This window comes from Lachnospiraceae bacterium oral taxon 500, from assembly GCA_002999035.1.
Lineage (GTDB): Bacteria > Bacillota > Clostridia > Lachnospirales > Vallitaleaceae > W11650.
Window position 1 is genome coordinate 2,162,818 of the sequence record CP027241.1, and the last position, 922,746, is coordinate 3,085,563.

The 922,746-nt window shown below is 46.2% G+C and carries 836 protein-coding genes, 9 tRNA genes, 3 other RNA genes, 11 pseudogenes and 3 riboswitches (2 of these 862 cut by a window edge); of the genes and pseudogenes, 182 read left to right on the forward strand and 677 right to left on the reverse strand.

Annotated elements, in window-relative coordinates; translation table 11 throughout:
- The 12 genes from C3V36_09775 to C3V36_09830 form a co-directional block, all read left to right on the forward strand.
- Window positions 1–435 carry the 3' portion of a guanine permease gene (locus C3V36_09775; GenBank protein AVM69503.1) on the forward strand. It extends 867 nt beyond the left edge of the window, so the window shows 435 of its 1,302 coding nt (coding positions 868–1,302); its start codon lies beyond the left edge, outside the window; it ends in the stop codon at window positions 433–435.
- Between the two features lie 558 nt (window positions 436–993).
- A complete protein-coding gene (locus tag C3V36_09780) occupies window positions 994–2,031 on the forward strand; it encodes a LacI family transcriptional regulator (protein ID AVM69504.1) in 1,038 nt (345 codons plus the stop codon).
- Between the two features lie 94 nt (window positions 2,032–2,125).
- Window positions 2,126–3,085 carry a ribokinase gene (gene rbsK / locus C3V36_09785; GenBank protein ID AVM69505.1) on the forward strand — a complete coding sequence of 320 codons (960 nt, stop codon included), beginning with the start codon at window positions 2,126–2,128 and terminating at the stop codon, window positions 3,083–3,085.
- Between the two features lie 13 nt (window positions 3,086–3,098).
- Window positions 3,099–3,503 (forward strand): D-ribose pyranase, encoded by a 405-nt coding sequence (locus tag C3V36_09790; GenBank protein AVM69506.1) that lies wholly within the window; start codon window positions 3,099–3,101, stop codon window positions 3,501–3,503.
- A 24-nt stretch (window positions 3,504–3,527) separates the two neighbouring features.
- Complete coding sequence (locus C3V36_09795) at window positions 3,528–5,039, forward strand: D-xylose ABC transporter ATP-binding protein (protein AVM69507.1); 1,512 nt, start codon at window positions 3,528–3,530, stop codon at window positions 5,037–5,039.
- The gene (locus C3V36_09800; protein AVM69508.1) at window positions 5,005–6,030 is read left to right on the forward strand and encodes a ribose ABC transporter permease; all 1,026 of its coding nucleotides are present in this window, start codon (window positions 5,005–5,007) and stop codon (window positions 6,028–6,030) included. The genes C3V36_09795 and C3V36_09800 overlap by 35 nt, the downstream gene beginning before the upstream one ends.
- A 157-nt stretch (window positions 6,031–6,187) precedes the next feature.
- Entirely contained in the window at window positions 6,188–7,177 is a 990-nt protein-coding gene (locus C3V36_09805; protein ID AVM69509.1) for a D-ribose ABC transporter substrate-binding protein, read from the forward strand.
- Between the two features lie 77 nt (window positions 7,178–7,254).
- Window positions 7,255–7,437, forward strand: coding sequence for a hypothetical protein (locus C3V36_09810; protein AVM69510.1), 183 nt, complete (start codon window positions 7,255–7,257; stop codon window positions 7,435–7,437).
- A gap of 124 nt (window positions 7,438–7,561) precedes the next feature.
- A complete protein-coding gene (locus C3V36_09815) occupies window positions 7,562–9,343 on the forward strand; it encodes a chemotaxis protein (protein AVM69511.1) in 1,782 nt (593 codons plus the stop codon).
- 100 nt (window positions 9,344–9,443) lie between these two features.
- Window positions 9,444–9,905: a hypothetical protein gene (locus tag C3V36_09820; protein ID AVM69512.1), complete on the forward strand. Its 462-nt coding sequence runs from the start codon at window positions 9,444–9,446 to the stop codon at window positions 9,903–9,905.
- A gap of 18 nt (window positions 9,906–9,923) precedes the next feature.
- Window positions 9,924–10,502, forward strand: a complete 579-nt coding sequence (locus tag C3V36_09825; GenBank protein ID AVM69513.1) for a hypothetical protein — start codon at window positions 9,924–9,926, stop codon at window positions 10,500–10,502.
- 3 nt (window positions 10,503–10,505) lie between these two features.
- Window positions 10,506–10,934: a hypothetical protein gene (locus tag C3V36_09830; protein AVM69514.1), complete on the forward strand. Its 429-nt coding sequence runs from the start codon at window positions 10,506–10,508 to the stop codon at window positions 10,932–10,934.
- Between the two features lie 196 nt (window positions 10,935–11,130).
- Here C3V36_09830 and C3V36_09835 read toward each other — a convergent pair whose 3' ends face one another.
- A complete protein-coding gene (locus C3V36_09835) occupies window positions 11,131–11,943 on the reverse strand; it encodes a short-chain dehydrogenase (GenBank protein ID AVM69515.1) in 813 nt (270 codons plus the stop codon).
- Between the two features lie 307 nt (window positions 11,944–12,250).
- On the opposite strand from C3V36_09835, the gene C3V36_09840 reads away from it, so the two are divergent.
- From C3V36_09840 to C3V36_09875, 8 genes are all read left to right on the forward strand, one after another.
- Window positions 12,251–12,796 carry a phosphatase PAP2 family protein gene (locus C3V36_09840; protein AVM69516.1) on the forward strand — a complete coding sequence of 182 codons (546 nt, stop codon included), beginning with the start codon at window positions 12,251–12,253 and terminating at the stop codon, window positions 12,794–12,796.
- Between the two features lie 305 nt (window positions 12,797–13,101).
- Window positions 13,102–13,794 carry a peptidase gene (locus C3V36_09845; protein AVM69517.1) on the forward strand — a complete coding sequence of 231 codons (693 nt, stop codon included), beginning with the start codon at window positions 13,102–13,104 and terminating at the stop codon, window positions 13,792–13,794.
- A 148-nt stretch (window positions 13,795–13,942) separates the two neighbouring features.
- Window positions 13,943–15,211, forward strand: a complete 1,269-nt coding sequence (locus C3V36_09850; protein AVM69518.1) for a histidine--tRNA ligase — start codon at window positions 13,943–13,945, stop codon at window positions 15,209–15,211.
- A 183-nt stretch (window positions 15,212–15,394) separates the two neighbouring features.
- The gene (locus C3V36_09855) at window positions 15,395–17,194 is read left to right on the forward strand and encodes an aspartate--tRNA ligase (GenBank protein AVM69519.1); all 1,800 of its coding nucleotides are present in this window, start codon (window positions 15,395–15,397) and stop codon (window positions 17,192–17,194) included.
- Window positions 17,195–17,483: 289 nt separating this feature from the next.
- Window positions 17,484–17,780, forward strand: a complete 297-nt coding sequence (locus C3V36_09860; GenBank protein ID AVM70510.1) for a type II toxin-antitoxin system antitoxin, RelB/DinJ family — start codon at window positions 17,484–17,486, stop codon at window positions 17,778–17,780.
- Window positions 17,777–17,986: a putative toxin-antitoxin system toxin component, PIN family gene (locus C3V36_09865; GenBank protein ID AVM69520.1), complete on the forward strand. Its 210-nt coding sequence runs from the start codon at window positions 17,777–17,779 to the stop codon at window positions 17,984–17,986. Before C3V36_09860 ends, C3V36_09865 begins: the two co-directional genes overlap by 4 nt.
- Before the next feature lie 271 nt (window positions 17,987–18,257).
- The gene (locus tag C3V36_09870) at window positions 18,258–19,490 is read left to right on the forward strand and encodes a serine hydroxymethyltransferase (GenBank protein AVM70511.1); all 1,233 of its coding nucleotides are present in this window, start codon (window positions 18,258–18,260) and stop codon (window positions 19,488–19,490) included.
- 15 nt (window positions 19,491–19,505) lie between these two features.
- Window positions 19,506–22,172, forward strand: a complete 2,667-nt coding sequence (locus C3V36_09875) for a calcium-translocating P-type ATPase, PMCA-type (protein AVM69521.1) — start codon at window positions 19,506–19,508, stop codon at window positions 22,170–22,172.
- A 261-nt stretch (window positions 22,173–22,433) separates the two neighbouring features.
- Here C3V36_09875 and C3V36_09880 read toward each other — a convergent pair whose 3' ends face one another.
- Both C3V36_09880 and C3V36_09885 read right to left on the reverse strand, forming a co-directional pair.
- Entirely contained in the window at window positions 22,434–23,060 is a 627-nt protein-coding gene (locus tag C3V36_09880) for a hemolysin III family protein (protein AVM69522.1), read from the reverse strand.
- Window positions 23,057–23,518, reverse strand: coding sequence for a hypothetical protein (locus C3V36_09885; protein AVM69523.1), 462 nt, complete (start codon window positions 23,516–23,518; stop codon window positions 23,057–23,059). Before C3V36_09885 ends, C3V36_09880 begins: the two co-directional genes overlap by 4 nt.
- Window positions 23,519–23,813: 295 nt before the next feature.
- On the opposite strand from C3V36_09885, the gene C3V36_09890 reads away from it, so the two are divergent.
- The 17 genes from C3V36_09890 (at window position 23,814) to C3V36_09970 (ending at window position 48,316) form a co-directional block, all read left to right on the forward strand.
- Complete coding sequence (locus tag C3V36_09890) at window positions 23,814–24,656, forward strand: hypothetical protein (GenBank protein ID AVM69524.1); 843 nt, start codon at window positions 23,814–23,816, stop codon at window positions 24,654–24,656.
- Between the two features lie 86 nt (window positions 24,657–24,742).
- Window positions 24,743–25,774, forward strand: coding sequence for a dihydrodipicolinate reductase (locus tag C3V36_09895; GenBank protein ID AVM69525.1), 1,032 nt, complete (start codon window positions 24,743–24,745; stop codon window positions 25,772–25,774).
- A 478-nt stretch (window positions 25,775–26,252) separates the two neighbouring features.
- Window positions 26,253–26,326 (forward strand) — tRNA-Arg (locus tag C3V36_09900).
- Between the two features lie 222 nt (window positions 26,327–26,548).
- Complete coding sequence (locus C3V36_09905) at window positions 26,549–27,241, forward strand: MgtC/SapB transporter (protein AVM69526.1); 693 nt, start codon at window positions 26,549–26,551, stop codon at window positions 27,239–27,241.
- Between the two features lie 15 nt (window positions 27,242–27,256).
- Entirely contained in the window at window positions 27,257–29,509 is a 2,253-nt protein-coding gene (locus C3V36_09910) for a hypothetical protein (GenBank protein AVM69527.1), read from the forward strand.
- 275 nt (window positions 29,510–29,784) lie between these two features.
- The gene (locus C3V36_09915; protein AVM70512.1) at window positions 29,785–30,732 is read left to right on the forward strand and encodes a sugar ABC transporter permease; all 948 of its coding nucleotides are present in this window, start codon (window positions 29,785–29,787) and stop codon (window positions 30,730–30,732) included.
- A gap of 12 nt (window positions 30,733–30,744) precedes the next feature.
- Window positions 30,745–31,620, forward strand: a complete 876-nt coding sequence (locus C3V36_09920; GenBank protein AVM69528.1) for a carbohydrate ABC transporter permease — start codon at window positions 30,745–30,747, stop codon at window positions 31,618–31,620.
- Window positions 31,621–31,750: 130 nt separating this feature from the next.
- On the forward strand, window positions 31,751–33,379 hold the full coding sequence (locus C3V36_09925) for an ABC transporter permease (GenBank protein ID AVM69529.1): 1,629 nt from the start codon (window positions 31,751–31,753) through the stop codon (window positions 33,377–33,379).
- Window positions 33,380–33,588: 209 nt separating this feature from the next.
- Window positions 33,589–36,648 carry a hypothetical protein gene (locus C3V36_09930; protein ID AVM69530.1) on the forward strand — a complete coding sequence of 1,020 codons (3,060 nt, stop codon included), beginning with the start codon at window positions 33,589–33,591 and terminating at the stop codon, window positions 36,646–36,648.
- 121 nt (window positions 36,649–36,769) lie between these two features.
- Window positions 36,770–40,936, forward strand: coding sequence for a hypothetical protein (locus tag C3V36_09935; protein AVM69531.1), 4,167 nt, complete (start codon window positions 36,770–36,772; stop codon window positions 40,934–40,936).
- A gap of 539 nt (window positions 40,937–41,475) precedes the next feature.
- Window positions 41,476–42,411: a hypothetical protein gene (locus C3V36_09940; GenBank protein ID AVM69532.1), complete on the forward strand. Its 936-nt coding sequence runs from the start codon at window positions 41,476–41,478 to the stop codon at window positions 42,409–42,411.
- Window positions 42,412–42,584: 173 nt separating this feature from the next.
- A complete protein-coding gene (locus C3V36_09945; protein AVM70513.1) occupies window positions 42,585–43,976 on the forward strand; it encodes an MATE family efflux transporter in 1,392 nt (463 codons plus the stop codon).
- A 39-nt stretch (window positions 43,977–44,015) separates the two neighbouring features.
- The gene (locus C3V36_09950) at window positions 44,016–44,831 is read left to right on the forward strand and encodes a 2-hydroxy-6-oxo-6-phenylhexa-2,4-dienoate hydrolase (GenBank protein AVM69533.1); all 816 of its coding nucleotides are present in this window, start codon (window positions 44,016–44,018) and stop codon (window positions 44,829–44,831) included.
- 186 nt (window positions 44,832–45,017) lie between these two features.
- Window positions 45,018–45,194: non-coding RNA, 6S RNA (ssrS, locus tag C3V36_09955), on the forward strand.
- 91 nt (window positions 45,195–45,285) lie between these two features.
- A complete protein-coding gene (hflK, locus tag C3V36_09960) occupies window positions 45,286–46,332 on the forward strand; it encodes an FtsH protease activity modulator HflK (protein AVM69534.1) in 1,047 nt (348 codons plus the stop codon).
- Entirely contained in the window at window positions 46,332–47,261 is a 930-nt protein-coding gene (locus C3V36_09965; protein AVM69535.1) for a hypothetical protein, read from the forward strand. Before hflK ends, C3V36_09965 begins: the two co-directional genes overlap by 1 nt.
- A gap of 164 nt (window positions 47,262–47,425) precedes the next feature.
- Entirely contained in the window at window positions 47,426–48,316 is an 891-nt protein-coding gene (locus tag C3V36_09970; protein AVM69536.1) for a cell filamentation protein Fic, read from the forward strand.
- A 13-nt stretch (window positions 48,317–48,329) separates the two neighbouring features.
- On the opposite strand, the gene C3V36_09975 is transcribed toward C3V36_09970, so the two are convergent.
- Both C3V36_09975 and C3V36_09980 read right to left on the reverse strand, forming a co-directional pair.
- Entirely contained in the window at window positions 48,330–48,983 is a 654-nt protein-coding gene (locus C3V36_09975; protein AVM69537.1) for a DNA mismatch repair protein MutH, read from the reverse strand.
- Between the two features lie 16 nt (window positions 48,984–48,999).
- A complete protein-coding gene (locus C3V36_09980; GenBank protein ID AVM69538.1) occupies window positions 49,000–49,233 on the reverse strand; it encodes an XRE family transcriptional regulator in 234 nt (77 codons plus the stop codon).
- A gap of 153 nt (window positions 49,234–49,386) precedes the next feature.
- On the opposite strand from C3V36_09980, the gene C3V36_09985 reads away from it, so the two are divergent.
- From C3V36_09985 to C3V36_10000, 4 genes are all read left to right on the forward strand, one after another.
- On the forward strand, window positions 49,387–50,109 hold the full coding sequence (locus C3V36_09985; GenBank protein AVM69539.1) for a site-specific DNA-methyltransferase: 723 nt from the start codon (window positions 49,387–49,389) through the stop codon (window positions 50,107–50,109).
- 93 nt (window positions 50,110–50,202) lie between these two features.
- Window positions 50,203–51,036: a DNA adenine methylase gene (locus tag C3V36_09990; protein ID AVM69540.1), complete on the forward strand. Its 834-nt coding sequence runs from the start codon at window positions 50,203–50,205 to the stop codon at window positions 51,034–51,036.
- An 83-nt stretch (window positions 51,037–51,119) separates the two neighbouring features.
- Window positions 51,120–51,932, forward strand: a complete 813-nt coding sequence (locus tag C3V36_09995; GenBank protein AVM69541.1) for a site-specific DNA-methyltransferase — start codon at window positions 51,120–51,122, stop codon at window positions 51,930–51,932.
- On the forward strand, window positions 51,913–52,848 hold the full coding sequence (locus C3V36_10000; GenBank protein ID AVM69542.1) for a hypothetical protein: 936 nt from the start codon (window positions 51,913–51,915) through the stop codon (window positions 52,846–52,848). Before C3V36_09995 ends, C3V36_10000 begins: the two co-directional genes overlap by 20 nt.
- Window positions 52,849–53,015: 167 nt before the next feature.
- Here C3V36_10000 and C3V36_10005 read toward each other — a convergent pair whose 3' ends face one another.
- Window positions 53,016–53,195 carry a hypothetical protein gene (locus C3V36_10005; protein AVM69543.1) on the reverse strand — a complete coding sequence of 60 codons (180 nt, stop codon included), beginning with the start codon at window positions 53,193–53,195 and terminating at the stop codon, window positions 53,016–53,018.
- Between the two features lie 123 nt (window positions 53,196–53,318).
- Here C3V36_10005 and C3V36_10010 point away from each other — a divergent pair, with 123 nt between their 5' ends.
- The 26 genes from C3V36_10010 to C3V36_10135 all read left to right on the forward strand — a co-directional run bounded on the left by C3V36_10010 (window position 53,319) and on the right by C3V36_10135 (window position 76,531).
- Window positions 53,319–54,389 carry a hypothetical protein gene (locus tag C3V36_10010; protein ID AVM69544.1) on the forward strand — a complete coding sequence of 357 codons (1,071 nt, stop codon included), beginning with the start codon at window positions 53,319–53,321 and terminating at the stop codon, window positions 54,387–54,389.
- A 13-nt stretch (window positions 54,390–54,402) separates the two neighbouring features.
- On the forward strand, window positions 54,403–55,188 hold the full coding sequence (locus C3V36_10015) for a hypothetical protein (protein ID AVM69545.1): 786 nt from the start codon (window positions 54,403–54,405) through the stop codon (window positions 55,186–55,188).
- Window positions 55,189–55,350: 162 nt separating this feature from the next.
- A complete protein-coding gene (locus C3V36_10020) occupies window positions 55,351–55,815 on the forward strand; it encodes a low molecular weight phosphotyrosine protein phosphatase (GenBank protein ID AVM69546.1) in 465 nt (154 codons plus the stop codon).
- Between the two features lie 12 nt (window positions 55,816–55,827).
- Window positions 55,828–56,607: a ribonuclease HII gene (locus tag C3V36_10025; protein ID AVM69547.1), complete on the forward strand. Its 780-nt coding sequence runs from the start codon at window positions 55,828–55,830 to the stop codon at window positions 56,605–56,607.
- A 264-nt stretch (window positions 56,608–56,871) separates the two neighbouring features.
- Window positions 56,872–58,506, forward strand: a complete 1,635-nt coding sequence (locus C3V36_10030) for a hypothetical protein (GenBank protein ID AVM69548.1) — start codon at window positions 56,872–56,874, stop codon at window positions 58,504–58,506.
- Window positions 58,507–58,853: 347 nt separating this feature from the next.
- A complete protein-coding gene (locus C3V36_10035; protein AVM69549.1) occupies window positions 58,854–59,165 on the forward strand; it encodes a hypothetical protein in 312 nt (103 codons plus the stop codon).
- Window positions 59,162–59,566: a YraN family protein gene (locus C3V36_10040; protein AVM69550.1), complete on the forward strand. Its 405-nt coding sequence runs from the start codon at window positions 59,162–59,164 to the stop codon at window positions 59,564–59,566. Before C3V36_10035 ends, C3V36_10040 begins: the two co-directional genes overlap by 4 nt.
- Before the next feature lie 33 nt (window positions 59,567–59,599).
- Window positions 59,600–60,418: a peptidoglycan editing factor PgeF gene (gene pgeF, locus C3V36_10045; GenBank protein ID AVM69551.1), complete on the forward strand. Its 819-nt coding sequence runs from the start codon at window positions 59,600–59,602 to the stop codon at window positions 60,416–60,418.
- Between the two features lie 9 nt (window positions 60,419–60,427).
- Window positions 60,428–61,750: a ribosome biogenesis GTPase Der gene (locus C3V36_10050; protein AVM69552.1), complete on the forward strand. Its 1,323-nt coding sequence runs from the start codon at window positions 60,428–60,430 to the stop codon at window positions 61,748–61,750.
- Window positions 61,743–62,345 carry an acyl-phosphate glycerol 3-phosphate acyltransferase gene (plsY, locus tag C3V36_10055; protein AVM69553.1) on the forward strand — a complete coding sequence of 201 codons (603 nt, stop codon included), beginning with the start codon at window positions 61,743–61,745 and terminating at the stop codon, window positions 62,343–62,345. Before C3V36_10050 ends, plsY begins: the two co-directional genes overlap by 8 nt.
- A gap of 40 nt (window positions 62,346–62,385) precedes the next feature.
- Window positions 62,386–62,844 carry a hypothetical protein gene (locus C3V36_10060; protein ID AVM69554.1) on the forward strand — a complete coding sequence of 153 codons (459 nt, stop codon included), beginning with the start codon at window positions 62,386–62,388 and terminating at the stop codon, window positions 62,842–62,844.
- Window positions 62,844–64,196 (forward strand): hypothetical protein, encoded by a 1,353-nt coding sequence (locus C3V36_10065; GenBank protein AVM70514.1) that lies wholly within the window; start codon window positions 62,844–62,846, stop codon window positions 64,194–64,196. Before C3V36_10060 ends, C3V36_10065 begins: the two co-directional genes overlap by 1 nt.
- Window positions 64,197–64,597: 401 nt before the next feature.
- Window positions 64,598–65,641: an ABC transporter substrate-binding protein gene (locus tag C3V36_10070; protein AVM69555.1), complete on the forward strand. Its 1,044-nt coding sequence runs from the start codon at window positions 64,598–64,600 to the stop codon at window positions 65,639–65,641.
- Between the two features lie 12 nt (window positions 65,642–65,653).
- Window positions 65,654–66,538 carry a branched-chain amino acid ABC transporter permease gene (locus C3V36_10075; protein AVM69556.1) on the forward strand — a complete coding sequence of 295 codons (885 nt, stop codon included), beginning with the start codon at window positions 65,654–65,656 and terminating at the stop codon, window positions 66,536–66,538.
- A gap of 66 nt (window positions 66,539–66,604) precedes the next feature.
- The gene (locus C3V36_10080) at window positions 66,605–67,504 is read left to right on the forward strand and encodes an ABC transporter ATP-binding protein (GenBank protein ID AVM69557.1); all 900 of its coding nucleotides are present in this window, start codon (window positions 66,605–66,607) and stop codon (window positions 67,502–67,504) included.
- A gap of 161 nt (window positions 67,505–67,665) precedes the next feature.
- Window positions 67,666–68,121, forward strand: a complete 456-nt coding sequence (locus C3V36_10085) for an SsrA-binding protein (protein AVM69558.1) — start codon at window positions 67,666–67,668, stop codon at window positions 68,119–68,121.
- 3 nt (window positions 68,122–68,124) lie between these two features.
- Window positions 68,125–68,471, forward strand: a transfer-messenger RNA (tmRNA) gene (ssrA, locus tag C3V36_10090).
- A gap of 44 nt (window positions 68,472–68,515) precedes the next feature.
- On the forward strand, window positions 68,516–69,061 hold the full coding sequence (locus C3V36_10095; protein ID AVM69559.1) for a hypothetical protein: 546 nt from the start codon (window positions 68,516–68,518) through the stop codon (window positions 69,059–69,061).
- Window positions 69,062–69,077: 16 nt separating this feature from the next.
- Complete coding sequence (locus C3V36_10100) at window positions 69,078–69,926, forward strand: hypothetical protein (GenBank protein ID AVM69560.1); 849 nt, start codon at window positions 69,078–69,080, stop codon at window positions 69,924–69,926.
- A gap of 426 nt (window positions 69,927–70,352) precedes the next feature.
- A complete protein-coding gene (locus C3V36_10105) occupies window positions 70,353–71,663 on the forward strand; it encodes an electron transport complex subunit RsxC (protein AVM69561.1) in 1,311 nt (436 codons plus the stop codon).
- Between the two features lie 14 nt (window positions 71,664–71,677).
- Window positions 71,678–72,706, forward strand: a complete 1,029-nt coding sequence (locus C3V36_10110) for a Na+-transporting NADH:ubiquinone oxidoreductase subunit D (GenBank protein ID AVM69562.1) — start codon at window positions 71,678–71,680, stop codon at window positions 72,704–72,706.
- On the forward strand, window positions 72,703–73,308 hold the full coding sequence (locus C3V36_10115) for an electron transporter RnfG (GenBank protein ID AVM69563.1): 606 nt from the start codon (window positions 72,703–72,705) through the stop codon (window positions 73,306–73,308). The genes C3V36_10110 and C3V36_10115 overlap by 4 nt, the downstream gene beginning before the upstream one ends.
- Window positions 73,309–73,923, forward strand: a complete 615-nt coding sequence (locus tag C3V36_10120; protein AVM69564.1) for an electron transport complex subunit RsxE — start codon at window positions 73,309–73,311, stop codon at window positions 73,921–73,923. It begins immediately after the preceding gene.
- Window positions 73,920–74,498, forward strand: a complete 579-nt coding sequence (locus tag C3V36_10125; protein ID AVM69565.1) for an electron transport complex subunit RsxA — start codon at window positions 73,920–73,922, stop codon at window positions 74,496–74,498. The genes C3V36_10120 and C3V36_10125 overlap by 4 nt, the downstream gene beginning before the upstream one ends.
- Window positions 74,499–74,794: 296 nt before the next feature.
- Window positions 74,795–75,640, forward strand: a complete 846-nt coding sequence (locus C3V36_10130) for a ferredoxin (protein AVM69566.1) — start codon at window positions 74,795–74,797, stop codon at window positions 75,638–75,640.
- 336 nt (window positions 75,641–75,976) lie between these two features.
- Window positions 75,977–76,531, forward strand: coding sequence for a hypothetical protein (locus tag C3V36_10135; GenBank protein ID AVM69567.1), 555 nt, complete (start codon window positions 75,977–75,979; stop codon window positions 76,529–76,531).
- On the opposite strand, the gene C3V36_10140 is transcribed toward C3V36_10135, so the two are convergent.
- On the reverse strand, window positions 76,521–77,171 hold the full coding sequence (locus C3V36_10140; protein ID AVM69568.1) for a hypothetical protein: 651 nt from the start codon (window positions 77,169–77,171) through the stop codon (window positions 76,521–76,523). The two genes, C3V36_10135 and C3V36_10140, sit on opposite strands and share 11 nt — an antisense overlap.
- Window positions 77,172–77,586: 415 nt before the next feature.
- On the opposite strand from C3V36_10140, the gene fusA reads away from it, so the two are divergent.
- The 5 genes from fusA to mgtE all read left to right on the forward strand — a co-directional run bounded on the left by fusA (window position 77,587) and on the right by mgtE (window position 84,978).
- Complete coding sequence (gene fusA, locus C3V36_10145) at window positions 77,587–79,671, forward strand: elongation factor G (GenBank protein ID AVM69569.1); 2,085 nt, start codon at window positions 77,587–77,589, stop codon at window positions 79,669–79,671.
- A gap of 214 nt (window positions 79,672–79,885) precedes the next feature.
- Window positions 79,886–80,713, forward strand: a complete 828-nt coding sequence (locus C3V36_10150; protein ID AVM69570.1) for a sodium:proton antiporter — start codon at window positions 79,886–79,888, stop codon at window positions 80,711–80,713.
- Window positions 80,714–80,769: 56 nt separating this feature from the next.
- Complete coding sequence (locus tag C3V36_10155) at window positions 80,770–81,882, forward strand: cysteine desulfurase NifS (protein AVM69571.1); 1,113 nt, start codon at window positions 80,770–80,772, stop codon at window positions 81,880–81,882.
- Window positions 81,883–81,963: 81 nt separating this feature from the next.
- Window positions 81,964–83,610, forward strand: coding sequence for a Na/Pi cotransporter (locus C3V36_10160; GenBank protein ID AVM69572.1), 1,647 nt, complete (start codon window positions 81,964–81,966; stop codon window positions 83,608–83,610).
- An 18-nt stretch (window positions 83,611–83,628) separates the two neighbouring features.
- Complete coding sequence (gene mgtE / locus C3V36_10165) at window positions 83,629–84,978, forward strand: magnesium transporter (GenBank protein AVM69573.1); 1,350 nt, start codon at window positions 83,629–83,631, stop codon at window positions 84,976–84,978.
- Here mgtE and C3V36_10170 read toward each other — a convergent pair.
- Window positions 84,962–85,630, reverse strand: a complete 669-nt coding sequence (locus C3V36_10170; protein AVM69574.1) for a Crp/Fnr family transcriptional regulator — start codon at window positions 85,628–85,630, stop codon at window positions 84,962–84,964. The genes mgtE and C3V36_10170 overlap by 17 nt on opposite strands.
- Window positions 85,631–85,766: 136 nt before the next feature.
- Here C3V36_10170 and C3V36_10175 point away from each other — a divergent pair, with 136 nt between their 5' ends.
- From C3V36_10175 to C3V36_10210, 8 genes are all read left to right on the forward strand, one after another.
- Window positions 85,767–87,404: a hydroxylamine reductase gene (locus C3V36_10175; GenBank protein ID AVM69575.1), complete on the forward strand. Its 1,638-nt coding sequence runs from the start codon at window positions 85,767–85,769 to the stop codon at window positions 87,402–87,404.
- A gap of 133 nt (window positions 87,405–87,537) precedes the next feature.
- Complete coding sequence (locus tag C3V36_10180; protein AVM69576.1) at window positions 87,538–87,732, forward strand: disulfide oxidoreductase; 195 nt, start codon at window positions 87,538–87,540, stop codon at window positions 87,730–87,732.
- Between the two features lie 10 nt (window positions 87,733–87,742).
- The gene (locus C3V36_10185; protein ID AVM69577.1) at window positions 87,743–88,345 is read left to right on the forward strand and encodes a hypothetical protein; all 603 of its coding nucleotides are present in this window, start codon (window positions 87,743–87,745) and stop codon (window positions 88,343–88,345) included.
- Window positions 88,346–88,827: 482 nt separating this feature from the next.
- On the forward strand, window positions 88,828–90,795 hold the full coding sequence (locus C3V36_10190) for a threonine--tRNA ligase (GenBank protein AVM70515.1): 1,968 nt from the start codon (window positions 88,828–88,830) through the stop codon (window positions 90,793–90,795).
- A 111-nt stretch (window positions 90,796–90,906) separates the two neighbouring features.
- Window positions 90,907–91,788, forward strand: coding sequence for a hypothetical protein (locus C3V36_10195; GenBank protein ID AVM69578.1), 882 nt, complete (start codon window positions 90,907–90,909; stop codon window positions 91,786–91,788).
- Window positions 91,789–91,834: 46 nt separating this feature from the next.
- Window positions 91,835–94,477 carry an alanine--tRNA ligase gene (locus tag C3V36_10200; GenBank protein AVM69579.1) on the forward strand — a complete coding sequence of 881 codons (2,643 nt, stop codon included), beginning with the start codon at window positions 91,835–91,837 and terminating at the stop codon, window positions 94,475–94,477.
- Window positions 94,437–96,224, forward strand: a complete 1,788-nt coding sequence (locus C3V36_10205; GenBank protein AVM69580.1) for a hypothetical protein — start codon at window positions 94,437–94,439, stop codon at window positions 96,222–96,224. Before C3V36_10200 ends, C3V36_10205 begins: the two co-directional genes overlap by 41 nt.
- Window positions 96,221–97,324, forward strand: coding sequence for a hypothetical protein (locus C3V36_10210; protein AVM69581.1), 1,104 nt, complete (start codon window positions 96,221–96,223; stop codon window positions 97,322–97,324). The genes C3V36_10205 and C3V36_10210 overlap by 4 nt, the downstream gene beginning before the upstream one ends.
- On the opposite strand, the gene C3V36_10215 is transcribed toward C3V36_10210, so the two are convergent.
- Window positions 97,325–98,206: a GntR family transcriptional regulator gene (locus C3V36_10215; protein ID AVM69582.1), complete on the reverse strand. Its 882-nt coding sequence runs from the start codon at window positions 98,204–98,206 to the stop codon at window positions 97,325–97,327.
- A 70-nt stretch (window positions 98,207–98,276) separates the two neighbouring features.
- The gene (locus C3V36_10220; GenBank protein ID AVM69583.1) at window positions 98,277–98,504 is read right to left on the reverse strand and encodes a hypothetical protein; all 228 of its coding nucleotides are present in this window, start codon (window positions 98,502–98,504) and stop codon (window positions 98,277–98,279) included.
- 539 nt (window positions 98,505–99,043) lie between these two features.
- Between C3V36_10220 and C3V36_10225 the strand changes: the two genes are divergently transcribed.
- The 7 genes from C3V36_10225 (at window position 99,044) to C3V36_10255 (ending at window position 106,966) form a co-directional block, all read left to right on the forward strand.
- Entirely contained in the window at window positions 99,044–99,844 is an 801-nt protein-coding gene (locus C3V36_10225) for a PTS sugar transporter subunit IIC (GenBank protein AVM69584.1), read from the forward strand.
- Window positions 99,834–100,664 carry a PTS mannose/fructose/sorbose family transporter subunit IID gene (locus tag C3V36_10230; GenBank protein AVM69585.1) on the forward strand — a complete coding sequence of 277 codons (831 nt, stop codon included), beginning with the start codon at window positions 99,834–99,836 and terminating at the stop codon, window positions 100,662–100,664. Before C3V36_10225 ends, C3V36_10230 begins: the two co-directional genes overlap by 11 nt.
- A 122-nt stretch (window positions 100,665–100,786) precedes the next feature.
- Window positions 100,787–101,263: a PTS mannose transporter subunit IIAB gene (locus C3V36_10235; protein AVM69586.1), complete on the forward strand. Its 477-nt coding sequence runs from the start codon at window positions 100,787–100,789 to the stop codon at window positions 101,261–101,263.
- A gap of 25 nt (window positions 101,264–101,288) precedes the next feature.
- On the forward strand, window positions 101,289–103,172 hold the full coding sequence (locus tag C3V36_10240) for a hypothetical protein (protein ID AVM69587.1): 1,884 nt from the start codon (window positions 101,289–101,291) through the stop codon (window positions 103,170–103,172).
- A gap of 146 nt (window positions 103,173–103,318) precedes the next feature.
- A complete protein-coding gene (galE, locus tag C3V36_10245; GenBank protein AVM69588.1) occupies window positions 103,319–104,326 on the forward strand; it encodes a UDP-glucose 4-epimerase GalE in 1,008 nt (335 codons plus the stop codon).
- A 3-nt stretch (window positions 104,327–104,329) separates the two neighbouring features.
- Window positions 104,330–104,851, forward strand: coding sequence for a hypothetical protein (locus tag C3V36_10250; GenBank protein ID AVM69589.1), 522 nt, complete (start codon window positions 104,330–104,332; stop codon window positions 104,849–104,851).
- Between the two features lie 132 nt (window positions 104,852–104,983).
- Window positions 104,984–106,966, forward strand: coding sequence for a BMP family ABC transporter substrate-binding protein (locus C3V36_10255; protein ID AVM69590.1), 1,983 nt, complete (start codon window positions 104,984–104,986; stop codon window positions 106,964–106,966).
- Here the strand turns inward: C3V36_10255 and C3V36_10260 are convergent.
- Complete coding sequence (locus C3V36_10260; protein AVM69591.1) at window positions 106,934–107,584, reverse strand: metallophosphoesterase; 651 nt, start codon at window positions 107,582–107,584, stop codon at window positions 106,934–106,936. The two genes, C3V36_10255 and C3V36_10260, sit on opposite strands and share 33 nt — an antisense overlap.
- A 244-nt stretch (window positions 107,585–107,828) precedes the next feature.
- On the opposite strand from C3V36_10260, the gene C3V36_10265 reads away from it, so the two are divergent.
- The 16 genes from C3V36_10265 (at window position 107,829) to C3V36_10340 (ending at window position 120,786) form a co-directional block, all read left to right on the forward strand.
- On the forward strand, window positions 107,829–108,104 hold the full coding sequence (locus C3V36_10265; GenBank protein AVM69592.1) for a hypothetical protein: 276 nt from the start codon (window positions 107,829–107,831) through the stop codon (window positions 108,102–108,104).
- Entirely contained in the window at window positions 108,079–109,095 is a 1,017-nt protein-coding gene (locus C3V36_10270; GenBank protein ID AVM69593.1) for a hypothetical protein, read from the forward strand. Before C3V36_10265 ends, C3V36_10270 begins: the two co-directional genes overlap by 26 nt.
- 117 nt (window positions 109,096–109,212) lie before the next feature.
- The gene (locus C3V36_10275) at window positions 109,213–110,718 is read left to right on the forward strand and encodes a hypothetical protein (protein ID AVM69594.1); all 1,506 of its coding nucleotides are present in this window, start codon (window positions 109,213–109,215) and stop codon (window positions 110,716–110,718) included.
- Between the two features lie 48 nt (window positions 110,719–110,766).
- A complete protein-coding gene (locus C3V36_10280; GenBank protein AVM69595.1) occupies window positions 110,767–111,459 on the forward strand; it encodes a YggS family pyridoxal phosphate-dependent enzyme in 693 nt (230 codons plus the stop codon).
- Window positions 111,460–111,495: 36 nt separating this feature from the next.
- Window positions 111,496–112,038 carry a cell division protein SepF gene (locus C3V36_10285; GenBank protein AVM70516.1) on the forward strand — a complete coding sequence of 181 codons (543 nt, stop codon included), beginning with the start codon at window positions 111,496–111,498 and terminating at the stop codon, window positions 112,036–112,038.
- 1 nt (window position 112,039) lies between these two features.
- On the forward strand, window positions 112,040–112,303 hold the full coding sequence (locus tag C3V36_10290) for a YggT family protein (GenBank protein ID AVM69596.1): 264 nt from the start codon (window positions 112,040–112,042) through the stop codon (window positions 112,301–112,303).
- Window positions 112,304–112,466: 163 nt separating this feature from the next.
- Window positions 112,467–113,009, forward strand: a complete 543-nt coding sequence (locus C3V36_10295; GenBank protein AVM69597.1) for a hypothetical protein — start codon at window positions 112,467–112,469, stop codon at window positions 113,007–113,009.
- Window positions 113,010–113,011: 2 nt separating this feature from the next.
- Window positions 113,012–113,479, forward strand: coding sequence for a signal peptidase II (gene lspA, locus C3V36_10300; protein AVM69598.1), 468 nt, complete (start codon window positions 113,012–113,014; stop codon window positions 113,477–113,479).
- Window positions 113,480–114,406, forward strand: coding sequence for an RNA pseudouridine synthase (locus tag C3V36_10305; protein AVM69599.1), 927 nt, complete (start codon window positions 113,480–113,482; stop codon window positions 114,404–114,406). It begins immediately after the preceding gene.
- A gap of 108 nt (window positions 114,407–114,514) precedes the next feature.
- Window positions 114,515–115,795, forward strand: a complete 1,281-nt coding sequence (locus C3V36_10310; protein ID AVM69600.1) for a uracil permease — start codon at window positions 114,515–114,517, stop codon at window positions 115,793–115,795.
- Between the two features lie 90 nt (window positions 115,796–115,885).
- Complete coding sequence (locus tag C3V36_10315) at window positions 115,886–116,863, forward strand: hypothetical protein (GenBank protein ID AVM69601.1); 978 nt, start codon at window positions 115,886–115,888, stop codon at window positions 116,861–116,863.
- A 9-nt stretch (window positions 116,864–116,872) separates the two neighbouring features.
- Complete coding sequence (locus C3V36_10320) at window positions 116,873–117,148, forward strand: DUF1294 domain-containing protein (protein ID AVM69602.1); 276 nt, start codon at window positions 116,873–116,875, stop codon at window positions 117,146–117,148.
- A 117-nt stretch (window positions 117,149–117,265) separates the two neighbouring features.
- Window positions 117,266–117,784 carry a prolyl-tRNA synthetase associated domain-containing protein gene (locus C3V36_10325; protein ID AVM69603.1) on the forward strand — a complete coding sequence of 173 codons (519 nt, stop codon included), beginning with the start codon at window positions 117,266–117,268 and terminating at the stop codon, window positions 117,782–117,784.
- Window positions 117,785–118,084: 300 nt separating this feature from the next.
- Window positions 118,085–118,594 carry an acyl-CoA thioesterase gene (locus tag C3V36_10330; GenBank protein ID AVM70517.1) on the forward strand — a complete coding sequence of 170 codons (510 nt, stop codon included), beginning with the start codon at window positions 118,085–118,087 and terminating at the stop codon, window positions 118,592–118,594.
- 418 nt (window positions 118,595–119,012) lie between these two features.
- The gene (locus C3V36_10335; protein ID AVM69604.1) at window positions 119,013–119,750 is read left to right on the forward strand and encodes a tRNA 2-thiocytidine(32) synthetase TtcA; all 738 of its coding nucleotides are present in this window, start codon (window positions 119,013–119,015) and stop codon (window positions 119,748–119,750) included.
- Window positions 119,743–120,786: an integrase gene (locus C3V36_10340; GenBank protein AVM69605.1), complete on the forward strand. Its 1,044-nt coding sequence runs from the start codon at window positions 119,743–119,745 to the stop codon at window positions 120,784–120,786. The genes C3V36_10335 and C3V36_10340 overlap by 8 nt, the downstream gene beginning before the upstream one ends.
- 5 nt (window positions 120,787–120,791) lie before the next feature.
- Here the strand turns inward: C3V36_10340 and C3V36_10345 are convergent, their stop codons facing one another.
- The gene (locus tag C3V36_10345) at window positions 120,792–121,193 is read right to left on the reverse strand and encodes a hypothetical protein (protein AVM69606.1); all 402 of its coding nucleotides are present in this window, start codon (window positions 121,191–121,193) and stop codon (window positions 120,792–120,794) included.
- A 269-nt stretch (window positions 121,194–121,462) separates the two neighbouring features.
- On the opposite strand from C3V36_10345, the gene C3V36_10350 reads away from it, so the two are divergent.
- Entirely contained in the window at window positions 121,463–122,134 is a 672-nt protein-coding gene (locus C3V36_10350; GenBank protein ID AVM69607.1) for a hypothetical protein, read from the forward strand.
- Window positions 122,135–122,429: 295 nt separating this feature from the next.
- Here C3V36_10350 and rsfS read toward each other — a convergent pair whose 3' ends face one another.
- The 8 genes from rsfS to C3V36_10390 form a co-directional block, all read right to left on the reverse strand.
- The gene (gene rsfS, locus C3V36_10355) at window positions 122,430–122,825 is read right to left on the reverse strand and encodes a ribosome silencing factor (GenBank protein ID AVM69608.1); all 396 of its coding nucleotides are present in this window, start codon (window positions 122,823–122,825) and stop codon (window positions 122,430–122,432) included.
- 43 nt (window positions 122,826–122,868) lie between these two features.
- Window positions 122,869–124,086, reverse strand: coding sequence for a nicotinate (nicotinamide) nucleotide adenylyltransferase (gene nadD, locus C3V36_10360; protein AVM69609.1), 1,218 nt, complete (start codon window positions 124,084–124,086; stop codon window positions 122,869–122,871).
- 149 nt (window positions 124,087–124,235) lie between these two features.
- Entirely contained in the window at window positions 124,236–125,900 is a 1,665-nt protein-coding gene (locus C3V36_10365; GenBank protein ID AVM69610.1) for a hypothetical protein, read from the reverse strand.
- A gap of 22 nt (window positions 125,901–125,922) precedes the next feature.
- On the reverse strand, window positions 125,923–127,197 hold the full coding sequence (locus C3V36_10370) for a GTPase CgtA (GenBank protein ID AVM70518.1): 1,275 nt from the start codon (window positions 127,195–127,197) through the stop codon (window positions 125,923–125,925).
- A 388-nt stretch (window positions 127,198–127,585) separates the two neighbouring features.
- Entirely contained in the window at window positions 127,586–127,870 is a 285-nt protein-coding gene (locus C3V36_10375; protein AVM69611.1) for a 50S ribosomal protein L27, read from the reverse strand.
- A gap of 3 nt (window positions 127,871–127,873) precedes the next feature.
- A complete protein-coding gene (locus C3V36_10380; GenBank protein AVM69612.1) occupies window positions 127,874–128,227 on the reverse strand; it encodes a ribosomal-processing cysteine protease Prp in 354 nt (117 codons plus the stop codon).
- Window positions 128,220–128,531, reverse strand: a complete 312-nt coding sequence (gene rplU / locus C3V36_10385) for a 50S ribosomal protein L21 (GenBank protein ID AVM69613.1) — start codon at window positions 128,529–128,531, stop codon at window positions 128,220–128,222. Before rplU ends, C3V36_10380 begins: the two co-directional genes overlap by 8 nt.
- 132 nt (window positions 128,532–128,663) lie before the next feature.
- A complete protein-coding gene (locus C3V36_10390; GenBank protein AVM69614.1) occupies window positions 128,664–130,118 on the reverse strand; it encodes an aminoacyl-histidine dipeptidase in 1,455 nt (484 codons plus the stop codon).
- Between the two features lie 444 nt (window positions 130,119–130,562).
- On the opposite strand from C3V36_10390, the gene C3V36_10395 reads away from it, so the two are divergent.
- A complete protein-coding gene (locus C3V36_10395) occupies window positions 130,563–131,018 on the forward strand; it encodes a hypothetical protein (GenBank protein AVM69615.1) in 456 nt (151 codons plus the stop codon).
- A gap of 33 nt (window positions 131,019–131,051) precedes the next feature.
- On the opposite strand, the gene C3V36_10400 is transcribed toward C3V36_10395, so the two are convergent.
- The 3 genes from C3V36_10400 to C3V36_10410 all read right to left on the reverse strand — a co-directional run bounded on the left by C3V36_10400 (window position 131,052) and on the right by C3V36_10410 (window position 134,064).
- On the reverse strand, window positions 131,052–131,957 hold the full coding sequence (locus tag C3V36_10400; protein AVM69616.1) for a dihydroorotate dehydrogenase: 906 nt from the start codon (window positions 131,955–131,957) through the stop codon (window positions 131,052–131,054).
- Entirely contained in the window at window positions 131,938–132,714 is a 777-nt protein-coding gene (locus C3V36_10405) for an NAD-dependent dihydroorotate dehydrogenase B electron transfer subunit (protein AVM69617.1), read from the reverse strand. The genes C3V36_10400 and C3V36_10405 overlap by 20 nt, the downstream gene beginning before the upstream one ends.
- Before the next feature lie 66 nt (window positions 132,715–132,780).
- Window positions 132,781–134,064: a dihydroorotase gene (locus C3V36_10410; GenBank protein ID AVM69618.1), complete on the reverse strand. Its 1,284-nt coding sequence runs from the start codon at window positions 134,062–134,064 to the stop codon at window positions 132,781–132,783.
- Between the two features lie 448 nt (window positions 134,065–134,512).
- On the opposite strand from C3V36_10410, the gene C3V36_10415 reads away from it, so the two are divergent.
- Complete coding sequence (locus C3V36_10415; protein AVM69619.1) at window positions 134,513–134,953, forward strand: DNA starvation/stationary phase protection protein; 441 nt, start codon at window positions 134,513–134,515, stop codon at window positions 134,951–134,953.
- A gap of 370 nt (window positions 134,954–135,323) precedes the next feature.
- On the opposite strand, the gene C3V36_10420 is transcribed toward C3V36_10415, so the two are convergent.
- The 45 genes and pseudogenes from C3V36_10420 to C3V36_10640 all read right to left on the reverse strand — a co-directional run bounded on the left by C3V36_10420 (window position 135,324) and on the right by C3V36_10640 (window position 185,823).
- Window positions 135,324–136,559, reverse strand: a complete 1,236-nt coding sequence (locus C3V36_10420) for a CoA transferase (GenBank protein AVM69620.1) — start codon at window positions 136,557–136,559, stop codon at window positions 135,324–135,326.
- 235 nt (window positions 136,560–136,794) lie between these two features.
- On the reverse strand, window positions 136,795–137,994 hold the full coding sequence (locus C3V36_10425; GenBank protein AVM69621.1) for an electron transfer flavoprotein subunit alpha: 1,200 nt from the start codon (window positions 137,992–137,994) through the stop codon (window positions 136,795–136,797).
- Between the two features lie 9 nt (window positions 137,995–138,003).
- Window positions 138,004–138,789, reverse strand: a complete 786-nt coding sequence (locus tag C3V36_10430) for an electron transfer flavoprotein subunit beta (GenBank protein ID AVM69622.1) — start codon at window positions 138,787–138,789, stop codon at window positions 138,004–138,006.
- Window positions 138,790–138,807: 18 nt separating this feature from the next.
- Window positions 138,808–139,944 (reverse strand): acyl-CoA dehydrogenase, encoded by a 1,137-nt coding sequence (locus C3V36_10435; GenBank protein ID AVM69623.1) that lies wholly within the window; start codon window positions 139,942–139,944, stop codon window positions 138,808–138,810.
- A 35-nt stretch (window positions 139,945–139,979) separates the two neighbouring features.
- Window positions 139,980–141,539, reverse strand: coding sequence for an AMP-binding protein (locus tag C3V36_10440; protein AVM69624.1), 1,560 nt, complete (start codon window positions 141,537–141,539; stop codon window positions 139,980–139,982).
- Between the two features lie 198 nt (window positions 141,540–141,737).
- The gene (locus C3V36_10445; protein ID AVM69625.1) at window positions 141,738–142,862 is read right to left on the reverse strand and encodes a 2-hydroxyacyl-CoA dehydratase; all 1,125 of its coding nucleotides are present in this window, start codon (window positions 142,860–142,862) and stop codon (window positions 141,738–141,740) included.
- The gene (locus C3V36_10450; protein AVM69626.1) at window positions 142,859–144,112 is read right to left on the reverse strand and encodes a 2-hydroxyglutaryl-CoA dehydratase; all 1,254 of its coding nucleotides are present in this window, start codon (window positions 144,110–144,112) and stop codon (window positions 142,859–142,861) included. Before C3V36_10450 ends, C3V36_10445 begins: the two co-directional genes overlap by 4 nt.
- The gene (locus tag C3V36_10455; protein ID AVM69627.1) at window positions 144,063–144,251 is read right to left on the reverse strand and encodes a hypothetical protein; all 189 of its coding nucleotides are present in this window, start codon (window positions 144,249–144,251) and stop codon (window positions 144,063–144,065) included. The genes C3V36_10450 and C3V36_10455 overlap by 50 nt, the downstream gene beginning before the upstream one ends.
- 53 nt (window positions 144,252–144,304) lie before the next feature.
- Window positions 144,305–145,072, reverse strand: coding sequence for a 2-hydroxyglutaryl-CoA dehydratase (locus C3V36_10460; protein ID AVM69628.1), 768 nt, complete (start codon window positions 145,070–145,072; stop codon window positions 144,305–144,307).
- Between the two features lie 402 nt (window positions 145,073–145,474).
- The gene (locus tag C3V36_10465; GenBank protein ID AVM69629.1) at window positions 145,475–146,767 is read right to left on the reverse strand and encodes a hypothetical protein; all 1,293 of its coding nucleotides are present in this window, start codon (window positions 146,765–146,767) and stop codon (window positions 145,475–145,477) included.
- Between the two features lie 177 nt (window positions 146,768–146,944).
- Window positions 146,945–148,171 carry a hypothetical protein gene (locus C3V36_10470; protein ID AVM69630.1) on the reverse strand — a complete coding sequence of 409 codons (1,227 nt, stop codon included), beginning with the start codon at window positions 148,169–148,171 and terminating at the stop codon, window positions 146,945–146,947.
- A 657-nt stretch (window positions 148,172–148,828) separates the two neighbouring features.
- Window positions 148,829–149,815: a glycerol-3-phosphate dehydrogenase gene (locus tag C3V36_10475; protein ID AVM69631.1), complete on the reverse strand. Its 987-nt coding sequence runs from the start codon at window positions 149,813–149,815 to the stop codon at window positions 148,829–148,831.
- Between the two features lie 10 nt (window positions 149,816–149,825).
- Complete coding sequence (locus tag C3V36_10480) at window positions 149,826–150,287, reverse strand: hydrolase (protein ID AVM69632.1); 462 nt, start codon at window positions 150,285–150,287, stop codon at window positions 149,826–149,828.
- A gap of 164 nt (window positions 150,288–150,451) precedes the next feature.
- Window positions 150,452–151,882 carry a hypothetical protein gene (locus C3V36_10485; protein AVM69633.1) on the reverse strand — a complete coding sequence of 477 codons (1,431 nt, stop codon included), beginning with the start codon at window positions 151,880–151,882 and terminating at the stop codon, window positions 150,452–150,454.
- A gap of 7 nt (window positions 151,883–151,889) precedes the next feature.
- Window positions 151,890–154,118, reverse strand: a complete 2,229-nt coding sequence (locus C3V36_10490) for a hypothetical protein (GenBank protein AVM69634.1) — start codon at window positions 154,116–154,118, stop codon at window positions 151,890–151,892.
- A gap of 198 nt (window positions 154,119–154,316) precedes the next feature.
- Window positions 154,317–154,697, reverse strand: coding sequence for a cell division protein ZapA (locus C3V36_10495; protein AVM69635.1), 381 nt, complete (start codon window positions 154,695–154,697; stop codon window positions 154,317–154,319).
- Window positions 154,678–155,196 (reverse strand): hypothetical protein, encoded by a 519-nt coding sequence (locus C3V36_10500; GenBank protein ID AVM69636.1) that lies wholly within the window; start codon window positions 155,194–155,196, stop codon window positions 154,678–154,680. Before C3V36_10500 ends, C3V36_10495 begins: the two co-directional genes overlap by 20 nt.
- A gap of 11 nt (window positions 155,197–155,207) precedes the next feature.
- Window positions 155,208–156,236, reverse strand: coding sequence for a Holliday junction branch migration DNA helicase RuvB (locus C3V36_10505; GenBank protein ID AVM69637.1), 1,029 nt, complete (start codon window positions 156,234–156,236; stop codon window positions 155,208–155,210).
- A 94-nt stretch (window positions 156,237–156,330) separates the two neighbouring features.
- The gene (locus C3V36_10510) at window positions 156,331–156,924 is read right to left on the reverse strand and encodes a Holliday junction branch migration protein RuvA (GenBank protein ID AVM69638.1); all 594 of its coding nucleotides are present in this window, start codon (window positions 156,922–156,924) and stop codon (window positions 156,331–156,333) included.
- Between the two features lie 243 nt (window positions 156,925–157,167).
- Window positions 157,168–157,944 (reverse strand): hypothetical protein, encoded by a 777-nt coding sequence (locus tag C3V36_10515; GenBank protein AVM69639.1) that lies wholly within the window; start codon window positions 157,942–157,944, stop codon window positions 157,168–157,170.
- Window positions 157,945–158,050: 106 nt separating this feature from the next.
- Window positions 158,051–158,707 (reverse strand): ribulose-phosphate 3-epimerase, encoded by a 657-nt coding sequence (locus C3V36_10520; GenBank protein AVM69640.1) that lies wholly within the window; start codon window positions 158,705–158,707, stop codon window positions 158,051–158,053.
- Window positions 158,686–159,609, reverse strand: coding sequence for a ribosome small subunit-dependent GTPase A (rsgA, locus tag C3V36_10525; protein ID AVM70519.1), 924 nt, complete (start codon window positions 159,607–159,609; stop codon window positions 158,686–158,688). Before rsgA ends, C3V36_10520 begins: the two co-directional genes overlap by 22 nt.
- A gap of 110 nt (window positions 159,610–159,719) precedes the next feature.
- Window positions 159,720–161,615: a Stk1 family PASTA domain-containing Ser/Thr kinase gene (gene pknB, locus C3V36_10530; protein AVM69641.1), complete on the reverse strand. Its 1,896-nt coding sequence runs from the start codon at window positions 161,613–161,615 to the stop codon at window positions 159,720–159,722.
- Entirely contained in the window at window positions 161,605–162,357 is a 753-nt protein-coding gene (locus C3V36_10535) for a Stp1/IreP family PP2C-type Ser/Thr phosphatase (protein AVM69642.1), read from the reverse strand. Before C3V36_10535 ends, pknB begins: the two co-directional genes overlap by 11 nt.
- Window positions 162,348–163,391 (reverse strand): 23S rRNA (adenine(2503)-C(2))-methyltransferase RlmN, encoded by a 1,044-nt coding sequence (rlmN, locus tag C3V36_10540; GenBank protein AVM69643.1) that lies wholly within the window; start codon window positions 163,389–163,391, stop codon window positions 162,348–162,350. The genes C3V36_10535 and rlmN overlap by 10 nt, the downstream gene beginning before the upstream one ends.
- A 190-nt stretch (window positions 163,392–163,581) precedes the next feature.
- The gene (locus C3V36_10545; GenBank protein AVM69644.1) at window positions 163,582–164,946 is read right to left on the reverse strand and encodes a hypothetical protein; all 1,365 of its coding nucleotides are present in this window, start codon (window positions 164,944–164,946) and stop codon (window positions 163,582–163,584) included.
- A 212-nt stretch (window positions 164,947–165,158) separates the two neighbouring features.
- Window positions 165,159–166,094: a methionyl-tRNA formyltransferase gene (locus C3V36_10550; protein ID AVM69645.1), complete on the reverse strand. Its 936-nt coding sequence runs from the start codon at window positions 166,092–166,094 to the stop codon at window positions 165,159–165,161.
- A 60-nt stretch (window positions 166,095–166,154) separates the two neighbouring features.
- Window positions 166,155–166,643, reverse strand: a complete 489-nt coding sequence (def, locus tag C3V36_10555) for a peptide deformylase (GenBank protein AVM69646.1) — start codon at window positions 166,641–166,643, stop codon at window positions 166,155–166,157.
- 134 nt (window positions 166,644–166,777) lie between these two features.
- Complete coding sequence (gene priA, locus C3V36_10560; protein ID AVM69647.1) at window positions 166,778–168,979, reverse strand: primosomal protein N'; 2,202 nt, start codon at window positions 168,977–168,979, stop codon at window positions 166,778–166,780.
- A 99-nt stretch (window positions 168,980–169,078) separates the two neighbouring features.
- Window positions 169,079–171,037 carry a hypothetical protein gene (locus tag C3V36_10565; protein ID AVM69648.1) on the reverse strand — a complete coding sequence of 653 codons (1,959 nt, stop codon included), beginning with the start codon at window positions 171,035–171,037 and terminating at the stop codon, window positions 169,079–169,081.
- A gap of 74 nt (window positions 171,038–171,111) precedes the next feature.
- The gene (rpoZ, locus tag C3V36_10570) at window positions 171,112–171,315 is read right to left on the reverse strand and encodes a DNA-directed RNA polymerase subunit omega (GenBank protein ID AVM69649.1); all 204 of its coding nucleotides are present in this window, start codon (window positions 171,313–171,315) and stop codon (window positions 171,112–171,114) included.
- 1 nt (window position 171,316) lies between these two features.
- On the reverse strand, window positions 171,317–171,949 hold the full coding sequence (locus tag C3V36_10575; GenBank protein AVM70520.1) for a guanylate kinase: 633 nt from the start codon (window positions 171,947–171,949) through the stop codon (window positions 171,317–171,319).
- Complete coding sequence (locus tag C3V36_10580; protein ID AVM69650.1) at window positions 171,942–172,205, reverse strand: hypothetical protein; 264 nt, start codon at window positions 172,203–172,205, stop codon at window positions 171,942–171,944. Before C3V36_10580 ends, C3V36_10575 begins: the two co-directional genes overlap by 8 nt.
- A 5-nt stretch (window positions 172,206–172,210) precedes the next feature.
- Entirely contained in the window at window positions 172,211–173,089 is an 879-nt protein-coding gene (locus C3V36_10585) for a YicC family protein (protein AVM69651.1), read from the reverse strand.
- Between the two features lie 207 nt (window positions 173,090–173,296).
- Window positions 173,297–173,827, reverse strand: coding sequence for a peptidylprolyl isomerase (locus tag C3V36_10590; protein AVM69652.1), 531 nt, complete (start codon window positions 173,825–173,827; stop codon window positions 173,297–173,299).
- A 4-nt stretch (window positions 173,828–173,831) separates the two neighbouring features.
- Window positions 173,832–174,734: a GTPase Era gene (locus tag C3V36_10595; GenBank protein AVM69653.1), complete on the reverse strand. Its 903-nt coding sequence runs from the start codon at window positions 174,732–174,734 to the stop codon at window positions 173,832–173,834.
- A 2-nt stretch (window positions 174,735–174,736) separates the two neighbouring features.
- Complete coding sequence (locus C3V36_10600; protein ID AVM69654.1) at window positions 174,737–175,726, reverse strand: hypothetical protein; 990 nt, start codon at window positions 175,724–175,726, stop codon at window positions 174,737–174,739.
- Window positions 175,727–176,135: 409 nt separating this feature from the next.
- Window positions 176,136–177,563 (reverse strand): hypothetical protein, encoded by a 1,428-nt coding sequence (locus tag C3V36_10605; protein AVM69655.1) that lies wholly within the window; start codon window positions 177,561–177,563, stop codon window positions 176,136–176,138.
- Window positions 177,550–179,670, reverse strand: a complete 2,121-nt coding sequence (locus C3V36_10610) for a hypothetical protein (protein AVM69656.1) — start codon at window positions 179,668–179,670, stop codon at window positions 177,550–177,552. The genes C3V36_10605 and C3V36_10610 overlap by 14 nt, the downstream gene beginning before the upstream one ends.
- 45 nt (window positions 179,671–179,715) lie before the next feature.
- Window positions 179,716–180,492 (reverse strand): macrolide ABC transporter ATP-binding protein, encoded by a 777-nt coding sequence (locus tag C3V36_10615; GenBank protein ID AVM69657.1) that lies wholly within the window; start codon window positions 180,490–180,492, stop codon window positions 179,716–179,718.
- A gap of 564 nt (window positions 180,493–181,056) precedes the next feature.
- A complete protein-coding gene (locus C3V36_10620) occupies window positions 181,057–181,944 on the reverse strand; it encodes a hypothetical protein (GenBank protein ID AVM69658.1) in 888 nt (295 codons plus the stop codon).
- Between the two features lie 20 nt (window positions 181,945–181,964).
- A complete protein-coding gene (locus tag C3V36_10625) occupies window positions 181,965–183,416 on the reverse strand; it encodes a potassium transporter KefA (GenBank protein AVM69659.1) in 1,452 nt (483 codons plus the stop codon).
- Window positions 183,413–184,765 (reverse strand): Trk system potassium transporter TrkA, encoded by a 1,353-nt coding sequence (locus C3V36_10630; GenBank protein ID AVM69660.1) that lies wholly within the window; start codon window positions 184,763–184,765, stop codon window positions 183,413–183,415. The genes C3V36_10625 and C3V36_10630 overlap by 4 nt, the downstream gene beginning before the upstream one ends.
- Before the next feature lie 133 nt (window positions 184,766–184,898).
- On the reverse strand, window positions 184,899–185,603 hold the full coding sequence (locus C3V36_10635) for a FadR family transcriptional regulator (GenBank protein AVM69661.1): 705 nt from the start codon (window positions 185,601–185,603) through the stop codon (window positions 184,899–184,901).
- Window positions 185,604–185,664: 61 nt separating this feature from the next.
- Window positions 185,665–185,823, reverse strand: a pseudogene (locus tag C3V36_10640) (DUF1016 domain-containing protein).
- A gap of 190 nt (window positions 185,824–186,013) precedes the next feature.
- Here C3V36_10640 and C3V36_10645 point away from each other — a divergent pair.
- The 10 genes and pseudogenes from C3V36_10645 to C3V36_10690 all read left to right on the forward strand — a co-directional run bounded on the left by C3V36_10645 (window position 186,014) and on the right by C3V36_10690 (window position 197,396).
- Window positions 186,014–186,115 (forward strand): annotated as a pseudogene (locus C3V36_10645) (toxin HicA).
- 247 nt (window positions 186,116–186,362) lie between these two features.
- Entirely contained in the window at window positions 186,363–186,740 is a 378-nt protein-coding gene (locus C3V36_10650) for a GntR family transcriptional regulator (GenBank protein ID AVM69662.1), read from the forward strand.
- Window positions 186,741–187,607: an ABC transporter gene (locus tag C3V36_10655; protein AVM69663.1), complete on the forward strand. Its 867-nt coding sequence runs from the start codon at window positions 186,741–186,743 to the stop codon at window positions 187,605–187,607.
- Entirely contained in the window at window positions 187,604–188,263 is a 660-nt protein-coding gene (locus C3V36_10660; protein ID AVM69664.1) for an ABC-2 transporter permease, read from the forward strand. Before C3V36_10655 ends, C3V36_10660 begins: the two co-directional genes overlap by 4 nt.
- Window positions 188,264–188,472: 209 nt before the next feature.
- Window positions 188,473–189,147 (forward strand): hydrogenase accessory protein HypB, encoded by a 675-nt coding sequence (hypB, locus tag C3V36_10665; GenBank protein ID AVM69665.1) that lies wholly within the window; start codon window positions 188,473–188,475, stop codon window positions 189,145–189,147.
- Between the two features lie 66 nt (window positions 189,148–189,213).
- Window positions 189,214–191,940: a pyridine nucleotide-disulfide oxidoreductase gene (locus C3V36_10670; GenBank protein ID AVM70521.1), complete on the forward strand. Its 2,727-nt coding sequence runs from the start codon at window positions 189,214–189,216 to the stop codon at window positions 191,938–191,940.
- Between the two features lie 8 nt (window positions 191,941–191,948).
- The gene (locus C3V36_10675; GenBank protein ID AVM69666.1) at window positions 191,949–192,323 is read left to right on the forward strand and encodes a hydrogenase nickel incorporation protein HypA; all 375 of its coding nucleotides are present in this window, start codon (window positions 191,949–191,951) and stop codon (window positions 192,321–192,323) included.
- A gap of 121 nt (window positions 192,324–192,444) precedes the next feature.
- Window positions 192,445–193,428 carry a hypothetical protein gene (locus C3V36_10680; protein AVM69667.1) on the forward strand — a complete coding sequence of 328 codons (984 nt, stop codon included), beginning with the start codon at window positions 192,445–192,447 and terminating at the stop codon, window positions 193,426–193,428.
- A 307-nt stretch (window positions 193,429–193,735) separates the two neighbouring features.
- Window positions 193,736–195,082: a hypothetical protein gene (locus C3V36_10685; GenBank protein AVM69668.1), complete on the forward strand. Its 1,347-nt coding sequence runs from the start codon at window positions 193,736–193,738 to the stop codon at window positions 195,080–195,082.
- Between the two features lie 184 nt (window positions 195,083–195,266).
- Window positions 195,267–197,396: a hypothetical protein gene (locus tag C3V36_10690; protein ID AVM69669.1), complete on the forward strand. Its 2,130-nt coding sequence runs from the start codon at window positions 195,267–195,269 to the stop codon at window positions 197,394–197,396.
- Between the two features lie 212 nt (window positions 197,397–197,608).
- Here the strand turns inward: C3V36_10690 and C3V36_10695 are convergent, their stop codons facing one another.
- The 14 genes from C3V36_10695 to C3V36_10760 all read right to left on the reverse strand — a co-directional run bounded on the left by C3V36_10695 (window position 197,609) and on the right by C3V36_10760 (window position 215,762).
- Window positions 197,609–198,967 (reverse strand): hypothetical protein, encoded by a 1,359-nt coding sequence (locus C3V36_10695; GenBank protein ID AVM69670.1) that lies wholly within the window; start codon window positions 198,965–198,967, stop codon window positions 197,609–197,611.
- A gap of 230 nt (window positions 198,968–199,197) precedes the next feature.
- Window positions 199,198–199,470, reverse strand: coding sequence for an ACT domain-containing protein (locus C3V36_10700; protein ID AVM69671.1), 273 nt, complete (start codon window positions 199,468–199,470; stop codon window positions 199,198–199,200).
- An 88-nt stretch (window positions 199,471–199,558) separates the two neighbouring features.
- Window positions 199,559–201,667, reverse strand: coding sequence for a hypothetical protein (locus C3V36_10705; GenBank protein ID AVM69672.1), 2,109 nt, complete (start codon window positions 201,665–201,667; stop codon window positions 199,559–199,561).
- A 140-nt stretch (window positions 201,668–201,807) separates the two neighbouring features.
- Complete coding sequence (locus C3V36_10710) at window positions 201,808–203,439, reverse strand: hypothetical protein (GenBank protein AVM69673.1); 1,632 nt, start codon at window positions 203,437–203,439, stop codon at window positions 201,808–201,810.
- A gap of 18 nt (window positions 203,440–203,457) precedes the next feature.
- Window positions 203,458–204,063, reverse strand: a complete 606-nt coding sequence (locus C3V36_10715) for a dephospho-CoA kinase (GenBank protein ID AVM69674.1) — start codon at window positions 204,061–204,063, stop codon at window positions 203,458–203,460.
- Window positions 204,064–204,386: 323 nt separating this feature from the next.
- Window positions 204,387–207,053 (reverse strand): DNA polymerase I, encoded by a 2,667-nt coding sequence (locus C3V36_10720; GenBank protein ID AVM70522.1) that lies wholly within the window; start codon window positions 207,051–207,053, stop codon window positions 204,387–204,389.
- Between the two features lie 114 nt (window positions 207,054–207,167).
- The gene (locus C3V36_10725) at window positions 207,168–208,265 is read right to left on the reverse strand and encodes a DNA modification methylase (GenBank protein AVM70523.1); all 1,098 of its coding nucleotides are present in this window, start codon (window positions 208,263–208,265) and stop codon (window positions 207,168–207,170) included.
- Between the two features lie 62 nt (window positions 208,266–208,327).
- Window positions 208,328–209,503, reverse strand: coding sequence for a D-alanine--D-alanine ligase (locus C3V36_10730; GenBank protein AVM69675.1), 1,176 nt, complete (start codon window positions 209,501–209,503; stop codon window positions 208,328–208,330).
- Window positions 209,504–209,698: 195 nt separating this feature from the next.
- Window positions 209,699–210,325 carry a galactoside O-acetyltransferase gene (locus tag C3V36_10735; protein AVM69676.1) on the reverse strand — a complete coding sequence of 209 codons (627 nt, stop codon included), beginning with the start codon at window positions 210,323–210,325 and terminating at the stop codon, window positions 209,699–209,701.
- A complete protein-coding gene (gene rnr, locus C3V36_10740; protein AVM70524.1) occupies window positions 210,322–212,640 on the reverse strand; it encodes a ribonuclease R in 2,319 nt (772 codons plus the stop codon). The genes C3V36_10735 and rnr overlap by 4 nt, the downstream gene beginning before the upstream one ends.
- A 60-nt stretch (window positions 212,641–212,700) precedes the next feature.
- Window positions 212,701–212,940 (reverse strand): preprotein translocase subunit SecG, encoded by a 240-nt coding sequence (gene secG / locus C3V36_10745; protein AVM69677.1) that lies wholly within the window; start codon window positions 212,938–212,940, stop codon window positions 212,701–212,703.
- 121 nt (window positions 212,941–213,061) lie between these two features.
- A complete protein-coding gene (locus C3V36_10750; GenBank protein AVM69678.1) occupies window positions 213,062–213,448 on the reverse strand; it encodes a DUF2721 domain-containing protein in 387 nt (128 codons plus the stop codon).
- Between the two features lie 130 nt (window positions 213,449–213,578).
- Complete coding sequence (locus C3V36_10755) at window positions 213,579–214,094, reverse strand: NUDIX hydrolase (protein AVM70525.1); 516 nt, start codon at window positions 214,092–214,094, stop codon at window positions 213,579–213,581.
- A gap of 363 nt (window positions 214,095–214,457) precedes the next feature.
- Complete coding sequence (locus C3V36_10760) at window positions 214,458–215,762, reverse strand: alpha-L-fucosidase (GenBank protein ID AVM70526.1); 1,305 nt, start codon at window positions 215,760–215,762, stop codon at window positions 214,458–214,460.
- A 340-nt stretch (window positions 215,763–216,102) separates the two neighbouring features.
- Window positions 216,103–216,214, forward strand: a riboswitch (FMN riboswitch).
- A gap of 77 nt (window positions 216,215–216,291) precedes the next feature.
- Here C3V36_10760 and C3V36_10765 point away from each other — a divergent pair.
- The 4 genes from C3V36_10765 to C3V36_10780 all read left to right on the forward strand — a co-directional run bounded on the left by C3V36_10765 (window position 216,292) and on the right by C3V36_10780 (window position 221,332).
- Window positions 216,292–216,864, forward strand: a complete 573-nt coding sequence (locus tag C3V36_10765; protein AVM69679.1) for an ECF transporter S component — start codon at window positions 216,292–216,294, stop codon at window positions 216,862–216,864.
- A gap of 210 nt (window positions 216,865–217,074) precedes the next feature.
- Complete coding sequence (locus C3V36_10770; GenBank protein AVM69680.1) at window positions 217,075–218,601, forward strand: hypothetical protein; 1,527 nt, start codon at window positions 217,075–217,077, stop codon at window positions 218,599–218,601.
- 250 nt (window positions 218,602–218,851) lie between these two features.
- Window positions 218,852–219,880 (forward strand): hypothetical protein, encoded by a 1,029-nt coding sequence (locus tag C3V36_10775; protein ID AVM69681.1) that lies wholly within the window; start codon window positions 218,852–218,854, stop codon window positions 219,878–219,880.
- A gap of 255 nt (window positions 219,881–220,135) precedes the next feature.
- Complete coding sequence (locus C3V36_10780) at window positions 220,136–221,332, forward strand: glycosyltransferase family 4 protein (protein AVM69682.1); 1,197 nt, start codon at window positions 220,136–220,138, stop codon at window positions 221,330–221,332.
- 148 nt (window positions 221,333–221,480) lie between these two features.
- On the opposite strand, the gene C3V36_10785 is transcribed toward C3V36_10780, so the two are convergent.
- Window positions 221,481–222,692: a 6-phosphofructokinase gene (locus tag C3V36_10785; GenBank protein ID AVM69683.1), complete on the reverse strand. Its 1,212-nt coding sequence runs from the start codon at window positions 222,690–222,692 to the stop codon at window positions 221,481–221,483.
- A 474-nt stretch (window positions 222,693–223,166) separates the two neighbouring features.
- Between C3V36_10785 and C3V36_10790 the strand changes: the two genes are divergently transcribed.
- Together C3V36_10790 and C3V36_10795 are read left to right on the forward strand one after the other, a co-directional pair.
- Window positions 223,167–223,640, forward strand: coding sequence for a hypothetical protein (locus C3V36_10790; GenBank protein AVM69684.1), 474 nt, complete (start codon window positions 223,167–223,169; stop codon window positions 223,638–223,640).
- 232 nt (window positions 223,641–223,872) lie between these two features.
- Window positions 223,873–224,139: a 30S ribosomal protein S20 gene (locus C3V36_10795; protein ID AVM69685.1), complete on the forward strand. Its 267-nt coding sequence runs from the start codon at window positions 223,873–223,875 to the stop codon at window positions 224,137–224,139.
- Between the two features lie 63 nt (window positions 224,140–224,202).
- Here C3V36_10795 and C3V36_10800 read toward each other — a convergent pair whose 3' ends face one another.
- The 75 genes and pseudogenes from C3V36_10800 to C3V36_11170 form a co-directional block, all read right to left on the reverse strand.
- On the reverse strand, window positions 224,203–224,940 hold the full coding sequence (locus tag C3V36_10800; protein ID AVM69686.1) for a triose-phosphate isomerase: 738 nt from the start codon (window positions 224,938–224,940) through the stop codon (window positions 224,203–224,205).
- A gap of 25 nt (window positions 224,941–224,965) precedes the next feature.
- On the reverse strand, window positions 224,966–226,168 hold the full coding sequence (gene pgk / locus C3V36_10805) for a phosphoglycerate kinase (GenBank protein ID AVM70527.1): 1,203 nt from the start codon (window positions 226,166–226,168) through the stop codon (window positions 224,966–224,968).
- A 136-nt stretch (window positions 226,169–226,304) separates the two neighbouring features.
- The gene (gene gap, locus C3V36_10810) at window positions 226,305–227,333 is read right to left on the reverse strand and encodes a type I glyceraldehyde-3-phosphate dehydrogenase (GenBank protein AVM69687.1); all 1,029 of its coding nucleotides are present in this window, start codon (window positions 227,331–227,333) and stop codon (window positions 226,305–226,307) included.
- A gap of 294 nt (window positions 227,334–227,627) precedes the next feature.
- Window positions 227,628–228,398: a hypothetical protein gene (locus tag C3V36_10815; GenBank protein ID AVM69688.1), complete on the reverse strand. Its 771-nt coding sequence runs from the start codon at window positions 228,396–228,398 to the stop codon at window positions 227,628–227,630.
- Window positions 228,395–229,105 carry a hypothetical protein gene (locus C3V36_10820; protein AVM69689.1) on the reverse strand — a complete coding sequence of 237 codons (711 nt, stop codon included), beginning with the start codon at window positions 229,103–229,105 and terminating at the stop codon, window positions 228,395–228,397. Before C3V36_10820 ends, C3V36_10815 begins: the two co-directional genes overlap by 4 nt.
- Window positions 229,077–230,654 (reverse strand): hypothetical protein, encoded by a 1,578-nt coding sequence (locus tag C3V36_10825; GenBank protein AVM69690.1) that lies wholly within the window; start codon window positions 230,652–230,654, stop codon window positions 229,077–229,079. Before C3V36_10825 ends, C3V36_10820 begins: the two co-directional genes overlap by 29 nt.
- A gap of 280 nt (window positions 230,655–230,934) precedes the next feature.
- Window positions 230,935–231,138 (reverse strand): annotated as a pseudogene (locus C3V36_10830) (hypothetical protein).
- 168 nt (window positions 231,139–231,306) lie between these two features.
- Window positions 231,307–232,071 carry a hypothetical protein gene (locus C3V36_10835; protein AVM69691.1) on the reverse strand — a complete coding sequence of 255 codons (765 nt, stop codon included), beginning with the start codon at window positions 232,069–232,071 and terminating at the stop codon, window positions 231,307–231,309.
- Window positions 232,001–232,381, reverse strand: a complete 381-nt coding sequence (locus C3V36_10840; GenBank protein ID AVM69692.1) for a hypothetical protein — start codon at window positions 232,379–232,381, stop codon at window positions 232,001–232,003. The genes C3V36_10835 and C3V36_10840 overlap by 71 nt, the downstream gene beginning before the upstream one ends.
- A gap of 11 nt (window positions 232,382–232,392) precedes the next feature.
- Window positions 232,393–233,643: a hypothetical protein gene (locus C3V36_10845; GenBank protein ID AVM69693.1), complete on the reverse strand. Its 1,251-nt coding sequence runs from the start codon at window positions 233,641–233,643 to the stop codon at window positions 232,393–232,395.
- Window positions 233,644–233,646: 3 nt separating this feature from the next.
- Window positions 233,647–234,075, reverse strand: coding sequence for a hypothetical protein (locus C3V36_10850; protein AVM69694.1), 429 nt, complete (start codon window positions 234,073–234,075; stop codon window positions 233,647–233,649).
- Between the two features lie 200 nt (window positions 234,076–234,275).
- Entirely contained in the window at window positions 234,276–234,545 is a 270-nt protein-coding gene (locus C3V36_10855; protein AVM69695.1) for a hypothetical protein, read from the reverse strand.
- 18 nt (window positions 234,546–234,563) lie between these two features.
- Window positions 234,564–236,276, reverse strand: coding sequence for a hypothetical protein (locus tag C3V36_10860; GenBank protein ID AVM69696.1), 1,713 nt, complete (start codon window positions 236,274–236,276; stop codon window positions 234,564–234,566).
- Window positions 236,277–236,807: a hypothetical protein gene (locus C3V36_10865; GenBank protein AVM69697.1), complete on the reverse strand. Its 531-nt coding sequence runs from the start codon at window positions 236,805–236,807 to the stop codon at window positions 236,277–236,279. It abuts the gene before it with no gap.
- A complete protein-coding gene (locus tag C3V36_10870; protein AVM69698.1) occupies window positions 236,797–237,867 on the reverse strand; it encodes a phage tail protein in 1,071 nt (356 codons plus the stop codon). The genes C3V36_10865 and C3V36_10870 overlap by 11 nt, the downstream gene beginning before the upstream one ends.
- Window positions 237,860–238,276, reverse strand: coding sequence for a DUF2634 domain-containing protein (locus C3V36_10875; GenBank protein ID AVM69699.1), 417 nt, complete (start codon window positions 238,274–238,276; stop codon window positions 237,860–237,862). The genes C3V36_10870 and C3V36_10875 overlap by 8 nt, the downstream gene beginning before the upstream one ends.
- 1 nt (window position 238,277) lies before the next feature.
- Window positions 238,278–238,685 (reverse strand): hypothetical protein, encoded by a 408-nt coding sequence (locus C3V36_10880; protein AVM70528.1) that lies wholly within the window; start codon window positions 238,683–238,685, stop codon window positions 238,278–238,280.
- Between the two features lie 284 nt (window positions 238,686–238,969).
- Window positions 238,970–239,917 (reverse strand): annotated as a pseudogene (locus C3V36_10885) (hypothetical protein).
- 13 nt (window positions 239,918–239,930) lie between these two features.
- Window positions 239,931–240,575: a hypothetical protein gene (locus tag C3V36_10890; GenBank protein AVM69700.1), complete on the reverse strand. Its 645-nt coding sequence runs from the start codon at window positions 240,573–240,575 to the stop codon at window positions 239,931–239,933.
- Between the two features lie 19 nt (window positions 240,576–240,594).
- Window positions 240,595–243,261, reverse strand: a complete 2,667-nt coding sequence (locus C3V36_10895) for a hypothetical protein (GenBank protein AVM69701.1) — start codon at window positions 243,259–243,261, stop codon at window positions 240,595–240,597.
- Window positions 243,262–243,468: 207 nt separating this feature from the next.
- On the reverse strand, window positions 243,469–243,978 hold the full coding sequence (locus C3V36_10900) for a hypothetical protein (protein ID AVM69702.1): 510 nt from the start codon (window positions 243,976–243,978) through the stop codon (window positions 243,469–243,471).
- Between the two features lie 91 nt (window positions 243,979–244,069).
- Window positions 244,070–244,504 carry a phage portal protein gene (locus C3V36_10905; GenBank protein AVM69703.1) on the reverse strand — a complete coding sequence of 145 codons (435 nt, stop codon included), beginning with the start codon at window positions 244,502–244,504 and terminating at the stop codon, window positions 244,070–244,072.
- A 14-nt stretch (window positions 244,505–244,518) separates the two neighbouring features.
- Window positions 244,519–245,619 carry a phage tail protein gene (locus C3V36_10910; GenBank protein ID AVM69704.1) on the reverse strand — a complete coding sequence of 367 codons (1,101 nt, stop codon included), beginning with the start codon at window positions 245,617–245,619 and terminating at the stop codon, window positions 244,519–244,521.
- A 14-nt stretch (window positions 245,620–245,633) separates the two neighbouring features.
- Window positions 245,634–246,104: a hypothetical protein gene (locus C3V36_10915; protein AVM69705.1), complete on the reverse strand. Its 471-nt coding sequence runs from the start codon at window positions 246,102–246,104 to the stop codon at window positions 245,634–245,636.
- A 1-nt stretch (window position 246,105) separates the two neighbouring features.
- Window positions 246,106–246,588, reverse strand: coding sequence for a hypothetical protein (locus tag C3V36_10920; GenBank protein AVM69706.1), 483 nt, complete (start codon window positions 246,586–246,588; stop codon window positions 246,106–246,108).
- Window positions 246,588–246,935 (reverse strand): hypothetical protein, encoded by a 348-nt coding sequence (locus C3V36_10925; GenBank protein ID AVM69707.1) that lies wholly within the window; start codon window positions 246,933–246,935, stop codon window positions 246,588–246,590. The genes C3V36_10920 and C3V36_10925 overlap by 1 nt, the downstream gene beginning before the upstream one ends.
- Window positions 246,936–246,949: 14 nt before the next feature.
- Window positions 246,950–247,279 (reverse strand): DNA-packaging protein, encoded by a 330-nt coding sequence (locus tag C3V36_10930; GenBank protein ID AVM69708.1) that lies wholly within the window; start codon window positions 247,277–247,279, stop codon window positions 246,950–246,952.
- 10 nt (window positions 247,280–247,289) lie between these two features.
- A complete protein-coding gene (locus C3V36_10935) occupies window positions 247,290–247,541 on the reverse strand; it encodes a hypothetical protein (GenBank protein ID AVM69709.1) in 252 nt (83 codons plus the stop codon).
- 14 nt (window positions 247,542–247,555) lie between these two features.
- Window positions 247,556–248,470, reverse strand: coding sequence for a hypothetical protein (locus tag C3V36_10940; protein ID AVM69710.1), 915 nt, complete (start codon window positions 248,468–248,470; stop codon window positions 247,556–247,558).
- 22 nt (window positions 248,471–248,492) lie between these two features.
- Entirely contained in the window at window positions 248,493–249,158 is a 666-nt protein-coding gene (locus C3V36_10945) for a hypothetical protein (protein ID AVM69711.1), read from the reverse strand.
- Between the two features lie 236 nt (window positions 249,159–249,394).
- A complete protein-coding gene (locus C3V36_10950) occupies window positions 249,395–250,360 on the reverse strand; it encodes an ADP-ribosylglycohydrolase (protein ID AVM69712.1) in 966 nt (321 codons plus the stop codon).
- Window positions 250,361–250,514: 154 nt separating this feature from the next.
- Window positions 250,515–250,715, reverse strand: a complete 201-nt coding sequence (locus C3V36_10955) for a hypothetical protein (protein ID AVM69713.1) — start codon at window positions 250,713–250,715, stop codon at window positions 250,515–250,517.
- 11 nt (window positions 250,716–250,726) lie between these two features.
- A complete protein-coding gene (locus C3V36_10960; GenBank protein ID AVM69714.1) occupies window positions 250,727–252,847 on the reverse strand; it encodes a hypothetical protein in 2,121 nt (706 codons plus the stop codon).
- A gap of 13 nt (window positions 252,848–252,860) precedes the next feature.
- Window positions 252,861–254,375 carry a phage portal protein gene (locus tag C3V36_10965; GenBank protein AVM69715.1) on the reverse strand — a complete coding sequence of 505 codons (1,515 nt, stop codon included), beginning with the start codon at window positions 254,373–254,375 and terminating at the stop codon, window positions 252,861–252,863.
- Window positions 254,376–254,433: 58 nt separating this feature from the next.
- Window positions 254,434–255,915 carry a hypothetical protein gene (locus tag C3V36_10970; GenBank protein ID AVM69716.1) on the reverse strand — a complete coding sequence of 494 codons (1,482 nt, stop codon included), beginning with the start codon at window positions 255,913–255,915 and terminating at the stop codon, window positions 254,434–254,436.
- A gap of 53 nt (window positions 255,916–255,968) precedes the next feature.
- Window positions 255,969–256,166 (reverse strand): hypothetical protein, encoded by a 198-nt coding sequence (locus tag C3V36_10975; protein ID AVM69717.1) that lies wholly within the window; start codon window positions 256,164–256,166, stop codon window positions 255,969–255,971.
- Complete coding sequence (locus C3V36_10980) at window positions 256,159–256,671, reverse strand: hypothetical protein (GenBank protein AVM69718.1); 513 nt, start codon at window positions 256,669–256,671, stop codon at window positions 256,159–256,161. The genes C3V36_10975 and C3V36_10980 overlap by 8 nt, the downstream gene beginning before the upstream one ends.
- 114 nt (window positions 256,672–256,785) lie before the next feature.
- The gene (gene thyX / locus C3V36_10985) at window positions 256,786–257,442 is read right to left on the reverse strand and encodes a thymidylate synthase (FAD) (protein ID AVM69719.1); all 657 of its coding nucleotides are present in this window, start codon (window positions 257,440–257,442) and stop codon (window positions 256,786–256,788) included.
- The gene (locus C3V36_10990; protein ID AVM70529.1) at window positions 257,429–257,941 is read right to left on the reverse strand and encodes a hypothetical protein; all 513 of its coding nucleotides are present in this window, start codon (window positions 257,939–257,941) and stop codon (window positions 257,429–257,431) included. Before C3V36_10990 ends, thyX begins: the two co-directional genes overlap by 14 nt.
- Window positions 257,942–258,240: 299 nt before the next feature.
- A complete protein-coding gene (locus C3V36_10995; protein AVM70530.1) occupies window positions 258,241–258,714 on the reverse strand; it encodes a hypothetical protein in 474 nt (157 codons plus the stop codon).
- Between the two features lie 360 nt (window positions 258,715–259,074).
- Window positions 259,075–259,668, reverse strand: a complete 594-nt coding sequence (locus C3V36_11000; protein AVM69720.1) for a DNA methyltransferase — start codon at window positions 259,666–259,668, stop codon at window positions 259,075–259,077.
- Between the two features lie 101 nt (window positions 259,669–259,769).
- Entirely contained in the window at window positions 259,770–260,012 is a 243-nt protein-coding gene (locus C3V36_11005; protein ID AVM69721.1) for a hypothetical protein, read from the reverse strand.
- Window positions 260,012–260,410 carry a hypothetical protein gene (locus C3V36_11010; GenBank protein ID AVM69722.1) on the reverse strand — a complete coding sequence of 133 codons (399 nt, stop codon included), beginning with the start codon at window positions 260,408–260,410 and terminating at the stop codon, window positions 260,012–260,014. The genes C3V36_11005 and C3V36_11010 overlap by 1 nt, the downstream gene beginning before the upstream one ends.
- A pseudogene (locus C3V36_11015) lies at window positions 260,385–260,587 on the reverse strand (hypothetical protein). The gene C3V36_11010 and the pseudogene C3V36_11015 overlap by 26 nt, the downstream one beginning before the upstream one ends.
- 65 nt (window positions 260,588–260,652) lie before the next feature.
- Window positions 260,653–261,408: a lytic transglycosylase domain-containing protein gene (locus C3V36_11020; GenBank protein AVM69723.1), complete on the reverse strand. Its 756-nt coding sequence runs from the start codon at window positions 261,406–261,408 to the stop codon at window positions 260,653–260,655.
- Window positions 261,395–261,700, reverse strand: coding sequence for a hypothetical protein (locus tag C3V36_11025; protein ID AVM69724.1), 306 nt, complete (start codon window positions 261,698–261,700; stop codon window positions 261,395–261,397). The genes C3V36_11020 and C3V36_11025 overlap by 14 nt, the downstream gene beginning before the upstream one ends.
- A gap of 127 nt (window positions 261,701–261,827) precedes the next feature.
- On the reverse strand, window positions 261,828–262,205 hold the full coding sequence (locus C3V36_11030; protein AVM70531.1) for a hypothetical protein: 378 nt from the start codon (window positions 262,203–262,205) through the stop codon (window positions 261,828–261,830).
- A 47-nt stretch (window positions 262,206–262,252) separates the two neighbouring features.
- On the reverse strand, window positions 262,253–262,477 hold the full coding sequence (locus C3V36_11035; GenBank protein AVM69725.1) for a hypothetical protein: 225 nt from the start codon (window positions 262,475–262,477) through the stop codon (window positions 262,253–262,255).
- Between the two features lie 3 nt (window positions 262,478–262,480).
- Window positions 262,481–262,795, reverse strand: coding sequence for a hypothetical protein (locus tag C3V36_11040; GenBank protein ID AVM69726.1), 315 nt, complete (start codon window positions 262,793–262,795; stop codon window positions 262,481–262,483).
- A 44-nt stretch (window positions 262,796–262,839) separates the two neighbouring features.
- Window positions 262,840–263,646 carry a hypothetical protein gene (locus C3V36_11045; protein AVM69727.1) on the reverse strand — a complete coding sequence of 269 codons (807 nt, stop codon included), beginning with the start codon at window positions 263,644–263,646 and terminating at the stop codon, window positions 262,840–262,842.
- A gap of 105 nt (window positions 263,647–263,751) precedes the next feature.
- On the reverse strand, window positions 263,752–264,081 hold the full coding sequence (locus tag C3V36_11050) for a hypothetical protein (GenBank protein ID AVM69728.1): 330 nt from the start codon (window positions 264,079–264,081) through the stop codon (window positions 263,752–263,754).
- Window positions 264,082–264,146: 65 nt separating this feature from the next.
- Window positions 264,147–264,566 carry a hypothetical protein gene (locus tag C3V36_11055; GenBank protein ID AVM70532.1) on the reverse strand — a complete coding sequence of 140 codons (420 nt, stop codon included), beginning with the start codon at window positions 264,564–264,566 and terminating at the stop codon, window positions 264,147–264,149.
- Between the two features lie 14 nt (window positions 264,567–264,580).
- On the reverse strand, window positions 264,581–264,877 hold the full coding sequence (locus tag C3V36_11060; GenBank protein ID AVM69729.1) for a hypothetical protein: 297 nt from the start codon (window positions 264,875–264,877) through the stop codon (window positions 264,581–264,583).
- Between the two features lie 40 nt (window positions 264,878–264,917).
- Window positions 264,918–265,160 (reverse strand): hypothetical protein, encoded by a 243-nt coding sequence (locus C3V36_11065; GenBank protein ID AVM69730.1) that lies wholly within the window; start codon window positions 265,158–265,160, stop codon window positions 264,918–264,920.
- Between the two features lie 129 nt (window positions 265,161–265,289).
- Complete coding sequence (locus tag C3V36_11070) at window positions 265,290–266,297, reverse strand: recombinase RecA (GenBank protein ID AVM69731.1); 1,008 nt, start codon at window positions 266,295–266,297, stop codon at window positions 265,290–265,292.
- Window positions 266,281–266,478 (reverse strand): hypothetical protein, encoded by a 198-nt coding sequence (locus C3V36_11075; GenBank protein AVM69732.1) that lies wholly within the window; start codon window positions 266,476–266,478, stop codon window positions 266,281–266,283. The genes C3V36_11070 and C3V36_11075 overlap by 17 nt, the downstream gene beginning before the upstream one ends.
- Complete coding sequence (locus tag C3V36_11080) at window positions 266,478–266,849, reverse strand: nucleotide pyrophosphohydrolase (protein AVM69733.1); 372 nt, start codon at window positions 266,847–266,849, stop codon at window positions 266,478–266,480. Before C3V36_11080 ends, C3V36_11075 begins: the two co-directional genes overlap by 1 nt.
- Before the next feature lies 1 nt (window position 266,850).
- Complete coding sequence (locus C3V36_11085; protein ID AVM69734.1) at window positions 266,851–267,186, reverse strand: hypothetical protein; 336 nt, start codon at window positions 267,184–267,186, stop codon at window positions 266,851–266,853.
- A gap of 1 nt (window position 267,187) precedes the next feature.
- The gene (locus tag C3V36_11090; protein ID AVM69735.1) at window positions 267,188–267,430 is read right to left on the reverse strand and encodes a hypothetical protein; all 243 of its coding nucleotides are present in this window, start codon (window positions 267,428–267,430) and stop codon (window positions 267,188–267,190) included.
- Window positions 267,427–267,612 (reverse strand): hypothetical protein, encoded by a 186-nt coding sequence (locus tag C3V36_11095; protein ID AVM69736.1) that lies wholly within the window; start codon window positions 267,610–267,612, stop codon window positions 267,427–267,429. The genes C3V36_11090 and C3V36_11095 overlap by 4 nt, the downstream gene beginning before the upstream one ends.
- A complete protein-coding gene (locus C3V36_11100; protein AVM69737.1) occupies window positions 267,613–267,987 on the reverse strand; it encodes a hypothetical protein in 375 nt (124 codons plus the stop codon).
- Between the two features lie 9 nt (window positions 267,988–267,996).
- A complete protein-coding gene (locus C3V36_11105) occupies window positions 267,997–268,233 on the reverse strand; it encodes a hypothetical protein (protein ID AVM69738.1) in 237 nt (78 codons plus the stop codon).
- A gap of 10 nt (window positions 268,234–268,243) precedes the next feature.
- On the reverse strand, window positions 268,244–268,639 hold the full coding sequence (locus C3V36_11110; GenBank protein ID AVM69739.1) for a hypothetical protein: 396 nt from the start codon (window positions 268,637–268,639) through the stop codon (window positions 268,244–268,246).
- 2 nt (window positions 268,640–268,641) lie between these two features.
- Window positions 268,642–269,184: a hypothetical protein gene (locus C3V36_11115; GenBank protein AVM69740.1), complete on the reverse strand. Its 543-nt coding sequence runs from the start codon at window positions 269,182–269,184 to the stop codon at window positions 268,642–268,644.
- The gene (locus C3V36_11120) at window positions 269,159–269,530 is read right to left on the reverse strand and encodes a hypothetical protein (protein AVM69741.1); all 372 of its coding nucleotides are present in this window, start codon (window positions 269,528–269,530) and stop codon (window positions 269,159–269,161) included. Before C3V36_11120 ends, C3V36_11115 begins: the two co-directional genes overlap by 26 nt.
- Window positions 269,523–269,993, reverse strand: a complete 471-nt coding sequence (locus tag C3V36_11125; GenBank protein AVM69742.1) for a penicillin-binding protein-related factor A, recombinase — start codon at window positions 269,991–269,993, stop codon at window positions 269,523–269,525. Before C3V36_11125 ends, C3V36_11120 begins: the two co-directional genes overlap by 8 nt.
- A gap of 212 nt (window positions 269,994–270,205) precedes the next feature.
- Window positions 270,206–271,012 (reverse strand): annotated as a pseudogene (locus C3V36_11130) (hypothetical protein).
- A 102-nt stretch (window positions 271,013–271,114) separates the two neighbouring features.
- A complete protein-coding gene (locus C3V36_11135; GenBank protein ID AVM69743.1) occupies window positions 271,115–272,737 on the reverse strand; it encodes a DNA methyltransferase in 1,623 nt (540 codons plus the stop codon).
- A gap of 105 nt (window positions 272,738–272,842) precedes the next feature.
- Window positions 272,843–273,787, reverse strand: coding sequence for a phosphoadenosine phosphosulfate reductase (locus C3V36_11140; protein AVM70533.1), 945 nt, complete (start codon window positions 273,785–273,787; stop codon window positions 272,843–272,845).
- A 181-nt stretch (window positions 273,788–273,968) separates the two neighbouring features.
- Complete coding sequence (locus C3V36_11145; protein ID AVM69744.1) at window positions 273,969–274,676, reverse strand: hypothetical protein; 708 nt, start codon at window positions 274,674–274,676, stop codon at window positions 273,969–273,971.
- 97 nt (window positions 274,677–274,773) lie between these two features.
- Entirely contained in the window at window positions 274,774–276,945 is a 2,172-nt protein-coding gene (locus C3V36_11150; protein AVM69745.1) for a DNA polymerase I, read from the reverse strand.
- Between the two features lie 222 nt (window positions 276,946–277,167).
- The gene (locus tag C3V36_11155) at window positions 277,168–277,806 is read right to left on the reverse strand and encodes a hypothetical protein (GenBank protein ID AVM69746.1); all 639 of its coding nucleotides are present in this window, start codon (window positions 277,804–277,806) and stop codon (window positions 277,168–277,170) included.
- Window positions 277,807–278,067: 261 nt separating this feature from the next.
- Complete coding sequence (locus C3V36_11160; GenBank protein AVM69747.1) at window positions 278,068–278,661, reverse strand: sigma-70 family RNA polymerase sigma factor; 594 nt, start codon at window positions 278,659–278,661, stop codon at window positions 278,068–278,070.
- A gap of 14 nt (window positions 278,662–278,675) precedes the next feature.
- Window positions 278,676–279,701 (reverse strand): DNA primase, encoded by a 1,026-nt coding sequence (locus tag C3V36_11165; protein ID AVM69748.1) that lies wholly within the window; start codon window positions 279,699–279,701, stop codon window positions 278,676–278,678.
- Window positions 279,698–280,078: a hypothetical protein gene (locus C3V36_11170; GenBank protein ID AVM69749.1), complete on the reverse strand. Its 381-nt coding sequence runs from the start codon at window positions 280,076–280,078 to the stop codon at window positions 279,698–279,700. The genes C3V36_11165 and C3V36_11170 overlap by 4 nt, the downstream gene beginning before the upstream one ends.
- A gap of 258 nt (window positions 280,079–280,336) precedes the next feature.
- On the opposite strand from C3V36_11170, the gene C3V36_11175 reads away from it, so the two are divergent.
- The gene (locus C3V36_11175) at window positions 280,337–280,723 is read left to right on the forward strand and encodes a hypothetical protein (GenBank protein ID AVM69750.1); all 387 of its coding nucleotides are present in this window, start codon (window positions 280,337–280,339) and stop codon (window positions 280,721–280,723) included.
- A 41-nt stretch (window positions 280,724–280,764) separates the two neighbouring features.
- Here the strand turns inward: C3V36_11175 and C3V36_11180 are convergent, their stop codons facing one another.
- The 20 genes from C3V36_11180 to C3V36_11275 all read right to left on the reverse strand — a co-directional run bounded on the left by C3V36_11180 (window position 280,765) and on the right by C3V36_11275 (window position 296,974).
- Window positions 280,765–281,025, reverse strand: coding sequence for an XRE family transcriptional regulator (locus C3V36_11180; protein AVM69751.1), 261 nt, complete (start codon window positions 281,023–281,025; stop codon window positions 280,765–280,767).
- Window positions 281,026–281,481 carry a transcriptional regulator gene (locus C3V36_11185; GenBank protein AVM69752.1) on the reverse strand — a complete coding sequence of 152 codons (456 nt, stop codon included), beginning with the start codon at window positions 281,479–281,481 and terminating at the stop codon, window positions 281,026–281,028. It abuts the gene before it with no gap.
- 69 nt (window positions 281,482–281,550) lie between these two features.
- Window positions 281,551–281,784 (reverse strand): hypothetical protein, encoded by a 234-nt coding sequence (locus C3V36_11190; GenBank protein ID AVM69753.1) that lies wholly within the window; start codon window positions 281,782–281,784, stop codon window positions 281,551–281,553.
- Complete coding sequence (locus tag C3V36_11195) at window positions 281,774–283,081, reverse strand: DNA helicase (protein AVM69754.1); 1,308 nt, start codon at window positions 283,079–283,081, stop codon at window positions 281,774–281,776. Before C3V36_11195 ends, C3V36_11190 begins: the two co-directional genes overlap by 11 nt.
- Entirely contained in the window at window positions 283,078–283,740 is a 663-nt protein-coding gene (locus tag C3V36_11200; protein AVM69755.1) for a DNA replication protein DnaC, read from the reverse strand. Before C3V36_11200 ends, C3V36_11195 begins: the two co-directional genes overlap by 4 nt.
- Window positions 283,737–284,324: a hypothetical protein gene (locus C3V36_11205; protein ID AVM69756.1), complete on the reverse strand. Its 588-nt coding sequence runs from the start codon at window positions 284,322–284,324 to the stop codon at window positions 283,737–283,739. Before C3V36_11205 ends, C3V36_11200 begins: the two co-directional genes overlap by 4 nt.
- Window positions 284,325–284,328: 4 nt before the next feature.
- Window positions 284,329–284,532 carry a hypothetical protein gene (locus C3V36_11210; protein ID AVM69757.1) on the reverse strand — a complete coding sequence of 68 codons (204 nt, stop codon included), beginning with the start codon at window positions 284,530–284,532 and terminating at the stop codon, window positions 284,329–284,331.
- An 84-nt stretch (window positions 284,533–284,616) separates the two neighbouring features.
- The gene (locus tag C3V36_11215; GenBank protein AVM69758.1) at window positions 284,617–285,441 is read right to left on the reverse strand and encodes a hypothetical protein; all 825 of its coding nucleotides are present in this window, start codon (window positions 285,439–285,441) and stop codon (window positions 284,617–284,619) included.
- 54 nt (window positions 285,442–285,495) lie between these two features.
- A complete protein-coding gene (locus C3V36_11220; GenBank protein AVM69759.1) occupies window positions 285,496–285,717 on the reverse strand; it encodes a hypothetical protein in 222 nt (73 codons plus the stop codon).
- 116 nt (window positions 285,718–285,833) lie between these two features.
- The gene (locus C3V36_11225; GenBank protein AVM69760.1) at window positions 285,834–286,142 is read right to left on the reverse strand and encodes a hypothetical protein; all 309 of its coding nucleotides are present in this window, start codon (window positions 286,140–286,142) and stop codon (window positions 285,834–285,836) included.
- Window positions 286,143–286,286: 144 nt separating this feature from the next.
- Entirely contained in the window at window positions 286,287–286,514 is a 228-nt protein-coding gene (locus tag C3V36_11230; GenBank protein ID AVM69761.1) for a MerR family DNA-binding transcriptional regulator, read from the reverse strand.
- A 30-nt stretch (window positions 286,515–286,544) separates the two neighbouring features.
- Window positions 286,545–288,218, reverse strand: coding sequence for an ATP-dependent helicase (locus C3V36_11235; protein AVM69762.1), 1,674 nt, complete (start codon window positions 288,216–288,218; stop codon window positions 286,545–286,547).
- A 587-nt stretch (window positions 288,219–288,805) separates the two neighbouring features.
- Window positions 288,806–289,099 (reverse strand): hypothetical protein, encoded by a 294-nt coding sequence (locus C3V36_11240; protein AVM69763.1) that lies wholly within the window; start codon window positions 289,097–289,099, stop codon window positions 288,806–288,808.
- 144 nt (window positions 289,100–289,243) lie between these two features.
- Window positions 289,244–289,825 (reverse strand): hypothetical protein, encoded by a 582-nt coding sequence (locus tag C3V36_11245; GenBank protein AVM69764.1) that lies wholly within the window; start codon window positions 289,823–289,825, stop codon window positions 289,244–289,246.
- A gap of 138 nt (window positions 289,826–289,963) precedes the next feature.
- A complete protein-coding gene (locus C3V36_11250; GenBank protein AVM70534.1) occupies window positions 289,964–290,311 on the reverse strand; it encodes a DUF2500 domain-containing protein in 348 nt (115 codons plus the stop codon).
- A 22-nt stretch (window positions 290,312–290,333) separates the two neighbouring features.
- On the reverse strand, window positions 290,334–291,215 hold the full coding sequence (locus tag C3V36_11255; GenBank protein AVM69765.1) for a hypothetical protein: 882 nt from the start codon (window positions 291,213–291,215) through the stop codon (window positions 290,334–290,336).
- 13 nt (window positions 291,216–291,228) lie between these two features.
- Window positions 291,229–292,719, reverse strand: a complete 1,491-nt coding sequence (locus C3V36_11260; GenBank protein ID AVM70535.1) for an ATP-binding protein — start codon at window positions 292,717–292,719, stop codon at window positions 291,229–291,231.
- 82 nt (window positions 292,720–292,801) lie between these two features.
- Window positions 292,802–293,359, reverse strand: coding sequence for a flavin oxidoreductase (locus C3V36_11265; protein AVM69766.1), 558 nt, complete (start codon window positions 293,357–293,359; stop codon window positions 292,802–292,804).
- Between the two features lie 119 nt (window positions 293,360–293,478).
- A complete protein-coding gene (locus C3V36_11270) occupies window positions 293,479–295,206 on the reverse strand; it encodes an ABC transporter ATP-binding protein (protein ID AVM69767.1) in 1,728 nt (575 codons plus the stop codon).
- Window positions 295,199–296,974, reverse strand: coding sequence for an ABC transporter ATP-binding protein (locus C3V36_11275; protein ID AVM69768.1), 1,776 nt, complete (start codon window positions 296,972–296,974; stop codon window positions 295,199–295,201). Before C3V36_11275 ends, C3V36_11270 begins: the two co-directional genes overlap by 8 nt.
- A gap of 341 nt (window positions 296,975–297,315) precedes the next feature.
- On the opposite strand from C3V36_11275, the gene C3V36_11280 reads away from it, so the two are divergent.
- Together C3V36_11280 and C3V36_11285 are read left to right on the forward strand one after the other, a co-directional pair.
- Window positions 297,316–297,387: transfer RNA gene (locus tag C3V36_11280), tRNA-Gly, on the forward strand.
- A 41-nt stretch (window positions 297,388–297,428) separates the two neighbouring features.
- The gene (locus C3V36_11285) at window positions 297,429–298,040 is read left to right on the forward strand and encodes an N-acetyltransferase (GenBank protein ID AVM69769.1); all 612 of its coding nucleotides are present in this window, start codon (window positions 297,429–297,431) and stop codon (window positions 298,038–298,040) included.
- 36 nt (window positions 298,041–298,076) lie between these two features.
- Here C3V36_11285 and C3V36_11290 read toward each other — a convergent pair whose 3' ends face one another.
- The 14 genes from C3V36_11290 to C3V36_11355 form a co-directional block, all read right to left on the reverse strand.
- A complete protein-coding gene (locus C3V36_11290) occupies window positions 298,077–298,766 on the reverse strand; it encodes a DNA alkylation repair protein (GenBank protein ID AVM69770.1) in 690 nt (229 codons plus the stop codon).
- A gap of 257 nt (window positions 298,767–299,023) precedes the next feature.
- Window positions 299,024–299,827, reverse strand: coding sequence for a DNA-binding protein (locus C3V36_11295; protein ID AVM69771.1), 804 nt, complete (start codon window positions 299,825–299,827; stop codon window positions 299,024–299,026).
- A 230-nt stretch (window positions 299,828–300,057) separates the two neighbouring features.
- Complete coding sequence (locus C3V36_11300) at window positions 300,058–303,384, reverse strand: PRTRC system protein E (GenBank protein ID AVM69772.1); 3,327 nt, start codon at window positions 303,382–303,384, stop codon at window positions 300,058–300,060.
- Window positions 303,368–304,726: an SWIM zinc finger family protein gene (locus C3V36_11305; GenBank protein ID AVM69773.1), complete on the reverse strand. Its 1,359-nt coding sequence runs from the start codon at window positions 304,724–304,726 to the stop codon at window positions 303,368–303,370. Before C3V36_11305 ends, C3V36_11300 begins: the two co-directional genes overlap by 17 nt.
- Before the next feature lie 33 nt (window positions 304,727–304,759).
- A complete protein-coding gene (locus tag C3V36_11310) occupies window positions 304,760–305,413 on the reverse strand; it encodes a phosphoglycolate phosphatase (protein ID AVM69774.1) in 654 nt (217 codons plus the stop codon).
- A 246-nt stretch (window positions 305,414–305,659) separates the two neighbouring features.
- A complete protein-coding gene (locus C3V36_11315) occupies window positions 305,660–306,691 on the reverse strand; it encodes a hypothetical protein (GenBank protein AVM69775.1) in 1,032 nt (343 codons plus the stop codon).
- 11 nt (window positions 306,692–306,702) lie between these two features.
- Window positions 306,703–307,782 (reverse strand): hypothetical protein, encoded by a 1,080-nt coding sequence (locus C3V36_11320; protein AVM69776.1) that lies wholly within the window; start codon window positions 307,780–307,782, stop codon window positions 306,703–306,705.
- Between the two features lie 3 nt (window positions 307,783–307,785).
- The gene (locus tag C3V36_11325; protein ID AVM69777.1) at window positions 307,786–308,565 is read right to left on the reverse strand and encodes a hypothetical protein; all 780 of its coding nucleotides are present in this window, start codon (window positions 308,563–308,565) and stop codon (window positions 307,786–307,788) included.
- A gap of 38 nt (window positions 308,566–308,603) precedes the next feature.
- Window positions 308,604–309,359 (reverse strand): sugar isomerase, encoded by a 756-nt coding sequence (locus tag C3V36_11330; protein ID AVM69778.1) that lies wholly within the window; start codon window positions 309,357–309,359, stop codon window positions 308,604–308,606.
- 79 nt (window positions 309,360–309,438) lie between these two features.
- Complete coding sequence (locus tag C3V36_11335; GenBank protein AVM69779.1) at window positions 309,439–310,266, reverse strand: sugar ABC transporter ATP-binding protein; 828 nt, start codon at window positions 310,264–310,266, stop codon at window positions 309,439–309,441.
- Window positions 310,256–311,176, reverse strand: a complete 921-nt coding sequence (locus tag C3V36_11340; protein AVM69780.1) for a sugar ABC transporter permease — start codon at window positions 311,174–311,176, stop codon at window positions 310,256–310,258. The genes C3V36_11335 and C3V36_11340 overlap by 11 nt, the downstream gene beginning before the upstream one ends.
- Before the next feature lie 169 nt (window positions 311,177–311,345).
- Window positions 311,346–312,731 carry a hypothetical protein gene (locus C3V36_11345; protein AVM69781.1) on the reverse strand — a complete coding sequence of 462 codons (1,386 nt, stop codon included), beginning with the start codon at window positions 312,729–312,731 and terminating at the stop codon, window positions 311,346–311,348.
- A gap of 339 nt (window positions 312,732–313,070) precedes the next feature.
- Window positions 313,071–313,814, reverse strand: a complete 744-nt coding sequence (locus tag C3V36_11350; protein ID AVM69782.1) for a DNA-binding response regulator — start codon at window positions 313,812–313,814, stop codon at window positions 313,071–313,073.
- On the reverse strand, window positions 313,792–315,582 hold the full coding sequence (locus C3V36_11355; GenBank protein AVM69783.1) for a hypothetical protein: 1,791 nt from the start codon (window positions 315,580–315,582) through the stop codon (window positions 313,792–313,794). The genes C3V36_11350 and C3V36_11355 overlap by 23 nt, the downstream gene beginning before the upstream one ends.
- A 272-nt stretch (window positions 315,583–315,854) precedes the next feature.
- On the opposite strand from C3V36_11355, the gene C3V36_11360 reads away from it, so the two are divergent.
- Window positions 315,855–316,274 carry a hypothetical protein gene (locus C3V36_11360; GenBank protein ID AVM69784.1) on the forward strand — a complete coding sequence of 140 codons (420 nt, stop codon included), beginning with the start codon at window positions 315,855–315,857 and terminating at the stop codon, window positions 316,272–316,274.
- Between the two features lie 16 nt (window positions 316,275–316,290).
- Window positions 316,291–318,090: an oligoendopeptidase F gene (pepF, locus tag C3V36_11365; GenBank protein AVM69785.1), complete on the forward strand. Its 1,800-nt coding sequence runs from the start codon at window positions 316,291–316,293 to the stop codon at window positions 318,088–318,090.
- Between the two features lie 161 nt (window positions 318,091–318,251).
- Here the strand turns inward: pepF and C3V36_11370 are convergent, their stop codons facing one another.
- The 17 genes and pseudogenes from C3V36_11370 to C3V36_11450 form a co-directional block, all read right to left on the reverse strand.
- A complete protein-coding gene (locus C3V36_11370) occupies window positions 318,252–320,066 on the reverse strand; it encodes a sensor histidine kinase (protein ID AVM69786.1) in 1,815 nt (604 codons plus the stop codon).
- Window positions 319,969–320,781: a DNA-binding response regulator gene (locus tag C3V36_11375; protein ID AVM69787.1), complete on the reverse strand. Its 813-nt coding sequence runs from the start codon at window positions 320,779–320,781 to the stop codon at window positions 319,969–319,971. Before C3V36_11375 ends, C3V36_11370 begins: the two co-directional genes overlap by 98 nt.
- Window positions 320,782–320,936: 155 nt before the next feature.
- Window positions 320,937–322,064: a peptide-methionine (R)-S-oxide reductase gene (locus C3V36_11380; protein ID AVM69788.1), complete on the reverse strand. Its 1,128-nt coding sequence runs from the start codon at window positions 322,062–322,064 to the stop codon at window positions 320,937–320,939.
- A 113-nt stretch (window positions 322,065–322,177) separates the two neighbouring features.
- The gene (locus C3V36_11385; protein AVM70536.1) at window positions 322,178–322,621 is read right to left on the reverse strand and encodes a thioredoxin; all 444 of its coding nucleotides are present in this window, start codon (window positions 322,619–322,621) and stop codon (window positions 322,178–322,180) included.
- A 480-nt stretch (window positions 322,622–323,101) separates the two neighbouring features.
- Window positions 323,102–324,124, reverse strand: coding sequence for a hypothetical protein (locus C3V36_11390; protein AVM69789.1), 1,023 nt, complete (start codon window positions 324,122–324,124; stop codon window positions 323,102–323,104).
- Window positions 324,124–324,786, reverse strand: coding sequence for a hypothetical protein (locus tag C3V36_11395; protein ID AVM69790.1), 663 nt, complete (start codon window positions 324,784–324,786; stop codon window positions 324,124–324,126). Before C3V36_11395 ends, C3V36_11390 begins: the two co-directional genes overlap by 1 nt.
- A complete protein-coding gene (locus C3V36_11400) occupies window positions 324,783–325,097 on the reverse strand; it encodes a PadR family transcriptional regulator (GenBank protein ID AVM69791.1) in 315 nt (104 codons plus the stop codon). Before C3V36_11400 ends, C3V36_11395 begins: the two co-directional genes overlap by 4 nt.
- Entirely contained in the window at window positions 325,094–325,588 is a 495-nt protein-coding gene (locus C3V36_11405; GenBank protein ID AVM70537.1) for a hypothetical protein, read from the reverse strand. Before C3V36_11405 ends, C3V36_11400 begins: the two co-directional genes overlap by 4 nt.
- 268 nt (window positions 325,589–325,856) lie before the next feature.
- Window positions 325,857–326,921 carry a hypothetical protein gene (locus C3V36_11410; GenBank protein ID AVM69792.1) on the reverse strand — a complete coding sequence of 355 codons (1,065 nt, stop codon included), beginning with the start codon at window positions 326,919–326,921 and terminating at the stop codon, window positions 325,857–325,859.
- A 68-nt stretch (window positions 326,922–326,989) separates the two neighbouring features.
- Window positions 326,990–327,295, reverse strand: a pseudogene (locus tag C3V36_11415) (ATPase).
- 117 nt (window positions 327,296–327,412) lie between these two features.
- Window positions 327,413–327,742, reverse strand: a complete 330-nt coding sequence (locus tag C3V36_11420; protein ID AVM69793.1) for a sporulation protein — start codon at window positions 327,740–327,742, stop codon at window positions 327,413–327,415.
- A 15-nt stretch (window positions 327,743–327,757) separates the two neighbouring features.
- Window positions 327,758–328,936 (reverse strand): hypothetical protein, encoded by a 1,179-nt coding sequence (locus C3V36_11425; GenBank protein AVM69794.1) that lies wholly within the window; start codon window positions 328,934–328,936, stop codon window positions 327,758–327,760.
- 88 nt (window positions 328,937–329,024) lie between these two features.
- Window positions 329,025–330,137, reverse strand: a complete 1,113-nt coding sequence (locus tag C3V36_11430; GenBank protein ID AVM69795.1) for a hypothetical protein — start codon at window positions 330,135–330,137, stop codon at window positions 329,025–329,027.
- Window positions 330,130–331,287, reverse strand: coding sequence for a hypothetical protein (locus C3V36_11435; protein AVM69796.1), 1,158 nt, complete (start codon window positions 331,285–331,287; stop codon window positions 330,130–330,132). Before C3V36_11435 ends, C3V36_11430 begins: the two co-directional genes overlap by 8 nt.
- A 105-nt stretch (window positions 331,288–331,392) precedes the next feature.
- Window positions 331,393–332,943, reverse strand: a complete 1,551-nt coding sequence (locus C3V36_11440) for a hypothetical protein (protein AVM69797.1) — start codon at window positions 332,941–332,943, stop codon at window positions 331,393–331,395.
- Window positions 332,944–333,017: 74 nt separating this feature from the next.
- Window positions 333,018–334,292 carry a 30S ribosomal protein S1 gene (locus tag C3V36_11445; protein ID AVM69798.1) on the reverse strand — a complete coding sequence of 425 codons (1,275 nt, stop codon included), beginning with the start codon at window positions 334,290–334,292 and terminating at the stop codon, window positions 333,018–333,020.
- 216 nt (window positions 334,293–334,508) lie between these two features.
- On the reverse strand, window positions 334,509–336,482 hold the full coding sequence (locus C3V36_11450; GenBank protein AVM69799.1) for a DNA topoisomerase III: 1,974 nt from the start codon (window positions 336,480–336,482) through the stop codon (window positions 334,509–334,511).
- 176 nt (window positions 336,483–336,658) lie between these two features.
- Here C3V36_11450 and C3V36_11455 point away from each other — a divergent pair, with 176 nt between their 5' ends.
- Window positions 336,659–337,321, forward strand: a complete 663-nt coding sequence (locus tag C3V36_11455) for a DUF1275 domain-containing protein (GenBank protein AVM69800.1) — start codon at window positions 336,659–336,661, stop codon at window positions 337,319–337,321.
- 3 nt (window positions 337,322–337,324) lie between these two features.
- On the opposite strand, the gene C3V36_11460 is transcribed toward C3V36_11455, so the two are convergent.
- From C3V36_11460 to C3V36_11565, 22 genes are all read right to left on the reverse strand, one after another.
- Entirely contained in the window at window positions 337,325–338,710 is a 1,386-nt protein-coding gene (locus C3V36_11460; protein AVM69801.1) for an MATE family efflux transporter, read from the reverse strand.
- A gap of 1 nt (window position 338,711) precedes the next feature.
- Window positions 338,712–341,180: a phosphoenolpyruvate synthase gene (locus tag C3V36_11465; protein AVM69802.1), complete on the reverse strand. Its 2,469-nt coding sequence runs from the start codon at window positions 341,178–341,180 to the stop codon at window positions 338,712–338,714.
- Between the two features lie 25 nt (window positions 341,181–341,205).
- A complete protein-coding gene (locus C3V36_11470; GenBank protein ID AVM69803.1) occupies window positions 341,206–341,802 on the reverse strand; it encodes a TetR/AcrR family transcriptional regulator in 597 nt (198 codons plus the stop codon).
- Window positions 341,803–342,037: 235 nt separating this feature from the next.
- Complete coding sequence (locus tag C3V36_11475; GenBank protein ID AVM69804.1) at window positions 342,038–342,877, reverse strand: methionine ABC transporter substrate-binding protein; 840 nt, start codon at window positions 342,875–342,877, stop codon at window positions 342,038–342,040.
- 192 nt (window positions 342,878–343,069) lie between these two features.
- A complete protein-coding gene (locus C3V36_11480) occupies window positions 343,070–343,729 on the reverse strand; it encodes a methionine ABC transporter permease (protein ID AVM69805.1) in 660 nt (219 codons plus the stop codon).
- Window positions 343,729–344,742, reverse strand: coding sequence for a methionine ABC transporter ATP-binding protein (locus tag C3V36_11485; protein ID AVM69806.1), 1,014 nt, complete (start codon window positions 344,740–344,742; stop codon window positions 343,729–343,731). The genes C3V36_11480 and C3V36_11485 overlap by 1 nt, the downstream gene beginning before the upstream one ends.
- Window positions 344,743–344,791: 49 nt before the next feature.
- Complete coding sequence (locus C3V36_11490; GenBank protein AVM69807.1) at window positions 344,792–346,954, reverse strand: protein translocase subunit SecDF; 2,163 nt, start codon at window positions 346,952–346,954, stop codon at window positions 344,792–344,794.
- Between the two features lie 160 nt (window positions 346,955–347,114).
- Window positions 347,115–348,428 (reverse strand): hypothetical protein, encoded by a 1,314-nt coding sequence (locus C3V36_11495; protein AVM69808.1) that lies wholly within the window; start codon window positions 348,426–348,428, stop codon window positions 347,115–347,117.
- Window positions 348,429–348,600: 172 nt separating this feature from the next.
- Window positions 348,601–349,680 (reverse strand): aspartate-semialdehyde dehydrogenase, encoded by a 1,080-nt coding sequence (gene asd / locus C3V36_11500; GenBank protein AVM69809.1) that lies wholly within the window; start codon window positions 349,678–349,680, stop codon window positions 348,601–348,603.
- A 116-nt stretch (window positions 349,681–349,796) separates the two neighbouring features.
- Window positions 349,797–350,204, reverse strand: a complete 408-nt coding sequence (gene yajC / locus C3V36_11505) for a preprotein translocase subunit YajC (protein ID AVM69810.1) — start codon at window positions 350,202–350,204, stop codon at window positions 349,797–349,799.
- 28 nt (window positions 350,205–350,232) lie between these two features.
- Window positions 350,233–351,366, reverse strand: coding sequence for a tRNA guanosine(34) transglycosylase Tgt (locus tag C3V36_11510; protein ID AVM69811.1), 1,134 nt, complete (start codon window positions 351,364–351,366; stop codon window positions 350,233–350,235).
- Window positions 351,367–351,547: 181 nt separating this feature from the next.
- On the reverse strand, window positions 351,548–351,979 hold the full coding sequence (locus C3V36_11515) for a hypothetical protein (GenBank protein ID AVM69812.1): 432 nt from the start codon (window positions 351,977–351,979) through the stop codon (window positions 351,548–351,550).
- A 12-nt stretch (window positions 351,980–351,991) separates the two neighbouring features.
- Window positions 351,992–352,915: a homoserine O-succinyltransferase gene (locus C3V36_11520; GenBank protein AVM69813.1), complete on the reverse strand. Its 924-nt coding sequence runs from the start codon at window positions 352,913–352,915 to the stop codon at window positions 351,992–351,994.
- 22 nt (window positions 352,916–352,937) lie between these two features.
- Complete coding sequence (locus C3V36_11525; protein AVM69814.1) at window positions 352,938–354,896, reverse strand: DNA ligase (NAD(+)) LigA; 1,959 nt, start codon at window positions 354,894–354,896, stop codon at window positions 352,938–352,940.
- 8 nt (window positions 354,897–354,904) lie between these two features.
- Window positions 354,905–355,645 (reverse strand): YebC/PmpR family DNA-binding transcriptional regulator, encoded by a 741-nt coding sequence (locus C3V36_11530; GenBank protein AVM69815.1) that lies wholly within the window; start codon window positions 355,643–355,645, stop codon window positions 354,905–354,907.
- A gap of 205 nt (window positions 355,646–355,850) precedes the next feature.
- Window positions 355,851–355,930 (reverse strand) — tRNA-Leu (locus C3V36_11535).
- 237 nt (window positions 355,931–356,167) lie between these two features.
- Window positions 356,168–358,231 (reverse strand): DUF5107 domain-containing protein, encoded by a 2,064-nt coding sequence (locus tag C3V36_11540; GenBank protein ID AVM69816.1) that lies wholly within the window; start codon window positions 358,229–358,231, stop codon window positions 356,168–356,170.
- A 31-nt stretch (window positions 358,232–358,262) separates the two neighbouring features.
- Entirely contained in the window at window positions 358,263–359,174 is a 912-nt protein-coding gene (locus tag C3V36_11545) for a sugar ABC transporter permease (GenBank protein ID AVM69817.1), read from the reverse strand.
- Window positions 359,175–359,185: 11 nt separating this feature from the next.
- Window positions 359,186–360,148 (reverse strand): sugar ABC transporter permease, encoded by a 963-nt coding sequence (locus C3V36_11550; GenBank protein AVM69818.1) that lies wholly within the window; start codon window positions 360,146–360,148, stop codon window positions 359,186–359,188.
- 78 nt (window positions 360,149–360,226) lie between these two features.
- A complete protein-coding gene (locus C3V36_11555) occupies window positions 360,227–361,978 on the reverse strand; it encodes a hypothetical protein (protein ID AVM69819.1) in 1,752 nt (583 codons plus the stop codon).
- Entirely contained in the window at window positions 361,923–363,269 is a 1,347-nt protein-coding gene (locus C3V36_11560; GenBank protein ID AVM69820.1) for a hypothetical protein, read from the reverse strand. Before C3V36_11560 ends, C3V36_11555 begins: the two co-directional genes overlap by 56 nt.
- Window positions 363,270–363,280: 11 nt before the next feature.
- Window positions 363,281–364,837 carry a hypothetical protein gene (locus C3V36_11565; GenBank protein ID AVM69821.1) on the reverse strand — a complete coding sequence of 519 codons (1,557 nt, stop codon included), beginning with the start codon at window positions 364,835–364,837 and terminating at the stop codon, window positions 363,281–363,283.
- A 184-nt stretch (window positions 364,838–365,021) separates the two neighbouring features.
- Between C3V36_11565 and C3V36_11570 the strand changes: the two genes are divergently transcribed.
- A complete protein-coding gene (locus tag C3V36_11570) occupies window positions 365,022–366,074 on the forward strand; it encodes a hypothetical protein (GenBank protein AVM69822.1) in 1,053 nt (350 codons plus the stop codon).
- Between the two features lie 116 nt (window positions 366,075–366,190).
- Here C3V36_11570 and C3V36_11575 read toward each other — a convergent pair whose 3' ends face one another.
- From C3V36_11575 to C3V36_11625, 11 genes are all read right to left on the reverse strand, one after another.
- Window positions 366,191–366,859: a peroxiredoxin gene (locus C3V36_11575; GenBank protein ID AVM69823.1), complete on the reverse strand. Its 669-nt coding sequence runs from the start codon at window positions 366,857–366,859 to the stop codon at window positions 366,191–366,193.
- A 109-nt stretch (window positions 366,860–366,968) separates the two neighbouring features.
- Window positions 366,969–367,886 (reverse strand): riboflavin biosynthesis protein RibF, encoded by a 918-nt coding sequence (ribF, locus tag C3V36_11580; protein ID AVM69824.1) that lies wholly within the window; start codon window positions 367,884–367,886, stop codon window positions 366,969–366,971.
- Window positions 367,876–368,814, reverse strand: coding sequence for a tRNA pseudouridine(55) synthase TruB (truB, locus tag C3V36_11585; protein ID AVM69825.1), 939 nt, complete (start codon window positions 368,812–368,814; stop codon window positions 367,876–367,878). The genes ribF and truB overlap by 11 nt, the downstream gene beginning before the upstream one ends.
- Entirely contained in the window at window positions 368,811–369,767 is a 957-nt protein-coding gene (locus tag C3V36_11590) for a hypothetical protein (GenBank protein AVM69826.1), read from the reverse strand. The genes truB and C3V36_11590 overlap by 4 nt, the downstream gene beginning before the upstream one ends.
- 70 nt (window positions 369,768–369,837) lie before the next feature.
- On the reverse strand, window positions 369,838–370,218 hold the full coding sequence (locus tag C3V36_11595; GenBank protein ID AVM69827.1) for a 30S ribosome-binding factor RbfA: 381 nt from the start codon (window positions 370,216–370,218) through the stop codon (window positions 369,838–369,840).
- 191 nt (window positions 370,219–370,409) lie between these two features.
- Window positions 370,410–372,626 (reverse strand): translation initiation factor IF-2, encoded by a 2,217-nt coding sequence (locus C3V36_11600; protein AVM69828.1) that lies wholly within the window; start codon window positions 372,624–372,626, stop codon window positions 370,410–370,412.
- Window positions 372,627–372,932, reverse strand: a complete 306-nt coding sequence (locus C3V36_11605) for a 50S ribosomal protein L7ae (GenBank protein AVM69829.1) — start codon at window positions 372,930–372,932, stop codon at window positions 372,627–372,629.
- The gene (locus C3V36_11610; GenBank protein ID AVM69830.1) at window positions 372,925–373,191 is read right to left on the reverse strand and encodes a DUF448 domain-containing protein; all 267 of its coding nucleotides are present in this window, start codon (window positions 373,189–373,191) and stop codon (window positions 372,925–372,927) included. Before C3V36_11610 ends, C3V36_11605 begins: the two co-directional genes overlap by 8 nt.
- A gap of 91 nt (window positions 373,192–373,282) precedes the next feature.
- On the reverse strand, window positions 373,283–374,383 hold the full coding sequence (locus tag C3V36_11615; protein ID AVM69831.1) for a transcription termination/antitermination protein NusA: 1,101 nt from the start codon (window positions 374,381–374,383) through the stop codon (window positions 373,283–373,285).
- A gap of 51 nt (window positions 374,384–374,434) precedes the next feature.
- Window positions 374,435–374,971, reverse strand: a complete 537-nt coding sequence (locus C3V36_11620) for a ribosome maturation factor RimP (protein AVM69832.1) — start codon at window positions 374,969–374,971, stop codon at window positions 374,435–374,437.
- 130 nt (window positions 374,972–375,101) lie between these two features.
- Window positions 375,102–375,977 (reverse strand): aldose epimerase, encoded by an 876-nt coding sequence (locus C3V36_11625; protein ID AVM69833.1) that lies wholly within the window; start codon window positions 375,975–375,977, stop codon window positions 375,102–375,104.
- 455 nt (window positions 375,978–376,432) lie between these two features.
- Here C3V36_11625 and C3V36_11630 point away from each other — a divergent pair, with 455 nt between their 5' ends.
- On the forward strand, window positions 376,433–378,220 hold the full coding sequence (locus C3V36_11630; protein ID AVM69834.1) for an arginine--tRNA ligase: 1,788 nt from the start codon (window positions 376,433–376,435) through the stop codon (window positions 378,218–378,220).
- Between the two features lie 230 nt (window positions 378,221–378,450).
- On the opposite strand, the gene C3V36_11635 is transcribed toward C3V36_11630, so the two are convergent.
- The 4 genes from C3V36_11635 to C3V36_11650 all read right to left on the reverse strand — a co-directional run bounded on the left by C3V36_11635 (window position 378,451) and on the right by C3V36_11650 (window position 383,925).
- Entirely contained in the window at window positions 378,451–379,188 is a 738-nt protein-coding gene (locus tag C3V36_11635) for a nitrate ABC transporter ATP-binding protein (GenBank protein ID AVM69835.1), read from the reverse strand.
- Window positions 379,189–379,336: 148 nt separating this feature from the next.
- Window positions 379,337–380,413: a nitrate ABC transporter substrate-binding protein gene (locus tag C3V36_11640; protein ID AVM70538.1), complete on the reverse strand. Its 1,077-nt coding sequence runs from the start codon at window positions 380,411–380,413 to the stop codon at window positions 379,337–379,339.
- 244 nt (window positions 380,414–380,657) lie between these two features.
- Window positions 380,658–381,470 (reverse strand): nitrate ABC transporter permease, encoded by an 813-nt coding sequence (locus tag C3V36_11645; GenBank protein AVM69836.1) that lies wholly within the window; start codon window positions 381,468–381,470, stop codon window positions 380,658–380,660.
- Window positions 381,471–381,712: 242 nt separating this feature from the next.
- A riboswitch (TPP riboswitch) is annotated at window positions 381,713–381,802 on the reverse strand.
- Between the two features lie 134 nt (window positions 381,803–381,936).
- Window positions 381,937–383,925 (reverse strand): methyl-accepting chemotaxis protein, encoded by a 1,989-nt coding sequence (locus C3V36_11650; GenBank protein ID AVM69837.1) that lies wholly within the window; start codon window positions 383,923–383,925, stop codon window positions 381,937–381,939.
- A 391-nt stretch (window positions 383,926–384,316) separates the two neighbouring features.
- Between C3V36_11650 and C3V36_11655 the strand changes: the two genes are divergently transcribed.
- A complete protein-coding gene (locus tag C3V36_11655; protein AVM69838.1) occupies window positions 384,317–386,269 on the forward strand; it encodes an NAD(+) synthase in 1,953 nt (650 codons plus the stop codon).
- Window positions 386,266–386,655 carry a diacylglycerol kinase gene (locus C3V36_11660; protein AVM69839.1) on the forward strand — a complete coding sequence of 130 codons (390 nt, stop codon included), beginning with the start codon at window positions 386,266–386,268 and terminating at the stop codon, window positions 386,653–386,655. Before C3V36_11655 ends, C3V36_11660 begins: the two co-directional genes overlap by 4 nt.
- Window positions 386,656–386,820: 165 nt before the next feature.
- Here the strand turns inward: C3V36_11660 and gltA are convergent, their stop codons facing one another.
- From gltA to C3V36_11675, 3 genes are all read right to left on the reverse strand, one after another.
- Window positions 386,821–388,215, reverse strand: a complete 1,395-nt coding sequence (gltA, locus tag C3V36_11665) for a glutamate synthase (NADPH), homotetrameric (GenBank protein ID AVM69840.1) — start codon at window positions 388,213–388,215, stop codon at window positions 386,821–386,823.
- Window positions 388,209–389,033 (reverse strand): sulfide/dihydroorotate dehydrogenase-like FAD/NAD-binding protein, encoded by an 825-nt coding sequence (locus tag C3V36_11670; GenBank protein ID AVM69841.1) that lies wholly within the window; start codon window positions 389,031–389,033, stop codon window positions 388,209–388,211. The genes gltA and C3V36_11670 overlap by 7 nt, the downstream gene beginning before the upstream one ends.
- A gap of 100 nt (window positions 389,034–389,133) precedes the next feature.
- The gene (locus C3V36_11675; protein ID AVM69842.1) at window positions 389,134–389,313 is read right to left on the reverse strand and encodes a hypothetical protein; all 180 of its coding nucleotides are present in this window, start codon (window positions 389,311–389,313) and stop codon (window positions 389,134–389,136) included.
- A 27-nt stretch (window positions 389,314–389,340) separates the two neighbouring features.
- Between C3V36_11675 and cls the strand changes: the two genes are divergently transcribed.
- Window positions 389,341–390,795, forward strand: coding sequence for a cardiolipin synthase (cls, locus tag C3V36_11680; GenBank protein AVM69843.1), 1,455 nt, complete (start codon window positions 389,341–389,343; stop codon window positions 390,793–390,795).
- A 24-nt stretch (window positions 390,796–390,819) separates the two neighbouring features.
- Window positions 390,820–391,902 carry a hypothetical protein gene (locus C3V36_11685; GenBank protein AVM69844.1) on the forward strand — a complete coding sequence of 361 codons (1,083 nt, stop codon included), beginning with the start codon at window positions 390,820–390,822 and terminating at the stop codon, window positions 391,900–391,902.
- Between the two features lie 137 nt (window positions 391,903–392,039).
- On the opposite strand, the gene C3V36_11690 is transcribed toward C3V36_11685, so the two are convergent.
- The 5 genes from C3V36_11690 to C3V36_11710 form a co-directional block, all read right to left on the reverse strand.
- Complete coding sequence (locus tag C3V36_11690) at window positions 392,040–393,893, reverse strand: glycoside hydrolase (GenBank protein AVM69845.1); 1,854 nt, start codon at window positions 393,891–393,893, stop codon at window positions 392,040–392,042.
- A 155-nt stretch (window positions 393,894–394,048) separates the two neighbouring features.
- The gene (locus C3V36_11695; protein ID AVM70539.1) at window positions 394,049–394,846 is read right to left on the reverse strand and encodes a chemotaxis protein CheR; all 798 of its coding nucleotides are present in this window, start codon (window positions 394,844–394,846) and stop codon (window positions 394,049–394,051) included.
- Window positions 394,847–394,867: 21 nt separating this feature from the next.
- Window positions 394,868–395,992 (reverse strand): 30S ribosomal protein S1, encoded by a 1,125-nt coding sequence (locus tag C3V36_11700; protein AVM69846.1) that lies wholly within the window; start codon window positions 395,990–395,992, stop codon window positions 394,868–394,870.
- A 251-nt stretch (window positions 395,993–396,243) separates the two neighbouring features.
- Window positions 396,244–397,173, reverse strand: coding sequence for a hypothetical protein (locus C3V36_11705; GenBank protein AVM69847.1), 930 nt, complete (start codon window positions 397,171–397,173; stop codon window positions 396,244–396,246).
- Between the two features lies 1 nt (window position 397,174).
- Complete coding sequence (locus C3V36_11710) at window positions 397,175–398,404, reverse strand: hypothetical protein (protein AVM69848.1); 1,230 nt, start codon at window positions 398,402–398,404, stop codon at window positions 397,175–397,177.
- A 338-nt stretch (window positions 398,405–398,742) separates the two neighbouring features.
- Here C3V36_11710 and C3V36_11715 point away from each other — a divergent pair, with 338 nt between their 5' ends.
- On the forward strand, window positions 398,743–399,033 hold the full coding sequence (locus C3V36_11715; GenBank protein ID AVM70540.1) for a competence protein ComFB: 291 nt from the start codon (window positions 398,743–398,745) through the stop codon (window positions 399,031–399,033).
- Between the two features lie 190 nt (window positions 399,034–399,223).
- On the opposite strand, the gene C3V36_11720 is transcribed toward C3V36_11715, so the two are convergent.
- From C3V36_11720 to C3V36_11730, 3 genes are all read right to left on the reverse strand, one after another.
- Window positions 399,224–400,561, reverse strand: a complete 1,338-nt coding sequence (locus C3V36_11720; GenBank protein AVM69849.1) for a phosphopyruvate hydratase — start codon at window positions 400,559–400,561, stop codon at window positions 399,224–399,226.
- 146 nt (window positions 400,562–400,707) lie between these two features.
- Window positions 400,708–402,183, reverse strand: a complete 1,476-nt coding sequence (locus tag C3V36_11725; GenBank protein AVM69850.1) for a hypothetical protein — start codon at window positions 402,181–402,183, stop codon at window positions 400,708–400,710.
- Between the two features lie 29 nt (window positions 402,184–402,212).
- Entirely contained in the window at window positions 402,213–403,598 is a 1,386-nt protein-coding gene (locus C3V36_11730) for a membrane-bound O-acyltransferase family protein (protein AVM69851.1), read from the reverse strand.
- A 319-nt stretch (window positions 403,599–403,917) separates the two neighbouring features.
- Here C3V36_11730 and C3V36_11735 point away from each other — a divergent pair, with 319 nt between their 5' ends.
- Entirely contained in the window at window positions 403,918–405,099 is a 1,182-nt protein-coding gene (locus C3V36_11735; protein AVM69852.1) for a hypothetical protein, read from the forward strand.
- A gap of 215 nt (window positions 405,100–405,314) precedes the next feature.
- On the opposite strand, the gene C3V36_11740 is transcribed toward C3V36_11735, so the two are convergent.
- The 3 genes from C3V36_11740 to C3V36_11750 all read right to left on the reverse strand — a co-directional run bounded on the left by C3V36_11740 (window position 405,315) and on the right by C3V36_11750 (window position 407,968).
- The gene (locus C3V36_11740) at window positions 405,315–406,505 is read right to left on the reverse strand and encodes an acetate kinase (protein ID AVM69853.1); all 1,191 of its coding nucleotides are present in this window, start codon (window positions 406,503–406,505) and stop codon (window positions 405,315–405,317) included.
- A 12-nt stretch (window positions 406,506–406,517) separates the two neighbouring features.
- Complete coding sequence (gene pta, locus C3V36_11745) at window positions 406,518–407,525, reverse strand: phosphate acetyltransferase (protein ID AVM69854.1); 1,008 nt, start codon at window positions 407,523–407,525, stop codon at window positions 406,518–406,520.
- Between the two features lie 248 nt (window positions 407,526–407,773).
- Entirely contained in the window at window positions 407,774–407,968 is a 195-nt protein-coding gene (locus tag C3V36_11750) for a hypothetical protein (GenBank protein ID AVM69855.1), read from the reverse strand.
- 135 nt (window positions 407,969–408,103) lie between these two features.
- Between C3V36_11750 and C3V36_11755 the strand changes: the two genes are divergently transcribed.
- Window positions 408,104–409,312 (forward strand): hypothetical protein, encoded by a 1,209-nt coding sequence (locus C3V36_11755; protein ID AVM69856.1) that lies wholly within the window; start codon window positions 408,104–408,106, stop codon window positions 409,310–409,312.
- 12 nt (window positions 409,313–409,324) lie between these two features.
- Here C3V36_11755 and C3V36_11760 read toward each other — a convergent pair whose 3' ends face one another.
- From C3V36_11760 to C3V36_11810, 11 genes are all read right to left on the reverse strand, one after another.
- On the reverse strand, window positions 409,325–409,828 hold the full coding sequence (locus tag C3V36_11760) for a hypothetical protein (protein ID AVM69857.1): 504 nt from the start codon (window positions 409,826–409,828) through the stop codon (window positions 409,325–409,327).
- Window positions 409,809–410,309, reverse strand: a complete 501-nt coding sequence (locus C3V36_11765) for a pantetheine-phosphate adenylyltransferase (GenBank protein AVM69858.1) — start codon at window positions 410,307–410,309, stop codon at window positions 409,809–409,811. Before C3V36_11765 ends, C3V36_11760 begins: the two co-directional genes overlap by 20 nt.
- 91 nt (window positions 410,310–410,400) lie before the next feature.
- Window positions 410,401–410,964, reverse strand: coding sequence for a 16S rRNA (guanine(966)-N(2))-methyltransferase RsmD (gene rsmD / locus C3V36_11770; protein ID AVM69859.1), 564 nt, complete (start codon window positions 410,962–410,964; stop codon window positions 410,401–410,403).
- Window positions 410,965–410,980: 16 nt separating this feature from the next.
- Window positions 410,981–411,181: a hypothetical protein gene (locus C3V36_11775; protein ID AVM69860.1), complete on the reverse strand. Its 201-nt coding sequence runs from the start codon at window positions 411,179–411,181 to the stop codon at window positions 410,981–410,983.
- A 17-nt stretch (window positions 411,182–411,198) separates the two neighbouring features.
- Entirely contained in the window at window positions 411,199–413,223 is a 2,025-nt protein-coding gene (locus C3V36_11780) for an ATP-dependent DNA helicase RecG (protein AVM69861.1), read from the reverse strand.
- Between the two features lie 487 nt (window positions 413,224–413,710).
- Window positions 413,711–415,399, reverse strand: coding sequence for a dihydroxyacetone kinase (locus C3V36_11785; GenBank protein AVM69862.1), 1,689 nt, complete (start codon window positions 415,397–415,399; stop codon window positions 413,711–413,713).
- Between the two features lie 13 nt (window positions 415,400–415,412).
- The gene (locus tag C3V36_11790) at window positions 415,413–415,769 is read right to left on the reverse strand and encodes an Asp23/Gls24 family envelope stress response protein (GenBank protein AVM69863.1); all 357 of its coding nucleotides are present in this window, start codon (window positions 415,767–415,769) and stop codon (window positions 415,413–415,415) included.
- A gap of 226 nt (window positions 415,770–415,995) precedes the next feature.
- Window positions 415,996–417,021 (reverse strand): cytidylate kinase, encoded by a 1,026-nt coding sequence (locus C3V36_11795; GenBank protein ID AVM69864.1) that lies wholly within the window; start codon window positions 417,019–417,021, stop codon window positions 415,996–415,998.
- On the reverse strand, window positions 417,018–418,298 hold the full coding sequence (locus C3V36_11800; protein AVM69865.1) for an aminoacetone oxidase family FAD-binding enzyme: 1,281 nt from the start codon (window positions 418,296–418,298) through the stop codon (window positions 417,018–417,020). The genes C3V36_11795 and C3V36_11800 overlap by 4 nt, the downstream gene beginning before the upstream one ends.
- A complete protein-coding gene (locus tag C3V36_11805) occupies window positions 418,282–419,202 on the reverse strand; it encodes an N-acetylmannosamine kinase (GenBank protein ID AVM70541.1) in 921 nt (306 codons plus the stop codon). Before C3V36_11805 ends, C3V36_11800 begins: the two co-directional genes overlap by 17 nt.
- A 155-nt stretch (window positions 419,203–419,357) precedes the next feature.
- On the reverse strand, window positions 419,358–420,053 hold the full coding sequence (locus tag C3V36_11810; protein ID AVM69866.1) for a hypothetical protein: 696 nt from the start codon (window positions 420,051–420,053) through the stop codon (window positions 419,358–419,360).
- Window positions 420,054–420,269: 216 nt separating this feature from the next.
- On the opposite strand from C3V36_11810, the gene C3V36_11815 reads away from it, so the two are divergent.
- Window positions 420,270–421,025 carry an SMI1/KNR4 family protein gene (locus C3V36_11815; protein AVM69867.1) on the forward strand — a complete coding sequence of 252 codons (756 nt, stop codon included), beginning with the start codon at window positions 420,270–420,272 and terminating at the stop codon, window positions 421,023–421,025.
- A 99-nt stretch (window positions 421,026–421,124) separates the two neighbouring features.
- Here C3V36_11815 and C3V36_11820 read toward each other — a convergent pair whose 3' ends face one another.
- The 17 genes from C3V36_11820 to C3V36_11900 all read right to left on the reverse strand — a co-directional run bounded on the left by C3V36_11820 (window position 421,125) and on the right by C3V36_11900 (window position 437,658).
- Complete coding sequence (locus C3V36_11820) at window positions 421,125–421,619, reverse strand: hypothetical protein (protein AVM69868.1); 495 nt, start codon at window positions 421,617–421,619, stop codon at window positions 421,125–421,127.
- Between the two features lie 2 nt (window positions 421,620–421,621).
- Window positions 421,622–422,647: a hypothetical protein gene (locus C3V36_11825; GenBank protein ID AVM69869.1), complete on the reverse strand. Its 1,026-nt coding sequence runs from the start codon at window positions 422,645–422,647 to the stop codon at window positions 421,622–421,624.
- A complete protein-coding gene (locus C3V36_11830; GenBank protein AVM69870.1) occupies window positions 422,647–425,592 on the reverse strand; it encodes a hypothetical protein in 2,946 nt (981 codons plus the stop codon). Before C3V36_11830 ends, C3V36_11825 begins: the two co-directional genes overlap by 1 nt.
- 515 nt (window positions 425,593–426,107) lie before the next feature.
- On the reverse strand, window positions 426,108–426,470 hold the full coding sequence (locus tag C3V36_11835; GenBank protein AVM69871.1) for a hypothetical protein: 363 nt from the start codon (window positions 426,468–426,470) through the stop codon (window positions 426,108–426,110).
- Window positions 426,471–426,655: 185 nt separating this feature from the next.
- Window positions 426,656–426,743, reverse strand: a tRNA-Ser gene (locus tag C3V36_11840).
- A 9-nt stretch (window positions 426,744–426,752) separates the two neighbouring features.
- Window positions 426,753–426,838, reverse strand: a tRNA-Ser gene (locus C3V36_11845).
- A 131-nt stretch (window positions 426,839–426,969) separates the two neighbouring features.
- Window positions 426,970–427,644 carry a transcriptional regulator gene (locus C3V36_11850; GenBank protein AVM69872.1) on the reverse strand — a complete coding sequence of 225 codons (675 nt, stop codon included), beginning with the start codon at window positions 427,642–427,644 and terminating at the stop codon, window positions 426,970–426,972.
- 2 nt (window positions 427,645–427,646) lie between these two features.
- Complete coding sequence (locus tag C3V36_11855) at window positions 427,647–429,113, reverse strand: DUF1538 domain-containing protein (GenBank protein AVM69873.1); 1,467 nt, start codon at window positions 429,111–429,113, stop codon at window positions 427,647–427,649.
- 118 nt (window positions 429,114–429,231) lie between these two features.
- Complete coding sequence (gene tsaD / locus C3V36_11860) at window positions 429,232–430,248, reverse strand: tRNA (adenosine(37)-N6)-threonylcarbamoyltransferase complex transferase subunit TsaD (protein ID AVM69874.1); 1,017 nt, start codon at window positions 430,246–430,248, stop codon at window positions 429,232–429,234.
- A gap of 24 nt (window positions 430,249–430,272) precedes the next feature.
- On the reverse strand, window positions 430,273–430,881 hold the full coding sequence (locus C3V36_11865; protein ID AVM69875.1) for a hypothetical protein: 609 nt from the start codon (window positions 430,879–430,881) through the stop codon (window positions 430,273–430,275).
- Window positions 430,882–431,012: 131 nt separating this feature from the next.
- Entirely contained in the window at window positions 431,013–431,918 is a 906-nt protein-coding gene (locus C3V36_11870) for a ribonuclease Z (protein AVM69876.1), read from the reverse strand.
- A gap of 13 nt (window positions 431,919–431,931) precedes the next feature.
- On the reverse strand, window positions 431,932–433,917 hold the full coding sequence (gene tkt, locus C3V36_11875) for a transketolase (GenBank protein AVM69877.1): 1,986 nt from the start codon (window positions 433,915–433,917) through the stop codon (window positions 431,932–431,934).
- Window positions 433,914–434,369: a ribosomal-protein-alanine N-acetyltransferase gene (gene rimI / locus C3V36_11880; GenBank protein ID AVM69878.1), complete on the reverse strand. Its 456-nt coding sequence runs from the start codon at window positions 434,367–434,369 to the stop codon at window positions 433,914–433,916. The genes tkt and rimI overlap by 4 nt, the downstream gene beginning before the upstream one ends.
- 11 nt (window positions 434,370–434,380) lie before the next feature.
- On the reverse strand, window positions 434,381–435,085 hold the full coding sequence (tsaB, locus tag C3V36_11885; protein ID AVM69879.1) for a tRNA (adenosine(37)-N6)-threonylcarbamoyltransferase complex dimerization subunit type 1 TsaB: 705 nt from the start codon (window positions 435,083–435,085) through the stop codon (window positions 434,381–434,383).
- A gap of 220 nt (window positions 435,086–435,305) precedes the next feature.
- The gene (locus C3V36_11890; protein ID AVM69880.1) at window positions 435,306–435,800 is read right to left on the reverse strand and encodes a hypothetical protein; all 495 of its coding nucleotides are present in this window, start codon (window positions 435,798–435,800) and stop codon (window positions 435,306–435,308) included.
- A gap of 70 nt (window positions 435,801–435,870) precedes the next feature.
- Window positions 435,871–436,515, reverse strand: a complete 645-nt coding sequence (locus C3V36_11895; protein AVM69881.1) for a phosphohydrolase — start codon at window positions 436,513–436,515, stop codon at window positions 435,871–435,873.
- 105 nt (window positions 436,516–436,620) lie between these two features.
- The gene (locus C3V36_11900) at window positions 436,621–437,658 is read right to left on the reverse strand and encodes a hypothetical protein (protein AVM69882.1); all 1,038 of its coding nucleotides are present in this window, start codon (window positions 437,656–437,658) and stop codon (window positions 436,621–436,623) included.
- Window positions 437,659–438,101: 443 nt separating this feature from the next.
- Here C3V36_11900 and C3V36_11905 point away from each other — a divergent pair, with 443 nt between their 5' ends.
- A complete protein-coding gene (locus C3V36_11905) occupies window positions 438,102–438,500 on the forward strand; it encodes a hypothetical protein (protein AVM69883.1) in 399 nt (132 codons plus the stop codon).
- Between the two features lie 14 nt (window positions 438,501–438,514).
- Window positions 438,515–439,741, forward strand: coding sequence for a hypothetical protein (locus tag C3V36_11910; GenBank protein ID AVM69884.1), 1,227 nt, complete (start codon window positions 438,515–438,517; stop codon window positions 439,739–439,741).
- Window positions 439,742–439,797: 56 nt separating this feature from the next.
- On the opposite strand, the gene holA is transcribed toward C3V36_11910, so the two are convergent.
- From holA to C3V36_12060, 30 genes are all read right to left on the reverse strand, one after another.
- The gene (gene holA / locus C3V36_11915; GenBank protein ID AVM69885.1) at window positions 439,798–440,781 is read right to left on the reverse strand and encodes a DNA polymerase III subunit delta; all 984 of its coding nucleotides are present in this window, start codon (window positions 440,779–440,781) and stop codon (window positions 439,798–439,800) included.
- Window positions 440,774–443,041, reverse strand: coding sequence for a DNA internalization-related competence protein ComEC/Rec2 (locus tag C3V36_11920; GenBank protein AVM69886.1), 2,268 nt, complete (start codon window positions 443,039–443,041; stop codon window positions 440,774–440,776). The genes holA and C3V36_11920 overlap by 8 nt, the downstream gene beginning before the upstream one ends.
- 290 nt (window positions 443,042–443,331) lie before the next feature.
- Window positions 443,332–444,291, reverse strand: coding sequence for a hypothetical protein (locus tag C3V36_11925; GenBank protein ID AVM69887.1), 960 nt, complete (start codon window positions 444,289–444,291; stop codon window positions 443,332–443,334).
- A 24-nt stretch (window positions 444,292–444,315) separates the two neighbouring features.
- A complete protein-coding gene (locus C3V36_11930; protein AVM69888.1) occupies window positions 444,316–445,713 on the reverse strand; it encodes a two-component sensor histidine kinase in 1,398 nt (465 codons plus the stop codon).
- A gap of 301 nt (window positions 445,714–446,014) precedes the next feature.
- Entirely contained in the window at window positions 446,015–447,052 is a 1,038-nt protein-coding gene (locus C3V36_11935) for a DNA-binding protein (protein AVM70542.1), read from the reverse strand.
- A gap of 207 nt (window positions 447,053–447,259) precedes the next feature.
- On the reverse strand, window positions 447,260–447,958 hold the full coding sequence (locus tag C3V36_11940) for a DNA-binding response regulator (protein AVM69889.1): 699 nt from the start codon (window positions 447,956–447,958) through the stop codon (window positions 447,260–447,262).
- An 18-nt stretch (window positions 447,959–447,976) separates the two neighbouring features.
- Window positions 447,977–448,543: a hypothetical protein gene (locus C3V36_11945; protein AVM69890.1), complete on the reverse strand. Its 567-nt coding sequence runs from the start codon at window positions 448,541–448,543 to the stop codon at window positions 447,977–447,979.
- Between the two features lie 353 nt (window positions 448,544–448,896).
- Complete coding sequence (locus tag C3V36_11950; protein AVM69891.1) at window positions 448,897–450,513, reverse strand: hypothetical protein; 1,617 nt, start codon at window positions 450,511–450,513, stop codon at window positions 448,897–448,899.
- A gap of 118 nt (window positions 450,514–450,631) precedes the next feature.
- Window positions 450,632–451,792, reverse strand: coding sequence for a DUF3048 domain-containing protein (locus C3V36_11955; protein AVM69892.1), 1,161 nt, complete (start codon window positions 451,790–451,792; stop codon window positions 450,632–450,634).
- A 16-nt stretch (window positions 451,793–451,808) separates the two neighbouring features.
- Window positions 451,809–452,300 carry an rRNA maturation RNase YbeY gene (locus C3V36_11960; protein AVM69893.1) on the reverse strand — a complete coding sequence of 164 codons (492 nt, stop codon included), beginning with the start codon at window positions 452,298–452,300 and terminating at the stop codon, window positions 451,809–451,811.
- A complete protein-coding gene (locus C3V36_11965) occupies window positions 452,301–453,854 on the reverse strand; it encodes a hypothetical protein (GenBank protein ID AVM69894.1) in 1,554 nt (517 codons plus the stop codon).
- A 193-nt stretch (window positions 453,855–454,047) separates the two neighbouring features.
- Entirely contained in the window at window positions 454,048–455,052 is a 1,005-nt protein-coding gene (locus tag C3V36_11970; protein ID AVM69895.1) for a phosphate starvation-inducible protein PhoH, read from the reverse strand.
- 155 nt (window positions 455,053–455,207) lie between these two features.
- A complete protein-coding gene (gene larE, locus C3V36_11975; GenBank protein AVM69896.1) occupies window positions 455,208–456,038 on the reverse strand; it encodes an ATP-dependent sacrificial sulfur transferase LarE in 831 nt (276 codons plus the stop codon).
- A gap of 3 nt (window positions 456,039–456,041) precedes the next feature.
- On the reverse strand, window positions 456,042–457,418 hold the full coding sequence (gene larC / locus C3V36_11980; protein AVM69897.1) for a nickel pincer cofactor biosynthesis protein LarC: 1,377 nt from the start codon (window positions 457,416–457,418) through the stop codon (window positions 456,042–456,044).
- Between the two features lie 12 nt (window positions 457,419–457,430).
- Entirely contained in the window at window positions 457,431–458,201 is a 771-nt protein-coding gene (locus C3V36_11985; GenBank protein AVM69898.1) for a 1-(5-phosphoribosyl)-5-amino-4-imidazole-carboxylate carboxylase, read from the reverse strand.
- Window positions 458,202–458,378: 177 nt separating this feature from the next.
- Window positions 458,379–459,305: a cysteine synthase A gene (cysK, locus tag C3V36_11990; GenBank protein AVM69899.1), complete on the reverse strand. Its 927-nt coding sequence runs from the start codon at window positions 459,303–459,305 to the stop codon at window positions 458,379–458,381.
- Window positions 459,306–459,343: 38 nt separating this feature from the next.
- The gene (locus tag C3V36_11995) at window positions 459,344–459,841 is read right to left on the reverse strand and encodes a transcriptional regulator NrdR (GenBank protein ID AVM69900.1); all 498 of its coding nucleotides are present in this window, start codon (window positions 459,839–459,841) and stop codon (window positions 459,344–459,346) included.
- A gap of 3 nt (window positions 459,842–459,844) precedes the next feature.
- Window positions 459,845–461,041, reverse strand: a complete 1,197-nt coding sequence (locus tag C3V36_12000) for a cell division protein FtsZ (GenBank protein AVM70543.1) — start codon at window positions 461,039–461,041, stop codon at window positions 459,845–459,847.
- 33 nt (window positions 461,042–461,074) lie between these two features.
- Window positions 461,075–461,842 carry a hypothetical protein gene (locus C3V36_12005; GenBank protein AVM69901.1) on the reverse strand — a complete coding sequence of 256 codons (768 nt, stop codon included), beginning with the start codon at window positions 461,840–461,842 and terminating at the stop codon, window positions 461,075–461,077.
- Between the two features lie 131 nt (window positions 461,843–461,973).
- Window positions 461,974–463,143, reverse strand: a complete 1,170-nt coding sequence (locus C3V36_12010; GenBank protein ID AVM69902.1) for a cell division protein — start codon at window positions 463,141–463,143, stop codon at window positions 461,974–461,976.
- Window positions 463,144–463,282: 139 nt separating this feature from the next.
- Window positions 463,283–464,239 (reverse strand): phospho-N-acetylmuramoyl-pentapeptide-transferase, encoded by a 957-nt coding sequence (locus C3V36_12015; protein AVM69903.1) that lies wholly within the window; start codon window positions 464,237–464,239, stop codon window positions 463,283–463,285.
- A complete protein-coding gene (locus C3V36_12020; GenBank protein ID AVM69904.1) occupies window positions 464,233–465,696 on the reverse strand; it encodes a UDP-N-acetylmuramoyl-L-alanyl-D-glutamate--2,6-diaminopimelate ligase in 1,464 nt (487 codons plus the stop codon). The genes C3V36_12015 and C3V36_12020 overlap by 7 nt, the downstream gene beginning before the upstream one ends.
- Before the next feature lie 15 nt (window positions 465,697–465,711).
- Complete coding sequence (locus C3V36_12025; protein AVM69905.1) at window positions 465,712–467,799, reverse strand: hypothetical protein; 2,088 nt, start codon at window positions 467,797–467,799, stop codon at window positions 465,712–465,714.
- 72 nt (window positions 467,800–467,871) lie between these two features.
- Window positions 467,872–468,390 (reverse strand): hypothetical protein, encoded by a 519-nt coding sequence (locus C3V36_12030; GenBank protein ID AVM69906.1) that lies wholly within the window; start codon window positions 468,388–468,390, stop codon window positions 467,872–467,874.
- Between the two features lie 111 nt (window positions 468,391–468,501).
- Window positions 468,502–469,449 carry a 16S rRNA (cytosine(1402)-N(4))-methyltransferase gene (locus tag C3V36_12035; GenBank protein AVM69907.1) on the reverse strand — a complete coding sequence of 316 codons (948 nt, stop codon included), beginning with the start codon at window positions 469,447–469,449 and terminating at the stop codon, window positions 468,502–468,504.
- 89 nt (window positions 469,450–469,538) lie between these two features.
- Window positions 469,539–469,970: a cell division/cell wall cluster transcriptional repressor MraZ gene (locus C3V36_12040; GenBank protein AVM69908.1), complete on the reverse strand. Its 432-nt coding sequence runs from the start codon at window positions 469,968–469,970 to the stop codon at window positions 469,539–469,541.
- A 211-nt stretch (window positions 469,971–470,181) separates the two neighbouring features.
- On the reverse strand, window positions 470,182–471,048 hold the full coding sequence (locus tag C3V36_12045; protein AVM69909.1) for a prolipoprotein diacylglyceryl transferase: 867 nt from the start codon (window positions 471,046–471,048) through the stop codon (window positions 470,182–470,184).
- 224 nt (window positions 471,049–471,272) lie between these two features.
- On the reverse strand, window positions 471,273–472,283 hold the full coding sequence (locus C3V36_12050) for a hypothetical protein (GenBank protein ID AVM69910.1): 1,011 nt from the start codon (window positions 472,281–472,283) through the stop codon (window positions 471,273–471,275).
- Between the two features lie 195 nt (window positions 472,284–472,478).
- The gene (gene clpB / locus C3V36_12055) at window positions 472,479–475,073 is read right to left on the reverse strand and encodes an ATP-dependent chaperone ClpB (GenBank protein ID AVM69911.1); all 2,595 of its coding nucleotides are present in this window, start codon (window positions 475,071–475,073) and stop codon (window positions 472,479–472,481) included.
- A gap of 188 nt (window positions 475,074–475,261) precedes the next feature.
- The gene (locus tag C3V36_12060; protein AVM69912.1) at window positions 475,262–477,889 is read right to left on the reverse strand and encodes a bifunctional acetaldehyde-CoA/alcohol dehydrogenase; all 2,628 of its coding nucleotides are present in this window, start codon (window positions 477,887–477,889) and stop codon (window positions 475,262–475,264) included.
- Between the two features lie 626 nt (window positions 477,890–478,515).
- Here C3V36_12060 and C3V36_12065 point away from each other — a divergent pair.
- Window positions 478,516–480,207 carry a phosphoglucomutase gene (locus C3V36_12065; GenBank protein ID AVM69913.1) on the forward strand — a complete coding sequence of 564 codons (1,692 nt, stop codon included), beginning with the start codon at window positions 478,516–478,518 and terminating at the stop codon, window positions 480,205–480,207.
- Window positions 480,208–480,500: 293 nt separating this feature from the next.
- Here C3V36_12065 and C3V36_12070 read toward each other — a convergent pair whose 3' ends face one another.
- The 3 genes from C3V36_12070 to C3V36_12080 all read right to left on the reverse strand — a co-directional run bounded on the left by C3V36_12070 (window position 480,501) and on the right by C3V36_12080 (window position 482,563).
- The gene (locus tag C3V36_12070; protein AVM69914.1) at window positions 480,501–481,832 is read right to left on the reverse strand and encodes a hypothetical protein; all 1,332 of its coding nucleotides are present in this window, start codon (window positions 481,830–481,832) and stop codon (window positions 480,501–480,503) included.
- A gap of 93 nt (window positions 481,833–481,925) precedes the next feature.
- A complete protein-coding gene (locus C3V36_12075; GenBank protein ID AVM69915.1) occupies window positions 481,926–482,261 on the reverse strand; it encodes a type II toxin-antitoxin system RelE/ParE family toxin in 336 nt (111 codons plus the stop codon).
- Window positions 482,258–482,563 (reverse strand): type II toxin-antitoxin system antitoxin, RelB/DinJ family, encoded by a 306-nt coding sequence (locus tag C3V36_12080; protein AVM69916.1) that lies wholly within the window; start codon window positions 482,561–482,563, stop codon window positions 482,258–482,260. Before C3V36_12080 ends, C3V36_12075 begins: the two co-directional genes overlap by 4 nt.
- Window positions 482,564–482,708: 145 nt before the next feature.
- Between C3V36_12080 and C3V36_12085 the strand changes: the two genes are divergently transcribed.
- Both C3V36_12085 and C3V36_12090 read left to right on the forward strand, forming a co-directional pair.
- A tRNA-Pro gene (locus C3V36_12085) sits at window positions 482,709–482,785 on the forward strand.
- Window positions 482,786–482,892: 107 nt separating this feature from the next.
- Window positions 482,893–483,648 carry an NADPH-dependent oxidoreductase gene (locus C3V36_12090; GenBank protein ID AVM69917.1) on the forward strand — a complete coding sequence of 252 codons (756 nt, stop codon included), beginning with the start codon at window positions 482,893–482,895 and terminating at the stop codon, window positions 483,646–483,648.
- Here C3V36_12090 and C3V36_12095 read toward each other — a convergent pair.
- The 3 genes from C3V36_12095 to C3V36_12105 all read right to left on the reverse strand — a co-directional run bounded on the left by C3V36_12095 (window position 483,643) and on the right by C3V36_12105 (window position 494,616).
- A complete protein-coding gene (locus C3V36_12095) occupies window positions 483,643–485,691 on the reverse strand; it encodes a hypothetical protein (GenBank protein AVM70544.1) in 2,049 nt (682 codons plus the stop codon). The genes C3V36_12090 and C3V36_12095 overlap by 6 nt on opposite strands.
- 116 nt (window positions 485,692–485,807) lie before the next feature.
- Window positions 485,808–487,133: a hypothetical protein gene (locus C3V36_12100; GenBank protein AVM69918.1), complete on the reverse strand. Its 1,326-nt coding sequence runs from the start codon at window positions 487,131–487,133 to the stop codon at window positions 485,808–485,810.
- 232 nt (window positions 487,134–487,365) lie between these two features.
- Window positions 487,366–494,616: a hypothetical protein gene (locus C3V36_12105; protein ID AVM69919.1), complete on the reverse strand. Its 7,251-nt coding sequence runs from the start codon at window positions 494,614–494,616 to the stop codon at window positions 487,366–487,368.
- Window positions 494,617–495,161: 545 nt separating this feature from the next.
- Window positions 495,162–495,242, reverse strand: a riboswitch (cyclic di-GMP riboswitch).
- Between the two features lie 353 nt (window positions 495,243–495,595).
- Between C3V36_12105 and C3V36_12110 the strand changes: the two genes are divergently transcribed.
- The 4 genes from C3V36_12110 (at window position 495,596) to C3V36_12125 (ending at window position 497,892) form a co-directional block, all read left to right on the forward strand.
- Entirely contained in the window at window positions 495,596–496,915 is a 1,320-nt protein-coding gene (locus C3V36_12110) for a multidrug transporter MATE (GenBank protein AVM69920.1), read from the forward strand.
- Window positions 496,916–496,987: 72 nt separating this feature from the next.
- Window positions 496,988–497,188 (forward strand): addiction module toxin, HicA family, encoded by a 201-nt coding sequence (locus C3V36_12115; protein ID AVM69921.1) that lies wholly within the window; start codon window positions 496,988–496,990, stop codon window positions 497,186–497,188.
- A 16-nt stretch (window positions 497,189–497,204) separates the two neighbouring features.
- A complete protein-coding gene (locus C3V36_12120; protein AVM69922.1) occupies window positions 497,205–497,606 on the forward strand; it encodes a HicB family protein in 402 nt (133 codons plus the stop codon).
- Window positions 497,607–497,643: 37 nt separating this feature from the next.
- Entirely contained in the window at window positions 497,644–497,892 is a 249-nt protein-coding gene (locus C3V36_12125) for a hypothetical protein (protein AVM69923.1), read from the forward strand.
- 59 nt (window positions 497,893–497,951) lie between these two features.
- Here the strand turns inward: C3V36_12125 and C3V36_12130 are convergent, their stop codons facing one another.
- The 10 genes from C3V36_12130 to C3V36_12175 form a co-directional block, all read right to left on the reverse strand.
- A complete protein-coding gene (locus tag C3V36_12130) occupies window positions 497,952–498,416 on the reverse strand; it encodes a threonine/serine exporter (protein ID AVM69924.1) in 465 nt (154 codons plus the stop codon).
- A complete protein-coding gene (locus tag C3V36_12135; GenBank protein AVM69925.1) occupies window positions 498,413–499,192 on the reverse strand; it encodes a threonine/serine exporter in 780 nt (259 codons plus the stop codon). Before C3V36_12135 ends, C3V36_12130 begins: the two co-directional genes overlap by 4 nt.
- Before the next feature lie 123 nt (window positions 499,193–499,315).
- On the reverse strand, window positions 499,316–500,401 hold the full coding sequence (recA, locus tag C3V36_12140) for a recombinase RecA (protein AVM70545.1): 1,086 nt from the start codon (window positions 500,399–500,401) through the stop codon (window positions 499,316–499,318).
- Window positions 500,402–500,480: 79 nt separating this feature from the next.
- Window positions 500,481–501,941 (reverse strand): transcription termination factor Rho, encoded by a 1,461-nt coding sequence (locus C3V36_12145; protein AVM69926.1) that lies wholly within the window; start codon window positions 501,939–501,941, stop codon window positions 500,481–500,483.
- Between the two features lie 566 nt (window positions 501,942–502,507).
- The gene (locus C3V36_12150) at window positions 502,508–503,917 is read right to left on the reverse strand and encodes a hypothetical protein (GenBank protein AVM69927.1); all 1,410 of its coding nucleotides are present in this window, start codon (window positions 503,915–503,917) and stop codon (window positions 502,508–502,510) included.
- A gap of 315 nt (window positions 503,918–504,232) precedes the next feature.
- Window positions 504,233–504,769: a Holliday junction resolvase RecU gene (locus C3V36_12155; GenBank protein ID AVM69928.1), complete on the reverse strand. Its 537-nt coding sequence runs from the start codon at window positions 504,767–504,769 to the stop codon at window positions 504,233–504,235.
- An 11-nt stretch (window positions 504,770–504,780) separates the two neighbouring features.
- On the reverse strand, window positions 504,781–505,671 hold the full coding sequence (locus tag C3V36_12160) for an RluA family pseudouridine synthase (GenBank protein AVM69929.1): 891 nt from the start codon (window positions 505,669–505,671) through the stop codon (window positions 504,781–504,783).
- A gap of 9 nt (window positions 505,672–505,680) precedes the next feature.
- Entirely contained in the window at window positions 505,681–506,124 is a 444-nt protein-coding gene (locus tag C3V36_12165) for a dUTP diphosphatase (GenBank protein ID AVM69930.1), read from the reverse strand.
- 14 nt (window positions 506,125–506,138) lie between these two features.
- Window positions 506,139–508,220: a polyribonucleotide nucleotidyltransferase gene (locus C3V36_12170; protein ID AVM69931.1), complete on the reverse strand. Its 2,082-nt coding sequence runs from the start codon at window positions 508,218–508,220 to the stop codon at window positions 506,139–506,141.
- 607 nt (window positions 508,221–508,827) lie between these two features.
- A complete protein-coding gene (locus C3V36_12175) occupies window positions 508,828–509,091 on the reverse strand; it encodes a 30S ribosomal protein S15 (protein AVM69932.1) in 264 nt (87 codons plus the stop codon).
- 164 nt (window positions 509,092–509,255) lie between these two features.
- Between C3V36_12175 and C3V36_12180 the strand changes: the two genes are divergently transcribed.
- Together C3V36_12180 and C3V36_12185 are read left to right on the forward strand one after the other, a co-directional pair.
- A complete protein-coding gene (locus tag C3V36_12180) occupies window positions 509,256–509,528 on the forward strand; it encodes a hypothetical protein (GenBank protein AVM69933.1) in 273 nt (90 codons plus the stop codon).
- A gap of 147 nt (window positions 509,529–509,675) precedes the next feature.
- Window positions 509,676–510,908, forward strand: coding sequence for a tyrosine--tRNA ligase (locus C3V36_12185; protein ID AVM69934.1), 1,233 nt, complete (start codon window positions 509,676–509,678; stop codon window positions 510,906–510,908).
- 169 nt (window positions 510,909–511,077) lie between these two features.
- Here the strand turns inward: C3V36_12185 and C3V36_12190 are convergent, their stop codons facing one another.
- The 13 genes from C3V36_12190 to C3V36_12250 all read right to left on the reverse strand — a co-directional run bounded on the left by C3V36_12190 (window position 511,078) and on the right by C3V36_12250 (window position 527,931).
- A complete protein-coding gene (locus tag C3V36_12190; protein AVM69935.1) occupies window positions 511,078–512,295 on the reverse strand; it encodes an MBL fold metallo-hydrolase in 1,218 nt (405 codons plus the stop codon).
- A 376-nt stretch (window positions 512,296–512,671) separates the two neighbouring features.
- On the reverse strand, window positions 512,672–514,006 hold the full coding sequence (locus C3V36_12195; GenBank protein ID AVM69936.1) for an MATE family efflux transporter: 1,335 nt from the start codon (window positions 514,004–514,006) through the stop codon (window positions 512,672–512,674).
- Between the two features lie 12 nt (window positions 514,007–514,018).
- The gene (gene alr / locus C3V36_12200; protein ID AVM69937.1) at window positions 514,019–515,257 is read right to left on the reverse strand and encodes an alanine racemase; all 1,239 of its coding nucleotides are present in this window, start codon (window positions 515,255–515,257) and stop codon (window positions 514,019–514,021) included.
- A gap of 188 nt (window positions 515,258–515,445) precedes the next feature.
- The gene (locus tag C3V36_12205) at window positions 515,446–516,987 is read right to left on the reverse strand and encodes a hypothetical protein (GenBank protein ID AVM69938.1); all 1,542 of its coding nucleotides are present in this window, start codon (window positions 516,985–516,987) and stop codon (window positions 515,446–515,448) included.
- Between the two features lie 42 nt (window positions 516,988–517,029).
- Complete coding sequence (gene acpS / locus C3V36_12210; GenBank protein ID AVM69939.1) at window positions 517,030–517,380, reverse strand: holo-[acyl-carrier-protein] synthase; 351 nt, start codon at window positions 517,378–517,380, stop codon at window positions 517,030–517,032.
- Window positions 517,377–518,081, reverse strand: coding sequence for a hypothetical protein (locus tag C3V36_12215; GenBank protein AVM69940.1), 705 nt, complete (start codon window positions 518,079–518,081; stop codon window positions 517,377–517,379). The genes acpS and C3V36_12215 overlap by 4 nt, the downstream gene beginning before the upstream one ends.
- 221 nt (window positions 518,082–518,302) lie before the next feature.
- Window positions 518,303–518,950, reverse strand: coding sequence for a redox-sensing transcriptional repressor Rex (locus C3V36_12220; protein AVM69941.1), 648 nt, complete (start codon window positions 518,948–518,950; stop codon window positions 518,303–518,305).
- A 127-nt stretch (window positions 518,951–519,077) separates the two neighbouring features.
- On the reverse strand, window positions 519,078–521,975 hold the full coding sequence (locus C3V36_12225; protein AVM69942.1) for a peptidase M16: 2,898 nt from the start codon (window positions 521,973–521,975) through the stop codon (window positions 519,078–519,080).
- Between the two features lie 17 nt (window positions 521,976–521,992).
- A complete protein-coding gene (locus C3V36_12230) occupies window positions 521,993–523,099 on the reverse strand; it encodes a tRNA 2-thiouridine(34) synthase MnmA (GenBank protein AVM69943.1) in 1,107 nt (368 codons plus the stop codon).
- A gap of 1 nt (window position 523,100) precedes the next feature.
- Complete coding sequence (gene deoD, locus C3V36_12235; GenBank protein ID AVM70546.1) at window positions 523,101–523,814, reverse strand: purine-nucleoside phosphorylase; 714 nt, start codon at window positions 523,812–523,814, stop codon at window positions 523,101–523,103.
- A 50-nt stretch (window positions 523,815–523,864) separates the two neighbouring features.
- Window positions 523,865–525,334: an IMP dehydrogenase gene (locus C3V36_12240; protein ID AVM69944.1), complete on the reverse strand. Its 1,470-nt coding sequence runs from the start codon at window positions 525,332–525,334 to the stop codon at window positions 523,865–523,867.
- Window positions 525,335–525,524: 190 nt separating this feature from the next.
- Window positions 525,525–527,237 (reverse strand): hypothetical protein, encoded by a 1,713-nt coding sequence (locus C3V36_12245; GenBank protein ID AVM69945.1) that lies wholly within the window; start codon window positions 527,235–527,237, stop codon window positions 525,525–525,527.
- Complete coding sequence (locus C3V36_12250) at window positions 527,164–527,931, reverse strand: alpha/beta hydrolase (GenBank protein ID AVM69946.1); 768 nt, start codon at window positions 527,929–527,931, stop codon at window positions 527,164–527,166. Before C3V36_12250 ends, C3V36_12245 begins: the two co-directional genes overlap by 74 nt.
- Before the next feature lie 523 nt (window positions 527,932–528,454).
- Here C3V36_12250 and C3V36_12255 point away from each other — a divergent pair.
- Window positions 528,455–529,465, forward strand: a complete 1,011-nt coding sequence (locus C3V36_12255; protein ID AVM69947.1) for an aspartate--ammonia ligase — start codon at window positions 528,455–528,457, stop codon at window positions 529,463–529,465.
- 196 nt (window positions 529,466–529,661) lie between these two features.
- A complete protein-coding gene (locus C3V36_12260) occupies window positions 529,662–530,270 on the forward strand; it encodes a hypothetical protein (GenBank protein ID AVM69948.1) in 609 nt (202 codons plus the stop codon).
- A gap of 222 nt (window positions 530,271–530,492) precedes the next feature.
- On the opposite strand, the gene C3V36_12265 is transcribed toward C3V36_12260, so the two are convergent.
- Window positions 530,493–532,715 carry a hypothetical protein gene (locus tag C3V36_12265; protein ID AVM69949.1) on the reverse strand — a complete coding sequence of 741 codons (2,223 nt, stop codon included), beginning with the start codon at window positions 532,713–532,715 and terminating at the stop codon, window positions 530,493–530,495.
- A 351-nt stretch (window positions 532,716–533,066) separates the two neighbouring features.
- Here C3V36_12265 and C3V36_12270 point away from each other — a divergent pair, with 351 nt between their 5' ends.
- Window positions 533,067–534,410 (forward strand): NADH oxidase, encoded by a 1,344-nt coding sequence (locus tag C3V36_12270; GenBank protein ID AVM69950.1) that lies wholly within the window; start codon window positions 533,067–533,069, stop codon window positions 534,408–534,410.
- A gap of 256 nt (window positions 534,411–534,666) precedes the next feature.
- Here the strand turns inward: C3V36_12270 and C3V36_12275 are convergent, their stop codons facing one another.
- The 34 genes and pseudogenes from C3V36_12275 to C3V36_12440 all read right to left on the reverse strand — a co-directional run bounded on the left by C3V36_12275 (window position 534,667) and on the right by C3V36_12440 (window position 576,404).
- Window positions 534,667–535,587, reverse strand: coding sequence for a Sir2 silent information regulator family NAD-dependent deacetylase (locus C3V36_12275; GenBank protein ID AVM69951.1), 921 nt, complete (start codon window positions 535,585–535,587; stop codon window positions 534,667–534,669).
- Window positions 535,588–535,789: 202 nt separating this feature from the next.
- Window positions 535,790–536,653, reverse strand: coding sequence for a hypothetical protein (locus C3V36_12280; GenBank protein ID AVM69952.1), 864 nt, complete (start codon window positions 536,651–536,653; stop codon window positions 535,790–535,792).
- Window positions 536,654–536,689: 36 nt separating this feature from the next.
- The gene (locus tag C3V36_12285; GenBank protein ID AVM69953.1) at window positions 536,690–537,073 is read right to left on the reverse strand and encodes a glyoxalase; all 384 of its coding nucleotides are present in this window, start codon (window positions 537,071–537,073) and stop codon (window positions 536,690–536,692) included.
- A 17-nt stretch (window positions 537,074–537,090) separates the two neighbouring features.
- A complete protein-coding gene (locus tag C3V36_12290) occupies window positions 537,091–537,480 on the reverse strand; it encodes a hypothetical protein (protein ID AVM69954.1) in 390 nt (129 codons plus the stop codon).
- Between the two features lie 23 nt (window positions 537,481–537,503).
- Complete coding sequence (locus C3V36_12295; protein AVM70547.1) at window positions 537,504–537,911, reverse strand: hypothetical protein; 408 nt, start codon at window positions 537,909–537,911, stop codon at window positions 537,504–537,506.
- Window positions 537,912–537,959: 48 nt separating this feature from the next.
- Complete coding sequence (locus tag C3V36_12300; protein AVM69955.1) at window positions 537,960–538,508, reverse strand: hypothetical protein; 549 nt, start codon at window positions 538,506–538,508, stop codon at window positions 537,960–537,962.
- Window positions 538,509–538,815: 307 nt separating this feature from the next.
- Window positions 538,816–539,262: a hypothetical protein gene (locus tag C3V36_12305; protein AVM69956.1), complete on the reverse strand. Its 447-nt coding sequence runs from the start codon at window positions 539,260–539,262 to the stop codon at window positions 538,816–538,818.
- Window positions 539,263–539,451: 189 nt separating this feature from the next.
- Complete coding sequence (locus tag C3V36_12310; GenBank protein AVM69957.1) at window positions 539,452–539,658, reverse strand: hypothetical protein; 207 nt, start codon at window positions 539,656–539,658, stop codon at window positions 539,452–539,454.
- A gap of 66 nt (window positions 539,659–539,724) precedes the next feature.
- Window positions 539,725–539,871 (reverse strand): annotated as a pseudogene (locus C3V36_12315) (GNAT family N-acetyltransferase).
- Between the two features lie 109 nt (window positions 539,872–539,980).
- Window positions 539,981–540,460, reverse strand: a complete 480-nt coding sequence (locus tag C3V36_12320; GenBank protein ID AVM69958.1) for an N-acetyltransferase — start codon at window positions 540,458–540,460, stop codon at window positions 539,981–539,983.
- Window positions 540,461–540,493: 33 nt separating this feature from the next.
- A complete protein-coding gene (locus C3V36_12325) occupies window positions 540,494–541,300 on the reverse strand; it encodes a macro domain protein (GenBank protein ID AVM69959.1) in 807 nt (268 codons plus the stop codon).
- A 119-nt stretch (window positions 541,301–541,419) separates the two neighbouring features.
- Entirely contained in the window at window positions 541,420–541,860 is a 441-nt protein-coding gene (locus tag C3V36_12330; GenBank protein ID AVM69960.1) for a transcriptional regulator, read from the reverse strand.
- Window positions 541,861–541,917: 57 nt separating this feature from the next.
- Window positions 541,918–542,688, reverse strand: coding sequence for a hypothetical protein (locus tag C3V36_12335; protein AVM69961.1), 771 nt, complete (start codon window positions 542,686–542,688; stop codon window positions 541,918–541,920).
- A 351-nt stretch (window positions 542,689–543,039) separates the two neighbouring features.
- Complete coding sequence (locus tag C3V36_12340; GenBank protein AVM69962.1) at window positions 543,040–544,302, reverse strand: phosphoribosylamine--glycine ligase; 1,263 nt, start codon at window positions 544,300–544,302, stop codon at window positions 543,040–543,042.
- A gap of 48 nt (window positions 544,303–544,350) precedes the next feature.
- Window positions 544,351–545,901 carry a bifunctional phosphoribosylaminoimidazolecarboxamide formyltransferase/inosine monophosphate cyclohydrolase gene (purH, locus tag C3V36_12345; GenBank protein ID AVM70548.1) on the reverse strand — a complete coding sequence of 517 codons (1,551 nt, stop codon included), beginning with the start codon at window positions 545,899–545,901 and terminating at the stop codon, window positions 544,351–544,353.
- Window positions 545,902–546,015: 114 nt separating this feature from the next.
- Entirely contained in the window at window positions 546,016–546,666 is a 651-nt protein-coding gene (locus C3V36_12350) for a phosphoribosylglycinamide formyltransferase (GenBank protein AVM69963.1), read from the reverse strand.
- A complete protein-coding gene (locus tag C3V36_12355; protein ID AVM69964.1) occupies window positions 546,642–547,688 on the reverse strand; it encodes a phosphoribosylformylglycinamidine cyclo-ligase in 1,047 nt (348 codons plus the stop codon). The genes C3V36_12350 and C3V36_12355 overlap by 25 nt, the downstream gene beginning before the upstream one ends.
- 11 nt (window positions 547,689–547,699) lie before the next feature.
- Window positions 547,700–549,124 carry an amidophosphoribosyltransferase gene (locus tag C3V36_12360; protein AVM70549.1) on the reverse strand — a complete coding sequence of 475 codons (1,425 nt, stop codon included), beginning with the start codon at window positions 549,122–549,124 and terminating at the stop codon, window positions 547,700–547,702.
- A 241-nt stretch (window positions 549,125–549,365) separates the two neighbouring features.
- The gene (purE, locus tag C3V36_12365; GenBank protein ID AVM69965.1) at window positions 549,366–549,836 is read right to left on the reverse strand and encodes a 5-(carboxyamino)imidazole ribonucleotide mutase; all 471 of its coding nucleotides are present in this window, start codon (window positions 549,834–549,836) and stop codon (window positions 549,366–549,368) included.
- A 183-nt stretch (window positions 549,837–550,019) separates the two neighbouring features.
- Entirely contained in the window at window positions 550,020–553,823 is a 3,804-nt protein-coding gene (locus C3V36_12370; protein ID AVM69966.1) for a phosphoribosylformylglycinamidine synthase, read from the reverse strand.
- 238 nt (window positions 553,824–554,061) lie between these two features.
- On the reverse strand, window positions 554,062–554,394 hold the full coding sequence (locus C3V36_12375) for a branched-chain amino acid transporter AzlD (protein AVM69967.1): 333 nt from the start codon (window positions 554,392–554,394) through the stop codon (window positions 554,062–554,064).
- A complete protein-coding gene (locus C3V36_12380) occupies window positions 554,387–555,067 on the reverse strand; it encodes a branched-chain amino acid transporter AzlC (protein ID AVM70550.1) in 681 nt (226 codons plus the stop codon). The genes C3V36_12375 and C3V36_12380 overlap by 8 nt, the downstream gene beginning before the upstream one ends.
- Before the next feature lie 426 nt (window positions 555,068–555,493).
- Window positions 555,494–559,057 (reverse strand): DNA-directed RNA polymerase subunit beta', encoded by a 3,564-nt coding sequence (rpoC, locus tag C3V36_12385; GenBank protein ID AVM69968.1) that lies wholly within the window; start codon window positions 559,055–559,057, stop codon window positions 555,494–555,496.
- Between the two features lie 23 nt (window positions 559,058–559,080).
- Window positions 559,081–562,905, reverse strand: coding sequence for a DNA-directed RNA polymerase subunit beta (locus tag C3V36_12390; protein ID AVM69969.1), 3,825 nt, complete (start codon window positions 562,903–562,905; stop codon window positions 559,081–559,083).
- A gap of 279 nt (window positions 562,906–563,184) precedes the next feature.
- Window positions 563,185–563,511, reverse strand: a complete 327-nt coding sequence (locus C3V36_12395; GenBank protein ID AVM70551.1) for a hypothetical protein — start codon at window positions 563,509–563,511, stop codon at window positions 563,185–563,187.
- 193 nt (window positions 563,512–563,704) lie between these two features.
- The gene (locus C3V36_12400; protein AVM69970.1) at window positions 563,705–565,807 is read right to left on the reverse strand and encodes a hypothetical protein; all 2,103 of its coding nucleotides are present in this window, start codon (window positions 565,805–565,807) and stop codon (window positions 563,705–563,707) included.
- Between the two features lie 144 nt (window positions 565,808–565,951).
- Window positions 565,952–567,055, reverse strand: coding sequence for a hypothetical protein (locus C3V36_12405; protein ID AVM69971.1), 1,104 nt, complete (start codon window positions 567,053–567,055; stop codon window positions 565,952–565,954).
- A gap of 355 nt (window positions 567,056–567,410) precedes the next feature.
- On the reverse strand, window positions 567,411–567,974 hold the full coding sequence (locus C3V36_12410) for a chromate transporter (GenBank protein AVM69972.1): 564 nt from the start codon (window positions 567,972–567,974) through the stop codon (window positions 567,411–567,413).
- Complete coding sequence (locus C3V36_12415; protein ID AVM69973.1) at window positions 567,971–568,519, reverse strand: chromate transporter; 549 nt, start codon at window positions 568,517–568,519, stop codon at window positions 567,971–567,973. Before C3V36_12415 ends, C3V36_12410 begins: the two co-directional genes overlap by 4 nt.
- A 329-nt stretch (window positions 568,520–568,848) precedes the next feature.
- Window positions 568,849–569,109 (reverse strand): phosphocarrier protein HPr, encoded by a 261-nt coding sequence (locus tag C3V36_12420; protein ID AVM69974.1) that lies wholly within the window; start codon window positions 569,107–569,109, stop codon window positions 568,849–568,851.
- A gap of 179 nt (window positions 569,110–569,288) precedes the next feature.
- Window positions 569,289–571,001 (reverse strand): phosphoenolpyruvate--protein phosphotransferase, encoded by a 1,713-nt coding sequence (gene ptsP / locus C3V36_12425; protein ID AVM69975.1) that lies wholly within the window; start codon window positions 570,999–571,001, stop codon window positions 569,289–569,291.
- A 261-nt stretch (window positions 571,002–571,262) separates the two neighbouring features.
- Complete coding sequence (locus tag C3V36_12430) at window positions 571,263–572,096, reverse strand: hypothetical protein (protein AVM69976.1); 834 nt, start codon at window positions 572,094–572,096, stop codon at window positions 571,263–571,265.
- Between the two features lie 11 nt (window positions 572,097–572,107).
- Window positions 572,108–575,230, reverse strand: a complete 3,123-nt coding sequence (locus tag C3V36_12435) for a hypothetical protein (GenBank protein AVM69977.1) — start codon at window positions 575,228–575,230, stop codon at window positions 572,108–572,110.
- Window positions 575,217–576,404 carry an exonuclease sbcCD subunit D gene (locus C3V36_12440; GenBank protein AVM69978.1) on the reverse strand — a complete coding sequence of 396 codons (1,188 nt, stop codon included), beginning with the start codon at window positions 576,402–576,404 and terminating at the stop codon, window positions 575,217–575,219. The genes C3V36_12435 and C3V36_12440 overlap by 14 nt, the downstream gene beginning before the upstream one ends.
- A 178-nt stretch (window positions 576,405–576,582) precedes the next feature.
- Between C3V36_12440 and C3V36_12445 the strand changes: the two genes are divergently transcribed.
- Window positions 576,583–577,356 carry a hypothetical protein gene (locus C3V36_12445; GenBank protein ID AVM69979.1) on the forward strand — a complete coding sequence of 258 codons (774 nt, stop codon included), beginning with the start codon at window positions 576,583–576,585 and terminating at the stop codon, window positions 577,354–577,356.
- On the opposite strand, the gene C3V36_12450 is transcribed toward C3V36_12445, so the two are convergent.
- Window positions 577,348–578,025, reverse strand: a complete 678-nt coding sequence (locus C3V36_12450; GenBank protein ID AVM70552.1) for a GntR family transcriptional regulator — start codon at window positions 578,023–578,025, stop codon at window positions 577,348–577,350. The two genes, C3V36_12445 and C3V36_12450, sit on opposite strands and share 9 nt — an antisense overlap.
- A 157-nt stretch (window positions 578,026–578,182) precedes the next feature.
- Window positions 578,183–578,255: transfer RNA gene (locus C3V36_12455), tRNA-Val, on the reverse strand.
- A gap of 121 nt (window positions 578,256–578,376) precedes the next feature.
- On the opposite strand from C3V36_12455, the gene C3V36_12460 reads away from it, so the two are divergent.
- The gene (locus tag C3V36_12460; protein ID AVM69980.1) at window positions 578,377–579,036 is read left to right on the forward strand and encodes a transcriptional regulator; all 660 of its coding nucleotides are present in this window, start codon (window positions 578,377–578,379) and stop codon (window positions 579,034–579,036) included.
- Between the two features lie 199 nt (window positions 579,037–579,235).
- Here C3V36_12460 and C3V36_12465 read toward each other — a convergent pair whose 3' ends face one another.
- The 24 genes from C3V36_12465 to sdaAB all read right to left on the reverse strand — a co-directional run bounded on the left by C3V36_12465 (window position 579,236) and on the right by sdaAB (window position 608,944).
- Window positions 579,236–581,065 carry a penicillin binding protein PBP4B gene (locus C3V36_12465; protein ID AVM69981.1) on the reverse strand — a complete coding sequence of 610 codons (1,830 nt, stop codon included), beginning with the start codon at window positions 581,063–581,065 and terminating at the stop codon, window positions 579,236–579,238.
- A 162-nt stretch (window positions 581,066–581,227) separates the two neighbouring features.
- The gene (locus tag C3V36_12470) at window positions 581,228–582,649 is read right to left on the reverse strand and encodes a PTS glucose transporter subunit IIB (protein ID AVM69982.1); all 1,422 of its coding nucleotides are present in this window, start codon (window positions 582,647–582,649) and stop codon (window positions 581,228–581,230) included.
- A 198-nt stretch (window positions 582,650–582,847) separates the two neighbouring features.
- Entirely contained in the window at window positions 582,848–583,768 is a 921-nt protein-coding gene (gene murQ / locus C3V36_12475) for an N-acetylmuramic acid 6-phosphate etherase (protein AVM69983.1), read from the reverse strand.
- Window positions 583,769–583,931: 163 nt separating this feature from the next.
- Complete coding sequence (locus C3V36_12480) at window positions 583,932–584,783, reverse strand: MurR/RpiR family transcriptional regulator (protein ID AVM69984.1); 852 nt, start codon at window positions 584,781–584,783, stop codon at window positions 583,932–583,934.
- A 544-nt stretch (window positions 584,784–585,327) separates the two neighbouring features.
- Window positions 585,328–586,926 carry a DNA polymerase III subunit gamma/tau gene (locus tag C3V36_12485; protein AVM69985.1) on the reverse strand — a complete coding sequence of 533 codons (1,599 nt, stop codon included), beginning with the start codon at window positions 586,924–586,926 and terminating at the stop codon, window positions 585,328–585,330.
- 24 nt (window positions 586,927–586,950) lie between these two features.
- Window positions 586,951–587,212: signal recognition particle sRNA large type (ffs, locus tag C3V36_12490), an RNA gene on the reverse strand.
- A 228-nt stretch (window positions 587,213–587,440) separates the two neighbouring features.
- On the reverse strand, window positions 587,441–588,679 hold the full coding sequence (locus C3V36_12495) for an MFS transporter (GenBank protein AVM70553.1): 1,239 nt from the start codon (window positions 588,677–588,679) through the stop codon (window positions 587,441–587,443).
- 10 nt (window positions 588,680–588,689) lie between these two features.
- Window positions 588,690–589,307 carry a V-type ATP synthase subunit D gene (locus tag C3V36_12500; GenBank protein AVM69986.1) on the reverse strand — a complete coding sequence of 206 codons (618 nt, stop codon included), beginning with the start codon at window positions 589,305–589,307 and terminating at the stop codon, window positions 588,690–588,692.
- Window positions 589,308–589,318: 11 nt separating this feature from the next.
- Window positions 589,319–590,773, reverse strand: a complete 1,455-nt coding sequence (locus tag C3V36_12505; protein AVM69987.1) for a V-type ATP synthase subunit B — start codon at window positions 590,771–590,773, stop codon at window positions 589,319–589,321.
- Complete coding sequence (locus tag C3V36_12510; protein ID AVM69988.1) at window positions 590,770–592,560, reverse strand: V-type ATP synthase subunit A; 1,791 nt, start codon at window positions 592,558–592,560, stop codon at window positions 590,770–590,772. The genes C3V36_12505 and C3V36_12510 overlap by 4 nt, the downstream gene beginning before the upstream one ends.
- Window positions 592,561–592,572: 12 nt before the next feature.
- The gene (locus C3V36_12515) at window positions 592,573–593,187 is read right to left on the reverse strand and encodes a hypothetical protein (protein AVM69989.1); all 615 of its coding nucleotides are present in this window, start codon (window positions 593,185–593,187) and stop codon (window positions 592,573–592,575) included.
- Window positions 593,188–593,197: 10 nt separating this feature from the next.
- Entirely contained in the window at window positions 593,198–593,506 is a 309-nt protein-coding gene (locus C3V36_12520) for an ATP synthase subunit F (protein ID AVM69990.1), read from the reverse strand.
- Between the two features lie 48 nt (window positions 593,507–593,554).
- Window positions 593,555–593,974: an ATPase gene (locus C3V36_12525; GenBank protein ID AVM69991.1), complete on the reverse strand. Its 420-nt coding sequence runs from the start codon at window positions 593,972–593,974 to the stop codon at window positions 593,555–593,557.
- Between the two features lie 100 nt (window positions 593,975–594,074).
- Window positions 594,075–595,985 carry a V-type ATP synthase subunit I gene (locus C3V36_12530; GenBank protein ID AVM69992.1) on the reverse strand — a complete coding sequence of 637 codons (1,911 nt, stop codon included), beginning with the start codon at window positions 595,983–595,985 and terminating at the stop codon, window positions 594,075–594,077.
- Window positions 595,975–597,048, reverse strand: coding sequence for a hypothetical protein (locus C3V36_12535; GenBank protein ID AVM69993.1), 1,074 nt, complete (start codon window positions 597,046–597,048; stop codon window positions 595,975–595,977). Before C3V36_12535 ends, C3V36_12530 begins: the two co-directional genes overlap by 11 nt.
- Before the next feature lie 3 nt (window positions 597,049–597,051).
- On the reverse strand, window positions 597,052–597,363 hold the full coding sequence (locus C3V36_12540; protein ID AVM69994.1) for a hypothetical protein: 312 nt from the start codon (window positions 597,361–597,363) through the stop codon (window positions 597,052–597,054).
- 141 nt (window positions 597,364–597,504) lie between these two features.
- Window positions 597,505–598,236, reverse strand: coding sequence for a hypothetical protein (locus C3V36_12545; GenBank protein ID AVM69995.1), 732 nt, complete (start codon window positions 598,234–598,236; stop codon window positions 597,505–597,507).
- A 242-nt stretch (window positions 598,237–598,478) separates the two neighbouring features.
- On the reverse strand, window positions 598,479–599,840 hold the full coding sequence (brnQ, locus tag C3V36_12550) for a branched-chain amino acid transport system II carrier protein (GenBank protein ID AVM69996.1): 1,362 nt from the start codon (window positions 599,838–599,840) through the stop codon (window positions 598,479–598,481).
- 492 nt (window positions 599,841–600,332) lie between these two features.
- Complete coding sequence (locus C3V36_12555) at window positions 600,333–601,658, reverse strand: 6-phospho-alpha-glucosidase (protein AVM69997.1); 1,326 nt, start codon at window positions 601,656–601,658, stop codon at window positions 600,333–600,335.
- A gap of 34 nt (window positions 601,659–601,692) precedes the next feature.
- Complete coding sequence (nagA, locus tag C3V36_12560) at window positions 601,693–602,889, reverse strand: N-acetylglucosamine-6-phosphate deacetylase (GenBank protein AVM69998.1); 1,197 nt, start codon at window positions 602,887–602,889, stop codon at window positions 601,693–601,695.
- A gap of 98 nt (window positions 602,890–602,987) precedes the next feature.
- Window positions 602,988–604,574, reverse strand: coding sequence for a PTS trehalose transporter subunit IIC (locus C3V36_12565; GenBank protein AVM69999.1), 1,587 nt, complete (start codon window positions 604,572–604,574; stop codon window positions 602,988–602,990).
- 206 nt (window positions 604,575–604,780) lie between these two features.
- A complete protein-coding gene (locus tag C3V36_12570) occupies window positions 604,781–607,042 on the reverse strand; it encodes an alpha-glucosidase (protein ID AVM70000.1) in 2,262 nt (753 codons plus the stop codon).
- 136 nt (window positions 607,043–607,178) lie between these two features.
- Window positions 607,179–608,051 carry an L-serine ammonia-lyase, iron-sulfur-dependent, subunit alpha gene (sdaAA, locus tag C3V36_12575; GenBank protein AVM70001.1) on the reverse strand — a complete coding sequence of 291 codons (873 nt, stop codon included), beginning with the start codon at window positions 608,049–608,051 and terminating at the stop codon, window positions 607,179–607,181.
- 233 nt (window positions 608,052–608,284) lie between these two features.
- A complete protein-coding gene (sdaAB, locus tag C3V36_12580) occupies window positions 608,285–608,944 on the reverse strand; it encodes an L-serine ammonia-lyase, iron-sulfur-dependent, subunit beta (GenBank protein ID AVM70002.1) in 660 nt (219 codons plus the stop codon).
- Between the two features lie 367 nt (window positions 608,945–609,311).
- On the opposite strand from sdaAB, the gene C3V36_12585 reads away from it, so the two are divergent.
- Window positions 609,312–610,190: a hypothetical protein gene (locus C3V36_12585; GenBank protein AVM70003.1), complete on the forward strand. Its 879-nt coding sequence runs from the start codon at window positions 609,312–609,314 to the stop codon at window positions 610,188–610,190.
- Between the two features lie 44 nt (window positions 610,191–610,234).
- Here C3V36_12585 and C3V36_12590 read toward each other — a convergent pair whose 3' ends face one another.
- Window positions 610,235–611,209, reverse strand: coding sequence for a hypothetical protein (locus C3V36_12590; GenBank protein ID AVM70004.1), 975 nt, complete (start codon window positions 611,207–611,209; stop codon window positions 610,235–610,237).
- Window positions 611,210–611,561: 352 nt separating this feature from the next.
- Here C3V36_12590 and C3V36_12595 point away from each other — a divergent pair, with 352 nt between their 5' ends.
- Together C3V36_12595 and C3V36_12600 are read left to right on the forward strand one after the other, a co-directional pair.
- Entirely contained in the window at window positions 611,562–612,047 is a 486-nt protein-coding gene (locus C3V36_12595; GenBank protein ID AVM70005.1) for a hypothetical protein, read from the forward strand.
- Window positions 612,028–613,380, forward strand: coding sequence for an MATE family efflux transporter (locus tag C3V36_12600; protein AVM70006.1), 1,353 nt, complete (start codon window positions 612,028–612,030; stop codon window positions 613,378–613,380). Before C3V36_12595 ends, C3V36_12600 begins: the two co-directional genes overlap by 20 nt.
- On the opposite strand, the gene C3V36_12605 is transcribed toward C3V36_12600, so the two are convergent.
- The 58 genes from C3V36_12605 to C3V36_12890 all read right to left on the reverse strand — a co-directional run bounded on the left by C3V36_12605 (window position 613,377) and on the right by C3V36_12890 (window position 657,526).
- On the reverse strand, window positions 613,377–613,637 hold the full coding sequence (locus C3V36_12605; GenBank protein AVM70007.1) for a type II toxin-antitoxin system mRNA interferase toxin, RelE/StbE family: 261 nt from the start codon (window positions 613,635–613,637) through the stop codon (window positions 613,377–613,379). The genes C3V36_12600 and C3V36_12605 overlap by 4 nt on opposite strands.
- Window positions 613,630–613,911: a type II toxin-antitoxin system antitoxin, RelB/DinJ family gene (locus C3V36_12610; protein AVM70008.1), complete on the reverse strand. Its 282-nt coding sequence runs from the start codon at window positions 613,909–613,911 to the stop codon at window positions 613,630–613,632. Before C3V36_12610 ends, C3V36_12605 begins: the two co-directional genes overlap by 8 nt.
- Before the next feature lie 237 nt (window positions 613,912–614,148).
- Window positions 614,149–614,952 carry a methyltransferase gene (locus tag C3V36_12615; protein AVM70009.1) on the reverse strand — a complete coding sequence of 268 codons (804 nt, stop codon included), beginning with the start codon at window positions 614,950–614,952 and terminating at the stop codon, window positions 614,149–614,151.
- A gap of 263 nt (window positions 614,953–615,215) precedes the next feature.
- Window positions 615,216–615,524 carry a transcriptional regulator gene (locus C3V36_12620; protein AVM70010.1) on the reverse strand — a complete coding sequence of 103 codons (309 nt, stop codon included), beginning with the start codon at window positions 615,522–615,524 and terminating at the stop codon, window positions 615,216–615,218.
- 9 nt (window positions 615,525–615,533) lie between these two features.
- On the reverse strand, window positions 615,534–615,878 hold the full coding sequence (locus tag C3V36_12625) for a type II toxin-antitoxin system RelE/ParE family toxin (protein AVM70011.1): 345 nt from the start codon (window positions 615,876–615,878) through the stop codon (window positions 615,534–615,536).
- A 40-nt stretch (window positions 615,879–615,918) separates the two neighbouring features.
- Complete coding sequence (locus C3V36_12630) at window positions 615,919–616,728, reverse strand: transporter (GenBank protein AVM70012.1); 810 nt, start codon at window positions 616,726–616,728, stop codon at window positions 615,919–615,921.
- Window positions 616,725–617,582 (reverse strand): energy-coupling factor transporter ATPase, encoded by an 858-nt coding sequence (locus C3V36_12635; GenBank protein ID AVM70013.1) that lies wholly within the window; start codon window positions 617,580–617,582, stop codon window positions 616,725–616,727. The genes C3V36_12630 and C3V36_12635 overlap by 4 nt, the downstream gene beginning before the upstream one ends.
- Window positions 617,558–618,424 (reverse strand): energy-coupling factor transporter ATPase, encoded by an 867-nt coding sequence (locus tag C3V36_12640; protein ID AVM70014.1) that lies wholly within the window; start codon window positions 618,422–618,424, stop codon window positions 617,558–617,560. Before C3V36_12640 ends, C3V36_12635 begins: the two co-directional genes overlap by 25 nt.
- Window positions 618,425–618,595: 171 nt before the next feature.
- On the reverse strand, window positions 618,596–619,132 hold the full coding sequence (locus C3V36_12645; GenBank protein AVM70015.1) for a 50S ribosomal protein L17: 537 nt from the start codon (window positions 619,130–619,132) through the stop codon (window positions 618,596–618,598).
- 21 nt (window positions 619,133–619,153) lie between these two features.
- Window positions 619,154–620,113 (reverse strand): DNA-directed RNA polymerase subunit alpha, encoded by a 960-nt coding sequence (locus tag C3V36_12650; GenBank protein AVM70016.1) that lies wholly within the window; start codon window positions 620,111–620,113, stop codon window positions 619,154–619,156.
- A gap of 43 nt (window positions 620,114–620,156) precedes the next feature.
- Window positions 620,157–620,555 (reverse strand): 30S ribosomal protein S11, encoded by a 399-nt coding sequence (locus tag C3V36_12655; protein AVM70017.1) that lies wholly within the window; start codon window positions 620,553–620,555, stop codon window positions 620,157–620,159.
- 21 nt (window positions 620,556–620,576) lie between these two features.
- On the reverse strand, window positions 620,577–620,945 hold the full coding sequence (locus tag C3V36_12660) for a 30S ribosomal protein S13 (GenBank protein ID AVM70554.1): 369 nt from the start codon (window positions 620,943–620,945) through the stop codon (window positions 620,577–620,579).
- A 388-nt stretch (window positions 620,946–621,333) separates the two neighbouring features.
- Window positions 621,334–621,447, reverse strand: coding sequence for a 50S ribosomal protein L36 (locus C3V36_12665; GenBank protein AVM70018.1), 114 nt, complete (start codon window positions 621,445–621,447; stop codon window positions 621,334–621,336).
- 88 nt (window positions 621,448–621,535) lie between these two features.
- Window positions 621,536–621,754 (reverse strand): translation initiation factor IF-1, encoded by a 219-nt coding sequence (locus C3V36_12670; protein ID AVM70019.1) that lies wholly within the window; start codon window positions 621,752–621,754, stop codon window positions 621,536–621,538.
- A 2-nt stretch (window positions 621,755–621,756) separates the two neighbouring features.
- The gene (locus tag C3V36_12675) at window positions 621,757–622,029 is read right to left on the reverse strand and encodes an RNA-binding protein (protein AVM70020.1); all 273 of its coding nucleotides are present in this window, start codon (window positions 622,027–622,029) and stop codon (window positions 621,757–621,759) included.
- An 8-nt stretch (window positions 622,030–622,037) separates the two neighbouring features.
- Window positions 622,038–622,793 carry a type I methionyl aminopeptidase gene (gene map / locus C3V36_12680; protein ID AVM70021.1) on the reverse strand — a complete coding sequence of 252 codons (756 nt, stop codon included), beginning with the start codon at window positions 622,791–622,793 and terminating at the stop codon, window positions 622,038–622,040.
- A 2-nt stretch (window positions 622,794–622,795) separates the two neighbouring features.
- Window positions 622,796–623,440, reverse strand: coding sequence for an adenylate kinase (locus C3V36_12685; GenBank protein AVM70022.1), 645 nt, complete (start codon window positions 623,438–623,440; stop codon window positions 622,796–622,798).
- A 104-nt stretch (window positions 623,441–623,544) separates the two neighbouring features.
- Entirely contained in the window at window positions 623,545–624,816 is a 1,272-nt protein-coding gene (locus C3V36_12690) for a preprotein translocase subunit SecY (protein ID AVM70023.1), read from the reverse strand.
- Complete coding sequence (locus tag C3V36_12695) at window positions 624,817–625,257, reverse strand: 50S ribosomal protein L15 (protein ID AVM70024.1); 441 nt, start codon at window positions 625,255–625,257, stop codon at window positions 624,817–624,819.
- A gap of 20 nt (window positions 625,258–625,277) precedes the next feature.
- Window positions 625,278–625,469, reverse strand: a complete 192-nt coding sequence (locus C3V36_12700) for a 50S ribosomal protein L30 (protein AVM70025.1) — start codon at window positions 625,467–625,469, stop codon at window positions 625,278–625,280.
- Between the two features lie 7 nt (window positions 625,470–625,476).
- Window positions 625,477–625,986, reverse strand: coding sequence for a 30S ribosomal protein S5 (locus C3V36_12705; GenBank protein ID AVM70026.1), 510 nt, complete (start codon window positions 625,984–625,986; stop codon window positions 625,477–625,479).
- Window positions 625,987–625,996: 10 nt separating this feature from the next.
- Window positions 625,997–626,353, reverse strand: a complete 357-nt coding sequence (locus C3V36_12710) for a 50S ribosomal protein L18 (GenBank protein ID AVM70027.1) — start codon at window positions 626,351–626,353, stop codon at window positions 625,997–625,999.
- An 18-nt stretch (window positions 626,354–626,371) separates the two neighbouring features.
- Complete coding sequence (locus C3V36_12715; protein AVM70028.1) at window positions 626,372–626,908, reverse strand: 50S ribosomal protein L6; 537 nt, start codon at window positions 626,906–626,908, stop codon at window positions 626,372–626,374.
- A gap of 71 nt (window positions 626,909–626,979) precedes the next feature.
- A complete protein-coding gene (locus C3V36_12720; GenBank protein ID AVM70029.1) occupies window positions 626,980–627,381 on the reverse strand; it encodes a 30S ribosomal protein S8 in 402 nt (133 codons plus the stop codon).
- A gap of 21 nt (window positions 627,382–627,402) precedes the next feature.
- Complete coding sequence (locus C3V36_12725) at window positions 627,403–627,588, reverse strand: type Z 30S ribosomal protein S14 (GenBank protein AVM70030.1); 186 nt, start codon at window positions 627,586–627,588, stop codon at window positions 627,403–627,405.
- Window positions 627,589–627,597: 9 nt separating this feature from the next.
- Window positions 627,598–628,137 (reverse strand): 50S ribosomal protein L5, encoded by a 540-nt coding sequence (locus tag C3V36_12730; protein ID AVM70031.1) that lies wholly within the window; start codon window positions 628,135–628,137, stop codon window positions 627,598–627,600.
- Window positions 628,138–628,142: 5 nt separating this feature from the next.
- A complete protein-coding gene (locus tag C3V36_12735; GenBank protein ID AVM70555.1) occupies window positions 628,143–628,481 on the reverse strand; it encodes a 50S ribosomal protein L24 in 339 nt (112 codons plus the stop codon).
- 18 nt (window positions 628,482–628,499) lie between these two features.
- Entirely contained in the window at window positions 628,500–628,868 is a 369-nt protein-coding gene (locus C3V36_12740) for a 50S ribosomal protein L14 (protein ID AVM70032.1), read from the reverse strand.
- A gap of 23 nt (window positions 628,869–628,891) precedes the next feature.
- Window positions 628,892–629,152, reverse strand: coding sequence for a 30S ribosomal protein S17 (locus tag C3V36_12745; protein ID AVM70033.1), 261 nt, complete (start codon window positions 629,150–629,152; stop codon window positions 628,892–628,894).
- Window positions 629,153–629,170: 18 nt separating this feature from the next.
- Window positions 629,171–629,377: a 50S ribosomal protein L29 gene (locus C3V36_12750; GenBank protein AVM70034.1), complete on the reverse strand. Its 207-nt coding sequence runs from the start codon at window positions 629,375–629,377 to the stop codon at window positions 629,171–629,173.
- Between the two features lies 1 nt (window position 629,378).
- Window positions 629,379–629,804 (reverse strand): 50S ribosomal protein L16, encoded by a 426-nt coding sequence (locus tag C3V36_12755; protein ID AVM70035.1) that lies wholly within the window; start codon window positions 629,802–629,804, stop codon window positions 629,379–629,381.
- Complete coding sequence (locus tag C3V36_12760; GenBank protein AVM70036.1) at window positions 629,805–630,467, reverse strand: 30S ribosomal protein S3; 663 nt, start codon at window positions 630,465–630,467, stop codon at window positions 629,805–629,807.
- A gap of 11 nt (window positions 630,468–630,478) precedes the next feature.
- Entirely contained in the window at window positions 630,479–630,874 is a 396-nt protein-coding gene (locus C3V36_12765) for a 50S ribosomal protein L22 (protein AVM70037.1), read from the reverse strand.
- Window positions 630,875–630,892: 18 nt separating this feature from the next.
- The gene (locus C3V36_12770; GenBank protein ID AVM70038.1) at window positions 630,893–631,171 is read right to left on the reverse strand and encodes a 30S ribosomal protein S19; all 279 of its coding nucleotides are present in this window, start codon (window positions 631,169–631,171) and stop codon (window positions 630,893–630,895) included.
- 20 nt (window positions 631,172–631,191) lie between these two features.
- The gene (locus C3V36_12775; GenBank protein ID AVM70039.1) at window positions 631,192–632,028 is read right to left on the reverse strand and encodes a 50S ribosomal protein L2; all 837 of its coding nucleotides are present in this window, start codon (window positions 632,026–632,028) and stop codon (window positions 631,192–631,194) included.
- Between the two features lie 11 nt (window positions 632,029–632,039).
- The gene (locus C3V36_12780) at window positions 632,040–632,339 is read right to left on the reverse strand and encodes a 50S ribosomal protein L23 (protein AVM70040.1); all 300 of its coding nucleotides are present in this window, start codon (window positions 632,337–632,339) and stop codon (window positions 632,040–632,042) included.
- Window positions 632,339–632,959: a 50S ribosomal protein L4 gene (locus C3V36_12785; GenBank protein AVM70041.1), complete on the reverse strand. Its 621-nt coding sequence runs from the start codon at window positions 632,957–632,959 to the stop codon at window positions 632,339–632,341. The genes C3V36_12780 and C3V36_12785 overlap by 1 nt, the downstream gene beginning before the upstream one ends.
- Before the next feature lie 18 nt (window positions 632,960–632,977).
- Window positions 632,978–633,607, reverse strand: coding sequence for a 50S ribosomal protein L3 (locus C3V36_12790; GenBank protein ID AVM70042.1), 630 nt, complete (start codon window positions 633,605–633,607; stop codon window positions 632,978–632,980).
- 90 nt (window positions 633,608–633,697) lie between these two features.
- Entirely contained in the window at window positions 633,698–634,009 is a 312-nt protein-coding gene (locus C3V36_12795; GenBank protein ID AVM70043.1) for a 30S ribosomal protein S10, read from the reverse strand.
- Window positions 634,010–634,331: 322 nt separating this feature from the next.
- Window positions 634,332–634,796 carry a hypothetical protein gene (locus C3V36_12800; GenBank protein AVM70044.1) on the reverse strand — a complete coding sequence of 155 codons (465 nt, stop codon included), beginning with the start codon at window positions 634,794–634,796 and terminating at the stop codon, window positions 634,332–634,334.
- Window positions 634,797–635,119: 323 nt separating this feature from the next.
- Window positions 635,120–635,740: a hypothetical protein gene (locus C3V36_12805; protein AVM70045.1), complete on the reverse strand. Its 621-nt coding sequence runs from the start codon at window positions 635,738–635,740 to the stop codon at window positions 635,120–635,122.
- 14 nt (window positions 635,741–635,754) lie between these two features.
- Entirely contained in the window at window positions 635,755–636,246 is a 492-nt protein-coding gene (locus C3V36_12810) for a hypothetical protein (GenBank protein ID AVM70046.1), read from the reverse strand.
- Window positions 636,247–636,368: 122 nt separating this feature from the next.
- Complete coding sequence (gene brnQ, locus C3V36_12815) at window positions 636,369–637,706, reverse strand: branched-chain amino acid transport system II carrier protein (GenBank protein ID AVM70047.1); 1,338 nt, start codon at window positions 637,704–637,706, stop codon at window positions 636,369–636,371.
- A 532-nt stretch (window positions 637,707–638,238) separates the two neighbouring features.
- The gene (locus tag C3V36_12820; GenBank protein ID AVM70048.1) at window positions 638,239–639,522 is read right to left on the reverse strand and encodes a 2-hydroxyglutaryl-CoA dehydratase; all 1,284 of its coding nucleotides are present in this window, start codon (window positions 639,520–639,522) and stop codon (window positions 638,239–638,241) included.
- The gene (locus tag C3V36_12825; GenBank protein AVM70556.1) at window positions 639,519–642,443 is read right to left on the reverse strand and encodes a 2-hydroxyglutaryl-CoA dehydratase; all 2,925 of its coding nucleotides are present in this window, start codon (window positions 642,441–642,443) and stop codon (window positions 639,519–639,521) included. The genes C3V36_12820 and C3V36_12825 overlap by 4 nt, the downstream gene beginning before the upstream one ends.
- A 250-nt stretch (window positions 642,444–642,693) precedes the next feature.
- Complete coding sequence (locus C3V36_12830; GenBank protein AVM70049.1) at window positions 642,694–643,686, reverse strand: type 2 isopentenyl-diphosphate Delta-isomerase; 993 nt, start codon at window positions 643,684–643,686, stop codon at window positions 642,694–642,696.
- Between the two features lie 7 nt (window positions 643,687–643,693).
- Window positions 643,694–644,314 carry a uridine kinase gene (locus C3V36_12835; protein AVM70050.1) on the reverse strand — a complete coding sequence of 207 codons (621 nt, stop codon included), beginning with the start codon at window positions 644,312–644,314 and terminating at the stop codon, window positions 643,694–643,696.
- Between the two features lie 103 nt (window positions 644,315–644,417).
- Window positions 644,418–644,741, reverse strand: coding sequence for a rhodanese-like domain-containing protein (locus tag C3V36_12840; GenBank protein ID AVM70051.1), 324 nt, complete (start codon window positions 644,739–644,741; stop codon window positions 644,418–644,420).
- Between the two features lie 291 nt (window positions 644,742–645,032).
- On the reverse strand, window positions 645,033–646,619 hold the full coding sequence (locus C3V36_12845) for a zinc ribbon domain-containing protein (protein AVM70052.1): 1,587 nt from the start codon (window positions 646,617–646,619) through the stop codon (window positions 645,033–645,035).
- Window positions 646,620–647,120: 501 nt separating this feature from the next.
- Window positions 647,121–647,951 carry a phosphoesterase gene (locus C3V36_12850; protein ID AVM70053.1) on the reverse strand — a complete coding sequence of 277 codons (831 nt, stop codon included), beginning with the start codon at window positions 647,949–647,951 and terminating at the stop codon, window positions 647,121–647,123.
- A gap of 149 nt (window positions 647,952–648,100) precedes the next feature.
- A complete protein-coding gene (locus C3V36_12855) occupies window positions 648,101–648,865 on the reverse strand; it encodes a phosphorylase (protein AVM70054.1) in 765 nt (254 codons plus the stop codon).
- Window positions 648,828–650,225: a hypothetical protein gene (locus C3V36_12860; protein ID AVM70055.1), complete on the reverse strand. Its 1,398-nt coding sequence runs from the start codon at window positions 650,223–650,225 to the stop codon at window positions 648,828–648,830. Before C3V36_12860 ends, C3V36_12855 begins: the two co-directional genes overlap by 38 nt.
- Window positions 650,226–650,235: 10 nt before the next feature.
- Window positions 650,236–651,633, reverse strand: a complete 1,398-nt coding sequence (locus C3V36_12865; GenBank protein AVM70056.1) for a hypothetical protein — start codon at window positions 651,631–651,633, stop codon at window positions 650,236–650,238.
- Between the two features lie 232 nt (window positions 651,634–651,865).
- Complete coding sequence (locus C3V36_12870; GenBank protein AVM70557.1) at window positions 651,866–652,525, reverse strand: HAD family hydrolase; 660 nt, start codon at window positions 652,523–652,525, stop codon at window positions 651,866–651,868.
- Window positions 652,526–652,717: 192 nt separating this feature from the next.
- Window positions 652,718–653,200, reverse strand: coding sequence for a glutathione peroxidase (locus C3V36_12875; GenBank protein ID AVM70057.1), 483 nt, complete (start codon window positions 653,198–653,200; stop codon window positions 652,718–652,720).
- A 453-nt stretch (window positions 653,201–653,653) separates the two neighbouring features.
- The gene (locus C3V36_12880; GenBank protein ID AVM70058.1) at window positions 653,654–655,471 is read right to left on the reverse strand and encodes a beta-glucuronidase; all 1,818 of its coding nucleotides are present in this window, start codon (window positions 655,469–655,471) and stop codon (window positions 653,654–653,656) included.
- A 145-nt stretch (window positions 655,472–655,616) separates the two neighbouring features.
- Window positions 655,617–655,979 carry a TM2 domain-containing protein gene (locus C3V36_12885; protein AVM70059.1) on the reverse strand — a complete coding sequence of 121 codons (363 nt, stop codon included), beginning with the start codon at window positions 655,977–655,979 and terminating at the stop codon, window positions 655,617–655,619.
- A 74-nt stretch (window positions 655,980–656,053) separates the two neighbouring features.
- Window positions 656,054–657,526 (reverse strand): glucuronide permease, encoded by a 1,473-nt coding sequence (locus C3V36_12890; GenBank protein AVM70060.1) that lies wholly within the window; start codon window positions 657,524–657,526, stop codon window positions 656,054–656,056.
- A gap of 537 nt (window positions 657,527–658,063) precedes the next feature.
- Here C3V36_12890 and C3V36_12895 point away from each other — a divergent pair.
- Entirely contained in the window at window positions 658,064–659,287 is a 1,224-nt protein-coding gene (locus tag C3V36_12895) for a hypothetical protein (GenBank protein ID AVM70061.1), read from the forward strand.
- A 110-nt stretch (window positions 659,288–659,397) separates the two neighbouring features.
- Here the strand turns inward: C3V36_12895 and C3V36_12900 are convergent, their stop codons facing one another.
- The 7 genes from C3V36_12900 to uxuA form a co-directional block, all read right to left on the reverse strand.
- Window positions 659,398–661,944: an excinuclease ABC subunit A gene (locus C3V36_12900; GenBank protein AVM70062.1), complete on the reverse strand. Its 2,547-nt coding sequence runs from the start codon at window positions 661,942–661,944 to the stop codon at window positions 659,398–659,400.
- Between the two features lie 12 nt (window positions 661,945–661,956).
- The gene (locus C3V36_12905; GenBank protein AVM70063.1) at window positions 661,957–664,194 is read right to left on the reverse strand and encodes an ATP-dependent helicase; all 2,238 of its coding nucleotides are present in this window, start codon (window positions 664,192–664,194) and stop codon (window positions 661,957–661,959) included.
- Window positions 664,195–664,314: 120 nt separating this feature from the next.
- Window positions 664,315–665,646: a biotin carboxylase gene (locus C3V36_12910; protein AVM70064.1), complete on the reverse strand. Its 1,332-nt coding sequence runs from the start codon at window positions 665,644–665,646 to the stop codon at window positions 664,315–664,317.
- On the reverse strand, window positions 665,639–667,600 hold the full coding sequence (locus tag C3V36_12915) for a hypothetical protein (GenBank protein AVM70065.1): 1,962 nt from the start codon (window positions 667,598–667,600) through the stop codon (window positions 665,639–665,641). Before C3V36_12915 ends, C3V36_12910 begins: the two co-directional genes overlap by 8 nt.
- Before the next feature lie 466 nt (window positions 667,601–668,066).
- A complete protein-coding gene (locus tag C3V36_12920) occupies window positions 668,067–669,470 on the reverse strand; it encodes a glucuronate isomerase (protein ID AVM70066.1) in 1,404 nt (467 codons plus the stop codon).
- Window positions 669,467–671,101, reverse strand: coding sequence for a mannitol dehydrogenase family protein (locus C3V36_12925; protein ID AVM70067.1), 1,635 nt, complete (start codon window positions 671,099–671,101; stop codon window positions 669,467–669,469). The genes C3V36_12920 and C3V36_12925 overlap by 4 nt, the downstream gene beginning before the upstream one ends.
- Window positions 671,102–671,247: 146 nt before the next feature.
- The gene (gene uxuA, locus C3V36_12930; protein ID AVM70068.1) at window positions 671,248–672,321 is read right to left on the reverse strand and encodes a mannonate dehydratase; all 1,074 of its coding nucleotides are present in this window, start codon (window positions 672,319–672,321) and stop codon (window positions 671,248–671,250) included.
- Window positions 672,322–672,825: 504 nt separating this feature from the next.
- On the opposite strand from uxuA, the gene C3V36_12935 reads away from it, so the two are divergent.
- A complete protein-coding gene (locus C3V36_12935; GenBank protein ID AVM70069.1) occupies window positions 672,826–673,719 on the forward strand; it encodes an AraC family transcriptional regulator in 894 nt (297 codons plus the stop codon).
- On the opposite strand, the gene C3V36_12940 is transcribed toward C3V36_12935, so the two are convergent.
- The 5 genes from C3V36_12940 to C3V36_12960 form a co-directional block, all read right to left on the reverse strand.
- Window positions 673,716–674,666, reverse strand: coding sequence for a hypothetical protein (locus tag C3V36_12940; GenBank protein AVM70070.1), 951 nt, complete (start codon window positions 674,664–674,666; stop codon window positions 673,716–673,718). The two genes, C3V36_12935 and C3V36_12940, sit on opposite strands and share 4 nt — an antisense overlap.
- Complete coding sequence (gene lpdA, locus C3V36_12945; GenBank protein ID AVM70071.1) at window positions 674,663–676,318, reverse strand: dihydrolipoyl dehydrogenase; 1,656 nt, start codon at window positions 676,316–676,318, stop codon at window positions 674,663–674,665. The genes C3V36_12940 and lpdA overlap by 4 nt, the downstream gene beginning before the upstream one ends.
- 219 nt (window positions 676,319–676,537) lie before the next feature.
- Window positions 676,538–676,978, reverse strand: coding sequence for a peroxiredoxin (locus tag C3V36_12950; GenBank protein ID AVM70072.1), 441 nt, complete (start codon window positions 676,976–676,978; stop codon window positions 676,538–676,540).
- A 138-nt stretch (window positions 676,979–677,116) separates the two neighbouring features.
- Window positions 677,117–679,846 (reverse strand): hypothetical protein, encoded by a 2,730-nt coding sequence (locus C3V36_12955; GenBank protein AVM70073.1) that lies wholly within the window; start codon window positions 679,844–679,846, stop codon window positions 677,117–677,119.
- Window positions 679,847–679,863: 17 nt separating this feature from the next.
- On the reverse strand, window positions 679,864–685,689 hold the full coding sequence (locus C3V36_12960) for a hypothetical protein (GenBank protein ID AVM70074.1): 5,826 nt from the start codon (window positions 685,687–685,689) through the stop codon (window positions 679,864–679,866).
- Window positions 685,690–686,232: 543 nt separating this feature from the next.
- On the opposite strand from C3V36_12960, the gene C3V36_12965 reads away from it, so the two are divergent.
- The 3 genes from C3V36_12965 (at window position 686,233) to C3V36_12975 (ending at window position 687,187) form a co-directional block, all read left to right on the forward strand.
- Window positions 686,233–686,877 carry a hypothetical protein gene (locus C3V36_12965; GenBank protein ID AVM70075.1) on the forward strand — a complete coding sequence of 215 codons (645 nt, stop codon included), beginning with the start codon at window positions 686,233–686,235 and terminating at the stop codon, window positions 686,875–686,877.
- A gap of 119 nt (window positions 686,878–686,996) precedes the next feature.
- Window positions 686,997–687,081, forward strand: a tRNA-Leu gene (locus tag C3V36_12970).
- Between the two features lie 23 nt (window positions 687,082–687,104).
- Window positions 687,105–687,187 (forward strand) — tRNA-Leu (locus C3V36_12975).
- Between the two features lie 106 nt (window positions 687,188–687,293).
- On the opposite strand, the gene C3V36_12980 is transcribed toward C3V36_12975, so the two are convergent.
- The 7 genes from C3V36_12980 to C3V36_13010 all read right to left on the reverse strand — a co-directional run bounded on the left by C3V36_12980 (window position 687,294) and on the right by C3V36_13010 (window position 696,664).
- Window positions 687,294–688,799 carry a 6-phospho-beta-glucosidase gene (locus C3V36_12980; protein ID AVM70076.1) on the reverse strand — a complete coding sequence of 502 codons (1,506 nt, stop codon included), beginning with the start codon at window positions 688,797–688,799 and terminating at the stop codon, window positions 687,294–687,296.
- 11 nt (window positions 688,800–688,810) lie between these two features.
- Complete coding sequence (locus C3V36_12985) at window positions 688,811–690,115, reverse strand: PTS sugar transporter subunit IIC (GenBank protein ID AVM70077.1); 1,305 nt, start codon at window positions 690,113–690,115, stop codon at window positions 688,811–688,813.
- Between the two features lie 4 nt (window positions 690,116–690,119).
- The gene (locus C3V36_12990; protein AVM70078.1) at window positions 690,120–690,425 is read right to left on the reverse strand and encodes a PTS sugar transporter subunit IIB; all 306 of its coding nucleotides are present in this window, start codon (window positions 690,423–690,425) and stop codon (window positions 690,120–690,122) included.
- On the reverse strand, window positions 690,422–690,778 hold the full coding sequence (gene celC, locus C3V36_12995; GenBank protein AVM70079.1) for a PTS cellobiose transporter subunit IIA: 357 nt from the start codon (window positions 690,776–690,778) through the stop codon (window positions 690,422–690,424). The genes C3V36_12990 and celC overlap by 4 nt, the downstream gene beginning before the upstream one ends.
- A 1-nt stretch (window position 690,779) precedes the next feature.
- On the reverse strand, window positions 690,780–692,669 hold the full coding sequence (locus tag C3V36_13000; GenBank protein ID AVM70080.1) for a hypothetical protein: 1,890 nt from the start codon (window positions 692,667–692,669) through the stop codon (window positions 690,780–690,782).
- Between the two features lie 497 nt (window positions 692,670–693,166).
- Window positions 693,167–694,960 (reverse strand): ABC transporter, encoded by a 1,794-nt coding sequence (locus C3V36_13005; GenBank protein ID AVM70081.1) that lies wholly within the window; start codon window positions 694,958–694,960, stop codon window positions 693,167–693,169.
- A complete protein-coding gene (locus C3V36_13010) occupies window positions 694,961–696,664 on the reverse strand; it encodes an ABC transporter ATP-binding protein (protein AVM70082.1) in 1,704 nt (567 codons plus the stop codon).
- 311 nt (window positions 696,665–696,975) lie between these two features.
- Here C3V36_13010 and C3V36_13015 point away from each other — a divergent pair, with 311 nt between their 5' ends.
- Window positions 696,976–697,602, forward strand: a complete 627-nt coding sequence (locus C3V36_13015; GenBank protein ID AVM70083.1) for a hypothetical protein — start codon at window positions 696,976–696,978, stop codon at window positions 697,600–697,602.
- 276 nt (window positions 697,603–697,878) lie between these two features.
- Here C3V36_13015 and C3V36_13020 read toward each other — a convergent pair whose 3' ends face one another.
- The 9 genes from C3V36_13020 to C3V36_13060 all read right to left on the reverse strand — a co-directional run bounded on the left by C3V36_13020 (window position 697,879) and on the right by C3V36_13060 (window position 707,199).
- The gene (locus tag C3V36_13020; protein AVM70084.1) at window positions 697,879–698,520 is read right to left on the reverse strand and encodes a fuculose phosphate aldolase; all 642 of its coding nucleotides are present in this window, start codon (window positions 698,518–698,520) and stop codon (window positions 697,879–697,881) included.
- Between the two features lie 37 nt (window positions 698,521–698,557).
- Complete coding sequence (locus C3V36_13025) at window positions 698,558–699,460, reverse strand: ABC transporter permease (protein ID AVM70085.1); 903 nt, start codon at window positions 699,458–699,460, stop codon at window positions 698,558–698,560.
- The gene (locus C3V36_13030) at window positions 699,451–700,548 is read right to left on the reverse strand and encodes an ABC transporter permease (GenBank protein ID AVM70086.1); all 1,098 of its coding nucleotides are present in this window, start codon (window positions 700,546–700,548) and stop codon (window positions 699,451–699,453) included. The genes C3V36_13025 and C3V36_13030 overlap by 10 nt, the downstream gene beginning before the upstream one ends.
- Window positions 700,541–702,052: an ABC transporter ATP-binding protein gene (locus tag C3V36_13035; GenBank protein AVM70558.1), complete on the reverse strand. Its 1,512-nt coding sequence runs from the start codon at window positions 702,050–702,052 to the stop codon at window positions 700,541–700,543. The genes C3V36_13030 and C3V36_13035 overlap by 8 nt, the downstream gene beginning before the upstream one ends.
- A gap of 111 nt (window positions 702,053–702,163) precedes the next feature.
- Window positions 702,164–703,249: a BMP family ABC transporter substrate-binding protein gene (locus tag C3V36_13040; protein ID AVM70087.1), complete on the reverse strand. Its 1,086-nt coding sequence runs from the start codon at window positions 703,247–703,249 to the stop codon at window positions 702,164–702,166.
- 287 nt (window positions 703,250–703,536) lie between these two features.
- On the reverse strand, window positions 703,537–704,364 hold the full coding sequence (locus C3V36_13045; protein ID AVM70088.1) for a purine-nucleoside phosphorylase: 828 nt from the start codon (window positions 704,362–704,364) through the stop codon (window positions 703,537–703,539).
- Window positions 704,321–705,163 (reverse strand): uridine phosphorylase, encoded by an 843-nt coding sequence (locus tag C3V36_13050; GenBank protein ID AVM70089.1) that lies wholly within the window; start codon window positions 705,161–705,163, stop codon window positions 704,321–704,323. The genes C3V36_13045 and C3V36_13050 overlap by 44 nt, the downstream gene beginning before the upstream one ends.
- Window positions 705,164–705,313: 150 nt before the next feature.
- Complete coding sequence (locus C3V36_13055) at window positions 705,314–706,369, reverse strand: S-methyl-5-thioribose-1-phosphate isomerase (GenBank protein ID AVM70090.1); 1,056 nt, start codon at window positions 706,367–706,369, stop codon at window positions 705,314–705,316.
- A 20-nt stretch (window positions 706,370–706,389) separates the two neighbouring features.
- Window positions 706,390–707,199 carry a DeoR/GlpR transcriptional regulator gene (locus C3V36_13060; protein ID AVM70091.1) on the reverse strand — a complete coding sequence of 270 codons (810 nt, stop codon included), beginning with the start codon at window positions 707,197–707,199 and terminating at the stop codon, window positions 706,390–706,392.
- 307 nt (window positions 707,200–707,506) lie between these two features.
- On the opposite strand from C3V36_13060, the gene C3V36_13065 reads away from it, so the two are divergent.
- The 4 genes from C3V36_13065 (at window position 707,507) to C3V36_13080 (ending at window position 710,851) form a co-directional block, all read left to right on the forward strand.
- A complete protein-coding gene (locus C3V36_13065; GenBank protein AVM70092.1) occupies window positions 707,507–708,247 on the forward strand; it encodes a uridine phosphorylase in 741 nt (246 codons plus the stop codon).
- Between the two features lie 31 nt (window positions 708,248–708,278).
- Window positions 708,279–709,592 (forward strand): amidohydrolase, encoded by a 1,314-nt coding sequence (locus tag C3V36_13070; GenBank protein AVM70093.1) that lies wholly within the window; start codon window positions 708,279–708,281, stop codon window positions 709,590–709,592.
- 157 nt (window positions 709,593–709,749) lie between these two features.
- Window positions 709,750–710,085, forward strand: coding sequence for a PadR family transcriptional regulator (locus tag C3V36_13075; GenBank protein AVM70094.1), 336 nt, complete (start codon window positions 709,750–709,752; stop codon window positions 710,083–710,085).
- Window positions 710,078–710,851, forward strand: coding sequence for a hypothetical protein (locus C3V36_13080; GenBank protein AVM70095.1), 774 nt, complete (start codon window positions 710,078–710,080; stop codon window positions 710,849–710,851). Before C3V36_13075 ends, C3V36_13080 begins: the two co-directional genes overlap by 8 nt.
- A gap of 15 nt (window positions 710,852–710,866) precedes the next feature.
- On the opposite strand, the gene C3V36_13085 is transcribed toward C3V36_13080, so the two are convergent.
- The 26 genes from C3V36_13085 to C3V36_13210 form a co-directional block, all read right to left on the reverse strand.
- The gene (locus tag C3V36_13085) at window positions 710,867–711,520 is read right to left on the reverse strand and encodes a hypothetical protein (GenBank protein AVM70096.1); all 654 of its coding nucleotides are present in this window, start codon (window positions 711,518–711,520) and stop codon (window positions 710,867–710,869) included.
- 58 nt (window positions 711,521–711,578) lie between these two features.
- Window positions 711,579–712,169 carry a hypothetical protein gene (locus tag C3V36_13090; GenBank protein ID AVM70097.1) on the reverse strand — a complete coding sequence of 197 codons (591 nt, stop codon included), beginning with the start codon at window positions 712,167–712,169 and terminating at the stop codon, window positions 711,579–711,581.
- Between the two features lie 54 nt (window positions 712,170–712,223).
- Window positions 712,224–712,769 (reverse strand): GNAT family N-acetyltransferase, encoded by a 546-nt coding sequence (locus tag C3V36_13095; GenBank protein ID AVM70098.1) that lies wholly within the window; start codon window positions 712,767–712,769, stop codon window positions 712,224–712,226.
- Window positions 712,770–712,800: 31 nt separating this feature from the next.
- Complete coding sequence (locus tag C3V36_13100) at window positions 712,801–713,349, reverse strand: hypothetical protein (GenBank protein AVM70099.1); 549 nt, start codon at window positions 713,347–713,349, stop codon at window positions 712,801–712,803.
- A 155-nt stretch (window positions 713,350–713,504) separates the two neighbouring features.
- Window positions 713,505–713,957 carry a hypothetical protein gene (locus C3V36_13105; protein AVM70100.1) on the reverse strand — a complete coding sequence of 151 codons (453 nt, stop codon included), beginning with the start codon at window positions 713,955–713,957 and terminating at the stop codon, window positions 713,505–713,507.
- Between the two features lie 64 nt (window positions 713,958–714,021).
- On the reverse strand, window positions 714,022–714,450 hold the full coding sequence (locus tag C3V36_13110) for a hypothetical protein (protein ID AVM70101.1): 429 nt from the start codon (window positions 714,448–714,450) through the stop codon (window positions 714,022–714,024).
- A gap of 134 nt (window positions 714,451–714,584) precedes the next feature.
- The gene (locus C3V36_13115; GenBank protein ID AVM70102.1) at window positions 714,585–714,938 is read right to left on the reverse strand and encodes a hypothetical protein; all 354 of its coding nucleotides are present in this window, start codon (window positions 714,936–714,938) and stop codon (window positions 714,585–714,587) included.
- A gap of 150 nt (window positions 714,939–715,088) precedes the next feature.
- The gene (locus C3V36_13120) at window positions 715,089–715,679 is read right to left on the reverse strand and encodes a hypothetical protein (protein AVM70103.1); all 591 of its coding nucleotides are present in this window, start codon (window positions 715,677–715,679) and stop codon (window positions 715,089–715,091) included.
- 214 nt (window positions 715,680–715,893) lie between these two features.
- Window positions 715,894–716,586 carry a flavin reductase gene (locus C3V36_13125; GenBank protein AVM70104.1) on the reverse strand — a complete coding sequence of 231 codons (693 nt, stop codon included), beginning with the start codon at window positions 716,584–716,586 and terminating at the stop codon, window positions 715,894–715,896.
- 294 nt (window positions 716,587–716,880) lie between these two features.
- Complete coding sequence (locus C3V36_13130; protein ID AVM70105.1) at window positions 716,881–717,108, reverse strand: RNA-binding protein; 228 nt, start codon at window positions 717,106–717,108, stop codon at window positions 716,881–716,883.
- Window positions 717,109–717,134: 26 nt separating this feature from the next.
- Window positions 717,135–717,380 (reverse strand): 30S ribosomal protein S16, encoded by a 246-nt coding sequence (locus C3V36_13135; protein AVM70106.1) that lies wholly within the window; start codon window positions 717,378–717,380, stop codon window positions 717,135–717,137.
- A 96-nt stretch (window positions 717,381–717,476) separates the two neighbouring features.
- Entirely contained in the window at window positions 717,477–718,820 is a 1,344-nt protein-coding gene (locus C3V36_13140) for a signal recognition particle protein (GenBank protein ID AVM70107.1), read from the reverse strand.
- 67 nt (window positions 718,821–718,887) lie between these two features.
- On the reverse strand, window positions 718,888–719,220 hold the full coding sequence (locus tag C3V36_13145) for a putative DNA-binding protein (protein ID AVM70108.1): 333 nt from the start codon (window positions 719,218–719,220) through the stop codon (window positions 718,888–718,890).
- A gap of 234 nt (window positions 719,221–719,454) precedes the next feature.
- Window positions 719,455–719,889 (reverse strand): hypothetical protein, encoded by a 435-nt coding sequence (locus tag C3V36_13150; GenBank protein ID AVM70559.1) that lies wholly within the window; start codon window positions 719,887–719,889, stop codon window positions 719,455–719,457.
- A 369-nt stretch (window positions 719,890–720,258) separates the two neighbouring features.
- Window positions 720,259–720,771: a hypothetical protein gene (locus C3V36_13155; GenBank protein ID AVM70109.1), complete on the reverse strand. Its 513-nt coding sequence runs from the start codon at window positions 720,769–720,771 to the stop codon at window positions 720,259–720,261.
- A 48-nt stretch (window positions 720,772–720,819) separates the two neighbouring features.
- Entirely contained in the window at window positions 720,820–721,257 is a 438-nt protein-coding gene (locus C3V36_13160; protein AVM70110.1) for a GNAT family N-acetyltransferase, read from the reverse strand.
- 167 nt (window positions 721,258–721,424) lie between these two features.
- Window positions 721,425–722,546 (reverse strand): glucose-1-phosphate adenylyltransferase subunit GlgD, encoded by a 1,122-nt coding sequence (gene glgD / locus C3V36_13165; GenBank protein ID AVM70111.1) that lies wholly within the window; start codon window positions 722,544–722,546, stop codon window positions 721,425–721,427.
- A complete protein-coding gene (locus C3V36_13170; GenBank protein AVM70112.1) occupies window positions 722,539–723,822 on the reverse strand; it encodes a glucose-1-phosphate adenylyltransferase in 1,284 nt (427 codons plus the stop codon). Before C3V36_13170 ends, glgD begins: the two co-directional genes overlap by 8 nt.
- A 250-nt stretch (window positions 723,823–724,072) precedes the next feature.
- Complete coding sequence (locus tag C3V36_13175) at window positions 724,073–724,585, reverse strand: hypothetical protein (protein ID AVM70113.1); 513 nt, start codon at window positions 724,583–724,585, stop codon at window positions 724,073–724,075.
- A gap of 21 nt (window positions 724,586–724,606) precedes the next feature.
- Window positions 724,607–725,404, reverse strand: a complete 798-nt coding sequence (locus C3V36_13180) for an HAD family hydrolase (GenBank protein AVM70114.1) — start codon at window positions 725,402–725,404, stop codon at window positions 724,607–724,609.
- A gap of 11 nt (window positions 725,405–725,415) precedes the next feature.
- Window positions 725,416–726,243 carry a hypothetical protein gene (locus tag C3V36_13185; protein AVM70115.1) on the reverse strand — a complete coding sequence of 276 codons (828 nt, stop codon included), beginning with the start codon at window positions 726,241–726,243 and terminating at the stop codon, window positions 725,416–725,418.
- Window positions 726,244–726,476: 233 nt separating this feature from the next.
- Complete coding sequence (locus tag C3V36_13190; protein AVM70116.1) at window positions 726,477–727,163, reverse strand: phosphoribosylaminoimidazolesuccinocarboxamide synthase; 687 nt, start codon at window positions 727,161–727,163, stop codon at window positions 726,477–726,479.
- Window positions 727,164–727,274: 111 nt separating this feature from the next.
- Window positions 727,275–727,568, reverse strand: a complete 294-nt coding sequence (locus tag C3V36_13195) for a hypothetical protein (protein AVM70117.1) — start codon at window positions 727,566–727,568, stop codon at window positions 727,275–727,277.
- A 22-nt stretch (window positions 727,569–727,590) separates the two neighbouring features.
- A complete protein-coding gene (gene xylB / locus C3V36_13200; protein AVM70118.1) occupies window positions 727,591–729,069 on the reverse strand; it encodes a xylulokinase in 1,479 nt (492 codons plus the stop codon).
- A 92-nt stretch (window positions 729,070–729,161) separates the two neighbouring features.
- Window positions 729,162–730,484: a xylose isomerase gene (xylA, locus tag C3V36_13205; protein AVM70119.1), complete on the reverse strand. Its 1,323-nt coding sequence runs from the start codon at window positions 730,482–730,484 to the stop codon at window positions 729,162–729,164.
- 12 nt (window positions 730,485–730,496) lie between these two features.
- On the reverse strand, window positions 730,497–731,330 hold the full coding sequence (locus tag C3V36_13210) for an NAD(+) diphosphatase (protein ID AVM70120.1): 834 nt from the start codon (window positions 731,328–731,330) through the stop codon (window positions 730,497–730,499).
- A gap of 399 nt (window positions 731,331–731,729) precedes the next feature.
- Here C3V36_13210 and C3V36_13215 point away from each other — a divergent pair, with 399 nt between their 5' ends.
- Entirely contained in the window at window positions 731,730–732,617 is an 888-nt protein-coding gene (locus C3V36_13215; protein AVM70121.1) for a cation transporter, read from the forward strand.
- Between the two features lie 56 nt (window positions 732,618–732,673).
- Here C3V36_13215 and C3V36_13220 read toward each other — a convergent pair whose 3' ends face one another.
- The 9 genes from C3V36_13220 to C3V36_13260 form a co-directional block, all read right to left on the reverse strand.
- Window positions 732,674–733,198, reverse strand: a complete 525-nt coding sequence (locus C3V36_13220) for a flavin reductase (GenBank protein AVM70122.1) — start codon at window positions 733,196–733,198, stop codon at window positions 732,674–732,676.
- 205 nt (window positions 733,199–733,403) lie between these two features.
- Entirely contained in the window at window positions 733,404–734,867 is a 1,464-nt protein-coding gene (locus tag C3V36_13225) for a threonine synthase (protein ID AVM70123.1), read from the reverse strand.
- 218 nt (window positions 734,868–735,085) lie between these two features.
- A complete protein-coding gene (locus C3V36_13230) occupies window positions 735,086–736,405 on the reverse strand; it encodes an ATPase (protein ID AVM70560.1) in 1,320 nt (439 codons plus the stop codon).
- 449 nt (window positions 736,406–736,854) lie between these two features.
- Window positions 736,855–739,524 (reverse strand): hypothetical protein, encoded by a 2,670-nt coding sequence (locus C3V36_13235; GenBank protein AVM70124.1) that lies wholly within the window; start codon window positions 739,522–739,524, stop codon window positions 736,855–736,857.
- Between the two features lie 197 nt (window positions 739,525–739,721).
- Complete coding sequence (locus tag C3V36_13240) at window positions 739,722–741,284, reverse strand: hypothetical protein (protein ID AVM70125.1); 1,563 nt, start codon at window positions 741,282–741,284, stop codon at window positions 739,722–739,724.
- Between the two features lie 419 nt (window positions 741,285–741,703).
- Complete coding sequence (locus tag C3V36_13245; protein AVM70126.1) at window positions 741,704–743,182, reverse strand: sulfatase; 1,479 nt, start codon at window positions 743,180–743,182, stop codon at window positions 741,704–741,706.
- Window positions 743,183–743,262: 80 nt separating this feature from the next.
- A complete protein-coding gene (locus C3V36_13250) occupies window positions 743,263–744,795 on the reverse strand; it encodes an ABC transporter substrate-binding protein (GenBank protein ID AVM70127.1) in 1,533 nt (510 codons plus the stop codon).
- 254 nt (window positions 744,796–745,049) lie between these two features.
- Window positions 745,050–745,931 (reverse strand): ABC transporter permease, encoded by an 882-nt coding sequence (locus C3V36_13255; GenBank protein AVM70128.1) that lies wholly within the window; start codon window positions 745,929–745,931, stop codon window positions 745,050–745,052.
- On the reverse strand, window positions 745,931–746,890 hold the full coding sequence (locus C3V36_13260; GenBank protein AVM70561.1) for a protein lplB: 960 nt from the start codon (window positions 746,888–746,890) through the stop codon (window positions 745,931–745,933). The genes C3V36_13255 and C3V36_13260 overlap by 1 nt, the downstream gene beginning before the upstream one ends.
- A gap of 795 nt (window positions 746,891–747,685) precedes the next feature.
- Between C3V36_13260 and C3V36_13265 the strand changes: the two genes are divergently transcribed.
- The 6 genes from C3V36_13265 to C3V36_13290 all read left to right on the forward strand — a co-directional run bounded on the left by C3V36_13265 (window position 747,686) and on the right by C3V36_13290 (window position 756,463).
- Complete coding sequence (locus tag C3V36_13265) at window positions 747,686–749,941, forward strand: hypothetical protein (GenBank protein AVM70129.1); 2,256 nt, start codon at window positions 747,686–747,688, stop codon at window positions 749,939–749,941.
- A gap of 325 nt (window positions 749,942–750,266) precedes the next feature.
- Window positions 750,267–750,746 (forward strand): NAD(P)H-dependent oxidoreductase subunit E, encoded by a 480-nt coding sequence (locus C3V36_13270; GenBank protein AVM70130.1) that lies wholly within the window; start codon window positions 750,267–750,269, stop codon window positions 750,744–750,746.
- Between the two features lie 29 nt (window positions 750,747–750,775).
- The gene (locus tag C3V36_13275) at window positions 750,776–751,153 is read left to right on the forward strand and encodes a hypothetical protein (protein ID AVM70131.1); all 378 of its coding nucleotides are present in this window, start codon (window positions 750,776–750,778) and stop codon (window positions 751,151–751,153) included.
- A gap of 17 nt (window positions 751,154–751,170) precedes the next feature.
- Complete coding sequence (locus C3V36_13280; protein AVM70132.1) at window positions 751,171–752,961, forward strand: NADH-quinone oxidoreductase subunit NuoF; 1,791 nt, start codon at window positions 751,171–751,173, stop codon at window positions 752,959–752,961.
- A 12-nt stretch (window positions 752,962–752,973) separates the two neighbouring features.
- On the forward strand, window positions 752,974–754,731 hold the full coding sequence (locus C3V36_13285) for an NADH:ubiquinone oxidoreductase (GenBank protein AVM70133.1): 1,758 nt from the start codon (window positions 752,974–752,976) through the stop codon (window positions 754,729–754,731).
- Between the two features lie 250 nt (window positions 754,732–754,981).
- Window positions 754,982–756,463: a hypothetical protein gene (locus tag C3V36_13290; protein AVM70134.1), complete on the forward strand. Its 1,482-nt coding sequence runs from the start codon at window positions 754,982–754,984 to the stop codon at window positions 756,461–756,463.
- A 126-nt stretch (window positions 756,464–756,589) separates the two neighbouring features.
- On the opposite strand, the gene C3V36_13295 is transcribed toward C3V36_13290, so the two are convergent.
- The 51 genes from C3V36_13295 to C3V36_13545 all read right to left on the reverse strand — a co-directional run bounded on the left by C3V36_13295 (window position 756,590) and on the right by C3V36_13545 (window position 805,775).
- A complete protein-coding gene (locus C3V36_13295; protein ID AVM70135.1) occupies window positions 756,590–757,171 on the reverse strand; it encodes a hypothetical protein in 582 nt (193 codons plus the stop codon).
- Window positions 757,172–757,225: 54 nt separating this feature from the next.
- Window positions 757,226–757,444 carry a hypothetical protein gene (locus C3V36_13300; protein AVM70136.1) on the reverse strand — a complete coding sequence of 73 codons (219 nt, stop codon included), beginning with the start codon at window positions 757,442–757,444 and terminating at the stop codon, window positions 757,226–757,228.
- Between the two features lie 38 nt (window positions 757,445–757,482).
- Entirely contained in the window at window positions 757,483–758,148 is a 666-nt protein-coding gene (locus C3V36_13305; protein AVM70137.1) for a hypothetical protein, read from the reverse strand.
- Between the two features lie 17 nt (window positions 758,149–758,165).
- Window positions 758,166–758,531, reverse strand: a complete 366-nt coding sequence (locus C3V36_13310; protein ID AVM70138.1) for a hypothetical protein — start codon at window positions 758,529–758,531, stop codon at window positions 758,166–758,168.
- A 99-nt stretch (window positions 758,532–758,630) separates the two neighbouring features.
- A complete protein-coding gene (locus C3V36_13315; GenBank protein AVM70139.1) occupies window positions 758,631–760,004 on the reverse strand; it encodes a hypothetical protein in 1,374 nt (457 codons plus the stop codon).
- Window positions 760,005–760,026: 22 nt separating this feature from the next.
- On the reverse strand, window positions 760,027–760,794 hold the full coding sequence (locus tag C3V36_13320; protein AVM70140.1) for a FliA/WhiG family RNA polymerase sigma factor: 768 nt from the start codon (window positions 760,792–760,794) through the stop codon (window positions 760,027–760,029).
- 37 nt (window positions 760,795–760,831) lie between these two features.
- Window positions 760,832–761,125, reverse strand: a complete 294-nt coding sequence (locus C3V36_13325) for a hypothetical protein (GenBank protein ID AVM70141.1) — start codon at window positions 761,123–761,125, stop codon at window positions 760,832–760,834.
- A gap of 1 nt (window position 761,126) precedes the next feature.
- Entirely contained in the window at window positions 761,127–761,609 is a 483-nt protein-coding gene (locus C3V36_13330; protein AVM70142.1) for a chemotaxis protein CheD, read from the reverse strand.
- Between the two features lie 2 nt (window positions 761,610–761,611).
- Window positions 761,612–762,226 (reverse strand): CheY-P-specific phosphatase CheC, encoded by a 615-nt coding sequence (locus C3V36_13335; protein ID AVM70143.1) that lies wholly within the window; start codon window positions 762,224–762,226, stop codon window positions 761,612–761,614.
- Between the two features lie 10 nt (window positions 762,227–762,236).
- The gene (locus tag C3V36_13340) at window positions 762,237–762,695 is read right to left on the reverse strand and encodes a chemotaxis protein CheW (protein AVM70144.1); all 459 of its coding nucleotides are present in this window, start codon (window positions 762,693–762,695) and stop codon (window positions 762,237–762,239) included.
- 11 nt (window positions 762,696–762,706) lie between these two features.
- Window positions 762,707–764,809, reverse strand: coding sequence for a chemotaxis protein CheA (locus tag C3V36_13345; GenBank protein ID AVM70145.1), 2,103 nt, complete (start codon window positions 764,807–764,809; stop codon window positions 762,707–762,709).
- Between the two features lies 1 nt (window position 764,810).
- On the reverse strand, window positions 764,811–765,884 hold the full coding sequence (locus C3V36_13350) for a chemotaxis response regulator protein-glutamate methylesterase (protein ID AVM70146.1): 1,074 nt from the start codon (window positions 765,882–765,884) through the stop codon (window positions 764,811–764,813).
- 7 nt (window positions 765,885–765,891) lie between these two features.
- Entirely contained in the window at window positions 765,892–766,548 is a 657-nt protein-coding gene (locus C3V36_13355) for a hypothetical protein (GenBank protein AVM70147.1), read from the reverse strand.
- A gap of 17 nt (window positions 766,549–766,565) precedes the next feature.
- The gene (locus C3V36_13360) at window positions 766,566–767,468 is read right to left on the reverse strand and encodes a MinD/ParA family protein (GenBank protein AVM70148.1); all 903 of its coding nucleotides are present in this window, start codon (window positions 767,466–767,468) and stop codon (window positions 766,566–766,568) included.
- Window positions 767,468–768,691: a flagellar biosynthesis protein FlhF gene (gene flhF / locus C3V36_13365; protein ID AVM70149.1), complete on the reverse strand. Its 1,224-nt coding sequence runs from the start codon at window positions 768,689–768,691 to the stop codon at window positions 767,468–767,470. Before flhF ends, C3V36_13360 begins: the two co-directional genes overlap by 1 nt.
- Complete coding sequence (gene flhA, locus C3V36_13370) at window positions 768,688–770,727, reverse strand: flagellar biosynthesis protein FlhA (protein ID AVM70150.1); 2,040 nt, start codon at window positions 770,725–770,727, stop codon at window positions 768,688–768,690. The genes flhF and flhA overlap by 4 nt, the downstream gene beginning before the upstream one ends.
- Window positions 770,728–771,843 (reverse strand): flagellar biosynthesis protein FlhB, encoded by a 1,116-nt coding sequence (flhB, locus tag C3V36_13375; protein AVM70151.1) that lies wholly within the window; start codon window positions 771,841–771,843, stop codon window positions 770,728–770,730. It abuts the gene before it with no gap.
- Entirely contained in the window at window positions 771,840–772,622 is a 783-nt protein-coding gene (fliR, locus tag C3V36_13380; GenBank protein AVM70152.1) for a flagellar biosynthetic protein FliR, read from the reverse strand. Before fliR ends, flhB begins: the two co-directional genes overlap by 4 nt.
- A gap of 97 nt (window positions 772,623–772,719) precedes the next feature.
- Complete coding sequence (gene fliQ / locus C3V36_13385; protein ID AVM70153.1) at window positions 772,720–772,992, reverse strand: flagellar biosynthetic protein FliQ; 273 nt, start codon at window positions 772,990–772,992, stop codon at window positions 772,720–772,722.
- Window positions 772,993–773,006: 14 nt separating this feature from the next.
- On the reverse strand, window positions 773,007–773,816 hold the full coding sequence (gene fliP, locus C3V36_13390; GenBank protein AVM70154.1) for a flagellar biosynthetic protein FliP: 810 nt from the start codon (window positions 773,814–773,816) through the stop codon (window positions 773,007–773,009).
- Window positions 773,806–774,162 (reverse strand): hypothetical protein, encoded by a 357-nt coding sequence (locus C3V36_13395; GenBank protein AVM70155.1) that lies wholly within the window; start codon window positions 774,160–774,162, stop codon window positions 773,806–773,808. Before C3V36_13395 ends, fliP begins: the two co-directional genes overlap by 11 nt.
- A gap of 7 nt (window positions 774,163–774,169) precedes the next feature.
- Window positions 774,170–774,535: a two-component system response regulator gene (locus tag C3V36_13400; GenBank protein ID AVM70156.1), complete on the reverse strand. Its 366-nt coding sequence runs from the start codon at window positions 774,533–774,535 to the stop codon at window positions 774,170–774,172.
- A gap of 120 nt (window positions 774,536–774,655) precedes the next feature.
- A complete protein-coding gene (locus C3V36_13405; GenBank protein ID AVM70157.1) occupies window positions 774,656–775,798 on the reverse strand; it encodes a flagellar motor switch phosphatase FliY in 1,143 nt (380 codons plus the stop codon).
- Complete coding sequence (locus tag C3V36_13410) at window positions 775,798–776,784, reverse strand: flagellar motor switch protein FliM (protein AVM70158.1); 987 nt, start codon at window positions 776,782–776,784, stop codon at window positions 775,798–775,800. Before C3V36_13410 ends, C3V36_13405 begins: the two co-directional genes overlap by 1 nt.
- A 39-nt stretch (window positions 776,785–776,823) precedes the next feature.
- On the reverse strand, window positions 776,824–777,321 hold the full coding sequence (locus C3V36_13415) for a hypothetical protein (protein AVM70159.1): 498 nt from the start codon (window positions 777,319–777,321) through the stop codon (window positions 776,824–776,826).
- 52 nt (window positions 777,322–777,373) lie between these two features.
- Window positions 777,374–778,288, reverse strand: coding sequence for a chemotaxis protein (locus tag C3V36_13420; GenBank protein AVM70160.1), 915 nt, complete (start codon window positions 778,286–778,288; stop codon window positions 777,374–777,376).
- A 2-nt stretch (window positions 778,289–778,290) separates the two neighbouring features.
- The gene (locus C3V36_13425; GenBank protein AVM70161.1) at window positions 778,291–779,085 is read right to left on the reverse strand and encodes a motility protein A; all 795 of its coding nucleotides are present in this window, start codon (window positions 779,083–779,085) and stop codon (window positions 778,291–778,293) included.
- A gap of 29 nt (window positions 779,086–779,114) precedes the next feature.
- Entirely contained in the window at window positions 779,115–779,297 is a 183-nt protein-coding gene (locus C3V36_13430; GenBank protein AVM70562.1) for an endoflagellar protein, read from the reverse strand.
- Window positions 779,298–779,511: 214 nt separating this feature from the next.
- The gene (locus C3V36_13435; GenBank protein AVM70162.1) at window positions 779,512–780,828 is read right to left on the reverse strand and encodes a hypothetical protein; all 1,317 of its coding nucleotides are present in this window, start codon (window positions 780,826–780,828) and stop codon (window positions 779,512–779,514) included.
- 81 nt (window positions 780,829–780,909) lie between these two features.
- Complete coding sequence (locus C3V36_13440) at window positions 780,910–781,290, reverse strand: flagellar protein (GenBank protein ID AVM70163.1); 381 nt, start codon at window positions 781,288–781,290, stop codon at window positions 780,910–780,912.
- A 60-nt stretch (window positions 781,291–781,350) separates the two neighbouring features.
- Entirely contained in the window at window positions 781,351–782,142 is a 792-nt protein-coding gene (locus C3V36_13445; GenBank protein ID AVM70164.1) for a hypothetical protein, read from the reverse strand.
- 9 nt (window positions 782,143–782,151) lie between these two features.
- Window positions 782,152–783,465 (reverse strand): hypothetical protein, encoded by a 1,314-nt coding sequence (locus tag C3V36_13450; protein AVM70165.1) that lies wholly within the window; start codon window positions 783,463–783,465, stop codon window positions 782,152–782,154.
- Window positions 783,466–783,467: 2 nt separating this feature from the next.
- Window positions 783,468–784,262 carry a hypothetical protein gene (locus C3V36_13455; GenBank protein ID AVM70166.1) on the reverse strand — a complete coding sequence of 265 codons (795 nt, stop codon included), beginning with the start codon at window positions 784,260–784,262 and terminating at the stop codon, window positions 783,468–783,470.
- A 12-nt stretch (window positions 784,263–784,274) separates the two neighbouring features.
- A complete protein-coding gene (locus tag C3V36_13460; protein ID AVM70167.1) occupies window positions 784,275–784,682 on the reverse strand; it encodes a hypothetical protein in 408 nt (135 codons plus the stop codon).
- A gap of 77 nt (window positions 784,683–784,759) precedes the next feature.
- A complete protein-coding gene (fliI, locus tag C3V36_13465; GenBank protein AVM70168.1) occupies window positions 784,760–786,073 on the reverse strand; it encodes a flagellar protein export ATPase FliI in 1,314 nt (437 codons plus the stop codon).
- 209 nt (window positions 786,074–786,282) lie between these two features.
- On the reverse strand, window positions 786,283–787,083 hold the full coding sequence (locus C3V36_13470) for a hypothetical protein (GenBank protein AVM70169.1): 801 nt from the start codon (window positions 787,081–787,083) through the stop codon (window positions 786,283–786,285).
- Window positions 787,076–788,098, reverse strand: a complete 1,023-nt coding sequence (locus C3V36_13475) for a flagellar motor switch protein FliG (GenBank protein AVM70170.1) — start codon at window positions 788,096–788,098, stop codon at window positions 787,076–787,078. The genes C3V36_13470 and C3V36_13475 overlap by 8 nt, the downstream gene beginning before the upstream one ends.
- Window positions 788,079–789,680, reverse strand: a complete 1,602-nt coding sequence (fliF, locus tag C3V36_13480) for a flagellar M-ring protein FliF (protein AVM70171.1) — start codon at window positions 789,678–789,680, stop codon at window positions 788,079–788,081. Before fliF ends, C3V36_13475 begins: the two co-directional genes overlap by 20 nt.
- Window positions 789,681–789,739: 59 nt before the next feature.
- Window positions 789,740–790,048, reverse strand: coding sequence for a flagellar hook-basal body complex protein FliE (locus C3V36_13485; GenBank protein AVM70172.1), 309 nt, complete (start codon window positions 790,046–790,048; stop codon window positions 789,740–789,742).
- 11 nt (window positions 790,049–790,059) lie between these two features.
- A complete protein-coding gene (flgC, locus tag C3V36_13490) occupies window positions 790,060–790,500 on the reverse strand; it encodes a flagellar basal body rod protein FlgC (protein AVM70173.1) in 441 nt (146 codons plus the stop codon).
- Between the two features lie 17 nt (window positions 790,501–790,517).
- Complete coding sequence (flgB, locus tag C3V36_13495; protein ID AVM70174.1) at window positions 790,518–790,934, reverse strand: flagellar basal body rod protein FlgB; 417 nt, start codon at window positions 790,932–790,934, stop codon at window positions 790,518–790,520.
- 7 nt (window positions 790,935–790,941) lie between these two features.
- Window positions 790,942–791,718, reverse strand: a complete 777-nt coding sequence (locus C3V36_13500; GenBank protein AVM70175.1) for a GTP-sensing pleiotropic transcriptional regulator CodY — start codon at window positions 791,716–791,718, stop codon at window positions 790,942–790,944.
- Between the two features lie 768 nt (window positions 791,719–792,486).
- Window positions 792,487–794,568, reverse strand: coding sequence for a type I DNA topoisomerase (locus C3V36_13505; protein AVM70176.1), 2,082 nt, complete (start codon window positions 794,566–794,568; stop codon window positions 792,487–792,489).
- A gap of 403 nt (window positions 794,569–794,971) precedes the next feature.
- Window positions 794,972–796,099 (reverse strand): DNA-protecting protein DprA, encoded by a 1,128-nt coding sequence (dprA, locus tag C3V36_13510; GenBank protein AVM70177.1) that lies wholly within the window; start codon window positions 796,097–796,099, stop codon window positions 794,972–794,974.
- A 211-nt stretch (window positions 796,100–796,310) separates the two neighbouring features.
- Window positions 796,311–797,933, reverse strand: a complete 1,623-nt coding sequence (locus tag C3V36_13515) for a hypothetical protein (protein ID AVM70178.1) — start codon at window positions 797,931–797,933, stop codon at window positions 796,311–796,313.
- A gap of 169 nt (window positions 797,934–798,102) precedes the next feature.
- Window positions 798,103–798,543, reverse strand: a complete 441-nt coding sequence (locus C3V36_13520) for a hypothetical protein (GenBank protein AVM70179.1) — start codon at window positions 798,541–798,543, stop codon at window positions 798,103–798,105.
- A 204-nt stretch (window positions 798,544–798,747) separates the two neighbouring features.
- Window positions 798,748–800,178, reverse strand: a complete 1,431-nt coding sequence (locus C3V36_13525) for a signal recognition particle-docking protein FtsY (GenBank protein ID AVM70180.1) — start codon at window positions 800,176–800,178, stop codon at window positions 798,748–798,750.
- Complete coding sequence (gene smc / locus C3V36_13530; protein AVM70181.1) at window positions 800,178–803,729, reverse strand: chromosome segregation protein SMC; 3,552 nt, start codon at window positions 803,727–803,729, stop codon at window positions 800,178–800,180. Before smc ends, C3V36_13525 begins: the two co-directional genes overlap by 1 nt.
- On the reverse strand, window positions 803,720–804,400 hold the full coding sequence (gene rnc, locus C3V36_13535) for a ribonuclease III (protein AVM70182.1): 681 nt from the start codon (window positions 804,398–804,400) through the stop codon (window positions 803,720–803,722). The genes smc and rnc overlap by 10 nt, the downstream gene beginning before the upstream one ends.
- A 120-nt stretch (window positions 804,401–804,520) precedes the next feature.
- The gene (locus tag C3V36_13540) at window positions 804,521–804,760 is read right to left on the reverse strand and encodes an acyl carrier protein (protein ID AVM70183.1); all 240 of its coding nucleotides are present in this window, start codon (window positions 804,758–804,760) and stop codon (window positions 804,521–804,523) included.
- Entirely contained in the window at window positions 804,726–805,775 is a 1,050-nt protein-coding gene (locus C3V36_13545) for a phosphate acyltransferase PlsX (protein AVM70563.1), read from the reverse strand. Before C3V36_13545 ends, C3V36_13540 begins: the two co-directional genes overlap by 35 nt.
- Before the next feature lie 456 nt (window positions 805,776–806,231).
- Here C3V36_13545 and C3V36_13550 point away from each other — a divergent pair, with 456 nt between their 5' ends.
- Window positions 806,232–807,539 (forward strand): AAA family ATPase, encoded by a 1,308-nt coding sequence (locus C3V36_13550; protein ID AVM70184.1) that lies wholly within the window; start codon window positions 806,232–806,234, stop codon window positions 807,537–807,539.
- Here C3V36_13550 and C3V36_13555 read toward each other — a convergent pair.
- The 17 genes from C3V36_13555 to C3V36_13635 form a co-directional block, all read right to left on the reverse strand.
- Window positions 807,519–809,249, reverse strand: a complete 1,731-nt coding sequence (locus C3V36_13555; GenBank protein AVM70185.1) for an alpha amylase — start codon at window positions 809,247–809,249, stop codon at window positions 807,519–807,521. The genes C3V36_13550 and C3V36_13555 overlap by 21 nt on opposite strands.
- Window positions 809,246–810,115, reverse strand: a complete 870-nt coding sequence (locus C3V36_13560; protein ID AVM70186.1) for a sugar ABC transporter permease — start codon at window positions 810,113–810,115, stop codon at window positions 809,246–809,248. The genes C3V36_13555 and C3V36_13560 overlap by 4 nt, the downstream gene beginning before the upstream one ends.
- The gene (locus C3V36_13565) at window positions 810,112–811,491 is read right to left on the reverse strand and encodes a sugar ABC transporter permease (GenBank protein ID AVM70187.1); all 1,380 of its coding nucleotides are present in this window, start codon (window positions 811,489–811,491) and stop codon (window positions 810,112–810,114) included. The genes C3V36_13560 and C3V36_13565 overlap by 4 nt, the downstream gene beginning before the upstream one ends.
- Before the next feature lie 298 nt (window positions 811,492–811,789).
- Window positions 811,790–813,109, reverse strand: a complete 1,320-nt coding sequence (locus C3V36_13570) for a sugar-binding protein (protein AVM70188.1) — start codon at window positions 813,107–813,109, stop codon at window positions 811,790–811,792.
- Window positions 813,110–813,520: 411 nt separating this feature from the next.
- Window positions 813,521–813,697 (reverse strand): 50S ribosomal protein L32, encoded by a 177-nt coding sequence (locus C3V36_13575; GenBank protein ID AVM70189.1) that lies wholly within the window; start codon window positions 813,695–813,697, stop codon window positions 813,521–813,523.
- A 2-nt stretch (window positions 813,698–813,699) separates the two neighbouring features.
- Window positions 813,700–814,185 (reverse strand): hypothetical protein, encoded by a 486-nt coding sequence (locus tag C3V36_13580; protein ID AVM70190.1) that lies wholly within the window; start codon window positions 814,183–814,185, stop codon window positions 813,700–813,702.
- Between the two features lie 94 nt (window positions 814,186–814,279).
- Window positions 814,280–815,056 (reverse strand): class I SAM-dependent methyltransferase, encoded by a 777-nt coding sequence (locus C3V36_13585; protein ID AVM70191.1) that lies wholly within the window; start codon window positions 815,054–815,056, stop codon window positions 814,280–814,282.
- Between the two features lie 680 nt (window positions 815,057–815,736).
- The gene (locus tag C3V36_13590; GenBank protein ID AVM70192.1) at window positions 815,737–817,242 is read right to left on the reverse strand and encodes a C4-dicarboxylate ABC transporter permease; all 1,506 of its coding nucleotides are present in this window, start codon (window positions 817,240–817,242) and stop codon (window positions 815,737–815,739) included.
- A gap of 192 nt (window positions 817,243–817,434) precedes the next feature.
- On the reverse strand, window positions 817,435–817,878 hold the full coding sequence (locus tag C3V36_13595; protein ID AVM70193.1) for a tripartite tricarboxylate transporter TctB family protein: 444 nt from the start codon (window positions 817,876–817,878) through the stop codon (window positions 817,435–817,437).
- Between the two features lie 36 nt (window positions 817,879–817,914).
- Entirely contained in the window at window positions 817,915–818,952 is a 1,038-nt protein-coding gene (locus C3V36_13600; protein AVM70564.1) for a tripartite tricarboxylate transporter substrate binding protein, read from the reverse strand.
- Between the two features lie 244 nt (window positions 818,953–819,196).
- A complete protein-coding gene (locus tag C3V36_13605; protein ID AVM70194.1) occupies window positions 819,197–820,192 on the reverse strand; it encodes a hypothetical protein in 996 nt (331 codons plus the stop codon).
- A gap of 448 nt (window positions 820,193–820,640) precedes the next feature.
- A complete protein-coding gene (locus C3V36_13610; GenBank protein AVM70565.1) occupies window positions 820,641–821,501 on the reverse strand; it encodes a hypothetical protein in 861 nt (286 codons plus the stop codon).
- Window positions 821,502–822,103: 602 nt separating this feature from the next.
- Window positions 822,104–823,267 carry a hypothetical protein gene (locus C3V36_13615; protein ID AVM70195.1) on the reverse strand — a complete coding sequence of 388 codons (1,164 nt, stop codon included), beginning with the start codon at window positions 823,265–823,267 and terminating at the stop codon, window positions 822,104–822,106.
- Window positions 823,230–824,411, reverse strand: coding sequence for a hypothetical protein (locus C3V36_13620; GenBank protein AVM70196.1), 1,182 nt, complete (start codon window positions 824,409–824,411; stop codon window positions 823,230–823,232). The genes C3V36_13615 and C3V36_13620 overlap by 38 nt, the downstream gene beginning before the upstream one ends.
- A 13-nt stretch (window positions 824,412–824,424) precedes the next feature.
- Window positions 824,425–825,312 (reverse strand): sugar ABC transporter permease, encoded by an 888-nt coding sequence (locus tag C3V36_13625; protein ID AVM70197.1) that lies wholly within the window; start codon window positions 825,310–825,312, stop codon window positions 824,425–824,427.
- Between the two features lie 34 nt (window positions 825,313–825,346).
- Entirely contained in the window at window positions 825,347–826,279 is a 933-nt protein-coding gene (locus C3V36_13630; protein AVM70198.1) for a sugar ABC transporter permease, read from the reverse strand.
- 190 nt (window positions 826,280–826,469) lie between these two features.
- Window positions 826,470–828,140, reverse strand: coding sequence for a sugar ABC transporter substrate-binding protein (locus C3V36_13635; GenBank protein AVM70199.1), 1,671 nt, complete (start codon window positions 828,138–828,140; stop codon window positions 826,470–826,472).
- A gap of 534 nt (window positions 828,141–828,674) precedes the next feature.
- Between C3V36_13635 and C3V36_13640 the strand changes: the two genes are divergently transcribed.
- Entirely contained in the window at window positions 828,675–830,444 is a 1,770-nt protein-coding gene (locus tag C3V36_13640) for a hypothetical protein (GenBank protein ID AVM70200.1), read from the forward strand.
- Window positions 830,445–830,668: 224 nt separating this feature from the next.
- On the opposite strand, the gene recN is transcribed toward C3V36_13640, so the two are convergent.
- The 7 genes from recN to C3V36_13675 form a co-directional block, all read right to left on the reverse strand.
- On the reverse strand, window positions 830,669–832,327 hold the full coding sequence (gene recN, locus C3V36_13645) for a DNA repair protein RecN (GenBank protein ID AVM70201.1): 1,659 nt from the start codon (window positions 832,325–832,327) through the stop codon (window positions 830,669–830,671).
- A gap of 13 nt (window positions 832,328–832,340) precedes the next feature.
- The gene (gene argR, locus C3V36_13650; GenBank protein ID AVM70202.1) at window positions 832,341–832,793 is read right to left on the reverse strand and encodes an arginine repressor; all 453 of its coding nucleotides are present in this window, start codon (window positions 832,791–832,793) and stop codon (window positions 832,341–832,343) included.
- 385 nt (window positions 832,794–833,178) lie between these two features.
- Window positions 833,179–833,997 carry a hypothetical protein gene (locus C3V36_13655; protein AVM70203.1) on the reverse strand — a complete coding sequence of 273 codons (819 nt, stop codon included), beginning with the start codon at window positions 833,995–833,997 and terminating at the stop codon, window positions 833,179–833,181.
- A complete protein-coding gene (locus C3V36_13660; GenBank protein AVM70204.1) occupies window positions 833,997–834,875 on the reverse strand; it encodes a TlyA family rRNA (cytidine-2'-O)-methyltransferase in 879 nt (292 codons plus the stop codon). Before C3V36_13660 ends, C3V36_13655 begins: the two co-directional genes overlap by 1 nt.
- A 239-nt stretch (window positions 834,876–835,114) precedes the next feature.
- On the reverse strand, window positions 835,115–835,678 hold the full coding sequence (locus tag C3V36_13665; protein ID AVM70205.1) for a hypothetical protein: 564 nt from the start codon (window positions 835,676–835,678) through the stop codon (window positions 835,115–835,117).
- Between the two features lie 1,325 nt (window positions 835,679–837,003).
- Window positions 837,004–837,249, reverse strand: coding sequence for a hypothetical protein (locus tag C3V36_13670; GenBank protein ID AVM70206.1), 246 nt, complete (start codon window positions 837,247–837,249; stop codon window positions 837,004–837,006).
- 185 nt (window positions 837,250–837,434) lie between these two features.
- Window positions 837,435–837,848 (reverse strand): carboxymuconolactone decarboxylase, encoded by a 414-nt coding sequence (locus tag C3V36_13675; GenBank protein ID AVM70207.1) that lies wholly within the window; start codon window positions 837,846–837,848, stop codon window positions 837,435–837,437.
- Between the two features lie 105 nt (window positions 837,849–837,953).
- On the opposite strand from C3V36_13675, the gene C3V36_13680 reads away from it, so the two are divergent.
- Window positions 837,954–838,325: a MerR family transcriptional regulator gene (locus tag C3V36_13680; protein ID AVM70208.1), complete on the forward strand. Its 372-nt coding sequence runs from the start codon at window positions 837,954–837,956 to the stop codon at window positions 838,323–838,325.
- Between the two features lie 47 nt (window positions 838,326–838,372).
- Here C3V36_13680 and C3V36_13685 read toward each other — a convergent pair whose 3' ends face one another.
- Window positions 838,373–838,666, reverse strand: a complete 294-nt coding sequence (locus tag C3V36_13685; GenBank protein ID AVM70209.1) for a hypothetical protein — start codon at window positions 838,664–838,666, stop codon at window positions 838,373–838,375.
- A gap of 99 nt (window positions 838,667–838,765) precedes the next feature.
- Between C3V36_13685 and C3V36_13690 the strand changes: the two are divergent.
- Window positions 838,766–839,305, forward strand: a pseudogene (locus C3V36_13690) (transposase).
- Between the two features lie 311 nt (window positions 839,306–839,616).
- On the opposite strand, the gene C3V36_13695 reads toward C3V36_13690, so the two are convergent.
- The 4 genes and pseudogenes from C3V36_13695 to C3V36_13710 all read right to left on the reverse strand — a co-directional run bounded on the left by C3V36_13695 (window position 839,617) and on the right by C3V36_13710 (window position 841,821).
- Window positions 839,617–841,224 (reverse strand): dockerin type 1, encoded by a 1,608-nt coding sequence (locus tag C3V36_13695; GenBank protein AVM70210.1) that lies wholly within the window; start codon window positions 841,222–841,224, stop codon window positions 839,617–839,619.
- Complete coding sequence (locus C3V36_13700) at window positions 841,211–841,411, reverse strand: hypothetical protein (protein ID AVM70211.1); 201 nt, start codon at window positions 841,409–841,411, stop codon at window positions 841,211–841,213. Before C3V36_13700 ends, C3V36_13695 begins: the two co-directional genes overlap by 14 nt.
- Window positions 841,412–841,489: 78 nt before the next feature.
- Window positions 841,490–841,609 (reverse strand): annotated as a pseudogene (locus C3V36_13705) (DUF1016 domain-containing protein).
- Window positions 841,603–841,821 (reverse strand): annotated as a pseudogene (locus tag C3V36_13710) (IS200/IS605 family transposase). Before C3V36_13710 ends, C3V36_13705 begins: the two co-directional pseudogenes overlap by 7 nt.
- A gap of 265 nt (window positions 841,822–842,086) precedes the next feature.
- Here C3V36_13710 and C3V36_13715 point away from each other — a divergent pair.
- Window positions 842,087–842,854 (forward strand): hypothetical protein, encoded by a 768-nt coding sequence (locus tag C3V36_13715; protein ID AVM70212.1) that lies wholly within the window; start codon window positions 842,087–842,089, stop codon window positions 842,852–842,854.
- Here the strand turns inward: C3V36_13715 and C3V36_13720 are convergent.
- Complete coding sequence (locus C3V36_13720) at window positions 842,835–843,773, reverse strand: hypothetical protein (protein ID AVM70213.1); 939 nt, start codon at window positions 843,771–843,773, stop codon at window positions 842,835–842,837. The two genes, C3V36_13715 and C3V36_13720, sit on opposite strands and share 20 nt — an antisense overlap.
- A 338-nt stretch (window positions 843,774–844,111) precedes the next feature.
- Between C3V36_13720 and C3V36_13725 the strand changes: the two genes are divergently transcribed.
- Window positions 844,112–845,278, forward strand: coding sequence for a hypothetical protein (locus C3V36_13725; GenBank protein ID AVM70214.1), 1,167 nt, complete (start codon window positions 844,112–844,114; stop codon window positions 845,276–845,278).
- Between the two features lie 182 nt (window positions 845,279–845,460).
- On the opposite strand, the gene C3V36_13730 is transcribed toward C3V36_13725, so the two are convergent.
- The 22 genes from C3V36_13730 to deoC form a co-directional block, all read right to left on the reverse strand.
- Window positions 845,461–845,901, reverse strand: a complete 441-nt coding sequence (locus tag C3V36_13730) for a hypothetical protein (GenBank protein ID AVM70215.1) — start codon at window positions 845,899–845,901, stop codon at window positions 845,461–845,463.
- Window positions 845,898–846,074 carry an exodeoxyribonuclease VII small subunit gene (gene xseB, locus C3V36_13735; protein ID AVM70566.1) on the reverse strand — a complete coding sequence of 59 codons (177 nt, stop codon included), beginning with the start codon at window positions 846,072–846,074 and terminating at the stop codon, window positions 845,898–845,900. The genes C3V36_13730 and xseB overlap by 4 nt, the downstream gene beginning before the upstream one ends.
- Window position 846,075: 1 nt before the next feature.
- Complete coding sequence (gene xseA / locus C3V36_13740) at window positions 846,076–847,299, reverse strand: exodeoxyribonuclease VII large subunit (protein AVM70216.1); 1,224 nt, start codon at window positions 847,297–847,299, stop codon at window positions 846,076–846,078.
- Between the two features lie 45 nt (window positions 847,300–847,344).
- Window positions 847,345–847,794: an antitermination protein NusB gene (locus tag C3V36_13745; protein AVM70217.1), complete on the reverse strand. Its 450-nt coding sequence runs from the start codon at window positions 847,792–847,794 to the stop codon at window positions 847,345–847,347.
- A gap of 67 nt (window positions 847,795–847,861) precedes the next feature.
- Entirely contained in the window at window positions 847,862–848,269 is a 408-nt protein-coding gene (locus tag C3V36_13750; protein AVM70218.1) for an Asp23/Gls24 family envelope stress response protein, read from the reverse strand.
- 68 nt (window positions 848,270–848,337) lie between these two features.
- A complete protein-coding gene (gene efp / locus C3V36_13755) occupies window positions 848,338–848,904 on the reverse strand; it encodes an elongation factor P (protein ID AVM70219.1) in 567 nt (188 codons plus the stop codon).
- Between the two features lie 112 nt (window positions 848,905–849,016).
- The gene (locus tag C3V36_13760; protein AVM70220.1) at window positions 849,017–850,087 is read right to left on the reverse strand and encodes a hypothetical protein; all 1,071 of its coding nucleotides are present in this window, start codon (window positions 850,085–850,087) and stop codon (window positions 849,017–849,019) included.
- Window positions 850,088–850,192: 105 nt separating this feature from the next.
- A complete protein-coding gene (locus tag C3V36_13765) occupies window positions 850,193–850,735 on the reverse strand; it encodes a hypothetical protein (protein ID AVM70221.1) in 543 nt (180 codons plus the stop codon).
- On the reverse strand, window positions 850,689–851,255 hold the full coding sequence (locus C3V36_13770; protein AVM70222.1) for a YqeG family HAD IIIA-type phosphatase: 567 nt from the start codon (window positions 851,253–851,255) through the stop codon (window positions 850,689–850,691). The genes C3V36_13765 and C3V36_13770 overlap by 47 nt, the downstream gene beginning before the upstream one ends.
- A 71-nt stretch (window positions 851,256–851,326) precedes the next feature.
- On the reverse strand, window positions 851,327–852,559 hold the full coding sequence (locus C3V36_13775) for a peptidase U32 (protein ID AVM70567.1): 1,233 nt from the start codon (window positions 852,557–852,559) through the stop codon (window positions 851,327–851,329).
- Between the two features lie 22 nt (window positions 852,560–852,581).
- Window positions 852,582–853,307, reverse strand: a complete 726-nt coding sequence (locus C3V36_13780) for an O-methyltransferase (protein ID AVM70223.1) — start codon at window positions 853,305–853,307, stop codon at window positions 852,582–852,584.
- A gap of 71 nt (window positions 853,308–853,378) precedes the next feature.
- Complete coding sequence (gene mltG, locus C3V36_13785; protein ID AVM70224.1) at window positions 853,379–854,452, reverse strand: endolytic transglycosylase MltG; 1,074 nt, start codon at window positions 854,450–854,452, stop codon at window positions 853,379–853,381.
- 46 nt (window positions 854,453–854,498) lie between these two features.
- Window positions 854,499–854,849 carry a hypothetical protein gene (locus C3V36_13790; protein ID AVM70225.1) on the reverse strand — a complete coding sequence of 117 codons (351 nt, stop codon included), beginning with the start codon at window positions 854,847–854,849 and terminating at the stop codon, window positions 854,499–854,501.
- A 19-nt stretch (window positions 854,850–854,868) separates the two neighbouring features.
- The gene (locus tag C3V36_13795) at window positions 854,869–856,566 is read right to left on the reverse strand and encodes a ribonuclease J (GenBank protein AVM70226.1); all 1,698 of its coding nucleotides are present in this window, start codon (window positions 856,564–856,566) and stop codon (window positions 854,869–854,871) included.
- A gap of 53 nt (window positions 856,567–856,619) precedes the next feature.
- A complete protein-coding gene (locus C3V36_13800) occupies window positions 856,620–857,081 on the reverse strand; it encodes a transcriptional repressor (GenBank protein ID AVM70227.1) in 462 nt (153 codons plus the stop codon).
- Between the two features lie 63 nt (window positions 857,082–857,144).
- A complete protein-coding gene (locus tag C3V36_13805) occupies window positions 857,145–857,456 on the reverse strand; it encodes a hypothetical protein (protein AVM70228.1) in 312 nt (103 codons plus the stop codon).
- Complete coding sequence (locus C3V36_13810; GenBank protein AVM70229.1) at window positions 857,440–857,862, reverse strand: Holliday junction resolvase RuvX; 423 nt, start codon at window positions 857,860–857,862, stop codon at window positions 857,440–857,442. The genes C3V36_13805 and C3V36_13810 overlap by 17 nt, the downstream gene beginning before the upstream one ends.
- A 42-nt stretch (window positions 857,863–857,904) precedes the next feature.
- Window positions 857,905–858,165: an IreB family regulatory phosphoprotein gene (locus tag C3V36_13815; protein ID AVM70230.1), complete on the reverse strand. Its 261-nt coding sequence runs from the start codon at window positions 858,163–858,165 to the stop codon at window positions 857,905–857,907.
- 163 nt (window positions 858,166–858,328) lie between these two features.
- The gene (locus tag C3V36_13820) at window positions 858,329–859,960 is read right to left on the reverse strand and encodes a carbohydrate kinase (protein ID AVM70231.1); all 1,632 of its coding nucleotides are present in this window, start codon (window positions 859,958–859,960) and stop codon (window positions 858,329–858,331) included.
- A 221-nt stretch (window positions 859,961–860,181) separates the two neighbouring features.
- A complete protein-coding gene (locus tag C3V36_13825) occupies window positions 860,182–861,042 on the reverse strand; it encodes a TIGR03943 family protein (GenBank protein AVM70232.1) in 861 nt (286 codons plus the stop codon).
- Between the two features lie 85 nt (window positions 861,043–861,127).
- Window positions 861,128–862,261, reverse strand: coding sequence for a permease (locus C3V36_13830; GenBank protein ID AVM70233.1), 1,134 nt, complete (start codon window positions 862,259–862,261; stop codon window positions 861,128–861,130).
- A gap of 72 nt (window positions 862,262–862,333) precedes the next feature.
- Window positions 862,334–862,996: a deoxyribose-phosphate aldolase gene (gene deoC / locus C3V36_13835; GenBank protein ID AVM70234.1), complete on the reverse strand. Its 663-nt coding sequence runs from the start codon at window positions 862,994–862,996 to the stop codon at window positions 862,334–862,336.
- Here deoC and C3V36_13840 point away from each other — a divergent pair.
- A complete protein-coding gene (locus C3V36_13840; GenBank protein ID AVM70235.1) occupies window positions 862,970–863,164 on the forward strand; it encodes a hypothetical protein in 195 nt (64 codons plus the stop codon). The two genes, deoC and C3V36_13840, sit on opposite strands and share 27 nt — an antisense overlap.
- Before the next feature lie 148 nt (window positions 863,165–863,312).
- On the opposite strand, the gene C3V36_13845 is transcribed toward C3V36_13840, so the two are convergent.
- The 38 genes from C3V36_13845 to C3V36_14030 form a co-directional block, all read right to left on the reverse strand.
- Window positions 863,313–864,143, reverse strand: coding sequence for a DUF3737 domain-containing protein (locus C3V36_13845; GenBank protein ID AVM70236.1), 831 nt, complete (start codon window positions 864,141–864,143; stop codon window positions 863,313–863,315).
- Entirely contained in the window at window positions 864,133–865,500 is a 1,368-nt protein-coding gene (locus C3V36_13850; protein ID AVM70237.1) for a hypothetical protein, read from the reverse strand. Before C3V36_13850 ends, C3V36_13845 begins: the two co-directional genes overlap by 11 nt.
- A gap of 23 nt (window positions 865,501–865,523) precedes the next feature.
- Complete coding sequence (locus C3V36_13855) at window positions 865,524–867,521, reverse strand: PTS beta-glucoside transporter subunit EIIBCA (protein ID AVM70238.1); 1,998 nt, start codon at window positions 867,519–867,521, stop codon at window positions 865,524–865,526.
- Between the two features lie 231 nt (window positions 867,522–867,752).
- Window positions 867,753–868,538: a BtpA family membrane complex biogenesis protein gene (locus C3V36_13860; GenBank protein AVM70239.1), complete on the reverse strand. Its 786-nt coding sequence runs from the start codon at window positions 868,536–868,538 to the stop codon at window positions 867,753–867,755.
- Window positions 868,532–869,497, reverse strand: a complete 966-nt coding sequence (locus tag C3V36_13865; GenBank protein ID AVM70568.1) for an initiation factor 2 — start codon at window positions 869,495–869,497, stop codon at window positions 868,532–868,534. Before C3V36_13865 ends, C3V36_13860 begins: the two co-directional genes overlap by 7 nt.
- Before the next feature lie 15 nt (window positions 869,498–869,512).
- Window positions 869,513–870,241: an amidohydrolase gene (locus C3V36_13870; GenBank protein ID AVM70240.1), complete on the reverse strand. Its 729-nt coding sequence runs from the start codon at window positions 870,239–870,241 to the stop codon at window positions 869,513–869,515.
- 9 nt (window positions 870,242–870,250) lie between these two features.
- A complete protein-coding gene (locus tag C3V36_13875; protein ID AVM70241.1) occupies window positions 870,251–870,985 on the reverse strand; it encodes a metal-dependent hydrolase in 735 nt (244 codons plus the stop codon).
- A 12-nt stretch (window positions 870,986–870,997) separates the two neighbouring features.
- Window positions 870,998–871,753, reverse strand: a complete 756-nt coding sequence (locus tag C3V36_13880; protein ID AVM70242.1) for a GntR family transcriptional regulator — start codon at window positions 871,751–871,753, stop codon at window positions 870,998–871,000.
- An 87-nt stretch (window positions 871,754–871,840) separates the two neighbouring features.
- Window positions 871,841–872,680 carry a PTS mannose transporter subunit IID gene (locus tag C3V36_13885; GenBank protein ID AVM70243.1) on the reverse strand — a complete coding sequence of 280 codons (840 nt, stop codon included), beginning with the start codon at window positions 872,678–872,680 and terminating at the stop codon, window positions 871,841–871,843.
- Window positions 872,680–873,435, reverse strand: coding sequence for a PTS sugar transporter subunit IIC (locus tag C3V36_13890; GenBank protein ID AVM70244.1), 756 nt, complete (start codon window positions 873,433–873,435; stop codon window positions 872,680–872,682). The genes C3V36_13885 and C3V36_13890 overlap by 1 nt, the downstream gene beginning before the upstream one ends.
- Window positions 873,436–873,465: 30 nt before the next feature.
- Complete coding sequence (locus C3V36_13895; GenBank protein ID AVM70245.1) at window positions 873,466–873,960, reverse strand: PTS mannose/fructose/sorbose transporter subunit IIB; 495 nt, start codon at window positions 873,958–873,960, stop codon at window positions 873,466–873,468.
- A 352-nt stretch (window positions 873,961–874,312) separates the two neighbouring features.
- On the reverse strand, window positions 874,313–875,230 hold the full coding sequence (locus C3V36_13900; protein ID AVM70246.1) for a DUF4299 domain-containing protein: 918 nt from the start codon (window positions 875,228–875,230) through the stop codon (window positions 874,313–874,315).
- 70 nt (window positions 875,231–875,300) lie between these two features.
- Window positions 875,301–877,106, reverse strand: coding sequence for a hypothetical protein (locus tag C3V36_13905; GenBank protein AVM70247.1), 1,806 nt, complete (start codon window positions 877,104–877,106; stop codon window positions 875,301–875,303).
- Window positions 877,107–877,292: 186 nt separating this feature from the next.
- Window positions 877,293–879,164, reverse strand: coding sequence for a bifunctional metallophosphatase/5'-nucleotidase (locus C3V36_13910; protein AVM70569.1), 1,872 nt, complete (start codon window positions 879,162–879,164; stop codon window positions 877,293–877,295).
- 255 nt (window positions 879,165–879,419) lie between these two features.
- Window positions 879,420–880,580 (reverse strand): YibE/F family protein, encoded by a 1,161-nt coding sequence (locus C3V36_13915; GenBank protein ID AVM70248.1) that lies wholly within the window; start codon window positions 880,578–880,580, stop codon window positions 879,420–879,422.
- A 175-nt stretch (window positions 880,581–880,755) separates the two neighbouring features.
- On the reverse strand, window positions 880,756–883,071 hold the full coding sequence (locus C3V36_13920; GenBank protein AVM70570.1) for a carbohydrate-binding protein: 2,316 nt from the start codon (window positions 883,069–883,071) through the stop codon (window positions 880,756–880,758).
- A gap of 60 nt (window positions 883,072–883,131) precedes the next feature.
- Window positions 883,132–883,971 (reverse strand): sugar ABC transporter permease, encoded by an 840-nt coding sequence (locus C3V36_13925; GenBank protein AVM70249.1) that lies wholly within the window; start codon window positions 883,969–883,971, stop codon window positions 883,132–883,134.
- 325 nt (window positions 883,972–884,296) lie between these two features.
- Window positions 884,297–885,190: a sugar ABC transporter permease gene (locus tag C3V36_13930; protein ID AVM70250.1), complete on the reverse strand. Its 894-nt coding sequence runs from the start codon at window positions 885,188–885,190 to the stop codon at window positions 884,297–884,299.
- A 207-nt stretch (window positions 885,191–885,397) separates the two neighbouring features.
- Entirely contained in the window at window positions 885,398–886,741 is a 1,344-nt protein-coding gene (locus C3V36_13935; protein AVM70251.1) for a sugar ABC transporter substrate-binding protein, read from the reverse strand.
- A gap of 264 nt (window positions 886,742–887,005) precedes the next feature.
- The gene (locus tag C3V36_13940) at window positions 887,006–888,592 is read right to left on the reverse strand and encodes a hypothetical protein (GenBank protein AVM70252.1); all 1,587 of its coding nucleotides are present in this window, start codon (window positions 888,590–888,592) and stop codon (window positions 887,006–887,008) included.
- Window positions 888,593–888,746: 154 nt separating this feature from the next.
- Window positions 888,747–889,931, reverse strand: coding sequence for a DNA polymerase IV (locus C3V36_13945; protein ID AVM70253.1), 1,185 nt, complete (start codon window positions 889,929–889,931; stop codon window positions 888,747–888,749).
- Window positions 889,932–890,235: 304 nt separating this feature from the next.
- Entirely contained in the window at window positions 890,236–891,690 is a 1,455-nt protein-coding gene (locus C3V36_13950) for a flotillin family protein (GenBank protein AVM70571.1), read from the reverse strand.
- A 360-nt stretch (window positions 891,691–892,050) separates the two neighbouring features.
- Window positions 892,051–892,590 carry an N-acetyltransferase gene (locus C3V36_13955; GenBank protein ID AVM70572.1) on the reverse strand — a complete coding sequence of 180 codons (540 nt, stop codon included), beginning with the start codon at window positions 892,588–892,590 and terminating at the stop codon, window positions 892,051–892,053.
- Between the two features lie 297 nt (window positions 892,591–892,887).
- Window positions 892,888–895,203 (reverse strand): hypothetical protein, encoded by a 2,316-nt coding sequence (locus C3V36_13960; GenBank protein AVM70254.1) that lies wholly within the window; start codon window positions 895,201–895,203, stop codon window positions 892,888–892,890.
- Between the two features lie 349 nt (window positions 895,204–895,552).
- Window positions 895,553–898,615, reverse strand: a complete 3,063-nt coding sequence (locus tag C3V36_13965; protein AVM70255.1) for a hypothetical protein — start codon at window positions 898,613–898,615, stop codon at window positions 895,553–895,555.
- Between the two features lie 222 nt (window positions 898,616–898,837).
- Entirely contained in the window at window positions 898,838–899,374 is a 537-nt protein-coding gene (locus tag C3V36_13970; protein AVM70256.1) for a hypothetical protein, read from the reverse strand.
- Complete coding sequence (locus C3V36_13975; protein ID AVM70257.1) at window positions 899,371–900,222, reverse strand: hypothetical protein; 852 nt, start codon at window positions 900,220–900,222, stop codon at window positions 899,371–899,373. Before C3V36_13975 ends, C3V36_13970 begins: the two co-directional genes overlap by 4 nt.
- An 8-nt stretch (window positions 900,223–900,230) precedes the next feature.
- Entirely contained in the window at window positions 900,231–900,995 is a 765-nt protein-coding gene (locus C3V36_13980; GenBank protein ID AVM70258.1) for a hypothetical protein, read from the reverse strand.
- A gap of 149 nt (window positions 900,996–901,144) precedes the next feature.
- Window positions 901,145–902,983 (reverse strand): hypothetical protein, encoded by a 1,839-nt coding sequence (locus tag C3V36_13985; GenBank protein AVM70259.1) that lies wholly within the window; start codon window positions 902,981–902,983, stop codon window positions 901,145–901,147.
- A 16-nt stretch (window positions 902,984–902,999) separates the two neighbouring features.
- Window positions 903,000–903,584, reverse strand: a complete 585-nt coding sequence (locus C3V36_13990) for a hypothetical protein (GenBank protein ID AVM70260.1) — start codon at window positions 903,582–903,584, stop codon at window positions 903,000–903,002.
- A gap of 4 nt (window positions 903,585–903,588) precedes the next feature.
- Window positions 903,589–904,458: a hypothetical protein gene (locus C3V36_13995; GenBank protein ID AVM70261.1), complete on the reverse strand. Its 870-nt coding sequence runs from the start codon at window positions 904,456–904,458 to the stop codon at window positions 903,589–903,591.
- Window positions 904,415–908,005: a hypothetical protein gene (locus tag C3V36_14000; protein ID AVM70262.1), complete on the reverse strand. Its 3,591-nt coding sequence runs from the start codon at window positions 908,003–908,005 to the stop codon at window positions 904,415–904,417. The genes C3V36_13995 and C3V36_14000 overlap by 44 nt, the downstream gene beginning before the upstream one ends.
- 187 nt (window positions 908,006–908,192) lie before the next feature.
- Window positions 908,193–908,831 carry a hypothetical protein gene (locus tag C3V36_14005; GenBank protein ID AVM70263.1) on the reverse strand — a complete coding sequence of 213 codons (639 nt, stop codon included), beginning with the start codon at window positions 908,829–908,831 and terminating at the stop codon, window positions 908,193–908,195.
- Between the two features lie 539 nt (window positions 908,832–909,370).
- Window positions 909,371–909,568: a hypothetical protein gene (locus C3V36_14010; GenBank protein AVM70264.1), complete on the reverse strand. Its 198-nt coding sequence runs from the start codon at window positions 909,566–909,568 to the stop codon at window positions 909,371–909,373.
- Window positions 909,569–909,773: 205 nt separating this feature from the next.
- Window positions 909,774–911,360 (reverse strand): hypothetical protein, encoded by a 1,587-nt coding sequence (locus tag C3V36_14015; protein ID AVM70265.1) that lies wholly within the window; start codon window positions 911,358–911,360, stop codon window positions 909,774–909,776.
- Window positions 911,361–911,363: 3 nt separating this feature from the next.
- The gene (locus C3V36_14020) at window positions 911,364–912,242 is read right to left on the reverse strand and encodes a pilus assembly protein TadB (GenBank protein AVM70266.1); all 879 of its coding nucleotides are present in this window, start codon (window positions 912,240–912,242) and stop codon (window positions 911,364–911,366) included.
- Window positions 912,226–913,593, reverse strand: a complete 1,368-nt coding sequence (locus tag C3V36_14025) for a pilus assembly protein (protein AVM70267.1) — start codon at window positions 913,591–913,593, stop codon at window positions 912,226–912,228. The genes C3V36_14020 and C3V36_14025 overlap by 17 nt, the downstream gene beginning before the upstream one ends.
- A gap of 8 nt (window positions 913,594–913,601) precedes the next feature.
- Window positions 913,602–914,687, reverse strand: coding sequence for a hypothetical protein (locus tag C3V36_14030; protein AVM70268.1), 1,086 nt, complete (start codon window positions 914,685–914,687; stop codon window positions 913,602–913,604).
- A gap of 314 nt (window positions 914,688–915,001) precedes the next feature.
- Between C3V36_14030 and C3V36_14035 the strand changes: the two genes are divergently transcribed.
- On the forward strand, window positions 915,002–917,629 hold the full coding sequence (locus C3V36_14035) for a hypothetical protein (protein AVM70269.1): 2,628 nt from the start codon (window positions 915,002–915,004) through the stop codon (window positions 917,627–917,629).
- A gap of 235 nt (window positions 917,630–917,864) precedes the next feature.
- Here the strand turns inward: C3V36_14035 and C3V36_14040 are convergent, their stop codons facing one another.
- The 6 genes from C3V36_14040 to dnaJ all read right to left on the reverse strand — a co-directional run.
- On the reverse strand, window positions 917,865–919,055 hold the full coding sequence (locus tag C3V36_14040; GenBank protein AVM70270.1) for a tRNA 4-thiouridine(8) synthase ThiI: 1,191 nt from the start codon (window positions 919,053–919,055) through the stop codon (window positions 917,865–917,867).
- A gap of 20 nt (window positions 919,056–919,075) precedes the next feature.
- Entirely contained in the window at window positions 919,076–920,224 is a 1,149-nt protein-coding gene (locus C3V36_14045; protein AVM70271.1) for a cysteine desulfurase NifS, read from the reverse strand.
- Between the two features lie 9 nt (window positions 920,225–920,233).
- Window positions 920,234–920,599 (reverse strand): two-component system response regulator, encoded by a 366-nt coding sequence (locus tag C3V36_14050; protein AVM70272.1) that lies wholly within the window; start codon window positions 920,597–920,599, stop codon window positions 920,234–920,236.
- The gene (locus C3V36_14055; protein ID AVM70273.1) at window positions 920,599–921,345 is read right to left on the reverse strand and encodes a 16S rRNA (uracil(1498)-N(3))-methyltransferase; all 747 of its coding nucleotides are present in this window, start codon (window positions 921,343–921,345) and stop codon (window positions 920,599–920,601) included. Before C3V36_14055 ends, C3V36_14050 begins: the two co-directional genes overlap by 1 nt.
- Complete coding sequence (locus C3V36_14060) at window positions 921,338–922,246, reverse strand: 50S ribosomal protein L11 methyltransferase (protein AVM70274.1); 909 nt, start codon at window positions 922,244–922,246, stop codon at window positions 921,338–921,340. The genes C3V36_14055 and C3V36_14060 overlap by 8 nt, the downstream gene beginning before the upstream one ends.
- Before the next feature lie 135 nt (window positions 922,247–922,381).
- Window positions 922,382–922,746, reverse strand: partial view of a molecular chaperone DnaJ gene (gene dnaJ / locus C3V36_14065; protein ID AVM70275.1) — the final stretch only. It continues 838 nt past the right edge of the window; 365 of the gene's 1,203 nt are visible here — the last part of the coding sequence; its start codon lies beyond the right edge, outside the window; the stop codon is at window positions 922,382–922,384.

Below are 922,746 nucleotides of genomic sequence, written 5' to 3' on the forward strand. Positions count from 1 at the left end.
GCAATTGCCACCACGGTCGGGGCGGTGCTGGGAACGTCAACGGTGACGACTTTTGTTGAGTCGGCAGCCGGAGTGGCCGAAGGCGGACGAACGGGTCTGACCTCTTTCTTTACGGCGCTGTTATTTGCGGTTTCTCTGTTTTTATCGCCGCTCTTTATTATGATTCCGTCGGCGGCAACGGCTCCGGCTCTGATTATGGTTGGTCTTTTTATGATTGAGCCGGTACGGGAACTGGATTTAACCGATTTTACCGAAGCGATTCCGGCCTTTTTGGCGATTATTATGATGCCGCTGAGCTATTCAATTTCCGAGGGGATTATTTTTGGAGTTGTATCGTATGTTCTTTTAAAGGTGACAACCCGGCGCTGGCGGGAGATTCCGCTGGTAACGCTGCTTCTTGCCATTGCCTTTGTGGCGTATAAGCTGTTTATGTAAGGGCAGCAGGGCGGAAGTGATGACAAAATGAGTAAATAATGATCTACTCAGCTTGCCCATATTCGACAGAACTGTCTTTTTGAGGCAGACCGCCCGCCTGGGCAGAACCGCAAAGCATTTCGTTCAGGGTTTGAGCGGGATAGAGTCAAAAAAGACGGTGGGAAAGTTGAGTGATTTATATAAGGAAGCTTTGAAAAGGAATGAAAATGTGACGGTTCCGCCTTATTAGCAACTCGAATAGGAAAGCGGAGTTAAGGACTAAATTCCCGTCGACTGGAGCCTGCATACCTGCTTCCGGTAAATAGGGAAAGAGATGTAATATGGAAATGATAAAAATCCCGCGCCAAACTGCAAGCCGGTTTGGCGCGGGATCTTTATTTGGAAAGAAATAGAATCAAAAGTGAAAATAGTAAATTTGCTCAATACAAAAACAATAAATAACAGCAAAATAGATAAAAAATATTTTTAAAATTATATATTTTGTTCATTTACAACAAAGAAAATAAGGAGTAAGATAAAGCTGTAAGCGCTTACATATAGAAGGATAGTTAAAAGACGATGAATATACAGGATATTGCCAAACAAGCAGGAACTTCGATTGCCACGGTGTCCAGAGCAATGAATAATTCCGGTTATGTCAAATCGGAAACAAAACAAAAAATATTAAAAATCGTGGCCGAAAATAATTTTGTGCCCAGTGCCATTGCCAGAAGCCTGAGCCGCAGTCAAACGGGAAATATCGGCGTGATTGTGCCGGATATTGAAAATCCGTTTTTTTCCAAGATTATTGTGGCTTTGGCTGAAGAAATTCAGGGCAGCGGTTATCATTTGCTGTTCTTGACCAGTGATGAACAGCGGGAGAAAGAGCATCGCCTGATTAACCTGATTGAACAGCAGCGGGTCAGCGGTTTGGTTATGGCGCCGGTAGCGGAGGATGATGAAATCAGCCGTCAGCTTTTGATTCAGCTGGAGAAAAAGAATATTCCGGTGGTGCTGGTTGACCGTGATTTACTGGGCGGCAATTTAGATGGCGTTTTTATGGATAATCTGCTCGGTGCTTATGCCGGAGTGGAGGCCTTGATTCAGGCCGGACATCAAAAAATCGGTATTATTACCGGCCCGATCAGTTCTAAGCCGGGCAAGGAACGGCTGGACGGCTACACTAAGGCCGTGCGGGATCATAGACTGGAGTATCGGCCGGATTATGTGGTCAAAGGCGATTTTAAGATCCAAAGCGGTTATGAGGGGGCAAAGCAGCTGTTAAGCCTGCCCGTGCCGCCGACAGCTATTTTTACCTCAAATAATTTAATGACCTTGGGGTGCCTGAATTATTTAAACGAAGCCGGACTGCAGATCGGACAGCAGATTTCGCTGGTGGGCTTTGATGAGATTGAGGTCTTAAAACTGATTGGCTATCCGTTGTCGATTATTGACCGGGACGTTAATTTGCAGGGAAAGCTGGTCATGGATATTTTACTGGAGAAAATGGCGGCGCTGCGGGAAGAAAAAGCTCTGACCGAGCGTGAGGTAAAAAGGCTGACCATTCCCTATCAGCTGATTTTACGGGGGTCGGAAAAAATAGGCTTAAAAAATTAAATTATGGGCTATGCCGTGCAGAAAACGGAATGAATAAAAAAGAAGAAACCAAGAAAGTATTTTAATTAAATATGGAAACGCTTACATATTTTGAATGAAGAGGAAATCAGGAGGAGGAAAGACAGTGAATGGTAAAATCTTAGTTTTTGGCAGTTATGTCGCGGATTTAATGGCCAGGGGAGATCATTTGCCGGTGCCGGGAGAAACGATTAAAGGCAGTATGTTTCAAATGGGAGCAGGCGGAAAGGGGTTTAATCAGGGCGTTGCGGCTTTTAAGTCGGGCGGCCGGGTGCAGCTGGTAACCAAGGTCAAAAAGGATGCCTTTGGCGAATTGGCGCTGAAAACAATGAGTGATTTAAAAATGGACACATCCAGAGTGTTGATTTCAACCGCAGAGCCAAGCGGAGCGGCGCTGATTTTGGTGGATGAAAATACCAGCCAAAATTCGATCATGGTCGTGCCGGGCGCGTGTGATCATATCACGGCCGAAGAAGTGGAGTCGCTTCGGGATTTGGCTCGGGAAAGCGATTATTTGCTGCTTCAGCTGGAAACCAATTTATTATCAGTGGAAAAAATGATAGAGCTGGCTGTTCAGGAAAAAGCAATGATTATTTTAAATCCGGCGCCGGTTCAAAAAATTGATGAGGCTCTTTATCAAAAGATTGATTATTTAACGCCGAATGAAGTGGAAGCCGAGATTTTAAGCGGAATTTCGGTGCAGGATGAGGTAGGCGCGGCGGCGGCGGCCGATTGGTTTATGAATAGAGGCGTAAAAAATGTAGTCATTACTTTGGGCGAGCGGGGCGCTTATTGTAAAAACAGTCAGGTGGAAAAGCTGATACCGGCGTATAAAGTAAAGGCAATTGATACAACCGGAGCAGGCGATGCTTTTAATGGTGCGTTTGCCGTTGCTTTGGCGGAAGGAAAAGAACTGCTGACAGCGGCAGAGTTTGCCTCGGCGACGGCGGCACTGTCGGTCCAAAAGCTGGGTACGGCCGTTTCGATGCCGCTGCGCTCGGAGATTGATGATTTTTTAAAAGCGCAAGAGTCATAGAAAGGAGAAAGTTATGCTGAAAACAGAAATTATTCATCCGCAGTTAAACAGGGTATTGGCTGAATTAAGACATAATGATCTGTTAGTGATCGGGGATGCCGGTCTGCCGGTGCCAAGGGGCGTGGAAAGGATCGACCTCGGCTGGAAAAAGGATTCACCCCGCTATGTCGAAGTGCTGGAGGCAATCACCAAGTATTTGGTGATTGAGGGGGCAACCTTTGCAAATGAGGCCAAAGAAAACGGAGAAGCCAGTTTGGCGATTCACCGGCGGGCGTTGGAACTGCTGCCGAAAGCGGAAATCGATTATATTCCGCACAGCGAACTGAAAGCCCGGTCAGCCGGAGCCAAGGCCATTATTCTGACCGGCGAATATACAGGCTATACCAATGTTATTTTGCGCTGCGGCTGCGCCTATTAAATCTTTGGCAAAAAGGAGACGGGTATGAAAACGGATAAGATATTGGAGCTGGTGGACATTGTAAAGATCTTTCCGGGGGTAAAGGCGCTGGATAAAGTAAAAATGGACGTCTGCGCCGGAGAAGTCCATGCCTTGTGCGGAGAAAACGGAGCCGGCAAATCCACTTTGATGAGAATCATTGCCGGTGCAGAAAGACCGACATCCGGTAAGATTTTGCTGGACGGCAAGGAAGTCCGTTTTGCTTCAACCAAAGATGCTGAAAAATTGGGGATTGCCATGATTTATCAGGAATTTAACATGATTCCCGATATGACGGTGGCGGAAAATATGTATTTGGGCAGGTACCCGGTTACAAAACTGGGAATAATCGATAAAAAAAAGCTGAATGAAGATACCGCCCAGGAGCTTAAAAAATTAAATCTGCCGGTTCATCCCAAAACCAAGGTCCGCAGTTTAAGCGTCGCCACCGCCCAAATGATCGAGATTGCCAAATGTTTAAGTGTCGGCGCTAAAATTATTATTATGGATGAGCCGACATCAGCTCTGACCAATGAGGAAACAGAGATTTTGTTCCGATTGATTCAGGAATTAAAGGCCAAAGGGATTGCGGTGATTTATATTTCACATCGAATGGATGAAATTTTTCAAATCGCCGACCGGATTACGGTCTTTCGCGACGGCAAATATATTAAGACCTTGCCGGTCAAAGAAACCAATTATGATCAGGTGGTGGCGCTGATGGTCGGTAAGGATATTACGCATTTGTACCCGGAGCGCGAGACCCATTCCGCGAAGGTGGCTTTTGCAGTCAAAAATCTGACCGGGCAGGGGGTGCATGGGATTTCTTTTCAGGTGCAGGAAGGCGAGATCTTAGGGATTACCGGACTTTTAGGTGCGGGCATGATTGAACTGGCCAAGCTGATTTATGGGGCGATGCCGGCGGAAAAAGGCGAGATTTGGCTAGAGCAGAGACCGCTTCAGATTCAAAGTCCGATGCAGGCGCTGAAAAATGAAATTGCTTTTGTATCCGATGACCGCAAGCAGGAAGGCCTGGTACTGGAACGCGATATCAAGGAGAACAGTTCAATGATTGCTTTGGGGCTGGGATATTTTTTAAAGGCCGGCATCATTGATAAGAAAAAAGAAAAGACGTCGGTTCAGGCCGATATTAAAAAGTTAGCAATTAAATGTCACGGTATGAGCCAAAAAACCGGTAATTTAAGCGGCGGCAATCAGCAAAAGGTGGTGCTGGCCAAGGTGCTGAAAAGTTCGCCCAAGATTTGTATTTTGGCGGAGCCGACTAGGGGCGTGGATATCGGTGCCAAAGCTGAGATTTATCAATTAATGAATGAGATGACCAAAGAAGGCAAAAGTATTCTTTTAATTTCCAGTGATTTACCGGAAGTGATTGGTATGTCTGACCGGATTTTGGTAATGAGAGAGGGACGCTCGGTTTTGTTGCTGGATAGACCGGATTTTTCACAGGAGCGGATATTGGCCTATGCTTCGGGAGGGATTACAGATGAAGGACAATAGAAAAATAAGATTAACGGAAATCGTCAATTTATATCGTTCGGTTTTGATTTTAATTATTATCTCTCTGGTTGCTTCAATCGCTTCGCCTGCTTTTTTTAGCATAGGGAATATTTTTAATGTCATCCGGCAGATTGCCATGGCCGGAATTGTCGGCTGTGGTATGACCTTTGTGATTCTGCTCGGCGGGATTGATCTGTCGGTCGGCTCAATTGTGGGACTGGCCGGAGTGATTGCCGCTGGGGTTTTGCGTGATACTGGAAATGTAGCGCTGGCACTAGTTCTGGCCCTGATTGTCGGGATCCTGTGTGGAGCGGTGAATGGTCTGATTATTTCTCAGTTTTCGATTCCGCCGTTCATTGCTACTTTGGGAATGATGACACTGCTCAGGGGCTGCATTTTAGTCTATACCAACGGTTCTCCGATTCCGATCAAGTCTGATGCCTATAAGTTTATCGGCAAGGGCGATTTGCTGGGCGGGATTCCGGTTCCGATCTTGATTTTATTTGTAGTTTACGCGATCGCACACTTTATTTTATCCAATACCCGGTTCGGCCGCTATATTTATGCACTGGGCGGCAGCCGGGAAGCCAGCCGTTTATCGGGCATCAATGTGCAGAAGATTGAATGGATGGTATATATTATCAGCGGTATTTTAAGCGCGATTACCGGTGTGATTTTGACAGCCCGGCTGGGGTCGGCGCAGTCAACCAACGGAGAAGGTATTGAAATGGACGCGATTGCCGCTGTTATTCTGGGCGGAACATCGATGAGCGGCGGAACGGGATTTGTCCTGCCGACGGTTATCGGTGCGATGATCATGGGTATTATTGATAATATTTTGACGCTTATGAACGTCAATCCACACGCAACAAAAATAGTAAAGGGGGCGGTAATTTTAGCGGCAGTGCTGATTGACAGGAAGTTAAAGGATGTTTCGGTTAAGACAGTGGTAATGGAAGAAGCGACAACAGATGCAAAACATAACAATTAAGGTAAGACGCTCATAATTCGTTGAAATGGCATCACGAGTGTGGGCGATAAGAAATGAATATTTATGCTTGATATCCCATTGGAAAGCGAGTTTTCCGGAGGCATAGGTGTGAATATCCGCTTACCTGAACTGTTACAAAAATGATAGGAGGGAAATTATGAAAAAAATATTGGCAGTTGTTTTAGCGATGGTGATTGGAGCAGCGATGACCGGTTGCGGCGGGCAGACACAGACACCAACCCAGCCGCAGACGCAAACGGAAAAGCAAGATCAAAAGCAAACCCAAACCGAAAATAAGCAGTATAAGGTTGGATTATCAATGAATACCCAAACCAATCCGTTTTTCGTAACGGTGGTTGAGGGCTGCAAAAAAGCGGCGGAAGAAAAGGGCATGGAAATTTTTGTAACTGATGCGCAGGATGATGCCGCTACCCAAATGAAGGACATTGAAAACCTGATCACCAAGCAAGTTGACGTTATGATCATTGATCCTTGCGATTCCGATGCAATTGTAGCGGCAGTGGAAGCCTGCAACAATGCGAAGATCCCGGTATTCACCATGGACAGAGAATCCAAGGGCGGCGAAGTTGTTGCTCATATCGGCTATGATGCCATTAAATCCGGGAAAATGGCCGGTGAGTTTTTAGCCAAGGCTTTAAATGGCAAAGGCAATGTGGTTGAGCTGCAAGGCATTATGGGCACCAATGTTGCCCAAAATCGGTCGGAAGGCTTTAATTCAATTATGAAGGAAAACCCCGATATTAAAATTGTTGCTTGCCAAACCGCTAATTTTGACCGGTCGCAGGGTATGTCGGTTATGGAAAATATTTTACAGGCCAATGAAAAAATTGATGGGTTGTATGCCGCTAACGATGAAATGCTGCTGGGCGCACTGGAAGCAATTCAGGCGGCCGGTCGTCAGGATGAAATCATTATGATTGGCTGCGATGCGCTGGATGAAACTTTGGCCGGTATCAAAGAGGGTAAGATTAATGCTACGATTGCCGAGCCGCCGTTTTTCTTAGGAAAAGCCATGATCAATACGGCTTATGATTATTTGAACGGTCAAAAAATAGAAACCAGAGTTATCCTGGAAAATCAGCTGGTGGATAAGAACAACATAGATACTATTAAGACCAGAGATTAAGGAAAACAGGGTTTAAATTTTCCCTGCTTGCCGGAGCCTGCATACCTGCTTCCGGTAAATAGGGAAAGAGATGTAATATGAAAATGATAAAAATCCCGCGCCAAACTGCAAGTCGGTTTGGCGCGGGATTCTTAAATTTTCCTTCTTTTGTTCTGTTATTTGAGCTTCCTATTATTTGGACTAATATGCTTATTACAGCAGTAAAGGAAGGAATTATAAAAAAATATTCAAAAAAATCAAAGGAATTAATAAAAGGATAAAAGAGAAATGAAATTTTATTGACTTTCCGCTTTCCCATGCTAAAATTGAGAATGGACATTTAATAGGTATCAGAGACAGCCTGAAGAACTGACATCAGTTTATAAGATATAGAAAGGAAACCATATGAAGGGAACAGTTGTACGGATATGGATCACTACATTACACAAATTATATAATAAAGAAGAAGTTAACCGGGTTTTGAAGAGCGTTTCGTTTGATCCGGACAGAGCAATCTCACCGTTGGAGGATATTTCCGATCAGACGGTAGACAGTATCATGACAGCGGTTGCGAAGAATTACGGGATGGCGAAAGCCGACCTTTGGAAAACAATCGGCCGGAATAATATCGGAACTTTCTATGAAATGTATCCTATTTTCTTCAAAAAGGCCAATATGTTTTCATTTCTTTGTTCTTTAAATAATATTCATCAGGTTGTCCGGAAACGAATTCCGGGTTCGCGGCCGGCCGTTTTAAATATGGAAATCGTTGGCCGGCAGGAAGCGACTTTGACTTACCTGTCCAAGCGGAATATGTATGATTATTTGTTGGGCCTGCTGGAAGGAACCAAGGAATTTTTTAAAGAAAAAGTGGATATTCAGGTGGCAGACAAAGCCGATGGCAGAATGGTTTTAAAGCTCCGGTTTGAATATGAATTGCTGGAGGAAAAAAACTTTGCCTTTTCGAAAGCGCTGTCGCTGGGTTTTGTTAAAAATCAGACGGTTAAGCTGCTGCTTTTTACGCTGCTGCTGGGGTTGCCGACTGCTTTTTTGGTCAGAGAGCCGTGGCTGGCTGTCGGGCTGACGGCAGGATATGCGGGACTGGGCAGTTTTCTCCTGACCCGGCCGGCAGCACAGGTAAAGGAAGAAGTGATGAGACTAATCAAAAAAGACTATGTCCCCAGCCGGATGATAAAAACGGCCGATGAATACGAAGACCTTTTTCGGACAGTGGTGGATTATAAGGAAAGCTTTGCCGAAGGCTTTATTGACTTATCCAGCATGACCGGTGAAATGAAATCTTTTTCGATGGATTTGATTTCCATTGCTAAGACGATGGAGGAAACCAGCCATAAAATTACAGATTTGATGCAGCAGCTTTATGCCCATGCGACCGAGCAGTCGCAAAGCACGCGCAACAATGTATCAGTTTTGACTGACGGTGCCGAACAGATCATCCGTTTATCGGAAAAAGAAATGACCAACAAAGTCGAAATTGAGAGAGCGATTCAAACGACAACGGATTCGTTTGCTAATCTGAGCGATACAACGCGGGATTTGGCGGAAATGCGGGCAAAGTTTGAGGTTTTAAACAAAAACAGCGATAAGTTAAAGATTAAGGGTAAGGAAACCGAAGAGATTGCCTCCTTTGTATCGGAAATTGCTTATCAGACCAATCTTTTGGCACTGAACGCTTCGATTGAGGCCGCCCGGGCAGGCGAGCTGGGAGAAGGCTTTGCCGTGGTGGCGGAAGAAGTCCGAAAGCTGGCGCAGAACTCGGAACAGGCTGCCAGCCGGATTAAGGAAAATATCAGCAGCTTTTTAAGCGATATTGAAGCAATGGTAGCTGATATCCATGAGCAGAATGAGATTTTGGAAAAAGGCACCGGCACGATTCATGAAGCGATTCAGAACAATCAAAACGCCAAAGCGGAAATGGACGGCGTGGCCATTAAAATGGCGGAGTCAGCCGTAGAACTGGAAGAGCGGTCTCTTAATTTAAGCGATATCGTTGAGCAAATGCAGGCGCTGAGTGATTCTTCGACCGAAAATGCGGAATTAGCCAGAACTGCCGACAGCGAAGTCAGCACCTATACCGAGCAATTAAAGCAGTTGACGGAGAATGTGCGTAATTTCGAGGGAATGATTGTCACATTCCATAAAATGTTGGAAGAGTATAGGCTATAACCGGCTTTTTTGATAAAAAGGGTGCATTTGCATACAACAATAAAGTTGAGATAAAAACAAAGAATACAATGATATTAAAATCAAATTCAAAAGAGAGGAAATGATGCAGCTTTATATTGATGCATTTCAAAAACTTGGAGTTAGTATACTCAGTAACGATTTTATAATACTTATCGCTGCCATGGTCGCTTTCGTATTTATGTTACTGACAAAAGGTTTTGTGCTGGCAATAAAAAAACGGACAAATGAATGGAAGAAAAGTAAAAATGTAAAATTTTCAAAATTTCTGTTAAACGGAGCCAGTAAATTTTATACCTTATTTGTAACTATGATATCCATATTTCCGCTGTTAGGTATGCTGGGGACTGTCGTCGGACTACTAGGGCTGGATCTGGCAAGCGGGGATATGGAAAATATAAAAAACAATTTTTTTATTGCGTTGACTTCAACTGCCTGGGGAATAGTCTTTGCAGTCTTATTCAAATTGCTTTATGCGCTTATAGCCGATGATGTTGAAGAGCAGATTGAAATCGCTAAAAAAATGTCAGAAGAAACGGAATAATAAGATGAGAAATAGACTATGAAAAAAAGAGATGTGATTTTAGACTTTACCTCTTTGTTAGACGTAACTTTGATAGTAATATTCTTTTTTGTGTTGTTCAGTCATTTGGATGGGCAGGCTAATAAAATAAAAACAGAGCAAAAGGTACAGGAATTAGAACTTGCTATCGAAAAAATAAGGGATCGGGAAGCAGAGATCAGCAAATTATCAGAGCAGCTGACTAAAGAAATTTCAATAGTAAGAGATTATAGCGGCAGACATGGATCAAACCTATCCGAATTGCTGGATTACAACAGAAGTCAAAACTTTAAAATGATACTTGATATGAATGTTACTGACTGGAGCATTAGAGTGATTGACAAAGGCGAAGTCATTGCTATAATAAAAAATAAGGATAGGGTCGGAGAAAATATAAAAAAGGCATTGTTAAATGCCGGATATGATAATTCCGAAACTATTTTTTGTGATTTTGTATTTGACGGAAGTTTGCCGGGAACGGCATCGGCATATCGAAAAATAAAAGAAGGAATAGAAGATGTAATAAAAGAGTATAATTACCTATATACTTCAGAAACGGATTTATCAATAGGAGAATAATAAATGAAGAAAAAATTATCGACAGTATTTGTAATAGCAGTAATTGCGGCGGTTATTATTTTATTTAAGTTTGGAAATGGATTTGGTATTGGATTTGGCATAGGACAAGGAAAAGGAGATGGTAACGCCAAAGAATCGGCTGCACAGAAAGAAGCTTCTAAAATCGAAGATGACCGGGCGAAAGAGGAAGTAAAAAAAGAACAGGGCAGTTCGGAAGATGTCAATAAGGATGCAACATTAAAAGTCAGTGTTGTCGGAAATGAGTATTTTTATGATAATGATAGAATTTCTTTGGATGATCTTATAAAGAAAATAAAAGAAGTCGAAGGCGATATGATGATCGAGGTAAAAGATGATAATGCGTCATTAAAGGCATATAACGCCTTGCTGGATAAATTGACGGAGCTGCAAATTCCATTTACAAAACAATAATTTGTGTCATATCCTTTTATCCGGATCGATTGCCGTTTCGATTCCGGCACTGGTGATAGACGGTGCGGTGATAGCAAGCGCAGGGTTTTATCCGTCACCGAAATGAAAGAGGTTTTAAAGCAGTACCGGAAAGCTTAAAAGAAAATATAAAACAGCAGGCACTAAGATTTTTTCTTGGTGCTTGCTGTTTCATTTTTCAGGCATACAGCCGCGCGATCAAAAAGAGAACCAATCGCCGGGGCAGCAGTCTTTGCAGCAGCAGGAACAAATGATACTGCCAGCCGACGGTCTGCACAGGCGGCAGCTTTGCTTTTTGACAGCGCCGGTAAATACAGGCAGCTGTTGCTTCCGGGCTGAGACCATGTTGTTCGTCATATTCCATTTTAGCGATGGAGCGGACATATGCTTGTTGATATTGAGGATGAAAAGTCATGCTTTTTTGCCGGGCGGCGGTAAAGCCGGTTTTGGTATCCCCCAGCAAAAAGGTAGAAACTTGAATACCGAACGGGCGAAGTTCCAGCTGCCAGGCCTCTAACAGTTTATTGGCTGCTGCTTTGGAAGCGGAATAAAAGCTCTGGAAGGGGATAGCCAATTCACCGGCGGCCGAGCTGATCAGAATGATTTTGCCGCGGCTTGGCTTTAATAAAGGCAAAAACTCCTGTATCGTCAGAAAAACCCCAAAAAAATTGACATCAAACTGTTGTTTGGCGGCACTTAGTTCCGTACCTTCCGTCGGCCCGGCGATTCCGTATCCGGCGCAACAAATCAACTGCTGAACCGGCCGCCCTTCGGATTGGATGGTTTTGGCGGCTTGCGCCAGTTGTTCCGGGCTGGTTACATCGCAGCAAATATGTTTTAAATTCGGCTGCTGCCAATGCGGATTACTGCGGCTTAAAGTATATACAAAATAAGAATGAGCGGCGTAAGTCAGAGCCAGTGCCCGGCCGATGCCATTGCTGCCGCCGGTGATAATAATGCTTGGTTTCACGATACTTCTCCCCCCTTCCATGTGGAAATTACTTTTTCACTTTACCTTGTGCGAAATTTGAAAAATTAACAAAAGTTTGTATTGTAACCGCGGACAAAACTAAGTATAATAGGAATTGTACCTTATTTCTTTGGAAACCTTAATGGTTCAGCTCGAATTATACGATATCGGAAAGCGGCTGTCAAGGCAGGAACTGTTAGAGCATACAAAAAATGAGCCGGCAGTTTAGGTAACGTAATTCGCTGAAATAAGAAGTAATCATGCATTATTGACAATTACTCATGCAGGCGTTAAACCAATAGAGACTTATAGTTAAGGAGTGTGGAGAATGGTATTATTACAGGAAATGGATGCGGATGTCTTGATGTGGTTACAGGAAAACCTTCGGCAGGAGGGACTGGATCGAGTTTTTTCTTTTTTTACCCGGCTAGGCAATAACGGTGAACTTTGGATCGCGCTGCTGGTAGTTCTTTTTATTATTCCGCCCTTTCGGCGGATGGCGCTGACGGCAGCAGCTTCCCTGATCAGCAGCGCTTTGCTGGTTGAATTTGTGATCAAGCCCTTGGTGGCCAGAGTACGGCCCTATGTAACGGTCGAGGGTTTGTTTAGCCTGGTCGGTCCGGAAAGAAGCTATTCTTTTCCATCCGGCCACAGTGCAACGGCCTTTGCCGTGGCCTATGTCCTGGCGCGGATGCTGCCGGTTAAGTACGGCGCCCCGATCCTCCTGCTGGCTGCTTTGATGGCCTTCTCCCGACTGTATGTCGGCGTACATTATCCGACGGATGTGCTGGTCGGAGTGATGGTTGGTGCTTCGGTCGGTGAAACCTGTTATCAGATTCAAAAAGCGCTTGATCGCTCCCGAGTTAAGGAATAAGGAGTAATTATATTTTTGCATTTTCCGCTCAATTATGATATACTGAAAAAATCCGGCCGGAAAAGCGCGGTCTTTGCTTTAGCGCGTAATGCCGGGGTGTTTCGCTGTATTTACGACGGGATAAAACTAAAAAATAAGTAAAAATTGAACTTTACGGTCAATTCTGCCGGCAATGATCTAATCAGATACCTGCTGCGGAAACTGTTAAATAAAAGAAATTCGTTTGAAAAATCAAGCGATAACTGGTTTTGAGTTTGCCTGTTTTGTGGGTAGGAGAACGACAGGCGGAAAGGAAGAAAATACATATGGGTTATTATATTGATCCTTATTATTTGATGTTAGTGCTGCCGGCACTGCTGCTGGCGATGATCGCTCAATGGTCGGTGCAGTCGGCGGTTCGGAAATATTCCAAAATCGGCAATATGGAAGGGATGACCGGAGCGGACGCGGCGCGCCTGATCTTAAACAAAAACGGAATATATGATGTGGCGGTAACAAATGTCAGCGGCAATTTAACCGATCATTATGATCCGTCGTCAAAAACGGTGCGGCTTTCGGAAGGCGTTTTTGCTTCCCGCTCGCTGGCGGCGGTGGCGATTGCCGCCCATGAAACCGGCCATGCCATTCAGCATGCGCGGGGCTATAAGCCTTTGGTGCTTAGAACACTGTGCTATCCGGTGGCAAATATCGGCTCCAGTTTTGGCATGCCGATGGCAATTTTTGGCTTGATGTTCAGTATTCCTTTTTTGGTTCAGCTGGGGATCATCTTGTTTTCTTTGGCGGTATTATTTTATATTATTACGCTGCCGGTGGAAATCAATGCTTCGACTCGGGCGATTGCCTGCATTCGGGAGGAAAATATTTTAGCACCGGAGGAACTGGGCGGGGCGAAAAAGGTATTGACGGCAGCCGCCATGACCTATGTTGCTTCCGCGGCGGTAGCGATTGCCAACCTTTTGCGGCTGATTCTTTTGGCCAATAATCGGCGGCGGGATTGATCCTGCTCGCTTACCGGCAGCCGGGAAGCAATTAGAACAAGGGTAAAGCTTCCGTTTTTTGCCGCCAAACGGCCGAGCCGCAAGCCAGGCTTTTACCGGTAAAACGGAGGCTTTTGACATATTATATATAATAGGAAGGAAAAGAAAAATGTTGACAAATGCACCACGAGGAACCTATGACCTCTATGGGGAAAAATTGAACAGAACCAGAGCGCTGGAAGAAACCATCCGGCAGCTTTGCGCTGATTATGGTTATTCCGAAATTCGAACGCCCATCTTTGAACATACCGAGTTATTTGCCCGCGGAATGGGTGAGGGGACGGATGTCGTTCAAAAGGAAATGTATACTTTTGAAGATAAAAAAGGCCGCTCCATTACTTTAAAACCGGAAGGCACGGCCGGGACGGTGCGGGCATATCTGGAGAATAAGCTTTATGCCGATATTCAGCCGGTTAAGCTGTTTTATATCACACCGGCCTTTCGCTATGAAAAGCCGCAGGCCGGGCGGCTAAGGCAATTCCATCAGTTTGGTGTGGAACTCCTTGGAGCGGAGCATCCGCTGGCGGATGCGGAGGTGATTGCTCTCGGCTACCGGCTGCTGCAGCGGGCGGGGCTTAAAAAAGTGGTTTTGCATCTCAACAGTTTAGGCGGGGCGGAATCAGCCGCCGCCTATAAAAAAGAACTGCTTCGCTTTTTGCAGGGCGCACAGGATCAGCTTTGTCCGACCTGCCGGCAGCGCATGGAAAAGAATCCTTTGCGGGTGCTGGACTGCAAAGAAGAAGGCTGTAAACAGATGGTAAAAGAGGCGCCGCGGATGCTGGATTACCTGACAGAGCGGGACGCTGCACATTTTGCCGAGGTTCAGGCGCTTTTGCAGGTCATGGAAGTGCCTTTTGTGATTGATCCCCAGATTGTGCGCGGGCTGGATTATTATACGGGAACGGTTTTTGAGTTTGTGTCCGAGGAAATTGGCGCTCAGTCAACGATTTGCGGCGGCGGCCGATATGATAATTTAGTCTCTGAGATTGGCGGCGCACCGACGTCGGCAGTTGGCTTCGGCGTAGGAATGGAACGGCTGCTGATGACGATGGAAGCCGAACTGGCTCCGGCTGAGAGTGCACCGACTTGTGATTTGTTTATCGGCTATATGGGCGAAGCGGCGATGAAAGAGGCGGTTAAATGGACAGCCCGGCTGCGGGAAAAGCATATTTCGGCGGTAATGGACTTAAATGCCCGCTCGGTTAAGGCGCAAATGAAATACGCCAACAAGCTGGGGGCGAAGTATGCTTTTGTTTTAGGCGAATCGGAACTGGAAAGCGGACAGTTGAAGCTGAAAGAAATGGCTAGCGGCCAGGAAATTCCGCTGCGGCTGACGGAGCTGGAAAGCTATTTGTTAAAGGCAGAAAGAAAAGCCTGACGGCGAAAATTGAGAACTTTAAGGGGATAACTCAACTGGCCCATGTTGTCATTTTTAGGCAGACCGCCCGCCCGGGCAGAAAGCGAAACAGTTCGATCAGGGGAAAGTTAAGGGGATAATTAAGACATGCCCTTATATTAAGAGGGCATTGATAGTTTATACACAGAAAGCGAGGAACAGGGAATGAATGAATCAATGGCAGGCATGAAAAGGACGCATTATGCGGCAGATTTGAGCCTACAAAATGCCGGTCAAAAGGTAACGGTTATGGGTTGGGTGCAGAAGCGCCGGAACCTGGGCAGCGTTATTTTTTTGGATATTCGGGATCGCAGCGGCTTAATTCAAGTATTTTTAGATGAAACCGTCTTGGGAGCGGCGGACTTTGCCAAGGGCGAAAAGCTGCGGGCGGAGTTTGTCGTGGCGGTCTGCGGTAACGTTCAGCGGCGCGGTGACGGTGGGGTCAATCCCAATTTAAAAACCGGTGAAATTGAAATTCAGGCAACGGCGCTGCGGATTTTAAATCAGGCAGAAACGCCGCCGTTTCATATTGAAAACGAGGTCAACGCCAAAGAAGATTTGCGTTTAAAATATCGTTATTTGGATTTGCGCCGGCCGGTACTGCAAAAAAACTTGTTCCTGCGCCATAAGGTCACAACGGCTGCCCGTGAGTTTTTAGACAGAGAAGGCTTTTTGGAGATTGAAACACCGATGCTGACCCGTTCCACGCCCGAGGGAGCCAGAGATTATTTGGTGCCCAGTAGAATCAATCAGGGAATGTTTTACGCACTGCCGCAGTCGCCGCAGATTTTTAAGCAGCTTCTGATGCTGTCCGGCTATGACCGCTATATGCAGATTGCCAAATGCTTCCGGGACGAAGATTTACGGGCCGACCGGCAGCCGGAGTTTACCCAGATTGATATGGAACTGAGCTTTGTGACCCAGGAAGATATCATTGATTTAAATGAGCGTCTGCTGCAATATATTTTTAAAAAGGTAATGGATATGGATATTGCCATTCCTTTTAAGCGGATTACCTATCAGGAAGCAATGGAGCGGTTCGGTTCGGATAAGCCGGATATGCGCTTTGGTCTGGAATTAAAGGATCTGGCGGAAGTAGCTGCCGGCTGCGGCTTTTCTGTCTTTGCCGATACCATTAAAAACGGCGGCAGTGTCCGGGCGATTAACGCTAAGGGAATGGCTGATTTGCCCAGAAAGCAGATTGATGCTTTAACCGAGCTGTGTAAATATCACGGCGCTAAGGGCATGGCCTATCTGGCGGTTAAGGAAGAGATAAAATCATCGTTTGCTAAGTTTTTAACCGATGCCGAAATTGAAAAAATCCGGCAATTAACCGAAGCGGAAAACGGCGATTTGATTTTAGTGGTGGCTGACCGGCCGGAAGTGGTCTTTAACGTGCTGGGCGAGCTGCGGCTGGAACTGGCTAGACGGCTCAATTATATGGATAAGAATGTGTATGATTTTGTTTGGGTCACGGAATTTCCGCTGCTAGAATGGAGCGAGGAGCAGAACCGGTTTATGGCCAAGCATCACCCCTTTACTACCCCGATGGAGGAGGATATTCCGCTGCTGGATACCGATCCGGGTAAAGTGCGGGCGGTTGCCTATGATATTTGCTTAAACGGCAATGAATTGGGCGGCGGGAGCCTTCGGATTTATCATCGGGATTTGCAGGAAAAAATGTTTGAGGCGCTGGGCTTTACCAAAGAAGAAGCCTACGAGCGGTTCGGCTTTTTGCTGGATGCTTTCCAGTATGGAGTGCCGCCGCATGGCGGGCTGGCATATGGTCTTGACCGGATGGTTATGCTGATGGCCAAGGCGGATTCCATCCGCGAGGTGATTGCCTTTCCTAAAGTCAAAGACGCGTCCGACCCGATGTCGGACGCACCGAATATCGTTGAGGAAAAGCAGCTGAAGGAATTGGGAATTCAGGTGATTAAACCGGCAGACAAAGGGGGAAATTAAAGGTTTCATATATCGAAAAAGACTACGGCTGGTTGTATACCACACAGAAACAGGAAGTGTTTTAACTGCGAAAAGGAGACTTCTTTTTTGGCAAGTTAAGTTTAAGATTAAGGGCGGCTGGATGATTGTACAGTTGCCCTTAATCCATTGTGTGTCTTTACTAAAAGGCTTTGTAATTGCGATACATGTAAAATTGATTTTTGTGTTTCTGGCAGTAATGGACTTGATTGTTATAATAATATATGATATATTTGTATTGCGAATAACTTCAACTGAAGGAGGTATAAATATGGCAAGTGAATTGATTCAACTTCGAGTAGATGATACTTTAAAGCAGGAGGCCGCAGATATTTATTCTCAACTTGGTCTTGATTTGCCGACGGCAATTCGTATGTTTTTGACTCGGTCGGTACAGGTTCGTGGGATTCCCTTTAGCATGACACTTCCGAGTGAGGATTATAAAGCATTAACCGCTGTTGAGGCGGCGAAACGGATTAGTAAAAAAGCGCAGGAAAATGGTACAGCGAATATGACAATGGATGAGATTGATGCAGAAATTGCCGCCTACAGGAGCAAGAGAACATGACAAAACTGTACGCGGTAATTGATACAAATGTATTGGTGTCGGCACTATTACGCTGGGATTCGCTTCCAGGAGCTGTCATGGAGCAAGCCTTGATGGGCGGAATTATTCCTGTCTTAAGTGATGAGATTATAGAAGAATATAGAGAAGTGCTGGCAAGAAAAAAGTTTTGCTTTTCCTTTAAAGGCTTTTGTAGTAACGCCGCGTGAAATGTTGACAATTTTGAAGGGGAAAGAATAACTTAATTTCTTTTGTGCTTTTTGCATTTTGTGGATAGCCATCTTGTATTTTTTAGATTTTGTTGCAAAGGATTCGGCAAAATGATATACTGCTTTTAAACATTCCAGAGGAAACGACATTAAAACTTCGTTTTGAGTGAAATGAACTGATAATTTAAGTTCTATATTTTTCCAAACAGGAGAAAGGAAGGGGCACGATGTCGTTTATATTAAGTTTTTAGATGCCGGGAGGGAAAACATGATTTCATGGGAAAAAGTACGAAATACGGATCCGGAAATAGCGCGAGCGATGGATTTGGAGCTGGCCAGACAGCAGAACAATATTGAACTGATCGCTTCGGAAAACTTTGTGTCCGAAGCGGTGATGCAGGCGATGGGAAGCCACTTGACCAATAAATATGCCGAGGGCTATCCGGGCAGGCGCTATTACGGCGGCTGCCAGTATGTCGATCTGGCGGAAGAACTGGCGATTGAGCGGGCCAAAGCTTTGTTTGGCGCCGAGTACGCCAATGTTCAGCCGCATTCCGGCGCACAGGCCAATATGGCGGTGTTCTTTGCCCTGTTGGAGGTCGGTGACACGATTATGGGTATGAACTTAGCACATGGCGGGCATTTGACGCATGGCAGCCCGGTCAATTTTTCCGGCAGGCATTATCATATCGTGCCGTATCATGTGGATGAAAGCGGCTATATTGATTATGAACTGTGCCGGCAAATTGCACTGGAGCACAGGCCTAAGCTGATTTTAGCCGGAGCCAGTGCCTATGCCCGTACCATTGATTTTGCGAAGTTCCGTCAGATTGCTGATGAGGTGGGGGCCATCCTGATGGTTGATATGGCGCATATTGCCGGCCTGGTGGCGGCCGGGCTGCATCCCAGTCCGTTTCCGCTGGCGGATGTGGTTACAACGACCACACATAAGACGCTGCGCGGGCCGAGAGGGGGACTTATTTTATGCAAGGAAAAATACGGCAAAGCAATTGACAAAGCGCTGTTTCCCGGTATTCAGGGCGGGCCGCTGATGCATATTATTGCGGCCAAAGCGGTTTGCTTTTTAGAGGCAATGCAGCCGGAATTTGTGGAATACCAAAAGCAAATTATTAAAAACGCCAAGGCGCTGGCCGACGGCCTGAAAAACCGCGGGATTAACATGGTTTCCGGCGGCACGGACAATCATTTGATTTTGGTGGATTTGCGGAGCTTTGATCAAACCGGTAAAGAAGTGGAAAAGCATTTGGATGAGGTCAATATCACCTGTAATAAAAACGCCATTCCCTTTGACCCGCAAAGCCCGTTTATTACCAGCGGGATTCGCCTGGGAACGCCGGCGGCAACCACTCGCGGCTTAAAAGAAGCCGATATGGATCAGATTGCCGAGATCATCCGGCTGGTGTTGACCGATTTTGAGGGCAATAAGGCCAAAGCTAAGCAAATGACGGCGGAGATTACTGCTAAATATCCGCTGTATCAATAACAGAAAGAGAGGCATATTTCTTTGAAAAATGCGTATACCAAAACAGAACAGGAAGTTTTAGCCGAGCTGTCAGCCGATAAGGAGAATGGGCTGACTGGGGCGGAGGCCAAAGACCGGCTGGCCAAATACGGCGAGAATAAGCTGGAAGAAAAAGCCGGGAAAAGTATTTGGCAGATTTTGCTGGAGCAGTTTAAGGATGTGATGATCCTTATTTTGCTGATTGCCGCCGTTTTATCGGTCGTTTTGGGTGAATGGCTGGAAGGCGTTATCATTATGGCGATTGTTGTCTTAAACGCTGCCCTGGGCACTTACCAGGAAAACAAAGCCGGTCAGGCCTTGGCTGCGCTCCGGCAGATGTCCTCGCCCCGGGCAAAGGTGATTCGGGCCGGCCGGAATATGGAAGTGGCCTCGGAGGAACTTGTACCGGGTGATATCGTGCTTTTGGAAACCGGCGATTATGTGCCGGCTGATGTGTATTTGCTGGAAAGCATTAACTTAAAAATTGACGAGTCGGCTTTGACCGGCGAATCCGTCCCGGCGGAAAAAAGCTGCGGGCAGGCAGTCAGCGAAGAAGCACCTTTGGGCGACCGTTTTAATATGGCTTATATGAGTACCATTGTTACCTATGGCCGGGGTAAGGCGGTGGTGGCCGGTACCGGCATGAATACGGAAATCGGTCATATTGCTAAAATGTTAAATCAGTCGGAAGAAGAAAAGACGCCCTTGCAGAAAAGCCTGGCCGATTTCGGTAAGGTAATGGGCATTATTTGTCTGGCGATTGCGGCCATTATTTTTGTTTTGGGACTGCTGCAAAAAACGGCGCCGCTGGAGATTTTTATGACGGCGGTCGCTTTGGCCGTGGCGGCCATTCCGGAGGGCCTGCCGGCGGTAGTAACGGTTGTTTTGGCGATGGGCATGACCCGAATGGTCAAGCGCAACGCCATCATGAAGCAGTTAAGCGCGGCGGAAACTCTTGGCTCGACAGCGGTGATATGTTCGGATAAGACCGGTACTTTAACTCAAAATAAAATGACCGTCGTCAGTTTATTTGACGGACAGACTATTTTCAGCGTAACCGGCAGCGGTTATTCGGCCAATGGCGAGATTTTAACGGCGGACGGACAAAAAGCGGCCGTCAGTGACAATCCCGCTTTGCGCTGGTTGTTCCGCGTAGCCGGTCTGTGTAATGACGCCAAAATCGAAAACGACGATGTAATCGGTGACCCGACCGAGGGGGCATTGATTACATTGGCAAATAAGGCCGGTTTTCCGGCCGTGGCCTTAAATAAAAGTTATCCGCGGATTGGGGAGTTTCCCTTTGATTCGGAGCGCAAGCTGATGTCAACCATGCACCGGATTGACGGTAAGACTTATTTACTAACTAAGGGTGCACCGGATCAGCTGATTGCCCGGGCTTCGCAAATCGAAAGCATTGATGGGATTCAGCCTTTCAGCGATAGGCAAAAAGAAGCCGTTTTAGCGCAAAATACCACTTACGCCCAAACCGCACTCCGGGTTTTGGGCTATGCTTACCGTGAGGTAGCGGCGGATGCTGTACCGGAAGAAAATGAAAAAGATTTGATCTTTGTCGGCTTAAGCGGCATGATTGATCCGCCGCGGGAAGAAGCAAAAGCGGCGGTGGCGGTTGCTAAGGAGGCCGGTATCCGGGCGGTCATGATTACCGGCGATCACTTGATCACGGCTGCGGCCATCGGCAAGGAGCTGGGGATCATCGAGCGTGAGGAGCAGGCGCTGGAGGGAGCAAAAATCAATGATTTAACGGACGAAGAGTTAAAAGATACCGTTATGCGGACCAATGTTTTTGCCCGGGTATCACCGGAACACAAGGTCCGGATTGTTGAGGCCATTCAGGCGAATGGTTTAGTGGCAGCGATGACCGGCGACGGTGTCAATGACGCACCGGCCTTGAAAAAAGCCGATATCGGTATTGCCATGGGGATTACCGGCACCGATGTCAGCAAAGAAGCGGCCAATATGATTTTAACCGATGACAACTTTGCCAGCATCGTGGCGGCGGTGGAAGAAGGCCGGATTATTTACAGCAATATCCGTAAGCTGGTCAACTTTCTGCTGTCCTGCAATATCGGTGAGATTTTGATTATTTTTGTGGCCATGCTCCTGAATTGGGGCACGCCGTTATCGGCTACGCAAATTCTGTGGATTAACTTGCTGACCGATTCTTTCCCGGCGTTTGCACTCGGTCTGGAAAAAGGCGAAGCGGGGATTATGCAGGAAAAGCCGCGCTCAAAGGACGCAGCTTTATTGGATAAAACCATGATCAGGGCGCTGATTATCCAGTCAATTGGCCTGGCTGCGGCTACCTTATTCAGCTACCGGCTGGGAATGCATTTGGGCGGCAGTGAGTTAGCGGGAACCTTTTGCTTTACCACTTTAATTTTAGGAGAAATGCTGCGGGCGTACAGTGCGCGGTCAGAGAAGCAAAATCTGTGGCAGATGGCTGTGCTGGGCAACCGCTACTTGAACCTGTCGGCGCTTTTGGGCATTGCTCTGCTTCTGGTGGTACTGTATGTACCGGGCCTAAACCTGATTTTTAAATGTGTGCCGTTATCCGGCGTTCAGTTCCTGTACGCGGCGGCTTTGGCGGTTGTGCCGATGATTGCTGCTGAGTTGGGGAAGTTGATTTTTAGAGTTACAGAATAATAACTCAACTTTCCCATAGTCTTTTTTGACTCTATCCCGCTCGGAGAGTGAGTCCATGCAACGAGTTTAAAAAAGACCGTTCTGGCGAACATGGGAAAGTTGAGATAATAACTAAAATTTTACCGCTTTTCTCCCGGTGCGGCTGCGCCGGAGAAAAGCGGTATTTTGGTTTCCGGTTCCAATAACGGATTTCTACTTGATATGACCGGAACATTTACCGTCAGATTTTTTATACTTTTGGCACTTGTGTCATTCCTTAGGCTATTGTAAAATAAAGATAGCAATAAAGTGAAAGACTGCCGCGATCAAAACAAAAATATGCCAGACAAAATGCGAATACTTATGCTTGGTATCTTTGTAAAAATAAGTTCCGACACTGTAAACAATACCGCCTAAGACCAGCCAGAGAATAAAGGCCAGCGAGGTATTTTTATAAAGCGGAGCGATAATCAGGACGGACAGCCAGCCCATCAACAGGTATAAAATAACGGAAAAAATCTTATATTTATTGTATTTGCCGTAGGAAATAATCTTAAATACCGTACCGGCCAGGGCAACCGTCCAGATCAGACCTAAAAACAGCCAGCGCAGGGAACTTTTCAGGCCTAAAATAATGATTGGCGTGTAAGTGCCGGCAATAAATAAATAAATTGAAATATGGTCAAATGCCCGAAAAAACTTTTTCAGGGCAGGGAGCGTCACCCGATGATAGACCGTGCTCATTGAAAAAAGAAAAATAAAGCAGGCGCCGTAAATACTGTAGCCGACAATGGCGGCGGCAGTATTGCCTTTAAAAATCAGAAGCAGGCAAAGAAATAAAATGCCGATAATGGCACCAATCAAATGAGAGATGGTGTTCAATTTTTCCAGAGTAGATAAGTTTTTCATTGGATATTTCCTTTCTCGGTCAGAAGGCGGAGTGCTCGTTGTTTACTGAGGACAGTAGCAAGGAGCAGTTCGGTGACATCGCCGGGCGAAGCCGGCGTCAGGGAATCGCTGTTCCACAGCTGTTCAAAGGTATCACAAAACCGATCGTAATCGCTTTCGGCCGGATAACTTTTAAAATATTTACTGATTTCTTCGATTGAGTAAGCGGTTTTTAGCAGGCTTAAAACAATCAATCTGGCAATATGAACTTTTTGATATTTTTTCCTGACCGGCAAAGGCATGACCTTTTGCTTGACATAATTATTGATCATGGAATTGGTGATTTCAATCGGAAAAAAGGAAAGCTGCTGATTGACGATGGTTAAAAGCTGATCGCTGTATATTTCAAAGTCAGGCATTTCCTGCCAGCGCATTAATTTCATCGTTTCTCCTTTCAAATAATTCTCAACTCTTATCATCTAGTATTATATACCAGATGATAAGAGTTGTCAAACCATAATATGATTTTTTAATATTAAAATTGAGGTCACAAGGATTTGAAACTTATGATACACGACGACACCGACTAACATTTTGGCGGTGGCCAGAACATTTGCTAGTTATATGTTTTGGTGCGTAAAAGCAGCAAAGAAAAGTAAACTCTGTCGACACTCTTTTTGTTTCTGCGCGGTTGCGTAGCTGACCCCAAAAGGCGTCACATTTTGGCAGAACCCGGAAAAGTGGAACCTTCATGACATTTTAAGGAGGCTGACAATGAATAGGAAATATTTAAGTATTGGCGATATGGCACGCCTGAATAAGACAACGATACCGACGCTTCGTTTTTATGACGAGCTGGGTTTGCTGAGGCCCTATTATACCGATCCGAACAGCCGTTACCGCTATTATGATATCAAACAGAATGCCCGGCTGGATATGATTCAGTATATGAAGGAACTGGGGATGGAATTGCGGGAAATTAAGGAAGTGCTGGATTCGGAGGATTTGAATCAGATTGAAGCCATGCTGATTCGGAAAAAACAGCAGACCCTGCAGGAAATTGAAGAGCTGAAAATCAAGCGGGACGCAATCGAAAGAACAATCAGCAGTATTGAGCGCTACAAAAAATCTCCGGCGCCCGGCACGATAACGCTTGAGTACATCAGGGAGCGGCAAATCTACGCCATGAATACCCCGATTAATTTTTATGAGGAAAGTATTGATACCTATGAACTGGTGCTGAAACAGCTGAAAGAAGAGCTGCTGACACATCATATTCCGCCCGTTTATTACTGCAATGCCGGGACATTTTTGAAAAAAGAAAACTTCTGTAGTTTAAACTTTGTTTCGCATAAAATTTTCGTTTTTGTTGACGAGCATTTTCCGCTTAAGACCGAAATTGAAAAAATTGAAAGCGGTATGTACGCCTGCATTTATGCCGGTGATTTTGAGTCGGAAAAAGCGCAGGCGCAAAAATTATTGAAACACTGCCGGGAGCAGGGCTATGAAATCGGCGGCGACTATATTTGCGAGGTGCTGACGGAGTTTAATGTTTTTGATTGCACCAGACGGTCGATGTTTTTGCGGTTGCAGGCACCGGTAAATTTTAAAAAATAATTCCCGAATATCTTGACTCTCACCTTACCTGAGAGCGTATACTAAAATTGTCGAAAAAATAACAATTTTCTCACGGGAGGTATGTTATGGAAAAGATCAAAGTGGTACAATACGGCTGTGGTAAGATGAGTAAGTATATTTTGCGCTATTTATATGAAACCGGCTGTCAGGTGGTCGGAGCGATTGACAATAACCCGGCGATTGTCGGCATGGATATCGGTGATTATGCCGGACTCGGCTTTAAGACCGGCGTATTGATCAGCGATCAGGCGGATGAAGTCCTGGATAATACCGATCCGGATATTGCGGTTGTTACCTTGTTCAGCTTGGTCAGTGATTGCTTCGATCATTTTATGAAATGCTTATCCAGAGGCATCAGTGTGATCACAACCTGTGAAGAATCTACTTATTCCTGGACGACAGACCCGGTCAGAACCAATCTTTTGGACGTGACCGCCAAAGAAAACGGCTGCACTTTTGTCGGCAGCGGAATGGAAGATATTTTCTGGGTCAATATGGTTGGCTTAATTGCCGGCGGCTGTCATCGAATCGATAAAATCGAAGGGGCTGTCAGCTACAATGTTGAGGATTACGGATTGGCATTGGCAAAAGCACATGGCGTCGGTCTGACTCCGGAAGAGTTTGAAAAGCAGATCGCGCATCCGGAAGTCTTAGAGCCTTCCTATGTCTGGAACTCGAATGAAGCTTTGGCTTCCCGCATGGGCTGGACGATCAAATCGCAGACGCAGCGCTGTGAGCCGTATTTCCATGACGGACCGCTGTTTTCTTCAACTTTGAATGAAGAAATCCCGCAGGGAAATTGCATTGGTATGGCGGCGGTGGTAACAACCGAAACTTTCCAGGGGCCGGTAATTGAAACCAAATGCATCGGCAAGGTTTACGGGCCGAACGACGGCGATATGTGCGACTGGAAGATCAGCGGCGAGCCGGATACGGAGTTTCATGTAGTAAAACCGGCGACAGTCGAGCACACTTGCGCTACGATTGTCAATCGGATTCCCAGTGTACTGCGGGCGCCGGTAGGCGTAGTAACATTCGATCAACTGGAAGTGTTGGAATATCCGTCCTATCCGATGGAATTCTATTTAAATAAATAAGCAGCCGGAACTTAACCGGAAATATTTAAAATTGTAAGAAGAAAAAGGCTCTTCGCTGAAAGATATGTACTCGGAGGTCTGGATACATATCTTTATGGAGCGGATGGCATGGCTTGGGTTTAAATCCTGCCATGACGACCGTACCCATGCAAAGAGCTTTTTCATTTTTTGTTTCCGTAAATGAACTTATCTTGGCAGTTAGCTATAATTTGCCAATATTGAAAGCAAGCTTTCATATAGACAAACTCAGCATATTATCTTGTTTTTATGTTTTTATATTAATTTGCAGTGCAATTTTTGAAATGCGGAAACCTTTATTTATTAAGGTTTTCATCCAATCCTTCAAATAAAATTTAAAAATAATCAAAAAAAATGAAAAAAATCCTTTTCAAATTGATGATTTTGTATTATAATAGTTCTTGCTTGCGGTTGTGCTAATTAAAATTGTTAAAACTCAGCGCAGGTAAAAAATAAATAGGTTCCCGTAGCTCAGCTGGATAGAGCGTTCGCCTCCGGAGCGAAAGGCCGTGCGTTCGAATCGCATCGGGAACGTTTCTCCGCAGCTTCTCCCCAGAAGCTGCTTTTGTTATGAAAGCCTGACATGCGGCACTACATTGGTGCAAGCTTGCTTGTACCAATGTAGTGACATATGGCAGACTCGGGACATGAGCAATCGCCCGTAGGGCGATGCGAATGTCCCGGGGCTTGCGAAGCAAGTGCTTTCATAAACTAAAAGCCGAATCATATGGCAAATCGGGGACATGAGGAAATATTATGAATCTTATTTTTGAAAATCTGCGTGGAATCAGTATGCAGGCGCTGCTGATTAAAACAGTTCTGGCTCTCCTGATCGGCGGAGTGCTGGGCATTGAGCGCGGCCGTAAACGGCGGCCGGCGGGTTTTCGCACCTTTATGCTGGTTTGTTTCGGTTCAATGGTGGTGATGACCACCAATATGTATGTGTTCAGCTATTTAAAGGTATCGGATCCGGTTCGGCTGGGAGCGCAGGTTGTCAGCGGCATCGGCTTTTTGGGTGCCGGTATGATTATTACCAATTCCAATAAAAATCAGGTCAGCGGCATTACCACTGCCGCCAGCTTGTGGACGGCGGCCTGTCTTGGACTGGCGGTCGGCGTTGGTTTTTATGAATTGGCGGTGATTGGTTTTTTTGCTGTTTTGCTGATTAATTCCTGGCTGCAAACACTGGAAAACTATCTGTTGATGAATTCCCGGATTATCCGGCTGTATATAGAATATAACTCTGACAAACCGATCAGCGCTTTGGTTGACTTTAGCCGGGACAACCGTTATGATGTGCTTGATTTGCAAATCAAGCGGAGTAAGCTAAACATTGAGATTACTACTATTATTCTTTTGCTTCGCTCTGAGGTCAAGAGAAGTCATGATGAGATTATTCGTTCATGGCAGATTATCGAAGGCGTTCAGTTTATTGAGGAAATCGAATAGAATTGAGGTGGCAGGATGCATAGCCGCAAGTTTTATAAGAAATTATTTTTAACCTATATGGGCATCGTTTGTGCGTATACGCTGATCATTATAGGTTTATTTTTTATGGGTGCCAAAAAATATATCGGTAAAAGAGCGGACATCCAAAACGAACTTTTTTTGCAGCAATATGCTAAAGCAGCGGATACGGCTTTAGAAACAGCCTTTAACGTTTCCCGTCAAATTTTCACCAGCAGCGAAATGAAAACCTTTTTGTTGGCTAAAGAAGTGGATTATTACAACTTAACCATGCTTTACACCAATATTCAGCGAACTTTGTCGCCGTTTAGCCGCTTAAACTTTTTTTTGGCGATGGGTAAAAGTAATTCCGACATTATCATTACTGCCAACGGAACCTTAAACAAAGAAAAGTTTTACCGGAAAATGGCCTTTCCTTTTAGCGGTGATGCAGACTGGAAGGAATATTTTTCCGGACAGAACAGTTTACGGCCGGTGCTGGTCGGTGACGGCAGTTTTTATAATGTGTCCGGGCAGATCGTTACCATTATGGAAGCGCAAAGGCTGCTCGGCAATATCGAAATGCTGTCTTATTTTTCTTATCCGGAAAAAGAACTGTTTCCCGATATCAATGAATGGGGCAGCGGCGGTCTGATTGTCAGTTCCGGCGGCCGGACTTTACTGGCACGGAATTATGGAATTGCGGAGGAGCAATGGCAAGTGCTGTTGAAACAGCTTTATGACGAGGAATCTTCCGGTCTTATTCCGGACGGCTATATGCTTTATCAGTACCCGCTTGGCGAGGGCGGTTTGGAATTGTACTATATTGCGAAAGCTCCCGGCTTTGGCGAGATGTGGGCGGAGATTATGATGGAATTTGGCTGGATTTATCTGGCTCTGATTTGCTTTGGCGCAATTGGAGCCTATTTGATCAGCCGCCGGATTTACCGGCCGTTTTTGTCGGTGGTCAATCAGTTTCAGGAGGATTATCATGTCAGCGGCAGCGATGAGTTTGCCCTGATTCGGACAGCATCTGAAAAAATGAATCGCACCAAACAGGAACTGGAAAAAATTATTCGGGAAAATACCAAACCGTTAAAGATGAAATTTCTGCGGGATTTGTTCTATGGCCTGTCGGATGAAAATGATATTGAGGAAAAAACGGCCAAATATGGCTTGGGCGACTTTGAAGGGCCGTTTTGTTTGATACTGGCCGAGCATATCAACTATACACAGATGGGGGAACAGTTTTCCGAACAAAACCTGGGCAAGATCTGGCGCCGGATTACAACGCTTTACGTCGAAGCTCTAAGCCGCCGCGGCGGCCGCTGCGAAATGATTGAACTGGAAAAGAAACGTCTGGCTTTGCTTTTTCCTGAGCGGGACTATGCCGAAAGAAAGGCAGATATTGAAGAATTGCTGGACAGTCTGGGAAAGGACTATGGCGTTCAGGTGCTGGCCGTATTGGGCAAACCGGCGGCGGCACTCAGAGATTTGGAGGAAAGTTACAGTTCGGCGATTGAAGCTTTAAATTATCGCAGCCTTTTACCGAAAAACCGGCTGACGTCCTATGAACAAAGCCTGGCAGTGAAACCAATCACCTATTATTATCCGCTGGATGTGGAAGAAAGTCTGATGAATTATGTTGAGCAGAGGAAGGAAGAAGAAACGCATCTGCTGCTGGAACATATTTTAAACCAAAACTTTAAGCGGCATGAAATGAATGCGGAAAATATTTCACTGCTGACCTTTGCCATCATTGCCACCATTAACCGGTTGCTGAACCAGCAGCTCAAAACGGCTGAGGATGTTTACGGCGAAGGAACGATTCTTTACCTGGAATTAAAAACGCCGGCCGGGGAGGCCGAGTTCAGAGCCAAGGTCCATAACCTCTTCCAAACACTGTTGGAAAAATCGGAGGATGAAAATCCGGTTTATCAGGAAGATCGTCTGGCCTTGCGGCTGTTAGAGTATATTCATGCCAACTATCAGACGGATATTTCCTTAAACGATGTCGCGGAAGCTTTTTCTATTACACCAACCTATGTCAGCATGCTGTTCAAAAAAGAGTATAAGACTAATTTCAAGGATTATCTCAACCGTTATAAAATTGAACAGGCCAAAGAAATTATGAAAAAGAATCCAACTATTAAAAACAAAGAGTTATCCGAGGCGGTGGGCTTTAACAGCGTCAACACTTTTCTCAGGCTGTTCAAAAAATATACAGGAGAAACGCCCGGGCGCTATCTGGAATCCAAGCATAGCGGATGAGGGTGGGAGCAATGGGATAATAAATTGCACCGAGCGAAACAGACGGATGCTTTTCTGCAACCGCAGAAGGCATCCCTTTTTTATGTCTGAAACTGGGGCAGCCTATATGAAAAACTTGAAATATTGAAACCTGCAGTTGAAAAAATGGGGATGAATTGAAAAAATGAAGATGGATTTGCTAATTTTGGAAATGGAACTCCCCCGGTTTTTATGATATTTTAAACAAGTAGTCAGAGGAGGGAACAAAAAAGAAAGGTTTGGTTATGAAAAACAATATGATTTCCAAAGCCCCTTTTTCCTACAGATCGAACAGACTGGACAAAGGGATTAAAAATATTTTTAAGCACTGGCAGTTATATGTGATTATGATACCGGCGGTTTTATTTTATATCTTTTTTATGTATAAGCCGATGTGGGGTCTGCAAATTGCCTTTAAGGATTACAAGATTTTTGCCGGTATGGCGAAAAGCCCTTGGGTTGGTTTTAAACATTTTAGTGCTTTTTTAAGCAGTCCTTATTTTGGAAGAAACTTAAAAAACACCTTGTTGATTAACTTTTACGGTTTGTTGTTTGGGTTTCCAATTCCGATTCTGTTGGCGCTGATGTTAAATGAAGTAAAAAATCTTTACTTTAAAAAGACAATTCAAACCTTAACTTATTTGCCGCACTTTATTTCGATTGTCGTTATTGCCGGAATCGTGGTTAACTTCTTATCACCGACCAACGGTTTGGTCAATATCCTGATTGAAAAGCTGGGCGGGGAGAAGGTTCACTTCTTAATAAAGAAAGAATACTTTCGGACAATTTTTATCACCATGAACATTTGGAAAGAAGCGGGCTTCAACGCCATTGTTTATTTGGCGGCCTTATCGGGGATTGACCCAAATCTTTACGAAGCAGCCTATGTGGATGGTGCCAATAAGTTTAAGCGGATTTGGCATGTAACCATCCCGGGCATTATGCCGACCATTGTCGTGCTGCTTGTTTTAAAAATCGGCGGTATGTTATCCGTTGGTTATGAAGCGATTATTTTGCTGTATCAGCCGGCGACCTATGAAACTGCCGACGTAATCAGCACCTATGTTTACCGTATGGGACTGGGCGAACATGCTCAGTACAGTTATGCGGCGGCCGTTGGTTTGTTTAACGCTGTAGTTTCGGTAATTTTAGTTATGTTTGCCAATAAAGTCAGTAAAAAGCTGTCCGGCACATCGCTGTGGTAAAGGAGGACGGAAATGAATTTCAAGCAAAGTAAGGGCGAAAAAGTCGCTTCCATAATAAACCATATTGTCTTGGTACTGATTGGTTTTATTACCGTTTATCCTTTGATTTATGTATTTTCCGCTTCCATCAGTTCACCGGATGCGGTTATCAGCGGTAAGGTGCTTTTTTGGCCGATGGATCTGACTTTTGACGCTTATCAAAAGATCATAGACAACAAAAGTATTTGGACCGGCTACGCCAATTCGATTTTTTATACTGTGGCCGGTACCTTGGTTAATATTATTTTTACGGTGTCAGCGGCGTATCCGCTGTCCAAAAAGCGGTTGCCCGGTCTAAAGGGGTGGACGATTTTCTTTGTTTTAACCATGTGGTTTCAGGCGGGTATGATTCCGTTTTACTTAAATATCCGCGATCTTCATCTGGAGAATACCCGGACAGTCATTTTAATCGCTTTTGCCATGACGCCATTTAACATGATTTTGCTTCGGACTTTCTTTAAGTCGATTCCGGAATCCTTAGAAGAAGCAGCCAAGGTGGACGGAGCATCAGAGTTTTATATTTTAATGAAGATTTATATGCCGCTGTCTAAAGCGGGACTGGCGACGATCGGTCTTTTTTATGCCGTTACCCGCTGGAACGGTTACTTTTGGAATATGATACTGCTGCGTGACGACAGCAAAGTTCCTTTGCAGGTTATGCTTAAAAAAATGATTGTTGAGTCCAAGATTGCCGAAAGTATCCAGGATATGGATATTGGCAGTACGATTTCAACCGAAACCCTGATTTACTCAACGATTGTTATTTCAGTCATTCCGATGATGGTTGTTTATCCCTATATTCAAAAGTATTTTGCGGAAGGCATGCTGCTGGGAGCAGTGAAGGAGTAAAAATATCTGGTAACGGGATTAGGCTGTCCTAATCTTAATATAAGCCGCTTTGCTGACTGCCGGAAACGGAAAAGTTTCAGGTAGTCAGCAGGGCGGCTGAAACAAAAAACATAAATAAAAGGAGGCACCAATGAAACGTTTATTAAGTTTGCTTTTAACTTTGGCGTTGCTGGCCACAGTTACCGCCTGCACGAAGCAGGAAGAAAAAAAGCAGGATGACCCGAAACCGGCAGTTGAGGGAACTGACAAAAAAGAAACCTCGGAAGCAAAAGAGGGCGAAAAGAAGGAAGAAGCAGCGGAACCGGCCAATTTCTTAGCTAGTGAAAAACCGTTGGAATTAAGCATTTTCTATTTCTTGCATGAACCGTATAAGGATGACAATGCCGTTATGAAAAAAGCGGCTGAACTGACCAACATTTCCTTAACCGGTTATGTATCTCAGTCTTCTTCCAGCAACAAGGAAGCTTTTACGCTGATGGCGGCTTCCGGCAAGCTGGCTGACATTGTTTGCTGGGACAATAGCCAAATCCGCGGAGAATTGGCGCAGCAGGGTGCTTTTTTGGCTCTGGACGAATTGATGGAATATGCACCGCACATCAAGGCATTCTTGGATGCTAACCCGGCGATTAAAAACCATGTAACCGCTACGGACGGACATATTTATTCTATTCCCTATATTCCGGACGGCGATGCGGCACAGGGTTGGTATATCCGTAAGGACTGGCTGGATAAGCTGGGCTTAAAAGAACCGACCAATGCGCAGGAACTGCATGATGTTTTGCTGGCATTTAAGGAAAAGGACCCGAACGGTAACGGCAAAGCCGATGAAATTCCGTATTTTAACCGGGATGGAAGCCCGAAGACCGTATTTGCTGACTTTGCTCAGCTTTGGGGCGCAAAAGAAATGTGGTATGAGGAAGACGGCAAAGTAAAGTATGGTCCGTATGAGCCGGCTTACAAAGAAGCTTACAAAAACCTGGCACAATGGTACAAGGAAGGCTTGATTGACCAGGAAATCTATACCCGCGGTAAGACGGCACGCGATGTATTGCTTAAGGAAAACTTAGGCGGTATGACCCACGACTGGTTTGCCAGCACCTCGAAGTACAACAGCAACGAAGGCATGCCGGAAGGTTTTAACTTTGCGGTTATCGCTCCGCCGGCAGACAAAGACGGCAAAGTTTATGAAAGAACCGTTCGCAGCAAGCTGCACTGGTGCGGTTGGGGTATTGCTGCCAGCAATCCCGATCCGGTTGCAACCATGAAATATTTTGATTTCTTCTTTACAGAAGAAGGCCGGCGTTTAAGCAATTTCGGTGTTGAAGGGGAAACCTACACCATGGTCGATGGCAAACCGGTATTTAAAGAAGAAATCTTAACCAATGGCGATCCGGTTGTTAATTTGAGAGGCTTCGGCTGCCAGATGACAATCGGCGTACAGCAGGATTTCGAATATGAGAAACAATTGATGAACAAAGACGCTTTAGCCGGAGTCCAAATGTATGTTGACAATAATTACTTTGGTCCGCAGTTCCCGACCCTGCAGTATACCGAAGAGGAAAATGCACGGTTATCCGAATTGATGACGGCGATTGATACTTTAAAAGTAGAAACCGCTCAAAAATGGGTACTTGGCTCTGAGGACGTAGAAAGCGGCTATGAAGCATTTAAGTCTGCACTGGAAAAGTTTGGCATGGAAGAAGCCATTCAAATTCAGCAGGCAGCTTATGACCGTTACATGGCAAATATGGCAAAATAAAGCCGTGCGGTCTAAAAATTGAAAAGAACACATGCCGTGCGTCAGCCCTGTTGCATGGCATGGCTTTCAAAAGAGAACAAATGGATTTGTCTGTTTGCTCTCTTTGACTACAGTTCAGTTAACACCGACATTCCTAATTCATTTCGCCGAATTATGAGTGCCTGACCTGTAACTTTTTTAAAATTGAGTTAGAAAGAAGCGAGGATATCGTGAAGAATTCAGAATTATTAACCAAATTGATTTGTCCTTCAGCCACGGCAAATTGGACGAAATCTTGTGATCATTTTAAATATCAGGACAGCAGTATTCGGATTGATTATCAGCCGGGAGCCGTAATTGAACTGCGACAGGAAAATGCCTTCCGTCATTTTTCCGGCGGAGGAACCGATCAGGCCCGGGACACATTTTGCTTTTGGATTTATCAGGCAAAGCCGCAAACAGGAGAACTGCGCTTTGTCTTTCAAAAAATGGAGCAAAGCTGCTGCTGGTTTTCGTTTGGTTTGGATTTCAGCGGCTGGCGGACGGCCTGGGTGATTTATGAGCGGGATATGATTGGCCGGCCGGAAGAAGGCATGGACAGCTTGAGAATTGAGTTTCCGAAAACAGAAGGCAGCCTTTATTTAAGCGATGTTCAACTGACGGCTAAGATTGATCCCCGGCATCCGACACCGGATCGGCAGGTCAGACAGGTGAACCCCAACATTGGCGCCAGCGGACATTGGATGAAACTGCTGCATTTTGAGGAATGCCGAAAAAAAGCATTGGCAGATACGGCCAAAAAAGCCTTTTCGGTTAAAAATTTGATTAAGGACACCGGCATCATCCGGCAGCGGCAAAAGGAATATCTGACCGAAAAATATGCCGAACGGCAAAAAGCACTGGAATACGAAGAAATATATGAGCGGTACAGTCGTTATCAGTGGAAAGAATACAATGGACTTTTGACCGGGCGTTCGATTGACAGCGTGTATACCTTGGATATTTTACCGGCCGAGCAAAGAAAAGAATTGACAGCGCAGGGAATCAGCATTGATATGCGCCGGACAGGAGCGCTGCTCTTAGACATAGCTCTTTATTATCAAAGGGAAAAATCAGAAAAGATATTCCGGATGTATGCAACGCTGATTGAGCACCTCTGGGATCAGGGATTGGCTTACGGCAGCAGTTTAGGCACGACGCATCACTATGGGTATGTGTTAAAAGAGCTGTTTGAAAGTATTTTTTTAATGAGCGAGTACCTGGCAACGAAAAAAGCACGCTTACTGGACGCACTTCGCAAGATGGTGATTTGGATTACCGGGCTTGGCCGGATTAATTGCCCGACAGAGGAATGTTCGATTAATGTTGACGTTTTGAACACCTATTCTCATGCTATGCTGATGGTTATTTTGCTGGGAAAGGATGAAGCGTACCGGCAAAAACAACTGCTGGATTTTGCCGGTTGGCTGAATGCATCCATTGAGTATGCCAAAGGGTTAGAGGGTACCTTTAAGCCGGACGGCTCCATGTTTCATCACTGCAATCACTATCCGGCATATGGTTTGGACGGGCTGAAAAGTTTGGCGCCGCTGATTTATTTTCTGGCGGGAACGGCAGCGGAAATATCGCCGCGCGCCTATGGGATTGTTGAAAATGCACTGGAAAAAATGCGCTGGTACTGCAATTTAAAACACTGGCCAACGGCCTTGTCTGCCCGGCATCCCAAAACAGACGGCGAACATACTCATTTAAACAGCGATATTTTTTATTATATGGCACTGGCGCAAATCAGCAGCGGCCGGGGCAAAAAAATGGGAAATATTTATCTGCGGCTGGAAGGCCCGCTTTCAGCGGAAGAAAGCACAAAAAAAACAGAACTGACCCAAAAAAGAATAGCGGAACTGAAAGCCAATGGCTGTCAGGCGGAAAATACGCCAAATGGACATTTAACAATGAACTGGGCTTGTGCCGGCTTTCATCGGCGGGGCGAATGGCTGGCGGCAATCCGCGGACATAATCGCTATTTGTGGAGCCATGAAAGCTATGTGGCCAATAATTTATACGGTCGCTATATCAGTTACGGCCATTTGCAGATATTGGGCAAAGGCAGACCGATTACTCTGTATTCCAGCGGTTATCAGGCCGAGGGCTTTGACTGGAATTGCTTTCCCGGCACAACGGTAATTGAGCTGCCGTTTGCCGATCTGCGCTCTAAGGTATATAATGTGGATGAGTTCAGCGGCTATGAAGAAATGCTGCTGACGGACGAAGCTTTTGCCGGCGGACTGACTCTGGGGGCAAATGGAATATTTGCTATGAAACTTCACGGCCATGCCAAGTATGATGACAGCCACCGGGCTAATTTATCCAGCTTTTTCTTTGGCGACCGGATCTTACGCTTGGGCTCGGATATCAGCAGCAGCGATACGGAGCATCGCAGCATTACTACCTTGTTTCAAAGCCGAATGGATGAAGGCAGCTCACCGGTATTTATCAATAAGCGAACGGTAAAAAGTGTTGAATATTTTGGAACCAAGCATCGGAACGGTATTGTACTGGCAGACGCTTACGGCAACAGTTATTTTATGCCGCATAAAACCAAGATGGAAATTCGCTGCGGCTGGCAAACCTCGCCGGCACAGGATACCGGTATCGAAACCGGAGGCTGCTTTGCAAAGGCAGTGATTGACCACGGAGCAGCGCCGAAAAGAGCCGGTTATGAATATGTCATCGGTGTGGGTCAAGAGCCGCTGGTATTTTTTGAGCAAACCAGAAAATGGCTGGAAAATCCATTTTATCATATTCATCAAAAAAACGGACAGGCGCATATTGTCGAGTTTTTGGCGGAAAAAACTTTTGCCTATGTTTTGTTTAGCGCTTACCGCCAAAAAATCAGAGCGAAAAATGATATTTTGCACAGTGCCGACCGGCCGTGTTTATGTATGATTGCCGCCGAAGCTGAAAACCGGATTTGTCTTAGCTTTTGCGACCCGGATCTGCGGCTGTATGAAGGTGTGGATGCGGAGCAGTACGACGAAGCGGGCAGGCAGATTGAGCGCAGTGTTTACTCTCGTTCATGGATGCACAATAAGAGCATTGGCCGGGAAACGAAGATTGTTTTGCAGGGATTGTTTATTCCCGAACAGGAGCTTTCGGACTCCAAAGAACAGACGGCTTTGCTGGCAGTCGAGCAGAATCCGGACAGAAATGAAACAACCCTGATTTTTTGGGGAATTGACGGCGGCAATGTCGAAGTGCGGCTCAGTAAATCGCCAAACTGCAAGCGGTGAAGTTTTTGACATTAATTTTTAAGGAAACGGGAATGATGGCTGGCTATGATTTTGCAGTCAGTCGTCATTCCTAAAAGCGAAACAAAAGGAAAAATCAGGGAAAAGGAGAAAGCGAGGAAACATGAAACAAAAATGGAGTAAAATAGCAGCGCTGTGTCTGGTCTTTACTTTACTGGCCGGGCAGCTGGCGGAGGCAGTCACGTATTCGGCTGACCGCAGTACATTTTTTGACGGGAAAAGACCAAATCAGTTTCAAAACACGAGCAATGAAATAACTATTAAATATGCGGATAATGATTTTCTAAGAGCCGGTCTGATTGGGTTTTCTCTGCCGCAGGAGGATTATTCGGCTGTAACCAAAGCAACACTACGGCTATTTTTGACGGCTGTTTCTCAAGTAAAGCCGCCTCATACGGTAACGCAGGCGGCCATTCAGGTTTTCGGCTTTGACTCGGCATGGGATGCGGCAACAGTCAACTGGGACAACAAACCGGATTTTACCGGTGAAGTCAAGGCGGGAGAAGCTTCTTTGCCGGAACAAGTAAATGAATGGATGGAAGTGGATATCACCGATTACTTCAAGGCCAAAGTGGCGAATAGTCGGGAGTTGTCCTTTCATTTGGTTGGTGATGCGGTTACAAAAGCACATATAAAAGTGGCCAGTGCCAATCACGGTAACCGTCCGCAGCTTGTTTTAGAAAAGTCATCAACTCCTCAAACACCACCGGCTTCCGGTGATACGCAAGTTGATGTCGATACAAATAATGTGGACAGAACAATCACAATGCAGGATCAGGATACGATGTTAAAAAGTCTTTATGTCAATCAAAAACAGCCCGATAAAAACCGGGATAAAACCGATACTTTGCTGGTCGGCAAGGAATATTCGACATATCTTTACACCGACAGTGTTAAGGTGGATACACCGGACAGTGCGTTTCTTCGCTTTTATGTCAAAGAGGACTATAAGACCGCGCCGATTCCGGTTGAGATCAGAGGTTTAAAAAATGCTGCAGTCGTTGATGAAAATACGACATATCAGCAGCCGGCCGAAACCGAAGCCGATGTCCTGTATGAACTGAATATTACCAATCAGGGCTGGTATACGGTTGATGTAACCGATTATATTAAAGCTCATTCGACTTACGGCTTTTATTTAAAAGCCAAAAATGATAATCAGCCGGTGGTTAAGATTGCTTCTTATCACAGCGAAAAAACGCCGGTACTGTATACATCGGCCGGTGAAGATGAGTTTGACCGGCTGCGGCAAAAGTTTGCCATTCAAAAAGCGATGTATGATTTAAGCGACCCGCAAATTCAGGCAATGATCACGCGGATTGACAATCAGGCAGGGGAATATCTGACTAAGCTGGATACGGATCCTAACCGGACAGCGGTATTTACCAATTATCCGCTGAAGAAGGATAAGAACGGAAAGCCGGTTCAGGAAGCTGCTGCCACCAACAATATGCGGAATTCCTATGTTTGGCTGAATACCTTGCTTCGAGCTTATCATACTTACGGCAGCAAGTATGAAAATGACGCCCAGCTTTATCAAACGATTAAAGATGGACTGGAGCTCCTTTATCGAGTTCGGTACAATCCCTTTACCCGCGAAAACGGCAACTGGTGGCAGTGGGAAATCGGCGTACCCAAAGCTTTGGGAGAAATGATTGCTACCATGTACAGCGACCTTGCACCCGAGGTGCGGATGAATTACTTAAACGCTATTTTCCGTTTCCAGCCGAATCCGGAAAAATCGTATTATAACCGTAATTCGGAAAACCCAAAAGAAGCACTGCCCATGCAAATCAGTGTCGGTGCCAACCGGGTGGATACCTGTATCGGCGATTTGCTCTTAGGCATCAGTGCCAAAAATCCGGATTTAATCCGCCATTCCGTAGAAGCGCTGCATGATGTTTATCAATATGTTGATCATGGCGACGGCTTTTATCGTGACGGCAGCTTTGTCCAACACAATAATATCGCCTATACGACGGCTTACGGCATGGTTTTAATCAGCGGTTTGACCGATTTGAATCAAAAACTGAAAGCCAGCCGCTGGCAGATTACCGACCCCGATTATCAAAATGTCTATGCTTGGCTGGAAAACTCCTTTATTCCGATGGTTTATGACGGACAGGCGTTTCCGGTGACGGCCGGCCGAAGTTTGTCCCGGCAGCAGGGAAAAACAGAGAAGGGCAGCAATTACAGCGATGGCTATAAAATTGCCCGGATGCTGTATGCGGCGGCTCAAGATGCGCCGGAGGGCAAGGCCGAACAGTGGCGGTCGCTGGCACGGCGCTATATGGAAAAGAACAGTTTTTACGATGTCAGGGCTAATGCGACTAATCCTACTATGCTGAAAGAATATGAGGATTTACAGCAAAATGCAGCTATGGCAGAGCCATATATCGGCAGTCATGTGTTTGCCAATATGGATCGGGTGATTCATCATCGGGGAAATTATGCGGTGGCTCTGGCAATGTATTCCTCTCGGGTTCAAAACTTTGAAATGATGAATGGGGAAAACCTAAAGGGCTGGAATCAGGGCAATGGCGCGCTGTATTTATTAAATGCCGACTGCGGTCAGTATGACGACAGTTACTGGCCAACGGTCAACCCGCTCCGGCCGGCCGGTGCGACCATTGATGTGGTAACACGGCTGTCGGTGGATCATAAAGAAGAGTTTACGATGAAGAGTGACTTTGTCGGCGGCGTATCGTTAGACGGTCTTTACAGTGCGGCGGCAATGGATTTGGCTGAACCGGTGCGTCGAAACGTAACCGCTTACAAAACCGATTTAAAGGCGAAAAAGTCATGGTTTTTCTTTGATGATGAAATCATTGCACTGGGCAGCGGTATTACCTCGGGCGATGATCGTCAAATTGAAACGATTGTCGAAAACCGAATGATTCGTAAGGATGGCAGCAATCAGGTCTTGATTAACGGTCAACCGGTTTTAGATACTTATCCGGCAGCACAGGAAGAGTTTAATGATGTCGCTTGGGCTTATTTAGAAGGGAATACCACTCCGGAAGCCTCCATCGGCTATTACTTCCCGCAGCCGGCAAAGTTAAGCGCTATGAAGCAAAACCGGACAGGTAAATGGCGTGACATCAACGTCAACGGAAGTGACGATGTTATTGAGCGCGGTTATTTCACCTTGTGGCAGGCTCATGGCAAAAAGCCGGTAAATGAAGCTTATAGCTATGCACTGCTGCCGGGCAAAACAGCCGAAGAAATGAAAGCTTATGCCGATGCACCGCAGTATGAAGTGCTGGCCAACACCGGTGAAGTACAGGCCGTTTATGAAAAAAGTTTAGGTATTTTGGCGGCCAATGTCTTTGCTGCTGGTGCAGATTTGCAAAAGGTCAAAGTGGATCAGCCTTGTTCGCTGATGATTGGACAAAAGGACGGTCGCTTGTCCGTAGCGGTATCGGATCCGACCATGAAGCTGACCGCACCGGTACGGGTAACATTTACCAATGAGAAAGAAATCGCAGTTATCAATCACAGCAGCAACGTGAAAGTTTTGCAGACGAAGCCGCTGCAGCTGGAAATTTCACTGGCCGGAGCCAAGGGACAGGCTGCTACGCTGCATGGGGAAACCAATTATTCACCGGCCACTCCTTATTTGCCGCAGACTTCCGAGGAGACAAAGCCGCAGACGGAGAAAACACCGAGTCAGGAACCGTCCGTCACTAAGGAAGAAAATAATCAGCCGAAGCGCAAGGAAATGGCGGAGCGTTTAAGTGATATCCAAACTAACTGGGCAGGCGAGGAAATTCGGGAACTTGTAACGGTAGGGATTTTAAATGGTTATGCCGACCATACTTTCCGGCCGGAAGCTATGGTCAGCCGGGCGGAAACGGCACAGGTTTTATCCAATCTGCTGGATTATTCCGCCAAAGAGAAACATCCGCTGGCACAGGCTGACGGTCAGCCTTGGTATCAGGCGGCGGTCGAGAGGGTAAAAAGCCTTGGTCTGATGAAGGGTGCGGAAAACGGCAATTTCTATCCGAATCAATCAATCAGCCGGCAGGACTTCTTTACGGTCTTGGGTCGTTTCGGCAACTGGCAGATAAACGGCCCAGAAGCGGCTGAAATATTAAAAGGCTTTGCCGACAGCGACCAGGTGGCAGACTATGCCAAGCCGTATCTGGCACAACTGATAAAAATGGGCTTAGTGAAAGGCAGCAATGGCAGACTTTGGCCAGAGCGGCAGGTCACCCGGGCAGAACTGGCGGCAATGATCAGCCGGGTGCTAAAGGCAAAGAATAAGTAAACTGCATTGTTGGCGGGGTTTTCTTGTTGCTCGAAACAATAAGTTCAATATCCGCCAAAGGTGGAAGCAATCAAAAAACAGTTAAAAAAGACTGCTCATTCTAAAAAACCGTTCTTTTCAGAGAAAATTACTGAAAAGGGCGGTTTTTTAATATAAATTCTATATTTCATTCTTTTTTCTATTTTTTAAAAAATAAAAAATATATATTATTATAATGTTGTATTTTTCTAAAAATATTGTCATTTAAAAGGATATGCGATATAATAAGAACATCTAAAAGAGAGATGTCAGAAATGAAGGCGGAAATGTTGAGTATAGTTTGGATTTAAATTCTACGATAACGCCAACGCCAATGCTTGCCCGAGAAGATACTGGGAACATGCCTTCGTGGAGTCAGTTGAAATATGGACTTTTGACTTCTGGGACGAATAATACTTTCAGCATAGATTGCAGATGATTTGTAAAAAGTAAACATTTATTTTTTGCCATCTTTCTTTTAAATAAAAGGATATATTAAATTTGGTAAAAAGGGGAAGACAATGGATAAATTAAAGAAAATAACTATTTTTACATTGATTTTTCAGTTGGTTGTAACGGCGAGTTTTCTGCCTGCACAGGCGGTGGTGCGGCCAAACAAGATAGTTGCTGATATTGCGGATATGACGATAATCATGAACTATGAAGATTATAAGAAGGATGGTAAGGATGGGTCTCCATATTTTGCAAATGATATGCTTTTATGTGAATATCCGATAGTATTGCATAAAAGAATTGTTTATATCCCGCTTACATATTATAACTGTATTTTACTAGGCTTAAATCTGGAATTGAAAGAGGATGAGATTTTCCTGTCAAAGTCGAACCCTGAAAAGCCAACAATGTATTTAAAAGATCAATCACATCCAAGAAGAGATAAAAAAACAATAGAGATGGCACTTCTGCCATATCCTTTGAATCTATGCGGCGTGAAATACAGCGATTTAGAATATCCGGCTCTTTTTTATAAAAATATAGCATATCTTCCCTTGACATGGAAAGTTGCGCATGAGATTATGCAGTGGGATTATCGTTTTGGTGAAAAGGGAATCGAACTATACACCGACAGCTATTACTATTATTCGGAGGGCGATTCTCATTTTAAAATCAACAAAAAGAGAGATTTAGCCGCTTCTGTATCACCGGGGAAAACTTACTATAAAAAAGGTGATACCAAAATATTTGCCTTTACAGAGCTTTACAATATGATTGGACCTTCTATGGGTAATATGGAGATTTTCAAAGGGGAAAAGAAAACAACTATTCCGGGCTACACCGGGCACGGTCAGAAGCAGGGGCCTTTATTTACGGTTGACGGTGAGTATATCTATACCGCTCATATTGAGATTGATCGCCATAGATATGGCTACTGTAAAATAAAAATGGATACCGGCGAAATAACTTATTTAGGTGGAGATAATTTATATTATGAGCCATAAGATTAAGAGAACTATCCAATCGGAAGCAGCTGGAAAGAGTTTTCGCTTGTTTTTTTATGGGTCAAGCCGCTTATTTTTGCCAATATATTTTATCTTTTTTTTAACTTGTTTCTTGATTCATTCAGTGGTAAGATAAGGGGAAACAAGGTGAGTTATAGGAGATACAAATGGCGATGGAAATAAAGCGAAACAGGGATCAGGAAATTGATATGCTAAACGGCCCGCTGGCAGGAAAAATTTTACGATTTTCCCTGCCTTTAATGCTGTCGGGAATTTTGCAGCTGTTGTTTAATGCCGCTGATGTCATGGTAGTCGGTAAATGGGCGGGGCGACTGGCTTTGGCGGCGGTCGGCTCGAACGGCGCGTTGGTTAATTTGCTGACAAATCTGTTTATGGGGTTGTCGGTTGGCGCCAGTGTGCAGGTTTCAACCAATTACGGCGCCGGCCGGCAGGAAGATGTCAGCAAAATTGTTCATACTTCGGTGCTGTTGAGCATTATTTCCGGCATCCTTTTAATGGCAATCGGGCTGATTTTTGCCAATCCTTTACTGAAAATGATGGGCACGCCGGAAGATGTCATCTCGCTTTCGGCGCTTTATCTCCGCATTTACTTTTTGGGTATGCCGGCTATGCTGCTGTATAACTTTGGCAGCGCGATACTAAGGGCCGTCGGTGATACCAAACGGCCGCTTTACTATCTGACGATTGCCGGAGTAGTTAATGTGGTGCTGAACATTCTGTTTGTGGTCGGATTTCATATGAGCGTAGTCGGCGTAGCTTTGGCGACAACGATTTCGCAGTGTATTTCCTGTTATCTGCTGGTGCGCCGTCTGCTGACAGTAGACAGCTGTATTCGCTTGTATATCAAAAAATTAACCATATATAAGGACAAATTATTGAAAATTATTAAAATCGGTTTGCCGGCAGGACTGCAAGGTGTTGTTTTTTCTTTTTCCAATGTTTTGATTCAGTCCTCGGTTAATTCCTTTGGTTCTGTCGTCATGGGCGGCAGTACGATTTCGTCCAATGTTGAGGGCTTTGTCTATGTGTCCATGAATGCGTTTTCACAGGCGACTGTTACTTTTACCAGTCAAAACTTAGGGGCAGGCAAATATTCCCGGCTCAACCGTATCCTGATTAACAGCATGATTCTGATTTTAATTATCGGTGTTGTGCTCGGTAATGGAATTATCTTTTTTGGGCGGACATTTTTAGGTTTCTTTTCCCCGGATCCGGAAGTCATCGGTTACGGCATGCGCCGAATGGTTATTGTGCTAAGTGCTTATTTTTTATGCGGTATGATGGAGGCCGTTGTCGGCTCTCTGCGGGGCTTAGGTTATTCGGTTATGCCGATGATTGTTTCGGCATTTGGCGCCTGTGGCCTCCGCATTTTATGGATTTTTACGGTTTTTGTATGGGAAGGAAGCATAGAAAGCCTGTTCTTGTCCTATCCGGTATCATGGGCGGTAACACTGGTGGTTCATTTGATTTGTTTCTGCGTGGTTCGTAAAAAGTTTCCGAAAGAGGATGCAGTCAAAGTGCGGCCGGTAATGGTGAATGGATGATATAAGAAGTTAAGACATTAACAATATGAGGAGAGAAATATGATTTTTGAATGCAAAGGCGCGGCTTTTTATTATGAAATGATAGGCGAAGGAACCCCGATTTTGATGCTGCATGGCTTGGGCGCGGATAGTGCCTTGATGAAGGGCTGTATGGAGCCGGTTTTGGAAAAAAGTCAATATCAGCGGATTTATTTTGATTTGCCGGGAATGGGTGAGTCCGATGCGGATTTTACGCATTGTTCGGCGGATGGGATTTTGGAAGTGCTGACGGCTTTTATCCAAACTGTGATCCCCGGTGATTTTTTGGTAGCCGGCCAATCCTACGGCGGATATTTGGCCAGAGGTGTTTTATCGGCTTTTCCGGAACGAACGGCCGGCCTTTTCCTGCTTTGCCCGGTGGTAATCCCGGCGCGGGAAAAAAGAAGCCTGCCGCGGCCGGACAGTCAGCGCAAGAAAATTGATCCGGCTTTTTTCCAAACCCTGACGCAGGACGAACAAGATAATCTGCAAAACTTAATCCGAATCGATCAAGACAGATATCGGCGTTTTCAGGCAGAAATGCTCAGCAGCCAGCCAAAGGCCAATGAAAAGTTTATTCTTCAGTTGCTGCAAAATTATAGTTTTTCTTTTAACTTGGAGGAAAGAATCGGTCTGTATCAAAGACCGGTCAGCTTTGTGACCGGCCGGCAGGATATTACTACCGGTTATCAGGATGTTTGGGCGCTGCTGGACAACTATCCCCGGGCCGGATTTTTCGCCATTGATATGGCCGGGCATGGTCTGCAAATTGACCAGCCGGAATTGTTTTCCGCATTGGTTCGGGAATGGCTGGAGCGAGTGGCGGAAGATGTATAATATAGTTCAGTCAAGCCGCTGATAATTCGCTGTAAGAGAATTATCAGCATATTCCGCAAATAGGCAATGATACTTGATATGCCTTTGGAGAGCAAGCTCTCCCGGCATATCAAGTATCATTACCTGCTTGCCTGAACTTTTAGCAAAATTTACTTGATTTTTTTGGAAAAAGGCTTATAATTAAAATATGTTCTGAGATGTTCGATGGCTCATTATTTTGAACCAACACATTAAATATGGGAATTTTATATCTTATGACAGATGTGGAGCCTTGCCTGGACTTGGTAGACAGAAGTTGTAATGCGAGTACCCACCCAGTTACATACTGGGGTCAAAATTTGAGAACGGCATTTTGGATATAAAAAAGAGGCATATACCAAGCGATTGGTTTAAGCCTCTTTTTTCCGAAGCATGAAAATACTGTTGATTTTTAAAGAGATAAAGGAGAACTCTAATGGCAGAACAGGATAATTATCAACCGAAACCGAAAAAAGCGCCGACAATTGATGTTGATTTTGAAAAAATGAAAAGAAAGCTGAAAAAAATTGTGCCGCTCGTGGCGTTGCCGCTGATTTTGCTGGTGATCGTCCTAAACAGCTTTTTTATGTTGGAAAACAAGGAAAATGGCGTGGTTCTGCGTTTTGGTCAGTTAAAAGAAGTGGTAACGAAGCCGGGCATCAATTTTAAAGTTCCGCTGATCGATACGGTAACCAAAGTAGACGTTCGGACGATCTACAACATGGAGTACGGCTTTCGCAGCAAAGAAAGAAGAATGGATCAATCCATTGCCGCTTATGATGATCAGGACGCGGAAGCAAAAGTCATCGTCGACGGCTCTAATAACAATGCTTCGATTGCTTTGATTGAACTGATTATTCAGTACCGGATTAAAGACCCGGTTAATTATTTATATAAAGTTGATGATGTAACCGGAACTTTGAACTTAGCGCTGGAAGATATTGTCAGAACCAGTCTCCAGTCCTTTACGCTGGACGAAGCCAAGACCCAGAAAGAGCTGATTGACGAATCCATCAAGCCGCGGCTGCAAAAGAAAATCGACGATTATGAGATTGGTATAGAGATTGTACTGGTCGGCACTCAAAACGTTCAGTTCCTACCCAGTGTTGAAGAAGCCTATCAGCAAAAAGAAAACGCCAATCAATATAAGAACGGCAAAAAGGAAGATGCGGAAAAATATTATAATACGGTTATCCCCAAGGCGGAAGCCGAAGCCAGACGTTTAATTGAAGATGCCAACGCCTATAAAGCCGAAATCATTGCCGAAGCCAACGCCGGCGTGGCGGAGTTTAACGCACTGTATGCCGAATACCGGCAAAATCCGGAAATCGTTAAGGAACGGTATTATATTGAAGCAATGACCCAATTTTTAAAGAACAATCAAATTGTCATTTCTTCTTCGGAGGATCAAAACATTCATAAGTTTTATAATTTCAGCGAAAATGCGGCTAAAAACGATGTCATTTTGGGAGGGAACAAATAATGAAAAAATTGGGATTTGTGATAGTGATTTTGGCCGTATTAGCATTAATGGCAGCTAATTATTCCTATTATATTGTCTATGAAGATGAGGTAGCAGTGATAGAGACCTTTGGCAAACTGACCAGCGCTATCGTCAATCAGGAGGACTCAGAGAAAGTAACGGTCAATTTGGAGAAAAACGGCTACCATGATATTGCCGTATCGACCAGAAAAGGTCTGCATTTTAAAATACCCTTTGTGCAAACCGTTCGCAAATACAGTTCGAAGTATCTGACCTATTTGTCTAATGAGGAACTAATCAATACGCTGGATAACCGCCGAATTCAGATTCAAACCTACGCCCAGTACAAGGTTGCCGATCCGATCAGCTTTACGGTGGCCGTCGGCGGCAATTTTAATCTGGCGTATAACCGAATGGATGAATATGTGTATAAAACTGTAATCAATACGGCTAACCAGCTGTCTTTCAATGAGTTTTTTTATAAGGAAACCGTGGAAAATCTGCTGAATGAAAAGCTGGTTCAATTAAATGAAAAGCTGGTCGCAGATTTTGGTATTTATATTTCCGATATCGGCGTCAACCGCAAGACCTTTCCGGCCAATAACGTGGCTACCATTGAGCAGAAAATGAGCAAGGAAATTGAAAAGGAATCAGAAAAGCTGACCGCCGAAGGCGATTCGGAATATATGCAGGCGCAAGCGGCGGCCGATCGGGAATACACCGAAATTGTAGCCAAAGCCATGCAGCAGGCGGCTAAAATTAAGGCGGATGCCGATGCCGAAGCCCTGAAAATTTATCAGGAGTCTTTAAATAAGGATTTGGAGTTTTACCGCTTTATCAAACGGATGGATCTTTACAAAGAAATGACCGACACAACCATCTTTTTGGATGAAAAGAATGAAATTTTAAAATATATCAAGGGATATTAGGGGGAGTTCAAGTGTTGAATATGGAAAAGCTGAGAGAGAAAAAAAACTCAGCTTTTCTTTATCGGCAAAATATAAAAATCAAAATCAAATTCCTTTGAATTATTGCCGATAATAAGATATAATACAGTAGGATAGATTTAGGTTAAAATATAATGGAGGATAGCATGCGATACCTTTCAACTGCCGAAACAGCCAAAAAGTGGAATGTGTCAGAGCGCAGTGTAAGAAACTATTGTGCTCAGGGACGAGTAATGGGAGCGTTCCTTGTCGGCAAGACCTGGAATCTTCCCGATAATGCTGAAAAGCCGGTTCGCTCCAATAAAAAACAGGAATTGCCGATTACTCTGCTGGATGTTTTGCAGGAACAAAAAAGGAGCAAATATGCCGGCGGCATTTACCATAAGACACAGATTGATTTAACATACAATTCAAACCACATCGAGGGCAGTCGCTTGACGCACGATCAGACTCGATATATTTTTGAAACCAATACCATCGGCGCGGAAAAGGAAGTTTTCAATGTGGATGATGTGATTGAAACAGCAAACCATTTCCGTTGCATCGACAGGATTATCGAGAACGCGACATCGGTACTGACAGAAAAGTTCATCAAAGAGCTTCACCGAATTCTCAAGACCGGCACCAGTGATTCCAGGAAAGATTGGTTTGCGGTCGGCGATTATAAAAAAATGCCAAATGAGGTCGGCGGCATGGGCACCGCACTTCCGGAAGAAGTTGCCGAGCAGATGAAAGCATTGATGGCCGAATACCATGCCAAAGAAGAAAAGGGCTTGGAAGATATTTTGGACTTTCATGTAAAGTTTGAGCGGATTCACCCTTTTCAGGACGGCAACGGCCGGGTGGGCAGGTTGATTCTATTCAAGGAATGCCTGAAATATAATATTGTTCCGTTTATCATCGAAGATAATTTAAAGCTCTTTTATTATCGCGGCCTGAAAGAATGGGACACGGAAAAAGGATATCTGACAGACACTTGCCTGACTGCTCAGGATAAGTATAAAACATGGCTTGATTACTTTCGGATTGCGTATTAAGTTTGCAGCTCTCCTATTTTTCTGGTGATGCAATATATTTCATGAATTCTTTTTTAAAATAGAAAGCTCGGTTTTTATCGGATATTTTTCGGCCATATTTTTTTGAAAAAATTGAGTGATATGGCTGGGAATCTTTTGTCCTGACTTGAATGAACTTGCCGTTTGCAGTATGAAGCGTAGCAGTAGGAGAAGCCGATAACTGTTTATTCATTGTATCGCAGATAGTATAGTAGTCTTCTTCTAACTGCTTTGCTAAATCTCGATATTTAGATTGGGATAAATCAACTTGAATAGAAGGCAGATACATCCATTGTGCAGGATCCCCATCCTTGCTGATAGGAACATATAAGATATTCTGCAATTTTTTATAAAGTTTTGTTGTTTCAAATGGTTTTTTGTCAAGGATTTCGTCTATCATTGAAGCTATTTGAGTGATAAACATTGTTTCCAGTGGATTGCCATATCTATCACATTTGTTGGTTTTTAATTCTCCATCTTCAAAGTCGAGGGTAGTATTAGAAAGTTGCAGACCTATTGTTAACTCAAGAATTTGACCGGTTTTTCCCTTGTTTTTTATAATGTCATTGTAGTGTGATGGTGAGAGATAATTTTTAAATGGAATATTTGCTAATTTATCAATTTCCTTTTTTGCTTCTATTAGTTTCATTTGCTGTTTCTCCTTCCTATCGTCTTGTAAAGAATTCTGTGATATCTACATTAAGCGTATTAGCAATATGGTTTAATACAGAGATGGAAAGACTCTTGGTGCAGCCAGAAGCTTCTATCTTTGAAAGATAACTAATACTTATTTGTACCTGCTCTGATAGCTGGATTTGAGTTAGGCCAGCTTGTTCTCGGTAATATTTTATATTCGAACCAATAACTTGATATAGCTCTGTTTCATTTGAAAATTGCATAATCCACTCCTTTCACTATATGTGAATATTATATAATTAAAAGACTTATATTTGAATTCACTTATAGTGAAAGTTGGAAAAGAAAAAACATAGACAACTTAGAAAAATGGGTGTATTATAAAAATCTAAAATAACATAAAGGAGGAGATACTTATAGTATTACAACCGAATAGCTTTAGCCCAGAGCAGACAACAATTTGGTCTTTTTCAGACCGAGGAAAGTGGGCAACACACTCAGGGCGATATCGAGGAAACTGGTCACCGTATGTTCCAAGGAACTTGATACTCCGTTATTCTAAACCAGGAGACTGGATTCTAGATCAATTTTTAGGTAGTGGTACAACATTAGTTGAAGCTAAATTACTTAATCGCAATGCAGTTGGTGTAGATATCAATTCGCAATCAATTTCTTTATCAAAAACAAATCTCAATTTTGAGTGTGAAACACAATCGAAGATTTTTATGAGGCATGGAGATGCCACAGATCTATCTTTTATTAAAGATAATAAGATTGATTTTATCTGCACACATCCGCCGTATGCCAATATCATTAAGTACAGTACAAATATAGAAGGTGATATTTCGCTATTAGATGAGCAAGATTTTTTGAATGCTATAAATAAGGTTGCGAATGAATCATATCGTGTTTTGAAAAAAGGAAAATGTTGTGCTGTAATGATAGGAGATAAAAGGCATAAGGGAAATGTAGTTCCATTAGGATTTCAATTAATGCAAAGGTTTTTGAATACTGGCTTTAAATCAAAAGAAATAATAATTAAAGAACAGCATAACTGTCGGTCTACAAATAAGTGGATTGGTGTTGAAAAGAAATTTCTAATGTTAGCGCATGAATATATTTTTGTGTTTTACAAATGATTAAGGTTTTACAAAAAGTGAAAGTTTTCATTGATAATAGCGGTTCTTTCTCATATAATAGAAAATGAAGTTTTGATGGAAAGAGGAAAATAAATGTTTAATAAGAATTTAGCTCCATTTGTGAAGTGGGCAGGTGGAAAAAGACAATTACTTGATAAAATATTAGAAAGAATGCCTCAAACCTATAATAACTATTTTGAACCATTTATTGGAGGAGGAGCTGTGCTATTTGAATTACAACCAGAGACGGCTGTGATAAATGATATAAACGCTTCTTTGATTAATACCTATAGAATAATTGCGAATAATCCACAGGAGTTTATTGCAAGTGTTAACAAATTAGATTTGGCAATGGGCGAGGATGTTAAATCTTACTATTATTCATTAAGAGAACATTATAATGATAAATTAATGAAGAATGAATTAGATGTTGAATTTGCAGCATTATTTGTTTTTATTAATAAGCATTGTTTTAATGGATTGTACCGAGTAAACGGTAAAGGGTTGTTTAACGTTCCTTATAATAATAGCACTAAGGAATCTGTTGATGCAGAGTTGATAATGGCTGTTTCTGAATACTTGAAGAAGGTGACTATTTTACAGGGAGATTTTGAAGATGCATGTCGTGATGCGCAAAAAGGAGATTTTGTATTTTTTGACAGTCCGTATGCACCATTGAATCCTACATCGTTTGAATCATACACTAAAGAGGGGTTCGATGTTGAAAGTCATGAGAGATTGGCAAAACTATTTGATGAGTTAACCAAAAGAGACTGTTATTGTATGCTTACAAATCATAATACTGATTTTATTAATAAGTTATATGGAAATAAGGGTTATAAAATTGATGTGGTTAGTGTAAAAAGAATGATTAATTCTGATGCGACAAAAAGAACAGGGGAAGAGGTTGTTATTTGTAATTATTAAGGTAGTTAGCTGAATTTGTCTATACGAAAGTTTACTTTCGATATAGGCAAATTATAGCTAATCACTAAGAGGGGGTGACTTGATTGGAAAGATTACTTGGTAAAAATCAGCAATATTTTTATGAGAATTCATCTGCTCAAATAATACATGGAGATTCGTTTCAGATTTTAAGTAAAATTAAGCCAGAAAGCATAGATATGATTTTTGCGGATCCGCCATACTTTTTGAGTAATGGTGGTATTACTTGTAAGGGTGGCCGAATGGTTTCTGTGAATAAAGCTGAATGGGATAAAATCGGAGAGGCCTCAACTCCAATTTCAGATAAACATAAATTTAATAGAAAGTGGATAAGACTTTGCAAGAGAGTCCTCAAGCCTAATGGAAGCATTTGGATTTCTGGAACTTTGCATAATATTTATTCTATTGGTATGGCATTAGAGCAAGAGGGCTTCAAAATAATAAACAATATTACATGGCAAAAAACAAATCCACCGCCTAATCTATCTTGCAGATGTTTTACACATTCCACAGAAACAATATTATGGGCGCAGAAAGCGGATAAGAAATCACGTCATTATTTTAATTATGAGCTTATGAAAAAGAAAAATGGCGGAAAGCAAATGAAAGATGTATGGGTTGGCAGTTTGACAAAGCCCTCTGAGAAGAAGGCAGGCAAGCATCCAACACAAAAACCAAAGTATCTGTTAGAGAGAATTATACAAGCATCAACACAACCGGGAGATGTTGTGCTGGATCCGTTTTGCGGTTCTGGAACAACTGGTGTGGTAGCAGTCCGTTATAAGTGTAGATTTATTGGAATAGATAATTCAGAAGAATATTTGGAAATTACAAAAAGTAGATTGGAGAACGAGATTAATGTACTTGGAAATGGATAAAGAAGAGCTGGCTAGACAATTTGAAGCGAATTTATTAGAGACAAATCGTGGCTATAATTATTATGTTGATTGGAGTAATATTTCCGGGTATGATAAGTATTCAATTGAAATTCATGCAATGGATGTTTTGATAAATTGCCGAGATGAAGCTTTTTATTGCAAATTTAGGGAGTTGCTTGAAAAGTTGCCAAACGTAATTGAGGTATTCCCTTATCTGTTTGCATTAGCTAAGAATAATCGTGCGCAAGTAATAAAAAATGGTAAATTGAAAATAATTGGAGTAGAAATAGACAGTGAAGACTTTGAAACCTTCAATTTTAATGGAAAAAGATTGCAAGAAAAATTTTGTGAAAAAGAAGTTATTGGATACTATAATTTTTTCTGTGATATGGGCTTGAAATCATTGTTTCAAAATTTATTAGAAAAAAGTGTACAGGATTACATTGCGGGAGTATTAGTTGGTCTCGACTCAAACGGAAGAAAGAATAGAGGAGGGACAGCGTTTGAATTAGCATGCGAACCGATGATTCGAGAAATTTGCGAAAGACATAATATTACAGTGTTGACACAAAAAACATTTAAAAGCGTAAATGGCATATCTTCAAATGATGTAATAGCTAATAGAAAAGCAGATTTTATCTTAATTAATGAAAATGAAACAAAATTTATGAATATTGAAGTGAATTTTTTCAATGGTGGAGGTTCTAAACCTGAAGAAATAATTAACTCGTATATTCAAAGGCAAGATGCTTTAAGTACCGCTGGTATTTCCTTTTGCTTACTTACAGATGGAAACTGTTGGAAAGGAACTACAAATCAATTAAAAGTAGGATTAAATGGAATGAAATACTTAATGAATTTTAATCTTGCTAAAAAAGGTATGTTGGAGGAAGCTATTATTCGTGAACTGTTTTAACGGCAATATTTATTAATTTATAAATGAGCAGATTACATATTTAATAGAATTCATTACTCTTAATCAATAACCGAGAAGTTGCTCCTTATTTTTGTATGCATTAATTAGCAACAAAAAACAGTTGTGCTGAAGGAGAAGGAAGCTTTAGCTTCAAGCAAAAAACTGGACTATGCCCCTAATTCATGTGCAACTCCAAGAGTAGTGCTACTACCCGAGAAACAGTCCGTAATAATTTCGCCTTTATTGGAAGATGCAGATATAATAACTTTTAACATTCCATAATTTTTGGAGACAAGAAAAATGATGCAAAAGAGATATTGCAGAAAATGTTTAAAGTAGTGTAGCATTGCTATGCAGCAGAGACGCCTCGTTATGCTGGGGCATTTTTTCTATGGAAAAATAATGAGGGTAACGATATAATAAGTGGTGCATTATATAGAGGTGTTCAATACGAGAAAAGAAGGATAGACATGGAAGGAAAAATCAATAATATTAAAAGTCAATTAATTATAGAATATATAGAAAAAATAGATGAAATACTGGGAAACTATGATCTTATAGATAATACTGCGGATGATATATTTGATTTAATTATTGAAATATCAAATGTTATGCAAGATGAACTACCCAAGATACAAAGTTCAATATTGCTAAGAAATGGAACAGATATACGGGATGCCAATATAGTTAGAGCAATGTTAGTAATGTATTTAGCCGATAATGGAATCAAATACACAGGAAAAGAAAAAGAGGAAAATGCTCAAATAAAGAGGTTTTGGTCATCATTCATTTTATGGTTTGAATCTGAATTAGTTAGTATGGATTTGCTAAAACTACAGTACCTACGATGGGATAATTGGGATGGCGGGATGTGGCTTTTGGAAATGGATTATAATTATGAGTTCCGGCTGCATAGAGGCGTAGATTATCCTATTTCATTAAAGGATAATACTGGCAGCATGGAAGATATTAAAACTTTTATTGAATTGGCATATAAGCATTGGATTATTAATGATAGAAAGTCGCGTTATGCATTTACCGTAGACGTAAATGAGCGATTGAAAATCTTTAAACTTCCCTATCAATTACAAAATGGTATTCTATTGAAACAAGGATATAAAACTACATATGGAATTGATAAAATTATCAATTATAGGATGTTTGAACGTAAAATTCGATTTTCCGAAGATATGGTAAACAGCCATGATATGATGGAAAAGAAAAGTGCACTAGATTTTATAATAGATGCATTGCAATATATGATTTCTACCCAAGAGGGAAATCGTGACAAACAATATGGTGCGTTAGCAAAGTCTGTAAAAGATGATAATAATAGTAAAGTATATACGGTGGTTAAAAGAGAAATTGATGAGTTGATGAAAATTTCTAATGAATATTTTGATATCAGGCACAATGATTATTTGAATGCTGCTAAGCAGCAAAGAGAGGCATTAAATGACTCGCAGTTTATCGAATATTTGTATAATCGATCATATGCATTGCTTTATTTGCTTAGATTAAAAGAAGAAAATAAAGAATAGAAGAGGCATTTTAATGCGGTTTTATAAAGAGAATTTACTAGGGATTGTGAATACGAATAATGTGAATCATCTGGATTTTAAAGACTGGATAATGTCCTGTGCTGATTGTGAAGATAATCTAAAAAAATGGATTAGATTTAAATACTGTAACTACCCTGATCCAGATGAGGTGTTGAAGCAAAATGCTCCTAAATGCGTAGCGGTTAAGTTAAAATGGTATTGTGAAAAGGAAAAAATTGATAATTATTATATTGACTGCATTTTTTCATTTGCAACATTTTTCAAAGCTTTTTTAAGATATTATGCAAGTGACTATATGCCATATATGGGACAAATATATGAAAATTATGACATATTATTTGACAATAAATATAAGTATGACTTTTGTGAAACACAGAGTATAGGCAGAGTATGTTTAGATGAACTATTTAAGCAGTTGAATGTATTTGCAAAGAATACCCATACGTTAGGAAATTACATGAAATGTCCTGATGGAAAGTATAATGCAGTAAAAGGAAATTATCGCAAATATAAAGATAGGTTGGAACTGCTGTATCAAGATATACAAGATTCTTCTAAAGAAGAATCTCATTGGAGTACCTGGTTTAATGATAATAAAGAAAAATTGAAAATAGCGGAAATCCTAAAAAATACAGAACTTCTTAAAAAATTTGAATTTAAAGGATGCAAAATGAGAAAGGAACATATTAAACCTTATACGGAGTACATTAAGACTATCAATGTAATTATAGAAGCTCGTGGTAAAGTATTAACAGAAGAACTGTTGAAAAACCCTTAGTAGTAATATCTCCACTTGTACTACAATTTCTACTACTAATCCGTAGCCACAACCAGTAAAATTATGCTATAATTTGTCTATAGAGCAAGCTATCAATTTAACCATAGTTACGGAATAACTGCAAATAAAGCCTTTTCATGAAAAAAGGAGTAAATCAAAACTATGATCAAAGTACTTTTCATCTGCCACGGCAACATTTGCCGGAGCACTTTAATTCAGAGTCTTTTCACGCATCAGGTCAAAGAACTGGGATTAGAGGATAAGTTTTATATTGACTCGATGGGGACAAGCGCGGAGGAGATTGGCAATCCGCCTCACCGCGGCACTGTCAATAAGCTGAAAACAGAAGGCGTTCCGTTGGTGCCGCATCGGGCTAAACAAATAACTTTTAAGGATTATGATAAGTTTGATTATATCATCGGTATGGATGAGGCTAATATAAGAAATCTTCACCGGATTCTAAAAGGCGATCCGAAAGGCAAGGTTTTTAAATGCCTGAACTTTGTCGGTTCTAACAGGGATATTGACGACCCGTGGTATACCGGAGATTTTGATGCGACATATGAGGATGCCTTAAAAGGCTGCGAGGGATTTTTAAAGTACCTTAAAAGACAGGGAGAAATATAGGAAAGGCTTAAAATGAATAGTATTAAACAAATTAAGCAGGATTTGGATGCAGTCTTGCAAGCCGAACAGGCAAACGCCTATACCGGCGTAAGAATCGACGCTTTTCTGGAAAAATATGAAAAAGATTCCCGCACCGGAGTTCAGCAACTGCGGCAAAAGGCCGAAAAATATAAGAGAGACCTTGCCGCCGAGCGGGCAAGACTGAAAATAATGTCAGCCTATGAGGATGAGTATGCGGGACTGATTATCGCCGGGGTGGATGAAGTCGGCCGGGGACCGCTGGCCGGACCGGTAGTGGCCGGCATTGTCATCCTTGACTCGGCAAAGGAGATTTTGTATTTAAACGATTCCAAAAAGCTGTCTGATGAAAAGCGGCGGGAGCTGGCGGCCGAAATCAAGGAAAAAGCCCTGGCCTATGCGGTTGGCATGGTCAGTAACGAGCGGATTGACGAAATCAATATTTTACAGGCAACTTATGAAGCGATGGCCAATGCCTGGCTTAGTTTAAGTCTGCCACCGGATATTTTGCTGAACGACGCCGTCATTATTCCCCAAATTCCTGTACGTCAGGTAGCCATTACCAAAGGCGATGAAAAAAGTATCTCCATCGCAGCCGCTTCCATTCTGGCCAAAGTAACCAGAGATGATATCATGCTTGCTTACGATGAGATTTATCCGGAATATCAATTTAAAAAAAATAAAGGCTACGGTACTGCCGAGCACATGGCTGCTATTCGCCGCATCGGTATCTGCGATATCCATCGCCGTACCTTCGTGAAAAATGTGCAATGAAAGCCCTGCCATGCAACTATATAGAGACCAACGGCTTGGCCAAGAGAGGTATATGGCAGGCAAGCCGGTATGAGCAATCGCCATACGCAAACAGGCGATTGCAAATACCGGCACGAATTGCAGGAGTGCGTGAGCATAAAGCAATTCAGCTTTCATAAAAGGCCGCGGATGGTATGCAACTATGCAAAGGCAGGTTTAGTTGCCGGCTCATAAACAGATAGCAGGTAGTTCAGTTTTTATAAAACGTAGCAGAAAGGAGCAGTTATGCCTCAAATAGAAGCAACCGGCCGGATTCAGGCCTATCAAAATATTTATCCCCAAACGCAGGACAGCACGTTAAGCAGTGCCAAAACTGCTCCGGAAAAGCCCTTGGCAGATTTGCAAAAAGGCGAGGTAATCGAAGGCAAAGTTTTATCTTCCGGTGAAAAAAGTATTACCTTGGAAATTGACGGGCAAGTGATTGAAGCCAAATTGGACGGTCATTTTGAGTTTGTTAAAGGAGAAATCGTCCGGCTGGTGGTGGCGGACGCCAATCAGGAAAAACTTCTGTTAAAACCGGCGCTGAATACAGAAGCAATGAGCAATAAAAGACTGGAAGATATCCTAAAGCAGCTGCAGCTTAAACTCACCCCGGAAAATAAAGCCATCGTCCAGGAACTGATGGTAGCGAAACTTCCGTTGTCGCAGGAAAATCTGCGCAGTTTACAGTTAATGATGGCCAAATACCCGGAAGCAGATTTAAAAAGCATGGTGCTGTTACTTAAAAACGGAATTGAACTGACCGGTGATACGGTACAGGAACTCTTAAAAACGCAGATGCCGGAAGAAGCGCTGACGGCTCGCCTGGAAGAATTAGTCAGTAAGTTGACAAAGACAGCGGTTAATCAAAAATCCGATGCGCTTTTGTCCGAATTTGTCAAAGGTCAGCCCGAAGCGGAGCAGCTAATGGAACAGCTAAAGCTGCTGCGCAGCGGAGAAGAAAGCAAAGAGAGCCAGTTCCCGGCTAACCGGACTCTATCGCAGCTTTTAGGTCAATCCGAAACCGAAGGTCTGTTAAAAGATATTGAAAACTGGCAAAAAAATCTGCCCCAACTCAATACGAAGGCAAACGAAAGCACGTCTACGCTTTTACCCCTGATTTCTTTTCCTGGAGCCGCGGCGGCAGGGGAAGAGATCAAAAATATATTAGCAAATATGAAACAGTTGCTGGCGCAGGGAGAACTGAAAGATGCGCGTCAGTTTTTGACCTTAGTCAAAGACTTACCGGCCGAACTGCAAACCGAGCTAAAACAAATTTTAAGTGAACGCATCAGTGCTGCGGCACTGCGGCGGGCGATTTTTTTGAGCGGGCAGGAAAAAGAACCGGCGGAGCACTTAGAAAAGCTGTATACGAGATTAAATCAGATTAAAAGCAGCGAAACACCGTCAGCTTTGATGAAGGAAGTCTTGCAGGACGCTTTGTCGGCGCGCTCTTCCCTTGGCTTTATGTCCAAGTTTCAGGACGCTGCCGGTTTTATGCAGCTGCCGTTTTTGTTTGGTGATAAGATTTTAAATGGTGCATTATTCGTTTTAAATAATAAGAAAAAGACCAAAGATGCAGCTCAGGACGATGTATCAGCACTGCTGCAGCTGGATTTTGCTACCTTAGGGCACTTGGATACCTTTATCCGCAAGGAAAAGCAAAAAGTACAAATTGATTTTTACACCGAAGACAGTACCAAGGAAAAATGGATTAAGGAAAAGTTGTATTTGCTGCACAACAGCCTGCTGGATAAAAACTATCAAATCGCAGCCATTCAAACCTTTGTAAAAAAAGACCGAATTAACGGATTTGCCGACTTCTTGGCCAATGAACAGGTCAAAAAAGTATCCCGCTTTTCTTTTGATATGAGGGCATAGGAAAAGCAAATCAAAAGATTAGGGCAGACCGCCCGCCCGGGCAGAAAGCGAAGCTTTCGATCAGGGCAGATTACCCACTCGGGCAGAAACGCATAGCGTTTCGACCAGGGGAAAGTTAAGTTAAAAACTCAACTTTCCCATGTTCGACAGAACAGCCTTTTTTAGGCTCGTTGCATGGACAGGAACGGAATGCGATTTGCAAAGCAAATCGCGAGAGTGGGTTCATGCACCCGCTCTCTGAGCGGGACAGAGCCAAAAAAGACTATGGCAGATTGCCCGCCCGGGCAGAAGTGCGAAGCACTTCGATCAGGGGAAAGTTGAGTTAAAAACGAAAGGAAACGGCGGAGATGGAAGGAAAAAAAATATCAGCCAAGCCCGAAAAACCAAAAATTAAAAAAGCAGCCGCCATCCGTTATGATGCTAAGGAAGCAGCGCCGACTTTGATCGCCAAAGGAGCGGGCGTAATAGCGGAAAATATTATAAAAGCAGGCGAGGAAGAAAATATTGCGATCGTTGAGAACAAAGAGCTGGTTGAGGAATTAAGCCGGATTGAGCTGGGCGACCATATTCCGCCGGAACTGTATCAAATTGTGGCCGAAGTCTTGATTTTTGTATCGGACCTAGATGAACTGCGGGCCAAAACGGAACGATTGCGATGACAAGTAAAAAAGCGGAACAGTTAAAAACAGCAGCAGCAAAAGGAACCGAAAAAACAGCGGAAACCAGTGTCGGCAAAGGCCGGATTTATGAAAAACAAGCAGCCGCTTATATCAAAGCACTGGGCTATCAAATCAGGGAGCAAAACTTTCGCTGCTTTTACGGCGAGATTGATTTAATTGCTCAAAAAGAAAAAGACCTTTTCTTTATTGAAGTCAAAGGTCAAAAACAGGATTATCAGGCGGAAATGAAAATTAACCATGCCAAACGGCAGCGGATTTTAAATGCTTCGGCGGAGTATTTACGCCGCCAAAATCTATGGCAGGATTATACTGTTCACTATGATGTAGTGGTTATCACCGGCAGCCAAATTCACTATTATTCCAATGCCTTTGAATGGTAAATTGGAGTCCCGCAGTCAACCAAAAGGAGTAAAATGAAACACGAGAAAAAAGAAGTTTTACAGTTTGATTTATTTTTACAGTTCCCTGATATCATTCACGGAATGAATACAAGACTGGGCGGAGTCAGCAGCGGTGTTTATGAAAGCATGAATATGGGCTGGGGACTAGGTGACAGTCCGGAAAATGTTCGCGAAAACTACCTCCGTTTTGCCGCGGTACTTGGCTTTCCGGCGGAAAGTTATACTTTTTCCGATCAGGTGCATCAAACCAAAATCGCGCATATTACCAAAGCGGATGCCGGCAATGGCTTTTTGTTCCCTAAGAAAGAAGAACGAAAAGGAATTGACGGCTTATTAACTCAGGAACGGGGCGTGGCGCTGACGATTTTTTCAGCGGATTGCGTACCGCTTCTTTTTTATGACCCGAAGCAGCAGGTAATCGGAGCGGCTCATTCCGGCTGGCGGGGAACGGTACTGGATATTGCCGGTGAAATGCTGCGGCAAATGACAGAGCGATATGGCTGCCATCCGGCGGATATCCGGGTAGGACTGGGCGCTTGTATCAGCCGGGAAAACTTCGAAGTTGGCGAAGATGTAAAAAAAGAATTTGAAAAGCACGGGAAATATGATATACTAAACCAAGTCTTTTTCCCGAAAGGAAACGGGAAATACCTTTTGGATTTGCGAGCCTATATTGCCTTTGCCCTAAAAAACCAAGGCGTTTTGCCGGAGCATATGGAAGTTTCAACGGAATGTACTTACGGACAGCCGGAGATGTTCTTTTCGCACCGCCGCAGCGGATTGCAGCGCGGATCGCATATCAGCATAATCTATTTAAATTATATGAAATGAGGAAATACTATGGGAAAACCAATCGTAGCGGTGGTTGGCCGGCCGAATGTAGGAAAATCAACTTTATTTAATTATTTGGCGGGAAAGCGAATTTCAATCGTTCAGGATACGCCGGGTGTAACCCGCGATCGGATTTATGCCGATACGGAATGGCTGGATCGCACTTTTACTTTGATTGATACCGGCGGACTGGAATTATCCAGCAGCGATACGCTGCTCAAGCATATTCGGGCGCAGGCAGAAATTGCCATTGATTTGGCCGACGTCATCTTATTTATCGCCGACGGCCGGGCCGGGGTAACCGATGCCGATTATGAAGTGGCCAATCTGCTTAGAAAAAGCAAAAAACCGATCATTTTATGCGTCAATAAAGTGGATAGCTTTCAAAAACAGGCCAATGATATTTATGAGTTTTATAATCTGGGACTGGGCGAACCGATTCCGGTCTCGGCGGCCAATCAGCAGGGATTTGGTGAGCTGTTGGATGCTGTTACCGCTTATTTTCCGCAGGGAGAAAAGGAGGAGGCGGAAGAATATCCGTCGGTCGCGCTGGTCGGCAAGCCAAATGTCGGCAAATCCAGTCTGCTCAATCAATTACTGGGCGAAGAACGCTCGATTGTCTCCGATGTGGCCGGAACAACCAGAGATTCGATTGATTCGGTAGTTACCTATAATCATACCAAATATGTTTTTACCGATACGGCCGGACTGCGCCGCAAAAACAAGGTCACCGGCGAAATTGAAAAATACAGCATTATCCGGACAGTGGCAGCTGTTGAAAAATCGGATATTACCCTGCTGATGATTGACGCAACCGAAGGCCTAACCGAGCAGGACGCTAAAATTGCCGGTATCGCGCATGAGCGGGGCAAGGGCATCATCATTGCCGTCAATAAATGGGATGCGATTGAAAAAGACGACAAGACCATGAAACGTTTTGAAGAAGATATCCAGCGGACATTATCCTATTTGGACTACGCGCCGCGTGTGTTCATTTCGGCTAAAACCGGCCAAAGAATGCATCGCCTGTTTGAAACAATTGAAGCGGTTGTCCAAAACCAAAACCTGCGGGTGGCAACCGGTGTTTTAAACGAAGTCCTGTATGACGCGATGGCAATGAATCAGCCGCCGGCCGATAAGGGCAACCGCCTGAAGATTTTCTACGCGACTCAGGTAGGGGTCAAGCCTCCGACCTTTGTGCTGTTTATCAATGAGCGTGAATTAATGCATTTTTCTTATCAACGTTATATTGAAAATAAATTCAGAGAAGCCTTTGGCTTCAAGGGAACCTCTTTGCGCTTTATCTTAAAAGAAAGGAAGAAAAATGATTAAACTGCTTCCGGTAATTTTGGTCGGCTATTTGGCCGGCTGTTTTCAGACGGCGTATATTGTGGGCAAAATCAACCGGCATATTGATATCCGCCAGTATGGCTCGGGCAATGCCGGCACCACCAACGCGCTGCGGGTGATGGGCTTAAAACTGGGGCTTTTGACCTTTGCCGGAGATTTTTTGAAATCTTTTTTGACAGTTACAATCGTTTTACTTTTAACAAAAGATTCGTTGTCAGCGATTGCTGCCGGCTTTGGCGTAATTCTCGGTCATGACTTCCCGGTGTTTTTAAACTTTCGGGGCGGCAAAGGAATTGCGTCCACGATTGGGCTTGCGTTTGCGCTGGATTATCGGCTGGGTCTGCTTTGTCTGGTGATTATGATTGTGGTAATTGCCGTCAGCCGCTATGTGTCTCTGGCCTCGCTCCTTTTGTGCATCAGCCTGCCGTTTGGCTTTCTTTTTTGGCAAAAGCCGTCCGGCATGGAAATGTGCTTTGCCTTATGGATTGCTTTACTGGGGATTTATCAGCATCGGGCAAATGTGAAGCGCCTGCTGAGCGGCTCGGAAAACAAGATCAGCTTTGGCGGGAAAAAATAAGTTTGACTGAAGGGTCTATACAACCCGGAAAGGAAAAGAAATGAAAGAAAAAATCTATACGAAAGTATGGGGCGATACCGTATTTTTGCCGGAACTGTTATGTGCGGCGGCAATTGGCATCGGGGTAACAATGGGCTTTTACGGCGGCATATCTTATTTGCTGACCAAGCTGACAAGCCTGTCTGCCGGTGTGATCGGCGGTTATGCCTTAATGGGCGGAATTGCCGGCTGTTTTCTCAGCGGTATCATCACCGGACGGAGTTTTAAGCCGAAACGGATCGTGATTGAGGGAACCGAGGAAATAGAACTGGAAAAAGTTTTAACAGATGCCGGTACCTCGCTTGCAGCGGAAACCGAACTTTTAGCCAGAGCAGATAAGGAAACGCTGCAAGAGATGGAAGCCTTAAAGCTTTATGGCTTGCTTCGGCTGATTCCTGAAGATTCTCCTAATTATAAACCGCAGTATAGAGGAGAAGAGGAAGGGAGGAGCCGGAAATGATAAGTGCAGAATTGATTTTACAGGCTTTTTTATTTTCTTTATTGGGCGGTATTTTATTTTCGGTAATCGGTGTGATTCCGGGAACGGACGAAACAGCAACGATGGCGCCGCTGACCTTGATTTTGGTGCTTTTGGGCGTTTCACCGGTGGTTATATTTGCTTGGTTTATCGGCATTACGGTGGCGATGCAGATCACGCACACGATTCCAACGGCTATGACCGCTCTGCCGGGCAGTACGATGGCGGTGCCAATGATTCAATACTGCCGGACGGCAAAAGCATTGGGCGTACCGCATATCATTATGCGGAAAATGGCGGCCGCTTCCCTGATCGGCTCCTTGGTGGCTGTGCCGGTGTCAATCGGTTTTGCCATGCTGTTAGCGCCTCTGGGCGAACTGATCAAACCCTATATCGGGCTGATTTTTACTTTAGGGGCGATTTTTATTGCCTATATGTCGAAAGCCAAGTGGGGAGCGATTCTGGGGCTGGTGCCGTTTTCTTTCCTGATTCAGGGGATTCAGAGGCTGGCACAGGAGGGAGTCGGCAAAAACTTATTTATTTCCATCTTTATGGGAATTACCATCGGGCCGATGATTGCCGAGATTTTTAATGTTTTTGTGCCGGAGATCCGAAAATCACAGGAAACCGGAGAATTATCCAAAGTGTACTTGGCACCGGAACCGGACCGAAAAATGGGATTTTTCCCCAATCCTTTCCGCCAGTTTTCCGGTGGCCAAAGGAATAAAATCCTGACGGCTTCCGCTATCTCCGCCTGTACCTTTACCTTTTCACCGGTCGGAATGACTGTGCTCTTAGGTGAGCTCCTAGCCGGGAAAAAAGAAATTTATCAAAAAACCATGCTGACGGCCGGAATTCAGGATGCAGTGACCAATGCCACATATATCGGCGAATTGATTATTCCGCTTTTGGCCTTTGGCCTGCCGCTTTCGCCGGTAGCTTTGGGGCCGGCGGCTCCGCTTTTTAACGCACCGCCGGTTTTTACGACGGATCCGGTGATGAATCTGCACAATTTTTTAAGCTGGTCGGATTATTTGGTTTATGGCATCATTGGCATTATCGGCGGCGCCGCTTTTGCCTATCCGCTGGCCATGACCAAAGCCAGAAGCTGGACGGAAAAAATGCTGCGCTATGTCAGCCATGAAGCCTTGATCGGTTCTTTTCTGGGACTGGTGTTTATGCTGGCCTTTTACGAAGCGGGCGTTTTGGGAATTGCCATTACTTTGTCGGTGGCACTGTTCAGCGGCATTTTAAACAACCGCTTCGGGATGCATACCGGTGTGTTGTTTATGGGCTTTTATGCTTCCGGGTTTATTACCGGACTATTTTTATAGCTAAGGAGCGGGGAAGATTTCCCCTGCGTCAGGAGAACATATTTTTTTCTCTTGACAAACACCAAAAATCATGTATACTAATGCCAATGCCTTGATTTTTAATTTATAGGCTAATATAGCTAAAAACAACAGGCACTCAAATGAGATTGTCAAAGCCGCTTTTGCAGAAAGGAGTTAAGAATGATTCTGTATCAGACACAGGTTAATGCAACAAAATACTGGCAAAGCACTGGATACAGGTTGTATTCTTAATGTGCTTTGATTTTTGTGCATAGATACGGCCGGTGAAGGAACTGTATCTATGTGGAAAAGCCTTACTCAGATTATCTTGCCACATAGAAAAAACTATGTGGCTTTTTGTTTGCCTAAAATGAAGCTGTTAAAAAGGAGATTTAATTGAAATGAAAAAGAAAATTTTATTGACAATTCTGTGTCTAATCCTTGTCGCTGTTGTCGGGGCTTGTGGCACTAAGAGCAGTAAGCTGGCGGAAAATACGGCAGATTCCAATCAGGAAAAACCGATTCCCAGGGAAGAAAGTGCAATCATCAAAATTGGTGTTTTGCAGCTTTTAAGTCACCCGGCGCTTGATGAAATCTATCGAGGACTGACCGAGGAACTTGCCCGCTCCGGTTATACCGAAGACGGAAAAAACGGGAAAAAGATTGAGCTTGACCTGCAAAATGCACAGGGCGATCAAAGCAACTTAATTACCATGGCAGAAAAAATGGTGGCGGAAAAAAATAATATTTTAGTCGGCATTACCACACTGGCAACGCTGTCTTTAGCTAAGGCAACAAAAGAGATTCCGATTGTGATGGCAGGGATCACTTATCCGGTAGAGGCGGGGCTGATTAAGGACGAAAAACAGCCGGACACCAATGTAACCGGCGTCAGCGACCGGACACCGATTAAACGGCAATTGGAGATTATGAAAGAAATCTTGCCGGATTTGAAAAAAATGGGTGTGCTTTACACTTCCGGTGAAGATAACTCAGCAAAACAAATAGAGGACGTGAAAGCAGCGGCGGCAGAACTCGGCATTGATTTAAAAATCACGTCCGTTGCCGGCACCAATGATGTCCAGCAGGCAGCAGAAAGCGTAGCAGCACAGGTTCAGGCGATTTTTGTGCCGATTGATAACACGATTGCCAGCACCATGCCAACGGTGGTAAAAGCGGCCGACGAGTACCATATCGGCGTATTTCCTTCGGCGGATACGATGGTTGCAGACGGCGGCGTTTTGGGGCTGGGAGTTGATCAGTATATGCTGGGAGTTAAGGCGGCGCAAACGGTGATAGCGGTATTAGACGGTGCTGATCCTGCCAAAACACCGATTGTACTGGCAAATGACGGCATTATTTATTTAAATGAAAAGAAGGCAGAGGAGCTGGGAATTGTCATTCCGGAAACGATTCGGAAAGAGGCAAAAATCGTAGGAAAATAAAGGGAGGCGGCTGTGAACTTAGTAATTTCAGCAATTGCCCAAGGCTTTTTGTGGAGCATTGTGTCTTTGGGTCTATTTATCAGTTTTCGGATTTTAAACGTGGCGGACATGACCACAGAGGGGAGTTATCCTTTAGGAGCGGCGGTTTGCGTTATCCTGATTTACAATGGATTTAATCCTGTTCTTGCCATGGCGGCGGCAGTAATTGCCGGAATGTTAGCGGGAGCAATCACCGGTTTTTTTATCACGGTTTGCCGGATTCCCAGTCTTTTAGCCGGAATTTTAGCAATGACCGGACTACTGTCGATTAACTTACGAATTATGCAGCGGGCAAATCTCAGTCTTTTAAATCAGGACACGATTTTTGACTGGATAAACCGGCTGCCGATCTCTAAGTACGCCGGTATGATTGCGATTGGCCTACTGGCGGTCATAATCCTCATTCTGTTTATTCGCTGGTTCTTTTTAACAGAAATAGGGCAGGCGCTGATTGCCACCGGCGATAATCCCAAAATGGCGGCGTCCATGGGCATTTCAACCGAGCGAATGACAGTTTTGGGCCTGGTTTTGGCGAATGGTATGATTGCTTTAGCCGGTGCGATTCTGGCACAAAATAACGGCTATGCCGATGTCAATTCCGGACAGGGCGTTATTGTTATCGGCTTGGTAGCGATTATTATTGGGGAAGTTATTTTCAGTCGTGCCACCTTTTTTCAGCGCCTGGGCTATACAGTGCTGGGGGCGGTTATTTACCGGCTGCTGCTGCTTTTGGTCTTAAAACTGGACTTTATCAGTGCCAATGACTTTAAGCTGCTTTCAGCGGCTTTGATTGCCGGACTGTTGGCTTTGCCCAAAATCAAGGCAGCACTGGGTGCCAAAAGTAAACTGCTTGGGTAAACCAATCTATTTGACTAAATCAATGTCTGCCGGTAGGAAAGACAGTCTTAGAATGGAGAACAGAATATGTTAAATGCAGAAGATAGAAGAAACAGCGAAAACAGAAAAAATAGAGAAAATGGCAATCAGCCGGATAGCAAAGCCACCGCAGCCTTGCCGGAAAAAGGCGGGCAAGATCTGCACCGGCAGCCGGAAGAGCCGCTGATTGAATTGAGACATATCAGCAAGAGCTTTCGTGCCGGCACAGAAGAAACCCACCATGCTTTAAAAAACATCAATTTGTCTATTTATGCCGGTGATTTTATTACGATTGTCGGCGGCAATGGAGCCGGTAAATCAACCCTGCTTAGTATTATTGCCGGCAGTCTTGCCGCTGACAGCGGCGAAGTTCGGATACAGGGAAAAAATGTAACCGATACCCACGAACATGAACGGGCACAATATATTAGCCGGGTTTTTCAAAATCCGTTAGACGGAACGGTGCCACGAATGACAATTGCCGAAAATATGGCGTTGGCACTTCGGCGCGGCAAACGGCGGGGACTGGCAATGGGCAGTAAAAGGACCGAGCAGGGAGTATTTCGGGAAAGCCTGGCAGCGTTAAAGCTGGGCCTGGAGGATCGTCTAAACACGGAAATCGGTTTGCTTTCCGGTGGGCAAAGACAGGCGGTGTCGCTTTTGATGGCAACAATGAAAGAACCGCTGTTGCTGTTGCTGGACGAGCATACGGCGGCGCTGGATCCGAATACGCAAAAAAAGATCATGAACCTGACCGAAGAAAAAATCAAGGAAAAAAGTCTGACAGCTTTTATGATCACCCATAATCTAAAGGACGCCATTCAGTACGGTAATCGCTTGCTGCTAATGCATCAGGGAGAAATTCACTCTGAGTTTGCCTTGGCGGAAAAAGAAAAACTGACGGCAAATCAGCTCTATCAGATGATGAATGAACTTTCAGCAAATTAGTTTGACGGACGGTTTCTAAAGGATCCCATTTTAATTTGTAATGAATTTTTAATATAGTTTATAGATAAATTATGCTATAATGAATCGTGTTAAGCTAAAAGGTATAGCTTTGCCCTGCGTGCGGGCAGTATTTTACCACAAAAGACAGAAAGCGAAGGAAAATGAGCGATTATAAGCTTCTGGCCCAAAACAAGAAGGCCTATCACGATTATTTTATTGAAAAAAATTATGAAGCCGGAATTGAACTGGTCGGGACGGAAGTAAAATCCATTCGTATGGGTAAGGCATCAATCAAAGAAAGCTACATCAAGATTATAAACGGTGAGATCTTTGTAGTCGGGATGCATATTACGCCGTATGAAAAAGGAAATATTTTCAATAAGGATCCTTTGCGTACGCGCAAGCTGTTGCTGCACCGGAAAGAAATCAATGCTTTAGCCGGAGCGACAGCAGCAGACGGATATACAATCATGCCGCTGAAAATTTACTTAAAAGAAGGCCTGATTAAAATGGAAATCGGCCTAGCCAAGGGAAAAAAGCTGTACGACAAACGAGAGGCTTTGAAAAAGAAAGAGATCAGCCGGACTGCCGAACGAACCTTTAAGGTTAAACTTTAGTACGGGGGTGTCTTGGATTCGACAGGGTTTTTGCAGTTAAAGAAGCCATTCGTAGTTCGGGGCTACGTTAAAACTCGAAACTTAAAATTAAACGCTGAAGATAATTTAGCATTTGCAGCCTAATTAGGCGGCTGTCCGTCCTGTTCGCTCACTGACAGGGGCACGGGCATCAGATTGGTGAGGCACTTCGCATCGAAAGCTTTGACGATGAGGAAGAAATATGAAGCTACTAAAACCGGCAGTCTGTCTTTGGACGGTCGGCAGAGGGAATGAAAAAGCAAAGACTGTAATGGGAGACGCTTTAATGAATAGGATTTTGGACAGGGGTTCGATTCCCCTCACCTCCATTCAATTCGGCAATCAAGGTATGAAAAGGGTACGAAAGGAGAATGTGATGAAATTAAAAAGCTTAAAAAGAGCATTGCTGTTTGGTGCCGCAGTGGGAGCAGGAACATACGCATATAAAAAATACGAGGAACTGAAGGTTTTTTATAATGAAGTAATCACCGGCAACAGTAAGACTTTGTATTATAACGCGGATTTTGAAGATGATTCGGTAGCGGCGCTGGGTGCAGCAGTTAAACTGAACTTCCTGGGCGTTCATCCGGAAAGCCCGTCGGTTTATTTGAATGTTTTTGCGCTGGCCAGTGCGGTCAGTATTTTGGTACCGGATGAGTGCCGGGTGATTTTGGACGGTAATAATACCGCCAGCAGCGTTTCGGTATCAGAACCCGATAATGAGGAAACGGAAAAGGAATTTACTTTATATATTGATTATAAAGCAACTGCTTCCTCTATCCGGATTGTTTATGAAAGTGCTCTGAAAAATGAAGATAGTTGCGGCTGCTGTTGCTGCTCGCATGAGGAAGCGGACGAAACCGCGGAATGTGATTGTGACTGCGTGGAAAATAAAAAGGAAGAAGAGGCCGCTGAAAAATAAGCGAAGGCTCGACGTTATGAAATTATTAGATAAATTGGAAAGAAAAATTGGCTGGCTGACGATTCCCAACCTGATGATTTACATCCTGACCGGAAATGTACTCGTTTATGTCATGCAAATGGTTTTTTCGTTGAACCTGACCGGGATGCTGGCCTTTAACCGGGAAGCGATTTTAGCCGGACAGGTATGGCGGATTATCAGCTTTATTTTTATCCCCCCGGCGGAGTTTTCCGGCAGTATAATGAGTACTTTCATCGCGGCGCTGGTGATTTTCTTTTATTACAGCATTGGCCGGCAGCTGGAGTACGCCATGGGTTCCTTTGCTTTTACCATGTATTATCTGCTCGGCATGCTGGGTGTAATTTTGGCAGGCAGCATTTTCGGCGGCAATATCAGCGGCATTTATTTAAATTCTTCGCTGTTTTTTGCTTATGCGGTTTACTTCCCGGATGAAATGATTTTATTTATGTTTTTTATTCCGATTAAGATTAAATATATTGCTTATTTCAGCGGCGCCATGCTGGCAATTTTGTTTGTACTGACTTCCTTAACCGGTAAAATTTTAATCATCACCGGCCTGATTAATTTTTTGATCTTTTTCGGCAAAAGTTTATTTTCTAGACGTGCCACCCATATCAGCAGCCGGCAGCGGAGAAAGTGGAAAGTAATACAGGGCGGCCGAAATCCCTATCAAACCGGAACGGCGTCACGGTCAGCGGCCAAGCATTGCTGCGAAGTCTGCGGCCGGACAGAGTTATCTTCTCCTGAGCTGGAGTTCCGATATTGCTCGGCTTGTGAAGGTTATCACGAATACTGCATGGAGCATTTGCATCAGCATACCCATAAAAAATCGGGAGAAGCATAGACAAAACTTAGATGACAAGCCTTTTTTCTATAAGACTTTGCCTTTTGACTCGAACAGTCGGCCGGGCAAAGTCTTTTTTTATAGATAGAGCAGCAATAAGTTATTTTCTTAACGAAAAGAAAGGGAAAAGCTTTAAAAATCTACCAAAAGTAAGGGATTTCTTTTTGTGTATTCTGTATACACATCTTTGCTTTTAAATATTCTATAAACATTAATCCACGTCCCGATAATCAAAAAAATAACAATCATTGATTTTTTATTAAAATTTGTTTATATTATAAGGGGTTAGGCTGAATTATAAGTGATAAATTGGGGACAGAATATCGGATCGGGTGGTTTCGATCTTGTTTTGGAATGCCTGATTTACGCATCAGCCGCGGCGAAAATCCGAAAGAGCAGCAAGCAGGTTAAGGAGGCGAATAGAGAGTGTCTAACACATTTCATGGGGGAATTCACCCCTCGTATTCCAAAGAATTTACTAAAACAATTCCCATCCGGGACGTAACACCGGGCGAAACGGTTACTATTTTAATGCAGCAGCATATCGGCGCGCCATGCAAACCAATTGTCAAAGTCGGTGACGAGGTCTTAGCCGGGCAAAAAATAGGGGACAGTGACGCATTTGTATCATCGCCGGTACACAGCAGCGTTTCCGGAACGGTTAAAAAGATTGTTAAAGTTTTGCAGCCGAACGGGGCCAAAGGGGAAGCGGTTATTATTGCCAACGACGGGCAGTACCGCCGCACACAGATGGAAGTTAAACCCCTGGCGGAGCTTTCCAAGGAAGAGATCTTGAATCTAATCAGGGAAGCAGGTATCGTCGGTTTGGGCGGCGCGGGTTTCCCCACGCATATCAAACTGAATCCGCCGGCTGATAAAAAAATTGAATATATTTTAATCAACGGAGCCGAATGTGAGCCGTACCTTACTTCCGACCATCGAATTTTGGTGGAGGAGCCGGCTGCGGTGGTACGGGGATTGGAAGTTATTTTGACTTTGTTCCCCGAAGCTCAAGGTATTATCGGTATTGAGGATAATAAGCCGGATGCGATTGCGGCGATGGAAAAAGCCATTGCCGGCAAAAGCCGGATGTCGGTTTGCGTAATGGAAACCAAGTATCCGCAGGGTGCCGAAAAGCAGCTGATTTATTCCGCTACCAAAAGAAAAGTACCGAGCGGTAAGCTGCCGGCTGATGTCGGCTGTATCGTGGATAATGTCGATACCACGGTGGCCATCGGTCAGGCAGTGCTGGAGGGAATTCCGCTGCTGCGCCGGATTATTACCATGTCGGGCGAAATGTACGATCAACCGGCCAATTACCGCGTACCGCTGGGCGTATCTTATCGCCAGCTGATTGAAATGTCGGGCGGTCACCCGGAGGAAGCCGTTAAAATCATTCACGGCGGACCGATGATGGGGCTGGCCATGTTTGACTATGATGTTCCGGTCATGAAAACTTCATCCTGTATTTTGCTGTTGTCAGACAAAGAAGCAGCTATTTGTCAGGAAAGTGCCTGCATTCGCTGCGGCCGCTGTACGAGGGCATGCCCGATGAACTTACTGCCTCTGGAACTGGATCGTTTTGCCAGAAACAATGATGAGGACAGATTTTTACGCTGTCATGGCTTAGACTGCATTGAATGCGGTTCCTGTTCCTATGTCTGCCCGGCCAAACGGCATCTGGTCCATTCCATCAGAGTCAAAAAGCGGGCCTTAATGGCTAAAAAACGAGCATAATCGGAGGTAGAAAAATGCTAAATATTGTTTCGTCATCTCCTCATATTCGGGATAACGCCAGTACCAAAGGCATTATGCGGGATGTTTTAATCGCGCTGGCACCGGCGACTTTATGGGGATTTTATGTCTTTGGATTAAACGCGGTTATCAACGTAGCGCTGGCTGTTGGCTCGGCAGTGCTGTTTGAATATTTATATGAAAAGATTTTAAAAAAGCCGATTACAATCGGTGATTTGTCGGCGGCTGTTACCGGTCTTTTACTGGGCCTGAACCTGCCGTCGGGACATTATTATTTTGTGCCGATTTTAGGCAGCTTCATTGCTATTATTATCGTAAAGCAGTTATACGGCGGGCTGGGACAGAACTTTATGAATCCGGCGCTGGTCGGCCGCGCTTTTTTGCTGGTCTCTTTTGCCGGTTATATGACAACTTGGCCGTTAGCCGGTCAAAGCGGTCGTTTTACCGGAATTGACATGATCACGGGCGCAACGCCGCTGGCACTCTTAAAAACCGGCAGCTTTACGAAATTGGATGCAATAACAAAAGCAACGCCTTTTGCACTTTTTAAAGCAGGAAGTTTGGCAGTTGGGGATTTACAAATTACGTTGACCGATACTTTCTGGGGTTTTACCGGCGGCTGCATTGGTGAAGTATCAGCGGTGGCTCTGCTTTTAGGAGCGGGTTATCTCTTTTACCGCAAGGTTATTACCTGGCAGATTCCGGTTAGTTTTATCGGCATGTTTACCTTAATCATGCTCATTTTCGGACAAAGGCCTTGGGATATGAATTATTTAGCTTTCCATTTGACGGCCGGCGGACTTCTTTTGGGCGCTTTCTTTATGGCGACCGATTATTCGACTTCGCCAATGACCGGTAAGGGGCAGATTATTATGGGCTTAGGCTGCGGCTTTTTGACCGCCCTAATTCGCTTATTCGGCGGTTATCCGGAGGGCGTCAGCTTTGCTATCCTGATTATGAACTTATTTGTACCGCTGCTGGATAATTTCCTGATTCCGACATCATTTGGGGGGGAGAAAAAATGAATAAAGAAGCTGTAGAACAAAAACCCAATTCGGAAGTGTTTTTGATTATTAAAAATACCTTTATTTTATTTGCAATTACGGCGGTAGCCGGGCTTTTACTCAGCTTGGTGCATTCCGTGACCGAAGCGCCGATTGCGGCGCAGGCCATCATTCAAAGAGACAATGCTTTAAACGCGGTTTTGCCGGATGCAGCCTTTGAAGAATTAACGGTCGCCGATGCGGAAAAATATCCTAAAATCCTGCAAATTTTTACCGGCACCGACAGCAGCGGCAGTGTTAAGGGCTATGCTTTTATGCTGACCAGCAAGGGCTATGGCGGAGCGGTAACCCTGGTAGCCGGAATTGATGCTGACGGCAAAATCAGCGGAATTGATGTTATCAGTCATTCGGAAACACCGGGTCTGGGTGCCAATGCAGACAGGGATGACTTTAAGGACAAATTTAAGACCAAGCCGGCCGAACAACTGGTGGTATCCAAAAGCAATAATGACGGTCAGAATATTGAAGCCTTAAGCGGCGCGACCATTACTTCTACGGCCGTAGTAAGCGCTGTCAACGAAGCCATCGAATACTACCAGACGCAGCTGAAGGGAGGCAAATAAATGAATATTGTAAAAGAAAGGATCAAGGCGGGGATTGTTTCGGATAATCCGATTTTTGTTCAGGTCTTGGGTATGTGCCCGACTCTGGCGGTCACCAGTTCGGCAATTAACGGCGTCGGCATGGGTCTTTCCACTACCGTGGTTTTAGTCGGCTCAAATATGGTTATTTCGATGCTCCGGAAAATCATTCCCGCTAAGGTGCGGATTCCGGCCTTTATCGTAGTTATTGCCACTTTTGTAACAATCATTGATTTGCTTCTGCAGGGCTTTATTCCCAGCCTTTATTCTTCACTGGGCTTATTTATCCCACTGATCGTAGTTAACTGTATCGTTTTAGGACGGGCGGAAGCCTATGCCTCAAAAAACGGGGTGCTGCCGTCCTTATTTGACGGTCTGGGCATGGGACTGGGCTTTACGGTTGCGCTCCTGATTTTGGGTTCGATTCGGGAAATCTTGGGTGCCGGTCAGATTTTCGGCATCACCATTCTGCCGCTGGTTATTTATCAGCCGATTACCATTTTCCTGTTGGCACCCGGTGCATTTATTGCCTTAGGAGTAATGCTGGCGGTTTATAACTACATCATTGCCAGAAAGAAAAAGGAGGCGAAAGCATGACCGAATATATTTTACTGTTTATCGGCGCGGTTTTTGTACATAATGTAATTTTAGCCCGTTTCTTAGGAAACTGTCCGTTTCTGGGCGTTTCCAAAAAAATTGAAACGGCTATCGGCATGGGAGTGGCGGTTACCTTTGTTATCACTCTGGCTTCGATTATGACGTATTTGTCATATAATATCATTTTGGTGAACCTGAACTTAAAGTACCTGTATAATATCGTTTTCATTTTGGTCATTGCCTCTCTGGTGCAGCTGGTTGAAATGATTATTCAAAAGACCAGTCCGGCACTTTATCAGGCACTGGGCGTGTATCTGCCGTTGATTACGACCAACTGTGCAGTTTTGGGTGTAGCTGTTATCAATATGAAGGAAGAATATGACTTGATTAAAGCAACCATTAACGGTTTTGGTACGGCGGTCGGATTTTTGGTAGCAATCGTCCTCTTAGCCGGAATTCGGGAAAAAATGGAATACAATGACATTCCGGCTTCTTTTAAAGGTTATCCGATCGTACTGGTTACGGCCGGCCTGATGGCTATTGCCTTTTTCGGATTTACGGGTTTAATTAAATAGGCTTATAACCGTTTCCGACAGTTGCTTACTCAACTTTTCCATGTTCGACAGAACAGTCTTTTTTAGGCTCGTTGCTTCCAGAAAGGCTACGCCTTTCGGCGGCGGGCAAGAACGGAATGCGATTTGCGAAGCAAATCGCGAGAGTGAGTCCATGTAGGTTGTGCACCCGCACAGAAACGCGAAGCGTTTCGACAGGGCACCCGCTCTTTGAGCGGGATAGAGCCAAAAAAGACTATGGGAAAGTTGAGTTACTGATCGGAACAGTCGATGACGGGTTTTTATAGGGAGGTTAGAAAATGAATGAGGTAATGGTTACCATGTCGGTAATCGGTGGATTGGGTTTAGTGTTCGGTGCCGGTTTGGGTGTGGCTTCTAAGATTTTTGCGGTGAAAGTCAATCCCTTGATACCGGAAGTAAGAGAAGCGCTGCCCGGTGCCAACTGCGGCGCCTGCGGCAAAGCGGGCTGCGATGCGTACGCCAAGGCAATCGTGGAAGACGGCGCACCGATTAATTTATGTCCGGTTGGCGGTGCCAATACTTTGGCCATGATTGCTAAGATTATGGGTGTAGAGGCCAAAGCCGGAAAAAAAATGGTTGCTTTTGTTCAGTGCAATGGCAACTGCCAAAACGCCAAGCAAAAATATGAATATGTCGGCATCTCCAGCTGCGCCGATGCGGCGTATCTGCCGGGCGGCGGGCCAAAGGCCTGCGAATACGGCTGTATGGGACTGGGTTCCTGTGTCCGGGTCTGTGAATTCGGCGCTTTGTCGATCGTGGACGGAATTGCCGTAGTTGACTCGGAAAAATGTGTGGCCTGCGGCAAATGTGTGGCTGCCTGCCCGAAAAAATTAATTGAAATGGTGCCGGATGATAAAAAAGTTCGGGTGCGCTGCCGTTCGCTGGCTAAGGGTAAGGAAGTGATGGATGCCTGTCAGGTGGGCTGTATCGCCTGCACAAAGTGCGAAAAAGAATGTAAGTTTGACGCTATTCATGTCGTCAATAACATTGCCCATGTTGATTATGACAAATGTAAACAGTGCAACGCCTGCGTTAAAGTTTGTCCGAAGCAGGTCATCACTGAAAAAATCAGGGTGAAAAAGCCGGTTCCGCCGGCAGAAGCACCCGAAAAAGAAGCAATATAGGGTATGCAGTGCTCTGCCTGCTTGAACTGAAACAGCAAAAAACGGCATAATTGTCTTTCCGGCAATTATGCCGTTTTTTTGACAAATAAATATATATGTACTACAATGTAATACATATAGGAAAGGAGTTGATACTATGGAGCTTTCTGTAAGGTCAGGCATAGAAAAAATATTTATTAGGCAGGGCCCGGCCCGTAAAAATTCAACTTTTTTCGAAAACTGCCGATATACATAGCAAGGAAAAAGTTTGAACAATCCTTTGGGGCGGATGAACGAGAGCAGGAAACAATACAAGGGCTTAGGGACAAGCCCAGATGAAATCAGGGAGGAACCCACATGAATATTCAAGCAAACAAGTTTTTATTCGGCAGTCGAACCGGCATTTTTTCTATTGCTCGGAAACAGGACGGATTTTTTGCCAAAACAGCTTCTTTTAAGCGAAAGGAAACACCGGAAGGCATAGTCACTGAGGGAAAGACAGAAGATGTCAAAAAAATGGAAGAATTGCTGCGCTTGGCTAAGGAGAGCATGAATAGCCTAAATTCGACCGATCAGACAACGATTTTGAGAAAAGTGGCTTGCGGCGAGGAATTAACTGAGAAAGAAAAAAATCTTTTACGTGATATCGACCCCAAAAGCTTAAGCAAGGCGCAGGCAGCGGCACGACGGCGGCGGGAGATTGAAAGCCGGCTGGCCAGAGCCAAAACCAAAGCGGAAGCTAAGGCGATTTTAATGAGCGCCAAGCAGGAAGTACACATGGCGATTAGTGCCGGCAAGAGCAGCGAAATTGATGAATACGCTGATTATTTATCGGCAGCGGTTAAAAAAGCGGAAGAACGGTATTATCGTAACGAATTAAAGAAAAAAGCGGAACTGGATATTAAAGTTTAAGACCGGCAGATAGTCTCTCCAAAGCTTTCTCCATTATTTTTATGTGCATTTCTTTCTTTATAGTGGGGTCATCCAGACAGTTATCCCGTACCTCTAAGTAATAATCATCATTATAGAGGACATGCAGTACATACCCGACATTATCATAATAAGCATCCTGCCCCATACCTTCGACTGCCTCAAAAAAATTGTTTTCCTTAGCAATGCGCTTTCCTTTTTCGTAATCATCCTTCACACCGCGGCCAAAAACCGGATGTGGGACATCATCCTTAGCCGTACCGCGATAGGGCTGTTGATAGCAATTAAGCGTAAATCCGTCATATCCGTCTTTTTTTACAAGGTAGGTTGCTCCCAGCAAACCCAAATAATCGTTGTCCCAAAGTTTGATATCAACAATCGAAACGCCTGTCATTGCCGATACTTCCTCTCTGGTCACCAAATCTTCGGCAAGAAAGGTCTTGCCGTCATCTGTCTTCTTATCAGCAGTTTCCTCCGCCTTTGTTTCTTTCGAATTTTCTTTAGCCGAAGTCGTTTTCTGTACCTCTTGGCTTGCCTTTTCTTTGGCATTGCCGCAGCCGGCGATGCTGAAAATAAGACTCCCCACCATCGAAACCGTTATAATCTTTTTAATCAGATTCATGATCTCCCTCTCTTTCTTACAATATTAAAACTTTTTTGTCTTTCTTCTTCACTGATTCAAATTAGGATCATTCCTCAAGCAATACCATTTTTCCGCTAATTCAATCTAAATTATTTATATTTCTTTTTCTTTAATCTATTCTTTAATATTGTCTTTAAATCTCCTTTCGTTTGTTTATTATATCATTTATTTAAAGAAAAATCAATTCTTCATAGACTTTTTAGACTCTGCTTTTTTTAAAAATTTATTATAAAAACGAAATTCATAAAAGGATTTTACAAGGAAAGCAAGAATATTATAATATATTACTAAAAAATATTGCAAAATATTTTTAAAGTCATTATTATTTACCGATGAAGGCAAAGAAAAATCTTTGACTTTATCTCTATACCTACTAATAACAGGAGGACGACTTATGAAAAATTATTCTACTGAAAACATCCGAAACATTGTGCTGCTCGGTCATGGCAACAGTGGTAAGACCACCCTTGCGGAAGCCATGGCTTATGTATCTGGTCTTACCAAAAGACAGGGAAACATTACGGACGGAAATACCATTTCCGATTTTGATAAGGAAGAAATCAAGAGAAAGTTTTCAATTAGTACGTCGCTGATTCCGATTGAATGGAATAATAATAAGTTTAATATTTTGGATACTCCGGGCTATTTTGACTTCGTCGGTGAAGCCAAGCAGGCCGTTCGTGTCGCGGACGCCGCTATTATCGTAGTATCGGGACGCTCGGGAGTGGAAGTCGGCGCGGAAAAGGCATGGGAATACGCCGATGAAATGAATATTGCCAAAGCGATTTATGTATCGGGCATGGATGATGAACATGCCAATTTAAATAAGATTTTGGAAGATTTAAAAGCTGCGTTCGGCAAAGCAATCGCGCCGATCCAGGTACCGATTTACGAAAATGAGAAGTTTGTCGGCTTCGTTAATGTTGCTAAAATGGAAGCCCGGCGCTTTGTAAATAATAAAGTGGAAACCGCTCCGATTCCCGAAGGCATGGATGAATTAATTGCTCCGGCCAGAGAAATGATTTTAGAAGCAGTCGCAGAAACCGATGAAGCTTTAATGGAAAAATATTTTAACGGCGAAGAGTTTTCTTTGGACGAAATCCAAACCGCCATTCATAAGGGCGTCATTGACCGGACGCTGGTGCCGGTATTCTGCGGCGACAGCATCCGAACCACCGGTGTGACGGTGCTGCTGAATGCGATTGAAAAATATCTGCCGTCGCCAACTGAGGAAAACCCGGTAGTCAAAGCGATTGATGCCGCGACTAAGCAGGAGATTGAAGTCAAATGTGACAGCAGCGAGCCGGTATCGGCTTTTGTGTTTAAAACCATCGTTGACCCCTATGTCGGCCGGATTTCTTTGTTCCGGGTTTATTCCGGCACAATTAAAAAGGAGTCGAGTCTGTATAACTGCCGTCAGGGCAATGTGGAAAAGATTGCGCGCCTGTATACCTTAGCCGGTAAGGAACAAATCGAAGTTGACCAGCTTTGTGCCGGTGATATCGGAGCCTTTGTTAAGCTGGACAGCGTTAAGGTCGGTGATACTTTGTGCAGCGAAAAGAGAAAAGTTATATTTGCAGGCGTAAATTATCCGGAATCCCTGGCCTACCGGGCAATTAAGCCAAAAACCAAGGGCGATGAGGATAAGATCAGCGCCGGACTTGCCCGGTTAATGGAAGAAGATCCAACCATTCGACTGGTACTGGATAAAGAGAACCGGCAGGAGCTTTTATACGGCGTAGGCGGCCAGCATTTGGAAATCATTGTCAGTAAATTAGCCGGTAAATATAATGTTCAGGTGGATTTGGGTACGCCGAAAGTGCCGTATCGGGAAACCATCCGCAAAAAAGTACAGGTTCAGGGCCGGCATAAAAAGCAATCCGGCGGCCACGGCCAGTTCGGTGATGTTATCATGGTATTTGAGCCATCCGGCAATCAGGAAAAAGCCTTTGAGTTCTTTGAGGAAGTCTTTGGCGGCTCGGTGCCGAAAAACTATTTCCCGGCAGTGGAAAAAGGGTTGGAAGAATCGGTGCAGGCCGGTACTTTAGCCGGTTATCCGGTTGTCGGCTTAAAAGCAACGCTGATTGACGGCTCCTATCATCCGGTCGATTCTTCGGAAATGGCCTTTAAGATTGCAACGACAATTGCTTTTAAGGAAGCGATGAAACAAGCTAACCCCGTACTCTTAGAACCGATCGCCAAAGTCAAGATTACGGTGCCGGACGAATATATGGGCGATATCATGGGCGATATCACCAAACGGCGCGGTAAGATTTTGGGGATGACTCCGGTTAAGGGTAAGCAAGTGGTGGAAGCGGAAGTGCCGGCGGCCGAACTCTATGAATATGCTACCGATTTACGCTCCATGACCCAGGCCCGGGGCGAATATTCGGTTGCCTTTGACCGCTATCAGGAAGCGCCGAAAGAAGTGCAGGATAAGGTCATTCAGGAAAGAGAAAAGAATAAAGAAGAAAAATAATAACCCAAAAAACCGATTCTGGCATCCTTGCCGTTTCGGTTTTTTTGTTATGACTTGCCTGAACTGTAACTGGAAATTTACCAAAAAGGCCACAGTCATAACTTTTTTATCGACTTTTACGCAGAAATATGATACTATGATACAAAGAGTTAAACCAGAAGCAAGGCTTTCAACCCGGAAAAGTTGAGTTATAAATACACATCAGGAGGATATCATGCCAGAAAATATTCATAAAAAACCGGTAACACCACATCCGGTGTCATTTCAAAATTATATTACCGGTAATCCAGCTAATTACTTCAAAAAAATCATAGCAGTTATGTCCGGCAAAGGCGGCGTCGGCAAATCAACCGTATCGGCCAATTTAGCAATGACCTTGCAGGAGGCGGGCTATAAAACCGGTATTCTGGATGCTGATTTAATCGGCCCCAGTATTCCCCGGCTGCTCGGAATTGAAAAAGAGGCGATGATGATGACCCGGGACGGCTTGCAGCCGGCTGCACTGGCCAATGGCCTGAAAGTCGTGTCAATTAACCTGATGATTGATAAAGAAGATAAGCCCCTGATTTGGCGGGGACCTTTGATTACCAATACAATTAAGCAGTTTTACACCGATATCATTTGGGGTGAATTAGACTATCTGGTAATTGACCTGCCGCCGGGAACCAGTGACGTCAGTATGACAATTATGCAGTCAATTCCGGTTGACGGCATCATCATGGTGGCGGTGCCGCAGGACATGGTGTCGATGATTGTCGCTAAGGCTGTCGGCATGGCCAAAAATCTGGGAGTTCCGGTTTTGGGTCTGGTCGAAAATATGAGCTACCTGCAATGCCCGCATTGTCAGGAAAAAGTTTATATTTACCGCTCGGAAGAACTGCCTCAATTTTTAGCCAAAAAGAATCTGGAGATTTTAACGGAACTGCCGATCAAACCTCAATTTTCTACAGTTTACCAACGAGATGAGGAGTTATCGGGCTTATTTCGCGAATTAGCGGATAAAGTCCGGGAGCGGCTGCCGGAGAAGAGCAGCAGCATTTAACTTTTGGATGTGATACAATGAAACGAACAAAAACGGAACTTTAGACGGAGAAAATGATGCAGCGAATTTATTTGGACTACGCGGCGACCACTCCGGTTGACCCGGCAGTGCTGGCGAAAATGCTGCCGTATTTTACGGAGCATTATGAAAATCCGTCGGCCTTATACAGCCAGCGGATAAAGTATGATATAGAAAATGCCAGAGGACAGATTGCGGCAGCGATTGCGGCGGCACCGGGTGAGATCATCTTTACCTCCGGCGGTACGGAAGCCAATAATCTGGCGATTTTGGGAACCGGTAGGCAATTTAAGCAGGCGCATTTTATTACAACGGCAATTGAGCATGATTCGGTGCTGCAAGCCTTTGCCCAGCTGGAAAAAGAAGGCCATACCGTTTGTTATTTGCCGGTGGCAAAAGACGGCAGAATCAGCCTGGCGGATTTAGAAAACGCAATCTGTCCCGAAACCAAACTGATCTCGGTTATGACTGTCAATAATGAAATCGGAACTTTACAGGACATAGCGGCTGTTTCCGCCATTGCCCGCCGGCATGGCATTCTCTTTCACACCGATGCCGTTCAGGCCATGGAGCAAACCGAAGTGTCCGCCCAAAATGCTGATATGATTAGTTTATCGGCACATAAACTTTATGGGCCGAAAGGCATAGGGGCTTTGTATGTCAGGAAAGGCATCCGGCTCCAGCCCTTGTTGTTCGGCGGCCGGCAGGAGAGCGGTCGGCGCGGCGGTACGGAAAATGTGGCTGCTATAATTGGCTTTGGTGCAGCCATGAAATCCTGTTTGGACGAAAAGGAAAGAAGGCGGCAGCACCGGCAGGAGCTGATGAGTTTCCTGCTGACGGAACTATCGGCTTGGGAAGAGATTGAAATTAACGGCTCAGCCGAGCATCGGAGCAGTGGAATCTGTCATCTTTCGATTCCGGGAGTATCAACCGAAGCACTGCTGACCATGCTTGATTTAAACGGCGTCAGTATTTCCGCCGGTTCCGCCTGTCAGGCCGGCAGTTACCGTATCTCTCATGTGATGAAAGCTTTGGGCGAACCGGAAGGGCGGGCGCACTTACGGATTTCTGTGGGTAAAAATACGACCGTCGAAGAATTAAGCCGCTTTTTGGCTATTTTAAGAGATTTGATAAAAAAATTAAGAAGTTAACCGATAGATTAACAGAACGGAAAAATCAGCGAAAGGCAGCGACCGGATAAACAGGGGATTGAGAAAGGCATTTAAGGAAAGATGGAAATCTTATTACAAGCGTTTACTTTTTTAGGCGGTTTTGGTATGTTCATTTACGGAATGAACACCATGGCAGACGGACTGCAAAAAGCCGCCGGTTCCAAGTTAAGAGAGCTTTTAAGTTTATTGACTAAAAATAAACTTTTAGGCGTACTGGTCGGTGCGGCGATCACGGCACTGATTCAAAGCAGTTCCGCCACTACGGTCATGGTTGTCGGTTTTGTCAATGCCGGACTGATGAACTTAAATCAGGTTGTCGGCGTAATCATGGGTGCGAATATCGGTACTACTATCACGGCCTGGATTGTATCCAGCTCGGAATGGTTTCAGGTGCTCAGCCCGGAAAATATGGCTCCGTTAGCCATCGGTATTGGCGCTATTCTGATTTTTTTCACCCGCTCGGAAAAGAAAAAATTGATCGGCGAAGTCATCGTTGGCTTTGGACTTATTTTTATCGGTTTGGAGTTTATGAAAAATGTGATTACTCCTTACCGGGACTCGGAGATTTTTAAAAGTATTTTCGTTCTGCTGGGAAAAAATGCCGTTTTGGGTATTTTAGCCGGCGCTTTGGTGACAGCCGTGGTGCAGAGCTCCTCGGCCAGTGTCGGTATCTTGCAGACCTTGGCTATGTCCGGACTGGTGCCGATGAATGCAGCAATTTATATTATTTTAGGACAAAACATCGGTACGACCGTGACGGCCATGCTTTCCTCGGTTGGCGCCAGTAAAAACGCCAAGCGGGCAGCTATGCTGCATTTACTTTTTAACGTCGTCGGCAGCGTTGTTTTTGCGGCCGGCACCATGATCTTTTTTGGCGTAATTCGGCCGGATTTGGGGAGCGGCTTAATCAGCGGTTCGGAAATTTCGATATTCCATACCTCCTTTAATATTATTAATACCGTTATGCTCTATCCGTTTTCCAGTGTCCTGCTGGCGATCGCGCAAAAGCTGATTCCCGGAGAGGACAAAGTGGAAAAAACGGTCGAACTGGTACATTTGGACGACCGTATTTTGGAAAGTCCCAGTTTTGCCATTCAGTCGGCCATTAAAGAAGTCGGCAATATGGGGCAGTATATTTTGGAATCTCTCCGCTATGCCACTCAGGATTTGATTCAGCAAAAGACCGAATACACTCTGGAAAACCCCAAGCGTAAGGAAAACGCAGCTAGGTACTATCAGCTGATTACTCAGTTTCTGGTCAAGCTCGGCAATCTGTCTATTTCCGAGCATCAAAAAATGGTGGTCAGCGACCTGTTTTCCGCTGCGATTGACCTAGAAAGCATCGGCGACCATGCCAATGACATTTCCGATATTGCCGGTGAAGCAGCCACAGTGGAAGCCAATTTTAGCGAAATGGCAATTGATGATATTAATGAAATGGTGGAAAAGGTTTTTGAAATTGTGGATTTGGCGCTGAGACTGCGGGAAACCAATACTTACAGCTTTATCGCCAAAATTGAAGATTTAGAAGAAGAAATTGATGAGCTGGAAGAAAAAATCCGGGCCGAACATACCGAACGCCTGATTTCCGGTGCCTGCGATATCCGGCTCAGTATCTTGTTTTTGGATACGGTGTCGCATTTAGAAAGGATCAGCGATCATGCCCTGAAAATGGCATATTGCGTCAAGGAAGAAATTCTAAGTTAAATGAGGGAGGAAGCCCCAATGGAAAATTTACAAACCGAAGTAGTAAAAGATTTGATTAAAAACAATCAAAAACCTGCTTTGCATAAATTGCTTTTAGACAGCAATCCGGTTGATGTCGCGGAATTGATGAATGAATTAACCGATCAGGATTTGTTGGTGGCATTTCGAATATTACCCAAAGATCTGGCAGCCGATGTTTTTTCCCGGGTGGACTCCGACACGCAGCAAAAAATCGTGGAATCGGTCAGTGAAGCCGAAGTTGCCCGCATCGTCAACGAGCTGTTCGTGGACGACGCCGTTGACTTTATTGAAGAAATGCCGGCAGTAGTGGTTAAAAAGATTTTGAAGAACACTTCGCCGGAGATGCGAAAGGAAATCAACCTGCTGCTCAGTTATCCGGAGGACTCGGCCGGCACAATTATGACAACCGAGTTTGTCGATTTACGGGCCGGTCTAACAGTTAAAGACGCCATTGCCCGAATTCGCAAGATCGGAATTGACAGCGAAACCATTAACGTTCTGTATGTGATTGACGATAATCGGAGGCTGTTGGGTCTTCTGGAAATCCGAAAAATTATTTTATCCACACCGGACGCGCTGATTGGCGATATCATGGATACCAATGTGGTTAAAGTCAATACCTTAAGCGACCAGGAAGAAGTGGCCGCTCTGTTTAAAAAATATGACCTCTTGGCAATGCCGGTAGTAGATACCGAAGACCGCTTAGTTGGTATCGTAACGGTTGACGATATTTTGGACGTTATCGAAGAAGAAAACGAAGAAGACTTCGCCATCATGAACGCCCTGGAGCCGTCGGACGAACCATATCTGGAGACCAATATCTTTACACTGGCCAAGCGCCGGATTGTCTGGCTGCTGGTGCTGATGATTTCCGCTACCTTTACCGGCCTGATTATCCGCCGCTACGAAGCGGTTTTAAGCTCGGTCGTCATCCTGACCTCATTTATTCCGATGCTGATGGATACCGGCGGCAACGCCGGTTCGCAGTCCTCAACTCTGATTATCCGCGGTCTGGCGCTGGGGGAGTTAAAGCTGGGCGACTTTTTTAAGATTCTGTATAAAGAATTCTTAATCAGTATAATTGTCGGTACGATTTTGGGGGTAATTAATTTTGCCCGGCTGTATTTCATTGAAAGAGTTTCGCTGATGATTGCTTTAACCGTTACGTTGAGCATGCTGGTGGTTGTTATGATTGCCAAGGTCTGCGGCGGACTTTTGCCGGTATTGGCCAAGCGCCTGAAAATGGATCCGGCCATTATGGCGGGCCCGTTTATTACCACGATTGTCGATGCTCTGGCGCTGATTGTGTATTTTCAATTTGCCCGAATTTTTATTTTAGGGAATTAAAAAAAACCGTAAAATGATTTTTATCGGCAGTCAGCAGGCCTTCTTTCTGCATCTTGCTGATTTCATTGGACAAAGCGCTGCGGTCTACGCTCAAATAATCAGCCAGCTGCTGGCGGTTATACGGAACCCGAAAAGAATAGCTGCCCTGTGAAGTCGCTTGAAAAGACAGGTAAGACAGCAGGCGGCCGCGGATGGATTTGGACGAAGTATGAAAAATACGGCGGGACAAATTTAAGTTTTTCTGCGAGGCAATCGTCAGCAGGTTCCGGATCAGCCTGCTGTGATAAGAACAGGCTTTGCTGCAAAAATGCAGAATATCGGCCATACCGATAAACAGAATCGAACAGTCGGTCGCCGCTACAACATTGATTAACAGCGGCGAATCGGGTACGCAGGCATAGGTTTCGGCAAAAATTTGACCGGGACCGACGGTATCTAAAATACTTTTATTGCCCCAAATATCATCATGTTCAATCGAAACGCTGCCGTGCAGGATTAAACCGATATCGCGAACCTGATTACCGGCATGATAAATAATTTCCGCTTTTTTATATTCTTTTTCCCGAAAATGCAGGCAAGTCTGCATTTCAACAATTTCTGAAGCAAGAATTCCCCGGAACAAGGGGCTTTTACTTAAAAAAGAAATATCCATTTTTTCTCCTTTCGTTGTTACAACAACAGAACCGTTGTTCCAATTATAGTATAGTATAGATGGAAAAGCAAGCCGATTCCGTGCTTGCACAGGTAAAAGGTTATCAAGGCTATCTATATTAAGGAGGAAACGGAAAATGGAAAACAGAATGTTTTGTTATCAATGTCAGGAAACCGCCAAAGGCACCGGCTGTACAATGTCCGGCGTATGCGGCAAGTCACCGGAGGTGGCGGCGGTTCAGGATCTCTTAGTGTTTGTCAGCAAGGGCTTATCAGCGATTACTACCCAGCTGCGGGCCGAAGGTAAAAAGGTTCCGGCCGAAGTCAATCATTTGGTGACACTTAATTTATTTATTACTATTACCAATGCTAACTTTGATAAAGAAGCGATTGTCAAAAAAATCAAACAAAGCTTGGAAGTAAAAAAGCAACTTCTGGCTCAAGTAGAAAATCAGGCGGCATTACCCGAAGCGGCTTTTTGGGATGGGGCGGAGGCTGAATTTGAAGAGAAGGCTGCAAGTGTCGGCGTGCTGGCCACCGAAAATGAAGATATCCGCAGTCTGAGAGAGTTGATTATTTATGGTTTAAAGGGGCTTTCCGCTTATTCCAAGCATGCCAACGCACTGCTGCAGGATAATGAAGAAGTTGATGCCTTTTTACAGGAAGCATTGGCCGCCACTTTAAATGATAACTTGAAGGTTGACGATTTAGTTGCACTGACGCTGAAAACCGGAGAATATGGCGTACAGGGCATGGCGCTTCTGGATAAGGCCAATACATCCGCTTACGGCCATCCGGAAATGACCAAGGTTTCAATCGGTGTTGGTTCCCGGCCCGGAATCCTGATTTCCGGTCATGATCTCAGGGATATGGAAATGCTGCTTAAGCAAACCGAAGGTACCGGTGTTGACGTGTATACCCATTCGGAAATGCTGCCGGCTCATTATTACCCGGCATTTAAGAAATATCCGCATTTTGTCGGCAATTACGGCAATGCCTGGTGGCAGCAAAAAGAAGAGTTTGAAAGCTTTAACGGCCCAATCCTGATGACGACCAACTGTATTGTTCCGCCAAAGGAAAGCTATAAGCACCGGTTATTTACTACCGGTTCAGCCGGCTATCCGGGCTGCAGGCACATTGCCGGCGAAATCGGTGAGGAGAAGGACTTTTCGGAAATTATCGCTTTAGCCAAAACCTGCCCGGCACCGACAGAAATTGAAAACGGCGAAATTATCGGCGGTTTTGCTCATGCCCAGGTGCTGGCCTTGGCAGATAAAGTGGTTGACGCCGTTAAAAGCGGGGCGATTAAAAAGTTTATTGTGATGGGCGGCTGCGACGGCCGTTCCAAAAAGAGAAACTACTATACCGACTTTGCTAAGGCTTTGCCGCAGGACGCGGTCATTTTAACCGCCGGCTGCGCCAAGTATAAATATAATAAACTGGAGCTTGGCGATATCGCCGGTATCCCCAGGGTACTGGATGCCGGTCAGTGCAATGATTCGTATTCCCTTGCGGTTATCGCTTTAAAACTGAAAGAAGTCTTTGGCTTAGATGATATCAATGATCTGCCAATTGTTTATAACATCGCCTGGTATGAACAAAAAGCGGTTATTGTTTTGCTGGCGCTGCTGTATCTGGGCGTTAAAAATATTCATTTAGGGCCGACGCTGCCCGGTTTTTTATCGCCGAATGTGGCTAAGGTTTTAGTGGAAAACTTCGGTATTGCCGGAATCGGCACGGTCGAAGAAGATATGGAACTGTTTTTTGGCAAATAAATACTTGATTTTCTCAGAACAGCCCGCCCGTTATCGGCAAAAGGCATTTGTCCGGCGGATACAGGCCGCATGCCTGCATCCAGTTTAAGGGCTGCGACAAAGAAAATTAAGTCAACAAAAGAAGGAGAAAAAAATGATTACAAGAGAAATGTTAATTGGTGATATCGTAAATACTTATCCGGAAGCAGCCGGGGTTTTAATGTCCTGCGGTATGCATTGCCTGGGCTGCCCGGCATCGCAGGCGGAATCATTGGAGGAAGCCTGCATGGTACATGGTCTGGACGCGGGCGAAGTACTCAAGATTTTAAACGAGGATATTGCCCGGTAAAGGAGAAGCGATGAGCGCGTTTTTAGGTCCGATTCATTATTTGATGTTTTCTAAGATCAAGCATCAAGATGAGCTTTGCCTTTTTTTAACCGAAAAGGCAGAGCAAAAAGCTCCCGGTTTCGGCAAGCAGGTCAAAGAGCATACCTATGCCGTGCCTGCCGGCGACTTGGCGGAGATTGTCGATCCCAATAATATTCACGGTTCTTTGCAGGAAATGGTGCAGCGGATTGAACGTAAACTGGCCTATATTGCCGCTCAGGCACAGGCCAAGCAAGTTTTTTCGCTGCCGGAAATCATTGCATATGCCAAAGAATACGGCCGCACTTGTGCTGTCCCGGAAAAATTAAGCGCCCAGGAAGCTTGCCGGTTCTTGTTCGGCAAATTGCTAAACGGTATGCCCTGCGACCGAGTGCAGGAGATGGTGGCAGAAACTGAGACTTCCGTAACTTGGCGTGATCTGGTTGATATCCACGGCGGCTTTTGGCAGGAACAAGGGCTGGACAGCCGCCAGTTTTATCAGATCCGTTCCGGTATGATTGCCGGGATGCTCGCAGGCAGCGGTGTTGCATTTAAGGAAGAAAAGCCTGGTTATTATACGCTGCAGGAAGAATAAAGTTTAGTTTTAAAGGCCCTTTTCAAGACCTGAAAATTTCATTTTTCCTTGCTTTTCTCCTATAGTTATGGTATAATCCAGAAAAACAAAGCGTTGATGAGGAAAGTACCATAAGAGGCTATGACAGAGAAAAGACCCTTGGCTGAAAGGTCTTGCATAGAGGATTTGCCGGAAAACCCCCTCGGAGCGGCCGTCAAACGGCCCGGCTTCACACCGTTACCGTGAACAAAGAGGCGCCAGAAGAAGCATATTTTTGTTTCCCGAGCGCAATTAGGGTGGAACCGCGGAAATATTCGTCCCTTGCAGCAATGCAAGGGATTTTCTATGCAAAAATACCGCCGGCAGACTTGCATCAAATATAATATGCAAGGATTAGCGGGCAGGCGATTGCGCGGCTTTTCCCCAAAATCAACGCGGACGGCAAAGAATGACCGAAAACAGGAGCGCACAAATAGTTTAAATTGTTGGCAAAGAAAGGAAATATCATGAAAATCACCTTAAAAGACGGAAGTATCAAAGAATACGATAAGCCAATGGCCATCATTGACGTAATCAAAGACATTAATGAAAACTTAGCTGCGGCAGCCACCTTGGCCTTAGTCAACGGCGAAGCCCAAGACCTGCGCCGGGAATTAAACAGTGACTGCGAATTAATCGTTCTGACCGCCAAAGAGGAACGGGGCCTGTCGGCACTGCGCCATTCGGCTGCCCATGTTTTGGCGCAGGCGATTAAGCGGCTTTATCCGGAAACCAAACTGGCGATTGGCCCCTCCACCGAAAACGGCTTTTATTATGATTTTGACCGGGATCCGGCGTTTAAAGACGAGGATTTGCCGGAAATCGAAAAAGAAATGAAAAAAATCATTAAAGAACGGCTGGATATCACTTATTTTGAGCTGCCCCGGGCTGAAGCTATAAAGCTGATGCAGGAAAAAAACGAACCGTATAAGGTTGAGCTGATTAACGATTTACCGGCAGACGCGGTGATTTCTTTTTACCAGCAGGGCGAGTTTGTCGACCTGTGTGCCGGGCCGCATATTATGAATACCAAAGGGATTAAAGCCTTTAAACTGATTTCAACCGCCGGCGCTTACTGGCGGGGAAGTGAAAAAAACAAAATGCTTTCCCGGATTTATGCAACGGCTTTTGATGACAAAACCTTGCTGCAGGAGTATTTGACTCAATTAGCCGAAGCCAAAAAACGGGATCATAATAAATTAGGCCGGGAATTGGGCTACTTTATGACTTCGGAAGTGGTCGGCCAAGGCTTGCCGCTGCTGATGCCCAAGGGAGCAAAGCTGTTCCAGATTCTGCAGCGCTATACCGAAGATTTGGAACTGAAAAACGGCTATGAGTTCACCAAGACTCCCTATATGGCCAAAAACGATTTGTATAAAATTTCCGGGCACTGGTCGCACTATAAAGACGGTATGTTTGTTCTGGGCGAAGAGGGTAAGGACGACGAAGTTTTGGCACTGCGGCCGATGACCTGTCCGTTCCAATACCTGATTTACAAAGCAACCCAGCACAGCTATCGTGATTTGCCGGTACGTCTGTCGGAAACCTCAACTCTGTTCCGCAATGAGTCCTCCGGCGAAATGCACGGCCTGATTCGGGTACGGCAGTTTACCTTAGCTGACGCTCATATCATTTGTACGCCGGAGCAGTTAGAGGAGGAGTTCCGCTCGACCCTGCGCCTGCTGCAAACCATTATGACCGACCTTGGCATTGCCGATAAAATCTGGTACCGGTTCAGCAAATGGGATCCGAAGAACCGGGAAAAATACATTGACGAGCCGGAGGCATGGGAAAATACGCAAAATCTGATGCGCAATATTTTAAATCATATCGGCTTAAACTATACCGAAGCGGATGACGAAGCCGCTTTCTACGGCCCGAAGCTGGATCTGCAATTTAAAAACGTACATGGCAAGCAGGACACTTTGCTGACCATTCAAATTGATTTTGCCCTGGCAAAACGCTTTGATATGACCTATATTGATGCCGATAACAGCAAAAAATATCCTTATATTGTGCACCGTTCATCCATCGGCTGCTATGAAAGAACCATGGCCATGCTGATTGAAGAATATGCCGGCGCAATGCCGCTGTGGCTGGCGCCGGTGCAGGCAATGATCCTGCCGATCTCGGATAAATACGCCGATTACGCCGGCACTGTCAAGGCGCAAATGGAAGCAGCCGGGCTGCGCGTCAGCATTGACAGCCGGAGCGAAAGCATCGGCTATAAAATCCGTTCGGCTCGCAGCGAGCGGGTACCGTATATGCTGATTGTCGGCGAGGAGGAAGCAAAAGCCGGAACGGTTTCCGTCCGCAGCCGGGAAAAGGGCGAAGAAGGCAGTGTTGCCGCTCAGGATTTAATTGCCCGCTTAACCGCCGAAGATAAGAGCAAGTATATTTATCATCAGCATATGACCGCCGAAGAAAAATAAAAGCGATGTGTTCTTACCTGTAAAAGGGCTTGCCTTTTACCGTTTCGCCGCTGTGCGCCGGCAAAAGGCAAAGCCCTGTATAATAAAACCACACAGGAGTATGACTATTTTATGAAAAACAAAGTTTTACAACAAGATTTAACGCAAACGGAAAACCGCCCGGGATCGGTGTTTGCGATTCATTTACTGATGGAAGAACATATACGGATGCCTAATAAAACAGAGTTTGAAAATGTTTTGAAAAAACACTTGGGAGTGATTGAGTGTTTTAGCTATGACCAAAACTCCGCCTGTTTTACGGCCAATGAATACCGCGTTTCCTTTGAAAAAGAGGGCATTACCGCCCATCCGCAGCTAATGATTACTTCCTGCAGCGAAATTCAAAAACCGATTATGGATGAGATCGCCGAAACACAGTTATGGGATTGCCCCAATGCTGCTGAAATTTTAGAATCCTGTAAGTTTCAGGTCATGGCTGTGGATCTGTTGGCTTCCGGCCTGAATTATAAAGACAGAGCCCGGATGCTCACGGCTTATATTGAAGCCTTGGCGGAACTTTATCCGGCCTGCAAAGCCATAGTTTTTGAAAGTTCTAAAAAGATGTTCCCGCGGGAGGCTATTTTAAGCTGTACTTTGCCTGAAAATGAGCGTTTTATCCATTATGCGGTAAATATCCGCTTCTTTCGGATCCAAGGAACAGAAGATATGCTGGTTGATTCCGTGGGAATGAGTACATTGTTTTTACCGGATGTGCAGTATCATTTTCACGGAATGGAACCAAACGCGGTGGTAAATCATGCTTATGATGTGCTTTCCTATATCTATGAGCACGATAACCCGATAGAAGACGGCAATACGATGACAGGTCTTAAAGATGGCAAGCCCGACAGCCAAGTGCAGTGGAAATTGCAGTATGAACAGGCTTTAATTCAGCCGGTCAGAGAAGTAATAGATGTAAATATGCTGGAGCTTGCATCCGGAAATAGAGAATAGATTAGGAGGAGAAAGCAGAGATTTGCTTTCCGAAAGGTGATATCAAATGAAAAAATATGGTGTAAATGATTTACGGAGAATGTTTTTAGAGTTTTTTGAAAGCAAGGGCCATTTACGAGCAGGCAGCTTTTCATTGGTGCCGCGCAATGATAAATCGCTGCTATTGATTAACAGCGGTATGGCGCCGCTGAAGGCTTATTTTACCGGTCAGGAAATTCCGCCCCGGAAAAGAATGACAACCTGTCAAAAGTGCATCCGCACCGGTGACATTGATAATGTCGGCAAAACCAGTCGGCACGGCACTTTCTTTGAAATGCTGGGCAACTTTTCTTTCGGCGATTATTTCAAAAAAGAAGCGATTGCCTGGGCCTGGGAGTTTTTTACTCAGGTGTTGGAAATCCCGAAAGACAAGCTCTATGTATCTATTTATGAGGAGGACGACGAAGCCGCCGATATTTGGCATCTGCAGGAAAATGTGCCGACCGATCGTATCATCCGCATGGGCAAGGCGGATAACTTTTGGGAGCATGGCTTAGGCCCCTGCGGCCCCTGCTCGGAAATTTATTTTGACCGCGGCGAAAAATACTATCAAGGCGATAACTTTGAAGAAGGCGCCGAAGCCGACCGCTATGTTGAGATCTGGAATTTGGTCTTTACTCAGTTTGAAAAAATGGAATCCGGCGAGTATGTGCCGTTGCAATTCCCCAATATTGATACCGGCATGGGCCTGGAGCGCTTAGCCTGCATTATGCAGGAGGAAAATTCGATCTTTGACGTTGATACCGTCAAAGCCATTCGGGATGAGGTTTGCCGCATTGCCGGAGCAGTTTATCAGGAAAACGAACAAAAGGACATTTCGATTCGGGTCATCACCGATCATATCCGGTCGGTTACCTTTATGACCTCAGACGGAATTTTGCCGTCCAACGAAGGCCGGGGCTATGTTCTGCGCCGTCTGCTGCGCCGGGCGGCTCGTCACGGGCGTTTGCTTGGCATCAATCATGCCTTTTTAAGCGGCCTGGCTGAAAAGGTCATCGCCACCAGCCATCAGGGTTATCCGGAGCTGAAAGAAAAAGAATCGCATATCCTGAAAGTCATTGCCATGGAAGAAGAGCGTTTTGCCGAAACGATTGATCAGGGGCTGGGCATTTTACAGGAATATTTGAACGAAGCCAAAGCTGCCGGACAAAAGGTTTTAGACGGAGCGAAGGCCTTTAAATTATATGATACCTATGGTTTTCCGCTTGATTTGACGATTGAGATCTCGGCCGAAAGCGGGCTGAGCGTTGACGAAGCCGCTTTCACTGAGGAAATGCAGGCGCAGCGGGAAAGAGCCCGGGCTGCCCGCGAGGAAACCAATTATATGGGAGCGAAAGAAACGGTTTATAATAAGCTGCCGGTGGAAATGGCCAATCAGTTTATCGGCTATACCGACCTGACCGCCGTTTCTCCGATTTTAGAAATTACCCATGAGGAAGAAATCGTTGACAGTGCCGAAGCCGGTCAAACCATTACCGTATTTGTTAAAACTACGCCTTTTTACGCCACCAGCGGCGGTCAACTGGCCGATAAAGGCTTTTTGCAGACGGAAAGCGGCGAAATGGAAATTTTAGATGTTAAAAAGGTGGTCGGTCATAATATCGCCCATATCGGCAAGGTCATCCGCGGCAGCATCAAAAAAGGACAGGCAGCCGATTTAAAGGTGGATGCCGAAAATCGCTTTGCTACCGCCAAAAACCACAGTGCGACCCACTTACTGCAAAGAGCATTAAAAAATGTACTGGGCGACCATATCGAGCAGGCCGGTTCCTCGGTCAGTTCCGAGCGCCTGCGTTTTGACTTTACCCATTTTCAGCCGGTCAGCAAGGAAGAGCTGGAGCAGGTTGAAAAAGAAGTCAATCGCAAGATTGCCGAAGGCCTGGATATCAGTATTCAGGAAATGCCGGTTGACGAGGCTAAAAAACTCGGTGCAATGGCGCTGTTTGGGGAAAAATACGGCGATATCGTTCGGGTCGTCAATATGGGCGACTACAGTATCGAGCTTTGCGGCGGTACTCATCTGACCAACACTTCACAGGTCGGTTTGTTTAAGATTGTATCGGAAGCCAGTGTTGCCGCCGGTGTCCGCCGAATTGAGGCTTTAACCTCGGAGGGAGCGTTTGCTTACTTAAAGGCAGAAGAAAATAAGTTAAAAGAAATTATGGCTTTGGTTAAAACCGACAGCCATCAGGTCTTTGCAAGAATTGAACAGTTAATGGAAGAACTTCGGGATTTGCGTTCAAAGAACGAACAACTGAGTGCCAAGCTTTCCGGCAACGCTGCCGAAGAATTATTATCTCAAAAAGAACGGATTGGTGAGGTAGAAATTCTGCTGGCTGAAGTAAAAGATGCCGACAATAACAGCCTGCGGGAACTGGGTGACAGCCTGCGCGACAAGCTGGAAAACGGTGTCATTGTACTGGCCGGCACTAAAGACGGCAAGGTTTCCCTGGTCGCTATGGCAGCAGATCAGGCAGTGAAAGCCGGTATTCATGCCGGGAATATCATCAAGCAGATCGCCCCGATTTTGGGCGGCGGCGGCGGCGGAAAACCGCAGATGGCACAGGCCGGCGGTAAGTTCGCGAAAAAAATTGAGGAGGCTTTAACACATGCAAAGCAAATCATTCAAACCCAACTGGAAAAGAAATAGCGGGTTAAGCGACTTGAGCAAGCGGAGCAATTTAAACGGATTAAGTTACTTAATCCGTTTAAAGGAATTGGCCGGAAATGATTTAAGCCGCCGGAAAAAGAATTGGTTTTCATTTTGTTTGGCGGCGGTTTTATGCGTTTGGACATTGACCGCCTGCACCGGGGCAAATAGTGCCAGCGATTCGACCGGTAAAGAAACAGCGGTCGAATCCAGTGTTGGCCTCTCCGGGCAGCAGACCAAGGAAGCAGCGCCGGTTAAATCCGTCAAGGAAGAAACCACAGATGAAAACAATGCTTCCAAAGAACAGAGTACCCAAGCAGAAAAGCAGCCGGAGCCGGATGTCTACCATGAATGGTCGTTTCTGGCAGTCGGTGATATTATGGTGCATAAGGAGCAGCTAAAGAGAGCATATCAGCCGGCCAGTGACAGCTTTGACTTTACTCCCAGCTTTGTCTATGCTCAGCCCTTTATTGAAAGTGCCAACTATGCCTTTGCCAACTTGGAAACCACTTTGGCCGGACGAGGCAGCAATACCAAGTCCGAAAGCGGCAGTGTTTACCGGGGTTACAGCGGTTATCCGAACTTTAACGCACCGGAAAGTTTAGCTGACGCTTTAAAAGCGGCCGGTTTTGACTTTCTGGGTACAGCAAATAATCATTCTCTGGATAAAGGCTTAACCGGTGTAGTGAATACTTTGGCCTATCTGCGCCAGATTGATATGCCTCATACCGGTACTTTTGATACACCCGAGGAGCGCGATACCTTAAAAATCGTCGAGAGCGGCGGCTTAAAAATCGGGATGATTGCTTATACCTACGCAACCAACGGCATTTCCCTAAAAGCCGAAGAAATGTACCGGATCAATACCTTGGATAACTATCAGGCGGCTCAGATTGAGCAGCTTTATGAAAAAGTGCGCCAGGCCAAAAAACAGCCGATTGATTTGCTTTTTGTCATGATGCATTATGGCAATGAATATTGGGAAAAACCGGAAAAAACCTATCAGGCCGGCATTACTCAAAAGCTGATGGAACTGGGTGTCGACATGGTTATCGGTTCGCATCCGCATACCTTGCAGCCTTTGATTTACGCCGAGGATGATACAATTTTGCTGAAAAAATCGGAAACCGAGCAGGCACCGGTTCTGACTTCTGACTCCCGGAAATCAGAAAATACCGTATCCGGTTTAGCGGAAGTTACCCCCAAAACCAATGAAAATGAGGCTGTCAAAGCGCCCGCCCAAGTAGAATCGCCGGAAGCAGCCGGTGAAGGTCAAAATAAAAACGCAGAAAATACCGCTGTTCCGGCAGCTGACAGCAGCACCGGCACAGAAAAACTTCCCTGGAACGTGGCCGGTATTTATTCCTTAGGAAACTTTATCAGTTCCCAGCGGATTGTCAGCGAATACAAAACCGACACCGATACCGGCGCGATGATGAAATGGGTCTATCAATGGAAAAATAAGGAAAAGCCTGTACTGGTCAAGATTGGAATTCTGCCGACGATTGTTGTCTGGCAGGACGATCGGGTAACGGTGCTGCCGATTAATGATATTTCGATTGCTGCCGCCAAGGCTGATCCGAGCATGAAAATCACGGCTTACACCGAGGGCAGAATCGAAAACGCCAAAAATACGGTTTTGAAACGTCTGACCGCCTTTTTCCCGGATAGTTTAATTAACTCCATGCAAACAGAAGGGGATGGTTTTACCTATTTGTACCTGCACCCGGAAATAAACAGGAGATGATTATGGAGCAGACAGAAATCCGGCGGCCGCGCTTGGAGGAACTGGATATTTGCAGGGCCATTGCCGCGCTGTCGGTGCTATTGATTCATATTACGGCAGTCCCGGTTGGGGTTATGGATAAAACAAGTTTATTGTTTCGCCTTTTTTTTGCCGTCAACCGGGGACTGCAATATTCCGTTCCGCTTTTTTTGATAATGAGCGCCCTGCTGGAAGCGTATGCTTTAAAAGGAAAGGAAGCTTTTGATTTTAAAGGGTTTTACCCAAAAAAGAGCAAACGGGTACTGTTGCCGTATTTGGCCTGGTCGGTCATCTATATGGGCTTTAATTTGCTGTTGACCAAATTCGGCTATTTTCAGGCCATGAACGAAGCCCGTGAACTCATAGATATTTTTGTTTGGGGAAAAGCGTATTATCATCTTTATTTTTTAGTGATTTTAATGCAGTTTTATCTTTTGCTGCCGCTGCTTTTTTACAGTCAAAAATCCGGCAGCTTACGATGGTTTTCGGGACTGTTCCTGTCTTATCTGCTGCAAATCGCCTTTTATTACGGCATTGGCAAGCAGATATACCCTTATTTTCCGAATATCATTATGACTTTTCCGTGGTATTTTTTTGTCTTAAACGGCGGCTTTCTGCTGGGGCTTTTTTATCGGGAAAAAGAAAAATGGCAGCGTTGCCGGCCCTGGTTTGGGCTGATTACGCTGCTGAGTCTCCTGTACTATTTATGGAAATGCTTTCGGCTGGAGTATGTGCCGCAGGAGCCGATTGCCCTTTATATGCCGGTCTGGTATTTATATACTTTTGGTATTTCTTTTTTATGGCTGGATATATCGGCAGTCATTGCCTGCCGCAGCGGCAAATGGGTAAACGGTTTAAAAACTATCGGAAAATACTCTTACGGTATTTATTTGATCCATCCCTTGGTTTTAACCCTGCATTTAAAAGTGCTTGACCGCCTGCCGGTACCGGGCAGCTTTTTATATGCTTTGATGATACTGGCCTTGACCGCTTCGGTTCTGCTTATTTCTTTGGGGGCGGCCCGATTCTTGTCCGCCGGCCGTTGGGCTAAATATACAGCCTGGCTGATAGGCGGGAAGTAATTATCTTTTTTGATAGGTTAATTGATATTTGGGCGAGTTCAAAGTCAATTCCGTATAATCCATAACCTGGCCGTTACTGAGATAGGTGGTATTGGCTACCCGCAGGATTGGTGTATCAAGCGAAACAGCAAATAAATCAGCGATTTTGGGAGAAGGGTGAAGCGGCGTTACGGCATGGTTGCTGTAAGCGATCGTCAGCCCTTTTTCTTTTTCAAAATATTGATATTTGGAGCCTTGCAGGATTTTAACGGAAATATCCGGATACAACCGGCTGGACATATAAGTTTTTTCAAATTGCAGGATATCTTCCCCGCCATAGCGAACCCGCTCGATAAAATAAACCGGCTCTCCCGGCTGAATCTCCAAAATAGAGGCAATATTAGCCGGCGCCTTTTGCAGCATAAAAGTCAGGACATCCGTCCGCACGCTCAAGCCGAGTTTAGCCATAGTTGCCGAAAATCCCTGAATAGAGCTGGGAATCATGGCAACCGAAGGGCGACAAACAAAGGTGCCCGCTCCGGCTACCCGGCGGAGCAGACCCTTGGCCACTAAATTATCCGTTGCCTTGCGAACCGTTACTCTGGACACATGATAAGTGGCGGACAACTCTGATTCCGTCGGAATCAAATCATCTTTTTTATAATATCCCAAATTAATTTTTTGCAGCAAATCATTTTCAATTTGCTTATATTGAGCAATTCTTTTTTCAGTCATAATATCCTCCCTTTTTTTATTTATCCGGCTCAAATAGCCGGCCAGCCGGCAGATGAAATCCGTTCCCCGGTAAAATGCCAGATGAAAATCCTCCTGCCGGCAAGCCGGCGCCGGATTTTTGTGCTTTCGTCCATGATACAGGATTGCTCCGGCTGACGCCTCCCGCAATCCCTACAACAATATTCGTAATTCGCACGTTTTTCTCCGAAAAACGGCTGCTTACTCATATTGTTGCGTGTCAAAAGTATGAAAATCCTCTCGCCGGCAAGCCGGCGCCGGATTTTTGTGCTTTGATCTTTGGGGTTTCGTCCATGATACAGGATTGCTCCGGCTGATGCCTCCCGCAATCCCTGCAACAATATTCGTAATTCGCACGTTTTTCTCCGAAAAACGGCTGCTTACTCATATTGTTGCGAGTCAAAAGTATGAAAATCCTCTCGCCGGCAAGCCGGCGCCGGATTTTCATGCTTTTGACTCTTGTATCATTTTAAAGTATTTTGGTATAAATGACAATACATTTGAAAATAATTTTTCAAATTAAAAGGCAGAGGCGGATTTAAAATTTTTGTCGGAGTTGAATCAGGTCAAGAACAGCCGGAGTTTTGTATTAAGGCAAAATTATAGGTATCTACAAATCAAATTTTTATATTACTTATTTCCAGAAAATGTATTGACATTTAATCAGAAAAGGAATATATTAAGAATAAGAGGTTATTTTATAAACATTTTATACATCTTGGCCAAGAGACAAAACGAAAGGGGCTGCTTATAATAGGAATTATTGTATTAGGTCATGATCATTTTGCCGACGGAATCAGCGGCAGTTTGGAAATGCTGCCGGGTAAGGCGGAAAACTATGGAAAAATTAATTATCTGCCGGATGACTCTTTGGAGGATTTGTGACCTTTTACCAAAGTGAATGCGACGCAATATTTTACATTCAGGCTAAAAGGCAAGGATTTTACAAAAGAATAGGAACTTAACAAACGGTAAGGAGGCGAAAATATGAGTTTTATACAGGCTCTATTAATTGGATTATTTGCGTATCTGGGAAGTAAGCGGACGCCTTGGGTATTTGGCGTTACCGGCGGATGGAATATGATCGGCCGGCCATTGGTTGCCGGTTTGATTGTCGGAATTATTTTAGGTGATGTCAGAAGCGGTGTAATCGCCGGCGCTATGGTTCAGGCTTTATTCATTGGCCAAATTACTCCCGGCGGAGCAATGCCGTCGGATGTCAACTGGGCGGCTTATATCGGAATTCCCCTGGCTTTGGCCGCCGGCGGAACCGGCGAACAGGCAGTTGCTTTAGCAGTACCTTTAAGTATGCTTGGTTTAGGATTATTTAATTTTATCATGACCATCAATGCTTATTTCCCGCATTTGGGCGATAAAGCGGCCGCACAGGGCGACGGCGTCGGAATTCACCGGGCAACCTATTTAGCCGCCGTTCCCAGTTTCATTCTGCGGGCCGGCTCGGCCATGCTTATTTGCTACTTAGGCGCACCGGTCGCGGAAATGGCAATAAAAAATATGCCGCCTCAGCTGCTGCATTTCTTTGCTGTTGCCGGCCGGATGCTTCCGGCAGTTGGTTTTGCCATGCTGCTGAAGCAGTCCTTATCCAAAAACTGGATGATTGTCTTGTTTTTAATGGGCTGGATCATTATCGGAGCAACCAGTATGACGGTTACCGCGCTGGCGGTTTTTGCCACCGGCATTGCTTTCCTGTTTGTTATGGCGCAGGGTCAGTCCAAACCGGCGCCGGCTGCCGAAAAAAATGAGGAGGATGACTGTTATGAAGAATAAAAGCTCATTATTGACGAAGAAAGATATTAATAAGGCCGCCTGGTCATATATTTTCTTTTCACAGGCTACACAAAACTTCGAACGGATGATGGGTCTGGCCTTTTGCCATGTGCTGGAACCAGTTTTAAAGAAATTATACCAAAACAATCCGGATGAATATCAAAAAGCGCTGCAGCGGCATATGCAGTTCTATAACACGGAACCGCAGCTGGGTGCGCTGATTCCCGGTATCACCATTGCCATGGAAGAAGCCAGAGCACAGGGGGAAGACGTCAGCGAGGAACTCATCGTCAATACCAAAAATGCCCTGATGGGACCATTTGCCGGCATTGGTGATTCCATGATTATCGGGACTTACAGTCCGATTTTACTGAGTATTGCCATGAGTATGTGCTTGCAGGACGGCAATCCGATCGGACCTCTCTTTTTCTGCGCGGTATGGCTGACGACCATTGTCGGTATGCAGTGGTACCTATTCCATAAAGGCTATTCAATGGGTATCGGGGCAGCTAATTTGTTTTTTACGCAAAAAGCTTTGGCTGATCAGATTACAACCGGGCTGACAATGATGGGACTGATGGTCATCGGCGGAGTAGCGGCGACAACAGTTAAAGCCAATGTCATTTTTCAATTTGTCAGCGGCGAAATGAGCATTTCCATTCAGGAAACCGTCTTTAATAAGATTATGCCGGGCGTTTTACCGCTGATACTGACGCTGGTTTCCTGGTATTTGCTGGATAAGAAAAAATGGAGCGCCGCCAAATTGATTTTGGCCATTGTTTTATTTGCCGCAGCAATGGTGCTGTTGGGAATCATGTAATCGGAAAGGCAGATAAAAGGAACCGACAAATCCGGCTGCAGTCCGTCAAAACAGGCGGCACTGCGGCCGGACTTTGAGATGCAGACAGACAATCATAAAGAAAGCTACGATAGGAGGCATATATGAAAATTGTCAATATCCGGATTGACGACCGCCTGATTCACGGTCAGGTGGCGGCTGTTTGGAGTCTTTTTACCAAAGCAACCCGCATCATGGTGATTGACGATGCGGCAGTTAAGGATACGATTCAAAAGGGAGCACTGAAAATAGCTTGTCCCCAGCAATGTAAGCTGTCGATTTTAACAGCAGAAAAAGCCGCTCAAAATCTGAAAGAGCAAAAATATGAGGGCGAGTCGGTTTTTATCATTGTTAAAGGGCCGAAAACCCTCAGAAAGCTATACGACCTGGGCTTTGGCATGGATACTGTCAATGTCGGCAATATGGGCGGCAAGCAAAATACCAAAATGGTGAAAAAAGCCGTCAGCGTCAGCCTGGAGGATATTGAAGATTTCTTATATTTGGCTGGACACGGTGTTCACTTTACCGCGCAAATGGTGCCGGATGATGAGGCCTCGGATTTCATTAAATTGCTGGCTTAATTTCTTTGTCAGAAAGAAGGATACTATGGATAAAACGACAGTAAAAAATAAATACGGCATTTTTAGCGCTACGATTCCGAAAGAGGTTACCGCCGGCGGTGAAATCGGCTGGCATATCCGGTTTGAACTGGCGGCGCCGGTGGCGGCCGGCGGTGGGATGCGCATTTTGTTCCCGGCCTATACCCATCAGCGTTCGTCCGAATATGTACAGAATATTGACTACTGGCAGCCGCATTTTTTATATGCTTATTTTGAGGAAGAAGACGCTCGCTTGATCACCCGGGTTGAAAAAATAAAGACTGACTTCAGCCATATTTTGCGCTGGAAAGACAGCGACCGGATTGCCGTGATTGAAGCAAAAGAGGAATGGCCCGCCGGAGCGGTGCTGCATATTGTGTACGGCGGAATTGACCGCATGTGGCTGAAAGGCTATGCTGCCCCGACCAGGGCACCGCATCATGCGGCGCTGGCGTCCGGTAATTTTTTAAATTACGAAGTTTCGCTGGATTGCTCGGGTAAAGGCGAATATCAAAAATTAGATATTTTGCCGCCGGTTAAAGTCGTGCCGGAACAGGCGTATTATTTGACAATCACCGCGCCGACCTGTGTCCGGCCGGGAAAAGAGTATTTGATCCGCTATACGGTCAGCGACCGCTTCCGCAATCCGCTGCCGGCTTCCTCGCTGACGCCGGTTTTTACGCTCAGGAATTTAAAGACCGGAGAAGAACGACCGCTGCCGGAGAATTGCTTTGTTTTAAGCGAGGAAGGTTTTTATGAAATTGATTGTCAAAACCGGGAGCTGCATATCGAAAAAGCGGCGCTGGCCTGCAAAAAAGAGGCTTCTCCTGTTTTTTGGGGCGATACCCACTGCCATACCGTTTTAACTCCCAATATCCGGGACAACAACAACGGCGCCTGCCCGCAGGACGCCTATCAGTATGCCCGGGAAACGGCCTGTCTGGATTTTGTTGCTTTGATTGAACAAACTTTCTTGTTCGATGAGAACGAAAGGCTGAACATAACATCCAGTCTTTGGCAAACCATCCGGCAATTTTCCAATCAAAATTATCAGCCGGGGCAGTTCGTGACTTTTCCCGGCTTTGAGCTGCACAGCCGGCGGGGTGATACGGTAGTGGTTTTGGCCGAGGATATGGCCGACTTTGAATATCCGGCCGAAGCGGAGGATATATATGATATCTGGCGGCTGTACCGGGGAAAGAAATACTTGTCGATTCCGCATTTTCACCGCTATTGCGGCGGACGACCGCAAAAAGATCAGCAGGAGCAGCAGCACAGCGGCTTTGATTTAAAGAACTGGGAACCGTCCGATGAAGCCGAAGCGCTGTGCGAGTTTTATTCGGCTCAATGGGGGCGCTTTGAGTACCCGCATAATCCGATGCTGCTGAAAGCCATGTCCAATATTGCGGAAAATGATGTTGTCTCCTTCTTAAACCGGGGAAAACGCTGGGGAATAACAGCCGGGAGCGATGACCACGACTCGATGCCCGGTCATGGCGGTCTGACGGCGGTTTATGCCGATGAGCTGACCAGGGAAGGGCTGTATAACGGTCTAAAAGCCCGGCATACTTATGCCACCACTCATACCAGAATTTACTTAAATTACCGGCTGAACAATACGCCGATGGGTGAGTGTTTGCCGGTTGACAGCCTTGGTAAAGAAAATACCGATTTTGTCCTGCATGCGGAAATCGCCGCACCGGAGCAAATTCGCTCGCTTTCTCTGATTGTAAACGGGGAAGTTTATCAAAAGCTTGCTGTTGGCCAAGCCTATTGGCAGGCGGATTTGAAATTACCCAAAGCCGTCCTCGGCACCGGCAGCTATTTGTACCTGCGGGTTAAACTGGAGGATGAAAGCATCATCCTTGGCAGTCCGATCTGGGTATCGTAAAATTTCCGGCCGCCTGACGGTTATCTGAAATTTCCAGCCGCCCGGATTGACAGAAGCGCTGATTGGTGGTATTCTATAAGCTCAAGAGAGAGGGGCGCCGGACGTTCCTGTCAGCGTAATTTTTGAACTAATAAGAGGAGGCAATTATGGCAATTTTAGTAACCGGCGGCGCCGGCTATATCGGCACCCATACCTGTATCGAACTGATAAAAGCAGGTTATGAAGTAATTATTTACGATAATTTCAGCAATTCTTCTCCGGAAGCGGTACGGCGAACCGAAAAAATCACCGGCCGTTCGATTCCCTTGGTAGAAGGCGATATTTTAGATGAAGAAAAATTAAGAAGCGTTTTCCGGGAAAATAAAATTGAATCGGTGATTCACTTTGCCGGATTAAAGGCAGTCGGCGAATCGGTCGGTATGCCGCTCAAATACTATCATAACAATATTACCGGTACTTTGACGCTGTTAAAAGTGATGCAAGAGAGCGGTGTCAAGAAAATCGTGTTCAGCTCCTCGGCCACAGTTTACGGCATGAACAATCCCGTTCCGTTTAAGGAGGATATGCCGACTTCAGCCACCAACCCCTATGGCTGGACCAAGCAAATGATTGAAATTATTTTAAAAGACCTGTATACTGCCGATTCCGAGTGGAGTATTGTGCTGCTTCGTTACTTTAACCCCTTGGGCGCACATGAAAGCGGAACGATCGGCGAAAATCCAAACGGTATTCCCAATAATCTGATGCCGTATCTGACTCAGGTAGCCGTCAAAAAAAGAGAGTTTTTAACGGTCTACGGCAATGACTATGATACGGTCGACGGCACCGGCGTCAGAGATTATATCCATGTCATGGATTTGGCAAACGGTCATGTTCAGGCAGTAAAATACAATGAAACCCATACCGGCGTAGAAGCGGTTAATCTGGGAACCGGCCAGGGCTTTTCGGTACTGGAAGTGATTCAAACTTTTGAGCGGGTCAATCAGGTACCGGTGCCGTATCAAATTTCCAGCCGCCGGCCCGGCGATATCGCATCCTGCTATGCCGACGTGGAAAAGGCTAAACGGCTGTTCGGCTGGCAAACGCAAAAAACACTGGAAGATATGTGCCGGGATTCTTGGAACTGGCAAAACAAAAACCCGGAAGGATATTAAAATATGATTAATGACGTATTTAATGAGCAGCTCATCAAAAAGCAAAAAACATCAGCCGATACTTTAAAAATGGCGGCGATTTGGGGCGGAGCGGTAATCGTAAGTGCGGCACTCTCCATCTTGGTGCCGTATATCGGTGTCATGCTGGCGGTATTGGTCATCTGGGGCGCTGTCGTTCTCAGCGGCCGACTGAAGCAGGAATTTGAGTATTCCTTTACCAACGGCGATTTGGATATTGATGTGATTTATAATCGCTCCCGCCGGAAACGAATCGTAACGATTGATACCAAAAAGCTTTTAGGCATGGAAAAGGTACAAAATAAGGAACAGGCTGCCAAGGGCTATGATAAGGTGCTGGATCTTTCTTCCGGCATTCAGTCAGACGAGCTTTACGGACTGGTTTATGATATCGACCACAAAAAAACCCGGATTTTTATTGAGCCGAATGAATCCATCCTCAAAGGAATTCAAACCTTTGCTCCCCGGTCGGTAACCGGCCGTTACGGTGCGGTCAAAAAGGATTAAGTAATTTTCTCAGCTTTCCTCGATTTAGACGGTTTTTTGCGAGTAACGTTTTAATCGAGGAAAGCCGGGATGTTTTGGTTGGTTTTTCCGCAGCGTTTTAATCCGGATAAGTAAACTCAATAAGGGGGAAAAATGGATAGTAATTTATATTTATCAGAATATGAGGAAGCCAGAAGAATCGGGTTAAGAGAAGCCAATCGGGCGCGAATATCCGGCGGCAGCCCTTATTTGATGCCGCTGGAGCAAAGCGTTCCCTCCGACCGGATTTTGTCGGAAGTGGAGCTGGAAACCCAGGAGATTATGATTAAAAAAATCGCCGGCACCAAGAACCAGGGCCGATCCACCTCTTTTTCCTGCGGTTTTATGCCGCTCTTGGAAGAAGAGAGTGAGTTTGCATCCAAATGGATTGCTTTGTGTCAGGCTCATAACGAAGAGGGCATTCGTGATCCGATCATTGCTTATGAATATCTCGGCCGCTACTATGTGCTGGAAGGCAACAAAAGAGTCAGCGTCTTAAAATATTATAAAGCGGTGCAGATTATGGCCAAAGTCATTCGGCTGGTGCCGAAGTTTGAGTATGATACGGAAGAACTTCGCATCTACCGGCAATATTTGGATTTTTACAAAAAAACCAAGATCAATTTTTTATGGTTTTCCAAAATCGGCAGCTTTCCCAAATGCTACCGCTACATTGAAAAGTTTAATTGGAGCGGGGAAAATATTATCCATTTCAAATCCTTTTATTTCCAGTTCCGGTCAGCTTATTATTCCTTAAACGGAAATACTTTGCCGATTACCACCGGCGATGCTTTCCTGTATTATTTGGATATTTACGGCTACGATCCGGAACTGGTCAATTCGCAGATTACCCGGCAGCTGAAAGCCCTGTGGACCGAACTGGAAAATCTGCCCAAGCCCAGCCAACTGGACTTGACCCAAAGCGAACAGCGTGAGCCCAAATCCGTTAGCTTTTTATCGGATCTGAATCCGTTCGGGGCCAGCCGCAAACATTTAAAAGTGGCCTTTGTTCATGCCGGCAGCGCTGACAGTTCGGAATGGGTCTATCAGCATGAATTGGGGAAAAATCATGTCGACTCTAAGCTGGAGAGCCGGATTTCAACGGAATCGTTTTTCAATGTACCGGAGGATGAAAGCGCTTATGACACGATTAAAGAAGTGGCCGAAAAAGGCTTTGACGTCATTTTTACCACTTCGCCGACCTTTATCTTTTCCACGTTAAAAGCGGCGCTGGAATATAAGAGCACCATTTTCCTGAACTGCTCGGAAGCAATGTCCTACCAAAATGTCCGTTCCTATTTCGGGAGGATTTTTGAGGCACATTTTTTGGCAGGGATTGTGGCCGGAGCAATGACCGAAACCAATATCATCGGTTATGCGGCAACCTATCCGATTCCCGAGTTTATCAGTTCCGTCAATGCTTATACCTTGGGCGCCCGATTTGTCAATCCGCATGCCGAGGTGTATTTGAAATGGGTATCGGAATGCAAGGAAAACTGTCTGCCCCGGATCAAAGCAACCGATGAGCAGTTTGCCAGCTTAGGAGCCGATATTGTTATGCATCAGGAGTCAAATGTGCTGACGAATAAATTGCAGTCTAACGGCCTTTATTTTATTCGCGACCGCTATCCTTCCAATCAGGAATTTGACCCTGAGTTTAAAAATTATCTGGCTATTCCTTTGTGGAACTGGGGTGTATTTTATGAGAAAATTCTGGTCAGTATTATTAACGGCGATTACAGCCGCTCCAAATTATTCGGCCCCGGCGAAAATGCGGTTAATTACTGGTGGGGATTGAGCTCCGGCGTAGTAGAATTCTTTTATTCAAAAAATCTTTTACCCAGAGAATTGAAGAACACGGTGGAGTTTATGAAAAAAATGATTAGTCTGGGGAGTTTTCAGCCGTTTTCGGGCTTAATTTATGATAATAAGGGGAATAAAATACAGGACGAAGGACAGATTATGACCGGACAGGAAATTATGTCCATGGATTTTCTGATTGAAGGCGTCCTGGGCAGCATTCCGAATATTACCATCCGGAAAGGGCAGGACGCCTTTTTGGATTTACTTGGCGTGAAAAAACGATATGAATCTTGATTTTTTCTGATACTGAAAACCATTCGGTTCATAGTCGAAAATATAATACTGATAGCCGTTAATGGCGGTGGTTTGCATGATTTGCTGCCGCCGCTTTATTTTATGCGAATAATTCATATGCACATGGCCGTGCAGAAAATAAGAGGGCTTATAGGTTTCCAATATTCGGTTAAAGCTGTCAAACCCCCGATGCGGCAAATCTGTCGTTTCATACATACCGAGGCCGGGCGAGTGAGTTACCATGATATCAATGCCGCCTGCCTTTTCAATCTTGCGGGAAATGGATTTGACCCGTTTGGCCATTTCTGCTTCATTATACTGAAACGGTCCCGGTTTATAACGATAGGAACCGCCCAGCCCCATAATCCGCAAGCCCTTAACCGTCACCACCTGATCATCAATCAAGTCGCATCCGAGGGGCGGATTACGCAGATAATCCGAATCATGATTGCCCGGTACATAAAGCAGGGGAACCGGCAGCATAGTGACAATAAAAGAAAGATACGAAGCTTTCAGATCGCCGCAGGAGATGACCAGGTCAACGCCGGCAAAAGCTTCCGGATCAAAATGATCCCAGATATAGGTAGATTCAGCATCCGCTAAAACTAATATTTTCATAGATTACCGCCTTGTTTCATAGAATTTCGTAAAATTTAAGTTGAATTAGTAATCAGTATACCATAATCAAGAAAAATTACAAGTAGCTGCCGGCTGAAAATCAAGTTTTTCAAAGTTCGGCACCATGAATATTACTCATAATTCACTGAAAGCTAATTACAAGTGCCTTGCCTGAACTGCCGTTTTTAAAAACGCAATATTTTCAAAGGTTTTATTAGCTTTTAAGTTGACACCGGCCGCCGGCATGCGTTATTATAAGTTTGATCAGACCGAACTCTTTTCCCGGCGGCAGCGTTTTTATTCAGCGGCTGTTAATGCCCGCAGAGTTTCGCTTGGCTGTGCGGCATTTTGTCTGCTCGCGGGGCAGGGCGCATGCCGGAAACTTCCGGCGATCACGAAACAGGTAAAGATATGGCAACGCAATACAAAACAGGAGGGACAGGATGCGACTACAAAAAGGAAAATGGATAATAACCGCCCTACTGGGAATAACGATGATCTACGGGCTTTTGGGCTGTGACGATTCGGCCAAGTCCCAACCAGAGGAAGGGCTTCCCGGCGGGGTACTTAATCGTACCGATCCCGGCGCACCGAAAGTGATAAACTCCAAGGAGATCTCGGCGTTTTACACTCGCTTTTACTTAGCCACCCGCTGGACCGATGTGGAACAGGAGAAGCATATGTTTGAGTTCCGGGTTCAGCCGGATGAAAACGGCGTCTTAACGGCATCGGAATACATTTCCGGAATCCGTTTTCCGGCAGACCAAAAATTGCTGACGGCTTTGCAGCGGGTGATCGAACAGGAAAAACTGGCGGGCCAAAACGGACTTTACCGCCTGACCGCCGGCCTGCCGCCGGAGTATCAGGAATGTAATCTGAAAGTCAATTACGCTTCCGGAGAAACCCTCAGTTTTACGGTCAATAATGACCCTTACGCCGCATGGACGGAGAAGATTTATACCGTATTCGCGGACTGGTTTGCCGATCATGGGAATCGTGACCTGTACCCACCGAATGAGGCTTCGTCCGTCAGCTGGTTTGAGCTGGAATATATGGAAAACGGCAAGCGCGTAATGTATGAAAACCGGAAGGTCAGCGAAGATGAAGCCATTGGCGGCCAAATGCATCTGCTCGGCAAAGAGGTCTGGGATGAGGAGGCGGGAACTATTATTTCCGAACAGCAGATCGCTTTGCCGGAAGGTTATTTCGCCGGCCTGACAGCGATTTTAGTTGAATATAATTTTTCCGTTAGCTATGACTTTAGTCATTTTAATCACGCGACCAAGCGCTTAGATAACCATGAAGCCGGCTATTACGGTATGGGCAGCCGGACAGCGGCGGATGACGAAGCAGATGCCGAAAACATGTCACTTTTCCTGTATATGGAATACGAAAGCGGCCGAAGAGTCAGCGTCCAGACTCAAAAAGCCAGTGAAATCGAAGGCATGAAACCGATGCTGACTGAGCTTTTAGAATACAACGCATCGTTTTTTGACGGAATGGTAGATTGATCGGCATTTAGCTATTAGCGGGGATTCTGGCTTGTCCGGACAAAGGAGCGGCTTTGGCGCTGACCTGATTGCCGCCCGCCGGAAAACGCCAAGAATCAGACAGAAAGAGTATATCTTATGAAAACACCGGAAAAAAAAGATATCAATCAATTTAAGGCAATGGAGTACCGGGAAAGCGCCAAGGAAAAAGTCAACCGGCATATTCCGGTCAGTATTTTCGCTGCCAGTGTTGTTTTGATTTACAGCATATTTGTGATTTATCATTCTCTGAGCACCCAGTCAATTAAAGCGGTGACCGTCGAAGCCGGAAGCCTGACGGAAAGCGATGTCTTTAATGCCATGGTACTGCGGCAGGAAACCAATATTTATGCCACCGACAGCGGAATTGTTGACACTTTCCTGCCGACCGGCGCTACCGCCAAAAAAGGAGAAACGGTTTGCAGTGTGACGCATGACGCGGCAAAAAGGCAGCAAATCTTAGCCGGGCTGAGCGCAGAAAAGGCCAGAATGGCCGCAACCGTTAATTACGACCCGCAGACCGAAAAGGAATTGCAGGCCTTTCTGCGCGAATATGCCATTAATGCCAGCTCCCGCCGGTTTGAGTATACCGGCCAGGCCTTGCTTGATTTGGAAAATATGTTAAGCAGCGGCAGCTTCGGTTATACTGTCCACGACAGCGGCAGTTATCAGAAAAGCCGGGACAACCTGGAAATGTACCGGCAGCAGATTGCCGCCATCGGTAAGGCCTATACTGCCGGACAGTCCTCAACCATTTCCTATTATACGGATGGTCTGGAAACCATTTCGGCTCAGGATTTTCAACCCTCGGATTTAAAAAGAGAGGCCCAGCCTCTGTACCGACTGGAAAAAAAAGAAGTACGGGTAGGTGACTTTTTATTTAAAACGATTGATAATCTCTATTATTACTTCGGTGCTGAAATAAACGCCTCCGCCTATAGCTATCTGGAAGATTTGCTGGGCAGTTATATTACTTTGTTTTTTCCTTCAAAAAACTTATCCATGACCGTGCGGCTGGAACGGCTGGAACCTTATGCGGGCAGTTATTTGGCGGTTTTTCAGGCGGATCGATTCATTAACCGCTTTTTAGACGATCGCTTTGTGCCGCTCCAAATTACTTATGATCAGCACAGCGGCCTGAAGATTCCCAATTCGGCAATTGCCGCCAAACAGGTGCTGCTTATTCCCAAAACGGCAGTGGATAAGGACGAGCGGGGCGATTACTTTGTCCGCAAAAAGGCGACGGATGAAAAAAAACAGGAAATCGGCGTTTCTGTTCGGATCAAGGTCTACGGTGAGGATGCGGAAAATCATTACTATGTTTTAGCGGTCGATGACCCGCAGGCCCTGACAAAAAATGATGTTATTTTTAACTTGGATACGGAAAACACCAAAGAATACGACAGCTATACTATTACCAAGGAGGAAAAAATCTTAGGCGTTTATGTTTTAAATAAAGGTTATGCTGATTTTAAACGGATTCGCCGCCTGTATCAATCCGATCATTTCAGCATTGTGCAGAAGTTTTTCCCTTACAGCATTAAAATCTATGACCAAATTGCCGGAGAAGCTCAAAACATTAAGGAGTTTTCTATTGTCAAGTAAGGGCTGTGTCCGCAGATTAGAAAATCAGAACAGCAGGAAGGAAAGGAAATGGAACTGGAGAAAAACTTAAATCAGGTTTGGCAGACAATTCATAACAGTTTAGCCAAGGCCGGACGGAGCCAAGATGAACTGCATTTAATTGCCGTCAGCAAGACCCGCAGCGCCGAGGAGATCCGGCAGCTTTATAGCTTGGGTCAGTTGGATTTTGGCGAAAATAAGCCGCAGGAAATCAGAGATAAGCTGCCGCTTTTGCCGCCGGACGTGCGCTGGCATATGATCGGTCATTTGCAGGCCAATAAACTGAAATATGTGGCCGGAAAATGCGTTCTGATCCATTCGGTTGATTCCCTGAAATTGGCTCAGGAAATCGAGGATTATGCCGGAAAGCATGGCCTGACCGTCGATATTTTGCTGCAACTGGATATTGCCCGCGATGGTCAAAAACAAGGGTTTTTAGAGACGGAAATCCACGAAGCTATCAAGCGCATCACCGAATACCGCCATTTAAGTGTCAAAGGGCTGATGACAGTTGCCCCCTATGTCAGCGTTGCTGAAAATAACCGCAGTATATTTCAAAGAATTCGGCAAATTTCAGTTGACATTCAAGCCAAAAACTATGATAATGTATCTATGAATGTTCTGTCGATGGGGATGAGCAACGATTATCCGATTGCGATTGAAGAAGGAGCGACCCATGTGCGGGTAGGAACAGCTATTTTCGGCGAAAGAAATTATAAATAAGGAGAAAAGATGATGGCAAATTTCATTGATAAATTGATGAACGTGATGAAGCTGGGCGATACCGACGCGGTAGAAGATGAAATGGAAATGAACACCGAGGAGCGATTGGAGGAACCAACCACCCAAAATATTCGTCCGGCCAGACGGGAAGTAAAATTAGATACCTATGAACGGCCGGAACGGACCGAACGGGAGCGGACACTGCGCTCGGTGGAAAGCAGTTATACACCTAAAGCTGACCGCAACAGCCGGCCGCAGACCGGCAATGTAGTTAATTTCCATGCCAGTGTGCAAATGGAGGTAGTCGTGATTCAGCCGGCAACCTATGATGAAGCGCAGGTGATTGCCGACCATATCCGCAGTCAGCGGCCGGTGATTGTCAATCTGGAAAAAATGGACTACAGCATTGCCCAGCGGATTATGGACTTTGTTTCCGGCGCGGTTTATACCTTAGGCGGCAACCTGGAGCGGGTAACACAAAATATCTTTATTATTGCCCCTGAAAATGTGGATATTGCCGGACATTTTCAGGAAGAACTGAAATCAAACGGCATTATTTTGCCGTGGAAGAGTGAATAAAATGGAATTATTGGTAAAAACAGTTTCCTGGTTTTTAACAGCGATTGAAATCGCTTTATTTGCCCGTGTCCTTTTGTCGTGGGTTCCATCCGGCTCACCCATGATAACCAGAGTCAAGGGATTTTTATATGAATTGACCGAGCCCTTGCTGGAACCGATTCGTAAATTGATTGAGCGCTCTATCTTTCAGGGCAACGGGAATATTTTCGATATTTCGCCGCTGATTGCTTTTATCGTCATCGATGCTTTAAAAGCAATCTTATAGCTGATATAACTATTTATTTGCTTACAGGATACTTATGTTTGGCTTCCTTTTTCAAAAAATATCAAGCATAAATGTCCGTTTGCCTAAGCTATAACAAAAAAAATTGAATTTTAAAATAGGTGCTTAATGCACCGGCTTAAAATATAAGAAAACGGAGGTCAAAATGCTAACACCCCTGGATATTGAATCAAAAAAGTTTGATAAAGCACTGATGGGCTTTAACACCAGAGAAGTCCGCAAGTTTTTAAAAGAGATTATTGCCAATTATGAGGTTCTGTATCGCGAAAACATTGAATTAAAGGATAAGCTCAATGTTTTAAGCGAGGGCATCCAATATTATAAAACCATGGAGGAAACCCTGCAAAATACGCTGATTTTAGCGGAAAAGACAGCCGAGGAAGCAAAGCAGCGGGCCAGAGAGCAGGCAGAATTGATCGAGCGGGAAGCAGAGCTCAAAGCCGAGGAAATTTTAGGCAATACCAAGGACGAACTGAATCATCTGCGCCTGCAAAAGAAAAACCTGATGCGTTCCTTTGAAACCGCTAAAATTCAAGTTCAGCAATATTTGCAGCTGCAACTGGATATGATTGGCAAGGAAGATGTCAACTTTGCCGATGATTTGATGGAAAGAGAACAGCCGAATAAAGAAGAGCCTAAAGAATCTTGGGCTAAGGCGAAAGAAATATTGAGCAATGAGGATAATTAGACATGAAGTCGATATTAATCGTAGCACTGCTGGTGCTGCTGGATCAGGGCACAAAGCTGCTGACCATTTTAAAATTGAAGGGAAATCCGCCGCTTACGGTCTTAAAGGGGATTTTTGAATTGACCTATGTGGAAAACACCGGTGTGGCTTTTGGCATTTTTGCTAACAAGCAATATGGACCGATATTACTTTCGGTTTTTACCGGTATTATTTTTCTGTTGATTTTGTATTTTTGGTATAAGCTGCCGCTGACGAAAAAATATGACACGATTCGATTTGTCCTGCTGTTTTTGATTGCCGGTGCACTCGGCAATCTGATTGATCGGGTTCGCCTGGGCTATGTCGTTGATATGCTGCATTTTTACTGGTTTGAGTTTCCGGTTTTTAATCTGGCGGACATTTATGTTGTTACCGGTTCACTGGTTTTGATCGGATTAGTTATGACCAAATATAAGGATTTGGAATTTTAAATGGAATGGCTCTATGATTTCGATGAAAAAGTCCGGATTGATAAGTTTTTAAGTTTGCAGCTGCCGGAAGAAAGCCGCAGCTTTTTGCAAAAGTTGATCAAGGAAGAAGCCTGCCGGGTCAACGGCCGGCCGGTCAAGCCAAATTATCTTTGCTGCCGGGGCGATCAAATTGATTTGCTGCTGCCGGAAAAGGAAGTTCCGCAAGCTGCCGCTGCCGAGGATATCGCTCTGGATATCGTATTTGAGGATGATGATTTTTTGGTGGTTAATAAGCCGCGCGGCATGGTAGTGCATCCCGCACCCGGACATATGGCCGGGACGCTGGTCAATGCCGTGATTCATCATTGTCAAGGGAAACTCTCCGGTATTAACGGTAATTTTCGGCCGGGGATCGTACATCGCATTGATAAGGATACAACCGGTCTTTTATTGATTGCCAAAAATGACGAAATGCATGAAAAAATCGCCGCCCAGTTAAAGAGTCATCAATTATTCCGGCGCTATGAAGCTATCGTGCAAAACAATGTGAAAGAGGATGAGGGCACGATTTCTACTTTTTTAAACCGGGCCGCCTCTGACCGGAAGAAGAGAGTGGTAGCTGCGGCCGGGAAATGGGCAGTGACTCATTATCGGGTACTGGAACGATTGAAGCAGGGGCAGTTTACCTATATCAGCTGCCGTCTGGAAACCGGCCGAACCCATCAGATCAGAGTGCATATGGCTCATCTCGGTAATCCGGTGCTCGGGGATAAGTTGTACGGCCCCAAAAAATCCTTGTTTCATTTAGAGGGACAACTTCTGCACGCCCGTGAGCTCGGGTTTATTCATCCCCGAACCGGCCGGGAAATGCGATTTTCCAGTGATTTACCGGAAGATTTTAAAAATATCTTGACAGTCTTACGAAATTATGATAATTTATTTCATTAGATAAGCGTTTGGAGATTATCATAAAACAAAATAATTTCATAATGCTTTCAATACAACTGAGATTAAGTGGTTTGCTTAATCTTTTTTTTGAGCAAAAAGGAGAATAAAATGAACGAAATCAGTACCAGTAAAAAAATGATTTTAGGTGTACAGCATGTTTTAGCCATGTTCGGCGCAACTGTTCTGGTTCCTTTTTTAACCGGTCTGAACCCTGCGATTGCTATTTTTGCGGCCGGTATCGGAACATTGTTGTTTCATTTGGTGACCAAAAGAATTGTACCGGTCTTTCTGGGATCGTCTTTTGCATTTATCGGTGCCATTGCTTTAACCCTTAATCCGCAAGGCTTTTCCGCAACCGAATTGACTTCTTCCGCCAACTGGCCGCTGTATTTGCAAAATCTGGCCAATGTCAAAGGCGGAATCATCGCTGCCGGTTTGGTTTATGTCTTCCTTTCCATTCTCATTTATTTCATCGGCGTCGATGCTGTTAAAAAGTTCTTTCCTCCTATCATTACCGGCCCAATCATTATTGTTATCGGTTTAAGGCTTTCCCCGGTTGCCATTAACAGCGCTCTTTACACCAATGGCCAATTTGATCCAAAAGCAGCATTGATTGCTCTCATCGTTGTGACTACCATGATCGTGGTTTCCATTTTTACCAAAGGCTTTTTCCAACTGGTACCGATTTTAATTTCGGTAATTGTCGGTTATATCGTTTCCATTCCTTTAAATTATGTTGATCTGTCCGGCTTTGCCAGCGCTAATCTGTTTACCTTTTCATCAGCGGCAATTCGGGAGCAGGTCTTTCTTTTGCCAAGCTTTTCCTGGAGCAACATTATTGCCATTGCGCCGATTGCGCTGGTTGTCTTTATTGAACATATCGGCGACATCACAACCAACGGTGCGGTAGTCGGCAAGAACTTTTTTGAAAATCCGGGAATTCACCGCACCCTGCTGGGCGACGGTCTGGCTACGGTTCTGGCCGGCTTAGTTGGCGGTCCGGCCAATACGACTTACAGTGAAAATACCGGTGTTTTGGCGGTAACCAAAGTTTATGACCCGGCTATTTTGCGGATTGCCGCTGTTTTTGCCATCATCTTCAGTATGTCCGGACATCTGGCTTATCTGGTGCAGTCAATTCCCAGCCCGGTCATGGGCGGTGTCAGCATTATTTTATTCGGTATGATTGCCTCGGTCGGCGTCCGGATTCTGATTAACTCCAATCTGGATTTTGCTTACAGCCGCAACCTCTTAATTTCGGCGGTCATTTTGGTACTGGGCATCGGTATCGGCGAACTGCCGCTAAGCGGCAATCTTTCCATCAGCGGCTTGGCAATTGCAGCGCTGGTGGGGATTATCGTTAATCAAGTGCTGCCGCAGGAGATTTAAAGGCGGTTAAACGCTAAAAATGAATGTAAAAGATTGACATATCCGGGGGGAATGTTATAATAAAAGGCAAGACTCGGCGGTTTTCCGTTGATGATAACACACAGAAAAGCGAGGAAAAGCGCGATGGAACTGCAAAAACGGACGGTTTTAAGCGAAGCAGAGAAGAATCAAATTGATGATCTGGTCAAGCTTTGCAACCGATATGACACCACCTACACTGATATTTATTTAAGCAATCAGTTTAATTACCATGCTGATTTGCCGGCCTTTTTTCTGGCTTATGAAGGAGAAAGGCTGGTCGGCATCTTAAATATTTATGCCGATGAAGCCGATGATGCCGAGATTAAAGCCCTAATTTGCCCGGAAAACCGGCGACAGGGAATTTTTCGGCTCCTGCTACAGGCCGCATGGACGGAATTAAAGAAAAAAGAGTATAGCAGTATTCTTTATGTGGTTGACCGTAACTTCTCCGGTTATGAAAATCTGATGTCGGCTTTGGGGGGAACCTATACCGAAGCCGAATACTATATGGTATGGCAGGACCCGGCACAAGCTGCGCTCGCCGGCTCAACCGGAAAAATACCGGAAATGGCAAAAAGCCCGGTTCAGGACAGGCCGGCAGCAGTTAAGAAAGTGCCGGCAGAGGCAGACAGCAGCAGGGAAGTGCGCCCGGCCACAGAAGATGATATTCCGGTTTCAGCCCAAATTGCGGCAGAAGCCTTTGACGAAGACATTGCCATTCAGTTAAAATATGAAACCGAATCGCTGCATGACCCCGAGATTTATAAGTTTGTTATTGAGCAAAACGGTCAAATCGCCGGCGGCTGCTCGGTTGGCGTTCGGCCGGAGCTGAATTATATTTTTGGCTTATGCGTGGCGAAAGCGCGGCAGCATCAGGGTCTGGGAAAAGCATTGCTGAACGGTGTAATTGCCCGGTTACGCGCGGAAGGGCGTGAGAATATTGCTTTGTCAGTCGTGACCGACAATGAAAATGCGCTGAAGCTTTATCAAAACTGCGGCTTTGTAGCGAAAACCGCTAATTTATACTACAAAAAAGCGATTGACTAAGAGGTGCCTATGCCGTTAGAATTATTAATTTACAGTTTGCTGCAGCTATTTGTCGCCGCTTTTTATGGGTTAGACAAATACAAGGCGGTCAGCCGTGCGCGGCGAATTTCCGAAAAGTTTTTGCTGCTTCTGGCGATGATCGGACCGTTTGGCGCTTATATCGGTATTTTTGCTTTCCGGCACAAAACCAGAAAATGGTATTTTATCGTGGTTTCCTTTTTATTTATGTTTGTTCATTTAGGGCTTTATTTTTTGTATCAAAGTGTAAAGAGCGACAGGATTTAAAAGGTTTGCAGACCGCCCACCCGGGCAGAAACGCATAGCGTTTCGACCAGGGGCAGACCGCCCCCGGACAGAAAGGGGAAACCTTAGGATAAGGTTGAGAAATAAGGATGTGATTTTATGGAAAACTATAACCCGGATGCCTGTCAGCAGGTATTTCGCTATTTAAATGATCACAAAATCCCTTATCAATTAGTTGAGCATGCTCCTGCTTTTCATGTGTCGGATTTGGTTGATATTAAGGAGCCGGATAACAGTAAGGGTGTGAAGAACCTTTTTTTGAGAGATGAAAAAAAGGAAAACTTCTTTTTGGCGGTTGTTCCGCAGGAGAAACGGGTTGATATCAAGGATATCCGCCGCCGGATCGGCAGTAAGCCGCTTAGCTTTGCCGACGCTGATTTGTTGTGGAAATATTTAAAGATTACGCCGGGCTCGGTCAGTCCCTTTTGCATTTTAAATGATGACAGCCGGCAGGTCACAGTTCTTTTGGATGAAGACTTATTTCAATATGAAAAAGTAGGGGCGCATCCCAACGATAATACCAAAACAATTTGGGTGGCACCGCAAGATATTAAAGCATTGATTGAAATGCAGGGCAGCCCTCTGCAAATTATCCCTATTTTAGAAAAGAAAAGCTGATTACAATCCGCAAAAGCGGGCAGTGTTTCAACTATCGTCGCACCTGGACAGAAAACGACAGAAAACGAAACTTTCGATATTTTTTGTTCGCAAAAGACTGCGGTTTTTCGCTGGACAAGATGTATGCCCATGCAAAAAGCGAAACAAAAGGCAGTTCGCCGGACAGATTGCAGTTCGCAATTTCGACAGAGCGTAGCATGGATAATAAAGTTAAGTGAATATGGAAAAATTAAGTATTAAGTAAATAGTAAAGAAACGGAGAAAAATAGAATGGAAAAAATGGAAGAATCGAAGCGTTTAATGGACAAATACTGCCGGGAAACCAGAGCATTTCATACCAAAAAATTATTGCCTTTTGATATGAATGCCCACGGCACTTTATTTGGCGGGCGGCTGACCAGCTGGATTGACGAAACAGCGGCGGTCAGCGTTTCCAGGCATTGCCGGGCAAAAACAATGACAGCTTCCATTGATACGCTGAACTTTTTACGTCCCCTGATTTTGGATCATTCGGTTTGTCTGGAATCGTTTGTGTCAGGAGCAGGAACCACTTCAATGGAAGTTTTTACCAAGGTACTGGGCGAAAATCTGATTACCGGAGAAAGATATTTGGCGGTAACCAGTTTTTGGACCTTCGTGACCTTGCGTGATGAAAACGGCAATAAGATACCGGTTCCGCGGATTATTCCGGAATCGGAGGAAGAAATCTTCATTTGTCAGGGCTATGAGGAACGCAACCGCAAACGGATGAAACAATTAGAAGAAAATAAAGTATTCGGTAAGCATCTGTCAATTGAGCTGCCTTGGTAAGCAGTCAACAATAATATTTATCAGCTCTGTATGTAAAGTTTGTATCATAATTGACGTCGGCGCGGATTATTGGCATCATTGCCGTTGATAGCGAAATCTGAACTTACCGCCGTTCCGGCAATCATAAGTATCTATATATGATTCTGGCAAACAAACGGATAATTGCCGCCAATAGCGGAAGTAGAGTTTTTTAAATGCAATTATTTTACATAATTGTTCTATCTATAACTATTCGCAAAAGACAACTTTAACGAAAAGATTTGACCGGATTAATTAAATAAGCATTGAAAATGCTGACCACGGGCAAAACTTTTTTCGCCTTTGACCGGTTTCCTGTATTTTCCTGTATTTGTCAGAACCGTCTTTTTAGGCTTACATTTTAATTAAAACGCTTATACTTCAAGGAGTTTTTATTTTCATGGAACTGCAAAAACTATACAGCTCTGTTCGCAAAGCAATCGACACTTATCATATGATTCAGGCCAACGACCGGATTGCGGTAGCTATTTCCGGCGGTAAAGACAGTCTGGTGCTGTTATATGCCTTGGCCGGACTGCGCCGTTTTTATCCGCAAAAATACGAACTGGCAGCGATGACCGTGTCGCTGGGATTTGATAATTTTGACTTATCCCCGATACAGGAGCTTTGCGCCAGTTTAGATGTGCCTTATCATATCGTTCAAACCGATATTGCCGAGGTCATCTTTGATGTCCGCCAGGAAACGAATCCCTGTTCGCTGTGCGCTACCATGCGCAAGGGCGCTTTTAATGAGAAACTGAAAGAACTTGGCTTTAATAAGGTTGCCTATGGCCACCACTATGAGGATATTGTCGAAACCATGATGCTGTCCCTGTTTTATGAGGGAAGATTTAATGTTTTCCCGCCGGTTACTTATCTTGACCGCCGGGAGATTTACAGCATCCGTCCGCTCCTGTTTACCCATGAGAACGATATTCGAGCTTTTGTCCGTAAATATAATGTACCGGTCGTTAAAAGCCCCTGCCCGGCTGACGGCAATACCAAACGAGCGGAAATGAAGGCATTGCTTAAACAAATTAATGAAACTATGCCCGGCCTTTACAAACGCCTGTTCCATGCCATTCAGTCCTCTGATTTAAACGGTTGGGCTGTTAATAAAGGAGAATCCCATGTCTAATTACCACGAAAAACAGGATGAAAAAAATACCCGGCACCTGCGCGAGCTTTTAACTCAGCTGCCGCCCTTGGCCGGTCAATTTTTTCGTGGAATCGAAACGACAACGGCCTCGCGAACCCGAATTGCCTATGCCTATGATTTAAAAATCTTCTTTACTTTTTTAACGGAAGAACTACCTAAATTAAAAGGGAAAAAAATCACTGCTTTAACTTTAGCTGATATTGATGCCTTGACGGTCGATGAGCTGGAACAATATGTGGAATATCTGAATTATTATGAAACCGATCTGCTTTCTCACAGCAACAAAGAAAAGGGAAAATCTCGAAAAATTGCGTCTTTGCGCAGCTTTTACAACTATTTCTATAAGAAACAAAAGATTCAGAATAATCCGGCACTTTTAATTGATATGCCCAAAGTTCATGAACATCATATTACCCGTTTGGAGATTGATGAGGTGGCCAGACTGTTAGACGAAGCCGAAAGTGGTCAAAATCTCAGCAAAAATCAGCAACATTGGCATGAACATACCAAAGAAAGAGATTTAGCCCTGCTTACTCTATTACTGGGCACCGGCATTCGGGTCAGTGAATGCGTCGGCCTGAATATCGATGATTTGGATTTTAGCGTTAACGGCATGAAAATCGTGCGCAAAGGCGGCAATGAAGTCGTCCTTTATTTTGGTGAAGAAGTAAAGGAAGCACTTTTAACCTATCTGGAAAAGCGGAAAAAGCTCTTGCCCCTATCCGGTCACGAAAACGCTCTTTTCCTCTCAATGCAAAACAAGCGTATCAATGTTCGCTCCGTTCAGAATCTGGTTAAGAAGTATTCCGGTCTGGTCACTACCCTGAAGAATATTTCCCCGCATAAACTGCGCAGTACCTACGGTACCAATCTTTACCGGGAAACCGGCGACATTTATCTGGTAGCCGATGTGCTGGGACATAAAGATGTCAACACCACCAAGAAGCATTACGCCGAACTGGAAGATGAACGCCGCAGAATGGCCGCCAAAGCGGTCAAACTGCGGAAAGAATAAAATAACTACTTTTTTAAGCGAATCATCGGCAGAGCAATTGTTCTGCCGGCATAAATAGTTCCATCCTCCAGCGCATTTAAATTGCAGACTTCCTGAATGTATTCCCGCCTGGAAGCATAATAATCGGGATGCGCGTATTGCCCGGCATATGCCCACAGGGTATCGCCCGGCTGGATTTCAACTGCCACAAAAACCTTTTCGTAATCGGCTTTCGCCTCTACCTTTTCAGCGCTTATATGTAAAAAGACCGACAGCAGGAGCAATAAAAGTCCAAGCACACATACAAAGGTAAGCTTATAGGATGATCTTGCATGCGACAATTTCCTGCTTTTCCGGCGTGAACGGCCAGCCAAAGCAAGCCGGTTCTGACCGGAAATATAAGTATTGTTGATTTCACTATTTCTCATATTGCACCTCCCCGAACATTTGTTTGTATCCTTATTATATACGAACATACATTCCCTGTCAATATCTTTTTCACAAAAAACGAACATTTGTTTGAAATTTATTCCGAAATATGCTAAAATAAAGAAGGAAAGATATGCCCTTATTCAAAAATTATGTAACGGAAGCAGAAAGCTTTTGATATCAGCGCCGCCGGGTAAGCACATGACTTTTACCAAGACAGCGATATGGATGGTTTTATGGGAAACAACCGTATACCGAAAGGAGTATTATGGAAAAATTAAACGGCAATCAGGAGAACATTTTAAGATATATCCAGCATGTGTTATCAACCAAGGGATATCCGCCCAGTGTTCGGGAAATCGGCGATGCAATTGGTCTGCGTTCTTCTTCAACGGTACACGGTCATTTAGCCAGACTGGAAAAAGCCGGCTATATCCGCCGGGATAAGGATAAGCCGCGGGCAATTGAGATTATTCATCCTGACTATATTCCGGAAAGCTACAGCAGCGGTTCCTATGCCGAGGCTTCCGAAAACTCAACGATTCCTCTGCCACTCCGGGAATTGGTTGATATTCCGATCCTGGGGCAGGTGGCGGCCGGTCTGCCGATTTTGGCGGACGAAAATATTGAGGATTATTTTGCTTTGCCGCTCCACTTTTTACCCAGAACCAATGCCGACCTTTTTATTTTAAAGATCCGGGGCGATAGCATGATTAATATTGGCTTATTTGACGGGGACTATGTTATCGTCAGCCAACAAAATACCGCCCGGAACAATGATGTTGTGGTCGCGCTGATCGACGATTCAGCAACCGTTAAGACTTTTTTCCGGGAAAAAGATCATATTCGGCTGCAACCGGAAAATGATGATTATGAACCGATTCGGGTCAAAGACGTGACGATTTTAGGCAAAGTGATTGCTTTGTATCGCCGGTTTTAAACAGCTCACCGGGAGATTTCTCTTTCCCAACAGGTAATTCAATCATAAATATCTATTTGCTGCCGCTCATCCCGCAACTTTCTAAAGTGTCTTGCCTGATGAGCGGCAACAGTTTTTTTGCGTATAGAGCAATTCTTGCCGTATCAAAAAACGGGTAAAACCATTCTCACATTGAGAACTTGGATTTTACCCGTTTTATCTATCAGTTACTGTGCTCGGTCAGACATGCCGGCAGCCTTCGTCGTAAAGGAAATCAAGCAATTTCTCTTACCTATCAGGCACTTGAAGCAGCTGCTTACAGCGCACTTACATCTTCAATTCTTTTTCCGTCTGCCCAAATCCGCTCCAATTCGTAAAACTTTCGATCCTGTTCGGAGAAAATATGAACGATGACGCTGCTGTAATCCATCAGCACCCAGCCCCGGTCAGTCGATTTTTCAATATGCTTGGCAAAAACGCCGTCCTCTGCCAGCTTTTGCTCGACATGATCCACCAAAGCATCAATATGACTGACATTTCGGCCATGAGCAATAACAAAGTAATCCGCCAAAACACTGATTTCGGAAATATCAATGACTTTGATATCTTCCGCCTGCTTATCATCTAAGACCGCATAAATTCGCTTGACGATTTGATTGATTTGTGCCTTTTCTTCCTGTCTGCGTTCACTTTCTTTCTTTAAATAATCCATGCCTTCCCGGAAGCAGCGCTGCCGCCGCCTCCTCTCCTTTCTGTTAAACCTTTAAGTTCTGATAATACTGATAAGCCTCCTGCGTCAGAGGATCAATCGCCTTGCCTTTATAGTTTAAAAAGTCCAAAGTTTCTGTTATCAAATAGCGCATTGTCTCGTTTAGGGAAATTGTCGCCAGCTTTCGGGCTTTTTCCAAATAATCCTGCGTTCCCCGGCCCGGCTCAATCGCATCGGCGATATAAATAATCTTAGCAAAATCCGTCATTGCCGGTTTACCGGTGGTATGATAGTAAATCGCGTCTAAAATCTCAAAATCTTCAATCCCGTACTTATCCTGAGCAATATATGAGCCCAGTTTAGCGTGCAGCAAATCTAAGTTTTTTTCCTCCAGCGGCGTAATCTCAATCTGATACTTTTGACAAAGCTTTTTCTTGGTTTCGGCCGACATACATTTGGCATAGTCATGCAGTAAGGCGGCTGTCGCCAGACGAGCCGTATTGATATGATACCTTTCGCCCAATTCAACCGCCATCGCCTCTACGCCCAAAGTATGCATATAGCGGCTGGGGGTTAAAACCTTACGCAAATCCTTGCGAATCCGGCCGGATAACTCCGCATAATCGACAGCCGGCGGCACCGCCGTCTCCGTCCTACTTTTCCGGTAAAGCCCCTGCTTTTGGATATAAGCCGCCGCCTTACGCGGCAGCAGAAAATCAATCGGTTCTCCGTTTTTTATCCTTTCCCGAATCATGGTTGAGGAAATTTGAATAATCGGATTATCCACCAAAATAGTTTTTAAATTGTATTTGCTTTGCATTTGCGTCAGCTTGTCCCTGGCACCAGCCAAATCATCGGTCAGACGGCGGACAATCACCAGTCGCCCGTTTTGCAAAATCCGCCCGGCCTCCCGCCAAGATTCAATCGAAAACAAATTATCATAGCCGATAATCCACCAGAACTCATGACCGGGATATTTAACTTTCAGCTGCTCCAAAGTTTTATAGGTGTAAGATGTTTCGGTGCTCTCACATTCCAAGGAAGATACCTTTAGATAAGGGGTTTTCTTAACAGCCAAATACGCCATGTAAAGGCGATCCGTACTGCTGGCCGCATCTTCCGGCTTAAACGGCGGATTGCCGGCCGGCATCAGCCAAACCTCATCAAATTGTTTGGTCAAATAAACCGATTGGGCAATCAGCAGATGCCCATAGTGAATGGGATTAAAAGTTCCGCCTAATATGGCAATTTTTTTAATTGACATTGCTCTTTCATTCCTTCCATCGTTTTCGTTTGCCGCTGAAAAGCATCGAACTTAAAATCTACCCCTTTCCCTTACGTTCCGAAAAATCGGATTACTCAGTTTTTCGCCTTTCAGCCGCCGTTTCAGACAGACTGCATCCGGGGAACCCATTATTGCAGAATCAGGTATTTTTGAATCTTATCAAAAGTATCCTGCCGGTTATGCTTTTCAAAAACTTTGCGCAAATCCTCAAGCACATAAAAGCCCTCGCCGCTCCGCGCTTTGATGATATCCTCAGCTAAAGCGCCGGTCATATCCGGAGTCAGCTGAGCAAACTCTTCCAAACTGGCCCGATTGACATTGGTATACAGCGTAATCCGATCAATATGCTTGATTAAAAAGGCCGGCAGCTCCCCGGGATTAAGGTACTGGCTGCGCAGCTGTGATTTTTGCGAATCAGTCAGCTGAAACTCCTGTGCCAGTTTATCTTTGCCGGCAGTGTTTAAATTAATAAAATTGGTTTGCGGCAATGTGTCAAAATAAATGTATTTGGCAATCTGAGACGCGTACGTTTTGCCAATTGCTTTCTCCAAGGCCGCCTGATCACGGAAAGGCCGCTTATTCATAACATCTTTGATTAATCCGGCCAACTGATAACCGCCGACGCTGACCTTACCGAACAAGCTTCGGATTTCATTTTCATCCGCCTCATTAATTGGCGTAAACAGCCGGATATTATCACTTAAAGCAGTCATTGAACTCAATTCTTTATTTAAGGGAAAATGCGGCTTAAAAAGTTCTTCTACATTACGCAGAGGGTACACATATCGCTTAGAAAAATCTCTCAAAATAATTGCCTGTGCCGAACTAACACTAAGAGCACTTGCAATCTGCGTTTCGTCGGCGGTATTGATATTGACCACCTTGGCGCCTATCCCGAAAAATTCATAGAACTGATCGCCATAGGTCAAATACGGCCGCAGGGCTTTGCGCTGACTTTCTAAAATATTTAACTTTTTAAAATCCTCTTCCGAAGACAGGGGCTTAAATAAACGGTATTGCAAAATCTGATCAGTAATTTTGGAACTGTCCGTTACCCGGCCGGTCAAAGAAGCAATCTCATACGGCAGCGCCGTCTGCAAATTGGTTCTCAAATGAAGGTGGGGAGCATATTCCATAATCTTTTCCGGCGTAAAAAACTCCTTATCCAAGGCCCTTAATTCTGCCATCCGGTTGATTGGGTTTTCGGTAATTCTGGAATGCCAGGCACTGGCCTTAAAGTTGTCAATATCAAAATGCCGGGCAATTTGCTCGGTACTGGCTGTATTCAGATTTAAAATCCGCTCACTGACCTTTTTATCGGAATAATCAAAAATACCCAGACTTTGATTCTTGGCCGATTCCTGGCTGCGGGTAAACTTTAAGTACTCTTTGGCCGTCTTAAAGTCGGAATCGGCTAACGCCAATCCTTGTTTGATTAAGTCTTCATTATGAGAAATATTTAAATCCGCATATAAATAGCAAAAGCGAATTCCATTTTGAGCTGGAATATTGCTGTCCTCCACCAAATAAACGGTTTGATTGAGCAGCTTTTTCACACTGTAATCATAGGCCTGCCGGTTGCCGTTTGGCTTTACGCCAATCAATCCATAAACCTCAATGTGAGGAGTCTCCTGATCCAGCACCAGCAGTTTATAAACATTGGACTCTATCACTTCCAGCACTCTGGCCGACGTCGGCCGGTCTCTCTGTAAATCTAATTCTGCCGCCTGAACCGGCTGCTGGCAAAGCATCAATAATGACAGCAACAATACCGCAACTATTCCTCGTTTCATCGTTCCCTCCTTGAAACTGTTATTATTCCATATATTCGAACTCCAAATACCCGACTCTGACGACATCGCCTTCTTGGATTCCCAATTTCTTCAATTCAGCATTAATGCCTTCTTCTTCAATATAATTTTGAAAGAAGTGAAAGCCTTTCTCGGTTTCCAGATTGGTGTAACCCAGCATCTTGTCGATGGCTTTTCCTTCCACCACAAATACGCCGTCTTCATCAATATATATATTTATCGGCTCATTTTCTTCTTTTATTAAGTTAATGTCGATTTCACTGGCGTATTCGGTAGCTTCCTTGGGCAGAGTTTGCAAAATATTGTAAATCTCCCGCAGCAGTGCTTCCACGCCCTGACCGCTGACTGCCGAAATCGGAAAAACTTTGATGCCCTTGGGCTCGTAAACCGCCTGAATTTCTTGCAGGGCGGCATCATCATATGCCGCATCCATCTTGTTAGCGGCAATTAACTGCGGCTTTTCCAGCAAAAGCGGCGAATACTTTTCCAGTTCCAGCCTTATTTTTTCCAGATCATCCAGCGGGTCGCGGCCTTCCGTGCCGGCTGCGTCAACAATATGCAGCAGCACCTTGGTGCGCTCAATATGCTTTAAAAACTCATGACCTAACCCCACTCCTTCGGCTGCTCCCTCAATGATTCCGGGAATATCAGCCACCACAAAGCTGTCATCATAAAGGTCCACCACGCCCAAATTAGGAGTTAAAGTGGTAAAATGATAATTGGCGATTTTCGGTTTGGCATTGGAAATACGGGATAAAAAGGTTGACTTGCCGACATTGGGAAAACCAACCAAGCCCACATCGGCAATGGATTTTAATTCCAAAGTAATCCAGCGTTCCTTGGCTAACTGACCGGGCTGAGCGTATTTAGGTGCCTGCATGGTAGCGGTAGCAAAGTGCTGATTGCCCTGACCGCCCCGGCCGCCATTTAAAAGCACTACCCGTGAATCTTCCTTCGCTAAATCAGCAATAATCTTATTGCTCTCAAAATCCCGAATCAGTGTTCCTTTTGGCACCTTTAAAACCAGATCGGAGCCGTCCTTGCCATGGCAGTTTTTTCCGGCACCCGGCTCTCCGGCCGCAGCCGTATAATGCTTCTGATGGCGAAAAGTAAATAAAGTGCTCATTGACGGATCCACTTCAAAAATCACATCGCCGCCATCGCCTCCGTCGCCTCCGTCCGGCCCGCCATTGGGAATGTACTTTTCCCGGCGAAAGCTGACACAGCCGTCGCCGCCTTTTCCAGATTTCACAAATATTTTTACTCGATCAATAAAAATCATAATAATCCTTTCATTTCCTGTTACAGCATAATCATTCCGCATCCCGATGAATGCTTTGCCCAAACTGCAACCATTTCAAGCAGCATAAAAAAATCAAACCGGAAAAGAAAAGCCTAACCGGCCGACCGAAATCCTCAATTGCTTGCTGCGTATATCTTTTCTTATTTTAGCACATATCAATTGATTTTTTCAAGCCCTAAAACATTTGTTTTTTAGGAAAGTTCAGTGTGATGCACACGGAAAATCAGCCCGCCGCCAAACAAATTGCATATCCTGCTGAAATATGATAACGCGCACCTATTCTCTTGATAAAATAGAAAAGGAATTCGGGTTATAAACACAAAAAAACGGCCGAACAAATGTCTGCCGTTTTTTAATTTTGCTCTTATTCTGCTACCGCATAAACAGATGCCTGCTTTTTGTCGCGGCCTTTTCTCTCAAACCGGAGAACGCCGTCAATCAAAGCAAATAAAGTATCGTCATTGCCGCGGCCAACATTCGTGCCGGGATGAATCTTCGTTCCTCTCTGCCGATATAAGATATTGCCTGCTTTTACAAACTGGCCATCTGCTCTCTTCGCGCCCAATCTTTTGGAATGAGAGTCACGTCCGTTCTTGGAAGAACCCATTCCCTTTTTATGCGCAAATAATTGAAGGTTCAGTCTTAACATGGTTTACACCTCCCTATATTCAATCTGGATATATTGTGCTCCGTATTCTTGTAAAATCATGTTCAGCCCCAGTTCATAGGATTTAAACAAAAGCTGAGCTTCGGGAGAATCCGTCTGCAAACGGCAGGTCAAGCAGCCGTCTTTTACCTCGGCAGTCACTGCGGATGTGGTAAGCGCTTCAATCGCATTGACTGTCTGAATGGAAATCATCGACACCGCAGCACAGACAATATCTTGTCCTGACGGTGCGAAATAGGCATGACCATTGGTTTGAAAACCAAGATAGGTTTCTCCTCTTTTTTCAATCACCGCTCGAATTCCCCGAATCTCAGGGACAGTCCGGCGAGAATTACGCATTGATTTTTTCAATCGTAACCTGAGTGAAAGCTTGACGATGACCTTGCTTTTTGTGATAGCCTTTTTTCGGCTTATACTTAAAAACAACGATCTTCTGGCCGCGGCCGTTCAAATCTGCTTTCGCGCTGACGCTGGCAGCTTCGATATAGGGCTTTCCGACCTTAACTTCTCCGTTATTCGAGACAAGCAATACTTTATCAAAGGTTACAGCATCGCCGGCTTCCACACCCAGCTTTTCTACCTGAATGACATCGCCTTCTGCGACCTTGTACTGTTTTCCGCCTGTTTCAATAATTGCATACATTTTTGGCACCTCCTCATTATAAGACTCGCCGGTATCGGTGAAAAAGGGCTATCCTTTTTGCTGACCTAATCCGAGCGGTATACCACACTTAAAGTACAATACCACAGTTCGGGGTAAATGTCAAATAAATTTTTAATTCAATTTCCCCAGTTCCGCCAGCAGTGTTTTTAAATATTCCCAGGTTCTTTGCGTTGAAGAGATACTCAAGCGTTCTTTAACCGAATGAACATCCCACATATCCGGACCGATGCTGATGGCTTCCAATTCCGGTTTCTTCGATAAAAACACGCCGCACTCCAGCCCTGCATGAATCGCCTTTACCACCGCTTCTTTTCCGGTCAGGCTCTGATACGTTGCCGCCGCTTTTTTGAGCAATTCGCTTTCCGGTTTCATTTCCCATTCCGGATATTCGGCTGTCTTGTAAAAATGCAGGCCGTTCATGTCCGCAAAATCCTGCAAAACCGAATTGAGCTGCTGCTTTAAGCTGCCCACATTGGAGCGGGTGGAAAACGATAAACTGATGACCTGTTCCGTCATTTGAATCACTGCCAAATTAAGCGAGCTTTCCACCATACCGGGAAGTTTGCTGCTCATGGTCTGAACGCCGTTAGGCAAAGTGTTCAGCAGCAGAATCAGCTTTTTTGCTGCCTCATCGTTTATTTTTTGAACATCTTCTGTTCGACAATCTTTCACCAGCAGTTCAACTTTTGGATCACTGGCCGATAATTCATTGGTCCACTCTTTCTGCATCCGGTTTTGGACTTCGGTCAGCACTGCCTCCTGTTCCGGCGCCAAAGCAATCCGGCAAACCGTATGACTGGGAATTACATTGTCCTTAATGCCGCCGCTGATTTCCAAAACTTCAAAATCAATTTCTTTTTTCAGCGCCGACAAAAACCGGCCCATCAGCTTATGCGAATTCCCGCGGTTGGTGTGAATTTCCGCACCGGAATGGCCGCCCTTTAAACCGGTGACAATAATTTCCTTCTGCCGAAGGCCCGGCGCTAAATCTTCTTTGGTATAAGGCAGCTCTAACACTGCTTTTAAACCGCCGGCGCAGCCGATAGTTATCTCGCCCTCCTCTTCGGAATCCACGTTGATAAAATATTTCCCCTTTAATGCGGCGGCGTCAAATTGCAGAGCACCGTTCATATTGACTTCTTCATTTGTCGTAATCACCGCTTCCAAATGCGGATGCAGAATATCATCGGAGTCCAGCAGCGCCAACGCCATGGCAACGGCAATGCCGTTATCGGCCCCCAAGGTTGTATCCTTAGCTGTCAGCAAATCACCGTCAACTTCCAGAGTCAGCGGATCTTTCAGAAAATCATGCGTACTGTCCGGTGTTTTAACACAAACCATATCCATATGTCCCTGCACGATCACACCCGGCGCTTTCTCCATGCCGGCAGCCGCCGGTTTGGTAATCAAGATGGAATCGGTTGCGTCCTGAACAACCTCTAATCCCCTGTCCTTGGCAAACTTTACCAGATAATCGGAAATTGCCTTTTCATTGCCGCTCCCTCTGGGAATTTGGCTGATTTCTTCAAAATAGTCAAATACTTTCTTCGGTTCTAAGTTTAACATTTTATCCTCACTTTCTTATTGTCTCAACTTTCTCCTGTCGAAAGGCTTCGCCTTTCTGCCCGGGCGCCCCGCCAAGCGGAATGTCGCAGGCATTCGGCGAGCCGATAATAAAAAAGGCTGTTCTATCGAATATGAGAACGTTGAGTTATTGTTTTATATTTTTCTTAATTTCCTGCGGAACTTCCCCATAAAAACTGTAATATCCGCTAAAAGATCCAGAAACTTTCATTTTATGGATAAATTCAATATTCTGTGGTATACTGTTTACAGGATCTGACGAAAACTGAAAAAGGCGAAACTCCGGTCCATTTCAGCAAGGCGATCCCGGGAAAAATCATTATCTTGCGCCGGCAGCATTTGCTTGAGCGGCAGCGCCACTTCCCTAAAAACATAATTGCGGAAACGAAAGATTCAGCAGCACCTAAAATCAAACGGAGGTTAACTATGAGTAAAATTATCTGCAAAAGTTCCGTCCTGCCGGCCGGAGCCGGCGCCATCTGGAAGAAATTGCAAAGGCTTGATTCTCTGCAGTATGTCGCAGCTCCGTATGCCACATTTGAGCCGCTGGGCGGCCGAAAAACTTTTACCTGGAAAAGCGGCCGCTTTTTTTCGCTGAAACTCAAGCTGTTCGGGCTGCTGCCCTTGGGAATCCACACCATTCGGATCCTGATATTTGACCGGGAAAAGCTGACCATCTATTCCCATGAAGGCAATCTTCATGTTCCGGTGTGGAATCATCTGATTAAACTAAAGCCGATCGATGACAGGCATACGCTTTATACTGACCGGGTGGAGATTGACGCCGGCCGGAAAACACCGCTGATTTGTCTGTGGGCCGAACTGTTTTACGCGCACCGGCAACGAAGATGGAAAAAGCTCCTGCGCCTTCCGGCAAAATAACCGTGAAAAACAGCGGCTTTCTTTCCGCCGTCCTTAATGTCCCGCCCCGGTAGCTTCCCCGATAGTCTGAAAACCATATCGGTCAAGCACACGCGGCAGATCGGCAATGATTTCCGGACAAACCCGGGGATTGACGAAATTGGCGGTTCCGACCGCCACCGCCGAAGCGCCGGCATAGAAAAACTCCAGCACATCCTCCGCCGTTTCAATCCCGCCCATCCCGATAATCGGAATCTTGACCGTTTCATAAACATCATAAATCATTTTCAGCGCTACCGGTTTGATGGCAGGCCCCGACAAACCGCCGGTCTTATTTGCTAAAAGCGGCGCCCGTTTTTTTAAATCAAAGCGCATGCCAATCAAAGTATTAATCATGGTAATCCCGTCCGCACCGCCGTCTTCCACCGCCTGCGCCATTTCCTTAATATTGGCTACATTGGGCGAAAGCTTCATATAAACAGGCTTAGAGGCTGCCGCCTTAATCTTCCTCGTCAGCCGCCGGGCAATTTCCGGATCCTGTCCGTAGGTAATGCCGCCCTGTTTGACGTTCGGGCAGGAAATATTAATCTCCAGCGCTCCGATATTAGGCACTCTGGAAATCCGTTCCGCCACATAGCAGTAATCCTCGTCCGAGTACCCGGCAACATTGGCAATAATGGGTAAATCATAATGAGCCAGCCAGCGCAGTTCCTCTTCCACTCGGTCAATCCCGGGATTTTGCAGGCCGATGGCGTTCAGCATTCCGGCCGGCGTTTCCGCAATCCGGGGCATAGCATTGCCGGTGCGCGGCTCTTTGGTTACCGCCTTAATCATAATTGAACCCAAGAGCGATAAGTCATAAATCTCACTAAATTCCCGGCCAAAACCAAAACAGCCGGAGGCCGGTATCACCGGATTTTTCAGGTTTAAGCCCGGCAGTTTAACGGCTAAACGATTCATATTCCACCTCCCCCAAGGCAAACACCGGCCCGTCCTTGCACACTCTTTTCAGCCCGGCTTTGGTTTTCAGCATACAGCCGTAGCAGGCACCGATACCGCAAGCCATTCTTTCTTCAAAGGACAGATAACCCTGTTTTTGACCTTGGTATTTCAAATCCAGCGCCTGCAGCATCCCTTTCGGCCCACAGGCATATAAAGTGTCAAACTCAATGGTTTGACTGTTTAAGACATCCAAAATCGTCCCTTTTTGACCAACACTGCCATCCATAGTCGATACCAAAACCTTGCCCAGCTCCTGAAACTCTTCAACGGCATAAACACTGGCAGCATCCTGAAAACCCAACACCGAGGTAATTTGAATTTGCTTTGCCTTCAGCTGTTTGCCCAATTCATACAGCGGCGGCACACCAACCCCGCCCCCGGCTAAAAGGACCGAACGGGTTGTTTCCGAAATCGGAAAGCCATTACCCAAAGGTCCTAAAATATTCAGTTCTTCTCCTGTTTTCATTTGCGCCAGCAGCGCCGTTCCCCTACCCAGCACTTTATAAATAATTCGGATGGTATTCTGCGCCGGGCTTACTTCATAAAGTGAAATCGGGCGGCGCAGCAAAAGCGCACCGTCATTGATTTTGATATGAACAAAACAGCCGGCGGCAAAGCCTTTTAAGTCAGCCGCCTCCGCCGTTAAACTCATTCGGTAAATATCTCTGGCTAACGGAATGTTTTCAGTAATTTTCATTTGATATTGCTGCATCATGATTTTCCTTTTCTTACGCCTCTTGCTTTATATAACCTTGGTTTCTGCCGTTTTTGCTTTTGGCTATTACATAACCTTTCCATCCTGAACAACCATTTTTCCCCGATAAAAAACCGTATCAATCCGGCCCTTTACTTTCCGACCGGCAAAGGGCGTATTACTACTCCGGCTGACCATATCTTCCTTTTTGATCTCATATTCTTTGTCTAAATCAATCAGCACCAAATCGGCCGGCTCACCGGCCGCCAAGCGATGGCCTTTCAGCCCGAAGATTCTGGCCGGATTTTCGGTCAGGGCCTTCAATAAAAGGTGCAAGCTAATTTTCCGGGTCTGCACCAAATAAGTGTACAACAGCGGAAAAGCCGTTTCCGAACCGATAATGCCAAAGGGCGATCCGGCCAAGCCCTTGCTTTTTTCTTCCGAACTATGCGGGGCATGATCGGTTGAGATACACTCAATCGTGCCGTCAGCCAGCGCCTGAATCAAAGCCTGCCGGTCGGCCCGGCTGCGCAGCGGCGGATTCATCTTAAAATCGCCGTCCTCCTGCAAGTCATCCTCGGTCAGAAGCAAATGATGCGGCGTCACCTCGCCGCTAATCCAGCCGCATTTGCCGCGATAATAGCGAAGCAGGTCAACCCCCGCCGCCGTGCTCATATGGCAAATATGATATCTGGCTCCGGTTGCCAAAGAGATGGCACAATCTCTGGCAATCTGTAAATCCTCACATAATCCTAAAATCCCCTTATGCCCATGTTCCTCGGCATAGCGGCCGGCGTGAATATAACCACCCCGAAGAAGGCTGTTTTCCTCGCAATGTGCCGCAATCAGACTGTTATTTGCTTTGACCGCCAGCATCGCATCATACATCATGCCGGCATCCTGAACGCCCCGGCCGTCATCGGAGAAAGCCACTGCCCCGGCTGCCAGTTGGTCTTTAACCTCGACTAAGGTTTGACCGTTTTCGCCTAAAGTAATGGCCGAATAAAATAGCGTTTCAATCAAAGATTCCTTAGCCGCTTTTGCGGTTAATTCCTTTAAAAGTTCAGGATTATCAAGCACCGGCTTGGTATTGGGCATTGCCAAAATGGTAGTATAACCGCCCCTGGCCGCCGCCCGGGAGCCAGTAGCAATCGTTTCTTTATACTCAAAGCCGGGCTCACGCAAGTGGACATGCACATCCACAAAGCCGGGCGCTAAGAGCTTCCCCCCGGCATCCATAATCGTATCGGCGCTCCGTTCCTCCGGAAGCGAACGGCTGATTTCCGCAATTTTTCCTTCCTTTATAAGTACCTCAACCGGAAGAAGCTGATCATTTTCATCCGCTGTCCGCGCATTAATAATTTTAATCATCGCAACTCCTTTCTAATGCTCACTTGCCGCTAATCTGCTAAAAATATTATAAGTTAGAAGCACCGGAAAGTCAAGGCCGACACCAAACATGGTTACAATTCGGACAAGGTCGAAATGTTACGAATTACGGATCCGCATTTAGTTCTTGTCTAATTTTTGTCGCTTTTTATACTTGACTTTATACAGAGCAAATGTTAAGCTAAACCCATAGTAATTTTAATACTTTCGGTGGAATTGATTGACTTTGGCGGAGCGGTTCTCTGTCCATACTGTTTTGCATCAGCAAAGCCACCGCTGCAATAACAAATCAGACTTTCTGACAGCAATACCTCCGGTCGAACGCTTCGCTTTCTGCCGGCGGCGGCTTAATTCAAAATGACTGTTCTGTCGACTATGAAAAAGTTAGGTACAAAGAATGGCTGTCAAACATAAAAAAGGAGAAAAGATTATGAACAAATTAGAGAAAGAATTCAATGTTTATTTAGCTGACCAAGCGGTAATGACCGCGAAACTGCACAACATTCACTGGAACGTACAGGGCCTGCAATTTGTTCCGGTTCATGAATTTACCGAAGCGGAATATGAAAAGTCCTTTGAGCGGATGGATGAAGTAGCCGAGCATTTGAGAATGTACGGTATTGTACCGGCTTCTACTTTGGCGGAATATTTGCAGTTAGCAACGATTAAGGAAGAACCGTCCCGCACTTTTGAATATGCGGAAGGTTTGGCCATTGTTTTGGCTGATTTGGAACTTTTGCGCAAGGAAGCAACCGAACTGCGCAATGCCGCCGACAAGGAAGGCTGGTTCTCGGCAGTTAGTTTCCTGGAGGATCATGTCGCTGATTACAATAAGCAGATTTGGTTCCTGCGTTCCATGCTGGCTAAATAATTGACGAATCTTCGTCAGTAAATGGTAATATTATTGTGATAAAAACAGAAAATAAAGGCAGGAATTTAAAATGAACTGTCTTTATTTTTTGCTTTATTTTATGAATCTTTAAAATTTCCTCTTCAAAATTCTTATGCTCCTTTTATTTGACAGAAAAAAAAGAGCATGCTATACTTCCGTCAAGGCTCCTTTACAGGTAAAAATAATGACCCGCACCGGAATGACATCGGAGCCTTCTATGATATTTATCAGGCGGGAAAGGGCGGTTATCGAGCGCCCTGTTCATTTTCTTAAGCGATGAAAAGCCCTGCTTTCCCTGATTTGGAAAGCGGGGCTTTCATATTATCACCACTAAGCTGATAGTTTAAACTTATTTCTTTTCCCATTTATAGATAATGCCGCGTTCAGCAAAATCTTTAATTTGTTCCTGAGTATAGCCCAGTTCTGCCATAACTTCATAAGAGTTCTCGCCGATCAACGGTCCGCGACGGTATTCCGGCACGCCCATTTCCTGGAATTTTACCGGCGGACGAACCAGGGTTCTCTCGTTGCCGTTATCATACTTCATCTTATAGAAGCAGTTGTTGGCCCAGGCCTGCGGATCTTCTAAGATTTCTTCCCAGCTCTGTGCTACCGAGAAAGCAACGTCAGCTTCTTTCAGGATTTCTTTCCATTCTGCCGCCGTCTTCTTGCCGAAAGCTTCCATGACGATATCATAAACTTCATAAGTGATGCCCTTTTCCTGCAAGGTCTTAATCGGGAAATAATTTTCATTATCCAGCAAGTCCTCCCGACCCAGCGCCTTCATAAACGGCTTGTAGTAAGTGTTGTAATCCGGCATACAGGTTTGGATGAAACGGTCATCCTTGGTCCGCCAGGCGGCGTTAAACGGATTCGGGGATAAGCGGATATCAATCGGGTATTTCTTGCCGTAATCGGTATACTGCGCAGCCTGCACCATCATACCCATGTTAAAGACGGCACTTTCATACAGGCTGGTTTCGACCTTTTCCCCCTGACCGGTAACCTTGGCATGATAAAGTGCTGCCAAAATACCGGCTGCCAGGTTCATACCGACATTGTGGTCACCTAAGCCCGGTACTACGTTCATCGGCACAGTCCCGGCCTGACGCAGACTATCCAAATAACCACCGCGGGCAAAGAAAGAAGTAAAATCAAAACCCGGCAAATCCTTATCCGGTCCATATTCACCGTAACCGGTGCAGATGGCATAAACTAATTTGGGGAATCTTTCCTTTAATTGATCATAAGCCAGACCCGAGCGCTCCAAAGCCTGCACTCTCCAGTTGGTAATCAAAACATCGGCACCCTCCAGCAGCTTGAACAAAGCTTCTTTGCCTTCCGGCTCCTTGGTATTAACCGAGAAGCAGCGCTTGTTTCCGTTCTCCAGCTCCCAAGTCGTATTCTCATACATATCCAGCGGACGTCCTTCTGACGGCGCGGTATAGCGCAGCGGATCGCCCTTGGCGCTTTCAATCTTGATGACATCTGCTCCCAGGTCGGCTAAAAATCTGCCGGCGGTTGCTGCAGCGATAAAATTGGCTAATTCCACCACTTTTACGCCTTCCAATAGTTTTTTGCTCATAGTTTTGGCCTCCTAAACATTTTATTTTTGCTGTTGCCTTTCCCTGATTTTGTCCCGGAAAAGAGATAAAAAACTGCTTTCCCAAGTTAAAAGCCGGGAAGTTTATCAGATGGCCGGCTGCGGAAAACTCCGCCGCCTGCCTTATCTTTTTCCTTGTTTGCTAAAAAACAAAATATATCTTCGGCTGCTGAAAATATTTTCAGCGGTCAAGCTGTCGGTTTGATTTTACCTTTTCCTACTGTTTTGATTTTTCAATTTCCTGCCGGAAGGCTTCCGTCAGCGCCGGAATTACCTTATGCAGGTCACCGACAATGCCGTAATCGGCCACTTCAAAAATCGGCGCGTTTTCATCTTTGTTGACCGCAATGATCAGCCCCGCATTCTGCATACCGGCAATGTGCTGAATTGCTCCCGAAATACCACATGCAAAGTACACCTGCGGCTTAACCGTAGTTCCGGTTTGACCGACCTGATAGGAATGATCAATCCAGCCGGCGTCAACCGCTGCTCGGGAAGCGGCAATCGTTCCACCCAGGACATCGGCCAGCTCTTTCAGCTTATCAAAGCCTTCCTTGCTGCCCAAGCCCATACCGCCGGAAACGATGATATCGGCATCTGTCAGTGAAACCATTTCGGTGGCCGACTTAACAATCTTCAAAATCTTGGTGCGGACGTCATCTTCAGTGATCGTCACCGTCAACGGAACTACTTCCCCTGTCCGGTCAGCATCAAACGGCGCCTTGTTCATTACGCCCGGCCGAACCGTTGACATCTGCGGCCGGTGGTTCGGACAAATAATCGTCGCCATCAAATTACCGCCGAAAGCGGGACGGGTTTGCTTGATCTTCTTATCTTCCGGGTCAATTTCCAGCCGCGTACAGTCAGCAGTCAAACCGGTACCAGCTTTTACGGCCAGACACGGTCCCAAATCCCGACCGATATGGGTTGCGCCCAGCAGCACAATTTCCGGTTTATATTCGGTAATTGCCTGATAAATCACCTCGGTATACGCATCAGTCCGGTAATTCTCCAAAATCGGTGAATCGGCAACATAAACCTTATCCGCGCCGTAACCAATCAATTCTTTGGCCAAATCGCTGATGCCGCTGCCGCACAGCACCGCACACAGTTCTGTCCCGATCTCATCAGCCAGACGGCGGCCTTCCCCCAAAAGCTCAATCGCCACTGACATCAGCTTGCCTGCTCTCTGTTCGGCAAAGACCCAAACGCCATGATACAGCGATAAATCGGTACCTGCTTCTTTTTCCTCCCGAATGATAGCATCAAACGGGCATTTTTCAATACAAACGCCGCAGGCCGTACAAGCCGAGCCGATTTCGGCCACTTTGCCGACCATCGTGATGGCGTCAAACGGACATGCCTTTACACAGATTTTACAGCCCCTACACTTATCAGTAATAACTCTTACAGCCATGATAACCTCCTAAATTATGTGCTTTTCCTTAAACTTATTCACCAAATACTGCGCTACCTCAGCTTCCGTTCCGCTGACCATTTCTCCCTTGCCCTTAGCCGGCGGCGTAAAGGAACGGAACACTTGGGTCGGCGAAGCGTTTAAACCGCAGTCGTTCGGATCCAGGTTAACATCACTGTGATTCCAAATCGTGATTTCTTTTTCATAAGCGTTTACAATTCCGTTCACACTCATGAAGCGCGGAACGTTCAGTTCATTGACGGCGGTTAATAAGCAGGGCGTTGAAACTTCAATTTCTTCATAACCGTCCTCCATCATTCTCTGAACGATGACTTTCCCGTTTTCCAGCTTAAAGCCCTGTACATAGGTAACCACCGGAATATTCAGGCGCTGTGCGACCTGCGGCCCAACCTGCGCGGTATCGCCGTCAATAGCCTGCCGGCCGGCAAAAATGATATCATAATCGCCGATTTTATTGATTCCGGCGGCAATGGTCGTAGAAGTAGCACAGGTATCGGCCCCGCCAAATGCCCGGTCACTCAGCAAATAAGCATTGTCGGCTCCCATCGCCAAACATTCCCGCAGCATATAAGTTGCCTGCGGCGGTCCCATGCTGACAACGTCAACTACCACATCTTCATAGGTATCCTTAATTTTTAAAGCTTCTTCCAGCGCGTTAGCATCGTCCGGATTTAAAATACTGGGGACTCCCTCCCGGATTAACGTTCCCTTAACCGGATCAATCTTAACTTCATTCGTATCCGGAACCTGTTTTACACAAACTATTATCTTCACTGCCTTAAACTCCTTCCCTTATTTTAATAACTGACCGGAAATAACCATTTGCTGTACCTGGCTGGTGCCTTCGTAAATCGTAAATACGCGGCAGTCGCGGTACATTCTTTCCACCTTATATTCCTTGATGAAGCCATAGCCACCGTGAATCTGCACGGCCTTGGCACAAATCTCGTTACATGTTTCCGATGCAAAGAACTTAGCCATGGAAGCCTCTTTGGAAGCGGCCAGTCCCGCGTCTTTCATCATCGCTGCCTGATAGGTCAGGAGCTTAGCTGCTTCAAGCTTCGTTGCCATCTCCGCCAGCATAAAGCTGATTGCCTGGAAATCAGCAATCCTTCTCTTAAACTGCTTTCTTTCTTTGGAATAGCGAATCGCTTCTTCCAAAGCACCGCCGGCCACACCGATTGACTGGGCAGCCACACCGATCCGTCCGACGTCCAGCGTTTTCATGGCATTGACAAAGCCCTTGCCTTCTTCACCCAACAGGTTTTCGACCGGCACTTTAACGTCTTCCATGATAATATCGCTGGTCGCACAGCCGATCACACCCATTTTATGTTCCGGTTTACCGCAGGAAACGCCCGGCCATTTCATATCGACAATAAAGGCGCTGATGCCTCTGGTGCCAGCAGCCGGATCGGTTTTGGCGTAAACAATTGCATAATCTGCCAAAGGAGCCATGGTAATAAATGTTTTCCGACCGTTTAAGATATAGTGATCACCGTTTTTAACCGCCCGGGAAGTCATGCTGCCCGCGTCGGAACCGGCACCGGGCTCGGTCAGGGCGAAACATAGTTTTTTCTCACCGGTAATAATCGGTTTTAAATATTTTTCTTTTTGCTCGTCCGTGCCCGACAGCAGCAAAGGGCCACCTGACAGGGAGTTGGGAGAAGATACGTAAATACTGGCCACACCGCTGACCTTAGCGATTTGCTCCATGACTAAGACATATGCTAAAGTATCGGCTCCGGCACCGCCCAAAGCCTTCGGCACTTTGATACCGAAAAACCCGGCTTTAGCCATTTTCTGATAAATCTCTTCCGGAAATACTTCGCTTTCTTCTACCTGGTCTAAAACCTCATTGGTCAGTTCTTTGGCCGCAAAGTCCGCAGCCAGCTGCTGAATTAGTTTATGTTTTTCCGATAAAAACATTATGACACCTCTTTCTTAGAATTCCTATCTTTGCGTTAAACCGAAAGCTCCTTAACTTTCCTTAGTATAATTTTTAATAAACTTTTTTCATCAATTTTCCCGGACGCTAACCGCTCAATTTCATTCAAAAAGAAAATATATCGCGGGATTTTATAATCCGCCAGGTTCTGCTTTAATTCCGCAACAATCTCCTCTTTGGTTAAATCCTTGCGCGAAGGAACAATACAAGCGGCAATTTCTTCCTGCAAAACCGCTGCCGGTACCCCCATCACCTTGACCTGTTCGACTCCGTCAATTTTCCGGATATAGTATTCGATTTCTTCCGGTGAAATATTTTCCCCGCCTCGAATAATCAGATTTTTCCCGCGTCCGGAAATATGCAGATAGCCTTGCTTATCCAAATAGCCGATATCACCGGTCACCAGCCAACCGTCAGGCGTAATCGCCTCCGCGGTTTCCTTCGGCATGGCATAATAACCCTTCATCACATGATATCCCTTGGTTTGAATCATCCCCCGTTCTCCGGCGGCACAGAGCCGGCCGGTCTCAGTATCAACAACCCGCAGCTGAATATGCTCAATCGGCCTGCCGACCGTCGTTGCCTTGGTTTTCAGGTCGTCATCATAAGCCGCAATCGTGATACAGGGCGAAGATTCCGTCTGCCCGTAAGAGGGCTGCAAATGCAGATCCGGTCGAAACATCCGGCAAATATCATAGTAATCATTTTCAAAAATCGGTGAACCGGCAATCACACCCGAACAGACCGATGACAAATCATAATCACTGTGCGCGGCATTATGTTTCATCGCCAAAAACATACTGGGTACGCCGTTTAAAATCGTACAGCGGTGCTCCTGCAGCATACCGCAGACCTGAACCGTCCGGTAATGATCCAGCACGTAAAGCGGAAAACCCGTTTCCAAGCCAGCCAAAATACAAGCCGTTAAGCCAAAGCAATGAAAAAAGGGAACTGCTACGCACATCCGGTCATCTGCCTGCCAGTGCATAGCCTCGGCAATCGCCCGGGCATTGTTAAGCAAATTATAATGCGTCAGCATAACTGCTTTTGCTGCTTTGGTTGTACCGGAAGTAAACAGAAAACAACAAACTTCATGTTCAGAAACATCCGCCGCCATTTCTACTGCCGAAGCAAGCATTTCTTTCCAGCCGTCTGCTCGCATTTTTCGGCTGCCAAGATAAGAACGGCGCATACAGATAAGGCCTAAACGCTTCATCAACTCTTCAAAGCTGCGATGATAACCTTCCCCGTAATATAAATAATTCACTTCTGTTAATTCAATGTTACGCAGGATTTCATCATCACTCAGGGCAGTGTTAAGCAGTACCGGCTGAGCACCAAGCAGCTGCAAAGCAAAAAAATAAAAAAGCCAAGCCTCGCTGTTAATCGACAGCAAGCCTACCCGCTGTCCTTTTTTCACGCCCTGCCGCCGTAATTCCTCAGCCAGCGCCAAAGAGATCTTTCCGGCTTCTGCCCAGCTGTATTCGTGTTCGCCGAAACGATAGGCCAATGCCTGCGGCGTTTCTTTTATTCGCCGGTAAAAACACTCCTGAATAGTATAATTGATCAGATTCATCTCTTTTTGTTTTCCTATCCTAAAACATCACATGAAAGCTCTGTAATCCAGTGTTGCTATACTATTAGCAGCCGAACCGATCAAATGCGCAATCTGCTTTTTATCAAACAAATCCCGCCTCCGTGGCCCAGAGCAAAAGTCAGACTGCCGTGCCGCCGAAGGAAGCCCGCGGCGGCATGAGCCGGCAGTCCGGCATTTTTAGCGAATCATTTCGCCGAAAGTCTCCAAGGTCGTCTTGGTTTGCTCGTAATTGACCATCTGCCGGTCAATTTCGGTAATAACATTGGCGATATTGGCCTCGTCCAAAGTATTTTTAATGCAGACATAATCAAACTCTTCCGGGTCGCAGAACTTGGTCATCAGGACAATAACGCCGGCTGCCTTACGTTCCTTAGCCATATCCCGCAGCATATCCGCACGCTTGCGATCCTTATCAAACAACACGCTGCAGCAGCCCATATTGGCAAACTTGTCCACCAGCTTATCCAAAGCCGTGGCACCGCTTACCGCATCCGTCCGGTACTGTCTGGATTCGTGTGCGATATCATCGCCTACAATCGTCATGTTATTATCATCAAAAATAGCCAGTAAGTTCGGGCTGTCAGCCAAAATACCGGTCGTGATAACTCTGACCTTGCCGATTGATTTTTCCAGTCCTTCCAACTCCTTTAAGAATTCAGCCACTAACTTGCTGTGTTCTTCTTTCAGCATAAAATGAGCGGACTTAAAAATATTGCGGCGCTCATAAGCCGTAATCTGATCATGGTCAGCTAACGCCGCACTCAACTCACGCATCAGCCGGTTGTGTTCATTATAAATATCCAAGGATTTCTGCAGAGCAGCATCGTCGAACTTACCGCCCAAATGCTTTTCAATATCGGCAATGACCCGCTCATAGGATGCCTTGGTAAAAGCCCGGCCAACTTCATTTTCCCGGTTTTGCGGATAGGTCATGGGAATAAATAAAATATCATCTTTGACCGCATATTTCCAGTTTTGACCCAAAGACTTGAGCGAGTCACACAAAGACGGAATAACGATTGCCTTCAGACCCTTGTACGCCCCGTGAATGCCCAATTCCAAAATGCTCTGCATAATCGAGCAAATAAAGGACGGATAATACGCCTTGGCATCCTTAATTTCAACATCCGCACCCCATACGCCGAAGGGTACAAAACCCATGGAATGAATGATCTCTTCCGGCGTATAAACCGGCACTACGCCGATTGCCGGTTTCCCGGCCGCCATATAATGATCCAGCTGTTTTCTCGGGGAATTGGCAATCTCTTCAAATTGGTTTAATAATTCTCTTAATCTGCTCATTTTACTGCCTCCCTTTTGTTTTCTTCCATGATTTCATATAATCCCTGTACTCTGGTTTCATATTGGGCTTCCGAGAAGTTGCGGGGGTCAGCCTGATCACCGTCAAAAGATACAACCGGAATATCGGTTGCTTCTCCGATTTGACGGCTCATTTCATACATAAACGAGCTCCACAGCTTACAGGAACGATTGGTATGGACCAACATTCCTTCCGGCTGCGTTTTTTCCACAATCCGAATCCGGTTATCCCGTGCTTTTTCCAAAGATACCGCATTCGGCACATTGCAGTAGCATTTGATCAATTCATCAAAGCTGTTGTAAATCAAGCCGAAAGCATCGGCATAAATAGTTGCAACCATGTTGATGCCGCGTGACTTTAAGCCCGTTGCCGTTGCCCGCAAATGCGGCCAGCAGGCAATACCTTCAAACATAATCCGGTGCTTTTCTTCGCCGCGGAAGGTACTGGTACCGTTTTTCACATTTTCCTTATACTCTTCAACCAGGGTTTCAAATGCCTCGGCTGCTTCAACCGTACCGCGGGCGCAAACGGCAACCGCCATGTGGTTAAGCAGATCAAAGCCGTTTAACGGTGACGGATGGTACTTGGTATAAGAAGTTGCTTCCAGCCACGCCCGGGAAGTCCGGTTGGAAATAGCCATGACTTCTTCAAACTTCTTATCGTCCCATTTTTTGCCGGTAATTTCTTCTAATTGTTTAATTGCGTTTAGGAATTGCCCCTTGACATAGGCGACTTGTGCATCCGAAACCTCATAGTCCGGATTAAACGGAATGTCGATCAAAATCAGCGGAATATTTAATTCTTTAGAAATACTCTCATACCATTTGATCATACAATTACAGATATTATTACAGCACAGCAAAAAGTCAGGCTGCGGCATATTTTGCTCCGGCGCATCCTTAACTTTGGTATATGCTAAGCTGATTCTGGCGTAAGCGCAAATATCGTTGGAATAGCCGTCACTTTCGGCAATATCACACATTTTTTCGCCTGCACCGCGGGCAGCAATCGCCGCTGCCTGATTTTCCGGATAACAAACTTTAACTCCCAGCGTCTGAAAAATCTCCTGCGGGAAATTGCTGGCGCACCAGCCGATCTTTTCTCCGCGAGCCTTGGCTTCCGCTACTTCACGATAATGATCCGCTACAACCTTCCCCAATTTATACTTGGAAGAGTTGACATCAATCGGTTTCTTTTCCGGTTTTACTTCTTTTTTCTCTTCTTCTGCCATAATTTGCCTCCTTAATTAATCCCGCTCTTTTCCCACGATGCTTTGAGCCTTCTGCGGCCATTCGAAAAAAGCCGCCTCTTGCCGCCGACAAAACAACATGCGCAAACGCCAACCCAAGCGAGTGCAGGAAAATAGCCATTGCCTACCAGCCTGACCTCTCATGTTCAACCGAACCTAGAAACGTCAGGCACCTTACTGTGCATCTTCCAATGAATAAAGAGCCGCTCCCAGTGCTCCCATATACTGAGCATCCGGTGAGAATAAAATCTCCATTTCCAGCTTCTTACTCATGGCATCACGAACTCCTTGATTGCGGGCCACCCCGCCGCTCATACAAACCATTTCTTTAATGCCGACCCGCTTGGCCAGCGAAGCCACCCGGTTAGCAACCGAAATACAAATTCCGGCGACAACATCCGCCCTTTCCCTGCCGGCTGCCAACTGCGAAATAACCTCCGATTCCGCAAACACCGTGCAGGTATTGGAAATATTAATCGGCTGCTGCGACTTAAAATATTCCGTCTGCAAATCACCAATCTGCAAATGCAGGATATTGGCCATCACATCCAAAAAGCGCCCCGTACCGGCAGCACATTTGTCATTCATCACAAAATTAACCATCCGGCCCTTGTCATTTAACAACAACACTTTCGCGTCCTGACCGCCGATATCAATAATCGTTCTGGTCTGCGGAAAAGTATGAAACACTCCCTTGGCATGGCAGCTTAATTCACTGATTTCCGCATCCGCTTTCTCAAATAATTTTCGGCCGTAACCGGTTGAAGTAACCCGAGCAATTTGCTCGGCCGGAATCTGCTTCAGTATCTTTTCATATACCTGATGTGAGCCGTCCGTGCCGATTCCGGCAATAACCATCTCTTTGGCCGCAATTTCTTTTTTTTCATTGATTACTACCACCTTGGAAGTGGTAGAACCGATATCAATTCCCAGATAATACATTTTCTCTCCTAAACCGAAACGTCTGTCATACCTTATAACCCCATTAAAACGCTTTTCCATCCGGAGTTTATTCCGGCGGCAAACGGGTGTCAATATTATTTTAACATACACCGCTTTAAATATACATTAAAAAATATTTACGAAAAGATAAAAGCCGTTTGCCGATAAAACTCCGTTGGGATTTCCGGGCTTTTGCAAGCGAGCTTGCAACGGATTTCCATACTTTTGATGCTTGTTATGCCAGATTGCTCCGGCTCCCGCCGCTCGCAATGCTTGCAAAAACATTCGTAATTCGCTCGTTTTTTTGCAAAAACGGCTGCTTACTCATGTTTTTGCGCATCAAAAGACGATAAATCCTTTTGCAAGCAAGCTTGCAACGGATTTCCATACTTTTGATGCTTGTTAGATCAAAAAGTCGTTTTCATCGAACTGCATATCATACGGTTCGCTTAAAAGCTCAATCTCCGGGTTATCCTTCAGCGTTTCATAATACGGCAGAGAAACCTCGATTTCATTCATATGCAAAGTGTTCAAAATGCGAACAATTTTGGCCTGTGTATAATCGATTCCGAGACAGGTCCGAATACATACCTTGATAGCTTCTAAATCGGTTTCCACATACATCGGAATACTGCCGCCGGTTAAAATATTAACCGTAGCTACATTCGTCCAAGTCGAACTGAAATCAATGTCATTTAAGCACCGCCGGGTGGTAATATCGGCCCCTTTGATCCCGGCACCGTTATGATGCGATTCCTTGCTGATTCCACGGATAAACAGCTTTTGAATATTGACCACATCCTCAAAGCCCTTGGAATTGCTGCGCCCGGTAATATTGGGGTCATGCCCGTTACCGCTGATATTTTTACCGATTTCATCAATAATCAGCAGATCAAAATCGGGATTTTTAAACTTGGCGATTTTTTCCTTGGCAATTTCCAAAAGCGCCGCATCCCTTTCCAAAAACTTCTCAGTCGGAATAATTTCCAACTCGCTGATTTCATCATATGCGTTTTGAACGATGCCCACGCCGAAAGCCAGTTTGGCATTTTGTAAAAAGACTTCACACACTTCCGGAATCCGCCGGGCAAAACTTTGAAAGCCCATCCGGTGGAACATCGATGCCCCCTTATGATTGGCAATTCCGATTGCCATCATTTTGGCCAGACCGCTTTCATGCTTGCCTCTAAAATCGGTATGCGGTTTAATCTTATTTAAGATAACGATACCGTCCGATTCATAAGCGTACTTATCGCAGTACACCGGTGTTTTATCCGGCAGCTCACCAATCTGAACCACGTCTAAGGTCGCCCGAATCGGCACGCCCATTGTTTTTTCAGTAATGCCGTAGCCTTCTAAAATCTCAATCTGTCCTTCTACACTGGCGCCGCCATGGCTGCCCATCGACGGAATAATAAAGGGATTGGCGCCGTATTCTTTTAATTTCTCAGCAATTGTCTTGACCATCAAATCCAAATGCGGAATGCCCCGGCTGCCAACCGTAATGCAAATACTCTTACCTTGATAATCGGCTTTGTTTTGGATGGTTTTATCCATTTCCTGTTCAATAAAGCCTTTTAAATCTTCAATCTTGGCGCTGTCATATTTTTGCCGGATTTTCACCATTTTCGGCAATTTTACTTCATCCAGTCCCGGAATCTTAAAATCAATTTTATTAAAGTTAATAAATTGCATAGCGTCCTCCTTTCCTGCCTTATTATTTCCCTTACCGGTCCGCCTGCTTCTCCGCGCAATTGTAGTGAACGTTACACAGCGAATGAATAACGTTCACTACATCGCCAAAAATTTATTTTGCTCGTTTTCCACCGGGAAAATCATTATGCCGTCAGCGGAAAACAGGGCTTATCTCTTTTATTTTGCAGGTTTTTGATTGATTTTCTTGTAACCAATCACAATCGTCGGCAGAATAACTACAGCGATACAAGCATAAGCCAAGTAAGTAAAGCCCTTACCAACGATGACGTTCAAGCCCAGCCGCGATACCAACAGGCAAAGCACCAGCATGATGATCAAGGTGATCAAGTCGCGGGTCACACCCGGCTTAACCGGAATGTACTTGCCGTAGCGATTGCAGACAGCAAATGCAAAGCTGACCAAAGTGGTGATAATCGCCAGCAGCAGGATCAAAACATACAGATATTGAAGTACCGGGATACCCAAGAACTTAACAACCTCTAAGTTCGGAATATAGCTGCGAATCGGAGCGCCGTCTGCGCCGGTCACCTTTCCGGCCAAAACGCCGAAGAAAGTATTTAAAATATTAGGATATGCAAACAGCAGGGCAGCGATGCCGACAATCAGAACAGCATTGGCGACAACACCGTAAATTACTGCTTTTAAAGAATCCTTCCGGTCTTTCAGACCTTCCGCTACCGATACGGCATTGGCCATATTACCGGCCGATTGGAAGCCCGCATACAAAACAGCCGACCACAGCGCACCCAAAATGCTGACATTGCTGGCAGCCGGAACATAGGGATATTCGGAAAGATTTTGGCTCATATGCAGAGCAAACTGCGCTTTATCAGAGGTCAAACCGACGAGGATGATAATGCAGAGCGCCACTAAAATAAGAACCGTCATTAAAGTGGAAGACGACCGAACCAGCGCTGCGCCGAAGATAGATAAAACAATCGTAACGCCGGCCAGCAGCAGACTGCCGACCATATTCGGAATTCCGAATGTGCTCTCAATCGTTTTAGCACCGGTTGCGATACAGGAACCAACTACCAAAAGCACCGTTACCGCATAGGTAAAGTCAAAGAAGTTGGCAAAAAACACTTGATAGGGTGAAAAGAACTTATTGGCAAAGTCCTTGAAATTGTAAGTATTGTTGATTCTGGCGAATTCAATGGAAAAGAAAATACAGGTACCCAGCAAAAGCATGGCAATAAGCCCGGTGAATAATCCGTAAATGCTAAACTTGCTGTAATACTGTCCTACTTGGTTTCCGGAAGCAACGCCCGGGCCGCAGTGTGCACCGAACCACACGCTGGCGATACCAATGGAAACCGGTAAACTTTTTTTGCTGATTTCATAATCATTCTCCTTAAACCTGTCATTAAATAATATTGCCATAGCTTTTCTGAGCTAAACCCATTCGCCTTCAGAAAAGTTATTTTTTTGTCAATCTATGGTAAAAAAAATAACCTCTATATTTATTTTTATTTTCCCAAAGATTTAAGAATATTTTATACCTAATCAAAAAAACTGTCAATATCTGAATTTTAAACAATAATTTCAACACGAAAATATCGCCCGAAAAAGCACTATATTTGTTTCCTGTTTTTATACAAAATATGCAAAGAAAGAAAAAGGACATTGGTTTTTTCTTTTTGTTTTAAAGCAAAATAACCAATATCCCTATCTTTTTCAAAATAAAACGCTAAATTTATGCGATCTTTTCATGTTGAAAACTTTTTCTCTCTGGTTCGACTTTTATTTTAATAACTCAACTTTCCCATGTTCGTCAGAACAGTCTTTTTTAGGCTCGTTGCTTCCAGAAAGGCTACGCCTTTCGGCGGCGGGCGGGAATGATAGGCAAATTGCGATGCCGTCGGCCGAAAGTGGAGTCCATGCACCCGCTCTTTGAGCGGGATAGAGCCAAAAAAGACTATGAGAAAGTTGAGTTAATGATATCCGGCCTTAAGCCGCATTATTTGTCGAATCCCATTTCAGCCAACAACTCATGACTTACCTGAATGTGGCTTACAAGCTGTCTCCCAGCCTGACCGGTTACTCAAACTTTTTATCCCGCAGCATCAAATCCGTTACCGCCTGACACGGATCCTTGCCGGCAAATAAAACTTCATTCATCTGTGCCACAATCGGCATCTCAACCTGATATTTTTCCGCTAACTCCCGGCAGGCAATGGCCGAATAAACACCTTCCACCACCATGCCGACCTGCTCGGCTGCCGCCTGCGGCGAAACGCCCTGCCCGATCAAATAACCGGCCTTGCGGTTCCGGCTGTGAAGCGAAGTACAGGTGACAATCAAATCACCCATTCCGGTCAATCCGGTAAAAGTATAGTCCTCAGCTCCCATTGCACTTCCGAGCCGGCGAATTTCCGCCATCCCCCGAGTAATTAAAGCCGCTTTGGCATTATCACCAAAGCCTAAGCCGTCAGAAATGCCGGCAGCTAAGGCAATCACGTTTTTCACTGCCGCTCCCAGCTCGACGCCCTTGACATCATTACTGCCGTAAACCCGAAACGAAGCATTCATAAAGACATCCTGCAAGCGCAGAATCAGCTCGTTTTCCCTGGCCGCAATCACCACCGAAGTCGGCAGTGCCCGCACCACTTCTTCGGCATGCGAAGGCCCTGACAAAATGGCTGTGGGATTGTCCGGAAAATATTCGCGGCTGATTTCATCCAAAGTTTTCAGGCTGTGCTGCTCAATGCCTTTGGACACATGCACCAAAATCCCGCTCTGATCTACCAGCGGAACGAGCTGCTCCAATACCTGCCGCACCGCCGCAAACGGTACTGCTATGATTAAAAGCTCACTGCCGGCCGCAGTCTTTGCCAAATCAGCACATAACTCAATCGTGCCCGGCAAAACGGCTCCCGGCAACTTAGCGGCAATCGTGCCCGTCATTTTGATTTCTTCCAGGTCCCCGGCCTGCCATGACCACAACCGCACCTGATGCGAATTCTTATCCAGCAGTGCCGCCAAGGCCATGCCCCAACTGCCGGCACCGATTACTCCGATTTTCATAAGCTGCTCCTTACCGCCGGCGTTCTTCTTTTTCTGTATTCCACACGCCCGCTTTGCGCAAAATTAAATATTCCTGATAAGCCTTTTCCAAAATCAGCTTTTCATTGGAAAACTTGAGCAAATAGTATGCTTCATGATATTTATAATATCCGGAATCCACAAAATATTCTTCCTTCTGCGGTTTGCTGTAATAATTATAGGCTTTCATTAAGTACCAGTGCACATTCTTATTCACAATATCATTTGCAACCCTAAAGGTGTATTGACTATCGCCGATATATTTCACAATATTAGCCGATACGCCGGTTTCCTCTCTGACTTCCCGCAGAGCCGTGTTTTTATGGTCTTCCTCTTTTTCCACGGTTCCCTTGGGCAGTACCCAACCTTCGTACCGGCCTTTATAATCTTTATAAAGCAATAATATTTTCCCTCTATGGATTACCACCCCGCCGCAGCTGACTGCTTCTATCATTTCCAACCTCCTTGGGTGTTATCCGTTGACATTCCTGCTGAACCTTTTACTCTGCCTGCAATAACAGACAGCACTCCGCCTGAAAAAGCGGTTCTCACCAGCGGGAGAAGTTCAGCAACCTGTTTAATAGTATATAATGGTTTATCAATTTTTTCAATAGAAAATTAACCAAACTTTATCCCGCTGAATTGATAAAGCCAAATTAAATACAGGGTCAGCGCCAGATATAGCGCCAGCACAAAAACTTTCAGCAGCCGGATATATTTGCTCAGCGCCCACACTTCCGTCAGATCCTGATCGACAGCAGCAGCCCCCATAACATCAATCTGTTCCCGCTCCGGCAACTTACTCATATTCTCAATCATACCGGCAATGGCAAAATTACCCAGCATTGCGCTGCCGCCGTAACTGACAAAGGGCAGGACGACACCAGTCAGCGGAATCATGCAGCTGCTGCCGCCCATAATTAAAAATCCCTGGACAGCCAGCATGGTAGTCAGGCCTGTTCCGGCATAAAAATAAAACTTATTTTGGGACTTCAGACATTGATTATATAAAAACAACAGCAGGCATAAAAAATGCAAAACAAACAGTAATAAATAAAAAGCCCCGTATTCCTCACCGATGGCGGCAAATAAAAAGTCCGACGTCACTACCGGAATTCGCTCCGGTGCACCGAAGCCAAGGCCCGTTCCCCACCAACGGCCGTTCATCAGCGCCTGCAAGGAACGCACGATCTGATAACTCTCGTTCTGCGCGTATTGGAGCGGATAAAGCCAGCTGATAATCCGCACCCGGACATGAGAAAAAAAGAAAATACTGACCCCTGCCGCCGCTGCCGCCAAAACCCACTGCCCCAGCAAAAGCAGTTTATTATGGCTGTACATATAAGTAATCGCTGCATAAATGATAAAAAAGATAAAGGCGCCGCCTAAGTCCCGCTGCCACACCAAAATCCCTACTACCGCCATACTTAAAAAACTGGCCGTCAGAAACCCGCGCCAGCTGAATCTCTGCAGCAAAAAGGACGCTAAAAACAAAGAATATAAGATTTTTACAAACTCTGACGGCTGATAAATCAGCCGGCCGATGCCGGCAATTTGAATTTGCGTCCAATTGGTCGCGCCGTACATGGTGACATTATTCATCAGCAGCAATCCTACCGCGGCAATATAATAAAGGAAATAATACCGCGGCGCCGTCCGAAAATTTCCCACCAGCCAATGAATCGGCAGGATCAGCACCAGCCCCAAAAGGCAGATTATAATATGCCTGACCGCCAGCGCCGCATCAATCCGATACAGCATAAAGCTGCCGGTCTGCACCAAAAAAACAATCTCCGCCCAAATCAGCGGCTGCAGTCCCGGTAAAATGCGCGCCAAAATCAGAGCCAGCACAGAAAAGAGGACAATCAGCCCAAACGCAGTCAGCAGCTGCCGGCTGCCTCCCTGCCAGAAATAAAGAGCCAGCCCCGCCGTCCCTTCACTTAAAAATACAAACAGGAAAGGAACAAACGCAGAAATTTTTTCTTTATACGCTAAATAATTTCCGGCCAAAAACAGCAGGCTGAAAATTACCAATCCTACATTCATCATGCTACTATTATTCTACTCCTTTGCTGTAATGGCCGCGGGTAAACTCACTGAGACCGGGCAGCGCTGTCCGTTTTCCCTGTTTCAGTTGCCTGATCAGCCGCATCAGGTGCTCCAACTCCTCGGTCGTTTCATCCAACAACTCCAGACGCAAGCACTCGGCATAACCGACCGGCTGATCGGCTAAAAAGAGCGGTACCGGATTAAACAAGGTATTGGAACAGGTTTTGCAGTTGCGGTGATATCCCAGTACTGCGCCTTTGCGGTCAGTGATATAATTCAGCGTCTCCGTTGCTCCGGTTCGGCAAAGGGGATTCGTCGACCGGTCTTTCCCCCGTCCGCCGGCATTGGCCAGACAGTTGGCGGTCTGCATGGTAGCGAGCTTGCCGTAAATTACCATTTCAAAACGCCCCAGCTGCGAGCGGGCCTGATAGCTGATTTCATTACTCAGGCAAATACTGACCGGCTCGGCTTCGGTTTGATAAAATTGATAGGCCAGCTGGTTCCAGATATGAAAGGAATGATCCAAGGCCAGCGCCACTCCTTTTGCCCGGAAAAAGGCCAAATGATCAGCCGTTCGCAGCAAAAGCCCGATTTCCCGTCCATTTTCCCGGCCGGCTCCCCGCAGGCGTTCATATTCCCGGTCAAAGCGCTGCAGTTCCTCTCCGCGCAGAATAGCCGGAGCGGCTAAAAATATCTGCTTAGGCGTCGCCGTCATTACTTTAATATAAGAAAGCATTGTTTCTATGCTTAAAAACGACCACTCCAGATAAATCCGGTCAGCCTCGGAAGCGAAAGCATTTTTCAGCTGCTCCTCGGTTCGGACTAAAACCGAAACTTGCGGCCCAGCCGTTTCCGTGCGCCGGTACGGCTCCGGCCAAACAATCGACTGCAGCGGGCGGATCGGCACACGGGCTTTCCGCTCTTCCTCCGTTTCGCCTTTCTCCCAGTCTGAGCAAAGGACGGCTTCAACCGCCGCGGTCGCTTGCCGGCGCAGTTCTTTCAGCTGACTGACCGGTACAAAAACCTGCTCATCCATTTCCAATTCCAATTTGTTTAAGATCAGGAGCGTATCCCCCAGCTGCCGCAGCGGTTTTTCGATTTCTGCCGCCGTAGTTGCTTTTTTCTGCGCCGGCTGCACCGGTTCGCCTCTTTGGCAAATCGGAGTCAAAGCCGATAATCCGCCGCTAAAAACGACGGTCAATGTCAGTGGCTGCCCCTGTTTGGCCTGAACATAAAAATCAACCTCTGCCTTCTGCTCCGGTTTTTGCCGGACAAAAGCAAGCTCCGCCAGGGTTTTGGCATTGGTCAGTTTAGCAGTTTTCGGCTGCTCCGGAAAAATCATATCGGCTGACTTCCGCATAAAATAGTAGCCGGCGCTGGTCGCTCCCCGGGAAAAAACCTCGCTCATTCTGGCCACATCTGCCGTGTCAACCTGATAGCTACCGCCGGCCAAAGCTAAATCCCTGTATTTTCGGTACATTTGCGTAACAGTATACACATATTCCGGATTTTTCATCCGGCCTTCAATCTTAAAGGAATCAATTCCGACAGCGATCAGCTCCGGCAAATCAAACAAAGTCATTTGGTCTTTCAGTGAGAGCAGATAACCGCCGGTCTTATCTGTCTGATACGGCAGGCGGCAAGGCTGGGCGCATTTGCCCCGATTCGCCGAGCGCTCACCGTAAGCGGCACTCATTTGGCACTGCCCGGAATAGCAGTAGCACATTGCCCCGTGGACAAAGGTTTCCACTTCAACCGGCACGGCTTCCATAATCTGCCGTACTTCCTTCAGTGTCAGCTCCCGGCTTAAAACAACCCGCTGAAACCCCAATTCATATAGGCGCGCCGCCCCCGCCACGCTATGAACGGTCATCTGCGTACTGGCATGCAAAGCCAGTTCCGGAAAGTAGCGCTTAAAAAAAAGATAAATACCCATATCCTGAATAATAACAGCGTCAATATGAGCTTCGCAAAGCGTATTGCCGATTTCCTCCAGGAGCCTGAGCTCCGGATTTTTGACCAGCGTATTTAAGGTCAGATGTGCCTTGGCTTTGTGTCGGTGCAGCAGAGCAACGGCTTCGATGATTTCTTCCTTTTCAAAATTACCGGCATAGGCTCTGGCCGATAATATTTTTCCGCCAAAATAAACCGCGTCCGCACCGGCGTGCAGCGCGGCATATAATGCTTCCATACTTCCTGCCGGCGCTAAAATCTCCGGCCCTGTCTGCCTGACCATAAAAACCTCATTTTCTTTCTCTGTTTATTCAACCTGCCCTGCCGAAATACTTGACAGTTCCATACGGGCACGCACCTCCCCAACCAAAAGGCACAATCTTTTGCAGACGCACAGCCCCCCTCCAAAAACACATCTTTTGCGGAGAGAAGCATGTCAAAAGTTCCGCTTTCCGTGCGGGTTTCACTTTCGCCCGCCGGATTATTCCGCGTTTAAAACCTTTAAATATTCTTCCAGTTCCTGCTTGGTCTTTTCAATTTCCCGGTGCAGCCTCTTATTTTCATTGGTCAGAGCCAGCACCCGCTTTTTTTCTTCTTCCACGTTTTTTCTTTCTTTAAAGAGATCGTCAACAATATTAATTGCCAGCAAAATCGACTGCATCTTGCTGTTCATTCGTTTCAGGTCGGCACCGCTTTTTAATTCATCCATTTTTTTATTTAAATAAAGCGCCACCCGCTGCATATATTCTTCGCTTTCATTTCCGTTTAAAGTATAGACTTGTCCGCCGATCAACACTTTTGTTTGGTTTTCCATTGCGATCTCCTTATTCGTCAAGAATACGTCAGGCATTAAAATTGGCATCAATCACCGCTACATATTGGGGATGGGTCTGATAGCCGTTTCCCTCTTTCCACCCCAAAATTGCGGCGCTTTCTGATATTTCTGCCGGAACCGTCAAGTGATATGCCACCGGAAACTTATGGGAAATTTCAATTAAAAGCAGCATCACAATTCGGTACAGCTCGTCCTCTTTTTCCGATATATAAAAATCTTTCACTCCCTGCGATACCAGTGCCAGCAGCAGGTTTTTCAAATTCGTCCGCACCCTTGTCACCATTTCCGAACATTCCTCAATGTATTGATATAGCTTTTGGCTGCGGTAATTTTTGCCGTCCTCGGTCAAGAGGTAGCGGGCGGAATTATTGGCCGTTTTGCTGATCAGCAAATACTGCCGTTCCTCCAAAGCGCGCAGCATGGAATTAATTGTCCCTAAAGAAACTCCGACTTCTCTGGCGATAGCCCGCTGATTAATCTTTTCATGCCCCGCAATAATATTTAATAATTTCAATTCCTCGTCCAAAGCTTTGCCCCCTACTCCTCATCCAGCCGCAGCGTTTCCTGATATCTTTCCTCTGACAGCCCCAAATGCTTATAGCCGAACGGCGTAACCTTCCGGCCGCGCGGCGTCCGCTGCAAAAGTCCCTGCTGCATCAAATACGGCTCGTAAACCTCCAAAACCGTATCGGCTTCTTCGCCGATGGTGGCAGCGATGGTCTCCAGTCCCACCGGCCCGCCGTTATATTTTTCAATCATGCCTAAAAGCAGCCGCCGGTCATTTTTGTCCAGTCCCAAAGGATCGACATCCAAAATATCCAGCGATTCCTTGGCCACCCGCCCGGTAATCCGGCCGTTATATTTGACCTGGGCAAAATCCCGCACCCGTTTCAGCAGGCGGTTAGCGATCCGCGGTGTTCCCCGGCTGCGCAGCGCCAGCTCTCTGGCTCCCTCTTCATCAATCTCTACATTAAAAATTTCAGCCGACCGACAAATAATCTCCTGCAAATGGGCAGTTTCATAATATTCCAGCTTTTGAATAACCCCGAAACGGTCGCGCAGCGGCGAGGATAAAAGGCCAATCCGGGTCGTTGCCCCAACCAGCGTAAACCTTGGCAAATCAATCCGGATCGACTTGGCTGAAGGCCCTTTGCCAATCAAAATATCAATCGCAAAATCTTCCATCCCCGGATAGAGAATTTCTTCCACCTGCCGACTCATTCGGTGAATTTCATCAATAAATAAAATTTCTCCGTCTTTTAAGCTGTTTAGCACCGCCGCCATATCGCCCGGCCGCTCAATCGCCGGCCCGGTCGTAATCCGAATCGGCGCGTTCATTTCCTCGGCAATAATCCCGGCCAAGGTTGTTTTGCCCAGTCCCGGCGGGCCGTAAAGCAGCACATGGTCAAGACTTTCTTTCCGGCTTCTGGCGGCTTCAATATAAATCTTCATCGTTTCCTTGACCTTGGTCTGGCCGATATAATTTTCCATTCTCTTGGGCCGGAGTGAATTGTCCAAGCCCATATCTTCTTCGATTAAACCGCCGGTGATAATCCGATCCTTCATCTTCCCCAACTCCTGCTATCTATTTTCAGCTTTCCTCTGCGCTCAAACCAGCCGAAAGCATTTGTCTGACTCTCCATTGAAAAGACTGCCATTATTACAGTGATAAATACCGAAGTGCCAGCTTAATCATTTCTTCCAAACTGTTTTCTTCCGATACTTTTTTGAGCGCTGCCGTAGCTTCCGCGACCGAATAGCCCAAACCAACCAGTGCCTCGACAGCTTCCGAACGCGGACTAACTTCCCGGCTGCCGACAGTCACAGCCGATTCATTTCCGCTCCCAATCTTGGCCTTTAATCGGTCTTGCAATTCAATTACCAGCTTCGAGGCCGTTTTTTTGCCGATGCCCTTAGCCGCTGAAATGCTGTCCACATCATTCGCCAAAATCGCAAACCGAAGCTGCTCCGGTGTCATCAGCGACAGAATGGCCAGTGCTCCCTTGGGCCCGATCCCGCTGACTGTGATCAGCATTCGGAAAATCTGCAAATCTTCTTCGGTTAAAAAGCCGAATAATTTCAGCATATCCTCCCGGACATAAAGCTCCGTATAGATTTTAACTTCCTCATTTTTAGGCGGCAATGCCGGCAGTACCGACAGCGGTACTTCAATCAGATAACCGATACCGTTATTTTCAATCACGATTTCATTTTCACTGATATGCGCCAGTTCCCCTTTAATATAATGTATCATAGTCTATCCGTTTCTGCAAACCATCTCTTAATGTCCGCTGTTCATTTTTTAAACAATAAATATTTTTATGGATTCTCTTTTCTCTGCACTTTTTTCGGCTTTGTCTGCCAAAAAGCGTTTTAACGTTCAAAGAATGTACGCTAATTATAGCATATTTCGGCTTCAAAAAGCCAGTAAAAAATATTTTTTAATCGGATCTTAACAATCCGCTGCCCTGCTCCAGTCTTTTTTATTCGTTCTCCACTAATCCCGGCTGCGGATCACCAGAAACTTGCCCTTGCGGATTTTTAGTTTGGCACGTTTCTTTGTCAGTTGATTGCTGAGCAGCCAGGAGGCCTGATTTTGAGGGATGGTCTGGTTCTTTAGAGGATAACGAAAGCCCTTTAAACTAAGTCCTTCCAATTTTTCTGACAGCGGCAGGATGCTGAAAAACGGATACTTTTCTTTGCTTTTAAAAGAAAGCCGCTTGGATCCGCTGTATGCCCGAATCCGGCCTTTGTCCGTCCAAACCGTCAGCTTCATGTCAGCAATGAAATCAAACAAAATCCATAAATTGCTCAGGCTATGATCCAGGCGGCTCCCGACTGCACCGAGCAAAACCACCTTCGGCTTTTTGAGGCCGCAGTTTTGACGCCCGGCATCCTCTGCCGGTATCTGTTCAAATCCGGCATTTTCAGCCGGCAGGTGTATCGCCTGCCAAGCGGAAAACAAGGCCCGGCTGCCGCCCGTATGCAAAAGCCTCACCGCCTGCAAGGCCAGATAAGTATCACTCATATCTTTTTCCGGTGAAAACCGAAAAATTTCGGTTTGCCCCCTGCTTTTCACAGCCTGCAAAGTTTCGGCCGAAAGAGAATCCAAATCACCAATCAAAATATGGGGAACTACTCCGTTTTGCCACAAGACCTCAGCGCCGCTGTCGGCTGCAATCCAAATCAGATTTTCAGCCTTTTTTTGCAATTTTTGAACTTGCCCGGCACTGACCGAACCGCCGGCCACAATCGCATAACACAGCCGCTTCATATCTCTCCGCCTTTCTCCGCAAAAAGCCGGTGACTGACCTTAACGTCCTTGCTCTTGTCCCTTCGGCTACTTTTGCTTTCTATTTTCACTTCTGTCTTGTCGACCTTTATTCTCCCTTGATTTGGCGGATAGCCGCCGCGATATCGCTGGCGCCAAACACCGCCGAACCGGCCACTAAAATATCGGCACCGGCTGCCGCAATTTGACCGGCATTGCCGGCATGAACCCCGCCGTCCACTTCAATATCATAGTGATACCCTTTTTCCTGCCGCCAGGCAGCTAATTTGGCAATCCGGTCAAGGGCCGACGGAATAAAGCTTTGTCCGCCAAAGCCCGGATTAACCGACATGACCAGCACCCGATCGGCCTCCGGCAAAAGCTCCTCCAGCATACACAGCGGTGTCGCCGGATTTAAAGTAATCCCTGCTCTTTTGCCCAATTTTTTAATTTCCGTCAGCAGCCGGTGCAAGTGCAGGCTGCTTTCCACATGAACTGTAATCGTATCGGCTCCGGCCTGAGCAAAGGCGGCAATAAAGTCCTCCGGACGCCGAATCATTAAATGAACATCAAAGGGTTTCTCTGTCAAAGGCCGAATTTGCTTAACCAGCATCGGTCCAAAAGTAATATTGGGCACAAAATTGCCGTCCATAATATCAATATGAATCTCGTCACAGCCGGCCCGGTCAATCTGCCGGATATCTTCACCCAGGCGGGTAAAATCAGCCGATAGGATTGACGGCGCTATTTTCCGTTTTTTATCCATTTTTGCTCCTTTCTGCCGTGTTTTTCTTGCAACTTGCCTAAACCGGAATCTTTTTGTTTCAGCTCTTCTTTAATTTGCAGATAGTTCCGGTAGCGCCCCATCCAAATATCTCCTGCCTCGGCCGCTGCTTTAACGGCGCAGCCGCTTTCCCGATCATGCTGACAGTCCAGAAACTGACAGCCCGCCTCATACGCCGCAAACTCCGGAAAGTACCGGTGCAGCTGCCGGTAATTGATATCCCGCAAATCAAAGGAAGTAAAGCCCGGGGTATCAACCACAAAGCTGTTTTCATCGAGTGCAATCAAATTGACATGCCGGGTTGTATGTTTGCCCCGGCCGATTTTTTGGCTGACCGCTCCGGTTTTCATCACCACTTCCGACTGCCAAAAATTAACCAAAGTTGATTTGCCGACCCCGGACGGCCCGGCCAGCACCGTTGTTTTACCCGCCAGCAAGCCCCGCAATTCTTCCGGCTGGGAATGGTGCGCGGAAAAAACATGAACCGGATAACCGATTGCCTGATAATGCTCTAAAAAATCCAGTCCATCGCTCTTTAAATCAGCCTTATTAAAGCCCAGCACGACCGGCAGCTTTTTCTGCTCCAGCATAATCAAAAACCGATCCAGCAAATTAAAGTTAGGCTTGGGTTCTTCCAGCGCAAACAGGAGCAGTACCTGATCAACATTGGATACCGGCGGCCGGATCAGCTCATTTCGGCGCGGGTAAATCCTGACGATAAAACCTTTACCGGCCTCCCCGGCCGCTTCGATTTCCACGTCATCCCCAACCAACAGGCTCTCTCCGGTTTTACGGAAAAGTCCTCTGGCCTTACATTCTATCAGTTCACAATCCGTCTGCACATAATAAAAACCGCCTATCCCCTTGATTATTTTGCCTTTCATTCTGCTGTCTGCTCCATCTGCGCTTTCCTCACTTTTCATTTTCTGCTTCCTCTCTGCACGGTTTCCTTGTAAAGCGGCGCACAGAGCGGTAATTTTCTTCCTATCCGGCTTTATTCCTCGGTAAAAACAATTTGCCGAGTATATTGCTTGACCCCGTCCAGATAAACCGTAATAATACCGGTACCGGTACCTTCGGGCGTCAGCATCAGCGGGAATTGATCAATCCGTACTTCCGTTTCCAGCAGAACCTTTTCCGTATCTCCCTGGGTCAGCGTTACCTTAATAATACCGCTTTCCTGAACCGGTCCAAAAGGCGAATTAATCCGAATTTCCATTTTTTTGGAAATAAACTCTTTCCCTAAGCTAACGGACAAATCAATCGACGAGCCTTTCACTACCTTATTGCCGGGAGCAATGCTCATCATCACCACCCGTCCCTTTTCATAGTGGTCATTATAGCTTTCCGATACATTGACGATAAAGCCCAGTTCCGTCAGGCGGGCAATTGCCTCCTGCTTGGGCTGATTGATCAGCGGCGGCACTTCAACCAGTTCAACCTCCGCCCCTTTGCTGACATAGATAGTCACAATCCCGCCTTTGGGTAGCAGACTGTCCGCAGCCGGCGACTGGCGAAAAACATTGCCGATGGCCGCCGTGTTGTTGTTTTCTATAATCTGCTCAACCGAAAAACCTTGTTCCCGCAGCTTTTTTTCTGCTTCACTGTAACTGAAATTAAGCACATCCGGAACCGGCTTTTCCTCAACGCCCTTGCTGACAATGACACCGATGATGGATTCCGCTTTCACGCTTTCCAGCGGCTTGGTATCCTGCTCGACAATCCGTCCCCGGGTAACCTCATCGCTGTAGACATAGCCCTCAATAGCATATTTCAAATCGGGATAGCGAAGTGACAATTCCTCAACATTCAAATTAAAAAGATCCGGAACGGTTACCATTTTCGGCACCCAGTTATGAATATTGGCCGGCACGATAATGGCCGTCAAAATCGCTACCACCACAAAAGCTGAGACAATCGCTGCCCATCGAATCAGCTTTTCGTAAGGATCCTTTTCCCCGCCGAAGCTCCGGTACTCCTTATTGCTCCAAATCTGCTTAATTTCATTTTTGGGGATGACCAATGTCGCACCGTTGTCATTATTGGTATATTCAATTACCTCCTCCGGATGCTGATACGCCGCCTTCAGGTCCGTCAGCATTTCCTTGGCCGTAGCATAGCGGTTAATCGTCTTCTTTTCCGTAGCTTTATAAATAATGGTTTCAAAGTTGCGGCTAATCTTCGGGTTCTTTTCACAAATCCCGGGGAGCTTGCCGTCTAAATGCATGAGCGCAATATTAACCGGATTATCCCCGTCATAGGGAACCTCGCCGGTCGCCATCTCATACATGGTAATCCCCAGCGAGTAAATATCGCTGCCTTCATTTTGCACCAGACCTTTGACCTGCTCCGGGGAAATATAATGCACCGATCCGGTCAGAGTTTCATTCATATCAATGGTTTTATCGGTAATGACCCGGGCAATGCCGAAATCCATAACCTTAACCTTATTGTTTTTCGTCCAGAAAATATTTTGCGGCTTGATGTCACGGTGAATAATATGATTGTTATGAGCATGCGACAAGGCCGCCAAAACACTGGAAGCGACATGATAAATTTCCGCCTCGGTTAAAACCCCGCGTTCTTTAATCACCGTTTTCAGAGTTTTGCCTTCTAAATATTCCATCACAATATAGTGAAAATCATCCTCATCGCCGACATCATAAACCGCCACGATATTGGGATGCGACAGCCCGGCCGCAGCCTGTGCCTCCACCTTGAAGCGCTTGACCAGATTTTCATCTTCGCACAGTTCCGGTTTCAAAATCTTAATCGCCACATAACGATTGAGCTTATGACACTTGGCCTTATAAACGTCCGACATGCCGCCGGTGCCGATTCGTTTGATAATTTCATAACGATTGTTAATTAAATCTCCCTTATTCAGCATAGCCGGCCTCGCTTTCCCGCTCGTTTTTAACAAGTATGACCGTAATATTATCGCCGCCGCCACGGTTTAAGGCTTCCTGAATCAATCCGGCTGCCAAAGCCGAAATTTCCGCTTCCTGCCCAAAAATTTCTTCCAATTCCCGGCGGCGCAGATAACTGCTCAGTCCGTCGCTGCACAACAAGAGAATATCATTCTCCTCGGCCGGTACGCTATAAAGATCCGGGGAAACATCACTTTCAATTCCAATCGCCCGGCTGATTAAATTGCGGTTTTGATGGGAAAAGGCCTCTTCCTCGGTAATCAGACCGCTCTCCTGCAAATCCTGCACCGGCGAATGATCTTTGGTAATCTGGCGCAGCTCTCCCTGCCGGTACAAATAAGCCCGGCTGTCACCGATATTGATCAGCACATATTCCTCCGGCAAAAGAATCAGCCCAACCAAGGTCGTTCCCATATGCCGGCAATCAATATTTTCCCGGCCATAAGCATACACCGCTTGATTGGCCCGAACAACCGCCGCCGCTAAAGCCGCCCGGCAGTCCTCGGCCGGATGCTCCCGAAAATAAGCGACCACCGTGTCAATCGCCATCCGGGAAGCCACCTCACCGGCATTATGGCCGCCCAGTCCATCAGCCACCAAAAATAAGTTCGGTGCTCCGCCCACTCGTTCCCGGCTGAAAAAATAACTGTCCTCATTAATCTTTCTGACTTTCCCGATATCCGTTAATCCTGTTACCTGCATAGCTCTTCCTCTTTTTTCTTCAATTGGCCGCAGGCTGCATCAATGTTTTTCCCCAGCGTCCGGCGCAGGGAAACGGGCAGTCCCGCTTTTTCCAAATAATTTTTAAAAGCATATTGTCTTCTTTTATCCGGAGGCTGCTGTTCCTTACGCGCCACCGGATTGATCGGAATCAAGTTGATATGACATAAAAGCCCGCGGCAAAAGCGAACCAGTGCTTCCGCGTCCTCCATCCGGTCAGTTTCCTGTTCAATCAGCCCGTACTCAAACGTAATCCGGCGATTGGTTTTGTCTACATAATAAAGACAAGCTTCTTTCAGTTCCTTAAGATCATATTTTCTGGCAATGGGCATGATGGCCGCCCTTTTTTCCTGTGTCGCCTGATGGAGGCTGACCGCCAGATTCACTTGCCAAAGAAGATCTGCAAACGCTTTTATCTGAGGGACTAAGCCGCAGGTTGAAACCGTAATATGTCTGGCCCCCAGATTACGTCCTTTCGAATGAGTAATGATCTCAATGAAGCGCAGCAGCTCTGCGTAATTATCAAACGGTTCGCCCATGCCCATCACCACCACGGAATGGAGCGACCCGAACCGCCGTTCGCTTTCATAAAACTGAAGCAGCATCTCCGCCCCGCTTAAACTCCGGCTCAGGCCTCCCAGCGTTGAAGCACAAAAAGTGCAGCCCATCCGGCAGCCGACCTGCGAAGAAATGCACAGCGAACTGCCAAACTCATAATTCATCCGCACCGTTTCCACATACTGACCATCAGCCAAACGGTACAGAAACTTTTGCGTACCGTCCTCCCGGTCGGTTTGAAGCCGAATCATTTCCACTTCCGGCACCTCCGCCGCCTGCCGCAGCTTTTCCTGCAGCGCCTTAGACAAGTTCGTCATTTCTTCAATCCGGGTAACCTGCTTGCGGTGCAGCCAGTCAAAAATTTGGCCGGCCCTGAACTTCGGCTCGCCCAGCGCCTGTATCCACGTTTCCAGTTCCGGCAGCGTCAGATTTAATAAATTGATTTTTTGCTCTTCCATAAATTCCTTTACCTTAACTGTATAAGTTCCTCAACCGTATAAGTTCTTCATATTCATTCGACAGCTGTCAAAACTCATCCATGTTTGCTTTCGTTCCTCTCTCTGCCGGAAAAACGAAATCGCTTTTTAGCCCCGGTTAATCTTTTGATTTTAAATGCTCACCGCAGCAGTACACAAGACAGCTGCCGCTTTATGGCATTCTTTGCAGTTTAGCAATAAAAAAGCCCTGTAATTCTCCTGGTAAAACCTGCAGCATCCCCTGCTGCCAAATCAGCTTGCCGGCGGCTGACAGCCGCTGGCCGCCCGCCGTTTGAAAGACCGGGTCAAGCGAAATATCGCACAACGTAAACTCCGGATGCTTTTTTAAAAAAGCGCCGATTCTGTCCTGATTTTCCGCCGGCAGCAAAGTACAAGTACTGTACAGCAAAGTTCCGCCGGGCGCGACATAGCGGGCCGCCTGCTCCAAAATCTGCTCCTGAATCTTACTGAGCTCGGCCACTGTCTGCCGGGTCAGCCGGTATTTAACATCCGGTTTGCCCGCAATCACGCCCAGTCCCGAACAGGGCACATCGGCCAGCACGCAGTCAGCCGCTTCTTTCTTGCGGACATCAGCCTGCGCCGCATCCTGCACCGTCACTTCAATATTTTTTAAACCTAAGCGGCGAATATTTTCTCTTATCTTTTCGGCTTTAGACTCCGATAAGTCCGACGCAATCAGCTTTGCCTCCGGCAAAAGCGCCGCCAAATGAACACTTTTTCCGCCCGGCGCCGCACATAAATCATAAACCAGCCGCGGCCGCTCCGCCGCTGCCAAATAACCGACCAGCATGGAGGCTTCATCCTGAACCTGAACATATCCCTTTTGAAAAACCGCTTCTTCCTCAATGCTGCCGCTGTATTTCCTAACCTGCGGGAATAATACGCCTTCTCCTCTGATCCGGTCAACCCGGTGCTGCAAAAAAGCATCCACCTCTGCCTGTCCGGCTGCATCCGGCGCAATCAGCCGCAAACTGAGCGGTTTTTCCAGTAAAGAGTCACTTAAAATACCTTCCACTGTCGAGCGTGAATAGCTTTCCTGCAAAAGCGCAATGATTTTCTGCGGAAAAGAATAAAAGGACTGCCAATCTCCCTGCCGGCGGAGCGACTCCAGATACTCCGCCGCTGCCGCCTGACTGTCGGCCACCCGGCGCAGCAGGGCGTTAATATAAGGGACTGCCCGAAACTCGCGCCGCTCTTTGGCCAGTTCGACCGCCTCATGAACCACCGAATAAGCCGGAATCTTATCCATATACATCAGCTGATAAAGCGACAGCCGCAAAATCTCATGCACCACCGGACTCAGCTTTTTCAGACGCAATTTGGAATAATAACGCAGCAGCTTATCCAGCGTATATTCTCTTTCCAGCACGCCCTGCGCCAGCCTCTTAATAAAAGCCCGCTGCGCCCGGTTCAAATCAGGATAATCCGCCATCTTTTGCAAATAAATCGTTTTAAAAAAGCGCTTCTCCGTGCGTTCCAGCAAAATTTCCAGCACAATCGCCCGTTCTCTTTTCATTCGTTTCCTTCTTTTCTTATTTATCCAAATGCTCTATTTCTTTATCTAAAGCTGTGCCTTCTGTTTATTCAAGCCAATGTTTTTCACCAAATAAATGAAATCAAGTTTTTCGCCAGAACCCATCGTTTTGGCACGCAGTTCAACTGTTCGAAGCGTCCGCAGGACGCAAGTTTTGAACAAGTGCTAAAACAATGGGTGACTGGCCCCCCTATCTAACACTCAAACTTCCCCCCAACTGCCACCTCATAGCCATTTAAAAACGCTGCCGCCGGCATCCTCTTTTTCCCCTCCAACTGCACCTCCTCAATCAGAAGAGCACCTTGTCCGCAGGCAATTTCAATCCCCGCTTCACCGGTACTCAGTACCAGCCCCGCTTCCGCTTTGCCGCCCGCCGCCGGTAAAAGCTTCGCCTGCCATATTTTTAACAGCTTCCCCTGCCAATAAGTATACGCACTCGGCCAGGGATTCATTCCCCGAATCTGCCGGTCAATTGCGGCCGCTGAATCATTCCAATCAATTTTGCCCATTTCCTTGGTAATCTTACCGGCATAAGACACCCCATCCTCCTCCTGCGCCTGCGGCGAAACCGTCCCGTCTGCCAAGGCTCGCAGCGTTTCCAGACAAAGCTCGGCACTCATCCGGGCCAGCCGGTCATGAAGTCCCCCTGCTGTTTCCGTTCCGTTTAAAGTAATTTCCGCCCGCAGCAGCATATCGCCGGTATCTAACCCTTTATCCATCTGCATTGACGTTACACCGGTTTTCGTTTCCCCGGCCAAAATAGCCGCCTGAATCGGCGAAGCCCCCCGAAACTTAGGCAGAAGCGAGGCATGCAGATTAACGCAGCCGCGCGGATACGCCTTTAAGACCGCCTCCGGCAAGAGCAGCCCGTAAGCAATCACCACAGCCATATCCGCCGGCTGATCGCAAAACTCCTGTACCGCTCCCTCGTCCTTAAATGTAGCCGGCTGAAACAGCGGCAGACCGTTTTCCAAGGCCAGTGCCTTAACCGGCGTAATCTCTGTTTTTTTGCCCCGGCCCTTGGGCTTATCCGGCTTGGTATACACCCCAATTACCTCATGCTCGGAGTCAATCAGCGCCTTTAACGTCGGAACACTGTATTCCGGCGTCCCCATAAAAATTATTTTCATATTTCTCCTTTACTGCCGGCAATTTCTAAACCGCCGCAGAAATAACTCCTGTGTTCACACCTATTCGTCAAATTCCTCTTCGCCCTCGATTTCCTCCGGCACCTCTTCCTCTTCCATAATATCAATATAAAGCTGACCGTTTAAATGATCATTTTCATGACAAATAGCCCGGGCAAAAAGCCCCTCTGCCTCCACCAGCCTTTCCTTACCCTCCAGCGTCAAAGTCCTGACCTTAACCCGCTGCGGCCGGATAACATAGCCTCTTTCTCCCGGAATACTAAGGCAGCCCTCAATATCCTTTTGGGTTTCTTCACTGGTTTCTATAATTTCCGGATTGATAAAAACCTCCACCCCGTCGCCCACATCAATAACAAACACTCTTTTTAAAACGCCGACCTGCGGTGCCGCCAAACCGACGCCATTTGATTCATACATGGTATCGACCATATCCTCAACCAAAACAGCCAGTTTTTGGTTGAACAGCTTTACCTCCTTGGCCCGCTTGCGCAGCACCTCGTCGCCGATAATTCTAATATTTCGTAACGCCATAATTTTATGTTTTCCTTCCTGTAAAAGTTAATGTATTAACCCAACTTTCTCCTAATCGAAGTGCTACCTACTTCTGCCTTAACGAGCGGTCTGCCTGAAAAAGGCTGTTCCGTTAAACATGGGAAAATTGAGTTTTAACTAAAAAACTGCGGATTGATACTCAGATAAAGTCCAAAACCCATTTTCTCTATCTTTTTATTATATAGGTAATGCATAAGAAAAGTCAACTCTTTATGTTGATTTGCCTTTAACAATAGAGCCTCCCGGTAAGCCCCCGCCTGCTTAAATACATACGGCACAGCCGGGCCGATCATGGCAATATCCCATTTTTTAGCAGCGATCAGCTGTTTCAGCTCCGCTGTCAGTGCCGCTGCCATCCGTTTCGCTTCCGCCAGAACCGGATGTGTCACTACAATTTCCAGGATTTCACGAAAAGGTGGATTGTTCAGTAATTGCCGGTAACGAATCTCCTCCCGGTAAAAAGCCTCATAATCCTGACAGAGCCCGGCTCTAACGGCAAAATGCTCCGGCGAATAGGTCTGCAAAAAAGCCTGCCCCGGCTTACCGCCCCGGCCCGTCCGGCCAATCATCTGAGTCAGCAGCTGAAAGGTTCTTTCCCCCGCTCGGAAATCATCGGTATATAATCCCTGATCAACCGCCAAAACACCGACCACTGTTACATTATGAAAATCCAGTCCTTTGGCAATCATTTGCGTGCCGATTAAAATCCCGCTCTCGGCTCGGGCAAACTCCTGCAGTTTTAAGTCATGACCATGCTTGGTTCGGGTACTGTCATGGTCCATCCGGATCACCGGCGTTTCCGGATATTTGATTTTTAATTCCTTTTCAATTTTTTGCGTCCCCATGCCAAAAGCTTTTAAATAAGGACTGCCGCAGCTCGGACAAGTTCTCTGCACCGGCCGGCTGAAGCCGCAGTGATGACATATCATCTCTTCCGGCTCCTTATGATAAGTCAGCGGCAGTTCGCAATCCGGACATTGATAAACAAAGCCGCATTTCCGGCAGGATACGAACTTGGCATAACCGCGCCGGTTATTGAGCAAAATGACCTGCTCCCTGCGGGCCAGCGCTCCGCTGATTGCCTGCTCTAACTCAGCGCTCAAAAAAGAGCGATTGCCATTCGCCAGCTCCTGCCGCATATCAATCAAATGCGATTCCACCGGCCGGTCGGTCAATGCTTTCTCCTCCAGACGGTGCAGCCGGAATCTTCCCTGCCCGGCGTAGTAATAACTTTCCACCGAGGGCGTAGCACTGCCTAAAATAACCGGGATATCATAAATTTTCCCCATTTTGGCCGCCGTCTCAACCGCATGAAACTTTGGCATCAGCTCTGATTTATAACTGCTTTCATGCTCCTCGTCAATAATGATGATGCCCAGATTCGCTAACGGCGCAAACAGCGCCGAGCGGGGCCCCAGCATGATTTTGATCTCACCGTTTCGGGCTCTTTCCCACTCCGTCAGTTTCTCACCCTCGGACAAGCGGCTGTGAAATAAACCGACTGCATCGCCAAAACGCTCCAAAAACCGGCGGACCAGAGCAAAGGTTAAAATAATCTCCGGAAACAGAACAATCGCCTGCTTCCCCGCTTTCAGCACATCCTCGATCAGTTCAAAATAAATCTCCGTCTTGCCGCTCCCGGTTACGCCCCGGAGCAGATGCACCCCCCGAAAATCCGAGCGGATAGCCTGATATACTCTTTGCTGTCCGGCGTTCAGCTGCTTTTTGACCGCTGGCCGGGAAATATCCTTTTGGTACGGCGCCAGTACCGACAGAGCCGTTTCCTGCCGGCCAATCAGCCCATCCTGCAATAAAGCATCCAGAGCCGCTTTGCTGTAAAAACTCTGCTCCCTTAGTTCCGGAAAATCCTGCTGTTTAAAGTGAAGAAAATAATCAATTAAATCCCGCCTTTTTTGATAACGCTGTCCCGCCAAAGCATCGCGATAATCAGCGGCTCCGGCCGGATCTGCTTTCAGAAAATAAATAACCTGTTTTTTCGGCCGCACCTGAAAAGACGGCGGCAGCATTAATTTAATGACCGACGGAAGGGTGGCGGCATAATATTTTTTCATCCACCGCGCCAGCGAAATTTGTTCTTCCCTGAGTAATTGTTCCGGTGCAGCATTTAAAATACTCTTGATTTCAAAAACCTGCTCCGGTGCGGAAACTTCCGTTTCTACCACCAAAGCCTTTTGGGTCTTATTGGCTTTGCCGAAAGGAATCTGCACGATTGAACCGATTTCCGCCAGAGCGGCCAGTTCCGGCGGTACCCGATAAGTAAAGAGCCGATCCAATGCTTTCGCACTGGACAGCATCACTACATTTACATACTCGATCTTTCTCCCCTCCGTTCCGGCTTGCTTTTACTTCATGCACAATCGACAAAAAGAGTGCCGGCGGCACCCTCTTGTTTTTTATTCTTCCTTATTTTTTCCCGTTCCGTCAATTTCTTCTATTTCTTGTGAATTGAGCCGTCTGCTCATGCCGGCGCTTCCCGCTGGTTCCGGTTTTTCCTCCGGCGCTGTCCCCGCTGCCGACTCATCCTTATCCCCTAAATTACCTGTTACTTCCGGGGTTTCCGGCTCCTCCGTCCTCAACTCCTCCGGCTTAGGTTCATAGATTTCAATTCGGCCTTTGCCGGACTTTTTGGCCTGATACATCATATCATCGGCCAGCGTCATCAGATCTTCGGCATTGGCAACTTTTAACTCCGGCACATAATGAACAACACCGATGGAACAGGCAATCTGATCCTGCGGCTCGATTTCAACCGGATGTCCGAGCAGTTCCCCGATTTCCTTGGCATAGCCGCCCACACCCTTGATTTTTTGCAGAATTCGCTCAGCGGTTGCAATAGCTGCCGCCATTTCCGAATGATTGATAACAATGACAAATTCATCTCCGCCATAGCGGGCCGAAAGATCCATTGCCCGGACATTATTCTGCACCAGAGCAGCTATGCTTTTAAGCACAAAATCTCCGATATCATGGGAAAAATTATCGTTATATTTCTTAAAATTATCCAAATCCAAAAACAAAATGGAAAAAGTCTTGCTGTTGTCCTTTTTCGCCTCGCTGATCAGTTCATCCGTCATGTTCAAAAGCTCCTGCCGGTTGATAAGCTGGGTCAGCATATCCGTCATCGCCCGATGGTGCAGATGGTCATTATTGGCTGTCAGCGCCGCGTTGATTTCGCTTAATTCCTTATTCTTAAAAGAAATCGTCTTATTCAAATCCGACAGTGCCCTGGTTCTTTCCCGAATTAGGTTTTCCACATTATACGACTGTTCAATCACTGTCTCTGTCAGCTTACGGATCTGTCCGGTCAGTTCATAGCTTGGGTCACCCGGCTTTGCTTCCAGATTGATATAGCGATTACCGGTATTAAAACTGATCAAAGCATCCTTAATAACGGTAAACGGCTGCATCGTCTTTTGATAAACATAAGACTGCCACAGGCATAAGAGCAGACCGCCGGTTAAAAGCACCGCCAGTTTTAAAAGCCAGTTTTCCCGTAAAAAACCCCAAAAGCTAATCTCTACCTGCCCCATCATAATCACCCCGCCATCACTGATTTTGGTTTTGACAAAGGACACAAATAGATTTTCCTGATTTTTAACGGTATAACGAATCGTACCGGAAGCGTTGTGATCAATATACTTACTGAGCTGGCCGACATCTTTATAACCGGCATCCCCTTCGGTCTGGAAGTCCAAAATAATATTCTGATTACTGTGCAGAATGGTTTTTTTCTGCGAATCCAAAATCCAGGTCGAAGCCTTATGCTCCCCCTCCGGGTTAAAACCGGCATTAGCCAAATGCTCCTGTAAGCCCTGCAGAGAAATCACACCGACCAATATCCCGCGCAGAACCTTCTCCTCCGAGCGAATGGCAGCAATCACCGAAAAGACCGGCTCCTTACTGTCCTGTAAAAACTCGGCTTTCGTCAGAAGTGATGTTTCACTTTGGCCGACCTGATCAAAAATTTTACGGAACTCGCTTTGCGAAACGCTGCCGCGTCCCCGCGAATCAAGTGTATTATAATTTCCGTCAACATAATAAAGATTTTTATAAATCTGACTGTTAATCGTTTCAAACTCCCGCAGCAGTTTCATTTTTTGCGACGGCAACTCGGCCATCGAAAAAATATTGGCCAAGACGCTGAATTGTTCATACCGATCCGCCATCCACTGCCGGGTCAGTTCCGCCTTTAAAACCGTTTGATTCAGATTTCTTTCCATTTCCGCCCGCAAAAAACTTTGATACTCTCCATAGAAAAGCAATAAAAAAACAGACAAAAACAAAGCAGTTATCAAAAAATAACTCTGCCGAAGCAATTTGTTCTGCTTTTTTTGCTTTCTCTCTTTCTCCATCGTCTTCCCTCATCTTTTTATTGCAACTCAGGCAAACAGGTATTGACAGTAAAATACCCTGCCCGAGCTGTCACTTATTTTTTAATATTGATTTTCCCCTGATAAAGTTCCTCAACAGAAACAGAAATCGCTTTTTTATCCAGCAATCCTTTTTCATCTACCAGCTGACGGGCACGTTTGGCCGCCGCAATAATGATGGAATAACGGCTTTTTAAATTGATATCGTCATTTCTGGCATTGATCACCGTCATTAAATCGGAATAAGAAGGGTGCAGCATTTTATTTTTCTCCTTTCAATATCTCGCTAAATTCCTGACACAGGCGTTCCATCACCTGATGCTTATCCACCTGCCTGATTTTTTCAGCCCGCATAACCGCAATCACATCTTCGACGCAGACTTCCAACTGATTGTTTTCTATAATATAATCATAATGAATCATCTGCACAACCTCAGCTGATGATTTTTTAAGCCGCCGCTCAATTATCTCCGCCGATTCGGTATTGCGGTTTAATAACCGGGTTTTTAAAATTTCGACCTTGGGTGGAACAATAAAAATCAGCACCGCCTCCGGCGCTCTTTGCTTTACCTGTAAAGCACCCTGCATCTCGATCTCCAAAATCACATCAATCCCCGCATCCAGTTTTTCCTGCACAAACTTGCGCGGCGTTCCGTAATAATTGTCCAAATAGCTGGCATACTCATACAACTCATCTCCGGCAATCATATCTTCAAATACTTTTTTTTCCAAAAAATAATAATGTTTGCCGTAAACCTCACCCTGACGGGGCGTTCTGGTCGTAGCCGAAACCGACAGGGCAATTTCCGGGCGGCGATCAATCAGCGCCCTCACGACCGTTCCCTTGCCCGCTCCCGAAAAGCCGGAAATAACATATAATTTGCCTTTATTCACCTTTTTCCGCAAGCTCCCTTCCTTCAATCCGACCGACAATTGTCTCTACCTGCAAGGCACTGGCTATCAGATATCCATCCGACATTACCACCAAGCACCTGGTCTTGCGGCCGGCTGTAGCGTCAATAAATACCGACTCCTCCTTAGCCTGAGCAATAATCCTCTTAATCGGGGCGGCATCGGGTTTTACCAGTGCGATAATTTTAGATATTACCGCCACGTTGCCATAACCTATGTTTACAAATATTTTATTCATAGCGGTCACTCAATATTCTGTACTTGTTCTCTGATTTTTTCAATAATGTTCTTTAAGTTAATGGTGATATTTTTCATCTCCATATCAGCCGATTTGGAAGCAATCGTATTAGTCTCTCTGTTCATTTCCTGAACAATAAAATCCAACTTTTTCCCAATTCCGCTTTCCTCGCGCAGCACCTCCTGCAAATGGACCAAATGCCCCTGCAGCCGGACGATTTCTTCATCCACCGACAGCTTATCCGCCATCAGCGCTGTTTCGGTCACGATTCGGCTTTCATCAATATTTTCCGCCTGTAACAGCTCGGACAGCCGCTCCTTCAGTCTTTGCCGGTAAAGCTCGACCGACTGTTTTTCCAGTTCCGGTAAAAGGATGACCTGTGCCCTGATTTCCTCGGTTTTTTTCAAGATATCGGCCTGCAAAAGGCTGCCTTCCAGCTCTCTGGCGGCCACCACCTTACTCGCCGCCGACTCCGCCGCCGCCAGTGCCAACTCCTCCAAAAACTCCTCGGCTTCATCCTCTTCTTCCGCCCGAAAAAGATCCGGCAGCGTCAAAAACTTGGAAACCGACAAGTCATTTTCCAAAAAAAGCTCCTGCGACATTTTTAAAAGTTCGGCCAAATATTTTTCCGCCAGCGGCTTATTATAGCTGATATTGACATCCAGACCGTCCGCCCGCTGATATTGCACGAAAACTTCAATCTTCCCCCGCAGCAGTTTTTGCTTGAGTTGATTTCGGATTCCGTTTTCCAAAAAATACAGTTTCTTAGGCAGCTTAATATTAATCTCACAGTAACGGTGATTGACAGAACGGATTTCCACAGTCAGACTTTTCCCGTTCCTGATCAGTGTTTCCGAACCAAATCCAGTCATACTTCTTATCATAACCGCTCCCAATCAGCGAAAGCAGCGGACAGCGCCGCCATTTCCGCCTTCTTTTCAGATTGCTGTTTATTTATTCTATCATAAATTCAAGTAGGAATCAACTACCACTATACGTCTGAGGCGGATCCAAAACCGCCTTAATTCTCAAAGTAAGTTCCAGTTTTAAAGTCGGACCAGAAGTTACCGTTTAATCAAGTGCCATTATGCCTATTTCGTCTCCGGCAGTTTTTCCGGCTCGGCATAATCCTCGCCAAAAGTTTCGACTGTTACCGTCTTCATTCTCTCCGGCTGCTCCGGCTTATCGCGGTAATCTCTCGCTACTCTGGCAATCCGGTGTACCTCGTCCATTCCTTCGGTTACCTTGCCGAAAGCGGAATAATTTCCATCCAGCCGAGCCGACGGAGCATCCATAATAAAAAACTGACTGCCGGCCGAATCATGCACCTGGGTTCTGGCCATGGACAGCACGCCGTCCTCATGCTTTAAGTCATTGGTAAAACCATTCGCCTTAAACTCTCCGCGAATACAGTACCCCGGTCCGCCCATACCGGTGCCGTCCGGGTCGCCGCCTTGGATAACAAAGCCGGGAATCACCCGGTGAAAAATCAAGCCGTTATAGAAGCCCTTTTGGATCAAAGAAATAAAGTTTCTGACGGTGTTGGGCGCAATCTCCGGATAAAGTTCGGCTTTGATTTGCGCTCCGTTTTCCATTAAAATTGTGACAATTGGATTTTGCATCTGATTATTCTCCTTTTCTGTAACCGTAATTTTTCATTAAAAACTCGCTGTCCCGCCAGTTTTCTTTTACTTTTACCCATAAATTCAGCCGGACATGATTTAAAAAGAACGCTTCAATATCTCTTCTGGCCAAAATACCGATTTGTTTGATCATACTGCCGCCCTTGCCCAAAAGAATCGGCTTATGACTCTTTTTTTCGCAGACAATGGTCGCCTCGATCTCCATCTGCGCACCGTCCTCGGATTCCTTCATACTGTCAACCGTAACCGCCACGCCGTGCGGAATCTCTTCCTGCAATAACTTTAGAACTTTTTCCCGAATCAGTTCCGAAACAATTTGTTTTTCCGGCTGGTCGGTAATCATATCGTCCGGAAAATACTTCGGTCCCTCCGGCAAATGGGTGTCAATCAATTCCATCAGTCTTTCGGTGTTATCCGCTTTTAATGCCGAAATCGGAATAATTTCCAAAAACGGATATAAGTCCTTATACGCCTCAATTACCTTTAATAAAAACGGTTTTTCCACCGTATCAATCTTATTGACAACCAAAATGACCGGTGTTTTCGCTTCCCTTAGCCTTTCGGCAATAAATTGATCCCCGGCTCCGACTGTCTCCGTTGGCTCAATCAGCCAAAAAATCAAGTCCACTTCCGTTAAGGAAAAAATGGCCGCTGTATTCATATATTCGCCCAGCTTGCTTTTCGGCTTATGAATTCCGGGGGTATCCACAAAAACAATCTGCTTATCTTCCGTTGTCAAAATAGTTTGAATCCGGTTCCGGGTCGTCTGGGGCTTCGGCGACATAATCGCAATCTTTTGCCCTAAAAGCGTGTTCATCAATGTTGACTTACCGACATTCGGACGGCCGACCAGGGCAATAAAACCGGACTTAAATGGTTTATCCATAGCTACTCCTTTACTTCCATTTCCTGATGGATTGTTTGATACGCCATTTGTGCATAAATCGGCGAAGGGGCAAATTGATCTTCCCGGTAACAGGAATAAATAAAAAATAAGTTTGCCGCCGACCGAGAAAACGCACTCAGGCTAAAAATCAAAGACCAATTTTTCAAAGCCGATTCCTCCGCCGGCTGCAGGGGCGGACAGCCGGCCGCCAAATAAGCCGCCTGCATCATCAAATAAAACTGCTGAATCCGGGCCGGCAAGTCGGAAAACAGCGGCGCAATCACCCGAAAGGCATGGACGGCACAAAATAAATATTTCATGCTTTCCGCGCCGGTTTCCCTGGCCAGGCGAATAGCAATCGCCCGCAAGGTGTAAATATTTAAGTTTTCCTCCTCCAATCGGGCAAAGGTATCAAGATAATCCCTGTCTGCCGCAATTTGGCTCAGTCTTTGGTCAAAGCTCCGGCCGGAAAGCGAATAATCCGGGCGGGCATTCTGCAGAGAAATAATTTGCTCGACAAAAAGCTTGGTTTCTGCCGACGGCAGTTCAAAGGACAACGGCCGGTATCCGGCTGCCAAAAAAGCCAGCGCTCTGGCCACTTCCCCCTGTTCGCCCGACTCAAAGGCATAACCTAAGCGAATCAGCCCGGTCAGGGCATCACTGTAAATTCCGTCAGCCAGCACCGCAAAATACTGCCGAATCGCTTCCGGCTCCCGCTCGATCAAAGCATCAAAAAAATCCACAAAACCTTGATAACACTCTTTTTTACCCAAACACGAGCGCCAGTTTTCTTTCGTCACCGGCGGAGTTTCCGGTTCCGGGAGCCTGACCGGTAAATACTCTTTTTCATATTCCCGAATCAGCGAGCGAATCTGGGTACCGGAGATACCCATTTCATTCATGGCCACAATCAGGGGGCATATTAAATTTGTCCCGGTCTCCGTCCAAGGCGACAGGTCCTTATAGGTATAAAATAAACTGTGATAAGACATGACAACTCTCTTTCCGTAATACTTCTCTTTTTAAGCATCAATCCTTTTTATCTTATCGCATTTATCCGCAAAAAGCAATGAAAAAATTCACTATTTGCTGCCGGTTACGGTAAGGGTAAATCCTATTTTCCTAATGCGCACACTCGAAATTCATCGTCATCTCAACAAATTACGAATGGCTCACCAAAGCGGCATCCATAATTCATCAAATATCACCGTGAATAACACTGCCGGCCAGATCCATAGACAAAAAGCAGCCTGATTACAAGCTGCTTTTTGTATCTGTATCACTTTCTCTGTGTGAAGACTCTCTTTCCGCCGCCGGCATCTCAACTCCGGCCATACGCCGGTCTTCGCTTAACATGCTTCCCGAAAAGAAGGGTACCGTCTTTCGCCGGAGAAAATCAGGTTATTCATTGCGCAGTGCCTTTAAGACCGACAGCTTCATTGCCCGCCGCGCTGGTAAGTACCCAGAAATCAGACCAACGGCCGTCGTAAAGAACATACCCAAAAGATACAGCCAAATCGGAATCACCGACAGCGGCGGCGCTTCTCCGCTGCCACCAAAGCCAAAGAGATTCATACCCTTAGTCAGAAAGTTTAGCACCATTGAGCCACCGGTACTGAAAATCAAACCGATAATCCCGCCAATCAAACCGATTAAAGCCGCCTCGGTTAAAAACATACCCTGAATGTCCTCCAGTGAAGCGCCGATAACCTTCATTACGCCGATTTCTTTGGTTCTTTCATAAATCGACATAACCATCGTATTGGAAATACCAATCGCCGCCACAATCAGCGACACGCCACCAATGCCGCCCAGTACCATCTGGGCAATGTTGGTAAACTTATTGAGCTCTTCGACCATTTGAATCATTGAACTGGCGTCATAGCCCATTTTCCGGATGGTTGCCTGAATTTCCAGAATCTTCTTGGTATCGCCGACAAAAAGCTGCACTTGTTCATATTCCTGCTTTCTTTTATCGGTCGGTTTGGCTGGAGCCTCCGGCTGCTGCTGATCGGGATTACGCTGTTTCATTTTTTTTTGCCATTTTTCATAATCCTTTTGAATTTTATCAACCGTTTCCAGCGAAGTATAAATACTGTAATCCGTGTTCCAGCTGCCAGCTTTTAATAAGCCGCTGACCGAAATCTTAATCGGCCGGGGAATCGTCTGCCGGTCTTCATAGCTGATATCCGGCTCACCATAACGGGTATCTGGATTTAAAAGCAACGGCTCCGTCATGACGTCTACCTTAGGCGCTGGGCGCTTCTGCTGTTCATCATAGCCGCCGCCGTAGTAATATGCACCCTCCATCATATCATCCCCCCCTCGGCTTCTAGCCTTGGGATCCCGGAACTGATATGGAATCTCGCCGCCAATCAAGAAACTATAACGCTCGTCCTCACTGAAAACTTCACCCTCAGCTATCTGCGGATTCTGCAAAGTCATTAATTCCCGCTTCATTCCGGTAACCCGAGCGTATGTATAGTATTTGCCGCGGCGAAGCATAACCGCGATGGATTTAACCGGCGAGGCAGCGTCCACACCCGGAATTTGACTCAAAGCCTCAACCGCTTCATCATTAAGCAGGATTTTCTTTTTATTATTGTCCGTCTGCTTTTGGTAATCATAGCGCTTGGTGACCGTAACAATATTTAAAGAACCCATATCCTTAAGCTGCGACTCAATGCTTTTCTTCATTCCCACGCCCAGCGAAATCATGACAATGATCGAGGTGGTGCCGATGACGACGCCCATTAAGGTCAAAACCGTCCGCAGCTTACGTCGCCATAGGTTACCCATGCTCATAAAGATCAAATCACTTTTCTTCATAGGAGTTCATCTCCTTTTTGTGCTTATGCTTGCGCCAAATACCAATCCCGATGCCGGCCACCACTAAGACGCCGACTACGCCGCCAATAATCATGCCCCACGGCAGACCACCTTGAGCCGCTTGATCTGGCATTACATCGTTCCCATCCATACCCGGCATATTCGGATCCATATCTGGCATCATTGGTGCTTCTTCGACCATAACGTTAAACTCTTTTTCAATCGTAAACTTCTCACCGTTTTGGTCATCATAGCTAACCACAAACTTACCCTTTTGCTCGCCCGGCTCGGAAAACCGCAGATAACCCTCATAAGAATTGCTTTGTCCCACATCGAAGCTGCCGATATATTGGTTATTCGGGTCAGCGGTAAAGCCCTTACCTTCCACGTTAACCATCACATTATAAACTTTAGCTTTGCCGGTATTATAAATATTGAAGTTTGCCGAGACTTCCTGATTCAGCGTTGCCGAAGTCGGAAGTGTCAATTCCGAAGTTTCTACTTTGGTAGTCTGCATAACCGGAATGCCAACTAATTCCTTGGCGGTAATAGCCTTGCCGTCCTTATCCTCGTATTCAAAGTTGACATTGACCATATAGGTTTTGGGCGCGGCGTCCGGCACGACATACATGGTAAAGGTTCGGCTGACGGTTTGATTCGGGCCGATATGGTCAATATAAAAGGTATTGCTGCTATTGACTGGAGAAAATACGTTTTGCTGTACGGTATCCCGACCGGTCGCAATATCAAAGGTCAAAAAGGCTTTGACATTGTAAATGTCCTTGGTTCGATTGGTATTTCTAAATACCATATTCAGATCAAACTGCTGGCTGGCCTGAACAATCGTCGGTTCTAATTTATAAGAGTCCAAAATAATTTTGGGCTGATTCTTGTCCTTATCCTTTTCCTCTTCCTTGGCGTCCAAATAAACGCCAATCACCTGCGTATCGGTAATCGCCTGTGCATCCTTAGCGGTACTAGTCTTATAGCTGATTTCAAACGTAATTGGATAGTTCCTGTCTTTTAAGCTATCGCCAGTGCCAATCACCGTCACCGAATAAGTTTGGCTATCGCCCTGTTTCAAGTCATCAAACTTGACAACTGACGGTGTTTTGGGTAAAAACACATTGTTGTCAGCCATTTTCACGCTTAATTCCTTAATATCCTTATCGCCGGTATTGGTAATCTTAAAGGAAATCGGGAAAGCCTGATCCTGGGCAACCGAGTTCGGATAAGAAAATCCACTGTAAGTCAGCTTGCCGGTAGCCTTACCGGTTTCACTCGGCGAAATAAACACATTGTATTTGGCCTGACGAACAATTCTCTGACCGTCACGGTTTTCATATTCGTAAGTAACCGTAAACGGATAGCTGCCGGCAGCAATATCCGCCTTTAAATAATAGGTAAACTCCGCCGGTTTGGCAATCAGCGGCATAATGTTGCCGATGGTTACGGTATCGCTCGCTGATTTTAAAGTAAACTCAGCCGGCAGACCCTCAATTTTCGTCTTTACATTCCGCACCTGATAATCGGTATCGTTTTTAATCTTATATTGGAAAGTCAATTCTTTATCTGCTTCCGGTTTTAATGCGGAAAAATTATCATCCGTAATCTCAACCTTTTCCAGCTTCGTTTCATCTTTTCTGACTTCATAGTAAAGCAGCAGGGTTGTCTGGAACGGATCGCCGGCATTGTTTTTATAAGTAATGTTTAAATAAATCGGATAAATGCCTTCTTTGGCGCTTTCATCGGCTACCACCCGGATTTGATATTGTTTGGCCGCATCCGGTCCGATTACCTGATTGGCCGGTTCCAGCAAAGTCGATAAAATCCGGACGCCGGACACTGCTTTTTCAGCGGTAATATCCGGGCTGATTCTGACTTCATTGGCGGTAAAACGGGATGTATTGTTTAAGCTGAACGTAATCGTATTTTCTTTTTGGGAATAAATACGATGGGTTTCCGTTCCCAAAATTTGTAAAACCGGCTTAGCCTTTTCCGTCGCATTGACCGGGTTTTCCGGCTGTGCTGCCGAAACAGGCCAAACGACCGTCGCCAGCAAAAATAAAATACACAAGCTTGCTGTTATCTTTCTTATTGTTTTCATAATATCCTCCACTTTGGTTAAATGCTCCGTCTTTTACCAGATTGGTTATTGATTTAAAGCCTGCGCCCCCATGGCAGCGCCCCGAGCGGCCAGTTCCGCTTCATACTCCCGCAGGTAAGCATCGGCTTTACTGTGTTCATTTTTCTCAATTCTTTGAATATTGCCGTCTCGAATATGAACAATCCGGTCGGCATATTCGGACAATTCTTCATCATGCGTGACAATGACCAGCGTTTTTTTCTCTTTTTTCACCATCCGCACCATCATTTTCATCATATCGTCCGAAGTCTTGGTATCTAAGTTACCGGTCGGTTCATCGGCAAAAATCAACTCCGGCCGATTGACAAAAGCCCTGGCAATGGATACCCGCTGCTGCTGACCGCCTGACATTTCCGGCGGCTTGTGGTACATTCTCTCGCCCAGACCAACCTGATCCATCATATCTTTCCCGACGGCATTGCGCCTGCGCTTGCTTTCTCCCTTAAAAATCAGGGGCAGCGTTACATTTTCTAAGGCAGTCAGAGTATTGACCAAATTATACTGCTGAAAAACAAAGCCAATATACTTCCGCCGAAATTCCGCCAGTTGATCTTCGCTCATCTTGTGGATCGGAAACTTACTAAAAAATATTGTCCCGTCCGTTGGCTTTTCCAGTCCCGCCATCATATTGAGCAGGGTTGATTTACCCGAACCGGACGGCCCCAAAAGGCACATGATTTCGCCCTTATAGACGTCAAGATCAATATGATCCAGGGCTACTACTTTTTCCTGGCCCATGGTATAAACCTTGCGGACGCCTCTTAGTTCCATTGCATTTTCCAATTCTGCACCTCAATTCCATTTTGTCAGAGTCTTTGCCGCATCTTAGTTTCCCAGTATAATACGATGCCCAAACCAACTCAATTAAAATCCAATTAAAAATTATTAAAATTAACTGGGTAAATCCTTATTTACAGGCGTTTTAACGCTTTTTTCAACCTTAATCCAAGATTTCTCAGCCTGTTTTTCAAAGGTCAGGCAGCAAAACTTTCACCAGCTGTTTCCGCGGAAAACCATACAACTATCAGATTTGCCGTTTGTGTTATTATATTAATACAATAACTTCTCTTTGTCAAGCCCTTTTTCCTTTCATTTTTGTAAGTTTATATCCTTCCGGTGCCACATCCAAAAACGTTATCACAAGGCAAATCCTTCCCTATTCGCCGCCGCACAAAATACTTTCTCATATGAGGCTTAAGCAAAAGGAGCTGCTGCATAATACAGATATTACACAAGATATTGCGACAAATCCAAAGATTTGTCTTAAATCTTGTGTGAAAATCTTAAAATGCAACAGCCCCTTTAACTTATACAAGTTCAAAGTTTGCCGCCGTAATCCTTGTCCGGTCATTCGCCCAGCAGCAGCCGCATCACTTCAGCTGCACTTTTATTTTGCAGTTTCTCCGCATCCTCTATCCCCAGCCGCCCGACTGCCCAGCGCATTTGCGCGTACCGGCTTAAGAACTCTCCCGGCAGCACCCGGGTCTTAAACTTTTGATACCAATCGGGATAATACCGCCGCATATAATCTTCGGCCAGAGCAGCGGCCTGACTTTTGTAGCTGCCGGCAGCATTCACCGTACCACTGATCTGCACCCCCGGCGGTGTAGAATGAACCAGCAGCACACTGCCGTCCGTACAGGCTCCAAGCACAATATAAACATGTCCCGGACCACTCATAATATCGCCCGCCCGGTAGTCCCTGATCCGACCGGCCGGCGTATATCTGCCCCAGCCCCGGCCGGCAAAGTTTTCCGCCATATCTTTGGCCTTCATCACATAGCCCGGGCCGCCGTCCACGCTATGCCAAAAATTATATACGCTCCAGCCGACATAGCCTGAGCAGTCCAGGCCGTCATGAATCTGATAGCGGGTTTCGGTATAATCATAATCCGCTGTCTGCTCGGCAAAATACCTTTCCCATCGGGAACTTACACCAATCGACAGGGCTTCTACGCCGGCTGCCGTATCTTCCTCGTTCCAGCCGCCGCCCCAAATATACACCGTCCTCCCGACCGGCTGCAAAGCCGTTTGCAAAAAATAGTACAAGCTGTACCGGGGCAGTTCCGTGCTTTCTGCTTCATTCATCGACACATAACGAGCCTGCACCGGCAAAGAAGTCAGCCTGCAAAGCAGCAAACCAGTGACAAAAATACAAACAAGCCTATTCTTTCCTCTGTTTTTTTGATTTTTCATTTTCGCTTTCCTATTATTTTGTCGGCCGTCAAACTTCATTATGCCGTTTTCTCCGCCGCTTAGGTCCGCTTCCAGGTATTGGCCGAAAACAAAATCAGCATCGGCAAGATCTCAAGCCGGCCGGCAATCATACCAAAGGATAAAGCCAGCTTGGAAAAAGCCGAAAACCCGGCAAAAGAACCGGTCGGCCCAACTACGCCAAAACCCGGCCCGACATTATTAAAAGTGGCTGCCACCGCCGAAAAAGCCGTTTCAAAATCAGGGCTGTCCAGTGCCACAATCAAAAGCAGGACCGCAAAGACCATAGTATAAAGAAGCAAATAATTGCCCAGACTTTTAATCAATTCAGTATCAACGACCTTGCCCTCAAATTGAATAACCAAAATCCGCTTGGGATTGCGGGAGCGTCTCAGTTCTGCAATCGCCGATTTAATTGTCGGCACGACTCGGGCTATTTTTATCCCGCCGGCGGTCGAACCGGCACAGCTGCCAATGAACATTAAAATCAGCAGAACAACATGGGAAAACAACGGCCATTTGTCAAAATCCACGGTCGCAAAGCCGGTCGTGGTAATAACCGAGGACACCGCAAAGAAAACATGGCGCAGCATATCACCGAACGGGAGCGGAGATACCAAAAACAAATTAAGAGTAATCAGCGCCACAGCTGCCGTTACGATAATCGCATACCATTTCAGTTCTTCGCTTTTGAAAAACTCTTTGACCTTGCCGATTAAAATCAAATAATACAAATTAAAATTAATGCCGAAAGCCAGCATGCCAATGCCAATGATGATATCAACCGCTGCCGAATCATAATGTCCAATCGAAGCGTTTTTTATGCCAAATCCGCCCGTGCCGGCCGTTGCCATAGCATGATTGATACTGTCAAACAGCGGCATTCCGGCCGCACATAATGCCAGCGTTAAAACAACCGTCATGGCAATATAAATTTTATACAAAATCCGTGCCGTATCACCAAGCTTAGAAACAACCTTGCCGAAAACCGGCCCCGGCACTTCCGCCTTCATCAGATAAATACTGTCCTCTTTCATCTGCGGCATTACCGCCAACACAAAAACCAGCACTCCCATGCCGCCAATCATCTGAGTCAGGGAGCGCCAAAACAAGATGGCCTTGGGCAAGCCCTCAACATTGACCGCGACCGTTGCTCCGGTGGTGGTAAAGCCTGAGCTGATTTCAAAAAAAGCATCTACCAGCGTCGGGTACTGACCGGACAGATAGAGCGGCAATCCCCCTAAAAAGCTGATCAGCAGCCATGACAGCGATACAATCACCAGACCTTCTCTGGTAAAAAAGGAGCGGATCGGTACCTTTTGCAGATTGAGCAAAGCTCCTGCCCCCAGCCCCAGTCCGGCTGACAACAGAAACGCGCCGATGATGTCCCATTCTTCCCGGTAATACAAACCGACCGCTGCCGGCAGCAGCATTAACAATGCCACAAAAATCAACAGCCGACCGATTACTTTAAAAACCATTTTTATATTCATAGCACTATCTCATCCAAATCGCTTAAATAACCATTATACGAGATCACAATTACCCGGTCATGCGGCATCAGCCGGTCATTACCGGTCGGGAAAATCGTCTGATTTTTCCGGTAAATATAGGCAATCAAAACATCTTTTTTAATTTTTAACTCCCGCAGCGGTTTCAGGGTCGCCTTCGAACCTTCCTTGACCCGAAACTGCAAGGCCTCAACCTGATCATGGGCAATTGTGTAAAGCGCCTCGACATTTGACCCCTGCGAATTAAAAAACGCCCGGACATACTGCAAAATCGTATCCGACACAATCCGTTTCGGCGTAATCACCGACTGTAAGCCAATCGGCTCAACAATGTCAATTACTTCGGTGCGGTTAATCTTCGTCAGGGTTTTTTTAACCCCCAACGACTTGGCAATCATGGAAATAATGATATTCTCCTCATCGATTCCGGTCAGTGCCAAGACAGCATCATAATTGGCTGCCCCCTGCTCGCGCAGATTATTGATATCCGTTCCGTCAGCCTCAATCACTTCAATTTTCGGGAATTGCCGGCTCAGGAGCTTGGCTTTGTCATGATTTAATTCCAGTACCTTGATGGTAACATTGGATTTCTCAAACAGCTTAATCACATACTGCGCCAGCAAACCGCCGCCAATGATAAAGAGTGACCGAATCTTGCTCTCCTGCTGGCCGTTGTCCTTATATAGTTTAACCAGTTCCGACATCGGCCCGGTCACAAATAAATGATCGTTGGCTTCAATAATAAAGTTTCCCTTGGGAATAATAATCTCACCGTTTTTCATAACGCAGCAGACAATCAGATTCTTATACGAACTTCGAAAGTCAATCAGGGATTTTCCACCCAGATTGGAACCGGCGCTGACCTTTAATTCGACAATCGGCGGTTTATTATTGGCAAAGGATTCAAAGGAATCCGCCAGCGGAAACTCAATCAGCTGCATACATTTGCGAGCCGCCTCCAGCTCCGGATTGATAAACAAATTAATATCCAGCGATGTCCGCATCAAGTCCGACAAATCGGAATAATCCTGATTACGCACTCTGGCACCGGTTTTCACTGCGCCCAGCTTCTTGGCCAGAACAGAGGCAATCATATTTAACTCATCGTTATCGGTCAGCGCAATAAACATATCCGCCGTGTTCACCCCTGCCTCCATTTGGGTATCATAAGACGCGCCGTTTCCTAAAACACCGGTAATATCATATTGATTCAACACCGTTTGAAAAGTCTTGGCATCCTTTTCAATCAGAGTAATCTCATGGTTTTCTTCTGCCAAGTCACGGCACAGCACCTTACCGACTTTGCCCGCTCCCATAATTACAATCTTCATATAGCCTCCGCTAAACTCTAACGGTTCAGGCAAGCAATTCCAAATGCCGCCTGAACCGAATCTGATTTTTTATAAATATTATCATATCTGTGGTAAAAAAGCAATCACTGCTTATTGCCAGAAAGTCTGCCCGCTAATAATAAATCTGCCGCTCGCCTGCCACTGCTTCTCTGGTGCACTCTTCAATCCAAACCGTTGCTCCGGCCGCATCCCGCGCTGCCAGCCTTTCCCAAGTTTGATAGCTGACCCGATAGAGCTCCTCCCGGCCGTATAATGCACAAAACCTTTCCCAAAGCACGATAATCGAGAAATAAAAAGAACGAAAAATCAGCGGCAGCAGTGTATTTCGGGAAATCATCGCCATTTCATGCTGAAATTCAAAGGCTGCCTTGGCCGCGTCCTCATTGCTGACGGTTTGCCGAATTTTCTCCGCCAATTCTTTCAAATAAGCAATCTCTTCATCGCTGGCCTTTTCCACAATGCAGTTGACCGCCAGCTTATCCAGCGCGTCTCTGACCTGTAAAATCGAGCGGATTTCCTCATCGCGCATCCGTCCCCGGTTATGATACATAATGGCCTTTAAGGTTTCCAGTGTGCCCTTGCGCCGATAATCAGCCACAAAAGTGCCGATTCTGGGCCGCACCTCCAAAAAGCCCCTTCTCTCCAGCTCAACAATCCCGGCATTGACCACCGCCCGACTGACCCCCATTGATTCGGCAATCACCCTTTCCGGCGGAAGTTGTCGGCCTTCTTCCAATTCACCCGATAAAATCATACCCTGTACATTTTCGATAAACATTTCTTTCAAGGTCGGTGCGACCAGTTTTTTAAACTCCATTCCTTGCCCTCTTTTTCTGTCAAAAACTCATCTGCTTTCATCAGATTCTTTCTGCTGAAGAAAGCCCTAAAAATTCTGTAATTATGGGATTCTTAATGAACTCCAGCTTGTCATTCTGGTATGCAGAAGTTTTTTCCTGCATCTCATGTTCAACCAACTTCTGTTTTGGGGTTTTCAGCATACGATAGTAATATTGAGAGGATATGTCACGCTGCAAAGTACCGCAAATCCCGCTTGATTTTTCATCCTTTAATGCCTATCCATCATATCGCATTTACTGTAATTTTTCTACTGTTTTTTTACTTCTTATTTTTTAGCGGCATCTTATGAAAATCCGAATAGCAAGAGGAAGTTTTATTTTTTACAGCATCCCTTGACACCATATACGATACCATATATAATATCGCTACCCGATTACTATCCCAAAACATGAACCAATCAAAAAGATTTACGTGGAAATGGTAAAAGAAATTATTGAAAGAGAGGAAACAAATAATGAAAACATTAGATGAATATATGGCTTTGCTTGTTTTTACTCTCTCGGAACGACAGTCTTCGATATCCGGGCTGAAACTATTTTAAAGAATCCTGCTATTCATTTTGGATTTATTTTTTAAATTCACTTCAAAGTCCCATTTTTAAAAGGCAAATCCCTCTATTTTGGTCAAGCCGATATAGGGGGATTTTTTGCATTGACATTTTATTCAAAGTTGATATAATGTACAGGTACAATAAGTATACTTAGAAACGGAGCAGACAATGGATATAATTATCAGCAATCGCACCAATAAGCCAATTTATGAGCAAATCACTTCACAGATCAAAACTCTGATTATGAGCGGAGAATTGCAGTCGGGAGAAGCCATTCCCTCAATGCGGGCACTGGCCAAGCATCTTCATGTCAGCGTTATTACTGTCCAAAAAGCCTATGAGGATTTACAGCATGATGGATTTATCGAAACCACCGTCGGCCGGGGGAGCTTTGTTTCCGCTCAAAACAAAGAGTTTTATCAGGAAGAGCAGCAGCGCATGGCTGAGGAGCATCTGCAAAAAGCAGCGGAAATCGGGCGAAACAGCAATATTCCCCTGCCGAAACTAATGGAGCTCCTGAAAATGTTTTATTTGGAGGATGAATAAATGGATTATGCCTTGACCCTAAACAATGTATCCAAGCAATATGACCAAACCGGCTTTCGTTTGGACAATATCTCATTTCAACTGCCGACCGGTACAATAATGGGCTTTGTCGGTGAAAACGGCGCCGGCAAAACCACCACCATCGGCTGTATTCTCAATACCCTGTTCCGTGATTCCGGTTCCATTTGCTTATTCGGTAAAGACATGACTGACCAAAGCACCGATTTACGGGATGACATCGGCGTAGTTTATGACGGCGGGAACTTCCCCGCTCATTTTACCGCCGGCCAAATCGCCGGTATTTTTCGCGGTATTTATAAAAACTGGGACGATGCTCTCTTTCAAAACTATCTGAACCGTTTTGACTTAAAAAAAGACCAGAAAATAAAAAAATATTCCAAAGGCATGACCATGAAATTAGCAATTGCCGCGGCGTTATCCCACCATCCCAAACTGCTGATTTTAGACGAAGCCACCGGTGGATTAGACCCGGTAATGCGGGAAGAAATGCTGGACATTTTTTTGGATTTTGTCGGGAGCGAAGCGCATTCGATTTTACTTTCTTCGCATATCACCAGCGACTTGGAAAAAATCGCCGATTATATTACCTTTATCCATCATGGCAAAATCATTCTGTCGGAAGCCAAAGACCGTCTGCTCTATGACTATGCCCTCCTGCGCTGCACCGAACAGCAAATGAGCACCTTAGACCAAAACGATTTTATCGCCTGCCGGCGCCAAGGCTATCAGTACAACCTTTTGACTGATAACCGCCACAAGGCCGAGCGCAAATACACCGATATCATCATTGATCACCCGTCGATTGATGAAATCATGCTGACTTTAATCAAAGGAGAAAACCAATGACCGGACTTTTTAAAAACAACTTTTACGCCGTCAGCGAATTGATGAAAATTGTGATTTTCCTCAGTGCCGCCGCCGGGATTCTTTTACTGGTAAGCGGCAGCCCTGAACTTCTGATTTGGTTTACCATTCTGCCGGCGCCTGCTGCCGCAATTGTATCTGTTTTTGGCCTGCAAGGGGAAAGCCGCTCACAATGGAGCAAATATAAGCTGACCTTGCCGGTTCGACGCGTTGATATCTTAAAAAGCCAATATCTTACGCATACGCTTTGGACTATTCTTGCTATGACAGCGGTATCGGCGGTCATTGGCGGCACGGTTCTGATTCACGGCAATCTTTATTTTTATTACGGCTTTCGCGACGCTGTTACTTTAGTTTCCGCCGGTGGGGTAATTGCCCTTTTAATCGGCGCTCTTTCCTATCCCCTCCATTATTTAATGAGCGAGGACAAGGCAATTATCGTGCCGCTCCTCAGTACACTCGGTTCTGTCGCCATTGTCTTGGGGTTAAGCGCATTGGTCAGTGCCCTAAACAATGGCAAAGTCCTGTCCGATCAGCAATATTACAAAAGCCTTGGTCTGATCATTGCTATTACCATTATCCTCTATTTTTTATCATTCTGCCTGTCCATTTCTATTTTTCAGAAAAAGGAATATTAAGATTTCAAGCGACTTGCTGAACTGTACTTTTTGTCTTTTTAAAAGTTGTGGTTCAACCACATACCAAGAGCGAATTTAATGTTTTTTAATAAATTCGCTCTTCTATTTTTGTTTAAAAATCCCGAAAATAAAGCATTGACGATTTTATAACAAGAATGTTATAATATAAACAATAAAATTATTTCGTGGTCTGACCACAAGGAGGCTATATGAAAAATTACAAAATACTGGAAGTCAAAGAAAGCGTTTTTAAAAACAACAACGAACGGGCGGATTTATTGCGGGCAGAATTAAAGGAACAGGGCGTATTTTTACTCAATTTAATGTCCTCTCCCGGTGCCGGCAAAACGACCACCCTTTGCCAAACAATTGACCTGCTCAAGGATGAAATCAGCATCGGGGTAATGGAAGCCGATATCGACTCGGATGTCGATGCCGCTGCCATCGCTAAAACCGGTGCTAAGGTAATTCAGCTCCACACCGGCGGTATGTGTCATTTGGATGCGGAAATGACCCGACAGGGGTTGGACGCTCTGGAAACAGCCGGTATTGAACTGGCAATCCTGGAAAATGTCGGCAACCTCGTTTGCCCGGCCGAGTTTGACACCGGCGCCACCAAAAACGCTATGATTTTAAGTGTACCGGAAGGCGACGACAAACCGCTGAAATACCCTCTGATGTTTTCCATTTGTGATGTACTGCTGATTAACAAAATCGACGTACTGCCCTATTTCAATTTTGATCTGGATGCCTGCTGTGAGCGGGCCAAAAAGCTGAACCCCAACATTAAGATTATTCCCATTTCCGCCATCAAAGGCGAAGGCATAGCCGAATGGGCGGATTGGCTGAAAGCACAGGTTAAAGCAGCCAAAAACAAAGCGTAGCGCAAGCACAGCACAGGTTAAGGTTCTCAATACATAAGGAGGCTATTTATGAGCAAAACTACCAAAATGATTTTCCCGCCGGACTATGTCTGCCGTTATGACGAAAAGATTATGCGGCTGGCCAATATGATCGGCCGCAAAAAAGCCGGCATCAAACCGGGCGGCAAAGGCTCCCTGCAATGGGAAGACCCCGAATATGTTATTTTAGAAGCCGGTGTCACCGAAGATATGGCCGACGTTGGTCTGTGCCTTGGCTCTTATGAAAAACATTCCGCAGCAGAAGTGGCGCAAATGCTGAATAAACCGGAGGACTGGTGCCATGAAGAACTGATGAAGCTGGCTGTTTACGGTGCCTGCTTTGTCAACAACATTAACGGCATTGATATGTTCTGGACGGAAACCTGGATTCCCGGCACCATGGAAATGATTGTCAACAACATGGATAATATCCGCAAATATCCGATCGTTGCCTATGCTATGGAAGCCTATGGCCGGGTCAGAGGGCCTTTAAGCTCCGGTGCTTTTCCGATTGGTGTCGGCCTGATGCGGGTTATCCCGATTGAATCGGCTATTCACGGTGAAAGCCGCCGGGCCGACTATGAGGAAATCTCCAAATATTTAGAGGAAAACACGATTTTTTCCGTGTCCAACTGCTCCTGTCGAACTGACCGCGAGGTTATGGGCGAAGGCTGCGGCCATATTAAGGAAGATATGTGTATTCAAATGGGTCATGCCGCCGAATATTATATCCGCACCGGTCGGGGCCGGCAAATTACCCGGGACGAAGCCTACGCCATCCTGCGCAAAGCCGAAGGCAATGGCTTAATGCATGAAATCCCCAACACCGATGGTTCCGGCCATACGCATGCGATCTGCAACTGCTGCGGCTGCGGCTGTCTGTCACTGCGGACGGCAGCCATGTTTAAAAATGTTGATATGGTTCGCTCCAATTATACCGCCAAAATTGATTGGCAAAAATGTGTTGCCTGCGGTCAATGCGTGGAAAACTGCCCGGTCAACGCCCTCAAACTCGGACAAAAACTATGCTCCTCCGCCCCGGTGGTCAAAAATATTACTACCGCCATCACCCCACGCGATGAGGATTGGACGGAAGACAAATGGAATCCCGATTACCGCCTGAACCGGGAAAATGTGGTTGATACCGGCACTGCTCCCTGCAAAACTAACTGTCCGGCGCACATCGGCGTGCAGGGTTATATTAAGCTGGCCGCCCAAGGACGCTATGTCGAAGCCTTGGATCTGATTAAAAAAGAAAACCCGCTGCCCGCCGTCTGCGGTCGAATCTGTAACCGCAAATGTGAGCAGGCCTGCACCCGTGGTGCAATTGACAGTCCGGTCGCTATTGACGAGATTAAAAAGTTTGTCGCCCAGCTGGAACTGGATAAAGCCTCACGAGTCATTCCGGAAAAGCGCTTTGACACCAATAGCCATATCAAGATTGCCGTGATTGGTGCCGGCCCGGCCGGATTAAGCTGTGCCTACTATCTGGCACTGGATGGTTACAGTGTGACTGTCTTTGAAAAGGAAAAAAGGCTGGGCGGCATGCTGACGCTGGGTATTCCTGAGTTTCGGCTGGAAAAAAATGTCGTTGCCGCGGAAATTGATATTATCAAGGAAATGGGCGTTGTTTTTCAAACCAGCGTAGAAGTCGGCAAGGATATTACCCTTGATGCCCTGCGCAAACAAGGGTACGCTGCTTTTTATGTAGCCATCGGCGCGGGTGGCGGCCGCAAGCTGGGGTTAAAAGGCGAAAATGCCGCCGGGGTTTATACCGGCGTTGAGTTCCTGCGTCGAATTAATTCCGGCGAAGAATTGACCTTGCCCGGAAAAACCATTGTCATCGGCGGCGGCAACGTGGCGGTCGATACTGCCCGAGTAGCCACCCGCTGTCATTCGGAAAGCGTGGATATTTACTGCCTGGAAAGCCGCAGCCAAATGCCGGCCTCCGAGGAGGAACTGGAAGAAGCCGAGACGGAAGGTATCCGGCTGCATAACGGCTACGGCCCAAAAGCAATCCTGTCCGAAAACGGCCATGTCACCGGCATAGAACTTAAAAAATGTCTGTCTGTTTTTGATGAGAACGGCCGCTTCGCCCCTGTTTTTGATGAAAGCGATACGATAACCGTCGCTGCCGACCATATTATTTTAAGCGTTGGCCAAACAATCCAATGGGGTGATTTATTGAACGGCAGCACCGCTTGTTTAAATGCCAATCAAACTATCGCCGCAGACGCCTTTACTTATCAAACCGGACAGCCTGATGTCTTCACCGGCGGCGACTGCTATACCGGCCCCCGTTTTGCCATTGACGCCATTGCTGCCGGAAAGCAAGGCGCTATCTCAATTCACCGCTTTGTTCATCCCGGTCATTCGCTGGTTCTCGGCCGGGATCGGCGAGAATACAAAGCCCTGAACACGGAAGCCGCCGTGATTGAAGAATATGACAATACGCCCCGGCAAAAACCCGATACCCTGGATCGGGCGGACGTCGGCAGTTTTGCCGATTCCCGCGGAATCCTGACTGAAGCACAGCTGAAAGCGGAAACCTCACGCTGTCTGGGTTGCGGAGCAGTTATTTTAGATGAATATATGTGCCTCGGTTGCGGCCAATGCACCACCAAATGCAAGTTTGATGCCATTCATCTGGAACGCCGCTATGACGGAGAAGGCATTGAGTTTACTGAATTAAAACCGGTAATCATCAAGCAGATCGTCAAACGCAAAGCCAAAATCGCCGTCAAAAAAGTGAAAAAAGTATTTGGCGCGGTTTAGGAGGATGTATGCACGAACTGGGAATTGTTTTTGAAATAGCAAAAAGAGTAGGCGGCATTGCCGCCGAATATGACATCGCCCCGGAGGATATTGCCGCCGTGGTGGTGGAAATCGGAGAAGCCTCGACCATTATCCCCCGCTATCTGCGGGAATGTTGGCCGGCTGCTATTGACCGGACGGAGTTTGAGCATGTTGAACTGCAAACGGAAGTTATCACCGCTACCGTTTCCTGCAAAGCCTGCCAAACCGTTTACGAATATTTGAAAAACGACCGGAAATGTCCGCGCTGCGGCTTAGAGGAGGCAGTAATGATTACCGGCCGCGAGTTTCAAATTAAGGAAATCCTGCTTTTTGAAGATGACGATGAAAGCGAAGAAGTTTAACGTTTTTTGCTCTATTGCTTGAAAAATACTGAAACCGGGTTTCCAAAGAATAACTGCACTTGCATAAGCGAAATCTTCAAAGCAAGAGATTCCGCCAACTGACTAATTGAGGAGAAAAATTATGTTTACATTTCACGGAACAAATCCTATGCTGATGTGGGCAGTATGGTTATGTGTCTTTGCCGCACTCTTTGGTTTAAATGAAATTACCCGCCGCTTTAAACATGCGGGGCTGGCTGCCTTTTTCTTTTTGCCGATTCTGATGTCAATTCTTTGGTTTACCATCCTAAAGGGCCAGTCTTATACCGACTGGTTTCATTTAGTCAAGGTATATTCCGCAACTGCCGGCTGCATCGGCTTTTGGCTGATTCGCCATTTACAGGGCAAGCGCCGGGACGGCTCCGTCTGGAAATTAAGCGAAAATAAAATTGCCCTTTGCTTTCCGCCGCTGATTTTAGCCATCAATATTTTGGAAGCCTGCTCCCGCGATATCGAAGTCGGCATGACCTATAAAGTCATCACCGAATTAGTGGAGCACGGCACCAGCAATACCGTGTTTCAGCTGATGGGCGGCTCGTGGAACTTTATGAATGCCGCGGCCGGGCTTCTAAACATTATTACCATCACCGGCTGGTTTGGTATTTGCCTGCGCAAGGAAACAGCAGCCGATAAGAGTAAGGACATGCTCTGGCCGGATATGCTTTGGTTTTGGATCATCGCTTATGATGTGTGGAACTTTGCCTACACCTATAACTGTCTGCCGCATCACGCCTGGTACTGCGGTTTTGCCCTGCTGTTAGCGCCGACCCTCTGCTCTTTCAGCTTGGGCAAAGGCGCCTGGCTGCAGCACCGGGCTCATACCCTGGCACTTTGGTGTATGTTCGCTCAAACTTTCCCGACTTTTCAGGATAACAGCATGTTCCGGGTAGATTCAACTTACAACCCGGCCATTTACTTTGCAGTCAGCGCTTTGGCTCTGCTGGTCAACTTGGCTGTTTTTGCTTATATGCTTTATAAAGTAAAGAAAACCAAAAAAAATCCCTATACCGGCGAGTTGTACGGCGATTTGGATAAGTACCGAGAAGTCAAGGCATTGGCCGAATAATCGATCCCTTGGCCTAATCAATCGCCGGAACACGGCCCATAGTTATGGTAACTATTACTTATCCCTAAACTCGATCCGTCCTATTATTTTTCGGCTTGATTTGACCGATATACATAATGTATTTTATATATTCAACTTCTCCGTGTTCGTCAGAACGGCCTTTTAAAGTGGGTCGCCGCCCAGAAGCGGCAGCGTTTCGACCGGAGAATTTGAGTTATATCTTTCATTTTCACCGCAGTAAGACTTCCCCTTTCTGCGGCGAAAATGGGTAGCTAATCAACAGTCATAAGTATATGAAAGGAAAAAAATGAATATCTTTAAATCATCTAACTTTTTACGCAAAGCAATGGCTTTGTTTTTAACGGCTTTCCTCTTCTTTCAGGGGAGCGGCGGTTCTGCGCTCTTAGCCGAAAACTCCGGCGGGACTCCGACCCCAGCACCGGCTCAGTTAAACAATCTTCAGTTTTTCCTGACCCCGGCCGGCGGTTCAGAAAGCGAACTACCCTCTGGTACCGACCTTTCCGAAGTAATTTCGCAAGACTCGGTTTTAAGAATTCGCTATGAATTTAAAACGCCGGTGGATCTGGCCAATAACCCTGGTTTTATTGACTGGGAACTGCCCCTGTCCAATACCGGCGGATTGGATTTAAGCAAAATCACCGGTAATACTCACCTTGATCCGGTTAATCATTACTTTACCTATGAAATTGATCCGGTCAACCACAAAATCAATGTTCATTTTGACCCGGCCAAGGTACCGGCTGAGGGGTCCAATGCTTACATTGAAATAACGGCTGCTTTTAATATGGATCAAAACAGTGTTAACAACCGTCATCGCTTTGTTTTCCCCATTTCTGCTACGGAAGAGAAAAGCTTCACTCTGCGTTTTATGCCGCGCAAGAGCAAAAACATTGAAAAAGACGGTCAGTTTTATTCAACTGTCCATGGCGACCGGTTGACTCACAACGACTTAAAGATTAATCCGCATGAGGTTAAATGGACGGTTGATGCCAATCTGCAACGGAAAAACATTCCGGCAGCCAATGCCTTGGTGGAGGATACTTTTAATTCCGACCAGCTGGCCTTGCGTCCGGAGACGATTAAAGTTTATCCCCTGGGTGTCACTATGGGCGGAACGATTGCCGCTTCCGGTCCAGCTTTGACACTTGGTGCGGATTATGAAGTAGTGACCGATCCCGCCACCCCGGGACAATTTAAAATCAAGTTTAAAGATTCCCAGTTTGAGCAAATTGATGGTTCTGATTATTTAACAAAAGCTTACCGGGTAGAATACATCACCGACATCAAACCGGAAGTCAGTGGCTCCAATATTACGTTGACCAATACGGCAAAATTGGATGGTGCCTCCGCTGCAAAAGATGTGAAGATCCAATATAAGCGCCCAGTACATACTCCTACCAAATCCGGTTCTTATGTCGTTCAGTATCCGGCATCTGCTCACACACTTTGGCTGCGCTGGGATGTTTTGGTGAATCTGGATCAGAAGCCGATCAAGGAAATCAGCGACGTATTTCCTTCCAATTTAAAGTTGCGTGCTCCCTTTCCCGAAACCACTCCCCCCCCAGCCGCTCCAGCTGCAACGACTAAAGCCGGAGGCGCTAACCAAAGACAAAGCAAGGCTGACCAATGCTGATTATGAAACCATTGATTTACACACTGTTTTTAATGTTAATACCGGCGCCACCGGAGAACAATTAGTTTTAACACCGCTGGATCCGGCTAACCCGCCGCGCGATGTCTACCGGCTGAAATTTGATACCTCTATTCATCCCGGCCATACTGATCCGGTCGCCGGACAAGATACTTATACCAACTCCATGAGCTTAACCACTTATACCGGTTCAGCTGATTCTACCGTGTCGTTCAACAGCACCCCTGTCGGACCGGTAGAAAACGGAATCGGTAAGTGGGCAGAAACCGTAGATTACGTTAACAGGACAATTAAATGGCTCATTAATATTGAGCCCAAAGCCAGCGCCATGCATAAACTCATCGTTAATGATACTTTCCCCAACAAGGGCCTATCATTAGTTGCGAATAGCGTCGAGATAAAACAAGGCAGTTTGGTTCTGACAAAAGACACAGATTATGACTTGACAAATATCAATGAAAATGGGTTTACGGTTGAGTTCAAAGGCACCTTCGAATCTATTAACCGTAACGTTCAAATTACTTATAAGACTACTTTTGACCGGCATACCCATACTGACCCCAGCAATCCGTTAGAATATAAAAATGCCGGCAATTACCGGATGACAGGATTGGCAAATCCCAAAACTATCTCTGCGGCTACCTTTACCGTTCATCCGTATGTTCCGACAAACGGCGGTAAAGAGGTCAAAACCGATTGGCCTACTCGGGAAATGGAATGGACGATTTATGCCAACTATAACGCCGAACCTCTGAATCTGAAGGTGAAGGACGAAATCGGCGCCGGTCATGAACTGATTGAAGATTCGATCAAGGTTTATACCTATACACCGCACCAGACTAATGGAAAGCCGCAGCTGGGCAGCGAGGTAACCACACCGGTTTATACCTTAAGCGACGTAACAGCCAACGGCTTTACGGTTGATTTTGCCAATACCAATCAGCGCTATGCCATTGTTTATAAAACCAGAATGTCCGATACCGGACTGTCGATCAATAAGTATGAAAATACGGCTTTCCTGAACGACACAGCGGTGAAAAAAGAAGCTACTTTCCCGAACTATGATAAGTTTCTGGGCAAAGTTGGTAAGCAGCGGCGCACTCCAACGAATCAGCTGGACTGGTATATCGACTGGAGTGTTAACATCAATCAAAGCTTGTCCGTCATTCATGACACGGTCATTAATGATCGCTTAGGTGTCGGGCAGGAATATGTACCCGACAGCTTCAAATTGTATACGGTTCATCCGACTAGGCAATTGGTGCCGGCTTCCGAGTATAATCTCATTATTAAGCCGTTTGATCCGGTCACCAGCGAACAAAGTATGGAGCTGCGGTTTAACAATCCGATTGACCGGGAATACCTGCTGGAATATTCAACCTTGATCACCAAGGAGCAGGCGCCATTCCCCATGAAAAATAAAATAAGCATAAACGGTGAAAACGTTCAAATTGTAAACCGCCAGGTAGAGACCCTAGTTAACGCTGTTTACGCCACAACCACCGCCGGCTCGGAGCGTCCGCGTTCTCGATACGGCAGTATCTCGATTTTGAAAAAGGATAAATCAAACGGCCGTCCGCTGGCTGGCATTGTTTTTGAACTCTGGAAAGATGGTGTTTTGGTTGCTGCTTTCCCGGCGACCGGCACAGACGGAAAAACGGAGTTAAAGGGCTTAAGACTCGGCAGTTACCTGTTAAAAGAACAATTTGACAGACGATATGTTCCGCTGCCGGATACAGCGGTTGAAATCAACACTGCTGCCCGCGATCTCAGCCTGACCTTGGAAAATACACCGGCCGATCCGGCCACACCATATAATCCGCCGGAACCGGAGAAGCCGCAACCGGACAATCCTCCCAAGGAACAGCCTAAGGATCAACCCAAGGATGAAACACCTAAGGATAAACCGAAACCGGAAAGACCTGACTATCCGACACCGGGTACGCCAAATGACGTTCCGCCGGTGCCGACGACACCTCCCGGACCGAATGAAGGGGATATCGAAATCCCTAACGATCATATTCCGCAAATCGTGATTACGCCGAAGCACGGTAAGATCGAACTGACCGGCCGGCGTTGGAAATATACGCCCAATGACGGTTTTTACGGCAAGGATTCCTTTACCGTTCATGTCACCACCCCGACCGGTGAGGAATATGACGAGGAAATTGAAATTGATATCCCCATTCCTGAGGGTGTCGCGACTTTGCCGAAAACCGACGGCATTCCTTCTGTTTTCTATTTCCTGCTGGGCGGTGCATGCCTTGCCTTAGCGGCCATATTTAAAAAGAAATAGAAAAACTGCAAATTAAAAAGCACTAAAAAGCAGCTTGCTGACGGTCACACCGCCATGCAAGCTGCTTTCTCTTTTTTCTCTTTCTTCTCTTTTTCTTTTTGCAAAACTTTTCCAAAATAAAATAATCCAAAACAATCCGAATCTGTTGCCGGCTGCTTGCCAGGAATCGATCTGATTCTTGTCACATGCTTTCCCAGCCTTACCGCCCGCCGCTAATTTTTAAAACTATGAATCGGCGCGGGAATAAAGCCCGTCCGGCGAATAAACTCCTCACAGCCGAAGCGATTCACCGGCATCACCGGCGCCGTCCCCAGCAAACCGCCAAACTCCGCCGTTTCACCTACGCCCTTGCCGATAACCGGAATAATCCGAACAGCAGTCGTCTTGTTGTTGATCATGCCAATCGCCATTTCATCGGCAATCAAACCGGAAATCGTAGCTGCCGGCGTATCACCCGGCACGGCAATCATATCCAGTCCGACCGAGCAGACACAGGTCATGGCCTCCAGCTTTTCCAGGGTCAGCGCTCCGCGTTCCACTGCCTGAATCATCCCCTGATCCTCACTGACCGGAATAAAAGCGCCGCTTAAACCGCCAACCGAAGAAGAAGCCATGATTCCGCCCTTTTTAACCTGATCATTCAGCAGCGCCAGCGCCGCGGTCGTTCCCGGAGCGCCGGTTGACTCCAAACCCATCAGTTCCAAAATATCGGCAATCGAATCGCCGATGGCCGGTGTCGGCGCCAGCGATAAGTCAATAATGCCAAAGGGATAGCCCAGCCGTTCGGCCACCTCCTGACCGACTAACATGCCGACTCTGGTAATTTTAAAGGAAATTTTTTTTATGGTTTCCGCCAAAACCTCAAACCGCTTTCCCCGGCACTGCTCCAAAGCCTTTTTCACCACTCCCGGCCCGCTGACACCAACATGAATCAAGGTATCGGCGTTGGTCACACCATGAAAAGCTCCAGCCATAAAGGGGTTATCATCGGGTGCATTGGTAAAAACCACAAACTTGGCACAGCCAATGCTGTCGGCTGCTTTCGTTTTTTCTGCCAGTTCCTTAATCACACTCCCCAGCAGCCGGACGGCATCCATATTGATACCGGCCTTGGATGAGCCGACATTGACCGAAGCACAAACCCGCTCAGTCTGAGCCAGCGCCTGAGGCAGCGCCGCTATCAGCGCTTCATCTTCCGCCGTCATTCCTTTTTGCACCAGCGCGGAAAAACCGCCGATAAAATTAACCCCGACCGCCTTGGCTGCCTGATCTAAGGTTTCGGCAATCGCCACATAAGCAGCCGGTTCCTTAAAGCCGGCTGCTATTGCCACCGGCGTCACCGAAATCCGTTTATTGACAATCGGAATGGCATATTCTTTGGCCACATAATCCGCCGTTTTCACCAGGTCCTTGGCCTTGCTTGTAATCTTATGATAAATCTTTTGCCGGAATTCAGTTAAGTCATTCGACCGGCAGTCCAACAGGCTAATCCCCATCGTAACCGTCCGCACATCCAAATTATCTTCCAAAATCATTTGATTGGTTTCATATACTTCTTTTATATGGATCATGATTATCTCCCTTGTTTGTTCCATATCACCTCTTGCTGAGTCCTTTTCCAACAAAGACCTCTTTCATCGGCTGACAAGCCCTGCGATGGCAAAGACCTCTTTCGTCAACTGGCGATCCCACAGCAAAACGACCTTTTCCACCGATTGACCATCCCCGCGGCGGTAAAAGCCTTTTTCGGCAGCTGACCATCCCTTCCGCAGACCTGCACCGGTTAATTTCAGCCCACCCGCTAAATCCTGTGCATGGAGTCAAAAATTTCCTCCATTTGCAGCATGATCTTAACATTCAGCTTCTCACCCAGCTCCGTCAGCTCTTCGCTGATCTCGCTGATATGCGCCAGCTGCGGCGTAATATCGACAATCATCATCATATTAAAAAACTGCTCCCGAATCGACTGCGTAATATCCAAAATATTGATTTGCTTTTCGGCTAAATAAGTGCATACCCCGGCAATGATGCCGACACTGTCTTTGCCAACCACGGTAATAATCGCTCTTTTCATTTGCTTTCCTTTCGCCCTCGCTCCCGTTAAAATTCGACCATTTCTTACTGCTTGCTTTACCCAGTTTCCTTCCCAAATACCGTCCGGCCTATTCCCAATAAACCTCCAGTGCGTCGTTTTCCTGCAAGTTATCAAAATAATTGGCGGTTTCACCGTTCTTCTTGACCACCAATTTTCCCTTGACCTGACTGCGGTCAAACTCAATATAGTCAAAAATATCCACAAAAATATAACTTGGCTTGCCCAAAAGGAGAATCGGCTCACCATTGACCATAACCGGCAGTTCCAGCGTAGACACGGTTTCCGCCTCGGCTTTTGCCCCTGCCCTCGTCTTTTGGTCAGCGGCAACCTCGGCATCCGTTTTTAAATCCGGTTCCTTCGTTTTAATCCGCTTATCCGGCTGCGCCGCTGCTTTTTCCTCTGTCGCCGGACTTTTTACGGTTTCGGCGGCAGCCCTCGCCGCCTCAATCGGCCGGGCATAGCCCTTGCGCACCGGCGGAGCTGCCGCATCTTCTCCCACCGGCTCCGCTGCCGGTTCAACCTCTTCCTCGGCAAAGGCATACCATTCATCTTCTTCCCGCCGCGGCCGGCAAAAAATCCGGTCATTTTCTTGGATCAGCTGATACAGGGTCGGGATCAATTTGCCGTTGACCGTCACATAATAAAAATCCTGATCGGCTTCACTGGCGGAATAGTCCAGCTTTTCCGTTATAAACTGATAAATTGACAGCTTGGCGTTTTTACCTTTCACCGCTTCCTTATAATAAATATAATCACCGCTTTCAATCGAATCGCTGAGCATGGCTTTGTCGTGATTTTTATAAATCTCGGCTACTTCGCCATATTCTCCCTCAATCGAATAAGCCTTGCCGTTAAAATAAAAATTAAGGGAACTCCCCTTGGTCAGCAGGAAATTACGGGGGTCAATCCCTTCCGCCGCCATAATATCCATCACCGTCAGACTTTTTTTGTTAAACAGGCGCACCGGCTTATCATTCAAATAAACCTGAATAAAATCCTGGCGGCTGTCAGCCAGTCCTTTATAGCAGATACCAATCGGCGTAATAAACTCCGGCGTCTTTTTAAAGGTCTGATCGGCTACTTCCACTTCTTTTAAAGCCTCCTTACCGCGAAGCGAAACTCTGGCCTCCGGTAAGCCGATTTTTTTGGCCAAAAGCCCGGAAAAACCCTTGATCTGTCCGCCGCCGCCAACAATAAAGACCGCATTCGGCGCTTTATCACCGTTCAGCTGAATGATTTTTTTTGCAATCTGCTCGGCCAAACCCTCTAAAGTCGGGCGCAGTCCCTGCAAAAAAGTATCAACCGCTACGGTTTGGGTCAGTTCCATGATATCGGTGTATTCGATTGCCTCCTCCAGCCGGGTTGAGTCTAACTTCATCCGCTCAGCGGTTTCAAAATCAACTAAATACTGCTGGACGATTGTTTCCGTGATCTCATCGCCTGCCACCGGGATCATACCGTAAGCGGTAACCGTTCCGCCGCTGGTCAAAGCAATATCGCTGGTGCCGGCACCGACATCAACCAAGGCAATATTTAACAGCCGGAATGACTGCGGAATCGCAATCTGACTGGCGGCAATCGGCTCCAGCGTCAGATAAGCCACCTTCATATCGGCCTTTTCCATGACCTGATACAGACTCTCCACCACTTCTACCGGCAAAAAGGTCGCCAGAATACTTAAGCCCATTTTCCGGCCTCTTTGGTCGAGCAGGCTAACGATCTCATAACCATTCAAAAAATACTTCATAACTGAATGACCAATCCCGTAAAATCTTTCTTCACTATCGGTCTGCAGTTCTTTTTTTGCTTTTCCCAAAGCCATCAGTTCCAGTGAAGTAATCATTTCAGCGCTGATCAGGCCATCCTCTTCTTCAATTTCTTTCTCGACCTCAACCGTTACGGTTTGCAGCACCCGGCCGGCGGCCGCCACATAAGCTTCGGTAATCGGCTGTCCGATTTTAGCTTCCAACGCTTTTTTTACTTTATAGATTGTTTTGGCCACTTCATTAACGTCCTGAATTTGCCCGTCAATCATCGACCGCGATGTATGAAACTCAACATGCGCCGCCTCCACTCGAAAATGATCCTTTTCATTAAAATCATTCACCGCCGCCACGCCGACAATCGAGCGGGTGCCGATATCAAATCCAATTATCAAACCGTTTTTCTGGCTCATTCCAACCTCCCGTTTACCGCATTATTTTGGTTTTTTATTGACTTACTTAACTTTCCCCTGATCGAAGTGCTGCGCATTTCTGCCCGGGCAGGCAGCCTGCCTAAAAAACTGTTCTGACAAACATGGGAAAGTTGAGTAATTTACTTATCGCCGGCTGTTTCCCTGGCTGCCGGCTGGACCGGTCTTAATTCACTGATTCCGAACAAAGTATCGTAGGTCTTTGGCGTCAGACTGCCCGCAACCTGATCGCTTATAATCACTGCATTTTCGACAAAGCCGAACGGAATCAGCCCTTGTCCTTCCGTTACCTGCGTGGCCAGTGCCAAATACGCTTTTTTCAAATCATTTTCCGTGGCTGCCTGCATAAAAGCTGCCACCGCACTGTCCAGCCCCGCCGTTCCGGCAAAATTATACCGGCCCGTACTGCCAAAGAGTTCCGGTAAATTGGGATATTGCCGGACCGGCATTTTCGCCAGATAAACATCAAACTGACCGGCCTGCAAAGCTGCTGCATATTCAGCCGCCGCCAGTCCGACCGGCTCAACACCGATATAGGCTTCCCACTCTTCTTTTATATTCTGCGCCATGATCGACAGCGAATGATCCTCCGCCGGATAAAGCAGCGTCAGCTTTTGCCCCGGCACAATAGGATTGACATCCAGCACATTCATACCGTCCGCTGCCGGAATTTCCGTCAATTCCCGTTCCCATTCTTTTCCCCGGTAATACGGCAGCTTTTGCTCAATTATATGATTTAAGAAAGCATTTTTATATAAAATTTCCTTATCCAGCTTACTCATCAGGTAACGGCGAATACTTGCGTCCGCGGTCAGTCCCGTTTGGGTTTGAAAGCCCATATAATAAAAATAGCAACCCGGAAACTTAAAAATGTTGCGCAGGGTTTCCCCGGAAAACGAAAACCACGGAAACTCCGGTGTGAAGTAAACATCCGTCAAACTGTTCAAAAAAGCTTCCCGGCCGGTGCCCTCTGTCCGGCTGAGCGTAATCTCCAGTTGATTTTGCTCCGAATGCAGCCGCAGGGTCTGTTTCCGCTTGTATTCGGTCAAGCGGTAAGGCCCGGTGCCGTTGATACTGTTCGGATCTCCTTTTTCCAGACTATTGGCCGGTACAATTGGAAAAGCCAGGCTGTATAAGTTCAAAAATCCCGGACTTTGAAAATCAATCCGCAGCCGGTTTTCGCCCGCCGCCGTAATTTTTTTAATCGGCAGCACATCAGCGGCATACTTGCCTTCTTTTGCCTTTTGCCAGCTGTAATTGATATCCTGAAACCGAACCGGCGAGCCGTCGTGAAACTGCTTTTCGCCGAGTACAACCTGACAGCTCATCGCATCCTCTGCCAAAATCACTTCATCTGCTAATTGGGCAATCATTTCGCCGCCGGCAGACATCGTCATCAGCCCTTGATAACACTGCTTTAAAAGCATCTCAACAGAACTGTTCTGCGCTGCGTAAGGATTAAGGCTCGGCATGGTCGAGACGATCAAAGCAATTTCGGTCTTGGTAAAATCAGAGGGCGGCACCGCTTCTTTTGTTTTTTCTTCTTTCTCCGCAGCATCTGCCGTCTTGGGCAGATTATATTCGGAGATATTATCCAGCAGCCGACAAGAGGTCAATAAACCGGCTGCCAGGAAAGCCGCAACGAAAAAAAGAAAAAATCGATATTTCATTAACAAGCGTTGGCCATTCGTTATCTGTCCATCCTGCCGGCTCTGCCGCATATTCTTTTTTCTGCATTTTTCTATTGCTGTCATACCTTATTTCAATTCTCCTCAGTTAAAAACTTTTTTCTGCCGCAGTTCCGCTAAGCGGCCGGCAATTTCCGGCGCGATGCTTTCCATGCCCTCATCCGTCATTAAAACAGCATCGGCATAGGCGGCATATTGCTGCGGCGAAATTTGATTCTGCATAATCCGCTCGGCTGCCTGCCGGCTGATTTTTCTGCCCTCAGCCAAACGCCGGATCCGGGTTTCCTGCTTAGCCGAAATCGCCCAAACCTGATCCACCATCTGCCGAACATTGACATCCATCAGTAAAGCGCCGTCCAGTACGCACAGCGGGCTGCCCTGTTTTTCCGCTTCAGCCTGCTTTTCTTGCAGCACCGCCATAATCGGAGGATGCACGATCGCATTCAGCGCCTGCAGTGCTGCCGGGTCGGCAAAAACAATCCGCCCCAGCGCCGGCCGGTCAACCCGGCCATCCTTTAAAATGCCCTGACCGAATCGAGCCGTCAGCTCCGCCAAAATCGCCGGCGTATCCAGCAACTCATGGCCGATCCGGTCGCAGTCCAGCCAAACAGCTTGATAGTTGGCCCGTAAATATTCCGCCACGGTTGATTTCCCTGTACCGGTGCCGCCAATCAAGGCAATACTGATCATTTTCGTTCCTTTCCGGCCTGTCAAACATAACTATCTCAACTTTCCCCTTACTGCGCACTTCTCCCGGTAAGCATTCTGCCTAAAAAACTGTTCTGACAAACATGGAAAGTTGATTAACTATCTATTGGTCTAACATCCACACTTGTAATTCATTGATATTTCAACGAATTGCAAGCGCCTTATCTAAATTGTTCCCCAGCTTTTGCTCCGCCGTTGCCAGCGGCTTGCTTCATTTTTTTATTCAATTTCTGTACATTAAGCGACCGCCGGCCTATCTGTCTACCAATACCTTGATGTTTCCGCCGTTCATTCTGTGAACGCCATTATTTGACATCAAACCAGTTTTTGACAATATAGCTGTCAGCAATCAGCGGTACCTTTAACTGAGCCGCCTGCTCCATTTCCCTGACCAAGAGACCCCGCGCTCTCTCCGCGTCCGCATCCGCCACCTCTAAAATCAGTTCATCATGCACCTGCAAAACAATCCTGCCCTCGATTTCTTCCCGTTTTAAAGCAGCATATACCCGGTTCATGGCAATCTTAATAATATCGGCCGCCGCTCCCTGAATCGGCGCGTTCATCGCAATTCTTTCCCCAAAGGAACGAGTCATGTATTGGCTGGCTTTTAACTCCGGGATCGGCCGAATCCGGCCGAACATGGTTACAGAATAGCCTTTTTCTTTGGCCTCGGCCACACTTTTATCCAAAAAAGCCTTGACCTTGGGATATTTGATAAAGTAGTTTTCAATGTATTCTTTGGCTTCCTTAACCGGAATCCCCAAATCCTGACTTAGCCCGTAATCACTAATGCCATAGACAATACCGAAATTAACTGCCTTGGCATTGCGCCGCTGCAAGTCCGTCACTTCGGCAAAGGGGGTGTGAAAAACCTGCGCCGCCGTCATCCGGTGAATGTCCAGATTATCCCGATAGGCCTGCACGAAAATCTCATCCTCCGATAAATGTGCCAGCAACCGCAGCTCAATCTGTGAATAATCAGCGCCGACAAAGGAATAGCCTTCCTTGGCCACAAAAGCCTTACGGATTTCCCGGCCTTCCCGGGTACGAATCGGAATATTCTGCAAGTTCGGGTCAATACTGCTCAGCCGTCCGGTGCCGGTTACTGTCTGCATATAGGTCGTATGAATCCGGTCATCTTTTTGAATATAATCAAGCAAACCGTCGGCATAAGTTGATTTCAGCTTGCTGGCCGCCCGATATTCCAAAATATACTCAATAATCGGATGATCCTTTTTTAATTTTTCCAAAATATCGGCCGCTGTCGAATAGCCGGTTTTCCCTTTTTTCGGGCTTTTCAGCTTCAAATCCTCAAACAGAACTTCGCCTAACTGCTTAGGCGAATTGATATTAAACTCCCGGCCGGCATAGCCGTAAATCTTATTTTCCAGCGCCGCGATTTGCTCGCCCAGCATCCGGGAATAGTCAAGCAGAGCATTGGCATTGGTCTGCACGCCCGCCGTTTCCATCGCCTTTAAAACCACCGTCAGCGGCAGTTCCATCCCGGCATATAAATCAAATAAGTGATTCGCTTTCAGTTTTTCCGTCAAAACCCGGCTGCTCCGCCACAACACCTCGGCCGCTTCGGTTAAATACTCCTGCCGCCGGTCTCTGTCTACCCCGGCAATCCCGATTCGGCTTTTGCCCTTGCCGAAAATCTCTTCCTCAGCCGGGAGAGAAGCATCCGCATATTGATAACCAATCTGCTCGATCGGATAATTGCTTTCATTCGGTTCCAGCAGATATGCCGCCAGCGGCACATCAAATACCGGCAGTGCTTCGCCTTTTGACGCAGCCTGCTCCATTTTCGTAAAAAATTGACCATTCTGGTGAAAATCATGCAAAAAGCGCTTAAAGTCATAGACGATCAAGCGGCCGCTGTGACTGATCAGCCGTTCCACCGACGGCAGCGCCCGAGCCGGATTATCTTCGTAATAAACACATTCTTCCCCGTCAAAAGCCGCCAGTGCAAGTAATTGTTCGTCAACCTGGTAATAAACCGCTCTTTCCGGCCTTTCCGGCAGACGAGTCAATTTTTCGGCAAGACTGACCCGAAAGCTGCTCTCCTTCCGCTCCGGCAGCAGCCCTTCTCTTGCCTGACGGGTTTGATTCATCAGCTCCTGCAAAACGGAATGAAACTTTAAGTCCTGAAACAGCGCATGCACCGCTTCATTATACATTTCCTGCAAGGCGAAATCCGGCCACGCAAAAGACAGCGAACAATCGGTATTAATCGTCGCTAAAATCTTACTCAGCCGCGCCGACTCAATCCCGTCCCGGAGTTTGGCCGCCGGCCCTTTTTTCAGCTCATCCACATGAGCATAGGCATTTTCAATTGTATGATAATCTTTAATAATCGCCGTCGCCGTCTTGATGCCCACTCCGGCCACGCCCGGAATATTGTCGGATGTATCGCCCATCAAACCTTTTAATTCAATGAACTCCTGCGGCGTAACCTCATATTCGGCCAGTACGTCCTTGGCGTAATATGCCTTCGTTTCTGTCTTGCCGCCTTTGGTCGAGGGAATCAAGATCTTGACCTGTTCGGTTGCCAGCTGAAGCAAATCCCGGTCGCCGCTTAAAATGCTGACCGCCATGCCTGCCTGCTCCGCTCGTTTGGCCACTGTACCTAAGATATCATCAGCCTCGATGCCGTCCTGTTCCAGATAGGCAATATTCATTTTGTCCAGCACTTCCCGCATTAGCGGCAGCTGCTCTGCCAGCTCCTCCGGCATCTTGCTGCGCGTACCCTTATAAGCCTCATAGAGCTTATGCCGAAAAGTCGGGGCTTTGCGGTCAAAGGCCACGGCCAGTCCATCCGGCTTTTCCGTGTCTATGGTTTTGAGCAGCACCCGCAAAAATCCGTACACGGCATTGGTGTACCGGCCTTTTTCATCGCTCAGTAAGGGCAGCGCATAAAAAGCCCGGTTTAAAATACTGTTGCCGTCAATCAGTAAAACTTTTTCCATAATCATCTCCCGGCGTTTCGTGCCTGTCTTATTCAATCCTTTTGCCCAGAAGCCCGGCAGCGGATTTTCATGTTTTTGACACTTATATCACTATCATACTATATTTCAGTGTTTTTCTCAATCTTTTTTCAAAACAAAAAGATATTCCCTGACATGGGCTGACCGGCTGCTTAAATTGCGGGCAGCGCGGTAGGTATTATACTTTATTTCCACCGTTTTCAGGCTTCCGAACGGCTGTAACATTTCCTGCATTTCTTCTTTCCCGATAAATCCCTCGGAATTATAGCTGATAATGATAAACTTCGCCCGCGCCTGCTCAATCAGCAGCCTCAGCGCCGTTGCCGCTTTCTTTCTCTGATTGTAAACCGACCGGTTCCAGTCCGCGGGAATCCCGGAAACCGGGCTGACCGGTGCGGTGATTTGACCGGCGGCAATTACGTTCAGCATAAAATAATTGGAGCCGTAGGGATGCTGATTATACGGCGGATCCAAATACAGCAAATCCACTTCCGGCAGTCGGCCGATTTGCCGGTTGGCATCGTCCTGCGTAAGGATCAGTTCCGACCGAAAATTGCTGAACACCGGCGGCCGCAGCTCAATCCGCCCCGTAATCCGGGGCAAGGCATTTTCCGCCGTTCCGCCAAACTTGCCCCGGCCGGTGCGCACGTCCTTATAAAAGCCCTTAAATACTCCGCCGGTATTAACATGCACCGACGCCTCGTATAACAGCGGCGCTAAAAAATATTTCTGCATCGGCCGCGGCAATTCCGCAATAAAAGCGCGCGCCGTATCAATAATCCGAGCATTCTCCGGCGTATAAAAAACCCGTTCACCCTCTAAAATCCGGTCGCTCTCGCGCGGTGCGTAGCTGCCGGCAATCAGTCCGCCGGTAATCGGTGTTTTCAGCCGCTCTTTCCATTCCATGTAAAAACGGTCATATTCCGCCGCCGGAAAATCCTCCCGATTGGATAAATAGCAGGAATTGATAACATAACTGTAATACTCTAAATCATTGATATATAAAACAGAAGAATGCTTTTTCAGCATTCTTCCGACAATTCCCGAACCGGCAAACAAATCGGCGCAAACGAGCTTTTCTTTGTTTAGTGCCCGGCTGATCGCCCTTGTCTCCTGCTCAATCTGCTCCAGCAGCAAACGCTTATTGCCGATATAGGTAATGATTTGTTTTGTTAAAAAATCTGGATTTTCTTTCATTTCTTCTCTGCTCATCGTTTGCTGTCGCCGTCAGCCGCTATTTTCCCGGCGGCATTTTTATCTTATTTTTTCAGTCCCTTCATCTTTCCCAAGGAATTGCTTTGGAACAAGTTGTTGTCAAAAGAATAGTGGATTTCCTCCTGCCGCTTATATTCCTTAACCGCCAGCCGGATTAACTCATCCAGCAAAGCGAAATATTCCCTGCCCAGCGGCTTCCACAAATAAAAGGCGAGCGAGCCGGGAATGGTATTGATTTCATTAAAGTACAGCCGTCCGTCCGTTTCGTCAATAATATAGTCAATCCGAACCACTCCGGCGCCTCCCAGCTCCCGGAAAATACGGCGCGAATACTCCTCGACCTGCTCCTTTTGCTCGGCACTGATATCAGCCGGAATCTTACGGCTGGCACTGCTCATGCCTTTGCTGCTGTCATTCATATATTTATCGGCAAAGGACAATAACTCCGAGCTGGTAACCGGCTCTTCAATCACAGAAGTATGCGCTTCCGTCCAATCCCCCAGCACCGAGCAATTAACCTCGCGCAACGACTGGACTTTATTTTCAATAATCGCCTTGCGGTCCAGCAAAAACACCTGATTCAGCTTAAAAGCCAATTCTTCCCGGCTGCCTGCTATCTCCACGCCAATGCTGGAACCGCCGCAGGCCGGCTTTACAATCATCGGATAGTGCAGTTTATGTTCACATTCGTCCAAACATTCCTGTTCCGCCTGAAAGAAACGGTATTTGTTAAAGGCCACAAAATCAATGACCGGAATACCGGTATCCCGAAGCAAATGCTTGGCCGCCGCTTTATCCATGCCAATAGCCGAGGCCGCCACCCCGGAACCGACATAGGGAATCTTAAGCATTTCCAGCATTCCCTGAATGCTGCCGTTTTCGCCCTTGTTGCCGTGCAGAATCGGAAAAGCAATCTCAAACTCACCCAATTTTTTCGGCATCAGCTTCAGCGGCAGCCGGTAAATCTCAACCCGGCCGGTTTGATGATTTTTAACCAAAGTAATTTCCGATACTGTCTTGAGCAGTTCGTTCAGCTTTTTATAACGCTCGATTTCTCTTAATTCCTGCCCAAAATAAAACTTTTCGTCCTTGCTGATATAAACAGGAAAAATCTCATATTTTTCCCGATTCATATTCTCCATAGCCTGAATGGCGGATATGACCGAAACCTCATGTTCGGTTGCCTTCCCGCCGAAAAAGACCGCAATTTTTGTTTTCATGTGTCTGCTCCTCTTTTATTATTGTCTCAACTTTTCCCTGATTAAAGTGCTGCGCACTTCTGCCCGGCGGGCGATCTGCCTAAAAAGACTGTTCTGATGAACAAAGGAAAGTTACATTGCTGTTTTATTCCCATACTTTCGGTGTCAAAATCTAAAACTCCGGGCGGTTTTTCGATTTTTGCCGCCAAAGGATTGTCAGTTCTTGTTCTCCGTATTTTCCCATTCGACATCAAAGGGTACGTTTTTATAATAATACTGCTTATCTTCCTCGGTAATCCTCCGTATTACCCGGCAAGGGTTACCAGCGGCAATGCAGCCGGCCTGAATATCCTTGATCACGACACTGCCCGCACCAATCACCGTTCCCGCACCGATACTGACACCCGGATTGATGACCGTATGCCCGCCAATCCAGACATTATCGCCAATCCAAATCTCCGCTCCATATTCATAACCGGACAGACGCGCCTGCGGATGCACCGGATGCCCGGCCGTATAAATGCCGACATTCGGCGCAATCATAACATTATCGCCGATATGCACCGGCGCGATATCCAAAATCGTCAAATTATAATTGCTGTAAAAGTTTTCACCAATAAAAATATTATAGCCATAATCGCAGCGAAAAAACTGTTCAATCCAAAATTGCTCCCCGGCCGCTCCAAACAGGCCGCGCAGCAGCGTCATACCTTCCGCCTGTTCCGCCGCCGGCAGCTGATTAAAGCGCTGGCAAATCTCCTTGGCTCTCTGCCGGTCAGCCGAAAGTTCCTGATCTCCCGCCAAATACGGCAAACCGGCAATCATTCTTTCCTTTTGCGTCATTTCCTGCCTCTTCCTTTTTTATGTTCCCGGTGACTCCGTTTTTCTTTGGACAGAGCAGTTCTTTTCGGCTTTCTGCCATTCTTTTCCGAGCCTGCTAATTTTTCCTCGACCTTAAAACCGCTTTGTTTTTCCGGCAGCACCGTTTCTTCATAAAGGCTGAAATCAACGACTTTTCTGGTCTTATCCACATCCAGCACGGTTATTTCAACCGCATCACCCAAACGGTACTGTCTTTGATAACGGGCGCCGGTTAATGCCATTTCCGCACTTTCATATTCATAAAAATCATCCTTTAACCGGCTGATGGCCACAAAGCCCTCGACCGTATTGGGGAGCTCGACAAACATGCCCCATTGATTGACACCGGAAACAATTCCGGTGAAACTCTCGCCGATATGATCCTCCATATAAAAGGCTTTTAGCAGCTTATGCACGTCTCTTTCGGCTTCATCCGCCTGTCTTTCCAGCGCCGAAGTCTTAACCGCCACTCCGGCCAATCTTCCGGCGTAATGCTCCTGCCGAGCGTTATTCCAGCGGCCGGTTAAAATCTCTTTGATAATCCGGTGAATCTGCAAATCCGGATAGCGCCGAATCGGCGAAGTAAAATGCGTGTAATATTTTAAGGATAATCCGAAATGGCCTTCATTGTTATCGCTGTATCTGGCCTGCTGCATACTGCGCAGCACCATCCGGCGGATGATGTTTTCCTCCGGCCGGCCTTCCGCCTCCGCCAGCAGCCGCTGCAAATCTTTGGGATGGAGATTTGCCCTTTGCCGGAAAGGATAATCCAGTGCTTTTAAATAAGATGCCAATTCTTTGATTTTATCTTCTTTCGGCTCGCCGTGACTGCGGTACAAAAAGGGCACACCCTGCCAAAAGAAATGCTCGGCCACCGTTTCATTGGCAATCAGCATAAAATCCTCAATCAGGCGGGTAGCAATATTCCGGTCATAGGCTTTAATCTCAGCCACCGAATGATCAGGGTTTAAAATAAACTTGGCCTCGGTAAAGTCAAAATCAATCGCCCCTCTCATTTCTCTGGCCGCTTTTAAAATAGCCGCACACTCCGCCATTTGCCTTAAAGTCGGCAGCAGCGTTTCATATTTCCGGAACAAGCGCTCTCTTTCTTCCGGCTGACAGCGCTCCGGCTCCAGCAGCCCCGCCACATCGGTATACGTCATTCGCCAGGACGAGCGGATCACACTTTCTCTAATCTCATGAGAAAGCACCTTCCCTTGCCGGTCAATCTGCATAATGCAGGAAAGTGTCAGCCGCTCCTCCCCGGGATTCAGCGAACAAATCCCATTGCTCAATGCCGGCGGCAGCATCGGAATTACCCGGTCCACCAGATAATGGCTGGTTCCCCGCCGAGCCGCTTCCATATCCAGCTCGCTGTACTCGGTCACATAATGACTGACATCGGCAATATGAACGCCCAGCCAAAAGGCATCGCCCACCTGACGGATACTGACTGCATCATCCAAATCCTTCGCGTCCTCGCCGTCAATGGTAATCACCAGCTCCTGCCGCAAATCCAGCCGCCGGGCGATCTCCTGGGGCGGAACCGCCAAGCCGCATTTTTGAGCTTCCGCCAATACCGCTTCGGAAAACTCCTGCGGCAAACCGTAGCTTCTGGTAATGGCAGTAATATCAACCTCCACCGAAGCGGAGCTCCCTAAAATTTCCAAAATCTCGCCCCGCGGTTTTTCGCCCGCTACGCCGTAGCTGTTTAGCTGAACTACTACCTTATCACCGGTTTTGGCGTTTTTACTTAAGCCCCGACCGATATAAATGTCAGTCCCGATCTTAACGATATCCGGCACGACAAAGCCAAAGCCCTTGGCACTTTGATAAACACCGGTCAGCTGCGTAAAGCCTCTTTTTAAAACTTTAACAATCTCGCCTTCCATTCTTTTTCCGGCAGCCTTTCCCGCTCCGGCCGATTCCGGAAAAATGCGGACACTGACGGTATCGCCATGCAGCGCGCCTCCGGTACGGTAGGCCGGAATAAAGATATCGGCCGGCAAATCCTCCACTTCAACAAAGCCGTAGCCGGCAGGATGACCGACATATTTCCCGGTTTTCAGCCATTCTTCGACCGGCAGCATATACTTGCCGCGGGCGGTTTGCAGGATTTTGCCGCCAACTGTCAGTTCATCTAAAATTTCCTGTAGCTCAGCGGCATCCCGCTTTTTTATGCCAAACAGCGCTTGGATTTCCTTGGCTTTCATCGGCTTATATTCCGAATGCGCCAAAAGTTCCAGCACCATGTTTTTTCTGATTTCTGTTTTGTTCATTCCTTCTCCCTGTATTATCCCTCTTTTAGCACGCACTCTACAAGTAAAAAACCGCCGATTGCTTCGGCGGTTTCCTAATTACTGCATAAAATTGATTACCAGCGACAAAACAACAAATAAAGCCGCCAGCACAACGGTTCCTTTATGTAATCCGCCTTCCATCGAACGCGCTTTATTTTTTCCCCAGTAGGTTTCTCCGGCTCCGCTGATTGTTCCGGAAAGTCCGCTTACTTTGCTCTGCTGCAATAAAATGAGAGCAATCAGCGCTACGCAAATTACTGCATACGCTACTTTTAATGCTATGACCATCTTTCGCACCTCCTATCCGCACAATATATCTTGTATAGAATAGCACAAACCGGTCGGAAATGCAAATAGTTTTTTTTCACAATGTATACTGTATACCACATAGATATACTTTTTATGCTTTTTTGCTTCTCTATTGTTTCATATTCCGCAACAGCAGCTTTAAGGCTTTAACTGACACGGATAACTCGACAATCAAAAGAATCAGCGACAGCAATAAAGCCGCTAAACCCAGCCCAAACATAACCGTACCCAGTTCTGTTTTATGGGCAAAAATAGAAAACATCGAAAAAGCACAAAAGAAAAAAGCCAGTGCTCCCATAATCTGCATATACTGGATCACATTCAGGCGAAAAGCCAAATTGTCGATTTGGCGTTTTAAATTCTCACTCGGTTTTTTATCATGCTCGGCCTTTAAATCCCGCACTAAACCAGCTAAAGTAACAAAGCGGTTGGTGTAGGCCAGCATTAATAAGGATATGGCCGGAAACAGCAGCGCCGGTGTAGTTACATCTAACATAAAATTCCTCGTTTCTTATTGTCTAAATAGAGGGCGAAATTCCTGAAATATCGCCAGATAAAAACTTATTTACTCGTTTATTTCATTAAAACGCTTTCATTTGCAGCTCAAATAATATCTTGCCCACAGCTTATTCGCTTTTTTTATTCTCCTCTACAAAATTCCACAAAACATCACGATACTGTAAAAAGCGTTCCCGCGGCACCAGATTATTATCCTGCCAGATTTGAGTCAATTCCGTAAAATCAACAAACTTAGCATCTATTACTTCTTCTGCCTGCAAAGTCAAATCCTTAACTTCCAAATCTCTGACTACAGCATAAGTATCAACAAAACGGTCTTTAATTCGAATCGTATTCAATAACTTTAATTCAGCCGGATCAACCGCTACCCCCACCTCTTCTGCCAGCTCACGGGCCGCGGAATGCCGACTCTCTTCTCCGGCCAATGCCGAGCCGCCGGTGCATTCCCACATATTACCCCAAATTTTTTTAGGATGCCTTTTGGTAATCAAAACTTTTCCGTCCTGCCGCACCAGCCAAATATCCGTTACCAGGTGGTATTCCCCCTCTTGCAGCGGTACGCCCCGCACATGCGTTTTCCCCAGCAGAGTTCTGTTCTCGTCGTACAGATCCCACAATTCCATTTTTTTCTCCCTATCCAAATCGGCATTGATATTTTCCTTCTCATTATTTATAGCATATTCTAAATTATCTGACAACCCTTTTTAATGCCTTTTCTATAATGAAATCCTATCACCGCCGCCAATGTCAAAATCCGCCGCAGCCGAATATTTTGGCAAACCGGGAGTTGTACAGTAACACTTACCAAATGCTTCTGTCTATGCTATGATGTTAACGTTTCAGCGCTTAGCGCTTTAAATTATAATCAGAAAGGAACTGCATTTATGAAAGAACAAGTATTAAAAGTCATGAAAGAAGCCGGTAAGCCAATGTCTGCCTCGGAAGTCGCCAAAGCGGCCGGTTTGGATAAAGCTGATGTTGATTTCCTAAATCACCTGAACCGCAAGGACATAGTCTATGCTATCAGGTAAAACCGGATTTCCGCCAAGCTCCGCAAACAGTACATCGGGATAATCCCTATGTACCCAGGAAGTCGAGGCGGGAATCTCATAACCTGTCGCTAAGGCGCGTATCTTGACAAGTCTGTTCTTATCAATTCCTATAAGCGGAACCGGCCCTATGGTATTTTCATATAAGTGGAAATAATAAGTATTTCCTTTTTTCGTCACTCGGCCGTAATCTGGCTTAGGAATATCCGCCGCACCGCAGCCGTAGATACTTTCACTGTTTTTAGACATCCACTCCCCTATCTCTTTTAAAATATTCATGGATTCCTCAGGTATATTGCCATAAGCGTCAGGTCCTACGTTTAGGAGCAAATTTCCACCTTTGCTCACACATTCGACAAGTTTTTTAATTAACATCGGTGCCGGCTTAAAAAGTTTATCCGTGCCGTGATAGCCCCAATGATTATTCATTGTTACGCAAGCTTCCCAAATTAAAGGCCTGCCCTCAATATCTTTTAAACCTTCCGGCGGAATAATCTGCTCGGGGCTGATAAAATCACCGTGAAAAGGCGCCGGATCACCAAGCGCCAGCGAGTCGCTGCCCTTTCCGTTTACCTCAAGGCGATTATCTATTATAATATGCGGTTGTAAACTCCTCACCATATTCACGAGCTTTGTCGCTTCCCATTTCTCACCCCTCATATTATCATATGAGAAATCGAACCACAGAATATCGAGTTTTCCGTAGTTTGTGCATAGCTCTTCCACCTGGTTATGAAAATATTCTACATATCGTTCCCACTTGCGGTTCCAGTTACCGTATTCCTCTTTGTTTCTCATCGGATGATGAGCGTCGCCGTAATGCGGATAATCTTCGTGATACCAGTCCAAAAGACTGAAGTAAAGTCCTACTTTGAGTCCTTCTCCTCTTACCGCTTCCACATATTCTTTAATTAAATCTCTTCCCGCCCTCGTGTTTGTCGCCTTAAAGTCGGTGTATTTACTGTCAAAAAGACAAAAACCGTCATGATGCTTCGCCGTGAGTACCATATATTTCATTCCTGCTTCTTTAGCCGCTCTCGCCCATTTTTTAGGGTCATAATCCCTTGCGGTAAACTCGTCGAAGTATTTCATATACTCTTCCTTTGGCATCTCTTCCGTGCTTCTTACCCATTCGCCCCTGGCCGGTATCGCATACAGTCCCCAGTGGATAAACATGCCGAACCTTGCAGCCTTATACCATTCCATCCTTTTTTCGTATTCTTCACGGTTAAATTTATACATAAAAATTCCCCTCCATTCTCCTTCTTCATTTCTCATAACCATGTCCAAAGCTGCCAACCACCCTGGCTTTGGGCCAATTAAAGTATAAATATGGGAGCACCGAAATTCCACTTGGTTTGGTGACTGATTTTGGTTTCCGATGTCTGACCGGATAAGAATACTGTATGAGATAAATAAATATTTGTCAAGCACCGCTTTTCCCATCGCATTAAAATTTTAAAACTTTCTCTTGATTTTTCTCCAAAAGCGGTATATTATACTTTTGTACCAATTCATTGCCTTTCGTAAAAACGGAGGTCTGTCGGTACAGTAATTGACGAAGGTCAAGTAAATAAATAGAAAATATCTTTGGGGCAGGGTGTAATTCCCGATCGGCGGTACAGTCCGCGAGCGCAAGCTGAATTGGTGCAATTCCAATACCGACAGTATAGTCTGGATGGAAAAAGATAAATTTCCAAATCTTTTTTGCAGCGCAAAAGATATTTTCTGCGTTGCATTTTAAATTTGACAAAAGAAAAGGAGATTTATCATGACCCATTCTCAAACCAAAAAACTGACAACCCTTGGTATGTTATCGGCATTTGCTTTTTTATCCGTGTTTCTGCTGCGAGTTCCGATCATTCCCTCTGTTCCCTTTTTAAAATACGAACCCAAAGATATCATTATTTTAATGGCCGGCTTCATCTTTGGCCCCTTGTCCGGTTTGGCCGTTTCCGTCGTGGTCAGCCTGGTGGAAATGCTGACGATTAGCACAACCGGCCTAATCGGCTTTATTATGAATGTTATCTCTACCGCCGCTTATGTCGTGCCGGCCGCTTATTTTTATCATAAAAACCGAACCACCCGCGGTGCGGTTACCGGCCTGCTTCTGGGCAGCAGCGGTATGGTTTTGATTATGTTGCTGTGGAATTATCTGCTGACTCCGATTTTTATGAATGTTCCCCGCAGTGTTGTTGTCGGGATGCTGATTCCGGCGATTCTGCCTTTTAATCTGCTGAAAGCCGGTCTTAATTCCGTTTTGGCTTTCGTTTTATATAAGCCGCTGGTATCCACGCTGCGCCGGGCTAAACTGGTAGCAGAAAGCACCGGTATGCAAAAATAATCTTATTTTCCTCCGCTAGCTGCTTTTGACCGGCGGAGAAGCGCAAATCACGTTTCCCGGCTGCTCGGCCGGGAAACAGTATTTTATGGATAGCTGCATATTTCGCGCAAATAACTCGCCTTTCCCAGATTTGCTCAAACCGTCCGCTTGTGCCGGCTGCCGCTACCCAAAACGCAAAGCTTTTCGGCAAAAAAATTAAAGGAAATTAACATGAAAAAACCTAATTTATTTAAACGTCAAAAAAACGAAATCCCATTTTCCCAGCTGCAAAAAATGCTGGATTATTACCCGGCTTCGGCATCCGCCATCGATCCCATTACTTGGGCGGACTTGAATATGGACGACTTATATGCGCAAATGGAAGAAACTTTGACCGCTCAGGGCGATGAAGCGCTCTATTATTCCCTGCATAATCCTATTTTTGAGCCGGAAGAACTGCAAGCGCGAAGTGCCGCTGTTCAGGCCCTGACCGACCAACCGGAAGAGCGGGAACAGCTGCGGGAAAACTTGAAAAAAACCGGACGGCTGCGCTACGACTTCCGCCGCTCGATTCAGGAGGATTTTCAGCTTTCGGCTAAGGATAAGTTTTTGTATCGGTTCAGCCCGCTTGCTCTTTTGCTGCTGACGGTGCTGATGCTGGTAACAAGAAACTGGAACTTATTTCTTGGACTGCCGATTTGCGTCATTTTTAATGGTATGCTGCATTATAAGTTCAGCAAAAAATACGAAGCTCAGATTGACACTTTAGCCTATACCTACAAGCTTTTAAACTTTTGCCGGCTGTATCAGAAAAACGCTTTTTTTCAGGAATGCGGGCTTGCCGAATACTATCCGCCGCTGCGTCAGACACATAAAGATATTTCCTTCATTTTCCAACTGGAGAGCCTGGATTTTCTGGCGGATTACTTAAATATTTTATTTTTATTCAAAGAAAGGCGTTATGTCAGCATTGCCAAAAAATTAGCTCCCAAAGCTGACTTGCTTTTCCGGCTGTATGAAATCACCGGTCAAATGGACATGCATCAGGCGATGAGTCTGTTTTTTGAGGAAAACACCAAACCAATCTGCACACCGGTTTTCGTTGCTCCAACTGAAAAACTGATTCGGTTTAAACATCTGATTCACCCGCTCTTATCTGCACCGGTGGCCAATGATCTGGATATCAAAACTTCGCTGGTAATCACCGGCTCGAATATGAGCGGAAAATCAACCTTTCTCCGCACGCTGGGCGTCAATGTGCTTTTGGCACAAACCTGGAACTTTGCTTACGCCGCGGAAATGACGCTTTGCCCTTTGCATATTATTACTTCCATCAGTCTGCAGGACAGTATCGCCGAAGGCAAGTCTTATTTTTTGCAGGAAGCTGACGCCATCCGGCGGATGTTAGAATTATCCGGACGTTCCTACCGGACGCTGTTTTTGATTGATGAAATTTTTAAGGGCACCAACCCGGTCGAGCGAATTGCTTCGGCAGCCGAAATTTGTCTGGCACTTGATGCCGCCAATACCTTGGGCGCGGTTGCGACTCATGATTTGCAGCTGATTCCGCAAATTCCCGGCTATACGCCCTATTATTTTACGGAAAACGTGACCAAAGAAGATCTCAGCTTTGACTACAAGATTCATCCCGGCATCACCTCAACCCGTAATGCCGTGAAAATATTGGAATATTTGCATTATGATTCAGCTTTGATTGAAAAAATCAACCACCGGATTGCCGGCATGGAAAAGCTTTAAACAAAGCCTGTACCTTCATTTTTCAACGGCATCTGCCGGATTTCTGCCGTTTTCTTAGAAGTCTATTAACAAAAGGGAATTAAGGAAGATAAATTTTTAATCAAGCCTTAATTCCAATTACAGGCAATATCATATATAATAAAGAAAAACTTTGTGTCAGATGCCGAATTCTTGGAGAAATTAAGGTTTTCTGATTTTATCTTGCCCGATGATAGCTGCCTGTTTCCTTTGATGGAAAAGAAAGAGCTTTATGAAAAAATTTTTTAATCGAAAAAACTTTATTTGTACTATGGTTCTGACTTTGATTTTGCTGGTCTTTTTTCTGCACAAGGATTTTATCAATATCCTGGGGGCGCTTTGGCATGCCAGCCTGCCCTGGCTTTTGACCGGTATTGTCAGTATGCTCATTTTCTGGGGATTGGAAGCCCGGATTTATCATTCCATTTTAAAAAAATATACCTCTGATATTTCCTTCAGCCAAATGTTTAAGCTGACCTTGGCCACTCAATTTTTTAACGGCATTACCCCTTTTTCGACCGGCGGACAACCCTTTCAGATTTATATTTTAAATGCACAAAGTAAAATCGGGTTGGGGAAGATTACCTCCGCTTCCGTTCAAAACTTTATTGTTTACCAATTAGCTCTGGTCATTTATTGTCTGGTAGCACTGATTTCTCATCTGTTTCATCCGATTTTACTGTTCGGCCGATATTCGACCGCTATTTTGGTCTCCGGTTTTATTTTAAATATTCTGGTAATTGCCCTTTTGTTCTTTGTCAGTACCAGTCGGCGCTTTCTCCGCTTCATCAGTACGGCCGGTCTTAATTTTATGGCCAGACTCCATCTGATCAAGAATAAAGACAAGAGTCTGCAAAAGCTTCTGGCCTTTACCAAAACCTTTTCCGAAAATATGAATCTGCTCAAAAAAGAGCCCCGGCTTTTACTGGAAACACTGCTTTTAAATACGCTCCGGCTGACGGTTTTTTATATGGTTGCCTACTTTGTCTGCCGGGCTTTAGGCTTTCAAAACATTACCATGCTGGAAGCAATTTTGGCCAGTTCCTATACCATGCTGATTACCTCGGTTGTGCCCTTGCCCGGAGCGTCAGCCGGCGCAGAATTTGGTTTTTTGGTGTTTTTCAGCTCCTTTATTGCCGGTCCGCTGGCTACGGCTATCATGCTGCTATGGCGGTTCATCACCTATTATATCGGCTTAATCATCGGCTTTTTTGTCTTTTTCTTCGGCTACAGACCGGCGGAACAAAATATTAAGTCCTAACTCAACTTTCCCATGTTCGACAGAACAGTCTTTTTTAGGCTCGTTGCATGGGCAGAAACGGAATGCGATTTGCGAAGCAAATTGCGAGAGTGAGTCCATGCACCCGCTCTCCGAGCGGGATAGAGCCAAAAAAGACTATGGCAGACTGCCCGCCCGGGCAGAAGTGCAAAGCACTTCGATCAGGGGAAAGTTGAGGCCCTAACTAAAAATTAAAGCAGCCTGTCTTGAAAATGGCTGCTGGAAAAAGAGGTATTTATGAAAATCGGCTTATTCACGGATTGCTACTACCCGCAGGTCAACGGCGTAGTCACTTCCGTCATGCTGCTTAAAGAAGCTTTAACCGAACTCGGTCATCAGGTTTTTATCATCACTGTCAATGTTCCCGGATACGATGCCAGTTTGGAAGAAAATGTTATTCGAATTCCCTCTGTTCCTTTCGCTAAATGGCAAGAGTTTCGAGTCGGTATTCCGACTATTTTTCACAACTCTTTTCGTCAGGTCAGAGCACTCGGACTGGATGTGATTCATACCCATACCGAATTTTCGCTAGGGCTGCTGGGGCGTTTTTTTGCCAAACATCTGCATTTGCCTGTAGTTCATACCTATCACACCATGTATGAGGACTATACACACTATGTTTTAAGCATCGGTCAGCCGGTGGTGAAAGCACTGATGAAAAAAGGCAGCAAGTTTTATGTGCAGGGCTATGACCTTGTGATTGTCCCCAGTAAAAAAACCAAAAATGCACTGCGCAGCTACGGCGTGACCAATGAAATCGCCATCTTGCCAACCGGCATCAATGTCAACCAATTTGAGCGGCTGCCCAAAAACAGCCCTATTGTTCAGGCTTTGACAAGTCGTTACGGTTACACCGAAAAAAATCAAATTCTGCTCTCTCTCGGCCGAGTTTCTCAGGAAAAAAGCATTGATTTTCTGATTGAAGCCATGCCGGAACTGCTTGCGGCTCATCCGGAACTCCGACTCCTGATTGTCGGCGACGGCCCTTACCGCGTAGAACTGGAAAAATTAGTACAGGCGCTTTCTTTGGAAAACGCCGTTTGTTTTGCCGGCCGGATTCCATTTTGCGATGTCAGTCAGTATTACAGTCTGGCCGACTTCTTTGTCAATGCGTCAAAAACAGAAACCCAGGGCTTAACCATATTTGAAGCCATGGCCACTACCTTACCGGTCATTGTTTATGATGATGAAAATGTTACCGATGTAGTTGTTGCCCAAAAATCCGGTTATTTATTTACTGACCGGGAAAGCTATGTCAAAGCCGTTAATGAGGCTTTGCGCTCCCCCGGTCAAACGCAGACTATGGCCAAAAAAGGGAAGGAAATCGTCGATTCTCTATCCAAAGAGGCTTTTGGTCAGCACATGGCGGCACTTTATCAGAGACTGATTCGGCAAAAACAGGAAGCTGCACGCAAACCCAGCTTTTTTGCTTGATTTTTGCTTACTCAACTCTCCCTTGACCAAAGTGCTGCGCACTTCTGCCCGAGCAGACAATCTGCCCCTGATTGAAAGCTTCGCTTTCTGCCTGGGCGGGCAGTCGCCTAAAAAAGCTTATTCTGTCAAACATAAAAATTTGAGTTATTTAAAGTAGTTTGGCCGCTAACTCAGCTCTCAGCCGATGCGGCTGACGAAAGCCATCGCCAATTAAAGGCCGGGCATAATGGATAAAAGCCTCTGTCACATTGTTGCCGGCAGCGTTAATAAAATTATCCGGCATGTACTTGGTCTTAGCGGCGATTTCCTCCAGCGCGACTAAGTGGTAATTAACCGAATAATAGCCGGTTCTTTCAATCACAATCGAGCCATCGACATTGCTCCAGATAGCATATTGCGCCGCTTTTTCGCCCACTTCTCTGGCCTCGGTCTGATCAACCTCTGACACGCAGCCGCTGAAAGAACGCTGCAAATAGCCGAAGACATCGCTGCGTACCCGCTTGATATCCAATTTTTCTTTAATCAAATTGCTCAGCAAATCGCCCAAAGCGCCCGTTCCGGAAAGCTGAAGATTGCCATGTGCATCTTTTTCCAATTTGCCGCTGATTTTCTGCACAATCGGCACACCGTTTTCATCCTGAATCCCTTCGGATACAGCAATCACACATCTTCCCCAGCGTTCGTAAGCAGACTTAACATCCTGCAAAAAATTGTCAATATCAAATGCTCTTTCCGGCAGATAAACTAAATGCGGCCCATCATCGGGATATTTTTTAGCCAGTGCCGCCGCCGCCGTCAAAAAGCCGGCATGCCGGCCCATGACTACGCCGATATACACGCCCGGCAGAGCCCGGTTATCCAAGTTGGCGCCGACAAAGGCTTCTGCCACAAACTTCGCCGCCGAGCCATAGCCCGGAGTATGGTCGTTTAAAACCAAGTCGTTGTCAATCGTCTTGGGAATATGAATGGCGCGCAGCTCATAGTCGGCCTTGATGGCTTCTTCGTTGATAATCCTAACCGTGTCGGCCGAGTCATTCCCGCCGATATAAAAGAAATAACGAATATCATGGACTTTCATGACATGAAACATTTCCTTGCACATGGCCTGATCCGGCTTAATCCGAGTAGACAGCAGCGCTGACGAAGGCGTAACCGCGACCCGTTCCAAGTTATTGGTCGTTTCTTTGGTTAAATCCCAAAACTGCTCGTTGATAATGCCTTCCACGCCGTGAACCGCCCCGTATACCCGGGTAACCTGTGGAAATTTTCTGGACTCCAGCACCGCTCCAACCAGGGACTGATTGATTACCGCTGTCGGACCGCCGCCTTGTGCAATTAACACTTTTCCTCTTAATTCCATAACCTTCTCCTTTTTGACAACATTGAGCCACTCGTCATACCGCAGCAGAAGTTTTGCTTCTGCCAGATTTTTATGGTAACTTTAAACAATTCACTTTCGCCCCTCTATTTTTCTTCCCGATAAAAGACCGACAAAGCGTAATGTTTTTATGCTTTTATTATATAATATTCATCATTGTCTGTCAATCGCGGCCGCCTGACTTTCTCTATTTTCCACAAACACAGCAATGCCTATGACCAATTTTAATGAAATTCTTCTTGTTTCTCTGCTCTGAAAAATTGTATAATGAATGTAAACTCAAGTTTTGTTCCGTACTTTTGATTGAACCGACTGCGAAATGCCGTTTTCGGCGGCAAAACTACAGGATGTTCAAAAATAAATACCCCAGAAAACTTACCTAATTTACCGCTTGTTGACTTAAAAGCTGTAAGCTTTATTTCCTGCTTACAAACTTATTATACGAGGAGAATACCGATGAAGCTTTTATTTAAACAAAGACTTTTTTCTTGGTTCAGCAGCTACGATATTTACGACGAAGCAGAAAACACTGTTTATGTGGTCAAGGGCGAACTGGCATGGGGACATCGCCTGAAAGTCTTTGATGCTGACGGCTTGGAATTAGGCGTTGTTCAGGAAAAGATTTTTACCTGGCTGCCCAAGTTTGAGATTTATGAGCGCGAGCACTATATCGGTTGTATCAGCAAAGAATTTTCTTTTCTGACACCGCGCTATAACATCGACTTTAATGACTGGCAAGTCAAGGGTGATTTTATGGAATGGGATTATTCCATCACAAATGCAAGCGGACAGCTAATTGCGACAGTTTCCAAAGAATTTTTTCATATGACGGATACCTATGTCTTGGATATTGAAAATCCTGCCGCTGCTCTGCATGTCCTGATGTTTGTGCTGGCTATTGATGCGGAAAAAAGTTCAAGAAGAAGGTAAATGTAAGATTTCAACGCTGAACCATCGGCTTCCATGCAGCAGCGCAGATGAATCGCCGGCGCAGACGAATTTTGAATCTTTCCAAAAAATAGCTTGACATTCTTTCAAAAAGTGCGTATAATGGTCAGGAATGTTGCGGGATAAACTCTCTATTATCAGCCGCAAGCATGTAACTGCAATATCCACTCTTATGTCCGGATATTCTAATTGATCATATTATAGAGGTGAAGAAATGGCAAATATTAAATCAGCAATCAAAAGAATTCAAGTAACGGAGCGTCAGGCTCTGCGTAACAAAAGCATTAAATCAGCGGTTAAGACACAAATCAAAAAAGTAATCACCGCGATTGAAAACAAAGATGCCGCTGCCGCGCAAACCGAATTGAAAGCAGCAATCAAAAAAATCAGCATGGCTGCCTCAAAAGGTATTTATCACAAAAATACCGCCGGCCGTAAGGTTTCCCGCTTAACAAAGCTGGTCAATGAACTCGGCAAATAATTCTTTAAAAAACAACCGTATGATTTTTCATACGGTTGTTTTTTGCTATTTCTCCTATTTTTCCTATTGCACAATTCCGGCAAAATCCTTCGTCAGCGATGCACCGCCGACTAAACCGCCGTCAATATTCGGCATTCCGAAAATCTCCTTGGCATTGCTCGGCTTAACGCTGCCGCCGTACTGAATCCGGATTTCTTCGGCAACTCCGCCGTAAAGTTCTTTCAAAACCTTACGAATCGCAGCACAAACTTCCTCTGCCTGTTCATTGGTCGCTGTCCGGCCGGTACCGATCGCCCAAATCGGTTCATAGGCAATCACTACTTCCTTCGCCCGCTCAGCCGGTACGCCGCGCAAAGCAATCTTTGTTTGCAAGCGCACTAAGTCCTCGGTAATGCCCTGCTCTCTTTGCTCCAAACTCTCACCAACGCAAACAATCGGAATCAGATTATGCTCTAAGGCCTTTAATACCTTCTTATTTACCGTTTCATCCGTTTCAGCAAAATACTGCCGACGCTCGGAATGGCCTAAAATCACATACTTAACGCCCATTTCCGTCAGCATATTCGGCGCAATCTCGCCGGTAAAAGCGCCGGATTCCTCAAAGTACATATTCTGCGCGCCGATGCCGATATTGCTGCCTTTGGTCGCCTCCAAAGCGGCTGCCAGACTGACAGCCGGCGGGCAAAAAACAACTTCCGCTTCGGCATTTGCCAGAAGTGGCTTCAATTCATTGATTAAAGCGACTGCCTCCTGCGGAGTCTTATTCATTTTCCAGTTTCCGGCAATTATCTTTCTTCTCATCTCTTAAATCCTTTCCGGCCTCGGCCTATTTATCATCCGCCGCAAAAACGCCCGGTAATTCCTTACCTTCCAAGAATTCCAACGAAGCGCCGCCGCCGGTGGAAATATGTGTCATCTTATCGCCAAAGCCAAGCTGATTAACGGCCGCCGCCGAATCACCGCCGCCGATGATAACAGTTGCACCTTTGCCGGCTGCTTTGGCACAGGCTTCGGCAATCGCTTTCGTTCCCTTAGCAAAGTTTTCAAACTCAAACACACCCATCGGTCCGTTCCAAACCACGGTCTGCGCTTTTTCAATCTCAGCCGAAAATTCCTGAATCGTTTCGGCTCCGATATCCAGGCCCTCCCAGTCATCTTCAATTCCGCCGCGCGATACCGTCTTAAACGGCGTATCGTTCTTAAATTCCTGCGCAACTACGTTATCAACCGGCAGCAGAAGCTTTACGCCGCGCGCCTTGGCTTTTTCCAGCATTTCCTTGGCCAAATCAACCTTATCGGCTTCAAATAACGATTTGCCGATATTATTGCCCATCGCGCCTAAGAAAGTATAAGCCATACCGCCGCCAATAATCAGGGTATCGACCTTTTCAATCAAATTGCTGATTACATTGATCTTATCCGATACTTTCGCACCGCCCAAAATTGCTACAAACGGCCGCTTTGGACTGGTTACGGCATTGCCGAGGAAATTGATTTCTTTTTCCATCAAATAACCGACTGCATTCGGGCTTAAGAACTTGGTTACGCCGACATTGGAGCAATGCGCTCTGTGGGCCGTACCAAAAGCATCGTCAACAAAAACTTCCGCCAAAGAAGCCAATTCCTTGGAAAAGTTCTCTTCGTTCTTGGTTTCTTCCTTGCGGTATCTGGTGTTTTCCAGCAGCACTACATCGCCGTCCTGCATTTTTTCTACGGCCGCTTTGGCATTGGGGCCAACCACTTCATTATCAGCCGCAAATACAACTTCCCGTCCCAAAAGCTCGCTCAGGCGCTTAGCCACCGGAGCCAAAGACATTTCCGGCTTCGGCTCACCCTTGGGCTTACCCAAATGCGAACATAAAATTAAGCGGCCGCCGTCTTTAATCAGTTTATTTAAGGTCGGAAGCGCTGCCGTCAGCCGGTTTTCATCGGTAATCTTGCCGTCAATGATCGGCACGTTAAAATCACAACGAACCAATACTCTCTTGCCTTTTACATTAATATCGTCTACGGTTTTTTTATTCAGCATAGCAATTCCTTTCTTTTTCATAAAAAAGAGAACCCGATCCAAGAATAGATCGGATCCTCTTTGGATCATTTTTCTTATAGTTTTCTTACATTTTTCTTATGTTTTTCTTGTGTTTTTTTATGTTTAACAGTTTTTATTAGTCTTGCAAAGATGCATCCAATTCTGCAAAATATTTAATGGTCCGAACCATTTGGCTGGTATAGGAGTTCTCGTTGTCATACCAAGCAAAGGTTTGGGTCAAGGTCTTGCCGCCGCCCAAAGCAGAAACCCGGGTCTGGGTTGCATCAAAGATTGAACCGTGGGTCTCGCCGACGATATCGGAAGAAACGATCTCATCTTCGTTGTAGCCATAAGAAGCGCTGGCTGCTTTCTTCATTGCTGCGTTAATCTGTTCAGCCGTTACTTCGCCGTTTACAACGCAAATCAATTCCGTGCTGGAGCCGGTCGTTACCGGTACCCGCTGTGCTGCACCGGCTAATTTGCCGTCTAATTCCGGAATAACCAAACCGATAGCTTTAGCTGCACCGGTGGAGTTCGGAACGATATTGGCTGCTGCTGCCCGGGCACGTCTTAAATCGCCCTTTCTGTGCGGGCCGTCCAGAGTCATTTGATCGCCGGTATAAGCGTGAATCGTAGTCATGAAGCCCTTTTCGATCGGCACTAAATCGTTCAGTGCTTTCGCCATCGGCGCCAAGCAGTTGGTCGTACAGGAAGCTGCCGAAATAATGGTGTCTTCCTTCTTTAAAATCTTTTCATTTACGCCAAAAACAACAGTCGGAAGATCATTTCCAGCCGGAGCGGAAATAACTACTTTTTTTGCACCCGCATCAATATGCGCCTGTGATTTTGCCTTGGAAGCAAAAAATCCCGTACATTCCAAAACAACGTCTACTCCCAATTCTTTCCAGGGAAGCTCTGCCGGGTTGGCCTTTGCGTAAATCGGAATCTTCACGCCGTCAACTACAATATTTTCTCCGTCAACCGATACCTTATCGGCCAAAGCGTATTTGCCCTGAGAAGAATCGTATTTTAATAAGTGAGCCAGCATCTTCGCATCGGTCAGATCGTTGATTGCTACCACTTCGTATCCTTCTGCTTTGAACATTTGACGGAACGCAAGACGGCCAATACGGCCAAAACCATTAATCGCTACTTTTACTGCCATTTTTCTTCCTCCTATTTGTTTGTGTTTATATGGAATCCTCAATCTCTTAAACGCCTTTCCCTGCGGTAAAGTGATAACTGAAAGACCGCTGCTTCGTTTGCGCACTACGGCCCAACGGCGTTTGAAAAATCGGCTTTGACTGCGGCATAAGCTTATCTGCACACAATCTCTAAGCTTATTATACCTAACTGCCGGTATTATTTCAAGTTCTTTTTTTTAATTTTGTTAAATTTCTGCCTAAGGGTTTTGCTTGCCCCCAGCCTAACACGGGAAAGTTGAGTTTTAATTAAATCCTTATATTTTATTTAACTCTCCCTTTAAGCGAGCAGCTCGATAATTTCTGTTAAATATCCACACACCGCCAGAAAAGTAGATAATCGCATTAACTGCTAAAAAAGTATATTCTTCCGCCGCAATAAAACGATGCAAGGTAATATTTTTTAACATCTGCTGTCCTACTACAAATGGAAAAATATATTTTAAATATCCAAATCGATACAAAACATCTTTAAAATCAAAAATTGCCGTTCCCAAAAAGAAAATGCTGATTAAGAATGATAATTTACCAATGCTCTTATACCTTAATGTTAATCCGCCCATCAGCAGTGACAGCCCCAAAGAACCGATAGCAATTATAGTAAACAGCAAGTAAAATTCGATAGTAAACATATAACTTCCACTTGTCAGTAGAAATTCAACACAAGTAAATGGCACAATCAATAAACCTACTCTTAACGCATACACAATGCTTCTGACAATAAATGTTTTAGCTAAATTCAAATCACACAAAACCAACTGGTCAATTGTTCCTTGGGTTATTTCTTTAATAACATTGTTTGAAATATGATTTAACATATTAGAAAAGAAAACCCAACTGGTGTAACTCATAATCAGTCTGTTCACCTGTTCATTCCTGGCGGCAGCGTCTTGGTAATGATTCTTGGCCGAAATATATATAGCCCCAAAAATAAGAATATACAAAATAAAATCACTAGCTATTTCTAATGGATAGCGCTTTATATAAATATAATTTTTATAAATTTCCGCCTTTAATTTTCCAATCATGTCTTTTCCCCTTTGGACATCATCAAATATATGTCTTTGATACTACTTTTGGTTTCTCCCATATTTAAAAAGCGAATGGTGCCATTTTCCAAAAATAGCGCTGCATCCACAAGTTCATTCAAAAAACCAAAATCATGACTAGTAATCAATAAAGTTTTTCCCTGCTTCTTTAGTTCATGCAAATACTGATATATCAAGTTCACCGATTCATAGTCTAACGCTACTGTCGGTTCGTCCAGAAAAATTAATTCCGGATCATGAATTAAACTACAAGCAATTGCGGCTTTTTGCTGCATTCCACTAGATAAAGAATAGACTTCTTTATAGGCAAAAGCCTCCATCTGCAAACTAGCAACTAATTGCTCAATTCGTTTAGTTATATAATTTGAAGATAGTCCCCTTAAATAGGCAAAATATCTTAAATTTTCAATCGTGTTCATTCTAAGATAAATATTTCGTTTCCCTTCCAATACTGCTCCTATTTTAGCCTGATATTCTCTGGGACTTTCCTCTAAGGAATAACCCGCAACTTTTATTATCCCTGATGACAGCTTCATCAACCCCGTTGCTAAACGAATCATCGTAGTTTTACCGGCTCCGTTGGCGCCGATTAGCCCGATAATGCTTCCTTTATTTACAGTGAAACTAATATTTGACAGTATCTTTTTATCACCAAAGCTATGCGATACTTCTATAAATTCCAGCATTTGTTATCTCTCCACTATCGTGAACAAATAACAAAAAATCTTCCCCTGCAATTATAGCCCCTCCAATTAAATCTAGTTCTATAATTAGATGTTTATTATCTACAGTTATTTTTTTCGTATGCTCTATGAGAAAATCTATTTTACTATCCTCAAATTCATCTAAATTGATATAAGCGTCTATCTCTGCGTCTATATTTTTTAGAATTTCCTTAATTTCTACAACATCTTTATTATCCTCTACTGGTTTTACTAACATCTGTAACTCTGTTATCTGCTCATTCAGATCCGCATATTTTACCTTATATTCGTCTTTAGAAATTATCCCCTCCAAATATATCTCTGTTAGCTTTTCTTTCTTCTGTAAAGCTTTTTGGAGATCTAAAGAGGCAGTTTTCCTTTTAGTATCATCTGTAAGAGCATTCTTGGTTTCTTCTAGCCAAGTTATAATACTCTCTTTAACTACTTCTCTATTGACTACAAGCCCCTCACTTAACTTAGCATAAATTTTTTTAAGCTTAATCCCACTCATAGGATTAGACCCATTACATATTATACTCCCCTTAGAATAAGCCTTTGAACAGTACCAGCTAATATATCCCTTAGAAAATCGTCTCCAATACACTGATCCGCATTTGCCGCAAAATATTTTACCACTAAGTGGATCTGCTCCCATGTATTTTCCTCTTTTTCCAATTTTTTTACTCTTAAGCCGGTCATTTACCTTTTGCCATCTTTCTTCTGATACATATGCCAATTCTGGCATTGTTATTCTTGTCCAATTTTCCTCTGCGGTTTTAATAACCCGCTTTTTATCAAAATCATGTTTATACCGCCCCATTACTAAGATGCCCTTAGCTTTCTCATTTTTTAGCACCCTTGAAATGCTTTCTAAGGAAAAAGGTTTACCTACGGAATTGCGATAGCCCATATTATTTAGTATATCCCTTACCTTACGAATACTATCATATTTTTCATATAAATCCCATATAAAAAGTGCCAGTTCTATTTCTTGCGGCACCTTTACCCATCGCTTATTTTCTATTTTATACCCTAAAGCTTTTCCATTACCAAGAGCTGATACCTCAAATCCTTGCTTAGCCATTTCAATTCTGCGTTTATTAGTGTTATTCAATTTTTTACTAAGATTTCTGCTATATTCTTCCGCTATAATTGCCTTAATTCCAGTAATAAGTGCATCTTCATTAGAGCTAAAATACTTATTATCTAAGTACATAAACAGCTTAATATCGTTAGTTACGATTTGATTAACAAATAAATACCAATCTAAAGTATTTCTTTGGAGCCTGTCTTGATCTTTGCATACTACAATATCAAATTTATCCTCTGATAAATCTTTTAAAAGCCTTTTATATTCATTTCTCCTCTTAGTAGAGGTACCGCTTTTTCCCTCGTCTATGTATTCATCTACAAGTTTCCAGCCATTAGAGGCTATAACATCCTTGTTTTCCTGTATCTGCTTTTCGAGGGCGTTAAGTTGCTTTTCTTCATCCGTTGATACTCTTGCGTAATAAACCGCCCGCTGTTTCATACGTTACGCTCCTTTATTATCCTGTTTATTATTTTTTACCATAATCTTACATTACTCTGTTTATTATATACTAGTTATATAATATTTACAACTAAAAAAATGAGGGATACTAGCCTATGCCAATATCCCCCTCGATTTTTTATGATAATTTAACTGTTTTCCCCTCGCGGATAAGGTTTTTTTATAATATTATTGGGTATTACACATTCATGCCGCATTGTAGCAATTTTAGAGAATAGGTTTGCTACTACGAACAAATCTTACCTGTCCCGTCTGTTTTTCCCGCAATATCTTCCTCGTTTACCCATCCATAAACAGTGGAGCCTTTTCCGACTATAGCTTGCAACTGATATGGATGCGGGTTATTTAGAGAGAAACTTGTTACTTTTGCAAGTCCTGCTTTACATGCTTTAGCTACTCCACTTGCATAGGAGTTAGTATACTGGAGGCAACCCATAAACTGGACTACATCTCCTATTTTAAAAGTTTCTCTTGCATTTTTGCCCGGATTAACTGAAATTTCCGATGTTTCTCCTTCATTAAAATTAATCGCTTTTTCTGTTTTAGCTTTCGTTGTAATTACGCCTTTTTCTCTTAACTGCCTTCCAGTCATTGTAAACCTCCTTATTTTTAAGTGCTAATAGCCTTATTCCTACTTGTCCATAATAACCACCACCTTATTCTTGCTGTCCCATTCAACAATCTTACCAAATACCTTCTCGGCCATTTCCCGGATCCCAACGTAATTCTTGTTGTCGATCACCTGTCCGGCCAACTCGTACATCTGGCCATTGTAATTGACTTTGACGACATTCTTTTTAGCGTCCTCAACCAGCTTGACAATCCCCGCCGTAAACTCCTGCCAGCCATTCGGCCGGGCTAAAATCCTGCGCGGGCAGAATTTACCGCTCCAATCTTGGTGTTTGTAAATCTTTAGATTAGGATAGGTAAGTAGCAAAGCAGCGTTCAGTTTCTGCGCGTTTGATTCTGCTTTCGCATAATTACCATTTTCGCAAATCTCAACGGAGATGGTTTTCCGGTTACCGTCGCCGTTGCCGTCCCCGGCATGATAACAGAACTCGTCAATCGGGACACATTGAATAATGCGGTCGGCGTCAACAAAAAAATGCACTGACTTGTACTCTTTATCTGCATTTTCCAAACCTTGTAGATACCGGGCATGCGCCTCACTTCCTGCCGTCGGCGCGGTGTTCGCGGTATTATGGTTGGTAATACCGATAACCTCTGTCATCTTAACCAGCGTCCGCACGTTCCGCTTGCCCCTTGGCTGCACAATCGCAATATTAACCCGTATGCCGTCAATCTCCTTGTCCTGAATGATTCCGTCAATGACGGTTAATGGCTTCAGCATTTTTTGTCTCCCCCTTTGGTTTGCTTGACTGGTTAATTCGGCCATCGTCCAGCAGGTCTTTTACCAAGTCAAACCACGCCTGAACAACCACCTTTAGTAATTTTACGGAAATAAACGCATTAAACGGTGCCGGAATATTTTCCCTCGCCAAGGCAACAACATACTCAAACTTCCTTTCGTTGTCGCCGTGTTTAAACCTGTTTTCTGCCGTGATAAATCCTTGATAAACGATTTTTCGGATCCTCTCCAGCCCCAGCCTTTGCATTTCTTTTACAAAAAGATAGGCTGCAAAGACCAGAACAATGCCTAAAAACGCATACGCAATCATCGGATAATTGGTAAATAATTGATTCATAAGTAACCTCCTTATTCTTTGTACCCTAATGACCTGCTTACCAGCGCCATAACCTCTCCTCTGGTAATCGAATCATTAAAGCGTTTTTCGTGAATAACAACTCCTAATTTCTTTAATTCCTCAAAGTACGCCTCCGCCCAGTGCTCACCCTTGGACGGCAATACATCGGTTGTGTCATTCTTATTCAGCACCCGATACAGCAAGGTCATAAACTCGCCGCGCGTAACTTTGTTATCGTAATTCTTTTCAAATACCTTGCAGCCGTGGCTGTTAAGATATTTGAAATACTTGTCAGCCCAATGTTCAGCGTTTATCACAGGGAACACATTCTTATCTCCGCCCGCCAGCACTCTGGCCAAAATAGCCATTGTTTCACCCCGGCTGATGTTCTGGTCAAAGTTCCGCTCATGCAGCGTCACACCCTTCTTCCAAAGGAAGTAAAAATATTTGTCCGCCCAATGAAGTAAGCTGTCATCGGCAATCGCGACATATTCCTTGATCGGGTAATCTTTCCGAATGGTGAAAAAGCCGTTCTTTCCCCAACCTCGGCCGTAAGAATTATGGCCGTACCAAACGGCCTTACTATCGTCCCAGCCATAAATTAGCATGGTATGAAAGCCCTTTAAGCTTTCACCGTCTTGCGGGTTGGGAATAATCCCATTGCTCTGGACAAAGCTAAACGATGGATACAAGGGAATGCAGATACAGACACACCCAAGCTTTTTAATCGCCTGCTTGATTTCCGCTTCCGTTTCCGGAAAAAGGTATTTGTCAGCTTTGTACCCAGCCGCTGAACTTAGCAGCGCTGGACGTACTTCCCCGTAAAACTTATCTTTATTGTCCTTGTAAGAAACCCTGTCGCTTGTCTGCCTTGGGTTTAAGTCATATTGCGATAAAAAACACACGCCATCCTCGACCAGCTTTTCGGCCTGATCTTTTAGTGATGTTCCTTCCGTGTCCAGCAAGTAGCTAATATTCTTTGGCCGGTTCATCCATAAAAACCAGCCGCTGAATAAAAAGACATTGTCCGGGTTCTGAATATACTCCAGCAAAGATTTTGCCTTTGCCAGCGCTTGACCGACGCAGCTGCCGGAAAGCAGCTGATTATACATAACCATGTTTAATATGGTTTCAATGTTCTCCGGCTTGTAAACCGGTCCCAGTTCTACGCCGCTTTCTGCCAAAACCGGAAAGTCTTTCGGACTTCGGTTAGACGGAATTGCACCAAATATTTGATTATTTGTGCTGAATGCTTCTTCCATGTATCAATCCTCCCTTACTTCCGCCTTATTAATTTCTGGTTCGTACACCTTGTCCACTAATCCGTTACCGCCATATTCCTTGCGGTAAACATCAAGATTCGCGTGAAAGTTTTCAAGCTGTCGCCGCGTAATGTACCCTTGTTTCTTTACCGCGTTGTAACAAACAAATAATTTGTCTCGAAGACTCCCCAGCTTATATTCCCGGTCACGCCGGATATGATCGTCAATCTTTTCCGCCAGCTTGTCAATACTGGCTTGATTTTCCTTTATCATGGCAAATAGCTCCTCTTTTTCCTGCTGCTTGTCATGATAGTCCGTGACTGCCTTATACACTCGTTCTATGACCTTATACAGGCCGTAGAACGCACAGCATAGGCCAATTACTTGCTCTATACTAAAACGCCCAAAAATACCAATAATATCTTTCACCATTCACCACCTTTGATTGGGGCAGCTCTCGCCGCCCCATGTCCTTTGCCCTTAGTCGATAGTTTCCGGGATTACTTCCCGAAGAGCCTGTTTCTCAGTCTCCGTCAACCGAGGATAACTCGCCAGAATTTCTTCTCTGGTGGCCTGCTCGGCTTCCATACGGGCCAGAATCGCACGTTTGAAAATCCTTAATTTGTAGTCTTTCATCTCTGTTCACCTCCTGCTATCAGGTCAGCTAATAATTGGTTGATATCATTAATCGATTGCGCTGTTTTCTCGCTTTCGGTTAACGGTCGTGCTACTTCTCTCAAAACAATTTTCTTTTCCACATCGTCCCAATACTCAACATAATCTATGCCAGGCTTGGGGTGGTGCGGCGGTATTGGCCGCTCCACTTCGGCCTTGATTAGCTCGACCGTGGTCGGCTGATAGCCGATAATTTGCTTGTTGTCGTCAATTAAAAATGCGTACATAGTTACCTCCTGTAATTTTTACCATGCAATTAAAGTTCCCCAACCAATATCATATTCTCCCAAATAAGAAAGCATTTTTATACTTCTTACATCTGCAAGATTAAGCATAATCCTATCTGGATTAGATATAAAATAAGAGCCATTGTCTCTAAGTAAAGATCGAAAAACCATATGTTTCGATAATTGCTGAAAATTAGTATCGCTAAAAAACCACAGCTGAAATGCGTACCCTTCATCGGAAGGTCCACCTGATTCTTGGCTATATCTTAATTCCCAAATAAAATTGTTATATTTCTTAGATAACGCTTTTTTAAATTCATATAGTCTATTCCCATATTGGTCTCGCGTTTCCACAGGGTACACTCCTTCAAAAACGCTATTTAATACATCCGCTTTTTTTATCTTCCCAATATTCCCCGCCATCTCCTGCCAACTCGCCGTAGTGCTGGTCGGCACTCCTTTGCCAGTAATGGCGTTGGCAATCGTTGTTTTTCCATTACTGGCTGATTGAAAAAGTTCTTGTAATGTATGATCTGATCCATCACTTGCCTTGAAGTAAACTGGCTTTCTGTTATGGTAGTTGAGGAATAATGTACCATCTTGCCCTGGAACATCACCTTCAATGTGACGAGAGTGAACTTTCTTATCCAAGCCTTTCATGTGAATTCCGTTCCCGTCAACCGAAAATGCATGGTTATCACTCGTTAAAATTTCTTTCCACGGTGCAAAATCAGTATTTTTAATTGACCGCATGGCGACCTTGTTGTCCCACCACGAATATGCAATCTGAACCCCGAATGTTACTGCATAATTATCCTTATTATACGCATGCATAGTGACGATACCATCACCCGTACCTCCTGGACGATTTAGTGTATTTGAATTAAAATAATAACTCATACCATCCTCAATACAGGTATTTAAGTCCAGTACCGGTCTATCCCACTTTTCTTTAGAAGTAATTACATTTTCCCATGGTAGCCATGCTGTTCCATTACTCGTTCTAATTTTCATTGACCATGCTTTGTCAACTTTATTTTCAAGCCCAGATGGACTACCATCTAATTTATAGGCTACTTGCGTACCATACCCGTCATTATTCTCATGACGAAAATACTGGATATACGCCCACGATGTAGGGAGTCCGATTTCTTTGCCTTTATCCGTACTGCATACATAAGGCTCTGGGTAATTGGGATTGTTCAATTCCGCTGCCGTTAATGTCCGTTTATTGTTGGTCAGCTTGTTCTCATTGAGCCATTTCCCTTGCGCTGCCGATATTGGCTTGTCCGTGCTGCCGTCTGACAGGCTATTGATAACTTCTACTGGAGAGGTCATCGCCCGAATAGCTATTTTTTTAACGTCCAAAAAAGTAGCCAGATAATACGCCGGCTCTTTAAAGTGGCTGCCCAGTAAGCCCTCATTTTCCCCGCTTAGGTTTACAATATTGATGGTGTACCCATTGCTTACACAGTTCTGCAATGCCTGATAAAGCCCGGCGCCGTTCTTATCCCCCTTAGAGCCGAATAGATAGTCCTGTCCGACCTTGCCAGTGTTGCCGGTTAAAGTATTGATAAAAGCCTCGTCCGTTGTCGAAATACGAACAGCACTATTATTTTTAAGGTTATTTAATTCCTGATCCAGTACATCTGCATTGTAGTTCAAATCCTCAACATTGATAAAGTCTGCCTCATCCGGCTTTCTTAACTTATAAAAATTCGTTTCCTGCACTTATAACACCTCATTTCTTAACTGTCCCCAAGTTTTGCCTTTAACCTCTCCCCATTTCAAAAGCTTGATATTCCCCCACTGGTTATAAAGCAGCGATACCGTAAACATCATAATGGCCGGGAGCATCCGCTCTAAAAGCTGCCTTACTTCATTCACTTTATTTTTTTCTGTTAATGCTACTTTAACAGTCAAGGATAATCCCTGTAATTCGGTCTTAACCCCGTCTACACCTAATAGAGCTGTCAAACTTTCATTAAGTGTGTTTTTTCTAATATTCCAGCGTAAATACACTCTAAATCTTCTGTTCTCTAAAGTATCATTTTCCTCTGGAAATATGCCTAATAAAGATTCAAAATAAGCTACCCCATCTTCGTCTGCTGTTTCGATGAACATGTTTCTTAAGAATTTATCAATCGCCTCAAGAATAAGTTTGATCTCCGGAGTTTCTGCCTTTGCAATTTCCTTGAATTCTTTGATTTCTCTGATATGAAAAGGTAAATAGCTTAATAGCTCCACTTCTTTAGCCGACATTTTCTATACCTCCTAAAATTGGGAGTTGATTATTCTGTACAGTGTAATTATCCGGTACTGAGTTTATTGTAGTATTCGCTACATCCAGCACTCCCTCAACATTGAGGATACGATTTTCAATTTGAGATATCCTCACTATTAAGGTATCATTTTCCCAATTTTTCCTCATTTCTAAAAAATAATCCTGCAAAGCCTTATTAATTAACGCTTTTTTACTGTTCCAGTCATGCCCGTCTTGAAAAGTAATCCTAACTCTAATCTGGAGAGTTACTGTATCTGGTGTAACTACTGTTACAGTATGCCCTATTGGAACAAGTCCGTTTCCTTGCCCTTTTGGATCTGGGTCTAATATATTCTCAACCCTTTCTGTAAGAACGGGGGTAGCCTTGTTGTACTCACTATCAATAATAAGTAATTTAACTGTTCCAGCACCATTCCACACCGATTTTACGATACACCCTCCAACGCCCCCAAGTGCCTTAGTTTTTTCCTTGTAGTCCTGCTTATTCCAGTTGTACGCCTCACTCTTAAATGAGTTATCATACCGTTGTTTTAGGCTTACATCGCTCTCCTCGTCCTCTGCTGGGATAAGTAGCTCCATAAGCTCTCCCTCCAGATCCTTGTGGAAAAAGTCAATAGGATTAAGCTCTCCAAAACTCTTATTACCGATTTCTCCGAATGTTTCACATTTTATTTGGTAGTAGAAAAATTTTTCCTTTTCTTCAATGAATTTTACGACAATGTAGTTGAGTTCATCGTGGCTAAACCTTGAGCCTACAGGGATTTTCATATTGAATTTACCCTTGAGTATCGCCTGTGTAGCCTCAAAAGGAATTATCCCACGCTGTCTACATCCAAGCTCAATAAACTCTCTAATATCCGCTGTAGCCACATAGCCATTTTTAATAGCGCTATCCAGTAAGATATAGATATTAGCGTGCTCCGCCGATGTAGGAGCTACAGCGTTCATTACTAAAGAGCCCTCTCGCTTATCCACATCAGTAGAAACTCTTGCCAGCGTTCTGTCTAATATCGCCTCGTATGTTTGATCCTCATACATTCATTTCCACCTCCTTACTTCCCAAGTCTGTAACAAGTCGAAACTTGATATACAGCGTATCCTTTTCTTGAGTTACATCCAAATCTTCAATTCCTGTTATGTGCTCATTTTCCAATAAGCACTCCTCCATATACCGCCTACACTCGCTCTGTATAAATTCCTCGCTGTAAGAGCCTCCGATGAGCTCATACACTTCATTACCGTACCCCCAGCTATAAATAAGCCAGCGGTATCTTTTTGCCTTAAGAGCTAAGTAAGCCCATACACAGAGAGCATCTACCCCCTCTACTATTTTCCCTGTGAGCCGATTATTCTTAAAATCAATCTCATACTCTCTAATAGAGGAGGCTGTTACCTCTGGCGTAATGAGCTCAAGCTCCGCATCTGTTGCGAATGGGAATAAACTCATATCACACCTCCACCACTCTCGCCAAAATTACAAATTTATTAGTATTCTCCAGCTTTTGTACCGCTACCAGATCCCCCTTTTTAAGTCCGTCTGAAAAAACTATCTGGCTCTGAGTACTTACCTGCGTATCTGGATCCGAATATACCCCCTCCGGGCTTACCGTTCCGAATGGATCGCTTTGAGTGGTATCTACCGTTACTCCAGATACATAAGGCACTTTAATTTTTCTCGTATAGCCTGCCACCAGATGATCCGCTATATATAAATCCTCCGCATTAAGCACCAAATCATCCACTTTTACGCTATTAGCACTCTGCATAATGCCAAGCTGGAGAGTTACTGGATTATCTTTAGCCCCCTGCGATCTCATCATTCCAAGCATTTCAGCAAAATAATGATCGCTTTCCATTCCGCTTTTATCCACTAAGCCAGTATCTCCTTTCTGCTTGCATCTAATATCTTCCACCCGTTAGCTTTACCGTTATGAGATGAGTAGTAAGAGAGAGCCTGTGCGTAAGTCATAAAGCCCTCCATCTCCGTCCTCCAGTATTTATTGACTACCTCAAAAGGCGGATTAGTCTTAGATCCTACAGTAGGTGTATAAGGCTTAGTAGGATCGTTTGCTTTTTCTCCTTTTTTCGTACTCTTAGAGGATTTTTCCTCTTTTTTCTGCTCTTTCGGAGGCTCTTGAGTCTTTTTCTCATCCATTAGAGCCTTAAGCGTTACGGTAAGTGTCATCGTGGCTACCCCGTCCGTCCAAGTATGCACATCACTATCAATCCACACTAACCCCTTAAGCCCTGTGGTACTGTCTTTTACGATAGCCCCTACTCCCGTTACCGCCTCATTGATATTTACACAGGTAAGGGTAAAAGTCTTTTCCACGCCCTTAAACATACTCTTAGCGGTAGTAGTAGGATCTTTTCCCTCCTCTTTCGTGTAAACCTGCTGAAAAATACCATACCTTTTAACCTCCGCATCGTTTTGTACCACGCTTGAAAGATTTCCTTTTCCATCGTATATTTTTACCTTATTTACCATATTGGTAAGTGTTTCCTTGTAGTTGGAGCTAAGGATATTACTATCCTCCGCTATCTCAATCTCGCAAACCACCTTACCAACTTCCTCTACATTGAGTTTCCCCTTTTTAGCGGTTACTCTGTACTTTTTACCGTTCTTTTGAGATGCCTGCGTGTACGCCTGCATTATAATCTCGTAAATGCTTACATTTTGTACTATGAGCTTTTGATTAAGCCCTGTTACTGCAAGCTCTCCTGTCGGGATCTTTACATCCTCGCACACCAGCTTAGCTATCGTTTCTGCCGATTTATCGGAAAAATTGTAGGTAGCCTTGCTTTTAAGTGTATAGAAAAGGAGGTCATACGCTACATAGGTTACTGCCCCTGCTACGCTGTTTGCCTCCCTGTCTACCACAAACCCCCTAAACCGTTCTGTTACCCCATCATCCTCATATAAGTAGATAGGATCGGCTAAGTCGATGATTAAAGGCGTAATATTTTTATCCAGAGGAGCGTTGATTACTTTAATCCCCAGCTTTCTGGCTACCTCTGTTCTGGAGCCTCCCCAGCTAATGGAGCTTACATAATCTGTAATATCCCTGTCTTTGTGTATTACAATCACTCTAGCCGCCTCCTTAAGGGATAGTTAATACCTGCCCTGCAAATATTAGATTAGGATTTTTAATTTTGTCCTTATTGGCGTTCGCTATCTTAGGGTACTGTGATCCATTCCCGTAAAACTTCTTAGCAATCGCCCATAAACAATCCCCTCTCTGTACTGTATATGTCCTTTTTGTAGTTCCTCCCTCCGCTTTTGGTGTAGGAGGTTTTACTGCCCTCGTTGTAGGTTTTACTGTAGAGGTTTTTTTAGCAATTTTTCTTACCTTAACCTTTTTGTACTCCTTAAGATTGAGGGTATAGTATATATCCCCTGTACCGTCTTTCTGCCCCCAAGTGAAACTCTCGATCGTTGCCTCCATATTGAGTAGTCCTGTGATGATTACTCTTATAGGCTTACCAGATCTCCTCCAGTACTCGATCCTGTTCACTAAGAGGATAGGAGCAATCTTAGAGCGGTTAAAACTAAAATTATATGCCTTAGCTGGAAAAAAGGAGCTAAGAGATACCTCCCTCAGCCCCGTATTTCCTATTAGGTTAATATCCCCAACCTTAACCACATTTACTACAGTATTCCTATGAGCTACAGTAACATTAAATTCTGAGGGCTTTACGGGGAGTTGAAACGCTCCCCATCTTCCCTGTTTTAGCCAAAATTCCATACTATAACCCACCTCCTTACTAAGCTATGTTAGGTACCAGCTTACGGAATTTCTTAACCATATCCTCTACCACTTTATCCACATCCGCCTCTTTTTCGATTACTACTGTATCCGCCAGCTTTTCGATATGGATATTATTCCCTGCTTTACTTACTTCCTTTACTTCCTCAGATTGTCCTGCACTTCCTAATCCTCCTGCATCCTTTACATTGAGCTTTTCCACAGGCTGTAACTCGTTGTTGAGTTTTACGCCTCTTGTACTTACGCTCCTATCGTATTGATCTGCTTGATTTCTTGTAAGGACTTTCTCACCCTCGTGGAGTACTGCTGGGTAGTTATCATAAGGTACTCTATCTTTACCGTAGGCAAATCCGAAAAAATCCCCTACAGCTCCGATACCATCGCCTATCCAACCCCCTACGGTACTAATACCATCTCCTACCGCTCCGACTACTCCTCCTACTGCGTTAACCGCATCTCCGATAAGTCCTAAGCCATCTGCTATCGCCCCAAATATAGGCTCTAATACTGCCCATACCGCCTCAACGGTAGCCTGTATAGCTGGGAATACTGCCTCTACCACTTTCCATAAGGCATCAAATACCGCCATAGCTAAGTCAACGATCGGAGAGATGATCTCCCACGATGCACTGAATATCTCAGCCATAATAGAAACCGCATCCTGTACGATCGGAGAAACAGTTTCAAATACCTGCTGGAGTAAATTCATCACAGGTACGATTACTACCTCGATTACCTCTGCCACCTTAGCTCCTACTGCCTCAAATACTGAGGAAATAGTAGGCATTACCGCCTCGATGATACCGGCTACAGTACTGATTACCTGCTCAACAATCGGCATCGCTGTTTGTACCACCGTTGCCAGAGCGTTAATAATCGGCATCACTGCATTAAGAGCGGTAGAGATTACACTCGCTATAATCGGGAACACTGTAGATACAATGTTTCCAAAGATAGCTATGATATTCTGAATTACTGGGAAAAGTGTCTGTATTAAAGTTCCTAAAGTGGTAAGGATAGGCTGTATAGCGGGTACTGCTGTCTTAAAGACTTGAGATAAGCTAAGAATAATCTGCTTAACTACTGGGATTGCACCCTTTACGATGTCGGCAAACCCTTTAACAAAGCCTCCTCCATCTCTAAACGCATCGCCTAAAGCATCCTGTACTACTGGGAATACTTCCTCAAACATTTCTCCTAACATCGCCACTACTGGTGCTATTGTCTTGATTACATTTGTGATAACAGGGATAAGCCCTTTCATCACACTTTTAGTCATTGAGATAGCGGATGTTATCGCTGTACCTAGCCCGTCAAAAGCCGGATCTACAAGCTCCGCAAGTTCAGCGGGTAGCATTGTCTTAAGTCCGTTTTTCAGAGCTGTTACACTTTTACCCCCCAGCTCTTTCATCTTAGGAGCACCCTTTTCAATCGCTACCCCTATCGCTGTCGGTAAGCTCTCAAAGATCCTACCAAGCATCGGAATAGCATTATCGAATAAGAATGTACTCGCACTGTCAATTACTGCCTCCATTGAGGCTGTTATATCTCCACCTAAAGCCAAGTTGCCTAAGAGGTTTTTTACGCTTGCTTTCATCATCGCAAAAGATCCAGAGAATGTAGAGCTCGCCTCTTTCGCTGTAGCTCCAGCTACTCCCAGATTGTCCTGTATTGCGTGAATAGCACTATACACATCGGCTAAGTTACTAATATCGTACTTTACCCCTGTGAGCTTTTGAGCATCCTTGAGGAGCCTATCCATCTCCTCCTTAGTTCCTCCATAACCCAGCTTGAGGTTATCCAGCATTGTATAATTTTGTTTCGCAAACCCTTGATATGCGGTCTGGATACTACTCATATCCGTACCGAATTTATTAGCATTATCCGCCATATCAATAAGAGCCATATCTGCTATCTGAGCTGACTTAGCGGTATCCCCTCCTAAGCTCTGTAAAAGAGACGCACTAAAGCTCGTTACGGTTTCCATATACTCATTAGCGGAGAGCCCTGCGGTCATAAATGCTTTATCTGCATTTGCCATTACCAGCCCTGCATCCGCCTTAAAGAGAGTTTCTACACCGCCTATACTTTGCTCTAAGCTGGCTCCCTGTGTAAGAGCTCCTCCCGCAAGGGCTGTAAGTCCTGCCCCTGCAAGTCCGATCCCGATCGTTATCCCCTTTGCTAAGCTGGATAATATTCCAGAGATTTTAGACAACCCTGCGGTAGCTCCGTCCTTTATTGCCACCGTTGCCTTTGCTGTCATAGAACCTATGCTTTTTAACCCGCCCTTTATGTGGTTAATCATCGCTGTAGCTCCGTCCCTAATGACTACAAACGGTTTAGCTACGGTCTTTCCTACCGTTTTCAGTGTATCCTTAACCCTTCGTAATATCGGGCTCGCTCTGTCTTTAATAGCCACAAAAGGCTTAGATACTGTATTTCCCACAGTTCTAAGCCTTTCCTTGACTTTCATTATTTTTCTGGTAGCTAAGTCTTTTAACTTCACATAAGGATATACCACCGTTTTACCAACGGACTTTAACCCTTTGATGCTGGAGTTAGTCCTATCCACCTGCTCCGAAAACTCCCGCTGTAGCTTGAGGTTTCGTTGTAGAGTGGCAAACATATTGTCTTTAAGGCTCAGCTTAGCACCAAACTCCATCATTTCTGCCACCTCCTTAGATAATAGCTACTGGAGTTACTCCTTTATTTTCCGTCTTTTTAATAAGTTCGTTATGCTCTTCAATCTCTTTTTCAAAAAAGGCTTGAATTACTGTGAGCTCTCCCTTTTGCATACTGTAAAAAACGGACGGGCGTACTCTACCATTTTTCCAGTAGTAGTACATCATCTGAGCCAGCCCGTCCGTTTCGATTAGTTTTTTACAGATTTTACCGCATTATCCCCAAATCCAGAGAGATCAGAGATTACCTTGTAGATGTTAGTCATCTCCCCAGAGAGGAGCAACTTTCTTACCAGCTCTTTCGGAGTAGGTACCTTGAATTTTGCCATCAAGTCCTTATTCTTAAAGAGTGGCTTTCCGTCATCATCCAGAGCACTCTCAAGAACAGCAAGCGTCTGTAAGAGTGAGAGCTCAATGTCTGCATCCTTACCCTTAATAGATACCGCCATATCCTGTACCGCCTCAAATTTATCTGGAGATAAGGCTGAGAGCGTAATCACGAATGGGGATCCATATATCTCACTAAGACGGATTACCTCTACCTTAGTGGTAGGGAGCTTGATTTCTCCTACATCAGAGCCCAGCAAAAGATCCAGAATGTTTACCGCCTGCTTTTGCTCTGCTACCCCCTCTATTGCTACTGCTGCCTCCCTGTCTACCTCAATTTCCTTAACTTCATTTGTGATAATGTTATTTTCCATTGTTATATCCTCCTAATTTTTTTTTCAGAATAAAAAAGACGGAGAGTTTTTACGCTCCCCGTCCTCTACTTAATCTCTTTGTATGCTCGGCTTAGCGGGGAGCGATCTCGTCTAAATACTCATAGTCCGTAAATGTAAACGGAGCCTCAGTTTCCAGAGGTTTCTGAGCCTCCCAGTCAAACAGAGTAAGATCGTCAAACTGTACTCCAGTTACAGCCACTCTCTCCGTACCGTAAGCATCTGGATCCGCTACCTTACTAATGAGGGTAAAGCGAACATCCTTTTTATCCTTTACCATTCCAGAGATCTTTTTAGCCATTCTGGAGTTGACTTTATACATCGTAAGAGATCCCGTACCCTTGCCCCCTACGATCTTGTTATCGGTCATAAAGATACCGCACTGTTTGATCTCCTCTTTGATAAACTCAATCTTTGCCTGTGCCTTACGGCACTCAGCTACATAATCTCCGTCCAGCCAAAGTTCTCCGAATGTACCGTTTAATATTCTTTTGGTTTCTACAGCCATCTGTTATCCCTCCTTTATTCCTTGTTAATGAAAATGTCAACATCTTCAATGGCATCAAGGATACTGATCTTACCTTTGAGGAATACTCTTGAGCCTGTGTTAGCCTCTTTGATAGCCTGCTCATCCATCTCTGAGGTGTCTACCCCGATACTCTCCAGATACAGCTTTTGTTTAGCTACATTGATCTCTACTGTAGAGCTATCTGCCTTGAGATACCCCCTACCTCCCTCTGTTGCCTCTAAGCCCTTGAGGTAGCCTTTAATAGCTGTAATCAGCAAGCACTTATTATCGTAACTGTTAGAATAGTTGCCGATATAGTACCTATTGATCGTGCTGTAGATGTCGGTTTCAATGAGATCTTGAATAGCAAGGATCTTAATCTTCTTAAGATCTTCCGTATCCATTTCCGCTACTGAGGTAAGGGAGTTTACTCCTCTTGCAATAACAATACGCTCTCCATCATTATAGAGAGTGAGATGTCCTGCATCAATAGCGGTATCTACTTCCTCCTCGTCTGCTACTGGTATTCCAGTAACCTCATCCAAAGGCTTGAATGTACTGGATAATCTAAGGTCTAATCCTGCGATCAAGCCTGCGATCCTGCTACAGTACTCGCCCTCAGTAAACTTTTTCTCCCCTACTTCAATCTTATCGCTTGAGGTAGCATTTACTACCTTAAAGCTGATAACGCCTTTTTCGTTAGCCACCGTGTTGGGGAGTACTGCTACAGGTCTTCGGGCTGTCTTTTTCCTCGTGTCCTTAATCCAAGTAGTAAACGCTGTAACATCCTGCGTGGAAATGTCTGGAGCACCACAGAGATAATTTACTTTTACTGTACCAAAGTACTTAAAAGCCTCTTGATAGTTCTCCGCACTTGCCGGCAAGGTATATACAATTACCTTACTCGGAGCCCCTAAGAATACCCTTTCCAGAAAAGCGGTATTGGTTGCATTAAAGGCACTGCTACCAGTCGGAATATCCTCCACCCCTCTAAGCACCATAGCTCCTCTGTTTTTAGCATCCTTGAGGATAATGCCTACAACCCCCAGAGTACCACTCTGAATGGCTACAACGGCTTTCTTTGAAAACTCAATTACAATATCTGGTAAGCCCATAATTGTATCCTCCTTTACTTCGTTTTAATTGTTTCTAAATCAACCTCTCCCACAGGGTCGCTGTTATCCACATTAGGAACGCTCTCCGTAAAGCTGAGAGTTAGCTTAGTGTATAAAGCCCCCTCGCTCAGCCTTACCTCATCGGAATAGGTCTGTATCTTCGCATACCGATCTTTTTCCTTTACTCCCTCCAGAGGTACTACTGGGATAGCCAACCGCAATAAAAAAAGAGCCTTTAGCTCTCCTCTCATCTTGTATAGGTTTTCCGCAAGTACTTGATGTACCTCGTTCAACTTACCAAAGTAAACAATCTGGAATATCGGACTTTCTTCGTATATGTTACGGTTTTTTATACTACTACCGTCTGTAGCCAGCGTGACTAAGAAACTATCACGCTCAAAATTTTTCGGCATCTCCTGTATATGGACTGGCACGCCAGCATAATTATCGGAGAGTACCTTACATACACTATCTAATAGTCGCATCCTATAAGTTACCTCCCTCTACCTCTCTGGCAATTTGTACCATAAAGCTGTTAATTAGCCTCTCAAGGCGTGGCTTAGCACTCTGCATACCTTTCTCCATAAAAAAGGCTCCCTCAATGTACTTCTCTTTAAGCATAATTCCCTTTTGGTTATTATTCTTTAAGTACTTTGTCTTTCCGCCAACTGTGAGCCTATTTGCAGGTAAAAATCTTTTGCGCTGGACATGTCCGTCATTTACATACAAACCGTACTCTACGTTAGTACCTACCTCTATATAATCTTGAGGTATTCCTTCTCCAAACACAAAAATATTATCTACCAGCCTTGATGTATCTACAGGTACATTAGGGATTATTTCGCTATGATAGATATTACCCATTCTTTCAAGTAGTACTCTCTTTTTATCTGCCCACTTATCAACTAATCCTGAAAATTTCTTCACAAAATCTGCCCAGCCCTCAATCGTAAATCCATCTTCCACTATTACACCTCCTCAGTGTTGAGGAGAGGTACTATAAGTTGGGTACGCTTTTGGTAAGGCTTTCCCGCTGCCGTTTTGTACTCACTCTCCATAATTGGATTACCATATTCGTCCAAAGTATAGATATAAAGCACATCACCAATTTCAATATTTGCCTCTGGATAAGTATAAAGGTTTATTTCTTCTGCGTTTACTTTCTGAGGCTGTCTTTGAGCTACTACGGAGCTCGTTTTGGCTATATGGCACTCGTACCTCGCCACATCCTCTAAAGAGTTCTGCGGTCTATTATACTTTCCAAGTGTAGAGAAGTAGCGTTTTACGATTACCAGCCTATCATATATAAACTGCATCTCCACCGCCCTCCTCACTCTCTCGGAAATAGTTGCCTGTAGGGATATAACCGCTTTTCCACACTTGTAGGAATAGGATCATCAAAGGCTACTTGCTCGTCTGCTAAAGTGTAAGAGGTCTGCCCCTCCGCTCCTCGTTTTCGGTATCGCTGGATAGCTAAATCTTCCTGCACACTCTTTAAGGCTTTCGGGAATACATCCTTACCGTCCTCTATAAAGGTATCTCTGCAAAAAGCCTCTATATCCAGCCTTGCCTTATCAAGGTACACCTGCAATAGCTCAAGTTTTCCCGTGTTATCAGAGGATAGCCCTAAGATAATCCTACATCTTTCTAAGCTATCCATAGGATCCTCCTTAATCTTCTACCAGCTCAACCCCGTCAATGGTAGCAAGTGCTCTCGCTACCTCTACATCTGTAACAGTAGCCTTACCGCCGATAAACTGAACGCCCAGAGAGGAAACGGTAAGGAATTTATTTGTACTTGTAAACTTGTACTCTTTCGCCTTGCCCTTTTTTCCCTCAGCTTTTTCAGTAACCTCTGGAGCTCCGCCCTCAGCAGTTACCTCTACGGCGTTATCCAAGTCTTTTTCTGTATTCTTAGCCATTTGTATTACCCTCCTTACTTCGTAATGTTGATGATCTTAGCCCCAGCAAAGCTATTTAAGAGCTTAATAGTACTTTCATTGATGATGTGCCCCTTGTGGTAGTCACCGGCTTTAGGGAGATCCTCATAGAATGTAGGTCTAAGTTCTGCAATCTGTACCTCGTTAAGGTCAACCGCTAAAAGCGTCTTGCTGTCGGCGTGTCTATTCAGTACAAGGTTAAGATTGCCAAAATCGCTCTCAAACCTGCTAAAGGTTACGCCGAACGCCTTATCTGTGCCTGTAGCATCCGTAATCAAGCGGAAATTGGTACCGCTCTTACCGATGTTGTTAATCAGCCTCTTAATGCCTGCATTGACAAAGACAAAGTACTCTCCGTGAGCACCCTTATCCCACATTTTCTGTAAGAGATCCAACAACATATCCTCGTTAAGTGTCTTGCTTGTAGCATCAATTACATTGGCACTGTTTACAAGATTTACCAAGCCATTCATCTGGCGTGGAGTAGAGGACTGCTCTGCGGCTTTCGTTCCGTTGAGGAAATACCACTCAAGATCTCTCTTAACCTCGATCAGCCTATCGCCTACCTCAGCCTTAAAGCTGTTGCCGATACCTTTAGGATCAAGTGCCTGTGCGGTACCAGATACCTTAGTTACCTTTTCAATGATCTGGCAAAGGTTAGAGTTAGCGGATCTGGTAGAGATAATAGCATCTCCAGCCTCAGCGCCCTCAATCTTGAGTGTACCTCTTGCGGAGTTAAGCTCTTTCTCTCTCCAAGTTACCGTAATATCCTTAGCGGGTACTACCTGCCCTCTGCCCATAAGGAGAGTAGTAAGCGGAGTATCAGTAGGAGATACTAAAGCGATCTCCTCTCTCAAGTCCATTACTTCTCCATCTACAAATTTTTCTCTTGTTACCATAGCATCACTCATAATTCTTTCCTCCTATCGTTTTTTAATCATTCTGCTTTGATCTGAAATGATCGAATTTTTCGGAGATCATACCTCTTACATCGCCATCTTTTTTGTACTTATCGTAAGTGGTATTACTCTCATCTTTCTGGGAGCCTGTTTTAGGAGTTTCTCCCTTTAGAAACTCGGCTTTAGCCTTAGCTACTGCTTTAGCTACCTCAGCATCAAACAAGGCTTTCATGCCCTTAATACGCTCTGTGAGTTTCTCTCTACGCTCCGCCTCATCGGAGATACCTGCAAGATCTTCTACAGCAACCAGATTGCGGAAACCTGCATCTAAACCAAGCTCTGAGATGGCATCTACTACATCAAGCCTCAACCCCTTAATAGTTAGGTCATAATCCTTTTTAGCCTGTGCCTCTAAACGCTCACGCTCCTCCGCCTGCTTTCTCTCATCTTCCGTCATCTTTTCTTTTGCCTGTTTATCCTGCCACTCTTTCTCTTTTTTCTTGATAGCATCCGTTACTCTTTTGTCTGCTATTTTTTCATACTCTTTCTGGAGCTCCGCTCTAATCTCCTCCTCAGTCTTTGCCTTTGGAGTAGTAGTGCTTTCAGAGGCGTTCTCTGTTGCGGTAGTCTTACCGCTATCCTCTGTGCTCGTGGTAGTTGTAGTAGTTTCTTTTGTGGTTTCTTTAGCATTATCAGCCATTTTTCTTTACCTCCTATGAAATAAGTTCGTTTTTGTGGATCCCTCGTAAGTTATCCCCAGAAAAGCCCTTTTTACCTTTCATAAGTAAGGCAAGTAACCAGTAAAAAATATGTATTTAGAACAGAGATTTTTTGTATATTTATTTCAGTTTTTATGTTGGAAAACAGAGATAGAAAAAGACAAAAAAAAGAGCACCAGCCAACGCTGATGCCCATTTATCTTACTCTCCTTAAAGATTAGTTATACGAACGGTAAAAGTCCGCTGTAACTTCCTCAATAAGTTCCTTGTTTTTCAAGTCTTTCATCCAATCTTTTGGAATATCACTAATACCCCCATACAGCCCCGCTAATGAGCCTGTAATCGCTCCTATGGTATCTGTATCCCCTCCTAAGCCAACCGCTCTCGTAATCGCCTCTATAAAGCTCTTAGCTCCGTATAAACTCCACAGGCTCGCCTCTAAGCCATCTACTACAAAGCCCGTACTCTTGATAGAGCTTTCTGGGGCCTTTACTCGTTCCATAAGGCTATCTACTTCCCTCATAGCTAAAAGAATAGATCCCCCGCTCTTAGCATAATACTCCTCTACTGCCTGTACTCCTAAAGTGATAGCTTTTTGATGAGTGATACTACGATTTTCCAGAACACTCATAGCTACCCCTGTGTAGAATACACAAGCCTCTTTGCTGATAGGATGAGCGTGAGTAAGAGCTGAGAATTTTCCTACGGTTTCTACTACATATGAATCTATTACAAAACCTTTCCTCTGCCAGAGATCATAAGCTACTGGGAGCATCCGCATAAGCGATCCGTTACCATTACTATACTCGTAATCTTCTCCGCAACTGTCTATATCTTCCCCCATAAGATAGTTATTTATAGCGTTTGCGGTAATTCCCCCAACATCAAACACTACACCCCCGGCGGTAAACTTCGCATCTTTATACCAAGCTACAAAATTATCCATTACTCTACCAAGTGATGGAATATTCCCACTCATCCCTGCCATAGTAGCAAGTGTTAAGCTGGTATCATCACTCCAAGTACCTTTTTCCTGTCTATGAGTTCCATATCCTACCATATTTCTAAGGTGGGCTCTTTTTACATCTTCCCTACGCTTAAACTCATAAGGTACTCCTACAGCATCTCCGATAGCAAGCCCCATTACACCCGCTAATAAGGTTTCTTTACTTGAGCTTTTCATATTTCTCCTCCTTACAGTTTCTCCAATAACATTATATATCCCTTGTATAATATGTGTCAAGGAAATATTTTTATACACCTATCTTAATCGCAAATCTCTTCAATTTTTAGGCAAAAAAAAATAAGGCTATCAGCACTAAGCCGATAGCCTTTTCTTACCCCTCTCTACGATACTTACAAGGCTCCCCATCTAAAAACACATTATCTGGTTTCGTTTTCGGGTAAGGATATATCTCACAACTACACTTATCAGGAGCACCATTAATAAAAATACATCCTTTACAAGTAACGCCATCTCCGAATGGAGTAAATCTTTCTTGTCCAAGTTCCTTATCTCGCTCTGTTCTCTCGTTCATACTCTTACCTCCTATGCTCCGTATCCCTTAAAATCTCCTCTTTGCTGAAATTTATCATAACCATTCTCCAGTACTACATCCATATCCATAAAGATGGTACCGCCTTTCCTTTCCACTTTTGTAATTCTATAGTAAGCCCCTCTCTGAATAATCATTTCACTCTCATACCCAAAGTTAGCCTGCTTTTTTACTCCATCCCAAGCATTAGGATTTTCTGTAGAATACTCTGCCCCGCTGTAGTAGCTAAAAGGCTCTGCATAAATCATCTTAGTACCTTTCGGAGCATAGATATTACAAATTACATCACCAGAGAAACCTTTACCTTTCGCCACACCTGTACTAATAAAGTTATATTGCCTGCCACCTTTATCTACAAGGTTTTGGAGATCTTTGTCGGTCATACTAAACAGGTTTTTTACATTTAGCATATCCTCTATCGCTTCTGTGCCGCATCCTCTCTGTAGCCATATATCAAAATCATACTCTGATTTATCAATTAGGTTAGTGAGTTTTCTTATCTCATCTCCTGCCCCCTCATAATTGAGGCTAACTTTCTTTTTCCCAATTTTATTGTGCCAAGATCCTGCGTGTCCTGTAAGCGGTCTGTTAAATTTACCGCTACTAGCGGTATAATCCCATCCTGCGTATCTTTGCTCCTTACTTGCCCCTTTCCATACCTTCCCGCACACGCCTCTAAGTACGGTATCAGCATCCTGCGTACTCTTAAACCAATAAGCATTATCCTTACGCTCTTGACTATAAGGATCATCTACCCAGATACCCGCTTTCTTTTGTGCCTGCTCTAACTCTTTTTTGAGTACAGCTACCTTTTTCGCCTGTATCTCGTATTCTTGCCCTTTTTGCTCAAACTCATCTAAGGATGTGAGTAGCCCTTTGAATTTATCATAATCAGCTCCAGTAGAATTTTTTAGCTGATTTTCAAAATAATCTTTTTTAGCTTGTATTTTATCTTTCTTATCAGCATAATCTTTAAGTGTTACGCTATCTTTCCAGATGCCCTCGTATTCTCCAACCCCGTTAGTTCCTCCAGACTTCGCCAGATACGCCAGATTAAATACTGCATCTTCGACTTCTGCCTCTTTGTCCTCCGCCTCTTTTAAGAGTTTTGCTTGTTTGAGCTGTTCATCTTGTTCTATTTTCCATTTCTCGTAATTCTCCGCCCCTCTAATTGAGCCTGTAAGCTCGTTCAGCTCATTATCCCCAAACTCATCAGATACCACAGGGATATATACACATCTACAATTAGGATGGCGTGGGAGAGTAGGCTCTTTCCCTCTGGCAAATAATTTACCGTGATCCGCCTTACAAATAGGGCAAGTCCTATCATCTACCCCGTTTGCACATTGATACTTAAGCTCATTTACGCCCATATCCTTATAAGCATCATCGTGAGCTACATAAGTTACCCGCTTTGTTTCCGTCCTCGCCACTCGCTCCGCATTATACTGAGAGGTATCTATATTCTTACGGATACGCTCTGTAATTTTAGGAATACTCTCCCCTAAAATCATACTCTGAGTAAGTCCTATTCTAAGATTTCTCCCCAGCTTTTCCTTGTCAATCCAGAGCCTATCACTAAACATAGCACCACTCCACGGATAGTCTATGGTTTTCTTTACAAGGGCTGGATTAAGCCTATTAAAATTAGCCTTTACGCTTACGGTCTGCCCAAGTTGATACACCTGCCTCATAAACTGGTCAGTATAAATCTCGCTTAAGCCTTTTGTAAAAGCATCATGCTCTTTCTGCCCCAACTTAGCAATTTCCTCCGCTATCTGCTCAAATAACCCTTTACTGCGGGTAAGGGCACTCTGATTAGCATAGCTCCACTCTCCGCCCGCCTTATTCACGCTGGCTATTGTTTCTGTAACGCTGACTAAGATGTTCCTCTGACACTCGGAATAAATAGAGGCAAGGACTTTTTCCATCCTTGCCTCATCATCAAACGCCTTTAAGTTATTTTTCAGTACTTCCTGCTGTACCTCCGCTATGAGCTTTGATCTCCTTACGCTGTCGGCGTGGAGTATTTTCTTCTGCTCAGCGGTAAGTTGGTTATAAGGAATACCGTACATCGCCTGCACCACTTTATTGATATACCCTTTATACGCCATTTACTCCACCTCCTTATAATTTCGGCTGAGGTATTACCGCCCCTAAAGCCTCCATTCTCCCCGCCTCATTAAGATTAGGGAAAAGATTATTACCGTCCGCCTGCATATTATCTACTGCATACGGATCTGAGGTCTTTTTCTCCTGTTTCGCATCGTTCTCCATCTTTTCTAATATCTCTTTTGGATTATCAATAAAAGGTAACAAGCTAAGGAGCGTTTCCTTATCCACTTTTCCGTCCAATTTAGTAACAGTGTCTACAATTTCCGTTAAGTTATTAGGTACATTTCTTGTAAACTCTACTTTGAGGTTAAGTAAGCTAATATCTTTCCCTGTGGATACCTTAATTGGCACACTAAGCACCCTTACCAGCTCCCTTATCGCCTTTTCCATTTTACGCTCTTTGATAATACACTTTGTTTCAAGTCCAAATAACTTAAAACGAATTGCAATACCACTAAGATTATTTGCAAAATGCTCATCTGAGAGGTTAGGCACCTGTGAAAAGATGTAAATGTTACGCTCAAGCCTATTCAGATGATTTTCCAGAGCATCCGTCTGGATTTGTTTTGTAATAAACTTAACATCTCCGTTTTCCATCACTTCGATTATGCCCTCATCTTTTAGCTTTTCTATACTTTTCTCATTGATAACAGTATTTTTAAGCATAAGATAGGCATTTCTGAACGCCTCAAACTCGTTAGATACATCTGAGAGCACCTTGTCATAATCGGCTACCAGCGTTTCTATCTTCTCCAGATCGCTCATACACTCCTCGTTATTGTAAACCGTTACAATCGGGAGCCTACCGTAAATGTGAGGCTTTTCCTCTACAAATTTATAGTTACAGTACTCTCTACCTACCCCGCCTATATCGTTGGTATCCTTGCTAATAAAAAGCTCCATTTTGGTAGCACTATACACCTCTGCATAATGTACCGTGTTCCCCGTATCCTCCGTATCAATATCATAGAGCCTAATTTTGTACTTAGCCTTTTTGGTCGCACTGTTCTCATATACAATAATGAGATCCTCTGGAGAGATCCTCATAAACTTAGTTTTACTCTCCTCGTCTTGATATACTAAGATATGGGATAAGCCCTTTATCATCGCCTCTTTACCCCACTCGATAAAAAGATCGTCCTTATCGTTTTCTACGCCCAGCTCGTCTAAATAGCTCTGCACTTCTACATCATCTATTTTTTCCAAGTCTACGCCTACATCCACAGGATCTATCTCTACTCCTGCTTTTTTCGGTGTTGGCTCTGTGTAGTTAAGGATAATCGGATTACCTAAAAAATAGCCTACCGTATTATCAATTACCTGCCCAAAGTAGTCATTTACGATCTTGTTATTAGGCTTATTCTTCTTTTTCTGCCTATTAAGAATCTTATGCTTTCCCTCGTATAAATTCTGGAATTTCTTATACTGAGGAGCTATTTTCTTTTGATGAGTTTCTACTAAGCTATTAAGAAAAGATGTACTAAATCTGCTCTCCTCCAGCTCCACATTAAACTCTTTATCTACCATTACTGTTTACCTCCTTTTTTTTTCTCATAAAAAATAGCCCTCAATTTTAAGGACTACTCTATACATAATAATCATCTCTGTTATGCACGATTACCTCAGCGTTAGCATCTGCCATCGCACAAGCAAAATCCAGTCCGTCAAATAAGTCATCGTGCTCTACCTCTGGGAATAGGAGTAAGCACTCCTCCAAATCATCCATCCCCTCTCTAAACCATACTTTACCGTTTTCAAAGTTCGCCGATCGCCTCATCGCTCTGGTTACTTTGTCTTTGCTGGTATTGATATTGATAATAGGGAGGAGAGATAGCCTCCTAAGCTCCTGTGCTAAGGATTTCTGATAAGCTACCGTTTCTACGCCTATACGCTCCACCATCGGGTATTTATCCCTACCATAACTTATTACAGCGTTCAGTTGAGCATTAAAACTTAGCCTCTCTTTAATGTACTCAAGTACATATACATTCCTATCCGCATCTACCCCGACTGCCATAAGCACAAAGTAGTCATTTTTATCCGTTTCCTTTTCCGATATTGCAAGGTCGCAACCAAAGTATACTCTAACAGGTATCCAGTTTTCGATCCCGTCAGCGTTCTTAACTTTAACCTTAGCTTTTTGAAAATCGTAATCTATCTTATATTCTTCATAATACTTAAAGTACTTAGCCTTGAATATCTTACCTTTTGCAAGCTCTGTATCGTTCTGATACTGCATATTAAAGATAATTTTTCCACTCTCCGCCATTATGTCCTTAAGTTTCTGTACGCTCCACTTTTCCTCCCAGAGTGATACCTCTTTCCCGTCCTTAATTGAGAGGGCTTTTTGAACATTTACCACATACTTTTTACTCTTGATTAAGTCCTCATACAGATCCAGAGGATTATAACGGGTACCAAGTATATGGATCTCTCCATCTGGCTCTAAGGTAGGGAATAGAGAGGAGTAAAACCACTCTTTTAGATTAACCCTCTGCCTCTCCGTTCTGGCATTCTCTAAGCCTACAAGGTCATCACCAATAATAATATCAAAGTGCTTGGAAATAACCGCTCCTGAAGCTCCCAGAGCTGTTACAGTAGCCTCCTTTTTAATTACCGTCCTTTTATTTACGGTAAATTCTCTATCATTCCAAACATTATCCTTACTCTTTTTCCAATCCCCAAAGATGCGGATAAGGTCAGTATTCTGCTCAAAGTGGGTACGGACTTCCTTTAGAAACGCCTCCGCCTGTGTTTGTGTCTTACTACCTATCATAATCCTTATATTAGGATCCCTTAAAATCTTAGTGATACAATAATCCACATCGCCTACGGTACTCTTACCAAATCCTCTCGGAGCTAAGTCCAGAGTGCTCTTATGAGATGAGATATTAGAAATAATGCTTTTATGCAAATCCTGTACGCTCCTTTTAGTAACATACTTACATACTAAATAGTACGCTACCTCAAAGCCTGCGTATTGAATTAAATGCTTTATCATAGCATCTCGATTATCTGCCTCGTTCAGCATTTCCTCTACTACCGCTACTTTTTCATAATCCAACACACCCGCTTAACCTCCTTTCCGCCAAATTAAAAGGGAGCCTCTTAAGCTCCCCCTCACATTACTACCAGTTTTACTATTAAGAATACCGCCATAGTGAACATCATTAAAATATTCCACGCCAGTACCGACTTTTTCGGATCAAACTTTTCCAGCTCTGTAAAATAAGCAAAAGTCTTACCTATCAATACTACTAAAACTCCTAACAATAAGATTGCCAGTAGTTTAGTAGCCATTACCATTAAATTAGCCATCACATCCCGCCTCCTTAAATGCTTTATGGAGTTTAGGCTCCTGTATCGCTATCCAGTCTACCATCTCCTCATTTAGTGCCCAGTGAGTACTGTTTTCACTACTTCCCCAGAGCCCGCTCTCATATAAAAAGGCGTGGATAATCTCGTGCCTCAATACTTCTTTTTGATAAGCTACCAAATCCTTTACGCTCTGGATGTCCTGCTTAAAATTATAGATTAAAAGCTCTTTAGCGTGAGGATCGCACCATCCATCCGCCCCGTTTCCTTTTCTATAATCTTCCTCCTCAACTATGAGGATTTTATAAATAGTGCCCAGAATGTTTACCGTCTTACCGCTTTCTCTCTGTGGCTGGTTACTTCCTGTTTCTGATAAATCTCCTATCTCCGCAATTACCTTTAACCCGCTTTCCGTGAGCCTCAGCGTTACTCTGTCCATATCGTCTATGGCTAATACCTCTCCCAATAGGTTAATTCTCTTTATATTTACGATTTCTCCTATATGCACCGCTTTATTTCCTCCTTTTTCTGGTGTTAGTAGCGATAAGGAGTACTGAAACTCCCAGTACTCCTACCACAAACCCTATCATTATGCCTATTCCTACGCCGATGATAAAGCCCATTAGATTACCTCCATAGGCTCCAGATCGTCAAATACTACTGGTATCATACCTTTTAACTCTTTGAGGAGTGGTACTGCTACCTCTAACATCTGTGGATGAGGTTTCCCTGTTTCTCCGCAAGCTCTAAGGCTGAAAAAGTGCCTCCACTCTCTTAAGTTAGCTGTCATTACTACCTCAGTTTTAAGGCTATTAGGTAGTACCGCTCTTGCCTCTTGCGGAGATGCTCCATAACTAAGTAGCTCAAGGTACCTATTCTCTGCCTTAGCCACGCCCTCTACCCATATATCGTGTAGAGAGTTCCTTACCATATCGTTAGGAACATAATCCCAGTAGCGAGGCTCAATTACCGTAATTTCCCCGCCCTTATTTCCATAGTTACAGTATCTTGTACTCTCTTGAGCAAAGGATGCTACTCTATGCCTTACGATCTCGTGAGATATTCCCCTATCTACGATAAACTTAACGGAAAAGCTAAAATGCTCCAGCATCGCAAGGTGTTTACTCTTTATAAGGGCTCTTATAATTTTCTCCGCTGAGCCCTCTGCGATTTTATCCTCGCTTTTGTAGCATACTCTCGCTACCTTTTCTATCTTCCTAAGAATTTCCTCCCCGCTGAGCTCATCTAAGATCTCATAACCTGCCTTAATTATCTTCATCCCTCATACCTGCCCTTTTTTTAAGTGATTTACGGATACGGTCGGCAATATTAGAGACTACCTCATCAATGCACTTAGTAGGAATATATCCACCCTCTACAGAGATTTTTATCTCTACTGGCTCAGAGTGTTTAGATGGCTTAAACATATCTCCAAAGATATTGTCCGTCGCCTCTCTAAACTGTTTATAATCCTTATCTTCCTCCTCGTTTGACTCTCTATGGCATCCGCACTCTCCACAGCCACAGCAATTATCCTCATAAAAGTCTTTTGCTGGCTCTGGAGCCTTTTCCTGCTCGCCCTCGATTGCCTCAATCTCAAACTGGATATACTCAATAGCTTTCTTAAGATCAACTACCACATTATCCTTACGCCCTGCTCTGGAGATATACTTAACCGCATTTCCCAGATTAAAGTTAAGATCCCAGTCCTTAATTACCTTATAAGGCTCGTACTTTCTTCCCTCCGCATAATGTGAGGGATGTTTAATTTTTTCCATCATTTTCTCCTCCTATCCAATAATTTCTACTTTCCCATCGCCTCGCTCTATCTTGTAGTAGGCGTTACCGCTTGAGTAGTCCACCACTACTACAACCTCAGCATTAGGATCCATTGTTTTTAATTCTTCCATCAATTCCTGTACGGTCATATCCAAACAACCTCCTCTCTGTGATAACTAACATAATCACTAAAAGATAAATTATTTAGATAATGTCAGTACCGTTTGCCTATTTCCCCGTGTTTTTTCTCCATTTCTCCTCAAAAGTTACTGTTAAACTTACATTATTGAGGTATAAACTACTTAAATCCCTCTAAAAGTGTAGCTATCTCGTCTAACCTCGCCTTATCGGCTGGAGATAATTCCACATCTTTACCGCCCGCTATCTCGGCACGATCGGTAGGCTCTCCCATTAAAAGTAAATCCAGTTTTACTAATCGCTCAAAATCCTGTATATTCCTTACTTTTATCTCGCCTTTCATTACCCTTTTAGAGAGGTCTGCCATAAAATTATTGATAATAACTCTATATCTCGCCCTAACATCTGTAAGCTGAGTATTAAGAGCCTCCTCCCGTTTATTCTGAGAGTTTTCAATGTTTCGCTGTGTTACTCGTGCTACCCAGTTAAACGCTCTGCTCCAGCCTGCTACCGTTCGCTCCGTTCTGCCTATGGTTTCTGCCACAGCTCTAAGGGAACGCTTATCTCCTAAGCCATAATACATCTCAAACGCCCTGCTCTGGAGCTCGTTCTCTTTTGTTAGCTTGTCCGCCACCATTTCTACCTCCTTTCCCTTGATTTTCCGCCCTTTTCCCTCTATCTCTGTATTTTGCGGTATTTTCTACAGTTTTTCTTACTTACCGTACTCCTGTTATGATAAATACCTTTATTTTGAGGAGTATTTTTACTATTTACCTCTATACAATATTTTCCTTAAGGAATTAGAAACTATAATTATCTTTTCAGTACTCTTTTTCATTAGGTATCTTTACTATTTCTTTGTTTATTAGATAGAGTATTATTCTATCTTTTTGCCCGTTTTTCTCTTTTCCGCCGTTTCATTGTTTTTTCATTGTAATGAAATAAATAAAAAAGAGGCTCTATTTCCCGCCCCTTTTCGTTTTTTTTTATTTTATTAGAGCCCTCTCTTTAGTAGCCACGATATAAAGCCCTCCTCTGGAGTAAGCTCTACATACTCGTTATATCTATTGCTAAGGAGTATGAGGTCATCCTCTGTTATTCTTACGCTATTACTTCCAAATCTTAGCATAGGTAGAGTAGTCTTTTCCTCTTTCGGCGTTTTTTCCTTTTCTTCCTCAATTTCTTTCTCCTCAAAGATACCTTGTAGGTCTATCTCCGTAAAGCCCATTACTTCTAAAGGAAAGTCTACCGCTTGTAGTTCAAATAACTCAGCCTTTAAGAGATCCTCATCCCAGTTAGAGAGTTCTGCCAGCTTGTTATCTGCTATCCTATATGCCTTTATCTGCTCTGGCGTCAGATCTTTTAATATAATATAAGGAACGCTCTCCATCCCCGCCAGTATGCTCGCCTCTCTCCTTGTATGCCCTGCTATGATTACCATATCCTCATCTACAAGGATAGGATTTCTAAAGCCAAACTCCTTAATGCTCTCCAACACCTTTTTTACCGCATAATCATTTATTCTCGGATTTTTCTCATACGGTATTAGGTCTATCGGATCCCCATATAATATCTCCATACTCTCCATCTTAAATACCTCCATTTCTTATCATTTCATTAAAGATGTAATTTTCTTTCATAAGTAAAGCAAGTAACAAGTAAAAAATATGTATTTACGGAGCTAAAATCTTATAGGCTAAACTCTCCATCCTCATCAAACACCCCTAACACCCCTTTTAACTGTATCATATCTCTTTTACTTAACTGGCTAAACGGTATTTCTACTCTTGATATACTCTCCTCCTGTCTGGGAGTAATATAAGCGTTATTTTTTCCTTTTCTTTTGTGCCCGTTTTTACTTGTATAATACGGATCGTGTTCTCTTAGCCACTTATCCGCCTCGTCCTCCACTCTCCTAAATCTTTTCCCCATTAGTCCTCCTCAAAAGCCCCTAACTCTTTTTGTATCGCCTTTATCCCGCTATTGATATTCCTGCTGATTACAGACTGATCTACTCCCATTACAAAGGCTAACTCCTCTTGAGAGTATCCAAGTACTAAACAGTACGCTACTGCCATATACTGATATTGACTGAGCTTTCCTCTCTTATACCCCTCATTAAACTTTTTCCTACTCTTATTGTTATACTCATCTAAATCTATCCCGGTTACTTTCTTAAGATCTAACAAAATACAGATGGCTACGGTATCTCCCTTGTAACAAAGGCTTTCCAACGCTCCCCAGCCTCTTAAAAAGTATTTTATTGTACGCTTTTCTTTATAGCTCATTCTGAGAAGAGGGTAGTTAGTTATTTCCCTTATTACTCCCACGCTTGATACCTCCTATTACTTTTTGTATGTATTTAAGGTGTACTACCTCTGTAACTTTGCTGTATAACCCGATACCTTTTACAGTAGCCATAAACCCTTAATATCTACAATTTCCCCATAGCTGTAGTCATTATCTAAAGGGCTCATCCACCTTACTATGTCCGATACCTTGAGCATCTCATAAACAACCTCCTTACAAGCAAATAAAGATATTAGAGATTTTCTAATATCCTTTACGCCCTTTATTTATCCTGTAATTCCTGCTTTATTTCCTCTGCTCGCTCAAGTATTTTCCTGCTATACTCTGTACTAAATATTTCTTGATCCCAAAGACTTTTAGCTCCAGATACCCCCATATTGTAAACCATCAAAACACAGTGAGCTCCGCTACTCTCAAGGTATCTATCCTGTATTTCCTTGATAACATCTATCCCTACTCTCATATTTTCATACGGATTATAGAGATCCCTTACCCCCAAGCGTTCCATACGATCCTTATGGAATTTCTCATATATCTGCATAAGTCCTTTAGAGTTCCCACTATCGCCTGTGGCATCGTATCTATACCCGCTCTCTGTTTCTATGAGAGCAAGTGCCATATAATAATCCACCCCAGCCTCTTTACATAAGCTCCAGAGATATACCTGAGCTACCTCTGGGAAAAGCCCTCCGTTTAGCTTGTATCCGTTAGGAATGGTGTAGTATGAGTACCCCTCGTTATAAGGCTCTGATCCCCAGTCTGCACTCATAATCGAGTAAGGATAAGTATTATTATCTGGATCCCCGTGAGCTACCTCTGGGCTTTCCTTTTTACTCTCTGGAGTAGTTACCTGTTTCTCCTCCGCAATCGGTGTAACGGTTATGTCTGGAGCCCCCTCCTTATTTTTCGATCCTCCAACCGATTTCCCCCAGAAAAACGCTCCCACTATGAGCACTACTGCTACTGCGGTAGCTATCGCCCTTTTAATCATCGCCTGCCGTTTCTTAGTTCTCCTCATTTCCTGTACCTCCCAATGCTTTCCTTAGTCCTGTAATAGAGATGTTCATATTTCTAACCTGTGCATCCAGCCTATGGATAGTTTTTTCAATATCTGCTGGATCATCGCTATACCAGTAGCCATGAGATGAGCTACAAACTGGTTCCCCATCCTGTCTAAGCTGAGTAACGATGTTTCTTACCTGCTTATCTGTAAGATTAAAGAGTGTCCGTAAATCTCGGCTCTTTAATGCCTTACTTTCTGTGGTATAATATTCTTTAAGATATTCCAGCATTTCTACGCCTACGCTCATACTCAAACCTCCTTAACTTCGATACTTAACCTAATCACGGAGAAGATAATTTTTTAGAGAAAAATTTAAAAAAAATAGTGCATATTTTTATCTATGCACTACCATTAATCTAAAATTTTTTGATAGTTTACTCTAAATACCTCTTTATCAGCTTTCTGATACCGCTGGCTGTAAGGTTATCCAAATCTCCTACTAAAAGATCCTCTAAGCCTCCCAGCGTATCTACGATAGCTCTAAGAGCCTCTCTACTCTTAAATAAATCCTCCATAAGACTATCCTCGATAAGATAATACTCTTTAGCATCTCCGAACGATACCGCTATTGCATAATCTTCTTTTCGGGTAGCTAAGCTCTGTTCCCTTGCCTTGTCTATCCAGTCCTTTTTTATCGTTATCTGCTTACTCGGTGTCATCTTCGTCTTTGCCTCTATAAAGAGCTTTCCCGCTACTACATCCCCCTTTAGAAAAGGAGTAGATCCAGATCCTATTATCTGCTTTCCTCCCATAGCCTTAGCTATTCTTTTTTCCTGCTGGCTACTCTTTTTCCTCGTGTTCACGCCTTTCCCTCCTTAAACTTAACAATGTGAGAGCTCCTAAATAATGAGGAGTACTCATTTCCCTTATCTATAAAATACCTGCCTTTCGGTAAATACAGATTAGGGTCTGTTTTTAATTCATCTGTACCAGTTTTCCTCAACACACCCGTATAAACATCCCCATCGAATAAAGTAACTGTAATTACTTTACCTAAATACTCCTCCAATTTTGCCTTAACCACCTTTTACCCTCGCTTTCTTGCCCCCAACTTGTACCGCTTTCCGCAAATACTACAAGTAGCTATAAATGAGCCTTTTCTACTCTGAAATAGTTTACCTCCACACTCACATCTAACATCTTGCAATCTTTTCTCCATAAACTTATTTATACTCTTTGTATCCCTTTTTACAGATTTTTTAGGAGAGAGTCCAAGTAATTTAAGTGTATCTCTATACTCCCGCTCTATCCACTTTCCATCTGGTTCGTGATGGCATCCATCCCCCATCATATCTCCTAATCGGATAAGCCGATCATATAAATACTTTTTATCATCTTCCATTACATCCTCCCCGTTCCTTTTGGAACCTCCAGCTTTACTCCGCTCTAATCGTTGATTGTATTCTCCTCTTGCAATCTCTTAAGTGTTTTAAGGTAATACTCCAGCCCGTTAATTACTGTGGATAACTCATTCGGAAAAGCTCCAGATAAAGCATCCTTAAGCTTGTTTACCACCATTTCCTTATCACTTTTCCAATATCCTAAAATATCTTTATCTTGTAGTACCCTCTTTACCGCTTTCCACAATTCAAGCTCATTCTCGCTATGTTCCACCTCATACAATCTCTTATGAGCCTGTTGTAAATCCATAGCCATCTTAGTACCTAACCTATCTCCTATATACTTCCTGTTTATCTTATCCTCAAGATAATCCTTACAATACTCCTTACGATCGTTATAAAATGGGAGCCTATCCTCCTCCAACCTACTAAAGATAATATACTCATAAACTCCGACAGGTTTATCAATCAGCCTATACTGTGCCTTTTTAACTGTCCTAAGAGCCTCTGTATCTGCATTATAGTATATGAGCCCTACATTATCTGGGAGTTCATCTTTAGTTACTAACCCTGTGGGCACTACAAAATAAAATTCATTACAATACTGTAAATATAAATGCCACTTATTATCCTGTTTAAAATCATTCCTACTAATCTTGATCTCATAGCCTATAATATTAGGCTTAGTGTAACTCTTTGTTATCGCCAACCCGTCAAACTTAAGTAACCCCTGTGGATCTGGAAAATATGTAGAACAAGTCTTACACTCTGTAAGGAAATAGGTAGACTTAGTGCTATGTAGCTTACTTAATGCTATTTTTATATCCGTTGAGGTTACTCTCTTATCCGCCATCGTACCGCCTCCTCTCTGTTTTGATACTTAACTTAATCATAAAAGAGCGGAATTTTTAGACAAAAAAAAGAGGATCCTTTTGAGATCCCATTACTTTTATCACACCTATTTTATTTCAGGACTATTTAACTCCTCATCCACTAACTGTTCCACAATCTTATAACCTACTGCCTCAGCGTCTTTCTTTGTAGGCTCAAAAGAATACTCACTCTTTATCTCATTCAAATTTTCGTTAAATATTTGCACTAAATAGCACTTAGTTACTTTAACTTTATATTTATTTATTGCGTCCCATCTCTCCTCTAAAATTTTATTTTTCTCTTTAGCCTCTCTTTTAATTTTTTCTACCATCTCTTGAGTGGACTTTTCCAATTCTTCTGTTTCTTTCTTCCATTCATCCCAAAAGGCTCCTAAACTTTCCTCAGATTTTTTCATATTACACCTCACTTAAATTACAATATTATATACCTCCTATATTGTAACTCAATTATGAGGAAAATTCAATCCTCTGTTAGAAACTTTACCCACGCCCTCGCATCATCCTCTCCGTAAAGGCTGTAATAACATCTCGTGTAAGGTACATCGGCTATCTCCAGATTTCCCTCTGTAGTAAGCCCTCTCCTCTCGTACCGCCTCTCTATGTTCTGAAGATGGTGCCTAAACTGGTGTAGAAAAGCCTTAAGCTCTGGCTCTGTTAAGTATATCTCCTGTGTAACTGGTACATAGTTATCATCTCTTACCCAGCAAGTGATTACAGGGAGAGGTACCATATAAGCATCTGCTAAGTCTGTATTGAGCTTTCTTATTGCCTCCAGAGCTTGTATCTTGTCTATCGGCTGTATAAAGGAGTTTACGATAGGGAATGCTTTACACCCCCTAAGTATCTTCCTGTAAAGCTCTACCCTGTTAGGAATAGAGATTACCTCGTTTCCCATTAAACCGTCCTCCAGTTCCCCATCATATCGTGCCTAATATCGTATGCCCCTACAATGTCCTTAATTAAGCAACTCTCCTCATAAGTAGCGTAAACAATACCCTGTATTACATATCTATCAAACGCCTCTAACGCCCGCTCTACTCTGGTTACCTCTTTCTGAGCATCCTCACTATAATCCTCATCATAAAGCCTGTTCATCGCCCTGTCGTGAGCATTATAGATTTTATGCTGATTTTTCTCCCAGCCACAAACTGGGTAGAGCTTTCTTCCTTGCTTATCCTTGTAAAGTTTCATATCCTATACCTCCTTTATATATCCTGTATGAGTAGGAGCTTTATGCTCCCAACTCCTTTACATACTCGATGCCGTCAAAGTTGGTAAACCCTCCCCCATTGAGGATAGCCTGTAACGCCAGCTTTCCTCCCTGCGGAATATATGGAACGATGATACCGTATCTGTCAACAGAGTTACTAAATGCTAAGTAACCTTTTCCCTCTACATAGAACGCCCAGCCCGTAACTATTATAGCAATCCTCTTAGTTCCAAACTTAGCATTTTTCAATCTTCTAATTTCCATTATCCTTTACCTCCTTGATTTCCTGTTTCACTGCACTTATTATATACCCCCTATATAATAATGTCAAGTACTTTTTATATATCCCCTGTATAAATTTTTAAGGGAGGGCTATTTACACCCTCCCCCATATTACACAGTAGCCTCATATACCCGTTTTCTAAGGTGTTCCAGCTCTTTCTTTTCTGAGGCAAAAAACTCCTGCACTCCCGCTCTGCCCTGCAACTTTTTCTCTTTTCCATCCTTAAGGGTAAGGGTAAACCACGCCCCGCTCTGCTGGATAATGGATAACACGATGCCCATATCAATAGTATCCTTTATCTCATCTACCCCCATAAAATAATTAAGAGTGTATGTTCCAAGCCTACGATCGTTTTTAGTAACCTTATTTTTTTCCATCTTCACGCTGATTAAGTTCCCGCTCGGCGTTCCATAGTTACTACTTGTTTCGTTGCCCTTTTCGTCCAGTAGTGAACCTTTTGTAAACCAAAGAATCTGGCTACAAGCGTGAGCTAAGGCTGTTCCGCAAGGTATCTTATAAGGCTTGTAAGGATTTCCGATATTCTCTCTGAGCTGATTAAGGGCTAAAAAGGTACAGGAGTTCTTATGTAGTAACGGTACTACTTTATCGCAAAAGCTCTTAATAAGAGCACTGTTTCCTCCGTAACTTTTCTCATCAAGTCCTTTCTCCTGTACCGCCTTTGGAACGATAAACGGTACGCTGTCTAAGACTACAAGCCCTGCCTTTCCGCTCTTGATATAATCTAAGAGCATATCAAGTAACTGCTCTCCGTACTCCGCCTCTGGCTGTATTAGGATAACTCTGCCCCAGTCTACGCCGATTATCTCGCCCCACTCTTTCTCCAGAGTATTCTCTGCATCCAGATATACCGTGTACCTCGTCTTATCCTTTTTCTGATAGTTAGAGATAATATCTAAAGCTGTGGTAGTCTTTCCGCTCTGAGGGAGCCCTACAAGCTGTACCATACGCCCTACTGGTATGCCTCCCCTTGTTAAGTAGTTCATCTGAGGAGAGGTGTAAGGGATAAACTCGCTTATCTTAAGATCGCTGGCTTTTCGGATTATATCCGTCTTGTACTTCTTATTTACCTCTGCTATGAGGTTATCTATCTCCGCCATCCTCTACCGCCTCTCTGAGTACTTTTACATCAAGCACCTTGAGCATATCCTCATTTGATACGCCATTTTTAAGCCCATTGACAAGGAGCTCTGTTTTAGCCTTTCCCAGCATAAAATCTAATAACTCTCTTTTTGTAACCTCTACACGATCCTCTGGATTAAAAGCATCCATAATACCCATTACACATCTCCCTCCTCTCTGTTATTAGCTCTGGCTACATCAAACCCCTGCGGGTATCTGGCTCTCAATTTTTCAATGTTCATCTGGAGGATCTCGTCAAGGTCAAACCCCATAGAGTGGCAAATCATAGCCATATACCACATCACATCCCCCAGCTCTTTCTTAAGATGTTCTACATCAAGCTCTTTTTCGTGGAATACCCACTTTTTAATCATATCCAGAGTTTCTCCCGCCTCTCCAGATAAACCTAAGCATCCGTTAAGCACTCCTCCTACATCATACTTCTCAGAGTTGAGTTTATTGATAATACGCTTGTTAGCTCTGCCATCGTTCGTAACCATAGCCATCTTTACATAATCTTTTCCTATCATTTTAATACTCTCCCCCTTTCCGGCTTTCATCCTTTCCAGCGGTTTCTACGAACTGTGTTTCCTTGGTCTCCAGAGCCTTTTTAAGCTCATAATTTTCTGCCTTAAGTGCCTCTACCTGCGTTTTAAGAGCCTTGATTTCGCCTTCACGCTCGTACTTATCCTTATTAGCATCGTTAATATCTTTTTCCTTAGTAGCAACTCCACTAACAAGGCTCCTGTACTCACCCAGAGTGATCTCTACCATAATCTCTCCCTGTGCCTTAAAGTCCTCTTTCTTAAACCCGTACCCGTCCATTTTCTTATCAAGGATTACATCTTTTACTGTTACATTTTCCATCTTAATTTTCCTCCATTTCTTTTACTATTTCCGCTGTAGTAGTCCACAGCTCTACTTCTTTATCAGTTATCCCTAAAGTGTAATCTACCGTTATAGGATTTCTAACCACTGCTATATCTACACCCCGCTCGTTAGGAATAAACAATACTACCCCATCATTACAGATAAAAACTGTTTCCCCCGTTATCTCTACCCCTTGAGCCTTGAGATGGTCTAAAAAGGCGGTTATTTTCTCCTCGATCACTTTTCGCTCCTAATCCTTTCGCAAACAATTCTCCCAGTAGTATCACTTAATCTGCAATTCCACCCCTCCTGCCTCATCTCCTCGATAAATGTTGAAATATCGCCTATAAACCCCACATTAAAACTTCCTAATGTCTGAGCCATATCTAAAATCTCCTCATCGACTTCCTTATAATTTTTCATCTATACATCTCCTTCAATTTTCCATCTCTCGTGAACATTCCCGATTACCTTTAACCCTGTAACCCAAGCAAGTAAACTACTATACTTCCCGTCAATTACTACTTGAAAACAGTCTTTTTTACGCTCTACCTCTGCCCTAAAGATTTCATCTTTTAGAGTAAGTTCTAAAATATCTCCTTCATATATCTCCGTCCCGTCTACGTCCTTAATGCCCGTGTATTGCATCAAGACAAACCTTTCCCCTGTATCATCTCTTTTCCATACGCCTGTATGTTTAACAAAAAACAACAACATATCATCACAAATTTGATAATTCGTCCATCTTTTACACTCCTGATCCCAAGCTCTAAACTTGATTTTTTGATATTCTTTCATCACGCCCTCTTATAAAAGCTCGTCCAAACTTTTAATATCTGCCTCTTCACAATTCCCCTTATACAGTTTAAAGTTAGTGTTATAATTTAAACATCCCATAAATAACGCATTCTTTTTCTTTCGATAAGTAGCAAGCAACTCCTCAAATCTATCAAAATACAAAATCTCTCTATTAACTTCCTTTTCTTCAAAATTTACAGTATATAAGTGAAAATCCCACTCTAAAACCCATACAACCTTAGTCATATACACTCTCCTATAAGAAATGTTTACAGTAAAACTCGTTTTCGTCCTTGATCTCCATCCCTTCAAGCTCTGTACCTATATGATTATAAAGGAGAGTACTTACTGTATCATCTACCTTCTCTACCATATCTGTAATACCATCCTCAAAATCTGTATTTATCGCCTTTAGTATCTCCTGCTGGCGTTTCTTTGAAATATTAAACTCGTTGAGAACGCCTTTAAGTCTGTAAAACTCTGGAGGGCTGATACTTTCCTGTATTGCCTCGCTCAGTTTTCCGTCCTCTACAATGCCTGTAATTATTCCCTCAACAGGATTTTCAAAGATGTCTGAGGCTTTCTGGCACTCTCCATTACGATAATAGGAGCACCACCTACAACAATGATATAGATCGTTTATCTCGCTCATCGCTAATCGTCCTCCTCTCTCGGCAAATAGCTATCCTTACTAAAACGATTAAGATCTACCTCTGCAATTCTTTTACTAAGAGCCTTTTTAAGGCCACTATAAACTTTTTCCGCCATCTCCAGCTTTACCTTTAAAGTATTATAAGCTCTGCGATATATCGCCTCTACTAATACCTTATCCTCTGTAAGCTGTTCCACTTTTGCTTTTTTTTCCTGTACGGTACCGCTTACCTTTAACATTGCGTCATTTTGAGCAATCTTTTTGCTGTTAGAAGCTATATCTGCCTGCATACCAAGCTCCTCTACTTTCTGTCCCGCATAGTACATAATCGCCGGTATCTTTACACAGTAGTACTCTATCTGATTATCTGGGATATCCTCTATGGAGTTCTCTCCAATACTATCCATAATCATATCCAGCTCTGATATTGCGCTATCTAAATCTCTACTATACTTGACTATTAGTTCATTAGAAAAACATACTACTGTAGTGCTTTCCTCTTGTACCTCTTTTATGAGTTTACTTAAGATTTCCTGTGCCGCCATTCCCTATCCTCTCCGGCCTCAGCCTAAATTTGGTAGTTATGCACTGTCCCTCTCTTGCCCTTTCTTCCTCAGTCTTTCCGGCCACGCTCCACCAAACTGCATCTCTTGAAAAATCGAACATAGAATAGCACTCAATAAAGCTTAACCCTGTAGCAAGCTGCAACCTGTCGCTATCTACCCAGTTCCCTGCAAAAAACTCCTTTAGTGTTTCCTTACCTAGTTCCGAATCGTATGCTGTCGGCTGTCTATCAATTAGCTCCATTGCATAATTTATCTCCACCTCTGGAATGCTTACACTCTTTATATAGCTCTCTTTTAAGATTTCTGAATCTATAAGTCTACTCATTAAAATACCTCCCTAACCATTCTGCTAAATTATATGAATATCTTACTCTCTTTTTAATCTGCTCTATCCTTAACCCACTATCCCTACACCATTCTACTGGTATGCTTTTCCTCTCTTTTGAGTTTATAAAGGCTACCATTTCCATAACTGATACATAGTAAGTTTCCTCTAAATCTCTAAAGTTTAGAATAAATCCCGCATAAATACCTTTATGCTCTACTGCCCTCGCCATCCCTTTTATCTGGTTATCTCGGATCTTAGTAAGAGGGATACTCCTGCCTTTGTGCGTTTTAAGTTCCAGTAAGAATGTATAAGGGAATTTATAAATCCGATAGTCCGCTGGATTAGATACTCCATAAAATCCAGCGGTATCATCCTTGTACCTTTCAATATAAAAATCTTTCGGGAAACTCTCTTTTATCTCATTTTCAAATACTTTTCCTATTCCTTTTCCCACTACCACTCATCTCCTATTGCCCAAGCATCAAATATAGGGCATCCAGCACAACAAACACCCTCCGCATCATCACAAGGCTCCCCACTAATAATGCATAGAGTACCCGCCTTTTTACAGGACTTTTTAAGGCTTGTAGGGCTCTTTTTCTTCTTAGAGGTAGTATTGCTACCCTCTGCCTTTTTTGTGCCTCTTTTCGCCTTTTTCTTGGCTACTGCGGTGGGATTAGGATGCTCCCACTTACCAGCCTCCACTAAAGAGCACTGCTCCTTAAATTTACAGTAGGTACACTTAGTATCATCCTTAGCTGGAGGAGTTCCTGTTTTAACTCCCTTATTTACCGTGTCTATTTTTTTGAGTACCCTTTCCTTCATCTCGTCCGAGATCTTCCAGAGATATATTTTCTTTCGTAAAAAATTACGATCCTCATAAATAAAGAGTACATAGTCAATACCTAACCCCATTCCATAACTTGTAACCTGCCACTTATGATCCTCTTTCGGCTCGTATCTATTGTTAAAACGGAAAGTACTTTCTGTTTTAATCTCCAGTAGTACCTCTTTTCCCATAAAGCGTATAATTCCATCTGGCTGGAAAAAGATACTCAGCTCATCGTTTTTACATCTGCCCTCTGTATGATCCTCATTCCAGCCTACAAACTCTGTCTTGATGCCTTTTTGATTAGCCTCTTTTACTACTTCCTCAAGATCTAAGCACTCTACCCCGTCCATCATCTCTACGATATACTGTATATCTAAATGCCTGTCCGTTCCGCTCTGACAAATCTCAATAAGTGGTACATCTGACTGCTCCTCTGTAAGAGTTCCGCTATAAACTCTCTGGAAAAAGATCATACGCTCACACCCGTACATACTTGACGGTCGAATATAATCCGCTGGATCCTCTTGCTTTTCGGCTAAATCTTTTTTTCTTACTGCCTCCTCATAGGCTTTTAAGAAACTATCCTCAAAAGATAATTCACTTGCATTTTTCCCTTGAGCTACACGAATTAAACTCTTTAATCCCATCCTGTTACCTCCTCTACATCGTCCTGCTTTATCTTGATAACTAACCTAATCACAGATGAGCGTATTTTTTAGATAAGAAAAAGGAGCTTTTTATAAGCCACCTTATCCCTCGATCATTAGCATCTTATCTATACTCGCCAGATAATAACTACTATCTCTCATTACTTTTTCATACTCTGCCTTACCCTCAAACTCATCTATTACCGCCTGCTCCTCTTTGCTCATCTCATCGTACCCCTTTTTACCGTAATGAGGAGGTAGCCAGTTCCTATTTTGAGCTCCAAAGATATTAAACTTTTTGAGTAGCTCCAGATTAGTAAATTCAATGTGGCAAGTACCCTTTTTGAAAAATGTTACTGTAAAATACTTAAGCTGTATTTTCTTCGTTATTCCTTTAGACTTAGCCTGCACAAGTGCCGAATGTAGATCTACGCTACCTGCACGCCCTCCATCCAGATAATTAAATACTTTCTCTATATCGGATAGCTTTCTCTGCACCTCGTGCTTATCTGGCTCATACTCGCAACTCTTATCCCAGCTCCAATGTCTAAAAGCATTGAGAGGGATAATAACTTTCTTATTGATTACCCAGCTCTTATTAGTTTTCCAACCATTGAAATAATGGATATTTTTACTGGTTTCATCCAAGTAGTGATACTTATGGCTAAAATCTTCAAATAGTTCTAAGATAGTATCCTCTACTCCCTTGATTACCCCTTTAAACATTTCTACTCTAATAGTAGTGATGTTATAAAGAGAAAATTCATACTCCGCCAACTCTTGTACCCTACTCTGATATTCTGATAAGAGTTTACTTGTTAGCCTGCCTGTAAATTTAGGATTACTAAACAGGGCTTTCCAGTATTTCATCCTTACCGATTTTACAAAATTATTGTAGGATAAAGAATTTCCTACTCCGTTTAGGCTTAACTCAAGTATCGGCTTAGAGTATCCATCATTATCAAAACTGTTAAGTATGTGAGGTTTCATAGCATTGTACTCATCTATGAGCTTTACTCCCGCCTCTACTTCTACCTCGTACTGCTTTACAAAAGCCCTTAAAAAATCATTCTCTACCAAGCTAGTAGCCTCTGGATCTTCCTGCTCTTTATACTCCAAGTCTTTCGCTTTTTTTAGAGTTTCCTCAAAGATAAAAGATACCTTTTCTTCTTTCGGTATTGCTACTTTTACAAGTGCTATCTCTACTCCTGTAGTTCTCTCCGCATCTATAAAAGCATCCTCAATATAGTCTATCGTTGCATTATAATCTGTTAGCTTTTGGAGTAAGGCTTTCCTCTCCACTGAGTATGGATTTTTAAGAGTTTCTGCATTGAGTAAGCAAATAATAGCCCCTCCCGCTCTGCTCTGCATTTCCAGCATTTTTAATAAGTGCTTAGCTCCTTGAGAAAATGGTGGATTACTTATAATGAGATCATACTGCTTAAAAGTACTATAACTTAAAAAGTCATCGTGTACTACTCTAAACTCTTTCCCCTTGAGGATCATCTGAAGCTCTGGCTCTATTTCTATCACATCTAAATCCAGCTCGCTCTTTCCTCTCCAACTTGAGCCTATTTTAGCATCATACGCCCTTTTTATTCCCTCTGCTAAATCTCCCTTACCCGCCGATGGCTCTAATACGGATCTCAATCTATAAAAATCTACTCCGTCCAGCATCTTATCAATTAAGCCCTGCGGAGTAGGATAAAAATCATTATTAAACATACGCTATCCCTCCTATACTTCGTTTCCCCAGCAATCCCACCCGTTAACTACTTGCCTTTCAAACTTCCTCGCTCCTTCGGCATATTATAAGCTTTTACATCTACATCATAGACTTCTATATTCTGCCTTGTATTTTTTTGTAAACTCATAGGATTTTTCAAAACAACGATTTACCGCAAAACTTAAAGACTTTTCAAATTCTTCTATCACTTCAAGTTCTTGTTTAAGATTTTTCACAAACGGACACCCTGCGCAACCAGTTCTTTTCAAACCATAAACTTCGTAACAATCAGAATGTTTGATATCAAAAATCTTTTCATATTCTTCAATATCAGAATTTTTAAACCAGAAAATCGGTCTATAATGTCCTTTTTCATCATAGCAAGTTCTGTAAGCACTTGATCTGATACCGCCTTCAGCTTTTCTAATTCCAGTAATCATTAAATCAATGCTGTTTTGTTTAACAAAATTTTTTGATACATTCTTTTTTGCATAGTCGCAACATTTCACAGAAACTTTAAAATCAACCCCGTTTTTTTTTAAAATAAATTCTTTTAAGCCTTTGTTACGCCTAATGTTGAATTGATCACTTTTGTGATAATTCGTCCACCACCCTATTGCAACTTTACACTTTGGATATTTTAAAATGAGTTCTTCAAATGATTGATCTTCCCATTTAAAGCCATGCTTTTGCAATCTGCTTATCATCTCTGAAACGTATTTTGAAAGAAGCGGTTGTCCGTGTTCTTGGCAAGATTTTATAACTGATTTTTTAGGTCTAAAACGTTCAATTTTGATATTATATTTTTGTTCAAGATATTTTAAATGCTCTTTTGTTGCACGATATTCGATGCCTGTATCAAAGAAAATATATCTGCATTTCTTTTCCTTATCAAGTTTATGCACAATATCTAACACAATATCCGAATCTTTTCCACCAGAGATTGACATGGCTATATTTTTGTGAGTTTTTAGAATCCCATCACACTTAATAAACGCATCATAAATTATTAAATTTTGCGCTGCTAATTTTAAAAAATCATTTGTCATTTCATTCCCCCCTCTCTTGCCTGCAAGAACTTTATCTTTATATCCCCAAGCGGGATCTGCGTAAATTATTTGATACTTCTTATCTGGATTAAAAATATCTACTTTCAAAATAAAATACCTCCTTTCAAAATAAAATACCTCCTTTGTGTTTATTAAACCTAATCACAAAGGAGGCGTATTTTTAGATATATCTAAACAATTTTTCAACTCTCAAATTTTTATTACTACTCACATTATCTAAATAGACTTTATGCTCTTTACTCCATATACAAGTAAACTCATCGGGCATCCAATACTCAGAAACTAAAACCGTGTTTCTCTTACTGAGATCCTTTACCCACTCATAGTATTCTGCATACGGAAAATTTTTATCTGCATATTTTGTAGTGTCTTTATACGGAGGATCACAATAAATAACATAATTCTCTAAATTAGATGTATCTATATCTCTAAAGTCTTTCCTTTCAAACTTAACTCCTTTTAATAGAGGTATCTGTGCTTTACTGTTTCGATATGCCTCATCCGCATAATCCCTTTTTCCTATTTTATCCCTCCTGTATCCTCCAAACCATTTACCTCCATACGATAACTGAAACCCTGCATACCCCACCAGTTTAGGATCAAAGTTTTCTTTGTTTTTCTGGAGCTCCTTATAAAATTCTTCGGATAACTGCTTAGGAGGATCCCACCCCTCAGAAAAAGCCTTAAGTACTTCTATAAGATAATAATGTATATCATACCCTATCTTATTAGAGTGATAGATCTTGTCTATCATATTGCCCCCCCCCACGAATGGCTCTATATAGCCTCTCGTTTGAGGAGTGATGTAACTTTGAATAATCGGAGCAAGCTCTTTAGAGAGCTTGCCTTTGCTTCCTAAATACTTCATAAAAAATACCTCCTTTGTGAGTTAAGTTACCTATCTTAATCACAAAAGAGGTACATATTTAGTCTAAGTCCTAAAATAATTCTAAACTATCTATTTTCTATATGCCATAATCCTCCGCCAAATTCTCCCCGTACCAGTACGAATTTACCTCAGCATCCACACTCATAGGGAGATGGATAAGATCGTGCCCTACTCGTTTCATCGTTTCCGTGAGTAGTTCTGCCCCTGCCTTAATGTTCTCCTCTGGTACCTCCATAATCAGCTCATCGTGTACGGTTATAATCATATTGCAATCCAGCTCCTTATAGCGTGGATCTCTATAAATTGCAATCATTGAGAGTTTCATAATATCGGCTGAGCTACCCTGTATAACTGAGTTAAGGCTCTGCCTATGTGCCTCTTGATACCTATAATCATCCTTGTTAGGTAACTGCATATCTGGGAGCCTGCGTTTTCTACCACATACAGTAGTAACAAAGCCAAACTCCTCCGCCATCTTTTCCACCTTAAGCCTAAATTGCTGGATCTTAGGAAAACTCTTATAAAAATCATCTATGAGCTTTTGAGCCCACTCTGGAGATTTATCAAACTGCTCTCCTATCGCTTTCGCCCCACGCTCGTACATTATTCCTAAGAGAACACTTTTCATCGTTGTACGCCTGTGCTTTCCTTCAGCATTTACGGTACCATCTGGATAAAACTCTCTACAATCCTCATAAGGTACTCCATATACCTTAGATCCCATAATAGCGTATAAATCTTTACCCTCTCTGTATGCCTCCTGCATCGCCTCATCTTCGCTAAAGAATGAGAGTACTCGTGGCTCAATCTGGCTAAAATCTCCGCCTACTAGCTTATATCCATCTCTCGCTTTGAATATCTTACGGATACTCTTATCGTGGCTCGGAATATTCTGGAGGTTAATCTTAGTAACACTATCAGAGGAGGAGAAACGCCCTGTAACCGCTCCGTACTGGTTAAAAGTAGTATGTACGGCGTTAGTTTTCTCACATTTTACCGCTGGTATCTTGTCTACATAAGTTCCTAAGAGCTTTCCGCACTCTTTGTATCTCTGGTAGTTATCTAAAAACTCTATAAACTCCTGCCCCTTTTTCGTTCCCGCCTTTTTCGCTTTATTTCTATGGAGCTGGATAATCTTATCTCCTGTACCTCTCGGCTCTTTTCGACTTACACTCTTGAGCTGGAACACATCATATAAGAGGCTTGCTACCTGCTGAGAGCTATTATAGTTTATCTTCTTTGTGCCTTTGGTAAGCCTCATAAGAGTAGAATTTTCCTCTATAAATTTATCAAACTTAGATACATAAGCATCACATAAAGCCTCTTTTTCCGCCATTTCTTCGTTAAACTTGATAGAGAGCTCTTTCGCATAATCCTCCCTTATCTCTACGCCTCTAAGCTCCATATCCATACATACATCTATAAGGGGCATCTCAACCTCTCTAAATACATAATAGAGCCTCCTAAAGTCCGCTCTCGGATGATCCTCTCTTAAATATTCTTTCTGGAATTGATATACCGCCCAAGTCTTAAAGCCATCGTTCGCCCCGTAAATTGCAAATATCTCAATCGGAATGTAGTTACAAGGAATACCCTCGAATAAATCTGAAAAGTCCTCATCTGATCCCTCGCCATTGAGGATATACTTGTTATACAATGGCTTAAGTCCGTGCTTTTCGTTCTCATTGAGTACCCAGCCTGCAATATTGGTATCCCACCATACATTAGCAATCCTCTGCCTCCAGTTAAAAGTAAGCATCTTATCATCGAATTTAATATGATGGTTTATACACTTAAGGCTATCATTTGCTAAGTAAGGGAGCATAATTTCCTTTACCTGCTCCTCTGTCATTTGATTAGGTACTCTGATATTCTGTAGGTCGGTATGGTTAAAAGGCACATAGGCACTCGGTAAATCTGGATTATAAATACAGATACCTACCAGTATATCGTTATATACATCAAGCCCCGTACTCTCTATATCCAGAACATACTCCCCGATACCGTTTACATAAGTCTCCATAAACTCCTTTAATCTCTCTGGAGTTCTAATAACCTCGTACTCGCCCTCTGGCTTTAATCTGCCACTTTTTACAAGCTCGTTGATTACCTCTAAGCTCTTTTTAAGAGCTGTGAGGTTTCTTTTTACTGCAATGTTAGTTACTTTCTTATGAGCCAGCCTTGCACTAAGATCGTTAAGCTCTACCACCTCTCTGCTCATATCTATCTTAATCGTATCCCTACTCATCCTTTATCCTCCTATTAGAAAAAGGAGGAGGCTTTTACCTTTCCTCCCCCTAATTACCCTATTTCCCAGCTTTATAAGGGTATCCCTCTCAATGAGTGCATTCAAATATCTAAGAGGCTTTCTTTAGGTTGTTATCCCTCATAATTGAGCACAACAATTATACCTATCATCCTCACTCCTTTAACTTCCATTTGTTTTTTTTTGTCTGCCAAGAGGTAATTATTAAAATACCCTCGTTGCACTATTTCCGCTGGAGCTGTCCTCATTATTATCCCCGCTCCTCTTAAGCTGTAATCTGCCCTCGATAGCTCTAATTTGATCTTCCTTATCAAGGTCTAAGATTAGGGAGCCTACCAACTCTTGAGGCTCTGGGAGCTCTCTTTCCTTTTTATCTTTTGGGAAATACTGATAGGTAGTTTTCATAGAGCCTTTAGCCCCGCTACGCTTAATCTTAATATCCCTCTCGGTAAGATCCCCATACTCCCCAGCTAAACCGATAAGAGCCTTAATATCCGTGATACCTCTTTCCCAGAGCTGGAGCTGTTTCTCCTTATCCTTTTCGTCAAGGTTAATCATCTGTAAGAACATCCTAAGCTGTGGCTTATGCCCTGCTCTACAAATCTCGCAACCCTCTCCTTTACAGAGTACCATACGATCTCTGCCCGATCCGTCCACATCCAGCTTATGTACTTCATAAACTGGAAAATCAAACTTAGGCTCCTGCGTTCCCTCCTCTACGCCTACCTCTCCTTTATGGAGGAGGCGTACCGTTGCGGTATCCCCGTCATCCTTAAGCTGAAACCATCCTGTTTTAGTGAATGTACCACCGTCATACTTGTTAATTAAATCCTGCAAACCCATTATTATATCCTCCTACTATCCTTTATTTTTTCGTGTTTACATCAGAGCCTTTACAGCCCCTGCCATCGAATTGATGGCAAAACTTTTATCTACAAACTTGCCCACCACTACATCCGCTTTATGTTCGTCTGTCTTGATGAGCACTACCGCCTCTCCTCTTAGAATTGCTAAGAGTGTTCTTAAACCTCTCATCATCTCTCTACCTCCTTTGTTTCTCGCCTTTTGCTTGATACTTAACTTAATCAGCTAACTCTGGATTATTTAGAGAGAAACTCCTGCTAAAACAAACTTTTTTCTGATACTCTTAAAGTAGTAGTTGGCTGTTGCTGGAGTACAATTAAGAGCCTTTGCAACTTCCCCCTTAGAGCCCCCGTCCATAAGGATCGTTACCGCTACCTGCTCCTTATCATTGAGGGATAAGCTGTTAATAAGGTCTTGAAACTCAAAATCTTTAACATCTGCACACTCTACCGTAAAGTAGCTATCCATCTCACATCCGCCCTCTTTGTTAATCTCTGTAAGAGCCTCATAAGATACTGGAGCAGATCCTGTATATCTCTTTTTGCGGGTAGCCTCGTTATACAGACGGTTAAGGTTTTGCCTTACATACGCTTTAAGGAGAGTAGTAAATGCTAAGCCTCTTGCCTCGTCAAAGTCCTCAATCGCCTTAAGCATTGGCATATAGCTCTCTGCGATCAAATCCTCATACTCGCTATGTGGAATTGAGCTAAGGTAAGGTGTTACCAAAATTCTTAAAAGCGGTGTATTCTGCTTAATGAGCTCGGCTAAATAGCTTTCATCTCTGCTATCCTTGTAGTTTTTAACTAACATTTCATTTGTAAATCCTTTATTCATCCTGTTTTCCTCCTTTAATATCCTGTGAGGTAGTCAAACAAGCTACCTCCGTACTCTTTGGCTAAATCATTGATGTCTTTTAACTGGGTATTCCACTTGAGATTGGTAAATCTGAAACCTTTGGGGATTAAGAGCCTTTTAATCTGCTGAGCTCCTTTTCTTCCCGCCTCATCGTTATCTGTGGCTAAGATGTATTTTCTGAATGGAGCTCGCTCCAGTTCTCTGCACTGTTCATCTGAGATATGAGAACCCATAATCGCTACTGCGTACTTTCCGTAAGAGATAAGAGTTAAGGCATCTATCTCGCTCTCTGTGAGCCATATCTCACTCTCTGATGTAGCTATCCCGCTCTCAAAATGCCCGTTACAGAGTTCCCAGAGCCCGAACACTTTAGAGCTTTTGTCTATATCCTTAGCGTTATAGAAATGTTTGCCTTTAATGCTCCTGCCCTTGTAAAAAGCGATTTTCCCATCCATACTCCTAACTGGGAAAAGGATTGTGCTATCATCCCCGTCAAAGCCCAGCCTAAACGCTGGTAGGATCCAGTTGGCTATCTTTCGTTTGTGGAGATACTCACACGCCTCTGGACTGTCTAAGAGTGCCTGCGTGTACTTTTCCTCCAGCTCTTCATCCATTGAGCTTGTACTCTTTTCCTCTCCTCTGTAGAGGTTTAGTTGTAAAGGCTCTCTCTCTTTCGTTGAGTAGTTATATCTACCTACCAGCCACTTGTAGCCCTCCAAAGAGTTTCTAAGCCTCAGCATATCGGCGGTAAATTGCGGTAAATCTGCTGTATATCCACAAGTGAAACAATGTACTGTTCCTGCCTCGTATGTCTTACCGTTTACGCTTTTCTCTGCCTTACTCACTCCGCACGATGGATTACGCTCCTTACCGCCTCCGTGAAATGGGCAAGTACACATAAGATCTGAGCCTGTATCCTTTACCTCTCTGAGTAGCCCACTACCGTATAGCTGGAGTTTTATATCCTTGAGTACTTGCTCTACGGTAGCTACAATGGGCACTTTCCATACCGTAATCATTTCTTAGACTTCTTCGGTGCGGTCATCTTGAGCATTACAACCTCTGTAACCTTGAGGCACTCGCTGAGTACTTCCTGTGGGAGCTCTCCGCTTTCTACTGCCTTAAGAGTTGCATCCTCATCTACTACCTCTACGGTCTTAATACAGCTTTTAAGTCCTCTCTCGTGGAGCTCTCCTAAGAGCTTTTCTTCTTCAATGCTCTTACGCTCCTGCACGATACGCTCAAATCTGTATCCGTCCTCATCCGTGTAATCTTTCTCGCCAGCCTCCAGCATCGCATCCTTGAGGAGTGCCTTATACTTTTCCTCCTCTTTCTTTGCTTGCTCAAAAGCAATCTTGCGGGCTTTGTACGCCTCTCTGATTTCCGATAAATTCATCTGTTTACCTCCTTTAATCCTGTTTTGTTGTATATCATTCTCTAAGTTATAGAGATTGACAGTAAAAATATATAGAGTGGGGCACTCCCTCTGCCTGCCCCACTCTATCGGATAGAGCACATTATGTATTATATCTCTAAATAATAGAGATGTCAATACATATTTTTCTGTTTTACAGAGTTTTTTCTCTGTTTTTCTTTACATTTATTCCGTTTTACTGTATAATTGTATTATTCCCTAAGAGAGGAGGTGTTAAATATGGATCAAACCTTTGCTAAGGCTCTCACTTACTACCTAAGCCTTAAAGGTAAAACCCAACAAGATCTAATCAACGATCTCGGCTACAGCTCCTCTACCGTTTCCCAGTGGTGTACTGGTAAAAATACCCCTCGTATGGATAGGATAGAGGCGGTAGCTAACTATCTGAGGATAGATAAAGTTGACTTACTAAGGGATCCCGTGATGTTCTCTCAAAAATCATTCACTACGGATCCTGCTCTTATCTCTAAGCTACTTGAGAGTAAGCCCCCTTTATATGAGCTCTTTAAGCTCTCTATCACACTCTCAGATATGGATCTGGAGCTACTTATCGGGATAGCTCATAGAATAAATGAGCTAATGGATACAGACAATAAGGATCTGTAACCGACTATCCCTCAGTATTTACGGTACTGAGGGATTTTTCTTTAGAGAGTTATCCCTTTACTTTGAGCTCTGTCTTTTAGTGCCAACCTGTTACCCTCTTTCGTAAAATCAATGTAAGCCAACGGAATACCGTAAACCTCACTTATTTTCTGCCCCATCGCTATATTAGGAGCGGTCTTTCCCAGCTCCCAGCTTATAATTGTTTTCTCTGTTACACCCAGTAGCTGAGCTACCTCTTTCTGAGAATAGCCATTCTGCATCCTGCAAGCTACTAATCTCCATTTCATCTCAAAAAATCCCATTTAACAGCCCTCCTTTTCCGCCTTAAATTTCTCTAAAGCCTCTGGAGTTACAAACTTCTTAACAGTCGGTACCAATATCTCCTTTTCTACCGCCTCCAGCTTACCCATCTGGATATTGCGGTAAACCGATCTCTCACTTACTCTAAGCTGTTCGGCTATCTCTGCTACAGTAAATAATTTTTCATCTACTACAGGCACGGGAGCTACTTCCTCTGGAATATCAAACTTGTTTTTATACCAAGCTCTAAAAATATCTCCAGCCTGCCCGACCATTCTACCCGCTATAAGTTCGCACCCCGCCAGCGTTACCTCATAAGTTGGTTTTTTACCCTCGCCCTGCGGGATAAAATGACTTTCTGCACTCCCTCCTAAAGCCTCACAGTACTTACGGATAGCTCGGAGGAGGTTATCGTGCCTTTTTCCAAGCACTTCCGCTATGTCCTTACTGCTTACCATACAATTTACCTCCTTTTTCTAACTGGTACTTAACCTAATCAGAAAAGGAGGTAACTTTTAGAGAGAATTTTATAATTTTTTTTTCGGATGTATAATAGAGAGTTTTTCGTGAGGGCTATTTATCATTGTATTTACATCTATTACTACCTTATGCTCTAAGGCTATTGAGATCATAGTAGCTACTAAATCCATCTGCTCCCCGCTTGTATAGCTTACTGGATGTAAATTTCCCTCATCCGTGAGGTACATCGCTACAAGCCTGCCCTCTGGCACTCCCTCTCCGTAAGTTTTCTTAAAAGCCATAATCTTTAGTACCTCCTTTCCCGTCTGCTACCTCTGGATTATCCTCCGTTTTAATCAGCGGATCCAAGTATCCCGTGTTAATATCCCATATCATTAGTACCTCTTTATTATTCATTCCGTACCTATTCTTTTTGATAGAGAGCTTAAGTGTTCCAGCTATCACGGATAAGGCTATAACCCTTGTAGCATTCTGCCCTATCCCATCACTTTCCGCCAGATCATGTAGCTCTGGGCTCTCTCCCTTTTTACGATTTTTAACTGCCTCTCTGTTCGCCTGTGCCATTAAAAGTACTGGCTTTTTAAGCTCTTTCGATACTAAGAATAAATCCTCTGCAATATTGCTATACGCTATCCTTGTTATCTCTGCCCGCCTTTTATCACTCATAAGAGAGAGCTGGTCTACTACAATCATATCGGCGTTATGCTTGATCGCTAAACTCTTTATCTCGTCTGCGTTCGGCTTTCTTCCCCCAAAATCATCGGGAGTAACTACGATAAATCCGCTCTGAGTAGAGAGTAGATTGATATAGTCCTCATAGTCTGCTTGTAAGTACTTTCCTCCGTCTGTGCCTCTCTTATCTCCCAGCGTATGAGCTCCATTTAAGAGCCCCATATTAGAAAAATGCTTGTTTAGAGTATCAAACCTAAAGCCTACCATCTCCTTACTCATCTCTCCAGAATAAAAGAGAATTTTATGCCCCAATTTCCACGCCATTGCCGCAAAGTATTCTCCAATCCAAGTCTTACCTATATTAGTACGCCCTGTAATTACTACAAGCTCCTCTCCCCACATCCAGCCATTTGTAAGCTCGTCCAGCTTATCAATTCCAGTAGGAATCCCGATAAGCCCCTTAACCTCACAACGCTTTTTATAATCATCCAATCTATCCTTAGCATTAGAGATAATGTCATACCCGTCCTTGTTTTTGCTTACTGGGATAGCTCTCTCAAGGTTTTCTATCTGAGCCTTGATGTACTCAATCGCCTTTAAGCTGTCCTCTCTTACTAAGTCTGCGGTTTCCTGTACGATAGGTACCAGCTTTGTATAGATGTATGCCTCTTTCAATTTAAGCACTAAATAATCTACACTCTCTGTTACCTCTAACATTTGAAAATCTTTGAAACGCCCTAAGAATGTAATTTTATCTGGCATCTGCTTATAGCTGTTATAGTGAGTAGTGATAAAATCTACCTCATCCTTACAAGTGAGGAACATTTCAGAGGTTACTCCGTTGGCATTGAGCAGCTCTAAGTCTGTAGCCTCTAAGATTTTACATATCAAGCTCTGCTCAATCATACGCCTAACCTCCTATCCCCGCCTTTAATTTCGATTATCTGAGAGCCTCCAAATACCCTACTCGCTATCCGATCTCCCAGCTTTTCCTTTAGCTGATCTGGAGATAAGTTACTTGTATATATCGTACACAGCCCGTTAGATGATCGCCTGTTTATAATACTTACCATACGCTCCGCTACCCACTCTGTTACACGCTCCGCCCCTATATCATCTATAATTAAGAGCTTACAGCTATTTACCATTTCAAGCATCCGCTCAAAGTCGGGCTCCTTATCGCTGTAACTGTTCCTAAGATCCTCTAAGAAACTTGGTAAAAAGATAAATAGCCCCTCATTTTCAAGCCCCGTATTAAAAGTGATTTTTCTAAAATAGTGGCTCATTATCTTACACGCCCAGCTCGTTTTCCCAGTGCCCGTACTTCCTCCCCAGATATAAAGCCCTTGCCCGCTCTCTACCATCTGGAGTACATTCTCCTTATAGTCATTAAGAGCGGTAAACGCCTTTAAGTCTTGTCCATCTGGAGTGAGTTTTATTGTGTATCTATACTTTTCTGGCATCCTACTAAGATTAAATAAAGCCCTAAGTACCCTGTACGCCCCGCATAACTCGCTACAATGAGCTCTATCCATCTTACAGTAGTTGGATGCAAAACATTTCATCTTACTACCCCCCTTTTCACTTCGGCGGTCAGATCTTCATAATTCCGTATTCCTTTATTCCATCTGTAAATTAAAGTACACAACCTTAACCCAGTTTCGTCTGAAATTTCTTTTAGTGTTCTTCCTCCACACAACCTCTTTGTACGATCTTTTACTGGAGCATTTAACGGTAGCCCTTTACTGTGCCTATACTGTAAACAATGAACATCCACTCCCATATCTCTCGCCACTTCTGATAAACACTTCTCTCCTACCCTAACTGTACTCCGCTTATTTCTCAACTGACACTCCATAGGCACCCACCTACAATTACTCGGTTCATAATTTTCGTCATTGTCTGCCCTGTCTATCGTTAGGCTCTCATCATACCCGTTAGCCATAGCCCACTCATAAAAATTATCATAAGAAAGCCACTCATCGCATACAGTTATTCCTCTGCCTCCGTAATTCTTATAGGCTTTATTTTTAGAGTTAGTACATCTACTACGCATACCTTTCCAAATAGAGTATAGACGATTAGTTATCCATCTACCGTTAGTCCTAACCCCCGTGGAATACCTCCATCTTTTTTCAAAACATTTCATCTAATCAACTCCTATCTTTTACAATAAACTCTCCAAATTTCTGCCTTATAATTGCCTTGCACCTTTCACACCTCTTACCGTTACTTCTTGCACTCCAAGCGTAAACGGTATTTATACACCCACAAAAAGGGCATTCCACAATATAATAAGATTTTCCATTTGCCTCTGGATAGTAATTACAATCACAAACTTTAACACTCTTTTCCATCAACATCTCCTCCCTACTTTTACCTAACATAATCACAAACGATAGAAAAAATTAGAGGAGAGTTTTTACACCCTCCTCACTCTCTTAAAATTCTATAAGTTTTCCACTCTCATCTCTGGCTAAGCTGTCTGGATCAAACTTTTTCATCATTGCCCCGTCATTATATTTATTAGACTTTTTGAGGGGGAAAATATTACGCCATCCATTCTCTATACTTTGCTTAGCTATTTCAATCGCCACTAAGGGATCATCCTTTGAATACTCACTAAGTAAGTTAGCCCATTTAGCTACTGAGCTCGCCTTATATCCTAGCTTACTCTCTTTATACCAGTTATGATAGAGCCTAAGAGCCTCTATGATTTTCTCATTTTTAGGATCCTTATAGATCTCACCTATCGTAACCTCTTTTGAGTTTTTCTTTTCTAAAGGAGCTTGCTCCCCATTTATCTCTGATAAATGGTTATTTTTTTGTTTCTTAGTATTATTTAATAGATTAGTCTTTTGGTACGGATTTTTTTCCGTACCCCTGTCGGATTTTTTTCCGTACCCTGTCGGATTTTTTTCCGATAGGTAAGTAGGAGTATCCGCTATTAGAGCTAAGTATTTTTTTCCAAGTCTGTAAAAAGAGAATGTACCAGCCTCTTTTACTGTAATATGTTCCAGTACCTCCTTTTCTACTAAGCCCTTTAACCTCCTGTATAAGGTATCTTTAGTGATGCTTAATATTGGCAAATCCTCTAAGATCCCCTCATACTTTACCCAGTAGTACTCTTTTTCGTTTATTAGCCTTTTTACTATCCGCTCCGTGCCTGCAAAATCTACAAACCATCTGAGGATTATAAGATCTGCTACACAGAGATCTAATTCTACTGCCTTAGCTTGATTAAAGCCCTCGATCGTGTATTTCATATCTACCTCCAGTAAAAAGGGAGGAGGCTTGCCCCCCTCCCCCCGCTGTGAGTGTTACTCCATCTCGGAGATTACCTGCTCGATGTTCTCAGAAACTTCATCAAAAGCCTGCTTGATAATAGCTTTTCTCTGTTCTGGATTAGTTCCTCCATCAATCACAATACTCATACGGACGGTAGGCTTGCACCAGATACCGCTTTTATTCTGTATACTCATACCCAGCTCAATATCTACACCCGCTACCCTCGCTGTAAAGTTCTTATTTGCCTGTGCCATCTGTAATACCCTCCAATTCTCTTAAATTTTTCTCTCTACGCTCCAGCCTTTTATTAAGTTCTGTTACAGAGCATCCAAACTTTTTAGCCAGAGATTTCTTGTAGATAAATGTTCCGTTATTCTTCGCCTGCTGGCGTTTCAACTTTCGGCTGATACTTCCCATTAAGTTCCTCCTCCATTTCTTCTACGCTGGAATAATCTCCGCCTGCTGTTTCGATAGATACTGTAGATGGCTGAGGATCAATAATTACTGTGATGTTACAGCAATTACTCTCAAAATTAGGGAGATTAGAGCTATATCCGTAATTATCCCCTACCCTCGTTCCCAGAGCCTGTGAGATGATGTTGTTAAGTCTTTTACCGTTTACTTCGATTCCGTACCCGTAATCCTTAGCCTGTGCGTTCGTAAAATGAATTTTTACCATAATCCTTTACCTCCGTTATTCAATTTTTATGTTGATACATAACTTAATCCCATAGAGGTAAAAAATTTAGAGAGATAAAATATTATTTCTCCTCAATTTTGAGTAAAAAAAAGAGAGCTTTTACACTCTCCTCATATATGAGTTTTATTTTCTTCTCCGCTCTTTAGCGGGTAAACTTGCGTATTGTTTAATTGCCCCAAGCCCCTCATCTTTCCAGTATCTATACTCGTTTTCATCCCTTACAGATGGCGGGATTACCTTAGCATCTTCCCAGAGGCGTATAGTCTGAGTAGATACGCCTACTATGTCTGCTACCTCTTTTCTCGTATATACTCGCTCTTTTGTATCCGCATCAATCGTAATTACTCTCACTGTAGCACCTCCTTATATGTCCCCAGTATATCATATTTGTAATAATTTGTTAAGTATCGTTTTAATGTCGGCTTTCGTTCCTTTTCCGTCTACGATACGATCAAAAAGATCTTTATTTTCCACTAAGTACTCCTCCACTCCCTCATCAATAGAGCCTTTTGCTACCATAGAGATAATATTTACAGTGCCTACCGTACCGATACGATGTGCTCTATCTTCCGCCTGTGAGTTTTCTCCAGAGTTCCAGAGTTTATCCACAAAGAATACATAAGATGCCTTATTAAGTGTTAAGCCTGTACCCATCGCTCCGATAGTACCGATAGCGATCTTACAATCTGGATCCGTCTGGAAACGCTCTACCTCTTTCTGGCGTTCCTCTGGAGATACCTTACCTGTGATATAGATAGGATTATACTCTTTTAATGCCTCAACATAGAGGGAGGTTATCTGTTCCCATTGACTAAAGATAATAGCCTTGTATCCGTTCGGGATAATCTCCTCATCCAGCATATCCTTTATACGCTCCAGCTTAGGATTATCCTCTGTAAAGAGCCCTCCTGTGAGCTGTCTTAATCTAAGAGTACAGCTAAGAGGATTTACGGTAGCAAGGATATTTTCTAAATCAGCTATGATACCATTTTTAATATCTCTATACAGCTTTTGCTGAGTTACGGAGAGCTCCACATACTCGGTAGAATAAATTTTAGGAGGGAGGTCTAATACTTCCTCTTTCTTTCTTCGGATCATAACCTTATTTAACTCAGCATTGAGGCTTTCTAAATTCTTATGCCCTACTACCTTGTATCCTCCGTATCCGCCCAATACACAGTAAGCATTACGGAAACTATAAAAGCTCCTTTTCTCCACTCCTAACCAAGTGAGAATATTCCAAAGATCCTCCGCTTTATTCATCGGTGTACCAGATAATCCGATTTTTACAGGGCTCCTAAGAGTTCTCAAGGCTTTTCCCTGCTGGCTACTTCCGTTTTTCGCTTTGTGGATCTCATCTACAATAATCGCTCCAATGTAGCCATCCTTAATCCCTAAGTAAAGGGCATCCTGTATCGCTTTACTTCTTAGGCTTTCTATATTGATAATTGCAAAAAACTCAGCCCCTCTAAACCAATCATTTACAGCCTCTACTCTCTGAGGCATCGTTTTCTGGTCTATTACTATACATCTCTCCTTAGAGTGAGTACGGATCTCCTTTTCCCAGTTATATTTTACAGAGTTTACCCCACATACGATGAGAGTTTTGATAAGCTCCTTTTTCCGTGCTACACAAATATCAATACTCTCCTTTGTTTTCCCTAAGCCCTGCTCATCGCCGATAAGGAGGCTATTTCTATTGATACCATAATTAAAAGCCTCTACTTGATGAGGGAGAGGCTTAGTAGTAAAGTCAAAATCTACTACGGGCTTAATCCCCTCTAATCTCTCCTGAGTATTTTTTCTTTTATCCTCTATCTCCTTAGTTTTGAGGGAATCTAAAATGTCGCTCTTTCCCGTAATATTATGTATACCTACCTTAGCTACCAAATTAGGGAGCTCGTAAGCTGGAATTTCCCACGCTTTATCATCTGGGAGGTATCTCCTCTGCCCTAACTCCTTTACCTTAGCTACCGTATCATAATTGTACTTAAATGAGATCCTAAAAGCATCCTCAAAATATGTACCTTTTTCTAATTTTTCTACCATTATCATATAAACAAACCTCCTGTGATTAATTGTTAATTATCCTAATCACGGGAGGTTTTTATTTTTAGATATCCCTTATATAATTATTATATTAAGCTGAAATTCTTATTTCTATCGTATATTCTTTAGTTTGTATTCGTTCACAAAACTGTCCATCTTAACAGCATACACAATTAAATTATATTTTTTCCCTGTATTTCAAAATACTCTCGTAAATTTATAATCGGTTGCTTTCCATCGACAGAATAATCTTCTAAGTCAGATGATAAAAACACTTGTAAATAAATATTTTCTCCCGAATTCTCGTTTAATATTTTTAGCTGTTTTATTACTTCAAATACATTTTTACAATCAATTAATTTGTATAAACAAAAAAAGGTCCCTGCTGTATTCCTATAAATTCTAAACCGATCTAACTCAAACCTATTTCACCTATAAATCATCAATGGTTTTAATGGTATTGTTTTCAGGGAAACTCAGATTTTATTTCTAAGCTCATCTATTATTTTAAGTTTTTTGAATTTTGTTAAATTTCTGCCTAAGGGTTTTGCTTTTGACATCTGCTATTAAAATCCATTCACCAATTCCTATTTTTAATAAATAATACCCTTGCCCATCATCATAATAATTGGCAAAAATATGAGTCCAACAATCCAGACCACTGTTTCCAATCTTAAGCCATAAACAGTATGTCGCACTTCTTTTCGATTTAAATACTTTGATAAAAAGAAATTGATACATGTAATAATAATATGAAACAATAAAAGAGCAATGTATTGCCCTTTTTCCGTCTTAAATAAATAAGGACTAATCTTACTTAAAAGAAATATACCTCCAAAATAATCTATAACTACAATAATAAGTCCATATCCACTAAATTGTACCATCTTTTACTTCTCCAATCCATTGCCCGCTTAGTACCCGTTCCGACAAGCTTGATATAGCGTTTACTGTCAAAGGCAATCCCTCCCGCTCCGTACCCTCGCTTGCCAGATAAAATAAACGGCATCTTTGGCCGAACAGCCGCCATCTTATAGCTGCGCCTTAATCCAGCCTGCCAGCTCGGTATCTTTCTCCGGCAAGTCCTCTACAAAAAAGGGATCCATATGAGAAAGGAAATGCCAATCCGGCTCTCCTTTTTTACGAACAATCACTGCTTCGCCGTCCTCCGAGCCACGATAGCAGCGGTCTGCTTCATAGCCCATTTCTGCCAAAAGCCGGCTTACCCGATGATAATTAGCTTCTCTGGCTGTGATATAAGCTTCTGCGTCTTCGTTATCAATCATATACGCATCCACTAAGATAGCGCCCTGAGCCATGCCGCCGTCCGGCACATCCATATTGACCAGTTCCCACCAAATAATATCGACTTCCTCCTCATCCGGAAACATAAACCGGCTCAGCGGAATTAGGTTTCCCCGGTGTTCGGCTGCCATATAATCCGGCAGTTCTTCCGGCCGCAGGCTTTCATAAACATAGGTTTCACCCTCCACTTCCTCCTGCCATATCCGGTAGCCGGGAAGCCCGGCCGCAAACTCCCGCCCGCTTTCCAAGGTGTCAAACAGCGCCAATAAAGTTTCCCGTCCATTTTGAATAAAAGTTAGCAAATACATCTTTCTCCTCCTGCCGCTAATTCCGGTGTAAATTGCAAGCTCTAGCCACTGCTACCGGATTCGGTGCAAATCCTAAAACCTCAACCGCCGCCAATCTGCCCGTTCGCTCCCCCCGCTTTCCATTCGCCGGAACATTTTTTAGCCAATCCGCCGTTCAAAGCCTAAGTAACGAGTACCCTGAAACGACAACTGCCCCCGATCGCCCTCGGCCAGCATGCCATACTCCGACCCGCTGAGCCTAAGCTCCATCCGGTCACCACTGGCGACCTCAAAGGTTACATAGTATGCCGTGGAATTTCTCCTGCCGCTTCCACCGCTATAACCCGATACTTTCGCCCGCCTGCCCACCACCAGCGCCTCGACCGTCAACCGGGGCGATTGATTATTGCTCGCCCATTCGCCGATCGCCTTGACCAGCGTTACCACAAACAGCGTCAATATCAATAGGAACATCAGCGGAAAAATAAACTGGATGATGTTAAACATGTTATAGCCAAACATTCCTTTCCTACCTCCAAACACTTTTAAGATTGATATAGCAAAGTTTTCTTTGCTTCCATTTCTCCAAAAAAGTTGCCGTCGCCCGCAGTACCTCCGGCGGCAACCCCTTTTCCCTACCAGCTTTCAATTTGTATTCCAGATTGTTGATCATGGCCTTTTGACAGTCAAAATGCTGCGGCGCGATAAAAAAGCGATCGCCCTTTTCACCAAACGAAGAATATTCATCGACGATAAAATAAAACATATTCTTGGCGTAGTAAGCGTTATCTTCCAAATTTCGTTCAAATAAAGTCTTGGCATCGACCATTGACTGTCTGGCCAGCACGATACTGCACAATTCCTGCCCGGCCAGCTTTTGCCGAATTTCCAGACAAGAAAGCGGCTCCCGCTCCTCATCAATATAGTATCCACCAGTGGTCATATCAAGCATGATCCATTTTTTCCGCTTGAGGTCATAAATTTCGGTCACAACATGATTGTCAAAATCATAGGGCGAATACGGCATAATGGCAATTCGTCTGGCTTTGATTCCCACCGCCATACAGCATTCCGCCAGTATCTTGGCTTTATTCAAACAGTTAATTCCATTTTCCGGCTTTTCATAGCAATATTCCAGCAAAGCCAAGCTATTGCGCTCAATTTGGTTGTCATAATCCCCCTTATGTTTCAGCTTGGGCGCAAAATGGCGCATCAGCCGGACGGCTCGCTCAAAGTCCGTTCCTCGGCCGGCTTTGCGCTTTAAATCGTATTTGGCTGTCAGTTCAGCATATTCTGGGCAGTCCGTTTCATAATGAATGGCTGCATCGCTGCCCGCCAAAAAATCCTCATTGTTTTTTAATATGCCGGTGTAAATATTGTATAATTCCCGGTTAAACTCTTTTTGCTTCATGAAAAGTTCCCTCTTAAACTTCTGTTATCCTTTTTCCGTTATTTTTTATCAGCACTTCCCAATACCCCTTTTGACTGCTGCCTACCCGCTTGATAATGCCCAATTTCTTCATTTTATTTAAATAATATTTCACTCGGTCAAGCGTCCAGCCCAATTTTGCAGCAATCTCTTTTTGGGTAAAGTCAGGATTATGTTGCACTGCTTTTAAAATATTCCGATCTTCTTTTGTCAAAATCAAATTCTCTTTGAGATTAGTAGCTTGGGTAGTAGCTTGGGTAGTAGCTTGGGTAGTAGCTTGGGTAGTAGCTTGGGTAGTAGCTTGAACCATATCATGTGCCGATTTTCGATACATATTTACCCGGAAATCTCCGTCAAAATCAAGTATCTGAGGTGCTGGCAAGTCATATTCTTTACATTCTTGAAAAACTCTGGGAATACCAGTGCCCCATTTTTCAATAATTTTCATATAAGCAAAAGCATTGGCAATCGCAGGATTACGCAGTTTAGAATAGCCCTCTGTCATTTTTTTAATTGAAACTGTCGGCAAAAGCATTCCCGGAGAAGTAATCTCCAACCGATCATCAAATATTGCCACCTGAATATTTCCGGGTGCTAAGTAACTGCGATGAACAACGGCATTTGCTATTAACTCCCGCACACTGCCAATCGGTAATTCATAAACATCTTGCCTATAAACTCCATTTATCCTCATTCCCATATTGATTTTTTCAAGTACATATTGAAATGCTGCTTCCACCTGATTTTGAATAGAACCATCATATTCCCTGCGATCAACAAAATATGCGCGAGTCTTACCTTTAAAAACTGCACACTGAATAATTGGCTGTGTCTGAAGCTGCCCAGTCAGCAAAGCATACGCATTCGTAGCAATAAGCTTTCCATTTTTTTCTTTCAAAATTCCCCATGTTAACAGCGTGTTTTGTGTCACATCTCGAACAGCAGACCTGTCTCTGTCATTCCAAGTATTTTTTAAAGCCATTTCTTTCATTTCACGACATAACTTTTTGCTATCTTTTGCCGTTACTTTCAGACCCTGGCAAGGCTCACTGTCAAAGTATCGATTTTGTCCTTCTAAAATCAACTCCTTTAACATATAATCTTCTGCAGGCCTGGATGTGCCCGCTACTCGAATATATGTTCCTTTAACTAAGCCCTTTGATTTCAAGTAGTACGGCCGCATCGGCCCTGGAAAAATTTCTACCACAATTACAGTCTTATCCTTTATTGTCTGTAATGTAATATTGGGGTAAATTTTAGGCTCACAGCTGTCTGATATAGCATTGGTAATGGTATCCATTGTCTTAAAAATCGTATCTGGATTTATACCGATAACTTTCAGATTTTTATCAGCAATACCAAAAACAATACGCCCTCCATCCGTATTGGCAAAGGCAACAACTGTTTTCATATAAGTTTCACTTGACGCAACCTCTGCCTTATATTCCACATGAACAGATTCGCCGGCAAGTAATGTATTTTTCATTACAAATTTCCCCCTCCTTTCCATCGCTCCGGGCAAAAGCGGCAAAGATCCCTGCCGCTTTACTTGTTTTTTCATCAAGCCTCTATTTCAGCGCTTCGCCATCCTTAAAGGCCGTTCCCACCGACTCACCCAGTACCAGATATTGATGGCTGACCGGGTCATAGGTAATCGCCCGAAGCTCGGCTGGATCCGGCTGTCCATCTTTATTTAAAGCCGCTTCCGCAACGCTGACATTGACGATCTCACCGATGATATTTCCCTCCTCGGTAAATCTGACCAGATTACACTCCAGCGCCATCGGCAAATCGCTGATTACCGGCGCATTGACATATTCGCTGCGCAGCACATGAAAACCGGCTTTTTCCAGCTTATCGGAAACCGTGTTGCCGGAAACAAGGCCGACATAATCCGCCGCCACAACATGCGCGGCATCCGCAATATTGACCGTAAAGGCTTTTTTTGCCCTGATATTTTTCGTTGTCTTATGTCCGTCGCTCAGGCAAAGAATCACCTGATTAGTATCATAAATCCCGCCCCAAGCAGCATTCATCGCATTCGCTTTGCCTTCTTCATCATAGGCCGCTACAATCAGTACCGGCATCGGGTACAACCAAGTTTTCTGTCCGAAATCTTTTCTCATGCTTTTTTCTCCTTTGCTCTCAGTTTATTTGACGGTCTTCCTTGTTTAAATTCTTTCTGCCGCCAGTTCAATATTACTATAACACAAACTTAGCGTAAATGCGAGAAAATCCTGCGGATTTATTTGTTTCCGCCCTGCTGAAGCTGCCAGAGCCGGTAAAAAGCGCCGCGCCTGGCCAGCAGTTCATCCGCTCGGCCGCTTTCCACAACTTGGCCTTTATCCAGCACAATAATCTTGTCGGCTTTTTCAACTGTCCGCAGGCGATGGGCAATAATTAAAACCGTTTTATTCTTAATCAATTCAGACAAGGCTTTTTGCAGCCGGGTTTCATTATCGGCATCCATACTGGCGGTTGATTCATCTAAAACGATGACCGGTGCGTCCTTTAAAATAGCTCTGGCAATGGAAATCCGCTGTCGCTCCCCACCGGAAAGCAGCACGCCGTTTTCACCAATCATAGTATTATAGCCCTGCGGGAGCTTGGCAGCAAACTCGTCTACCTGCGCAATTTTGGCAGCAGCAATGACTTCCTCATCACTGGCATTTTTCCGGCCAATCCGAATATTTTCCAAAATGCTGTTATGGAACAAAACCACGTCCTGAAAAACTACCGAATAATTTTTTAACAAACTTTCCGGCTCAATTTCCCTGATATCTTTCCCGCCCAAGGTAATTTTACCCGAAGAAACATCCCAAAAACGCAGCATCAGCCGGGCTAAAGTGCTTTTCCCGCAGCCGGATGGCCCGACCAGCGCCGTTGTTTCTCCCTGCGCCACCCGAAAGCTGACGTCATGAATCACCGCCTGATCCTCATACGCAAAGCTGACATTTTCAAGTTCAATATCCGCCCGGCTGATTTCCGCTTCTGCTCCTGACAGAAGCGGCGTGCAAAAAATTTCATTCATTCTGTCGGCCGGCACCTGCACATACATAAATTCTACAATAAAGCTCAAACAAGCGTCCATCGGCGTATAAAAAATCGCCGCCGCCAAAACCATGGTCAAATAATCAGCCAGTGGCAACCGGCCGGAAATATGCTCATAAAATCCCACCAAAATCGAAGCCAGCACGCCCAGCCGTAAAAAAGAACTGATTGGCGCAATCAATAAGGGATTGTACATTTCCGTCCGAATATGCTGCTTTTCCTCGGCATTCAGCCGTTCGCCCAATTGTGTCAAAGTCCTTTCCTTCCGACCAAAGGCTTTAATATCCGGCACATTTTCCAAAATTTCCTGAATTGCTTCCGTTACCTTTAATTTCTTTTCATTGTGGCTGGTTTCCTGCTGCACTTTCTTTTTCCGAGCCAAATGAATCATCAACAGTGCCAGCGGAAAAGGCAGAAACAAAGCCAATGCCATTTTCCAGTTAACCGCCGCCAGCGCCAGCGCAATCAAACTGCTGGATAAAATTGTCCCGTAAAACTGCGGCACCGAATGAGAATAGGCATGTTCCAGTTTTTCAATATCGGTCATAATCGTGGCTGTCAAATCAGCCAAATCACGCTTGCCAAAAAAGGACAGCGGCAGCCTCCTGATATGCTCAGCCAAAGCAATCCGTTTCTTCGCCGTCTCGGTATAGGTACTGGTATACACGCTGTCATACTGCATAAGGCTCGCCCAATAAATCGCTGCCAGAATCAGCGGCGCCAGCAGCAAATACAGCCAAATCGTATACGCATTTTGAGTTTTACTTATATATATACTGATGGTTTCTTTGACAAAAAAATAAACCAGCGCCATCGGCAAAAGGAAGGAAATATTCATCAGCACGCTGAATAAGATTCCCTTTTTCATATTTTCCGTACCTTCTTCGGAAAGCAAAAATCTTTTTTGCAGATATTTATTCATTGCTTACCCTCCATTCTATGCTTCTTTGGTATTCCTGATATAAATTCTGATAATAAGAACAGTTTTTCATCAGCTCGTCATGACTGCCGCAGGCAATCAGACTGCCGGCCTGCATAACCAATATCTGATCGGCCTCCTGCACGGTATTTAAACGGTGCGCCACCATAATCGTGGCCTTGCCCGCCTTTAGTTTTTGCAGTGCCGCCTGAATTTTATGCTCATTTTCCGGATCGGCAAAAGCCGTTGCCTCGTCCAGCAGCAAAATGGGGGCCTGCCGCAAAAAAGCCCGGGCCAGCGCCAGCCTTTGCGCTTCTCCGCCCGAAACATAGGTGCCTTCGCTGCCAATCTTGGTATCCAGCCCCTCCGGCATCCGAGCCAAAATGTCCTCTGCCGCCGAAAGCCGCAGCGCCTGATGAATCTCCTCATCAGAAAAAGAGCCACCCATTGTGATATTTTCGCGCAGACTGGTCTTTAATAAATGACTTTCCTGAAAGACAATCGCAAACCGGCTAAGAAGTTCTTCTTCTGGCAGAGCCGTTACCGGAGTACCGTCAATCCGAATGCTGCCGCTGTCCGTGTCATAAAATCTGGCCATCAGCCGAAGCAGAGTTGACTTGCCTGACCCGCTGGCACCGACCAGCGCATAGCTTTTATTCGGCGCAAAATGAAAACTGAAATCTTTGACCGCCGGCTGCGGCTTTCCCGGATAAGTAAATGTCACCCCTTCCAGCACAATTCCCTCCTCGGCCCGGCGCTCCCCTGTCAGCACCGGCATTTTGGCTTGGGCAAACAGTTCGTCCAGCTTTTGAAAGGTAACCTGATACATACCCTGTGCTTCGGAAACCGTGGCAAACTTCATCAGCAAATTATGCAGCAGCAAGGAAGTCATCACATAAAAAAGTGCATTGACAAAAAGTTGACGAGGATTTTCCGCTCCGCCAATCAGCCCTATCGCCAGCAGCACCGTTAAAAGTGTCGGCGCAAATAAGGACAAGGTATAGCGCAGCATTGGTTTTTTGCAGTAATTTACAAAAAACTTGGCCTTTTGATCATAATTCATAATAGTCTGGTAAAAACGCTGAAAACTTTCCACCGTTTGATTAAAAACCTTGACCACCGGAATTCCACGGATGAACTCGACACCGTTGACACTGAGTGCTTCACTGGACGCCATATAGTCGGCCATATAATTTTTGGCTTCTTCGCCCATCAGCGTCTGCATAAAGAACATCGCTGCGCCGATTCCCAAAATACAAAGCAAACCGAAGCGCCAGTCAATCATAATGATTAGGGCTAAAAGCGCCAAAGGTGCAACCATCGCCGCCATAATATCCGGGAAAACATGAGCCAAAAAGCTATGCGTATTGGATGCATTGTCATCAATTAAGCGGCGAAGCCGGCCGCTGTCCTCGTTTTCAAAAAAACCGATCGGCAATTCCAAAAAATGGGCAATCGCCTGACGCCGAATATTTTTTTCCACCCGGAAAGCCAACAAATGAGAACAAATATTTGCTAAAACTCCTGACAAAATAACTATAATTTGCGTAACAAAAATCAACAAGGCATATTTTCTTATAGCTTCCGGCGTCAGACTTTCATAGCGTAAAATAATCTCCCCCGCCAGTTTCCAGATAAAATAATACGGCAGCACAATCAGCACGCCGCTTAAGGCCGAGGCCGCCAGCGTAATATAATAAAACGCTTCTCTGCCGCCGCCAAACCGGCGGACGACCTGCCGGATTCCTGTTTTCTTTGCTTTTTTCTCCATTTTTTTCCTCCTGTAAGTTTGCTTTTCCGCGCACTGCCCAACGGATTCCGGATCGTCGGCTGCAAGCACCGCCTTCAGAAGGACAATTCGCTGTTCAGGTCATCTTTGCATAAAAAAGCCATTGAACCGATAATAATTCTCATTCTCTGTAAAGTATAGTTTATCAAATTATTATTTTTATTGCAATCTTTTTTTAGAGGGTTTTTTAGTCTATAAGGTTACCCCAAAATTTCACTTGCTCTTCTGAAATTTTTGTTGTATAATACATTTGGTTTTGGCAAAGTTTTCTTTTGTATTTCTATAACTAATTTCCTTCAGAAGAAAGCCTTGGTCAAATATTTGCGTAAGTGGCTCAATGGTAGAGCATCGCCTTCCCAAGGCGAGGGCTGCGGGTTCGAGTCCCGTCTTACGCTTTTTTTATTTCTTATTTTTAGCCGACCGCAGAGGAATCTCCATGAACCAGAGCAACGAACTTTTAAAACCGATTGAAACCTCAGCCTTGCTGCTGCGGCCCTTTCGGATGAGTGATTTAAATGATTTTTATGAATATGCCAAGCGTCCTGAAATCGGCCCGAATGCCGGCTGGCGGCCGCACCCGAATAAAGTTCATTCCGCTAAGATTTTGCGCTCTTTTTTAAAGGCAGGCGACGTTTACGCCATTGTCCTGAAAGAGGAAGCCAAAGTAATCGGCAGCATCGGCCTGCACGCGAACTCGGTGCCGGAGCCGTTTGCCAAAGATTATCCCGGTCAGCGCCTGCGGGAAATCGGTTATGTCTTAAGTTCCGATTATTGGAACAAGGGTTATATGACGCAAGCACTTTCGGCGGTGATTTATTATGCCTGCCAAACTCTAAAATTGGACGGACTTTTTATCAGCCATAATGAAGAAAACATTCGGTCAAAGCGGGTCATTGAAAAATGCGGTTTTCACCTTGTCGGCTCCTATCAAAAAGAATTGGTCTTTTTAGACGGCCGAATCGTAACCAGCCGCTTTTATACCCTCTTCTTTGACCACAACTGGAAACCCGCGTCCGATCCTCAATACGATGAGATCTCCATTTGGTAAAATCCCCATGCAGCCGCAGCAACATGGGGATTTGCATTATACTTTTAGAGTTTTTAGATATTCTTTTCTTTCCGGCGAGATTTGCCGGCTTTCTCTGGCCTTTTGAATTGCCTTGTTATGCGTCCAACTCTCCAGCCGCCGGGCCTTAATCAGCGGCAGCGCTGCATCATACTGCTTGACCAGCGCCATGCTGAAATACCAAGCAATCATCATCTTAACATAATATTCTTCCGACTGGATCGCCGCTGCCCACTCCAAATATTCGGACTGAAATTCCGTGTCCAGATAATTCGCCAGCAAAAGCCCCACGCCATAGCGAATCGTATAGGTTTCCCCCGATTCCAGCCATTTTTTAATCAGCGGCAGCATTGCCTTCGACCTTTTCTTAAAAACTTTCGGCAAAAACGAATCACAGGTCGCCCAATTATCAATATAGGGCAAAAACGCCTCCGTCCTATCCAATGTTTCCTCAAAATCTCCCATTTGCTCAATCAAAAAAGCATGAAGATTATTTTCCTCAAAATAGCAATGCGGAAGCTCCTCTAAAAACTTCATACATTCCGCCTGCCGCTCCTTAAAAAGCTGCTTGGAAAGATTTCGCAGCGCCGGGGTACGAATCCCGATCATCGTTTCGGCCGGTACATTGGGAATCAGTTTTTGATTAAACTCTTTATACCCTTCGTCCTTTAATGCCATTAGTTCCGCCTGAAACCGAATCTTGGTCATAATCTCTCCTTTTTATCGTATCTTTTCTAACCTATCTTATTCTATATAAAATAGTTGCTATTATCAAGAAACAAATTCGTTCCCCCCTTACTGAAACTTTTCTAATATTGTAGAAATTAATGCAAAACATCTTTTATAAAAATATTTATAATGGAAATCTCTTCTAATATCTATTTTATTAGTTTCATGATGTCTAATACGATATGAGTTTCCAATATCTGTTAGAGATTTAAATTCAGAAGTAAATCCGTTTTGCTCTACTTCAACTTTTTTACTGTTTCACCTTCAGATAATATCTTCATTTGTTCAATAGCAATTGAATTTAATTTTTCCAACCTTTCAGATTGTTTCATTCCCTCATTTATAAAGACCGCATTCAGATTTTCAAGATTGGAAAGGCAAACCAACTGCGATATATCCGCATAATCCCTGATATTCCCTTTTAAGTCCGGATTCTTTTCTCGCCACTCTTTTGCTGTCATCCCAAACAAAGCAACATTCAATATATCAGCTTCACTTGCATAAATAAAATTAATTCTTTCTTTTGGCAGTTTTTCCGGTACAAGATTATTTTTTATGGCATCCGTATGGATTCGATAATTGATTTTTGCCAAATTTCTTTTAATATCCCAACCGAGCTTCTTTTGTTCTTCTTCCTTTAAACGTTCAAATTCCTTTATTAAATATAACTTAAAATAGGGCGATACCCAAGAAGCAAACTCAAAGGCAATGTCTTTATGAGCATAAGTTCCTCCATATCTTCCAGCTCTTGCGATAATACCAATAGAACCTGTTTTTTCTACCCACTGCTTTACAGACAAAATAAAGCGGTTAAAACCTGCTTCATTTTTAATTCCCTCGAATTCGGGGGAATTAAAATCGGGATTATACATTTCCTCCCAGATACCTAAAAATTCTATCGTATTTTTATTTCTAAGCCATTTCTCTATTAAAGCTGAGCCACTTTCAATATTTCTAACCATATCCGTTAAAGAAATATAATCTTTATTATCTATGGCTATAATGCTGATTTCCGAACCCTCAACATTTATCTTGGACACGAAATCACCTCTCAATCATTAAATAAATTGTAATAATTATATCATTTTTAGAACCCTTTTTCTACTGCAATCTTTGTCCATATCATACCTCAAATCTGTCTGGCAGCAAGGGCAGAACCAATACCCGCCTGCTTTTTATATCTTCTGACAAAGTTTTCTCATCACTCAACTCCTACAGAATTATTCTGCCCTTTTCAAGATTATTCAACCACGGTCTTGTTTTTTCCTTTTCATACTCCCAACAGTGCCCGCAAGGTTCGGGCTTTTTCGGTTGCTGCTGATTTGGCTTTGGCATCGGCAATTTCCGCCAAGCCTGTCCATTTGGCTTCTTCTGCTGAAATCAGGCCTCGCTCGGCCGCTTCTTTTAAGTAGGCCGCATAGCGGACAGCAATCTCCAAAATCCGATTAACCCAAACCGGAGTTTTTTGGGTTTGGACAGTCTGCTGACCGGCATATTTTATACTTTCGGTCAAAAGCGGATAAAATACCGGCAGCCAGTAAATATTCTTTTCCAGTGAGCGGACTAATTTCGCCGGGCTGACCGCTTCACTGCTTTTCAGCAAAACTGCTGCCGCTCTTTTTACCACTTCGCAATGAAGCTCTCCCCTTTTCATCAATTCCTCCGCCACCGCCGGAACCGAATAAACAGCCTCACCGTCCTGCGCCAGTAGGCCAATTACCACAGTTAAAAGCGATAACGGCAGCGGTGTTATATTTCCGCCGTCTAACGGGCCTCTTGCGCCCCTACGCCAATTCCGATATTTGGAAATTGCTATTTTTTTCGCATTTTCATCCCAGTGCAGCCAAACGGAAGCTTCGTCCTTGGCAAACTCTTCCGCGCCCGGCGCAGCAAGAACCGCTTCCATCTGCCCTTCGGCACTGATGGAATACACCCAGCCGGTATTGACAATTTGATATTCTCCGGCTGTATCCGCTGTCATCAAGTCCTCACCACCCGCGATTGGAATTTGTCTATGTGCCGGTATGCTTAAATGAAAGAGCAGGAGCTTTTGTGCCGTCCGCAGCATGGTCTGACCGACCCGCAGTTCTGCTTCATCCTCAATCACCGGCTTCTTTATCTTTTCCGATTTCCAGACCTCGGCAAACGGAACCTCGAACGCCCTTTCCTCAGTTGCAGCCGCTTTGACTGCTGCCGGCGGCAATCTCTTTACCAGCGCCTTGGCGGTCGTTACGGCAATGGAATTTCCTTTTTTATCTGCCAAAGCCCGAATTGCCGGCAAATCTAAGATTGATTTTTCTGCAATTGCCTTTTCGACTGCCGTTTCCGCCTCCGGCAAATATTTTTCAGCCACCTTTACCAATTCCGCCGTCCCGGCCAACAGGCGAACCGCCCTTAACGACACCGCCACCAAATCGTCAATCAGCGGCCAGACGACTGCTAACAGCCCATCGCCGGCAATCGTATCAAAAGCCGCTGCCAATGCCGCCAAATTAGTCGGTTCTCCGCTTTGCCAGTCCAAATAGGCAATGTCCGCCGTGCCCGGGTGCAAAAGCCCCCGCTGCCACGCTTCGATTGCCGCTATGGCGACATTTTCCGCCTCATCCGGCAAATTGGAACGCTGCGCCGCTAATAGATTAACGCTTGCTCCGGGCGGCAAAGGCTGCCGGCGCCGAACCGTCTGCCGCAAAATCAATCCCTGGCCATGATAGACCTCACTATCCCAGCGAATTCCGCTTAACGCATAATCCCCCCACAACGGAAAAATCGAAAACAATTCCTCGCTGTTCCAGCCCAAATCAAACCGATCGGGGAAAATCTTCATCCACTCGGGCCTGAAAATCGGACGCCGCCAATAAGCCAATTTTTTTAAATCAAGACTTGGCTCCGGGATCGGCTCTTTAATATAACGCAGTACCGCTTCGCCCGCGGTCATGGGTAAACCGATCATCGGCAGGTCAAGCTTTCCCAGTGCTTTGACATCAGCCGCCGTCTTGCCGGCAATGTCCAGTCTGGCCAGGGCCAACTGAAAGTCCGCCTCCAAAATATCCGCTTTTTCCCTTTGATATTGCTCTAAGCGGCTAACCAGGTCCGAAATCCGAATGGACAAATCATCAAAACTAGGTGTCGATAAAAGACAGGGAACTTTATCAATGTTTCGGCAAACCTGATAAATCCGAGCTGCTAGAAGCGCCGTCGGCATGTCGCCGCTGTCAATCGCAATGCTTGGCATCTCGTCCCTGCACCAGCTTTTTAAGGTATGACTCAAAAGCGGAAAATCTGCCGTCCGCAGCCCGGCCAGACTTAATTTGACATTTTGCGGCTCTGTTTGCGCCAACTGATTGGTCAGTGCTAAAAATCGCTCGGTTACAATATCATGCACAAAAGCGCTGCGGTTTGAAAGCGTGACCGCCAGTTCCGTTAAATGCTCCGGCGTCACTTCACCCACGGCAAAATCCGGTATCTGCCATAGCTTCGGCATCCGCTGCCACAATCCTTGCAGCTCTGCTTTTTCATCCGCAGACTGCACGCTGATTTGCCATTTTTCCATCAATTTCCGAACCAAAACCACCGTGGCCTTATCCGAATCCGCCGCCAATAGAGACAGCCACTCGCCCAGCGTTTCTTTGTCCGAAGGACAGTTCCGCTTCAAAGCAGATTTCAGCAGTAATTGTCTGGTTTTCTTGACTTTACCGGAAAACGCCGCCAGTAATATTTCGGTCAGCCTGTCCTCATCTGCCTTTTCAATCAAAACCGGCGCCAATCGCTCAATCACCGGTGAATCGCCGCCAGCCAGCAAAGGAATCAGACTTTCCGTACGCCTGATGATTTCATCGTCTTTAAGCCCTAACTGATCCAGTATCCGAATCCACACCTTGCGGTCGCCCGGTCGAAGCGATGAGTCCAACGCCGCAAAAACCAAGGAAAGCGCTTCTGACCGGACAATCCAGCCTCTTTGGCAGCCTTCCGGGAAAACTTGCCCGAACGGGCCGGTAACCGGCATATTCAGCGTCGCGCCAACTCGGATATGTTCGGCAAACCGTCGGCTAATTAACGCAAGATCCGGCAAATCCGCCGATTTTTGAAATTGAAGCTCTGCCGCTAGGCCCAAAGCATGTGCGGCGCAAGCCGACCAATCCTTCATATATTCAATGCTCTCCGGAACTTTTAATTGAAAGCGATCTACCAGCCGCACCGCCAAAGCCCCAAAAGCACTGAGCGAATGTTCCCACATCCGCCGCCGGGCGGTACAGGCAAAAGTAATAAAATCAGCGGCATATTCCGCGCCCCGCCGGCTGATAATCTCTAAAGCAGTATCGTCTGCCGTTTTCAGAACAGCGGCTGCCCGTCGGGCATCTACGCCGACTTCAATTGCAAACAAAGCCAGCCTGTTCAAATCAGTATCTACTATCTTGACCATTTCCCAGCCGTTATCGATTTCCTTATATTCAAACCAATCCCCGCTTTTTAATCCGGCTAAGGCTGTCTTTTTCTGCTCCGCCGTAATCGCCGGCAAATTAAGAACTTCTTCCGCCGATGCGCCCTCCCAGCCCAGCGCCCGATAAATCTCCACTGCCTTTTCAATCCTGCTGCTCATAGCTTCCTTCCTTTAACCGAACCGCCAATATATGCTTACACGGTCCTCGGCCGTTTTGATGATTAAAATACCACGCACAGGTACACTTTGCTTCTTTTATATCCCTATTCGGGTCGTAAGTAACCCGATAATCCATATCCTGCGAATGTACAATCCATTGCCCCCCGCCGATACTCTCGATTTGATCTATCAATTTTCGGGCCGCCACCAGACGCGGATTATCCTTATGCACCCGCTCCAGTTCTTCCGGCAGTTCCCTATGAAAATAACTGTTTTCATATAAGTCATAGCCTAATTTCCCGGAAACAGCCAGCAAAGCCAAGGCCGCTTCTGCCTGTCCGCCGGACAGCCGCCACTTCTCGGCTAATAATTTTTCATTCAGCTTGGCCTCAAAGCTAAGGACAGAGCCAATCTCCCAAGCGTTTTCTATCACTTCCGGCCGCGCTAACCCCTCTAACAGCGCTCCCTCGCCGGAATATCCCTGCCAGCTTTCCGCCGTCAGGCTCAGTGTTAGTCTGGCACAGCCCAAATCTGCCTCTATCATCATTCCGCCCTGCTTTTCCTCCGCCTGCGTATAAAAGCACAGCCCCAGCGTATCGGTCATTACTCGTTTTAAGGCTGACAGCCGGTGCAGACCGGAAACCCAAACTGCGCCCGCACTCCTTCGCGGCAAAATCTTAACCCCTGCCGGCGAATAGGTCAGCCAGCCGGAACGCTCCTGCCCGGTCGCCGCCGGAAGCGAGGCAATAAAGGCTTTGGCCGCTGTTCCTTTCACTGCAAACATCGGTTTCATTTCCTTATGAATCGCTGCTGTATTGCCCAATGCCCGCACCCAGCGCTCCGGCATTTCTACCGGCCTTTGCACAATGATCCTGCCCATTGGCGCTATTTCTTCCGAATAATTCAGCGCTAATGCCGACAGCCCATCGCTGCCGACCGAGAGTTTCAGCTGATCCTTTTGTTTTATTTCCGTCAGCGCCGTTCTCAGCTCCGGGCCAATATCAACATTGGTTGTGCCAAAGGATATCTCCCCGTCAAAGCCCGGCTGCAAAAGGTCTAACCGTGCATAAACGCTGTTGCAGGCAGAAAAACATTCCGCCCGCAGCCGGTCGCCTTGGGCAGACAGCACTGGATCCCGCATTGCCGCCGGGGTATATTTAAAATACCTGGCCGCCGTAATATCGGCCAAGACCAGCAGGCCCCGCGCTAAAATTTGCGGTTTGACGGCCGTTCCCTGAAAAAAGCGGGGCGCATCCTCCAATCCCTTGGGGGTCAAAGCCGGAGCCAGCGCTAACGCTAAATTACCGTTTTTTAGCAAAGAGGCTGTCCTAAATTCTCTCATCTTACACCGCCTTTATTCTATGATTCAGATTTTTTACTCGCTAAGCAATATTTGAACTAACTCCGCCAAATCCGCGGCCAGCCGGTCTGCTCCGCTTGCTGTCAACTCCTCCCGGTCGCCAAAGCCGTAAAGGACACCCACCACCGGAATTTGATTGGCTTTGGCACCGACGACATCAAACTTACGGTCGCCGACCATAATCACCCCGTCGGACGGCTCAATCTCATTTTGCTCCAAAATACGGGCAATCACTTCCTCTTTATGGCTTTTGCTGCCGTCCAGTTCCGCCCCGGAAACATCCTCAAAATACTGGCTGATTGAAAAATAATCCAAAATTTCTTTCGAAAAAAGTACCGGCTTGGAAGTCGCCACATAAAGCTTTCGGCCGCTGGCTGTCAGCTTTTGCAAAAGCTCCTCCATCCCGGGATACAGCTTATTTTCAAACTTGCCGATTCGGGCGAACCGCTCCTGAAAGAGCTCCGCCGCCCGCTCCGCCTGTTCTTCGGTAAAATCATAGAATTCCATAAAAGAGTCCTGCAATTTCGGCCCGATAAACTTTTCCAGGCTTTTTAGATCATCCACCTCAATATTAAAATGCTGCAATGCGTATGCGGTTGATTTGGTAATCCCTTCCGCCGAATCCGTCAGCGTACCGTCTAAGTCAAATAAAATATGTTGGTATTTCATACAATTCCTTTCCTGATTATATTTTTATTTTTCATGATATCATACTTCCTCTTTATTGGCTATGAAAACTTTTACAAGCAGCAAAGCAAATAAGACTGTTCTGCCAAACATAAGAAAGTTGAAATAGCAGCCATAATAAAAAGGACAGATACCGCCGAAAGCAGCGATATCCATCCTTTTCGCTTGAAAGCAACAGGCCGACAATAAAGTGTTTTTATTTATGGTCTTAGCCTTCGTTGCATTTTTTTACCTTTTCAGTACACGCCTATAATTTCTGCCGATATTATCCCATAATTCAATAGGATCTTTAGCAGCTACACTCGTACCGTAGCCGCCGCGGTAAGTCCATGTAGCCAATCTGTCAACACCTAAGGCTTCGTAAAGATCGACCGTCTTATCTATCTGCTCAAAATTGTCGGGACGTTTATGGTAGCCCATAAGCCAGCGCTCCGACTGTTTTCCGTACTTCTTAGCCATAGCAACCGTCCGTTCCGTGATTTCCCTAAAAAAGCTTTCCGGCAGCGACCAGTTGATAATAGTAGTAGAAAATACATCAAAGTACGGGCAGGCAGCCACCATATCCCAGTTATCGTAGCCACGCAGTTCGGTAACATAGTAACTGTTTAATGTGGCATGGACACAGCAGGTAATTTCCAGCTTAGGATTATACTCCTTTAGTGCTTTGGAAACCATCGCCAGCGTCTCCAGCGCTTCTCGCCAGCGAAATTGCTTAACATCATCATTCATAAACTTCGGCATTTCATAACCGTAATAGTTATCAAACTTTTTCATGCACTCCGGACAGCGGCAGGACCAGTCATCACCCGCACCGCCTGTGATGGAAGCGTAAGATTTCGGATACGCATAATGAGGCTCGTCCCAAAAAAAGCCGTCAACTTCGGTATCTTTGGCAAGTTTCATGCATAACCTCATAAAATAGTCACGAAATGAGTTGGTATTAAAACAGACGGCATTCAATATCTCGCCGGTATATGCCGATACCTGACGATGATGAATATTATTCTGTAAAAATAAAGATACCTGTTCACCACCAAAATATTTGCCTATGCCCCAAGTGTCTGCGATAACACGCAGACCTAACTCATGAGCTTTTTTGACTATGGCATTTATGTTTGGCATCCAAAAATCCATGTCAAATTCGGTAATTGCAAGAATAACCGTATCGCAGCCGTGATCGATCATTTCCTTAAAATCTTGTTCCGCATGTTCCACATAATTAAACCCATAATAGCTGACAGCGGTATGTTTTATAGCCATATTGCTTCTCCTTATTTGTTCATGTATACAGGCTTGCCGCAAGCGATCGACTCATAGCAGCGAACCATTGCCTCCACCGTCTGACGATGCCATTTCAGATTGATTTTTGGCTGCCTGTGATGAATGATACAGTCGTGAAACTCGTCCATCAAACCAATCCATTCATCAAAATAGGTATATTGTACGGTGTAACGGTTGTTAGGACCACCGTTAAAATAAACATTCGGACCGAAACAGTCCGCCTGAATCACGCCCTCCGTCCCGACAATGGAAAAATTGACCTCCATCCGCTTCGGGAATACCTCCCAGCCGGGACCGGGAAGAGGAATTTTTTCCTCAAGTCTGCTCCATGAAGGGTCAAGCATGAATTTACAGCCGTTTTTCATTCGGCCGGTCACATACAGCACATCCTCCTCCTGAATATCTCGGATATTATTGGCAACATCTGAAAACACATAATCATAATCGCTTTTCGTAACCCAGCGGAGCATATCGAATATGTGCGGGTGGTCGCTTAACGCTCCGCCGCGGCAGCGCGCATCACCGGGCTTAAGCGGAATCCGTTTTCCGTATGAAATCTCCGGATCCCCTTGCCAGGGAAATGCCCAGACAGGAGAAAGCGTGATGTTGGTAGCGTTAAACGAGATTACATCCCCTATCATACCGCTTTGCACCAACTCCAGCGTTTTTCTGCAAGATGGATTATAGTGCATTTCAAGTTCAACCTGACAGATTACGCCGGCATCGTCTACCAGCTTTATCATCCGGTCATATTCATCCAGATCGAAAGTCGGTATTTTCATTGACAAAATGTTCTTGCGGTATTTGCAGCACAGCTCCATGTCTGCAAAGTGCCTATAATTCTCACTGGCAATGATAACACCGTCGATCTCGGGGTGCGCCTTAAGCATTTCTTCGGTAGACATGTACATCGGAATATCATAGCCGTAGGTTTTAAAGTTCGCGGCAGCAGTTTCATCGGCCGCAGATACCGCCACCCAGTTGATTTTTTTATTATCATTAAGCGTCGCGTAATACTTGCGCACATGCGCATGAGTAAGAGAAGAAATAGCCAAATTAACCTGTCTCATTTTTCAGCCCTCCAAAACGATATAGCTTGTACTCTCATTGGATTTGAGTGCAGCCTCATATATTTTTTCAATATGTCTGTAGCTTTTTTCGAGCTCGTCAATTCTTGCCGGTTCTGACAGCACATTTAGAATGAAACGTATGCAGTCAGCCTGAGTATTATCAAGGTCATAAAGTTCATTGTCTATATTGTTGTATACCAGCGTTTCTTTCCCTTTGAACACATAGATGGGGTATTGCATCGTTTGAGTATCTACCGCAACATCGGAAGCAATACCGGTTTTGCACACCACTTCATGTAACAGTACAGGCTCACTGCCATCAGGAATGAAACCAAGCTCCATGCTGACCTTAACATTTCCGTCTGTCGACATGATGCAATTTGTATATGCCTCACCACTGAAATCAGCGAACACGCGGTCTATCTTCTGACGAAGAATAAACTCGGTAAGACTTGACTCAAAGACAATGATATCCTTTAGAGTGCAGGTGAAACCATCATGAGATACTACATGATGAACACGCATGCCGACCGGCACTTCCACAAGTTTGTTGTCAAGCATACCACGCATTTCAACATAACGGCGCTTTGCCGTCCAGTGATAGAGAGGAATGTTGCGGAATCCATCCCTCTCCGGAGTTTCTACAAAATTATAAAAAAATCGAAAAGAGCCTTTATTGCAGGTTATTTTTACGGCGCCCTCTTCAAGCTCTGCCTTTAAATCCTCTGCTGCACTATATTTCGCGGCAAGTTCTGTAAGATAGGGAATAAATTTGCTGTCCATTTATATCATCTCCTCGTATAATATGTGTCTGTCTGACTTTACAGCATCTTAATTCTCGGGCTGTATTTGTCCAGATTTTTCCTGTTAAATTCATCACCGCCCGGAACATTTGCACTGCGCCAGAACGGAGGTTCAACGCCTCTGGTCAGACATTCTTTGGCACACTCAATTTCAAGTCTGTGGGCTATGTAAAAGTCCGTCATATTGGAAATAGGACCTATCGGTGTATCAAAGCCGTCAAGTTTTACGACGGTATCGCCAAGCGGATTGTAATCGTCAATACAGACATCGGCCAAATCAAACAAATTTTTGCGGGAAGGATGGCGCAACTCATAGTCAGCCGGAATTTTTTCCTGCCATTCGGAGGAAGATACGGCTATTATCTTCGCCCCTCTCTCTTTGGCCTCCATGGCTGCATCTATCGTTGCGGCATTTGTCCCGATATTATGGAAAATTATCAAAACATCCTCTTTTTGCAAATTGTAATAATCCATAATCGCACGGCCATAATTAACGCATCTTTCAAGAGAGAGATATTTCTGCGCCTGATTAAATACCGAAAGTCCCGTTTCCATGCACGGATTGATGTTGCAAAGCCCGCCGGCCCGGAAAAACATTTCGCCTACAGGAAGTGTAGTATGTCCGCCGCCGCCATAAACATTTATAAGTCTGTCGGCTTCGATAGCATCCGCCATCAGCTTGGCGGCAGCACGGATATTGCCTGTCTGTTCCTCTTCAATTTTGTTTAACAGTTTGATAATAAGTGGCAGGTAGCCATTGGAATTGTCAATCATACGCTTATTCTCCTTTTTTAAAATTATTCTCCCGCAAGCAGTGAGCCATTGCGTCCCCTGACGAATGCCGCGAGTATCTTTACTTTATGCCGGACATAGCCATACTTTCGATAAACTTTTTCTGTGCGCCGAAAAAAACTATCAAAAGAGGCAAAGTACTGATCAGCGAAGCCGCCATAACAAGGTTCCAGCTCACTCCAACCTCATCGGCAAAGAGCGACAGCGCAAGTGTAGATGTATATTTTTTCGAGTCGGAAAGGTATATAAGCGGCAGAAAATAATCATTCCACGAATTAAAAAAGGTGTATATCACCAACGATGCTATCGTGGATGATGCCATCGGCAGAATTATCTTTATAAAAATTCCGAACTGGTCACAGCCGTCTATCTTGCCTGCATCCACAAGTTCATTCGGCACAGTGATGAAGTACTGTCTCATCATAAATACGCCGAAAGCTCCTCCCATACCGAAAATCTGCGGTACAATCAGTGCAAAGTGCGAGTTTGTAAGATTAAACTTGGCAAGTCCCAGAAAGGTAGGTATCGTAATAACCTCCACGGGCAGCATCATTGCCGAGAGAAAGAGAATAAAAAAGAAATTTCTTCCCGGAAACTTTATTTTGGCCAGTGCATAGCCTGCCAGTGTGGAAACAATAACCGTACCGACTGTTGTAAGGAAAGCAACTTTAAAACTGTTCCAGAGATAAAGTCCATAACTGCCGTTTGTGAAAAGGTCAATAAAGTTCTCAAAACGTACCGGATCAGGTATCCACTGCGGCGGAGAGACAAAGATTTTTGACGGTGTCTTGAGCGAAGTGGATAACATCCAAAGATATGGAAGAATCACAATCAACGATACGATAGTCATTATTATATATTTTATTCGCAGCGCTTTTTTAGTTCTCATAATGTACCCACTTCTTTCTCAGATTCCACTGAAGCAGCGTCAGCCCCAGTATAGCGATAAAAAGAATTACCGATAAGGCGGAACCGTACCCGAATTCATTCATTTTAAATGCCTTCTGATAAATGTAATATACCATCACGTAACTTGCTGTTCCCGGACCTCCGTTAGTCAGAACTTTAACCTGTGAAAAAACTTTTAACGAGCCTATCATAGTAATAATAATAATCAGAAAAATTGTCGGAGATATCATCGGCAGAGTAATTTTCCTAAATTGCTGCCATTTGGTAGCGCCATCAATCGCCGCCGCCTCATAGTACATATCCGGAACTTCCTGAAGTGCTCCGATAAAGATAATCGTATTCATGCCAAAGCCTTTTAACAGTGTCACCAGCACAACAATCGGAATAGCAAGGCTTCCGGTGTACAGCCAATTTGTCCCTTCAAGACCGAACATATTCAATACCATGTTGATAAATCCGCCATCGTTCTGCAGCATAAATTTCCAGATAAGTGCCCATGATACTATATTGGTAACGTATGGGGTAAAAATCATGGTACGGAAAAAACCGATTCCTTTTATGTTCCGATAAAGCAATATGGCAACTGCCAGACACAAGACAAGGTTTGTCGGTATAAGTAAAACTGTAAATTCAAGTGTATTTAAAACCGAGTCTATAAAAATTTTATCCGACGTAAATATTTTTATGTAATTCTCAAGTCCGCACCAGACACGGCCACGAAGCAAAGAAAACTTACATAGGCTCAAGTAGAATGTTGTCATAATCGGCGCCAGCACAAATATAATAAAGCCGATGAGCATAGGCAGAATAAAGATAAAACCGTAAATATAATCACGTCGTTCAAGTGTACTCGTCTTCTTTTTGATTTTTGTTTCTTTTTTTAATCTCATCTCAGGAGTTCAGCCTCCTTTATTTTATGTGTAAAATGGGGTGCATTAGCTGCACCCCATTAAATACACAAGTGCATACAAATTACTTTAAACTATACATTATGATGTGGAACAAAACTATTTGCTGCCCGCGATACAGATAAGAAATCCTTTTGATGATTACATCCCCTTATTGATTTAAAATCGGGTTAAGTTGTGCTTCCATATCGGCAACCATAGCCGCTGTATCGGCATAGGCACCGGCATACCAAGCTGAAAGAATTTCTTTGGTTTTCAGGTCCGCTTCATCATAGAAGTCGCAGGTCGGATAAAGCCGCGTGCTGCCGGACATTGGTTTGAGAATGGCTAATTTAAGAGCTTCTGAAGAAGGCCTGCCGCCCTGATCCAGATATCTTTCAGAATTAAGAATCGAGGCCCGCAAAGGACTGAAACTGCTTATCAAAAAGTCACTGCTCATCATTTCTTTGCTTGTGATATATTTGATAGCTTCCATAGCAGCTTCTTTGTGAAGAGCTCCCTTTGGAACCACATACGCCGCAACACCAACAGCAACCGGTGCGTTCTTATCGGAACCGCTCGGATTCGGGATGATATCCCAGTTAAAGTTGACATCACCAAGAGTTCCCTTAAGGGATATTGTATTTCTGGTGAAGCCCAGCTGCCCTGAGGCAAAATCAACCGAAGAATCCGGAGTCGGTGTCAGACCGCTTTCAATGCACTGCTTATACATATCAAGTGCAGCAATGCCTTCCGGCGTATTAATGGTACAGGCGCTCATATTTTCATTGAAGAAAGATGCCCCATTGCTCCAAGTCCAATCCAAAAGAATATTCCAGTCATTTGGCGACTGATAATTCCAAATGGAAAAACCGTATGTGCTGTCATTGAGCGCACTGATTTTTTTACTCATTTCAATCAGCTTTTCATAGGTCCACTCACCTTTGGCGGCAAGTTCATAGGGATCTTCAAGACCTGCCTGTGCAATAAGGTCTTTGTTGTAAAACCATACCCGAGGACTTGAGGTGAATGGAACAGCATAAAGTTTGCCGTCCATAATATAGTTTGCACAAACGGATTGAGAAAGATCGGAGAAGTCATAATCTTTGTCATTCATAATATCGCTGATATCCTCAAGATTACCGGTTGTAATAAATTGAGGAAGCATTGCTTCGCTCATCCACACCATATCATAAGATTGACCGGCAACAATCTGAGCTGATGTCTTGGTCACTATTTCCTCAAGGGGAACGAGAGTGATTTCAACCTTTATACCTGTTTTTTCGGTAAAGGCAGCGAACAGCTTGTCATAAGAAGCCTTTCGGCTGTCATTGCCCCATATAACCATACTTACTGTCTGTCCCGAAAGTTTTGAGTCAGATGATTCCTGTGCCGTCGATTCCTTTGCCGTTGATTCCTTTGTAGTCGGTTCCTTTGTAGTCGGTTCCTTTGTAGTCGGTTCCTTTGTGGGTTCCTTTGTTGGCGCTGATGTTTGACCGCATGATGACAGCGTAAGCATCATAACCATTGTAAGCAGTGTTGCTAAAACCTTTTTCATAATTTTCCTCCTTTTAAATTTTTATGTTATGGTACGGTCGCAATAAACAAACCGTTAAATACACGAAGAAAATAAATGAAACCATAAACAACATAGTGAATAAGACCATAAAACCGATTATTTTCGCTGTTTTTTTGTTTATATTTAGTATACATCAATTACACTTGCCGTGACAATGAAATATAAAACAAAAAATTCCGATATTTTACGATTTATAAAAATTAAAATTAGAATTCAGGTTAGTTTCAAATCCACCTTCGCCTCGTACACGCAAAAAAGAACACTGCAAAATGAAGAATCTTGCAATGCTCCTCTTTAATTTAAATCGGTATCGTATTGTCAGGCCGAGCCCCTGTTCTTATACTGCAGCGGTGTCACTCCCATTGTTTTTTTGAATACGTCTATAAAATGCTTGGTACTGTTATAACCGCACAACTCCGCAATTTCATATATCTTGAAATCGGAATTTGACAATAGATGCTTTGCCTTTTCTATACGCAGGTTTGTAATATAATCGGAATATTTTTGATGGGTTTCATTTTTAAACAGCATCGAGAGATAGTTGACACTTATATTGACCTTGGCCGCAACTGTCGGCAAGCTCAGATCATGGTCAAGATTGGCTCTTATATACTCTTTCACTTTGCATATGATTTTATTTTTTCCTATGACAGTCTGTGAACCGTTTTCCTTCGTGCCTTCGGCCGCATCAAGCTCTGCCTTTATTTTTTCCAATACTAAAGCAAATTGCTTGACATTCACAGGCTTCAACATATATTCTTGAACATTGTAACGCATTGCTGTTTGAGCATAGCTAAATTCCGAATATCCGCTTAATATTATAATGGCAACATTACTGCCGGATTCGCGTATTTTCTCAATCAATTCAAGCCCTGTCATCCCCTTATGCATAACAATATCCGTTATGACAATATCCGGCGGCTCTATCTGAAACTTTTCCCAAGCCTCATAGCCATTTGCACATTCGTATTTCACATACAGCCCATCACCAAACCGTTCAACAATACTTACTATCCCTGTTCGGATAATTTTTTCATCTTCAACCACCATCACTCCGTACATCTTTTCTCTCCTTCATATTAAGCCGAATAATAAATCTGGCGCCGTTTACACAGCTGTCATCAAGCTCAATGCCGTATCCGTCACCGAATATAAGTCCCAGCCGTCTATGAACATTTGCCAGTCCATAACCTTTACCGTTGTCGGAATGCTGCATGTTTTTCGCTTCATGCAGACGCCGCTTCAACTGTTCTTTGCTCTGTTTGGTAAACGGCAGTCCGTTATTTTCTATCGTTATTATCAGGTCGCTGCCCTTAGTAACCACATGCAAAAGAATATCTACCTCACTGTCACCTAAGGCATGCTGGACAACATTTTCTTCGAAAGGCTGCAAAAGAAGCTTAGGTACCTCAATATGCATATATTCGTCAGGACAGTTGATATCAAGACGATTAAGGTTACTATGACGAAGCCTTTGAATATCATGGTATGCCCGCAGAAAGCCAAGTTCATCTTTAAGTGCCGCAAAATGTTTTTCATTGCTCACACAATAGCGCATCATCTGTCCGAGATTGCTCACAACTTCAGAGATACCATAATTACCTGCCGCGACAGCCATCATATTTATCGTTTCAAGCGTGTTGTAAAGAAAATGAGGGTTTATTTGGCTTTGAAGCGCGGAAATTTGCGCTTCACGGCTGGCAATAGAAGCTTCATATACCTCATGTATGAGTGTTTCAACACTTTGTGTCATGCTGTTAAACATTGCTTCTAATTGCCCTATTTCATCACCGGAACGAACCATCATTCGCGTATCAAACCTCCCCTTACCCACCAGTTCCATTTTTTCTTTAAGGTTCAGGATCGGCTTAGTAAGCCTGCGAGAGAGCATTATAATAAGCAGCCACGCTACTACGAGCGAAATGATAAGAACATTGATAAGCTTTATATACAGTGCACGAGCTTCCGCATTAAGAGCCTCCGTAGACATTTGAACCGCTACGCTCAATCTGGTATTTCCGGAATTAAGTATTCTGTAATAGTAATGTTTGTCTGCTTTATCCGTAAGCTGTTTCATACTCACATCCACATCAAATGGATAAATACATTCACCCAAATCATTAAAAATATATACGATTGTATCGGCGGGAAGCTTTATTTCCGCGAGCAGCGCAGGAACGGCATCGCTTTTTAACGAAATAAACAAATATCCGAGCAGTGTGCCTTTTAGCGGCTTTTCAATCGCACGGCATACTACTATGGAGCCGTCGGATGATATAATAAAGGTGCGTCTGGGATCGGAATTGCACAGTCTGATCCATTCTTCCCCATTGTCTTTCCATTTATACATAAATCCTTTGTAAGAGATATAATTCCCGTCCATAAGATATAACGATACGTTGTTGATTACTCGTTTATCGTAACTGAAACTATTGATATAACTTGTGAGCAGATATCTGTCCTCGAAGCCGAACATGGAGTTTTCACTGCCTGTGTGCTTTTCCATTGCCTCCAATACCTTTTTGTCATAAAGCGGTAACAGAGTGAGTTCCTTCACACTATCAAAAAACTGATTAACCGCATAACTGAGATATTCGACGGCAAGAACCGATTGGCTCTGTATACTTTGATTCATATGCCGATAAATATTCGATCCGACTATGAGCGCCACTGCAGTAAAAGCAATTGTAAGCAAAAGGCAGAATAGTACTGCAAGCTTACCCCAGTATGGCAAATTGAATCTAAACTTCTGTATTAATGACGCCCTATATCTGCATTTCATGGTAGCACTCCTTTCCCATACGCAAAATTGGAAGTTCAGCCCACTCATTCAAAAACCACGATACTTTACTCATCGCTCCGCATAGGTATCTTTTTCTACCGCCATTATTATACAACATATTTAAAACCGATTCCAGTCTGATTATTTGTTTCCTTCCGGTTTTCCCCCGCACTTACCAGCGGTTTCTTTTTCTATATGGCTTCTGCTCCCTTCAAAAAAGATATTTTTGCAAAAACCAGCTAAATATGATATACTTATTCTTGTAATGACTGTCATTATTGTATAATCCCGCTGACCACCATTTCAGAAGGGAGAAACGTATGCGCAAATTAGATTATGCCTTTTGGGCAACCATTACCGCCGCCGGTATCGTGATTATCAGTATTTTTGTTGTTTCTTTTTATCTCGATCATCTTGGCGAATTTCCTTTGAAAGGCACTTATCAGGGGGAACTTTTCAGCCCGGCCAACGGACTATACAACATTAGTTTTAACGATGCGCTTCAGATTAATTTTTATTCGCCAGTAACGGGCGAACATTTTTCCGGCATCGCCACGCGCATGAATAAAAATAAGTATAACCTTGACTTTGGAAGCTTTCAGGCTTTCGGCGAGCTTACCGCGAAAAAAGAGCTTCAGCTTTCTATGCATGGTCAGAATTATCTTTTTTTGAAAAAGGAAAACTTTCCGATTTGGGAAGCCGGCTATGAACCAATCTGGGCAAAAGAAAAAGGAATGTAAAATTAGGAGGAAAACCATGAAAAAAATTTTAACCCGCAAAGAAACACCCATTGAGCAGACTTGGGATTTATCTGTTCTTTATGCCAGTACGCAGGCCTTTGAAGAGGCAAAAAGCAATTTGAAAAATACGGTCACTGATTTTAAGCACCGCTATGAGAGCTGGCTGTCCAATCCGGTCACGATTAACGCCTGCCTTGGCGAATACCGGGCAATCTTAAAGCAGATTTCCGACATTGCCCATTACGCAGAACTGGGCTTATCTGTCGATCAAACCAATAGCGAACAAATTGCTCAGTATCAAAAAACCGGCAGCTTTTTAGCGGAAATCGAAGCGCAGCTGAGTTTTATTGAAACCGAGATTTTAGGCCAGACCGAGGAAACCTTGACGGAGGCAGCCAAAGACGCAGAACATGGCCTTTATTTAAGCCGGCTTTTAAAGAAAAAAGCCCATATTTTAAGCAAGGACGCCGAAGCTGCTATCAGCGGGCTGGGCACGGCTCTGTCGGTTCCTTATCAAATGTATGATACGGTTAAGTTCGGTGATATTCACTTTAAGGATATTGAATATAAGGGCAAGGTTTACCCCCTGACCTACAATACTTTCGAGGGACATTTGGAATTGGAGCCGGATACAAAACTGCGGCGCAAGGCGTTCCGCCGTTTTTCCAAGGGTTTAGCTAAATATCAGCATACCACTGCCGGCCTTTATAATGCTCAGGTCAGAAAGGAAAAGACGCTGGCCACGCTCCGCGGCTATGACAGCGTGTTTGATTATCTGCTGGATAAACAGGAAGTCAGCCGTGAGCTGTATGACCGGCAAATTGATGTGATTATGGCGGAATTAGCGCCCCATATGCGCCGCTATGCCGGGCTTCTGCAAAAAGCGCATGGCCTGAAAAAAATGACCTATGCCGATTTAAAGATTGATTTAGACCCCAGCTACGCTCCGAACATAACTTACAGTCAGGCGAAGGAATACATTTTAAACGGCTTATCGGTACTGGGAAGCGATTATAATAAAATGCTGCGGGCCGCTTTTGACGACCGCTGGATTGACTACGCCGAAAATCAGGGCAAAAGCACCGGCGCTTTCTGCGCCAGCCCCTACGGCCATACATCCTTTATCCTGCTCAGCTTTAATCAAAAAATGAATGAAGTCATGACATTGGCGCATGAGTTGGGCCATGCCGGTCATTTTCAATTGGCCAACTCGCATCAAAATATTTTAAACGCCGAGTGTTCGCTTTATTTCGTTGAGTCGCCCTCGACCACCAATGAAATTATTATGGAAAACTATCTGCTCAAACACGCCAAAGACGACAGAATGAAGCGCTGGGTGCTGTCGCAGATGATTTCCAAAACCTATTATCATAACTTTGTTACTCATTTGCTGGAAGCGGCTTATCAGCGGGAAGTTTATAAAATTATCGACCAGGGCGGCTCGGTTCAGGCTGATACCTTAAACTCTATTTATAAAAAGGTGCTGTCCGACTTCTGGGGTGACAGTGTTGAGTTGACGCCGGGCGCGGAACTGACCTGGATGCGCCAGCCCCATTATTATATGGGCTTATATTCTTACACCTATTCCGCCGGTTTAACCATCGGCACGCAGGTAGCACGCAAAATCCTGGATCAGCCGGAAGTCGCCGAAAATTGGCTGAAAGCCCTATCAATGGGCGGCAGCAAGACTTTCAGCGAACTGGCGCAAATGGCCGGCGTTGATATCTCAACCGATGCTCCGCTAAGGGACACGATTGCTTATATCGGCTTGCTGATCGACGAAATGGAGCGTCTGACCAAAAAGCTCGAAAAATAAGGCTTTTCCCCATTCGGGATTGCTGAATTGCAAGTAAAAACATTAAAAACCCCGATACTAAGAAAATTTATTCTTATACCGGGGTTTTATATATATCACCAAGCTTAACTATTAATTTTGCAACGATAATATCTTTTCGTTCCACTTTTTCGTTTCTGAAACTATTCTATCTGTTCTTCCGCTTTGATTAACTTTAGCCGGTAAATTACCATTGTTCCGCCGGACGGATGGTTTTGAATGGTTATGCCATATTCACCGCCACATAAAAGCTTTATCCGCTGATCAACATTTTTCATGCCGACACCGCCTAATTTAGTCTTGATCAGGCCTGGCTCCTTGGCGCCTTTTTCGGGATGACAGCCAACGCCGTTATCCGTTACCGTGATTTTTAAATCCGCTCCCTCTTTTTCATAGCAAATAGCAATCTGACCTGCTTCTTTGGACGGCCGAATTCCGTGATAAATCGAGTTTTCGACAATCGGCTGCAAAATCAGCTTCGGCACGACTGCCGTCAGGAGTTTGGCTTCTCCGCTGATTTGATAGCTGATTTTATCAATATACCGCTGCTGCTGGATTTTCAGATAATTTTCGGTATGCGCCAACTCCAGCGCTAAGGGCACCATTGTTTGATTGATATTTAACGATACCCGCAGCATTTCGCCCAGTGCCTTGCTGACTGCAACCACCTTGTCATTTTCCCCAAACTCCGCCAGCCACAAAATCGTATCTAAAGTATTATATAAAAAATGCGGATTGATTTGGCTTTGCAGTGCTTTCAATTCAAAAATGCGCTTGGCGTTTTCCTGCCGGGCGATATCTTCCGTCAGCCGTTTAATCCGATCAAGCAGGGCGTTGTATTCCCTGGCCAGTGCTTTTATTTCTAAGGAACTGCGCCGACCGACCGTTAAATGTCCCCATTTCTCGTCCATTTCCTGCATCGCCTTTTGCAGCTCAAAAATCGGCTTGGTCAGCTTATTGGAAAGGGCAAAGCTGACAATCACACTCATCAGTACCAAGGACAAATTGACTGCCAAAATGGTTTTAATAAAACGGTTCTTTAGCCGACTGACATTTTCCATAGAAGAAATACCGATTAACCGCCAATCGGAATGAGGAATTTGATTTTTAATAATGATTTGACTGCCGCTGGCGCTTTCATCGGAAAGCTGGCGAAGTTCATCGGCTTTCATCTGATCCATTAAAATACTTTCATCGGGATGATACAACACTTGATTGCGTGAATCTAAAATATAGGCGTACCCGGTCGCTCCCAAGTTCAGCGCCGCAATATAATCTTCAATAAACTGATAACCGATATCAATCAGGACAACACCCAAGTGTTCTTTCTTTTCATCGACGATTTCATGGCTGATGGAAATAACCCAGCTGGCTTTATCCATTGTAAAATCGCCGTGCCGGATGGAAGTGATGGCCGGCATTTGATTAGAAGAAACCGCCGCCTTGTACCAGCTTTCCTCCATCATATTATCGGACAGCGGAATCGCCATATTGCTGTTGCTGGTGATGGCAAAGCCGTTTTTGGAAATAACAGCAATCGTTTGAATCCGCGGATCGCCCTTAGCTGAAATATTAACCATTCCGGCCAATGTTTCAATCGCCTTGCTATCGGCATTTTTCAGTGCTTCTTTGGTTTCCGCGTTCATAGCAATAAGGTCGCTTAGGGCTTTAATTTTTTCCAAATAGGCGGAAATATAATTACTGGCCTGAAAAACCGAATCTTCGGTTTGCTTTCTGATATTGCCCAGTATCATCTGGCTGGCTGAATAATACGCAATCGCCGACACCAGCAAAACGCACAGCCATGAGATTGCCAAAAAGGAAACGGCAATCTGAACATTGATTTTAGAAAAAAAACGCTTAATTTTCATTGTTTTCATTGGCTTGAATTCCCTGCCGGTACTGTTTGGGCGTAATGCTCCAAGTTTTTTTAAACTTGGTAATAAAATAGTTGACATCTTCAATTCCAACCGCTTCGGCAACTTCATAATTTTTCATGGTCGTAGAAAGCAGCAGCAGCTTCGCTTTTTCCATTCTTTTTTTATTGACATAATCCTGAAAAGGCACGCCGAAAATCTGCTTGACCATCACGCTGAGATAGCTGCTGTTAAAGCCGATATCGTCCGCCATCTTCGCCAGCGACAGCTCCGGCGAAAAAATATTTGCTTTTAAGTATTCGCTGACTACACCGGCTATGCTTGGAAAATCGGCTGGCAAATTGGCATTCTCTCTCTTTTCACTATCGGAGACCATTTCCGTACTTTGCAGTATTTTTTGATATTCCGCTTTTTTGCCGCGCTCGTTTAACAGTCCGGTGGTTTTGCGCAGTACCATCTCAATATCTGCTTTGGAAATCGGTTTTAAAATATAATCGTCCACCCTTGCCCGAATGGCCGTCTGTGCATATTCAAAATAATCATAGCCTGTTAAAATAATAACAAAAATGTCCGGCGATTGTTCCTTGATTTGCGCTGCTGCCGTCAGTCCGTCCATTTCCGGCATATTGATATCCATCAGTACAATATCTGGCGCTGCTTCCTTAACCGCTGCCAGCGCTTCCCGCCCGCTTTCGGCTTCTAAAATTTCAGAAATACCGGTATTCGACAAATTGGCGAGGGAACGAATCCCTCGCCGAATCAATGGTTCATCATCTACAATCAGCAGTTTATACATAAGCCGCTCCTATTTCTTGGCAAAACCCTTTACCGCCTAAAAGCGGCTCATCTAAGCCTAACCGGGCTCGCAAACATAGCCATCATTTTTAATACTGACAAAAGGCTGTTTTTATCTATTCAAAGGATAGCTCCTCTAAAAACGACGCTGCATTTTTATTTTATCAGCGGCAGCAAATATTCATAGCCCTGCGCTTTCATTTCTGCTTTCGGAATAAAGCGAATGGAGGCACTGTTAATGCAATAGCGCAGCCCGCCCGCTTCTTTCGGCCCATCTTCAAAGACATGACCAAGATGCGAGTCGCCCGTCCGGCTTCTGACTTCAGTTCTAATCATATTATAGCTTTTATCTTCCCGATATGTCAAGACGTCTTTACTAATTGGCTTAGTAAAACTCGGCCAGCCGCAGCCGGAGTCATATTTATCTGTCGAAGCAAAAAGCGGTTCGCCGGTCGCCACGTCAACATAAAGTCCAGCTTCCTTATTATCCCAGTATTCGTTGGAGAACGCCCGCTCGGTATCGTTTTGCTGCGTTACCGCATACTGAGCTTCGGTCAGCTTTTCGCGCAGTTCCTGAGCCGACGGTTTGGGGTATTTGGCCGGATCAATCACGATTTCTTTGGCTTTGTTTAAATCAATATGACAATAGCCGTTTGGATTTTTTTGCAGATAATCCTGATGATATTCCTCCGCTTTGGTAAAGTTATCCAGCGGCAGGTTTTCGATTTGGATTGGTTTATCGTACTTTTTTTGCTGCTCAGCCAAAAACTGGCGAATGACTTTTTCCTCGGCCGGGTCGGTATAATAAATGCCTGTCCGGTATTGCAGCCCTCTGTCATTTCCCTGCTGATTGATACTGGTGGGATCAACCACTTTCATATAATAGGTAAGCAAAGCCTGTAAACTGATTCTTTCCGGGTCGTATTTAACCTGTACGGTTTCGGCATGGCCGCTGTTGTTATAGAGCAGATCCTCGTATTTGGGATTGGGCGTATGGCCATTGGCATAACCGCTGACTGCGTCCGCCACGCCGTAAATTCTTTCCATATAGGCTTCTATTCCCCAAAAGCAGCCGCCTGCTAAATAAATTTCTTTTAACTTCACTTTAGAATAATCCGGTTTTTCCATTGCTGTTTTTTGTTCCTCCTTTTGTTTGTCCTGTTTTTCATGGGTTTGAGCCATCGGCTGCTTATTCATTGCATCTTGACTGCCACCGGCCGCCGCGCAGGCGGTAATACTTAGCGCCAAGACTATACCGGCCGCCGCTATTTTAAATAATTTCATTTGCCGCAATTTAATTTCACTCCTTATCCTTCTCTTTGTACTGTGTTTCTTATTTCGCCAAACTCCGCTCTACGCCTAAAAAAGACTGTTCTGCCACCCATGAGAAAGCAGAGTTATTTTATCTCCGCTAAAATCTTTTCGATTTCCTCACTGCCGGCATGCCCCGGTAAAAGTTTTGCCAGCACACCGTCCGAGCCAATAAAAGCCGAAGTCGGATAAGCCCGCACACCATAAGCATCGCCTACCTGTGCGCCCTCGTCAAACAGTACCCTGATATTGGAATAACCCAAGGTATCAAACCACTTTATGAACTCCTCTTTGCTTTTTTCGCCGCGTACTCCCGGCGATACAACGGTCACAATCTCAACGTCATTGTCTTTCCCTGCCAAGGTATTTAGTTCTTCTAAACCAGCCAGACAAATCGAGCACCACGAAGCCCAAAACTTGACATAAACTTTTTTGCCCTTAACGCTTGCCAAAGAAAACTCATTGTCGTCCTTATCCTTAAGAGTAAAATCAGCAGCCATTTCACCGTCATTCATTTTTTGACTGTCCATTTCTTTATCGGCCATTTTGGTTTCTTCCATTGCTCCTTCGCCCATTTTTTTATCCATCTTCATTTCATCCATTTTGCTGTGTTCCATTTTATCAGCAGCCATCTGGTCATTCATCGGCTGTTCAGACTTCATACTACTGGATGCCTCCAATTTTTCCGGCATTTTTGACATGGTTCCACCTTGATTATTGGCTCCACATGCTGCCAGACTTAACATCACTCCCATAACTACTGCGCCTAATTGATATTTTTTCATTTTTTTCTCCTCATTTATTCTTTCATGATACCTGTGTTATGCAAACTTACTTGCAAAAGGCTTTTCATTTAATAATGTCCTTATTATAATCTCTTTTCTTAGGCGCAGTAATAGAAAATCATTGACAAAAACTTGAAAATTATTGCAAAAAACGACATAATCTCTCCGGTATTTCATTCACTCAATAAAATACCACCGAAACCAGCCGTTTTTCTCTTTTATTTTTTAGTTGCCAATAATATTGCCATTAATCGTTTCCAAGTCAATCTCATACTGCCCCTGCCCGTAAACCGCCTTATGGCTGCGGCCAGGAATGCCGCCAAAGCCGATAATCAACCCATTTGTTACCTTGACTTCGAGCTTGGCATTAAGCTCCTGCGGCAGACTGGCAATGATATTGCCGTTGGTCAGCTTAACCGATAGATCATTGTTTTTCATCTGATTTAAGATAACATTGCCATTGGTAACTTCAATCTCGGTCTTGCCTTGCTGCCACACGCCGACCACATTACCATTGATGATATCGGCCTCCACTTCCGCCTGATACTCATCCGGCAGTAAAAGATACAGAACATAGGAACGCCATACCACCATCTCTTTTTTGTTATTTTTGCTTCTGGAAAAAATCTGGTACTCCCCTTCGTCCGTCAATGTTATTTTCCAATCGGCATCATTCCGGTAATCTGCCTGCTGCTTGTCCGAGCCGGCCAGATAAACTTCAATTTCCCTGGCCTTGGTTCTGCCGATCACCAGATTGATATCATCCGCGTCTACTTTAATTTCCTTGATCAGTGTTCCCTCCAAGGGCTGCGTCCACTTTTCCAGAATCTTCTTATGATTCCGGGTAATTTCTTCTGCCGTTAAATATCCATCCGCAGCACCGGCTTTTTCGAAGATTTGATTTATATTTATTGCCTTGCCGCCCTTTTCCATCAGTTGATCCGCCATTTCCCAAATAAAATCATAACCCCAGTCATAATCCTCCAGATTATCGATCTTATCAGAAATGGTATCACCAACCGTTTCCAGGCTTTGCTCCAAACCGTCTGATACCTTATCCAGCGCTGTTTCCAGCTGATCTCCGGCTTCTTCCAAGGCTTCTCTTACTCTTTCGTCATCCCTGTACTGCGTCCACAACCGGCTGCCGGCATTTACAAACTTATGCAGATCAAGTATCAAAAACGAAACAACCGTGCCCAGCATAGCAACCAGCGTAACAATTGCCACGATGCCAATCAATTTTTTCATCAGTATCCCCTCCTTTTGGCAATGTTCCAGCGAATGGATAAATACAGGTTTTTAATCCCTTTAATGCAAACAATAAAGAACAAAACCGTTAAATAGCAAACTAAAATCGCCAGTCCCAGCAAAAAGATACCCAAAAACACCGAGGTGACCGGATGCAGCGTCAAGCCGAAGACATTGATGATTTGACCAAATGGGAACATCCAACCAAACAGCGCTGCCAGCCCCGATACGCCCAGTGCTAAAATCGTCGCGAACAAGGCAATCATCACACCGATAAAAGCTCCCAACAGCCCCATACCTACACCAAAAATGGGCGGCACCAAAAAGATAATACCCAGCACAATCAAGATAATCAGCCACGGCGAAGAATTCTGCTTCGGCGGCATCCCGCCCGGATAGCCTTGATTCGGCGCTTGTCCCGATGGGGGTGTCTGTTGGTTAAACGCCGCCGGATTGGGCCGCGGCGGCCGTTCATGCATGAAAAATTCATCCGCGATATCTTTCGGGCTCCCCAATTCCGCCGCGATTTCCGTTTCCGTTTTACCTTTCTCCGCTCCAATCCGAAAATGTTCCTCATAATCCGCTACCATATCATTGACGATATTGGCCGGATAACTGCGCAGATAGTAACGCAGCAAATCTAAAAACTCCCTTTTATTCATACCTGTCTCCTCAAAATTTTATTGACACTTTCCGAAAAGCTTTGCCAGTCATCTAACTGTTCCTGATAATAATATTTTCCCCGTTCCGTTAAACGATAGTACTTTCTGGGCGGACCGGTCTGCGATTCCTTTAAATAAGTTTCCACTAAGCCGTCATTGCTGAACCGGCGCAGCAGCGGATAAATCGTGCCTTCGGACATCGCGATATTAACCGAGATTGACTCAACCAGTTCATAGCCGTAGAAGTCCTTTTCCGCCAGATAAGAAAGTACGCAAATCTCCAAAACTCCTTTTTTAAATTGCGTATTCATTTTTCTTCCTTATTTTCTTCTTTAACATAGCTTTCCGCTTCATAATATTGTTTCCTCTGCTGCTCCTCAGCCTGATAGCGCTCGTTTCCGGCGGTATAGGAATCACTGCCGTTAAAGCCCTGCGCTTGCTGATAACCACCCGGATTTTGATAATTGGAGTTCGTTTGATTTTGGTAATTATTTTGATAATTTGAGGAGTAACTATTTTGGTAACTGCCCTGATAATTGTTTTGATAATTTTGATTTGGCTGGTTTGGCTGGTTTGGATACGGATTGGAGCCAAAACCGCCTTGCGGCCCATAATAATCGATCGGCGGCAGTGGTATCACCAGCGCGGCTACAATATAAGCAATGATCCCCACCGAAGTAAAAACCGACAAAACCGCCAGCAGGCGAACCACCGTCGAATCCACCGCCAGATACTCCGCGATTCCGCCGCAGACCCCGGCTAATATTTTATCGGTATTGGAACGATATAATTTTTTTGGCATCATAAAATCCTCTCTTTCTAAAAAACGGTTAATCAAATGTTTTAACTTTACTACATATTATCACACGCTATCTTATAATGCAAGATACCGTGTATTAAAATATGATTAAAAATTCAACCGCCAAATCTTTCTCCATTTCTGTTATGGCAAGTGCAGCTGGTTTACTATATTTTTTACTTATCTATCAGCCTTCCTATCTTGGTTTTTAATCATAAAAACTTCATGTTCCAAACAATGAATCTAATATTCATGCTCCGCTCTTGGAATACTACTTTGTCAGCCTATCTAAAAATTCCAATGTAGCCTTATTAATCTCTTCTATCTTTTCCAATGCAGGTTTTGAATTCATTCCATTATCAAATAGATTTGTTAAAAAAGGCGATGCCAAGGATAATTCAGATAAACCTATATGTCCGCTTCCTTCAACATGAACATTTACATACTTTGGATTGTTAGATTCAAGCAATTTTTGATTCATTTCATAAGTCGTAATTTCATCCAGTTTACCCCACAATGCATCAGAGTAAAAATGTAAAACTGGAAGTGGATACTCTTTCTCAGTAAATAGATACTTTTCACCTTCAATGCCAACTATGTCTCCAAAAAACGGTGATTCTAAAGCAATAACACCTAATAAAGCATTGGCTCGGTTCCTACCTACTTCTAAAGCTGCAGAGCCTCCGAGTGAGTGACCTGATAAGAATATTTTTTCTTGATCAATTTTGCTTGAATATTTTTCATCTGAAAGAATACTATCAAGAACAAATGAAATATCTTCTACTCTTACACTCTTCCATTCATTAAATTCTTCTCTAGTTTTTTCTAAATTTTCTGATCCTTGAGAATTCATCACACTTTGAAAAAAGCTACTATCAACATAGACATTACTTCCATCAGATAAACTTGTAATAAAAGAGTGATAAGGATGCCCTAAGCTTGCAACAATATATCCATTCGAAGCTAATTCTTCAAAAAGAGATGGATTAGAATCCTCTATACCAAATGAACCATGTGAAAAAATAACTAAAGGATGTTTGGTATGTTCATCTTCTGGTAACCACCATGATACTGGTACTTCTCTATCGCTACCAGAAGTTGCCATCTTTGGTATTTCCGTTTTATGAATGTAATAACTTTTTTCATTTTTAACTCCATAAGGTCCCGTTGGTTTTGGTCCTTCATTTAACGGGAAAACAAATTTAAAAATCGATAATAAAATTCCTGCTAAAATTAAAAATATTAGAATGAGTTTTTTCCAAAACGGTCTTATTTTTTTTGCAATTACTAATACAAGAGCAATTAAAAGAATTGCACTTATTAATATCCAAATCATATATATTTCTCCTATTTATTTTTTTGCAAAGGGCTGGAAAGCCTTATTCTATCGTTACTACATGCCGTTTCTTGCTCTCTTTTCTCTGTACTGTCTACATTTAAAGCTGATTGAATATAGTACCTTTGATGCCCTTTGTTTATAACAAAATCAACCTCAAGCTGAACCTTTCTTCTGTTTCCATCTTTCTTAAAATCGTGCTCAACCACACCAACATCTATATTATATCCTCTACGAAGCAAGTCGTTATAGATGATGTTTTCAATAATATGTATGTCTTCTACTTGCCTAAAATTTAATCTCGCATTTCTAAGACCTATATCTGCAAAATAGTATTTTAATGGCGTTGAAAAATATCTTGAACCCTTAACATCTTAGTTAGTGAGCCAATGGCGGAAGAAGAAAATCTTATCTTAAACAAAAGCCCCCGGAGTTCACAGCTCCAGAGGCTTTTTAACCACCTGTCATCTGGCAGGATGAAATATCAGAAATCATTCCTTATTTGTCTTTTTCGGCGTAGCCGGAACAAAACGATCCATCATATCCGGCACCAAGTCCAAAATCTTGCTGACATTATCCCGGCTGTTGATATTAACCAGCCTCGTATGCCCATCCTTAATCACCAAAATCGCCTTGGGGCTGATTTTCGCTCCCATTCCGCCGCCGGAGCCATTGACCGCCGAGCCGAAGGTTACGTCCATCAACGGAATAATCGTGGTATCTTTAATTAAAATCGGTTCTCCCACTACGGTCTTGGTATTTAAAAATTGACTCATGCTTGAAATTAAAGCCGCTGCATTGTTCTTTCCGTTCTCCGCCATAATATCCTCCTGTTTTTATCTCTGCGCCGAAACAGACAGGACGGCTTCTTCGCTGTCCCGCTCTTCTTGGTTTCTCTTCTTTTTGAGTTTTTCTTCCTCCGCCGCTTTTCCCGCTTTCAGCGTTCTGATCAGGAAAAGCAACCGGATAATCCGAACATCAATAATCAACCGCAGCGCATAATAAACGATTTCAATCAGAAGAATCCGTCCCTTAACCGCGGCCTGACCGACAAACATCATTTTCTCAAAATCCGGTACCATTTCCATTTTACCATGATTTTCCGGATAAAACAAATAAAATAAAGACAAAACATATCCGGTATGGGCCGGGTCACCTAAACCGAACTCAATCCGGCCGTCCGCTCTCCTGGGTAAAACCGAGCGCAGCATCCGCCACGGCCAACGCAGCACATGTCTGATCACACCGCGATTTTTTCGAAAATAAGCCCGCAGCTTTTGAAAAATCCACCAGGCGGTTTCAATCATCGCCCGTTTGCCGGAGCTTTCGGTGCTTTGCCGCTCGCCTTCGGCTATCTCTTCCTTTTCATATTCCGCTTCAAACTCCGACCAAATATCGGCCTCATCTTCGGTCTTGTTCTCCGGCTTACTGCTGTCCTTTTCCGGCGGTATTTTTTCTATGACAGCTCCTTCCTCACGGGCAGATGCTTTTGCCGCCGGTTCATTTTCTTCGTTTATCACCGGCCGGCTCTCCGTTTGAGCGACAACAGGCTCCCACACAGTCTCATTTTTTTCGGCTGCTTCAATCCGTTCTGCCGTCTCCGGCACTTCCGTCTGATCGCTCCTCTCCGCCGATAAATAATCAAACAGCTTGCGCTTAAACTCTTCTTCTTCCATCTCCTGCCAATCCGCCTGCCATAAATCTTCTTTGATTTCGGCAACATTCTTTTCAGGCTTCGCCTTTTCCTCCTCCGTCTCGCTCATTCGGAAAAAACCAATCCGAAACTCGGTGGTATTTTCCGTCGGCGTATACTGAAAACGAAATTGAAGGAACCGAAACAGCCAGCTGATGCGGCCGCCCCAAATCAATTCTTCCGCTTTTTCCAAATCGGCCTGATAGCGAATCGGCACGCACAGAATCAGAAGCAAAAGCAGCAAAACCAGCCCCAGTACAGTCGCCAGCAAAATGCCGATCAGCTTTAACAGCCATAATAAAATTGTAATAACCAACGTCATTTTGCTTCCTCCAGCTATTGTTCCTGTCCGGCATAAAGCGCAGCCTAAAAATCCTGCTCTGACGAACATGGGAAAGTTGAATATTCTGTTATTGCAGAAAAAGGGCAATCCCGACCAAGGCCGTGAGAATATAAACTCCAATTCCAATCGGAAAGTACATTTGCTTTTCCTTAACCAACCGAATAAAAAGCAGATTAAAGCCAATTGCCGCTGCCGCCAGCGCCGTCAAGCCCAGCCACAATGTAAGTCCCGCAAGCGCATAGGCAGCCGGCCCCAGCGCGGCCACAAGCAATACTTCCGGCCACAATAAAACACCCAAATCACTGAGCAGCTGATGGCTTGGCTCAAATCCCGCTGCTTTCATTTTATCATTTTTATCCCGGAGATACAATAATTTTAAGCCAAAATAAAGTAAAAACACAAAATTAACCCCGCCGGCAATCAAGAGAATTACCCACGCCCTGACCGCCTTGTCTGCGCTTTGACCAGTACTTCTGCCCTTATTGGCTTCTAAATATCCGGCCGGCTTTGCAGACGCTATATCTGCGGCTGTTTTTGATTTTAAATCGAAGCTTCCCTGCCTGCTGCCTAAAACCCGGTCTGTTCCGGCTGTTTCCGGCGGCCATTCATCAAAAACAGAAAAATAATAGCCCGGCTGCATTTTTTGCTGCATGGCTTTAACCTTGTACCGAAATTCAGCCAGCAAATCGGCAGGCTCCAGCGATTGGGATACCGCGTATTTCCGGTACAGCTCCCCGGCCAAATATTCGCCCCGCAGCCGGTAAACCTCGGCCAAAGCCGAACTGATCAGCCGATCCGCCAGGAGTACCGCCAAAGCATTATCCTTTAAATAATAAAGCCCAAAAATCCCTTCCGTTTCGCCCGCCAGCAGCCGTTCCTCCGCTCCGGCCGGAATTACCAGCAAAAGTTCGGCCTGATAACTCCTGATTCCGGCCAGTGCTTCAGCCGTTTCTCTTGGCTCAAGGCTTATTTTTTCACTAGCCGTCCGCAAAAATGCCGGCGCCAGACCGGAATGATCCTGATCGTCCAGAAAAATCCGAACTCTTTCTTCCTTATTCAACAGAGCGGAAACAAATAACAAAAAAATGGCCGCCCAGACTGCCGCCAGCAGGCATACGGCTTTTTTATCATGATATAAAGTTTTTTGCTTGATTTGCCACAGCAGTACCGTCTTAGTCATGGTGCGCTCTCCTTACACAAATAAAATGGCCGCCGGTTGTCAGGCCAATTACCGCTAAAAAAATACCGCCGGCCGCCGCCGGAATCTCTGCAGCCGCTAAGCGCAGCAAAAACAAAAAGCCATGATAAAAAGGCGACCACTCTGTCAGCAGAAGCCATTTAGTCGGAAAAAAAGAAAGCGGCAAAAACGCCCCGCCAAACAGAGCCGAAAAAAAGAACAGTGTCAGCGCGGTCGCATAATAGCTGCCCAAGTTGTGAAAAGCATAGCTTGCTAAGCCAAGCAGCCAATAAACCGCCAGCAGTAATAAAACAAAACCGCCAAAATATCTTCCCGCCGGCATCAGCTGCAAAATATATTTTCCCAGCAGCCAGCTTAAAGTGCCATAGCCAAGACACATAGCCGCTGTCAGCCCAAACTCGCTGAATAGATAATCCGCCTTCGAAATTTGGCTTAAAAACAAGCGCCGATAGCGCTGTCTTTTTTCAATTGCCATACCGTTCCAGTAAATGCCCAGCAACAGGCCGAAAAAAAGCGTTAGACTAAAAAAATAATAATTCCTTGTCAATGCCCCTGGCAATGCCGAGATCGGCTTTTGCGAATACAGGCGCTGCCGCTGAAAAGCCAGACTTAAAAAATCAAGCGAAATCTTAATGTTTTCCGCTATCGCTTGCTCACCGGTCAGCCTCAAATCCGCCAACTCCTGATTATACACAGAAATTACCGCTTCCGAGCCCAGCATAATCTCCTCATAGGCCTGAAAGGTCTCCCGCAGCAGCGCCTGATAAAGCGGCTGCTGCGTCAAAATATAAACCTCAACCGGTAAAGACTCAAAGTATTGCCATCGGTCGGCAAAATCCTTGGGAAAATAAATAAATACATCGCCAGCCGGATGCGCCGGCAGGGTTTGCACTTCTTCCATCTCCGCCAAGCCTTTCAGCACTTCCGTAAAATTATCAATCGCCATCTTAGAGGCATAGGTCCCATCGGCATTGTAATAAGTAATCGAAAACAGCTTCGGCGGCCGGCCGGCAGCAACTGCCAGTACCGCCGCCATCGCCGCCAAAAGCAAAAGGAACTGCCATTTGACCCGCCAGACTGCTTTAACATGAAAGATTAAACCATACTTCATGAGCAGCCTTACGTTTCTCATTGCAATTCCTTTCTTTTTTAACTCAAATTTCCTCTGGGCCAGACTTGACCTGTCCGCATGGCGCACAATCCGTACTTCTGCCCGGGCGAGCAGTCTGCCTGCTCTTTAAAACAGTCCTAAAGAAGAAAGCACCTGCATCGCGTTGGCTTGTACTTCCTCCATCAGTTCCTCCATGTCTTCGGGTGTTGCCTTGGCATAATCCCAAGCCTTATCTGGCTCAAAGGCCGAAAACTTAACATTATCGCCGGTTGCCAGCACTCCGGTCGCGACATGATATTTTATCGACTGTATCGGACTTTCCTCTTGCAATATGGTTTCCGCCGCCTTTTGCAGATCCATCTTAACCCCTGCGTAAGCATAGATAACCTGCTGTTTATCAACCACAAAAATCATGTCCAAAGTTGCCGAATCTTTCAAAGCCGAAATCATGTGTGCGGCCTCTGCGTCTGCATGAGGCTTGTCCATATTTTCCACGGCTTTATCCAGAACATCCAAAATCAGTTCCTTGGCATAGACCAATTCCGATTTTACTTCGTCGTCCCAGGCTGACTTCAAATGATACGAACCGCTGATCAGCTGAAAATAATTATACACCAGCAAATCCTGATTCGCTTCGATTTCCGCAATCAGGCGTTCAAGGTAAGCTTCCATAAAGGGCTTAAAGTTTTCATCCGCCAGTAAATCCTTAGTCAACTGAAGATAAAACTCCGCCGCTTCCGCCACGTTTTCATGGATTTCGTAAACTTCGCCTTTAAACTCCTTTTCTTCCTCGCCAACCGTCAGCTTGCGGCTGCCTTTTTCCGATTTAATCTTGGCATCGTAATAATCCCGAACCCGTTCCAGATACTTCTTTTGGTTTAATTTCTTAAACTCGGGCAAAGTTACCGGATTCAGAGCCGTCCGCAGATACTTCATTGACTTTTGCACATTTTCATATGTAAAAGTATCGGCTGCGGACTCCATCGCTTGACTATCCATTACTCCATTGTCTTCCAGCAGGCTATTTAAGCCTTCTTTTGAAAGATAAACTGACTTGCTCAGCAGTTTGGGGATCAAAAAAATCTGATCCTGATTTTGCTGTTGATAAGCAATATCAAGCAGTTCCATGCTTTTCAGATAAATTCGAAAATCGGCTTCTATCTTACTTGCAGCTAAGTCCGACTTGGTACGCAGCTTCAAACCGGCTCCGCTTAGCAGCTCTGTGTACATCTCACTTTCCGGCTGACCCTCGCCTCCCTTCAGTTCATCCAAAATCCATTCCTGATAGGTATCCGATTTTGTGACTTCACCGCTTTTGAGGATAGCCGACCACAGTTTCTCAGCCTTGGTTTTACTGCTGATGACACCGGACACAAACAGGATTCCGATTACCAAAGCCGCTACAACAACTACGCCGCCGATCCCGAGACCGACCCACAAACCGGTCTTTTTCTTAGCGGCCGGCTGCGGCTGATAGGGAAAAGGCTGCGCATACGGCTGCGGATTATTGTAATTTTGATAGGACCCTTCCGTCGGCATCCCCTGATTCGGCTGCGGCGGATAAGGCTGCGAATATCCCTGCATATTATTCGGCATCTGCCCCTGCGGCATATTCGGCTGCGGCTGATTTCCTGCCCCTGTATTCCATCCGTTATTGGTTTGATTTTGTTCGTTCATTCTGCACTCCTATTTTTTACTCATCATCTTAAACCGCTGTATCTGCGGTTGCCTTCCCGCTTCCGTCTGGCCGTTTAATTGAAATCCTTTAAGTCAATATTATCAAAGGCCGACTGCAGAGAGGTCATTGCTTCCGTGCTGGAAGCAGCCGGTATTTCAACTTCCTTCTTCTGCGGCGCATGGTTTCTGCGCGGTTCTCTCGGCTGTCTGGGTGCGGATGCTTCTGCGCTCTTCATCGTCAGGCGAATCCGTTTTTCCGGCTTATTGACTTCCAGCACCCGGACATTGACCGTATCGCCTACCTTTAATACTTCGTCCGGTGATTTGATGTGCTTATCCGAAATCTGAGACAAATGAATCAGGCCTTCCACTCCGGTCGGCAGCGCCACAAATGCACCGAAATCTTTAATCCGCATCACTTTGCCTTCATAGGTTTCACCGGCGGTATAATCTTTTTCCACTGAATTCCAAGGATCCTGCGACCGGTCTTTCATGCCCAGACGAATCTTCTTTTTCGCCCGGTCTACTTCGATTACATAAACCGATACTTCCTGTCCTTCTTTCACTACTTCTTCCGCCTTGGTCACCCGATCCCAGCTGAGATCTTCCAGCCGCACCAATCCGTCAACCGGGCCGATATTGACAAACACGCCAAAATCCATAATCTTTTTAACGACGCCGTTAAACTCATCGTCTGGACTCACCGTTTCAAACATTTTGGCTCTTTCGGCTTGAACTTTTTCTCTTTCTAATTCTTTCCGGGTAAAGACGGCCCGACCGGCTCTCTTGTCCAGTTCCAGCACCTGTACGTCAAATGCTTTGCCAACCAGTTCATTTAAATCTTCAATATAAAATGCAGAAGCCAACGATGCCGGCATAAAGCCCCTTACACCCATGAAATCACACAGCACACCGCCCTTAATGGCCTGCGCTACCGTAACCTCAATCGGCTGTTTATCCGTAAATGCCTTTTCAATCAGCTGCCAGCCTTCCAGCGCTGATGCCTTGGTTATCGACAATTCAACATTCCCTGTCCCGTCGTCGGTTCTTAAAATCTCTGCTTTGATTTTATCACCGACCTTGTACTTTTCATTTGGCTTTTGCTCCGGCTCCAAAGGCATTTCACTTGCAGGAACAATTCCGTCGGAAGCATACCCGAAATTAACCAAAGCTTCTTTGTCGTTAACGCCGATGATCTCGCCTTCAACTAAATCGCCATTCTTGATTTTTTTCAAAGATGCGTTAATCTCAGCTTCATAATCCGCCATGGTTTCTGTCGGCTCCCCAGCCTTAACTTCTGTTACATTTTCTGTTACTGTTTCCTGCATTGAGTTCTTCATCTCGTCCATAACTAAACCTCACTTTTTCTTTCGTTGACTTTCTACGCATTGTGCGAACCGTAAAACTTCAATATTCGCGGAAGACTCCCCTCTATAAAAGTTTACAATCCCCCCAATTATTATTGTACCATACCTTGCGCCAATTGAAAAGAGAATTTTAAAAAATTTTAAGAATTGAGCACGGTTCCGGCAAGCTGATATTATGCCCGAACGATACCGATACACTTACTTTGACTGAAAACCGGCTCGGCCTCTGCGCGCATTTTGCACCAGATGCGCCACAAACTTTTGAATCGTTTCCATAAAAATCTCCGGCTTTAGTTCACCGCGATTGATTTTACTTAACCCTCTTTCCCATTTTCCGGTGGTTTCCGGTGAACGGAGCGATTTCGGCACCATTCGGATCAGAGTCTTGCCTTTTTCGGTCGGCCGCAGGGTTTTCCCCTGACGCTGAATATAACCGACTTTCAACAGCCGTTCAATAATTCCGGCTCTGGTCGCCGGCGTGCCGAAACTGGATTCTTTCAGCTGCTCTTTTAATTCTTCATCTTCCACAAAGCGCCCGGCATTTTCCATGGCGCTGAGAAGCGTGGCCTCGGTATAGGGTTTGGGTGGTGTAGTCTGCTTTTTCAAAATCCGGCAATCCGTAACGGCCGCCGCCTGTCCCTTGCGGAGCGGAGGCAGGTTTCCGGTCATTTCTTCCGCTTCGCCATCCTCACCGGTATCCGCCTCATTTTTTCCGTCCGGCGGCTGCGCTTCTCCCAGTGCTGCTTCCGCTTCCGGCTTGGCCCGGTTTTCCGGTTTTTGATAAAGCCATTTCCAGCCCTCGGCTTTGATGGTTTTTCCTTTGGACACAAAGGTCTCACCTTCAATCAGGGTAATCACCTTAATCGTTTGAAATTCATGATCCGGGTAAAAAACCGCCAAAAAGCGCTTCACCACCATTTGATAAATCCGCCGTTCTCTTTCATTCAGACTCTTTAGCACCGGTACCTTCTTAGTCGGAATAATCGCATGATGGTCGGTAATTTTTTTATTATCAATAATTCTTTTGGTAAAGTTCAGCTTGATCTCGCCGCCCTCTTTTAATTTGGCGATTGCTCCCTGAAAAGGCGGCACATCAATGCTGCGCATCGTATCACAAACCGTCGGCTTCATATCCTCGCTTAAGTAACGGCTGTCTGTCCGCGGATAGGTCAGCAGCTTATGTTTCTCATACAAAAGCTGGGCGGTATCAAGCACTTCCTGCGCAGTCAGGCCAAACTCCTTATTGGCTTGGCGCTGCAGTTCGGTCAAATCATATAGGAGCGGCGGCTTTTGCTTTTGGTTCTTTTTTTCAATCTCGGTGATCTTGCCGCTTTTCCCCTTGACCTTGGCGGCAATTGCCTCGGCTTTTTCCGCCGCCATGATTTTCGTTTCCGAAATCTGATCTTCAAACCATATGCCCTCATAGCTGCCGGCCTGGGATTCCAAATCTGCCGCTACCTCAAAATAATCCTTGGGCACAAAATTGGTCAGTTCTTCTTCCCGGTCAACAATCAGTGCCAGAGTCGGGGTCTGTACCCGGCCGACGCTGAACAGATCCGAATACAGCGTGGTATAAGCTCTGGTCGCATTGATCCCGACCAGCCAGTCGGCTTCTGACCGGCACTTGGCCGAGTAATAAAGGTTGTTGTATTCCCGGCTGTCCTTTAATTTTTGAAAGCCCTCAGAAATGGCTTCATCCGTCATAGACGAAATCCACAGCCGCTTAACCGGCTTTTGACAGTTGATATAATGATAAATATAACGAAAAATCAATTCGCCTTCCCGTCCGCTGTCAGTAGCGCAAATCAGTTCGCCGACATCTGCCCGCTCCGCCAAAGTGCGCAGGATATTGAGCTGAGCCTCTGTCTGCGGATAGGGCTTTAACCCCATTTCCCGCGGCATAATCGGCAAATCGGCGTACTGCCATTTTTTATAGCGGGGATCATAATCCTCCGGTTCTTTTAAATTAATCAAATGGCCGACCGCCCAAGTAATCACATACGGATCGCCTTCGATATAACCGTTTCTCCGCTGCCGGACACCCAAAACTCTGGCGATATCGGCAGCAACCGACGGTTTTTCTGCTATGATTAAAGACTTCAATCCATTCCCTCGCTCTTTTGCCGTATTGGTTGCAGTGTTTATCATACCATTTTTCAGTAAAAAAAACAAGACTGCCTGCCGTCTTGCCGCTCACATAGGCTGTCCGCCAAACGCGCTGCTCCATACCAAACCATCAAATGATTGATTGTGGCTGATAAAAATGGTATAATTTGATAGTGATAGGTGAATTTAAAATTTATCATACCTTAGATATCCTTCAAAAAATTAAGGAGAAATAGAAATCTATGAAAGATTTGATTTTTTCGTTTGCCAACTGGTGGAACTGGCTGCTGACTTTTACCAGCGGCTTTGCTAATATTGGCTGTCTGTTTCTTTTCAGTCATTCCGCCACTCACCATACCGGCAATATCAGCCGGATTGCCATAGCACTGGAAAAGGGGAACTGGACGGAACTTGGAGTGCTCTTTTTCATTGTTCTTTGCTTTTTTGCCGGTTCTGTTCTGTGTGGCCTTTTGTTTCATTCGCAGACGATGACGCCCAAAAAGCGCTACGGCATTCTGTTAATCTTTTTAGGCATTCTTTTGTTGGCCGTTTATTATCTTCAGCCGGGCAATATGGTACTTTATGCCATCGCTTTCTTATCCGGCGCCCAAAACGCAATGTTTATTTATATCAAATCCTTTTTGGCGCGCAGCACGCATCTGACCGGATATCTGACCGACAGCGGCTTTGCTCTCGGCCGGATTTTAGCCGGCTATATGGAGGATCTACCGAAACTGTTTTTTAATTTGTCACAAATCGTCTTCTTTCTGCTGGGCGGCCTGGCCGCCTCCGCCTTTGGCCGGCATTTTCCGGCCGGACTGGTGCCGCTGATTGCCGGTCTTTATATCTTAGGCGGGCTGATTTATTTTATCGCCCGGCGCGGACATTTATTCGGGGTCAAGTAAAACTCACTCTGCCCTGCCGGACTGTCCGCTGAGCAAAGAACCTTGCTCAAATATTTTTGCATATCTCCTGCCAACTACCGCCACTGCCAAAATAAATGATAAAAAATCCGAAACCGGCTGAATCAGGCAAATGCCTAACTGCCCATACAGTGCCGGCAAAAGATATAAAAGCGGAATATAAAATATCCCCTGCCGGGAGGACGAGATTAGCAATGCCCAAAAATATTGGCCGGTATTTTGCATAAACATACTGCTGACCGCCAAAAATCCCAAAAGCGGCATGGTCAGGCATTGCAACCGGAGAATCCGAATCCCGATAAACACTACCTCCGAATCCTTTGACAGCATTTGAATAAATCGCCCGGCAAAAACATACAAAACTGCCGAAGCCAGAATTAAAAAAACCGTGCCCGACCAAACCGTCAGCTGAAACGCCTTTTTTACCCGATCATACTGCCCGGCTCCGTAATTCATAGCGCAGATCGGCTGAAAGCCCTGCCCCCAGCCAATCATAATCATATAAGCTAAAGCCGCCGCTTTGGCGCTGACGGTTAAAGCCGCTATCATACTTTCTCCGTACTGCGCCGCTATGGCGTTGAGCAGCACCAGTGCCGCGCTGGTAATTGCCTGCCTGGAAAAATTAGGCATTCCGCCAGCCAGAATATGATAAATCAGCTCTCGCTTGTACTTCGCTTTTCCCGGCCGAACCGGAATGTTTCCGTTTTTTTCAGCCAGCCAAGTCAAAACCATACAGCCGATCACCTGTCCGGCCAGTGTCGCATAGCCGGCTCCTAAAAAACCCATGCCCAAACCAAACATCAAAATCGGGTCGAGCGCCATATTACTCAGCATCCCGGCCAGCAAACCCAGCATCCCGTCTTTGACATTTCCGCACAGCCGCAGCTGATTATAAAGCGTGATGCCGTATAAACTAAACGGAATACTGATGATAATCAGCCTTAAATATTGGCTGGTATAGGTCAATACATTTTCCGAGGCATTTCCGCCAATCAGCCCAGCCAGCGGCACAATAAAAACCTGAGCAAAAATCATGATCACCAGCCCGCTGACAGCCGCCAGCCCGATTCCGACCGCCGAAACGATTTCCGCTTCTTTATAATTTTTCTCCCCGATTCGTTTGGCCATAACATTACCACTGCCATAGCCATACCAAAAACCAATTGCCTGGATAAGGCTGACCAAGCTAAAAACAACGCCAACAGCCGCCGTCATGGAGCGATTATTTAAAAGCCCGACAAAAAATGTATCCGTCAGATTATAAATGACGCTGACTAACATGCCGATAATCGTCGGCACGGAAGTTTTGATAAGCAGCGGCATCAGCGGCTCTGTTAAAATTTTCCGGCGCCTTGCTTCTTTAGCATTCATTTCATTCCCCCCTGACCTCACCTTTTTCTCCGTCCACCCATATCCTGTCGCCGTCCTTAAATCTGGCCGTGGCAAAACCAACGCCCAAAACCGCCGGGATATTATATTCTCTGGCCACGATAGCCGCGTGACTTAAAGCCGAACCGGTATCGGCCACCACCGCACCGGCCAGCTTAAATAGTGGCGTCCACTCTGGATCCGTCAGATGGCAAACCAGAATATCTCCTTTTTTCATTTTATAAAACTCTTTCGGGCCGCGGATGACACAGGCTTTGCCCACAGCACTGCCGCCGCTGCCGCTTACGCCTTTCAGCACAGGGCCGTTCCTGTCAAAAACCAAGAGCTTGGAGGCTTCCCAAACCTTGGCCGCTAGGGCAGACTTTTCATCCCGCCGGCGGATTATTTCCTGGCAGTCCGCATTTAAATATCCGGCTTCCAGACTGGGCATTAATTCCCGATGAAAAAGATTGGCCACTCCATGCCGGTAATCTTCGCTGCCGAGTAATAGCTGATTGATCCTTCTGACGCACTGCCTGACATAATAAAATACGGTTTCCCACAAGTACTGACTTTCCTCCCGAACCACATGAAAATAGCGGAAAAAGTTTATATTCTTTTCCAGTGCCGGGTACTGGTTGCCATAAATATGCTTCAGTTTCTCCATCAGCTCGGCATAATCCCTGTTTTCTGCCTTGCCGGCAGCAGGTTCCTCTGTTTCTAAAATCGGCCTGATAATATTTACGATTCTGTCCGGATCCTCCCTAAAGGTTTTGGCTTCCAGACAATAACAATTATAATCCGATTTAAAGCCATTCTTTTTAAGAAAATCATCGGTCAGGCGCTTAAATTCCGGAAAGCTTTCCCATAACCCATCAAACTTCGCGCCGGATAGGATGGCATCTTTTAAAGTACTGTCAGTTTTGAACTTCTCCGCCATAGCTGAAATATCCTTCGCCACCACCGCCGTTTTATTGTTCAATCCCCAATAAAAATCAAAGGCGGAATAATTTTTATCGACCCGCTTGATTATTTTGGTAAATCGGCGGCTGGCCAGCCCCGCCGGAAACAGCGCATATTTAAACCGATCATAAGCCAGGCTTTGGATTAAAGCATAGCTATGTTCCATAAATACTTGGCACTCCGATAATTCCATACTTTCAAAGCGCAAAGACTTGATTGCCTCTATTTCCCGCTCATATCGAGCCATAAATTCCGTACAGACCTGACAGCAATATTCAAGATTCTTAAACATTTTCAGCAATTTAAAAATATGAAAAATCTTCCGATTGACCCCTGTTTTTCTGTCCGAAAAGGTTTGGATTCCGTCCGCGTCCATTTTCGGACTGCTGTCCAGAATAATACCGCCCTCGGCAAATATCCTGGCCTTTTGCTCATTGATTGCTATAATATAGTCAAAATCCAATGCTCTGTATGCAAACGGCATTTTTTCCAACTGAAATGCCATGATTTTTTTCATGCTTCCTGTTAATTTTATTCCTTTGATATATTTCTGAACAATTTTCTCCTGATCATCAGTTTTTAAAGCAGTAACGGCTCTGGCCTGCAAAATATAAACTTCATTCTCTTTCATCGCCCATTCAATATCCATCGGCCTGCCATAATGCTGTTCTATCTCCAGTCCGATCTTGACCAGTCTGTCAATCTCATCCTCATTTAGCACCCTTTCTTTGCTTTTGGCAGCGCTGACCGCTTCCGTTCTTACGCCGCTAGGAGCATACACGATTTGGCTGGCCTTGCTGCCAATCCTGATGTCAAGCAGTTTTCCCAATTTACTGATAATATAACTGTCAGCCGTTACCTGACCGCTGACCACACTTTCACCCAAGCCGTAACTGGCATTAATCTGCATTTCGTTTGTGTTTTGGCTGACCGGATTAATAGTAAATAGTACTCCCGCTTTTTCACTCTCGACCATTTCCTGAATCACTACCGCAATGGCAACCGCCGCCTGAGCATAGCCCTGATGAAAGCGATAGCTGACCGCTCTGTCCCCCCACAGCGAGGCATAGCAATGGCGGATTTGTGCCAGCACATCTTCTATCCCTCTGACATTTAAATAAGTTTCCTGCTGCCCGGCAAAACTGGCCTCCGGTAAGTCTTCCGCCGTTGCCGAAGAACGGACAGCCACCCTGACATTTACTCCTAAGCTGGCATATTTTTTCCTGATTTCTTTTTCTGTTTCAACCGGAAAGCCGCCGCTTTTTATTTTTGCCCTGATATCAGCCGCCAGCGCCAGTAATTTATCCTCGTCCGCTCCCGCTTCCTGCGCTCCGGTAGAAATCATTTCCGCTATCTTGTTTTGCCTGATAAATTCCCGATAAGCCTCCGCCGTAATCACAAATCCGGCCGGCACATTGATGCCGGCGGAAATCATTTCTCCCAGATTCGCTCCCTTGCCGCCTGCCGTCAAAACATCTTCTTTTTTTATATCCTTTAAATCCAGTATCATCCTTTTACTCCTTCAAACCTCAATCCTATATTTCTATATACTTATTTACTATTTGAAATATATAAATCCGCAGGACTTCATTAAAGTAATCTTCGCTGAAATGATACCAATTTGAGCATAATACAAAGCTGCCGATGAAAGCATTGGCTAAACCTTGCCGCTCTGTCCTCCGGACGACAGCGTTTTCCCGCCAATAATTTATCAGTTTATCCAAAAACGGGCTATAAAGACACTCCATTTTATTTGCTTCGTCTTTCCCCTTTTCCGCCAATATCCGAAATGCCTCCCGATAAACCGGCTGAGCTTTGGCTTTCAGCATCAGGTCAATCGAATAATGGTAAATCACATCCGTTAAAAATATGACTGGATCGGTCAGAGAATTGGAAAATTCCTGTTCAATCTGATGTAATTTTTGGGTCGCGCGATAGGCAATGAGATCAATGATCAAAGCTTCCTTGTCTTGCCAAAAACTATAAAAACTGCCCTGAGCAATGCCCGCTCTCCTGGTCAGTTCGCTGATATTTAATGCTTTTGTGCCTTTATCATGAAATAAATCCAGCGCCGCTTCCATTATTTTTTCTTTGATTCTGCTCCGTTCTTCCTCAGTAAAAGCCTTAGCCATAAAATTTCCTCTCATCCTATGAATTTTTTATATTATATTCATTGATAGTGTAACAAATTTTTCTCTCGCTGTCAATGAATATTTTTCTACTTATTCATTGCTTGACCATAAAAAAAGAAGCCTTCTCCATTTCCCCTGTCGCCAAGCTGCTTTGGCGGTCATCCCGCGGGCAGCGCTTTGACAGGGGAAAGTTGAGTTTTTAATTCAGGCTTCTTTTAAAAATTTCGGTTAGGGCTTAGAACGCCGGAACCACCGCGCCCTGGTACTTTTCTTCCAGGAACTTTTTCACTTCTTCGCTTTGCAGTGCTTTGACCAGCTTTTGAATGCCTTCGCTGTCCTTGTTATCCTGACGGGTAACTAAAATATTGGCATAAGCCGACTGGTCGCCCTCAATAAACAACGCGTCCTTGGTCGGGTTCAGTTTCGCTTCCAAAGCGTAATTGGTATTGATAACGGCAAAGTCGACATCTACCAGCACCCGCGGCAGGGAAGCGGCTTCCAGCTCCTGAAACTTTAAGTTTTTCGGATTCTCAACAATGTCCTTCGGCGTTTGGGTCAAGCCGTTTTCATCCTTTAACTTAATCAAACCCTCGGCCTGAAGCAAAAGCAACGCTCTGCCCTCATTGGTCGAATCATTCGGAATCGCAACGGTTGCGCCGTCAGCGATTTCATCCTTGGACTTAATCTTTTGAGAATACGCGCCCATCGGCTCAATGTGAATCTTGGCAACCGACACCAAATCCATCTTGTTTTCAGCGTTAAACTTTTCCAAATACGGCAAATGTTGGAAGAAGTTAGCATCCAGCTTTTTGTCATTTAAGGAAACATTCGGCAGAACATAATCGGTAAACTCCTGAATTTCCAGATTAACACCTTCCGCCTCCAAAACCGGCTTAATCAGGTTCATGATCTCGGCATGCGGAACCGGTGAAACACCAACCTTCAGCGTGACCTTTTCCGTCGTCGCCGTCTGTCCCTGATTATAAGTATCATCCGTCGCTGTCTGCTTTTGGCATGCCGCCAGCGAAAAAGCCAAAAACAACGCTATTCCTAATGCTGCAACACTTCTTTTCATAAAATTCCCTCCTGTTAAAAACTATTATCAATAAAAAAGAGAAATAACAGGCAAAGCCGCATTTCTCTCGTCTTATGCTGCGCTTTCTCTTTATTGCACAACATTATATCTTTTTTTCTATGAATTGACAATCGGTATATTTCATCAATTTATACAAAATCGACAAAATCTCTTGTATATTTTACCGGTTTTTCAGCCCTTCCGCTTATCTAACTTGCCGGCAATGAAATTGCCCAAGCTCTGAATGGCCTGAACCATCAAAATCAAAACAATTACCGTAATCCACAGCACATCGTCCCGGAAGCGCTGATAGCCGTAACGAATCGCCACGTCGCCGATACCACCCGCTCCGACCGCGCCGGCCATGGCGGTATAGCCCAAAATGTTAATCACTGTCAGCGTCAGCCCCAAAACCAAGGCTGATACCGATTCCGGCAAAAGCACCCGCCAAATAATCTGCCAATTATTCGCCCCCATCGACTTAGCGGCTTCAATCATGCCCCACGGTACTTCCCGCAGCGCCGATTCCGCCACCCGGGCGACAAAGGGCGCCGCCGCAATCGATAAAGGCACAATCGCCGCCGTTGAGCCAATCGCCGTATCCACAATCAGCCGGGAAAGCGGGAACAAAATGATAATTAAAATAATAAACGGCAGGGATCGGAAAATATTTACCAGTGACGACAGCACCAGATTCAGGCTCTTCATCGGTAAAATATGATTTTCCTCGGTAATCAGGAGCAGCACGCCAATCGGCAGGCCCAAAAGCACCGCGAACACAGTCGAGAAAAAAACCATATACAACGTTTCCATAAAGCCCGGTATAATCAGGCTATTTAAGGTTTCATTCATTACAGTACCTCCCAGCGCAAATCCTTGGAGTTTAAGTACTGATAGACCCGCTCCAAATCCGGCTGACTGCCCTGAATCTTAACGACCAAATAACCCAAATTAACCCCTTGGATTTCCTCAATATTTCCGGCTAAGATTGACACATCAACCGGATAATTCTTAATCATATTGGATAAAATCGGCTCGTCCGCCGTATCGCCGCAGAAAGAAATCTTAAGCACCGACTCGGTTCGGGTATGCTCTTTGACCTCGGCCTGTACTTTTTCCGATAAATGAAACAACTCGTTTTCCAGAAAGTTTCTGGCTGTCTGCGACTGCGGGTTGCTGAAAACATCCAGCACCAGGCCGACTTCCGCCGGCGTTCCCTGTTCCATGACGGCCACCTTATTACAGATTTTCTTAATCACGTCCATTTCATGGGTAATCACTACAATCGTAATCCCATATTTTTGGTTGATTTCCTTCAAAAGCTGCAAAATTGCCTCGGTCGTCAGCGGATCCAAAGCTGATGTCGCCTCGTCTGATAAAAGGATCTTAGGCGCATTAGCCAAGGCTCTGGCAATGCCGACCCTTTGCTTTTGCCCGCCCGATAAAGTCGCCGGATAGGCTTTCTTTTTCTCAGTCAGGCCAACGACCTGCAAAAGTTCCTCGACCCGGCGGCTGATTTTATCCTTGGGATAGCCTGCCAGCCGCAACGGGAAGGCTATATTTTCTTCCACCGTCGAGTTCATCAGCAAATTAAAATGCTGAAAAATCATGCCGATTTCCTTGCGTTTTTCCCGCAGCTGGGACTCACTCAAAGTAGTCATGCCGACCTCGTCAATATAAATCTCGCCGCTGGTCGGCTCTTCCAAACGGTTGATGCAGCGAACCAAGGTCGATTTTCCGGCGCCGGAAAGCCCGATCACGCCGAAAATATCGCCTTGTTCAATTGTTAAGTTTACATCCGAAAGAGCATGCACCTCCCCGGCACCATTGCCGAAGGTCTTGGTCAAGCCTTCAATCCGAATCATCTTTTCCTCTCTTTCCTGCCGTCTTTATTCGGCAGATTCCCGTGAGGGCTTATTCTCCTGTCTCAGCCTCAATCTTATGCCGGCCTTTAAGCAGATACCACAGCGGGCTGGCTACAAAAATCGACGAATAGGTACCGGAAATGATACCGACTAACAGCGGCAGCGTCAGCGCCTGCACAGAAGCATTGCCCATAACATGCAAGGCCAATACCATAATCAGCGTTGTCAGCGAAGTATTGATCGACCGGCTGACTGTTTGGCTGACACTGGCGTTAATCATCGCCTTGTAGTTGCGGTGTTCCATCTTCTTCTGGTTTTCTCTGATCCGGTCAAAAATAACAATCGTATCATTGATCGAATAACCGACAATCGTCAGCATTGCCGCCACAAAGGAATTGTTAATCGGCACAAACAGAACCGAATAGACCATAAAGACTACGAAAACATCATGCAGCAGTGCAATAATCGCAGCCACACCAAAGGTAATATCCTTAAACCGGAACCAAATATAAATCAACATCAGCACCGATGCGACCAACACCGACAGAACCGCGTTCCGGCGCATTTCCCCGCCGATGGTGGCACCGATGGTTGACGACTGAATCTCCTGCTCGGTAATACCATACTTGGCGATCAATGCCTCATTCAGCTTTTGTCTTTGTTCCCCGGTCAGTGTTCTGGTCTTAATAATGAACTGCGATTTGCCGTCCAATCCCTTAACCGTATTTAACTGCGCCGAAGTTTCGCCGGTTGCCTCCTGAATCAGCGGCAGAACATCGGCCTGAAGCTCGTCAATCGACTGATAGCTCTTGTCAACCGACACAACGGTTGAAGTACCGCCGGCAAACTCAATATCATAATTGAGCGCTTCGCCCTTGCTGCTGCTGTTGACAGGCAGGAACACAAAGCCTAAAACAATCAGCACAATCGATAAAGCAAAAAATCTGACTCTGGTTTCCACAAAATGATATATCTTCCGCGGTTTTTGCTCCTCTTCGCTTCTGGCTTTCGGCTTCCAGCCCAAAGCTACCAGGCCGTCCAGCAAAGCTCTGGTAACAACTAACGAAGTAAACATCGACACAATGATACCAAGTGCCAGCGTAACGGCAAAGCCGCGAATCGTTCCGGTGCCCATGACATACAGCACGGCTGCTGCAATCAAAGTAGTGATATTGCCGTCCACAATTGACGACAGCGCTTTGTTAAAGCCGGCCTTTAACGCCGCCTGAATATTCTTGCCTTCCCGCAATTCTTCCCGGATCCGGGCAAAAATGATAACATTGGCATCTACCGCCATACCAACCGATAGAATCATACCGGCGATTCCGCCCAAAGTTAAGGTAATATTACCCAAGCTCAAAATCACAATCACCAGTGCCGAATAAAAGACCAAAGCCACTGATGCTGCCAAACCCGGCACGCCGTAAAAAATAATCATAAACAGGAAAATTAAAGCAATACCGATTGCGCCTGCTTTTAAGGAAGTTGCAATCACGTCCTGTCCCATTTTGGCACCGACGATATTGGAACGCAACTCCTGCAATTCCAGAGGCAGCGCACCGATTCGAATAAAAGATGCCATCCGGTTAGCGACATCATGATTCTCCATATTGGTAATAACTGCCCGGCCGCCGGATATTCTTTGCTGCACAGTCGGGGAAAGCAAAACCTGATTATTATACAGAATATGAATAACCTTACCGATATTGGCGGCGGTTGCTTCCTCAAACTTCTTAGCGCCTTCATCCGTCATTTCCAAAGCAATCTCATAAGAGCCGCTGACACTTTGGGTTGATTTTTGCGGCTGCGCATTTTTGATGTCTGCTCCGGTCAAAATCACCTTACCGGTTTCATCGGCAAAAGCCAAACTACCCGGCGTTCCCAACTCCTGCAAAATCTTTTCCGGATCGTTGACATTGGGAATATCGACATTGATCCGATTTTCACCTTCGCGATACACTTCGTATTCAGTGTAGCCGCTGTCGGTGATTCTGCGCTCTAATTTAAAAATCGTATCACTGATTGCTTCCTTACTGGGATTGGGAGTGACGGTTTCATAAGTAATACTGACACCGCCGGCCAGATCAAGACCCAGCTTGATATCCCTAATGCTGCCAATTTGCTTGCTGCCAAATCCCATGGCGGCCGTGTATACGGCAATTGCCAGCACCAGCAGCGCCACTAAAAATTTGGTCATTTTCTGTTTTTTCATTCTTTTTTCTTCCTCCTGTCGGTAAAAATCTCAAACTCCATTATAATCACTGCTCCCCGGATAGTCAAGTAAAATTCCGCCCTCCATCTGGCTTCGCAAGCGGAAGGCGGAATTGACTGAACTAAACTTTCCTGAAAGCGCCGTCGGTTTTATCCTGAATTTATTTTCCGGCTGTACCGACCGCCTCAATTTCCTGCAGCATTTGATAAATTTTGCGGTGATAATACCACGACGGTGCCCATTTACCGCTTAAATCGGAAAGCATTACCGCCGTACCTTTTAAAAACGGAAAATGTCTCGGATCAGGCGTATCGGCTTTGGGATAACCCGCCAGACCGGCATACAGCGCGGTATGATCGGTATGCGCCTCAATCCCTTCCCGCCAATCGGCAAAGCGTTTATGCGAACCGGCAACAAAGCCGTCTCCGCCCTCGGTCACCTTTAAACCGCAGGGATTATGAAAAGAAGTATCCAAGCCCGCCATACTGGGTACCTGATACAAAAAGCCGGTTTCATGACACATCTGCGCGTATTGAATCACGGGATTTAAACCTTTTCTCTGGCAAACCTCAAAATAAATATCAATCAGCGCCAAGCCCTCCTCCGACATGCCCTTACGCGCGGCCCACAAATAAAGCTGCTCCTTGCTCGCGGTAGCCGGCCCGGCTAAAGAATAAGGCTTTTCATCCGGAAATTCCGGTTTAACCTCTTCGCTGACTTCAGCCGGCGAAGATGGTTTTTGCCGGGTCAGCGGCAGAGCGGCATAATCTTCTTTTTTGACTGATTTTTCGACTGCCAGATCTGCCGATTTCGGCTCGGCCTGAGCATCTGTCAGCGCCAGTTCCGCTAAAAGCGCCTGCGCCCGGCTGAATACTCCTTTGGCCATCAGTTCTTCGGCCAGCATTTTGCCGCCGGCGGTCTTGGTGTTTAAAGCAGTATAAGCCACTCTGACCGCATCTTTCCGGTAAAAAGGATTGATTGACCAGTTAGACAACTGGCTTTCATTGACTAAGTTTTTAGACATGGCAAACAGCTCCGGCTGATTCCAGACAAAATCAGCCGAATCGTCCATGCCGTCTCGATAGCCCATCGCCCGCAGCATATAGGTCAAAAATGCATACGACTGGAGTGATACCTCCGGTGCAAACGTACTCTCGCTCACCCCCTTGGTAATCCCCTGCTGATAGGCATAATAAACATAGGGCTTGCCCCATTCCGGCACATCGGTGAAAAACTCCGTTTCCGGCTGAAAGCGCAAAGCATTCTGCTCCTCGCCCAAAAGCCGGAGCATTATCACCAAGCCCTCTAATCTCGTCGGCTGACGCTCCAACTCAAAGCCTTGTTCGGTTCCCCGAAAAACGCCCAAAAGTTTGAGTTTATTGGCGTATTCCTCCTCACCGGCCGCCGAAGCTGTCACCGAAAACAACGCCAAAACGCTGATCAGCGCCATTACTTTGATCAAAAACTTATTCATAACTTCCTTTCCTTTGTTTCAATTTTGTGCCCATGATACAAGACTGCTTCCGATTTTACCGGCGCGGTCCTTTGCCAAAGCCTGCGCCGGCTTTATATTGTCAGCACGTCAAAAGATGATAAATCCTTTTGCGCTAAGCCCCGCTCGAATTTTCACCCTTTTTGTGCTTTCGCTATTTCAAGTATCCCTGCGCCTTCAAAAGCTCGGCAATCAGCACCGCCCCACCGGCTGCGCCGCGTAAAGTATTATGCGATAAGCCGACAAAACGGTAATCAAAGATATTGTCTTCCCGCAGCCGGCCGGCCGATACCGCCATGCCTTTTTCCAGGTCCCGGTCCAAATGTGTCTGCGGCCGGTCATTTTCAGTAAAATAGTGAATAAACTGTTTCGGCGCCGACGGCAGCTCCAATTCCTGCGGCAGTCCTTTAAACTCAGCCAATGCTTTTACGATTTCCTCTTTTCCCGGCTTTTGGCCAAAGCGGACGGAAAATGTAGCCAAATGTCCGTCTTCGACCGGCACCCGCACGCATTGCGCCGAAATAGTCAATGCATCCGTGTTTTCAATCCCGTTTTCAGAAACCCGGCCAAAGATCTTTAGCGGCTCCTGCTCCGACTTTTCTTCCTCACCGCCGATATAGGGAATAATATTATCGGTCATTTCCGGCCAACCGGCCAAGGTTTTGCCCGCCCCGGAAACCGCCTGATAGGTACTGACAAAAACTTCTTTCGGTTCATACTGCCACAGCGCCGCCAAAACCGGCACATAGGACTGAATCGAACAATTCGGCTTAACCGCAATAAATCCTTTTTTGGTACCCAGCCGCTTTCTTTGCTGCTCAATCACCTGCAAATGCTGATGATTAATCTCCGGAATAACCATCGGCACATCAGCCGTCATTCGGTGAGCTGAATTATTGGACACTACCGGGATTTCAGCCTGCGCGTATTTTAATTCCAGCTCCTTGGTTTCCTGCTTATCCATATTGACAGCACAAAAAACAAAATCCACTTTTTCTTTAATTGCTGCCACATCCTCGGCATCTATGATGATCATCTGACCGACAAACTCCGGCAGCACCGTTTTTTGCGTCCATCTGCCTGCCACTGCCGAGGCGTATTTTTTCCCGGCCGAACGGGCACTGGCTGCCAAACAACTGATTTCAAACCATGGATGCCGTGCCAGCAAAGTAATCAAGCGCTGGCCAACCATCCCGGTCGCGCCGACAATTCCCACTTTTAATTTTTCCGACATGATATAACCTCTCTTTGCTTTTCTTATTCTCCGCGCCTGCCTTCACTGCCGTACATTTTTTCATAAACGGCAGTGTATGCTCTGTTTTTCCGCGGCAAAGTCAAAAATCATCCTCTTTAGGACTCTTTTTCTACCGTTTCTTCCGCTTTTTCTTCTTTTTTATCGGCTTTGCCGGCTTTCTTATCCTCCGGTTCTTCGTCTTTATGAATCGTCAAATCCGGTTCGGTTACTCCGGCAATAGCGCTTTTATGCACCGGAATCAAAACTGATTTGTTCTTGCCGAACTCAACCACCACCACATCGTTAACCACATCAGCCACCTTGCCGTAAAGACCGGAACTGGTCATCACGCTGTCGCCCACTTTTAAATTATTTTGCATCATTTGGGTTTCTTTTTGTTTTTTCCGCTGCGGCCGAATCATAAAAAACCACAGGACCAAAAGCATACCGCCCCAAACGATGACCAGTTCCATCATGCCGCCGGCCGGTGCTGCGCCTGCGGTTAAGCTAAAAATTTGATTCATTTTAACTTCCTCCTAAGTTTGGTTAATTTTATTTTTGTACTTCCTGAAAGCTGCTCAGCTTTCTTTTTTTATAGGTTAAAAATTCACCGGCTTCGATTGCCGTCCGAATTTCCGCCATCATTTGATTGTAAAAATACAGATTATGCAGGACACACAAGCGCATTCCCAGCATTTCCCCGGCTTTCAGCAAATGGCGCAGATAGGCGCGCGAGTGATTGCGGCAGGCCGGACAGCCGCAGCCTTCCTCAATCGGCCGGTCATCGGTTTCATAGCAGGCATTGAATAAATTGCGCCGTCCCTGATTGGTATAAACATGGCCGTGCCGGCCGTTGCGGCTGGGATAAACACAGTCAAAAAAGTCAATTCCCCGCTCCACTGACTCCAAAATATTTTCCGGCGTCCCGACCCCCATCAGATAAGTCGGCTTCTCCAGCGGCAAATGGGGGACCGTCTTTTCCAGAATCTCATACATTTCGGCATGGGTTTCCCCCACCGCCAACCCGCCGACCGCATAGCCGTCCAGCTCCATCTGGCTGATTATTTTGGCGTGTTCAATCCGAATATCGGCATAAATACCGCCCTGATTAATGCCAAACAGCATCTGCCGCCGATTGATTGTCCGCTCCTGCCGGTTAAGCACTGCCATTTCCGCCTGGCATCTGGCCAGCCAGCGGGTGGTGCGGGCAACCGAAGCCGTCACATATTCCTTAGAAGCCGGAATCGGCGGACATTCGTCAAAGGCCATGGCAATCGTTGAGGCTAAGTTCGACTGAATCCGCATACTCTCCTCAGGTCCCATAAAAATCTTGCGGCCGTCGATATGCGAGCGAAAATGCACACCTTCTTCCTTGATCTTGCGGAGTGCTACCAGCGAAAAGACCTGAAAACCACCGGAATCGGTCAATATCGGCCGGTGCCAATTCATAAAACGATGCAGCCCGCCCATTTTGTGAACAACTTCGTCCCCCGGCCGCAAATGTAAATGATAGGTATTGCTCAGCTCCACCTGGCAGCCGATTTCCTCCAAATCCAAAGCCGATACTGCGCCTTTAATCGCTGCCGCCGTACCGACATTCATAAAGACCGGCGTTTCAATCACGCCATGCGGCGTATGAAAGCGCCCTCGCTTGGCACTGCCGTCTCTTTTTAATAATTCATACATCTTAGCCTGCTTTCTTTCATTCAATAAAGTTCCATCTCCAGCAAAAGCTCCTGTGCCGCCAGCAGACGAACCATTTACTGCTCTGCGCATTAAAACAAATTCATCCGCTTACTGATTTCAGTGAAATAATCCAACATGCGCCAACATTTTTATTCGCCGAAAATCAGATTTTCCATTTATTTTAAGCCCGCCGCTTGGTCACAGACATACTAAATACTTCATCCAAAACTACCATCACACAGCCGGCAAAGACCAGCAAATCAGCAATATTAAAGTAAAGCTTGCCGCCAATGCTGGCATAATCCGTGACAAATCCGTTCCAGGCCCGGTCATAAAGATTAGCCATGCCGCCGAGACTGGTTAAAAGCCAGCCGATCTGATATAACCCCGTTTTTTTTCGGACAATGATATAAATGGTATACAAAACGCTGCACAGCACAAAAATCATCTGATATTTCAGCGCTTTCTTCGGCTGATTCTTAAGCAGCCCTTTATACACGCCGTAATTTTCCACATACCCCAGCCTGAGCGGCCCGATCCGTCGCGGCTGCTGTTTCCAGTCGGCTTTCGCCTTCAGCCGGAGATAAAAATCCAGTATCCATATCCCTATCATTGCATTCTCCTTTTAATTTTTCCCGACCTGACTGATATCATACGGCGTCCGCTGATATACATAGTAATTCAGCCAATTCGAATAAAGCAGGTTTGCATGCGAGTTCCACACCGATTTGGGCGTCAGATAAGGATTATCCTCAGGGAAATAATTTTTCGGCAATTCAATCGCCAATCCCTTGCCCCTGTCCCGGTCATATTCCTGCTTCAAAGTCAGTGCGTCGTATTCGGAATGACCGGTCGCAAAAACATTGCGCCCATCCCTAGACATAATCAAGTACGGCCCGGCCTCATTGCTGACAGCCACTAATTCCAGTTCCCCGACTGCAGCGATATCTTCAATATGAACCGTCGTATAGCGGGAATGCGGCACCAGAAACTCCGGATCAAAGCCCCGTGTCAGCGGACAAAATTCCTTAACTACCCGATGTGCAAAAATACCGGACAGCTTTTTTTCCAAAGGAAACTTCTTAATGCCGTATTTATGATAAAGCGCCGCCTGCGCTCCCCAGCAAATATAAAAAACCGAGGTGACATGGCTCTGCGTCCAGTCCATGATCTCTGTCAGCTCCGGCCAGTACTCGACTTCTTCAAACTCTAAGAGTTCAACCGGTGCGCCCGTAATAATCATGCCGTCAAACTTACTGTCCTTAACTTCGGCAAAGTTTTTATAAAAATTACTTAAATGAGCCTTGGCCGTATTCCGGCCGACATAGCTGGCAGTCGTTAAAAAGGTAATTTCCATTTGCAGCGGCGTATTGGACAGCATCCGCAAAAGCTGGGTTTCGGTCTGCTCTTTGAGCGGCATCAGGTTTAAGACCGCAATTTGCAAAGGCCGAATATCCTGGGTCATTGCCCTTTCTTCGTCCATTACGAAAATATTTTCCTTTTGCAGGATTTCTCCCGCCGGCAATCCTTTCGGTATCTTAATCGGCATTCTAACCTCCCGGAATTATATTTTAGTCAGCTTGGCCTGACTTTTCCCTAAACTCTGCTTCGGTAATGATGGGAATATTCAGTTCCTTGGCTTTTTTATTTTTAGAAGAAGCCGAACTGATGTCATTATTGATTAAATAATCGGTTTTGGCAGAAACGGAACCGGTCACCTTGCCGCCGCTTTGCTCAATAAAGTCTTTCAATTCATCCCGATTGCCATAATGCTCAAGGCTGCCGGTAATAACAAAGGTTTTCCCCTGAATAAAAGGATTTCCCGTTTCCTCTTCCGCTGCCGGATTGCTTTCCGGCAAGTGCAGCCGGCTTTGCAGTTTTTCCAGCAAGCACCGGTTTTCGCTGTCGGCAAAATAATCCTGCACCGACTGGGCAATCACCGGCCCGAAACCCGGCACCGCCTCAATTTGCGCTGCCTCCGCGTGCATGATGATATCTAAATCATTGCGAAAGCTTCTGGCCAGCAGTTTGGCATTGCTAAGACCGACATTCGGTATCCCCAGCGCATAAATAAAGTTACCCAGCTGCGGCGCTCTGGCCTTCTCAATTGCCGCTGCCAGCTTGGCATAGGATTTTTCGCCAAAGCCCTCCAGCCCGATAATTTCCGCTTTGTGTTCCGCCAATTTGAAAATATCAGCGGCATCCGTCAAAAAGCCTTTTTGAATAAACTTTTCCAGGGTGGCTTCACTCAAACCTTCAATATTCATGGCATTACGGCTGACAAAATGCTCCAGCCCCCGCAGTTTTTTGGTCGGACAAGCGGGATTAACGCACAGCAGGGTCTTAATGTCATTGACTTCCCTAAGCTCCGCTTTTTGTCCGCAGACCGGACAGGCCTCCGGCAGCGGCAGACCGCCGCTTCTGGTCAGATTATCCGCCACCTGCGGAATAATCATATTGGCCTTATAGACCGCTAAAACATCCCCCAGGCCCAACTCCAGTTCTTCGACAATACTGATATTGTGCAAAGAGGCTCGGCGCACCACCGTTCCTTCCAAATCGACCGGCTCAAAGACCGCAATCGGATTAATCAGCCCGGTACGGGACACCGACCACTCCACCTTAACGAGAGGTGTTTCCCTAATCTCATCCTGCCATTTAAAAGCAATGGAGTCCCGCGGAAACTTGGACGTTTCTCCTAATCCGCGCGAATAAAGGATGTCATCAATCGTCAGCACCAAACCGTCGGTTGTATACGGATTTTTAGCAATTTCCCGCTCAAACCAGGCAACCGTCTCCGGAATCGACGCCGGCGTCACCTTTTTAAAGAAAACCACTTCAAACCCGTTATCCTGTAAGAAAATAAGTTCTTCTGATTTTTTGGCAAACTCCCGACCGGCGGCCTCCACTAAGGTAAAGGCACAAAAATGAACCTTGCGGCCGGCGGTAATTTCGTTATTAAGCTGGCGAACCGTACCGCTGCATAAATTGCGCGGATTTTTATACTGAACTTCCGGCGGCAGGTCGGCGTTAATCCGCTCAAAATCAGTATAGCGGATAACGGCTTCGCCCCGCAGCACCAGCCGTCCCCGGAACGGGATTTGATCCGGCAGATTCGCAAATACTCTGGCATTATTGGTCACAACCTCGCCAACCAGCCCGTTTCCTCTGGTCACAGCCTTGGTTAAACGACCATCTTCATAGGTCAGCACCACCGTCAGTCCGTCCAGCTTCCAGGAAAGCAGACATTCCTGATCGGTAAAAGCCGCCAAGTCTTCCACACTCTTGGTTTTATCCAGGGACAGCATCGGCCGGTCATGTTCTTCCTTCGGCAAAAACGCCACCGCCTGATAGCCGACCTGCCGGGTGGGGCTGTCCGCATAGACAATGCCCGATTTTTTTTCCAAAGCCAGCAGCTCATCATACAGCTCGTCATACTGCTTATCGCTCATGATTTCCTGATTTTTGGCATAATACGCTTCATTAGCGTTTTTCAGCAAATCAATCAGATCCCTCATTCGATTTTTCATCTTCTATCCTATTCTTCGTCCTGATTGCCCCAGTTATGATAAACGTTCTGCACATCGTCGTCGTCTTCCAGCATATCCAGCAGCCGGTTCATTGCCTTAATGCTGTCAGCATCGGTCAAATCGGTCGTTGTCTGCGGAAGCTGCGTTACCTCAGCCGAGATCGGCTGATAACCGGCTGCCAGTAAAGCATCATTGACTTCGCTGAAGGTTTCCGGGTCGGTAATGATTTCATAGCCGTCGTCGGCCGCACTAAAATCCTCTGCTCCCGAATCAAGTGCCAACATCATCAGTTCATCTTCACTGACTTTGGAGCTTTTTTCAATAATAATCTGTCCTTTTTTATCGAACATAAAGGTAACGCTGCCGCTGGTGCCGAGGTTTCCCTTACCTTTGGTAAAAGCACTGCGGACATTGGCAGCCGTCCGGTTTTTGTTGTCGGTCAGACACTCGACAATCACCGCGATGCCCTCCGGCCCGTAGCCCTCATAAACAATTGCCTCATAATTCGCTCCGTCGTTATCGCCGGCCGCTTTTTTAATCGAGCGGTCAATCGTATCATTCGGCATGTTGCTGGCTTTGGCTTTGGCAATTACGTCCGCCAGTTTCCGGTTCAGGGACGGGTCAGCTCCGCCGCCGGTCTTAACCGCTACTGCCAGTTCCCGGCCGAGCTTGGTAAAAATCTTACCCTTTTGCGCGTCGTTTCTTGCCTTTTTGTGTTTAATGTTCGCGAATTTACTATGTCCTGACATAATTTTACTCCTTTAATTTTCATTGTTCTGACTTCACTTGCGTCGAGTCATACTTCTTTTTATTTTACCATGAATTCTGTTAATCTACAAGGGGAAAGTTATGAAAATGCCGGCCGGCGGCAACCGATAAGAAGCAAGAGATGAACTTCAATACCAAATGAGAAGAGGAATTTAAAAAAGTCCATTTGCATGGACTTCGTTAGGATGCGGATAGTGGGAGTCGAACCCACATGGTTTCCCGCTAGATTTTGAGTCTAGTGCGTCTGCCAATTCCGCCATATCCGCTGATTGTCAGCCCTTTTTTTGCTGACTTGAACATAATATCATAACTTGTTTTAAAATGCAAGTATTTTTTTTCAGGATTTTTCTCCCCTTTTTTTTGAGATTTTTTGAGATCTCACGGCAAAAGTTCGGAGTAAACATATACCCGTTGTTTATGCGGCGCATATATTTACTCCGATTGATTATCTTCCTTATCCGTGGCTACTGTACCGGCACGCCTGACAAGCCCGCCGGATTGAATCAAACCTTTGACTTTGCCTCCCCGGAAATAAAACGCAGATTCTCGGGAATAACTCCTTCCCTGCCGAACAAGTCCTTATGAAGTCCCTGCCAAAGATCTTCTATCGAGCCCTCACACTCTCTCAAATCATCTAAAAACATATGATTTTTTCTATTGAGAAGCTCAAATGCTTCCATTTTCCTATCCGCTTTTGACATTGCAATAATACTGTCAAAATACAGCCGGGGGTCTTCTTTCACTTCCGCTTCAAGGCTGTCATATAAATTCAGCCACTCACTAAAAGCCTCTGCTTTTAATAAAATATAGGCAGCCGTTTTAAGATATTGAATATCTTTTTTACGTTGTTCCGCTCCTAAAACCATATATTTCGCAGCATCCAGCATATTATTTTCATTAATCGAAAGGACTGCCAGAGCTTCAAGCGTCCACGGATTCCTGCTAAGTTTATCCGCCTTATACAGCGCCTCTCTTGCAGCCCCAAGTCGCTCTCCCTTTATATCCTCGGCAAGCAGCATACACCCTATCTCATACCACGCCAGCCAGTTATTTTCATTTGCTTCTCCCTGTTTGGTACTATCCTCCAGTTTCTTAAAAAGCCATAGATTGCACACAAAATCTTCCGGCGGATTTTCCGGGTTTTGCAAAGGCAAAATACCCGTTTCGATAAATGCCTTCCACGCAGAAGAATTAAATGCGTCCTCGGCAAAATCCAGATGCCGATATATCTCCCTTTCCCCTGAAGCGCGGGCAATACAATTATAACAAGCCCCGCCGTTGCTGCCCTTGTGTACCGTTTTACCGGGCCGATCGGCAAATGCTTTGCTGTTTACAAGGATATCGGATAAACTGCAGCTATGCCAATGCTCATCGACAATTCTCTGCACAGCGTCAAGGAACAAAGGATATTCTTTATCCATCATTTCCCGGGACACAGTAATCGGCCCATATTGCTCTAACCATTCCCACTCGGCATTTGCCGGCATACGAACACATCCATACTGTGTTTTAGGCACACCGGCCTGTATTTCAATATAATTTCCCGCTTTCTCGGTAAGAAATCTTTGCCAGTTTTGCGACCCGGTATCATGTCCCCAGGAGAATAGTTTTCTGGACTGCAGCCTATCTGTCGACAGATGGAGAAGGCCATTTCCGTCTTTATCTATATTGGCAATAAACTTATGTGCGTTCTCAGGAATGTCAAAGAAATAATCCACCTGTGTCGGTATATGTTCGTACTTAGAAATATCAATCCCGCCAGCTATCGGTATATCCGTTTTCCAGACCCTCTCCTGATCGGCTGTAAATGCCTTGGAAGCCGGGACTGCAATCCTGCCGCCCGGGTACTCCGGAACTGCAATATTGCTCCACCAGTACATTTGTATTTCATGATTGGTCACATTGCGGATTCTCATTCTGCAATTCAAAAATCTGTCCTGTTCACCCAGCCAAAAATCCATCTGATAAACAGCCTCTCTCACCCGCTCAAACTCGTACATCCGCAGCACCGGCACCTCATCATCCGTCATCAACTCAGCCGCAAATAACGGTCTGGCTGTAAACGGAGAATGCCCAATTAAAGATATATTCCATTCCACTCCGCCCGAAAACCAGGCATTGCAGATCGCCAGATTACTGAAACGAATCACATCATTATGATAAATCAGGTCTCTGTCATTTACTTTATCCTTAAGTCTCCACAGACGCCCTCCGAGAGTCGGAAGAAACTCCGCATATAAAAAATCATTTTCCAATATAGCCGTATCCAGCTCAATTTCTCGTAATTTTCTATTATATCCCGCCTGTTGTCTGTAGGGATAGGAAGTCTTTCTCATTCCGTATCCAACCTCAACTGACGGTTCCTGAATAAGGTCTAATTTTTCTTCATACCCAAAACCCAGCAAATCGGGCAGTGAACTTTCCTCTCCAAATTCTCCCGTCTTAAATATTTGTTTCTCAAACCGAATAATTGGTTTCATTATCTGCCTCCAATCCAAAATGTTACGTTTATTTAAATCCGGAGGTTTCCCTGAATGCATGCTGCTTTCTGCGGCATTCCCCTCCATCCGTCCGCAATAGCCTGCTATCCCGCTCCATCTATCCTTTAATCGCCCCGATCATAATACCTTTCACAAAATATTTCTGCAGGAACGGATAAATACAAAGAACCGGAATAGTAGAAACAATAATCGCACTATATTTAATCGTCTGAGCCAGATAAATCTTTTTCTGCAATGCCTCAGGGTCAAGACTTTGTGTTTGACTGACATTTCCGACGGTATTTGTGACCAGCAAATTACGCAAAAAAGTCTGTAACGGAAGCAAATTCCTGTTATTAATATAAATCAGTGCATTAAAGAAATCATTCCAATGTGCCACTACATAATAAAGGGCGATAACAGCCAATACCGATTTGGACAGCGGCAAAACTACCCTGAACAAATATTGAACCGGGTTTGCCCCGTCAAGCACCGCCGCTTCCTCCAAGGTTTGCGGAATACTATTGACGAAATAACTCCGCATAATAATCATATTGTAGACTGACAGACAGCCCGGAATCATCATCGCCCATATCGTGTCTACAAGATGCAATTTTTTAACTACCAAATAGTTGGGAATCAGACCTCCGGAAAAATACATCGTAATCATACAAAGCAACATAATAATGTTTTTGGGCATGAACTTTCGCCTTGACAGCGGATACGCCATGCAGATAGTCATTGCCATATTGATCAGCGTTCCCGCCACGGTATAGAACAGGGTATTTCTATACCCAAGCCAAATCTCCTTATATTTGAGAATTTCCCGATAGGACTCCAAAGAAAATCCCTGCGGCCATAATACCACCGAACCTCGCCATACCGCATAAGGATCGCTAAATGACGCAATAATCACAAACCACAACGGCCATATAAAAATCACAAACAGCAAAATCATAATCCATAAATTGACCGCATCGAAAACCTGATCTGAATTGATTTTTTTCTTTTTATTCTTTAACACCGCCATTGCAATTCCTCCTACCACAGGCTTTCTTTCACTGTCATTTTGGCGATTTTATTGGCTGAAACCAGCAGCAGCATATTGATGACCGAGTTAAACAGGCCTACTGCCGTGGAATATCCATAATCATTATCGACCAGACCCACCCGATACACATAGGTAGAGAGCACATCCGATGACGCGATATTCATCTGATTTTGCAATAAAAATACTTTCTCAAAGCCTACACTCATCAGCGATCCGATTTGCAGAATCAGCAGCATGACAATCGTAGGCTTAATTGATGGCAGATCCACATGAAAAATACGCTGCACCTTTGAAGCTCCGTCAATAATCGCCGCTTCATGAAGTTGATAATCTACGCCCGACAGCGCTGCTATATAAATAATTGACGCCCAACCCATACCTTGCCAAACGCTGCTCCATACATAAATAGACTTAAAATATTTGGCCTCGCCCATGAACTGAACCGGATTCATCCCCACCAACTGCATCAGCTTATTGATAATTCCGGTATCGGCATCCAAAAAAATAATAATCATGCCGCACATAACCACCGTCGAGATAAAGTAGGGCGCATAGGAAACCATCTGCAAAATCTTCTTAAACCGTTTTCGCCGCAAATAATTAAGCAAAAGCGCAAAAATAATCGGAATCGGAAACCCTGCCACTAAGCTATACACATTAACCAGAATCGTATTTTTCAGCAGAAGTCCGAATTTGTAACTTCTGAAAAAACGTTCAAAATTATACAGTCCTATCCACGGACTGCCCCAAATCCCTTGACTGACCCGATAATCCTTAAACGCCAGCTGTACTCCCGCCATCGGAACATAACAGAAAATAATAAGGTATAAAAGCGGCAGAGAGACCATAATATACAGTGTCCAATTTGCCTTAAAATCTTTTTTTAACCGCTTGCAAAACATCCCTCGCGGAGCGGACACACTGCTGTTTTGTTTTTTTCTCGTATGATCCATATTGCCTCTTCCTCTCTTTGCCTGATCGATAGATTTTGTGCGGAGAGCATGCCGCTCCCCGCACAGGCCGATATTTTCTTATTTCATGCTTTGGTATGCATTGTTGTAAATATCCTCATACTCCTTACCGCCCATTACATCCAGCTGTTTCAGATAGGAATCCCAGCTTTCCTCAATGGTCGTCTTTCCGGTCACTACCTGAGCCATATACTCGTTGATGTAATCGGAAATATCCGTAGTAATCTCAGCCGTTCTCTTGGAATCTTTTTCTGTAAGCTGAATTGCCGGGAACGGTTTTCCACAGGTTTCAGAAATACGGTCTTCCTCTAAACTTCCCGAAACGTTTGTGGCATCATGATATTCTTCTTTAAAGTACACTTGCGGCCATGCCATCGGTGCATATGCCGAACCCTGCAGTGTTGTGTTGTCACGAACCGTGGATTCGTCCTCACCGTATTCGGTGCCAACCATGTACTCCCATTTTCCGTCTTCGCGCCACCGCCACGTTTTGCCCTCTATGCCCATGACTGCAAGGATTCCTCCCTCCTCACTGTAAAACTGATCCGCCCACGCTGCCGCAATTTCCGGTGTCTTACACTTGTCCGTTATCGCCATTCCGCCTTCCGAAAATCCGGATGTTGCACTAACGCTGTTCTTTCCCCACGGACTCAGCACCGTATAATCATAGCCTTGGCTAAGCGTTGCTCCTACCGTTTCGCTCGGTGACCAGCTGTAAAAGTAACCATAAACATCCGACGGTCCCTGCGCATACTGCTGATCAATTGTCTGGGAAAAGCAGTTCTTATCCAGCAGTCCTTCTTTATAAAATTTGCTAAGCCAAGAAAGAAATTCTTTATACGTTTCTGTCCGCGGTACATAAACGATCTGATCATTGTCATCTACCGCACAGAATGTGTTAAAATCCATCGCCTGCAGATACTGATAGAGATAAATCGGCGGGACGGAATTATTCGCTTCAAACGGAATCTCATCTGCAATACCGTTGCCGTTCGGATCTTTCTCCTTAAAGGCTTTAAGCACTTCATAAAACTCTTCCATATTGGTCGGCTCTTTCATTCCGACCGCTTCAAGCCAGCGGTTATTCTGCCAAAACAGAATCGTTGCAATGCCCTTCTTCTTAAGTTCCGGCAGCGCATAAATATTTCCGTCTCCCGAAGTGATATACTGCCAGCCGTCTTTCTCATCCAGCAGTTTTTTCAAGTTCGGCATATACTGATCAATTAAATTGTTTAACGGAATCAGCACGCCTTGCTGCCCGTATTTTTCTATTTCTTTATGCGTCAAAAACGATTTAAACAGTACATCTGGATAATCTCCCGAAGAGAGAAGCAAACCGCGCTTATCGCCCAAATCCGCCGGCAGGCACGACGTTACTTCCCAATGTACATTTGTATTCTTTTCCGCCTCCTGAAAAGCCAGTACAGTCGGCAATTCCGCTCCGGTATATCCGGCCGCGACAGCAAACATACTCATCGTGACCGGCTCTGCCAACGGAAAAGTAATCCCCTCGGCAGTAACACCCTCGTTCACAGCATCCGTACCCTTCTTCTCATCCTCCTTTGTTTCCTCTTTCTGCACAGGCTTATCGGTCGAAGTTTCTTTCGGCTGCGTGCTTCCGCAGCTTGCCAGCATGCCCATCAGTATTACCGTTGACAGTATCGCTGCAATTCCTTTACTATACCTTTCTCTCATAGTTCCTATCCTCCTTCCTTTTATTTGCAGCTGCCCTTTCAATAAGGCAGCCAGTTGCCTCTTAATACCGCAGTAAATAAATTCCGTGCGGGGCGGCTGTAAATGTATAAGTTCCATCCGATTCGGCACATATTTCTATCTCCTCATACTCATGACTTGCATCCACAGCTGCCAATACCGCTTGCTTTCTTGCTTCATCCGTTATTTGCAGCAACTCCAGCCTTATGTTTTCTTCCTGTCCGCGAAGATTTACTAAAAGCGCTGCTCCCTCATGACCGTTCCAAGTCGCTAAGCCGTAGATCTTATCATCCAATCCCGACATACCTGCCTGTTCCTGCAGCCGGTACAGCTCATTAAAAGCTTTAAACGCATAATATGCCTTAAATATTTTCCGCCCGACCGGATTAAATAAACCGCAATAGCTTGAACCGACCTGAGCATCATAGTACATGCAGGCATCGATTGCCGTATTCTGCAAGGCACACATCATCGCTGCAATTCTGGCTGCGTCCTCACAGGTTCCCCTCATATTATAACCGGCGTTCCATTCATTAAAAATCAGTTCCGTTGCCTGCAATCCCGCTTTATCCAATTCGGCCCGCGCATAAGCTGCATATTGTACATTTTCCTCAATATCGGCATAACTGTGAAAAGAGAAGAAATCCAGCGGCGCCCTGTGCTCAGTCGAAGTAATATGTTCCAGAAACTTATGGAAAAACTCCACAAAATACCCGACACGCGATGAAGAATGCGCGCTTTCCGAATAGTCCGAACTGCTCAGGTAATAGAAACCGCAGCTGCTGTATCCTCCTATTTTCAACTCCGGGAATCTCTTTTTCAGATAGCAGGATGCCGTTTCATACAGTTCAAAATACTGCTCCATCGTCCCCCGCCACATTGGGTTCTCCATCGGCTCCGGCATATTATCCGGTTCGTTCCAAATCTCCCAATAGCGGATCTTATAGTAATATCCATTGCCCCAGCCCTGCGTATAATGCCGAATAATTCCTTCACAAATTCTGGCCCACTGCAAATTATCCTCCGGCGGATAAATATTGTATGCCTTGATTTGATGCAGGTTTTCAATTGAACATCCCAATCGATAAAAAGGCTCCATCCCATGCTTGACAATTTCTTCCATCAGCTTGTCCGTAAAAGCAAAATCATAGTTCTCGATTCGATCCGGATTAGCGTTAAAATCAGGAAAAACATTGGCAATATCCACATAATGCGCGCCGCCCCAATCACCGCCGGTATCATGCAATCGGGAAAAAGGGATTCCCGCTTCCTGCAGCTTGCGGAATAATCCAGAATCTCCATAATCCTGCGGTGTAAACGGCACATTATTGACACCATGCATCGGCTTAATCCTGCCGCATTTTTCTTTACCGTTTATTGTGATTATCATATTTTCTCCTTTCAATCCCTTCCTGTCCACAACATTTTACTCTCTTTTACTACCTCTTCAACAAGAAGATTCCCTCCATCCGGTCCCACAAAAGTAGATGCCGGGTCGCTGCTGTAAGAGCCGCCGCGTACGGCCGCCAATGTCGGTAAATATCCTAAATAACCATCGCACAGCTGGATCTGAAAGGTAATATCCGCAGGTAACTGTGCCCGGATACGCAATCCATACTCCACAAACAGCTCAAACGGAGTGGTAATAATCGCCGCCCGCCCCAATCGCATTATGTGCGTTCTGACCGTAATCTGCCTGGATTGTTCCTGCTGCCGGTACCGGTCCAGAATCCCGACAGGCTGATACAGCACCAGTTCATCCTCTATCGTCATTCGATGATCAGCGTCAAAGCGCGCTCGATATTCTTCTACCACCTGGAATGCCCGGCAATACATATCCTTGCTCACAGTCCGCAGCGGCAGTGATAAGTCACTGACATGATGAATAAAAACAGGATCGCTCCATTTCTCATTTCTTGCACTCTCAAAGCCGCGTACCACCGCCTCGGTAATCCGCTTTCCGATTGCCTCACACTCCTCGGTCATATCCAAATTGCGGAAAACCTCTCCCGTCTGTTTTCCCCATTCCTGCAATTCTTTCCGGTTTTTTTTGCTGATTCTTACCAAATCAAGCGGATTCTGATCTCCGGCAGCACCGCACAGCGGCAGTACAAAAATATCACCTAACCTGTCACGAATGCTCCGACGTGTATAATGCCAATAGTCGGCCGAAATAAAAGAATGCAGTTCCATCACTTGTGCCGGACACGCCACATTTACTGCCGTCCCGGTAAGCCGTCCCTGCTCATTCCATGTGTAGAGTAACTGTACGGACGGATCGGTTCCTCCCTCCATCCGCAAAAACATTTCGCTCGCACAGTCTCCGTACATCCGGGTTTGCTCTGCATCTCCCGCCGCAAAGACCGGTCTGCGGTTAAATCCCACCACCGCATATTCACTCGCCGTACCGATATATCCCTCTCTGCGATCAGCCCATGCTGCTTCAATCACACCGGCTATTTTATCCGTCAGAAAACTCTCTGCTTCTTCTCCCCAAAGGATGTCACCCGGTAATTCCGGCTCTATCAATCTTTCTTTTCCTAAATAGGAGGCAATCAGTTCATTTCCTTTCACACTAAACCGACTGGAAGTATGACTATGGGTAGCACATAAAAGAATATGATCCATCGATAACTCCGATTTCCCGCGCAGACGTTCTGCTACCGCCTGTCGTAAAAAATCCGGCACTGCAACCGTATCCATCGACACAATTACTGCTATGTTCTCCCCCTGCTCCAGCGCCAGAGCTGTCGCCGTAATCGGATCATGTACATACCGGCTGACCCGCAGGTATAACTGTCCTGCCAAAAATACCGGTCGTGAAGGTGTAATGTCCGTGCTGCTCCATCCGATTCTAATTCTTTCCATAGCCGCCCCCATTTCATTCGCTTTAATGCAATTTTTTATGCAATTTTGTATCGCTTCATTTTCATTATTGCAAATTTTGTCCGAATCCACATCTACGTTTTATTGTTCATTTATATTATTATATTTATAATCATACGATATTTTTTGTGAAATGTCAATATTTCCTTCTTCCTATTCTTTCGATTTTAATGCAATTTTTATTTATTTTTTGCATTATCGCTAGTGACATTTATGCAACAATCAGATATAATATTTTTATTGAATAAAGATATCCATGCTCTGCCAAATAACATATCGGAAACTATATAAGGGGGCTTCTATGATTACCTTAAAAGAAATCGCTCAATTTGCCGGTGTCAGTACCTCCACGGTATCACGAGCATTAAACAACGATTTGCGCATCAGTTTTTCACAAAGACAACGGATTCATCAAATTGCCGATGAGCATCATTACACTAAGCACATTGTGAAAGCTGTTCCGGCTTCTGCGCCATGCGGGTTTCCTCTCCGAAACATAGGCATGATCGTGCCTGAAATCAATTCCGGTTACTATTCCCGACTGGTTGATACCGCAGCGGCTTATTTTGCTAAATATTCCTACTCAATTTTACTTCGCCTCAGCTGCTTTGATCTGCAAACACTTCTGCTTCATATAGTCGGCTTTTCTCATCTTGAAATCGATGGTCTCCTTATCGTCATTGATGATGCGGAAGCCATCACGGACGAGGTCTATCAGGCTATCGAAAAAACACGACTGCCCGTTATTCTTATTACGGCACAGTACCAACCGCATATGGACTATGATTCGATCTATGTGGATGAAAAACGCGGCATCCGTGAAGGTTTGGAACACTTACGCGATCGGGGCTATCGGCGAATCGGCTTTGTCGGTGAAAAAATGACACATGGACGTTTATCAGCCTTCCGCGACATATTGCAGGAGCTATCTCTCCCCCTCTGCGAAGAACTGGTGCTTATCAACTCAAGCCGCGCGGAAGAATGCGGCTATGAAGGGATGAAAGCCTTATTGCGCGCAAACACCCACCCGGATGCCGTTTTTGCCGGCTATGATCAAATTGCCATCGGCGCTCTCAAGGCTATTGATGAAGCCGGCCTGCGCATCCCCGATGACATAGCTGTTATCGGTTTTGACAATATTGTTCTTTCGGGCTATATCCACGGCGGACTTACTACGATTGATCCGGCTTTGGAAGATATGATCTCCATTGGCGTCCGCATATTGCTGAACCGAATCAACCGGGAACTGGAAACCGTTCCCCAACAAATTGCCTTAAAACCGGAATTGATTATTCGCCGGACAACATAAAAAACTCCGGTCAAATGGGATCCCATTTGACCGGAGTTTTTTATATCTTTTCAGCTTAACTGTTTTTACCAATCCTCTGCCGCTTCGCGAAACTGCATTAGAAAGGCAAAACTTTTTTATTTATTCAGCGGCTTGTGGACAAACCACCAATCCTTTAAGGTCACTTCGCCCTTAGCGGCAGCGTCTTTTCTTTCCTGCATTTGCGCTTCCGTCTTGGCCGGCGGTACGATAACATCGCTTCCGATCCAAGTATTTTCCGGATAATTTTCCGGTGCGGCTACACCGTATTTATCGGCAGTCTGCAAAGCATTCAGCGCTCTGACGATCTCCAGTACATTTCTGCCTGCTTCCTGCGGATAGTACATCATCAAGCGCAGGATTCCCTTCGGGTCAACGATAAAGACTGCCCGAACGGTATTGGTTCCCTTAGCGGAATGAATCATGCCCAATTTGTTGGAAACCAGACCCAGCTCATCGCCGATGACCGGGAACGGAATCGTAATATCCGAATTGTCATTGATCCATTCTACCCACTTCAAATGGGATACTACCTGATCCACTGACAGGCCAATCAGTTCTGTATTTAATTCCTTAAACTTATCCGCATATCTGGCAAAGCTTACAAACTCCGTCGTGCAGACCGGGGTAAAATCGCCGGGATGACTAAACAGCACGAACCATTTTCCGGCATACGCATCCGGCAGCTTCATAGCTCCTTTGGTTGTTTGTACTTCCATTTCCGGGAACCTTGCTCCCAATAAAGGCATTGCTACTACTTGTTCCATATTATAAATCCTCCTGTATTGTCGGCAATGAATAGTTACATTTGTCTTATCATACCCTGTCCGGCTGTTTTTATCAAGCAAAATTTGCAAATCTCGCCTGAATTCTTCGTTATAAAATCAACATATTTTTTACCGCTGCCGCATCTCTCTGAATCTGAGCCTTTAACTCCTCGACCGAAGCAAAAGTCATTTCCGGCCGGAGATAGCGAAGCAGGCGAATCTCAACGGGTTGACCGTAAATCGTGTCCGTAAAATCAAAAATATAAGTTTCCACCGAATACGGCTTACCGGGAACGCTGGGGCTAATGCCGACATTGCTGACGGCCCGATAGCATCTGCCCTGATAAATAACCTCAGCGGCATAAACGCCGTTCGGCGGCAGCAGTTTTTCCGCCGGCGGAATCACGTTAATCGTCGGAAAACCGATCGTCCGCCCCAGCTGCCGGCCGGTACTGACCCGCCCAAGCAAATGAAAGCGGCGTCCGGTCAAATCCTCAAACCGCTCCAAATCGCCCTGCATCACCGCCGCCCGCAACCGGGTCGAACTGACATCCTCACCCTGCATTTGCAGCTTTTCCAAAATAGTAACCCGCACCGCCAAAGGCTCCAATTTTTCCATTAGCAGGCCGGCATCACCCGCCGCTTTTTGGCCGAAACGATAATCGCTGCCGGCAATCACTGCCCTTGCGCCCAAACGGCGAAGCAGGATCTCCTCAATAAACTCCGTCGGCGCCATATTCTTGTTTTTTTCAGTAAAAGGCAGCAAAATATAATTTTCTATCCCGGCGGCCGCAAAAATCGCTTCCTTTTCTTCCTCGGTATAAATCAGGCGAAAGTCTTTGCCCAGCAATAATTTGGCCGGATGCGGCAAAAAAGTCAAAACCGATGTCTGCAGCCCCTTAGCCGCCGCAATCTCCCGGGCTCTGGCAATCAAAAGCTGATGCCCCTTATGCACTCCGTCAAAATTACCCAAGATAACGGCCGTACCCGCTATTTGCCAATCTTCCGACAAATTTCTAACAATCATAATCTGCCTCGCCTGCCTGATAAAAAAACTTCAAAACCTTAAACTTCTCTTTTTCCTGTTTATAAATCCCCATCAATTCCCGCCGGTAATCGTAAAGATAAACCAGCTCGCCCGCCTTCAGCGCTGCCGGCACTTGATTTTCGCCTGCCGCCGATCTTTCTATGTGCGCAAATGGCACGGGATTACCGGCATACAGCCATTTGCTGAAAGCCGCATCCACCTGAAAGCGGGGAAAGTCAAAGGCCTGATCTACGGGCAGCAAATACCGCTCCAATTCTCCGGCCTGCTGCAAACGCTCCACTTCTGCCAGTTTAAGCGCCGTATCCAGTAAAAACCGGCCGGACTGCAGCCGGGCAAGCCGGGTCATATGAGCCCCGCAGCCCAGTTTTTGACCGATATCATGGCACAGCGTCCGAATATAAGTGCCTTTGGAGCAACACACGGTAAAGCGATAACTGTCGCCGCTCAGCGCCGCAAAATCCTCAATCCCGTGAATCGTCACCGGCCGCTGCGGCCGCTCCACTTCAATCCCGGCTCTGGCCAGCTCATACAGCTTTTTGCCGCCTTGTTTGACGGCCGAATACATCGGCGGCTGCTGCCAAATATTACCGACAAAGGAAAACACCGCCGCTTTAACCGCATCCGCAGCGGCAGTTACTTCCTTTTCCGCCGTTACCTGACCCCAGGCATCCTGCGTATCGGTCGAAATTCCCAGCCGCAGCTCGGTCAAATAAGTCTTTTCCTTTTCAGTCAGCAGCTCCGCCAGTTTCGTCGCCTGACCGATGCAAACCGGCAGCACTCCCTCGGCATTGGGGTCAAGCGTGCCGGTATGGCCGATCCGCCTGGTTTTTAAAATTCGGCGGAGTTTAGCCACCACATCATGCGAGGTTTGCCCCTGCTCCTTATATATATTTAAAATTCCGTTCATAAGCGCTGGCTGATTTCCTTTTCCACCGCAGCCAGCAGCTCCGGCAGCGGCAGTTCGGAACTGGCTCCAGCCGCCTTTTTATGCCCGCCGCCGCCAAATACCTTAGCAATCTCACACACGTCAAGCTCGCCCTGGCTGCGAAAACTTAATTTATAGACTCCGGGCTGAAACTCCGCCAGAAAAACCGCCGCTTCCGTTTCTTCCAGCTGTGCCAGCAAATGAACAATGTCTTCGGTATCTTCCTTGTCCAGCTGATTTTCCGCCAGCTCCTGATTGGTTAAAAAGGCCGCCGCTATCTTCTGCTCGCCCAACAGACGGAAGTTTTGCAGCGCCGCTTTCTTGGCCAGCAGCTTATGGATCGTCTGCCGATGAAACAAACGTTTCATCATATAGCCAAAGTCAATCTCTTCCTCCATCAACCGGCCGGCGGCACTCATCGTTGACGGCTGTGTATTGGAATGCATAAAGCCGCCGGTATCAAAAATGATGCCGGTATATAAATCTTCAGCCGCTGCCTTGGTGAAAGGCGTACCGCTTTGAACAAATAAATCATAAATCATTTCCGAAGTCGAACTGGCCTCAGTCTTAATCCAGCAGCGCTCCGGCACCGTAATCAACTCTTTCGGCAGCTCATGATGATCAATGTTAATCACCACTTTTGCCTGTTCATAGCTGGCCGCAAACGGCGCAAACCGCCCCGGATCATTGCAGTCCACCACCAGCAGCACTTCAACTTGATCCGGATTTTGAGTCAGGATTTCGGAAAAACCCTTTAAAAAAGAATAGGTATCCGGCGGCGTCTCCAGCATGACCTTGGCCGCCACTCCGTGCACCGCCAAAAGTTCCTGCAATCCCAAAGCCGCTCCGATACAGTCGCCGTCCGGGTGAACATGGCCGGTAATATAAACCGCCGAATAATCGCCGATCCAGCTTTTTATTTGCTCAATTGTCATTTTTTATCCTCTGCCTTTCTCGAAAAATGCCTCAGCATCAGCCTTTGACCGGCTTTTTGCTGCCGCTTTTTTATTCTTCGCCTGTGCTATGAAGCTCATCCTCTAAGCGGACGTCCCGGATCAGCCTTGACATTTCCACGCCTCGTTCAATCGAAGTATCCAGCATAAAATGAAGATTCGGCGTATTCCGCAAGTTTAAGCGGTGCGCCAGTTCCCGGCGGATAAACCCGGCCGAGCTTTTTAAGCCTTCCATGGTCTGGGCTCTCTTTTCTTCATCACCCAGCACACTGATATAAACCTTGCATTCCTTCAAATCGCCGGTCGTATCGACCGCTACCACGCTGACCAGCGAATCGATCCGCGGATCTTTGACTTCCCTTTGGATGATCGCCGACAACTCCATTTTGACTTCTTCATTGACTCTTGTCATTCGATGACTGTTCTTTCGCATACTTTATCCTTTCCCTGACTTTTCCGGCCGCGCATTGCTTTTATTCCCGATTTTCTCCGCCGGCAAGCCGCCGCTCCGCTTTCCCTTGCCTAAGTTCACGCTTCGCACGGGCGCACCGGTCGCTTCGGCTTTCTTATTTTTCTTCCGCTGCACAACAAATGCGCGCCGCCAGTCTCCGCTGTCAGATCCGGCTACCGCTCGATCTCTTTCATAATATATGCTTCCGCAATATCACCGACTTTGATATCGTTAAACTTCTCCAGCATGATACCGCAGTCAAAGCCGGTCTGCACTTCCTTGGCATCGTCCTTAAAGCGTTTGAGCGAAGCCAAACCGCCGTCATAAATGACCACATTATCCCGGAGCAGCCGAACCTTAGCCGAGCGTTGAATCTTGCCGTCGGTAACATGGGCGCCGCCGATGACACCCAGCCCGGAAACCTTGTAAATTTCCCGGATTTCGCAGTGTCCCAAAATCTCCTCTTTAAAGACCGGATCCAGCATGCCCTTCATGGCCAGTTCAATATCTTCGATCGCATTGTAAATAACCCGGTACAGGCGGATATCAATTCCCTCCTGCTCGGCCGTTGCCAAAGCACTGTTTTCCGGCCGAACGTTAAAACCGATAATAATCGCATTGGAAGCCGAAGCCAGCATGACATCCGATTCATTGATCGCGCCGACACCGCCGTGAATAATGCGAATCAACACTTCTTCATTGGACAGCTTTTCCAAACTCTGCCGCACCGCTTCCACCGAGCCCTGCACATCGGCTTTGACAATCAGCTTCAGTTCCTTCATTTCGCCTTCCTGAATCTGCTGGAACAAATCATCCAAGGTCACTTTCTGCGGCGTAGCCTGAATCATTTTTTCCCGCAAGTTCTTTTTAACCTTTTCCGAAATATAGCGGGCATCTTTTTCGTTTTTAGCCACATAAAAGCCTTCGCCGGCCAGCGGCACTTCATTTAAGCCCAAAATCTCTACCGGCGTGGACGGCCCGGCTTTTTTAATCGGCTTGCCCTTATCGTCCATCATTGCCCGTACCCGGCCATGCGCCGCACCGATAACCACACTGTCGCCGACCTTTAAGGTACCTCTTTGCACCAGCATGGTTGCTACCGCACCACGGCCCTTATCCAGTCTGGCTTCTATCACTACGCCTCTGGCCGCAGCGTTGGGATTGGCTTTCAGCTCCGCCATCTCCGCAACCAGCACAATCATATCCAGCAGTTCGTCCAGTCCCTGCTTGGTCGCCGCCGAAACCGGCACCATAATCGTACTGCCGCCCCAATCTTCCGCAATCAGGCCGTGTTCAGTTAATTCCTGCTTCACCCGGTCTAAGTTGGCGCTGGGCTTATCAATTTTGTTAATTGCGACAATGATTTGCACACCGGCCGCTTTGGCATGGTTAATCGCCTCAATCGTCTGCGGCATAACACCGTCATCGGCTGCCACCACCAATATGGCAATATCAGTCGCCATAGCCCCCCGCAGCCGCATAGCGGTAAAGGCTTCATGCCCCGGGGTGTCTAAGAAAGTAACTTTTTCGCCGTGCACATCAATCGAATACGCACCGATATGCTGGGTAATGCCGCCCTGCTCGGTTGCCGTCACATTGGTTTTTTTAATCGCATCCAGCAGCGAAGTTTTGCCATGGTCAACATGACCCATAACCACAACTACCGGCGGCCGTTTGACCAGATTTCCTTCCTGATCGGCTTCTTCCGCAAAAAAGCTGTCCACAATATCCACTTCCGCTTCCTGCTCCACCAGACAGTCATAGCCCAGTGCCAGTTCTTCGGCCAATTTAAAATCCATTTCCTGATTAGCTGTCATCATCTTACCCTGCCGCATCAATTTCTGCACAATCTCCGAAACCGGCTTATCCAGTGCCTTAGCAAAGTCCTTAACTGTGATCGTTGCCGGCAGCCGGATTACCTTATCCTCCTCCGGTTCCGGTTTTGACGGCTTAGGCATTTGATTTTCGAATGGCTCCTGCTTTTTATTCCATTTCTTTTTATCGTTCTTTTTAGAATGAAACTTTTCAGCGCCGGCGGCCGGTTGTTCACTGTCTAAGCTGTCATCGTCATCGTCATAGTCATAGCCGGACACCCTTTCGCCCTTGCCGGGCTTGCCCTTTTTCAGCTTTTTGCTTTCCTCGGGATCAATATCTTCTTCTTTTTTAGCCGGTTTTCCCTCTTTTTTGTCTTTGCGGACATTCTCAGCCGCTGCATTTTGTTTCGCATATTCCAGCTGCAGGTAATATTCCTGCACCTGATCAACCTGCTCATCGGTCAGCGTACTGGCATGACTTTTGGCGTCAATCCCCAGCTCTTTGACAATTCTGAGCAATTCCTTATTATCCAAATCCATATCTTTTGCCAGATTATATAATCTAATTTTTGACATCTATCCGATTTCCTCCATTTTTTTCCGAATCGACTCCGCAAAGCCTTGATCAATCACTGCCGCGCTTGTTCTGTTTCCCTTGCCGATGGCCTGTCCTAATTCCTGCCGGCTGCCGGCTTCAATCACCGGAATGCCCCGGTATCCGGCCTTATCGCCAAACTTTTTTTTGGTACCGGCCGAAGCGTCTGCCGCTAAAAGCACTAAAAATGCTTTCCCGGCTTTGATTGCCTCCATCGTGGCATACTCACCGCTGACTAAGGCTCCGGCCTTTTGGCACAGAGAAACTAAGCCCCATTTTTTATCCAAGTTTTGTCAACGCCTCCTTCAGCTCTGCGTAAACCTCCGCTGAAATATCACAGTCCAGGGAACGAGCCAGCGCTTTCGTTTTTTCCGCTTTTTCAAAGCATTCCTGTTTTCGGCAAATATAGGCTCCCCGGCCGTTTTGCCTGCCGCCCTCATCAATCATGATTCCGCCTTCCGGTGTCCTGACAATGCGCAGCAGTTCTTTTTTGGCAAACATTTCCTGGCAAGCCACACATTTGCGCAGAGGTATCTTTTTCGCCATGTTCTTTCCTCCTGTGCTCTCTTTCCCGCCGGCCGCCTGCATGAAGTTTTCACCCCGTACCGGCCCTTGTCCTTTTCCGATACTATCTGCGTTAATCTTTCAGCGTCCGGTTTTCTTCGTAAATTGTCGGTTCCTCTTCCGCAGTAATAAAATTCAGTTCCTTATCCTGCGACTCCGATTTGATATCGATCCGATAACCGGTCAGTTTGGCCGCCAGCCGGACATTTTGACCGACCTTGCCGATGGCCAGCGACAGCTGATAATCGGGCACTACCACCTTGGCTGATTTTTCCTCTTTACTGACCGCAACTTTAACCACCTTGGACGGACTGAGCGAAGCGGCAATGAACTCAACCGGATCCTCGCTCCAGGGAATAATATCTATTTTTTCGCCGTTTAATTCTTCCACTATACCATTGACCCGAATCCCATTATGGCCGACACAGGCTCCAATCGGGTCAATTTCCGGGCTTTTGGCGTATACCGCAATCTTGGTGCGGGAACCGGCTTCCCGAGAAATGGATTTAATCTCGACCTGACCGTTGTAAATCTCCGGCACTTCTCTTTCAAACAAGCGCTTAACCAGCTCCGGATGCGAGCGGGAAACCATGACCCGCGGGCTTTTTGTGCCTTGCTTAACTTCCAGCACATAAACCTTGATGCTCTGGTTCGGGGTATAAACTTCGCCCGGCACCTGCTCATTTTCCGCCAAAATGGCTTCAACCTTGTCATACTCGACGATGACCATGCCTTTGACCACCCGCTGCACCGTACCGGTTACCAATTCGTTTTGCTTTTCCTGATAATCATTATACAAAATATTTTTTTCGGCTTCCCGAATTTTTTGAATGACCAGCTGCTTGGCTTTCTGCGCGGCAATCCGGCCGAAGTCTTTCGGCGTCACCTCAATCTGTACCTTATCGCCGGGATTGACATTGACATTATACTTCATCGCATCGGCCAGCGAGATTTGCAGTTCAGGGTCTTCCACCTTGTCCACCACTTCTTTTTCAGCCAGCACCTTCAGATCACCTTTTTCCCGGTCAAAGTTAACCGTAATGTTCTGCGCCGAGCCGAAGTTTTTTTTGCAGGCCGTCAGCAAGGAATTCTCCAGGGCCTCGATGATTACATCTTTCTTAATATTCTTTTCTCTTTCAATTTGATTTAGTGCGTCAATAAATTCTGCGTTCAATTTTATCCTCCTGCATTCGTTTTTTATATATAAAATCCTTAAATACAATCTTTAAATGAAAACTGTTAACCGAACCTGAGCAATCTGACTGCGATCAAAGACCATTTCCCGACCGTCGCAGTCAATCGTAACCGTATCGGCCGTGTAGCCGGTCAATTCGCCGGTAAATTCCTTTTTCTTCTCCAGCGCCTTATACAGCTTGACATCCACGGAGTAGCCCATATAGCGTTTAAAATCCTTTTCCTTCTTTAAAACCCTGTCCAAGCCCGGCGAGCTGACTTCCAAAATATAAGCTTCTTCAATCGGGTCGGCTTTGTCCAGTTCTTCCTCCAACTCCCGGCTGATGACCTCGCAGTCATTAATCGTAATGCCGCCCTCTTTGTCGGCGTAGACCCGAAGGTACCACTGGCCGTTTTCTTTGAGATATTCCACATCCACCAATTCATACCGATGCTTTTGCATAATCGGCTCCAGCATTTTCTCCGTCAATTCAACAATATCTTTTTTCACCTTTTCCTCCTTGCGCCCGGGAAACCCCCATACACACAAAAGAGTGAGCCGCTGCTCACTCTTTGTCCGTTCCTTCATTCTTTACCCATTTTAGCATACTTTCTCCCATTATGCAAGAGGGTTTTTTTATTGTCTGCGGTTTTTCTGGTTTTTCCGTTGTTTCGTTTAAACCGGTTACATCCCCTTCACCGGGAGACAGTTTAAGACCCTAAGATATAATCTCAATCTCCCAATGATTTTCATAAACCTTGTCAGCCGCCAACGCAATTAAATCGGCTTTCTTTTCCAAATCCTCAACCACTCCCTGCTCGGCCGGCAGCGAGCTCCACGGCTCAATGCAGACAAAACCGGCTTCCGTATGCGGCCGATGCCAAACCGCCAAATAGGTCATATCCGGAAAAGCAACCCGGATTTTAGCCGTCGCTTTTTCGCTTTGAATAAAAATCTCTTGCCCCATTTCACTTAAAATCAAGGCATCCTTATCGAACAAATCATGACGCAGTGCCATGCGACCGTTTTTAACCGCCGGACAAATCACTTTTTCCTTTGTCATAAAATATTCCGGCGAAAGCAGGATTTGATTGACTTCCGCCTTGGCAAAGCGTACTTCATAGTCCTCAAAAGAAAGCCCTTTTTCAACCGGCACCTGAAATCCGGGATGTCCGCCAACCGCAAAATACATGGTTTTTTCATCTTTATTTTCAACGATATAGCTGTACTTGATGGTTTGACCGGATAATTCATAGCGAACCAAAAAACGAAAACGAAACGGATACGCCGCATATGTTTTCGAATTATCCTCAATCGCCAATGTCAAACCATCCGGCTTTTGCTCGACTGCCGCAAACTCCATGCCCTTGGCAAAACCGTGAATCTCCATCGAATAGCTTTGCCCCTGATAAGTATAAACGCCGCCCGTCATCCGGCCGCAAAAAGGAAATAAGTTCGTTGCCCGGTTTTTCCAGGTGCTTTCTTCGCCCTGCCACAAATATTCCTTGCCCGCCCGGTCCCGAATCGACCACAGCTCCGCTCCCAGCGAATTAATCTCCACTTGCAGTTCATCGTTTTTAATTTGATAAATCATTGCTTTTCTCCTCGTATAATTTTTATCAGATGCTAAAGTTTGACATTCATAATCGGATTGCTTCGGCTTTCGCCTCCGCAGGTTCTTGTATTATTATATAAAAGAATCTTCTGTTTTTCAATTCCCTTTTTGACTTTCTGCCGAAAACTTCTCTTTTATCGTTGCAGTTGACTTGATATGCCTTTAGAAAGCAAGCTTTCCTTCGTCATATCAAGGATAACTTTCTGCTTGCCTGAACTGTTGCCGACTAAAAGCCAAAAATCCGGTTAGTAACAAATTAGGGCTGTTAAATCCAGTTAAAATGTTGTATAATAATTGCCGAAGTCAATCGTTCCGTCATCGGCAAAACCAAAAAACGGCAGCACCGCTGTTCCGATGTGCTCCCGCTTGGGCTTGCCGAAACGCGAAATAATTATTTAAAGGAGGATGTATGCCTTGGCGCATACAAGGACGTTATGCTAACTCAAATCTTAACCCAGCAAATGGAAAAGGCGTTTACCGCCTTAAATTATGATACCGACTATGCCGCCGTCGGACTTTCCGCCCGGCCGGATCTCTGCCAGTTTCAGTGCAACGGTGCGATGCCGCTGGCCAAAACTCTGCGTCAGGCGCCGCTGGCGATTAGTCAGGCCATTGTCCAAAGTCTGATGGCACTGCCTGAATCGGCTGACATTTTTGCCTCGGCCGAAGCCGTTCAGCCGGGCTTTATCAATTTGAACTTAAAAGACAGCTTTTTGGCCAAGCATATCAATCAATTGGCTCTGTCTGACAACTTGATGGTCGAAAAATCAGCTTCCCCCAAAAAAGTAATCATTGACTACGGCGGACCAAACATTGCCAAACCCCTTCATATCGGACATCTGCGCACCGCTATCATCGGTGAGGCCTTAAAGCGGCTGCTCCGCTATCTGGGCTATGAAGTCATCGGCGATATTCATACCGGCGACTGGGGACTGCAAATGGGCATGATTATTTCGGAACTGCAGCGGACACAGCCTGACCTTCCCTATTTTGATCCCGACTTTACCGGCCAGTACCCGGCCGAAGCCCCCTTTACCTTAGATGATTTATCCGAAGTTTATCCCCGTATTTCGGCAATGATTAAGGAAAAGAATGAAAATGGCAACCCGACTGCCAGAGCTATAGAAATGGAAACTGCTGCCAAAGAAGCCACCTACGCCCTGCAAAACGGTCATCCCGGCTACCGGGCACTGTGGCAGCATATTGTCCGGCTGTCAACTGCTGATTTAAAAGCCAACTACCAAAGACTTTTGGTTGATTTTGATTTGTGGTACGGGGAAAGTGACAGCCATAACGCTATTCCGATTGTACTGGATATCCTCAGGCAAAAAAATGCGCTGATTGAAAGCGACGGCGCCATCATTGCCGATGTCAGCCAGCCGGATGATAAAAAAGAAGTGCCGCCGATTATTTTAGTAAAAAGCGACGGCTCGTATTTATACGGAACAACCGACTTAGCCACTCTGTACCAGCGGGAACAAGAGTTTCACCCGGACGAAATTTTATATGTAGTTGACGCCCGGCAGGCGCTGCACTTTACCCAGGTTTTCCGAACCGCCAAAAAATACGGAATCACACCGGAACACACCGCCCTTGAGTTCATCGGCTTCGGCACGATGAACGGCAAAGACGGCCGGCCGTTCAAAACCCGGGAAGGCGGTATCTTGCGTTTGGCTGACCTGATTGCGATGGTGGTTAACAGTGCCGCTGATAAAGTTCAAAACAAAGAGGAAGTCAACGTCGCCGATGTGGCCGAAATGGTCGGCATTTCCGTTTTAAAGTTCGCGGACTTATCCAATTACCGGATGAAGGATTATGTCTTTGACCTGGAAAAGTTTTCCGCCTTTGAAGGCAAGACCGGCCCGTATTTGCTTTACTCAATCGTTCGGATTAAAAACATCCTCCGCAAGCTGGCCGAGGAAAACAATCAACCCGGCGAGCTGCTGCCGGCTATCAGTCCGATTGAACGGGATTTACAGCTGAAACTGGATGAGTTTAACTCCGTTCTGTGGCAGTCAGCCAAGGATAAAGCACCGAACTATCTGTGCGAGTATTTATACGAGCTGTCTACCCTGATGAACTCGTTTTACCATAATCATCATATTATCAATGAAGAATCCGCCGAGCGGAAAGCTTCCTGGCACAGACTCCTGCAAACTGTCCTTCGGGTACTGACAACAGGACTGGATATTCTGGCCATCCCGGTGCCGGATAAAATGTAAGGTCATAAACTCAACTTTGCCATGTTCGTCAGAACAGTCTTTTTTAGGCTCGTTGCTTCCAGAAAGGCTACGCCTTTCGGCGGCGGGCGGGAACGATAGGCAAATTGCGATGTCGTCGGCCGAAAGTGGAGTCCATGCGCCCGCTCTCCGAGCGGGATAGAGTCAAAAAAGACTATGGCAGACCGCCCGCCCGGGCAGAAGTGCGAAGCACTTCGACCGGGGCAAAGTTATCAGAGATATTCTTCCTTAAGCCTGCGCTTTAACCGCAGAACACCCTCACTTAACGGATCGCGCGGCCGGGGCAAATCATTTACAATTCCGGCCGACAAATTCGCCGGTCGGCCTTTTAATACATAAATCCGGTCGGATAAAAGAATTGCTTCTTCCATATCATGTGTAATAAAAAGGGTGGTTAAGTTCAGCTGTGTCATAATCTCCAAATACCATTGATGAATATTTTCCTTGGTAATGGCATCCAGCGCCGAAAATGGCTCATCCAAAAGCGCCACCTCGCGGCCGAAAAGGTAGGTGCGCAGTAGGGCCGCTCTTTGCCGCATCCCGCCGGACAGCATTTGCGGATATTTATCCTCTGTTCCGGCCAGACCAAACTCCTTGAAATAAGCTGCCGCTTCCGCCCGGGCGGCTTTTTTGTCTTTCCCCTTAATGATTTGCGGTAAGGCAACATTATCCAGCACCGTTTTAAACGGCAGAAGCAAATCTTTTTGCAGCATATAACTGACATGCCCGCTTTGCCCGGTAATCTCCCGGCCGTCAAGATAGACCCGGCCGGCAGTCGGCCGCAAAAGCCCGGCTGCGATATGAAAAAGCGTAGTCTTGCCGCCGCCGGACGGGCCGATGATACTGACAATTTCCCCCTCATTGACATGCAGGGAAACATCCTTTAAAATCTCTATCTCGGGCGCATCGGCAAATGCGTGCGAGATCTTTTTTAATTCCAGTTTCGACATATTTTACTCCTAATGCTGTTACAACCGTTCCGGCAAGCTGCACCCATATTTCAGCAAAATATCGGCAAATTATGAGTGCAGCCGTTAAGCCAATCCATATTAATGCTTGTTATGCTTCCGGAGAGCAGCTCTCCACCGGCATAATATATCAATGTCCGCTTGCCTGAACCGTCGGCAAGTATTCATTGCTAAAGCCCTTGTCGGTCAAAGGTTCGGTAATCAGTTTCTGCTCGTACAGCCAATCATAAAAGCGGTTCCACCGCTCCCGGTCAATCATCCCCCAGCTTTCGGCATCAGCGATATACTGAGTTGATAAATATTCCTGACTGGCCCGAATCAAATCGGCATCGCCTTCCGGCGCGTTGCGGATTAAAATCTCGGCTGCTTCCGCCGGGTTATCCGCCGCAAACTCATAGCCCTTTTTAATGGCGCGCAAAGCCCGCCTGGCTACTTCCGGCTGCTTCGCCAAAAAGTCATCATTGGCAATCAGCACCGGCGTATAGTAGTCAAATTCCGGCGCATAATCGGTCAGCCGAAAGAAATTAGTATCGACCTGTTTCGTTTGGGCGTGAATATAATCCCAGCCCTGATACACAAAAATCGCATCAAACATCTTCATTTGCAGAGCAGTCGTCGCATCGGTTGACTCGCCCGGCACCAGCTTAACCTTCGACCAATCGCCGCCGTCTTTTTCAGTGATAAACTGAACCGTAGCATCGTCAATCGGATCCTCCCAAGTAGAATATTTTTTACCGGTCAATTCCTTGGGTGAGGAAATACCGCTGTCCTTCAGGCTCATGATTCCGCCGGTATTATGCTGCAAGATGGCGGCCACCGCCGTAATCGGCGTTTTCGCCAAAAGCCGCTTCACCATATTCGGCTGAAAATGAATGCCAAACTCGGCCCGGCCCATGCCGACAATAACCGATGCGCTGTCTTCGGCCGGCTGAACGATATCAACCTCCAAGCCCTCCTCGGCAAAATAACCTTTATCCTTCGCTGCAAAAAGACCGGTATGATTGGTATTCGGTACCCAGTCCAACACAACTGTCAGTTTTTGCAGCTCCGCTTCGGATTTTTTTCCGGTTTCATCACTCTTGTCTTCTTCTTTTTTGTCGGCGGCTTTGCTGTCCGCCTCTTTCTTTTCTTCCGTTTCCTTAGACTTTTGTTCCTGCGCCGCCGGTTTTCCTTCCTCCCCGGTCTGACCGCAGGCCACCAGCGCCATACTCAGGATTATCGTTAAAATTAAATATTTTAGCTTTTTCATATTATCTTATCTCCTTTTCCATCCAATCGGTCTAATTTCAAACTTAATTTTCTCTTTTTTCGCCGGCAGCCTACTGCCTTAAAAACAAAAAATATTTTCCGCGCCGGCACCCAAAATAAAACTTTCGCATTTGCTGACCGCCCAAAACCGCGCCTGTCTGCCATTGCCAAAGCTTGATCCGTTTTCCGCACTTAGGCAGCCGTCAATATTTCACCACTTTTTTATGCAGCCAGTCAACCGCCGCCATTAAGAGCAAACTTAAACCGGATACAAAAAAAACAACGGCAAACATTTTATCCAGAGCCACCGCCTTACGCACCCGGGTCATATAGACACCCAGACCGGAATAACCGCCCAGCCATTCGGACACAACCGCCGAAATCAAAGCATACGAAACCGACACCCGCAGTCCGGCAAAAAAATAGCCGATGCTGGCCGGCAGCTTGCCATGCCGGTATATCTGCCACCGGCTTGCGCCCATGCTTTGCAGCAGCCGGATACAGTCAGGATCAACCGACCGGTAGCCGTCAAGCAGCGCAATTAAAATCGGGAAAAAACCCGTCATCACCACCAGCACGATTTTGGGGGCCATATAATAGCCCAGCCAAATAATCAACAACGGCGCCACCGCCACCGTCGGAATCGTCTGGCTGATGATAATCGGCGAATACAGCAGGTCATAGCAGCGCTTGGACAAATCCATCAAGAGCGACAGGCCAAATGCCAGCACAATCGCAATCAGCATGCCAATCAGCGCCTCCAGCAGCGTATACCGGGTATGATACAAAATCAGACGGATATCTTGGACAAAGGCCCGCGCTACTGCATAGGGTGAGGGCAGGAAAAACTCAGGCAAAACCTTCAGCCATGCCAGTCCCTGCCACAGCAGCAATATCACGATGACAATGCTGTACCGGTAAAAAAAATCAATCACTTTTTTGGTGTTTTTAATGTTTTTATTGTTTGCGGTGTTTTTGGTATTTTGCTGTTTTTTCTTCAATGCTAAGTCCCTCATCCTTTGGGTGATAACTGATACAGAACCCGAATTGCCATACTTGCATTTCCCATAAAAAAACTCCCTTCCGGGAGCGCTTAAACAAAAAGTCAAAGAAGATCGGCTTTCGTGCCGAAGTTTTTAAACTTAACTTTCTCATGTTCTGACGAACATGGAAAAGTTGAGTTTTTAACATAACAATCATCCCGAAGGATTTCTCCGTTATGTTAAAAAAGACTTGCCCCAAGGGGCAAGTCTTCTCTTCTTTGTGATCATATCTTCCCTACGCCGGCATTATCCGAACAGGTCATACGGGTATAATCTCAGCCTTTTAAGCACCCCACGATATAAAATTATCCGGCCTTCCGGCCGCTGACAACAAGTCTATTATACGCTGTTTTTCCAAAATGTCAAACTTTATTTTTAGCTTAGCCTTGCTCCGCCGATATTCCCTGCTCCGCAGGCTCAAAGTTCCGAAAGTCTGTTATTACACCCTGAACTTGGCAATCATTTCGGTCAGCTCCTGCGCCATTTCCGCCAAATGCGTGCTGGCCGCCGAGATTCCGGCAGAAGATGCCGTCTGCTGCTGCAGCGAAGCACTTACTTCCTGCGCCGATGCGGCATTTTCCTGCGACAGTGCCGACAAGTTCTCAATAATCTCAGACAAATTATCTCTGGTTTCGGCTAATTTTTCTCCGGAGCGGTTCAAATTATCAACCGTCGTCCGGTTCTTATCCAGTTCCATCGAAATAACATCAAACTGCCGCTTGGTTTGATCAACTTTCTCCGACTGCTGCACCATGATGCCGCCGACTTCATTCATGATATCAACGGCCTCGGCGGTTTTACCGGTTAAGTCGCTGACAACCCCTTTAATCTCCTCGGCAAAGGTATTGGACTGTTCCGCCAGTTTCCGGATTTCATCAGCTACCACGGCAAAACCCTTCCCAGCTTCACCTACTCTGGCGGCTTCGATTGCCGCATTCAGCGCCAACAGATTGGTTTGCTCGGCAATTGACTTAATCATATCACTGGCCGATTCAATTTGGATCGCACTGGTATTGGTATTTTCAATTACTTCCTTAACGTTGCCGGCTGCCTGCTCCGACTGCCGGGTTACATCAACCAATTCGGCAATAGCAATCTTACCGTTTTCATTAGCCTGAAAAACCTCCTTGGTAATGGCATTCAAGTCATCTACCACTTGTGTGTTTTCGCCTAAGGCGCCCTGCATTACATCCATCGCTTCGGCGCCTCTCTGCATATCCTCGGCCTGAGAAACCGCACCCTGCGAAATATCTTCAAATGCTCTGGCAATGTTATCGGCCGAACGGGAAGCCTGCTCGCTGGTTGCACTGAGTTCCTCCGATGAAGCGGAAACACGGCTGGCGACATCGTTAGCCTGAGTCATCAGTTCACGGATTGTTCTTTTTACCTGCAGCAAAGCCTGCGTAATCTGACCGATTTCATCCCGATTCTTGGAATACACCAAAAGCGGCGATTGCGGATTATACACAAAATCACAATCAGCCATGCCCTGAACCTCGGTACTTAAGCGGGAAATCGGTTTAACGACCGACATCGCAATCACATAAATAATGACGGCAACCAGTAAAACCGCAGCCAGGCCGATAATCAGCATAAATATACCTAATCCGGTTGAGGACGCTAAAATCTCATCCTTCGGCACCCATAAAATCAGCAGCCAATCGGTTGACCCGATTTTTTGAGGCACAAAAAAGTAATTTTCATTGTTAAAACGATATTCAAAAAGCCGGCCGACATTGCTCATCAGCTTTTCAGCCAGGGGTCTGAGCGCACCGCTTTCCACTTCATAAATATTATCGCCGGTCTTATACAGCCTATGTGCCACAAAATTCCCTGACTGGCTGATTACTTCAGCCTTACCGGTTTCTTCGACTTTAACGCTGCTTACCAGCTCTTCAATCTCGGATAATAAAATATCCGCTGCCAATACCCCTACTTTTTTGCCGTTTGTTTTGATTTCGGTGCTGATTGTCACTACCGCCATATTAGAAGCCGTGTCGTAATAGGGAGCCGAGATAACAATTCCCTGTTTTCCGGCAGCGTCCGTATACCACGATCTTTTTCGGGCATCAAAGCCCGCATCCGGCACCCAGCCCTCACCATCCAAATAATGACCGTCCTCAAACCCCATATAAAAGGTTTTGGCCGCTTTTACACTTCGGGTCAAATGACTTAAAGTTTCCAGCAATTCCCGGTCATTAGGTACCTTTCTTTCCAGATTTTGCTTGAGCAGTTCCACATAAGTAATCTCTTTAGAAACAATGGTTTCCACATCGGAAGCGTATTTAGCCGCTTCAATCTGCAGATTTTTTTCGTTTTCTTCCAATAATAGGCTTCTCGAGTATTGATACGATGCAAAAGCCAGAATAATTACGGTCAGCAGTACCGGTACCCCGATGAATATCAGCATTCTTTTTTTTAAGCTCATTTTCTCCTCCTTGATCTTGGCTGTACCAATCTATGTCATTTTCGCCTGCATTTTCTGATCGACGCTACTATCCTTTTGTCCATACACAGACCAGTGCATAAAATAAATCATTAATTTCCAAAAGCTTTATCGGTTCTTTTGGGTTTATTCTTTATCTTTTTTTATAATTTTATCAATCTTTTTTATCAAAATCCATTTTTCGCAGTTTCATCATGTGACAGTCACCTCCCTTGTTTCGGCTGCCGAAAAGCGCTTGAACTTTTCAGCGGCTTGCCTTATAATAATAGAAAAGTCAGTTCGGACTTAATTGCGTCATAAGTCAGCCCGCTTTTTGCCCGGATTAACTCCAATCGTATCATTCGTTACTATCAGAAAGGACTGAAATATAACTATGCTTCATCAATATGGTTATTATAAAATTGCTGCCGCCGTCCCGGCAGTTAAAATCGGCAATGTCCAGCACAATCAGGCCGAAATCATCCGTTTCATCCGTCAGGCTGCGGAAAGTCAAATCTCTTTGTTGGCCTTTCCCGAGTTATGCCTGACCGGCGCCACCTGCGGTCAGCTTTTTAATCAAAAACTATTGCAGGATGCCTGTCATGCGGCGCTGACGGAAATCGCGGCCGTAACCGAGAATCTTTTTTTCCCGGTTATTATCGGCAGCCCGGTCATGCATCAAGGCAAATTATTTAACTGCGCCGTCGTGTTCAGCGGCGGACAAGTTCGCGGCATTATCCCCAAGCTGATCTTAAATCCGGAAGAAAAGCGGTATTTTTCTGCTCCGGCCGATGATTTTTCAGTTTCCGGCGAAGCCATGCTAACCGGCTGCTCCGCTCCGTTCGGCAATTCTCTGCTTTTTGCACCTGAAAGAAACCGCGATTTTTGCTTTGCCGTGGAAATGGGCGAGGATTATAAAAGCATCTTTTCGCCATCAGCACTCAGTCTTTATACTCCGGCAACGGTCATTGTCAATCCGGCGGCACTCCCGGCCAAGGTCGGCTTTTTAGAGCAAACCGAACAAAGATTGAGCGCGATTTCCCGCAATAACCATCTTGCTTATTTGCATATCGGCAGCAACTTAGGGGAATCCAGTACCTACCACGCTTTCGCGGGACAGGCATATCTTGCGGAAAACGGAAAAATCCTCAGCCGAAGTACGCCTTATTCTCAGTCGGGACAGCTCATTACCGGCCTAATTGACGCGGAAAAAGCTTCTTTTTTAAAGCGTTCCGAAGTCATGGCCGTCCGGGCCATCCCCGGCAGCGCCGGTGTTTTTCTGTCCTGTCAAAATATTTTGGAATATCCGGCTAAGCCTGCGGCAGCAGAAAACGGCCTACCGCTTCTGCCGCTCCTGCCACGCTTTCCCTTTATTCCGGACGATGCCGCCCGGCTGGAAAGAAACTGCCGGGAAGTGATTGATATTACCGTTTCCGCTTGTATTCGGCGTTTTCGCCATGTGCAAAACCGCACGGCCGTGATCGGTATTTCCGGGGGGCTCGATTCCACTTTGGCTCTGCTGTTTTTAGCCGAGGCCTATCGGCGCATGGAAAAGCCTTTAACCGAAATTGTCGGTGTGCGGATGCCGGGCTTTGGCACCAGCGGCCAAACCTATGAAAACTCCTGTCAGCTGATGCAGCTGCTTGGCATCAGCCAGCGGGAAATCAATATTAAAGCCGCTGTCCTTCAGCATTTACAGGATATCGAGCATCCGGCTAATCAGCAGGATACCACCTATGAAAATGCGCAGGCTCGCGAACGCACCCAAATCTTAATGGATATCGCCAACCAAACCGGCGGACTGGTCATCGGGACCGGTGACTTATCGGAACTGGCGCTGGGTTTTTGCACCTATAACGGCGATCACATGAGTATGTACTCCCTGAACGCTTCCATCCCCAAAACCTTGATTCCCTATATCATCCGTTCCCTGGGCCGAAGCTACGCCGATTCGGATTTGCGGGCAGTTCTGGAAAGCATTATTGATACACCGATCAGCCCCGAACTCCTGCCGCCGACCGCCAATCAGCAAATTCTGCAAAAAACCGAAGAACTGATCGGGCCTTACGCCCTGCACGATTTCTTCCTATATTATATGATAAAGTACGGCTTTTCCCCGAAAAAAATCCGGGCACTGGCAGTGAAAACCTTTGCCGGTGATTTCGACGCAGAAACAGTGAATAAATGGCTGAAAGTTTTTTACCACCGCTTCTTTGCGCAGCAGTTTAAGCGCAACTGTCTGCCGGATGGCCCATCAGTCAGTGATGTTTCCCTGGCGGCCGCTTTTTCTATGCCGAGTGATGCCAGCGCTGCTCTGTGGCTGACGGATTTAGAGGAAGCCTTATGAGTAAAAAAGTAAGACGCCTCATTGACAGCTTTCACTATGCCATTTCCGGTATTTTGATTGCCTTTCGGGAAGAACGGAACTTTAAAATTCATACGATTCTGGCCGTTTGCGCCATTTTCTTGGCCACGCTTTTAACCTGCAGCCTGACAGAGTGGATGATTATTCTTTTGTGCATCGGCGTTGTCATGTCGGCTGAAATTTTTAATACCGCTTTGGAAAATACAATGGACTGGCTGGATCCGCAGTACAATAAATATGTAAAAAGAGTAAAAGACCTGGCGGCCGGTGCCGTCCTGATTATCTCTCTGGCCGTCGCCGCCATTGGTCTCTTGATTTTTGTGCCTAAACTCTGGCCGCTGTTGATGAAGTTTTTGGGAATTCAATAAAATAATTGCTTTTCGGCACTTTAATTTGTTTTTCAGCGCTTTAACAAAAGCGGCCTTGCCCAAATATCATGCACACGCAGTATTTCGGCAAGGCCGCTTATTTGTAACCGTTCAGGCAAGCGGATATTGACATTTCAACGAATTAGCAATGACTTACCTAAACTGTTAATTACTTTTGTTCGATAATTTCTTATCAATCTCGGCCGCCGCTTTTTTACCGGCACCCATCGCTAAAATAACTGTCGCCGCGCCGGTAACCACATCACCGCCGGCATAGACATTTTCCATGCTGGTCATGCAGCTGGCTTCATCAATTACAATACAGCCATGACGGTTCGTGACAATATCCGGTTCGGCTCGCTTAATAATCGGGTTCGGTGTCTGGCCGATGGCAATAACCACGCTGTCCACCGCCAGTATTTCCTCGGAACCGGCGATTTCCACCGGACTGCGCCGGCCGCTGGCATCCGGCTCACCCAGCTGCATATGAATGATTTCCATGCCGCTGACCCGGCCGCTTTCGCCTAAGATCCGAGTGGGATTGGCTAGCAGACGGAACTCAATTCCTTCTTCCTTAGCGTGATGAACTTCCTCCAATCTGGCGGGCAACTCCTGCTCCGAGCGCCGATAGACAATTGACACCTGCCCTGCGCCCAGCCGCTTGGCTGTTCTGGCTGCATCCATCGCCACATTGCCGCCGCCGACCACCGCGACCTTATCACCGGTTTTAATCGGCGTTCCGATGGCATTTTTCCGATAGGCTTTCATTAAATTAACTCTTGTTAAAAACTCATTGGCTGAATAGACACCGTTTAAGGATTCCCCCGGAATATTCATAAACCGGGGCAGCCCTGCTCCGCTGCCGATAAAAACAGCCCGATAGCCTTGTGCAAACAAATCTTCAAACAGAACGGACTGACCGACAATTACATTTTTATGCACCGTCACCCCCAGCTCCAGCACCTGATCAATTTCCGCTTTTACCAGCTGCTTGGGCAAGCGGAACTCCGGAATACCATAAACCAGCACGCCGCCCAGTTCATGCAGCGCTTCAAAAATCGTAACCTCATAGCCCCGCTGTGCCAGTTCATTGGCGCATGTAATCCCGGCCGGACCGGAACCGACCACCGCTACCTTAATGCCGTTTTTGACCGGCTGCTCGATTCGAATTAAATTATTGGTCCGAACATAGTCCGCCACAAACCGCTCCAATCGACCGATTGCCACCGATTCACCGTTTTTCCCCCGGACACAGACCCGCTCACATTGATTTTCCTGCGGGCAAACCCGACCGGTAATACCGGGTAAACGGTTTTGAGCGGCAATCACTTCATACGCCCGCAAAACCTCACCGGCCGCCAGTGCCTCAATAAACTCCGGAATCGGTACATTGACCGGACAGCCGCCGACACAGGGTTTGTGCTTGCAGTTCAGACAGCGCTCAGCTTCTTCTCTGGCCATTTCCAAGGTATAGCCCAAGGTCACTTCGGCAAAGTTTTGATTTCTGACCTCCGGCGCCTGTTCCGGCATCGGCACCTTTGTTTTTGCCCGATTTACCATGTTTTTCCCTCCAGCCTGCACTTATGCTCTTCTTCTTTAAAAAAGCCCTGTCTTTGCATTAACTCATCAAACTCCACCAGAAAACCGTCAAAATCCGGCCCGTCAACACAGGAAAACTTCGTTTGACCACCGACTTTCACCCGACAGCAGCCGCACATACCGGTTCCGTCAATCATAATCGGATTGAGCGACACGGCTGTCCGCAGTCCAATCGGTTTCGTCACTTCCACCACCGCCCGCATCATAACCACCGGACCGATGGCAATAACTTCATCATAATTTTCGCCTTGCCGCAAAAGCTCTTTCAGCACATCGGTCACAAAGCCGGTCCGCCCGGCTGAACCATCATTGGTCACCAGATAAACATGATCGGCAAACTCGGCAAAATCCTGTTCCAGCAGGATCAGTTCTTTTGACCGGGCACCGATAATTACGTCGACTTTCACTCCCCGCTTTTTTAACTCCCGCAGTTGCGGATAAAGGGGGGCTGCTCCTACTCCGCCGGCAATGCCAAGCACCCTTTCCTTAGCATGGAAAACCGCAGGCTGTCCCATCGGCCCCGCGACTTCAGGAATAAAATCGCCGGCCTCAAGCCGCGCCAGCTCCTGCGTGGAACGGCCGACAATCTGATAAATCAAAGTAATACTGCCCATTTCCCGGTCGGCATCAACAATCGTCAGCGGAACCCGTTCCCCATCCTGTCTCGGAATCACTATCACAAACTGCCCCGGCCGGCAGCGGGCGGCGACAAAAGGCGCTTCCACCTGAATCTGCTCTACCAACTCGCTTTTCTTTTGTTTCTTTAAAATTTTATACATGCTCTCTCCTTAATTGCCTTCCATTTCCGTAAGTATATCACACCCTCTCTTATAAGGAAAGAATAAATTTCATTTATGCTTGCGCGCTTCAAATTGGAAGTTATCGGACATCTTTCACCAGCAGACCAAATGCTTCGCATTTGCTAAAATAAGAGTTTTTATTGAAAACCGGTTTCAAATCTGATAAAATGGTTACAATCCAGGCAAGCGGATATTTCGCCGGCTTGCCCGAAGGTAACATAAAATGAATAGGAAGTAAAAACGGCAGCCGTTTCTGCATCCTCTGAGATAATACACGGAGAACCATATGCATCGAATATTTTTTGATCTTACTTTTAATTTTTCAATCTGGATTATTATCAATTTGATTTTATCTTCCGTCGTTGTTTTGCTGGAAAATAAAAAACCGACCTCGGCTCTGGCTTGGCTCTTTTTTCTGAACCTGTTTCCGATCATCGGTTTTCTCTTTTATATTCTGCTTTCGGAAAATATTGCCCGCCGCAAAATTTTTTCCTACACCTCCCATGAAATGGATATTTTCAATAAAATCTTAACAATTCAGTATCAGGACTTTAAATTGGGTACTTTCCCCTTTGCTGATAAAAGTACCGATCAATACCGGGAAATGATTTTATTCCATAACCGGCTGAGCGAAGCGTTTTATTCACAAAATAACAAGCTTGAATTTTTTTATGAGGGTCAAACCAAGTTTGACCGGCTGTTTGCCGATATTAAAAACGCCCGGCATCACATTCATCTGCTGTACTATATTGTTAAATCCGATCATATCAGCCGGCAATTGATTGATCTGCTTTGCCAAAAAGCGACGGAAGGTGTTGAAGTCCGCTTCCTGATCGACCATATCGGCGGCCGCCAGCTTTCCGGCCAACTGATTCGGAAAATGAAAGCAGCCGGTATCCGGCTCAGCTTCTTCTTCCCGTCCAAATTAAAATACATTAATTTCAAGGCAAATTACCGCAATCACCGTAAATTAGCCATTATTGACGGTGACATCGGTTATTTGGGCGGCATGAATGTCGGTGATGAATATATTTATTCCAAGCGCTTTGGCCGGTGGCGGGACACGCATATGCGAATCTGCGGCGATGCCGTTATCGCTATGCAAATGCGCTTTATCCTGGATTGGCGGGCAGCCAGCAAAGAATATATTTTAATTGATGAAAAATATATTCATTCCTCCGCTTCCAAGGATAAAGTCGGGATTCAGATTGTCAGTTCCGGCCCCGATGATATCAACGACCAAATCAAGCAGGGTTATTTGAAAATCATTAACGAAGCCAAAGAATATATTTATATTCAAACCCCTTATTTTATCCCGGATTCCAGTATTGTTGACGCACTCAGCATCGCCGCAGTATCCGGCGTTGACGTTCGGATCATGATTCCCGACCGCCCCGATCATCCCTTTGTCCATACCGCAACCAAGGCCTACTGCATGGATATGCTGGAATACGGAATCAAGGCTTATACCTATAACGGCGGCTTTTTGCATACCAAAGCCATTGTCAGCGATAATGCCATCGCTTCGGTCGGTACCTGCAATTTCGATATCCGGAGTTTTCGTCTGAACTTTGAAGTCAATGCTTTTATTTATAACAGCAATGCCGCCGTCGAACTGTGCCGCCAATTTGAACGAGACATGGAAAACTCCACCGAGATACTGGCGGAAGATGTTAAAAAACGTAGTTATTTCACCCGTTTTCGTGCCGCTGTCGCCCGTTTGTTCAGCCCGGTACTATAAGTGACGCATAAAAGGATAAACACTATGATTGAAAATCGAAAAAAAATGACCGCCTTAGCTGCCCGCTATCCTGATATTTCACTGCCGGCGCTGACCTATCCGGCTCAAAATCCTTTGTTTCTGGATATTGAAACAACCGGCTTTTCGCCGCAAAACGCAATGATTTATGCGATTGGCTGTGTTTACCGGCATGAGGGGGAGTTTTATTTTCACCAGCTTCTGGCCGAACAAATGTATGAGGAAGATCAGCTCCTGATTACACTGGAAAAAATCATTCAAACCAATGCCATTGACCTATTGGTTCATTTTAACGGCAAAAACTTTGATATCCCCTTTTTAATCGGCCGCTATGGAAATGCCTGCCTGTCGACTTCACTGGGCGAGCTGCCGCAGCTGGATTTTTACTTGGAGTGGAAAAAATGCCGGCCGTATTTTGATTTGCCCAATGCCAAGCTGAAAACCATAGAACAGGCAGTCAAGCTCCATCGCCACGATGAAAAGAGCGGCGGCGAGTTGATTGCTGTTTACCAGCGCTATTTACAGGGAGAAACCGGACTTCTGCCGCTGCTGCTCCTTCACAATGAGGATGATCTGCTGGCTACCTTTTTACTGGGTCATTTCCTGCCTTTTTTGGAAACGCCCCGGTTAAAGCATTTTCTGTTCCCTTATTTTGACGCTTTCCCCCATGTGGAAAAGGCGGATCAAGTCGAGCCGCTTACCTTTTACAATCCGGCCTGGCAGGATTATTTAAACCGCTGCTTTGACAGCCGCTGCTTTTCTCCGCTCATGACCGGCAGCTTTCTGCGCCGTTATCCGGTGCGGCAGACGATACTTTATCATTTTTTGCCTGACCCGGAAAACTATTACTATCTGCCGCAGGAAGACACAGCCGTTCACAGCAGCGTTGCTCAATTTGTTGAACCGGCTTTCCGGCGCAAAGCCACCAGGAAAACCGCCTACATTAAAAAGGCGGATGCCTTTTTAGAACTGCCGGCGGCTGCCCTGCCCTTTTTATCGGAAGAACCGCTGTTTCAAACTGGCTATTCTGATAAAAAAAGATATCTGCCTCTGTCGGCATTGACAAAGTATTATTCAGATTACATATAAGCAAAAGGGCGTTGTTTTCATTCATTGTGCAAGATATTGAAAAATTTGTCTGTAACAACACGATATCTTGATATCAATGCTTATGAAACAACAGCCCTTTTGCCGGTTTAATAAACCCAGCAAACGGCATCCCGCCGCTATTTCCCGCTGCGCAGCCGGTCACTGTAGAAAATCATCAGCTCCTGCATCCGGTACAGTTCCGCTTCCCGGCTGATACTCCGATAAACTTGCTTATAATGATAAAACCAAATATCCAACTCTTTGGCCAGCACCCGGCCGTCCGGCATAGCCGCATCCTTAATGCGGCCGTCTTTTGCCATCACATATTGGCCGATTTGATTGATCAGCCGAATCCCGTCAACCGCCACCAAATAAGGATACAGCTGCTCTCTCTTTTCGACCGGCAATTCTTTTTGCAGCCGGTAAAGCGCCTGTTTGATGTCCGCTAATTTTCGGCATTTTTCCTCGGTATCTGCTAACTGCGATAAATTCTCCTCAATATGCTTTTGCTGAAAATCCGGATTAGACGCGGTTTGTCTTGCCAGCTCGGCATAATGGCAAAAGTCCTGCCAGGAAAAAGCAGTATTGACTCTGACCTTTTCAACCAGCGCCAGCAAACTTTCCGAACGGTCCTCATATTCGAGCTTCGAAATTTGCCGGTTCAATTCCTCATATTCACCAGCCGCCGGATTCCAGGAAAAAGCTGCACCGTAAATCATTCCGGCAATACTGAAATCGGGATGATTGACATGCAAAAAGTCGCCCCAATCCGTATTTAAAAATCCCACTGCTCCATATTTAGCGGCGTGTCCGGCCATCTGCTTAATATTATGATATGAATTCCAATTCACATTGATCAGTTCATTCCAACCACAGCAGCCCGGGCAGCAATACTGAGTTGCTCCTGCCTCAGCCATTTTCATGGTTTCATAATCCCTTTGCTCCGGAGCGTATCCCCAGGTCAGGCAAATCGTTTCCGGCGGCAGTTCCTTTATCAGCTCCGGGAAGCCGACAATGACATCGCCCCAAAACATCGGCCTGCGTCCGCGGGCGACAATAAATTCCGCTAATTCCTTAACATAATTGATATACAGCCGGCTTTTGCCCAACTTTTTCACCTCAGCCTTACTTCGCCCGGTGCCCAAATCAAAAGTTTCATCGGCACAGAGATTAAACTGCCGGGATTGAAACAGCTCCATAAACTCGGCCAGCATCGACTGAATCAGTTTAAGGCTGTCGGGATTGGTTACATCAATGGTATGATGCTGCATCCGGCCAAATACCGAAAACAGCTGATCATCTGTGTTTTCCAATTCACACAAATGCCGGTATTCTCTGGTTGACAGCAGCTTATATAAATGGCCAAAACTGGACAGTGACGGCACCAGTTCAATTCCTCTGACCCGGCAGTAAGCGTCCAGTTCCAAAATATCCGCCGCCGTATAGGGCGTATCATCTCGCCACAGCTCGGTCAAATCCCGAAACAGATAGGTATGCTCAATATATAGTTGAAACTGGTTAATCTTATAATACGCCAGCCGATCAATCCATTGCTTGAGCCACTTTACTTTCGGAATCCGGCCGCGGGTCACATCCAAATAATGTCCGCGGTTTAACAGCTTCGGCGCATCCTCAATCCGCAGCCGGGGAAAATCCGCCCCGCACTGCGCCGTAATCTGCAAAATTGTCTGCATCCCATGCCAAAGCCCCTCGCTGCCGCCGGTTAAAACAATATTCTCTCCCCTGCTGTCGATGGTATAGGCCTGCCCCTTTTCCTGTTCTAAAATCAACTTGATATCGCCCGCTTGACTTTTGCCTTTGGTTAAAAGCAGCGGAAAGCCTAAGTTTTTTCCTAATTTTTCCAAAAACAGCAAAACCTGCTGATTCAACAGCCTGCCGCCGGCTTTGTCCACCTGCACATAGCTCTCGTAACCGAGTATAAAGCTGCCTGCCTGCATCTCCAATTGCTGCGGTTTCGGTATTAAATACATATTTTCCCCTTTCTGATGCCGTTGAGCCCCTGCTTGCCCTAAAGTTTGCTAACAGTTCAGACAAATAGGGGCTTATAGTTGCTATGTCTTTGGAGAACAAGCTCTCCCCAGCATAGCAACCATAAGCCCCTGCTCTCTCATCGCTAAAATGAGAGTTACGCTTTGGCAAAAGTCGATTCGCCTTCTTTTTTATAAAAGAAAGTCTGCTCGGAACTGAAATTAAACTTCTGATAACCGATAATCTGCTCAGTACTGCCGACAAACAGTACGCCGCCCGGCTTTAAAGCCAAATTGAACTTATGATAAATTTCATCCTTAGCTTCATTGGTGAAATAAATCAGCACATTCCGGCATACAATCAAATCCATACCCTTCGGATAAGGATCCTTCAACAGATTATGCTGCTTAAAGGTCACGCATTTTTTAATTTCATCGGAAATCTTATACGATTTACCGACCACCTCCAAATACTTTGCCTTTAAATCGGCCGGCACCCCGACAATGCTCTTGGGCGCATACAAGCCTACCTGTGCCTGCTCTAAAATCTGCTTATCAATGTCGGTCGCCAAAATACTGATTTGCTTGAGCGGTATAAACTTACTCATCAGCATCGCCAAAGAGTAAGGCTCATCGCCGGTCGAACAAGCCGCCGACCAAATCTTGATATTCTTGCTGCCCGCTTTTTGAAACAAATACGGCAAAACCTTCTCTTCCAGTATTTTCCACTGCGGCGGATTACGATAGAACTCGGAAACGTTGATGGTCATGTAGGTAACGAATTCTTCGTAAATCTCCCCTTTTAAGCGCAATGCTTTCACATAAGGTTCATAGCCATCATAATTATGCTTACTGATCAAAGCATCCAAACGTCTTTTCATCTGCTTTTCTTTATATGCAGACAAATCAATCGTTGATATTTTATAAACTTCTTCCTTAAACTTCTCATAATCCATCATCCGTTTATCTCTCCTAGACTATTCCGCAGATTCTTCCGCCGATGCCGCAGTATTTTCTGCCTGCTTAGCGGCCTCTTCCTTCTCCAGTTCCTTAACGGAAAGTGAAATCTTTTTATCTGCTAAGTTCAAATCGGTTACCTTGGCAGTTACCGTCTGGCCGACACTTAACACATCGGACGGCTTCTCCACATGCTTCATCGAAATCTGGGATACATGCAGTAAGGCATCAACACCCTTTTCCAATTCGACAAATGCACCGAAATCAGTCATTCTGGCCACCCGACCGCTGACCGTATTTCCGACCGCATATTTGACTTCGGCACCGTTCCACGGATTTTCATCATCAAACTTCATCGACAAGGAAACCTTTTGCTTATCTTTATCAATTTCCAAAATACGAACCTTGACTTCTTCACCAACCTTGACAACATCCTTCGGCGACCGGATTCTGCCCCACGACAGTTCAGAAATATGAACCAAGCCGTCAATTCCGTTGATATTGACAAATGCGCCGTATTCGGTAATATTTTTTACAACACCGGTCATAACATCGCCGACATGGAGCTGATCAAATACCTCTTCCATCTTAGCGCTCTTTTCTTTTTCCAGCAGCATCCGGCGGTTACCGATAATGCGGCTCTTTCTAAGATTGAATTCGGTAATGACAAAGGTAATTTCCTGATTCTTGAATTGATTGAGATTGGAAACATACTCATCGGAAATCAAGGAAGCCGGAATAAAGATTCTAACTTCATCAATAATTACCACTAAACCACCACTTAACACCAGATTGACCTTAGCAGTAACCTTTTCTCCCGATTTGTACAGTTCTTCCACCCGGCGATATCCTTCGTCCGCTTTCAATCTCTTATAGGTTAAAAGCACTTGGCCTTCTCCATCGTTAATACGCAGCACTTTAGCCCGGATCTCCTGTCCGACCTGTACTTCGTTGCGTAAATCAACTGACGGGAAATTGGAATATTCGCTCTTGGGAATAATTCCGTCGGATTTGCCTCCGATGTTCACATAAATCTCGTCTTCTTTTACGGAAATTACGGTACCTGTGATGACTTCACCTCTCCGGATCTGCACCGAAAACTGGTCAAGCATCTCTTCAAAACTTTGATTTTCCATTTCTGACATATGAAATGACCTCCTAAAAATTTAAAATACTCCGACACCATTTGCCCTAATACAAGGGAAAATAGATGTCTAAGCTGTATCATAACACACTTTTTTCGACTTGGCAATTGATTTGACTAAAATATTTCTATTTTTTTCAGTTTAGGCAAGCAGCTGGTTATGATTGATATACAACAAAGAGCCTGCGCTCCAGAGGCATATCAATCATAATCGGCTATTCGCCGGACACCCGCACTTGGACAAGCGATTTGCTAAGCAATAACGTTTTTCTGCAAAAACGCTAAAATTTTGGCAAAAACTTCCTCTTTCCCTTTTTCATGCAGTACTTCGTGACGCATTTGGTCATACAGCTTTAACTGTACACTCTTTATGCCCAGCTCCTTATACATCAAATACAACTCCATAATTCGCCGGCCGTTTTCATTTAAGGGATCGGCGCCGCCGGAAATAATTAAAATCGGCAGGTCTTTCCTGATTTGACGCAGCTGCTCCGGATGATACATCTGCAATACGTTTTCGGATAATTCATACAAAAAATTATTGGACACCTGGTAGCCACACATCGGATCCTGATCATATTTGCGTACTTCCTCCAAATTGCTGCACACCCAGGCAAACGGAGAAAAATCATTTTCAAACTTTTTGTTATAATTATAAAAAGTGATATCATTGGCCAGCTTTGAATTAAAATACTCGCCGGTCGCCAGCATAATCATTTTCAACAAAAGCCGACCGTAAAAAGCCTTCGGCCACGGCTGTTTTAAACTGCCGAGCAAAACCACGCCGTCAACGCTGTCACTGTACTTTTGAATAAACTTCTGAATAATCAGCGAGCCCATGCTGTGACCGATCAAAAATAGCGGCAGCCCCGGATACTCCCGGTGCAGCATATCGACATAATACTTTTGATCCATAATAATCCGGCGAAAACCGCCCTTTTCCAACGCGCCCAACCGGCCGTTTTTCAGTCCGGTCTGCCCCTGACTGCGGTGATCACCGGCCGCCACCAAAAAGCCGTATCCATTTAAAAAGCGGGCAAACTCATCATAGCGCCGAACATGCTCAACCATACCGGTTAAAAACAAAACCACTCCCACCGCCGGTTTCTCCGGATGCCATATTCTGAAATAATTTTTTTGTTCGCCTTCCCGCTCAATCCACCGTTCTTCTGTCTTGATCATTTTAATCTCCTTCCTCTATGTAACTTCGCCTTTGCTCCGCCCACACCGCTAAGCTGTCATATTTTTTCTTGCGGGTCAGCTCCATAATTCCTAATTTAGTCAAGTCATGCACCAGTGCCGGTACGGGATCGGCTGCCAGATGCGCCGCCATTTTCGCCAGCAGTTCCCGTTGATGCGCCGGCTCTTTCATATCAATAAAATCAATTAAAATCATCCCGGATAAGTTCCGCAGCCGAATCTGCCGGGCCGCTTCTTTAGCCGCCTCCAAATTGGTTTTAAATACTGTTTTTTCATGCTCCTTGCCGCCCTTAGTTTTGCCGGTATTGACATCAATCACATTCATTGCTTCGGTTTTTTCCAGAATCAAATAGCCGCCGCCGGGCAGCCAGATTTTCTTTTTCTCCGCTTCTTTCAAAGCCCCCGCCAGGTCATGGCGCAAAGCATAATCCACTTCCCGATAATGCACCGCTAAAGATAGCCCATTTTGTTTGACATATGCCACCGCTTGATCAAAACTTGGCCGGTCATTGGTATAGACCTCGTCCACTTCTTTGCAGTTTTTTAAAATATCCAAATCTTCTCTGCCCCGCAAAATGCAAGGGCCTTTGCCGTATTTTGCCCTCTCCTCCAGCCGCTCTGCCTGCTCCTGCAATGCCTGCATTTCCTGCCACAGCGCCGTTTCCTCTTCGGTTCCGGAGCGAATGATAAAGCCATAGCGCCGGTCTTTATCCCGTAAAAACTCCTCCAGCCCCTTTCTTTTAGCTCTTTCCATTTTTTGGCTGAAATAAAGTTTATTTTCACCCGACAGCAAAACCGCAAACGAGCCTTCCAGAGAAAACTTCATAGTCAGCTTGGCCCCCTTTTGGCCGCTGCTGCTGCGCACCGCCTGCACCAAAATCGAATCGCCGCTTTTTATTTCCGCCGTCACATCCCGATATGGCAAAAAACCGATATTTTCTTCTCCGATATTGACAAAGGCCGAACTGATGGCATTTTTCTTCTCCTGTACTACTCCGATATAAATGTTTCCCTCGGCCGTTTCCGCCAGCATTGACTGCGGATAAAGGTCGTAAATATGGTCATAATCATCGACGGTATAATAGTATAGCTGTTCCTGCCATTTGGCAATGTATAATTTCATCATCGTTACCGTGTCCCATCTCTTTCGCATCGCTCTCGTACAGCCATCCGTTAAAAGCGCTTGTGCCTGGCTATATCCCGCTTTTTCCATCCGCTTGCAGCCAATGCAAGGTTTCACCAATCTTGTAAATAAGGATAGTATACCATAGAAGTCCGTTTAAGAAAAGCCATTCCGAAAATTTGCCGGGAAAACCCGAAACCTTAAAACCCGATTTTAAGATTTTTTGGCAAAAACATTGTATTTTTTTGTGTAAACTGTTATAATTAGTTTAAGCTTCTTGAGATTAGGGGCGATTACAAAAGGTCTTGATCTATTTATGTGATTTAGCAGCTTTGAGTCCGGTTTTTCGAACTCAAACGGACAATTTCCTTTCCGGTGAAAAACAGTTGATCATTGCCTTTGAACATTCATTTCTGAAGGGGGATTTTATGCAAATTCATAATGTTATGGAAGATTTTGTCTTAGACATTTTAGACGACACCTTGAAAAGAATGCCGGATTTTTGCCAATGCGAACAATGCCGGATGGATGTGGCTGCTCTGATTTTAAATGACGTGAAACCTCATTATGTTGTCAGCGAAAAGGGCTATGCTTTTTCCAAAGCCAATCTTTTGTCCCGTCAGTTTAAAACCGATTTGACAGCCGAAGTCATCAAAGCCGTTATGGTTGTTTCCGAAAATCCGCGTCACTCCAAAGAAGAAAGCGTAATAACCAAATAAACTTTATATATTTACAGCAACAGTCAGTTAAGAAAAGCATACTTCCTCTTAATTGGCTGTTTTCTGTTAATCCTTATTCTATATGGGTCAAGCGCACTTCTGCTCTGCGCCGGCAAATAAAATATTGCCGGAAACTCTGATTTTTCAGGCTTTCCGGCAATATTCTTAAATTCTATGACTTATTTTCCGCTTATTTATTTTTTAAATTGAACCAAGCGTCCAATCCCGGATAATAAGCAATGTCATCCAGCTCTTCTTCGATCCGGAGCAGCTGATTGTACTTAGCTACCCGGTCGGTTCTGGCCGGTGCACCGGTCTTAATCTGGCCGGCATTAACCGCTACTTCAATATCGGCAATCGTTGCATCCTCGGTTTCACCGGAACGGTGCGAAACAACCGCAGTATAGCCTGCCCGATTTGCCATTTTGATAGCGTCAAAGGTTTCGGTCAAGGAACCGATCTGGTTAACCTTAATCAAAATCGAGTTAGCGCAGCCTTCTTCAATACCTCTTGCCAAACGAGAGGTGTTGGTAACGAACAAGTCATCACCTACCAGCTGAATCTTTTTGCCCAAACGTTCGGTTAAAAGCTTCCAGCCTTCCCAGTCGTTCTCATCCAGACCATCTTCAATCGAAATAATCGGGTATTTGTCAACCAACTTTTCATAATAATCAACCATTTCCAGTGCGGTCCGGTAAATCTTGTCGCCGCCCTTGGCCTCGGTTTCACCTTCAAAATAATACTTGCCGCATTCATCGCAGAAAAGCTCCGAAGCCGCTACGTCCAGCGCAATCCGGAAGTCCTTGCCCGGCTCATAACCGGCCTTGGAAATTGCTTCCATAATCAGGTCAAGTACGTCCTCAGCCGTTGCCAAATTAGGTGCAAAACCGCCCTCATCACCGATTGCCGTCGACAAGCCCTTGGCCTTCAAAACCGACTTTAAGTTATGATATACTTCCGCACAGCTGCGCAGCGCTTCACTGAACGATTCTGCGCCCACCGGCATAATCATAAACTCCTGAAAATCAACGGTATTATCAGCATGCTGGCCGCCGTTTAAGATGTTCATCATCGGTACCGGCAAAGTATAGCTGTTAAAGCCGCCCAAATACTGATAAAGCGGCATATTCAGCGCTGCGGCCGCTGCCTTGGCTACTGCCATCGAAACTGCCAGAATAGCATTGGCACCCAGCTTCGACTTGTTTTCCGTGCCGTCCAAATCCAGCATCAATTCGTCAATATATCTTTGATCCAAGGCGTTTAAGCCAATCAATTCTTCGGCAATGATTTCATTGACATTGTCAACTGCGTTTAACACGCCTTTGCCCATATAGCGCTCGCCGCCATCCCGCAATTCAACTGCTTCAAACTCGCCGGTCGATGCTCCCGAGGGAACCGATGCGCGTCCCAAATAAAGACGATTGGTTTCTTCGTTCAATACGGTAACATCCACCTCGACAGTGGGATTTGCTCTTGAGTCCAATACCTCTCTGGCAAGTACATCTGTAATTTCAAGATAACCTTTCATTGATTAATCTCCTTTCAAAATGCTTTTGTGCACAATTTTTAAACCAGGCATACGCGACATCCATTTGCCTTTCCTTTATAGTATACCTGATACTGTCAAAAAATCAAGAATTTTCTTATAAAATTGTTACAGCCCGGACAAGCCACTCACTGCGTTACCCGCTGAATGTTTTTGGCAAAGTTCTGATTGCCGGCAATGACCACGGCATAATTGAGGAATAACACATCATCAAAACCCTGTTCCACCGCATAGGCCGCAGCGTTTGCCTGAAAATGCCGGGGATCGATCACATGAATTTCCTTATAATGATTCATCAAAAACGGAATAAAGGCATTGCCGTAAGAATCCTTAAACACCAGGATTTTCCGGTCGGTGTCAACATTAGTCGTAATCACCGACAACGGCTCATCACCGCTTAAAAACACCAAATATTTATTCTTAAAACTCGGCTTGCCGTAGTTTTCATTGATGACATTCCAGTTCAGCACACCGCCCTTGGCCGTGTGAATTTGAAAGGTCGACTCCACTAACGGCATAAACACTTCAACCGTATCGGGGTTAGCCGCTATCTTGGCGCTTCGGGTCTTATCATACAAAGTGCCTAAAAATCCCGGGAACTCCTTTTTTTCATACTTATCCAAGGTAACCGGTGAAAAGCCGGCCGTCTTTACAAAAGCCTCATACGCATAATACGCTCCTCTGGCCGTCCAGTGGTGATCCGAGCGAAAATATAAATAATCCTGATAATGCGAAAGCAGTGAGCTTCTGGCATCAACCGGCGTAATCCGCGGACTGAAAAAGCTATTAATCAACTGAATTGCTTCTTCCTGTGAGCTGCCCATTTCCCGGTATTTTTTATTAGGAATAAACTCAATATGACTGGGCGCTACCAGCGAAAAGACCCGCATCGATTCCGGCATTTTAGCGGCAAACTGGTTGATACTTTCCGCGTAAAACTGGCAGGACGCTGACCGGTAACCGAATATTTCATAAGCGGCATCTTTGAGCACCAAAAAGTTGCTCTTGACTTCGCCGGCCTCATTATCCTGGGTATCCTCAATGACCGTTTCCATATTCGGTGCTGCCTGCTCCGAAGCAGCAGCGGACGGCTTTGTTTCCTCCGGGTGCCGGGCCAGGTACTCGGCAATTTGCCGCCGGGCATAAAGCTTAACCCGATCGTTCAAATCACTGACGCTGCTGACCAGACCGGCCTGAGCGGCCATAGTTTCCGTTTCGGTCGTATCTGCGGACTTTTCGTTCTCGGCGGTAGAAGCTTCTTTCGGATCTTTCTCCTGTGCCTTATCCGGATCAGCCGCAAACTGATCGCCCGTTTTTAAAGTCAAGATCTCCGCTTCATCCTCACCGGCCATGCCCTTTAAGGCCATCAGCTTATCATTCAGACTGATCCAGCTATCCCGAAACATAAAACGGTCGGCATAAAAGGTTTCAATCCCGCTGAAAAAATCACCGTTTTTTAGAGCTTCCGTTGAAAATTCCGGGAACTTAGCCAGTGTCCTGTTCTCCGCCGCCGAAACCTCCGCTTTGTTATATAAAAACAAGTTCATAACGCCCATCGCCAAAAGACCTAATACAAATAATACAACATTTAATTTTTTAATCATTTTCTTTTTTCCTTCTTTATTACTGCTGATTAAAACCGAAAATATAAAAACGGATTGTAGGTCCGGCCGACCAGCATAGCTACCGATGCAAAGAAAAGCCCGCCGTTGAGAGCCAGCAAAAGCGGTGTTTCTCCCAGCCGCAGCCGCTTCCAAATAAACGCCAATAGCGGTGTGCAGGCAATCACTGCCAAAATAATAAAATAAAGATTATTGGTAAACATAATCTCAAACTGCAGGTTCCAAACCGGAAGCCCCGCCAAACCAAACATTTGACGCAAATAACCAAGCCCGTCTTTTAACGATTCAAAATAGAAAAAGACCCAGCCAACCAAAGTAATGAATACACAGTAAATATGGCCGAAAACCCTCGGCATTTTCCGGCCGGATGTCCGCCCCAAAATCCGTTCCAGACCAATCAGCACGCCGTAATAAAGCCCCCAAACCACAAAGTTCCAGGAAGCGCCGTGCCACAGCCCCGTTAAGAACCAGACAATAAACAAATTGCGAAAAACATGGCGACGGTTTCCACCTAACGGAATATACAGGTAATCGCGGAAAAACGAGCCCAGCGAAATATGCCAGCGCCGCCAAAAGTCCGTAGCTGAGGTTGAAACATAGGGGTAGTTAAAGTTTTCCTTATAGGTAAAACCAAACATCTTACCCATACCAATTGCCATATCCGAGTAACCGGAAAAATCAAAATAAATCTGAAAAGAAAAAAACAAAATCCCCAGCCATGAGCCCAACACCGACGCATTTTGGCCGCCGACCGTTAACAGGCCTTCGCCCAAGGCTCCGGCAGTATTGGCAATGATTACCTTTTTGGCCAAGCCCAAAATAAAGCGGTTGACACCGCTGCTGAAATCATCCAGCTTAAAGACCCGATTATCAATTTCATTGGCAATATCGACATAGCGGACAATCGGCCCGGCTACCAGTTGATGGAAGAGCGACACAAACAGCATGAACTTGGCAAAAGAATGCTGTGCCTTGGCCTCACCCCGGTAAACGTCAATCGTATAAGAAATCGTTTGAAAGGTATAAAAAGAAATCCCGATCGGCAGAGAAAAACCCTTATATTCAATCGGCAAACCTGTCAGCGCCGCAATCGTACCGGCAATCATGCCGGAATATTTAAATACCGCCAACAGTCCTAAGTTCAGCACCAAAGAACTCGCCACTGCTGCTTTTGCTTGCCACCGGCCGCGGTGGCTCTCAATAATCAAGCCATGAAAATAATCAATCGTGGCACTGAAAATCAATAAAGTAATCCAAACCGGCTCACCCCAAGCGTAAAAAATCAGGGAAGCAATAATCAGTACCCAATTTTTGGCACTGCGGGTCGGCATTTGATAATATACCAACAGGCACACCGGCAAAAATACAAATATAAAAAAAAGACTTGAAAATACCATCGTTTCCTCTTCCTGCTAAGACAATTCTTGCGCCGTTTTACTGTAATCACCGCCCTCCGGCGGCGTTGCTTTCCCTATTTTAGCCTATAAGAATTCGGCTGTCAAGTTAAAAAACAATGAGTACCAACAGCCAAAAAACCTTAAAAATCAGATAAATTTTTTCGCTTGCTATTTCCGTTCTTTTGCTTTATACTGAATTTGTTCTTTGTACCGCTTTGTGCGGTTTTCCGTATCTTTCCCGGGAACAGGGCAGCCGGATAAAAGCGAAGGGCGGAGAGTTTCTAAAAACTATAAAATACATCTATTCTTAGGAGGTTTTATGAAAAAACTGCAAAAGCATATCGTAATCTGTCTGGTTTTCATCCTGACACTTAGTTTTATCCAACCTGCGGACGCAACCGGTTATTCCAACTTTACAACGAAAAAAAGTTATTCTTCGTTTGCTGATGTCCCGGAAAATTCCTGGTTTTATTCCAGCGTCAAAGCTGCTTATGAATTGGGATTAATGAAAGGCAATTCCGCCACCGTCTTTAACCCGAACGGCAATCTGTCCGTAGCCGAAGCCGTTACTTTGGCAGTGCGTTTATATCAAACTTATAATGAGTACACCCCGACCGAACCTGCCCCGACCGGCCCTTGGTACCAAAGCTACATTGATTTTGCCGTCAGTTTCGGAATTTTAAACGGCTCTTATTTTTCCGATTATAATGCGCCCATTAACCGGACGGACTTTGCTTCTATTTACAGCGGAATCCTTTCGGCGAGCGATGAAGTCATCAATCCAAATATTACGCTGTTAAATATTCCCGACGTTGACAGCGGTACTTTTGAAGCGGACAGCATTTTGCAAATGTATTCCTACGGTATCATGACGGGCGATGATGCTATGCGCTTTTACCCGCAGTCAAACATCACCCGAGCTGAAGTTGCCGCTATCGCCTCGCGGATGGCAGTACCCTCACTCCGTAAAAAGCTGACTCCGGTTAACAATACTATCGCCGAAAAACATGTCAACCGTAACTACGAATGGTTTGTCGATCAAAATCAATCCGGCCCTTACAGCTACGAAAACTGCGGACCGTCTGTTACTTCAATGATCCTGAAATGGTTCAGCGAAGCCAATAACGTCAGCGCCGAAACGCTTCGTTCCTGGATCCGGCCCAACGGCGGCTGGTGGTTCACCGACGATATTGAATCGGTTATGGACAGCTATCAGGTACCCTATGACCGGAAAAACTTTGACGCTATTTCTCAGTTGGTAGAATCCCTAAACAAAGATCGGATTATCTTAGTCTGCCTGGACGGTTATTATCTGAGTGATGATTATACTTCTGTCGGTTCCGGACATTTTGTCATTATCAAAGGCTATGTCAACCAGAACGGTGTGATCAGTTTTGAAACCTACAACCCGGACAGCCGCAAAGATTACTACTATCCGGCCGATAAAGTTTTCAAAGCCTGCCAGGAATGGTGGCCGTATTACTACGAAATCGGTTATTAAAAGCCGAAACGCTCCTGCTCAGCAAAATCGTCTTTTTAGACTTTCTGCGCACCCGGGCAGAAAGCGGAGCACTTCGATCAGGAGTTGCATGGCCGGTTAAGTAAAAATTAAAAACGCATCTCAAAAAGGCGCTGCCTGGAAATCTCCGGCAGCGCCTTTTCATCTCTTTTTCTGTTTGCTTTTTCTGCTGTCTGCTTCTTCTTACCGCAAAAGCACTATTTTCTGACCAAATCCAAAGTATCCCGGGCAATCATCAGTTCCTCATTGGTCGGAACCACCCAAATCGCAACCTTAGAATCATCAGCCGAAATCAGGGCTTCGCTTCTGGTCTTATTTTTCTCCCGGTCTAATTTAATCCCGAAAAACTCCAAATCGCCCACTAAGCGCTCTCTCATCTCCGCCGAGTTTTCACCGATTCCGCCGGCAAAGCAAATCGCGTCAACCCGGCCAAGCTCCGCCATATAGCCGCCCAAATACCGCTTGGTACGGTTGACAAACATTTCCAGCGCCAACTTAGCCCGCTCATTGCCCTCAGCCGCCGCATTTTCCAAATCTCTGGCATCGCTGCTTAAACCGGAAATACCCAAAAATCCGGACTTTTTATTCAGCATCTGGTTCATATCATTGGGCTGAATCCCTTCCTTTTCCATTAAAAAGGTCAGAACCGTCGGATCCAAATCACCGCTGCGAGTGCCCATGACCAGACCCTCAAGCGGAGTCAGTCCCATGGAGGTATCCATGCATTTTCCGTTTTTAACCGCGGCCAGCGAAGAGCCGTTGCCCAGATGCACCGTGATGATATTTATCTCATCCTGCGGCTTTTTCAGCAGTTCAGCTGTCCGGCGAGTGATATACTTATGGCTGGTACCGTGAAAACCAAACTTGCGAATTCGGTATTTTTCATAGTATTCATACGGAATACCGTACATATAGCTGCTGGCCGGCATAGTCTGATGGAAAGAGGTATCAAACACCGCCACATTCGGTTTGCCCGGAACCAATTCTTCACAGGCTTCAATACCCATCAGGTTAGCCGGATTGTGCAGCGGGCCAAACTTAACATATTCACGAATGACATCTTTAACATGTCCGTCAATAATCGTCGAATCGGTCAATTCTTCGCCGCCGTGCAGCACCCGATGACCGATGGCATTAATCTCATCCAGCGAGGAAATCAATCCCTTCTCGGGATCAAGTAAAGCGTCAAAGACATGCTTCATCGCCGCTTTATGATCCTTCATATTTTCTTCCACTACATACTTTTCCTCGCCAACCGTCTGCACCAATTTAGAACCGTCAATGGCAATCCGCTCAACCAGGCCCTTGCCCAAAACAGTTTCATTGGTCATGTCAAACAATTGATATTTCAGTGACGAACTTCCGCAGTTAATAACTAATATCTTCATTCCTCTCTCCTTTTAAGCCTGTACCTTTTTATATTGCGCCTGAACAGCTGTAATCGCTACTACTCCGGTAATATCCTCAGCCGTTGCGCCTCGGGATAAATCATTAATCGGGGCAGCAATTCCCTGCGTAATCGGGCCGTATGCTTCCGCTTTCGCCAAATACTGCACCAATTTGTAAGCAATATTGCCGGCGTCCAAATCCGGGAATACCAGTACATTGGCTTGACCCGCTACCTTGCTGCCCGGCGCTTTGCTCTGGCCGACTTTGGCAATGATGGCTGCATCCGCCTGCAATTCGCCGTCAATTTGATACTGCGGATATTCTCTTTGCGCAATCTGAGTTGCCTCTACCACTTTATCGACATCCGGATGCGAGGCGCTGCCCTTGGTCGAGTGGCTGAGCATGGCAATCATCGGTTCTCCGCCAATCAGCATTTTAAAGCTTTCGGCCGAGCTGCCGGCAATGGAGGATAATTCCTCGGCCGACGGGCTTTGATTCAATCCGCAGTCAGCAAACAGGAAAGTGCCGTTTACGCCCAAATCGCAGTTCGGAACGGAAATGATAAAGAAACTGGACACAATCTTAACATTCGGCGCCGTTTTTAAAATCTGTAGCGACGGCCGCAGCACATTGGCGGTTGAGTTGACCGCTCCGGCCACCATACCGTCCGCATCCTGCATTTTTACCATCATCACGCCCAAAAACAAGGGATCGGTCTGCAAAAGTTCTCTGGCCTTTTCCCGGGTCATACCTTTTTTCTCGCGCAAAGTAAATAATTTTTCGGTATAACTGTCTAACTTATCAAAACCTTGCGGATCCACAATCTCAACACCGTCAAGGTTTAAGTCTCCTGCTTTTTCCCGGATTTCTTTTTCGTTTCCAATTAAAATAACCTTCGCTATGCCTTCCTTCATCACCTGTTCGGCCGCAGTCAAGGTACGGATATCCATTGCCTCAGGCAAGACAATTGTCTGCAGGTCTTGTTTTGCCTTGTTTTTGATTCCATCAATAAAACTCATTTGCAACTCCTTTCAAGCTCTCTGCTTTGCGTATATTTACAGTTCAACTCTGGCCTGTTCGATGACCGCCCCAATCAAAAACTTCGTTTTTGGCCCGGACGGCAACCTGCCCCTAATCGAAGTGCTGCCCACTTCTGCCCGGACGAGCGGTCTGCCCCTGGTCGAAACGCTATGCGTTTCTGCCCGGGCGGGCAATCTGCCCAAAAAGACAGTTTTTCCAAATAGGGAAAAGTTGAACTCATATCTTTTTAATTATAGCACAAAGTCTGTGGGAATAAAAGTTCCTTTTCGATTTTTTGTTTTTCCGCTTGGCAAAAAGTCTCCGGTTTACAGGCAATTTCCGAATCCTGCGTAAGAATAACCGCAGAATTTTCTCGCACTGATATCAAATTTATGGTATTATAACTATAAGTCCAAGCCAAAATGAAAGGAGGCGCTGTCATGCTGTTTTTACAAACCGAACGTTTATTGCTGCGAAATGTAGAAGAAAAAGATGCCGCCGTTATGTATGACTACCGAAACAATCCTATCTGCGCCCGGTATCAGCGCGGGGAATCCAAATCACAGAAAGGAAAATCATGAAAACCGCTGCCATTATCGCTGAATATAACCCGTTTCATCTTGGTCATGCCTATCAGCTTTCTAAAATTAAAGCTGATTTTGTGATTGCCATTATGAGCGGCAACTTTGTGCAAAGAGGCGAGCCGGCAGTCTTTGATAAATGGCTGCGGGCAGAAGCAGCTCTATCGGGCGGCATTGATCTGGTACTGGAACTGCCGGTTTCCGCTGCCGCTGCCAGCGCCGAATACTTTGCCGCCGAAGCGGTTTTTCTCCTAGAGCAAAGTCAAGTTGTTGACGAGCTTTATTTTGGTGCGGAATGTCCTGATCTGCCGCCGCTGCAAGCCTTAGCCGAAATTCTGACCACCGAAAGCACCGATTTTTCGGCGGCTTTAAAAAGCAGCTTAAAAAACGGCCGTTCCTATGCCGCCGCCCGGCAGGAAGCAGTTGAAAGCCTGTTCCCCGATGCCGGTTACGGCCATATTCTCAAAGGTTCCAATAATATCCTGGCCATCGAATACTTAAAGGCACTGACAGCTTTCCGCAGCCAAATCACGCCGCATTTAATTCAAAGGCAGGGACAAAGCTATTTGGACGAAAACTATCAGCCAAATACCTTTCTATCCGCCACCGCCATCCGCCGTCTGCTTCAGGCAAACGACCGGACCAAATTAAGCACCGCTCTGCCGGCTGCTTCTTTTCAACTGCTGCAAGCAGCCGAAGCACAAAAAAACGGACCGATTTTCCCAGAGGATATCTATCCGTTTGTTCAATTCTTATTAATTCAGCAGGACTCAGCCGCTTTGCTCCGCCTGCGCGAGCAAAAGTCCGAACTCATAAACCGCCTGCTGGCTGCTTTGGACTTAGACTTGCCCTTTGCCGGCTATATCAGCGCCTGCCGCTCCCGCAACTTCCCGGCCGCCGCCGTTAAACGGGCGCTCCTGAATATTTTCTTAAATCAACGCCCACCCCTGCCGCCGACTGTGGAAAACAGCTATCTGCGGATTCTCGGCCTGCGCCGCTCAGCCGCGCCGCTGCTGCGCCGTTTACAGGAAGTTTCACGCCTGCCGGTAATTACCAATACCCGGCATGCCAAAAAACTACCCACCGCCGCTTTGGCCCGCTGGCAGAACGAACTGCGCTGCGACCGGCTTTATGCCCGGCTGACTGCCCAAAAATACGGCCGTCCGTTTCTGCCGCCGGAGCAAAGAAACCCGGTTATTATTTGACATCAGCACTCTCTATTCCTTTAAGGCCTCTCGGTTTTCTTCAATAATATCTAATTGGCCGACCAAGGTTTTTTCAAACTTGGAATAATCGGCATTGGCCTGATTGAGCAGCGCTGTAATCGTTTTCTGCGCTTTTTCCAAGAGCTCATCGGTATAGCGGTAAGCCTCACGGCGAATTTCTTCACTTTGCTTGTATGCTTTATCCAAAATTGCCTCAGCCTTGGCCTGTGCCTGGCGGGTAATCTCATGCTCGTCAACCAGTGCTTTCGCCCGGTTAACCGCTTCTTCTTCTATTTCAGCCAGCTTTTCTTTGGCAATCGACATCATATGCTCCCGGTCATCAATAATCGCATTGGCTCTTTTGATTTCCTCGGGCAGCGCCAGCCGGATTTGGGTGATAAACTCATCCATCACATCGCTCCGCACCACTACTTTATTGGACTGAAACGGCAAGGCATTGCTGTCATTTACATACACTTCCATATCATCGATAATATCAAACACTTTGCTGTTCATTCTTTACTCCCATCTTTCTTAATACCGCCTGTTTGGATAGTTCCGGCACCATATCGCCAATTTCTCCGCCAAAGAAAGCCGCTTCTTTCACAAAAGTAGAACTGATAAAGGAATATTTGGCGTTAGACACCAAAAACACGGTTTCTGTCTGCGGACTGAGCAGGCTGTTGCCCTGCGCCAGCTGCAATTCATACTCAAAATCAGACACCGCCCGAAAGCCCCGAATAATGGCATCCGCATTTTCCCTTTCGACAAAACGAACCAATAATCCGGTGAAAAATTCCACTCTCACATTCGGCATATCCTTGGTCAGTGCCTTTAACAATTCATTTCTTTCTTCCAAGCTTAATAATGATTTTTTATGCGGATTAACTGCCACGGCGACAATCAACTCATCGACCAGTTTAGATGCTCTGGCAATAATATCCATATGTCCGTAAGTCGGCGGATCAAAACTGCCGGCATACACTGCTTTTTTCATATTATTTCCTCGTTCCGTCCCTCAATAAACCTAAATAATCTGCCGCCAAAAACATCGTTTGCCTTATTCGGACAACCGTTTCTTTACCGGCTTAAACATTAAAGCGCATAAATATATATTGATTGGTTTTAAACTTTTTATATTTCTCGGTTTTTATTGTATCATATTTCTCTAAAAAAGAAAAGTCAAAACCGCTCTTTGTTTCGGCAATAATCAAAGCATCCTCGGCCAGCAATTTTTTTTCGGTCAAAGCTTCGATTGCCCGCCGGTACAAATCCTCCTCCTGATAGGGCGGATCCAAAAAAACAAGATCCAGCTTTACACCGGCGCCCCTGATTTTTTCCAAGCCCCCTAAAAAATCACCCGCCAAAACCTGTGCCTTCTCTTCCAGCTTAGTTCTCCGCAAATTATCCTTGATTACCTCAACTGTCGCTTTGTTTTTCTCGCAAAAATAAGCGCAGCGTGCTCCCCGGCTGAGTGCTTCAATCCCCAGCGCTCCGCTGCCGGCAAAGACATCTAATACCGTTCGCTCATAAATTTCCGCCTGAATCATATTAAACAGCGTTTCCTTCAAGCGGTCAACCGTCGGTCTGACCTGATCGCCTTTCGGCGCTTTCAGCGGAATTCCTCTGGCCGCTCCTGCCACTACTCTCATTATGTACTCCTTACTCTCAATTTTCCCCTGATTGCAAGCTCCGTTTTCTGCCGGATGGGCGGTCGGCCCCTAATTGAAGCAACTCGCGCTTCTGCCCGGGCGGGCGATCTGCCCTGATCGAAGCACTCCGCGCTTCTGCCCAGGCGGGCAGTCGGCCCTGTCGAAAGTTCTGCTTCCTGCACACAAATACTTGATTTGTCTCAAAAGCCTGCCCCACCGAATATAGGGAAATTATTATATCGACAAAATCTCCCGGCTGCCGCCGTAATACAACTCCAGCATTTGCCGGCGCTCAGCGGAATCGCCGATTTCCGCAGCCGCCTGCGAAACCATCTCCAGCACCGGCAAATCCTGATACAAATCCGCCAGCTGCAGCAACGGCAAGCCATGCTGCTTGACGCCAAACGCATCGCCCGGCCCTCTCATCTTCAAATCATACTCGGCAATCTCAAAGCCTGACTGATGCGCCGCTACAAACTCCAACTTTTCCCGAATCGCCGAATCCTTAGCATCCGATAAAAAAATGCAATAGCTTTGCCGATTGCCGCGCCCGACCCGGCCCCTTAACTGATGAAGCTGCGCCAGTCCAAAACGCTCCGCGTTTTCAACCAGCATCACGGTCGCCCGCGGTACATTGACTCCGACCTCCACCACGGTCGTTGAAATCAAAATATCCGTTTCCCCAGCGGCAAAAGCCCTCATAATTTCTTCTTTTTCCGGCTGGCCGCCGTATAAATACGCAATCCGCAGCTGCGGATATTTCTTTTGCAGGGCCTGCGCGTAACTGATGACTCCGGTCAGCGCCAACTCCTCATTGTCCTCAACCGCCGGACAAATAATATATGCCGCCGCGCCACTCCTGATTTCCTTTTCCATAAACCGGTAAATCTTGTCGCGGGCGCTGCCGCTTCTTAAAAAGGACTGCACCGGTATGCGCCCGGTCGGCATACTTTTAATCACGGAAATATCCATATCCTGATATAAAATCAGAGCCAAAGTTCGGGGAATCGGCGTAGCGCTCATCACCAGAATATGCGGCAGCTTTTCCCGAACGCCTTTTCGGCTTAAGTTCTCCCGCTGCATCACCCCAAAACGATGCTGCTCATCGGTGATGACCAAACCTAAATTGCGGTAAATCGCCTTTTCCTGAATCAAAGCATGCGTGCCGATAATAAAATGCGCCTGACCGCTCTCCATTTGCTCATAAGTTTCTTTTTTTTCTTTGGCCTTGGCCGAGCCCAAAAGCAGTACTGTTTTTATGCCAAGCGGCGCCAACCTTCTTTCCGCTTCCTGAAAATGCTGCACCGCCAGCACCTCCGTCGGCGCCATCAGCGCAGCCTGATAGCCGTTTTCAATCATCATGGCCGCTGCCGCAAATGCTACCGCCGTTTTGCCGCTGCCCACGTCACCCTGCACCAGCCGAACCATCCGCCGCTGGCTGCGCAAATCATTTTCAATAGCGGCAATTGTTTCCGCCTGATCCGCCGTCAGGGCAAACGGCAGGCCGGCAATCAGACGCTCGGCCAGTGCCCCTGACCGCAGCGGGAAATCATTTGGCTGCTCCCGGTCAGCTTTTGCCATCCCGGCCCGAAAAAAATAAAACTCATCAAAAACCAGCCGTTTACGGGCAGCTTCCGCCTCCGCCTTGGTTTTTGGAAAATGCAGCTTTTGGTAGCTTTCCCATAAAGGCAAAAGTCCGTATTTTTCCCGCACCGCCGCTTCGATATAATCTTTGACCGGCTGTTCATCCGCCGGCAGCGATAAAATCTGCTTTAAATACTGCTTCCATTTCTTTTCGCTGATGCCTTTGCGGACAGGGTATCTGGCGGAAAGGGGAAAAGCCGCCAGCTCCGTCAGTTCCTCCTCGGTAACCACTGCCGGATTAATCAGCTGCCATTCTGCTTTCTGCCGATGCGGCCGGCCCCGTAAAATCAAAACCCGGCCCGGCAACATCACTTTCGCCAGATAAGGCTGCCGGAAATAGGTCACCCGCAGCCGCTGCCCCGACTCATCGGCCGCATAAAAACTAAGCGCCGTCAGCTTGCCGAAGTATTGAAACTTGGGCTGAGAAACGATTTTCAGGCGCAAATAATTTTCTTCCTTTTCCTGAATTCCGGCGATATCGGTTACACCGCTAAAAAAATCATAACCCTTAGGATAGCAGGTCAGCAAATCATAAAAAGTCAAAATGCCCATGCTTTGCAGCAGTTTTTCCGTCTTGGCGCCGACTCCTTTTAATTCTCTGACTGCTTTTTGCATTTCTGCCTCCGCTTCCTTTAACTGTTAAAACTCGCTGCTTGCTTTCTCAACTTTCCCGCACTGAATCCACAGGCTCAGCCGCTGTCAATATACCTGATTTTTAAAAACTCCGCTTTCCCATGTCTGATAAAACCAGTTTTTTAGGCAGATTGCTCGTCCGGACAGGAGCACGGCTTCATTCAGCGCCAGTTACCCGCTTGGACAAAAGCGCAGCTTCATTCAGTGCCGCTTGCTCACCTGAACAAAAGCACGTCTTCATTCAAAGCCAGGTGCTCGCCCAGACAAAAGTACAGCCTCATTCAGTGCCGCAATTCAAGCCTGAGAAAGTTGAGTTAAAAGGCAAGCTTTTTCTGTTTCTTGAAAAAGCTTGCCTGAACTGAAATCATTTTTAATTTTCCGGTCGCTCATCCGCTAACCGCCGCTCCCGCAGCAGCACTCCGACCGCCGGATGTCAGTCACCAGTCAGCCCTTCCTTCCGTCATAAGCTCTATTCCACGGAAATAAGGTAATAATATAAGGGCTGGCCGCCAAACTGAACGGCCACATCCGCCGCCGGATATTTTCCCCGGAGCAACTCCGCCGCCTGTTCTGCCGCTTCCGACTGTACGTCTTCGCCGTAATAAAGAGTGATGATTTCACTGTCCTCATCTACCAGCGCCGCTGCCAGCTCCTCAACCGCCGTATCAACATCCCCGGCTACCGCCAAAATTTTGCTTTCATCCAAAGCAATAATATCGCCGGTTTTAATTGTTTTGCCTTCAAACTGCGTATCTCTGACTGCATAGGTGACCTGACCGGATTTAATCGCTGCCATTGCTTCAAGCATTGTTTCCTTATTTTCTTCCGGCGCCGCCCCTTCCTCAAAAGCAATCAAGGCACCAATTCCCTGCGGAACAGTCTTGGACGGAATGACAACCACCTTTCTGTCCTTAACCAAATGAACTGCCTGTTCGGCCGCTAAGATAATATTTTTGTTGTTGGGAAATAAAAACACCGTATCGGCATTAATTTTTTCAATGGCCTGCACAAAGTCCTCGGTGCTGGGATTCATCGTTTGACCGCCGGTAATGACCACGTCAACCCCCAAATCCTTAAATACATTCTCAATTCCCTGACCGGCTGAAACCGCTACAAAGCCGTTTTCTTTTTTCTCCATCGGCCGCTCCGGCTTGGCTTTGGCTTCCGCCTGCTGCGAGGCAATTTCATGTCCATGCTTAATCAGCTGCTCGGTGTGCTGAATCCGCATATTTTCAATTTTTAAATTGGATAAATAGCCAAGCGTCAAAGCCTTTTGCAGGGCCAGACCCGGATTTTCGGTATGAACATGAATCTTAATCAAATCATCATCGCAAACCGCCACAATCGAATCACCGATGGTTTCCAAATAACCTTTCAGCGCTTCGGAATCCTTTTCATTGTCCGCACCCTCTTTCGTGTTAATGATAAACTCGGTGCAATAGCCAAACTCAATCGAATCCGCTGCCTCCTGAAAAACATGGTTGAACTCTTTTTTTCCGCTGCCGGCTGCCTGCTCACCAAAATCAAAGCTGACCTCACCACCACCGGCCAATGCCTTATAGGCACCCTCTAAAATATAGCAAAGACCCTGTCCGCCGGCATCCACTACGCCCGCTTCTTTCAGCACCGGCAATTGGTTCGGCGTGTTTTCCAGCGCTTTTTGAGCATGCTCTAAAATCTTGGGAAAGTTCTCTAAAATATCATTATCTTCCAAAGCTAACTCTGCCGCCTTATTGGCCATTTCCTTGGCTACCGTCAAAATCGTACCTTCCTTTGGTTTCATTACTGCTTTGTAAGCGGTTTCCACTCCACGGTTTAAAGCCCCCGCGATAATCATTGCATCCAACTCCCGGTACTGCTCAATCCCTTTGGCAAAGCCCCGCAGCAGCTGTGATAAAATCACCCCGGAATTGCCTCTGGCACCACGCAGCGAACCGGAAGAAATCGCCTTGGCAATTGCCTTCATATCGCCGTTTTCAAGCTGCTCCACTTCCCGAGCCGCTGACAGAATTGTCATCGTCATGTTGGTTCCGGTATCACCGTCCGGTACCGGGAAAACATTTAGCTCGTTTACATATTCCTTTTTTATTTCCAATAGTTTCGCACCCGCCAGGAACATCTTCCGGAAGGTCTTTGCATCAATTTTTTGAACTTTCATTCCATCCTCCTGCTTACTCATCAACCCGGACACCTTCTACAAAAACATTGATCCGCTTTACTTTCATGCCGGAAAATGTTTCCAGTTTATATTTAACCGTACTGATCAGATTTTCGGTCACCGCCCGAATATTAACGCCGTATTCAATAATGATATGAAAATCAATGCACAACTCATTATCTTCAACCATAACATTGACACCCCTAGTCAGCGCCGTCCGGCTCAGCATTTTTACAATCCCGTCTTTGAGACTGACCATCGCCATGCCGACAATGCCGTACAACTCGATCGCCGATAAGCCCGCCATCTGGGCAATAACCTTGGTATCAACCACGACCGAGCCCAGTTCCGTTGTATATCTCATGCTCATAATTACCTCCTCGTCCTGTTTCCTGTAAACTATAAAGAAAGCTCCTCTGCTTTTTCAGCGTAAACAGAAAGCTCTTCCTTAAATTATCTGCATTTTTCCGCACCTGTCAAACCGTTTTTTAACCGGCCATACCCTGCGCAGAAACATGAAACTCCTTAACATGGAAAATTGATTTATTATTTTATATAGTATATCATAAATCAAACACCAGCGCCAGAAAAAAATATTATGCTTTGATTCGCTCCCAAATCAAAGTCACTACCTCGTCAATACTTTTATCGGAAGTGTCAATCTCAAATGCGTCCGCCGCCTTGCGCAGAGGTGATTCCTGCCGGTTCCGGTCACGCTCGTCCCTCTCTTTAATCTCCGCGATAATGGTTTCCAGTTCCGCGGTTTGTCCTTTTTCCTGCAATTCCCGGCAGCGCCTTTGCCCGCGCACTTCCGCCGAAGCTGTTAAAAATATTTTATGTTCGGCCTCCGGCAGCACAACCGTGCCGATATCCCGGCCATCCATCACCACTGACTGACTGTCCGCAATCTGCTGCTGCAGCCGCACCATCGCCTGCCGGACTTCCCGGATTGTACTGATCTTAGAGGCTCGTTCACCGACCTCCTGCGTCCGCAGCTGTTCACTGACATCTTCATCCTGTAAATAAAGGCGCTGAACACCATCCTCGTATTTCAAAATAATCGGCGCATTTTCCGCTAACTCCGTTAATTCCTGCCGATAGGCCTCCACATCGCTGTCTTTTTCCAAAACAAGACCCCGGCGCAGCGATAAAAGCCCAACCGCCCGGTACATCGCACCGGTATCAACATAAACAATCCCCAGCCTCCCGGCCAGTTCTCTGGCAATTGTACTTTTACCCGCCCCCGACGGCCCGTCAATTGCAATTTTCATGGTTTGGTTCCCCCAATCCGGTCGTAAATCTTTTGCTTCCTCTAAATACACATGATAGGGTCTGCGCTTCATCTCGGCCAATAACAAAACCCGGATGCACCGCCTAAGACTGCCCTCTACTTCCATCTCAGTATAACAAGCCAGTGCCGTCTGTGTCAATCCCAGATTTCTGGCTGCTCCGGCCGGATACGCTGCCGTCAGGTCTTTGGTTGCCGAAAAAAAGACAGCTACGATTTCTTCTTCAGTCAACAGGTTTCTGACCATAATTTCTGTCAGCAGCTTTTCAGTTTGACCGAGAATCTCCGCTGCCGTATTTTCTTTTACCGTAATCGCCCCGCGAATGGCTTTCATTTCTTCTCCTTATCCGGGCAGGGCTGAATCCCCGCCAAATATCCGGTTGAAAATGCAATCTGCAAATTAAAGCCGCCGGTTAAGGCGTCCACATCAATCATTTCTCCGACTAAATACAGCCCTTTGACAAGCTTACTTTCCATTGTTTTCGGATTGATTTCCTTAACCCGCACACCGCCGCGGGTAATGATTGCTTCGGTAAAATCCCGCGTTCCCTTAATTTCAAACTCCAGTCCTTTTAAACCGGCTGCCATGGCCTGTCTTTCTTTTTTGCTGATTTGAGCCGCCGGCTTCTCCGCCGCCAGCCCGCAGCGCTGAAAGAAAAGCAGGAGCAGCTTATGCGGCAGGAGCGAAGCCCATGCCGTTTCTACGGCTTGATCCGGCTGCGCCGCCAGCTCTCTGACGAGCCTGTCCTCCAACATTTCAGGACTAAGCGCCGGCTTAAGGTCAATCACCCCCTTGACTGCGGCCGGCCGTTTCGGCAAATAACTGGATGCCGACAGCGCCAAGGCACCACCCAAACCAAAAGGTGTAAATTGAATTTCTCCTTGACCGGAAAAAAGCAGCTTTTTACCCTCCACCAGCCGAAAACCGATATTTTTTAAAAGCAGGGGCGCAGCTGCTGCAAAATCCCGTTCCGCAGTTTCCAACGGCACCAGTCCCGGTACCGTTTCTTCCATACTATGCCCGGCCTGCGCCGCCAGCCGGTAGCCGTCACCGGTCGAGCCGGTCGCCGGATAGGCCAATCCGCCGGCCGCCAAGATCACCCGCCCGGCCAAAATACTTTCACCACTGCTTAAACGAACTCCGACAACCCGTCTTTCCTCGGCATTTTCTGCCATCATCAGCTCCCTGACTATTTCCTTTTTACGGACAGTCACGCCACCAATCGACAGCTGTTTTTCCAAAGTTTTCAGGATATCGCTTGACTTATCCGAGCGGGAAAAAACCCGCCCGCCTCTTTCTGCTTTCAGCGGACAGCCGGCCTGCTCAAAAAAAGCCATCAACTGATGACTGGACAGGGCATGCAGCGCCCCGTAAAGGAATTTGGCATTCGTTGGTATATTTTCCAATATTTCACTGGTATCGGCCAGATTGGTCAAATTGCATCGTCCCTTGCCGGTAAGATATAGCTTTTTTCCGATTTTTTCATTTTTCTCCAGTAAAAGTACGTGCTGACCCTGTCCGGCGGCGGCGATTGCCGCCATACAACCGGCGGCACCGGCTCCCACTACCAGCGTATCCCAATCCCAGCTATACTCATTTCTTTTTTCCATACCGATTTCCTTTTAAATATCCGGACGTCAGGTTATTTGACCCCAAATCTTCATACACCTGATATTCCTGCCAAATATTTTCCAACTGCTCCAAACTGTCAATAATCCTGTTTTTTCGCTTTAACGACATTGCCACGATAATAGCATTAACCACACTCATCGGCGCAACCAGTGAATCCACAATCGAAGCCATTTCCGTACTGGCAAACAGCGCCACATCAGCAAACACCATCCCCGGTGACTGATCGCAGTCGGTCAGGAGAATCACTTTTGCCTTTTGAGACTTGGCAAAAGACAGCGCATGCAATGTCCGCTTGGAATAACGCGGAAAGGTAATGCCAATCATCACGTCATCTTCATTGATTCGCCTTAAGTTTTCAAATATTTCGGTACTGCTGTTGCTGTTGATAACTTTAACATTATCAAACATCAGATTAAAATAAAAGCCCAAAAAATTAGCCAACGCCGCACTGGCCCTGACACCGACAATATAACATCTTCTGGCATCCAAAAGATACTGAATAGCCTGATTAAAATGGTCTTCCTGCATTTCATCCAGGGTTTGTTTGATTCTTTCCCGGTCAATGGTCAGAACATGCTTTAACACACTGCCGGCTTCAATCTGGTCTTCAATCACTTCCACCCGCTGCATCGAGGTCATCTTGGTTCTGGCGATTTCTTCCAGCGCTCTTTGCAGCTTAGGATAGCCTTCATAACCCAATTCGTTGGCAAAGCGCACCACCGTTGATTCGCTGACGCCAACCACCTGACCGAGCTTAGCCGCCGTCAGGTAAACTGCCTTATCATAATGCTGAGAAATATAACTGGCCAACAGCTTCTGTCCCTTGCTCAATTCGGGAAACTTTTCCCGAATTCTGGACAAAATATCATTTTCTCTTAACATTTCCTTTTCGCCTTTCTGCTTGCTTTCCGATTTTTGCTTGAAATAAGCCAAGCTGCAAACAGAAAAACCATTTTTCTCGTTTGCCCTGCCGAATCCGCGCTGCGCCAGCTGTCCCTGCCGCTTGCCGCAAAATGAATTACTCAAGCAAAAATTATTCATTTTTTATTATATCGCACTTTCTTTCTTATTTCAACAGCTATTTGTTTTCGCTTATTTTTCATTTGTTTCTGCTTGTTTTCTATTGCTGACAGTTTCTTTTGAATCAGTCCTTCATATCTTTCCAACAATTTTTTTGCAAGAAAAAGAAAAAGGAACATCATCGCTATGATTACCACCGAACGCAGCGGATTTTTCATAAAGTCGGAAACATTGTAGCCGATCACGCTTAACAGCAAAATCATCACTGCTTTTCCGGCAACGACCGCCAGCGAAAACTCCCGTTTTCTAATCTCTGATAGAGCGGCCAAAACCGAAATGACAATCGAAGGTGTAAACGGAAACGAAAACAGTACAATCAACGGAAATGCGCCCTTGCCTTGAATCCATTTTTGAAACCTTTCATATTCCTTTTGCCGGTGCAGCCACGGAATCAGCCGTTTGGCCCCCAGCTTTTTAACCAGCAGATAAACCAATATCGTACCGATGCAAGTGCCGATATAGGACAGCAAATATCCCAGCCAAAAGCCAAACCCCATAATATTGACCGTGACCAGTGCCGCCAAAGGCAACGGCGGAAAAAAGGCCTCAATCATGGCCAGCAAAATGCCCGCCAGAAACCGAAACGGCCCCAAACCATCCATCAGTTTCATCCAAAACTCCGGTTGGCTGATTAGCTGAATCCACTGCCACATAATTTTTCTCCTTTTCCCAATTTTTAAAGCTTCCGGCAGCAGTATACCATAATTTCCACACTTTCTCCAGATTTCTCCGCTAACTGTAATTTTTTTAATTCGTTTCTAATTTTTGAACCCCCCCCCAGGTTTTAGCTCTTTATCCCGGAAAACTCTCTATTTCCACGCTCTCGGAATTGTGGTAAAATAGAAAAAGGATAATGCGAGGTGATAGAGATGGATAAGTTGGAGTTATTTTCAAAGTGCTTAAATTTAGCTGAGGGCAGAGAAAATCCTGAGAGTTGGTGGGATTGGTGGAACGAACACGAATCCGAAGTGGAAAAACTATTGAACCACGGCGAGTTTTTGAAGTTAAAACCCCGGTCGCATGGATTTTCTTGGGTACCAGTATTTGGTAGCCAAAAGGGAGCCATCGCTATTCTGGAGAAGAACGGAATAGCGTTTGAAATCAGTAATCTCTATCAAGAACGGTATCTGGAGGAATTGGACGCTTACTGTAAGGAACAGAAACGAGTACAACGAGAAAAGCAAAAGAAATTCAAGACACAGCACCCCGAATGGTTTACTCGATACCCTAAGTTCTCAAAAATGTTGGCAAAAGTCTTGGACTCCTCTGATGAAATAAAATCTGCTGCAACTGCAGAGAAGATTGTAGAGATAGAAAAGAAATTAGGATTTATTCTCCCAACGCAGGTTCGGGACTTTTTTCTCATAACTGAGGGCGTTAATGTATCTACAGGTTTGAGTATCAACTTGTCCCAGCTCTTTAACCTAACTATTCACGAGGAGCATTATTGTGTACTAGGTGAATTTTGGAAAGAGGCTGACGGAGATTTACTCCTACTCCGCCCCGGCGAAGAAACTGTTTGGTACTATGCCCATGAGCAAGACAAAGTAAAATTTTTGCGGAATACCATGTATGAATTGTTAGAAAAAGAGTTAGTGAATTATCTGCGAGAAAGTTCCTTGTAAACTGACCTAATGCACATGCCAAAACAGAAAAAGCCGATGCGGACTTTCTCTGTAAGCGAATTTATTCTCTTTTCCTGGGTTTATTCTCTTTTCCTTTGTTTATTCTTTTTTCAGCTTTCTAATGACCTCAAAATACTTTTGGCTGATCTGCTGTATGGCCGGAATCCGATCGGCCAGCTGGCGGCCGTTTAAAAAATGATACAGCTTTCCTTTCCGAGCAGTATTTGCCCGAATCTCAACCGTAATCGTCCGCAGCGGCATATACTGCATCATAACCCGGCCATTTCCATTTTCTTCCATTATAATATCCGCTGGCTGCGGATAAATCATTCGCCGGTTTAGCTCCGCCGCCAGCCCCCTTGCCCAGTCCGAATCTCCCGCGGTCAGGCAGCTGTCTGCCCAATCCTGCGCCGTAACCGACAACGTATAGGTATCATAAATCATAATTCCCAGCCGAATAATGAGCAGCACCGCAAAAATACAAATCGGAAACACCAATGCGCTCTCAATCGTAACTGAGCCCCGCCGCTTATTTTTCAGGCAATTGCTTTTTATTATTTGAGGGCTTTTCTGTTTTTTTATCCTGCTCTTCATGTTCACTGGCCCGCCTCCTTTTTCTGGCAGTGTTTGCACTGGCTCAAGCCTCTTTGTTCCGCTTCTGATAGAGAGATTTCTGTAACCTGATGATTGACCTGACTGCATTCTTTCTTTGCATGATAAATACTCGATGTATCAGTTTTATACACAATATCCGAAAAAATCCAGCCCTTCTTTTGACAGCTCTTACATTCCTTACAGTTATGGAGCTTATCTTTGCTAAACTCATACACCGGCGAATAAATGGAGATGCAGTACCGGTCGGTATGATAGCGCGCCCCCTTTGCGGTGATATACACCATCGGCTCTTCTTCCGATTCCTCCTCGTCCTCTTCTTTTTTCTGATATTTTTCTCCGTCATAGCGCCGGATATTGCCGATATAGCTTTCAATATAAACCGGCTGGCGAATTTCCGCCTGTTTTAAAAAAGACAGCCGTAAAGGAAAATCATAAAGATAGCGAACATAAAAGCTGGATGCCTTAAAATCATATAAATACCGGCCAAATCCGATACTCAGCCGCTCCGGCTGAAAACCGGAGGTGCCGATTAGCTGCCGGCAAACTTTTTGCTTCAAATAATGATCAAAGAAAACCCGGCTGACATAAACCGTAGCTTCGCTTTTGGCAATCCCCGGCAATTCTTGCGGCAACTTACCGATTTTTTCAGCCATATTACCGGACAACTCAGCCATTTCCCGAAAATCGGCAAGTAAATCCCCGGCAGCCGGCGAATAGAAGTCAATCGGCTTTTGCACCAATTCGCCCGCTTTTTTCTCCATTTTCAAAATATCCTCGGTCTTTAAACTCTGCCGCTGATAGCTATGATGCGCCAAGAGCTCTGACAATTCCAAATGATACAGCAAATACGAATCATAGGCAAAATCCACCGCCGCTTCCGCCGCCGCCCGGCTCAGCCGGTAGTCCATATGCAGATAACTCATCAGGCTGTACAGCACCATCATAGTATAAAACACAATTGGCACCACAATCGCCGCCTCAATCGTCACTGATGCCTTGTATTTCACTAATATCCCCCCTCTGTCCGGACTTCAATCCGGTACTTATCTTCCAGCCATGTGCCAAAGTGCCCCGTTTTTCCAAAGGGCAGAAAAATCGGCTGATAATCGGCAGCAGAATGGAGTTCAAAACGCCGTTCGCAGTCCAGCAGATAAAAGTCCGGTACGGTTTGCTGCTGATTTTGCTGAATCAAATCCAGCGCCCGCAGCCATTTCACATCCGCCGGTACAAAATCCGCCAATAAAAACAAACGCAGATAATCCACATAATTCATGCCGATATAATCCCGCCAGTCTTTTGTCCCGCTTTGTCCTTCCGCTTTCGGCCTGACCGGTTTCAGCTTTTGGTCAATCTTTTGCTTTAACAGCTCTTTCTGCTGTTTGATGGTGTCCTTGCCCAATTTATTAAATTCCGTGCCCAATTCGCTTAATTTTTCTTTAATGGCGGTTTTGCCCTTGTTTTCCGTTTCCCGCAGCACTTTTTCAATTTCTGCCTCTGCCTCCGCAATCGCTTTTTCCGCTGCTTCTACTTTCTTGGTATAGTTTTCTTCTATTTCTTGTCCTGCCTGCTCTATCGGCTGAAAGGCTTTTTCGATAATGGCTTTGGCCTGCGCCGGACTAAGCCCCATTTCAGTCAGCTCCCGCTCGGCCTTTTCCTTACCGGCCGCATAACCCTGTAATTTTTGCCTGACCGCGCTTTCCACACTTTGCCGAATGGAGCGATCCAGCGCCTGAACCTCGGCATTTAATTCTTCCGCTTGCTCGGCTGTCCGGTTTTCTAAGTAATAACTCAAATCGCCGGTCAAACTGCCCGCCAGTGCATTGAGATTATCCTGAAACACTTCCGTTCCCTTTTTCAGCGCTTTTTCAGCCGTTTCCGCCAAAGCCTCCACCACTTCTAAGGCCACTCCGGACAAAGCCCCCTGCAAAGACGTGTACCAAGTGGCAGCCGTTTTAACCAGCGGTACGCGCTTACCGCGAAAGAGCATAAAGATATCCGCCCCGGTTTCCAGCGCCGCCCATAAACCGACAATCACTCCGGTTACAATCAGCGTTCCCGCGCCCAAGCTCCACCAGCCGGCAATCGCTGCCGCCAGCGAGTTCACCGTTGCCATCTTGACCGGATCCGAAATTAGAGCAATCACATTAAACAGAAGGCGGACACCAAATAAAACGGCAATCATCGCCGCCTGATTGGTCGTTTCCGTCCCGCCAAAGAGCAAATATTCCAGTTCTCCCCGCCGGGCGTGGTCGCTCCTGGCATAGCCGGAAATTGCCAATTCATCCTCCGGCTGCAAGGCAAAATGAGAAAATACCATAAAGTAGTATTCATTGACAATAAACTTTTCCGAAAGCTCCCGAAAAGCCTGCTCTGCCTGCTGCAAAAGCCCCTGCGTAATAACAATATCCCTTGTTTTAACCGCAGCCGCCAGCTCCGAGGGCAAGCGATTGGTATTCAGGATTTTTTCCCGATCCAAAAACAGCGCCTCCGCCAGTTGATTTTCCGCCGTCTGTCCAATCGCCTGCTGCTTCTGCTCCAAACTATCGGCATCCTCACCGTTTTCGGTTTCCCGGTAATTTTGATACGACAGCGGAAAATAAAAATATGCAGCCGCCCGGCCGGTTAAGAGCGTTTCCCCAGCCGCTTTCCAGTCCTCCCATGCCGTATCATCCCATTCCCGGTCGGCGCTCTTGGCGCTTTTATAGGCTGCCAGCAGGCTTTGCCCCTTGGCATAAAAGCTTTTTAAATCCTTTAAAATCGCTAAAAAAGCCTCTTTTTCCGCCGCTAGTTTTTCCTGCAAATACTTAAAATTGCCAATCCGGCTGACACTGTTAGCCGGGTCGCACTGCCACAACAGCTGCTCTATTTCATGGCGCAGGCTGTTTTTCACCGTGCCGCTTAAATCAGCCTGCTCCAGTTCCTGTAAAAAGGCTTTCATCGCCGGAACCTGGCTTTCGTAATTATCGGCAATTTCCGCCGCCATTCGCTCCGCGTTGCGGTAGGCATCCGCCAAATCATCATCCGGCTGCAAAAGCTCAGTCAACTCCCGCTTTCTTTCGGCCAGCTCGTTATTTAACTCCATTTGGCGACTGCCCTGCTCCATTGGATCCAGTTCCGGGTCAAGCGGCAGATAATCGTCAATGATTCCCCGACTGTCATCCGCCCAGTTTTCAATCTCTCGGCGCAAATCTTCGGCATTTGTTTGCCGAGCCAGCATTTCCGTCTTTAACCGCTCCGGCAAATCACCGCGGTCGGCGATTTCCGCTTCCTTTTGGGCCTGCATTTCGGAATTGACATTAAAAAAATTGACCCCGCTTCCGCTGATTCTCGCCGCCTGCGTTTTAGCGTCAATGTCCGCCCCGTCCAAATACCGGTACAACTTTTTCAGCTGGCGATCGCTTTCCTTAAAGCTTTTTAAAATCTTATCCTTTTGGGTCAGCCATTCTTCCGCTTTAGCGCTCTTTTGCCAAACTTTCAGCTTTTCCAGCCACGGCTCAAGAGCGATAAACGGCAGCTTATCTTTGGCATAAAGAATGGCTTCGGCCCTGGCTGCCATCAACTGCTGATAGTCCATCTCCACTTTAGTCTTTTTAAGGCTCGTTTCCTGGGCTTCAAAAAATGGAAAATGATAGTACTCCCGCCAATTTTGGCCGCTTAATAAGTCCTGAAAATAAAGGCTGGCCGTTTCCTGATGCCAAAAAGTTTTGGCCGTCCGTTCCAAAGTCAGGTTACTGCCGGCCAGTGCCTCATGATAAAAAAGCAGGCCGTATTCCTCCATAATATCAGCAATATAATCCGCCTTTAAATTATGGAGCGCGACCCGCCCCAAGGTTTCCTGCTTGGCATAAAGATATTGCAGCCGATAAGCCTCCGTCAGCCCCAGGGCAAAGGTAACCAAGCTTAAATAGACAATGCTCATAAAAAAAGTAATACTGCCTCTGCTTTTTTTCATTTTCTTCTCCGTTCCGCATACTGCCTGCTTTTGCTTTGCCTGCCTTCTGCTTTTATCCTATCAAATCCGGTCGCAAAAGTCGTCCGCAAATTGTGGAATTTAGTTAGAGAATGATTAGAAAATGATTTGGGTTTGATTAAAAAATGCCGGTACGAATTGAAGTTTATTCCATCCGCACCGGCATTAAAAAGTTTGAACTATTCTATTTTTTCTGTACTCTCATCAAAAAAGCATTATTCGTTGCCCGCTTCGATTATTGTTTCGCCAAAAAATAAAATTCAAAACCTGCGTCTTGAATTTTATTTTACTAACTCAACTTTTCCATGTTCGACAGAACAGTCTTTTTTAGGCTCGTTGCATGGCAGGAACGAAATGCGATTTGCGAAGCAAATCGCGAGAGTGAGTCCATGCAGACCGCCCGCCCGAGCAGAAACGCAAAGCGTTTCGATCATGGCACCCGCTCTCTGAGCGGGATAGAGCTAAAAAAGACTATAGGAAAGTTGAGTTACAAACCTTTATTTTCTCCCCTTAATATATCTCTTCTTATTAACAAAGGCCTCCATTTCTTCTTCCCTCTTTTTATCAGCCAGTCTTTCTTCGGGGGTTTTGACATGAAGCTTAATGGTTTCCACCGGAATATCGGTTTCTTTAAAGGAATCCATATAGCTTTTTGTTGTCCGCCAAACCAAATAGACAACAAGTGCCGCCGTAACCACCGCCACAATAATATAAAAAGCAATCTGCGTCGGCGTCAGTGCTCGCAGCTCAAACCAGGAAATAGTGGGCTTTGGCTCTTCTTCCGCCGCCGCTGCCGCCGCATTTGCATAAACCATTCCCTTTTGCCCCAAACTCCGCATCAAATCAAAAAAATGCCGCATTTTCCGTCCTCCCGATTCCTATTATCAACTTAAAAAAATCACTGCCGCAAGAACCCACTGCCATTGCAGCGGCTCTGTCCCAACTCAGCTGCATTTCAACCATTCAAGTATAAATATCTGTTTGCCTGAACTATAAACAAAAAACCGCCATGAATAATGTTCTGCATTAATCACAGCGGTTAGCACGGAGAAGGAGGGATTTGAACCCTCGCACCGCGTTAACGATCTACTCCCTTTCCAGGGGAGCCCCTTCAGCCGCTTGGGTACTTCTCCAGATTAAAACGGAGAGGAAGGGATTTGAACCCCCGGCTCCTTTCGGAGTCACTAGTTTTCAAGACTAGCTCCTTAAGCCACTCGGACACCTCTCCATACTTGTTTACAAGCACTAATGTAGGATATCATAAAGCGCCCTGCCTGTCAAGCATTTTTTTACCGCTGCTAACATTCCTATTTCCGTTCGGCCAATATACAAAAGCTACCGGCTTACGCCGTACTATCCTCATTTTTCGTCATTATAGATCCCGTAAGCCCGGCTGACTTCCTGAATAAAAATAATACCATGGCCCGGTTTATCAATCTCCAGATTCTTCCGAATCGACTCGACGATATTTTCCACTGCCTCTTTGACCGACAAAATCAGCACAACCTCTTTTTCCGGTTCAATTTCCATGTTAAACAGTTTCATCGTTTCATTCACGCCCGATCCCCTGGCATTAATAATCGTTCCGCCTCTGGAACCGGCAGCCTTGGCAGCGTCAATTACCTCCTCAGCCTTGCCTCTGTTTACGATCGTCGTAATCAATTGATACATTGTCCTGTCTTCCCTTTCTTGATTCTCTGCTTGCGTCGCCGTCTGGCTGTTTCCTATAATCGCCCGCATCGGTGTGGAAAAAGCAATTCCCTTGTTTGGTTTTTCAAAATGAAAATCCCGGGCCAGCTTAGTCATAACTTCCTCGGCCGTCCGGCTGTCCGTTCCCATCAATACCATTTCTTTTCTTTCATCATACAGCGAAAAAAAGTTCAAAATTGCGTTCTGAACCGTTCCCTTTGCCGGCAGAATCGTACCGCCCTGCAGCCCATAGTCCCTGGCCTTATGCATAAACTTACTGCCCAGTCCGTAACCAACCACCGCATAAATCAATTCAAAACCGGATGTGTGCTCAAAGCCCGCCATACTCATTTCTCCACTTCTTTTGTTTTCATTTTAAATACCAATCCCAAAAGCTGCAAGGTAATAATCGGCATCGTCGCCACCATTGCAATCATCCCGAAACCGTCCGTCAAGAGATCCGCGCCCTCAAAAGACTGGGCCGCTCCCTGAATAAAGGCCAAAATAAAGGTGGCCGTCATCGGGCCGGTCGCCACGCCGCCCGCATCAAAAGCAATACCGACAAACAGCTTGGGTGTCAGAAACATCAGCCCGATGCAAAGGATATAACTGGGCAGCAAATAATGCCATAACTGCACGCCCGGCACCAAAATCCGAATCACCGACAGCGCCACCGCCAGTCCGACACCCACTGCCAGGGAAAACAGCACTGCTTTACGATTGACATAACCGCTGGTCACGTCCTCAATTTGATGGGTCAAAACATACACCGCCGGCTCGGCTAAAATAGTCGCCACCCCCAAAACCAGGCCAATCACAATAATATATCCTTTATTTTCCAGCAAAGCCAGGCGATTGCCGATACTGGCGCCGACGTTCATAAAACCGCCATTGACACCGAGCATAAACACAAAAAGCCCGACAAAGCCAAATAAAAATCCGGTTAAAAGCTTACGCAGCTCTCTTTTGGATAAGCGGAACGATACTTTCTGCAAAAACAGCAAAACAACAAATAAAGGCAAAACCGCCATGATGCTTTCCTGAAAATACGTTCCGATCAATTCACTAAAGGGCTGAATTTGCAGGATATCCGATTCGCCATCGCCGGTAAACTCACCCGACCTGCCAAAAAGGCTGAGCAGCATCACACCCAAAATCGCTCCGGTTGAAGCAATCGCCACCAAGCCAAAACTGTCTTTTTCCGAAGCCTTACTATCCTTTTTTAATTTGGAAATACCAACCGACAGCGATAAAATAAAAGGAACCGCCAAAATACCGGTGGTTGAACCGGAAGAATCAAAAGCAATTGCTAAAAACTCTTTGGATACAAAAAAAGATAAGCCAAAAATAATAAGATATATGACTAACAAAACCTGATACAAGGGAATATTATAAAAAATCCGCAAAAAGCCAAATGCCAGCAATACCGCCAGCCCCACCGATACCACCACCAGCAGGCTCCAGCTCGAAATCTGGCCGCCGGTAACCAGGTTTACCTGATTGGCCAGCACCATTAGTCCCGGCTCGGCAATCGAAATAAAAAAGCCCAAAATCAATCCGGCAATCAAAACAATCCATAGCTTATTCGTCTTTGCCAGCGCCAGACCGGTCAAACTGCCCAGAGGCGTAATTCCAATCTCAACACCAATCAGAAACAGCGCCAAGCCCAAAGTAATCAACACACAGCCGATTAAAAAGCGAACCAGCAAAGTCCCGCCCAGGGGAGTCAGGGTAAAATTAAGAATCAAGACCAGCACAATAATCGGTAAAACCGATGACAGTACCTCTTTTAATTTAGAAACAATCAGATTCAATCCATCCTTCCTTTCCGGCCTCTTAATTTCCCGCTGCTTTTCCCATAAACGCGTTTATCTTTAAACTTCATCCGCTAAAAACCTTTATCCGAGCGGTTAATGTCAAAATCCACATCCGTCATCCCAGCTTCAACCCCGGCACGGCATTCAAATTCAGCCGGGCAAAGTTTCCTTTTAAATATTCATGATAAGCCGCCACTCCAATCATGGCCGCATTATCGGTACAATATATGGGGGACGGCACATGAAAAAAATACCCCCGCTCCTGACACGCTTTTTCCATTCCCGCACGCAACCTAGAATTGGCCGCTACTCCGCCGGCCAAAGCAATTTTCTTTAAGCCGTAACACTCCGCTGCCTGCATGGTTTTCTCAATCACTACATCCGTAACCGCCTTTTGAAAGGAAGCCGCCAAATCCTCCCGACAAACCGTTTCGCCACGCTGCTCCGCCCGGTGCAGATAATTAATCACCGCCGATTTAACGCCGCTGAAGCTGAAGTCATAACTGCCTTCGATATGCGCCTTAGGAAAAACGATAGCATCTTCATTCCCCTGTTTGGCCGCCTGATCAATTTTCGGTCCGCCCGGATAGCCCAGTCCCACTTGCCGGGCAATTTTATCAAAGGCCTCACCGATGGCATCATCTCTGGTTCTGCCTAAAATCGTGTACTTACCGTAATCTTCGGTTTTAACCAAATGCGTATGTCCGCCCGAAACAATCAGGCACAAAAACGGCGGTTCCAGCCTTGGTTCTTCAATATAATTGGCGGCAATATGTCCGCTGATATGATGCACCGGCACCAGCGGCAGATTCAGGGCATAAGCCAAAGCTTTGGCCTCGGCCACACCGACCAGCAGCGCTCCTACCAGCCCCGGACCATAAGTAACGGCAATGGCCGACAAATCTTCAAATCCGCAATCGGCCTGCGCCATTGCTTCACTGATTACCTGATCAATTTTCTCAATATGCATCCGGGAAGCCAGTTCCGGCACCACGCCGCCAAACCGCTGATGGGAAGCAATCTGAGAAGAAATAATATTAGAAAGGATTTCCCGACCGTTTGCCACCACTGCCGCCGAGGTTTCGTCGCAGGAGGTTTCAATCGCCAAAATCCTTATTTTTTCTTGTTCCATAACAACCTTTCTGCAATTTTCTTTTTATTCCGTCACCAAAAACTCTTCACCCTTGGCCCAACCGGCAATTTTCCATTGCTTTTGATCATCCTCGTACAAAAGATAATCAATATAATAATTATTGCCTCTGACATTGGTATAAAATACCACGCTCACTCTGACTGTCTGCCGGGCAATTCCGTCATATTTTACCTTTTCCATATTGTAAGGCGCCAAGGCTTTAAAATCAACAACCTTTATTTTCTGATTCTTCTGCCGCTCCGTTTCCATCCACACCTTCAGTTGCTGGTCTGTTTCTTCGTTTCTTTCCAGCAATTCCGGTGAAAACTGACTGCGCTGCAGCTTAACCAGTTCATCCAGTTCTTTTCTTTTCAGCTCTTTGCTGTAAGTCAGCTTTAAAATCAGCGAATTGAGTGCTATCACCTGATCCGGTGATTTGGCTGCCAGCTTTAAAATCCTTTGTCTTTCCTCGATATTTTTATTATCGAGTAACTCTATGACCTTGGCCTCATTCAGAACATTTGTTTCCGCAGCCGGTTTTGACTCCTGCTTTTTTTCCTGAAAAGCATAAATTCCGTACAAAGCTCCCCCCAGTGCTGCTATCAACAAAATCACAACCATCCATTTCTTCATGACGAAATCACCTCAAACATTAATTATCATTTCTATCTAAACACCCTGCTTTGCCTGCGGAAACACCATCGGTTTCCGCTTTTCCCTAAAACTAAACTCCTATTTTGTCCGTCAATGCAAGAAATATCAGTCTATTCAAAAGTTAAAGTCATTGTTTCCCGATCCCTGGGAATGACTGTATTTTTAAAGATTGCTTTTGCCACCGGCAGCTGCTCTTTCGGGTAAATCAGCGACGGGCTGAAATGCGTCAGCCACAGCTTTTTCACTCCGGCCTTTTTGGCCAAAGTCGCCGCCTCTTCAAAAGTCATATGCTTATAGGCAACCGCATTCGTATTTTCCAGCTTGTCCGCATACATTCCTTCGCAAATAAATAAATCGGAGCCCTTCGCTTCTTCCTCAATCGACAAAGTCGGCCGGGTGTCAGTGCAATACGTCACATGCAGCCCTTTTCGCTCCTCACCCAAAACCATATCCGGCGTAAACCGCCGTCCTTCCCATTCGATCGTATCACCTTTTTGCAGCTTTGACCAGAAACGAATCGGAATATCCAGCGCTTTGGCATTCTCGGCGTTAAATCTCCCCTGCCGGTCAATATGCAGGGCATAGCCGTAGCAATTGACCCGATGATTGACATGAAATGCCCGGATCCGATAGCCTTTCCGGCTAATTTCTTCCCGGTCTTCCTTAACCTCATGAAATTGAATGGCAAAAGGCAGCTGCGGCACAATAACCCGCAGCGCATTCACCACTTTTTCCAACCCCTTTGGTCCAATCATCAACAGCGGTTCGGTTCGCTCTGAATTGGCCATAGCCAGGAGCAGGCCGGGCAGGCCGCTGATGTGGTCGGCATGAAAGTGCGTAATACAGATTATATCAATCTGTTTATAGCCCCAGCCCTGCTCCTTTAATGTGATTTGCGTTCCTTCCCCGCAGTCAATTAAAAGATTGCTGCCGTTATGTCTGGCAATCAGCGAAGTCAGCCACCGATAAGGCAATGGCATCATTCCGCCGGTTCCCAGCAAACAAATATCTAACATTCGGTTCCTCTTTCTATTTTAACATCTCTTTTACCTGGCGAACTGCGTTTTCCGGCGTAAAGCCAAACTCCCGAAAAGCAATCTCAGCCGGACCGGAAGCACCGAAGCCTTCCATAGCAATCATTCGGCCGGAGAAGCCCAGATACTTGTGCCAGCCAAAGCTGCTGCCCGCTTCCATCGCCAACCGTACCGTCACCTCCGGCGGCATGACCTTGGCCTTATATTCTGCCGGCTGTTTTTCAAAGAGTTCAAAGCTGGGCATACTGATAACTCTGGCCGCAATGCCGTCCGCCTTTAACATCGCCTGTGCTTTCATCATCGGCTCTACTTCTGAACCGCTGGCCATCAGTAATACATCCGGCACGGCTTTTTCGCAGTCCGACAAAATATAGGCACCCTTTAAGGCTTCTTTCCCACTGCCGGCATAATTCGGCAAGTTTTGCCGGGTCAAAACCAACGCAACCGGTGTTTGCTGCGAATGCATAGCCGCATACCAACCGGCCGCCGTTTCCTTCGCATCCGCCGGACGGAAAGTAATAACATTCGGCATGCTGCGCAGCGATGCCAACTGCTCTACCGGCTGATGCGTCGGGCCGTCTTCGCCGACACCGATGCTGTCATGCGTTAAAACATAAACCGGTGCAATATTCATCAGCGCCGCCAGCCGAATCATCGGCTTCATATAATCGCTGAACACAAAGAAGGTCGCTCCATAGGCCTTAAAGCCACCGTGCAGCTCCAAGCCGTTCAAAATACCGGCCATCGCCAGTTCGCGCACACCAAAATGCAGATTCCGGCCGGTATAATCCTGCTTACCGAAATCCCCTTGGCCTTTCATATACGTTTTGGTTGACGGCGCCAAATCTGCCGAGCCGCCAAATAAAACCGGCGTTTTGGCGGCAATCCGCTGAATCACTTCACCGGACAGATTCCGGGTGGCATTCGGCTTATCGGCAAAACTCCAAAAATCCGGTTCGTCCATAAAAGCCAAATTCAGTTTGCCGGACAGTCGCTTTGACAGTTCTTCAGCCAACTCCGGATACGCCTTTTCATAAGCAGCCCAAGCCGCGTTCCATTCCGCTTCTGCCTGCTCCCCTTTTTGCAGAACTTCTTTGGCATAGGCATAAACATCCGCATCCACAAAAAAGTCTTTCTCTGCCGGCAAGCCTAAGTTTTCTTTCATTGCTCTGACATTATCTGCCCCCAGCGGCGCACCATGCGACTCTTCACTGCCCTGCAAAGCCGGACAGCCATAGCCGATCATGGTATGCGTTACAATCAAACTAGGTCTGGTCAAATCTGCCTTCGCCTCAGCAATTGCTTTTTCAATCGCCGTCACATCATTGCCGTCGGCCACGTCAAGCACCTGCCAATGATAAGCAGCAAAGCGCTCGGCCACATCTTCAGTAAAAGCAATCTCGGTGCTGCCTTCAATTGTAATCCGATTGGAATCATACACCACAATCAGTTTTCCCAATCCCAGACTTCCGGCTAAAGAAGCCGCTTCCGAGCTGATGCCTTCCATCAGACAGCCGTCACCGCACAGGGCATAGGTATAATGATCAACCGGCTTATATTCTTCCCGGTTATACTTGGCCGCTAAATGCGCTTCGCCCATTGCCATCCCAACCGCCATTGCAAAGCCCGCACCCAATGGGCCGGTCGTGGCTTCCACCCCGGTAGTGTGGCCATATTCGGGATGTCCCGGTGTCAGCGATCCCCATTGCCGGAACGCCTGCAAGTCTTCCAGCTTCAAACCGTAGTCAAAGACATGCAGCAAAGAATAAAGCAATGCCGAACCATGACCGGCCGATAAAATAAAACGATCCCGGTTATACCACCCGGCATGATGCGGGTTATGCTTCATCGCTTTGGCCCACAGCGTAAACGCAGCCGGCGCTGCACCCAGCGGAAGTCCGGGATGTCCGGAATTGGCTTTTTGTACCGTATCTGCGGATAAGCCGCGCAAGGTATTGATTACTTTTTGTTCAATATTCATTGGGTTTCCTCCTTTTTTATTTCCGCCCACATGATTAAAGCATCTTCCGCCGGCTTTCGATAATAATCCTTACGCATACCGGCAATTTGAAAACCATTTTTTTGATACACGGCAATCGCCGCCGCATTACTTTTTCTGACCTCCAAAGTCATAGCTGTTATGCCCATTTGTCCGGCCTTTTCTTTTAAAAAAGCAACCAATTTTTGTCCCCGTCCCTGCCCCCGGGCTGACTGGCTGAACGCAATATTGGTAATGTTTCCATCGGTCAGGATTTTCCAAAATCCGGCATAACCCATCGGCTCGTTATCTTCTGTCCAGACATAATAAAAGGTATCAGGGTTATTCAACTCATTTTCAAAGGCAGCCGCACTCCACGGCAAAGAAAAACTTCCTTTTTCGATCCTCAGCACGGCTTCTATGTCGGATAAACACATTTCTCTGATTTCTTCCATTTTACTCGCCTTTATTCACCGCATTCTCTTTCCGCCTGCGTCTTTTTCAAATAGACCGGTACAAGCTGGCTGCCGGCAATACCATCTCCGGCCCGCAGCTTTTGTTCGCCCAAAAGAGCAATACTGGCTGCTGACAACTGATGCCGCCGTCTGTCCGGAATAAAAAGAGACTGCGGCTCCAACTGCGTTTTCAATTCCTGTTCAAACTGAAAAAAACCGTCCCCTGCGACTGCAACTGCCTGACCCGATGCCTGCACCTCTTTGATTCGGGCAATCACTTCCGTAAGCAGCAAAACCTGCGGCGCTTCCCTCTCGGTCAGCCGTCCCGCTTCGGCCTGATACTGCGCATAATACAGTTCCTGACTTCTGGCAAACAACAGCGTAAAAATCCGTCCCTGAAAATCAGCCAGATTATTGGCCAGTCCTTCTAAGGCTGATACCGGCACAACCGGTTTTCCCGAGGGCAAAGCCAAACCCTTGGCCGTAGCAATCCCAATTCGCAAGCCGGTATAAGAGCCGGGGCCTGCCGAAACCGCAATCGCGTCAATCTCTGCCAGCGTAAGGCCTCCCAAGGTCAGCATACTGTCCAGCAAAGGCAAAAAAGTTTGAGAATGTGTCAGCCCTACATTTAATGTAAATTCTGCTGCTATTTTCCCATCCTCGGCAATCGCCAGACTTGCCGCCTGACCGGAGCTTTCCAAACCCAATATTTTCATTTTCTTATCCTTTACTGCTCATTCATTCCGCTGCCGGCCTGTTTTTCAACCGGTGGAAACATTATCTTTTCTGCTTAAACTGTCAAATGTTTTCTTTTCCCAGTATAACATATTCTTTCAAATTTATCCAGCCTAATCTTGCTTAACGCCCACACTCATAATTCGCTGAAAGCAAATGATAGGTGCAACTTGCCTGAACTATAATTACAGCGGATATTTCCTAAAACAATTCCTTGGCTAAGCTTTTGCATATTTCCGCCATTCTCAGCATATCTTCTTCTGGGCACATTTCACTTAGATCATATTCCAGCGGATGCATGCCAAAATCTGCCAATCCGTTTTTAATGATATCCTCTTCTTCGGGCGTACTAACAAGACGAATAATCACTGGTTTCAAATCATCTCCCAGCAATTCATTTAAATCAACACTTCCGCTTTTTCTGCATTCCAGCAAAATCGCTGCCAAATCGGTAATGATATCGATTGGATAATAAAGTTCAGCATAATATTCCTCATTCTCCTTATTTTTCAAAGTTACTGTAATGGGATTATCATGCCGCCTGAAATTACCGTTTAACTTATGTAAGCCTAAATCCGAAAATATTTCTGCCAAAGAGATTGTTTCCTGCCGTTTATCCATAAGATATGCCGCCAACGTCAGACTGTCGTCACTATCGCCAATATAATTATTCCAGTACTTATTTTCAATATACATCGGTATGGTTTCCTTTCTATTCTTTTGTCAAATTTTCTTATCCCTATGCCGGTGTCCCCCAAGTCCCATCCTAACTTTCACCCTGCCATTCGCACATAAATTCTTTAAGGAAATCTTTCATAAAAGCTTCTCTTTCTGCGGCCAACCGCTTGCCGCTATTTGTGTTCATCAGTTCTTTCAGTTGAAACAGCTTTTCATAAAAATGATTAATCGTAGTCGAATTTGATTTACGATATTCTTCCTTACTCATATTGAAATTGGGAGAAATCCCCGGATCATGCATTACCCGATGATGATTTCCTCCAAAAGCAAATGCTCTGGCAATACCGATTGCCCCAAGGGCATCCAGACGATCTGCATCCTGAACACATTTTCCTTCAATCGTACTTGGAAATATTGATTGGCCGGCAAATGAAATTTCATCAATAATTATACAAACCCTATTTATCATTTTATCCTCAAGGCTCACTTGATGCATAAAGCGGACTGCATTCTCCTTTTTTTCATGGGTATTCGGCGACAGCTTAATATCATCAACATCATGCAGCAAAGCTGCCAGTTGTACAACAAAGATATCTGCCTGTTCTTCTGCCGCCAATCTTTTCGCCATCTTTAGTACCCGCATCGTATGCCAATAATCATGCCCGCTGAACTCCTTGGAAAATAACTCTCTCACATATTCTTTTGCTCTGCTGATAATTTCATGTTCCAACATATTCTCACCCCGCTAAATATAGCCTTTCTTAAATTTGAGGCTCCACCTGTTTTTATCCTAAATTGGTGAGGTACCCTCCCAAACAGAAGAGAAAAGAGGACTCCCTTATAATCGAATGATTAATTGCATTACTATCGGCGGATCCACCCGGTTTTGATTTTGGGGATAATCCGTATAAATCAGCAGCGGCTGCTTACTGATGTATTCTCTTAATTTTTGATGAAGTGCCGGCATCTTTGAGATAATCTCTTGTTCTGTTTTCCATTCTATATATCGTCTTAAAAAGAACCCATTTAAACAATCTCCGGCAATTTTTTCCAATCCTTCCACTGCCAAGAATTGGGAATCATCATAATCCGATTTAGGAAATGTCCAGGCTGCATATTCGCATGCATCTTGATACAGGGTATCGGAAATTATTTTTTTTGAACCGACATCACTTTTTGAAGTCAGTAAATGAAATCGTATCTCCGGGTAATCAATTAACACAATTTCAATTTCTTTGTCATCCTCCTCGGATTCCGGCTCTATAAAAATATAACTTTTTTCTCCATATTTTGCGTCTAAATATGCTGATATACTCTCATCGTCTAGGTCCCCCCATTCCGCAATCTTAAGTTTTTCGGAATCCGAAAAAACAACCGCCGGCTCATTAAAAGCTACACTAACCACCGTATCATCTACAATTTGTGCATAGTTGTCCCGCATATCCCTGCAAAATTCCTCAAACTTAGCGGTCAGAGCAACGATATCCTCTTCATTCCTGATATCCCACTCTATTCTCATCGTTCCCGTTTCATAGTTTATTTTTTCCATTTCATCCGCCGTAAAATGCTTTGGCGCTACCAAATTTCCTACTTTTTCCATCCTGTTATCGGTAAACTTATACTGCGGTACCGGCACCACAGAGCCGGGGCCTATTTTTTCGGTCACGGTATATTTAATATCCGGATATCTCTGCAAGCTTATTTCCCAATTTTTGGAATCCATTTGTTTGACCTCAACTTCCCCCTCCCCATAACTCTTTTCCAGCCGTTTCTTAATACTTTCGGTGGTCAGCGGTTCTCCGTCGATCAAATGGCAGCCCGAACAAAAAATAATGATCAGAAAGCATACGATCAAAAACTTATAAAAAAGCTCCATTTTTTCTCCCTTCTGTTTTTACTATCTATTTCTTCCGTCTTTTTTGATAGCTATGCCCATAGTCACCGGCATAATAAGCCGCTTTTCGCTCCGGTACTCGGCACGAAGATTATATCACAAATATACTTTATGTTCAATTTGTACCAGTTCAGGCAAGCAGATATACATGCTTGATGGGCCGCGATTCGCTGAAGGCGAATTATGAGCACGACTTGCCTGAACTTTAATTTTAACCGTTTTCGCTATATTTATTTATAACCATTTCCTAATTGCATTCCCCATAAATTTCTGATATGATGAGAAAATGTAAGTATCAAAAGTATGAAACTCCAAGCCGGCTGACCGGCAAAAGAATTTCTCCTCTTTTGATCTGCTCAAAACAAAAAAACGCCGCTTTTTAAAGAAATATAAGCAGGCGGAAAAGCTGTTGCTTTGAGGTGCTTATGAACATTATTTGTATTTCACCGCTGAAAAAACTGGACAGCCCCTATGCTGAGGCAGTTAGGGAATATGAAAAAAGGTTGGGCCGCTACTGCAAGATCAAACTTTTTTCGACCAAATCCGCTCCGCCGTGGTCACCGGCGGCCGAGATTCTGACCATTACCAGCGGCCTTGCCGGCGCACCGATGCTCTCGTCCGAAGAGTTTGCCGCCCGGCTTGCACAGTATGGGCTTAACGGCCAAACGCGGCTTCATTTTATCTTAGCGGATGGCCCGGCCGTTTCAGAAAACTGTCTTTCCCTCAGCCACGCCCAGCTATCGCAGCCGCTTTTAACCGTGCTTTTATATGAACAAATTTACCGAGCTTTCCGCATCATTCACCGGCACAGCTATCATAAATAAAAATAGGAGATTTTATGAAAATAAAATGGAATGAAAAATATACCACTGTTTCCGTTTATGTCGTAATCGTCTTTGTGATCTGTTACGGCATTTACAAAATTACCGACAACATCTCGGTCAATCAGAAAATTTACACCACTATCGTCAGTGCATTGGTGCCTTTTTTTATTGCCTTTTTGCTTTCCTATTTTCTCTATCCGTTGGTGGATTTAATTGAAAGCAAGTTTATAGGCGGCATACACAGTCAAAAATTGAAACGCTTTATTTCTATTTTTATTTCCTACCTGACCGTGATCGGCTTTTCCATTCTGCTGCTGTCCTTTGTTATTCCCCAAATTTTTCAAAGCATCCGCGATGTCAGCCGGCTGGTTCAGCGCTTTAACAGCTATGTTCCGGAAATAGAAAAAATGCTGCAATCGCAGCACATTCGTATCTTCAATACTTCCTTTTACCTTGACATGACCTTTTTCAACCGTTATTTCAGCAACGCTTTAAATATTAAAGAAGCAATCAATTCCATTTCCGATTTGCTTACCGGCTTAGTTCCCACTTTGATTAATTTTTTATCCCATTTTGCCGCCGGCTTTTTAAATGTGCTTTTGGGAATGATTTTGGCTGTTTATCTTCTGGCCGGCAAAGAAAAACTGGGAGCTGCTTCCAAACGCTTCGTCCGTTCGCTTTTTTCCCAGAAAAATGCTGAAAACCTTTTGGAAATCATGGCCGACAGCCACAGTATTTTCAATGGCTTTATTATCGGCAGCCTGATTGACGCTTTAATTATCGGTATGCTTACCTTTCTGGCCATGCTGATTCTGCGAATTGACTATGCCCTGCTGATCAGTATTATCGTCGGCGTAACCAATATCATTCCTTACTTCGGCCCGATCATCGGCGGTGTCGTCGGTTTTATCCTGCTGATTTTTGTAAGCCCCGTCAAAGCCTTGATTTTTGCCGGTCTGATTTTAATAATTCAGCAGTTTGACGGCAATTTCTTAAAGCCCAAAATTTTCGGCCAATCGGTTGGTTTGGGGCCGATTTCGGTTATTTTTTCCATTTTCTTATTCGGCAAATTATTTGGCTTTGTCGGTATGTTCCTTGGCGTTCCGATTTTTACCATTTTCAAAAATATCATTGATCGTTATTTAAATAAGCAGTACCAGAAAAAATATCCGAACGGCTGCCCGGAAAGCCAAGCCGCTGCACATGAAAATTTGCCCTATGATATCCACAATAAAAAGTAGTCTGACCTACACAGCTTTTCCCTGTCAATAGGCTTCACACTTCTGCCTGGGCAACATCATTTTCCGGCACTGACAATCAGGAGGGCAATACCGATTTCGAGATCGGTTCTGCCTGTTTTATAGTCCCATTCCAGCTGCACCAGTTCCCGGATGAAATGATCCAGTTCCTCCGGCTGAAACAGCTTGGCCTGCGCCGTTAATTTATTTAAGACAAAGGGCGGAACGCCCAGCAGCTTGGTCATTTCTGCCGCCGGTGTGCGTCTGGCCAGCAGCAGCTTGGTTTGGCTGATTTGCCGAATCTGACGGCCAATCATAAATAAAATCCCGGTCACCGATTCCCTGTTTTGCAGCATAACCTGATAATTTTCCAGCGCCGCCTGCCGATCCTTTCGCCCCAACGCGTCCGTCAACTGAAAAATCTTGGATTCCAGCCGCTCCGGTACTAAAGCCGTAACCATTTCATCCGTCACAACTTCCGTAGCCAGCGCCGCCAGCTTCTCGCATTCATTTAATAATCCCGTCAGCTCCATACCGGCTCTTTGCAGCAGAAGCCTTGCCGTACCGGTTTTAATCCGCAGCTGATAGCGATAAAACCATTTACCCAGATACTGAATCAGCTGCTCTTCCGTCAGATAATCCTGCTCCTCCACACAGCCGCCGGTTTGAAACAGCTTAAACAACTTTTTTCGCTTATCAACTGACGTTTCTTTAATGATCAAAACCGTACTCTCCGGCAGTTTTTCTATTTTTTCAGTCAGCAGTTCCAACGCCGCCTTATCCTTATATTCAAAAATACCCGTATTTTTTAAAACCACTACCCGGTACTCAGCCATAAACGGCAGCGTTTCGCATTTATTTACCAATTCAAACACATCCTTGGGCAGACTTTCCAGCACCTCTAAGTTTAAATCCGCCTCTCCCTCGCGCAGATAAGTGTGAATGATTTTTTCCATATTTTTTTCCAGCAAATACTGCTCCGGCCCATACAGCAGAAAAAGCCGTTTTTTATCCGTCAAAGCCTTATCCAACTCTTTACTCATCAATGATCACCTCTCCGTTTCGGGAAAAATGCAGAAAAATTGCGCCATCCCAAGCCGTTACCCGACTTTGTGTCCCCCGTTCCGCCAACTCCTGCATCAACAGCGGTGAGGGATGTCCGTACCTATTATACAGGCCGCAGGAAATGATTGCAAGCTTTGGTTTGGTCATTGCTAAAAACTCCGGACTGCTGGAATATTTGGAACCGTGATGCGCTGTTTTTAAAACGGTAATTTCATTCAGCATTCCTCTTTCCAAAAGAAGCGTTTCCACCTCTCGGCCAATATCGCCGGTAAATAAAGTTTTACTGCCGCAATACTCCATTTCCGCCACCAAGGAAAAGTCATTGCTCGCCCAAATCATTTCTTCCGCCTCCGGGTAAAGAAATTGAAAGCCCAAATCCGCTATCTCAATCCGGTCTCCCGTTTGCCAATATACAACCGGTATCTGATATTTTGCAGCTAATTTCAGCAACTGATAATAACTCTCTCTCACCTTTATCAATTCTTCATTTTCCAAATTGCCCCCATCCAGCTGCCGGTAGCTTTCGGCAATGCCGATGCTGCCGACCGGATAAGCCGCCAGCAAATTTTCCAAACCACCGGCATGATCCTTGTCCAAATGCGACAGCAAAATCATATCAATCCTGTATTTTCCCCGGTACTGCAAATAAGTAACCGTACTTTTATTGGCTGTCAGTCCGGTATCAATCACCAGCGTTTTATTCCGGTACTCTATCACCATTGATTCGGCCTGCCCGACATTAAGCATCCCCAGCTGCGGCTGCCAGGTGTAGGGAATAAAAATAATCACTGCAAACAGCAGTCCCCACAGCAATTTTTTTCGGCGGCTGAGCAAAGCTGCTAAAATAATCGCATAAAATAAGGCTATCTCCCCCGGCCGCATTGCTCGAATGGGAACTTCACTAAACGGAAGCCCGGCTAACAGCGCCGCCGCCCTCATTGCCGCCTGCGCCGCATAATAACCGCTGCCCGCCATAATTTGCGCTGCTGCCGTAGAAAACCAGCTAAACAGCAAAGCCACGCTGCCAATCCCCAGAAAATAAGAAATGGCCGGGATGATCCATAAGTTAGCCAACACCGCCGACAACGAAAAATGATGAAAAAACAAGCTGGAAACCGGCAACAAAGCCACCTGAATAATCACGGTCAAACCAATCATCCGGACATATTTGGGCTTATCGGCCAGCAAAAACGGATGCAGAAACAAAATCGCACCAACACTGATAAAAGACAGCAAAAAACCAATATCATAAATATAAAAAGGATTATAAAGCAGCAGTAAAAGCAAAGTCAATAAATACGCTGTTTTCGGCTCTTTTGCCCGGTTAAAAAAATATGAGCCCTGTAAAATTCCAAACATCAGCACCGCCCGGACGGTCGAAGCCTGACTGCCGGTAAAACCCGTGAAAAAGAGCAGCACCGTCATGATAATGCCAAATTGAACCGCATACGGCAACGGCAATTTTTTTAAGGCCAAATTGAGCAGCAATGCCAATAGCCCAACATGCAGGCCCGATACCGCCAGCACATGACTGATACCGGTTTTCTTGAAGTTTTCCGTTAATTCCTGATCCAGCCCGCTCCGATCACCGGCAAACAGGCTTAAAAACAGCCCCTTTTCTTTTTCCGGCAAATAACAGCTGCTTTGCCGGTCAGCCCATTCCCGAAAGCGCTGTATCAGGTTTGGCCGGAAGACTTTTCTATCCTTGATTTCCGCCTTTTTCAGCTGATAATATATATTTTTTCCCTTAAAATAGCTTTTTTGATCCCATTCGCCCGGATTTTTAGGCGGCGCCAAAGCAGACAGCTTGCCCGCTACCGTAATCTGACTATTTACTTGAACTTTTTCGGAAGAATAAAATTGAAACTTAAGATGGGATGGAAAGAAATCCGCCTGTCCAAAGGCAATTTTCTCTGCTTGAATATAATACTCGTAACCTTTTGCCCGCTCTCTTTGAAAAACGACCCGGCCGCTGATCCGGCAACTTTGCCCTAAATATGCGTCCAGGCTTCGGCTCTGCTGCTCAAAGATATAATACCGGATCCCAAAACCAAGCAGACAAAGCAGCAGCAAAATAATTATTTTTTGCTTTGCGCGAACCCGCTGCCACCAGCCCGATTGCCTATCGTTAGCCGATACTTCCTCGGGCGGCGCTCCCTCCTTTTGAAGCCATGACCGCTCATCCGGCACCGCCTGAGCCGCTGCCCGGCTGCTTGCTCTCGGCCGCATATCATCCATTTTGCTAATCCCCCTTCGTCAACGTCGCCTCTCCCCTTTGGCAAACTACGATTCCCGACTTTCCATATTTGTAAAAGTACCTTCTGACCGGGAGCTTGCAAGTATCTTATTTCTGTTCGCGGCAGCGCAAATAAAAATCCTCTTTCTTACATTCTCAACTTCTTCATGTTCGCCAGAACATTCTTTTTTAGGTAGGTCGCTCGCCCAGCCAGAAACGCGGAGCGTTTCGACTAGGGCAAGATTGCCGCCCGGACAGAAATGCACAGCACTTTGATCAGAGGAAACTTGAGTTACAATGACTCAGTATATACTAAGTTCTTTCGAAACAGCATTTTCAGTACCAGCGTTTCATTATATTTTTCGGGATTTTCGCCATTGATTAAAAATTGAACATACTCCACTTTCTCCAGTGATGCTAAACTGTTGACAATAGAATAAATCAGGAAAAACTTATTCGCTCCCATTTCCGCATAAGCCTTGACAAAATCCTGATCAAAATCCACATAACAAACTCCGCTGCGGATTCGGACATCATTCACCGTGATATTCCCATCCAGAAGACTCTCCAATTCCGGCTCTGCCGGATTTTTCTGCAAAGCGGTAAGCAAAGCCTGACCCCTGCTCTCATAAACCGGCCGGCTGACATTTTGCCTGACAGCCGTCAGCTTACCCCTTTGTTCATCAAAAAAATACAGTGTTTCCGTTTCGGTAATTATCTGCTCCGTACTGTCGGCAAAAGACAAATAAGCGTCCCCGACCTTGCGCTCAAACGCCAAATGTCGGTCAAGCGATGACAAAGGCACCCCTTCTTCATAAAGATAAATCCTATCCAATCCGGAAAATCCGGAAAAGGTATGAACCAGTGCCGCTTCGCATAAGCCCTTCTGCAAATCCGGCATTTTCGCATAGCCCTGCTTAAAATTAATCTCAACTGCCGTTTCGTTTTGCCGCAAAATGCTGTAATACTCAATTTCCGGCGAAAACACAGTCGGCAACCCTCTTTCCGGAAAGCCCGCCAAAAGAAGCCGCATTGCCCTTTCTAAATTTTCCGGTGTCGCCTCATTTGAAATATCTGTCGGCACCGCCCGCCAATTGCCCGCTTCATCCGGCAAAAAAATCAAAATGCCCTTGCCCACCTGACTTTGCTTCAATAAATACCAGACCGCTGCTGCCGTTACAAGCAGTAATAAACCTGTCAATATTTTTCTCTTCATCTTTATATCTGCTTTCTGAAAAAACTTTCTTCCCAATTCCGCTTCCCTCTTGTTAAGAATTTATTTTCTGTATTTTAACGGCAAAGTAATCGTAAACACCGAACCTTGGCCAATCTCGCTGCGGCACTGAATATTGCCCTGATGCAGCAAAACCGCCTGCCTGGCAATCGCAAGCCCCAAACCGGTACCGCCGGTTTCCCTCGACCTGGCCTTATCGACCCGGTAAAAGCGATCAAAAATATGATATATTTCTTCCTCGGTAATCCCTATCCCCGTATCTATAATTTCAACGGTAAAGTTTTTCAAATCGCTGTCTAATTTGGCATGAATCACACCGTTTTCCTGATTGTATTTAATCGCATTTTCCACCAAATTACTGAACGCTAAAGTAATCTGAATCTCATCCAGTTCCGCCTGAATCTCCCGGCTACTTTCAAAAAACATCTGAATTCCCTTTTTATCAGCCAGCGGCTTTAAGCGTTTCATCACCGTTTCCAGCAGTTCATTCACTGAAATTTCCTTAATGTTAAGGGCAGTTGATTGATTGCCCATTTTTGACAGAGTCAGCAAATCATTGATAATCCGGTTTTCCCGCTCCACCTCATTACTGATATCCTGCAAAAACTCCTGATACAGCTCTTCTTCGATATTGCTTTGCCCCAGCAACGAATCGCTCAACACCTTGATCGAACTCAGCGGCGTTTTCAGTTCATGGCTGACATTGGCCACAAACTGCTTATGATTTTCCTCAATATCCTTTAAATTGCGAATCATATGATTCGCCGCGCTAATGATTTCATCAACCTCCTTGGCCCGCTCATCACCCTTGATCTCATCAAAATTACCGTCCTTAATCCGGTTCAGTTGCCTGGTCAGCTCAGTAAACGGCTTAGTAATAAAACCGGACAACCAAAAGCTTGCCATCAAAATCAAAAAAATCACCGAAACAATCACGCCCAAACCGGCATATATCATCATCCGCAGTGTTGCCATCACCTCACGGTTAGAAGCCATCACCACCACTACACCCTGAATCACATCGCTGTCAATACCCTTAGCCGGCAAGACCACCATCCGCACTTCCCTTTGCTTGGCATAGGCATAGGACAGCTTTCCGTTCAAAGCCTGAATCACCTCCGGCACCGCATAAAGCTTTCCCCGATCAATATCCTCAGTATCATAAATCACACTGGCCTGACGGTTCAAAATTAAAACCCGATGACTCACTTCCGCAAAAACCGACAATTTCTCCAGTTCATAATAATAACGGTTAAAAAAGTTCTGCGCCGCCAACTCACCCGCAATCATGTTGGACTCCATCGCCATCTTCCGCTCCAGTTCCCGATTATAATTATTATAAACCAAAAAAGCCATGATAAAAGTAACCGTCAAGATTCCGATCACGCCGATTGATACAAAAGCAATATTCAATTGATTCTGTATACTTCTCTTCTTCATGCTTCTCCCATTACCCAATCCCGTGGTTTTCAAAACAAAATATTCCGCTATCTATTCCTCTTAACACCCACTGAGCGTAGGCTTTAAACAAATCTATATTCGAGTTTTTCCATTCCTCTCATCTCTACGCCATCCCAAAACCATCCCCTACCGCAACATAAACTCATAACATCCCTTTATCAAAGAAACATTTTCCCCTTCTTCTCATTTCTCACCCAGCCGGAGCGCAATATTTTGACACGCTGTTCAACTGTTCGAAATTTGAACAAGTGTCAAAATATTGCGCGACCGGGTTTTAATTCTATTTTAACCTCAACACCGAATTTTTCAAAAGCCTGTTTATGAGATCCGTATAGATAATTTGGTCAACTACTTCCGATACCGTTGTGACTCTTTCCCCGGCATCCTTAGACGACGCTCCGCAATGATATATCCGCTGATTCCCTGTATTCCAGTCGATAATAATATACCTGTCATGAAACTCCCCGCCGGATTTCTGAAACTTAATCTTTCTCTGCGGATACTCCCGGCAAAAATCTTGATATTCAAGCGCATGAAGTCCCTTGCCAATGTTGTCACTGAAAATAATGATTTCTACCGATGATGATATATCCTTTAACAATACCAAGGTCTTAACCCCAATGTAGTTATCGACAATATAAATACTCTTTTGCGCTGTATCATAAATCTCTTTATAAACAAGATTTGCTTCCATCAACTGTCCGTTTAAAAGCAAAAATCCTCTTTTTACCTGCGGATTACTAAAGTCAAGAATCACTTCCGATAAGTCAGACTTTTGAACAACATTCCCTAAAGTGTCAATCACCTCTGCCACCTTATCTTCCACATTCATCAAATCTCGCCTTAAGTCCTGTATTTCAGCAACATTACTTGTTATCTGCATTGACAGCTGCAAAAACTCCCTTTGCCCAATCAAACCTTGATTTTCTACAATGTAGTCTTTCATTTGCTTGAATGTACGAATCAGTGCCTTACTCTGCTTGACTGCAAGTTCACCTTTAAGAACCGTCATCAGCATATAGATCCCGGCTTCAGTGAAAACAAAAGGCATGTATCTTCTACCGCCGGAACCCAGTTCTGATTTTGAGGTCAAATTTTTTGACCTCAAAAATTCCCATTCATCTTTTGTGAGTTGGAACCTGAAATCGTCGTCAAATTTCTCAATATTATTCTTAACTTGCTGATTAAAAACCTTCGTTTCATATCCATAAATCTCTGCAAGCTCAAAGTCCAGCATGACCTTCTGTCCCCTGACTACATAAATCTTTTTCGCAAGAAATTCTTGATTTACAAGCATTACCTCATCTTTTTTATCAATTTCGTCTGCCAAACCCTTCACCCCCAACTCCTCTCATCTCTACGCCACCCCAAAACCATCCCCCGCCGCAACATAAATTCATAACATCCCTTTATCAGAGGAGCTTTTCCCCATCTTCTCTTTTTTCCCCAGCCGGAGTGCAATATTTTGACACGCAATTCAACTGTCCGAAATTTGAACAAGTGTCAAACTATTTCGCGACCGGGTTTAAAGCAGCGAAAAGTAATACCCTATCCCCCACTTCGTCATAATATACTCCGGCTCTCCCGGCGTCCGCTCAATCTTCTCTCGCAAACGGCGAATATGAACATCCACCGTCCGCACATCGCCCGGATAATCATAGCCCCAAACAATACTCAACAAATTCTCACGACTGTAAACCTTATTCGGATTCCGCATCAGATGCTCCAGCAAGTCAAACTCCTTAACCGTTAAAACAATCTCCCGCCCGTCCATAAAAACCTGCCGACTCTCCGGCCGCAAGGACAAAAGACCAGCCGCAAGCGTCATATCCTCCTGCTCCCGCCGCTGTGCCGCCGCTGCTTCGTTCCGGCGCAAAATCGCCTTCATTCGCGCCTTCACCTCCAAAATATTAAAAGGCTTGGTAATATAATCATCCGCACCATACTCCAAACCCAAAATCTTATCCATATCATCGCCCTTGGCGGTCAACATCATTACCGGCGTCATGCTCCTCTCCCTAATCTGACGCAGCACCTCCATACCATCCTTGCCCGGCAGCATCACATCCAAAATAATCAAATCATAACCATTTTTTCCCGCCTGCTCCAAAGCCATTTCGCCATCAAAAGCCGTATCCACCAAGTAGCCGTCCTGCTCCAGGCTAAACTTCAAACCCTTGACAATCAGCTTCTCATCATCCACCACTAAAATCCTTTTCGCCACGGCCGCTCCCTCCTCTCGCTAATCCGACACCACAATCTGATCCTTAATCTTCTGAAAAGCCTTACTCTTAATCCCCTTAATCCGCATAATATCCTCAATCCTGCGAAAAGCTCCCCGCTCCTGCCGATCTCTTATAATCAACTCCGCCTTCTTCTCCCCAATCCCCTTTAATGTCATCAATTCCGCCTTACCGGCCGTATTGATATTAACCTTTTTTCCCTCGCCATTATCCTCTATCCCTGTTTCCTTTGCCGCATCCTTCCCCCATGGCTCAGTCACTAAATCCTTTTCACTGCAAGCCGTGGCGTCCCGATTCTCCGGCTGCCCGCTGCCCGGCCGAACATCCTGCTTCTGATCACCCTCGTTTCCTGGCTTCACGCCTTGAGAATTAAGCTGATTCGGCTGAGAATCCATATTCTCCTGTTGGCCCAGTTCTTTAGAAGCTACTCCGTTCTCCGCCTCCTCTTGGCTCTGAGACACACTCTTAATCACAATCTGATTAGAACGCAGCATAGTAAAATAAACAATCCCACCCGCCACAATCAAAAAAGACAGCAAAAAATACTTATAAATCCGATTCCTCATAAGCCACCTCCGACTCCCTCAGTATATCCCTTTTTCTGAAAAAAGTCGTCCGCAATTTGTGGAATCCGATTAAAATTTGATGAGAAACGTAAATAAATTTTGAACAAGTATCAAGATATCATACACACAAATTCTAAACCTTTACCTAAGCCAGAGCGTGTTCTTTCTGCACGCAGCTCAACTGTCCGAAGCGTCCGCAGGACGCAAGTTTTGAACAAGTGCTGAAAGAACACGCGACTAGCACTCAACTTCCCCATAATCGAAGTGCTGTGCACTTCTGCCTGACGGGTTGTCTGTCTAAAAAAGACCGTTCTATTTTTGCAAAACATGGGAAAGTTGAGTTGTAAACCCAACTATATCATCCTCTTCGCCAGCCCGGCCAGCCGCCCGCCAAAAGGCATCTCCTGCAATTCTTCTACCGAAACCACCCGTAAGCGAATAATCAAAACAAAATAAGCCGCCATCGCCACCAAAATTGCCAGCAAAGTTGCCGCCGCATTACCTAAAGCCCCATTCGGCAGAAAAATGTCAGCAATCAAATAAGTCAAAAACGTCAAGCCGCCCATCAAAATGGAAGCCGCCGCCGGCCGGCCAAAAAGCCCGGCATAATTAAGCTGCATCTTTGACCGGCGCACAACCGCCGATAAATTAAAATACGCTGATGCCGCCGAAAACACAATATTGGCATAAGCCGCTCCATACAAGTTCAAATTAAAAGCATAAAACACCAAAAAATTAAACGCCACCTTAATCGCTATCGCCTTTAAAGCCGAGCGGACAGGAATCCCCACATGCCCCATGCCCTGCAGCAAGCCAACCGACAAAGTAGACACACTGAAAAATAGAACCGTCACCGCGCCAATCCTTAAAATATCCGTCGTCACCTGCGCAAACTCATCCATCTTAAACAAAAGCTTTAAAATCGGCCCTGCCAGCACAAAAATCCCAACACTGGCCGGCATGGCAATCAGGACCGAACTCTTCAGTGCCGTACTAACCCGCTCCAGCATAGCCTGACGGTCAGCCAGCGCCGCCGCCGCCGAAATGCTCGGAATACTCGCCGCTGCCAAAGCCGAAGCAATTGCAATCGGCATGGTAATAATCAAAGTATATTTCCCGCTTAAAATCCCATTTAAAACCGCAATCTCGGTATGCGAATAATTATGAAAAAATAAAGCCCGGGAAAACATCATATCGTCAATAATAGTTGAAATATTAAAAGTCGCCGTCCCGATTACAATCGGAATACTGGTCATTAAAATCGTCCGCCAAAGCCCCGGCAGTTGACCCAGTGTCAACGAATTTTGAGCCGTTACCGCCTTCGGCATCCGTCCACGGTAAAGCCCGTACAAAAACAGTAAAAAGAAAAGCCCCATCAAAGCGCCGATTCCGGTTCCGATCGTACCGCCGGCAGCGGCCAGTTCCGCTCCCCCTTTTTTTATCAGCCACAACGGCAGCAAAATACTGAAAGTCGCGTTAAAAATCTGCTCAATAACCTGACTGACCGCCGTCGGCACCATGGTATTCATTCCCTGAAAATATCCCCGGAACGAGGACATCACCGCAAAAATCAAAAGCGACGGCGCCAAACACTTAATCGCCGTCTCCGCACCCGGAACATGAATAAAGTTGGCATACGGAGCGGCAATATAAAATAAAGCAGCAGAAAAAAAGGCACTGATTAAGATATTCAGCCAAATGGAAGCCTTGAAAATCAAATGTGCTTCTTTTCTCTGCCGTAACGCCAGCTTGCCGGAAACAATCCGGGAAATTGCCGTCGGCATGCCATAACTGGAAACGATCAATAAATAAGTATAAATATTAAAGGCATTGTTATAATAGCCGTTCCCCTCATTTCCCAAAATATTAGTCATCGGAATCCGGTAAAGTACCCCGATGATTCGTACCAAAAGAGAGGCAGCCGCCAAAACAGCACCTTGTTTGGCAATATGTATCGCTTTTTTGTCCATGATGTCCTCTTAAATGCTGTAATTACTTTCTCAGCTTCTCATGCTCCTCAAGCCGTCCGCGCTGCTTTACCGACAGCCCGGACGACAAATCCTTCAATCAAACCGCCTGTCTTTTTTGCTATTCTTCGCTCATCTCTACCAGATCAAGCCGTCCGGACGGATAAACAGCAATCCAAGTTTTACCCGGATTAAGCAAAATCTCCTGGCCCTTTTCATCATAATAATGCGTCGTTTTAACATGCGATTCTTTTTTCCAGGTAATCGGTACCATCTTGCCGCGGGTAAAGAAATAACCCTTGCCCTCGCCAAGCAGCTTCATATCGACCCGGCCGGCATCGTCGCCCTTGATGTTCCAAACATCAACAATCTGCAGAATAATATTAGTAAAACGCAATTGATTGCCGGTTTCCACATCAATATGCGGTTTGCCGAACTGAAAACGCAGATACTCTTTTTTCTCCTCATCATAGGTAAAATAAGGTGTGTCAATATAGGAAAACGGCAGCTTTAAGGTATGAATCGTCTTACCCGCCGGCAGCAGAATTTCTTCATCCTGAGAAAAATGCAGCTTCGTTCCGGTTTCCGGATTCGGTTCCTTCCGGTAATTTTGCTTTTCCCAGCCGATCATTACCCGGTCGTAGCTGGTATAAGTACTATGCGGTCGTTTCCGGTTAGGATCCAAATAAAAGGCAATATTGCTTAAATAACTGATGGAGTTGATATCCGAAATTTTAAGTTCCTTAATCGCCACCTCTCCCTGTGGTGACTGACCGGCATGCAGATAAATTGCGTCATGATCAAGTGCAAAATCCAGAAAATAATGACGGCAACTCCGCACCGGCCCGATTTTTTCATTATCAAATTCATGAAAAAGCGCAAATAAACGGGTAATTCCGCCCTCAGCCAAGGTTTCGTAAATCACCTCCGCCGACTCAATCCCCGACTGCGGCAGGGCATGCTCAATATTGCTGATCATAATCCCCACCGACCGGCGGTTCCTCAGGTCTTCCTGCATCGTCAGTCCGGATAAAGGACTTTTCGGCTTCCGCTTCTCCTCTTCCGCCAGCCGCTTTTTCTCCTCCTCCTCTTTTCTTTTTTCTTCGGCTATTCTGGCTTCCTCGGCCTGTCTTTGCTTTTCCTGCTCTTCCCTTTCCTGCTTCAGCTTTTCCTCGGCCGCCGCCTGCTTCTCCTCAAAGGTCGGCTCCTTTTTGCCGCAACTGGCTGCTGCTGCCGCCAGTATAATGCATAAACATGCCAACAGAATCCTTTGATATTTCATTTTCTCCCCCTTTGGTTTAACGGTTAATATTCATTTCCTTCAGCATTTCTTCCTGGCGGCCAAACATCTCCGCCTCTTCCTCCGCCGTCATATGATCATAGCCGACCAAATGCAGGAGGCTATGCACAATTAAAAACGCAACCTCCCTCTCTAAACTATGCCCATATTCCGCCGCCTGCTCCTCGGCTTTCGCAAAACATAAAATAATATCACCCAAAAAGATATTCCCGGTTTCCGGATTTAAGGCACTGACATCGGCCTGAGAAAAGGCCGCTTCCTCCATTGGGCTTTCAAAGAAAAGCATAGGAAAAGACAACACATCCGTTACACTGTCAATCTCTCTTTGCTCGGCATTCAACTCCCGGATTTCCTCCGGCGTGACAATATTGAGGCAGATATCAACCGCCGCCGGCAAGGCCAGCAAAGCAACTGCCCGTTCCGCTGTCCGGGCAGCAAACTCCGCCATTTCCCTATTCATTAATTCATTCATGTCATAAAATTCAATCATTTATATTCTCCCATAACTGATTCGCTCATGATAAAGCCCCCGGTAAACCGCCACAAAAGAAGCCTTCGTCCGGTCAAACTCTTTAAAAGACAAGCCCGATTCAATCAGTTGATTTTCCATCACTAACTGCGCCGTCACCTGATCAATTATCTGCTCAATCCGCTCCAGATTCCGCTCTGCTTCCGGCAAACTCTTAATCGTTGCCTCTGCGACATCAGCCATCATCACAATCGCCGCTTCCTTGCTTTGCGGCTTCGGCCCCGGATAGCGGTAAGCTTCAAGCGGAACTTCCGCTCCTCCGCTTTGACTTAACGCCTTTTGATAAAAATAAATTACCAACCGGTCACCATGATGCTCCCGAATAAAGGCTGTAACCGCTTTCGGCAAGCGAATCTTTTTAGCCATCCGCAGCCCTTCCTCAACATGACCGATAATGATGGCGGCGCTTTCCTGCGGCGGCAGAAAATCATGCGGATTTTCACCGGCCTGATTTTCAATAAAATAATTCGGATTTTTTAATTTGCCGATATCATGATACATCGCGCCGGTTCTGACCAGCAACGCATCAAGCTTTAAGTCAATTGCCGCCTTTTCCGCTAAATTAGCCACCATTAAACTGTGATGATATGTTCCCGGCGCTTCCCGCAACAATTGCTGCAGCACCTCATTATTGGTATTGGCCAATTCCATCAGTTTATTGGGCGTAACTACGTCAAAAGCCGATTCCCACAAAGGAAGGCTTCCCATTAAGAAAATCACCGAAACCAAGCTGTTAATCATGCCGTAAACTAAGTTCAGCCACACAAACCCCTGGATGTTACCGGTTCTGGCCAAATGTCCGAACAGCACCAGCAGCCCAAACGCCGCCATACTGGCCAGTGCGATATAAATAACATTTTTCCGCTGCCGAATATAGGGTAAAAGCTGATGACTCAACAGAATCATGCTTAAAAAAATCAAAATATCCACCCAATCCAGTTCTCCGGTCGCCGCCACCAGCAGCACCGCCCCAAAACCATACATCAGCGCAATATCCTGAGCAAACACCGTCGCCGTCAGCATAATAACCAACAAAAGCGGCATCAGATAAGGCAAAGGCCCGACCAGATACATTGACGGCACAATGCCGACCAGCAAAAAGCAAGCTAAGAGAATTACGTTTTTCAGCTCCGTAATTTTATCCCGTTGAAAAAAGTAAAAATAGCTGGTCAAAAGCCCGGACAGCAGCAACAAAAAAACCAGTTTAAAGCCGACAATCACAAAGTTCTGAGAGTTCTGCAAAATCGTAAAAGCGCCGTTCAGGGAAATGATCAAAAAAGTCAGCGCCATTACTAATGTGTGAACAAATTCTTTATTTTTGGCTTTATCCGGCTGTTTCACAAAAGCAGCCGCCCTTTCTTCCTCCGGTAGTTCCTCCGTTTCTGCCGCTTCTGCTGCTTCCGCCGTTTCCTCTATTTCTGTCATTTCCGCTGTCTGCGGTACGGGCGGCATGATGTCCGCCGCGGTTTCCGGCTGCTCCGGCCGAATGATATTTTCATCCTGCTTTTTATCCATGTTTTCTCCTTTCTCGGTTTATCTCCATTCCTGTCTTTCGTCTGCTCTGCCACTCGTCCCGCCTGCCGCCAATTTTAAGCACTCTGCTGTACCAACTTAAAGCGACTCCATCCGGAAAGAGGGCGTTTCACTGCTCAAAAGCCGCACTATCAGGTTTATCCGGTTTCAATCACTCTGCCGCTTACTGTCTCCCTCATTGATGCATACGGCGGCCGGCCGATTTATATCTGTCCGGTTTACTATGATTTTTTTTGTTTTCTTCTTTTTCATAGGCATTGATAATCTTCTGCACCAGCGGATGGCGGACAACGTCTTTGGACGTCAGCCGGCAAATTCCAACCTCATCAATATTTTTTAAAATTTTCATGGCCGATTCCAGTCCCGATTCCTTATCAAAGGGCAAATCCTTCTGCGTGATGTCACCGGTGATAATCGCCTTGGAGCCGAAGCCAATTCGGGTTAAAAACATCTTCATCTGCGCCGGCGTTGTATTTTGCGCTTCATCCAGCACAATATAGGCATTGTCCAGTGTTCTGCCCCGCATATAAGCCAGCGGCGCTACTTCAATCAAGCCCTTTTCCATATTTTTCAAAAAACTCTCCGCCCCCATAATCTCATACAGAGCGTCATATAGCGGCCTTAAATAAGGGTCTACCTTCGATTGCAGGTCGCCCGGCAAAAACCCCAGCTTCTCGCCCGCTTCAATCGCCGGCCGGGTCAAAATAATCCGGCTGACCTCATTATTTTTAAAAGCCGTAATCGCCTTAGCCATAGCAATATAAGTTTTACCCGTACCGGCCGGCCCCACGCCGAACACAATCATATATTTATTCAGCATATCCAGATATTGCTTTTGACCAAAGGTTTTGGGTCGGATATATTTGCCTCTGGTAGTAACGCAAATAAAATCGTCATACAAAGAAGAAACGCTCTCACCGGTTGATTCCTTGGCCATGGTAATCGCATAGTCCACATTCTGCTCCTCCAGCGCCTTTTGCTTTTTGGTCAAATCCAGCAGCTGGTCAATCACATTCCCTGCCATCTTAACGTTTTTTTCATCGCCCATGATTTTAACCTGCCCATCCCGATTAGTGATAAATACATCCAGATTCTTTTCAATTTTCTTTATATTATTATCATACTCTCCGAATAAAATCGGCAGCATATCGGATTCCGCTACAATTTTTTCTTCCGCCATTCCACTCCTCCGTTCCTTATCTTCCGGTTTCTCTGGTTTGATAGCTCAAGTTTTCCCTGTCAAAAGCTTCTTTTTTCTGCCCGGTGAAAAAATGCCGGCTTTTCCGTAAATGCCAGGCATCAAAGCACTGCGTGTTTTTGTACCGGTCAGCCGTATCAGCTCTTGGGGTTTAAAAGTTCAATATCCATACTGCCGGAACGAAATCCAGCCACATCTAAGGTTAAATAAACAAAGCCCAACTCCGCTGCTTTGGCTAGGGCTTCCTCCCGTCTGGCCAAAAAGCAGGCAAACTCCTCCGGCAGCAACTCCACCCGCAAAATCGGCTGATGAAAGCGAACCCGTATCTGACTAAGACCAAAGCCGCGCAAAAATTCCTCTAACTCCGCCAAGCGACCAATCACCGCCTCATCCAAAAAATCTCCATAGGGAAACCGGGTTGCATAGCAAGATCCCGACGGCTTATCCGCCAAAAACAGCCCTAATTCTTTGGCATAGGCCCTGATCTCGGCTTTGGTCAGACCACACTCAGCCAGGGGGCTTTTTACCCCCAGCTCCTCCAAAGCCTTCTTGCCCGGGCGGTAAACCTTCAAATCATCGGCATTGGTGCCGTCAATGATATGCCCGTAGTTTTCGGCTTGAGCCAGCTCCAAAACCCGCTGAAACAAGTTCTTTTTGCACAAATAGCAGCGATCCTGCGGATTATGCCGAATGGAATCCGGAATTTGCACTCCGGGCCGAACCAAACGATGCCTCAGCTGATACATGGCGCAAAGCCTGCCGGCGGTTTCCGTTTCTTCGGCCGGATATAAAACCGTCTGAAAAGTGACTGCTAAAAATCGCTCCCTGTCCCCTTCCGGCAGCCCGCCGACGCAGGCCAGCAGCAAAGCGCTGTCTACGCCGCCGGATAAGGCCAAAATCAAGCCTTCTTTTAAATACGCCGCTAAAACGGCTGTTAATTTTTCTTTCTTAGCTGCAATATCCTTCAATTTCTACTCCTGCTCATTCAAGTTCGTTTGGCTTTCCTTCTGCCGGCGGATAGATTCAAACACCGAAAAAGAAATCTCGTTTAAAACCTCCTGTAAGGTCTTGTTTTGCTTTAAAGCAATCCGCTTAATATCCTCATACTCATAGGAAATTTTTTGCGTATTTTGCCACTGGGCAATCTTAACCTGATACGTCTCCCCGCCTAAGCTGCTTTCCAGATTTTGCCGCTCCATTTCCCGGCGCGGGCAAAGCATATGGCGAAAGCCCAAGGTCGAAGTATGCTTAAAAATCAATTCGCTGAAGTAATCCAAATCCGCCGGATTCAGTAAAATCGTAACCGCGGTGGCCGGGCGATTTTTTTTCATAAAAATCGGCTGATAATAAATATCCTTTGCCCCTTCGGCTAACATCAGCTCCATAAAAAAGCCCAATTCTTCTCCGGTCATATCATCCACCTGAAACCGAAGTTCCAGCACCTCCGATTCCAGTCCGGCCGCCGCGCCTGCTTTTTCCAGCAGGGAAGTTCTGACTACATTGGGAATGACCTGATCTCTCTTGCCGGCGCCATAACCGGTGGCCGTCAGCAGCCCCTCCGGCATCGGGCCATATTCGCTGACCAGCGCCGCCAAAATTGCTGCTCCGGTCGGCGTCAGCAGTTCCCCCTTAATTTCCGTCTGATAATAGGGAATACCTGCTTCTTTTAATATTTCCAAAGTTGCCGGTGCCGGCAGTGGCATCAGGCCATGCGCACAGCGCACAAAGCCCGTTCCTACCGCTACCCGGCTGGCAGCTGCCTTTTCAATTCCCAGACAATCCACACAAATTGCTGCCCCGACAATATCGACAATGGAATCAATCGCTCCCACCTCATGAAAATGAACTTCATTTAAGGGCTTGCCATGAACCCTGCTTTCTGCTCTGGCCACAAAACCAAAAACTTTTTTAGCCAGCTCCTGTACCCGCAGTGACAAATCACTTTTTTCAATAATCTGGTGAATATCCGCTAAGTTTCGGTGGATATGGGTATGTTCATGAGTATGGCTGCCCTCTTCATGATGATGGTCGTGGTCATGATGGTGATCATGGTCATGGTAGTGGTCATGATCATGATAATGGTCATGGTCGTGATGGTGATCATGGTCATGATGATACTCATGCTCATGATGGTGGTCATGACTTTCCTTTTTTAAAATAACATCCACATAGGTGGCAGCAATCCCGTTTTTATCCATGGTCGATACTTCCAGTGCAAATTCATCATCCAAACGAAGCTTACTCAGTTCCCGCTTCAAATAATCAAGCTCTACGCCCAGTTCCAACATAGCCGCCAAAAACATATTGCCGCTCATACCGGAAAAACATTCCAAATATAAAGTTTTCATCCTTTTCTCCTCTTAAAATAAATCTTCTGACAAGTTCATCCGGTTGATCATGGCCGCCAAATAGCCTGCCCCGAATCCGTTATCAATGTTGACCACACTGACACCGCTGGCGCAGGAATTAAGCATGGACAGCAGCGCTGATACTCCGCCGAAATTGGCGCCGTACCCGACACTGGTCGGCACGGCAATCACCGGTTTATCGGTCAGCCCACCGATTACACTGGCTAAAGCTCCTTCCATCCCGGCTACGGCAATGATTACATTGGCCTTTCGAATTTGTTCCAATTTGTCCAACAGCCGGTGCAGCCCAGCCACACCGACATCATAAATCCGGTCGACCGGATTGCCGTACAGCTCACAGGTCAGTGCCGCTTCTTCCGCCACTTTAATATCTGCCGTTCCGCCGGTACAGACCGCAACCGTCCCGGCCCGCATTTTTACTTCCCGGCGCTTAATAATACACAGCCGCGGAATCGGATAATAAACCGCATCCGCCGCCACTGTCTGAATAACCGCCGCTGCTTCCGGTGAAACTCTGGTCGCCAGAATAATACCGGCATCATGCTCCAGCATTGACTGAACAATGCCCCTGACATGCTCCAGCGCTTTGCCCTCACAGTAGATCACTTCCGGATAACCATTGCGCATCTGCCGGTGATAATCAATTTTAGCATATCCTAATTCTGCATAGGATAAATCTTTCAAAATCTTGGCGCCGGCTTCAACCGAAACCGAGCCTTCCTTTATTTTTCCCAATAAGTTTACAATTTCTTTTTCCTGCACAAATATTCTCCTTTGCCAGTTGCTTTTCCCTGACGAAACTCCACATGCTTCTGCGAATCGCCAAGTAAAAACTATTCTTTGAATAAGGGAAAGTCAAAAAAACCATATAACAACATTTTAAAACCAGGCAGACTTACCGCATATTCCGGAATCAAATGGATGTTATATGGTTTTTGATTACAAAAATAATTCCGTGGAAAGATATCTTTCACCGGTATCACAAATCACCGTCAAAATGTTTTGACCGGCAAATTCCGCTTTTCTGGCTATCTGCATAGCGGCAAACACATTGGCCGCCGAAGACACCCCGGCCAGAATTCCTTCCTTTTCCGCCAATTCCTTCGCTGTCTGTTTGGCATCTTCATAACGGACTTGAATAATCTCGTCATAAACCTTGACATTAAGCGTTTTCGGGATAAATCCCGCACCAATCCCCTGAATTTTGTGTGCTCCGGCAACTCCGCCCGACAGCACCGGTGAATCAATCGGCTCAACTGCCGCAACCCACAGCCCGGGAATTTCCTGCTTCAGAATCTCACCCACGCCGGTCAGCGTTCCGCCGGTTCCTACTCCTGCCGCAAAAGCAGCTAAGTTCTTATCCGTATCGGCTAAAATCTCCTTGGCCGTCGTCTGCCGGTGCGCTTCCGGATTGGCCGGATTTTCAAACTGGCTCGGCATAAAACTGTTCGGAATCTGCAAAAGAAGCTCCGCCGCCTTGGCCAGCGAGCCTTTCATGCCTTGCCCGGCCGGCGTTAAAACTACCTTTGCGCCGTAAGCCGCCAGCAAGTTGCGGCGTTCTATTGACATCGACTCGGGCATCGTTAAAATCACCGAATATCCCTTAACCGCACCGATCCACGCCAGACCAATGCCGGTATTGCCGCTGGTCGCTTCAATCAAAGTGCCGCCCGGCTTAAGCCGCCCTTCGCGTTCAGCCGTTTCAATCATATTTAAAGCAATCCGATCTTTGACCGATCCGCCCGGATTCGCTGATTCCAACTTTACTAAAATTTCGGCCGCCAGTCCGTGACCGGCTGCTAATCGTTTTAAAGAAATAATCGGCGTCCGGCCGACCAAATCAGTTAACCGCTCAAAGATTTTCATGCTGTCTCCTTTGTTTTATAATGATCAACCGAGCACGTTTACCGTTCCTTTTCAGCAGCCGGTTTTTCCGATTTAACCGCCTGCCGGTCTGTTTTCAAATCATTGATTTCGCTGACAAAACCGGAAATATCTTTAAACTCCCGATAAATCGAGGCAAACCGGACATATGCCACTTCGTCCAAATCCCTAAGCTTATCCATCACCAAACCGCCAATCAATGCCGAAGAAACTTCTTTGGCCAACTCGCTGTATAAAGTATTCTCAATACTATCCACCAAAGCGTCAATCTGATCGCGGGAAACCGCCCGCTTATGGCAGGCACGCATTACACCGGACAATACTTTCTCCCGGGAATACGGCTCTCTGGTACTGTCTTTTTTGACCACACTCAAAGGGCTGCGCTCAATGATTTCAAACGTAGTAAACCGTTTGCCGCAAGCCTCGCACTGACGCCGGCGCCGAATCGAACTTTGATCCTCTGTTTTTCGGGAATCAATTACCTTGGTATCGGGAAAGGAACAAACCGGACATTTCATAGCCTATCCCTTCTTTCTTTTTTGTAAAAAGAATGGAATTTCAATTTCCGGCTCCTGAGCAGCCAACTCACGCTCCTTTGCCGCCCCTTCCTTTTCTGATTTTTCCGCTTTTTCCGCTTCTGCCGTCTCCTGCTGCGAAGCTGCTTCTTCAGAACGTTCCTGCTTGGTCAGGTTAATCTGGAAGTCATTTGCTTCCGGCTGACCGTTAAAACCGGTGGCAATCACCATCACGATCATTTCATCGCCCAAACTGTCATTTTCCACCTGTCCAAAAATAATATTGGCATTCTGACCGGTTGCTTTCCGGATATACTCCAAGCTTTCCTTGACATCAACCATCGACACTTCTTCCGAAGCAATCACATTGACCAGCATTTGAGTCGCACCGGCAATGGATGTTTCCAATAATGGACTGTTAATCGCCATCTTGGCAGCTTCTTCCGCTCTCTTTTCACCGCTGGCCCGGCCGACACCGATATGCGCCACGCCCTGCCCTTTCATAATCCGGGCAGCATCATTATAATCCAGATTGATGACGCCTTCTTCATAAATAATTTGAGAAATGCCCTCAACCGCCTGCTGCAGTACTTCATTCGCTTTGGCATAAGCTACCTTGGTCGAGGCTTTCTTATCGATAATCGAAAAAATCTTTTCATTGGGAATCACCAGCAGCGTATCCACATACTGCTTTAACGCAGCAATCCCCTTCTCCGCATATTCCATCCGCTGCGGACCTTCAAACTCAAACGGTTTGGTAACAATACCGATGGTTAAAATGCCTAATTCCTTGGCTAACGCCGCAATCAGCGGTGCCGCTCCCGTTCCGGTGCCGCCGCCCATACCGGCCGTAATAAAAAGCATATCATACTCTTTAATTGCTGCCAAAAGCTCTTCCTTGCTTTCCTCGGCCGCCTGCAATCCGATTTCCGGCCTTGCTCCAGCACCCAGACCCTTGGTCAGCTTTTCTCCGATTTGAATCTTATTGCTTGATTTTGATGAGGTTAATTGCTGAGCGTCGGTATTGACTACGGCGTATTCCACCCCTTTGATGTGCTGATCAATCATCCGATTAACCGCATTGTTGCCGCCGCCGCCGACTCCTATTACCAGCATTTTCGCCAAATTTCCTTCATTGTTTATCGTAATCAAAGTAGCCCTCCTAAGTTCTCTGAATTCAGTCTTATTCCTATTATAATACATTTTACCATTTTCGCAAGTCTTTTTTCCCAAAGCCTATTGCTTTTTTTCTTCCTCCACCGCCATCTCCGCCTCCTGCCGGTCTTCCGCGAAAGGATCCGACGGCAAATCCGTCCGCCGGAAAATTATTTTCTTATCTGGATTTTCCAAAAACAAAATTCCCTCTTTCTCCGGGCCGATATCGGCTAAAATATCCTTGAGCAGCCCGAACTTTTCCTCCAACTTGCGGGCGTTGCCGATATTGGCCTTGATTTTGCCGAAGTCAATACTGATTTGCTCGGTTTTCTTATAATTCAGGTTAATTACCTTGACCGGCAGCTGATAAGCACTTATCAATTTATAAATATTCAAAAGTGCCAGCCTTGTTTCCTCGTCAATCTCCAACGGTTCATTTAAAGCAAAACTCTTAACGGTCAGGCCCTCAATCCGGGCAGTATCGGGATCCGGTGTTTTTACGCTGTCAATAATATAAGCATTGGAGTCAACACACAAATAACTGCTCATATATTTAACATAACCCATTCTTTCTTTTTCAATCACTTCAATTTTAATCGTTGTCACGGTCGGATAACTAATCTCCATTCGGGCAATATATCCCTTATTCTCAATCCGCTTTGGCCGATGCTTAATGGTATCGAGCACCGTCGCCTCCCGGGAGAATCCGGCCAGCTGCAAAATCTCATCATCCGTATTATGTGCGTTGCCGCTGATATCAATCTGAACAATCCTGACCATGCCGCTGACAAAGTAAAAGCCGGCCGCCAAAGCAATGATCAGCAGCAATATTCCTATTTTGTACTTCATTGTTTCGTCCTATCCTGTGTTTTTCTGATTCTAAGCAGGGATACCGTTTATCCGGCCAAAAGGCAAAGATTTCGTAAGCCGCTGCAAGTTTCCTCAAAACCGAAAGTATTCGTTTCCGTCCCAATATCCGCTTATTCGCTGATAGCTTCAATTTTTTTCATATATTGGTACTGATTTTTCTTGGCAATACTTAAAACCAAAGCCATTTCCATACATAAAAACAAAAGCGAGGAGCCGCCGTAGCTAATAAACGGCAGCGGCATCCCGGTATTGGGCAAAAGGCTGCTGGCCACGCCGATATTGATAACGACCTGACTGACGATTTGCAACATCACACCAATTACAATCAAACTATCCCGGATCTCACCGGCTGCCACCGCCGTCTGCAAAAGCTGATAAAGCAGCCCTAAATACAGGAGCAAAATCAATCCCGCTCCGAAAAAACCCAATTCTTCACAAATAATGGCAAAAATAATATCATGATGCGCCTGACTGATCCGTCCCATTTTTTGTAAGGATTGCCCCAGTCCCCGGCCAAAAAAACCGCCTGAACCAATCGCCAGCAGCGACTGCACCGTTTGCCGGCCGGCTCCGTCCGCCTGCTGCCAGGCACCGCCCTTCATCAAGCTCATCCGCATTTGCCGGTTGCTTTTTAAAAAATAGAAAAACACCAGCAGCGTTCCGCCCAGTCCTCCGCCCATCACAACTGTCTGCCATATATTTCGATAGGTGATAAAAATCATCCCACCGCCAATCGCCAAAATAACCGCTGCTGTGCTGTAATCCTCCTTGGCTACCAGTGCCACCGGCAATGCTAAAACCGCCAATAAATAAAAGAGTGCCTTCGGCTTATTTAAATACTGCTGCCATTTTTCCAGCAAAATCGCCAAGGTGACAATCACCGCTAACTTGGTCAATTCCGATGGCTGAAAACTAAAAGAACTGATTTTAATCGCCCGGGCCGCACCCCGGGTCGCATCTCCTTTAAAAATGACCAGCATCATCAAAGCTAAAGCCGCCGGATAGCCGATAATCGACAGCAAGGCAGAGCTGAACCGAACCTGAATATGTGCTCCGACAGTAATAATCACCATGCCGATAATCCCGTAAATTAATTGTTTCAGCCAAATCTGTCCTTTTAACGGCAGCACCTTGCCGTCATAATCCAGCAATAAATTAAAGCTGGAGCTGTACACCATGATTACGCCGAAAGCAATCAAAAACATTACCACAAAGTAAATGCTCCAGTCCATACTGCCCCGAATATTAAGGATTTTATGAATTTTTCTTTCTCGTTCCATCCCGGCTCCTTATTTGTCCACAGTTCAGGCAAACAGGTGTTTATGCTTGATATGCCGGCGGAGAACTTGCTCTTTTAACGCACATCAAGTGTAACTGCCTATTTGCTTAACGCCTGAACAATCACCTTTGTTTTAATACTTATAGGATGCTATACAGCGCGATCAGCGAGGCTGCGATCGTCACCAGAGTAAAATAGGCCACAATTTTCGTTTCTTTGACCCCGGTGAGTTCAAAATGATGATGAATCGGAGTCATCTTAAAAACCCGCTTACCGGTTTTCTTAAAATACGCCACCTGAATCATGACCGACAGAGATTCGACCAAATAAATAACGCCAAACAACAAAATCAGGAGCGGAATCTGCAGCTGAATCGAAGCAAAAGCAACAAAGCCGCCAATTGCCAGCGAACCGGTGTCGCCCATAAATACTTTGGCCGGATAAGCGTTAAACCACAAAAATCCCAATAATCCGGCAAAAAAGATAAGCGCCAACACACCGATTTCAACCCGCCCCATCCAAAACGCCGCCACTGCCAGAAAAACCATCATCACCGAACTAACCGAGGCCGACAAACCGTCCAGACCATCGGTTAAATTGGCGCCGTTGGTGGTGCCGAAAATAACCAGCAGAGCAAAAACATACCATAAACCGCCCAGATCACAAAAGATACCGGTAAACGGAATCCGAATCTGAGTAAGAAGCTGTCCCCGCCCAAATTGATAGGCAAAATAAGCAATAATCACCGCCAGCTGAGCAATCAGCTTCTGATATGCCCTGAGCCCCAATGAGCGCTTTAGTACCACCTTAATAAAATCATCGGCAAAGCCAATAGCCGCACAGCCTAAGGTCGCCCAAAAAACCGGGCCGGAATTGCCGCTGAAAAATCCCAGCAAAATAAAAGGAAACAGGAATATCACACCACCCATGGTCGGTGTACCGGCTTTTTTTAAATGACTCTGCGGCCCGTCCTCTCTGACATACTGCCCCAGTTTAATCCGGCGCAGAAATGGAATAAATGCATAGCCGCCGCTGACCGTCATCACCAGCACCACCAGCACCAGCAAAATCAGCTGACGCGCAACTGTACTTAACATTGCTTGCTCCCCCATTCCTCTATGATCTTAACATCGTCAAACGGCTGCTTCTGCCGGCCGATAATCTGATAATCCTCATGCCCCTTGCCGGCCACCAGCACCACATCACCGGCCTCAGCCCGGGTCAAAGCTTTTTCAATGGCCCGCCGGCGATCCGTTTCCAGTTCATAGGCCCGGTCGGTCATGCCGGCCGCCACCTCGGCAATAATCTGTTCCGGTTCTTCTGTCCGAGGATTATCCGAAGTAATAATAACATAGTCCGAATACCGTTCGGCAATTTCCGCCATCAGCGGACGCTTACTCCGGTCACGGTCACCGCCGCAGCCGAACACAGTAATCACTTTTCCGGTTTTAAACTCATTAATCGAGCGCAGCACATTCTCCAAACCATCCGGCGTATGGGCATAATCCACGATTGCCGTAAAGCCGCCGGGGAGCTGTACCGGCTGAAACCGGCCTCTGACCTGACTGCACTCAGCCAGCGCCGGCAATATGACTTCCATCGGCACGCCTAAACTGTAAGTAATGGCAATTGCCGCCAAGCTGTTATAAACACTGAAATTGCCGGGTGTGCGCAAGACAACCGGATATGTCCGGCCGGCAAAAGACAGGCGATAGTTCGTCCCGGTCAAATGATGCTCAATCTGATCGGCATAAAAATCCGCCTGCGGATCCTTAATGCTGTAAAAATACAGTTTTTGACAAGTGTTTCCCTTTAAAAGTTCATCTTTGACCGGATCATCAGCATTGATCACTCCGGTTTCCGCCATTTGAAACAGCCTGCTTTTGGCCTTTAAATAATTTTCCATGGTCTGATGAAAATCCAGATGATCCAGACTCAAATTGGTAAAAACCGCTACTTTAAAGCGAATTCCGCAGACCCGGTCCAGTTCCAGCGCATGCGAGGATACCTCCATCACCGCGGTATCAACCGATTCTGCCCGCATCTCAGCCAACAGTTTTTGCAGCTGATGCGCTTCCGGTGTCGTCCGTTCAGCCGGCAGCTCCCGGTTATGAATAAAATTGGATATTGTCCCGATGACGCCGGTCAAATGTCCGGCTGCTTTTAGGATACGGTAGCTGAGAATGGCAGTTGAGGTTTTGCCGTTAGTACCGGTAATCCCAACCATATTCAGCTGCCGGGCCGGCCAGCCGTAAAAGGCTGCTGCCGCCTGAGCCAGGGCTTTTCGGCTGTCAGCCGCTTTCACCACCGCCACACCGTGCTCCCGACAAATTTCCTCCAGGCCCTCTTCCTGCTCCAGTAAAACGGCCGCTGCACCGTTTAAAATCGCCTGCCGGCAAAACAAATGCCCGTCGGTCTCATAGCCTTTCACCGCCACAAATAAATATCCCGGCCGAATCAAACGGGAGTCATTCTCCAATCCGCTGATTTCCGTTTCCAAATCTCCGTCCAGCCGGAGAATATCCATTTCTTTTAACAGCTCTTTTAATTTCATGTTGGCGTCCTTTCCTTATTTTTCCGCTTCGGTCGCTTCCGCTTTAAAGATATGCAGATAGGGCATGATCTTTTCCATACAATTCCGAAAAATCAGCGCCGGAATCCGCGAGTCCTGATAAGCGCCTTCCGGCTCATCGACAATCACCAGAGTGATCACTTCCGGATTTTCCACCGGCGCAAAGCCCATAAACGAAACCGTATACTTGCCGTTTCCCCGGGGCTGCTTTTCCGAAGTTGCCGTCTTGCCGCCGATTTCATAACCGGCAATTTTTGCCGTTTTACCGGTACCTTCATCCACTACGCTTCTAAGCGCATGCCGGATCTTGACTGACGACTGCTCGGAAATGACCTGCCGAATCAATGTCCTGTCTTTGACCTCAAATAAATTGCCGTCGGTATCAAATACCTTCTGCACAATATGCGGCTCATATAAATAGCCGCCGTTGATCAGTGCTGAAAATGCTGTAATCATTTGAATCGGCGTAACATTAAAGCCCTGACCGAAGGATGAAGTTGCCAGCTGCACTTCATTCAGGTCTTTTTTGGCATAAATATTTTTGCGCTGGCTGGTTTCTCCCGCCAGGTCAACACCGGTTAAACTCCCGAAGCCAAACTTGCGCTGATACTCATAAAACAAATCGCGGCCGATATTCGCCCCCAGCTCCATAAAAACCACATTGCAGGAATTGGTCAACCCCTGCTCGGCTGTCTGATAACCATGTCCGCTCAGCTTATGACAGTTAATGAAATAATTGGCTCGCTGCAAACCACCGGAGCAGTAATAGCGGTTATCCGGCGCAATTTTATTTTCTTCGCAGCCGATGGCATAAGTAATCGCTTTAAAAATGGATCCCGGTTCATAGCCGTTCGTTAAAGCAATATTTTTCCAGCGGTTCTGCAGCAGTAAGTTTTGGCGAATAGAAGCCCTCTCCTGCTCATCAATCACTTCGCCGTCGCTGACATCCTCTAACTTCGGCCTCTTAGCCTCCAGTTCCTGCAGTGCTTTTTCTAACTTAGCTTTTTCTTCAGCCGAAAGCGGTGTTCCGGCGGTCTGCGCCGCCTCTTCTTTGGCCTTTTTGTCTTCCTCCAGCCTGCGTTTCTCGGCTTCAAACTCAACAGTTCGGTCGGCTAATATTTTTTTCTTCCTCTGGGTAATGATCTCAACAATACTTTTTTCCACCATTTCCACATCGTCCGGCCGCTCCAGATCCTCTATTTCATAGGGCGAATCAAGCGAAAAGCCGGGATAGGATTTTAGCCCTAGAATCTCCATGCTGCGGGGATCGGCCACAATAATCGTTACCGACTTCGGGTGATGTTCCTTTAAATAATCATTCATCGCATCGGTAATATACTTTTGAATCGAATAATCAATATTGAGCATAATCTGATAGCCGTCAACCGCTGCCACTTCCCTGTCGGCGGCAATGGATTTGCTGTTTAAAATCCCGTATTTTCTGCCGGTTTCGCCAATCAGCATATCATTATAATATTCTTCAATCCCGCCTTCGCCGGTATTATCGCCCTTGACAAAGCCAATCAGTTCGGGAGCCAAGACCGGGTACGGGTATTCCCGCTTATTATGCTCCTCATAGAAAAGGCCGCTGACCTGGTAGCTGTCAATTGCCTCTTTAATCTCTTTAAAGTCCTGATAGGACATTTCCTGTTCCAATACAATGTAATTGTACTCTTTCTTTTCCTGTAAAATTTTTTCCAGCTCCGCCTGCGTCCGGACATTATGCTCCGCCAAAAGAGTCAGGGTCTTATTTTTCTTGTCGGCATCGCTTAGCGAATGAATCAGCTTGGCATCAAAAATCAGCTTATACACCCGGCGGGTCCCGGCCAGTACAATGCCGTTCCGATCCATAATCTCACCCCGTTTGGATTCGATGTAGCTGTCGCCCTCTCTTTGAATCGCCTGACTCAGCACCTTTTGCCGAAAACTTTCCCCGTCTGTTTGAATAATATCCCACAACCGCACAAATAAAGCCACAAAAGCAAAAATGAACAAAAGAAACAAAAAAGCCGCCCTTCTGCTCATTTGTTTCTTCAATTCCCTTTTGCTTATTTTCCCGTCCGCACTTTTCCTATTTTCTGCCATAGCTTACCAATCTTTCAAAACAAAAATTATAAACGGTTCTTTCTGTCTGGCCTTTTTCTGCTTGGTCATATCTTACCAGTCTTTTAAAATAAATAGTATGAACTGTCTTACATTATTGTTTTGCTCACTGTATGTTGCCTGATTCAGCTTCAAAGTATAAGAGCCGGCTTTTCTGGTAATATAATGTACCTCATGCTTTTCCGGCAGACGCATGTTCAGGTGTCCGACCGCGACATCATAGGTTTTTTCCAAATCGACCGTTTCGTTAATCCGGTACTCCAACTGGGCATTTTGCACTCTCATCTGCTCCAGCTCTGACTTTAAACGGTTTACCTCCGCCTGCACGGCAATCAGGGAAAAGGCCGATTTTAAATAAATCGCGCACAGTGCAATACACAAAACAATTGTTAAAAACAACAATATAGTATATCCTTTATTGGCTTTGATTGCAACTGTTTTTTTCGGGTTTTCAATCACCTGCGGCTGAAAACCGGGCTCATCCCAAAGATCCGGAAGATAGTCGATCCGAGAAGCCAGGCTGCCCTGGGTGTGCGTATAATAATTCTGTTTTTCTTTTGCAGTCTGACTCACGGCTATCCTCCTTTCTGCACTTTGCAATTCCCTTTGCTATGAATCTGTTTATAGTTCGGGCCGGCAGTCCGGTAGTGCCTGCCTGAACTTTCGCTTTAATTTTTTTGTTCTTCAGTCGGTCCGGCGTTCAAAAATTCGAAGCTTGGCGCTGTGCGATCTTTCATTTTGTTCCTGCTCCGCTGCCGACGGTACAATCGGCTTACGGGTAATCACCCTGCCCAGCGGCTTTCGGCCGCAAGCGCAAACCGGAAAATCGCGCGGACAAATACAGGGATTCTCCAAGTCCCGAAAAATATTTTTTACCAGTCTGTCCTCCAGCGAGTGAAAAGTAATGACACACAACCGTCCGCCATCTTTTAAACATCCTGCCATTTCCGGCAAGGCCTGCTCAACCGCCTTCAGCTCGTCATTACATTCAATCCGCAGCGCCTGATAAACCTGCTTGGCCGGATGTCCTTTACGGGCAGCCCGAACTTTTTTGGGAATCGCCTGATCGATAAGCTCATTCAGCTGATAGCTGCTTTCAATCGGGTGATTCCTTCTGGCCGCCGTAATCTTTGCGGCAATCTCGCCGGCAAACTTTTCTTCGCCGTATTCACGAAATATTCTGGCCAGCTCCGCCTGCGGATAAGTATTGACAATCTGCGCGGCATCTCTGTTCCTGCTCTGATCCATCCGCATATCCAGCGGTGCATCCTTCATATAGGTAAAACCTCTGGCCGGATTATCAATTTGATAAGAAGAAATCCCCAAATCCAGCAAAATACCATCAAGCTGCGTTATGCCCGCCAGAAAAAGCGCATTCTTAAAATCGGTAAAATTGCTGTGCAGCAGCCGGATGTCCTTATCCGGCAACGCGCTCAGTTTTCGTTCGGCAGCGCTCAAGGCCTCCTCGTCCTGATCCAGACCCAAAAATATTCCGTTCTCACTAAGCCGAGCGGCAATTTCATAGCCATGTCCGGCTCCGCCCAGCGTGCCGTCCATATAAACTCCGTCCGGTTTAATCTGCAAACCGTCCAGACATTCCGCCAATAAAATGGGAATATGTTTAAATTCCATACTTTCTCCTTACGGTATCCCTCGGCAATTCTTCCGCTTGCGGCACGGACGCGGTCAGCCTCGCAAGCATCAGCAAAACCGGCAGTGGTTTACAGTTCCAAATCTTCCATCCGGTCAGCCAGGCCGCTGATATCGGTTTCTTCATTTTCCACATAACTGCGCCAGGCATCTTCCGCCCAAATCTCCAGGCGATTGGATACACCGATAATCACCACGTCCTTTTCAATTCCGGCATATTCCCTTTGCGGCGCAGACAGCAGCACTCGACCCTGTTTATCAATGCTGCATTCGGTGGAAGCCGCTAAAAAGAAACGCTGAATCTTACGGGAATCCTTAGAACTTAACCGAGCTGCATCCAGCTTTTGCATGAAACGTTCCCATTCCCCGGCGGAATAAACAAACAAGCAGGTATCAAAGCCTTTGGTAATATAAAAGACTTCGCCCAGTTCTTCCCGGAATTTAGTTGGAATCGATACCCGGCCCTTGGCATCCATGGAAAAACGATATTCACCGATAAACATTTTTCTCCTCCATTATTCCCCACTTGTTACCATTTTCTTCCACTTTTCTATCATATTAACCTGATATGCGAAAAAAATCAAGTCTTTTTCAGCCAAAAAAAGAGCCGAAGCACGCTTCGACTCTCTTTTTCAGGAATTTTCTCTATATTTAGTTGTCCCCCCGACCGGCAAGCACAATATTTAGTATTCTGTTTGAAATAGTATTTTAGTCCTATTTATGGCTGACGGACTGCTTTTTTCGCCCCAACACCAGCCACGCCATTGAACCTATAATCAAAATTGCCGCCAAAACCTGAGAGGCCGGCAATCCCGAAGAAAGCAGGAGTTGATCCGTTCTAAGTCCTTCAATCCACACCCGCCCCAAGCCATAGCCCAGCAAATACAGGCAAAAAATCTCGCCGTCAAACCGGCGTTTTCCCGTCCAAAACAGCAGAAACAGCAAAACTCCCAGATTCCATAAAGATTCATACAAAAAAGTCGGCTGCACCTGCAAATATTTCACACCGTCAATTAAGGTAAACTGATTCTCCATCCCGGCCGGAATATACTTTACCTTATCCCAACGCAGTGCCATTGCCAAAAGCCCGTCAGATGCCCCACCAAAGGCTTCCATATTCATAAAATTACCCCAACGCCCGATAATCTGCCCCAAAATCAGCCCCGGCGCCGCTACGTCAACAATCTTTAAAAAAGGAGCCTTTTTCCACTTGCTGTAAACCAAAATCGCCGCCACCGCACCGATTACCGCACCGTAAATCGCCAATCCCCCCCGGCGCAGATTAAAGATATCAAGCAAATTATCCTTATAATCCTGCCAGGAAAAAATCACATAATAAAGTCTGGCTCCAATCACCGCCGCAATCACGGCATAGAGCACAAAGTCATTGATGATTTCCGGGTCAAAGTTCATTTTTTTCGCCCGGTAAACCGCCAGATAATATCCGGCTAAAATCCCGGCAGTAATAATAATACCGTACCAGTACACTTCCAGCCCGAACAGCCGAAAGGCCACAGGCTCCAAGTTCTCTATCTTAATCCCGCCAAATAAGTTCGGGAAAATTACATCATATTCTTTCATTCCAACCTCTTATCTTTCTTTTTTCGGCTGTCAAGCCGCAGCCATCGCCAAAATCCTTTCCGTTTTTCGGCTTTTATTCCATTTTCCTCCATTCGCCAAAGCTGCCTTTTGGCTTAGGGCAGCTGCATTTAAGCGGCTACGCACCCGCTCAGAAAGCAGGGGGGCGACTACGGCTTGCCGCTTCCGGAAAGGCTGCCCCTCTTGGCCAAAAAACTTTGAGTTTATCACTCTGCAAAGAAAACACAGACATATTCCGGCGCATATACCCCCTTTTGGCACAGGCTCAACCGGCCGCTGGCCTGATCTCTGGCAAACAGCGTCAAATTATCCGAGTCCTGATGCGCCGCCACCAAAAAATCCTCTGCCGGGCTAAGCGCAAAATCTCGCGGCGTTTTTCCCTCGGTCGGCACATATTCGACTAACTGCAAAAGCCCGTCTGCGCCCACCTGAAATACCGCAATCGAATCATGCCCCCGGTTGGAGGTATAAAGATGCCGGCCATCGCGGCTGATCCGAACAGCCGATGCCGCATTATTTCCTTTAAAGTCTTCCGGCAAAGCCGAAATCAGCTGACGCTGAAAAATCCGACCGCTGTCCGGCTCCATCTCCAGCACCAAAACCTGACTGGAAAGCTCTCCCAGCACATAAATAAACGGCAGCTGCGGATGAAAGGTCAAATGCCTCGGGCCCATGCCGGCCGGTGTTTTTTCCCGGTGATATTCCTTCAATGTTCCGTCCGCCTGCGGCGAGTATAGGTAAACTTCATCCGTTCCCAAGTCGCAGACAAACAAATAACGACCGCAGGGGCTGATTTGCGCAAAATGAACATGCGATTTCTCCTGATTGGGATGAACGCTCCTGCCGTGATGCGCCACCCGACACCTTTCAGCCAAGCCGTCCGCCGTTTTCTCAACCACGCTGACCACACCCTGATGATACCAGGACACATAAAAATACGGCCGATTCGGATCCGCCGAAATATGACAGGGAGCCGCCCCCTCCATCGCTACCGCCGCCTGCTCCTGTCCGTCTTTAATCATCGCCACACCGCCGTTTGCTCCCCGCTTCATGCAGGCATAAATACAGCCATCCGCCTCCAACAAATAGGTCGGTCGCTCCGCTTTATAAATCAAATGATAATCAATAAGCTGTCTTTTTTCCGTATCTAAAGTAACTTGGCCAATACCCTGATTGGCCCGGCTGGTATAGCCGCCTAATAATATGGTATGCTTCATGATTTTCCCTTTCCGGTTTTATTGCCAAAGGTTTGCTTTTGCCCGCGAAAGCCCGCTGTTTTCACTGCACCGCTAAAGGCTTGCCTGAACTATAACCTTTATTTTAAACATTTTAGCCTGATTTGTCAAATGAGAGTTGGAAGATTTTTACAAAAGAAGCCGCCTCAAAATTTTTACGGCGGCTTCCTATTGTGTTTAGTTTTTCGTGACCTTCCTGACGCTAAAATCATCACCGGCGGTGTCAATCAACACCTCGTCGTTTTCACCGATATTACCGGCAATCATTTCCCGGCCGAGTTTGGTTTCCACCACCCTCTGCATATAGCGTTTAACCGGTCTTGCGCCGAACATCGGATCATAAGCCGCTTCGGCAATCTTATCCTTGGCTGCGTCCGTCAAGCTCAAATGAATCCGCTCTTCCTCCAGCCGTTTCTGAATGGAAGCAATGTTCAACTCAATAATGCCTCTGATTTGCTCCTTGGTCAACGGCGAGAACAGGACAATATCGTCAATCCGGTTTAAAATCTCCGGCTTAAAATAAGCATGCAGCTGTTCCATCACTTTTTTCTTAGCACTCTCTTTAATATTACCATCCTCGGTAATTCCCTCCAGCAAAGTCTGACTGCCGATATTCGAGGTCATGATCACCACTGTATTTTTAAAGTCGACCGTCCGTCCCTGGCTATCAGTTAACCGTCCGTCATCCAAAAGCTGCAGCAGCACATTGAACACCTCCGGGTGCGCCTTTTCAATCTCATCGAACAAAATGACCGAATAGGGTTTCCGGCGGACTGCTTCCGTCAGCTGACCGCCTTCCTCAAAACCGACATAGCCCGGAGGCGCTCCAATCAGTCTGGCAACCGCATGGCGCTCCATATATTCGCTCATATCAATTCGAATCAAATTTTCCTGCGTATCGAACAGCGCCTCGGCTAAGGCCTTGGCCAATTCGGTTTTGCCGACACCGGTCGGCCCCAGGAAAATAAAGCTGCCGATGGGCCGGTTCGGATCTTTTAATCCCGCCCTGCCTCTGATGACGGCATCCGTCACCGCCTGCACCGCTTCTTCCTGGCCGATGACCCGCTGATGCAAAATACTGTCTAAATGCAACAGCCGTTCTTTTTCCGAAGAGTTCAGCTTGCTGACGGGAATACCTGTCCAGCGGGAAACGATCTCCTCGATTTCTTCTTCCGTCACTTCCTCTTTTAATAAGGTTAAGTGCTTATTTTTTGCACTTTCTTTTTCAGCCTGCAATTCCTTTTCCAGTTCGGGGAGCTTACCGTATTTTAAACTGGCCAGCTTCTCCAAATCATAGGCCCGCTCGGCTTCTTCGATTGCCAGCTGCGTCTTTTCAATCTCAGCCTTAATTTCCTTTTCCTTATTTAACTCCGCTTTTTCCAGTTCCCACTGGGCTTTCATATTGTTAACCTGCTCTTTATACTCGGCGATCTCCTTTTCCAGGTTGGCTAAGCGCTCTTTGGACGCTGCATCGCTTTCCTTGGCCAATGCCTGCTTCTCAATTTCCAGCTGCATCAGCTTACGCGAAACCTCGTCCAGTTCCCCCGGCATTGAGTCAATTTCTGTCCGAATCATGGCCGCTGCTTCATCCATCAAATCAATTGCCTTATCCGGCAAAAACCGGTCGGAAATATAGCGATGCGACAAGGTAGCACAGGCAATCAGCGCTCCGTCGGTAATCCGAACACCGTGGTGAATTTCAAACCGCTTTTTTAACCCCCGCAAAATGGAAATCGTGTCCTCAACGGTCGGCTCGTCCACCAGAATCGGCTGAAACCGCCGCTCCAAGGCAGCATCCTTTTCAATATACTGCCGGTACTCGTCCAAGGTCGTCGCGCCGATACAGCGGACTTCGCCCCGGGCCAGCATGGGCTTTAAAATGTTGCCGGCATCCATGGAGCCTTCCGTTTTACCGGCGCCAACAATGGTGTGCAGTTCGTCAATAAACAAGATAATCTCGCCGTTTGACTTCGTCACCTCATTCAACACCGCTTTCAGGCGTTCTTCAAACTCGCCCCGGTATTTGGCCCCGGCCACCAAAGCGCCCATATCCAAAGCAAAAATTTTCTTATCCTTTAAGCCCTCCGGCACATCGCCGTTTAAAATCCGCTGCGCCAGCCCTTCCACTACCGCCGTTTTGCCGACACCCGGTTCGCCGATCAGTACCGGATTATTCTTGGTCCGCCGGGACAAAATCCGAATTGCCCGCCGAATCTCACCATCCCGGCCGATTACCGGGTCAAGCTTACCCAGCCTTGCCATTTCGACCAATTCCCGGCCGTATTTTTGCAGCACTTCATAACTCTCTTCCGGGTTATCGGTGGTTACCCGCTTATCGGCCCGGAGCTGCTTTAAGGCCTGCAAAAAGCTGTCCAGCTCAATGCGGAACTCTTTCATAATTCGCTGCGAGGGAGTATTTTTCTCTTTTAACAGCGCCAGATACAAATGCTCCACGCTGACATAATCATCATTAAACTGCTTTGCTTCTTCCTCAGCCGCAATCAGCAACTGATGAAAACGCCGGGAAGCATAAGTCTGCACGTCACCACTGACACTGGGCAGACGCTTTAATTCTTTTTCCAGTTCATCCCGGTAGCCCTTTAAATCAATCTTCATATACGCCAATACTTTAAGAATCAGGCTGTCCGGTACCGCCAGCAGGCCGTAATGCAAGTGTTCGCCGTCAACCTGCTGATGTCCTTCCTTAATCGCAATCTTTTCTGCAATATTAATTGCTTCCGCTGATTTCTGTGTAAACTTTTCTAAATTCATAGGATGACCCTCCTTTTATTGTTAGCACTCTCTTTCTTTGAGTGCTAACAATACTATATGCCCTCTCCGTCCTTTTGTCAATAGGCTTTTGCAAGTTTTTTATTGTTTTATGATTTTTTTATGTCAAAAACCCTCCCTACCGGATGTCCGGTAAAGAGGGTTTTATCTTTTGGGTTTTATTTTTACTTTTATTTCTTCTTAGCTTTCTTGCCGCCGGCGCCTTCATAAGCATTGATATACATTTGCTTAATTTCCGAAATCAGCGGGTAACGCGGATTAGCCGGGGTACATTGATCGTCAAAGGCCTGCTCGCTCATCTCGTCTAAGCTCGCATAAAAGGCCTTTTCATCCACGCCGTACTCCCGGATACTGCCGGGAACATGGATGATCTTCTTTAATTCCTCAATCTTGTCAATCAGCAGCTCCACCTTTTCATCTTCGGTTTTGCCGCCCAGCCCTAAGAAATCAGCAATCTTGGCATAGCGCCACTTGGCGTTCGGATACTTATACTGCGGGAAAGCTGCCTGCTTTCTCGGATTATCGGCAGCGTTAAAGCGAATCACCTCGCATAACAGCATACCGTTGGCCGTACCGTGCGTAACATGATGCATCGAACCCAGCTTATGCGCCATTGAGTGGCAGACGCCCAGAAAAGCATTGGCAAAGGCAATTCCGGCTAAGGCCGAAGCATGTGCCATCTTCTCTCTGGCTTTGGCATTGGTTGCGCCTTCATTATACGCATCCGGCAAATATTTAAAGACCAGCCGCATTGCTTCCAATGCCTGTGCATTGGTAAAATCGGACGCCATCACCGAGACAAAGGCTTCAATCGCATGGGTCAGGACGTCAATACCGGAGGCTGAGGTCAGCCCCTTGGGCTGATTCATCATCAGCTCGGCGTCAATGATGGCCATATCCGGCGTTAATTCATAATCAGCCAGCGGATATTTGACGTTGGTCTTTTCATCGGTAATAACCGCAAACGGCGTCACCTCAGAGCCGGTGCCGGCCGTGGTCGGGATTGCCACCATCTTGGCCTTTTGTCCCATCTTCGGGAACTGGAAGACCCGCTTTCTGATATCCATAAAACGCATCGCTAAGTCTTCAAAATGAACCTCCGGATGCTCGTACAGCACCCACATAATCTTTGCCGCGTCCATCGGCGAACCGCCGCCCAGCGCGATGATGGTATCCGGCTGGAAGCTCAGCATTTCCTTGGCTCCCCGACGAGCCGCCGCTAAGGTCGGATCCGGCTCAACCTCATAAAAGACCTTAATATCCATGTTAAACTCCGCCAACCGGTTGGTAATGATATCGGCAAAGCCCAAGCCATACAGAACTTTATCGGTAACAACAAACACTCTTTTGCTGCCCTGCTCATGCAGCTCATGCAAGGCTTCTCCCAGGCAGCCATATTTAAAATAAATTCTTTCCGGCACGCGATGCCACAGCATATTTTCTCTCCTTTCGGCGATAGTCTTAACATTCATCAAATGCTTGACTCCTACGTTTTCACTGATCGAGTTGCCGCCCCAGGAGCCGCAGCCCAAGGTCAGCGAGGGAGCCAGCTTAAAGTTAAAGATATCGCCAATCGCGCCCTGCGAAGCCGGCATATTGATAATTGTCCGGCCAGTTTTCATTCTTTCACCAAAACGGCGAATCCGATCCTGTGAATTGAGCTGATCGGTATACAGCACCGAAGTATGTCCCAAGCCACCTAACTCAACCAGTCTGGCCGCCTTGTTCAAAGCGTCTTCAAAATCCTGTGCCTTGTACAGCGCCAGAATCGGCGATAATTTTTCATGACTGAACGGTTCTTCTATCTCCACGTTCTGCACCTCGCCCACCAGTACCTTGGTATCAGCCGGCACCTTAAAGCCCGCCATCTCAGCAATCTTAATCGCCGACTGGCCGACAATGGCAGCATTTACCGAACCATTCAGCAAAATAATTTTTCTGACCTTTTCGGTTTCTTCCTTAGTCATAATGTAGCCGCCGCGCAGCGAAAATTCCTCTTTTACCTCGCCGTAAACTTCCTTGAGCACAATCGCCGCCTGTTCGGAAGCACAAATCACGCCGTTGTCAAAGGACTTGGACAGTAAAATCGAATTGACGGCCATCTTGATATGAGCCGTTTCATCAATGATCGCCGGGGTATTGCCCGCGCCGACGCCAATCGCCGGCCGGCCGGAGGAATACGCTGCCTTAACCATGCCGGGACCGCCGGTTGCCAGAATCAAATCCGCCGACTGCATCGCTATATTCGATAACTCAACGGTCGGCTCATCAATCCAGCCGATGATGCCCTCCGGCGCGCCGGCTCTGACCGCCGCCGCCAAAGCAATTTTAGCCGCCTCAACTGTCGACCGTTTTGCCCGCGGGTGCGGCGCCAAAATAATGCCGTTTCTGGTTTTTAAGGTCAGGAGAATCTTAAAAATAGCGGTTGAGGTCGGATTGGTGGTCGGAATAACCGCCGTAATCAGGCCGATCGGCTCGGCAATCTTCATGATGCCGTAAACATCATCCTTTTCCAAAACACCGCAGGTCTTTTCATCTTTATATTTATTATAAATATATTCCGCCGCGAAATGATTCTTAATAACCTTATCCTCGACCAGCCCCATGCCGGTTTCCTCCACCGCCATCTTAGCCAATTCAATCCGGGCGTTATTGGCGGCAATTGCCACTTCCCGGAAAATGTGATCGACCTGCTCCTGCGTAAAGGAAGCAAACTTCACCTGCGCCGCTTTGACCTTGGCAATCGCCTGCTGCAATTCTTCCAAATTAGTAACTTTTGTTTCTGCCTGTTGTTTCATAAAAACCTCCTTAGTTAAATATTTAACCAAAACAATTCGAAATTATCGTTATTTCCTTAACCTTCCGACAAACCATCCACCAAAATCCACTGCCAAGCAAATCCCTTTTCGCTCTAAAAACACACTGTTAATTCTTATTTCTGTTTGCCGCTTTTCCATGTCAATATATTAACATACATTTCCCGTTTTCGCAAGTGTTTTGTTATTTTTTTAACTATTAGTCCCTTTCATCGATTTTCTTCCTGTTTTCTTGGCAGATATTTTGTCACATCCATCTTCCTTTTTCTTGTCACCAGCTTTTTGCACAATTTTTCATCCTAAATCATCCTCTTTTTTGTTTTGTTTTCCGCTTGCTCTGCCGTTCGGCTTTCCGACTTTACATTGGCTGAAACTCTGCCGCCTGCACTGCCCATTCCATAAACAGAAACGATACAAAACACCAAGGAACCGCCCAAGCGGAAACATGAGCCCACTTCTCTCCCGTTCTTGTGAAAATAACTTTTTCACTTTAACCAAAATTTGTCCCTGTATTTTTTAGCAGATATGAATTGAAAAACCAGCCGTTATCTTATATAATAAAGGAAGAACTAAAAAAAACATCAACATTTTTTAGCAAAGGAGAGGCTATGGACTACAAAGCAAAATATCTGGAATGGTTAAGCAACCCCCATGTTGACGAAGAAACTAAAGAGGAACTGCGCCGGATTGAAAACGATGAAAACGAAATTCAAAACCGTTTTTATAAAAATCTGGAGTTCGGTACAGCCGGGCTGCGGGGAATCTTGGGCGCCGGAACCAATCGAATGAACAAGTATAACGTCGCCCAGGTAACGCAGGGAATTGCCGATTTTATCTGTGAAAAGGGCGAAGAATACAAAAAACGTGGCGTGGCGATTGCCTATGACTGCCGCCATTTTTCCGACACTTTTTCTAAAATGGCCGCTCTTATTTTTGCTGCCAACGGGATCAAAGCCTATTTATTTGAATCCCTCCGCCCGACACCGGAACTATCCTTTACCATCCGGCAGCTAAACGCCGCTTCCGGGGTGATTTTGACGGCCTCGCATAATCCCAAAAACTATAACGGCTACAAGGTTTATTGGGAAGACGGCGCACAGGTTCTGCAGGATATCGCCGATGCTATGACCGCCAAAATTGAGGAGGTGCCGCTGTTTACCGGTGCTAAAATGATTGCCGAGGAAGAAGCGCTGGCGCAGGGACTTTTGCAGATTTTAGGCAAGGATATGGACGACAAGTACATCTCCATGGTCGAAGGCTTAAGTGTGCGCGATGCGGAAATTGATAAGTCCATTTCCATTGTATACACACCGCTCAACGGTGCCGGCAGCGAATCAGTGCAGCGAGTGATGCGCGAGCGCCAGTTCTCCAATTTCACCGTGGTACCAGAGCAAAAAGATCCCGACCCCAATTTTACCACAATTGATTACCCCAATCCGGAAGATCGCCGCGCCTTTGAATATGCGGAAAAACTGGGACATAAGATTGGAGCAACGCTCCTGATTGCAACCGACCCGGACTGCGACCGGCTGGCGATTGAAGTTTTAAATCCGGAAGGCGAATATGTTGCCTTTAACGGTAATCAAACCGGTGCTATTTTGATTAATTATTTGCTGGAAGCAATGAAAGAAAAAGGCCGGCTGCCGGAAAACCCGGCTATCGTCAAATCGATTGTGACCGGCGATATGGGTGCGGATATCGGCAAGACCTACGGCGTAACAACCTTTAACGCTTTAACCGGCTTTAAAAATATCTGCGGCCGGATACCGGAGCTGGCTGCCCGCGGCTTTCATTATATCTTCGGCTATGAAGAAAGCATCGGCTACACCACCGGTACGGCGGTTCGGGACAAGGACGGTGTCAGTTCGGCCATGCTGCTGTGCGAAGCCGCCGCTTACTACAAGGCCAAGGGTCTGACCCTGCTTGATGTTTTACAGTCCTTATTTGAAAAATACGGATATTACCGGGAAAATCAAACCTCGCTGGTACTGGAAGGCAAAGAAGGTCAAGAACGAATTGCTCGGATGATGCAGGTTTACCGGCAAAATTATCCGAGGACTTTTGCGCATTTCAGTGTCGAAAAAATGATTGACTATCTGCACGGTTATGAAGATATCCCCGCTTCCAATGTCTTGGAGTTCCGTTTATCCGGCGGCTGCTGGTATTCCCTGCGTCCGTCCGGCACCGAGCCGAAAATCAAGCTCTACATTTACGCCAAAGCGGCCGATGCTGCCTCCGCCGAACAAAATGTGGCGCTGATTCGGGAAAATGTTCTGAAAGAATTAAACGCGATTAACTAAAAACTGTTATCGTTCAGGTCAGCCATTCGTAATTCATCAAGATGCAGGAAAACTGTACAGTCTTGATAAAAAACGAACTTCGGCGAATGGCTCGTGTGAACATTCAGCAAATATGTATTGGGGGTTGATGTGACAATCGAGAGAAACTCTTCTGTCATATCAACCCCCAATGTCTGTTTGCCTGAACTGTAACAAATCCGGCAAGGCAGAGAGCAGTTTTTATTTCTAATTTTTTGACCAGCCGCAAGCCTGCCGCTTTAGAGGCAGCGCTGCGGCTGAATGATTTTCTGATTTTATTTGCCTGAAAAAGTACGGGATAACTTTTGTTCCGGTTGATTGGCTTGCCTGCGCTTGCCCGTAACAGCCCCGGCCGGTTTATTTACCTGCGGTGTCTGCGGTGTCGGCTGCTTCTTGACCGGCTTCCGCCGATTGAGCTTTCGCGGCGGTTCTAGAGCAAAGGTTCCGCTCGCCGCTTCTTTTTTGACCGCAAAATCAATTTGTTTTTCCTGCAGACGCTTATCGGTAAACTCCTTTAAAACGACTTGCAAGGTTGTAAACAAGGGAATCCCGATAATAATCCCGGATAATCCGGCAACTCCGCCGCCGGCAATCACCGCTATAAAAATCCAAAAGCCGGACAGGCCGATGGCACCGCCGACCACCCGCGGATAAATAACATTGCTTTCGATTTGCTGCAGCACAACGACAAACAAGGCAAACCACAGTGCCTGAACGGGATTCGCCATTAACAAAATAATAAAGCCGACCACGCCGCCCAAAAATGCACCAACCATCGGAATGATGTTAGTTAAGCCCACAATCGCACCAATCAGCACCGGATACTCAAAGCCGCAAATACTCATGGTAACCATCGCCAGCACTGATAAAATCACGCCCTCAATCAGCTGACCCCGGAAAAAATTGGAGAACGAACGATTCAAAATCCCAAAAAACCAAATGATTCTGTCGCTGAACTTTTCAGAAAAAAGGGCATAAATCGCTTTTTTCAAAGCCTCTGCAATCGACTCCTTTTCCGCCAGCATATAAATAGACAGGGCAAAACTGACCACCAGTCCCAAGAGCGAGGATACCGTTCCATAAACCCAGCTGTATAAAGATTCCACCAAAAGCCCCAGCCAGGAACTGACCATCGCGATCAAGCTGTTGATAATTTCGGTGATTTTATCAATCACCACCTGCGGCAGGGCGTAATTATACTCCATGATGGAAAAGTTCGTCAGCCAGGTGCGCACCGCTGAAATATAGCCATCAATATTTTGCGTCAGCCGATTGATGCTTTCGGTCAGCTGCGGTACTGCAAAGCGAAGCAGCAGCACCATAATCAAAAGGAAGAAGATAATCGTCAAAACAACACTCAGTCCCCGACACAGTCCCTTCTTTTTGATTTTTTTCGCCAAAATCCTTTCAATAAAGCGCATCGGCAGATTCATGACATAGGCAATAAAAAATGCCGTAACCACCGGCTGCAGCGCTCCCCGGTAAAACTCCGCTGCTTTGGTCAGAAAGCCGCTTAAATTATTAAAAATATGATATAAAATAATCGCCACCGTAATAATAATCAGGCTGACCCATATCTTTCGTTTCTCTTCCGCTGTTAAGCGCATTATTTTCTCCTTTCGCTTTGTCCGAAGTGCTTTATCTAATTTTTTTGTACCGTAATCGGGTTTCCTTATCACAGTGTCTGGAAAATCTTATATTTATTCTTCAAACGTAATTCTATCTTTTAATTGGTTTTCTATATCTCTTTTTCCATAAATAACACGATATATTTTTACAATTTGGTTTGACTCATCAGGAATATAAAATACAAGATAGTTCTCAGCAGATAAAACTCTAAGCCCTTTATCTTTCCATTTTGGGTAATCACATAATCTATGCCTGTTTGGAAATTCATCAAGAGATTTAACAGCTTTCAATATTCGATACGATAACTTTTCAGCAATACTGGGTTCTAATAATTCATCTGAAATATATCTTACAATGCTTATTAAATCTTTTTTAGCATTTTCAGAAAATATTATCTTATATTTCATCTCCCTAACTCTTTCTTTAACTCATTTTCTACTTCTTCAAAACTATATGTTCTTCCATTCTCAAAATCATTATGAGCTTTTAACATTTCTATATTAAATTCTGCTTCTGATAAATTTGATATAGAAAAAGGCTTTGTGTCAGGGATTTTAACTTCAAAAGGCAGTCCATTTTGCATTACAACCTGCCTTAAAAAGATAGACACAGCATTTGACATTGGTATTCCGAGTTTTTCAAGAACCTCTTCCGCCTGTTCTTTAATATCAGGTTCTATTCTTACATAAATATTTGATGTTCTTGCCATATATATCACTTCCTTTCGCTTTAGATTATATCACTTCTGATTGCGAACAGCAATACATTTTGCCAGTTGATTAAAATTATTTTTTTTCAAAAAAAGACTTGATTTTTTCCTAAAAAATGGATATTATAGTATGTGCATGAATTCACGGGATGTGGCGCAGTTTGGTAGCGCGCTTGACTGGGGGTCAAGAGGTCGCAGGTTCAAGTCCTGTCATTCCGAGCAAAGCGCCGTAATCGGCGCTTTTTCTTTGCCGGCAAGTTTCAACTGCTGCCGAACATCTCCGTTTGCTTATAAAATCAAATTTACATACACTGACAGGAGGTAATCTCATGAATACAACTATCCATTCGCAACTCAATCACCGCTCGATCCGCAAGTTCACCGACCGTCCCGTTTCGGCGGAAACTCTGTCAACTCTGCTGGCTGTTATCAATCAAACCGCCACCAGTACCGGCGCCCAGTCCTTCAGCGTTATCCGGATAACCGACCCCGAACTGAAAACCGCCATCAGCCGGGTCTGCAAACAAGACTATGTCGCCGCTATGCCGGAACTATTTATTTTTATCGTTGACGCTTACCGCAATGCCCAAATCGCCGCTGAACAGGGCTGTACTCTGCCGGCGGCCAAAGATATGGATCGCTTTTTCCAAGGCTTTACCGATGGCTGCCTGGCGGCGCAAAATCTGACCACGGCCATAGAATCACTTGGCCTGGGGGCAGTTTATCTGGGCAGTATCCTAAACGATGCCTCAAAAATCATCAGCCTTTTGCAGTTACCGGAACTGACTTTCCCGATTGTCGGGGTCGGTTTTGGCTATCCGGCCGAGCAGCCCGCACTCAAACCGCGGATGAGCGTTGATTTGAAGGTTTTTGAAAATCACTATCAGCGCCCGGCCGGCAGCTATCTGGAGGCCATCAAGGACTATGACACAATTATGCAGACCTACTATGACCTCCGGGATCAAACCAACTCCCTGCCTGCTTTCAGCCGTCAGATCGTTCAGCGTCTGGAAAATGCCAATCCCATGCGGGCTGCCCTTTTGCAGGTTGTTCAAAAACAAGGGTTTGATTTAAATGTTTTATAAACTCAACCGCCCCTCTAAACCGTAATAGTCAATCCGCCGAACTGTGCCGTCCCGGAAAATCAACGTTACTTCGCCGTAGCCGCCGCATTTTTCCGGGTCGGTATAGCGAACTTCTGCCAGCGGAAAAATCTCATCTTCACTAAAATCTTCCCAGCTTTCCTTAGTCAGCACCTGCGAAATCAACACATAGGGCTCATAGCCGTATTCCTTTTCCCGCCGGAGCGCGGCGTACGCAATATAGGAATCCTGCGAATCGGCGTTGGTACCGCTGGATGCCAGCACCTCTAATTCCTGCCAGCCCCCTAAAATCGTCATCGCCAGCTGCCGCTTTTGGCCGGTATGCCCGCAGCCCTTTAAAATAACAGCCTTAGCTCCGTCCTTTTCCCGGCGCAAAATCTCCGTGCCGTTATCCGGAAAGCCATATGCCCCCAAAGTCAGCCGCAAAGGCTTGGCAAAAAAGCGAATCTTATCCGCCCGCAAAATCCCATACGGCACCGCCATATCCGCCAAATCAATTGACGGCGTCCAGTGCTTTTCCCGATCGGTTGAATAATTCAAATAATTGCGCCGGTACAGTACGCCGTCCTTCTCTCCGCTCCAAAGCAAGGCATTTCCTTTCTTGTAAACACCGCTTTTTTCCTCGTAAAGTACATACTGCTGTGCTTCCACTTCCGGAGAGGGCTTGGCTTCCCACGGAAACTTGGTATTGTACGCCAGTTTAGCATAATTCCACATACCATGCTCATCGCCCTCAGGCTTGATGACCTTGCCGGTGCGCAGTTCGGTTGTGCCGTTGGCCTGATGGTTAATGAAAGACAGCGCCGGCCCATCCAGCGTCGTCACCTTACTTTCCCCGGGCTTTAACTGCTCCCAGCTGCCATTATTTTCTGCTGCCGTCCAAAAAGGATGCTCGGCCGGTAAATACAGGCACATAAAAGCTTTGGCCAGCCAAAACGGCGACTCGGCGCAGGAGTAGCTCTGGACCAGCGGCAAAAACGGCCGATAAAAGCCCAAAACCGGAATGCCCTCATACCACAAATCATCTCTGGTCAAAAATTGCAAGAGCGAGCCGGAAGCAATCCGTCTGGCCAGCCCCGGATCCGCGGTGGGTGATTTCAGCAGGAGATTGCCGATAAAAGCGGCTGTCGCGCCGTTCCGGTAAATATTGCTCCGTCCCCACATATTGGTATAGCCGTCCCGGTCAAAAAAGTCCGCATAGGTCTGCATCAGGCGGTTGCTGTTTTCGGCAAAGCGAGCCGCCAGATACGGCTCTTCCTCACAGCCGTACCACAAGTTCCAGAGCGGTGCATAAAAATTAAACGCCCAGCAGGAATAATAATCAAAAGAATGGCCATCACGATACCAGCCATCGCCGACCGACAGGCTGAGAATAGCCTGGGCATGGTCGCGCATGATATCCCGATCCATCGGATAGCCCTCTCGGTGCAGAAAAGCCAGTCCCAGCATATTAAACATCCGCCAGTTCTGGGGCACGGTGCTGCCATGTGCATATTCGCTGATAAAAGCCGCAATCCGGTCACGCTCCGATTGCGTATAACTGTCCCAAATAACTTCACGGCAAACCCACAGGCAAATGACCAGTGCTGCCATTTCCACGGTCTGCTGAAAAATACCGTACTCATTTTCCGGATCATGCGCCAGCATATAGGCGCGATCCAGTACCCACAAAGGATCACCCGGAGTACAGGCTCTTAAAACATGATTTTTGTAATAATCCCGCAGCCGAAAACCGCAAACGGTCAGTTCCGGTTCATTTTTTAAAAGCGGTGCAGCGATAAAAAATGAGCGCGCCAGCCCCTCAAAATACTCAGCCTGCACCTTATGCGCCGGTGTGTGGGCATTGGGGTAAGTGACCTCGGTTTCATAGCGCGGCATCACTACCGGGTCGTCCGCACTTTTAATATTTTGAAAAATGCCTGCCAGCAAATATTTCCCTGCTTCCAGCCAGGATTCTCTATCCAGTCCCGTATAGGGTGACCGTTCAAAATCCAAATGCTGCGGTTGCCATGCCTGTTTTTGCATAATACACTCCTTATTTGTCAAGTTTTTATCCATTTCGGCCTTTTGAGCCATTCCGGCCGGCCTGCTTCCCCGCCGGCAATACCGAAACCTTATTTTTTCTTTCGGCCTAAAAACTACTAATCCGCTGATTCCTTGTACCACATAGCAGTGCCGTAAATCCTCTCATACTCGTCCCGCTCCGGGTCATAGTAGCTAACCTTTGTCCCTTTCCGATTAATCCGATAAATCACACTCGCCTGCGACTGCGGAGGCCAAAGCGTAATCTCGTAGCCCTCCGGCATCCAGACATCATCCGATTCAAACTCTTTCACTTCCGACCGCCAGCCTTTTATTTCATCCTGACTGACAATATAGAGCTTTTTTAAGATTTGAAAAAGCTCTTTGACGGCACTTTTTTTCGTCAAGTTCTTAGGCTGATAATTGGCCAGCGGATCACGGTACAGTTCTTTGCCAGTATAATAATCGGTAACGGTTCGGTAACGCACGTTGAGGTCATAAATGCCGACTCTTTCATAGGTTTCCCGGTGATACACAGGGAAGCGATAGATATCGTCCTCTTGATAAGTATAATCCACACTCTCATCCCATTCTCCGCCAAGCTTCGTTATGCCTTCTGCGACATCATTATCCTCCCATCCCATCTGCTCGGCCATTGACCATGCATCCGCATAATCACTCACCCGGTCAATAATGCCATTTTTTTCCAGTACCCATAAAAGAAACATTCGATCGACTAAGCCGTCAAAAACACTGGGAATATAGGCAGCGTTTTCCATGTCAGATAAAGCGAAAGCCCCAATGAGACTGTCATCAATAAAGGTTTTACCGGTGTTCAAATTGACATAAAAACAAGTAAGCCTCATATACTCCTTATTATCGGGCGTTACGCTTTCATATTTTGCCCGATCTTTTTCCGTTTTAAACATCAAATACCACTGGTATTTTCCGGGATAACGCTCCCGCACCTGATAAAAGCCGATGCCGATCAGTTCATCACACAGGCGCATCTTTCTTAGCTCTTCTTCCTTGACCTCATACAGATTTTCGGCGGAAATTACAGATATCGGCATCCAGTTATCCACCACCCCATTATCCGCCAGCTCTTTCTGATAAGCGGCATAGTCCTCTATAAGTTTAGCCTTAGCCTGCTCGGAACTTAACATTTCCGGCGGCAGCGAGTCAGCTGCTTCTTGATTAGACTTATCCTGATCCGAATCACTCTCGTTTTCCCTCACTATGTCTTGGTTTGGACGGTCTTTTTTACCATTTTCAGCATCTTGACTATCCTGACTCCCGGTTGTTTTGGAATCCGTTTTGGACTGCTCCCCACTGTCCGCTGCCGATTTCTCAGCCGGTTTGAGCAGGGAACACCCCGCCAGCGCTGGCACCAAAAAAAGTACTAAGCAACAGCTGATTATTTTTTTTCTTATTTGTTTCTGCATCTTTCTCTCCTCCTTTGATTTTCTGCCATCACCCTCTACTTGTACCATTATCATATTACTATATGGGACGCTATTTGTAAATACTTCATGAAAAAGTTAAACACAAAGCAGCGCCTCTCCTTTTATCGGAGAGGCGCTGCTCAAGTCATCATCAGCCCTTTATGGGCAATTACGCTAAGAAGTTGTTTCTTCCTTGCTTACTTTCTTTGTTTTTGCCATTTCTACTGTCTGCTTATTTCCTCTTTTTAAACAGCAATCCCAGTCCGGCCAAACCCATGCCCAGCAGACCAAAGAATCCAGCGCCCATGCCGCCGGTCTTAGGCAGCTCAGGTGCTCCCTGCGGCAGAACTTCTTCCTTGACTTCTTCTTCCGCAATTACCGGTACGGATTCCGGAATTACCGGATCATTGATTTTCTCTTCCGGTGCCGATTCCGGTGTCGGCTCATCGTTAATGGTTTGGTTGTTGTTATTGTTGTTGTTGTTATTGTTATTGTTATTGTTGTTATTGTTATTATTGTTGTTATTATTATTGTTATTGTTGTTATTATTATCGTTATCGTCACCACCCGGAGTCGGATCATACGGTGTCAGCGGATCCAACTCATAATCATTGGTAATGACTACATTTCCTGTTCCGTTGCCGGTAATGGTAACCGTATATCGGCCATACCGGTAAGTCTCCGGCTTATCATTTGAATCAAAGTCAATGTTTCCGCCATCAATCTTCGTTTCAAAGACAAGATACTTAAACTCACTTCCGTCCGCTGCGTTCTTTCTCAGTCCACTGAAGGTTGTCGTCCAGCTATTAGCATCGCTCAAAGTTCTGGCTTCAATGTCGACCGGATGAACATCTCCCCGCTCATCTACAAACAGCATGACCTGAACAGGCTTACGGTAATCGACCGGGGTATTGCCCCAACTCTTGGTTACCTTTACGCTGGTTTGCTCATCTTCCGGTATTGCACTGGCATGCGTGTTGAAGATATACACTAAATCCTTACCATTATCTACAATTTCGACATGATAATCGCCGATATGATAATCATTTAAGTCAGCGTTCGGCTCAATACCGACCTCTTCATCACCTACTTTGACTTCAAAGACAAAGTATTGAATCGGTTTCGGTTCAGCCTGTGCCCGCTGCTGCTCAGTCGGTTGTGCCTGTTCGGCCGGAGCTTCCGATTGCTGCGGTTGTTCGGCTTGTTCGGTCTGACCTTGTTCGACCGGAGTTTCGGTCGGTTGTTCTTCATTTTCAGCTGCCGGTTCTTCCAGTGAAATCCCGCCATTTGCTGCCGGAGTTTCCTGCTCTGCCGGAGCTGTCGTCCCCGTCTGCGGGGTTTCTGCCGGCTTATTTTCCTCGGTCGAATCTTCCTTCGGCTGTTCCGTCTGCTCTGCCTGCGGTTCCGCCTGCGGTGCAGCTTCTTCGCCCGGCTGTGCCTGCGGCTCGGCCGGTGTTACTTCCGGCTGTTCGCCCTGCGGCTGTTCATTCTTCGGCTCTTCTTCCTTCGGCTGCTCTTCCGGTTTAGCCGGTTCGGTATTCGGTGCACCCTGCGGCAGAACAGCGTCTTTTATCTCCAGTGTTTCCAGCTTGACGGTGCGTTCCTGATATCTTGGCAAGTTTGCAAACATTGCCTGCCAACTGCTTTCGGCATTTAATGTCCGCTCTCCGCCGTCAACCGGTACTAACTTACCATTTTCATCCAGCTTATACAGCTTAACGACAACCGGTTTTTGATGTTCCGCCGGCGTTGTTCCCCAGAACTTGGCAACCTTAATATTGCGCAAATTCGGGTCGTTCGGCTGGGTAACTTCGTCAACCGCGTTGGTAACATTGATTGAACTTGTGTTGGTTATGGCAAGCGCTCCATCACTTAAGTTAATCTTAAAGATCTTATGCTCATAATCGTAGGTAAGATCTTGCGGCAAGGTAATCTCCTCACCGTTAATGCTGACTTCCACCACCTGATAGGTTACAAGCTTTGTGCCGTCCCATCTTGGTAAATCATTGAACTGCTTCGTCCAATTATTTTCCTTATTTAAAACAAACTTCTCCTTGGCCTCACCATTGGCTCTCAGTTCAATTCCGACCGACCGTCTTGCCCCTTCCGGAACCTGAATACTCCATTCTTTGGTAATCTCCAAGTCGATCAATTCGGTATTGGTAAAAGCATATCCATCTCTTGTAATCCGATACTTAGTGTTGCCTAAGCGTACCGATGTATTCTCACCTTCTTCCAGAATATTGCCGTCTTTATCCAATTCTCTAACCACATAGACAATTTGATTGCCCGCAGGATCTTTAAATTGAATATCCTTAAACTCATCCTTCCATCCATCTTCTGCCGTCAAAGTGATTTTGTCTTTTCGCTGCTCGCTGCCCTCTTGGAAAAGTCCGAAATACGCTGCATTCTGAGGCAAACCGCGCCAAGTTTTCGTTACGGTAATGCTTGTCTGCTGTGTGTTGGTAAAGGCAAAGTATTTCTGCTCCGCAACCGAATCATCTTTAACCTTATACGGTACTCCACCTAAAGAAACAATCTTGCCATCTTCTGCCGGATTACTGTTTTCATCTAATTCCTTAACAACGTAACGCATCGGCTTGCCATTTTTATCATAGGCAACCTGAGCGGCAAACTTGCCTTCCCAAACCTGGGTATTACCAGGCTGTGCATCGGCAGCAATTAATGTCAAGGTATCCACCTGTTTTAGCTTGCCGTCTGCTGTAACTTCATACATACCAAATGTAACACTGCCTGCGGCATCACCAACCCAAGTCTTGGTAACCCGATAACGCTCGTCCTCGGTTTGCAGTTTGGCATTGGTAACTGTGAAGATGACATTGCCCTTGTTATCTTTCTGCTTGTCATAGGCAACCACATAGCCCTCTAACTTTTCTTCTTTTACTTGATAGTCTATTTCTATACCATTTTCGTATCTGGGGAATAAACCAAAACCATGGAATGTTTGGTCATTATCCTCAATCTTTATGGATTCATTTGTGCCAACCAAGTTAATCGTTGCACCACCATCCGGTAACGCAACACTCTCAGGCTGCTGCCAAACTTTTTTGACCTCAAGCTCCACTTGATCAATATTGGTGTTGGTAATGGTAAAGCTGTTTTCTTCGCTGTCATCGGCTTTCGATTTTACTCTATACTTGGAAGCACCTAAGGTAATGATTCCATTAGTAACCGTATCAATCCCATCATTAGGATTTTCATCAACTTCTCTGACTTCATAGGTCAGCGGAAAACCATCTTTATCAAACTTACGCACAAGAATGTTTTCTGTTTGAGGCTTACCTTCTTCATATTTCAAGGTCACCTCTGTTTCCAGCTCAAATTTCTTTGGACTGTCAGGATTCGTCGTCTTTGCATACACACGAACATTTACATCCTGCTTCAAGCCCTCCGGTGTATTTTCCCACACCTTAGTTATAGTGATAGGCTTTTTCACATTGTCTTGGTCAAAGGTATTGGTGATGATAAATCCATCCTCTGCACTGCCCGTAACTTTCGATGTAAAATTAGTTACCGGCTTTTCGACAATAGAATACTCAACTTTCTTGCCGTCAACATACTTTAACAAACCGTTGATCTTCTTAACAGGCCATTCATTGTTATCGTTTTTGGCAATTGTAAGCTCCAGACTCTCTCCTTCTAAAGCTTCCGCCGGATCAGCAGATAAGATAAAGGTTATCTCGTCCGGACGCTGAGTTTCACCGCCTACCCATTTTTTGGTTACCTTAATATCAATCTTGTCGATATTGGTGTTGGTGATGGTAACGTCAGTTTCACTTCCGGTGTAGGTTACCAGATACTTGGAATTACCCAAGTCAGCCTGTTCGTTATTGTCAACCACATTTTCAGCGTTATCCAGCTCTTTGACCGTATAAGTCAATTTCTTGCCATTCACATTATACATCGGCACTGAAACCGTCTTTGTTTGTTCCTTGCCCGCTGTATATACCAAGTCAAACGTCTCATCATAAGGCTTGGGATCTGCCGGAGCCAGCGGATCAAGAACATCATCGGAATACATGCGAACTTTTACTGTTTGCTTTAAGCTCTCCGGTGTATTTGTCCACTGCTTGGTTATCTTAATATCAACTGTTCCAATATTCTTGTTGGTGATAATAACGTTATTTTCCGTTCCCGTGTAGGTTACTTGGTACTTGGCATTTCCTATGTTAGCCTGTTCGTTATTGTCAACCACATTTTCAGCGTTATCCAGCTCTTTGACCATATAAGTCAATTTCTTGCCGTTCGCATTATACATCGGCACTGAAACCGTCTTTGTTTGTTCCTGGCCTGCTGTATATACCAAGTCAAACGTCTTATCATAAGGCTTGGGATCTGCTGGAGCTAGCGGATCAAGAACATCATCGGAATACATGCGAACTTTTACTGTTTGCTTTAAGTTCTCTGGCGTATGTTCCCACTGCTTGATTATCTTAATATTAACTGTATCTTTATTGATATTGGTAATAGTCAAACCATTATACGCTACTGCATACTGCGAATTACCTATCTGGATAGACCCTTGCTCTTCCCCAATTTCTTTAACCGCATAGTCCAGCTTATTGCCATCGTTATCAAACTCCGGCACAGAAACCTCTAAAACTTGCTTCTTGGTTGCTGGGTCATATTTCAACTCATGCTCTTTGGAATAACTCTTGCCATCATCGGTTGAATATAAGAGAACGTTTACATTCTGCTTGAAGTTTTCCGGCGTGTTTTTCCAGAGTTTAGTAATCGTAACTTTATAGTCTGCCGATTGGTCAAAGGTGTTTTTAATAGTAACTTCACCGTTCTCTACCTGTTTCGGGTTATTCGGTGTACTTTCAGTCTTAAAGTACGGCACCGGATTTTCAGCCACAAAATATTTGACTTCCTGATTATTAGCATACTTCGGTAAGTCTTTTACCGTGCCAGTCCACTTGTCCCCTTCTATTTTCTCAAGCGCAAAGGAAAGTGGCTGTTCCTGCGGCAGAGCTGCCATCGGTTCAGCGGTCAAAATAAAGGTTACCTCTTTAACATCTGTCGGGCGCAAATTCTTGCCGCCTTTCCAAATTTTGGTTACCTTAACCTCAACCTTTTCATTATAGGTATTGGTAAAGGTAAAGCCAGAAGCAACGCTGTTTCCCTGTGCATTCTCCAGCGTATAACCATCAATCTTTTTTTCTTCTACCATATAGCCAACATAGTTTATCAGCTGCCCATCTTTATCATACTTTTCAACCGAAAACTTACCTGTCCAAGTATATGGATCATTGGGATCCGCGGAATTCACCTTCAAAATCATTGGATTAACCAATCCATCTGCCTTTACGATATTTCCCTGTGCATCTTTTAATGTAAAGACGGCCTGATCACCGATCTTATTGACCCACTTCTTTGTAACTTTGATGTCCATCTTTTCGGATCTGGTGTTGGTGAACTTTGCCTTAGGTTCAGCTTTGGTAACCGTAACCTCATTACTTGCCGGAGCAACCGTATAACCATCAATTGTTTTTTCTTTGACAGTGTATTTATATGCATTGCCCTGAGCATCTCTGTCCGGTACCTCTTCAAAAGTTCCTTCCCATTTTCCGGCAGGATTTTTCTTGACTGTAATTGTTTTCAACGCTTCCTGCGCACCGTTTTGATGTAAGGTAAAGGTTGCTTCGTTTGCCTCTTCGCCTTTCCATTCCTTTTCCACGAAGAAAGTAAGCATTTCTATCTTCGTTTTGTTGGTGATGGTAAAGGTATGAGTATTGGTATTATCATCATATTCATCTTTAACACTGCCGACTTGCTCATACGGAGCACCTGCCGAAATTTCTTCTCTTACTGAATAGATAATTTCGCGACCGTCAGCATACTTCGGCTTAGTAAGCGTCGTTGTCCAGTTATTACCCGCAGTAACTGTTACTTCTTCATCATTAAGCTTGGCTTTAATCTCGGTTACGTTAGTCGGTACTTCGTTATTTTCCCATTCCTTTTTAATGGTGATGGTGGTCATCACTTTCTTGGTTGTGATTTTCGGCAGGTTGAACTCCATTTTATTATTTGGCTCAGCAGACCGCGGAGTCAAAAACGTCCTGCCGTTAGTCGTATACTGTCCGCCATCTTTCCACTCATCCTTCACTTTGGCTTTGTAGGTAACACGGAGTGTTTCATTTTTGCCTAAGTTAAGACCGGTTAGGGTAAGGGTGTTGTTTTCAAATTCCGCAGCATTCTGAATTGCGGCTAATGTTTCATCAGACAAGCCCGTCCCCTCTACGTTCAATGAGCCTTGATATTCTACTTGGTCGCTCATCGGGTCGGTTATTGTGCCGTTTGATATTTTTTTGATAATCTGTCCGGCTAAATCCTTTAAAATCTTTTCTAAATCATTTGCCTCGTTACCCGCTTCTATGTATTTACCGTCGGAATCAATAGCATTCATAACAGGTTTTCCTGCTTCCGGTATTCCAACACCAATCGAAGTAATGTAAATTCCCTTCCCTTTAATGGCAGCGGCTTCTGCAATTGTATTAGCCTTAATTTCTGGGGTCATCTCTGTTCCTTCACCAATGGTTTCGGGAAGTAACTTAATATACCAAGGAGTCCAATACAAATTTGATTTAAACCCTTTTTTCCATTCGCCGAGCCACCCCTTATGCCATATCTCAAACCCTTCTTTAAAAAAATCTTCTTCAGCTTTATGGTTCTCTTTATGTCCAAAACTCGGCTTCATAGCGCCACTATTACTATACGCATATGTCGGTTCACCGTCACTAATCAACACAATCCTTTTTTGATCGGCAGTACTGTTTTGCAACAGTTTTTCCGCTTCTCTTAAAGCCGCTTGCGTAAAAGTGCCGCCTTTGCTCCCAGTATACGCATTATATTTCTGAATTTCTTTTTTTAATTCTTTTGCATCTTTCTGCAGTGGCTTACTGGTTAGAACGGCCTCTTTTTCATCTTCCCCAGCAAAACTTACCAATCCGATTTGGATATTTCCATTCCCTGGAGAAAGCAATGTATCCACAAAGGTTTTTGCCGCAGCCTTTGCTTTCTCCATTCGTCCATATTTTTTCATACTACTGGAACGATCAACCACCAAAACAACATCCATTGTTTTATCTGGGGTTACCATTTCATCGCTTTGAATCTCCAGCTCAATCTCCATTTCGCTGGTATCCTGATTATAGCTCTTTATTTTCTTTTGAATCGTAATTCCTTCGTTGCCATCCTCTTTTTTCCCTGACACTGGGGCGCCATTGACAGAATTCTCTGCCCATATCGGCGTCGATATCATCCCCTGAAACAGATTGACGACCATCAGCAGGACCATCAGCTTGGCCAGCAGGGAGTGTTTCCTTTTCCTCTCTCCGCTCATAATTTTGTTCTCCTCTCTTGATAATGATGACTTGATTGTTTTTCTCAACTCTCCCCTGCTCGAAAGTTTCGCTTCTGACGCGGGTGTGCGTTCCCCCCTGCTCGAAACGCTGCACATTTCTGATCAAGCAGGCGGGTGACCTGCCTTGATCAAACGATTACGCATCTCTGCCGAACGGGCGCATCTGCGCCGATTGTAATGCTGTCCGCTTTTGCCCGGATGGACAATCTGCCTTGGCCGAAACGCTACACGTTTCTGTGCGGACACACAAACTGCCTCAAAAGACGATCCTGCCGAATATGGAAAAGTTGAGTTATTATATTTGAAAAAGAAGTTAAAAAAATATCAATCCAACTTCTACAAATACCAATGATGAAATGCCCCGCTCTCACTATATACGCGGTCTTCTCTATCAAGAATTTCCTCTGTCTGCGCGGATATGCAGCCTATCCATCGAAAAGACACCGTCTTTTCGTGAACAGGAAGTGCCGAAAACTCACGCTTCTGCTCGAAACCCAAAGCCTCACCGGTCTCAAACCATTATTACCAACCGCAGAAACCAGAATTCAAGGAAATAAAAAAAGCCACGGTACTCTAAGCACTTTCACCTGATTCAAAATATCGTATTCCCAAACTGCTGCCTATTTCCCAATACCACATTATTTTGCAATCGGACGATCTTAGTTTCCCGTAGACTCCTGATTTTGCGTCCCAAAATTTCTTTTGGTTTGCCCTTTTAAATTGTTTTTATTATACTCCTTTTCCCCTTATAGGTCAATAGTCTTTTGAAAAAAGAATTTTCACTCGTTTTTCCCCGTAAATAAGGGGAAAGTCGTTTTTTTATAGAACTTTTATGATTATAAAAGACTATTTTGCTTTGCAAAAAATATAGAACTATATGCTTAACGAAAATAATTCTAATTAATTATTTTACATAAACTGTTTGCTGCACTCTACATCGTTTCGTAGTAATTACGACTTAAAAAAGACTTTGGTTTCGGGATTTATTTCTAACCAAATTTTACTTTAGCCGGATTTTATGATATGATAACCGCGCCGGACAGGCTTTTATGTTACCCGGCGGAAAGGATGCACCATGCAAAACATTTTAACCAAAAACTTTCTGAAAAATGTGATTCCCTCGATGCTGGCCTTTGCTTTTTCGGGAGTTTACATCATCATCGACGGCATTTTTGTCGGTCGCAATACCGGTGATATCGGGCTGTCGGCAATCAATATCAATTACCCGGCAGCGGCTTTGATGCAGGCGGCCGGCACCGGCATCGGCATGGCCGGAGGAATTTGGATTTCGATGAAACGGGGCAGCCGGGACAATCGGGATGAAGCTTTGTTTCTGGGCAATTCACTCTGCCTGCTGCTGCTTGCTTCTCTCCTCTTGGGCGGACTCCTGCTGGCAACCTATCCGCTGCTGCTGCCGCTTTTGGGAGCAAGGGATGAACTGCTGAAGCCGTCAACGGATTATCTGCGAATCATTATTTACGGTACGGCTTTTCAGGTTCTGGGTACCGGTCTGGTGCCGCTGGTTCGCAACTATAACGGCGCACTGCGAGCAATGCGGGCGATGATTTTGGGACTGGCCGCCAATACGGTACTGGATTACCTTTTTATCGAGCGTTTCGGCTGGGGCACCGCCGGCGCGGCAGCAGCCACGGTATTGGGGCAGGCAATGACGCTGTTTTGTCTGCTGCCCTTTTTCTTTTATCCCCGGCGGCTTTTTGCGCTTTCCGATTTAAAACCCCATCCGGCGGTGTTAAAGAAAATCCTGCCGCTGGCTCGTTCCCCTTTTGGCGTTACTCTGATTCCGAATGTGGTCATCATTTTTTTAAACCGGGGAACACTCACTTACGGCGGCGTCTTAGCGGTTTCAGCTTATGCGGTCATCAGCTATGTCATTTATATCGTCCAGCTTCTGGTTCAGGGGATCGGCGATGGTTCCCAGCCGATGATCAGTCGCTATTACGGAGCAAAGGATAACGGTGCTCTGCTCCGACTGCGGCGGCTGAGCTATGCAGCTGCCGGCCTGATTGGTACAGGCTCGGCACTGGCACTGTATCTGACCCGATACCGAGTGCCGGTTTGGTTTGGTTCTTCACCGGCTGCGGCCGCGATGTATGCCGATGTTCTATCCTTTTTCCTGCTGGGAGCGATGCTGGCCTCTCTGCTGCGACCGGGAATTTCTTATTTATATGCCATCAACCATAACCGGGCGGCTTCGACCCTAATTTACGGCGAGCCGGCTGTGCTGGTGCTGCTGCTCTTTGCCCTGCCGCCGTTTCTGGGACTGACCGGCGTATGGCTGGCCGTGCCGCTGTCGCAAGTGCTCATGCTGCTGCTGTCGGTATATTATGTCCGGCAGAGTGATGGGGAGAACCAAAGAAAATTTTTGTTAAAATAGTTGTAGGAAATAAAATATTTTAGTATAATTAAAGAAGAAATGGATCATTAGATTTTCAGGAGGATTTCAACAATGAAAAGCTATTCATCCAAAGAGATAATAGCCATATTAAAAAAGGACGGCTGGTATAAAGTAAATACTTCCGGCACCAGCCATCAGCAATTTAAACACCCCACTAAAAAAGGGCGCGTCACCGTAAAGCACCCCTGTAAAGATATTCCACTTCCAACTTTAAAATCCATTGAAAATCAATCAGGGCTAACTTTTCAATAGCTCTATGGAGGTTTATATGAAAAAAACAGAACGTTATGTCTATCCCGCTATCTTTACTTATGAACCGGAACAAGAAATCGCTGTTGTCTTCCCTGATTTAAATTGTGCAACCAGCGGAACCGATGAAACCGATGCTTTATTATCCGCAAGGGATTTGCTGGGCTGTGTGCTTTTCGGTTTAGAAGAGGATAAAGAAGAAATCCCCAGTGCCAGTGCCTTAAACGAATTAAAGTTAAAAGAAAATGAAAAAGCTGTACTTGTTGATGTATTTATGCCTTCTGTCCGCATGGCAAGTGTTAATCACCCTATTAGCCGCACAGTTACCCTGCCCGCATGGTTAAATGCTTTAGCACTTGAACATAAAATCAATATGTCTAAACTGCTGCAAGAAGCTATCAAAACGCAGTTGCATTTGTAAGCTTACTCGGAACCTTACAGCAAGGGAGAATAAGATTATGGAATATGCCAATACGATAATGAATCAATTTTTCAGCAGTAAGGAAGAACGTCTAAAATATGAAGAAGAATTCCGTCATGCCTGCGATCGGGCATGGCTGATTGCCGGTGGCGAGAAAAAAGGCCGGGAAGAAGGGCGACACACAGAAAAGCTGCAAACTGCACGGAATATGAAAGCTGACGGCATGCCGGTTGCAACCATTACAAAATATACCGGCTTAAGTGCCGAACAAATTGCGGAATTATAGTTATAGCTTAGATAAACAGAAAAATTCCGTCATGCCTGCGATCGGGCATGGCGGATTTTTTATTTATGCAAATGACTGCGCCGGATAAAGCGCTCCAATGGGATGAACGGATTGAAAGCATTGACAATCAGAATGCCCAAGGCAATGGCTGCCGCGGTCTGCATGGTTGAAAAAAAATAATTAATTGCCGCCGGATAATCGGAGATTACCACCGAATATAGAATATGATACATTCCGGCACCGGGAACAATCGCAAAAATGGCGATAATCTGAAAAGCCGTCACCGGCGTTTTGCAGATCCGGCTGAGAATCAAAGAAACAGCGCTGATAAAAATAGATGCCGCAAAAGTAGCAGAAAAAGAGGAAAAGCCCCAGCCGCTAATCAACAGATACACTCCCCAGCCGGCTCCACCCAAAATCGCCGCCAGCGGAAGCTGTTTTTTGCCGGAGCGGAATAAAATACCGGCTGAATAAGTAGCGATTGCCGCTGCCAAAACTTGTATACCTGCCGTATAAAAGCTCATAATAATCCTCCCCCCATGGAATAAAGTTTCAGGGCAAAGCCCACCCCGGCCGCAATCAAAGCGGCAGTGATAAAAGCGTCAGCCGCTCGGGAAACACCGGAAACCAAATCACCGTTAATCACATCCCGAATGGCCGTAGTAATGGCAACACCCGGAACCAGGGGCATGATGGCACCGATAATAATCAAGTTCAAGCTATCGCCGATATGCAGATAGCGATTTAAAAAAATAGATGTAAACCCAATCACAAAGCTGCCAGTTAGCAGCTGAAAAAACTTGGAAGTTCGGGTTTTATCCAAAAAAAAGCTGGCCGTCCCCAGACAAAGACCGGAAACAAGCGCCGCCAAAGCATCATACAGCGAGCCGCCGAATACCACGGAAAAGCTGGCCGCAGTCAGACCGGTTGCCAGCAAAACCTGCCAATCGGAATACTCAACCTGCTCTTTCAGCTTTTCCAAAGCCAGCACTGCCGTATCCAGATCAATGCAGTCGCTGCAGAACTGACGCGAAATCTGATTGGCTTCGGCAATCTTATTCATATTATTGGTGCGCATACTGACCCGCCGGATATAACTAAGCGGCAGTTCCGAATTGTCCGTCGAAGAGGACATGGTCGTAAAAATACCGGTCGGCGTGACAAAAGCCTCCACATACTGATAATGCGACTTGGCTAAAATCCGGCGCATCGTATCTTCGACCCGAAAAGTTTCCGCTCCGCTGCTCAGCATCAACTCCCCCAAATCAAGCGCAAATTGAAATAGCTTTTTGTGGTTCATGATTTCTCCTTATCATCGTTTGTTCTCATTCTACCATAAAACAGCAAACTTATAAAGGATATTTTCGACATAATTTTCGCGGATGGAAGCCAAAACCCGCTTCCATCCGCGATTTTTTCAAGCCTATGCCTCTGGCTCGCCGTCGTTGGGCATTTCTGCCTCTTCATCCTCGCCATCCACCGATGACATCGATAAGATAGAGTTCGGCGACACTTCAAAATAGGCTTTGACCTTTTCACTGACCTCTTTAAGCAGTTCCGGATGCTCTTTCAAATAGTCCTTGGAGTTCTCCCGTCCCTGTCCTAAGCGGGTCTCGCCGTAAGAGAACCAAGCGCCGGCCTTTTTAATAATATTTACTTCCGATGCCAAGTCCAGAATGTCACCCTCGGTTGAAATCCCCTTGCCGAACATAATGTCAAACTCTGCCTGCTTAAACGGCGGCGCAATCTTATTTTTCACGACCTTGACCCGAACCCGGTTGCCGACAAAGTCATTGCTTTGTTTAAGCGACTCAACCCGGCGCACGTCCAATCGAACCGAGGAGTAAAACTTAAGGGCCCGCCCACCGGGAGTCGTTTCCGGGCTGCCGTAGGAAACGCCGACTTTTTCTCTTAACTGATTGATAAAAATAACCGTACACTGTGACCGGTTGACAATCGCCGTCAGCTTGCGCAGCGCCTGACTCATCAGCCGTGCCTGCAGGCCGACATGTGAATCGCCCATCTCGCCCTCAATCTCGGCTTTGGGTACCAATGCCGCTACCGAGTCGACCACCACGATATTGACCGCGCCGGAACGCACCATTGTTTCGGTGATTTCCAGGGCCTGCTCGCCGTTATCCGGCTGCGAAATATATAAATTATCAATATCTACACCGATGGCCTTGGCATACTTAGGGTCTAAGGCATGCTCCGCATCAATAAAGCCGGCAATCCCGCCCAGTTTTTGGACTTCCGCCACCATGTGCAGAGCAACGGTCGTTTTACCGGATGACTCCGGCCCGTAAATCTCAATAATCCGGCCAACCGGAATTCCACCCGCTCCCAGAGCAATATCCAGGCTCAAAGAGCCGGTCGGGATGGTCTTGACATTGCGCTTGGTGGCTTCCTCACCCAAACGCATGATTGCCCCCTTGCCGAAGTTTTTTTCAATTTGCGCTATTGCCGCTTCCAGTGCCTTTTCCCGCTCATCGCCAACCTTTTGTTCCACTTTGGGAATATTTTTTTTCTTTTCCGCCATGCTATATCCTTTCCGCTTTCGCTTGTCCTATCTTCTTTTCTCTCCGCCACTACATCTCAATAACTCTTTTGCAGTATTCCTCATTGGTTCTGGTAGTAGCAAAGGTACGCAGCATTCCCTCGATCACGTCCTCGGAACGCATATTATTTGTCATGCGGCGCAGCTTGGCAGCCGCCTCTGCTTCTGTCGCCGAATACAGCAGATCATCCCGTCTGGTGCCGGACTTGGTAATATCAATCGCCGGAAAAATATTTTTCTCCTGCAGTTTTCTGTCCAAAACCAGCTCCATATTACCGGTACCTTTAAATTCCTCGAAAATCACATCATCCATCTTGGAACCGGTATCGACCAGCGCCGTTGCTAAAATCGTCAGACTCCCGCCTTCCTCGATATTTCTGGCCGCACCGAAAAACTTTTTCGGCATATACAGCGCCGCCGGATCAAGACCACCCGATAAGGTTCGGCCGCTGGACGGAATAATCAAATTATAGGCTCTGGCCAGTCTCGTAATGCTGTCTAACAAAATAACGACATCCTCTTTCTGCTCCACCATTCTCTGTGCCCTGGCCAGCACCATTTCCGCCACCCGTTTATGATGCTCCGGCAGTTCGTCAAAGGTCGAATGAATCACTTCCACCTTGTCACCGTGAATCGAACGCTTGATATCCGTGACCTCTTCCGGCCGTTCATCAATCAAAAGGACAATTAAATTAATCTCCGGGTGATTTTGGGTAATGGCATTGGCCACTTTTTTGAGCAAGGTCGTTTTTCCGGCTTTCGGCGGCGAAACAATCATCCCTCTTTGCCCTTTGCCGATTGGTGCAATAAAGTCCATCAAACGCAGCGAGTAATTATTATATTCGGTCGCCAGGGAAATCCTTTCATCAGGAAAAATCGGCGTCAAATCCTCAAACCTCGGCCGGCCGATGACCGCGCTGGCCGGCTGACCGTTAACGGTATTGACATACAAAAGTGCCTGAAACTTTTCTTTTTCCTTGCTTTTGCGAATACTGCCGCTGATAATATCGCCGGTTTGCAGCTGAAAACGGCGAATCTGCGACGGGGCAACATAAACGTCATTTTCGCCCGGCATATAATTATCACTGCGAATAAAGCCAAAGCCATCCGGCAAAACCTCCAGCAACCCGTAAGCAACATTGCCGCTGTCCAGCTTCATCATTTCCTCCGGCATGGAGCTTTCTTCCGCTTCCTCCCGGTATTCCCGACTGTTTCTTTCTGCGGTTTTTTCTGTTTTTTCATTTTTTTCCGGCTTTATCCCTCTTTGGTCGGCAGCCGGTGCTGTCTTTTCTTTGTCCGCCGCATGTGCTTTTCTCGGCGCTGCCGCCGTTTTTTTGCTGTCGGCTTCTGCTTTTTTTTCCTCATTTTGGGTCAACAAATCTACCAATTCGCTTTTTAAAAAGCCCTTGGCATCCTGAATCCCCAACTCTGTCTGAGCCAAACGCCGCAATTCGCTGACTTTAAATTTGGAATAATTAATACTAATACTCATATTACCTCCTCGGTTATTTATTTCAATAAAGGGGAATAAAGAAAAAGAATAGAAAATAGATAGAATCAGACTTTATTACATTATACCAGTTGATGCTAAAAATGTAAACCTAAAAATAAATCAGAACAACCATCCAATCCGCCCGAGTTACCGTTCAGGGCATTAAACAAATAGCCGTTTATGCTTGTTATGCCCACAGCAAACAAGCCCTCCCCGGGCATAACAAACATAAACAACCGCCTGTTTAAACAACAAGCAAATAAATAGTTATATTTAATACTTTCCGGACGTATCAAACCCAACTATCTGCCTGCCTGAACCGTAAAAGCCTTACTGATTTTTCTTTGCTTTGGCTTTGCTTAAAGCACTGCCGATTTTCCAGCCCAAAACGGCCAATACGCCGCTGGCTACCAGCATGGAAATGTTATAAAGTACATATTTGCTCAACATAATTCCCTCCTGTCTATCAAGCCCTATTACCCGGCGCAATCCATACGCCAGGGATTTCTTCACTCAACTTAAAATCCGGCAGCTTTTCAGCCGCACTGCATTCGTTCATCCCGCCTTTACCAAATAAGCTCCGGCCGGGTTTTGTCGATAAAACTGTCAATTTCTTCCAAAGTAAAAAACTTCCAAGCATTTTGCGGTTGATACTTCAATGTCAAACCGTCCAAGTTCAGCCTTTCCTGACTCATGCCCTTGCCGGCGTAAAAAGTGGTCATATGCTTACCAACCGGACAAAAAATCGGATAGCCCGCTTCTTCCGTCAAATATTTAAAGCGCGGATCATCTCCCTTTAAATGCATACCGAAAGGAGAAATAAAAATCTTTATTTCGCCGATATAGGGAATAATTTTGCGGTTAAACTCATTAACCTCATACTTTAGCTGATCGAGCGTGATTGTCCCCTTACGGAAATACTGGCCATGGGTAAAGCTGTGGCTGGCCAGTTCCCAGCCGTTGGCCCTAAGACCCTCTGCAACCCGCCTTGCCCCGGCTTCAATCGCCGCTTCTTCCTCCGGCGTATGCACCGGGAGATTAGCGTCAGCCGCCGTCCGAAACTTTTGCAGTTCGTTCAGGCGATAGCCGAACGCCCCTTCATAGCCGGTCATGGCCACAATTCCCTTTGCTCCCCGCCAGGAAAACTCCGGATGCTCCTTGACAAACTGCTCAACAATCGGAAAAACATCGCCGTCATAGGTCTGAACCTCGGTTCCGTCCGCCTGCCGCACCAGAGTTACGACTTCATTTTGATCATTGATTTCCAGGCGTACCGGAAAACACTTATCCCGCTGCATATATTCATAATAATTAACGTCGTCAACTGACAGAATCAGCGGTTTTTTCCCCGCCGGCAAATAAATATCCTTGGCCTTGGCATTGCCGGCTTCATCATAATCAAGCATCTCTTCCAGCCGGTAAATGACAAAGCCCTTTTCCAGCAGAATCGGCAGCATACCCTTAAATTCACCGACCGTCGTCATCCAAAAATTATAACCGTTAGAGGTCGGCGAAGCAAACGCCGCCGCCGGATCAATAATCAGACTGTGAAAGAAAATATGATAGGTATCGCCCTCGTATTTAACCAAAGCGTCTTTTAAGCCCTGAATTTCGGCAATCTTGGCCTGCACCTCCGGCCGGCCGGCTGCTTCCGAATTACTCAGTTCGGCAATCGCCTCATCATAATAATAGCCTCTGGCTGCATAATCCGCTTTTTCAATCTGCTGCGCCGCCAATTCCGCCAGCCGTGCTTCTTCCGCCGCTTTCTTAGCTTCTTCGGCTTTTTTCGCCTCTGCTTCTGCCTGCTGCTTGGCCGCTTCCTGCTCGGCCGTTTGTTTTTCCTGTTTTTCGGCCGTTTCTTTTCCCGGCGCAGGAGTCTGACCGGTCTTGCCGCTTTCCCCACAGGCACTCAAAATAATTATCGTCATCATCAGGCAAAATATCGACAACATTTTCTTAAGTTTAATTTTTAACATTTTCCTCTCCCTTTTCTTTCGTCTTTGATTCCCTTTTATCCTACATTTTTTGCTGCCGATTTTAAATAAACTGGCGACAAGATTAGTTTTTACCAAAATCACAATGTTTAACGAAGCCGCAATTCACACTGATTTTTTCTGAACACACCCGCCTGCCGCAAACAGAAACTTTAGCTCTCACTCCTCGTACAAAACCGGAAAGCCGCAGCGCTTATTACAGTTCCAGCAAGCAGATAATGTTTGATATGCAACAGACAGCTTGCTCGCCGGAAACATATCAAGTATAATATTTACTCAACGCCTAAGCCGCAACGTTTATTTTCTCTCCTGCAGATATTGGTTCAGTGCTTCCAGATAGTGGACAAAATAGCCCTGTTTCACCTCGGCGGCAAAGCCGTTTTGCCGAATCTCCGCCAGCGGAATGCTTTTCCGGCCGCCGGTCTTGCTCCGCTCGGCAAAATCAGCCACAAACCGATACGGCAGCAAATAAACCGCTTCTTCGGCTTCAAACCGAATCAGAAAAAAACTAATCCCTTCCTGCTTTTCAAAATCAGCCATAAATTCCAGCTGATGTTCATGAATATTAGCAAGCGGCAGAACTTCCCGCTGAATGTTTTTGGCATCAAAGCAAATCGGAATCCCCTGCACCACGCCGATATAATCAACCGTTGAGCGCTTTTCAAAATAAGCCTTTTTAATATTGCCCCGCTGCCGGTCAAGCTCAACCGGCTTAATCGGGGTCGGTATCTTCTGCACCAGCGCCAAACCGGCCGTCCGATACCTCTCATTTGCCAAATTAATCAATTCCTCAAAGGCATCGCCGCGCAGCCCTCTGGTCGCCCAATAACCCATACTTCATCCTTTTAAAATAAATCTTGTTTAATCCGGGCAAACAGTGCCGGATAAGGCGCCGTCACCCGATGCTGCTCCCAAATCACCTCATAACAGTGCAGCAACTGACCGTCTAAGCCATACTGCCGGCGAAACCGTTCATTGTACTCCCGCTGTCCGTACTTAAAATCGCCCAGCACCGGCCGGCCGATGCTGGCCAAATGCGCCCGGATTTGATGGGGCTTGCCGTGTCTGATTTCAGCCTGAATTAAAGTAAAATCCCCTTTTTGCTCCAGCGGACTTACCTTAGTCACAATCTCTTTGCCGCCCGTATCTGTATCTGCCCCAGAGGAGTACACCCGCACCCGGTTATTTTTTTCCTCCTTTTGCAGATAATCGCGCAGCAACATTTCCTGTTCTAATCTGCCGCATACGATCGCATGGTATTTTTTTTGAATCGAAATTTGATTTAAGTGCTGTAAACTCTTAATATTCTTACCGACCAGCACCGCACCGGTGGTATTGCGGTCTAACCGGGTGACGACACCAAACCGCTCATCCGATAAATATCCGGCCAATTCGGCAATCAAATCTGCGTCCCTGCCATTCGGCTGCGACAGCAGACCGGCCGGTTTATTGACCGCCAACACATCTTCATCTTCATATAAAACCGCAAAAGTTCTGGCCGCCGTCTTGCGGCCGCTGCCCTGAAACTCCGCTATCGTTTCCTCGGAAAAATACACCTGAATCCGATCCGCCGCCGCCAAAATCTCATTGCCTGCAGCTTTCCGTTCATTTAAACAGATATTTTTCTTGCGCAGCATCTTATACAGAAAACTTTTGCTCATTTGCGGAAAATAGCGGAGCAAATACTTGTCCAGCCGTTGCCCGCTATTTTTATCTTCAATCGCAATCTCCCGCACGGCTTTCTCCTATTTGCCGGTATGCCCGAAGCCGCCTTCGCCCCGCTCGGTTTGATTAAGTTCCTCTACTTCGCAAAAAACAGCCTGCACAATCGGATTCACCACCAGCTGGGCAATCCGGTCGCCCCGCCGGATAACAAAGGCTTCTTTCCCGTGATTAATTAAAATCACACCGATTTCGCCCCGGTAATCAGCATCAATCGTACCAACGCAGTTGACCATCGAAATGCCCTGTTTTAGGGCTAAACCGCTGCGCGGCCGAACCTGCGCCTCATAGCCGTCCGGCACGGCCAGCTTAATCCCGGTCGGAATCAGCCGAATTTCGCCCGGCAAAAGAGAAACCTCCTCTGCTACTGCCGCCATCAGGTCTACTCCGGCTGAAAGTTCCGTTTGATACGCCGGCAAAGGTAAATCCTTTGCCAAGCGAATCAGTTCTATTTGAATCTTTTGCATTTTTCTTTCCTCGATTACAGCAAAGCCTTACGAGATAAGTTAACCCGGCCCTGATCATCAATTTCCACTACCTTAACCCGAACAATATCGCCGATTTGAACCACATCTTCAACCTTGGCCACCCGGGTTTTATCCAGCTTGGAAATATGAACCAGTCCTTCCTGGCCCGGTACCAGTTCCACAAATGCACCGAAGTTCATGATGCGCATAACCTTGCCCTCAAAAACATCACCAACCTGCACGCCTTTATCAATGGTTTCAATAATCCGGCGGGCTTTGTTCGCCATTTCCTGATCAGCCGAAATGATAAATACCCGGCCGTCATCCTCAATATCAATCTGAACACCGGTTTCTTCAATAATCCGGTTAATCGTCTTGCCTCTGGCACCAACCACTTCACCAATCTTATCGACGCTGATGGTCAGCTGCATAATCTTAGGCGCATACGGCGAAAGTTCTGCTCTCGGCTCGGCAATAGCCTTATTCATGATTTCATTTAAAATATAGAGTCTGGATTTTCTGGTATTGGCAATCGCCCCGCGAATCATTTCGTTGGTAATGCCAGCCACCTTCATATCCAGCTGAATGGCAGTGATACCGTCCGTTGTGCCGGCCACCTTAAAGTCCATATCGCCGAAAAAGTCCTCTAAGCCCTGAATATCAGTCAGCAGAATATAATCATCATCGGTTTCACCGGTTACCAAACCGCAGGTAATGCCGGCTACTGCTTTTTTAATCGGCACACCGGCTGCCATCAGCGATAAGGAGCTGGCACAGATACTGGCCTGCGAGGTTGAGCCGTTGGAGCTTAAAACCTCGGATACCGTTCGAATCGCATAGGGGAATTCTTCTTCACTGGGCAGCACCGGAATCAGTGCTTTCTGTGCCAAAGCGCCGTGCCCGATTTCCCGCCGTCCCGGTCCGCGCGAAGTTTTGGCCTCGCCAACCGAATATCCGGGGAAATTATAATGATGCATATAGCGCTTACTGGTTTCCAGTTCATCAATCCCGTCCAAACGCTGCATTTCCGCCAACGCACCCAAGGTGGTAATATTCAGCACCTGAGTTTCACCGCGGGTAAACAGCGCCGAGCCATGTGTCCGGGGCAGCAAATCAACTTCTGCCGCCAAGTGCCGGATTTCCTCAATCGCCCGGCCGTCCGGTCTTTTCTTTTCTTTTAAGATCATGCGGCGCACTGTTTTCTTTTGGTACTGATAAAGTGCTTCGTCAATCAGCTCCAGCCAGTCCTCATGACCTTCACTAAAAGCAGCGGTTAAATCTTCCTTGATTTTCTGCATCTTTTCCTTACGGTCATTTTTGGATTCGGTATAAACCGCATCTTCCATTCTGTCCTTATCCACGATTTGGTACATTGCTTCGTTCATTTCCGCAGGAATACCAACCTCAATATAGGCCGCTTTCGGCTTACCCTCAACTGCCTGAATTTCTTTAATGAAGGCAATGATTTCCTTATTGACTTCATGTGCGGCAAAAATTGCCTGCAATACATCTTCTTCCGGAATTTCCTTGCCGTCCATATCAATCATAATCACTTTTTCTGCAGTTGAAGATACGACCAAAGTCATTTCGGTAACTTCTCTTTGTGCGGCGGTCGGGTTGTAAACCAACTCGCCGTTCACCCGGCCAACGATGATAGAAGAAATCGGCCCCAAAAACGGTACTTCCGAGATGGAAAGCGCAATCGAACTGCCCAGCATCGCCGCAAACTCGGGCGGGCAATCCTGGTCAACGGACAAAACCGTATTTACAACAGTACAGTCATTGCGGTAATCCTTGGGGAACAGAGGCCGGATCGGCCGGTCAATTAAACGAGAGGTGAGAATCGCATTTTCAGACGGGCGACCTTCTCTTTTAATAAAGCCCCCCGGAATCTTGCCGACAGAATACAGTTTTTCTTCATAATCAACGCTCAGCGGAAAAAAATCAATTCCCGGTCTGGGTTCTTCTGATGCCGTTACCACTGATAATACTACGGTATCACCGTATCTGGCAATTACTGCCGCACTGGCCTGTTCAGCCACTTTACCGGTTTCTACGCTGAACACCCGGCCGGCAATTTCTTTTGAATAAATCATAGTTCTTTCCTTTCTTAAAAACACACGGAAAGCATTAGTCCTTAGGTTTCATGGTTTAATCCGCAGCCGCCGCGCCGGCTAACTAAACCGCAAAACCTAATGACCAATGCGCTTTCCTTAGGTTACACCCGACTTTCCATAAATCAGGCACTCAACTTTCCCATGTTCGTCAGAACAGTCTTTTTTAGGCTCGTTGCTTCCAGAAAGGCTACGCCTTTCGGCGGCGGGCGGGAACGATAGGCAAATTGCGGAGCAAATTGCCGAAAGCGGAGTCCATGCACCCGCTCTCTGAGCGGGATAGAGCCCAAAAAGACTATGAGAAAGTTGAGTCAGGCATTTTACATTTGAATTGATACAAGTGTCAACAGCATGAACAAACAGCCTACGAGCAAATTGCAAATAATTTTGCCGCAACTTGCTGAGGCATTCATCGGAGCAATCCCGCATCACGGGTGGCAAATACTTTTATGAACAAACTCCGCTTGGATTTTCATCCTTTCGACACTCTTATTATTATACCATCAATCCTGTATTTAGACAATGTATTTTCCGGAAAAATGATAAAAAGCTCCCTGCCCTTTTTCACGGACAGAAAGCTTTTCTTTTCTTATTTTCTTAAATCTAAACGAACCAGCAGATTACGATATGCTTCGATATCTTTTGACGCTAAATATTTCAAAAGACCACGACGTTGACCGACCATTTTCAGCAAACCGCGCCGGGAATGGTGATCCTTCTTGTGTTCCTTCAAATGCTCGTTCAAATGATTGATCCGATGCGTCAACAGCGCAATCTGAACTTCCGGTGAACCGGTGTCTGCTTCGTTGCGTCCAAAATCAGCAATAATTGCCTTTTTTTGTTCTGGTGTCATAATTTTCCTCCTAAAATAAAATGATATTCTCCCTGCGAAAGCGCAGCAGCTCCTGCTGTTGGCTAAGAATGGGCCGGAGCGCCCGGCTCTGAGCCAAGGAAGTTATTTACAACAGGCATTATAGCATAACTGCCGGCGCTTGTCTATGATTTTATGGAAAATCGGTGAAAAACTGCAAAAGCGAACTGCAAAAACAAGCGGAAAAAGCAGCTTACCCGAACGACAATGTCCTGTCAAAACCGCCGCGCCAAAGCGCAAAATCGGGTAAAAGGCGCTTGACAAGCGGAGCTGAATTGATTATACTAACTTCATTCTATATATTCAACTTTCCCATGTCCTGCAAAACCAAAACAGTCTTTTTCAGGCAGATTGCCCGCCCGGGCAGAAGTGCGAAGCACTTCGAGCAGGGGAAAGCTGAGTATATATTTTCCGGCTGAACATCATTTTTTGTGATCATTCGGGAAAATAACGACATATAATAACGGACAGTAAATATCGCTGCACTTCAGGCAAGCTTCACTGAAATGAATTTCGATAAATACAGGCACTGACTGTCCGCCGGAACGAGAGGAAAGGAAAATACAATGAAAACAGCACTGGACATTTTAAAAGAACGTGGCTTTATTGAGCAAATGACCCACGAAGAAGAAATTACCAAGCTTTTTGCCGAGGATAAGCCAATCAGCTTTTACATTGGTTTTGACGCGACTGCTGACAGCTTGACCGCCGGGCACTTTATGACAATCATGGGTATGGCTCATTTGCAGCGGGCAGGACACCGGCCGATTGCTTTAGTCGGCGGCGGCACCACCAAAGTCGGCGACCCGTCAGGCCGGACCGATATGCGCAAAATGCTGACTGATGAACAAATCGCTCATAATTCCGATGTTTTTAAACAGCAGCTGAGTAAGTTCCTTGACTTTTCCGAGGGCAAGGCACTGATGGTCAATAATGACGACTGGCTGTCAAAGCTGAATTATATTGATCTTTTGCGCGAAGTCGGAAGTTGCTTTTCCGTCAACCGAATGTTGTCGGCTGAATGCTACAAAAGCCGGATGGAAGTCGGTTTGACCTTCCTGGAGTTTAACTATATGATTATGCAATCCTATGACTTTTTGGAATTGAACCGCCGCTACGGCTGCATCATGCAGATGGGCGGCAATGACCAGTGGTCAAATATTTTGGGCGGAGTTGAGCTGATTCGGCGTTTGGAAAACAAACCGGCTTTCGGCCTGACCTTTAAGCTGCTGACTACCAGCGAAGGCATTAAAATGGGCAAAACCGCCAAAGGCGCTGTTTGGCTTGACCCCAATAAAACTTCGCCGTATGACTTTTTCCAATACTGGCGTAATATTGAAGATGTTAAGGTTGAAGAATGTCTGTCGCTGCTGACTTTCCTGCCAATGGAAGAAGTCCGGCGCCTGGGCGCTCTGGAAGGCTCCAAAATCAACGAAGCCAAAGAAGTTCTGGCCTACGAAGTCACTAAGACCGTCCACGGCGAGGAAGAAGCGAAAAAGGCCAAAGAAGCCGCCCGTTCTCTTTTTGGCGGCGCAGCGGATTCCGCTAATATTCCGGCGCTGGAAAAGACAGCAGCCGAGTTTACCGATGGTTTTGAGTTATTGCAGCTGATGGTAGAAAGCGGCTTGGCACCGACTAAAAGCGAAGCCCGCCGCAATATTGAGCAGGGCGGTGTTAAACTGGGCGAAGAGAAAGTCGAGGATGTCAAGCGTTTGGTTACTTTGGCTGATTTTACCGACAACAAACTTTTGCTGCAAAAAGGTAAAAAGAAGTTCTGTCAGGTTGTGTTAAAGGACTAAAAGCATACAAACCACATTTGGATAAGAGCTTAAACAGGCAATGAATGCAAAAGGGCCGCTGCAAAATGCAGCAACCCTTTTTTTAGTTCTATTACCTATTCGGCAAAGCGTGTGAAACGCCCTGTCCAAATCTATAAATCTCATTAAATTCCGTTATTCTCCTGGCGAATCAGCGAATCGCCGCAATCAGCGCTTTGACGGCTGCTTCAATCCTCTGCTCATCCTCCGATTTCGGCGCGCCGTTAAATTCACAGGCATCGACTACTTCCCAGTCCAGTTTGGCTGCCGCCAAAATCTCATCCATTTCTTTTTTGGCACCGCCTGACCAGCCGTAAGAGCCCATATAAGCCACCTTCTTCGGGCTGATTTTCTTGCGGCCCATTTCATCCAAAGCTGCCGCCATTGCCGGGAACATCTTATTTTCATAAGTCGGTGCGGCAATCAAAAGTCCGGCGGAGCGAATGCTCTTGGACAAAATCTCGCCGATAGCCGCATACGGCACACGCAGAATATGATACGGCATCTTTTCCTGCTGCAAAATCTGCTCGGCATATTTAACCGCTTTTTCCGTCATGCCATACATCGACGCCCATAAAATGGTAATTTCCGGCAGGGGCTTGCCCTCTCTGAAATTAACGATATCTTCGTATCTTTGAATAATGGCCGCCGGATTCTGCCGGTAAATCGGGCCGTGTCCGGAAGCAATCACCGCCGGAGCAAACTCTTTAGCAACGGCAATCGCCTTTTGAACCGGTTTTTGGAAGGTAGCCAGCACATTGGAAAAATACCGAATTTCCTCTTCATAAAAATATGCCTGTTCTTCCGCCGTCATGTCCTCATCAAAGGGACAGTGTTTGGTCTGGCCAAAGCTGCCGAACATATCACAGGGAAATAAGGTTTTAGTTGAAAGCTCCATAGTCATCATCGTATCCGGCCAGTGTACACCCGGCACCGCAGCAAACTTCAGCTTTTTGCCGCCGCCCAAATCCAGCTCGTCACCGTTTTTAACGATATGCACATTTTCTGTTTGGCCGTAAAAGGCTTTCAGCAAATCAGCCGCTTTGGCGGTGCAATACACTTCAAACTGATCCGTAATCTTTTTAAATGACTCAATCCAGCCGGAATGGTCCGGTTCCATATGATTGATAATCAGATAATCAATGTCCTCCGGTTTGATTTGCAGTTCGTCCAAAAGCCGAAACAATGTTTCCGGCACCCCATCCCAACCGCAAACGCCGTCAATAATCGCCGTTTTTTCGCCCTTGACAATAAAGGAATTAACCGTTACGCCTTGGGGGATCTCCCACATCTCCTCAAATAAGAGTGCCGAATCTTCCAAATTGACCGACAGCATATAAATATCATCCGTTACTTTAACTGGTTTCATTTTAACCTCCTAACCTATCCTCGTTTATCCGTTGCTTTTTTCTAGCCTTTATCTTTCAAATAACCAATTCCACTAAACTACCCTATAAAGTTCAGGGGAGCACTGATAATTCGCTTTCTGCGAATTATCAGTGTCGGCGTCCACGCCAATAGCTATTTAAGTATGATATGCCTCCCGAGAGCAAGCTCTCTCGGCATATCATGCTTAACCTGCGCTTCCTCCTCTATTTTCCTATAAAGTTCAGGGGAGCACTGATAATTCGCTTTCTGCGAATTATCAGTGTCGCCGTCCACGCCAATAGCTATTTAAGAACGATATACCTCTCGAGAGCAAGCTCTCTCGGCATATCATTCTTAAATAGCTGCTCCCCTGAACTTTATGTCAAATTTCTCATCCATTTCTTGCTGAATGTCCGCCACAGAGTCAGCGTCACTTTGACGACTTCTTCCATGCTGATCGCAGCCACTACAAACCAAATATCCCACTTAAAATACAGCCCGGTTATAAATGCCAGCGGCACGGCTACCACCCAAACACCCAGCCCGTCAATCAGGGCGGTAAAAAAGGTATCGCCGCCGCTCCGTAAAATACCGACCACTGTAATCGTGTTTAAGGTTCGGGGCAAAAGCGCCGCCGCCATCACATATAAGGAGCGGACAACATATAAATGTACCGTCGGCGTCAGCGGGAAAAGCCCGACTGTCACCTCCGCCAGAAGTACGACCAGTACCGCTAAAAATAAAGCAATCGCCACTCCCAGTTTAATAAACTCAATCGCCTCTTGATAGGCCTTCGTCAAATCCCCTTTGCCCAAAGTATTGCCCAAAATAATAGCTGCCGAATTGGACAAACCGATAATCAGGACAAAAGCCATCTGCTCTATGGTTTGATAAATCGTCATGGCCGACATCACCTCAGTGCCCATTTTCCCGAACACAACCGCATACATGGTGACACCGCTTGACCAGACAACTTCATTGACCACCGCCGGCCCGGCAATGACAATATACTTTTTAACCAGCTCCAGGGGATAAGAAAAAATCTCCGACAAACGACCGGACGGTGCTAATTTCCGCCGATTGCACATAATCAGCAAAATCAACATCTCCAGAACCCGGGACAGAAGCGTAGCAATTGCCGCTCCGACTACTCCCAGCGCCGGCAGGCCAAAATGGCCAAAAATCAAAACCCAGTTTAAAATCGTATTTAAACCAATCGCCACAATCGAAACCAGCAGCGGCAGCTTAACCTCCTTGGTCGAGCGCAAAGTAAAGACCGTAGCAAAACTAATCGCATTAAAGAAATAACTAAAACCAACCCAGCGCAAGTAAGCCGCGCCTTCCCTGATAACACCGGCATCGCCGGAAAAGAAGTGCATGACCCATTCCGGCACCAGAAGCGCCAGCACCCCAAAAATCAGGGAAATCACCATGCCAAAGGTCAAAGTGATGCCATATACCTGCTTAATGCTTTTGTAATCCTTCGCCCCCCAGTACTGCGCCGTCAAAATCGCCGAACCGCTGCTCATTCCAAATAAAAATAAATTAAACATGAAATACAGCTTGTTCGCGCCGCCGACACCGGCAATTGATTCATTGCTGAGCGAGCTGATCATAAATACATCAACCATGTTCAAACTGGAGATAACCAGCTGCTGCAATGCAATCGGCGCGGCAATGACCGCCACCTTTTTATAAAAACTCTTTTGCATTTTCCGCTCCCGTTAAACCGGCTGTGAATCCGAAGTTTCTTTGGAATACCGGTCAATTTCCCGATCTTCGATGTGAAGACCCTCCTCTAAAATATCAAAATAATCAATCTCAAACTGATATTTCCCATTTCGGTAGTACTCTCTCGGTACCCGCTTGCCGATCAGACACATGATTTCATAGTTAATGGTTTGGCAAAGTTCAGCCGCTTCCTCAATCGAAATCCTCTGCCCGCCTTGCTGACCAAGTAAAACCACCTCGTCACCGGCCACCGCTTCCGGAATGGCGCTGAGGTCAACCATCATCTGATCCATACACACCCGGCCAATCACCGGGGCGTACCGACCGCGAATCAAAACCCGACCGCGGTTTGACAAAATCCGCTGATAGCCATCGGCATAGCCAATCGAAACCGTGCCGATTCTGGTTGGCTTATCCGTTTGATAAATCCCGCCGTAGCTGATTGACCGCCCGGCCGGAACTTCCTTAACAAAAATCAGACGTGAACAAATGGACAGGGCCGGTTTTAATGTAATTTGGTCTTTGCCCGTAAACTCCGACGGATAAGAGCCGTATAAGATGATGCCGGCTCGTACCATCGTAAAATAAGATTCGGCATAATTCAAAATCCCGGCACTGTTGGCGGCATGAATCTCCTCGGGGCAAACTCCCGCTGCTTTCAGCTGTTCGATAAAAAAAGCAAACTCCCGAAGCTGCTCCCTAGTATAAGTTTCATCTTCCTCATCGGCCTTCGCGAAATGGGTAAATAAGCCTTCCGTTTCAAGAAACGGCAGTGCCGCAATCCGTTTAATTTCCTCGACGGAAGCCTGACTGACGGCAAAGCCCAGCCGCCCCATCCCGGTATCGACCTTGATGTGAACTTTGACCTTATGCCCGGATTTGGCCGCCGCTTCGTTAATCTCAGCCGCCATGACCGGTTCATACACCGTCTGCGCCAAGTCAAAAGCAGCCAGATCCGGATAATCCTCCGGGCCAGTAAAGCCCAAAATCAAAATCGGCGTTTGAATGCCGTTTTTGCGCAGCGAAATCCCTTCCTGAATCGTAGCCACGCCGAACATATCAATTCCCAGTTCCACCAGCTCCCGTGCCACCGGCAAAGCGCCGTGTCCGTATGCGTCGGCTTTGATAATTCCCATGATTTTAACCTTTTCCGGCAATGTCTGCCGGATAGCGCCGTAATTGTGGCGAATGGCGTCCAAATCCACCTTCGCCGTTACTCTCTTAAAAGCCATCATTTCCTCACAAATTATGTTACAGTTCAGGTATCTTAGGTTTGATATTTCCCATGTAAGCAGGCTTTCCGGTCGTATCGACCATAAAGCTGCCGTTGCCTATCCTTCCCTATCGTTCCGGCAAGCACTCGTAATTCGCTTCGCAAAGTACGAGTGTGGCGCCCACGCAAATGGATAGTTGTACTTGCCTAAACCGTACCCAGATTTCCGATAATATCACTGGCCAGCATAGCAGCCGGCCCTTTTTGCCGGCAGGCCAGATCACCCGCTAAACTGTGCCGGTAAACGCCGTAAAGGATGGCTTTCACCTGATCCCTGCCGGCTGCTCCCGCCAAAAGGCCCGCTAAACAGCCGGACAGCACATCACCGCTGCCGCCGGTAGCCATACCTTCGTTTCCTAAAGGATTAATATAACATTTTCCGTCCGGAAATGCAATCACTGTTCGGTAATTTTTCAGAACGATGACCGCATTCCAGCTTTTGGCAAAGCGTCCGGCCAGATCCAAACTGTTTTCTTCTATTTGCTCTACGGATAGGCCGGTTAATCTTTCCATTTCTTTTAAATGCGGCGTCAATACCTTTAATTCCGTTCTTTGACTGCACAAATGCAGGAGCTTGGGATGCTCGGCCAAAAGCGTCAATGCATCCGCATCAATTACCAGCGGCAGTTTCGATGCCAGCGTCATCCGCAGCAGCTCATACGCCTTCGGACCGGTTGACAAGCCCGGGCCGATCAAAATGGCATCCTTGCCTTCAATTTCCCGGCTGAACTCATACTTATCCGTCTCCTCCGGCGTTTCTTCATAAACATCGACAATTACTTCCGGCAGTCTGGTCAGCAGGGGAATGCGATTATTTTCCGCGGTATAGGCATAAACCAGACCCGCTCCGCTGCGATAAGCTGCCTCAGCCGTCAGCAGAAGCGCGCCGCCCATTTGGCCGCTGCCGGCAATCACCAGTGCCCGGCCCATCGTCCCCTTATGAGCAAAGGGACGTTTCGGCGGAAAATCCGGCCACAGCGCCGGATTAAGGACAAAAGTCTGCGGCCGAACCGAATCATATGCCGCCGGCGGCAGCTCAATATCGGCCAAAACCATTTCGCCGCAGTATTCTTTGGCTCTGCCTAAAAGATTTCCCCGTTTATAGGCGGCCAGCACGATGGTTTTATCGGCCCTGACCGCCGTACCCATCACCGTTCCCCGTTCTCCGTTTAAACCGCTGGGAATATCAATCGAGTACTTCGGCGCCGGCGATTGGTTGATCGTTTCCACCGCCTGATAATACAAATCACCCAGCCGCCGGTTGCATCCCGTTCCCAAAAGGGCATCCACCAGCAGCGCCGCCGTCTGCCATTCCCGGCGAAGCGTTTCCGTTATCCTGCTGACGGCTTCACATTCAATCCCCAAAGCCGCCGCCGCGTAATAATTGACCGTCGCATCCGGTGTCAAATCATCGCTCTCAGCCAGCAGATATATCTTGACCGAATAGTTATGCAGAAACAGCTGGCGCGCGAGAGCCAAGCCGTCGCCGCCGTTATTGCCCCGGCCGGCAATAACCGCTATCCGGCTGTCCGGTGGAAAGTCCTGCCGGATTTCCTGTAAGACGGCATGAGCCGCGTTTTCCATTAAAACAATACCGGGAATATGCAAATCATAAGACGCACTTTTATCAGCTGCTGCCATTTGCTCCGGAGTTAAAACATAATTCATTTCCGTCTCCCCTCTAAGCATTTTATTCTCAATGCAAGAAAGGATATACCTAATGTATATCCCTTATCGTTCCATTACCGCTGCCGCCATAATATGCCGTTCGGTGTCGGACAAACTGACATGAACTTTTTTAATGCGTAGACGCAGCGCCATCTTTCCAGCCCGGCCATGCAGCCGGACATAGGGCTTGCCCGCGGCATCCCGCAAAACCTCAATCTCAACCGGCCCAAAATAACGGAAACCAAAACCAAACGCTTTTGCCACCGCTTCCTTGACTGCAAAATTATTGGCCAGCTGCCGCGGACTTAACGCCAACTCAGCCGCCGTATAATATTTTTCCCGAAAACCGGGACGCTCCAGCGCCGCCCGAATCCGCTCTGTTTCCAGCAAATCAATGCCGATGCCCCGGATCATGGCTTAACGCCTCCTGCCCCTTCAGCCAAAAAAGCCGAATCCTCGGCATCCTGTTCCTGCCCCTTTAAATCATATATTTTCCGGTTCATTTGCCGACCGATGAAAAACTCATCCAATTCATCTAACAGCTCCGCTCCCAGAATCTGATGCAGCCTTTGATAAATCGCGTCGTTTCGCTCTTCAATTTCCACCCGACGCTCCAATTTGGCGCGCAGCCGCCTTCTCAAATCATTGATTTCTTCCGCCAAAAGCTGATATTCTTTGGTATTTTCAATCAGCTTGGGATAAAAAAACTCAGCCGTTTGAAAAATCAATTCCTTATTACATTCGTCAATCTGATGCGGCAAATCCAGCAGCAAATCTCCGCCTTCATCCATCCGCGCATTTAAGTCCTGAATCAGACTGGTATTGGTTTCCATTTTTTTCTCCAGCTGATCTGTACTTTCCTCGGAAATGCTGTTCATGTCGGCCAAGATGCCTTCCAAAAGCTGTTTTTTTAAGCCTTCGTATTCCTTCAGTTCCTGCTTAACCTGGCTGTATTTCTTGACCAGCACCTCCAGCCGCTTTTCCGCCGCCTGAATCTTAGCCGGTTTTTTTCCCATAAACAAATCATGCCAGTCCTTATTGACAATCAGTACCGGAATAGATTTTCGCAGCGCCGGCTTCCTTTTCGGTTCCTTTTTTTTTGCAATCGAAAACATGGTTTTCTCCTTTATCAAACCTAAGTCAACTTCTTTTGCTTTTCCTGCGCTGTCTTTTGATTATAGTTTAGGCAAGCCGATATTTATGCCTGATATGCCGGAGAGAGCTTCTTTTCCAAAGGCATACCAAGTATCAATACCTATTTGCCTAACATTCACATTCACATTCATATTTCACTTTTCGCAAATTCTGAATGACTTGTCTGAAGTGAGCAATAGCGTCAATGTTTTTCGTTTTTAGCAGTCAGTTTTTCATTAATCGCATAGGACAGTGTCATCAGGCTTTCCGACAAGTGCACATTTTCAATGCAAACCTTGCCGCTGGAGGAATGAAGATCAATCGGCGCAAAGTTCCAAATCCCCTTAACACCCCATTTTCCCAGATTCATCGCCATTTCCGGCGCTTTCTGCTTGGGCAGCGTCAGCACAGCGATATCCACATCATTTTCCTGCATAAAGCCTTCAATTTCCGCCACATCTCTAATTTCAATATCCCGGACAATCATGCCGATCAGGCGGGGATTGACATCAAATAAGCCCTTCACTTTAAAGCCCTTGCGCTCAAACTCGATATAATTGGCCAGCGCCTGTCCCAAATTGCCGACCCCGATAATAATGATATTATACTCCTTTTCCAGGCCCAAGATTTTGCCAATGGAAGTATACAGATATTCGACATTGTAGCCGTAGCCCTGTTGGCCGAACTCGCCGAAGTTATTTAAATCCTGCCGGATCTGCGAGGCCGTCACCCCCATCCGCTCGCTTAATTCCTTGGAAGAAGTCCGAATCACATCGTTTTCCAATAAATCTCCCAAATACCGATAATACCGCGGCAATCTTTTGATGACCGCCTGTGAAATTTTTTTCATCTGCCTGCTCCTTTTTACATGATAAAATCTTCAGCCGACTTTCCTTTCTCCGTCATGGCTGACTGCCATAAAATTAATTCTATTATATAGATATGTGAAAAGCTTGTCAACCGAACTAACTTTATTTTTAGCGAATTTCTTTGATTTTGGCAAACAGCTCCCGGTTTTCTTCAATCTTCTTTTTGCTGCCGACCGTACAAATATAATCGGTCGTCAAAACCTGCTCATAAAACTTGCTCATATTTTTCAGCTCATCTAAGCTCGTATCTAAAATTTCCCGCCGGGTCTGACTTTCTTCTTCCGGGCTCAGTTCGCTGAAATGCATGGCCATAATTTTGGCATTTTCCATCGATGGTGTCAGCGGCGTATCAATTCCGGCAATTGTTCCGATAATTGTATTCTTGATTTCTTCCTCGGTAATATTCAGATTTTCAAAATAAGAAACAATCCCTTCATACGCCCGGTAGGTTTCGGCAATATTCGGATCGCGGTAAGAAATCAGCATCATATCGCCGGAACGACGGATTGCCGACATGCCGCCGTAAGCGCCGCCTTCGACCCGAACTTTGTTCCACAAATAATCGGTATTGAGCAAATGATTCGCCACCTGAAACATCCCGGAATAAGTATAGCCGAAGCGCTTATAATTCATAACTTTAGCCGCATAGTTAACATTGCCGGACGTAATAAAGGCTTCTTTTCGATTGCCAAATACGCTGCGCTCCGCCTCCGGCCGGTAATCGGCATCGACCTGATGCCGGCTGATATAATCAGCCAACCTCCGGCGCACCTCGGCCTCATCGGCCTCGGCATAAGTCACAGCCAGTGTCAGTTTGGACTGGCTGACAATTTCCGCCAATATTTTTTTCATCAGGCCGCCCAACTCCCGCAAATCCTTTTCGGATGCTTGTTTCCACTGCTGAATAAAATCATAGAAGGAAACACCGCTGCTCAGTTCATCAAAGTAGGCACTCTTGGAATAGTAGCTGAGTGCTCTGGTCGCCGCTGTGATATGGCCGCCGCTGACCAGCGTCATTTGCATCTGTGAGGCCGTTTCCTTAATCAAATCACCGAGCCGCTTAGCATCATCAAACTTGGGATCCGCCAGCAGTTCATCAAACAATTCCAGCATTTTGCCTAGGGATGCCGCAAAGGACTTGCCTTTCAGCTCCATACCGATGCGGAACCGGTCGGTATTGTTCTTATAGCCGTAAAGCAGGAGCTTGGATGTAATCCCGCCGGTATGCTCATTGATCTCATCGACCAACTGGCTGTAATGATAATTTTTTGAACTTACCGAAGTCAAATAAGAGGTCAGCAGGCTAACCACCGGCACTTGCTCCTCCGGCAGCCAATTGATTTCAAAAAAAGCTTTCAGATATACGATGCCCGATGTATTGGCCGGATGATACAGCACATGAACTCCGTCCTGATATTCGGTTTGGTATTTGAGAGCGGCTTTTTCCCTTTGGATATCGGATAGCTCCAGGGTCGGAATCAACGCCAAATCCTCTTTCCGGTCCGGCTCGGCCTGATAGGCCAACAGTTCCTGATTCTTTTGAATCAATGCCGTCCGTTCCTCAGCTGATAAGCTTTCTTTATAGGCAGCCAAATGCCGCGCCAGCTCGGCTTCTCTCTCCGCCGCCATAGTCAGAGAAGGACTCATGATAATAAAACAGCAATGATTGTTTTGCAGCAAATATTTTTGAATATAGCGCTCAAACTCTCCGCCGGCCGCCGCCCGCCGCAGTTCCGCCAGCAGTCCGTCATAATCAAAAAAGGCAAACGGCGGCTGATCATAAAGCCAGCTTTCCAAAACCTGAAAATTAAAAATAATCCCCTTGGGCATACTGCCAAAGTCGGCTTCCCGCAGCCGGAACTCAAAAACATTAATCGCTGCCTGCAATTTTTTCGGGTCAAGCCCCGTTTCCGCAATTTGGCGCAAAGTATCCTGTACGCAGTCCAAAAACTCCTGCCGGCGCTGCGGGGAAACATTTTTGACAGTCACAGCAAAAGTGTTTTCCCGAATATCACTGTCAAAAAAACCGTAAACCTCCTCGCCCATGTTTCTCTCCGCCAGCTTTTCTTTGAGCAGCGCGCCGGGCGCATCCAATAAAATATATTCCAAAATCGACATCGCCAGCTTTTCCCCTACCGGCAATTCTCCCAGACAATAATTCAGGCTGAAAAAGGCTTTTTCTTCCGGTTCTTCATCCTCCGGCAGCGGATACTGCAAATGATACTCCACAGGCTCCTCCCAGGGCGCAACCGGCGGCAGCGCAGACTCCGGCTGACGATAATCAAAGCCTGCCAAATAAGTATTCAGCCGCTCCAATTCGGCGGCAATGTCAATATCACCATAATAAAAAATATAGCTGTTGGACGGATGATAATGGCGACGATGAAAGTCCAGAAATTCCTCATAACTAAGGCTTGGGATTTCCTCCGGAATCCCGCCGGAATCATAGCCGTAGGGATGTCCCGGAAAAAGCGCGGTTTGAATATTGCGGTCCAGGAGCTGCTCCGGCGTGGAAAACGCCCCCTGCATTTCATTATAAACCACACCCTTAATCGTAACCGGATCTTCTTCCTTCAGCAGCTCGTAATGCCAGCCCTCCTGCGCAAAAATTTTGGAATTGGTATAAATATTGGGATGAAAAACGGCGTCCATATAGACGTCCATCAGATTATGCAGATCTTTTAAATTGCAGCTGGCAACCGGATATATGGTTTTATCCGGCGAAGTCATGGCATTTAAAAAGGTATTGAGCGAAGTTTTTCCCAGTTGAATAAAGGGATCTTTAATCGGAAACTTTTCCGAACCATTTAAGACCGAATGCTCTAAAATATGAGCCACACCGTTGCTTTTTTCCGGCGGCGTCCGAAAGCAAATGGAAAACACCCGGTTTTCGTCATTGTTTTTTAAAATACAGACTCTGGCTTTCGTCCGCTTATGCTGATATAAGTATCCCCTGCTCTCAATATCAGACAAATCCGCTTCCTGCACCAATTCAAAATATTCCATCTCGACTCCTCACTCTATTAATGTAAAAAATCATATTTTCTATCCAGTCCGACCGTGCTTTCAATCAGGCACGACCCCAGACAAACTTCCTGCCGGTACAATGCCGCTGCCTGCCCCGGCGTGACACCCTTCATCGGCGTGGCGGCATAATCAATATGCATCTTGCCGGCCTGCCTGGTCACTACCACCGGCACATCCGGCTGCCGGTAGCGGAACTTCGCCGTGCAGTGCAGCGGAAATTCCGGTTCCTCCTCCAGCGTCCAGGCCATATCCGTTCCGGTCAGCGCCGTGCTGTACAGCGCCGGGTGATCTTCGCCTTGAGCCACATATAAAATATTATGAGCCAAATCCTTACCAGCCACAAACCACGGCCGACCATCGCCGACACCGCCCAGACCAATTCCCTTTCTTTGCCCCAGAGTATAATGAATCAGACCGGTATGCGTACCGACTGTCCGCCCGTCCACATCCTTCATTTCACCGGGATCGGCCTTTAGAAACTGATCTAAAAAACGGTTAAAATTGCGTTCGCCGATAAAGCAAACCCCGGTTGAATCTTTTTTTCCGGCGGTAGCCAAATCATATCGGCGGGCAATTTCCCGCACCTCGCGCTTGTGCAGGTGACCGATCGGAAACAGGCTTTTCGCCAGTGCTTTCTGTCCAATCCGTGATAAAAAATAGCTTTGATCTTTGCCCTCATCAGCCCCGCGCAACAGGCAGTATTTGCCGCCCCTTTCCTCGACCTGCGCATAGTGCCCCATGGCAATATAGTCGCAGTCCAGCCGAAGTGCATAGTCTAAAAAAGCGTTAAACTTAATCTCCTGATTGCACATCACGTCCGGGTTTGGGGTACGGCCGCTCCGGTATTCCCGCAAAAAATACTGAAACACCCTGTCCCAGTATTCCTTTTCAAAGTTGACCGTATAAAAAGGAATCTGCAGCCGGCCGGCTACCTGCCCGGCATCTCTGGCATCCTCCTCGGCAGTACAAACTCCGCTGTCATCGGTTTCGTCCCAATTTTTCATAAACAGGCCGATCACATCATAGCCCTGCTCTTTTAATAAAACGGCCGCCACGGAGGAGTCTACTCCTCCGCTTAAGCCCAGAATTACTCTTTTCGGCATCTTATTCCGCCGCTTCCAAAGCAATTTTCATCATATTTTGAAAAGCAGTCTGCCTTTCTTCACTGGTGGTAATTTGATCCTTCACCAGTGAATCGGAAATCGTCACCAGACAGGCGGCGTGCTTGCCCAGCACTTTGGCGTTGGAAAAGAGGGCAAAGGATTCCATCTCCACCGCTACGCAGCCCTGCTGATCTCTGATTTCTTTAAAGCTTTGGGCATTGTCCGTCCGGTAAAATACATCCGAAGAATGCAGCCGGCCGGTATGCAGCGGAATTCCCAGTCCTTCCGCCGCCTTGGTCAATTTCTGATTCAAAATCGGCGAAGCTGCCAGCACATGCTGATCATAGCCGTCCTGGCATAAAGCATAGGTGGATTCCGACCAGGCGTCCGATGCCAGCAGCACATCATAAACATTTAAATCTTCGACATAAGCGCCGGCCGAACCAATCCGGATAATATTTTCCACACCATAAAAAGCAAATAATTCATACGAATAAATACCAATACTAGGCATGCCCATGCCCGAACCCATGACTGTCACTTTTTTGCCCAGATACTCTCCGGTAAAGCCCAGCATATTCCGGACGGAATTGATTTGTCTGACATTTTTTAAAAAGGTATCGGCAATAAACTTGGCCCGCAGCGGGTCCCCCGGCATCAGTACGGTCTTAGTCAGTAAACCGGGATCGGTAATTTCAATATGAGGAGTTGGAATCATCATAATTTTCTGAAATGCTGTCTGCATTTCTCTCCTTTCCGTTTTTATTATGCCCGAACCGAATAATTCGGCGCTTCCTTAGTGATCTGAATGTCATGCGGATGACTTTCCTGCAAAGATGCTGCCGTAATCTTAATCAGTCTGGCCTTGGTCCTGAGTTCTTCAATCGTGGCGCAGCCGGCATAGCCCATGCCCGCTCTTAAACCGCCGATCATCTGATAAACTGTATCCTGGAGCTTACCCTTATAGGCCACCCGGCCTTCCACGCCCTCCGGCACGAGCTTGGATACGTCATTTTCACCGGCCTGGAAATAGCGGTCTTTGCTGCCCTTTTCCATGGCGCCCAACGAGCCCATCCCGCGGTAAACCTTGTACTTGCGGCCTTGGTACAGCTCGGTTTGGCCCGGACTTTCTTCCGTTCCGGCAAACAGCCCGCCAATCATGCAGACATAACCGCCGGCAATAATTGCCTTGACGATATCTCCGGAATATTTAATCCCGCCATCGGCGATAATCGGAATACCGTAGGGCTTCGCCGCCTCGGCGCAGTCGCAAATCGCCGTAACCTGCGGAATACCGACTCCTGCCACGACTCTGGTCGTGCAAATCGAACCCGGCCCAATCCCGACTTTGACCGCGTCGGTGCCGGCTTCAATCAGCGCCACCGTGGCTTCCGCCGTGGCCACATTACCGGCAATCAGCTGTACCTCGGGATAAGCCGCTTTCAGCTTTTTAACCGCTTCCAGCACTCCCTTGGAATGACCATGCGCCGTATCAATCACCAGCACATCTGCACCAACTTTTATCAGTTCCTCTGCCCGCTCCAGCATATCAGCCGTGATTCCCAGTGCTGCACCGACCAGGAGCCGGCCATGCTCGTCCTTGGCGGCATTGGGATATAAAATCATTTTTTCAATGTCTTTAATCGTAATAAGTCCTGCCAGATTGTTGTCCTCATCCACTAAGGGCAGTTTTTCAATCCGGTATTTAGCCATAATCCCCTTGGCCTGCTCCAGCGTTGTCCCCACCGGACCGGTAATCAGCTTTTCACTGGTCATGACTTCGGCAATCTTGCGGTTAAAATCGGTTTCAAAGCGCAAATCCCGATTGGTTAAAATTCCGACTAATTTTTTGCTGCCGGCTTTGACAATCGGCACCCCGGAAATCCGGTATTTGGCCATTAAGTCATTGGCTTCATAAACATAATGCTCCGGAGTTAAATAAAAAGGATCGATAATTACACCGTTTTCCGAACGTTTGGCCTTATCCACTTCCTCAACCTGCTGCTGAATACTCATATTCTTATGGATAATGCCGATGCCGCCCTGTCTGGCCATGGCAATCGCCATCCGGGCTTCGGTCACGGTATCCATTCCGGCGCTCATCAGCGGAATATTCAGTTTAATCTTTTTGGTCAACTGGGTCGATACGTCAACCTGATACGGTAAAACCTCGGAGTAAGCCGGTACCAGCAACACGTCATCAAAGGTAACGCCTTCTTTAATTATTTTTTCCATTTTTCCTCCTTTTTCTATATTATTCTTATTGTTTCATCTTAGTTCAACTATCAATTCAGCGGTTTAAAACCGCTGCGGAAAGCCGTTTCAAAGCATCTTTCCCGTTTACCTGACCGGGAAAGTTTTATGCCCGTACGGCAAAAAACTAATTCTTTCTTACCCTATAGAATAGCATTAAGCGCCTGTCCTGTCAATAATTATCGGGCAAGTCATTTTCAATCAGCAGCACATCACCACGCCCGATTATTTCCCGCACTTTGGCAAAACCGGCAAAAACGTCTTTGACCACAAAAATTGCATCTTCCGGGAATCCGGCCGACAGAAGACCCTCCTTGATTTTTTCGGTTTTTTTGGCACCGACCAAAATCACCGCATCGGCGCAGTCAGCCATATGCCGCCCAAAGTCGAAATGTATCTGCTCATCCTCGCTCCCCAGTTCAACCATGCCGGGTGTCATAATAAACCTTTTTCCGCCCTCAAAGCTTTTTAAAACTTCCAGCGCATTATTGGCGCCAACCGGATTGGCATTAAAGGCATCATCCAAAATATAATAATCCCCCTGCGCCTTCAGTTCCAGCCGATGCTCCACCGGCTGAGTTTCCCGAATACCGATGTCAATCTTCTCCGGGGCAATGCCCAAATACAGCCCGGCGGCAATACCGGCCGTCAAATTGGAAATATTGTGCTGGCCCAGGAGCCGGGTCTGATAACTCCGGCTTTCGCCCCGATAAGTCACCGTAAACGATGAGCCCTGCACCGATACCCTGATATCCGAAATCCGGACATCTGCCTCTTCCGCTTCGCCGTAAGTCAGATAATTAACCGCCGGATAGCGCTCCATCCCCAGAACAATGTTGGCATCATCGGCATTGACAATCACCACTCCGCTCTTGCCGACCGCCTCGGCCAGCTCAAATTTAGTCGCAATCACCCGGTCAATCGTACCGAAAGTTTCCAAATGCTGCGGACCAACCGCGGTAATCACAGCGACCTGCGGCCGCACCAAATCGCAAATTTCCCTGATATCACCGGGCTGCTTGGCGCCCATTTCCGCCACAAAGGCCTCAACTTGACCGCTGAAATACTCACGCAGCGTCCGAACTACGCCTAAAGTGGTGTTATAGCTATGCGGTGTCACCAGCGTCAAATACTGCTGTTTTAATACGTTTTCCAAAACAAACTTGGTGCTGGTCTTGCCGTAACTGCCGGTAATGCCGATGCGGATAAGTTCCGGCTGCCCCGCCAAAATCGCCTGCGCCTGCCGGTAATATTTCTGCTTAAAATATTTTTCCAGCGGCATCAACATATAGTTAGCCGCCAGCGGCAGAAAATACGCTGCAAAAATAAATACAATTTTTGCTATTTCCGAGCCCATCCCCAAAGCCTCGGCCGGCCGCTGCCAAAACAACCGCAATATCCACCATAAAACAGCCTCGGTCAGCAAAAGCAGAAGCAGCATCGCGCCATACAGCCGATAAATCCGATGAGTATAAACCAAAGGCTTTTTGGCTCTTTCTCTATTTTTGAAGCGAAAAGCCAAAGAAATCAGCGCCCATAGAAAAAACACCAGTTTCAAAGGCCAAACGCCCACAATTCGTCCTTGCAGTCCTTGCAGCCCGAAAGCAGCTGCACCAAGCACTATCAGCCCCAATCGAAAGCCGATCGGAAACTTTCGACTCAGCATTTCCTTATTTTGTGCCTTCCAGCGCTGATAGCGCTCCGGAAAGTAAGAGTTCAGCTGAAAAATATGCAAATAATAGGTATAATCCCAAAAAAGCAACAGCGTCAAAAGCAACAGCGAGAGAAAATCCAATCCTTTTCCTATTATTTCATACATCTGTCTTTCCTCCCACAAAAGCATCCATAATCGCCAGGCAGCGATTCTTTTGCTCCAAAATCGCATAATGGCTCCCGCCCTCCAGCCGAATCAGCGCTCCGTCCCGCAAAAGCCCGGCCATTCGCTGCCCGTCCGCAATCGGCGTAGCAGTGTCCTCCGTTCCCCATAACAGAATGGTTGGTGCACTGATTTGGGCAATCTCGGCCGATAAGTCTTCGTTAATCACCTTAACCAATATTTTCCGCATCTGCGGGCTGGCCTGGCGGTAATCGGCCGATCCTGAACTTTTGCGTTTCTTTTCCAGCCAGTCGGGATAGAGCTTTTGGAGCGGGCTATGCCGGTAAACCCATTTCGCAGTTTTAAACCAGGATACCCGCAGGTAATACGACAGCGGCCGGCGCGGAACCAATCCGGCGCTGCCGGTTAAAATCATTTTTTCCGGAGGCATTTTTCCGGCCAGCGCCAGTAATACCCGGCCGCCGAAGGAATGGCCGAAAACAATCGGTCTGTCCGCGCCAAGCTCTGTCAGCAAACGCCCGATACAGGCCGCATAATCCTGAGTACCCCAAACGCTTTTCGGTTCCTCGCTTTGGCCAAAGCCCGGCAAATCCACGCTGATCACCCGAAAGCGATCGGAGAAATGGTCATGCATAAACTGAAACATTTCCTTATTGCAGCCCCAGCCGTGCAAAACCACCAATGCCTGTCCCTGTCCGGTTTCCCGGTAAGATATGGTTTGATTTTCAATTTGAATCGTCATAATTTTTTCCTTTTGTTATCTGATATAGGCCTCCGCCCATGATACAGGATTGCTTGACTAATGCCGCCCTCAATCCCCGCAAACTCGGCTTCTTTCTTCTTATCATACCTATTTTACCGAAAGCTGTCAATCTGATTTTTATCCTGTTCTTTTTCGGTTTACTGCCGACCGGCGGCGTAATTCCTCCGCCGCAAGACCTTGCTCTCTTGACAAGTCCTTTAAAAGTCTTTATACTGACTTAATACTATATTTCAACTTCCCCCCCCCCTCCCTGCCCCCTGGTCGAAACGCTTCGCGTTTCTGCCCGGGCGGGCAACCTGCCTGGTCGAAACGCTTCGCATTTCTGCCCGGGCGGGCAACCTGCCTGATCGAAATGCTTCGCGTTTCTGCCCGGGCGGGCAACCTGCCTGGTCGAAACGCTTCGCTTTCTGCCCGGGCGGGCGGTCTGCCTAAAAAAGGCGGTTCCGGTTTTGCAGAACATGGGAAAGTTGAGTAATACTTTATCAAGAAAGGAATTTTGATTATGGCACAGCTGATTATTCCGGAAAATTATTCTTCCTATATTAATTTAAAAGGAACGGAAAACGCCATCAAAGCGGTCAAAGATTATTTTGAAAATACCCTGGCCTATAAATTAAACTTGCAGCGGGTGTCCGCCCCGCTTTTCCTGCCGGCCGAAAGCGGTTTAAACGACAATTTAAGCGGTTCGGAAAAAGCCATTACTTTCACTGTCGGCAGCATCCCGAATAAGCCAATGGAGATCATTCACTCCCTGGCCAAATGGAAACGGATGGCGCTGGGGCGCTATCATTATGAAACCGGCGAAGGTCTTTATACCGATATGAATGCCCTGCGCACCTTTGAGGAACTGGATAATCTGCATTCGGTTTATGTCGATCAATGGGACTGGGAAAAAATTATCGCGCCCGAGGATTGTAATTTTAAGTTTTTAAAGAAAACGGTAGAAACGATCTACGATGTATTTAAAGATACCGAACTTTTTATTTCGCACCGCTATCCCAAAATCAAACCGATCCTGCCGGAAAAAATTCACTTTATCTCCACTCAGGAATTAGAAGATAAATATCCGCAGTTGAGTCCGAAGGAACGGGAAAACCGGATTTGTCGTAAATACGGCGCTGTTTTCGTGCATCAGATCGGCGATGTTTTAGCTTCCGGTCAAAAGCATGACGGCCGCTCACCGGACTATGATGATTGGACCTTAAACGGGGATATCCTCCTCTGGTCACCAATCATTGAAACGGCAGTGGAACTTTCTTCGATGGGGATTCGGGTCAATCCGGAAAAGCTGAAGCAACAGCTGAAAAAAGCAGGCTGTGAGGACCGTTTGCAGCTGGATTTCCATAAAAAACTGGCGGCCGGTGAATTGCCGCAGACAATGGGCGGCGGTATCGGTCAGTCCCGAATCTGTATGTTTTTCCTGCGCAAAGCTCATATTGGCGAAGTTCAAAGCAGCCTGTGGCCGGAAGACATGGTTAAAATATTATCTGAGCATCAGATTACATTGCTGTAAACTATATGGTCTATCGTGCCGATACATTAATTATAAAAGGATGCGCCGCTTTTTTGTTTCCGTTTTTCAAAGCCGGTATCCCGGCAGCAGAAACAATGACGGCGCATCTATCACGAAAAAGGAGCTTTGCCGTTTGTGCTAAAAATTGTTATTTCCCTCGGGAGAACATTTTCTTTAAACAGCATAAAAAATAAAAATGAACAATACAAAAAGCACAATGCTTACCCAATTTAAAAACTTCATCCTCCTTCGAACCATTTATTCCAAAATAATCATTACCTATGCGGTTTTTGCTGTGGTTATTTTATTTTTTGTAAATTTGACGGTAACCGCGACCATCACCCGTTTGGTAGAAGATTTAATTGCCAAACGATTAGTGGCTGATATCCACTATATTGAGGATTTGATCAATCACGATTCCCAATCGGAATGGGCCATCAAAGATGGTTCTATTTATTTCGGTGATGTCCTGATTGGTGACGGCACCGAAGAAAAGGCCAATTTAGCGCCTTTTTTAGAGCATGAAAAAAATACCAAGACCTTGGCCTATGTTTTTATTTTGGATAAGGATGCCAAACTCGGCTATGTACCCGCCACCGGCAGCGCCGAGGGCTATGAGGAAGGCCATTATCTGCGGGTGGCCGGCGGCTGCAGGCGCAAATCCAGGCGCGAGCCATCAAACATGAATATTCGCCGGCTGCCGAAACAGTCACCATCACACAGGGGATATGCTTTGACCTGTTTATGCCGTACCACGGCATCGACGACTATCTGCTGTATGCCGACCGGGCGCTTTATGACATGAAAAAGATTTCCCGGAATAATTATCGGATTGTTTCGGTTGACGACACCGCATCATAAGACGGAGCCACTTCAACCTCCACATGAAAGATGCCTAAAATATTCTGTTTTGTCAACACCTCCGCAGGCTCTCCTTCAAAAATTACCTTGCCATGATATCCATATGGCAAGGTGATTTTACAGTGTCAAATATTATAAAAAATTTCAAACAATCTTTTCACATCGATCATTTCAACTCACAAATGGATACGCGATTCTTCCCTTCCGATTTGGAACGATAGAGCTCCTCATCCGCCAGCCGCATCAATTCCGAACGTTGCAGATTACAATCGGAAAACGCAATGCCAATGCTCACAGTCACACAACCATACTCCGACAAACGATGAGCAATCTTTAAATTGAAAATATCCCGACAAATCGATTCTCCCAGCTTTATATAATCTTCCTTATTTAATCCCGTACACGCACCGATGAACTCCTCTCCGCCGAAACGAGCGGACAGCCCGTTTACACGATCCATATTTTCGCGAATAATCCTGGCAACTGCTTTTAATACTTCATCTCCTTGCAAATGTCCATAAGTGTCATTATACATCTTAAAGTTGTCAATATCCATCATCAGCATGCCTGCGCTTTCTCCGCTTTCTTGGACATGTTCCAATAATTTACTGATGCGTATATCAAAATCCCTTCGACTGCTGATCTGGGTCAATCCATCCAAAGAGGAGATCCGCTCCAGCTTCTCGTTCGCCGTTTTCAGTTCCGCCTGTGTCTTAAGGTGAGATTGAATCTCTTCTTCCAACGTCCATGAGCGAACAGCATTATTCAACGCAATCGAAAGATACGGTGCCAATTCTTCCAAAAAAGAAATATGCTCCTCCGAATAGATGCCCTCTGAACGGTCTTGAATGGAACACAACCCGATCAGCTTATCCCCGACATTCAACGGCATGTAAATTGCCGACTGCATCTCCGTCTTTTTTTGAATACTTAATTCTCGTTTCAAAAAGTCGGCATAAGAAGCATCCGCCGTCGAAATCAACCGGTTTTTTCGATAACACTCGGTAAAAAAGCCGTGAGAAGCATTCATATCGATGCAAAAGTTCGTTTCCAGTACCCCATCCTGATAATACGCCACCGATCGAATGATCTCTTTCTCCGGTTCCGTCACCATGAGAATAAAGACATCGATCGGCAGGTGCATACGGATGATATTGTAAATGGAAGCCACAACCTCGTCAAGATTCAGTGAAGCGGTCATTTTTCTCCCTAATTCATTGATCAATTCGATCCTGTCATACGCCTCTTGCAGGGAATTCTTATTACGAATCGCTTCCTGTGCAATCAACTGCAGCTCCGTATTTTTCGTCATCACCGCCTGAACCTCTTCCGTATTAAGGAGAAGATTTTCCACAAGCAGAAGAGACTCGCACTGACGTCTTCGGACATCCTCCGCATCCTGCTCCATAAATTCAATATACTCTTCCGACAGTTCGTGAAAACGTTCCTGATTTCCAATATGCTTATAATAGTTCCGAAGTCCCATGCATGCATAGGCATTGGCCCATCCGCGCTCACACTTTTGCAGAGATTCAAATTCCAACAGTTCTTTGGCATAAAAGTCATAATCCAGTTGAAATTGATTGCATAGCTCAAGGAAATTCCCCAAAACGACCAACCGATAAAGCGAATTCTCATTGCCGATCATTTCGATCAATCGATAATATAAACTCTTTGCCTCATCATATTGCTCAACATAAAAAAAGTAGTACATTCTTGCCGAATAATAGGCAATCCTTGTCTCATGGCTGACCAGTTCGAAGTCTACACGATTAATTTTCTCAAATATATCCGGCACTTCTTCCAATCGCTGAAGCCGACATAAAATCTTGAGCAAATTACTCCAATACAGTACAATCTTGGAATAGTATCTCGGCTGTTCAACGCCGCCGCTCTCTAAAGTCTCAATTGCCTTCCTAAAATAATAATACGTCTTATCATTCTGTTTAAAATTATCATAAAGCATAGCGATATTATTATATGCTATCGAAGTCATTGCAATGAGACCATGCTCTTTTTCATTCCGAACAACATTGTGATAACACTCTAGCCCTCGCTCATACAGCCCTTCCGCCACATATGCCGTTCCCAATAAATTCCAGTTTGTAGACACCAGCTGCCACATTTGCAATGCCGTCGTGCGTTCGATCAACTCAATGCACAGCGGAATGGCTTTTTTCGTTTCGCTGAAAATCCCGAATAATAAAGCACTGGCTGTATCGATGGAGGCTCTGAATTGAAAATCATCCTGATAGCGTTGTTCCTCTTTCAAAATATCCAACAACTCCCGCCCCTGAGACGGTGCCGCCATGACATCCGTAATCAAATGTTGATATAATTCTTCAACATTCATTTCAACATAATTTTTACTGACCATCCCACACCTCATATCAAAATCAACCTTAAATTCATTGCTTCCTTAAAACTTTGTTATTATGTAAAATTATTATGCTGCAATCCGAATGATGACAAAACATGTTTTAAAAATCCGACATATCCTCTTTTGAAAACCAACACAGCTTCTATCGCTGCTATCCATGAAAGGAAGTTTTACCAATCTTGTGAATATATGACTATATAGCAATGTGTCTATATTACCATAATTCTTTCTCTTTTTCAATAGTTAAACGAAAAGACAAAGCATGAATAATAAAAGGATCTTTTGGAAAAACATATTTACAGCCTTTTGCGCAAATGTTATAATATTACCAGATAGCAATTATTCACTAAGGAGGAATGTATGAGCAAAATTATCGTGATTGGGGCTAACCATGCCGGTACGGCTGCGATTCGGACAATGCTGACTTTAAATAAGGATAATCAGGTTGTGGTCTTTGACCAAAACTCCAATATCAGCTTCCTGGGCTGCGGCATGGCGCTGTGGATCGGCGGCCAAATTGACAGCGGTGACGGACTTTTTTATTCCAATAAAACCGAACTGGAAAGCATGGGCGCAACTGTCCACATGGAAACACCGGTTGACCGGATCGATTTCGAGAAAAAAATTGTTTATGCGACCGGTAAGGACGGTCACAAATATGAAGAAAGCTATGATAAACTGGTGCTGGCAACCGGTTCGCTCCCCATTCTGCCCAATATTCCGGGCAAGGAGCTGGAAAACGTTCAGCAAGTTAAGTTGTATCAACACGCTCAAACCGTCATCGAAAAATTAAAAAATCCTGATATCAAGCATGTAACCGTGGTCGGTGCCGGTTATATCGGAGTTGAACTGGCAGAAGCGTTTGAACGCCATAATAAAAAAGTAACTTTGATTGACGTTTTGGAAAGCACGCTCGGCACCTATTATGACAAGGAGTTCACGGCTTTAATGGACGAAAACCTGAAAAAGCACGGAGTTGAATTAGCCCTGGGTGAAAAAGTCGTCGAAATCAAGGGTCAGGGCAAGGTACAAAGTGTTGTCACCGATAAGCGGGAAATCGCAACCGATATGGTTGTCCTGTGCATTGGTTTCCGCCCGAATACCGACCTGGCTAAAGATACGCTCAAGACCTTCCGCAACGGCGCTTATCTGGTAAACCGCAAACAGGAAACCTCGGTACCCGATGTTTATGCCATCGGTGACTGTGCAACGGTTTTTGATAACTCGATTCAGGATTCCAACTATATCGCTCTGGCTACTAATTCCGTTCGTTCCGGCTTAGTAGCGGCTTATAATATTTCCGGTCTGCCGGTAGAAAGCATCGGCGTACAGGGCTCAAACGGAATTTCCATTTACGGCCTGAACATGGTATCGACCGGCTTATCGGTGCGCAAAGCCGAAATGCTGGGGCTGGAAGTGGAATATACCGATTTTAAGGATTTGCAAAAACCGGAATTTATGGATCCGGCCAAGCATAACAATCCGGAAGTCCAAATTCGGATTGTATATGATAAGAAAAGCCGGGTAGTTTTGGGAGCGCAAATGGCTTCTACCTATGATTTGTCAATGGGCATTCATATGTTCTCTCTGGCCATTCAGGAACATGTAACCATTGACCGGATTAAGCTGCTGGATATCTTCTTCCTGCCTCACTTCAACAAGCCGTATAACTATATCACCATGGCGGCTCTGGGCGCGAAATAATAAAACCGGTGGCCGTCTGACAGCAGGCACTGCCTGTTTGCAGTTCCGGCAAATCATTTAAAAACAGCGAAAAAGGACTGAATCCTGTCTACAGAGCTCAGTCCTTTTCCTATTTCACGAATTCGCCAAAACCAATCTGGCCGCAGCTCCCGGCCGGTCATATTTAAATATTACTCGCCAACAATCTAAAGCCCGGTAATATCTTAGCGTGTCGCCCGATGATATTCTAAAGTATTGCCCGGCAATAATCCACAGTTTAGTTTTCAGCCAACCGGTTTAAAACTGCGTCAATATCCTCATTTATGCAAATCGCCCTTTCCTCCATCTCTTCCGGTGCAAAGGCTTCGCCCAAATTAACACAGGCGTACTTTGCCTGCGGCTGCTGCGCCGTCATCTTCCAAAAACTGTATTTAATAATACCAGGCGTATTCATGCCCGTACCCAATTCCCAAAACAGTATCCTTTTGTCCTTGTTTTGCTGTAAAAACGCAAGGTAACTTTCCGATGCCCGCTCCCAGCCCTTGTCCTGGACAAAGGTATCGTCAGCCCGCAGATTCATGCTCATCGGCCGGCCGCATTTGGGGCAATGAGGAATCAAAGCAGACGGCACTGTCATTTTCGGCGCGCTCCCGGCCGGCAGCAGCAAATCACCGTTTTCACCTGTCGTAAAGCCCTGGGCTTTCACCATTTGCCGAATCGTTTCTGCATTATCATAAGTTGCCAGGTGACAGGGCTGACTGCACTGAAATAAGCCGTAATCGCCCTGGGTATAAAACAGGCGCCGCTTGTCAAAGCCCGCTTTTTGGAACTGATGATCGACATTAGTGGTAATGACAAAGGAATCCTTATCCCGGACTAATGCCAAGAGTTTATCATAAACCGGCTTCGGTGCCGCCGTATAACGGTTGATGTAAATATACCGGCTCCAATACGCCCAATGCTCCTCTAAACTGTCATACGGATAAAACCCGCCGGAATACATATCGGTAAACGGATACTTCGCGGCAAAATCGCCGAAGTACCTATCAAAGCGCGCACCGCTGTAGGTAAACCCGGCAGAAGTGGACAAACCCGCTCCGGCACCGATGACAATGACTTCCGCCTGATTTAATTCTTCCTTCAATCGTTTGATACTTTCTTCTTTCTGCTGTTTTTTGGTTATTTTTCCGCTGAACATATTTTTCCCACTTTCTGGTTGCTTGGTTTTATTATTCTTGACTCCCTTTTCCCTGCCTCAGCGCCGCGGGTTCGGCCCAATCGAGAAAATTATGCCAAGCAGAATGCCACAGGCGTTCTGCGAACAGCACAAGCGAAAAGACGAAGTCTTTTTCGCGAACAAGAACTCCCGATATTTTCGCGGCCGAGACTTCTTTTTGCTTTTATGCTTCGGTCAGACCCGCGCTGACCGCGTAAACCGTGTCCTTTTCATAGGCGATCGCGTATAAAGTGTCCTCCGCTATGATCATCTGCTGGGATACCGGTATTTGATACGGACCAAACTCAATCGTTTTAAATAAAGCGCCGTCTTGGCGACGCAATAAAACAGGCTTATGTTTCTCACCGGACAGTACGACATACTCTTTGTAAAAGATAAAGTTGGAGGTGCCTTTGCTGTTATAACTATAGACTATATTGCCGTCCGCCAGATTCACCGCAAAAAACCTACCGCCGTTGCCATCGGTCCCCAAATAGAGGATGCCGTTTTCTGCTTTTACTTCTGTATATAAGTAAGCGCCAAGCCTGGTTTTCCACATGATTTGCCCGGAGCGGCGGTTCCGGCAGGCCATGATAAAAGGCGAATGCATATAGACTTCCAAGTCCCCAAACGGATAAACCTTGCTGTCATTGTATATTTGCGCAATCGGCTCCGGCGACTGCCCGATTTCCGTTAACTTGGTATCGGACACCGCGATCAGTCGGGCAATGCTTTCCGTAAAGCCCTTGTATCGTTTGGTATTTAAAATAAACTTACCGCCCTCCTGATACAGCTCCGCGTCGGAAGCGGAAACAAACCCCGGCTGATCAAGACAGAGATGCGCTTGGCTATGTTCCTTAAAATCCCGGGAGAACATATCCAGCAAAATATAGTTTGGCTGTCTTTTATCCTCGGCCGGCTGTTCCTCGCTGACAAAGCCATACGCGCTGTGCAGCACCGCGATTTTTTCGCCTATTGGATAAATGCCGATCATATTATGTCCCCGAAACGGAACGCCTTCTAATTGTAATGGATACGCTCGCATAATCTTACCTTTCCGCCTTCTGCTTTCGCATTTTGCCGCTCATACCGTAATTTCAATTTGATTGCCCTCCAGCGCGATGATGCCGCTTTCATAATACCCATCGCCGGTTGTCCGCGGCCCGCTGAGTACTTGATAGCCGTCCGCCTCCAACCGCGCCGTCAACGCGTCTACTTTTTCTTTGCTGCCGACGCTGAACGCAATGTGGGCATAGCCCGTCCGGACAAGCTCTTTCGGTTGATCCATCATCCCCGGCCGATTCATGATCTCCAGCCGGGCGCCGTCATCAAACGTCAGAAAATAAGAGCGAAATCCGGTTCGTACATTGTGATACCCATCATTTGATACGGCTCCAAAATATTTCATAAAAAAGTCCCGGACAGCTGCTAAGTCATTTACATACAGCGCAATGTGCTCGATTTTCATAAGTGTCTCCTTAAAATTTATATGCCTAAGCTCTGTAACCATTTCTCAATAACCTCTACGGATATATTCGATGAAAGCATCCGTTGATCTTCATAATTTTCATCACATAATACTACTTCTTTTTCCTTTTTAAAAAACATCCTTAGCCATGCAATAAATCTTGCATAATCATAAATTCTATTATTTGAGTTAAAATAGTCTATGGCAAATGTGCATCGTTTTCTGTCTATTCTTAATTCAAACTGATATTGATCAGAATAATTTTCCCAACAAATATCGTATGATAATGAGTTGCTAAACTCAATTCTTGTTCCCGGATATTTCTTTTCAATATCCCTATTGAATTTTTCCATATCAAAATCACTGTTTTCTGTTTCTTCTAAGTGAATAAAACTTGTTACAGACATTTCCAACTCCTATATATCACTTTCTAAATCCACTTAAGCCCATTCACATCTTTCAAAGCAAAAGTGCTCCCATCATAGTCATTTTTTAATACCACTTCTTTTTCCTTAACCGATATATCGTTGTACCAATGTTCCAAGCTGGCGTATTTCCCTGTATGAATATTGATGATTGCACTTGTTATCGGATCCCAGGTTTGTTTTTTAACTGTTTCTGCCAGCAAATAATAGGCATCTAAAAATATCAAATTTCTGCCATACATCCAAAAGGGAAGTTCAATTCCAAGTATCGGAAGTCTGGCCGAAAAAATCTCGTCTCCCTGCGGCGGCTCTGTTTCATACCGTAATTCTATCTCACTTCCAAAATAGGCAATGATTGCACCTTCATAATCTATGCGTAACGGGATTCCTTCTTCGGCTATGTAAAATTTCATCTCATTCATTCTGCATTACTCCATCCAATTTAAAATATTATCTAGGAGTCACTTTATCAATTCAGCAAGTTCAGCATCGGACAGCATATTGTTCTTATATAGCTTTTTCAGCAGATTGTCATTGAAGTTTTTCGAATAATAATCTTCTGCAAACTCCTTAAATCTTTCGTATGTATCGAAAGCATAACTTAGCAGCCAACGTCCGCCGTCGTTTCCTTTAACGGGATTCTGATGAAGCGTACCGTCATACCAGATAACGAAAGTAGAATACGCTCTTTCTTTTTCCGAGAACAGTCTTAACAGCTTGGGATCAAGTCCTTTATACATCTCATCCATTATATTCCGGTTCCATTCTTCGGCTGCAAACTGATTTAGACTGTTTTCATGTGCAAAACCTTTGATAACTACCGCATCCTGTGTAAATATTACATGCAGCGTATCACCGGCACCGTTATCGACAACATATCCGACTTCCGTGTCGGTTTCCGATTTTCTGATAAGCCGCAAATAGTCTTCATCAGGACCTGTCAAAGCATTATCCAAAACATATAGCGCCTCAAGCTTTCCATGCATATTGTTCCAATCCATGTATTTCATGTTATTCTCCACTGTTATTTAATAAGACGATATAACTGTCAAAAGTTATTTTTAGGATTTTATGTCACAACATATTGTGCGAAACGATCTATTTTTATCTATATATTGCAAGCAAGGAACATAAACACGACTTTTGACACCCACATCATAAAACTGGGATTTGAAGCGCGCAAGCGTAAATGAATGCGACCGCGCAGCGGGCATATTCATTTCGCGGCGCTTCACCGGCAGACGGAGAGCACGAAGTGCGGCAAATGCGAAGCATTTGGTCTGCTGGTGAAAAAATCCCCGATAAATTCTAAGTTATCTATTCCTCTGCAATTCTCCACTTTAAAAAATTTGCTACGATATAGGTATCTGCCGGTTCATGAATAGAATTATCTATTTTGCCAACGTGAAACAAATCCGTGTCCGACCATATTATTACTCTTTGCCGGTTTCCGGGCAGTAAATTGTCGTGAAAAGCCAAATGGGCATTCAAAATATCACATGAATAATTATCTTGCCAGCCAACCAGATGCATCTGACGCAAGCCTAAAAACTGAAGTTCTATCGTTTTCGGTCTCCATTGGCGTTGAAATTTGACAGATAATATCCTTTCTTCTGCACCGCCGAAAAGCATTGCCATATCATCATCGACAAAAACTCCACTCTTAAAATTAAGCGACACAATACAAGCGTCATGAAAGTGACCATAAACAGACATTAACAAATCAATATCTTCTTGCGTTCTTATATCGTGCCAAGTATTCATAACTTCGCCTCCACAAACTGGAATTTATGAAATCCTTTTTATTCAATAGAGCCATATTCAGGACAGTCATGGCACCATTTTAGTAGTGAATTCCGTACCACAATTCAATCATCTTAACTATTCACCCTAATCATGTATTCCAAGGCTATTTACAACTTCCTAAAACATTCTCAAACTGCCGTCCTGTTTTTACAACGCATCATCTATTTCAACAATTTCATACTCAGGCTCATCGTCCGGATCATATGGATAATCTCCAGGATTGCTCATCTCAAGAATTTCCCCTCCGGTATGATAGCAACTAACTAGATACAGTGCATATTCTTCAGCCTCCTCATATGAATCGAAGATCTCATCCTCTTCTTCACCCTCAAAAATAATCTTGTATTTTTCCATAATATCCTCCTTTTTTTACAAGTTATCATTTCCACAACTTCTAATTTACCAAGTTTCTCAATTATATCACTTTAATTTCATAAATATCGTGTATTCAAATCCGGCTTGTTTAGCAAACTTCTCTTTTACCCGATGAGTTTCGGCAAAACCTAAACTTTTATAAAGTTCAATTTTGTTATTTGCTGCATCAAGCATAAAACAAGGATAATCTTTTGGGATTATAAACTCGGACACATTGAAAGCTGTCCAGACGCTTAAAACCGCTTCCGAACTGTTCGATTGACTTATATAAAAGATTTTGGCAATCCTGACATTACGGATTTTATAAATCATACACGGCGACGATTTCATTGCCGCACATTTCTCCGTTCTCGAAAAAACCATACTTAAGGTAAATTGCTCTTGCTCGGGTATTTTCCGGTTCATACGACAGCCAGACCTGTTTCGCCTCGCCAAACGGAAATGTACGAATCAAACGAATCACAGCGTCAATTGTCTGCTTTCCCAGACCACGCCCCTGATATTTCCTATCAATCATCAGTCTCCACAAGCTGTAGTTCTCCTTGATCAAACGGCTTTCCTCTTCGTTGCCAACCGTTCCTTTGCCGATCATAACAAAGCCAATCAGGGCGTCATCGTCATATACCGCCAGCGGTAAAGCGTGATTCCCTTCGTTTCTCGTTGCGTATGCTTCCGCCAGACTTTGTATGTTTTCCGCGACGAAATCTTTTTGTTCTTCGTATGGCTCCAATGCGCAAACTTTCCAAATATTTTTATTGGTAATTTCATCAAATCTAATCATATACTCTCCCCCAACTTCCCGTTTATCGAAAAACTATTCCCCATCCGAGTTCAGAATACCGCTGTAAATCTCCCTGTCCTCGTCCTTAAACACATTAAAAATTACCTTGTCTATCTGCCCCGGGCTTTCCGCCAGCCACTTGCTGACGGTAGATACCGCTATCTCGGCCGCCCTTTTATTCGGGAACATAAACACGCCGGTGGAAATACAGCAGAAAGCCACCGTTTTCAGCCTGTTTTCCGCGCACATGGCAAGTGTATTTTGGTAACAGTCCGCCAGTTCTTTTTCGTGCTCGGCCGTAAGCTCGCCGCCTACAATCGGCCCGACGATATGGATAACCTTTTTGGCCGGTAAATTATAGGCATCGGTCAACATCGGAACGGCTGTCGGCTGCTGATAATTCATTCCGTATTTATTCCGCAGCAGTTTCATCAGCCGGGCACAGGCCAACCTTAATTGAACCCCGGCAAAGGTATGGATCGCATTGTCAATGCAAAGGTGGCACGGCGCAAAACAGCCCAGCATTTGGCTGTTGGCGGCATTAACAATCGCATCCGCCCGCAGTGTCGTAATATCTCCCTGCCAAAGATAAATATTTTCCCGAACCGGCCGGAGAGCCGCCAGGTCGGTAATCCCCTTTTTTTCAATTTCCGCCTGCAAATATTCATCCTGTACCCGTAAAAAATCCTGATCAGCCGCTTTCGGCTCCCTGACATTCAGCAAGGAGCGCAATAAAATCCATTGTTCTTCTTCTGTTTCCGGCATCATCCTGTTTTTATAATCTTCCCTTTCCGCCAATAATCTCTGAATTAGATATTCTCTCCGCTCTTGCTGGTTCATTGCGTCCTTCCTTTCTGATCTCAACTAAGCTTAACTAAGGCCGCTCGCCAAAGCTGAGGCCGCCCTGATAAGTATTTGAAAACAGGCTTTGACACTGATAGTCCCAAAGCCTGTTTTGTTTACACTTCCTTCGCTAACAGTTCCCGCATTCCTGTGTGCAAGTCCGCAACAGAATATTTTTTCATTTCATTTTCCATCGCCTCCTGAATTGCCTTTAACTTGCCGTCAAGAAGTCCATGTATATTTCTGCCCACGGGGCAATTCGGGTTCGGTGCTTCGTGAAAATGAAACAGTTCCCCATTTTCAACCGACTCCATCGCCTGGTAGACATCAAAGAATGTTATATCGGTCAGCGCTCTTGCAGGCGCGATACCGCCTGTTCCCCTGGCAACAGTAATCAGTCCCGCCCGCTTAAGCTTTGTCAATATGTTTCTGATAACGACCGGATTCGTATTGATGCTTGCTGCCAGAAAATCGCTGGTAATCTTGTATTTGCCCTTAAATATATCCGCACAGGCGAAAATATGCAGGGCAACGGTAAATCTGCTTGATATCTGCATAATATCTTCCTCCCGGAGATATTTTATACCATTTTCTTTGCAAATTCAATGATTGCCTTAAAATTTGCCGTTCTGATTTTGCCAGGTATCTTCTGCCGCAATTGTCTCCATAACATCCCAGTGTTCCGCAATCTTGCCGTTTTCTACTCGAAACAGGTCATAGTAAGAAGTCGGTGCACCGCCAAAGGTTCCCTCACTCACCGCCAGCGCGTAGTCTCCATCTGCAAGTACAAAATATGTCTTATTATATATCATCCGGATTCCCTGTTTCCCCAGCGCTTCAAGAGCTGCACCCAATCCCGAAAGCCCGTCTGCAATGCTGATGTTGTGCTGAATATACTTATCACCGTCAAAGTACGATGTAAGCTTGTCCGGATTTTCGCCCCGCAGAATATCTCCTACAAAACTTGCGACAATATTTCTTGTTTCTTCCTTATCAATATCTTTCTTTTCAAGGGTGCCGTCCACCTGAGTATGTCCCGAAGGATTGGGTTCAGCTTTGGCCGCAAGGTTATCCCAGTGCTCCGCAATCTTACCATTCGCATCAAAGCGGAAAATGTCAAAAGCAACCTGCTCACCCATGCCCGCAAAGTTATATACCGTCTGCAAAAATACCTTATCGCCGTCTGCAAAGGCTCTGATGTTCTGCACTGTGGTTTTTACCGGAGCAGAACCAAGATACGCCACACTTTTCGTAAACGCCTCCGCGCCTGTGCCATAAGCCAGATTATGCTGAATGTATCCCTCGGCTAAAAGCTTCTTAGCTGTTTTGGTATCTCCGGTGGCAAATGTGTTAATCAGGGCCAATGCTTTTTCTTTGTTTGTCATAATTGTATCCTCCTTAGAATATGTGTTTGGGTTTGATGTAATCGTCATTGTTTCATCCGATGAGGACACTATACCATAGGCTTGATGTAATGTCAATAGTTACATCAAAATAATTTCATTTTTTTACACAAATACCCCGTCACTCTTATGACGAGGCTAATTTGCTCATTTCTTTGTTTTTTGAGTATACGACAATGGAAAAAAATGATTTATTAAATCCTTTCTGGTTTTGGGGGTAAAAATCAAGGGCTGCTTAAAAAGCAGCCCCTTTTCCTATTTCACGGATTTGGCAAAAAAAAGTCTTTCTGATTATAATGGTTACACCTGCCGGTTTTGGATATTTACATAATGTCAATTTTCCAGCCAGGCAATATCCCGCCGGAAACTTTTGCCCTCGAAATGAATCTGCTCGGCAAGCTGATATGCTTTTTGCCGGGCATCTTTTAGCGTCGCTCCGCAGGCAGCGGCAACCAGTACCCGGCCGCCGGCCGTAATCATCTGTTGCTGCCGGTTTCGAGCCACCCCGCCATAAAAAATCATTTCCGCTTTAGCCGCCGCCGGAACGGTAATTTCTTTCCCTTTTTCATAATCTTCCGGGTAGCCTCCGGACGTTAAAACTACACCGACACAGGCTTCCTGCCGCCATTGCAGCCTGATTTCCGATAAGCGCTGCCGGCAAACGGCGGTCAACACCTGCCCTAAGGGCGAACACAGCCGCGGCAGCAGCACCTCCGTTTCCGGGTCGCCGAAACGGACATTGAATTCCAAAACCTTTACGCCCGCCGCAGTCAGCATCAAACCGATAAACAAAATTCCCCGAAAGTTCATGTTTTCGGCTTGCAGGCCGCGCAGCACCGGTTTTAAAATCTGCTCGTCAATTTCTTTTTGCACCGCCGCATCCTGCAAAACCGGATTAGGCGAAAAGCAGCCCATGCCACCGGTATTTAAGCCCTGGTCACCGTCCAGCGCCCGCTTATAATCTCTGGCGCTTTCCAGCGGCAAAATCGTCTGCCCGTCCACCAGACAAATCAGCGACGCCTCGGTGCCGCTTAAAAACTCCTCGATTACGACTCTGCTGCCGGCCTGACCAAACTTTTTGTCCTGCATCATCTGGGTCAAGCCCAGCGCCGCTTCTGCCTCGGACGCCGCAATCAAAACCCCCTTGCCGGCCGCCAGACCGTCTGCTTTCAGCACTACCGGATATGACCGATTTTTCAGCGCCGATACAGCCTCTTCCAGCGAATCATACACCGCGTAATCAGCAGTCGGAATCCGGTATTTTTTCATAAATTCCTTGGCAAAGGCTTTGCTCCCTTCCAGTCTGGCCGCTGCCTGATCCGGGCCGACAATCGCCAGCCCCCGCCGCTGAAACTGATCCACAATCCCTTCCACCAGAGGCTGCTCCGGTCCGACAATGGTTAAATCAATCTGATTTTGTTCAGCAAAATCTGCTGCCGCCGTCAGATCATCAATCGCAATCGCCACATTTTCGGCAATCTCATCCGTTCCGCCATTACCCGGCAGGCAAAAGAGCTGCGCTGCCGGTTCGTCCTGCCGCAGTTTCCATAAAATCGCGCTTTCTCTCGCCCCATTGCCAATCACTAAGTATTTCATTTTTTGATTCCTTTCGATTTTTTATCCTGATACACGAGAAAATTGGTATTAGTGCCGGAAATGCCGGATTTCCGTAAATATCATGGCAATCTGATGCCGGTTGCACATATCAATCGAATCCTGATCCCGGGTTGACCCGCCGGGCTGAATAATCGCCGTAATTCCCACCCGGGCAGCCGCTTCTACGCAGTCGGCAAAGGGGAAAAAGGCATCGGAGGCCAGCACTGCACCTTTTAAGATTTCGCCGCCCAAAGCCTCCCGGCAATGCTCAATCGCCTGCTCCGCCGCCCAAATCCGGTTGACCTGCCCTGTCCCTAAACCAAGCGACTGACTGCCCCTAGCAATGGCAATGCCGTTACTCTTAACATATTTGACCAGCTTCCAAGCAAAGCGCAAATCTTCCATTTCCTGAGCCGATGGCTGCCGCTCCGTCACGCAGCGCAGCTTTTCCGGCCATAAATCCTCGTCATCCCGCTCCTGTATCAGCAAACCGCCGCTGACCTTGCGCAGGTCATAGCCGCCCTTGTTTTTTTGCGCCAATTCCGGCAGTACCAGCAGGCGAATATTTTTCTTGGCGGATAAAATTTCCAGTGCTTCCGGGCTAAAACCGGGTGCCAGCACAATCTCAATAAAAATCTTATGAATCTCGGCGGCCGTGGCAGCGTCAATTTCCCGGTTAGCGACAATAATTCCGCCAAAAATCGACTTAGGGTCAGCCAAATAGGCCTTTTGATAGGCTTTTGAAATTGTCGCGCCGCTCCCCACTCCGCAGGGATTACTGTGCTTGCAGGCCACCACCGTCGGCTGATCAAACTCCTTGCATAGTTCCAGCGCTCCATTTGCGTCATTGATATTGTTATACGACAGTTCCTTGCCGTGCAGCTGCTCCGCTCCGGTCAAAAGCCCTTTTTCGGCGGTAATATCCTGATAATAGGCCGCCGTTTGGTGCGGGTTTTCTCCATAGCGCAGATTCTGCTTTTTTTCAAAGGTCAGAGTCAGCGTTTCCGGATACTGCCGGCCGGTCTTTTCATTTAAATATCCGGCAATCAGCGCGTCATAATTGGCCGTATGGGTAAAAACCTTGGCCGCCAGATAAAAATTAAATTCCGGCGCCGCCTTGCCCTGCCTGAGTTGTTCAATCAATGCCCCGTAATCGGCCGGATCAACCACCACCGACACATCCTGATAATTTTTAGCCGCCGCCCGCAGCATCGACGGCCCGCCGATATCAATATTTTCAATTGCTTCCGCCAGTTCTGCCTCCGACCGTAAAATAGTCTGCTTAAACGGATACAAATTAACAATGACCGCATCAATCGGCTCAATCTTTAAATCCGCCAACTGCCGCATATGCTCCGGATTATTCCGGCAGGCCAAAAGTCCGGCATGAATATGCGGGTGCAGCGTTTTGACCCGACCATCCAAACATTCGGGAAAGCCCGTTATCTCGGCCGCATCCGTCACCGGAATCTGCCCCTCGCGCAGCGTTTTGGCCGTTCCGCCGGTAGAAATTATCTCAAAGCCTAAACTCACCAATTCCCTTGCTAAATAGGTAATACCAGTCTTATCCGAAACACTGATCAGCGCTCTTTTTCCCATTTTTTCCCTCTTTTCTTGGCTCACTCAGTTTCCCCTGCCGGGCGGGATGCCGTAGGTCTTCCGCAACCCGCTCCGTAAAATGACTGTTTTATCAAACACAGGAAAGCTCCGTTATTAATGTATGTTCCGTAAAATATCGCTCATCGCCACGATTTCATCTTCCTCTTTTTCCTCGGCCGGCCGCAGTTTTTCGGCCAGCTCCGCCGTCGCCTTGACCAGCAGCCGATGTTCGACCGCCAGCACCTTTTGCTGCAAGCTCTCCGGTGTTTCATCCGCCGCTACCTTTACCCGTTCCTGATAAAGTACCGGCCCGGTGTCCGTTCCCTCATCCACAAAATGCACTGTCGCACCGCTCTCGGTATCGCCCGCCGCCAGCACCGCCTCATGCACCTTCAGCCCATAGTAGCCCTTGCCGCAATGCCGCGGCAGGAGCGAGGGATGAATGTTTAAAATCCGATTGGGGAAAATGTCAATCCAAGGCTTCGTCAATATCCGCAAATAGCCGGCCAGCACCACAAAATCAGCCTTCGCTTCCAGCACCATGCGCAGCAGCGCCAAATGGTACTCCTGCCGGTTCGGGTATTCCTTGGGATCGACAAAAAACGCCGGTATACCTGCCTTTTCCGCTCTGATCAGACCATATGCATCGGCTCTGTCCGACAGCACCAGCACGATCTCGGCAATCCCTTTGGCATGGACTTCATCAATTAAAGCCTGTAAATTAGAACCATTCCCTGAAATTAAAACAGCAAATCTGGTTCGCATAATCTTACCCCATCCTCTCCGGCAATGACCCGACCAATAGCATAAGTCGCCCAGCCCCTTTGATTCAAGTCATTTTTAATCGCTTCCGCGTCCGCCTCTGCCACCGCTGCAACCAAACCAATTCCCATGTTAAAAGTATGATACATCGCATCCCAGTCCAAATCTCCCCATTCCTGCAAGCGGTTAAAAACTTCCGGCAGAGGATACGATGCTTTTTGAATTTCAGCCGTTAAACCGGACGGCAGCATCCGGGGAATATTTTCATAAAATCCGCCGCCGGTGATATGAGCCAACCCTTTTAACCTATTTTTGCCGAAAAACGGCGCCACCGCCTGATAATAAATTTTGGTCGGCTCCAGCAAGACTTCCCCCACTGTCTGCTTGTCGTTTAATTTTTGACTAAGGGCAATCCCTTTCTGCTCCAATATTTTGCGCACCAGCGAAAAACCATTGCTGTGCAAACCCGACGAAGCCAGCCCCAACAGGACATCGCCCGCCTGAATACTGCTGCCGTCAATGGCCCTGGCCCGGTCGACAATGCCCACGCAAAAACCGGCCACATCATAATCGCCCGGCGCATAAAAGCCCGGCATCTCCGCCGTTTCTCCGCCTATCAGCGCCATTTCAGCCTGCCGGCAGCCGTCAGCCACCCCGGCCACAATTGCTTCGACCTGCTCCGGCCGGAGTTTACCGGTGGCAATATAATCCAAAAAGAACAGGGGTTTCGCCCCTTGGCACAAAATATCATTCGCACACATTGCCACACAGTCAATCCCAATGCTGTCATGCTTATTCATATCAATCGCCAGCTTTAATTTAGTGCCGACTCCGTCCGTTCCGGCAACCAGCACCGGTTTTTCCATCGTTTTGGCCATTTCAATTGAAAACAACCCGCCAAAGCCGCCCAAATCTCCAATTACTTCCGGTGTCAAGGTTGACCGGACATGTTTTTTCATCCGCTTAACCGCTTCATAACCGGCGTGAATGTCGACGCCGGCCTCTTTATAATCCAGTTTTGCCATCTTTTCTCCTTCTACCGCTTGGTCTGATTTTTAAGTTCTTCCGGTATTTCTATGGGATATTCGCCGTTAAAGCAATCCAGATTCAGGCTTTCCTTAGGAATCCCGATTGCTTCCACCAAACCGTCAATACTTAAATACTTTAAGCTGTCCGCACCGATCATTTCACAAATTTCTTCCGTACTGTAATTCGCCCCCAACAGCTCACTGATGACCGGCGTATCAATCCCGAAATAAGTCGGATATTTAATCGGCGGAGAGCTGATCCGAAAATGAATCTCTCTGGCTCCGGCATCCCGTAAAATCTTAATAATCCGCCGGCTGGTCGTTCCCCGGACAATGGAATCGTCAATCAGCACGATTCGCTTATCTCTGACCGCCTCTTTTAAAACACTCAGCTTTAAAAAGACCGCCTGCTCCCGCATTTCCTGCGTCGGCTCAATAAAAGTCCGACCCATATATTTATTTTTAATCAGACCGGCATCATAGGGAATCCCGGACTGCTCCGCGTAGCCCAGCGCCGCCGCAATTCCTGAATCCGGTACAGCCACGACAATATCGGCTTTTACGTCATCGGATTTGGCCAGCAGCCGGCCGGCATTTTTTCGGGTTTCATAAACGCTCTTGCCGTCAATCACCGAGTCCGGCCGGGCAAAATAAACATATTCAAAGCTGCAATGCGCAAGTCTTTGGTTCTCGGCATAGCGAACAGACTCTATCCCCTGATCATTGATAATCACCATTTCCCCGGGCAAAATGTCCCGAACAAACTCCGCTCCGACAATATCCAAAGCGACCGTTTCCGAGGCCAGCATATAACCGTCCCAGAGCCTGCCCAAAACCAGCGGCCGAATCCCGTGCGGATCGCGGATACCGATGAGATTGCCCTCGCACAGCATGGTGAAAGCATACGCTCCCTGAATTCGGTCTAAGGTTTTTAAAATCGCTTCTTTATAACCGGCCTTGTAGTTTTTGGCAATCAGGCTCAATACCACTTCCGAATCGATCGTCGTTTGAAAAATCGCCCCATCTTCTTCCAGTTCCCGCCGGATCTGGTAGGCATTGACTAAATTGCCGTTATGAGCCAGCGCAATACTGCCGCCCCGGTAATTGATCACCAACGGCTGGGCATTCACAATCTGGCTGTCACCGCCGGCTGCATAGCGGACATGACCGATACCGGTATTCCCGCTTAAACTCTGTAACATCTGCCGGGAAAAAACCTCCCGAACCAGCCCCATATCCTTATAGCTTTGCATTTGGCCGTCCCGCAGCAACGCTATCCCGGCGCTTTCCTGCCCCCGGTGCTGCAGCGCCAGCAGCGCCAAAACAATCATATCCGCCACATTCTTGTGGGCATGAATCCCGACCACGCCGCAGGCCTCTTTCAGTTTGTCCTGCACATATTCTCTTTCACTAAAAACTTCTTCTTTTTTCATGGCTGCAATGCTCCGCATTTCTGAGCCGAATTTTCCTGACCGCGCCATGCATTCCGGCAGTCGAAAAGTCCCGCTCCAAACAAGTGTTAAATCCGATGCCGGCTCGCCGGCAGGAGATTTATCATCAGTTAGTAACTCAACTTTCCCATGTTCGTCAGAATAGTCTTTTTTCGTGAGACCGCCCGCCCGGGCAGAAGTGCGCAGCACTTCGATCAGGGGAAAGTTTAGTTAATAAAACTCTTTAAAGATAACTGTCCTTTAAAACTTTCTCGCGCATTTCCGCTTTAAACGCCAGTAGCCGCGGTTTCAATTCCGGATATTTTAAACTCAAAATCTCGGCCGCTAAGATGCCGGCATTTTCCGCACCGTTAATCGCCACCGTCGCTACCGGTACGCCGGACGGCATCTGCACCATAGAAAGCAAGGAATCCAGGCCGTCCATCGTAGAAGATTTAACCGGCAGCCCAATCACCGGCAAAATCGTAACCGCCGCCAGCACTCCCGGCAAATGCGCCGCTTTACCGGCGGCGGCAATCAGCAAATCAATTCCGTTTTCCTCCGCCGCCCGGGCATAAGCCAAGGCTTCATCCGGCGTCCGATGCGCCGACAGCACCCTCACTTCATACTCAATTCCAAACCGTTCCAGCATTTGCCAAACCTTTTCCACCACCGGCAAATCCGACCGGCTGCCCATAATAACCGCTGCTTTCATTGCTCCTCCTATCGTATATCATACTATTACACCGTCTATTGGCCGCTCTCCTTTTCCGACACTGAAAACATCGTATTGATCCGAATTCGCAGCCTGCAAACAAAAGCCTGCCTGCTAAACACATTTGATTTTCAGCCACGGCTGCGCTAAAAGACGGTTTATCTTGCTCCCAAAAGTTAAGCGCTATCTAAAATACTCCACACCAGCGGTAAAAAGATCCTGTCTCTTTTCGCCCCCGATATTTTTAAACAATCCCGCTTCATAGCGCTCGGTATGTCCCATTTTGCCTAAAATCAAACCATCCCGGCTGAGAATCCCTTCCACTGCAAACGCTGAACCATTGGGATTATACTCCCCTTCGCTGTAAGCAGTTCCGCCGGCATCAACGTAGCGGCTGAAAATCTGGTGCTGGGCTGACAAGCGCCGAATCCATTCCGCATCTGCATAAAATCTGCCTTCCCCATGCGACACCGCAATTTCGTGCCGCTCGCCCAGCCGCAGGCCATCCGCCCACGGGCTGCTGATGCTGCAAATTTCGGTGGTTACGATTCGAGAAATATGCCGGCCAATCCGGTTATAAGTCAAAGTGGGCGAATCGGCCTCCAGTTCCCTGATTTCCCCATACGGTAAAAGGCCGGTCTTAATCAGCGCCTGAAAGCCGTTGCAAATTCCTAAAATCAAGTTTTTCTTTTGCTTGACATGGCTGTTAATTACCTCTTTTAACTCCGGCTGGCTCAAAATCGCAGCAATAAACTTGCCCGCTCCGTCCGGTTCATCACCGGCACTGAAACCACCCGCCAAGGCCAAGATCTGCGCCTGCTCAATTTTCCGGCACAGGGCGGCAATGGAATCGGTCAATTCCTGCCGGCTGCGGTTGCGCAGCACCACCGTTTCCACTTCGGCACCGGCCTTGGTAAAAGCTTTCGCCATATCATATTCGCAGTTTGTCCCCGGAAAAACCGGAATGCAAACCAGCGGTTTCATCGTTTTGCTCCGGCTGTGTGCGGTCTGCCGACCGGCTTTCAGCGGCTTTTCCGCCTGCTCCGGCGCTATTGCCGCCAGCGGCTCGCCGCAGACATGGTCTTTAAAAATACCGGCCAGCGGCTTTTGCCAAGCTGCTTTTAACTCGGCTATGCTTACCTTTTGCCCCTGCCAGCTGATTTCCGGCTGCGGATGGATCTGCCCCAAAAGCCGAACCCCGGCTGCCGCTAGTTCTGCCTGCCGCGCTTGCCATTCAGCCGCCGGAACTTCCAGTAAAATACTGCCGTAATCCGGCGCAAATAACTCTGGAATCGCCTCTTTTAGCTGAACACCCAGCTCATTGCCAAAGGCCATCCCGGCAATGGCCGCCGCCAAGGAACTCTCGACCATTTTCGCTGCTAAAATCATGCCTTGCCGGTTCCATTTCTGAATATTGGCAAACATTTCCTTTAAATAATTAAAATCCGGTATTTTCTGCTCTGTCAGTTTAAGCGGATAATACAGCAAGCAAGTCTCGCCGCCCTTTAATTCCGGAGAAATAACCGCCTCGGACTTACCGGCACAAACGGCAAAGGTAATCAAAGTCGGCGGCACATCCAAATCCTCAAAGCTGCCGGACATACTGTCCTTGCCGCCGATGGAAGCCAGTCCCATTTGACTTTGAAAATAATAAGAACCCAACAGCGCCGCCACCGGTTTCCCCCAGCGTTTCGGCTCCCGGCGCAGGCGCTCAAAATACTCCTGACAGGATAGCCGTAGGCACCTGTAATCCGCCCCCAGACAAACTGCCTTCGCCGCCGCCATCACCCCGGCAAACAGGGCACCGTGGAACGGGCTCCAAACCGCCATTTCCGGGCAATAACCATGCGTCATATAGGCTGCATCATCCGTTTCGCCGGCTGTAACAGGAATTTTAAAGACCATGCCGTCTACCTTGCTGGTCTGCGTTTTTCCGCCATAGGGAAAAAGCACCGTCCCCCGTCCGACCGTGCTGTCAAACTTTTCCGCTAAAGAAGTTTGACTGCCGGTATTTAAACTGGATAATTCCGCTAAATATCTGGTTTTCAGTTCTCCGGCCTCGCCCGGCAGCAACTCGCCCTGCTGCGTTCTCCGCCGGAAAAACTCATTTTCGGTAATAGCCGGAACCAATGCGCCGATTTGACCCAAAACACCGTTACTGTCTAAAAACTCGCGGCTCAAATCCAAAATCCGGCTGCCCCGCCAATTCATGCGCAGCCGGCTGTCATCATTAATCACCGCCGCCTTAACCGCCGTGATATTTTCCTCCGCCGCCCAGGCTTCTACTTTAGCCTGATCCTGTGCTTCAATCACAATCGCCATCCGCTCCTGCGACTCGGACACCGCCAGTTCCGTACCGTCCAGACCATCATATTTTTTCGGCAATGCGTCCAAATCAATATCTAGGCCGTCCGCCAACTCGCCAATCGCTACCGCGATGCCGCCCGCGCCAAAATCGTTACAGCGTTTGATGCAGCGGGCAAACTCCGGCCGCCGGAACAAGCGCTGTAATTTTCGCTCTTCCGGGGCATTTCCCTTCTGCACCTCGGCTCCGGCCGTATCAATTGATTCGGTACTATGCGCCTTGGAAGAACCGGTTGCTCCGCCGACACCATCCCGGCCGGTCGCGCCGCCCAGCACCATGACGATATCCCCCGGCTGCGGCTGCAAGCGGCGGACATTTTTTGCCGGGACAGCGGCAATCACCGCTCCCAATTCCATCCGCTTGGCTTTAAAGCCCGGATGATAATACTCTCTGACCTCGCCGGTCGCCAGCCCGATTTGATTGCCATAGCTGCTGTACCCATCGGCCGCTTCCACCGTAATCTTTCTTTGCGGGAGCTTGCCCGCCAGCGTTTGCTCCATGCTCTCGGTGGGATCGGCCGCTCCCGTTATTCTCATCCCGCCAAACACATAGGCCCGCCCCGACAGCGGATCGCGGATTGCTCCGCCCAGGCAGGTAGCTGCTCCGCCAAACGGCTCAATTTCGGTCGGATGGTTATGCGTTTCATTTTTAAATTGCAGTAAATAATCTTCCGTTTCGGTTTGGCCGTCAGCTATTTGACAGCTGACCGGAATCTTAATCGAACAGGCGTTAATCTCCTCCGATTCGTCCAAATCCGGCAGCAGACCCTTTGCTTTCATTTCCTTCATGCCCAGTGTTGCCATGTCCATCAGCGTTTGCGGCTTGTCCGCCGCATATTTAGCCTTATTTTCCCGATAAAGACGGTAGGCCGCCTGCTTAACCGGCAGGTAATCGTCCGGTTCCCAGTCAATTTCCGTCAGCACCGTGGCAAAAGTAGTATGGCGACAGTGATCCGACCAATAGGTGTCAATCACCTTTAATTCCGTGACACTGGGATCACGGCCTTCCTTTTGAAAATATTGCTGGCAAAACAGCAAGTCTTCCTCCGTCATAGCAAACCCGGACTGAGCGTAAAAAGCTTTTATTTCTTCAGCGGAAAGCCGGGTAAAACCGTGATAATATTTAATGTCTTCCGGCCGCCCCAAATCATTTTGCAGGTTCTCCGGCTTAGCCAGCGGAACTTCATGCGAATCGACTTCGTTAATCAAGTAGGCCTTCATTTGCTCTATTTCCTGATCGGAAAAATCACCAGTCAAACCAATTATTTTTTTGCAGCGGAGCACACATTTTTTGCCGGTTACCGCCAATATACACTGGACGGCCGAATCCGCCCGCTGATCAAATTGACCGGGTAAATATTCATAAGCAAAATACCGGGTACCCGCCTGCATCGGCAGCTCTTCCCCGCCCAGCCGGTCGGTATTGACCTCTGACAAGACCTTTTTTAACACCTCTGCCCATTCTTCCTCGGAAAAATCGGCTTCCATATCATAGCAGTTCCATAAATCGACCGCTTTTAATTTAGCGGCAGCAAAAGAAAACATTCCTTTCAGTTCGTCTGAAATCGAATGTTTTTCCTCTGCAAAGGCTTCCTGCTTCTGCACCAAAAATCGCTTGACCACGGCTTGCTCGTCCTCCTTGCTTGAGATAGATGGTTTGTTTTTTCTATCATACCATCAAGATCAGTCCGCGTCAATGGATTTTCCGAATGTTTTTTTATATTTTAATAAAATTGTTCGGAAATTTTATGCTCAAAAACTGGTTGTAAGGCATTTGACTTAATCCCGTCTCGGAATATCTCTGTGACAATTGCCATTTATGTGCCGAAATCGGAACAAAAAATAGATCGCGCTCCCCGGCTCATCTGACAAACACAGTCTGCACCAGAATCATATAGCAAACCGTACCGCTGACAATACTGAGCAGCGTATTTCGTTTCCAGATATGCAGCACCACAACCAGCGCCGCTGCGAGTATTTCCGGCGCCGCATAGGGAAAAGAAGTTATCACCGTGTCCTTAAAGCAAAAAACAACCAACATTCCCATAATGGCATAGGGCAATACCTTACTCAAATAGACTACTATTTCCGGTGTTTTCCGGCCGCCCGTAAAAATCAAAAACGGCAGGCCTCGCAGTCCCAGCGTGACCACCGCCAGCACCACGATCAATAAAAACGAATGCAGCTCATTCATTGGTAATTCCCTCCTTTTTGCGCAGGCCGATTAGCAGTACCGCAATCAGCAGCATAGCCGGAATTAAAAACTTTTGACTGCCCAAAGTCAGCAGGCATAAAACTGACGCACCGATTCCGACCAGGGCGGATAAATGATTTTTAACCATCAGCCACTGCTCCGTAAAGATCGTCAAAAAGAGGGCGGTCAGCACAAAATCAATGCCTTTGGTATCAATCGGTAAAATCCCGCCTAAAAAAGCACCCAGTATCGAGCCGGTAATCCAATATGAGTAGTCCAGAAATGATATCCAAAAATAATACTGATCCGGCTCCGTTTCTCCGGCCTGACAAAGCAGAGAATAGGTTTCATCGGTTAAGCTGAAAATCAAAAAAGGCTTATATTTGCGCCCTTTATATTTATCCACCATGGAAATCCCGTAAAATAAATACCGGGCATTGACCGCCACCGCTGTCAGCGCCGCCGTCAAAAGCGAAACGTTTTCAGCCAGCAGCTCAGCCCCTACATACTGCATACTGCCGCCATAAATCAAAATACTCATGACTCCCGCCCACAGCACGCCGTAGCCTTTGCCCCGCAGGATCATGCCGAAGCCGATCCCCAAAACCATGTATCCGGCCATCACCGGCAGCGTTTTTAAAAAAGCTCTTTTTACTATTGTTTTTCGTTTCATCATCGCACCTTTAAAATATCTCTTTAATTTGCCAAAGCCGCCCCCATCGTATGTACAAAAGGGAATAATTGTTTTACCGGCGAAGCGCCGCAAAATGAATATGCCCGCTTCGTGGTCGCATTCATTTATGCTTGCGCGCTTCAAATCGCATTTTATCGCCCGGTTCCCACCGTCAGACCAAATGCTTCGCATTTGCCGCACTTCGTGCTTTCCATCTGCCGGTGAAGCGCCGCAAAATGAATATGCCCGCTTCGCGGTCGCATTCATTTATGCTTGCGCGCTTCAAAAAAAGCGTTTTCCCCTTGCTTTCGTAGGAGAAAACGCTTTTATTTATACTTCCTTGTCAAGCTTTGTCTTTCACCCACCGGCCATTACAAAGCAGTCCCGGAACCTGACGCGTATACAAGCCTCTGCTGCTTTACCGCCTTATTCCGTTACTTCTTCCTCCACCGGTGCCTGCGCCTGCTCTTCATCGGCACTGACAATCTCAACATTACGGTAAATGCCCATGCCGGTTCCGGCCGGAATCAGTTTACCTAAGATAACATTTTCCTTTAAGCCGATCAGCGGATCAACCTTACCGAAAATAGCGGCCTCCGTCAAAACTTTGGTTGTTTCCTGGAAGGACGCTGCCGACAGGAATGACTTGGTAGCCAGCGAAGCCTTGGTAATACCCAGCAGTACCTGCGTACCGGTGGCTTCTTCCAAGCCCTGCTCCCGCATTTGCTGATTGACGTTCTCAAACTCCAAACGATCCGCTAAAACGCCCGGCAGTAAATCGGTATCACCGTTGTCCTCAATCTTAACCTTTTTCAGCATTTGCCGAACAATTACCTCAATGTGCTTATCATTGATTTCTACACCCTGCTGACGGTAAACTCGCTGTACTTCCTGCAGCATATAGTCCTCTACCGCCGCACTGTTCTTAATCTTCAAGATATCATGCGGATTAACACTACCCTCGGTCAATTCATCGCCGGCCTCAATGATTTGGCCGTCCTCAACCTTGATCCGAGAACCGTAAGGAATCAAGTAAGCCTTACTGCTGCCGGTTTCATCGTTGGTAACGATGACCTCCCGCTTTTTCTTGTTGTCACTGACCGTAACCCGACCGGAAAACTCGGATAAAATCGCCAGTCCCTTTGGCTTACGGGCTTCAAACAGTTCCTCAACACGCGGCAAACCTTGGGTAATATCTTCTGCCGTAGCAATACCGCCACTGTGGAAGTTCCGCATCGTCAACTGCGTACCCGGCTCACCGATGGACTGCGCCGCGATGATACCAACCGCCTCGCCGACCTGTACCGGCCGGCCGGTCGCCATATCGGCGCCGTAACATTTCGCACAGACACCTATCTTGGAGCGGCAGGTCAAAGCGGTCCGAATCTTTACCTCGGTAATGCCGGCGGCAATAATCTTACGGGCCTGGCGGGGATTAATCATCGTATCAGCCGGTACAATCAGCTTGCCGGTTTCCGGATGCTTAATCTCTTCAACTGACCAGCGGCCGGTGATTCTTTCCTCTAAGGACTCAATCACTTCCTTGCTGTCCATGAATGCCTTGACCTTTAAGCCGACAACTTCCTCGCCGCCTTCGCAGCAGTCCAGTTCCCGGATAATTAAATCCTGCGAAACATCAACCAAACGTCTGGTCAAATAACCGGAGTCGGCCGTTCTCAGCGCGATATCGGCCAAACCTTTTCTGGCTCCGTGCGCGGAAATAAAGTATTCCAAAACATCCAGACCCTCCCGGAAGTTCGACTTGATCGGCAGCTCAATCGTCCGGCCCTGTGTATCAGCCATCAAACCACGCATACCGACTAACTGCTTAATCTGGTTATTGGAACCACGGGCACCCGAGTCAGCCATCATAAAGATGTTATTATATTTTCCTAAGTTTTTAAGCAAAGCCTCTGTCAGCTGATCATCCGCACCCTTCCAGGTTTGAATCGTCTTTAAGTACCGTTCATCCTCGGTCATCATACCGCGGCGGAACTGCTTGGATACGGTTTCGATCGTATTTTCCGCCTGCTTTAAGATCTCACCCTTGTTCTCCGGCACTTCCATATCGGACAGGGCAACCGTAATTGCGCCTTTGGTCGAATATTTAAAGCCTAAATGCTTAATATTATCCAGCACTTCCGAAGTCTTGGTTGAACCGTGAATATCAATGCAGCGGTACAAAATCTCTTTCAGCTGCTTTTTGCCGACCAGATAATCAATCTCAAACAACAGTTCTGAGCCGGCCGCCTCCCGGTCGACAAAGCCCAAATCCTGCGGGATAATCTCATTAAAAATAATCCGGCCGGGTGTCGTTTCTACGATGGTCGAAAGCTTTTGACCATCGATCCGCTTGCTTCTTCTGACTTTGATCTTGGAATGCAGGGACAAAATCCCGTTATCATAGGCTAACAGTGCCTCATTTTCATCGGTATAGGCATTGCCCTCGCCCGGCTCACCATCTTTTTGCAGTGTCAGGTAATAAATACCCAAAACTACGTCCTGTGACGGTACGCAGACCGGTCCACCATCAGACGGTTTCAGCAGGTTGTTTGGCGACAGCAGCAGGAAACGGCACTCCGCCTGTGCTTCTTCCGAAAGCGGCAGGTGCACCGCCATTTGGTCACCATCAAAGTCAGCATTAAAAGCGGTACAAACCAACGGGTGCAGCCGAATCGCCTTACCTTCCACCAGTACCGGCTCAAACGCCTGAATACCAAGCCGGTGCAGCGTCGGTGCCCGGTTAAGCATAACCGGATGCTCACTGATAACCTCTTCCAGCACATCAAAAACATAGGGATCCAAGCGATCCACCATTTTTTTGGCCGACTTAATATTATGCGCCATTTCGTCCTCGACCAAACGTTTCATAATAAAGGGCTTAAATAATTCTATCGCCATTTTCTTGGGCAGACCGCATTGATAAATTTTCAACTCCGGTCCGACCACGATAACCGACCGACCCGAATAGTCAACCCGCTTACCCAAAAGATTCTGTCGGAAACGACCCTGCTTCCCTTTCAGCATATCGGACAGGGACTTTAACGGACGATTGCCCGGCCCGGTCACCGGACGTCCCCGGCGGCCATTGTCAATCAGGGCATCCACTGCTTCCTGCAACATTCTTTTTTCATTGCGGATAATAATTTCCGGTGCCTTAATCTCCATCAGGCGGCTAAGACGATTGTTCCGGTTAATCACCCGCCGATACAAATCATTCAAATCGGAAGTGGCAAAGCGGCCACCGTCTAACTGCACCATTGGCCGCAAATCCGGCGGAATAACCGGAATATGGGTCAAAATCATCCATTCCGGCCGATTTTCCGAACTGCGGAAAGCCTCGACTACTTCCAGCCGTTTAATAATTCTGGCCTTCTTCTGACCCTTGGTATCGCGCAGCGCCTGCTTTAATTCCTTGCTTTCTTTTTCCAAATCTATGGCTGTTAAAATCTCCTGGATCGCCTCGGCGCCGAGCCCCACCCGGAAAGTATCGCCGTAGCGCTCCAGCGCTTCGTGATAGTCCCGGTCGGACAGTACCTGCTTATAACGCAAATCGGTTTCACCCGGGTCTAAAACGATATATGAGGCAAAATACAACACCTTTTCCAGCTTTTTCGGCGAAATATCCAAAATCAAGCCCATCCGGCTGGGAATCCCCTTGAAATACCAAATATGAGATACCGGTGCCGCCAGTTTGATATGGCCCATCCGCTCCCGGCGAACTTTGGCCTTGGTTACTTCCACTCCGCATTTATCACAAATCACACCCTTATGCCGGTTTTTCTTGTACTTACCGCAATGGCATTCCCAGTCCTTACTCGGCCCGAAAATCCGTTCGCAGAATAAACCGTCTACTTCCGGCTTCAAAGTACGATAATTGATGGTTTCCGGCTTTGTTACCTCGCCTCTTGACCACTCAAGAATCCGTTCCGGAGACGCCAGTCCAATTTTAATCGCATCAAAATTAACCGTTTGTTGTTCTTTCGGCATATTATCTGACTCCTTCCGCCGGCTTAATTATCAAAATCGTCTTCCTCGCCGATAATAAAGCTGTCTTCCAAATTAATATCATCATAATCATCATCTAAAGCTTCATTGGCATCAATCTCGTCAATCTCGCTGTAGTCAAAGCTGTCATTGTCATCATCCAGCGGATCCAGCCGATAATCACCCAATTCAAAATCAACACCGTCGTCATAGTCGTCTTCTTTCAGCTCGACTACCGTATCACCGGTTAAGACATTCACATCCAGCGCCAGCGACTGCAATTCCTTGAGCAGAACCTTAAACGATTCCGGAATGCCCGGTTCGGGAATATTTTCACCCTTGATAATCGCCTCATAGGTTTTAACCCGGCCGACCACATCATCGGACTTCATGGTCAAAATTTCCTGCAAGGTGTAGGCTGCACCGTAAGCCTCCAGTGCCCATACTTCCATCTCACCGAACCGCTGTCCGCCGAATTGAGCTTTACCGCCCAGTGGCTGCTGCGTTACCAGCGAATACGGACCGGTTGACCGGGCATGGATCTTATCGTCAACCAAATGGTGAAGCTTCAAATAATGCATGTAGCCAACGGTGACCTCGGCGTCAAAGTACTCGCCGGTACGGCCGTCTCTAAGCGGAAGCTTACCCGAACGCGGAATCTTTACACCCTTCCATTCTTCGCGGTGTGCCCGATTGGCGGATAGATATTCAAACACTTCCTTGTCCAAAGTGCTCTTCCACTTCTTCTCAAAGTCCTTAAACTCCATATTGACATAGTCGTTGGCCATATCCAGCGTATCCATGATATCTTCTTCATTAGCTCCGTCAAATACCGGTGTGGCAATCTTAAAGCCCAAAGCCTTGGCCGCTAAGCCCAAATGCACTTCCAAAATCTGACCGATATTCATACGGGAAGGCACGCCCATCGGGTTTAAGACGATATCCAGCGGCCGTCCGTTCGGTAAAAACGGCATATCTTCCTGCGGCAGAACTCTGGACACAACGCCCTTATTGCCGTGGCGGCCGGCCATTTTATCTCCGACCGAAATCTTTCTTTTCTGGGCAATATACACCCGCACCGCCTGATTAACGCCGGGTGACAAATCATCGCCGTTTTCTCTGGTAAAAATATGCACGTCAACAATGGTGCCCTCTTGACCATGCGGAACTTTAAGCGAAGTATCCCGGACTTCTCTGGCTTTTTCTCCGAAAATTGCCCTGAGCAGCCGCTCCTCCGCCGTCAGCTCCGTTTCGCCCTTGGGCGTTACCTTGCCGACTAAAATATCACCGGAACGCACTTCTGCACCGATCCGGATAATGCCTCTTTCATCCAGATCCTTCAGCGCTTCCTCGCCTACGCCCGGAATATCTCTGGTAATTTCTTCCGGCCCCAGTTTGGTATCTCTGGCTTCCGATTCATGTTCCTCAATATGAATGGACGTATAAACATCGTCCCGGACTAAGTTTTCATTGAGCAGGATCGCGTCCTCGTAGTTATAGCCCTCCCATGACATAAAGCCAATCAGCGGGTTCTTACCAAGCGCAATCTCACCGCCCTGTGTCGAAGAGCCGTCGGCAATGACCTCGCCCTTTACAACTTCCTGTCCCTTTTTCACAATCGGCCTTTGATTCATGCAGGTACCTTGGTTGGAGCGAACAAACTTCTGCAAACGATGCGAAACCTTCTTGCCGCCGGCAGTCTTGACAATGATCTCCGTAGCGGAAACCTTATCAATCACGCCATCTTCCTTAGCCAGCACCACGATGCCGGAGTCAACTGCCGCTTTATGCTCAATTCCCGTACCGACGATCGGCGATTCGGTTGACAGCAGCGGAACTGCCTGCCGCTGCATGTTGGAACCCATCAGCGCCCGGTTGGCATCGTCATTTTCCAGGAACGGAATCATCGACGTCGCCACCGAAAAAACCTGCTTGGGCGAAACGTCCATCAAATCAACCTTGGTCGCATCCATTTCAATAATCTGCTCGGCGAACCGACCAGTTACATATTTATTAATAAACTCGCCCTTTTCCGTCAGCGGCTCGTTTGCCTGCGCAATCCGGTACTTATCTTCTTCATCGGCCGTAAAATATTCAACCTGCTCGGTAACAATCGGTTTCCCGCTGCTTTTGTCGATCAACCGATAGGGTGACTCAATAAAGCCGTATTCGTTAATCCGGGCATAAGTCGCAAGTGAGTTGATCAAACCGATGTTCGGACCTTCCGGCGTTTCAATCGGACACATTCTTCCATAGTGCGAATAGTGAACGTCCCGCACCTCAAAGCCGGCTCTGTCTCTGGATAAACCGCCGGGACCGAGTGCCGACAAACGTCTTTTATGGGTTAGCTCACCCAGAGGATTGGTTTGATCCATAAACTGCGACAGCTGCGAACTGCCGAAAAACTCTTTAATTGCCGCCGAAACCGGCCGAATGTTAATCAGTGACTGGGCGGAAACCGTTTCCGTATCCTGCACTGTCATTCGCTCCCGAATCACTCTTTCCATCCGGGAAAGACCAATCCGAAACTGATTCTGTAACAGCTCGCCCACCGCCCGAATCCGGCGGTTGCCCAGGTGATCGATATCATCTTTGGTGCCGATATGATATTCCAAATGCATATTATAGTTGATGGAAGCAAAAATATCTTCCTTGGTAATATGCTTGGGAATCAAATGGGCAACATTCTTTTTAATCTGGGTAATTAATTCTTCACCCGAATATTCTTCCATTAAATCCATTAAGGCCGGGTAATATACTCTTTCATAAATTCCGGCAGCTTTGGCATCAATATCAACATATTTATTGATATTGACAAACAAATTGCTTAACACCTTGACTTTGCGGTTTTCAACCGTTACATAAACTGCGTGAATCGCCAGATCCTGGAGTTCCTTAGCCAGCTCCGTCGTGATTTCAGTGCCCGCTTCAGCCACGATCTCGCCGGTTTGGGTATCAACCACATCCTCCGCCAGCACAGAACCGACAATCCGGTTCTCAAACGCCAATTTTTTGTTGAACTTATAACGTCCGACCCGCGCCAAATCATAGCGTCTGGCATCAAAAAAGACAGCATTAAGCAGGGATTCCGCGCTTTCTACCGTTGGCGGCTCTCCCGGCCGAATTCTTTTATAAACTTCAATCAACCCCTCTTCATACGAGCGGGAATTATCTTTTTCCAAACTTGCCAAAATTTTCGGCTCTTCACCGAACAAATCAATAATTTCCGAATCCTTGCCAATGCCCAGTGCCCGAATCAAAACGGTAATCGGCACTTTTCTGGTCCGGTCGACCCGCACATAAAAAACATCATTGGAATCGGTTTCATATTCCAGCCAAGCACCACGATTGGGAATAACCGTACAGGAGTAAAGTTCTTTTCCGATTTTATCATGTTTAATCGCATAATAAATACCGGGCGACCGCACCAACTGCGATACAACGACTCTTTCTGCGCCGTTGATCACAAAAGTACCGGTTTCCGTCATCAGCGGCAACTCACCCATGTAGATATCATGCTCGTTGATCTCATCCTTTTCCTTGTTGTATAATCTGGCCCTGACCTTTAACGGAGCGGCGTAGGTCGCGTCCCTTTCCTTACATTCCTCGACCGTATACTTGGGGTCATCGCTGAAGCTAAAATCCAAAAATTCTAATGATAAGCTGTTGGTATAGTCTTCAACCGGAGAAATGTCTTGAAACGCTTCTTTTAGTCCTTCATTCAAGAACCATTTGTAGGAATTTTTCTGCACTTCGATCAGATTGGGCATATCCAGGACTTCTTTCTGCCTTGAATATGTCATCCGCAATCCGTCGCCAATATGCATCGGCTTAATTCTTCTTTTTTCCATCTTGTCGCTTCACTCCTTGGCATTCTTTGGCTTATTAACATGATAAAGCGGAGCCTGCTCCAGCTTTCCGGCACAGGAACCAGTCCTTTCCCGATTGCCGCTGCTCTTTTTAGCCGCTCAAAAACCAAACAAGTCTTCCAGCAACACAAAAAAGAGCACAAAGCCCCACTGTCGTATTTTCCTATGTTATCACTTGTTTTTTTCTTTGTCAAGCAACTTTTTAAAATTTTAACACAATTCTTATATTTTTTATTATAGTTTTTTATTATAATTTTATATTTAATTCATATTATCCGTTCTTAGTATCTCATTAACTATTCCTTCTCCGACTTTATTGTTTCCTTCGATTATAAAAAACTCCGCCCCGCCAACTAAATCCGAATAATCCATATCCGCGTACAGCGGCTCTGCCCGGCACTCCAGCCAAGTAGTAAATTCCGGTTTTTCCTCTCCTGTCAAACGAATGCCTAAATATTGATCCTTTCCTTTGATCATAAAATGAGGACAATATTTTCCCGCGCCCAAATCCGGCGGTAATGTTCTTTTTTCCCTAAAAAATCTGACGGCACAGAGCAATATAAAGCTCAAACTACGATCCTGACTGATATTCACTTGTCCTCTCTTCCTTCTCTTCCCTAATCCAAATTCAAAAACTGTTTAACTCACCATTCCCCTGTGAACCGCTACGAATTTCTGCCACAAGTTCGAGCAGCGATTCCCGCCATGACGTAGTCTTTTTCGCGAGTAAAATTAGCAGAATGCCAAAGGCGTTCTGCTAACCGCCGGCAAAACAACCGTTTTAACAAACAGGGAAAAGCGGAGCTGTTTGCTCAATAATGCAATTCACCATTTTGGCGCACAAATCCGGGTCATAGCGCCGACCGGCCAGTGCCAGCATATCCGCTTTTATTTGGCTAAGGTCTTTGCCAAAACGCTGCGGATGCGTCTTGATATAATAAGCGTCAAATAAAATCCGAAAAGCCCGAACTGCCAGCGGAATCTCCTCTCCGCTGATGTCCAGTACCCCCTCCGAACCGTCCCAGGCTTCATTTACACCGGTCAGGTATTCAGCGATCACCAAAGTTTCAATTTCGCCGACATTGCGGAGCACGGCATAACTGCTCTCCACCAGTTTCTGCGGAAAACGCAGGCTTTGAAGATCATAACCCGACATTTCCCACTCGTCCCGATCCAAAATCAGTTTGCCGACATTTAAATAAGTACTGAGCTGCCCGATTTCTTTCCGGATCGACGGGTTCATCTCCGGCACCCCTTCCGTCTGAGTCAGGAGCATCTCCAACCCTTCCGTTTGGGTCTTGTCCTGCGGGCTGATCTGATACAATTTTTCCAAAACTCCCTGCAAGAAACGGCGGGCATTGGCCTGCCGGTTCATCTGTTTATCCTGATACATACTTTCATCGGCCGCCGCCATGACTTCGTCCGCAGTTACGCCCTCCACGTCCGCTTTGACAGCATAGCCTATCGCCACCGACAGCGGCAGCGTTTCTATTTTTTCCCGCTCCAGCTTTTGACGGATTCTTTCCGTCACCCTTTTCAGCACCGCCTCATCGGCCTTGGGAAAAAGAATGACAAACTCATCACCGCCGACGCGCGCTACTAAATCCCGGCTGCGGCAGCTGCCGCTCAATATCCCGGCCACTTTGACAATCAGCTCATCGCCCCGGAAATGTCCAAAAATATCATTGGTCAGCTTCAAACCGTTGATATCAACCATCATAAAAGCAAGCGGATAATTGCCTTCGTTCATCTCGATTTTCTTCAGCATCTCGTTAAAATATTGGCGATTGGCCACTTCCGTCAGCGCATCATGCTGAGCCCTGAATAAGATCTCTCTTTCCTGCCTTTTTCTATCCCTGATATCCCGGGCCGACATATAAATATATTTTTTATCGGTCAGCTCCAGCTCAATAAAAACACTTTCCAAAAGAAGCTCCATATTGTTCCTGGTACGCAGCATCACCTCGGTCTGAACCGCCGTACCGCTGCCCAGTCGCCGGAAAACATCTTCAATATAAGCCTCGGCCGTCTGATCCTCTTTTTGCCGCTCGGTCATCATTAAAAGCAGCGACTTCCCCTGCAATTCTGCTTTCTCATCATATTCCAATAACTTCATCGCAGCTAAATTAACATCCGAAATCTGGTCTTTTTCCAGCAGGAAGATAGCTTCACTGGAATAATAAAACATTGTTCGGAAATGCTGTTCGTTCCGCTGCAATTCTTCATTAGCATACTGCAACTGACAATTCTTCTGATGCAGCGTTTTATCCCTTTCCGACAGTTCACTCAAAAGCTGCTCCCGGTTGCGGATATACTGCATGATATTAAAAGCCACCACAGTAAAGATGGGATAAGTAATCACAAAAGTCAACGCTGGCTCAATCTCATTCACCCAGCCCTCGCCGGCCATCATCAGCACGGTCATCGCACTGATTATGTTTGTTAAAAGCGCCATTAAAAAAAGACGAACGGAATTAAAAGAAAGCTTCCTGACTCGTAAAACATAAATAAAGCCGATCTCCAAAAAATAAACTAAGGCAATGCCGCACAGCGCAATCTCCGTGCCTTTCGTCCCCCGGAGCCAACGGATGATAAAAGTAGCAGTGGCTGTAATGGCAGCCGTAATCGGGCCGTAGCCGGCCGCTGCCAAATTAAGCAAAACCTCACGCGCGTCATAGCTGATTTTGTTAGCACCGACAAAAGGAGTTTTAATGTCAATAAAAATAAACAAGGTAAAAACAAGGCCTTGTATGACTTGAGTATAATCCCTTTTTGAGTTTTCATCGTTTTTATTGACCTTGAAGTTTTTACCGATTAGCGTGGAAATAAAAACAAATGCTAAAATAACACTGGCTTTTGAAATCAGAGCCATTATCTGTTCCATACTATTTCTCCTCAACCCTTTTCTGATTATAGCTTAAGGCAAACAGATATTATACTTGGCTTCCCCACGCTCGTAATTCCTCAACACTTCGATGAATTATGAGCGGCTTGTATAGGCTGTAACATTTTGGGGCAATATAGGTTTCTAATATCGGAATGTTGAGCAATGCCGTTTTCTGCTCAATAAAATCGCATGGGCAAGGGCTTTGCCGTTTAAAAGATCGGGATAGGCCGGTCGATTGACCAAGCCGTTTTCCAGCCACATCATCGACGAGGCGCCGCCGTCCAAATAAGCAGCTTCGGTCACCTCATATTCTGTCAATACTTCCGCCAGCCACCGGCCGGTCAAACCCTCGGCTCTGCCTTTTTGGCGGCCGTCCGCCACTATAAAGATTAAATTGCCTTTTTGATTGATGCCGACCGCTGTCCGCGGCTGGAGCGAAGTAGTATAACCGATAAAATCCTCCTGCGGTTTTGCGGCATTTTTTCCTGCCTTAACCAGCCAACCGCCGGTTTGATATACCTTTTGGGGGAAAATTTCCCGCCCCGCTGAGTCGATGGTCTGAATGCGAACCGCTATCTCTTCTCCCAATTCAAAAACCGGTACAAATTCCGGCAGCTGCTGCCAGCTCATATCCTCAACCGCCGTATCTTCCGGCAATAAATACGTCAATAAAAAGTCTTCGCCGATCCGTACCGGCTCGGTCGTAAGGAATCGTTCTGTTACTTTGCCCCCCGTCAACCGGTATGTTGCCTGCGGTCGGAAAACCCGGTTGGTTTCGCCGTAATCGGCCGTAAATACATTGATCAGGCCATGAAATGCTCCGGTATTATAAGAATAAATCCGGCCGCCGGACTGACCGGACTGCCAGAAAGCTTTTACTGTTATGTTCTGAATAGACAGCGTTTGATCAATTACCAGACAAGGCGTACCGATATCGCTGATCCGAATCCAGCGGCCGGCTTCGCATAAAAGTCCGGCCGGACTCCCCAAATCATCAAAAAACATACCGTTAACCGCCGCCTTAGCCTGATGACGCCGGGCCAAAGTCCCCAGCGGCTCAAAACCAAAGACTGAGTCCTGTGCCAGCGCGCCGCTGACCTCGGCACCATTTCTTATATCTGCTTCCAGCAAATAAATCTGCTGCCGGTAATGATGCATGGTAATATCCGCCTGCTGATAGCCAAGCGCTGCCACTGCCTGCAATAAAAAGGCAAGCAATTGAAATATTGCCGAAACTTCTTTCATAATCTTTCCCGTAAGTTATGCTCAATTTTCCCTGTTAAAAGTCTGCGCCTGATTAATCAGCAAACCGCCCTTATATCCAGCCCGCAATTTAACCGGCACTTATTCCATTCTCTTTTCAACGGTTTTTAGGGTATTTTTCTGTCCTGCCTTTTTATCAAGCTAATGCAAAAGTCCTGTAATCCTTATACATCATTTCTTATATCGACATCTTCGTTGAGAAACTTAACTTTTCCATGCTCATCCGGATAGTATTTTTAGTGGTAAAGTGAAAAAGTAATTTCCACATGGGAGGGGTGAAAGCCAACTTTGCCTTTTCACTTTAGCCGCCTTTTTCAGCATCTTTTTTAATATCTTTTCAAAAACGGAACACAATTCCGGCAGCCGCTGCCAAAATGATAATCAAAATCGGATGTGCCTTGGTTTTTCGCAAAATCAAAAACAAGGCCGCCGCCAAAATCAGCCCCTGCCAGAAAAAAGGTGCAGCCGCTGCCTGCTCCTGAGTGAGTAAGCTGGCAGGATGATAAGTCAATTTTAAAACATTCAGCCAGGCCATCGTGATCAAAGCAAAGGAAGCGGGCTTCAGACCGCAAAAAGCCGCCTGGATCCAAGCATTATCTTTCATTTTAGTCAATATGCGGGCAATTAAAATAATAATCACTACCGACGGAAAAATCAGCCCCGTTACCGCCGCCGCCGCACCGAAAAGTCCTCCGGCCAAAAAACCGGTATAGGCAGCCATATTGATGCCCAAAGGTCCGGGCGTTGATTCGGATACGGCAATCATATTGGTCAAATCATCGCCGGAAAACCAGCCGGTCCGGGACGACATATCATATAAAAAGGGCAAAGTCGCCAGTCCCCCGCCAACTGCAAATAAACCGGTTTTTAAAAACTCATAGAACAACTGCCAGTAAATCATTTGACCGCCCCCTTCCGGCGGAAGAGCAAAACTCCGCTGCCGCCGGCCAATAATACCAAAATTGCCGGTGATACCTGCGGCAAAAATAAGTTTGCCGCAAACACCGCTAAAAATATCAGTCCTGCCTGCCAATTAGTCAGCGCACTTTTTCTCAGCTTTAATAAGGCCTCCAGAATCAAAACACTGACCGCCACTTTAATGCCGGCCATAGCATGACGCACCTGCGGCCAATCGGAAAAACCGGTAATCAGGCGGGCCAGTAAAATAATAATCATCACTCCCGGCAAAATCAGCCCCAGTGTAGCTGCGATTGCCCCGCCTACGCCGCACCGGCGATAGCCGACAAAAGTAGCGGTATTGACAGCAATAATCCCCGGCGTGGTTTGACCGACGGCATAATAATCGGCCAAATCTTCATCCGTTATCCATTGCTTTTTTTCCACCAACTCCCGCTGCAAAATCGGCAGCATGGCGTAGCCGCCGCCAAAGGTAAAGGCACCGACCTTGAAAAACGTCCAAAAAAGCTGCACCAAATCTGTTGTCATACTTTTCTCCTATGAAAAGTTCCCTTTCTAAAATAAATTTTCCTAAAGCGCGTATCTTTAATTCTGCTCCGGTTCAGGCAAAACACTTACCTTTCCTCCACTTTAACTCAGGCAAGCCGCACCGATAATTCGCTTGCTGCGAATTATCGGTCTTTGCGCTCACGCAAATAGATATTTATCCATGCCACAACAATTGAGAGCAAGCTCTCCCTTGTCATGGCACGTCTAAATATCTGCTTGCCTGAACTTGTTATAACGTTAAACCGGTCAAAAGTGTGAACTTTTGACCGGTTTAAGTTATTGATTTCGAGATTAGAAGCCCGCTCGGATCATTCTTCCAAGTTATTGATGAACTCCACCAATTTGCCTAAGCTCTCGGTTTCGTTTTCTCCCTCGGTGATAATCGTAATTTCACTATCTGTCACAATCGCCAAAGACAGCACGCCCAAAATAGACTTGGCGTTAATCTTTTTGCCGTCTTTTTCTACAAATACCTCGCAGGCGCAGGTATTGGCTAACTTAGAAAATAACGCTGCCGGACGAGCGTGCAGACCTGTTTTATTTTTTACTACAACTTTTTGTGATACCATTTGATTCTCCTTTTTTATCATCTAAAATTTAACGTGATAACACGTTTATTGCCAATCATAAAACTAACATCTGTTTAAGGGCCGACTTCCAGAAATGGTGCAGCCCCGGCTTCTTTTCAATAGCCTGTTCTGTGCTGCCGTTTCCACCCGGCTGCCGGCATTTCACTTCGCCAAACTATTTAATTTCTGGCCATAAAATCCGCTACCAGATTGATAACCTCTTTTTCCGTGGCGCAAAGCAAGGCCGCTTCCGCTAATTCCCGGCACTGCTCTTTGGTTACAACCGCCATCAGCCGGCGAATTTTTAAAATGGAGGAAGCACTCATACTGAACTCATCCAGCCCCAGTCCCAAAAGCAGCGGCGCTGCTGTCAACTCACCGGCCATTTCACCGCACATACCTGTCCATTTGCCCTCGGCATGAGCCGCATCAATTACATTTTTAATCAAACGCAGCAGCGCCGGGTTATAGGGCTGGTACAAATACGATACTTTCTGATTCATCCGGTCCGCCGCAAAACTGTACTGAATCAAATCATTGGTGCCGATGGAAAAGAAATCCACCTCTTTCGCAAACGCATGCGCCAGTACCGCCGCCGCCGGAATCTCAACCATAATCCCCAGTTCAAACTGGCCGACTGCATGTCCTTCCTGCTCTAATTCCGCTTTCACCTGCAGCAAAATCTCCTTGGCCGCCCGAAACTCATCCAAAGTGGCAATCATCGGAAACATAATCTTTAAATTGCCGTAAACGGAAGCCCGCAGCAGCGCCCGCAGCTGGGTTTTAAAAATATCCGGCTCATTCAGGCACAGGCGCACCGCCCGATTACCCAGGAAAGGATTCATTTCTTTGGGCAGGTCATAATAACTCAGTTCCTTGTCCCCGCCGATATCCAGTGTTCTGACCACTACGCCCTTGCCGCCCATTTTTTCCAGCACGCTGCGATAGGCCGCCAACTGCTCTTCTTCGGTCGGAAAATGGGTATTGCCCATGTACAGAAACTCCGTCCGGTACAGGCCGACCGCCTCGGCGCCGTTATCCTGTGCGCCCTGCGCATCCTCCGGTGAGCCGATATTGGCCGCCAACTCCACATGATAGCCGTCAGCCGTCAGAGTTTTCTTATCCTTATATGCTTTCAGCATTTCCTTTTGTTCCAGCCAATCCCGGCGCTTCTGTTCGTATTCCGCCTGCGTTTCCGCCGGCGCTTCGGTCAAAACCAAACCGCTGATTCCGTCCAAAATCAGAAGCTGACCATCGCTGATTTGCTCATAACCGTTTTGCGTACCGACCACCGCCGGAATCTCCAGCGTTCTGGCCATGATCGCACTGTGGCTCGTCCGGCCGCCGATATCGGTGACAAAGCCCTTGACAAAACGCTTATCCAAAAGAGCCGTATCACTCGGCGTCAAGTCCTTGGCCACAATAATAACTTCTTCCTTGATTTGCGTCGGATCCTGAATCAAAATCCCCTGAAAATTGCACAGCACCCGTTTAGACACATCTTTCATATCGGCCGCTCTCTCCCGCAGGTACTCATCCTCCATCGTCTCAAACATACTGATAAAGGTGTTTGCTACTTCGTGAAAAGCAAAGTCGCCGTTGACGTTTTCCTGCCGAATCTTGTCGAATGAACCGCCGGTCAGTTCCGGATCGGTCAAAATCTGAATATGCGCATCAAAAATGGCCGCATGTTCCTCGTCCAGATTCAGCCTGGTTTTTTCCATGATTTCAACTAATTGCCGCCGGCTGACTTCAATTGCCGCCTCCAGCTTTTTAACCTCGTCTTCCGCGTCGGCAACCATCTGTCTGGTCACCACCGCTTCCGTTTGGGCAAACTTATATGCCTTTGCAATCGAATAACCGTCACTTGCGCCGATTCCCTTTATCGTCATTCCCGGTTCCTCCTTTTAGAGCAAATCCTTGAAAAAAGCTTCCTGTCCTCTTTGGTTCCCGTGCTGAAACGTGCGCTTCAGCGTTTTTTTCCGCCGGCAAACCGACTGGCTGCCAACGCCATACCCTCTTACCAAAAGTTCACTACTTGTCTGCCTAAAAATACCGCTTTGTCAACTCTTAGTATACCATATTCTGGCGTTAGGGTCAAAAGATTTCTACAAGTTCAAATAGCAAATGGCTTGCTGAAACTGTCCAGTTAGTCATGCCTGAACTTCGGCCGATTGCTGCGCCAGCAGATAGCGCCGAATTCCGGCAGCAATTCCGCTTTGATGATTGGATTCGGGCAGCACATAAACTGCCGCCTGCCTGACTGTTTCCACTGCATTGCTGCATACGATCGAAATGCCGGCATATTCAAGCATTTCCAAATCATTCAGGTGATCTCCGAAAGCAGCCACTGCCCGCCGGTCAATGCCCAGCGCCTCGGCCAGCCACTTAACCGCCATTCCCTTGTTAACGCCCCCGTCCATAATATCCAGCGCCTGAAAAGACGACTGGGTAATCTCCACTTCCGGCACCATCGCCGCAATTTCCTCCCGCAGCGCTTTTAGCTTGAGGGCATCTCTTTGGGTGACAAACATCTTTTCACAAGGAAATTCGCTTAATTTCCGGTCTTTTAGAATATGATTTTTAAAGTTAAACACAATTTCATCGGTCAGCTCTGAATCAATCTCATCGGTGCAAATCCGGCTCATGCCGTCATACGAGTACAAATCGCACTCCGCTCCCGTCCGGTCGCAAATTGCTATAATTTTTTGAACCGCTTCGGGACGGATCGGCCGGTGGTAAACGATCTTGTCCGCCTGAACATCCCGGATAATCCCGCCGTTAGAGGAGATGACATAGCGGACAAAGGGAAATCCCAAATAATATACCCGCATTAAAATTTCCGGCCGCCCCGAAGCCAGCACCACTTCATACCCATTTTCATTCAAATCTGCCAGCGCTGCCGCATTTTTGCCCGAAATTGCCCGGTCATTGTTTAACAGCGTACCGTCCAAGTCAAATACCGCCATTTTCTTTTTCCGTTCCATTTTTTTCCTTTCTAAGCCTCATCCGCCGCCCCAATCCGGTACTTGGTATAACTCCCCTGCGGCGTCTGCCGAACCTCTAATTTTGCCGGAATCCGTTCTTTCAACTCAGCTACATGCGAAATAATCCCAATCAGCTTGCCTCCGGCCTGCAACTCCAAAATGCAGTCAACGGCCGCATCCAGCGACTCCGGGTCAAGTGTACCAAAGCCCTCGTCAATCAGCAGCATATCCAGCTCAATCCCGCCGGCATAGGCCGAAATCACCTCGGATAAGCCCAGCGCCATCGCCAGCGCCGCCTTAAAGCCCTCACCGCCAGACAGGGTATTAACATTTCTGGTCTTACCGGTAAAAGCGTCAAAAACCTCTATTTCCAGACCGCTTTGCCGTCCCCGGTGCGTAACTTCTTCCTTCCGCTTCAAAGTATAGCGGCCGGTCATTTTAGCCAGCCGGTAATTGGCCATCCGCAGTACATCCTCTAAAAAAACCGCCAGCACATAGCGCTCAAAGGTTAATTTTTTAATATTTTCTCCATTTGCCGCCTTAGCTAAAGCCGAAATGCCGGCATATTCTTTTTTCTCGGATTCCCGGCGCTGTTCCATCCGGATCAGCTCTTTCAGCACCCGCTCATTTTCATCGGCCCGGCGGCGAAGCAAAATCACCTGCTCGCCGGCGGCTGCCCGTTCTGCTTCCAGCTGCCGGATTTCTTCTTCCGTTTGCGCCAGCGGATGCGGCGTTTCAATCGTCACTTCCTGACGCAACCTTTTTTCCGTTTCCGTACTTCTCAGCCATTCCTCGCCATAGGCTTTGACCTCAGCCCGCAGCGCGTCCTCGGCTGCCTCCTTGTCTGCGGTTTGGCGCCAGGCAGTCTCATCGGCAAAGTTTTGTGCCGTCAGCCGGCTTTGAAACTCGGCCTGCGCTTTTTGCCACTGTTCCTGTCTTTGCCGGCTGTGCCGCTCGGCTTCCTCCCCAGCTGTCTGTGCCTGCGCATACGCAACCTGACTTTGGCGATAATCCTTTTCGGTCTGTTCGCGTTTCGTTTCTGCTTCTGCCCGCTCCGTTTCCAGCTTTATCCGCCGCCGTTCCAATTCCTCAACCGCCGCCGGAGAGGCTTTTTCGCGATATCCGGCCGAAATGGATTCCTTTAAAGCCCTGCCCTGTCCGGCCGCTTCATTTAATTCCGCCTGCTTTTGCTGATATTCGGCCGTAATCTCCTTTTCCCGGCGCAGCAATGCTTCCTCGGCTGCCGCCGCCTGCTCCAGTTCCTTTTTGGCCGCCCGGCGCAGCTGAATCTGCCGGGCATATTCCGCCGCCTGCTTTTGCATATCCGCCTGTTCCGCTTCCTTCTGACTTAAATATTGCCGAATCTCGGATAGGCTTTCCTGCCCGCTTTCCGCTATCAGCTGTTCGGTGAAAAGCCGGCTCTGGGCAGCTAACTCCGTTTGTTTTTTCAGCAGCGCCTCCTGCTCCCGCCGGACTTCCTCTCTGGCCTGCTCGGCTCTTTTTAAATCAGCCGCCTCCGCCCGCCCCGAATCACCGGCCGGCGTCCGGTAAACTCCCAAACAAACCGGACAAATATCGCCGTCTTTTAAATCCTGACGCAGCGCCAGCACATGATTATGGCGCAGCTTTTCCTGCTCGCTTTGATACAGCCTTTCCGCTGCGACCAGCCGTTCAGCCAACTCCTGCTCCGCCGCTTTATTCTCCTTTTGCCGGCGGCGACAGCTTTCCTCTTTCTGCCAAAGCTCCTTCCATTTTAAAAATTGAGCAAGCTTTTGTTCCAATACGGTTTTGGCAGCTTCGCTCGATTCGGTCTCTTCTAAAGTCCGACGCAGCTCTTTCATCCGGATTTGCAATTTTTCTTTCTGTCCGGTAAATTCCTGAAACTCTTTTTCTTTCACCGAGTTTTCCTGTTTCAGCCGATTATAGCGCTCACGCAAATCCAGGAGCGAACGCAGCAGTGGAATCTCCCGGCCGAGGGTTTGCAGTTCCTCTCCGGCCGCCGCCAAGGCCGCCTTATATTCTTCAGACTGAAACGCCTGATAACTTTGCGCCAATTTCTCTTTTTGGGCTTCCGCTGCCTGTAAGGCCGCCTGCCGCTGGACTTTTTCCGCTGCCAGCTGCTCCGCCTGCCTGGCCAAGTCCCGACATTGCTCGGCATAGGGTTTTAGCACCAGCGCCCGCCGGATGGCTTCCGCTTCCGCCTCTTTTTGCCCAATTTCCTCTGCCCGTGCTTTTAAACGCAGCAAATAGGCCTGCACCCGCTTTAGCTCCGACAATTTCTCATTTTCCTGCTGCCGGTAAAAAAGTGTTTCTTTCTTTTGCTGAATCTGACCAGCCAGCTGCTCGGCTTTTTCTTTTTTCGTTTCCGCCTGCCGGATATCGCTTTCGTTTTGCCGCCGGACAGCCGCAAACAGCTCCGGCCGGTCAATTTCCTCCTTAGCCAAAAGCTCTGCCAATCCGGCTGCTTCCTCCGGTGCCGCCTGTAACTGCAAAATCCACTGCTGCTGAAACTTTCTTATCTCCTTGATTTCTTTCTCCAGCCGGTCGCTTTCCTGCTTTAAGGCTAACTGTAACTGCAAATATCTGGCCGCGTCAAAAATATCGCGTAAAATCGCTTCTCTTTCCTTACTGTCCGCCGTTAAAAGCTTACGGAACTCCCCCTGCGGCAGCATCATAATCTGCTTAAACTGATCAGCGCCCAGCCCCAAAATCTCCCTGACTTTTTCATTAATTTCCGCCGCCCTTGTAAAAACCCAGACAGCGCCGCCGGCATCGGTATAGGACAACTCTGCTTTGGCTGCCACCTCGGTTACGCCCTCGCCGGATTTTTTGCGCCGCAGCTGGCGCGGCTGCCGGTAAATCCGGTAGCTTTGTCCTCTGATCGCAAAAATAAGTTCCACTTCCGTCAAAACATCATCCCCGGCAAAATCGCTGCGCAGCTCTTCCGGTTTTCTTTCCTGGCCGCTGGCTTCTCCAAACAGAGCATAGGCAATCGCGTCAAAAATCATGGTCTTGCCCGCTCCGGTCGGCCCGCAGATGAGGAAAACCGGCTCTTTATCCATCTGCTGAAAATCTATCACTTCCGTGCCGGCAAAAGGGCCAAAGGCCGTCATGGTCAATTTAATCGGTTTCATTGCCGCTTCTTCCTCCGTTTTCCCGCCAGTGCCGCAAAGCTTCCGGCTCCGGCTGCTCGCCGGTCACCTCTTCATAAAACTCGGAAAATAACAACCAAATATCCTTCCGGCTGATGGCAGCCCCGCTCTGCTCAGTGCCGGCTGCGGTCAGTTCCTGCTCCTTTTGGTACTCCAAACCCAAAATATTCGGGTAAACCGCTTTTAAATCGCTGATCGGATCCATTAGTACCTGCTTGTCTTCCAAAACCGCCAACACATAATCTTCGCTTTGCTCCCTCCGACCGCGCTCCAAGATTTCCGCCAGCGTTCCCCGGACGATGCGCAAATCCCGTCTGACCGGCAGACTTTCCAGCCGGATGGTCAGCTCTTCCTGCCAATCCAAAACCGCCAGCGATTTTTTATGATTTGCCTCGGAAAAGGAATATTTTAACAGCGAACCGGCATAGCGGACGCTTTCTCGCCCGATTTGCTGCGGCTTATGCAAATGCCCTAAAGCAACATAATCAAACTCATCCAACAGTCCCGCCGAAATATGGTCGGTTCCGCCAATCGACAGCGGCCGTTCCGAATCCGACTCCTCCGGCTCCTCCGCCTGAGAGCCGCTAAAAAAGGCATGCATTACCGCAATGTAGCGCTTGGCCGGTCGTCCCTGCTGCCGGGCCGCTTCTTTTTCCGCCCGAATTCTATCCGATATCGGTGATAAAATCCGGCTCATCGCGTCCTGTGCACTACGAATCCCGTCATCCTCATAAAGAGTGCGCACCGCCGCCGGATCGGCATAGGGCACCGGATAGACTTCCCACTCACCAAACTCATCCCGAAAAGACAGCGGCCTAATCTCACGGTCTAATTTTGCCCGCAAATAAAGACCGGATTTTTCCATTAAGCTGCTGCCAAAATCCAGTCTTTCCGGATGATCATGATTCCCGGCAATCACCACCATCGGTATTTTTAATTCCAAAATAATTTTTTCAAAGCATTCATTTAAAAGCCGGACTGCTTCCACCGGCGGATAGGAACGGTCATAAATATCTCCCGCTAAAAGAATCAAATCCGGTTTTTCCCGTTCCAAAAAAAGGAAAAACTGACGCAGGAAAAATGTCTGATCCTCGTGCAGGTAAATTCCTCCCAAAAGCTTTCCCAAATGCCAATCCGCGGTATGAATGATTTTCATGCTCAAACCCTTCTTTTATAAATACGGTGCTAAAATGGACAACACAATCGTTAAAACCATAACAACTGCAATCCCGATCGCGATCCTTTTTTGTACTTTTCGACTGTAAAACAAGAGGAACTCCTTTCTTTTCTGCCGTTTCCCTCACAACGAGTTTCGCTTTGACAGAAAGTTTTTTTTGATATATACTATAGACATCGGCAAAATTCTTTTTACCTCCAGTGTTTTTCCGTTTGCCGGAATACTTTTTTCCATTCCCAATCCGCCGGAATATACTCCGCCGGCTGATCTTGGAAGCCGACTATTTGGAAAGGATTTTCATATGCCCAATTTCACCATACCTTCTTTTTTTATTTTATTCCTGACCTTTTTGTTTATCTGGACTCATAATCTGCGCAAAAGGCAAGAAAAGCACGAAGCGGAAAAGGAAGCCTTTTGGGGTAAGGAGGAGCGGTCGCTGGCCGTTCGCAAAAAAGAAATCCCGGCCGAACTGTATTTTCACCCCAACATTTCCCGCCTCAATTTTCCGGCACTGGACTTAGAGCCGGCCGCCGCCGAAAAATATAAAACTCTGGAAAAACAAATCCGCAGCAGCGTTTCTTTACCGATGCTTTCACTCAGCGACATGAGCAATACCGATCTGCGCCTGAACTTCGGCACAGCCAATCAACCGGTGATCGCCCAAGCGGAAGAAAATTATGAAGCTTTTTTGAACTTTCTTTATGAATATGCCGTTTTGATGAACGAACATGATCACGCCGACGAAGCCATTACTGCACTGGAAGAAGCCGTCCGGCTCAAATCCGATATCTGTCAGCATTATTTTCTGCTGGCCGACCTTTATCAGGCACAATCCGCTGACGGTTCCCTGCAGATCTTAACGGCCCTGGTTCAGGATATGGATTCCTCTTCCAAACAAAGAATCCTGAATTATTTAGCGAAGTTATCGTAATCTTTCTTTTTTATTTTTTTTCGTATATTCAATTACCGATTTTTTCTGAGCCTGAACATGTGCGATCGCCAGTACCGTCGCCAGTTCGGGTTCTTTATTTTTAAGCGCATCCACGATTTGTAAATGTTCCGCCACTAACTGCCCGTGATCGGCGATATGATAAATATATTCCATCCGGTAGCGATAGATTTGCTCTCTTAAATTGTTTAAAATCTGGATCAGTTTATCATTGCCGGAAGCCTCAAAAATAATATCATGAAAAGCCACGTCCCATTCCAGCACTTTATCCGTATCTTTGTCCGCCACTGCCTGCATAAATTCCCGATTGACGCGCACCAAGCGGTCAACGTCTTCCGGCTGCATATTCTCGCAAGCCAGCCGAATTGCCAAGCCTTCTAAGGTCGCCCGGACTTCCAGCACGTCGTTAATGTCCTTTTCGGTAATATTGGCTACTTCAGCGCCCTTACGGGGAACCATGACGACCAGTCCTTCCAACTCCAGCTTGCGAATCGCTTCCCGAATCGGTGTCCGACTGACGCCCATTCTGTCAGCCAGCTGATTTTCCATCAGCCTTTCGCCCGGCTGAAAATCGCCCCGCAGGATCGCTGTCCGCAGGTTTTTAAAAACAACGTCCCTCAGCGGTAAATAATGATCCAAATTTACTTGCATTTCTCCCACATTAAGCCACCTTCCTTACCCCATTTAATTTACGCCTTCAACCTCAACAACTTTATTTATTATATCGAATTTCCGCCGGCAAGTAAATATCTTTTTGTTATTTTAAATAACAAAAAGAGCAAAGTCCCGAAAAACTTTGCTCCTTCTATGGGCGGTACAGGACTCGAACCTGCGACTTCCACCATGTCAAGGTGACACTCTACCAGCTGAGTTAACCTCCCGCTGGAACTATAATAACAGATAGCCGTCTTTTTGGCAAGCATTTTTTTTCGAAAAAATTCTTCGCCACTATTCATTTCCGCCAAAATAGTGTATAATATAGTTGTCCGAAGCGTAATCCTGATGAGGAGGTATTTTATGTATATTACTGCGAAAATGAATCGAAATATCATTTCCGTTTTTCCCGAAGCGTCGATTTCTTTGGCTTTTAAACTGATGCGTGAGCAGTCAGTCCGCCAGCTGCCGGTCGTTGAAAACGGCAAACTGGTCGGCATGGTGACCGAAACCCTGCTCAGTGAGGTTTCGCCGTCAAAAGCCACGTCTCTGAGTATTTATGAATTAAATTATATACTGGATAAAACCAAAGTAGCTGATATCATGGATAAAAATGTCGTCACCTGTACGGAAGATATGTCAATCGAAGACGTCGCTTTGTTGATGAATGAAAAAGATGTCAATATGATTCCGGTCGTTGATAAAAATCACATGATTAAAGGTATCATCACCCGGAACGATATTATTGCTTCCTTTTTGGATATCCTGGCCGCCCGCGGCAAAGGCTCACGCATTGTCCTGATTGCTAAGGATCGTCCCGGCACTTTAGCCGATATCGGTACCTTGTTAAAGGAAAGAAATTATAATATCGTCCATATTCTCAATCTCCCAACTGAGAACCCGGAAGAAAGCGAATTGATTATTCGGGTCGATACGATTGCTGATGACAGTCTTTTAAAGCTTTTAACCGAAAAAGGCTATCGGATTGAAAAAGTAGAGCATAGATAGCTCCGCTTTCCGGCAAAAGCTTCGCCTTTTTAGACAGGCATGTGACCTCCAAAACTGTTTTAGCGTATTTGGCGTAGTGGCATAAGAGAAAACGGATGAACTAAAAAAGGCGCTGCCAAAGCATTTCCCTTTGACTGCGCCTTTTTTATGACTTAAAATTAAATATTTGAAGTTGAGCGCGGATTCATTCGTCCCGCTTTTACTTGGTTTTGTACACTTCCTGTACCTGCTCCAAAGCCTTCAAATCAGCCTCGTCCGCCCGATTTTTATAAATTTCCGGCTGTTCTTTAATCAGTCTTTGCTTACCTTCGACCAATTCCTTTAACAACTCCTTCGTCTGCTTCATATTCGCCGGATGCAGCGCCCGGTAAACCAAACTCGTTGCCATCCCGTAGCGATTGATTAAAAAGCGGTCGCCGAAGAAATTGTTCGGATTTTTCTTGTTATTCAGCACCGGACTGTTTTTCTTATTGGTTAAAAGCACTATCACCATTTGCTCTTTCGGGTCAATTACCGTCAGCGTTCCCGTCCAGCCGGTATGGCCGACGGTTGCCGCATCTGCCATCGGTGAAAACGCCCAGCTGTACCGGCCGTCTCCTTCCCGCCGCCAGCCAAGACCATAGGTGGAATTGCTGTCTTTGGGCTTAACAAACAAATCCTGCGTTGTCTTATCCCAAAATTGATATTGACCGTAGCCGCCTTCATTGAGCATAACCTGCGCCAGTTGAGCCAACTGCAAAGCATTGGCAAAGAGTCCGGCATGCCCGCTGACACCGTTCATGGAATAATACGCCTTTTCATCATGGACCGTACCCTGAATCGTACCGACCCGGTTGTTGCTGAAAGTCACCACGCCGTCGCGGGAATTGCCGTTTAATTCACTGGCAGCAATTTCATTGGCCCTAAAGCCGAATTGCAGCGGATTAAAAGTAATCCGGTCTAAGCCCAGCGGCCGGTAAAATTCGTCTTTCATATAGGTGTCTAAATCCTTGCCGCTGACCTTTTCCACAATCAATCCCAACAGCATATAATCAACGTCGGAATATACGGTTTTACTGCCCGGTTCATAAACTAACGGCGTTTTTAAAATCATTTCAGCAGTTTTGTTTCTTTCCTGCGAAAACAGGTCATTCTTGCCGTTGACGATTCCGTCGTCCTTATCGTAATTTTCATTAAAGTACTGGGGATCGGCCGGGAACCCGCCCTGATGCTCCAGCAGTTCACGAATCGTCAATTTATCCTTGCCTTTGATTTTGGCATCGGCTTCGTCCTTAAACTCCGGAAAATATTTACTGACCGGATCGCTGACCGCAATTTTTTTGTCTGCAACCAGCTTTTGCAGCGCATAATTCACCGAATACATCTTGGTATTGCTGGCTAAGTCAAATAAGGTCTGGTTCGTGACTTTGACTCTCTGCTCCAGCGGAATTGGCGTACCGTCGGGATAATAGCTGTTGACATAGCCAAAAGCCAGATTTTTAACCAGCCGCCCGTCCTTTAAGACAACCAGCTGCCCACCGGTGGAACCCTGCCGGACTTCGGCCTGCACAATATCCTCAAATAAGTTCATAATATTTCTATCCAGTACCTCTGAATAAAGTTTAGCCATATCAATTGACGGATAAGGAATCTGAACCTGCAGTTTGGGGTCATTCCCTTTCACGCCTGTTACCTGTAAAACATTCTGCGAATTATTGGTCAGTCCGGAAATATCAACCCGGTACGTGCCATTTTGGCGATACGCCGCCGTATTTACCGGCTGATAATTGACATACAGCTGAAAATCACTGACATTACGGACAGTTAAAATCAATGTGCCCTGACCGGCATAGCCTTTAAACTGATAAAAGGAATCGGTCAGAATCGAATCGTCCGCCTCTTTTAAGCTGAGCGGTAATGTAATATCCAGCGCGTATTTTTCCGGCTCAGCTTTCACTTCTGTCGCCTGAAGCACCGTTGACATAGAAAACAATAAAATCAACGACACCAGCCCCAATAAATTGATATAGTTTCGGTTTCTTGTTTTCATTCTCTTGTTTCCTTTCTTAAGTTTCTAACTTTTTCACTCCGCTTTCCCCCGCTGAAACAATACTGTTCCCACCCAGATGGCGCTGCCGCGGGAAAGCGGAGTGACCCCTTCTCATGGCCGCAGAATACCTGCTGCTGACCGGTTGCCTGTCTTAAAAGCTGACTAAACGTTCTTTACCTCTTCGTCTTTAATTACCAAATGAGTAATAACAAAACCGCCGATATAAGCAATAACTAAGCCGATAACATAATTAATCATACATTCCGGTTTCATGACAGCCGTAGCAACTAAGCCGGACGGTCCCCAGGCGTTAGCCATAACTCCGGTCAGCATTACATACGCGCCGCCAAAGCCCGCTCCCAAACCAGCCGTAAAGAAAGGCTTAAACATCGGTAAGGTAACGCCGTAAATCAGCGGTTCGCCCACACCCAAAAAGCCGGCCGGCAAAGCACCGGTAACAACCTTTTGCAGTCTGGCATTGCCTGTCTTTTTCGCTTTCAGATAAATCGAGATAGCTGCGCCAACCTGACCGGCTCCGGCCATGGCCAGTACCGGGAACAGAGATACGCCGCCCAGCTGCTCAAGCTGAACCGCATAAATCGGAATCAAACCGTGATGTAAGCCCAACAGTACCATCGGTAAAAAGACAGCCGATAAAACATAGCCGCTGATAACGCTGACTACTGGATTGGAAGAATTAATGATAAAACTGAGGACATAAATCAAACCGTCGGAAAAATATCCGGCCACCGGCATAACGATAAACACATAAATCAGACCGGTAATCAGTAAAGTCAAAAACGGCGTTACAATCAAATCCAGCACATCCGGAATCCGCTTGCGCAAAGCTTTTTCAATTTTTGACAACAGCCATACACCGATAATCACGCCAATGATACCGCCCTTACCGGTGGTCAAAGTCGATTTTAACGGCACATCCTCATTGAAAAGCCCCAGCATTTTGGATAATCCCTGAATATTGGCACCGATAGTAATCGCACCAATCATACCGCCTAAGCCCTCGGTCGCGCCAAATTGTTTGGCTGCGTTAATACCGGTATAAATGACCAGATAGCCCAAAAACGCACCGCTGATCAAAGTAAAGAACAGCCGGACGCCTTCCCACATTTGATTTTTTTCGGTATTGAGCGTTCCGATCAATGAACCCAGACCATAGAACAGTCCGGCTGCAATAATTGCCGGAATCAGCGGAATAAAAATATTGGCAATGGTATTGATTGCTTTCTTAAAACCGCTGGCTTTTTGACCGGCCTTGATTGCCTGCTTATTGGCCTGCCAATCCTCGGTTACTTCTGTTACCTCCGCATCTCTTTTTAAGTGAAAAGCCTCCGCCGCTTCGTCCGTTACCTTTTTCGCTTTGCCGGGGCCTAAAACGATCTGGTAATAATTGCCCTCGCTGACCAATCCCAAAACACCGTCCAAACCTTTGATCTGATCGACCGAAACCTTCGCGCTGTCTTTGACCGTGACTCTCATTCTGGTCATGCAGTTGGTTAAAGAACCTATGTTTTCCGCACCGCCGGTAAGTTCAACAATTTTTACCGCTAATTCTTTGTTGCTCATGCTTACTCCTCCTTTTAGATAACTTTATTTACAATCCGGCTTCCTATTCCGGCCGGCATCGTTTTTCTTATTCGGTCTTTCGCTAAAGTTTCAGCAGTCCGCAAAATGCGTCTTCTGGCGGTGAGCAAACAGCGAAACCAACTGCACCGCATTGCCGATAATCAAACTGAGCCGCCGGATAAACCGGGAATAACCGGATTATTTGTTCTTTTGTTCCTCCGCTGCCAGTTCCAATGCCCGCCGCACATAGCCGCCCGCCTGTTCCAAATAAGCAGCTGCCTGGCGGGTATCGGACCTGGATAAAACCGCGGTAATCGCCAGTTTAACACTGCCCTCCGCCTCATCCAGCGCCGCTTTTGCCTCTTCCCGGCCGCAGCCCGTGGTAGCCATGACAATGTTCTCGGAACGGGTCACTAATTTTTCATTGGTTCTTTTTAAATCCACCATATAATTTTGGTAAACCTTGCCGATACCAACCATAGAACCGGTGGAAATCATATTTAAAATCATTTTCTGGGCGCTGCCGGCCTTGAGCCGGGTCGAGCCGGTCAAAACCTCGGGCCCTACCACTGCCTCCATCACAATATCCGCCGCTCCGGCCATACTTGAACCGCTGTTACAGACAATGGCCGCCGTGGGGCAGCCGATCTTTCTGGCATACTCCAGGCCATAAATCACATACGGCGTCCGACCGCTGGCCGCCAGACCGATTACCATATCCTTGGCGCTTAAGTGCAGGGCCTTTAAGTCCTCAGCCGCCAGAGTCTGGCTGTCCTCCGCGCCCTCAACCGCTTTGACAAAGGCCTTTTCTCCGCCGGCAATCAAACCGATGACCAGCCCCGGATCGGTTCCAAACGTCGGTGGGCATTCCACCGCATCCAATACGCCCAGCCGGCCGCTGGTACCTGCGCCCAAATAAATCAGCCGACCGCCGTTTTTCAGGCAGGCCGTTGTTATTTCCACTGTTTTGGCAATCTCCGGTAAAATCCGGCGAATTGCTGTGGTTACTTGTTCATCCTCCCGATTGATCACGGTGACCAGCTCTAACGGCGTCATCTGATCCAAGTTTTTGGTATCCGGATTTTGCCGCTCGGTCGTCATTTGTGATAAATCAATCATTTTTCCGCTCCTTTCCGAATATCTTATTTTTTCCTTTTATAAGTTTTCCCCCGATGATATCGGATTACTTCGACTTTTTACCTCTTGCAGTCTGCCCGCAGCCGTCAAAAAGTCTTACACCTCTTTGCAGGCAGCTTTATCCTGAATTTTCACCTTCTGCCCCTTATACCCTTTCATCTTCTTTTAAAATATGAGTCTTGCTGACTTGCTGCAGGGAGGCCTCAAAATTGCGGTTAATAAAAGCCGTAAATAAAATATCAACCACATTCAGCTGGGCAATCCGCGAGCTCATTGCTCCGCTCCGAAAAATATGCTCATTGGTAACAACCGGCAAATTATAATCCGCCATCTTGGCAATGGTTGATTTTTCAAAACCACAGACGCTGATCAGCTTTGCCCCCGATTCCTTAATCAGCCGGGCGCATTGAATCATTTCATTGGTCATGCCGGAATAGCTGAACAAAATCGCCACATCCTGGGCCGTAATATTTTTCGCCATCAGAAGCTGGACATGCCATTCATCCTGAATCATGCACAGCCGGTTAATCCGAACCAGCTTTAAACTCAAATCTCTGGCCGCTAACAGCGAAGTGCCCAGTCCAAACAAATGAACCACTCTGGCTTTTTCCAGCAAATCCACACAATCGCTTAAATCCTTAGGATTCAGATTTTGAGCCGTACTCTTTAACGACGTAATATTACGCAAACTGATTTTTTCAATAATCGCTTCCAGGCTGTCCTCTTTGGTTAAGTCTTCCACTTCCCGCTGCTCTTCCTTTTTTCTGAGCGCCGTTTCATAAATCAGTTCTGCTCTCAACTCTTTATAGCCTTTAAAGTCCAGTTTTTGACACAGCCGGATAATAGAGGACGGTGAGGTATAAGTTTCCGCCGCCAACTCCCGGACATTGAAACGACTGCTTTGCTCAGGATGCTCCAGCCAATATTGCAGGATTTCCTTTTCCGCTTCCGTGGCCTGCCGTAAATAATTTTGTAAAAGTAGAAATAAACTTTTCATAAACTTTCCCTTTCATTTTCATTATAGTGCATAAAACTTTAATGTCAATCCTATTGCTTGTATCTGGATTTTTGTTTCATTCTTTGGTATAAAAATTGTGGTATCTCCACAAAAACAAGAGATACCACTTCTCTATTTTAGCAATATTATACAAATTTATAACCGTTCCGTACCGCCTCCTTGGATACAGGTTTGAGCACGCTCTCCCCGGCAATCAACAACAACATCTGCTGTAATCACAGTTCAGGCAAGCTGCACCGATAATTCGCTTGCGCGAATTATCGGTGTCTGCGTTCCGCAAATAGATATTTATCCATGCCACGACAAGGGAGAGCAAGCTCTCCCCGGCATAGCAGCCACAACATCTGCTGCAACTACAGTTCAGGCAAGCCATTCGCAATTCGTTGAAATGAATTGCAATTCCACTTTATCGACGAATTGCTCATGTTTGCGTTCCGCAAATAGGTGCTTATGGTTGATATGCCTCCGGAGAGCTTGCTCTCCCCGGCAATCAACCATAAGCACCTGCTTGCCTGAACTGTGATCACCTCATTTCTATTTCAAAGTCAATGTTGCGGCGGAGGTCGGCTACTGCATTTTTCAGTTCCTGCGCCCCTCGTTTATGCCGGTTTTCATATTCCTGAACGGAAATAATCTGCAAATTAAAGTTTTTTTGAAACTTTTCCGCCAAAAACTCCGCTATCCGCTCCTTATACTCGCTTTTTTCAATATAATCCGCGCCGGCGCTGCTGTCAATTACAATCAGCAGCGTGCCGCCGCCTGCTTCGGCATAAAAAGGCATAGCTTTTTCCAGAGCAATATCAACAAACGGATTCAGGGCAAAATGCAGCCCCGGCCAGGCCGCGATGACCGCTTTGATATCCTCCGGAAAGGCAGCTGTTTCAATCGGCGGCAGCGTCGGCTGGGCTTTCACCGGTTCGCCGCCTTTTTCCGCCGGCCGCCGTGCCGGCTCGGCCGAATGCACCGGCCCCTCAGCCAGACGGTTTTCAACCTCCGTCAACCGCCGCAGGATATTGGCCTCGCTTTGATCCACTTCCGGCCGGCACAGCTTAATCCATTCCAGTTCCAGCAATATCCGCTTATTGCTTTCATAGCGCATATCGGCTTCCAACTGCGATAATGACTTGATGATATACATCAAAAAGTCTTCCGTACACAGTTCCGCCGCCGCCCGCAAAGCCAGCAGATTTTCCTCCGCCAAATCCAGCAGTTTTCCCGGCTGAGGCATGGTCTTGACAATCAAAAGATCGCGTAAATAGCTGATTTCCCCCAGTACCAGCTGCTGCAAATCCCGGCCCTGCATCAGCATCTCATCGGTTTCCGTCAGCAGCGCCGTAATTTCCTTTTTCAGCAAATGCGCCGTGATTTTTTCATAAACGCCGCTGTCAACCGCTCCGAGCAAGCGCAGCACTTTCTCCAAAGTCAATTCTTCGCCCAGATAAAAAGCCAGACAGCGATCCAAAATCGAATGCGCATCGCGCAGTGCTCCATCCGCGGTTTTAGCAATAAAACGGAGCGCTTTTTCTTCAAACGCAATTCCTTCCTTATTTAAATAGGTCTGCAATACCATTTGAATATCACCGCCAGCAATCCTTCGAAAATCATAGCGCTGACAGCGGGATAAAATCGTATCCGGTACCTTGTGCGGATCGGTCGTCGCCAAAATAAACATGGCATGCGCCGGCGGCTCTTCCAAAGTCTTTAGCAGAGCATTGAACGCTCCCGTAGACAGCATATGCACCTCGTCAATGATATAAATTTTATAGCGGGCGCCGGCCGGCTGGTAGCGAACGTCCTCGCGCAGTTCGCGGATATTATCAACGCCGTTGTTGCTGGCAGCATCAATCTCCATGATGTTCAAGTCCCGGCCTTCCAAATCCCGGCGGCAGTTTTCGCATTGATTGCAGGGTTCGCCGTCCTGCGGATTCAGGCAATTCACCGCCCGAGCAAATATTTTGGCGGTCGAAGTCTTACCGGTACCCCTGGTGCCGGTAAATAAATAAGCATGGCTTAACCGGCCGGAACGCACCTGATTTTTTAAAGTCTGAACAATTGCTTCCTGACCGATTACTTCGGCAAAGGTCTGCGGTCTGAGTTTTCGGTAAAGCGCGGTGTATGCCATGATTTCCTCCTCAAAATGAAAAATCCACACATATCCCGTCGACAATGCCTTTCCGAACGCTTCTTGGATTAACGGCTCAAATCCGGCTACCCCACGGCACATGAAAGTTTCTGCTTAGTGCTGCTTCCGTCAAGATCTGACACGATTCACAGATTTCCATTGCGTAGGACCAAACTCTCAACACCATTGCCCCAAGGCTGCTTCACAAAGCCAAGCCTCTGTTCAATATCACCCCTGCTATAGCGGATTGCAGGTTCAGGGCGCCGCTACCTCCCCGGCTGTGTGGAAACTTTTTATCAAAGGGCAAGCCCTCCAATTCCTTATTTATGTTCTCAAGCTATTTCCTTCAGAACAGTATTAGTAGTATATCCTGTTTTTCCGAAAAAGTCAATTATTTTTCGGAAAATCCTGTTTTTCCCGGCTTGCACCCAGACAAGCCGGGGAATACGCTAAAAGATCAGCAAATTACAAGTACAAACGGCCAGCCAATAAATATTTATCCCTGCCTAAGCCGCTATGCTTTGGTAATCCGGCGATAGACAAAGGTCATGGCAAAGCCTAACAGGCCGAGCACGCCGGCCGCCACAAAGGCCATCTGATAGCTGCCGGTGGCCAGTACAATCCGGCCGGCGGCCAAAGGCCCAAGCGTTCCGGCCAAAGCAAAACCGACAAACATAATGCCGTAATTGACACTGTTATATCTGGCCCCGAAACGGTCAGCCGTAAAACCGGGAAACACACCCATAAAAGCCCCGAAACAGATACCGGCAATCGATACCCCGGCCATAAACAGCAGCGTTTGCCCCAGTCCACTGACCGTTAGTAAAAACAGGCCGACAATCGAAATCAAAAAGACAATCCGAATCACCTGAATCCGGCCGAGTTTATCCGACAAATAGCCGGCCAGCACCCGACCCATGGCGTTAAAAAGCGCCAGCAAACTGACGGCAACGGCCGCATGTTCCGGTTCCATGCCAATCATTTTCTGTGCCATCGGTGATGCCTGCGAAATAATCATCAGCCCGGAAAAGGCTCCGCACATCAGCATTAAAAACATCACATAAAAAGAGCTTTGACTTAGCATCTGCCGCCAGTTTTTATCCTGACCGCCGGCCGCCGCCTGCGTTTTTGGCCCGACCATACCGGCCGTCACAAAGTCCCGCGGTGCTTTTTCAATCAAAAAAGAGCACAGGATAATAATCACCGTAAACACCGCACCCAAAATCCGAAACGCCGACAGAACACCGCCGCCGACAATCAGTTTCTGAGCAACCGGCGGAATAATGACCGAACTCAATCCATAGGTGGCTGTTGCAATCCCGCCGATAAGACCGCGTTTATCGGGAAACAGCTTAACCGAATTGTTAATCGTACAAGTATAAACGCAGCCCATGCCCAAGCCGCAGCCTAAGCCGTAAGCCACCGTCAGCATTCCTAAGCTGCCGACAAAGCCGCTGAAAAACATGCCGCCGCCAAACAGCAGGCCGCCCAGCAGAATCCCCCAGCGCGGGCCCAAAGAATCATTGATAAAACCGCCGCCAATCATCGTCACCGGCCCGACTGCGTTGGCTACGGTAAACACCACCGCCAGCGCCGCCGCCGTCAGCTGCTGATCGCCGGCCAGCCCCTGCGCCTGACTGATATGCGCGGCCATCGGCCCGGCAAATACGCTCCAGGCGTACAAAGAACCAATACATAAATTAATCAGGCAGGAAGCCGCCAATATGAACCATCTCTTTTTTTCCAATTTCATTTTTCGCATATTACCCCTGTTTTGTCAGTTTGATCATCTTTAACCGGCTGAACTCTTCCCTTTCTTTTTCCTCTAAAGCAGTGGCAATATCCTTGGTCAGCTTCTCATACTTGGGAATCATGATATTTTTTAAAGCGTTTGCCCGTTTCTGCGTCTGCTTAATCGAAAACGCCAGCCGATAGATAGCATTTTCAATCTCGGCCAATTTCAGCGTCAGCCGCTTGACCTTGGAAAACTGCAAATACGCCTCATCGAGCGAACATTCCGTCTTACCGATTCCATACTGCGGAATCAAATCGGAATCTAATTGGTTTAAAATCGGGATTTCCACTCCCATAATGGATTTGCTCTCAATCTGAACATTTTCCTCGGGCGCAATCGCCTGACTGATTTGGCTGACGGTATTGATGCCCAGCCGGATATTCGCCTCCTGCAAAGCTAAATAAGCCTCGCCGAAAATATCGTCCATATCCTTTTGAATCGCCTCAACCTGGTCAAGCATGGACATCACTTCCCGCACCAAGATATTCCGTTTTTTATCCAGCAGTTCATAGCCCTGCCGGGACAACGCCAATCTTGATTTGGCCAATATATAATTTCCTTTGGTCGGAAATAAAGAACTATCCATCTTTTACCTGCCTAACGAGCTGCCGATTCGTATTTTTCCCGAATCCGCTCCTGATAATAGCTGTTAACGAGTTCCTCATCCACTCTGGTCAATTCCTCTCTGGGCAAAATACTGAGCAGCTCCCAGCCCAAATCCAAAGTCGTATCGATCATCCGGTCCTCATCAAACTTCTGGGCAACAAAACGCTCCTCAAACTGCTGGCCGAAAATCATATAGAGCTTATCCAGCGGCGACAGTTCTTCTTCCCCGATAACCGAGGCCAGCGCCTTGACCTCCTGCACATGGGCGTAGGCAGCAAACAACTGATTGGCTACACCGCTGTGGTCTTTTCGGGTATAGCCTTCGCCAATGCCGTCTTTCATCAGCCGTGACAGCGAGGGCAGCACTAAAATCGGCGGATAAATACCCTTTTGGTGCAGAGAACGATCCAATACGATTTGCCCCTCGGTAATATAACCGGTCAAATCGGGAATCGGGTGCGTAATGTCGTCATTGGGCATGGTTAAAATCGGAATCTGGGTAATCGAGCCCTTTTTGCCCTGAATCATACCAGCTCTTTCATAAAGCATCGCCAAATCCGAATACAGATAACCGGGAAAACCTTTCCGGGAAGGGATTTCGCCTTTCGACGAGGAAATTTCCCGAATTGCTTCGCAGTAAGATGTCATATCGGTTAAAATGACCAGCACATGCATATCGCATTCAAACGCCAAGTATTCCGCTGCCGTTAACGCACAGCGCGGCGTCACCACCCGCTCAATCACCGGGTCGTTGGCCAGGTTCAAAAACATTACCACCTTTTGCAAAACGCCGCTTTCCTGAAAGCTGCGCTTAAAGAAATCCGCTACATCATTTTTGACACCCATCGCGGCAAAAACAATGGCAAAATCGTCCTGCCCATTGACCATATTCGGCAAATCATCTTCTTTACTGAAAATAATCCGCCCCTTGCTGCCGATTTGCGCTTGATTGGCAATCTGCACGGCCAGCCGGTCATGCGGCAGACCATTGCCGGAAAAAACCGGCAGCTTTTGACCGCGAATCAGCGTGGTCAAGCCGTCAATCGTTGAAATTCCGGTCTGGACAAAGTTACGCGGATACTGACGGGCAATCGGATTAATCGGTGCGCCGTTAACGTCCCACGCCTCAGTTGCCCGGATCTCGCCCAATCCGTCAATCGGCCGGCCGATGCCGTCCAGCGTCCGGCCCAAAAGCTCTTTTGATACGGGCAGCTTTAACACGCCGCCGGTCAGTCTGGTGCGAACGTTAACACCGGAAATCCCCTGTGTACTTTCAAAAACCTGAATCACCGCCCGGTCCTCATCCATTTGAATGATTTTTCCGGTTCGGGTTTCTCCGCTTTCCAGCGTAATCCTGACGATTTCCTCAAAAGAAGCACCTTTCATTCCCTCGACTACCATCAGGGAACCGTTGACTTCTTTCACGCCTAAATATTCAACGCTCATTTTATTTCCATCCTTTCAAAACCCTTATAGCTGTCGGCGACTTCCTGATAAAAGCTGTCGATTTGCTCCTTCAGCCGGTCAAAAGGTTCGGTTGAGTTGTTGTCAATATTGTATCTCATTTTAACAACCTGATCAAATATCCCCGTCTGCCGCAGGCGGGAAACCGGAACATTAAAAGCAACCAGCTGCCGGGCTTTCCGGTACAGATATAAAATCGTCTGCAGCATTTTAAACTGCTTGATCAGCGGCACGAAAGTATCAACATCATGAAACGCATTTTGCTGCAAAAAGCCAAGACGAATGAGCTTGGTAATCTCCAGCACTAATTTTTGGTTTTCCGGCAAAACATCAGCACCAATCAGCTTGACGATTTCCATTAAATTGTTTTCTTCCTGCAGCAGCGCCATCGCTTCCCGCCGATCGGCATAAAAATCCGGATCCACATTCCGGTCAAACCATTCTTCCAAGTCCGGTGCATATTCGCTGTAACTCTCCAGCCATTGAATGGCCGGATAGTGGCGGGCATAAGCTAAGGCCCGGTCAAGTGCCCAAAAGCAGCGGATAAAACGCTTGGTGTTTTGCGTGACCGGTTCACTGAAGTCACCGCCCTGCGGACTGACTGCCCCGATAATACTAACGGAGCCTTCTTCACCGTTTAAACTGACAACATAGCCGGCTCTTTCATAAAACTGTGATAAACGCGACGGCAGATATGGAGGGAAACCTTCTTCGGCCGGCATTTCCTCCAGCCGTCCGGAAATTTCCCGAAGCGCCTCGGCCCAGCGCGAGGTCGAATCCGCCATAATTGCTACATGATAACCCATATCCCGATAATACTCGGCAATCGTAATCCCGGTATAAATCGATGCTTCTCTGGCCGCCACCGGCATATTGGAAGTATTGGCAATAAGGACTGTCCTCTCCATCAGCGATTTACCGGATTTGGGGTCAATCAGCTTGGGAAAGTCCTCCAGCACCTCGGTAATTTCATTGCCCCGCTCGCCGCAGCCGATATAAACAATGATATCGGCATCCGACCACTTAGCCAGCTGATGCTGGGTCATCGTCTTACCGGTTCCGAATCCGCCGGGAATCGAAGCCGTTCCGCCCTTGGCAATCGGAAAGAAGGTATCAATAATTCTCTGCCCGGTAATTAACGGCTTTTCCAAAGATTTTCTGAGCTGAAAAGGCCTGGGCTTACGAACCGGCCAATACTGCACCAAATTAAGCTCTTCAATTTGGCCGAAAGCATTTTGCAGGCGAATCACCGGATCTAAAACCTTATAGGTCGGCTGCTCAATAATTTCCACTACCCGGCCGCTCTTATCCGGATGCAGCATGATTTTATGACTGACCAGCTCTGTTTCCTGCACAATGGCGTAAACCTCGCCGCCGTTTAGTTCCTGACCAGCCTGCACCGTGATTTGCACCGGCCATTCCTTATTTTTATCCAGATTAAAAATTTCACTGCCCCGGCCGATAAAATTGCCGAACTCTGCTCTCAGCATTTCCAGCGGCCGCTCAATCCCGTCAAATACCTGTCCGACAATCCCCGGCCCCAGCGTCAGACTGAGCGGTTCTCCGGTCGGGTAGACCGGCTCGCCGATCGTTAAGCCGGAGGTTTCTTCATAAACCTGAATGGTACAATAATCCCGGCTGATGCCGATGACTTCCCCGATTAACCGGCTGTTTCCGACATGCACCATTTCCAGCATCTGAAATGCCGCCGCCCCGGCCGCCTTGACCACCGGCCCATTGATGCCGGAAATTACCGCTTTTTGCTCCATATTGCCACCACCTTACTCTATTATTTTCAATTCCGCTGCCATCCCCTGCAGAAAGTGCTCACGCTGCTCCTGTATCTGGCCGGCAAACGAATCATCGTAAAAAACATTTCCATCTTCCTGATACCCTTGACAGCCGCCGATCATACCGCTTTTGGTCTGCCGTTTTTCCGTTTCCAAAACCACTTCGGCAAACTCATCCGCCAGCTGCGGCCACCGCTCCCTGTCGGCTTCGGTCAGGATAATCTTTTTCTTCCCTGCACCCAGATATTCGATTGTCCGCCGGATTCTGCCTCTGAGGAGCTCTAAATATTCTTCGGTTTGAGTAAAATCGGCCAGCTGCTGCTCTAATTTCGCAAATATCTGATCAACAATTTCCATTCTTCTTTGCAGAACCCGCTGATGATTTTCCATCAATGCTTTTGATAAACGACTGTTTTTGTCTTTTTCCAGTTTTTTTAGTCCCGCCTGAATCGCCGTATAGCCATCTTCCAAATACTCGGTTTCTTTTCGGTCATAATCCTTTTTCTGCTCTTCCAAAAACATTTCCCATTGCTTCTGGGTGGATTCTGCCGCTTCCCCTAGTACTTCCGCCGAAAACTTTTTTAATTTTTCCGATAATTCTAACATTTATTTTCCCTCAAATTTTCAAACCAATTGCTTCTCTGATATATTGTGTGATCGAATCCTTGGCCCGGCTGCTGCCGTGCCGATCCGGAATCGTAACAATCAAAGGAACCCGGCGGTTCATCTTGATCTCTCTGATCTCTTCCGGAATCAGGCCGGCAATTTTTTCGGTTACCAGCAACACGCCGGTTTCCTGGTTCTGCAAAACCTTCGTCAGCGCCGTCAGCACTTCCTCCCGCTCATGCAGAACCACACCTTCCACTCCGGCCAACCGCATGCCGGCTTCCGTATCGACATTATCCGCTATTAGATACATCTTCATAACGTCTTTGATTCCCTTTCTTATCCGTTTTCTGCCGGAACAAAATCCTTAGCTTAAAATCATGATTGAAATAATCAAACCATAAATTGCAATTCCCTCAGCCAAACCGACGAAAATAACAGTCTTACCCAAAAGCGAAGAATCCTCACTGATTGCGCCAATGGCCGCCGATGCCGAGGAAGCCACGGCAATTCCGGTACCGATACAGGAAAGACCGGTCGAAAGCCCTGCGCCCACATACTTCAGGCCATCTGCTGCTGCCGCAGTCGCTGCCGCCTCGGCCGCAAAGACATTCGAGCCGCTGAATAAAAGAATCGTCGTTCCAATCAGCAAGCCGAAAAAGCTGAGCATATTCAAGCCCAAAAATGTTTTCACTTTTTTGCCGGCAATTTCATTTTTAATCGCCTTTAAGCCAACCATAATCGTCAACACAATCAAAACCATTGATACTGCTAAAACAAATCCCATCATTTTTCTCCTTTATCATCATTGTAAAAGCTGCGCCAAACTCCTTGGCTTTGTTTTTATTCTTTTAGTGAACTCTCCCGCCCACGCTGCAAATCCATCGTCAATCCCGAATCTGAAACGGCTTAAACTCCTTGCCGTCCCCCTTATAGAACCGGCTGAATAATTCATAATATTCCAGCCGCAAGCCCTGAATTCCGACAATCAAGCCCTCCAGCACAATAATCAGGATATTGCCGAAAACCATGACCGCCACCGAGCCGGCCCCGCCGACCATATGCGACAACTGATGAAAAGCCAGGAAAAAGCCGACATGGTTAAGCGCAAACGCCCCAACCCGCACGAAAGAAATCGTATTGGAAAAAACCGCCAGCAGGATTTCGACCAGTTCAAAAAACGACTCTATGCCGGACGGCGTATGGCCGTCTGCTTCGGCTAAATGTCTTTTCCGGTTTAGCCCCTGCGCCAGCCGCTCGGAAAAGAACAGCACCAGCATTGAAACCACAATCAGCCCGCCAATCAGCCAAATCGGAACTGCCTGTTTTAAGACCGTTGCTAAAATCAGGTACAAAATCGCCACATACAGAACCAAACCGGCAATTCCGTTTTTATCAAACAAAAATCGCCCCATATCTTTATTTTTCCATAGATTATATAAATTAATCAGCATCGCTATCAGCAGCAAGCCAATTCCGAAAACCACGGAAACGCCCAGCAACTGCATTTTAACCGCCATCGGGTCAATCATCGGAATAAACGGCAGATAATGGCGCAGCAGTTCTTCATTGCCGAACACCGAGCCGTAAAAAACACCGAAAATCATCGACATGACCCCAAAATAGGCCAGCAGTTTAGCCGCTTCCATGCCCTTGCGGCGGCTCAGCAAATACCCGGCCAGCGCAATCACCAATCCCTGACCGACATCACCGAACATCATACCGAACAACAGCATATAGGTGATGCCGACAAAAATGGTCGGGTCGGTTTCCTCATAAGCCGGCACGCCATACATTTTAACCACCGTTTCAAAGGGCTGAAAAAATCCCGGATTATTCAGCCTGGTCGGCGGTTTCTGGCGGACGGCGCTTTCATCTTCAATCACATAAGACAGCTCCGGCGTAATCTTAACATTGGCCTGAAACCGCTTAATTTGGCGATCCGGAATCCAGCCCGCCAGATAAAAAGCCTTATCGGTATGAACGGCATAATGTCTGACGTCAAATACGCCGTTTAGCCGAACCAAATAATGATAATACTGCTCCAGTTCCGGCAAATAGGACTGCGTATACTGCAGGCTTTCTTTTTCCAGCGCCGCCAGCTCCGTCTCAATCTCGGCTACCCGAGCCTTTAAGTTCTCCATCATGTCATGCGACTTACCGCTGACATCATCGGAAATCCGAATCCGTTCAAAGGAAAGAGATGTAAACAAGCTGTCCATATTGAGCTGCTGTGCCAGAGGCGTAAAATACATAACATAGGAAAAGTCCTCAGCCTGACTGACCCGGTAAACGATAACATCTAAGTTATCGCTGTATTCCCTCAGCTTAACATAGCTGGCGGTCGGCATTTTACCATAACGAAACTTAATATATTTAAAGTGAAACAGTTTATTGACCTCAACCGGAAAGCTGTCTAACGGTGTTAATTGCCGAATCAGCTTCTGCTGCTGCTCTTTCTCTTCCCGCAGCGCATTCTGCTTTTCTGTCAAGTTTTTAACCGAATCCTCCAGTTCTTTGATTCGAGCGCTCATCTCCTCTATGGTCGCGGCTTTTCTGGCCTTGAGCGCATCATATTCAAACTGTGTGCCGCTGACTTTAGCCAGTTCTTTGATCCGGACAATCAGCTTTTCATATTTGTTTTCCTCGGAAAACTTTTGAATCCCCTTAAGCGAATCCAAAGTTTCATAAGCATCGACTAACTGAACGTCAAAGGGCACGATACTGGACAGCACAAAATCATCCAGCTCATGCAGCAATCCGACGATGCTCATAAAATGCATTTTTTCAATGGCCACTGCTCTCTCCCTCCTTCCCGCTTAATGGAAATGCGATTTCTTTCGTCAAATCCATGCTGCTGATGACCGAGTAGCGAATGCCTTCAATAATAACCGTGATATCTCTGATTTCAATTTCTTTGAGCAAAAGATACCCTAAAATAGAGGCCAGCCCAAAGGGATGCGCGTTCATCAGGTGGAGCCATTCTTTTCTCATAAACCGCTGAAAAGCCAGCCCCCGTCCTTTCCGGCGCAAGTCAAAAATTCGGCCGTAAAACGACTGGTCGGCAATCCGAACCACATCCTCTACTGTTGCCGCCTCAATCATGTCCTGAATCTCCTGCTTTGAAATGCGGTAATACAGCGGCACCAAATAACGGTACAGGATTTCCTTGGGCAGGTTATAATAGCGACGGCCACGGTAAATATATAAAATATTGCGATAATCAAAACGACTGCCGAACATTTTCATCGCCAGCCCCTCCGCCGCCTGCATTTTAAAGTTTTGAATCCGCCGAATAATCTCCAAATCGCCGTAATAATCCAAAGTCATTTCCGCATCAAAAATCGGCAGCGTTCCCTTCTCCGACAGCAGCGCTTTCAGCGGCGGATAATAAATCGTTGCTTTTAAACCCTCAATCAGTTCTGCCTCGGTTTTGGCTGCCAGACATTTTTCAAAATCAACCTGACTGCGCTGATCCCGAAACAGCGTCTCGGTATCCATTTCCGTCAGCGGCCGCCCCAGCCGCAAAAAGCGGAGCATCCTTTTGATGTCCTCAATTTCGCGATCGGTATAAATATGATAAAACAGCTCTTTTTCATAGCCGGAAACATAATGCGAAATTTTATCCGCATCCTCCGCCATTGAGCGGTACAGCAAAATCTCCAAATGTCCGCGATGAATATTGTCCTCCCGCAAGTCTTTCAGCGCTTCCCGGTAACAGGTCGAACTTTTCAGGTACAAAGCCGCTTCCTGTACACTCGGCATTCGGATTAAACGTTCATAATCCTCCTGCTGAAGGAGCCCCGCCTTCATCGCCTTGATCTTGGCTCCGGCATGATTATACTCATACATCCCCGCCATTTTCTACTCCTTTGTGATTTCAGCAAACAAAGCATCCTGCCAGTCTTTGGCTTTTTCTTTTTCAATCGCATCCAGTGCCGCCAGCCGCTTATCCAAAACAATTTTTTGTCTGGCGATTTCTTCGTCAGTTTCTTTCATTCCCCATTCATGCAGGGTGACAACCTTGTCGGCGGCTTTGCGCTTTAAGTTCTGGCGCAGATGCTCCAGGGTTTTTTCCTGCTCCAATTTCTTCTGCCGGATTTTTTCATTGGCGTCTTTTTCCATTTCCGCCGCTTCTTCTTCGATTTGTATGATTTTTTTAATTACTTCTTCCATAGCGGTCTGCTCTCCTTTTCTTTGTATTATAGTCCTGTCCTTTCTTCCGGTCAAGTCCGGCTATGGGATTTATAACAAAAAAGCCAATTTATACCTTATCTATTTTTCAGTATAAACCGGTGTCTTTCGCTGCTGATTTTATTATTTTTGTCGAAGTTCCTTCAGCTTTTCCGACAGCAGACAAATGATCAGGTGCATGCCCAAACGGGGCAGCGTATCATTCGTCCTGGTATCGGAAATACCGGCATAAGAATAAAGTCGGATATCAGCCATCGCCTGAATCTCATTATCGGTAAAGGCAGTGATGCTGATTAGTTGCATTCCTTTTATTTTAGCCTTTTTAGCCATCTCCACCATCTTTTCCGTCCGCCCCGACAGCGACAGCAAAATAACCGCATCCTCAGCGAGTCCGCTGTCAGCAATCGTAGCGATATTGTTGCCGTCCCGAACAAACAGGGCTTTCACCCCTTGTTTGAGCAGCAGATTTTCCAGCATGGCGGCAATCTGGCCGGATAAGCCCACGCCGAAAATATAAATCAAGCGGCTGTTTAAAATAGCTTGAGCCGCTTCCTCCAGAGTCTTTTCATCGGTCAGGAAAAAAGTTCTGTCCACTTCTTCCTGTAATTTTTTCGAGGCCGACAAGAAATCATCGGCCGGCTTTGCCGCCCCCTGATGATAAAGCAAATAATATTTAAAATTAGAAAAGCCCTGAAAACCACATTTCTTGGCAACGTTAATGACCGTTGTTTTAGACACGAAGTTCCGTTCGGCAATCTCCTTGGCCGTTTGGCTTTGAATTCCTTTCACATTTTCCACAATGTAATGGAAAATTTTCTTTTCTATTTCCGTTAATTTGCTGTAATTTTGCAGCATATCTCTTTCCGTCACGGTTCACCTCAATCCGGCTGCCGCCGTTTTCCTGGGCGCAGACAACTTTCCTGCGGCCGCTGATCGGACACTCGGCCAATTTTTGCCTATAAAAATAAAAAAATATGTTAAAGTCTGTCACTTTCCCCTGTCCGCCGGAACAAGGGAAAGTTCCGTCCATTTACTTTAACATATTTTTTATTTTTTTTCAATCCGACCTTTAGCCTTGATTCAAACTTTTATAACTTTTATAACCTTTCCTGTTCCCGCACCCGGCTGCCCACGCCGACTAATTTCAGGCTAAAGGTAACCGTCAGGGCAATCACCGCCGGCAGTACCCAGCTCAGCTGCCGGTCATATAAAGGCAACTGCGAGAAAACGCTCTGCAGCACCGGCAGCTTAACGCCCAATACCTTATCCAGCGATTCAACCGCGCTGATAACCAGCGTAGTATAAATCGTTGCCCGGTAAATCAACGGATTCGACTCAACAAAACGATCGGTCAGCGCCAGAAGAATCAGGACAATCGACACCGGGTAAAGAACGAAAAGCAGTGTCACATTGTAGCTCAAAATAGCATTTAAACCAATATTAGCAAAGATAAAACTTAACACCGTCCAGATTGTTACCCAGCTTTTATAGGATAATTTGGTGCTTAATGTGGTAAAATACTTGCCCGAGGAAGTAATTAAGCCCACGCAGGTGGTAAGGCAAGCCAGAGTAAAGATCGCGCCCTGCAGGAGTGTTCCGCCGGTGCCTAACAGATGCATCGACACCCGGCCCAAAATTTGTGCCCCATTTTCGGTATCGGCAAACATACCGGCACTGGATGCGCCTAAATAGGCCAGTAAGAAATAAATAACCGCTAACAGTACGCCGGACAAAGTCCCGGCTTTGATGGTCGTGCTTACCATTTTTTTCTCATCCTTAATATGAAGCCCCTGAATAACCATAGAAACCACCAAACCGAAATTAAGAGCGGCAATCGTATCCATCGTCATATAGCCGTCAATAAAGCCGGTCAGGCTGGGATGCGCCGAATAGTCCTCCGACAAGGGCTGCCCCAACTGCGGCATTCCCTTGGACAGCGAAACAATAAATAAAACCGCCATCAAAGTCAGCAGCGCCGGAGTAATCACCTTTCCCATTCTTTCCACTAACTTGCTGGGGGTCAGCGACAGCCAGTAAGCCACACCAAAGAAAATTAAGGTATAAACCAGCAGCGGAAGCCGCGCCGATAAGCCGGGAAGATCGGTCAGCGCCGCCGGCAGATAGGGCTTAATCGCCATTTCAAACGGCACACTGCCGGCCCGCGGAATGCCGAGCGCCGGCCCGATCGATAAATAAATCGCCGCCGTAAAAACAGCCGCAAACTTGCCGTCCACTCTGGCCGCCAGATTCTTCAGACCGCCGGATTTCGCCACTGCAATCACACCCATCACCGGCAGCACCACTGCCGTTACGCAAAAGAATACCATCGTCAGCCAAACATTGCTGCCGGCCATTTTCCCGGTCATCGGCGGAACGATTAAGTTGCCGGCTCCGAAAAACATACCAAATAATAAGGTACTGACCAGCAAATACTGTTTAACGGTTAATTTTTCTTTCATTTTTTTCTTTTTCTCCTTTTCTGATTGTAGTTAAACTTTTTTCTTCTTTTCATACCGTTTCGTTTGCCGCCGAAACGCTGCTCGCATGCCGGGGCACGGTTTTTGTCAAATCAGAGATTATTTCAGAGAAACCGCGATTTTGACAATTAAAAAGTCCTTTGTATCTTTCAATACAAAGGACGAATTATCGCGGTACCACCTTTTTTCCAATTTTCATTGGCGCTCTCTCGCGTCTGACAACGCTGTTTCTCTATAACGTGAGACCAATCCGTCAATTCCTAATTTGCTTTTCAGAATGAACCTAAGAGATGATTTTCAAAATCTGTCTTTTAGCAGCTCACACCAACCGCTGCCTCTCTGATAAAATCCATGACCTTTACTCGTTCTCTATAATCGGCAATGTTTTATTTGATTTGTCTTAGTCTACCTCATAAGCCTAAAAATGTCAAGAGAAATTTTTATTTTTTTAATCCGCTTTTTTAGCAGTTTTTTTTAATGCAGTTCCCAGAAATCTTTGTTGCATTCCATCAGATCCGGCAGCACAGCCTCCGCCTTGGCTAAAGTATTGACCGTTCGATTCAGCGTCAGCGCCTGCAGGGCTTTGCTATAGCTTTGCTCAAAATACGCCTCGGTAGTCAGTCGCTCATATGCGTATTGATTTTCCATCAGACCCTTGTAAAAGACCGGAATCGCTGGATACGGATCCGGCACTACGCCGTCCTTGCCGAGCTTACCGGATACTTCCACTATCGCCTCCGGGTTAAAGTTCGGGATAACGCCGTCGTTCTTAGTCATTAAGACGAACTCATTATTTAAGTCATAGGCGATCGATTCGGCCACTTCCATCATCATCGCGCCAAATACCGGACTGGTTAGAATCTCGATTCCTTCTAAATCGGTCTTGCCGACCGCCGTAGCGCAGGTATCCCACACTTCTTTTTCCCTAGTCTGCTTGGCTTCATCGGCCCGGGTATAGTTAATATCCGACTCCGCCACGATTTCTTCCTGCAAGAAATAGTATTCCAAATAGGTGTTCGGAATATAGTGATCCGATACCTTCATCACTTTGTTGACTCTTTCATAGGTATCTAACCACGATTTGGTCCGCTGTTCAGCATTATATGGCCGGAAACCATTCTGACTAATGCTTTGATACAGCTGTTCAAAATAATTCTTGCCGTTTTTATCATATAAGTCCGTAAACCAGCCGAAATGATTGAGGCCAAAATATTTGGCTCGTAAATCCTGTGACGGCACTCCCAGGATCTTGGCAAAGGACACCATCATTGAATAGGGCTGATCGCACATATTAATAATCCGTTTATCATTCGGGAACTTATAATCCATAGCCACTGCCACGATCGCCGCCGGATTGGTGTAATTCAAAATCCACGTGTCCTTGGAATAGCTGCGCACTACCTCGACCATTTCTACCATGTCTCGGATCGAGCGCATGCCATAAGCAAAACCACCTGGACCGCAAGTTTCCTGACCGATCAAACCGTACTTAAGCGGCACTTTCTCATCCAGCGAGCGCATGTCGTTTTTACCGACCCGCATCTGGCAAAAGACATATTCGGTATCACGGTACGCCTCATGGATGTCATCGGTCACGATCACTTCCGTTTCCGGCGAAAGGTTTTTCAGCAGTAGCAGGACATAGTCCTGAATCTTTTGAAACCGGGACATATCCTTATCAAAAAAAATAATTTTCTTTAACGGGAACCGGTCCTTTCTTTGCATCAATGTTCCGATTAGCGCCGGCGTCCGAGCACTGCCCGCTCCGGAAACCGTAATAATATTTGGTTTTCGCATAATTTCTCCTTCTTTCTAAAATCCGGCCGTCCCGGGCCTAGCCCTTAAACACCAATTCCCCGCGGCAATAAGTCGCTTTTAACTGATAATCCTGATCCACTACCAATAAGTCAGCGTCCTTACCTACCTCCAGCGAGCCTTTGCGGTCAAATACGCCGATATATTTGGCCGGATTCTCCGAGGTCATTTGAATAACTTCATGCATCGACGGCGCGACGTTTTTCGCCATATTCTGCACCGACTCTAAATAGCCCAGTTCCAAATGCTTGATCTCCTCATAGTTATCCCGGCGATAACGCTCCTCCCGGCCATCATCGTGCCGAATCTTCAAATATTCCCCATCCGGTATCATGGTAATCTTGCGGATATAATGATACTTTTCTTTTTGGGACTGAGCCAGCCCGGCGCAGTCCGTCGTCATAATAATCCGGCCCGCTCCCTTGATTTTATAGGTCAGGGCAAAAGCTTCCGGTCGCACTGTCAAGCCTGTCTGCTTGGCGAACTCGCAGTACAAATCATCAAAATACCAAGCCGCACCGACTACCCCCAGTTCCCGGTGGTGAAAGCCCCGCATTCCGGAAAACATATGGGTGACACCGCCGATGCCGTAATTTTTAACTCGTTTAATCTCTTCAAAAGTCGCTCCGGTATGACCGGCACTAACCTGAATCCCATTGTCAAAACACATCTGAATCAATTTATCCGCATCCGTCAATTCCGGCGCCACTGTCATCAGTTTAACCACTCGCTGCTCCTGATAGCGGCAAAACTCACGCATCAGTTCCAGATCGGGCTGCAGACAGCACTCCGCCCGCTGCATCCCCTTATGCTCAACACTGATAAACGGCCCCTCCAGATGAACACCTAGGACTTCAGCCCCGCCGGTCTGAGGCTGCTCCATAACCCGCCGGACACTTTCAATGCCGGTATTGAGCTCCGCCACTTCTTCTGCTCCGGAAGTCGCTAAAAAAGAGGTTACGCCGGTATCCACCAAGTCCCGTCTCATTTTATGCAGCGATGCTTCCGACTTATCATTGATAAAAGAACCTGTTCCCCAGCCGTGAATATGCATATCAATAAATCCGGGGATGATATAAAACCCTTTGTAGTCAACAATTTCTTCTCCTGCCGGTTTTTCATTGCAAATTTCTTTAATTTTACCGGCTTCCGCTTTCAAATAACCGTCAAAAACTCTTCCGTTCGGCAAACAGATATGATCGCAGTATAAATACATATTTTTTTCCTCCTGCTCAATCAAGTACTTGTTTTATTTAAAATTTCCGGCATGCAGCAGGACGAGTGCCTTTCACGCCGGAAATTAGGGGGAGTGCCTTATTTTTTCATTTCTTCATCAACCGCATTGCGGATGAACTCAACCATCGGACCGAAGACCACATGAATATGTGTACCGGATGGGAAGAACACACCGGTTGACCCGGTTTCTTTCAGCTTTTCCCGGTCAATTTTGGTCTTATCCTTAAAGTCCATGCGCAGACGGGTGATACAGTTTTCCACACTGACAATATTGTCCCTGCCGCCCATGCCTTCAATGACCAGTGCGGCAATCTTATCGTACTGCTTGTTCTTAATCAGCTCATTATCCGCCGATGCGTCCTCTTCCCGGCCCGGCGTTTTGACATTGAACTTTTCAATATACCATTTAAAAATAAAGTAGGTCGCAACCGCCGCCACAATACCGACAATGATGATATTGTACCAGCGCGAGTTTTCGTACATCGGTCCAAAGATAATAAAGTCAAAAATCGTACCCCGGATATAACCCACCGCCGTTCCCATAAAATAAAGAGCAATGGAAATCACCGTACTGATGCCGCAGTAAATAATATACAACATCGGCGCAATGAAGAGGAAAGTAAATTCCAAAGGCTCGGTCACGTTACCTAATAACGCCGTTAAAACAACCGTGATTAACAAACCTTTAGCCATTTTCTTATTTTCCGTATACGCTGTTTTATACATAGCCAACGCGATTGCCGGGAAAACAAACATTGTCCGCACCATCTGGTTTTGTGCGCCAAACCTGGTCAGTTCCGGCATCATTGCCCAGTACTCACTGCGCGGTCCCAAGTTAAAGAGAATCTCATTTTCGGCACTTAAGTAACCAATGTATTCCTTGCCTTCAATGATATACTTACCGCCCGCTTCGGTAAAACGCAGCATCGCGTTCCACACATGATGCAGGCCAAACGGAATCATCAGCCGGTTGACAAAGGTACTTAAAATCGGCCCCATGATCTTATGCAGCAGCAGACCGGAAATACTGATCATCGCCGTGGTAAAGTACTGCCATAAAAACGGCAGCGTAAAACCCACTACAATACAAACACCCATCGTAATCAGTGGCACGGACTTGCGCCCGGAGAAAAAGGCAAACGCCAGCGGCAGCTCCAAATTATAAAAGCGGTCGGTTGCCCAGGCGCCGACTAAGCCGGCAATAATTCCGCCTAAAACATTGACGTTTAAGGTTTGAATGCCCAGAACCAAAAGCTGACCCTGAACTGCCATATTTTCTTTATCCGCCATATTGCCGGTAATTCCCAGCCAAGCATTAATCGATGCAATTAAAATCAGGTAGCCTATCACCGATGAAAAGGCGGCAATCCCCTTGTCTTTTTTGCTCATGCCGTAAGCCACACCCATGGCAAACAGCAGCGGAATATTATTAAAAATAATATTGCTCATCTGCCGGATGGTCTTAAAAATAGTTTGCAGCACGTCATTGTTTAAAAACGCTACCCGCTCAATCATATAACTTTGGGTCAGTGCGCCCGATAATCCAAGCAAAAGACCAACTGGAGCCATCACACCGATCGGTAACAAAAGCGAACGCCCGAACCGCTGAACATTTTCTTTAAACGCCTGCTTTTTATTTGCTGTTGCTTCATTTGTGTTAGCCATTTACAACCTCCTTGCCTAATCCTTAACATTTGTTCGTTTCCGCCTGATTTTCTGCACGCCTCGCTTTTTACCAAGACCGCAAAAAAAGGACTGTAAAACCTGCTGTTATCTTCCAGCCCACCTTATGTTTTACCGTCCTTATTTTATTATAAATCACTTAATATTTCAATATTTTTTAAGGTTTTATAAATAAACTCTTAATTCTTTTATTTGGTCAAAAGAAGTGACTTTGGAAAGCATGAATCGCTACCCTGTATCTCCCCGTACTCCCGGTATCCTCGGTGCAGCATTTCGGTTTGCAGCCGGCCGTCCTGCCAGGTAAAACGGTAAAGATTGTATTCGCCTTTTTCATAGCCATAATCCCGACCGTTATCCTGATAATGGACATATTCTGCTTCCGTTCCGAAAACCTCTAACAGCAGCCGCTCGTCCTTGCGTTCGCTAACAGACGGATACACCGGATAATGCGGCAGAATCGTACCGCTTTTAACGAATAAAGGACAGACGGATAACGGCGCATCAATGATGTAATATGCCTGACCGCTGTATTTTTGCTTCGTCCAGTAATCAAACCATTCGCCTTCCGGCAGATAAACCAGCTTTTTGGTTGCTCCCTGCTCGACCACCGGTGCAACCAAAAGAGCATCGCCAATCATAAACTGATCATTTTTTTCCTGAACTTCCGGGTCAAACGGGTAATTTAACACCAGCGGCCGCATGACCGGCAATCCGTCTCCGGCTGCCCGATAAAAGCAATCATAAAAATACGGCAGCAACTGATAGCGTAAATGGATATACCGGCGCAGCACCGCCAGCACATCTTCACCAAAGCACCAAGGTTCCTGCTCCAGCGTTGCCAGGGCCGAGTGATTCCGAAACAGCGGACTAAAACAGCCCAGCTGAAACCAGCGGATCAAAAGCTCCGGTGTCGTATCGCTTCCAAAGCCGCCGACATCCGTCCCGCTAAAGGGAAAACCACTCATACCCAAATTGCAGAGCTGCGGAATTGCCAAGCGCAAATGGCTCCAAAGACTGTGATTGTCCCCCGTCCAAACCACTGCGTACTTTTGGCTGCCGGCATAGCAGGCTCTGGTAATGACAAACGGCCGCTCCCCGGTCAGCCGGCGCAAGCCTTCAAAGGTGGCTTTGGTCATATTATGCCCATACACATTATGCATTGCTTTATGAGTGGAAGGCTTATCCTCATCGTAAAAGACCACATCATCCGGCAGCGGACCGTTAAAGCTGGCCGGTTCGTTCATATCATTCCAAATTCCGGCAACGCCCTTATCCACCAAAAAGTGGTGCAAATCGCCCCACCAGCGACGTACCTCCGCCCGGCCAAAGTCCGGATAAACGGAGTCACCCGGCCAAACCTGATTGACATAAGTTAAATTATTTTTATCTTTGGCAAAATACGCCTTATCCAGTCCCTCATCATAAACCGCATATCCGGCATCGACTTTCACTCCGGGGTCAACAATGGTAATTGCTTTAATCCCCATTTCCTTTAAATCAGCCAGGGCTTTTTCAGCATTTTCATAGCGCTCCTGATTCCAAGTAAAAACGCGGTAGCCGTCCATATAGTCAATGTCAAAATGAATCGCATCACAAGGCAAATCACAGCGCCGCAGGTTTGCCGCCAGTTCCCGCATTTCCTGCTCCGTCCGGTAGCCCCAGCGGGATTGATGATAGCCCAGCGTCCACAGCTGCGGCAGCGGCGTCCGCCCGGTTAGGCCAGTATAAGCTGTCAGCACCGCTTTTAAATCCCGGCCGGCAAAGAAATAAAAATCCAGCGCCCCGCCTTCCGCTTCATAGTGCAGGCAGTTACTCTGCCATTTACCCAAATCGAAATAACTTTTATGATGATTGTCAAAAAAAAGCCCATAAGCCATATCTTCTTTTAAGACCATTAAAAAGGGAATGCTCTTATACAGTGCCTTAAAATTGTCCTCATGCGGCGTGGGGTCGTCGGTGTTCCACATCTCGTATTCATAGCAGCGTTTATTTAAACCGCCGGTTTTATCGCCCAGGCCATAAATCCGGTCTTTTGGCTCCAGCCAAAAAGACATCTCTGCTTCCGCCGGCTCCGGCTGTACCATCACTGTATGCCCTTCGCTGACCAAAAGCTCAAGAAAATCCGGCGCCAGCCGTTCCGGCCGTTTCGCCTCTCCCCGAAAGGTCCGGCAAATCGGCTTCCCTTTCGGATCAACAAAATCAAGACCGTCCTCCTCTATAGAAATACCAATGCCGTCCGTATAATAACAGCGTCTCCCGCCCTCTGTTTTTTCTGTTAATGCCACCGGCAGCGGTTTCTTTTCGACGGCATAGGACGGGAAATCAGCCGCCTTTTCTGAATAAATGTGAAAAATATCGGAACCGATCGCTTCTATTTTAATCCTGTCAACGCCACGCTCCAATTCCACCGTTTGGCCGTTAAAGGCCTGAAAATGATATTTTTTTGTCATAGTTTTCCTTCCCTATATAATTTAATTCTGTTTTCCGCTATTTTCCGCTATTTCCCAAAATACTTTCTTCCGCCTAAAAAGTGAACGCCCTCCTGCTGCCATTTCATTTTAAACCAGTCTTACACACCATCTCTGATTAGTCTTCTTTTATCTCCGCCGTAAACTTCTTCGCCCATTTGGTATTGGCTAATCCACCTTTGGCAGTTTCCCGAAAAGCGGTCGGCATATTCTGGCCAACCTCCTTCATCGCGTCAATCACCTCATCCGCCGGAATACGGCTGGTAAGTCCGGCTAGCGCCATATCCGCCGCTGCCATGGCATTGACTGCACCGCCGACATTCCGCTTAATGCAGGGGACCTCAACCAGACCCGCAACCGGATCACACACCAGACCAAGCAGCATTTTCATCGCCATCGCCGCCGCATCCAGAATCTGATGATGACTGCCGCCCCGCAAATGCACCAGCGCCCCGGCCGCCATTGATGAGGCCGAACCGATTTCCGCCTGACAGCCGCCGGCCGCTCCGGCAATAAATGCCCGCAGCGCAATCACCTGTCCAATCCCGGCCGCCACATAGAGCGCTTCTATGATTTGATCAGCACTTGCCTTTTGGCTGCGGTACATCGGAATCAATACCGCCGGCAACACGCCGCAGGCGCCGGCCGTAGGCGCGGCCACAATTTTTTTCATGCAGGCGTTGCATTCGCCGGTTTTTAAGGCTTCACTGATGACTTCCGCCATAAAATCTCCCGACAGCGCCGAGCCTTTTTGCCGGTACTCGTCCATTTTCAGACCGCTGCCGCCCGACAAGCCGCTTTTGGAGCGGAGGCTCCCGTCATAATTTTCACTGGCCGCCAGCATCGCCTGCCACATCCCTTTCATCCGGGCAATCGACTCTTCCCGGCTGACACCTCTTTCGGCCATATCTTCTTTTAATATTGCCTCCCAAAAATCTATTTTTTCCTGTTCGCAGGTTTGTGCAATCTCCTGCAAGGATTGATATGCCATCTTTTTTCCTTTCTATTTTTCATACTCCAGCGCTGATATGCTATAATTGCAATTTTCGCTCGGCAAAAGCTACATCTTTCTTTGGAAACGATGCGTCTGATAAGCTCAACTTTTTATAACTCAACTTCCTCTGCCAAAATCTGCATATTTTTACGGCAAACGCAGGAAACATTTTTTATTTCTCAGCGCCGAAATCCTTATTTAAAAACGCAACTCTTTTGCAGCGGAAACAACTATAAACTCGCAATATAAGTGACCTTTAAAATGCCGTCTATTTTTTCCAGCCGGTCGATAATCTCCCGCGGAATCGCCTGGTCGCTTTCAATAATCATCACCGCCTCCGTTCCTCTTTTGCCCCGGAACAGACGCATAGTGGCGATGTTAATGGCCCTCGCCGCCAGCGCCGACGTTACCTCGGCCACATAGCCGGGCAAATCCTTATTATAAACGATTAAAGTCGGATATTCAGCGGTACACTCGACCTCAGCTCCGTCAATCTTATTGATTACAATCCGGCTGCCGCCGACCGAAGCCCCCTGAACTTCAATCTTTCTGCCTCCGGTATCGGTCAGCTCCATTACTGCGGTATTGGGATGCGCACCCGGCAGCTCAATATTTTCAATCTGAAAAATGAGCCCCCGCTCCTGCGCTAATTCAAAGGATGCGGGAATTCTTTCGTCATCCTCCTTCATCCCCAAAATCCCGGCAATAATTGCCCGATCGGTGCCATGCCCTTTGCCGGTATCGGCAAACGAGCCATGCAGGTAAACTTTAGCCGTTACCGGCTCTCCCCCCAAAAGTTTGCGGGCAACATAGCCTAATTTCACCGCCCCGGCGGTATGTGAACTGGACGGGCCAATCATCACCGGCCCCAATATATCAAAAATATTCATATCTTCTCCTTTATATAACAGTAGTATTTAGGTTTCTCCGCTTTTCCATGTCCGGCAAAACCGTCTCTTTTAAAAACAAAACTATCAGCCGCTGAAAACAAATAAGATATCTTTCGAAGTGAACTTTTTATTTTGTTTTCCCGCTTAATTTAACATATTTTTCAGCGGATAGCAATAGCCCCGCACCCAAATTCATCATCCCAAAATCAAATAAGGCCGTTCCGGTAAGCCAGTCGGAATTCTCAAAAGGCGAAAGAACACGAAAATGAAAATATGGTCTTGACAATCCGCAAAAGATTAACTAAAATAAACTAGCCGCTTCGGAAAAAGTAAACGCTCCGGCGGAGGAAAGCAAAGGACGTGTTTTATGGTACCTCAGTTTATCGGTAAAAATCCCTATTATAAAAATATTTGGAATCTGGCCTGTGTTTTGCTGTGTGCATTTGTACAGGCTTTTGTGCTGGAAACCTTTCTGCTTCCGCCCCAGCTTTTATCGGCCGGCTTTACCGGTGTGGCCATTTTGCTGAACCGAATTTCACTGGAGTTTACCAGTTATCAGATTTCAACTTCTTTTTTTATTATCATACTCAATCTGCCGGTGGCTTTGATTTGCGCCAAAACGGTCGGTAAGAAGTTTACGCTTTATTCCTCGATTGAGTTTATTGCCGCCGCTGCTTTTTTAAAATGGTTTGACTTTTCGCCGATTTTCCAGGATACGGTTTTAAATATTATTTTCGGCGGCTTTATTAACGGACTTTCAATTGTAGTCGCCCTGTCCGGCAATGCGTCAACCGGCGGCACGGATTTTATTGCGCTCTATGTTTCCAATAAGACCGGCCGGGAAATCTGGCAGCATATTTTTGTTTTCAATATCCTTTTACTGATTGTGTTCGGCTACCTGTTCGGCTGGGAACACGCAGGTTATTCGATGCTCTATCAGTTTATTTCCACCAAAACAATTGAAAACTTTTACCAGCGCTATAAACGGGTAACCTTACAAATTACTACCCAAATCCCCGATAAAGTCATCCGTGAATATCTGGCGCATCACCGGCACGGCATCAGTGTTGTCAACGGATACGGCGGATACAGCGGCAAGCCGGTGTCCCTGGTTCATATCGTCTGCTCCAGTTATGAACTGGACGCTTCGATTAAAACCATTCGTCGGGCCGATCCCGGCGTGGTCATCAATGTCCTGCCGTCCATTAACTTTTTCGGTCGTTTTTACCGGCCGCCGCTGGAATAATGCTAAAAAACCGCCAAAGCCCGAAAGCTTTGACGGTTTCTTTTTTAGTCCTCTTTTCCGCCTGAACCGATATCTTTTCGAAAAAATACGGTGACATAGACAATCAGCCCAAAGCCCAAAACAGCAATCGCCGCTAAGAACAAGTTATATACCAAGATAAGATTCATCTGTCTGCGGAATTCCTGTTGATCCATACCGGCCACTAAATAAAAATCCGTATGCCCAATGTGCTTGGCCAGATACATTTTTTCCCTGCCCTGATAAGCAGCCTGAAACATTTCCATTTCGTTATTAAGTAGGTTCATGCCCAGTTCTTTGACTTCTCCCTGATTGATATTAAAAATTGTATCCGCCTGTTCAACACGGGAACTAAAGCTGTATTGCGGATGCACCAGAAATCTGCCGTCTTTATACAAGATAAAAGCATAGCCCATTTCGCCTAACTTTTCACCGTTCAGAAGCCGGCCCAACTGCAACAGACTGATGTCAATAGCCATAACTGCCTTTTCTTCGCCTTTTTGAATGAACTTCGACAGTGTTACTATCGGGCTGCCGGTATGAACATCGGCATATACCTCAGTGTAATTGATTTTGTCCGGATTTTTTTCCGCCTCAATATACCAGCTTCTTTCATATGACTTCCAATCGATATCCATAATCTTGCGGTGGGAGCCGCTTTGCTGCGTGCCGTCAGGATAACCGGCATAAATATCGACAATGCTGTATTCACTTTTTAAATAATCATACTGCTCGGTCAAATGCCTCAGCACTTTCTGATTTCCTAAATTGTTCTGGGCAAAGGTTGCTTCTCCCAGCAAAATGGCTTCCCGGGCTTTCAGAAAGCTTTCCACTTTTTCATATAAATCTTCAAACTTCGCCGTCATATTTTGATTGATTTGTTTTCGCAGCGCCTGCGTTGACTGCAAATAAGAAGCGCCGGCAAAAAAAAGAACCCCGATTAAAATCAAACCGGCTGCTATGAGAATTAATTTTTGTTTCAGTTTTAATTTTTTCAGCATCTATTTTCCTCACTGTCTCAATCGCTGTGTCTTTTTTTAATATCGGCCTGACCGTAAAAAAAATAAACCCCGGAATACAGTTAGGCAAACAAGGGCTTATCTTTTTTTGATAAAATCGTGTCAAAGTCAGCGCTTCGCTCTGCTGATGCCTAATAAAACCTGTTTGTCTGCTGTTTGTCTGCTTTTAACAAATCATTTTGACAGAACTTTTTTTGTCTGTTATAATAGTTGACATGGCAACTATTTTGTTTTTGACCACACCCAGCGAAACGGATGTAAAATCTAAGGTAAACCCGTATTTGACGGAAGTTGAACCGACTGGATGCTGGGGCTGAAAAAAGAGTGAGAGTTTATGAAATTATTTTCCGCACAAAAAAATCATGCCCTCTATCTGAACCGCCTGATCTCCATGATTTACCGGCATAACCGGATTTATATGGACGGCCAGCTGGAAGAACTGCATTTGCAGTCGGGGCAATACACCTATCTGCTTTATCTGTATCATCACGATGGCCAAAAACAGGACGATATCGTCAAAACACTGCGCATTGATAAAGCCGGCACGACCCGGGCACTGCGCAAACTGGAAAAAAGCGGTTATATTTTCCGCAAACCGGATGAAAAAGACCGGCGCGGCAATCTGGTTTATCTGACCGAAAAGGCTTGGCAAATCCAGCCGCTTTTACTTAAGTTTTATTCGAATTGGTTAAACTTGGCACTGGACGGATTAAGCGAGGAGGAGCTTGCCACCCTGTATCGATTATTAAATCGGGTGGCCATCAATGCGATTTCCATCAAGGAGGGAAAGGAACAAGAAAATGAACGAACGACAGATTGAGCTAAAAGAAGCACCGATTTTTCGGCTGCTGCTGAAATATTCCATTCCGGCAATTATCGGTATGCTGGTCAATGCCCTGTATAATGTAGTCGACCGGATATTTATCGGTAATATGGTAAAAGACCCGCTGGCGATGAGCGCGGTCGGCCTGACCTTTCCTTTTATGCTGGTCATTTTCGGTTTTTGTATGCTGATCGGCATCGGCGGCTCCAGCCGAATCTCCATTGCTCTGGGCGAAGGCGAGCATCAAAAAGCAGAAAATATTCTGGGCAATATGTTTACGCTGATTATTATTTTAATGCTGGGGCTGGTGCTGATCGGCAGCATCTTTAAAACGCCGATTCTCTATTTTCTGGGTGCCAGCGAAAGTACCATCGGCTATGCCGGCCAATATATTCAGATTATTTTGTTCGGCGCCGTCTTTCAAGGGCTGTCCTACTGCTTTAATACGGCGATGCGCTCGGAGGGAAACCCGAAAAAAGCGATGTATACCATGCTGATCGGTGCCGGGGCAAACATTATTTTAGATCCGATTTTTATCGGGCCGCTGGGCTTAGGCATTGCCGGTGCGGCCTGGGCAACGATTATTTCCCAGTTTATCTGCATGGTTTGGGTGCTGTCGCACTACTTTTCCAAAGACAGCGTCTTAAAGCTGCACAGCCGTTTTCTGGCGCTGCGGCTGGATTTAGTAAAAAGTATTGTGTCGATCGGAATTGCTCCCTGCATCATGCAAATTGCTTCCGGGGTTATCTCCGCCACCGCCAATAATGCGCTGCGCACCTACGGGGGCGACCTGGCGATTGGCGCAATGACGATTGTCAATTCGATTGCCGCCTTTATCCTGATGCCGATTTTCGGAATCAATCAGGGCGCACAGCCGATTATCGGTTTTAACTACGGTGCCAAGCAATATGCCCGCGCTAAAAGAACCTGGCAGTTAGCAGCTTTGGCGGCAACAGCGATTTGTATTTTCGGTTTTTTGGCAACACAGCTTTTTCCGGAGCTGCTGATCCGAACTTTTACGCCCAATCCTGAGCTGATTGCCTTAGGCAAGGGCGGCCTGCATAAGCTCCTGATGATGCTGCCGATCATCGGTCTGCAGGTGGTCAGCGCCAATTATTTTCAGGCCGTCGGCAAGGCCTATAAGGCAATGATATTAAGTATGCTGCGCCAAGTGATTATCCTGATCCCGCTGCTCTTTATTTTACCTAACTTCTGGCAGATCAACGGTGTCTGGTTTGCGTTTCCGATTGCCGATGCAGTGGCTTCGGTGATTACCGGCATTTTCATCTTTCAGGAAATGCGGCATTTAAACGAATTGGCTAATGATTAAAGTGTGCCTGTCCGAAACAAAAACAGTTCAAGCACATCTTCCTCAATGCGATACACAAGCAGCCCCTCCGGTTCGATATGGCACTTCCAAAATCCCTGGTATTCACCTGTTAAATTATGGTCGCAATATTTGCTTTTCAATTTTTGACCTGCTGCCAGTTTATTGACTACATCATGGAGATGCTTGATTTTGTACCCTCGCTTTTGCGCAAGTTTTAAATCTATTTTAAATTGGTAGGATGGTACAATTTCAAGCATCGGTCAATACCTCGTCCAATAATTCATCAAAAGAAGTGCAGCGTTTATAGGTATCGGGATTTTTCTTCATCTCCTCATACTCCTCCAGCGCCGCTCTTGTTTCCGCGTTTGGCATCCGGCGTTTTATCTCAAACGGTATCCCGTTATGACTAACGGCACTTTTCAGAAACATCGTAATCGCCGATAATATATTAAGGCCAAGGTCAGAAAATAACTCCTCCGCCGACTGTTTTAATTCTGTGTCTACACGAATATTGATATTAGTAGTCGCCATAAAATTTCTCCTTTTGATCGTGAACGACATTCTATACTTCCCTTTTAAAAAGCATATAACTCAAATTATCATAAGCTTATTCACTCAAAGTGAAAATTTTAATGTCGTTCCCTATCGTTAATGCTTTTATTACATGGCGTTTTGTAAACATTGTCAACACTGCGTAAAGATATATTCCCCTTTTTCCTAGGCTTGACTGAAATATTTCACTCACGCTTCGCCAAAATACACTTCGCCCTAAGCCTCTTTTTTCTGATAAGAGTACATCACCAGCCGGTTGTTAAATAGGTAAATCAATGGCGTGAACAGCTTATCAAAGCCTTTCAGCCATTTTTTAAATTCATCGGTAAAATTGATATACCCGATTTGCTTCAGCTTTGGGTTCAGCGCAACGATCTCCTGACCTTTGGTGACACCAAACAGATACTCGGACTTAGTCTTTTTAACGGCCCGGTTCATGCCGGCTCTTTTTACCAGGATTTTTGGCACGCAGTCTAAGTGCAGCTCAAACTGACTGAAATGATCAGTTAAAATATTTAAGAGCCGCCGCACGTCCGCTTCGGGTAAATACATGAGCATGCCTTCCGAAATGATCAACAGCTTCCGCCCGTCCGGCCTTACTTCCTCGGTCCAAGCCGGATCGAACGCGGACTTAGCGATGAACCTCACCCGCTCGTTTTCGGTAAAAAACTTGCGCCGGACCTCGATCACTTCCGGAAAGTCCACGTCGTACCAGTGGATCTGCCCGTTGTCCAACCGGTCAAAGCGGGTATCTAGGCCCGACCCAAGCGACACAATATAGCAGTCCGGATATTTTTGAATAAACTTCTTGATTTCTCTGTCCATGATTTTAGCTCTGGACAAAACGCCGATATAGTTTTTCATTTCCTTCTGAAAGTCGGAAAAATCATAATCAATCTGATCGGCGATCTCGGCTGATTTTTTATCTTTCAATACCGAATTAGCCGAGCGGTAGTCCCTCGCCCGAATGTCCAAGGTAATCAGCAGCGTTTCCATAACCCCTTCTAATTTTATTTTCATAACAGTTCCTTCCTGATAAAGTTTATTTCTCATAAAGTTCGCTTTTGCTAACTGTATAATTATATCACTTTTAGAAAATAAAGAACAGATATTTTTTTATGACCGCCTATACTCTGGCGCAGGTATTTGGCAATACCAAATCGCAGGTCTGACTGCAAACCGCCTGCCGGGAAGCGTTTGATTTTGATCTGATGCAAATCCGTATTTAAAAAGCTCTCGGCTTTTGATTCTGCCGAGAGCTTTTTTACTCCTGCGCTTTAATGCTATAATACATTTGTGGTACTTCCTTGCTGAATCGGCTCAAAAGAAAGCTTTAACTCACAATCCAGTGCATAGGCTATTCGTTTCAAAGTTCTAATCGAGGGATTCGCATTTCCATTTTCGATTTTACTGATATCGCTTTGTGCTATTCCGGTTATATCCGATAATTGCTTTTGTGTCATACTTTGCCTTTTTCTGCTGTTAAGCATTGCTTTCATAATCTGAAATTCAGCCTCAACGTTCTCCCATTCTTCTTTAAACTCTGGATTCTTCATTTGCTCCTGCAATGATTCTCTAAAATTTTTCCCCATTTTGACCACCTATCTTTCTAAATATTGCTTTCGATATTTTAAGGCGATATCAATTTCATTTTTCGGTGTCTTTTGCATCTTTTTAATAAAACCATTCGTCAAAATCACTTTTTTATTTTCAACAAAAAAATATAATACTCTGGCAGCATCGGTTCCTTGTTTGGCTCTTATCTCAAAAATACCGTCCAAAATTGATTTTGAATAAGGTTCCCGTAATTCGTTTCCCTTCAGTTCCAACAGTTCTAATAAGCGAAAAAGCTTTACCTGCATTTTTACATTTTGCGATAAAATAAATTCTTCAGCCGGAAATGTACCATCTTCTCTTTCAAAAAATTCTACAGTAAAATTTCCCATTTTCTCCTCTGTTTTATTATATCGGATATATCCTATATTGTCAACTTCTTACCACCCACCGAAACGCCAATACTCCCGCCAGATAGGCGGCGGTTAAAAGATAGGCCGCTGCGTCCGCCTTGCCGTATTTAAGCGGCTTAAACTTAGTCCGCCCCTGTCCGCCGCGGTAGCAGCGAGCCTCCATCGCCAGCGCCAAATCATCCGCCCGGCGAAAGGCTGACAAAAAGAGCGGCACTAAGAGCGGCAGCATCGCTTTGGCTTTTTTGATAATGCCCTTTTGCTCAAAGTTCGCTCCCCTAGCTAACTGCGCTTTCATGATTTTATCCGTTTCCTCCAGCAAAATAGGAATAAAGCGAAGGGCAATCGACATCATCATCGCAATTTCATGCGCCGGCACTTTTACCCGCTCCAGCGGCTTGAGCAGGCTTTCAATCGCATCGGTCAGGGCAATCGGCGGCGTGGTCAGGGTTAAAAAGGACGAACCCAAAATCAGCAGTACCAGCCGCAGCGCCATTGCCGCCGCCGATAACACACCCTCTTTGGTAATCCGAATAAAATGCCACTCCAATAAGACCTGCGTACCCGGCGTTTGAAACAGATTAAAAGCCACCGTAATCAAAATAATAATAAATACCGTTTTTAAACCCCGCAGAATAAAGCGCAGCGGCACTTTCGTCAGCCTTGTCACCCCCAAAAAAAGGAGCGCAACGACCAAATACAGACGAATATCGGCGCTGAAAAAAAGGGATAAAATAAAAGCAAAGCTGATGATCACCTTGGTACGCGGATCTAGGCGATGAACCACCGAATCTGCCGGATAATATTGTCCTATGGTAATATCTCGAATCATAATTCTTTTCTCCGAAGTTCTTCTTCAATCAGGGGCAGCGCTTCCTCCAAAGTAATTACGGCTGCCGGCAGGGTAAATCCCCTCTCCCTTAAATGATAGGCCAATTCCGTAATCTGGGGCACGGCTAACCCGATTGACAGTAAGGCATCTCTTTGGCTAAAAACCTCACGCGGTGTCCCGTCTAAGACAATGCGGCCGTCATTCATGGCAATCACCCGGTCAACATATTCAGCCACATCCTCCATGCTGTGCGACACCAAAAGAACGGTCGCACCGGTTTGCCGATGGAGCCCCCGAATCTGGCGCAAAATGCTGTCGCGCCCCTTGGGATCAAGTCCGGCTGTCGGCTCATCCAAAATCAGGATTTTCGGGCGCATGGCCAGCACACCGGCAATTGCCACCCGCCGTTTTTGGCCGCCGGATAACTCAAACGGCGATTTTTCCATATATTTTTCTTTTAAACCAACCAGCGCCGCCGCTTCCTTGACCCGGCGCTCGACTTCTTCCGGCGGCAGGCCTAAGTTTTTGGGGCCGAAGGCAATATCCTTAGCCACCGTCAGTTCAAACAGCTGATGCTCCGGGTACTGAAAAACCAGCCCTACCTCCCGGCACAGGGTATTTAAGTTGTTGCTCTGCCGGGAAATCTTGCGGCCGTCCACCTCAATCTCGCCGGATGTCGGCCGAATCAGGCCGTTTATATGCTGAATCAACGTGGATTTACCGCTGCCGGTATGACCGATAATCCCGGCGAACTCACCGTCTGCAATCTCTAAGTTAATATCCTTTAAGGCCGCTTTTTCAAATGGCGTACCGGCTGCATAAATATAATTTAATCCTTTGATTTTAATCGACATAATGCCTCCGCCATTTCTTCTATCGTCAGCTCCTGTCCGCTTAAGGGATAGCCGTCTTTTTTCAGCCGATAGGCCAACTCTGCCATTGGCGGCACATCCAGCCCCAGCTCTTTCATTTTCTCTACTTGCGAAAAAATTTGCCTGGGACTTCCCTCTAAGGCGATTTTGCCATGATCAATTACAAACACATGGTCAGCTTCAATCGCCTCTTCCATATAATGAGTGATTAAAATAATCGTGATACCCTCACGGTGCAGGCGTTTAATGGTTTTCATCACTTCCCGCCGGCCACTGGGGTCAAGCATGGCCGTCGGCTCATCTAAGACGATACAGCTTGGCCTCATCGCCAACACCCCGGCAATGGCGATTCTTTGCTTTTGCCCGCCGGACAGCTTATTGGGCGAGTGTTTGGCATAGCGCAGCATTTTGACCGCCGACAGTGACTCTTCCACCAAAGAGCCAATCTCCGCCGTCGGCACGCCTAAGTTTTCCGGTCCAAAAGCGGTATCCTCTTCAACGATACTGCCGATAATTTGATTGTCCGGATTTTGAAAGACCATGCCGACATTGCGGCGCAGCTCCCAAATTTGCTCGGTATCAACGGTATCTATGCGGCCAACTGTTATACTGCCTTCGGTCGGGAAAAGAAAAGCATTTAAATGTTTGGCAAAGGTGGACTTGCCGGAGCCATTATGCCCCAAAACCGCCACAAAGCTGCCTTTTTCAATGGTTAAACTGATATCGTCCAGCGCCCGGAAGACCTTTTTTTCCCCATTTTCCTCATTGTCCGGCTGCTGCATTATAAAATCATGACTGACATGCTCGGCTCGAATCATTTTTATCCTCTCTTTTCCTGTTTGCTCTAAAATGATGCCGCTATTAAAAGTATCTTAGCGCCTATGACACCAGCGTACTTCCGCTAACGCTTTGACAAGCTCTCCAGCGCATCCAGCATCAATATTCGCTTGCCAACGATAAAAAAGGGGTTAAGCCACCTTAACCCCTCTTTGTTCTTATACTAATTCCAAAATTACTACTTCCGCAGCGTCGCCTCTTCTTTCGCCCAGCTTAATCGCCCGGGTGTAGCCGCCCTTCCGGTCAACATATTTCGGCGCAATCTCAGCAAACAGCTTTTCTACCAAATCCGCCTGCTTGGTGTTAGCCCGCCGTTTGGAGTTTTCTGCCGGAACTTCCGTAACCGGATAAAGTACCTGAAGCATCTTTCTTCTGGCATTCATTCTAGACGGATTGTCCTTCTTCACTGTTTTTTGGATTTCTTCATATTGCGTGACCTTCTTGCCGTCAACAACTTCTTTTACCCGCTTTCCATCGGCCGTCTTCTTCGGAACTTTTTGAGTGACCGTAACTTCTGTAAAGTTGTCTTTTTCTTTTACGGCAAGCGTAATCAATTTTTCTGCAATTTTGCGAATTTCTTTCGCTTTGGTTTCAGTCGTCTTTATCTTACCATGATACAGCAGCGCTGTAACCTGATTTCTAAGCAGAGCCTTCCGCTGTGCGGATGTTCTGCCGAGCTTACGATACGCAGACATTCAAGTAACCTCCTTTATTTCCTATTCATTATTCGGTTTTAACGAAAGACCGAGTTCATTTAACTTGGCCAAAACCTCGTCTAACGACTTGCGGCCCAAGTTACGAACCTTCATCATTTCGTCCGGAGTCTTATTGATCAACTCCTCAACTGTATTGATATTGGCGCGTTTCAAGCAGTTATAGGAACGAACCGACAATTCCAGTTCGTCAATGCTCATCTCCAGCGCCTTTTCCTTGTCATTCTCTTCTTTTTCGATCATGACTTCCGCATTTTTCGCATTTTCCGACAGATCAATAAACAAGTTCAAATGCTCATTCAGCACCTTAGCCGCCAGCGAAACCGCTTCATCCGGTGCAATCGTACCGTTTGTCCAGACCTCCAGCGTCAGCTTGTCAAAGTCTGTAATCTCACCGACCCGGGTATTTTCAACAATCAGGTTTACTCTCTTGACCGGAGTGAAAATCGAATCCACCGGAATCATACCAATCGGCTGTTCCTCCATCTTATTTTTTTCGGCCGGAACATAGCCGCGCGAACGCGCCATGGTCAGTTCCATGAACAGCTTCGAATCACTTCCGCCGTCAAGCGTAGCAATCACCTGGTCAGGATTGACGATTTCAATATCGGCATCTGTCTTGATATCGGCGGCGGTTACCGTACCCTCGCCTTCAAATTCAATATATGCAACCTTTGCTTCAGAGGAGTTGGTATTTCCTTTAATCGCAAGTTTTTTGATATTTAAGATCACTTCCGTAACGTCCTCTTTGACGTTCGGAATCGTCGAAAACTCATGTAAAACACCATCAATTTTGATACTGGTTACCGCGTAACCGGGCAGGGAAGAAAGCATAATCCGACGCAGAGAGTTTCCCAGCGTCGTACCGTAGCCTCTTTCTAAGGGTTCGATTACAAACCGGCCGTAGCAATTATCTTCTGATATTTCCTGAATATCTATTTTCGGTTTTTCAAACTCAAACATTATTAAAGACCCTCCTTTGATCTTGTATCATAAGGATTGATGGTTATACTCTTCTTCTCTTCGGCGGGCGGCAGCCGTTATGCGGTACCGGCGTTACGTCCTTAATGCTCGTTACTTCCAGGCCCGCTGATTGAAGCGCCCGAATGGCTGCTTCCCGACCCGAACCCGGTCCCTTAACCATGACCTCAACTGTCTTTAATCCATGCACAAGAGCGGCTTTGGCTGCCGTTTCCGCTGCCATCTGAGCGGCATAGGGCGTCGATTTCTTGGAACCGCGGAAACCCAATCCGCCGCTGCTGGCCCAGCTTAAAGCATTGCCTTCTGCATCGGTCAATGTCACGATTGTATTGTTAAAGCTTGACTGAATATGAGCTTGTCCGCGTTCAATATGCTTTTTAACGCGCTTCTTAGCGACTCTTTTTACAACATTTTTCTTAGCCACGAATCTCAAACCTCCTTCTTATTATTTCTTCTTATTGGCGACTGTTCTTCTCGGACCTTTTCTCGTTCTTGCGTTCGTCTTGGTCTTTTGACCTCTGACCGGCAGACCCTTACGATGACGAATTCCACGGTAGCAGCCAATTTCCATCAGTCTTTTAATGTTTAAGGCCACATCTCTTCTCAAATCGCCTTCTACAACCATTTGCGAATCGATGATATCTCTGATTTTGGCTACTTCACTGTCAGTCAGGTCTTTTACGCGAGTGTCCGGATTGATGCCTGCTTCTTTTAAGATTTTGTTTGAGCTCGGGCGTCCGATGCCATAAATGTATGTTAATCCGATTTCTATTCTTTTTTCTCTTGGTAAATCAACACCAGCAATACGTGCCATCCGTTTTTTACACCTCCAAATGATATCATTAGTAATTTTTGCTTCTTTCATCGGCGGACAAAGCCGCCGGCAATGTATTCTCAAACAGCGGCTCCAAGCTCCGCCGGCAGATACGGCCGACAGGCTGAGACCCGTGCTAATATCCTCCGGATAATAGGAAAGCGGTGAAATTAATACTATCCCTAAGATATTAACCGGCTACGATTCCCCGCCGGCGGTAGCAACTCCCTGCCCCCTGCAGCGAAAAGCGCGGATTTCCGCAATCGCCCTCTCAATACATCCTCTAAATTATTATTATATCTTACTTTCCTTAAAAAAGCAAGAAAATTGTTTAAAGTTCAGGCAGGCGGCTATGTAAGCTTGCCTGAACTTCTCTGCCTCAAATCTGTTAGCCTTGTTTTTGCTTATGCTTTTTATTTTCGCAAATAATCATAACCTTGCCTTTGCGTTTAATAATTTTGCATTTTTCGCAAATAGGTTTTACCGAAGATCTTACTTTCATTCCAGTAGCTCCTTTCTTAACCGCGATTCGGAAAACTCCGCTTCGCTGCTGATTTCTTAGCTTTGCCGCATGGATAAGGCGGCTGGTATTATTTATCTCTCCAAATAATTCTTCCTTTGGACAAGTCGTAAGGCGACATTTCAATCGTAACCGTATCTCCGGGAAGAATACGAATATAATTCATTCTTAATTTTCCGCTGATATGCGCTAAAATGATATGTCCGTTTTCCAGCTTGACTTGGAACATGGCATTCGGCAGCTTTTCCACTACCTGCCCTTCCACTTCAATCACATCTTTTTTTGACATTCCTATTCCTCCTTCTCCAGCAACGCGGCAATTTCCTTTTGAATGTCGGCATTGCTTAATTTTCCGTACGACCCGATTTCTTCCGCCACATTGCGGCTCAGCCAATGGGTGGGCTGAATATGCTTGATTTTTTTCTTTTTGGGCTGGTCAATCCGTCTGGACTTGCCGTTGACCAGATAGACATATTCCCCGGCGACTTGCACCGCCAAAAAATACTCGCCCTTATCCCGGCCGGCCTTGGAAATAACCAACTGCCCTACTTTGATATCCTGCATACTTTACCTCACAGCGTCAACAGCTCATACCCGTCCTCGGTAATCGCCAATGTATTTTCATAATGCGCGGAAATGGAATGATCCAAAGTCACGATTGTCCAATCATCCTTTAAGATTCTGACCTCCGGACGACCGATATTCACCATCGGCTCAATCGCCACCACCATCCCGGCCTGAAGCCTTGGCCCCCGGCCCTCGCCTCTGGGCCGATAGTTTGGAATCTGCGGTTCTTCGTGCAGCTCCCTGCCGACTCCGTGCCCGACCAAATCTCTGACCACGGAAAAACCATTGGCTTCGACATATTCCTGAATCGCACCGGAAATCTGATACAAGTGATTACCGGGCTTTACCATTTCCATCCCTTTAAAAAAGCTGGCTTTGGTTACTTCCACCAATTTTTTAATTTCAGCGGAAGCATTGCCCATAATATGAGTCCGGGCGGCGTCGCCATGATAACCGTTCTTATACGCGCCGATATCTAAACTGACAACATCGCCTTCCTTTAAAAACCGCTTTTTGCTGGGAATGCCATGCACAACTTCATCATTGATTGAAACGCAGATACTGGCCGGATATCCCTCATAATTTAAGAACGAAGGTATCGCCCCTGCCTTGCGGATGAATTCCTCACCCAGCTTATCAATGTCATAAGTTGACATGCCGATTGCCAATTGGCTTTCCAAATACAAATGCGTTTCCGCTACGATCTTGCCTGCTTCGCGCAGGTACTGAATCTCTTGCGGTGTTTTTATATGAATTGCCATAATTATCTTCCTAACTGTTTTTGAATCTCCGCTAAAATCTCTGTAACTTCCTTGGTTCCGTCCACTTCGCGCAAAACCTCATTTTTCCTGTAATAAGCAATCAGCGGCTCGGTTTGTTCATGATAGACAGCCAGACGTTTTAAGACCGTTTCCGGCTCATCGTCCTTACGCAGTGCAAGCGTACCGCTGCATTTATCACAAACCCCTTCTGCTTTCGGCTTCAGATATTCGGTATGATACGATGCCCCGCATTCGGCACAAAAGCGCCGACCGCTCATCCGGTCAACAATGACCGCATCCGGTACGTCGATATTAACTGCATATTCAATCTTCCTGCCCTTTTCCTGCAACATCCGGTCAAGACTTTCCGCCTGCGGAATGGTTCTGGGAAAACCGTCAAAAATAAAACCGGCTTTCGCATCCTCTTCTTCCAAACGATCCGCTACCAACTGAATAACCAGTTCATCCGGCACCAGCGCACCGGCGTCAATAAAGCTTTTGGCTTTCTTGCCCAGTTCTGTTTCCCGGCTGATGTTGCTGCGCAGGATATCGCCGGTGGAAATATGGGGAATTCCGTATTTCTCCGCCATTCTCTTGGCCTGCGTACCCTTGCCTGCTCCCGGAGCGCCTAACATAACGATATTCATAACTGCCTCCCTTTTTCTTTGCTTATTGCTGGTACAGTTCTGCTCTTGTCGTTTAAACTCCTGCCGCAAACGGCCATACTGTTTGCGACAGAAGCCCTATCGGCTTAGACGTTTAAAAAGCCTTTATAATGTCTGGTAATCAACAGAGATTCGATTTGATTGATGGTTTCTAACGCCACACCGACTACAATGATCAGCGAAGTTCCGCCGAAATTAATCTGAGCCTGCGTTGTCCAGCGCAAAATGATTGGCAAAATAGAAATTAAGCCTAAAATCACGCCGCCGATAAAGACCATCCGGTTTAAAATCGTCGTTAAATATTCCATCGTCGGCTTGCCCGGACGAATACCGGGAATAAAACCGCCGTTCTTCTTCATATTGTCCGCCACTTCATAGGGATTGAAAATAATCGCCGTATAAAAGTAAGCAAATGCCACCGTCAGAATGAAGTACAGCAGCGTTCCGAAAGGATTGGTGTAATAATTCAAAAAGTTCAGGACGGTAGCCAGCACACCGGTCGGCTGTGCGGTGAAAAAGCCGGCCAAAACCTGCGGAAAACCTAATAAAGAGGAAGCAAAGATGACCGGGATAACACCCGCCATATTTACTTTCAAAGGAATATAGGTCGACTGTCCGCCATATACCTTTCTGCCCTGCATTCTTTTGGCATACTGCACCGAAATCCGTCTTTCCCCTAACTGAATCAGGACGATCACCACAATCATTGCCAAAAAGCCAACTAAGATAGCTATGATTGACAAATATCTGCCTTCCTTGAACAGATTGGTAATCATCTGTACACCGCTCGGCAGCCCCGACAGAATATTGATTGCAATAATCAGGGAAATACCGTTGCCAACGCCCTTTTCATTCATCCGTTCGCCCAGCCACATCAAAAAGGCCGTACCGGCAACCATGGCCGATACCGATACCAACGCACTGAAAAAGTTCCATTGAATAAACATTCTCTGTGCATTTAAGGTCAGCGTAATCGCAATTGCCTGAATCAGTGCCAGCACCATCGTTACATAACGGGTGATGGTAGCAATCTTTTTCCGGCCATCCTCGCCTTCCTTCTGCATTTCTTCCAGAACAGGAATGGCAATCGTCAACAGATTCATGATAATGGATGAGTTAATGTATGGGATAATACCCAGTGCAAACAAGGTCATGTTCCGAAAAGCACCGCCCGAGAAAGCATCCAGCATACTCAAAAGACCTTCGTTGCTGGCGAAAACGCCCTGCAGTGCCGCCGTGTTAATCCCGGGGATCGGTACATTCGCGCCCAGCCGGATCACAACAAACATCAAGAGTGTATAAATGATCCGCTTTCTGACGTCCTCTACCTTGAATGCTGTTTTCAGTGTATTTAGCACCTAGATCACCTCAGTCTTTCCTCCGGCAGCTTCGATTTTTTCTACGGCAGTCTTACTAAACGCATTTACTTTGACCGTTAATTGCTTGTTGATTTCTCCATTGCCCAAAATCTTGACGCCATCTCTCGGATTTTTAACAATCCCGGCTTCCAGCAAGGCATTAATGTCTACTACCGCTCCGTTTTCAAAACGGTCTAAAACATCAACGTTGATGCCGACAATCTCTTTGCTGTTGCGATTGACAAAGCCGCGCTTGGGCAGTCTTCTGATCAAAGGCATTTGTCCGCCTTCAAAGCCCGGCCGAACACCGCCGCCGCTTCTGGCGTTTTGTCCCTTATTGCCGCGTCCGGAAGTCTTACCCTTGCCCGAACTTTCTCCGCGACCCTTGCGGATCGTCTTTTTTGTTGCGCCCTGTGCAGGATTTAACTCTGATAAGTTCACAGCTTGCACCTCCTTCTCTATCAATTAGCTTCTACAGCTTCTACTTTTACTAAATGTTGAATTTGATGGATCATGCCCCGAATCGAACCGTTATCCTCCTGAACAACGGTCTTATGCATCTTATTTAAACCCAGCGCCTTAGCGGTTGCCCGATGCTTCGGAATCGCACCGATGGTCGATTTTACTAAAGTAATTTTAATTTTTGCCATCATAAGCCTCCTATCCTAATATCTCGCTGACCGGTTTGCCGCGCAGACGGCTGACTTCTTCCGGAGTCTTTAAGTTTCTTAAAGCCTCAATCGTTGCGGAAACCACATTAGTCTTATTCTTGGAGCCCATCGATTTGGTCCGGATATTCCGAATCCCGGCTAATTCCAGGACTGCCCGGGCCGAACCGCCGGCGATAACGCCGGTACCTTCCGGAGCTCTCATTAAAAGGACGGACGCACTGCCGAACTTGCCTGTCCAGTTATGCGGAATGGAACTGTTTTCATCAATCGGTACATTGATTAATTTTTTCTTTGCATCCTGTGCGCCTTTGCGGATTGCTTCCGGAATTTCGGTGGACTTACCGATGCCGTATCCGACATGGCCGTTACCGTCGCCGACTACCACCAGTGCAGCAAAGCGGAAGTTCCGGCCGCCTTTTACTACTTTGGTTACACGGCGAATGGCAACCACTCTTTCCTGAAGATCTAAAGCGCTGGCATCTATCATTTGATTTCTCATCTTTGCCTCCTTAGAAATTTAAGCCTGCTTCACGAGCGGCCTCTGCTAATGCTTTGATTTTACCGTGGTACTTATAGCCGCCTCTGTCAAATACGACTGTGTCGATTCCTTTGGCTTTGGCTTTTTCGGCAATCGCCTTGCCTACGGCTTTGGCAGCTTCTACGTCATTGGTCTTATCAAGGCCCTCCGTCCGGGAGGAGGCGGCAGCTAATGTATGCGCTTTGACGTCGTCAATGATCTGCGTGTAAATATGATTATTGCTGCGATACACTGAAAGCCGCGGCCGTTCTGCCGTGCCACTCAGTGTTTGACGGAGCTTTTTATGTTTTTTAATCCGGTTCTTCACCTTGGAAATTTTATTTATCATCTTGATTCACTCCTTTACCTATTTAGCAGTTTTTCCTTCTTTACGGCGGATAACTTCGCCAACATACTTAATACCCTTGCCCTTATACGGCTCCGGCATTCTCTTAAATCTGATCTCCGCTGCATATTGGCCGACCTTTTCCTTGTCGATGCCGCGCACGGTAATGATATTATTCTCAACAGTCGACTCGATGCCTTCCGGATCTGTCATCTCAATCGGATGAGAATAACCGAGAGCTAAATCAAGCTGTTTTCCTTTTTTGCTGGCCTTGTAACCAACGCCATTGATCTCCAATTTCTTTTCATAGCCTGCCGTTACGCCGACGACCATGTTATTGATCAGCGTTCTAGTTAAGCCGTGCAAAGACTTCATTTTCTTCAAATCGTTCGGCCGGACAACTTTAATCTCCGCACCGTCAATCTCAATCTTCATTTCTACGGGAAGCTGTCTTTGCAGCTGACCTTTCGGGCCTTTAACGGTCAACAGATTGTGTTCCTTCAGATCAACCGTAACTCCTGCCGGAACGGTAATCGGCATTCTTCCTATTCTTGACATTTCGTCTTTCCTCCTTTGGTTTCATTGGGACAGCGGAACCTATCCGCTATCATTTCGCCTTTGATTTATTATTACCAAACAAATGCTAACACTTCGCCGCCAACATTTTGCTTGCGGGCTTCTTTATCGGTGATAACGCCTTTGTTGGTCGAGATAATAGCAATCCCCAGTCCTCCCAGTACGCGCGGCAGTTGATCCTTATTGGCATAAACTCGCAGGCCGGGTTTGGAAATCTTCTTCAAACCGGAAATTACTTTTTCATTTTTATTGACACCATATTTCAAAGCGATTTGGATTTCCGGGAACTTTCCGTCCTCCAGCACCTCATAGCTCTTAATATACCCTTCTTTTTCCAGAATATCGGCAATCGCCAACTTCATTTTGGACGAAGGAACCTTTACATAATCATGCTTTGCAGTATTCGCATTGCGGATTCTTGTCAGCATATCCGCGATCGGATCGGTCATAGTCATAGTTTATTCCTCCTCTCTTTCTTACCAGCTGGCTTTCTTAACGCCCGGGATTTGACCCTTGTAGGCCAATTCTCTGAAACATACTCTGCAAATTCCGAACTTCTTTAATACGGAATGAGGTCTTCCGCAGATTCGGCAGCGGGTATACCCTTGTGTAGAAAATCTGGGTTCGCGCTGCTGCTTAACGATCATTGATTTTTTAGCCATAGCTTCCTCCTACTTTCTAAACGGCATTCCGAATTGCGCCAGCAATTCACGGCCTTCTTCATCACTGTGAGCAGTCGTTACGATAATAACGTCCATGCCGCGCACCTTATCCACCTTATCGTACTGAATCTCCGGAAAAATAATCTGTTCCTTGATTCCCAGCGCATAGTTGCCGCGTCCGTCAAAAGAATCCGGATTTACGCCGCGAAAGTCTCTAACCCGAGGTAAGGCGATCGAGATTAAACGGTCTAAGAAATCATACATCTTGTCGCCGCGCAGAGTAACTTTGCAGCCGATGTTCATGCCTTCTCTTAATTTAAAAGCCGCGATTGATTTTTTTGCTTTGGTGATAAGGGGCTTTTGACCGGTGATCAAACCCAATTCCTCAGCTGCGTTTTCCAGCGCCTTGGCGTTTTCTCTGGCATCACTGACGCCCATGTTGATCACGATCTTTTCAATCTTCGGCACCTGCATCACGCTTTTATAATTAAACTTTTTCTTTAATTCACTAACAATCTGTTCCTGGTATTTTACCTTAAAACGACTCAATGCTCTTACCTCCTCTTTTCGTCAATCACATCGCCGGTTGACTTGGCGACACGATACCGAACGTTCTTCATCTTGCCGTCCACTTCTTCCTGAACCACTTTAATTCCGAGTCTTGTCGGCTTGCCATTATGCAGGTACATAACATTGGATACATCAATAAAGGCTTCCTGATGAACGATCCCGCCCTGACGGTTGGCTGCGCTTGGCTTGGTATGCTTGGTCGCTTTGGCGATGCCTTCTACCAGCACTCTGCGGTTTTTGTGGTCAACCTTCAGCACTTTGCCCTCTTTACCCAAATCTTTGCCGGCAATTACTCTGACCTTATCGTTAACTTTTATCTTCATTTTCATGCTTACGTCCTCCTAAAGAACTTCCGGAGCAAGAGACAAAATCTTCATGTAATTTTTCTCTCTCAGCTCTCTGGCAACCGGTCCAAAAATACGGGTGCCCTTCGGCGTTCCGTCTTCTCTCAGAATAACCGCTGCGTTTTGATCAAAGCGGATATAAGAACCGTTGCTTCTTCTGGTTTGGTTGGTAGTGCGCACTACGACCGCCTTGACTACGTCGCCTTTTTTTACAACGCCGCCTGGTGTTGCGCTTTTAACAGTCGCAATGATAACATCTCCGATCCTTGCGTATCTTCTGGTGGATCCGCCCATGACGCGAATGCAAAGTAGTTCTTTGGCGCCGGTATTGTCTGCCACCTTTAATCTTGATTCCTGTTGAATCATTTTCCGTACCTCCTATTTCGCATCTATTTTGCTTTTTCGATAATTTCTACTAATCTCCAGTGCTTATCCTTAGACAGCGGTCTGGTTTCCATGACGCGCACCCGGTCGCCGATTTTGCATTCGTTGTTTTCATCATGCGCCTTTAATTTCTTCGTCTGCTTTACAACCTTGCCGTACAGCGGATGCTTTACGTTGGTTTCGACTTTTACGGTAATGGTTTTATCCATTTTATCACTCGAAACGATACCGACCCGAGTTTTTCTCATATTTCTTTCTTCTGCCATGATCTATTCCTCCTTCGGCTATGCTTTCTTGCTTTGAGCGGTCAGAACGGTTTGGATCCGGGCAATGTTCCTGCGCACCTCTTTAATCCGACCGGTGTTGCTTAACTGATTGGTCGCATTTTGAAATCTGAGGTTAAACAATTCTTTTTTCGCGCTCACAAGGTCTTCGTTTAATTCCGCTGCGGACTTATTTAATAATTCTTCCATATATTTAGATGATTTCATTCTACTCACCGCCTTCTAAATCAGCTTTCGACACTACCTTGCACTTGATCGGCAACTTATGTGTCGCAAGTCTCAACGCTTCTTTGGCAACCGTTTCGCTGACGCCGCCGATCTCGAACATGACGCGATCCGGCCGAACTACTGCCACATAATACTCTACCGCACCTTTACCTTTACCCATACGAGTTTCAGCGGGAGTTGCCGTAATAGGCTTATCCGGGAAAATCTTAATCCATAACTTACCGCCACGACGCATGTGACGGGTAGCAGCCACACGGGCAGCTTCGATCTGATTTGCCTTGATCCAGCCCGGCTCTAATGCAATGATTCCATATTCACCATAATTGATTTTATTTCCGCGTGTTGCTCTTCCGCGCATTTTCATGCGGAATTGCTTACGATATTTTGTTCTCTTCGGCATTAACATTTATTTTTCGCTCCCTTCGCTTGACGCTTTTACTTTTTCAGGAAGTATTTCGCCCTTATAAATCCAAACCTTGACACCAATTTTGCCATAAGTCGTATTGGCTTCTGCAAAGCCGTAATCAATGTCTGCTCTTAATGTCTGCAGCGGGATCGTCCCTTCCGAATAGCTTTCGCCACGGGCAATTTCCGCACCGCCAAGCCGTCCGGAACAGGTTACTTTGATTCCCTTAGCGCCGGATTTCATCGTTCTGCCGATGACCTGCTTCATTGCCCGGCGGAAGGAAATACGGCTCTCAAGCTGTGCCGCTACGTTTTCAGCGGTCAAAGTCGCATTTAATTCCGGTCTTTTGATCTCAACTACGTTAATCATGACCTGCGAATCGGTTTTCTTTTCCAAATCGCTCTTTAATTTTTCAATGGATTCACCGCCCTTGCCGATGATAATACCCGGCTTAGCTGTGTGTATATTAAAACGAACTCTCTTTGACGCTCTTTCAATTTCAATATTGGAAATACCGGCGCTGAACAGCCGCTGTTTTAAGTATTCTCTCAGCTTATGATCTTCTACCAGATAGTCGGCATATTCCTTTTCAGCATACCACTTGGAATCCCAGTCTTTGATAATGCCGATCCGTAAGCCATGAGGATTTACTTTCTGACCCATGCTTAACCTCCTTATTTGTCTTTCAACTCATTCAATACAATCGTAATGTGACTTGTTTTCTTTTCAATCCGAAATGCTCTGCCCTGTGCTCTGGGACGAATTCTCTTCATGATCGGTCCCTGATTGGCATAGGCTTCTTCAATGTACAGACGGCCTGCATCCATACCATTGTTATTTTCTGCATTGGCAACTGCCGACCGCAGGAGCTTGCCGATCACTTCCGCACCGTATCTGGAATTATATGCCAGAATACCGAGAGCCTGTCCGACTTTCTTGCCGCGAATTGCCTTTAACACAAAATTAGCTTTTGTCGGAGAAACACGAGCGAACGAAACTTTAGCCCTGGGTCTTGTATCCTTGACATTGTTTCTTTCCTTTTTTATCTGACTTCTATGTCCTTTAGCCATTGAAACGATCCTCCTTCGCTATTTCTTTCCTTTTCTTTCTGATTTGACATGACCTTTATAGGTTCTGGTTAAGGAGAATTCTCCCAATTTGTGTCCAACCATATCTTCACTGATATAGACCGGAATGTGCTTGCGGCCGTCGTAAACCGCAATCGTCAGGCCTACCATCTCCGGGAAGATGGTGGAACGTCTGGACCAGGTTTTAATTACTTGCTTATTTCCGCTGGCCTTTGCCTCTTCGACTTTCTTCAATAAATGATCATCGGCAAAAGGTCCTTTTTTTAACGAACGTGCCATCTGTTTAAACCTCCTTGTGCCTAATTGTTCTTACTGCGTGCGCGAACAATATATTTCGTGGAATTCTTTTTCTTCTTTCTCGTCTTAAGACCAAGCGCCGGCTTACCCCAAGGAGTTTTCGGATTCTTAAGACCGATCGGAGTGGTACCTTCACCACCGCCGTGCGGGTGATCATTCGGGTTCATAACCGAACCGCGGACGGTCGGGCGAATACCCATGTGTCTCTTGCGGCCGGCTTTACCGACGTTAACCAATTCATGCTCGGTATTGCCTACTTGACCGATGGTTGCCCGACACAAAATCGGCAGCATTCTCATTTCACCGGAGGGCAGACGCAGAGTTGCGTACTTGCCTTCTTTGGCCATCAGCTGTGCAACCATACCGGCCGAGCGCACTAATTGTCCGCCCTTGCCCGGCTTCATTTCCACGTTGTGGATGTTGGCACCCACCGGAATGTTGGCCATCGGTAAGGTGTTTCCGACTTTTACTTCGGCATTTTCGCCGCTCATCAGCACATCGCCGACCTTTAAGCCGACCGGTGCCAAGATATATCTCTTTTCGCCGTCCTGATAGTTAAGCAAAGCAATGAATGCAGTCCGGTTCGGATCGTACTCAATTGCCGCTACCTTTGCCGGCATATTATCCTTATTTCTCTTAAAGTCAATAATTCTGTATTTGATCTTGTGTCCGCCGCCGCGGTGTCTGACCGTGATTTTACCTTGATTGTTTCTTCCAGAATTTTTCTTCAAGCTGATAACCAGCGACTTCTCCGGCTTTTTCTTGGTCAGCCCTTCATAAGACGCTACGGTCATATGTCTTCTGGAAGGAGTATATGGACGATATGATTTCATATTAATGCTCCTTTCGTTTACATGCCGTCAAAGAATTCGATGTCTTTGCTGTCTGCCGTTAAGCTGACGATTGCTTTTTTGGTCTTAGCCGTTCTGCCCTTCGTCGCGCCGCGTCTCTTTTCTTTGCCGTCGTAATTCATGGTGTTGACTTTTTCTACCTTTGTTCCGGGGAACATCTTTTCAACCGCTTCTTTGATTTGGATTTTATTTGCTTCCGGATGAACAAAGAAAGTATATTTCTTTTCCGACATCATTTCCATTGATTTTTCGGTTACTACCGGGCGGAGCAACACATCATAGTATTGAACGTTTGCCATTACGCATACACCTCCTCAAGAGCCTTAACTGCGTCTTTGGTAATAACGCATTTTTCGTATTTCAGCAAATCATAAATATTGATATTATTTACCGGAATCGTTCTGGTATCGGGAATGTTTCTGGCCGACAGAACCACATTGTTGTCTACACCGCTCAGCACAACCAGACCCTTGGTTACTTCCAGCGCCTTCAGCACCGCTACCATGTTCTTGGTCTTAATCTCGCCGAATTCCAACTTATCCAGCACAATCAGATTTCCGTTTCTTACTTTTTCCGATAACGCTACTTTCAGCGCCAATCTTCTTTCCTTTTTATTCAAACGCTTGGAGTAGTCACGCGGTTTCGGCGCAAATACCACGCCACCGCCGGTCCACTGCGGAGCACGAATCGAACCCTGTCTGGCCCGACCGGTTCCCTTTTGCCGCCACGGTTTGATACCGCCGCCTCGTACTTCTCCTCTGGTCAAAGCTGACTGTGTGCCCTGACGATGATTGGCAAGCTGAGTAACTACCGCCCGGTAAACGACATGATCGTTTGCTTCCAGGCCAAAAATGCTATCATTTAACTCGATTTCCTCGACTTGTTTGCCCTGCATATTTAATACTGCTATTTTCGCCATTTTAGTTCCTCCTTCCCACTAAGCCTTCTTGACGGCACTTCTTACCGTCACGACTGTTTTCTTTGCTCCGGGAACTGCACCTTTGATCAATAATAAATTATTTTCTGCGTCCACCCGAACAACTTCAAGGTTCTGCACCGTAATCTGTACCGCGCCCATATGTCCCGGCAGCTTTTTGCCTTTAAATACTTTGCCCGGGAAGGATGCATTACCCATCGAACCGGCATAGCGATGATATTTGGAGCCGTGGGCCATCGGTCCGCGGTGCTGGCCGTGACGCTTGATTGCGCCTTGATAGCCCTTACCTTTGGAACGTCCGGTTACGTCAACATAGTCGCCGGCAGCAAAGCTCTCCGCCGTAACCATCTGGCCGATCTGATAATTTTCAGCGTCCGCCAACCGAAATTCCTTTAAAAACTTCTGCGCCGGTACATTGGCCTTTTCAAAATGTCCCTTGGCCGGTTTGGTCACATTTTTGGTCTTTTCTTCAAAGCCCAACTGAACCGCACTGTATCCGTCGTTTTCTACAGTCTTGACCTGCACTACCGGGCAAGGTCCCGCCTGAAGCACCGTAACCGGAACTACGGTTCCGTCTTCGGTAAAAATCTGCGTCATACCGATTTTTCTGGCAATGATTGCTTTTTTCATATTTTTCCTCCTGTTTTTCTACAGCGGAACGGAAAGTCTATCCGTTCATACTAGACAAAGGATTCTCCCAAAGTCTATTTTGTGATCCGCTTATTTTGCATTAACTTTGATATCTACGCCAGCCGGGAGCTCTAACTTCATCAAAGCGTCCACGGTCTTAGCCGTCGGCATTAAAATATCGATCAAACGCTTGTGCGTTCTTCTCTCGAACTGCTCTCTGGAGTCCTTGTACTTATGCACCGCCCGCAGGATCGTAACCACTTCCTTTTTGGTCGGCAGCGGAATCGGGCCGCTCACCTTTGCTCCCGTTTTCTTCGCTGTCTCAATGATTTTGACTGCTGACTGATCAATAAGCTCATGATCGTATGCCTTTAAACTGATTCTGATTTTTTCCTTAGCCATAAAAAAAGCCGCCTCCTTTTCGTACTGTTTTGCTTGGTACGACAAGTGGTGACTGTACATCCTGCCGAGTGTTTCTTCTCTTCAAACACCCATAAACTGTATGTTTCCTTGTACAGTGATCTTGTCGTCTGTTTCGTGAACTAGACTCGCTCTGCCGGAATACCCTAAAACATTTTAGCAACCTCCGGCTTCACCGCTCTTATCACAACTTGGTTATTATATACCTGCGGGGAAAAAATTACAAGTTTTTTTCGCGTTTTTCTGTTTTTCTCTGTTTTGCACAAATTTATTCTCCGTTTTTACCGAAAGTGTAAAATTTTGTTCATTGCGACATTGAATCCTCATGAGTTAAATTATGATTCCGGCAATACACAAGATACTGCGCTTCGACTATCGAAAAGTCGCAACATCTTTGTACTAACTGTGGTTGGGCTTTTTTCTGAACAACCATATCGTAAAGTTTTTGTGCCCTGCTGGTAATAAACGTCGAATTTTCAGTTTTATTGCACCATGACAGTTGATTTGATAAAAGATTTTTATAATTAATTGTTGGTTTATCATCTGTCGGCAAAATTTTCATATTCACAATCTGCAAACTATTTTCATGAATCGGTATCATGTTATTCAAATTGATTGCCCCCCATGCTCCGCCTTTGATTTTAAGAAAGTCTATCTGATTTTTCATGGCAAGATGTTTCGGCTTGGGAGACGTAAGCGGAGCATAATATTTATAGCCATTAATCGAAAACACAATTCCAACAAATGGCCGATTTCTTTTTTTATCCATTGTATAGGGAACGCAAGGATCGCTTTTCCGCAAAAAGTCACAATATTAATATTCATCATCAGCGCAGTAAAAAGAAAATTTCATATTTCACCTCCTCTTTCAAAAAAAGAACAGGCTCATAAAAGCCTGCTCTTTTGCTTTTTTAGCTCCCACTCATGGTAGGGTACACCGCTTTTTTAGCTCCCACTCATGGTAGGGTACACCGCTTTTTTAGCTCCCACTCATGGTAGGGTACACCGCTTTTCAGACATCTCTGTCTACCAATAATATTGTATGCTAATCCCGAAAGCCTGTCAAGATATTTTTCTATTTTTCTATTTTTATTATTCTTTAAGATACTTAGCCTTAGCCGCTTCCCATATTTCAACTACATCTTGACTGGGGGTATATTCTTCATCGCCATGCCTTTTTAAAACAGCCGCCGATCTATCCGCCGACAGCGAAATACTCCCATAATAAATGCCCTGTGGTGTATAATACTCCGTTTTATCCTGCATAATATTTTTTTCTTTAAAAAACAGCAGCCGCTCTTCCCCTGCTTTGATTGCTTGATAGCTCTCCACATGATAAGTAATATCACTTTCTTCATCATAATACTCATTTTCGTAAATTGTAATCTCCTGACCAGGCAAAATTTCTTTCGACTCATCCTTATAGACATCCAACACCTTAACCTTTGACAAAGTACAGCCAAACACCGGTTTTCCATTATGCCGATCTATTAAAATGCGGTCTTTAGTGCTATCTTCTTTTATTACCTTAACCACGATCCCACTATTATTATCCATCTCCTCAAAGCTTTCAAAACTGACAACTTTAGCTTCTATATCCTCATGCTTCGAAGCATTGGTCGGATTGTCCTTTGTCTGCGTTTCATCTGCCACGCAAGCACTTAAACTTAATACTGCTACCATTAGTACGGCCGCTGTCCATAGCTTCTTCATAATCAATCCCTCCTTTAGTATTTAGCCGCAATTCCCTGCTTATCATCTGAAAGTGGGTACGGTTTGTTATTAAAGCCTCTTTCTCGCATAACAGATATTGTGTTATTTTCTTCCTCACAATGATCCAATCCAAGACAATGTCCCACTTCATGCACAACCGTTTCCTGTTGTTCAACATTGGATAGTTCTTGATGAAAGCTCTTGTATAACGTTACTGTATGCGAGTCATTACTGTAATGGTGTGCTATTGCGTAAGCACCGGAATCCATATCATAGCGCGCATAAAAATAAATATTATGTTCTCCCTCTACCGCTCTTACTTTTATTTCTGGACAAGCCTCCCATTTTTTAGTACAAGTAGTTACCATAGTGGAATAAGAACCCACAACTGTGCTTATTAAAAATTTAACGTCCTGTGGATTTGTCAAAGTCCAGTCATTGAACCTATATGCCTGAATACTCACTGTCGAATACAAGACAAATAAAAATGTAAATAAAAACACCATTTTTTTATATAAACATTCACTCCTTTCTCTGTTTTTTACTGTTATTTTTCGATAATTATTATATCGTATAATAAATAAATCGTCAATTTTTTTCTGAAAAATTATTCGTTTTTCCCTCTTCCTTAGTCAAACTTTTTCTTTAGTAGCTCCCATCCTCCGACCTGCAATGCCCAAGTCAGGCCAAAGACCACCAGCACCGGCAAAAGCCAGGACAATTTAACTTCATGCAGCGGCAGCCGGGCAAACAGCGGATAAATCAGCGGGATTTCTATTCCCAGTTCCGTTGCCAGCGCCGCCACGCCACTGATGATCATGGCCGTGTAGACCGGCAGCCGGTAAATCCATTGCCCGACCGGCAGCCGGTAATGGACCAGCGCCAGAAAGATCAGGACAATGGCAATCGGATAAAGGACATAAAGCACTGTCACATTGTACTTTAAGATCGCATCCAAACCAATATTGGCAAACGCCAAACTGAGCAGCGTCCATAAGCTGACCCAAGCTTTATAGGAAAAGCGCGGATAAATCGCGGCAAAATATTCGCCCGAAGAAGTAACCAGCCCGACCGAAACACTTAAACAAGCCAGAGTAAAAATAGCGCCCGTTAAAATCGCACCGCTCCATCCAAAAAGGTGATTCGACAAACGGCTCAAGATTTGAGCGCCATTGGTTGCATCGGCAAAAAGACCGGCACCGGAAGCTCCCAAATAAGCCAAAATGAAATAAATCACTGCCAGCAATAACCCGGCAAAGCCGCCCGCCCTGACTGTCGCCCGGACGATTGCCTTTTCCTCTGTCACCTGAAAATCTCGAATAACCATAGAAATAACTATTCCAAAGTTGAGAGCAGCAATCGTGTCCATCGTCATATAGCCATCGATCAGTCCGGTCAGCCCCGGATGCTCCTGATAAGCGGTAGTCGCTGCTGCTCCCATCGCCGGCATTCCAGTGATCAGAGCGGTCGCGAATAAGATCAGCATCAAGCCCAGCAGCGTCGGCGTAATGATTTTGCCAAGCCGCTCCACCAGCTTGCTGGGATTTAGTGCCAGCCAATAAACGATAGCAAAAAACAGCAGGGAATAAAGAAACAAAGCCAAACGCTCAGAGAAAGCAGCCGGCAGATAAGGCTTAGCCCCCATTTCAAAAGCAACCGTACTGGCTCTGGGAATAGCCAGTACCGGCCCGATGGATAAATAAATAGCCGCCGTGAAGATCCCCGCAAAGCGCGGGCTGACCCGTTCTGCCAAGTTTTTCAAGCTGCCGGCTTTGGCCACCGCCACCACTCCCAAAACCGGCAGCGCTACTGCGGTAATGCTGAAGAAAAACATAGCACTCCACACCTCTTCACCGGCCAGCTTCCCGGTCATCGGCGGCACGATCAAATTGCCCGCTCCGAAAAACATTCCGAAAAGCATTGTTCCAATCAGCATATACTGTCTTAAACTTAATTTTTCTTTCATTTTCTTCCTCCTTTACTGGGAAAAAATTTAAAATTTAAAAAGTCCTTTGTATTTTTCAATACAAAGGACGAATCTCTCGCGGTACCACCTTTTTTCCGAATTACTCGGCACTCTCGCATCCAACAATGCTGCTGCTCGATAACGTGAGCTCAACCCGTCATTTCCTACTGCAATTTCAGAATGAACCTAAAAGACTACCTTCCAAACCGGCATTTCAATAGCTCTCACCACCCGCTATCTCTCTGCGCAAACACACGGCTCGTACTCCTTCTTTATCCTCGGCGCTGCTTATTTATTTCATGTATCATAACTCATAACAGCCCCGCTGTCAAGTATTTTTTGTCCACAGTTCAGGCAAGCGATTTATATATGAGCAATTTGGCGAAAGTCATTTCGGCAAATTGCGAGTGTGTTGCCTGAACGGAAATTTTTCTTCCTATTATAAAGGACTTCTTAATATGATGATTTCCTTTTTTTCTTCGTTATATTGCCGGCTTATTTATTGCTGACAAAATCCCGATCCGCCGTCCAATCAATCTGCCATCTCTGCCAGCGAAGCCGTTCTTTCTTTCAGCTTGCCTTCCTTGGCTACCGCCAGCATCAGCTTCAGCCGGTTTTCCTGATTAACGTGCGTCGCACCGGGGTCGTAGTCAATCGCCACAATATTGGCGTTAAAGCTCTCCCGCAAATTGCGGATCATGCCCTTGCCGACAATATGATTGGGCAGACAGCCAAAGGGCTGGGTACAGACGATATTGGAAAAACCATGATGGATCAGTTCGACCATCTCCGCCGTCAAAAGCCATCCTTCGCCCATTTTACAACCCTCGCCGACCACCTTGGTGCCCTCCTGAAAAAGCCTTTGGTGCGGCCAGGGCGCCAAAAACTTACTATGTCTCCCGACTGCTTGAATCAGCAGTTTTTCATAGCCCTCCACATAGCGGAAAATCAGATGATGCACGATCCGGTTCAGTAGATGGCCACCGTAAAGCTTGATATCAATGACATTATTTTTGGCACAGTAAAGGACAAAACCTAAAATTCCCGGAACATTGACCTCGCAGTCATGCTCAGCCAAGAACTTTTCCAAATGATTATTGGCTAAGGGCGAATATTTAACATAGATCTCGCCGACAATGCCCACCTTCGTCTTGTCCCTCTTTTCCAGGGCAATCGCCGCAAAATCATCTGCAATCTCATTCAGATAGCGCTTGATCCCGATACGGGAAAATGCTTTTTTTTGCGCCATCAGCTTCGCCAGCCGCCGCGTCCAGTTTTCGACCAAACGATCCGTTTCCCCCGCCGTGATTTCATAAGGCCGGGTTTGATTGGACAGCAGCATCAACAGGTCGCCGTAGACCACACCAACCAGCAGATGATGCACCATTGCCAGCGACAGCTGAAAGCCGCTATGCTTTTCCAGCCCCGAAGTTGAAAAAGAGATCACCGGAATATGCCCCAGTCCGTCGGTTTTTAAGGCTTTGCGCAACAGGTGAATATAATTGGACGCCCGGCAGCCGCCGCCCGTCTGGGACAAAATCAGTGCCGTCTTACTCAGATCATATTTGCCGCTGTGCAACGCATCCATGATTTGACCGATGCACAAAAGTGCCGGATAGCAGGTGTCGTTATGGACATAGCGCAGCCCCTCCTCGACAATCCGCTGATCGGTCGTGGTCAGCAGCTCAACCTTATAACCATGATATAAAAAAATATTTTTTAATATTTCAAAATGAATCGACGCCATATTGGGAATCAATATGGTATGCGTTGCTTTCATTTCCGCGGTAAATTCCTGCCAGCTTCGTTCTCTCATCGCTTATCCTCTCTCTTTTTTTGTTCAATTGCGGCAAATAAGCTGCGCATTCGGATTTTGACTGCTCCCAAATTGGCAATTTCATCAATTTTCAGCTGGGTGTAAATCCGGCCGCTGTCTTCCAAAATCTCCCGGATTTCATCCGTTGTAATAGCGTCAACGCCGCAGCCAAAGCTGACTAACTGAACCAGATTAATATCCGGGTCTTTGCTTTCAGCGATATATTTGGCCGCCGCATACATCCTGGCGTGATAAGTCCATTGATTAATGACCAAGGTATTCACTTTGCCAAACTCGGCCGCCAAACAGTCCTCGCTGATCACCGCCGCGCCGCAGTCGCAAATCAAATCATCAATTCCGTGATTGATCTCCCGGTCCATATGATAGGGCCGGCCGGCCAGTACGATCAAAGACAATCCCTGCGCTTTGGCCTGAGCCATGATTTCCTGCCCCTTTTGCATAATTCTTTGCCTATAGGCGTCATTTTCGGCATAGGCCTGCCGGGCCGCCTCCTGAATTTCCCGCAGTGAAATCTTAGGAAAATACTTGGCTAAAATCTCCTGCATTTTCTTCGGAAAATCTTTGGGCCGATGGATGCCGATATAATCGCTGATAAAAGCAGTATCGGCCAGGCGTTTTACATTTTTTTGGATAACCTCCGGATAATAGGCCACTACCGGACAGTTATAGCAGTTGTCACTAATCCCCTCGTCAAAATTATACGACAGGCAGGGATAAAAAATCGCATCCAATTTTTTATCCAACAACTCCTCGATATGTCCGTGCACCAGTTTCGCCGGATAACAAACCGTATCGGACGGAATCGTATGCTGGCCCCGGATATAGAGTTTGCGGTCGGCTTCCTCCGTCGTGTGCAGTTCAAAGCCGAGTGCAGTAAAAAAGGTATGCCAAAACGGCAGCATTTCATAAACATTCAGCGCCAGCGGCATGCCAATCCGCCCCCGCCGTCCGGACACCGGCTGATATGCCGCCAACAATTCCTTTTTATAATCATAAATATTCAGCCGCTTTTGCGGTGATTTGCCGGTTAAAGGCAGCTCGCAGCGGTTGCCGGAAATATAGCGCCGGCCGGTGCCGAAACGATTGACCGTCAGCTGGCAGTAATTGGCACAGCCCTTGCAGGTTGTCCGTTTAATGGTATGTTCAAACTCCGCCAGTTTCTCCGGTGTCAGAACCGTACTGTTCTCATAATCCATATTTTTGACATACAGCGCCGCTCCGTACGCCCCCATTAAACCGGCAATATTGGGCCGGGTCACTTCCCGCCCGATCTCCAGCTCAAAGCTGCGCAGCACCGCATCGCTCATAAACGTGCCGCCCTGAACCACGATATGCCGGCCCAGACTGTCCGGTGTCGCTGCTCGAATCACTTTATACAAAGCATTTTTCACCACACTGATCGACAGCCCCGAAGAAATGGAGGCCAGCGCCGCCCCGTCTTTTTGGGCCTGCTTAACCGAAGAGTTCATAAACACGGTGCAGCGGCTGCCCAAGTCAACCGGCGCATCTGCAAATAAGCCCAGCGCCGCAAAATCCGCACTGTCATAGCCGAGTGTAGCCGCAAAGGACTGTAAAAAGGAACCGCAGCCGGACGAACAGGCTTCGTTTAAAAAAATATTATCAATCGCTCCGTTTCGGATCTTAAAGCACTTAATATCCTGACCGCCGATATCAATGATAAAATCAACCTCCGGGTCAAAGGCATACGCCGCCGTAAAATGAGCAATCGTTTCCACCACACCCAGATCAAAGGAAAAGGCATTTTTAATAATATCCTCGCCATAGCCGGTCGCAGCCGCCCCGCCAATCCGGATCCCGGGATAGCGCTCATACAGTTCGGTTAAAAAGCCGCGGACGATAGAAACCGGATTGTCCTTGTTTGACACATAGCGCGTGAATACAATCTCATTTTTCCGATTTAAAGCGACAAACTTAACCGTCGTTGAACCGGCATCCACTCCCAGCCACAGCTTATTATCAGCGCCCGGCTGCGCATCCGTCGAAATATCCTTTCGCTGGTGGCGCCGTTTAAAGTCAGCATACTGGGCTTCACTTTCAAATAAGGCTTTGCACTTCTTATAATCATTTTTGGAAAGATAGGCACGGGCTGAGTGGGCCAGAAAAGACAAATCCACGGCATGGCTTTCAGGATAGCGGGCCGCACCGTAAGCAACATAATAAAGAGAGTTGTCCGGACAGATACCTTGCAGCTTTAAGGCATCGTCAAACGCCGCTCGTAAGCCCGAAAAAAAAGTCATCGGCCCACCCAGATACAGGATTTTACCGCTGATTTCCCGCCCCTGCGCCAGCCCCGCAATCGTCTGGCTGACAACGGCATGAAAAATAGAATGAGCGATATCCTGCGGCAACGCCCCCTGATTGAGCAGCGCCTGAATATCGCTTTTGGCAAAGACTCCGCAGCGGGAGGCAATCGTATAAAACTTTTCACTGCCGGCCGCCAGGCTATTCATTTCTTCCGCCGTTACGCCCAGCAGGGTTGCCATCTGGTCAATAAACGCCCCGGTCCCGCCGGCGCAGCTGCCGTTCATCCGAACCTCCAGTGCCCCGGTTAAAAATAAAATTTTAGCGTCTTCACCGCCCAATTCAATGACTACATCCGTATCAGGATAAAGTGCTTTCACCGCTAAGCGGCTGGCATAAACTTCCTGCACGAAAGACACGCCCAGATCCTCAGCCAGTCCCATTCCGGCTGAGCCGGAAATGCAAACCGGACATTCCCCGATCCCCGGAAAGCGCTCCATAATCTGCTCAATCAGCGCTGCCGTCTTAGCGGCAATTTGCGATAAATGACGCTCATAATGAGTGTATACTATATTGTTATCGTTGTCTAAGACAACGCATTTTAAAGTCGTAGAGCCAATATCCAGTCCTACCCGCATAAACAAAGGTCCTTTCTGCACAATGACCGTCCTCCGGCACTGCCGTTTGGCTGCGGTCATTTGATTTTATCCGCCTAAGTTAAGAGTCCGCCGCAACTTCGCATAAAAAGCAAAGTTTTGGGCAAAGAAAAATATATCTGCCGCCAAGCACGAACTTCTTTGACTGAAAATATCACTAAACGCAGAAATTGTCAACTGGTATTTGTCTCTATATTTACGTGATAAATTTCACATGGCCGGAAAGACCCTGTTACTCTTTTTCCCCCGCCGCCAGCCGGTTCAGGCCGGCGGTGTTTTTTACGCCGCACAGCAAATACAGCCGCTTTAATTCCTCTTTCCAGTGTTCAACCTCGGCAATGGTTTCCGTCAGGCCTTTTTCTTTCAGCAAATACAAAATCTGCCCGGCCAGCCCGGCCGCCTTGGCGCCCAGTGCTAAGGCCTTGGCAATATGGAGCGCATTTTTAATCCCGCCGGAAGCTAAAAACTCCGCCTGCCCCTGAAAATCCCGACTGTTTTTTAAGGATTCGACCGTCGAAATGCCCAAATTCTCTAATTCGGCAAAGGGTTTGTCCCGGCGGACATTTTCAATCTTGGCAAAGTTCGTACCGCCCCGGCCGCTGATATCAATTGTTCTTACTCCGGCCGCCAAAAGCCCCGCGATATCATCCCGGCTCATACCGAAGCCGACCTGCTTCACCATCACCGGCACCGGACTTTTTCGCACAATTTCCTCAATATGACCGAGCCAGCCCCGGAAGTTTCTTTCGCCCTCCGGCATGATTAACTCCTGCAAAGGGTTGATATGAATCTGTAAAAAATCGGCCGCCGTCTCCTCAAGCGCCTGCCAGGCCTCAGCCGGAGTTTTATCCGCCCCCAGATTAACACCCAGACAAATGTCCGGCGCTTCCCGGCGAATCACGGCAAACGACCGCTTTGCTTCCGGCCGGCGCAGGGCAATGCCGTAAGAGCCCATTACCAGCATCAAGCCGCATTCTCTGGCCAAAATCGCCAGGTTTCGGTTCCATTCCTCCGCCTGCCGGCTGCCGCCCGTCATGGCATTGATATAAAAAGGATAGTTCAGGGAAAATCCCATAATTTCCGTGTGCAGGCTGATCTCATCCAGATTTAATTCCGGCAGGGAACGCAGCGGCAGAGAAATCGAATCCCATTCCGGGTTTTGCTGATTGTGAAACTGCAGGGCATATTGTAAATGCTCGTCTTTTCTTTGCGCCGTTTTTTCCATTTCTCCTCTATTCCGCCTGAATATAGCTCTTTAAATGCCTTAAAATAATTTCAATCCCGATTTTATTTTCACCGCCTCTGGGCAAAATAATATCGGCATACTTTTTCGACGGCTCCACGTACTGCTCATGCATCGGCTTAACCGTTTTGCGGTACTGTTCCAGCACCGACTCAACTGTCCGTCCCCGCTCAGCCATGTCTCTGGTCAGGCGGCGCATCAGCCGCTCGTCGGAATCGGTATCAACATAAATCTTAATATCCATCAACTCCCGCAGCGCTTTATCTTCTAAGATTAAAATCCCCTCGACAATAACCACCCGCTTGGGCTCAACCAAAACCTTTTCTTTCCCTCTGGTATACTGGGTATAATCATAAGTCGGACGGTAAATTGCCTGCCCCTCTTTCAGCCGCCGGATATCCTCAACCAGCCGTTTGGTTTCATAAGCATCGGGATGGTCATAATTTTGACGATAACGCTCTTCCATCGGCATTTCTGCCTGATCGTTGTAATAATAATCATGACTCACCACCTCAACCTGTTCGCCGAATCTTCTCATAATTTCCGAAACTACGGTCGTTTTCCCCGAGGCAGAGCCGCCAGCCACCCCTACAATAATCGTTTTTTTCATTTCTTCCTTTCCCTGCCGCTTTCAAAACCAAGTTTTTACTGACCGCTCCTGACTTTATCACTGCTGTCTTTGATTTCCCTGTTAAAGCCTGCCTGAACTGCAATTATTTTTTATTTTTCCCCTGATAATTCTTCATCCCGCCGACCACATTGACCACCCGGTAGCCCTGTCCTGCCAGTGTCTTAACCGCCATCTTGCTTCTCATCCCCGACTGGCAGAGAATATAATAGGTCTTGTCCTTAGTTAAAAACTTATCCGGCGTTTGCAGCAACACCAGCATCGGAATATTTTGCGCCGTTTTCAAACTGCCAGCCTCAAATTCATTGCCTTCGCGCACATCAATCAGCTCAATCCGGCCAATCAAATCATCCAGTTCGTTGACATTAATCTCCTCATATTTCTTCTCTTTTTTAAAAAAACGAAACATTTTTTCCTCCTTGCCGGCCCTCTTTCCCCGCCTCCGCGGCGGCCGGTCTTTTCTGCTCTGCCTAATCTGTCACTCTCATCTTATCATATATTTTAACCCTCCTCAAGTCAAAATATTGCAAAAATATCAGCACAATATCCTCTCTCACCGGCAGACAGCGACTTCCTGTTAATCGGCCTTACCCGGCCGCACATCAAAAGGCTGCCTTAAAATGACTTTGCATCCTTTTAAGACAGCCTCTTTTGCTTTACTCTTTAAACAATCTTCGGCAGCAGCCTCGTGCGTCTGTTTTTAAAAATATTTGGTAATCACCCAATCATGCTCTTTCATATCCAGTTCGTTTCCGCAATACCGGCAAATTTTACCTTCTAACAGCGACAAACTGCTTCCGCATTTGCTGCATCTGAGGATAGACGGAGCACAGACTGCCTGCGTTTTGCAGTCTTCCTTTTTTTCAAGGTACATTCTCACCAGTTCTTTTCTGGTTTCAATCTTATTGTTTTTGAATTCCCTAAGCAGCAAAATGGCGCCCACAATCGCGGTTTGCACGCCTTCTTTTATTTGGTATGCACTCAGCATCAAAGACAGCGTTTCAATATCAACGACTCCCTGATAATTTTGCAAATGTTCGGACAGATCGCAATTTGAAAAGGCATTAACCTCATTTTTGGTATTTGCAAAATGGATGGCGTATATTTTATTTTCAAGCCCGCCAAAAAAGCTTTGAATTGAAAACAAGGGATCCTGTTTCCGTACTTTTTCTGCCCATTTGATTTCCCGGTCCCATTCTTTGCGGGAACGATACACCAATTTTTGATTTAAATCCAATTCTTCCAGCACCGCACTAAAGACAAAAGCAAGCGGCACAAGGAAAAGCATGGCAAGGGTAGCCATCAAAAATCCACCGGCGCCGAGCATAAACGCGCTTACTAATCCGGCCAAAAACTGCACAAAAACATTCAAGTCCTTGCGATAAAAAAAGGGCATAAAAAATCCTATATTGATGAGCGGCATCATTACCCCCAAGCAAATCCATGGGTAAATTAGTTTTCTTATCGCCTGTCGTTTCTCCTCTTTTACCTCAAAATCACGGCGGAATCCAAAATTGGCTACTCTCCCGCTTAAATCTTCAATCGTAAATTTGGTGCCGCAAAAATCACAGCCGTCAATCAAATTGCTTCTTGATGACACACTGCCGCAATTGGGACATACCACCTGATCTGCGCCGACATTTTTAGCGGACAAAAACGTATACCGGGCGACTTCCTTATCATATAGCTGTTTTATGGTCCGGTCGCCCTGCCGGTAAGTCCTGATAGCATAAATTTCTTCGTAGACATCCGTAACATCATATCTGCCGTCAAAGTAAGTCGCCGCCCTGACGCCATTAGAGCCCTTTGAATAAGAACGTCTGCTGGACTGCAAATCTATTTGGATACCCAGCTTTTCCAAACGCCTTTTTTGCAGGTGGATACAATGCCATAGTAACTGGGTCGCATGATTTTGCAGCGTACTGTTGTCTTTATTTCTATCTTCATTATTCATAAATTCACTATAAGCTGTCTTAAATGAACTCATGCTCCGCGTCAATTCATCATAATCTTCTACCACAGGATACGACGGAAAAATGAGGCTCAGCGGAAAGCCTATTTTTCTGCCTAATCGATATTTTTCCTTTACCCAAGCGCTAAAAAACAGGATGGTTCCGGCACTGATCACGATATATCCTACCACCGCCCCGGCATTGATCTCCTCTGATAATTGGGCAAAAATAAAACAGATGATAAAACCGATCGCGTAAATAATAAGCGGAATGATAAACTTCTTTTTGTTATAAACTCCAGTTTTTGCAACCGTTTTTGCATTTTTTTCAATCATTTTCTCTTCTCCTGAAAGACTCGACCGCGCCAAAAACAAACAGCCGTTTGTTTAAACGACTGCTTGCTTTCTCCCTCATTTTTTATATAGCCCATAAAGCTTATCTCTTATTTGACTCCATTTTAACCCTCATCCCCGAAAAAGTCCATTGGTCAAAAGACCAGTATTCGAAAAAAAATCCGACGTGCGAAATAAAAATCAAGCACCTCTGCCGTGCTTGCACGAAAAGAGGTGCTTGATTTTTATTTCATAGGGATGATTCCCTACGACGCCGAAGCCGCAGGTTTCGGCGTGCACGTCGGATTTTTTTCGAAAGCTCCTTTTCCTCCGCCCATGCTTGCATGGAAAGGAGATGTTTAGCTTTTACTTTCATAGGGATGATTCCCTATGACGCCGAAGCCGCAGGGTTCGGCGTGCACGTCGGATTTTTTTCAAAAGCTCCTTTTCCTCTGCCGTGCTTGCACGCAAGGAGATGTTTAGCTTTTACTTTCATAGGGATGCTCATTTTTCCGGCTCCACCTCAACCACCACATATTCCGGTCGGTTAAAAATGCGGGGCACCCGGGTTGATTCCCGCGCCAGTCCCCGGCTGACAATCATCGCCGCACCGGCAAAATCATAGCGCCCGCCGGCATAGCGGGGAAAAATCCCCTGATTCGGCGCGAAAACACCGTTAATCAGGCCCGGCACCCGCCATTGACCGCCGTGGGCGTGTCCTGCCAAAACCAAATCAAAGCCATAGACCAAATACTTTGTAATCTCCTCCGGCCGGTGCGTTAAAAGCACCGAAAACTTGTCCTTATCTCTATTCTTACCACAACGGGCCAGTTCCTTTTCCCATTCGCCGGATGGCGCTTCCCGGTCGTTAATGCCGGCAATTTGAATGCTTTGTCCATTGACCGCCAGTAAGTCGGTATCGCCCTCTAAGACCGTAATGCCATAGCTGCGTACCATCTGCCGCAGTCGGTCGATTTCATCCGTCCAGTATTCATGATTGCCGGTCACATAATAAGTCGGATAATGGCTGCCGGCCCACTCTAAAAACTCCTTGGCTTTTTCTTCCGGCAGTTCATCGTCAATAATATCGCCGCCCAGCAAAAGCACGTCGGGCTTAGTAGCGGCAATTGCCGCCGTCAGCCGCTCCTGCTTTTCTCCGTAATCACAGCTGTGCAGGTCAGCCACAAAGCCGATGGTGACCGGCTGCGTCACTTTGTCGGTCGACAGCTTATAGTACACCGTCTTCATCCGCACATCAAAAGCCGCCGCGCCCAGTGCCAGCAAAGCCACAAGTCCCGCCAGCCAATATATCTTTTTTCGCTTTCTCTGAATCATTTTTGCTCCTAAATCTGTTTTCTGCTCTATCTTTCAAAAATCCCGTCCGACATTAAAATCCGCCTTGCCGGAATTTTTCGGTACTATACGACCGCCTTAGCTTTCCCAGCCGAAACGCTTCTCTTTCCGCACAGACCCATAACCCTAGTTTACTCGCCCCGCAGCACCTCAATTGCCAGCCGCAGCACAATCTCATGGGAATCCTTGCCAAACCTGCGCATATCATGATTTTCCACATCAGCTAAGCTATCGGCCGTAAATAAAATCTGGCCAAAACGTTTGCCCCGAAACTCCGCTACCGCCGCCAGCGCCGCACATTCCATTTCCACCACCCGGCAGCCCTCACTGATTCGGTACGCCACTAAATCTTTTGTTTCCCTGTAAAAAGCATCCGTCGTCCAGGTTTTCACCCGCTCGTACCGGCAGCCCTGCCTGGTCAGCTCCCGTTCCATTTTATTTATCATTTCCCGGTTTAAAACTACCGTCCGGGCCGCCGGTAAATAATGATAGGATGCCCCTTCATCCCGCAGCGCTTCCTCGGGAATCAGCAATTCATTTTCCGGCAAATCCGTCAGCGTACCACAGCTGCCGACCGCGATCACCTCTTCCACCCCATAAGCATACAAAAAGTCCAGCACGCAGGCCGACAGTGCCGATCCCACCGGCGCCTGACAAAAACAAAGCTCCTCGCCCCGCCAGTTCAGCCGATAAACCGGCAAATCTTTGGTCATACTTTTAAATATAGAAATTTGTTCGGCTCCATGCCTTTCCATAAAGTCATAAAAAACTTCATTTAAAAAAGCAAAGACCGCCTTTTTTGGAAGATTCCCGGTCAGACCCTCATGGTCGGGCATAATAACCGACTGCTGCGAAGTATCATACTCCAAAATCGGGATTTCGTTTTTGATTAACATAAGAACTCCTCCTTCCCTCCGCCAGTTCCTGCATCATTCCGATAAAGCTCTCCAAATCGGCGGCCATGATATAATCAAGCACCACAAAATCCGTGACCTGCTCCTTGACCACAAGGTCATAAATATTGTCCTTGCAGGTTCTGGGGTCAATCACAATAATCTTTTGAAAGGAATGAATCAGCCACGGCACGAATGCGTTGGCGTAAGAATCCTTCACCACCATTAAAACCCGACCACCAGCTGACTCCGGGTTTTTATAAACCAGCCGCGGATAATCACCGCTTAAAAAGATTCCGTAATTTGTGCCATTCGCCACTGCCGACAAGCTGAACACCGTCTGCATATAAGAGTTCAAAGTTTCGGTTTCATCATAGAAAAAGCATTCTATTTCCGGATTTTTACCCTGATAAATATAATAATCAATCCGGTCGGGATGCTGACCCACCTTGCTGACTTGATTATTGCTGTATAAATAGCCTAAAAAGTTTTCCAACGAATGCCTTTCACAATCGGCAATATCCGGCATCGCCAGCCCCGCCTGCCGGGCAAACGCCTGCGCCGCGTAATATGCGCCCAGCTGCGTCCAGTGATGATCGGATCGAAAATAAAGATACTCCTGCCGGTGCGCAAACAACGGTGCGAACGCCTCAATCGTTTCATACCGAGGGTTTAGCAGCGAATAAATATACTCTATCGCCTTATCCTGCGGATCGCTGAAATCTTTATATTCCTCTCCGGTCAGCCCCACCTGCGTCGGCGCCAGCAAAGAATACATCCGCACATTTTCCGGCATTTTGGCAGCAAAGGTATTGAGCGCTTTGGCATAAGCGCTGACATTTTCCTCGTGAAAATGAAAAAGCTGCAGCAAAGTATCTTTCACCGCCATAATAGAAATGTTTTGCGTCTGCGTTTTATACTGTGAAAAATCCGTTTCCGCCTTCTGCCCCGGTTTCAGCGGTAAAGAGGGCGTTTCTTCTTGGCCCGGTTCTTTCTTTTCCTCCGGCTCCGGCTTTTTCTCTTTCTCCGGCTTCGGTGCTTTTGTATTGCCATCCGGATTAACCAAATTCATGCTATTTCCCTTTTCCAGCGCCATAATCTCCGGCTCAATTCCTTTTATTTTATCATACAGCGCCGTATATTCCAAAACCCGCTCGCGCAGCGGCACATGGTCATAGATATAAGCTTCCAGATCTTTAAAAAAAGTGCCGTTTAAATACGTTTGCCGGTTTAAAACCGGAAACGCCTGCAAACTCCGATTTTCTTTTTCCGAAATCAACGCCTGACTGCGAAAAGTGGCTGCCGTCAAAACGGCACAACCGCACAATAAAACCAAAAAAACAAGAACTGTCAGCTTTTTCATATCTCCTCCCTTAAAACCGAAAATATAAAAACGGATTATAAGTCTGACCGATCAGTAAAATAACCGAAACCGTAAACACCACCAGCACAAATACGCTGCCTGCCAAATCCCTGGCCCGCTCGGTTTGAAAAATCCGCTCCGCCAACCGCTTCGGATAGGGCGTCGCTCCAATCAGATAAACCGGTAAAATCCATATATTCGATAAAAACCATGTCTTTCCGGTTAAATCCAGCCATCTCCCGCCAAAACCAATCAGCGACCGGCTGACTGTCAGCAAAAACTCCAAATCGGTACAGTAAAAAATCACCCAACCGTAAACAAACAGCAGAACCGTCAGCATATGTCCCAGCCATTTGCTGCGTTCCAAGTATTTCCCCCACAACGTCTTTTCCAGAATCAATAAGACTCCGTAATACAGTCCCCACAGGATAAAGTTCCAGCTGGCTCCGTGCCATAGTCCGGTCAGCAGCCAAACCACAAAAATATTCCGGTAAAGCGCCCGGCGGTTACCGCCCAACGGAATATACACATAGTCCCGAAAAAAGCTACTGAGCGAAATATGCCAGCGCCGCCAAAAATCGGTTACAGAACGGGCAATATAGGGATAATTAAAGTTTTCCTTATAGTCAAAGCCAAAAATCTTGCCCAGACCAATCGCCATATCCGAATATCCGGCAAAATCATAATAAATTTGAAAGGTATAAAAAGCTGCGCCCAGCCAAGCGTTCAGTACCGGAATCTCGATTCCGGAAGTCATGGCCGGAGTCAGCAAAGCGGCTGCCGCTTTGCCGGCGTTATTGGCCAAAATAACTTTTTTGCCTAAACCCACGCAAAAGCGAAGCGCCCCCTGATAAAAACCTGCCTCACTTTCCTGACGGTTTTCAATCTGAGCGGCGATATCGGCATAGCGGACAATCGGCCCGGCCACCAGCTGCGGGAACATGGACACATACATTAAATAGTAAAAAAAGTTTTTCTGCACCTTGGTTTGGCCGCGGTACACATCCAAAGTATATGACAGCGACTGGAACGTATAAAAGGAAATCCCAATCGGCATCGGCCGGTTCCAGGCCGGCAGCAGAATGCCGGTCCAACTAAAAACTTCCCGCGACAGAAAGCCGGAGTATTTAAAGATCATCAGGATTCCCAAATCCAAAACAATTGAAAGAATCAGCGGCAGCCGCCGGTACTTGGATCCTTCCAATCGACTGATCCACCGGCCGCTCACAAAATCGACCGCCGAGGTAAAAATCATTGCCAGCACCCACAGCGGCTCGCCCCAGGCATAAAAGAGCAAAGACGCTGCCAGCAGCACATAATTCCGCCACCGGCGAAACGGCAAGCCAAAGTATAAAATCAATACCGCCGGCAAAAATAAACCTAAAAATACAATTCCTGAAAAAACCATTTCTTACTCCTTCAACTTCCCTGCCGAAAGCCGCGTATTTCCTGACAAATACACAACCTCTCCTGCCAAGCAGAAGCCAACAAAAAGACAAGCCCTTTTTGCGACCCTAAATAAGGCGCTCTGCAAATAGCTAAGTCAATATCTCAACTTTCCCATGTCCGATAAAACCCTCTTTTTTAGGTAGGCCGTCCACTCGGGCAGGAATAATAGGAAAATTGCGTTACCCCTTATTTTACAACTCGTTCACAAACTCCAGCAGTTTATCAAAATCCCCCTGCGGATACTCCGAAATATCTTTATTTTCCTTATTAATCAGGCAGTCCGTCAATAAAAAGAAAGACATTCCCACTTTCAGCGCTGCTGCATCCTCACTGGCATCATTGCCGACCATCAAACACTCTTCCGGCTGAACCTTTAGCTTTTCCAAAAGCGCCCGGTAATAATCCGGATTCGGCTTGCAGTAAGAGGAGTTTTCATATGTCGTGTACCATTCAAAGTCCTCCGGCGCGAGTCCCGCCCAGCCGATCCGGCTTTCGGTCGCCACCGCCGGAAAAATCGGATTGGTGGCCAGTGCCAGCCGAAAGCCCCTCTGCTTTAAGGCTGCCACCATTTGCGCTGCTTTTGGATTGTAGCCGCAAAAATCCTTAACCTGTTGGAAATCCTTTTGATAAAACTCTTCAAACAACGATTTATCCGCCAAAACCTGCTCACCGTTTAACTCCGTAAACTTCTTCCAGAAAGCTTCCTCATTCGTTTGCTGACCGGTATTTCTAACCATGGCCGCCGTTCCCACCCAAATACTGTCAATCAGCTTTTTCGGCTCATAGCCATGCGGCAGCAGTTTTTTGGTCAACATCTTAAAATAAGCCTCAGTAAACCTGTCCTGATCCATTGGCAAGAGGGTTCCGTCCAAATCAAATAAAATCGTAGTAATCTTCAAGTTCTCACTCCTTTTCCTATATCAATCCTCAAAACTCCGTTTTTCCCTGTCGAAACGCTTCGCGTTTCTGTGCGGGCGCACAGCCTGCCCTGTCGAAACACTTCGCCTTTCTGCGTATTCCCAGAAAAATTATTCCACCCGCTTTTACGCCTGCCGCAAAAGTGCTTCAATCGCCTGCTCAATATCTTCCGGCTTATCAGCCGGCGCGTATCTGGCTACCACCGCGCCGCTTTGATCAATTAAAAACTTGGTAAAGTTCCACTTGATGGCGCCGCCTAAAAGTCCGCTCTTTTCTTTTTTCAGATACTCATACAGCGGCTCGGTATTTTTGCCGTTAACGCAAATCTTGGCAAACTGCGGAAAACTAACCTGATAATTAAGCTGGCAAAAACTCTTGATTTCTGCCTCGCCCTCCGGCGCCTGCCCACCGAATTGATTGCAGGGAAAGTCCAAAATCTCAAATCCGGCCGACCGGTACTTTTCATACAATGCCTGTAAGCCTTGATACTGCGGCGTAAAGCCGCAGCGGGTAGCGGTATTGACAATCAGCAGCACCTTGCCCCGATATGCCGATAAACTCACTTCCTGTCCACTCATGTCCTTAACTGTAAAATCATAAATATTCATTACTTTTTTGAAACTCCTTTTGCTCTTTTCCATCCTTTACGCTTGCCGCACGTTCTGCCCTGTCGAAACGCTTCGCGTTTCTGTGCGGGCGCACATCCTGCCCTAACTTTGTTATGCTTAAAATGCGAGTATATCTCTTTCCATTTTCTGACATTTTTACTGATTTTTGCCTGCCGCTAAGTAACCGGTGACAACCGCAAAAAAGTTGAATTCAGTATAATCGTTTTGCCGCAAAAAAGCAAGAAAAATCCATTTTCCGGCTTAGCGGCTGCCGGCAGCAAGCTTTTAACGCTTTAATTGCGCTCAAAACCGTTACTGTTCAGGCAAACTCCTCGTAATTCGTCGAATGATAAATAAAAAAGGAGAAAAGTTTTTCCCAAACAGCCGCTAAACCTTGACTGCCGGTATTTTTCCTTTTCTCCTATCCATTATTTCCCCAAAAAACCTAATTTTTTACTTCTTATACCCGAAGTCCGGAATATTCGTCCAGCGCTCTCTTAAATAATGCGCGGCCAATTTGGGTTTGCGGTCTCTGGTAAAGACGCCCTTTTTATTGCCCTGTACCCGGAGCAGTCCCTGACTGGTAGCAAAATCGGCAAAGTTCCAAACCTGCTCGCCGACAAAGTTTTCCAGCTCATCCACCACCCGGTGATTGATCTTGTAATATTCCACCTGATATTCCTCGGTAAACATCACCTCGGTCGTATCATGCAGTCCCATGACCGTATCGGCACCGTATTCCGTATACATAAAGGGCTTGCCCTGCTTATTCCAAAAGCTCAGTTCCTCGCGGCAAAGCTGCTCCGCAGCCGCCAAATCGCCCCCGGCCGCATACCAGCCGTAATACCGATTCAGACAAAAAACGTCACTTAAGCGCAAGGTGCAGTCTTCCTGATAATTGGCCATCTGCACGCTGACGATGGTACACGGCCGTTTTTGCGGGTCTTTTTCGCGAGCTAGGTCATACAATGGCTTAAAATACTCATACGCTCCTTTGCCGCCCGAATCGGCTTCATTGGCAATGCTCCACATCACGACACAGGCATAGTTCTTGTCCCGGGCAATCATATCCCGAACCACCTCCTTGTGATGCTCCTGTGTCCGGATTCCGCCTTCTGCAATCGGGTCAAAAGTCAATACCTTCTTTCCGTCCTTAAACGCCGCGCCGCCGCCAAAGCCCAGATGCACACCAACCGCCGGTGTTTCATCAATCACTACAATGCCTTCCTCATCACACAGCCGCATCATTTCCTCACTGTACGGATAATGACTGGTCCGGAAACTATTGGCCCCCTGCCATTTAATCAGGCTGATATCTTTGCTGTTCATCGGCAGGTTCAGGCCCCGGCCGGCCGGGAAAGTGTCTTCATGTTTGCCATAGCCCTTAAAGTAAAAGGGCTGTCCGTTAATCAAGAACTTTCCGCCCCGGACTTCCACCGTCCGAACCCCATACGGCAAAACATACTGATCCGCGCCGTAAGAAACCGTTACTTCATAAAGATACGGCTTTAACGGCTGCCACAACTGGGGCTCCTGAATCGTTAAGGTTCCCTGTAATCCTTTTGCCTGCGCCACCAGTTCACCCTGCCGGGTGCGGACTTCGACCGCTGCTTCAGCTGCGCCTTCGACCTCAACCGCATAATCAATCAGCGCCTGTCCGTCCGCCAGCCGGCTGACTAAAGCAACATCTTTAATATATGCATCTTTCGGCGTGGTATAGAGCTTAACCGGACGGGTAATACCGCAATAATTAAAGAAGTCAAAGTTAGGATTATTCCTCTTCTTTGACGGCGTATAGGGGAAAAAGCCGGTCGATAAGATATTGCCCGTTCCCTCACTGCCTACCGGTAAAGTGGAATGGTCAATCCGATTGTCCACCGCCACCGTCAAAAGATTGCCGCCGGCTTTTAACAGTGACCCGACCTCCACTTCAAAGGGCAGAAAGCCGCCCTTATGCTCGCAAATCAGCTCGCCGTTTAAATAAACCTTAGCAATATGCGTCACCGCATCCAGCCGCAGCATCACTCTTTGCTCCAGCAAATACGCGGGCACATGCAGCGGTCTTTGATAAAAGACCCAACCATAATGATCCCGAAAATCCACACCTTCCTTAATATCATTATAAGAAGCCGGAACCGGCATAGTGAGAGCATCCGTTAAAGGCTTTTCCTGCCATTTTTCGGCAAAGCCATTGCCATTATCCAGCTTAAAGCTCCATAAACCGCTTAAATCAATCAATCCTCGTCCTTCTGTTAATACCGGATATAACATTGCTACCTCCTTTTTTATCTCATAACTATTTGCTGCTGATGGTCCGAAATTGCTCCGCTAACACCTCGGCAATCCAGCCGGCAGCATTTATAATCTGTTTCTTTCTCCCCAAAATACCTGCTCATTCCTATCCTGAACACTCCTGTCACTGCATTTCTATATTTCCCCGGGCGTCGGCTGCTTTAGGCAGCGCAATCATCAAATCAATCAAAGTCATCGCCAAGGGGATTCCCGTCCAGCAAAAGAGCAAATACAAAGCGCCGGTGATGTAATGCCTGGCATAAAACCGATGTGCTCCGCAAAGCCAACCGCAAGTTAAGGCCAAACGAATATATTTGCGGCGGTTGACTATTGCTTTCTTTTTTTCCTTATAATCTGCAATCGCATCACCCACCCGCGTAAAAAGACTGGGTTTAAGAGTCCCCTGCTGCTTTTTCAGTGCAACCAATTCTTCTTCCAGCTCCAGCCACTGTCTGGCATCAATTTCCGTCTGCTTTTCGTTTTTCATCGTCTGCCCTTTCGTTTTCTTTTTCGGCCTGCGGCTATCCGCAGTTTTCCCTCATTTACGGCTGTCGCCGCTTCTTATGCCTCCTGCATGGCTTTTTGCTTAATAGCCGCAATCTCGCTTTGAATTTCTTCCATTTTTTCCTTGGTCAAAGGATAATATTTCATCGCCACCACATTACACAGCAGACCGATAATTAACAAACCAAACATACTAAATACACCGACAAACTTGAGTCCATCCGTCAGCGGAGTATCAACGGTCGGAAGCTGCTCACTGAAGCCGACCATCGCACACAAAAGCCCAATAATCGTGGTGCCCAGCGAGGACACAATCTTATCCACCGAACTGAATAAAGTTCCCATTAAGCCCGGCACATAGCGGCCGCTCCGGTATACCTCATAATCGGCACAGTCGGCAGTCATCGGAATAACGATATTGCCCGATACTCCGGTAAAACCTTTTAAGCCCAAGTTTAAAACCATAAAAGCAATCGTAAAGAAAGTCCAGCCGGTAAAGTTTTCAGCACCCGGGAGCGATAACGTCGTCGGATTACCGGTATAAAATAAAACAATCAGCAGCACGCAGCAGGTCAAAGCGCCGTAAGTACCAAACAACATCGCTTTTCTCTGCCCGAGCCGGGTCGCAATGAATCCCACCCCAAAGAATAAAAAGAGCATAGTCGGAATGGTGGTATAGGCGGCAACCATACCGCTTAACTTATAATTTCCGCAAATAATGGCGTAAATAATAACACCGACCGTGGCGTTCGCCTGCGTAGTCAGCGCCAGTTTGTCGGTACTGGCCGACACCACCAGCATTTGAATTGCCCGGTTATGCTTTAAAACGTCCCAATAATCTTTGAAACCAACTTTAACCACTTTGCCGGTGCCGAAGTATTCACTCCGGTCTTTGGCTGCGATGGAAAAAATGGCGATAACCGTAAACACCGCGGAAATCGGAGCGGTGATCAACCAAAAAGTCATGAAAAACTGATCGTTAAATCCGCCGAACTTAGGCACCAAGACGCCGGAAATCAAAATCGGCAGCAAGGAAAATAAAATCGTATTATAAATTCCGTCAAAAATCGAAAACAGCGGCCGCTGCTTCGGATCATTGGTCATACAGGATTGAGCGGATTTAGTGACTACACATTGAAAAGTATAGCCAATGATATACACCATATAGACAATCACAAAAAAGATAAATCTTCCGCCCTCCGGCAGCCGATGGGTAACCGTAACCATAATCAGGCTGGTTGTTGCCAGAATCACATTACCAATCACGATAAACGGCCGGTTTTTACCAAATCTGCCATTGGTTTTATCCACCAAATAACCGATAAAGGGATCCGTCACGCCGTCCCATATCCGCATGGTGGTAATCAAGGTCGAAGCCAGTACCACTCCTACTCCGACATAGCCGGTTAAATAGTAAGCAATAAAGTTCATAAAAAATAAATACAGGTTGGTGGCGGTATTATTTAAGGCAAATCCGCCAATCTGCCATAGCTTCGCCCGGTGAATTCCGGCAGCTGCTGGTGTGCTCATCTTTTTTCCTCCTTTTTTGCTTCGGCTGGGCCGAAAGTAAGCAGTTCAACTTTCCCCCGTTAAAAATCCTGCTGCCTGCACGACCGCGCGGTCAGCCTGCCAAACAAGGAAAATTTGAATGAATAAATGACTCAACTTTTTTACTATACCTATTTTTTACTATTTATTCCAGTACTATTTTTATTGATAATCGCACTTTTTTGTGATATGATAATTTTAGTATAAAATTTATACTGATTTTTAATAAAATTATACTGATTTTTCATTTATAACTCAACTTTTCCATGTTCTGCAAAACTAGAACAGCCTTTTTAGGCAAATTGCGATACCGTCAGCCGAGCATAGAGTCCATGCAGAACGCCCGTCCCGGCAAAAGTGCGCAGCACTTCAATCAGGGGAAAGTTGAGTGTATAAGCTTAGCTTTCCCCCACTTATGAAAAAGACAGATAAGAATATCCATACACCTATACGCAAAAAGAAAAGTTTGTAACCTGATTTTTATTGGCTACAAACTTATTATACGAGGAGATATGCAAAATGCAGGTTGATATTTTGGAACTGATGAAAACACTCTTTCCGGCGCAGGGTGCACAGGTGCTCTTAGTCAGCGAACTGCCGGAGCTATCCGGCCGGATTGATTATAATCTGCGGCAGCAGCTGTTTCGAAACTTTGATTATTCCGCTTATTTAAAACAATTATCGGCTCAACTGGAAGCCGGCACGCTGCATCATATCGAAGATGATTTTCGCTTTTCTTATTCGATTTTGGCAATTCCCCAGACCGCTGAGGAATACGCCGGACAGTACCTCTTTATCGGACCGGTTCGGTTTCACAACATCACCAAAGGCGAGTTTCAAAAAGTAGCGGAAGAAAAACGGCTCCATCCTGACCTTTATCAAAAGCTGATTGACTTTTACAGCGGCCTGCCGGTTTGGTCGTCCTTTGATAATTGGAGCGCTGTTTTGGCCATTTTCAGTTCACTGCTGATGGGCGGTGCCAACTTCCATACCAAGAGCATTTTATATAATGATACTGATGCGAAGCAGGCGGTGGCCGAGCATATTTCTCCGGAACAAATTCAGCTTTCGCGAAGCACAATTGAAGCCCGTTACCAAGCCGAAGAGCTGCTGCTGCGGGCAGTGGCAGCCGGCAATGTAGAAAAGGCACTGACTGCCGTCAGTCAAATCAAGCAATATAAAATGCTGCCCCGTACCCCTGACCCGGTGCGCAATACCAAAAATACCACCCTGATTTTAAACACTCTTTTGCGCAAGGCCGTCCAGCAGTCCTGTGTTCATCCGATTTATATTGATGCGCTGTCCCGGGATCTGGCCGTTCAGATTGAGTCCGCCTCCAGCCTTAGCGCCCTGGATACTCTGCCGACCAATATGATCCGAAAATACTGCCTGCTGGTCCGGAATCATTCGCACGGCAAAAATTCGCCGATTATTTGCTTCTGCCTTGATTATATTGATTTCCACTATGTAGAAGCGCTCAGCCTGTCGGTGCTGGCTGAAAAATGCGGAGTCAGCGACAGCTACCTGTCCGCCCTGTTCCGCAAGGAAATGAATATGACCCTGACCGATTATATCCTGCAAACCCGAATAACTCACGCCATTTATCTGCTGAACACAACTCAGCTGCCGATCCAGACCATTGCCTCCCAATGCGGCTTTGAAGACGGCAATTACTTTACCCGCGTTTTTAAAAGAAAGCAGGGCCAGTCACCCCGGCAATACCGGAAAAGCATTAAGGCATAATCAGTGCAGCTGTCAAAATAGCGATGTTAAAAAAGACTCCGCTTGATAGGATATGTAAGCAAACTTACATATCCTATCAAGCGGAGCTATCTGCTGAGTTGAACGGTATGTCATAAAAACCGGCCGGTCAGGCTGTCCGGATTGTTCCGAATATCGGCCGGCGTTCCGGCCGCAACAATCCGGCCGCCGGCCTCACCCCCGCCGGGGCCGAGGTCAATCACATAATCGGCGCTTCTGATTACGTCCAAATCATGTTCAATCACAATCACCGTTGCCCCCAACCGGATAAGATTGGCAAATACCGCCAGCAATACTTTTACATCCTCTGGGTGCAAGCCAATCGTCGGCTCATCAAAGACAAATAACGAATCTTCCTGCCCTTTTCCCATCTCCGCAGCCAGCTTCAGCCGCTGCGCTTCTCCGCCGGAAAGCCCCGGCGTTTTTTCGCCCAGCGTAAGATAGCCAAGACCCAAATCATGTAAGACCTGAAGCTTTTGTCTCACCAATTTCAAATCCTCACAATCTTTAAGCACCTCATCTACGCTCATGCTCATCAAATCCGGCAGGCTGTAGCGCTTACCGCTCCCGAACTGCCGCCGAACTTTCCCGGCCAATTTCCCATAGCGAGAGCCTCGGCAATCCGGGCAAATCATTTCCACATCCGGCAGGAACTGGATATCAAGCGATATTTCCCCGGTACCGTCACAGGTCGGGCAGCGGAGCTGACCGGTATTATAGGAGAAATCTCCGGCTTTATACTTTTGGGCTTTCGCTTCCTCCGTTTTGGCGTATATCTTTCGAAGCTCATCATGAACCCCGGCATAGGTGGCAACGGTGGAACGAACGTTTATGCCGATGGGTGTAGCGTCAATCAGCTTAACCTGGTAAATCCCGGCCGGGTTAATCGTTTTAATATGAGGCGGCAGCTTCACACCGGCCGCTTTTGCTTCCAACGCCGGAATCAGACTTTCTAAAATCAAAGTGGTTTTGCCCGAACCCGATACACCCGTAACGACCGTCAACCTGCCTTTGGGAATATCCGCCTGCAAAGGTTTCACCGTATGGATACTTTCGGTCGATAGCTGAATTTTGCCAATGGAAAAGATATCCGTACCGGCAGTGCTGTTCCCTTCGCCCTGCCGGCCTGTCGCCCCTCTGTTGGAGGTGTTCTGCCGGTTTTTCTCAAACTCCCTTTCCCGGCTTAAGTATGGCCCGATGATAGACTGCGTATTCTCTTCTATTTCAGAAACCGAACCGGTCGCAATGACCGTACCGCCATCCGCTCCGGCTCCCTTGCCCATTTCCACAATATAATCGGCATGCGCTAGCACCTGCGTATCATGATCGACCAGCACAACCGAATTGCCGTCCGCCGTCAAATCGTCCATCACCTTGGTCAGCCCTTTTAAATTGTACGGATGCAGCCCGATTGACGGCTCATCCAGCACATACAGCACGCCGGTCGTTCGGTTTCGAACCGCCCTGGCCAGCTGCACTCTTTGCCGCTCACCGGTGGATAAAGTGGCAGCCGCCCGGTCTAAAGACAAATAACCCAAACCCAGCTCTATCAATCTATCTGCATTATCCATAAACGATTCGCAGATATTCTCGGCCATCAGCCGCATTTCCGCCGGCACAGTATTCGGCAAACCCTGCACCCACGGGATCAAATCATTTAAGGTCATCGCCGTGGCCTCATCCAGACCGATCCCGCGCAGCCTTGGCGCTCGGGAAGCCTCAGACAATCTGGTGCCATGACAATCCGGGCAGACCGCTTCGGTTAAAAACTTCTCAATTCGTTTCATCCCCGTATCGTCTTTTACTTTCGATAAGGCATTTTCAACCGTATATACCGCGCTGTAATAAGTAAAGTCCATCTCCGCAGCCTGACTGGTTTTAGGATTCACATATAAAATATGCTTTTTTTCCGCCGGCCCATGATAAACGATTTCCTTTTCGGCCGGTGTCAGGTCTTTAAACGGAATATTGGTGCGTACCCCCATTTCCCGGCAAACATCCTTCATCAGCGCCCACATTAAAGTTCCCCAGACCACGACCGCTCCCTCGTCAATCGTCAGTTCTTCATTCGGAACCAACTTGGACTCATCTACCTTTCTGACATAACCCGTACCGGCGCAGGCTGTGCAGCCGCCTCGGCTGTTGAACGCCAAGTCCTCGGCTCCCGGACCGTAAAACTTTTCCCCGCATTCCGGGCAGGTGATTTCCTGCATGGCGGCCACTGCAAAAGACGGTTTGACATAATGGCCATTGGGGCAGCGATGACTGGCCAGCCGGGAAAACATCAGGCGCAGACTATTGAGCAGTTCGGTCATCGTTCCGAAAGTGCTGCGAATTCCCGGAACTCCCGGCCTTTGATGGAGCGCCAATGCGGCCGGCACATACCGGACTTCCTCCACATCAGCTCGCTCCGCATGCGTCATCCGCCTTCGGGTGTAAGTGGACAGCGACTCCAAATATCTTCTTGAACCCTCCGCATATAAAACCCCTAAAGCCAGCGAGGATTTGCCTGAGCCTGATACCCCGGCGATACCGACAATCTGATTAAGCGGGATATCAATATCTATGTTTTTTAAATTATGAACCTTCGCACCGCGAACTTCCATGTTTGCCGGCGGCATTTTTTTATTTACTCCCATTTGATATCCTTTCTATCGCCCCTGACCCTGCCAGCCAAGGACCCGGCTTTTCATGCCTTTGATATCCAGCACACCATAGGCAAAGCCCTTTTTAATCAATTCCTCCGGCACATACTCATCATACTTTTCAAAAACCGGAACCTCGCCCGGATAAATCAGCTCCAACGGTTCAAAGTCCTTGGCCGCTTCCTCAGCCGTAATTTGATAAAATTCCGCCTCACTGACCTGCATGGTGAACTGTAAATAATAGGGCCTGGCCGGATTCATGCCCTTAAGTCCCAGTCTTTGGCCGCAACGCAGCTTTAAAAACCTTTCCAACGCCAAAAAAGCATAACTGCCCAGCCACGGAAAGAGAGCCCACATTTTTCCGCCCAGCGAAATCAGCGGCCGTCTTTCCATCTCCGATTTGGCAAATGTATTTCTGGCGTCTGCCAGCCGGTAAAGCGCGTGATTTAATAAATACGGGTACTGCTTTTCTTCCCGCAGAACTTGATGCATTCGCTCCAAAATCCGGGTGTGAATGTCACCGGCCACATCACCGAAATACGCCGGAATATTACCCTTTACCAGCGAACAGTACAACTCCCGGCGCTTATGGTCAACTTCCTCTACCACCCAAACCCGACCGGCAATAGCAATCTTATCACCTACCGGCGGAGGCATGACAATCGTTCCCAGTTCCTGCGAGCCAGCATGCACGGTATATTCTATATTTTCCTGAAACACCGCATAAAACTTATAATTATTGACAATTCTCTCGCCGCTTAGGCCGACAATCAGCCCGCCGTTTTCTGTCCGGCTGATATGGTCGATTTCCAGCAAATGCCGGAGCAGAACCCGGAAATCATCGGCCGTTATCCGGTTAAATACCGCCAGCGGTAAAATCCTGGAGGCCAGTTCACCCGGCGACATCTCACCGCCGGAAGCCAGAGTGCTCATCGTCTGATGATACAACAAAGAAAAGGGCAGCCGATCCGTCCGCGGCGGCTCAACAAAACGTTCCTCAATATAGAGCTGGATAATGGCAATTCCCTGAATCAGATACCACGGAATCATAGCCGGAAACATCGCCCGGGGCTCGGGATGGTCTTCCCGCATCACAAACCACATCTCAGACGGACTGCCGCGCCTGCCGGTTCTGCCCATTCTCTGCAAAAATCCGGAAACCGTAAACGGAGCATCAATTTGAAACGCCCGCTCCAGCCGGCCGACATCAATCCCCAGCTCCAGCGTAGCCGTTGCGCATACGCTCAGCACCGAGTCATCATCTTTCATTTCCTCTTCGGCGCTCTCCCGGTAAGATGCAGACAGATTGCCGTGATGGATCAAAAACCGGTCCGGCTCTCCATTGGCTTCGCAATACTGCCGCAAACGCTGGCAAACCGATTCGCATTCTTCCCGGGAATTGGTAAAGACTAAACATTTCCGGCCTTTGGTATGCTCAAAGATATATCCGATACCGGGGTCGGCTGCCTGCGGCGCTTGAGCAGAGGCCGCCTCTAACGGCGGTGCGTCTTCTCTCACGGCTTTGCCTTCGCCGGCTTGGGGCGGAGTATTAAAGAAATGCTCCATTGATAAGCGCCAAACCTCTTTCCCACCATCAAATCTGGGAATAACCGTTCCCCGGCTGCTGCCCGCCGCCAAAAACTTTCCGGCTTCCGCCGGATCGCCGATGGTGGCGGACAGACCGATTCTTCTGGGATTACAGGCCGCCAGCCGGCACAGCCTTTCAATCAGGCTAAAAGTTTGTCCGCCCCGGTCGCCCCGAAGCAGGGAATGAATCTCATCTATGATAATAAAGCGCAAATCTCCGAACAGCGAAGGAATCTCCATATACTTATTAATCATCAGGGATTCCAGCGACTCCGGCGTAATCTGCAAAATTCCGGCCGGTTTTTTCAGGAGCCGCCTTTTTTGCGATTGCGGCACATCGCCATGCCATCTTGTTACCGGGATGCCTTCTTCGGCGCACAGCTCATTTAACCGGCCAAATTGGTCATTGATTAAGGCTTTAAGCGGCGCAATATATAAAACTCCGACCGAAGCCGACGGATTTTCCGCCAATAGGCTTAAAACCGGAAAAAATGCCGCCTCAGTTTTGCCGGAAGCCGTCGAAGCCGTTAAAAGGACATTGTCATCCGTATGAAAAATGGCGTCACCGGCGGCATTCTGGACAGCCCGCAGCGCCTGCCAGCCGGAACGATAAATATAATCCTGAATAAAAGCAGCATACCTTTTAAAAACGTCCATTCCCTCTCCTTTAAGCTATTTTAATTTATATCCATAGTTTTAAGACATAACCCTAACAACCGACAGTTGTCCTCTCCTTTAAGCTATATTCGTTTACACCCTCAGTTTTAAGCTATCGGTTTAAATGGTAAACTCGGCATAGCTCCCCTCCGCCCGGTCCGATACGGCATCCGACTTAGCAAAAGTAAATTCATCCGAGGCCAATAACTCGCTAACTGACAGCCCCGGGTGCTGGTACAGCAAATCTAAAAGCTCAATAAAATCCCGGATCACTTCACGCGGTGTTATATTGATGTCCGCCCCGACCCTCTCAAACTCCAGTTTAACAAAAGCCGCCAACTCTTCGGTTGAAAGCGCTTGCGGATATTCATACAAATCCGCGTGAATGACCGCCAGCTTTTCACATAAAATCAACATTTCTTCCGCAGTCAGAGCTTCCAGCCGAATCACCGGCGCCAGTAAATCTCTGGCACCGGGCTGGGAAAAGCGCCCCTCAGCCAAGCGTGAACGCAATGCCTCGTAGCTGTAAAGCCCGCGCCGTTTATCTTCTATTGTCTGCGGTGTCGCCCCCATAATAATTCCGATATATTGGGCTTTTCCCTGCAAAGCATCATTATACATGGTCAGTATTTTTTCGTAATTATACTGCCGGGTAATGGAATTGGAAATTTTAAAAATATTAACCAACTCGTCAATCATGATAATCATGCCGGCATAGCCGGCCCGTCTGAAAAATACGGCAAACAGCTTTAAGTAATCATACCAGTCGTCATCACTGATGATGATATTAACTCCCAGCTCCTCTCTCGCCTCCCGCTTCAGGTGATATTCGCCGCGAAACCAGCGAATCACCCTCGCTTTCATTTCATCATCGCCATTAATATAGGCATGATAATACGTCGACAGAAGCCTGGCGAACTCAAAGCCATGTACCAGTTCGCTTAAAGAGGCGGTTACCTCATAAATTTTTTTATCAACCAAAGTCGTTAAGCCAGGATCGCCGGGAGTTAAACCGCTTTCCGCCGCCGCTCCTGTTTGCACGCCGCTGATCCAACGATCCAATATCAATGTCAGCGCTCCGCCTTCCGGTTTGGTTTTGGTGGAAAGGTTCCCCATCAACTCCCGGTAAGTGGCCAGTCCCTGGCCCTGCGTCCCCTGAAGCCGCCGTTCCGGCGAGAGGTCGGCATCGGCGACAATAAAGCCCCGATCCATGACATGATTGCGAATCGTTTGCAGCAGAAAACTTTTGCCCGAACCATACCGGCCAACCAGAAAGCGAAAGGCCGCCCCGCCCTCGGAAATAATATCAACATCCCGCAACAGCGCCTGAATTTCATTTTTCCGACCGACCGTAATATAGGGCAGCCCGATTCGAGGTACTACCCCGCCTTTTAAAGAATTGATAACGGTCTGAGCAATTCGCCTCGGCACTTTTTTGTTTATTTCACTCATAATTTTCCCCTTCCATTAGCCTGCGGACATCTTCCCGGTATTCGGAAACAAGTGTGATAGTTCCCGCCTCACACGCGGCCACCGTGTCGCCGACTTCCTCAAAAAAGGCTTCATTTAACCGGTCGGCAACCACCTCCGGCAGACTATGCCGCTCAGCCAGGAGCGCCTTGACCGGTTTATCTGCCAAAAGCAGGTTAAGCACCTGAAACTCGGTTTCATTCAAATTAAGCCTATCTGCCTTGGCCGCATTATCACTGTCCGCATTGCCGCTATCCGCGCTATCCGCGCTTTCCCCGCCTGCGGCCATTTCTCCCTTTAGAGCCTGCTTTTCCCCGAAATCAACCGTTTCTTGCTCTAAAGCCTGCCTTATCTCTTTGCCTGCAGACTCTTTGCCTTCGGTTTCTACCGCCAGCACTCGCTTTTCTTCCTCAGACAAAAGACTGTCCATGGTTTCCCGCGCATCCTGCCGGATTTGATCCAAATCAGCAAAGCGAATCAAGACCTTTGGTTTGGCCGCTTCGGCCTTATTTCTTTGATCTGCCTCAATTACCGCATTGATATAAGGCACCGCCCAGGCTTCCTCGCTTCTTTCCCGCAGAAAATAACCGGTCTTTAAATACTCCCGTAATTTTCTGTCCGCTGCCCGAATCAGTCCGGCAAACTTGGATTTATTAAAATGCAGCTGATGATATGCCTTTTCGTTCCACTCTCCGTCTTGAAAACTGTATTCCCGGCATGCGTTCAATGCGTAAACGATAGGTTCAGGGCTTTTCGTATCTAAAAAAACAGCATTAGCCAGCGGATACCAGCGGTAAGCGCGTAAGTCTCCAAAACATTCTTTAAATAAATTCCTCCCCCGCTCCTGATGCCGGGCTGATGCCACCCGCCAGACCTCGGCAAATAAAGAAGCACCTTCGCTTTCATGCTTTTTTATGACAACAGAGGCCGATAATTTATGACCGGACAAGATATCTAAGGCTTTAAAAGTTTCCTGCTCATTATGCGCCGCCGGAGCGCGCAGCACCGCCAAGGCTTCATCCTGCTCCAGCATTTCGGGATCGGCGCATTCTCTGGCTGTCTCCGGATGAATCCCGTTTAGTACTGCCAGTTCAAGCATCCAGCGCCGCAGGTTTTGGCGAATGCCCGAATCGCCGATACCCGAATCAATATAATTCGTTTCAAACTCTTTCATCCGGTGCAGACTGTCCTCGACCGAAGCCGTTCCGATTCCGTTGAGCAGCTCATATAAATAAATATAGGCCAGCGAAGTCGCAATCCGCTGATAATTTCCTTTCCGGATTTCCGCCCGCCAGGCAAAATATCCCCGCAACTGACCAAGGCTCAAATCTTGATACGTCGGAAAATAATGCCGAAATTCACCCTCCCAGCCGGCGTTATCTTCATAATCCTCCATAAACTTGCCCTGCCGGTAAAAGTTCTCAGCCTTTTGCCGAAGCGAACCGTCTCCCCGCCGATAAAGTCTGCGCATATCCCGTATTTTGGCCGGTATATCCGGCTCTTGGCCGTCCGCACCGACCTCAAAACGAAGCGGTGTATCCTGATACTTTGACTCCGGTATATTAAAATTATTATCTAAGGTAATGGTCACGCCGGTTTGATGATTCCGCTCAACCGCCTGATCAAACAGCCGGTAAACAACTTCCTGCTCGGTCGCTTCATGAAACTGAATGCCGATCCAATCCCGACCGCGCATCCGGTAAGGCGCTGACAAATAGGACGCCGAAACTTTTAAAATATTTTCCTGCCCGCATTTCATATCGCAAAACTCCGTCATCCTGCCCGTCTCCCGGCTCCACTTTCGGATTAACAGCGCTACCCATTGGTTGGTTCCGCGATCAGCCAAGACCGAAAAGCCGGAAAACTCCTTCCATTTTTTCTGCTCCAGAATATTAAATTTTTCCGCCGCATAGGTGATCAGTTCCGATAAGCGCATAATTTCTCCGTTCTATTTTTAAACCGCCTTTTTCGTTTTTCCTTATTGCTTTAATTATATTCGAAAATCGGCGTCAAGCCAATAGGATAATCGCTAAAACTGCCATAAAATTTGACTGCTTAATATCCACCAATGCAAAAGCTCCGGCAAAAGCCGGAGCCTTAACGAGTTTTTTAGCTTAATTCCTCAACTTTCCCATATTCTGCAAAACTAGAACAGTCTTTTTTAGGCAGATTGCCCGCCCGGGCAGAAAGCGGAGCTTTCGATCAGGTAGGTCGCCCACCCGGGCAGAAACGCATAGTGTTTCGACCAGGGGCAGGTTGCTTCCAGAAAGGCTACGCCTTTCGACGACGGGCGGGAACGATAGGCAAATTGCCAAAAGTGGAGTCCATGTAGGTTGTGCACCCGCACAGAAACGCGAAGCGTTTCGACAGGGCACCCGCTCTCTCAGCGGAATAGAGCCAATTTAGCACTCAAATCCAAAATAGCGTTTGACGTTCCCATAGCAAATGCCCTCAATGATTTTGCGCAGCGCCTGCTGATCGGCCGGATATTCGCCATTTTCCACCCAGCCGCCAATCAAATCACATAAAATCCGGCGGAAATATTCATGCCGGGCATAGGACAAAAAGCTGCGCGAGTCGGTCAGCATACCGACAAAGTTTCCCAAAAGGCCAAGATTAGCCAATTCCGTCATTTGCTCCCGCATACCGGTCTGATGGTCGTTAAACCACCAGGCACTGCCATGCTGAAGTTTACCGACGGCATCGCTGCTTTGAAAACAGCCCATGACCGAACCAATCACCGCATTATCAATGGGATTGAGCGAATATAGGATTGTTTTTGGCAGCTGATCTGTAATCGTCAGCGCATTTAAAAACTGCCCCAATTCCTTAGCCGGGGCGTAATTATTTATGGCATCAATTCCGGCATCCGGCCCCAAAGCCTGAAAAATCTTAGTATTCAGGTCGCGAATCGCGCCAAAATGCAGCTGCATGACCCAGCCTCGATCGGCATATTCCCGGCCCAGCGCAACCAGCAGCGCCGTTTTATACCGGGCCTGTTCTTCACCGGTCAGCGTCTCGCCCCGGCGCCGGCGCGCGAAAATGTCCTCAATCTCTGCTTCTGTCGCCGGTGCATACATCACATATTCTAAGCCGTGATCGGATACCACACAGCCGTTTTCAGCAAAAAAGTCCATCCGCCGGTGCAAAGCCTGCTTCAAGTCAGCAAAGCTGTCGATTTTGACACCGCTGACTGCTTCCAGCTGGGCCAAATAGGGGAGATAGCCCTCTTTTTCCAAATGAACCGCTTTATCCGGCCGCCATGCCGGCAAAACCTTAACTGCAAAGCCGTCCTCTTTCAGCAAACGATGCCACTCTAAGGAATCAACCGGGTCATCGGTCGTGCAAAGCAGCTTAACCTTACTGTCTTTAATCAGGCTGCGCGCCGACATTGAGCCATTTTCCAGCTTTTGACAGCAAAACTGCCAAACCTCCTCGGCGGTTCTCCCGTTTAAATGCCCCTCATAACCAAAATACCTTTGCAGTTCCAGATGACTCCAATGATAGAGCGGATTACCGATGGCCATTTCCAAGGTTTCTGCCCATTTTTGAAACTTTTCCCGGTCGGACGCCGCCCCGGTAATATAGTATTCCTCCACGCCGTTTGACCGCATCTGCCGCCATTTGTAATGATCGCCGGCCAGCCACATCTGCGTGATATTGGTAAACTTAATATCCTCATAAATCTCCTGCGGACTTAAATGGCAGTGATAATCAATAATCGGCTGATGCACCGCATAATCATGATACAAATGTTTGGCCATATTTGTGGATAATAAAAAATCCCGATCCATAAATTGCTTCATCTTTTTCCCCTTTCTGCGTGTTGCCACTCTTTCCCATATTTTTGCAAACTGCGGCGAACGGCTCCCGGGCCGGTCAGCATTTCCTGCAAATAACGGCAAACCGTTTCCGCCATTCCGACTGCAGCCAAGTTAACGCCAAAAACTTTCTCGTCCTCCAGCAGCGGTCGCAGGGCCGGTAACAGCTCTGTTTCCGCCGTCAAATCCTTAACATAAGGACAAACCTTGTCCAGCAGCGGATCCGGACTTAATTCAAAAGACTTGCCCTGATCGTCAACGCCTTGCAGGTAGCGGAGCCAACCGGCAAATACGAGCGGAATCGCCTGCAAATCCGCCAGCGGTAAGCCCTGTTTTTGATAATTTTTAATTGTTTCCCCAAACCGAATGGCCAGCTTTTGCGAGGTATCGGTCGCAATCCGCTGCGGCGTATCCGGCATAAAGGGATTCGGCACCCGTACCTTCAGCACTGTATCAATAAACTCTTTCGGGTCAAGAATTCCGGGATGCACCACCACCGGTAAGCCTTCCCGGTAACCAATCCGCTCGACCAGCCTGACCAAATCCTCATCCTTCATTTCATCCGAAATCTTTTGATAGCCCAGCAGGCAGCCAAATACCGCCAGTGCTGTATGCAGCGGATTTAAACAGGTGCAGACCTTCATACGCTCAACTTTATCCACCGTCGCCGCATCGGTAAAGAAAAAGCCTGCCTTTTCCAGCGGCGGCCGCCCAGCCGGAAAAGTATCTTCAATCACCAGATATTCACATTCTTCGGCATTGACAAACGGTGCGACATAGGTTTTTTTACCGGTCGTCACCGGTGCCAGCTCCAAAATCCCGTCCGCTTTCAGTATTTCCTCAACCGAGGCATCCGGCCGGGGGGTAATTTTATCAATCATTGTCCATGGGAACGAAACCTTCTTTTTATCCTCTACATATTGTAAAAAGCCGGGCTTAGCCAGTCCTGCCTGCTCCCAGGCCTGGGCAAAAGCATGAATCGCCGCATACAGCTTATCACCGTTATGCGAGCAGTTATCCATACTGACCATGGCCAGCGGATGCGCTCCCCGGCAAAAACGATGGTGCAAAAGCCCCGCCACTTTGCCCATATAACTCTGCGGCTGATCCGGGCCGGCCGCCATATCGGCCGCCACTTCCGGAAAACGCTCTCCCCGGCTGTTTTCTAAACTATAACCCTTTTCGGTAATCGTAAAAGTGGTCATCTGGAGCGAAGGTGCGGCAAAAATTGTTTTCAACCGCGCAAACTCCGCCGGCCGGCCGCTGTCTAAAATACAGGACTCCGTAATACTGCCAATCACCGTTTTTTCAATGCTGCCGTCGGCTTTTAGCGTTACCAGAATCGAATAGTCATCATGCGGCCGGTTCATTTTCTCAACAATCTCATAATCATAGCCCTCGGCCACAACAATCCCGGTCTTTAAATCCCCGCTGTTTAACAGCTTTTGGGCGGCATTTGCCAAAAAAGCCCGAAAAATATTGCCCGCGCCGAAGTGCAGCCAAACCGGAGCCTCCGCCGTCGCCGCTTTGACCTGCTCCCGGTCAAACTCCGGCAAAGCGTAGCCCTTTTCTATCCACTGCTGTTTCTCTTTTAATCCCGCTTCATTTAAAATCATACGCTTCTCCTTCGTCCTTTCACTCTGTTTCTTTTGCCGCACTGCCCTTGGCCCGGCCTCTTGCTCTGTTCCGGCGCGCCGTTTTTTCCGCCACCGGCATCCTTTTCTCCCTGTCCGGCTGCAAACCGGCCGGCCGAAAAACCATATTATTTTGCCCGGTGGGCCTTATCAATAGCTTCCCATAAGCCGTTTAAATATGTTGCTCCCAGCGCCCGGTCATATAAACCGTAGCCGGGCATCGCCACTTCATCCCAAATCATCCGGCCATGGTCGGGCCGAATCGGGCCGGTAAAGCCAGTCTCATATAAAGCCCGCATGATTTCATACATATCAAAATCACCGTCACTGGATAAGTGCGCCGCTTCCTCAAAATTGGTCGGGCTGTGGAACTTGAGATTGCGGACATGAGCAAAGTGAATCCGCCCCTTCAGCGCCCGAATCATTTCCGGCAGATTATTTTCTAAATTGGTACCGTAAGAACCGGAGCAGAAAGTAACGCCGTTATGCGGATCATCCACCATTTTCATCAAACGCAGAATATTTTCCTTATTGATAATAATCCGCGGCAGACCAAAGACACTCCAAGCCGGGTCATCGGGATGAATTGCCATTTTGATATCATATTCATTGCACACCGGCATAATCCGCTCTAGGAAATACTGAAGATTGGTAAACAACTTTTCATCATCTACCTCTTTGTACATAGCAAACAATTCTTTAACTCTGGCCATGCGCTCCGGCTCCCAACCCGGCATAATCGTGCCGTTGGTATCGCCGGCAATCGAAGCGAACATTTTTTCCGGGTCAAGTGCATCCACCGCGGCCTGCGTGTAAGCCAGCACCGTCGAGCCGTCCGGCCGCACTCTGGCTAACTCCGTTCTCGTCCAGTCAAAGACCGGCATGAAATTATAGCAGACCAAATGAATATCCTCCTGCCCCAAATGACGGAGCGTTTCAATATAGTTATCAATATATTGATCCCGATCGGCACTTCCAATCTTAATCGCGTCGTGCACATTGACACTCTCAATGCCCGCGATATGCATCCCAGCCGCCGCTACTTCTTCCTTCAGCGCCCGAATCCGTTCCCGGCTCCAGACCTCGCCCGGTGTTGTATCGTATAAAGTCGTAATCACACCAGTTACCCCCGGAATCTGGCGGATTTGTTTGAGTGTAACTGTGTCAAATTTGCTCCCGTACCATCTCAGCGTCATTTCCATACTGCTGTTCCTCTCTTTCCCGGCGTTTCCCGCCGCTGGCTTCTACTTGTTGTGCAGCAAAGTTAGCAGATATTTAGCTTAATACCACCGGAAAGCTCGCTTTCATGGAAAGCAGCAAGCATAAATATCCATTTGTTTAAGGCTCACACTTATAATCCATTGACATTTCAGCGAATTACAAATGACTTACCGAAACTGCTGCTGTTTATTAAAATCAGGAATCCTGCATAGCGGAATTCCATTTTCCTACTGCTTTCAGTATATCGCTTTCCTTGAAAAAAACCATTGATTATATTGTGATTCACATTGCAAAAGTTGCGGTTTTATGATATTGTTGTTACATTAAGAAAATCACTTGTAATTCGCCGAAAATCAAGAGATTACTGATCAGGTGTTTGCGGCTTTTGTTTGGCCGGCGGTGGGCAAAAGGCAAACGGCAGGAAAAAGCTGCGTTAAAAAGATTGGCCCGGTAACAGAAATCACCGGCCGGCAGAAAGGAGTCGTATGAAAAAGAAATTACAGACTGTTTTCAGTCCACGGCAGTATATGATCTCTCAGGACTTTGAAATTTTTTATTACAGCGATAAAGACGTTAAAAGCGTACCGGGACACCGTCATGATTATTATGAGTTTTATTTTTTCCTGGGCGGGGAAATCCTGATGGATATCGACGGCCGTTCTTTTTCTCCTTATTCCGGCGATATGATTCTGATTCCGCCGGGAATCCCGCATCATGTCAGGATTTTAAACTCCGACCTTTTTTATCAGCGCTTTATCTTTTGGATCAGCCGCGAATATTATCAGCAGCTGATTCAGCTTTCGCCGGATTACGGCTATCTCGCCCGTCAGGCCGAACAAACCGGCAAATATTTATACCATTTTGATATCTTCAGTTTTTACGCAATCCAGTCCCGACTTTTTCAGCTGATTGAAGAGCGAACCTCGGATCGCTTTGGCAAGGCCACCAAACTCACTCTAACGGTGTGTGATCTGCTCCTTTTTTTGAACCGGAGTGTATACGAAGCGGAAGCCCTGCCCCGACCCAAGTCAGAAAACAATTTGTATCAAAACCTTTTAACCTATATTCAGGAACATTTAGAAGATGATCTTTCCCTGGAACGGCTGTCCAAAATATTTTTTGTCAGCAAATATCATATTTCCCATATTTTTAAGCAAAATCTCGGCATTTCTCTGCATCAGTATATCCTAAAAAAACGCCTCGCCATGTCGCGCGATGCCATTTTAGGGCGCTGCGAAATCAGCGAGGCCGCTCTGCTCTATGGTTTTAAGGATTATTCCAGTTTTTACAAGGCTTTTTGCAAAGAATACGGCCTGTCGCCCAAAGAATACCGGCAGCAATATGTCGGCTGCCCGCAGGCTTCACCGGGAAAAGATTAAGGCTGCTGCGGAAAAAGGGAATCTCTCCGGCCTAAAACCTCATCTAAAATCTCTGCAAAATCACTTTCCGTATATTTCGCACCAATCAGCCGCTCTTTCAACCGCGCTAACGGCAAAACGTCTACACTGTCGGTAAAGATTTCCGCTCCGGTAATCGTATTTTCCCGGACGGTCAGGTTTAGCTGCACCAGCTCCCCCTGCCGTTTATATTCCAGTAAAATATTGCCGCTGGCATTCTTATTATAAATCCACTCCGGCGCCGCCAGCCGCGCCGCGTCTGCTTCCAGTTCCGCTTTTTGTTCTATTTTTAAACATTCCGGCTGGCCATACTCCTCCGCAAAACTGCTGACAATCGCCGCCGCCAGGGCTTCGCTTTGCAGCTTAGGACTGCATTCCCGCAAATTGACAACCCGGCTTCTGACCGAAGCAATCGCCTTGCCTTCAAACTTTAAAAAACTGGGCGTTAAACTGCGCTCCATCCGCGCGATATCAACGTCAACCATCAAAGTACCGTGAAAAAGAATCTTGTCATCTTCTTCCAGCCAAGCCGTGCCGCCAAATTTCCGGCCGCCGACCGTCAAATCATTCCGACCGCTCAAATCAGCCGTTAAGCCAAACCGATTCACGGCATTTAATATAATATTCAGCCATTTTTCCACTGCCTTATGCTCCAGCCTGGAAATAAAGCTGTAATTTAAGTTGCCTCTGTCCTGATACACGCAGCCGCCGCCGGTCAACCGCCGAACCGGATAAATCCCTTCTTTCTTCAAAAAGTTATTATCCCACTCCAGCAGCACATTCTGATGGCAGCCGGCAATTACGCAGGGATCATTGACCCATAAATATAAAAGAATTTCGTCCTGGCGGCAATGGTCAAACAGATATTTCTCCAAAGCAATATTGTAATAAGGAAGATATCCGGTATTTTCAATCAAAGCATATCTCATTGATGCAGCGCTCCGATCGACAGCCCCATCGCCGCCTCATGCAGTGCTTCTCCGGTAGTCGGGTGCGGAAAAATCATGGATGACAGTTCCTGCTCCCTCATTTTTTCCTTGACTGCCAAAGTCAATGTATTGATCATAACGGAAGCATCCGGGCCTATGATCACACCGCCGACAATCCGGCCGCTCTCTTTTTCCTTGATCAATTTAACAAAGCCTTCGGTTTCGCCTTTCACCAAAGCCTTGCCGTTAGCGGCAAAATCGAAACGGGAAACCATATGTTTATCCGGATCCGCCTGCGACAGACCGACCGCTGCAATTTCCGGACGGGTAAAAATCACTGCCGGAACCGCATCATAGGCCATAATATGATTTTTGCCTAATATATGATCAACCGCCGCTATCGCCTGATGGCTGGCTACATGCGCTAACTGCATGATATTAGTTACATCGCCGATGGCATAAATATGGCTGACCGCCGTCCGCAAACACTGATCGGTTTTAACTGCGCCTTTCACCACTTCCACACCGGTCTTGTCCAAACCCAGCCCCTCCGTATTCGGCACCCGGCCAACTGCCGCCAAGACTTTCTCGCTGACGGTATAATGCAGCTCGCCATCCTTACGGTAAGCCACTATCGCCATATTATTTTCGGCCTTTTTAATGCTTTCCACCTTGGCGGCCGTACTAAACCGGATTCCCTTTCGGCCGGCAATTTCCCGAAGCAGCCGGGAGGCTTCCGGGTCAATGCCGGATAAAATACTGTCCATAAATTCTATGACATGAACCTCCACCCCAAAGCTACGGAAAATAAAAGCAAACTCCATGCCGATGACTCCGCCGCCAATGATGGTCACAGACTGCGGCAGTTTTTTTAGTGCCAGTGCTTCCCGGCTGGTCATCACGCAGTCAAGATCAATCCCTTCAATCGGCAGCACTGCCTGCCTCGCCCCCGTTGCTATGATTATCTGTTGACAAGTCAACAAATAATTTTCCTGCCCATAAACCGCCACTGTCCGGTCATCCCGAAACTCCGCCCGGCCGGTCAAAACCTCAACCCCACGGCTGTTCAGCAAAGACACAATCCCATTTTTCAAATCAGCCACAATCCGGTCTTTTCTGTCGGCTATCTGCTTAAAATCATAAGCGACATGGTCGGCCGATAAGCCAAATTCCGATAAATGGTGAAGCCGGTCATAAAGCTCGGCTGATTCAATAAAACTTTTTGTCGGAATACAGCCTTCGTTTAAGCAAGTCCCGCCTAAATCGGCCTGCTCCGCCAAAACCACTTTTGTCCCCTGCATGGCCGCGTAAATTGCCGCTACATAACCGCCCGGTCCGCCGCCGATAATCAATAATTCTGCGTCCTTAGCAATCCATTGCTTATTTTCGACTGCCGGCGCATCGGCCGCCGGCGCTTCTGCTTCCGCCTCTATCTCCACCAAGGTCTGACCGGTCGTCACAACATCTCCGACCGCGACCTTGATCGCCGCCACAATGCCTGACCAGCCGCTTTTTATCGTCCGCTTGCCTTTGGCCGTTTCAATCGTCAGCAAAACCTGATCTTTTTCGACCTTATCCTGAAGTTTTACCTCAATGCTGCCGACCAGATTCGGCTTATTGCCGGCCACCGCCATCATTTTTATCTCATACATTTTATTCCTTCCTATTCTGTCAAGCCTTCCTCAGACATTTATGGTTTATCTTTTCTCCGCCTAAAGTTTTGCTTTCCGCTATAACAGGCGGCTAACCCTACTTTTTGAGAGTACGAATCTCCCGCAAACCGCCATTCCCGGCTGCCGCTTTCTAAACCGACATATGAAAATAGGAAAGCCAATGACTTTCCTATCTTATTATCCGGTTACGGCACCGCCTTAATATCTTTTTACTCCGCTTTTAACCAGCTTAACGCCATTCGCCAGACAATCGCCAACCGGACAGGTCTTTTCGATAAACTCGGCAAACTGCTCCGTTTTTTCCTGCGATTCCTGGGTTTTAAAGTTCATGGTAAAACGAATCTCCTGAAAACCGTTTCTTACATCAGCCAGCCCCATAAAGCCATCCGGATCCAAATCGCCCTCCAGCTCAACATGAAACTCTTCAAAGGTAAAATCATTGGCCTGAGCAAAGGCACTTGCCACAATTGTCTGACAAGCTCCCAAGGCGCACAAAACCGCTTCCACCGGATTCATGGCCGCATTGGTACCGCCCAACTCTTCCGGTTCATCCATCAGGATTTTAAATCCTCTTGACTCTGTTTCTACCTGCAAACCTGCTGGTAATTTTTTCGCTGTTGCCTTAAAAGTTGTAAGCATGATATTTCCTCCTTTTTTATCATTTATTTGTCTGTTTATATTTTAGTATAGTTTGAATCAAAAGTCAATTGATTGATTTTTTCTTAAATTTACAGTAAAAAAGTCGAAAATCGCTTGTCCGCCTTTTTCATGCCCATTTTATTTTCCCGGCAAAAGCTCATAAAAGTTTTTCAATTCCAGCGGTCTGTAAAAATAATAGCCCTGAATCAAGTCACAGCCCGAAGCCTTGATAACAGAAAACTCCTCCTCCGTTTCCACTCCCTCGGCACAGACTTTTTTGCCAAACCTATGGCAGGCATAAACGATACTGGCAATAAAATTGATATTGTCATCCGAAGCGGCCATTTCATTAATCAGGCTCCGGTCAAGCTTAACAACTGCCGCCGGATATTTGATTAAAAAGGCAAGCGAAGCATAGCCGTCGCCAAAGTCATCAATCGCCACCCTGATACCGAGCTCCCGGCAATTTTCCACAAACTGGCGAACCTTAGCCGGCGCTTCATCATAATGCGTTTCTGTCATCTCCAGTACCAGATGCTTTCCGGAAAAATTATATTTTTTCAGAGTTTCTTCCACAAACGGCAAAAAGCCGGGATCCATAATCTGATAGTAGCTGGCATTGACTGCCAAATAAAAATCCGGCAAATATGTCAAGACCCGGTTACAGGTACGAACCGCCTGTTCCAGCACCCATTGACCGACCTTTAAAATCAAGCGGCTGTTTTCCAGCATCGGCACAAAAATGCTCGGCGAAACGTCTTTGCCTTCATAGCTCCAGCGCAGCAGCACCTCACCGGAAATAACCTTCATATCCTGCGTGGAAACCACCGGCTGAATCGCAATCCGAAAGTTTTTAAATCCGTCCAGCACATTTTTGTTCAGCTCCATCATCATTTGCGCCTTGGCTTTTTTGAAATACACGTCCTCGCGCGAATATGTCAGGTATTCTTTTTCCGGTGTATTCTTAGCCTGTGTCAAAAGCGCCATCATATTGACCAGAATATCCTGCGGCAGATTCTCCTCACCGTTTTCGGAAATCACCGCAAAAGAGCAGGGCGCCTGAACCATGATATTACTCCCGTAATAAACTTCACTGACAGCTTCCCTGATCTGCCGAACCAATTCTTCCGGTGAATCCGGACAGCCCGGCAAAACAATCGCCAAAAAGCGCATTCCGTCCAGCCGATAAAACATCAGCCGATTATCAAAACTCTTTGCTAAGCTTTTGGCCGCTTTGCCTAAAAAAAGATTGGCGGCATGACGGCCCCGCAGCTCATTGATCTCCGAAAAATTATTTAAAGTAAAACCGATAGTGATCAGCTTTTCCTTCTGTTCCTGTAATTCCCTGATTTTTTGCAGCGCTGCATACTCCTTAGGAAAATTAGTCATGCTGTCAACTGTAAAATCTTTCTTCTGGTGAGCGATTCCACCGGCGAAAAACAAGGGCTTTGTCCTATCCTGATTCCATTTGATCAAACCGTGACAGTGAACCCATATATCATCGCCCTTCTTGTCCCTGATTCGATAATACAAATCATGAACGTCTTTTTCCCCCCGCAGAATCTGGGCAATATCCTCCCGAAAGATTTCGGCATCCTTCGGGTCGGTAATCCGGCTGCCCCAAACACTGACTAAATCAGACACGATATTGCTTGAAAGCCCGAAAACATCCCGCATTTCATCGGAAACGTAAAATAAATTAGACTGCAAATCGCCGATGTACGGGTAATACTCCGACAATGACAGCGCTTTAAAAAAGAGAAGCGGATCAAAATAATTATTATGCAGATATTGAGCCAGCTCTTCGCTTCCGTCCCGATTTATCTTCTCCGGCAAAGAATTGTAAACCACCGGCTGCCGCCGGTCTCTGGACTGCCCGGTAACCGGATTGATTTGGTGGTAATGCAGCGCTTTATCGGCATACATCTGCTGTTCGGCTTTAGCCAGCAATGACCGCAGATCGGCCGGAGCCTCTGCCTCCCACACGCTGCCGGTCGCCAGATGATTTTCATTGTTAAAAATAAACGCCTGCAATTTGGAAACTGCTTCTTTAAAATCCTTCTCCCGGCTGCCGACGCAAATGACCGCAAATTCATCGCCGCCGACCCGGTAAATCGGAGCGGTCGGAAATGTTTCTTTCAGGACTTTATACCAAAAGCAGATCATTTGGTCTCCCTGCTGGTATCCGCTGTCGGCATTGACCTGCTTTAAGCCGGAAATATCGCTGTATAAAAGACCGACGGACGCATTGCCCGGAAAATCATCTAAAAAATCACGGTAGGCCTGCCGATTATACGCTCCTGTCAGCTGATCGTGATCGCTGACATACTCCAATTGGTCATTTAAGCTCCGCCGTTCCAACTCAAAAGAAGCAAAATAGCTGATTTTTGATAAAAACAGCATAATTTTGTCAATCCTGTCTAAATCGGGAGCATCCACCCCGATAAAACCAACCAGTTCTCCCTTAATCCGCACCGGCGCGGCCGCCAAAGAATCAATATCCTCCGATTTTAAGGTAGCATAAAGCTGAGGATAGTCGGCTTTGATATCCTCGGTATTTTTGATAACCACCGTTTGATTCTGCTCAAACAATTCCAACCACCCGCTGATCATATCCAGAGATTCGTTCTGAAGCAGCATTTTTTTGGTGGCAGTTCCCGGCGCACACCATTCATAAGTATTGCTGAAGGTATGATTCTCACTCTTTTCAAAAATATAGGCTCGCCGGGCAAAACATTTTTCACCTAAAAATGCCAGCAAATCTGCGATTGCTTCATTCGGGTCATTGATTGCCGCCATTCGCTTCAAACATTCGGTCAGCCCTTTTTCTCCATAATATTCATCCGTTTTATCCCAGGTTCCGTCCATCCCTTTTCCTTCCGTTTCTATTGCAATGGTTCTGTTGCCTTGATATAACGCCCATCCTCCTCTATTACCTTATCTCCTGCAATCAATCCGCCTAAACAGCCATAAACTCTATTTTGTGCTTCTTCACCCAGCATATTATAGCCGTGGAACTTAAACACTTCCCGGCAGAGATTTTTAAAGTCCAAACTAATCTGCTCCGACAAAATCTCCAAAATGGTAGCCGCAATTTCATCATCGCAGACATAAGGAAACTTACGCCGGTCCGTCCGGCAGCGCCGGGGAGAAATCCCGGCTTCATATTGCTCCCGGCTTCGCCAGTATGTATTTTGCTCATCATCCAGCAAATAAAACGCTCCGGTCTGTGCCGCTGCCTGTTTTAAGACCTCCGTCAGCTTTGCGCCTAACTGACTAATTCCCCAGACACTTAAAATCCGCCGGAATAAATCATCCTCCACGATCGGCGCCTCCCACTCGATGATATCGCTCATCAGCCGAACCATCAGCCCAGTCGCCGCACCGGTGTAAAACGCTTCTTTGGGGTACTGCTCCGGCGCCAGCGGATAAGCTTCATAATAAATCTGTTCCTTGACCGGTGCCGGTTCATATTCAATCGCAAAGCTTTCCTTGGAAAATGCCGCTGCATCTGCTTTAACCGGTGCAGCTGAAACGCTTGGCTCCGCTTCTGCTGCGGCCGCTTTTTCCTGTTCTTTCTCTGCTGCAATCTCCGCCAGCCGCCCCAGAATCATTTCCAGCACTGCCGCTTTATTTTTAAACCAGTCCAAAGTCCAAACCGGAATCACTTTCCACTTCAGCCGCCCCAGCATGGTCGGCTGCACAATCGTTCGGTCTCTGACCGTCGGCGTTTCATAATACTGATAGCCATCCAGTACAATCGCCGCCATAAACTCCTGCGGCCGGTCTTTATCAACCACGCCGATATCAATCCGGTAATTGGAATGGCCAACCTGTTTGACCACCGAAAATCCGGCGCTTTCCAGTTCCGCCGCAATCGTATCAATCAGCTCATCTTTTTTCAGACGAACCGTCTGCACATCGACTGTCAGCGTATTCTTATTGCGGGCAAACTCCAAAAAGCGCTTTAGGCCCGCTACCCCCAGCGAATCTGTCCGGGACAGGTCAATTTGCTCGGGCTTTAACACCGCATAGACAATCATTTCCTCCCGTGAACGGGAAACCACAACATTCAGCCGCTTCCAGCCTTCGCTTTGATTGAGCGGCCCAAAGTTCATCGTGACTTTGCCCTTTTGATCCGGCCCGTAGCCAACGGAAAACAGGATCACATCCCGCTCGTCGCCCTGAACATTCTCCAGATTCTTCACAAAAATTTCCTCTCCGGAAGCCCCGGCGTATTCCTCTAATTCCGGATGCGCCGCAAACAGCTCATCCAGTTTAACCTGAATCAGCTTTTGTTGCACCGAGCTAAAGGTAACAACGCCCAGCGACTGCCGCCGGAGCCGTTCATCCAAAAGCCGCCGCCGGATTTCGGCAATCACCGCTTCCGCTTCGGCTTCATTCTGCTTGGTACCGCTCCGGTCATAAAAACCTTCCACCTGTACTAAGCTGACCTTAGACTCCAAATCATTGTAGGACGGAAAAGTGTACAGCTTATTTTCATAATACTGCGAATTGGAAAACGCAATCAGGCTTTCATGCTTGGAGCGATAATGCCACTTTAAGTGCAGCTCCGGGAAAAGAATGGCCTGACATTCATCCAAAACACTGTCCTGATCGGCTTCTTCAAACTCGATGTCTTCCTCGTCAAAATTGCCTTTGAAGAAAGAGGTCGGCGGCAGCTGATTGGGGTCGCCCACCACGATCAGCTGACTGCCCCGGGCAATCGCCCCCACCGCTTCGTGGGTATTGACCTGCGATGCCTCATCAAAGATGACCAAATCAAACTTGGGGAACGACGGGTCAATATACTGGGCAATGGAAATCGGGCTCATCAGCATACAGGGCGCAAGCCGGCGCAAAACATTCGGCGTCATATCAAAGAGCCGGCGAAGCGACAGGCCGCGGCCGCTGTTTTTAATTGCTTTTTTCAGTACACCCAGTTCCGAACCGGCGTTAATATCGCCAAAAGGCTGCGGAATATTGGCAGTCAGCTTTTCAATCAACTCCAGCCGGGTCATTTCCGTTACCAGTTTTAATTCCTGCCGGTACTCAGCCAGCAAATATTCAAAATTATGATGATTAAAGGCCGTCAGCTCCTTTTCCCGCTCCAGCGCCTCAATCACACCGTAATACATAAGTGAGCGCAGAGCCGCCGCTTTCAGTTCCTCCGGCCGGATTTTACCGTTTTCCGTTTTTTGGCTGAAAATGCCCGCACCCAGCCTCTCAATCTCTGTCCGTATCCGTACATAAGCTAACCATTGATCCAGTCGGGTATAAGCCGCCAAAGCGGCTTCCGCCTCCTGTTTGGCTCCGACCAGGTCAAAGTTTTCCGCCAGAAAACTGCCCTGCGCCAGTTCCTCCAGCCGCCGCTGCTTTTCGGCGATTTCGGCTGCCAAAGCCGATAACCCGGAGGCTGCCGGCTTTTTATCTTCCTTATAAAAAAGCCAGCCCTGTTTTTGTACGCTCTCCAGCCATGCCGACAAGTTTAAAGTCCGGTCACCCCGGTACAGCCGCCTTAAGGCTTCCGTTATCCGGCGCGCCGCTGCCGCTGCTGCTTCAATCTGCTCCCAGTCCGTTTCTTCTACCCGCCATAAACCGGCAAAGCGTTCGGCCTGCGGAGTCATAAAGGAACTGATTTTTGCCGTCAGTTCGGCATATTCCGATAAAAGCGCCAGTTTCCCCTCTATTTCCGCTTGATTTAAAGCTTCTGCCGACGTCCGGTACAGCATCAAACTTTTCTTAATCTTATTTTGTTCCAGCCATTTGCCTAAAAACCATTTCTGTCCGGCTTGTTTCCAAGCCAGCAAAAGCCCGGCAGCGTCCAACTGCAAAACTGCCGGCTGAAACTCAGCCAATATCACCTGCCGCAGCTCTCTCTGCCTTTTGCCCCAAGCAATCGTTTCCGCTGTCCGGTCGTCTGCTTCCGGCTGATTCCAGTTTAAAATATCCGGCCACAGCAAAACTTCCGCCGCTGTCATATCGGCAATCAAAGCAATAAAGCCGCTGACCGTTAAAAAATCGTTCTTATCCGCTAAAATATCGTCCAGTCCGCCTTTTTGCTCCGTCAACTGCTGTAAATCCGGAACCAGACTCATCAAAATCGTCCGCAGTTCTTCTCTTTCCTTAAAACTCAAGGCAAAGTTCTGAATAAAGCGGAGCGGATTAACCGGCACGGGCTCCACCTCCGCAAACAGTGGTAAATAGCGCTCTATCGCCTGTTTGATCTGCTGCACCTGCTCCTTTGTTAAGCCGGCGGCCAGCTCCCCAATCGGATAGGTTTCGCCTGCTCCCTGTGCTTCATAAAGGGCAATCATTTCATAAATGCTGTATCCATTTTGACCGGTCCGGTGCAGGGCTTCTGTCGTGGCTGCAATCGTATCGCGAAGCTTTGACAGGCTTTCCCTCTTTTGCCGGATTTCCTTAATTTCACCATTTTTCTGCCTGTCCAATATCCGGCCCAGCTTGGCTAAAACTTCGCCTTTTTTGGCTTTATTGGAATGAAGCTCCAAAGCAAAGTCACCCAGTCCGATTTTTTCCAGCCGGGACTGAACCACATTTAAGGCTGCCATTTTCTCGGCCACGAACAACACAGATTTATTATTATACAGCGCCGAAGCAATAATATTGGTAATTGTCTGTGATTTTCCGGTACCGGGCGGCCCATGCAGCACAAAGCTGCTCCCGCCCGCTGCTGAATAAACCGCCACTAACTGCGATGAATCGGCGTCCATCAGGACGGCATTATTAAAAAATAAATCGGTTTGGTCAATTTCCTTGCCGTCAATCAGCGGCGGCGTGACAAAGTTCATTTTGCCCTGCATCAGGCTCCCGACAATCGGGTTTTCCATCAGTTCCTCGCTTCGGCTGTGAATATCGTTCCACATCACAAACTGATTAAAGGAAAAAAGTGCAATATAGCTGGCGTCAATCACATCCCAGCCCTTTTTATTTAAAATTCCTGTCCGGATCGTATTTAAAATCTTTTTGACATCCACGCCATGCTCGTCCATCGGCAGCGGAACTAATCCAGGAAATTCCAGGTTTAAATCCATCCGCAGTTTCTCCAAAAGCGTGGTATTAACCTGCACTTCTTCATCGCGGTAACGAATGACATAACCCTTGGCGGACGATTTGCGAATCATTTCAATCGGATACAGCAAAATCGGCGCATAGCGCGCTTGCTTGGACAAATCGGTTTCAAACCACTGCAAAAAGCCCATAGCTACAAATAGGGTATTGGCGCCGTTCTCTTCCAATTCTGTCCGGGCTGTATAATACAGAGCCTTGATAGCAAAATCAAGGTCATCCTCACCGAGCAGCGTTACCAGCCGCCGGCTTTTCATTTCCGCATTCATGTATTCGCGGTATTCGTCTTTTAAGCTGCGGGTATAGGAATATTCCTTGTCCTTGCGCCTTTCCGCCTCTATTTCCGCCGGGCACGGCATCAATGAAAACTCCTGCCCGCTGGACAGATTGTCTTCCAGCAGGTTCAGATCGCCCTCCAAAATTGAAATGCTGCGCCGAGTTGGTCTAAAATTCAACAAATTATTACGCAGTGTCAGATTCAGCAGCTTCGATTCCCAAACTTTCAGCTTGGAACGCTTCCGGCTGGTAATCACTTCAATATCACCACCGGCTTCCAGCGCCTCAGGCTGTGCGGCCAATATGCCGGCTTCTCCCGCCTGACCCACTGCCGCTGTTTCCAGGGCCTCGGCTGCAGGCAATAATTCCATTCTCTGCGGCAGCGGCCTTACCCCCAAAGAGCGAGCCTTAGCCACATCCAAAAGATATTCAAACTCCTGTTCTTTGAGTAACTCTTCTTCCGCCTTAACCGCCGCGTCCTCATAACTAACTGGCTGCGGGCTGGTAAGCAAAGTCGTTTCCACCAGTTCAATCCTTTGGATTCCTTTCGCCAGCCGCTTCGTCAAAGCAGCAATATCATCGTCAACACTGCCGGGAAAGGTTTGATCTTCCAGCCAGCAGCCGGCAAAGGCATGCTCTCTGAATAAAATAATCAACGGATTTAAGCCAATATATTCCAGACAGGCGGCAAACAGCACCGCCAATTCAATACAGTTGCCCAATTTGCCGGTCAGCACTTCATCGGCCAGCCGAATCCGCTGCCCAAGCTGCTCAAAAGCAGGCGGCGCGCTGATATAGTTGATTCCCTCCGCCTGCAGCGCCAGATAAACGGCTTTCATCTGCGCCCGAACATCATTTTTATCCTGCGTTTGATAGCCGGTCAGCGCCAGATTCCAATTTTTTAAAATTTCCCCGGCCCGGCGAACAACTCCGGCAATCAGCGGGTGATTCGGGGTAACAAAAGAAGCAATCAAAGTCGGATGATAATTACTGCCCAACCACTGATCATAGGCTAAGATCTGAACGGCACAGCTTTCCTGATACAGCAGTTCTTCCCCGCTTTTTACTACAACTTGAAAGGCCGTGTTATAGCCCTCAGTCATAGCCGCAAACTCTTTGCCGAAAAGCTTAACCACCAGATTCAGCTTCAGGCTTTGCCCCGGCTCTAAGCGGATCCCGGTCTGCCGCCACTGCTCACCGACCGGCTGCTCCCAAAAAATATGTACTTCCACCTGCTCCAGCGCTTCTTCTCCGTCATTTTGCAAAAGAATAGACCGGATCACCGGCACCTTATTCAAATAGGTGACGTAACTCAGTATTTTATTGTACTCAATGACTGCTTTCATTTTTGCTCCCTTTGACTGCCGCGCTCATTTTTCTTTATCAACAGGCCTTGTGCCTGACATAGATAAACAAGGTCATAAACATAATAAATAAGTGCTGTTGATACGCACCGAAAAGCGAAATAAAACACACAAGATTATAATACAATTAAAAAGAAAATTTTCAAGATTTTTTGATGTTTTTTTATTTTTGGTAAAGTGAAAAAGTAATTTCCACTTAGAAGTGGGAGAAGTGGAAATTACTTTTTCACTTTACCGCCCGAAAATGCGGAATAACGGGACATCAAATTTTACTCGCTAATTTTTAAAAATCGTGATATACTTATCCTGATATCGGGGGAGATGGTGTATCCGCCCGGAAACGAAAAGCCTTTCGACAGGGCGCTCGCTCTCTGAGCGGGAGAGGGACAAAAAAGACTGTGGCCGCTCAACCGGGCAGAAAACGGAGTTTTCAATTAGGGGAAATGGAGTTAGTAAACGCAGGCGGATGTGTTTTTAAGCGAAAAAGACTTGAAGCGGAAAAAGATTGCTTGGCGGAGGAACGTTATGAAAATAAATTATCAGGCGGAAATGGATAAGCTCCTGCTGCGGCTGGAGCAGGAGGGGAAGGTGCCGAGCCTTCTGCTGCATAGCTGCTGCGGGCCGTGCAGTTCGTATGTGCTGGAATATTTATCGGAATATTTTGCCATTACCGTGTTTTATTATAATCCCAATATTTATCCTGAACAGGAATACTGGTTTCGGGTCGATGAGCAGGATCGACTGATTAAAAAGTTATCGCTTCGCTATCCGATTCATCTGGTTTCCGGGCAGTATGAGTCGGAACGGTTTTATGCGGCAGTGCGGGGCTTGAAGCAGGAGCGGGAAGGAGGCGACCGCTGTCAGGCCTGTTACCGGCTGCGCCTTACGGAGGCGGCGATTTTAGCAAAAGAGAATAATTTTGACTTTTTTACGACAACGCTGACCATCAGCCCGCATAAGAACTCGCAGCAGCTAAACGAAATCGGTGCGGAAATTGCAGCCAAGTATGGGGCTGTTTACCTGCCGTCGGACTTTAAAAAACGGGGCGGCTATCAGCGGTCGGTTGAACTGTCCAAGCAGTTTGATATGTACCGTCAGGACTATTGCGGCTGCGTTTTTTCTATGAAGGAAATGGAGAGCAAGAGAAACGGCAAAGATGTTTCGGCGTAAGAGGAGCAGTTATAAAAGCAAATTCCGGTTGCCGCTGAAAAATTGAAAAACTGTAAAAAAAATGATTGACATTTCTTCCCGGATGTTTTATAATTATTTTTGTTGTTCGCAGAGTATCTGCAGTCGTGGCGGAATTGGTATACGCGTTAGACTAAGGATCTAATGGATATTATTTCCTTGGGGGTTCGAGTCCCCCCGACTGCATCTGATGATACAATATAAATTACGCAGCTGTGGCGGAATGGCAGACGCGCTAGATTCAGGATCTAGTGGTTGCAAAACCATAGGGGTTCAAGTCCCCTCAGCTGTATTGAAAAAGGACATACTTCCAAAGGGGGTATGTCCTTTTTCAATGAATGCGAAGAAAAGGGGACTTGAACGGAGGCGGCCAGGGAGTGCCGGCGGCACTCTCTGGCCTAACCCAGATCTTCTCCATTCGAGGAAATCACCCGTTGATACCAATAAAAAGATTTCTTGCGCGAACGTTTCAATGTCCCGTTCCCTTTATCATCCATATCAACATAAATCATTCCATATCGCTTGGTCATTTCTCCGGTTCCAGCCGATACAATGTCGACACATCCCCAGGGGGTATAGCCCATTACCGGTATATGGTCAATTTCTATCGCCTTTTTAATGGCCTGGATATGGCCGCGCAGATACTCAAGCCGGTAGTCATCTTCAATGCTTCCGTCTGGGAGAACGGTATCTTGCGCGCCTATCCCATTTTCTACAATAAACAATGGCTTTTGATAGCGATCGTACAGTTCATTGAGCACAAAGCGCAGTCCAGCCGGATCAATCGGCCAACCCCAGGCCGTTGTTTTCAGATAAGGATTGGGAGCGCCTTGCTGTCCGCCGGTGGTCGTTATATTCGGAGAAAAGCGATCAAAGACCGTGGTCCGATAATATGAAAACGCCAAGAAATCGGAAGGATACTGTTTCAGTATCTCCATATCTCCCCGCACCGTTTGCAGGGTAAATTCATATTCCTTAAAAATCGATGGCGCATAGTTAGGGTACTCGCCGCGAAATAGTACGTCAGAAAACAACAGCGCCTTCCGGCGAAATGCATATGCCCCGAACACATCGTCCGGATGACAAGTCTCAGGATAAATACCGGACAACGCCAGCATCGCCCCCATTTGAAAATCCGAGTTGATTTCCCGCGCCGCCTTATTGGCAAGCGCTGAGGCAATCATCAGATGATGCAGGGCTTGGAACTTGAGAGCAGCGTCTTTTTTAGGCGTTTCTCCCTGATTGAAAGATTTTTCATCCCAGCGATTATTTGACGCCAGGCCCAAGGTCCAATATCCGCCCAAGACATTGACTTCATTGACCGTGACCCAGTATTTTACTTTGTCTTTGTACCGAGTAAAGACGGTCCGCGCATATCGCAAATAAAAATCAATCAGCCGGCGGTTCGTCCAACCGCCATATTGGGTCGCCAGGTGTACCGGCAGATCAAAATGAAGGATGGTAACTAACGGTTCAATACCATGTGCGCGAAGCTCATCAAAAACTTGATCATAAAATGCAAGTCCCGCTTCATTTGGCTGTTCATCATCGCCATTGGGAAAAATACGTGTCCAAGAAATAGAAAGGCGAAGAACCTTAAAGCCCATCTCCGCAAAAAGCGCAATGTCCTCTTTATAGTGATGATAAAAATCCGTTGCAACATGGCTGGGATAGTAATACCCTTCCTTTATAATTCCTTCTGCCCCTACCGGAATGCATTCGCCCAGGCCGATGCTGCCTTCACGTCCATCTAAAAGACGATAGAAAATCTTACGCGGGTCGTCCTGACTGCCGTCTGTAATCAAATCGGCAACCGCCAAACCTTTTCCGTCTTCTGCGTATCCGCCTTCGTATTGATTTGCGGCTGTAGCGCCGCCCCAAAGGAAATTTTGAGGAAAGCTCATATTTTTTCTCCTTATTCACTTATTTTTTGATCTTCTTTTTTAACCATCCGATTCGACAGTAGAACAAACGGGATATAGGTCAGTGTGCCAATGATTAAAATCAAAAGCTGAACGATTGCTCCATGCCAGCCGTAGGAAATTGTCGCGTTGATAAACAGTGGCAAACCAAACGGCGCGTCCACAATGCTGCATGGGATAAAGCCGATTTTAATCGCCAATAAGCCAATCGTTGCCGCAATGCCGGAATTTAAGATAAAAGGAATGGCAAATACAGGATTAAGAACCAGCGGAAGACCAAATACCATTGGTTCGCCGATGCCGCAAACGCCGGGAAGCAGGGAAAGCTTGGCGATTGTGCGATAATCTTCACGTTTGGAAAACATCAGAATCGCAAAGATTAAACTTAAAGTCAGGCCGGCGCCGCCAACCACAACAAAAACCGTCCAGAAGCCGCGCGTTAGAGGCTGCGTCGCCTGCAAGCCCGCCTGGACAGCAGCGATATTTTCAGCCAGTCCCGCCGCGGAAATCGGACTGCGAATCGGCTCGACTACCAAACCGCCATGAATCCCCAAAAACCAGAATAACTGACAAGCTATCGCCATAATAATGACACCCGCTGTACTTTGCACGGCGGCGGAAATCGGAGCTTGAACGATGGCGTAGATAAATTCGTTAATATAAGAACCGGTCGCCAAGTGAAAAAGCGTACCAAATACCGAACTAAACACAATAATCAAAAATACCGGAATCAAAATGTTAAAGGAATTGGTGATACCGGCCGGCACGGAATCGGGCATTTTAAGCTTAATTTTTTCAATACTGGTCAGCCAGTGAAACAAATTGGTGATCAGCACCGCCACCAGCATGCCAACGAACAATCCCTGCGCTCCTAAAACGCCGCTGCTTAGGCCGTTAGTCTTACCGGTTGCTTCCTGAATCGTCACCATGATAGTATTGGGAACCATCGCAAAATAGCAGATCACCGCCAACACCCCTGTAATAAACGGCGATATTTGCTTGGCCTTAGCCAGATTCATGGCAATCAGCAAAATAATGGGGATAGTCATGCAGGATACCGCCGCAAAATTCATTGCCGTAAATGCCGGCATCAGATTGTTTAGTGCCGGCATCCATTTGGCCAGGCCGGTAGTCGGACTCGCGATCAGCGCGTTTAAAAGCGAAGCGAATGAGCCCGCGATAATGAATGGAACATAATCCGTGAACGCGTCTTTGATACTGCGCAGATAAACGTTGCTGTCTACAAAATCAGCAATGTTCATCAGCGTATCCTCAAATTTATTAGTTTTTACCATAATTCCCTCACTTTCTCCCGAACAGATCCTCGGCCTGCTTCAACACGGCGGCCCCATCGCAGCGGCCATAAGATGGTCCGTCAATAATATCCACCACCGCTTGATCGCCCACCAATTTTGTTACACGGCGCAGGATGTGACGAACCTGAGGCCCTAACAGCAAAACATCAAAATTACCCTGTTCATTTTGAATTTCGCCCTGCTCCACCGCCCAAATTTTATAATCTTTCCCCTGTTCCTTTGCCGCATCCTGCATTTTAGCAACCACCAGACTGGTAGACATACCAGCGTTACACGCCAACATAATTCTCATTTCCCATTTCCTCCTTTCAGTTCGTTTACCGTCTCTTGCAATTCCTTCACTAAACGGTAAAGATTAATAAATTCCTGCGCGTTGTCTTGCGCCATTGTCGCCATCGTTAAATGATCCTGGGCATGAACCAAAATGATATTCAGCTCAACGGACTGCCCTTTTGCTTCGCCTTGAATCATATCTGATTGAGCCTGATGCGCTTGATGAAATTCTTTTGCAGCTTCCTTGAGATTTTTTTCCGCCTCTTCAAAGTCAAATTCTCGCGCGGCCTCTACCGCCATCAGGGCTAAAGATTTGGCGTTGCCGGCGTTTATAATCAAGTTAAACGCTTTTTCATATTTTGTTTCGTCCATACTATTCCATCCTTTCCTTTTCCACAGTTTCAAGACATTCTACCAGAGCTTGGTACGTTCGTTTTTGAATTAATCGGCTAATCCGCTGCTCATCCAGCAATAACCGGGCCGTAGTCGAGTAGAATTCCTGTAGTTGCTTATTTTTTTGCCGTGATACCGATACCAGAAAAATCGCCTGTACCTCACGCGCTTCATCCCACTGAATAGGCTCTTTTAAAATCGCCACGCTTACAAAGGTATCATCCGTCATTACCTGATAGGGATGCGGCATGGCCACACGATTTCCCATGCAAGTATGCGCCATTTTCTCACGCTTTAATATGGCTTCATAAAAATCTTGCGGCAAGGAATAAAACTGTCCTATTCGCTGGACTAATTTAGACAAAGCTTCTTCTTTTGTCGCCGCGCTCAACTCTGAGAAAAATAGTTGTTCCGGATAATACCTTAAGACTTCCTCCAGGTTTCCTTTTAGAAAACCACGGATTACACCATTTCTTTTCCCGTCCAGAAATTGCCTGACCTCACAAATTGGGACAGGAACGTGTTCCTGAATGGGTACAGTGGTAAACACATAATCTATTTTTGAAAAATCCTGGCGCTTGATATTTCGTTGGTCGCACACCGTGATTTTATCGATCCAGTTTCCAAATTGTTCCTGTATCTTATAGGCCATTAACCGGGCTGTGCCCGCTCCTGAGGCACAGACCAGCAATATATTTTTTTTCTTAACATCCGAGCGTTTTCGTTCCAGCGAAAGTTGAATCGGTAAGGCAAGATAGGCGATTTCGTCGGAGTCCAAAACACAGCCGTAACGTCTTTCCAATACGGCGCTTGCCTGTACCGCGATTATATAAGCGAGACTATAACGATGTTGGATTTCCTTTAACAGCGGGTTTTTAAGCTTCATACCATATTTTATCCGAATCGTCAGCGGCACCAGATGAGTGCTGAGAAACAAAATTAATTCCAGATCATCCCGGAAATCTATCTGAAAAATCTGATCAATCTCCTCCAGCATTTCAATCACTGTTTCCTGGATGTCGCTGCCAATTACAAAATTTTTATTTGTTTGCTTACTGGCCAGATGGATGGCTAAATAGCGAATTTCTGATTCCGGGTAGGGTACATTTGTTAATTGAGTGATACATTGCGCGCATTTTCGCGCCAAAACATAGTTTTCTCCGGCAGACCATTTTTCATTTTCAGCCGGCGGCAGCTGAATATACTGCCCCGCGCGGATGCGCTGGATGGCAACTGCAATATGAGTTACTAAGCTGTTTAAACCTACATCTGTAATATGATAATTTTCTTGTTCCAGAAGTTCTACGAGAGCTTGCGCAACGCGGTACTCTTGCGATTTTTTATCCTGTGCGGCGCCAAGCGCGCCTTGACTTTGCTGCTGCCGGCAGTATGACAAGCATTGCCGCTTCCGAAACTCATCTCCCATTAATCGTATTCCATAATGAGGTTTGCGTTCCAGTACAAGGTTAAAACGCTGAAAGACATCTTCCGCTTGCTTCAGATCTAAAGTTAAAGTTTTCCGGCTGATATAGAGTTTTTCGCATAATACGTCGGCTTTGGTGTAACGCTCATCTTTTAAAAAATACTCAATTAAAAACCGGACACGGCTATCGGCGTCCTCAAAAGTATTTTTGGCCGGCTCCAGAAACAGCGTCTGAAATTGGTTGATATCCTTGACCAATAAAAGATATCCCTTCCCTCGTTCCAGAGAAATCTTGGCGCCATGCATTTCAAGCTGCTCATTTAACTCGCGCAGCAGGCCGCGCAATGTTTTCGTACTCAAATTCAGCTTCTGCGAAAGTACATGGATCGTTTGGTATTCGTCTTGCGACAGCAGACTCAAAAGCCTTGTCAGCCACTTACTCAGCATTTGACCTTCTCCTTTCAAGGCACAAAGTTTTGCGGTTTCTTTATGGTTTTACTGTACCACGGCTTCAGCCAAAATTCCAGAACCACTATTTCCGAATCACGAGAGAAAACCAGTTCCCTAAACCGGCTTTTTTAAACTTTTATGCAGTAATAACCGAAAAGCTCCGTACCATATAATTCTGCTTCCCGGCAAAAGGCTTGGCTGTACCCGGTGCGCCGCTTGCCAAGCAGCGTACTTATCGCATTTTCAGGCACACGAATAAGGCATTTTGCGAGCAGAGCGAGCAGAAAATGCCAAAAGCTTCGTGTTTTCGCCTGAAAAAGGCAGTTTTATCAAATAGGGAAAAGTGGAATAGAAAACCAAGCAAATACAAAAAAATTGATCGCCTTAGCATGAAATCAAAAGAAATAGCAAGGATTAGAGATGACAATACCGCGCTCCCTTTACCGCCCTTTCAGCGCCGGCAAACCAATCTGCCGCCAGTTCCAGCGCTTCCATCATTCCGGCTGCCCGCTTTCATTGCTTTCAAACTGCGCCTGATACATTTCCCGGTAATAGCCGCCCCTATCCATCAATTCCTGATGCGTGCCGCTTTCTGCCACCTCTCCATGATGCAGCACAATGATTCGGTCGGCATTTTTAATCGTTGACAGCCGATGAGCAATGACAATACAGGTGCGGGAGCGCATCAGATTCAGCATCGCTTCCTGAATCTGCCTTTCCGTCTGTGTATCGACATTAGAAGTTGCTTCATCCAATATCAGCATCGGGGCGTCCAAAAGCATCGCCCGGGCAATGGTCAAAAGCTGCTTCTGTCCCTTGGAAATGCTGCTGCCTCCGTCTTTTAAAACCGTATCATAGCCCTGCGGCAGGGATTCAATAAAATTGTCAATCTTCGCCGCTCTGGCCGCGGCCTTGACTTCTTCCAAGCTGGCGTCTGCCCGCCCGTAAGCGAGGTTTTCGTAAACCGTCCCGGAAAACAGCCAAGTGTCCTGCAAGACCATAGAAAACGCCTGACGCAGGCTGCGCCGGGAAATCCGGCACAGTTCCTTGCCGTCAATCGTAATACTGCCTGAATTCACATCATAAAAGCGCATCAATAAATTGATAATCGTTGTTTTCCCGGAACCGGTCTGGCCGACAATGGCAATCGTCTGCCCCGCTCCGGCAGTTAAGTCAACCTGCTTCAGCACCGGCTGACTGTCGTATCCAAAATCCACTTTTTGCAGCTGGATCTCGCCGGCCGTTACCACCAGCTCCTCGGCATCTGCACTGTCCGGCGTTTCCGTTGGCTCATCCAACAGACGGAACAGGCGCTCGGCCGCCGCCAAAGCCGACTGTAAATCAGCAATGATATTAGCCAACTCGTTAATCGGCCCGGAAAACTTACGGGAATACAGAACAAAGGACGACACGCTGCCCAGAGAAATACCGCCGCTCATATACAGCATTGCTCCAAACATACTAATCAGCGCCAGTGAAATATTATTGATAAAGCTGACTGACGGCCCGGTTGAGCTGGAGTAGCTTTCTGCTTCATAATTGGCGGCGCAGGCCTGTTGATTTAATTTCTCAAACTCCGAAATAAAATACTCCTCCCGGTGATAGGCTTTAATCGTCTTGGTGCCGGTTACGATTTCTTCGACAAAACCATTCATATCACCTAATTTTTGCGAACGCCGCCGGTATTTGGGGCGAACTCGGCGCGACCGGTAATTCGTATAAATAAAGGACATCGGAATCGTTACCGTAAACACCAGCACCAGCCGCGGCGAAATCGTCAGCATCATCACCAGTGAACCGGCCACCGTTACCATACTGGCCACAATCTGCACAAAATCACCGGACAGCGACGTATTAATCACATCAATATCATAGGACATCGTACTTAAAATATCGCCCGCCAAATGCCGGTCATAAAAACTAACCGGCAGCTGCAGCAAATGTTCAAACACATCCTTGCGCATTTGATACACGATGTTCCGGCTGATATGAACCATCAGTGCCGCTAAAATATAGTTCAGTACCGCTGCCGTCAAATAAAACAGCAGCATCCAGCCGGCATAATAAAATACCCGTGGGAAATTAACCCGACCGCTGACCGTACCAATCGCGTCAATCGCCTGTCCGGACAACTTTGGCCCCAGCAGGGCCAAAAGGTTGCTGGCAATCGTCAAGCCGATGGCCAGCGCCAGAAGCCACCTATACTGCGCCAAGTAGTGCCACAGCCGTTTTAAAATCATACTTTTTGCTTGGCTGGGTTTTTCAAAAGAAGTCGCCTCTCTCTTCATTTACTCTTCCCCCATTTGAATCGCCGCCGCTTCCCGATAATAGGCACAGCTTTTCATCAACTGACTGTGACTGCCTTGGCCGATCACCCGGCCATCCTGCAAAACTAAAATTTGGTCAGCATGTTTAATCGAACTGATCCGCTGCGCCACAATAATCTTGGTCGCTGCCGCAAAATGCTCCGCCAGAGCCGAGCGCAGGCAGGCATCGGTCTTAAAATCAAGTGCTGAGGAACTATCATCCAGCAGCAAAATCGGCGGTTTCGCCGCCAGTGCCCGCGCCAGCAGCAGTCTTTGTTTTTGCCCGCCGCTGATATCATGGCCTCTGGCCGCGATTTCATAGGCCAGCCCGCCTTCTTTTTCCCGGATAAAATCCGCCTGTGCCGTCTGCAGCGCCAGCTGCAAATCTTCTTCCTTCAGCCGGCGGCCTAAACTGATATTATCTTTCATCGCCGCAGCATACAAAAAATCATTTTGCAGCACCGTTCCGAACCGGGCATATAATTCCTGCGCCGGCATTGCCTGAATATCCCGGCCGTCCAGCCGAATACAACCACTATCCGGCACATAAAAACGCAAAAGAAGCCGGAGCAATGTACTTTTTCCGCTCCCGGTCGGCCCGATAATCCCCAGCGTCTGTCCCGGCTCTATGACAAAGCTAATCTCCGTTAAATTATTCCGAACCTTATCATACGAAAAGCTAACCGCTTCAAACACAATCTGCCCACTTTCCCCCGGCCGGTCATCGGCCGCCGGCATCGGAATTTCCTCGGCCGCTAACACCTCGGCAATCCGCCGGGCGCTGGCCGCTCCCTTAGAATACATGGTAAACAACCGAGAGACTGCCATCAGTGCAATTAAAATCAAAGTAAAATAACTTAAAAAAGCAATTATCGTTCCGGTTTGGGTCAAGCCCCGGTTCACCCGAAAGGCGCCGACCACGACCACTAAAGTAAGCCCTGCATTCAGCAAAAAGTTCATGACCGGGCCGGTAATATTCATCAGCAGCGTTGCCTGTTTTTCGGTTTGGACAACTTCCTTATTGATTTTATCAAAACAGCTTTTCTCATATTCATCCTTAGACAGCGCCTTAATTACCCGAATTCCGGCCATACTCTCCTGTGCCCGCCGAATCAGGCCGTCCAGCGCCTCCTGTGTTTTTTCATAGCGCCTGGTTCCCCGCCGGGAAACCTGCCAAACCACAGTCGCTAAAATCGGCAAAATAGCCAAAAGTATCAGGGTCAAAACCGGCTCAATCACCATCGTAATCGCCACGCCGCCAAACAACATAATCGGCGCTCGGACACCCATGCGCTGCATTCGGTCAAGCATCCGGTAAACATTATAAGTATCACTGGTTATGCGGGAAATCAAAGACGGCTCGGTCAGTTCATCCGCCTGCCGGCAGGACAGCTTTAATACCTTGCTGAACAGATCCTGCCGCAGCCGGTAAATAATATCTCTGGCAGTTTTTGTCGCCAGCCGGTTAGCGGTCACATTGGCTGCCAGCGCAAGCCCCGAACAAAGCAGCATCAAAAGCCCCAGCCGCCGGGTCATATCCCAGTCCCCGGCCGGTGCGTACCTATTTAAAATGATCGCCAAAATCCACGGCAGTAAAAGCTCAATCACTGTGCCGATAAACTTAATGCCAAAGCCAAGGCCTATCATTTTTATTTTTGGTTTGATATAAGTCCAAAGCGTTTTCACCGCATTTTCCTTTCCTGCTGCGACTTAGCAATCTGCCGCTATTTTAAAACTTTTAATTTCACTATACTCTTTTTCCCAAAAGCTGTCAATCCTGTCGACATTTCTCCGCTGCTGCCAGTTTTCCTTCCCATCGGATGAAAACCGCAGTTCTTTATGCCATCTCTGCAGCCTTTTTTCACTTTAGCCTTTCTTTGCGGAAATAACCTTTCCACTTTACCCCTCCACTTTTGGCGGGACAAAATTTACTTGCTTTTTTCCCCGATTTACAGTAAAATAAAATTGGGAGCGGATGTCGACACATCCGTTCTGTTATGCTTCATAGAAATAATGCAAAAGAGGAGGAAAGTATGAAGAAATTTTTAAACTTTGAAACTTTAATCACTCCGGCTATTATTAAGATTTTATATCCGGTACTGGTGATTTTATTCGCCATTCGCTACTTTTGGCAAATGATTGCCGGACTACTGGCCTTTGCTTTCGGCGGTCTCAGTACTTCTTTTACCGCGCTGGCCAGCTTTATTGCTATGCCCTTTGTACTTCGGATTGCATTTGAACTGGTTCTGGTCCTGTTCCGTATTTATGAGTACACCTTTAAACTAGCCAATCCCGACCAGGAACTGACCGGCGTATTAAACAGTACAGACGAACTGAAAAAAGAAGTGAACGCTGGCCGCCCGCAGCAGCCGAACTTCCAGCAGCAGCCCGGCTATAATTACGGGCAAAATCCGTATCCGCCGCAGCAACCCGGATATCCGCAGCCCGGCCCGAATCAACCGGGTTACCCCAATCAGGGAAATCAGGGACAGCCAAATCCTTATCCTAATCAGGGCTTTGCTCCGCAACAGCAGGCTCCGCAGCAACAAGCGCCGCAAGCACAGCCGCAGCAGCCACAACCCGCTGCTCCAAATGCTCCGGCAAATCCCAATAATCCGCAGTAATAAGTTTATTTTACCCATTGGTCGGGTTTTGAAAAACCGGTTTATTGATTTTCTGAACCAAACTAAAAGTCAGGAGCTGTGAAGAAACGAGATTCCATTTCTTCACAGCTCCTTTTAGCTTGCAGTTCAAATTTCCCTTAATCGAAAGCTTCGTTTTCTGCCCGGGCGGGCGGCCTACCCTGATCGAAGCGCTTCGGCTTCTGCCCGGGCGGGCGTTCTGCCTAAAAAAGGATGTTATAGTTTGGCAGAACATGGGAAAATTGAGCTTATACCTGTTTACTTATACGGATTGGTCCCGAACTTATCGGCAACAATCGCAATCTGTTCATCCGTCAAAAGGTTGGGTTTGCCCATACTTTTGGTAATGCAGACGAGCTTGGCGACAAACTCTAAATGCTCGGCAATGGCAAACGCCCGCTCTAAGCTTGGACCGGCGGTCAGCACGCCATGATTCCCCAACAGGCAGGCGCCGTTATCACCCATCGCTTCCAGCGCATACTGTGCCAGCTCCGGCGTACCATAAGTTGCGTACTTTGAGCATTTTGCCCCTCTTCCGGCAATGGCCAGCATATAATGTACCGGCTCAAGATCCCAGCCCATGCAGGCAATCGCCGTGCAGTAAATCGAATGGGTATGGACGATCGCGTTCACATCCGGCCGATTCCGATAAACCAACAAATGCATATTGATCTCGGTAGACGGACGGCGAATCCCATCTTTAATATTGCCGTCCAAATCCATGATAACCACATCCTCCGGCCGGATATCGGCATAGTCCATACTGCTTGGCGTCAGCGCCACCAGCCCCTGCTCGCGGTCATAAATACTGATATTACCGCCGCTGCCGGTAGTCAGCCCCCGCTCAATCATCCGTTTACCGTATTCAACAATATCTTTTCTTTCTCTTTCCAATAACATAATTCTACTCCTTATCCATAGAAAATCATTTATTCTCTTATTGCTTCACTGTTCTCTTTTGTCTTTTCCGGCTGAAAACAATCAAAGCCAGAATCGTGGAAATATACGGAACCGATTGGGTCAGCTGGGCCGGAATTCGGTTTTGCATAATGGAAGCAAAGGTATCGCAAAAACCAAAAAACATACTGGCAATCACGATTAGAACCGGATTATTCTGCCCCAGGTTACAAGCCGCCATGCCGATAAAACCGCGGCCGGCCGTCATATTTTCCGTAAACAGCGTAACCTGCCCCATACTGAGCGCCACGCCGCCGAAGCCGCATAAGCAGCCAGAAACAATGACTGAAATAATCCGCAGCCGCAGCGCCGAAATACCCATCGACTCGGCTGCTTCCCGCTTCACGCCGACCGACAGCATATGATAACCACTGACGGTTTTAAACAAATAAATGAACATCACGACGGCAATTCCATACGCCAAATAATCCAGCAAAGACAAATTGCCAAACAGCGTGGACAAATACGGAATCTGGCTGATAACCGGCAATTTTACCTTGTGAAGCGGAATCAGTGCCGGATTTTTAAAACTGCCCTTGACCCCAAATATCACAAACAGCAAAATAGAAGTCAGCGCTCCCACTAAGAGATTGACCGACGTCCCGATAACGATATCGGCCGCATTAAAGCGCACCTGTAAGACTGCCACCAGCACACCGACCAATCCGCCGGCCACTACCGCCGCCAGCACCGCCAGCACTGTACTGTGGGTAAGCCAGTTGACTGCTATTCCTACAAAGGAACCAATCAGCATCTGACCTTCCAGCGCGACATTAAATACGCCCGCCCGAGTGCAGATGGCGCTGGCCAAAGCCGCCATCATAATCGGCGTGGTCGAACGCAGCGCGGAATTGACCACCGTTAAAATAAAGTTTAAGTCCATGAACCATCACCTGCCTTTTTGGAAGCAGCCAGCGCTTTGCGCTTGCGTTTTTTTCGAAAATCTGCAAATAAATGCACCGATACAAAGAGCATAATCGTTGACTGAATCAGCGTTGCCACCTGTACCGGGATTCCGGTCGACAACTGAATGTTTTGGCCGCCAACCTGCATGCCCGCTAAAAAAATGGAAGTAAAGAAAGCACCCACCGGATGAAGGGCAGAAATAAGTCCCGCCATCAGCCCCGTCCAGGCATAGCTGGTCGACGTAAACATGCTTTCGGCAAAGCGGAACTTAATGCCAAAAATCTCCAACATTCCAGCCATCGCCGCAATCGCCCCGCTCAATGCCATGGTCGCATACATCACACGTCCCTTATTCACACCGCCATACTGCGCAAAGACCGGATTCAGGCCGGTCATTTTCGACTCATAGCCAAACTTTGTTTTGGAAATAACAAACATCAGTGCTATGACCAAACCAATGACCAAAAAAAAGCCTAAATTGAAGGGCTTATCCGGTAAAATCCGAGGCAGATGCATGGCTGCCGGTATTTCCTTCGTTTGAATGGCATAGCTGTTAGCCGTATCCCGCAGCGGAAAATTAATAAAGTATGAAGTAATATAAGTGGCAATATAGTTCATCATCAAAGTGGAAATGACAATTGACACATTAAACTTATCGTAAATAAAGGCAGCAAACATGGCATAGAGCGCACCAGCCGCCATACCGCAGGCGGCAGCAACAATCACTACCAAAAAGGTAGGGCCCGGCATATAGACCGCTACCAAAGTTCCGGCAAAAGCGCCGAATGTCATTTGCCCCTCTACGCCGAGATTGATATAACCGGCCCGCCAAGCCGCCACAATCGCCAGCGAACAGGCAATGATCGGCACACTCCTGGTCAGCGACTGCAAAAGATAATGCAGCGTAAAAAAAGATTTTTGAAACATGGTAATATAAATGGACACCGGATTATATCCGACAACCACAATCACGCCCGCACCGACCAAAAGCCCTAAAACAATGGCCAACAACGGCTGCCACAGGACGTTTTTTAAGTAGACAATCATTTTTTTTATTTCAGCCATCCAGGGTTCCTCCCATCATTAAAATTCCGACCTTATCCGGCGCCGCTTCCGCTCTGGTCAGTTCGCCGTTGATCCGGCCGTCATACATCACATACACGCGGTCGGAGAGCTTTAAAAGTTCCGACAAATCAGAAGAAACCAACAGAATTGCCTCGCCCGCCGCCCGCTGTGCCAGTACCTGATTATGGATGAACTCCATAGCGCCGATATCAACGCCCCGGGTTGGCTCGGAAATAATCAAAAGATTGGCATTATGACTGATTTCCCGTGCCACGATCAGCTTCTGCAAATTACCGCCTGACAGCTCGCCCGCCGCCTGCTGCTGGGAAGAATATTTAACATCATATTGCTTCAGCAAATCACCGAAGCATTCCGCCATGGTTTTGTGCTGCAAAATGCCGCCGCGGTTAAAACAGGCTTCGTTTTGATGTGCCATCAACATGGTTTCGCTTAAAGAAGCTTTTAAAGCGCAGCCCATGGTATTGCGATCCTCCGGCACATACGCACAGCCAGCCTCGCGAATAGTGCGAACGTCAAGTCCCTGAATTTCCCGGCCGGATAAGCGAATCCGTCCGCTGTCGGCGCAAGTCAATCCGACAATGGCATGCAAAAGTTCCGTCTGCCCGTTACCGGACACCCCGGCAATGCCGACAATCTCGCCCGCGCTGACATGCAGGCTGCAATCTTTCAAAATCGGCTTGCCCGCTTCGCCGTTCATGACCAGGTGTTCTACTTCCAGCACCCTTTCTCCGATTTCGGCCGGTGAAATCTGCGTTTCTGCAATCTCCCGGCCAACCATCATGGCCGACAGCTCTTTGACACTGGTTTCAGCCGTTTTGACCGTAGCAATGTGCCGTCCGCCGCGCATCACCACGCAGCGGTCACTGACCGCCATGACTTCATTTAATTTATGCGTAATCAAAATAATGCTTTTGCCCATTTTAGCCAAATGTCGGAGTGTATCCAAAAGCCCTTCCACTTCCTGCGGCGTCAGCACCGCCGAAGGCTCGTCAAAAATAATAATATCGGCACTTTGATAGAGCACCTTCAGAATTTCGCAGCGCTGCTGCAGACCAACCGGACAGTCGTGCACCAGTAAATCCGGATCAATCGCCAGACCATAGCGCTTACTCAGCGTCGCCACCTCTTCCCGAGCCTTTTTTCGGTCAAAAAACAAACGTGACCGCCGGGGTTCATTGCCAAAAACAACATTTTCCGCCACAGTAAAGGGCGGCAGCAGCATAAAGTTTTGCTGTACCATGCCGATTCCGTTTTTCATAGCATCCTGCGGCGTTTTAAAAACCTTTTTTTCACCGCGCAGGATAATTTCCCCGGCCGTCGGCTGCTCCAGGCCGTATAAGATTTTCATAATAGTTGATTTGCCGGCACCGTTCTCGCCGACAACCGCCAAAATCTCCGATTCAGCCAATTCCAGTCCCATATCGTCATTGGCCAGTACGCCATTACCGTATATCTTAGTGATATGCTTCATTTCCAGTAACAGTTCCAATCACCTCAATCCCTTGTCATGCCGTTACAGGCAGCAAACGGCAGAAGAATACTGTTAAAACCTTATTCTTCTGCCGCGTCTGCCGTTTTGCTTACCTATCGTTTCCTATTTACCGTACTCTTCTTCGGTCGGGAAATTCCTCATGTCCAGCTTGCCGGTCCGGATGTCTTCCGCTGCCGCTTTGATGGCCTTCAGGGATTCCTCGCTGATTTTATCGCTCATCGGATTCTTGCTGTCGTGCGTGATGTAAACCGCGCCAATCGTACCCTCGGCAATACCCCATTCCTCGTTATCAGCCGACCACTTATCTTCCATGTATAACTGGCAGACATATTCCAGCGTTGCTTTCGTATCTTTAATCTGACAGCTGACAACATAGGGATTATCCGGTGTGGTCAAATCCACGTCCTGACCGGAAGTACAAAAGCCTTTTTCCAAAGCCGCTTCAAATACACCGCTGTCGCCGCCGGCTGCTGCCGCATTAATGAACCGGGCACCGGCCGCGTATTGCTGCAAAGCGTATTCCTTGGCCTTGGCCGGATCATTGTAGTTACCAGTATAGTTAAAGGTAAAGGTCGCCTCCGGATCAATAGCTTTTACGCCTTCTTGATAGCCGTAGCGCCATTTCCAAGAACCCGGACCCTGATTGACGTGAACTGCACCATACATATGCTCACCCTTATCCATAACCGAAGCCGCAATCATGCCGATCAAATATGCGCCTTCCTGCTCACGGTAAGAAATACATTTAACATTGGCCGCATCAACAGTTGAGTCAACCAAAGCATAGTCGCATTTGTCTGGGAACTCCTGCGCAATCTTATTCAGCGCTTCGCCGCCCTGCCATCCGCCAACGATAATCAGGTCATAGTTTTCTTCAACCAGCGACCGGATCGCGTCTTCGTAAGCAGCGCTGTCGGCACATTCGGCTACCGTCTTTTCAAAACCGTACTTTTCGGCCGCCGCGTTTAAGCCGTCAATCATGCTCAGCACAAAAACCTGTGTACCGGCCACGTCACAAACCAGCGCGATTTTCTTTTTGGCCGCATCGGTCTGTGTTTCTTTGCCGGAAGCCTCCTTGGATGTGTCCTTGGCTGTGTCCTTGGCTGAATTATCAGCCGGAGCCTTTGCCGCCTCGCCGCAGCCTACTAACAGCAGCAGTGCTAATACCAGTGCAATTAACTTTTTCATAAAAATTTCCTCCTTTTATTTGGTTACAGTTCAGACAAGCAGGTATTTCGGAACGATAGGACAGAAGAGCTTGCTCCTTATTGTCCTATCGTTCCGAAATACCTATTTGCTTAACGCTTTCACATGTCATTCGCTTTCTGTGAATGACAAGTGGCTTGTCTGAACTATAGATTTACCTTATTTACTCAACTTTCCCCTGATCGAAGTGCTTCGCACTTCTGCCCGGGTGGGCGGTCTGCCTAAAAAAGACTGTTCTGACTAACATGGGAAAGTTGAATTATTTATTTTCACAGATTGTGCACAATAGAAAGCATCAATTTTTGAAACTTTCCGGCCGAAAGCTGCGCTGTTTCATCCACTTCCTCGGTGGTCAAGGGAACTCCCAGCACACCGGCTGCCATGTTGCTGATCAGCGACAGCCCCAGCACCTTCATACCGCAGTGAGCCGCTGTCAAAGCTTCCGTCACCGTTGACATACCCACCGCATCGGCACCCAAAATCCGATATGCCTTAATCTCCGCCGGCGTTTCAAACTGCGGGCCGGGTGCGTAAACATAAACACCCTCGCGCAAAGCAACCCCACATTCCTTCGCCGCCTGCCGGGCTACCTCCTGCAAGGCCTTGGTATACATATCACTGACATCAAAGAAGCGCGGCCCCAACTCTTTCACATTCGGTCCGCGCAAGGGGCTCGCACCCATCAGCTTGATATGATCGCGAATCAGCATAATATCGCCGGCACAAAAATCTTCATTAATTCCGCCGGCGGCATTGGTCAAAATAATTGTTTCCACACCCAGCAGCTTAAAGACCCGCACCGGAATAACCAATTGCTCAAAATCATAGCCCTCATAATAGTGGAAACGGCCGGACATACAAACCACTTCCCGCCCAGCTAATTTGCCGAATATCAATTTTCCGGCATGGGACTCAACCGTAGACAACAGGAAGTTCGGGATATCCTGATAGTCAATCACCACCTGCTCCTCAATTAAATCGGATAAGTCGCCCAGGCAGCTTCCCAATACAATCGCAACTTTAGGGCGAATCGTCACCTTCGAGCGTAAAAAATCAGCACTCTTCTGAAAAAACTCGACCGTATAAGTTTGTTTCACGCCTTACTCCTTTCTTTTCCTCATTTATCAGACTGCGGACAGCGCCGATCACCGTCCGGATGGAAGCTGCCATATCACGGCTGACTTCCACCGGCAATCCCGCCTTTTCCCTCTCTTTATTCCAAATAACATTCAGCACCGCACCACTGCGCATACCCAATACCTGAGCGGTCACAAACACCGCCGCGCACTCCATTTCGCTGGCAAGCGCCCCGGAGCGGAGCCATGACTCATATTTGGCATTCAGTTCGATATGCACCGGCATTCGGTCGGGGCTATGCTGGCCGTACAAAGAATCCTTGCTTTGCACAACTCCCAGCCAAGTACTGCCTGACTCCCCAAGCGAGGCCTGACGAAGTGCCGCCGTCACCTCAAAATCCGGGACTGCCGGAAATTCCGGGTATACATATTGACCGGTCGTTCCTTCCTGCCGAATCGCTCCGGTCGGAATGATTCGGTCGCCGCTTTTAACCGACAGCTGCATTCCGCCGCAGGTACCAATCCGGATAACCGTATGCACCCCGATCATATTTAATTCCTCAACACAAATCGCCGTTGACGGGCCGCCCATACCGGTAGAAATAACCAATATTTTCTCACCGTCAATCTCACCGGTGTAACTGGTATATTCCCGTTTCGCCGCCAGCGGTTTGGGATTTTGCAAATAACCGGCAATCAACTCAACCCGATCCGGATCGCCCGGCAAGATGGCATAGCGGGCGCCGATGTCCTCGCCGATACCAATACTGGAACTGCCGGCAAATGATATTTTTCCGTTTGTTTCCAATTCCTTTTTCATGGCTCAATTTTCCTCTGTCAAGCTCCGCTTTTCGCACGGAGGCGCACCCGTTCTCCTCTTTTTCAAGAATCCCGCCGCGCCGCTTCATACTTTTTGCCAAGCCACTGGCAAGTACCGATTGCTCCCCTTTTCCGGGATATCAATCTTATTTTACGGCGTAGTGTCAATCGCTTTTTCCTTAAAATAAGATGCCAAATCATAAGGTGAAAAGATTCCTTTTTGCGTTACCACACCGTTGCACAGCTTCGGCGGGACAATATCAAAAGCCGGATAATAAGCTTTTACTCCCTGTTCAACTACGCGCACACCCATCCAGTCTGTCACCTGCGAGTGATCGCGTTCTTCAATCGTTACGGTGTCAATCGTCGGATGGCTCTGATTGGGCGAGCCGGTTACAAAATACGGTACGCCCCAGTATTGTGCGGCTAACGCTACCTGAAAGGTTCCGACCTTATTGACGACATAGCCGTCCATCGTAATCACATCCGCAGCCGATGTAAAGATATCAACCTTTTCCCGGTTAATAATATAACCCGGCATATTGTCGGTAATGACATGGACGTCAAATCCCATATCGGCAATAACACTAGCCGTCAGGCGTGCTCCCTGCAAATACGGCCGGGTTTCCGGGCAAATAAAGCGCGGCGTTTTGCCGACTCGCCGGCACTCATTCAACATTGTACCAATAATCGTTTCGGCAAAGCACATCGTCATAACTGTTCCGTTTTGCGGAATTTGCGTTACCAAATGGCGGGCAACGTCAACATAGACGGAATAACGCTTTTGCAGTTCATTATAGGCAAAGTCAAACATAGCCTTTTCAGCGCTTTTGCCTTCTTCTAACGCCTGCTTGGCCAGTTCCAGACTGGCGCTGGTGATCGCCGCCATTTTGGCCGCCGTCGTCGGTCTGGCATGCGAAAGGACATAGGCCGCTTTTTCTAAATATTCAATCTGTGCCGCTTCCGGCAAATCTTTACATTCATAGCCGGCCAGCGCCATGCCCATTGCCGCCGCCGTGTACGGCCCGCCGCTTTGCGTCACCATATCGGCAATCGCCTGTGCGACTTCGGTGTAGGTTTTGCAGGTTACAAACTTTTTTTGATAGGGATACACCCGACGGTCTAAGATTTTAACCGCGCCGTCTTCATACCAGGCGACATTTTCATAGCGCAGCAGCGTACCCATGCCTTTGTCTTGTCTGTCCATTTTTTCACACCTTTCCTTTGTTATTCCTCATATTCAAGCGGTTCCACCGGATTCTCCGGATATACGACATTCTCCGGATAGTAGACCTTAATATTTTTTTCGTTTAAAAACTCCATCCATCTGGCCGATAAAGGCTGATCGGTGATCACCGCATTAAAATTAGCAAAATCTGTGATTTTATACAATGCAGTATTGCCGAACTTCGTATGATCCGCTATCAAATAACGTTTGTAACAATTTTGCACCGCCGCCGCCCGCACCTCAGCAATCTGCTCATTGGAATCCATAATCCCATAGCGCATCGAAATACTGCGGCAGGAAATAAAACCTTTGCGGGCATAAAAACCGTTCATGTTTTCAATCGCGGTCTTACCGCCGAAACACATATTAACGGTATCTAAAGTCCCGCCCAATGAAATAATGCGGATATTGCGATAATTAGAAAGAAAGCTGATAATCAGAAGCGACGGTGTAATCACCGTCACCGGCAGCCGGGTGATTCGTCTGGCAATCTCCAGGGATGTGGTTGAGCCGTCCAAAAAGATGGTGTCGTCCGGCTGGATAAAGCCGGCGCTGAGAATCGCAATCTGCTCCTTATTCGGCAGCAAAATTGCCTTGCGCACCTGTACGCTGACATCGCTTTCGGTCGATCCCTCCAGATAAGCCCCGCCATAGGTCCGCTTCAAAATACCGTTTTCCTCCAAAATTTTAAAATCACGCCGAATCGTTTCACCGCTGACTTTCAGCTTTTGGCTCAATTCATCGACCGATACAAACTTTTTCAGTGTCAGCTGATGCGTAATATAATCAAGACGATTGATCGGTGCCATAGAGTCCCCCGGTAAATGTTGAATCTTGTTGAATGCAAATCATTACATTCAATATATCTCAAATTTTTATTGATTTCAATTGACGGAAATGACAAGTTTTTCTCTGTATTTTCGTCATTTTTATAAAACTATCCAAAAATCGTGTTTTTGTTCTAAACAATTGTGGCTCTTGCCACAAGAAATGTTGACAAAAACAAGAGCCGATACTATACTATAAATAATCTGCGACTGCGTTTTTGCCGGTACAAGGCGATACTCAGCTTTGCTTACAAATCTGTCAACCGCCCAAAATATAAGGAGGTATTTTATGGCTGAAGAAAAAATGTTATATCCATGCATCCATGTCGGTGACGGCGAGATTGCTCCGCGCGTTCTGGTCTGCGGCGACCCGGCACGTGCCGAATGGATTGGTTCCTTACTGGAAAACAGCCGGTGCCTGGCTAAAAACCGCGAGTATTGGACCTATTCGGGAACACATAAAGGCGTTCCGGTAACCGTTACTTCCCATGGCGTGGGCGAAGGCGGCGCAGTTATTGCCTTTGAAAGCCTATGGCGGGCCGGCGCCAAAGCCATTATCCGTGTCGGAACCTGCGGCGGAATGCAGCCAAACATCGGAACAGCCAGTTTAGTGGTTGCCACTGCCGCCTGTCGCGAGGACGGCGTCACCGATAAGATGATTCCGCCTTCTTATCCCGCCGTGGCTGACGGTGAAGTTGTTGCCGCTTTGCTGACCGCCGCCGCTGAACATCAAACCCCCGTCCACAAGGGCATTGTCTTAACCGGTGCCCTGTTTTATCCGGGGCTTTTGGAATCGACGGTTAAGCTTTATGCCAAAGCCGGCGTGAGCGCATTTGAAAATGAAGTCGCCGGTCTGCTGGTCGTCGCTTCTCTGCACGGAGTGAAGGCCGGCGCCATCCTAACCGTTGACGCTCCAGCCTTTGAGCTGGTCGGTGTAGAAGGCTATCAGCCGGATGAAGCTGCTTTAAAACAGGCACAGACCAAACAGATTGAAATTGCGCTGGATGCTATTATTAACATAGAGATTTAAATTTAAAGATTTTCTCAGAAAGGAGCAGGATATGCTATTTAAAAATATTACCGTCATTGACAAAAATTATCAGGCGGTGGCGCATCAAAATATTTTAGTTGAAGGCAATAAAATTGTTTCGATCGGCAGCGAAATGCCGCAGGGTGAGGTCGGTGAGGTTTACGATGGCACCGGCAAAATTGCCGCTCCCAGTCTATTTAATCTGCACTGCCATGTGCCGATGACTCTGCTGCGCGGTTATGGCGAAGGTCTGCCTCTGCAAAACTGGCTGTTTGACAAAATGTTCCCCTTTGAGGCACTTTTATCGGAAGAAGATATTTATTGGGGCTCGCTCCTTGGAATTGCCGAAATGCTGCGCAGCGGCATCTGCTCGTTCAGTGATATGTATTTCCACATGCCGTCAGTCGCCCGGGCCGTACATGAAAGCGGAATTAAGGCCAATCTGGCACATGGCAGCGCCAGCGGCGGCAAAGCGGATTGCTCTTTTAAAGAAGCGTCCAGCTATAACGGCACCTTAAAGTTACTGGATTATGTAAAGCCGCTGGGGCATGACCGGATCATCGTTGACGCTTCCATCCACGCCGAATACACCTCCGGTCCGATTCTTTGCCGGGAAGTAGCGGATTTTGCCAAAGAACATCAGCTCCGAATGCAGGTACATGTCTCCGAAACAAAAAAAGAACATGAGGACTGTAAGCGGAACCGCGGCATGACGCCGACGGCCTGGTTTTCCGAACTGGGAGTTTTTGATGTTCCGGCTGTCGCCGCTCACTGCGTCTGGGTCGATGAGAATGATATTGCGCTTTTGGCTAAGCATAATGTCACCGTATCGTACAATCCCTCCAGCAATTTAAAACTGGGCAGCGGAATCGCACCGCTGCGGGCACTGCGTCAGGCCGGCATCCGGACAGTATTCGGGACTGACGGCGCTGCCAGCAATAATAATCTGAATATGCTGGAAGAGATTCATTTGGGGGCGATGGTGCAAAAAGGCGCGCAGCAAGATCCCTTATTTTTAAGCACCGCCGATGTTCTGACCATGGCCTGCCGCAACGGCGCTCTGGCGCAGGGGCGGGAAGATTGCGGTGCCCTGAAACCGGGCAATCGGGCAGATATTCTCATCTTTGACACCAACCGGGCCCATATGCAGCCGGTGATTGAACCGCTTTCCAACCTTCTCTACTCCGCCCAAAGCGATGATATCGTGCTGAATATGGTAGATGGTAAGGTACTGTACCGGGACGGCGCTTATCTGACGATTGATATCGAAAAGGTGCTGGCTAATACCAAGCGGATTGTCAATGAGAAATTGACGCAGCTGGAAGGGAAAAAAGTTTTTGAATAAAATATCGAAATAGAATATTAAAAAATCCATCATTCCCGCTTTCCCAAAGACTTTCGGAAGGCGGGAATTTTTTGCAAAAAAATTACTTGACCTGATAGAGTAATTATGTTATACTTCATTTACTCTAACAGATATAGTAGTCAAAGGAGGTGAAGCGATGATTTCAAGCGATATCATGCGTGGATACCATGATATTATTATTTGCTTATTGCTTTCGGCCGGCGATAATTACGGCTATATGATTTCAGATTTAATCAAAAAAAAATCAAAAGAGAAATACCAAATCAAAGAAGCCACTTTATACGCCGCTTTAAACCGGCTGGAAAAAAACGGCTATATCCTCTCTTACGAGGGAACGGAAACCTTTGGCCGGCCCCGGACGTATTACCGTTTATCGACTCTCGGCAAACAGTTTTTAACAGAAAAATCATCCGAATGGAAAGACACGAAAGATATTATCAATGAGTTTTTTAAGGAGACAGACTATGAATAAGATTGTAAATTACGTCAATAACTTATTTTTCGGGCTACCGAAAACCGAAGAGAACGCCCGGTTAAAGGATCAGCTGCTGGACAGCATGCAAAGTAAATATCAGGAATATCTCAATCAGGGACTGGCCGAAGATGTGGCCTTTGGCAAGGTAGCCGCTGAGTTCGGCCAAATGGAAGAACTGATGCCGGATTATGTACCGGCTGAGACTGCTGCCGGGCAGCCTGCCAAAGAACCCTCGCCGCGCTTACAGGCTTATATGAACGAATTTCAAGCCTATCAGAAAAAGTTCAGCCTAATGATTGGCCTCGGTATTTTCTTTTGCGCCTTGGGAATATTTGGTACCAGCTTTTTTGCGGATATCGCCCATAATCCGGAGCTCGCCTCTTTCTTCTTCTTTATACCGGTTTGTATCGGCGTTGCCCTGTTTATTGTCAGCGGCGTGAAATACAGTAATTTAAAACAAATGATTTTGTCTCTCAGCCGGCAGGAAAATTATCAGGCCTACTTTGACTACTTTAAAGATTCCACTCGCCTGTTACACGAAAAACGCCAATCTTACACCGAAGTCGGCGGTTTTTCAGCCATGCACTCGGAGCGTTCTTCCGGCGATGACATGATTGGACGGATTGCCATCTCAATTATGCTGCTGGCCTTAATCGCTTTTCTGATTTTGGGCTTTCTATTTAATCTCTGGCATCCGGGCTGGCTCGTCTTTCCGGTCGGCGGCATTTTCTGCGCAATTCTTTTTATCTTGTTTAATAAATAACTCAACGGCGGGAATCTATTTGCGGATTCCCGCTTCGTCATTCATGACCGAAACAACTTTTTTCCACATCTGCTTTTCTTCTTCCGTCCACGGCTCATGCTGATTTTGATAGTCGTTTTTCCGCTTGATTTCCGCTAACACCTCTACCATGTGTCGGTATTTCTTTTGATTGATCCGGATCAACTTCTCCGCCAGCGCCGGTTTCCATCGGCACTTGACCAGCAATAGCGCCGTATGAGCGGCACACAGCAGCCCGCCCTGCTCGTATTTGGCGGCAAAAGCTTCATCCGCCAGACCCTCGGCCATGACCGCAACATAGCTTGTTTCACCGGTTCGGGCATTGTCACAAAAAAGGCAGTCCGTCCGTCCGGAATAGGCCTGTAGTTTTTTGGGCTTACCGGCTGCAATTTCAGCAGAAAGCTGCTCCAAAAAATCAGTATACAGAATGGCATGCGCCAGCGGGTCGCCCATTTCCCGCAGCTGATGGGCATGAAAATTGCAAAAGCCATGCGCTGCGGCCATCTTTTGACGCAAGCCCCGATCATTGACACTGTCAAACAAAAAGCGATCCATTGCCTGCTGCGTCCGCTTTTCAATCAACGCGCAAACCGGACACCGGTCCTCTTCCATCAAGTCATATAATTCATGCCAAATAAAATCCTTAGCCAATGGTTTTACCGCCTTTCCTACATATATTCAAATAAGCTCTCTGCGAATAAATTCAGATTTACCTTAAAAGCATAATGTATTCCTTTATTTTTTCTGACAGCTTTTCTTTATTATTTTCCAAATTTAGATAAAAGCCTGTAACTCCATAGCCGATCATACTGTAAAGTGCGGTTAAGCGATAATGATTCTCTGCTTTCTTATCATTTACAGCGGATGCTTGTTCTATATTTGCTGTATTACATATGGATTCAAAAGTTTTTCTGTTCATAATCTTCTGACAAAATCTCCAGGCTTCCTCTTCCGTTTCATCGTTCCGCTTCGGTGTAGACCAAACCTTTTTCATTTGAGCTACTCTGAAATTTTTATCATCTTTTCTTCCGGTTTCATTATAAATATATGCTTCCAATCCCCAGATCCAAATAATAAAATCCCACACATTGTAATTAATTTTCTCCGGAATCTCAATATTTACATGTTCGCAAACTTTCAATGCTTCTTCCTTGCAGTCATAAATATATAGCCAATACGCAAGTTCACACAAAGAAGACATATCTGCATTTTTTGTAAAAGAACAACTTTTACCTAATTTTTTACAAAGCCCGACAATTTCTGGTTCTTCATGATTCATCATAATATCTGCAAACAACATATGTATTACTCCTCAACTTCAAATTTTGTTGATCCTGTTATAAACCGGAAGTTATCAATTCAATTCCAATCTCATTGAAACCAGTTCCTGCCAACCTTTGCACCGTGAAATAAAGCCTCTGGGATTGCGTCCAAATTCAACAAATCCTATGCTTTTGTATAAAGCAATCGCATTACTGTTATCACTTACAACCTCTAATTCCAGTTGAGAAAAGCCTGCATTTTTTGCACACGCTATACAAGACATAGTCAAAGCCCGACCTATTCCAATCCCCCAGAAATCTTTTTCAATTGCTATTCCAAAATTTGCACGGTGTCTAATTTTGTTCTGACCTTTCTGATTCACACCAGCAGTTCCAACAATACGTTCATCAACAATAGCACACAGATACACTTCTTTATCTGAGTTTGCTCTTTCCGTCAAAAATTGTTTCTCAAATACTACGTCAAATGTTGTTTCATCTTGATAGGATGATAAAAAATCTGTTTGCTCGTGAGTTAGAAGAAAAATATTTAAAACTTCCTGTGCATCATCTCCGACAGCGCTCCGAATCAAACACTTTTTTCCATTCTTTAAAATAATATTTCTTGTATACTCCATCTTTCATTCCCTCGCAGCTTCCAATCTATTTCTATAAAACAATAGGAAAAATAATCCCTAAAGCCATCGCCATAAAGCCTAATATAATACCTAAAATACATAATACCAAAACCATCACCGGAATATGCTCACGAATCTGAATAGAAAACTGACTGTAATTAACCGGATGTTTATTTATGGCATTTATTACAAACGCCCCCGTTTTATCTCCAGTACTTCCTTCCCCATCCAAAGAAATAACATAGATTCCTTCTTCTGCCCAAAATGAGTACAATTCGATTCTTCCTGTTTCAAATCCATTTACACTAGTTCGCAACAGTTTTGCTGACAGTGGGATGTTTTTTCCTGTCTGCTGATTTATAAGTTTTATCCCCAATTCCCCTATCGGCGATTTTATAAACTGTTTTCCGCTAAGCCATATGCCATATTTCCCCTGGGTAATAAGTGTAAATATACCCTCCCTGCTTGTGCATGACATTTCATACAGCATTTTAGCATTAGCAAAACGAACTATATGTTTAATGCTAATAATCAACACGCTTAATCCTATCGGTATTAATATGCAAAATAAGTATTTCATTTTTCTCCATAAAAACAAATTGATTAACAAAAACTTCACTAAATACTAAAACTTGTTTCAAATCCAGAGTAATTTCATGGCTGCTAAATCATCTGTAAAAAAAGACTTTAAATCTGTAATTTAGCTCTTTGTATAAAATATCATATATCGATTTCTTACCCTAATCTCCTTGCTATAACTTTTTGGGTCGCAATATTTCCTTTTCTCTTTCGAAGTATTTCCAGACGCCTTTTTCCAATTCGCTTATCCGCCGCTTTTAATATATTAATCAGTCCCCAATAATCATTATGAAAATGTTTATCCAGCAACTCCTCTTTTGGCGTATTTAAGTATTCCTTAAACAAATCAGATATATCAGATATGTCATTATTATATGGATATGTCATAGCAATTGAATCTCGTGATAAATTTTTCAGTTCCTTTTTTTCATTAATAAACTGTTTAGGGTAGTCAAAAATAATCTCATTATCTAAAGTTATAAAATATCTTGGCAAATCGCTACTTCCCCACCTACTACCCATACGATAAACACTGCAATGAATTTGAAAATTTATTGTAGGATCAATCACTTTATACAGTTCACTTTGTAGTTTACTCCAGCGTTTCATTTATTCTAACTCCAGACTATCTAACTATATCTTTTTACACAACTTGGAAGTTATCAATCTAAATCTATTTCCTTGATTTATAAAACTTCTTATACTTTGGATCATCGTATTCGAAATATCTATACCCAACTCCCTTTTGTTTTACAAGATTTTTCCATAGCTGAAGCGCTTCATCTAAGTTTCCAAGTTCAAATTCATATTTCGCTTTCATATGTTCAATTTCAAAATCATACAAATGTAGTGTGTTATTATTCTCTATCATTCTATCTAACCAACGTTTTGCAATGGACATATTGTTATTTTGAAGCGCCCGACCAAAAAATGTTTTTGCATAATTATAGCCTTGATTCCACTTTGCTCCTGAATCAGGGAATGCCTTCCATCCTTGTTCTGCAATAGAAACCCCCTCCTCTAATCTGTTCTCTTCAAGTTTATTCATAGCATCCTTACCATAACCAATAACCGTGTCATATCTTTCACTATCTAATAACATGCTTATTATGCCTCCTAAAATCCAATAGATTTTTCATTTATAGTTATAGAACAAACCATTTTTAAATTCCCATTAAAATAGAAATATAAACCCTAAAACGTTCGATACTATATTACAACTTCTGATTTAACTCACTAATCAGGTATATAATCTTTCCATTTCCCATTTTCAAGAATTTCCAATTTCCCCCACTGTGGTTTGCCGGTATCACGCCCTTTTACTCTTATCGGTAAAAAAGCATCATGCTGACAATGAGGTAGCGGATCATCAAAATCTATCCAACCGTTTTCATCAATAAACTCATTCCAATCCTCGTAAACATCTTCAATATTTTCATACCAATCGTCAAACGAACACTGAACCGCGTCTTTTTGGCAATACATAAACAGAGAAACTCCGTCTTTTTTCGTCTGATACAGCATAATTTTATATATATAATCTTTCTTGTTTGTTTTTACTGGTTCTTTTAAATATGCATATCTTCTCATTTCTGTTTCTTCTTCTGTTTTACTGATGAATTTTGTAAGCTTCAACAGCAGCTAAAAGTATCGAATCCGTTTCCGGTAAATAATTTGGATTATGATATAAATCAGCTTCCGCATAGCCGGACCTTGACAGAATACTTATTACCAGACTATCTAATATATCCATTTCATCATATTTTTCAGTATCCATATCAATTCGGAAGTAGAAATAGCCGAGGAATTCATATGGCTTTGAAATGGACAACTTACTTCACCAAAATGCGCTTCAAGCACAGGGTATGCAGACCGCACAGCATCTGTGCCGGATTTTACGATTTGAATCTCCTTTTCGGAATAGGAGTCTACTTCCTCGGTTTTTCCCTTTAGTCTGTCAACATGGCTCATGGCTATATTTTTTGTCAAGAGTTCATCATTGATATATTTCTTAAATTCAAATGAATTATTTTCACCGAAAGCTTCCCACATAAGGCTATTATCTGAAATGCTTTCAAGAATAGTGACATCAACGGCATTTCTCACTTCCTCATCTCCGCTTTTCCAGAGATGCTGAATAAGTCTACAATATTTATTAAAAATTTCGCTTTGAGCATTAACCTCAAATTCGGCTTTCATAGGGCCATTTATGGCCTCACTTGCAAAAACATGAGGCAAAACACTCCCAAAATCCGCCAGATGCTCTTTATAATATGTTTCACAATTTTGAAATATAGCGACTATATACTCCGCCATCCCCTGTTTGTTCATACTTCTCCCTCCCAACTTCCAATTTGAAGCGCGCAAGCACAAATGAATGTGACCGCGCAGCGAGCATATCCCTTTTACGGCGCTTCACCGGCAGACGGTCGGTTTTGCGCAGGAAAATCCGATGTCCTAAAAGGACCGCGGCGAATGCTTTCAAACAAAGAATTTGGTCTGGCGGTGAGTAACTGGATGATAAACTGGGAGTTGTTTAATGAATTCAGTTTTCCCATGGTTTCTTTCCGTCCAGCCACCCCTGCTCTTTCCAGTACTTAGTATCGATTGGATTAAGTCCCTTTTTCTGGAAGAGTCTCATCACAGAGAATAGTACTCTTACCTTTATTCCGGGACGAACCTTGTTTCGTCTGCTTAGTATTTTCTTTGCTATCGAAGAGACTTTCTTTTCAATGTGTCTCCGTTTCTTATCGCTTACCCGTTCCCAACTTGTAGCTGCAACGCCTGTTCCAAACCGGTATATCTTTCCAACGCCCCAAAAGAGGAGACTGTCCGCCATATCCTTATTAGTTGACTTAACTCCTGCACCGGCAGCTGTAGAAATACAGACTCCCTGCTTTCTAAACATTGAGTCCTTTGGTCTATGAGACATCCAGCGGTAACCGTAATGATCTAAGAAGCTCTTCATGGCACCTGTTGTGTGGAAAACATAAACTGGACTTGCAAGTATTATCACATCGGCATTGTCAATTGCCTCTGTTATAGGGGAGAGCTTTTTAAAATGTGGACATTTATCCTCTCCATTTATAAAGCAATTTGTACATCCACAACAAAATTCGTCGAAATCTTTCGGAAGGAAAATCTCAGTTAATTCACCATCCAGTTTTTCAGCAAGCAAGTGAGCTATATGGAATGTCGAACCCTTATGGCTCTGACCATGAATTATTGTAATTTTCATTTCCCACCTCAACTTCCAATTTATATACCTCTCTTTATTCTAAGCTCTCCCGGCATGGCAACCATGAATATCTGCTCAATAGCAGTTCAGGCAAGCCATTCGCAATTCGTTGCAAGAAAAAGCAATTCCACTTTATCGACGAATTGCTCATGTGGCGCTCATGCAAATAGGTGCTTATAGTTGCTATGCCTTTGGAGAGCAAGCTCTCCCGGCACATCAACTATAAGCCCCTGCTTGCCTGAACTGGAAACAAAAACCGGCCTCTTTGTTTGCACAAAGACTGCCGGCCTACTGTTAAAGAATCTCGACTACGACTCTTTTATCCGATTTAATCGCCGCGGCTTTTACTACCGTGCGGATTGCCTTGGCAATCCGGCCCTGCTTGCCGATGACCTTGCCCATATCTTCCTGAGCAACTTTCAGTTCAATAATGGTCGACTTTTCGCCTTCCACTTCATTGACTTCCACGGCGTTCGGATCGTCTACCAATGATTTTGCAATCAACTCAACTAGTTCTTTCATTTTTTCCTCCTGCGTTGACTCGTTTTCTAGTCAACAATCCCTGCAATCTTCAGTAATTTACGAACGGTGTCGGAAGGCTGCGCGCCGGTTGACAACCACTTCTTCGCAACTTCTTCGTCAATCTTAAATTCTGAAGGATTCTTGGTCGGATCATAGTAACCCACCTGTTCGATAAACTTACCATCGCGAGGAGATCTAGAATCTGCAACTACAATTCTATAAAAAGGAGCTTTTTTTGCACCCATTCTCTTTAATCTCATCTTTACTGCCATTATTTTCACCTCCTATTCTTATTGATTTTTATCTATCCAAACCCGAAAAACTCCGGGGCTTGAAGCACACATTTACATTCCGGGGCAGATCCGCCATTATTTGAAAAACGGCATATTAAACATTCCCTTTTTCTTTTTGCCGCCCTTCATCATACCGGACATCTGCTTCATCATTTTCTTACTTTCTTCAAATTGCTTGATAAAGCGGTTGACCTCCTGAATCTGATTACCGGAGCCTTTCGCAATCCGGTGCTTTCGGGACGGATTAAGGAGCGACGGGTCGCGCCGTTCTTCTGGTGTCATTGATAAAATAATCGCTTCCATCCGGCTAATCCCGGATTCATCTATTTCAATATCCTTCAGCTGTCCCGCTACGCCCGGCAGCATCGCCAAAAGATCGGTTAACGGCCCCATATTGCGCATTTGCTTCATTTGATCCAGAAAATCTTCAAAATTAAACTCGGCTTTGCGAAGCTTGCGCTCCATTTCCTTGGCTTTTTCTTCATCAACATGGGCACTGGCCTTTTCAATTAAAGTCAGAATATCGCCCATTCCTAAAATCCGCGAGGCCATGCGGTCGGCATGAAAAACTTCCAAATCCGACAACTTTTCGCCAACGCCGACAAACTTAATCGGCCTTTGCGTAACTGCTTTGACCGACAGAGCCGCGCCGCCTCTGGTGTCGCCGTCCATTTTGGTCAAAATCACGCCGGTGATATCTAACAGCTGATGAAAACGCTCCGCCACATTGACCGCGTCCTGACCTGCCATCGCATCAATCGTCAGCAGAATTTCCTGGGGATTTAGCTTCTCCTTAATCCGCACCAGCTCCTGCATCATTTCCTCGTCAATATGTAAACGCCCGGCCGTATCGACAATCATCAAATCATATCTATTCTTTTTGGCATGCTCTAAAGCTGCTGCCGCAATCTCAACCGGATCGACCTCCGTTCCCATCTCAAAAACGTCGACCTTTTGCTGCGCACCGACGACCTGCAACTGCTTTACCGCCGCCGGCCGGTAAACATCGCAGGCAACCAGCAGCGGTTTTTTACCCTGCTTTTTTAAAAGCCCTGCTAACTTCGCGGTCGAAGTCGTTTTACCGTTACCCTGCAAACCGACCATCATAAAAATCGTCGGTGCTTCTTTGGCAAAGGTTAAGCCTGAGTTTTCAGACTGCATCAGCTTGGTCATTTCCTCATTGACAATCTTAATCACCTGCTGACCGGGAGAAAGACTGCTCATAACTTCTTCGCCGACCGCCCGTTCTTTTACCGCCGCAACAAAGTCCTTTACCACCTTGAAGTTAACATCCGCTTCCAGCAGTGCCATTTTGACTTCGCGCATAGCGGCATTGACGTCGGCTTCGGTCAGCCGGCCCTTGCCTCTTAAGTTTTTAAATATGGATTGAAACTTTTCCGATAAGGATTCAAATGCCATAACTGCTCCTTGTATTTTGGAAAACTGGGTTTTCTTATTCGGCTCTAAACGCCGCGTTCTTTCTGTTCTATAATTCCGCTAAGATTTCACCGGTCAGCTTGGCAATTTGCCGCATCGCGTCCGTTTCTTCCTGCCCCGCAATCGCCTGAATCCGCAAAATCTTTTCCTTTTGCCCGGCAAAGCGCTGAAGAAGCTGTAATCTTGCTTCGTAGCCCTCTAATTGCTTATCGCAGCGCTTGAGCAGATCATGCACCGCCTGCCTGCTAACTTCATATTCTTCAGCAATCTCCCCCAAGGACAAATCCTCGGCATGGTATTTGCGATAAACTTCTTTTTGCCGCTCGGTTAAAAGTTCTCCGTAAAAGTCAAATAACAATGATTTTCTGACAAACTCTTCCATGCTTCCTGCCTACTGCCATTCTATACTTTTCCGCGGCCGCTGAAACCGCTCTGCCTCTGCATTTAAAAGCAACTGCCGCATAAAAAAGATGCCGCCAGACACTGCCTGATAAAACAGCCGACCGTAAACCGCATCCCTTTTTACCGACAACTGATTATACTATAAAGGAGAACTCCTTGTCAAGGGGGCTTTTTAAAAAAGTATTTTGTTCCTTCTCCCCCGAATTTACATGCTCTATAAAATCTCTATCCCTTTTCCTTCTATTTCTTTAATCAGCTCTTCATCAATCATCGAAATATAATTTACCGACTTTAAATTAGGAAGATACTCTATGCCCTTTATCGAGCGGATGTCAAACCGGTCATCTTCTCCATCCCAGTCCGGCACTATCATTTGATAAACTTCCAGACCGCCGTCAAAGGTAAGGCTTTCGACTTTTAATAAGTCTTTTTTGGTAAGTTCAATATTTTTAAAATACTCCATCGCGTTGCTGATAAATAATTCGTATTTTTCATCATCGTAATTCTCTTCATTCGCGTAAAACTCATTTTTCCGTCTTATATGAGCGTTGATTTGGCCTTCAAAACTGGGAGTTTTATGGAGCAATTCGTCAATCACAACTAACTTAAAATTAAAATCAAACTCTCGTTGGGCAAGTGCGGCTTCTATTTCATCCTCCACCAAGGAGTACTGTTTGGGATCACATTCCAGAAATTCAAAACCCTGAGCATAAATATTATAATTTAGAGCATAAAAATGCCCGGCCAAAACTTCAACTTCCAGATCAACCGACTCTTTCAGACTTACATCTTTTTTATATTCATTTGACCAGACCGCATTTACCGTAAGTATATGCCGGCCGGGCGACACATAATATGCCGGCATACCAAGCCTGTATAATTTATGCCTTTCTTTTACACCGTCTATCTTTTCAATAACATTTAAATAGGCATAGCCGGAGCGATGCCTGTTTTTCACAAAAATTGCCGCTTTTCGCTCTTCTTCCCCTGTTTTTCTTTTAAAAAATCCCATAATACCTCACTCTAAATACTCAGCTGCAATGACGTTACTCGAGAACTCCTCTTTTGATACGGCGTTCTCAATCATTTCAACTTTTTCATTCCTTCCCATCAACCGATAATATTCACCCCATAGCAAGGGAGATTGCAAGGGAATAAGTTCTGTTCCAAGAAGCATCTTTTCCACAATCTGCTCTTCCTGCAGAGAACAATCAAAAAGTTTGCCATCCCTGACAATAGAAAACCCAGCCATGACATCGACATCCATCGAGTCGATAGTGAACTCCATAAATGCTTTTGTTTGATACTTGGGATTGGGCTTGAACGGCTGAATCTCTCCCATTTCAGATAAAATTTTTCGGACACATCCAACATCCGTATCGGAAACCATCAAATCAATGTCATGAAACTCGGATGTAATTCCTTTGAAGTATAGCAGCATAGATGCTCCCAAAGCCCACACAACATGCGCTTCGTTAAATCGATGGGCAATCTTCTTTAATAATTCGATTTTTTCTTGTATTCCTGCCATCGTGTACCTCCGCAGCTTCTAAGTTGCCAATCTCTGGCGGAATTTATCCTATTCAAGCCACTGTATAAATGCTGTTTTATCCTCACTATTGTACCCGGCCTTTTTATAGAACTCTAATGTGCTTTCCTTTTTTGCGCCTGTCAAAAGCATCATTTTATAACAATTATTCTTAATTGCTATCTCCTTAGCATAATTGAGACACTCGGCTGCATATCCTTTTCCACGATAATTTTTATTCGTAACTACATTTTCAATAAACGCATAGGGCCGTACATTTCTCGTTAAGTTCGGAATAATAACGCAAACGCAAGACGAAAGAATTTTACCTTCTATCTCATTGACAATAATATGATGGTTCTCATCTTTCATAATCGTTTGCCATGTATTCTCTAACTGTTTTGAACTTTCCGGAATACTTTCCTCATGTAGAAACAGGTATAAGTTCAATAATGCATCTAAATCCTCTTTAACCGCTTCTCTTACCATAATTCCGACTCCCCAAGTTTTAAATTGTTCTATTTTCCGCCTTCCTTTTTTCTTTATTTTACCACACCCGCTGAAAAAAAGAAAAAGATTAAAGTAATCAAAGACCTCCAAATGCCAACAGCATCAGAGGTCTTTGATCAATAAACTATTAACCCAGACAAAAAACTTTAAATCCGGCTCTTTTTCGCAACGATTACCGGCGCATTCAGTTCACCCTTGAGCGAGTGATGAGCGGTAATCACAATCTCTTTGTCAAAAATGACATGCTCCAGGCTGACATCATTTTCAATGGTCGAGCCCTGCATGATAATGCTGTTGACAACTCGCGAATTTTTACCGACCCTTACGCCGCGGAACAAAATACTGTTTTCCACATACCCTTCTATGATACAGCCGTCGGCAATCACGGAGTTTTTCACCTCCGCCTCCGAGTTGTATTTGGCCGGTGTTTCATCCTTCACCTTGGTAAATACCGTCTTGCCCTGACCGAATAAATCCTGGCGGACTTCCGGCTTTAAAAAATCCATATTGACCTTATAGTACCAATTCACGGTATTAACTACCCGCCAATAGCCCTTATATTCATAGCCGTAAATCTTCAGGTCATTTAGCTTGCGGATTAAAATATCCTTGACAAAATCATAATGGCCATGGGCAGATGCTTCCTCTAAAAGCTCAATCAGCAGCTCACGCTTTAAGACATAAACCGCCATCGAAACCAAACTGCCTTTCGGCGATAACGGTTTTTCCTGAAGGTCAATCACCCGTCCCTCTTCATTTAAGCGAAGCAAACCAAATTCCTTTAATTCTGCCGCCGGTACGTCCGCCATATCATAGTACATCATAGTAATATCGGCGCCGGACTCGATATGCTTCTCCAGAAGATCATTATACGTTGTGGAATAAATGCAGTTGCCGGTTGTAATCAGCACGTATTCCTCATGCGAACGCTTAAGGAAAGACATATTTTGATACATACCGTCAGCCGTACCCTGATACCAGCCCTTATGCTCCATCGACAAATACGGCGGGAAGAGGTAAAGCCCCTCATTACGCCGATCCAGATCCCATTCCTTACCGGCACCCAGGTGATCCGTCAAAGAGCGAAAGCTGTACTGTGTCACCACGCCGACCTTATCAATGCCGGAGTTAACCATATTGGACAAAACAAAGTCAATTGCCCGGTACTTGCCGGCAATCGGCAATGCCGAGATGGACCGTTTCATCGCCAGTTCTCCCAGCAGCGGTTTTTGATTACCCGTTGTAATGATGCCAAAAATATTATTCATGAGCTATGCCTCCCTTAAAAATCGTTTCGCCGGAAGCTATTTCATCCGTCGGAAAATCTGTCCCCTCTGCTCCGTGGTGAATGGCCACGTTTTTGCCTATTTTCTTACCGGACGGAACCGCTGCGCTTTCCCCGACCACCGTAATCCCGGTATAATACAAGTTAGGCTTCAGCTTATTGGGAACATCTTCGCCCACGCCGATTTCCGTTCCTTCACCAACCGTTACGCCCGCCGCTAAAATTGATTTCCACACCTTGACATTTCTTTCAATCACACAATCCTGCATAATGATTGAGTTTTCAATATAGGCGCCTTCACCGATCGTTACATTCGGGAAGATGATGGAATTGCGCACCACCCCGAAGATTTGACATCCCTCGCCGACAATCGAAGTCTTAACACTGCCCGAGCCGCCGATATAATGCGCCGGCATTCCCGGGTTATTGGTGTAAATCTTCCAGGACCGGTCATACAGGTCAAACTCCGGTACCAGCTTAATCAAATCCATATTCGATTCCCAGTAGGCATCGATGGTTCCGACATCCTTCCAGTAACCGGCAAAAGGATAGGCGTACATCGCCCGCCCCTCTTCCAACATCATGGGAATGACATTTTTCCCGAAATCATAATCCGAATCCGGATTTTGATTGTCCCGAATCAAATATTCGCGCAGAACGCTCCAGGTAAAAATATATACGCCCATGGAAGCCAGATTATTTTTCGGCTCTTGCGGTTTTTCCTCAAACTCAACAATTTTTCTTTTTTCGTCTGTGTTCATGATACCAAAGCGGTGTGCATCTTCCCACGGCACCTCAAATACGGAAATGGTTCCGTCCGCTTTGTTTTTCTTGTGATCATCCAGCATTTTGGCGTAATCCATCTTATAAATATGGTCACCCGACAAAATCACGACATACTGCGGATTGATTTTATCAATATAATGAATGTTCTGAAAAACCGCATTGGCAGTTCCTTTGAACCAGTCGTTGTTTTCTTCGCTGGTAAAAGGCGAAAGAATCGTTACCCCACCGTTGATTCGGTCCAAATCCCACGGTTTGCCGATGCCGATATGCGCGTTCAGCTCCAGCGGCTGATACTGGGTAAAAACCCCGACTGTATCAATCCCCGAATTGACACAGTTACTCAGCGGAAAATCAATGATTCGATATTTTCCTCCGTACGGCACTGCCGGCTTGGCGGTCGATGATGTTAAAATTCCCAGTCTGCTTCCCTGTCCTCCGGCCAATAGCAAGCCGATCATTTCCTTTGCCACCATTTTATCACTCCCTCTTTAAGCAGTTTAACTAAAGCAACCTTGTCAGCTTTGTATATTTCTATTATGTTTTTCCGAAATTAATCCATTTCTTAATACTATTTTAACTTATATTAAAAAAAATTGCAATCTTTTTCTTGCGGAATTGTTATTTTTTGCAGCAATATGATATTTATGCCTGATATGCAAAAAACTTGCTTTCAAAAAATATCCGGTATCACCGTCATCTGCAGCGCTAATCTTAGCATTAATCCTATTTCCGAATCCCATACCCGCCGTAAATCGGCTTGCTTTCCGAAACCGTAATCATGGCATTTTTTTGATTGGTCTTGGCAATTTCAACATATTGTTTGACCTGCTTGCGCTTGACAATACTAATCAAGATTTTGCGGGCATAATCTTTCCCGCAGCCCTCCATTACCGTGACCGCAAAACCGGCTGCCCGCAGCGCTGCCGTCAGCTCCGCCTCATGCTCCTGCAAAACAATAATTTCAATCCGGCTGGTTCCCAGTGCCAGCTTTTCTTCCAGAAGCGAGCCCAAAAAATTGCCGACGCCGAAGCCGACTCCGTACAACACCGCCTTGATTGGATCTTGTGTTACGTTATCCAGCACGGTCGACACCAAAGCCAGCCAGATAAAGGCTTCCACTACGCCTAAAATTGCGCCTTTCACCTTTTCACCCTTAGTAATCAGCACCATCCGCACTGTACCCAAGGTCACTTCCAGGACCTTAACCAAAAATATGGCCAAATAATACCAAAGCATTTTTTCACCCCCGCCTGCTGCTTAAAGTTCAAATCTTTGCCGCAGCACCTGAATCACACCGCCTTCTTTATTGGCCGGAGCAATATATTTGGCCGCTGCCTGTACCTCCGGCTGAGCATTGGCCATGGCATAGCTTTCTCCCACATTTTGCAGCATTTCCATATCATTAAAATAGTCGCCAAAGGCCATACATTCCTCCGGCTGCAAGCCGTATCTTTCCTGCAAGCGCTTTACAGCATTGCCCTTACCGGCACTTTTATTTAAAATATCAATCCAGTTGGAGCCGGACACATAAATCTGATAGTCCTTTTTCAGCCATTCCAACTGCGGCGCGGTTATGGCTGCGCCGTGTTCACAAAAAACCGAAATCTCCATAATTTGCTCATTTTGGGTTCTGACGCAGATATCCTCGGCTAATTCCACATTTTCATAAAAATTATGAGCAATCGCCGCAATCATCTCTCGTTTTTCTTCCTGACATTCAATATAACTCATTTTCTTGCCGCACAGCACAATCCAAGTGTCGGGAATCTTGCGAAGCTCCTTAACAATTCTTTCCACCTCATCATTATCCAGCAAGTCAAGATAGATTTCCTCTGTTTTATCATAAATCAAAGTACCGTTATCGGCCACTATGATCATCTCATCAGCCAGTTTCGGAAAAAATTTTCTCAAATCGTTATATTCCCGGCCGCTGGCTATGCCAAAGCGAATTTGCCGATCCATCAGCCGGCGAATCGTGTCCATTGTTTTTTCCGGAAGCTGATGATCTCCGTCTAAAAGCGTTCCGTCCATATCTGCTAAAATCAGTTTAATCATTTTATTTGCCCCTATCGATATATCGGTTTGCGTTTTTGCTTAAAGGCCGCGTAGCCTTCAATCTGATCCTTGGTGCCAAAGGCGGCAGCCATATATCCCATTTCCACTTCTTTGGCGACGTCAAATCCGGCATCCATACCAGATGTTACCGCCATTTTAATCAATTCCACCGATGTGGCCGAATTATCGGCGATTTGATCCGCCATTGCCATGACTGCCGGCCAAAATCCCTCCATATCTGTCACCTGGTTCAGCACGCCCAGCTCCAGCGCTTCCTCCGCTTTTATCCGCCGTCCGGTAAACAGCAGTTCCTTGGCTTTGGCCAAACCGATCTCCCGAGGCAGCCGCTTGGTGCCGTTAAAGCCCGGCGTAATTCCAAAGGTTACTTCCGGCATGGCTAAGCTAGCTTTTTCACAGGCAATCCGAATATCACAGCACAATAAAAACTCAAAACCGCCGCCGAAAGCATAACCGTTGACCGCTGCAATCGTCGCTTTGGGCAGTAATTCTATCTTCCGAAAAAGATCCCGCCCCCGCCGGGAATATTCCATGACCTCAAAGCCGCGGGCATTGCCCAACTCGTCCAAATCCGCCCCGGCAATAAAGCTTTTGCCTTCGCCGGTAAAGACAATTACCCGCACTGCCGGATCGGCCGCCAAAGCATCCACTACCTGGTCAAGCTCCTCCAAAACACCGGAGTTTAAAGCATTCAAGGCCTCCGGCCGATGAAATGTAACTACGGCAACATTGTTTTCCACATTAACAAGCAGATATTTCTGTTCCATCAGAATCCCTTCCCGGCAAATCGCCGTTCTTTTTATACTCACCCGGCAGCCCAAAAACTCCGCGCACCGCTGAAAATACTATTTTTATCTTAGCACAGCCCGGCTTAAAAGTAAATCAGATTCCGCCTTTTCCCCAAATTTTAAAAAGAAACCGCTGCCTTCACCCAAACGGCCTGTAATTCGTCAACATATTACCCAAGTGCCGTATTTTCGAAAAATTATCTTTCTACGCAAAAAATCCCCTTTCGAGGATTTTCGATGTTTGAACAAGCGGTTTTTCTGCCGTCTTAATCTGCCAGCATGAGTTTTTCCAGCTGCAGCGGCTCGATGTACTCTCCGTTCCGGTAGGCTCTCATATTGCCGCCGGAAATCTCATCAATCAAAGCAATCTGCTTATCTTCACCCACCCGGCCAAACTCAAACTTAATATCATATAATTCCAAACCTTTTTTCGCCAACTCCGCCTTAACGATCGCCGCAATCTGCCGGGTCATCTCCGCCAGCGTCCGGTACTCCTGCCGGGTCATAATCCCCAGCATATCCAGCGCTTCCTCGGTAATCAGCGGATCATTCCGGTCATCATCTTTTAATGTCACCTCAACATAAGCATCCAGCTTTTGTCCATCCGCCGCATATTTGCCGTAGCGACGCAAAAAGCTGCCGACTGCCCGGTAGCGGCAAATTACCTCAACCCCTTCTCCAAAAACACTGGCCGGCAGCACCGTCATGGTCCGATTGGCAATATCGGCACTGACATAATGAGTAACAATCCCGGCCGCGTTGATTTTTTCAAAAAAGAACTTCGTCAGTTTCAGTCCGGCTTCCCCGGCACCTTCCATTGTCAGTCCAACCGTATTGGCACCCGGATCGAAAACACCGTCCGTGCCGGTCACATCATCTTTAAACTTCAGCAAATACTGGCCATTTTCCAAATCAAATACGTCTTTCGTCTTTCCCCGATAAATTTCTTTCATGATAACCTCCGTTTTTTCGATTGATTCCGCTGTCTTTCGCCAGTCGACTCCGCTAAGCTCCATCCGCAGAAAACTTACTCTGCATCGGGCAGATTACACCCTTATACCCTGCTAGCGGCTACGGCAAACTTTATTTTTGACATAAGTGCCGGATCCGTATCTCCTCTTTGCGGTATGCCTTTTATCATAATCGAAAACCGAAAAAAATTCAAGAGATTTTCCGAACAAAAAATATTTTTTTATAAAATTTGTTCGGTTTTTATATCTGCTCCGGTCAACCTCTAAAAAGCGGCAATTCAAAACTCCCGTTCCGGCCACTGCAATCGAACGGGAGTTTTTTCTCTTTGATGCTTTTTGTTCAACTATGAATCCAGCCGGTGTGTGCTCCGCTCCTTTTGCTCCCACCTTTATTCTGTTTTTCAGCCAGTCAGACCGTTAACTGCGGGAACAATTCTTTCAGTGCCGGATAAATTTGCCGCCAGCTGCGGTAACGCTCCTCATAGCGGGCCGTCAGCTCCGCTTCCGGCCAAATGACTGCTTTGACTCCGGTTAAAGCCGCTGCGCAGTCCGCCACGCTATCGTACCGGCCACAGCTGACCATGGCCAGCATCGCACCGCCATAGCCCGGCCCCTCCTCCGTCTGCGGCAGCTCTAACGGAATGCCTAAAACATTCGCCAAAATCTTTTGCCACAGAGCCGACTTTGCTCCGCCGCCGCAGAGCTTGCTGCTTTGAATGACAATCCCTTGTGCCTTAGCCGCTTCAAAACTGTCACGCACGGCAAACGCCACTCCCTCCAGCACCGCCTGAACCATATCCGCCCGGCTGCTGTCCATGGTCAGCCCGATAAAACAGCCGCGCGCGCTGACATCATTAATGGAACTGCGCTCTCCCATCAAATACGGCAAAAAGAAGACATGGCTGCATCCCAGCCGGTCATCGGCAATGGCAGCCTGTTCGCCGGCATAATCAGCCGTCTTTAAAATATCTTCGCAAAACCACTTATAGCAGCTGGCAGCCGACAACATGCAGCCCAGCCAATGATAGCCGCCGTCCGCGTGGACAAAGCTATGCAGCGCATTGTTCGGGTCAGCGGCAAAGCGTTCCATCGAAATAAAAATCGTGCCTGATGTGCCCAGCGAAATCGTGCAGCCGCCCGCACCGACCGTGCCGGTACCTACTGCCGCCGCGGCGTTATCGCCGGCGCCAGCCGCTACCGTCACCGATTCCGGCAATCCCAGTTCGACGGCAACCGCCGGTAAGATCCGGCCAACCGCCGCACTGCTGACAAACAGCCGCGGAAGCTGGTGCTCACTGATGCCGCAAACCGCCAGCATCTCCGACGACCACGAGCGCCCCTTGACGTCCAACAGGAGCATGCCGGCAGCATCCGAATAATCGGTGCAATGCACACCGGTCAAGCGATAATTGATATAGTCTTTGGGCAGCATAATCTTATCAATCCGGGCAAAGTTTTCCGGCTCATTTTCCTTCAACCACAGGAGTTTAGGCGCGGTAAATCCGGCAAAAGCGATATTCGCCGTCCACTCCGACAGCTTTTCCCGGCCAATTACCTGATTTAAATAATCAGTTTGCTTCGCTGTCCGGCCATCATTCCATAAAATAGCCGGACGAATGACTTCATCCTTTTCATCCAGAATTACCAAGCCGTGCATCTGCCCGCCGCAGCCAATACCGGCCACCTGCGTCCGGTCAATCCCGATAAGGAGCTCAGCCAGTCCGGTCTGCACTGCCGCCCACCAATCCTCCGGCCGCTGCTCACTCCAGCCCGGCTGCGGGAAAAGCAAAGGATATTCCTTACTGACTGCTCTTTTTATCTGTCCGTTTTCCTCCACTAACAGCAGCTTAACCGCTGAAGTTCCCAAGTCAATTCCAATATAGTACATAGCCCCTCCTCCGATTTATCCGCTAAACTGACAGCCCTTTTTCAAGTTTATCAACCCTGCTGCAAAAGCTGTTTAAGATTAGCCATTTCTTTTTATTTCCCGTTAAACAGCACCTGATTCACGATACTCTCCAGCCGCTCCTGCCGGCCGCTCTCGGGCAACGCTGGCGCGCCCATCTGCTCGGCATAAGCCGCCAATTCTGCCAGTGTTGTTTCGCCGTTCATGATTTTAGCGCCGATGCCGCTCCGGTAACTGGCATAACGATCCGCCACAAAAGCATCGAGCCGCCCGTCCTCAATCAGCGCTGCCGCCTTTAATAAGCCAAGCGCAAAGGTATCCATCCCCAAAATATAGCTTTCAAACATATCCTCCGGCAAATAGCTGGAACGTCTGCTCTTGGCATCAAAGTTCAGCCCGCCGGTCAGACCGCCCGACTTTAAGACCTCATACATACACCATACCGCCTCGTAAACATCAAACGGGAATTCATCGGTATCCCAGCCCAGCAGCGAATCCCCCTGATTGGCGTCAATACTGCCCAGCATACCATTAATTGCCGACACCCTCAGGTCATGCCGGAAAGTATGTCCGGCCAGAGTAGCATGATTGGCTTCAATGTTTAATTTGAAATCTTGATCCAAGCCATACTGCCGCAAAAAGCCAATGGCCGTAGCCGCGTCAAAGTCATACTGATGCTTCATCGGCTCTTTGGGCTTAGGCTCAATATAAAAGTCACCGCTAAAGCCAATGCTGCGCCCGTAGTCGACCGCCAGCCGCATCAGCCGGGCGATATTGTCCTGCTCTAACTTCATATCAGTATTTAACAGCGTTTCATAGCCCTCACGGCCGCCCCAGAAGACATAGCCCCGGCCGCCCAGCTTAACCGTCAACTCCAGTGCTTTTTTAATCTGGGCCGCCGCAAAGCAGAAAACATCAGCCGAATTGCTTGAGCCCGCTCCGTTCATAAAGCGGGGATTGGAAAACATATTGGCCGTGCCCCACAGACATTTAATATCCGTTCCCTTCATTTTTTCCAAAATATAATCGGAAATCTCATCCAGGCGCCGGTTTGTTTCCTTAATGTCCTCCGCCTCCGGCACCAAGTCCACATCATGGAAGCAAAAATAACGAATCCCTAATTTTTGCATAAACTCAAAACCGGCATCCACCTTGGCTTTCGCATGCGCCATCGTCCCCTTTTCGGCGCCAAAAGATTTATCGGCCGTGTCCCGACCGAACATATCGGTTCCGGCGGCGCCTAAGTTGTGCCACCACGCCATGGCAAACGGCAAATGCTCTTTCATGGGCTTACCCAGCACCACCCGCTCGGCGTCATAAAACTTAAATGCCAGCGGATTGCGGCTGGATGCTCCCTCATAAGGGATAACCGGTATGGTTTTAAAAATTTCATTCATTTCTTTTTCTCCTTATCTATTTTCATTATTTTTTTTAAAAGCTTTCATCATTGCATTCGTCAGACTGTACTCGGACGGCTGCAGCACAATATCCTGCCGGGTAACCCATTCAGCGTACTTTAATTCCGAGCAATCCATGCGAATGGTATCATCACCGTCAACTTCGCAGTAAAAGCCGGCCAACAGGTCAGCACTGACACCCCAGGGCTGCGACTTATAATACCTGATATTTCTAACCCGCAGTCCCACCTCTTCCATCACTTCCCGCTCCACCGCCTGCTCCAGCGTTTCGCCGAACTCAATAAAACCGGCCACCAACGCGTTATGCCGGTAGCCTTTCCGGTAACGGGTAATCAGGATTCGGTCACCGTTAATCACACCGATAATAACCGCCGGATTCAGCCGCGGATAAATCCGGTGACCGCACTCCGGGCAAACCAGTGCCCGCTCCGCCGGGGCATGCGTCATTTTCGCCCCACAGCTGCCGCAGTATTTTGACACCGCATACCACTTTTGCAAATGATAGGCGGAAAAGACAGCAAAGATTTCCGTGTTTGCACCTAATGCCAGATTTCTTATTTCCTCCATGGTATAAAAATGATATCCGGCCGGAAGAAACTCCGTCTGCTCCGACAGAAAAAACTTTTCACCGTCTATGGCAAAAAGATAAACAAAACCGGTATTTTCCGGGAACAAGCGTCTTTCCGGAAAACGCAGGCTTTTTTTGTTTTCATCATAAAAAGCCAATAATTTTTCTTCGGCAAATAGCATGACCCTGCTGCTTGCCTCCGGTTCTGCCGCGATATAATTATTTTGAAACTTTGACGGCGCGATATCCTGTATCATTATTTTCTCCTTTAGCCCGTGAGTTACCGAAATTAACCGTCTTGCCACAGGCGTTGATATTTTAACTCATCCCCTGCCCGCAGCACTATGTACTCCTGCCGGGCGGGCAATCCTCCCCTGGTCGAAATGCTATGCGTTTCTGCCCGGATGGGCGACCTACCTGTTCGAAAGTTTCGCACTTTCGCCGGGCGAACAATCCGCCTAAAAAGAGGGCTCAGCCGCACATAGGAAAATTGAGATTTAAACTAATTTAAAAAACTAAAAATTTACTGCATTTTCTCTCTAAATGCGGTATAATAAGACTCCAACCATCCCGCATAGCAGCGGCACTTGAAATCTTCGCCGGCTGTGCAGCCTTTCGCCCAAAAAGGGCGAAACAATCTATAAAAGGAGTATCTTATGGAACGTGCAAACGCCGTTCGGCGTATTTCCGTTTTGGGTTTTTTGGGAAATGTTTTTTTACTGATTATTAAGCTGGCCATCGGCCTTGCCACCGGCAGCCAGGCTATGATCGCCGACGGCCTGAACAGCTCCGGCGATGTCTTTTCCTCAATCATGACTTATATCGGCAACCAGATTTCTGCTAAACCCGATGACAGCGACCACCCCTACGGTCACGGCAAAGCGGAGTATATTTTTTCCTTCATTATCAGCTTTTCCTTTTTGTTTGTCGCTTACATTGTTTTTAAAAACGGCGTCGAGGGGCTAATTGCCCTTCAGCCGGTACAATATTCCATTTGGCTGATTGTCGTAGCCGTCACGACCTTGGTTATTAAAACTTTTCTTTATGTCTGCGCCAGCCAAACCGGTAAAAAATATCACAGCCTGCTGGCTGCGGCTAATGCAGCTGACCACCGGAACGACCTTTTTATCACCGGTCTGACCCTGATCAGTATTATTTGCTCCTATTTTAAAATTTATTATGTTGATGCCGCGGTCGGTATCTTAATCTCCTTTTGGATTGGTTATACCGGCTTTAAAGTGCTGATCGCTTCCTATCATGTACTGATGGACCGCACTTTGGATGACGAAATCATTCACCAAATGCGGGAGCAAATCCTGGCAGCGGAGGGAGTCGATCATCTTGACTCCATTGTCGCCCGACCGATCGGCGAAAAGTTTCTGATGCTGATTAAGATTTCCGTTGACGGCAATCTGACCGTTCAGGCCGGACATGATATTTCTGATACCGTCAAAGCAGCCATTATGAAGTTTGACCAGGTGGCTGATGTGTTAATCCATCTAAACCCGGCACAAACCCATCCGCAAAGAGATTATTTAAAATAAACGATGATAAATCTTCCTGTATGCGAGCCTGCGCCGGATTTATCATGGCATGACTCTTATTTCAAATAATCATCTTCCAAAATATACGAATCTAAGATTTCAGCATAATACACGATATGATAATCGTCATGCGGATAGTACATTTCTTTGATGGCAGTATCAAGCTTTTCCGGGGTAAACTCCTGCTTGGTAATAACCCGGCATTCATAAAAAAGCTGACAGTTTTCAATTACCGGCAAGTCCAGCGTTTGCCCCTTGCCCTTAATCAGGCTGGGCTCGGCAAACTTGTCTTTTTCCCGGCCGCTGTAGCTGCCGCAGAAATTAAGCGTGTCTTTTTGACTTTGATTAAACGGAATACTCAAGGTAAATACTCCTGTCTTGTCAATCAATTCCCGGCTGTATCTGGACGGCCGAACAGCAATCATCGCCAGCGGACGTCCCCACATGGAGCCAAACGCCCCCCAGCCAACGGCCATCACGTTTTCTTTATCTCCGTCCTTGGTACATAAAAACGCGCCTTTCGGGAGTTGCTCGACGGCGTCTTTTAAATAACGGTTAAACTCTACCTTTTTTAAACTCATTTGCTCTCTCCTTATTTTATTCGCCTTTTATTTCATCAATTACTCACTGCAAGCAATTTTTTTGTTATTTTTTTAACCTCATAGAGGGCAACACCCTCCTCCGCCTCTTTACAGCCTGCCGGCGTTAATCAGCCAAAGGCAGAATCCATGCAGCTATCTACCTAGGCAAAATGCATAGCATTTCGATCAAGACAAGCTGCGCTACTTACTTTAAAAAGCGGAGCACCGCCGCCTTCATTTCTTCCCGGTCAATGACTTCCGTAAACCGCAGCGGCTTGTTTTTAAGTCCGGCAATCCCATCCGGAACCGGTGCGCCGGTTCTTTCGTGAAGCTCCTCCGGCAAAGCAAAGCTTTCGGCCCGCTGGCCGCCGCCCAAAGCCTCCAGCACCGCTGCCGAAAACTTATACGGACTGGCCGTCGATACTATCAGCGTCTTATCCTTTAATTTTTTCGTTTTGGCCGCAACGGCGGCTGCCACCGCAGTATGGGTATCCATCAGATAGCCCTCTTTTTCATAAAAATCACGGATTGTCCGGCTGCACTCCGTTTCTCCGGCAAACTCTCCGTATAGTTCTCCCATCGCCGCTCTTTGTTCGGCACTGATTTGATAGCGCCCCTCCGCCTGCAATTCCCGCATGCAGCGGCTGGTTTCGGTTTCTCCGGCAATATCATACAGCAGACGCTCCAAATTGGAAGAAATCAGGATATCCATTGACGGTGACTTGGTTAAAATCATTTTCCGGTTTTTATCATAAATATTGCCGGTCAGAAAATCGGCAATCACCTTGTTTTCATTAGAAGCAGCCAGCAGCACGCCCAGCGGCAGTCCCATTTTCCGGGCATAATAAGCCGCCAAGAGATTCCCGAAGTTACCGCTCGGCACTACCACGTCCAGTTTTTCGCCGGGCTGCAGCTCCCCGCTCCGGATAAGCTGAGCATAGGCATAAATATAATAAACGATTTGCGGTACTAACCGCCCGATATTGATGGAATTGGCACTGCTGGCCAAATATCCCTGCTCTGACAACAGCCGCAGAAAATCCGAATCCTGAAATAAGTTTTTGACGCCGGTCTGGGCATCGTCAAAATTGCCCCGGATTCCGACCGCCTCTACATTCGCACCTTCCTGTGAGCACATCTGATATTCCTGAATAAAGGAAACGCCGTCTTTGGGATAAAAAACCATAATCTTGGTTCCGTCTACTCCGGCAAATCCCTGCATGGCCGCTTTACCAGTGTCACCGGATGTGGCCGTCAAAATCAAAATCTGCTTGCCGATTTTCTGTTTTTCAGCTGCCGTTTTCATCAGCTCCGGCAAAATCTGCAAGGCCATATCTTTAAAAGCATACGTTGGCCCGTGAAACAATTCCAAAAAATAATAACCGCCTTTTTTAACTACCGGCGCAACTTCCGGCGTATCAAACTGCTGACCGTAAGCCCGCCGAACACAGCCGGCAATCTCTTCGCCGGTAAAATCCGGCAGATACAACGCCAAAATCTCTGTCGCCAGCTCTTGATAACTGTATCCGGCATATTCTTCAGCTGCTTTGGGTAAGTAGGGAAAAAACGCAGGCACAAATAAACCCCTGTCAGCAGCGATCCCTCTAACAATGGCTTCTGCCGCCGAAATTCCTTTCTCTCCGCCTCTGGTACTTTGATAGGTTAACATTTTGACCTCTACTTTCTGTTATTTATCCATTTCCTTGCGCTGCCGGCGCTTTTTCATCACTTCATGCCGCTGATTTCCCGGCAATAAAATCCAATTTGCATCCGTTCAGAGCCAAGCGCTTCATTGCTTTATTTTAACATCATAAGCAGTATATCACAATTATAAATCAGGGGCAATCTTTGTTTTGGTTTTTTGGCTTTGTCGAATTTTCCCGCTTCCTACTCCGAAAGCAGCCAATCCATCAGCCGAATCGACTTAATTCCCTCATATTCTGCGTCCAAACCACGGTCAAGGGATATCACTATTTTTTCATAATTATTTCGAATCTTTTGCAGTGGCTTTAGTTCCCGGCTTCTAATTTCTTCACTCCGCATCGTTTCAGCCACCTGAATGTATATCTTTTCTTCTCCATTATCTGCCACGAAGTCCACTTCCAAATCGTCTACTTTTCCAACCGCAACATCATAGCCTCGCCCGCGCAATTCAAAATATACTATATTTTCCAAGATATGTCCCCTGTCTCTATCCCTAAATCCCAGCAAATAATTGCGCAGCCCGATATCGGCAATATAATACTTCCCCAATGTCTTTAAGTACTCTCTCCCCTTAATATCAAAGCGTTTGACATCATAAAACAAATACGACTCCTTAAGTGCTGCGATATATGCGGCAATCGTCTGTATAGCAGGCTTTCCCTGCTTGCTCCGGTCTATCACCAAATTTTCCGATATCAACGTATTACTGACAGAATTTAGGGATGTATTATTTCCGATATTATCCGCTAAAAATAATACAATTTTGCGCAAAAGTTCCACATCTGTAATTTGTCTTTGTCCTCGCCGCTTCTCTCGCTCTAAAATATCCCGAATCACCACAGTCGAATAAATACCATCCAGCAAAATCATGGCCGCATCCTGCGTCAACCCGATGTCCGCTATGCCCGGCATCCCACCGTAACGCAGATACGCCGCAAATAAATCAGAAAGTTCTACTCTTTCGCCGGCTGCATTATATGCTCTTTTTTTCATTTCCCCACCCGGCGCAGAATATTTTTTTAGCTGATAACCATGAAATAAAATGAATTCCCGAAAAGATAAAGGATACATTTTTATTTCCAAATATCTGCCCGCTAAATAAGTCGAATACTCTGAGGACAAAAGATACGCATTAGAACCGGTAATATAAATGTCGCAGTCAAAATCAACCCGCAAGGAATTAACCACGTCTTCCCATTGATTCAGTCTTTGCAATTCATCAAAAAACAAATACATTTTTTTATCTGCCAATATTTTTCCTTTAATAAATTGATAAAAAGCCTTATAATCCATGTCGTGGTATTCGATTGATTCAAAATTAACCGCCACAATTTGCTCCGGCTGAATTCCAGACGTCAGCAAATGCTGCTGCATTAGCTTAAGCAAGCTGGATTTACCGCAACGCCGAATTCCGGTAACAACCTTTACCGGTTCTTTATCCTGAAAAGCAATCAATTGATTTAAATATCTGTCACGCGGCCTTAATTGTCGCTCCTGTTTCAACATTTCAACCACCCCCTGGTGGTTTAAATGATAACTTAAACTTTTTATTTTGTCAAGTTCTGGTTATGGATAACTTAAATTTTCTATTTTATAAAGTTTAAGTTATTTATAATCAAAACTTTTCATTATGTTGAATTTTTGTCGAACAAAGCAATCCGGTCTCATGGATGCTAAGGCTAAGTATTTTTAACGTTTCATCCTGTTAATAAGTTTTTTGCAAGCCAACAGTGAAAGCAAACCATTAAAAGCGCCGCCGACAACAGATACCCGTTATTCGGCGGCGCTTGGCTATAAAGTTTTTACTGCTGCCGCTTCTTATCGGCTATGTGAAGTCTTACCTGGCTGCAGTTTCTCATCCAACGGTATATGAGGCCTTGGTTTTTTACAACTTTTGATACAGGCATCTACATCCTTCCTTACAACGCTTTCACGTGCCCATATCCCGTCTTTTACAGCTTTTGATACAGTCGATAGAGCATTTCCGCTGCCTGTCGGCGGGTGATGGCCTGGCCGCCGTCATACAGTCCGCTGCCGGTCCTTAGCAGGAAGCCCTCGCGCTCGGCCATGGCAACATAGGCCTTGGCCCAGTCAGGCACCTTGCTGCCCGGCGCTAATCTGGCCAAATAAGTTGGTGCCTCTTTGGGGAAATGATAGCCTTTTTTGTACACCAGCATCATGCAGTTCATCTTGGCGAGCTCGGCCGCGCCCACCGAGTTTGCCGGCTTAAAGGTGTTGTCCGGGTAACCACTGACCGCGCCCAGCTTGACGCCGGAGGAAACATAGGGATAATACCAGGCATCTCTCGCCACATCGGAAAACGCGCTGACGGCGCTGCTGTCATAGGCGTATGACATCCTGACCAAAATTGTTAAAATCTCGCTCCTCTGAATGGTAGCGTCGGGGCTGAACTGACCGGCAGAGCTCCCCTGCAAAATTCCCTTGGCCGCCAATATTTTGATGAATTCCTTTTCCTTTTGCGGCAAACCCTCAATATCGGCAAAGTTCTTTTCATTGCGGCGGACATAATATTCGCCGTCATCTCTGATCTTGGCATTTAACTTCTTCGTCTTGCCGTCATAGCGGCCGCCGATGATTTCTTCTTTTCCGCTGGCGTCCTTGCGGAAAATGACATTGTAAGGATCTTGATCGGCCTTTAAGGCCAACGTGATTTGGGAAGAGGCCTTGACCTTTTTCAGTTTGATTTGATAGCTGCGGCCATCTGCCCCTTCACCGCCAAAGGCATCACTGCCCACCGGCCGGCTGCCGGCGCTTACTTTCCCTTCGGTCACTTCAATTTCCAGATCGGCCGCCGCTAAGCCTTGTAAGTCCCCGGCGGTCAGCTCCAGTGTCACCTCCGGCTGCACCTCAATCACCAAGCGGTCGATGGCAGATACTGTCTGAATATCCTTACTTACCCGCACCGCCGTCATGACCTGCTCCTTTTCCGGGGTCAGGCTGATCTTAACAATTGTTTCCAGACTACGGTTTAACTCTTTGTTGTCCAGAACAGCCTTGGCGTTTAGCTGCTCCTTGACCGTTTCCGCCTTTTGCGCGGCGCTTTCCGCCAGCTGCTTGGTGATAACAAAGCAGCCGTCCGTGGCGGTCAGCTCCTGCCGGCCGGCGGCGGCAATCATGCTTTCGGCCGAAGCCACTAATTCGTCGCCGCTTTCGGCGGTATTCCAGTCTTTGACATTGGGATCGGTGATGCTGACCGTCAAAACGCGGAACTCGGTCTGCGTCAGTTTTTCCTTCAAGACTTTTAACTGCTCGGCCGGGACATGGCTGTTTTTTAAGATCACCGTCCGCAAACCGGGCAGCTGCGCCAGCGCCGTGATATCGTCTACCCGGGCAAAGCTGAGATCAATTTCCCTGAGGTTTTTCGCCTGATCTAAGCTGCTGAGGGCGCTTAAATGCCGCCCGCTTAAATCCAGCGCCGTCAATCTTTGCCAGTCGCTTTCCGTCAGTTCGCCCGATAATTTGCCAACTGCCAGCCGAACAGCCGCTTCCAGCTCAGGGGATAAGGGATTAACCACTACAGGCGCGGCCGGGGCGGCAGTTTGCGTCAGCGGATTTTTTAAAATTCCAAGCCTGCCGTCTTTTTTAACAAGGGCAACGCCTTCGCTAAAGAGATTAGCCTCGTCATACTCAAGCGGTACCACCACTTGACCGGTTCTGTCAATATAACCAGACTTTCCATTTTTGGTCACATACGCTAAGCCTTCTCGAAAAGATCCGCCCCAGTCATACTCAAACGCGGTCACTGCTTTCCCATTTTTATCTATATAACCCCATTTTCCGTCTTTTCCTACCATGGCCAGACCTTCACTAAAGCCGCCGGCCAAATAGTGTTCATTATATTCAAACGGTATTACTGTCCTGCCATTCTTATCAATATAGCCCCATCCTCTGTCTTTTCTGACAAGCGCTAAGCCTTCGCTAAAGACAGTGGCCGAGTCATATTCAAATGGGACTACCACTTGACCGCTCTGATCAATATAGCCCCCTTTCCCATCTTTTACTACAGCCGCTAAGCCTTCATTAAAGGGTCTGGCCCAATCATACTCAAATGGTATCACTACTTGACCGCTCTTATTGATATAGCCATATTTTCCATTTTTTCTGACACTGGCTAAGCCTTCGCTAAAGCATCTTTCCCAGACATCGCGATCGTCATAGTCATAATGAAACTGCACTACCTGGCTATTTTTATCAATATAGCCGTTGCCTGTCGCAGATAAGCCTTCTTTAAAGAGTTGAGGTCCGGCATATTGAAACGGTATTATTATTTTCCCAGTCTTATCAATGCAACCCCATCTTTCCTCTTTTTTTACGCTGGCTAGGCCTTCGCTGAAATAAAATGCATCGTTATATTCAAACGGTATCACCACTTGACCGCTCTTGTCGATATATCCTGTTTTTCTATCTTTTTTTACTGCCGCTAAACCTTCTTTAAAACATCCCACCACAGAAGGCTGCCAAAATCCATCGTAACCTTCCGGCAGCCAAATAATATCTGGCCCATCCTCAGCCTTGACCGGACCGCTGAACCCGCCGCCCAGCAAAATGCTGAAACTTAGCACCAACACCAGCAACTTTCTATACCATTTGCGCGACCTCATAAATTCTCCTCCCCATCCAAAAACAAGACATATATGCTATAAACAGTGCTATTGTACTCCTTTCTCCTGATTTCTGCCCATGCCTTTCCGTTCAGGCAAGCTAACTGAATCGGCTGAATTCCGTCATAATTACAGCTTTTGATACAGGCGTCTATCATCCTTCCCTGCAGCACTTTGACGCACCCATATACTGTCTTTTACAACTTCTCATACAGCCGATAAAGCATTTCGGCTGCCTGTCGGCGGGTAATGGCCTGACCGCCGTCATAAATGCCGCTTTCGGTCTTGAGCAGGAGACCCTCACGCTCCGCCATGGCAATATAAGCCTTCGCCCATTCCGGCACCCTGCTGCCCTGCCCCAGCTTCGCCAAATAGTTCTGCGCCTCTTTCGGAAAATGATAGCCCCTTTTATAAACCAGCATCATACAATTCATCTTCGCCAGTTCCGCCGCTCCTACTGAATTTCCGGGTTTAAAGACATTGTTCGGGTAGCCGTTGACTGTTCCCAGCTTGACGCCGGAGGAAACATAGGAATAATACCAGGCATCTCTCGCTACATCGGAAAACCCGCTGCTGGCGCTGCCGTCATACGCATACGACATTCTGACCAAAATCGTTAAAATCTCGCTTCTTTGAATAGGAGCATTGGGATTGAACCGGTCGGAAGCATTGCCCTGCAAAATACCCTTGGATGCCAATATTTTGATGAATTCCTTTTCTTTTTTCGGCAAACCCTCAATATCGGCAAAGTTCTTTTCATTGCGGCGAACATAATATTCGCCGTCATCTCTGATCTTGGCATTTAACTTCTTCGTCTTGCCGTCATAGCGGCCGCCGATGATTTCTTCTTTTCCGCTGGTGTCCTTGCGGAAAATGGCATTGTAAGGATCTTGATCAGCCCGCAATGCCAGCGTTATTTGTGAGGCTGCCTTTGCCTTTTTCAGGTTAATTTGATAACTTGGGCCTTTTTGTTCCTCACCGGAAGTTTTATCGGCAGGCAAACTGTCTTTGTCGGTTTTCAGCTCGGTAACCTCAATTTCCATGTCCGCCGCCGCTAAACTCTGTAAATCCCCGCCTGTCAGTTCTATACTGACTTCCGGTTGAACTTCAATCACCAAACGGTCAATCTCCGCTACTTTTTGAATATCCTTGCTCAGCCGGACGAAGGTAACGGCCTGCTCCTTTTCCGGAATCAGGTTGACCTTAACAATCGTTTCCAGACTGCGGTTTAGTTCTTTGTTTTCTAAGTTTGCCCTGGCATTTAGCTGCTCTTTAACCGTTTCAGCTTTTTGGGCACCGGTTTCGGCTAACTGTTTACTGATAAAAAATGTTCCGCCATCTGCCGCCAGTTCCTGCTGACCGGCAGCCTCAATAATGCTTTCCGCCGAAGCCACCAGTTCATCGCCGGTTTGAGCAGTGTTCCAATTTCTGACATTCCATTCGGTAGCGGTAAGTGTCAAAACACGGAAATCATCCTTTTTTAGTTTTGGAGGGTTCTCCTTTGGTGTCAATTGATTGTCCAATATACTTCCATCATTCAAATCCAAAACACCATGCGACGGAAGCTGCATCCCTGACTGTTCAAAGAATTCCCGCGTAACTTGATCTGTCTGAACGCCGGCGGCAGCCCAATCTTTTTCCGGGAAAAAGTGATTCAACCCGCTATCAGCATTTACCGGCGTGTTTAATCCGCCGCTCAACAAAATACCAAAACTCAATCCCCATATTATTAACTTCCTATACCATTTTTGCAGCGCCATATATTTTCCTTTCACTTTTGTATCCAGAAATAAATATTGCAGTTCAAGCTGTGCTCATAATTCAAAATGCCAACGAATTATGAATATCGGTGTCCACACAAATAGATATTTATGATTGATTGGAAACAAGCTCTCCGTCATAGCAACCATAAATATCCGCTGCTCTAAACTGTGACAAATAAATTTTATACTTTATAATACTATTGTACCCATGCTTTGATTTTTGTCAATGCTTTTTAACTATACTGCAAACTAACTATACTGCAAACGCCAAAAGAATGAAATTCGAATGCGAATCTGCCAAATGCCAAACCAAAGGATTTATCAGCTATTGACATCCGCTTCAAACTTTTTCAACAAAAACCGTCCGTGGCCGCAATTTTATCCCAGTCACGAACGGTTATAGATATTATTGTCTTTTACGCTCCGCCTTCCGTCTTATCCCCCCACGGATAATAGCGGTGCACTCGGATTCCGGCACTGCCCGCCAAACAAAGCTGGCCAAGACCGGTTACTTCTTCTTTCAAGCCGTCTTTTTTCGGGTCAGCATAGGTTTCATACCACTGATCCAACTGCCGGTGCAGTTCCAGCACTTTTTCCTCATATTCGGGCTGACCGTACAAATTATGCTCCTCACCCGGATCGGCTGCTAAATGATAAAGCTCATGCTGTCCGTAAGCGTAATGATGGACATACTTCCACTCCTTTTGCCGAATCATCCGAACCGGACCGTATTCGTCAAAAATAACCACCGACTCCCGGCCGTCCGCCTCTTCACCCTTCAGCAGCGGCAGAAAGCTTTTGCCCGGCAAACCTGCCGGCAATTCTGATGAAAGCCCCAGCAAGTCCAGCAGAGTCGGGAAAAAGTCATAGGCGCTGACCATTTCCTCACACACGCTGCCTGCCTGAATCAATGGCGGATACGCAATCAAAAACGGCACCTTAACTGAAGTATCATACATATTGAGCGGGAATGTCCCGTTGCCCTTGCCCCAAATGCCGTGATGCCCCATATTCATGCCGTTATCGGCGGCAAAAATCAGGACGGTATTCTCCGCCAGCCCTTTTTCCTCCAATTTCGCCAAAATCCGGCCAATTTGCTCGTCCATTGCGCTGACCGCGGCAAAGTAGCCTCTTAGGTTTTCATGGCGCTTCGCTCGGCCGTTTTGCTTGCCGACCGCCATATCGGGGTGATCCGGCACGTCCGGGATACTGGCAAAATCACAGCTGTCATAATAATCAATCCATTTCTTGGGATGGTGTTCGGCTCCCCACGGCGAATGCGGCGCGGTATAATGAACGCTTAAATAAAACGGCGTTTCTGCATCGGCCGACAGCTGATCCAACATCAAGAGTGCTTTATCTGTAATCAGTTCGGTTACATACTCGCCCTCTTTGACTGTAATTTTACCATTTTCGACAATATCCGGCCGGTAATAATGACAGCCCCCCTTGCCAATGGTATACCACTCCCGAAAACCGTGCTGCGGCGTAATGCTGTCGCCCAAATGCCATTTACCGGACAGTGCGCAGTGATAGCCATGCTCCGCTAAGATATCGGTGTACGCTGTCTGACCGGCCAAGTACTGAATTGGCTTGCGTTCATCGGCATAACCGCCATAAGGATTTTGCTCGCCCTGCTGCTTAAAAATATCAGCATCGACATTGCCGGAGCGAATCCAGTCATGCACCCCATGCTGCGACGGAATCCGGCCGGTCAGAAGCGAGGCTCTGGCCGGTGAACAGACCGGTGAAGCGCAGAAAAAGCTGTTCATCTGCATGCCCTGTTCGGCGATTTTATCCAAATTGGGCGTATGCAGTTCCGGCGTGCCGCCCCGGCCAAACGCCCATGCACCCTGATCATCGGATAATATAAATAAAATATTCGGTTTTTTCATGTTTTTCCTCCACAACTAAACTCACCATAAGCCAGCTCTCGCTAAAAGGGAAAGCCGGCTTATGATTTCACAATTTTTTTCTATTTTTTGCTGCTTTTATAAATCTCGTTGATTTCCTTCAGCAATTCCTCGCCGCCCTGCTTGCGCCATTCTTCGGACAGCTTTTTGACGCCCTCCTCAATGCCGATTTTGCCTTGAAGCATATCAGAAAAATACTGAACCTCAATATCGGCTAACATACCGCCGTTTTTCACTTCCAGCGGTGTCTTGGTGGAAATTAAGTTCTTCACCTGACAGGCGGTTGCCAGTTCCACCGACTCCAGTGCCCGGTCTCTGGCCGGTTCTGTTTCCGGCAAATAACTGCTTTCCAGCGGCCAGAAGAATACTCCCCAAGCCAGTGCGTGTGCCCAGCCGTTCGGCGAAAAAGCATCCTTGGCTCTTTCTTCTTCATTTAAAACAATCTTATCGCCGTCCTTGGTGTAATGCACACCCTCAATGCCAAGACGCACCAGATTGATACCTTCTTCCGACAGAAGCAGGTCAAGCAAAGCAACTGCCTTTTCCGGTGCCTTGCAGTCCGCAGTAACGCAGGTATACATTCCATTTTTGCCCTGTTTACTCAAGCCGAACTTTCCGTCCGGGCCTTTCGGAGCCATGCCATAGGCAATGCTGGCATCCGGATAAAGCTGCTTTAAGCTGCTTTCAATCCGATTGACATGCCGGAACAGTGGTGCCAGCATAGCGCCGGTCTTACCCTGATAAAACTTTTCTTCTTTTTTCGGATTGGTGTTAAGCATCAGTTCCGGATCAATTGCTCCGGCATCCCACAATTCCTTGATGTATTTCATGGCTTCTACATAGGCCGGGTCTTCAAAGAAAGGAATCACATTGCCGTCTTTGTCCAGCGAGTAATCGGCATAAGGTATGCCGTAGCCAAAGAACACCCACTCAAAGGGACTGCCGTTGCTGCCCGGCTTGGTCGCCGTATAACCATAAGTATCGTCCTTGCCGTTGCCGTCCGGGTCATTTTTGGTAAACGCCAGCAGAACTGCTTTCATTTCCTCTAAAGTAGTCGGATATTTCAGGTTCAGCTTATCCAGCCAGTCCTGACGCATGACGACTAAAGTATTGGCGCTCTTAAACTGAGTGATAAAAGGCACGCCGTAGTGCTTGCCATCAGTCAAATCCCAGGCATAATCCTCATCCAGTCTTTTTTTCAAAGCCGGCGCGGCCGCTAAATAATCGTCCAAAGCAATGACCATGCCGTCTTTCACCCATTGCTGGGTGGCGCTGGTGCCAAAAGCACCGGTGACAATATCCGGCAGCGAGCCGGAGGCCATAGCCACATTGACTTTCTCAACCGAGCCTTCCGGTACTACTTCTACTACCAAGTCAATCCCCAGCTTGTCTTCAATTGCCTGAATGACCCGGTCATTTTCTTCAATCGGCTTAGCCGCTGCGTCACCCGTGGTCAACCAGCGCAGCGTTGGCCGCTCTTCGGCTTTCTTCTTCTCTTCTTGCGGCGCAGCCGTGCCGCAGGCCGAAAGCAGCAGCACCAAGGCCAGCAGCAAACCGATCATTTGGCTTCCGTGTTTTTTACCCCTTACTTTCATTTTACACCTCTTTCTTGGTTACAGTTCCGCTTGCCTGAATGCAACCTTTTTTGTTTATTGATTTATCACCCATTTCCCCATTAAAGTGCTTTTCGTTTTGCCCGAAGCATACCGCAAAGCTACGTGTGTCGGCCGGTCAGTCCGCTAAGCAAGCAACCTGTTAAGCGCAGGCATCTGTTTCGTTTTTCGGCCGAACCGGTCTGCACGATTTTCCCCCAAAGAGAAGATGAGTAATTAAAGTAACCTACGTCTGTTTATCCCTTCACTGCACCCAAAAGCGCCCCCTTGGTAAAGTATTTCTGGAAAAACGGATACATACACATAATCGGGATAATCGCCATCATCACCGCCGCCATTTTCATCGGCTGACCGAGCAAAAACAGGTTCTCGCCGCCGGACGAATACGCCGCATCATTTTCAAACAGCATCGAGCGCAGGAAAAGCTGAAGCGGCCACTTTTTCTTTTCATTGATGTACATAACCGCCGCAAAAAACTCATTCCAGTTAGCCACGGCGTAAAAGAGTGAAATCGTAGCCAGCGCCGGTTTGGAAATTGGCAGCATGATGCGGAACAGCACACCGATATCGGTGCAGCCGTCTAAGAAAGCCGATTCTTCCAACTCGCGCGGCAGGGAATGAAAAAAGTTTCTTAAAATAATCAAATTATAGGTATTGATCGCCGACGGCAAAATCATTGCCCACAGCGAGTTCATTAATTTCAGCTTTTGAATCACAATATACAGCGGAATAATACCACCGGAAAACATCATGGTAAAGACCGCAAAAAACATCAGTACCCGCCGCCCCTTTAAATAGGTTCGGGACAGGACATACGCTGCCATCGTGGTAATCAGCATATTGATGGATGTTCCCACTAAGGTGATGAAAATACTGTTGGCATAGGACTGCCATAGCTCCTTTTTGCCCAGCATATACAAATATCCGTCAAAAGCCCATTCGCCCGGCCACAAATGAATCCCGGAGCTTAAATAACTTTTAACCGAAGAAACCGATACAATCAGGCAGTCCCAAAATGGATACAGCGTCAAAAACGCCAATAACAACAAAAAAGCAATATTTACAGTATCAAAAATATGACTGCCAACCGAGCGCCGAATTTTATTCTTATTTCTCATTAGAAAATGCCCTCCTCGCCAAAGTGCCGGGCGGCGCGGTTAGCCATCACCAGCAGCAGGAAATTGACAATCGACTTAAACAGACCGACCGCCGCCGCCAGTTCAAACTTGCCCTCAAAAATACCCACCCGATAGACATAGGTGTCAATAATATCGGCCACCCCATAAACGCCGGGATGATACAGCACAAAAATTTGTTCAAAACCGGCCTGCATCAGGCTGCCGATTCGGGTAATCAGCACAACGATAATGGTCGAGCGGATTGCCGGCAGGGTAATGTACCACAGCTTATGCCAGCGATTGGCGCCGTCAACGGTTGCCGCCTCATAATACTGCGGATCAACCCCGGCCAAGGCCGCCAAATAAATGATGGTGCTCCAGCCAAAAGTTTTCCAGATCATGGACGCGACAATAGTTGGAATAAAAAACTTTTCACTGGTCAAAAACGGAATCGGATCAAAGCCCAGCGCCGTAATAACGGCATTGACCGCTCCGCCGTCCGAAGACAAAAGATTGGTCAGGATACCGCCTAAAATGACCCACGAAATGAAATTGGGAATATAAATACTGGTTTGCACTACTTTTTTTAACTTATGCGAACGCAACTCATTTAGGAGAAGCGCAATAATAATCGGAAAAGGAAATCCGAAAATCAGCCGGGTGAAGCTGATGGAAATGGTATTCCAAAAAACGGAATAAAACTTTTCCATCCCGAAAAGCTCCCGAAAAACTTCAAAGCCAACCCAGGGGCTGCCTAAAATCCCCAGTCTCGGGTTAAAGTCTTTCAGCGCGATGGTGGCGCCGTACATGGGAATATAGCAAAAAATGATATAATATACCGCCGCCGGCAAAAGCATGGCATAGAGCCATTTATGCCTTTTTATATATTTCCATAACTCTTTTCTGTTTTGCCGTTTCAGTCCGCTTTGCTTTTTCGGCTCAATTGCTGCTGTTACCATTTTAACCCCCTTTATCGCCTTTTTCAATGATGTTTTTTTGTTCAACCCTAAGGAAACAAGATAAATTTGCTCCCAACTTGCACCGGTCTGCGTGAGTGCAAGAGAAAATCCTGCGGATTTTCTCTCCGCTCCGGCGCTCATATAAGTTGCTCGCAAAATCCGCCTGTGCACGCCAGTGTGCCCCGCTCCTTTTGCTCCCAACTTGCACTCACGCCTTGTTACACAACATTGTATCAAAAAATTAAGGGGTAAAAAATAGCAAAATATCAATTCACTTGTTAAAATTTTCGCTTTTTGTTCTCATTCCTTATATTAAAGGCTTTTTCCGTTGTCAATATCAAATTTTCAACTGCTTTTGGGGAGAAAAATTTTTATTTTTTGCTAAAAATACATAAAAAAATAATAGGATTTTCTCGCGCTCATGTCAAATTTATGGTATACTGATTACAATTCAGGCAAGCATAACCATCTATTTGCTTAATGTCGCCGTTTGTCGATATTCCAAGGAGTCTGAATAACTTGCCTAAGCTGTAATGTGTATTACTCAACTTTCCCATGTTCGACAGAACAGTCTTTTTTAGGCTCGTTGCATGGGCAGGAACGGAATGCGATTTGCGAAGAAAATCGCGAGAGTGGGTCCATGCACCCGCTCTCTGAGCGGGACAGAGCCAAAAAAGACTATGGTAGGTCGCCCACCCGGGCAGAAGTGCGAAGCACTTCGATCAGGGGAAAGTTGAGTATATTGAAAATATATTTGCTTTCATCAGCTGCAGATTTAACTTATTAGGGGGCATCATGCGTTTATCTGTTTCTTCTATTAAAAAATTAATGCATTCGCATCATTTTAAAACTGCTTTGGGAATGCTGCTTTTGATTTCGCATATTTTTTTGCTGCTTACCGCCGGGATTTGGCAGCGACAATACCAAGCTGCCGTCAGAGAAAAAGCCGGCTTTCACTTGCAGCAGCTTTTGAATTATGCGGAAGAAACCATGTCAACCGCCAAAGACAGTGCTTTGTTCGCCGGTACGCTGCCATCGGTGCAAAATGCTTTGCTCTCGCCCGCACCTTCCCTTGACCAGCTGATTGCGCTTGACCGCGACCTGTCACCCTTTGTCACGATGACGGCGTATGAGTCCTTTATCCTTTGGTTTCGCCAATCCGACCTGATTTATGACTCCAAAGGCAGTCTTTATCACTACTCTGATTTTTATAATCCGGGGCTGCCGGAGCGTTTCAGCCAGCGGCAAAGCGAAGAATATTGGGAATTGGGATACCCCTATCACCGTTACTATGAAGGCGACAGCCCTTATCAGGTTTTGACTTATCTGCATTCGCTGCCGCTTTATGGTTTGGAAAAATACGGCTTTATTGCCGTCAACATTCCCTTAACCGAATTGACCCGTTATTTTGAAGAGACCGCTGCCGGTTTATCCGAAAAAATCATGCTTTCTTTTGAAAATAAAGCGCTGTGGTCAAATGCCTTGCCGGCGGACAGCGATTCCTATGAGGAGCAGCCGGGCGTTGCCTTAACCTCGGCTTCTTATCTCACTTTGCAGGGTCAGGTTTATTTGCCGCGCCATTTTGTCTGGAAAAAGCTTTTTTCCCTTCTGCCGCTGCTGCTCCCCTGCTATCTATGCCTGCTCCTCATCAATTTGGCCGGAGCAGTTGCTTACAGCTTCTATCACTTAAACCGGTTTGACCTTTTTCTGGCCAAAATCGGCATGGACGGCACGCAAACTTTAAGCGGTGAAAGCGCTGGCGGTGCGGCTTCAATTTTTTCCGCCGTTTCACCACGAAAAGCAACTTCAGCTGCCGCTTATGATGAGTTTCAACTGCTGCAGCAGGCTGCCGAACATTTTCAAACGGAAATCAACAATATCCGGCAGTCGGCCGCAGCCAATAAACCGCTGCTGCAAGAACGGCTGCTGACCGATATTCTCTATCATCATGTCGAAGTAACTGCCATGCCCCCGGAATATGAGAAATATGACATTTCCTTTCCGCATCCTTATTTCTGCGTTATTTTAATCGCCGTTCAGGAAATTGAGTCGGTGGCCAACATTACGATTAAAGAGGAGCTAAAGCTGATTGTCAAGCAAAACGCAACGGAACTTTTTTCGGCTTTAGGTAAGGTTTACTCCCTTTATTCGGAAAAAGAAAATCTTCTCTTCCTATTAAATACATCGGAGGCGGCCGAACTGCGCGATAAAATTTATGCGATTGCCTTGGCTTTAAAAAAAGGAATGAAAGACTCACTCGGCTTTCATCTGCTTTTTTCGGTGGCCTTTTGCGATGCCGAAGCACCGGCCCCTTATTATGCCTGGACAAAAGCCCGTAAAAATCTGATTTTTGCTTCCGGCGCTGCCGACAGCTTTATTTTATTCAGCGATCAGGAACCTGCCGCTGCCGCTCTGATGCCAAGTGTCATCTTCCAGATTACTCAATCGGTCATTGATAAAAACAGTCCGCGGCTGGCGCAAATCGTTGAGCATTTTTATGAGCAAAATTTCCCGAACGGCACCCCGATCACTGCTGCCCGCAAAACGATCCTGCTGGCGGCCACGGCCATTTTTTCTTCACTCCTGGAAATGGATCTTTTTTTTCCGATTGAGGATATGAACCGAATGCTCCACCAGATTGAGCAAAGCGAGGAAGTCGGCCAAATCAAAGAACTGTTCCGCGCCTATCTGGGCGGATTGATTGATACGGAAAGTAAAGTTTCGCGCGATGCCCATGAATATATTGAAAAAACTCTGACCTATTTGCAGGCGCATTTTTCTGAACCGGTGACCATTCCGCAAATTGCCGAAAACACCGGAATCAGTCCAATTTACTTAAATAAAATCTTTAAACTGGCCACCGGCAAAACCTTATCGGAATACCTGAACTTTTACCGCACGGAAAAATCCAAGGAAATGCTGAAAAACACCGATATGACTGTTAATGATATCAGCAAAGCCCTCGGTTATAACGACGTCCGCAGTTATATCCGTTTTTTCAAAAAGTTTTACGATATCACGCCCAATCATTACCGCAAAACGCAGGCTTAAAAGCCGTGGTTTTTTCTTGTTTTATCCCGATTTTATATCTACAATTGGCCTTATTTTATGTTTCCGCTCTTTTTTTCGGCTGGACCGTGCCAACTATCTTTTCTGATTAACTAATCCTGTTGTAATATACTTAATATTTGAGAATGAGAATCATTCTTTTTTATTGTCTTTGTTTTTAGATAAATTGTCCTGTATTTTTTGTTATTTTTTTACCTTTTTAAAGATAATCACGACTATTTCCTGCCATTCCTTTACATTTTTTCGTTTTTTTGTTATAATTGTCAGGAGGTTATCAATATTCTTTGTTGAATATAGGAGGTTATCGATGGCTAACTGTGTTAATTGCGATCAATTTAAAGAACTCGATGAGTTTATTGACGCTTTGCCCAGCAAAAAAGGCGAATTGATTCGGGTTCTACACCACGCGCAAAAAACCTACGGCTACCTGCCGCAGGAGCTTCAAATTCACATTGCCCGAAAAATGGGCGTTCCCACATCCAAAGTATTTGGCGTCGTTAGTTTTTATTCTTTTTTTACCATGGAGCCAAAGGGCGAGTTTGATATCTCCATTTGTTTGGGGACGGCCTGCTATGTCCGCGGTGCCGACAAGGTTTTGGAAGAGTTTAAGCAGGAACTGGGGATTGACGTGGGCGGAACTACGCCCGACGGCAAGTTTTCCTTATCTGTTCTGCGCTGTGTCGGCGCCTGCGGATTAGCTCCGGTTGTACTGGTCAATGGTAAGGTTTACGGCCGGGTGGCTGCGGCCGAAGTCAAAGGAATTCTCGACGAATATCGAGAAGTTTAAAGTTCGGCAAGGTTAAAAAGGAGGGTATCATGCCAAAAATTAATTCAGTTAGCGATCTCAAGCAGCACAAAGAAGCAGCTCAGCAAAAAATCGCTGCCCGGCTGCTGGGCGAAAATATTGATCATTTAGTGCAAATTCAGGTGGGAATGGAAAACTCCGGGATTTTGGCCGGAGCCAAAGAAATTTATCACATCTTATGGGAACTGGCTTTAAATAAAAACATCGTCGTTTTTCAGACAGATCGAATTGAAACCTTTAAGGAACCTGCCATCAGGATTATTTCTCCGGACAGCAAGGAAGCGGTTATTTTTGAAGGAGTAAGCCCCGAAAAAGCAAAAGAAATCTTTTTTGAATATGTGGAAAAAGGCAATTCACTGGACGGCATGATCCGGACAGAATACGAATAAGGTTGGGAGGCAAAGACATGTCAAACTATAAGATGCAGATTTTGGTTTGCGGCGGAACGGGTTGTCTGTCATCCGAATCCGCTTTGATCGTCAAAAACTTAAAAGAGGAAGTGAAAAAGCACGGTTTGACCGAAGACGTCCGGGTGGTACTGGGCGGCTGCTTTGGCTTTTGCGAAAAAGGGCCGATTGTTAAGGTTTTGCCAGATAACACCTTTTATACGCAGGTCAAACCGGCAGATGCCGCTGAAATCATTGAAAGCCATATCCTCTGCGGCCATAAAGTGAATCGTTTATTGTTTATCGAACCCAAAACCGGTGAAGCCATTTCCGATTCCAAGCACATGAACTTTTACAAAAAACAGGAGCGGATTGCCTTGCGTAACTGCGGCTTTATTGATCCGCACGACATTGAAGAATATATTGCCCGCGATGGCTACGCCGCTCTGGCCAAAGCTTTAACTGAAATGACCCGGGATCAGGTCATTGCCGAAGTTAAGGACTCAGGATTACGCGGTCGCGGCGGCGGCGGTTTTTTAACCGGTCTGAAATGGGAGTTTGCTAAAAAATCCGTGTCCATTGAAAAATATGTGATTTGTAATGCTGACGAAGGCGATCCGGGTGCTTTTATGGATCGGTCAATCTTAGAAGGCGATCCCCATTCAATTGTGGAAGCCATGGCCATCTGCGGTTATGCTATCGGGGCGGCGGAAGGCCGGGTCTATATCCGGGCCGAATATCCGCTAGCCATCACCCGGCTGCAAGATGCCATTGATTCAGCCAGAGAATATGGGCTATTGGGCAACAACATTCTCGGTACCGACTTTAATTTTGATATTCACCTGTCCTTCGGCGCCGGCGCTTTTGTCTGCGGCGAGGAAACTGCGTTGATTCACTCGATGGAGGGCGAACGGGGTGAACCGACAACCAAGCCCCCCTTCCCGGCCGAATCCGGCTACTGGGGAAAACCGACCAATGTCAATAACGTTGAAACTTTGGCCAATATTCCTGTTATTTTGCTGCGCGGCAGCCAGTGGTTTAAAAGTATCGGCACGGAAAAATCCAGCGGCACCAAGGTCTTTGCCCTGGCCGGCAAAATCAATAATGTCGGCCTGATTGAAGTCCCGATGGGCACAACCTTGCGCGAAGTTATTTATGAAATCGGCGGCGGCATCAAGGGCGGCCACAGTTTTAAGGCGGTTCAGACCGGCGGCCCGTCCGGCGGCTGTCTGACCGAAAAAGATTTGGATACGCCGATTGATTTTGACAATCTGATTGCCAAAGGCTCAATGATGGGCTCCGGCGGTATGATTGTCATGGATGAAACTGACTGTATGCCGGCAGTTGCTAAGTTTTATCTGGAATTTACACAGGAAGAATCCTGCGGCAAATGTACTCCTTGCCGGATTGGCACAAGGCGGCTCTTAGAGCTTCTGGAGATGATTACCGACGGCAGAGCGGAAATGCGTCACTTAGATGAACTTCGGCGCCTGAGCCGGGTTATCTGCGACACGGCTTTATGCGGCTTGGGACAGACTGCGCCCAATCCGGTGCTGTCAACCTTAAACTCTTTTTGGGATGAATATGTTGCCCATGTCAAAGAGCACCGCTGCCCGGCCGGCCGCTGCCAAAAACTGATTCGCTATGTCATCAATATCAATTGTATCGGCTGTACCGCCTGCGCTCGGAAATGTCCGGTCGGCTGTATCAGCGGCGAGAGAAAGCAGAGGCATGTCATCGATCCGGAAAAATGTATCAAATGCGGTGCTTGTTATGCAGCTTGTAAGTTCCATGCGATTGACAAAAAGTAAAGGAGTACGCAAATGATTGATTTAAAAATTGACGGAAAACCCGTTTCCGTTCCCGAAAGCAGTACCATTTTGGAAGCTGCCAAAGCGTTGAATATCGTGATTCCAACTTTGTGTCATTTAGACCTGCATGACACCAAGATGATCAATAAAGCGGCCTCCTGCCGCGTCTGCGTGGTTGAAATCAAAGGTCGTCGTAATTTAGCGCCGGCCTGTGCTACTCCGGTATCGGAAGGCATGGAGATTATCACCAACAATATGCGGGTGATGGAAGCCCGGCGGATGGTTTTGGAACTCCTGATTTCCGACCATCCCAAGGATTGTCTGGCCTGCCGCAAGGCCGGCAACTGCGAGCTTCAGGACTTGGCTGAAAAATTAGCACTCCGAGGACACTCCATTTCCGGTACCTCAATGAGCACCTACCACGTCGATATCTCTCCGTCTCTGATTCGGGATATGGATAAATGCGTGATGTGCCGCCGCTGCGAAACCATGTGCAATGATGTCCAGACCGTCGGTGCTTTGTCCGGCATTAACCGCGGCTTTAACGCCGTCGTTTCCAGTGCTTTTGAACTGCCGATGGTCGATACCGTCTGCACCCACTGCGGCCAATGTGTGGCCGTCTGCCCGACCGGCGCTCTGACCGAAAATGACCATACTTATAAAGTATTTGAGGCTCTGGCTGACCCAACTAAAACCGTGATCGTGCAAACAGCTCCGGCTGTTCGGGTAGCACTGGGTGAGGCCTTCGGCGAAGCTCCCGGCAGTGTTATGACCGGAAAAATGGTCGCCGCCCTAAAGCATATGGGCTTTGATTATGTTTTTGATACAAACTTCTCGGCTGATTTGACCATTATGGAAGAGGGCGCTGAACTTTTAGACCGGCTGGATCGCTTCCTGAAAAGCGGCGATGAACGCTCTTTACCGATTCTGACCTCCTGCTGTCCGGCTTGGGTCAATTTCATTGAAAGCCAGTTCCCGGAACTGATTCATATTCCGTCTTCGGCCAAATCGCCGCAGCAAATGTTCGGCGCAATCGCCAAGAGCTACTTTGCCGAAAAGCTGGGCATTGACCGGGAAAACCTGATTGTCGTTTCCTTAATGCCTTGTCTTGCCAAAAAGCAGGAAGCACATGAAGAAGAGTTTTGCCCGGACGGCAATCCGGATGTTGATATCGTCATCACTACCCGGGAGTTTGCTCATATGATTCAGCAAATGAACATTAATGTCCATGATCTGGAAGATGCGGAATACGACGATCCGCTTGGTATTTCGACCGGTGCCGGCATGATTTTCGGCTCAACCGGCGGTGTCATTGAAGCTGCCGTCCGGACAGCTTACGAACTACAGACCAAGCATCCGCTGGAAAAAATCGAATTTGAGCAGCTGCGCGGCTTTGACGGCATCCGAATCGGCCATGTTGATGTGGACGGCTTCATGCTCAACATCGGCATCGCGCATGGACTGGGCAATGCCAGAGCTTTGCTGGAAGAAGTCCGCGACGGCAACCGCCGCAATCTTCATGCGATTGAAGTCATGGCTTGCCCGGGCGGCTGCATCGGCGGCGCCGGTCAGCCCTACCATCACGGCAATTCCGATATTTTAAAAGCCCGGCAAAAAGCCATCTATGAGATTGACAGAAACTCTAAACTGCGTAAATCGCACGAAAATCCGGCGGTTATTGAGTTATACCGTGCTTTTCTCGGTGAACCGCTGGGCGAGCGGGCGCACCAGCTGCTGCATACTCATTACAGTGTTAAGGAAAAGGTATAGTTCGGCTATGCGGCTAACAACAAGTTACAGCTGCGGCCGATAGTACATCAAAATAGTACATCAAAGCTGCTGAATAATTTCTGAAAATAAAAACTCCGGCCAAGGCGGCTGATCGCCCTTCCTAACCGGAGTTTTTCATGCAAGTTTCTGATAATTCCCAGAAAAATCATTGACTTTCGCCTGAAAAAATATTAGAATATCAGGAAGTGCAGAAAAGGAAACTGGACACTACTCAAAAAAGGAGAATCTGATGAAAATGATGAAAACGCTTTTAAAGCATGTAACTATAACGCTGGGGATTAGTCTTTTGCTGCTGCTGACATCGGCACCGGTTCATGCCAGCCAGCCTACCCAGATTTCGCTGCCGGAAGTACAAAGCGATGCCCGCTATTCCAGTGAAAGCGGCCACTTCAGCGAAGGTATGGCAGTAGTCAAAAAAGGCAGCCAATATGGCTATGTGGATAAGACCGGCAAACAAGTCATTGACTTTTTGTATGACGAAGCTTTTGACTTCCACGAGGGTATGGCTGTCGTCCGCAAAGGCGAAAAATGGATGTATATTAACCCATCCGGTCATGAATTATTCTCGCTTCAACGTGCTGAATATGAATATGTACTTAGCTTCAGCGAAGGTTTCGCAGCGGTCAGAAAAGGAACCAAATGGGGCTTCATCAATGATAAGGGCAAAGAAACCATTCCGTTTGCCTACTCGGATGTCAAAAGCTTCAGTAACGGAATTGCGGCGGTAAAGAACCCGGTTAAATGGGGCTTTATTGATAAAACCGGTCGAAATTTGATCGACGCACAGTATGATGATGCCAAAAGTTTTCAGGAGGGTCTGGCTGCTGTCAAGCGCGGCGATAAATGGGGATACATTGATACCGCCGGCCGGACAGTAATTAACTTCCTATACGATGAAGTCAAGGATTTCAGCGAGGGCGCGGCCGCTGTTCAAAAAGCCGGCAAATGGGGCTTTATTGATCGTAACGGTCAGGAATTTATCGGGCTGCAATACGAAGCCGCCAAAGATTTCAGCGACGGCTTGGCTCCGGTTAAAAAAGTCAGCAAATGGGGCTTTATTGATAAGGCCGGTCGGGAGTTTATCGCGTTTACCTATGATTGGGCTAAAAGCTTTGGTGAAGGTATGGCCTTGGTTGTTCAAAACAATATGGTCGGTTATGTCAACCGCAGCGGTCAGGAAGTCATTCGGGTTCAGTATGAGCAGGCCGGCGAGTTTCATGGCGATGTCGCTCTGGTCAGCAAGGACGGCAAGTGGAGTATTTTGAAAAAGCCTTTAGGCATTACCGCTCCGGCTTATGCTTCGGCCGTTTACAGTCATTTGGCAGTGACCTTAAACGGGGAACCGGTTAAGGGCTTAGAAGTGTATACAATTAACGGCAGTTCTTACTTTAAGCTGCGCGATATCGCTAAATTGGCAGCCGGTACGGGCAAAAAGTTTTCGGTTGACTGGAATGGCGGAAAGAAACTGATTTCCTTGGTTTCCGGCCGGGACTATATTGATAACGGTACGGAACTGACCGGCGGCGATGGTAAGAACAAGCAGGCGGTACTTTCCAATGCCGGGCTGGAAGTCAATGGCCATGATGTTTATTTAACGGCCTATACTATCGGCGGCAGCAACTACTTCAAACTGCGCGAACTGGGCGATGCCCTTGGTTTCAGCGTATCCTGGGACGAGACCACCAAAACCATCGTTTTGAAAATGAGATAAGTGTAAAGGCTGTTTTAGCGAATAAGAGTACTTGATTGTATTTTTCTTATGCTGTAAAGAAAAGGACAAAAGAAAGATTTCAAAAATCGTTCTTTTGTCCTTTTTCTATTGTTCTGTTTCCATAATCTAAAAATGATTGGTTGGCAGCGTTTCCGTGGATTTGGGTCGGTTGGGATTAGGCGGCGGCAGCAAATCCTTGGCTGCCGGATCATCGCCGCTGATGACCTCAGTGACCACATCCGAAGCCGGTTTGGCCGGAGTAGTCTTGGGCTTCGCCGGCTGCTTCGGCGGAGCAATCTCCTGCGGCTTGGTCAAAGGCGCCGGCTTCTCCGCTGCCGAGTCGCTCTCGGCCTGCGTATCCGGCTGCTCCTCGACATCTTCTTTCTTCCCTTCCGTTGCCGGCTCCTGCTCGGCTGCCGCTTTTTCTTCTTCCGATTTAGCCGCTGAGTTTGCCTCTGCCGGCTTCACCTCCGGCTCCTTTGTTCCTGGCTCCTGAGGCTGTATAACCGGATCCGGTGCCTTAACCGAGCCATCTGTCGGCTGTCTCTCCGTCAAAAAGACCATCCCCAAGCTTCTTGCCCGTTCCACAATCTCTCGCTCCGCTAAAATTTCCTTCTCCCGACCGCCAAACTTTAAAAACAACCCCGCCGCAATCAAAAAACCCAACCCAATCCCCAACACAACATACTTTATACTTTCCCGCTTCATCGCTTCTCCTTTTTTCCTGATAAATCCCACTCTCTGCTGCCAACCTGTAATAATCTATATCTCTCGCCGAAACATATCTTTTCTGCCCCAGACAAATAACCGTATCACTCGCCGAAACACACCTTTTTTCTCAGCAATATCTATATCACATGCCGGAGCATATAACTGCTGCACGCAGGTTTTGAACAAGTGCGGAAACGATAGGCAACCGGCTATCAATAAACCTATCCGGGCTATTGCCTTCATAGCAAAAATGAGCCTGATAAGGCTCATCTTCCGGTTATATTTTTCTTTGGTCACTGAAAGCCGGCCTAAGAGCAAAACAGACGAATAACCAACTCCACCTGCCCCTTGCCGATTTGCAGACGCTCGGCAATCTCTCCCGCCGGCAGCCCCTGACCGTAAAGCGCCTTAATCTCCTCATTATGATTAATCAGCTCTTCCTCCTGCCTCGGCTCTTCCTCAGCCGCCGAAACCCCTGCTGATAAATCATTGCCCTTAAAAGACCCGCCCCGACCAGCTTGCTCTGCCGGCGATTTGCTGCCTCCTGCTGCCGTCTTAACCGGCTGTCCATTCTCTGCCGCCGCTTTCCGGGTGCGTTCCGGGGAGGAACTCTTAAAATAATTCGAACTCTCGGAAAAAGCCTGCGCCTTTTCTGACGCCGCCGGCTGAACCGATCCCGCCGAAGTCCTCAGTAACGCCGCCTCTCCGGCCAGCTTTTTTTCCTTTTCCAGCAGCATTTCATACATCAGCATTGCTTCATTTTGCTTATCCGCCAGCTCTTTATTCAAAAACTCGCCGTAATCATGCATCTGCAATATCTTCTGCTTGATCTCCTCAGCATCAGCCGCCTGATCCTCCGCCTTCTCCCGCTCTGCTTTCTTATACTTATCGACGACAATCGCCAAAATACCGGCAAAGCTAATCAGCATGCCAATCAAGACCAAAAAAAGAATCACCTTATCATTGCCTGACATTGCTTTTCCCTCACCTCTTATATTTTAATATCCAACCGATGGCCGCCGGCAAAAGAAGCTTCCTCTTCCTTTTGCATCTTACCCGGATTCTTCTTCGACGGATGGTAAGTATAAGTATTCTTCCCTTTATCCTTGGCATCCGCGTCATTTTTCATCTGACTGTGCTCCGGCGTCTTGCGGACAATCTGCATATTCTTGTCCGTTTCCTTATTTTGCTGCCCGGTAATATGAAGCTGCTCAACTAGGGGTCTTTCCTTTTCCGCCTGATTAAGCATCGACAAATCCGCCATTCTGGGCGTCATAATCTGCATATCAATCGGCCTGATTGCCATTGCTCTCTCCTTTCTGAAAAAGTCCAGTCCCGCCGTCAAGCCAATATCCATCAGCCAAATAAAAACGGCAAATCCCTTTTCCCTAACTCAGCCGTCATTTTCCGGCTGCTTTCAAACCTGAAATCCCGCCGAAAAAACGGAAACATTCTCTCAGATGGAAATCATTTTCAGATCAGCGCCCTCTCGAATAAACTTAACCGAGCGAACATCATCACTAATCGTCCGATTGACATTACTGATCGTCAAACGCGTGCCCGAATACAAAATACCATTTATTCTGATCTCACCGGCAGTGCCGATGTTCATTTCTTCCTCTAACTTTTGGAAGTCCCTTTCCATTTTCTGACAGCGGGTACTTAAAACAATTTTATTTTTAATTGCCGTTGCATACATTTCCTGCTTGTCTTCATCCAGATTTCCTTCCAGTTCCCGTCTTTTATTCAGCAAAACAATTACCTTTTCAATCTGCTCCAATTCGTTCCTGACCTTCGGCAATGCTTTCTTCAGCTCTTCATATTCTTCGGAAATAACGGGATTTACTCCTACTTCAATCTCAGTCACGGTGCCCATATGCGAACCCAGGATATTGGTTTCTACATAGCTGCCGGATACAATCTTGCCGCCGGAAATCAAAGCCTTCTTGCCTTCTACGACTACACTGCCGCCGCAGCGAACCGTGCTGTGCAAAATAGCGCTGGAATGAATATTCCCTCTGACCTTAACCGTTGACTGCTCAATATACTTGGTCATCAAATTACCGCCCGCTTCCAGCACTGCCCGACCCTTACCGGAAATACCGCTGTGCAGGACAATATTGCCGCCGGCCTTTAAAATCGAGCCTTCGACCACGCCAAAAACCTCAATATCGCCATCGGCCGTGACCGTAAAATCATCCAGCACATTGCCGCTGACAATAACATTGCCGGCAAAGTTGATATTACCGGTCGAAGGACCGACATGGTTTGGTACCTGATAAACATCATTGACCATCACCGCGCCGTCCTGAAGCATAACCATTCCGTTTTTGGTGGCAAACAGTTCCGTTTTAGTCTCGTTAAAAACAGTATTCTTCCCGGCCTTAATCGTCACCGGCTTAACCTGCGGCGGCGGCAGCGGCACACCCAAAATATTAATCCCCGGCTCGCCCTGAACAGCCGGCTCCAATTTAGCCAAAAGCTGCCCTTGCTTAACATTGGAAATCAAAGATAAGTTCTTGTAATCAACATTACCGTCCTTATCCACGCTCGGTTTCATATCCTTAGTGGTTTGAAAGAAATATTCCACCTTGCCCGGAAACGGTTTGGTCGGCTCCAAACCTTCGGCGATGACATAATCGGTATATAAATGTTTGTTTTGTATAATTTCGCCCAACTTATCCTTTAAAATTCCGTTCCGAACTCCTAATTTTTGCAGTTCTCCCAAAATTTGTTCGGCGGTAACGGATTCATCTGCCGCTTCAAAACTAAGCACAGCCGTCATTTTGTCTTTCGCGATTCTAATTTCGTACGTTGATTTATTTTCCATCTTTACCCCAATCCTACATTTTTTAAATGTATGCCAATAGTTCTACATCGTCTCCCAAAAAACGCCTCATTTTGCGGAGAGATTTGGTATGCAGCTGCGATACCCTTGATTCGGATACCCCCAGCACCAAACTAATCTCTTTTAAGGTCAGCTCGTCATAATAATATAAAGAAATTACCTTTTTCTCCTTATCCGTTAAAGTCCCCAGCGCTTCAATCAACTGCAGCTTAGTTTCTTCCCGGCTCATCCGGTCAAAAGGCTGATCAAACTTTTTATATTCCAAGCTCTGCACGGCCAATTCGCCGTTTTGCTCAATATGCTCATCCAAAGAAGATAAATGCAGCGCCTTGGTTTGATTTTCCCAGCGGTAATATTCTTCCACCGAAATATTCAACTCCTGCGCCATGATCTCGTCGTAATTCTCGCTGGCTTCATCCACTTCCAGCTTTTGCATAGCGGCGTCCAGCAATCTTTTTTTCTTGCGTAATGATCGCGGAACCCAGTCCATCCGACGGATATTATCCAAAATCTCTCCACGAATCCGCAAAGAAGCATAGGTTTCAAACTTATTGCCTTTGGAGTAATCAAACTTATCAATGGCATCGATCAATCCAAAAACACCGTATCCCACCAAATCGTCAAAATCAACATTATTTCCCAAATACATATTCAGACGACCCGCAATATATTTTACCAGCTGCGAATATTCCACAATCAGCTTTTCCTTCAGCTTCTCATTCCGCGTCCGGCTGTATTCCTCCCATAAGGCATTTTGTTCCGCTAATTCCATATTGCTCTCACTTTCCGTCCTGCCGCTGAGCGATTAATTACTCCTGTTCCGATTCTTCTGCTTTGGCCGCTTCTTCTTCCTCTGCCTTTGCCTTTTCCGCTTTCCGCCGCTCTTCCTCTTCTTCCCGTTCTCTTTGCTCCCGAGCCTCGACCTCGGCAAACAGACGATTACTCATCATTTGTAAAAGACTCCCGATCACAAAAAATAAGGCAAACACAACCGCCATCGTAACGGCCAGACGAAACAGGCTGTAATGGTACACATAGCCATAGATTGCCACTAAAATTTCTGCAATTAAGACAATTATTAAATTAAAATTTTTAATTCTCATCTCAAATAACCTTTAATTCTTTGCCAATCGTTTTGACATGCAGGTCTCCGTTTTCACTCATAAACTCAATCGTTCTTCCGTAATTATTACCAGTGTCCTCCGCAATCAGCCGGATACCCAATGCTTTCAATTTTTCCTTGGCGGCAATTGCATTACGCTCACCGATTCGCATCAAATCATTTTTTTCGCCAAAAGAAAACATTTGCGCTCCGCCGGCGATCTTGGCCACCAGCCTGGCCTTAGAAGCCCTCAGACTGATCATTTGCTTCAGCAGCTCATCAATCGCCGTATCGCCAAACTTGGCCTTATTTTCATTATTCTTGATCTGAGTGCTGTCCGGCAGCATGAAATGAGCCATCCCGCTGATTTTACTCGAAGTATCGTATAATGTCACCCCGATACAACTCCCCAAGCCTAAGGTAGTTAAATTATCGGGATGCTTCACCGCTTTTAGGTCCGCCATTCCAACTTTAATCAATGCCATAGTTATATCCCCAAACTCTTAAATATCTTTTCATAGGATTTTGCTTCCGGTATCAAAATAAAATAGCCAAAAACCTCTTCTCCGATTCCGCCAAAGCCGGTCTGAATCAGCAAGGCATAATCGCCCACCTTTCCAAACTCAATGGCCGGCACGCTTAAAATCGCTCCCGCCATATCAACCGCCATATGCGGAACAGTCGGTATAATCTTCAGTCCCGTCAGCGAGGAAAGAGAATTTAAATACGCTCCGGTGATAATGTTGCCGATCTCCTGTAAAGCCGATAAGTCCATGTCTGTAAAAGCAGAAAAATCCTCCAAATCCCGTCCCATCAAAAGGTTAACCAAATGATGCGCGGATTCCTGCTCTTGGACAAACATCATCATCCCCTCTACATCCCCCTCAATCCCTAAGAGGATGCCGACTACCAGATTTTCTTCGCCGCCTAAAATTTGTGAAATTTTTTCAATTTGGATTAATTCGGCTTTGGGCACTCCCATATCCACTCTTTTGTTAATCATCTGTGACAGAGCGGTTGTTGCATTGCCGGCGCCGATATTTCCCAACTCACGCAATACATCCAGCCGTGAAGAATCCAAATTGCCATATGCTTCGCTCATAGTCGCCTCCTTACTCCGCAATGATCTGCTCAACATTAAACAAGGAGATCAGCCGGTCCTTCAATTTACCGACACCGTAAATATATTTTGACTTTTTATCAGTGCCTTCTTTCATCTGTTTATCAATCTGATTATCTTCCAACACCAGTACTTCCATGACCTCATCCACAAATAATCCAATCAGATTATCATCGACGCTGACAATAATAATTCTGGTTTGGCCGGTAATCTGATCCGGCTCTAAGCCCAGCTTAATCCGCAGGCTCATAATCGGAATAATCTCACCGCGCAAATTGATAACGCCCTTAATATATTCAGGTACATTCGGCACCCGGGTAATCGACGTCATCCGCACAATATTTTGAATATAATTAATGCTGATGCCAAACTGCTCTTTGTTGAAACGAATTACAATATATTGCTTTAACGCCTGATCAGCCGTTTCCACTTCTTTTTTATTGTCTCCCATGCTTTCCTCCTTTAAAACAGCGAGTTGACGTCCAGAATCAAAGCAACTTCGCCGTTGCCTAAGATCGTCGCGCCGGCAATATTCTTAACTTCCTTCAAATATTGACCCAAGTTCTTGATTACGACCTCCTGCTGGCCAATTAGATTGTCAACTGCCAGCGCCAGCAGTTTTTCGCCTCGATTGACGATAACAACCGTCAGCTTCTGCCGCGGATGCTCCTCCGTCCGGACAATGCCCAGCGCTTTTTCCAAATGATAAACCGGAATTACATTGTTGCGCAGATGAATTACTTCCTCATTATGCACATATTTAATCTCGGAAATATCAACATCCTCAATTGTCTGAATCGTACTGAGGGGAATTGCATATTTTTCATGGGCAATTTCGACCATCAGCCCCTGAATAATCGCCAATGTCAACGGCAGCCGAATAATAAACTTACTGCCCTTGGTCAGCTCCGTCTTCACCTCAATATCGCCGCCCAGACTTTCAATCTTGGTCTTAACCACGTCCAACCCGACGCCCCGACCGGAAACATCGGAAATCTTTTCCGCCGTAGAAAAGCTGGGACGGAACAGCAATCCGATCACATCATTGTCCTGCATCACCGCTGCTTCTTCCTCGGTAATGGCTCCTTTTTCGACCGCTTTGCGCCGCACCTTCTCCACATCAATGCCGTTGCCGTCGTCCGATACTTCAATCACTACATTATTGCCGTCCTGATAAGCGTCCAAATAAACATGACCGACTTCATCCTTACCCCGGGCCAACCGTACTTCCGTTGACTCCAGGCCATGATCGGCCGAGTTCCGGATAAGGTGAACCAAAGGATCCCCAATCTCATCAATTACCGTCCGGTCGATTTCCGTTTCCTCACCCGACATATCCAGTTCCATCTTCTTGTTTAAGTTTCTGGACAAATCACGAATCAAGCGGGGAAAGCGGTTAAATACTCTTTCGACCGGCACCATCCGCACCTTCATAACCGATTCATGCAGGTTCGTGGTAATCCGTTCCAAATATTCAATCTGCTCGTTCGCACTCTGGCCCATGCCTTTGCTGACCGTTTCCAAGCCATTCTTAGCGATAATCAACTCACTGACCAGATTCATCAAACTATCCAAGCGCTCTACATCAACCCGGACAGTCGTGTTGGTCTTGGGCTTGGCCGCATTTCCTTCCGCCTTAGCAGCCGGTGCAGCCGGCGCAGCCGCCGGTTTTCCCGCTGCCGGTTTTCCCGCTGCCGGTTTTTCCGCCGCCTTTTCTTCCTTGGCCGGTGCCGGCGCAGCTGCCGGAGCTGCCGCTTCTTCCTTGGCCGGTTCTGCCTGCGCCGAGGTTTCAATCAAATTAGCTTCTACCTCCGCTACTTCACTGATCCCGGAAATTTCCTTCACCAACGCTTCTTTATCGTGCTCGGTAACAATATAAACAAAAAACTCATGATCGAACTTTTCTTCCTCAATATCCTGAACCGACGGCTCGGTTTTGATGATTTCACCCATATCTTCCAGTGTTTTATAAACAATATAGGCTCTGGCTGCTTTCAGCATGCTCTTTTCATCGATCTTAACCCGAATGGCAAATGCCAGCATTCCGCTTTCATTCGCTTTCTGCACAATGTTTTGCTCATATTCGTTCAGGCTGGCAGCGGCTTTCGGCTTTTCTTCCGCCTTCGGTGCGGCAGCTGCCGGAGCCGCTGCTGCCGCCGGAGCCGCCTTACCGGCTGTTCCGCCGTTTTTCAGAATTTCATTCAGCTGCTCAATAATTCCCTCATACGCTTCTTCGCCTTCGGCACCGGTATTGGTAATCTCCTCCACATACTGCTCCAGTGCATCCAGGCATTGAAACAAAATGTCTAAGAGTTCCGGTGTAATATGAATATTGCCGGTTCGGATTTCCGACAACACATTCTCCATATTGTGGGTCAGACTGTTCATCCGCTTAAAACCCATTGTCCCGGCCATTCCCTTTAAAGTATGAGCCACCCGGAAAACGCTGTTGATCATGTCCACGTCATCCGGAGAGTTTTCCAGTACCAGCAAAGTTTCATTTAAACTTTGCAGATGCTCTTTCGATTCCTCGATAAAAATTTCTAAATATTGGGATGTATCCATACTAAAGTACCTCCAGCTTCGTTTTGATCGCCTGTGCAATATGATTTAACGGCACGACCTCATTTGCCAAATTTTTCTGAACCACTGCCCGGGGCATTCCGTATACCACGCAGGAAGCCTCATCCTGCGCAATAATATAAGTATTGTTTGCCTTTTTTAACTCTTCCATACCATCGCATCCATCGCTTCCCATGCCGGTCATAATCACACCAATTACCTTCTTCGGCGGGAGTTTGGCCAAAGAACTCATTAATACATCGACGGCCGGTTTATGCGGCCCCTTTTTCGGTCCGTCATCGAGTTCCACATAATATTTTCCCATCTTTTCCACTACTTTCAGGTGCCGGTCACCCGGAGCGATATAAGCCGTCGCTTCCTTGATCATTTCCCCGTCTTCGGCTTCCTTGACACTAATCACCGAAAGCTGATCGAGCCTGGCGGCCAAAGACTTGGTAAATCCGGGCGGCATATGCTGAACAATTACGATTCCGGCCGGAAAATCTGCCGGCAGCCTGGTAAGCACATCCGGCAGCGCTTTCGGTCCGCCGGTTGAAGTGCCGATTGCTACTATCTTGTTTGCCGCCTTTTGCACCCGGTTTTTGGTCACCGTTTTCAGCGGTATTTCAAACCGGGGAGCAGTCCTTACATCTATCTTTTTCCCATCGGCCTGCTGCTTACTCATTGCCGCCGCGTAAACTTTTTCCGTATACTCGGCAAAAACTTCCTCATTCTTTAACCCAAAAATACTGCTGGGCTTCGCCACAAAATCAAATGCGCCGTACTCCAGTGCCTGAATGGTCTCTTTGGCGCCTTCCTTGGTCAGGGAACTGACAACCACAATCGGAATACTCTTCTTACTCATCAGCTCTTTAATCATGGTTAAGCCATTCATAACCGGCATTTCCACATCAACGGAAACAACGTCCGGATTTAAGGCCAGTGCCATCTCCAGTCCTTCTTTTCCGTCCTTGGCGGTGCCGACAATCTCCAGCCGACCGTCTTCTTCTATTATAGAGGAAAGTACTTTCCTTGTAAATGCCGAATCATCAATTATAAGGATTTTCCTTTTGGCCATCTTCTGCTTACCTGCCTTCTTTTTTCAACCTTTTTCTCTGTTCGTCATAGATGTATTTAATGATAATATCTTGTTTCGGCATCGGAATATCAATAAAAGCCAGCCGGGTTTCAAACCGCCGCTCAACCGGATCAGCCGCTCCCGTATCAATCACCTCAGCTAAATTGGTCACGGTATAAACCTTCTTTTCAATCTCTAATTTTAACTCGCATGTTACCCGTGTTCCTTTGGACAACTCTTCATGAGTAATACATTTAATCCCGTTGCCGCTGATATTTTGTGTGGTTGCTTCCTGCCATTGATTGGTCAAGTTATTGTAATAGCGAAAATCAGCAATCGCATCCATTCGGAAAAAGCCTCTTCTCTGGTGTTTGGCAATCGCTGTCAGCACCTTAAACCTTAAGAAATGCAAATCACCTTCGACATAACGGCTTTCCAGCCGTACCTTACAACGAAACAGGCCGTAAATCGTAATAAAAAAGCATTCATACTCCCGACCGATTTCCAGCGCTACGACAATGCCTTTTTCCAGCGGCGCCTGCGCGTCAAAAGTAGATTCGTCCAAAATATATGTCATCACGCTGTAATAGGTATGTTTATTCCCATTGGCACGATGATCGATAATTTCCATTTTACTGCCTTCTTGCAGGGTTTTTTCTTCCATTTTAGCCTGTGGCCTCCTTATTTACGATGAAATATCTTACTGAAGATCGAACTCAGTCCCTTGGACTGGGGTTCCTGCCGGATATCAGCCTGCTCCCCGGCCAAAACTCTTTTGGCAATTTCCTCAATCGCCCTGGTAACCGCCGCCTTGGGGTAAATGATGGAAAACGGTTTTCTTTCAATCACCGCATCAACCAATGCCCGGTCATCCGGTAAGTGACCTAATTTCTCCAAAGAAATCTCCAAAAAGCGCATAGTCACCTTATTTAACTTTTCAAATACCTCATCGCCTTCCCGAGCACTTCGGCTTTTATTGACGATCAGCTTCATTTTAGGCCGCTGCGCGGTAAACTGCGGACTGCTGCAAATCGATTTAATCAGCGCGTAAGCGTCTGTAATTGCTGTCGGCTCCGGTGTCGTCACGATCAGGATTTCATTGGAAACGAAAGCAAACGCCAAAACCGCTTCATTAATACCGGCGCCGGTATCTATTATAATTATATCGGCATGTTGATCCAAAATTTCCAGTTGTTTGACTAAATATTCTATTTGTTCGGCCGTCAGGTTCATCAGTTGACCGATCCCCGACCCGCCGGATAAAAAGCGAATCCCCATCGGACCCTCTGTCAAAACGTCAAAAACCGACATTTTCTGGGTTATCAAATCCAAAATATTATACTTGGGCAAAATTCCGAAAATGACTTCCACATTGGCCAGACCAAAATCGGCATCAAAGATAACCACTCTTTTCCCCTGCTTTTGGAACTGGACCGCCAAATTGACACTGATATTACTTTTGCCGACTCCGCCCTTGCCGCTGGTGACGGTAATCACCCTGGCTTTTTCTTTCGGCGGCCGGGTGTTAAACTCTCCCGCCTGTGCCTGCCGGATAATATCTCTTAGCTTCGCTGCCTGATCCATTAAGAACTCACCCCTCCTAATATCTGATTGGCGGTTTCATACGGATCGAGCTCCGCAATATCCTCCGGCACATTCTGGCCGGTGGTGACATAGGCTAAGGGCCTGCCGGTTGCCTGTTTCAGATTCAAAATACTGCCGTAAGCCAGCGTTTCATCCAGTTTGGTAAAAATCAGCGAAAAATCCGTAAAATCGTATGCGGTCACCGTTTTTTTCAAATCGCTGTTTTTGGTCGACAGACTTAAGACCAAATAAACCTGTTTATCTTCGACCCTCTCCAGCAGCTCTTTCAACTCCTGCAAATGTTTCGTATCCTGATAGGAGCGCCCGGCCGTATCAATCAAAATCAGATCATAATCGGCAAATTCCTCAATGCAGCCGGCAATCTCCTCTTCCTTGTAGATAACCTTAATCGGAATATTCAAAATATTGGCATACGTCCTGAGCTGTTCGACTGCCGCAATCCGGTAAGTATCGGCGGTAATCAGCGCCACCTTGCATTTTTTCTCCAAAGTAAAGAGCGAAGCTAATTTAGCAATGGTCGTCGTCTTACCGACCCCGGTCGAGCCGATGAAAAACACGGGTCTGGGCCGTCCGTTTTCCAGCCGAATCGGCCGGATATCGGATAATTCTTTAACTAATCTGCGATAGACCTGATTTAAGCCTTCTTCCAAACTAAAGTCCCGACCGCTCTCTAAAAGCTCGGCCACCAGTTGATTCGCCAGCCGCTCGTCAACTTCATTTTCCGTCAACTGCTCATATATGACCTGACCAATCAGCACCTGCGGCTCAGCCGCTTCGGTTGCTTCCGTCAGTTCCGGTTTTTTAACTGCTCCGGCCTGCCCCAAAGCTTTCTCCGGCTCCGCTTTAACCGGTCGAACGGCCACCGGCAAACTCCCGGCTGTGTTCAGCGGTTTTTCCGCCTTTGCGCTTTCTTCCGTTTTTTCAGCTTTTTCGGCAGCATCCAGTTCTCTTTGCTTTTGCGATAACCCGCTTAAAAAGCTTTTAAACTCCGCCAGTTCCTTATCTTCCGGTAAAACCGGCCGCTGCTCTTTATTCTCATCCAGCGCAGCCGTCACTTCCACATAGGGTCGGCGAAACCAGCGCCAAAATCCCTTGGGCTTGACTGATTTAATCGACAAGATCAGGGCATCACTCCCCATCTCATCCTTAGCCAGAAGCATTGCCTGCCGCTCCGTTGCCGCCCGGTATTTCATTATCTTCATGATAAGCTCACCATCCCTACCGACTGTAATTCTGTAGACGCATCAATTTCATTGTAGGAAATCACCACTACCTCCGGGAGCTGCTCCTGGATGATCCTCTTATAATAAATCCGCAGGATCGGCGAAGTGATGATAATCGGCATCCGGCCGATATCGGTTAACTTCCGCACCGCTTTATCCGTTACCGCCACAATCTCGGAAATTACCTCCGGGTCAAGGGTCAGATACGTTCCTTGCTCGGAATGCTTAACCGACTCCATAATCATGCTTTCCACCGCCGGATCAAGCGTCAGCACCTGCTGATTCTGCTCTTCCAAAAACTTATTGCTGATGCTCCGCTTTTGCGATTGTCTGGCATATTCCGTCAGGACATCCACATCCTTGGTCACCAGCGCCTGATCGGCCAAAGTTTCAAATATAGTCACCAAATCCCGGATGGAAACACCTTCGGCCAGCAAATTGGTCAATACCTTTTGAATTTCGCCGACGGTCAGGAGTTTGGGGACGAGTTCATCAATTAGTGTCTGATTATCCTCAGCCACTTTATTGATAAGGTTCTTGACTTCCTGACGGGTAATCAGCTCATCTAAGTGGCTCTTGATTACTTCCGTCAAATGAGTGGCAATAATAGATGGCGGGTCAACCACCGTGTAGCCGACCGCTTCCGCCCGCTCCCGCTGGTTTTCAGTGATCCACAGCGCCGGCAGATGAAAGGCCGGCTCGACTGTTTCAATCCCGTCAATCTGTTCCTCGACATACCCCGGATCCATGGCCAGATAATGATCAAACAAAATCTCGCCCTCAGCAATGACATTGCCTTTAATCTTAATCACATATTGATTGGGGCTAAGCTGAATATTATCACGCAGCCGGATAATCGGCACAATTGCCCCCAACTCCAGCGCAATCTGCCGCCGAATCATAACGACCCGGTCAAGCAAATCACCGCCCTGCGAAGAATCGGCCAGCGGAATGATACCATAGCCGAACTCCAATTCAATCGGATCAACCTGCAAAAGATTGATAACATTTTCGGGCTTGCGAATTTCTTCGGCCGCTTCTTCTTCCATGCTAATCTCATCCTGCGTTTCAAAGACCTTCAGGTTATCAGCCATTTTCTTACCGGCAAAGACCGTCAGAACACCGATTCCGCTGACGATAACCGCACTCAGCGGTGTAACAATACCCAGAAAGACCAGCACACCGCCGGCCATATACATGACCTTAGGCAGAGTAAAGAGCTGCCTGCCGACCGTATCACTGATCTCGGTTTCTTTGGATACTTTGGTGACCAAAATACCGGTCGCCAGCGAAATCAACAACGCCGGAATCTGGCTGACCAGACCGTCACCAATCGTCACAATCGTATACTGCTGCATTGCTTCCTGCGTTGTCATCCCCAGCTGGACAACACCAATAACAATACCGCCTAAAATGTTAACAAAGGTAATAATCAAACCGGCAATGGCATCCCCCTTGACAAACTTGGCAGCACCATCCATTGAACCGAAGAAGCTGGCTTCATCCTGAATTTTCTCCCGACGTTTACGGGCCTGCGTTTCATCAATCATGCCGGAGTTTAAGTCAGCGTCAATCGCCATCTGCTTACCGGGCATGGCATCCAAAGTAAAACGGGCGGATACTTCCGCTACCCGCTCCGAACCCTTGGTAATAACCAAAAAGTTAATTAATACCAAAATAAAAAAGACAATAATACCCACCACCAGATTATTACCGCCGACAAACCGGCCGAATGTCAAGATGACATTACCGGCCGCTTCCGGCCCACTAGTTAAAATCGCTCTGGTTGAGGACACGTTCAGGGACAGCCGAAACATGGTAGTAAACAGCAAAATAGTCGGAAAAGCCGACATATCAAGTGCTTCCCTGGCAAAAAGCGAATTAAACAAAATGATTAAAGACAGCAGCAAATTGACCGTAATCAAAATACTGATCGCTACCCCGCTGAGCGGCAGGATCATCAGGATTACCGTCATCACAATAAAAAGACCTAAAATCAAATCTCCGGCTTTCATTTAAATAGCTACTCCCTCATTCTTCAGCGAATATACAAAGGCTAATATTTCCGCCACTGCCTGATACAATTCCGGCGGAATCTCGTCGCCAATCTCCACCGTATAAAACAGGGTCCGGGCTAACGATTTGTTTTCCAAAATTTTGATACCGTATTCCTTGCCCTTTTCCCGGATATTTTTAGCCACCAGATCGGCCCCCTTGGCAATCACAATCGGTGCGGCATCCGCCGTATCATCATATTTTAAAGCAACCGCAAAATGCGTCGGATTGGTGATGATGACATCCGCCTTCGGCAAATCCTGCATCATCCGGCGCATAGCCGCTTCCCGCATTTTTTGCCGAATTTTACCTTTAATCTCAGGATTTCCCTCGGACTGCTTATATTCGTCCTTGACCTCCTGCTTGGTCATTTTAATATCTTTCTCAAATTTAAAGCGGGTATAGGCATAGTCGACAGCTGCCACGATGATGAAGAACCAACCAATCCGAATGCACAGATCCAATATGATGTTAAAAACGACCCGATAGGCAAGCAGCGGCTCCATTTGATAAAGATTGACCGCCAGATTATCATAATCCTTGATTGTATTATACACAAGAATTGAAATTAATGCAATCTTAAAGATTGCTTTGAGCAGTTCAATCACCGTCCGCATCGAAAAAATCCGTTTCAGACCCTTAAGCGGGTCAATATTACTTAATTTGGGCTGCAAAGGCTTAGTACTTACCACCCAGCCGACCTGAACGATATTAGACACCAGCCCGACCGCCACCGCCGTCAACAAAAAAGGCCAACTCATCAGCAGCATATCCTTGGCAATTTCCCACATCAGGGCATTGGCCACCTGGCCGCTGATCTCTTTCAAATAAAACAAACGAACACATTTGGCAAAAACCTCTAAAAACCTGGCTTTGGCCTCCGGGGCAAACAGTCGAATCATTAAAAACATTAAAATTAAAAGAAAAGCTGTGGTAACTTCATTGCTTCTGGCCACCTGCCCGTCTTTTCTGACTTTTTCCCTTTTTTTCGAAGTCGGCTGCTCGGTTTTTTCTTCCGAAGCAAACAGCTGTAAATCAAGCCGCAAAAAATATTTTATTTCCTTTTCCGGCATCACTGTCCGCTCATCCCCCTAATAAAGTCATACATGGTTTCGGTCCCCCGGTCAATCACCATTGCGCTTAAGCCTTCAAATACAAAAAAAGTGACATACAGCGTCGCTAAGCCGAGCAGCAGCTTAATCGGAAAGCCCACCACAAACATATTCAACTGCGGTGCCGTTCGGGCCAAAATCCCCAAAACCGCATTGCTGATCATCATCACAAAAAATACCAGCAGCGCAATCTGTAAGGCCATCAGAAAGTAATCCCTGAGAAAGTAAAACATCGAGTCATACAAATCATAACTCAGATTCGCTCCGCCTAAAGGAATCAGCCGAAAGCTGCGCTTTAAGCCTTCTAAAAAGTAATAATATGTCCGGGTCATTAAAATGATGAAAATCATAATAAAATAATATAAGTTTCCAGTCACCGTAAACTGCATCTGGCTGGACGGGTCAATCATGCTGACCATCGACAGACCGATCTGAGCATCAATAAACTGTCCGGCCATAGTCAGCACCGAATACACTAAATATACGGCAAAGCCCATCAGCCAGCCGGTAAAAAACTCTCTGGCTGCCGCCAAAGCATAAGCAACCGGAAGATCGGCGCTGACCGGACTTTGCAGCGGCATGATTTGAATCATAATTACCGTCAGAGCAAAAGCCAGCAAAGCCTTCAGCCGCCTGGGTGTATTTTGGCTGCCGAAGAAAGGAAGCATGATAAACATGCTCACAATTCTGGTAAAAATAAGCAGAAAAGTTTCAATATAACCGTGCGCCAGCAATGACGTCATTTTCCTTTTCCTCCCGTGCTGCTTTTGATTTCACCTTTGCACAGTGCATAACCCGCAGCCAGCCTGAAAAGGCTGATCTGCATGGGAAAGCCGGCTCTTACTTGACAATAAATTGGCCGAAACTCATTACCGCTTTTTTAAAAAATGTCAGCAGCTGCGTTCCGATAAACGGCCCGAAAATCAGAACCCCTGCAAAAATTGCCAGAATCTTCGGAACAAATGCCAGCGTCTGTTCCTGAATTGAAGTAATCGTTTGAAAAACACTGACCGCCAGTCCCACCACCAGTGCCACCAAAAGCAGCGGGCCGGATGCCATGATGACCGTATAGATTGCCTCACGGGCAAAATCCAAGACCAAATCCGTATTCATCTACCCACTCCTTTTCAGCGATAAAAAGTCTGCACCAACTGCCCAATGATCAGATTCCAGCCATCGGCCACAATAAACAGCAGCAGCTTAAACGGCATGGAAATCATAACCGGCGGCAGCATCATCATTCCCATTGACATCAGGGTACTGGACACCACCATATCAATCACAATAAACGGGATATAAATCAAAAATCCCATAATAAACGCCGCCCGCAGCTCAGAAATAATAAATGCCGGAATAATCGCCGTAATCGGAACCTCTTCGACCGATTGAACCGTACCGACCTCAGCAATTTCCATAAACAGCTTTAAATCCTTATCATTTGTCTGCTTGAGCATAAACTCCCACAAAGGAGCAACCCCCTTTTCAATCGCCGCCTGTTGGCTGATTTCCCCTCTGGCATACGGCTGCAGGGCCTGGTCATTAATTCTGACACCGACCGGCGCCATAATAAACAGCGTAATAAATAAAGCCAAGCCAATTAAAACCTGATTCGGCGGCGCCTGCTGCGTGCCCAGCGCCGTCCGGGTGAAATGCAGTACCACCAGCACCCGGGTGAAAGAAGTCAGCATCAAAAAGAGCGACGGCGCCATTGCAATCAAGGTTAAAATAAAAAGTATCTGCAGGCTATTTACAACATCGGCGCCGTTTTCCGCTGCTTTTATGCCAAAGTCAAAGGAAAACGGAATTGGAACGGCATCACCGGCTGCCCATATGATTTGCGATCCGCCTAAACTAAAAATAGCTACAAATACTCCTAAAAAACTCAAGATTTTTCGCCTATGAAATTGTACATCCTGCTTTTGAATTTTATTCCTCATCCTTGTGGCCTGCCTTTTCTTTTAATTTACTCAAATAATCAGCAAAAGGGCTTTTTCCGGCAGGTAAAGGTATCTCCTCTTTGGGGGCAGCATCTTCCGTGTTTAATTCTGTCAGAAAAGTAATTCCCTCCTTATACACCGCAATCAAAAAAAACCTCTCTCCCACTTGAATGATTTGCAGCATTTTCCCGGGCGAAACGTACATTGCTTCGATGAGCTGCATGGACTTTCCCTTTTGTTTGCCTAATTGGATTCCGGCAATTTTTTTGCTGGCAAACTGCGCTGCCCAAATGATCGCAATGAATACCGCTAATAGTAATACGATCTCAAAAACTTGCCTGGGCATGGCAGCTTTATCCTATTACCTTGCTGACCGCTTCAATAACCCGATCCCGGTCAAACGGCTTTACGATGAAATCCTTAGCTCCCGCCTGAATCGACTCAATAACCATTGCCTGCTGGCCCATGGCCGAACACATAATAATATTTGCTTTCGGATCGGCAGCTTTAATTGCCTTGACCGCTTCAATCCCATCCATCTCCGGCATGGTAATATCCATTACCACCAAAGCCGGCTTTAATTCATTGTATTTTTCAACTGCTTTGGCACCGTTCTCGGCCTCTCCGACTACCTCATACCCGTTTTTGGTCAGGATATCCTTAATCATCATTCTCATAAATGCAGCATCATCCACAATTAAAATTCTTTTGTCCGCCATTTTTATCTCCTTTTAGATTTCTTATTTCTGTTACGTCTTCCGTCGGTGCTTCCGGCTCCGGTTTTCCGCCTGCCCGCTGCTTCGCTTGCACCCTTAAGCCCTCACCGGCCCGCAGACCTTTTATTTTAAAATCTCTGTTACTCTGATACTGAAGTTCTCTTCAATAACTACCACTTCCCCTTTGGCGACGGTCTTACCGTTAACCAAAATATCAATCGGCTCACCCGAAAGTTTATTTAATTCAATAATGCTGCCCGGAGCCAGCTCCAAAATCTCTTTAATGCTTCTCTTGGTTCGGCCCAGTTCAACCGTTACCTCCAACTGAACGTCCATGATCAGTTCAATATTTTCTTTCTGCTGCATAAAAGAAGCCATTTCAAAGTTTTGGAATTGTGCCGGCTGAACCTCAACCGGATTCGCATAAATAGCTGCTGACGGCTGATGCGCCGGAGCCGCGCTGTAATTCATCTGCGGCGCTGCCGGAGTCGGTGTTGGAGCCGGTGCCGGCTGCGGAGCTGCCGGTTTAGGCGCAGGTGCCGGTGCGGCCGGAGCCGATTTTGCTTCCAACTGCTTTTTACTTTCCTTAAAGATGCCGATTACTTCTTTGGCAAACTCCAACGGATAGATTTGCGACAGCGTATTATCCACCAAATCGCCAATCTTAATCCGAAAATCAACTTCAATAAAGCGATCCTCGCCGCCGGCATTTTCCAGTTTGGCCTCAATTAAATCAATTTTAGAGGCAACCGGCGGTAAAATATCCACTTTTTTCTTGAGCATCGAGGAAAGCGCCGTGGCAGAACCGCCGATCATTTGATTCATCGCCTCACTGATGGCACTTAAATGCAGCTCGGACAACTCCTCTGATTTATTAGTCCCGTCACCGCCCATCATCAAATCAGTGATAACCTTGGCATCTTCTTCTAAAAGCACCAAAATATTGTTGCCTTCCAGACCTTCTTTATATTTGAGCTGAACCGTAACATAGGGAGCCGTATGTTTTTTTACAAAACTGTCCCAGTCAACAATCATTACTTCCGGTGTGGTAATGGTCACCTTTTGATTAACCAAAGTTGACAGGGAAGTTGCAGCCGCGCCCATGCTGATATTGGAAACCTCACCAATCGCATCTTTCTCATCCGGCCCCAGTTCTATCTCGTCCCCTGCCGTTTCAGCTCCCGCCGAAACTGCCCCGAAATCCGCTTCCTCTTCTTTGCCTTGAAGCAAAGCATTGATTTCTTCTTGTGACAATAAATCGCTCATTATTCATCCTCCCTATTCATGACACTGGTAATCATAACTGCATTTTTCCCAGACGATAGTCCGGCCTTCGCATAGAACTTCGGCAAGTTTCCGACCAACACTTCCACTTCTTCCGTGATCTTGCGATCCAGGCGAATAATATCGCCGGGCTGCAGATGAATAAAGTCGTCAATCAAAATACTTGTCTTGCCCAGTATGACTTTCATCGGGATCTCTGACAATTCGATCTGCTTTTCAATATACTGGCCGTAAAGTTCCACATTCGTTTCTTTGGCGGCGCTAAACCAGTATCTTGTATTCAATTTATCAATAATCGGCTCAATCGTGATATAGGGCACACATATATTCATCAGTCCCTCTACTCCGCCTATTTTCAAGTTTAATGTAATCAGCGCCACGATTTCCGTAGGCGAGATAAACTGCGCAAATTGAGGATTGGTTTCGATCTGCGTCAGCCGCGGCATAATATTAACCACATTTTTCCAGGCCTCGACCATTTCATCAATCATAATCGACATAACCTTTTGGATTACCGTCTGCTCAATCTCGGTAAAGTCCCGGCCGGATACAACTCCCGTGCCGTTCCCCCCCAGCAGGCGGTCAACAATGGCAAAGCCGATACTGGACGACATCTCAATTACAAAATTACCCTTCAGCGGCCGGACCTCTAAAATACCCAGCAATACAGGGTTGGATAAAGAGTTGGCAAACTCAGAATAAGAAATTGCTTCCGAACTGATTACTTCCAGTTGACAGGGTGTTCTCATTCTCCCCGAAAGCAGTGTGGCCAACAGTCTGGCATAATGCTCATGAATAATCTCCAGTGTCCTCAAATGGTCCTTAGCAAACTTAGCGGGTCTGGCAAAATCATATTCCTTGATTTGTTTTTCGGCCTTATCCGCCTGATATTCATCAACGTCCAGTTCACCGGCGCTTAAAGCATTCAGCAACTGATCTATTTCGCTTTGGCTTAGAATATCGCTCACGACCTCACCTCCTTACAGCACAGCATGAATGTTTCATCCCTATTTTTGACTTGATAAAACATCGGTAAATACCACATCAATAATCGAATTCGTTTCAAACAATTTCCGAACCAGTGTCAGTATTTCCCCTTTTAATTCACGCTGTAATTCAACGCTGGCAAATGGATTATCCGACCTTTCCTTGACCATCGTTTGAATCCGGTCCCTGACAAGTCCCTGCTTTTCAGCAAACTGAGCCAGCACATCAGCCGCGTCCTTTTCTTCATTATTCAAAATAAAGCCGATATTGACAACAACGCTGGTTGTCTTTTTTTCTCCTTCCCGCGGCGGATAAGTAAAAATAAATTGTTTTTCCATATTATATAAAGTCTGCTGTGTCAAAGGGATGTCGCCGGAAACCTGACTGTCGCCCTGCGATGCGGTCGCCAGATTGGCCAATTCCCCTTTGATTCCGTTGACCGACAGCAAAGTTATGACGCACACCACGATTGCCACCACTGTTAAAACCAGATTGATAATGGGTAATAATTTTTCCACAAATAAATCCTCCTTGATCCTTAAATCATTTACTTAATGCCTTGCGGCATCCTTATTCGTTTGGTGTACTCTCATGCTGCGTCTGCCCTTCCGGCTCCGAGGTCAAATCCTTCTCCTCCAATACCTTTTCTTCTGTCTTTAAGAGCAGTTTAATCTCCACCCGGCGGTTATGCGCCTGACCTTCCGGTGTCGCATTGGTATCAATCGGATGAAACTCGCCGTATCCGGTACTGGATACTTTCTGCGGGTCAAAACCGTGAATATTGACCAATTCCTCTTCAACGGCAATTGCTCTGGCCGCCGAAAGATACCGGTTGCTTTTGTAAAAGCCGGTGTTAATCGGACGATTGTCCGTATGACCTTCGACCTGAATATCATAATTGTTATATTTGGATTCCTTCAACACTTTGGAAATTGTCTTAATCGCCTCAATCGCATCAGGCTTAAGCTCCGCCCGGCCGCTGTCAAACAAATACTCGCCGCGCAAAGTCAACTTAACATAGTTGGGCGTATAGGAAACTTCAATCTCTGAGTTCAATGCATCCCGACCGACTTCCGACTGAATCTTAGTGGCAATTTTTTTGGCCGTTTCCAGCCTTTGCTTTTCTTCTCTCTCCTGCTCATTCATTTCTTCTTCATTTTCTTCATCCTCGTCTGAATCTGCTCGAGAGTTTAAATACTGACTGCCACCGCTGACGACCACATCAATATTTTCCAGCTGTACCGTACCGTTGATTAACAGCTCACCGCCGACCAGCGCTTCACCGCCCGGCATAAAATCAGCCATATAGTCACCAGAACCGGTAAAATATTCCATTACCTTCTGAAACTTTTCCTGATTAATGCTTGACATGGAAAACAGCAGAACAAAAAAGCACAAGAGCAGGGTTACCATATCGCCGTAGGTATTCATCCAAGCCGGAGCACCACCGCCCCCGCCGTCACCGCCTGACTTTTTTTTCGCCATACTTATTCACCCGCTTCCGTAGCTTCTGTCATCTGGGACTGCATCTTCGGCGACAGGAACGCTTTCAGCTTTTCTTCAATAACTCTCGGGTTTTCACCGGCTTGAATCGAAAGCAGACCTTCGACCATGACTTCCTTGACCATCATTTCTTCGGTCGAACGAATCTTCAGCTTGGAAGAAAAAGGAATTGCAATAAAGTTAGCCAGCAAAGAACCATATAAGGTGGTAATCAGCGCTACGGCCATAGCCGGGCCGATTGCCGAAGAGTCACCGCCGACGGCCTTTAACATGTTAATCAAACCGATCAGCGTACCAATCATACCCCAGGCCGGGCCGAGCTCGCCGACCTTTGCCCAGAAAGCCTGGACCGAACCGTGCCGTTCTTCGATATAAATAATTTCCGTTTCCAGAATATTCCGAACCAGCTCCGGATCAGTACCATCCACGATTAATAAGATACCCTTCTTTAAAAATGCGTCATTCACATTATTCGCCGCTTCTTCCAACGCCAAAAGTCCCTCTTTCCGGGCGATATTGGAAAGCTGAATAATGTCTTGGATCATTTTTCCTTCATTGTTTTTGATATCTTTAAATACCAGTCCCGCTCCCTTTAAACCGTTGATAAACTTCGTCATCGGAAAGGTAATCATGACCGAAGCCAAAGTACCGCCGAGAACGATCATAATGGATGCCGGGTCAAAGAAGTTTCCCAAAGAACCTACGCCGGCATTTATAATAATGGAAGCTAAAAAAAAGAATATTCCCAATATCAACCCAATAATTGATGCTAAATCCACAATTCCACCTCATCTATTCCAATTCTTACTTAATGATAAATTGCATTTTTATATTCATATACCTTTTGATACAGTTCTTCTTTGGTTTCCTTAACAATCAGCTTTTTGCCTGTCGTCAGGGTAACAATCGTATCCGGTGTTTCTTCGACTACTTCAATCAAGTCTTCATTGAGCAAAATCTCCACATTGTTTAACTTGGTAACATATATCATCTGCTCTCCTCTTTTCCTGCCTTCAGCTGTATCCGGCCGCATGAGGCGGCCGGTCATCCCGCGATTTGCCTGACAAGCGCAAACAAGCTGAATTTTGAATTTATTATAACAATATTATTACAAAAAGTAAAGCCTTTGCAAAGTATTTATTCAGCAAAAGGAAAGCTTGACAAAGATTCGAATTCTCTTTCAGGCTTTCCTTTTACTTAAACTGTTATCTCTTTAGATTGACTAATTCCTGCAAGATTTCATCCGAGGTTGTAATTACTCTTGAATTAGCTTGAAAGCCTCTTTGGGTTGTAATCATTTCCGTAAACTCAAGCGAAAGGTCGACATTACTCATTTCCAGTACGCCGGAGTTGATCTTGGAACCAATGGACGTTACATCCTTACCGATACCGTTGAACTCGCCCGAGTTCATTGTCGTGCCGAACAGGTTCTCACCTTCCTTCTGCAAACCGGCCGGGTTGTCAAAATCCGCTACCGCAATCTGACCCAACAGCTTAGAATCGCCGTTGGAGTACTTTGCCATAATCCGGCCATCGCCGCCGATCTGATAACTGGTCATCTTACCGGCCGCATTGCCGGCTCCGACCTTATCCTTATCGCCGCGCACACCTTCAATGGTGGTATTGCCGGAAAACTGAGTAATTTGAGAAAAATCAATCTCAATATCCGAAATCTTGGATTTAAAATCCGTTTCCGCAGCAGCAATCTTAAACTTGGCTGCCGTCGGATTGGCGATATTACCGGCCGCATCAAAGGTCAGTGCTACCGGATTCGGATCAATTGCCATATTCGGGTTCGTCGTAGTCGTAATATCTTTGCCGTTTTGATCCGTTACCTTTTCCAGTGTCAACTGGTAGGATGCCGGGTTGCCCGGGTCTTTCTTCACCCGGAACTGCGCCGTATAGGGATAGCCCTGACTGTCATAAAAGTTCATGGTCACCGGTGCGCCCAAAGCCGTGCTTTGTACCTGTGAATCATTTTGGTTGATATTACCGCTGATCATACCCTTGGTCGTGCCGACCGGCGAACTGTACATATTTTCCGCGCTCATAATCTTAAGCGGTGTTACCTCTGCCTTTTGAATCTCATTCGGCCTGTCCGGATCCGGTTTCCAGCCCATCACATACATACCGGCCGGATTGACCAGATTACCGGCTACATCGACCCGAAATGCACCCGCTCTGGTAAACTTGGTGCCCTCCGCATTTCTAACGATAAAAAAGCCGTTGCCTTCAATCTTTAAGTCCGTGACAATATCCGTCCGCTGCGACGCGCCTTCGTTCATATTGATGTCAATCGTATTGACATTGGCACCCAGACCAATCTGCATCGGGTTGCGGCCGCCCAGATTCGGCGTCGGGCCGGAAGCTCCCTGCAGGTTCTGACTGAACACTTCGTTAAACAGTGTCCGGCTGGCTTTAAAACCAGTTGTATTTACGTTAGAAATATTATTGCCGATAACGTCCATCTTGGTCTGATGGACTCTGAGTCCGGATACACCGGAATACATTGAACGCATCATAATGCGTAACCTCCTTTAATTTCTGGCTGTGGAACTTTCTTCATTCTGTCCGAAAAGTTTTGCCCCCTTACCAAGGTCCGGCTACAAAACCACAGCCCCGTCAATATTAGTAAAAACATGATTCTTTGTTTCCTCCGCTTCTAATGCGGTAATCACTGTCGCGTTTTTAATGCTGACCACATACGCTACGTTATCCATCAGCATCAGGGATTCGCGAATCCCTTTTTCCCGGGCACTATGCACACCCTCATTCAGTTTTTTGATCCCGGCTTCATCCAGCCTGATTTCCCGGTGTCGAATCTGCTCCAAAGCGTGCTTGGAAAAAGTCAGCTCCGGAGAGGACAGCTTATTTTGCAGTGTCTGCTGGAAGCTGCTTCCTTCTGCTTTTTTTTCTATCTTAGAGCCTTGCAGCCTGACTTCGTTTTGCACCTGCGTAATGCTTTTAAATTGATTGATATTCATCCTACCCTCCACCGTCGAAACGCTTTACCGGCCGCTGATCGGATGGAGATTTCTCCATTCTTACGGTCTTTTCAGCGTTTGAACCAACTGTTCCAGTTCAGCAACTTTTTTCGTCAATTCCGTGATTTTATTGGCTAAAAATTCCGCGTCTTTGGTCGTGCCGTCATTTACCAGCTTAATCTTCGCAAGTTCGACTTCCTTCTCTTTGCCGTCCTGCGTCCGAACAATTGCATTTTGCTTGCCGCGTTCAAAGTTAAAGCCGATCACCTTACCCGCAATCTGCGTAGTCTTGGTTTCCTTGCCTGCTTTCTCGGTAATTTCGGCCGTTACTTGCTTATTAAGCAGCATATTCATCTGCATAACCTGCAGTCTTTCCAGTTGCTTGGATAAAACTTCCGCATCCAGCGTCGTGCCGTCGTTAATGGTCTTAACGCTTCCCAGCTCCACTTCCTTCTGACTGCCGTCTAAGGTCTGAACAATCAGGTACGGTTTGTTTTCCTTAACATTAACGGCAATGACCTTGCCCTCTACTTTGGTAATCTCGCCGCTTTCCTCGTTTTTAATCTCAGCTTCCACGTTCTTATTGATCATGGCACTGGCCTGATTGAGCTGAAAAGCGGAATTCAGATTGTTCATTTGCTCCAAAGCTGTAAACTGAGCCATTTGCGCTAAAAACTCTTTATCGTTGGTCGGCTCCAACGGGTTCTGATAACGAAGCTGCGTTGTTAAGAGCCGCAAAAACGCGTCCTTGCTTAAATCACTGCCGCCGGTCCGCTTCTTGGGAAACGTGTTCGTTCCGACCTTATTCAGGATTTCTTTTTGGGTTGCTTCTATCACACTGTTACTTGCCATACTTTCCTCCTATGCCGTAAAATCAACCGTTCCGGTGACAAGATCAATCTCGCTGGCAGCCGGTGCTTCTTCCGGTTCCGCCGGAGCGACTGCTTCCGAAAATCTTCTGTTTTTCTTCTTAGCGGCTTCCTGATTTTGCTCCTTCGGCTTATCCCCGGCAAAATAATTAACCGTATCGCCGACGACAACCTTAACATCCGCTACCCGAATGCCTTGTTCCGCCAAATGGGTCTTCAGCTGGCTGACCTGTGCTTCCAGTGCTGCCTTAACCGCCTCGGATTCAGCTACGAACTGACCGGTCAACTGTCCTTGACGGCTAATCACCTGAAATGCCAGCTTGCCCAAATGTTCGGGATTCAGCTGAACCGTCAGCTTAGCCGCGTCGCCCATATTCTCAGCCGTAAACTTGGTCACTACCTGCTGAAAAACATCCTTGGCCGACACCGTTGTCGTTACCCGTTCTAGGCCCTCGGCCGTAACAATCACCCGTTCTTCGGTCATAACTACCTTGGAAAAGACTTCCGGCAGTGCCTGCCTTGGCTCGGCATTTTCTTCTTTCAAAAAGCTCTTATTTTCCTGCTTCGGCGCTTCACTCGCCTGCTTTGGTCCGATGGTTTCTTCCGGTCCAACCGCCTGATTGCTTTCGGCATTCGTTTCACCCGCCGGTTTGGCTTGTTCTTGTTCCTCAACCGGTAAAACTCCCTGCAAAAACCGGGCAAACTCTTCCTTCTGGGTTTCGTTTTCGGCTAATTTTGCCATTTCCGGCTGCAGCTTACCTGCCTCCGCCAGCAGTCCCTTCAGCCCGGCCGCCGCCTCCGGCTCCGTCAACAGCTGACTGACATCAATTCCCTTCACCTGCATAAAAAAGTTCTGCAAAACTGCGGGATTGAGTAAGTCCATAATCCCCAGCCCTAAAGTATTCAACCAGTGCTGCAGATCCTCCTCCGACAAGCCCAAAGTTTCCCGGACTTCCTCGGTAAATGCCTTTAGCTTTTGACCCGCTGCCTCCGCCTTATCGGCCGGCACTTGCCCTTCCTTGGCTGCTCCCTTACCGGCTGCCGGTTTTTCTTCGGTTTTTCCTTCCGATTTCACTTCCGTTTTTTTCGGTTGAGCCTGCACATTTCCCTCTTTATTAGAGACTTCCACCTGCTGGCTCTTACCGTTTTTGACGGCTGCCGGTTTTTCGGCCTGGGCTGACTTCTGCAAAAAGCCCTGAAAGGCACTTGCCCCGTCATAACCGGAAGGTTTAGCCGCCGGATACACCGCCGCCAATAAACCGCCGGTTGCAGAGCTGCGCGCCGCATTAATTGTCGGTGTTGCCATTGTTACCTCCTTTCCTGTTGTTCCGGATACAGATAAGCCGTAATTCTGGCGGCCACCTTCGGCTCAAGCTCATTCATAATCTTTCCCGCCTGAGCTGTATCCAAGTTCTTTATAATCATTGCTACCATTTCCAACCTGGTCGTACTCATGCTCTCCAGTACCTTAGCCGCAGGCTTGGGCTTCATCTCCGAATAAACCTTGGTCAGTTTATCCAGTTCTTCCTTAACCGCCAGATCAGTCATCGTCTGCTGATAAAGCCGGGCCGCGTTGTCCGGATTCATTTTCTGATACCAGTCGGCAAACGCCGCTTGATCACCGGAGTGAACAATCAGGTCATCCAACTCCCGCTTGTCCTGTTCATACGCCAGCTGATTTTTCTCGAACACAGCCAGCCTTTCATTTTCCGCTTTCAAGCTTTGCACTTGCTTCAATAAAATATCGACTTCTTCTGTCTTTTTCTTCAGTTCAGATTCATTTAATTTTATAATTTCTTTTAGTTCTTCCATCGTTTCCTCCGGCTCAACCACAATCGGCTCACCGGTTTCCGGATCGATTTCCGTTTCAAATACCTCCGGCGGCAAATAAACATGTGCCAGCGGCCAGTTCTTCAGCGATTGCCCGAGTGCCGTACCAAGCCCAAAAACATTCAGCCGGAGCAGCAGCAAAAATACCAGCAATAAAAACAGGAGCGATAACACCGCAATTAAAATAATTTTAAGCGGCGATCCCTTTGCCCCTTTTTCTTTCTGATCCTCTGCGGTTTGTAAATCCGTTGCCTTTTCTTTTTCTTTTGCCATGGTTTGACCTCTTTATTCCCTGCTATATTTAAAGCTTACCTGTTCATCTATCAACTTCATCGCTTCCTGCTTTTCTTCCTCATAATAAGCTTCCAGCGCCTTTTCTCTCAGGATTTCATACGTTTTCCGCTCCTGCATTGCCTTAGACAGCCGGTCTCTTTTGCGCACCACCTGATCTTCCAATTCATAGAGTCTGGCGGCCGCTTCTTTTTCCTTTGCTTTTAAATAAGCAATTTTATTTTGTACTGCTGTCAAATCCCGAATCCGAAAAGCAACCGATTGTTTCTCAAAAAAAACCTGATTTTCCTCCCGAATCAGGCCGCCGATCCGGTTAAGCTCCTGCTGCTGCCGGTCTCTTTGCTGTACTGCCACGCCGTATTCCATTTGATATTGAGTTTCCAGCTTTTCTTTAATATGCAATAAACTTTGCAGCGGAAATTGAAACTTTGCCAAAATAAAACCCCTTCCGCCGGCCGGAAAGCTGCCCGTTTCCGCCCTTATTCTTCATCGTAAACAATGTCCTTGAGCATTTGAATCTCCTCATCGAAGGAATAATAATCCCCGACCTCCTGCTGTAAATATTGATTGATGGCGTCAATCTTACGAATCGCCTTATCAATCCTCTCATTAGAACCTTCGACATAGGCTCCGATGTTGATTAAATCTTCCGCTCCTTGGTAAGTAGCCAGCAGCGCCCGCATTTCCGAAGCCGCTTTTTTATGCTCGGTATCGGCCACTTCCGACATAACACGCGAAACGGACTGCAAGACATCAATCGCCGGATAATGATTCTTATTGGCAATTTTCCGGTTCAACACAATATGACCATCCAAAATACCTCTGGCTGCGTCGGTAATCGGCTCGTTCATATCATCGCCGTCTACCAGCACGGTATAAAGCGCTGTAATCGAACCCTTATCGGAATTTCCCGCTCTTTCCAAAAGCAGCGGCATCGCCGCCAAAACGGAGGGCGTATAGCCCCGGCTAACCGGCGGCTCCCCGATCGCCAATCCGATTTCCCTCTGTGCCATGGAAAAACGGGTCAGACTGTCCATCATCAGCATGACATTTTTGCCTTTATCTCTAAAGTACTCGGCAATGGCCGTCGCCGTCTTCGCCGCTTTTTGCCGCTCCATAGCCGGCCGGTCGGAGGTAGCTACCACCACTACGCTTTTTCTCAGCCCTTCTTCTCCTAAATCCTTTTCCACAAACTCCCGGACTTCCCTGCCCCGCTCACCGATCAGCGCAATCACATTGACGTCCGCCAAGGCGTTGCGGGCAATCATGCCCAGCAAGGTACTTTTGCCCACGCCGCTGCCGGCAAAAATACCGACCCGCTGCCCCCTGCCGATGGTTAAGAGTCCGTCCAGAGCTTTGATTCCCATGGGTAAATAATCTTTAATCCGCGCCCGCTGCAGTGGATCCGGCGCATTATTTTCAATATTATAGAGTTCGCTGGTATAAAAAGGTGCTTTGTCATCAATCGGCTTGCCCAGCCCGTCCAACACCCGGCCCAAGAGGCCGTCCGTGACCGAAACCTGAAGCGGATGACCGATTGATTTCACATGACTGCCCGGGCCGATTCCTTCCATATCGTCCAGCGGCATCAGTAAAATGCTGTTCTCCCGAAAACCGACCACCTCGGCCAGCACCGTCCGGCTTAAATCCTGTGAAGTAATCAGGCAGGCATCGCCGACATTCACATTCGGTCCCAAGGACTCAATCGTCAGGCCAATAACCTTATTGACCCGGCCCAAATGCTCAATATAGCTTTTATGAAGCATTTTTTCATATTTTTCAAACTCAATCATGCTCCTGCCCCTTACTTTTCCGATTCTGATTTTTTGAGCTAACTTTTCTCTTTTGGCACTACCGCATCCAAGAGCCGATAACAGCAAAGTTGGCCTTAACTTTAGGGATAAAATATTTTGAGATAAACTTAGATGTAAGATAGAAATAATCGGCAGCTTCCACCGCCAAACCGGTATTATGTATCCGCCTCCGGCCATACCGGCTGCGGCTAATTTCTGTTTTCGTTTTTCATAATGCTTTCATAGATAAGCCGAAGTTCGTCAACAATCCCCTTAAGCTGAACATCTAAACTGCATTCAATATTACCCATAACCGTTTCGATAATGCATTGATTTTTTTTCAAAGCTTTATCCTTGAGGACTTCAATTGTCAACTTTTCGCTTAATTCTTCCGTCAACTCAGCCTTATGCTCCAAAACATAATTCAAGTCCTCACCCGATACCCGGATAATCAAATCGCCCTGCAGAGAAATCTCCTGCAAACCCATCCGCACCAGATGAATCAAGGTTTCCTCTTTTTGGCTGGCCTCTCCGACTAACTTTTCCAGCATCCCTTTCAGCCACAGAATCATATCGCCTTCCAACCGGCGCAGCTGCTCTGCATATTTGGACTGATACTGCCGACGCAATTCCTTTTCTACGCTGTCTTTCTTATCCGCGTATTCCTGCTCTAAAATCGCCCGCCGCCGCTCCAGTTCCTCTTTGGCCTTGGCCATGCCAGTGTTGTAAGCATCCTCGTAAATCTTAGCCTTCGCTGCATTGGCATCTTCTAAAATCCGCTCTGCTTCGGCCTGCCGGGCCTCTATTTCCGCCGTCCATTCTGCCTCCGAACGAATCGCCGCTTCTTCCATGTCCTGATTCCGGTTTTCTGCCGCATCCAGCGCCACCCTGATCAGGGCATTATCCTCTTTCGGTTGTTTCGGTACCGCCGGCCGCAATTCCCCGATATTTTGAATCACTTTTTTTTCCGGAGAAAGTGTCGCGTAGTTTTGCTTAATTATCCTAGACAACGATCTCGTCACCTCCACCTCTGGAAATAACGATCTCCTGCGCGTCCTCAAGTTTTCTGATTACTCCGACAATCGTCTGCTGCGATTCTTCAATATCCTTGAGCCGGACCGGTCCCATGAATTCCATTTCTTCCTTAATCATAGCTGCCAGACGTTTGGACAGGTTCTTAAAGATCAGGCTTTGAATTTCTTCACTTTGTCCCTTCAGAGCAATGGCCAGAACATTGTTGTCAACATCACGCAGCACTCTCTGCACCGAACGGTCGTCCAGAGTCAGAATATCCTCGAACACAAACATCTTCTTGTGGATTTCCTCAGCCAGTTCCGCATCCTCGAGTTCCAAAGTTTCCATGATATGTTTTTCCGTTGCCCGGTCGGCCGAGTTTAAGATATCGACCACCGCTTCGATGCCGCCGACAATAGTAAAATCCTGCGTCACCAAAGAGGACAGCTTTCTTTCTAAAATGTCTTCCACATCCTTGATCACATCGGGACTGGTTCTATCCATTTTAGCAATTCGGCGGGCCACATCCGCCTGCTTCTCCAGCGGCAGAGCCGCTAAGACCATCGATGCCTGTCCGGCATTTAAATAGGATAAAATCAAGGCAATTGTTTGATTATGCTCATCCTGAATAAAGTTAAGCAACTGTGCCGGTTCGGTCTTGCGAACGAATTCAAACGGTCTGACCTGCAAAGAAGAGGTCAGACGGCCAATGACTTCCAGCGCTTTATCTGTACCCAGCGCCTTTTCCAAAACATCCTTGGCATAATTGATGCCGCCCTCGCTGATATATTGCTGCGCCAGACAAATCTCATAAAACTCATTCAGCAGCGCTTCTTTTTGATCGCCGCTGATTGCCCGGGTATTAGCAATCTCCAGGGTCAATTGTTCAATCTCGTCCTCTTTTAAATACTTAAAGATTTCCGAAGAACGCTCCGGCCCCAAAGCAATCAACAAAGCTGCTGCTTTTTGAATTCCTCTTAATTCCATTTTATCAGCCTCCCCATTGATCATTCAACCAGTTACGCAACAAAGTCGCCGCCGCTTCCGGATTTTCATCCACAAACTTCTCAACCTGTTTTCTGACTTCCGATTTAAACTCGGTAATCGGCTCCTTCGGCTCCTCGGTTCTGGTACTGGTCAAAAGCTGTTCAACCGAAAGCTCCGGCTCGGTCTTAACCACTTCAACCGGCTTGGTGCCTAAGAAAATGGCAACCGCCAGCAAGATGACCATTAACAGAATAATACCCAGTAAAATATAATCCTGAATCACATTATGCGAACTCGGCTTGTCAATGAACTTCGGCACCTCATAAGCCAGCACGGCGGGATTGGGAATATTATTGGTCGCCCGGCTGATCAGATTAATGATATCCGGATCGACTTCCAATTTACGGCGGACATTGTTTTGCTCCTTAAAATCTTCCCAGCTCAGGTCGCCCAGGGCTTTTTGGCTTTCCAGCAGAACCTGGTCATACACTTTAAACTTATTTAAAACCACCGCCACGCTCGATCCCTGATAATCAATCGCACCGTTTGGCCGATAAGTCGTTGATTTTTCGGTATCCACTTTATAGGCGATCTTGCTCTCCTCGGTGGTTGAATTGGAATTGCCGGCCTGCGTCAAATAGGTTGACGTCGTTTCCTGATTGGCATCCGTTCCCACCGGATTGGCATTTTCAGTGTTGCTGGTTTCGACATTGCGCCGTTCTTCCTCAGAGGTCACACCTTTGGTGGTGCCGTCCAGCGGCCGGTACTTTTCGGAAACAACCGTCGACTCGCTGAAATCAATTTTTAAATCCACCGTTACAAACGCATCATCATACTCTCCGCGCGAAAGCAAAATAGAACGCACTTTCTGCTGAATCAAAAGCTCCTGCTGTACTTTATAATCCATATTGCCGCTTATACCATTCAGGCTTCCGGCTGCGTCACCGTCATACAGAAGCCGGCCGGTCGTATCCAAAATCGAAATATGGTTTTTATCCAGATTCTTAACATATTTGGAAACCAAGGAAACAATACCCAGTACCTGCTTCTCGGTAATCTCATCTCTCAGCTTGAGTGTAATTGCCGCCGAGGCGGGAGTTTGATCATCCAGCACCGTCCGTTCCTGATCGGCCATCACAATGGCCACATCGGCATCGGCTACCACATCCAAAAGCTCAATGCTTTTTTCCAATTCACTCTGCAAAAATAATTTTTGTTTTAATCTTTTTTCCTCTTGGGTCATAGTTAAACTGTTCTCAAACAGTTTATCATAATCGATTTGATCTGCCGTTAAAATGCCCGCCCGTTGTAATGCCAGTGTTGCGTTTTGTCGTTGGCTTCGCTCGATGTAAATGGCAGTCGCATTGTTTTCGATCGTGTATTTAATTTTCTCGGCATCGAAAACTTCTTTCATCGAATTTACTCGCGCCGGATCCATATTGCGTTCAAACAAAACATACTGCGGCTGATTCAGGTAAATAACCAAAATAGTAATCGCCACGACCGCAATCGCTAAAATCGCGATAAACTGTATCTTTTGCTTGCGCTCAAACTGATTCCAGGTCTTTGTTATTTGTTCCGATATACGGGTTATAAAAGCTGGCATTTTCACACCTCAAAAATACTAACAATAGTTGCCGGTAACCTTAAAAATAAAAAGTTCTTCTATACCTGCAAACGCATAATTTCATTATACGCCTCCAAAAAAGAATTGCGCAGCTGCACCGTAAACTGAAGTGAAGCACTGGCTATTTCCTGCGCCGCCATCACTTCGGCGATATCATCAGTCTTGCCCAGCGCAAAGTCTATTCCTTTTTGATCAGCTCCCCGAATCAATTCATTCGTAGCAGACAATTGATCTGCGACCGCTTTTTGAAAAATCTCACCAAACGATGCGGCACCGGAAGCTTTCTTTACTCCCAGAGTTTCCAGCATCTTGGCTTCCAGTCCTGCCGGACCAATTCGATATATCATCCTCTATCCCCCTATCTGCCGATCTCCAGCGCCTTACTGATCATCGCCTTAGTCGCATTAAAGGCAGTCACATTTGCTTCGTAGGAACGATGCGCCGAAATCAAATCCGTCATTTCCTGAACCACATTGACATTCGGATAACTGACATAACCGTTTTCATCGGCATCCGGGTGATTCGGCTCATAAACCGTTGTCAGCGGAGAACGATCCTGCACAATCCGAGCCGCCTTGACACCGCCGTTCGTCTGCTTACCCATAAAATTGGTCAAAATATCTTTAAATTCCTGTCGGCGCTGCAAAGTTTCAAACAGCACCGTCTGCCGCCGGTAAGGCTTGCCGTCGGCCGCCCGGGTTGTTTTGACGTTCGCCAGATTCTGGGCGATGATATCGGCCCGCAGCCTTTGAGCAGTCATACCCGAAGCACTGATTTTCATGGAATCAAAATAAGCCATCTTTTCTCCTTTCCCCGCTATTTAGTCATTACCATTTTCAAACGGGCAAAATTATAATTCATTTGCGTGATCAGTGCCTGATAGCGCTGCGTATTTTCCGCCAGGTATGCCGCTTCCGTATCCATATCCACATTATTGCCGTCCCAGCGATAACTCAAATTCGATTTGTCGGTAAAAACCTCCGGCCTGACTTTTTGCAGCTTCGCCAAATCGATCCGGCGACGGCTGTCCACCGCATTCCTTAACTGATCCTCAAACTTAACATCCAGACGCTTATACCCCGCCACGTCATTATTCGCCATATTATGCGAAATTACTCGGTTTCTTTCCCAAGCCGCGCTTATTGCTTTGCGGTACAGGGCCACTTCCGAACCGGCAATCAATCCGTTTGTCATTTTCTCCCCCTTTCCGAGAGCTTTCCATTTTTGCAACATCCTAAACTCATGCCTGTTCTAAGCCATTTAATTCCTTTAATAAATTATCATTGACCACACTGATATAGGTCCCCTTCATCCCCAGCGAACGGGTCTCAATCACACCGGCCGATTCCAGCTTGCGCAGACCGTTGACAATTACCGACCGGGTAATTCCGGCCCGATCAGCCACCTTGGATGCAATCAGTACGCCTTCGTTGCCTTCCAGTTCGCGGAAAATATGGCGAACCGCCTCCTGCTCGGAAAAAGACAAGGTAGAGATAGCCGAGCGCACCATGTTTTGCTTTCTGGTTTCTTCCGATTCTTCCTGGTTAATCGAACGGGTAATCTCCAGCCCCACCACCGTAGCCGAATATTCCGCCAAAATCAAATCATCAATCATATACTCCTGACGCAGGCGGTATAAAAAGATGGTGCCCAGCCGCTCGCCGGCAATATCCACCGGAATCGCCAGTCCCAAATATCCCTGCTCGGTGATATCATCACTAAAACCAAGGGTAACTAAATTAATGTTCTCCTTGGTTGATAAAATATTCAGCAGTCGCTCATTCAATTTTTCGTTAATATATTCGCCGGACTTGGTTGTTAAAAATTGTTCAATAATCGGAATATTATGTCTTTCATAAGAAGCCAGCAGTTTGCCCTTGCGGCTGATAATCAGCACGGTCGAGTCCATAACTTCGCCCATTACCTCGGAAATATCGGAAAAATCAATTCTCTCATCCCCTGTTCTTTGGAGCAAACGATTGATTTTTCTGGTTTTATCCAATAACTGTACGCTCATCTTCATCCTCCTGATCCATAAATAATCTTTATGCCGTACCGTTGCTTTTGGCTCACGCCAACTAAAAAAATGAAAAACGCCAATTAAAACCGGCACAGGAAAGCCGATTTCATTTTTATTTATATTTTATTATAACTTATTTTTAATCATAATCATCATTTTTTGTAACACAATCTTAATCATCGCATCACTCATTATAACTCAATTTTCATTTCTTTTCAACCTAATCTGTCAAATAATTTTAAGAATTTTGTCTACAGTTCAGGCAAGCAGACCATTAGAGTTGATATTCCGGCAAGCTTGCTTGCAAGGAATATCAATTCTAATGGGCTATTTGCGGAACGCATACACTGATAATTCGCTGAAAGCGAATTATCAGTGGGCTTGCCTGAACTGTATTATAATAGCAGACTGTTATGCTTGATATGACAATGGAGAGCTTGCTCTCCAGGGGCATATCAAGTATGACGGGCTATTTGCGGAACGCACACATGAGTAATTCGGCGAAACTCATTTCCCATCAAAATACAGTTATTCCCCTTTTCGCCGAATTACGAATGGCTTGCCTGAACTGTATTATAATAGCAGACCGTTGAGGTTGATATTCCGGCAAGCTTGCTTGCAAGGAATATCAATTCTAATGGGCTATTTGCGGAACGCATGCACTGATAATTCGCTGAAAGCGAATTATCAGTGGGCTTGCCTGAACTTTATTATAATAGCAGACCGTTGATAGTTGATATTCCGGCAAGCTTGCGCACACCGCCTTTACTCGTCGGCATCCTCAATATGTTTGCATGCTTCATTGGAGCAAAGAATTTTCTTACCCTTGCGCAGCATCATTGAACCGCAGCGTTCACATTTCTTGGCCACCGGTTCATTCCACACCATAAAATCGCACTCCGGATTATTTTCGCAGCCAAAATAGCGCCGGCCTTTTTTGGTCTTCTTAATCTGCACCGCACCGCCGCATTTCGGACAAAGCACCCCGGGAAGCACCTCAAAATAAGGCTTGGTATGGCTGCACTCGGGAAAGCCCGGACAAGCCAAGAATTTACCGTAGCGCCCCAGCTTAATTACCATATTGCGGCCGCATTTTTCACAGAGGATATCGGTTTCTTCGTCCTTGATTTCTACTTTTTCCAATTCCTGCTCCGCCCGCTCCACATCGGCCGCCAGTTCCGGGTAAAACTCCCGCAGCGGTGTCCGCCAGTCGCAGTTGCCGTCCTCGATCCGATCCAGCTTTTCTTCCATTTCGGCTGTAAAATCAATATTGACAATATCGTCAAAATATTTGGTAATAATCGCATCCACAATTTCCCCGAGCTCTGTCGGGAAAAAGGATTTTTGCTCCTTGGCCACATAACCCCTGGCCAGAATCGTACTGATTGTCGGCGCGTAGGTGCTGGGCCGGCCGACTCCGTTTTCCTCCAAAAGTTTAACCAAAGAGGCTTCGGTGTAGCGAGCCGGCGGCTGGGTAAAATGCTGCTGCTTCTGGCTGTCCTTTATTTTCAAAGCTGCGCCCTGCTTTAGACCCGCAAAATCACTGATGGACGCTTCCGTTCCGCTTTCTTCTTCCTCAAACTCCTGATACAATTTTAAATAACCATCAAACTCCAGGCTTTGACCGGAAGCGCGCAGTTCATACTCTCCGGCCCGAATGGTCAGTCTTTCGCTTTTATATTCGGCCGCTGCCATCCGGCTGGCCATAAACCGCCGCCAAATCAGCTGATACAGACGGAACAAATCCCGCCCGAGGGCTTCCTTGACCTCGGCCGGAGAAAGCTCCGGCACAGATGGCCGGATGGCTTCATGCGCGTCCTGGCTTCGGCCCTTTTTTGTCTCCTTCGGCGCGTCTGTCCGCAAATATTTTTCACCGTATGCACTGCGGATTTGCTCGTCGGCTGCTGCCGCCGCTTCTTCGGCAACCCGAACCGAATCGGTTCTTAAATAGGTGATCAGACCCAAAGTCCCCCGCCCCGGAATGTCCACGCCTTCATACAGCTGCTGAGCCAGCCGCATGGTCTTGGCAGTGGTAAAGTTCAGCGCCTTAGCCGCTTCCTGCTGCAAGGTGCTGGTCTTAAACGGCAGCGGTGCGCTCCGCCGACGGGTGCTTTCTTTCTTCTCAGTCAGCACCGGCTTTTCCCGGGACAACTCCACCAAAACCTTTTCCGTTTCCGCTTCACTGCCTAATTCTATTTTTTTGCCGTCTGCGCCGTAAAAGTCCGCCCGAAACTTATTTTTCCCTTTGGCATCCGTCAAATCCAGCTGTAAAGTCCAATATTCCTGCGGCAAAAAAGCCTCAATCTCCTTTTCCCTTTCGCAGATTAAATGCAGCGCCACCGACTGTACCCGACCGGCCGACAGCCCTTTCTTGACCTTGGCCCACAACAGCGGACTGATTTTATAGCCGACAATCCGATCCAGCACCCGTCTGGCCTGCTGAGCGTCCACCAAATCCATATCAATCGGCCTGGCTTTTTTGATCGAAGAGGATACTGCCTGTTTGGTAATCTCATTAAAAGTAATCCGGTAAATCGGCGCTTTAATACTTTCCAAAATCGTCTGCAAATGCCAGGATATTGCTTCGCCCTCCCGGTCAGGGTCAGTGGCCAGATAAATCTTATCCGCTTTTTTAGCCTCTTTCTTCAGGTTTGCAATCAGCGGCCCTTTCCCGCGAATCGTAATATATTTCGGCTCAAAATCATTTTCCGGAGAAACCCCCAAACTGCTTTTCGGCAAATCCCGAACATGTCCCATCGACGCTTCCACCGTATAATTTTTGCCCAAAAACTTTTTGATTGTTTTGGCCTTGGCCGGAGATTCTACAATTACCAAATTTTTTGCCATGTTTCCTCCTAGTAATTCTGATAATTTCCGAAAGAAAAAGAGCTTTGCCTAAATAAAGCTCCCGTCTTATCCCATTGCTGCAATTATCTTTTAATTCTTTTACAGGTAAACCCCGCTCAGATTTCTATTTTTTGGATTCTGATATCATCAAATCAACTGGTATAAGGATATACTATTTCGATGTTTTATACAAGAGTTTTTTTAAAATTTTATGATTTTTTATAAACTCGACTTTCCCATATTCGTTAGAACAGTCTTTTTTAGGCAGGACGCCCGCCCGGGCAGAAGTGCGCAGCACTTCGATCAGGGGAAAGTTGAGTTATAAAATGACGGCTCTTGTCAAAAAAGGATGGCACCTCTTGCCGAGGAGTCACGCCTAAATTTTCATACTTCCGACACGTTATCATAAAATAAAATTGGCCAAGCCGTAATAACCGGCTGAAATCTGCTGAATATAGCCCTTCCACTCCAGCTGCAGCAAGCAAAGCTGCAATTCGCCCGGCTCTAAACCGCTTTTTTCCTGCAAACGCCCGATGTAAACCGGATCTGCACCGATATTTTGATAAACCAGCTTTTCATTTTCCGCCAAATCCTTTTTCCACTCCGGCACTGCCGGCGGCTGAATATCGGATTTTATCCGGCCGGCAAACTCCGCCATAAAGCGTTCCACATTTTCCAGAAGATAGGCGCCCTGGGCAATCAACCGGTTGCAGCCGCTGCTGGCCGGATCATTTAAGCGCCCTGGCACGGCGTAAACATCCCTGCCCTGCTCCAAAGCATAGTCGGCCGTAATCAAAGAGCCGCTTTTTTCTGCTGCCTCCACTACTACCACCGCTTCGGCTAAACCACTGATAATCCGATTCCGCTTGGGAAAAAGCGCAGCCTGCGGCGGTGTTTGATACCATTCTTCGCTGATTAATGCGCCTCTTTGTTCCATTTCCAAATACAAATCCCGGTTGCCGGCCGGAAACTGATAACCTAAACCGGAACCGAGCACACCGATGCTGTATCCGCCATGCTTCAGGCATTCTCTTTGGGCAATACCATCAATCCCGGCCGCCATCCCGCTGACCAAAATCACTCCATATTCGGCACAGGCTCTGCCCAAAGCTACTGCTGCCTCCCGGCCGTAAAGACTGGCTCGTCTGGTGCCGACTACCGCCAGTACCGGTGTATTCCCGCCTTGCTCCAATCGCCAATCCCCTTTGACAAAAAGCAGCGGCGGCGCACCCGGAATCATTTTCAGCCGCTCCGGGTAGTCCGGCTGATCAACAGAAATAACCCGCACCCCTTCCCGGTTCAACCTGTCCCACTCCCGGCGGCAGCGCTCGATCTGTCTTTTGGCGGCGCAAAGCTCCAAAAAATCCTCCTCCCGAAAGCGCTCCTGCTTTTTCATAAACTCTAAAATCCGTTCTTCCCCTTCATAATAAATCGCTTCGGCATCCGGCCACTCCCGAAGCAGCCGGCTTAGCTTAACCGCTCCCATGCCGCGAATGGACGACAGCCACAGCCAATAAATTTCTCTTTCCATTTTTTTACTTCATAATCCCGATAAAGGTTATGATTTTCTCCTTTCTAAGTTCGGCTGATCATTCCGCGCTTTCATCCCCGCGTTTGAGCGAACCATCTTCCTAAATTGCCGTTAGCTGCCGCCGCAAAAATGTAAAGCGTTTCCCTTATTTGCAAAAAAGTCTATGCCAAAGAAAACTGTATTTTTCATCATTTTGTGAGCCTTTCGGAATTTATGATGAAAAATATTTATGATATGCCACCCGGTAACTGAACGCTTCCGCCATATGCTTGGCCTCAATCTTTTCTTTCCCCTCCATATCGGCAATCGTCCGGCTGAGCCGAATCAGCCGGTGATAACTGCGGAGTGAAAGTTTTTGACGCCGATATGCTCCCTCTAAAATCTCGGTCGCCGCCTGATCCATCGGGCAGTAAGCTTCAATCCGGGCCGGGCTAATCTGCGAGTTATATAAAATATTGTCCTTTCTTAGTCTCTCTCTTTGCAGCTGCTGTGCCGCCTTAATCTGTTCGCCGTACTGGCTGCTGCTTTTACCCGAAACCGCAGGCGAAAGCGCTGCCAACATCGGCCGGTCAACCTCGGCAAAGATATCCAATCGGTCTAAAATCGGCCCCGATATTTTCTTGTGATAGCGCTTGATGTCATATTCGCTGCAGCGACAGCGCTCCATATCAGGATAATAGCCGCAAGGGCAGGGATTCATGGAGGCGATCAAGAGAAAATCGGTGGGAAAATCCGCCTGCTCGTTCATCCTGGACAGCATAATATGCTTATCCTCCAAAGGTTGGCGCAGCGTATCTAAGAGCGGTTTCGGGAACTCGGCAAACTCATCCAGAAACAAAACGCCTTTATGTGCCAGCGATACCTCGCCCGGCAGCAGCGGGCGGCCGCCGCCCAAGAGCCCGGCTTCGGTAATCGTGTGGTGCGGCGCCCGGTACATCCGGCGGCTGATAACCGGCGTTTTGCCGAGGAGCTTTCCGGCCGCACTGTAAACCCGGGTCACTTCAATCATTTCTTCCCGGCTAAGAGCCGGCAGCAGTCCCGGCACTGCTTTGGCCAGCATTGATTTCCCGGTACCGGGCGGGCCGACCAGCAGCAGATGATGCATACCGGCAACCGCAATGCTGACTGCCCGTTTGGCCACATTTTGCCCGCAAATATCGTTAAAGTCAATCTGATGTGAAACTTCCTCCGCTTCTGTCGGCAGTTCCTCAATCCTCTCCCCCATTCGGGCAATCGCCAGCGCTTGCCCCTGATTTTCAGCCGCTCCGGCAGCAGAAAGCGCTGCCAGTTCCGTCATTCTGCGGCTGATTTCGGCCGGCAGTTTATTTTCACGCAAATACACAATTACCTCTTGTAAGCTCCCCAGCGGCACAATCCGAATATCCTGATAAAAGCAAACCTCCGGCCAATTTTTAAGCGGCAGCAGCACTTCCTGAACCCCCTGCCGCCGGGCGGCCTCAACCATAGCCAGCGCTCCCCTTACTCCAATCAGCTCGCCGTTTAATGATAATTCACCCAGCATCAGTTTATCGTTTAATTCTCCCAGCTCCATCTGCCCCGAAGCTGAGAGAATCCCCAGTGCAATCGGCAAATCATAATGCGAACCGTATTTTTTGATCTGAGCCGGCGCCAAGTTAATCGTAACCCGCTTATAGGGAAAAAGATAACCGGTGTTTTTTAGCGCTGTCCGTACCCGTTCAATGCTTTCCCTGACTGAATTATGCGCCAGACCAACCAGTTCCAGCTTGGGAAAACCCTCAGCCACGTCAATCTCGGCATTGACAATATACCCCTGAACCCCGCACAAACCCGCTGTTTTAATCGAATGATACATATCCTCCTCCTTGCTGAATCCTGTCTTTCCGCTCTTATTTCTATTATATTCATTTCAGCTATAAAAGTCGTCCGCAATTTGTGGAATTTAGAGATTTTTTCAAAATAAAAAATCACGGCCGGGCAAAGCATTTGTCCGCTTCACCCGTCCGTGATTTTTAGAATATGACTTACTCCCGCTCCGCCATATACTTTTCGATTTCGGCCGCCGTTAGCCGCCGCACCTGCGTGCCAGGATATTCCCGGTATGCTTCGGCCTGAAACAGCGGCGCCATGCTGTCGCAGCGCTTATCCTTGTTCTTGGCCAGATAAGCTCTCAGCTCCGCCTGACCGGCAAAAATCTTATAGGACAGCCGGCCGTTCTCACCTTTGATTTCATAAATACCGCAGGGCTTTTTCATGGTATAGTCCGCTGTCCTTAAATACAATTTAGCAATTTCGGCTGTTTTATAAGGGAAGTTCCAGCGCTGCAAACCGCGCTGCGGATCATGCTCAATACAAATACAGCGGCCGCATCTCCCGCAGATATACTGGGTGTGCTTTTCCAGACAATCTCTTGGCTTTAGCAGCGGCGTAATCCGGCTCTTATCGCTATAACATTCTTCACACATCTTATTCTCCCGCCTTTCTCTTTCATAATGTTTTAAAGGATTAAACTTTTTACGCCCTTATCACCATTATACCAGTAGTTGAGAGAACATCAAGCCCGAACGGCAGCAACTGTTTTGTGGCGGTTTCTATTTCAATCCTCTTGCTCTTCCTCCATTTGCTCGGCCATATCTTTAATATAGCGGTTATCGCCAAAGTTGGTTTTTTTATTCCTCAAACAGCGCTTCAATAAAGCTGTCCGCATCAAAGGGCCGCAAATCTTCAATTCCCTCGCCAACACCGATATATTTGACCGGCAGAGCCAAATCCGCCGCAATTGCTACCGCAATGCCGCCCTTAGATGTGCCGTCCAATTTCGTCAGAACAATCCCGGTAATATCCGCCATCTCCTTAAATTCCTTGGCCTGCGCCAATGCATTTTGCCCGGTTGTACTGTCCAGCACCAAAAACACCTCCAAATGTGCCTCTGGATATTCCCGGCCGATAATCCGGTAAATCTTGCCCAGTTCAGCCATCAGATTTTTCTTATTATGAAGCCGGCCGGCCGTATCGCAAATCAGGATATCAACCCCCTTGCTTTTTGCCGAAGCAATTGCGTCAAAAATGACCGCCCCCGGATCGGAGTTTTCCGCCTGCGCCACAATCGGCACGGCCGAGCGATTCGCCCATTCCTTTAACTGGTCGATTGCTGCCGCCCGAAAGGTATCGGCCGCCGCCAGCATAACCTGCTTGCCGTCCTTTTTATATTGTGCGGCCAGCTTGCCAATGGTTGTAGTTTTGCCCACGCCGTTGACCCCGATGACTAAAATGACCGATTTTTGGTTAATAAAATCATAGGCCGACTCCGCCGTCCGCATCTGCTCTTTTAATTCTTCCTTGAGCAGGCTTTTCACCTGCTGCGGGTCTTTGATTTTTCTTTCTTTGACCTTGGTTTTCAGCCCGGCAACGATTTTAATGGCGGTATTTACGCCTAAATCCCCCATAATCAGTGCTTCTTCCAATTCCTCATAAAACTCTTCATCAATCGAGGTAAAGCTGCTCAATACATCATTGACCCCCTGCATCACATGTTGCCGGGTCTTGGACAATCCCTCGACCAGCTTCCGGAAAAAGCCCTTTTTCTGCGGTACTTCTTCTACCGGCTCTGATTCTGAAACGGCCGACTCCTGCGCCGCTTCCGCCGCCGGTTCAATCAATGATTCATCGGCTTCCTTGCTTTCAGCCGCCACATCTTCTGCTGTAGCCATCTCACTTGATAGTTTAGCGGCCTCCTCATTTTCAGCCACCGCAAAGCATTCTTCCGCCTCCCGCTTTACCGCTGCCTCTCCGCTCCCAGCCGCTGCGTCCATCTCAGCACTTTGACGGTCTGCCGAATTTACTAACCTTTCTCCGGCTTCTGCTTCCACCCAATTTGCCTGATCACCGGCTTGAGCACCAGACCTGTCCGCCGTTTCTTCTCCGGCAGTCGCCGCTGCTTGAGTCTGACTTGGCTCGGCTGGCGCTTGATCCGACACAACCACTTCGCCAACGGTCATTTCCGCTTCAACCGCATCCCTTTTCTCCTCGGCCATATTCTCCGACTCGGCAGGGATTTGCGCTTCACCTGTTTTCTTTTTAAAAAAATCAAAAATTCCCATTATTCCTCTTTTTCCTCCAAATCGTTTTCAATCATCTTCACTGACACCTGCGTCGATACGCCTTTTTCCTGCATGGTAATGCCGTAAAGGGCATCGGCCGATTCCATCGTTCCTTTCCGATGGGTAATGACAATAAACTGCGTGTCTTTTGTCAATTTATGCAAATAAGTAGCAAACTTATAGACATTGGCATCATCAAGCGCCGCTTCAATCTCGTCCAAAATACAAAATGGCGACGGGCGCAGGCTTTGAATGGCAAAAAGCAGTGCAATCGCGGTAAAAGCCCGCTCCCCGCCGGACAGAAGCATCATATTTTTCAGTTTCTTGCCCGGTGGCTGAACATGAATGGAAATGCCGCTTTCAAGGATATTTTCCTTTTCCGTCAGCGCCAAATAACCCTGCCCGCCGCCAAACAACTCCTGAAAGACCCGGGAAAATCTCTGATTGATTTCCTCAAACTCTCTGGCAAAGCGGTCCTGCATTTGCTGCTCCAAATCGGCAATCATCGCTTTCAGCTTGCCCTCAGCTTCCAAAATATCCGCTCGCTGACCGACATTAAAATCAAGCCGCTCCCTAACCTCCTGATATTCGGTAATAGCGGCAACATTAACATCTCCCAGCGCTTTCATCTCTTCCTTCAGCCGCTTCATATTGGATCTCAGCGCCGCATCGCTCCCCAAATCTGGTTGCTCCCACGGCTTGGCGGTCGAGTAAGTCAGCTCGTATTCCGTCCACATATAGTCAGCCTGCGCTTCTTTCTGCTCCTCGTATTTATCAATCTGCATGCCCAGCCGGATCTGCTCTTTTTCCAAAAGGCTGACCTCTTTGTAGTAATTCTCCTTATTGGCCTGCAGATTTTCTTTTTTGGCCTGAATCAGTGCCTTTTCATTTTTGAGCAGAACCCGCTTTTCCTCCGCATCTTTCTGGCCGCTTAAAAACTCAGCCAGCAAAAGCTTCTGCTCCTCTAAGGTCTGTTCTTTTTTCAACTTTTCCAAATCAATCGCCGTCAGTTCCGCCGCCAGCTCCGCCCGCTTGATATCCGCTTCGCTGATGGTCTGCCGGATTGCCTGAACCCGTTCTTCACTGTGCGACAAACGCTCTTCCATCGCCGTGATTTGCAGCTTCACTTCCATGATATCTTCATTGACACAGTCTAAATCACTTTGCAGCATTTGCAGCGTTTCTTCCAGTTTTTCCTCGGCGGCAGTTTGCTCCTCGGCAGAAAGCACCTCCCCATTCTCGGCCTGCGCCCGCTTTGCTTCCGATAACTTTTGCAGCCGGGCTTTCAACTCGTCCGCTTCCTGCTGTAAACTATTCCGTTCCTCTGTTTGCTGATCCCGTTCCTTCTTTTTTTGCTCCAGCACCAAAATCAGCCGGTTCATTTCCAGATTAGCCGCCTGTTCTCGGGCGGTGATCGCCTCGCTCTCCTGCCGGCCGGCCTGCACTTTTTGCCGGCATCCTGCCAAAGCTGCCGCTGCCTGCGCCAGCTCCGTGTTTAGCTCGGCCAATTCCGCCTCCAACTTTAAAATATCATTTTTTCTGGAAAAAATCATACTTTTGGCATTTTTAAACTCACCGCCGCTGATACTGCCGCCCGGGCTTAAAATATCGCCCTCCAGAGTAATGATGCGCAGCCTTTGCTGATGTCTGGCCGCTAATTTTCTGGCATTTGGCAGTGTATCGGTCACAAATAGATTGCCCAGCAAGGACAATACAATGTTTTCATACCGCCGGTCGTATTTAACCAAATCGGCGGCAATGCCCAAATAGCCCGGCGCCGCTTCAATATCTTTCGCTCTGGCTCCGGTTACGGTGTTTAACGGCAGGAAGGTCGCCCGGCCAAACTTATTTTGCTTTAAAAATGCAATCGCATCTTCGGCATCCTGATCGGTTTGGGTGATAATATTCTGCAAGCGATTTCCCAGAGCGGTTTCAATCGCCTTTTGGTATTTTTCTTCAACTTCAAGAATATCGGCAACCACCCCGATGGTTCCCGCTTCCTTGCGGTCAAGCACCTTTTTAACCGCCAGAAAATATCCCTCGTAATTGCTTTCCAAATCCATCAAAGCATTTTTACGCGATTCTTTTTCCCGGTAAGCCGTTTGCAGCTGCCGCTCTTTCTTCTCCAGTTCAGCCAGTTCCAGCTCCTGCTTCGCCGTCGTCTTGGCGGCAACGGTCTTAGCCTGCAAAAGTTCGTCCTGACGGCGGAGCAATTCTTCTTCCTGCTGCCGGCAGGCGGCAATCTCCCGCTCCAGCACGGCCGCTGTTCGATCTATCATCGTCTGCCGGGCCGCGACCGCCTCCTGCTGCTTACGGCTGCTCTCGCTTTCCGCTTCCAGCTGACGCAAGGCCGCTTCCCGCTCGGCTGTCTGCCGCACCCGGTTTAACTTCTGCTCCTGATAAGCCAGCTTTTTCTGATTTTCCTGTTCCAGCTGCTCCTCTAATTCATTTTTAGTGACAGCAAAAGCAGCCGCTTCCTGCTGCCTTTCCTGTAAGGCCTGCCGCTCTTTTTCGTCCTGCCGCGCCAGCAGCACCAATTCTTTCTCCTGCTGGAGTTGGCGCTCGTAAAGCTCCTCCGTCCGGCTCTTTAAAGCGGTGTGATTGCTGGTCAAATAAGTCAGCCGCTCCTGATCAAGCCGAATCGCCGCACTCGCTCTTTCTGCATTCAGCTTTTGGTCATGCGCCAGTTCGCTGACTTCCTCATAGGCTCTTTCTTTCTCCCGAAGCTGCTCTGCAATTTCCTCATATTCCTTTTCCCGGCGCTCATAAACAGTTTTTCGTTCCTGTAAATCGGCCGAAACAATTGCGTTTTTCTCGGTTAAAGCCTTTAAATTATCGGCAAAGCTGTCCATCAGCCGCAAAAAGCTGTTAATTTCATATTTTTTTAAATCATCGCGCAGGCGCAAATACTCCTTAGCTGTTACTGCCTGCTCACCCAAAGTTTTCTCCTGCTTTTCCAATTCCTCGATTAAATCGGACAGCCTGGCTAGGTCAAGCGTTTCTTCCTCTAATTTTTGCAGCGCCGCCGCTTTTCTTTCCTTAAACTTAACAATTCCGGCCGCTTCATCAAACAGCAGCCGCCGGTCTTCCGGTCTGGCCGATAAAATCCGTTCAATCTGCCCCTGCCCAATGATGGAATATCCTTCTTTGCCCACGCCGGTATCCAAAAAAAGGGCGTGAATATCCTTCAGCCGGCAGGAACTGCCGTTAATCATATAATCGCTGTCACCGGAACGATAGACCCGGCGGCTGACCTTAACCTCGCTGTAATCCACCGGTAAAACCTTGTCGCTGTTGTCAATCGTCAAATCCACCTGACAATAGCCCAGCGGTTTGCGTGTTTCCGTCCCGGCAAAGATGACATCCTGCATACTGCTGCCCCGCAGCTGCTTGGCGGACTGCTCGCCCAGCACCCAGCGCACGGCATCGGCAATATTGCTTTTGCCGCTGCCGTTTGGCCCGACAATCGCGGTAATGCCATGTTCAAATTGAAAATGAATCTTATTGGGAAACGACTTAAAGCCGTACAATTCCACTGATTTTAAATACATCCGAGTTCCTCCATTGCTGCTTTGGCCGCCTGCTGCTGAGCGGCTTTCTTACTGCCTCCCGCTCCCCGGCCGAGCCGCTGACCATCATGCCAGACTTCCATCACAAACTCTTTCTTATGATCCGGCCCCTGCTCGCCGATAAGTTGATAGCTTAACGGAATATCACTGGTCTTTTGAATTTTTTCCTGAAGCAGCGTTTTAAAATCAATAAAACTTTGTTCTCTTTTGCCTAAAAAATGCTTCTGCAAAAACTCCCTGGCAATTTCCAGTCCGCCGTCCAGATAAATCGCCCCCAGCAGCGCCTCCACCGCATCTGCCAGTACCGAGTTCCGCTCCCGGCCGCCGGTTGCTTCTTCGCCTTTGCCCAAGACCAAAAAATCTCCCAGCGCAATCGTCCGGGCAAAGTCAGCCAGCGAACTTTCACACACCATCGCAGCCCGCATCCGGGTCAGCTCCCCCTCGGGCAGGGCAGCGTACCTGTGGTACAAATAATCCGAAACAATAATCTCCAGCACCGCATCACCCAAAAACTCCAGCCGTTCATTGCTTTCCGTCTTTAAGAGCCGGCTTTCGTTGATATGTGAGCTGTGTGTTAAAGCTTGAATTAATAATTCCGGATAATGAAACTTATACGCAATTATTAATTCAAGCTTTTCTTTTGACTCAAACATATGCTCTCCTTTCTGCCTCCTGCGCCGGTCAAAATATCCGGCGCCGCAACCGCTTCTCTGCCGTAAAGTTCCCCGAAAGAGAAGGAAGGCAAGGGATCCTCTCATCTCTTGCCTTTTCGCTTATTCCTGTTCTTCTAATTTTGCTTTTAAAAGCTCAATTGCATCGCCGACCGTTTCAATCCCGTCTGCCACTTCTTCTTCCAGTTCAACATCGAACTCCGATTCGGCACTGAGAATGATTTGCGCCAAGTCCAGCGAATCAATCCCCAAATCATCCACAAAGTGCATATCCGGTTCCAGCTGGTCAGCATCATAATTGGTAAACTCAGCAATAATCTCCAGTAACTTCCGTTCGTCCATCTTGTCCTCCTTTAACGTCCTTTTCTTCCTGCAATAATCTTTTAATCCGGCCGGTAATATCCGCTTCCCAGAAACGGCTGCACTGGTCAATCGCGCTTTTAAACGCAACCGCGTCCGAACTGCCGTGTGCCTTGACAACCAAAGCTTCTAAACCTAAGAGCGGCGCTCCGCCGTATTTTTTATAATCAAAATCCGCCGCCATTTTTTTTAACGGCTTCTTAATCAATAAACCGCCCAGCTTACTGAGTACACCACTCATCACTGCCGCTTTCATTCCCGAAAAAATCATACCGGACAGTCCCTCGGCGTATTTTAAAATCATATTTCCGACAAAACCGTCGCAAACCGCCACGTCATAATCGCCGGAATGAATCTCCCTCGCTTCAATATTGCCGACAAAGCCCAATGTTTTATCGGCCGCCAGAAGCTGATAAGCTTCTTTGGTCAGCTGCGAACCTTTATGCTCCTCCGCGCCGTTATTGATCAGACCCACCCGCACATTGGCTTTGGAAAAAGTCCCCTGATAATAAGCCTTGCCCAAGATAGCAAACTGATGCAGATATTCCGGCTTGGAATCCACATTGGCACCGATATCCAAAAGCAAAATCGGGTCTTTTTTGGTAGGAAAAAAGATAGCCAGTGCTGGTCTTTTAATCCCTTTGATTCGACCGATAATCAGCGTGCCGCCGGTTAGAACCGCGCCGGTACTGCCCGCCGAAATCAAGGCATCGGCTTTGCCCTCTTTGACAAAATAAAGCGCCTTAACCAGCGAGGATTCCTTTTTGCTGCGAATGGCTGCCGTCGGTGATTCATTATTGGAGATAACTTCAGCCGCCGCCACGATATGCAGTCGCCCGGCATCATAACTTTTACCGGCCAGAGCCGCCTGAATCTCGTTCTCCCGGCCAAAGACCGTCAGTTCCAAATCCGCCCTTTCCTGCAGCGCTGCTGTCGCCGCTGCCATTACCGCCTGCGGCCCTAAGTCGCCGCCCATGGCATCAATCGCAATCCTTATTTTACTCATTTTCACCCCCTGCAAACGCTGCTTTTGGGATACGGCAATCCAGCGCCGTTTTCCTGATATCATCGGTCATCTTTCTCTCTCAAAGCACTCTCTGCTCCTGCCACGCACGTGGTTTTTCTGCGCACTGCCAATCAAATATATTACAGTTCAAGCAAATCACCCGTTCTTCCCAGCGTAGGAAAGTTGACCCATTTACTATACAATCTTTTTTTCAAAAAAGCAATACTTTTTTTGTTTTTATTGATAGACTATAAATGGTAAAATGTGGAATTTTATTTTCAAAAAGTGCGAAAAAATGTGTAAAATGCCTCTCGAAAATGCGGAAAAATGTGTAAATTCAATTTTGTTTTTTAGGAAAAACGTGAAAACAACCTTGTAATAAGGATTGAATTGTGATATGATAAAATCGTTCTTTACCACTCCACCGCTAGCTAAAGGAGGTTAATTTTGGAACGAAATATTTTTCAGGATTTAATCCGCTGGAAACAAGACCCACACCGCAAACCACTCATTCTTAAAGGCGCACGCCAAACCGGAAAAACATGGCTGATGTTGGAATTTGGAAAACGGTATTACCGGGATTTTGCCTATTTCAATTTTGACGAAGGCCCCGGTCTTTTTTCTATTTTTGAAACAAACAAAGACCCCTTTCGTTTGATTGAACTGCTCGGCCTTTTGACCGGAAAAAAAGTTCGGCCGCAGGAAACTTTGATTATTTTTGATGAAATTCAAGAATGTTCTTCTGCCTTAAACGCTCTGAAATATTTCAAAGAAAGAGCACCGGAATACCATATTATTTCCGCCGGAAGTTTGCTTGGCGCCCTGTTGGCACAGCCAAAGTCTTATCCTGTCGGCATGGTCAACTTATTGGAACTGTACCCTATGTATTTTGATGAATTTTTAGCAGCTGCCAATCCTGTGCTTTTTCAATACTACGCCGGAATCGAAAAAGACACCGTCATTGAGCAGGTTTTTCATCAAAAATTATTGGAAGCATATCAATATTATTTAATTATTGGCGGTATGCCGGAAGCTATCAATACTTGGCTGACCACTAAAGATTATCAAAAAGTCAGTCAGGTTCAAAAAGATTTGCTGGCTGTTTATGAAAACGATTTTGCCAAACATAACGGTAAAATTAACAGCGGACGCTTGCTGCTTGTTTTCCGGAGTATTGTTTCGCAATTAGCCAAGCCAAACGAAAAATTTATTTATGGCAGTCTGCGCCCAGGTGCCAGAGCCAGAGAATTTGAAGAAGCTATCGAATGGCTGGTTTCTGCCGGTATGGTCAATCGAATTTGCAATGTTTCCAAACCGGAACATCCTCTGGCCGCCTTTGAACAGCTTGAGCATTTTAAGCTTTTTCTGTTTGATACCGCTTTGCTCAAGCAAATGGCCGGACTAAACAATTCTTTTCTTTTGCTGAACTCTGCTTATCAGTTTAAAGGACAATTAACCGAAAACTATGTGCTGCAGCAATTAACCGGACAATTCCCAGTCCGCCCTCGTTATTTTCACACCAAACAAGGAGAGATTGATTTTCTCTTGCAGCATAATGAGCTTATTATTCCGCTCGAAGTAAAAGCCGGCGAGCAAAAATCTGCCGCCAGCTTTAAAAACTATGTCAAACACCGCCAACCGCCGGTTGCCGTCCGCTTATCGCAAATGGGCTATCAACGCAGCGGCCAAATTTGGAATATTCCCCTTTATCTGGTGCCGAAGCTGCACCGGCTTTTACCGGCTGCCGACTCCTAAAACCGCAATGCCGTAGGCCGGCAGCATCAGCTTTTGCTCCTGCCAAACTGGCATTTCCTCCGCTTTCACCGTTAAAAAGCCAAGCAGCGTTTTGTCCTGCCAATTTTCCGCTGAAAAATCAATGGTTTTGGCTTCGGCCGAAAGATTATACACCAGTATCAGCGTCTGCTCCTGCCATGTTTTTTCCACGCAGGCAACGTCCTGATCCGAATAGGCCGCCAGCACTTTGACTTTGCCGCGGGCAATCGCCGGCAGTTCTTGCCTTAAATGCAGGGCTTTTTGATAATAGCGAAGAAGCGACTCGCCATCCTGCTCCTGTACGCTAACCGGTGCTGCCGTCTGCTCAAAGCTGTCGGCGTCCGCCGGATTTCGCGTCAGGCCGCGGCCGGTTTCATCCCAGAGCATGGCCGTCCGCTTATTTTCATCCTTGGTTCCTTGGCTAATCAGTCCAATCTCCTCGCCATAGTAGGTAAAACTGACGCCGGTCATGGTCAGGTACATTCCAGCCGCCGCTTTCATTTTGGCGACATCACCCTTAAAATAATTGGCCGCCCGAACATTATCATGATTGGCAATAAATAAAGCATCCCGATAGTTCGGATTTTTCGGAGCAAAACTCTGTTCCAGCTTTGCCATCGCCTCCGCAAAAGATTTGGCAGTATGCCGATCGGCCTTAGCCTTGCGGTTTAGCACCTGCGCAATTTTCCCCTCACCGGTCGCCAGAGCAAAGTTGAAAAACGACGGCAAACCGCTGGCGTAGTATTCAGCAATCTCCGACAAATCCGACCAAGCCTCACCAACCAGATACACATCCGCCTTTTTGCTCTGCGCGGTTTGTTCCAGCCAGGTTAAAAACTCAATATTTTTTTGCGTCCGGCCGCTGAAATATTCTTTCACCGCATCCAGTCGAAATCCGGAAACACCTTTTTCCAGCCAAAAATCCATGATTTTTTCAATCTCGGCCCTGACTTCCGGCTGATCCAGCGCTAAATCCGGCATTTCTCCCCAAAACACCCCCTCGTAATACCAGTCCGAGCCGGAAAGAGGGTGATAGGATTTTCCCCTGGCAGCATCTTTCGTAAAAGTATAATAATTCACATAGGGACAATCCGCCGGATTCGGCTCCGCCTCAGGCGAGAGCCCTCGCAAATATTCCGCTGCCGCCGTAAACCAAGGGTGATCATCCGCCGTGTGATTGACAACCAGATCCAGAATCAAGGCAATATTCCGTTCCTGACAGGCAGCGAGCAGAGCTTCCATATCAGCCATACTGCCGTAAGCCGGATCAATCCCGTAATAATCCTTGACGTCATATTTATGATAAGTATCCGACGGATGCACCGGCATCAGCCAAATTCCGGTAAATCCCATATCGGCGATATAGTCGAGTTTTTCCCGCACACCGTTTAAATCACCGCTTCCGTCGCCGTCACTGTCATAAAAAGAAGCAACAAAAACTTCATAATAATTCCGATAGTCGTCCTCCACTTCTTGAATCGACATGGTTTTTTCCGCACCAATCACGGGGAGTTTAGTTTTGGCCTCTTTCCCTGACGGTACTTCCGTTTTCGCAGTTTCCGTTTTCTCTAAATTTTCCGCATTTTCTGTGCCGCTCTTTTCCCCGTTTACAGCATCAGCCTGCGGATTCGCAGGCTGACAGGCAGTAAGCAGTATTAAGAGCAAGCCAATTATCACTTGCTTTTTCATCATCCCTTAACCGCCCCCGACATGCCTTCGGCATAAAAGCTTTGCAGATAAAGGAACAAGGCGGCAATCGGAATGGAGATACAAACCGCACCAGCCGCAAAGGGCGCATACCAGTTGATGATATTTTCCTTGGTCAGCATGGTATAAAGTCCAACCGCTACCGTGTAGTAGTCCTGACTCGGCCCGATAATGACCTTGGCAAAAACGAAATCCAGCCACGGCGCCATAAAAGCACTGAGCAGTGTATACACCACAATCGGTTTAGACAGCGGAATCGTCACTTTGGTAAAGATTTGCCATTTGGTGGCACCGTCAATCATCGCCGCTTCATCCAGCGCTTTGGGAATCGTATCAAAAAATCCCTTGGAAATGTAAAAGCCCAAGCCGGCCGTTCCGGAATATGCCATCACCAAGGCCAAGTAAATCCGCGGCCCTTCCGTCAGTCCAAGCGCTTTTAAAATATAGTAAACCGCTATCATCGAGAAAAATCCCGGGAACATTCCCAGTACCAGTGCGATGTTCAAAAACGGCCGCCGCAGCTTAAAGCGCAGGCGCGACATACCGTAGGACACCGCCAGCACAAAAAAGGTTGATACCAGACAGGAAAACACCGACACAATCAGCGTGTTGACAAACCATCTGGGAAAATTGAAAACATCGGTTTCAAAAAACAGCTTTTGGTAATTGGCCAAGGTATAGGCGCTTGGCCAAAACGAGTCGATATACTGTCCCTTTTGCACCCGGAAGGACAAAAGCACAATCCAGAACACCGGAAAAAGCCAAACAATCGACAATAATGTTAAAAAGATATGCACCACCGCATCGGTAATTCTCTGTTTGGTTTTGGCAGAGCCTTGCTTTTCTCTCATAGAAATTCCTCCTCATTCTTATACGAACCGGTACTGCGATATGCCAGTAACGACGTGCTGGCCATGATGATAAAGACCAAGATACCGATGACCGAACCGATATTGTAATCCTTGTTGTCAATTGTCAGCTTATATAACCAGGTAATCAACAGATCCGTCTTGCCGGCCGTCCCCTTATAGTAGGTTGCCGCCGCCGGTAATCCGCCGGTCAGGAGGAAAATAACGTTAAAGTTATTGATATTGCCGATAAAGGTTTGAATCAAATAGGGCGTTGTCACAAACAGCATGTAGGGCAGCGTAATCTGAAAGAAAGTAACCGCCGGACCTGCTCCGTCAATTTTTGCGGCTTCATAAAGCTCAGCCGGAATATTTTGTAAAATACCGGTAATCTGAATAATGGTAAAGGGAATTCCGACCCACAGATTGATGACAATAACTGTAATCCGGGCAATTGTCACATTGGTTAAAAACGGCACCGGCCCCGCCCCGAACAGTTCTCTCAGCATCAGGTTAAAGACACCGTGTTCCTGAATCATGGTATTGACCACCAGAAGCGAAACAAACTGGGGAATCGCAATCGTCAGCGCAAAGATAAAACGCCACATTTTTTTCAGCTTGGTGCCTTTGCGGTTGATAATCAGCGCCAGCATCATTCCGAGCAAATAATTTAAGAAAGTGGCAAAAACCGCCCAGACTACCGTCCAGCCCAGAATCGGCCAAAAGGTACTGGCCAAATCACCGCCGGCATTTAAAATCCGGCCGAAATTAACAAAGCCGACCCAGGTAAACAAATTCCCCGGCGGCAAATGATCCCGGTCATAGTTAGTAAAGGCCATCAGAATCATAAACACCAAGGGCAGCAGCATAAAAACAACAATGCCCATAATTGGGAAAAAGAGCAGCCCTTTATGCAAATTCTGATCAAACAGTCCCCGCACCGTCGCTTCAAAAGCAGCCGGCTGCTTGCCGTCCTGGACTCTTTCCTGCCCCATATAAGCCGAACGCAGCGCCGCTTTCCAGACGATGACAAAACCCGCAATCACAAAGAAGGTAGCCACTCCATAGAGCAGAAAGAGCAGGGAGTTATCACCGGCCTGATACTCAAATAATTGTGTTGCTTCATTAAATACCTTGGTCTGCGTCTGTGTTCCCAAAGTAGTAAAATTAACCAGCGACTGCACACCAAACGTCGCCATATAGCCGATAAAAGCAATCTCCGCCGCCAGAAACAAAAGTCCCTGCAGCCATTGCTTTCTGGCAAAATTGCCCAAGCCCATGATCAGAGCGGTCAATTTTGTAAAAATATCCCCCTCTGTCAGCGCGAGCCGGATCGGTACCACTCCCCATGTCAGTTTGTAATCCTTTTTGCCCTGCATGCAAATACCTCCTCATAATGCAAACCGCGTTTACGCCCTCAACTTTTTTATCCTATGATGCAGCCGGGCAAAAGCTGATACATCCTTTGACCAAAAAGCTCTGCATCGGAATTTCACGCTTTCCACACTGCTGTCATCATACATGCTGTTAAGAAAAACTTCACCAGCTTACACCAGTGAAGTTTTTCCATTTATACTCCTTATTCAATTACAATTCAGGCCAGCAAAGCATACCACCTTATTCCGGCTGCTTCCCTGAATTATAATTTGGGGTCTAATCCCTTTGGACTTTTAAGGATTATAAACCTGAGCCACTGTTCACATTGTTAATAAAGCTGTTCAATCTTTCCTTGGCGTTGTCTTTATTGACTTCACCGGAAACAATCGCTGTGCCGAAACTCTCTGCCGGTGTCCACCAGTTGCTCATTTCCGTTACCAGCGGCTGGGCAACGGAAGTATTGTTGACGGTATCGGTAATTGCTTTCAGCATTACATCGTCAATACCGGTCGAATCCAACGGTACCACGCCGCGGGTTTGATAGCGAAGCGCCTGAGCTTCCTGACTGCCCAAATAAATAGCCAATGCTACGGCTACATCCATATTTTTGCTGGTCGAATTAACACCCACTACCTTAGAACCGGCAAAGGATTTCATCGTTCCCTTGTGGTCGCCGGCTTTAAAATCCGGGCACTGCGCCGCAGCAAAGTTTTCACCCAAGGCCTTTTCAATGTTTTCTCTATCCCACGAACCGGTAAAGAAAGCGCCGAGTTTACCGGCTTCAAAAGCAGAAATAGCTTTGCCCTGCTCCTGGTTGCTCTGATTAGCAAACTTCGGATTATTAACTAAATCAATCAGATAATTGGTAACTGCCAAACCTTTTTCATCATTAAAGTCACAGCCTGCCGTTCCGTCGGTTCCGTTGGGGCCGAACATGGTTCCGCCTACGCCATAGTAAAAGGCCGGCAGATACCAGCTGTTGCCCAGCTGGAATATAACATTGGTCGTACCCTCGCCCAAATCCTTGGCTAACATCACATCCAAATCTTTCACTTCGTCTTCGGTGAACTTGCTCTTGTCGTAGAACATGAACCAGCCGTTGTAAGAATACGGTACGCCGTAAACCCCGTCCTTATAGGTAACGCTGTTTATCATCGACTCGGAGTTCATGGATTTCACTTTTTCTAAATTGGCGCCGCCCAGTTCTGCCAGCGCACCGCTGTCTACCAGGAAAGGAAGCTGGTCGTTGGCATACATAAATACATCTGCTGCCTTCTCCAAGTCCTTGGTTACTTCGTCCTTGGCCACATCCTCGCCGCAAACACCGTACTCAAAGGTAATGTTCCATTCCGGATGCTCCTCATTAAACTTCTCGCACAGATATACCAGCAGTCCTTTGTCATAGCCTTCTCTCTTGGCCTGATCTTCCTGCGGAGCCCAGACCTTTAAGGCTACGTCCTTCGTTCCGGAACCGGTATTCTCTTTTCCGGCCTCGGTATTTTGATTGGTTTCGTTCTTAGTGTTGTCGGCCTTCTTCTCCTCTTGTGCCGTTTGGCCGCCGCAGGCTGCCAGTGACACCACCATCAGCAATGCCAGTACAAACGAAAGTACTTTCTTCATGTTTTTTATTATCTCCTTTTCTTTTGATATGCTTTTCTCTTGAAAAAGCCGGACTCTTTTACCAGAGTCTGTTTCTATAGTACCTCCTTAGTATACACTTTTGCCAAAAGAATGTCAATATCTTATGCCAATTTTGTCACATAATTTTTATGGTTTTTTATACTTTTCTTAGGAAAATTTATATTTATATCTGCTATATGCATAAAATTACATCGCTGCAGTAGTGCATTTATGATATTTTTGCCCGGCCTCCATTTTTCATAAAAAAGCTACTCTTTCACCATTCGGCAAAGCCAAGAGGGAATCGCACTTGAGCCGAAGCACTCCTGCGGACGTTAAGCAAACAAAAAAATACCCTAAAGTTTAAAACTCAGGGTATTTCCTTCTCTTGATTTTGGTGATTTTTTCACCTTATTTCACTTCAACTACCGCTTTATTTTTGTAAGTGCCGCAGTTTTTGCAGGCTCTGTGCGCCAGAACTGGCTCGCCGCATTTACTGCAAACCGACAAATTCGGCACTGCCAGCTTCCAGTTTGCCCGTCTTTTATCTCTTCTTGCACTCGATACTTTTCCCTTTGGTACTGCCATGACTACACCTCCTTAAAATTATTCTCAAATAGTTCTTTCAGTCCGGCGAAACGAATATCGGCCGCCTCCGTGCGTTGACATTCGCAGGCATTCTCATTTTTATTTTTCCCGCAAATCTCACAGATGCCGAGACAATCCTCCCGACACAGTACCTTCTGCGGAAAGTTCAAAATTGCTTCTTCCCGAATCAATTCATCCAAATCCAAGCTATGACCGTCGGCCAATAAAATCTCCCGGTCAAAGCTCAAATCCATCCGTTTATCCACGTCCGCCATACAGCGGTCGCAAATCAGTTTCCACCCGAACCCGAGCTTTCCCTGTAAAAATATTTCCTGCTCGTTTACCTTGTGAAAATCAAGCTCTGCCCGCACCGGCTCCGGCGTCATCTGATAAAAAGTTCCGGCCACTTCAATGCTTCTGGGGGCAAACTCTTCCTCCAAACGGACATCATCCTGCTCGCAAAACAATTCATTCAAATCAATCTTCATTGAATCGTCTCCTTAGCTGACTGAATACATCACAAGCTATTATACTCACTCCGGCTTTCTTTGTCAAGCAAAACTTCATGCGGGAATTTCGGGGCTAAACCATCCGGCAATAAAGCGCATAAGAAACCGTATCGGTCTTGTCTATGATCATCCCATCCACTGCAACCTCGGTTAAATACTCGGTCATTTGCTGTTTTTGGCTGTCCGTCAAGCTGCCCTCGCTATTTTCAATAAACAGAGAATAGTATTTTATTGCTTCGGCCAAGGTTCGCTCATTTTCCCAGTTATCCTTTTCACATCTCATTTGCGGGTTTTTCCCCATTTGCCACAAAAAGTCAAATGCCAGCTTGATTTGCCGGTCGGAATTGACAAAACTGTTTTTCAAATTCAGGCGTTTTAACAATTCGTCCTGTATGGAATTGGTGCGGCGGCAGGGCTTGGTAATCATAAGCCATCCCTTACAGGCGGCGATTGCTTTCTGAAGACTGTCTTCATCTCGAATGGCCGGCGTCATATTGCACAGCACCAAATCAAATTGATTTTCCCAGCCTTTCTCCCGAATATCCACGTGCAGCCAATCATCGCAGGAAAAAGTAATGTTTTTTGTCTGATGGGCGGCTGCACAGTTTTTCGCCGCTGCCATCATCTCCTCGGAAAAATCGGTTGCTGTTACCTGCATGCCCAGCTTATCCAGTGCAATCGCATACCGGCCGGCGCCGCAGCCTACGTCCAGCACCCGCTGTCCCGGCCTGCACATCTCATTTTCGGTAATTATTTTCATAGTAAAATCATCAGCCGCCGTCGGAATCTCCATTTCAGAAAATCTGGCTGCCATTGACTGCCATAATTTTTTTGCTGCTTCTGTGTTCATATGCTCATTTCCTTTCTGCTGCCCTATCTATCTCGGCCTAATCATTTGCTAATTTTCCGGTTCATCCGCTGACAGCGCCGATACAAAGCCGCAAAAAAAGACCATAAAATACAAAATTCGTTCTGAACTTTGTTTTTATGATCTTCTTGACCTTTTTTACCTGACTCTTATTTTCAGCGTTTCTTTGTCATTCCTTCATGAAATGAATTATATGGTTATAGTAACACCTCTTAAAAGTTTTGTCTAGACCTAATTGCACAATGTTTCCCCTGCTTATCTCATGGGGTGGGAAAAAGAAAGCCAAAGCAAAGATGACGACCGTTATTACATCAATCCAGAAACCCGACACTTGGCGCAGGAACTACATCAAAATCCGGACTTAAAAGTTTTACTTGATACATGCCGAAACCTTGAGCCGGACGACATTCAGGCTATAGTTAACATAATAAAGCGTTTCAAGGGGAAGTGAGAGCTAAAAACGGAAGAAGTATTTATGTTTCAAACTCGAAGCGAGTAAAAAGCGATATCACAAAAGGATACAAGCCGTCAAAGGGAAGAATAACTTTAAGTTATCCTTCCCTTTTTACTTTGGAAGTTCGATTAGCGACTAAAAAAGAAATCAGAAGTAGTCCGCTGGTTGTGCAATCCGCTTAGAAATAAATTAAAAGTCATCCCCATACTTAATATCGTAGCAGCTTCTCTTCCATTTTTCTTTGCTTCGCTTCTCCCTTCTTCAACAAAACAATCAACACAATTGTCAAAATAATAAATGCCAAACAAATCGGTCTCCGGATAAAAATGAACCAGCTTCCTCCGGACATAACCAAGGCATTTCGGAGATTTGACTCTGCAATCGGCCCCAATACCATGCCCAGCACAATCGGTACCGGCGGGAAATCAACTTTCTGCATCAAGTAGGCAATTCCTCCAAATAACAACATAATGTAAACATCCATTTCCGATCCACTAATGGCAAATGCTCCGGCACAACAAATTACTACCAAAACAGCCGTTAAAAGATCTTGTGGAACATGCGTTATTTTTACAAACAGCTTCAGCAAATATTTCCCCTGCAAAAACATAATCACTTGGGAAATTACACAGCCAATCAAAACCGCATATACTACCGGCCCCGAATCCACAAACAGCTTTGGACCCACGACCAACCCATGCATAGTAAACGCTCCCAGTAACGTAGCTGCCACTACATCTCCCGGGATCCCCAAAGTCAGCAACGGGATTAAAGTCGCCGCGGTTGCTCCGTTATTTGCTGATTCTGGTGCCGCTATGCCCTTAATCTCTCCTTGACCAAACCGATCCCCCGCTTTTTTACACCGAGCTGCCTCATTATAGGCAATAAAAGAAGCAATTGCTCCGCCGGTTCCCGGCACCGCACCAATGAAAGCACCAATCAAAGAAGATTTAAGCATTGTCGGCAATGTTTTTTTCACATCTTCCACTGTAATTCGATCTTCTTTATTTTTTTCTTGCATCGTAGAGGCAACTGCCACTTCTGTTTGATTAATCCGGCCAATCATTTGGGCAATCGCATATACACCAAGCAATACCGACAACATTTTTACTCCATTGTACAGCCGCAAGTTACCAAAGCTAAAGCGAACCAGACCACTAACACTATCAAGTCCGATCGTTGATAAAAGAATTCCCATACCGCCACTGATCAAACCTTTAATAATGCTTTTCCCACTAACCGAAGCGATAACTGATAATCCGAAGATTGCCAACGCAAAATACTCAGGCGAACCAAACCGAATCGCCACTTTACTAATCTGCGGAGAAAAAAACAACAAGCACAAAGCACTGATTAAACCACCAACAGTAGACGCTATCAGCGCCATGTCTAACGCCTTTTGCGGTTGCCCGTTCCGGCACATCGGATATCCGTCAATTAAAGTTGCCGCCGCCGCATTTGTTCCCGGCGTATTAATCAGAATAGAACTAATTGAACCGCCAAAGTTTGCTCCAAAAAATATGGCTGTCAACAGCAGCAGCGCCGGTATTGTATCCATTTGAAAAGTAAAGGGAAGTAGTACTGTAATCGCTAAATTCCCATTCAAGCCGGGTATTGAGCCAAAAATAATACCGATAAAAATTCCAATATTTGCAAATATTAAATTTTGTATCGTAAAAAGCTGCCCTAACGCGCTTATGATCGTATCTGACATCATTTTTCTCCCTTTTTCTTATCTTTAATTTCTGACAGTTTTACACCTGCTCCGAAAAAATATCTATCCACTGCTCTTCTCATATCAGGTTTTCTGGCAAAAGATTACACCTTTCCGGTCAAGCTAGCGAGAAAGCCTGATCGTGTAAACATATTGTCGTCCCAGCGAAAACATCAAAAATCAATTTTGCCTTCAAGGCATAGAAATATGCAGCACATATTTAAACAACAAATATATGACTATTGACACAAGTATAAGAATCACATAATACAGCTTTTTTCTGCTTCCGGTAAAAACCAAGGTAATAGTTCCTAAAAAAATGGAAGAAAGCAAAAAATTGATTCGAAACAAAAAGGCATAAAAAACTAAAACCGCAATATAGGCTCCTGCCTTTAATTCTTTTTTTATTTGCAGCGTTTTTATTTCCTCTCGTTTAAAAATCAAACTTTGAATTAACAATATCACACCGCATATAATCCATAAAATCGAAACTGCGTACGGTATTGTCCTGGAAGTAATCCCATAAGTCAACGCATAATCTTCGCCTATTTGGTAAGGAATTATAAGCCAACACACTACTCCTAAGCCTATACTGACTATGCCGGCCGTTAAGTTCGATCGGTATTTTATTTCCATTTCCTGCCCCCATTCTCAGCGCAGTGCCTTGTTGCTTTATTTTGCATAATATTTTTCATAAGCCTGTTTACACATATCTGCCGCTCCCTGAATTAATTTTTTAACCTTTTCCCCGTTATCAATTACCGGCACATAATTAGCATTCTTGGCTAATTCTTTAAATTCCTCTGTCGAACTGTAATCCAATATTGCCTGATAAATTGCTTGGGCATCGGTAGTGTTTACATCCGCTTTGGTCATAATAAAATTGCAGGTTTTAAAGACAATATCATAACCCAGTGACTTAGCTGTTGGCACTGTAATCCCATCATATCCAGTATAAGGCTCTTCCGAAAAAACAACAATCGGCACAAGTCCTCCTTCTCCGATATATTGTGCACCTAAAGACGAAGTAGCCAAAGCGCAGACAACATTACCACCGGCCAATGCCAAAAGATCTTTCGCGCTGCCGTCAGAAGTAACTGCTTCTGCCTGAATTCCCGCTTCTCCAAACAGCATTGTGCCTAAAAGATGTGTTGTACCTCCTGGAGCGTTAGAGCCAAAAACAATCCTCTCCTTTTCTGCATATTTTTTTAGTTCTTCCCAATCCTTAATCCCCGTTTTTTGCGGATTAACAAAAAGCATAATATCTTCCGATACTAAGGACGCAATAAATTGAAAATCTTCAATCTTAAGCTGCACTTCTTTATTAAACAGCGGCGCTAATGTAAACATACCAATTCCGCCCACCATCAACTCCGTCGCATCCGTCTTGGCATTTAATAAATCCGTCGCCGCAATCGCGCCATTAGCGCCAGTAAGATTATTTACGACTGCTGATTTTTCAAAAGTTTTTTGCAGCCCTTGGGCAAAGATTCTGGCGATCGTGTCAGCCGCTCCGCCTGCCGCAAAAGGAACTCTAATATTAAAGTTCTGGCTTGGTTTAAAAACTGCCGCACTTTCCTTATCCGGAGTCTTGCTTTCATTTGTTGGTTGTTTACCGCTTGTACACGCCGTCACCATCACTAACAAAATAACTGCCATCATAAGTGCTGTAAATCGTTTCATTTTTTGCCTCCTTAAAAACGTTTTCAGTGATTGTTTCCCATCTATTTTCAAATTTTAGCAAGTCTTTTAAGAATTGTCAATGTTTTTTCGTCTTTTTGTCGGTTTTCTATGACTTTTTTCCTTTTTATTATCTATTTTAAATAAAAAAAGTTTCTGTCATTGTGATAACGTTTTCATCTTTAGTAACACTTTCCCTTCTTTATCTTTAATGCAGATGACAAAAATATTCAATGCCCATAATACGGCTTTCCATATTTTTGACACTTATACCTTAAAATTGATAATTGACTTTTATTTCATATTTTTTAAAAGTTGCCGCCTTATCCTCGATAATCTTATGATACAGCAATTCAGAAGCGGTAATCGCTACCTCCTCTGGGTTTTTTATTACCAATGAACAAGGAATCCCTAATTTCTCCGCTGTTCCAGCTTGAGCGAAGCCAGCGATATCCACATTCTTCATCCACTCTTGATATTTTCCATGTAATACCATGACAACATATTCTAAAATATCCGTACCAAAAGCAACAATTAAAGCTCTTTCCCCCGGCCTGCTATCCGCTTTCAGCCGATCAATAGCCACTGCTACCGCCTCGGCCTCGCGTGCAGTCTGTACTTTACGAACCCGCTCCTCTGTCACGCTATTTTCTTTTAATGCCTGATCTGAACCAGCCATGCACATCTTGGTATTAAAGCTATCCTGCCAGCCAAACAAAAGCAAAATTTGACTTGCCATTTTATTTTTCAGCAGCCAGTCTATTAGCCGATAAGAATTAAGCCAATGATTTTCCGAAACAATATCACAACCGATTTCCTCTATCCGGTCAATCGCCACAATACTTTTATAATCTGCCGTAATACTTTGCAAATAAGAAGTATTTTGTCCGCTGGGAGCAATAATGATCCCAGCGGCTTTTTGACTAAGCAATTCCCGTATATAAGCCTTTTCTTTTTCTCCATCATTATTACTTTCGCAAATGAAAGTAATAAACTTCCTTTCAAAAAAGTAATCACTTGTCACCCGGCAAACTCTAGCAAAAAAATACTCCATATGCGGAACAACCATACCAATGATTTTTGTTTTTCCTCTCCTCAAATTTTGTGCAAATATATTTGGCTCGTATCGCAGTTCTTTAATTGCATTTTTTATATTGTATGCCGCCAATGGCTGTACACTTTTAGAATCCGCCAGATAACGCGATACCGAACTAATTGATACACCAGCCAAAGCAGCTACCTCTCGAATCGTAACTTTTTTCTGTTGCATTTTCCCACCAGCCTTTCATTTTACTATACCCACCATGAAAATTGCTAAACCTCTTCGCCGGTTCTCCCGTTTAAATACCCCTTATGGCCAAACAACCTCGCAACTCCCGATGCTCCAATGGCAAAACGGATTATCAATTGCTATTTTCATGGTTTCCGGCCATTTTTGAAACTTTTCATCACTTCATCTTTTTTCCTCTTCTCCGTATCTACAGTTCAGACCAGTATAGTTATCTTAATGCCCACATAAGTAATTTGTTGAATTACATTTTTCCCAGCGCGACTTTCCCCTGATCGAAATGCTGCGCATTTCTGCCTAGGTGGAATAGTTAATCGAATGCGAAAGCTCCGGCAAAAGCCGGAGCCTTAACGAATCTTTTTAGATCAATTATTTGTGTGCACTCCCGCTACCAATACGCCGATATGGATCGGTTAAGTGAAAGCCTAAACTACAACTCGGCAATCTGCCCGGCAGTCAGGCCGGTATATTTCATAATGTCAGAAACCGGCATACCGTCCGCCTTCATATTGCGGGCGGTTTGAAGCATACGCTGCTCTCCACGTTGTTCGCCGATTTTTTCTCCTTCTTCCCGCATCCACGCCATCATGGAATAATAATCCCGCTCATACTTTAATGCTGCCTTGTAGTTGATCCGCTCTTGTCCATCCATATAAAATTCTTCCATAACTCTATTCGCCTTTTCCAAAGTTGCCGATCCCTTCGCCATTGCTGCCCGCACCTCCTTGTTACTCGTCTGAATAAAAATCAACCAGCGCTCCAATAATCCCAGTTCTTCTGCTCTTACCTCCGTCATTGCTTTTAACCCGGACGGAAAAATCTTGGTCAAATCCAGAAAGTGAATTTCCAACAGTTCATCTAATTCCGTATATTCTTCTATTTCCAGCAATTTATAAACGGAATGACATTTATCCGTAAACGGAAAGCTTTCATTAAGTAAGTTAATTGTGATGCATTTTTCCAGTCGGTCGTATTTGTCCCCTTTTTCCAAATCGCCCGCATACATATCCGCCCAATAGTATAGACTGCGTCGAGGGAAAAAATCCGTCCAGTAGTTTTGGATCTCAACATTGATTTTTCTGCCGTCTGCTAAACGCAGCTTTAAGTCCAAAATACCGGCTTTTTTATCCAGCACCTGCGGCAAGAGCAAAGGGTCTTCTATTCGGATTTCCTCAAAATCTTTCTGCGCCATACCAGTTACCAGCGATAAAAACTCCGCTAAAATATCCCTATTCTCCGACCGCCCGAACAGTTTCTTAAACGCATAATCATTGCGGACGGTAAAGCCCATATTGTCAATGTTTTTCCGTCTTTCAATCTCTTTCCAAGTTTCAAACTTTCGGGCAGCTGTTTTGGTGCCATATTTTTTATTCTTATGTCCCACCACACTCCCTCCTTTCATTATACTAAAATATTCTGTTCGATACAACTATCTTAGCAAAAAAGAAAGTAGAAGTCGTCCGCAAATTGTGGAATTTAAAAGAAAATTTTTCAAAAAACTATCCGTAGCATGTGCTCAATTCAGCATATATTTAGATATTCCAAAAACATGTGCGGAGTTCGCTTCAGTGAACAACCAGTCTGTATCAAGAAGTCGAACTCACACACAATCCCCATTTCTTGCCAATAAAGTAGCAGTGTGTGCGGGACTCGGTCTCAGCGAGCAATCCGTCTATACCGAAGGACAATAAATTTCGTCCAACATTTCTTGTCGACAGCAACATTAGTAGTCCAAAACTGTCGATAACTTTCCGATGACCGAGCAGTACGAATACGAAGCATTTACATTCACCAGCAATGCGAAAGAGCAATATATAGAGAAAGAAAACCCTCGGGATTCACTGACAGCAAATCCCGAGGACGAGTAGTTTAGAACTTTTCACTGCTCAGCAGCTACAAAATCCGGTTATTTAAATTAAACACGCTTTCCAGCGGCAGCATAGCCGCCCCCAAGAGCGAAGCCTCCTGTTTCAGACCGGATATCCGCAAAATATGACGCAGCGGGTGAATCGGCCGCAGCGATTCCTGCAAGACCGACGACAGCTTGTCCTGAAACAAATGCGCATATAAACTCATTTCGCCGCCGATAATAATATAATCCGGGTCTAAAATCAGCATGATATTGCGAATCCCCAGCCCCAAAAAGTGAATATACTCATCCACATGACGCACAGCCGCCGCTTCTCCGCGCTCATAACTCTCAAAAATCTCCGCCGCCGGCCGCCGGCCGCCCGGATAACTTTCTTCCAAAGCCGGCACCGAAACATATGCCTCCCAACAGCCGAGCATCCCGCACCGACAGCGCCGCCCCTGATTTTGAACCACCGTATGCCCAAACTCACCGGCACCGCTGCTTCGCCCCTTATATAAATGATCACTGATGACCACGCCGGCACCGACTCCCTGATTGATTGATAAAAACACAATGTCATGCGCTTCTCTGGCAGCAAGCCCAATCTCCAGTTCCGCCTTGGCTCCCAGATTGGCTTCATTTTCCAGAAAAACCGGCCATTTTAAGCGGTTTTTATATCGGGAAAAATCAAACCAGCGGTCGGCAAAGGGAAACTTGATGCACAGACTTTCTTCATCGACAATGCCATGCAGCGAAAAGCCAACTCCCAAAATCTTCTCCGCCGGCAGCTGCAAAGCGGCAATGCTCCGCTCCAGCCAGTCTTCCATCGCCTGAATTACACTGCCCATCCCCGCCTTTAAGCCAACCGCCAATTCCTGACGGGCAACGCAGCAGTAATTCAAATCCGTAATGATAATGTCTGTACTTTCCCATTTGATTTCCGTCCCCACCGAATAATACGAATCGCCCAAAAACTCAATTACCGCCGGTGGCCGGCCGCCGGTGGAGTCCGCTCCCTCCGACTGCCTTAAAAATCCCGCTTCTTCCAGCAGTGTAATATTGCTCGTCACCGTCGGAATACTCAGCTTCAGGCATTTGGCAATCTCGGCCTTAGTGGTTTTCTTTGCCTGCCGGACGAGGCTGAGAATACGGCGCTGATTGCTGTTTTTAATCAGCTTTTGGCTTAAATCCTGTAATACTATCATGGTCTGTTTCTTCCTTTAAGATAGACTCTTTTATCTCAATGCCAAATCCCGGTTTTTCGCTGTACGCAATCGGAAAGCACCGGCTATCGGTCGCCAGATCCCCCGCTGCCCGGTAATAAAAATCGGAATCTCTCTCTTTTTCCACCGCTTCCACCCAAACCGCTCCCAGTCCCATCGCCAACTGCTGCCAAACCGTGGCGGCAGGGCCAACTAAACTGTCATCGCCAATCATCACCTTAGCGCCGATGTCTTGGATTCTTTCGGCTAACAGCACCGCATCCAGAAGCGAGCCCATGACCGCCGGATGAATATTATAAATTCCGCCCATCCCCGGCAGCAGCGTATGCACTGCTTCTCTGGCCGGCCGCAGCGGATAATCCGGAATCAGGCATAGCCCGGCGCAGAGCTCTTGCAGGCGTACCCAGTCCTGATTGCTGATATAGGCCGGGTCTTCGCAGGCGTCCAAACCGGCCGCGTACAGCCGGTTCAGAGAGGCGGCAATTTCCTCAAGGCTTACTTCCTGCTCCGGCTCCCGGTAGCCGCCGTTGACATCGCCGATTAAGTAGCATTCCTCCCGCGGACAAACCTGACGTGCCGTCCGAATCAGCTCCAAATCCAAATCTTCTTCACCAAATAGTTTCAGCTTCAAAAAGCGTGTCCGGCCGTTGGCCTTGGCAGCCTGCGCTTTTTGCCGGACTTCCTCCGGCTGCCGGCTTAAAATCACCGAAACACCGTAAACCGGCTGCCGATGAGGCAGAGCCAACAATTTAACCGTTGCTGTCCGCGCGCATTTTCCCGCCAAATCAAGCAAAGCCATTTCCAGCAGTTCCGTCAGCTTCTCCGGCCACCGGCCTCTTTGCGCCCGCACCGCCTCAATGGCTGCAAACACACCGCAGCCTATTAGCTCCGCCAACTGACTGTGATAAATATGCACATCTATCTCCGGCTGATTGGTAGCGATAATGCTTTCCCCAAAACCGGTTTCCGTCCCGGCTTCTATCGCCAGAATCATATGCTGGCGGCTGTTCCATGTACCAAAGCTGAACTGACTGACGGTTTGAATATTTTTTAAATAAGGCGTTATCCTTGTTATTTTGTTATCAATATGCTGAAAAGGCTCCAGCAGCTGCTTTTCTGTTCTCATTTTAATTTTTCTCCTACGATTTGACTGAACCGATCATCACACCCTTGACGAAATGCTTTTGCACCAGCGGATAAAGCATCAGCACCGGCAGCGAAGATACGATGATGACACCGTATTTGATGGTTCGGGAAATTTGTTCCAGACGCTTAATCATTTCCAAATCGGTAATGGAAGTATCAATGGTTTGACCGGAAATCAAAATATCGCGCAAAATCAGTTGTAAAGGATAAAGCTTAACATTATTGATATAAATCAAGCCGTTAAAAAAGGAATTCCAGTGATTAACCGCGTAATATAGGCCAATGACCGCAATAATCGACTTGGACAGCGGCAGGACAACATAGAAAAAATACTGAAAAATATTGCAGCCGTCGACCTCAGCCGCTTCCTGCAATTCCCGCGGCATGGTATTTAAGTAGAAGGAGCGGGTAATGATCAGATTAAACACCGAAAACGAGCCTAAAACAATCAGCACCGCCCGCGTATCAATCAGCCCCAATTGCTTGACCACCAAATACATCGGAATCAAACCGCCGCCGAAATACATGGTAAAGACAAAAAACAGCATAATCAATTTAGAGCCTTTCAAATCCTTCCGCGACAGCGCATATCCGGCCGGAATCGTCAGCACCAGCGCCAGCAGCGTACCGCCGCCGGTATATATAATCGTATTTAAATAACCGCGCAGAATCCGAACGTCTTTTAAAATAAACTCATACCCCTCAAAACTAAGTCCTTTCGGCCAAAACCAGACTTTTCCCGCCGACACTAAGTCAGGATTACTGATGGAAGCAATCACCACAAAGTACAGCGGATAAAAAATAGAAATTAGAATCAGCACCACCAAAATAGTAACCAGACGGTCAAACGTCTTGTCATTATGTAGCCAGCCTCTTTTCATTTTGTTTCTTCCTTTCTTTTCATAAACCGTACTTTTACATAACCCCTACTTTGGTCATTTTCTTGGAAAACTGATTGACCACTAACAGCAGGATAAAGTTAATGATATTATTAAACAGGCCGATTGCCGCCGACAGGCTTAGCTGACTGCTCAAAATACCGATTTTGTAAACATAGGTAGCAATGATTTCCGAATAGTCCAAGTTTAAGTTATTCTGCAATAAAAACGCCTTTTCAAAGCCCAAAGTCATAATCCGGCCGGCACTTAAAATCAAAAGCATAACTGCGGTCGGCATAATCGACGGCCAGTCAATATGAATAATCCGGTCCAGCTTACTGGCGCCGTCAACAATCGCCGCCTCATGAATTTCCGGACTGACCGAGGTCAGCGCCGCAATATAAATAATGGAATTCCAGCCCATTTGCTGAATGATGCCTGACCAGACATAGACATGGCGGAAGTTTTCGGCCTTGGTCATAAAACCAATCGGCTTGATGCCGAACACGCCCAAAATCTGATTATAAATTCCGTCCGTTCCCAGCAAAACAAAAAGCATACCGCAAAAAACCACCGTTGAAATAAAGTGCGGCGCATAGGTCACCATTTGCGTCAATTTTTTCAGCTTCAGGTTTTTAATATAGTTTAATAAAAACGCCAGAATAATCGGAATGGGAAATCCGGCCACCAGTGCATAAAGGCTTAATATCAAGGTGTTTTTAATCAGGCTCTCAAACTGATAGGATTCAAAAAACATCTTAAAGTATTTAAATCCCGCCCATGCACTGGCCTGAATCCCCAAATCCGGCTTAAAATCCTTAAACGCAATTTGAATGCCATACATCGGCATATAGTCAAATAGAATCGTATAAATAACTGCCGGCAGTAAAAAAAGATAAAGCATATAACTCTTTTTAATATAACGAATTATTCTGTTTCCGGCGCTTTCTTTCCGCTTTTGCTTTTCCATAACTGTCCTTTCCCGATTTTGTGCTCTCAAGTCCATGTCCTTCTGTCATCGTTTCCGCTTCTTACGCCCACCGGCCGCCGCTCTTTCACTTGCTGAAAAGCCGACGCTGGCGGGCTCAGCCGAAGTATAAATATTTCCTTTTCCGAAAAAACAAGGCCGCCCACAGCAGGCGGCCTGATCATAGAAAAGCTTATTTCTTACGACTATCAACAAATTCCTGACAAAGCTTAACATATTCGTCCACCTTCAACTTTTCCAAAGTTTTCAGGTGTGCTTCCCAGCCTTTTTCATCAATTCCGTCAACGATGGAGGTGGCAACAAACTTATTCAGATAATTGTCAATATCCGTCAGCAAAAGTCCCCGCCGCTCCGAGTTTTCCTTGGAAGAAAAGCCGGCCGGTAAAGATTTTACGCCATAGCCTTTTTCAATTACCATTTGATTTAACTGCGGCTTTAATTTTTTCGGCTGATTGGAGTAAATGATATCCTGATAAGACAAGTCCATATAGGACGGCGATTTACCCGAGAAAGACTGCATTCTCCGCAGTTCTTCGCGGTTGTTGGCGCCTTTGGCTTTTTGAATTTCCGGATCATTTAACAACTCAATCATACCTTCATGTCCTTCGGCATCTTTCCACATTTCGCCTTTGACACCGCGGTTCCAGTTCAAGACCGTTTCCACATCCTTGTTGCAGTAGTCATACCATCTGACCAGTGCACCCGGATTTTTACAGGTCTTACAGATACTGAAGCCGTCCACATGCTCGATATTATTCAGGCCAACGGTGATATTGCCAGTTTTATCGGCCAACAGCAGCGGCAGCCAGTTTCTGGTCTTATCCTGCTTATCATAAGTAATAACAACACCGTATTTATCTACTTCCTCAGCCAGTTTGGCTTTGTACTGATCCGAGCTTTGGGTAAAGCATTCGGAATCAATCAAGCCCTCTTCGTACAGCTCATGGAAAAACTTCAGTGCTTCAAAATATTCATCCTGTTTAGCGGCAAACTTAACTTCGCCGTCTTTGGTCATAACATGCGAACCGCTTTCAAATACGCCAAAGGCTGCCAAAGCGTTCTCCATACCGTCGCCCCAACCCCAGATTCCGCGGAAAGTCATCGGCACTTCATCCGTCGTATCGCCGTTGCCGTTCGGGTCGCCGTTTTTAAACGCTTCCAATACTTCCTTTAATTCGGCTGCGTTTTTCGGCGCTTCCTTACCAACGGCTTTCAGCCAGTTCTCATTGATAAACATCTGCGAGTCAATCGCATTCCAATAGGTTTCGTCACCGGTCGGCAAGCTGTAGATATGTCCGTCCGGAGCCTTTAAGATTTCCCAGTATTCCGGCCGGGAATTAAAGAACTTGACAATATTCGGAGCAATTTCTTCGGTTAAAAACTCATCCAACGGATACAGTTGGGTATATTTTTCCTCAACGGAAATATCGCCCAAAATCGCATCCGGCAGCGCATTCGTGCTGAACAGGATATTGATTTTTTCTTTCCAGCTGGAACCGGCTACTTCAATAAAGTTGGTATTAACATTGGTGTCTTCAATTCCTTTTTTAACCACTTCTTTATCATTGGCTGCTACCACCGGCGACAGCTGCTCAACATAAATATCAAAGGTTTCCTTTTCATTTAAAATCGGATAACCGCTGTGATTAAACTTGGCCATCACATCGTCACCGGCCGGCGTTTCCGCTTTTTCCTCGGTTTTACCTTCCGGCTTTGTTTCTTCCTGTTTGTTTGTCTGCTCTTGCGATTTTTCTTCTTTACCGGTCGGTTTTTGCTCTCCGCATCCGGTCAAAGCGCTGCCTGCTAAAATCAAGGCAATCAGTACACTGAGTATCTTTTTCATGTTTATCCTCCCATTATGATTAGTTGCTGTTTTTTTATACTAAATTCTGCATTTCTACCAAACATCACCCCTCTTTTTTGATGATTTTGACTATAAACTTTTTAAAGTCATTTTAATAACTTGGCCTTATTATACATTCAAATTTTACAGTTGTCAATATCTGAAATATCAACCTCACAGAAAATCCGTTTTAAAGGGAACAGCCATTATACCTCATTTTCTTTGTCAATCCTTTTTCCTGTTTTCGGATATCCGCAAAAATTATAGCCCCTTGACAATTTGGGAAACCACTGTATAATAAAAATTGCAAGAATGAAATATGAGGACGGAACGGGCAGCCGTCGCCCTTGCTGGAGATGTAGGAGTGCCACCTACCATATTTTATTCACCTACAAACTGTTAAGGGGAAGATAGCTTTAAGTTATTCTTCTCTTTTTCGTTTTTTGCTGCAATAGGATACCATTGCTGCCAGCAAGTGGCTCTATATAAATAAGGCAAAAAAAGCCTGCAAAAGAAACCCGGAAAGGAATTATCATGGCATTAGACGGAATTGTACTTAACTATCTGACTCACGAATTAAAAGAAACATTGACCGGCAGTCAAATTTTAAAAATAAATCAACCGGAAAAAGATGAACTGAACCTGATTTTACGGCAAGACCGCCGGCAGTACCGGCTGCTGCTCAGTGCCGATGCCGGTATGCCCAGACTTTATCTGACGGCGGAAGCCAAGGAAAATCCGACTGCGCCCTCGGCCTTTGTCATGCTGCTGCGCAAATATCTGCAAAACGGCAAAATCATCGACATCAGCCAAGCCGGCAGCGAGCGTATCCTGACCTTTCATATCAGCCATTACAACGAAATGGGCGATTTGTCGGAAAAGCGTCTGCTGATTGAAATTATGGGCCGGCACAGCAATATCATTTTAATTGATGAAAATGACAAGGTGCTGGACAGTATCAAGCGTATCGGCGCTCATATCAGCTCGGTGCGGGAAGTTTATCCCGGCAGGCTTTATGTTCTGCCGCCGGCTCAAAATAAAGTCAGCCCCCAAAGCGTCGGCTCACTTTCTGATTTTACTGCACTTTTACAGGCAGCGAATGGCCACGCCCTGCAAGATAAAATCATGCACAGCTTCACCGGTTTCAGCCCGCTGCTGGCTGATTGGCTTTGCCGCGCCGGCGAGTGCGAGGGCAGCGCACTGTTTGACAGTCTGACGTCGGCTGATTTATCCAAACTTTATCAAAACTTTCAGGTTTTAAATGAAGAAATGGCTGCTCACAGCGGTCAGCCCTATGTCATCTTAAATGCCGATGGTCAATATCAGGATTTTCACACCAGTTTAGTGCTGCGGCCAAACGGCCGCTTCCTGCCCTTTGACACTCTGTCGGAACTGCTGGATATTTTTTTCGTAACCAAGGCCAAACAAAGCCGGATGCACCAGCGCAGCGCCGATCTGCGCAAACTCCTGCAAAATCTGCTGGAGCGCTGTGCCAAAAAACTGGATTTACAGGAGCAGCAGCTAAAAGACACCAAAAATATGGAAAAGTTTCAGCTCAAAGGCGAGCTGCTGATGGCTTATCAATACCAGCTGCCGGAAAAAGCCGAGAAAGTTACGGTTTTTAATTATCATACCAATCAGGAACAGGAACTGACCCTTGATCCGGCCAAAACCGTTCAGGAGAACGCCAAAGCCAGCTTTGAGAAATATAACAAAAAGAAGCGAACACAGGCTGCCGTCAGTGAGCAGCTGACGAAGACCCGACAGGAGTTGGCTCATTTAGAATCGATTGCCTACAGTGTGGAAAGTGCCGAAAACTTTGAGGATTTACAGGCCATCCGGCAGGAACTGCAAAACGCCGGCTATGTCAAAAAAAACAGCGGCAAAACCGCCGGCAAAAAAACGCCGAAAAAAGCTAAAATTATCGGCCTTGCACCCCATCACTACCTGTCTGACGAGGGCTTTCATTTTTATGTCGGCCGCAATAACGAGCAAAACGAGGAGTTGTCGCTCCGTTTCGCCGGCAATAATGACTGGTGGTTCCATGCCAAAGGCATCCCCGGCTCGCATGTGGTTGTCAAAACCGCCGGCCGGGAATTATCCGACCAGGCCTTTGAGCAGGCAGCCGCTCTGGCCGCCTATTACAGCAAGGGGCGGGAAAGCAGCAAGGTCGAGGTGGATTACACCAAAGCCAAAGAATTAAATAAACCCAACGGCTCGCCGCTGGGCTATGTTATTTATCATCAAAATTATTCGATGGTGATTGCGCCGGGAACAGCCGGACTGACTAAAGTCGAAAGCTAATCCCTGCCTGCCGGTCGTATCCGGTATAAACGCTTGCTTGCCTGTTATCGCTTTGTTACCTCTTAAGCCAAGCCACTGATAATTCGCTTTTAGCGAATTATCAGTGTGGCGCTCGCGCAAATAGGCAGTTATACTTGATACTTCCCTCGAGAGCAAGCTCTCCGGTCGTATCAAGTATAACTGCCTGCTTGCCTTAAGCGGTAAGCAACTTGTCAATGCGTGGATTACTCAGTTAAGCCCAGCATCTCCCGGGCGGTATCTTCCACTGCCTTGGAGATGTTTTTTCCGCCCAGCAGCCGCGCCAGTTCCTTGACTCTGGCCTCGCTGTCCAGCTCAATAATCTCGGTACGGGTATGATTTTGCACTTCTTCCTTATAAATCAAATAATGGGCATCCCCCAGCGCCACAATCTGCGGCAGGTGGCTGATGGCAAAAATTTGCTTGCCTGCGGCCAGCCGCTTCATCTGCTCACCGACCATGCCGGCGGTAATGCCGCTGATGCCGGTGTCAATCTCATCAAAAATCAAGCTGGGAATCTCGTCCACCGCTGCAAAAATCCCTTTCATCGCCAGCATAATCCGAGAAAGCTCACCCCCCGAAGCAATTTCCACCAAAGGCTTGAGTGCCTCGCCCTTGTTGGTGGAGATATAAAACGCGGCTTCGTCCCAGCCATCGGCCTGTACCTGCTTTTTCCGCTCTATTTTCACTTCAAACTGATTGTTATTAAAATTAAGCGCGCCCAGCCGCTCCTCCATCTCCCGTTTGAGCTGAGCCGCTGCCTTTTGCCGAACAGCCGTCAACTCGCCGGCTTTGGCCTGCATTTTTTGATCAATCTCCGCCATTTGCCGCTGCCGCCGCTGGCGGTTCTTAACAATATCCTCTAAAAAGGCCAGCCGCTCTGCTTTCTGCGGCAGTGCCGCCAAAATCTCCTCAATCGTATTGCCATGCTTGGCCTTCAGCGAATTGATTACATCCATTCGTTCTTCGGCTTCAAACAGCCTTTCCTCATAGCCGTCCATCGTATCCAAATACCGTTCGGCTTCTCGGGCTACATCATGCAAAATATCCTCAGCGCTTAACAGCTGCTCCCACAGGGACATCAGCCGCTCGTCATAATCCTTGACCCGCTGCAAACCGTAGGCGGCCTGTCCGACCTGATTGCGGCTGCCGTATTCCCCGGCGACCGCTTCCATCGCCGCCTGCAAAGCTTCCTGAATCTGCCGGCTGTTTTGCAGCACTTCCAGTTCCTGCTCCAGACTCTGATCCTCGCCCGGCTTTAAGTCCGCTTCTTCAATTTCTTTGATTTCAAACTGCAAAAAATCCACTTCCCTAAGCCTGGCTGATTCTTCCATATTCAGTTCCGCCAGCGCCTTTTCCGCTTCCCGTCTCTGTTTATCCAGCAGTCTTAATTCCTCTAACAGCGGTGTAATTTCCTTAGCAAAATACCGGTCAAGCATTAAAATATGATTTTTCACCTGCAAAAGCGACTGATGCTCTCGCTGCGAATGAATGTCCAATAGTCTGGCGCGCAGCTCTAAAGCCGCCGCTTTGGTTATCATCTGGCCATTGCAGCGAAAAACCGACCGGCCGCCGCTGACCTTGCGGCTGATAATCAGCTCCTGCTCTCCGGACAGCCCCAATTCCTCCAGACAGTCAAAAATGGCCGGACTCATCCCCTCCAGCGCAAAAACGCCCTCAATAAAAGAATCTTCCTCCCGTTTCAGGCTCTTGGCCATTTCACCGCCCAGCAAAGCATCAAGCGAACCAATAATCATGGACTTTCCGGCGCCCGTCTCACCCGATAACACATTCAGCCCCCGGCGAAACGGAATCTCGATATTATCAATCAAACCGATATTTTGAATATGTAAACTCACCAGCATTTCATTTCCTACCCTATATCAAATTCTTAATATCCTTTAGTACCTCTTCCGCCGTCTGCGGCGAATGGGTCGCACAAAAAATAGTATCGTCCCCGGCAATACAGCCGATGACATGGCGCAGTCCCAGCGCGTCAATCGCCGCCGCCACCGCCATCGCCATACCGCTTAAGGTCCGGATCACCACCAACTGACCGGCCGCTTCTCCAGTTTTATAGCCATGCTTTAAAATATTCCGGTATTTTTCATTACTGGCTTCCGGCACCGTTTCCGCCTGCGGCAGGCTGTATTTAACCCGGCCGCTGCCGTCCGCTGATTTAACCAGCTTCAACTCCCGTATATCGCGGGAAATCGTCGCCTGCGTAACCTGATACCCTTCTTTCAGCAAAAGCTGCACAATCTCATCCTGAGTTTCCACTTCCGCGTTCTTTATAATCTCCAACAGCCTTGATTGCCTTTGAAATTTCATTTGTACCTCCTTCCGGCGTTTTCGGCGCCGTCCCTATCTGCCAAACAAAGGCTCCGCCCTTGCTGTCTGACTGAAATATCTTGCTTTTTTACGAAAGGCAATTTGTCGTTACAGTTTAGGCAAGCAGATACCTCTGTATGATACTGCTCGAAAAAGCCTGCTTTCACAGGCCGTACCATGCATAACTATCCATTTGCTTAACGCACCGTACTCGTAATTTGCGGAAAGCGAATTACGAGCGGCTTGCCTGAACTGTCAAATTTATGCTGTTTCTGTTTTGCTTTCCGCTTGTTAAATGCTTTCATTTCTCCGACCTTCCTTTCGGATGATCTTACCCTCTTCATACTTTCTGGAAAAAATAAGATCGGGAAAGGAAACGCGAAAACTATAACTTGTCATTTAAAACCGAGAAAAAGTTGGTATTTTCCCGCCGAATCAAATTGGTTGTCCGCTCGGAACGAATAACCTGCACCCTCGTTCCCGGCGAAATCGGAATCATCTCGCTCCCGTCCAGCGTTACAAAAAAATCGTCCAAACCGTGCAGCCGGTCAAATTCCAGTTCAATCACATCCGTCGCCGACAAGACCAGCGGCCGGGCCGACAAGGAATGCGGACAAATCGGCGTGACCGCAATGTTTTCGCAATGCGGCAGGATAATCGGCCCGCCGGCCGATAAATTATAGGCCGTAGAACCGGTCGGTGTCGATAAAATAACTCCGTCCGCCCGATAATGTCCGGCCAGATTGCCGTTAATCCGCAGGGTATACGCCATCATCCGGGAAATATCATGTCTTTTGAGTACCACCTCATTTAAGACCGAACCGTAAAAGCGCTTCTCTCCGGCTTCAAGCCCATAGGCGCTCAACATCATCCGCTTTTCTATTGTATAGCGGCCGTTAAATATTTCCGTCAAAGCAGAAAACGCACAACTTTCCTCCGTTTCCGCCAAAAAACCCAGATGCCCCAAATTGATGCCCAGCACCGGCAAAGCTCTGGCTGCCGCTTCTTTCGCCACATTAATAATCGTTCCGTCGCCACCCAGTGTAATAATCAGTTCCTGCCCGGCAATGTTTTCGGCACTGACCCGATGCACACTGCTGACATTTTTGCCTTGCCCTGTCAACCATTCCTTTAAGATCCCGGTAAACCTTTCCTCCGGGTCTTTCTGCACATTGGTTACAATTAAAATATTCTGATATGCCATTATTCTACCATTTCATGGGATTTTTCCACCACATTTTCAATATTGATCTCCGGTTCGTCTCTCTCCTGTGCTGACGGTTCCGCCGCTTCCTCGACTGCCGGCCGCCCGGCCTGGCCATCTATTTCCTCCACCCCTCCTTCCGATTTTTGATTTTTAATATGCAGCAGATATTCTATATTCCCGGCCGGTCCCTTAATCGGGGAAAAATCCAAACCAAGTACCGCAAATTGTCTTGCCCGCATTTCCCGAACAATCCATTCAATTACTTCCTGATGCACCTTTTTATCCCGCACCACACCGTTTTTGCCGACTTTTTCCCGCCCGGCCTCAAACTGCGGCTTAATCAGGCAAACCATTTCTCCGCCGTATTTTAGACGGGTCTGGGCGGCATCAATAATCTTGGTCAAAGAAATAAACGATACGTCTACGCTGGCAAAATCTACCGGCTCCGGTACCTGCTCCGCCGTCAGATAGCGGACATTGGTCTTTTCCAGAACAATCACCCGCTCATCCTGCCGCAAACTCCAAGCCAGCTGTCCATAACCGACGTCAATGCTATATACCCGCTTTGCTCCATGCTGCAGCATGCAATCGGTAAAGCCGCCGGTTGATGCGCCGATATCCATGCAGGTTTTACCCGTCAAATCAATGCCAAACTCGGTCAATGCCTTCAGCAGCTTGTAACCGCCCCGGCTGACAAACGGCTCCGGCTCGCCCCTCAGCCGAATCTCCTGATCCGCCGGCACCATCGCACCGGCTTTTTCTTCTCTTTCTCCGGCCACCAAAACTTTACCCGCCATAATCAGCGCCTTGGCCTTTTCCCGGGAAGCCGCCAGCCCTCTCTCCACCAGCAGGATATCTAATCTTTCTTTTTTCATTGCTTTTGTTTCCTATCTATTTTACAGTTCTGCTTTCCCATCGCCAAAACTTGCTTTCGCCGCCGTCCCCAAAATATATTTGTTTCCGGCCGGCCGCGCCAAAAGCTATCGTTTTGCGGCGGCAAGCAGCAAAAACTCCTCTTTCGCTGTCAAGCCCGTTTTCAATTTCAAAAACAGCTGTTCCCATTCCATCCGTTCCTTTGCAATCCGCCCAAACAAGAAGTAAATAAGACAACTTCTCAACTTCTTTGAAAAAAGTTTAAAAACCGACCGATTTGAAAGACAATAAAATTGGCATGCCGCATGGCAATCTCCTTGGCCACCGCCTTGCCGCCGACCGTCACCGCCGCAATCACCGCCGACAGCAAAATCTCCGATGTCCGTAGCCAAAAGCGGTCTTCCATCGCCAGCTTAACAATAATCGCCGCCGCCGCACTACCGGAAATAATCCCGGCAATATCGCCAACCACATCATTACAGAAATTAGCTACGCTGCCGGCATTGCGAATAATTTGAATACTTTCTTTGGAGCCCCTGACATGCGAAGCCGCCATCGAATGAAACGGAATCTCATCGGCCGCCGTGACCGCAATGCCCAGCAGGTCAAAAAAGATACCGATCGATATAATCAGCAACAAAATCAAGAGCGCCGCCGTCACCGATACGCTTTCCATAAAAGCAGTCGAAAAATATGCCATCGCTGCCGCAATTCCAAATGTCGCCGCCGTAATAAAAGCAATCCACTTATAATTTACTTTTCGCTTTACTTTATTTCTAAACTTTACTCTGTTTTTTCTGCCCAAATCAAACCCTTTTTCTTATGCTCTTTGCTGTCGCTGCGCCGGCTTCGCCGCTGGCGTACTTATCCGATGCCCGCCTCCCGTGCCGCGGCCGAAAGGTTTCAGCACTTATCCGCGGCTTGCTTTTCCCTTAAAACACTTGTCCGACAGACTTAGTTATGAGCATCTTCCTGATTAATGGTATCCGCTTTTTTTAATGGAAAGTAAGACAGCCCGGATGATAAATTTTACGACATATGGTCCTGCAGGTTTTCCCAAAATCTTACTTTTTTGTCGCCAAAAAAGCGGTTTCCCATTAAAAGACCTCCGGAGCAGTTGCCACGCTCCGCGCAAGATCGCCAAATAAGTCGTACCGTAATCCCATCCGCGCCTCAAGTGAACAGTCTAGGGGCTTTCCCCGGCAATTCCTCTACTTCCTAGTCTTTTTTGCAAACGATCGTTTCAAGGGACAATCCTTTCGCCTATTTGGCCAAATATTTGAAAGATGCAATCCCTATCCCCGAAAGCTCACGCAAGACAGGCTACGCTGCCCACAGCTTTCGCCGCAAGACAGGTTCCACGCGATTTTGCAGGCAAGTCCTGTTAAAAAAAGTCAAGTCCCCCGCAAATATCAGTCTCCACGAGAAGCGGGTCAACGCCTGCATGCCATTGCAGATCGCCCGAATCTCTTAACTCCCGCCATCAGCCCGCAACTGGGCGTCACCAGCCAATAGCAGGAACTTCATCGATATGCCCTTTACGGATTTTTAGCCCCGTCTTCGGAAATAAAGCAATCGACTAGAATACTGCGTCTTACTCCAAAATAATTATACTACGCATGGGAAAATAATACAACTAAAACCTCACTTTTCCTCCGGTTCAGACAAGAAAACAGTTATACCTGACAGGCCCCATCGGCATGTCAAGTATAACTGTCCGTTTACTTAATGCATACACTAGTAATTCGTTGAGATGGGAGTTTGACACTTCTTTTTTTAGCGGCTTAATGTAGCTTCTTTATTTAAGCCATTTGGGGCTTATTTTTCGTCAAATTTTATGATTTTTATAGTGCTATTTTGTACGCTTTGTGGTATAATAAAGAAAACCAATTTTTTACAGGAGAAAAGCATTATGTATGTATCTATTACTGGAAATAAAGGCAATCAGGACGTCTACATCAAGCAGTCTTACCATCAAGCTGAATATTCATTCTTGTAACCATATTTTATTTAACCCACTACAAAACGGTGGTAATCGTTTTAAGGCTCTTTTTCTTTCCTCAGCTTATCCTTTACCTAAATCATATTTAGAAGCAAAATAGAGTGCTTACACCGTCTTTTAAGCATATCTTAAAGATGATCTCTTATCATATATTCTTCAATCGTCGGAGCTTTGCTTCTATCATTTGTTTTCTTTCGCAATTCTTCCTCATCTTTCTCATACCAGTGAAGCAAGGTTGCATAATGGTCTTGATAGGTCTTTCCACTGCTTTGCATATACCTTGATAGCTTTTCAACCATTGTGTTTGTATGGCTTTTTAACTTTTCCTTTAGCCTTTGATATTTGACATAAAGGTAATATTCCTTTTTATCCATTGTGTAATCCTCCTTTTTCTGATCTCTGATTTCGTTTTTTGAGCATAAAAAAGGAGGACTTCTACACTTTGGCGTAAATAGTCCTCTTTCAAAAATTATGATTTTTGGTTTTTCAGCAAAAAATCAGTGAAAAATCACTCGTTATTTCATTCCATATAGCTTCTTTATTTTTTATTGGTGATATATTACCTCCCGTCGTTTGTGTTACTACCTAAAGTAAGATTCCTTTCAGAAAAGATTTTTTTTGCAACGAATGTAGCATTTAAGACTTTTGGAAAACCCACATACGGAATGCACTGAATAAATGTCTCAATAATTTTTTCCGGAGATATTCCCACATTTAAAGATCCATTAATATGAACTTCTAATTGTGGTTCGCACCCTCCTAATGTCAATAAACTTGTGATAGTTATTATTTCTCTTTCTTGCAAAGAAAGTCCTTGTCTACTATAAATATCTCCAAATGCAAATTCGATAATATATTCTCCTAAATCTGGAGCAATATCTTTTAATGTTTGTATAACTTTTTCGCCACTCACACCATCAATTTCTTGTAATTGTTCTAAACCTATTTCAAATCGTTTACTTTTCACTTGAATTCACCTCCTTTTTTCTTTTATAATATAACTATACTACTTAAACTTTGGTTTAAGTCAAGTTCTTTTACTTATGAATTTTAAAAATTAGGAAAGGAGTCATCTGCAATGAAAATAGGCGAAATTGCAAATAAAACAAATCTTCCAGCAAGTACCCTTCGTTACTACGAAAAAAAAGGATTACTCAAAGTAGATAGAGACAAAAATGGTAGGAGATATTATAAAGAAAGCGATATAGAGTGGATAAAATTTATAAGACGGCTGAAAGAAACAGGAATGCTTATCAAAGATATTCGACATTATTCCGAGTTACGATATGTTGGCTTGATTACAATGCCTGAACGATTACAAATTCTCCAATTACACAGGAATTATGTTTTAGAACAGCAACTAAAATGGACTGAGTATCTTCAAAATTTAGATGATAAAATTGAGTTCTATCAGCAATCTATTAAAAATATGACAAAACATAACTTGTAATTCGATAAGATCTGTTACATTGAGTGCGTGAAAAAAGAAGTCTATAATTAGGCTTCTTTTTTCATTAGCTCTTTATATTCACTTAATCCTGTATGTTTTCCGCTCTCTCCTTTCGCTTTGAATGTGGACTTGATTTTCCTTGAAGTATCCCTTGCATGCCACTCATTCATAATTCCGCTGATTCCGTCATCGGTAAAATGAACGATGTTCTCCAAATGATTTTTCTTTGCGTATTCTTCCAAGATTTTCTTCTGATTGACAATCGAATTGCTCTCGCCTTGCAGTTCGTCATCTCGGCTTAACCTCTCATACAAGGCGGTTATTTTCTCATAACTTCTCACGATTACCTCCTTTCGCGGGGATTCTTCAATAAAAAAAGAATTAAGCAAAACATCTTTTACTCAAATAGTGATGAAGTGTTCTTCTTAATTCTATAACTCCGCAAAGAAAACGGAAAGACTTCTTCCCGCATCCACAAAAAGTTGGGCAAGTACAAGGATCTTCTGGCACGGTTCTCCGGAAACGAAGAGGAAATGATGAACTGGGCGAAAAAAGAAGCCGAAAAAGAAACTCTGCTCTATAACCAGCGTCGGGAAAAGGTCACTCTTTCTTTTGACCTGTATCCCGGGAACCAGAATGAACAGCTTACTTTAAAGCCTCTGGAGACCAAAGTAATCCGGGATTTTAACTGCAGTGAATTTATCTTCTGCTCGGATGCCGGGCTTGGCAGTAAAGGGAACCGTTTTTTTAACAGCTTTGGAAACCGGTCTTATGTGATCACGTATTCTTTAAAAAAGATGAAAAAAGAGGAACGGGAACGGGCTCTCCTGCCAACACAGTTCAAAATTCCGGGATCGGATAAATTCATCGATATCTCCGCTCTGGATGAGACGGATCCTACCGCCTATAACACCGTTTATTACAAAGAATACCCCCTCGTCACGGGAGATATGGACGAAACCGTTATCATCACATACTCAGCAAAAACGAAAACAGCCTAACCCCTCATAAACACTGGGGTTATGGCTGTTTTTTGCTCTACAAAGTGTCAAAGACGGGATTATACTACGCATAGGCAAATAATACAACTAAAACCTCACTTTTCCTCCGGTTCAGACAAGAAAACAGTTATACTTGACAGGCCCCATCGGCCTATCCAGTATAACTGTCCGTTTACTTAATGCATACACTCGTAATTCGTTGAGATGTCAACAAATTACGAGCGGCTTGTCTAAACTGAATCCGACACCCCATGCTGAAGGGCTGCCGCTCTCTTCCTCCTTTCTGCTGACTATTCTGCTGTTACCGTCATCACCGCCGTACCGTTTTTAATTGTACCGCCGGTTACTGCTCCGCTGCCCGTTTCAGAAAGCGTGCCGCCGGTATATACGGTATAACTGGTTCCGGTCTTTAACCGACCGGTGCTGATCAAAACCACTTGATAATTTTTCACACCCGGGAAGGATGCTATCACGTTGCCGGCGCTGTCTGCTAAAGTCAACTGTTCGCCGGCGCTGCCGTTATGGTAAAATGCCACGCTGGACTGACTGCTGTTTTGACTGAAACCTTGGTACATGCCACTGCTGCCGGCTGCAATAAAAGTACCGCCGCTGATATCGGCCGTGCCATTGTAGTCAAGGCTGCCGTTGCCGTTGTTGGTCGGCCCGTAAATAACGGTCGTCCCACCGCTGACGGTAACATTGCCGTTGGAATCAAGCCCGTCGCCCTGAGCGTTGACAGTAATCACTCCGCCGGAAATATTAACCGCTACGCCTTCCTGAACCTGATCCATTCCGCCGCCGAATCCGCCGTCAGAAGAGGTTCCACCGGTCGCGTTAATGCCGTCATCGGAAGCATTGACATTGACTGTGCCGCCGCTGATATTGACAACCTTGGCTTCCAAGCCTTCCACGCTATTCGTAATGTCAATCACGGCACTGCCGGTAATATTCAAATCGGTTTCGGCATGAATCCCGTCGTCACCGCTGGTTAGGGTCAAACTGCCCGCCTGAATGGTAATACTGCCATTGCTGTGCAGGGTATCGTCAGCGGTATTTACCGTCATTGTTCCGCCGTTAATCAGTAAGTCCGTACCGGCTTTCACCCCTTTGCTGCTGGTGCTTTGCGTATTACTTTCACCTGCCGCTGTGTTGGTATCGGACTGCTGCCACTGGCCATTAAAACCTTGCTGACCCTGTGGTCCTTGCCCGTGCGGCGGCCTATGACCGTTTTGCTGCCCTTGATTCGGTCTATTGGGTGGAGTCATTTGACCCGGCTGCGAAGCGGCGGCGCTGGTGCTGCCGCCGCCCGAAACAATCTCAAAAGTTCCGTCATTGATTTCAACTATGGTTTCCGCTTGAATCCCATCACCGCCGGCTGTAATCTTAAAGCTGCCGCCGTCAATCGAAACCCAGCCCTTTGTCGTGTCGCTTGTGTTGCTGGATTTGATTCCATCGCCGCCGGCTGTAATCACAAAGCTGCCGTCTAAGATCGCAACCGAATCCTTACCGGTCAGTGCATCGTCCTGAGCTGATACCGTCAGCTGCCCGCCGGTAATGGTCAGTTCATCCTTCGATTTAATGCCGTCCTTGTACCGGCCATTAACCGTCAACGCACCGCCGCCGTTAATCGTCAAGTCGGTTTTGCTGTAAATCGCCGCATCGGCCGCTGTTTCCGAAGTATCGGCATAGCTTTCGGCATCTGTCATCTGATTGACTGTTCCGTCAGCCAGTGTCAAAAATACCTTGTCAGCAGTTTTAATCTGCAAAACGCTGCCGGTTTGACTGGTAATATCCGCGCCATTTAAAACAATCTGCACTTTAGCCGTATCGGCCGCCTCAACAATGATTTGGCCATCGCTCCAGTTGCTACTTGTCAAGGACTTTTTAATCAAAATCATCTTTTTTTTCGTTCGATTTTCTCCGAAATTCCCTCAGCATTATCCTTTTTAGTTTATCCTGCATAGTTTCACTGCTTTTATCATTAAAATGGACAATCACCTCATAACTGGTCTTTCCAATCTTCTTTGTTGTCTTTGCTCCTGTATTTTGTTCATTTCTTTTTTCTTGCATATGCTCTCCTTTCATTGCAATAAAAAATGACGATTCGTGATTTTCTCCAATCGTCATTAGCTAATATCTATTCATTTCATTTCTTTTCTATTTTTAATTATCCGTATCTATTTCCTTAATCTTTTTCTCTATTTCTTCGATACTCGGCAAACTGCTCTTATATTCTGATTCAAGTAATTTAGTGATCTCATATTTGCTGATACCTATACACTGTATTTTGGCGGAATCCTTACTAGCATATGTATGTGATCTACACAACACTCTGCTTCTACTATTTCTACTCCTTTCCTCTCACATAATTCTCTCAATATTTTTCCTACATCTCTTTTTATCTTTCCATAGATAATTTGTCTCCTATATTTCGGTGCAAATACTATATGATATTTGCATTCCCACCTCGTATGTGTTAAACTATTTTTATCCATTTGGATACCTCCTTTTTGATATCTTCATGCGGTTTGCAGACCTGCATTTATTATATCACAGGAGGTTTTTTCTTGTAGCTAAAGCTTTTGTCTCCCCCAGCACAGCTGGGGGTTTTTTGTTGCTAAAGCATACAATGAAAAAGGCCGGATCAGCGGCCTTCATCTCCTCTTTTTCAAACGGCAGTGGCAGCCCGATACGATTCGGATTGCGTTCGGTGACTATCAGCATAGCCTGTCGTCACTCTATGCTTTAATTCAAACTTTTTTGCTGGTCGGCGGTCTGGTACTGCTTGCCTTTTGGCGAATCAGTATCTTTTTGGCCAACATGGCACTGGCTCCGGTCGAAGCCGCCTGGAACAAGCAACGCCAGTTTTTGGCTGATGCTTCGCATGAACTGAAAACGCCGCTGACGGTTATTCTGACCAATTTAGGAATTTTGGCCGCCAATCCCCAAAAAACCATAGCCGAGCAAAACCGATGGATTGAAAACAGCAGCGCCGAAGCACTGCGGATGAAAGAGCTGGTCGAGCAAATGCTGTTTCTGGCCAAATCCGATACCAGCCAGCTGTCGGTAGTTAAAGAAAGTGTTGATTTCAGCGATTTGGTCATGGGCAGCATCCTGACTATGGAATCGCTGGCTTTTGAGCGCGATCTCCGCTTTCAGGATGAGATTGCCGCCGATATCCGGTTGACCGGCAATGCCGCTCAGCTGACGCAGTTGCTTCACATTTTACTGGATAATGCCTGCAAATATTCTTTTCCCGGCAGCACCATTGGGGTCAAGCTATGGACAGAAAAAAAGTCGGCTCGGCTGTCCGTTGTCAGCCACGGCACTGTCATTGCCGCATCCGATTTGCCCAAATTATTTGACCGCTTTTACCGGGCGGACAGCTCCCGCGTCCGCGAAACCGGCGGCTACGGGCTGGGGCTGGCCATCGCTGCCAGTATCGCTGCCGCTCATCACGGCCAAATCAGTGCTGCCAGCAGTGCCGAAACCGGCACGATGTTTACGGTTATTCTGCCGATGGAGTGATATAGCCCAGTGGTGCTAACTGATAGGTATTTCTTAGATTTTGATTAACATTTTTATCCTTAAAGTGGCTGTTTTCTCCTAAAAAGTCATTTAGCTGCAAAAACAGGTTCATATACAGCAGCGCTTCCTCTTTTCGCCCTAAGCAGTACAGACTGCGCCCCTTAATATTGCTCAGCCCCGCCACTTGATAAAGGATATTGTTTTCCTGACAAAGCCGCAGTCCCTGGTCGGCTACCTGCAAAGCTTTTTTATATTCCTGCCGGTAAAAATAAAGCCGGCTTAAATTATAGAAAAAGTTTAAGTACGCATTATCTTTGACTTCAAAATAGCAGCGGTCAAGTATCGTAATTGCTTTAAGCAGCCATTCCTCAGCAATGTCATAGCGTTCGGCCTGCAAATGAACAAAAATTGCCGCATTTAAGATGCGCAGCTCAAACGGCTTTAAATTAGCCTGCCAAATATCGCTGACCTTGGTAAAGGGATGTGTCAGAGCAATCAGGTTCAAAAAATCCTCCGCCGAAAAAGCCTCCGCTGGCTGGCAATAACCAGCTGCTATGCCAAAATACCAATTGATTCTTTGGCGCAAAAAAACAAAAGACCGGACAAGCTCATCATCTTTTAAGATTTTGCTTTGCCGGTACATTTCCTGATATCGTTCTTCGCTGTAATACTGTTCTAATTCATCAACTCTCTTTTTCCAAAGAAACGGCTCCTCTAACTCAGCATAAGGAAAGTAATCCAACAGGTTCTCGCCTAAGCGAAAGGACAACTCATAAATCAAATAAGTACTGGCTTCCGAAGTGTTATTTTCAATTCTGGACAACTGTTTCAGCGAACAAATCCCCTCAGCCAGTTCTTTTTGGCTAAGTCCTTTTTTCTTCCGCAATTCCCTGATGATTGTGCCCAACGAAACACTCATTTGGCTCCTTTCCGCTCTATGGCTTTCTAAATACTTAATTATTTATTGGTTTTTTATTGTCTGTATCATACTTTTCCGGTTTTGTCAAGGGACAGATGTGTCCGTTGAAAAAGAAAAGAAAGGCTGGTATATTAACGTCAAGAAACAAAACGTTAAACAAAGGAGTATTAAAAATTGAAACAAAAACTAATTACCTTCTTGCTTTGCTTGATGACACTTACGCAGATATTTGCTTTTTCTGTTAAAAATGCACTCTTATTAAAAAATTTATGGTATTAAAGAATTAACCTTACAGAAACAATTCATTCAGCACACCACCGCCTTCAGAAAGGAATCCGATGATGAACGCTAATGCTAAAAAACTATTATTCGGCCGCTCTATCTCTACCTTTGGCGATAATTTATACCAATTGGCTGTAGTTTGGTATGTTTACGCCGCCACACAAAATGCTTTTTATACCGGTCTGGTAACCGCTATGACCATGCTGCCCAAAGCTCTGTCCTTTTTGGTCGGACCGTTGGTCGATCACGGCAATAAAAAGAAAATCCTCGTATCGGCGCAGCTGATTCAAGCCCTCTTGATTCTGCTTGTGCCACTGGCCTTTTATTTTAACCGGGCAATTCTGCCGACAATTTTTGTAACTATCCTTTTGGTTTCTTTCATTGAAAACTATGAAAGAACGGCAGAATTTGCCGTTATTCCGCATATTGTGCCGGAAAAAGGCTTAATTAAATACAATTCCCTGTCCGCGTCCATCAGCCGAATTGTGGAAGTGGCCGTCAGCGCTGCCTTTTCCCTGATTATTGCTCATATCAGCGTCAGCCAGATTTACTTAATCAACGGCCTGACCTATCTCTTGGCCTTTGTCTGCTTTTTGGGCATTCAGTCGGCGGAAACCGTCAAGGCCGAAAAACTGAACTTCAGCCAATACAAAATCAGCTTTAAAGAAGGAATTGCCGCCTTTTTTTCCTCAGAGGCCGTTTCCATCTGTCTGCCGATCATGCTGTTAAACTTCACCATGGGCATTGTTTCCGCTATTTTGCCGGCTTACGCGGCAGCGCTGGGCAGCATTGATTATTTCGGTTATATCCGGCTGGCCATGAGTATCGGCCTTATTCTTGGCACTACCCTGGCCATGAAGTTGACAAACCTGTCCTATCTATTTAAACTGCGGGTTTTTCCGCTGATTACCTGCGTCTTATGGATAGCGGCGGTATTAATCAATCAGCTTTATTTTTCTCTGCCGCTTCTTAGTTTGGCCTTTATTCCTTACGGCGTGTTAACCATTACCTTGATTACGCAAATTCAAAGCTCTCTGCCGGCTGCCCTGTTAGGCCGGATTGTTACGATTATCGACAGTGTTTTAGTGGCCACCATGCCAGTCGGCGCTATCTTGGGCGGCCTGTTAGCCGAATCCGTTCCGCCAGCTTACGCCATGATTGCCTGGGGCATTAGTATTTTAACGCTGTCAGTCATGACTTTAAAACGACCCAAAAAAGCCTAAACATCTGGCGCCAGCGACACCGTGTCAAAAGCGGACAACTCCGCGTCCGCGAAACCGGCGGCTACGGGCTGGAGCTGGCCATCGCTGCCAGTATTGCTGCCGCTCATCACGGCCAAATCAGCGCTGCTAGCAGTGCCGAAACCGGCGCGGTTTTTACGGTCGCGCTGCCGATGGAATAAAGTCTAATACCACAGCCCAATCAAAATCCCCAGCAGCATGCCGACAAAAACTTCTAAGTAAGTATGGCCGAGCAGCTCCTTTAGTTCTTTTTCAATTTGAAAATTGGAACGCCCCAGCTGCTCGACAATCTGCTTAATCACCTTGGCCTGCTGCCCGGCTGCCATCCGGACATTGGCGGCATCGTACATGGTAATAAAAGAAATCACCATACCCAGTCCAAAGACCGGATCGCTGAAGCCCGACAGCTTACCGAGCTGAACCGTGGCCGCCACAATCGAAGCCGTATGCGAGCTGGGCATTCCGCCCGACCCCATGATCCGCTCCGGATCAAACTTTTTGTAACGGATGCCGGTTGTCAAAATCTTAAAACCCTGCGCCACGAACCAGCCAATCAGCGCCACCACAAAAGGGCGATTGTTAAATATTTCTACTATATATTTCATATCTCATCTACTTCCAACACAATCAGTTCTTTTTCCGCCTTCTCCAGCCGGCCGCTGCATTCCTTTAAAAGCTCAGTCCCTCTTTGGTAAGCCGCCAAGTTTTCCTCAAAACTCAACTCTCCCGTCTGCAAGTCCTTGATAATCTGATCAACCTGCCGGAGCATTTCTTCCATGCTAATTTCTTTTTTCTTTGCCGCCACTTTCCTTTTCCTCCACTCTTGCCGTCAGCCGACCGTCCCGCAGATATATCTGCAAAAGGTCACCGGCTTGAACCTGCTCTGCGGTTGTAATCCCCCGGCCATCCGCCGCTGTTAAATAAGCGTAACCGGCCGTCAGCTTGGCCTGCGGAGCGGCTGCGGTCAGTTCCTTTTGTTTCAGTTCAAGTTCCCAACGAACTTGCCGCAAATAATGTCTGAACTCGCGGTTTAATTCCTTCTCCCGGCCGGCCAGCCCGGCTGTCAGTTCTTCCCATTTGCGGCGCGGATGATAGTGCGTCAGCCGCAGCCGGGCCTGTTCGATTTCATTTCCAAGCATCCCGCCATACTGCCGAAAGGCGCTGTCTAAGCGGTGCCGGCTTTCGTTCAGCTTTTGTCTTTGCACGGCTTGCTCAGGAATCGCCAGTTCAGCTGCCGCCGATGGTGTCGGTGCCCGCAAATCCGCCGCCAAATCCGACAGCGTCACATCGGTTTCATGGCCGACAGCGGAAATGACAGGAATCCCGGAATGAAAAATTGCCCGTACAACCGCTTCTTCATTAAACGCCCATAAATCCTCTAATGAACCGCCTCCCCGGCCGATAATGAGCACATCAACCGGTTCCTTTTGGCGGTTAAAATATTCAATCCCGGCCGCAATATTAGCCGCCGCCCGCTCACCCTGAACCAGACTGGGATATAAGATTAACTGCACTCCGGGATTGCGCCGGCCGGCAATCTGCAAAATATCCTGAAGCGCCGCGCCGGTTGCACTGGTCACCAGACCAATTCTTTCCGGCAGCAGCGGCAGTCTCTTTTTCGGCTTTCCAAAAATACCGTCCGCCGCTAATTTTTGCTTGAGTGCTTCCAATTTTTGCGCTAAATCGCCCCGGCCGCCGGCTCTGATTTCCCGGACATAAACCTGATAGCTGCCGGTTTTTTCATAAACGCCGACACCGCCGGTTACGACCACTTTTTCGCCATTTTGGGGCAACAGCTCGACACCACCCGCATAGCCGGCAAACAGCACGCAGGCAATCGCTCCTGCTTCATCCTTTAAGGTAAAATAAATATGGCCGGAAGTATGGCGTTTGGCATTGCTGACTTCGCCCTCAATTTGCAGATGATTCAGCAAAAAATCATCCCGAAACAGATTTTTAATATATAAATTGACTTCCGAAACCTGAAATATTTTGCCTGCCATGGCTTCCTTCCTTTTATCCGGCGCACTTTTCGCGCCTTTCTCCTTTTATTCCGCTTCCCCTTCTCCGTTTCCGCCGGTACTTTCCGCCGGCAGCTCCTCTAAGAGTCTGCTGACTGCCCCGTTGACAAAACGATAAGCGGCATCCTGCCCATAACCGGCAGCCAGACTGACGGCGTCCTTGGCCAAAATACCGACCGGCGCTTCTTTTTTATAAAACAGCTCGTATACCGTCAAACGTAAAATCGCCAGTTCCACCTTGGCCATAGTTGCAGTATTCCAGCGCTCCACCCGGCGATTAATCCGCTCGTCAATCTCCGGCAGCAGTTTTCTGATTTCTTCCAGTTCCTGCCGCACTACGGCCTGATCCTCTTCCGACACCGGTTTTTCATTGCGGTTAAATACTTCCAGCGCCTCCGCATCCAAATCCTGTTCCTGATGAAAGCTTTGTCCGAACAATACCCGAAACAGCAGCTCCCTTTTTTCTTTTAATTTCATTTCTGATCTCCATTCTGCCAGAAAAAAGTAAGCGCTGCAATCGCTTGCCGCGCCTACCTACATCATCTTATGCGCCGGAGCCGGTTTTCTTGGGTTTTCTCTCTCTGGCTTTCGGCTCTACGCCGCTGACTTTAACATTGACCGCAGCCACCGTCAGGCCGGTCATATTCTCCACTGTCGACTTTACTTTCTTTTGAACCTTGGCCGTCACATCCTGAACACTGACATCGAATTCAATGATAACCGCCAAGTCCAAAGTGATTTCTTCCTGCTCATTGACCCGGACTTTAATCCCTTTGCCCAGATTTTTCATACCCAGCAGCTCAACCAACTCGCCCCGAAGCTTGCCGACCATGCCGGCTACACCTTCTACCTCGACTGCCGCCATGCCGGCAATCACAGCAATCACTTCATCGGCAATATTGACTGTGCCGCCGCCTTGCTGATCATCAATCTTTAATATTCTTCGTTCCATCTTGTCCTCCTTAGTCTTTTCCTGTGCTGCCCGGTCAAGCGACTATTCAAAAGTCATCCGGCCAACCTTTATACTCGGGAAACATATTCGCCGGTACGGGTATCAATCTTGAGCTTATCTCCGTTATTGATAAATAAAGGTACCATTACCACTGCGCCGGTTTCCAGTTCGGCCGGTTTGGTTGCGCCGGTAGCCGTATCGCCTTTAATACCCGGCTCGGTATGGGTAACTGTCAGCTCCACGCTGATCGGCGGCTCAACACCAAAGATTACGCCATTATGCGACAACATCATGACCACATCATTTTCCTTAACAAACTTTAAGGCATCGCCCAAATCCTGCGCGTTTAAGGCAATCTGCTCAAAGGATTCCTGATCCATAAAGTGAAATAATTCTCCGTCTGAATACAGATACTGCATATCTTTTCTTTCAATTACCGCCTGTTCAAAGCGATCCTGCGGCCGAAAGGTCTTATCAATGATGCTGCCGGACTTCATATTTCTCAATTTCGTTCTGACAAATGCCGGTCCTTTACCGGGTTTGACATGCTGAAATTCCAAAACCTGATAAATATTGCCCTCGAATTCAATGGAAATTCCGTTTTTTAAGTTACCTGCTTGTACTACTACTGCCATGTTAATTGTTCCTCCTAAATTTTTTATTCACAATGATTTGGGGCAAACGCCTTCTGCCCTTTCCTCTATCGGATTGCTCCGTGCTTTGCAGCATTCTTTTGACTCTACTATCTTACAATACAATCAATTTTTTTTCTGATGTAACCAGACTCTCTGCTCCGTTTTCGGTCAGCAGCGCCAGATCCTCAATCCTAACGCCGCCGATGCCGGGCAGATAAATCCCCGGTTCAATCGTTTCCAGCATATTTGCTTTCAGCGTTCGGGTTTCCCGCTGGCCTAAATACGGTACCTCATGCACCTCCAGGCCGACGCTGTGCCCCAGACCATGGCCGAAATACTGGCCATAGCCGGCTTCGGTAATGATATCTCTGGCAATGGTGTCAACCGCCGCGCCGGTTAAGCCCGGTTTCAAAGCCGCCAAAGATTCCAAATGCGCTTTCAAAGTAATGTCATAAATTTCTTTCAACTGATCGCTGACCTCACCAATTGCCACCGTTCTGGTCATATCCGAGCAGTAGCCCTGATAAATACAGCCAAAATCCATGGTCAAAAGCTCCCCTTGCCGAATCGGTTTATCCGTCGGCCGGGCGTGTGGCCGGGCGCCGTTTACGCCGGAAGCAATGATCGACTCAAAACTCAATCCCTCCGCTCCCAACTTTCTCATCGTAAACTCCAATTCGATACCGATTTCTTTTTCTGTCAGACCCGGCTTAATAAAATCCAGCATATGGCTGAACGCCTGATCGCCGATTTGCGAGGCTTTGCGCAGCAAAACCAATTCTTCCGGCGTTTTCAGCATCCGCAACTGTTCAACGGCATCGCCCATGCTTTTCCATTCCACCGCCGGCAGCTTATCGACTAACAGCCGATATTCGGCAAAAGTCATTTGATTGCCTTCAAAACCGCAGATTTTAACGTTATCTGCCTGCAAATATTTTTCCAGTGTTTCGGTTAATCCGGCGTTGCGGTATTCTACAATTTGAAAATCCGGACACTGCGCTGCCGCCTGTTCCAGATAGCGAAAATCAGTCAGCAAAATCTGCTGATTCGGGCTGATATACAAATAGGCATTGGAACCGGTAAAGCCCGATAGATAACGACGGTTATATAAGCTTGAAACCAAAACCGCATCCAGTCCCAAATCCTTCAATTTTTCCGTTAATTTCTGAACTCTTAAATTCATTTTTCCTCCCATAGACGACGCACTTCTTCATCCGTCTTTTCCACTTTGCATATTGCCAATCTGTTCCAGCCTCAAAACTGGACACGCGCAACATTCCCGCTCGGCTTACAACAGCAGCAGGATTTCGTCAACAATTGCTTCCGGTGTTTTGCCGGCCGTTTGAATGATGATACCGGCGCTTTGAAAAAACAAAGATTCCTGCCTGTCAATACGCGCAGAAAGAACCTCCTCGTCAAGCTTAACGTCCGGCTCCGGAGCAGTCCCCTGCCCTTCGCCCAGCCGACGCTCGATTTCTTCCCGGTCGGTTTGCAAAAAAACCACCGTTCCGATTTTGGGCAGAACGCCCGCGATTTCTTCATCCTCAATCAGCTCGCTGCTGACGGCAATAATCTTATTTTTCCGACCAATCAGCTTTTCCAGAGCATTTTTCCCAATCGCTTTAAACTCCTCCGGCGTCATTCCCGCTTTCAAATCGCGCATTTCCTGATGATATTCATTTTCTATCTCGGTTTCTAATTCCACAAAGGATTGCTGCGTTTTTTCAGCTAAGAGCTTTCCGATTGTTGTTTTTCCGCATTGAGAAAAACCGATCAATACTATATTATTCATCTTCTCTCCATTTATCTTCTGAGTTTGTGATATGAGCATATTCCAGCAGTTTCTTTTCCAGCTTCCTTTTTATCTTCGTGTAAAATGCCTCTTGTTCCTGAATCGGCTGCACCAATATTGTACACAGCCCCAAAAGGTTGCCGGCAATCACATCAGTAAAAAGCTGGTCGCCGATAATAACCGTTTCCTCCGGCTTCGTGCCCAGTATGGTCAGCCCTTTCTTCAAACCAAAGGGCAGGGGCTTAATCGCCGAAAAAACGCTGCGCAGACGAATCCCTTTGGCAAAGGGACGAACCCGACGCTTGGTATTATTGGAAACCAAAACAATGGAAAAGCCTTTGCGCCGCAGCAGAGCAACCAACTCCGCCACTTCGGCAGTCGGCATTTTCCGGTCGTAGGCCACCAGAGTGTTGTCAATGTCAAAAACAATCCCGCGGAAACCCTGATCATAGAGCTGGCGGTACGGGATATGATAGATACTTGGATAATAATATCGGGGATATATTTTCATAAAAACCTCAACTTTTCTCTCCTTATAATATATTATTTTCCCCCCCAAGTCAATCCCCTGTTTTTAGTTCAGGTATTTTAAAAGCACTCCGCCGAGTGCTTTCTATTTTACTTTGATTTTTACTCCCCGGCCGGCCGGCGGATAATGGTTTCCGATGCCACCGGCCCAGGCAGACGGAGCCACAGTTTTTCCTTGGCTAAAGTCGCACTGGTCTTTCCCTCGCCGCTCTCGGTTTGAATCGACTCCACCGAAAAAGAAAGATTATCTCCCCGCTGGGTCAAAATCTCCAAGGTATCGCCCACCGAAAACTTATTGCGCTGCTCAATCAAATGCAGCCCGCTGGCCGAATCATAGCCCAGCACCTTGGCCGTAAAAACATAATCTTTAATATACGCTGAGTTTTCATAGATTTGTCCATTCTGCGGCCGGCCGTAAAAAAAGCCGGTGTCAAAGTGCCGGTGTGAACATTTCCCCACTTCCGCCAAAAAACAGGCTTTCTTGGCCTGATAAGCAGCCGGATCGCTAAGACACAAATCAATCGCCTGTCGGTACGCCTTGACCACCGTTGCCACATACAGCGGTGTTTTCATTCGCCCCTCAATTTTCAGGCTATCCAGCCCCGCGGCCATGATGTCCTCCAAATGATCAATCATGCATAAATCTTTGGAATTAAAAAAATAGGTGCCGTTTTCGTCCTCCGATACCGGCAGATATTCGCCCGGTCTGGTTTCCTCAACCAAATGATATTTCCAGCGGCAGCTTTGGGTGCAGGCGCCGTGATTGGCATCCTGCCCGGTCAAATAATTACTGATCAGACAGCGCCCCGAATAAGACATACACATCGCCCCGTGAACAAAGCCTTCCATCTCCATATCCGCCGGAATATTGGCTCTGATTTCACTGATTTCCGCCAGCGACAATTCTCTGGCCAGCACCGCTCGCTTAACACCCTGTCCGTACCAAAAACGGTATGTCAGGTAATTGGTGTTATTGGCCTGTGTGCTGAGATGAATTTCCATCTCCGGCAAAGTTTCCCGAACCAGCATCAAAAGTCCCGGATCAGCCACAATCAACGCATCCGGTTTTATTTCCTCGCCCAGCTCCCGCAAATAAGTCTTAGCCGCTTTTATGTCCTGATTATGGGCAAAAACATTCACCGTCACATAAACCTTTACTCCGTTTTCGCGGGCATAGGCCACGCCGGCCACCATTTCTTCCGGACTGAAGTTTTTCGCTTTCGCCCGCAGTCCCAAGACCGAACCGCCCAAATAAACCGCGTCGGCCCCGTATTTAACGGCAGTCACCAAGTTTTCATACGAACCGGCCGGCGCCAGCAGCTCCGGCTTTTTTATCCATTCCTTCATATTCTTTCCTTTAATCCTTTTTTATACTGACCGTTGCTCCGTCTGCCAGTCCAAAGTAATGCGTTGTCAGCTGCGGGTGAATCCCGACCGCCCGCAAATATTCGCGCATTCGCTTATGGGTCGTCCTTTCCCGGCGCGGCAGCAAATGACGGGAAACCATAATCTCACCGTTTTGCAGCACATTATCCGTTACCAAAAGTCCGCCGGCGGTTAAGAGCCGCACCAATTCCGGCAAAAAATGAATATATTGCGCCTTGGCGGAATCCAAAAAAATAAAATCAAACGGTTCCTTTAATTCCGGCAGAAGCCGGGCGGCATCGCCACATAATAATTCTATTTTATCGGGCTGAACTCTCTCCGGCTGACCGGCACTCGGCTCGTCTCCCCGCGCTTGATCCGCCAGCCACGTCTTGGCCGCAGTCAGGTTTTCTTCGGCTTCCCGCTGCATGATCGGGTTCCGCTCGATCGTCAGAAGTTTCCCGTCTGCCGGCAAGAAGCGACTCATCAAAAGCGCCGAATAAGCCACTGCTGTCCCAACCTCCAAAATTCGCCGCGGTCTTTGCAGCCGCAGCAAAAGCTGCAAAAGCTGCGCCATTTCCGGCCGAATAACCGGCACCTCACGTCGGCGGGCAGATTTGCCCAAATCGGACAAAAAGCCTTCCTCCTCGTAAAACAAAGAGAAAAAGGCTTCTTTGTCACTGATGCCGCCGGTAAACAGAGTATTTACGTTTTCCATTTCCGTCCTCATCTTATGATATCGTACTGTACTATAACCGGTTTGCTGCGGCTGACACCGCCACAAACCCTTTATTGCAAATGATCCTTGTATTTGACCTTGGCCGCATTGTGCTCATCCAGCGTCCGGCTGAATACATGCTCGCCGCTTTCGGCATCTTTGAGCACAAAGTAGATATAATCCGTTTCTTCGGGATAAAGCACCGCCTCTATCGCCGCCTTACCCGGATTGGCAATCGGCCCGGCCGGCAGTCCCCGGTTAATATAGGTATTATACGGTGAATCAATTTTGGTATCGGCAATCGTCAACTGCGGATAGGATTTATTTAAAACATACATAACCGTTGAGCACATTTGCAGCGGCATATCAATTTTCATCCGGTTATTGATGACACTGGCCACTAATTTGCGCTCCTCCGGCACCCGCACTTCTTTTTCAATGATTGATGCCATATTGACCACCTGGTCGATGCTATACCCCAGCGCCGTCGTTCTGGCCCGGAAATCGGCATCATAAATCGCATCAAAGCGCTTCAGCATTTTTTCAATGACTTCCGTCACCTTGGCATCGGCGTAAATCTCATAGGTATCGGGGAAAAGATAACCCTGCAGCCGCAGATTCCGCTCCGGGATTTCCTGAACAAAATCATAATTATACTTGGAAATATCATTGCAGGCCTGAACAAATTCATCGCTGCTTTTGCAGATACCCAGTTCGACCATCTTATTGGCAATTTGCAGGATAGTGTAGCCCTCCGGAATGGTAAACTTAACGGTCTTCCTCTTTTCGCCGTCCTTCATCAGGATTTCCATGATCCGGTACTCATCCATCGCCGTATCCAGCTTGAACTTGCCGGTTTGAAACTTAGCATCATACCCGTTCAGCTTGGCCAGCGCCCGGAAAAAAAGCTCATTTTCAATCAGCCCGTTCTTTTTTAAAATCGCGGCAATCTTTTCCGTACCCACACCTTTGGGAATTTCGATGGTTACTTCCTTGCCTTCTCCGGTTTGGCCGGGTCTCTGGATCAGGGCGTATGCGTTTTGATAAGCCCAGCTCGTACCTCTGACCACGGCAAATATAACCGCTCCGATAAAAGCGATCCGCACAATCACCTGTAAAATTTCTCCGACTACATTCCTGATCATAAATTCCTCTTTTCCCGGGAATCAAGCAAGGAACCCCGTTCCCCGCCTATTCCAAAAACTTGGTGTCGTAATCCAGCTCCGCCTCCATCGTTTGAAAAACATCCCGGAGCGAGCGACAAAGCTGATAATCCGCATCTAAAAAAGCATTGACCAAGGGATCCTGTAATTCCTGCTCATAGTCGCTTTTTAATCGGAGCAGCCTTTCACCGGCTTCAAACTGCCCATAGTTTTGATCGACTTGAATCTCAAATACCTTGCGCCGGAACGTGTTGACTTTGTCCCACAATTCAGGCTTGTTTGACAGCAATGATTTATAATTCAAGTATTGAATATATTCTTCTGTCGATTTAAAGGCGCGAATCATTTCCCTTGCCTTTTCTTCTACACTTTCTTTCACAACAGCCTCCTGTATTTTCCTATACCTCCACTTGTGTCAGGACGGGCAGTACCATCGGATTCCGTTTCAAATACTGCCACAGATATTCTCTAATGTCATCTCGAATCATTGTCTTAATCTTCGTCCAGTCATGGATATTTTTCATAGTTGCTCTTTCCAGCGATCGGCTGACAATATCTTTAATGTCATCCATCAAACTGGCGTTTTCCTTGACATAAATAAACCCGCGCGATACGATTTCGGGGCTGGCCAGGATCTCACTGGTATAGCGGTCAACCACAATCGAAACTACAATCAATCCATCCTGCGACAGCTTTTGCCGGTCACGCAGCACAACATCACCGACATCGCCGACGCCCAAACCGTCAACCAATACGGTTTCAATCGGAATCTTATCAATTACTTCGCCCCCGTCCTGCGACAAAGCAAAGACATTCCCGTTTTCCAAAATATAAACATCTTTTTTCTGCATACCCAGCTCCACCGCCAGTTCCTGATGCGATTTCAAGTGCCGGTACTCACCGTGCACCGGGATAAAATACCGCGGGCGCACCAAAGTGTGCAGAAGTTTCAATTCTTCGCGGCAAGCATGCCCCGATACATGGGTGTCCTCATAAATAACGTCCGCACCCTTTTTATACAAGCCGTTAATTACTCTGGCTATGTATTTTTCATTGCCGGGAATCGGTTTGGAGCTTAAAATAACCAAATCGCCTTCTTTGATACTAATTTTGCGGTGCGTATTATTGGCTATTCTCGACAGCGCCGACAGCGGCTCGCCTTGGCTGCCGGTAGTAATAATGACCACCTGACTGTCCTTATAATTATCCAGTTCATCACTGCTGATCAGCATATTTTTCGGCATTTTGATATAGCCCAGTTCCTGCGCGGTCGTAACCACATTAACCATCGACCGGCCCTCGACTGCCACCTTGCGCCGGTGCGCCTTGGCCGAGTTGATAATCTGCTGGACCCGGTCAACATTGGACGCAAAAGTAGCAACAATCAGCCGCCGCCCTTTATTTTCATTAAAAATCGCATCGAAGGACTTACCAACCGTACTTTCCGACATGGTATAGCCCTCACGCAGCACATTGGTTGAATCGGCCAGCAGCGCCAGCACGCCCTCCCGGCCAAGCTCGGCCAAACGATGAACGTCAATCGCCTTGCCGTAAATCGGCGTATAATCCACCTTGAAATCGCCGCTGTGAATAATCACACCCAGCGGAGTATGAATCGCAATAGCCGCCGCATCCGGAATCGAATGATTGGTGCGGATAAACTCCGCCCGAAACTTGCCCAGCCGCACACTTTGTCCCATGCCGACGCTTTTGAGCTTGCACTTTTCTAAAATTTTATGTTCCTTCAGCTTGTTTTCCACTAAACCTAAAGTCAAGCGGCTCCCGTAAACCGGAATATTTAATTCCTTTAATAAATATGGAATCGCGCCGATGTGATCCTCATGCCCGTGCGTTACCACTAAGCCCCGCACTTTGTCGGCATTTTGCTTTAAATAGGAAAAATCCGGAATGACAAGATCAATTCCCAGCATTTCTTCATCCGGAAACGCTAATCCGCAGTCAATGATAATAATATCATTCTTATATTCAAATAAGGTAATATTCATTCCGATTTGGTCTAACCCCCCGAGCGGAATAATCTTTATCTTATCTTCATGTTTTTCTTGTTGTTTGTTTTTCAAAAAATACCTCCACATGACGGAAAAGCCCTCAAAGGAGCCTTCCGCTTCATTTCTTAATTTCTCAATTCTTAATCTAATTCTTGTTCCTGTTTGCTCTGGTCTGCACATTCCCGGCAAAGCCCATAAATCTTAATCTGCGCTTCCAACGCCTCAAAATTCTTTTCCGTTTTCAAAAAGTCCTTATAATGAGCTAAAAAATCCAGTTCCAGTTCATCAACCTTGCCGCACTGCTCGCAGATCAAATGATAATGATGCAGCGGGCTGTCCTCATAAAATATTTCATAGCGAATGTCTTTGTCGTCAAAGGATATTTTTTCAATGATCCCGAGCCGGTTCAAAATTTGAATATTACGGTACACCGTTGCCAGTCCAACTTCGGGATTGGTTTCTCTGACATATTGATATACTTCATCCACCGTCAGATGGTCTTTTCTGTGAGCATACAGGGTTTCCAGCACAACCTTCCGCTGATTGGTAATTTTGTAACCGCCTTGCTTTAAAATTTCACAATATTTTGATAAGTCGCTCATATCTCTCCTCGAGGACTCAGGCGAAAAAAAGTCCGTTTTTTATACAATTGGTTTGCCGTGCTTTTACTCGTAATCGTCGTCGTCTTCCTCTTCAGGGATATTATCTTCCAAAATATCCAACAGGGCGTTGACAAACTCCTCGCCCTCCTCTTCCGGATCGACAATGCTGTAAAAAGCATCCTCGCCCCGAACATCGTCCTCTCTCATGATGAAAACATTGATCTCTTCTTTATCCTCAGCCTGCTCATCCGTCACCAAAATATAGGTTTGGCCTTCATACTGCGCCATGCTCAGAATTTCCAACTCCACCTCATTGCCATTTTCATCCGTAAACGTAATCCTGTCCAATTCATTCCTCCTAATTGCCGCCGGCATCCAAATATCCCTGCAGGAAATATGCCGCCGCCATTTTGTCAATTACTTTTTTCCTTTTTGCTCTGCTTAAATCCGCTTCCAATAACACTCTTTCCGCTCCGACCGTGCTTAGTCGTTCATCCCACGTCACCACCGGCAAAGAGATTTTTTTCTTCAGTTTTTCAATAAATTCCAGCGTCTTTTCCACGCGCTCGCCCGACGTATTGTTCATATTTTTGGGCAAACCGACCACAATCTTCTCGACTCCGTATTCGGCAATCAGTTCTTTGATGCGTTCTATTGAGGCAGCCAGCGCTTCTTCTTCCTGGCGGCGGATAATCTCCACCCCCTGCGCCGTCCAGCCAAACGGATCGCTGACGGCAATACCGATGGTTTTGCTGCCGTAATCACAGGCCATCACTCGCATTTATTATCCTCTTTTCTGCTTCCGCGGCGAAAATCGACCACATCAGTCCTGTTTTTTGGAAAAATAAAAATTAACCATTTCTTCCAGTAATTCATCCCGCTCTAAACGGCCAATCAGCTTGCGGGCATTATTATGTCCGGTCACATAGGTCGGATCTCCGGAAATAAGGTAGCCGACCAATTGGTAAGTTGGATTATAGCCCTTTTCTTCCAAGGCTTCATATACCTGTTCCAAGACCAGACGCGCTTCGTTGACTTCTTTCACCGGCTTTTTAAAAAATTGAGTATGTCCCTTATTTTCCATGATTTCACTTCCTTCTGAGGGTCTGAACATTTAAATCACTGCCGCAGTCAAAATATTCTTTATCCTGATAAACTATCATACCATATTTTGCGCTGCTTTGCCATAGCTTTTTCACGTTAAATTCTTAGCAAATGTACCGCCGTTTCTATCGCCGAGGGCTGTTCTATCCGTTGCCGCCTGCTTTATCTGTGCCTTTCCGAACAACTTTGCGAATCGCCGTCTGCCGGGCATAAAGCGGCGCCAGCCGGCCATAAATTTCCATAAAAACTTCCTGATAAATCCGGCGGTATATTTTATGCCGCTCCATATCCGGCATAAAAATATCCTTGGGACGAACCATTGCCTTAACCGCTTCCTCAAAGCTGGGAAAAACACCCAGCCCGATAAAAGCCGCCATCGCACTGCCGATACCGCTGACTTCATTGGTCTGCGTCCGAATCGCCGGCAGACCGAACATATCCGCCGTAATCTGGCAAATCTCATCACTTCGCGACCCGCCGCCGCCCAAATAGATTTCCCGCACCGGCACACCCGATTTCTTTTCCAGTTTATGCAGGCCGTTCATCAAGGCAAAATTGATGCCCTCAATAATCGCCCGGTAAATATGTACCCGGGTATGCAGGTCAGAAAAGCCGATCACCGCTCCCCGCGCCACCGGCATTGTCAGATTCGGCGTAAAATAGGGCTGAAAAACCAAGCCCTCGCAGCCCGGCGGAATTTCCTGCAACCGCCGGTTTAAAAGAACTTCCGGCGAAATCCCCAGCGCCTTGGCCTGCTCGACTTCTTTGGCGGCAAACTCTTTTTTAAACCATGAAATCAGCCAATAGCCGCGGTAAATTTGAATTTCCGGGTTATACGCTCCCGGCAGCATTGACACATAGGCCGGCATAAACCGATCCGGCTCCATGTATTCGGTCGTCGTAATGCTGACGGTCGAAGCCGTACCGAAGCTGATCGCTGCCTTATCCGGCGTAATACAGCCCATGCCGATGGTTTCGCATACCTTATCCGAGCCGGAAGCATAAAGCGCCAGCCCGGCCGGGATACCGGTTGCCGCCGCCGCTTCTTCGGTGATGCAGCCCAAAACCTCACCCGCTTCTTTAAACGGGCATAGTTTTTCCGGTTCAATATCAAAGACAAAACGCTTAAAGGAATGCTTGGTCATCCAGTTCCGCTTTTTATGATGAAACGGCACATGCCCGACCAAAGCCGAAACCGAATCAACCAGCTGACCGGTCAAACGGTAAATTAAATAACCACTTAAAAACGCAAAATGCGCTGTCCGCTTCCAGGTTTCCGGCTCCATTTCCCGCAGCCAGTTACAGGCCGAAATCCGCCACTGCGACACGGCAGTCTGCTCCATGCCAATCAGCTTAACCGCTGCCGCCATTGCCGGTGACAGCCGGGGATACCCCTCGGCCTTTCTTTTATCCAACCATAAAAAAGCCGGACGCAGCGGCCGCATTTCCCGATCAAGACAAACATAAGTCGCCCGAATCGTGGTAATGGTCACGCCTTCCACCCGCGCCCAAAGCTCCGGCTGACGACCCTTTAGTTCCGACACTGCGGTAATGATATGCTCCCAGTAAAAATCAGCCCGCTGCTCCGCCCAATCGGCTTCCAGTGAAAAATAAGCCGGAATATGATTGCTCTTGGCCGCAGCCAATACATCGCCCCGGTCATTAATTAAGAGCGCTCTGGTGCTTTGCGTGCCCACATCCAGCGCCAGTACCACTCTTCCCTTTTTATCTCTTTCCTTTTCCGCCTGCTCTTGCCGCCCGGTTTCTATTTCCATGTCACTCCTCTTATCGGTTTGCCCGAACTGTATTCTTTATTTGTCTGCCCGGTCAATTCTTGTGCCATTTCCTGTCTCGGCACAAAACAGCACAAAATTGTTTATTTTCTGACCTGGTCACAGCTGCCGAACATAATAATCCGTTCATTCTTGTTATCGGCTTTTACCAATAAAAAATTAACTCAACTTTAGCGCGGGCTTCTGAACATGGGAAAGTTGAGTCAATAACTGAAATAAACATACGGTGTTTCCAGCGGCTCAATTTTTTCAATCTCTTTGACCTGCAAAATCAGTTTGGATTCTTCCTCCCCGTTCATCGGATTTTTAGCCAGCCCCTTTTGAGTTACACCCTTGACCCGAATCCAATCATTATCGGCAAAGTCCTGCGCCATCGGCGTGGACGCCACTATCCCCATCAAAGTCGCGTCGGCTGCACAGCAGGTAACCAGCATCCGGGAAACCAAAAGTTCGTTTTTACCGAAAAATTCACTTTTATACACAAAGCCTTCCAGCACAATTTCCTGTCCGCCTTTTTCATCCAGAGAAAATAAAGTTTTCAGGAACGGATCTTCATCTTCTGCCGCTGCCACGCTATCCGCATTCGGATCGGTCGGATCGGTTGCCCCCGGATCGGGTGCATTCATCTCTCCCGGCGGCAGAGCATCATAAGCGGAACTGACTGCCGTCTCCGCCGTCGGTTCTGCTTTTTTCTCAACCACTTCTTTATTTTTCTGTTCCGTCAGCAAAGCCGTCTGATCCTGTGCCAAGCTATTTAAATTGACCGTCCGGTTGGTAAAAATAACAGCGCTGGCATCGCCCGCCAAAATCAGCATAAACATCGGCAGTAAAAATAAGAAATAACCGATTTTAATCTTAAATGCATTTTCCGTCCGTTTAAATAACTTGGTTTGCTGGTAAACAAATAAGATCAGCAAAATAATCTCGGCTGCAATTACAAACTTCGTCATTTTCGGATGCAGGTAAAACCGCAGCTCATCAAAAATCAAAAGTTTGCCGATCACAAGGCTGAGCGCCCCAATCAGCAGCCACCAGCAAAGTTCACCAATATTTATTTTCTTCATTATATCCTCAACTTTCCTTTGCCCGAAACACTATGCCCTTCTGCGTTTCCCCTCTATTCTTGCCTGTCAAAAAACACCTTGCTTTTTAAAACAGAAACGCACTTAAACTGCTGAAAATAAAGACTACCACTGCAATCGTCAAAATCAGCCGGATAATAAACTTCATCCGAAAGCCCTGCGTCAGCATCAGCATATTTTTAATATCCATCATCGGGCCAAAAAGCAAAAAGGCCAAAATAGCCGAATTCGGAAGCCCACCCTGAAAGCTGGCAGCTACAAAAGCATCCGCTTCCGAGCAAAGCGACAGAACAAAGGCCAACAGCATCATAGCTGTAATCGACAATGCCGGATTTTGCGACAGCGCCAAAAAATACTGCTTCGGTACAAAGGTCTGCATAGCAGCCGAAATCAAAACACCCAAAATCAAAAAACGGCCAACCTCATAAAGTTCATGCGAAGTATGGTCCAAAATCGACTTAACTATTTGCAGCGGTTTATCCCGCTTCGTCGCATGCACATGACCGCAGCTGCAAGCCGCGCCATGCTCATGGTCATGCTCATCGCCGATTTCCGTAACAGCGGCGGAATCCTCATTATGCTGATGTTTTCTATGGCCATGACTATGCCCGCAGGCGCAAGATTCTTCATGTTCTGTTTCATCGTCATAGTCATATCCGTCATGCTGATGTTTCCCATGGCCATGACTATGCGCGCAGGCGCAAGATTCCTCATGCTCCGTTTCCTCTGCGTCATGGTCATGCTTTCCTGCTTCGCCCTGCCAAACTGCCCCAGCGGTTTTGAGCTCCTCCTTATCCGATAAAAAGGTAATCAAAAGACCAACTGCAATCGCTGTCAAATAGCCGAATACACCGCGCAGCAGCGGAAAATAAAAATTATTCAAAAAAGCAAAGCGAGTGGATAACAGCACCACCGGATTAATCGTCGGGGTGGCCAGCATAAAAGTAACCGCCACTCCGACCGGCATTCCTTTTTTTACTAAGCGGCGCATAACCGGAACAATCGCACATTCACAAATTGGAAAAATAATCCCGGCCAGACCGGCCACTAAAAAAGCAAACCAGCTTCTTTTCGGTAAATGCTCGGTCAGCCATTCCCGGGAAACAAAAATCTCAATCAGCGACGAAACAATCGTGCCGATCAGCACAAAAGGCAAAGCCTCCAATAAAATACTTAAAAAAATAATCGCAAACTGCTGCATACCATCTTCCTGCTTTTCTCTGTTTTGTCCTTTTACCGCCGGCTCACCGCTCCGTACTATTACTTGGTTGTTTTAATAATCTGACGCCGACTTTTCGCCTTTAATAATCGCAATTCCGGCACTTGCCCCAATCCGGTCAGCGCCTGCTTCAATCACCGCTTTGGCATCCTCATAACTGCGCACGCCGCCGGATGCCTTAACCAGTGCCTTGCCGGCCACTGTCTGCTTCATCAGCGCCACATCTTCCGGTGTGGAGCCGCCCTTGCTAAAACCGGTGCTGGTCTTGACAAAATCCGCTCCGGCCTTGACTGCCAACTGGCAGGCCCGAACTTTTTCCTCTTCGGTCAAAAGGCAAGTTTCAATGATGACCTTTAAAATCCTATCTCCGACCGCCGCCTTGACCTGCCGGATATCTTCAGTCACATAATCATCGTTCTTGTCCTTTAATGCGCCGATATTGATGACCATATCAATTTCCTGCGCGCCGGCGCTGACTGCTGCGGTCGTTTCCGCTACCTTAACTGCGGTGGTTGATGCTCCCAGCGGAAAACCGACCACCGTGCAGACCTTCACTCCGCTGCCGGCCAATTCCTTAGCCACCAACGCCGTATAATACTCATTGACACAAACCGAGGCAAAGCCGTATTCTTTCGCTTCCTGACAAACCTTAATGATTTCCGCCCTGGTTGCGTCCGGTCTTAATAAAGTATGATCAATATATTTTTCCAGTTTCATAAAAGTTCCTCCTTTTTTATGGTTTATAGTTTTGCACCATTTTCCTATGTCAAATTATTTTCTCCGCGGCTGCAAGTACAGAAAACAGCTTATGCTGCGGCAGCACCGCGCAGAGCGAATATTTTAAACAAACAGACAAAAGAAAGCCTTAAAAGAAAGAATTTTTAGTTTTGCATATCATTTGCATTTTACGCTCTTTCCCTTCAGCTTTCATAAAAAACAGATTAGATTTTGATGAAATATCACAAATAATAATTCCCCGCATAAAACCAAATGCTCCGGCAAAAACTTAAGTTACCGCTGCAATGTCAGCCGTCTATCCGACAATTACTTCACCGCCAAAAGCGTCGCTTTCCCGAATAACCTCCCCGACCGCCGGCACAAAAATACGTCCGGCCAATGGGTTTTTAATACTGACTACCGGCGTGGTGATCGTTGCTTCAACCTCTGATCGTTCAAAACACAAATCCGCATCCTCCATTTGGCAATGAAGTAAAGTCAACGCCTGACAATAGCAAAACGGCTGCGTCCCGATAATCCGGCAGTTTTCAAAGGTAACATTTTCGCAGTACCAGGCCAAATATTCCCCTTTAACGACGCTATTGCGTATGGTTACATTTTTGGCATGCCAGAAAGCGTCCTTGGTATCCAGCTCACAGTCCTCAAACAGCGCATTTTGAATATACTGAAACGAATATTTCCCCTGTAGGCGTACCCGGCGAAAAGTCAGGTCCTCGGCCCGCATCATAAAATATTCGCTTTCGGCGGCTGTATCCTCCATTTTTAAGTTCCGCGTCGACCAGCCAAACTCCGGCGAAATGATCCGGCAGTCCTTCATCGCAACCTGTTCACATTCACGCAAAGCCTTAATGCCGTGCAGCTTTGAACCGGTGATTTCAATATCACTCGAATACCAGAGTGCCGCCCGACACAACGGTGTCATTTCCGAATTGCTGATTTTCAGGTTTTGAGCATGCCAAAAGGGATAGCGCAGATTAAAAAAACAGTTTTGCGCCTGAATATCACGGCTTTCCTTTAAGGCGCTTTCCCCGTCAGCCGGGCCATCAAAAGCACAATCCCGCAAGACAATCCCTTCCCGGCCGTACAGCGCCCGCTCTTCATCAAATGCTTGCTTTTCAATTATCATCTTTTCCGCGCCTTTCTTTTATAAGTTCCGACTCCCCGGCCGGCAGTCCGGTTAAGCCTTTCATTTGATAAACTATTCCGCTTAGCCCGGTCAGGCCAAAGCTGATTTTCTCCGTCTGCGGATAAAAACGGGTACTAAGCACCGCTTCGCCGTCATTTAAATAAATTTCCAAGCTGGAGGTATCCGCCAAAATTCGTATCTTTCGGCAGCTCTCCAATTTCAGCCGACGTGTTCCCCGGCCGCCGCCCAAAGTCCGGTCATCAAAGCGCAACTGAAAAATACCAGCCGCATATTCCAAGGTCAGCTGCCGCTCCAGCGTCAGACTAAAATCGCCGGTCACCTCCGCTTCAAAATCAAAGGGCAGCGCCATCTCCGTTTCCGCTCCGTCTGCCAGCGTTTTCGCTTCTTGCCTCAGCCTCTCTAACTCTTTAACCGGATACTGCGCCAGCCGTCCATCCGCCAAAACCGTCAACACCCGCGGCACGGTCAGACAATGCTGCCAGCCCAGCTCTGTTGTCGGGTTTTGATAATCAATATCGGGCAGACCCATCCAGCCAATTAAAATCTTTCGACCGCCCGGCGCATCAAAGGTTTGCGGCGCATAAAAATCAAAGCCGTAATCCCATTCATAAAACTCATTTTGATACAAATAACCGGCCTGATAAACATTTTGCCGGCAAAATTCCTGCGATTCCAGCCCCTGCGGCGAAATGCCCAAATATTCCCGGCCATCTAAGTCAAATCGGTCAGGACATTCCCACATATAGCCAAAGTTTGGCAGGGAAAATTGGCCGTCATACTGCCATGCCTTTAAATCCGCTGACACATAGGTCAGGACGCAGCCCTTGTCATCTCTGGTTCTGGCCCCCAGCACCATATAATATTTGCCGTCCGCCTGCCACAGCTTGGGGTCGCGCACATGGCAGCTGCAAAAGGCGGGATAGTCCTGATTGCGCAGCACCACTGTCTTTTCACTCATTGTCCGGCCGTCCGCCGTACTGACCCGAATGACATTGGCTCCCCGGCCGGTCAGAATATAATCATGGTCCCCCGGCTCTTTGACATTGCCGGTATAGAAAAGATACAGTACACCGTCTTTTTCAAATGCGCTGCCGGAATAAACTCCGTCCCGGTCCTCGGCAATATCCGGCCGCAGCACCGTACCGGTAAACTCCCAGTCAAGCAAATCGGGGCTTTGATAATGCCCCCAGCATTTTTTCCCTTTGCCCTCGGCCGAGTCCGGCGCGTATTGAAAATAAACATGATAATTCCCTTGATAAAAGCACAAGCCGTTCGGGTCGTTCAGCCACCCCTGCGGCGGTTCTAAATGCAGCTTCTGCCGCCAGTTTTTACCCATGCCAGCCTCCGTTTCCATTCTTCTTATTTTTCCAAAATCAAGAGCTGATCCAGCGCCGCTATTTGCCCTTCCGCCGCCGGCCGAACTGCCTGATAGCTGTCGGAGTTGGCTATTACTACCGGTGTGATGGTTGAATAGCCCTTGCTTTCAATAAATGCCTGGTCAAAAGTAATCAGCAAATCGCCCTTTTTCACCCGGTCGCCCTCTTTCACATGCGCTTCAAAACCTTCCCCCTCAAGTGCCACCGTATTCATACCGATATGCACCAGAAGTTCGGCGCCGTTATCCAGCTTCATACCGACCAAATGTTTGGTATTAAAGACTGTCGAAATCACTCCGTCAGCCGGAGCAAGCACTTTGCCTTCGCTTGGCTGAATTGCTGCTCCCAGTCCTAAAATACCATTAGCAAAAGTTGCATCCGGCACATCCTCCAAAGCCACCACCTGACCGCTGAGCGGTGATAAAATAGACTCGGCTGTTACTGCCGGCTGTTCTTTGACCGCAGCTTTATTTTCCGCTTCAGCCGCAGTCGTCTTACCGCCGGTACTGCCAGCAGCCGCATCTTTCCCCTGAGCGCCAGTATTATCTGCGCTTGCTGCTCCTGCCGCAGCGGATTTTTCCGGCTCGCCCGTTTTTTCCGTTCCCGCTTCCGCCGCTGTTTGATCCCGATAAATCAGCCAGGTGCAGGCAAAAGCGACCGCAAACGCGACCAGCATGACAATAAAATATTGCCATAAATTATGAGTGGTAATCAAAATGCCAAACAGGCCGGTAATGCCGTAAGCCGTAGCACTGACCTGAAGCAGGCCGGCAACTAACGCTCCGGCAGCTCCGCCGACACAGCCGGCTAAAAACGGCCTGAAAAATCTCAAATTCACACCGAAAATGGCCGGCTCGGTGATACCCAAAAAGGCCGACAGCGAAGCCGGTAACGCCAGTGATTTTTGCTTGCGGTCTTTGGTTTTCAGAGCAAAGGCCAATGCCGCTGCTCCCTGCGCGACATTAGCCGCTGTTGCAATCGGCATCCAGATATTAGCGCCGTCCGCGCTTAAAAGTCCGGCTTCTAAGGCATTATACATGTGATGAATACCGCCGACCACCGTCGGGGCATAAATTGCTCCGCACAAAGCCGCGCCGATTCCGCCCGGTATGGCAATCAACAGCTTAACCGTCGAAAAAATACCATTTTCCAAAAAGCTGAACACCGGCCCGAACACGGTCAGGGTCAAATATCCCGTCACCATTACCGTCACCAGCGGCGTAACAAACAAATCAATCATTTCCGGAACCAGCTTATGAAGCTTCTTTTCGATCATGCTCATGAACCAAACCGCAATCACCACCGGAATGACATGTCCCTGATAACCAACTAAATTAATCTTAAACATCCCGAACCAAACCGAGGCCGTCGGCACGCTTTCGGCCGCCGCTACATTCCAGGCATTCATCAGCGCCGGATGAATCATAATCATACCAATGACCGTTCCCAAGAATTGGTTGCCGCCAAAGACCTTAGCCGCGCTGATGGCAATTAAAATCGGCAGAAAAACAAAAGCGGCGTTGGCAAACAAACTGAAAATCACATAGGTATCACTCTTCGCCAGTTCCGGCGCCAGCTTGGAAAAGCCTTCCAAAAGACCCATTAAAAGACCGCTGGCCACAATGGCCGGAATAATCGGCACAAAGATGTCGCCCAAAGTCTTAATCGCTCTAGCGTACCACGGTGCCTTGGCCGTTGCCGCCTGTTTGATTTCTTCTTTGGTGGCGGCACTGATACCCGCTTCTTTGATCAACTCATCATACACCTTATTGACCGTGCCGGTTCCAATGATGACCTGTAACTGGCCGGATGACTCAAACACACCCTTCACGCCATCAATATTTTCCAAAACGTTTTTTTGGATCTTGTCATTGTCGGCAATCACCAGCCGCAGTCTGGTCGCACAATGTGCCGCACTGACAATATTACTCCCGCCACCGATTGCTTTTAAAATTTCCGATGCCGATTTTTTATAATCCATAGAATACCCTCGCTTTCTTAGCTTCTACTATACTGCATTTCACCCGCTTTGTCTATTGGTAAATTTTGACTTCCCCGTCTTTTTTGCCAATAAAAAATGCAAAAACACCTCATCTCTGTTACAATTAAAACGTAACATAAAACCAAAACGAAAAGAGTGTTTTTGCATGATTAATTATATCGGAGTAGGATACTAAGTAAACCTGGATTTAACTCTATTGGAAAGTCAAATCTACAGACTTTTTGCTTTTTCACAAAATGCTTTTGCTTTCTTGTAGTCAATCGGATTTCTCATATTACCATTTTTTATCCATGTTCCCACACTAACTCCATCAAAGACTGTTAGAATTTCTGATATATTCTCTAATGTGGCGCCCGAACTCAATAAAATCGGGAAATTATTGCCGACCACATGCCTTACCTTTTCCGCCATATCTACACTCTCTTTTGTGTCTTTACCCCCCACAAATATCCCATCAGCAAATGCATTTTGAACTAAATCTCTTGCCGCCTCTGTAAGTGATTTCTTACCAATTTGCTCATAATGAACTTCGTGAATATCAGCATATACCGGAACATCTGTGTTAATCTTTTTTCTAAACTCGCAAATATCTACACATTGCGCTTCCAGCAAACCGGCATAACCAACTTCCACTCCAGTGAAAGTATGCTCAATTCGAACGAAATCAGACCCTACGGCATCGGCTACAGCCAACGATGCAACTCCATCCCAATTCACAAGAATTCCTTGAATCATTTTGGGATATTCTCTTTTCAGACTACAAGCTAATACTGTCATATATGCAATATTTTGGGGCTGTGCATGCTGCTTAACAGGCGCATCATTTCTGTTTTGAATAATGTATCCATCATAACCACAATCATATAATATTTTTATCTCCTCAAGTGATCTTTCTATAATTTCTTCAATTTTCATCCCATTATTTAAATAGCTGCCCGGACACGGCTCCGGTTGAATCATTGCTAAAATAACCGGACAATTTTTTTTAGTCAACATATTTTTTCCTCCAACCTTTCGTTATATGATATCGCTTCTTGATAAAAGGCATGACTGGGTATAATGCCTTTCTCTGTTATAATCGCCGACAAGTACTTACTCTCAATTTTAACTAATTTAATGCCCGAAAAATCAATGCCTTCTTTCTCTTTATCATTCCAATCTTTTGCCAGCCTGATAGAGTAGTCAAATTCCATAGGTGCAAGTTTTGTGTATCCATACACATTACGAACGTCTATTTTAATCATTGGCGAAATGGCATAGAGTGGAATATTGCATTCTTTACAAAGAATTGCAAGTATATCCGTCCCAACAGTGTTAAATACAGAGCCATCAGGATATATTGTTTCTGCCCCAATAAATGCCGCTTGGGCTTTTCTTAATTGCACAAACATAGTTGTGTCCGGAATGAAATGGACATCATGATGTCCTCTGACAGCAGTTTTTAAGAAAGGCTTACCACCATCAAGCGCTCTGCTTTCAGGGATATAAATCCTTTTCTTTTCCGCCAATTTTTCAACAAACATATCTACCGTACTTGAATAATCAAATATCATAATCGTATCCATCTGCTTACAAAGAGCGGCCGCATATTCTGCTGATTTTTTAACATTTGTAATTAAAGTAGTCTCATAGCTATTAATCATATCAACAATCGCACGTCTATCAAGAAATTCTTTATGTGCCAATTTGGGCGAAATACTTATTAATAATTCACTGATTGCATTATAGATTGCTCTACTATTTTGCCCCCTTGTTTCCTTAAAATAATTCGCTACAATCTCCACCTTTTGTTTCGCAACTTGAATATCATTCGTTTCATCCTGCACAATTGATGCCAATATTTTACATATTAAATTTGTTTGCTTACTCGCGCCTAATATTCTGCTGTTGACAATATCATCAAATAATTCAACTGCACCATTTGACAACTGATTACGTGCTTCATCTTTATTTATCATAATAATCCGCCTTTACAAACTTAAGAATTCTTCAACATTTTTATGGAATAGTCTTTCTCTAAACGTCTCTGGTAGATTCAACATATCAAATGTATCAATTGAACATTTAGTGAATTTGTGCGGATAATGACTTCCGAAAAGAAAATATTTCTCAGGTATAGCAGCAAAAGCTCTTCTTAAAATCGGAAATTCATACATTCCCGATGTCTCATCCCACAAATTCGGAGTTTCTTGCACTAATTTAACGCAACTATAGCCGAAATCAGTTGTTCCCATGTGAAGCAATACCATACGCATATCAGGGTGTTTTTTTGCATAATATGCCCATTGAGCCGGTGCTGTTCTATGTCCCCATCCCGTAAAAACATTAACCGGCATATTGGCTTCTGTCGCAATATCAATTATTTCATCAATATTAGGACAAACTTCCGGGAAATAACAATGCTCCATGGAATCCAATTCAATCGTTCTGAAATAACCTGATTCCACAACTCTGTTCATTTCCTCTATACAATTTCGTTCTTTGGGATTAATCACAGCACTGCCAATAATCCGATCCGGATGTTCTTTTACCAATTTCATCACTGCATCATTTTGTTCTTTAATCGAATACCCATACAGGGCAGAAACAACTCTCATACTAATTCCGTTTTCATCCATATCTTTGAGAAGTTCTTCACCAAGATATGAATCCGTTTTTTGATCCCAACCCAGATGAGCATGATAATCAATAATTTTCATACGATTCCCTCACTTGATTTTTTCCCATAACAATTCCGCATTTTTATAATATATATCTGCATATTCAGATTCAGTTAGATGTAAAAGTTCGAGTTTTTCCAATTCAATATTTGTTGGTTTATATGGCCAATCTGTTCCCATCAAAATCTTTTTTGACCCTAATACTTCGACAGCTTTCTTTAAAATGTCAGCTTCTTCATTTGCCGAAGTTTCAACCCAAATATTCGGAATATCTTTTATTGCTTCTATGCAACTATAACCAAACTCTCTTCCGCAAATATGTGTGAATACAAAACGCATATCCGGTCTGCGTTTTGCATGATCAATCCAAATAAAAGGTGTACACAGCGGACTTGCTCCACCATGAATTTGAATATGCACTCCATATTTACCTATTTCATCTATTACTCCGGTCAGCTGAGGGCAATTATCTACAGCATAACCATGTTTCCACGCAAAAAACTTTACTCCGTTCATCCCCATTGTTCCAAGGGTGCGTTCAATTTCTTCATATGCTTTTGGATCCTTTGGATTTATATCCGCATATCCTTCTATAAAATCCGGATACTTACACATTGCATCATATACAATATTATTTTGTTCTATCATGCTGTTTCCCGAGGTACAGCAAATACCAACCTTAGATATACCAAACGAACTCAACTGTTGAACTAATTGTTCAACACTATTGGGGTCTCCGGCAGTTGTTTGTCCCAAATGAGAATGAAAGTCATATTTTTTCATTATATTTCCCCTTTATTTTCTTTCTCTAACATTCACGATATGAATAAAGTATTTGTATATTTCTCCATTATATGTATTTTGAGAAAATTCCACTGCGTTTCCATCAACATCATATGTAACTCTTTCTTTATATATAACCGGTTGATTATCGTTAAGAAATAAATCTCTCTTTATTACGGAATCTGCTATTCTCGCTTCCATCGTTTCATCTGCACTTCCCAGTTTTATTCCTTTACTTTCTAACAAATCATACAAAGAAGTTTCCGAATTAAAATTGCTTTCCGATAATTTAATGCCTAATTGCGTCGAAATATATGTGTCATTTATTCCGACAATTCTTCCATTTTGAAGTCGTATTCTTTTTAAGTAATACACTTTTGTTCCCACATCGATTCGAAGCATTTGAGCAACATGTATTTTTGCATCCACAACTTCAAACTTCAATATTATTGAACCAGGATTATCTCCTCTTACTCTGGCTGATCCCCCAAAACTAGTGAAATTCATTAGATTCCTCTCTGTTTTGGGAAAAGCCACAATGGTAGCCGCTCCTCTTCGTTTCTTCAAGTATCCATCATTTTTCAAATCCATTAAAGCCCTTCTTACAGTAATTTGAGAAACATGATAGAATTCAATCATTTCTTTTTCAGACGGAATCTCTTCACCTGTTTTCAGTATTCCGTTTTCAATTTGCTCTTTTATATGTGAGTAAATTTGTTGGTATGCTGGCACACCTATGTTCTTAACAATTCTAAATTCTTCTTCCATTACCTTTTACCTTTCCGATCCAACATTTGGGAAAATATAATTAATGGCAGTAGGAAAGGCATATTCGCCTTTCCTACTTTCATCTTTTTAAATGATAATCCCCAGAGCATATAAAATAACACCAACCACCATAACCCCAAGAATTAACCATACTGGTGAAACTTTCTTTTTTTTCAACAGCCAATAACAAATTAAAGTTGTGACTAACGGTAATAAATTGGGCATTAGCCCATCCAATATTCCTTGCAAAGCAATTGTTGTTTCACCTGATGTAAAACTCAATGGAGTTGATACCCAAACAAACGCCGAAACCCATCCGCCAATGACTATACTTGCAACAATACCCGCATACCTGGTAATTTTTTGTAATAATCCGCTGTTTTGAATCATATCAACTAAGGCAAATCCTTTTTCGTAGCCTTTATGAATTCCCAAGTATCGAATTGTTTGCCCAATACCAGCCATAATTAAAACAAAGAGTATAGAACCTAATGGACTCGTATAATTTGAAGCTGCAATCATTGAAACCGCCAAACCAGCAGCTAAGGGTCTCAGTGTTCCATGATACAATGAATCGCCAATACCTGCCAACGGTCCCATTAATGCAGATTTTACTGCATTAATACTATTTTCATCAAATTCATCTTTTTTTAAAGCATTCTGTTCTTCCATTGCCGCAGTAATACCAAGCACCAAATGTGATACTCTTGCCTCTGTCAAGAACAATTCTGTATGTCTTTGATATGCCTTTTTCTTATCTTCTTCATTACTATACACTTTTTCAATAACAGGCATCATACTAAATACAAAACCCGGCGCTTCTTCTTTTGTATAATTAAACCCGCTCACAAATCCCTGTGATTGCCAGAAAAATCTATTTAAATCCTTTTTCGTCAATAATCTTTTTGTTTCGTTTATTTCTGACATTAGTTTTCTCCTTTCACTAAATCAATTTTCTTATCCAGCATATATGTAATAACAACCACAATACCTGCCACAACTGTACATCCAATTTGGTTGATTCCTAAATAACTTGCTGCAAAGAATCCTAACGCGAAAAATACCCACAAATTTTTGAAATTTAATGACACCAATAATAAAGCTAAACCAACTGCACCAATCATTCCTCCAGCTGCACTAATTCCATTTATTATTGTAGAAGGAATAAAATCTATAATTGCCTGAACAGCATCAGATCCAAAATAAACAGCTAAAAATACCGGAACAGCAAACAGAATCAAATTAAAAATGTTTGGTAAAATCAACGAATTTAGAACAATACCTTTACGATCCATTCTTTCTACTGCCTTTTCAAGTTGTGTGCCTGTCCAACCACACAAAACAATATTTCTTAAATACATGCCTGTTTGTCCAAGAATTGCTATTGGAATTGCAGTGGCTAAGGCAATTTCCGTACTTCCTAACAAACAAGCAAATGCAGCAGCTAATATTGTACTGAATGTTTCTTCCGGTGGTAATGCCGTTCCTACGAATACTTGCCCTAAGAACATTAACTCAACAATACAGCCAACCTGTAATCCAATTGAAAAGTTTCCCATAATCAATCCGACAATACAACCTGCGACTACCGGACGATAAGTATATAATTGCATACAATATTTATCAATGAATGTAAACCATGTGAATAAAGCTAAAATAATGCACCTAAACAACAAACTCATAATTTTCCCCTTTCTTTTAATTATTATTTGCTAAAGTCCATTTTTAGTCAATAAATCCATGCCATCGATACTTTTATCATTAGGAATCGCTCTTACATCAAGCTTTATTCCCATATCATATATTTTTTTTAAATATTCAACGTCTTCCGGTTCAACAAATATAAACTGTAGTAATTTTTTTCTTCCCTTTTCCGACTTGCTATTACTAATATTTCCGACATTAACCGACTGAACACTTACTCCTTTTAATAATAATTCATACGCACATTTTGGATTTCTTACAATTAACAATACCGCCTCCTTGATTAATGGATCATTTAATGTTTTTGCAGCGTCTTCAATACTGTTAATTATTAGTTTTATGCCTGAAGGAACAGCAAACTTCAGCATTGTTTGTTGTAATGAATCTTTTGCAGCTTTATCATCTGCAACCATAATTGTGTTTGCTTTTGAGTCACTAATCCATGCTGTAACAATCTGACCATGGATTAAACGATCATCAATCCTCATATGATTGATTTGCATATCTTATTGTCCCTCCTTCCTTAAAAAATAAACTCTCAGAATCCCTGTACTTATAACACGCGTACAACTTGTTATACTTTGTTATGCTTTATTATAACTTATTATACTATGTTTGTCAATGATGTTATAAATTTTTTTGTAATTTTTTATAAACATTACTCAAATTCCCATACAACACTTTTGTATATAAAAAGTGGCGAAAGCTTTTAATATAAAGCTTACCGCCACTTTATCTTTATTTAAATGTCTTAGATAGGATTTTCACCCGCTTTGTCTATTGGTAAATGAGGCTAAGTTTTTCTTTTTCGGTTGCGGTTCGGGCAAGCATACATACACAGCAAAAATGTACCGGCTATTCCAAAAATCCAGCCATTTCCTCTTTGCTCAGTCCTGACACCACGATATAACCGCCGTCTAAGAAGGAATACTTTTCCGGGTCTAATTTTTGGATAAAGCTGTCATAATCCATTTCGCCCAAGGCATAATAACTTTCCGGGTCATCTTCATCTTCATAGCAGACCAGCGTCAGCAGCCACTGGCTGACTTCCCGCTCACCCAGCATTTCCTGATTGTCGTATTCGACATAAGGCTGATAGGGCAAAATCGTCGGCAACTCCTGCGTCAGCGTGTAATTGCCGATAATGCTGTCATCCTCTCTGTTAATATAAAACTGCTGATTGGCAGAATATGCGTCCGTATACTGGGTTCTGTGCACCAATTCCTCAAAACGGGTCAGCCGGTCGGACGAATTCAGCAACTCCTGTGCCAAATTTCGGTCAATATAAACCGGACGGAATACACCAAAAATAATAGAGCTGCCGCTTTCCAACGCCTGCTTGCAAAAAACCTCAATCCCATAAGTAATATCATGCTCATAATCAAATGCGGTGATATTTTCCGCCGTAAAAGAAACGCCGTCCTCTTTTATAATCGGGCTCCCCAGTTTTCGCGCCAAAGCCTGCATAAAGGTAATCGCGAGCCGCCAGTCCGCCGCTGCCGCCGGCGTATTGACTCTGACATTGTAGGCTTTTTCCTCCTCCTCATAGCCAATCTCAAAGCCCCGGCCGCTTTGCCCGTCAATCCCGACCACCAGACATTCAAACCGGGATAAGGGCGAAGCGTAAAACTCTTCAAGGGCAAAATCCTCATCCGTTTCATCAAAACCGAACTGTATCAAGCCCTCTACCAAATCCAGACATTCTGCCACCGTCAGCACCGGTGCCTGACCGGCTCCTTTTTTCTGATTGTTAATATGAAACACTACACTCATTGCATTTTCCTCCCTATATCTATTGCCCGGCCGCCTGCCGGGATGTAACACTTTTTTGCCGATCGGCGCGTTACTCGATCGGAATCAAGATCGAAACAGAAAAACCGGTTTCAGCCGGATTGAGTACCAGACCATAACCGCTGCCAAAGTACAGGCGAAGGCGTTCATGCACACTGCGCAGGCCAAACTTAGCGCTTTCCCCCATCAATTCTTCTAAGTCCTTACCGCCACAGCCCGCTCCGTCATCCTCCACCCGAATCTCCGCGCGACCGTCCAAGCGGCGGGTACTGATTCGAATTCGGCCAAAGCACTTGGCCGGCTTAATGCCGTGATAAATGGCGTTCTCAACTAAAGGCTGAATACTCAGCTTTGGGATCGGCGTGGCCAGCAATTCTTCTTCAATCTCAATGGAAAAATCAAAAATATCGGAATAGCGGTTTTTTTGAATCAGCAAATAATTCCTAACGCCGTTGATCTCCTCGGCCAGCGCAATAATTTCCTGGCCGCCGCTCAGTGCCACCCGATAAAAATCAGCCAGCGCCTTGGTCATATCGCCGGCTTCTTCGCTTCGGCCCATACTGCACAGCACATAGATCAAATCCAAACTGTTATATAAAAAATGAGGCTTTATCTGCGCCTGAATTAACGAAAACTCATACTCCCTTTTCTGTCTTTGCTCCGCCTGAACATCCTGCAATAAAGCTTTAATCCGGCCAACCATTTCATTAAACGCCAGTGCCAGCCGACCGATTTCATCCCGTGAACGGTAAGTGCAAGCCACCTCCAAATCCCCGCTCTTAACTCCGGCCATATCCCGCTCCAGCCGTCTGACCGGATCGACAATAATCTTCGCTAGAATTTCTGCGCAGATAATTGACAGGGCGCAGCACAGCAGCGCCGTCAGCATAATATATTTCATCAAACGGAAATGATCGGCCAACAGCTCGTTCATATCCGATTCCGTCATCAACACCCAATCAAAAATACCAATCGCATATTCGGAAAATAATTTCCGGCGCCCCTCTTTTTCTCTTTCATAAAAAACAATCTCTTCCTGACCACCGATTACCGGCCGCCCACTTTCCCGAAACAGCATCTGCTCATCTCCCGAAGAAACCACCTTGCCCGCCTGCGTGACCGATATAGCCATATCATTGGCATACTTGCTATGATAAATGGCCGAGATTGTTTTTTCTTTAACATATAACAACAGAATCCCCATCCGGTCATGGGTGTCGATCTGAATAACTTTTCTGGCCAAGACCAGCGCCGGTTCCATTTTTTTCCGAGTCAAAATATCAATATCACTCATTGGATACCATTGGGTCAAAGTCGGGCCGGTCAAATCTGCCCTAATCTGCTCAATATGGATTTCTTCTAATCCCCGGTTACCGGTTTGAATCACATTGCTGTTCTCATCAATAAAAACAATTCGGTCTATCCCCGGAAACATTTGCCGGGCAATATCCAAATTATTGTCCACGCCGTGATAAAACTTGAGCTGCCGAATACCGGCCGGTTCATAGCGCAGCAGCGCCAAAACGCTGTTAATGCTTAAGTTCAGCATTTCCGAACAACTTTCGGCGTTTTCGATGACCGAATTTATTTGATTGCCGATCAGCCGGGAGTTTTCAGCGATATTATTTTTGGCCGCCGAAACAGCCGCGCCGGTATAAATCGAATTCGCCAGCCAAAGCAGTGCTCCGATCGGAAAAAGCAGCAGCAAAATATAAGCGGTTACAATCTTCTGCCGAATCGCCAGATTTTTAAAGATTTGCTTTAATCTTTTCACTGCTCTCCCCCTCGCCGTTCTAAGGCCATATTTCATTATTATCAGCAGTTCCGGTGCTTTGGCTTGCCGCTCAGACCGGCACATATTTATGCCAGGCCAATCTTTTTATATCTCGCTGAATCACCGGCGGCTTGCCTAGCTGCATCTTTTGAACTTATCCGATTCCGGCCTAAAATTCGAATAGGGAACGCCGATCGAGGGTGTTCCCTATCGATAATTTAAATATTCCGTTCCGCCATAATTGGTTTAATTATCCCGGACAATGACAAGTCACGCTGCGTTCAGTAATTCCGTGATTACCGAGATCAGTCCTTCTTTGATCAGTTCATGGATATTAATGGATTTAACATTCGGGGTTCTGCCGTCCTGCGAACGCGGAATCTTAATCTTGCCTTCCCGAATCAAATCATAAATTTCTTCCTTCCGGCTGTCATTCAATCCCGGCGCACCGATAATTTTCCAGTTATTATCTACCTTCGGCCCGATCTTTCCTTTGCCAACTTCCTGAATATACTGCGCGATCAATGTCCGAATGCGGCCATTGTCCTGATAAATATCATAGGAATCATAGTAAACATCTTCTTTGGTTGCCAGTTTCAAGTTCACCAAAGTACCGAACCGATAGTTGTTGACCGCCAGTTTATAGATTTGATCATCTTTAATCGGTTGGCCATTTAACTTCAAGTTAGTAATTCTGCTGCCCGGTTCTTTCGAAATATCAATGTCATAAGTCACTCCGGCAAACATATCATAGTTATAGCCCCTGATATTCTCATTGAAGCTGACGGTCACATCGCCATCTTTATAAGTGTTATAGTATCCGGCTGACCATTCCATATATTTCTTCAGTTTTTCACCGGTAATATTGAGCCCCATTAAAGTATTGGTATATTTATAAATATCCGCAACATTTTTCTTCTTAAATTCACCTTTTTTCAGGTTCATATCATTTTTAAATGCCGCTGCCGCACTGACATCCGCTTTGGTGTAATATAATTGTACTTCATTGATCAAGTCAATTAAAGCGGTATCTTCTACTTGAGAAGTAGGCATTGTCGTGACTTTATCTTTGCCGGTAATATAGTCAACTTTGCTCAGGAAATCGTCCGTAATTTCACCAATTACGGTATTGGCGTCTGCAATGGATTGCTTGTGAACAAACTCGTATTTTTCCAGAACGGCCTTATCTTCTTCGACTGTTTCTGTCTTAATGTTTTCAGTCACAACCGATAAGACTTCTACGCCTTTTTCTCCTTTTTTCACTTTAATATCCGCTTTTGCCAATGCCCAGCCGTAAGCACCCGGTTCAATTAACTGCACTCCGTTTACTTCCTTTTGGTATCTGGAATGAGCATGGCCGCCAAAGATAACAGCAAATTGAGGGAACTTTTCGGCAATCTTTTCAATTCCGTCAAAACCATGTTCGCCTTCCGGTCCGATATGATAAGCTCCAACCAGAATATCATATTGGCCTTCCAGTTCTTTGATGGCCTTTTCGGTTTCTTCCGTGATATTCTGGAAAGTAAGGCCGGCAAAGTGTTCGGGAGAGCTTGCTTCCCACAGCGGTATATGCGGCGGAATCATACCAATTACCGCTACTCTTATGCCATTGATATTAAACACCTTATGTCCGTCAACAAAACGGTCCTTTGTTCCTTCTTTATAAATATTGGCGGATAAGACCGTTCCTTTAAAAGCTGCAATATTTCTTTCCAGGAAAGATTTTTCAAAGTTGAACTCATGATTTCCCAGCGCCCAAACATCTACTTTCAGGTCATTCATGACTTCCACCATCGGATGTACCGGCAAATCATTAAATAACTCGGCGCTGTTGTCCTGAACGGTATCACCGACATCCATCAGCAATAAGTTCGGATTCTTTTCTCTCTCCGCTTTTATCAAAGTAGTAATTTTGGCAAAACCGGCATCTTTATCCTCTTCATCAATAGCATATTCGTAAGCATAAATACGACCATGCATGTCAGCGGTTCCCAAAATAGTAATCGTTTCCTCTCCCTTAGGCATTTCCGGCGCCGGCTCTTTTTCTTCCTCTTGTGCCTCGGGAATCTCCAAAACTTGTCCTGTATAGATTAAATGCGGATTCTTCAAATTATTATGTTTGGCTAAAGTTTGATAGTCCATGCCATATGCTTTAGCAATTTTCCATAACACATCTCCGCTTTGGACGGTATAAGTTTTTGCAGATACGTTTACGGAAGTAAAAAGTAACAACATCGCCAAAATAATTGCAAGTTTTCGCTTCATATAATGCCTCCTTTTACTTTACATTAATAAACCCCATTGCCTTTCGCTTACTTTTTCTGTAAACCTTCCTCCTCTCCTTTCCCTTTCATTTAGAAAAAGTAAAACCTCAACTCTGCACGCAGAGCAAAAAACTTATAAACTCTTCCTTCTTTTTTTCAAATATAACATACATGCCATAAATGCTGTAAACGGCACCGTCAGGACAATACCGATACTGCCGGCAATTCCCTGGACGACTTCGACTGCTATAAAAGGTAAATTGCCGATTTGGCGCAGGCTCATATTATACCCCCACAGCAGCATCACCAGACTGAACGAACCTCCCATAAAAGCCAATATCAAAGTATTAGCCATTGTTCCCATGATATCTTTGCCGATATTCATTCCTCTTTTAAATAATTCCTGAAAAGCGATAGCCGGGTTTAATTCATAAATCTCCTGCATGGAAGAAGAAATTGACATTGCCACATCCATAATTGCCCCCAGAGAGGCAATTAAAATCGAAGCATACATTATCCCTTTGACTTTAATTTGGTAATCCAGAGCCATATACACAATCTGGCTGCCTTTTTCCAAATTGACCACCGAAACCCTCGTCAAATGACTAAAAATAAACGATACCAAACCGGCCGCCAAAATACCGCAAATTGTACCTAAGATAGCAACCAATGTCTTTTTTTCAAAACCGCCTATCACCAAAAATGAAACGACCAATGCGATAATTGCACAAATACTGGAAACCGGCACCGTGGAATAACCATGAAAAATCAAAGGAATCAAGACAAATATCAAAATCGCCGTGGTAAAAAGCAGGGCAATAATTGCATGGACACCTTTTTTGCGGCCAAACAAAATCAAAAGCAGAAAAAACACTGCAACCAGTAAATACAGGTAAGTCTGCCTTTTATGATTATAAACCCAAACTCTGGGGCCATCTTCCGCTTCCCGAACACCGACGATTACATGCATCCCCTCGGCCGCATAGACCGTATGGCTCAGGTCGATAACATTCACGGTTTCCTGAACTAAGCCTTGATATTTACCGGTCAGCACCTCCACCTCTACTGTTTGCTTGCCCGTAAAAAAACCTTCAATTACCGCATCTTCCTGAATCTCTTCTGCTTTTATTTTCAAAATCTTGGCTTCTTCAAAGTCCTGATTATAATAATCCGGCTTGGGCAAACCCTCTTTTAAAAGCGGCGAAACTGCCGCCATGACCACAATGGCAGCCATCGTAATCAAAACGAAGATAAAATGATAAATCTCCTTTGCATTGACCTTCTGCCCCTTCACAAAATCCTCCCCTAATGAAAACCGAAGTTTTCACAACTCTTTTTGTTAATCGCTTAACTTTTTATTTTATTATAACTCTTTCCGGTCTTATTTTCAATGAATTTCTATTCTTTTCTGATTTTCCTGAAATCGGGGAGCCGCCCCAAAGGACAGCTCCCCGCTTATGTCATCTTGCTTAATCCTGATAAACCTCAATCAGCCGAACCGCGTGTCCGGCCTTTTCGCCGCCGCCGACGGTTTCCGCTACGTTCAGCCGGACAAAACGCGCCGGCGTTCGGTCAAATAAATAAACCTTGGGCAAGCCGTCATTTCTTCTTTCCCAAGCCACCGGCTGCCAATTTTGATTGTCCACCGACACTTCAACCGTAAAGACTTTAGCGTACTTTTCCCGGTCGGTCGTCACATGAATCCGATTAATCCAAGTCGGCCGGCCCAAATCAAGGCAGGGCGCCCAAAGAATATCCCGGTCAGCCTGCGTATAGCCGTTTAAACTGCCGTTGGTACAATTACTGAAAGTGCCGTCGACACTGGGTACTATCGCCGCCCGCACGCCTTTGCGGTAAGCCAGATTTTTCCGGACATTCATGTTTTTCAGTTCAATCCGCACAGACCTGACTTGGCCGTCCGCCAGCACAATGCCGCTGTCCGCATCCAGATACCCGCCGCTGACAGCAGCCACATTTGCCCGCAGCACCGGCAGGTCAATCCTCCATTTGCCCTTAGGACTGTCGCCGGAAAAGGAGATTTGAATATACTTTTGAGCCTGCCCTTCCAGCCGAACGCCGATCCGGCGGTTATCGGCAATCGGATAATGGTCCAGTTCAATCACTTTGCCGTCATAAAGCCATTCCTCCGGAATGCCCCGGCCGACAATGACATCACCATCGGCTTTTTCCGCTAAAACTGACTCCAACAGGGCTTTTGACGCACAAGCCTGCCCCCACATATGCGGGCAGGAACCGTCTCCGCTGACCGGATGCCAGCCGTACCATTTACCGACTTCCGCCTCCCCAGCGCTTTCCCACCAGCTGTACGGCCCGGTCATGCCAAAAGAAATCATCGCCTGATAGCAGTAAATCGCTTCAGAACGGTATCTTTGCGCCCGCAGTCCGGCTGCCGCCAAACCGGCGTTGTAAGAACCAATCGCATTGCTGTAAGTCCCGCCGCCAAAGGAATGAGGGAACAGGCCGGCTTCCCGTCCCCGGGCAAAACCATAATCATAAGTTGCGTCAATCAGGGCAATCATGGTGCTGTCCTGCTCCGCACCAAACAAATAACCGTCCCAGGCCCAGCGGCCGAATAAAAACATTGACGCCCAATTGGTATTGCGCGGGTTGCGGCACACATTTTCACTGTTGGGCTCCAGCATCGAACAGGGCAGATAGTTAAGCCCGCAGCGGGAAACTGTTTCCTTAATTGTCTGGTCGCAGGCAGTCAGCAGCTTTTGATAGGCCGCCAGCGCCCACGCCGCTTCCTCCTTACGGCCCAGCGCCGCCGAAATATAACGGAACGCCGTCAGCCCCAGCAGCACCGACCAATTATCGACCGTCCAGTGCCCGATATTATCAATGTCCCAGGTTTGCTTAACAATACCCTTGGGTCCGGTCAAATCGACTTCGATTTGATAAGCAAACTTTTTAATAATCTCATATTTTTGCTCGACAAACTCCCGGTCGCCCGTTTTCAGGAGATACAGGGCAAACGGCCAGGCATATTTCCACTTGGCGTCATCATACTGAATCTGCGATTCCATATTTTCCAGAAAAACTCTGGCATCCCGAAAATCACCCATCATCAAAAGACTGATTAAAATACCGATTGCATCATGGTCAAAAACCTCATCATAGCCATTTTCCCCGACATTTAAACGATATCCGTCCTTAATGATGTGGGTATAAATAAAACCGGCTTTATACGCCTCAATCAATCGACTGTCCGGCAGCTCACGAAACATGGCAATTTCTTCCAGCCGGCCGTCCCAATAGTTTTTCATATGCTGATAATGCTGCTCCCAGCCGCCCAGCGCCGCAATTTCCTCATCTGCCGGCCAATCCTGACCGCCGCCGAAACGGTCGGCGGCAACTGCGTAATCATAGCAAACCGCTGCACCGGCTTTGATTCTTTCCTCCGGTGCGTTCAGCCGAATCACCGGCCCGACCGGCTCCGGTACCAGAACAACGTCCTGTTTGCTTTTGTTTTCAATCCTGACCCGGCTGTAAACAACTACAAAATCCTGTTCCTTGAGCCTGACTTTATCCCCAAAGTTAGAAATCGTAACCCGACAGCCCCGTTTTTCAAACTCAGTCACCAGGCAAGGCAGATAGCCTTCACTGTTGTACCAGTCTAAATGCTCAACTCCCTGGCTGATTGCAAAATCAATGGTTACATTTTTTCCGTCCCGGATAAAATATCCGCCCTCCATATAGGCAATAACCCCGTCCTGATCGCCGTCCCAGCCGATGACGGAAGCTTTGCTTGTATCCACCTCTATCCTGCTCATATTTTCTCCATTCTGTATAAAATTCGGCTTTTAAGCCTATCTCCTAATCGGCTAACCTTTGATCGACGAACCGGCAGCCACGGCTTTTTCAATCTGCTGACTGAAAATCAAATACAGCAGCAGAGTCGGAATACTGGAAATGACCAGTGACGCCGCCATCGCTCCCCAGTCGGTTGAAAACTGCCCTTGAAACTTAACTAGGCCAATCGGCAAAGTATTCAGCTCCTTTTTGCCGATGACTACCAGCGCAATCATGAACTCATTCCAGGAAAAGAGCATGGTAAAGAGCGCGCAGCTGACAATTGCCGGTTTGACCAGCGGCAAAATAATCCTTAAAAATATAGTATAAATACTGGCTCCGTCAATCGCCGCCGCTTCCTCCAGTTCGACCGGCAGCTGACGCAAATAGCCGTAAAAAATCGTAATGATAAATGGAGTCTGAAACGCTACATAGGGCAGGATAACTGCCAGCAGCGTATCATTGGCCCGCAAATCCCTGACCAAAATTACCAGTGGAATCAAGATAATCTGCGCCGGAATAAACATGCCCAAACTGACATAGGTTCTGGCCACACCCGACAGCTTCCAGTTCATCCGGGCGGTGGCGTAAGCGAACATCAGTGCCAGACACACCGTAAAAAAGACCGTCGCAATCGCCACCAGCACGCTGTTTCTGAAATACCGAACCACATCGTATTCAAACCAGGCCTTGATATAATTTTCAAACCGAAGCTGCACCGGCAAGCCAAAGGGATTGACCGAAAAAATTTCCTCATTATTTTTAAAAGAATTAAACGTCATCCACAACAGCGGATAAACGGATAAAACGGTATACAGCGTCAGAGCCCCGTACAGCAGCAAGAGTTGAAGTTTTTCCGATGTTTTTTTCATCTCCTGATCTGATTCAATCGTTTTAACTCAATTTTCCCTGTCCAGCCATGCCGCCCTTTTGTCCGGCACTCCGCCGGCCTAAAGACTGCGCTTATGAACATGGAAAAAGCTAAGTTATGGATCGAACTTTTCCTTTCTTCCAGCTTTACTGAATAATTTGGGTCATACTGTTAAAAGTTCACTTCCCGCGGGTACCAAGTCCTTCGCCAAAGTCTCCGCCAAATCCAAGGGCTGTTCATCCCGGAAAACTTAAACTAAAAGTTCACTTCCCGCGGCGCCAAAACCTTCGCCAAAGCCAAGGGTTATTCATCCCGGAAAAGTTAAACTAATATGTCAGCCGCTCCCGGGCCACAAACCGGTTAATCAGCAGGGTAAAGAGCAGACATTCCAGCATCAGCGCGATGGCAGCGGCGCAGGCATAACCAAAATTGCCGGTAATATAGGCGCTTTTATACATCATATAGCTTAACGTCGAGGTTTGATTGCCCGGCCCGCCGCCGGTCATGATAAAAATATGCTCAAACGCCCGCAGACCGCCGGATAGGATTAAAATCAAAAGTAATTTATAGGTTTCCGCCAGCATCGGGATTGTCACCTTAATATGGGCCTGAATCGGCCGGGCGCCGTCGGTAATGGCCGCTTCATAATATTGCTCGGGAATCGCCTTGATCGCCGTATAAATCAGCAGAATTGTATTGCCGATGCCCTGCCAGGCCGCCACGAAGGCCATGGTCAAAATAGCCGTACCGCCCTGAGCCAGCCAATTTTGGCGGTAGGATACGCCCAATAGTTCAAACAGCTTGTTGAGCAGCCCCATATTGCTGGCATCGCTGGCTAAAATCGACAGCCACAGCTTACAGACAATGACAATCGATAAAGTGCTGGGAATAAAAAAGGCGGAGCGAAAAAACTTCCTGCCTCTGATTTTCTTTGACGCTAAAATAAAGGCAATCACCGTCCCCAGTCCGATTTGATAAACAACCGTCACCAGCGGAAAAAGCAGGCCGTTCAGGATTGATATCCGAAATGTTCTGTCCCCGGTAAACAACCTGATATAATGCTTTAAACCAACAAATTTTCCCAGGTTGATGCCATCCCATTCATACAGGCTTTTCATCGCCGTCTGCATGATCGGATAAAAAACCACCACCGTATAAAGCAGCAGCGTCGGCAAAACGAAAAGCGCGATCGCCGCCTTATTGCCTGTCACCTTTTTCACCGTATCCCTCTTTTCCCCGTGATTTACTTATAGTTTAGGTCCGCGAATATTTAGACTTACAGACGTATTTCGCATCCCGGCAAATTGCGGGCTGCTTGTCCGCACTGTAACCATAGTTTTTGCCTATGTTATATAAGCGGGCCGCCATAAATACAGCAGCCCGCTTTCTGCACCGCTAATTTTGCGGCTCAATCTCTCCTCTGTTTATTACTTGAAACTTTTAATAACCTCATCAATATCCTTTGCAAAATCTTCGACCGACAAAGACCCGGTTAAAAGTTCCTGCGCCTTATCTTCCATCACCGTTCTCAATTCCTGATTGGTCAGATTCCAGTCAAAGGCCGACATGCTCTTAAAGTTTTTATTATCCGATACATATTGCTGCATAATTGCTCCCAGCTGTGCCTTGGTATCCGGCACGCCCTTAAAGATCGAAGCGCCGCCCTCCAAAACCACAAAGGCTTCGTTCAGCTTTTGGCTTAACTGAATAGCAAACTCGGCCGCTATTTCCTTGTGCTTGCTGTAAGCCGGAACAGAGAATCCACCCTGGCTGTAACCGCCGCTCATATTCCAGCGGCATTCCTCTTCCTTACCGGCGTCAGCCAAGGGATAGTAAATCAGCGCCAATTTATCGCCCATTTTTTCTTCCAGGCCATTCAGCGCCCAGGTACCGGTCATAAACATCGCCGCTTTGCCGGATGTAAACAAAGCTTCCGCCTGATCGTAGGTGGTATTAAACACATCCTGCGACAGCATGCCGGCTTTGACCAGCTCGACTAATTTATTGGCCGCTTTAACATAAGGCTCATCGGAAGCCAGTGCCTCGCCTTTATCGAGCGCAGCAATGCCGGCCGTCGTTTCTCTGGTTGCCAAAATATCATATAAGTGCAGGCACCAAGCCTTTTCTTTGCCGAATAAAGCATAGGGCAAAATATCCTTTTCCCGGAAGGCTTTAACTGCTGCCATAAATTCATCATAATTCTCCGGTATTTTCACGCCATTAACTTCAAATACTTCCTTATTGGCGTAAAACGAATTAATCCACGGCGACTGCCACGGCACGGCGTAAATATGGCCGTCCGGCATATACAGGGCCGATTTATAGGACTCAACCATATTGTCCTCAATCCCGGCCGCCTTGACATAATCATCCAGCGGCAGCAGCGCGCCCGATTTATTAAACAGCTCAATACCGACGCCGTCGGACTTAAAGACATCCGGCAGATTACCGGAGGCGGCGTAAGTCATCAGCTTCTGACCGTCGTCCTGCGGTGCCGGCTCAATCTCGACTGCCACATTGGGCATGATTTCTTTCATCTTCTCCAAAGCATAGTCCAAAGTTTGAATTTCCTGATCAGCGGAATAATTGGCAAACAGCGTTAAAGTGACCTTTTCTTCCTTGGGCTGCTCGGCCGTCTTATCTTCGGGTTTGGTCGTTTCCTCTTTTTTTTCGGTTTGCGTGGGTGTTTCATTTTTTGGAGTTTCCGTCGGTTTGGCCGTTGTTCCGCATGAAGCCAGCAGCAGTACCAGAGCGCATAACCACGCTCCCATTCTGAATGATCGTTTCATAGTTTTCCCTCCTTGCTGTGAATCATCTTTTTTCATGGTATCCTCCCTTTCCATGCCTGCCGAACCACTCTTTCAGGTCTGTTCACCGGCCGCGGACTGCAAAGCGCTGCCGCAACTGCCGATGGCACTTTCTTATCCGGCCACCGCGCATTTCACATGGAGGGGCATCTTTATTATAATAAAAAGTTTGATCAGAGGGAATGTAGATTTCGTGACGACTCTGAAAAAAACGCGACAAAAAGGTTCTCAGGGAACTTCGTGATATTCGCTGGGTGATTTACCAAAATATTTTTTGAAAACCTTGCTTAAATAACCGCTGTCATTAAAACCGACCATTTCTGCAATATCACTCAATTTATACCGGTTCTCGGCCAGCAGTTCCCTGGTTTTTTCCATTCGGACCTGGGTCAGGAAATCGGTAATTTTCATATTGAACTCTTTCTTGAACGCGCGGCGCAGGTAGCTGGAATCCACATAGAAATCAGCCGCCATCTGCTCAACCGTCAAACCGGAGCGCATATAATGCTCCTCTATATATTTTTTTACGCCGTAGGCCATCTTGCGGGAGCGGGAATATTTATGCTGATCAAAAAACGCAATCGTCCGGCGGTAAACTTCGCGGATATCCTGAAAAGCATCATCAATCGAAGTTTTTCTCCGAATATCAATATAGCCGCCGATATCCTCACCCAAAACCTGCCGGATGTCTTTGCCGTTCTCGGTAATATGGGCAAAACAAATCGACAACAGCCCGACAAATATCACATAAACATAGTCGATTTGCAACCGCTCCTCAAGGATAAAAGCATACACCTGCTCCAAAATTTGGTTGATTCCATCCATATCATAAACCCGTAAATCGGCTTCAATCTTTTTATTCCATTCTCCGGCGTAAAAGCCGATATTTTGATATTCCTGCGATAATTCGTGATAGCGTATGACCTTCCCGCTGCCGTATAAGAGTTTACTTTGCAGGACCGCCACGGCCTGCCGGTAAGAGCCTTTAATCTGAGCCAAACCGCTTCCCGCCTCACCGATACCGACCGATACCGAAAAGCCCAGATATTTCTTTACATTTTGCGAAAAACACGTATAAGCTGCCAAAACCGGCGCCGGATCCATATCCTGCCGTTCCAGTTCCAAAATCGAAACAATCCTGTCGTCGGCTCCTAAAAAGGCAAAATGATTTATCCCCACCCCAATTGACTCCTCCAGGATATTGAGGACCGCGTTTTTCCACAGCCGGATCTCTTTATTTTCTTTGAACTTATCATACAGACCGTCAATCTCAACGCTGCTGACCTGAAAAATTTCGGTTTTAATTGTCAGACCGAAGCGGGACAGCGCCTGCCGGACTTCATTTTCATTTAAAGGATATTCGGCGTTGACCAGCGACCGGAAGAAGAACTCACGCAGCAATTTCTTCTCTCTTTGCTGAACACTTTTTTCTTCTTTGAGAAACTGCAGGCGGCTCTTTTGCTTGAGCAGCGTTCGAATCAGTTCGTCGCGACTGAAGGGCTTTAAGATAAAATCGCTTACACCGATGCCAACTGCCCGGCGGGCATACTCAAACTCACTATACCCGGTAACCAGCACAATAATCACGTCCTCGCATTTTTGCCGAATCACTTCCGCCGCCAGCAGCCCATCCATGCCCGGCATATTGATATCGGCAAAGATAATATCCGGCGCTTTTGCCTCGGCCAAAGCAACCAGCTCCTGTCCGTCTCTGGCTTCGCCGGCCAGCCGGAAGCCATAGTCCTCCCAGCGGATCACCGTCTTTAAATATTCCCGGAAGATGCTTTCATCATCCGCGATGTATACATTAAACATTTCCGCCCCCCCCCGCCTATCAGTCTGATTTATCTCAACTTGCCGTTATTGAATCCTGACGCTGCTTGATTGGCGCCAATCCATTTTATGCCTGTTTCCGCTTTTCAGCGACTTAACTGCCCGTATCTTATGTGCCCTGATTATTACTTTTCCCTTAGCGATGTTTTCTCATATATTCCATCGTCCTGGCAAATATTTCGCCCGTAAAAATCCGATCCAGGTTTCCGGCAAAATCAAGCCCATACCGCTGCCGCAAAGATATAAGAGCGTCATTTATAATGTCCTGACCGGATTTTTCATCGGCAAATAAGTCTTCGAGCCGCAGCTGCCGGTTCTGCTCCCTCGTCAAACGATGAATGCCCACACCAATCAGCCTGACCGGGCCAGGTTTGATTTGCTCCAGCAGTTCCGACGAGCACTTATATATTTCCCCGGCCGAACGAGTCGCATCAATGGCTTTGGACCGGGTGATGGTTTTCATATCGGCATAAGTAATCTTCAGCGTGGCACTTTCCCCATAAAGTCCTACCTTCTCCGCCCGGCGCTCGACACTGATGGCCAAAAGCAATAAGGCATCGCGCAGGAATGCAAAATCATTGACATCGGCCTGAAAGGTAAACTCCCGGCTGATGGATTTGGCATCTTCCGGTTTATACGGCACCACCCTGCGCTCATCAATCCCCATCGCCAGCTTGGTCAACAGCCGCCCCTGCTTGCCGAGCAGGCGGATGGTTTCGTCCGGCTTCTGCCGGATATGGCGAATCGTATAAATACCTGCTTTATTTAACTTTTCCGCCGTTTTGGCACCAACCGTATAGAGAACACGCACATCCCGATCCATCACCAGGTTCACAAAATCTTCCGCGCTGGGAATTTCAAAGTAACCGTTCGGTTTCTTCTCCTCACTGGCCGTTTTAGCCGCCGCCTTGGAATATGCCACTCCGATGGAACAGGTCAGTCCCAACTCAGTAAGAATACGGCTTTTTATTGTTTTGGCAAATGCACAGGCCTGTTCCCAATTTCCTGCGGTTTTGGTAACATCCAAATATGCTTCATCCAAGGCAATGTACTCCGCCGCCTCGGCATATTCATTCCAAATCGAATGCAGCCGCGCCGAAACCGCTCTGTATTTTTCAAAGTTTGGATGCAGATAAATGCCCTCGGGACAAAGCCGGTGCGCTTCTTTAATGTTCATGGCCGAACGGACTCCATATTTGCGCGCTTCATAGCTGCATGTCGCCACTACGCCGCGTTCATGGGGCAGCGCTCCTATGATCAGCGCTTTTCCCCGGAGTGCGGGATTGTCGCGGATTTCAACAGCGGCATAAAAAGCATCCATATCGACATGTATGATAATCTGATTCGTGTTCTCCGCCTCCCCCGTAATTCCATTCTTATGTTCCGGTACTTAAATCCATTATAGTTAAAATCGCAAAGGCTGTCAATTAACAGAAACAGCGCGCTGCGTGAAAAAGGCTATGAAAAACCCGTCGATTTCTCATAGCCTTAAAACATGTCCTTTATATGTTTTTTACTCAACTTTCCCCTAATCGAAACACTTTACGTTTCTGCCCGGGAGAGCAAGCCGCTTTAAAAAGGCTGCTCTTTCAAACATGGGAAAGTTTAGTATTATTTTTTAGCGCTTACTGCGCCTGATTTTCTCCCGCTTCCGGCTTTCCGCCTGCGGCTGATGCTTTGCCGCCCAAAAATCCGGAAATCAGGGCTTTGATGTCAATGCCCATACCCGAGGCAATGCCATCGGTAACCTGGGTTGTTCCCTCGACGATGTCTTTCAGCAGCTTGGTATTATTACCGTCGCCGTACATCGTAATCTTATCGACCTTGCTCAGCGGCGCTGCCACATTCTGGGCAATTTCCGGCAGAGCCTTAACAATCATCTCAATAATTGCCGCTTCGCCGTACTGTTTCATCGCCTCCGCCTTTTCGGCAATACCCTTGGCCTCGGCCAGCAGCTTGGCTTCAATCGCTTCGGCTTCGGCTAAACCAACCGCTCTGACACCGGCTGCTTCCTGCTCTCTCTGGAAACGGAAAGCATCCGCCTTGGCCTTTTCCGCTTCGGCATGTCTCTGCTCATCATACAGTCTGGCTTCCGCGTCTTTCTTCCGCTTAAACAGAAGCGCCTCGGCCTGCTGCTCTTCACGGTAACGCTCGGCGTCAGCCTGTGCCCGAATCTCAGCGTCCAGCTTTTGCTTTTTAACCTCAACCTCCTGCCGGCGCAGCTCCGATTCCCGCTCGGTTCTGGCAATCTGGGCATCAACGGTAACGGTTTCAATAATCTTTTGCTGTTCCTGTTCCTGCACTTTATAGGCGGCGTCTGCTTCCGCCTTCTTGATATCAGCTAAAATCTTCAGCTCCGATTTTTTAATATCCAACTCATTATTGCGCTTGGCAATCTCGGCTTCAGCCGATACCTTAGCTTCGTTTGACTTGCTGTTGGCCTCGGCCTGCGCAATCTGAACGTCTCTTTCCGCCTGCGCCTTGGCAATCGCGGCGTTTCTCTTAATCAAAGCCGTATTGTCCGCACCCAAATCCTTAATCAAACCGTTTTCATCGGTGACATTTTGAATATTACAGGACAAAATCTCAATGCCCAGCTTTTCCATATCCCTGGAAGCCTTGAGCATAACCTGATCAGAAAAGCTGTCCCGATCGGTGTTAATGCCCTTAAGCGACAAAGTACCGATAATTTCTCTCATATTACCCTGCAAGCTGTCCTGCAAATCGCTGGCAATATCCTTGGGGTTTTTATTTAAGAAGTTTTTGGCCGCCAGCTGCAATCCTTCCGGATTATTATAAATCCTGACCTTGGCCACCGCATCCACATTGACATTAATAAAATCATTGGTCGGCACACTCTGCTCAGTCTTGATATCGACCGTAATCTGCCCCAGATACAGGCGATCCAGCCTTTCAAAAAACGGCACCTTAATTCCGGCTCGGCCAATTAAAATCCGCCCCTTTTTTCCCAGACCGGAAATAATAAACGCTCTGTCCGGCGGCGCTTTGACATATCCCAGCACCAAAACAAGGATCCCCAGCACCAGCAAAACAATAATCGGCATACCTTTTAAAACCATGTCCTGAAACAATACTGGTACACTTTTTAAAACTGCATTCATTTTTCCGCTCCTTTCCTTAAACCGCTTAGTTGCAGTTCCGGCAAACAGATATTTATACTTTGTATGACGGAGCACTTGCTCTCCACGGACATATAAAGTATAAGTATTTATTTGCTTAATACCTACACTCGCAATTCGGCGAAAATTATTTCAGCGAATTGCAAATGGCTTGCCTGAACTGTAAGTTTTTTGCCAACCTTCCTGCATAAAACATTTGGCGAAATAGCTCGTCAAGTTTTTAACTCTCTTAGATTATACACCTAAATACTGACCTATGTCCAGAATTATCGGATTTTCTCATGCTTTTGTAATTCATTTTTAATCTCCGCTGCTTTCATAAGCCAGCCTTGGCGTGCCGTCCGCTACATAAATAATGCCGCAGTACGTAAAGCCATGCTTTTCCAGTAAATGCTGCATGAGCAGATTGTCCCGGTGCGTATCCGCCCGCAAATGCCTGCACTTTTCCCGGCAAAACGCCAGGCAGTCGGCAAAAACACCGGAACTGCCTGTCTTGCCCGCCAGCCGGTGAATCGTCCCGTAAGCCGAAGAATCCCGCCAGCTTCCGTCAATTCGGCGATAGGTCGGATCTTCCCCTAAAATAAAAGCAAACACGCCATAAAGCCCGTTTTCGTTTACCAGCACATACAGCTGCTTTCGCCCGATATCTTCCTTTAAGAGCGTTTCCGGCGGATAAAACCCGCCCCACTGCGTAGGATTGCCGGCTGCGGCCATAGAGGCTCTGGCCTGCGCATAAATATTCATGATCGCCGGCAAATCACCCGGCTCCGCTAACCGGATTTTCCCCTTCCTCTGCTCCTCCGGCCAAGATGCTGCCGGGGTTAAACAATACTCGGACATATTCTCCTCTTTTCTGTTTTCCTTGTAAGACCGGCGCAGGAATTCCATGATTCCTTTCGCCGGCACCAAATCATCCCGCTTCTCCGGCAGATAAACGGTCAAACTTCCTGTAAATATCTGGCTAAGTTGCCCTTGGACATTATATAATTTCGAGCCGACATATTTTCAAAAAAAGAAAAGGCTAAGCAAAAGCAAATCCGGACGAGGAATCCTCTTTCCTGATTTGCCCTGCCGCCCCTTTTTTTCAGTACCGCCAAAGCCAAGTCTTCCGGCTCAGCGCCGCCTGCCGAACTTCCCTTATTCTTCCACTACTCGGATATAGGAAGAATCCGGCTGGCAAATATAAACCTGGCCGTCAACATAGTTAATTCCGGTTTTCTCCGAATACGAATAACTGACTTCGTAAGCCGCGCCAGTGAGTTTCTCCTCATCCTCCTGGTCGGCTTGTCCCGACAGACTGACGGTATCGGTAATCGTTCCGTCCGCTATCGTGATTTTGCGCAGCATATGATAGTCCCAGACATACAGGTTTTTGCCATCGGTAGCCAATGCCAGCGGCTGGTAAAACTTCGGCATCGGCCCATCCACAAAGTCCTTTTCAAACTTAGCCCCGGCAAAATATTCCAGCTTCTCGGCTACCTGTTCATTGTACCGGTAAATCATATTGTTCTTGGGCTGTGCCAAATAAATGGTTCCATCCTCGGTTTGGGCAATGGCTGTCATTTCATCCTGACCGGCCAGCAAAACGCTGACTTCTTCGGTTTGATAATCATAGAAACCAAGATCCGTTTTGCCTTCAATATAATCGGTCAGCAGGAAATAAATCCCCTTATCTGCCGGCAGAAAATCACTAATCTCCTGAAAAGCTGTCGATACGGTAAAGACTTCCGCCAACTCCTGTGCTTTCGGATCTAACCGAAAGATACCCAGACAAATCTCATCGCCGTCCTGCCACGGTTTAACCGACAGATATAAGCCGTCCTGCCCGGCTTTGAGCACATCCGGCGTCAGCACACCCAAATCATAGGTCGTAACCTGACCTTTTTTAATCTCCCGCAAATCACCGTCGGCAACATAGCGGACACTCTGCCAATCAGCCAGACTGCGCGGTTCAAAAAAGGCTGCCTCTGCTAATTTCCCGTCAACACTGTCTCTCTCACCGGTTCCGGCGTAGACATCCGTTTTGGCCGTCTTACTGTATTTCAGCGAGATATCAACGCCCAAAACTCCGGCTTCGACCGTAATCGGAATCGTAAGCTTTTTATTATAATAACTTCCTTCCAAAATGGTTTGGCCGGCATTTTTCGCTAAAATCACACCATTTTCCAAAACCGCTATATTCGGATCCTGTGACTGCCAGTGCAGCCATTTATCCGGCAGAATTCTTTCCTGCCCATCGGCATAGCGCTGCAAAACCGAAATTGGCATTTCCTTTTGCTCGGATAAAATATAATCCATTTGCGGTAAAATCAATTCCGAATTGCTTTCCCGATACTGCATATAGCCGTACCAGCCAAGGCTGGCAATGCCGACCAGCACCAGCGGAATAGACAGCCGCCGCATCAGACGGTTACGCGCCCGGCGCTGCAAGGCTTCAATCTTTTGCTTTTGCAGCTGGATCAAACGCTGATTCAGCACCTTGACATCGCTGAAACGCATTTCTTTGTTTTCCGCCATACATTGATTCAAAATGGCAGCAAAATCCTTACTGATTGTACTTTCTTTAAAAATATAAGCAATCGTTGCGCCTAAGCTGAAAATATCGGTTCGTTCGTCAATATCGTTGCGAAAAGCCTTTTGCTCGGGTGAAGCAAAGCTGGGCGTATACCCTCTGATTTCATAGGTCTTGGCTTTTTCGCCGTCTTTTAAAGAAGCAATTCCGAAGTCAATTAAAATCGCTTTGAAGTCTTCGGTAATAATGATATTCTGCGGCTTAATATCCATGTGAATAATTGATTGCCGGTGAATATAATTCAAAGCCTCCGTCAGCTGAATCATAAAGCTGATGGCCAAATCTTCGTTTAAGTCCTGCTTATGTGCCTCGGCAAACTTATGGAGCGGTGAGCCCTCGACAAAGCTTTCAACAATATAACGGTCGTCGCCGTCGGTAAAAACATCGGCAATTTTGGGCAGGGAAATATGATTCAGCTTGACCAAAATGTCTTTTTCATTCAGGCCTCCCTGAAAGTGCTTCATTGCCCACATATTGCCAAGCTCAAGATTGGTACAGACATAAACGCTGCCCTGTGCTCCTTCGCCCAACACCTTTTCCACCCGGTAGCGCTGGTTGACCACCGCGCCGGCCTGCAGCGCCTGATAAGTTTTCCTTCCGGAAGCGGTCTTGCTGCCGCCCAACGCAGACGGCTCTCCGCTCTGAACGACTGTCTGCGTCCGCTCCGGATCCATCGCTACCGTTTCGGCCAGCGGCTCCGCCGGCTGCTCCGGCCCTGTGTAAACCGTTTGTGTCTCATCCAGACTTGGTTTCGGCCTGTCCGGCAGCTTGGCAGTTTCGGCCGGCTTATCCTTTTTTCGGCCGGAAAACAGCCCGATCAGCGCTAAAATAAGCGCCACGCCCACAAAGCTGATACCGATAATTAAATATTCCCTATACATTTTTCTCTCCCTTCCCCTGAGGCGATGCCTCGTTTTTCTGTTTTGTGTGTAATAACTCTCCTATTTCTATATATCCTTACACCCCGATTATACCATAAAAGGCACACCTGTAAAAGTCTGTTTTTCTTTTTCGGTTAAATTTTCGTCCGGACTTTCGTCTAATTCTTTCGACAATAAACCTTCATTGCCAAATCCGGGAAAGCGGTCTAAAAAACGAGCAGCATAGATAACGATTTTACACCATCCTCTGCTGCTCGTTTTATTTTTTGTTCGGTTCCGCCTAAGTTCTTAGCCCGCTTTTTGAGCAGACATATCCGCCCGGAAAGACAAAAGCTTTTGAGCAGATAATTTACAGTTTCTCATACAGCCGGTACAGCATTTCTGCGGCTTGCTTACGGGTCATGGCCTGCCCGCCGTCATAAAAGCCATTGGCGGCTTTGAGCAGGAAGCCCTCGCGCTCGGCCATAGCAATATAAGTCTTGGCCCATGTCGGTACATTGCTGTTCTGCGCCAGCTTTGCCAGATACTTCTGTAATTCCTTGGGGAAATGATAGCCTTTTTTATAAACCAGCATCATACTGTTCATTTTAGCCAGTTCAGCCGCCCCCACCGAATTGCCGGGTTTAAAGGAATTATCCGGATAACCATTGACCACTCCCAGCTTAACCCCGGAAGAAACATAAGGATAATACCATGCGTTCTTGGCTACATCGAAAAACTTACTGGATGAGCCTCCGTCATAGCTATATGACATTCTGACTAAGATGGTCAGGATCTCACTTCTTTTAACGGTTTCATTCGGCATAAACTGACCGTTGCTGCTGCCCTGCAGGATTCCTTTGGAGGCTAGGATCTTAATGATCTCTTTTTCCTTAGCGGGCAAACCCTCGATATCGGCAAAGTTCTTTTCATTTTTCCGAACATAGTACTCACCGTCATCGCTGATTTTAGCACTTAACTTTTTCGTCCGGCTGTCATACTTGCCGCCGATCACTTCTTCCTTGCCCTCGGCATCTTTGCGGCAAAGAGCATTGTACGGATCGGCATCGGTTTTTAAGCCTACGCCTACTTTGGAACTTTTCTTATTCTTCTTCATTTTAATTTGATAGGTCTTGCTCTTCTTCGTATCGCCGCCAAAAGCATACACCTGATCAGCCGGCAAGGAAATCTTCGCACCGGCTTTTACTTCCGTGATTTCAATCTCCATATCGCCGGTCATCGCATCCTGCAAATCCTCTGCGCTCAGTTCGATGGAAATATCGGGCTGCACCTCAATAATCAGGCGATCCATCTCCGTTACTTCCTTAACGTTCTCCGCCAGCCGAATAACAGCCGAAGTCTGATCCTTGGGCATAGTCAATGTCACTCTCACGATTGTTTCCAGATTTCGGGGCAATTCCCTTCTTTCCAGAGCCGCTTTGGCATTTAATTGTTCCTTAATCGCTTCTGCCTTTTGCGCACCACTCTTAGCCAGCGGCTTATTGATGATAAACGGACCGGTCATCGTACCTAAATGCTGTCTGCCGGCCTCGGCAATTATCTCCTCCGCCGAAGCAACCAGTTCATCTCCGATTTGATTGGTATTCCACAGTTTTACCTTAGAATCGCTAATCGATACCGTCAAGATACGGAACTTGGTCTGCGGCTGCTTTCTCTGCACCTGCTTAATCTGATTTTCAGCTACATTACTATTTTTTAAGGTAACTGTCCGCTGCCCCGACATCAGGCTCAAAACCAAAATATCATCCACCTGTGCAAAGCTGAGATCAAGCTGCTCTAAGTTTTTGGCCTTTTCCAGGCCGCCCAAGGAAATAAGATGCTGTCCGCTCAAGTCAAGTTTCGTCAGGCTCAGCCAGTCGCTATCCGTCAGCTCACCGGAAAACTTCCCCAACTCCCGCCGTACAGCCGCTTCCAAGGCATCCGACAGTTTATCCACATTGACCGGTAAATCCGGCTGGTTGTTCGAGTCATTTCCCGAAGAATCCGGCGAATACGGTGTCAATGCCTGTGAAACAATGGAATTGCCCGGTTGAGCCATATTATTTGCTATAATCTGAACAGGAGCATAGCTATCGTTAGTAGAATTATTGCCTAACTGCCCGAATACATTCTGGCCCCAGCCCCATAAACTGCCGTCCGTTCCCAGTGCATATGCATTTGTTCTATCAGCGATGATATCCCTGACGCCGTCCAATGCCTTTTGCGGGCTATTCTGCTGACCGGCCGAGCCACTTCCCACCTGACCTTCGTTGTTTCTGCCCCAACTCCAAACGCTGTTATCCGCTAAAATGGCAAATACATTATTATCGACAGCCATAATCCGCTGAACATTATCAATCCCATTGATCGTCTGCGGTGAGTACTCATTACTCGTTGAACCAATTCCCAACTGGCCATAAAAGTTTTCTCCCCAAGCTCGAACGCTGCCGTCGTTCTTGATGGCATAGTAACTGCCATTTTGATGAAGCATTTGCCGAACTCCTGTCAATAATTGAGCCGGAGCTACGCTATTCATATCCCATAAGCTGTCATCGTCTTTAATAATATAAAACCCGCCCTGATCACCGACCATAATACTTTTTACATCCGTCATCGGATCAAGCATCGGATTCTGTCCATAACTCCAAGCCCAAAACCGACGGCTTCCTGTCAGGGCATACACCACACTATACCCAATGGCAATCTCCGTAACATCCGTAACCGTCGGGATCCGTGCCGGTGTCGGGCGAACCGGATCCGTGCTGCCCGGAGCCACCAGACGACGGTCATTATTTCCCCAGCCCCATACATCACCGTTGCTGTCAATGACAAAAACACTGCCATCTTTAAAAAATAACTGCTCAACATTACTTACATTTAAGACCTGAACCGGATCTCCGCTACCACTCGTCGTTCCGTTCCCCAACTGACCAAAAGCGTTCGCTCCCCAAGCCCATAAATCACCGTTTTCCAACAGCGCATAAACGCTTTCACCATTGACAACCACACTTTTTACATCTTGTAAATTCGGCACCCGCTCCGGATGCCGCGCAAAATTTTGACCCCAGCGCCACAAACTGCCATCATCCCTGATTGCATAAGCATTGCTCTCGTCGGCGGCCACGCTGACTACGTCTTCCAGAACTTTCTGCGGCGTCAGTACCCTGGCATCCGTCGAGTCATTCCCTACCTGGCCTTCGGCATTTCTTCCCCAGCTCCACAAACTGCCGTCCTCCTGAATGGCATATATGGTATTACCGTCATAGTTGCCGGTGGCAGCAATGGTTTGACTGAATATCCTGGTTGCCGCTTTCACCGGCACCGACCACAGGCTTAAAATCATGATCAGGCTTAACACCAGCGCCGTGAGTTTTCCACCGATATCATACTTTCTTCCTGCTTTCATTGTGTTTCCTCCCTTTGTTTCACCCATGATGTTTATTTAAGGCAAACGGATATTGGCATATCATTCCTGAATATCCATTTGCTTAACGTTTACACTAAGTCATTCCGGCAAATGCGAGCAGCCTGCCCGATTGCCACTCAGCTTTTCCGCCCGACCGAAAATCTGACCACAGATATTCTTTTCATCGCTGACCGGCATTACCTCCTTAAGCCGGCCGCCCATTAATATGTGAAAAATACTACTGCTTTTTTAACGGAAAAAAATATAAAAACCCATATATTCCGCTGCCAGATTGATCAGACAGCCGGCCGCAATCGCAATCGAAAACGGAAAATGCGCGGATTTATCGTAAGCGCCGGAAGCCTCATACGGCGCCAGCCGCAGAGTTTGAAAGAATAACAAAAAATACCGCCCTAAGTTTCCCAGCCGCTCTTTGGCATTCCGATAAAGAATCATTTTAAAAATCGATACCAACAGACCAACAGCAAAGATAAAGAATATCGCGTTGCCGATAAAACGATAGCCCATGATTGCTCCAATCGCCATCATGGCCTTAATATCGCCGGCCCGAAACATACGCAGATAAAAAAACGGAAAAAAGACGGCAAAGGGCAAAACCATCCCCCACAAACTATTCGCCCAACCGGCCCCGGGCAACACCAAATTAGTGAGAAATCCCAGCAGCGCCAAAGGAACACTGAACTTGTTTTTGATTTTTTGCTCACGCAGGTCGGTATAAAGACATACCGCCAGCAAAAGAATCAATTCCGCAATCTGTACACTCATTCTTCCGCTCCCTGATTCCAGCTTTCGATTTCATTTAGTAAAGATTCGAGCATATCCGCATCAACCTCAACCTTTTCTTTATTCTGATAATATGCCAACTCCGGCTCCTCGCCCCTTTGCGGCCTTGCTTTCAGCCTCAATTCGCCCGAAGTCTGATCTTTCAGGCTGACGGTCACCTCCAGCTCCATCAGTTTCAGATCCGGAGTTAAATAGCATTCCGCCACCAGCATCAGATTGTCCTGAATCAAAGCCTGAAGTTCCTGCCGGCGTTCCGGCGATAAATCCTGATCCGACACCTTCGACAGCCATTCAATAAAATGGGCAGGCAATATATTGACACTGCTGACCAAATGCAGACAGGAAATACTGCCGCCGTATTCCCGCTCTAAGGACTGATAGCCCGCCTTTTGAAACTGCAATTCCTTAAGCCACTCAATCACCTTTTCCTGGGTCAGCTTGTTCTGCCCGTCACTCAAATGCCATAACTGCCCTTCCAGCAACGCCGGCAATTCAACCAGCCAGCCGGTTTGATCATGTGCCAGGTTCAGCAGATTGACCCGACCGAAGGTCTCATTCTCCAATTGCCAGCGGCTGTCTAATTTGCCGCCGCCGTAATCCAAATCTCCGGAGAAATTAAAAATAATCGGACTGTCCAACTGTTTCAAAATCAAGGAAAAGTCACCGCTGATCATCCATTTTTGGTTTTCCGGCAGACCCGATAAAGCCAGAAGTACATTTTGCTCGGCACTCAGCGCCCAGCCGAAGCCATACACAGCCGCCAGCGTAATCACGCTTAAAATCAGCGCAATTCCAATCCGAATTTTATTTTTTTGCTGCAATATTTTCATGCCTGTTCCTATCCTATTTTTTTAATATAAATATAACTCAAGTTATCTCCGGCTCCGTTTCGGTAAATTTCTTCCTTTATTCTCTGCCGATAATAATTTTCCGTATCCAAATCCATCGGCCGCAAAAAATCAAGCAACTGCTCCGGCGCGATATATTGATACACACCGTCACTGCACAGCAGGATATCATAATTCAGCCAAAACACCTGACTGTCAGCCGTCACATTCCTGGCTCCGCCCAGACATTTAGTCAAAATATTCTGGGCAATCCCGCTCTCACGCAAGGCTTGATCCGAATATCCCTGGTCCCGGAACTGCTGCTGATAGCTGTCGTCCCTGGTAAACTGAATCAAACCGTATTCCCGGGCAAAATATCCGCGCGAATCACCGATATTTTTAATCAGCACCCGCCGATCCATTAAAAAAGCCAATGTCATGGTTGTACCGACCGCTGCCCCTCTTTGCTCACTATAGTCGCAAATCTGTTCATTAATCTGCCAAATCCAGCGGTCAATGCTCTCGGACATATCCCGCCAAGCCGTGGGGCTTGATAGGTAATTCGGCATTTCCTGATACCACCAGTATTCAAAGCCCGCTGTCACCATTTGACTGGCTTTTTCTCCATCCGATAAGCCGCCCATCCCGTCGGCCACTACCGCCAAGCCAAGCTGCCGATTTGACTCCTGACCGGAAAGAAATAAAATCGAATCCTGATTATTTTTTCGTTTCGCGCCAATATCGCTGTCTCCGAAAAACCAAAAATGTACGCCCATACTCTACCCTCTATGTGTGCTCAGCTTTTCTTTGTTCAAGTGCTGCGTGTCTGCCGTCAATAGGGGAATGCTTCCCGCAAGCCTGCCGCCACGGTTTTCCGTTCGGCTCTGCGTAATGGGGCAGAGCCGAACAGTATTTCACATCAGAATTAAAAGATTTCAAATACCAGTACGGTATTGCCGATTCGGATTTCGTCACCGTGATTAAGCGGATAATACTGATTGACATCTAAACGCTTGCTGTTTAACAAGGTACCGTTCTTTGATCCGATATCGACTAAATAATAACCGCCGTTTTGCATTTCCACCTGGCAATGCATGCCGGAAACGCCGGGATCGGATATTTTCCAGTCCGCGTTCCGTCCGAGGCGATAAGGACTGTTCATAATTTTCCGCTTGTCGCCGCCGTTCTTGATACTTAAAAAAGCTCCGCTTTCCTGTTGAAACAACACAGTTCCGCCACCCTGAGCCGATTGATTGGCACCACCCATAATCATCGTCCCCTCTGCTTCCGGCATTCCTATTTCTTCATAAACCGGCGGTGTCATCGGCGGTGCCGACTGCTGCATCGGTTGAACCGGTTGTACCGGCTGGTTCATTGGCATCGGCACTTGCCCCATCGGCGGCATCGGCGGATTCACCGGTGTCGGCGCTTGATTCATCGGCGGTACCGGTGAATTCATCGGTCTGCCGCCCATCCCCGGGGCACCTCCGCCCGACATTCCCGGTGCGCCCGGTTTCGGAGTAACCATGCCCGGCACTTTGCCTCCGCTTTTGGGAGTTTTCCCGGGTTTTGGTGCGACCGGCCCAGAATTTTTATCCGGCTGCCCGCCGGCCGGCTGCTTGGCCACTCCCAGTTTCAGCCAGATCAGGAGCAAACCGCCAATCACAATTGCCGCCAATAAAATAACGTTTAAAATATCCAAATTACCCTGGTCATTTTTCAAAACTCCGGCTACAAGCATCAAGACAACTACAACCACGATTACGACATGCCCGATAATCAATACCGGCACATTCCATTTGCCGCCCGCTTTTGGTGCCGGAGCCCCTTTCGGCGCGGCTCCCGGATATTTACTCTGATTTGCCATCGGCGGAACGGGCGCAAAGCCGGAATTTTTAGGCTGATTCGGCATCGGCGGAGCCGGTGCAAACCCGGGATTTTGAGGTTGCTTCGGCATCGGCGGAACCGGTGCGGCCGGCGTCGGTGCCGGAGAATAACCGGATTGGTTCGGCCCCTGCATCATTTGAATATTGGATCGCGGCGGATAATCAGCCGGGGCTGACATATTCTGCGGCGAGTTCATCTGGTTCTGCGGCATTGCTGCCGGCTGCGGCTCGCTGACAGCCGGCGTGACCGGCTGAGCCGGATACGGATCAGCCGCCCGTTGCGGCTGGGCTCCGCCCCAATTACTATTTTGTCCGCCCATGCCCTGCGCCTCTGCCTGAATCTGTCTCTGCAAATCCGCAGCAGAAAAGACCGACTGCTGTTCGGCTAAACGCATCTGCTTGGTCAAAAACAGCAGACAGGCATCGCTTCCCGCCTGAGTCAAGAGTTCCTGAATCAGTTTTTTCCAGGCCAGCGCCAAACTCTGATAATCCTGCATCAACGGCAGATAAACACCGTAAATCTCGCCCTTGGGATCAACCCAGATATACTCCGGATCCAGCACTAAATTAGCCGGTGCCAGCAAAGGATATTTTTCAACATCCTGAATCAATTTTAACAGCCTTTGCAGCACTCGAAGCAGCTCGTCTTTCTCCGTCGCACTGCCCCGAAAATTACTGATATATTGACCAAGCGGCTGCATCCCGCCAACCGTATAAACCAGTTCGGCTGTGCCGTCAATCATGGTCTTTTCCATTTGCGCCAAGCCCGGAATTTGCAGCTGCCGAGCTGCCGTTAATTGTTCATTATCCAGTTGGCTGATATCCTCTAAAGGATAGTACAGCCTCTTGCTGCCGTCCACTTTTACATAAAACGCCATAATACTCCTCCTCGTGCTAAAAACATAAATATATCAAGTATGCCGCTGCTAAAAAGGGAATAAACGGTACTTCCGTTTTGCGGGTAGCTTTGCGGCTGACCAGCAAAACCAATCCGACGGTGCCGACCAGTACCAGCGCCATCAGGACTATGACTCCGGCAGTTTGATATCCGCCCAAAAGACAAAGCAGCGGAATCGCAACCGCATCCCCATAGCCGATTGCCTGTTTACTGTACTTGGCCAGCAGGTAAAAAATACCAAATAAAACAACAGCCACCAAGGGATTAATCCAATCACCCTGCGCCAGATGCAGGATGATAACCGGCACCAAAAATACCGGATAAAGCTCCAGCGGCACTTCTTTTTTACGGATATCTTCGGTCACGCTGGCCAAAAACAGCGTCAGCATCCATAAATTACGGAGCCAAAAGGCATTAAAGCCAAACCGAAAATACAAATACAGTGCGGCTGCCAGATAAATGGCGACCGGAATCAGCCGCCATGCTATATGCGGCTTTTCTTCCGGATACAGCCATTTATCTACACCGGCTGCCAAAAGCAGGAGCAAGACCACTATTACCGCAATTACCACTCCATTCATACGTCTAATCTCCAATCCAGGCTCGCGCCGTCTTGCGAACAGTTCTTTCCATCTCAATTTCCGGCGCGATAAACAGCGGAATTGCTATTTTATATTTAACATTAACAGTCAACAGCCGGTCTAAGCCCGTACTCTTATCGGTATAGAGGATGCCGTTGTCGCCCATATCCACGGTCATTCGGCGAATTCGGTAACGGTCGGCGTTCGGTCCCATCCGGTGGCGAATCTCTTTGAGCATATAGCTGCTGATAAAATACTGCAGCCCCTTGGAAATTCCTTTGCTGACCAGACTCAGCCCCAGACCCTTCGGGTCGCTGGCCAGGTCTTTGACATTGCCGAAAATTTCGGTAATGTTCTGCTTGCTGTCTTTCAGCTTGCCCAAGGTGCCTTTAAACTGTCCCGTCAGCTCTTTCTTAAAGGGCAGCAGGCTTTTGATAATCGGTATGACCTTGCCATTTTTCCAGGCGCTGACCAAAGCTTTGCCGGCGTCGCCCAGGGAAAAAGATAAAATATCATCCTTGACCGCCGCCGCGTCCTCCGCCACCTGCTTACTTTTTTCAATCGTCGCCTCCAGCTTTTCACTGCTCTTTTTGGTGCGCTCGGCAATGACGTCGCCGATTTCAATCACGCCCATCTGATCCAGATAAAAGAACTTATTGCCAACGTCCTGAATGGCGGCGGCCGCCGCCGCGTCAATCAAGTCCTGAACATAATAGGACTGAATCATATAGGATAGGGTCAAAACCGCGAAAATATACACCGGCAGCACAACCGCCGCCTCCAGCGTCAAAGCGCCTCGATATTTCTTTTTCATATCCGCTCCTTTCCGCCTAATAACCGGCAACCGTGCGCAGTCGGAAATCCACTCTTTCATAATCGGATTCCTTGACCGTGATGGCCGACGATTGCTTTTTGGCGATTTGAATCAGCCTGGGCAGGAACAAATACGGCACATTAAACCCGATTTCAATCCTGACGCCGGCCATATATTCACTCAGCTGCTTGCCTTCCCGGAGCTGAACCAGATCCAGAATTCGGAACATTTTGTCATCTTCCTCGATGAAAATCAGGTACATCCGCAGATAATCCTCATAGCCCAGCTTAAAACCGGAAGAAGCCTTTTCGGTGGTAGAAACTTTTCCGTCTCCGCTTCCGATCGCCTCCGACAAAACGCTTTGAACATTATCATTGTAATACTTCTGTACCCCTTCCGCGCCCTGCTCTATCTTGGTGTTGAGGTAGCCGGTCACATCTTCCTTGACCTTTTCCTTTTGTTCGTTGATTTCCTGATTAATCGGGTCAAAGACGAGTTCATCCAATTTCTCTTCCATCTTTTTCCGAAGCTCCGCCTTTTTCTCATCCAGCAGCGATTTGATACCGCCGTCCTGCTTGATCGCTTTGAGAATCTGCGCCGCGCTTGGCATATCCTGCTCATTCAATGCATTCGCCAGTTTTTCGTTCACAATATCCATCAGCTTTGAGCCTAAATTGCCTTCCGCCGCGGTCTTAATCCCCAGCGCCACCTCGGTGTTCATCAGCTTACTAATGAAACCCTTATCAACCTTCTGAACCCATTTTGAGTTGCCCAGCTTTTCGGCTTGCGCCCGGGCTTTTTCAACATACACCAGATATTTGCCGACTACTGCTTCAACATAATTATCGAGTGACTTTTCCAAATCGCTGACCGCCGACTCAACCGCATGATACTTACTGGTTACAAATTCCTCAACTTCCTTGACCTTGAGCTTATCGCCGATCGCGTCCGTCATTTTATTCACTTGTTTGTCAATGTACTCTTTCGCGTGTTCTTCCAATCCCTTCACTTTTTCGGTGATATAGTCATCAACTGCGTTCGCGCCATTTTGAACCGCTTTTTGGGCCGCATTCGCCGCCGAACTGATGGCGGCCTCGGCAACGGTCTTGAGCAGTGTGGCAACCCCGGACGGAGCCAGCATAAATTCGCCGCTGCACTTTAAGAACGCTACTTTTTGCCCCAGCCGCAGAATAAAGACGTCAACCACCGATTCGGCAATGGCCCACAGGACACAAATAACAACATAAACCAGCGGATAAATCGGCGGGAAAATAGCGGTGATCGCCGTTGCCAGCGCACTGGCCAAACCGGTCGTCTCCGGATCGGTAAAAACATACAGCAGGTTTGGCAGCACCCGAAGCCCCATAATCTTCAGGGCAATGTCCTTATTGTTGTCCTTATCCGTTCTTTCGCCGGCAATAATATATTCGATTTCCGACTCTAACTTCAAATCCTCGGCCTTGGGATTCTCATTTTTATCCTGAAAGCGGAGATTAATCTGAGAACTGTATTCCCCCTTGCCGGTCACGCTCGAACGGAAAGCGGTCATGATATACTCATTGACATAAATCGTGCCCAGCGGATCATCGGTCAGCCGCTTAAAGCTCTCAACTATGTTTTTAATGGCGCTCAGCCAGCTTTTGGACGACTTGGCCGCCTTCTTGTTGCCCTTCGAGCTGCCGGTATTGGAATCAAGCGCTTCCTCATCAGGAGCCTCCGTGTCGTCTGCCTTGGAAAAACGCGCCTGCGAGGGCAGCGCCTTAAACTCCTTTTTGCTCAACTCTTTGTCGCTGCCGAAGGAAAACAGGTCTGAAAAAAACTGTTTGGCAATACCTAAGATTTTACCAAACGAACCGGAAGCCTTCTCGGAGCCTTTTTTCGCGTTTTCAACCGACTCGCCGACCCGAGTAAAGAGCTGCTCTTTAGTAAAATCAATATGCATGCTTTGGCAGTTTGCCAAATATTTTTGACGCGCATCCTGAAAATCTTTTTGAACATCCTCATCAAAAACCTCCGGCGGGAACCAAGTCTCCGGCCGCTTCCCACGAATTTTCTTAATCAGATCATCTCTCTGGACAAGCAGCGGGCTCATCGACTTCTTCTTACCGAGGTAATTGGGCATATTCTGGAGCGTCACCTGCTCAAGATCCCCGGCCGTCAGCTCATAATAATCAATCCCGCCGTACTCCGGACAGGCCGGCACACACAGAAGCGCGATCATATCGTCCAGCACTTCGATGTTGTAATCAAACTTAGCTTCGGCTTGTACCTTTTGCAGCTTCTCCCGCATCAGGGCAATCATTTCCAGCTTATCTTCCAGCATCGGCTCGGTCCTGGCGACATAATTGGCATCCTTTTCCTGGGAGCCGGCCAAATTGTCCTTTTCCTTCCGCACCTGCGCCTCGTAATCATTCAAGTATTTAGCCACATTCACCAGCTCATCTCTGGCTTTTATATTGGAGGCCTTCAGCCCCTGCAAAATCTTGTAATTTCTTTCGGTCAGGCGATAGCAGGTCTCCAGCCAGCGGGCGTCTTTATTCAGCCCAACGTTAAGATAATTAAGGGTCGTCATCAACTCCGTATCAATCGGCGTCGTCGGCTGCGCTTTTTCTTCCTCGGTCTGCGCCTCATAATACTCTGCATAATATTTGAGTAACTTCATTAAAGACAGTATCTCATCGGTACCGCCATATTCTTCATAATCAAACCTCGACAGCGACAGCATGTTCGCCAGTACCGGATAAGCCTCGTGAATACCAAGTTCTTTCAAAATATCCAGCTTGTCGTCCAGGCCTTCTTCCCCGGCCTTCTTTTTGTCTTCCAAGACTTCATAAAACCCCGCCAGCTCCCAGTCATGGGCACACACTAAGGCGGGCATGTCAAATATCTCGGTCATCTCATCCAGCCCGGCGTTCCAAACATGTATTTTGTCTGCTTTAAGCCAGTTTTTTTGAAAATGGGCGGCATAATTGTCAAGATCAAGATCGGCTAACGCGTCATGAAAAAGATTCCGATCCTTCATGTTAATATTGGGGGCATAAGGATTTTCGGCCGCGAAGTCAATCAGCGACCGAACAAAATAGCCGTTGGCGTCTTTGGGATTTTGGGCAATATACTTATAATCCGGCGCGTCATCCAAAAACGTCCAACCATGCACATAATAGCGGTATTCGTTGAGCGCGTCCAAAAAATCCGAGCCGCTCAGCTCCGTATCAACCCGATCGGTGAACTTATCGCCGCTGGAGGTGATGCTTTTGAACGAGCTGAACATGGAATAAATCTTGCTGACCGCAATCAGCGGCCCGCGGAACTTCATATATTCGAGGATTTGCTCCTTGATTTCGGACGCGTTCATATCAACGGCCGAAATCTTCTTATCGGCGCTGCCCAGGCTGCCCGCCTGAAAGTTTTCCTTGAGCAGAAAATTGGCTCTTTCCTGCAGCTTTTCGCTCGGCGCCATAAACAGGCCGTAATTGTCCTGAAACGATTTATCATACTTGGTAATCAGGGAATTGGCGGTGATTTCCATCGCCCGCTGCGCCTGTACCTTATACACATTCATTCTGGCAAAATCCAGAACCGACAGTCCGATCAATAAAACGGACATGAAGATTACTCCAAAGTAGAGAGTAAACGCTCCCTTCCTCTTTCTTCCCATGGCTGCACCTCATCTCTTTTTTTATCTCTATCTATAAAATCTGTAAATAATTTTGGGATTTGTGTTGCAAAGAGTTTTTCCTTCGACTGATTCGAAGGATTTCCTCAACCCTTTTATTTAAGCGAATTCTCTCCGATTAATTCAGCAGTTCCTTCAGCGACTCTTTTAAAGTATTTTTGACGCCGTCAATAATTTTGCCGCCGCCGACCAGCCGGACGGCATCTTTAATCAAACCAATGTTGCGGATCATCTCAGGCTGATCGGACACCGCCACTTTGGCTCTGGCCGTAATCAACACACCGTCCTGATTAATCCCCAGCACCCTTAAAATGGGAACGATCTCCCGCACCCGTTTCCGCCCGGTCACAATAATATAGGATGATAAAAACTCCGTTTCTTTGTTTACGCTCAGCTTGGAGCCATGCTTAAATATCATTCTGTTTTCTAATTTTTGGGTCGCATTTTCTTCGCCCGGCATATAATCGGCATAAAAGCGCCAATACATCGGGTATTTAAACTTTTTCTCAGCTAAATCCGTTTGCCAAGACTGCTTGTCCTGATAAAAATATTTATCGGTCTGATTGGCTTCTTTTGCCTTTTTGATATACTTGGCATTGGAATACTTGGCGACCGCTTCGGCGTAATTATGACAAAACGCCGACAAGGTTGTTTTTTCATAATGAATCAGCAGGAAATAAATCATCACCATGCTGACCGCCAGGACAATCGGCATCACGATTGCCGCTTCAATTGTAATACTCCCGCGTTTTTTCACTTTCGGCCTCCTCTATATCATAAGCAGCTTGTCTTTCTCTCTGCCGCTTTTATTTGACGAAACTTATGGCGCTATGCACTTATTGCGGCTGGGTAAACCACTCACTCCAGCTGACATAAAAGCCTGCGCCTGCTTCTGCCGGGCAAAATCAAATCCCATGCCCAGCCGCGCACAAAACCTGGATCTGCGCACAATGCCTGCGCTCCGCGCAAATGCCTACGCTCCGCGCACAAGGCCTACGCTCTGCGCACAAGGCCTACGCTCTGCGCACAATACCTACGCTCCGCGCACAAGGCCTACGCTCCGCGCACAAGGCCTGCGCTCCGCGCCGGCATAGGAACAATCTGCCGCAAAGCGGTAGATTGTTCCTATGCCTTACCTGACTGTTGTTTATGGATTTTGGCAAGCAAGCTTGCCGCATCCATAAACAACAGTCAGGGCTTTTGTGCCTTGGTTTTTATGCCTTGGCTTTTACCAACGTTATGCCAAGACGAAAGGCGATTTTTGAGCGCATTTTCGTTGTTTGCAATCCGCTTATTCTAATCGCTTCCTGCCGGCTTCGGAACGTCTGCTGCTTTTTCGCCTTGTTCAGTTAATCCTTTAATCAAATTATTGAACAATTTAATAATCGTATTTCTGAATGCGATTGCCATGGCCAGTAATACCACGATGATGATGATGATTTCGATGGTACCCAAACCTTCTTCTTCCTGCCAAAATCTCTTTAAACTCTCCATTTTTGCCACCTCCTTCCTTTATTTTTATCTCTCTATGACGCGGGTATCACACCCTTGATACGGGACGGCCCAGGCCTTCCCGCATGCCCTGCCAAAAGACGGATATCTTGCAAATTTCCTATCTTTTGACAATGATATCATTATATTAAAGCTCCTTCGGATGAAGTTGCTGTTAATATCAGTTTTCGAGCTTTACGCCCATCTGCTAAAAAGCCATCTGGAATATGGCCGGAGCCATAATCATAACAACAATGGCAATCAGCATAATCGCCAGCGGGAACATCATCTTGGTCGATGCCTGCGCCCCTTTTTCTTTGGCTAACTGCTTTTTCTTCTCCCAGGCTTCTTTGACCAGGCCGCTTAATGAACGGCTGATTTCTTTATCACCCTTGCGGATGGCCTGACCGATCAGCGAAGAAAACTTCATAATATTGGATAACCGAACCCGGCGACCGAAGTTTTCAAAAGCATCGACATCCGAGATACCTTGTTGAATCTCCTGACGCAGAGTAACCAATTCTTGATACAAAGGATGACTTTGCTTTTCCGGATCATTGATCAGCGCCGACTGAATCGCCTGATCCAAAGCGCCGTAAACCGAACTGCCGCAGTTTAAAAGCAGCACGAACTTATCAATAAAAATCGGGAATTCCATTTCAATCTCGGCTTTGCGTTCTTTTATCTGCCGGGTTAACTCCTGATCGTAGGCAAAATAAACGACAATCGCAATCCCGAAGAATAAAGCAAAATACTGAATGGCTTTGCTCCCATTGTCTTCAGGCGCATCACCGGTATCTTCAAACCATTGCATCTTAACATCCTTTTCAGCGTCCTCACCCGGGAAAACGACCTTATCCTTTTCCACATAACGGGTCTTGGCATTAATATCGCCGCTGGCTTCACTGATTGCTCTGGCTCTTAATTCGGCGTCGGTGTACTCCATCGGCAAAATATAGATTTCCTTTTCCATTTCGCCTAATTTTTCGTCACCGTAATAAAACTCCACTTTCACTTTTTCCGTCTTGCCGTCCTTGGGGCGCTCTGACGAACGCATTTCACCGTCAATATAAAATACGCTGCCGTCCTCCGTATCCCAGTCCAGCCGCAAACCGGCCTGTTTATCATACTCGTAAAAGTCCATTGAGGTCGTGACCGCTCCCCAGTCCTTATTTTTTCCCAGCGGCTTGGTTTCAGCGTTTTGCTTGGCAATCGCCAGTGCTTCTTTCAGTTCTTCGCGAGTCGGTTCCTGCCGCGGGATAGCAATCTTGACTTTGGCATCGGTTTGGTTGTTTTCCGCCTTTTTGTCTTTTGCCGCTGCTTCCGGTTTTTCGTTCTCCGCTACGACCTGATAGGTAAGTTCTTTATCGCCCTCCAAAAACTTGGGCCTTTCCATTTCCGTAACTACAACCGGATCCGGTGCTTCCCCCGCCGTCAACCCCTGTACCGCTGCCATCAATCCGATCAGAGAAGCCGCGCCAATCAGCAACGCCAACAATGTCAGCTTATGAATATAAAAGAGCCGAACCTTGTTTTCCACTTCCCGCGGACCGCTCATCTGTCCATAAATCTGCCGGGCTTTCTCGACCTGCCGGGGCGCCAGTTCCAAATGCTTTTCCTTTAAAATATTGTAGCCCCAGTAAGCCCCCATATACATCATATCCCGAAGTGGGAACTCTTTTTTGTTTAAAACGGCGTAACCGGTACCATACTGCTTTTTCCCCGCCAATAATAAAATCAGAACAAACAGCAAACAAGGCAACGAAATCGCAATCGTAATCAAGTTCATCAGCATACCCTACACCTCGATTCTCATAATTTTCTGCGAAACCAGATAAGCGATTCCCAGCAGAATCAAAACTACCGTAATTACTACCCGGCCCATAATATTGGTGAATAAGGGATCCATATAATCGCCGGCGCTCAGGGAAAGTCCGCCCATAATCAAAAACGGCATGACGTTCATAACCTTGGCCTCAAACTTTTTCTCGGCTACCATGACTTCAATTTCCCGTTTAATCTCAATTTTTTCCACAATCGTATTGATTGTACTTTTGATGATCTCCGCCTGTTTACCGCCGGTGTTCATACTCATTACAAAAACATCGGTAAAATTGGCAACATCCTCTAAACCGCTGCGGTCGGAAAAATTGCGGAGAACATCTTCCACTTTTTCGTTAAATTGAATTTTCTGCCGCATCCGGTCAAACTCTTTGATAATGTCATGATCACCTTCAAAATAAAGGCGTTCCAGTTCGTCCTTGGCACCAATCACAGCATTGGTCGGAGAGGTACCGGCCGAAATCGAAGTATAAATGACCGCCAGCGCGTCTTTGAACTCTAACTGCAGCTTGCTTTTCCGTTTTTCCATCAGTTGTTTCCGCTTCACCGTCGGATAGGCCAGACCCAGGAGCGAGACCGCTAAAGCCAAAATAATGCTGCGGTAAAAAAGATACCCGACCAGGAACAAAAACAATCCCGCCATCAGCGAGTAGCGGATTCTTTCGATGACAGTCATATGATACTCATTATAGTTAACATCTATTTCCGCCGCTCTTTCTTTCGCCTTTTGCTTGCTCTCAATCAGCCCTAAGAAGAACAAAGCCACTATTATAATTCCGACCACAATAATAACTATGATGTTCATATAATACCCTCCCTTATATATCCAGCTCATAGCCTGCCATTTGCAGTTTCAGCCGGCTTTGCAGTTTATTACCTGTCCGCTGCAGTCTCCCCTTGACTTTCTTTTTATCCTCTGACGGCTCTTCTTCAAACCGGAACAATGGGTTTAACTCAATCTGCTTGGTTTGGACATTATAACCAAGCACTTCACAGATTTCCAAGGTTTTACGGCTTTTATCCCGCAGCCGCCCCAAATGAATCACAATGTCCAGCGCCGATGCAATTTGCTGACGAATTGCTTCCAAAGGCAACTCCACACCCATCAAAACCATTGTTTCCAAACGGCTCATCATATCGTGGACAGAGTTGGCGTGACCGGTTGACAACGAACCATCATGACCGGTATTCATGGCTTGCAGCATATCCAGCGCCTCTTCACCACGAACTTCACCGACAACAACCCGATCCGGCCGCATCCGCAGAGAGGCTTTAATCAGTTCCCGAATCGGAATATCCAGACCGGCTTCTCTGTTGGCGCTTTTTCTGGCTTCCAGTCGTACCAGGTTGGTGATCCCGTTAATTCTAAGCTCGGCGGCATCCTCAATCGTAATAATTCTTTCATCTTTGGGAATGAAGTTGGACAACATATTTAAAAAGGTAGTTTTACCCGAACCGGTACCGCCGGATACGAAAATATTATAGCGCGCCGCCACCAGTACTTTTAAAATCTCCGCCACTTCTTCGGTAATCGAACCCCAGCGGATTAAGTCTTCTACCATCAGCGGCTTATCCGGGAATTTCCGAATTGTTAAAATCGGTCCGTTTAAAGCAACCGGCGGAAATACCGCATTAACCCGCGAACCGTCAGCCAGTCTGGCATCCACAATCGGTGAGGACTGGTTGATTTCCCGGTTGACACTTTCAACAATCTTACGAATAATTCTTTCCAGCTCTTTGCTGTTGTCAAAACGTATGTCCAGTTCCACAATCCGGCCGGCACGTTCCACTAAAATCGGGGCGGTACCGTTGACCATGACTTCGGTTACGGTTTTATCTTCCAGAATCGGCTGCAAAATACCAAGGCCTCTGGTGATATTAATCAGTTCTTCGATTATATTCTTTTTCTGCTGTAAGCTGTAATCCAGTCCCCGATACTGCAAATACCGATACACAATGTCCTGCACCTGCCGCCGGTATTTTTCGTCTTTTTTCTTCTCAATATATTCCGGATTGTTCAGCCAGTGCTCCGGCAGTCCTTTTTCCCTGTCAACAGCAATCTCGGCAGAAACATCAATCTCTAATCCGGCCAAAGTTTCAACAATCTGACGTTTTAAGTTTTCGCGTAATTCACTATATTCTTTTTCTGCCTGTCTTTCCGCCTGTTTTGCCGCTTGCTCGTCCATTTACCGCCCTACCTTTCCATAACCGAATAGATAAAGTTCCTCATCCGACCGGCAATCCCCGAATCCATCGGGAAAACAACTTCTTCCCCGGCCACCGCTTTCATCTGCGGATCATAACCCAATTCACAAAAAGCCTTGAAACTGCTTGGGTCAATCCCGGACTGGGATGCGCTGTGCTTGGCGGAATTAACCACTCCGTAAAGTTCAAGCTGCTCCGGGTAACGACGGCAAAAATACTTCATCCCTTTTTCAAACATCAGCCCTTCCATATAGCCTTTGGCACCGATGCAAAAGACATAATCGCTTTGCTCAATCCAATGCCGCCGGAAAAAAACCTCCGCAATCGATAAATCCAAAACTACATATTCATAGTCCGTTTCTTTTTGCAGCAGTTCCAAAAACTTTTGCCAATCCTCGGTTTCAACCGCCGCTTTATCTTCCGGTGATTCCAAACCAATCAAATAGTGAAGATTGGTCTGTGGGTTTTTCGCGGTTAATTGATTCAGTTCATAGCGGATTGCCGCCGTCATATCCGCCCCGGTAAAGAGTTGCTCCAAAGAACCGGTCGCCTCCGCCGCGCCGTAGAGCAGCCGCCGGTCATTAAAGTCCTCCAGCGGAATAAACAGTACCCGCTTGCCCATTTCCGCCAAAATATTGGCCGTCAAAAGTGCAATACTGGTCTTGCCGCTCCCGCCGGTCGGCGAGAAAAAGCTGACTACTTTCGTCTTTTTCTGATCGCGGGAAACGGAAATTAAGTTTTGAGTTTTGGCATAAAGACTTATCACCTCACGGTAAATTTCATCCAAAGCCACTAATTTACTTACTTTATAAAAATCTTGATATTCAGCGGGAATTACGCCGGCATACAATAATACCACCACATGCGCCGCCAGTTGTTCTTTTAATACCGCATAATTCTCCGGCGTGGTCAGCACCATCTTGTAATTGGCTAATTGCTGTTTGGACATAGCCTGACAACCTGCCGCACCCGTCACCACATCAACATTCGTCAAAGCGTCCTGCGCCTGAAAATATTGCTGCAAGTTTTGAGCAAACCGCAAGTTTTCGTCTATTAATAAAATGCTTTTATTCATAGCAACAACTCCTCTCCCTCTTTAATTGTTATCAGATATGATTTATGATTTGATCTTCTTTTTTTCTCTCTCTATTTTCTGCATGGGCATTCTTTCACCCATCCATGTTTAGATGAATTTTAACATTTTTTGACAGAAAAGTCAATAAAAAGTGAAATTTTATTTGAATTATACTGTAGGATTACAATATCAGTATCCCGAACAAGAAATCACTTTCCTCCGCAGCATGAGAAAAAGAAATCCTGATGCCGGAAAAGTAAGACAGATTATATTATGAAATTGTATGCTGTTAGCATACCACATTAAAAAAACAGATGTTACTATATCTTGGAGAATCGTTTTATATTTTTTATAATATTAAAGTTTTTTCCTGTTTTACTGAACTTTCAATGGAGGTGTTGCAAATGAAAAAGCGAGTATTATCAAGCGTTCTCCTATTTTCTGCGGTTCTGTTCTTCTTATCTGTCCGCATTCAGGCACAGCCGCTTTTTAGCGATGTGAAAGGGCATCCCTGTCAAGCCGTAATTCAAAAATGGCAAGCCAGCGGAATCATTCAAGGCTATAATGGCCGCTTTCGGCCCGATGACCGGATAACCCGTGCTGAATTTGCGGTTTTACTCAATCGCCTTGTTGGTTACTCTCCGCAAGCGGGTATCCGTTTTCGTGATATCACTTCGGAGCACTGGTATACCCATGATATGCTCAGTCTTGCTTCTGCAAAAATATTAAGCGGTATGGACGGCAAGGCGGAGCCGGATAAGCCTATCCTCCAAAGTCAAGCCCGGCAAATGCTGGACAAGGCCCTGTCCATAGAAACAAAAACCACAACCGAGGATAACTCTCACTATATAACCAGAGCCGAAACGATTCAATTGCTGGATCAAATGATTTCCCAGGTTTACCACAAAAAAGGCGAATATACGGGGATCATCCATGGCAATGTCATTGTCCGAACCAAGGATATCTCTCTTAAAAACATGGAAATCAACGGAAATCTCTATATCATGGAAGGGGTCAATGAGGGGGATGTTGATTTGGATCATGTCAAAATCAACGGCAAGCTCTTTGTTCGCGGCGGCGGAAAAAACTCCATTCATATCAGCAATTGTGAAATCAATGAGCTGGTCAGCACCAAAGACAAGGTTCGCATTGTTTTGGCAAACGGTACGACCATCACTTTTTTACGTTCCCAGTTAAAAGACGGCATTCTTGAGCTTGGGGATTCCAAAGTTAAGAATCTGACGATTCTTGGTGATGGCATGCAAATAAAATTAAGCGGACATTCGACCATTACTGCTTTAAATATCGAAGCCAATCAAGTGAACATTGAGGGGGCAAAAACCGCCTTGATTCACCAGGCCAATTTAAAGGGGCAAGCCAATATCACCGGTCAGCTCACTATCAACCAGGCTCTGATTACCAAAAACGGATCGCATCTTGAAAATCCGCCGCTGGAATATCAACTGGGATATGGCGTCAGCGTTCAAATCGGCGACACTGTAACGACGGTATCCAAAATAAATGAGCCTGACTCTGCCGATAGCTCTTATACTCCGCTTCCTTCCTCGGAAGAAGAGGTGCTGCTGACTCATTCCATTGCGGATAAGTCAAATATTCCTTATAAGACCGGTTTTGAGGATTTAAATTTGCCGGCCGAAGCTTTGTTCACTTCCAATAAGAGCAATCGCCTGACTGTCAATTTAGCTTGGCAAAAAAATGATTATGATCCTCTGACCATCGGCAGACAAAGTATTAAAGCCAAAGTCAGTGCTGCGAGCGGAATCCTGCCGCACTGGGTACCGGCTGAAATTCAAATCGCAGTGACCGTCATTGCACCGCCGCTTCCGCAAGCCCTTAAAGTAAGGGATTATGCCGCCGGTGTAATTGAGGCGCTCAATCTATATCGTGGAATTGGTGCTAATTATATTCTGCAAATATATAATCAAAATAACACGAAAATGAGTTATGCCACTTTAAAAGAAATGAATGCCCAACTGAAAGTCGAAGAAATTGAAGGGGTTACTGCTAACATTAAAGTTCCGGCAAATGAGCAGGATGATATTCTTTTACTGATACAGGTGCCTGCCGATTATGTTCCATCCGAATTTCAGCTTAATATCACCTGTAACTATGATTTTTTGGGCGGCGGTACGCTTACAAAATCAATTCCTGTCCATGTTGCTAATGCTCCGCTAACTCTTTATCCGCCAACAAATTTCGTAGTTCACACCGATATTGCTGCCGAAGAAGTTGCCAAAGGAAGATTATATATCAGCTATACCGAACCTGAGGATCTTACCGGTTTAAAATATTATCGCTGCGGTTTTAAAGAGATGGAGACAGAAAAGGAGTTCCCCTTGAGTTTTGTCTTTCTTCCGCTCGTAGCCGGTGAAACATCCTATCAAGACTTTGATCCCGATGTTCAATCTTTTTCAGGTGAGCTTGACCCGACAAAAGATTATCTCCTGACTCTCACGTCCATCGGTAAAAAGCCTGATGCCACCGCCGGTGTCACTGACACCAGCAAACAATTCCGATTCCAGGAAGATACCGATTTTCAAAATATTATTTTTGAAAAATCAACTTGGTCACTGAATATTGAAAGCAATCATGTTTATTTATGGCTGGAATCATTAGACTATCACTATGAAGGGCAAGCGCAGCTGCCGGAAAAAGAATGTTTTTTCATAGACGTTCGCTACAAGGATTCCCATTTCCATGGTGATTGTGCTTTCTTTGAAAACGGGAGATTAAAAGAATCGCAGCCCTTAATCCTGAAAGGCTCCGAAGAAATGGATTTCTCCGATCCTGCTGCCTTTGAAATCAGTTTCCGGCGAGTTCACCCCTTGCAAAAGATTGATGACGACCCGGATATCTATTTGTATCGGTACAGCCATGAGCGCCTCATCCCTTCGGCAAACTGCGAAATTCAACTTCCTTAGCTTTTATATTCCATCCTGTCAAAGCTTTTTGCATAAAATCCGCTGACAGAGAGGAATTTACAACTCGGCTTTTGAATTCTCTGCCAAATTTTAAAGGGGCTGCTGCAAAACAACCCCTTGGTTCACCTGAACCGTAATAAAAAAGGATACCTTCCGGCTTTGCGCTTTAACGCAAAATAACGGAACAGGTATCCTTTTTCTACTGTATCGTTTCGCCTTTGTATCAGAAAAAACTCTACTTCTCCCCTTTCGGGTAAATCGCAATAACCTCTGCTTCGGCAATCGCCTTGTCAATCTTTTCGGCCATGCCGTCCAAGTTTTTCTCCGATCGTTCAATCCGCTCCAGCACGGGCTTGGTCACCGGATGCTTGGCCACAAAAATGGTGCAGCAGTCCTCATACGGCAGAATCGAGGTTTCAAATGTACCGATTTGCTCGGCAATCTTAATGATATCGGTTTTATCAAAGGCAATCAAAGGCCGAAAAACCGGAAGCTTCGTAGCAGCGTTGGTCACACTCAAACTTTGAATGGTTTGGCTCGCCACCTGACCGACGCTTTCACCGGTGACAATGGCAATGCTGCCGGTTTGTTCGGCAATTTTTTCAGTAATCACCATCATAATCCGGCGCATAATAATGGTCAGTTCCTCATGCGGACATTTTTCATAAATATCCAGCTGAATATCGGTAAACGGCACCACATAAAGCTTGAGCCTCCCGGTATACTCCGAAAAAATCCGGGCCAGCTCCACCACCTTATCCTTCGCCCTTTCACTGGTATACGGCGGCGAGTGAAAATAAACGGCGTTCAGCTCAACGCCGCGCTTGGCAATCATATAGGCCGCTACCGGACTGTCAATCCCGCCGGACAGCATCAAAGTCGCTTTACCGCTACATCCAATCGGCAGTCCGCCCAAGCCCTCCGCCATTTTGGAATAAATATAGGTATGCCCCCGCAGCTCAACATAAATCCGTTCCTGGGGCCGGTGAACGTCCACTTTCAAATCCGGGAACTCCGCTAAAAGCTCCGACCCTAATTTAGCGGCCACTTCCATGGAATTATAAGGAAAGGACTTATCTGCTCTCTTGGCTTCCACTTTAAACGTAAAGTTTTTCTGCGGAAAAGTTGTCCGCACATATTCCTTGATATTTTCCGCCAAGGCCGCATAATCGCCCCGGTCATAAACCTTAACCTCACCGACCTGCAAAATACCAAATACCTTTTGGATCGCTGCAATAATCCGGTCAGCCGGAACGTCCTGCGACTGACTTTCGACAAACAGCCGCCCCTGATCCTTTGACACCGTAAACTCGCCCAACTTATCCAGCTTCCACTGAATCCGGTCGCGCAGCTGATTGATAAATAAATACCGGTTTTTCCCTTTAATGGCAATCTCGCCATATTTCACTAAAAATGCCGTGCGCATAGTTTCTCCTTTATATCCTCTTACTTGCGAACAAAACGCCGCAGCTGCCGAACTTTTTGGCTGATTAGCCCGGCTGCCTGCAAAACATCCGCTTCCTCCGTCTGGTAGCCTAAACTGATACGAATACTGCCTTCCGGATAAGGCGCACCAAGCGCGGCAATCACATGGGATACCCGATTTTTGCGGGACTGACAGGCCGAACCGGTACTGACATAAACGCCCTCTTCCTCCAGCGCATGCAGCAGCACTTCCGCCCGGATATCAGGAAAACCCAGGTTAAAGATATACGGACTGGACTGCGCCAGCGGCGTATTCAGCACAAAATCCGTTTCCGCCGCGGTGAGCGCCTGCAAAAAGCTCTGCCGCAGCGCCGCCGTCCGCCGATAATTTTCGTCCAGCCGCTCGGCTGCCAGTGTCGCCGCTACCTCAAACGCCCGCACTGCCGGATAATTTTCCGTACCCGGCCGCAAACCGGCTTGATGCCTGCCGCCGAAAAAGAGTGGCTCTAACTTTGTTCCCTTTTTAACATATAAAACGCCAATCCCCTTGGGAGCGCCGATTTTATGCCCGCCTAGGGAAATCAAATCCATTTGCTCCGGCTGCGGCAGCTTAATCTTGCCGAATGCCTGCACCCAATCGGAATGAAACAGCGTTTTGGGATTCCTATCTTTAACAGCCGCGGCCGCAGCCGCTATATCCTGACAGACACCGGTTTCATTATTGACCGCCATCACGCTGACTAAAATTGTTTCCGGCCTGACCTTAGCAGCCAGCTCCGCCAAATCAATCCTTCCCTCGCGGCTAACCGGCAGAAATTCGACGGCAAAGCCTTCTTTTTCTAACTGCCGCACCGCTTCCAAAACCGAAGGATGCTCAATCGCCGTCGTCAAAATATGCCCGCCGCTGCGGCGGTTTGCTCTGGCCGCACCTAACACCGCTAAATTATTGGATTCGGTTCCACCAGAGGTAAAAAAAATCTCGGAAGCAGATACTCCCAAGATTGCCGCCAGGCGTTCCCGGCTGCCGGTGATTTTTTTCTCGACCGCATAACCTTTGTTATGGAGCGAGGACGGATTGGCATAATCCTGCCGGTATGCCTGATCCGCTTCCGCCAGCGCCTCAGCCAAAACCGGCATGGTCGCGGCATTGTCTAAATAAACCTCTCTCATGGCTGCGCCTTATTTGCCGAGAGCGTTTTCAATCGCTTCAATAACTCTCGGTTTTTGGAACGGCTTAACCACAAAATCCTTGGCTCCGGCTTTGATGGCGTCAACGACCATCGCCTGCTGCCCCATGGCTGAGCACATAATTACCTTCACCTGTGGGCAAACCTCCATAATTTTTGGCAGCGCTTCCACGCCGTCCATAACCGGCATGGTAATATCCAGCGTAATCACATCCGGCTGCAGTTCCTTAGCCTTTTGAATTGCTTCTTCTCCGTTGCCGGCTTCACCGACTACTTCCATTCCTTCTTCTTCCAGCATTTTTCTTAATACCGTTCTCATAAAAACGGCGTCATCTACAATCACTACCTTTGTTGCCATTACGTATCCTCCTCAATCATAATTGAAAGCATGGCCAAAAATACCATGCCGGCAGTTTCCGTTCTCAGTATCCTTTTGCCCAGAGTAACCATCCGATGATTTGTTAACTGCGTCAGGCTTTGTGTTTCTTCCGGTGAAAAGCCGCCCTCCGGGCCAATCATACAGCCCACCCGCGTCGCCCTTTTCACCGCTCCGAGTGCCTTTCTGGTCGCGGCGATTCCCTCAGCCGCTTCATGCGGCACAAAAAAATCCTGATATTGCGCCGCTGCCGTCAGCGCCTGCCGAAAAGAAATCGGCTGATGTACCACCGGTACGATATCCCGACCGGACTGCTTCGCCGCGCTTTCGGCAATCTTATTCCAGCGTTCTGTTTTTTTGGCGGCCGTTTTCGCATCCAGCTTCGAAACACTGCGTTTCATGGCAACCGGATAAATATCGGAAACGCCTAACTCGACGCATTTCTGAATAATCCATTCCATTTTTTCCTGCTTGGGCAAACCTTGAAACAAGCTGACCGAAACCGGCAATTCCACAAAGCTCCGCTGAATATCCTTAATCCGGCAAATAATTTCAGCGTCACTGCTTTCTTCTATTATACAATAATAGTCCGTCCCTTGTCCATCTTTTATCAAAATTTCCTGCCCGTTTTTTAAGCGCAGCACATGCCGCACATGATGGCAGTTTTCACCTGTCAGGCAAATGGTTTCCTCGCCGATTTGTTCCGGCTCCGCAAAAAACTTATGCATGCGCCGCCACCATCCGCCACTCGCCCTTTTCGGTTGTTTCTATGACCGTCAGCCCCGCCTCCGTCAAAGCACGCTGAACCATATCTGTTTTATCGGCAATAATCCCGGAAGTAATGAAGATTCCCTGCGGATTTAAAAATTTTTTTACATCTTTGGCCAAAAGACAAATCACATCCGCTAAAATATTGGCAACAACAATATCGTATGTTCCGCTCACGCCATCTGTCAGATTACCGGCTCTGACCTGGACCCGGCGGCTGACATCGTTATAATCTACATTTTCCCTAGCGACCTTAACGGCATTTTCATCTAAATCTATCGCTAACACTTCAGCCGCGCCTAATTTGGCCGCAGCAATCGCCAAAATCCCCGAACCCGTACCGACATCCAGCACATGATTGCCGGTTTTGCCGTATTTTTCCAGCGCCTGCAGGCAAAGCTCCGTCGTTTCATGCGTACCGGAGCCGAAAGCCATGCCCGGATCCAGCCCGATATTAATGGCATAGCCTTCATCCGGCTGCTCCCAAATCGGATAAATATAAATACGCTCGCCGGCCGCAAAGCCATGATAATACTGCTTCCAGTTATTGGCCCAATCCTCGTCCCGAACCGTCTCCTGCGCAAACACTATTTTTTCACCCAAAAAAGCATGGAGAAATGCTTTGATTTCCTCCGCTTTGGCTGCACTGTCCTCCGGCAGATAAAAATCAACCGGAATCTCCTCCTGCTTTTGATTCCATTCTTCCGGCAAAATATCAACAAACATCGCCTGGCAGTCCGCCTCGGTCAGGGAATATTCGCCGACCTCTATTCCCTGCAAATAAGGAATATCCGTCAGTACCGCCGTTACAATATCCAGTTTTTCCGCCGGAACAGCTACCGTATACTTAATCCAGTTCATATTTATTCTCTTTCTGTCAATTCTCAGCTAATGCGCAGGCAAATGAAACAAACAAATAATCAAACTTGATATGCCCTTGAAGAACATACTCCCCAATCATATCAAGTCTGATTATATCCTTGCCTGAGCTGTAAATCAAGCATCATCCTCGGAAAACATATTGTCCAGTCCGTCTTTCATTTTATCAAAAAAACCTTTTTTCTTAGCTTCCGGCTTTTTTGTATCCGCTTTTTGGCTTTCCGCTTTGGAAGCTTCTTTTTTGCCGCCTAAGCTTTCTTCTAACCTGCGCAGCAAATCTTTTTGCTCGGCGTTTAAACCCTTCGGCGTTTGAACTACTACCGTAATATACTGGTCACCCCGCAGCCGGGAATTGTTCAAATACGGCACACCCTTGCCCCGCAGCCGGAAACGGGTACCGGTTTGCGTTCCGGCGCTCATCGGATAGGATACTTCACCCTCCAGCGTCGGCACAACCAGTTCGTCGCCCAGCGCCGCCTGGG

Coding starts and splice junctions, on each gene's coding strand:
- C3V36_13850 (AVM70237.1), bottom strand. CDS start 865,500: ATGGGTAAAAACTGGCGGCAGAAGCTGCATTTAGAACCGCCGCAGGGG.
- C3V36_10515 (AVM69639.1), bottom strand. CDS start 157,944: ATGAAGCGGCTGTGTTATGCGATTGTGGCCGGCGGTTCGGTCAGTGCC.
- C3V36_13110 (AVM70101.1), bottom strand. CDS start 714,450: ATGTTATTAGATAGTGAAAGATATGACACGGTTATTGGTTATGGTAAG.
- rlmN (AVM69643.1), bottom strand. CDS start 163,391: ATGGAAGAGCAAAAAATCAATTTATTAAATCTGACGCTGCCGGAACTG.
- C3V36_09800 (AVM69508.1), top strand. CDS start 5,005: ATGCTTCGGGAGGGATTACAGATGAAGGACAATAGAAAAATAAGATTA.
- C3V36_13605 (AVM70194.1), bottom strand. CDS start 820,192: ATGCAACAGAAAAAAGTTACGATTCGAGAGGTAGCTGCTTTGGCTGGT.
- C3V36_12265 (AVM69949.1), bottom strand. CDS start 532,715: ATGAGGTGTGGGATGGTCAGTAAAAATTATGTTGAAATGAATGTTGAA.
- C3V36_12050 (AVM69910.1), bottom strand. CDS start 472,283: ATGAAGCATACCATATTATTAGGCGGCTATACCAGCCGGGCCAATCAG.
- C3V36_10960 (AVM69714.1), bottom strand. CDS start 252,847: ATGGCGTATAAAGGGTATATCAATAAAGTGGTGCAGGCGATGTACGGT.
- C3V36_13905 (AVM70247.1), bottom strand. CDS start 877,106: ATGTGCCGGTCTGAGCGGCAAGCCAAAGCACCGGAACTGCTGATAATA.
- holA (AVM69885.1), bottom strand. CDS start 440,781: ATGAGTAAAGAGTTGGATAAGGCTTTGACGGATAAAAAACGGCTTTTT.
- C3V36_10840 (AVM69692.1), bottom strand. CDS start 232,381: ATGAATCAATTATTTACCAATTATCCGATGATTGCGTATGCGTTTTTA.
- C3V36_13655 (AVM70203.1), bottom strand. CDS start 833,997: ATGGCATATCAGAATATTTTAATTGTAACCAATGTGCAGAAAGACCCG.
- C3V36_13475 (AVM70170.1), bottom strand. CDS start 788,098: ATGATCAATGGGGAGGCTGATAAAATGGAATTAAGAGGAATTCAAAAA.
- C3V36_13000 (AVM70080.1), bottom strand. CDS start 692,669: ATGCTGAGTAAGTGGCTGACAAGGCTTTTGAGTCTGCTGTCGCAAGAC.
- rpoC (AVM69968.1), bottom strand. CDS start 559,057: ATGCCGAAAGAACAACAAACGGTTAATTTTGATGCGATTAAAATTGGA.
- C3V36_12990 (AVM70078.1), bottom strand. CDS start 690,425: ATGAGAATTATGTTGGCGTGTAACGCTGGTATGTCTACCAGTCTGGTG.
- C3V36_10475 (AVM69631.1), bottom strand. CDS start 149,815: ATGAAAATCGGAGTAATCGGTGCCGGCAGTTGGGGCATGGCCTTGGCG.
- C3V36_11255 (AVM69765.1), bottom strand. CDS start 291,215: ATGAAGCAAAAAGAGTTTAACCGGGAATTATACAATATTTACACCGGC.
- C3V36_12670 (AVM70019.1), bottom strand. CDS start 621,754: ATGTCAAAAAAAGATGTGATTGAAGTGGAAGGGCAGGTAGTGGAAAAG.
- C3V36_11240 (AVM69763.1), bottom strand. CDS start 289,099: ATGGTACAATTTAGTGGATATGGACTTATTATTGTAGTTATAGATTAT.
- C3V36_12855 (AVM70054.1), bottom strand. CDS start 648,865: ATGTTAATCAAAAACGAAATCCCGATTTTGGAGTATGATACTTCGCAG.
- C3V36_13345 (AVM70145.1), bottom strand. CDS start 764,809: ATGGATACATCCCAATATTTAGAAATTTTTATCGAGGAATCGAAAGAG.
- C3V36_10315 (AVM69601.1), top strand. CDS start 115,886: ATGATAACACACAGAAAAGCGAGGAAAAGCGCGATGGAACTGCAAAAA.
- C3V36_10895 (AVM69701.1), bottom strand. CDS start 243,261: ATGATGGAGTTTGGTGCTAAGCTGAGCCTTAAAGACAATATGTTTGCC.
- C3V36_11955 (AVM69892.1), bottom strand. CDS start 451,792: ATGAAATATCAAAGGATTCTGTTGGCATGTTTATGCATTATACTGGCG.
- C3V36_11175 (AVM69750.1), top strand. CDS start 280,337: ATGGATCAAACCTTTGCTAAGGCTCTCACTTACTACCTAAGCCTTAAA.
- C3V36_12260 (AVM69948.1), top strand. CDS start 529,662: ATGAACAATACAAAAAGCACAATGCTTACCCAATTTAAAAACTTCATC.
- C3V36_10955 (AVM69713.1), bottom strand. CDS start 250,715: ATGAACGAGAGAACAGAGCGAGATAAGGAACTTGGACAAGAAAGATTT.
- C3V36_12035 (AVM69907.1), bottom strand. CDS start 469,449: ATGGAATTTAAACATATTCCCATTTTATTGGCGGAATGTCTGGACGGT.
- C3V36_13135 (AVM70106.1), bottom strand. CDS start 717,380: ATGGCAGTAAAGATGAGATTAAAGAGAATGGGTGCAAAAAAAGCTCCT.
- C3V36_12275 (AVM69951.1), bottom strand. CDS start 535,587: ATGTTCAGCGGAAAAATAACCAAAAAACAGCAGAAAGAAGAAAGTATC.
- C3V36_13635 (AVM70199.1), bottom strand. CDS start 828,140: ATGAAAAAGATACTCAGTGTACTGATTGCCTTGATTTTAGCAGGCAGC.
- C3V36_12980 (AVM70076.1), bottom strand. CDS start 688,799: ATGAGCTTTCCTCAAAATTTCCTTTGGGGCGGCGCTACAGCCGCAAAT.
- acpS (AVM69939.1), bottom strand. CDS start 517,380: ATGATCCGGGGCATCGGCATTGATTTGCTGGAAACAGAGCGGATTCGG.
- tsaD (AVM69874.1), bottom strand. CDS start 430,248: ATGGAACAAGAAAAAATAAGGATTTTGGCGATTGAAACCTCCTGCGAC.
- C3V36_11545 (AVM69817.1), bottom strand. CDS start 359,174: ATGGCGGTGTTAAAGAATAAAAAGAAAAAAATCAATTCAGATCAGGTT.
- C3V36_12020 (AVM69904.1), bottom strand. CDS start 465,696: ATGAAATTAAAAGAGCTGTTAAAAGAAATGGATATTCTCCGGCTGGAC.
- C3V36_13925 (AVM70249.1), bottom strand. CDS start 883,971: ATGAAAAAAACATCGGAAAAACTTCAACTCTTGCTGCTGTACGGGGCT.
- C3V36_11185 (AVM69752.1), bottom strand. CDS start 281,481: ATGGTAAGCAGTAAGGACATAGCGGAAGTGCTTGGAAAAAGGCACGAT.
- C3V36_14000 (AVM70262.1), bottom strand. CDS start 908,005: ATGTCCGTTTTATTGATCGGACTGTCGGTTCTGGATTTTGCCAGAATG.
- C3V36_13435 (AVM70162.1), bottom strand. CDS start 780,828: ATGATGCGTTCAATGTATTCCGGTGTATCCGGACTCAGAGTCCATCAG.
- C3V36_12610 (AVM70008.1), bottom strand. CDS start 613,911: ATGGCGACTACTAATATCAATATTCGTGTAGACACAGAATTAAAACAG.
- C3V36_13055 (AVM70090.1), bottom strand. CDS start 706,369: ATGGACAGACAAGACAAAGGCATGGGTACGCTGCTGCGCTATGAAAAT.
- C3V36_13515 (AVM70178.1), bottom strand. CDS start 797,933: ATGTATCATTCGATTAAAACAGCGGGTTTGTGCGGGGTTCAGGGGTAT.
- C3V36_13100 (AVM70099.1), bottom strand. CDS start 713,349: ATGAAATACTTATTTTGCATATTAATACCGATAGGATTAAGCGTGTTG.
- C3V36_10325 (AVM69603.1), top strand. CDS start 117,266: ATGGAAAACTATAACCCGGATGCCTGTCAGCAGGTATTTCGCTATTTA.
- C3V36_11420 (AVM69793.1), bottom strand. CDS start 327,742: ATGGCGGAGAACGGAAAGAACAATGCAGCGGCTTTAATTTCAAGCATG.
- C3V36_13240 (AVM70125.1), bottom strand. CDS start 741,284: ATGGCGCTGCAAAAATGGTATAGGAAGTTAATAATATGGGGATTGAGT.
- C3V36_10630 (AVM69660.1), bottom strand. CDS start 184,765: ATGAAGATTGTAATTATGGGAGCGGGCAAAGTCGGTAAGGTGCTGTGC.
- C3V36_12010 (AVM69902.1), bottom strand. CDS start 463,143: ATGGAACGAGAAAGAAAAATTCATAAAATCCTTAATATTCGGGGCAGT.
- C3V36_12880 (AVM70058.1), bottom strand. CDS start 655,471: ATGTTATATCCGGTATTAACAGAAGGACGAGGATTGATTGATTTAAGC.
- C3V36_12910 (AVM70064.1), bottom strand. CDS start 665,646: ATGAGTGAAATAAACAAAAAAGTGCCGAGGCGAATTGCTCAGACCGTT.
- C3V36_09820 (AVM69512.1), top strand. CDS start 9,444: ATGATGCAGCTTTATATTGATGCATTTCAAAAACTTGGAGTTAGTATA.
- C3V36_11100 (AVM69737.1), bottom strand. CDS start 267,987: ATGAAAGAATATCAAAAAATCAAGTTTAGAGCTTGGGATCAGGAGTGT.
- dprA (AVM70177.1), bottom strand. CDS start 796,099: ATGGAAAGAGAAATTTATTGGCTGTGGCTGTCGTCCATTCGCGGCATG.
- C3V36_12100 (AVM69918.1), bottom strand. CDS start 487,133: ATGCAGAAACAAATAAGAAAAAAAATAATCAGCTGTTGCTTAGTACTT.
- C3V36_09835 (AVM69515.1), bottom strand. CDS start 11,943: ATGGAAGGGGGGAGAAGTATCGTGAAACCAAGCATTATTATCACCGGC.
- C3V36_12835 (AVM70050.1), bottom strand. CDS start 644,314: ATGAAAAAAACGATTATTGTAGGGGTGGCTGGCGGCTCTGCCTCGGGG.
- yajC (AVM69810.1), bottom strand. CDS start 350,204: ATGAATCAAATTTTTAGCTTAACCGCAGGCGCAGCACCGGCCGGCGGC.
- C3V36_10670 (AVM70521.1), top strand. CDS start 189,214: ATGATTTTCCCGCCGGACTATGTCTGCCGTTATGACGAAAAGATTATG.
- C3V36_10605 (AVM69655.1), bottom strand. CDS start 177,563: ATGAAGAAAAGTGATTTGATCTTTATGAGCATGGGTAACCTATGGCGA.
- rnc (AVM70182.1), bottom strand. CDS start 804,400: ATGTTTGAGTCAAAAGAAAAGCTTGAATTAATAATTGCGTATAAGTTT.
- C3V36_12600 (AVM70006.1), top strand. CDS start 612,028: ATGAACGAACGACAGATTGAGCTAAAAGAAGCACCGATTTTTCGGCTG.
- C3V36_11155 (AVM69746.1), bottom strand. CDS start 277,806: ATGGGTTTGCAGGATTTAATTAACAAGTATGACGGTGGTACATTCACT.
- C3V36_13995 (AVM70261.1), bottom strand. CDS start 904,458: ATGAAAGAGTGGATTTCCGACTGCGCACGGTTGCCGGTTATTAGGCGG.
- mgtE (AVM69573.1), top strand. CDS start 83,629: ATGGAAAATTTACAAACCGAAGTAGTAAAAGATTTGATTAAAAACAAT.
- C3V36_12590 (AVM70004.1), bottom strand. CDS start 611,209: ATGCTGAAAAAATTAAAACTGAAACAAAAATTAATTCTCATAGCAGCC.
- C3V36_10080 (AVM69557.1), top strand. CDS start 66,605: ATGTTAAATGCAGAAGATAGAAGAAACAGCGAAAACAGAAAAAATAGA.
- C3V36_12745 (AVM70033.1), bottom strand. CDS start 629,152: ATGGCAGAAGAAAGAAATATGAGAAAAACTCGGGTCGGTATCGTTTCG.
- C3V36_11210 (AVM69757.1), bottom strand. CDS start 284,532: ATGGAAAAGAGTGTTAAAGTTTGTGATTGTAATTACTATCCAGAGGCA.
- C3V36_10565 (AVM69648.1), bottom strand. CDS start 171,037: ATGGAGAAAGAGAGAAAGCAAAAAAAGCAGAACAAATTGCTTCGGCAG.
- C3V36_10930 (AVM69708.1), bottom strand. CDS start 247,279: ATGGATAGCTTAGAAAGATGTAGGATTATCTTAGGGCTATCCTCTGAT.
- C3V36_12510 (AVM69988.1), bottom strand. CDS start 592,560: ATGGAGCAAAAAGCGGTAATTTCCGGCATCAATGGGCCGGTGGTCAAG.
- C3V36_10505 (AVM69637.1), bottom strand. CDS start 156,236: ATGAAGGATCGGATTATCACCGGCGGTTTAATCGAAGAAGATATGGGC.
- C3V36_13450 (AVM70165.1), bottom strand. CDS start 783,465: ATGGCAACACCGACAATTAATGCGGCGCGCAGCTCTGCAACCGGCGGT.
- C3V36_12645 (AVM70015.1), bottom strand. CDS start 619,132: ATGTCTGCGTATCGTAAGCTCGGCAGAACATCCGCACAGCGGAAGGCT.
- C3V36_14010 (AVM70264.1), bottom strand. CDS start 909,568: ATGGAGAGTTTAAAGAGATTTTGGCAGGAAGAAGAAGGTTTGGGTACC.
- C3V36_14025 (AVM70267.1), bottom strand. CDS start 913,593: ATGGACGAGCAAGCGGCAAAACAGGCGGAAAGACAGGCAGAAAAAGAA.
- C3V36_09845 (AVM69517.1), top strand. CDS start 13,102: ATGGGTTATTATATTGATCCTTATTATTTGATGTTAGTGCTGCCGGCA.
- C3V36_11510 (AVM69811.1), bottom strand. CDS start 351,366: ATGTATGAATTATTAAAAAGAGACGGCAGTGCCAAGCGAGGGCGCTTT.
- C3V36_12335 (AVM69961.1), bottom strand. CDS start 542,688: ATGACAAACAAAGAAAAAGCATTGGCCCTGATTAACACATTTGCCACC.
- C3V36_10775 (AVM69681.1), top strand. CDS start 218,852: ATGAAAAAATTTTTTAATCGAAAAAACTTTATTTGTACTATGGTTCTG.
- C3V36_11725 (AVM69850.1), bottom strand. CDS start 402,183: ATGATTAAAAAATTAAATGTTGTATTATTTGTATTAGGTCTTTTGGCG.
- xylB (AVM70118.1), bottom strand. CDS start 729,069: ATGTACTATATTGGAATTGACTTGGGAACTTCAGCGGTTAAGCTGCTG.
- C3V36_13805 (AVM70228.1), bottom strand. CDS start 857,456: ATGCCGGCGGCAATTAGGAGGAATGAATTGGACAGGATTACGTTTACG.
- C3V36_13320 (AVM70140.1), bottom strand. CDS start 760,794: ATGGAATTAGCGGAACAAAATGCCTTATGGGAGGAATACAGCCGGACG.
- C3V36_11795 (AVM69864.1), bottom strand. CDS start 417,021: ATGAAAGCCATTCGCGGGGCGATTACGGTAAAAGAAAATACGGCAGCG.
- C3V36_10305 (AVM69599.1), top strand. CDS start 113,480: ATGGAATGGCTCTATGATTTCGATGAAAAAGTCCGGATTGATAAGTTT.
- C3V36_11865 (AVM69875.1), bottom strand. CDS start 430,881: ATGAAGAAATGGATGGTTGTGATTTTGTTGATAGCAGCACTGGGGGGA.
- C3V36_11200 (AVM69755.1), bottom strand. CDS start 283,740: ATGAAATGTTTTGCATCCAACTACTGTAAGATGGATAGAGCTCATTGT.
- C3V36_13330 (AVM70142.1), bottom strand. CDS start 761,609: ATGGCATTGATTAAAGTTGGAATGGCGGACCTAAAAGCGGTGAAGCAT.
- C3V36_12485 (AVM69985.1), bottom strand. CDS start 586,926: ATGGCATACACCGCGCTTTACCGAAAACTCAGACCGCAGACCTTTGCC.
- C3V36_10710 (AVM69673.1), bottom strand. CDS start 203,439: ATGACAGCAATAGAAAAATGCAGAAAAAAGAATATGCGGCAGAGCCGG.
- C3V36_11730 (AVM69851.1), bottom strand. CDS start 403,598: ATGGTATTTTCAAGTCTTTTTTTTATATTTGTATTTTTGCCGGTGTGC.
- lspA (AVM69598.1), top strand. CDS start 113,012: ATGAAGTCGATATTAATCGTAGCACTGCTGGTGCTGCTGGATCAGGGC.
- C3V36_12480 (AVM69984.1), bottom strand. CDS start 584,783: ATGAAAAGTTTATTTCTACTTTTACAAAATTATTTACGGCAGGCCACG.
- C3V36_11385 (AVM70536.1), bottom strand. CDS start 322,621: ATGGACAGTCAAAAAATGAATGACGGTGAAATGGCTGCTGATTTTACT.
- C3V36_12660 (AVM70554.1), bottom strand. CDS start 620,945: ATGGCACGTATTGCTGGTGTTGATTTACCAAGAGAAAAAAGAATAGAA.
- rsgA (AVM70519.1), bottom strand. CDS start 159,609: ATGAAAGGCAAAATAATCAAGGGGATAGGCGGTTTTTATTATGTGCAG.
- C3V36_11930 (AVM69888.1), bottom strand. CDS start 445,713: ATGAAGAAGAGAAGTATACAGAATCAATTGAATATTGCTTTTGTATCA.
- C3V36_12870 (AVM70557.1), bottom strand. CDS start 652,525: ATGGATCAGGACAGGTTTACTGAGGCTTATTTTAAGATGTTGACCAAA.
- C3V36_10405 (AVM69617.1), bottom strand. CDS start 132,714: ATGATGCAGCAATATCAAATGAAAATTACTGAAAACATTCCGTTAGCC.
- C3V36_11430 (AVM69795.1), bottom strand. CDS start 330,137: ATGACTAAGACGGTACTGCTGTGGCAAATCAAGCAAAAAACTTTATAT.
- xylA (AVM70119.1), bottom strand. CDS start 730,484: ATGAATGAAATTTTTAAAACCATACCGGTTATCCCTTATGAGGGAGCA.
- C3V36_11620 (AVM69832.1), bottom strand. CDS start 374,971: ATGAAGGAACGGACAAAGAGTGAGCAGCGGCTCACTCTTTTGTGTGTA.
- C3V36_11810 (AVM69866.1), bottom strand. CDS start 420,053: ATGTGGCAGTGGATTCAGCTAATCAGCCAACCGGAGTTTTGGATGAAA.
- C3V36_13245 (AVM70126.1), bottom strand. CDS start 743,182: ATGAAAAAACCGAATATTTTATTTATATTATCCGATGATCAGGGTGCA.
- C3V36_14055 (AVM70273.1), bottom strand. CDS start 921,345: ATGCATAAGTTTTTTGCGGAGCCGGAACAAATCGGCGAGGAAACCATT.
- C3V36_12115 (AVM69921.1), top strand. CDS start 496,988: ATGAAAAGCTATTCATCCAAAGAGATAATAGCCATATTAAAAAAGGAC.
- C3V36_10795 (AVM69685.1), top strand. CDS start 223,873: ATGGCAAATATTAAATCAGCAATCAAAAGAATTCAAGTAACGGAGCGT.
- C3V36_13620 (AVM70196.1), bottom strand. CDS start 824,411: ATGAGAACAGAAAAGCAGCTGCTGGAGCCTTTTCAGCATATTGATAAC.
- C3V36_13570 (AVM70188.1), bottom strand. CDS start 813,109: ATGAAGAAAGTACTTTCGTTTGTACTGGCATTGCTGATGGTGGTGTCA.
- C3V36_11910 (AVM69884.1), top strand. CDS start 438,515: ATGAAAATAAAATGGAATGAAAAATATACCACTGTTTCCGTTTATGTC.
- C3V36_11285 (AVM69769.1), top strand. CDS start 297,429: ATGAACCAGAGCAACGAACTTTTAAAACCGATTGAAACCTCAGCCTTG.
- C3V36_09810 (AVM69510.1), top strand. CDS start 7,255: ATGAAAATGATAAAAATCCCGCGCCAAACTGCAAGTCGGTTTGGCGCG.
- C3V36_10455 (AVM69627.1), bottom strand. CDS start 144,251: ATGGCTATTTTCCTGCACTCGCTTGGGTTGGCGTTTGCGCATGTTGTT.
- C3V36_13815 (AVM70230.1), bottom strand. CDS start 858,165: ATGGAAAATAAGGGACATACTCAATTTTTTAAAAAGCCGGTGAAAGAA.
- C3V36_10815 (AVM69688.1), bottom strand. CDS start 228,398: ATGATTGGAAAATTAAAGGCGGAAATTTATAAAAATTATATTTATATA.
- C3V36_13555 (AVM70185.1), bottom strand. CDS start 809,249: ATGATGAAAAAGCAAGTGATAATTGGCTTGCTCTTAATACTGCTTACT.
- C3V36_12225 (AVM69942.1), bottom strand. CDS start 521,975: ATGGAATATTTTGAATTGGTGCAGGAAGCGGATTTGTCTGATATTGAG.
- C3V36_13975 (AVM70257.1), bottom strand. CDS start 900,222: ATGAAAATATTGCAGCAAAAAAATAAAATTCGGATTGGAATTGCGCTG.
- C3V36_11065 (AVM69730.1), bottom strand. CDS start 265,160: ATGGAAATTAGAAGATTGAAAAATGCTAAGTTTGGAACTAAGAGGATT.
- C3V36_10790 (AVM69684.1), top strand. CDS start 223,167: ATGAAGCTTTTATTTAAACAAAGACTTTTTTCTTGGTTCAGCAGCTAC.
- C3V36_12570 (AVM70000.1), bottom strand. CDS start 607,042: ATGACAAAAAAATATCATTTTCAGGCCTTTAACGGCCAAACGGTGGAA.
- ptsP (AVM69975.1), bottom strand. CDS start 571,001: ATGACGATAAAGGGAATCGGCGCAAGTGACGGTTATTCGATTGCAAAG.
- C3V36_10925 (AVM69707.1), bottom strand. CDS start 246,935: ATGCAGTTTATATATGATAGGCTGGTAATCGTAAAACGCTACTTCTCT.
- C3V36_13350 (AVM70146.1), bottom strand. CDS start 765,884: ATGGCCAAAAGGAAAATCCTTATAATTGATGATTCGGCATTTACAAGG.
- C3V36_10310 (AVM69600.1), top strand. CDS start 114,515: ATGAACGAAATCAGTACCAGTAAAAAAATGATTTTAGGTGTACAGCAT.
- C3V36_11375 (AVM69787.1), bottom strand. CDS start 320,781: ATGTATAAACTGCTGATTGTAGATGATGAACCATTGATTCGGCGAGGG.
- C3V36_13700 (AVM70211.1), bottom strand. CDS start 841,411: ATGAAAGGAGAGCATATGCAAGAAAAAAGAAATGAACAAAATACAGGA.
- C3V36_09940 (AVM69532.1), top strand. CDS start 41,476: ATGGATAAATTAAAGAAAATAACTATTTTTACATTGATTTTTCAGTTG.
- C3V36_10535 (AVM69642.1), bottom strand. CDS start 162,357: ATGCAGGTAACAGGATTAACGGATATCGGGAAAGTCAGAAAGATTAAT.
- C3V36_09840 (AVM69516.1), top strand. CDS start 12,251: ATGGTATTATTACAGGAAATGGATGCGGATGTCTTGATGTGGTTACAG.
- C3V36_10140 (AVM69568.1), bottom strand. CDS start 77,171: ATGAATCTGATTAAAAAGATTATAACGGTTTCGATGGTGGGGAGTCTT.
- C3V36_11595 (AVM69827.1), bottom strand. CDS start 370,218: ATGCGAAAGAACAGTCATCGAATGACAAGAGTCAATGAAGAAGTCAAA.
- C3V36_11715 (AVM70540.1), top strand. CDS start 398,743: ATGCAAATTCATAATGTTATGGAAGATTTTGTCTTAGACATTTTAGAC.
- nadD (AVM69609.1), bottom strand. CDS start 124,086: ATGTCAATTAAAAAAATTGCCATATTAGGCGGAACTTTTAATCCCATT.
- C3V36_12830 (AVM70049.1), bottom strand. CDS start 643,686: ATGGAAAAAACGGCGCAAAGAAAAGACGAGCATTTACAATATGCCCTG.
- C3V36_11800 (AVM69865.1), bottom strand. CDS start 418,298: ATGGAAAAAAGAAATGAGTATAGCTGGGATTGGGATACGCTGGTAGTG.
- C3V36_11820 (AVM69868.1), bottom strand. CDS start 421,619: ATGAAGAGCAGGATAAAAAAACAGAAAAGCCCTCAAATAATAAAAAGC.
- mltG (AVM70224.1), bottom strand. CDS start 854,452: ATGATCAGGAATGTAGTCGGAGAAATTTTACAGGTGATTGTGCGGATC.
- C3V36_09855 (AVM69519.1), top strand. CDS start 15,395: ATGAATGAATCAATGGCAGGCATGAAAAGGACGCATTATGCGGCAGAT.
- C3V36_13420 (AVM70160.1), bottom strand. CDS start 778,288: ATGGCGAAAAAAAAGTCAGGCGGTGACGGCGGGGGCGGTGGTGCTCCG.
- C3V36_13595 (AVM70193.1), bottom strand. CDS start 817,878: ATGGAAATAAAATACCGATCGAACTTAACGGCCGGCATAGTCAGTATA.
- alr (AVM69937.1), bottom strand. CDS start 515,257: ATGGCTTTTAAGAGAGTAACGGCGAAGGTGGATTTGGACGCCATTCGC.
- C3V36_14035 (AVM70269.1), top strand. CDS start 915,002: ATGTTACTATATCTTGGAGAATCGTTTTATATTTTTTATAATATTAAA.
- C3V36_12470 (AVM69982.1), bottom strand. CDS start 582,649: ATGAGCAACAAAGAATTAGCGGTAAAAATTGTTGAACTTACCGGCGGT.
- C3V36_10770 (AVM69680.1), top strand. CDS start 217,075: ATGAAAAAACCTAATTTATTTAAACGTCAAAAAAACGAAATCCCATTT.
- C3V36_11750 (AVM69855.1), bottom strand. CDS start 407,968: ATGACAGCGCCTCCTTTCATTTTGGCTTGGACTTATAGTTATAATACC.
- C3V36_11960 (AVM69893.1), bottom strand. CDS start 452,300: ATGATTGAATTTTATGACATGAATGAATTAATGAATAGGGAAATGGCG.
- C3V36_10040 (AVM69550.1), top strand. CDS start 59,162: ATGACAAGTAAAAAAGCGGAACAGTTAAAAACAGCAGCAGCAAAAGGA.
- C3V36_11400 (AVM69791.1), bottom strand. CDS start 325,097: ATGAATACGCAATTTAAAAAAGGAGTTTTGGAGATTTGCGTACTTTCT.
- C3V36_10155 (AVM69571.1), top strand. CDS start 80,770: ATGCAGCGAATTTATTTGGACTACGCGGCGACCACTCCGGTTGACCCG.
- C3V36_11480 (AVM69805.1), bottom strand. CDS start 343,729: ATGAATGAAACCTTAAATAGCCTGATTATACCGGGCTTTATGGAAACG.
- C3V36_11970 (AVM69895.1), bottom strand. CDS start 455,052: ATGGCGGAAGAAAAAATTGTAGCGGAATCCGATATGCTGCCGATTTTA.
- rbsK (AVM69505.1), top strand. CDS start 2,126: ATGAAGAGGAAATCAGGAGGAGGAAAGACAGTGAATGGTAAAATCTTA.
- C3V36_13745 (AVM70217.1), bottom strand. CDS start 847,794: ATGAAATTAAAAGAAAAAAGGGAGCTGCTGTTTCGGGTATTGTTCGGA.
- C3V36_12285 (AVM69953.1), bottom strand. CDS start 537,073: ATGAAAATCGAGCACATTGCGCTGTATGTAAATGACTTAGCAGCTGTC.
- C3V36_12720 (AVM70029.1), bottom strand. CDS start 627,381: ATGACTATGACCGATCCGATCGCGGATATGCTGACAAGAATCCGCAAT.
- C3V36_12465 (AVM69981.1), bottom strand. CDS start 581,065: ATGAAAACAAGAAACCGAAACTATATCAATTTATTGGGGCTGGTGTCG.
- C3V36_11020 (AVM69723.1), bottom strand. CDS start 261,408: ATGAGGAGAACTAAGAAACGGCAGGCGATGATTAAAAGGGCGATAGCT.
- C3V36_10050 (AVM69552.1), top strand. CDS start 60,428: ATGGGAAAACCAATCGTAGCGGTGGTTGGCCGGCCGAATGTAGGAAAA.
- C3V36_11345 (AVM69781.1), bottom strand. CDS start 312,731: ATGAAAAAGGTTTTAGCAACACTGCTTACAATGGTTATGATGCTTACG.
- C3V36_12955 (AVM70073.1), bottom strand. CDS start 679,846: ATGGACGGAACCTGGGATAAAACGGATGAATATTATGGAGAAAAAGGG.
- C3V36_12635 (AVM70013.1), bottom strand. CDS start 617,582: ATGTCGATTAAAATCAAAGGATTAAATTATATTTATGCAGCCGGTACG.
- C3V36_13340 (AVM70144.1), bottom strand. CDS start 762,695: ATGGGAGACAATAAAAAAGAAGTGGAAACGGCTGATCAGGCGTTAAAG.
- C3V36_12390 (AVM69969.1), bottom strand. CDS start 562,905: ATGGAAAAAAGAAGAATTAAGCCGATGCATATTGGCGACGGATTGCGG.
- C3V36_11520 (AVM69813.1), bottom strand. CDS start 352,915: ATGCCGATTAAGATACCGAAAGGATTGCCGGCGGGAGAAATCCTGCAA.
- C3V36_13270 (AVM70130.1), top strand. CDS start 750,267: ATGGCTAACTGTGTTAATTGCGATCAATTTAAAGAACTCGATGAGTTT.
- rsfS (AVM69608.1), bottom strand. CDS start 122,825: ATGGATTATTTAAAGAAAGAAAGTGAACGCAGACAGGAAGAAAAGGCA.
- C3V36_11045 (AVM69727.1), bottom strand. CDS start 263,646: ATGGCGGATAAGAGAGTAACCTCAACGGATATAAAAATAGCATTAAGT.
- C3V36_10035 (AVM69549.1), top strand. CDS start 58,854: ATGGAAGGAAAAAAAATATCAGCCAAGCCCGAAAAACCAAAAATTAAA.
- C3V36_12120 (AVM69922.1), top strand. CDS start 497,205: ATGAAAAAAACAGAACGTTATGTCTATCCCGCTATCTTTACTTATGAA.
- C3V36_11075 (AVM69732.1), bottom strand. CDS start 266,478: ATGGGTATTATGGATGCTTTTAATCCAGAGGATCGTGTAGAGGTTACA.
- C3V36_12525 (AVM69991.1), bottom strand. CDS start 593,974: ATGGGATTTGTTTTAGCAGTATCAATGGTTTTGATTGTGTTGACGATT.
- clpB (AVM69911.1), bottom strand. CDS start 475,073: ATGAATTTAGAAAAGTTTACACAGAAATCAGCGGAAGCAATTAATATT.
- C3V36_12435 (AVM69977.1), bottom strand. CDS start 575,230: ATGAAACCGATTAAATTGACCATGACGGCCTTTGGCCCTTTTGCCGGC.
- C3V36_10600 (AVM69654.1), bottom strand. CDS start 175,726: ATGTCTTATCACAGTTTATTTTATACCTATAAGGACCTGTCGCCTTGG.
- C3V36_13250 (AVM70127.1), bottom strand. CDS start 744,795: ATGAAAGTAAGGGGTAAAAAACACGGAAGCCAAATGATCGGTTTGCTG.
- C3V36_10375 (AVM69611.1), bottom strand. CDS start 127,870: ATGTTAAGACTGAACCTTCAATTATTTGCGCATAAAAAGGGAATGGGT.
- C3V36_12515 (AVM69989.1), bottom strand. CDS start 593,187: ATGTTAGAATTATCGGAAAAATTAAAAAAGTTTTCGGCGGAAGTACTA.
- C3V36_10990 (AVM70529.1), bottom strand. CDS start 257,941: ATGGAAAAAATTAAACATCCCTCACATTATGCGGAGGGAAGAAAGTAC.
- C3V36_13125 (AVM70104.1), bottom strand. CDS start 716,586: ATGAAAATTACAATAATTCATGGTCAGAGCCATAAGGGTTCGACATTC.
- C3V36_11150 (AVM69745.1), bottom strand. CDS start 276,945: ATGAGTAGGGATACGATTAAGATAGATATGAGCAGAGAGGTGGTAGAG.
- C3V36_12075 (AVM69915.1), bottom strand. CDS start 482,261: ATGAAATATAAGATAATATTTTCTGAAAATGCTAAAAAAGATTTAATA.
- flgC (AVM70173.1), bottom strand. CDS start 790,500: ATGGCTTATTTTGATTCCATGAAAATCAGTGCTTCGGGTATGACTGCT.
- C3V36_13130 (AVM70105.1), bottom strand. CDS start 717,108: ATGAAAGAACTAGTTGAGTTGATTGCAAAATCATTGGTAGACGATCCG.
- C3V36_12175 (AVM69932.1), bottom strand. CDS start 509,091: ATGACACCAGAACAAAAAAAGGCAATTATTGCTGATTTTGGACGCAAC.
- C3V36_12735 (AVM70555.1), bottom strand. CDS start 628,481: ATGAAGATAAAAGTTAACGATAAGGTCAGAGTAATTGCCGGCAAAGAT.
- C3V36_12215 (AVM69940.1), bottom strand. CDS start 518,081: ATGTTTTCGATTGCAAAAAAAAAGGAACCGAAAAGGAAGCCGGCGCTG.
- C3V36_13950 (AVM70571.1), bottom strand. CDS start 891,690: ATGGTTTTAAAAGGTATGCCGATTATTGTTTTGCTGGTGCTGGGGATC.
- C3V36_11895 (AVM69881.1), bottom strand. CDS start 436,515: ATGTTGGAACATGAAATTATCAGCAGAGCAAAAGAATATGTGAGAGAG.
- C3V36_12700 (AVM70025.1), bottom strand. CDS start 625,469: ATGATGGCAAAAATTAAAATTACTTTAGTAAAATCGACCATCGGTGCG.
- C3V36_11265 (AVM69766.1), bottom strand. CDS start 293,359: ATGAGAAAAGATTTCGGACAGAAAACTTGGTTGTACCCGATGCCGGTA.
- C3V36_14015 (AVM70265.1), bottom strand. CDS start 911,360: ATGCTGATGAACTTGATTACGATTGCGATTTCGTTGCCTTGTTTGCTG.
- C3V36_11850 (AVM69872.1), bottom strand. CDS start 427,644: ATGGCGGGCTTTGAGCACACATCCGGTTTTGAATTGATTTATGCGGTG.
- C3V36_12110 (AVM69920.1), top strand. CDS start 495,596: ATGCAAAACATTTTAACCAAAAACTTTCTGAAAAATGTGATTCCCTCG.
- C3V36_10410 (AVM69618.1), bottom strand. CDS start 134,064: ATGATTAAAATTATTAATGCGCGGACAGCGGATGAAAATGATCAGCTT.
- C3V36_13990 (AVM70260.1), bottom strand. CDS start 903,584: ATGAATGGAGTGGTAATTGCGGTAATAGTGGTCTTGCTCCTGCTTTTG.
- C3V36_11095 (AVM69736.1), bottom strand. CDS start 267,612: ATGAAAAATTATAAGGAAGTCGATGAGGAGATTTTAGATATGGCTCAG.
- C3V36_10135 (AVM69567.1), top strand. CDS start 75,977: ATGAATATTCAAGCAAACAAGTTTTTATTCGGCAGTCGAACCGGCATT.
- C3V36_11380 (AVM69788.1), bottom strand. CDS start 322,064: ATGAAATTATTTAAAATAGCGGCGGCCGGTATAGTCTTGGCGCTAAGT.
- C3V36_13255 (AVM70128.1), bottom strand. CDS start 745,931: ATGAGAAATAAGAATAAAATTCGGCGCTCGGTTGGCAGTCATATTTTT.
- C3V36_13260 (AVM70561.1), bottom strand. CDS start 746,890: ATGGTAACAGCAGCAATTGAGCCGAAAAAGCAAAGCGGACTGAAACGG.
- C3V36_10825 (AVM69690.1), bottom strand. CDS start 230,654: ATGAAACAGCGGGCGGTTTATTACGCAAGAGTATCAACGGATGAAGAA.
- C3V36_10460 (AVM69628.1), bottom strand. CDS start 145,072: ATGTATTATCTGGGAATTGATATCGGTTCTACCACTTCCAAGGTGGTA.
- C3V36_13750 (AVM70218.1), bottom strand. CDS start 848,269: ATGGAACGAAGAATATTAAAGATTGATGATCAGCAAGGCGGCGGCACA.
- C3V36_12255 (AVM69947.1), top strand. CDS start 528,455: ATGGCACAGCTGATTATTCCGGAAAATTATTCTTCCTATATTAATTTA.
- C3V36_10725 (AVM70523.1), bottom strand. CDS start 208,265: ATGAAAGAAAATCCAGATTTTTTAACAAAACAAATCATTACCTATATC.
- efp (AVM70219.1), bottom strand. CDS start 848,904: ATGGCAGTAGTAGTACAAGCAGGTAACTTAAAAAACGGAATTTCCATT.
- C3V36_13310 (AVM70138.1), bottom strand. CDS start 758,531: ATGGATATTGGCTTGACGGCGGGACTGGACTTTTTCAGAAAGGAGAGA.
- C3V36_10700 (AVM69671.1), bottom strand. CDS start 199,470: ATGAAAAGAGCGATTATTACCGTGGTTGGCAAAGACAGTGTCGGCATC.
- C3V36_12675 (AVM70020.1), bottom strand. CDS start 622,029: ATGCAGGATATCAAAGTAGGGCAGTTGGTTATTTCCAAGGCCGGCCGG.
- fliQ (AVM70153.1), bottom strand. CDS start 772,992: ATGAATACGGATTTGGTCTTGGATTTTGCCCGTGAGGCAATCTATACG.
- C3V36_11575 (AVM69823.1), bottom strand. CDS start 366,859: ATGGAACAAGTAGTAGCAATGCCTTTATTGGGAGCAAGGTTCCCGGAA.
- C3V36_12705 (AVM70026.1), bottom strand. CDS start 625,986: ATGAGAAATCAAATGATAGATGCCAGCGCTTTAGATCTTCAGGAAAGA.
- C3V36_12920 (AVM70066.1), bottom strand. CDS start 669,470: ATGAAGCAATTTATGGATCGGGATTTTTTATTATCCACAAATATGGCC.
- C3V36_10450 (AVM69626.1), bottom strand. CDS start 144,112: ATGGCAGAAGAAGAGAAAAAAGAAGTAAAACCGGAAAAGAAACCGATT.
- C3V36_10365 (AVM69610.1), bottom strand. CDS start 125,900: ATGAAACGAGGAATAGTTGCGGTATTGTTGCTGTCATTATTGATGCTT.
- C3V36_12845 (AVM70052.1), bottom strand. CDS start 646,619: ATGATTGAAAAAAATGCAAAAACGGTTGCAAAAACTGGAGTTTATAAC.
- C3V36_10940 (AVM69710.1), bottom strand. CDS start 248,470: ATGAGTGATGCTATGGTAACAAGAGAAAAATTTGTAGATGGAGAAGTA.
- C3V36_12400 (AVM69970.1), bottom strand. CDS start 565,807: ATGGAACAGATAATGGCTCTGATTTCAAAAGCCAGTGTTATTTTAGCA.
- C3V36_12625 (AVM70011.1), bottom strand. CDS start 615,878: ATGGGAAATTTTACTGTAGAATTTTTTGAAAGAGAAGATGGTACATTT.
- C3V36_13985 (AVM70259.1), bottom strand. CDS start 902,983: ATGGCGTTTTATGTAAAAGTGGACGGCAGCAAGAGGCTGTACTATCCT.
- C3V36_13095 (AVM70098.1), bottom strand. CDS start 712,769: ATGGAGTATACAAGAAATATTATTTTAAAGAATGGAAAAAAGTGTTTG.
- C3V36_10870 (AVM69698.1), bottom strand. CDS start 237,867: ATGTATGAGGATCAAACATACGAGGCGATATTAGACAGAACGCTGGCA.
- C3V36_11085 (AVM69734.1), bottom strand. CDS start 267,186: ATGGAAAATGTAACAGTAAAAGATGTAATCCTTGATAAGAAAATGGAC.
- larC (AVM69897.1), bottom strand. CDS start 457,418: ATGAAAACTTTATATTTGGAATGTTTTTCCGGTATGAGCGGCAATATG.
- C3V36_12065 (AVM69913.1), top strand. CDS start 478,516: ATGGACTACAAAGCAAAATATCTGGAATGGTTAAGCAACCCCCATGTT.
- C3V36_12355 (AVM69964.1), bottom strand. CDS start 547,688: ATGGCAAAACTGGATTATAAAGAGGCCGGCGTCGACATTCACGCCGGT.
- C3V36_12740 (AVM70032.1), bottom strand. CDS start 628,868: ATGATTCAACAGGAATCAAGATTAAAGGTGGCAGACAATACCGGCGCC.
- C3V36_09980 (AVM69538.1), bottom strand. CDS start 49,233: ATGCAATTTTCAAATGAAACAGAGCTATATCAAGTTATTGGTTCGAAT.
- C3V36_10440 (AVM69624.1), bottom strand. CDS start 141,539: ATGAATCTGATCAATTATACTATTCAGGAGTGTTTTTACCGGCGAATA.
- C3V36_13030 (AVM70086.1), bottom strand. CDS start 700,548: ATGGCTGAAATAAAAAAAATGATTGTCTACTTAAAAAACGTCCTGTGG.
- C3V36_12790 (AVM70042.1), bottom strand. CDS start 633,607: ATGAAAAAAGCAATCATTGCCAGAAAAATCGGTATGACGCAGATTTTT.
- C3V36_13810 (AVM70229.1), bottom strand. CDS start 857,862: ATGCGAGTGATGGCCTGTGATTACGGCAGCAAAACCATCGGTATTGCC.
- C3V36_11905 (AVM69883.1), top strand. CDS start 438,102: ATGAACATTATTTGTATTTCACCGCTGAAAAAACTGGACAGCCCCTAT.
- C3V36_13080 (AVM70095.1), top strand. CDS start 710,078: ATGAATAAGATTGTAAATTACGTCAATAACTTATTTTTCGGGCTACCG.
- C3V36_10115 (AVM69563.1), top strand. CDS start 72,703: ATGAATAAAGAAGCTGTAGAACAAAAACCCAATTCGGAAGTGTTTTTG.
- C3V36_11275 (AVM69768.1), bottom strand. CDS start 296,974: ATGGAGAAAAAAGCAAAGAAAACAGGAATCCGGCAGGTCGTCCGCCGG.
- plsY (AVM69553.1), top strand. CDS start 61,743: ATGATTAAACTGCTTCCGGTAATTTTGGTCGGCTATTTGGCCGGCTGT.
- C3V36_13860 (AVM70239.1), bottom strand. CDS start 868,538: ATGTTGACTAAAAAAAATTGTCCGGTTATTTTAGCAATGATTCAACCG.
- C3V36_13845 (AVM70236.1), bottom strand. CDS start 864,143: ATGATAATTGAAAAGCAAGCATTTGATGAAGAGCGGGCGCTGTACGGC.
- C3V36_11670 (AVM69841.1), bottom strand. CDS start 389,033: ATGTATAAAATTTTAAAGAAACAAAAGAAAAGCGAGTTGGTAGAGCAG.
- C3V36_10220 (AVM69583.1), bottom strand. CDS start 98,504: ATGAAAATCCGGCGCCGGCTTGCCGGCGAGAGGATTTTCATACTTTTG.
- C3V36_12785 (AVM70041.1), bottom strand. CDS start 632,959: ATGGCGAAAATAGCAGTATTAAATATGCAGGGCAAACAAGTCGAGGAA.
- C3V36_13115 (AVM70102.1), bottom strand. CDS start 714,938: ATGAGAAGATATGCATATTTAAAAGAACCAGTAAAAACAAACAAGAAA.
- C3V36_09865 (AVM69520.1), top strand. CDS start 17,777: ATGACAAAACTGTACGCGGTAATTGATACAAATGTATTGGTGTCGGCA.
- C3V36_11445 (AVM69798.1), bottom strand. CDS start 334,292: ATGGACGAGATGAAGAACTCAATGCAGGAAACAGTAACAGAAAATGTA.
- C3V36_12710 (AVM70027.1), bottom strand. CDS start 626,353: ATGATAAATAAAATTTCCAAGGTGAAGAACCGGATTAAAAAACATAAA.
- C3V36_12145 (AVM69926.1), bottom strand. CDS start 501,941: ATGAGTATTAGTATTAATTATTCCAAATTTAAAGTCAGCGAATTGCGG.
- C3V36_12135 (AVM69925.1), bottom strand. CDS start 499,192: ATGAACCACAAAAAGCTATTTCAATTTGCGCTTGATTTGGGGGAGTTG.
- C3V36_10235 (AVM69586.1), top strand. CDS start 100,787: ATGAAAATTGTCAATATCCGGATTGACGACCGCCTGATTCACGGTCAG.
- C3V36_13875 (AVM70241.1), bottom strand. CDS start 870,985: ATGAAAAAATATGACTTTCATTCTCATTTGGGACAAACAACTGCCGGA.
- C3V36_10390 (AVM69614.1), bottom strand. CDS start 130,118: ATGTTAAACTTAGAACCGAAGAAAGTATTTGACTATTTTGAAGAAATC.
- C3V36_10010 (AVM69544.1), top strand. CDS start 53,319: ATGGAAGGAAAAATCAATAATATTAAAAGTCAATTAATTATAGAATAT.
- C3V36_11950 (AVM69891.1), bottom strand. CDS start 450,513: ATGGACAAAAAAGCGATACATATTGCCAAACAAGGTGCTGTTTTGGCG.
- fliI (AVM70168.1), bottom strand. CDS start 786,073: ATGATTGAGTTTGAAAAATATGAAAAAATGCTTCATAAAAGCTATATT.
- C3V36_13660 (AVM70204.1), bottom strand. CDS start 834,875: ATGAAAAAAGAAAGATTAGATATCCTGCTGGTGGAGAGAGGGCTGGCG.
- C3V36_10910 (AVM69704.1), bottom strand. CDS start 245,619: ATGGGCTTACCAGATATTGTAATTGAGTTTTCAAAGAAAGCCGTTGTA.
- C3V36_10265 (AVM69592.1), top strand. CDS start 107,829: ATGCGTTATTATAAGTTTGATCAGACCGAACTCTTTTCCCGGCGGCAG.
- C3V36_14060 (AVM70274.1), bottom strand. CDS start 922,246: ATGAACTGGATTAAGTATACGGTAGCTGTTCCGGCGGAAAAACTGGAT.
- C3V36_11610 (AVM69830.1), bottom strand. CDS start 373,191: ATGGCGAAAAAGATACCTCTGCGCAAATGTGTGGCTTGCCAGGAAATG.
- C3V36_10015 (AVM69545.1), top strand. CDS start 54,403: ATGCGGTTTTATAAAGAGAATTTACTAGGGATTGTGAATACGAATAAT.
- C3V36_10485 (AVM69633.1), bottom strand. CDS start 151,882: ATGATGAATGTAGGATTGGTAATTTTCAGCCTGCTGTTTTTGGCCGGA.
- C3V36_13760 (AVM70220.1), bottom strand. CDS start 850,087: ATGAATTTAAGAGTTCAGAAATTAACGGAAAAATTGAAGGATTTGGGA.
- C3V36_11995 (AVM69900.1), bottom strand. CDS start 459,841: ATGAAATGTCCGGTTTGTTCCTTTCCCGATACCAAGGTAATTGATTCC.
- C3V36_11490 (AVM69807.1), bottom strand. CDS start 346,954: ATGAAAAAACAGAAAATGACCAAATTTTTAGTGGCGCTGCTGGTGCTG.
- C3V36_12750 (AVM70034.1), bottom strand. CDS start 629,377: ATGAAATCATCTAAATATATGGAAGAATTATTAAATAAGTCCGCAGCG.
- C3V36_10400 (AVM69616.1), bottom strand. CDS start 131,957: ATGAATCGTTTAGCCGTTAAACTGCCGGGCTTAAACCTGAAAAATCCG.
- C3V36_13780 (AVM70223.1), bottom strand. CDS start 853,307: ATGGAAAACGTAAATACTCTGTTTACCGGCGGCATCAGTGACAAAGAA.
- C3V36_13280 (AVM70132.1), top strand. CDS start 751,171: ATGTCAAACTATAAGATGCAGATTTTGGTTTGCGGCGGAACGGGTTGT.
- C3V36_09905 (AVM69526.1), top strand. CDS start 26,549: ATGAATCTTATTTTTGAAAATCTGCGTGGAATCAGTATGCAGGCGCTG.
- C3V36_09990 (AVM69540.1), top strand. CDS start 50,203: ATGTTTAATAAGAATTTAGCTCCATTTGTGAAGTGGGCAGGTGGAAAA.
- C3V36_12520 (AVM69990.1), bottom strand. CDS start 593,506: ATGAAGATGTATCTAATAGCGGATAATGTCGATACGGAAGCCGGCATG.
- C3V36_12420 (AVM69974.1), bottom strand. CDS start 569,109: ATGGTATCACAAAAAGTTGTAGTAAAAAATAAAACAGGTCTGCACGCT.
- C3V36_11625 (AVM69833.1), bottom strand. CDS start 375,977: ATGATTTATCAAATTAAAAACGATGAACTGCAAGTGGAGATTAATTCG.
- C3V36_11495 (AVM69808.1), bottom strand. CDS start 348,428: ATGAATAAGTTTTTGATCAAAGTAATGGCGCTGATCAGCGTTTTGGCG.
- C3V36_12450 (AVM70552.1), bottom strand. CDS start 578,025: ATGCAAGTAAATTTGGATCATTATTTACCGCTGAGGGACGTTGTTTTT.
- C3V36_12565 (AVM69999.1), bottom strand. CDS start 604,574: ATGGCTAACACAAATGAAGCAACAGCAAATAAAAAGCAGGCGTTTAAA.
- C3V36_10680 (AVM69667.1), top strand. CDS start 192,445: ATGTTTACATTTCACGGAACAAATCCTATGCTGATGTGGGCAGTATGG.
- C3V36_12340 (AVM69962.1), bottom strand. CDS start 544,302: ATGAAATACTTAGTGATTGGCAATGGGGCGAGAGAAAGCGCGATTTTA.
- C3V36_10240 (AVM69587.1), top strand. CDS start 101,289: ATGGATAAAACGACAGTAAAAAATAAATACGGCATTTTTAGCGCTACG.
- C3V36_12875 (AVM70057.1), bottom strand. CDS start 653,200: ATGAATATTTATGATTTTACAGTTAAGGACATGAGTGGACAGGAAGTG.
- C3V36_13300 (AVM70136.1), bottom strand. CDS start 757,444: ATGAGCCTTATCAGGCTCATTTTTGCTATGAAGGCAATAGCCCGGATA.
- C3V36_12350 (AVM69963.1), bottom strand. CDS start 546,666: ATGCGAACCAGATTTGCTGTTTTAATTTCAGGGAATGGTTCTAATTTA.
- C3V36_12240 (AVM69944.1), bottom strand. CDS start 525,334: ATGGAAAAAATAATTAAAGAAGGCGTTACCTTTGATGACGTGTTGCTG.
- C3V36_13015 (AVM70083.1), top strand. CDS start 696,976: ATGCTTCATAGAAATAATGCAAAAGAGGAGGAAAGTATGAAGAAATTT.
- C3V36_13500 (AVM70175.1), bottom strand. CDS start 791,718: ATGAGCGTACAGTTATTGGATAAAACCAGAAAAATCAATCGTTTGCTC.
- C3V36_10875 (AVM69699.1), bottom strand. CDS start 238,276: ATGAGTTTATTCCCATTCGCAACAGATGCGGAGCTTGAGCTCATTACG.
- C3V36_10905 (AVM69703.1), bottom strand. CDS start 244,504: ATGGCTGTAGAAACCAAAAGAATATTAAACGGTACATTCGGAGAACTT.
- C3V36_10150 (AVM69570.1), top strand. CDS start 79,886: ATGCCAGAAAATATTCATAAAAAACCGGTAACACCACATCCGGTGTCA.
- C3V36_12650 (AVM70016.1), bottom strand. CDS start 620,113: ATGTTTGAGTTTGAAAAACCGAAAATAGATATTCAGGAAATATCAGAA.
- C3V36_11370 (AVM69786.1), bottom strand. CDS start 320,066: ATGTCAACTATTTTATTACCAAGTTTAAAAAAACTTGGAGCATTACGC.
- galE (AVM69588.1), top strand. CDS start 103,319: ATGGCAATTTTAGTAACCGGCGGCGCCGGCTATATCGGCACCCATACC.
- C3V36_10470 (AVM69630.1), bottom strand. CDS start 148,171: ATGGCAATATTATTTAATGACAGGTTTAAGGAGAATGATTATGAAATC.
- C3V36_11765 (AVM69858.1), bottom strand. CDS start 410,309: ATGAAAAAAGCAGTGTATGCCGGCAGTTTTGATCCGCCGACTTACGGA.
- C3V36_13400 (AVM70156.1), bottom strand. CDS start 774,535: ATGGCGGACAAAAGAATTTTAATTGTGGATGATGCTGCATTTATGAGA.
- C3V36_10730 (AVM69675.1), bottom strand. CDS start 209,503: ATGAAAACAAAAATTGCGGTCTTTTTCGGCGGGAAGGCAACCGAACAT.
- C3V36_11760 (AVM69857.1), bottom strand. CDS start 409,828: ATGAACAGCAAAGTGTTTGATATTATCGATGATATGGAAGTGTATGTA.
- C3V36_12685 (AVM70022.1), bottom strand. CDS start 623,440: ATGAATATCGTTATGTTAGGCGCTCCGGGAGCAGGCAAGGGTACGCAG.
- C3V36_11555 (AVM69819.1), bottom strand. CDS start 361,978: ATGGAACTTATACATTTACAGCCGCCCCGCACGGAATTTATTTACTGC.
- C3V36_12545 (AVM69995.1), bottom strand. CDS start 598,236: ATGCTGCAAAATTACAGCAAATTAACGGAAATAGAAAAGAAAATTTTC.
- C3V36_11190 (AVM69753.1), bottom strand. CDS start 281,784: ATGGCTTTTAAGAAAACTTACGGAGAGGGAGTGCCAGAGGGCAGGCTT.
- C3V36_12965 (AVM70075.1), top strand. CDS start 686,233: ATGAAAATAAATTATCAGGCGGAAATGGATAAGCTCCTGCTGCGGCTG.
- C3V36_12540 (AVM69994.1), bottom strand. CDS start 597,363: ATGGAAGAAGTAATTAAAAAAATCATACAAATCGAAGAAGAAGCGGCG.
- C3V36_11135 (AVM69743.1), bottom strand. CDS start 272,737: ATGTTTAATAATGATTTTTATCCTACTCCGCAGGGCTTAATTGATAAG.
- C3V36_10465 (AVM69629.1), bottom strand. CDS start 146,767: ATGCAATTTATTAACTTTAATAAAATTGATTTTAAGATTCCGGGACTG.
- C3V36_13585 (AVM70191.1), bottom strand. CDS start 815,056: ATGAACACAGAAGCAGCAAAAAAATTATGGCAGTCAATGGCAGCCAGA.
- C3V36_13640 (AVM70200.1), top strand. CDS start 828,675: ATGGCATTAGACGGAATTGTACTTAACTATCTGACTCACGAATTAAAA.
- map (AVM70021.1), bottom strand. CDS start 622,793: ATGGCAATTCATATAAAAACACCGCAAGAGATTCAGTACCTGCGCGAA.
- C3V36_10765 (AVM69679.1), top strand. CDS start 216,292: ATGACCCATTCTCAAACCAAAAAACTGACAACCCTTGGTATGTTATCG.
- C3V36_10495 (AVM69635.1), bottom strand. CDS start 154,697: ATGCCAATTTTAATGCCTGACGTATTCTTGACGAATAAGGAGATCGCA.
- C3V36_13830 (AVM70233.1), bottom strand. CDS start 862,261: ATGCAGCAGTTTGCGATTATTTTTTTAAGTATTTTATTGGAGGCTTTG.
- C3V36_11700 (AVM69846.1), bottom strand. CDS start 395,992: ATGTCAGAAATGGAAAATCAAAGTTTTGAAGAGATGCTTGACCAGTTT.
- C3V36_10295 (AVM69597.1), top strand. CDS start 112,467: ATGCTAACACCCCTGGATATTGAATCAAAAAAGTTTGATAAAGCACTG.
- C3V36_11470 (AVM69803.1), bottom strand. CDS start 341,802: ATGGCTAAGGCTTTTACTGAGGAAGAACGGAGCAGAATCAAAGAAAAA.
- C3V36_12885 (AVM70059.1), bottom strand. CDS start 655,979: ATGAAAAACGAAAAGCAGACGGAAATTGATGCCAGACAGTGGCTGGAG.
- C3V36_10610 (AVM69656.1), bottom strand. CDS start 179,670: ATGAAAACAATAAGAAAGATAACAGCAAGCTTGTGTATTTTATTTTTG.
- C3V36_12150 (AVM69927.1), bottom strand. CDS start 503,917: ATGTTAAAAATTAAACTTAAGAAAATGTTGTCGATATTTTGCCTGATG.
- C3V36_11040 (AVM69726.1), bottom strand. CDS start 262,795: ATGGAAGATGATAAAAAGTATTTATATGATCGGCTTATCCGATTAGGA.
- C3V36_12220 (AVM69941.1), bottom strand. CDS start 518,950: ATGAAAAAAATTTCACAGGCGGTCATCAAAAGATTGCCGCGGTATTAT.
- C3V36_13505 (AVM70176.1), bottom strand. CDS start 794,568: ATGGCAAAAAATTTGGTAATTGTAGAATCTCCGGCCAAGGCCAAAACA.
- C3V36_13190 (AVM70116.1), bottom strand. CDS start 727,163: ATGAAAGAAATTTATCGGGGAAAGACGAAAGACGTATTTGATTTGGAA.
- gltA (AVM69840.1), bottom strand. CDS start 388,215: ATGGTAAATCGGGCAAAAACAAAGGTGCCGATGCCGGAACAGGCGCCG.
- sdaAB (AVM70002.1), bottom strand. CDS start 608,944: ATGAATATTTTTGATATATTGGGGCCGGTGATGATTGGCCCGTCCAGT.
- C3V36_13020 (AVM70084.1), bottom strand. CDS start 698,520: ATGTTATTGGAAAGAGAAAGAAAAGATATTGTTGAATACGGTAAACGG.
- C3V36_10685 (AVM69668.1), top strand. CDS start 193,736: ATGAATATCTTTAAATCATCTAACTTTTTACGCAAAGCAATGGCTTTG.
- C3V36_11290 (AVM69770.1), bottom strand. CDS start 298,766: ATGACCAAGATTCGGTTTCAGGCGGAACTAATGGCATTAAAGGACGAA.
- C3V36_13590 (AVM70192.1), bottom strand. CDS start 817,242: ATGTCAGATACGATCATAAGCGCGTTAGGGCAGCTTTTTACGATACAA.
- C3V36_13005 (AVM70081.1), bottom strand. CDS start 694,960: ATGAAGAGAGAGGCGACTTCTTTTGAAAAACCCAGCCAAGCAAAAAGT.
- C3V36_11835 (AVM69871.1), bottom strand. CDS start 426,470: ATGCGGCATTTTTTTGATTTGATGCGGAGTTTGGGGCAAAAGGGAATG.
- C3V36_12860 (AVM70055.1), bottom strand. CDS start 650,225: ATGAAAAAGCTGACAGTTCTTGTTTTTTTGGTTTTATTGTGCGGTTGT.
- C3V36_10950 (AVM69712.1), bottom strand. CDS start 250,360: ATGAAAAGCTCAAGTAAAGAAACCTTATTAGCGGGTGTAATGGGGCTT.
- C3V36_12615 (AVM70009.1), bottom strand. CDS start 614,952: ATGAAAATAAAATTAGAAGGGGTTATGGAAACGCTGCTGATTACCTTG.
- C3V36_13765 (AVM70221.1), bottom strand. CDS start 850,735: ATGCTCATATCACAAACTCAGAAGATAAATGGAGAGAAGATGAATAAT.
- C3V36_12940 (AVM70070.1), bottom strand. CDS start 674,666: ATGAGATATGCTTTGATTGAAAATACCGGATATCTTCCTTATTACAAT.
- C3V36_13900 (AVM70246.1), bottom strand. CDS start 875,230: ATGAGTGTAGTGTTTCATATTAACAATCAGAAAAAAGGAGCCGGTCAG.
- C3V36_12380 (AVM70550.1), bottom strand. CDS start 555,067: ATGAAACGAAAAACAATAGTAAAAAGAGCTTTTTTAAAAACGCTGCCG.
- C3V36_09815 (AVM69511.1), top strand. CDS start 7,562: ATGAAGGGAACAGTTGTACGGATATGGATCACTACATTACACAAATTA.
- C3V36_11515 (AVM69812.1), bottom strand. CDS start 351,979: ATGATAGGGATATGGATACTGGATTTTTATCTCCGGCTGAAGGCGAAA.
- rplU (AVM69613.1), bottom strand. CDS start 128,531: ATGTATGCAATTATTGAAACAGGCGGAAAACAGTACAAGGTCGCAGAA.
- C3V36_12755 (AVM70035.1), bottom strand. CDS start 629,804: ATGTTAATGCCGAAGAGAACAAAATATCGTAAGCAATTCCGCATGAAA.
- xseA (AVM70216.1), bottom strand. CDS start 847,299: ATGGCAGGCAAAATATTTCAGGTTTCGGAAGTCAATTTATATATTAAA.
- C3V36_09885 (AVM69523.1), bottom strand. CDS start 23,518: ATGATAAGAGTTGAGAATTATTTGAAAGGAGAAACGATGAAATTAATG.
- C3V36_12950 (AVM70072.1), bottom strand. CDS start 676,978: ATGCTTACAACTTTTAAGGCAACAGCGAAAAAATTACCAGCAGGTTTG.
- C3V36_13325 (AVM70141.1), bottom strand. CDS start 761,125: ATGAGAATTAAAAATTTTAATTTAATAATTGTCTTAATTGCAGAAATT.
- C3V36_12535 (AVM69993.1), bottom strand. CDS start 597,048: ATGGCGGGGATGTATGAGTATAATCATGCCGGAGCCAAGATCAAGGCG.
- C3V36_10335 (AVM69604.1), top strand. CDS start 119,013: ATGGAACTGCAAAAACTATACAGCTCTGTTCGCAAAGCAATCGACACT.
- C3V36_10380 (AVM69612.1), bottom strand. CDS start 128,227: ATGCGTAATTCTCGCCGGACTGTCCCTGAGATTCGGGGAATTCGAGCG.
- C3V36_10780 (AVM69682.1), top strand. CDS start 220,136: ATGAAAATCGGCTTATTCACGGATTGCTACTACCCGCAGGTCAACGGC.
- C3V36_13800 (AVM70227.1), bottom strand. CDS start 857,081: ATGAGCGACTTATCAAAATATTGTGAAATTTTAAAGCAAGGCGGTTAC.
- C3V36_12095 (AVM70544.1), bottom strand. CDS start 485,691: ATGCAAAAACAGGCATGGCAACCGCAGCATTTGGATTTTGAACGGTCA.
- C3V36_10545 (AVM69644.1), bottom strand. CDS start 164,946: ATGAAAAGAGAACGGGCGATTGTGCTGGAAATTTTGCTGGAACGCACG.
- C3V36_09795 (AVM69507.1), top strand. CDS start 3,528: ATGAAAACGGATAAGATATTGGAGCTGGTGGACATTGTAAAGATCTTT.
- C3V36_12500 (AVM69986.1), bottom strand. CDS start 589,307: ATGGATAGTTCTTTATTTCCGACCAAAGGAAATTATATATTGGCCAAA.
- C3V36_11160 (AVM69747.1), bottom strand. CDS start 278,661: ATGAATAAAGGATTTACAAATGAAATGTTAGTTAAAAACTACAAGGAT.
- C3V36_11220 (AVM69759.1), bottom strand. CDS start 285,717: ATGGCACAGGCAAATAAGAACTTTACAGCGAGGGTAGCGGGTGTAGAT.
- C3V36_12665 (AVM70018.1), bottom strand. CDS start 621,447: ATGAAAGTAAGATCTTCGGTAAAACCTATTTGCGAAAAATGCAAAATT.
- C3V36_11590 (AVM69826.1), bottom strand. CDS start 369,767: ATGACAATTGAGCAAATAAAAAGCTGGATCGGCGATTATTCGGCGGTT.
- C3V36_11225 (AVM69760.1), bottom strand. CDS start 286,142: ATGGTAAAAATTCATTTTACGAACGCACAGGCTAAGGATTACGGGTAC.
- C3V36_13335 (AVM70143.1), bottom strand. CDS start 762,226: ATGAGCGAAGCATATGGCAATTTGGATTCTTCACGGCTGGATGTATTG.
- C3V36_11120 (AVM69741.1), bottom strand. CDS start 269,530: ATGAGTAGACTTATAGATTCAGAAATCTTAAAAGAGAGCTATATAAAG.
- C3V36_12325 (AVM69959.1), bottom strand. CDS start 541,300: ATGAACCAGCAAGAGCGGAGAGAATATCTAATTCAGAGATTATTGGCG.
- C3V36_13795 (AVM70226.1), bottom strand. CDS start 856,566: ATGTGGAGGTATTTTTTGAAAAACAAACAACAAGAAAAACATGAAGAT.
- C3V36_12840 (AVM70051.1), bottom strand. CDS start 644,741: ATGTTTCGTTTTTTTAAAAAAGAGAAGAAATATGAGGAGATTAATGTC.
- C3V36_12620 (AVM70010.1), bottom strand. CDS start 615,524: ATGGGGAAAAATTTTAGAGAATCATTGCAGGAGCAAATGAAGAATCCA.
- C3V36_10695 (AVM69670.1), bottom strand. CDS start 198,967: ATGATCCATATAAAAGAAGTATATGAAACCAATCAAATGATTTTGGAA.
- C3V36_10175 (AVM69575.1), top strand. CDS start 85,767: ATGGAAAACAGAATGTTTTGTTATCAATGTCAGGAAACCGCCAAAGGC.
- C3V36_10755 (AVM70525.1), bottom strand. CDS start 214,094: ATGGAATTGTGGGATCTGTACGACGAGAACAGAACTCTGCTGGGGAAA.
- C3V36_13565 (AVM70187.1), bottom strand. CDS start 811,491: ATGCAGGGCAAAAAGGATTACAAACTGACATGGGGAGTGGTACCGATC.
- C3V36_13180 (AVM70114.1), bottom strand. CDS start 725,404: ATGATTAAACTGATTTTAGCAGATATGGACGGAACGCTTTTAGACGGA.
- C3V36_13140 (AVM70107.1), bottom strand. CDS start 718,820: ATGGCATTTGAATCCTTATCGGAAAAGTTTCAATCCATATTTAAAAAC.
- C3V36_10320 (AVM69602.1), top strand. CDS start 116,873: ATGCCGTTAGAATTATTAATTTACAGTTTGCTGCAGCTATTTGTCGCC.
- C3V36_11705 (AVM69847.1), bottom strand. CDS start 397,173: ATGATCAAGACAGAAGAACGGTGGATTGAGCGGGAAGGCGAACAAAAA.
- flhA (AVM70150.1), bottom strand. CDS start 770,727: ATGAAAGCCGGAGATTTGATTTTAGGTCTTTTTATTGTGATGACGGTA.
- C3V36_13695 (AVM70210.1), bottom strand. CDS start 841,224: ATGATTTTGATTAAAAAGTCCTTGACAAGTAGCAACTGGAGCGATGGC.
- C3V36_10965 (AVM69715.1), bottom strand. CDS start 254,375: ATGGTAGATAAAGAGTTTAATGTGGAGCTGGAGGAGAGCAGATTTAGT.
- C3V36_09920 (AVM69528.1), top strand. CDS start 30,745: ATGAATTTCAAGCAAAGTAAGGGCGAAAAAGTCGCTTCCATAATAAAC.
- C3V36_10915 (AVM69705.1), bottom strand. CDS start 246,104: ATGCGACTATTAGATAGTGTATGTAAGGTACTCTCCGATAATTATGCT.
- C3V36_10945 (AVM69711.1), bottom strand. CDS start 249,158: ATGGCTGATAATGCTAAAGAAACCACAAAAGAAACTACTACAACTACC.
- C3V36_12250 (AVM69946.1), bottom strand. CDS start 527,931: ATGACGATTCAAATTGAAAATCAAACCATATCTTACCGGGAAACCGGA.
- C3V36_10620 (AVM69658.1), bottom strand. CDS start 181,944: ATGAAGTTTGACGGCCGACAAAATAATAGGAAAGCGAAAATGAAAAAT.
- C3V36_10415 (AVM69619.1), top strand. CDS start 134,513: ATGAACAAATTAGAGAAAGAATTCAATGTTTATTTAGCTGACCAAGCG.
- C3V36_13870 (AVM70240.1), bottom strand. CDS start 870,241: ATGAAAATTATTGATTATCATGCTCATCTGGGTTGGGATCAAAAAACG.
- C3V36_12195 (AVM69936.1), bottom strand. CDS start 514,006: ATGCAAAAGAGTTTTTATAAAAAGGTGGCGGTCATTGCCGCGCCGATT.
- C3V36_09975 (AVM69537.1), bottom strand. CDS start 48,983: ATGAAACTAATAGAAGCAAAAAAGGAAATTGATAAATTAGCAAATATT.
- C3V36_13265 (AVM70129.1), top strand. CDS start 747,686: ATGCGTTTATCTGTTTCTTCTATTAAAAAATTAATGCATTCGCATCAT.
- cls (AVM69843.1), top strand. CDS start 389,341: ATGCATCGAATATTTTTTGATCTTACTTTTAATTTTTCAATCTGGATT.
- C3V36_11250 (AVM70534.1), bottom strand. CDS start 290,311: ATGTTTAACATCATCCAGTTTATTTTTCCGCTGATGTTCCTATTGATA.
- C3V36_11170 (AVM69749.1), bottom strand. CDS start 280,078: ATGAATTTATCGGAAATCAGAGAGGCGTACAAAGCCCGCAAGATTGCT.
- C3V36_14040 (AVM70270.1), bottom strand. CDS start 919,055: ATGCGCACGGCATTTTTAGTGAAATATGGCGAGATTGCCATTAAAGGG.
- C3V36_12165 (AVM69930.1), bottom strand. CDS start 506,124: ATGCAAAAGATTCAAATAGAACTGATTCGCTTGGCAAAGGATTTACCT.
- C3V36_11405 (AVM70537.1), bottom strand. CDS start 325,588: ATGCCAAAAAAATTATATCGTTCCAATACCGATAAAATATTAGCCGGG.
- C3V36_10330 (AVM70517.1), top strand. CDS start 118,085: ATGGACAAATACTGCCGGGAAACCAGAGCATTTCATACCAAAAAATTA.
- C3V36_09970 (AVM69536.1), top strand. CDS start 47,426: ATGCGATACCTTTCAACTGCCGAAACAGCCAAAAAGTGGAATGTGTCA.
- C3V36_13305 (AVM70137.1), bottom strand. CDS start 758,148: ATGTCAGGCAATGATAAGGTGATTCTTTTTTTGGTCTTGATTGGCATG.
- C3V36_09945 (AVM70513.1), top strand. CDS start 42,585: ATGGAAATAAAGCGAAACAGGGATCAGGAAATTGATATGCTAAACGGC.
- C3V36_12805 (AVM70045.1), bottom strand. CDS start 635,740: ATGAAGAAGCTATGGACAGCGGCCGTACTAATGGTAGCAGTATTAAGT.
- pknB (AVM69641.1), bottom strand. CDS start 161,615: ATGCTGAATAAGGGAGATTTAATTAACAATCGTTATGAAATTATCAAA.
- C3V36_12005 (AVM69901.1), bottom strand. CDS start 461,842: ATGAAGTACAAAATAGGAATATTGCTGCTGATCATTGCTTTGGCGGCC.
- C3V36_13075 (AVM70094.1), top strand. CDS start 709,750: ATGATTTCAAGCGATATCATGCGTGGATACCATGATATTATTATTTGC.
- C3V36_12000 (AVM70543.1), bottom strand. CDS start 461,041: ATGTATTATAATAGGAATAAGACTGAATTCAGAGAACTTAGGAGGGCT.
- C3V36_11805 (AVM70541.1), bottom strand. CDS start 419,202: ATGTTAAGAGAAAATGATATTTTGTCCAGAATTCGGGAAAAGTTTCCC.
- C3V36_13725 (AVM70214.1), top strand. CDS start 844,112: ATGATGAACGCTAATGCTAAAAAACTATTATTCGGCCGCTCTATCTCT.
- argR (AVM70202.1), bottom strand. CDS start 832,793: ATGAAATTTCAAAGGCAATCAAGGCTGTTGGAGATTATAAAGAACGCG.
- tkt (AVM69877.1), bottom strand. CDS start 433,917: ATGAATATTGAACAAAAAGTAATCAATACCTTGCGCGGCTTATCCGCA.
- C3V36_13040 (AVM70087.1), bottom strand. CDS start 703,249: ATGAAAAAGTTAATTGCACTGGTATTAGCACTGCTGCTGTTAGTAGGC.
- C3V36_12415 (AVM69973.1), bottom strand. CDS start 568,519: ATGACAACAGATTTGGTGCAGCTTTTTTGGACGTTTTTCAAGGTCGGT.
- C3V36_10270 (AVM69593.1), top strand. CDS start 108,079: ATGATCTACGGGCTTTTGGGCTGTGACGATTCGGCCAAGTCCCAACCA.
- C3V36_13610 (AVM70565.1), bottom strand. CDS start 821,501: ATGGGCTTTACCGTCCGCAATGATTATGCGTTTAAGAAACTGTTCGGG.
- celC (AVM70079.1), bottom strand. CDS start 690,778: ATGGACGAAACAAAATATGAAAAAGCGTTTAACTTGATTATAAACGCC.
- thyX (AVM69719.1), bottom strand. CDS start 257,442: ATGAAGATAATTAAGGCAGGTTATGAGATCTTAGATGAGCTCAGCGGG.
- C3V36_13485 (AVM70172.1), bottom strand. CDS start 790,048: ATGATATATCGAATTGGTCCGGCAGGACTGGAAGCCAAGATGCTGGAA.
- C3V36_13935 (AVM70251.1), bottom strand. CDS start 886,741: ATGGGAGCGTGGTTATGCGCTCTGGTACTGCTGCTGGCTTCATGCGGA.
- C3V36_09935 (AVM69531.1), top strand. CDS start 36,770: ATGAAACAAAAATGGAGTAAAATAGCAGCGCTGTGTCTGGTCTTTACT.
- C3V36_13630 (AVM70198.1), bottom strand. CDS start 826,279: ATGGAAAAGCAAAAGCGGAAAGAAAGCGCCGGAAACAGAATAATTCGT.
- C3V36_11475 (AVM69804.1), bottom strand. CDS start 342,877: ATGAAAAGAAGTGTTGCAGCATTAGGAATAGCGTTGTTTTTGGCTTTT.
- C3V36_11425 (AVM69794.1), bottom strand. CDS start 328,936: ATGACGTTGGTTATTACAATTTTATTATGGCTGTTAAAGCTGATCGGC.
- C3V36_11140 (AVM70533.1), bottom strand. CDS start 273,787: ATGACAAATGATTTTTTAAAATTAGCAGCGCAAAATTTAATAATTTAT.
- C3V36_12905 (AVM70063.1), bottom strand. CDS start 664,194: ATGGACGTTTTTAAAAGGTATGCTGCTTTTATTCAGGATTATATTTAT.
- C3V36_13980 (AVM70258.1), bottom strand. CDS start 900,995: ATGGGCGTACATTTTTGGTTTTTCGGAGACAGCGATATTGGCGCGAAA.
- C3V36_10590 (AVM69652.1), bottom strand. CDS start 173,827: ATGCAAAATCCAATTGTCACAATTTTAATGGAAAACGGAGCGCAAATC.
- C3V36_13955 (AVM70572.1), bottom strand. CDS start 892,590: ATGTCCGAGTATTGTTTAACCCCGGCAGCATCTTGGCCGGAGGAGCAG.
- C3V36_11645 (AVM69836.1), bottom strand. CDS start 381,470: ATGAGGGACTTAGCATTGAAGAAAAAACAGCAAAATACCAAAAACACC.
- C3V36_11830 (AVM69870.1), bottom strand. CDS start 425,592: ATGAAAAAAAGCAGAGGCAGTATTACTTTTTTTATGAGCATTGTCTAT.
- C3V36_14030 (AVM70268.1), bottom strand. CDS start 914,687: ATGAATAAAAGCATTTTATTAATAGACGAAAACTTGCGGTTTGCTCAA.
- C3V36_10890 (AVM69700.1), bottom strand. CDS start 240,575: ATGGAATTTTGGCTAAAACAGGGAAGATGGGGAGCGTTTCAACTCCCC.
- fliP (AVM70154.1), bottom strand. CDS start 773,816: ATGAGGAATAAAATTCAAAAGCAGGATGTACAATTTCATAGGCGAAAA.
- C3V36_09880 (AVM69522.1), bottom strand. CDS start 23,060: ATGAAAAACTTATCTACTCTGGAAAAATTGAACACCATCTCTCATTTG.
- C3V36_13720 (AVM70213.1), bottom strand. CDS start 843,773: ATGAGTGTTTCGTTGGGCACAATCATCAGGGAATTGCGGAAGAAAAAA.
- C3V36_11640 (AVM70538.1), bottom strand. CDS start 380,413: ATGGCGCTGGTGGCCTGCGGTCAGACCGGGGAGGAAGGAAAACCGGCG.
- C3V36_09910 (AVM69527.1), top strand. CDS start 27,257: ATGCATAGCCGCAAGTTTTATAAGAAATTATTTTTAACCTATATGGGC.
- C3V36_13895 (AVM70245.1), bottom strand. CDS start 873,960: ATGCAAATCAATCATATGAGGATTGATGATCGTTTAATCCATGGTCAG.
- murQ (AVM69983.1), bottom strand. CDS start 583,768: ATGATTGATTTATCACAAATGACGACCGAGCGGCAAAATCCGGATACC.
- C3V36_11360 (AVM69784.1), top strand. CDS start 315,855: ATGCGCAAATTAGATTATGCCTTTTGGGCAACCATTACCGCCGCCGGT.
- C3V36_12080 (AVM69916.1), bottom strand. CDS start 482,563: ATGGCAAGAACATCAAATATTTATGTAAGAATAGAACCTGATATTAAA.
- C3V36_12405 (AVM69971.1), bottom strand. CDS start 567,055: ATGAAAGAAGTTTCGGCAATATTTCAATTGCTTGCCTTTTTATTGCAG.
- C3V36_11340 (AVM69780.1), bottom strand. CDS start 311,176: ATGAGATTAAAAAAAGAAACAAAAATCAAAAAGAAGACGAGTACACTT.
- C3V36_10210 (AVM69581.1), top strand. CDS start 96,221: ATGATTATGGAGCAGACAGAAATCCGGCGGCCGCGCTTGGAGGAACTG.
- C3V36_10935 (AVM69709.1), bottom strand. CDS start 247,541: ATGGCTAAGAATACAGAAAAAGACTTGGATAACGCCGTAGAGGTAACT.
- C3V36_10650 (AVM69662.1), top strand. CDS start 186,363: ATGGATATAATTATCAGCAATCGCACCAATAAGCCAATTTATGAGCAA.
- C3V36_11315 (AVM69775.1), bottom strand. CDS start 306,691: ATGGCTATAAAACATACCGCTGTCAGCTATTATGGGTTTAATTATGTG.
- C3V36_11070 (AVM69731.1), bottom strand. CDS start 266,297: ATGGCGGAGATAGATAACCTCATAGCAGAGGTAAATAAGAAGTACAAG.
- hypB (AVM69665.1), top strand. CDS start 188,473: ATGAAAAATTACAAAATACTGGAAGTCAAAGAAAGCGTTTTTAAAAAC.
- C3V36_13145 (AVM70108.1), bottom strand. CDS start 719,220: ATGGAAGAGTTTGTCAGAAAATCATTGTTATTTGACTTTTACGGAGAA.
- C3V36_12295 (AVM70547.1), bottom strand. CDS start 537,911: ATGAAATTTTACATAGCCGAAGAAGGAATCCCGTTACGCATAGATTAT.
- C3V36_10520 (AVM69640.1), bottom strand. CDS start 158,707: ATGGATAAAAAACGGAAAATAGCGCCGTCAATCCTATCGGCTGATTTT.
- C3V36_12310 (AVM69957.1), bottom strand. CDS start 539,658: ATGGAAAAATACAAGATTATTTTTGAGGGTGAAGAAGAGGATGAGATC.
- C3V36_10095 (AVM69559.1), top strand. CDS start 68,516: ATGAAATTAAAAAGCTTAAAAAGAGCATTGCTGTTTGGTGCCGCAGTG.
- C3V36_13360 (AVM70148.1), bottom strand. CDS start 767,468: ATGGATCAGGCAGCGAAGCTAAGAGATATTATCCGGCAGGCACAGGCG.
- C3V36_13455 (AVM70166.1), bottom strand. CDS start 784,262: ATGGCAAAAGAAAAAGAAAAGGCAACGGATTTACAAACCGCAGAGGAT.
- C3V36_12170 (AVM69931.1), bottom strand. CDS start 508,220: ATGATTTATTCAAAAGAAATTGCCGGCCGGGTGTTCAGCGTAGAAACC.
- C3V36_13285 (AVM70133.1), top strand. CDS start 752,974: ATGATTGATTTAAAAATTGACGGAAAACCCGTTTCCGTTCCCGAAAGC.
- C3V36_13970 (AVM70256.1), bottom strand. CDS start 899,374: ATGAGTGTACAGATTGCGGAATTGATTCTTTTGCTGGCGGTATGTCTT.
- C3V36_10350 (AVM69607.1), top strand. CDS start 121,463: ATGGAAAAATTAAACGGCAATCAGGAGAACATTTTAAGATATATCCAG.
- C3V36_11080 (AVM69733.1), bottom strand. CDS start 266,849: ATGATAGGAAAAGATTATGTAAAGATGGCTATGGTTACGAACGATGGC.
- pgeF (AVM69551.1), top strand. CDS start 59,600: ATGAAACACGAGAAAAAAGAAGTTTTACAGTTTGATTTATTTTTACAG.
- C3V36_12890 (AVM70060.1), bottom strand. CDS start 657,526: ATGAGCACACCAGCAGCTGCCGGAATTCACCGGGCGAAGCTATGGCAG.
- C3V36_12865 (AVM70056.1), bottom strand. CDS start 651,633: ATGGTTTTTTCAGGAATTGTATTTTTAGGTTTATTTTTGCCGGCGGTA.
- C3V36_11245 (AVM69764.1), bottom strand. CDS start 289,825: ATGTATTTGCTAACTTTTATTCAAAATGGACGGGAAACTTTATTGGCG.
- C3V36_10195 (AVM69578.1), top strand. CDS start 90,907: ATGAAAAACAAAGTTTTACAACAAGATTTAACGCAAACGGAAAACCGC.
- C3V36_09850 (AVM69518.1), top strand. CDS start 13,943: ATGTTGACAAATGCACCACGAGGAACCTATGACCTCTATGGGGAAAAA.
- C3V36_13910 (AVM70569.1), bottom strand. CDS start 879,164: ATGGACTATCAAACTTTAGCCAAACATAATAATTTGAAGAATCCGCAT.
- C3V36_12605 (AVM70007.1), bottom strand. CDS start 613,637: ATGCTTGAAATTGTACCATCCTACCAATTTAAAATAGATTTAAAACTT.
- C3V36_10490 (AVM69634.1), bottom strand. CDS start 154,118: ATGGTCAGGCAGACAGGGCCGGAGATTTTAGCGCCGGCAGGAAGTATG.
- C3V36_14045 (AVM70271.1), bottom strand. CDS start 920,224: ATGAGAGAGGTTTATTTAGACAATGCCGCGACCATGCCGGTTTTGGCT.
- C3V36_12245 (AVM69945.1), bottom strand. CDS start 527,237: ATGCGATTTTGGAGCAAAAGAATCGCTGCCTGGCGATTATGGATGCTT.
- smc (AVM70181.1), bottom strand. CDS start 803,729: ATGTATTTAAAATCAGTGGAATTGTACGGCTTTAAGTCGTTTCCCAAT.
- C3V36_13355 (AVM70147.1), bottom strand. CDS start 766,548: ATGGAAGAAAAAACCCTGCAAGAAGGCAGTAAAATGGAAATTATCGAT.
- C3V36_10230 (AVM69585.1), top strand. CDS start 99,834: ATGAAGAATAAAAGCTCATTATTGACGAAGAAAGATATTAATAAGGCC.
- C3V36_12915 (AVM70065.1), bottom strand. CDS start 667,600: ATGCGCTTATCGGAACTGATCACCTATGCGGCGGAAAAATTTAATATT.
- C3V36_11720 (AVM69849.1), bottom strand. CDS start 400,561: ATGAAAGGTTATCTTGAAATTACAGATGTACTTGCCAGAGAGGTATTG.
- C3V36_12205 (AVM69938.1), bottom strand. CDS start 516,987: ATGCTTAGAGGGGAGACGGAAATGAATTATGTTTTAACTCCGGAGCAA.
- glgD (AVM70111.1), bottom strand. CDS start 722,546: ATGAATAATATTTTTGGCATCATTACAACGGGTAATCAAAAACCGCTG.
- C3V36_10880 (AVM70528.1), bottom strand. CDS start 238,685: ATGGAAAGCGATCATTATTTTGCTGAAATGCTTGGAATGATGAGATCG.
- C3V36_10275 (AVM69594.1), top strand. CDS start 109,213: ATGAAAACACCGGAAAAAAAAGATATCAATCAATTTAAGGCAATGGAG.
- C3V36_13105 (AVM70100.1), bottom strand. CDS start 713,957: ATGAAACGCTGGAGTAAACTACAAAGTGAACTGTATAAAGTGATTGAT.
- C3V36_12725 (AVM70030.1), bottom strand. CDS start 627,588: ATGGCTAAAAAATCAATGATCGTTAAGCAGCAGCGCGAACCCAGATTT.
- C3V36_11525 (AVM69814.1), bottom strand. CDS start 354,896: ATGAAAAATCGAATGAGGGATCTGATTGATTTGCTGAAAAACGCTAAT.
- C3V36_09860 (AVM70510.1), top strand. CDS start 17,484: ATGGCAAGTGAATTGATTCAACTTCGAGTAGATGATACTTTAAAGCAG.
- C3V36_12505 (AVM69987.1), bottom strand. CDS start 590,773: ATGAGCGTTGAATATTTAGGCGTGAAAGAAGTCAACGGTTCCCTGATG.
- C3V36_09925 (AVM69529.1), top strand. CDS start 31,751: ATGAAACGTTTATTAAGTTTGCTTTTAACTTTGGCGTTGCTGGCCACA.
- C3V36_12305 (AVM69956.1), bottom strand. CDS start 539,262: ATGAATACTTGGCACGATATAAGAACGCAAGAAGATATTGATTTGTTA.
- C3V36_12060 (AVM69912.1), bottom strand. CDS start 477,889: ATGAAACAACAGGCAGAAACAAAAGTTACTAATTTGGAAGAATTGCAG.
- recN (AVM70201.1), bottom strand. CDS start 832,327: ATGCTGGTGAGTTTACATATTCAAAATATCGGTTTGATTGATAATATC.
- C3V36_10260 (AVM69591.1), bottom strand. CDS start 107,584: ATGAAAATATTAGTTTTAGCGGATGCTGAATCTACCTATATCTGGGAT.
- C3V36_11030 (AVM70531.1), bottom strand. CDS start 262,205: ATGGGAGGAAAGCAGATAATAGGATCTGGATCTACTCCTTTTCTAAAG.
- C3V36_13825 (AVM70232.1), bottom strand. CDS start 861,042: ATGAAGAAAATAAATATTGGTGAACTTTGCTGGTGGCTGCTGATTGGG.
- C3V36_11235 (AVM69762.1), bottom strand. CDS start 288,218: ATGATAATGGTAGAAAAATTAGAAAAAGGTACATATTTTGAGGATGCT.
- C3V36_11560 (AVM69820.1), bottom strand. CDS start 363,269: ATGATAATCACAATAAACGGTAAAGAAAAATGCGGCAGGATTAAGCCG.
- C3V36_13025 (AVM70085.1), bottom strand. CDS start 699,460: ATGGACTTAAACTTTATTTTAACGGTGGTCAATTCCGCGCTGCGTTCG.
- C3V36_13580 (AVM70190.1), bottom strand. CDS start 814,185: ATGAAGATTGATTTGAATGAATTGTTTTGCGAGCAGGATGATGTCCGT.
- C3V36_10635 (AVM69661.1), bottom strand. CDS start 185,603: ATGGAGTTTAAAAAACTGGTCGCACCGACCTTGAAAGAAATGTTTATC.
- C3V36_10715 (AVM69674.1), bottom strand. CDS start 204,063: ATGATCAGTATTGCCTTGATTGGCGGCACCGGTACAGGGAAATCAACC.
- C3V36_12925 (AVM70067.1), bottom strand. CDS start 671,101: ATGATTTTAAATGAAGCGGGATTAAAAGAGAAACAGCAGTGGATAGAA.
- C3V36_11060 (AVM69729.1), bottom strand. CDS start 264,877: ATGAAACTTTACAAGGATAAGCAAGGAAGAAAGCTCTACCCAGTTTGT.
- C3V36_11025 (AVM69724.1), bottom strand. CDS start 261,700: ATGAGCGTAGGCGTAGAAATGCTGGAATATCTTAAAGAATATTATACC.
- C3V36_12440 (AVM69978.1), bottom strand. CDS start 576,404: ATGAAAATCATTCATACCGCGGATTGGCATTTGGGAAAGCTTTTGGGA.
- C3V36_12290 (AVM69954.1), bottom strand. CDS start 537,480: ATGTCTGTAACAAGTTTTATTCACTTAGAAGAAACAGAAAACAGTGAT.
- C3V36_12770 (AVM70038.1), bottom strand. CDS start 631,171: ATGGCACGTTCGTTAAAAAAAGGACCTTTTGCCGATGATCATTTATTG.
- C3V36_10130 (AVM69566.1), top strand. CDS start 74,795: ATGAATGAGGTAATGGTTACCATGTCGGTAATCGGTGGATTGGGTTTA.
- C3V36_11920 (AVM69886.1), bottom strand. CDS start 443,041: ATGGATGATATGCGGCCGAGAGCAAGCAGCCGGGCAGCGGCTCAGGCG.
- def (AVM69646.1), bottom strand. CDS start 166,643: ATGGCGTTACGAAATATTAGAATTATCGGCGACGAGGTGCTGCGCAAG.
- C3V36_10280 (AVM69595.1), top strand. CDS start 110,767: ATGGAACTGGAGAAAAACTTAAATCAGGTTTGGCAGACAATTCATAAC.
- flgB (AVM70174.1), bottom strand. CDS start 790,934: ATGTTGCAAAAATGGAAAGCTCTCGGAAAGGGGGAGAAAATGACAAAC.
- fusA (AVM69569.1), top strand. CDS start 77,587: ATGAAAAATTATTCTACTGAAAACATCCGAAACATTGTGCTGCTCGGT.
- pgk (AVM70527.1), bottom strand. CDS start 226,168: ATGCTGAATAAAAAAACCGTAGACGATATTAATGTAAAAGGCAAGAGA.
- C3V36_13430 (AVM70562.1), bottom strand. CDS start 779,297: ATGATATATGTTACCAAGTTAAACAATGTGGAGATTTTGCTCAATGAA.
- C3V36_12820 (AVM70048.1), bottom strand. CDS start 639,522: ATGAGAGAACGAAGCTGGCAGGAATTTACCGCGGAAATGAAAGCAACG.
- C3V36_10855 (AVM69695.1), bottom strand. CDS start 234,545: ATGTACGCATTTTTAATTGACGACAACAAGCAAATTATCGGCTATCAG.
- C3V36_13235 (AVM70124.1), bottom strand. CDS start 739,524: ATGAGGTCGCGCAAATGGTATAGAAAGTTGCTGGTGTTGGTGCTAAGT.
- cysK (AVM69899.1), bottom strand. CDS start 459,305: ATGAAAATCTTTGAGCGGTTAACTGATTTGGTCGGCCGGACGCCGATT.
- C3V36_13890 (AVM70244.1), bottom strand. CDS start 873,435: ATGAGTTTGTTGTTTAGGTGCATTATTTTAGCTTTATTCACATGGTTT.
- C3V36_10690 (AVM69669.1), top strand. CDS start 195,267: ATGAGCTTAACCACTTATACCGGTTCAGCTGATTCTACCGTGTCGTTC.
- C3V36_12810 (AVM70046.1), bottom strand. CDS start 636,246: ATGGTGTTTTTATTTACATTTTTATTTGTCTTGTATTCGACAGTGAGT.
- C3V36_10020 (AVM69546.1), top strand. CDS start 55,351: ATGATCAAAGTACTTTTCATCTGCCACGGCAACATTTGCCGGAGCACT.
- C3V36_11440 (AVM69797.1), bottom strand. CDS start 332,943: ATGAACGAACAAAATCAAACCAATAACGGATGGAATACAGGGGCAGGA.
- purE (AVM69965.1), bottom strand. CDS start 549,836: ATGAAAGCAGCGGTTATTATGGGCAGCCGGTCGGATTTGCCGGTGGTG.
- C3V36_10735 (AVM69676.1), bottom strand. CDS start 210,325: ATGACGCAAAAGGAAAGAATGATTGCCGGTTTGCCGTATTTGGCGGGA.
- C3V36_09890 (AVM69524.1), top strand. CDS start 23,814: ATGAATAGGAAATATTTAAGTATTGGCGATATGGCACGCCTGAATAAG.
- C3V36_11330 (AVM69778.1), bottom strand. CDS start 309,359: ATGATTGACAATTCCAATGGCTACCTGCCACTTATTATCAAACTGTTA.
- C3V36_12185 (AVM69934.1), top strand. CDS start 509,676: ATGAAAACAGCACTGGACATTTTAAAAGAACGTGGCTTTATTGAGCAA.
- C3V36_11300 (AVM69772.1), bottom strand. CDS start 303,384: ATGAGCAGCAGGATTGAAAAGGCAGTGGAGATTTATCGGGCGCTGGGC.
- C3V36_10850 (AVM69694.1), bottom strand. CDS start 234,075: ATGGTGAAAGATATTATTGGTATTTTTGGGCGTTTTAGTATAGAGCAA.
- C3V36_13155 (AVM70109.1), bottom strand. CDS start 720,771: ATGGCAGGAATACAAGAAAAAATCGAATTATTAAAGAAGATTGCCCAT.
- C3V36_11335 (AVM69779.1), bottom strand. CDS start 310,266: ATGAGAACTAAAAAAGCGCTGCGAATAAAATATATAATAATGACTATC.
- ribF (AVM69824.1), bottom strand. CDS start 367,886: ATGATTGTTAGAAATTTGTCGGAAGATTGGCAAATAGCGGGTACGGCC.
- C3V36_13960 (AVM70254.1), bottom strand. CDS start 895,203: ATGTATAGGGAATATTTAATTATCGGTATCAGCTTTGTGGGCGTGGCG.
- C3V36_12460 (AVM69980.1), top strand. CDS start 578,377: ATGAGGAGGTATTTTATGTATATTACTGCGAAAATGAATCGAAATATC.
- C3V36_13170 (AVM70112.1), bottom strand. CDS start 723,822: ATGGTGGCAAAGGAAATGATCGGCTTGCTATTGGCCGGAGGACAGGGA.
- C3V36_11965 (AVM69894.1), bottom strand. CDS start 453,854: ATGGATAAAAAGCAGGATGAAAATATCATTCGGCCGGAGCAGCCGGAA.
- C3V36_11180 (AVM69751.1), bottom strand. CDS start 281,025: ATGGGATTTTTTGAGATGAAATGGAGATTAGTAGCTTGCAGGATGCAG.
- C3V36_10160 (AVM69572.1), top strand. CDS start 81,964: ATGGAAATCTTATTACAAGCGTTTACTTTTTTAGGCGGTTTTGGTATG.
- C3V36_11260 (AVM70535.1), bottom strand. CDS start 292,719: ATGAAAAATACATTACTTGCCGGCGAATCTGTTCATGTGGAATATAAG.
- C3V36_13575 (AVM70189.1), bottom strand. CDS start 813,697: ATGGCAGTACCAAAGGGAAAAGTATCGAGTGCAAGAAGAGATAAAAGA.
- C3V36_13730 (AVM70215.1), bottom strand. CDS start 845,901: ATGAAATATATAGTAGAAATATTTAACAATCGCCCTTTTGTGGTGGCG.
- C3V36_10760 (AVM70526.1), bottom strand. CDS start 215,762: ATGTATAAATTTAACCGTGAAGAATACGAAAAAAGGATGGAATGGTAT.
- C3V36_13940 (AVM70252.1), bottom strand. CDS start 888,592: ATGTTTAATGTATACATCGCGGATGATGAAAGCATCTTCCGGGAATAT.
- C3V36_12495 (AVM70553.1), bottom strand. CDS start 588,679: ATGAAATTGGAAAAAAAGAGATGGTTCATATTGGCGGCTTCCTGCCTG.
- C3V36_09780 (AVM69504.1), top strand. CDS start 994: ATGAATATACAGGATATTGCCAAACAAGCAGGAACTTCGATTGCCACG.
- C3V36_12045 (AVM69909.1), bottom strand. CDS start 471,048: ATGAAAGAATATGATGTAATTTTCCCGAACTTATTTGGCGGGATTAAG.
- C3V36_10800 (AVM69686.1), bottom strand. CDS start 224,940: ATGAGAAGAAAGATAATTGCCGGAAACTGGAAAATGAATAAGACTCCG.
- C3V36_10340 (AVM69605.1), top strand. CDS start 119,743: ATGTCTAATTACCACGAAAAACAGGATGAAAAAAATACCCGGCACCTG.
- C3V36_11655 (AVM69838.1), top strand. CDS start 384,317: ATGCTTCATCAATATGGTTATTATAAAATTGCTGCCGCCGTCCCGGCA.
- C3V36_11305 (AVM69773.1), bottom strand. CDS start 304,726: ATGAGAGAATTTAGGACAGCCTCTTTGCTAAAAAACGGTAATTTAGCG.
- fliR (AVM70152.1), bottom strand. CDS start 772,622: ATGACGTCATTGCTGGCGCACGGTTATATTGAAACTTTTCTGCTTATT.
- C3V36_13855 (AVM70238.1), bottom strand. CDS start 867,521: ATGGATTATAAAAAATCGGCATCGGAAATTTTAAAAGCAATCGGTGGC.
- C3V36_11735 (AVM69852.1), top strand. CDS start 403,918: ATGAAAAAACTGCAAAAGCATATCGTAATCTGTCTGGTTTTCATCCTG.
- C3V36_12300 (AVM69955.1), bottom strand. CDS start 538,508: ATGAAATACATGGATTGGAACAATATGCATGGAAAGCTTGAGGCGCTA.
- rimI (AVM69878.1), bottom strand. CDS start 434,369: ATGGAAGAAATCAGAGAAATGTGTTTATCCGACATAGAAGCCGTGCTG.
- C3V36_12630 (AVM70012.1), bottom strand. CDS start 616,728: ATGATTCGAGATATTACCATAGGACAATATTATCCGGCAGATTCGGTG.
- C3V36_10705 (AVM69672.1), bottom strand. CDS start 201,667: ATGAGCCAGAAAAACGGTTTGATAATTGGATTTGATATCGGCACCCGC.
- C3V36_10250 (AVM69589.1), top strand. CDS start 104,330: ATGATTAATGACGTATTTAATGAGCAGCTCATCAAAAAGCAAAAAACA.
- C3V36_12190 (AVM69935.1), bottom strand. CDS start 512,295: ATGAAACCAGTTAAAGTAACGGATGATATTTATATGCTGTCGGTCAAT.
- C3V36_11540 (AVM69816.1), bottom strand. CDS start 358,231: ATGGAGGGGAATGCCGCAGAAAGCAGCATGCATTCAGGGAAACCTCCG.
- C3V36_12595 (AVM70005.1), top strand. CDS start 611,562: ATGAAATTATTTTCCGCACAAAAAAATCATGCCCTCTATCTGAACCGC.
- C3V36_13290 (AVM70134.1), top strand. CDS start 754,982: ATGAAAATGATGAAAACGCTTTTAAAGCATGTAACTATAACGCTGGGG.
- C3V36_11435 (AVM69796.1), bottom strand. CDS start 331,287: ATGAGAAACGTAAGGCTGCTCATGAAGTATGGTTTAATCTTTCATGTT.
- C3V36_13120 (AVM70103.1), bottom strand. CDS start 715,679: ATGAACAAACAGGGGATGGCGGAGTATATAGTCGCTATATTTCAAAAT.
- C3V36_13060 (AVM70091.1), bottom strand. CDS start 707,199: ATGGCACCGATCAATCGTCTTGATTATATTACGCATCAGCTGACACTG.
- C3V36_11660 (AVM69839.1), top strand. CDS start 386,266: ATGAGTAAAAAAGTAAGACGCCTCATTGACAGCTTTCACTATGCCATT.
- C3V36_11395 (AVM69790.1), bottom strand. CDS start 324,786: ATGAATAAAAGGGAGTTTTTAGATTTGCTGCGTTACTATCTGCGCAGT.
- C3V36_10225 (AVM69584.1), top strand. CDS start 99,044: ATGAGTTTTATACAGGCTCTATTAATTGGATTATTTGCGTATCTGGGA.
- C3V36_11530 (AVM69815.1), bottom strand. CDS start 355,645: ATGTCAGGACATAGTAAATTCGCGAACATTAAACACAAAAAGGCAAGA.
- C3V36_10625 (AVM69659.1), bottom strand. CDS start 183,416: ATGAATATAAAAATGGTTTTTAAAGTAATCGGTCGGCTGTTGATTTTT.
- C3V36_11205 (AVM69756.1), bottom strand. CDS start 284,324: ATGAAATGTTTTGAAAAAAGATGGAGGTATTCCACGGGGGTTAGGACT.
- C3V36_11785 (AVM69862.1), bottom strand. CDS start 415,399: ATGAAAGTTCAAAAAATTGATGCAAAGACCTTCCGGAAGATGTTCCTG.
- C3V36_13525 (AVM70180.1), bottom strand. CDS start 800,178: ATGGGAATTTTTGATTTTTTTAAAAAGAAAACAGGTGAAGCGCAAATC.
- C3V36_12850 (AVM70053.1), bottom strand. CDS start 647,951: ATGATTCAGAGAAAGCGAAAAAAGATATATTGGCTGGCGGGACTTGTG.
- C3V36_11350 (AVM69782.1), bottom strand. CDS start 313,814: ATGTACGGAGTGATGGTGGTTGAAGATGAAAAAATTATCCGAACAGGG.
- C3V36_13880 (AVM70242.1), bottom strand. CDS start 871,753: ATGGAAGAAGAATTTAGAATTGTTAAGAACATAGGTGTGCCAGCATAC.
- C3V36_09895 (AVM69525.1), top strand. CDS start 24,743: ATGGAAAAGATCAAAGTGGTACAATACGGCTGTGGTAAGATGAGTAAG.
- C3V36_10900 (AVM69702.1), bottom strand. CDS start 243,978: ATGGAAAATAACATTATCACAAATGAAGTTAAGGAAATTGAGGTAGAC.
- C3V36_12025 (AVM69905.1), bottom strand. CDS start 467,799: ATGGCAGAAAATAGGAAAAGTGCGGACGGGAAAATAAGCAAAAGGGAA.
- C3V36_12330 (AVM69960.1), bottom strand. CDS start 541,860: ATGCAGATATCAAGCAGATTTACCGTTGCCCTGCATATTTTCGCCTGT.
- C3V36_10820 (AVM69689.1), bottom strand. CDS start 229,105: ATGCTGGAATTTATAGAAGTATCGCATAGCTTTGGTGATAAAAAGATA.
- C3V36_13050 (AVM70089.1), bottom strand. CDS start 705,163: ATGAAAAAGGAATTGGAAACAAACGGAAAAATATCATTTGCCGGCAGT.
- C3V36_09790 (AVM69506.1), top strand. CDS start 3,099: ATGCTGAAAACAGAAATTATTCATCCGCAGTTAAACAGGGTATTGGCT.
- C3V36_11740 (AVM69853.1), bottom strand. CDS start 406,505: ATGAAGATATTAGTTATTAACTGCGGAAGTTCGTCACTGAAATATCAA.
- C3V36_09830 (AVM69514.1), top strand. CDS start 10,506: ATGAAGAAAAAATTATCGACAGTATTTGTAATAGCAGTAATTGCGGCG.
- C3V36_13840 (AVM70235.1), top strand. CDS start 862,970: ATGATCAATATATTTTTCCAGTTTCATAAAAGTTCCTCCTTTTTTATG.
- C3V36_13160 (AVM70110.1), bottom strand. CDS start 721,257: ATGGTAAGAGAAGCGGTTAAAGAGGATTTAGATGCATTATTGAACTTA.
- C3V36_12780 (AVM70040.1), bottom strand. CDS start 632,339: ATGGCAAACGTTCAATACTATGATGTGTTGCTCCGCCCGGTAGTAACC.
- C3V36_13225 (AVM70123.1), bottom strand. CDS start 734,867: ATGTTAACCTATCAAAGTACCAGAGGCGGAGAGAAAGGAATTTCGGCG.
- C3V36_12090 (AVM69917.1), top strand. CDS start 482,893: ATGAATACAACTATCCATTCGCAACTCAATCACCGCTCGATCCGCAAG.
- C3V36_10785 (AVM69683.1), bottom strand. CDS start 222,692: ATGGAATTAAGAGGAAAAGTGTTAATTGCACAAGGCGGCGGTCCGACA.
- C3V36_13560 (AVM70186.1), bottom strand. CDS start 810,115: ATGAGAGAAAAGCAAGGCTCTGCCAAAACCAAACAGAGAATTACCGAT.
- C3V36_10480 (AVM69632.1), bottom strand. CDS start 150,287: ATGATAGAAGCAGTCAGCTGCGGCGGGGTGGTAATCCATAGAGGGAAA.
- C3V36_11650 (AVM69837.1), bottom strand. CDS start 383,925: ATGAGCTTAAAAAAAAGAATGCTGATATTCATCGGGGTACCGGTACTG.
- C3V36_11325 (AVM69777.1), bottom strand. CDS start 308,565: ATGGACAGCAAATTTATTCCCTATCTTACAGAACTTGCCGCGAAATAT.
- C3V36_10435 (AVM69623.1), bottom strand. CDS start 139,944: ATGTTTTTATCGGAAAAACATAAACTAATTCAGCAGCTGGCTGCGGAC.
- C3V36_12105 (AVM69919.1), bottom strand. CDS start 494,616: ATGTGCAGCGTTTCGAGCAGGGGGGAACGCACACCCGCGTCAGAAGCG.
- C3V36_13670 (AVM70206.1), bottom strand. CDS start 837,249: ATGGATAAAAAGGAATATTACCTTTATGTCAAATATCAAAGGCTAAAG.
- C3V36_11685 (AVM69844.1), top strand. CDS start 390,820: ATGATTGAAAATCGAAAAAAAATGACCGCCTTAGCTGCCCGCTATCCT.
- C3V36_12895 (AVM70061.1), top strand. CDS start 658,064: ATGCAGGTTGATATTTTGGAACTGATGAAAACACTCTTTCCGGCGCAG.
- C3V36_11270 (AVM69767.1), bottom strand. CDS start 295,206: ATGAATAAATATCTGCAAAAAAGATTTTTGCTTTCCGAAGAAGGTACG.
- C3V36_11145 (AVM69744.1), bottom strand. CDS start 274,676: ATGAAGTATTTAGGAAGCAAAGGCAAGCTCTCTAAAGAGCTTGCTCCG.
- C3V36_10595 (AVM69653.1), bottom strand. CDS start 174,734: ATGGATAAACCATTTAAGTCCGGTTTTATTGCCCTGGTCGGCCGTCCG.
- asd (AVM69809.1), bottom strand. CDS start 349,680: ATGTCGGAAAAATTAAAAGTGGGAATTGTCGGCGCGACCGGGATGGTT.
- C3V36_10000 (AVM69542.1), top strand. CDS start 51,913: ATGTACTTGGAAATGGATAAAGAAGAGCTGGCTAGACAATTTGAAGCG.
- C3V36_10580 (AVM69650.1), bottom strand. CDS start 172,205: ATGAATAAAATATTTGTAAACATAGGTTATGGCAACGTGGCGGTAATA.
- C3V36_09805 (AVM69509.1), top strand. CDS start 6,188: ATGAAAAAAATATTGGCAGTTGTTTTAGCGATGGTGATTGGAGCAGCG.
- C3V36_12935 (AVM70069.1), top strand. CDS start 672,826: ATGAAAAAGAAATTACAGACTGTTTTCAGTCCACGGCAGTATATGATC.
- C3V36_12270 (AVM69950.1), top strand. CDS start 533,067: ATGAGCAAAATTATCGTGATTGGGGCTAACCATGCCGGTACGGCTGCG.
- truB (AVM69825.1), bottom strand. CDS start 368,814: ATGAACGGAATTTTAAATATATATAAGGAGCAGGGGCAAACCTCGCAT.
- C3V36_10750 (AVM69678.1), bottom strand. CDS start 213,448: ATGTTAGATGTAACTACACCGGCGCTGCTGTTTCCGGCCATATCCTTA.
- C3V36_11485 (AVM69806.1), bottom strand. CDS start 344,742: ATGATTCGGATTGAAGGCTTGACCAAGACCTTCGGCAATGGTGCCGGG.
- C3V36_11320 (AVM69776.1), bottom strand. CDS start 307,782: ATGAGACAGGTTAATTTGGCTATTTCTTCTCTTACTCATGCGCATGTG.
- C3V36_11465 (AVM69802.1), bottom strand. CDS start 341,180: ATGATACTGGATTTAAAGGATATAAAAAAAGAAGATGTTTTGACGGCA.
- C3V36_13405 (AVM70157.1), bottom strand. CDS start 775,798: ATGAGCGATTTATTGTCACAAGAAGAAATCAATGCTTTGCTTCAAGGC.
- C3V36_13680 (AVM70208.1), top strand. CDS start 837,954: ATGAAAATAGGCGAAATTGCAAATAAAACAAATCTTCCAGCAAGTACC.
- C3V36_13625 (AVM70197.1), bottom strand. CDS start 825,312: ATGAAAAGAGGCTGGCTACATAATGACAAGACGTTTGACCGTCTGGTT.
- C3V36_10170 (AVM69574.1), bottom strand. CDS start 85,630: ATGGATATTTCTTTTTTAAGTAAAAGCCCCTTGTTCCGGGGAATTCTT.
- C3V36_13445 (AVM70164.1), bottom strand. CDS start 782,142: ATGGCAAGTAACAGTGTGATAGAAGCAACCCAAAAAGAAATCCTGAAT.
- C3V36_10420 (AVM69620.1), bottom strand. CDS start 136,559: ATGAGCAAAAAACTATTGGAAGGCGTAAAAGTGGTGGAATTAGCCAAT.
- C3V36_12015 (AVM69903.1), bottom strand. CDS start 464,239: ATGTTAAGTACAGTTGCGCGTCAGCTGATTTTGCTGGTGCTGGTGGTG.
- C3V36_11390 (AVM69789.1), bottom strand. CDS start 324,124: ATGAAAAAATTGATTGGCATCGTGGCAATTGTTACGCTGGTTGCTATG.
- C3V36_10345 (AVM69606.1), bottom strand. CDS start 121,193: ATGAGAAATAGTGAAATCAACAATACTTATATTTCCGGTCAGAACCGG.
- C3V36_13175 (AVM70113.1), bottom strand. CDS start 724,585: ATGCTTTGGTATTATTTGGCCATATTTTTGGTTAAGGTCCTGGAAGTG.
- brnQ (AVM70047.1), bottom strand. CDS start 637,706: ATGAAAGAAAAATTAAGTTTAAGACAGTATATGCTGATTGGAACAATG.
- C3V36_12040 (AVM69908.1), bottom strand. CDS start 469,970: ATGTTTATCGGTGAATATCGTTTTTCCATGGATGCCAAGGGCCGGGTA.
- C3V36_10125 (AVM69565.1), top strand. CDS start 73,920: ATGACCGAATATATTTTACTGTTTATCGGCGCGGTTTTTGTACATAAT.
- C3V36_11630 (AVM69834.1), top strand. CDS start 376,433: ATGCTAACTCAAATCTTAACCCAGCAAATGGAAAAGGCGTTTACCGCC.
- C3V36_10285 (AVM70516.1), top strand. CDS start 111,496: ATGAACGTGATGAAGCTGGGCGATACCGACGCGGTAGAAGATGAAATG.
- sdaAA (AVM70001.1), bottom strand. CDS start 608,051: ATGGCATATCAATCCTTGCAGGAGATTGCACAAACCTGCGAACAGGAA.
- C3V36_10660 (AVM69664.1), top strand. CDS start 187,604: ATGACCGGACTTTTTAAAAACAACTTTTACGCCGTCAGCGAATTGATG.
- C3V36_13885 (AVM70243.1), bottom strand. CDS start 872,680: ATGTCAGAAATAAACGAAACAAAAAGATTATTGACGAAAAAGGATTTA.
- C3V36_12715 (AVM70028.1), bottom strand. CDS start 626,908: ATGTCAAGAATAGGAAGAATGCCGATTACCGTTCCGGCAGGAGTTACG.
- C3V36_11000 (AVM69720.1), bottom strand. CDS start 259,668: ATGGAGAGTATGGAGATATTATATGGGGATCCGATAGACCTAATACCG.
- C3V36_13215 (AVM70121.1), top strand. CDS start 731,730: ATGGAACGTGCAAACGCCGTTCGGCGTATTTCCGTTTTGGGTTTTTTG.
- C3V36_11195 (AVM69754.1), bottom strand. CDS start 283,081: ATGATTGAGCAGAGCTTGATATGTAAAATCTTAGAGGCTACAGACTTA.
- C3V36_11790 (AVM69863.1), bottom strand. CDS start 415,769: ATGAGCATGAGATATACAACGGAACTGGGCTCGGTCGTGGTTGATACC.
- purH (AVM70548.1), bottom strand. CDS start 545,901: ATGGGAAAAAGAGCGCTGATCAGTGTTTCGGATAAGACTGGTATTACC.
- priA (AVM69647.1), bottom strand. CDS start 168,979: ATGCTGTCCAGTGCGAAAGCATTGGATCGGCTCTTTACTTATCGGGTA.
- C3V36_12230 (AVM69943.1), bottom strand. CDS start 523,099: ATGCCGAAAAGAGTAATTCTGGGCTTAAGCGGAGGAGTAGACTCCTCC.
- C3V36_11635 (AVM69835.1), bottom strand. CDS start 379,188: ATGTCGAAACTGGAATTAAAAAAGATCTCGCACGCATTTGCCGATGCG.
- C3V36_09965 (AVM69535.1), top strand. CDS start 46,332: ATGAAAAAATTGGGATTTGTGATAGTGATTTTGGCCGTATTAGCATTA.
- hflK (AVM69534.1), top strand. CDS start 45,286: ATGGCAGAACAGGATAATTATCAACCGAAACCGAAAAAAGCGCCGACA.
- C3V36_11550 (AVM69818.1), bottom strand. CDS start 360,148: ATGGATCATACGAGAAAAAAACAAAACAGCAGTGTGTCCGCTCCGCGA.
- C3V36_10395 (AVM69615.1), top strand. CDS start 130,563: ATGAGTAAAATTATCTGCAAAAGTTCCGTCCTGCCGGCCGGAGCCGGC.
- C3V36_13275 (AVM70131.1), top strand. CDS start 750,776: ATGCCAAAAATTAATTCAGTTAGCGATCTCAAGCAGCACAAAGAAGCA.
- C3V36_10675 (AVM69666.1), top strand. CDS start 191,949: ATGCACGAACTGGGAATTGTTTTTGAAATAGCAAAAAGAGTAGGCGGC.
- C3V36_12825 (AVM70556.1), bottom strand. CDS start 642,443: ATGCGGGTAGGACTGGATATTGGCTCTACGACTTTAAAATGCGTTGTC.
- C3V36_14050 (AVM70272.1), bottom strand. CDS start 920,599: ATGGCAACAAAGGTAGTGATTGTAGATGACGCCGTTTTTATGAGAACG.
- C3V36_09915 (AVM70512.1), top strand. CDS start 29,785: ATGATTTCCAAAGCCCCTTTTTCCTACAGATCGAACAGACTGGACAAA.
- C3V36_11410 (AVM69792.1), bottom strand. CDS start 326,921: ATGATTTGGATATTAATAAGTGCAATTCTTTTAATTGCTCTTGTATTA.
- C3V36_10425 (AVM69621.1), bottom strand. CDS start 137,994: ATGGCTGTAAGAGTTATTACTGATAAGTGTAGGGGCTGTAAAATCTGT.
- rpoZ (AVM69649.1), bottom strand. CDS start 171,315: ATGCTGCACCCTTCTTATTCCGATTTAATGACGGTGATCAATGCCAGA.
- C3V36_13965 (AVM70255.1), bottom strand. CDS start 898,615: ATGGGTGAAACAAAGGGAGGAAACACAATGAAAGCAGGAAGAAAGTAT.
- C3V36_11310 (AVM69774.1), bottom strand. CDS start 305,413: ATGAAATACCAACATATTTTATTTGACTTAGACGGTACGCTGACGGAT.
- C3V36_11570 (AVM69822.1), top strand. CDS start 365,022: ATGCTCTGCCAAATAACATATCGGAAACTATATAAGGGGGCTTCTATG.
- C3V36_10100 (AVM69560.1), top strand. CDS start 69,078: ATGAAATTATTAGATAAATTGGAAAGAAAAATTGGCTGGCTGACGATT.
- C3V36_12960 (AVM70074.1), bottom strand. CDS start 685,689: ATGAAAGCAGTCATTGAGTACAATAAAATACTGAGTTACGTCACCTAT.
- C3V36_13440 (AVM70163.1), bottom strand. CDS start 781,290: ATGAATATCAATCAATTTAAAAGCATTACGCAGGTGCAAAACGAAGTC.
- C3V36_11710 (AVM69848.1), bottom strand. CDS start 398,404: ATGGAAAAAGCGGGATATAGCCAGGCACAAGCGCTTTTAACGGATGGC.
- fliF (AVM70171.1), bottom strand. CDS start 789,680: ATGCCAGCTTTTATAACCCGTATATCGGAACAAATAACAAAGACCTGG.
- C3V36_11050 (AVM69728.1), bottom strand. CDS start 264,081: ATGAAAAAATCTGAGGAAAGTTTAGGAGCCTTTTGGGATGAATGGAAG.
- C3V36_13615 (AVM70195.1), bottom strand. CDS start 823,267: ATGATAGTATTACAGGATTTAAGCCAAAAGCTGATTAAAAACAGCAAT.
- C3V36_12430 (AVM69976.1), bottom strand. CDS start 572,096: ATGGAACGGAAAAAGAAAATGGCGGTATTTGACTTGGACGGTACGCTG.
- C3V36_11115 (AVM69740.1), bottom strand. CDS start 269,184: ATGGCGGCACAGGAAATCTTAAGTAAACTCATAAAAGAGGTACAAGAG.
- C3V36_10085 (AVM69558.1), top strand. CDS start 67,666: ATGAGCGATTATAAGCTTCTGGCCCAAAACAAGAAGGCCTATCACGAT.
- C3V36_10845 (AVM69693.1), bottom strand. CDS start 233,643: ATGGAAGAAGCATTCAGCACAAATAATCAAATATTTGGTGCAATTCCG.
- C3V36_10180 (AVM69576.1), top strand. CDS start 87,538: ATGATTACAAGAGAAATGTTAATTGGTGATATCGTAAATACTTATCCG.
- lpdA (AVM70071.1), bottom strand. CDS start 676,318: ATGTATGAGATAAAAATGATGGCGGTGGCCGGCAATAAGCCGAATCTG.
- C3V36_10550 (AVM69645.1), bottom strand. CDS start 166,094: ATGAAAATAATTTTTATGGGGACGCCGGAATACAGTGTTCCGACGTTA.
- C3V36_13220 (AVM70122.1), bottom strand. CDS start 733,198: ATGAGTTTAAAAAAGGTAGAGTTTAACCGTTATTTAAAAGACGCCGTC.
- C3V36_11600 (AVM69828.1), bottom strand. CDS start 372,626: ATGTCAAAAATTAGATTATATAATCTGGCAAAAGATATGGATTTGGAT.
- C3V36_13540 (AVM70183.1), bottom strand. CDS start 804,760: ATGGACGAACGGAAGTTACTGGAGATTATTGCTGAGTTTACCAATTAT.
- C3V36_11755 (AVM69856.1), top strand. CDS start 408,104: ATGAAAACCGCTGCCATTATCGCTGAATATAACCCGTTTCATCTTGGT.
- C3V36_11690 (AVM69845.1), bottom strand. CDS start 393,893: ATGTATTTAATACCGAAACCGCAGCAATTGGAGATGCAGGCAGGCAGC.
- C3V36_13065 (AVM70092.1), top strand. CDS start 707,507: ATGGCTGAAGAAAAAATGTTATATCCATGCATCCATGTCGGTGACGGC.
- C3V36_10060 (AVM69554.1), top strand. CDS start 62,386: ATGAAAGAAAAAATCTATACGAAAGTATGGGGCGATACCGTATTTTTG.
- C3V36_12375 (AVM69967.1), bottom strand. CDS start 554,394: ATGAATGAGCTGCATTCGTTTTTATTGATCGTGGTGCTGGCGGTGGTC.
- C3V36_10200 (AVM69579.1), top strand. CDS start 91,835: ATGAAAAAATATGGTGTAAATGATTTACGGAGAATGTTTTTAGAGTTT.
- C3V36_13070 (AVM70093.1), top strand. CDS start 708,279: ATGCTATTTAAAAATATTACCGTCATTGACAAAAATTATCAGGCGGTG.
- C3V36_13210 (AVM70120.1), bottom strand. CDS start 731,330: ATGATACAGGATATCGCGCCGTCAAAGTTTCAAAATAATTATATCGCG.
- C3V36_12155 (AVM69928.1), bottom strand. CDS start 504,769: ATGGGTTATTGGGCGACCAGAGGGCTGCGCGGCGATGCCTTTGAGGAA.
- C3V36_10975 (AVM69717.1), bottom strand. CDS start 256,166: ATGGCTAATTTAATGGTAATGGCTACTAAACTACTGGCAATCTTATTG.
- C3V36_10290 (AVM69596.1), top strand. CDS start 112,040: ATGGAATTATTGGTAAAAACAGTTTCCTGGTTTTTAACAGCGATTGAA.
- C3V36_11005 (AVM69721.1), bottom strand. CDS start 260,012: ATGGGGAAAAGATTTAGGAGAGTGGAGGACGAGGCGGATAAGTGGCTA.
- C3V36_11460 (AVM69801.1), bottom strand. CDS start 338,710: ATGAATGCTAAAGAAGCAAGGCGCCGGAAAATTTTAACAGAGCCGCTG.
- C3V36_11815 (AVM69867.1), top strand. CDS start 420,270: ATGGATAAGTTGGAGTTATTTTCAAAGTGCTTAAATTTAGCTGAGGGC.
- C3V36_12070 (AVM69914.1), bottom strand. CDS start 481,832: ATGCGCTTAACAGCGGAAGAGAAACGAAAGATATGGGTCAGCCTGATT.
- C3V36_10120 (AVM69564.1), top strand. CDS start 73,309: ATGAATATTGTAAAAGAAAGGATCAAGGCGGGGATTGTTTCGGATAAT.
- C3V36_10005 (AVM69543.1), bottom strand. CDS start 53,195: ATGCTACACTACTTTAAACATTTTCTGCAATATCTCTTTTGCATCATT.
- C3V36_12800 (AVM70044.1), bottom strand. CDS start 634,796: ATGGATAAAAAAAGAAATCGGCCATTTGTTGGAATTGTGTTTTCGATT.
- C3V36_11355 (AVM69783.1), bottom strand. CDS start 315,582: ATGAGTGGGCTGAACTTCCAATTTTGCGTATGGGAAAGGAGTGCTACC.
- C3V36_11215 (AVM69758.1), bottom strand. CDS start 285,441: ATGAAATACACGATCGAGGGCTTTAATCAAGCTAAGGCAGTAGAATTA.
- uxuA (AVM70068.1), bottom strand. CDS start 672,321: ATGGAAATGACGCTGAGATGGTACGGGAGCAAATTTGACACAGTTACA.
- tsaB (AVM69879.1), bottom strand. CDS start 435,085: ATGAAAATATTGGGTTTGGAAAGCTCCGGTCAGGCGGCAAGTCTGGCG.
- C3V36_09825 (AVM69513.1), top strand. CDS start 9,924: ATGAAAAAAAGAGATGTGATTTTAGACTTTACCTCTTTGTTAGACGTA.
- C3V36_10585 (AVM69651.1), bottom strand. CDS start 173,089: ATGATAAGAAGTATGACTGGATTTGGTTCGGAAACACTGATCAGGAAC.
- C3V36_10205 (AVM69580.1), top strand. CDS start 94,437: ATGCAAAGCAAATCATTCAAACCCAACTGGAAAAGAAATAGCGGGTTA.
- brnQ (AVM69996.1), bottom strand. CDS start 599,840: ATGAAAGAAAAATTAACCGTTAAACAGTATTTGCTGGTCAGTACCTTA.
- C3V36_10835 (AVM69691.1), bottom strand. CDS start 232,071: ATGGCCGAATTAACCAGTCAAGCAAACCAAAGGGGGAGACAAAAAATG.
- C3V36_10030 (AVM69548.1), top strand. CDS start 56,872: ATGCCTCAAATAGAAGCAACCGGCCGGATTCAGGCCTATCAAAATATT.
- C3V36_11675 (AVM69842.1), bottom strand. CDS start 389,313: ATGCAGAAACGGCTGCCGTTTTTACTTCCTATTCATTTTATGTTACCT.
- C3V36_11870 (AVM69876.1), bottom strand. CDS start 431,918: ATGTTAGATATTTGTTTGCTGGGAACCGGCGGAATGATGCCATTGCCT.
- C3V36_13315 (AVM70139.1), bottom strand. CDS start 760,004: ATGGAAAATAAATCAACGTACGAAATTAGAATCGCGAAAGACAAAATG.
- C3V36_12765 (AVM70037.1), bottom strand. CDS start 630,874: ATGGCTAAAGGACATAGAAGTCAGATAAAAAAGGAAAGAAACAATGTC.
- C3V36_12130 (AVM69924.1), bottom strand. CDS start 498,416: ATGAGCTTTTATACGGCAGGTATACAAGTTTTGGCAGCGGCAATCGCT.
- C3V36_10445 (AVM69625.1), bottom strand. CDS start 142,862: ATGAGCAGATTAAGAGAATTATTAAACCAATTTGAAGAGATTGCCAAT.
- pepF (AVM69785.1), top strand. CDS start 316,291: ATGAAAAAAATTTTAACCCGCAAAGAAACACCCATTGAGCAGACTTGG.
- C3V36_10025 (AVM69547.1), top strand. CDS start 55,828: ATGAATAGTATTAAACAAATTAAGCAGGATTTGGATGCAGTCTTGCAA.
- C3V36_13090 (AVM70097.1), bottom strand. CDS start 712,169: ATGTTGTTTGCAGATATTATGATGAATCATGAAGAACCAGAAATTGTC.
- nagA (AVM69998.1), bottom strand. CDS start 602,889: ATGTATTTATACTGCGATCATATCTGTTTGCCGAACGGAAGAGTTTTT.
- C3V36_11900 (AVM69882.1), bottom strand. CDS start 437,658: ATGGAGCTTTTTTATAAGTTTTTGATCGTATGCTTTCTGATCATTATT.
- C3V36_12125 (AVM69923.1), top strand. CDS start 497,644: ATGGAATATGCCAATACGATAATGAATCAATTTTTCAGCAGTAAGGAA.
- C3V36_14020 (AVM70266.1), bottom strand. CDS start 912,242: ATGAGCTGGATATATAAGGGAGGGTATTATATGAACATCATAGTTATT.
- pta (AVM69854.1), bottom strand. CDS start 407,525: ATGAGTTTTATTGATGGAATCAAAAACAAGGCAAAACAAGACCTGCAG.
- C3V36_13820 (AVM70231.1), bottom strand. CDS start 859,960: ATGGAAATAGAAACCGGGCGGCAAGAGCAGGCGGAAAAGGAAAGAGAT.
- C3V36_10185 (AVM69577.1), top strand. CDS start 87,743: ATGAGCGCGTTTTTAGGTCCGATTCATTATTTGATGTTTTCTAAGATC.
- gap (AVM69687.1), bottom strand. CDS start 227,333: ATGGCAGTAAAAGTAGCGATTAATGGTTTTGGCCGTATTGGCCGTCTT.
- C3V36_12795 (AVM70043.1), bottom strand. CDS start 634,009: ATGGCTAAGGAAAAAATCAGAATCAGTTTAAAGGCATACGATCATGAG.
- flhF (AVM70149.1), bottom strand. CDS start 768,691: ATGAAGATAATGAAATACCGGGCGGCAACGGAGCGGCAGGCAATGCTT.
- C3V36_10510 (AVM69638.1), bottom strand. CDS start 156,924: ATGATACATTATATTAAAGGGGAACTGGCGCATATCAGTGAAAATGAA.
- C3V36_12410 (AVM69972.1), bottom strand. CDS start 567,974: ATGATTTACTGGCAGTTGTTCTATGAGTTTTTAAAAACCGGTTTATTT.
- C3V36_09950 (AVM69533.1), top strand. CDS start 44,016: ATGATTTTTGAATGCAAAGGCGCGGCTTTTTATTATGAAATGATAGGC.
- C3V36_11945 (AVM69890.1), bottom strand. CDS start 448,543: ATGAGGAATCGGATTTATAAGTATTTTTTGCTGTCTTTTTTGATTGTG.
- C3V36_12360 (AVM70549.1), bottom strand. CDS start 549,124: ATGAAAAAAGAAGAAGTTTTTAGTGAAAGAGAATATGTGCAGGACAAA.
- C3V36_12900 (AVM70062.1), bottom strand. CDS start 661,944: ATGGGAGTAAATAAAAAAATGCCGCCGGCAAACATGGAAGTTCGCGGT.
- C3V36_13945 (AVM70253.1), bottom strand. CDS start 889,931: ATGGATGCTTTTTATGCCGCTGTTGAAATCCGCGACAATCCCGCACTC.
- C3V36_11780 (AVM69861.1), bottom strand. CDS start 413,223: ATGCAAAAAGCAGTCAGAGAATTAAAAGGAGTCGGCGCCAAGACGGAA.
- C3V36_13295 (AVM70135.1), bottom strand. CDS start 757,171: ATGAAGCGGGAAAGTATAAAGTATGTTGTGTTGGGGATTGGGTTGGGT.
- C3V36_11455 (AVM69800.1), top strand. CDS start 336,659: ATGAAAGATTTGATTTTTTCGTTTGCCAACTGGTGGAACTGGCTGCTG.
- C3V36_11165 (AVM69748.1), bottom strand. CDS start 279,701: ATGATTACGGTATGGAAAGTGCCCATTGTAGCTACCGTAGAGCAAGTA.
- C3V36_12320 (AVM69958.1), bottom strand. CDS start 540,460: ATGATTAGATTTGATGAAATTACCAATAAAAATATTTGGAAAGTTTGC.
- C3V36_11105 (AVM69738.1), bottom strand. CDS start 268,233: ATGACTAAGGTTGTATGGGTTTTAGAGTGGGATTTTCACTTATATACT.
- C3V36_10110 (AVM69562.1), top strand. CDS start 71,678: ATGCTAAATATTGTTTCGTCATCTCCTCATATTCGGGATAACGCCAGT.
- C3V36_10865 (AVM69697.1), bottom strand. CDS start 236,807: ATGTCGGCTAAAGAAGTGGAGCTATTAAGCTATTTACCTTTTCATATC.
- C3V36_11695 (AVM70539.1), bottom strand. CDS start 394,846: ATGGATTATGAGAAGTTTAAGGAAGAAGTTTATAAAATATCAACGATT.
- C3V36_11890 (AVM69880.1), bottom strand. CDS start 435,800: ATGTATATTGAAAATAAGTACTGGAATAATTATATTGGCGATAGTGAC.
- C3V36_10255 (AVM69590.1), top strand. CDS start 104,984: ATGGATAGTAATTTATATTTATCAGAATATGAGGAAGCCAGAAGAATC.
- C3V36_13395 (AVM70155.1), bottom strand. CDS start 774,162: ATGCCCAGGCAAGTTTTTGAGATCGTATTACTATTAGCGGTATTCATT.
- C3V36_11110 (AVM69739.1), bottom strand. CDS start 268,639: ATGAGCGAGATAAACGATCTATATCATTGTTGTAGGTGGTGCTCCTAT.
- C3V36_12585 (AVM70003.1), top strand. CDS start 609,312: ATGGTACCTCAGTTTATCGGTAAAAATCCCTATTATAAAAATATTTGG.
- C3V36_10655 (AVM69663.1), top strand. CDS start 186,741: ATGGATTATGCCTTGACCCTAAACAATGTATCCAAGCAATATGACCAA.
- C3V36_13520 (AVM70179.1), bottom strand. CDS start 798,543: ATGTGTGAAGAATGTTATAGCGATAAGAGCCGGATTACGCCGCTGCTA.
- xseB (AVM70566.1), bottom strand. CDS start 846,074: ATGGAAGAAATGCTCCGGCAGGTTGATCAGATTATCAAGGACTTGCAG.
- C3V36_10070 (AVM69555.1), top strand. CDS start 64,598: ATGAAAAAGAAAATTTTATTGACAATTCTGTGTCTAATCCTTGTCGCT.
- deoC (AVM70234.1), bottom strand. CDS start 862,996: ATGAAACTGGAAAAATATATTGATCATACTTTATTAAGACCGGACGCA.
- rsmD (AVM69859.1), bottom strand. CDS start 410,964: ATGAGAGTAGTGGCAGGAGCGGCCAGAGGAATTCCGCTGAAAGCGCCG.
- C3V36_12760 (AVM70036.1), bottom strand. CDS start 630,467: ATGGGTCAGAAAGTAAATCCTCATGGCTTACGGATCGGCATTATCAAA.